This is a genomic window from Pectobacterium quasiaquaticum, assembly GCF_014946775.2.
Taxonomy (GTDB): Bacteria; Pseudomonadota; Gammaproteobacteria; order Enterobacterales; family Enterobacteriaceae; genus Pectobacterium; species Pectobacterium aquaticum.
On record NZ_CP065177.1, the window covers coordinates 2186931 to 3109676 of the forward strand.

The following is a 922746-nucleotide window of genomic DNA, read 5'->3' on the forward strand; positions in this document are numbered from 1 at the left end:
CAATTGATGTTGATCCGTTTACCCAACTCAACCCAGCCAAAACGGGCAACCAGCGCACTGACTTGCATTTCAAGTGTTACACCATGCAAAGGATCTTTAGAAGTATGAGCTGTCATGTAACGTCCAGTAGTTTCAGATTTTTGTGTTCAGGATTAGGCTTGTAGCAGGGGAGGTTACAAGAAAGCAGGGCGAGCGGCAATGCTATGCCCATAACACAATCACACTGACAGGCTGAGATATACCCTGAATAATTCGAGTTTCAGGAAGGCGGCAAACGCAGGACAAATTAAAAAAATCAGCAAGTCTGACCCCATTCTGCCTAAAACAGTCTCATAAAACCGCTTTGCAGAATATGTTAAAGAGCGTGGATCTTTTACCTAGTAGGGCAAGAAGCCCAGAGAATCGTTATGTCAATCAGTACTGCGAAGCGTATTGATGCACCTTGCCAAGGCCAGCAGTAAAGTAGTCATTAACTAAAGTATGCTTCGGCCCTGCCGACGTCGAACCGACAAGTTTTTTTACATTCTTACAATTAAAAATAACGAAACAATTAAAAATAATTTAACATCTTGGCGATAATAACCATAGAATTAACCTAGTCATTGCTGCGTGATGTATGTGATGGCGTAGGACGCAATATAACAAGAGCAATATTGGGCTGGCCGGTTTGTGGTGGTCAGATTCTCTGAGTATGTCGTGCTATGGAACACAAGCGAGAGTTCAAGATGAATAAAATGACCAAGATCTGTTTTTCTGTGCTGTTGGCCGGTAGTTTGCTGACCCCTGTTTTGGCAAACGCCACCACGTCGGAAGATATGCGTGGTATGCAGAAAAGTTATACCGCCGCCACTAAAGCGGATGATGCCGCCGCGCTGAAAACCGCGCTGAGCACATTCCGTGAGCACGTTGAGCACGCTAAAACGCAGGTGCCACCTGATTTCGCCAAACAGCCTGCCGATGGCCCAGACAGAAAAGCCTATGTGGAAGGTCTGGATAAGATTTTGCAAAAAGTGGACAGCGCACAGGCTCTGGCGGATGCCGGTAAATTGAGCGAAGCCAAAGCGGTGTTAGCTGAAATCAACACATTGAAAGGCGAATACCACAGTAAATTGAGAGGCTAAGCCGCTTTTCGTTTACCATAAGCCGCCAGTGGGATCGCACTCACTGGCGGTTTTTTTTATTATAAACGTTATGACAGTCAGAATTGCCAGCTAAGGGGAAACAGGATGATGTCACCATCACACGATACAACGCATGATGGCAAAGATACACAAAGCAGAATTCTTGAAGCCGCGCTGGAAGTCATACTGGATCATGGCGTGAGAGGGGCAACCTAGGTGGCCTGAACTTCCGTTATGCCTGACGTTTTGAACATCTATGTCGTTCTATTGATTAACTTGATAATAAATAATGTGATGAACATGGCTAGCGAAGTTTGTCATCACGCCGAACTGGGAAGTGAACAAAATGGTAAATTTAGCAGATATGGCCGAAAGGGATTACCCCGAGTATCGCCAGTTTTTTATTCTTGAATATGCTCAGGATCTACAGGAATCCCGAGGATATGATGCGGAAAAAGCAAGGGCGATCGCCACGCAATCGATCGATATTGCGCTACCGCAGGGCGTTCACACGAGAGCCAATAAGTTATGGTGCATCCATTCCTCAAATAACGCAGGTGTCATCATTGGTTATTTGTGGGTGGTTCTGAAAGAGAATTCTGCCTGGGTCTCTGATTTTTGTCTCCTGCCTACGTGGCGAGGCCGCGGTTTTGGTAAAGCCTCACTTGCAGCAATGGATGTGGTGCTAACCGCATTAGGTATTAGCGACATCGGGCTGAGAGTTGCCACGAATAACCCGATTGCCAAGGGATTATATGAAAAAAGTGGTTTCCAGATGACCGGTTTTAACATGCACAAAAACCTGGAGCCGACCCCTCCATCAGACAGCCATTAACCCGATGAAATAGAGCAAGTACACCGCAGCGACCACCGGCTCCCCCAATGCCACTCTTTTGTTCACATCTGTGTAACTAAAGTTCAAAAAAAAGACGCCGATAAACAAATAGTAGGATCTCATTGCAACGGAATGTTGATTACGATAAGTATCAACTCTAGGGGAGCCATAATGGCCAAACAATTAATACAAAAAAAACCAATGAGTACCCGCTCTCAAGTGCTCCTAACTGGCGCATTAACTATCGCACTCGGTTTCGCTGTCACCATTGGGGTGCTCAGTTGGCAGTCTAGTAAGGAACAAAAATCTCTGGCCGAACGCTATTTGCAGCAGATAGCCCAAAGCGAAGCATTAAGAATTCAACAGGAACTCAACTACGCTCGGGATGTGGCGCATAACCTCGGACAAGGGCTGGTTGCCTTGCCCGCAGCCGGCATTAAAGACCGCGCGGTGGTCGATAAAATGACGGAGCATGCTCTGCGGGATAACCCAGAATACCTCTCGATTTCAGTCATTTTTGAAGAGAATGTGTTTGACGGCCGTGATGCCGAGTTTGCCGAACAGCCAGGCCAGGCGCCTAAAGGACGTTACGCCTGGTTTGTTGACCGCGATCAGGCTGGCAATTACAAGATGCACCCTCTGCAGTCCTACCTGACTCCCGGCCAAGGCGATTACTACCTGTTGCCACAAAAGAGCCAGAAAGATACGCTCATCGAACCCTACTCCTATGCTTACAACGGCGTTCCAACGCTACTGACGTCAGTCGCCGCACCGATAGTCAGCCAGGGGAAACTGTGGGGCGTCGTGACGTCAGACATTTCGCTTGCGTCATTACAGCAAAAAGTTAACCAGATTAAACCTTGGGAAGGCGGTGGCTACGCGATGTTGCTATCCAGCGCGAGTAAAGTCATCTCTTATCCTGATAAATCCCAGACGAGTAAAGCTTGGCAAGGGCCGACGGACAACTTCACGTCCTCAGTGGTACAACACGACGATGCGATTCTGGGCGAACAAGCACTGATTACCTGGCAGCCTATTACTATCGGCAACAGCACCGCTAAATGGTATCTGGGAATCGTTGTCCCAGTGAGTCAGGTGATGGCCGCTTCTGAACGCCAGTTGATGAATGCCGTCATCATGATGGTGATCAGCATTCTGTTGGTGAGCGCGCTGCTGGGTTGGGTATTCAGCCGCAAAGTGCTTAAACCACTGGGTGGCGAACCACGCGAAGCCGCTACCATTGCGCTGGCCGTTGCGGAAGGTCGACTGAGCAATGTGATTGACGTGCAACCCAACGATCGCAGTAGTCTGTTCTTCGCGCTGAATACGATGCAGTCACAACTGCGTCAGGTGGTCGGACAGATCAAAGACGCCAGTGACTCCGTGCGACAAGGCGCAGCGGAAATTGCCAGCGGTAACCTCAACCTTGCATCGCGTACAGAACAGCAGGCGGCTGCGCTGGAACAAACCGCAGCGAGTATGGAAGAAATTACCGCAACGGTGAAACACAATGCCAACAACGCCCACCAGGCCACGACGCTGACAGAGAATGCCACAAAAATTGCTCAGCGTGGCGAATCGCTGGTCAGTCAGGTGGTTCAGACGATGTCGCAGATTGATGAGAGTGCGAAGAAAATTGGCGATATTACCACCATGATTAACAGTATCGCTTTCCAGACCAACATTCTGGCGTTGAACGCCGCGGTAGAAGCGGCACGAGCGGGTGAGCAGGGAAGAGGATTCGCCGTTGTGGCATCGGAAGTTCGCAGCTTGGCACAGCGCAGCGCCAGCGCAGTGAAAGAGATTGCCGCACTGATTGAGGAATCCAGCCAGCGCGTTGAAAGCGGCGTTAAACTAGTGAACGATGCCGGTAAAACCATGCAGGATATGACACACGCCGTCAGCTCGGTGCAAAGTATCATCGGTGAGATTGTTACGGCATCGGATGAGCAGGCGAAGGGCATTAGCCAAGTCACGATTGCCGTCAATGAAATGGATGGTGTGACGCAGCAAAACTCCGCGCTTGTACAGCAGATGTCGGCTGCAGCCAGTTCGCTGGAAGATCAGTCTATGTCGTTAGCGCAGGCGATAGAGCATTTTCGTTTGGAACAGCACCACGTGTCACCTCGTGCGTTGTTAAAGTAAAAAAGTGACGCTGTCACCCGGCTACCTAACGGTTGCTGGGTGACATATTCAATCCTCTCGTGATTTTTGTTCCACATCCCACCTGAATTTTCTTCAACATCGAATATGGCATTCGTCACTTTGTGAAAGTTGTATCTAACCTTTAATTAAGGCAGATTAAATCATCCTGATATTGTTAAGAAAAAATAATCATGCACTTGAATTACCCTTGCCTGAGAGCGTTCATGGAGATTGTCCGTAGCGGCAGTTTTGAAATTGCGGCTCGCAAACTCCACGTCACGCCGTCTGCCATCAGCCAGCGTATCAAGCAGTTAGAAGATCAGCTTGGTCAGGTACTGATCGTAAGGGGAAATCCGTGTCGAGCAACACTGACGGGGCAAGCGTTACTTCGACACGCAGAACAGATAGATATGTTGGAGAATGAGCTTTTCAGCACGCTTGAAATGCCGACCAGACAGAGTCTTTCAGTGGCGGTGAATGCGGATTCAATAGACGGGTGGTTTCTGGATGCGATGGACGATGCTTGCCACCAATCCAGTATTTTGCTCGATATCCTCGTCGAGGATCAGGAACATTCAGCAACCTTGCTGCGTGAAGGTAGGGTCATGGCAGCGGTCAGCGCCAGCCCGGAACCGATTCAAGGCTGTGGCGTAGAATATTTAGGAACGATGCGTTACCGCGCGTATTGCTCACAGATTTTTCACGAGACATACTTTGCGGATGGCATCCATGCGGACAGTTTGCAAAAAGCGCCGCTCCTGATATTTAACAATAAAGACAGATTACAGTCCTTATTTATAGCATCACTGGTTCCAGAGGCGATTGAACCGCCGCAGCAATTTGTTCCTTCAACAGCGGCTTTTGTCGGTGCTATTCTCAGAGGGCTAGGGTGGGGGATGATCCCAGAAAATATGGCATCATCGCATACGGGAAAAGGCGAGTTAGTACCGTTTCAAGCCGGAAATCCTATCGATATTCGTCTGTATTGGCACCGTTGGAATATCCGTTCTGCATCGTTGGAAGCGTTAAGCCAGAGCGTGCGAATTGCGGCCGCTCGGCATCTTTTTCGGTAATGGTGTCAAGCCAAGGACACAAGCGCCCGCGACGTAAACGTTAGCGGCGGCCCCGTAGGTTTGTACTAGCTGACCATTCATAAGTCGCTGAGGAATCAGGTTTAAACTTATTTTTCTTTTTCTCGGCCTTTGCCTGTTTTGCTACGATTTCACGTTCTTTCATGAGCTTATCGATGTAATCGTCTTTAATATGATTACTCTCAGAGTTTGTCAGCGGGCGGTCCTGTTTTTTTCGCGCCTGATCGAGTAACGTCTTAAGCTGACGTTGTTCACTTTCAGTCATGTCTTTCTGAGTCAGTCTTGGCATGGGAATGTACCTAATAAGCGGGCTGGAAAATACATTGTAGAGGAAAACGCTCTGAGGCTCAGATAAATCGTAAAGCGAACCTTCCTGATTTCTTGATAATTGGCACACAACTTACTTATTCAGGCACGATAGAAAAACACATAGCGGAGAGAAACCATGTCACCAGAATTGGCCGTAGCGGCACAGTTTAAGGCCTATAACGAACATGACATAGATGCATTCGTGTCATGTTTTGCACCTGATTTCAAAGCGTATCGTATGCCAGCAGAAACGCCGTCGATGGTAGGAAAAGAGGCGCTGAGAGAGTTTTACGTGAATAACCGATTCAACAACCCAAAACTGAGAGCGGAATTGGTATCTCGTACCGTGTTAGGCAATAAGGTATTTGACCATGAATTGATACATGGGCTTGCGGCAGAACCTATAGAAAGTGTTGCCGTCTTTGAGGTAGATAACGGGCTTATTAATATAGCTTGGTTTTTCTTTCGTTAGGTAGATGGTGTTTTACGAATGCGGGGATTTGCTTAACGGAACGGCCAGTTCCCGCCTGTTTATCCTTAGGTTCGCATAATGTTGTCGACGTTATGTAAAAAAATGCCCTGCGAACATAAATCCCCCGCAGGGCATTCTTTTGCATAACGTGCATTATGCGAAACTCGTCTTACCCCATTATCCAAAAGATCAAAAATTATGGTCAATTTTTTTCGGGGACGTTCTGCGGTCGAAAATATGTTTTGCTTATTTTTCGTGCGAGGTTGATGTGGGTAATTCAAATTTAAAAAATCTTTTGGTGGCGTGTGATGTTTGCATTTCTGGGGGATTTTTAGAGTTCAGGGATTTGGATTTTTATCCTGCGAGTGGGTTACACGTATTGGTCATTAAAAAAATTCATTTTGGTTGCGCAGGAAATTATTCTATTTTGGTTCCTGCCGCCGATTGGGATTATGTTCAGAATTTAGGGTTGAGAGTTGGAGAGGGAATTTCGGTTCCAGTTAAATTTGATTTTGGTTTCGATATCGCGCACCCCCTGATTTGGTTGTCTGATGGGCGAGAAATAACAAAAAAATAGTTCTTATTCATATGGTATATGAATAAGGATGAAAAAATATTTTCATTATTTCTATTTTTATACCACGTTTTGTCGTCTTTTCTGTCTATTCTCCCCGCTACAGCACATCTATTTCATGTTCTCACACCATTTGCAGATCAAAATAACATCAAATGCAAACCTAAATTATTGAAAATAATAAATTAATAAAAATCAAATTCTGGGGTAAACTTTATTTCTGGAATTGATTTTGTTTTTTTGATCAAATTGCCTCATTCAATTATCAGGGGGCTTTTATGATTACCCAGCGACTCGCGATTGCGGATAAAAATTTTTCCCATTTGAAAAAATTGGGGAAATTTTATTCATGCTCTCGCGAGGGGTGTTCTAGAATTGCCTCCGAACTGGCTGATGAATTTTCGGCGATAATTGGCGATTCCGATATTGAAAAATCTATCAACGCGAGTTTCAAAAACATTTTCACAAAAAATTATTATTCCGCTGATTTTGATGAGTTGGATATTTTGGTTTTTGATGAAAAATTAAATTTTAGTTTGTCTGCACTGCGTCGTGAGACAGATTTTCTAAATCCGAAAAAAATTCATATTCCTCAGTCTCGCGATTTTTTTGAGAATTCTGTTTTTATGCGAGTTGCTCGTGCGGTCAGCGGATATGGCCTCGACATGCCTAAAATGCGGGAGGTTTTTGATTTTCTATTAATTCCGTTCGCTGATTGGCCGTGCGAGCTGCAAAACATTTTTTACGGTGCGCTCGCTCGGGTCACCGAGCCGACATTTTGGGTAAAAATCCTGTGGCGCATCCGCTGCCATTGGGTGGGTTGCAGGGATACGGCGCGTAATCGTGTTCATAAAAAAATTTCCCCATATGTTTCCGTCCGAGCGCTGCGAGAATTTGCCTCTGCCCAGCAGAGAATGAACAATTTTTTAGAAAATAACGAATTAGAGTCGTCTGATGGTGACCGGATTTCGCTCCGAACTGCCTACGAGTCCGGCAATTCCTGCCCAAAAAACCGTCGAACCGAATTGATGACGCGCCTGCGTCACACGGGGGAATATTTTACCTCCGAGGGTTACGATGGGTATTTTTTAACCATTACGCTGCCGTCCCGCTATCACCCAAATCACGTCGATGGCCGTGAAAATCGGCGGTGTACGGTAATCAATCCTCGCGTAGGTCAGGAGGAGCTGTCACGAATCTGGCGAAACATTCATCGGAAATTCGCCCGCGATGGAATTTTTTCTGCGGGGTTCAGAATGACCGAGCCGAATCACGACGGGACTCCGCATTGGCACTGTGTGATCTGGTTCCGGCCGGAACAGGCTGAAACCGCACTAAAAATTTTCCATGATCGCTACTGCGCTCAGGATTGGGGAGCAATTGCCCATAATCCCCAAATTCGTTTTCAGGCGACGCCCATCGACCCCGAGCGTGGCGCGGCCGCCTATTGTGCGGCGTATGTGAGCAAAAATATCGATGGATTCGGGTTAGATGGAGATCTAGAGGCTGGTCTATCCGCCGCTGACGGCGCAACCCGTGCGACGGCGTGGGCTCGGTTGTACGGGATTCGCCAGTTCCAGTCGTTCGGGTGCGTTGGTGCTACGGCGTGGCGTGAGTTCCGTCGCCTGCGTAAATCTCCTGATTGCGATCCTGTTTTGAGAGATTTCTGGCAGGCCGCTGATTCAGGGGATTTCGGGGCGTTTATCCGCCTGTCTCGGCAACATGGCGGTGTCAGTCTATACCGTGCCGATGCTGATTTCGCTGGTCACGAGCTGCGCAATCAGTGGGGCGAAAAAACGACCAGAATCAGAGGTGTTTGCCTCTCTGTATCTCCTATGACGCGCCTACAGACTAGATCTCGTGACTGGACGATAGTGCCTAAGACAGAGTCCGAGTCTGAATCGGTTTCTGTCACCGTTCGCCCTGAGGCTGTTAGGGCGTGCGGCACGCTCGCCCCTTGGACCAGTGGGAATAACTGCCCGCACACTGATTCTGCGGTTCAGGCCGATTCTGATTTTTTTATCCATCACACCCACAACAACAACGGCGAGGCTCCGGATGGAATCACCCGACTGCGGATTTGATGATTTTTTAGACGGCGAGTGCGGGATTTTTGTTAACGGCTATTCGGATGGGAATTTTGACGTCCGTGTGACCACCGTAGACGGCGAGTTTTTTTTGTGCATACCGCAGGATTCGCTACTGGTTTTTATGAGGGATTTTTTCAGTGCAGATACCAACGCAATCGGTCTTTTTCGATTTTGATTTCTGGGTAGATGGTTCCTACCTAGGCTGTCGACCAGTGGCGGATGGGTTGGTGGAAATCGGGGTCGGCTCCGATAACGGGCTGGAGTTGTCAATTTTTTGCCCCGCGTCGTTATTCCAGAGTTTCCCGCTGGAATTACAGCAGGATCAGATGGCCCGATTCCCGATTTTTTTATGGCCAGCATCAGGGGAAAACGTTGTCTGGTTGCGTTCAATAGATGTACAAATTTTATAGAGGATGAATTTATGTCATTGTTACTAAAAGGAAAGTTTCTTGGTGCACGTAATCGGGAATTCACCAACACGCAGGGGTCATACAGTTTTTATGAGCTCGGCGTAGAAAATCTCCGCCCCGATGGTTGGGGCGGACAGCAGAGTGTTCAGACGGCGGTCAGAATCCCGAAAAAGTTTATCGATGCAGGGGTTTTGGAAAAATTTCAGCGACTTGTTGGTAAAAATGTGCTCGTGCCGGTTTGGGTGGATGCGTACAGCGGTAAAAATGGCGCTCAGGTGCAAATCACGCTCGAATCAGATTTGATCGACGTGCTGCCAGACCAGAAATAAAAAAAACTGTTTTAGGGAGATGACAGATGATCGACACGATTTTTTATTCCGTAATTACCGGTGTGGCCGTCTACAAAATCTACAGTTTTTTTAAATTTTTTTTCATCGCCGTCCATGCCCATTACTGGGGTGATTAATGACTGAATTATGGGCGGAAAATGCGCAATTTTTTTCATTTGCGTTCAGTAGTGTTCTGGGTCTATGGCTAGTATCCCATTGTTGTGGGGTACTGCTGCGACTGGTGCGGTTCGGCTAGAAATGGCCAAAAAATAATATTTATCAATCAATTAATCTGGAGACATAAACTATGAAACTGAAACACATTTTTTTATCTGTAGCGGCTGCTTCTGCGGCAATTCTCGCACCGACTGTCGTTCTGGCCGCTGAGGGCGCGTCGGCGGCGTTGGATTTTTCCGGCATCACCGAGGGCTTCTCTGTAACCGCTGTGGTTACTGCGGTGATGGCGATTGCCGCCGGATTGATGGGGCTCTATCTAGCCATTAAAGGGGTCAAAACCATTATGACTCTCGTTCGCGGCGGGTGATTTTATCGCTGGGAGGAGGAAACTCCTCCCATTTACCCGTCCGAGTTCTGCTACCCGTCTGAAACTTGCGAGCGGCGTCGCGTCGTGGGCATTAATCGGCGATTCCCTGCTAAAAATCGGTGACGAAATTTTCGGCAGTGACCCCAATGCGGGGATTTCGTCAGCACCAACACTCGCCGCTATCGACAATGGTCGAAAATTTTTTAGCGGGGCTGGTAAGGGCGGCGCGTCGCCGTATTTTTCTGGCGACGAGCACGATGGTCTGGTGGCTGCGGTTTACAAATATCGCGCCGACAACGGGTTTTTGTACTGCCCGAGTGGGGCAAAATGCGTGTATAGCCCAGATTTTTCGGTTATAGCGACGCGCGTTTCTGGCGGTCTCACCGACTACACGGTTAGATATAGTTTTTCCTACCCGCAGTCGTCCGGTACGTTAAAAACTGATTTTGTTTCAGAGGTAATTAGCGTTCAGCAAAACAAAAATTATTCGCCCGAGATAGTTCCGACAGCACCAGATATCACGCCCGAACAGCAGGAGCAGTTGCAAAAAACTGCGCTGAACGCCCAGCAGTTGGCCGACACATTGAACGCATTGTTGCTGGATGCCGCTAGTCAATCCGATTATCAGGGTATACCAATCAGCAGCGCGAACCCGCTGGTTTCGGCGCGGGATGTTTTAGACGCGGCCGCTGCAATCGGTCGCTCCAACCCAGCACAGGCTGAATGGACCTCGCCGTGGCAGGATCTGCAACCAGAAATTCAGCCACAACCGGAGCCAAATCCTCAACCCCAGCCAGAGCCGGAAACGCCTCCAATTCCTCCTGAGCTGGAATCACCTCCAGACGGGAAAACAGTTTTAGCCCCGCTAACAGGCATGTTTTCTGAATGGGACAGTTTTTCGATTGGATCGCGTTCAGCCCAATGCCCAACGGCAGAATTCACTATCTGGGATGAAAATTTTGTTGTGGACTCCCACTGCGGCCTGATTGAGGAAAGTCGGGATTTAATCAGGATCTTTTGCCTGATTTGCTGGGGATTCGGGGCATTCCGGCGCGTGATGTCCGCCTAATAATAGAGGAGCGAACAAATGTTAGCTGCATTGTATGCGGGGCTAGGTTTTTTACTACGCTCTGTGGTTGTGAAATTTGGAATTATGTTCGGTCTGTTTTTTGTTGTGCAAGAATTTGTCCCAGTCCTCCTGTCACTGATAAATGTGTCTCCATTGCCACTGGTTGAATTATTCAACCAACTGCCTGATTCAGTGTGGTTTTTTCTGAATCTTTTTCAGGTTCCAACCGGAATATCGTTGATGGTTTCTGCAATCGTCACAAGGTTTATCATCCGTCGAATTCCAATAATAGGTTGATAATTATGGCAATTTCAGCGTATATCGGTGTGCCTGGTAGCGGAAAAAGTTTTGAGGTCGTTAGGTCGGTGATAATCCCCGCAGTGGCGCAGGGACGACGAGTTGTTTCCAACGTTTATGGCCTCGACCCTGAAAAAATATATGAGTTTATTCAGAAAAATAATAAAACCGGAAATATGGGCGAGGTTATTTGCGTCACTAATGAGATGGTGCAGGATGAATTATTTTTTCCATATAAAAACGCTGTAACCGATGGAAAAGACACATTTTGTCTGGCGGGAGACCTAATTTGCGTTGATGAGGCATGGCGGATTTGGGGTTCTGACGCCAGCGTCCCTAAAAATCACCGTTCGTTCATCGCCGAGCACAGGCATTTTTCGCACCCCGAAACGGGCGTAACCTGTGACCTAGTGGTTATAAATCAATCGATTAGCAACCTTCCCAGATTTATCCGTGACCGAACTGAAACAACCTACCGAATGACCAAATTAAAAAGTCTTGGTCTGAGTTCCATGTATCGGGTTGAAATTTTTGGGGGCGCAAAACTCACTAAAAATGAACGCGTTTCAGTCAAAAATTACCGTTACGACAAAAGAATTTTTCCGCTGTATCAGTCATATGATGGGCATGGTTCGGAACAAATTGTTGATAAACGGCAATCCATTTTTTCAAACACAACTCTGTTGATCGTTATCGCGATATTAGTTGTTACGGTGTCACTAGGAGGCTGGTATCTATGGGTATTTTTTCATCCAGAGAATAAAAAAGCGCCCGTTCACCAAAACCAGCCTGCGGGAACAGCCAGCCAATCACAGCAAAATTCCGTCGTTCCTGCACCTGCATCGATTGCAGCCCCGAAAATTTCAAATCAGTGGCGTGTTAGTGGGCTAATTCAGGATAAAAATGCTCGGTTCGTCATCCTGTCTGGCGCTGATGGCCGTCAGCGAGTTGAGCCAGCTGCGGGGTTTATTACTAACGGGTCAATCATTTCAGGGGTTTTGGATGGCGAGATGGTAACTACATGGTCAGGGAGTGCTAAATGAGAAAAATCGTTTTTTCGACGCTGTTGGTGTTGTCATCCTCATGTTTCGCGGCTGGTTCTGGTGTTGATTTTGAGCTAAAAAGCGTTTCTGTGCCTGATGCGTTGTCTGTTTTCTATACGCAAATCCTAAAAAAACCGTTTCGGCTCTCACCGGATGTTGTCGCCATGCCTGAAAAAATCTCGTTCAGGCTAATGCCCGAACAGGATGCCAGACAATTTTTAATCGATTATATGGCTGATATCGGCATATCAGTAAAAACCAAAAACGGGGCGGATTTTTTCTATAAACCGATTCAGGTTGAGAAAAAAACACCTCAGTTTTCGTACACTTACCAACCGCGTTTCCGTTCGGTCGAGTATCTGGCCGCACAACTAGCGCCGATGGCGGGCGAGGGTGGGAAATTCAATTCGTCATCTACTGATAAAAACTCACCAGATTCGTTTGTATTTTACGGCACTCGGGCTGAAATTAGGCGTATTACCGAGGCGCTGCCTTTGGTCGATGTGCGGGCGGATGAGGTTGTTGTTTCTGGATATGTTTATGAGATCCAGAGTAATTCCCGTGACGGCTCGGGATTGCAATTGGCGGCTAACCTACTCAATTCAAAATTGAGTTTCCAGATTGGCGGATCTGATTCCCGCGGATATGAAAATTTTCTGAAAATCAGTTCTGGGTCGATGAATGCGTTGGTAGAATTATTCAAAACCGACTCGCGTTTTACAACCATCTCCGCGCCAACTCTCAGGGTTCGTTCAGGCGCTAATGCAGTTTTTTCGGTAGGCAACTCCACGCCCACTCTGGGGAATACCAGTTTTCAGGGTCAAACGGCAGTCCAATCAGTAGTTTATCGGGATGCGGGAATAATTTTTGATGTGGCACCCGCAGTTAGACTTGATGTCATCGACCTGAGAATTCGGCAGGAGTTGAGTAATTTTACAGCGACGAGTAACGGCGTGAACGGTTCACCTACACTGATAAAACGGGAAATATCTACCGATATTTCTCTGACCGACGGCGATATAATTCTGCTGGGTGGTCTGGCGGATGATAAAAAAACCAACACAGAAACCGGCTTTTCGTGGCTGCCATCATTTACCAGTCGGGGTTCCAGTGCAGATAAAACCGACGTTGTCGTCGTTCTGCAGGTCAGAAAAATTCGTTAACGCTCACCGCAGCGCCCAGCGAGGAGGGCGTTAACGGGTTTTTCCCCGCTGTAGCACATCGTTGAATTTGGCGTATTTTTGTACTGATACTCATCTAATTTAATTTTAATGCATTGAATTTAAATGATTTTATTTTCCTATTATGCACAGCATCAGGGGATTTTATTGTATGTGCTGTAGCGGGAGGTTTCATGTCTGTAAATTCTATGAGCAGGCTAGAACAATATCGCGTTCGCCAGGCTGAACGCATTGCAACTATGGTTCGAGCTATAGATGAGGGAAAAACCAACGTTGTGCCATCGCACACGCCGTCACTGAAAATTATTCGATGTGTTGTAGCGGGAGGTTTTTTTATCGGAACGCCGTACAGTTCAAAAACTCGTTTTTGGGCTGTACGGGGTTGGCCGCAGGCTACAATCCAGATGATTCTCCCTCGCTGAATTGATATTCAACCAATTGATATATAGGTGGTTTGTATGAGTATTTCAGGGCGAAATCCCATAATTCACGATGTTGCCAACCTGAAAAAAATGACGCCGGTTCAGCGAAAAGCCTACGAAATGGCACGGCTGAAAAAATCATTTGAGGTTGCAGCTGATAACGGTTTGCTGCGAGTCTCAGCGGTATCAGAACGAGCCGTGGAACTATTCGAGGGTGACGCTGGTCTGGCTGAGCGCTGGCTATCGGAGCCGAATCGCGCACTGGAATGGAAATCACCGGCTGAAATGCTGTCCAGCCAGTCGGGAATTGACGAGGTTCTCCGACTGATAGCGCAGTTACAGCATGGCGTGTATCGATAAAACAGTTTTGAGCAATTAGGCAAAATTGCCTGATTGGAAAAAGTGTTTTTGCTGAATGTGGGAATTTGCTCAACGGAACGGCCAGTTCCCGCGTGTTTATCCATTGGTTCGCATAATGTATATTATGTTAAATTTAGTCCGCTATCCCTTTAGTTCATAACCACCTGCAGATCACGATCAATCATACACTTACCCTACACTTCATCTTCTGCTTGCTGCACGTTATGTTTGCCGGTTATTTTCTTTATACGCATACTGTTTATGAGGATAAGTGCCGCATGTTCATACTCACACAGTTCAATATCAACCAACGGCAGCGCCTATGGGTACTGATGGATACTCATACATGCCTGCCGCTTTTGTATCCGCTACAATATCTTGTAGACCACCTGGCTTTGCGTACAGCAGCTACACAATCCGCTTCACTTCAAGCGATCAAGTTTTTCTATGAATTCTGGTACCAGAAACATGGCGTGACGTTTTGCTTCAGTTTCAATTCCTCGGACCACAATCCATTGATCGCCATTGAAGAACTGACAGCCTTTTTTCATTATCTGGAAAATGGGCATTCATGTGCACCAATTTTAACTATCGGCTCTATACAGAACACGTCTTCACGCCGCACAAACGTTGGGTATGTACATGCGGTTATTCGCTTTATGAGATATTTGATTAATGCGTATATCACGCCAAGATATGTTGATGGCTCGCCTAAAGAACTCACACGGCTTGCCACACAGTTAACTAGTCGGTTATCGATATATAAAGCAGAATTCCGCACTCTTGCTCATTCTCGTCAGATGAACAACAAAATTACCCATCAGCGCTTTCGAAGTCTGACGGCTGATATGATCATGGCTTTTTACCAAATCATTACACCCGATTCGACTTCAAAGAAAAACCCACTTAATCCCTTCCCTGCTGGTGAAATCCAATTACGTAATTTTCTGATTTGCAGATTACTTTTAAATTATGGGTTGCGTGTCAGTGAATTACTGCTTTTGGAGTGTCATTCGATTAAACCCAATCTCCGAGGGGATCAGTTCAGCCTAATTGTGACAACTGTGGATGAAGACATACCAGATCCACGAAAAAGATTGCCTTCATTAAAGAATATCTATGCAAACCGGGTACTGGCGTTAGATAAACTGGACTACCACTTTCTAGGTCTTTATATCCGTAAAATTCGCCATCGATCCTCGCATAGTTTCCTGTTCACTTCGACTCAGAGACAACATCCGCCGCTGTCATACCACACTGTTTATGACATCTTTTCCAAGATAGATGATATATTTAGTGTACAGCATCCTGAATATAAATCAGATAAATTTTTTGATGCCATTGAAAGCATCTCGCCTCATATAACACGACATACATGGGCCTATTTGACACTTCAACGCATTTATGGTGAAAAACTTAAAAAAATTAATGTCAACTCATGTTTGGCGGCCATAGATTTTTCTAACGCTGGATTGATGAGTGAGGCTAAGGATGAATTACGACTGCTTGGCGGCTGGAGTCACAATAGCCACATGCCTAATATTTATGCCAAAAGATTTCTATCGCAGCAGGCTAATACGGCCAATCTTCATCGAATCACGATGGATAACGAGGCTCTGAGAGCAACCCTTTCAAATGTATGCGACGAATGGAGTGCATATGAGTCGAATCAATAAACAGCCAAATGAGTCGAGTAGTACCATTTACGCACCTGTATTTGTTGAACGTATTTTCAATGTTAATATACCAACTAGTATTTATCTCAAGTCGGCAGATTTTTTCGATGATAAATATATCAACTCAACAAGTGATAGTTGGGTGTTCGATTATTCAGGTAGCCGCTGCTATGCCCACTATCGTCAGGATAAAATCAGCAACCAATTAATAAAATATATTTGCTTCCGTTATGCGTCAGCCAAGTGTCCAGCCCAGATTCCTGGAGTACTCCATGCATGGTCTTTGGCAACGGATCATTGCATAACCAAATCTTCTTTCACGTTTACAGTGTTGAAAGATTACCTTGAAACACAGGAAATAGAACCACGATATTTTTACTATATCATTTTCGGCCTAAAAATCCTCTGCGCTGAAGCATTCCCCGGCTTCACCCTCGACGATTACGAAGAGCTCGAATTCATTCCACGCCCACATTCCAATGACTGGGGCATTTATCAGGAAGTTGACAATGTCCTCGATCCACTCGAAAAAAACATGATCAGCGCAGGACTGTTTGAAATGGCTACAGCGCTTCGGCAAGGTAAAAACTATAGCCTGAGCACTTTGCGAGATGCTGCTATTCTGGGACTGACTTATGTCACTGGTGCACGGCCAGTGCAACTGGCCAAGCTGGCGGCGAAAGATTTACGCATTGATACCCGAAATCAAGAGACAGGGTTGGTTCGATACAGCGTACTTTTGCCGTACGCCAAACAACGAAACGTGACAACTGAACGTCTATTTTTGGCAATACCACCAGAAATCGGTGCGTTAATCATGCTCTATATTGAACGCGCTCAACTTAAACCAGATGGCAAGTTATTCGAATTTAGTCATTCTGCACCGTTTTATATGTCCAGAGCGATTAATCAAGCAATCATCGGTTTCAGTCCGCCAGATTATCAGGCTGCTGTTGCACGCGGCGAGGCCGCAATTCCAATAATAACGCCCACTGATTTACGTCATAACGTGGGCCACTCTCTAGCTATGCAAGGAGCAAGTGCAGAGGAAATCGCCCATATACTTGGGCATTCCTCATTGGTGGCCGCAAAGCATTATGTTTTGGCGACACCAGCGCTGGCATTGATAAGAGCCAAAGCACTCGGTGTTAATCCTGTCTGGCAAAATATGGTCGCCATGATGATGACAGGAAAACTGACATCTGCTAAAGATGTGGCAAGGTTACCGAGTGACTGGAGTGGTTGGCGACCACTTGCATTATGATATAGGCGGCTGTTCCAGAACCGATGGTAAGTGCCCTTTCTGTGAAGTGCGGTGCTGCTACGGCTGCTTGTATTACCGTCCTTTTACTGACGGCGACCATCAGGCCGTTCTGGACAGTGTAATCAAGGAAGTCGATGAATTAATAACCATTTCAGATAGTGTTGGTAACGCGCGTAATCCTCTCATTTCCATTCATGAAACTACTCAATTTGAAATCCAGGCTGTTATTGCCCGCTGCCATTTTCATAAGAAAAAGAGATAAATGATGAAAAAGCATTTTGAGCAATTTCAAACATTCATTACCGAACAAAAAAACTGGTTTGAACAACATCTGGCGACTGGCTTCGCTCAGACATGGGATGACCCTGCTTGGGCATGTGGCATCAAGGGCAGCGGTTGGTTGCGTGGCAATGGTAAAACCTCGTTGCGGTTTAATAAAATAGGCCGTGTCAAAGGAATTGAAGGGGATCTTATAATAAATGATGATTATAGTCAGTTTATGAAATCCATGCTGGTACTTGTATATCAGGGGCGGAACAGAAGTATATCTCCGGCTGTCGCCATGGCAACAATGATGATTTTGAAACGCTGGTACCATTCGTTGGTAGAAATTACGGGACAAACCCACCCAGTCTATCTAACCACAGATGTTATTTGTCGTGCAATGGATGTCCTCAGTGCTTCGTCATCACCTGGCGATCCTAATACCTCCAATTATAAAGGTCGTTGCGTCAGTCTTCAGAAGCTGATTAATCATCAGGCATTTACCTTCGTTACTTTGCAATATGTTTCTGATAGCCAATATACCAACAAATCGAACTTGACCCGTAAGGCCAAGGAAACAATTGCTTTAAAACGCCAGGATAAACTGGATGATACAACCACTGATGGTGAGGATTCGTTGATTACTATTCGTGGTTTCTTGAACATTGTCGCTTTAATTCATCGTGTTGAAAGTGATGCTGAAAAGATCGCACTAAATTGTTTACTACTGCTTGTAATCACTGGTTTTCGTTCTGTTGAAGCCTTCAACCTCAGACAAGATGCATTGGTTAAACGTCAGGTAGATGATCCGGCCGCACGTAAACGACTTAAGGGCAGAGGACTACCTGATTACTTCCTCGGCATACGCTATGTCGGTGTTAAAGGTGCAGGAGAACGCACGCACTGGGTAGAGCCGTTAGCTGTACCGCTTACTGAAAATATATTCAGCGCGGTTAAAAAACTGACCGCACCTATGCGTAAGCGACTGAACTATTTGAGGGACAAATCATTTAGTAATTATCTACCATCAGATATCTGTGCTCTGCCAGGCGAATTAGTCGAGTTGGATGATGTGGTTGAACATATTGTCCAAACTACATCAAATCTACGTGGCCGCGCTGGACGGCGAGATAAGACTATCAGGGCTTTAGTGAAACGAGGAATTCAGCCTGAAAAGGCATTATCAGGGCCTAAAAACACCAAATGCATTTATTATTCTAAAGCAGACCTTGACCGATACTTAAAACATGAATTCGGCTCTGGCGATATGCGATCCCCCTGCACTCACGCCTGGATGGAAAGCGGAAAACAGTACACGATAAATTATGAGGATTTACTGTTCATTCATGAAAAAGGTTCATTAGCATTACGACGCACACTGGCAGTGATGGCTGTCCCTTTACCGATTGATAACCGGATAATGAATAAATTTCTGGGCAATATTGATGCTGATGGGTCGATATTCAGTAAATACAAATTGCTGGAAGATGATGGTAACCCAACTCAGATGCGCACCCATATACCAAGGCATAATATCAATACCTTTCTTGCTATAGCGGAAGTATCAGACCATCTACAGGCCATGTTGATGGGGCGTATGGATATTACGCAAAACCGTCATTACCAACATTTGGCACTTTCTGCACGCAGAAAAGCGGCTTCGCTGATTCGTTTACCATCAACATCAGCGGTGTTAGCCCCCGAAGCTAACTTCCCTTCAGTTTTGACGCCACTGGGCATCGTTAAGCAAACCGGACACATGCTAATCACAGAGAATATGGCGCTTGATAACAACATTAAAGCCAATCTACACACCTTTGATCATCGCAACGATGTGGCTGGGTTTATCGAGGCGTCATTTGCCGGTGGTTTATTTGAGGATATTGCCGCAGCTTTTGAAGAAATCAGTAACAATGAAGGCCCAGAACAAGCAACCGAGATGGTGGAAAGACATGCTGTATTACATCCACTGAAATTCGGTTCTTGTACGCGTGCAGTTAATCTCTGGGGGTGTCCTTATCGGCTGAAATGCCAGAGTGTGACTTTTTGTGAGCATTTTACCCTTACAGGACGCATTGATGAGTTGCCCAATCTCTTCGCGAAAAAACAGGCGCTACTGCAATCACACTCAAAACTGACTCAGCTTGCTAAAAACCGGACGGATTACCAGTCAAAATTGGCTCAGATCGAACAAAGTTTGCAACATCTGGATGCTATCCACTCACAATGGTTGAGTCGAGTTGAAGCACAACGGTTAGTCTCAACAGAAAATGTGCTGTCAGGAGAGATAAAAGTTGAAGGAGAAATAAAGACATTGGCACAGCTTTTTGCTTTGGAGCACAAAAAACTGAAACAGGGGAATCTCTGATGCGTGGAAAAGAACTGGACACACTGATTGAACATGAACTACAACTGATGATGATTGAAGGCTTTGATAAATCGCCTATTTCTGCCAAAGCTTTGCATACCCGCCTTAAGGAAAAGGGTATTCTCAACGGAGGTTTAAGCACATTGAGCAGCTTGGAGCGAAAGCGGCTTATTGCAGCCTACGTTGATCAGCAGCTTAATCCCCTGAACTTACGTCCTAAAGAAAAACAACAATATGTTAACCGTAAAACCCGCCAGGCGTTATTGGCACGAAATCAGCAATTACAGAATGAAATCGATGAGCTACGCGATCAGCTGGCACAAAATACCACTGCCCTGATTGCAATTGTTAGAGCGGTGAAAATTAATACAACAATTCCGGTGGAAAGCCTGCTCGCTCCGCACGTAATCAAAGAGTTGCATAAATCGTAATGAAACAATTGTATGAAGACTATCACTAATAACATGGTGGTTAGTTGTGATGCACCGAAAGTGAAGTAACTTTTTTGAAAATGCCCTATTTTTTGATATTCATGACTGTTTGGCTCTGATTTTTCAACCTTTCGATCAACTGGATACGTTCTTCTGGCGTCATCTTAGATATGAGCAATGATAACTCTGCTGTTATCTGGTCGTCGCAAAAAAAGTAATTCAGAGGAACTCCCAGTTCACTTGCCATACGGCGCAATGTGTCAATGTCAGGGATATGTCTCCCCTTCTCATAATGATTCATGCGACTGCTGGCTGAGGCTGGATCAAAACCGACAAGTATACCCAACGCTCGTTGCGAGATGCCTGCTTTGATACGGGCTTCTTTGAGTCGTTCTGGTATTGGGTTGGTTGTGGACACGTAATCATCTTGAATAGCCTAGTGTTGCTTAGATTGTCTAAGTATCTTGCATTGCTGTATACTTAGCAATCCTAAGCAACAATTTTACAGAACCACATCGCTATGAATACTCGGGTAGCCAATGCTGAAGCTTATATTTAAGCTGCAATCAAAAAGGTAGACAGAGATAGCTTCACAGTCAATGAAATTGCATCTATTGTTGTTGGTGAATTCTTAGTCAAAAAAAATGTTGGCAATGCCAGAAATTTTGTATATCACCAATTCCAGAAAATGATCAAAAAAGGTTTACTCGTTAGAAAAAAGATGAAAAGCATCAACCAATTTGAATATACATTAACTAAGCAATTCTTTAACATCGTTTCTGAAATGAGGAGATCTTCCTCACTTCTAAAGTTTGAATCAGAAAGCCTAAATAATGAACTAAAAACTAACGGAACCGATGAAATATTAAAAAAAAGTTATGCAATTAAGTTGAATCGACACAGAATTAGATATGAAACGGAACTCGCTCATGTGATTGGTGAGAAAGAGGCTTTTGATGAAATCATCACTGATTTTCCAGAGCATAAGCTGGAGTTTGCGACAATTTCAGATGAACTTAATAAGCAGGTTTTTCGTTTAATGGGCAAAATTAACGCAATTGGTAGAATAAAATCTCAGATTTCTGAAGTTGTATATAAGGGAAGCGCTGCTATACGTTGAGGTCATAGCTTAACTGAGCGATTAGTATACTAATAAGTATAACATTATTTTTTAGTATTAAATTACTATAGGTGTTTTCTATGAAAAATTCGGGGCGAAATTCCACGATGGTTGACATTGTCAGCTTGAAAAAAATGACGCCGATTCAGAGGAAAATACACAAAATGACGCTGCTGAAAACATCATTTGATGACGCATGCAAAAAAAATACATTGCGGTCTTCATTGATATCAGAACGTGCGATAGAATTATTCGAGGGCGATGCTGATCTGGCTAAAAAATGGTTAGCGGAGCCGAATCGGGCATTAGAATGGATATATCCTAATGAAATGTTGTCGCTCCCATCTGGAATAGATGCCGTTCTCAAATTGATAACTCAGTTGCAGCATGGCGTTTATCCATAAACAATTTAGACGTAAATAACGTTGCATATTATCGCTCCACTTTAGCCAGACCATGATGATTGCTGGGATTAGTCGGCTACCAATTCCATTATGATATAGGCGATTGTTCTAGAACTGACTCTGAGCGCCCCTTTTTCGAGGTGCGTTGCTGCTATATATGACTGGTTTTCGTTCTGTTGAAGCATCCAACCTCAGATATGATGCTCTGGTCTAACAATCTTCGCAGCAATCAGGCGATGGCTTCAAAAATACAGAGATTACTAACTCAGAGCTCGAACCGCCGCGGTTGGGCTTCAGGGACAAAATAAATATTGCCACGTGCCCGCGAGCACGCAACATAAAGCTTGTTGCGGGATGACGGTGGCAGTGCCTGAACCCCTGCTTAGTGGTGAGTAAGCTGGAATTTTCTGGCATGGGCTTCCTTCAGGCTATAGCCTCGCAGGGACAATCACCACCTCCCGAGGAGGTGGTTTAAGGCTGAAAACAAAAGGGCAATTAATTGCCCTTTTTAATCAGTCTGCAACGATTTTTAAACCATTGCCGAAATTGCGCCACAGTCATGAGGCTTATCAAAACCAGTGGTGCCTTTGACATATTCAGTAATCAGAGCACCAATAATCTTAACTGCCCCTTTGTTCGTTGTGATGAAGCCCAGTGGCATCGTCACAGGCAATATTTCGGGTTGAGAAATATGATAGATAACAGCAGATAACTCATCCTCAAGATGAAGGATCTCAACATTACCATCTAACAGTCCTTCAACTAGCCCTTTAGCGCACGCGTGGAATTGCCCAAGTTCATGCTTCCACTGTCTGGCAACCCGGACATCAGCTGCATCTTGGACGGGTACGTATAGCACCGGTTTATACAGTCGCTTATCCTTCGTAGCCGACCTGTTAAGAAAATCGCTCATGCTTGAGATAAATCGGACATTCTTTGACCAGTAGGGATCTGATGGTGCTATCCAGACAAACGGGCTACCGCCATAATCGGTTTTGTCTCTGATACGCTGATTGAGCACCGGTGCCAGAGCTTTCTGCAGCTTTTCCCAGTTGTGTTTAGAATAAACCGGTCCTAAAAAAGTCGTCCTGCCTGAGCCTGAGTATTCTTCCATTGCCTGCATATCATTGATAAATAATGGATTTATCTGATTCACTTTAGAGTCAAACAGCTTAAGCGTAAGGTCATCATTGAGGGATATCATGGCCTTAAAAATGCTCATGGTATTGTTATGTCGTGATAACCTGGCTATCTCAACAGCCATTAACTCATGAACACATTCCGAACTGTTTAACTGTTCATAGTCTTCACGCTCGACAGCCTTACCATCGTTATCCATTTTAAATTCGGTTGTTAAACGGAGCGGTATTTGCCGCAGCTTATTAACAGAATTAACGGTATAGATAGACGGTTGTTCTTTTCCGCCCTGAGCTTGCAGGTGGGACAGGTAACCTTTATCCAGGATTTGATTAAACTGGTACTGAAAGTGCTTCTCAACCAGTTTCTCACTTTGAGAAATGTTGTTGTCATCAACCTTTAATGTTAACCCTCCCCTCCAGTGGTCCTGGAAAGTCTGGTTGCTGAAGCAGCTAAATGTGGCTAAATCAAAGGATAAGGTACCGCCACTGTCCTGGATAGTTGAAAGGTGCGGTATCTCGCCAACCTCTGAAAAATAGCCATTTGATTTGTCGGTTAAGGTCAGTCTGCCATCTGAGGAGAGCGTCAATTCGCCACGCTGCACAAGATCGGAAATCGCCTCCTCCGTCTCACGGTGGGTCAGACCGAAATAGGCTGCTATTTGTGCTTTGCTCATCGAGGCTACATGAACAAGCCTCAGCACAAACTCCCGGATGAATGGCAGCCCTTTCTGGGAAACATAGGAAAACTGAATGTTAAACCTCTGTGCAGGCAGCAGGAAGTCAACCTCGTTATAGGTTACTTTGTTATCAGATATCATTTCTTTTTGCCTCCCTGCTGAGCGGAGAGGAACCTGTATCCAGCTTCCTGACCTCGTTCAGCCATATAACTTACAACGGAGCCTAATGGCAGTTCTTTATTGTTTCCCTTCCAGATATCGGCATTACCCACAATCAACAGGCGATCCATTGCGCGTGACATCGCGACATTTATACGGTTTGGCGCGCGTAAGAAACCTGGGCTATGCTGCTTATCCGAACGCGTCAGTGACAGGATGATGATCCGGTTTTCCTTGCCCTGATAACTGTCAACAGTGTCAATTTTAACAATGTCCTTAAATCCCTCGCTCCAGATTTCCTGATTGAATTTCTGACGGAGCAGCCGTTTTTGTTCGGCATACATACATATCACGCCGATAGCGGCTTCATCTTTGTTAACGAGCTTTGAAAGCTGAGCGACAAATTCTTCGTTCTCTGACACCTGTTTAAGGACAGAAATAATCTCGTCAGCTTCACATCGGTTGTAAATGCTTGTTCCGCGATCTTCAAGATGATGTGCCCGGTGGCCCAGATTAGCAGTATCAAGCCAGGTTACGACGCTACGTAACGCTTCAGGTGCGTGCTGATAGACATCCGGAATCGCCCGTTCTCCATTCAGAAGCTTCCTGTCATAGAACGTCTTCGATACGAGATCGCCAATCGGCGGAGCCATGCGATACTGGGTAAGCAGAGCTGCACTCGCTTGCGCACCATAAGCAGAGTTGAAGGCACGGGCAAAGTCACTTCGTAATACCTCGTCAATTTCAGTGCGAGAGTTATTGATACCCAGCTTCCTCGCTAATGCCGCCTTGTGGGCATCTGAGTACAACGGGGGAAGCTGTAGGTGGTCACCCACCAATAGGACGCGTCGGGCCGACTGCATTGCAATGGCCAGTTCACTTGCAATCGAGCGCGCTGCTTCATCAATGATCACCCAGTCGTAGATATTCTCCTGAATGCCAATGTGCCCCTGTCCAATACCAACGCATGTGCCAGCCACTAACTGCCTGGAGCGCGAATAAAACTCGTCCAGGTTCACTCGCTCTCCCGACATAGCATCCTGCATATCACGGGATATTTTAGCTAATGCCTTTACTCGTCTTGCCTCATCAGGTCTGACGCCATAATCCGTACACAGCCTGGAAATCAGAATGTCTTTTGCTGCAGAGACCTTCGCGCCTTTATCCAGGTTAATCCCATATTCCTGACTCAGCCTGGAGCGGATGGAAAAATCGAGTTCGACTGCAATATCTTTCAGTTCACCGATCTCTTTTGAATCCGTTAAATCGTTAACCTGATAGAGCAATTTCTCAAGGTGATCGATTTGCCTGAACAACCTGAGCTCAGCAAGTACAACGCCCGAAATAAATCCCGTCTCCAGACCAATGGCTTCACTCAACGCTTCAACACGATACTTAATTTCAGCATTGAACAGTTCGCGCTTCTCCGTTGTGATTGCGTTTGAATACACATCTTTCAGGCCAGGGGAAACAGCCCCTTCCCGGTTGCTGAACCTGACGACATCCAGCTCTGTACCAAGCCGGGAACAGTGCTTTCTGATACGCTCGGCCGCTGTATTCACAGCCTCGTGTGACTGGCTGACCAGTAAAATACGTTTGGTATTCTGTTTCTCAATCAGGTAGTGGACAAAGGCCGCGATGAACTCGGTTTTACCAGTCCCCGGTGGCCCCTGAAGCAGGGATAGAGGGCCATTATTGACCAGTTTGTTAAACGCCTTTCTTTGCTGCTCATTTAGACTGATCTTGTTTCCGTGCTGGTCTTCACGGTCATATCTGGCAAAATCGGCATCGCTGAGAGTGATACCATAATTTTGAGCCACCTGTTTGCAGGATGGGTCGAACAGGTCAATTAAGTCAGGCAGCACACTTTCTCGATCGAGGAGACGCTCCAGTGCGCGTTTACGCTTCTGATAAGACGCCCGATCCTGCTTTGTACGGAAGAAGACAATATCAGAATCCTTCAGCCTGTAGGCTGCTGAACGCACTTTGACCAGACGGATCTCTTTGAGCTCTGACTTCTTAAGTGACACCTCACCTATAAATCGCTCAACACCTTCCTGATCGACCTGTAAGGCTTCGACTTCATCACCACTTCTGAATGCGCCAAGAGGATCAACGTCTGCAGAGTAAGGGAGAAGTAGCTCTCCATGAGCATCTGCAACCGGGACCACCTCTCCGCTGACTTCAATGTTTGGGTAGGATTCAGTTTCAGTATCCAGAATGGTGCGCCAAAGCTTCACCGTCGGGATTTCCAGCACTTCTTTTAAAGCAGGCTCAAGCGCCTGCTTATCCAGTCTTGCAAAGGCATCTTTTAGCTGAAGCGTAAGCGGATCCTGTTCCTGAACGTCTTCAGACGCGGCAATCAACTCGATTGCCCGCCCAAAAGATTCTTCTTCATTAAGCAAAACTGTCAACGCCGACATATCCTGCGGACTGCCGGGAGTAATCCTGATGCCGGTACCAATTTCGAACTGACTTTCATCAATATCTTGCTTACGAATGGATGTGCGAGCCCATGGCCTGAATCCATGAATCAGCGTTTTCTGCTCTTTGTGGAATACTGCAGTGAAACTGCCACCTATCCCGGTGAAAGTCACTTTTACTTCAGCTTGCACTTTAGGATTTGGCTCAACTTTGACATACAGATGCCCGTTATCAGGCAGGACAGAGATTATCTCATCGGCGTTTCCTGCTGTTATCTCTATCAAGGCTTGTTCTGACGCCAGGTTATTACTGTCTATCGCTTTTTTAAACCGCCCTAAATCCTTAAACCCAAAAACCGGGTCTTCCAGCTCAGCCCGGATGGCATGCGCAATAGTCTGATAAATGTCTGATTCCTGCCCCCATGACAAGCCTAACAACTCGCAGGACATTTTCATCACTGCGTAGTTGTCGCATTCAAAGGAAGTACAATTATCGATGTATTCAGGGCTGTAGCTGTGGTTTTTAGGTTCGTCACCGGACAGTGAAAAATCGGGGATATCGATGAGGAAAAGCGAACGACTCTGTGTCCCAAGCATTACATTGCCAGGATGGATGTCCCCGTGAGAAACACCCAGACCGTGTAAGTGCTCAACGGCGGCGACGAACTTACCAATGAGGTCGATTTTTTCATCATCGAGGACCACCATTTTATCCCAGGTTTCTCCCTGTACCTGATCCGTGACCATATAGAGACTTGATGATTTAGATGCGATACCGAATTCACGAATTTCAGGCAGATACGTTGGTTTAACTAAAGAAAGCTGCTCAACCTGCTTTAAAAACTTCAGAACCTGGAAGTTAATTGACGGATTGTCTCCCTGCCCCCCCACGTTCAGCCAGGCCTTCACGAGCCTTCCACCCGAGATATAGACTTCTTTGTCGGATGTTTCGACCAGAAAGTCATCGTCTTCCCGGTACTGACGAGAGTGATTGATAGCATGCCGGTAAGGGTCAAGCTCAGTATCATCAAATGTTGGGATAGCCTTGCCAGCAGGTTCGGCTTGTTTCAGGGCATCAAAGAATTCTGTCGCGGAAGTAAATTTTGCAGCAACGGCATCCAGTAATACATATGAATACCAGTGCTGGCTGTTTAGCATACTGTCCTGTACTGTCTCCAGACTCTTTGGCGACATGCGCGTACCGCTTAATAAGTGCCAAGCTACAAGGCCCAGGGCATGAACATCCTGCTGAAAAGGCGTAAGCTCGCCCTCATCAAGCATGTCTTTTACCTCGACTGCACCTACGGATAAAAGCTTACGGTAATCGCCGACCGTTCCGGCTGGCCGGTGGTAAGCCGAAATAAAGTTCGAAAGGGCAACTTCTTTTGAAGGTGAAATCCACAGGCTGTGATCGGCGATATCCCTGTGCGCAATTTTCATCTCATGGAGATCACTAAACTTCGCAATGAGCAGTTTCACCACATTCAAGCGGTCCATATCAGAAAAGGCCTTACCATATTTTCCGATAAACTCATTAAACCGGACATGGCCCGGCGGAAGCTCATAGACTTCACTGTACTCGGCCGTGACCTCGTCTTTCTGAAAACTCGTCAGAGACCTGAGGCAATGGTTATACATGTCACGGTTCTGGTGATTGATGTGCTGTAACACTTCGCGCTCACGTGAAACGATCTGAGCTCGTCCTTCCGGGGTATTCGCTTTCGTTCCCGCGATATTCCTAAAATTCCACACTCTGAGTAGCGCTTCGCTGTTCGCTGATATCTCAGATTTTGCCAGATATTCGCGATACACCTTTTTAGGATGTTCGAAAATCATATCCTTAGCCTCGTAGCCATTAACTCTCAGGGCTTTTGGCGCCGTCTGAGGCCCCAGGAACAGATTATCAAAAAGAGGAAAATCCTTGTTAAGAACCTCGGAACCTCGGTGCGGTTTGAAGTAGCTATTGAATGTCCTGCGATCGGCAAACTTCAGAAAATCTTTTAACGAGATCGTATGGTGAAGTTGTTCCTCCGGCAGCGCGCTGAAGTCCGCATTGCCGGTCATCACAACAAAGAAATGAACAATCGGGGTATAGCCTTTGTTCGTAAAACGGTTTGCCAGACGCTTGAGTTTGTTGTCTAGCATGAATTTTTTGCCACGGGTCACGCTTACGGGCGAGCGCCCCATGTTCTTGTCACCCTTATACCAGGTATCTCCGCGCGCGGTTACAGGCTGATGGTTCCAGTCTTTCAGTTCAACAATGATCACGTTGCAGTGTGTGACAATAACTAAATCGAATTCACCCTCTTTTTTTGCCTCAACAAATCGAAAACCCGCATAACCTTTCCAGGGGAACATTCCATTGCCGGTAAAACCATAGCTTTGTAGCTGCTCGCTAATTGAACCGCCACGGACAGGCTTGTCAGGCATAGATACGTTGACTGAAAAAGCAGCCTTTATTTTCTCGATAGCCAACACTTCCTGCTCTTGTAAGCCACCATCCCACATTTCTACTTCCAACGGAGTTCCCCTTAGATTTCAGTCTAAATTTGCTTAAAAAGTCAGGCTATTTATTCTGGTCAATAACGGACGAATCGGACTCAGTGCTCTATATAACTCGTATTTCTCGCTACCTAATGTAAGGAAAGACATAGCTGGTCGAGATGCTACAGAAGGAAATCTTGGATGTGTTTTTGGTCACAAATTTTAGTGTAGTGATAAAAAACGACACCTAATATTTTTACCACTTTATGGTGATATCATGGCGCGGTGACTAGTCCTTGTCCATAATCGTATTCGGTAGTACTACTTAGGAAATTTCTTCTTGCAGTTGCATATAGCTGACTTGTTACATTTTTTGCAGTTGGTGAGACTCTTTGTTGTCTTCGTTCTTCCCACCACAGAGCCGCAACGCCAGCAACATGAGGGCAAGCCATGCTGGTTCCATCCAGAGTCTTAAGAGTATTACCAGGCCAGGCGGATATTATGTCAACACCCGGTGCAGATAAAGAAACATTTACATTGGAAAAACTTGCGATATCATAATCTTCAATAGCCACTTTACAGGCTGCTGCAACTGATATAACACCCTCTGCACAAGCTGGTAATGAAGTCGATATTTTAAATTTAATATCGTCATCTCTCCTGCTTTCATTACCGCTCGCTGCAACAAAAAGTGGGTGATATCCGAAACCAGCATGAGATTGAGATAATTTTATTAACGAATCAAACATCCTTAAATTATCACGATATGATTCTAACGCTGTAGATGTTGCCAGTTCTACAGGCCATCCATTATCGACCTTGTATTTAACCATTCCCGGAAAATCAAATCCTAAGGACATTGAAATAATATCTGACTTACATTCTAATGCCCACAACATGGCCTTAAAGAGAGAATCAGATGCCCCACCCCCATTTTCACCAAGCACTTTGGCGATAAATGCACATTCGATGCCTTGCGCGATACCTATTCTTACGCCATTGACATCGCGACCAAAAATAGTTCCTGCACAATGGGTGCCATGGCCATTAGAATCTCCATTTCCTTCAGCGGTAAAGTCTTTTTCGGTTATTTTCGTGCCAGAAAAAGCTGAATGTGACTTTTCAATCCCTGTATCTAAAATGGCAACCTTGACCCCTTTACCTGTATACTGACTATCATTAGCTTTAATTGCATCTAGTCCCCAGTTTGAGTGAGTGTCTGTTTCTGCTTTATCACTGGAAAATGGTTTAATCAGGGATACTGGCATTTCCGGCGCTATCATTTCAATATCGGGGTCTTTAATAAAATCACTGATGTCTTTTTCATTGAGACTTTCTGTTGAAAGAGAAACATGATCTAACTGTAAGTTATGGGAAGATAAATTTCTACTAGATGTATAAATGTTGTTATTCAGGGATGGTTTTTTCTTTAAAATTAAATAATTGGCCATTGTAATATCAAATCCTTTTCTTCTCTGCAAGATTTCTGTAGTGAGCACCAAGGGCTGTAAGTTTACAACCTTTTGATTCAATTGCTGCATAAAACATATGATCTGCATCCACAGGTATTACCAAGCCATGCCTATTACATTGCTGTAGTTCTCTGAATATAGCTATATTAGCCTCATTAACAGGAAAATGGCGAACTTCTTCTGGCACTGTATTTCTGTCAGGCTCAAAAGATGGGTCTAAAGGGAAAATAAAAGCAGGGTCTGGAAAATATTTGGGTAAGTTTCGTAATACTGTTGGAGGAACCTTAGGTTCAACCTGCCTCAGTGCTATAAAGTTTTGAACATTGGCTTTATATATAGGTCTTTGTTTCCAGGGGCCTAAGGTCTGGTCAACGTGAGAATAAAGGGCTGCAGGTGTAATGTTACCCCTGATATCAGCACAACCGCCTTTTAGGCCATCCAGCAGGATGTCAGTAAATATCCCATGACCGTTTCCTTCTGCCGCTAGGCCGTTTCTATGTGACGCAGTCAGGATAGTAACCCCGGTACCAATGATTGAAACTTTATCATCGTTAATTGCGCTTATCTCCCCCGCATATCCTGAGTGGCAACAATCCAAAATAATAACTGTTGATTTTATCCTAGGATGAGCTTTATTTGCTATTCCGAGAATTTCCTGCAACGACATTCCCCATGCGCCTTTTTTACCATCAACGCTAACAATAAAACCGGAATTTGTCGCTGGATCAATAACGCCATGACCGGCAAAATATAATACAACGATATCAGCATCATCCATGAATAGTTCAGCTATATTTTCATTAAGGAACTCTGATGTTATCTCGAATGAGTCACTGGTAACCCTTTTGACATCAAAGTTAGGGTCTCCATTGCCATTGGTTTCGAATAATGTTGCTAACTCAATGGCATCACTTACACACCCTCTAAGGGGCTGTGTAGGATAATCATCAATCCCTATAATCAAAGCTCGTCTCATTATCTATTACCATTAATTAATAATTTTAGGTTGCTCCATGTCCACCGATAAAGTTTATCACTTAGCGAAGCTGCTGTTGGTTTTTGACAGGTTTTATCTGAATAGCCTGAAAGGAGGAAATAGGGAATATTTTCTTCTTTCGCTATTTTTAGCTCAGCACTCACTCCAGTTGCACTTGCGGTATGTTCACCACAAATCACGCACACGACATCTACTGCTTTAATCCGCGAACGGGCTTTATCCTTCCAGTTATCGTCGATATGTTCTTTGATTGACCAGTCTGCAAGCTCAAATGGACTATCTTCGTTCTTTGATTGACCAACTAACAACGTTTTTAAGGACGAGTCATGGTCGTAATCAAAACTGATAAAAACACGTTTTTTTGACATTTTTAAACCTTCCTTGCTGTATGAGAAAAAGAATCTTATTAGTAACCACGTGATATTTTATGTTTTAAAGAATTATGGAATCTGTCAGCATTCGCCTGAATAACTGAGAATGATTTAGCAAAGGTATCACCTGAAGAACGAGATTCTCTACTAACGGTGGCAGACTCTAGTAAAGAATTTCTACGATCATTTTTATACTCATCGATGAAATAATCCATATGAGACATAGAGTTCATTTGAGGCCATTTTGAAAGATATTCTGGAGGATTACTAAGGCCAGTATTGTATGATGCGATTCGTCTTCCAAGAATAGTAGCCTCACCAATTTCAAATGGAACCCACCATGAGAACGTTGTTTGCGAGGACAAAACTGCAATCAGGTGCGTTGACGATGATATATTCTTAGTTATCACTGAAGTAATATCATCAGTAGATTGCGACTCCGAATCTAAAAGATCAATATAGGTATCAATCCCTGCAACTTTCAAGCGCGAATGAATACTTAATGCTATATTAAGATCGTTGCGTCTATAACTGATAAAAACAGACATACCATCTCCATGCAGGCGAAAATAATAAATTCAAGAAAATCATAACATGAGAATAATCTTGATTGCAATGCGAAGGACTTGTGATTTTATAAAGAAAATCAATAAACTACCACTTATCATGCAAAGTCATTAAATGCTATAATGAAGTCATCATTTTACGGTGCATTGTTATTTTAATTATAATAGTTACATCTGAATTGGTTTGCATTCTAATAATTTAACAAAAACTAGTGCCGTGAGGTTATCATGAATAATGAATTTAGTAACCTGTCTTACGATATGTTGGAAGAGCTCGCTGCGATAGAGCATGAAAGATGGTCTAGATGGCAGAGCTACCTTCATGATAAATGTATTAGAAACGAAGATGGCTCACTTACAATACCTCGCGAATTTGTAGATAGATGGCATGACCAGATGTCTAAACCCTTTTCAGAATTATCAGAAAAGGAGAAACAGAGTGATAGAGAACTAATCTACGAGTCACAAAAAAGATTAAAAAAAATACTATCTATCATGACTACTCAGCGCTAGGGGGGAGTTATTGTCTCCATGAGAGTGTAAGTATCCTGATAAGCCGAACCAGACGGAAAAGTCGACCATTCTTAAATTAGGATCCTTTTCCTACAGCAGCGACTGTCGCTGTTTTAGGGCCAATACCTTTTATTTTGGCAATACGCTGGCAGGGTTAAGACTGCCTGAATATGGTTTCTATTTCTTTATCAAAGAAAGCAATACTGTGAGCACACCCGTTTTAGTTCCATGCAGTTTTTGAGATTTCCGGTTTTTCAGCCATCAACCGGTACTCTTCCTGCGTCAGGTTATTCAGGGATTCATGGGGCCGCTCGCTGTTATATTCAGCCAGCCAGCGCTCTGTGATTTCCCGGATTTCATTCAGCGTTCTGAACAGATAAAAATCCAGTATTTCTGTACGGTACGTCCGGTTGAACCGTTCGATAAAGACATTTTATATACGTATTAAAGGTTCTGGAATATCCGCCGTCGATGAGGATGTTAGTTCTGTCGGTACTCAGTGGAAAAGCATCTCAATTTTGGGCAGGGTACATTTTGATTCGCACGTGATGTCCTTAGTGAGGATACCCGAAAAGGTGATTTTTTTGCCCCTCAGTGCGCTCAGCAATCCCATTGTGTCTCCTTATTGGTCACCGGATGCTGACGGCCCGGAGGCGACCAGTAGGCTGTCTGCGGCGGCGCGCAGCCAGGCATACAGAGCAGCACCGTTTTCGCCTGGCACGTCCAGCTCAATGCCACACTCCGTGACAGTGCCGTCACAGTTGCGGATATGTCTCAGCAGGGTTCCGAGCGTGCCGGTGCGGCTGTCAATCACCACCCGGTTCCGGTACTCCGCAAACTGGTTGAGGGTGAGATCGATGTACCAGCCGTCCAGCCGGACAATCACGTGAGAGTGAATGGTTGAGTTGTGATCTTCCCGGAATTGCTCTGATGCCAGCATATGCACGATCACTGGCTGCAGTGACGGGTCACTGTCCTGCAGGTACTGCGCCAGAAAATTACTGGCCAGGTCGCAGCAGCCGTGTGGAAATTCGTTCAGTTCTTTCCAGCGCGCCATATGAAAGCATTCATTCGAGCGGATGTCAGCCGCGAGTACTAGGGCATTGCGGAAGGCGTGGATAAGGCGTTTGATTTCAGCGTTCATGGTGTCCCTGTTCATTCCAGACGTTGATCTTTCAGTTTTGCCGCCGCGTCGATTGCCGGTTGCAGACTTCTGATGAGCTCTTTGAGCTCATAAAAGCATCGGCAAAGTGCACCGTCAGGCTGACTCGCATTGACAAACGGATTGCCGCCACGAGGAAGCCCGACATTAATGTTCGCAAATCTTGCGATTATCGAGAACCAGGTACAGCTGGAAATCTTATTAAGGGTGTTGATCGTTTCAATATCCAGAGCCAGCCGAGAATCCAACAGGCGCATGACATTCGTGTGAATATGCTGGTTGCTGTCCTGAAAATAAATGAACCAGTCAAACTTAACAGATGGATCACCCGGTACCCCCAATGGTGACGTTTTGCTGGAGGGGGCAAGAGCCAAAAAAACCGCATAAATTTCCTGTTCGGTGGAATCATAATTCAGCGTGGGGGAGATGCCGCGTAAGTGACTCTCGAAACTTAATTTAATCCGTAGCAGGATAGAATGCTCAAAGTCTGCAGTGGTTTTCTTTGCTGCAAAAATAGGTGGGTGAATGCAGAGCAGATAAAATATGTAGCTCGCGATCACCGAGCCTAGCACTCCCTCCACCACCGGGCTGACCGACGACATAAAACGCACCGGGGCGGGGATGTCATTCAGAACCACCACCTTGAACAACAGTATGGCCAGACTGCTGATGCCGATCCAGTGATAAACCGCATCGACCGAACGGAGAAGTAGCCACCTTCTTCTACAGCAGTTACGGATGTTTTTAATCATTCTTTTTTCCCTAAAAAATTCCCGGCATTTCCGGGAGTACTTGCGTGGCCTGCATGACTGATCATCTTTCAGGCCCGTGGTTTCTGACCGCAGGGGAACGGAGAGGCAGTTCAGGGCATCTCAACGCAGCCAGCGGCGAGTACTTTTATGGCAACATTCTAAAACAGCACGCATCAGTCTGACGTTCCCGACACATTAAAATGAGAAATCTACTCCGCCGTTGGTCATTTCAATAATGACCTGCTCGATCGGCACCTTAAATCGTTGGGGTTGATACAGTCATGTGCCCCCAACGATTTCGCCAGTGCGAATTTCGCCGGAATGAGATCGATACCAATAATTCGCCACGCTCCCTGAAGCACCGCGCCCTGGTTAACGGGGGATATTCTGTGTCAGGCTACTCCAGATATTGCGCGGAGCACAGGGCATTCTGCAAGAGTTTTGATGGGGCTAATTATGAGATTACGGTCAGATATGGTCATGAACCAATGTTAATCCGGCTACCAGAAAATGCTCATAAGAAGCGGATCCTCTGTTAGTTCATGAAGTTATTTGAACGTTAACTCTTCTTTCTATTAAAAATATTAATTTAAAGCAAAGAGATATGGCATCTGTTGTTTATGAATTGGATTCTCACTCAACATAAGTTAAATATTGTTTAATGCACAATTACTTCACGAATCAATCCTCACCACTGGAAATCATGTAGTTAAAACGTCGCTCACCTTTTCATTGCAGTAGTTATGTTTGACAGTCCGGGCTTCAGGAGTGGCATCGCATCGTCGCTGAATCAGATTGGTTTAGTCGTAATGATGCGTCCTGCAAGCGTCGTAGTAGACCTTTCCGCAGAGGTTGGAAAACGTATCGCCGCAGCACAAAGCTAAATAGCTATTATCCGTGTTGGCGCGAAATAATGTTGTTGCCTCCCCTTTAAACCTTAGGACACATTCTAAATAAATCCAAATCTATTATTCACGCATATAATTATTTCACTCTATAGAAATAAACCTAGTGATATATTCACTGCTTTACTATTTTAAGATAAAGACTATTTACCTATTTATACAAAACACCTATTATCAATAGGCCAAAAAATGGATTCTCGTTTTGGTTTTTTATTTTACCACTCACCTATGTTATTAATCTTGAATCATATTGGATGTGAAACATGAATAAAATAACCTCATTAGCCTTGTCTGCATTATGCGTTATTCCCCTGATTAATACCGCCCACGCCCAGTGGGAACTGGACGACATCTGTTACGGCTACGCCACTGCGACGGGCTCTGGCTATCAGGGCGGTGCCCTTTTGCTGGATCCGATCCCGCAGAACATGGAGATCACGGCATTAAATCGGAACCAGTTGGATTATCGCGGCGTGAAGGCGTCGCTGGCTGGCGCTTACCTGAAAGTGAATGGACCAAAAGGCAGTACGGTGGTTTATGTCACTGACCTCTATCCTGAAGGTGGTGATTGTGCGCTGGATTTATCGTTTAACGCGTTTGATAAAATAGGCGATCTGCGAGAGGGGAAAATTAATATCGACTGGACGCTGATCGAAGCGCCGGTAAAGGGCAACGTTATTTATCGAATAAAGGAAGGTTCAAACCCTTATTGGGCTGCGGTGCAATTCAGGAACGTGAAATATCCTGTTATTGAGATGAAATATATGCGAAATAATCAATGGATTGCAGCACAGAAAACAGATTATAACCACTTTATTGTTGAACACGTTGGAATGAACGATATTCCCATTGAATTTACCGACGTAAAAGGTAATGTCCTCAGCGATACGTTGCCGCCGATGTCACAAAGCACCTCATCCGCTTACCTGATCACGGGTAACGTCCAGCTTTAATTTTCACTGCCTTGAGGGAGGCTGACGTCGCACAGCATCCCTCGTTTCCGCACATCACTACTGAAAGAGAATGCATCGTTTTTATCAACGTTTTCATCATATTATATAGACGTCGTCAGTTGCACATGCGTACACTTCCCGTTTCCCACTTTTTCTATTACTCAAATATTTGTTAGTTTTATCACTTCTTTAAGCGTTTGATTCGCCATCATTCGCACTACAGTATACCCTGTCGCAGATTACACTCTATTTTCTGCTTTAGGCATCATTACAAAAGGTCTCTTTTGCGTGGCAAAATTATTTTTACGTAGTGGAAGTTTGGATGATTTTCTGGCGCTGGGTGAGAACGGGCAGCCAGTTTATGCATCAGCACTTCAATTGCGGGAAACGTTACGTCTCAGAAAACAACAGCAGATTGCCGACTGTCTGGCGATTCCCCAACCCAACGAGCATGGCGACCGCATTGACTGGTATTCGCCGGTTGACGGTAAAGTCACCTCCTGGATTGCCGCGAGCGAAGAAGAACGAGAAAAGGCGCTGGCGTTACTGGAAACTTATCAAACTGCGGTTACCAACATCAGCCAGCGTGCGCAAAATGCAGAAAAAGCTGGGCAGAAACTTTTCGGTGTACTGCTGGCAAAAGCGATACAGTTCCCTGGAGCAAACCACGTTTATTTGGTTGATGGTAAACCGGTCTTAACGTTCTGGGGCTTTGTCAATCTCGATAAAAAATCCCGACTTGATGCATTAGACTGCCTGCGACCGCTCATTAAGGAAGCGGAACCGCTTTTTGTTGCACCTGCCCCCGCAGCAAGCGCTCCAACATTACCGCTGGTTGAACCCGTTCCCGAGCCAGAACCACAGCCTACCAGCCCACCGGAACCCATCGTGCCAACGCCTGCGCCTGTCGCCGCTGCGGCATTGACTGCTCGTGCGCCGTTCTTCCGACTGTGGTGGCTGTTGCCTGCCGCTGCGCTATTAGCGATATTGTCACTGCAAATACGGGGCTGCATGTCAGGACAAGACGACAAGCCAACATCCGATTTAGCTGCGACGGTCAAGCCAGAAAAACGCGCCCTGCCTTCTTCTACTCCGGCTGAATCTGCGTCACAGCAAGAAAACACACCCGTTCCCCCTGCTGCAGAAAAAGAGGTCGTGAAAAACGCTGAACCATCAGTTGCTACGGCACCTGTAGCATATGCTGCCAAACCGGAAACGCCTGCGGTCACGGAACCGAAAGAGCCTGCTGCTGCACCAATTGAGCCCGTTGTAGAGCAAGTGCCAGTAATTCCTGCAGGCAAAGATGATCTGGTCATGCCAGCCGACGCGGTGAAAATTGGCTCCATCAAGTTCCTGAACGGCAACTGGCGCGTCATTGTTGATAGCAAAGCCCCGATTACGGGCAGGCCGCCTAGCCTGCGTTACCAGATTCAAAATGGAAAAGGTACTGCGCGTATCACTCACGGTGACGGCGTCACGTGTCACGCCAATGTTGAGGCAGGATTAATGAGCTCTGGCAATCTGATCATCAACAGTCGTTCCGGTGCCCGCTGTTCCGATAATTCTCGTTTCCAAATGCCAGAACTGGTCTGTAAACAAGGCGCTTCCGGCACCGCGGCGGAGTGTATCGGTCGTTACGACACAGATACCGTTTTCCCGATGACGATAAAGCGCGAGAGTAAATAATCATGCTGGCGACGATTACCGATTATAAACAACGCATTACGTTGATTCAGGACAGTGGAATTCAGTTTTTGGATTTTGCTTTAAAGCCGCGATTTTCGGCTGAACAACCTAACCGCTATGTACGTAAAAGTGCTAACGGCCCCCTGCTGCACCTACTGTACGATGAACAGTCGGACAAATTCCTGCTGCCTTCTGCCTCTGGGATGCCGCCGGAAGTCGTGAAGCCTGAACTGAGTATTTCGCTTGAGCAATCGCTGAAGCTACTAGAGAACATTTGGCTGCCGCTGCCCTTCTTCCGCTTTAACCCGCCGCGCACTTTCATGGGCGGGCCGGATAACTGGGCGCGAATGCAGATTCTTGCGTTGGATAAGCCTGATCAGGACGGCAACACGCACCGCATTTGTCTGGCATTCGATACCAAAACCTATCCAGAAGGCCACGAGTTCGAGTCGCTGGCACCTAATGCCAATGACATCAAAACCGGCGGGAGTTTCGCGCTGGCCTATCACAGCGATGAGCTGGGTGAATTTCTTGATGAAACCTGGGTAGACGGTTGGCTGCGCGAAGTCTTTACTCAGCGGGTTAAAGCGCTGGAAAACCGCGACAGCCACGATGTAAAAGTGGCGCTCAGGGGCTTTGAGTATCAGGCACATTACCTGAATGTGTTGGATATGCTGGGAAATCAGCTCGAAATACCGGAAATCCGCATCAATACCAGCACGCTGCAGGAACCAGCGGTCAATGTTGACCTGATTTTGGACGTCGGTAACTCGCACACCTGCGGCATTCTGGTCGAAGATCATGCAGACGAAAGCAACGGTCTGAAGCAGACCTATGAGCTGCAATTGCGCGATCTGAGTGAGCCACATTATCTGTACAACGAACTGTTTGAGAGCCGCGTTGAGTTTTCACAGGCGAAGTTCGGCAAAGACAATTTCTCAGTAGAAAGCGGCCGTGATGACGCCTTCATTTGGCCATCGATCACCCGTGTTGGACGCGAAGCCAGCCACATGGCGCTGCTGCGTCAGGGAACGGAAGGATCGAGCGGTATTTCCAGCCCGCGCCGCTATCTGTGGGACGAAGAAAGCTATGCACCAGGCTGGCGTTTCAGCCAGACCGACGCCCATTCGCAGACCGAACCGTTAGCGACAGCCATGCCGTTGACCATCATGCTAAATGATGAAGGTCAGCCGCTCTATAACCAGCCGCTGGAAGAGCGTTTACCGGTGTTTTCACCACACTACAGCCGCAGTTCGATCATGACATTCATGCTCTCCGAACTGCTGGCCCAGGCGATGATGCAGATGAACAGCGCCGCTCAGCGGTTGAAAATGATCCACAGCAGCGCGCCACGCCAGTTACGAAATATCATTCTGACGCTGCCTTCCGCGATGCCGAAACCCGAGCGTGAAATTTTCCGCCGCCGCATGCATGAAGCCATCGCGCTGGTCTGGAAAGCGATGGACTGGCATCCGATGGATGAGGATTTCACTACACCAGCCGACAAGCAGCAGAGTCGGGTTCCGGTGCCTGACGTACAAATCGAATGGGATGAAGCCACATGCGGACAGATGGTTTACCTATATAACGAAGCGCAGGTGAACTTTGGCGGCCGTGCGGAAGATTTCTTCGCCAGCATGGCGCGTCCGGATAAAGAGCTCGATGAGGGCGAACCTGCGGGCAAAACGCTGCGCATTGCCTCAATCGACATCGGTGGCGGCACCACTGACCTCGCCATTACGCAATATCTGCTCGATGACGGTGTCGGCAACAACGTTAAAATTATTCCGCGCCTGCTGTTCCGTGAAGGCTTTAAGGTCGCGGGCGACGATATTTTACTGGATGTGATTCAGCTTTATATCCTCCCCGCGCTACAGGCCGCGCTGAAAACCGCCGGAATGGCCAGCCCGGATGCGCTGATGGCGAAGCTGTTTGGCAATGAAGGCCGTATGGACGCACAGCTCACGCTGCGTCAGCAGGTAACATTGCAGGTATTCATCCCGATCGGCCGTACGATTCTTGAAACCTATGAGCGCTTTGATCCACTAGACACCAGCGCCGAGATCGAATCGACCTTCGGCGAATTGCTGGAACAGGTACCAACGGAAAAAGTACTGGAATACATCAATACGGAAGTGCAGCGCGAACTGCCAGTCAGCGACAAAGTCTTCGATATTTTGCAGGTGCCGCTGATTCTTAAACTAAACAAGCTGCACGGCGAATTCTTGTCTAACAAAATGAACATCACGCAGAATCTGCGCCTAATGTCTGAAGTGGTATCGCTGTATTCGTGCGATGTACTGCTGCTGACCGGTCGCCCTTCGCGCTTCCCAGGAATTCAGGCGCTGTTCCGCCACCTGCAACCGCTGCCGATTAACCGGATGCTGTCGCTGGATGGCTATCACACCAATGACTGGTATCCGTTTAACAAACGTGGGCGCATCGATAACCCGAAATCCACTGCCGCCGTCGGCGCGATGCTGTGCCTGCTGGCGCTCAATCTGCGCCTGCCGGGCTTTTACTTTAAGGTCGGTGATTTCCAGCCTTATTCTACGGTGCGCTACCTCGGCATGATGGACAGTAGCAACGCGCTGACGCTGGATAACGTTTATTACAGCGATATCGATCTGGATGCGCCGGATTTCGAGCTTGACCCGAAACTCAGTTTCCAGGTGCGTGGCTCACTCTGCCTCGGCTTCCGCCAGTTGGACAACGAGCGCTGGCCTGCGTCTTCGCTCTATATGCTCTCGATTGTCGATCAGGACTTGGCCCGTAAGGTCGTCGGCGACAGTAAGTTGCACGTCCGGCTGGCCGTAACGAAAAGCGACGATCAAGACAGCCCCGAGCGCTTTGAGATTGCCGATGCGGTGCTGGAAGACGGCACTCGCGTTCCACCACAGCATTTACGACTCAAATTGAACACATTATCCGCTAACGGCTCAGGTGCGACCCATTATTGGATCGATAGTGGGAGTGTATTTAAAAAATGAAACGATTAACGCCCAAACAGCTTTCTACCCGACTTCACGGCCAGCTACAGGCCGTCGTGCAAGGTGTTGAACAGGCTATCGACTGGGTTGACCGCACACGCCAGAATGCCCCGCGTCTGGATATCGAAGCTGACCGTCTGATCGTCAAACTGCGCCGCAATCACAATAAAGCACAGCATCTGTCCGACGTGGCGCAGAAAGACATTGCCATCGGCTTTTTTGGCCTGTCTCAGGCGGGAAAGTCCTACCTGATCACATCGCTGGCCGGGGGCGAAAACGGCAAGCTGGAAACCTCGTTTGAGGGGCAATCGCTGGATTTTATCGATCATATTAATCCGTCCGACCGAGCAACCGCGCTCGTCACGCGCTTTAGCCGACAGTCGGGCGTGAAGAACAAATCGTTCCCCGTTCAGTTGCAACTGCTCAGCGAGTTGGATATCGGCAAGATCATGGCCAACGCGTTTTTAAACGATCTCAATCAAGAGACCACGTTTGAAGAGCTGGACGAGCGCCATATTGCCGAACACATTAAAACCCTGTTGATGCACCGTCAGCCAGAATCCGTTGAGGGGATGAGCCGCGATGAAGTCGTCGAACTCTGGGACTATCTCGCGCGTCACGATGTTAAACGGCAAAAACAGCTGGAAGCCCACTTCTGGCCGGTTGCGATTGAATTAGCGCCTTACCTCACCGTTGACGATCGCGCCCAACTCTTCTCCGTACTGTGGGGCGAGCTGAATTCACTGACCACCGCCTATCGTCATTTCAGCCACACGCTGCAACACCTGTCCGGTACGCGCAAGCTGTTAGCGCCGCTGCGGATACTGGTGGATGATGAGTTAAATCCGGCAGACGGTCTAATCGACGGTTCGGCGCTGGAACGCTTGCACAGCGCCGACGATCCCGGCGTGCTGGTGCGGCCGGTTCAGAATGGCCGTGCGGGGAAAACGACAGAGCTTTCGCTGGCTGAGTTAACGATGCTGACGGCGGAGTTGCTTATCCCACTGCATTTGCCGCCTAAAGAAGCGCTGTTCGAGCAGGTTGATGTACTGGATTTCCCCGGCTTTGGTGAGATTCGCGAGGCGCGGAACGCGCCACCAGCAACACAGCAAAGCACACAGCATCCACTAGCGCACACGCTATTGCGTGCAAAACGCGCCTATCTGCTGGAGCGCTATACCGATAACCAGGAAATGAACGTACTGATGGTATGCAGCGCCGCAGGCAACCGATCCGACGTTAAAGTAGTCGGCAAGGCGCTGGACCACTGGGTGAAACAGACGCAAGGCGAAAACGCACAGGTGCGTAGTCACCGTAAACCGGGGCTGATTTGGGCGGTCACCCGTCACGATCGCCGTATTACGCACGGGCAAAACTATGATGCCGCGGTACAGCGCTATGTGGGTAATCCGGGCGACGCCTGGGGAACGATGCTGGCAATGGATAAACGTGGCGTAGCGCGGATGGCAACGTGGCTGGGTGCGGAAGTCCACCGAGATGTAAAACTGGGGCGTATCAGCGAACAGCTTAACGAGCTTCAACGTGAACTCAGCGATAACCTCCTGGGTAACTGGTATCTGCCCATTGATGTTGACGATCCGGCGGAAAAACAGCGCATCGCAGAAACCTTGCTCAAATCGCTCCAGACTCGCACCGGCGTACACGGTGAACTGCTGGAACGGCTGCTACCTTCGCGTGATGAACTGCGTCGTCTGTATCTGCAACAGAAAGGGGCAAGCTATGGGGGTTTCAACGCCGATGTCGAAGACCTTTCTGCCCCGTCTGCCAATAGCGATCCGTTTGGTGTCGGGATCGAAATCGATCTGTTTGCCGATGAACCGATCGCGATCGATCAGCCTGCACCACCAATTTTGACCATCGATCACGGCTATGAGGCAGATTATGCGCATTCCGTTTATCGTTACTGGATTAACTATCTACGCAGCCTGCCGGAAAATGCCCCGTTTCTCGATCTGCTGAACGTGCCGAAAGCGACGATCGAAATGCTGGTCGAAGAATTGATTACCGGCAGCATCCGCTTACGGATCGAAGAGGCGCTGGTCGATATGCTGGTCGACGGCGAGCAGTTGGGCATCAACCGCGAGAATAAAGCCGATCGTCAGGTTTCACGCGTGCTGACTATTCTTGGTGACTTCGTTGCCTGGCTCGGCTTCCAGCAGCTTGATGAATCCCTGCGCCCTGCCAGCCGCATCAATCGTGGTCATAAGATTTTCGCTAAACCCGAAAAGCAAGCAGTCAGCTTTGGTGCTTCACAGCGCTTAACCAAGTTGTCGCTCACGCCGACCAACAATACCGCATTTTATATCTATGACTGGCTGGTGGGTCTGAATGAGATGATTATTCAGAATGCGGGCTATTCCGCTGCGCGAGAAGTCAGCGACGAACAGCGTGAACAGTTGGGCACGATTCTGGCGTTGATTAAGCCTGCTGAAAAATAATATTCGGCCTACTGCTGTCGCCCGAGAAAACATGGCGTGACATTGTCACTAACTTTTACGCCATGTTTTCTTTCTCTCTGTAATGCCTTCCCTCTACATGCCTTTACCGCCCCTATCGTTCTGAAAAATTTTATTGACGAACGCTGGATTCAATCTATACCTAAGTTGATATCTTTCAATTAATAAGCGTTGACGTTCCTCTATCTGTTAGCCATTTCCACTGCGTGGGAGTGGGTGACCTTAACAGGAGTGGTTATGACGATAGAACAAGCGCGCGAGGAAGACGGCATTTCGGTAGAGAATGGCGAGAATGAACCTATGCTGCTGAAAATAAGGGAATTTTATCGAGAACTGACAGCCGAGAAATTAACGGGGCTGGGTGATATCTATCATCAGGATATTCACTTCATCGATCCCGTTTCCAGCCATCATGGGTTGAATGCGTTACATCGCTACTTTTCTCATTCACTCTACAAGCTGAGCAACTGTCAGTTCGAGATCGCCGATGTCCATACCTTCCGCGGCGGTGCGACGATGTTCTGGACGATGCACTATGCACACCCGTCATTAAAGCGTAACGCGCCGCTGACATTAGCAGGCTGTAGCCACTTGCTCTTCGCCGACAACAAAGTTATCTACCAGCGTGATTATTACGATATGGGCGAGATGCTTTATCAGCATGTTCCTCTGCTTGGCCAGCTTATCCGCTACCTGAAATCAAGAATTCAGTCATGAAACAGCAGCAGCGCGAACGTATTAATGGGCACAACCGCAGCGGGTTTTGTGGCGACTATTGGTACAACGGCTTTCATGAAGATGGCGTAAGAAGCGGGCTGGATGTCGTCAACCTCCTCCATCAGAGTGTGCAAGATGAATAGCGCCTTGTATGTTGGCAAGGTTCGGCATCGACGCTTCACACCCGTCACGCATCGTTTCGACTATACGTTATTCATGACGTTAATCGATTTAGATGAGATCCCCGCGTTGCCGCATGTCGGCATTGCGCTGGAGCGCTTTTCCCCTGCGTCATTTTGTCGCGGCGATTACCTCGGTGGCGGCGATATCAAAACCAAAGCACAGGATCGGATTGCGGAACTAACTGAGGAACGCCTCACAGGAAAAGTGCTGCTGCTGTGTCAGCTACGCTATCTGGGCTGTTATTTCAATCCGGTCAATTTCTATTATTTGTACGATGAGCATAACGAACTACGCTGGCTATTGGCAGAAGTGCGTAATACCCCTTGGAACGAACGTCACACCTATGCTGTCGTCCCCGATGGTTCTATGCCTGTTTCCAAAGCGTTTCATGTGTCGCCTTTTAACCCAATGGAGATGGTGTATCACTGGCGACTCACGCCGCCCGACGCGCGTCTGCGGATCCACATCGAGAATCACAGACAAGGACGCGAGTTTGATGCGACGCTGGTGCTGCATCGTCAGCCGCTCACTCGCGCCGCCCTGCGTGCTCAGCTTTGGTCTCTGCCGTTAATGACGATGAAAACCGCCTGCACCATATATTGGCAGGCTTTGAAACTGTGGATTAAACGTTCTCCCGTTTATCCTCATCCGCAGTCTGGAAAAAAGGACACCCCATGAGTTCAACGGAAACACAGTTGGTGCGTCACTCGAGCAATACCGCTCTCTATACTCGGGCCAGAAAAGTGGTCTTTCTTCTGCTTAGCCGGATAGAAGGCGGAGGGTTGCGCCTTCGCGACCCTGAAGGCAATGAAACGTTATTTGGCGATCGGCACGCGGCACTGCAAGGCGATATCACGATACATCACCACCGTGTTTATCGCCGCGTCTTGCTGGGTGGAAGTATCGCTGCCGGCGAAAGCTATATCGATGGTGATTGGAGCTCACCCAACCTCACGCTCGTTCTCCAGCTTTTGGCGCAGAATCAGGCGCTAGTCGATACGCTTGAAACGCGCTTTGGCTGGCTGACGAGGCCATTTCACCGGTTTATCCACTGGTGCCGTCGTAACCGCCAACAGCAGGCGCAGAAAAATATCGCCGCTCACTACGATCTGGGCAACCATTTTTACCGCAGCTTTCTCGATAGCGAGATGCTCTACTCTAGCGCCTGGTATCAGCAACCCGAAATGACGCTGGAAGACGCACAGCGCGCCAAGTTGCGCCGTCTCTGCGAACAGTTGGCGCTCTGTGAAACGGATCATTTACTGGAAATTGGCACCGGCTGGGGGGGATTAGCCGAACTGGCCGCGCGTGAATATGGCTGTCACGTCACCACGACCACGCTGTCACAACAGCAGTATGACTACGCGGTTGAGCGCATTCAGCAAGCAGGCCTGAGCCATAAAGTGACTGTGCTGTTACAGGATTACCGCGCGTTGACCGGTCAGTATGACAAGCTGGTGTCGGTCGAAATGATCGAAGCCGTCGGAAAAGCCTATTTACCCACCTTCTTCAAACGCTGCCAGCAATTGCTGCGTCCACAAGGCCGCATGGTGCTTCAGGCGATCACAATTGCCGACCAGCGGTACAGCCACTACTGCCGTAACGTCGATTTTATCCAACGCTACATTTTTCCCGGCGGTTTTCTGCCCTCGATTACTGCGATGACCACCACCATGACGCGGCATACCGATTTTATCACCCGCGATCTGTTTGATATCGGTCAGGACTACGCTCGCACCCTCAGCGAATGGCGGCAGCGCTTCTATCAACAGTGGCATATGCTGAATGCTCAGGGCTTTGATGAACCTTTCCAGCGCCTGTGGGTGTTTTACCTTTGCTATTGTGAGGCTGGCTTTCGCGCACGCACTATTAGCACGGTACAGCTCACCGCAGAAAGGCCATAGACACAGCGTAAAAAACGTCACGATGCCACATCTTTTGCGATATGGCATCGCACGTTAGCCATCGTTGGTTATCGAATGGCACGCTTTAATACACGGTTAGCGCCGCTCAGGAAATCATCGGCAACCTTATTCACTTCTCCGTTACCGTAATCCAGTTTTTGCAGACTGCTCGTCCACAGTTGAACCAGCTCCTGATTTTCCATAAACGGTGAAACAGGTACCTTAGATGCCGGTTGCTCCGCGGCCGCCCGATAGGCATTCGCTAACAGGTTACCGGGGTTAATCACGCCGATATCTTCCAGCAGTTTTTGTGCTTTCGGGTTAGCAGGCATCCCGTTTTGCAATCCTAATGCTTTCACGCCTTCCGGGTTACTCAGCATGAAACTCATCAGCATCGCCGCTTCCTTAGGATGCTTGCTGTTCTTGCTGATGGCGAACAGCGAAGACGGTTTGGTGGTCAGCCCCGAATCTTTGGCATTAGGCATGGTGAGGAACGGCCCGGTTTCCAACACCGCATCTTTCGGCATATTGCTGGAATAGGTGTAGATGGCTGAATCCCATAAGTACATACCGGCTAATTCACCGTTAATCCAGGGGCGAATCTCATAGACGTTGGTACGGCCGAATGAGGAAAAATAGCGCTGATCGGGTATCACATGGGAATCAACCAGCTTTTTATAAAAACCGAAAAGCTCCCGTACTTGATCGCGGCTATAGGCAATGATCTGCTTCTTCTCATCGATCATATCAATACCGTATTTCTGTGCCATGTAACTACGACCGAGCGTCAGAATATCCAGCACATCGCTTGAACCTTGGGCAACGCCAAGCGGGTAATAATTGTCGCCCAGTTTTTGTTTAAACACCGGGCCGGCGGCAAACAGCTCATCCCAGGTTTTCGGATAGGCGACGCCTGCTTTATCCCAGGTCGTTTTGTTGTAAATCATGCTACGGGACGTCATCGAAATCGGGAGACCTTGCAACTTCCCTTTTATGTCCGCCGTTTTCAGGGCGTTAGGCGAAAAATCTCCCAGCCCCAGAATATCTTTTTGCTTATTCAAATCATAAAAGCCGTCACCATTGCGGGAAAACTGTGGCAGCCAGTTCCAGTCGATGCGAATAACATCAGGCTCCTGCCCACCAGCCATCTGGGTTGATAAACGGGAAAGGTAGCCGTCCCAGCCGGCATATTCAGCTTTAACAGTAACCGTCGGGTTGGCTTTTTGAAATGCGTTAATCGCCGCTATCGTAGCCTCGTGTCGCTGGTTGCCGCCCCACCAAGAGATACGGATCTCGGCGGCGTCAGCAGAATGAGAAAATGCCGCGCCTACGGGAAGCGCAGCACAGAGTAGGAGTAGGTGAGATAATGTGTTCCGTGTTTTCGCCATAATAAAACCCTTATAATAATATTCGGAGGTTTCCGCCTGTCTGCCGGTATGCGGGCAGACAGGTACTACGGATGCGGAAGCGTTTGCTGCCTGAAATGGCAGGTACTATGATTAATTCCCTCTTTTCAGGTTAACGGCCAGTTCGCTTATTTTCACTGGCAGTTCGGTGCGTAATGATCGATTGGCAGCGATGCCGGTTAAAATAGACATTGCGCCATCACGATAATCTGCTGCGCGATGTAATGGATCGGGTTCCGGTGTACCAAACAAATCGTTTAACATGACTTGATCGCCGCCGCCGTGTCCGCCCGCTTTAAATTCAACCGGTACGACATAAGGCTCGTCGAACATCGGATAGATCTTTATTTCACATTCATTCAGCGCACCTTCATCCTCTTTTTGTCCGCCTCCGTTTACATAAGATTTTTCTACCAGTTTCATTTCTAACCGGCCCTTGCTGCCATTAAACACCACGTTCAGCCCTTCCCAGGGCAAATAGGCATTTAATGAGTACGTCATGATGGCTTTGCTCTTATAGCGCACCATCACACCCAGTACATCTTCAATATTAATACCGTCATCGAACACGCTTTTATCACGGTAATAGCCATCTTCATGTTCGGCATCTAAATATAAAGCAGTCAGTTGTTCGCTTTTATTCATATGCAGTGCAAACGGATCGTTTTCTGCCGCCGCGCTATTATGTGACCGGGAATAAAATTCTGTGACACCGCGCGCTTCCGCATTCGCTTTACCGTAAAAACGTAAATCGCCCTGCGCATAGACTGTTTCCGGTTCGCTATTCAGCCAAAAATTCACCAGATCAAAATGGTGTGTGGATTTGTGAACCAACAGCCCGCCGCTATTGCGTTTGTCACGGTGCCAGCGACGGAAATAATCCGCCCCGTGCTCGGTATTCAGCAGCCACTCAAAGTGAACAGAATAGACTTCACCAATCACGCCAGCAGCAACTAACTCACGGACTTTGCTGTGATGCGGAGCGTAGCGGTAATTAAAGGTCACGCGTAATTTACGGCCGGTACGATTAATCGCATCAATAATCGCCTGACATTTTTCTTCATCAATCGTCATCGGTTTTTCACTGATGACATCACAGCCTAATTCCATTGCCCGGATAATATAGTGATGATGCGTCCGATCCAGAGACGTCACAATAACCACATCCGGCTTGGTTTCCACAATCATCTGCTCAAACTGTTCGGCACGGTACGTCGGCACAGTACCGTGTCCATACTTATGGACAATCTGGTTGGCGTAATTCATTCGCGTCTGGTTGGTATCACAAAAAGCCACAAACTGTCCCTGATCCTGATAATCCCTGGCGATCGATTCCAGGTAAAGGCCCGCGCGGCCTCCTGTTCCCACTACGGCATATTTTTTTTTCATTCTGCGTATTTCCTCCAAATAACGTAGGACACATAGCTCTTCGTACCTAAAACAGGATGCTAAAACGTTCACCGGATTGACTGGCACATATCGAGTAAGGGGCTGGTAGAGTAATTTTCATGATGACAAGCCCTACCTACACGCTTATGCCTTTGCCATAAAAAAATAGAACATCCCAACATCGTTCACCTTCATATTATTGCCATACGATGATGTTGTCTGGCAGTAGGATGAAGATTGGCATGTTCCATCTCTCATAAATACAAATTGAACATTTTACACATTAGCGATTGATTTTATTAGCAATGTTAGATGAAGTGCATTCCATACCTCACGTTGGATGCGCATTGCCTTTCTTACGTGTTTGTACGTCAACGGGATTTGTTCTAGCGGGGTGCCGATCGCCACATTCGAACTTTATTTTCAATCCGCCTGAGGATGCCGGATAATCGGCACGTCACTCACGAGAGAAGCAAGAAAGCGACAAACGCGTAAGGAATCACCATGCAGACATTTTTTCAGGACACCATGGCAACCCCGCTTGGGGAGTTATTGATTATTGCGGATGAAAATAATCATTTGCGTGCCGTCGAGTGGCGCGAGTATGAAGACGATTTATTTCGCCTGCTCAATCGCAGTTATCGAAATGATCCCTTTTCGTTACAGCCGCGTCATAATCCTGGTGGCCTGACAGAGAGCCTGCAACGCTATTTTGATGGTGAATTAGCGATTATTGATACGCTGCCGGTTGCTTCTGTAGGGACCGAATTTCAACAGCAGGTCTGGAAGGAATTACGTCGAATCCCCTGTGGAGAAATTACCACGTACGGCGAACTCGCAACGCTACTGGGACGTACCGGCGCAGCACGTGCGGTTGGCATGGCAAACGGCTCCAACCCTGTAAGCATCGTGGTTCCGTGCCATCGCGTCATCGGCACGGGCGGTGCGCTGACGGGCTATGCGGGTGGCATTCACCGTAAACAGTGGCTACTCGCTCACGAAGGTTATTTACCTAGACAGCTATTTACCTAGACTGAATAGTTTGCCGTTATAATTTTTACGCTTCGAGACATCCGAAAATGCCCTCCGAATTGCTTATCATCATAAGTGATTCGGATTAATCAACGTGTTAACCATTCAGTAACGTAATGGACGAAAATATTATCTCCGCATAGGTCTTATATATCGAAATATTTCCCAGAAAAATTGAAAAATTATAGTTAGTTCACTATTTATTGGTCTATTCCGGTGATTATCGGTCTTATCAGAGCCGATAAAAGCTGTTAAAATTGACCAATATCAATTATTGCCTGAGCAAAGCCTATGATCCCGGAAAAGCGAATTATCCGACGCATCCAGTCTGGCGGTTGTGCAATCCACTGTCAGGATTGCAGTATCAGTCAGCTATGCATCCCTTTCACCCTGAATGAACACGAGCTCGATCAGCTCGACAACATCATTGAAAGGAAGAAGCCTATCCAAAAGGGGCAGGCGCTGTTTAAGGCTGGCGATGAACTGAGATCGTTGTATGCCATCCGCTCCGGTACGATAAAAAGCTATACCATCACGGAGCAAGGCGACGAGCAGATCACCGGTTTTCATCTGGCAGGTGACTTGGTGGGCTTTGATGCTATCGGGACAGCCCAACACCCGAGCTTCGCGCAGGCGCTGGAAACCTCGATGGTCTGTGAAATCCCTTTCGAGACGCTGGACGACCTCTCAGGGAAAATGCCTAACTTACGCCAGCAGATGATGCGTTTGATGAGTGGTGAAATTCGTGGCGATCAGGACATGATTTTACTGCTGTCGAAAAAGAATGCTGAAGAGCGTCTGGCTGCATTTGTCTACAACCTTTCCCGCCGTTTTGCTCAGCGTGGGTTCTCGCCGCGTGAGTTCCGTCTGACCATGACGCGTGGTGATATCGGTAACTATCTGGGGCTGACCGTTGAAACCATCAGCCGTCTGCTGGGGCGTTTCCAGAAAAGCGGTACGCTAGCGGTCAAAGGAAAATACATCACGATTGAGAATATTGATGCCCTTTCCGAATTAGCCGGTTCCTCACGCAAATGATCTTTCCATCCTAACCATTTGACGTTGCCGCTTTTTTTACTGTGGCAACGTCAATTTTATCCCCTCCTTTCCGCACTATCCGTGATATTTCCTATTTTGTTATTCTGCGGCTTATCTCTGTTGTCCAAAACGATTCCATTGCGGTACTCTTGAATGACAGGCTGTGGAGTAACAGCTGTTTGGAGGAGCTATGGCAAAGTATCAGAACTTACTGGTAGCTATTGACCCAAATCAGGATGACCAACCAGCACTGCGTCGGGCGGTTTACCTGGTTCAACGACTTGGCGGCCGTATCAAGGCATTTTTGCCGATTTATGATTTCTCTTATGAAATGACAACCCTGCTTTCCCCCGATGAGCGGGTGGAAATGCGTCAGGGCGTTATTCAGCAGCGGACAGAGTGGATTGCAGAACAGTGCAAATACTACCTTGACGCTGGCGTTTCGATAGAAATCAAAGTGGTTTGGCACAATAAGCCTTTTGAAGCCATTATTCGGGAAGTCATTTCCGGGCAACATGACCTGTTGTTGAAAATGGCGCATCAGCACGATCGGCTGGAAGCGGTTATCTTTACGCCAACCGACTGGCAGCTACTGCGCAAATGCCCTTGCCCCGTCTGGATGGTAAAAGATCAGCCTTGGCCAGTCGAAGGCCGTGCGCTGGTTGCTGTCAATCTGGCTAGCGAAGACCCTTATCACGATCCGCTCAATATCAAACTGGTATCGGAAACGCTGGAGCTGGCACAGCAGGTTGATCAGACCGAGGTTCATCTGGTCGGTGCCTACCCTGTTACCCCCATCAATATCGCCATTGAACTGCCTGATTTCGATCCCAGCGTCTACAACGATGCGATTAGAGGCCAGCACCTTATCGCTATGAAATCCCTACGGCAGAAGTTCAGTCTGGATGAACGCGTGACGCACGTAGAAAAAGGGCTGCCGGAAGAAGTGATTCCCGATCTGGCAGAACATTTGCAGGCGGGTGTGGTAGTGTTAGGGTCGCTGGGCAGAACCGGCCTTTCCGCTGCCTTTATCGGCAATACCGTCGAGCATGTGATCGATCACTTGAAGTGCGATTTACTTGCAATCAAACCCGATGATTTCGTGTCACCGATTATTTTAGAAGACGGCGGTAACAGCTGATTGCTCGTTTCATCTCGCTAAGCACCAAGTAATGCCAGCCTCAGTGCTGGCATTATTTTTTGGCGATGCCACGTATCGCTATATCTGAGATGTAAAAAAGGGGCGAAATCGCCCCTTTCGTTTTCTACTTCCTGTCACGTTTACAGTGCTTTCAGAATCGCCTCAACGCTGTCCTTGGCATCGCCAAACAGCATCTGCGTGTTCTCTTTAAAGAACAGCGGGTTCTGTACGCCAGCGTAACCGGTATTCATGGAACGCTTGAACACGATGACATTCTGCGCTTTCCACACTTCCAGCACTGGCATACCAGCGATTGGGCTGTGTGGATCTTCTTGCGCCGCAGGGTTAACGGTGTCATTCGCGCCAATGACCAGTACAGTGTCAGTATCGGTGAAATCGTCATTAATTTCATCCATTTCCAACACGATGTCGTAAGGGACTTTTGCTTCAGCCAACAGCACGTTCATATGACCCGGTAGACGTCCTGCTACTGGGTGAATACCAAAGCGAACGTTGATGCCACGCGCACGCAGTTTTGCGGTGATGTCATGCACAGGGTACTGCGCCTGCGCGACGGCCATACCATATCCCGGTGTGATGATGACTGAAGTTGAGTTCTTGAGTAAATCAGCCACATCTTCCGCTGAAGCCTCACGGTATTCACCCACTTCTTCACTCTCACTAGAGGAAACGCCATCTGTACCAAAACCACCGGCAATCACGCTGATAAAGGAACGGTTCATCGCTTTACACATGATGTAAGACAGAATCGCACCCGAAGAACCCACCAGAGCACCGGTCACGATCAGCAGGTCATTGCTCAGCATGAAGCCCGCTGCCGCTGCTGCCCAACCAGAGTAGGAGTTCAGCATAGAAACGACGACTGGCATGTCCGCACCGCCAATCGATGCAACCAGATGCCAGCCAAATACCAGTGCAATCGCGGTCATCAGAATCAGCGCCAGTACCTGCAACGCTACGCTGCCCGTATTGACGAAAACCAGCAACAGCAAGAAAGACACAACCAGCGCCGCCAGATTCATTTTATGGCGATGAGGCAGCATCAATGGCTTGGAGGAGATCTTACCGCGCAGCTTACCGAAAGCAACAACGGACCCCGTGAAGGTCACGGCACCGATGAAGATACCCAGGAAGACTTCCGTTAAATGGATATTAACCATCACCGGATCGGTAATTTCACCGTGGTCGAGGAAGCTATTAAAGCCAACCAGTACCGCTGCCAAGCCCACAAAGCTGTGCAGAATCGCGACCAGTTCTGGCATTTCGGTCATTTCAACCTTACGCGCCAGATAAATACCGATTGATCCACCGATCGCCATAGCAACGATGATCCAACCCACGTTGCCAGAATCCGGTCCCAGAATCGTCGCGATCAGCGCAAGCGCCATACCGCTGATACCGAAGATGTTCCCTTGTTGCGACGTTTCGTGCTTGGACAACCCAGCCAAACTGAAAATAAAGAGAATTGCGGCAACAATGTATGCAGCAGTTACTAATCCACCAGACATGTGTTACCCCTTAGTTTTTACGGAACATTTTCAGCATGCGCTGAGTCACGGTGAAACCACCGAAAATATTGATGCTGGCGATCAATACGGCAATGAACGAGAAGAACGACACCCATCCGCCGTGGCCGATCTGCAACAATGCTCCGACAACGATAATGCCTGATATGGCGTTAGTGACTGACATCAATGGCGTGTGCAAGGCGTGGCTGACATTCCAGACCACGTAATAGCCCACCACGCAGGACAGCGCAAAAACGGTAAAGTGAGACAAGAACTCTTTAGGCGCAACATCGGCCAGCCAGCCAAACAACAGGATGGCGATGACGAGGAACGCATATTTCTTCCACGGCGACGTCGGTTTGGCTGCTTCCTTCATCATAGCAGCGGCAGGTTTTGCCTGCTGTGGCTGTGCGGAAACCTGAATCGGCGGTGCTGGCCAGGTAATTTCACCTTCTTTAATGACGGTCACACCGCGAATCACGGTATCATCAAAATCGACGTCGATTTCGCCATTTTTCTCTTTGCAGAGTAATTTCAGCAGGTTAACCAAGTTCGTGCCGTAAAGCTGTGAAGATTGCGTCGGCAGACGGCTAGGTAAATCGGTGTAACCGATAATTTTAACGCCGTTTTCCGTCACGGTGACTCGATCGGCTACGGTCAATTCACAGTTCCCGCCCGTTTGTGCCGCTAAATCGACAATCACGCTGCCGGGCTTCATGCTCAGCACCATTTCTTTGGTGATCAGGCGCGGTGCCGGTTTTCCAGGGATCAGTGCGGTAGTGACGATAATGTCGACTTCTTTTGCCTGAGCGGCAAACAGTTCCATTTCGGCTTTGATAAAGGCTTCAGACATGACTTTGGCATAGCCGTCACCGCTGCCTGCTTCTTCTTCAAAGTCGAGTTCGAGGAATTCAGCCCCCATGCTCTTAACCTGCTCTTTTACTTCAGGGCGGGTATCAAAAGCACGCACGATAGCCCCTAAGCTACCTGCAGCACCGATCGCAGCCAAACCAGCCACGCCAGCCCCGATAATCATAACCTTAGCAGGCGGAACTTTACCTGCGGCGGTAATCTGCCCAGTAAAGAAGCGGCCAAACTCGTGAGCAGCTTCAACGATGGCACGATAGCCCGCGATGTTAGCCATCGAGCTGAGCGCATCCAGTGACTGCGCGCGCGAAATACGCGGCACGGAATCCATCGCCATCACCGTCACCTGACGGGCAGCCAGCTTCGCCAGCAGTTCTGGGTTCTGCGCTGGCCAGATAAAGCTGACAACCGTACTGCCCGCGCGGGTCAGTTCGATTTCATCATCCTGCGGTGCATTCACCTTCAGGACGATATCGGCTTGCCAGACTTCCGAACTGTCAACAATCGACGCACCGACTTCTTCGTATGCCGCATCATCAAAACTTGCCAGTTTTCCCGCTTCACGTTCTATCGAGACCGTAAAGCCCAGTTTCAGTAGCTGTTCAACCGTTTTCGGCGTCGCTGCTACACGGGCTTCATTGGCCAACCGCTCTCTTGGTACACCAATACGCATGCTGATACCCTTTTCGCTTATTTTAACGAAGGTTATTATTCTCACCCTATTCTGTTATACGAATTCGCCGAGACCTACTGCACCCTGTATCCCCGCATTCACGCGGTAGGAAGAGGGTCTTATCATCTTCTTACCACACGTTTTTTGAGGCGTCTCACGGTAGGCGAACTCATTTATAACGTACTGAAAATGTGATCGATGATCCATAAATAAAATGAATTTCACAGAAAAGCCGAGTTATCACAGGTTCTGCCAGCCTTTCTTGGTCGAAAATCATGGTCTTCTCTGCCTTTTGTAGCATTATTATAGAAGTATTTTTCTGGGCTGTTTCACAAAAACGATGTGTTACAAGGTTGTTAAAGTGATAAATTGTATAAATATCCCTTATGATGTCAAAACAATCATTAACCGTTATTATTAGCACTTTTCTTGTTGCGAGCCGAAGTATCATGGCCTTTCAGCCCGCTGAAAATGCTAAAGCACAAGAATTTATTCCGTGCGATAATCAGCCCCATTCCGTTACAGGTTGATTGCTATACCTTAAATAATTCGAGTGGCAGGAAGGCGAAAGGATTTTTTTATGAAGCTGAAGACTACTGTTATTGCATCTACATTGTTGTTATCACTCTCGGCATTTTCAGCGCAGGCTGCACAGGAACTGACGCCTGAACAGGCAGAATCCCTGCAACCCTTTGAACGAATTACGTTTAAAGGACGTTTTAACGCGATCAATGAAGCGGTAGCCGCAGCCTCAAAACGCGCCGACAAGCTGGGCGCAGAGTCGTTTTATGTACAAGCGATGGATGACGCTAATTCGAGTGGCAACTGGAATGTCACAGTTGATCTGTATCGCAAAGATGCGCCAAAGGCGAATCAGGATGTCCAATTCCGCACCTTCTACGGCGTGAAAGAGCTGCCGAAAGATGTGGCGTATGGATTGGAACCCTATGACACCGTCACCGTTGGCGGATTCTTCCGCAGCCAGCCGGACGTGAATGACGCCATTGCGAAAGCAGCAAAAGAGAAAAATGCCGATTCGTTCTACATCGTTCGTCAGGTTGATGTGAACTCGAATAGCGGCAACCAAAAAATTACTGCCTACATTTATAAAGCCGACGCACCGAAGCGCCAGACCCAGAGCACCGACGTCATCCCTGCGGATTCTGATGCAGGCCGTGCTGCGCTGGCTGCGGGTGGTACAGAAGCCGCTAAGGTAGAAATTCCTGGTGTCGCTAACTCAGGTAGCCCAAGCCGTAACGTAGGTAACTTCTTTGAAACGCAATCATCAAAAGGTGGACGTTACACGGTAACGTTAATGGATGGTTCCAAAATTCAGGAACTGAACAATGCTACGGCAGCGCAGATGGTGCCTTTCGATTCGATTAAGTTCCGCGGCAACTACACCAACATGACGCAAGTGTCTGAAGCCGTTGCTAAACGCGCGGGCGAGAAAGGTGCCAAGTACTACCACATAACCAGACAGTGGGAAGGTAAAGGCAACAACCTCACGATCAGCGCCGATCTTTATAAATAACAGCCATCGCGCGGTATCGTAGATACACGACGAAGGTTATAAACAAAAACCCGCGATATCGCGGGTTTTTTAGTGAGTAAAATTACTTGCTGGTATCTAGTTCTGGGAAGTTTTTCACCAGATCGTCAATCGCTTTGATCTGCTGCAAGAACGGCTCCAGTTTATCCAGCGGCAGCGCAGATGGGCCATCACATTTCGCATTCGCAGGTTCCGGGTGAGCTTCAATGAATAGCCCTGCCAGACCGACAGCCATACCGGCTCGCGCCAGTTCAGTGACCTGCCCACGACGGCCACCGGACGCCGCCCCAAACGGGTCGCGGCACTGTAGCGCATGCGTAACGTCAAAAATCACCGGCGCGCCGTTGGAAGCCTGCTTCATGACATTGAAGCCCAGCATATCGACAACCAGATTGTCGTAACCGAAGTTGCTACCGCGATCGCACAGAATTACCTGATCGTTGCCACCTTCGATAAATTTATCGACGATGTTCCCCATTTGCCCCGGGCTGACGAACTGCGGTTTTTTCACGTTGATTACTGCACCGGTTTTCGCCATCGCTTCCACCAGATCGGTTTGGCGCGCCAAAAACGCAGGAAGTTGGATCACATCAACCACATCGGCAACAGGCTGCGCTTGATGTGCTTCATGCACGTCAGTGATAATTTTTACGCCAAATGTCTGTTTCAGTTCCTGGAAGATTTTCATCCCTTCTTCCAGACCGGGACCGCGGTAAGAGTGAATCGAGGAGCGGTTAGCCTTATCGAATGACGCCTTGAACACGTAAGGAATGCCCAACTTCTGCGTGACCGTGACGTAATGCTCACAAATGCGCATCGCCAGATCGCGTGATTCAAGAACATTCATGCCGCCAAACAGCACAAAAGGCAGATCGTTGGCGACGGGGATATCCCCTATCTTGACCACTTTATTCGTCATACTTTTACCTTCATGTCGGGAAATAAATTAACGTAGCATTACTGCAAAACGGTTTCTTAATGTAAGACTGTTTTTTTAATGCAAGACAATCTGTTTTTGCTCTATCGAGTGAATCTGTACTTTTATCATTTCACTCACTGGATCTTCTGGGCACTGTTCGACGAAATAGTTGAGATCGGACAGCGCAATATGGTCGCAATCCAGTTGAGCATAAATCAGGCCGCGATCGCGGATTTCGTAAGGGTCGTCCGGGTCAAACTGCAGCACCGCTTCGCTGGCTCTCAGCGCCAGCTCCATCTGTTTTTCTTCCATCAGGGCGACTTTCAGCGTGTCGAGCATTTTACGCACGATCATGACGTTCTCCGCTTCATCCAGATCTTCATCGAGCAGGCGGGTTGACGGGCCAATATTCCCTTTCAGCCACACTTCCAGCACATGCTCGCTCAGCGTATCGCCATTTAGCGGATTGATCAGCCACATCTCTTCATCAAGCCAGTCGGCACGCAGAATCAACTGTGTCGGGAAAATCACCGGCATCAGCGGCAGACCGAGTTCATTGGCGATATGCAGAAAGATGATACCCAGCGACACAGGCAGGCCCTGACGAGATTCAAGCACCTGATCCAGCCACAGCGCATCAGACAGGCGATAAACGCCGCCCGCACCACCGAATCCCCAAGTGTGATAAAACAGCTCAATCAGTTTTTCAAGCTGAAGATCTTGCTCAAGACCGTCAGGAATAGCGGCTCGGGCGCTCTCAACCAACTGTTGCAGATTTTGCCGCACATCCTGAGCGGGAAAGTCGCGGCGAATCGCCTGTGAAACCAACACGACACCATCACTTAGCAGTGACTGGTTGAATTCAAAATCAGCAATAGCACTCATAATTATTCCATCAGCAACGGTGACTGCGTCAGTGCCAACAGCACGACCGCACCAAAGCATAGTAAAGCAGATACAAACGCCAGCCAGCGAACGTTCTGACTACGGGGGCGTTTCCCCAAGGCGATAGCGCCAAGAAGGATATAAATGATAACGCCAAACAGTTTTTCCGTCAGCCAGCTTTGCTCGGGAGTAAACGGATACGTATGGCTGAGAACGATTAAACCAATACCGCTGATTAATAACAAGGTGTCGTTAATATGCGGCAGGATTTTCACCCAGCGCTGTTGCAGCATAGCGGATTGCCGGCACAGCCAAAAAAAACGAATCACAAACAGGGAAATACTGATACCAACCGTTGCCAGATGCAGATATATCGTGGCTGGGTAAAGAGTTATCACGTCCATTGCTCCTAATAAATTGGGGCATCCGACCAGCGTCCTAACGACACGCGGTCATTGCCACCATAGTCCTGACAGGTTTCTATTTGTGTAAATCCTCGGGCCTGCAATAGCTGACGCACCGCATCAGCCTGCTGCCAGCCATGTTCCAGCAGCAGCCAGCCACCGTCGTCCAAATAATGCGGCGCAGATTCAATAATCGTGCGTAAATCCGCCAGTCCGTTGTCGGCGGCAATCAGCGCGCTGGCAGGTTCAAAACGGACATCGCCCTGCGACAGATGCACATCATCGGCATCAATATACGGGGGGTTACTGGCGATAAGCGCAAAGCGGGTGTGATCAAGCGGTGAATACCAGCTTCCGGATAAGAAATGGGCGTTGTCGAGCCCCAATTGCTGGGCGTTTTTTGTCGCTAACGCAACGGCATCGGGTTGAACATCAACGCCAGTCACCCGGCAATCACGCCGTTCACTCGCCAGCGCCAGCGCAATCGCACCGGTTCCCGAGCCCAAATCCAGCACAGCACACGGCGTTTGAGGCAGGCGTAGCAAGGCTTGTTCGACCAGACATTCGGTATCGGGACGAGGAATCAGCGTGGCGGGTGACACGGCCAGCGGCAGTGACCAGAACTCACGCACGCCGATCAAATAGGCAATAGGTTCCCCCTGTTCACGACGCAGCAGCAGCTCGGTTAACTGCTGCTGTTCAGCCGCGTTCAGCTCAGTTTCACCAAACGCCAGCAGGAACGTGCGGGACTTGCCAGTCACAAACCCCAGCAAAACTTCCGCATCTCGCTTCGGACTTTCTCCCGCCGCGAGCTGCGCCGTGGCCGAGATTAACCAATCCTGATACGTCATTATTCCTGCTCGGACAACGCAGCAAGCTGATCGGCCTGGTATTCCTGCACGACCGGCTGAATCAGCGTGTCCAGTTTCCCTTCCATGACTTCATCCAGCCGGTAAAGCGTCAGGTTAATGCGGTGATCGGTCACCCTTCCCTGCGGGAAATTGTAAGTACGAATACGGTCAGAGCGATCGCCGCTGCCGAGCAGGTTACGGCGGGTTGACGCTTCTTCCAACTGACGTTTCTGCACTTCTGCGGCACGAATACGCGCGCCCAACACCGACAACGCTTTGGCTTTGTTTTTGTGCTGTGAACGCTCGTCCTGGCACTCCACGACAATACCGGTTGGCAAGTGGGTAATACGGATAGCGGAATCGGTGGTGTTAACGTGCTGACCGCCCGCGCCAGAAGAGCGGAAGGTATCGATGCGTAAATCCGCTGGGTTGATGTCCGGCATCTCCGCTTCTGGCACTTCCGCCATCACGGCGACCGTACAGGCCGAGGTGTGAATGCGCCCTTGAGATTCCGTCGCGGGAACGCGCTGAACGCGATGACCGCCGGATTCAAACTTGAGCTGACCGTACACACCGTCACCGGAGATTTTGGCGATAACTTCTTTATAGCCGCCATGTTCGCCATCGCTGGCGCTTACAACCTCAACGCGCCAGCGGCGTGATTCAGCATAACGACTGTACATACGGAACAAGTCGCCGGCAAAGATTGCCGCTTCGTCACCGCCCGTTCCGGCGCGCACTTCCAGAAAACAGCCGCGCTCATCGTCGGGATCTTTCGGCAACAACAGCACCTGAAGCTGCTGCTCCAGTGCCTCAATCGTCGCTTTGCTTTCTTTCAACTCTTCCTGCGCCATATCGCGCATTTCAGGATCGTCCAGCATCATTTCTGCGGTTTGCTGATCCTCTTGCGCCTGCTGCCATTGCTGGAAACAGCGGGTAATATCAGTGAGCTGCGCATATTCTCGCGACAACGCGCGAAAGCGATCCATATCAGCGATGACGCTGGGCTCACCGAGTAACGCCTGGACTTCTTCATGGCGTTCTTGTAACGCTTCCAGTTTAGCAACAATAGAAGGCTTCATGCGGGCGGTTAAATCCTGTAGTAGAAATAAATAGTAGAGATGAATGCTAGTCCAGCCCAAGGCTGTCACGTAAAATTTGTAACCGGTGTTGGTCGCCGTCACGAGCGGCTTGCTGAAGGGACTTGGTCGGCGCGTGAATCAGACGGTTGGTCAAACGGTGTGTCAGTTCCTGAATCACCGCTTCAACGTCATTGCCTTGTTGGATGGCAGCCAGCGCCTTGGCCGTCATTTCCGCCCGCAATTCATCGGCCTGAGCACGATAATCGCGGATGGTCTCCACCGCGGACTGCGCACGCAGCCACGCCATGAAGTCAGAGCTTTCCTGCTGCACGATAGATTCAGCCTGCACCGCCGCTGCTTTGCGCTGCGCAAGGTTATGCTGAATGATGGCGTGCAGATCGTCCACACTGTAGAGATAAACGTTCGGCAATTTGCCGACTTCCGGCTCAATATCGCGCGGAACCGCAATATCCACCATCAGCATTGGCTGATTCCGTCTCGCCTTCAGCGTCCGTTCCATCATCCCTTTTCCGATAATCGGCAGTGTACTTGCCGTTGAACTGATCACGATATCGGCCTGAACGAGCTGTTCGTCCAACTCTGCCAGCGTGATGACTTCTGCGCCCACTTCCGCTGCCAGCGCCTGCGCACGTTCACGGGTGCGGTTCGCGATCACCATTTTCTGCACTTTGTGCTCGCGAAGATAGCGGGCGACCAGTTCAATGGTTTCTCCGGCACCAACCAGCAGCACCGTGACATCCGACAGTGATTCAAAAATCTGCCGCGCCAGCGTACAGGCAGCAAATGCCACCGACACCGCGCTGGCACCGATATCCGTTTCCGTACGAACACGCTTGGCCACAGTAAAAGATTTCTGGAATAGCCGCTCCAGTTCGCTGGACAAGGAATGACCACGCTGTGATTCGGCAAACGCCTTCTTCACCTGCCCCAAAATCTGCGGTTCGCCTAACACCAGAGAATCCAGACCGCTGGCAACACGCATCAAATGGCTAACGGCAGCATTATCCTGATGCCAGTACAGGCTGCCGTTGACGTCTTCCGGGCGCAATTGGTGATATTCACACAGCCAGCGAATCAGTTGCTCCCGCTGGTTTTCCTGTTCGTCAACGCTAAGATAGAGTTCCGTGCGATTGCACGTAGACAGCACAACGCCGCCCTGCACCAGCGGTTGCTGTAGCAGACTGTCGAGGGCCACCCCGAGTTTATCTGGTGAGAACACAACACGTTCACGCAGAGAAACCGGTGCGGTTTTGTGATTAATACCAAGCGCAAGCAGGGTCATTAGGCTGTTTCTGAGTAATACCGGTCTTAGTATGGATTTCGTTTGAACCGCATTCTACTTGATGCAGGAGTGCAAGAAAAGCGACAGCACGCGATACACCTCGTCTGAGGTAGTCACTTTTTGACAAAAAACAATAAACGCCATTAACGAATAACAATCATTGACGCTGAGCGGTAAGCCCGTTAGCGTGACGTATTTCACGGACTTCGTTCATTTACAGGATACGACCGACATGCCAACCAAAACCGTCCGATGCCTGCGTTTACTGCCTTTAGCCAGCGTATTGCTTGCCGCCTGTAGCATTAATCAACCGACCCAAACGGGTAAAAGCCCTACCTCGCCAGAGTGGCAACAGCATCAGCAAAAGGTCCAGCAGCTCAGCCAATATCAGACACGCGGCGCTTTTGCCTATATCTCCGATAGTAAAAGAGTATCAGCCAATTTCTTCTGGCAGGACACACCGCCGCAGCGTTATCGACTGCTGCTGACCAACCCGCTCGGCAGCACCGAATTAGAACTGCGTGCTCAGCCTGACGGCGTGCAAATCACCGACAATCAGGGTAAGCGTTACGTGGGTAAAGATGCCGAATACATGATTCAGCAACTGACCGGCATGGCGATCCCACTGAATAATCTGCGCCAGTGGATCCTCGGCATCCCAGGTGACGCCAACGAATTCACGCTGGATGAACGCTATCTGCTGAAAACCATCACTTATCGTCAGGGCAATCAAAACTGGAATGTCAGCTATCAGAGCTACAACACCGAGTTAACGCCTCCGCTGCCAACCAGTCTGGAGCTGGTTCAGGGTGAACAGCGTATTAAGCTGAAGATGAATAACTGGATGGTTAAATAAGTGATGCAACCGACGGTTATCGAGACATGGCCTGCCCCCGCCAAACTGAACCTGTTTCTTTATATTACCGGCCAGAGAAAAGACGGGTATCACCTGCTGCAAACGCTATTCCAGTTTCTGGATTACGGTGACACCTTGACGATTCGGCCGCGTGATGACGACCAGATTAACCTGCTTACCCCTGTCGACGGTGTAGAGAACGAGCAAAACCTGATCGTACGCGCCGCACGCTTATTACAGCAGCACTGCGAACGCTACGATATTCGCCCTGCTCAGTTCGGCGCAGACATCAGTATCGAGAAATGCCTGCCGATGGGCGGCGGGCTGGGTGGTGGTTCATCCAATGCGGCGACCGTTTTGGTCGCCCTCAACCATTTGTGGCAAAGCGGGCTGAGTGTGGATACGTTGGCCGAACTGGGGCTGCAATTGGGTGCAGATGTTCCCGTCTTTGTTCGTGGGCATTCTGCCTTTGCCGAAGGCATTGGCGAACAGTTAACCCCCGCAAATCCGCCAGAAAAATGGTATCTGGTCGCTCATCCTGGTGTGAGTATTGCCACGCCGTTGATTTTCAGCGATCCTGAGTTGACGCGGAATTCGCCAATTCGTGATTTAGAAACTTTATTAAACCAGACCTTCGTCAATGATTGTGAAGCTATCGCAAGAAAACGTTTTCGTGAGGTTGAACAGCTACTTTCATGGCTGCTAGAATATGCCCCGGCGCGCCTGACTGGAACGGGGGCTTGTGTGTTTGCAGAGTTTGACACCGAGTTCGCAGCCCGTCAGGTGCTTGACCAGGCCCCGGAATGGTTAAACGGTTTCGTCGCGAGAGGTGTTAATATCTCTCCGCTACACCGTACGCTTTCTGGGCAACGTTAGGTTTTGCCACACACCGGCTGCCACGCGGCCAGTCTGTAGCAAACTTAATTCATACACCCGTATGCATGTTGTACCTGTTGTTTTTCCTTGCTTGGCAGGTGCAATATTTCTCTGGACGCAAGCCTGAGGTTCTTCTCGTGCCTGATATGAAGCTTTTTGCTGGTAACGCCATCCCGGAACTAGCACAACGTATTGCCAACCGTTTGTACACTAGCCTTGGCGACGCCGCTGTCGGTCGTTTTAGCGATGGCGAAGTCAGCGTGCAAATAAATGAAAATGTACGCGGTGGTGATATTTTCATCATCCAGTCCACCTGTGCACCCACCAATGACAACCTGATGGAACTGGTTGTGATGGTTGATGCTCTGCGTCGCGCTTCCGCGGGACGTATTACCGCCGTTATCCCCTACTTCGGCTATGCCCGTCAGGATCGTCGCGTGCGTTCCGCACGTGTGCCAATCACCGCGAAAGTCGTTGCTGACTTCCTGTCCAGCGTGGGTGTTGACCGTGTTCTGACTGTAGATCTGCACGCTGAGCAGATTCAGGGTTTCTTCGATGTCCCGGTAGATAACGTATTCGGTAGCCCGATCCTGCTGGAAGACATGTTGCAACAAAATCTGGAAAACCCGATCGTGGTTTCTCCAGATATCGGTGGCGTTGTGCGTGCTCGCGCAATCGCTAAACTGCTGAACGATACCGATATGGCGATCATTGACAAGCGCCGTCCGCGTGCCAACGTTTCTCAGGTGATGCATATCATCGGTGACGTCGCTGGCCGTGACTGTGTACTGGTTGACGATATGATCGACACTGGCGGCACGCTGTGCAAAGCGGCGGAAGCACTGAAGGAACGTGGGGCTAAACGTGTATTCGCTTATGCCACACACCCGATTTTCTCAGGCAACGCTTACGAGAACATCAAGAACTCTGTCATTGATGAAGTGATTGTCTGCGATACCATTCCGCTGGCGGAAAACATTCGTTCACTGCCGAATGTTCGTACGTTAACGCTGTCCGGTATGTTGGCCGAAGCGATTCGTCGTATCAGCAACGAAGAATCCATTTCTGCAATGTTTGAACATTAATCGCCGCTGATCGAGTAATCGATCAAAAACGATAATGAGGGAGCCACCTGTAACAAGGTGGCTTTCTTATTTTCATCACTGTAAAAACGCTATCGCTATAAAAACAAAAAACCGCCATAGCAAAGCTACAGCGGCTCTCATGTTCAATTTTCATTCACGCCTATGGCGCCTTAACGGTTATGGGTGACGTTGGCGGCGACAACGCTTATCAAAGTGCTTAACCCACCAGTAACGATCCGCGATTTCTTCACGCCCGCTAATACGCGCCCCCGCCAACCAAAATATTGCGCCAGAAAAAATACTGACCAGATCAATGTAAGTCATATATTCAGGAACATTCAGTTTCGGGAACTGGCTGGCGATAGAAAAACCGATGCCGCCAATCATCATGATCATCCCGATACCCATCAATACATTACCTAGTACTGTCACGTTCTTGCGTTTCATCTGCCACCTCCAGATTAATTCTGTGGATGAATCGGAGTGCCATTACTGTTTACTCTCTTATTATTGATGTAATTATAGGCAATAATGTACTTAGATGATTGCGGGAGGGATCACAGATAAGGGGGATGATTAATATTTTTTTACGTTTAAACAAACAAATAGACAAAAATCCGAATAATCACATCACTAAACAAATAACATTATTTTTACATTCCAACACCGATATTTGGCTATACCTCATGCGGTGTGTAAACTAGCGCTTTCGTTTATCACGCTACCCTGCGTCAGTTTAAGCACGTAATCTGGAATATACCGTGAGCAGCATTAAATTAATTGTCGGCCTAGCGAATCCCGGCGCTGAATACGCCGCCACCCGCCATAATGCGGGAGCCTGGTTTGTCGATCGTCTGGCGGACGCTTACCGTCAGCCGCTGAAAGAAGAAAGCAAATTTTTTGGTTACACCTCCCGCCTTAATCTGGCTGGGCAAGATGTCCGTCTGCTGGTTCCCACCACGTTCATGAACCTGAGCGGCAAAGCCGTCGCGGCAATGGCCACCTTCTACCGCATCCAGCCTGATGAAATTCTGGTTGCACACGATGAACTGGATTTATTACCGGGAATTGCCAAACTTAAGCTAGGCGGCGGACACGGCGGCCATAACGGTCTGAAAGACATCATCAGTAAATTGGGTAACAACCCGAATTTCCATCGTTTACGCATCGGTATCGGCCATCCGGGTGATAAAAGCAAAGTGACTGGCTTTGTGCTGGGCAAACCGCCGACGAGCGAACAGACGCTGATCGACGATGCCATTGACGAAGCCGTACGCTGCACAGAAATCCTGATGAAAGAAGACATGATCAAAGCGATGAACCGCTTGCATGCCTTCAAAGCGGCATAATCTAGTCAGAATGCGGATGGCAGATCGAGATAAATCGCCATTCCGTGTATAATCTGCCGAAATATTTCCATTCTGACAGGCAATAGATAGTAATTGCCTGATTAATAAGTTATTTAAGGTGATATAAACATGGGATTCAAATGCGGTATCGTTGGGCTGCCTAACGTCGGTAAATCCACTCTGTTCAATGCGTTGACCAAAGCCGGCATCGAAGCGGCCAACTTCCCGTTTTGTACCATCGAGCCGAACACTGGCGTAGTGCCAATGCCCGATCCACGTCTGGACAAGCTGGCTGAAATCGTTAAGCCACAGCGTATCCTCCCTACCACCATGGAATTTGTTGATATCGCTGGTCTGGTAAAAGGCGCGTCCAAAGGTGAAGGTTTGGGTAACCAGTTCCTGACCAACATTCGTGAAACGGAAGCCATCGGCCACGTTGTACGCTGCTTCGAAAACGACAACATTATCCACGTAAACAACAAAGTTGATCCGGCTGATGATATCGAAGTCATCAACACTGAATTAGCACTGTCTGACCTCGACACCTGTGAACGCGCCATTCATCGCGTGCAGAAGAGAGCCAAAGGCGGTGATAAAGATGCTAAAGCTGAGCTGGCCGCGCTGGAGAAATGCTTACCACAATTGGAAAACGCTGGCATGCTGCGCTCGCTGGATTTAAGCGATGAAGATAAAGCAGCCATCCGCTACCTGAGCTTCCTGACGCTGAAACCAACGATGTACATCGCTAACGTTAACGAAGACGGTTTCGAAAACAACCCATACCTCGATAAAGTGCGCGAAATCGCAGCGGCTGAAGGCTCTGTCGTTGTGGCCGTCTGCGCCGCCGTTGAATCAGATATTGCCGAGCTGGACGATGCTGACCGTGAAGAATTCATGGCTGAGTTAGGGTTAGAAGAGCCGGGTCTGAACCGCGTAATCCGTGCGGGCTATGAGCTGCTGAACCTGCAAACTTACTTCACCGCTGGCGTGAAAGAAGTTCGTGCCTGGACCATCCCTGTCGGCGCCACCGCTCCGCAGGCCGCCGGTAAGATTCACACCGACTTCGAGAAAGGCTTCATCCGCGCACAAACGATCGCCTATGACGATTTCATCACCTACAAGGGTGAACAAGGCGCGAAAGAAGCCGGAAAAATGCGTTCAGAAGGCAAGGAATACATCGTTAAAGATGGTGATGTGATGAACTTCCTGTTCAACGTCTAAATTACTTCTGTTGTCTCATGCGATATCACAGCATTGTATGCAGACTAACAAACCTCATAAAATCCACGCAGTTGCGTGGATTTTCATTTTTAATTTGGGAGCTTTCGTTTGAAAAACTATTATTCTATTAATTCATCCCAAATTCGTGTAGTAACACATATCTGTGGTTTTTTAGTTTTTTTATACAGTTTTTCCATGCTGCCACCGATGGTTATTGCATTGCTGAACAAAGAGAAGAGTTTTTTTGTTTTTCTCAGTACGTTCATTACTTTTTTTTCTCTCGGAGGCATCGCCTGGGTTCTGACCCGGCGAGCAGGAATACAACTACGAACCCGAGATGGATTTATCATTATCGTCCTGTTTTGGATATTATTTTCTCTTATTAGCGCCATTCCGATATGGCAGGATGACGCACTGAACTTAAGCTTTGCCGATGCATTATTTGAAGGCGTTTCCGGTATAACCACAACTGGCGCTACCGTTGTAGCTGATGTTAGTTCACTGCCACATGCCTATCTTTATTATCGAGCTCAACTGAATTTTATTGGCGGTTTGGGGGTTATTGTCCTTGCCGTTGCAGTACTCCCTTTATTAGGTATTGGTGGAGCAAAACTTTATCAGTCGGAAATGCCAGGTCCTTTTAAAGAAGAAAAACTGACGCCTCGACTGGCAGATACATCACGCAGTCTCTGGTTAACATATTCACTGCTCGGATTAGCCTGTACTTTTTCTTACATGCTTGCGGGGATGCCTGCTTTTGACGCACTGTGTCATGGTTTATCAACTGTATCACTAGGCGGTTTCTCGACCCAAACGGAAAGTATCGGTTTTTACAACAACCATGCTATTGAATTCGTTGCGGGTTTATTTTCGCTGCTTTCCGCATTTAATTTTACCTTATGGTATATCGCTATCACTAAACGTACCCTGAAACCTTTTCAGCGTAATGCCGAACTTCGTTTCTTTCTGCTGGTGACATGTATTGTTGTTCTCCTCACTACCTGGCAAGTATGGCACGCGGGGATGTATAACATGTTTGATAGTTTCATCCATGCCTTTTTCCTTGCAAGTTCCATGATGACTGATAACGGTCTGGCAACCGCTGATTATGCGAACTGGCCAACTCACACTATTGTGTTTTTGTTATTTATGAGTTTTTTTGGGGGGTGTGTTGGTTCAACATGTGGTGGCATTAAAACATTACGTTTTTTGATTTTGCTGAAGCAAAGTCGGCATGAATTACATCAACTGGCTCATCCACGTGCATTAATGAATATAAAAGTAGGTGGCAGTACGGTGAATGATCGTGTCATGCATTCTGTATGGAGTTTCTTCTTCCTTTATATGCTTTTCACAATCTTTTTCATCTGGGTACTGAATATGATGGGATATGATTTACTCACCTCGTTTGCTACCGTCGCGGCATGCATTAACAATATGGGATTAGGGTTTGGTGAAACAGCCTCAACGTTTGGTACTCTCAAAGATGAGGCTAAATATTTAATGTGTGCAGCGATGATAATGGGACGCTTGGAGATTTACCCTATTTTGATGCTTTTTTCACGTTTCTTCTGGCGCGCATAGCATTATGCCTGCCTGATCACATCGGGCAGGCTTTTATTGATTCAGAGGATCGTTAGCTAGAGTGTGTCCCTTAACCTCCTCACATACCAAAAAGTACTGTAGGTGCCCTTTCCGAAATGTGATTTTTGGTTGAATATTAAGCGTTTCTGGAGCGATTTTTATCGTTTAAAAGCTTTTTTGCACAGTTATTACCCATGCTGAGTTGAACAATAAATAGTTAAGGGACGCAGCATAGATTCGTTGAGATATGCAGCATCACTTCATAGAACTGAAATTCCACCACTGACTAAACGTCTGCTGCGGGTTATCGACCTGAACGCGTTCACCAATACGGGGCGTCATCAGCCGCCAGGCCTGATCTTGGCTAGCCTGCGAAATGCGTTCCAGCGGATCGTTCCAGCGGTGGTGCGCCAGCTTAAATTTGCTGTTATGGCTCGGTAGTACCGCTTTTGCCTGCAAATCACTGGCCGCCTGCGCACTTTCTTCCGGCGTCATGTGAACGTGGGGCCAGTCCCGATCGTATTGTCCGCATTCCAGTATCGCGATATCGAATCCGCCTAGACGCTCAGCGATCGCTTTGTAATGCGCACCATAGCCGCTGTCCCCGCCGAGATACAGACGATGTTGTTCCGTAATCAGCGCAAATGAACCCCACAGCGTTTGATTATGCTTGAGGAGTCGGCCAGAAAAATGCTGTGTCGGTAGCACATGGATGTCGATACCATTCTCTTTCAGACAACTGAACCAGCCGCCTTCCGTAATGTCTTTCTGCGGGAAACCCCATTTTACAAAATAGGACCCCACGCCCGTTGGCGTGACAATGCGGCGGATTTTCCCGCGTAGCGCGTTCAGCGTGGGATAATCCAGATGATCCCAGTGATCGTGGGTGATCAGCAGATAGTCGATGGTGGGAACATCATCCGGTGCATACACATTGCTGCCCTTGAAGGCGACGTTGGTGCGTGGCACCGGCGAAGCGTTGTCGCTAAATACCGGATCCAGAAGGAACGTTTTCCCTTCCAGTTGAATGAAATAGCTGGAATGGCCCATCCAGATGATGACGTTATCCGTTTTACTCAACTGGTGCAGATCGGTTTTTTCCGTCGGCAATGGGGTATCTGGTAACGCGCCAGCGTCTTTCTCAAAAAGAAAGCGATACAGCAGCGTGAATCGGTTCTGGCTATCGACCGTCGGTCGAGCCACTGGGTTATGAAATGCGCCATCGAGAAAGAGTGGGTTTTCCGGCTGGGGCTTGACCTCTGGTGATACATACTGCGGCTGTTTTAACCAGCCGTAAACGGCGACTGCTATCACAGCCAAAACGAGTAACAAAAGCATAGCGTTTATCCAGTGTCGTTTCGTAATGAATATATTTCGTAATGAAGGGGCCGCTTGGAATTCGGAAATTATTTTCCATCGCAGAATATATAACAGATTAGTGGCAATATCGGAGGGTTTCTACGAGTAAAGAGAACGCAGAAGAGTGGTGCCTGCGGTTAGGATAGTAAAGATGATAACCCGGTATGTCCGGTGTGAATTCATCGAGTACCTGGATAAGTTCTCCGTTGTCAATAAATCCCTGCACCTGATCAAGATGGATATATCCCAGACCATGGCCATCAAGTACTGCATTGACCAGTAGCTCAATAGTATTCACGACCAGTTGTCCTTTACCTCTAACTTCTATTTCACGTCCGTCACTCATAAGGCGCCATCCTATTACTGTGCCAGATGTTGGCAGCCGGAAGTTGACGACGTTATGATCGATTAGCTCAGTGGGTACTTTGGGTGCCGGAAATCTTGTCAGATAGGCCGGACTGGCAACGATTGCCATCGGGATATCTGGACCAATTCGCATAGCAATCATCTCCCTGTCGATCTCTCCCCCAAGGCGAATGCCAGCATCAAACTGATTGGCTACAACGTCTACCAGCGCATGATCAACGTTGATCTCAATATGAATATCGGGGTTTTCTGGTAGTAATCTCTCAATGGCGGGCATGAGTATGGTCTTTGCCGCATGTTCCACCGTCGTGAGCCGAATAGTTCCAGAAGGCCGGTCGCGCAGCTCATCGAGAGAGCTAATCACAAGGTCAAGCTCATGAAACATCGGACCTAGCTTCTCAAGCAGGCGTTTCCCAGCCTCTGTTGGCGCGACACTCCGTGTCGTGCGCGCGAGTAATCGTAAACCCAGGCGTTCCTCAACACGGCGAATTATCTGGCTCAGGGCTGATTGCGCCATTCCCAGGCGGAGAGCAGCTTTGGTAAAACTGCGTTCTTCAGCAACAACTACGAACGCTGTCAGATCTGCAATTTCGTCGCGACGCAAAGCTTTCTCCTTACACCATTTATCATTTAAATGATAAGGCTAATTATTTTTATACATCTAGTCTACTTAATCAATACGCATTATGTTAAGCAAATGCATTGTTTTCTGGCCCTGCCGGGTCAAAAACTTATCAAGTATCGTGTCCAGCAAGTTTTAGGTCGCCAACACTAATGGCTGCCAGAATCAGGATTCCGGGAATATGGTTGCCCAGTCTGTCTTATCTGGATACCGAAACCACGCAACACGCTTAGTGAGGAATAATAATGAGTAAGACATTGAATGAAGAACTGGTGAAAATTGAAGCAGTAGCCGTCGCTTATCTGACAGCTTTCAATCGTGCCGACATCCCTGCTGTAATCGAAACATATACTAATGATGGCGTGCTTATGGGACCGGGCAGACCAGCATCAATAGGCAAGGATGAGCTTGAGCTTGCCTATAATAGCGTATTTGAAACAATCGGCTTCAGTATGAAATATGAAATAAAGGAAGTGGAGCAAATCAGCCCAGACTGGGCATTCGTTCGAAGTGCTACCGAGGGAACAGAAACAGACAAAGCGACGGGCATCGTCACTCCAGCGGCTTATCAGGAGTTGTTTCTGCTACATAAGCACGCAGCTGAATCATGGAAGATTGCGCGCTACTGCACTACCAAGATAAGTTCATAGAGTGTGTTCCAGTGCTGAAGCAAGGGAGAACCAGGGGCGTTTTGGTGCAAAAAAAGCGAAGGTGCTCGCCTTCGCTCAGGAATGTTGATGAGAAACCGTGAGCCTGTACACCATTCTGTGTAAATGCCTTTTCTCAGAAGTGACCGTTCAGGCGGTCACCGAACTCAATAATAAAACGGCTCATTGCCATACGCCAGTCCCTCAGCGGCATCGTCCATTTTTGCGATGCCGCCTGGATTGCCAGCCATACTACCTTCTTTACTGAGTCGTCCGTCGGGAACACCTTACGCTTTTTGATGGCATGACGGATCACGCTGTTCAGCGACTCTATGGCGTTGGTGGTGTAGATCACTTTGCGGATGTCTGCCGGGTAAGCGAAGAATGTCGCAAGGTTCACCCAGTTTGCCTCCCAGCTTCGACTTATCTGCGGATATCGACTGTCCCAGGTACCGGCAAACGCATCCAGGGCCTGCTGTGCTGCCTCTTCCGTTGGGGCCTGATAGATCGCTTTCAGGTCTCGAGTGACTGCCTTGTAGTCCTTCCAGGAGACGAACCGCAGGCTGTTACGCACCATATGCACAATGCACAACTGGATCCGTGCCTCTGGATAGACTGCGTTAATCGCATCCGGGAATCCTTTCAGTCCGTCAACACAGGCAATGAGGATATCGTTCAGCCCGCGATTTTTCAGTTCTGTCAGCACGTTAAGCCAGAACTTCGCACCTTCATTTTCGGCCAACCACATCCCCAATAACTCTTTCTGGCCTTCGATATTGATACCCAGTGCCAGGAACACGGATTTATTAATTACGCGACTATCCTGTCGGACTTTCAATACAATACAGTCAAGGTAAACAATAGGATAGACCGCATCCAGTGGCCGATGTTGCCATTCGACTACCTGTTCCATAACGGCATCAGTCACCTTCGATACCAGTGCGGGTGAGACATCGGCGTCATAAAGCTCTTTGAACGCAGCCGCTATTTCACGGGTTGTCATTCCTTTGGCGTATAACGACAGGATCTGGTTATCCATCCCGGTGATCCGGGTCTGGTTTTTCTTCACCAGTTGCGGTTCAAAGGTGGCTTCACGATCGCGGGGAGTACGCAGCTCCAAGGGGCCATCGACAGTGGTTACGGTCTTTGTGGAGTAGCCGTTGCGGGCGTTAGAGCCCGTTTTAGCCTGGTTTTTATCGTAGCCGAGGTGGTGGGACATTTCGGCGTTGAGCGCTGCCTCAACGCTGATTTTCTTGAGCAGCCGATCGAACTGGTTGAGATCTTCAGGAGTTTTGAGATTTTTGGCCAGTTCGTTAGCCAGAGCCTGCAACTGTTTTTCGTCCATAAAGTAACCTGCTTTTGATGTTGGGTTGAACATATCAAAATCAGGCAATTACACAAATTTATGTACAGGCTCGAAACCGTGGCGGTCTGTCACCGCTGACGTTTGCCTGCTACGTCAGTACTGATTACTTTTTAAGCGCCAGCAGCGTTTTTCCCATCCCGATAACAAATTCATTTTGTTGCCCGATGACCTTATTCAGCCCGACTTCATCCTGAATATTATCGACCGTGTTGATCGCCTGTACTTCCAGCACGCGCCCTTTAACCAGCGTCGAACACAGCGAATGCAGAACCTTGTTATTCAGAATCGTTTGTAAGCAGCGAAAAGGCGTCGCACCGTCAATGTTTCCCGCACGCTGGTCGGGCTTAATACGCTGGCGCAGCATCTCTTTTTCGGTACTCGCAATCACTGCATCCAGATCGCTGGGCTTGGAGGCAATCGGAACATTGCCATCTTTATCAGGCGGCAGCATAAACAATGAAACCAGCGCCTTATTGCCTGTCGTAGGGTCAACATACTCGGTCTGCACCATGTGGTTTGCCGCATCGACCACTTTCTCTCGCTGAACCATGTTCAACAGTCGCGCAGGTAATGCCGCGGTGAGATCCTGCGTGGTATAGCCAGCGAACAAATCTGGATCCTTTGTCTCTGCGACACCGTACAGCGGCAGCACCAGTAACAGACCCGCAATCCCTTTCTTTATCACACTGATTTTCATCATATTCCCCTGCTATTCATTGTATGCACTCCCCTATCCCACCACGCGCCATTCTTATCACGCTAACGTCGATAACCTCTGGCCTTTTTACCACGTTTACACGTGACAGCGCATTCTACAACTACAGGAAAGAATAGCATTTTTTATACAAAAACTTGTTGTCGGAGAATTCCTTCGCTAGAATCGCGCCGTTTACTCACCCCCAATGTGTCATTTGGAGCCCTAAAGTGCCCTGTACGTCAGCCCCCCACTAACCGCCGACGACTGCATTAAGCAGCCTCGACTCGGCGCAGTCTGCGCCAGCGTTGGCTGCGGTACGAGTTTCCTGTTTTCCCCGCTATTGTGCGGAGCAGAAAATGAACCTCCCGCTTCCTCCCCCGCGACTCTGACCTCTGGAATGCCAGCGGCCAGCTATTGACTCGCGCCAGAACACGTTCGTCGGCCCTCTTTTTTACCGTAGATGGGCCTGGCTGTGCCAATAACGCAGCAGGCGAAAAACATGTATTTACATTCAATACCATTATTAAAGTATCCACGTACCCCGCATCTGGAAGGTTCGCGTTTACAGTCTGGCGATGATGCGTCGGACCAAATTGCACTGAAAGCGCTGGCAGGCCGTTACGTCGTGATCGAAGAAAAGATCGACGGCGCGAACAGCGGCGTGTCTTTCAATGAAACGGCGGAACTCCTGCTCCAGTCGCGCGGCCACTATCTGGCTGGTGGCTCACGGGAACGGCAGTTCAACTCGTTCAAGTTCTGGGCTACTGCGCACGAAATGCGTTTTCTTGAGCTGCTGGAAGACCGTTTCGTGATGTACGGCGAATGGGCGTACAGCAAGCATTCCGTGTTTTACGACCGGTTGCCGCACTACTTTCACGAATTTGATATTTACGATCGTCGTGAGGGCATTTTTTTATCGACAGCGCGCCGGCACGCGATGCTGGCCGGTTCGCCCGTGTTGTCCGTTCCGGTGCTTTACGCCGGGGAGATGCCAACAAATCCGGCATTGCTGTGGAAGCTGGTGTTCCGTTCGCTGGCGAAAAGCCAGAACTGGAAGACCGCGTTTGAATCCACCGTGCAGCGTGAAGGTTTGCCGCTCGCGCTGTGCTGGCAGCAAACCGATAAATCGGACCGTTCGGAAGGCCTTTATTTAAAAGTTGAAGATGATGAACAGGTACTGGCACGTTACAAGCTGGTACGCCATGACTTCATCCAGACCATTTTGGACAGCGGCTCGCATCATTCCCGGCGCCCGATTTTGCCGAACCAACTGGCTGACGGCGTTGATCTGTACGCGCCCTGTCCAACCGTATCTTGGGAAATGCTGGGGCTGAATACGCTGCGTTCTTTAGACGCGCTCGTCGCCGCGATGCCCGATAAGTAAGGAGTATGATTATCATGGATTGGAATATCATCAGGGGATTGGTCCCCACCTCTGGCGCACAGCCAGATTTTGCTGATTGTCTGGACGCGTTTCCAGTACTTCAACGCGCTAAAGAGACGCCGCAGGAACCGCGCTATCACGGTGAAGGTGATGTCTGGACACACACCATCATGGTGGTCGAGTCGCTCTTGCAGCTTCACGATTACCAGACAGCCACGCGCGAGCAGCAGGAAATTTTGTTTTTTGCCGCGTTGCTGCATGACGTTGCAAAATATCGCACGACAGTGATTGACCCAGTAACGGGTCAGATTGGTCAGCCGGGACACTCGCGCAAAGGTGCTATCGACGCCCGGGTGCTGCTGTGGGATGCAGGCGTTCCGTTTGCGATTCGGGAAGCGATTTGTCGCTTAATTTCGGTGCATCAGGTGCCATTTTACTGCCTTGAGGATGAACGCCGTCGGATGTCGCCGATCTTTACGATTCGCGAACTCTCTTGGCAATTGAGTATTCCGCTGCTGGCAACGCTGGCGGAAGCCGATATGCGCGGGCGCATCTGTCAGGATCAAGCGCGCGTGCTCGACAGTATTGAGCTGTTCCGCGAGCTGGCGCGGGAAGAAGGCTGTTACGGCCAACCGAGATCGTTTGTCGATGCTCACACGCGCTTGAGCTATTTTCGCGGAGCCGATGTGCATCCAGATTATCCACTGTTTCAGGAGCCGGGTTCGAAAGTCACCGTGATGTGCGGTTTGCCCGCATCGGGAAAAGACACCTGGGTGCGGACGCATCGGCACGATTTACCCGCAGTTTCTTTCGACGATGCGCGAACAGAGCTGGGACTGAAACATGGCGAAAATGAAGGGAAAGCGGTGCATTGGGCGACCGACAAAGCGCGTTCACTGCTGCGAACGCATGAACCGTTCGTGTGGAACGCCACACACCTGAGCCAGCAAATGCGCACCCGCACGTTGGATCTGTGCTACGCCTACGGCGCAGAAGTGGAGATTGTCTATCTGGAGCGCCCGCGTCAGGAATTACTGCGCCGCAACGGGAAACGGGACACCACACTGAGCAATAAAACGCTGCAAGGTATGCTGACAAAATGGGAGCTTCCCGCACCGACGGAAGCACATGTTGTTCGCTATGAACCTTAATGCAGCCACAGCGCGGTAAACGAAGCATCGTATGCGGTAACACCGCGTCTTTCTGCACTAAGATACTGTTTTTCATAGATCAATTTATCGTCCTCGAAACGCACGGGGACGATAAATTGTACGTAGGGACAGTGGCGTTGGTAAACCGGAAGTATTTTCTGCATAGTTATCTTCATATACCCGACTGATCTCATGTGAATAATATATATTTGAAGTATTTTTCATTTCGGAGTGGAACAAAGCATGGAAGCACTAATAAACGCGTATAAGCAAATACTACAGGGACTTAACGCCCAGTCATTTAACCTAGAAGAGGATAAATACTCAGGTGTCTTCTTACCTGTCCCGTTTGATGAATACTGGCATTCCCCGGTAAAAATCATGCTGGTTGGCCGTGAAACATCTGGCTGGAATACGCTGAATGGGAAGAATAGGATGTCTCGGGTGCTGGGCCTTATACCTGATATCAGCATAGAGCAGGTGGTTGAAGAGGCTTTCGAACGTTACAAGCAGCATCTACCAACTAAAAAAGATGGAACACTAAACCTCAAATCACGTAGCCGATTCACACAATATTATTTCCGGTTGGCTCATGAGTTGAATATCCCTCCTCAGGCTATCGTATATGCCAATCTACTGGCGTGGGATTATGATCGCCTGACACCACTCATTCGCCCTGAAAGTGAAGTTCAGGAAGTGATATCTGCCTCAGTGAAATTGTTGGATGCACAAATTAAACACCTTGAGCCCGATTTCATTATCTTTGCATCCGGAGCCCGGAGAACAGACTACATCATCAAGCAGGTGCTTACTGAGCTAGGCGGCTATGAGACTTCTTCCGTCATTCCGGGGAAGCTATGGGAGTTTAAAGTAGGTAATGCAATCTGTTTCAGAATAGCCCATCCAAGGGCTATGCGTGGACACCAGAAGTACAGATATGAGGTGATTGCACGAATTAAGCAACTTTGCACTGATGGCGACTAGTGTATTACAGATTACTCAGTAGGCATTCTGAACTTGCCTTCCCGGAGAAGTACCGGAAATCGGGCGAAACGGCCAAGTTCTCTATGTTAGAGGTGACACGTTCGATTCGACATTGCCAGGCTGGAGATTGCACTTCATTGCGCCCCGTGAGCACAGGATATGCACAGGGCGTGAATTACAGGCACAAAAAAACCACCCGGAGGTGGTTTCACGATACTGCTTATTACTTTAATTATTCTTGTCTTTCCCATGATAGCCGGAGTGAGATTTGAATTCACACAGCACGAACGCCGAGGGATTTTAAATCTTTCCACCACCTGAAAAATCAGGCCTTTTCCAAATTCCCCATACGTTTATGACGCAAACCAGGGATCTATTGGATCAGGATAAGATACCCACATCGCCAGACCTTCGGTCATTTCTTTGTCCGTCAGCAGTGCAGCATCCAGGCGGGCTCGCAGCGCCTGTTCATCCATATCGATACCGATAAACACCAGTTCCTGCCGCGCATCGCCCACGCCATCCACCCAAATGGAACGAATGTAATCCAGCGATTCGTTATCTGTTGGCCATCTTTCTTTCGGCGCACTGACCCACCATGAACCAGCCAGTCCTTGACGCGCTACGCCACCTGCCTGAGACCACGATCCGGCATATTCCGGGCGACTTGCTAACCAAAAATAGCCTTTAGATCTGACAACCCCGGTGAGCGAATTTTCCATGACCTGCGCGAAACGGGCAGGATGAAACGGCCGACGCGCGCGGAAAACAAAACTGGTGATGCCATATTCCTCAGTTTCAGGCGTATGCTCGCCGCGTAGCTCTTTCAACCATCCGGGAGCCTGCGCCGCTTTGTCGAAATCAAACAGTCCCGTGTCGAGCACCTCGTTCAGCGGCACAGCGCCAAATTGTGCATGAAGTATTTTTGCTCCCGGATTCAGTGAACGAATAATCGCGACCAGCTTCTGCTGTTGCGCCGTATCAATCAGGTCGGTTTTGTTGAGGATAATGACATTGCAGAACTCGATCTGGTCGATCAGCAAATCCACAACGCTGCGCTCGTCACCCTCTCCTAACGATTCTCCGCGTGAATGGATGCTGTCCACCGACGTGTAATCTTTTAAGAAGTTATATCCGTCGACAACGGTCACCATCGTATCCAGCCGAGCCACTTCAGAGAGGCTTTCCCCATCGTCACCCGCAAACGTGAATGTCTCCGCGACCGGAAGCGGTTCCGCAATACCGGTTGATTCAATGACCAACTGATCAAAACGCCCTTCTTTCGCCAGCCGATTAACCTCGATCAGGAGATCTTCACGCAGCGTGCAACAGATACAGCCGTTACTCATTTCAACCAGCTTTTCGTCCGTCCGTGAAAGCTCAGCGCCGCCCGCCCTCACCAGCGCAGCATCAATATTCACTTCTGACATATCGTTAACGATCACCGCGACGCGGCGGCCAGCACGATTATTCAGAATATGGTTAAGTAACGTGGTCTTTCCCGCGCCGAGAAAGCCGGATAGTACGGTCACAGGTAGTCTTGCATCTGCTTTCTGTCGAGCTACAACGTCAGCCATATTTCACACTCTCTAATGATTTGCATTGTTACTTTTCTGCTTCGGAATGATTCATCACCACGAATGTTTCGCTTTTAAACACGCATTGCGATAATCTTTTTATGCGTTATTTGTTATGTTATAACATAACAAATCAATCATGGAAAATCATTGAGGGTTTGATTTTGTCTAATAATATTAAGAAACTTGTACTCGCCTTGGGGGCACTCTTCGTAACCGGTCAGGTCGCCGCGCATGGCGATCATTCGCATAACCATTCTCATGGCCATACTCACGCTCATTCACATGGTGCGCCCATGAGCGACATTGAAAAGAAAGCATCCAATGGCGTTTTCAACGACAGCGATGTAAAAGACAGAGCGCTTACCGACTGGGAAGGAATGTGGCAATCGGTCTACCCGATTATGCTATCGGGTGAGATGGATCCCGTGTTCAAAAAGAAAGCTGAAAGCGATAAAAGTAAAACATTTGAACAGGTTAAAGATTATTACCGCAAAGGTTACGCCACCAATGTTTCAGAAATAAAAATCGACAATGGCGTAATGACGTTCTACAAAGATGGCGAAGTGACCTCATGCCATTACGACTATTCTGGGCATAAGATCCTGACCTATGTATCGGGTAAAAAAGGCGTTCGTTATCTGTTTGAATGTAAAGATGCCCAGTCAAAAGCACCGAAATACGTTCAGTTCAGCGATCACACCATTGCGCCGCGTAAATCCGTCCATTTCCATATTTTTATGGGAAATACGTCGCAAGAAGAGATTCTCAAAGAAATGGACAACTGGCCAACGTATTACCCCTATCAGCTCACTAGCGATCAGGTTGTTGATGAGCTGCTGCATCATTAACAGACGTTGAATCCCTTATCAGAAGGCATGGTCCGTTTTCAGGCTATGCCTTCTGACCCGACGCCAGAATGTGACATCACGTTCAGTGATTCATGTCTAATTGCAGTACCCTTTCGCTGATATGCCATCAATTGACAGAAACACAACCCCCATCGCACCAGCGTTTCTTTCTCTAACTGTTCGAACTTTATCTAACTGGGCAATCGAGCTACTTGGTGAGAATGTTAAGATAGGCGCAACTAGCGTTTGCCGTAGACAGAGATTAATGCGGTTTATTGTGAAAGCTAAGCCATTACTTAAGGAGCGAAAAATGGCACGTGGTTCAGTAAGTAAAAATTATCAAGTCGTCTCACCATTGCTTTCATCACACGATATCACGTGTCTTTTACAGCCCGTGGCGCAGTGTATTTCGGATGAATATCCTTGGGTAAGCAATGATGAAGCCGTTTGTGGGCCGTCGCGCTCCGACGTGGAGAGCCACTCTTGCACTGCCAGATAACGCGAATCCGGCGACCACAGCATGTCCTTGCCGAAAACACGATCGTCCAGTGCTTTCCCGTCGATGGAGAGCGAAAAATAAGGTTCATCGCGGATTAGCGTGAACCAAAAAATAGCCCCCAGACCTCTCCGTCAGGGGGCTATAGCAGAAATCGCTGAGTAACCTTATTACCTTTAGCTCAGGTCAGCACCGTTGCTGGCAATCACCTTCTTATACCAGTAGAACGATTTCTTTTTCTTTCTGGCTAATGTGCCTTCACCTTGGTCATCGCGATCGACATAGATGAAACCGTAGCGTTTGCTCATTTCGCCGGTGGAGGCAGAGACCAAATCGATACAGCCCCATGAGGTATAGCCGATGACCGGAATACCGTCACCAATAGCGTCCGCCATCGCGCTGATGTGCTCGCGCAGGTAGCTGATGCGATAGTCATCATCAATCTCGCCCTGTGCGTTAATCTCGTCCTTCGCACCTAGCCCATTCTCGACCAGAAATAGCGGTTTCTGATAGCGGTCATACATCATATTCATGGTGATGCGCAGGCCCAGCGGGTCGATTCCCCAACCCCATTCACTCGCCTTGATGTGTGGGTTCTTTAACGATTTAACGATGTTCGCTGCGCTGCTATTGTGCTCGTTCATATCTGCCGAGGCGCAACGAGAGGCGTAATAGCTGAAGGACACAAAGTCTACCGTGTTCTTGAGAATCTCATCATCGCCCGGCTCAGAGGCAATCGTGATGCCCTTCTCTTTAAACAGACGGCCGGTATACGCCGGATAGGTGCCGCGTGCCTGCACGTCGATAAAGAACAGGTTTTCCCGATCTTTATTCAGCGCCGCCCAGACATCTTCCGGTTTGCACGACCACGGATAGAAATTACCACCGGCCAGCATACAGCCGACCTGATTTTCCGGGTTAACTTCATGCGCAATCTTCGTCGCCAGCGCGCTCGCCACCAGTTCATGGTGCGCGGCCTGATATTTCACCTGCTCCTGGTTTTCCCCTTCGGCAAAAACCAGCCCCGCGCCGGAAAACGGGCTATGCAGCAAGATATTGATTTCATTGAACGTCAGCCAGTATTTCACCAGCCCGTCAAAGGCTTCAAAACAGGTACGAGCATAACGTGCGAAGAACTCCACCATTTTCCGGTTACGCCATGAACCGTACTCGGTGACCAGATGCATCGGCACATCGAAATGGCACAGCGTCACCAGCGGCTCGATGTTGTACTTCTTGCACTCGGCAAACACATCACGATAAAAAGCGATGCCGTCTGCGTTGGGCGTTAGCTCATCGCCGTTCGGATAGAGTCGACTCCAGGCGATGGAGGTACGGAACACCGTGAACCCCATTTCCGCCATCAGCGCGATATCTTCTTTATAGCGATGATAGAAATCGATCGCCTGATGGCTGGGATAAAACTCATCCTCGCGCAGCGCGAAACGCGGTTCCTGTCCCAGTTTGACCGGCAGACGATTCACGCCGTGGGGAATCATATCTACCGTCGTCAGCCCTTTACCGCCTTCAAGGTACGCGCCTTCTGCCTGATTGGCCGCAATCGCGCCCCCCCATAAGAACCCATTGGGAAATGTTGATGCAGACATACGCTCTTCTCCTTCGTACTTCAGCTAATTAGTGCTTAATTTAATTCGTGTTCACTGCGTGCTGCGGCGCGGAAACCTCATCGCCCTGTACGCGTTTCTCTTCCGGTTTTTCTTCAACTGGGATGTCTTCAAAACCCAGCAGCAAGGTGACGAAGAAGGAAATCACGACGGACAGAAGCATGACACCGAATACCCAGGCAATGCTCATCGGGTTGGTCGGATCGAAGAACTGCACGCTGGTAAACAGCCCCGGCGACGCCATTGAATGGCTTGCCAGCCCACCGATACCCGCAACGGCACCACAGATAAAACCAGTAATTAAACAGGCGATCAGCGGACGTTTCAGACGCAAAGCCACACCGTACAGCGCCGGTTCAGAGATCCCGGCAACAATGGCCGAGGCCGCCGCCGCCAGCGCCGTCTGGCGCAGTTCCGGGTTTTTGGTGCGCCAGGCAACCGCCAGTGAAGAGCCACCCAGCGATAGGTTTGCACCGATTTCAGACGGCATCACCATGCCTTCTTTGCCCGTCTCGGCGATGGTTTGAATGATAGTCGGAGTAAACACGCGGTGCATACCAGTCATCACCAGCAGCGGCCAGATTGCGCCCATGATGGCAACGGACAGCCAGCCTAAATAGTCATGTACTGTGTAGACGACAGCAGAAATACCGCTACCGATCCAGATTCCAATCGGGCCAATAAGCATGATGGCAATCGGAGAAGCAATCAGCACGATTAACATCGGCTTCAGGAAGTTTTTGGTCACCGCTGGCGTAATGCGGTCTACCCATTTTTCAATGTAAGACAGAATCCAGGTCATACACAGCGCCGGAATCACGGTGTAGGTATACTTCACCGCGGTGACGGTCAGCCCCATAAACACCACCTGCTGACCCTGCGCCGCTTTTGCCATCAGATCGATAAACGTCGGATGCACCAGCACCCCAGCGATAGCAATCGCCAGCGACATATTGGTTTTGAATTTTACCGCCGCGGACGCCGCCACCATGATCGGCAGGAAGAAGAACGCGCCGTCACCAATCACGTTCAGAATCGTTATCGTCGAGGCGCCCTTCTCAAACAGCCCGGTCATGTCGAGGATCATGGCAAGCAGTTTCACCATCGAGCCGCCGATAATCGCTGGAATGAGCGGTGACATCGTGCCAATCAGCGCATCCAGAATCCCCGCGCCGATGCGTCGCAGCGTAATTTTATTGTTCACCGGTACGGCTTTTTCAGCGCCAGCACCTTTTGGCAGCAGTTTCACTACTTCGGCGTAGGCCTGAGAAACGGTGTTGCCGATGATGACCTGACACTGGTTATCATTTTTCACGACGCCCAACACACCGCTTATCGCCTTCAATTCGGCCACATTCACCGCATCATTATCTTTCAGCACAAAGCGCAGACGGGTCATACAGTGCGTCACGGCGGCGATGTTATCAGCCCCACCGATGGCATCGACGATCGAACGGGATACAGCCGCATAATTCTTTGACATGGATAGACAATCTCTCGTAATCGCGCGCGCTACACCCAATTCAACACACCGTTCAACACGTCCAAAACGGGAATATCACTTGATGCGCGCACATTTATTATTCAATTTCATACAGTTATGAAAGTATTCATGCCGGTATCCCTGCTCCATGCAACGTGATGAAACGCCGATGGGTAACCGGTTCCACATGATATTGTTTATATATGAATGCAATTTCAATAATTTTGTTATGAATATTTTTCTTATGTGATCGAGATCGTCATGAATAGCGTGTTACCCCCCTCGATCGCTTCGGTTCTGCACTCATCACCCTGCTACTGGTCCATATCCTAAATAATTCGAGTTTCAGGCAGGCGGCAAGCGAAGGCATCCCGATGAGCTTACTCAAGTAAGTGATTCGGGTGACTAAGCGCAGCCAACGCACATGCAACTTGAAGTATGACGGATATAAAGTGTGTAAAATGACGGGAGTACTCAACGTCTCAGGATGTCCCATGTCGACAATGCAGGAAGTGGCGAAGAAAGCAGGCGTATCAAAAGCGACGGTGTCGCGCGTGCTATCGGGCAAAGGCTATACCAGTGAAGAAACCAAAACGCTGGTCTATCAGGCTATTGAGGAGACGGGATATCGGCCCAATTTACTGGCACGGAATCTGGCGACCAGCAAATCCGCCTGTATTGGATTGGTGGTAACCAACACGCTCTATAACGGCAGCTATTTTAACGAGCTGCTGTCACAGGCCGCCAAGAAATTGGAAGACAACGGGCGCCAGCTAATTCTGGTCGATGGCAAACACAGCGCCGATGAAGAGCGCGCCGCGATTCAATTCCTGTTGGGGTTACGCTGTGATGCGATCATCATCTATCCCCGTTTTCTCACCGTGGATGAAATGGACGACATCATCGAGAAGCACAAACAGCCGATCATGGTGGTTAACCGTAAACTGCGGAAACATCAGAGCCACTGCATCTGTTGCGATCACAAGGGTTCCAGCTATAACGCCACGCAACATCTGATCGCGCGCGGCCACAGAGATATCGCTTTTATCACCGGTTCGCTGGATTCGCCGACCGCTATCGAACGCCTTTCCGGCTATAAAGACGCCCTGACGGCGGCCAATATCGCGGTGCGGGATGAACTGATTGTGAAAGGAAAATGGACGCCGCGCAGCGGATCGCTCGCCATTAACGCTCTGCGCGATAACCGAGTATCGTTCAGCGCCGTTCTCGCCAGCAATGACGATATGGCGATTGGCGCGATGAAAGCGTTGGATGACGCCGGCGTTGCTGTACCGCACGACGTTTCTGTCGTCGGGTTCGACGATATTCCCACCGCCCCATTTTTGAAGCCGTCGCTCTCCAGCGTCAAAGATCCGGTGAGCGATATGATCAATGAAGTAATTAACCGCCTGATCGCGATGCTGGACGGCGGCTATTTATCGAAAGACAATCTGTTCTTGTCGGAGCTACAGGTCAGAGATTCTATTCAGAACGGGCCGTACACGCTAAAAATACGCGATTAACCCCGCAATACCTAGCATATGACTACTGTAGAAGATGCTTTTTGAAGAAGCGTTAATGCAAAAAAAGAAGGCAACCTACGCACCGAAACGATCGTTTACAGCACGCGATTGCCCATTTTTATCCGTCTGATACCATCTTAAACGTAAACGTTAAGCTGGTTATTTTCCGTTGGCCGATTCACCCCATCGGCTATCGGTGGCTTAAAGACCGACGCGCTATTCTCGTACGTCGTCCGAGTTCGGGTAGACGTGCCCTGATTAGGGTAACCAGACAGTTGCGACGAGCGAGAAATGCCCTGAACATGATCAGATTTGTCAGGCATCGAGCTATATGACACTGGATAAACTAGGTTGAGACCCATCATTTTTCTTCCCCCCTATTTCATCTTCTCTGCCAGTAAAACTTATCTTGCTTATTACTGAGTATAGAACAGTCAAACAGGGGGAATATGTAAGGTTTTGTCTGAAAAAACACCGCTGGTGCTACCGTATCAGTATCTATCATAGCGCGTCATCGCTCACGTTTTCAGCGCTGCGCCAGCAGCCGAATCGACGCCTCACGCTCGCGGGGGGATGTCACGGGCGTATGGATGATGAACTCATCCACGCCAAAACGCTGATGGTAACTTTCCAGACGCTGATGAATGTGCTCTGGCGTACCGTAAAGCACATTGCGCGGCTCCTTCACAATACGGAAATCCGTCGCGCCCGCTTGCCGAACGAAGTTATCAGCCTGTTCCTGACTGCCTACCGTCAGCGGCGGTTTGTTCTCAATGTAAACTTTATAGTTATGCTGCGTGCTGGCCAGCGCCTCCGCATCCTCATGGCGCTTGGCGGCAATCACCGACAGCGACAGCAGCGTCTGGGCGTTGGCGGGTTTCAACTCCCGATAACTCAAGAGAGATTCCGTCAGCAGCGTTTCACTGGCATTGATGAAACCGGCGAAGACAAAACTCCAGCCCAGCGAGGCAGCTAACCGCGCACTCTCCTGACTGGCACCCAACAGAAAGCGCTGCGGCGTATGTTCAGGTAATGGCGTCGCATTCAAGCGCTCGCCCGTCTCGTCATGACTGTCGAGAAAGCGGTTTAGCTGATGTAGTTTCTCCGTAAAGGCAACCCGCTGCGTCTCACCGATCTCCTGCTGTAACGCCCGCGTCGCCAGCGGCAGTCCGCCTGGCGCTTTGCCGATCCCCAAATCCACACGCCCGCCCGCCAGAGCGCTGATCACATGAAAATTCTCCGCGACCTTATACGGGCTGTAGTGCTGTAACATCACACCGCCGGAGCCAATGCGCAGCGTTGTCGTGTGTGCCAACAACCAGGTGATCAAGACCTCGGGAGACGATCCCGCCAATTCATCGGTATTATGATGTTCGGAAACCCAAAAGCGGTAATAGCCAAGCGCTTCTGCCACTTTCGCCAGCGCCACGGTTTGCGCCAACGCCTGCGCCGCACTCATTCCTTCGGCGATCGGACTTTGATCTAATAAACTGAGCATATATCCCACGATGTTTCCTCATTTTCAGCGACTATCCGTTAACGCTATTTATTTCAAGGCTATGCATGTAACAACCCGTCATTTCAAAACGCTGTTCAAATAAATGGGGCAATAAAAATCAGCCAGTGCAAAAGCAGAATAAGAAGAATGTTGCATAATAGTGTGAAATATAAATATCAATAATAGATTTTATTAGCAGATATTTTAATAAAGACGAAATTAACACCACGAGATAATATAAATGATATCACTACGTCATTCGCGTCCCTTGCTGGCGACATCACGGCTAGCCCAGTAACGTAAAGGTAACAATACGGGACGTTTGAAATATGACGGGATAAAAAGGCATGAAATATAACCAGACGGTATTTATCCGTAGAGTGGCTATCGGCTACCTTTATCGTGTTTACGTTTTGTTAAGGAGGTGTATTGATATGGCTGAATCTATCCCCTGTTGTGATACGTCATTCGAGCAGCAGTTAATTAACTGGCGACGGCACTTGCATCAGTACCCAGAACTGTCCAATCACGAACACCAAACCACCGCGCACATTACCCGCTGGCTACAAGAGAAAGACATCCGCCTATTGCCCCTTGCCTTAACCACGGGCATCGTTGCCGAGATCGGTCACGGCAGCGGTCCAACGATTGCGCTGCGGGCCGATATTGATGCGCTGCCGATTGAAGAGTTAGTCGATGTGCCATTTCGCTCTCAGCACGCTGGCGTCATGCATGCCTGCGGTCACGATTTCCACACTGCCGTGATGCTGGGTGCAGCCTGTTTGTTGAAAAAACGCGAATCTGTCTTACCGGGTAAAATCAGGTTGTTTTTCCAACCCGCAGAAGAAGTTTCTACCGGCGCTAAACAGCTCATCCGCGCCGGCGCACTCGCCGATGTTGCCGCCGTTTTCGGCCTGCACAACGCCCCTGAGCTTCCCGCTGGCACCTTCGCGACACGCAGCGGCCCGTTTTATGCCAACGTGGATCGCTTCGCTATTCACATTACGGGCAAAGGTGCACACGCGGCCAAACCCGAACAGGGCATCGACAGCATCGTCACCGCCTGCAATATCGTCAATGCGCTGCAAACCTTGCCCAGCCGCAGCTTCAGTTCGCTGGAGTCGCTGGTCATCAGCGTCACGCGCATTCAAGGCGGCAACACCTGGAACGTCCTGCCGCAAACGGTAGAATTGGAAGGCACGGTACGCACCTACAATGCCGCGATTCGCGCGGAAATCCCGGAGCGAATAGAGCAACTGATCGGCGGCATTGCCCTTGCGCTGGGCGCAAAAGCGGAGCTGAAATGGTATCCCGGCCCGCCTGCGGTTGTGAACACCAGCGAATGGGCGGATTTCAGCAAGCAAATTGCCAGAGATGCAGGCTATCAGGTAGAAAACGCCGAACTGCAAATGAGCGGCGAGGACTTCGCGCTGTATCTTCAGGACGTGCCAGGCACGTTCGTCAGCATTGGCTCAAACAGCGAATTTGGCTTGCATCACCCTCAGTTCAATCCGGATGAAAGCGCGATTGCGCCCGCCTCACGCTATTTCGCTCAATTGGCGGAAGCCGCACTGCATCGCCTGCACACCACGAAAGTTACCCCACCACGGGTGGTAATGCCGATCGTTTGACGAGCGAGATACCCGGAGCAACCACGGGGTGAGGCATCCCTGCGGGAACCTCATCCCCGTGTCTCTCCTAATATCGGACTGACGTAATCAACTCATCACCTCCGCCAGATTGATCTGACGGAGGCAGCAATTTTATAAATCAACTAATTACGATGAGGGCATTAGGAGAGAAAGTTGTACAGATTAACCCCGAACCGCATGATAACGGCGGGAAAAATACACCAGGCCATCGGTGCTTTCGCCCTGCTTAATCGCTAACACTCGGCAAATGAAGATATCGTGCGTCGCCGCACTCACCACCTCTTCAACCACGCAGTCAAACGCCACCAGCGCATCCCGCAACACCGGCGAGCCCGTATGTAACACATCCCACTCCGCCGCGGCAAAGCGTTCTTCGGTAGACGAGCGACTGCCAAACAGCGACGACAGCGCTTCATGATGAGCAGCCAGCGTATTGATACACAAATGCGTATTCGCCTGAAACGTGGGATATACCGACGACCCGCGATTCAGACACACCAGCAGCGTACCAGGCGAATCGCTGACGCTGGACACGGCGGATGCCGTAAATCCGGCCTTACCTGCCGGGCCATCCGTCGTAACGACATTGACCGCCGCGCTCAGCTTTGCCATCGCATCGCGAAACGCCTGCTGGTCAACGCGGGCAACCGCCGCAGAGAGAACCGCGTCATTCGCGGTAACGAGTCGTTCAGCAACAAGATCAGACATTAAATGCTTCCTTTAAATACGGCGAGAGACACGATCATTAACATTATACTAACAAAATAAGCCGCGTCATCATCTGAAATTTTCGAATTTCATTATCCATTTTTGTTGTTTTACATCACGTCGCGCCTCATCAATAGTGAAAACACGCCATTAACGCCCTATTAACCTTTCATTGAATACGTGAATGCCTATTAATGACTTGTTGATTGATAGCCGGTTTATTGACGGATTGTTTTCACTTTCATGGAAGTACGACCAATTAAGAATAAACATATTCAACGAATAACAAGCACATTCAATTAATAAAAGGTTCCTGATAATGAGTAAACAACAAACATCTTCAAACCGACAATTAAGACTGGGTTTACTATTACAAGGCGCAGCAGGAAATATGTCCGCGTGGCGACATAAAAACGTCGTACCCGACGCCAGCATTAATTTTGGTTTTGTTCTGGATGCGGTAAAAAAAGCCGAACAAGGGAAATTTGATTTTGTCTTCGTGGCCGACGGCCTGTATATCAATGAAAAATCGATCCCCCATTTTCTCAATCGCTTTGAACCGCTGACGCTACTGTCTGCGCTGGCTACCGTCACCACCCATATTGGTCTGGTCGGTACGCTCTCGACGTCGTATTCCGAGCCTTTCACCACCGCCCGGCAGTTCGCCAGCCTTGACCACCTGAGCAACGGTCGCGCAGGCTGGAACGTCGTGACATCACCGCTGGAAGGATCGGCGAAAAACTTTTCCCGTGCGCAGCACCCAGAACACGCGCTGCGCTACCGCATTGCCGATGAATTCCTTCAGGTGGCGAAAGGCCTGTGGGATTCCTGGGAAGACGATGCCTTTATTCGTGACAAAGCCAGCGGACAGTTCTTCGATCCTGAAAAGCTGCACACGCTGAACCATAAAGGGGAATTCTTCTCGGTACAGGGGCCGCTGAATATTGGCCGATCCGCGCAGGGTCGCCCTATTGTGTTTCAGGCCGGCGCGTCTGAAGACGGCCAAAAATTAGCCGCCAAACACGCCGATGCCATCTTCACCCATCAACACACGCTGGAAGAATCGCAACGTTATTACCGCGAGGTAAAACAGAAGCTGGAAGAAAACGGTCGCCGGGCCGATCAACTGCATGTGTTTCAGGGCGTCAGCGTGATTGTCGGCAACGACGCGGAGGACGTCGAGCGTCAGTATCAGGAAACCGCACAGCTGGTCACGATTGAGGATGCCCTCAATTATCTGGGACGCTACTTTGAACACTACGACTTCTCACAGCATCCGCTGGATGAACCCTTCCCCGATATCGGCGATCTGGGGAAAAACAGCTTCCGCAGCACCACCGATGAAATCAAACGCAACGCGCAGGAAAAAGGCTTAACGCTGCGGCAGGTCGCGCTGGAAGCCGCATCGCCACGCCCCGTCTTCAGCGGTACGCCCGAACAGGTGGCGGATGGCTTACAGCTCTGGTTTGAAAACGGTGCCGCTGACGGCTTCATCATTCAGGGCGGCACGCCGGATACGCTCAACCACTTTGTCGATCGCGTCGTTCCCCTACTGCAACAGCGCGGCCTGTTCCGTCAGGAGTATCCCGGCTATACGCTGCGGGAAAATCTGGCGCTGGATTATCCGGTGAATCAATTCACGCGTTAATTCGCGCAACAGGAGATTCACCGTGAAGCGTTCATCTTTTATCACCGTGACCGATCTGGCGACATTATTGAGCGCCACGCTGGTAATCCATGCGCAGGTGCTGGACCTCTGGGGGGAAGACGATGAAAAAATTACACAGTCCGTCGTGAACCCGCCAGGTATCGGCGATTAAGTAAAAATGGCACACCACAAAGTGACAGCGTCACAATTATAACAACTCACCTGCAAGGGAAAAACAAATGCAAAAAGAGATCGCCTACACCATCGCATATTCATCCAAGACGCATCGAGTACGTCCATCACTGCTGACAAGGCTACTGACGGGATCGCTGCTGCTCGGCACATTTTCCGTCACGACAGCACAGGCGGCTATCGACCTGAAAGCCAATCAGCAGCCGATTCATGCGCCGAAGAATGCAGACGCTATCGCACAGATTCCGGCTGACTTTACCTTCGTCACGCCGGGTAAATTCACCGTGGCGATTGCCGCGCTGGGATCGTCACCGCCGCTGGCGTTTCTGGCCGACGACAACAAAACCGTAGTAGGCAGCGAGCCAGATATCGCCCGGCTGGTGGCCGATAGCCTCGGTCTGGAACTCAATATCGTCCCTACCTCATGGGAAGACTGGCCGCTCGGCGTCGCTTCCGGTAAGTATGACGCCGCCATCATCAACATCACCGTCACCAAAGCGCGTAAGGAAAAGTTCGATTTCGCCACCTACCGCATCGACTCGCTCGGCTTCTATGTGAAATCCACCAGTAAGATTCAGTCCATCAAGGAAGCGAAGGACATCGCTGGGCTGAAGATTATTGTCGGCTCCGGCACCAATCAGGAAGCGGTGCTGCTGGCGTGGGATAAGCAGAATCGCGCTAACGGCCTGCCCGCTTTTCAGCCGGTTTATGTCACAGACGATGCGGCCGCCAACCTGAGTCTGCAATCCGGTCGTTCCGATGCCTATTTCGGCCCCAACGTGATCGGTGCCTACAAAGCGGAGCTAACTGGCAAGGTTAAGCATGTCGGTACGGTCAACGGCGGCTACCCCAACGTCGCACATATCGCGGTCACCACGCGCAAAGGCAGCGGGCTGGTGCAGCCGATTAATACCGCGCTGAACGGTGTGATTAAAAGCGGTGAATACGACAAGGTGCTGAACCGCTGGGGAGAAAGCATCGAACGTATTGACCGTTCAGAAATCAATCCGCCAGGACTGGGCGATTAATATCGCCGATGGCTATCGGGACGCCACGTTCGACACACAATGGCCACCGATAGCTCAAATATGTTAACGAATCAGGAGCATCCCATGTCCGACGACATCTTCATTGTGACCCAGCCCGAGGACCCTATCGTGGCCCCCATTATCGACGGCCTGTTCGCGGAATATGAACAGCGCTATGGCGACTTTTTTGGTGAGCGGGAAAGCGATCCACCGGGAATCTACCAGCAGCCGCACGGCATTTTTATTGCGCTGCTGCGTCGGGGCGTACCGATTGCCACCGGCGCGTTTAAACGCTACGACAGCACCACCGCTGAAATTAAACGGGTATGGACGGATAGCTCACTGCGTCGTCAGGGGCTGGCGGGGAAAGTGATGCAGGAGCTGGAGCAGCACGCCCGTCGGTTAGGCTATCAGCACTTTTTCCTGACCACGGGTTTCCGCCAGCCAGAAGCGGTGAACCTCTATCTGAGCCACGGCTATACGCCTCAGTTCGATATCCGCGTCGATCCCGCAACCTACAGTATTCCACCTTACGATGGGCGACTGCCGTTTAAGAAATCGCTGTTTGACGCGACGACGAACCGAGCAGCCCGGCAAACGACGGAAGTCGAGCTGATCGCTCGCCATTTGAAAGTGTGTTGACCCAGCACGCAGCGGCTCACCCTGTGCGGTGATTAAAAGCAAAAGGACGTTTTTCAGAATCACCTTCAAAGGGTATCGATTATGACGCAATCTCTACATACATCTTCTCAGCAAGCACCGCTGAGTCAGACGCAGGAACCGCCGCTGCACGTCGTGCCCGCGCGTTATCCCTTTCGTGTTGCCGGGGCACTCTTCTCCCTGTTTATTTTTGCCGCGATTATTCAGTCAATTGCGCTGAATCCTCGCTGGGAATGGGCGGTCTTTGCCGAGTGGTTTTTCAATCCAGTCATTCTCGCCGGTCTGGGGCAAACGCTGCTGTTGACCGCGCTTGGCACGTTATTCAGCATTATTTTCGGCACCGCGTTGGCGCTGGCTCGGCTTTCGCCGTCTTATCTGCTGTCCACGCTATCGTGGCTCTATATCTGGCTATTCCGATCGCTACCGCTGATTCTGGTGCTGATCATTCTCTACAATTTCTCGTATCTCTATGACGAGCTGGCGCTGGGAATTCCGTTTACCTCCGTGGTCTTCCTACGCTATCCGACGATCGATTTACTGGATCAGTTTTCCGTCGCGGTACTCGGCCTGACGCTGGTGCAGTCCGCCTACACGGCAGAGATCATTCGCGGCGGTATTCTTGGCGTCGATGCCGGCCAGTTTGAAGCCTCCGCTGCACTCGGTCTGCCCGGCGGTCGCCGTACGGTGCGCATCATTCTGCCACAGGCGCTACGTTCGATTCTGCCGACCGGTTTCAATGAGATCACCAGTCTGGCAAAAGGTACGTCGATCGTTTACGTACTGGCGCTGCCAGAGCTGTTTTACACCGTGCAGGTCATCTACAACCGTACGCAGCAGGTTATTCCACTGCTGATGGTCGCCACCATCTGGTATCTGCTGATCACCACGGTGCTATCCGTCATCCAATACTATGTGGAACGCTATGTGTCCCGCGGTGCCGTGCGTGAAATGCCGCCAACACCGCGCCAGAGGCTCATCCGTTTCCTCACGCGTAAGCACGCACGTTAATCTACCCGATTCTGGAGAGTCACCATGTCTGAAGCTATCGACTACTTTGCTCACGTGCGCACCATCGCACAGCCACAGGCAGAAAGCGCTCGTGGGCTGATTGAGATCCGCAATGTGGCGAAACATTTTGGTCAGCACAACGCGCTGGAGGATATCAATCTGACGCTGGCACCCGGTTCTGTCACCGTGATCCTGGGGCCGTCCGGTTCGGGAAAATCCACGCTGCTGCGCACCATTAATCACCTAGAGCGTGTTGATGAAGGTTTTATCCGCATCGACGGCGACTACATCGGCTATCGGCGCAAAGGAAATACGCTCTATGAATTGAAAGAAAAGGACGTACTGCGCCAGCGTATCAACGTCGGCTATGTGTTCCAGAACTTCAATCTGTTCCCACACCTTTCCGTGTTGGAAAACATCATTGAAGCCCCGTTGGCGCATAAGCTGTATTCACGTCAGGAAGCCGAAGATATTGCCTTTACTCTGCTGGAAAGCGTCGGCCTGCGCCATAAAGCACAGTCTTATCCCCGTCACCTGTCTGGCGGCCAGCAGCAGCGCGTCGCCATCGCCCGCGCGCTGGCACTTAAGCCGAAAGTGATGCTGTTTGATGAACCGACGTCCGCGCTCGATCCCGAACTGGTTGGGGAAGTGTTGGATGTCATCAAATCACTCGCCCGATCCGGCGTAACGCTGGTCGTCGTCACACATGAAATCGGCTTTGCGCGCGAAGTGGCAGACCGAGTCGTATTTATGGTAGACGGGAAAATTGTCGAAAGCGGCGATTCCTGGCAGGTACTGAACCACCCTCGCCACCCGCGGACGATCAACTTCTTGAATAAGGTGCTGTGAGAAAGCGCATTGGGCCAGATGACCCCTTCTGGCTCTATTTCACGCGTTGGCCCAATTTATCAGTGATTTTTTCACCATCTTCTTTGGTGAACTCGCCTTGCTGCGGATCGGGGAGAATATCCAGCACCAGCTCTGATGGACGACATAGTCGGGTTCCCAACGGAGTAACGACAATCGGACGGTTTATCAGGATCGGATATTGCAACATGAAATCAATGAGCTGTTCGTCAGTAAATCTTTCTTCAGCAAGCCCCAGTTGTGTATAAGGTTCTACGTTTTTGCGCAGCAAGGCTCGAACCGTGATTCCCATGTCGCCAATGAGCGCCACCAGTTCATCACGTGAAGGCGGCGTATCAAGATAGTAAATCACCGTGGGTTCTGCGCCGCTATTACGGATCATCTCCAGCGTATTACGCGAGGTGCCACAGTCAGGGTTGTGATAAATCGTTATTTTGCTCATATCAATATCTCATTACAACGTGATGGATAGCCGCAGCGCCAACGCAACCAGCGTGACAAACAGCACAGGCAGTGTCATGACAATTCCGATACGGAAATAGTATCCCCAACTGATCGTCATGTTTTTCTGTGATAACACATGTAACCAAAGCAGTGTCGCCAGGCTACCAATAGGTGTAATTTTCGGCCCCAGATCGCAGCCAATCACGTTGGCATAAATCATTGCCTCTTTAATAACGCCTGTTGCGGTGCTGCCGTCGATAGATAAGGCACCAATCAATACGGTGGGCATATTGTTCATGATTGAGGAAAGCAGCGCAGCCATAAAGCCAGTGCCAAGTGTGGCAGTCCACAGTCCTTTCTCCGCAAACAGATTCAGAATACTGGAAAGATATTCAGTTAACCCCGCGTTGCGCAGGCCATAGACCACTAAATACATACCGAGTGAGAAAATTACGATCTGCCATGGCGCACCACGCAGTACCTTACCCGTATTGATGGCATGACCTTTTTTTGCCACTGCGAGCAGAATAGTTGCGCCCACGGCCGCAATAGCACTGACGGGAATCCCCAAAGGTTCGAGGACGAAAAATCCGGTAAGCAAAAGCACCAAAACAATCCAACCCGCTCTGAACGTTGCCAGATCTTTAATGGCACTTGCCGGTGCTTTCAGCCGAGATACGTCGTAGGTTGCAGGGATATCCTTGCGAAAAAACAGGTGTAACATAATCAACGTCGCGATAATCGCTGCAATATCGACGGGAACCATAACCGATGCATATTCAGCAAACCCAAGGTTGAAAAAATCGGCAGACACAATGTTAACCAGATTAGAAACAATCAGCGGCAGGCTAGCCGTATCAGCAATAAATCCTGCAGCCATAACGAATGCCAGCGTCGTACCAGTGCTGAACCCCAAAGCCAACAGCATCGCAATCACAATCGGCGTGAGGATCAGCGCGGCGCCGTCGTTGGCAAACAACGCAGAAACGGCAGCGCCCAGCAAAACGATCCAGGTAAACAACAGACGCCCGCGCCCGTTTCCCCATCGGGATACGTGCAATGCCGCCCATTCGAAAAAACCCGATTCATCAAGCAATAGGCTGATGACAATCACCGCAATAAACGTCGCCGTCGCGTTCCAGACAATATTCCAGACAACCGGAATATCATTGAGGTGGATGACCCCGCTGAACAGCGCGAATACGGCCCCGATGCTGGCACTCCATCCGATACTGAGACCTCTGGGTTGCCAAATCACTAGGATCAAGGTCAGTAAAAATATGATTCCTGCCAATAACATGTCAAACCTCATCACATATGGAAAAAAGAATATATCCCTTCCTATTTCAGCATGAAGAAGAAGCGGATTTAGCGAGACACAGACGCACGTCATCACGCAGGCATTGCCATGCGGTGCTAATCGTTTCTGCGGCCCAGGCAGGCATGTGTGGAGACAATCGATAATGAATCCATTTCCCTTCACGGCGATCAAGAACTAAACCTGACTCACGTAATATTGCCATATGGCGGGAAATTTTAGGCTGAGACTCCGTGGTGGCAGCGCAGATATCACAGACGCACAATTCTCCCACTTCTCTAAGCAGCAAGATGATGGATAGCCTGGTCTCATCGGAAAGGATTTTGAAAAGTTGGACGGGCTGTAGCATTTTTAGCTCTCAATACACTTCATATACATATATGTTAATTCATATGTATTGGAATTGGAATCCTCTAATGCAAAATGTGGTTAAGGAACAGAAGGAATGACGCTGAAACTTAAGTACAATGGAGCCATTGCGCCTGACATGATTATTTGAGTGGCAATGGCTCAGCATACGGACTGCTGTAAACCTGCACCACCACGCTTTTATCTGTATCGAACGTCGCCACCGTCACAACATCATGCGTGCCCGCCGCTCGCCAACATTCAGCCTCAACATCGCAACGATCCTGCTTCTCATAACCCATTGACGTCAGATACGTATGAACCTTGCTGGTATCTTCAGTGCCATAGAAGTTCACTGTCCATACTTTAGCTTCCGGGCCGGTTACGTTCGAAAAATTGAAGTCATAGCGAGCGGTAATACGCGGCATGTTTTTCAGAATATCGGGGGTATAGAACGCATATTCCCTTTCATCCTGTTCGCTATAGTGCGCGCTACTGGCAAAATTCATGTTGATATACGGCCATATCGTACCGATCACAGCCGCAACAACGATGATGCCGATAACAGCAAAAATCTTCAGCGGTTTACTCATCCTTAAGCTCCCTTTCCTTTTAACTAAGATAAACAATGCATTATCTGCTTAAGGCGGTATTTTACACAATTTGCTCAACCAGCAGAATCGGCATGTCGTCAAGCGGTGCCAGTTGGCAGATGACCGCGACGATCTCTTTGATTATTGACGGCTGTATTACTTCTATCGGTTTATCCAGCATTAACCACGTTTGAGCGTAGGCATTACATTTAATACGACATCAATTTATTGAATAAAATATTCCCAAAAAAACAAATTTTAAGAAATCATAAGCAACCAATAGTAGAGAAATTATATTTGATAATATTAATTAATTGATAGGTTAAAACATTGGTAATTTCTTTAGTGTTATGGGTTAAGATAACGCCGGTTTTTAATGGACCGGTTTATTGATTATTACATGCATTGTAAGAGTGTATTAACTTGCCAATAAATTATTTTCCCAGGAGATTTAATCATGCGAAATACATCCCTTAGCATATTTATGCTAGCCTTTTTTTCTTTCGCCGCAGAAGCCGCAACGAACATAACGATTGATCCTCAAAGAAATTGTTTGAGCGCCCCGTTTACTGACACCCTAACAGGCACACCTGTAAAATTTACTTTAGATCAAGGGAGATATGTTGTTTCTCTCGTTTCTAATACGATGAATTGCATGGGCGCGTCTAATAGTTGCATTATCGATAGCGTTATGTTGCAAGGTGGATTTAAAAACGCACGCTGGGGAGTTTCTGTGACCAGCAATCCGACGGTTGTGGATACAACAACATCGCCGTTTGTAGCCTATATCGTTGACGATAATTGTAATGATAATGCTGGGAAGGCAACATTATTAATACAAAAAGCAGAATAACTCGCTTCCAATTAACTTATTTTTCGGATTTGGATTTAATTTTAAACATCAAGAAAAATTGATAATTTTACATCCTAAATAATTCGAAATGATGGACAATACGTTAACGTTTTGAATAACGAAAACAGTTAGCCTGTTAGCGATCACTCTACTAAATAAAATTAGGCTGCATCTCTCCATTCCGCAATATTTGGAATAGATAGACGCAGCCTATCCCTTATTCTATACAAAATAATAAGCAACACGTATTAAATCGCGACCAGGCCCCGCACGCCGTCCTGTTCCATCGTTTCACCTCGCCCGCGCTGTATGATTTCCCCGCGAGACATCACCAGATAGCTGTCGGCCAGTTCGGCGGCGAAGTCGTAAAACTGTTCGACCAGCAAAATCGCCATATCACCACGCTGTGCCAGTTGACGGATCACCGCGCCGATCTCTTTGATCACCGACGGCTGTATGCCTTCTGTCGGCTCATCCAGAATCAGCAACTGCGGTTTACAGGCCAGCGCCCGCCCGATCGCCAACTGTTGCTGTTGCCCACCGGACAAATCACCGCCGCGCCGCTGCTTCATTTCATCCAGCACCGGGAAAAGTTGATAGATTTCATCCGGCACCTGCCGCGCCTGCTTGCTCGGAAAGCGTGACAGCCCCATCAGCAGGTTCTCTTCCACCGTCAGCCGAGGAAAAATCTCCCGTCCCTGCGGCACGTAGGCAATGCCGGACTGCACGCGCTGATAGGGTTTACGCGAGTTAATCGCTTCGCCCTGCCAGCGAATCGTGCCGGACTTCGCCGGAATCAACCCCATCAGGCATTTCAGCAACGTGGTTTTCCCCACGCCGTTGCGCCCTAACAGACAGGTAATTTCGCCGGGTTTTACCTCAAACGACAGGCCGCGCAGAATGTGGCTGCCGCCGTAATATTGATTCAGTTCAGCAATCTCTAACATGTTAGCGCCCCAGATAAACGTCAATCACCTGCTCATTCGCCTGCACTTCACGCAGCGATCCCTCCGCCAGCACCTGCCCTTGATGCAGCACGGTCACGCGGTCAGCGATGCTCTCGACAAAGCCCATATCGTGTTCCACTACCATCAGCGAGTGTTTGCCCGCCAGACTGCGAAATAGCTCAGCGGTATAGGCCGTTTCGGCATCCGTCATCCCCGCAGCAGGTTCATCAAGCAGCAGTAAATGCGGCTCTTGTACCAACAGCATGCCAATCTCCAGAAACTGCTTTTGCCCGTGCGACAACAGCCCAGCAGGTCGCTGACGTTCATGACCGAGCCGCAGCAGCGCCAGCGTTTCATCAATCCGGTCACGCTGCTCGCTGTTCAGTCTGGCACGCAGACTCGCCCACACCGATTTGTCGGTTTTCAGCGCGATGTCGAGATTTTCAAACACCGTCAGCGCTTCAAATACCGTCGGTTTTTGGAATTTCCGGCCAATTCCCGCACGGGCGATGTCTACCGGCGACAGCGTCGTCAGATCGGTGTATTGATCGTAAAATGCCTTGCCGTTATCCGGTCGCGTTTTGCCGGTGATGACATCCATCAACGTCGTTTTCCCCGCGCCGTTTGGGCCGATGATGCAGCGCAGTTCCCCTACACCAATCTGCAACGACAGATCGGTAAGCGCACGGAAGCCGTCAAAACTCACATTAATCTTGTCGAGTTGCAGCACCGGATCGGTCTGATGCCGATGGCGATCCGACGGGTGCGGCTGCGCGAATTTTGGCTCCATCAATGCGGGCTGAGCCACGACAGTTTGTGAAGGCGCATTTTGTGAAGACATAGCTTGTGCTGGAACCAATGGCACAGATAAAGACTCAGTCATGTTTCTTCCTCGCCAGTAATCCAATCACGCCACGCGGCAAAAACAGCGTGACGAGAATAAACATCAGCCCCAAAAAGAACAGCCAGTATTCGGGAAAGGCGACGGTAAACCAGCTTTTCGCCCCGTTGACAATACCCGCGCCGAGCAGCGGCCCAATCAGCGTTCCACGCCCACCCAGCGCAACCCAAATGGCGGCTTCGATGGAGTTGGTCGGCGACATTTCACCAGGATTGATAATGCCGACCTGCGGCACATAGAGTGCGCCCGCCAGCCCGCACAGCACCGCGGAAAGTGTCCAGACAAACAGCTTGAAGCCTTTCGGATCGTAGCCGCAGAACATCAGACGATTTTCCGCATCACGCACCGCTGTAAGTACGCGGCCAAATTTACTGCGCGCCAGCGCAAATCCCACCAGCAGGCTGGCAATCAACAGCAGCACGGTAGCGACAAACAGCCCAATGCGCGTACTGGTAGCCGTAATGGGGAAACCGAGCAGCGTCGTAAAACCGGTAAATCCGTTATTGCCGCCAAAGCCGGTTTCGTTACGGAAGAACAGCAGCATCCCAGCGTAGGTCAGCGCCTGCGTCATAATTGAGAAATACACGCCTTTGATTTTGGAGCGGAACGCGAACCAGCCGAACACAAACGCCAGTACGCCCGGCACCAGTACAATCAGGCACAACGCCCAGACGAAATACTGAGTTCCTGCCCAGAACCACGGTAGTTCCGTCCACGACAGAAATGACATAAACGCAGGCATTCCTTCGCCAGCCGCCTGCCGCATCAGGTACATGCCCATCGCGTAACCGCCCAGCGCGAAAAACAGGCCGTGACCGAGCGACAGCAGACCGGCGTAGCCCCACACCAGATCCAGCGCGACGGCGACAATCGCATAGCATAGAATTTTGCCGATCAGCGTCAGTGTATAGGTCGAGATCGCGAGCGGATTCTCTGCGGGCAATAGCGCGAGAAACGGCAGGATCAGCAAAGCCAGGAAAGCGATCGAGCCAAGGCCAAGCATGAGCCGCGGCGCACGCTGAGTCAGGGTTATTGTCATGGGCTGTTTAATAGATTGCGTAATAGGTTGCGTCATCAGTCAATCACCCGTCCTTTGAATGCAAACAGCCCCTGTGGCCGTTTCTGAATAAACAGCACGATCAATATCAGAATGACGATTTTTCCCAGCACGGCACCCATCTGCGGTTCGAGCACTTTGTTGAGAATGCCGAGGCTGAACGCAGCGACCACCGTCCCCGCCAGTTGCCCAACGCCGCCCAGCACGACGACGAGGAAGGAATCGATGATGTAGCCCTGTCCCAGCTCCGGCCCGACGTTGCCCAATTGCGACAACGCCACACCGCCAAGACCTGCGATGCCGGAACCCAGCCCAAAGGCCAACATATCGACGCGTCCGGTCGGCACGCCGCAGCAGTCCGCCATCGCTCGATTTTGTGTCACCGCACGCACATTCATACCAAGACGAGTTTTATTAAGGAGTAGCCAGGTGAGCAGCAGCACGCCGAGGACGAACACAATCACCGCGATGCGGTTATACGGCAGCACCAGATTCGGCAGCAGGCGCAGCCCGCCAGACAGCCACTCGGGGTTCGCGACTTCCAGATTTTGCGTGCCGAACAGCATCCGCACCAGTTGGATCAGCATCAGGCTGATACCCCAGGTCGCCAACAGCGTTTCCAGCGGTCGGCCATAAAGATGACGAATCACCGTACGCTCCAGAACCATACCGACGCCAGCGGTGATAAAGAAGGCAACAGGCAGCGCCAGCAGCGGATAATACGCCAGCCAGCTCGGCGCAAACTGCTGGCACAGCGACTGCACCAGCCAGGTCGCATAAGCGCCCAGCATCAGCATTTCGCCGTGCGCCATGTTGATAACGCCCAGTAGCCCGTACGTGATCGCCAGTCCCAGCGCCGCCAGCAGCAGGATAGAGCCAAGCGATAGCCCGGTAAACGCCTGCCCCAGCAGATCGCCCACGATCAAACTTTGCTTAATCTGATCCAGACTCTCCTGCGCCGCCGCCCGCACGCCGGTATCCAGCTCGTTCTGCGCCTGCGTTAGCGGCTGTAAACGTGCCTGCATCTGCGGGTCGCCGGTCTGCCCTAAGCGTTTGACCGCTTCAAGACGCACCAACGGATTGGGATCGCTTAATTGCCGAGTCGCAATAGCGGTATTCAGCGCGTCATGTACCTGCGCATCTTTTTCTACCCCAAGACGTTGTACCAACAGCGGCAGTTGTTCCGCACTGCTGTCGCTTTGTAGCTGTCGTACGGCATTCAGGCGCGTTGCGGCATCATCACTGACAAGTTGATGCGCAGCCAGCGCGGTGGCAACCAGCCCGCGCAAACGGTTATTCATAAACAGTTTTTTGGTCGCACCCACCGGTTCCGCGCTCCCTTCCAGCGGGGTTAACGTGCCCTGCACGTCCATAAACGGCTGCTGGTTCCGATCAAGCACGACCGACTCGTCGCGCAGCGCCTGTAACAGCGGCAAGCGTGCAGGTTCCGGTGCTGCGGCCCATTGTTGCAGCAGTTCGGCCTGCTGCGTGCGGCTGGCGGCGGCGAAATCGGCCGCAGGTCCGGCCTGCGCGAACAGGGGAAACATCAGACACAGCGACAGCACAAACGTAGATAATCGATGACCCATCATCGCAATGTCCGCCATATAAGAGAGATAATATCCCCGTCCGACATGCTGGACGGGGCGTATAGGACCGATGCTTACTGCGCGGCTTTGATTGGATGATCGGGCTTCTTATCGTTACCGGCGATGTACGGGCTCCACGGCTGGGCGCGAACCGGCTTATCGGTTTGCCAGACCACGTTGAACTGACCGTTTTCCTCAATCTCACCAATCATCACCGGCTTGTGCAGATGGTGGTTGGTCTTGTCCATCGTCAGCGTAAAGCCATCCGGTGCGGCAAAGGTCTGTCCGGCCATCGCGGCGCGGACTTTATCTACGTCCGTGGTACCCGCTTTCTCTACCGCCTGCGCCCACATATGAATGCCGACATAGGTCGCTTCCATCGGATCGTTAGTCACCACCGTGCCCGCGTTCGGCAGATTTTTCGCTTTGGCATAGGCTTTATAGGCTTCCACGAAGTCATCATTGGTTGGGTTATCGACCGACTCAAAGTAGTTCCACGCGGCTAAATGGCCGACCAGCGGTTTGGTATCGATCCCGCGCAGTTCTTCTTCACCGACAGAGAACGCAACAACCGGTACATCGGTGGCTTTGATTCCCTGATTCGCCAATTCTTTATAGAACGGCACGTTGGAATCACCGTTGATGGTGGAAACCACCGCGGTCTTACCGCCCGTCGAGAACTTCTTGATGTTGGAAACGATGGTCTGGTAATCGCTGTGGCCAAACGGCGTATACACTTCCTCGATATCTTTGTCCTGCACGCCTTTGGAATGCAGGAACGCGCGCAGGATCTTGTTGGTGGTACGCGGATACACATAGTCCGTACCCAGCAGGAAGAAACGCTTCGCCGCCCCGCCGTCTTCACTTATCAGATATTCCACGGCTGGGATCGCCTGCTGATTCGGTGCCGCGCCGGTGTAGAACACGTTCGGCGACATCTCTTCACCTTCATACTGTACCGGGTAGAACAGCAGCCCGTTCAATTCCTCAAACACCGGCAGGACCGACTTACGCGATACCGATGTCCAGCACCCGAACACCACCGCCGCTTTGTCCTGCGTCAGCAGTTGACGCGCCTTTTCAGCAAACAGCGGCCAGTTCGAGGCCGGATCGACCACCACCGGCTCCAGTTTTTTACCCAACACGCCGCCTTTGGCGTTGATTTCATCAATGGTCATCAGCGCCACATCCTTCAGCGGCGTTTCCGAAATCGCCATCGTGCCAGACAGAGAATGCATAATGCCGACTTTGATGGTGTCCGCCGCCTGCACGCTCCAGGTCAACCCCATACCAACCACTGTCGCAGAAAGCGCAAAAACCTTTAGCAATGAACGTCTTTTCATTTATTAGCCCTTAAGTCGTGTTGAGTGAGAATGGAATCGTGTGATGCGTCAGGTGAAACAGATGCGGTTGAAACAGATTGAGGCCGCGCCTGCTGTAGCATGTGTAAGGTGATCTTTCTGACTTCGGCCTTACTGACGGCGATGTGGTCGGTCAGAATGCGCTGTGCCTCCTCGGTGTGCTGTTGCAATATCGCCAGCAGAATGCGGGCATGTTCTTTATAGGTTGCGTCGATACGATCCTCGCGGGTGAAATCGAGACGGCGAATAATGCGGATTTTCTCCGTCAGTTCGCCGTGAACCCGCGCCATTTCGCTGTTGCCTGCCGCTGTCACCAGCCCACGGTGAAACCCTTCGTCGTAGCGGGAGACGATTTTGCCGTCGTCCAGACGCGGATCCTCAATCCAGAAGCGTTTCAGGTCCGCCAATAGCTCGGTGCAGCGCCCCGGCGGCATCCCGCACAGCCGACGAATGGCTTCGCGCTCCAGCACAATGCGAAAGTCATACAGTTCCTCGAAATATTCGAAATCAAACGGACGAACCTGCCAGCCGCTGCGGAAATAGACTTCGACATAGCCTTCCCGCTCCAGCCAGAACAGCGCCTGACGCACCGGCGTGCGGCTGACCGACATTCGCTCGGCAATTTCATTTTCACTAAAGCGGTCACCCGGCATCAGACGAAAGTCGAAAATGTCGTTTTTCAGTGTTTGATAGACCCGCTCCGCCAGCGCTTCCGGGCGATCTTTACTGCTCTTTTGTGTGCCTGCTCGCATCGTGTTCTCCGCTTCGCCGTTTATTACCGTTGGTCCGTTTATTCAGGCTTTCGCTTTCGTTTCAATCGGTTCTTACTCCAGCCACAGCAAGGCATCGCCGGGGCTGACCGGTCGTCCCGGCTGGCAACCAATGCGTTTCACCCGACCAGACTGCGGTGCGCTAATCGTCAGCTCCATCTTCATCGCTTCGACGATAATCAGCGGCTGTCCGGCTTCGATGACATCCCCCACGTTCACCAACACTTTCCAGATGTTGCCGTTCATATCCGCGCTGACCTGAAACGCGCTCTCGTCGTTCTCCACGGGAGCAGCCGAAACCACGTCCTGCGGCGAGCTGTCATCCTCCTGCTGCCACAGCGCCACCTCCGTTTCAAACGCCGTGGCCTGACGCTGGCGGAACGCGGCAATATCGTCGGCCTGCGCCGTCAGGAAGCGCGAGTGTTCAGCAAAATCAAATTGGGTTTCTTCGATGCGAATTGCCGCGCGTCCTTCGCGGAAGTCATCGCGCAGCGCCGTCAGTTCGGCTTCGCTGACCGGATAAAATCGCACCTGATCGAAGAAGCGCAGCAGCCAGGGCTCACCCGCAATGAACTGATCGTTTTTGAGGAATTTGTTCCAAATAGGCAACGTGCGCCCCACCAGTTGATAGCCGCCCGGCGAATCCATGCCATAGATGCACATGTACATCCCGCCGATACCAACGGTGCCTTCGGCGGTGAAAGTACGCGCCGGATTGTATTTGGAACTCAGCAGGCGGTGGCGCGGATCGACCGGCACCGCACAGGGGGCACCGAGATAAACGTCACCCAGCCCCAGAATCAGGTAGCTGGCATCGAAAATGATGTCACGCACATCGTCACGGCTCGGCAAGCCATTAATGCGCTGAATGAAATCGACGTTATTCGGCAGCCAAGGTGCGTTGGCGCGTACGGTTTCACGGTAGCGTTCCACCGCGCCGAGCGTAGCGCTATCTTCAAACGCCATCGGCAAATAGACGATGCGTGACGGCACTTTCATCTGGCTCACGTCGCCAAGCTGACTTTCCAGATGCAGCAACACGTCCAGCAGTGCACGCTGGCGGAGAACCCGGCTGTCGTAGCGCACCTGTAGCGACCGCACGCCGGGCGATAGCTCTTCGATCCCCGCCGTTTCAGACGCGCGGATCGCGACCATTAGCAGGTGAACGCGCAGCCGCAGTGCCAGATCCAGCACATTCTCGCCGTATTCGATCAGAACGTAGTTATCCCCCGCCTGACGATACACGGCAGCGGGTGTCGTCGCCGTAGCGGGTACCGCAGCCAGCACCGTGGCAGAGCCGTATTCCGTTGTCGCCAACGAAGGCACATCAAACGTGGGCGAATGCGCCGTACCCAGCGTGGACACGCAGGCAGACTGCGCCTGTTCCAGCGCCAGCGCTTCGTCCGCGCTAATGGGATGGAAACGGATACGGTCGCCCGGCTTAACCTGACCGACTTTCCACAGTTCCGCTTTGGCGATGGTGACCGGACAGACAAATCCGCCCAGACTCGGCCCATCCCGCGTGAGGATCACCGGGAAGTCACCGGTAAAATTCACGGCGCCAATGGCATATTCACAGTCGTGAACGTTGGAAGGATGCAGACCGGCCTCGCCGCCGTTAGCTCGCGTCCAGGTGGGTTTCGGCCCGACCAGACGCACGCCCAGCCGGTTCGAGTTGTAGTGCACCTGCCATTCCGCTGCGAAGAATTCATCAATCGCCGCGTGGGTAAAGAAATCCGGTGCACCGTGCGGGCCATAGAGCACGCCAATGCGCCACTCATCGCCGTACTGCGGAATCAGTGCGGCGTCCACGGCCTGCGGGGCGCTCACCGGCGCAGGCGTGGTGCAGGCGGGCAAGTCGGGTTGAGAAATCGCCAGCATATCCGCCACGCGCAGTGTTCGTCCGGCGTGACCGCCAAATTCCCCCAGCGCGAACGTCGAGCGGCTGCCGAGATACTGCGGTACATCGATACCGTTACGCACCGCCAGATAGGTACGACAGCCGGACTGCGCGCGCCCTAGCGTCAGCGTTTGCCCGGCCGTTATCGTCACCGGTTGCCAATACGGTACCGTTTCGCCATCCAGCGTCGCCGGACAGTCTGCTCCCGTCAGCGCAATCACCACCTCGCGGTGAAAACGCAGCGTCGGGCCTTGCAGCGTAAACTCCAGCCCTGCCGCGGCTTCATCGTTACCGACAATACGGTTCGCCAGCCGGAACGCGAAGTCGTCCATCGGGCCAGACGGCGGCACGCCGATATCCCAATAGCCAAGGCGTCCGGGATAGTCCTGCACGCTGCTCCAGGTACCGGGTTGAATCACCTCAATAACCGACGCGGACGGCGTAAAGCTGTCGAGCATCCGTGTCCAGACCGTTCCGCTGCGGAACGCATCGGTAGCGATAATTTGACGCAGATAATCCAGATTGGTGGCAATACCGTGCAAACGTGTGGCACTCAGCGCCTGCTGCATCTTCTCCAGCGCCAGTTCACGGGTTTCCGCGTGAACGATCAGCTTGGCGATCATCGGATCGTAATACGCCGATACTTCGGTGCCGGTGCTCACCCAGCCGTCAACCCGTACGCCATCGGGAAACGCCACTTCGGTCAGCACGCCAGGGCTAGGCTGGAAGTTTTTCAGCGGATCTTCCGCGTAAATACGCACCTCTATCGCGGCGCCACGCGGAGCCTGCATCAGTTGCGCCCAGTCTAAGGGTTCATCCGCCGCGACGCGCAGCATGCATTCGACCAAATCCAGCCCAGTGACGCACTCCGTCACCGGATGTTCAACCTGCAAACGGGTATTCACTTCGAGGAAAAAGAACGCATCGCGCTCGGCGTCATAGATAAACTCCACCGTTCCCGCACTGCGGTAGTTAACCAGTTCGCCCAGTTTCACCGCCGAGGCCAGCAGCGCTACTCGCGTAGCGTCCGGCAAATGCGGTGCGGGGGTTTCTTCCACGACTTTCTGGTTACGGCGTTGCAGTGAACAATCGCGTTCGCCCAGCGCGACCACCCGGCCTTTGCCATCGCCAAAAATCTGTACTTCGACGTGACGCGCCCGATCGATGCAGCGTTCAAGAAAAACGCCTGCATCGCTAAAGAACTGTTCCCCCAATCGGCGCACGCTTTCCCACGCAGCCTGTAGCGCTTCTGCATCCGCGCAGCGCGTCAGGCCAATGCCGCCGCCCCCCGCGGTACTTTTCAGCATCACCGGATAGCCGATATCCTCGGCGGCGACCAGCGCGTCCTCCAGCGAGGCCAGCAGCGGCGTTCCCGGCGTCATCGGCACACCGGCAGCGGCGGCCAATTCACGGGCGCGGTGTTTCAGGCCAAACTCGCCAATTTGCTGCGCGGTTGGCCCGACAAACGCAATACCGGCCTTTTCACACGCAGCGGCAAACGGCAGGCTTTCTGACAGAAAACCGTAGCCCGGCCAGATAGCCTCAGCCCCTGTCTGCTGTGCGGCGGCCAGTACCTTATCGATACACAGATAGCTGTCGCTGGCCTTCTCGCCGCCAATCGGTACAGCAATATCTGCATCTTTCACATGCTGCGCGTTTTTATCCGCATCGGAATATATCGCCACGCTGGTTATTCCCAGGCGTTTCAGTGTGCGTATGGCGCGACAGGCAATTTCACCGCGGTTAGCGATCAGTACAGTCTTAAACATGGGACGCCTCCTGACGGGTAAGCCAGTGACGCCAGCCGCCGAATTCGGTGATATCCACGGCATCGCTCAGCGCAGCCGGTTCGCAGATAAAGCCTTTAACCTGTCGCCCGTCGATTAACGTCAGCGTACCCATGCCTAACGGCGCGGGAATTTCTGCGACAAACTCACCAAAGCGCGCCAGCGGGATGTCCCACAGCTCGACGATAATCGCCGCGCCGTCGGTGCTTTTCGCTAAACCGGGCTTGGCCGGTTGCGTGTTCGCCAGCGCATAAAGGCGATAGTTCTCCGCTGTGCGCGTCTCTTCTACCCGCACGGCATCGCGGCTGGTCAGTTGGTGATTGAGCGGCATGCCCGTCAGGTGTGCGCCAACAACGGCGAGGCGAACGTGCAATGCCGAAGGCGGCAAGGTGGCCGGTCCCACAGGCAGCGTTTTTCCTGTTGCTCCCAGCGTGAGCGCCAATTGCGTCTGCCAGCGCAAGCCGAAGCTCGCCAATGCACGGTCGTGCCAGGCGGGCGCAATCAGTGTGATACCCGCCGGTAAACCATCGGTACGGAAAGGTGCTGGTAGCGCCAGCGCCGAGAGATCGGCCAGATTGGTAAAGTTGGTGTAGGTTCCCAACTGAGAGTTGTAGCGCACCGGCTCTTGCTTCATCGCCTCACGCGTGTGGATCGTCGGTGAGGTCGGCACGACTAATGCATCGAACGACGCCAGCGTCTGCTGAATATGACGCGCCAGTTCGGCACGCAGGTACTCAGCTTTAAAGGCCTCCACCGCGCTGAAGCGCTCACCGTTCGCCACAATACCGTGAACCACCGGATCCATATTTTCTGGCTGTTGCAGCATGTCGCCCACCGCGACCGTGCGTTCCGCTACCCAGGGGCCTTGATAAAGCTGATCGGCTAGCTGCGTGAAGATACTGAAATCGATCGGGTGCAGCGTCGCGCCCGCTGCTTCCAATTCCACCAGCGCGTGCTGCCATGCCGCCTGCGCGACAGTATCAGAAAAGAAAGTGGGATCACTGGGAATAGCAAAGCGCGGATTCGCTGGCAGCGCCGCAGGCGTACTGGCGGGATGGCTGCGCGAGTAGGCATCCGTTGCATCGTACCCGCCAGCCAGTTCAGCAACGGTAAATGCATCGTCGACGGTCAGCGCAAACACGGAAATCGTATCATTCAGGCGACAGGCCGGTACGACACCGCTTGCCGATAGCCACCCTTTCGTCGGCTTCAGGCCGACAATATTGTTAAACCCGGCAGGAACGCGCCCCGACCCGGCGGTATCGGTTCCCAGCGAAAACGCAACCAGCCCGCGCGCCAGTACCGAAGCCGATCCTGAACTGGAACCGCCGCTGATGTATTCCGCATTAAAGGTGTTTGGCACAGCACCGAACGGTGAGCGCGTGCCGACCAGACCGGTCGCAAACTGGTCGAGGTTGGTTTTACCAATGACAATCGCCCCCGCCGCTTTCAGTTTGGCAACGGCAGTCGCGTCCTTATCAGCCAGATAGGTAAATGCCGGACACGCCGCGCTCGTTGGAAAGCCCGCGACATCAATATTGTCTTTGACGGCAAAAGGAATGCCGAACAGCGGTAGTGCGTCTGGATTGTCACGGTACCGAGGCAATAGCGCCGCAATCTGAGCCTGAAGCAGTTCAGGTGTCGCTAGTGCGATCCATGCGGGATCGTCCGGCGACAAGCTGGCGAGCAGCGCGCCTAGCGTTTCACCAACGCGATCGGCCTGCTGTTGATAATGCTGTTTCCATTCCTGAAGCGTGAGCCCTGTCATTCTTGGCATGATGTGAATCCCATCTGGTATACAAGATTGAATTCACTAAAGCGAAAACCATGCCAGCTTTTACCCTGTTGATTTTTATGAGATTAGATTACGGTGCTCAATTCCCATGCACAAAAAAGGAACAACCGTGCGCCATCGCGGAGCACGGTTGCTGTGGTTAATGCGCAGGGGCAGCGTTCGTTTAAACGATCTTCTTCGCGGCCTGCTGCGCCAGAATCGACAGCGCTGTCGCCTTGAAGATATGCGCTTGCGACATCGCCAGTTCGGCTCGGTCACAGGGAATGACCGCACAGGCAATAAGATCGATAGACGCATTGGCAATCAGTTGTTCCGCGCGCGCATCAACCAGTTTCCGACACATGTCATAAATATGGTTGTGCGCTAACCCAATCGCCGCAAACCGCATCTTTTTCATCTTCACCTCTGCCGATATCGTCATGCCGAAGCGCCTACAATAAGGCGGAAACCGAGCGGGCTAAAGACAAAAGCCGTGTAACGCGTTAGAATTTTTCCTGTTTTTTAACATATCTACATTTTCCGCAACGCAACTAAAGATGACCATGAAAAGAAAACGTATTCTGATCCCCCTCCTCATTCTGATCCTGTTTGTGCTCTATCTGAATCGCGATGCGTTGAACCCTTTTGCGCCGGACTGTAAAAACCTTCCAGCGAACCAACCCAAGCCCGAAGTGTGTAAAAAACCAGTGAAAGAAGTCGCCCCGGGCTTCGAAATTTAAGCCTTCGAGATTTAAGCGTTGAAACTGATGCTGAAGTGGGGATAACGATACGGCGTTCCCTGAAAATTTTCAGGGACATTTGATCGCTATTAGCTATTTATAGCGACTTATTCATTTTTGTGGGAATCACTCCACAGAGTATTCTCGGAATGATAGCGGGGATATAAGGGAAATTACAGGTTAACAGGTATTCAATCACTTATCATCACGAACATTCAAGAGATGCTTCTCCTTCTCTGACAACCATTTTTCCGTTACACCTATTTCTGACGATGAAAATAATCAGAATAAATGATTTCAAAAAATTTCAAAAAGTAACCAAATATGTGATCAGTATAAATGAAACAATGTTTCCTTTCCACCATAATGCCACGAACCCTAATTATCAAGTTTACTGATAATTAGATGAACCCGTAAATGGCGTACATTTTTGGCATTCACTCATCAGCATCAGTCATTACGATAGGTGAAATTTTCATTTTCCACGTCGTATATAAGGAGTCATCAATGCATTGATAGCAACCTGATTGACCAGGGAGAAAGCCCTGTCTGACATTATAAATGGCGTCATCATCATTCTTGGTGATTCTATTTTTACGCCCAAAAAATGACATCAACTGTCTGGTTTTAAAGATAGAGACTGCGCTCGCCAATAATATTATTTATTCATCAAAAAAGAGAAAGACAGAATGAAAATAGATACACGTAACCTACTCATCGTTTGTGCCGGATTCACGCCGTTCCTCGTTCAAGCAGAAACCGACGGCAAAACCACCTTCCAGTATGAACACAACTGGAAGACGGAAGACCGCCGCCACTCAGACTCTATCAAGCTGATTCATAAGAAAACTAACGGCTGGTCGTACGAAGTCAAATTCAGTACGTCAGCGGGCGGGAACAGCAACTACGACGTTGCCTATGATGACATGCAGGGCGGCTCTGGCGGCATGGTGATCGGTAAAGACTTCAAGTTAAGCAAGGCCGCCACCTTAACGCCGAGCTTCGAATTCTCCATCGGCAATTCAACCATGATGTATCAGCCGGGGCTGAAATATAACTACCGAATTAACAGCGACTGGTCCACTTATGGCCGCTACCGCTATGAATATAAAAAGCCCTCTCGCAGTTCGCGCTATTCGACCATTTCCGCATCTGACAAATATGGTTACGCAGGGGAATCTTATTTGTCAAAATCGGACACCGGACGTCATCGTCTGGATGCAGGGGTAACGTATTCTGGTTTGGATAATATTAATCTGACTTACGTCTTTAACTACTACATCGGCGATAACACCACAAAATCGTATAAATACAGCAAGGGTGAATTCACGGAAAGAGAATACGCAGTTTACGATAATGGGAAAACGGATTATGAACATCAGTTCAAAGTTCAATATAAGTTAAACAAACAGCTAACTCCTTACATTGAGTATGATGATATTAGCCAATCCAGCACATCATCAAGCCGTCAGGGGAAAATCAAAGTTGGTTTCAACTACGTTTTCTAACAAACACAGAATTTTATAAATGAAATACACCGTATTTCGTGCCGTGTTGATGAAGAAAATGAATTCATGAATGAATTTTGTCTATCAGCGCACAGTTTTCATAATTAACGATCAATATTAATGGTGCCCATAATGAAAAAACGCTACCTTGTGGCCGGTATTCTCTTTGCCCAAATTTATGCTATTTCCGCGTCTGCCTCTGATACCAAACTCAGCTATGAACATAGCTGGGGAACAATGAATCGCTATCACGGTGATGAAATCGGTATGCGGCATTTTATGGATAATGGCCTGTACGTTGGCGTTGAGCTGAATTTTTATAATAAGAATAAAGATCTGACCATCGATGATGTCGTCTCGAATTCTTATGCTTTTTATACCGGCTATGCCTACAACTTAACGCCTGAGTTAACCCTGAAGCCGAATCTGGAAGCGCGCTTCTATTCCGGCGGCACCAGCGGCGAAGGTACCGTGGGTGATATCGGCGCTAGCCAGAGTTCCGGCGCACGCTATACGCCAGGTTTGAAACTGACCTGGTCGGTGACTGACAAGACGGATCTTCATGCGCAATATCGCTATGACCTCAGAAAAATTACCCGCAGCAAACGTACCAGCACGGATGACGACACTCACCGTCACCGCTATGAAGCGGGCGTGGCCTACAAAGGTTTCAACAATTTCACGCTGGCGTACACCGCTTATTACTATCACGCGGATTACGTGCTGCAAAACAACAAAAAACATGACTACCAACAGGATTTCGACGTGTCTTACACCATCAACAACAACTGGACGGCACACGTTGGCGTTGAAGATGTCGCCAGCGGACGCGATGTGAAATCGCGTGAAGGGAAAGGAAAAGTCGGCTTCACCTATACGTTCTAACCACGGCTTACCTTTCTAACAACAGCTTACTGCTATGCCATCTTTCTCGGGAGTCCTGTTCATCAAGCGGGATCCCTTTATTACAAGCTATACAGGTAGATAACATGAAAAGATTTGCGCTGTCGCTCCTTGCGGGTCTGGTCGCTTTACAGGCCAGCGCCGCTACGCCTGACCGTCTTACCATCGTCAATCAGTATGTTGATAACGTGCTGACCAAAGCTGGCGACCACTATCACGGTCAGTCGCCTACGCCATTACTTGCGGATGGTGTCGATCCGCGTACGGGCAAACAGATGGAGTGGATTTTCCCTGATGGTCGTCAGGCCGTGCTCTCCAACTTCTCCGCACAACAGAACCTGATGCGTGTGCTGGTCGGGCTCAGCAACCTGAGCGGCAACCCTAGCTATAAGCAGCGTGCCGAAGCGATAGTGAAGTATCACTTTCAACATTATCAGGATGAGAGCGGCCTGCTGATTTGGGGCGGCCACCGTTTTGTGGATCTAAAAACGCTACAGCCGGAAGGCCCGAGCGAAAAAGAGATGGTGCATGAGCTGAAAAATGCCTATCCCTACTACGATTTGATGTTCAGCGTCGATAAAGACGCAACCGCACGCTTTATTCGCGGTTTCTGGAATGCGCACGTTTATGACTGGAAGATCATGGAAACCAGTCGCCACGGTAAATACGGACAAAAAATGGGTGCGCTCTGGCAAAGCCCGTTTGAACAACAGCCGCCCTTCTTCGCCACCAAAGGCCTCAGCTTCCTGAATGCGGGTAACGATCTGATCTATTCCGCCTCGCTGCTGTACAAATACAATAAAGAAGACGGCGCGCTGGTCTGGGCAAAACGTCTGGCACAGCAGTATGTGCTACCGCGGGATAAAGCGACTGGACTCGGCGTGTATCAGTTTACGCAGGCGCTGAAGCGCGATGAAACGACTGACGATGCCGATACGCATTCCAAATATGGCGATCGCGCCCAGCGTCAATTCGGCCCGGAATTCGGCCCTACCGCGCTGGAAGGCAATATGATGCTGAAAGGACGCACCAGCACGATCTATTCCGAAAATGCGCTCATGCAGCTCCAGTTGGGTAAAGATTTAGGGGCGGAAGGCAAGGAACTTCTGACGTGGACAACCGATGGCCTGAAAGCCTTTGCCAAGTATGCCTACAACGAGTCCGATAACACGTTCCGCCCGATGCTCGCTAACGGCAAAGATCTCTCCAATTACGTTCTGTCGCGTGATGGCTACTACGGCAAAAAAGGCACCGTGATCAAGCCTTATCCTGCGGATAATTCATTCCTGCTTTCGTATTCTCGTGCCTATACCGTTTTACCGGACGCCGAGCTGTGGCGTGTCGCACGCGGCATCGCTCGCGCACAGGGGCTGGGTGAGTTAGGTTCAGCGCCGGGTAAAGACGTCAAAGTGGATCTCGCTACCAAGAACAACGATCCTTATGCCCTGTTCGCGCTGCTGGATCTGTATCAGGCGAGTAAAGTGAAAGACTATTTGTCGCTGGCGGAAAAAGTGGGCGATAACATTATCAGCACGCGTTATCAAAACGGTTTCTTCATGGCCGATCCCAACCGACAATATGCCGATGTCGATACTATCGAGCCTTACGCTTTGTTAGCGCTGGAAGCGGCGGTACGCAATAAACCACAATCCGTTGCACCGTTCCTGAATGGTGCAGGCTTCACCGAAGGCGGCTACCGCATGGAAGATGGCTCAACCCGCGTGTCCACTCGCGATAACGAGATCTTCCTGTTGAACGTTGGCGAAACCTTGAAACCCAACAACAAGAAGTAAGCGTTAACCCTCAACATGCCAATGGTGGTTCGCTGCCATTGGCAATCCCCTCTTGTGATCCTGCTCAATTATTCACCGAACAAGATCGTCATTATCAGGTGTGATTCTTAATCGTATGGTGCTTAACATGTGGAGCTTACAGAACGTAATGCCGGCCACGATGAACGTGACCAGCATGAAGTAACGCAATAATTTCAAGCGTTAGTTAACCAAAGGCACTTCCGGGTGCACGCCAAGCCAGCCCGGCGTAGGTTCGCCTTTCGCTTCCCCCACATACAAACTCAGCTGTGAGCGAAAACGTTCGACCGCACCGCGATCGTACATGAAATCAGCAAATTCCTGCGGACGAGTGTTACGGTATTCCCAGATATGTTTGTAGCCCACTGGCGGCTCAACATCGGTACGCACCGACCACATACGTGAGACCTGAGTTTGCGTTTGCGGATCCAGCACCCAGCTTAGGTACAGCTTGGCGCTTTCTGGGTGTTTAGCCTGTTTGAAGATAGCGGCACGTTGCGCCCAGGAAACAAAAGGATCGGACTTCGGCAGAACAAAGCGGGTCACCGCATCGGCTGCCGGAACGAGCGCACCGGAACTGGTAAACGTCGCGCTATATTTTCCTGTCGCGATCTCAGCACCGGGTACGTTGGTGCCGCGCACGTAGACGGGATCCTGCTCCTGCAATTTTTTAACAAAATCCCAGCCGTATTTATCCACGGCCAGCTTGTACCAGAACAGCACCGCATCGTCGTCGTTCGGATAAGCCAGAATCAAATTGCCTCTCAGATTGGGACGAAGATAGTCATTAACCTCGCGCGGCCAGGATTTTTCATCCAGAAGCTGGGTGTTGACCAAATTACTAAATGCGATGACATAGGCACCAGTCCAGGCACCATCTGCATCCCGAAATTCTGGGTAGATTTTGTCCCAGCCACGCGCTTTGTAGTTCAGCAGCACGCCTTCTTTTTTCCAGCGCGGGAAATTCTGCACCGTTTGCAGTTGCACCACATCAGGAATCAGGGTGCCGGTCGCCAGTTGGTTATCGATACGGGCATCATGGTATTTGCTGTAATCGACAATCACATTCAGCTTCATGCCAGGAAAACGTGTCTCAAATGCCCGCTTGAAGCCAGCCTGCTGTGACTGCACATCGCCACCGGCATACACGGTGACCGTACCGCCTTCTCTCAACGCACTCTGATAGATTTGATCCAGCGAACGCGTCTCAATTTCAACGCCCGCCTGACTTTGCCCGACGCTGAGACCGGCCATCATGGCTAGCATCAGCACTGTTTTCTTCAGGTACTTCCCAGTGTATTGCATTGTGATTTCCTTCACTTAATGAATAAAACCCGTACCGACAAACGACAACGATCAGCCGTTAAAACGGCAACGGTCTAACTAGCGAATCGCAAGTCAGCGACGCGCAGGATCGGATCGACGAGATGGAATCGTCAAAAATAAAATTGGAATAAAAAGCGCATAGTCCTTCATTAATATATTTCCCGTCCGAGGATAATCTCCCCGCTTCCATTAGGATAATTAACATCGAGTTTACAGGATTAAATAAAAACACATACGAAGAAAAAGAGAACGATATAGTTAAAAATATTGAATAGACAAAATGAGATTACGCTTTCAAGTGGGATAGATGCGATGTCAGAAAAAGATAGAGTGGGGTTACTTATCAGTCACAATAATTCAAAATAAAATAATATCACCAATAATCATACTAACTAAAAACATTCGAATTGCTGTCGTCATTTATTCTAAGAAGTTGAAAATAGAAACCTAAAAATAGTTATTTTCCGATTAATGCTAAACACTTATATGCTCACCGAATGAAAATAATATACCCTGTGCGCTTACAGGAACCTGAGACTGTAATTTAAATTGTGTAATTGCCTGTTTTTGGTCACGTATTCAACTCGGTGATCGTCAGGTAGAATGTTCATCTGTTTTCCTAAATATTTAGAAGAAGAGCCTGATGGCAACGGTTGAGGTAAAATGCCCGTTTTGTGAGCAAACAGACTCGGTTAAAAAACATGGACTGGGAAGCACCGGTCATCAGCGCTTCCGCTGTCAGACCTGTTGTCGAAGTTTTCAGCTTGAGTATGAATATCGTGCCTGTCAGCAGGGTATGAAAGAGAAAATTGTTGACCTTGCCATGAACAATGCCGGTATCCGCGATACCGCACGCGCGCTGCATATCAGTATTAATGCCGTTGTACGCACCTTAAAAAACTCGCGCCGCGATGTGTAACCACGCTTCCGCTGGACAATCTCCAGATTCAGCTTATCTGCGAAGTTGATGAAATGTGGTCGTTTGTTGGCAACAACAAGCAACAACGCTGGTTGTGGTATGCATGGGAGCCTCGTCTCAAACGTATTGTTGCTCATGCTGTTGGGCGTCGGAACAAAAAGACGTTGCGCAAATTACTGGGATTGCTTTCAGGCTTCAGCATAGCTTTCTGGTGTACGGATAACTTCAGTGCTTATGAGATGTTGCCGGATAAAAAGCATATAACTGGCAAGCTTTACACGCAGCGGATTGAACGTGAAAATCTGAATCTTCGCAACCGGTTAAAACGACTGAATCGTAAAACTATCGGGTACTCAAAATCAGTGGAAATGCATGACAAGATAATCGGCACATTCATCGAGCGTGAACATTATCTGCAATGACCTGATCTACATATTGAATACGTGACCGTCACGCTGACCGCAACGATATGACCCGCTATTACAGTCGCAGCCCCAGCCTGCACCTCTAGGGGAACTGACAGGAAGCCGCGGGGGTTGGGACGGATAGAGCCTGTACACCATTCTGTGTAAATGCCTTTTCTCAGAAGTGACCGTTCAGGCGGTCACCGAACTCAATAATAAAACGGCTCATTGCCATACGCCAGTCCCTCAGCGGCATCGTCCATTTTTGCGATGCCGCCTGGATTGCCAGCCATACTACCTTCTTTACTGAGTCGTCCGTCGGGAACACCTTACGCTTTTTGATGGCATGACGGATCACGCTGTTCAGCGACTCTATGGCGTTGGTGGTGTAGATCACTTTGCGGATGTCTGCCGGGTAAGCGAAGAATGTCGCAAGGTTCACCCAGTTTGCCTCCCAGCTTCGACTTATCTGCGGATATCGACTGTCCCAGGTACCGGCAAACGCATCCAGGGCCTGCTGTGCTGCCTCTTCCGTTGGGGCCTGATAGATCGCTTTCAGGTCTCGAGTGACTGCCTTGTAGTCCTTCCAGGAGACGAACCGCAGGCTGTTACGCACCATATGCACAATGCACAACTGGATCCGTGCCTCTGGATAGACTGCGTTAATCGCATCCGGGAATCCTTTCAGTCCGTCAACACAGGCAATGAGGATATCGTTCAGCCCGCGATTTTTCAGTTCTGTCAGCACGTTAAGCCAGAACTTCGCACCTTCATTTTCGGCCAACCACATCCCCAATAACTCTTTCTGGCCTTCGATATTGATACCCAGTGCCAGGAACACGGATTTATTAATTACGCGACTATCCTGTCGGACTTTCAATACAATACAGTCAAGGTAAACAATAGGATAGACCGCATCCAGTGGCCGATGTTGCCATTCGACTACCTGTTCCATAACGGCATCAGTCACCTTCGATACCAGTGCGGGTGAGACATCGGCGTCATAAAGCTCTTTGAACGCAGCCGCTATTTCACGGGTTGTCATTCCTTTGGCGTATAACGACAGGATCTGGTTATCCATCCCGGTGATCCGGGTCTGGTTTTTCTTCACCAGTTGCGGTTCAAAGGTGGCTTCACGATCGCGGGGAGTACGCAGCTCCAAGGGGCCATCGACAGTGGTTACGGTCTTTGTGGAGTAGCCGTTGCGGGCGTTAGAGCCCGTTTTAGCCTGGTTTTTATCGTAGCCGAGGTGGTGGGACATTTCGGCGTTGAGCGCTGCCTCAACGCTGATTTTCTTGAGCAGCCGATCGAACTGGTTGAGATCTTCAGGAGTTTTGAGATTTTTGGCCAGTTCGTTAGCCAGAGCCTGCAACTGTTTTTCGTCCATAAAGTAACCTGCTTTTGATGTTGGGTTGAACATATCAAAATCAGGCAATTACACAAATTTATGTACAGGCTCGACGATCCCAGCGCAGGAGCCGGGATCATTCTTACTGCATTAGTGTCACTCTACATAGTTCATCATTCTGATTAAACTGAAGATGCAGTGTATGACTTTCTGTTTTGTATTTTATCCAGCGATTGACATACCCCAACAACATATCCATTTTTCCACCTCCAGACTCGGAAGGAACCCCCAACACCTGGATAATCTCTGACTCACGACTATTAACAGGTAAAGGCAGCTCCCCTGTATAAGCGGAGAATTCTTCATCGGTTTGTATATACAAACTAATTTGATTTACTAGGTCATCTTCTAATAAAAATAAAACACCCGAATTAAAAAATGAGTAATAACTTCGATCACCTAATACGCCTTCTTCAAAAACAGGTAATTCATTAAATTTTTGAGGAAGATAAATAAACTCATTACTCGCCTTCGAGCACCCTAGCATTTCAACAAGATTATTCCATGCCAACATTATTTAATGACCCCTGTTTGCCGATTTCTGTCAATAATTTTCTTTACAGCATCATCAACTAGAGCCGGCTCATACCCACGATCTATCATATTGGTTCTCAAGGCATCAGTATCACGGCACACGGCACCGCACAGATCTAACGCATCTTGCTGAACTTGAGCTGCCGTGTTTTTCCCACCATAAGTAGGCCCAGCACTGTGAACATCTTTAGGGACTTCTACAGCAGTAGCATTTTGATATAAAGTCTTTTCTTCCGCTGGAGTCAATTTCCTACCTAACTCATTTTCCTTTGCTGTTCTCAGAGCGGCAAAAGAGGGAATATGATCATGCTCTAAGCCATCGCCCACTACAGAGCGATCTTTAAGTTCTTTATATGAACCAACATCTAACGGCTTAACCGCCTGAATCTCATCACTGGCCTTATTGATCAGCTTAGACGCTTCAGCCACATCCCCTTTCTTCAAAGCCACTTCTGCTGCTTTAATCGCTTTACCCGCAGCATCTCCTGCGCCCGGTATCAACCCTACCGCTGCGGCAAGATAATCAATCGCACTCTGCGCTTCCGCAAAGCCTTTGATATCGCCCACAACCGGTACGAAATCCAAACCAAAGCCAGCAGCACCTTTCAACAATTCATTGCGATGTTCACTTATCTTGGCCGAACACGCTTCCGCACTTAATCCCGCACAATTTTGAGCTTTGAACTCCTCCACCGCTGCAACGAGCTGTTTCTGCGCATTCTGATACTTCTCTTCCTGTGACACACCAGAGACTTTGTTCTCGATAATGTCACTTAGCGCATTATTCTCAACCGCATTACGCCCGGACTGTGCGCCGCTGGCGGCGGAGGCGGTGCTGTTGCCTGCCAGACCGGATACCAGCCCGGAGGCCAGCGTGGAAAGCGCGCTGACTGACTGCTTTTCCTCTTCCGTCAGGTCGTTTGCCGTCTTGCCGGGATATTGCGCGGCCATAATCGCACGGGCGGCCAGTTCACCGCTGGAAGCACCCATCGCCCCTGCTGCCGCATCCTGACCCGACAGCTGCGCGACTACTGCACCCACCACGGCGTGCGCCATCGCGTTGGCCGCGATATCCGACGCCCTGATTTTGCTTTCATCCTTCGGTATCGTGACATCTTTCACCAACTGTGCCAGATACGGCGATGCACCGCTGGCAATCGCTTTCTGAATGTCCCCGCCCGCCAGTGCCTGGATCGCCGCCGTGGCTGCCTGTGCCGCACGCTGGAAGTCACTGCCTGTGCCGTATTTCTGCATCTCGGCCTTGTAGGTCGGTGATTCCGTCAGCGCCTTTTTATACTCCTCCCATTTCTGCGTCGGATCGCCCTCTTTCGGACGCTCGACGGTGGCATCGCCCTTGGCTTCCGCGGCTTTCTGCGCTTTCAGCTCGCCTTCCGTGCGCACGATATCCATCACCTGCGCACCGATTTCACCAATCAACTGCGCCTGTTTCAGGCGTTTCTGCTCTTTCTCTTTGTTAAAGATCGGGCTGAGCGCGTTGTTCGCGTGCTCAACGTCACGGCTCAGCGTAGCGATATCCTGCACCTGCTTCGCCGTATCCCGCAACAACAAGGTGCCATCGCTTACCGCCGCATAGGTGGTGCTGGCGGCACTGCCACGGTTACCCAGCGACATCAGCGCCGACGGTGCCGTCATCGCCAGCGTCGAGAGCATGCTGCCACTCATCGAAGGACTGGCACTGAGGCCGATGCCACTGTGCTCCACCTTGAACTCGGCTTTATTGTTGAGCCCGCTCCAGCCCAGCGTCCCCGTTTCCAGCCGGTTTTTCTCTGCGCTGGCGGTGGAGCCAATGACGGCGGCATCAAGCTGGGTATGTTCTCCGGTCTTTATACCAAATCCGTCTTTACCGGCAAAGAGCCCCGTCTGCTGCTGCACGCTGTCATAATTGCTGTGCATCTTGTCTTTACTGAGGCTGATATAGCCGCTGCCGCCCCCGCCGCCCCAGGTAAAGCTGCCGCCCGCCGACCCGCTCACCTGTTTGGAATCATAGCGGTCGCTGTCCTGCTGACTTTGCAGCAGCAGATGACGCCCGGCATCGACATCAATACGCTCGCCGTTCACCTGCGCGCCAATCAGCCGCGTGTCGCGCTCGCTTTTCAGCGTAACGTGGTTACCCGCATCCACCGTCGTTTCTGACCAGCTATTGCCCGTACCCGTTTCACGCCCTTTCGCCTCATTAACGTTGGCGAAAATGCTGAGACCCGCGCTCCCGTTGCTTAAGCCCAGGCTGATGCCGATATTCCCGCCGCTGCTGCTGTTTTTACCGCTGATGTCCTCGCTGTTGCGGGCGGAAAGCAGGTGGATATCCTGCGCCGCGTTCATCGTGACGTCACCGCCCGCCTTAAGCTGGCTGCCCGCGACCGTGATATCCCCTGTGCGCGATTCGATACCGATATCCCCAGCCGCATTCAGTGTCGAGCCAAAGCTCTGCTTCTGTTCGCTGGTCTGGCTGGAGTGTGAGTGTTGTGCCCCGAGAGAAATACTAACGCCGACAAAAGAGGCTTCCCCCTTGTTGTTCAGCTCGGACTGGCTGCCTTGATAGGCCTGATACCCCGCCAGCCCAGCCTTCATGCCCTGAAGCAGCGCCAGCCGGCCATCGCTTTCACTTTTCGCCGCCTGAATGCTCTGCACCGCGCTGTTGAGCGCCGAGCCCACCACGCCGGACAGCGCCACGGTCAGACCCGCAGTTTTCTGCTCAAACTCCTGTTGCTGTTTGAGCGTGTCATAGCCCGGATCGAGGGTGACATTGTTGCCTTGCAGGAAGATGTCTTTTCCGGCCACCATATCGGTACCGCTGATCGTGACATCGTTCCCAGCCTTCACCGTCACCGAGTCGGTCGTACTGCCGAGAGTGCTGATGCTCTGGCTTTGTGTCGCCGCCTGATCGCGCAGTTTCTGGCTGGTCGAGGTCGAACCGATGGTAAAGCCAATGCCGCCGCCGCTGAACAGGCCGCTTTTTTTCTTGCTGTGCTCTTCATAGTTCTGGTAGTTCTCGATGCTGGCAGCGGTGTTGACGTCATTATTTGCCAGCAGCGTGACCTGTTTATCACCGACCACGGAGGAGCCTTGCAGGTTGATATCCTGATTGGCCGCCATCGTGACACTGTCACCCGACAACAGGCTGCCTTTCTCATCGGTTTGTAACGTTTCCCGCAGCGTATGCGTCACCGTCTTCGAGAAGGCTTTTTTCTTGACCTTCGTTTCTTCAAAGAAGGTGTGCTGCGTTTCGGTGGCCGACAGCAGGTTGATGTTGTTGCCCGCCTGTGCCGTCACCGCGCCGCTCGCCACCCCCTGTGCCGCCTGCAGATTGATATCTCTTCCGGCCTGTAGGTTCAGGCCTTTGCCCGTCGTGAGTTCGGTGCTCTGCTGGGTGATGTTTTGCTGCCAGTCGGCGTGGCGGTTCCACCAATTGCCGCTGTAGGTTTCTTCCTCTTGAGACAGCAGGTTGAGATCGCGTCCGGCGGTCAATGTCGCATTGCCTTTGGCGTTCAGGCTGGCCGCCTCGGACAACACATCCCGTCCCGCCACCAGATTCAGATCGCCGCCGGTCAGAAGCTGGCTGTTTGCCACCTCCTGCGTGCGACGCTGCGCGGTGCTGCCGCCCTGATACAGCGTCTCTTTCAGCGTATCCTGTGCGGTCAGGCGGATATCATTACCCGCCGCCAGCGCCAGCGCCGTTCCACCGGAAAGCGAGCTGGCATCGATCTGAATATCCTGACCCGCCACCGCGCTCAGCGCACCGCCGGCATTGACGGTACTGCCTGCAACAGAGGTATTCAGCGCGGTATTGCTGCTGCGCCAGCCGATATCGACACGGTTGTTGGTCAGCGTCAGCGCTTCAATCGCCACATTGCCTTTGGCGTTCAGCGCCATGTCCTGTCCGGCATTGAGCGTAGCCGCCACATTGCGGATATCCTTGCCCGCGCTGAGCGTCAGGCTGTTGCCCGCCACGATTTCGGCGGTTTTGCCCAGTTCGGTGAACGTGAGCGAGCCGGTGCCGCTGCGCGATGAGGTCGGTTGCGCAGTCTGGAAGTTGCGGCTTTCTGTGCGGTTAATGATGTCGCCGTTAATGCTGGCGAGCTGCAGCGTGCTGCCCTCCATCCGGCTGCCGCTGTTGGTGATGTTATTCAGCGCCACCAAATTCAGGCCGCCGTCTGACTTAATCAGGCCGCCTTCGTGGTTATCAATCTTGTCGCCGCTGGCGATTGCCAGCACCTCAACCGCCTTGAGCGTGCCGCTGTTGGTGACGCTGCCGCCGGCGTTCAGTTCGACCTTATTTGCGACAATCGCGCTGCCCTGCAGGTTGCTTTTATCCGCCTGCGCCAGATACAGCTTCGGTGCCAGTACGGTCTGCCCGTTGACCTCGATATTTTCCCACCAGACCAGGCTCTGGCTGAGGTTCGCGACCTGATCCGGCGTCAGGCTGACGCCCAGTTGCAGGTTCATGCCTTTCTGCGCCGCCGCCGCGTTATCCAGCAGCATTTGCATCTGTGCCAAATCGGAGCCCGTGCCGTTCAGGTAACGCTGTCCGCTCTGTTTCAATACCGCCTGGCTGATATAGCGGGTATCAAACTCCGCATCCCCAAGGAAGCGGTAATCGTGATCCGCATCCAGATTCAGCTTATCGAGCAGATAGGACGAGCCCAGCACCCGGTCGGCCTGCGTCCACTGCGAACGCGTTTCAACCGGCACTACCGTTGACGGCTGTTGCCCCAGCAGCATCTGCAGATCGCTGAACAGCGCATTGTCGACCTGTCCCAGCTGTTCCAGTTTCGGGTTGGTGTGGATAAGGTAGCGGCTGTCGGCATTCGGATCGACAACCAGCAGCCCGTTATTACCGGTCGGCAGCGGGTACTCCGCAAGCGGGTTGGTGCTCAGATTTTGCAGGCCGTTGCCGATGGCGCTCAGCAGGTCTGCGGCAGAAAGCGGTGGCTTCACAGCAGGCGTCGCCCCGCTCGGCAGGGTGTCTGCACTGACCGCCGGCTTCGGTGCATCAATCGCGGCCATACCCGGTGTCGCCAGTGTGGCGGGAGTACCTACCGTGCCTGCTATCGTGACGCCCGCCGCGGTGTTGTCCACGCTAACCGGCGTCAGGCTCTTGCCTGCATCGGGCCGCTGGCCTGTCGACGACAGCGCGACCGCATCAGGGTTGCTGACATGGCCGGAGGTTGAAGGTTGTAACGCCACTGTATCACCGGTGTTCAGCGTCAGCGGCCCTGTAGTATTCGGTGCCGTAATCGTCGCCGTGATGTTGTCCGCCTGCGCGCCGGTTTGCAGCGCAGTGCCAGATTGCGGTGTCAGCGTGACCGCATCGGGGTTGTTGATGTGACTAGAAGCAGAAGGCGATAACACCACTGCGTCACCGGTGTGGAGCGTCAGCGGCCCGGTGGCAGTCGGCGCCGCGATGGCCGCGGTGATGTTGGCCGCCTGCGCGCCCGCCTGCAGTGTGGTGCCAGACTGTGGCGTCAGCGCGACCGCTTTACCCGTCACACTCACGCCTGCGGCATTGCCCGCCAGCGTCGCCTGCCCGCCGCCTGCTTTGGTGACGTCGACCGCACCCGCGTTAAACGACGAATCCTGGCTGACCAGTTGACGCGTGGTCTGTTTCTGCAATGGCGACAGCGTGGTGATGGCATCCAGCACCGGTTTGGTGGACGCAGGCATAAACCCGCCGCTGCCCGGCTGCAGCGTGGTATTGCTGAGGTCTTGTTTAATGTCGGCGGTAATGGTGCCGCCCGCCTGAATTAAGGCGTTATAGCTTTCGCCAACGGTTTTTTCGTAAGTTGGGGTGCCGACTAGGATGTACCATATTTTATTGTCTGATATATCCACCGCATATCTGTATTTTCCGCTCGCCACATCATTATCGCCAGTCGGAAAAGCAACGGGGCCAGGGTTGATCCCCCTTTCTACATATATGGCGTCATAATATCTATAAGTAAGATATTCATTTAATGAACCCGTATGATACGAAGTGTTATTTAATATTTCTCCTTTAATAGAAATATCTTTATTTGCAACTATCTGAGATGCATTGTTAATTAAATTTTGAGTGACAAGTGATATGTTACTAAAAGCTTTTAACTCTCCTTCTCTACCTTGAGAGACTACTTTTTCTTCTTTGCTCTGGGTTACTACTTTTATATATTCTAAATGTTCATAGGGCGCATACATAAACCAGTATAGAGAACCAGGGAGGGTCTCCCACCACCCACTCACATAAACGCCATAGTCTTCCTTGTTAAACCAATCAATGGGAATATAAGCATCTGTTTTCCCGGCCCAATCCGGCACAGATCCCGCCGTAGACTCACTCTCCGTCACCACAAACCCCTCACGCTGATTGGTCAGCGTGCCGGTGTTAATGGTGATATCTCCAGATTGGGTTTCAATGGTGCCGGAGCTGTTGAGCAGCGAGGTGCTGGCATTGCCCTGTGCATCGCGCTGCACCCACAGATTATTGCCCGCCAGTATGGTGCCGAACACGTTGGTCAGCGAGTCCGACTGCAGACGCATATTGCCGCCCGCATAGAGCATGCTGCTGTTGTGTAACACGCCGCCGGCCTGCACCAGCAGGTCGCCCGTGGTGCCAATCAGTCCTTTATTATTCAGCGTGTTATCAGTGACCAGCGTCAGGTTACCGCCCGCCTGAATGCTGCCCGCTTCCAGCTGTACGATATCTTTGGCACTGAGGCGCGATTCGCCGCCACCCGCCAGAATATTGCCCTGATGGGTCAGCGTGCCGGTGCTGGTCAGTTGGACGGATTGCCCCTGCAACGTCCCGCGCTGATCGAGGTCGCCCGCCACATTCAGCGTCAGCTGTTTCCCGGCCGCCATGCTTTGGGTGAAGGTCAGCGGTCCGGTAATGTCGGCACTCAGGTTGCCCAGTGCCACCAGTTGCCCGTCCTGCTGCAGTTCTTGCGTTTTCAGGCGCAGGTCCTGTGCGCTGTAGAGCTTCGCCCCCTGACGGTTAATCAGACGCTGCGTCTGCAGCGCCAGCTGCGTTAAGCCCAGCAGCGTGCCGTGGTTGTCCAGTTCATCGGCGATAATCTCCAGTTCACCGGCCTGCACCAGCCCGTTATTCACCCACCGCGGGATTTTCAGCGTCAGTTTATCCTGCGCCATCAGGCTGCCCTGCTGGGTAAACTGTGCGGTATTTACGTCCAGCCCGCGCCCCTGTAACCAGCCGTAGTTTTCTACCGTTACGGCGTTCAGCGTCGTGGTGCCGTCAGATAACAGCTGTCCGGCCTGCTGGTTGACGATGCGGTCTGTCGCGTCCAGTTGCAATGCCGCAGTGCCCTGCACCGTGCCACCATTGGTTAGCGTATTGCCCGTCAGCGTGGTGGTGGCGGCTTTAATCTCGCCCTGATTAGCCAATGTCGCCGCCTGCACGTTCAGCGTGCCGTCGCTGCTCAGACGTGCCTGCGAGGCATGGGTAAACTGACCGGTGACGGTGGCGTTAAGCGCGCGGTCGCCGCGCAGGGAGCCGTGATTGTCGAGCGTCTCCGCGCCCAGCGTCAGGGTGTTGCCCTGAACCTGTCCGCGGTTGGTGATGTCATGTGCCGTCAGGCTCAGGTCGCCGCCGCTGACCAACTGGCTGCCCTGCGCGCCCTGATACGAGCCGCTCAGTTGCAGCGTCCCGCGCTGTACGCCCAGCAGATTGCCCTGTTGTTCGAGGTCACGGGCGGTCAGTTGTAATTCATCCGACTGCCACAGCCCCTGATTGCTCAATACGCCGGTCGTGAGTTCACCCACGCCGCCGCTCAGCAGCCGCCCCGTTGCCAGATTATCCACGCGGTCGGTGAGATTCAGCGTAAAGCCGCCGACGCCCGTCAGCGTGCCGCCGTTTTCCAGCGTCTTGCCGGTTAACGTCACCGTGCCCTGCGAGAACAGTTCGCCCTGATTGTTCAGTACGTCGCCGCTGAGCGACAGGCGGTTCAGCCCCGCCACCGTGCCGCTATTGCGGAACGTGTCACCGTTCAGCGTCAGCGTGCCTGCCTGCCATAACCCGCCGTTGTCCGTCTGTTTGGCATTCAGTGTCGCGACGCCTTTGCTGAGCAGTTGACTGCTTTTATCGCCGACATAGCGCAACACATCGAGCAGACGCAGCGCGTCAGTGCCCTGAATACGGCCCTGATTGTCGATTTCATTGGCGCGCAGTTGCAGGTCGTTGGACTGTAGCGTACCGGCATTGCGCAGCGAACCGCTGTCGAGGTGGCCTGCGCCGTTAGTCAGCAGTTCCGCTCCGGCGTGGTTAATCAGCTCATCACGGTTGGTGACCGTCAGGCCATTGCTGCCCAACACGCGCCCGCTGTTATCCAGCGTATTGGTGGTCAGGTGCAGCGTGCCCGCGGCTATCTCACCGCTCTGCGTCAGGCGGTTGGCCGTGATAACGGCCTCACCGTCGCTCAGCAGGCGAGATTGTGCATTCCCCTGATAGCTGCCCGGCAACTCAAGACGCAGCCCGTCCTGACCGAGCAGCGTGCCGCCGTTTGTCAGGTCGTTTGCGAACAGTTCCAGCGTGTTGCCCTGCCAGAATCCGTCGTTAATGACAGCACCGGTCTGCGCCTGCAGAGCCCCGTTGGTCAGAATCTGGCCGGTGCTGCCGACCGTCAGGCCGTCACGCAGTTCCAGCGTGATGCCGCGCTCACCGATAACCGTACCGCCGTTACTGAACGAACCGCCGTTCAGCGCCAGCGCCCGGCTTTCCCAGCGTCCGCTGTTGTTGAGTTGATTGCCGCGCAGCGTCAGGATGTCGGCGGTATGCAACAGCCCCGCGCCCTGATAGTCGCCGTCAAGCGTCAGCGCCCCGTCGGCGATAACATTACCCGCATTGTTTATCGCACCACTGTCGAGCGTCAGTTTACCCACGCCGGACACGGTACCCTGATTGTCGAGCAGGCTGGCGCTCAGCCAGCTGTCGCCGCCGGAGAGCAGCGTGCCCTGATTGGTTAACCGGCTGGCGGGGTTGGCGCGATCCAGCGTGATGGCTAACCCGTGGTCCCCCTGCATCCGCCCGCGGTTGGTCAACTGCTGCGCATCAAATGTCAGGCGGTCTGCCTGCGCATCGCCGTCGTTTGTCACGCTCGCGGCGCGTAAAACAGCCAGTCCCTGCGACAGGAGTTTTCCGTTTTGCTGATTCGTCAGGCCATTGGCGGCGGTCAGCGACAACGCATTAATACCAAAAATCTGTCCGCTGTTAGTCAGCTCGCTGGCCTGTAGCGTGATATCGCCCGCCTGCCACTGCCCGTGATTATCGACCCGATCCGCCGTCAGCGTGCTGCTGCCCTGACTCAGCCATTTCCCCTGATTGCGTGCCGTCCCCGCAATCGCCAGCGTCAGCGCATCGACGCCCAGCATCTTGCCGTGGTTATCCAGCATCTGCGCGTCCACCTTCAGCGCGCGCGCTTCCAGCGTCCCCTGCTGGTCGATATGGTTCGCAACGATACCCAGCGTGGTGCTGCCGCTGATTAAACCGCGGTTATCCAGTGTATTGCGCAAATCAAATTGCAGATCGTCAGAGCCCAGCATCTGCCCGTGGTTGAGGACATCCTTCGCGGTGATACCGATACGCTGGCTGGTGAGGTCACCGGTGTTGGTCAGGGTGCCGTCCAGCGTCAGTTGCAGGTCGCGCGTGCCGTTAAGCTGCCCACCGTTGGTCACGTCGCGGGCGGCAATCGCAAGCGCCTGGCTGTTCAGCGCACCCTGATTATCCAGATAATTACCAAGCGCCAGCGTCAGTCCGTTCACGCCCGTCAGGGTGCCGTGGTTGACGACATCATTGGCTTTGAGCGTCAGCGCCGTGCTGCTGATGTCACGCGCGTTGTTCAGTGTCCCCGTCAGATTCAGGGTCAGGCTGTCCACACCGGTGATTGTGCCGCGGTTGGTCAGGTCATTCGCGTTCAGCGCCAGCGCCGCCCCGTACAGCGTGCCGGTATTGGTGAGGCTGTCACCGACTGTCAGTTCGAGCCGGTCAAGGCCGTTGATTTTTCCTCGGTTGTCCAGCCTGCCGGCCTGCGCGGTCAGGTGATAGCTGCTCAACGTCCCCTGATTGGTTAAGGCGTCATCCAGTGTCAGTTGCAGACCGTCAACGCCGGTGAGGGTGCCTTCGTTGGTCAGCGTCCGGGCAGCAATCGTGGCGAGCGTGCTCCACAGTGTGCCCTGATTGATGACATCACCGTTTGCCAGCGTCAGCTTCAGTGACTGGTCGCCCTGAATATGACCGGTGTTGGTCAGTTGCTGCGCGTCCAGCGTCAGGCTGTCCGCCTGCCATTCACCGTCATTGCTTGCCTCGGCCGCGTTCAGCACTGCCAGCCCCTGGGTGAGCAGTTGGCCGGTCTGCGCATTGTCCAGACGGTTTTTCGCCGTCAGCGACAGCGCCGACAGCCCCAGCAACTGGCCGGCATTCCCGACCTCATCCGCCGTCAGCGTTAGCGTGTTGCCCTGCCAGCGCCCGTCGTTCATGACCATGCCCGCCTGCGCCTGCAGGGCGCCGTTGGTCAGCAGTTGACCCGCGCTGCCGACCATCAGGCCGTCACGCAGCTCCAGCGTGATGCCGCGCTCACCGATGACCGTGCCGTCGTTGTCGAACGCCCCCCCGTTCAGCGCCAGCGCCCGGCTTTCCCAGCGTCCGCTATTGTTGAGTTGATTGCCGCGCAGCGTCAGGGTGTCGGCGGTATGCAGCAGGCCCGCGCCCTGATAGTCGCCATTGAGCGTCAGCGCCCCGTCGGCAATCACAGTGCCCGCGTTATTTATCGCCCCGCTGTCGAGCGTCAACTGACCCACGCCGGACACGGTTCCCTGATTATCGAGCAGGCTGGCGCTCAGCCAGCCGTCGCCGCCGGAGAGCAACGTCCCTTGATTGGTTAATCGGCTGGCGGGGTTGGTACGATCCAGCGTAACGGCTAACCCGTTATCCCCCTGCATCCGCCCGCGGTTGGTCAGTTGCTGGGCGTCAAACGTCAGGCGGTCTGCCTGCGCGTCGCCGTCGTTTGACACCGTCGCCGCGCGCAGTACCGCGACGCCCTGCGACAGGAGTTTCGCGTTTTGCTGATTCGTCAGGCCGTTGGCGGCGCTCAGCGACAACGCATTGATACCAAAAATCTGTCCACGGTTAGTCAGCTCGCTAGCCTGCAGCGTGAGGTCACCCGCCTGCCACTGGCCGTGATTGTCTACCCGATCTGCCGTCAGCGTGCTGGTGCCCTGACTCAGCCATTTGCCCTGATTGCGTGCCGTCCCCGCAATCGCCAGCGTCAGCGCATCGACGCCCAGCATTTTTCCGTGGTTATCCAGCGTCTGCGCGTCCACCTTCAACGCCCGCGCTTCCAGCGACCCCTGCTGGTCGATATCGTTTGCAACGATACCCAGCGTAGTGCTGCCGCTGATTAAACCGCGATTATCCAGTTTATTACGCAGATCGAGTTGCAGATCGTCCGAGCCCAGCACCTGCCCGTGGTTGAGCACATCCTTTGCGGTAATATCGATGCGCTGGCTGCTGAGGTCACCGGTGTTGGTCAGGGTGCCGTCCAGCGTCAGTTGCAGGTCGCGCGTGCCGTTAAGCAGTCCGCCGTTGGTCACGTCGCGGGCGGCAATAGTGAGTGCCTGGCTGTTCAGCGCGCCCTGATTATCAAGCTGATTGCCAAGCTCCAGCGTCAGCCCGTTCACGCCCGTCAGGGTGCCGTGGTTGAACACGTCATTGGCTTTGAGCGTCAGCGCATTACTGCTGATATCACGCGTGTTATTCAGCGTCCCGTTTAGGTTTAGATTCAGTCTGTCCACGCCGGTGAGTGTGCCGCTGTTGGTCAGGTCGTTCGCGTTCAGCGCCAGCACCGCCCCGTACAGCGAGCCGGTATTATCAAGGCTATTGCCGACGGTCAGTTCGAGTTGGTCGAGGCCGTTGATTTTTCCGCGGTTGTCCAGCCTGTCGGCCTGCGCGGTCAGGTGATAGCTGCTCAGCGTACCCTGATTGGTTAAGGCGTCATCCAGAGTCAGTTGAAGACCGTCAACGCCGGTCATCTCACCCGCGTTGGTCAGCGTGCGGGCAGCAATCGTGGCGCGCTTGCTCCACAGTGTGCCCTGATTAGTGATGTCGCCGTTTGCCAGCGTCATCTTCAGTGACTGGTCGCCCTGAATGTGTCCTCGGTTAATCAGGCTCTGCGCGTCGAGCGTCAGGCTGCCCGCCTGCCATTCACCGTCATTGTCGGCACTGGCCGCGTTCAGCACTGCCACCCCCTGCGTGAGCAGCGTACCGGTTTTCGCATTGTCCAGACGGTTTTTCGCCGTCAGCGACAGCGCCGACAGCCCCAGCAACTGGCCGGCATTCTCGACCTCATCCGCCGTCAGCGTCAGCGTCTTCGCCTGCCATTGCCCACGGTTTTCCAGTCGACTGGCGGTGAGCGTACTGTCGCCCTGACTCAGCCATTTTCCGCTGTTGCGCGCCGTGGTGTTAATCGCCAGCGTCAGTGCATCCACGCCCAGCATCGTGCCCTGATTGTCGAGTGCGTTCGCCTGCACCTGCAGTTGGCGGCTTTCCAGTGAGCCTAATTGGTCGACCTGACCTGCCTCCAGCTGTAACCGCTGGCTGCCGCTAATGAGGCCGCTATTGCGAACCGTCTCCTGCAGCGTCAGGTGCAGTGCGTCACCAGAGACCTCGCCCTGATTGAACAGATCGGTCGCCGACAGTCCCAGCGTCGCGCCATAAAGCTGCCCTTTGTTTGTCAGGCTATCGGCAACGGCCAGTTGCAGTGCGTCAACCCCGGCAATCTCGCCGCTGTTAAACAGGCTATCGACCGTGATGTCGGTACGCTGTCCCAGCAGCGTGCCCTGATTATCCAGCGAGAGCCCTTGGAGTTGGATAGCGTTCGCCTGCCAGCGCCCGCGGTTAGTGAGCGTGGCACCGGACCAGTTCAGCAGGCCGTCAGTCTGCAGCGACCCGCGGCCCTGATAATGGCCCCCCAGTGATAACCCGGTGACGGCCACGATATCGCCGTCATTCTCCACCGTCTCACCGATAAGGGTTGCCGCACCGTTACTGGCGAGTGAGCCCTGATTGGTTATCTGCGTGGCGCGTAGCTGTGTGTCGCCCCCAGAGACTAGCGTGCCGCGGTTGTCCAGTTTGCCAGCGGCGGGGAATGCATTCTGAGGGGAAGGCTGCGCGTTGAGTTGCTGGATATCTGCCGCCAGCGACAGCGCCATCGGCAGGAATGAACGCTGACGCGCGGTACCCGCAGGCTCTACGGCGATGTCCAGATTACCTTCGGTCTGAACCCGTCCTGCGTTGGTGAAGCGGGCAGCCCGCAGCGTCAGGTTATCTGCCCGCCACTCGCCGTGATTCTCCGCCTGCGCGGCCTGTAACACCGCCGCGCCCTGCGTCAGCAGCTTCCCGTTTTGCTGGTTGGTCAGCCCGTGCTGTGCGGTTATCGACAAGGTGTCAATCCCCAGCAGTTGCCCGGCATTCACGATATCGTCGGCCTGCAGCATCAGACTCCCCGCCTGCATCAGTCCGCGGTTACTCATCTGCTGTGCCGTTACCACGCCGACTTTCTGGGTCAGCAGACTGCCGTCATTGGACAGGTTACCGGCAATCGACAACGTCAGCGCATCCACCCCCAGCATCTTGCCCTGATTGGTCAGCGATGCGGCGTCCAGCGTGACGGTTTTTCCTTCCAGCGTGCCACTTTGTTTGACGTCACCGGCTGTCACCGCCACAGACTGGTTGCCGTTGATGACGCCCGCGTTATCCAGCAGCTCGGAGGTGTTCAGTTGCAGGGTAGTGATGCCCTGCATGTCGCCGCGGTTGTTCACCTCTGCCGCCGAAACCGACAGACTGTCGCTGCGCAACGTGCCGATATTATTCAGGCTGTCACCGAGCGATAGCGTTAGCGTGTCGACACCCGTGATATCGCCGTGGTTAACCAGACGATCTGCGGAAAGCGCGACCGCGTTCCCCAGCGCCGTGCCCTGATTGTCGAACGTCAGGCCTTGCAGGGACAGCGCCCGGCTTTCCCAGTGCCCGTTATTCACCAGCGTGTCGCCGTGCAGCGTCAGTGTGCCCGCGGTATTCAGCAGGCCACTGCCCTGATAGTCGCCGCGCAGCGACAATCCTGTCGCCGCGACCACTCGGCCGTCGTTAACCAGCGACACTGCTGTCAGTTCAGTACGCCCCAGACTGGAGAGCGAGCCCTGATTCTCCATCAACCGTGCGAACAGCGTGGCATCGCCGCCTGTCGTCACGGTGCCATGGTTAACGAATACTCCCTTGCCGTCTGTCGTTGGAAGCGTCAGATACAAGGCCTCATCGCCCTGAATCTGGCCGTCATTAGTGAGATTATTCGCCGTCAGCGTCAGGGTTTTCGCCTGCCACTCTCCGGTATTCACCACCTCCGCCGCCGTCAGCACCGCCGCACTCTGAGACAGCAGCTTGCCGCTCTTCTGATTGTTAAAGCCGTTGGCCGCCGTCAGTGCCAGTGAGGACACGCCGAGGATTTTTCCCGCGTTATCCAGTTCATCCACCTGCAGCGCGACGTTTTTCGCCTGCAAGGTGCCCCGATTATCGAATCGTTTAGCCGTGGTGGTGCTGTCACCGTCGCTCAGCAACTCGCCCTGACTGGACAGATTGCCCGCTATCGCCAGCGTCAACGCGTCCGTACCCCGCAGCGTACCAGGATTATCGAGCTGTGCCGCATCCACGCGGAGCTGATTACCCTGCAGGGTGCCAGCATTATCCAGATGGCCGGTCAGGAAGAGCGACAGGTTATTGATACCGCTGACCGTGCCGCGGTTCTCGAAAGACGCGCCATCTGTCGTCACGGTTAACGCCTGCAGCGTGCCCCGGTTCTCGGCCTTCGCCGCCTGAAGGCGCAGCGATTCTCCGCTGAGCCAGTCGCCACTATTGGTAAAGGTATCGGCGACGGTCAGGTTCACCGCGCCCTTCGCCTGTGCCTGCCCGCTGTTCGTGAGGGTATTAGCCTGAATAGTCAGCACATTGCCCTGCAGCGTACCGTCATTACTGGCGACATCGCTGTGGATCGTCCAGTTGCCTGCCGTCAACAGGCTGCCGCGGTTGTCCAGTTGCCCGGCGGTAATCTGTCCGTCGCCGGTAAGACTGGTTTTGCCCGCGTTCAGCCAGCGCTCGGCATTCAGCAGGAACTGCTGCGCCTGAATCGCACCGTTGGTCTCCGCCTGTCCCGCGTTTATCGTCAGGTCGGTGCCCGCCAGCAGCGTGCCGCGGGCGGACTGCGTCAGTGAACGCGTGGCCTCCAGTTGCAGCGACTTGTCGGCCTGCAGCGTGCCCTGATTGGCGAGCGTGCCGGTGTGCAGTTGTAAGTCAGGGGCGGTGAGCGTACCGTCATTGCTGAGATGGTCGGTGGTAACCTGTAGAGTGTTACCGGACTGCATCAGGCCGTGGTTATCCAGCGTGCCGTCCAGCATCAGCGCCAGTTTTTCACCCGCGCTGAGCGTGCCGCGGTTCACCAGACTGCCGCCGTGCAGCGCCAGCATCTGCCGCGCGTTGATAACGCCGTGGTTCTCGGTCGTCTGGCTGGTCAGGTCGAGTGCGTTCGCGATCACCTCGCCCTGACTGGTGACGCTGTCAGCCTGTGCGGTCAGCGTGGCGGCCTGCAGCTTGCCGCCATTGGTGATACTGCCGGCCAGCAAAAACAACTGATTATCGGTCAGGATGTTGCCCTGATTGTTCAGCGCCGTTTGCAACTCAAGCTTCACGTCATTGCGGGCGCTGAGTAATCCGGTGTTGTCCAAACGTTGCGCGTTAACCGTCAACCGTTCGGCCGCCGCCAGCGTGCCGCTGCTCGTCAACGCGCTGCCGCTAAACGTCAGCCCCTGCAGTGCGGCGATATCGCCGCGGTTGTCCAACACATCCAGCGTCAGCGTGAGGCTCTTCCCTGCCAGCGTGCCGTGCTGCACCAAACGTCCGCCGTCAATGGCCAGCGCATTACCGGCGGTCAGCGTCCCCTGCCAGTCGCCCTGCTGCGTGACGCGCACCGTGGCATTGTTTTTCGCCTGAAGCTGGGCGCTGCCGGCACCGTTAAGGGTCTTTGCCTCCAGTCGTACGTTTTCAGCGCCCGCACTCCCCGCCAACGACACCGTGTCGCCGCGCATCTCAAGCACCGACTCCGCCTTGATGCCGCTTTGCGCATCCTGCTGCAGCGACTGACCCGCCTCGACCGTCACCTTACCCGCGGCAAGCTGGGTTTCACCAAGAGTGACACCGTCACCTTCAAGAGAGAGTTGATTGGCGGCGTTGACCGTGCCCTGTGCATCGACGCCGGCACTGATAAGACTGCTCTGTGCGTTAAGCGTCCCGTCTGACCGGAGAACGATATCCTTCCCAGCACGCAGCGTGGCGTCCTGCAGCGTGATGTCCTGCTTCGCGTTCAGCGTGAGCGCGTCACCCGCCTGCTGCTTGCCCCGCAATGCCAGCGCGTCGGCGTCGGCCTGAATAGCGCCTTTCGCCACCGTATCGCCGAGGCTGAGTTTACCGTTCGCCGACAGCGTGATATCGCCGCTGCGCGCGCTCAGATTGCCGACGTTAACGCCCACGCCTTTATCGCTGGAAACCAGCTTGATGCGGTTGGTGTACATCCCGCCCAGCGCGCCCGTATCCAGCGCGACTTTTACATTACTGCCAGCCACGCCGCTGTCTGCCGCCTGCGCCGTCACCTTGCCAGTCGCATCGACCTGATTAGCGCCCAGCACAATCCGGGTATCGTTGGCATTCAGCCCGGCATCAATCTGCGCGGTGCGGGCAATCAGGCTGAGGTAGTCGCTCTTGCTCGCGTCCAGCCCTTGCCCAGTCAGCGTGATATCGCCGCGCTTCACGTCGATATGTTGCAGATTCCCCTGCGCGTCCAACTGCGGTTTTCCGGTGGTCAGCGTCACCTGCGGGGTGTTAATAAAGCCGCAGCCGTCGCAGGTAATCCCGTTCGGGTTGGCAACAATCACGCTGGCCTGCTTGCCGCCGACTTCCAGGTAGCCCGCCAACGTACTGCGGTTGGTGGACACCACTTCGTTGATAATGGCGTCGGCGGCTTTGCCCTTCAGGTTGGGGTTGTTTTGGATCAGCCCACCGAGCTGGGTAGGATTGAGCTGTTCCGTGCCGTTATTTAGGATCAGACCGGGTTTGTCGACGTTAAAATCGCGGTACTGGTTGTGGGAGATCCCCGCGCTGTTTGGCGTGGCGATATTGATGACCGGGACGCCGTTGCCGGCCTGATCCAGCGCGGTGTTGCCCGTCGCCACCTGCACGCCCGCCGCCATCGCCGGTAGCAGCGGCTGAAACGCAATCAGGTGGATCAGCGTATACGCCAGCAGGCGCTGTGTGGTTTTTACTGGTTTCATCCCTGATCCCCGGTCTTAATAATTAACAACGAAAAATTAAAAATGAATAATTAAAACGATAGCCCAACGCGGTAATACACCACGGCGCTATCCGGTTTTAGCCAGTCAGGGTGTGCCAATGGCCAGCCAACCGTGATTTGTTGTGATAGATATTGATTCGCGATACCCGCGCCTAGCGCCGCGCCCCACAGCGTGCCCGCCGATTCGCTGTCGGCCTGATGTGAAGAGAGATGCCCGCCGTCTACCGCCGCCGTCAGAGTGACGCTGCCTAGCAGCGGCAGCTGCGCTGCTCGCCAGTTGAGTTCGTTGCGCCAGTAGCCGCCACGATTGCCTGAGAGATACTGCTCTTTGAAACCGCGAACGGAGGTTTCCCCGCCCAGCGTTACCTGCTCGCTGCCATACAGGCGCTGCGGTGAGTACTGGCCGTAGAGGTTGGTGAGATAATGAAGGTTGTCAGCAATCGGGTAGTAATAACTGGCCGCCAGCGTCACCTTGTTGAATTCGGCGCGCAGCGCATCATCAGATTTCCCTTCATCGCTTTCAGCGCCGAACCAGCGCGTTCCTCTGCTGTAAGCAGGATTGAGCGTCGCCAGCCCGCCCCACAGTTTCTGGCTGTGGTTGATGCCGATAATCGCGCTGCTGAGTTTACGGCTGCTGGATTGCAGCAGGACATCGTTCAGGTAATTCTGCCCGATACGGTGCGACAGACCCGCCGAGAGGCTGGTTTTCATGTCGCCGTTGCGAAACACCACACGTGACAGCGTGGCGCGGTGCGTCTGGCTGTCTCCCGTGGAATGCCAGACAAAATCCCGGTTGATGAAGTCATTGCGATAGCGGCTTTGCGAGTAGTCGTAGCTGAGCGTCCAGTAACCATAGGGCAACGACACGCCCGCTTGTAAGCTCTCGACATTGCGGCTATCGCGAAACTCGCTGCTGTGCCCGCCGTTGACAAACCACTGGTCGGCCAGTCCCAGCACGTTATCCGCCCACAGGCCGCCGCTTAGCTGTCGCTCTCCGGTACTTTTCTGCCCGCTATTATCAAAACCGATATTTGCCGTCAGCGGAATTTGCTTTTTGCTGGTCAGGTTGACGATGGAATAGCCGGGCTGACTGCTGGGCTGAATTTCGATGCTCACCTGCTGCGTCGGCATACGGTTGAGCTGTTCCATGCCCTGCTCAATATCTCGGAGATTGAGAATGTCACCTTCCAGCCCCGGGAAAACCTGCTTTAATGCCCACGTCGATTGGTTATTAAGATTGATAGATTCGAGGCGACCTTCCAGAATATCGATCTGCAATACGCCGCCAGAAAGATCTTGCTCAGCAATAAAGGCTCGACTGGTGATATAACCCCGTTCGATATACCAATTACTGACGTCATGAATCAGCTGATTTATATCATTAACATTAAGACAACGATTAATATAATCTTTATTTAACCTGTTTTTATCTTTTTCACGCAGCAAGGAGCTATTGTGATAATGAATATCTTTAATGAAAAAGCAGTGCCCAGCATCGCTTCCGCCATTGGGATTTATCGTCGTTTGAGGTTGATTTAACTGCAATAAGGCTTCGCGCTGCTGCCGAGATTGGTCAATCACTTCGGCCTGCCGCTGCTGAATATCATTTCTGTCTGCCGGATTAAGCGACGCGGAAAATACGGTATAAGAAAATAGCGCAGGCATGATAAAAATCAGCCTGAAAAAACCACGCATAGCTTCATCCCTGATGATAATAATTTTTTCGGCATAGTAGAACCGTTAATTACCAAGCTCAATATGTCAGGTAATATATAATTTTATGACAATGGGTTTGCGTTAAGTCGCGATAAAATATTTCCTTAACCAATAATTTTAGATTGGTTACGCCTTGTCATACCCTACTGCGTATTTCATGATCTTTTCTTGTCGATTCTTCACCCGTGCGATACACACCCATAGCCTCGTTGATGCATCATATTGTATATTAACGCCTCATCGTCGCAGTTTGTTGCGGCGCGAACTCATGTTTATCTCATCACGTTGCGTGGCGCTTCTCTCTGGGGGAACAGTGAATTATCCAATTGGGCAGATCAATCACAGCTATCTGGGCTCCAGCGTTTATACCATGCTGCGTGAGGCGTTAATTACCGGCCAACTCAAACCGGATGATCGCCTGAGAATACGGGAGCTCGCCGCACAGGTTGGTACCAGCGTCACGCCGGTGCGAGATGCGATCCTGCAACTGGCGAAAGAACAGGCGCTGGTGCTCAAGACGCCGCGCGATATCCGCGTCCCTCAATTGACCGAAGCCCAGTTTATCGAAATCCGCACATTGCGGCTGGCGCTGGAAGGCACGGGGGCCGAGCAGGCTGCCGCGCACATTACGCCGAAGATGCGGGGGCAGATTGAAGAGAATATTCGCCAGAATCGTCTGGCGATTGACGAGAAAAATCTACGCGAAGCGCTGCGGTTAAATAGCGAATTTCATCTGTTTCTGGCGCAGGCGGCGCGTATGCCGCTGTTGACGCAATTTATCGGCAGCCTGTGGATGCGTACGGGCCCGCTAATTGCACAGGCCTATGCACATTTTTCCGTTCAGATGGCGATCGAACATCACGAAGAGGTCTTCGCGGCGCTACAGCAGCGCGATGCCAGCGCCGCTCGACAGGCAATCCAATCCGATATTCTGGACGGCAGCGAAACGATGCTGGCTTTTATTGCTATCGATCAATAGCGTGCCGTGGCTCAACCCGCTAGCTCCGGTCATGCCACGGGCAAGCAAGAGGTCTCTCTCACTTTGGTTTTGTTTCATTTTTTTTAAAATTAAATGCATCTGGTTTTTTAAAAAAGGACAACGATGGCGTTACCTTAACGATTATTTCCATCAGTTAGCTGTAACACTACCTTTCCAGACAGGATAATATAGCAATTATTTTTCCACCAACCAGCATAGAATACTATTCTATTTATAAAACAATGTAAATTGACGCTATCGCAAGTCCCTTGACGCCATTTTTAAATTTTAGTTTATCCCAACATAAATATTCTCTTTTCTTTGTCGATATAAGAATTCCGCTCCTTGTCCCGGAGTAATTCAGAGGTACTTATGAGCATTAAATTTAAATTAATATCAGTAATGTCATTAATGGCATTACTGCTTTTGGTTGTCTCTCTTATCGGGCTTTTTGGCATGAACAATACCAACCAGTCGATGAAAACACTGTATCAGGATCGGCTGGTCGCTCTGGAGTATCTGGGCAATGTAACCAGACAGATGAACAACGTGATGTTTGAAATCGCCAGCGTTGACCTCTCACAGCCGAACGACGTCAAGACGGGGTTGGAGCACATCAAAGAAGCACAAAAGATTTATGATGTGCAATGGGATTTGTACAGCAAAACCTATTTAACAGGCGATGAACAAACATTAGAGGAACAGTACGTTGTCTTATACAAACAGTACAATGAAAAAGTTATCCTTCCCGCCATTCATGCAATACAAAAAAATGACAAAGAGGCGCTGGAATATATTATTAACCACACACTAAAAAGCGAATACGCCCCGCTGCAGAAGATTGCCGACCAATTGATAAAATTACAATCGGACGTGGGGGAGGAACTGTATAGCGAGTCACAAAGTAGTTTCAGTAATATATTACTTTCCGTAGTGATTACCCTTTTGGCGGGGATCGTTATCGTTGCCCTATCAGGCTGGCGATTGATTCTCTCGATTGCCGTACCGATAAAAAATGCCGTAGATTTAGCCAGAAAAGTGGCAAATGGCGATTTGACGCACCGCATCGAAATTACGTCGAACGATGAAATGGGACAGCTGCAAACTGCACTGCGGGAAATGGTGCTGAACCTAACCGATATCGTAGAGCGTGTACACAGCAACGCCGACATTATTGCAACCGCATCCAGCCAGATCAGCAGCGGTAATATCGATCTCTCCTCACGAACCGAGCAGCAGGCGAGTTCACTGGAAGAAACCGCGGCATCAATGGAACAAATGACGTCCTCGGTCAAACAGAATGCCACCCATGCCGCTCACGCCAGCCAGTTGGCAACCACCGCCTCACAGCGCGCTGTTGACGGCGGCAAGATGATGGGCGATGTGACATCCGTGATGCAGCAGATGGTGTCATCCGCAGAGAAAATCACCAATATTATCAGCGTGATCGACGGAATCGCATTCCAGACCAACATCCTCGCACTGAACGCCGCCGTGGAAGCCGCTCGAGCGGGTGAACAGGGCAGAGGCTTTGCGGTGGTCGCGGGTGAAGTGCGCACATTGGCACAGCGCAGCGCCAGCGCGGCTAAAGAGATCAAAGAACTGATCGGGACATCCGTCGAACAGGCAAACCGTGGACACCATGCGGTCATCGATGCGGGCAGCACAATTCAAAGCGTGGTGGAAGACATCAAACACGTGGCATCGATCGTGACCGAAATCTCCACCGCCAGCAATGAACAAAGTCTGGGCATCGGACAGATTAATATCGCGATTTCACAGATGGAAACGGTCACGCAGCAAAACGCCGCGCTGGTGAACGAAGCCGCCGCGGCCGCCAGTTCGCTGTCCGAGCGTGCGGATGAACTCAGCCATGCCGTTGCAGCATTCCGTATCTAATCCCCTTCCCTTTTCACGCCACCCGCGCGACTGATTATTCCCACGTGCGGGTGTCGATGACCGTTAACACGTCGCTCAACGTGGTTAAAAAGACATCGGCGTGTTCTATCTTAAACACCAGCGGCGGGCGGATTTTCAGCACGTTCGCCGCTGGCCCCGTTGCGCTGATCAGCACACCGCGCTGGCGCATGATATTCACGACCTGCGACGCAGATTCACTTGCAGGCGCTTTACTTTCACGATCGCTGACCAGTTCTACGCCAATAAACAAACCGTAAGCCCGAATATCTCCAATCAGCGGGAAATCCTGCGCCAGTTGTTGCAACCCTTGCCGCAGATAATCACCAACCCGCAGGGCATTCTGCTGCAACTGCTCTTCGCGAATCACCCGCAGCACCGCGTGCGCCGCCAGACAGGACACCGGATTACCGCCGAACGTATTGAAATAGCGGACATCTCGCCCAAATGCATCGAACAGTGCAGAGCGCCCAACCAATCCAGCAATCGGATGCCCGTTGCCCATCGGTTTCCCTAAGCTCACCAGATCGGGGACAACACCGTGACGCGCAAAGCCCCACATTGATTCCCCCGTGCGCCCAAAACCCGGCTGCACTTCATCCGCGATAAACAGTCCGCCCGCCTGACGGATCAGCGCCGCCGCCTGCACCATTTCACCTTCCGGCGCGCAGAACACGCCATCGCTGGAAAAAATCGTATCGATCAACAGCGCGGCAGGACGAATGCCTTCCTGCTGCATCTGCGCCAGGGCATCACGAATACTGCGAAGAAATGCACCGGGCTGACGATAGGTATCCGGCGGCTCGATCAGCTTCACGTGAGTGCCGCGCGCCACACCATCCCCCAGCGACGGCGACAGTTCTGCCAGCGCGCTGGTCACGCCGTGATACGCCCAGCGCGTTACCAACACGCCCGTTCCCCCCGTCGCATGTCGGGCAATACGCAACGCCAGATCGTTAGCTTCACTGCCAGTACAGGTCAGCATCACGTTGTTCAACTCGGCAGGAAATTCACTCAGCAGATCTTCCGCGAAATCAACAATTGCAGGGTGCAAGTATCGCGTGTGGGTATTGAGCTGTGCGCTCTGTCGCGCCATCGCCTCAACCACTGCCGGATGGCAATGCCCAACCGAGGCCACATTGTTATACACATCCAGATAGCGTTTCCCCTGATGATCGACCAGCCACACGCCCTCACCGCGTGCAACGTGCAGGGGTTCTTCATAAAACAGGCGGTAGCCGCTGCCCAATACTCGCTGACGGCGCGCCAGCAACGCCTCTGTCGTGGTCATTTCAGGCGTGATTTCTCTCTGATTCATCGCGCGTTCTCCGGGCAAACCTGCTGTAGGCGAGTCACAAACTGGGTATGGGAATAGGTCGCGATGCGCTGCAAACTGTGCCAGCAGCGCGGCACATTGCGCAGCAGATATTCCCGATTGTCGGGATAGCGTGATGCACGCCACTGCGCAATCGTCAGGGTCAGCGCCATGCGGGTCGCAATCAAATCCGGTAACAGCGCGATCTCCGCCGATGTCAGCGGTCTGTGCTGGTGATAGGCGGCAATAAACGGCACAACCTGTTCCAGCAGGTCCGCGCCATCGCCAATCTGGTACGCCAGCGCCGTCGCCACTTCGCAGATTAGCGGGGCAAAGACGGCATCGCCAAAATCGATAATGCCGGTGACCCGCGTCGGAGACGAACCGTCGACCAGCACGTTATGCGGGTTCAGATCGTTATGAATGACCTGGCGGCGTAGCGTCGTCAATTCAGGCGCGACATGACTGTCATAACGGTCAAAAGTGCGCTGAAGATGCTGATACTGCTGTCGCTCAGGAACGAAATCGAGATAAGGACGCACCTGCTCTGCGCGGCTGATATCCCACAGTAGAGAACGATTCGCCGCCGGATGCGTAAAGCCGTGAAGCGCATTGTCCAACTGCGCCAGCGTGCCCCCCAGTTGCGGCATCAGTGCCGTTGAAGGCGAAGCCAGATAGTGCGGCATGCCTGCGAGATAGCTCACCAGCCGCACGCGCAGCAGTACGCCATCAATTTCAACGCACGTTTCTGGCTGACCCGCTGTTGTCGGCCTGATGCGCGGTACGGGCAATTCGGGTGCCTGCTGAGCAAGATGCAGTAGCAACGCGGTCTGAAAATCACTGACGTCGGGAGGCTCCGCCGCATTGATGACTTTCAGCATGTAGCGTTCATCGGGCGTGACCGTCAGGCAGAAATTCATATCACGCTCGCCCTGAAGCAGCGCCATCTGCCCAGACAAGCCATATTCTTGCTGCGCGATAGCCAATGCCTGCTGACAGGAAACCTGCGGTGCCGCCTGCGTCATCAGCTCATCGCCATGCGATGCAACGTCGGCAAAAATCGGCTGATTGGACGCCTCGGAAGGAAACGTGGGAAAAAGTACAGTGCGTCGTCCGTCAGACATGCTGCCCTCCGTTAACGTGGATTTCCGCGCCGTTGACATAAGAAGCCCCGGAAGTGCAGAGAAAATAGATCAGGCTTGCTACCTCTTCGGGTTTACCTAAACGCTGCATCGGCACCTGACGCTCAATAATGTCGTCCGTCCCCGGTGACAGAATCGACGTTTCAATTTCCCCCGGCGCAATCGCATTCACGCGAACGCCGTGTGGGCCAAAATCAAAGGCCATTTCCCGCGTTAGCGCAGACAGCGCCGCTTTTGACGTGGCGTAAGCCACGCCGGCAAAGGGATGAACGCGCGATCCGGCAATCGAGGTCACATTAATCACGCAGCCCTGTGACGCTTTTAGCTCGTCAAACAAGCCGTTTGCCAGCAGCGCGCAGGAAAACAGATTGACGTTGAAGACCCGCAGCCAGGTCGCATAGTCCGTGTCGCGCACGCCCAGACGCTGCCCGTCGACACCCTTTGGTGAAATCCCTGCGTTATCGACCAGCGCATCCAACCGCCCGCCCAGCTTTTCTTTAATCAGCGGCAGCGTCTGTTGCAGGCTGTCGATATCTTCCAGATCGAGATGAATGTGATTAAGCAATTTTTCCGCCCACGGGCACTCTTCCGCCCAGTTTTGGCGCGACGCGGTAAAGATCCGCCACCCCGCCGCGTGAAAATGCTTAACGGTGGCATGCCCGATTCCCCGGCTAGCGCCGGTCAGCAAGAGTGTTTTTTGCACTGTCATACCGAATCTCCTGAGCCTTTGTACAATCATTTTTTACATAGCACACATCAAAATGGTGTTTGATGCATCATCAATTGGGTTTTAAAAAAAGCTGAAGGAATTTTCAGCGAAAAAGCGATTTTTCTCCTTGGCGTAGAATGATGCTGAAGAGAAAACGTTTTTCAGGATGAGCAGCATGGATGCTGCGAAAGCCAGTGCCGCGTCGGGAACGCGTCACTGGCGGTCCGTCAGGAAAACGTTATCTCTGAAGGCACCGCGTAGCGGCATCATGTACCGCCAAAAAGCCAGGGTTCCAAGGGCGACGGCAACTGAGCCGCCCTTGGTCGTGCGCTCTCCTATGCAAAGGGAGAAACGCGATCTCAACGCGCACGAAACAAACTAAACACCCCCCATAACGTGGTGCGATTCCCCACCTTATCCCCCACTCCGTAAACGCTCCGAGCGGCGGCGTAAAATCTCCATCACGATGAGCAGGACGAGCGCAGCGCCCACCATCATGGTGGCGGCAGCGGCTATCGTCGGGTCGAGGTTTTCGCGGATACCAGCAAACATCTGTAGCGGCAGCGTGCGCTGGCGCGGGCTGGCGAGGAACAGCGTGACGATCACCTCATCAAACGAGGTCGCGAAGGCAAAGAGCGCCCCTGAGAACACGCCGGGGGCAATCAGCGGGAACGTGACCTTGCGAAAAGCCAGCAGCGGCGAAGCACCCAGGCTGGCGGCGGCTCGCGTCAGGTTGTGATCGTAGTTCTTCAATACCGCCGTGACCGTAATCACCACGAACGGCACGCCGAGCATCGCATGGGCCAGTACCAACCCCAGATAGCTATTCAGCAGCGACAGTTTGGCGAAAAAGAAAAACATCCCTACGGCAACAATCACTACCGGCGCAATCATCGGTGAAATCAGTACCGCCATCACCAGCGACTTCCCACGAAACTCACCGCGTACCAGCCCGACCGACGCCAGCACGCCGAGCACCGTCGCCAGCAGCGTGGCAAGCGGCGCAATTAGCAGGCTGTTGCCCAGCGCCCCGAGCCATTCGCTGGAGTTGAAAAACTCGCGATACCAGCGTAGGGAAAATCCCGTCAGCGGATAACTCAGAAACGAACCGGCATTAAACGAGAGCGGCACAATCACCAGTACGGGCACGATTAAAAACAACAGCATCGCCGCCCCATAGAAATTAAAGAACGTGTTCCACAGACGGATCACCACTTCACCCTGCTGTCTCATTTGTTATCTCCCCAATATAAGGTGTGCTTAGTGCGCCGCGGCTTCCGCATTGGTGCGCGTGACACGGATGTACACGACATACAGCAACGTAACGATGATCAGCAACTGCGTCCCCAGCGCGGCCGCCATTCCCCAGTTCATGGTGGTATTGGTGAAGAACGCGACAAAATAACTCAGCATCTGGTCACTCGGCCCGCCCAGCAGCGCAGGCGTAATGTAGTAGCCAATCGCCATCATAAAGACCAGCAGCGCCCCTGCCGTCACGCCCGCGTAGGTTTGCGGCACGTAAACCCGCCAGAAGGCGATAAACGGATGCGCCCCCAGCGAAATCGCCGCGCGTACGTAGTTCGGGGAAATGCCTTTCATCACCGCGTACAGCGGTAAAATGAAGAACGGCAGCAGAATGTGAGTCATTGAGATGTAGACACCGATGCGGTTGAACACCAGCACCAGCGGCTCGTCGATCATGCCGATATGCATCAGCGAACGGTTGATCAGCCCACCGGACTGCAACAGCACAATCCAGCTCGCGGTGCGTACGATCAGCGATGTCCAGAACGGCAGTAGCACCAGAATCAGCAACAAATTGGCGCGGTTAGACGGCTGTTTTGCCAGCCAATAGGCCAGCGGATATCCCAGCCCCACGCACAGCAGCGTCACCACACCCGCCATTAGCAGCGTACGCAGCAGCACGTCGACGTACAACGCCTGATCGGCAGGCTGCGGGACAATGTGTTGCGTGGTGGCATCGACTTTTTGGTCAAACACCGCCAATAGGTAATAGCTGGTGAAAGGCCGCGCGGCGCGATCGAACGTTTGCCAGGTCGCCAACTCGCCCCACATGGGCTGTTCGCGTATTAATTGAGCGCGTATGTCGCCGCTGCCCTCGGCAGGCAGCTTACGCAGTGTACGGGTAATCAGCGTACGGTATTCCGCCCCTTCATACCCTAACCGTTTAGTGATCGTGCTTAACTTACCGCTGCTGCGGGCATCGCGCAGATCGCTAACCAGCGCCCGAAAGACGGCTTCATCCGGTACAGCTTTGCCCGACCATTGCCGCATCGCGGCAATGGTCTGTGGCATATTGTCGCGCAATTCTGGGTTGGAGACGCTTTTCCCCAAAATCGAGGTGATCGGGAAGAGAAAACTCACCACGATAAACAGAAACAGCGGTGCAATCAGCAGCAGAGAGCGTTTTTTATAGGCTTTCTGCGCGAGCCACAGTTGCTGCTTCAAGGTTGAATTTTCTTCGTTTCCGCCAGACGCTACAGCGGCGACGACATCGCTTTGGGACATAGGCTCTTTCTCCATCATCACGTACGGTCACTCACTGCGGCGTTACTGCGCGGCCCAGGCATTAAAACGTTGCTCCAGCTCTTCGCCGTGATCGATCCAAAACTCTGTATCGACTTGCAAGGCCTGTGCCAGATTATCCGGTGCGGTCGGTAGATTAACCGCAACGGCCGGTGCCAGCAGGCTGGTGGTTTTGACGTGCGTCGGGCCATACGGGATGTTTTCGGCGAATACCTTCTGGTTTTCCGGCTGGTTGGCAAACGCGATAAACTGCTCAGCCAGTGCCTTGTGCTTGGAGCCTTTGACGATCGCCCAGCTATCCAGATCGTAAATGCTATCAGCCCAAACAATCTTGAAGTCATGTCCTTCTTTTTGCGCCGCCGCGACACGGCCGTTATACGCGGAGGTCATCACCACATCGCCCGACACCAGCCATTGCAGCGGCTGTGCGCCGGATTCCCACCACTGGATATTCGATTTGATCTGATTCAATTTCTTAAAGGCGCGCTCGACACCTTCTGGCGTCGCCAACACCGTGTAGAGATCGTCACGCTTCACACCATCGGCCAGCAGCGCAATTTCCAACGTAAATTTGGCACTTTTACGCAGTGCACGTTTACCGGGGTAATCTTTCACATTCCAGAAGTCAGCCCAACTTTTCGGTGCCTGTTTCAGCTTCTCTGCGTTGTAGGTCAGCACGGTAGACCACAGGAAGATCCCCGCACCGCACTCGGTCACCGCACCTTTGACAAACTGAGATTGGTCGCCCAGTTTTGACCAGTCCAACGGTTCAAACAGCCCTTCACTACAGCCACGCATCAGTTCAGGACCTTCGACTTCCACGACGTCCCAGCCTACCTGTCCGGTTTCCACCATCGCCCGGATACGCGCCATTTCACCGTTATACTCACCGGCTTCCACCGTGCCTTTGCCCGCCGCAGCGAACGGTTTGTAAAATGCCTTATCCTGCGCATCCTTGTTTAACCCGCCGAATGAGATCACCGTGACGGATTCCGCCTGCGCCTGACAGGCCATCGTCACCAGAAAGGCCGTGACCGCCATTTTCTTCAGTATCGGACGGTTGAAGAGGCCTTTCGCTTTGGATGTGTTGGTAAATTTGGACATGGGGTTGAATAGGGTCATAGTTTCGCTCCTGGAGTGTTAGCCAACGTAATAAGGTCAAATACGAACCACAATTTTGCAGACTGCTATTTTGATGCATCATGTATCATGATAATCATGCAAGGAGATATGAGCATAAATTGTGCCAATTCGAAAATTTTATTGATGTTTTACTGCCACGACGGCGGGAACGGTGAGGAGAAGCGTCAGAGATACACAACCATCCTCTATATCTGATGCCATTTCGCCATTTTTGCCATGTTGTGGTGCAAGCCACCATTGCCTTGCACCATCCAGACACATTGCGCGTCTGGTGTGCGCGTGCCGATAGGGGCTATCGACACGCGTTTCTTACCGACGGCCTACCGTGAAAGATCGACGCAGAGATATTTCATTTCCAGATAGTCCTCGATACCGAAACGTGACCCTTCACGCCCCAGCCCAGACTGCTTCACCCCGCCAAACGGCGCGACTTCATTCGAGATCAACCCGGTATTAATGCCGACCATGCCATAATCCAGCGCTTCCGGCACCGTCCACTGACGCACGGCATCACGCGTGTAGACATAAGCTGCCAACCCAAACTCGGTATCGTTTGCCATCGCAATCGCTTCGGCTTCATCGCTGAAGCGAAACAGCGGTGCCACAGGCCCGAACGTCTCTTCACGGGCGAAGCGCATCTCGCGCGTCACCCCGCCGACGATGGTTGGCGTGAAGAACGTGCCGCCCAGTTCATGGCGTTTACCGCCCAGCAGCAGCGTTGCCCCGAGCGATAACGCATCAGCAATGTGTTGCTCAACCTTGCTGACCGCATCGGCATCAATCAGCGGCCCCTGCGTCACACCCAACTGCGTACCGTCGCCGACCTTCAACTTGCGCACTTCCTCAACCAGCCGTTCGACAAGCGCTGGATAAATACCCTCTTGCACGTAGATTCGGTTGGCGCAGACGCAGGTCTGCCCGCTGTTGCGGAACTTGGAGGCCAGAATGCCTTTCACCGCCTGATCCACATCAGCATCATCGAATACGATAAACGGCGCGTTGCCGCCCAGCTCCAGCGACAGCTTTTTCACCGTCGGCGCACTCTGCGCCATCAGAATGCGGCCTACTTCCGTCGAACCCGTGAAGCTCAGCTTGCGCACCACCGGGCTATCGCACAGCACTTTACCGACCGACTGCGCATCGCCGACGATGACCTGCAATACGCCGCGCGGAATACCGGCCTGCTGCGCCAGCTCCGCCAGCGCAAGTGCGGTAAACGGTGTCTGCTCGGCAGGTTTAACGATCATCGTGCAGCCGGCCGCCAGCGCGGGCCCGACCTTACGCGTGATCATCGCCGCAGGGAAATTCCACGGCGTAATCGCCGCACACACGCCAATCGGCTGCTTGATGACCAGCAAGCGCTGTTGCCCCTGCGGTGATTGCAGCACGCTGCCTTCAATACGCTTGGCTTCTTCCGCAAACCAGTCGATAAAGCTGGTCGCATAGGCGATTTCGCCCCGCGCTTCCGCCAACGGTTTTCCCTGCTCCGCCGTCAGCAACACAGCCAGATCCTCCTGATTGTCCATAATCAGGCGCGCCCACGCCTGCAATAGCGCGGCTCGTTCTTTTCCTGTCTTCTTACGCCATTCAACTAACGCCAACTCTGCGGCGGCAATCGCCTGCTCGGTTTGTGACACTGTCACTAACGGTACGCTACCCAACACCGCGCCCGTCGCCGGATTGATGACATCCAGACGTTCACCGCTTTGGCTGTCTTGCCACTCGCCGTCAATCAGGCAGTGTTGACGGAATAAAGTTTGTTGTTTCAATGAAATGGGTGATTTCAGTTGCATAGTTTCTCTTCTATCGTGTTAATACGCGCGTCAGGATGTTCATCGCCTTGCTGAACTGATCGTCAGGCACCGTTAACGGGTACAGGAAACGGATCACGTTGCCATGTACGCCACAAGTCAGCAGCAGCAGACCGGCTTCCAACGCGCTTTTCTGAAATTGGCGGGTAATTTCTGCCGACGGTTTACCCGTATTCGGATCGTTAAACTCAGCCGCCACCATCGATCCCTGTGCACGAATCGCCACCAGTGCCGGACACTGCGCTTTGATTTTCTCCAGCGTTTCCACCAGTGCGGCACCCAGACGCTGTGCGCGTTGGCACAATTTCTCTTCTTCAATCACGTCCAATACCGCCAGCGCGGAAGCGACCGACAGTGGGTTACCCGCATAGGTGCCGCCCAATCCGCCCGGCGCGGGAGCATCCATGACGTCAACACGACCGACGACACCGGAGATCGGGAAGCCGCCGCCCAAGCTTTTCGCCATGGTGATCAGATCCGCTTTCTCCGCGTAATATTCCATCGCAAACAGCTTACCGGTACGCGCAAAGCCCGTCTGCACTTCGTCGGCAATCAGCAGGATGCCATGTTCGTCGCACAGTTTACGCAGCCCGCTGATAAAGGCCGGTGGCGCGACGTGGAAACCACCTTCGCCCTGTACCGGTTCCAGCAGAATGGCGGCTACCTGATCGGCGGCGATGTCGGTATGCATCAGCCGTTCGACGCTTTCCAACGCCTGTTCAACGGTGATGCCTTGCTTCTCATTCGGATAAAGCGCATGAAAAATAGAGCCGGGGAACGGGCCGAACCCTGTGGAATACGGTGCCACTTTGCCCGTCAGCGTCATCGTCAGCAGCGTGCGGCCGTGGAACGCCGCGTTGAAGGCGATTACGCCGGGGCGTTTGGTGTATGCGCGAGCGATTTTCACCGCGTTTTCTACCGCTTCAGCACCGGTGGTAAAGAACGTGGTCTTTGCCGCACCGTCAATGGGTGCCAGCGCGTTGATGCGCTCGGCCAACGTGACATAACTACCGTAAGGCACAATCTGGTAGGCCGTGTGGGTAAAGCGATCCAACTGCTCGCGTACCGCCGCGACAATCTTCGGGTGGCGGTGGCCAGTATTCAGTACCGCAATCCCAGCGGCAAAATCGATAAATTCCCGCCCTTCCACATCCCACAGGGTGCTGTTTTCCGCACGCTCGGCATAGAAATCACACATGACGCCCACACCACGCGGTGTGGCGGCCAGACGGCGTTGATTCAGTTCGCTATTCTTCATAGTCTGCTCCGGTATCTCAAACACATCGGTTAGTCGTTGAACGATGGTGAGTCGAACGATGATTGCTAGTTTAGTTGCAAGATGATGATGTCATTTAGACGCGAGATGGTTCTATAATCCAGTGCCAGTTTTTAATATTTGAAGGATCCACTTTTTGCGCTCACTTCTGACCGACTTATTGCTTCAGCGTTTAGCAAACCAGCAAGACGGCGCGCTGAACAAGCGTTTGTACGACTGCATTCGGCTAGCAATTCTTGATGGCGCGATTGCCGCTGGCGAGCGTTTGCCGTCATCACGCGATCTGGCGCAGCAGTTGTCGCTGTCGCGCAATACCGTGCTGACGGCTTACGAACAGCTACTGGCAGAAGGCTATATTGAAGCGCGCAAAGGAAGCGGGACTTTCGTCACGGAACAGTTACCCGATGGCAATATGCAGCCGGTTAACAGCGACAACGCAGGGGAGATACGTGAGCCTAAACATGAGCTCTCGCGTCGCGGCATGCATCTACTGGGCTATGCCGGTGCTTCTGTCCGACAATGGGGCGCATTTATGCCCGGCATTCCGGATATCGCCAGCTTCCCTCATGATTTATGGCGGCGTATTCAAACGCGCCTGACAAAGCGTGTTCGACCCGAACAACTCTCCTATTCGCCGATTGGCGGTTGCCCCGAACTGCAATTGGCACTGGTGGATTACCTGCGCGTCGCCCGTTCTGTGGAATGTACGCCGGAGCAGATTCTGATTACCGAAGGCACTCATCAGGCGATGGATCTGCTGGCTAAAATGCTGTGCAACCCCAGCGATCTGGCCTGGATTGAAGATCCCTGCTATTGGGGCATTCGTAATGTCCTGACGATTAACGGTCTGCGCATTGCTCCCGTCGACGTGGATGAGCAAGGGCTGGTACCGCCAGAAGCGCTCTCACCCGACGATGCCCCACGCCTGATTTGCGTGACACCGTCACATCAGTATCCGCTGGGTGCGGTGATGAGTCTGGCGCGGCGTCAACGGCTGCTGGCACTGGCGCAGGAGCACGGCTGCTGGGTCGTTGAGGATGATTACGACAGCGAGTTTCGCTTTTCCGGTAGCCCGATTCCCGCGTTACAAGGGTTACAGGCGCAATCGCCGGTGATCTACATCGGCACATTCAGTAAAACGCTCTACCCCGGCCTGCGTGTGAGTTACATGGTGCTGCCACCGCTGCTGGCGCAGTCGCTGAAGACAGCACATTCAGAACTCTATCGCGGCGGGCACTGGCTCACGCAGGCGACGCTCGCGCAGTTTATCCGCGAAGGCCACTACGCCGCGCATATCCGCCGTATGCGTCTGCTGTATGCCAAACGTCGCGCGCTATTGACGTCACTGATCGAACAGCATCTGGGGGCAGATTACGTCGGAGACAACAGCAACGCCGGGCTGCATATGCTGCTCAGCCTGCCTTCCCACATCGATGATGTTGTATTGAGTGCTGCGATTTTGCGCCGTGGCGTGATGGTCAAACCGCTTTCCAGCTACTATCTGCAACCGACGCCGCAGCGCGGTTTATTACTGGGCTACGCCAGCGTGGAAGAGAGCTACATGACGCAGGCTTTTTCCGTGATTGTGGCCTGTATTCAGGCGCTGAATCCCCCTCATTCTGACGCCTGACAGCTCCCGTTTTTATATGCGTTCCTTCGCACCGTTACGGTGCCACCCGCCCTCGATGCGCCCCATTACTGCGCACCCGTTGTCGTGAACAATGGCGTTATGACGCATTGCAACGCGGTATTTTCTACTCGCTAAACATCCGGCATGGTTTATGCATTCTTATGAATAACAGTGACTGCCGGAGAGTGAAAAATGAGAAATTATGTCAGCTTCAAGAATGTTCAGAAGACCTATGACGGCGACCGCCTGATCGTCAAAAACCTTAATCTGGATATCCGTGAAGGTGAATTTCTGACCCTGCTTGGGCCATCCGGCTCGGGAAAAACCACCAGTCTGATGATGCTCGCCGGATTTGAAACCCCGACGCAGGGGGAAATTATGCTGCGCGACGCCCCGCTGCACCATCTCCCGCCGCACCAACGCGACATCGGCATGGTGTTTCAGAACTACGCGCTGTTCCCCCACATGACCGTGGCGGAGAATCTGGCATTTCCACTCTCCATCCGCCGCCTGAACCGTGCCGATATCAAAGAGAAAGTGGATCGGGTACTGGATCGCGTGAAGCTCACCAGTCTGGCCGATCGCTATCCTGCACAGATGTCCGGCGGCCAGCAGCAGCGTGTGGCGCTGGCTCGCGCACTGGTTTTCGAGCCAAAGCTGGTGCTGATGGATGAACCGTTGGGCGCGTTGGATAAGCAACTGCGTGAGCATATGCAGTTGGAAATTAAAGAGCTACACCAGTCGCTGGAGTTAACCGTGGTGTACGTCACCCATGACCAGAGCGAAGCGATGACCATGTCCAACCGCGTCGCCGTGTTTAACGATGGCGTGATTCAGCAGATGGACAGCCCCAGCGACATCTACGAAAAACCGGAGAATGCGTTTGTGGCGCAGTTTATCGGCGAAAACAATACGCTGCTCGCCACGCGTGCCGAGGCCGAAGGTGCATTCTATCGGGCAACGCTGGACGACGGCACTTCGCTACGCGCACTGAAAGTCCGTCCTAGCTCGTCAGGCCGAAAAATTACGCTCTGCATCCGTCCAGAACGTATTCACGTCAACGCGGCTCACGTCGATGACGGCATGCAGCACGTCAAAGCCCGCATTCAGCAGTTCATCTATCTGGGCGATCACGTCAGGATGATGACGGAAGTGGCAGGCCAGCCGCAGTTTATGGTGAAACTCCCCGCCAGCGAAATTCAGCCACACTGGAAAGCCGGCACCGAAGTCAATCTGTCCTGGCAACCGGAACACCTGCGCGCGCTGGATAGCATCGTAACGCATTAGGCGTGGCGCACTGACAGCACCAAGAATATGCGGGAAAAACCATCAGACAGGAAATAAGAAAGAAAGCGCGTTGCCCCTGCACAGGGGCAACGGATATCACAGCACTTTGAGGAAGGTCCAACGCTAAATTTTGAAATGTTACAAAATTTCCATCTGCATGATTCAGAACTGGATGGGAGTACCCTAAAGTATGCACTCTACGCCGTACTATTTTTCATAATAGAGACACAATGCACCGGAGTCCGCTTAATCGAACCGATTAATGATAGTGTTGCTAACTATTATATTACACAAGGTTTTGAGGATATAACGGGAGGTAGCAAAACGATACTGTGGCGCTCTTCAGAAAATCTTCTTCAATGGCTTCGTGAAGACATTCAGGTAGTAAACGACGACGTTGAAGGTGAGTATTTTTTAGGCGATAATCATCTCAATGAGAACGAATTTAATGGAGGTGAAAATGGCAACTAACAGAAAAAAACCTATGATCCGCCCCTAATCCTTCGCATACAAATACACCGACGCCCGTGATACGCCGAGGTGCTGGGCGATGGTTTCCATCGATTTTTTGACTTCCAGCAGGCCGCTGTCTTTCAGTTCCTGAAGCAGGATTTTTCTGTCCTGCGCTTTTAGCGCTCGTGGCGTGGTGGCAAGTCGGGCGGCGAAGTGATCGATGTGTTGTCTGATCGCTGCCGCGCCGTTTGGTTCTAAATGCTCCGTTACGGAGTCCGACGAGAACTGGGTGAACTGCGCCAGCGCATTTTGCATGCCTCGAAAGAGCGTCATATCGACGTTCAGGCACAGCGCGGCGACGTATTCGCCTTCCGCATTCTTGATGCCGACCGAGGTGCTTTTTACCGGACGTCCGTCTGCAAACTGGTTGGCGTAGTTCGCCAAAATATTGGGAAACTCGGGCGAGGCGATACGGGCAAGACCCAGTTCCGTTGCAGGCGCACCCACCTCCCTGCCGGAGAGGTTATTGTGAATGGAAAGTATCGCGTGTTCTGGGTTTTTCAGATCGTGCACAACCACTTCACAGAATGGCGCGAACGTTTCGCTCAGCCCTTTGGCTATCGCTTCTAACTGCGTCAGCAGCAGACCTTCTCCAGATGCAGACATATTCCTCTCCCATTCCTCTACTCATGCTTGCGCAAGCGCGTTTTCTGGCGCTGAGTGTACTGTAAGTACACCTGATTTAGTACCACACGCGATGTCGTCAGCGGTCGCTCCGGGTTCCGTGACACATACTCGTTCCGGTTTTTTTCAGTAGCACGCGATGCACCTCACGGTGGTCGAAGACCTAAAGACAAATCACATTAGACAATTTATCTAATTTTATATATTTTGTTTATGACGCATTCGACAACATCGGAACCAACGACTCCGGTATTCATAATCACTAACATCGGATTATCCAACTATGAGCGACTTACGCCTCCCTACTTACGACGATGTGGTAGCCGCAGCGGAACGTATTGATGGCTATGCCAATAAGACACCGGTGATGACATCGCGCACGGTCAATGACACATTCGGCGCAGAGGTTTTCTTCAAGTGTGAAAACTTCCAGCGTACAGGCGCATTTAAGTTTCGCGGCGCCATGAATGCCTTATTACAATTCACTGACGCGCAAAAAGCGGCTGGCGTGGTCACCTTCTCTTCCGGTAACCATGCGCAGGCGATTGCGCTGGCCGCCAAATTACTCGGTATTCCCGCAACGATTGTCATGCCGCACGATGCCCCCGCGATAAAGATCGCCGCAACACGGGGCTACGGTGGCAACGTGGTGCAATACAATCGGTACACTGAAGATCGTGAGCAGATCGGTAACGATCTGGCGAAAAAGCACGGCCTGACGCTCATTCCCCCTTTCGACCACCCGCATGTTATTGCCGGGCAAGGAACGGTGGTGAAAGAGCTATTGGAAGAGACAGGCGAATTGGATGCCTTGTTCGTCTGCGTAGGTGGTGGAGGTCTGCTGGCGGGATCCGCGCTTTCCGCCCGTCAGCTGTCGCCACAATGCCTTATTTATGGTGTTGAACCTCTCGCAGGCAACGATGGGCAGCAATCGCTTCGCAGTGGCCATATCGTGCATATCGACACACCGCAAACCATTGCCGATGGCGCACAAATACAGCAACTCGGCCGCTACCCCTTCGCCCTGATTCGTCAGAACGTCGACGATATTCTGACCGTGACGGACGATGACCTGATTGACACGATGCGGTTTTATGCCGAGCGCATGAAGATCGTTGTTGAGCCAACGGGATGTCTCAGCTTTGCAGCGGCGCGCAATCTCAGGGAATCGCTACGCGGTAAACGCATCGGCATTGTTATCAGCGGCGGGAACGTCGATATCAGCCGCTACGGCGCATTTCTGACCGGCAACGCCTAAGGAAAAACGATGATCTTTATTTCTGAAGCAGAGTCAGCGGCACTTATCAGCCATGAGCTGGCTTATGACGCCGTTCGTGAAGCCCTGATCGCCGCCAGCGAACCGGAAGCACGTAGTTTTCCGGTGGTACATGGGCAAGGTTCCGATCCGGTCAACACCTTCAGCATCAAGGCCTCAGCAACCCATGAACTCGCGGGACTAAAAGTCGGTTCGTTCTGGCCGGGAAACCCCGCCAACGGGCTACCCCGCCATAATTCCCTCATTCTGCTGTTCGATCAGCAAATCGGGAAAATAGCGGTCGCGATTGAAGGCGGAAAGGTGAACGCCTTTCGTACCGCCGCTGCCAACGCCGTTGCCGCCGATTTGCTGGCAAGACCCGATGCCTCGGTTCTCGCCGTGTTCGGAACCGGTCATCAGGCCCGCTATGAGTGCGCCGCGCTGGCAAGAATACGGCCAATCCGTACCCTGCTGATTGTCGGGCGCGATAGCAGCAAATCCGCAGAGATGGCGCAAGAATTCAAGGCAGCCGGACTGGATGCGCACGTCAGCGATGCCGAAAGCGCGTGTCGCGCGGCGGATATCATCGTGACCGCAACGCCATCACGCACGCCGCTGTTTAACGCCGAGTGGGTTAACGCCGGAACGCACGTTGTCAGCATGGGATCGGACGCCGTCGGCAAGCAGGAACTGCCGCCAGAGCTGTTTACTGCAGGCCGCCTGTTTTGCGATCTGCCTTCCCAATCCCGAATGATTGGTGACTTCCAACATGCGCCAGCCCATGTGACGCTGACCGCCATCGGCGACGTGATTAGCGCAAGCGCAGCAGGACGACAAACGCCGGACGATATCACCGTGTTTGACAGCTCCGGTTTGTCGATTCAGGACTTATATATCGGCCAACGCATTCTTGCCGCCTGGCAGCAGGCTAAACAAACTGAAGGTGCATAATGAACAATATTGACTGGCTTAACGCGCTGGAAACGCCCTTTTTGCTGATTGATGAGTTCCGCTTTCAACGCAACATCGACAGGCTTTATCAGCGTACGGAAAAATTAGGCAGCCAGATCCGGCCGCATCTCAAAACGCTACGCTCGATTGAAGCCGGTCGCTATCTGCTCAAAGACGCGGCGTCACCCGCGACGGTTTCGACGTTGGCAGAAGCGGAAGCCTTTGCCGCCGCCGGTTATACCAACCTGCTCTACGCCGTAGGGATCGCCCCGCACAAGCTGCCGCGTATCGCCAGCTTAATCCGCAAAGGCGTGAATATTCATATTCTGCTGGATAGCCCAGAACAGGCGCGCGCGGTGACGGATTATGCCCGCGCCAATGGCGTGACGTTTTCGGTCTTTATTGAGATCGACTGTGACGGGCATCGCGGCGGCATCCCACCAGAAAGCGACGCATTACTTGAGCTGGCACAGCAGATCGACGGCAACGGCGCGACGCTCACCGGCCTGCTGGCACACGCGGGAGAATCGTACGCCTGCCGTACGGACGAGGCGATCAGGGCGGCTGCACGCACCGAGTGCAAAGCCATCAATATCGCCGGACAGCGAGTGCGCGCGCTGGGAATTGCCTGCCCCGTGCTCAGCGTCGGTGCCACACCGACGGCGCACTTTGCCGAGGATTTAACTGGCATTACCGAGGTCAGAGCAGGCGTTTTCACCACATTCGATCTGGTGATGAAAAATGTCGGGGTCTGTTCGCTGGATGATATCGCGCTGTCGGTCGTCAGCACTGTGATTGGACATAATCGCGAAAAAGGCTGGGTGTTTATCGATGCGGGCTGGATGGCACTTTCCCGCGATCGCGGTACGGCCTCTCAGGCAAAAGATTACGGTTATGGGCTGGTTTGCGATCTGTATGGCAGCCCTTACCACGACCTCTGCGTGACGATCACCAATCAGGAACACGGCATCATCGCGCTACCCGCCGACAGTGGGCTTTCGGTCGATAATTTCCCCGTCGGCACGCGGTTGCGGATATTGCCTAACCACGCCTGCGCGACGGCCGCGATGCACCAGCACTATCAGGTGCTGAAATCACACAGGAATGAGCAGGAAACCTGGCAGCGCATTACCGGCTGGTGATGCTCGGCTGACCATAATCGGCCACGCCGCCCGACCTGAACGCGTCGGGCGGTCATTTCGCATTACGCATGTTTATCTCTGCGCGCCGTTAGCGCGTTCAGTTCAGTTGCTCGTCTCTAACGTCGGCTCGCAGTTCACCGGAAAATTCACCGAATGTGCGATGTAGCAGGCGTCATGCGCCAGTTCATGCAACTGGGCATATTGCTCAGCGGTAGGCCTCTTTTCGCCGCTGAATGTCACCTGCGGACGCAGCGTGACGTCCAGCATCGCCGTTTTTCCTGCCGCATTCACGCCCATCGTGCCCACCGCGTTATCCTGATAGTCATCGACACAGAAGCGCTTTTTAGCTGCAATGGAAAGAAACCACAGCATATGGCAACTGGACAACGAGGCCACCAGCGCCTCTTCAGGATCGACTGCGTCTTCCAGCGAAAAAGGCAGCGGGACGACATGCGGTGACGACGAGGCGCGCAGCGTAATACCACCGTCAAACTGCCACTGATGCAATCGGCTGTAGCGGTTATCAATAAAATTTTGCCCATCGCGCTGCCAGCAGATTGAAGCACGGTATTCAGACATGATTCAGTTCCCTTTGTTATGGTTTTCCAGCCCTCGCAGTAGCGCTGCAAGGTTAGCATCAAGAGAAGCCAACACATCGGCAGGCAGTACAGAGAGCACCTGACGTTCGTTCTCAATGTGTGCCTCAACGGCACGATTAATCAGTTCAAGCCCTGTGCCGGTGAGTTGCACAAGCGTACTGCGCGCATCCTGTGCGTTCTGCACACGTTCGATAAATCCTCGGGTTTCAAGGCGTTTTAGTCGATGAGTCATGGTGCCTGACGTCACCATCAGCGCGGAGAACAGCTCCGTCGGGCTGAGGCAATGTGGCGCACCAGCACGACGCAGCGTCGCCAGCATATCAAACTCCCAACTGCTCAGTTCAAATCGGGAGAAACAGGCCTCCAGACGCAGTTCGAGGAACGCGGCACATCGTCTGAGGCGTCCAATCGGTCCCATGGGGCTGGCATCCAGATCGGGCCGTTCGCGCCGCCACTGTTCAAGGATGGCATCTACCGCGTCGTATTCGCGTTCGCTGGTTTGATTTTTCATTTATCTTGACTTCAAGGTAATTAATCAACACTATCATGATATCTTGAATTGAAGGTAAAGTCATGAACACTACATCCTCACCACACTATTGGCGTGACGTCCTACTCACGGCACTGGCTCCCGCGATTTGGGGCTCGACCTACATCGTGACATCAGAAATCCTGCCGCCGGATCGTCCTTTTACGGCGGCGCTTATCCGCGTACTCCCAGCGGGTCTGCTGCTGCTCTTATTCACGCGCCGTTTTCCTGCACGACGAGACTGGTGGCGTGTGCTCGTGCTCAGCGCCCTGAATATCGGCGTCTTTCAAGCGCTGCTGTTTGTCGCGGCTTATCGTTTGCCAGGCGGACTGGCAGCCGTCCTTGGCGCGATCCAACCGCTGCTGGTGATGGTGTTGGTCTGGGCAATGGATCATCGTGCGCCCAGACTGACGACGCTGTGGTCGGCGATCATCGGCGTGGCGGGCATGGCCATTTTGCTGCTGTCGCCGCAGACAACATTTGAGCCCGTGGGCATTGCCGCCGCGCTGCTGGGAGCGGTATGTATGGCGACGGGCGTCTGGTTAACGCGTCGCTGGCAACTTGATTTGCCCGTACTACCGCTTACCGGCTGGCAACTCTTCCTCGGCGGATTGATGCTGGCACCCGTTGCATGGATAGCCGATGCGCCGCTGCCTGCTTTAACCCTGCCACAGTGGGCCGCCTATTCCTATCTCTGTCTTGCGGGTGCCGTGCTCGCTTATGGGCTCTGGTTTCGTGGTGTATCGCGCCTGCCAACGGTTGCCGTTGCCTCATTGGGGCTGCTGAGCCCACTGACCGCCGTGGTGCTAGGCTGGGCGTTGCTTTCACAGTCGATGACTGGGACGGCATTTCTGGGTTTGGCCATCGTATTAGCCAGCGTCTTCGCCGTGCAATGGACGACGGCGCGAGGTAAGTAATCAGCTAAGAGCTGCCGATGACGATCGTTATTGGCGGGGAAAGATGAAAAGGAAGACGTTAAAACGGCGGCGTTATCATAACGCCGCCGTTTTTATCATACTAGCGACGGTTACGCACGAGCTGGTAGCGACGCGTCAGGTACTCGACCGGTGCGCTCCAGATGTGAACCAGACGGCAGAACGGGAACAGAACAAACAGCGTCAGCCCCAGCACGATGTGCAGCTTGAAGATCAGCGCAACACCCGCCAAATGCTCAGACGCCCCGCCCTGGAAGAACGCCACGCTCTGCGCCCAACCGACCAGCTTCAGCATTTCACTGCCGTCCATATGCTGTGCAGAGAACGGAATGGTCAGCAGCCCTAAACCTGCCTGAATCACCAGCAGAGACAGAATGAGAATGTCGCCAACGCTGGACGTGGCACGAATACGCGGGTTGGTCAGACGGCGCTTTAACAACAGCACGCCACCGACAAACGTCAGCAGACCTGCCGCACCACCGCCGAACATCGCCATTTTCTGTTTTACATCCATTGGCAGGAAGGCTTCGTACATCCAGTGCGGCGTCAGCATACCGAGGAAGTGCCCGGCAAATACGCCCAGAATCCCCAGATGGAACAGGTTAGACGCCAGACGCATCCCTTTCTTATCCAGCATTTGGCTCGAACCGGCACGCCAGCTGTACTGACCGTAGTCATAACGCAGCCAACTGCCAATCAGGAAAATAGCCATCGCCAGGTAAGGATAGATGTCAAAAAAGAATATGTTGCTGAAGTTTATAAAAGAAGAGTTCGTGATTGCACTCATTAGCGTTGCCCTCCCGCTGATGTAGCGTCAAGATTCAGATATTGCGGCACCACCGCGCCAGCGAAGCGGCGTTGATGTTGCGTTTGTTGGGCCGATGCGCAGCCTTCTTCGCCGAGGAATTTAACCTGTTCCTCTTCCCACACGGCATCCAGCGCCTGCGGCGTGTCGTCGCGCGCTTCGTCAGCGACCTGATGTGTGACATCGTCACTTTTCAGATCACTGCCGGACAACGCCAACAGCAGATCGAACAGCACGGCATAGCTGCTGTCACGCTGCTGCAAACGCGCACCAATCAACGCCAGAATCGGCGCGATGTCGAGTAAACCCGCGCGCCCTTGCGCAGGTTCCAGACGAGAAAGGTACTCAAGATACAGCGGCAGGTAGTCCGGCAGCTCACGGCAATCCAGTGCCAGACCGGCATCCTGATATTGCTGCATGAGATCGACCATCGCCTGACCACGATCGCGAGACTCACCGTGAACGTGTTCGAACAGCAGCAGCGAGGTCGCCCGACCGCGGTCAAACAGGCCGCTATACTCCGCCTGTTTGTCCAATAGATCCTGCGCGCACAACGTATTGATGAACTGCATGAGCTGATGACTCTCACGCAGCGGTAAAGCATCAGCCTGCTCTACCGCTTCGATCAACTCAGCCCGGTTTTCCCACAGCTCGCTATCGGGATAGTCCAGCAAGCGGGCAATAATCCGCAGGCTAATCATGGTTCGTCTCCCGCATGATTTTGCTGTTCATATCGCGCGTTTTGCTGCTGACATCGATGGCATCAATACGCTTGCTGTTGAACAGGTTGAATTTGGTATCGCTGCCGTGGCAACCATCGCCAAAGCTGAAGCCGCAGCCTTTGCTTTCAGGGAATGCTTCACGCGCCAGTTCACGATGGCTTGATGGAATCACGAAACGGTCTTCGTAGTTCGCAATCGCCAGATAGCGGTACATTTCCTGCGCCTGCGCTTCAGTCAGCCCAACCTGCTCCAGCGCGCTGTTATCAATTTTGCCTTCTACGGTTTCTGCACGTTTGTAGTGACGCATCGCCAGCATACGTTTCAGCGCCAGCAATACGGGCTCGGTATCCCCTGCGGTCAGCAGGTTCGCCAGATACTGCACTGGAATACGCAGGCTTTCGACGTCCGGCAGTACGCCGGTGTGCGCCAATTGACCTGCATCCGCGGCAGACTGAATCGGTGACAACGGCGGCACGTACCACACCATCGGCAGCGTGCGGTATTCTGGGTGCAGCGGCAGCGCCAGCTTCCAGTCCATCGCCATTTTGTACACCGGCGACTGCTGTGCCGCTTCAATGACGCTGTTTGGAATGCCGTCTTTCAGCGCTTGTTCAATGACTTTAGGGTCGTGCGGGTCAAGGAACACATCCAGTTGGCTCTGGTACAGATCTTTCTCGTTTTCCACCGACGCCGCTTGCTCGATGCGGTCGGCATCATAGAGCAGCACGCCCAGATAGCGGATACGTCCGACGCAGGTTTCTGAGCAGAGAGTCGGTTGACCACTTTCGATACGCGGGTAGCAGAAAATACATTTTTCTGATTTGCCGCTCTTCCAGTTGAAGTAGATTTTCTTGTACGGGCAACCGGTCAAGCACATACGCCAGCCGCGGCATTTGTCCTGATCGATCAGGACGATACCGTCTTCGCCACGTTTGTAGATCGCGCCACTCGGACAGGTCGCCACACACGCCGGGTTCAGGCAGTGTTCGCACAGACGCGGCAGATACATCATGAACGTGTTTTCGAACTGGCCGTACATCTCTTTCTGCATATGCTCAAAGTTCTTATCTTTGGAGCGCACGCTGAATTCACCACCCAGATCGTCTTCCCAGTTCGGGCCGTTCTCGATTTTCTTCATCCGCTGACCGGTAATCAGCGAGCGCGGACGCGCGACAGGCTGATGCTTGCCTTCCGGCGCTTTACGCAGGTTCTGATAGTCGTAGTCAAACGGCTCATAGTAGTCGTCGATTTCCGGCACATCCGGGTTAGCGAAGATTTTGGACAACACGCTGATGCGGTTACCCATACGCGGTTCGAGCTTGCCGCTGATTTTACGGATCCAGCCGCCCTTCCATTTTTCCTGATCTTCCCAGGCATGGGGATAACCCACGCCCGGTTTGGTTTCGACGTTGTTGAACCAGGCGTATTCCATCCCTTCACGGCTGGTCCAGACGTTTTTACAGCTAACGGAGCAGGTGTGACAGCCGATGCATTTGTCCAGATTCAGCACCATGCCCACTTGTGAACGAATTTTCATCAGGCTTTCTCCTGCTGTACCGCTTTTTGTACTGTTTGTTGCTGAACATAGTCCTGGCCTTCATCATCCAGCCAGTCGATGCGTTTCATTTTACGAACTACGACGAACTCATCGCGGTTTGACCCAACGGTGCCGTAGTAGTTAAAGCCATAAGCCAGTTGGGCATAGCCGCCGATCATATGGGTCGGTTTCGGAGTGATACGGGTTACCGAGTTGTGAATACCGCCGCGCTGCTGGGTAATTTCCGATCCCGGCAGGTTAATAATGCGTTCCTGCGCGTGGTACATCATGGTCATTCCCGCCGGCACACGCTGGCTGACAACCGCACGGGCCGTCAGCGCACCGTTGGCGTTAAACGCTTCTACCCAGTCGTTATCCGCAATACCCAAATCGCGGGCATCGTCTTCGCTCAGCCAGATAATCGGGCCACCGCGACCCAGCGTCAGCATCAACAGGTTGTCGCTGTACGTGGAGTGAATACCCCATTTTTGGTGCGGCGTCAGGAAGTTCAGCGCTTTTTCCGGGTTGCCGTTAGGCTTCTTATTCATCACCGGCTCAGCCGCACGGGTATCGACTGGCGGACGGTATACCAGCAGGCTTTCACCGAAGGCACGCATCCACTCATGGTCTTGATACAGCTGTTGGCGACCGGACAGCGTACGCCACGGAATCAGCTCATGAACGTTGGTATAACAGGCGTTATAGGAAACGTGTTCATCTTCCAAACCAGACCAGGTCGGGCTAGAGATAATTTTGCGCGGCTGCGCCTGAATATCGCGGAAGCGAATTTTTTCGTCTTCTTTATTCAGTGCCAGATGCGTGTGGTCACGACCGGTGAATTTGCTCAGCGCTTCCCATGCCTTCACCGCTACCTGACCGTTGGTTTCCGGAGCCAGAGACAGAATCACTTCTGCCGCATCGATCGCCGTTTCAATCTTCGGACGACCCGCCGCCGCACCGTCGGCCTTGGTGTAGTTCAGTTTTTTCAGGAAATCGACTTCGGTCTGCGTGTTCCAGCCGATGCCTTTACCGCCGTTGCCCAGCTTGTCCATCAATGGACCGAGCGAGGTGAAACGTTCGTACAGGTTCGGGTAATCGCGCTCCACCATCATCAGGTGTGGTGCCGTTTTGCCCGGAATCAGATCGCATTCGCCTTTTTTCCAGTCATCCACGCCGAACGGCTGCGCCATTTCCGCTGGGGAATCGTGTTGAATAGGCAAGGTAACCAGATCGGTTTCCTGACCAAGGTGTCCCTGACAGACGCGGGAGAAGGCTTTTGCGATGCCTTTGTAGATTTCCCAGTCGCTTTTGGAATCCCACGCCGGATCGACGGCCGCAGACAGCGGGTGAATAAACGGATGCATATCCGAGGTATTCATATCGTCTTTTTCGTACCAGGTTGCCGTTGGCAGGACGATGTCGGAATACAGGCAGGTGCTGGACATACGGAAATCAAGCGTCACCACCAGATCCAGTTTGCCTTCAACGCCTTGATCGCGCCATTCCACTTCTTCCGGCTTCACGCTGCCCGCGGTACCCAGATCTTGCCCTTGAATGCCGTGCTCCGTACCCAGCAGGTACTTCAGCATGTATTCGTGGCCTTTACCGGAGGAACCCAACAGGTTAGAACGCCAGATGAACAGGTTGCGCGGGTAGTTTTGCGGGCTATCCGGCTGTTCAGCGGCAAATTTGATTTCGCCTGATTTCAACGCAGCAACGGTATAGTCCTGCGGTGTGACGCCGGCAGCACGCGCTTTCTCTGCGATATCCAGCGGGTTAACGTTCAACTGCGGTGCAGACGGCAGCCAGCCCATACGCTCGGCGCGCACGTTGAAGTCAATCATGCTGCCGGTAAAGCGGGATTTATCCGCCAGTGGTGACAGCAGCTCCTGCGGCGCGACGGTTTCATAACGCCACTGGCTGGAATGGTTATAGAAGAACGACGTACTGTTCATGTGACGAGGCGGACGCTGCCAGTCCAGACCAAACGCCAGCGGCGTCCAACCGGTTTGCGGACGCAGTTTTTCTTGTCCGACATAGTGCGCCCAACCGCCACCGCTCTGACCAACACAGCCGCAGAAAATTAGCATATTGATGATGCCGCGGTAGTTCATGTCCATGTGGTACCAGTGGTTGATACCGGCACCGACGATGACCATCGAACGACCGTGCGTTTTATCGGCGTTATCCGCGAATTCACGCGCAATACGGATGATGTTCTGACGAGAAACGCCAGTAATCTTCTCGGCCCAGGCTGGGCTGTATGCTTTCACATCGTCATAATCACGTGCGCAGTTGTCGTCGCCCAGACCGCGATCCAGACCGTAGTTCGCCATCGTCAGGTCATACACGCAGGCAACCAGCGCTTCGCTACCGTCAGCCAGCGTCAGGCGCTTAACCGGCAGTTTGTGCAGCAGGATTTCTTCTAGCGCAACGTTGTTGAAATGTTCGCTGACCGCGCCGCCAAAATACGGGAAGCCGACATCAACCACATCGTCATGCGAGCCCAGCAGGCTCAAGCGCAGCTTCACTTCTTCGCCGCTCACGCCGTCTCGCTGTTCCAGATTCCATTTGCCCTGATCGCCCCAACGGTAGCCAATCGACCCTTGTGGAGCCGTCAGATTGCCGCTTTCATCGTCAATCGCGATGGTTTTCCACTGCGGGTTGTTGTCATGGCCGAGGTTGTCCACCAGATCGGAAGCACGCAGCAGTCGACCCGCTGCGTAGTAACCGTCTTCACGCGGCTCCAGCAGCACCAGCATCGGTAAGTCCGTGTATTGACGAACATACTCGCTGAAATACTGGCTCGGTTTGTCGAGGTGGAACTCTTTCAGAATAACGTGGCCCATTGCCAGCGCCATCGCGCTGTCGGTACCTTGTTTCGGGTTCAGCCAGTGGTCGCACAGCTTGGCGATTTCAGCGTAGTCCGGCGTGACCGCGACGGTTTTGGTGCCTTTGTAGCGAACTTCCGTAAAGAAGTGGGCATCCGGCGTACGGGTTTGCGGAACGTTAGAGCCCCAGGCAATGATGTAAGAGGAGTTATACCAGTCGGCAGACTCCGGTACGTCAGTCTGCTCACCCCAGGTCATGGGTGACGCTGGTGGCAAGTCACAGTACCAGTCGTAGAAGCTCAGGCACACGCCGCCGAGCAGAGAAAGGTAACGGGCACCCGCTGCATAGGACACCATCGACATCGCAGGAATCGGTGAGAAACCGATCACGCGGTCTGGGCCGAAGGTCTTGGTGGTGTAAACGTTAGAGGCAGCGATCAGTTCGTTGACTTCATTCCAGTCAGAACGAACGAAGCCACCACGGCCACGAATTTGTTTGTAGTATTTGGTTTTTTCGGGGTCATTGACGATAGACGCCCAGGCATCAACCGGATCGCTGTGCGTCAGTTTCGCTTCACGCCACAGTTTCAGCAGGCGCTTACGCATCATCGGGTATTTCAGGCGGTTGGCGCTGTAGAGATACCAGGAATAGCTGGCACCGCGCGGGCAGCCGCGAGGTTCATGGTTAGGTAGGTCCGGGCGGGTGCGCGGGTAGTCAGTCTGCTGCGTTTCCCACGTCACCAGACCGTTTTTCACATAAATCTTCCAGCTACATGAACCGGTACAGTTTACCCCGTGGGTAGAACGCACGATTTTGTCATGCTGCCAGCGACTGCGATAGCCGTCTTCCCAGTCACGATTGGTATTGAGGGTCTGGCCATGCCCATCGGAAAACGGTTCGGCCAGTTGTTTGAAGTAACGTAACCGGTCAAGGAATTTGCTCATCCGGACTCTCCTGCTGCGAAGCCTGCTGGCCCCTGTCGTTATGAAATGCTCGTAGCAGACATCTGTTTTTGCTTACGACACATCGCTCAAGTTGGCGCTAGGGTATCCAGCAACCACGTAGCCAAACTTGATAACGATCAAGAGTGTCACCCTGTGAAAAACGGAGTATATCGCCAACTACCACCAAAGAATTATTACAGAAAAAACACATAATTAATTGATTTTAAAAGACAAAAATAAAACCATTCGTTTTGTGCTTATACTGAATTCATACGCACGACTATTTAGAGGTAGTAGTCGGAAAGCGACGAAAAATCGTACAAATTCAGTAAAGGGGGTAGCTGGATGCAGCGCGAAAAAAAACGCCTCCCCGAAAAGGAGGAGGCATCGTAGTTATATTTCCATGCGAACTTGGAGAGCATGTCTCTGTCCTTGTTTTTCTGGCGTAAAAAATTGTGCTGAGGTGGGCGTGACTGCCGGGTGAGCCGCACGGATGCGGCGAAAACCAGTGCCGCGTCGGGACGCGTCACTGGAGGCCCGAGTAGCAGTCACGAACGCCGAAGGTATCGCGTAGCGACACAATTAGCGCCAACAAGCCTGAGGTCAAGGAGCGCGGCAATTGAGCGTTCCTTGTCGGGCGCGTGCTACGGAGTAGCATGAAAATAACAGCATTAACCGCGCACGAAACCACCTCTTAGTCGACATAAAATGTGGCTAAGAGGTGGTTGGGAGCCGGGTCAAGGCTCAGTTTTTCTTTCTGGCATAAAACAACCAGGTCACCAATACGCACACGACGTAGCACACCACAAACACTTTCATCGCACCGGTGGGTGAACCGGTTAACTCCAGCGACATCCCGAAGGCTTGGGGAATGAAGAAGCCGCCGATAGCGCCAATGGCTGAGATAAAGCCCAGCGCTGCTGCGGTATCCGTGGCTGCGGTACGCTGCGCATCCGCATCGCTTCCACCTTGAATTTTTACGCGATCTGCCGTTAATTTACGGAAAATCACGGCGATCATCTGGAATGTTGACCCACTACCCAGACCAGCCGTCAGGAACAGCATCATGAAGATGCCAAAGAACATCCCGAATGAACCCGCAGAGTTCGCACTCGGCAGGGACAGGAACAGTAATACCGAGAGAATCACCATCAAGATGAAGTTAATCAACGTAACTTTCACACCGCCAAAACGGTCAGACAGCATTCCGCCCACCGGACGCGCCAACGCCCCCAGCAATGGTCCAAAGAACGCGTAGTACAGAATCACGATGTCTGGGAACTGTGTTCTGGACAGCATGCCGAAGCCCGCCGAAAAGCCGATAAATGAGCCAAATGTGGACAAGTACAGAAAGCTGAGCACCCACAGATGCATTTGCTTCAGAACCGGCAACTGCTTGCGTATTGACGCATTAGGCGCAGGAAGATCGTTCATGCCAAACCAGGCAGCGGTTGCAGCAATCATCAAAAACGGTACCCACATCCATGCTGCATGGTGCAGCCAGATCTGGTGCCCGTCAGGCTGAACAACGCCATTGCCAGAGAAGCCCAGAATCGGCAGGAAAATCACCACCGGCACTAGCAACTGCATCACGCTCACGCCGAGGTTGCCCAATCCGCCGTTAATGCCTAACGCACTACCTTGACGTGATTTGGGAAAGAAGAAACTGATGTTCGCCATGCTGGACGCGAAGTTAGCACCCGCGAAACCACACATCAGAGAAATGGTGACGAAAATGCTGTACGGCGTTTGCGGATTTTGTACGGCAAACCCGAGCCAAATACACGGGATCACCAGAATGATGGTACTTAATGTCGTCCAACGGCGACCGCCAACCATTGGGATAACGAAGGAGTATGGAACGCGTAATAGCGCGCCGGAGACGGAAGGCAACGCAGTCAGTAAAAATAACTGGTCTGTGGTAAAACTAAATCCGACCTTGTTTAGGTTAACGGCTACGGTGCTGAAAATCATCCAGACACAAAACGACAACAGCAGGCACGGTACAGAGATCCAAAGATTACGCTGTGCTATCCGTTGGCCGCCAGATTGCCAGAATTTTGTATCTTCAGGATTCCATTCCCTTATCAGCGTGCTTTGCGATACTTTTTCGGGTGATGAAGGCTGCGTCATAAAAACCTCGATAAATAAAAACGCGGTAGAATTAAGGCGCAACATTAGGGATTACACCACAGGTAAAGTTGATGCAAATCAACAGGCTGTCAGGTAAAAAAATCGGGTAAAAATAACCACACTCCTTAATGAGTAATAAAAATAGAAAAATAAGCAACGATAATTCAATCTGTTATATCTCTATTTTTTCTTACTGTCATACCCCCTTTCAAGGCGCGGATATTCAGTGGTACTCACTAGTGGGTATAGGGTTATCACGTAGGATCGGGAAAAATGCCAAAAGGGTTATCCTTCTCGGTACTGGTTTTCTACTCCTCCAGCAGAGGTCGCTTTTTTATGTTGAAACGTTTCCTGCTGCCGCTGTCGCTCGTCAATCAGGTTGCCTTATTGATGCTGCTACTCGGTTTGCTGGGTATTGCAGGTATGTCGGTTTCCAGTTGGATGTCTCAAAGCATTCAAGGGAACGCGCACGCCATTAATAAAGCAGGCTCGCTGCGTATGCAGAGTTACCGTCTGCTTTCGATGGTGCCGCTCTCTGCCGAAAATGAAATCTACCTGCAAGAACTGGAAGAAGACGAAATCAGCAGCGATCTACAGCAGGCAGTACGTCGGGAAGGGCTTAGTGAACAATTCACTGCGCTGCGCGTTTTCTGGCTGGAAAACCTGCAACCGCATCTGCGGCAGGCAACGAATTCTGCTGATGCCTCAGCGGATGTTGCCCGCTTCGTGAAACAGCTCGACGATTTGGTTTCCGCCATCGATCATAAAACCGAACAGCGGTTGAGGATGGTCACGCTGGTGCAACGCATCTTCATCGGCATCATGTTTATTCTGCTGAGCACCACCTTCTTTTACCTACGCCGACGCCTGTTGAGGCCATGGCGACGTCTGGTTGCGATGGGACAAGCTATCGGGCAAGGTGACTTCACCCAGCGCGTCGCCATCAACGGTCATGACGAAATGAGCACGCTGGGACAGGTGCTGAACAGCATGTCGGATGAACTTTCCGCCATGTACCACAGTCTGGAACAACGCGTCGCCGAGAAAACAGCCGACCTGCAACAGAAAAACGATCTGCTTTCTTTCCTCTATCGCGCCAGCCGACGCCTGCATACCGGCGCACCGCTGTGTAGCCGACTGATGCCGATCCTGAACGAACTGCCGTCGCTGACTCCGCTGCGCAATATTCAACTACGGCTGTATGAAGATAACAATCAGGAACAGTTTCACCAGTTTAGCGATTGCAGCCAGTCACAGCCGGATCACTGCCCGGATAACAGCTGTCAGAGTTGCGGGATGCAGGCAAAACGGGAAGAACTGCCGGGTGAGCCTCACTGCTGGGATCTGCATGACAAGCACGGACAATATGGCGTCGTGTTAGCCACGCTGCCGAGCAATACCGTACTAAGCCGCGATCAAAATCAGTTACTGAATACCTTACTGGAACAGTTGACCAGCACGCTGGCGCTGGAGCGTCAATCCAACCATCAACAGCAGTTGATGCTCATGGAAGAACGCGCCACCATTGCCCGTGAACTGCACGACTCTATCGCCCAGTCCCTCTCCTGCCTGAAAATTCAGGTGAGCTGTCTGCAAATGCAGGGCAACGATTTGCCACCCGCATCGCAGCAGTTGCTGACGGAAATGCGGGAAGAGTTGAATACCGCCTATCGCCAACTGCGTGAGTTGCTGACGACCTTCCGGCTGAAACTTTCTGAATCTGGCTTACTCGCCGCGCTGCGGGCGTCGGTCGATGAATTCGGCAAGCGGTTGGGCTATCCCATCGAACTGCATTACCGCCTGCCGCCGCAGTCGGTTTCCGCTCACCAAGGTATTCACGTCCTGCAAATTGTGCGTGAAGCGCTGAGCAATATTTATAAACACGCGCAGGCCACACAGGTCGACATCACCCTGCAACTACGTCAGGGCTACATCGAACTCAGCGTCGCCGACAATGGCATCGGTATTCCAGACGATGCCAGCCGCGCCAACCACTATGGACTTATTATCATGCGCGACCGTGCACGGGGTTTGCACGGCGAATGCATTGTTCGACGCCGGCCGTCGGGGGGCACGGAAGTCAATATCAACTTCCTCTCCGAATACCGTCACCGGCTGCCATTAACAGGAGAAACTCATGATTAACGAATATGCCGCCACCCTACTGCTGATTGATGACCATCCCATGTTGCGGAATGGCGTTAAGCAACTCATCAGCATGGACCCAGAATTGCAGGTGGCAGGTGAAGCCAGTCACGGCGAACAGGGTGTCGAGCTAGCGGAACAGTTGGACCCAGACTTGATTCTGCTCGATTTGAACATGCCCGGCATGAATGGTCTGGAAACGTTGAATCGCCTGCGGGAAAAATCGCTGTCTGGCCGTATTGTCGTCTTTAGCGTATCCAACCATGAAGACGATGTTGTCAATGCCCTGAAAAATGGTGCTGACGGTTACCTGCTGAAAGATATGGAACCGGAAGATTTACTGGCTGCGCTGCATCAGGCGGCGTCAGGGAAAATGGTGCTAAGTGAAACATTGACGCCAATTCTGGCCGCCAGCCTGCGCGAAAGCCGCCACAGCAGTGACAGAGACATTCAACTGCTCACGCCGCGCGAACGCGATATTCTGAAGCTGCTAGCACAGGGATTGTCCAATAAAGTCATCGCCCGCAAGCTCACGATCACCGAAAGTACTGTTAAAGTTCACGTCAAACACCTGTTGAAAAAAATGAAGTTAAAATCACGGGTTGAAGCGGCTGTCTGGGTATTACAAGAAAAAGTGATTTAATCACATCGTCACAAGATACCGCGATTATCAGCGGTACGAATCAGGCGCTCTGGCGCCCTTCCGTCCGAGATTATCCTCGCGTAAGCGAGGATGCCGCCGTAGTTGATGAATATCATTGGCGGAAATACCACCAACGCTCCACCCAAGCTAAACGGTTGCTAAACGGCACCGGCATTTATAGCCATTATCCTAATTAATGTGACGTTGCTCTCGTCTAAACTAGTCAGTAATCGCATTTTTCGGCTTTTACACCGAGTTTAACGTTGAGGAATAACATGAAAAAGGTCAGTAAAGAGCGGTTTATCGGCCTGGAATGGTTACGGTTTTTGCTCGGTTGCTATGTGATGATTTATCACACAGTCCACGTTTATCCCCAGCGTGAGCGCATTCCTTTCTTAAGCGAACTCACCAGCATGGGATTCTTCGCGACCAGCACGTTCTTTGTCCTGTCTGGCTTTTTGCTAGCCCATGTCTACATTAAGGACGGACGTCTGCGTGAACCTGTTCGCCAGTTCTGGGCCAAACGCTTCTTTAATCTTTATCCCATCCATATCATTGCCCTGCTGTCTTCGATTGCCGTTGTCACGCTGATGCAGTGGCTGGCCGTACCGCCGGAAGGGCAAGTCGCCAGCGCGCGTTTCGTCATTTATGACACCAACGATCCTGCAGCCGCCCCCGAAACGCTGCGTCACTACATGACGAATGCACAGTTGGTGTTCAACGGGTTATTGCAGGTACTGATGTTGCAGGCATGGAATCCTTACTTCCTGACCTTCAATGCCCCGTTATGGTCGCTTTCCACACTGTTCTTTTTCTATCTGGCGTTCCCGCTGTTGGCACCGCGTCTGTTGAACAGTCGCCATCCGTGGCTGTGGATGGGGATCGTCTGCCTGCTGTATCTGCTGCCGCCGATTTGGGTAATTTGGCAACAGCAGTTCGGTATGCCGTACACCGGATTATTACAGCGCGGACCGATTTTCCGTTTGCCGGAGTTTCTAGCTGGGATTTTGGGCTATGCGCTCTTCCGTCATTACCGTCAGAAAGATCGCTTACCGTTGACCAAAGGCCAGCGCTATGCAGTCGCTTTCTTTATTAGTGTGAATTTCCTTATCGCCACCTGGCTGTTCACAAAAGGTGAGGCCTATTGGTACTTCCTGTTGCACAACGGGTTGCTCCTGCCAGCTCAGGTCGGTTTGGTCTGCCTTAGCGCGCTGGCGCATGAACCGAACAGTGAATGGCTGCGGCATTGGTCTCCCCGACTAGGGGCTGCCTCGCTGTCTATCTTTGCGCTACACGTTCCGCTCTTCAATCTGTTCCGTACGCTGGAACAACTGGTGCGCGGTGACCCGATGGCCTGCTTTAGCAATTGGGATCAGTGCATTGCCGCGGCAGGTCAGGTGCAGTTGTCCATGACGGGCTATACCATTTTCCTACTCAGCACCGTGACGCTCTGTGTTCTCTTCCAGGAACGGATCGTGTTCCGCGTAAGGACGTTCCTGACCTCACGTTTCCTGAGCAACAACAGTGCATCCCGCACGCAGCGCATCGCATAGCGTCATCTATTGCCTACGCTCTCTGGTCTGAAACAGGCTGGACCAGAGAGCATCATCCCCCACACGACGCATCCCCTTTCTACCAGCCGGAAATGTGACAGCCATCGCGTTATAGCTGTTAATCATCAATAGCCACTTTTATAACTATTTACATTCTAATCAATTTTCGTTTTCGGGTAGAGCATCACTACGATTCCTGTTAATGTTTGCCGTTCCGGACTAAACCGGTTCGTTATCATCGGCTGTACGTCTTTGTCTCTGACGGACATATCAATACCTGTCACCACGGTTTACTTGGCAATAATGACACTATCCAAACACGCACTCTCTTCCCTCAGCCTGGTTATCGCCCTCTCTGCTGGCATTACCCAGAGCCGCGCTGACACCATTTGGCTGACCAATGGCGACCAGCTCACAGGGAAAATCACGCTGCTTGACGGCGGAAAACTCTTTATCAACACCGACTATGCTGGCTCTATTTCTGTGGCCTGGGACAAGGTGAAAACCTTTGAATCCGACCATGGTCTGGTGATTCAAGGCGAACGCTACGAGAAAGGCGTTCTGTATCCGGCTGTTAAAGCGAGCGAAAACCGCGCCGTCGTCGCAAGCCCATCGCTGGCTAACGAAGCGGCTGGCCCACAAACATTGCCACTTTCTGAAATCACGTCCATCGTCGCGCAGAAGCCGCTGGTGACCGATTTCGCTTGGAAAGGCAACGTTGACGCTGGCATGTCGCACAAGAAAAGTTCGACAGAAACCGACAACTACGATGTGACGCTGAACACCAAAGCGCGTCACGATACGTGGCGACACAACCTTGATGCCAGCTACCATTTGGCAAAAGAGAATAAAGTCGAGAGCACCAAGAATGCGGCTGGCGAATATGCGCTGGATAAATTCGTGGATGAGAACTGGTTCTGGCAGGGTCGTTATCAGTACAAACGCGACTGGATTGAAAGCATTAAAATCAACCGCTCTTTCGGTCTCGGTCCCGGTTATCAGTTTTGGGATAACGATTTAGGCGCGTTCTCTCTGACGTCGCTGGTCAACTCCCAAACCTTCGTCTACCGCGATCAGGGTGATGATGACTTCTATTCTGGAGGCCTCAAGTGGGCTTACAACCGCTATCTGTTCAGCAAATCGGTTGAAGCCTTCACCAACGGTGAATTGGGTCGTTCATTTGACGGCACAGCACCAATCTATCTGAAAGCGGATGCGGGTCTGCGCTTCAAGCTGACCGACTGGTCTTCGATGACCATGAAAGTGTCACGTACCCGTATCGAAAGTAATCAGGGGAATGTTGACGACACACTCTACACCATGGGTGTTGGCGTCGGCTGGTAATTCGGTCGCTTAGCATCGACCTCAAGGTGAACGGCGATACCGTCGTTCACCTCAATGTTCCCGCTCACCGCGGTCACTATTAGCAACTCCCTGCTGCCGCAGAACATGACTGTTGCAGGATTCGCACCCGCTGCGCCAGTTCGCTCACGCTTTCATCTTCCGTTCCGTGATTCTTCAGCTCTTGCTCAAGCGCAAACAGATATTGCGCATTGGTGCCGAGCGGACCGCTCGCGCGCGCAATCAGCGGTGCAACGCTCTGAATGCAGGTATCATTTTCGTTGAGAGGATGTTCCGGTTCGGAAACAAACACCAGCGCCGTCAGCGGTGCGCCGTTCTTGCGATGCAGTTCACACCAGAGCGGACGATAGCAGCCCGTCAGCATTTCACGCTTCCACAACAGCTCCAGGTCTTCACGCAATGAGGTTTCCGGCAGACGGAAAGCCAGTCCCGTCGTTTGCCCACCGGGCTTCAGCGCCAGCATCCGCCCCGGTTGCGTTAGTGTGCCGCGGCCGATGGTGAGGCGCAGGCAAAAGGCACGCTGCCACCCAGCCAACGTGGCAAGGCAGGTTTCTTCGGCGTCAAAAACCGGGTTCCACATGAGTGAACCATAGCCAAACACCCAGACAGGACAGCTATTTGGCCGGAGCGCCAGCGTCCTGTCTAACGAGTCAGCCCGCTGTTGCGGGGTGAGCAGTAAGGTTTCTTCAATACAACCAAAAGACGTTCTACAATCTGCTTTCTGCAAAAAATCGCGTGTTAACACTACTTACTACCCCCAACCTTACTCTTTTGCCGCTCGTCAGACCGGCTCTCGCCCTGCGTGTAACAACCGAACTGCTTCATCTGCTTAATTTTACAACACTATCAACCCTGAGGTTATTCATTTATGGCTTTGCGATCAAGCTTGATACTGGTCACAAAAACTGAAAAAGTTCGTGATAATGTTTCACTCACGGGTATATCAACTAATCGGCAACTCACCGCCAGACTTGACGCATTCCTGATACAAACCTCATTTTTGTGAGGTCAGGAGCTTGACGTGAAAGCTCTCGACTTCAATAAAAAATATCGGCGGCGACACGAATAATAACGAGCAGACATCAAATGATAATAATTATCATCTCGTGTTACTATCATCATTAATTTGGAATCGACTATCCACGGAGACACTGAATGGCAACGCCGCGACAGCCTGTTTTAGTTCAGGTTAAACACATCCACGATATTTCCCCTCATTTACGCTGCATTACTTTCCATCACGACGCGCTGCGCGATTATCCGACCGAGCGATATGGTGCACACATCAAGCTCTTTTTGCCTCAGACAGGACAGCAAAAACCGGCTCTGCCCGCGATTGGCGAACGCGGCCCGATCTGGCCAGAGGGCGAAGCCCGCCCCATCGTTCGCACCTATAGCGTCCGTGCGGTGCGCCCAGAGGATGCGGAGCTGGATATGGTTTTCGCGCTGCATGAGCACGCTGGGCCTGCCGTCACCTTTGCCCGTCAGGCCAAGCCAGGCGACTGGGTCGGTATTTCACAACCCGGAGGCCCGCTCCCGATGCTGCCGCCAGCGGCCGCTTATTATCTGGCTGCTGACCCGTCATCATTCCCCGCGCTCATGGCGCTGCTGGAGAATCTGCCTGATGACGCAACGGGGCATGCGGTCATCCGTGTCGACAGCGAGGCTGATAAACTGGATATCGCGAAACCAGCACAACTTCATCTGCACTGGATTATCGGCGGCACGGACGTGACCGATGCATTATTACAGCAGTTTCAGTCACTTCCGTCGGCTAAAAATGCGTTTTACTGGTTAGCGGGTGAGGATCGTATCGTGGTTCAGCTTCGTCGCCATGTGCGTCGCGAACGCGGATGTGAGCGAAATCAGATGTATGCCGTACCTTATTGGCGAGAAGGGCTAAATGAAGAGGATTATCATCATAAACGTCACGATATTATGGATAATCCTGACGAATAACTATAAAAAAGACATTTGATATTATCATGATAGGGAGAAGACACGCAGATTCTCCCTTTTCATTTGAATTTCACTACAAAGCGTAAAAATCCGTAAACCCCCCCGTATTAACATGACAATCTGTTATCATATTGTTCGTTTTATTACGTTATAACTACCTTTTAGTAACCTTTGCTGTTTATTGTTGTTCTACATCCATTAATAAATGGTTTATGCCCTGAATAATGGGGTTTACGACCACAATAAATTGCTTTATGCCCTAAATAGTTCGAGCTGCCAGTAGGCTGACTTGAAATATGACGGGGATATTTTGCCGTATCATTCCTCTGGATAAGGAGAACTCCGCAATGAAGTCTCATTCTGAGGTGGTCAAAACTCGCCATCATGAATACTCCCTCATTTTTCCTGTTATTGCGCTGACCGTGCTCTACATATGGGGCACTTCACAAAATTTTGTCGCCATTCTCGGCATCAACGCCATCGCGCTCGCTGGGATACTGTTCAGCGCCTTCAGCGTGGTGCGTCATGCCGACGTGCTCGCACACCGTCTGGGTGAACCCTACGGTTCATTGATCCTCAGCCTGTCCGTCGTCATTCTCGAAGTCAGCCTGATTTCTGCGCTGATGGCAACCGGTGACGCTGGCCCAGATCTGATGCGTGATACCCTCTATTCCATTATCGTGATTGTCACCGGTGGTCTGGTTGGTTTCGCCCTCTTACTCGGCGGCCGTAAATTCGCCACCCAGTACGTCAACCTGAGCGGCATCAAACAATACCTGATGGCGATCTTCCCATTAGCCGTGATTGTGCTGGTTTTCCCCAGCGCTTTGCCCGGTGGTAATTTCAGCGTAACGCAATCACTGATTGTTGCCGCTATTTCTGCAGCGATGTACGGCGTTTTCCTGTTGATTCAAACGCGTACGCACCAAAGCCTGTTCGTCTATGAACATGAAGACGAAGGGGACGGTGACGATCCGCACCATGGTAAACCGTCAGCGCACAGTTCACTGTGGCACACCGCCTGGCTACTGGTTCACCTGGTTGCAGTTATCGCGGTCACCAAGACGAACTCCATGCCGCTGGAAACGCTGCTGACCGAAATGAACGCGCCGACGCAGTTTACGGGCTTCCTAGTCGCGCTGTTAATCCTCTCACCTGAAGGGCTGGGAGCGATCCGCGCCGTCCTGAAAAATCAGGTACAGCGTGCCATGAACCTGTTTTTCGGTTCCGTGCTGGCAACCATTTCACTGACGGTCCCTACCGTCACGATTATCGCCATGCTGACCGGCCGCACGCTGAACTTCGGTCTGGATATGCCGCACATTGTCGTGATGCTGTCGGTACTGGTGCTGTGCCACATTACATTTTCTACCGGTAGGACCAACGTGTTGAGCGGTAGCGCGCATCTGGCGCTCTTCGCCGCCTATCTGATCACCATCACGCTGTAATTCCCCTGCCGACGCGGTTTTCGCCGTGTCGGCCTCACCAAAAATCACTTCTCTTGATGTATATCTGGATCTTCTGAGCGCGTCCGGCGTATCGTAAGGCAGTCGTCGACGGACCGGCAGGCCCGCCATATTGATCTACTTCCTTACTTTGGTTTCTGCTTAGATGAAAACGCACGGAATTAACGGCATCAGGCCGTTCAGCGCGCTGATTGACGCGTGCTGGCGCGAAAAATATACGCTGCAACGTTTTACCCACGACATTATCGCTGGCGTGACCGTCGGCATCATCGCCATACCGCTAGCAATGGCACTGGCCATTGCTAGCGGCGTTCCTCCGCAGTACGGACTGTATACCTCAGCTATTGCTGGGATTGTCATCGCTATCAGCGGCGGCTCACGCTATAGCGTCTCAGGCCCGACGGCAGCCTTCGTCGTCATTTTATATCCGGTATCGCAACAGTTCGGGCTATCCGGTCTGCTGGTTGCCACCTTGCTGTCCGGCGTCTTTCTGCTGCTGATGGGGCTTTGTCGCTTCGGCCGTCTGATTGAATATATTCCGCTTTCCGTGACGCTGGGATTCACCTCTGGGATCGCTATCACCATTGGTACCATGCAAATCAAGGATTTTTTCGGCTTGCAGATGGCGGTAGTCCCCGAGCATTACGTCGAAAAAGTGGCGGCGCTGGCGCAATCGCTGCCGACCCTGCATCTTGCTGATACGCTTATTGGCGCAACGACGCTTTTGGTTCTCATCGTCTGGCCCAGACTCGGTATTCGTCTGCCCGGTCATTTGCCTGCGCTGCTGGCAGGCGTCGCGGTGATGGGGATCATGTCACTGCTCGGTGAAAACGTGGCCACCATCGGTTCCCGATTCAGCTATATGCTGGCGGACGGTTCGCAAGGGCAAGGGATTCCGCCTATCCTGCCACAGCTCGTTTTGCCGTGGGATATTCCGTCGCCCGATGGAAAGACGATGACGCTGGACTGGCAAAGCATTTACGCTCTGCTGCCTGCCGCGTTCTCGATGGCGATGCTGGGGGCGATTGAGTCGCTGCTGTGCGCCGTCGTGTTGGATGGGATGACGGGCAAAAAACACAACTCTAATGCGGAGCTGATGGGCCAGGGTTTCGGTAACATCATCGCACCGTTCTTTGGCGGCATTACCGCGACCGCCGCGATTGCCCGCTCCGCCGCCAACGTGCGAGCGGGGGCAAATTCACCGATCTCCGCCGTGGTCCATGCGCTGCTGGTGTTACTGGCGCTGCTGATCCTTGCGCCGTGGCTGTCTTATCTGCCGCTGGCGGCAATGGCGTCGCTGCTGCTGATCGTCGCCTGGAACATGAGTGAAGCGCACAAAGTGGTCGATTTACTACGCCACGGGCCGAAAGACGACATTATCGTGATGCTGTTCTGTATGTCGTTGACCGTGCTGTTCGATATGGTGATCGCGATTACCGTCGGTATCGTGCTGGCATCCCTACTCTTCATGCGGCGCATCGCGCAGATGACCCGTCTTAGCGAACTGCCAGACACCAAAACCCCGGATCATCTAGTGCTGCGTGTTAACGGCCCGTTGTTTTTCGCCGCGGCGGAACGCATCTTCAACGAACTGACCGTACGCAGCGAAGGCTATCAAAATATCATTTTGCAGTGGGATGCGGTGCCGGTGCTGGATGCTGGCGGCCTCAATGCGTTCTTGCGTTTTAGCGCAACGCTGCCCGAAGGCAAACAGCTCATCATCACCGACATTCCCTTCCAGCCGTTAAAAACGCTGGCGCGGGCGAAGGTTCATCCGATTGAAGGGCGTCTCAGCTTCTACGGCTCACTCGCACAGGCGATTGAGGCGACGACGACTCGCCCTAACGTAGAAAAAACCGAGTAGAAATGTCGTGCAGGCCACGCCGTGCTAATGCTACACGGCGGGCATGTTAAACCAAACAGCGTTGATCACCGGAATGTATCGACCCAGGAGCGTTTCCCTATTCCCTTTCCTCCTCTTTCGCCAGTGTTTTACTGTGCATAGCCCTCCGGCTATCAAACCATAGCCTGTATAGCCGTTAATTCAGGTATATTGTCACGGTTCATCCCCTTTAGACTAGCGTGTTGAGGAGACCTAATTGTGACAACTTTTTCTTCTGCTCCCGTGTTAATTACCGGCGGCGCACGGCGTATTGGGCTGGCGCTGGCGCGTTCGTTTCTGGCACAGTCGATTCCGGTCATCATCAGCTATCGCACACCTTATCCTGAGTTGGAGACGCTACAGCAAGATGGCGCCGTTTGTCTGACCGCCGATTTTTCCACCACGGAAAACATCTATGCGTTTGCGAAGCAAATCCAGTCGTTCACGCCGCAACTGCGCGCCATTATTCACAATGCCAGCCGTTGGGAGCCTGAAAGCCCCTCCACACCGCCAGAAAAAACGCTGGCCGATATGCTGCAAATTCATGTTTACACACCCTATTTGCTCAACCAACTGCTGGAACACTGCCTGCGTGGGCAAGGCATCGCGGGTGCGGATATCATTCATCTGACGGATTACGTGGTAGAAAAAGGCAGCGATAAACACATTGCCTATGCCGCCAGCAAAGCGGCGCTGGACAATATGACGCGGTCGTTTGCCCGCAAGCTGGCACCGGAGGTGAAAGTCAACGCGATCGCCCCCAGTCTCATCCTGTTTAATGAAAAGGATGACGAATCCTATCGTCAGCAGGCGCTGGAAAAGTCATTGATGAAAATTGCCCCCGGTGAAGCAGAAATTGTCGGGCTGGTGGATTACCTACTCAGCAGCCGTTACGTCACTGGGAAAACGCTAGGCGTTGATGGTGGACGGGCTTTGCGTTAATTCCCTGAGTATCAATAGTTGAGAGGCATAGCGTGTAACAGTGGGCTGATGAGCAGTCCGGCGGCCAAAACAGGAACGATGCGCGTCATAACAGGATTCTCCTAAAAGTAGACAATGTGTAAACGCACCAACAAACGAATTTGTTCGGCTAATTTTCATTATTTTTATCAATTTGGAAGAAATTTGCCAGACGGGTGGGCATCCGCTTATTTGCTTAGGCAAGCAAACACTTAACACCCATTTACGCTTCATTTCTCGTTTATCGCCTATCATCAGGCTATGCTATCAGTAGTGAGTTGGAGATAGCGTAGAGACTATGCATAAGATTGTTTTTATAGAAGATGATACTGAGGTGGGGAAATTGATCGCCGCTTACCTCGGCAAGCATGACATTGATGTTCAGGTTGAAGCACGAGGCGATCAGGCATTGGCCTTTATTGAGCAGCAGCAGCCCGATCTTGTGCTATTGGACATTATGCTACCCGGCAAAGACGGCATGACAATCTGTCGGGAACTGAGGCCACAGTACAGCGGCCCAATTGTGCTACTGACCTCGCTGGACAGCGATATGAATCATATTCTGGCACTGGAAATGGGTGCCGATGATTACATTCTGAAAATCACTCCGCCCGCCGTGTTGCTCGCCCGACTGCGCCTGCATTTACGGCAATATGCTGCAGCACCACAGACCGTGACGGAAAACGCCACACCCACTACGTTACAGGTGCACAAATCACTGCACTTCGGCCTGCTCTGTATCGATCCGGTCAATCGGGAAGTGACATTAGGACAAGAACACATTGTGTTATCCACCGCAGATTTCGATCTGCTCTGGCAGTTGGCGACCCATGCTGGTCACATCATGGATCGGGATGCGCTGCTGAAAAATCTACGCGGCGTGACTTACGACGGCATGGATCGCAGCATTGACGTCGCGATTTCTCGCCTGCGTAAGAAACTGTACGACAACCCACTGGAGCCGTTCCGTATTAAAACGGTGCGCAACAAAGGTTATCTGTTTGCCCCCAATACCTGGGAGAGCGTCACGCTATGAGAAAGCTGTTCGTCCAGTTTTTTCTATTGCTGTTCGCCTGCTTTGTCGTCATGACACTTCTGGTTGGGCTGGTCTATAAAGTCACGGCTGAACACGCTGGACGTCAGTCCATGGATGATCTGATGAAAAGTTCGCTGTATCTCATTCGTAATGAACTGCGCGCGATTCCGCCTCGCGACTGGCATAAAACCATCAACCAGCTTGATTTAAACCTGTCATTCAAATTACATATCGAACCGGTGAGCAAATATGCGCTGAGCCCCAAGAATCGGCAGCGTCTCAATCAAGGAGAAATTATCGCGCTGGATGATCAATACACGTTTATCCAACGCATTCCCCGCAGCCACTATGTTCTTGCCGTCGGCCCTATTCCTTATTTGTTCTTCCTGCATGAAATGCGGCTGCTGGATTTACTGCTGGTGATGCTCATCGGGCTGTCACTGGCGCTGCCGGTTTTCCTCTGGATGCGCCCACATTGGCAGGCCATGCTAAAATTGGAGAATGCCGCGCAGCGTCTGGGAGATGGTCATCTGGAGGCGCGCATTCACTTCGATAGCACCTCAAGCCTGTACCGGCTTGGCATCGCCTTCAACCGCATGGCGGATAACCTGAACCAGCTCATCAACAGCAAAAAGCAACTGATTGACAATATTGCGCACGAACTGCGTACGCCGCTGGTCAGACTGCGCTATCGGCTAGCGATGAGCGACAATCTAGCAGAAGACGAACAGCAGGCGTTAAACCGAGATATTGGTCAACTTGAAGCGTTGATTGACGAGCTGTTGACGTATGCCAGACTCGACCGTCCACAGGTGACACTGCATCTTGCCGATATTGATATTCCTTCGTGGTTACAGGCAAAAGTTGATGATTTTCGCCTGATCCACCCTGACAAACACATTTCGCTGGACATGCCCCACTCGGCACGGATTGGGGCGCTCGATTTACGTCTGATGGAGCGGGTACTGAATAACCTGATCGGCAATGGGTTGCGCTTCTGCCACAGCCGATTGCATATCAGTCTGACATCCGACGCTGGGCATATTGCCTGTTTGCAAGTCGAAGATGATGGCCCTGGTATTCCGCCAGAAAACCGAGAAAGCGTGTTTGAACCGTTTGTCCGTCTGGAAGCAGGTATCGAGAACAGCAGCGGCGGATGTGGCCTCGGACTGGCGATTGTTCATGCTATTGCCCGAGCTTACGACGGCAGCATTACCGTGGATGACAGCCCGCTCGGCGGTGCCCGTTTCCGTTTTTGCTGGCCAGTAAAAACCGCGACAGCGCAGGCAGTCATCACCATTCAGCACTAGCACCGAGACGGCGGTAATCCCGCCGTTTTCCCTGTCTTTCCCACGTTTTCGGCCTTGTACATTAGGTTACACGCCGAAACCAATCACTCACTGAAGCTGTCCTCTGTTTCTCCTATTCTCTCTCTACCAGCCCGACTGAGGGTTACGAAGCGTGAATGAGATAACGAGGAAATGATGATGAATAAAGTATTAGTTATGATCGCAGGTGCGGCACTGGGTCTGTCCTCTGTAGCGTTTGCCGCGGATACCGTAACCAACGCCCCCACTCAGCCTAAGGCTACCACTTCTGCGCCGGCTAAAGCCACTCACCATAAAAAATCGGTGAAGAAAGCACAGGCCGCTAAAAAACACGTGAAGAAAGCCAAACCAGCAACTACTACGCCAGCGGCGTAATCGGTAAGCACCGACGCCTTCCCCACTAGGAAGGCGTCACTTTCGGTGAGTCCCATTTGAAACCTATCTCCAAGGACTTGTCATAGAACAATAATCAAACACTCGGTTTCCCGGGTGTTTATTTCGTGGGGACGGGAGAATGATGCGGCGTTACTCATTTGAAATTATGTTATCCCTCGTTCTGCTCTGTGGCCTTGTCACCCTGAGTTTTTTTCTTTAGTCACCTGGCCTGTATCACGCCGTGATTAATCGCACAGCTATTAATCACGCGATTTATTCATCACCGCCAAAACACGGCGAAAGGCCATTTCATCATAAAACGTCGGGAACAGCAGTATGGTGAAGAAGCCATCAGATCGGCTTACATTGAGATTAAAAAACAGCCCTTGCTGACCCTGATGTGATGCCGAGAAAATTACCCTTCGACCTGCTCCATCGCCTGTAATACGCGCTTATCCGAGATCGGGAACGGCGTTCCTAGCTGCTGGGCAAAGTAGCTGACACGCAACTCTTCAAGCATCCAGCGCACCGCTTTCACATCGTCGTCGTCACGTCGCTCCGCAGGCAGCTTATTCCACCACTGTTGCCACGCTTGTTGAACATGCTCCACTTTCAACATCTGCGCCCGGTCGCGGTGAACATCCTGCGCCAGTTTCTCCAGACGCCGTTCTATCGCTTGCAGATAACGCAGCACGTCCGACAGACGCTGCCAGCCGTTTGCAGTCACAAAACCACGGAACACCAGACCGGTCATCTGGCTCTTGATATCACTTAACGCCAGCGCCATCGCCATGTCTACACGCCCTTTCAGACGCTTGTTAATGGTGAAGACCGCCGTTAGGATTTGCTCAACCTGTTTGGCGATATCAACCACCGTATCATTCAGTTCCGCACGCACTTTTTCATGCAACTGCTGGAAGGCCTCTTCCTGCCAGACCGGACCACCGGATGATTCAATCAGTTTATCCACCGCGCAGGCGATGCAGTCATCGATGAGATCCAACACTTTGCCATACGGATTGAAATAAAGACCGAGTTTCGCCTTGTTCGGCAGCTTTTCATGCAGATATTTAATCGGCGACGGAATGTTCAGCAATAACAGACGGCGCAGCCCCTGCCGCATCACCTGCTGTTGCTGGTGCGGCGTGTCGAACAAGCGAATCGCCACGCTATCCTTTTCATCCACCAACGCCGGATAAGCTTTAACCGAGTAGCCGCCACGCTTCTGCTCATAGCAGTCCGGCAACGAACCGAAGCTCCAGACGTGCAGACCGCGCTGCTCCAGCCCGTCATCCACTACGGATGACAACGTTTGCTGCACTTTATCCTTAAGCTGATCTTTCAGCGCGTTCAGATCTTTGCCTTCCCGCTGCGTCCGATTTTTCTCATCAATGACGCGGAATGTGATTTTCAGATGATCGGGCACCTGATCCCACTGCCACGCCTCACGCGGCACCGTCACGCCCGTCATCAGCCGCAGTTCACGCTCCAGCGCATCCAAGAGTCCTTTCTCTAATGGCGTGGTACGCGCCAGAAACGCTTCGGCATAGTTCGGTGCAGGAACAAAGTTACGACGTAATGGCTTAGGCAACGATTTAATCAGCGCGATCGTCAGTTCGCGGCGTACGCCGGGAATCTGCCACTCAAAGCCCTCTTCACGCACCTGATTGAGAATAGGCAGCGGAATATGAACCGTAACACCATCGGCGTCCGCGCCCGGTTCAAACTGATAAGACAAGCGTAATTTCAGGCTGCCCTGATGCCAGAAGTTCGGGTAGTCCAGCGCGCTCACCTTCTCCGCGCCGTCTTTGATCAACATGCTCTTTTCAAAATTAAGCAGGTCAGCATTATCCCGGCTAGCGGCTTTCCACCATGTGTCAAAATGGCGTGACGACACCACATCATGTGGCAACCGCTGGTCATAGAAAGCAAACAGCGTCTCGTCATCGACCAAAATGTCGCGGCGGCGCGATTTATGCTCGAGATCTTCCACTTCCGCCAGCAACTTGAGGTTGGCGCGGAAAAAGGCGTGATGCGTTTGCCAGTCGCCTTCTACCAGCGCGTGGCGGATAAACATTTCACGCGACAGCGCTGGATCAATTTGGCTGTAGTTCACCTTGCGCGCCGCGACAATCGGCAGCCCGAAGAGCGTCACCTTCTCCTGCGCCATCACAGTGCCCTGTGCTTTTTCCCAATGAGGATCGCTGTAGCTCCGTTTAATCAGGTGCTGAGCCAGCGGTTCGATCCACTCGGGCTCAATACGCGCGGCAATACGTCCCCACAAACGGCTGGTTTCCACCAGTTCAGCGACCATCGTCCACTTAGGCGGTTTTTTGAATAGCCCCGAGCCTGGGAAAATCGCAAACCGAGCGTTACGCGCGCCGCTGAACTCCTGTTTTTCAATATCTTTCTGTCCGACATGTGACAACAAGCCAGTGAGCAGCGCACAGTGAATGCTCAGGTAATCTGCCGGTTCGCTATTGACCGGCAGTCCCAGCTCTTTCACAACCTGACGCAACTGCGTGTAGATATCCTGCCATTCGCGCACGCGCAGGTAGTTAAGGAAATCCGTACGGCACTGGCGGCGGAATTGGCTGGAAGACAGTGCCTTTTGCTGGTCACGCAGGTAATCCCACAGATTGACGAAAGCCAGAAAATCGGAGTCTTTATCGGCAAAACGACGGTGTTTCTCATCCGATGCCTGTTTCTTATCCATCGGCCTTTCGCGCGGATCCTGAATCGACAGCGCCGCGGTGATGATCATCACTTCACGCACACAGCCGGTTTTACGCGCTTCCAGCACCATTCGCGCCAAACGTGGATCGATCGGCAATTGTGCCAGTTGTTGCCCCTGCGGCGTCAGGCGGTAATGCCCGTTCTCCGCCAGATTAATCGCGCCTAATTCCTCCAGCAGCCGCACGCCGTCCTGAATGTTGCGTTTATCCGGCGCTTCAACAAACGGGAACGCGGCGATATCGCCTAGCCCCAGCGACGTCATTTGCAGAATGACGGAAGCCAGATTGGTACGAAGAATCTCGGGATCGGTAAATTCAGGCCGCGACAGGAAATCCTGCTCGGAATAGAGACGGATACACACCCCAGCAGCGACACGGCCACAGCGTCCTTTACGCTGATTCGCCGACGCCTGCGAGACGGGTTCAATCGGTAGGCGTTGTACCTTGGTGCGGAAACTGTAGCGGCTGATGCGTGCGGTACCGGGGTCGATCACATAGCGAATCCCTGGCACGGTGAGTGAGGTTTCCGCCACGTTGGTCGCCAGCACGATACGGCGACCGTGATGTGATTGAAAGACGCGGTTCTGTTCCTGATTCGACAGGCGGGCGTACAGCGGGAGGATTTCAGTATGCGGCAAGTCCAGACGAGTCAGCGCCTCTGCCGTATCGCGAATTTCACGTTCACCGCTCATGAAGACCAGAATATCCCCCAGCCCTTCGCGCGTCAGTTCATCAACCGCATCAAAAATCGCCTGTAGCTGATCGCGATCGCTGTCATCAGCATCTTCCACCACGGGACGATAGCGCACGTCCACCGGATAGGTTCGTCCGGACACTTCAATGATCGGTGCGTTATTAAAGTGGCGGGAGAAGCGCTGTGGATCGATGGTCGCCGACGTAATAATCACTTTTAAATCAGGGCGCTTTGGCAACAGCTGACGCAAATAGCCCATGATGAAATCGATATTCAAGCTGCGTTCATGCGCTTCATCGATGATTAGCGTGTCGTACTGCATCAACAGGCGATCCTGCTGAATTTCCGCCAGCAGAATACCGTCGGTCATCAGTTTGACCAGCGTATTGTCACTCACCTGATCGTTAAAGCGGACTTTATACCCTACGCTGCCACCCAGCGGCGTTTCCAGCTCGGCAGCAATGCGGTCAGCAACGGTTCTGGCTGCCAGACGACGCGGCTGCGTGTGGCCGATTAAACCGTGCACGCCGCGCCCCAGTTCGAGACAGATTTTCGGCAGTTGCGTAGTTTTACCCGATCCTGTCTCGCCCGCGACGATAATCACCTGATGATGACGCAGCGCATCCAGTATCTCGTCTTTTTTCTGGCTAACGGGCAGTTGTTCGGGATAGTGAATAGCCGGACAGCTTGCCCGCCGGTTCTCGACTTTCTGGCGCGCGGCAGCGATTTCCCCCTCAATTTCCTGAGCGATCGCCGCCTGAGCCTGCGGGCTACTGACCTTCGCCGCACCCTGTAAACGGCGGCGCAGACGTTGCCGATCGCGAAGCATTAGCTCACTTAACTGCGTAGATAATGCACTGAGAGGTGATTTCACGTTGCTCTTCCTTAATCGTTTCTCTAATTCTTGTTTCTGCTGGGACGATGCTCGCCGCCGAATCGGGTTCGATGGAGCCTCATCTACTTTCAAGGCACGAAATTTTTAAGCCGTGGATAGTAGCACATTGTCATAAACGGCTCTAATCGCTCCTGCCCGGTCTTAGTCAAACATCGTCTTATTCAATAAAATCGAATAATGACCTCGAATATTTGCACTTTTCTCTTTCCAGATCACCGCATAAGATGTGACGCATCAAGGGCGTTATGGTGTCGCCCACTTCAATCACTAAAGGAATTGGCAATGAGCAAAGTATTGGTTCTGAAATCAAGCATTTTGGCAGGTTATTCTCAGTCAAACCAACTGGCCGACCACTTCACCGCCGAGTGGCAGTCTGCACATCCAGACGACAGTATCACCGTCCGCGACTTGGCCGCTCAACCGATTCCGGTTCTTGATGGCGAATTAGTCGGCGCACTGCGTCCTTCTGATGCCGCCCTGACACCGCGTCAGCAGGAAGCCCTGAAACTGTCCGACGAACTGATCGCGGAATTGCAAGCACATGACGTTATCGTCATCGCTGCACCAATGTACAACTTCAACATTCCGACTCAGTTGAAGAACTACTTCGACTTGGTTGCCCGTGCTGGTGTGACGTTCCGCTACACCGAGCAAGGCCCAGAAGGCCTGGTGAAAGGTAAACGCGCTATCGTATTAACCAGCCGTGGTGGCATCCATAAAGGCACACCAACCGACCTGCTGGAACCGTACCTGCGCGTCTTCCTGGGCTTCCTTGGTCTGACCGACCTTGAGTTCGTATTCGCAGAAGGTTACGGCTACGGCCCAGATGTGGCACAGAAAGCCACAGAAGCGGCGAAAACCCAGTTGTCTCAGTTGGTCACCGCATAACGAATCGTTGTTTATAACGGATGATTGTTTATAACGGATCATTGTTTATAACGGATCATTGTTACCGACCTTGCCATTGCTTTACTTGGCTTAACTATTGCGCGCCTTCCGGCGCGCTTTTCTTTATCTCATCGCCAGCCGCATTATCCGACTTTTCCAGCAATTGCGTCGCGTCTTTATCCGCTTTGATGTGAATCTCATGCTCGATCTTCACGTTCATATTGATAGTGATGGGTTCTTTGGGCGCAGCCACTTCGATTCGCGGCACACATCCCGTCAGGAAAGCGACTGTGCAACCTACCGCCAGCCATGTCTCGCACTTGTTCATTGTTCTACCTTGAATTTATTCATTGGCCTGCTGTTCCAGCGTATCCCGCACGTTATCGCCAAAACGCAAGCTGCGCCATAGCTGGAAGATGTTCTCCTGATGGCGATAGTTAAGAATCACTTGGCGTTTCGCACTGAGCTGCGGGTTTTTCCCCTGCACCTGCGACGTTAATGTCAGTTCACCCTGATTATCCAAGTCAAGCGTGGCATAGGAACGCCCAATTTCCAGATAACGCAGCCAGCCAATCGCCGCCCCGCCTGCCAGATTTTTCCTCGCTAACTCATCGGCCAGTTGATTATCCAGTTGCAGCGTCAGGAAACCATCATTGGTAATGCGTCCGCCTTCAATCAATGTGGTCGGGTGATTAAAATTCAACGGAAGCGTGCCGCTCACGCGCCCAGACAGCGCAAACTGCTTTTGCTTCAGCACCGTCATGAGTTCGCTGAGATCCACACTTTTCACGGTAAATAGCGCGGGTTCACGCTGTGGCCAGCGCAGCGTAGACAGGCCAATATGCCCATCTAATACATCCATATCAGCCTGAGACATCACCAGCGGCTGTCGCTCACTGTACGGGTAAAAACCCTGGAGATCGACGCGGATATGGCTCATCCGAAACAGGTTATCCAGCACGTCGATTCGTAGCGCAACAGGCTGCTTGACGCCCAGTTGCCAACGCTGATCTTTCAGACGGTAAGGCAGAACAAAGTTGACGCCGCTAACTTCACCATCCTGTAGCCACAGCCCGCCATTTTTCACAACCCAATGTCCGCCCGCGCTGAATCCTTCTTTACGTGCAGCAGAGAATGCCGCCTGTGCGTAAAATTGTCCGGCGCGGATGTTCATTTTTAACAACGGAGAAAGCAGAGGCTGAAACACCTTAAGCGGCTGTGTCGGCCACCACGCGCCCCCGCGCAATCGCTCCCCATCCCAACGGCCACGCAGCCTGACCGGCCCGATATCGTTAGCCTGTAACTGCCCCTGTAGCTGGAAATCATCCGGACTACGTCCCTGCATAACCAGCGTTAGCAACGAAGGCGGCAAATAGCCCCCGCTACTGAAGTGCGTCCGTTCAGAGGCCAGTTGCAGCGCACCTTGAAAATGTTCACCCGAACGAGCACGCTGCCAACGGATAGGCTCAGTGATCGTCAGGCGGGGCTGGTGCACCGTCACAATGCCGTAGCCTAACTGATCCAAGCCACTCGACAGTTGGCTAACTTCAATCAGGGTATCCTGCCACTGGCCTCGACCAGCCACGTCCCACTGACCTTTGAGCGGCGGAAGCTGGCCATTGCCCCAATAGCGCCATTGCCACTGCCCCTGATCCGGCAAGAAATCCTGTGCCTGACCGTCAAGGTGCAGGCTAAAGCGCCCCCAGTATGCTTCCCGCGCCTTCACAATCGCCTGTAGTCGCCCATTCACGCCCGTCGCACTGACTCGGACGCCCGCCAGCGGCCAGCGCGCTTCTTCAAGATAAAATTGCGGCGCTGGCGTTCCCCAGGCACGCAGCAGCGCACCAGGTAAAAGAGAGAGTTCGGGATTGAGAATAGAGCCCTGCAACACTCCCGGCAGCGTCGCCGTCAGGGAGAGTGCGGGTAAGTTTGCCTGTCCGGTAAGCTGAAAGCGCAATTCGCTGTTGAGCAGGCCGATATTGCCCGGCCCCAGCACCAACACGGCATTCGCCTTGCCATTATGCCCTTGCGTCAGCATGTTCAACCGCGCGTTAATCCTGGTGGCATCCAGCCCTTGTCGCCAGTGCTGTAATGTTATGGCAACCTGCCCGGAGAGCGGCTGATCGGTATAAGGCCAGCGCCAGATGCCGTTAGTCACCTGAATCACCTCATCCGTCAACTGCCACGGCAGCGATATCAGCGGCATCTCATCATTCGCCGCATTTAGTACCAGCTCACCCGCTTGATGATGCCAGTCCAGCAGGAGCGAAAGCGGATCCGGCGTTTGCCCTGAATCCAGTTTTCCGGTGAGCCGCCCCTGCACCGGAGCAGCATCCAGCGTATCGGCCAGTTCCATCTCACCACTGACTAGCAGGCGCGCGAACCCCGCTGGCGTTGCGACCATGCTCTCATGCAGGGTCAGACGCTTATCGTTCAGTTCTGCCTTAAACGCCAGTTGATCGCTCTGATAATCCAGCGTTTGTTGCCGCTTGCCGTCGCTGCTGAGTCGCACCTGTCCGGCGTAATCCTGCCAGGGCTGTAGCGTAAACGTCTTCACCTGAATATCGGCCGCAGGTAATCGCTGCTGCCATTGCGCCAACGGCACCGCTGGCTCGGTGCTGCTGCTTGCTGGCACATACTGTAGGCAGTCGCTGTTTAACGTCACGGCATCAATATCGACATGCCATCGCCAGCTATCCCAACGCAGCGTCATATTCCGTACTTCAACGAGCGTGCACTCCCCAGCCATAAGACTGAACCCCGCGCTATGCAGCCCACCGCCCTGCCAGCCAGCCGTCCCATTCACGGTCAAAGACATCTCAGTCGGAAGCCAGATTTTGGCAAGGCGCGGTAGCCACTGCGGCAGTGCTCGCCAGAGCAGAAACAGCAATATGGCGAACAGGAAAGTCATTGAAAGCGAACGTTTTTTAATCATTATCGTGAGTTAAGCATCCTGTTCGATAGCGGTAAAATTCGTCCTGTATAGCTCTGTCGATTATCCATTCACAAATCGCTCTTTTTTGTTAACAAATAACCCCATCCAACTCACATTTACTACCATTGTGCGTACGTACTCATTACCCTTTCGTGGTAAAATGTTTAATTAAGGTTATATTTTGTAATAAATCACGTTATCTCATCATGAACAAAGCGTTTACGGGTAGATATCAGGATTATCTCCTTCTGCCAGGCCGCCTTAAAAAAAGCAATGAGCAACCTGACCATTACCGCTATCCGCTGATTCATTGTTGTGGGTATGCCTCATGTTAAATCAGTATTCGGACACAGCATATCAAGGACTGCTTTATGCGTAATAACACCCCTGTAACCGACCGCCAACTCCCTCTTTCTGAAAAAACCAGACTCATGTCGGTCACCACGCCAGAAAGCCACATTACCTACGCAAACAAAGATTTTATTGATGTCAGTGGTTATACCGCTGATGAGCTAATGGGGCAGCCCCATAATCTTATCCGACACCCAGATATGCCACCAGCAGCCTTCGCGGATATGTGGAAAACGCTGCGCGCAGGCAATATCTGGACAGGAATTGTGAAAAATCGGTGCAAAAATGGCGACCATTACTGGGTAAAATCCAGCACCACGCCGCTGAGAAAAGGCGGTGAAATTAGCGGTTATATGTCTGTACGGACCGCCGCCTCACCCGATGAAATTCGTCAGGCCGAGGGACTCTATGCCAGTGCAAATGAAGGTAAACTGAAATATCGCACCTTCCATCATGGTCTGCTTATTTATACGGGGCCATTACGCATCCTGAGTCTTTTTAAAACCATGCCGCTACGCTGGCGCATCCGCAGCTATTTTCTGCTCTTTAGCCTGATTCCGCTCATTACCGCCTATTCCCTGCTGGCGGGAACGGCATTGGCTTCCGTACTCTTCCCGCTGCTTATTGCCTGCTGTTTTGTCAGTGGCGAGCTTCTGGTGCACCATATTGCCCGCCCCATTGAGCAAATTTTGTCTCAGGCCATGCGTTCCGCCGCTGGGCAGGCGGACAATCTGACGCAGCTTAATCGCGTGGATGAAATTGGTATGTTAATGCGGGCGGTAAACCAGTCCGGTATGAATTTCCGCACCTTCGTAGACGATGTGAACACCAATCTGAGCGAGCTGAAAAACGCCTGTAATGAAATCGCGCAAGGCAACCATACCTTGGCACAGTGCTGCGAGGAAACGGAAGAAAGCCTGCAACAAACCGCCGCCTCCGTGGAACAGCTTACTGCAACAATAAAAAGCAATGCGGAAGCCTCGCTTCAGGCCTCACGCTATACGCAGGATGTGAATCAGGCGGTGAACTCTGGTGAGCAGGCTGTCAGCCAGGTCTCCGATACCATGGAGACGATCACCCGCTCCAGCGAACGGATTACAGATATCGTCAGCGTGATGGATAATCTTGCGTTCCAGACCAATATTCTGGCCGTGAACGCCGCCGTCGAAGCCGCCCATGCCGGAGAGCAGGGTAAGAGCTTTGCGGTAGTCGCCAGTGAAGTGCGCTCGCTGGCACAGCGTAGCGCCTCCTCGTCTAGCAATATTTCGACCATCATTGACGAAACGCTGAATAGCATTCGTACCGGTGAACAGCAGGTTTCACACACGCATAAATCCATGAGCAATATTCTGCTGCAGGTTCAGCACGTCACCAATTTGATGAATGAGATCAGCCTCGCAACGCAGGAACAATCTCAGGGGCTGGAGCAAATTAATGAAGCGGTAAACCGTATTGATGAGCTCACGCATCAGAATACCGCGCTGGCTAGTCAATCACATTCGGCCACCGATCACCTGCAACAGCAGATCTCGAGTATGGTACAAGCCGCCTCTGTCTTTAGCCTTTCCCGCTAGCTAATCTCATCTTCACGGGCGCTCACATCAGGGCGTCCGTCGCCCTGTTTCCTTATCATTTTTCTCTTTCTTCTTTCTCTTTCTTCAACCTGCGTTGGCCACAGTGCAAATTCACAGAGTCATAATATACTTAACAAATGAATGCTTCTGGCCATCGGTACGTGTTCTGGTAGCGAGTTGGGTTCAGGCACTAATGTTTTAAAGAAAAAATAACGGACAACACGATTAAGACTATATAAGTCTACTCGCTAAGTATTTCGTGAAGATTGCCGTTAATTAAATAGCGCCCATCAATTTCCGTTCGCTAATAGATCTAAAAACATCATATTTATGCTTGCTTATACTAAAAGGATCAATAAATGCGTAAGAATTTTCCTGTCAGTGATATTCAGTATTTATTAGATGAAAAAGCCAAGCTGATGTCGGTTACCACCATCGATAGCGATATCACTTATGCCAATGACGATTTTATTAATGCCAGTGGTTACGACTTTGAGGAAATTCTGCACCAACCTCACAATATCGTGCGCCACCCGGATATGCCGCCGCAGGCGTTTGCCGACATGTGGGAGACGCTGGAGGCCGGTAAAATCTGGACGGCCGTCGTCAAAAATCGCCGCAAGAATGGCGACTATTATTGGGTAAAAGCCAGTACAACGCCGTTGATGAAGGAAGGGAAAATAACAGGATATATGTCGGTACGAACGCGCGTTCCACCGGAAGATATTCGGCAGGCTGAAGCACTTTATCGCCAAATGAATGAAAATAAATTAAAAAACCACCGACTCTTTCAGGGATTGTTAATTTATAAAGGCCCGCTAAAATTTCTTAGCTTATTTAACGTTATTCCCGTACGTTGGCGGATAAGAAGTTATATATTCCTTTTCATGCTATTGGCATTGTTTTTCTTACTTACCACTCTTCCACAGACGACTCCGCTATTCATTTTTGCTTTGGTGCTGCTTGCTGGCGCAATCGTAACCAGTGAATTATTAGTTCAACATCTGGCAAAACCTCTGGAAAAAATCCTACGCCAGGCGATTAACTCCGCATCTGGGCAGGCAGATAACTCGTTTCAACTTAATCGCGTGGATGAAGTCGGCATGTTATTACGCGCCGTGAATCAATCCGGCATGAATTTCCGCACGTTTGTCGATGATGTCAACGGCAAGCTGACCGAACTCCGCCACGCCTGTGGTGAAATTGCTTCTGGGAATTACACGCTGAGCCAGCGCTGTGAAGATACCGCACAAAGCTTGCAATCTACCGCATCCTCAATGGAAGAACTGACGGCGACGATTCAAAGTAACGCGTCTGCTTCACAGTTAGCAACACGCTGTGCGAACGATGCCAATCAGGCAGTCGATGCGGGTGAAAAAGCGGTTAATCAGGTCACGGACACCATGGCGGTCATGACTCGTTCCAGCAACGAGATAACCGACATCATCAACGTACTGGATAATCTGGCGTTCCAGACCAATATTCTGGCACTTAATGCAGCCGTAGAAGCCGCTCACGCCGGAGAACAGGGTAAGAGTTTCGCCGTGGTTGCGGGGGAAGTCCGTATTCTGGCACAGCGTAGCGCCGTCGCCGCCAAAGACATCGCGGCGATTATCGACACCACGATCGCCAACATCCACACCAGTGATAAACTGGTCAGCAACACCAGTAAGTCGATGAACCATATATTGACTCAAGTGCAGCAAGTAACGCAGCTTGTGAATCAAATCAGCTTAGCGACACAAGAGCAATCGCAAGGGCTGGGGCAGATAAACTCGGCGGTGAACAACATTGATGAATTGACGCGTCAGAACACCATTTTGGCGACGCACTCCAGTTCTGCCATTAACAGCCTGGAACAGCAGATCTCCACGATGTCCGAAGCCGTGTCGGTTTTCAGTACGTCTCGCTAACATCGTTCTGACGCTATTACTCTCTCAATTTCAAACCGTTACTGTCAGTCAGGTAACGGTTTGTCACCGCCCGATTTTCTGATAGCTTAACCTAAGGATTTTTCGGAGAAACTATCAATGAAACTGGCAATTTACAGCACTAAGCAGTATGACCGTAAATATCTGGAGCAGGTCAATCAGCAGTTTGGCTATGAGCTGGAGTTTTTTGATTTCATGCTGACGTCACGCACCGCGAAAACCGCCGCAGGCTGTCAGGCCGTCTGCATCTTTGTGAACGATGACGGTGGGCGCGAAGTGTTAACCGAACTGGCTGCGTTGGGCATTAAAACGCTGGCGCTACGCTGTGCAGGCTTTAACAATGTCGACTTGGAGGCCGCTAAGGAGCTGGGTATCAGCGTGGTACGCGTTCCTGCGTATTCCCCCGAAGCCGTCGCCGAACACGCCGTCGGCCTGATGCTGACGCTTAACCGCCGCATTCACCGTGCCTATCAGCGTACCCGCGATGCGAACTTCTCTCTGGAAGGGCTAATTGGCTTCAATATGCACAACCGGACGGCGGGCATTATCGGCACCGGAAAGATCGGCATCGCCACCATGCGCATTCTGAAAGGCTTTGGCATGCGGTTGCTGGCCTTCGATCCCTACCCGAACCCGCAGGCACTGGAATTAGGGGCGGAATATGTCGATCTAAAAACGCTGTATGCCAATGCGGACGTTATCTCCCTGCACTGCCCACTGACGCAGGAGAATCATCACCTGCTGAATCAAGCGGCCTTTGCGCAAATGAAAAACGGCGTCATGATCGTCAATACCAGCCGTGGTGGCCTGATCGACTCGCAGGCCGCTATCGACGCGTTGAAGCAACAGAAAATTGGCGCACTGGGCATGGACGTTTATGAAAATGAGCGCGATCTCTTCTTCGCAGATAAATCCAACGATGTGATTCAGGACGATATCTTCCGCCGTTTATCCGCGTGCCACAACGTACTGTTTACTGGGCATCAGGCGTTCCTGACGGAAGAAGCGCTAATCAGCATTTCCCAAACTACGCTACAAAACCTCAAAGACATCAGCCAGAACGCGTCTTGTGTAAATCTGGTTACCTCTTAAGTTTTCCTGCGGCAGTGCTGACTGCCGCAACACTCACCCTGCCGGGCAACTTCCATTCATCAGCGATTGTTCGCTACAGCGCTTACCATTAGCTAACTGACAGGCTCCCACGCTCGCACCATCAAGCTGCCGGGAGATCGCCATCGTTCCACCAATCAACGTACAGTTAACGTCAACCGGCGAGCTGCTTTTCAGCAACACGACAGCGTTTTTATCATCATTTTGCGTGGCATCTTGCTGGGTAGCGGCAGTGTTATCACTATGATTGCTGCATCCCGCCAGCAGCAACGCAGCAGCAGTACATAGCCATGGCAATAATTTCATGTTTTAGCCTCGGGTCGGGGGAGTGAAGGTTCTGACACCACGTTTGGCATCAACACTTATCGAATAGATTTTTCAGACGAAGACTATATCTATCACACCTCGGGATGGCAACACAGAGCTCAATGTGAGTAACTGGGAAAAGATCAAGGAAATGGTAGGTTATATGGGAAGTGAAGCGACTATAGAGTAATCCTTATAGGAAGCATGATAGTCTGCCCCAAAATTGGACACCCATTTTTAGATCAACGTTTATAGTAAGGTCGATATACGCAGTTTTTTGCGCAATACACTATTTTGACATTCGCCAGATGTTTTGATAATGATCCCTTCTTTACGAAGAGATCATATTTTCCATTTAAAGGACTCAAGTTAAAAAGCTTAAATCAGTTCCAATTCTGCCAGTCTTCAAAAAATACCTCCTGGGCTTTCTCTTCATCGTATAGAAGCGGTTCCACACCTGTCCGAATAACACAATCGCTTTGGGGATACGCTGAACATGTTGATATGAATTTTATTTTTTGCTTATCGTCTAGAAATGAGCTGTCATCTTCAACTTGGCCAGTAATTAGTAGCGCAATACATGAAGAACATGCTCCTGCACGACATGAGTAAGGTAAATCAACACCAGCCTCCTCGAATGCATCTAAAATGCATTCGTCATCAGAAACTAAAAGTTCTACACCAGAGGTTAAATCTCTAATTTTATAGCTATAAGTTGCCATTATTATATCCTTTTATTTTAACAATTTAATTGTGTTTCATCGTGCACAAAAACACTTCGCACGATTGCACCCAAACCGTTTTTTATTTGAGTCATCGGCGCGATTCTCTTTATCAACAACCTCCTCTTTTTTATTAATACCTTCTAAATCATGTTCATTTTTTAAACGTTCATTGCTTTCTTTTTCCATTTTCCCCCTCTTTATTAAGTTTATTCATGATCATGGTGGGAATTTCCGCTCAGCCGATGACAGTAGTCACAGCACGAGAGATATATTACGTTTAATGTCTATTTAATTATTTTAAATTACTTTACTAACCAGTTTATTTTTGGTCAGTACTGAATACGACTCAGATTGTATTACCGGGCGAGTAAGCGGCAGCAGAAATGAACGACAGCCTTCGATGGCAGAGCCAAGGAAACAGCGTTCAGAACGTAACGTGGTTAGTCGATGGCTTGTTGCATAAACTTTTTGATATTTATATTTAAAAACATAATCACCACACTAATTATATTTTTAAATATCTTAATCACTAACAAAAAACATAAAACCTATTATTTTTTGATATGCTTTCACTTTATTAATATAAAGAGAATGGCGTTCTTTCTTGCCAAGTAAAATTAAATAACCTGGTCTCATTTTACTGCCCTGTAAATATATTAACAGGGAAACACAGTGATATATTACCAATCAAATTAAATGAGGTGAAATAATGTCAGATCAACTTACTGGTGGATGGACTGCTTTCCGTGATTTGAATGATGCTGATAAATCACTTTTTAAATCTACCGTACATTTACTGGGTGTAGCTTATACGCCGCTATTTGTTGCAACACAGGTGGTATCAGGCACGAACTACTCGTTCCTGACCAAAGGTACGGTAACGACACCAGAGGCACCTCTAAAAATTGTCAAAATTCATATTTATAAGCCGCTGAGCGGCGATGCGCACATTACTAAAATTGAAGAAGTCCTGCCGCAATAACGCAATAAATAACGCTACAGTCAGTGGATTTAACTCACAAGCTGTAGCGTGGTTATATATCTCCTACTTCCCTGCTTTGCCAGAGCCGCCTCCTGCCTTACCTGAATTTCCGCCCGAAGATGAAGGTGCATTACCTCTATTGCCACCCGATGGATTTCCAGTTGTGCTAGGCCAGTTCCCTCCCTGTTGAGGGTGACTTGACGATGCTCCTCTTGATGCACCTTTACTCATGATATCTTCCTCTCTTGTTTGAACACACCTCTATCAGGATAGTAATAAGCGACACCGTTGCCAAAAATGCCTTCATGTCACGATTACAGCCAAACAGAATGCAGGTTGTGCTTTTCTGTTATCCCTGTGAAAAAGTGAGTAAAAGTAGTGATTACCTTAACGTCCTAACAAAAAAAACTTACCCGCACAAAAAAGCCACCCGAAGGTGGCCGATACTGATTTTGTGGTATAAAAAAACCGGAGCAGCTTTTTAAGGCATACTCCGGTATCTTTCGCGAATTTAGCGCGTATTAATTAAGAACACAAGTAATTAACTTTAGGTTAGAAACCGTATTTTTTATCAGTTACAAACTTTGGAGCCACCCAATTAGTCCCTTTTACAACTGTGCCATTCTTATCTTCAAGGATGCCCTTGTGGAAAAGTTCATTGTATTTAGCGAAAAGCTCGCCACTGGATATAACGTCGAAATTACTATAAGTATAAAGTCTATCCAATTGTTTATAATCTGATGTTAATGCAAAAACGGTAAGCACATCTTCCAATGTTTCATTTTGGATAACTTCTTTCATATTAGCCATGTTTCCCTCCTAATGCGTCTTTGAGTTCCTGTTCGTAGGCTGCTTGCAAAGCAGCATCAGTGTACAACGGTTGCTCTTTCTCATTAATTTTGTAGTCTTCAAGCGTCGCTGTGTGTGTGTCGTTCCAAACAGCGCTTTCTTCTTGAATGCTACTAGGCACTTCACCGTCTTTGATGCCTAAATTTCTGTAGCGGTTTAACTCCCTTAATTCATGCGTATAGAATCGCTTGTCAGTATCCGTGGCCGTGATTTGACCATTCAGTATGTTTTCCAAACGTTCAATCATCACTTTGTTTTCAACCGACGCTTTGAAACGCCCTGTGTGTAATTTAACATTGTCCACACCTGCATGGTCAATCTTAACGTTTTTCCAATCCAGCTCCAAGATCGGACCGCCTGCCTTATCTGGATTATAATAACGTTTGCTATATTTTCCTTTTTCCGTCCCACCATACGGATTACTGTTAAACACGACATAAATGGGTTCCACGCCAGAACCAGACGCAGTTGGCAACCAGATTATATAGTCATCAATATCCACTGGATCAGCAACTGGTGTTACCGTAACTGTGATTTTATCAACAGGTTTAACATCAACACCAGTATTCAGTAATGCTTTATAGTCAGGTGCAGTAGTACCCGTATTACCGACATTTCCGGTCGGAGGAAACGCTGGGTTTTCCAGTACAAGGCGAGATGGAACACCATCAATTTCTGCACTAAAAATACCCGTATTTTTGTCATAACTGCCCGCGACACCTCTGACACTCGAAGGGATTCGCAGACTACCCGCTTTGAATGCCCGAAGAACCCTTTCTCCATTCTCATCAGAAAATGCCAGACGAATGGGAAGATCCAGACTTCCATTTTTCTTGGCCAAATCGTCCAAGTTAATAGGAGATTTATATCCCGGAATATCTTTTACTGGGATGGAAAATAAAACATCGACATCCTTCCCAACAATCTTACCGCTGCCAATCATCCCTTGTGGATTATATGAAAAAGAGGCTAATGCCCCCGAAGGAACACTTTGGGAAAGTGATGTAACAGCATAAAAATCTGACAGCAATTTACTAAGTTGAGTTTGCACTGTGCCAAATGTTGATACATTAACCCTGTTGCGTTTCCTATCTTGTTCATACTTAAGTTTCTGATCGGCAAATTTTTTATCCTGTTCAGCTTTTTTCCTACTTTCAATCGCAATGATCAGGGATTTTTCAGCGTTGCTAATGAGCTCTTTGCTTTTTAGCAATTCACTGCGGAGATAACCGTAATATTCCAGAGCCTGCTCTTTGTATACGTCACCTAAGACAAACATCGTTTCGCTGGGATCATTCAGCATATCTTGTGAAAGATTGTTCACAGAATATTTTGTAATGACATCATGCCAACTGATTTCGTCAGTAAGCAAAGCACCAGCTCCCTGCGCAAGGAGAGCATTGAGTTTTGCAACTGAATCGACCAGAACGGAGAAATTGAACTTTATCTGCGCATAATCCCCATATTCAGGGACATCATATATTTCGGGCCATTCGGCTTTAGCCGGGTATTTCACTGGATCAGCTAACGTCAACCCATTAGGTGAAGTTTTAAGATTATTAAGTGCTAACTCTGCGCGCTTAACTCCTCGCTCAGCCTCCGCTTCTGCATTTATCGCATCCTGAACTTTACGCTCTGCCGCAGCAACAGGATGTCGCAACAACCACTCCTGCTCACGGCGCTTGGCCTCTTCAACCTGCTTTTTCTCTTCCTCGGCGGTGACAATTTTTGAAAGAGACACATACACAGGTTCATGATCGCTGCCAAAATCAATAAATGCATGGTGCGTATCAGCTACTGGCGAGGAAAGGAAAGAAGATACCTGAATATCATCTTTTACTTTCGGCGGATTCTGTGCCAAAGCAGGTTTGGTATTATCGACCTTGATTTGGAATGCAGGCTCACCAGCAATAATTTTCGCTGAATACACACCTGGCATTGCCGTTTTCTCCGCTTTAACCACGGGAATATTCGCGACTGGCGCATTCGTCGCAGGCTGAGTAAGGGTAAGTTGGCGCTGGGAAAGCTCTGTATTAATAACACTCTGAGCCAATAAACTGGCAGGGGCTGTTGGCAATGATTTAATTTCACTGACGGGCAGACTACTGACTAACCCCGCAGGCATTGCAGTAACGTTATACCCTTTATTTAACACTCCCTGCTGGGCAGCTAACTGAGCCAGAGCCTGCTGGTGCGCTTGATTATATATAGAATCAAGACTGCTAGGTGCCGTGCTGGAAGGCCACATTGCACCGACAGTGACACCTAATAATCGCCCAGCGACGGGGAGTGCTCTGCTAATCACTGTACTGATTTTGGCAAGGCCAGTCTCAATTACTGCCGCATTTATAGTAAATCCGGGAGTTCCATAAATAGGATAAACTGGCATCGGTAGCGCGACTGCCAAATAAGGATTTACGATAGCCTGCTTTTCCGGGTTCTTACTCAAATTAACAGCAGAGCCGCCTTTATCATTGTTCCTGTCATTACCACCTTTACGGTCATCGTTTGAAACCCAACCGCCGCCGCCGCCATCTACGGTCATTGTGTCTCCATCGTTTGGAGCATATAAACGGTACTTAATCATTGAAGTCCTCCATCACAAAATGCCAATACTGTATTTTTATACAGCCTCGCAATTATAGAGACTTCGCAGATCTAACTAAAGCATTCGCCTAATTCCATAAACACAGTTAATAAACTGATTTTAAAAATCTATTTTATCAATTTTCCCCTGAATGCTTTGCATCATCTGCGCGTTCAACGTCTCAATCTCCCGCGTCGTGTTCTTCATATCCTTTCACAGTTTCCTTAGTTAGACCGGCACTGGAAGCGCTTCAATCTCAAATGAAAATCACGGGGAACCAGTGTGCGAATGATATTGTCTATCACCACAAAGAATATGGCCTTACTGAAATCCAGCGTTTACGCTTCGTTTTTCTACCTCAAGCGCGCAAAGGTGAGTAAAAGTAGCAACGCCCCTCACTCACCGAGTAATTCTGGAACACCACTGTAAAACGATCTGGTATTCGTCGCCGTAATCCGTACCATACACGCCATGATCGTGCAGACCGTGTTGACGTCTGCGCTGAACCGTTTTCCATCCGCAACGCCTTTTGCAACGAGCACAGATAAAATGCAAGAAAATCAACAAATTAACCAGAAACAGCAATACAATTTGAACAAATTGCAAAAGCGCCTGCGGCGTAACGTCGGCGAAGCTATCGCTGATTTTAATATGATTGAAGAAGGCGACCGCATTATGGTGTGCCTGTCCGGCGGGAAAGATAGCTTTACCATGCTGGAAATTCTGCGCAATCTGCAACAGAGCGCGCCGATTAACTTTTCTCTGGTGGCGGTGAATCTGGATCAGAAGCAACCGGGGTTCCCGGAGCACGTTCTGCCACAGTACCTTGATAGCATCGGCGTGGAGTATAAGATCGTCGAAGAAAATACCTACGGAATTGTGAAAGACAAGATTCCAGAAGGGAAAACCACCTGTTCACTGTGTTCACGCCTGCGCCGCGGCATTTTGTATCGTACCGCGACGGAGCTCGGCGCAACAAAAATCGCCCTTGGTCACCACCGCGACGATATCCTGCAAACGCTATTCCTGAACATGTTCTACGGCGGGAAACTGAAAGGCATGCCGCCGAAGCTGATGAGCGACGACGGTAAGCATATCGTCATCCGTCCTCTTGCTTACTGCCGTGAAAAAGATATCGAACGCTTTGCTGAAGCCCGTCAATATCCGATTATTCCGTGCAACCTGTGCGGGTCGCAGCCAAATCTGCAACGTCAGGTGATTAAAGACATGCTGCGCGACTGGGACAAACGCTATCCTGGCCGTATTGAGACCATGTTCAGCGCCATGCAGAACGTTGTGCCGTCTCATCTTGCCGATCATACGCTGTTCGATTTTAAAGGCATTCGTCACGGTAGCGACGTGGTGGATGGTGGCGATCTGGCTTTTGACCGTGAAGAACTGCCGTTGCAGCCCGTTGGCTGGCAGCCAGAAGACGATGACGATGTGCCATCCGTGACCCGTCTTGACGTGCTGGAAATAAAATAAGCGCAACACTCCCATGAGGGAATGGCATTACCCTAAAGAATAGAGACACGGTGGCAAGAAGCAGCGGTTGCTGTTTCACCACCGTGCTTATTGCAAAGGCATTTTACAACGTCGTTTGGGATGGACAGGCAGAAGTGGGATCGAAAGACAAAAAAAAGCCGACAAAACTGTCGGCATGGTGTGAATCAATTGTGCTATGCAGTAATTCAAAAAAGGAAGTAAGACAATATGGAGCGCAACGCCCATCGCTTGACGTTGCATTCACCTGCGGGAATGATAGTGCCGCACAACAGGGTAAAAAATGTTGATATTGCTCAATTTACGCGTGGTTTTTTAGCCGTTCGCGACAGATTGTGATTATCTGCGCCCCCACTCGCCGCAAGTCGTTATAGCCATTTACTGCGTTTTAACCACCATGCAACGCCGCCCACCAATATCACCAACATCAGACAGAACGTGAAAAAACCAAACGGCGCATCGCCGCCGGGAATTCCCCCTAAGTTGACGCCAAATAAGCCGGTTAAGAACGTCGTCGGCAGGAACACCATCGCCAAAAGCGACATCGTATAGGTACGGCGGTTCATCGCTTCGGTCATCAAGGCGGTGATTTCATCCGACAGTACCGTGGTGCGCGCAATACTAGCGTCCAGATCTTCCAGCCCGCGTCCTAATCGATCGGCAATTTCCTGCATTCTGCGGCGATCGTCATCCTGCATCCAAGGCAATCTCTCGCCGGAAATACGCGAGAAGACATCACGCTGTGGCGTCATATAGCGGCGTAACACAATAAGCTGTTTGCGGATCAGTGCCAGCCCACCGCGAGGTGGGATTTTTTGCTCCAGTAAATCCTCTTCCAGATCGATAATTTTCTCATGCAAATCATCAATAAACTCGCTGGTATGATCGGTTAACGATTCGGCAATGGAGACCAACCAGCTTCCGCTGTCCGTCGGGCCATTGCCTTCCTTCAGGTCGGTAAGAATTTCGTCGATAGCCAGAATCTTACGGCGTCGGGTAGAAATGATCAGCTTGTCGGTAATGAACACCCGAACGGCCACCAGTTGATCTGGCCTCGCATTGGCATTCAGGTTAATGCTGCGCAGCGTGATCAACGTACCTTCCCCCAAACGCGTAACTCTGGGGCGAGCGCTCTCCCCCGCCAGCGCATTGCGTACGCTATCCGGCACCCGCGTCGTTTTATTCAGCCAGCGCACGCTGGCGGGCAAGGTAGAATCCAGGTGTAGCCAGCAGGGTTTCTCGCTGTTAGCCACATCCTGCTCGCCAATCGGGGTCACGCCCCCTTTTCCATCCAACTGATACGCATGAACCGCACCGCTGTGTTGCAACTCTTTTCCTGCCAAGGATTCCACGTCTTGCCTCCAACGGTTTTGGCTATCAGCACTTTTACTATCCGCGTTGCTCTCTGTCTCTGCCAGCCGGCGCGACCATCACGATCGCGCTGGCTTTATCGCCACATTATCCGATGTATTAATACGGTACTTAATGCTTTTCGATGTAAAGCATGTGGCTGTACGCCACGTCTTCAGGGTTAGTCATCGGATAGCCCTTCACCCACGGTTTGATCAGGCGTCCGTTGGTGTATTGATAGATCGGCGCAATCGGTGCTTCATCCATCAAGATCTGTTCTGCCCGATTGTAGTCCGCATTCAGCGCCTCCAGGTTAGTCTGATTACCCGCTTCATCCAATAGGCGATCGTAATTCGCATTTTTAAAGCGCGCGATATTCCCGCTATGGTGTGATGTCATCAGAGAAAGGAACGTCGAGGGTTCGTTATAGTCACCGACCCAGGACGCGCGCACGACGTCAAAATTACCGCTATTACGGCTGTCGATGTAAGTTTGCCACTCTTGATTGGATAAGCGAACGTCTACCGCCAGCGTTTTCTTCCACATAGAAGCCACGGCAATCGCGATCTTCTGGTGGCTTTCCGACGTGTTGTACAGCAGTGATAGTTTCAGTGGATTATTGGGACCATAACCTGCGGCCGCCATCAGCGCTTTTGCCTGCGCATCCAGCTCATCTTGAGAATACTGCTGCAACAGGCTTTCCGTCGGTTTGAAGCCCGCGGTGACATCCGGCGTAAAGTGCCAAGCCGGTTTTTCCCCCGTGCCTAAGACTTTTTCCGCAATCACTTTACGATCGATGGCGTAAGATAGCGCTTTTCGTACTCGGGCATCATTGGTCGGCGCACGCTGCGTGTTAAACGCATAATAATAGGTGCCAAGCTGATCTGGCGTATAAACCTGGCCGGGCAAGTCTTTCAGCAGCTTCTGGTACAGGTTTTTAGGAAACGACTCGGTGATATCGATATCCCCAGACAGATAGCGTTTTGTCGCGTTCGATTCTTGATTGATGGGAACAAAGGTTACCTTCGTCAGGCGCGTATTGGCGTTATCCCAATAATATTGATTCTGCGTGAGCACCAGCTTCTCATTAACGACGCGCTGATCCAGCTTAAACGCGCCATTGCCAATCAGATTGCCTGGCTTCGTCCAGTCGTTCCCGAATTTTTCTATCGTGGCCTGATGCACAGGAAACAGGCTGAAATTTGCCGTCAGGCTGACAAAATAAGGTACAGGCTTGGTGAGTTGTACTTTCAGCGTGTGATCATTGACGGCCGTCACACCAAGCTGATCGACGGGCAGTTTGCCCGCGAGAATCTGCTCGGCATTCTGAATCCCCGCCAGTCGAGCAAACCAGGCGAACGGCGAACTGTTTTCAGGAGTGACCAGACGACGCCAACTGTAGACAAAATCCTTTGCCGTAACGGGTTCACCGTTAGACCAGCGGGCATTGTCACGCAGGGTAAAGATAAACGTGCGGTTATCGGTCGTCTGCCAACGCAGCGCTACGCCCGGGACGAGGTTCCCCTTCGCGTCCTGATTGACCAGCCCTTCAAACAGATCACGCGCCACCTGTGCTTCCGGTAGCCCTACCGCTTTTATCGGATCGAGAGAAGCGGGTTCATCTTTAATGTGGCGGACAATTTCCTGTTTCTCAGCTAAAACCGTTCCCGCCGGAACCTGCGCCGCGACGGCATTGCCCGTCATGGCAGCCATCAACGCGGAATAAAATGCAGAATATCCATAATGCATGATGATTTGACCTGAAAGCGTAATGAATTGATTGAAGAATATAATAGTCAGAAATCAGCGCTATCATCCAGCGATACCCCCGCAATTTGTCAGCCCGCATCGCCGTTTGCGTCTCTGGGCCGATTTTTTTATGATGAAACGCATAGGTAACCACAGGGCGATAACATGGAAAATCCGATCATTCCTCTTCAGGCACGCCAGCAACGAGGTAATTTACCTTCGCTGGGCGAACCGTATGGGAAATCGCTGCTGGGCGCGCCGCTGCTGTATTTCCCCGCCGAATTAGCTCCCTCAGAAAGCGGACTGATTATTGCCGGAACACACGGCGATGAAACCGCAGCAGTCGTGGCGCTTTCCTGCGCGCTGCGCACCCTCTTTTCAGGCCAGCGCCGCCATCACGTGATTCTTGCGGTGAACCCGGATGGCTGTCAGTTGGGCCTACGTGCCAACGCTAACGGTGTCGATCTCAATCGCAATTTTCCGGCCAGTAACTGGCAACCGGGGAAGACGGTCTACCGCTGGAATAGCACCGCAGATGAACGCGATGTCGAGCTATCCACGGGGGAAACGGCAGGTTCAGAGCCGGAAACAAAAGCCCTTTGCACACTGATTGAGAAACTTAATCCTCACTGGGTTGTCTCTTTTCATGAGCCACTCGCGTGTATTGAAGATCCACATCATTCCGAACTCGGTCGCTGGTTGGCGCAGCGGTGCGAACTGCCGTTAGTATCGAGTATCGGTTACGACACGCCAGGCTCTTTCGGAAGTTGGTGCGCCGATCGCTCGCTTCATTGCATTACCGCTGAGCTTCCGCCAATCTCGGCTGATGCCGCCAGCGAATGCTACCTGAAGGCGATGGTGGCGTTGCTAAGCCAGCAATTTTAATCGTAATTTTTATACCAATGTTGCTAATGTTGCCCTAAACTGAGCAGCGTGTTAATCACCTGTAATTAAGGACGCAAACATGTCACAGAACGTACATTTTCAAGGCAATCCTGTGCCAGTAGCAGGGTCATTCCCAGCCAAAGGAAGCAAAGCCCCGGCATTTACTCTGGTGGCTAAAGATCTGTCCGATACCCCGCTGAGCAACTATGCTGGCAAGCGCAAAATCCTGAACATTTTCCCAAGCATCGATACCGGTGTTTGTGCCACGTCCGTGCGCAAATTCAACCAACTGGGTTCTGAGCTGGATAACACCGTTGTTCTGTGTATCTCTTCCGATCTGCCGTTCGCGCAGTCCCGTTTTTGCGGCGCGGAAGGTCTGAACAACGTCGTTGTACTGTCTACCCTGCGTGGCGGTGAGTTCAAAGAAAACTATGGCGTTGCTATCGCCGATGGCGCGCTGAAAGGTCTGACTGCTCGTGCGGTTGTTGTACTGGATGAAAACGACAACGTGCTGCACAGCGAACTGGTGAACGAAATCACCACTGAACCAGACTACGACGCAGCACTGGCTGTTCTGAAATAAGCTACGCTGAAATTACGTGAAAAACGGCTGCGCAAGCAGCCGTTTTGTTATTTACTCCTCGTCATCCCCCGCCGATTTGCGTTGGCTGAGTCCATATTCCCGCAATTTGTTGGCTATCGCCGTGTGCGATACGCCTAACCGCTTCGCCAGTTTACGTGTGCTTGGATAAGATTGATAAAGGCGGGTCAGCACGGAACGCTCAAAACGTTTGTTGATGTCGTCCAGCGAGCCATCAAGCAGGGTTTCATCTTGCGGCGCATCAATCGAAAACGACGGGAGATCGATGTCTTGCATATGCAGTTCGTTGCCTTCCAACTGCGTCAGTGCGCGATAAATGGTATTTCGCAGTTGCCTAACGTTACCCGGCCAGCCGTACTGCGGCAGGAAATGCTCCACATCCGCGGCCAGTTTGGGGCGAGGAATCCCCTGTTCGTCGGCAAAGCGCGCCACAAAAAGCTCGGCCAGCGGCATAATATCCGCTGGGCGCTCACGCAGCGGCGGTAACGTCAGCGAGAGTACATTGAGGCGATAATAAAGATCCTCCCGGAACTCACCACGCTGCACCAGCTCCAACAGGTTTTTCTTAGTCGCGCAAATCACCCGCACATCGACATGGACTTCGTGATCTTCACCGACGCGGCGGAATGTCCCGTCATTCAGGAAACGCAGCAATTTAGTCTGCATCTGTGCCGACATTTCACCGACTTCATCCAGTAAAACCGAACCGCCGTTCGCCTGTTCGAAGAAGCCTTTTTTCCCTTCCTGCGCATTGAGATACGCGCCGGGCGCATGGCCGAACAGCTCGCTCTCCATCACATCATCGGGTAACGCCGCACAGTTCAGCGCCAGGAAAGGATTTTTGCCGCGCGGCCCGCGCAGGTGGCAGGCACGTGCCAGCATATCCTTACCCGTCCCTGTATCGCCCACAATTAGCAGCGGCGCATCCAGCATCGCTAATTTGCGTGCCTGCTCAACCACCTGACGCATTTTCGGGCTAACAGCCACGATATGATTGAACTCATTTTCATCATTCACGGCGAGGTTCTGCAACTGGCGGCCCATGCGAGCAGCCGATTTCAGCATCACCAATGCGCCTGCCGTTGCCACTTTACCCGCATCATCTTCCAGCCGGACGGGCGTCATTTCCAGCAGGAAATCCTGGCCGCGAATCACCACTCGCTCCGCCACAACGCCGCTGCTCTTCTCCAGCCAACTGGCGAAATTGAAACCGGGGATCATGCTGCCAATCGTCAAGTCGCTGATGGTCTCTGCCGATTGTTCAAACAGCGCCAGCGCCGCGGGGTTAAACAGCTCCAGCTTTCCTTTCATATCCAGCGAGAATACAGGTTCAGGCATCGATTCCAATAGCGCATTCAACGCCCGATGCTCGCGCTCAGACGGCATGAACGCCACGGTACGCACATCGCTGACACTTTCAATATGGCGGATTTCCGTCATCAGCAGACGGAAATCATCAAAATCAAGGGTGGCAAAATTGAGGTAGATACGACCAATAGACGCAATTTCAATGCCGCGTAAATCAATATTGCGTGACACAAGTAGATCTAACAGTTCACGGACCATACCAATGCGGTCTTCACAAATCACTTCCAGATGCATCAACGGCTACCTTCTTCAAGATACACGATAGGGCTATTGCTACTGATAATACCCTTTCGTTTGCACCGGATGAAGTAAGGTGGCAGCAAAAGTTGACACATCTGTACGTTTTTTCCACGTCAATGACGAAACGAGGTCCGGTTTGCCCTGCACTTGTCCATAACGATGGCGCATACTGTGCGCTATCGCCATGACACTAACGCCCTTTTTGCAGCGTTTCTTTCACCTGACCAATCAGTTCGCGGCGGAAATCACCGAGACGTGGCTTGTCATCCAGCCACGGCAGCGGGCGGCATAATTCCATCGCTTTGATGCCCAGACGTGCGGTCAGCAAACCTGCACCAATGCCCTGTGCAGCGCGAGTTGATAGCCGAGCGGCCAGATCCTGCGACATCCAGTCCATGCCAATTTCCCGCACCAGCTCCGAGGCACCGGCAAACGCAATATTGACCAGCACAAGCCGAAACAGGCGAATACGGCTGAAATAGCCGAGTTCGATGCCGTACAGCGCGGCAATACGGTTAATCAGGCGCAGGTTGCGCCAGGCGATAAAGGCCATATCCACCAGCGCCAGCGGGCTGACGGCGATCATCAAGGTCGACTCCGCCGCCGAGCGGCTGATTTCACGCTGCGCCTGCGTGTCCAGTACGGGCTGAACCAGACGCGCATAAAGCTCCAGCACTTCGCGGTCATTGTGGGTTTCATGGAGCGAAGCCTGCCAGCGCTGTATCGCCGGATGGCCGCTATCAAGCCCCGCCTGTCGTGCCAGCTTTTCACAGAATTCGCGTCCGCGCCCCACGCCGTGGCTATGTAACAGATCGCGAGCCACGTCGCGCTCTTCTGCCCGCTCCCGTAAACGGTAGAGGCGTCGCCACTCAACAGCCAGCGAGCCGACGCCCGCCGCCACAATCAGGCTGCCTGCGGTAATGCCGCCCAGCGCGATCCAGTCCTGCTGTACCCAGGCGTTATGCAGTGACTGCACGCCCTGTGCCAGCGCGCTAACACCAAACAGCCCGATTCCCGCCATCACCATACGCCGCCACAGGCTGCGCTTAGGACGCAGCGCCGCGCTGATCGCCTCTTCCGCCGCGCCTTCTTCCGGTACTTCTTCTTCGCGGCTGATCGGGGAAAACGGCGTGCCGCTCTGCTCATCAAATGCCAACCCGGCACGCAACTGCGGCTGTGGCTCTTGCGGTAAGACGTCATCGAACGTGACGTGGGGTTTTAGTGGCTCGTTCATCGCAATTTATCCTTTAACAGAAAGTCCATGACCGTATCCAACCGGATATGCGGCAACGGCGTGTCGACCGTCATTTCTCGCGGACGAAATTGATCGAAATGGAAGCCCTGAGTTTGCCAGAATGCCGCCCCCGGTAAACGCGCAGGCACTTCACCGGGATAGACGGTCAATGGCTGACCGTCGCTGAGCCTATGCCCCTTCAGCGCTGGGATTTTCTGTCCCTGATGATCGACCACCCCGCTCTGCGTTGACTGGATCGACGCAATGCCTTCGCAGCGCATGTCGATGCCTTCAAACGCCGCGTTCTGCCACGCTTCCTGCACCAGTTGCTGAAGCAGCGACACCAGATTGGCGTGCTGGTCGGCGGTAATGTGATCCGCTTTACTCGCCGCAAACATCAGTTTGTCGATACAAGGCGAAAACAAACGGCGGAACAGCGTGCGCTTCCCGTAATGAAAACTTTGCATCAGTTGGGTGAGTGCCAGCCGCATATCGTTAAACGCATGAATGCCGCTATTGAGCGGTTGCAGGCAATCGACTAGAACAATCTGCCGGTCGAAGCGTACGAAGTGATCCTTATAAAATCCTTTGACGACCGACTGGCAGTAATAGTCAAAACGCTTGCGCAGCATGCCGATGTTGGTTTTCTCATCCGCCTGCGCCAGCTTAGCTTCACCGATCTGATTCACCTGCGGCCAGGGGAAGAATTGCAGCACCGGCGCACCCGCCAGATCGCCCGGCAGCACAAACCGACCCGGTTGAATAAAGTGCAGCCCTTCCTGTTTGCAGCGGTGCAGATAGTCGGTGTAAGCCTGCGCCACCTCGGCAAGCAGGTTTTCATCGGCTGGGGCCAACGGATCGATTTTTTCGCACAGCGCCAGCCAAGGTTTTGCCCACTCGGTGCGCCCCCCTTGCAGCAAGCCGCTCATCTGCTGTGACCAACTCAAATAGGTTTGCTCCAGCAGCGGCAGATCCAACAACCACTCGCCGGGATAATCGACAATTTCCAGATAGAGCGTTGAGGTGTCTTTGAAATGACGCAGCAACGAATCCTTAGAGCGATAGCGCAGCGCCAGACGAATCTCACTCACGCCGCGCGTCGGCGTTGGCCAAGCCGGCGGCGAGCCATACAGCGCGGCCATGCCTTCATCATAAGCAAAACGCGGCACGCCCAGATCGCGCTGCGGCACGCGTTTCACACCCAGCAAACGCTCTTCGCGCACGGGGGAAAACATCGGCAAGTGTGCACCGCTGTGGGTATTCAATAATTGATTGACGAACGCGGTGATAAACGCGGTTTTGCCACTGCGACTCAACCCAGTGACGGCAATCCGCAAGTGACGATCCACACCGCGATTGACCAGAGAGTTAATTTCGTTCTGTAGTCGACTCATTGAATGATCCATCACTCCTGTAGTTGTAAACCATGTAGTTGTAAACCATGTAGTTGCAAAGCATGTAGTTGCAAAGCGTATGGTTGCAATGCATGTAGTTGAAAAAGCGTGTAATTGAAAAAACGTGTTGTTGCAAAAGTACGTTTAAGCTACCGCATTGGTTGCGGAGAAAAAAGCAGCGCGACATTATCCACTCTCGACGCAAGTCGTACGGTGGATAATGTCAGCGAAAGCGTATAACCGATGACAAATTACAGATGACGAAAGCGGTTCTGAACGCCAAACGTATCCGACGTGACATAGCGTTCAATGCTACGCAGGCGCTGTTCGCTGGCCTGCAAGGTCGCATCCGCTTCATTCAGCAGTTGGCTGGGCGTACGGGCCGTCTTTTCATCCTCAAATCCCATTCCCGATGGAGCCGGATCGAGCATAAAGGTCAGAATGATGTAGGCCACCATGGTGAAAAAGAACAGGCCGAAAAACATCGACAGCACCACGATTATCCGCAGGAGCTTCACCGGCACGTCAAAATAACGCGCTAAACCAGCACAAACCCCTTTCAGCATGCCTTCTTCCGGTATGCGATATAACGTTTTACCTGACCACGTATTTTTCATTACGATTTTCTCCAGTCCGGGTGTTCTGCATCCAGAATGTCTTCCAGCGCCCTGATACGCTCACGCATACGGTTGGACTCTTCCGTTAAACGTGTCAGACGTTGCATATCGTTTTGTCCCAGTTGAGCACTGTTTTTACGCTGACTGTAATGTAGCCAAAGCCATATCGGTGCCACAAACAACATGAAAATGGTCAGCGGAATGGCAAGAAACAACGCACTCATTGTGTCTCCTTAGTTATTATTCATACGCCGGTGGCTGCCGTTTTCTAACGACAGCCCATCCGATGGCGTTTACGCGTTTATTACTCTGCTGGCTTAACTTTAGCCTTAAGTGCTGCCAACTGCGCGCTGATTTCATCGTCCGCTTTCAGTTCGGCAAACTGCTGATCCAGCGATTTTTGTTTCCCCAATCCGTGGCTTTCAGCTTCCGCTTCCATCGTATCGATACGGCGTTCGAACTGATCGAAACGCGCCATTGCTTCGTCCAGCTTACCGCTGTCCAACTGGCGGCGCACATCACGCGACGATGCCGCAGCCTGGTGGCGTAGCGTCAGCGCCTGCTGGCGAGCGCGGGTTTCGCTCAATTTGTTTTCCAGCTCACCGATTTCACGCTTCATGCGCTCCAGCGTTTCATCCACGCTTTCGGCTTCATGCTGCAACACCGCGATCAGGTCGGTCAGCTTCTGCTTTTCAATCAGCGCCGCACGGGCCAGATCGTCTTTATCTTTACGCAGCGCCAGCTCGGCTTTTTCCTGCCACTGATCCTGCTGACCGTGCGCTTGTTCAATACGACGGGCAATCTGTTTCTTTTCTGCCAACGCCCGCGCCGAGGTTGAACGCACTTCAACCAGCGTATCTTCCATTTCCTGAATCATCAGCCGCACCAATTTCTGCGGATCTTCAGCTTTATCCAGCAATGAATTGATGTTGGCGTTCACGATGTCGGCAAAACGAGAAAAAATACCCATAATTACATCCTCTTCATGATTTCCAGCGTCTGATTACGCCTGATTTATCACCGTGACCAGCAGAGCCAGTCGCGATCTCCCTATAGGTATATCAATAAGCATGCCAACTTTTAATTCAATTTAACTAACTGAAAATTAAAGAATAGATAATTTTGACTATTTTTCCCTTTCCGCTAGATTAGTCAAATACGCTAACAGTTAGTAAAAATAACACGGTGAAACATCATGCTTCAGGAAAAAGAGAACCTGCTGGGCGAAGCCAACAGCTTTCTGGAGGTTCTGGAACAGGTGTCGCAGTTGGCACAGTTAAATAAGCCCGTGCTGGTGATTGGCGAACGCGGTACCGGTAAAGAGCTGATCGCCAGCCGCCTGCATTACCTTTCCCCGCGTTGGCAAGGGCCGTTCGTTTCCCTCAACTGTGCGGCGCTCAACGAGAATCTGCTCGACTCCGAGCTATTTGGCCATGAAGCCGGGGCTTTTACTGGGGCACAAAAACGCCATCTGGGACGCTTCGAGCGCGCCGACGGCGGAACGCTGTTTTTGGATGAACTGGCTACCGCGCCGATGCTGGTGCAGGAAAAATTACTGCGGGTGATCGAATACGGCATGCTGGAGCGCGTCGGCGGCAGAGATCAGCTACAGGTTGACGTACGTCTGGTGTGCGCGACCAATGACGATCTGCCTGCGCTTGCCGCCAGCGGTAAGTTCCGTGCGGATCTGCTTGACCGTCTGGCCTTTGACGTTGTGCAGCTTCCGCCACTGCGCGAACGCCAGCAGGACATTATGCTGCTGGCCGATCACTTTGCGATTCAGATGTGCCGTGAATTACATCTGCCGCTGTTTCCCGGTTTTACGCCTGCCGCGTGCGAAACGCTGCTGAATTACGACTGGCCGGGCAATATTCGTGAGCTGAAAAACGTGGTTGAACGTTCGGTGTACCGTCACGGCGATAGCGAACAGCCTCTTGATGCCATCATTCTGAATCCTTTCCGCCGAACGCCCGCCGTTCAGGAAACGTCGCCGCGTGCGACAACCAGCCAGCCGAATTTACCGCTGGAGATGAAACCGTGGCTATTGGAACAGGAGAAAAGCTTAATCGATCGGGCATTGAATCAGGCAAAATTTAACCAGCGCAAAGCCGCTGAGCTACTGGGATTAACCTATCACCAGCTACGTGGATTGCTAAAGAAACACGATATTGTGGTGAATGAGTAAGAGGCGGAAAAGAAAATGCGGGCGAATTAACGCCCGCAGAGGAAATGGATTAATAGGTTAACAGGCTCGATTACGGCTCCGTTCCCCATACCAGCGTGCCTTTATCGTGCACGGTGATCTTATCCCAGTTGGCATAGCTCGTGACGTTAGCGCCATATGAATAATCATTCGTTTCATTCACGTTGCTCCAGTCACCCGCATGGATACGCACCTGAACTTCACCGGTTTCCGCGCCCGGCTGAAGGGAGCCTGCTCCGCTGCTGAAGGTCACCAGAACGTAGCGATTGGCTTTGTCAGTGCTGGCGGCTGGCGTCCCTGTACTGGTCACGATGTTGTGAGGGCCGACGTTCGCCCAGTCAACAAAGAGGTTCGCGCCGGGTTTACCATCATCATGAAAGTAGTAACGCACTTGCAGATCGCTCAGTTTGATCGGCGTACTGCCGGTATTTTTGATGTTAACGGCCATACGAATCGCATCATCGGAAGGGTTGTTATCCACATTGCGATATTGCAGCACGACGTCACCCGTGGTTCCATTACCTGGGTTAGTCGGCTCCGTTGGCGTGGTCGGGGTAGTCGGCGTATCGCCATTACTCAGATCCGCACCTGCACGAATCTGCTCTCTGACAAATTTACCTGACGCCGACAGATTTTGCTCCGCCCAGCCGCCTGATTTGCTCGCTCCCGGTGCCAGCGCGGCGGATGCCTCTGACTTATCGGTAAGCGACCAGTTCACCCAGCTTACGCCACGGTTATTCAGGAAATCGATCCAGGTCTGCGATTCAGGTAGGAACGGTCCACCGTTGCCGGACGCATCGCTGGTGCCCCACTCGCTGACGAAAATCGCGGCACCGCGGCTTTGTGCATAATCAATGCGGTCGCGCAGGAACTGCCCGTGCGTGCCGGCATAGAAATGCAGCGCGTACATCGTATTCGGATCGGGCAGTTTATTATCCGCCGCGTCGTGAATATCCTGACTCCAGGTGCCCGTGCCGACGATAATCAGGTTATCGGGATCTTTACTACGGATGGTGTCAGTCACTTCCAGCGCATAAGGCCGAATCTGCCCGTTCCATGTCACGCCGCCGTTTGGCTCATTGGCGATTTCATAAATCACGTTCGGCGAGCTGCCATACAGCCCCGCCATTTCGGCAAAGAAGGTTTTTGCCTGTGCTTTATAAATATTAGGATCGTTATCCGACAAGATATGCCAGTCGATGATGATGTAAACGCCGAGGCTTTGCGCCGCCGCAACGGCCTCTTTTACCTTATTGGCGAGGGAAGGATTCGAAATATAACCATCCGCCGCCGTGTACATGGCGACGCGGAATACATTAATCCCCCAGTCATCACGCAGCCACTTCATCGAGTCTTTGTTGACATAATCGCCAAACCACTGCAAACCGTGCGAACTGACCCCTCTCAGTTGCACCCTTTTCCCCTGTTCATCCACCAGTCGTCCGTTTTCGATGGACAGCTGACCGTGCGTTTCTACCGGCGTAGCGGATAATGCTGAAAAGCTGAGCGACATCCCCAGTGCCGCTGTTACCACACCTAACGCCAATTTCCTGACGATTTGATTCCTTCTCATCCACATATTCCTTATCTCCATTGTGAACCCATGATCTTGGGTATAGGCATGATAAGGGAGATTTTTGTTCCCGCAAACAATTTAGGACATATCCCAACCATATTGATTTTATTAATTATTTACAGATAAATAGAAAGCAAGGTAAGTACCTAGAGAGGTCGCTTTTTAGGCAAAAAAAAAGCCAGCACGTCGGCTGGCTAAAATAATACTGGAAGCAATGTGAGCAATGTCGTGCTCTCCTTCAGTGCCTGCGAGAAGCGACTGCCGAAGTGCGAAAATGATGATAATAGTTATCAGTATCATCTGTAAAGCATTTTGTTGAGAATTTTTCTCATTACCATACTGACGATGGGGTTCCTAACCGCTCCATCGCGTTCATCCGCAGACGCAATCGGTTGGAAAGTCGCCAGACGCGCATAACAAGAGTGGGGAGGATGCCAAGAGTGCGATACACTCTGTGTATAACCATCTTGACTGAAAAATCCCGTATGTTCGGAAAAACCTGTTTCGCACTGGCACTCACCTGGCTGTCGTTGCCTGCACTGGCAGCCTCACCGTCCGTGCTAACGCCGCCTGCTCCGCTGGAAAATATTCGCCAGAGCGGTTTTGTCTATTGCGTCAATGATGTCCTGAACACGTTTAACCCGCAGATGGCGCGCAGCGGTATCACGATTGATACGCTGGCGGCCCAGCTCTACGATCGCCTGTTGGATGTCGATCCTTATACCTATCGTCTGATGCCAGAACTGGCTCAGCGCTGGGAAGTCTTGGACAACGGTTCGACATACCGTTTCTACCTGCGCCGCGATGTGCCATTTCAGCACACCGCTAGGTTCAGCCCAACCCGTAATATGAACGCCGACGACGTGATATTCAGCTTCCAACGCATGCTTGACGAAAAGCACCCGTATCATGATGTGAACGGCGGTGAATATCCCTATTTCGACAGTCTACAATTCGCCGATTCGGTACAACACATCCGCAAGTTGGGCGAATACAGCATTGAAATCCGGCTCAACAGCCCAGACGCCTCTTTCCTCTGGCATCTGGCCACGCACTACGCGCCGATTCTGTCCGCAGAATACGCGCAGCGTCTGGCAAAAGAGGACAAAAAGGAGCTGCTGGATCGCGAACCGGTCGGCACCGGCCCTTATCTGCTCGATGAATACCGCAACGGGCAATATATTCGCCTGACGCGCAACGGCGATTATTGGCGCGGCCTGCCACGCATGCGGCAGGTGGTTGTCGATCTTGGCTCCGGTGGTACGGGCCGCTTATCCAAGCTGCTAACCGGTGAATGTGATGTCCTCGCCTATCCGGCGGCCAGCCAGTTAACGATCTTGCGTAACGACCCGCGTCTGCGTCTCTCACTGCGTCCCGGTATGAATGTCGCTTATCTGGCCTTCAACGTGCGAAAACCGCCGTTGGACGACCGCCGCGTGCGGGAAGCCATCGCACTGGCGATCAATAACGACAGGTTAATGCAGTCGATCTATTACGGCACCGCGGAAACGGCAGCGTCGATTCTGCCCCGAGCATCGTGGGCGTACGACAATGAATCACAGGTAACCGAATATAACCCGCAGAAAGCGCAACAAATCTTGCAGGAACTGGGGTTGACTAACCTAAATCTGCGCCTGTGGGTGCCAAGCGCTTCACAGTCCTACAACCCCAGTCCGCTGAAAACGGCTGAACTGATACAGGCCGATCTGGCACAAATTGGCGTCACCGTGACCATCGTGCCAGTGGAAGGCCGTTTTCAGGAAGCGCGGCTGATGGAGCTCAGCCACGATTTAACGTTGGCAGGCTGGGCAACGGACAGTAACGACCCAGACAGTTTTTTCCGACCGTTGCTAAGCTGTGCAGCCATTCGCTCCCAGAGCAACTACGCGCACTGGTGCGATCCCACGTTTGATGAAGTGCTGCAAAACGCGCTCTCGTCACAGCAGCTTTCTAAGCGGATTGACTATTATCAGCAGGCACAGCGTATTCTGGCAGAACAGTTACCCGTTCTGCCGCTGGCGTCGTCATTACGACTGCTGGCCTACCGCTATGACATGAAAGGGCTGGTATTAAGCCCCTTCGGCAATGCCTCGTTCGCGGGCGTCTTCCGCGAGGATCAACAAGCGCAGCAGAAACCCTCTGCACCGGAAACCGTGGAGGAAACACAGCCGTGATTATCTTTACCTTACGACGTCTGGTGTTACTGATAGTGACATTGTCACTACTGTCGCTAGTTGGCTTTAGCCTCAGCTACTACACACCTAATGCCCCGCTCAACGGTGCGGCGCTGTTTGATGCCTACCACTTTTACCTCACCAGTCTGCTTCAGGGTGATTTCGGTCGCTCCAGCATTAACGGACAGGCCATCAGTGAATTGCTGAAAGAGGTATTCCCCGCCACGATTGAACTTTGTCTTTTGGCATTTGCGCTCTCACTGCTGGTCGGTATTCCACTGGGCATTACCGCCGGCATGATGCGGAATCGCGGCGCGGACATTGTGATCAGCACGCTGGCGCTCATCGGCTTCTCTCTGCCGGTATTCTGGCTAGCGCTGCTGCTGACGCTCTTCTTCTCGCTGCATCTCGGCTGGCTGCCGGTTTCAGGCCGCTTCGACCTGCTCTATCAGGTGAAAACAGTCACCGGCTTTGCGCTGATTGACGCCTGGCTGTCAGATTCACCCCATCGCGGTGACATGATCGTCAGCGCCATCCGCCACCTGATTTTGCCGATTACCGTGCTGGCCGTCGGGCCGACCACCGAAGTGATTCGCCTGATGCGAGTCAGCACTACGGAAATTATCAGCAAAAACTACATTAAAGCGGCGGCAACCCGCGGGCTATCGCGCTTTACGATCATTCGTCGCCACCTGATTCATAACGCACTGCCGCCGATTATTCCCAAACTGGGATTACAATTTTCCACCATGCTGACGCTGACGATGATTACCGAAGTGGTCTTTAACTGGCCGGGCATCGGTCGCTGGCTGGTAAATGCCATTCGCCAACAGGATTACGCCGCGATTTCTGCGGGCGTAATGGTGGTGGGCGCAATGGTCATTACGGTCAATATTCTGTCCGATATTTGGGGTGCTATGGCAAATCCGTTGAAACACAAGGAATGGTATGCCCTACGATAACGTGTATAGCGAAAAGCGGTTGCCTAGCCGACTAGGCGATACTTGGCGGGTATTCCATCAGGATATGCTGGCGATGATCGGGCTGTACGGTTTTCTGATCCTGATCGGCCTGTGTTTGTTCGGCAAATTTCTCGCACCTTATGAAGTTGACCAACAATTCCTAGGCTATCAACTGTTGCCCCCTTCCTGGTCACACTATGGTGAAGTCTCGTTCTTCCTCGGCACCGACGATTTAGGGCGTGACCAGTTAAGCCGCTTATTGAACGGTGCCGCTCCCACCGTCGGTGCGTCGCTCATCGTCACCTACGCGGCGGCACTGTGCGGCATCGTGTTGGGCGTCTTTGCTGGCGTCACGCGCGGACTGCGCTCTGCGATGATCAACCACATTCTGGATACGCTGCTGTCGATTCCGTCGCTGTTGCTGGCGATTGTGGTGATTGCCTTTATCGGCCCTAAACTCGAACACGCGATGCTCGCCGTCTGGCTAGCACTGTTGCCGCGCATGGTGCGAACCATCTACAACGCCGTACACGATGAAATGGACAAAGAGTACGTGATCGCCGCCCGCCTTGACGGAGCTTCCACGTTTTACCTTGTCTGGTATGTCGTGTTGCCAAACATCGCCGCGCTGCTGGTCTCCGAATTTACCCGCGCGTTGTCGATCGCCATTCTGGATATCGCCGCGCTGGGCTTTCTCGATTTGGGCGCGCAGCTGCCGACAACCGAATGGGGTGCCCTGCTTGGCAACTCGCTGGAGCTGGTGTATGCCGCACCGTGGACCGTCATGCTGCCCGGCGCTACCATCGCACTGAGTGTGTTAATCGTCAATCTGCTGGGCGACGGCATTCGCCGTGCGCTGGTAGCGGAAACGGAATAAGAGGCGACGACTCCCTATGCCATTACTTGATATCCGTAACCTGACGATTGAATTTCTGACCGCCGACGGCGCCGTAAAAGCCGTTGACCGCGTCAGTATGACGCTGAGCGAGGGGGAAATTCGCGGGCTAGTGGGCGAATCAGGCTCGGGTAAAAGCCTGATCGCCAAAGCCATCTGCGGGCTCACCAAAGAGAATTGGCGCGTAACCGCCGATCGCTTCCGTTTCGATGACATCGACCTGCTGCAACTGTCGTCGCGCGAGCGGCGTAAACTGGTCGGCCATAACGTCTCCATGATTTTCCAGGAGCCGCAATCCTGTCTCGATCCGTCCGAGAGTATCGGTCGGCAGCTAGTGCAGGCCATTCCTGGCTGGACATATAAAGGCCGCTGGTGGCAGCGATTTCACTGGCGCAAGCGCCGCGCGATCGAACTGCTGCACCGCGTCGGGATTAAAGATCACAAAGATATTATGGGTAGCTATCCTTATGAGCTGAGCGACGGCGAGTGTCAGAAGGTGATGATTGCCATTGCGCTGGCGAACCAGCCGCGCCTGCTGATTGCCGACGAGCCAACCAATGCGATGGAATCCACTACGCAGGCGCAGATTTTCCGCCTGCTGTCGCGCCTGAACCAGAACAATAACACCACGATTCTGCTCATCAGCCATGACCTGCAAACCATGAGCAAATGGGCTGATCGGATCAACGTACTCTATTGCGGTCAAACGGTGGAAAGCGCCACCAGTGAAGATTTGATCACCGCGCCGCATCATCCTTATACGCAGGCACTAATTCGCGCCATGCCCGATTTCGGCCGCTCGCTGCCGCACAAAAGCCGGTTAAACACCCTGAACGGGGCGATTCCCTCGCTGGAACATCTGCCGATTGGCTGCCGACTTGGCCCACGCTGCCCTTATTCACAAAAGCAGTGTATGCAAACGCCGCCGCTGCTCTCCGTTAAGAACCACTTATATGCCTGCCACTTTCCGCTCAACATGGAGGAACCGTGATGGTTGAGATGCTGCTTGAAGCCCGCAACCTGACCAAGACGTTCCGTTACCGGACTGGGCTGTTCCGTCGTCAGCACGTTGAGGCGGTAAAATCCGTCAGCTTTACGCTGCGTGAACGGCAAACGCTCGCCATCATCGGCGAGAACGGTTCAGGGAAATCGACGCTGGCTAAAATGCTGTCGGGCATGATCGCGCCGACGTCCGGCGAGTTGGTTATCGATGATCATCCACTGCACTATGGCGATTACCGCTACCGCAGCCAGCGCATCCGCATGATCTTTCAGGATGCGAGCAATGCCCTCAACCCGCGCCAGCGCATCGGGCAACTGCTGGATGTCCCGCTGCGACTGAATACCGATCTCAGTGCCGAAGCACGTGAAAGAGCGATTAATCAGGCGCTGCATCAGGTTGGGCTACGTCCCGATCACGCCTATTACTATCCGCATGCGCTCGCGCCGGGGCAAAAACAGCGCGTCGGCCTGGCGCGTGCGCTGATCCTGCAACCGAAAGTGATTGTCGCCGATGAGGCGCTGGCATCACTGGATATGTCTATGCGGTCACAGATTATCAATCTGATGCTGGAGTTACAGGAAAAGCACGGTATCTCTTATATTTACGTGACGCAGCATCTGGGCATGATGAAACACATCAGCGACCAGATTCTGGTGATGCAGGCTGGCGAAGTGGTCGAACGCGGCAGTACCGCCGATGTGTTGTCTGCCCCGCTACATGACCTGACGAAACGGTTGATTGCCAGCCACTTCGGCGAAGCGCTCAGCGCCGACGCCTGGCGACGCGACGGCGCACAACGTTAATCTCCGCGCACCACGGCAGCATCCCCGCAACGGCCACTGGGCTGTGGAAAAAGGGGGATACTGCTCGGAGTACCCCTACCGTCCCCAACATGGTAGAATCGCGCGGTTTATTCATCTGGGTCGTCACTTGCCGCGTACGTTTACGGGCACAGAAGTGGCGATCGCAGCAACAATGATCACAAGGATTACTGCTATGGGTTTTCTTACCGGTAAGCGCATTCTGGTAACAGGTGTTGCCAGCAACCGTTCTATTGCCTACGGTATTGCACAAGCAATGCAGCGCGAAGGTGCCGAACTGGCCTTCACGTATCAGAACGACAAATTGAAAGCACGCGTTGAAGGCTTTGCCAGCGAACTGGGTTCCAGCATCGTTCTGCCGTGTGATGTCGCTGAAGATGCCAGCATCGAAGCACTGTTTACCGAACTGGCTAACGTATGGCCGAACTTTGATGGCTTCGTGCACTCCATTGCTTACGCACCGGGCGACCAACTGGACGGTGACTACGTTGATGCCGTTACCCGTGAAGGTTTCAGCATTTCTCACGATATCAGCTCTTACAGCTTCGTCGCGATGGCGAAAGCCTGCCGTAAGATGCTGAACCCGAACTCTGCGCTGGTTACCCTGTCCTACCTGGGTGCTGAGCGTGCCATCCCTAACTACAACGTAATGGGTCTGGCAAAAGCGTCTCTGGAAGCGAACGTTCGTTACATGGCGAATGCAATGGGTGCTCAGGGCGTGCGCGTTAACGCCATTTCTGCGGGCCCGATTCGTACACTGGCTGCCTCCGGCATCAAAGACTTCAAGAAAATGCTGTCGCATTGCGAAGCCGTTACGCCAATCCGCCGTGTCGTTACCATTGAAGATGTGGGCAACTCTGCTGCGTTCCTGTGTTCCGATCTGGCTGCCGGTATCTCCGGTGAAGTCCTGCACGTTGACGGCGGCTTCAGCATCGCCGCAATGAACGAGCTGGAATTGAAGTAAGTTCTCACCGCTAACGATGTTTCAACAATGCGCTCTTGAAAAGGAGCGCATTGTTATTTCTCCTTCCCCAAAAGAAGATCTTCAGTACGATCATCCTTCATAGATAAAAGATAACAATTGAATTAATGCATATAAAATCATATGCATGAAAAGTGTATTATTGCAGAATAAAAACCCATGTGAAAAACACCCCCTAACATTAATAACTGTATATTTAAAAATATTGACTTTTTATCATTTATCCATAAAAAACACACATACATAATACTTATTAAATAACAAGGGGATAGTGAACTAATTACAGATTTATTAAAAAACAAACCCTGTTAAATCAAAAGGATGAAAAATAATCAAGCATAACGCAAAAAACAAATCTTCACCTATTATTTACCTGCGCACCATTCGTGTCGTATTTTATTTTTCTACAAAAAATTCGCACACTAATTATTTAATTTTTAGTTAAATAATATATTTACCTATTATTTTAAAACGAGGTCATTATGAGTAACGCTGATGTATCTAGTTTCAAATCCAGTAATAGTATTATCAACATCATTGTTGTTATTGATACGGATAGCATTATTGATGATTTTACAGGTAAAAATCCCAGCAAAAATGAAAAAAGCCCGACCCCTATTGGCCATCAATATTCGTATATGGTTGTCGCTTCTGAATCGGCCATTAGTGGTTCAGGCACAGCCGATCTTAATATCAGTGCCAATGTTGGTGATGTGATTCGCTGGACCGGAACATCAGAATCGGGAAACTTTGACTCCAGTGTATTGATTTATGGTTTGCCAAAATTTGGTGGGCAAGATGTATTTACTAACCCAACCTTTAAAATGTACACAAAGACCTCAATGCTGCCCGCGCAGAACGGTCCTTTTCCAGTAACGTATACCGATCAATCCTACTGGTTCATTCAGGCGGATATCAACCAGAAAGGCAAAGAAAATTACCAAGTGCAATTCGGGTTGTACTATCGTCCAAAAGGGGGCGCGCAGGAGCTTTTTGGTTATTTCCAATGGGACCCGACAATCACTGTCAACAATTAAAAATATATATCGACTCATTGCCTTACTAAAAATGGATGGCCGATTCTTCTTGGCCACCCATTTGTCTATTTTAGAATAACGATAACTACAGCACCGTCACAGAATAATCCTTATCCAATAGTTCAAACGTATAATCCCGCTGCGAAGAGAAAATAATCTCTCGTGCTTTTGTCACAAAGATGGCTTCGATATCCGGCCGATTTTGTAGAAAGTGAATGCCAGCACTCACGCCCATGCCATAAAGCAACGTGGTGTAAATATCGCCGTCGAGAGAGTCGTTCGAGATAACCGTGACGCTGTGCAGTTCATTATCCAGCGGATAACCCGTCCGGGGATCGATAATATGATGATAGATACGATCGTCCACGGTAAAAAAACGTTCATAGACGCCGGATGTCACCACGGATTTGTTCTTCACCTTAATGATGCCAAGTAGGCTATCGCGATCCGCGAAAGGCTTCTGTAACCCGATGCTCCATAGCCCTTGTTCATCCGTCAGTGCGCTGCCGATAGCCAGTACGTTTCCCCCCAGATTGATCAGCGCATCCTGAATCGCATGCTGGTGAAGAACGTCACGGACGATATCGGCAATATAACCTTTCGCAATCGCCCCCAGGTCGATCTCCATTCCGGCGCTTTCTAACAACACGGCGCAGTCCTGCTCTCTGAGAATAATGCGTTCGGGATGCGTTAATGCCAGCGCCCGTTGTATTGACTCGTGGTCAGGCACCGTGCTGCCGCTAAAACCGATTTTCCATAGTTTCACGACAGGACCAATCGCCACGTTAAAGCCGCTGTTTTCAATCAGACTCACCGCTTTGGCCCGTTTAATCAGCTCAAAGACCACCGGGCTGACCGAAACGTACTCTTTCCCCGCCGCATGGTTGATGCTCATCACTTCCGACTGCGCTCGATTAACGGTTAGCCGATCTTCGAGCTGTTTGATGCGTTGGAAAACCTGCCTGACCGCGATTTTATCATGGGCAAACAGTTTGAGCAGAATGGGGCTGCCCATCAGGTGAACGGAATAGACGTAGGCGTTATCGACAGAAGGCATACGGTGACTCCCATGATCGAATGGCGGTACAGAGAGGAGAGGAAACGGTCGGAAAATCGCGAGCGCCCTTTGAGACGCCCGCCATCAGCCTTACTCTTTTATCACGTTCTTTTCTATCACTTACTCTGCGACCAGTGTCGGCTGCTTTTCAGCCGTTTTCGTCGCCGCTTTCGCGAACCTTGCTTTACGTGCCTTCGTTGGAAAAACGTCCGAGCGACGCAGTGCACGCGCATAGGCCGCTGCCTGCATCCCTGCCTGAATGCCGAAGATAATGATATCCGCCACGGCGTTGCCGCCAATGCGGTTCGCCCCGTGAATACCGCCAACCACTTCCCCCGCGGCATAAGCGCCGGAGATCGTCTCTTTATAGCGGTTCAGCACTTCCGCTTTCTCGTTGATGGTGACGCCGCCCATCGTGTGGTGTACGCCCGGTGCTACCTTAATCGCGTAGTAAGGTGCCTGATTCAGCGGATCGCGCATCCCCGTGGTACGGCCAAAGTCTTCATCGTGTTTGTCGGCGATAAAGGCATTGTAACGTTCGAGCGAGGCGTGCAGCGCCGCCTGTGGCATGTCGAGCGTGTCGGCCAGTTCAGCGATGCTGTCCGCGCTGACGGTCAACCCTTGTGCAACATATTCTTCGACTGCCCGATTGCGGTTTCTGACCTGCTCGTCGAACAGGATGTACGCATACTCTTCCGGCAGGTTGACGATGGCGGACGAGACGTTATCCCGCGTCTCCATTTCGTTAAAGAAACGTTCTCCACGCTGCGACACCAGAATGGCTCCGCCGCCGCGAATAGATTCGGAGATCAGATAAGAGGTGGTTTGCTCAACCGTTGGATGGGTTTGAATTTCCCCCATGTCCACCGTATCCGCGCCGATCTGTTCCAGCAGACGAATGCCGCCACCCGTAGCGCCTTTATGGTTGGTGGTGACGAAGCCTTTCAGGTCTGGGCGGTATGACTCCACCATCGCCTGATTGGCACTAAAACCGCCTGTGGCAACAATCACCGCTTTTGTCGCAATCAGGCTTTCTTCGTGCTCATCATTGACGACTCTGACGGCGGTCACTTTGCCCTTCTCTTGCACAATCTCCGTCACCGACGTTTCCAGCAGCACCTCAATATTGTATTTATTGAGGTTCTTAATCAGGCCGCTGACCAGATAGCCGCCCACCGCAGCCCCATTGGCAGGGCGATGCGTTCTGTCAACGCTCATGCCGCCCGTTGTGGTGATATCGCTAAGCTCAATATCGTGCTGCGCCAGCCAGTTAATCGCGTCAGGCGCGTGCTCGACGAAATATTGCACCAGCGCCGGGTTATTCTTCTGTTTGCCACTTTTCAGCGTTTCGTCATAAAACAGCGCCTGGCTATCTTCGATACCTCTATTTTGTTGGAAGACGGTGCCCGCCGCATTCATACCGGCAGAGGCTTTGATGGTGTTGCCGCCGATGACTGGCATCTTTTCAATGACGATAACGCGCGCACCCTCTTCGCTGGCCTGAATCGCCGCCGCCAGCCCCGCGCCGCCGCTGCCAATCACCACCACATCCGCCTCGCGGCGCGCATCGGGGTTACCGCCATCGGCAATAATGGCATCTTTGTTGGATTTCACCATCGCCTTGGTAACGGCTTTTTTAATCGCTTCACTCTGCGCCGTTGCGCCTGTTACGGCATCAACGTGGGGGCTATTGGTATCCAGAATGCGTTCGCGGATAATTTCAAAACTGATTTTCAGTGAATCATCAATTTCGCTATTCTCCAGCGCAATATCGGCGACTCGATTCTGCTCAAAATGAACATGAATTCGCAGCTCGCCACATTCATCCTGAACGTTTTCCTGATAAACCCCGGATTTAAATTTTTTGCCGGTTAAATTCATGTCCCGAATCATGGCTTCAACTAATGAAAAACGCCACAGCGGTTCAGGGATCGTTAATGCTTCACGTTTATCGCTGGCAATATAAAGTTCGAGTTTTTCCTGTTCGGCAATACGATCTGTCCAGTCTGGATAAGCAATACAGGCTCTGCCGACGGCAATCAGGTCATAACCATTTTCCAGCGCCGCATCGACGTCTGCCTGATTGACAATATCTCCTACGCCAATAACCGGAATCGCTGCTAATGTCGCGGAACGGCGGGCAACATATTTCTTAATCAGCGGCGTCGGGTCATTTGTTTCGACAATAGACGCGCGCAGAATATTGCCCATAGAGAAATGAACGTAATCCAGCCCGCGTGCCGCTAATTTTTCCAACAGATAGAGCGAATCATCAAAATGAATGCCGGGTTCTTCGATCTCTTCCGGCGAGAAACGATAGCCGATAATAAAGGAAGGATCGGCGTATTTATCCGCGACCTCATGAACGATATCCAACACCGCCAGCGGGAAAGCCGTGCGTTTGTCACGGCTGCCGCCCCATTTATCTGAGCGTTGATTAGAGTGCGGAGAATAGAACTGTTGGATCAGGTAGGTATTCGCGCCGTGAATTTCCACACCATCGAAACCCGCCTGAATGGCACGATGAACGGCAGCGCCAAACTTGCCGATCATGGCGTCGACCTCGTCGCCCGACAGCGCCACCGGAACGATGGCACCCGCGCGCGGCGCAGCAATGGCACTCGGAGCAACGGGCGTCGCACCACCGATAAAACGCGGTTCGACCATCCGGCCGCCGTGATAAATTTGCAGGATCGCCGTCGACCCTTTTTCTTTAATCGCCGTCGCAATTTTGGCCAATCCGGCAATTTTGTCGTCGTTGTCGATTCCTATCGCACCGGGAAAAGCCAACCCTTTGTCATCAATAAAACAGCACTCCACAATCACGGTGCCGATGCTGCCTGCTCTGGCCTGATAATATTCCACCAGCTCTTTGGTCACTCCCCCATCGTAGAAACCGCTACAGGTGGTCATCGGTGCCATTAGTACCCGGTTTTTCAGCGTCGCGCCGTTGGGGAGAGTAAAAGCAGCAAATAAATCATGGTGACTATTCTTCATAATGAATACTCCACTTAAAATAAAAACTCTGTTCGCGAATGAATCAGAAACCGCCATGTTTGTTTTTATTAATTTTTCTGGCTGATAATTTGCGAACTTATTACTTACCAAGTATCTATTTTTTTTGATGTTATAAAATGTTTTCTTACTATTTAAACTATTTTGTAGATCCGCTTTTATTAGGGATATTCGCACAACTCTTTTTTATATTTAATATTCCATTCACTTCATTAACATCTCTTTATCCTGAAGATAACCAATCGGATATTATTGATATTCTGCATAACAAAAAAAACGCCCCAGTAAACAATAATACCGGGGCGCAACAGGAAGAAATAAAATGATTATTGGTGTTGATAGGTCGTCGTACGAACGCCGTTAATGTACAGCTGACGCTGCTCGCCAGCTGGCAGGCGTAGCGTCGCGTGTCGCCAGGCGGGCTGATATCGCCCTTCCGATGTAAACGTCACGTCAATCCGTTGGCTATCCGTGCGGATTTCCCAGCGCAGCCACAGCGCGTGTCCTTCACGCCATTGCCACGTCTCACCATCATCTTCAAACAGCAGTCCGCTGTCCGTGCCGCCAGCGACAGGCGGGAAGAGCAGGAATTCACGCTGATTATCTTCATGCGGACTGACGTGTGCCGTTCGCCCCGACAACGGGATCATCGCCCCCGCGCGGACCAGCAGCGGAAGGCGCTCCAGCGGCGCATCCAGCACGATCGTCTGTCCGCCGCTGAACCACTGGCCGGAATGAAAATCGTACCAGCCTGACGTATTCGCCGGCAGGTACACCGTGCGCTGGCGCTGCCCCGCTTCAACCACGCTGGCAACCAGAATATCTCGTCCCAGCATGAAATCGTCGGTTTCTTCCAGCGTCGCGCTGTCCTGCTCGTGGTCGAGGAACGTCGGGCGCAGCATCGGCTCATCGTCCGCACTGGCCTGCCACAGCAAGGTATAAAAATACGGCAGCAGACGGTAACGAAGCTCAATGGCGCTGCGTATCGCAGGCGTTACCGCGGGGTACATCCACGGTTCGTTCACCGTATGGTCGTCATTCCAGGAATGAATGGTGAAACGCGGGTGCATCACGCCGTTTTGTACCCAGCGCACAAAAAGCTCGGCGTCCGGCTTATCGCCCGAAAACCCGCCGACGTCGTGCCCGACATTAAACAGGCCGGACAGGCTCATCCCGATTCCCATCCGCGTGTTGTAACGCAGCGTCTGCCAGTTGGTGCGGTTATCGCCGCTCCAGGTCTGCACATAGCGCTGCATTCCCGCACAGCCGGAACGCGAAATCAAATAAGGACGTAGCGTCGGCGCAAAGCGCTGCTGTGCCTCCAGCGAGGCGCGCATCATCAGCAACGGCATCAGTGGGCGAATGTGTTTGATCGCCATCGTGTCGCCGAATCCGTGGCAGCGGGCTTCGCCATCCCAGACTTCATATTCGTTATTGTCATTCCACGTTGAATCAATCCCTTTCTCCAGTAGTTGTCGGGTGACGTTTTCCTGCCACCACGCCACCGTTGCCGGATTGGTGAAATCAAGGTGCGAACCTTCATCGTCCCAAAAGCTGGAGCGCTCTGGCACATCGGATTCGGAATCGCGGATAAACAGACCCTGCGCCGACACTTCTTCATATTTCGGGTGATCTTGCAGTAAACAGGGTTTGATATTGGCAGCCAGCTTGAGGCCCGCATCATGGAAGGCCTGCGACATCACCTCCGGCTGGGGGACTTTGTCGTAGTTCCAGTTAAACACATAGCGCTTATTGTTAATCGACGTGTAGCCGGACGAAAGTTGGAACGAATCACACGGAATGTTGTGCTCACGGCACAGCGCGATAAATTTCATCAGTTGCTGCTGCGCGTCCGGTGCGTCGGTGTAATGCATGGTGGAACCGCTGTAGCCTAGGCTCCACTTTGGCCCAAAGAGCGTTTTCCCCGTCAGCCGAACGAACGCTTTCGTTACATCCAACACGCGCGGCCCGATGAACAGGTAATAATCGAGATCGCCCGCCTCTGCCTGATAGCGCCGATAAGCCAGATGATAGTTATCGATCTCATTGCCGAGATCGAGCCAGGTCGTGCTCAGGTTATCGTAAAACAGGCCGAAACTGACATCGTCGCGCCGGGTAATGGTAAACGGAACATGCTTATACAGCGGATCGGTGCTCGCCGCGTTGTAGCCCATCGCGTCCAGATTGCGGAACTCAAACCGGCGTCCGGTGCGTTCAAGGTCGCCCGCTTTTTCACCCAGCCCGTAATAGCGCTCAGTCGGGAAACGGCGCTGATAGTGCGCCACGCCATCACCGTGTGGGTTGAGTAGATAGGCGCTGGTTGGGCGATCGGCGGCAAACGGCTGCCATTCGCCCTGTTCATCGCAATATTCCCACGCCAGCCACAGCGGTTGATGAATCGTAATACGCATCCGCGCGGTGCTGATACGCAGCGCATCGTCCAACTGTTCCAGTGAGAATCCCGGCAGGCTGAAACCGTCGCTACTTTCGCGGCTGCGCCCCTGCCAGGGGACATCCTGCTGCGGCGCGATGCTCCAGGTGCGGTTCAGTTTCAGCTCGCCATGCTGTTTAACCAGCACGCGGGCCAACATCGGTTCCAGCACGTACAGGCGAAACACATGCTTGTCGTCCACCAGCAGCTCAACATGGTCGGCGCTCTGATGGCGGAACACCCAATTTTTCAACGTTTTCATACAACATCCTTTTCAGGAAAAAATAAATGAACCGTTATGCCTGCGACCGCGTTTTCCCACGACGTTCAGCAATAAATGCGATCAAGAAGATTGCACCGATCAGATCGAAGAATCCCATCGCGACAAACAGCGGGTTAAACCCAATTTTGTCGGCGGTGACGCCAATCAGCAGCGAGAACAGGAAGCTGGCAATCCAGGCAAACGAACCGCGCATCCCGTTCACGGTTGCCATCTGCCCTTTATCAAACGATTCCACCACCAGTGCGCTCAACATGCAGGAAATCACCTGATGACCAAACCCACCGATGGAAATCAGCAGAATCGCCACCCACGGATCTTTACTGACGGCGACCAGCGCCAGCGACAGCATCAAAAACGCGCCCGTGACCGAACTCGCCACAATCGAGTTAACGCGCGAGCAGCCGAACCAGCGGGTATACAGTCGGGTGAGATAGCCACTGGCAATACTGCCAAGATCGGCGGCAAGAAACGGCAACCACGCGAACATCGCAATTTGTTTCAGATCCATCCCGCGTTCATTCGCCAAATAGAGCGGCACCCAGAAACTAAGCACGGCCCACGCGGGCTCCGCCATAAAGGCTGGAATCGCGATACCGTAAAAGCGTTTGTTTTTTGAGACCGTTTTCAGTGCGGTGAAGAAAGGCAGTTTGACCGGAGGCGCCTCATTGTCCTGACGGATGAAATCCAGTTCCTCTCGGCTTAAATTCGGGTGATCTTCGGGGTTGTGGTAGAACAACCACCACAGCGCCACCCACAGCAGCGCCAGCCCACCGCTGAACATAAACGCGCCCTGCCAGCCCAGATAGGCATGCGCCACAACGATAATCGGCGGTGCCAGCATCGCACCGATGGAGAAACCGACACCGGCCCAACCTGCCGCAACCGGTCGTTCCTTTTTAGGGAACCACTCGCCCAGCGTTTTGGCATTCGCCGGTGTCGCTGCCGCTTCTGACGCGCCCATAAAGAAACGCAAGATCGCCAGATGCAGCCAGCTTCCCGCCCCTGCGTGGAAGATACACATCAGCGCCCAGATCACCGCGCAGATCATAAAGCCCATTTTCAGACCGATGACATCGATCAGCCAGCCGCAAATCGGCTGGAAAATGGTATAGGCCAGTTGAAATGCACCGACAATCCAGGAATATTGCTCGGTGGTAATGCCCATACTGGTTTTCAGTTCCGGTGCCAGAATGCCCAGCGAATTACGGGTGATGTAATTCACAGTAACGCCGAGCAGGAACAGGCTCAGCACCCACCAGCGTAAATTTCTGAATGTCCGTTTACCTTTGGTAGCGATGGAGGACGAATTGATGTCGAGACTCATGGGGACTCCTTTACAGGAAAGTAGGGTTACATTGGTCTGATATCTCGACGGCATTTTTGTATTTATAGCCTATCGAACAATCAAACCATTTTCATATCATTGTATTTATTGAGTTAAATCCTGTTTTACTGCATCTAACCACTGAAATTGGTTTACCAAATCGAGAGTAGAACAATTGAAAATCGTGAAACACTCACTTTTTTGAAAACATTTTCATGCTATGGTCAAAATGCAGACAAAACCCTGCTTATATCGCCTGAAAATAGGTAACAGATAGCTATGAAAACTTTGTCATTTTCGAAGGTGAACGGGATCACAAAATGAAAGGAAACCTGAAAATACGCGAAATTGCGCAGCGGACGGGCTACTCGATCAGTACGGTTTCACGCGTGCTGTCTGGTCAGTCCAATACCAGCGAGCAGGCAAAAGCGGACATTCTCAACTGCGCCCGCCAGTGTGGTGTACTGGCCGATCTCGCCAATGGCCGTTTGCTGTTGAACGGACTCACTATCTTCGCCCCACCGCGCGCTTTTGATATTCGGTCCGACATCTTCTATCACAAGGTGGTACAGAGCATCATTGATGCCCTGAAGCCACACGATGTGCGAGTGCGCTACTGCGGGCTGGAGGAAAATGACAGCGATGCGGCGCTATTTTTAGACAAAATGCGCGATCCGGCCACGGAGGCGGCGCTGCTGATCGGCATCGACGACCCCTATATTCACGCACTGGCGGCGGACAGCGATAAGCCCTGCATATTGATTAACTGCATCGATCGTAAAATGCGATTGCCGGGTGTGGCCCCCGCACACCGTTTGATAGGCGAGTTCTCCGCCCACTATCTCTTCGAGCAAGGGCATCATACCGTGTTGACGCTGCTGTGCCTGCGTCGCTACACGATGGAGCTGCGTCTGGACGGGATTCGGGATGCCTATCAGCACCACAATCTGCCGTTTTCCTCTGAGGATAATTTGCTGGCGTTGGATAATTTCAGCACGACGGATGCCGAACAGACGATGACGGCCTTTTTAACCCGCTGCCCGCAAGATAAATGGCCTACGGCTATTCTCGCAGGCGGCGATTTCATTGCGGTCGGGGTGGTCAATGCTTTGACCAAAGCAGGACTGCGCGTGCCGCAAGATGTCTCGGTGATGAGCATGGACGGATTCAATCTGTCGGCCATTCACGACGTCCCGCTCACATCGGTGCATGTACCGCGTGAGGCACTGGGCGAAGAGGCCGTCAGGCTGTTGCAATATCGCCTGATCCGCCCCGAAGCCCCTCTAGGCAACCTGCTACTAAACGGTACGCTGGTGGTTCGCCAGTCAGTCAGGCGACTGCGCGCTAGTAAATCAGTGGCACCGGTACAGGACGAAAGCCTTTACGACTGAGCCTGCAACCACGCCTGCGCGCGTCAAAGAAGTTCTAGCGCAGTTGCGCCACATGGCCGCGATTTCTCAGCAGTCGCCGCGCGTGATTTGGACCTGGGCGATGGGGATGACCCAGCACAGGCATTCCGTCGCCAGCGTGCGGGAAATCAGTCACGTGCACGGCAGGTGAATACGTTCACATCAGCGTTGACTTTACTCGAGTTTATCGCGCTTCTGCCGTCGTTCTGCGACCACACTTCCCCCGATTATTCTTGCCGCCAGCACCCGATTCGAGTAAAACTGTGAACCGCTAATTGAGCCACTCACAAACCGTATTTCTGGACGCTATGTTTCAAGATAATCCGCTGCTTGCACAGCTAAAACAGCAACTTCACTCTCAGACACCGCGTGTTGAAGGTGTCGTCAAAGGCACCGATAAAGGATTTGGCTTTCTTGAAGCTGACGGACAAAAAAGCTATTTCATTCCCCCTCCGCACATGAAAAAAGTGATGCACGGTGACCGGATTACCGCCACCCTGCATACGGAAAAAGAGCGGGAAATTGTCGAGCCAGAAACGCTGATCGAACCCTTCCTTACCCGATTTGTTGGGCGCATCCATAAAAAAGACGACCGCTTATCCATTACGCCTGACCACCCGCTGCTGAAAGATGCCATTCCTTGCCGCGCCGCGCGCGATGTCACGCACGATTTTCAGGAAGGCGATTGGGCCGTAGCCGAAATGCGCCGTCACCCGTTGAAGGGCGACCGTGGATTTCATGCTGAACTGACGCAGTACATCACGACGGGCGATGACCCGCTGGTGCCGTGGTGGGTGACATTGTCACGGCATAATCTGGAGCGCACGGCCCCAGAGGTTGAAACGACTGAGCGCCATGATGACGAACTCGTCCGTGAAGATCTCACTGCATTAAGTTTCGTCACTATCGACAGCGCCAGCACCGAAGATATGGACGATGCGCTATACGTACAGGAAAACGACGATGGTTCACTGCAATTAACCATCGCGATTGCCGATCCGACCGCGTATGTCGTAGCGGGTAGCGAGTTGGACAACATTGCACGCCAGCGCGCCTTTACCAACTATCTGCCCGGTTTCAACATCCCGATGCTGCCGCGCCCGCTGTCGGACGATATCTGTTCCCTGCGCCCGGACGAGCGCCGCCCTGTCCTCGCCTGCCGCGTGACGATTGCCGCCGACGGTGCGTTGGGTGACGACATTCACTTCTTTGCCGCCTGGATCGAATCCAAAGCCAAGTTAGCGTATGACAACGTCTCTGACTGGCTGGAAAATCAAGGCGAATGGCAGCCGCAAAACGACGTAATTGCTGAACAAATTCGTTTACTGCACCGCCTCTGTCTGGCTCGTAGCGAATGGCGCACCACCCACGCGCTGGTATTTAAAGATCGCCCAGATTACCGCTTCCTGCTGGGTGAGAAAGGCGATGTGTTGGATATCGTGGTTGAACATCGCCGCATCGCCAACCGTATCGTTGAAGAATCCATGATTGCGGCCAACGTCTGTGCGGCCATTGTGCTGCGCGATAAGCTGGGTTTCGGCATCTATAACGTGCACAACGGCTTCGATCCTGCGTCTATTGAACAGGCGGTTGCCGTATTGGATACCCACGGCGTTCAAGCTGACGCGCAAGCGCTATTGACGCTGGAGGGCTTCTGCACGCTGCGCCGCGAACTGGATGCCCAGCCGACACAGTTCCTGGACAGCCGCATTCGTCGCTTCCAATCGTTCGCGGAAGTGAGCACCACGCCGGGGCCGCACTTTGGTCTGGGGCTGGAAGCCTACGCCACCTGGACATCGCCGATCCGTAAATACGGCGACATGGTGAACCACCGTTTGTTGAAAGCGGTTATCACCGGACAGGCAGCGGAAAAACCGCAGGACGACGTCACGATACAGCTGGCAGAACGCCGCCGCCTTAATCGTATGGCTGAGCGCGATGTCGGTGACTGGCTGTACGCCCGCTACCTTAAAGATAAAGCCGGTACGGATAGTCGCTTCAATGCGGAAATCATAGACATCACACGTGGTGGCCTGCGCGTTCGCCTGCTGGACAACGGCGCGGTGGCGTTTATCCCGTCCTCCTTTATCCATGCCGTGCGTGATGAGCTGGTATGCAGTCAGGAAATGGGCACCCTGTCAGTGAAAGGCGAAGTCGTTTATCGCCAAGGAGATACGTTGGACGTCGTTATCGCTGAGGTTCGTCTGGAAACCCGCAGCATCGTGGCAAAACCTGCCGCGTAAGTGACATGCCGCCGAGCCATCTCGGCGGACGTGCAACCCTCATCACAGGAGTGTTCCCGATGAAGAAAATAGCAATCGGTACATCCACGATGCAGGCCTCCAACATTGCGTTGGGCTGTATGCGGATGGCAAAGAAAAGCACAAGTGAAGCGGCTGACATCCTTAATGCCTCTGTCGAGGTGGGTATCGATTTCTTCGATCACGCTGATATCTATGGCTCAGGCCTGTCGGAAGAGGTTTTCGCCGCGGGTTTACAGAAGACCTCTATCCGTCGGGAATCCCTTTTCCTGCAATCCAAATGCGGTATCCGTAAGGGCTTTTTTGATTTTTCCAAAGCGCACATCATTGCGTCCGTTGAAGCCAGCCTGCAACGCTTAAAAACAGACTATCTTGATGCGCTCCTGCTGCATCGTCCAGATACGCTATTTGAACCTGACGAAGTCGCTGCCGCATTTGATGCACTGGAAACCAGCGGAAAAGTGCGCCATTTCGGCGTTAGTAATCAGAACCCGTTGCAGATTGAGCTGCTGAAGCAATCCGTACGCCAGCCGCTGATTGCCAACCAATTGCAGTTCAGCATCATGCATACCGGTATGATTGATGCGGGTTTTAACGTGAATATGACGACCCCAGCATCGGTGAATCATGATGGTGCGATTCTGGAATACAGCCGTCTGAATACGATGACAATTCAGGCCTGGTCGCCTTTCCAGTACGGCTTTTTTGACGGTGTATTCCTCGATAACGAGAAGTTCCCCAAACTGAACGCCACTCTTGATCGCCTCGCCGAGCAGCATCACGTCACCAATACCGCGATCGCCACCGCGTGGATCTTGCGCCATCCTGCCGCGATGCAGGTGATTATCGGCACCATGAGCCCGGAACGTATCCGTGACATCGCAGCGGCGTCTACCCTGTCGCTCAGCCGCGAAGAATGGTACGAAATTTACCGCGCCGCCGGGAACGTCCTGCCCTAAGAAAGGTTTTGTCTTCAGTACACAAGCCCTGCTTATCCCTTGCAGGGCTTCACCTTTTTACCGCTCCAGCACGTTAGCCCTTGTTTGGCCTTTAATTTTCTTTACAAAAATTCACCTTCGCTCACATTTTCTCATCCATTCCCTTCTCTTCGCCATTAAACCCACTATTGTTAAATTGCATTAACACCCGCGCTATATACCCCAAATAATTCGAGTTGCAGGAAGGCGGCAAACGCATGAATCCCCAGGAGCTTACACAAGTAAGTGACTGGGGTGAGTAAGAGAAGCCAACGCACATGCAGCTTGAAGTATTACGGTATACCTTTTCTGAATAACGAAGGAGCCGTTGTTATGAATAACGTAAAGAGCATTGTGATCTGGCTGCTAGTCGGCCTGGCGGGCGCCTTTTCGTTCGCCACGCTGGCGCTAAGCCGCGGTGAACACGTCAGTGCCGTGTGGTTGGTTATCGCGGCGGTATCGTGTTACAGCATCGCCTATCGGTTTTACAGCCTGTTTATCGCCAAAAAAGTGTTTGAGCTCGACGATCGCCGACTGACACCGGCGGAGCGTCATAACGACGGTTTGGATTACGTTCCCACCAATAAATGGGTACTGTTCGGCCACCACTTCGCCGCTATCGCGGGGGCTGGGCCGCTGGTTGGGCCTATTCTCGCCGCACAGATGGGTTTCCTCCCTGGTACGATCTGGATCTTGGTCGGCGTGATGCTGGCGGGTGCCGTGCAGGATTTTCTGGTGCTGTTTATCTCAACCCGCCGGGACGGTCGTTCTCTGGGTGAGATGGCAAAACAGGAGCTGGGCACGTTCGCGGGGATTATCACCATGCTCGGTGCGCTGGGCGTGATGATCATCATTCTCTCGGCGCTGGCGCTAGTCGTCGTTAAGGCGCTGGCAGAAAGTCCGTGGGGATTGTTCACGATTGCCGCCACTATCCCTATCGCACTCTTCATGGGCGTTTACATGCGCTTTTTACGTCCGGGCAAAATCGCTGAAGTGTCCATCATCGGCTTTGTGCTAATGATGCTGGCGATTGTCTACGGCGGTAACATCGCTGTACACCCTTACTGGGGGCCGTTCTTCACGCTAAAAGGGACGTCACTCACCTGGGTACTGGTGATTTACGGCTTCGTGGCATCTGTCCTGCCCGTCTGGCTGCTGCTGGCACCGCGTGATTATCTCTCTACGTTCCTGAAAATCGGGGTTATTGTCGGGCTGGCCTTCGGTATTGTATTCGCGATGCCGGAAATGAAAATGCCTGCCGTTTCCCGTTTTATTGACGGCAGCGGCCCAGTCTTCTCGGGTACGCTGTTCCCCTTCCTGTTTATCACCATCGCCTGCGGTGCGATTTCCGGCTTCCACGCACTGGTTTCCAGCGGCACCACGCCGAAGTTGATTGAACGAGAAAGTCATATCCGCTTCATCGGCTATGGTGCCATGCTGATGGAATCCTTCGTGGCGATTATGGCGCTGATTTGTGCCTCGGTTATCGAACCGGGTATCTACTTCGCCATGAACTCACCCGCCGCCTTGATCGGCACCACGGTTGAGAGCGCCTCGTTAGCCATCAACAACTGGGGATTTGTGATTACCCCGCAGGAATTGAGTGCCATTGCCAATGACGTTGGCGAAGCCTCTATTCTTTCCCGCGCCGGCGGTGCGCCGACCTTCGCGGTGGGCATGGCCTACATCATCACCGAAATCTTTAACAGCCGGGCGATGATGGCATTCTGGTATCACTTCGCGATTCTGTTTGAAGCCCTGTTCATTCTGACTGCCGTTGACGCCGGGACGCGCGCCTGTCGTTTCATGGTGCAGGATCTGGTCGGTATTGCGATTCCAAGATTAGCAAACAGCCACTCCTGGCTGGGGAATCTAGCCGGTACAACCGTCGCCGTTTCCGGTTGGGGATTCTTCGTCTATCAGGGCGTGATCGATCCGCTGGGCGGGATCAATACACTCTGGCCGCTGTTCGGTATCGGTAACCAGATGCTGGCCTCGATGGCGTTGATTCTCGGCACCGTGGTGTTGTTTAAGATGAAGAAGCAGCGCTATGCGTGGGTGACTATCGTGCCTACCGTCTGGCTGTTTATCACGTCGATGACGGCGGGTTGGCAGAAAATCTTCCATGAAAAACCGAGCATCGGCTTTCTGGCCCAGGCGAAACGCTTCGCGGCGGGTATTGAACAGAATACGCTGATCGCACCGGCCAAATCGATTAAAGACATGGAAACCATCGTCTTCAGTAACCAGATCAACGCCGCGCTGTGTGGGTTCTTCATGCTGGTTGCGGTAACAATGCTGGTTTCCGCATTCTTCGTCATTCGTCGTGCAATGAATAGCGATCTCCCAACGGCAAAAGAGAGCCCGATTGTCTTACGAGACGGCGCTCAGCCTTAAACGCCACCGTTGCCCATGCCTCAATCCCTCCTTCGTGGAGGGATTTTTTATGGCGTCTCCCTGGCCGCCACCCTTACGAATTTAGCACGGAGCTTGTGCCGTTCAGGAGCAAGGTTATCAAGCCCAACAAATAGCAATAGCGCCGCATTGGCGGCGCTATATGGCTTAAAGATAATGAGGAAGAAATTGCTGCGGTTTATTGTCCGTAATACGCGTTCTTGCCGTGCTTGCGTAAGTAGTGTTTATCCAACAGCGTTTGCTGCATCTCGCCCAACTGAGGCGTTAGCTGGCGTGAGAAAATCCCCATGTAGGCAAGCTCTTCCAGAACAACCGCGTTGTGCACCGCATTGTCTGCATCTTTCCCCCACGCAAAGGGACCATGCGAGTTAACCAATACGGCAGGAACATCCACCGGTGAAATGCCACGCTGGCGGAAGGTTTCGACGATCACCCTGCCCGTTTCCCACTCGTAGCGACCGTTGATTTCCGCATCTGCCATCAGGCGTGTACAGGGAATAGGGCCATAAAAGTAGTCCGCATGCGTCGTTCCCCACGCGGGGATATCTTTGCCCGCTTGCGCCCAGATCGTGGCATGGCGGGAATGGGTATGCACAATGCCGCCGATCTCGGCAAATTCCAGATACAGCACGCGGTGGGTATCGGTATCTGACGACGGTTTCTTCGTCCCCTCCACCACGTTGCCGCTTTCCAGTTCAACGACAACCATATCCTCCAGCGTCATGGCCGAATACTCCACGCCGGAAGGTTTGATCACCATCAGGCCGCGCTGTCGATCCACCGCACTGACATTTCCCCAGGTAAACGTCACCAGATTGTGCTGCGGCAAGGCCAGATTGGCTTTCAATACCTGTTTTTTTAGCGTTTCTAACATAACAGCCTCCCCTCGACGCGATAACACCATTCTCGCGGCCTGACGAGATCGTCGCTATGGGCTAAATCGCTAAAGACCTAGCGGTGTTCTGCTATGGAAAAAAGAAAGAGACACCCCGCAGGATTGGGCAAAAAAAACAACCATTCCTATCAATTATTGCCATCGTTAACATAACGCAGGGGAATTAAGAGTTTTTACCTGTTGCCGTTTTTCCCGATGATTATACTTGTCGTCAAGCAGCAGAAGGCCGATTTCTTTATTTAATACCGTAAAAAGCACGCCGTTCGATATTTTCCTCACAAGAAACGTGAGACAAAGAGCAGAAAGGGGAAGAAAATGAAATTAAACAAACGTTTTGCAACAGCAACACTGGCAATTACACTTGCTGTAACGCTTGCAGGCTGTTCAAACATGTCCAAACGTGACCGTAATACCGCGATTGGTGCCGGTGCCGGTGCAGTTGGTGGGGCGATCTTAACGAATGGTGGAACATTAGGAACGCTGGGCGGTGCGGCTATCGGCGGGCTGATTGGCCGTCAGGTCGATAAATAACGAATGATGGGCAGCAGGTTAACGGGAGTAAACCTGCTGCTTTTTATACTCGTCATACTTCAAGCCGCATGCGCTTTAGCCGCCAGCCAGCTTAACCTTCATCCCTTTCGCTTCCAGAAGCTGTTTTAGCAGATCGCGTTTATCTCCCTGAATTTCGATCACACCATCTTTCACTGAACCGCCACATCCGCATTTTTTCTTCAATTCAGCCGCCAGCTTATCCAGCGCAGCATCGTCAAGATCGAGGCCGCTAATCAGGCATACGCCCTTTCCTTTACGTCCACTGGTCTGACGCTGGATGCGCACAATCCCATCGCCTTTCGGCCTAACCACCTTCTCTTCTTCCGGCTTAATTCGCCCAGTTTCCGTGGAGTAAACCAGTTGGCTATTCTCGTCGCGACGCAGGCTCATGATGCCGCACCGTTTAACAATGAGGCGCGGATCTCACGCAGTGTCTCCGCGGGGTCCGCTGATTGGGTGATCGGACGTCCAATCACCATATAATCGACGCCAGCCTGCTGCGCCTGAACCGGCGTCATGATGCGGCGCTGATCGCCAACGTCGCTGCCAGCGGGACGAATTCCCGGTGTGACTAGCTTAAATGCCTGTCCGCACACCTGCTTCAACCGCTGCGCTTCATGCGCGGAACACACCACGCCATCTAGCCCGCAGTTGTGCGTTAACACCGCCAGTCGTTCCGCCTGCTCCGCCGGACTGACGGTAATGCCAAGCCCGCGCAGATCGTCTTCATCCATGCTGGTTAACACGGTCACGGCAATCAGTAGCGGCGCATTGTTACCAAACGGCACCAGCGCTTCTTTCGCCGCTGTCATCATGCGTGAACCACCGCTGGCGTGGACATTAACCATCCACACGCCAAGATCGGCCGCGGCCGCAACGGCGTGAGCGACGGTGTTCGGAATATCGTGGAATTTCAGATCGAGAAACACGTCAAAACCGCGCTGTTGTAGCGTCTGCACGAACTGTGGGCCGAATAAGGTAAACATCTCTTTGCCTACCTTCAAACGGCAATCCTGCGGATCGATACGGTCAACAAACGACAGCGCTGCCTGCTGACTGGCATAGTCCAGCGCGACCACAATCGGGGAGGATACCGTTTGATTCTTTTGCTGTAGATTCTCGTTTTTCATTCGTCACCCAGTCTCTTGCGAAGCCAAAATTCCCGCCGCATTCTACATGCCCCGCCCCTGAAATCCCAGCCGCCTGAAGACCAATGCGCTTAAAGAAGCTAGCTGGAACCGAAATCACATGTAGCCATTAGTATGTTGTAACTAAATCGCATTAAAAAACACCCACTCGATATCGTAAGAGGTTATTGCCCGTCTAATCCACGGATTGGCTTTACGCTGGCCCAGGTGCGGCAGGAAGGACATTGCCAATAGAGTGATTGCGATGTGAAGCCGCATTTGCGACAGCTGTAGCGGGGTTTGGTGCGAATCTGTTCGCCCACCATATCGCGCAACCCCTGAAGATTTTCTTTTGTTCGTCCGTCTTCCGCTTCATGCAGGTGAAAATCCATCAGGCGCTGGAACACGCGCATCGTGGGGTGACGTTGAAGCTGACGGTTAATATAAGCCTGTGCAACCTCTGCGCCCTCTTCTCTTTCGAGGATGTCAGCTAGCATTAATTCCGCCGTCGCACCGGTATTTTCTTCTACGCAGCGTTTGAGGAAATTAGCCCAATCCAAGGGCTTATCTAAGTGCTGATAGCATTCCTGTAGCATCGGCAGCGTTTCACTGACCAGCTCTTTATCCTGGTCGAGAACCTGTCGCAGCGCTTCCACGGCGCGTGAATAATCCTGCTGCGCCATGTAGATGCGACCCATCATGATAGACGCACGGGCACACTGACTGTCCGCCGTCGCCCCTTTTTTCAGGAGCGTTAGCGCCTTATCCAGATCGTCGCTGCCCATCGCCAACAGCGCCAATTCACAGTAAAAATGCGCGATGTCCACGCGAAGCTGGTCTTTTCCCATCTTGACCAGCTTTTCCGCCACATCGATTGCCGTCGGCCAATCGCTGGTCGCCTGATAGATCTGCAAGAGCTGCTGCAAGGCACTGCGTCGAAACTCTTCTTCATCCACCAGTTGGTTGAAACTTTCTTCGGCGCGGTCATACAGCCCGGCGGCCATGTAGTCACGGCCCAGTTGTTGCACCGCCAACAGGCGCTGTTCAAAGGTTAACGATGCGCTTTCAGTTAGCGACTGATGGATACGAATCGCACGGTCAACTTCGCCACGCGAACGAAACAGGTTACCGAGCGTGAGGTGGGCTTCAAAGGTGTTGCTGTCATCCTTGAGCATATCGAGGAATAGCTCAACCGCCTTATCCTGCTGATTGGACAACAGGAAGTTAACCCCGGTGACATAGTCACGCGACAGGCGGTTGGACTCCTGCTCTTTGTCCTGCTGCGCACTTCTGCGACCCATGTACCAACCGTACGCGGCGGCCACAGGCAGCAACAGAAACAGCAGTTCTAACATAGAGAGAATTCCTTAGTGGGTGACCGTCTGCACTGGCGCCACGTTCTCCTCGGTGGAGGTAGAAAGCTGTTGTTCCAGACGCTTAATTTTACGTTGTGCACGGCCAAGCGCAATGCGCTGACGCAGATAAAACAGACCACAGATAACCCAGCCAAGGGCAAACCCCAGGGCAAACAGCGTGGCAAGCAGTGTGGATATACGATACTCCCCCTGTGCCAGCAGGTAGTTAAATGTCACAACCTGATCGTTGTGCGCACCCAGTGTGACAGAAATGATGAATATCGCCAGCACGAGTAAAAAAATCAGCAAATATTTCACATTGTCCTTCCTGTGATATCCAGTAACCGGATGAATTATGCCAAATTTTGGCGACAAACCCCATTAAATTACCATGTCCGGCGCAGACAGGGAAATCAAGAACCGCACTCCACTGCCGTCTGCGCTTGTGATTTATTCTGTACTGAATAAATTAGCGTAATTCAACCCCCGAACATGTTCATGGGGCTGGAAGCGGCAATTCAGAAGCGCGACGGCATCGATCAAGCTATTGTGGCGGATGTCGCCGATAATGCCACGCTGGCGCAAATCAAGCAGGCGATTGGCTCTACTGCCACACACTATGTCCAAACCAGCCTCCGCCCTGACGCAAACCTTAGCTAATCAGCTCAGTTGTTCCACCAAACTCTTTCGCCGCTTTGATCTGATCGATCGTGCTCAATACCGGGCCGTAGCCGTCCACCGCGTAGCGGTCAATATAGTTCGAAAAATGCCGCAATCCGGCACCAAATTCAGGGTAGGTATACGTTGTCATAAAAGTCACCCCATCGGTACGCACTACAGGGGATTATCTAGGCGTACAACCTGCAACAGGAACGACGACTCAAGGGCTACGAGGATTTATTTTCGGCGGCATCCTCCTCCGCCTGTTCTTTGATTTCTTCATATTGTAGCGAGAGCGGGCCGCACCAGCGCTGCGCCAACCAACAGGCGACCACTACCAGCAGCCAGCTAATTAACGTCGCCACCACCAAATCCTGCGGCCAATGCATGCCGAGTACCAAGCGGCTGCCCATCACGCCGCTAGCCCACAGCATCAGGATCACCACTGTTTTATAATGTCGACGTGCCCACAGCAGCCCGACACCCAGCAGCGCCCAGGTTGCAGCAAATAAGGTGTGCCCAGAGGGGAAAGCAAAGCCCGTTTCAAACTGCCAGTGGCTGCGCAGCCATTGTGGAATCTGCGTTTGGTCCCGCAACTGTGTTTTCACCAGTTCCGAACGCTCCTTACGCGGCAGCGAATAGAAATAGCTGTCGTCCACCTGATGATTTTTCTCCAGCCAGACGACATAGGGCCGTGATTCCTGCACCCACTCTTTAATCGCCGATTTGATTCCCTGTCCAATCAGCACCGTCATTGCCATGATGACCAACAGGCCGAGCGCAGGTTTCAGGCGAAAACGCAGGCACCAGAGAAACCAGATACTGAGGACGATGCTGGTCAGAATGCCCCACGGCGATGTCACCGTTTCGGTAATCCAGAAGAGTACGCGTAACCAGAGCCCGTCGTACTCCGGTTGCCACTGCCAATCGCTCATCCAGATAATCATGGGCATAATCAGTAATAGCGCGGCACCAATGGTGGTTCGTTTGGCAATTTCGTACATAGTCTCTTCCCATAATGCAGATAGTTTCTTCCCATAATTCAGTATGATGCTTTGCAACAAAGCTTTCACAATTCTATCAAAAAATCCGACACGGACTGTCAGTATGGCGTAAAATAGCGCTCAGTTCTGTCAACGAACCTGAAACCAGACGGCGGTAAGGCCACGTTGTAATTCAATTTTTATGACGTTCTTAAACAGGCTTTTTTGCTGGTCAAGCACGATAGGCAGCAGTAGGATTCGCCTCAGCATTCTTGTTTTTTGAACATAGCTTTTTGGACACAGCTTTTTTGGATACAGATTTTTTGGAGAAAAGTATGCAGCTAAAACGGGTGGCGGAAGCCAAGTTACCCACTCCGTGGGGCGATTTTCTGATGGTAGGTTTTGAAGAGATCGCCACGGGTCACGATCACCTTGCACTGGTTTATGGTGATATTTCCGGTTCAGTTCCCGTACTTGCTCGCGTGCACTCCGAGTGCCTGACAGGGGATGCCTTGTTTAGCCTGCGCTGCGATTGTGGTTTCCAGCTTGAGGCCGCCTTGGGCCACATCGCCGAAGAAGGTCGCGGCGTGCTGTTATACCATCGTCAGGAAGGCCGTAATATTGGGCTGCTCAACAAAATCCGCGCGTATGCATTGCAGGATCTGGGGGCTGATACGGTAGAAGCCAACCATCAGCTTGGGTTCGCCGCCGACGAGCGCGATTTCACGCTGTGTGCCGATATGTTCAAGCTGCTCGACGTTGATGAAGTTCGCCTACTGACCAATAACCCGCAGAAAGTGAAAATACTCAACGAAGCAGGCATCAATATCGTTGAGCGCGTGCCATTAATCGTCGGGCGCAACCCGAAGAATGAGAACTATCTGGCGACCAAAGCTGCCAAAATGGGGCACCTGCTGGATATGAAATAACGATCCCGCTTCGCGTCAGGATCGTTTCTTTCAATGCTGACAGCCGGTTTTTAACCGGCTGTTTTATAAGCGGGCGTCAGCCCATCCCCATGACCTTTTCAGCAATCACCCCTTTATTATGGCTGAGATCTCACTCTCACCCCGTGTCGGGGTCTTAATGTTGACGTTAACGCTCTGTTCGCAGCTTTGTCGACTTTTTGGCGAGTCGATAGTCTGAGTTTCACTCCGTGTCGTCATCAGCACCAATGACAGCAAAGCATAGCGTTCTGACGCAGCATGTGTGGAATTGTCCGGTATAAGAATCGAGAAAGGCTGAATCAACCAGACACTCTCACGGTTGGATGTTCTTCAACGAAATACGGGAATAGTCCCAGAGGCCGTTTTTCTGTCTCCTGCTTCCTGTAGTTTTCGACCCAGCTCGGTGATCCTGCGCTCACCCGCTTCCAGTGCCTGTGCGGTGGTATGCACTGAGTAGTTACCAAGATGCAACGGATACGGATGCGGCACCGCCGAACCGAGTACAAACACGGCGTCTTCTGATTCCGATGCTTCAAGAACAATAGGTGTATCTCCTTGTTCAAAGATCACCATGTCACCTGAACTGATAGATGATTCAGCTTCAAGGGTGCCTTGGGCAAGCGCCAGCCATCCTACCGTATGACCAACTGGCGGTTGGTAGACCCAGCGCTCTCCCGCTGGCAGCGTCACGAGCAGATAGTTGATGCCATCAGGTACGGGCACTGGGCTTTGCACGCCATCATAGTTGCCGAGGATCACGTAAGCAGGACCTGCTTGTCGCATGTCTTGAGCCTCAATGTAGCGGCTAACCGGCTCGCTATTTTCAAGGTCAGCAGGCAATGCCATCCAAAGCTGGAAACCTTGGATATGTGGCACATCGGCAGCGGTCAATTCCTTGCCATGCCACATCCCACCGCCTGCTCGGGCCCATTCAACGCCTCCATAGCGTAGTGTTCCGGAGCCGATGGTTGGATCGTTGTAAATCATACCGCCCTTGGTAAAGACAGTCACAGTAGCGATGCCCGAGTGGGGATGGATCTGCATGTTACCGAATGCCCCGATAGCGGCCCCTTTCGTTTCGAAAATATCCAAAAACACAAAAGGTTTTACGATCTGTCCTAAGTCGGATGGACTCATTAAACGGGTGATAGGACCATGCCCATGGCCCCGTGTCCGTTTGGTAATACACCGCAACGGCAATGCAGTTTTGTTGTCGTGAGTCGTTTTCATTGTATTGCCTCCATTGATTCATGTAGTGGAACGCTTACGCTTCTCATGAGCGTGGCGGTCCTGACCAGCAGTGATGGTTGACAATCTCTGCTGATCACGCAAAACATCGACTAAATTTTGATGAAATTGTGCGTTGACAGCCCGCCGAAGGGCAGCGAAGCGAGCGGTCCACCGACGTCAAGTGTGCCAAGGTCAACAGGGAAGAAACCGGTGGCTTCCATGATCCCGCGCACTTCTGCCTTCGCGGCAGCGTCGTCACCTGAGTAAAACAACACGCGCTTGCCACCCGCAACTTCTGGCTCTTTCAGCACATTGACGTCGTTGTGGTTGAATGCCTTGACGACTCGAGCGCCTGGAACGAGTTGTTGAATGATCTGACTGGAGTGCTTGCTACCTAGATCAACCGCCTTGATGCCATAGGCTGCAAGCGGATTACTCGGATCATTTGCATCTGGCGATGTGGCCGGATCGAAGAACTCCACTGGGTTGGTACCATCAATGACAATGCGGCCATTCCAGGCTGGCAGACTGCGCAGTACTTTTTCTGCATCGACCCAGCGAACTGCGACCAGCACGATATCGGCGCTTGCGGCCTCTTCCACAGTGCTTGCCTTGATGGATGGTCCGAGTTCTTCAACCAGTGACCCGAGCGAGCTTGGTCCACGGCTGTTGGCGATGGTGGCCGCAATACCGTTTTTGGCGAGAATGCGGGCGAAGTTAGAGCCGAGGGCGCCGGAACCGATAATACCGATAGTCATGATGTATTCCTTTTCACGTAAAGAGGGTTAAAAAAGGGAACTGCCAGTACCCTCGAAGACTTGGCAATCCCTTCCTCAAGAGCTTTTCGCGCCTGAGTCAAGATGGGTTGTATCGCATCAAGGATGTTGCCGCCTATCGCATAGTTCTCGCATGGCGGTGTTCAGTGGGGCGAAAAAAAATCGCCGAATCCTCGACCGTTTCGTAGACATCAAGCCCGCAGCATGCTTGGCCAACATCGTGCGCTCCGCCAGTGCCTAGCTGTGACTTGGTTAGTCACGCTTTACCCAACCGAGCTAACAGCACTCGGATCATTATTGCACTGGTATTGACCGAGTAGGCGATCTCGTTTGAACGCATCGGTTTACCGTCGTTGAGCGCGAGATCGGTCAAAATATGAACTACCACGACGAACCGGATACTCACTGCCACAGTGAATTCAATCCGTTATTTGCGTGTGCGAACTCGATTTAAGTAAGAATAGGGTTATCTTTATTGGTTGAATAGATGGTCTAATGTGATTAGACTAATCCAAAAATGGAATGAATGACTTGAATATGCTTGATTTGAATGACGTTGCTTTATTTGTTCAGGTTGTACGCAGTGGGAGCTTTGCTGAAGCAGCAAGATGTCTGGGTATGCCTCCCAATACCGTCAGCAGACGTATCCAGCAACTCGAAGAACAACTCGATACGCGACTATTACAAAGGTCAACCCGTAAACTGGCACTTACCAGTGTGGGTCAAACATTCTATGACCGTTGTGCTGGTGCGGTGGATGGGCTGACCGATGCAGGACAGGAATTATTGACCGGAAACTTGGAGCCAAGTGGTCTGGTTCGTGTGGCTGCTGCCGCTGATTTCTTCGATTTTTTTTCTGTGGAATGGGTCGCTGATTTTCTGGCTATGTATCCTCTAACCCGACTCGACTTTGTGCTAAGTGATGCCAGAGCTGATTTGATTGGGGACAGGGTCGATGTTGCAATTCGAGCTGGCCGATTAGACGATTCTGGTTACATCAGCCGCCAACTTCTTCGAGCTGGATATGATGGCTTGGTTGCTAGCCCAGCTTATATTGCTAAACATGGAATGCCTAATACGCTACAAGATTTAGCAAAATTGGATTGTGTGAGTTTCGGGCATCCCAGTGGGTTCACAACCTGGAGATTGGCGGGAGCATCAAGTATTGAAGAAGACATACAAATGAGCAGTCGTTTCAGTGGGAATACTATCCAAGCCCTACGTAAGGCAACGCTTGCGGGCCTAGGCATTGCGTTACTTCCAACAGTTATTACTAGGCGAGACCTTCATGCTGGCCGACTAGTTCCTGTGCTGCCGCAATATAAGCGCGAAGGTAATGGCTTGCATGTCCTGTACCCAAGCCGACGTCATTTACCACTGGCGGTATCTACCTTTATTGCATTTTTGGTGGGGAAATTCAGCACAATGTTTAATACCAATGATGGTTCTGAAGCCTAACTCGCTGGTCACTTGATCGACAATTATCATTCGGTTAGCGCACAAGCAGCGAATTCTTCCAACGATGTTTCAGAAAAGCCTTTACGTGAATTCACACGTAAAACATGAATATCATAATGTTATGTCAAATATTCAGATTCTCCAGTAAATAATCAATAAAGACACGAACCCGTAATGGTAGGTGTCTGGCATGCGGATAGATCAACATAAAAGGACGAGTTGTACCGCCATACTCGGCTAAAACCTCCTTAAGCATCCCACTATCGAGTTCTTGCTGCACGCTGAACCGGTAAGCTTGCATCAGCCCTGCGCCATTTTTTGCCAAGGTTACGGTGGCAAGAAAATCTCCCTGGCACGTATAGGTGCCGGAGGTTTCCATCTCTACTTGTCGTCCTTTGATGCTAAAAGTCCACCCCCCTTTACGCCCACTGCTGGGTATCTCAAATTGGATACATTCATGTATTGTGAGATCGTCAGGTACTTGCGGTGTTCCAGCGCGCCGCAAGTACCCAGGATTAGCGACAATAACCAGTTCCGCATCTTCTAACCGCCGTGCAATTAGGTTTGAATCTTCCGGCTCACGCCCTCTGATCGCTAAATCAAACCCCTCCTCTGCAAAATCGATATTACGGTTACTAACATGGATATCAATATGTATATCAGGATACTGCTGGCGAAATGCGGGCAGTAATGGCAGTAAACGATGGTGCGCATAAGGCGTTGGTGCACTGATACGCAAGCGACCCGATGGGATTAACTGGCCCCCCGTGATTTGTCGCTCGGCTTCAACCAACTGCTTCAATGCCTGCTGGCATTGCTCATAATAGGCACGTCCTTCTTCTGTCAGACGCATTCTCCGCGTAGTACGCACAAATAGGCGTACGCCTAGGCGTTGTTCCATACGTGCAATAGACCGACTTACGGCGGCGGGTGTTAGCCCAGCTTCGGTCGCCGCCCGCGTGAAGCTACCATTCTCGGCTGCCAGACAGAAAAGCTCAACACTACCTAATTGAAGATCGTCAAAGTAACGGCTCATAGCGGTTAAATTAATTACATGATGTATTAATTAAAATACAGCACACGGCATTTTTCCACAACGTATTGCCCGTTAGATTGACGGTAGCTCCCCCGAATATTTGCTTAACCCCCGATGTTGCATAAACCCAATGGAGAAAAATCATGCATATGGCAAAAACGGTTATCGTCACAGGTGCCTCTAGCGGCCTCGGATTTGCTATCGCCAAAGCTTATCTACAGCGCGGCGATAATGTCATTGGCAACGCCCGTACCTTGGCACGGCTACAAAAAGCCGCCACGCAATTGGGCAACCCAAGTAATTTCCTGCTGGTGCCCGGCGATATCGCCAAACCAGCGACGGCAAAAGCCCTGTTCGAATGTGCAGTCGCCGCCTTCGGTAAGGTCGACATCTTAATCAATAACGCAGGTATTTTTATTTCCAAAGCGGTAGGGGACTATAACGAATCTGACGTCGAATCCATTATCGACACCAATCTGAAGGGCTTTTTCTATCCATCGCAGGCCGCAGCCAAACACATGGCGGCTAACCGTAGTGGCCACATCGTCGCCATCACAGCATCAATTGCCATACAGCCAAATAGCAACATCCCCGCCCTGCTACCAGTATTGATCAAGGGTGGCCTGAACCACGCCATACAAGGGCTAGCCCTAGAACTTGCCTCCGCACAGGTTCAGGTTAATGCCGTCGCTCCTGGTATCATCTCAACACCGATGCACAGTATGAATGAGCAGACACACACGCAGCTTAAAAATATGAGCCCAAGCGGACGCATCGGTTCACCAGAAGATGTGGTGAACGCCGTACTGTATCTGACAGATTCATCCTATGTCAGCGGCGTGATTATTCCTGTTGATGGCGGTGCCACGGCGGGAACGTGGTAAACGCACTTTTCATCAAAAATTGTTCGGGTAAGAATAAAGCAGGTAAATCACGCCAAAGGGGAAACATATGCCATATGTGAATATCAAGGTTACTCAAGAAGGCGTAACGGCTGAACAGAAACGCCAACTCATTGAGGGTGTTACCGAACTGCTACATCAGGTACTAAACAAACCACCTGGCACGACCTTTGTGGTGATCGATGAAATACCGACAGATAATTGGGGGGTGGGCGGCGAGACGGTGACCTCATTGCGCCAAAAAGAAAAGATACGGCTATCAAGCGTGGAAAATGCTGAGATCGCAGGGAGATGTCACACCTGATGGCAATATTTCTGAGACAGAAATACGGCAACAATATCAAAAAACCATGCCGTTCTTTGCCTGAAATTAACGATGACATTTACCGCAAGATTGCCTGCATTTCTGCTTATAGAGACGAGTTTTCTTCTTGTCGGTTGTCCCGTTCAGGCGATCGATTACAGCCGGACGAATTGACATCAGCCAGACACCTCTGTTTTTTAGACAGCAGGACATACGTCGTCAGGTCTATCCTGCAATCGAAAAAGCACAGAAACTCACGAAGAAGTGTCGTCTACGAACGGCAGTGCCCGAAGCTCACCGCTGAGGAAGGATGAAGCCGCTTATTATTGATGTACTCGTTGTACTTCGAATTGATCCAATGCACCGAGAGCAGGCCTTCTGCCCTCGGTGGCGAGAGCTCAAAATTACAGCATATTACGGATAACGTAGTGCAGAATGCCATCGTGCTGGTAGTAGGTCAGTTCGTTACGGGTATCGATGCGGCAGCGAGTGCTGATGGTCTGCGTGTTACCGTTGGTATCCGTGATGTTGACCTCAACCGTGGCACCCGGCGTCAGATGCTCTAATCCCGTAATCGAAATCTGCTCGTCGCCGGTTAATTGCAGCGTTTTACGCGTCACACCGTCGGAAAACTCCAGCGGCAGAATCCCCATCCCGATCAGGTTAGAACGGTGAATACGTTCGAACGATTCGGCAATCACCACGCGGACGCCCAGTAAGCGCGGGCCTTTCGCGGCCCAGTCGCGGCTGGAGCCGGAGCCGTACTCTTTACCAGCAAACAGCGCCAGCGGGACATTGTCGTCCTTGTAGCGCATCGCCGCGTCATAGATTGTCATCTCATTCTGCGACGGGATGTGACGGGTATAGCCGCCCTCTTTACCCGGCACCATCTCATTACGAATACGGATGTTGGCAAACGTCCCGCGCATCATCACTTCGTGGTTACCACGCCGTGAACCGTAAGAGTTGAACTCCGCCGTTTCGACGCCGCGCTCCAGCAAATATTTCCCTGCTGGGCTGTCGCGCTTGATGTTACCTGCTGGTGAGATATGGTCAGTTGTCACCGAATCGCCCAGCATCGCCAGAATGCGCGCGTTGTGTATATCCTGAACTGGCTCAGGTTCTTTCCCCATATCCAGAAAGAAAGGCGTCTGGCGAATATAGGTCGATTCTTCCGGCCATTGATAGGTAGGATTGTCGTCGACCTCAATATCTTGCCACTCCTGCGTGCCTTCAAACACGGCGGCATACTGTTTGTGGAACATGTCTGCGCTGACGTTCAATACTGCCTCCGCCACCGCTTTGGCCGACGGCCAGATGTCCCTCAGATAGACCGCTTTGCCGTCACGATCTTCCCCTATCGGTTCTTGCGTCAGATCGACATTCATATTTCCCGCCAGCGCGTACGCGACCACCAGCGGCGGTGAGGCCAGCCAGTTTGTCTTCACCAGCGGATGAATTCGGCCTTCAAAGTTGCGGTTGCCTGACAGCACGGCCCCGACTGTCAGATCGCCTGCTTTTATCGCCGCTTCAATCGCATCCGGCAGCGGGCCGGAGTTACCAATACAGGTGGTACAGCCGTAGCCCACCAGATTGAATCCCAGCTCGTCGAGGAACGGCGTCAATCCCGCTTTAGCATAGTAATCCGTTACAACTCGCGAGCCCGGAGCCAGCGAGGTCTTAACCCACGGCTTGGTTTTCAGACCGCGCTCGACGGCATTTTTCGCCAGCAGTCCGGCCGTCATCAGCACGATCGGGTTAGAGGTATTGGTACAGGAGGTGATCGCGGCGATCACGACGGCCCCCTGCTGTAAACGGTGCGTTTCGCCTTCCAGCGTGAATTCTTCATAGTCAGAACGGTTCTTAACCGCGCTAACTTCCAGCTCCCGGCTGGCCTTAAAGGCTTCCGGCACGCCCGCTAAAGGCACGCGATCCTGCGGGCGTTTCGGCCCTGCCAGACTGGTTTCCACCGTCGACAAATCCAGCGCAAGCTGGCTCGTAAATACCGGCTCATCACCCGTATTGCGCCACAGCCCCTGCTGCTTACTGTAGGCTTCCACCAGCGCGATCTGTTCTTCCGCACGATTGGTCAACCGCATGTAGTCCAACGTGATTTGGTCGATGGGGAAGAAGCCACAGGTTGCACCATACTCCGGTGCCATGTTGGCGATGGTTGCGCGATCCGCCAGCGGCAGCGAATCCAGTCCATCGCCGTAAAATTCCACAAACTTACCGACCACGCCGTGCTTACGCAGCATCTGCGTGACCGTCAGAACCAGATCGGTTGCCGTGATCCCTTCGCGCATCTTGCCGCTTAGCTTGACGCCGACCACGTCAGGGATCAGCATCGACACAGGCTGCCCCAGCATTGCTGCCTCGGCCTCTATCCCGCCGACGCCCCAGCCGAGCACACCTAAACCGTTAATCATCGTGGTATGCGAATCGGTTCCCACCAGCGTATCGGGATAGGCAAACTGTTTGTCGCCCTGCTTTTCATACCAGATAGCCTTGGCGAGATACTCCAGATTCACCTGATGGCAAATTCCGGTTCCCGGCGGCACGACGCTGAAGTAACTAAAGGCATTTTGCCCCCAGCGCAAAAACTCATAACGCTCACGGTTACGCGCCATTTCCAACTGCGTGTTATCCACGAGTGCCTGACGATCGCCGAAGTGGTCAACCGTCACCGAGTGGTCAATCACCAGATCGACCGGCGACAGCGGGTTAACCTTATTCACATCGCCGCCCAGCCGTTTCACCGCCGCTCGCATCGCCGCCAAATCGACCACGGCGGGCACACCGGTAAAATCCTGCATCAATACACGCGCAGGACGATAGGCGATTTCTCGGTCAACATGGCCCGTCTTCAGCCAGTCTACGACCGCCTGAAGGTCGGCCTGCTCTACCGTGTAGCCGTCCTGATGACGCAATAAATTCTCCAGCAACACCTTGAGCGACTTCGGTAATTTATCAATGTTCCCGAGCGTTTGCGCCGCCTTCGGCAGGCTGTAGTAATGGTAAATCTGCTTCTGTACCGTCAGTGTGTCCAGACAAGTGTCGCGAAGGTGTGATGACATGCTTCCTCCCAAATTAACTTGCTATTCGTTATTCTGCATCGGACGATTAATCAATAACCAGCCTGAGCTTGCGGTCTTATTTAAAGATAACACAAACAAAAAATAACGTTTTTGCAACAATGCGATATGAACGCAGCGATAGCCGTTAGTTATTGAAAAGAAGCAAATCAGAATAAACGCCAATAGGAATATGAAGAGGATGGAAAACAGTCACGGCCGCGTATGGAGGAGAGCAAAGAGAGAAACGGCCCTAAGGCCGCTTGTCTCAGTGTATTAACCTGACGTTAATTTAGACATTCCCGGCAGCCATCACCGGTGTTTCTTCGTCGGCATGCTCATGCTCGGGTTCTTCCAGATCGTGGTTTCGTTCGAGCTTGGCCACAACCGCGGTCGCCATGCCGTTACCAATCACATTGGTCGCCGTGCGGCCCATATCCAGGAACTGATCGATACCAATAATCAGCAAAATGCCCGCTTCGGGTAAGCTGAACATCGGCAAGGTGGCTGCTACTACCACAACCGCGGCGCGTGCCACGCCCGCCATACCTTTACTGGTGATCATCAGCGTCAGCAGAATCAGGGTCTGCTCCGTAAAACTTAAGTGGATATTGTAAGCCTGCGCGATGAACAGAATGGCAAAAGCCTGATAAATCATGGAACCGACAAGGTTAAAGGAATACCCCAATGGGAGTACAAAGCTGGTGATTTTTTTGGGAACGCCGAATTCGCTCAGCGCTTCCATCGTTTTCGGATAGGCCGCTTCGCTGCTGGCGGTGGCAAACGCCAGCATACTGGGTTCACGCAGCAGTTTGATCAGACCCCAGGTTGCTTTCTTGCCGAGGAACAGTGCACCAGCCCCGAACATAAGGCCCCATAGCAGCGCCAGACCAAGGTAGAACTCACCAATCACCTTGCCAAAATCGAGGAGCAGTCCCAGCCCTTCAGTCGTAATAGACGACGCCAGAGAGGAAAATACGGCCAGAGGCGCTAACCGCATGACATAATCTGTCACTCGGAACATCACTTTCGCCAGTTCCTCAATCATCGATTCCATCGTGACAGCATGTTTATTCTGGCCTTTCACAAAAGCCAGCGCGGAACCGAAGAACATCGAGAACACCAGAATCTGCAATATTTCGTTATTCGCCATCGCTTCGACGATGCTGCGTGGAAATATATGGGCAATGAAGCTTTTCAGTGTAAATCCACCGGTATTCACGCCAGTTTCTACCGCTATTGGCGTACTTGGAATGGCGAGATTCATTCCAACGCCAGGCTCAAAGATGTTTGCTAACATCATGCCAATAAAAAGAGAAACCACGGAAGAACAAATAAACCACACCATCGCCTTCAGCCCTATTCTGCCGACGGAAGAAGAATTCCCCATACTGGCAAGACCAGAGACCAATGTTGCGAAGACCAATGGCGCAATAATCATTTTTATCAGGCGAAGAAAAACATCGGTCACTAAATTAAAGTAGGATACGACTTCTTTGGCTTCCTGCTCCGTTAATAAAGCATGACAGGCTCCGCCGACAATAATCCCGAGAAGAATAGCCAAGGCTATAAAAAACAATAACCTGTTCTTTTTCATAGTAACCTCATGATAATGAATAAAATCAGACAATACGTATTATTAGCAAACATGAGCCGCCTAACACATAGGCGTAAGCAAGCGACGACTTATCCGATTTTTATCGGCGTATTCTCTGTGTCTTGATGTGGTGATAATGTGTTTTGATGTGATGATAATAGTTACTCGGGAAGCATATGTGTTTTTCCATCACTGATAGAAAAAATCCCGACGAGATGTAACGTATAATTACAAACGTCGCTATTCATTAATATTGCACGCATCCTACGATAACCGTTTGACATAACTACCCCTCATTTATTATATGCGATAAATAAAGGGGTAATTTAATAAACGTCACTTTGAAATAGTTCCCCTTCATACCTTTTCCTATTTATTTTTTGAATATCCATTAGACGCTCACCCGTGGGGAAATAACTTAAATCGACGGTGTCATGAAAAATACGAAACCTGTCACTAATGAAATTTTTCTTATCAAGAGATGTAGTAATGATTAATTAACTGCTATAAATCATGCGTCGAAAACAGCCTCCCTGACCTATCCTTTCTCCTCGTTGCCTATCGCAATCTTGCCAACCCAGAAGTCGCCCTCACAATCCGTAATGCTGCGGTTTCTGTCCCAGACAAAAGTGGCCTCTGTCACACGCTATATGGCTTTACCGAATGCCGCCGTTAGAACCCATGAGAGCGCCCCAGAATAACGTATGAAAGTTTGATTCTGTGCCGCCAAAATCGCCCAGACTTCACGCAAAAAACATATATAAGGCGTATTTTGCAAGAGGCCTCACAGTCTCCCGTTACGTTTTGTTGTAAAAAACGACATGTTGTTGTTCAACAATCATCAGCGCATGTGTTGATGGAAGAAGAATAGGAAGCGTTTTCCATGAAACTGTTTTACAAAGCTGAAAGCAGTTCTCTTTTTACACACATTGTTTTGATCGAATCCAAACTGGAATTCAAGCTGGAGAAGGTCAATCTGCGCACGAAAAAGACAGAGCGTGGCACCGACTATACGTTCATCAACCCGAAAGGGATGGTGCCGGCGCTAGAGCTGGATGATGGGTCTATTCTGACTGAAGGTGTCGCTATCGCCGTATACATCGCCGATCTGGTTCCGCACTGTAACCTTATCGCGCCTACCGGGGGTATAGCACGCTACCATACGGTTGAATGGCTGAATTATATTTCTGCGGAGCTGCACAAAACGTTTGCACCGATCTTTCGCCCCGGTACGCCGGAAACGTATAAAGAACTGTTAGTTGAATACTTGCAGGTTAAATTACGTTATATCAATATGGTATTGAGTGAACAGAGCTACCTGGTCGCCAACCGCTTCGGTATCGCCGATGCGTATCTGTTTACCGTGATGCGCTGGGCGCAGTCGCTAAAATTGGATATGTTCCGCTACCCTGCACTGGCGGCTTACCTTGACCATATTGCCGAACGCCCTTCCGTCGTTACCGCGCTTAAGGTTGAAAGGTTGAAAGGTTAACATGCAATAACGCCCCAATATTCGGGGCGTTATACGTTTTACGACAGGCGAGTTGCCTGAAAGTGATGACGCGGATTGGCAATCCCATCCTGAGCCGCCACCAACTGTAGCTCATACTCATTCATCTCTTTCGTCACCAGCATGACTTCATAGACCGCCGCCGTCGTGTGCTCCAGCGCTTTATCCAACGCCACGCCCTTCAGCAAGTTCACCAGTAGTAATCCACTGGTTAAATCACCCACGCCGACAGGTTGACGTTCAAACTCTACCAGCGGGCGGCTGATGTGCCAGGCATCCGTCGGCGTCACCAGCAACATTTCAAAGCTGTCTTCACGCGTGGCAGCGCGACTCAGGTGTTTTACCAGAACGATTTTTGGCCCTTTTGCACACAGGGCACGCGCGGTCTCTACAGCTTCAGCCACGTTATGCACGGTACGAGCACCCAGTAGCTCCAGTTCAGGCAGATTCGGCGCGATAATGTCGGCCGCGAGCAGCGACTGCTGGCAGTGAAAATCAGACACACCGGGCGCGACGATACAACCTTTCTCCGGCGTACCCATCACCGGATCGCAGAAGTACAGCGCGTCAGGATTAGCCTCTTTCACCTGACGAACAATACCCAGAATATGTTCCCCTTGCTCGGCAGAGCCAATATAGCCGCTCAGCACCGCATTACAGGTCTTCAGTTTGTCGATGTTCGCCATTCCCTGCACCACCTCGGTCAGGTGGCTGGCGGGCATCACACACCCCGTCCATTGACCGTATTGGGTATGATTGGAGAACTGCACCGTATTCAACGGCCAAACGTTTGCGCCCATCCGACGCATCGGAAACTCTGCCGCGCTGTTACCGGCATGACCAAAAACGACATGTGACTGGATGGAAAGTATATTTTTCATTAGCTATGACTCAGATCCTTGCCAGCGCCTGCGCGCCTCAACTTACAAGAAGAAAGGGAGCTAACGCTCCCTTATCGGTAATGCTTATGCTTTCCAGCAGATCAGGCAGTAGTGCTTTTTGCCGCGACGCAGCAAGGTGTAGCGATCAAACAGACGGTCGGCATCGCTGAAGGTATATTCAGGGTCAGCCTGTTTTTCGCCGTTAATGGTGACTGCATTCGAAGAGATCATCGTACGAGCCTGACCGCGTGACGGCACGAGCTCAGCGCTGACCAACGCCTGTTGCAAATCCGCACCATTTTCCAGTTCGATAATCGGCATACCATCCTGCGCCAACTGCGCAAAGTCGTCCTGCGTCATATCCTGCAATGCGCCAGAGAACAGGCTTTGTGTAATACGACGAGCCGCTTCCAGACCGGCTTCGCCGTGAACCATACGGGTCACTTCTTCCGCCAGCACGTACTGCGCGCGTGGAGCTTTGCCACTGTTTTTGTCTTCTTCTTCCAACGCATCGATATCTTCGAGGCTCATGAACGTGAAGAATTTCAGGAAACGGTACACATCGGCATCCGCCGTGTTGATCCAGAACTGGTAGAATTTGTAAGGGCTGGTCTTGCTGGCATCCAGCCAGATCGCGCCGCCTTCCGTTTTACCGAATTTCGTCCCATCTGACTTGGTGATCAACGGCACAGTCAAACCGTAAACCTGTTTCTGATTCATGCGGCGCGTCAAATCGATACCAGACGTGATGTTGCCCCACTGGTCAGAACCACCGATTTGCAGCTCGACATCATGCTGCTTGTTCAGCGAGGCAAAGTCGTATCCCTGCAACAGGTTGTAAGAAAACTCGGTGAACGAAATACCGACGTCATCACGGTTTAAACGCTGTTTGACGGCCTCTTTGCTAATCATCTGATTAACGGAGAAGTGCTTGCCGATATCACGCAGGAAATCCAGCACGTTCATACTGCCGAACCAATCGTAGTTATTGGCCGCGATCGCGCTGTTTTTGCCGCAGTCAAAATCCAGGAATGGGGAAACCTGACGACGAATCTTCTCTACCCACTCACCCACGGTTTCAGCCGTGTTTAGCTTACGTTCTGTGGCTTTAAAGCTCGGGTCACCGATCAGCCCCGTGGCACCGCCAACCAGGGCAACTGGCTTGTGGCCAGACAGTTGGAAGCGTTTCAGGCAGAGCAGCGGCACCAGATGCCCCAAATGCAAGCTGTCGGCGGTGGGATCAAAGCCGCAATACAGTGCAATTGGCCCTTGCGCCAGCCGCTCTGCTAACGCTTCCTCATCCGTCACCTGGGCAATCAAGCCCCGCTCTTGCAATTGTTTAATCAGGTTACTACTCGCCATCGATAACTCCATTTTTATAAAAAACAGGCTGTTACGTGCCCATTGGGTTGACGCACAACGCCGTGAGAGATGCGCAGCATACCTGCCTGCTGTCGCATGATGATTTCGCTGCTGCATGGCTTTACGCAACCGACGATGAACGCCATATCGCCGCGCAATGCCCAGTCAGCGCGAAACTTCATAGGATAAAGTGCTGATGATAGGAGCGCCAGCGTTTAACACGGATATTTCGCGATTAAGGCGCTAAACGATCGATCTGCCAGCCCTCGCCCTGCCGCTGGTAGAAAAATCGGTCATGCAGGCGGTGTTCGCCGCCCTGCCAAAACTCGACAGAATCGACAACGACGCGGAAGCCCCCCCAGAAGCTCGGCAAAGGCACCTCGCCATTCTGGAATTTTTGCTTCAACTCCAAAAATTTGCTTTCCAGCACGCCACGCGCTGAAATCCGGCTGGATTGCTTGGATACCCACGCACCAATCTGGCTGTCTTTCGGGCGGCTGTGGAAATATTTCAGCACCTCAAGTGCCGGCAGCTTCTCTACGCGTCCCAGCACCATGACCTGCCGCTCTAGCATATGCCAAGGGAACAACAGGCTGATACGTGGATTGTTTTCCAGATGATGGGCTTTGCGGCTGCCCATATTGGTATAAAACACCATGCCTTTCTCATCATAGTGTTTCAGCAGAACGATACGCTGGTAAGGCTGCCCGTGCTCATCCACGGTCGCAACGGACATCGCGGTAGGATCGGCCAGTTTTGCGTCGCAGGCCTGCTTTAGCCAGCGTTCAAATAAATCCAGCGGGTTCGCGGGAAGATCGCTACGGCGAAGCCCTCCACGCGTGTATTCACGGCGGATGTCAGCAATATCGGCGGGTTGAATAAGAGGCGTACCGTCAGAAGGGGAGCGTTCCTGAGTCATAATATCCTGCTGTCGCAATGTCGGGCCAGAAGCGGGCGAAAATCCCATTCTGCTCCCGTACCCGAAAAATCGCAATCAGCAGCGACACCGCGACCGTGCGGCGTCAGTTACATCGGTGCCAACACACAGTCGTCTATGATAACCCGTTCACCCCGTTGGATAAATGCACGATCGCCTTTGCTCCAGAAGGTGTAGGTATCATTACTGTATCTGACGCCAGACGCGGACACCACTTGAGGGAGCGTGAGACGTTCGCCGTCCAGCAAGAAACTCACCTGCGGAGTCGCTTCACCGCCCTGCTGTAGCGTCACGGTTAGCGGCATTGTCCCGCATTGATAATGCAGCGTTTCCATCGTCTGTTTATGACCAAAATAACTGCATCCACTCAGCAGAATCAGCACTGTCCCTGTCAGCAATCGTTTCATTATTTTCCTCCTGTCATTCTTGTCGATGACGGCAACTGACGCTGCCGCTCATTTAAGTTTAACAAGAGGATAGCGATGAACCTTTCGGCAAAATCTGATTAATCCGCATTGACCGGATAAATCGCGCCTAACACCGTTTCCTGACTCGCTCCCGTGACAGACGGCAGATTGCCCGGCAACCCTGATAGCGTGCGTGACGCCAGCCAGGCAAATGCCAGTGCTTCCATATCATCGCCGCTCACGCCACATTCATCCGTCGTGCTGACTTCAATGCCCGGCAGCAGGGCAGAGAGACGCGCCATAATGAGCGGATTACGTGCGCCACCGCCGCAAACCAGTAAGCGTTCACATCCACCGACCAACAGCACCTGTTCAGCGATGCTCATAGCCGTTAACTCAACCAGCGTAGCCTGAACATCCTGCGGCGCTATCGGCGGCAGGCCAGCCAGCATTCTTTCCAGCCAACCCAGATTGAAATACTCACGCCCGGTGCTTTTGGGCGCTCGCAACGCAAAATAAGGATCGGTCAGCATCCGGCGTAGCAATAGTGGATTCACCTGACCATTCATCGCCCATTCGGCGTCTTTATCATACGGCCGCGCGCAGTGCCGCCAGATCCAGGCATCCAACAGCATATTGCCGGGACCGGTGTCGTAGCCACGCACGGGCGCACCCGGCACCAACAGCGACAGATTGGCGATGCCACCAATGTTGAGTACGATACGTCGTTCGACAGGATGCAACAGCAACGCATGGTGGAACGATGGCACCAGCGGAGCACCCTGCCCGCCATAAGCCAAATCGCGGCGGCGAAAATCCCCCACGGTCGTAATGCCAGTCAAGGCGGCAACGCGGTTATTATCGCCGATCTGCAACGTGCAAGGCGTATCGCCCGTGGGTTCATGCCAGACCGTCTGCCCGTGGCAGCCAATCGCGGTGATGTCCTCCGCACTCAGTTCCGTCTCTTTAAGTAGCGTCAGCACGGCTTCGGCAAACAAGATGCCCAGACGCGTATCCAACTGCCCCAGCGCCGACAGCGTTATCGCCTGCCCCTGACACATCCCCAGAATGGCCATTTTGATGTCCTGCGGTATCGGGTGACAGTAGCTGGCCTGCTGAGCAACCGTATGTTCATCAATCGCGGCTAGCACAACATCCACACCATCAAGGCTGGTGCCGGACATTACGCCAATATATCTGCCTGATCTCATTGTATAACCTTTGCCCTGTGGGATAAAAAGAGAACACCGATAAGAACCGTTACGTTGAGAATAAAAGTAGCACGTTAACACGCTGAATTATTAAAATTTTTACGTTTTTTCCACACGGGTTAGGTTTTAACCAAAAGTGGAATGTTGATAATATTTGCTACAAAAAAAACCATTTTTCATGCGATTTATCCTTCTGTTTATACGCAATTTATGCGCACTATTATATTCTGAAAAAAAGAGTAAAAAGAGTGGCATGCTACACTGAGCCAGACCATAATTTATTGGTATAACACTGCGTCGGCCGCGGCTGAGCCAGCCCGACATATTCGCGATTAAGGAGTTCGTATTATGATGAAGCGTTTACTTGTGGTTACCCTTGCTGGTATCACGCTGGCTGGTTGTGCTAATACCAGTACGCTTTCAGGTGATGTTTACAGCGCATCCGAAGCTAAACAAGTGCAGACCGTGACCTACGGTACGATTGTTTCTATGCGTCCGGTTCAAATTCAGGCGGGAGAAGATTCTAACGTGATCGGCGCACTGGGCGGTGCGGTGCTGGGTGGTTTCTTGGGCAACACTATCGGCGGTGGTTCTGGTCGTAGCCTGGCGACGGCTGCAGGTGCAGTAGCCGGTGGTGTAGCGGGTCAAAGCGCTACGAGTGCGCTGAACCGCACACAGGGTGTAGAATTGGAAATTCGTCGTGATGACGGCAGTACCATTATGGTGGTACAGAAGCAAGGTGATACGAAATTCAGCGCGGGCCAACGCGTTGCCATGGCCAGCAATGGCCGCAGTATTACCGTCTCCCCACGCTAATGCTGTGTGACGATCGCCACGTTCTGCGGCGATCGTCACAACGAATAATCAACTCCAGGAATAAATAACCAATAATCGATACCGGTAATATTGCCGAGCTTTAATTCTCCCTCTGCGTAACCCAAATTTAGCTACGCTTGATTCTCATGTAATGCCAATATATTTTTCTCAAGACGCGAAACCAGCAACGCTAATTCATCAACCTGCTCCGGCGTAATTCCAAATAAGACTTCACTACGTGTATGGCTAATTACACCATTGACAGCCTGTATGATTGGCTCTGCTGATTCGGTCAGCATAATACGTTTTGCCCGACGATCGTGCGCACAAACGTGGCGAGTGATTAACCCTTTTTCCTCAAGCTGATCCAGTGTTCGGACTAATGAGGGTTGCTCAATACCTATCGCTTTAGCGAGTTGAATCTGCGACTGCCCAGGGGGTAGATGGTATATGTTATGCAACGTGACCCAATGCGTCTGAGTCAGTTCAAGTGGTTTTAATCGATGATCGACCAGTGCACGCCATACGCGCACCAGACGGGCTAAATCAGATCCTAATGGCAATTCCATCACCTCTCCTTATTGTTAGCACGCTAAGTTATATCCCTGGATTGCAATCAACTCTGATTTATAAAAATAAAAAATGACTTTATTGTTGTAAAAATAGCTCCATATGAAATGGATTCTATCAAATAAACGTCTTTTAAAAATGATCTCAGGCTTATTTTATTCAATCCGAACGCGCCTGCGTTGCTTAAACAAAATTTCACGTAAATAGATCATCTAAGACAAGATAACTTAGAACAACGATGGCTGACGGGACTCTGCTGGTGTATCGGGTTTCTCTGAACGCTGTGACCGTTTCATTCTCTGCCGACACAAACGCAGCACATCCTGTTTCTGCGCATCACTCATTTGGCCCCAACTAAAGCGCTCATGACGACTGCGAAAGCAACCGCGACAATATCCGCTTTCACCCGCCTGACAAATACCACGGCATGGATTAGGGACAACAAAGAGTTCAAGTTGCTCTGGCACAACACCTCCTACTACAACTCTATTTATTGAAGCCCTGTTCTTTACCGCTGGCAAGCTCAAACGGACAGTCACAATGAAAATAATTAGGTAACCATTGTAATAACTGACGATTTTTTTACACGCCAGGCAGCCTAAAATTGCCACAACGCGCTATTTACCCCTCCTGAGAGTACGTTTTAACACAAACCTCACCATAGTGTCGCATTTTTAGCATCATCCCAACAGCTTGGACTCGGTAGCGCCACAACGCTATACTTCCCTCTTTGTTGCACTTTTAACGAGGACACTATGCGCTTACTTCACACCATGCTGCGTGTTGGCGATTTACAACGTTCTATCGATTTCTATACCCAAATCTTGGGCATGCGCGTGCTGCGCACCAGCGAGAATGCCGAATACAAATATACGTTGGCTTTCGTCGGTTATACCGAAGAGAGCGAAGGTGCAGTTATCGAATTGACCTACAACTGGGGCGTCGACAGCTATGATTTGGGCAACGCCTATGGTCATATCGCGCTGGGCGTTGACGATGTTGCCGCAACCTGTGAGCGTATCCGCAAAGCAGGTGGCAATGTAACGCGCGAAGCGGGCCCGGTCAAAGGCGGTACGACCGTGATCGCGTTCATCGAAGATCCAGACGGTTATAAAATCGAGTTGATCGAAAATGCCCACGCCGGTAACGGCATCGGTCAATAATCCCCCGCATTCTACAGGTGCTGCATCGGCACCTGTTCTCCCTCTTCTTCTGCTATCTCCACCCTTTGAAACCGCAACGGGCATGCTGCATCTCCGGCCAAAATTTGCAATAATGCGCGCTGCGTTTTGCTAACAATTAAGAGAAAAATGGCTGATAAAAGTGATCTGAACGCCCTGAGCGGCCGTTTTCGTGGATTTTACCCGGTAGTGATTGATGTTGAAACCGCCGGATTTAATGCGAAAACCGATGCCTTGCTGGAAGTTGCGGCGGTAACCTTAAAAATGGATCAAGACGGTTGGTTACAGCCAGATGAAACGCTACATTTTCATGTCGAGCCATTTGAGGGTGCGATTCTGGAACCCGCCGCACTGGCGTTTAATGGTATTGACCCTACCAATCCGCTGCGTGGCGCAGTGAGCGAATATGACGCGCTGCATGAAATTTTCAAAGTCGTGCGTAAAGGGATCAAAGATCAAGGCTGCAACCGCGCGATTATCGTGGCGCATAATGCCACTTTCGATCATAGCTTTATGGCTGCAGCAGCCGAGCGCTGTAGCCTGAAACGTAATCCCTTCCACCCTTTTGCCACTTTCGATACCGCGGCTCTCAGCGGACTGGTGTTAGGCCAAACGGTTCTTGCTAAAGCTTGTATTACCGCAGGAATAGCGTTTGACTCCAGCCAGGCCCACTCCGCGCTGTATGACACCAACCAGACGGCATTGCTTTTCTGTGAGTTGGTTAACCGCTGGAAACGTCTGGGCGGATGGCCGATTGCACTGGAAGAAAATTCGCTGGAAAACGCATCAGGCGAAGACTGAAAAGATTGAGATCAAAAAACGGGTGCCATAAAAGCACCCGTTGGAAGGATTCACGCACGCATCGTAATAACATTTGACATCGTCATTACGCAGGACGAAGGAATTACTCTTGCTCGGCCTGCTGCGCTTTATATTTGTCTGCCGTTTCTTTGATCAGCGGTTGCAGTTCACCACGCTGAAACATTTCTACCACGATATCACAACCGCCAACCAGCTCACCATCAACCCACAGTTGCGGGAATGTCGGCCAGTTCGCGTATTTCGGCAGTTCAGCACGAATGTCTGGATTCTGCAAAATATCAACATACGCAAAACGTTCGCCACAGGCAGATAACGCCTGAACCGTCTGCGCGGAAAAGCCACAGCTTGGCAATTTCGGGGAGCCTTTCATGTACAGCAGAATCGGGTTTTCAGCAATTTGGCGCTGAATTTTTTCAATTGTCGGTGTCGTCATCTTCTTGCTTCCTTAATTCTATAGGATGGCTAACGTCCAAAACGCTAGCCATGAGCCGCCGTCAGAGGTGCTACGACAGCGACATTGACTCAGTGATATTGTACCGATGCCACTGCCCACAAAAAAACGCCATTTTTTGTAGGGTTATTTTCTCTTGAAGGAATTTGTCATTGATGAAATCAACGCCAGAAAACGCTGATAAATCAATCGAAAAAATAACTATTAACGTTTTTTCACTATTCTGTATGAATAAAGCGACTGTGCCCACTTTTTTATGGCGCCGTTTTCAGGAATACTGTGAGGATTGAGCGAGTTAAGGATTATGTTCGGTCACTGTTATTATGCGCTTATTTATTACTCTTTTTATATTATTTTTCAGCAATCTATCCCTGAACGTGGTTCAGGCTGCGCCGCATACCCCGCATTCTGCGCCGAAGAAAAGCGCCGTGGTAGAAACGAATAAGAAAAGCCGCCAAACAAAGGGTAATGCTAAGTCACCGACGCCGATCAAAAGCAAAAAACCAGAACCTACCGCCGTCAGCAATAAACCCAAATCCCGCACCGCGAGCAAAGTGACAGAAAAAAAACCGTCACGGACGCAAAGCAGCACGCCCGCGCTCGTGAAAAAGAATCTTAAAAAGCTGAAGCCTGAAGAAGAGAAACAAACCACCGCACAAGCCAGAGTCAAAACCGGACTGAAGAAGACCGCACTCAAGGGGAAAGCGGATAAAAATCCAGCGCCGACAGAAAAAGGTATGGCGCTAAGCGCCGCACATAAAAAACGCTATCAGCATGCCAAAACGACCGCAATGAATAAATTGATGAGTCAGATAGGTAAGCCTTACCACTGGGGCGGTTCCTCTCCCTTTACCGGATTCGACTGTAGCGGACTGGTTTATTACGCCTACAAAGATGTCGTTAAGATCCAAATTCCACGCACTGCAAACGAAATGTATCACCTGCGTGATGCTGCTCCGATTAAAAAGAGTGAGCTGGAAAGTGGCGATCTGGTCTTCTTCCGCATCAATAATCGTGGGGCAGCCGATCACGTCGGGGTTTATCTGGGGGAAGGAAAATTTATTCAGTCGCCACGGACAGGCTCAGACATTCGTATCAGCAAGCTGAGTGAAGATTATTGGCAGGAGCACTACGTTGGTGCACGTCGCGTGGTCACACCGCAGACGATTCGTTAAGAGACAGATTATATCTGGTATACCCTAAATAATTCGAGTTTCAGGAAGGCGGCAAGCGAAGGAATCCCGATGAACTTACTCAAGTAAGTGATTCGGGTGAGTGAACGAAGCCAACGCACATGCAACTTGAAGTATGACGGGTATAAAACGATTCAGACACGTTTTATGCATCATCAACGTGTCTGAATACCTAACCCGCCCAGAGGCACCGTTCGGTTAGTTCAGCACCGCAATAAAACTAAACGCGATGATCACAGCCAACGAACCAACAGTTGTCAGCAAAGACATCTTCAGATCTGTATCCATGAATTACTCCTTATTAACGAACGAATTTTATCTGAAAGCTTCATCTGAAAAGACACCACCGTTCACAGCCAAACCCGTTTAGGTAGTAAAAGCCACAAATAATAGGGTTATTACGATTCTTTCATAATTGTAGCGAAAAATCTCGGACGAATGCATCACTAATAGTATAAATTAGCCCTTTCACTTTCATGATAAATCGGACACAATCCGCTGTTTATGAAAGCGCTACGTATCAGTCGAAAAACGTCAACCCAGATCCCTTCGGTATAACATTCGGCATTCTCCTTCTGAAATCCTGTTTTTTAGCTTAGAAGAAGAACATTAAACGTAGGCAAACGATTAACAATATACTTACGTCTATAACAGGTAAGTTCAGGAGTCATTTTTAGATGGCAACGATTAAAGATGTGGCAAAACGTGCTGGCGTTTCCACCACAACCGTATCGCACGTGATCAATAAAACACGTTTCGTCGCCGAAGAGACTAAGGCAGCCGTCAGGGCAGCAATCAAAGAATTGCACTATTCACCCAGCGCCGTCGCCCGCAGCCTCAAAGTTAATCACACTAAATCTATCGGCTTGCTGGCCACTTCCAGTGAAGCACCCTATTTCGCCGAGATCATTGAAGCCGTTGAAAATAGCTGCTACGCCAAAGGCTACACGCTGGTGCTGTGTAATTCGCATAACGACATCGGCAAGCAGCGCGCTTATCTTTCCATGCTGGCGCAAAAACGCGTCGACGGCCTGCTGGTAATGTGCGCCGAATATCCACCAGAGCTGTTGTCGATGTTGGAAGATTATCGCAGCATTCCGATGGTCGTGATGGACTGGGGACAGATGCACAGCGATTTTACCGATACGATTATCGATAACGCCTTTGAAGGCGGTTATATGGCAGGCCGCTACCTGATTGAACGCGGCCATCGGGATATCGGCGCCATCCCCGGCACTCAAGAACGCAACACCGGCAGCGGACGCTACCTCGGCTTTTTGAAAGCGCTGAAGGAAGCCGACATCACCGTACGCGACGAATGGGTGGTTCGAGGCGATTTTGAACCAGAATCCGGCTATAAAGCCATGCATCAGATCCTCGCACAGAAACAGCGTCCAACGGCTGTATTCTGCGGCGGCGATATTATGGCGATGGGGGCCATCTGTGCGGCTGACGAGCTGGGTCTGCGCGTGCCGCAGGATATTTCGGTGATCGGTTATGACAACGTGCGCCACGCGCGTTTCTTTACGCCTGCGCTGACCACCATCCACCAGCCAAAGGAGCGTCTGGGTCAATCCGCGTTCTCTATGCTACTGGATCGAATCACTAGTAAACGGGAAGATGCGCACGTCATTGAAGTGCACCCGACGTTGATTGAGCGCCGCTCGGTGGCAGACGGCCCCTACCTCGACTATCGCCGCTAGTCGCCGCTATTCTGTACAGCCGTTTTTCTTATTCCTGCCTGCATCCTCTCTCTGCTTCAGCCAATTCTCTTGTATGCTGGCTGAAGCCGTTATAATTCTATACCCTAAATAATTCGAGTTGCATGAAGGCGGCAAGCGAGGGAATCCCGATGAGCTTACTCAAGTAAGTGATTCGGGTGAGTGAACGTAGCCAACGTACATGCGGCTTGAAGTATGACGGGTATAATACCGTGTTTCATTTTCTCTGGTGACAGCCGATACCTCGGCTGCGATAAGTGTTGTCCAGGTATGTTTTACGATACTTTTACATGTGAAAAGTTAAGGAGACATGATGGGTTTACCTTATACAGAAGAATGGGATCCTAATACCGCGCCCTGGTTCCACATCGTGCAAGACATGCTGGCCAGCGCGGATATCGCCATCAACGGCACTCGCCCTTTTGACATCCGCGTGACCAACCCCAATTTCTTTAAACGTATCCTGCGTGAGGGATCGCTGGGGCTGGGAGAAAGCTACATGGATGAATGGTGGGAGTGTGAACGGCTGGATATGTTTTCCCATCGCGTCATGCGCGCGGGGCTGGATGCCAGGCTGCCCCGCCGTCTGCACGACCTGACGCGCGTCGCCCTCTCCCGCGTCACGAATTTACAATCCCGTCGACGCGCTCAGGTTGTCGGTAAAGCGCATTACGATTTAGGTAACGACCTCTTTACCCTGATGCTGGATCCCTATATGCAATACTCCTGCGCCTATTGGAAACAGGCACAGACGCTGGAACAGGCGCAGGAAGATAAACTCGCCATGATCTGCGAAAAGCTCCAGTTAACATCAGGGATGACGCTGCTGGATATCGGCTGTGGCTGGGGCGGGTTGGCCGAATTCGCGGCACGTCACTACGGTGTTTCAGTGTACGGCATCACCATTTCCAGAGAACAACAGGTGCTGGCACAGCGACGTTGTCAGGATCTGAACGTCACCATTGAATTACAGGATTACCGCGATCTCGATCGGCAATTCGATCGCGTGGTGTCAGTTGGCATGTTTGAACACGTCGGGCCACGCAACTATGACAATTATTTCCGCGTCGTGCGGCGTAATCTAAAACCCGATGGGCTGTTTCTGCTACATACCATCGGGGCCAATAAGACCAATCCGCACATCGATCCCTGGATTCATAAATACATCTTCCCCAACGGCTGTATTCCCTCCGTACAGCATATTGCGCAGGCAAGCGAGCCTTATTTGGTGATGGAAGACTGGCATAATTTCGGTGCTGATTACGATCGTACCTTAATGGCCTGGCACGCTCGCTTTCAGCAGAACTGGCCACGGCTTTCCACACGCTACACGGCCCGCTTCCGCCGGATGTTCAGCTACTATCTTAACTTTTGTGCAGGGGCTTTCAGAGCAAGGGAACTTCAGCTCTGGCAGGTCTTGTTCAGCACGGATGGGGTCGACGGTGGATTGCGCGTTGCGCGCTGACAGCATTGTGTGTTGACAGAAAGTCGTGTGCTGACTGAAAAGAGAAACCGGACGAGGCTATTCGTCCGGTTTACAAGCACAGGCAACGCGAAAATTACTCTTCTTTGCCCAGGTCACTCGCCTGCTTACTCGCCAACACGCGCTCGACCGTATCGACTACGGCCTGTGTCTGCGGGTCGATTTCGATATTAATGCGATTTCCCAGACGCTTCTGCCCCAGCGTGGTGCGATTCAGCGTTTCTGGAATTAAATGCACGCAGAAGCGTCCACGGGTTACTTCTCCTACCGTCAGGCTGATACCGTCAATCCCAACGAAGCCTTTATGTAGCACGTATTTCATCAGTGCTTCATCTGCCAGACGGAACCAAATCTGATGGTTATTCTCTGACACCTGAATCTTCACCACTTCCGCCGTACACATGATGTGGCCTGACATGACGTGCCCACCGATCTCATCACCGAATTTTGCGGCACGCTCAATATTGACGACATCACCTTCATGGATATCGCCCAGATTCGTTAACCGCAGCGTTTCCTTCATGAGATCAAAACTGACACGATCGCCGTCAATGGCGGTTACCGTCAGGCAGCAACCGTTGTGCGCCACCGAAGCGCCGGGCACGAGCCCTGGCAACAGGTCGGGAGGGAGCTGGACAATGTGCGTGCGAAAGTTGGATTTTTCTTCAATCGACACCACCGGCGCGGTGCCCTGAACAATACCGGTAAACATGCGGTTTGCCTCTTAAAAACAAAGAAATGACGTTGTGCAGTGTGCCCGATATTCCGCGGAAAACCAAACCGGAATACGGTACGTCAGAGGTTATCGAAACCGCAGCGTAACAAAAAGAATATATTCTCTTTCAAGCTGGTTTACTTTTATTAAGTCGTTACAATAACGTTCTCATTTTATTCTTGACGTTTTTCATATCCAGATTATTCATCCCGCTAGCAAAATTACGTCATTCAAGGAAGGTATCCGTGCAACAGTATCTGACAGAAGCGCGTAAATTATCGGCGCTTGCTGTTCCTGTCATTATTGCGCAAGTGTCCCAAACGTCGATGGGTGTGGTTGACACCGTCATGGCCGGTGCTTATAGCGCCACCGATATGGCCGCCGTCGCCGTGGGAACCTCTATCTGGCTACCCGCCATTCTTTTTGGCCATGGCCTGCTGTTGGCACTGACGCCCGTTGTTGCACAGCTCAACGGTTCCGGCCGACGCGATCGCATCTCTTATCAGGTGCGACAGTCCTTCTTCCTCGCCGCCATCATTTCTGTGCTTACGATGCTAGTGCTATATCAGGGGGAATACGCCATTAACCTGATGAGCGACAATTCGCCTGAGCTGGCGGCGAAAGCCATCGACTATCTGCATGCGCTGCTGTGGGGCGTTCCCGGCTATCTGTTCTATCAGGTTTTACGCTGCCAGTGTGAAGGGCTGTCCAAAACCTACCCCGGCATGATGATTGGATTCATCGGGCTGTTAATCAACATCCCGATCAACTACATCTTTATCCACGGTAAATTTGGCATGCCCGAACTGGGCGGTGTTGGCTGCGGCGTGGCTACCGCCTCGGTTTACTGGATTATGATGCTATTGATGATGCTCTATACCCGCCGCGCTTCCTGGCTACACGATATCCGCCTGCACCGTCCCGCATTCCGCCCGGACGTTGCCGTGCTGAAACGCCTCTTTGGCCTCGGTTTACCTATCGCGCTGGCATTACTTTTTGAAGTAACACTCTTTGCCGTGGTGGCGCTGTTGGTGTTGCCGCTGGGCGTCGTCGATGTGGCAGGTCACCAGATTGCCCTGAACTTCAGCTCGCTGATGTTCGTTCTTCCGCTCTCGGTTGGCGTTGCGACCACCATTCGCGTCGGGCATCGCTTAGGGGAAGGTTCGGTTGAAAACGCCCGTATCGCCGCACACACCGGTATCATGGCGGGTGTAGCCTTAGCCAGCTGTACGGCTATTTTCACCACGCTGCTGCGCGAGCCTATCGCCCTGCTCTACAATCAGGATCCGCTGGTGGTGGCAATGGCTTCTCAGCTCATGCTGTTGGCTGCCGTTTATCAAATCTCCGATGCCGTTCAGGCCATCGGCAGTGGTGTTCTGCGCGGCTATAAAGATACTCGGTCAATTTTCTATATTACGTTCACCGCGTACTGGGTGCTGGGGTTACCGAGTGGCTACCTGCTGGCGTTGACGGATATTATCGTGCCGCGCATGGGGCCTGCGGGTTTCTGGTGTGGTTTCATCATTGGTCTGACGGCAGCGGCAGTGATGATGGTCACGCGAATTCGTTTTCTTCAGCGCCAACCCGCCGCACGGATTTTAGCGCGCGCCTCCCGCTAGATAATGTTTCATCCAGTTTACGTCGAAAAAAACGACGGAATGGATACAACCCCAGCAATCGCACTGGCAAGAGCACAAAATTGCATTTTTCCTCTTGCCAGTTTTCCCCTTGCTCGCTACTATTCGCCTCGCTGTCAGACAGGCAGCTCGGTATCTCAATGCGTTCATAGCTCAGTTGGTTAGAGCACCACCTTGACATGGTGGGGGTCGTTGGTTCGAGTCCAATTGAACGCACCATTTCTTGTTTTTTCCTTCGATTCCGCCCTTTTTTATTGTCTCTTATATTCGATTAGTGCTGCCATTATCAGGGTAGCTACCCTCTATATCTACTCATTAACACAGCGTCTGTATTAACAGGCCAGAAGCCATTTATGCCCCCAGCCTGCGTTTTCAAAATTGCTGATTACCTAATTAGACTATTGGTGAATGAATACGACAGAGCGCCGCCGTTATTCCGCTTGTGATTCGATCACCACCACGCACTGCCCCACGCGAACGGATGCGCCGGGCTGACAGCGGATCTCCCGCACCGTGCCGCGCTGCGGCGACACAATCGGGATTTCCATTTTCATGGATTCGAGAATCATCAGCGTGTCCCCCTCGGCTACCGTTTTGCCGATCTCCGTCGTCACCTGCCAGAGATTACCGGAAATTGGGCTTTCAACGCCGACCTGTCCCAGCAGGATCGGTGCTTCGCTCGCCTCTTCGATCACCACATCCACGCTATCCGTCACCGATTGACCGGCAATACGCCAGCGCTCACGCTCTGCCTCAAACGCAGCCCGCTGACGGACGCGGAATGCTTCAATTTCTTCCGCTTCCCGCGACAGGAAATCCTGATAGGCGTTTAGCGCCAGTTCGCTTTGCTCGATCCGTAACGGGTAGCGCCCTAGCGGGAAATCCCGTCGGATCGATAACAACTCGTCGGCCGACACCGGATAGAAGCGAATTTGGTCAAAGAAGCGCAGCAGCCACGGCTTACCGTCAAATGCATCAACGCCGCGATAGCGATCCCACATTTGCAACGTGCGTCCAACAAACTGGTAGCCACCAGGCCCTTCCATGCCGTAAACGCACAGGTAAGCGCCGCCGATGCCCACCGAGTTTTCCGCCGTCCAGGTACGCGCCGGATTATATTTGGTGGTGACTAACCGATGGCGCGGATCCAGCGGCGTTGCCACCGGTGCACCGAGATAAACATCGCCCAATCCCATCACCAGATAGCTAGCCTCAAAGACCGTACGGTAAACCTCATCAAGATTATCCAATTCGTTAATACGGCGGATAAACTCAAGGTTGCTCGGGCACCAGGGCGCATCGCTGCGTACCGTGGTCATGTATTTTTGAATCGCCAGTTGGCAGGCGGGATCGTCCCAGGACAGCGGCAGATAAACCACCCGTGATGGCACTGTCAGATTCTGCTGGGTGCAAACGTCCTGCCATAGCGTAGAAAGCACATCCAACAGGTGCTGTAACGAAAGCATTTCGGGGCGATAGTGCACCTGCAACGAGCGAATGCCCGGCGTCACGTCAATGATGCCATCGAGCGTCTGTTGCTCCAGCGCCAGCATCAGCGCATGGACGCGGAAACGTAGCGCGACATCCAGCTCCGCCGCTCCCACTTCCAACAGCAAATGGGTATCGCCGGACAGCCGTACAACCAGCCGTTTATCCTCCTCACCGGTATCCAACACCACCGGAGGAATGAGCGCGGCAGGCGACCAGTCGACAGCGATCGGGACAAGTTGCTCCACCTCCGCATGACGTGCCTGCGCCAGCGCGCGCGCCGTCGGGAGGTCGACAGGAATAAAGCGCACACGATCGCCCGCATTAAGCTGCCCTAGCGCCCACAGATCGGCTTCGATTATCGTCACCGGACAAACAAATCCGCCCAGACTCGGGCCATCCGGCCCCAGAATAACCGGCATATCGCCAGTGAAATCCACCGCGCCAATGGCATACGGGTTATCGTGAATATTCGAAGGATGCAGTCCGGCCTCTCCGCCGCTGTCGCGCACCCACTCTGGTTTCGGCCCAATCAGGCGCACACCCGTGCGGCTGGAGTTAAAATGGACTTCCCACTCGGTGGTGAGGAACGTTTCCATATAGGCAGGCGTGAAATAGTCCGGTGCCGCATGCGGGCCGTAAATCACACGTAGTTCACGCACCGCAGACAATGTGGTGCGCAATGCGTCCGGCAGGCTATCTCCAATACGTCGGTCAGCCAGCGGCGCAAGGTGCAAGACGTCACCCGCCCGCAGCGCCCTGCCCGCATGACCGCCAAATTGCCCCAGCGTGAAGGTACTTTTACTGCCGAGATAGTCCGGCACATCAATACCGCCACGCAGGCAAAGATAGCTGCGAACCCCTTGCGCACTCGCCGCACCTAACCGCAGCGTGCCACCCGCCGGTATCGCAAATACGCGATCCATCGGCACAGGTTGACCGTCCAGCTCGATAGCGATAGCCGCACCAGTGACTGCCGCTACAGCGTCCGTATTAAAACGTAATGTCGGCCCGTTCATCGTGACTTCCAGCGCCGCCATTCCCGCCGGATTCCCCACCAGACGGTTGCCTAAACGCAGCGCGCGATCGTCCATCGGTCCCGATGGCGGCACGCCGACCGCCCAGTAGCCGAGACGTCCGGGATAATCCTGTACGGTGGTCTGCGTACCAGCGCTTACCACTTCGCAGGTTGTCGCTTGGTAGACTAGCGCATCCAGACAGCGCGTCCACGGCTGGCCGCTGGTAAACGGCTCTGCCGCCAGAATCTGACGCAGATAGTCACGGTTGTGTTCCACGCCGTAGAGTCGCGTGTCCGCCAGCGCCCGATCCAGCCCCACCATCGCCTGTTCGCGAGTGGATGCACAGGCGATGATCTTAGCCAGCATCGGGTCGAAAAACGGGGGAATCTCGCACCCTGCCGTCACCCAGGTATCGATACGCAGGCTCTGTCCTTCTGCGGCGGGGAACGCAACTTCCGTCAATAATCCCGGCGACGGCTGGAACTGTTTGCCCGGATCCTCCGCGTACAGACGTGCCTGAATCGCATGCCCCTGCGGCTTCAGTCCGGCAGACAGCTCGCGCAGCGGTGGTAAATCCCCTGCGGCCAGTTCGATCATCCAGCGCACCAGATCCACGCCCCAGACCTGTTCCGTTACGCCATGTTCCACCTGTAGGCGCGTATTGACTTCAAGAAAGTAAAAACGGTCCGTCGCGCTGTCATAAACGAATTCCACTGTTCCGGCACTGCGATAATTCACCGCCTGTGCCAGACTGATCGCCGCCGTACACAGCGCATCGGCGATCCCGTCCGGCAGATTAGGCGCGGGGGTTTCTTCAATCACTTTCTGGTTACGGCGCTGTACCGAACAGTCCCGAACCCCCAGCGCCAACACGTCGCCCTGCCCGTCACCAAAAATCTGTACCTCCAGATGCCGGGCGCGTTCGATATACTTTTCGATGAAAACGCCTGCGTCGCTGAAGTTGTTCTGTCCCAAACGCTTTACCGTTTCAAACGCGTCAGACAGTTCTGTGGTGCTATAGCAGACGCGCATCCCGATTCCACCGCCACCCGCCGTGCTTTTAAGCATGACCGGATAGCCGATCGCTTCCGCCGCCCGAAGGGCCGCATCACTATTTTCCAGCAGCTCGGTGCCTTCCAGCAGCGGCACGTTGTGCTGCTTCGCCAACGCGCGCGCCGTATGTTTTAAGCCGAATACCCGTAGCTGCTGCGGCGTCGGCCCGACAAAGGCAATCTGTGCCGCTTCGCAGGCTTCGGCAAACGCCGCATTCTCGGACAGAAAACCATAGCCGGGATGAATCGCTTGTGCGCCGCTGCGCTGCGCCGCAGAGAGAATTTTTTCTACATCCAGATAGGTATGAGCCGCCGCGCCCTCTCCCAGACTAAGGGCTTCATCGGCATCCTGAATATGCAGGCTACTGATATCGGCATCAGAATAGACCGCGACGCCACGGACGTTCATCTCACGTAGCGAACGCAGAATACGGCACGCAATCGCGCCACGGTTGGCAATCAGAAGTTTGTCGAACATACGCTAGACTCATGCAAGGGCAGGTCGTCCCGCCAAAATGCGATCCGCATGATGGTCGTCCATCGCGGTAACGGTCAAAGGATGTAGAGGCGTGCCCCCACACCGAAATCATCAGGCTTTGTCATGCTGAGAACGACTCGTCGACGGCAGATAATAGCGGTTTGCCCGAGCCTCCAGTACGCTCACCAGCCACGTTTTCACCCGCTGCCAGCGCGTGCCTTTTTCACAATCCAGTGGCATCAGTTCCATATCAGCACCTCCGCTGGCGTTGGGTTCCAACCGTTGCACGGGTTATTCAACTGCGGACAGTTGGAAATCAGCACGATGACGTCCGTTTCAGCACGCAGCTCCACATATTTACCCGGTGCGGAAATACCGTCTTCAAAGGTCAGTCCGCCTTCTGCCGTCACCGGCACGTTCATGAAGAAGTTGATGTTCGCGCCGATGTCCTTTTTGTTCAGGCGGCCATCGTGCAGACAGGCACAGAGAAAGTTATCGCGGCAGCTATGCATGTAGCGTCGGTCAAGCGCATAACGTACGGTATTGCTCTCCTGCGCACAGGCGCCTCCCAGCGTGTCATGGCGACCGCAGGTATCGGCGACAATCGTCAGCAACGGGTTACCAAGGTTGGAATACAGCACGCTGCCCGTCGTCAGGTAGACGCTATTTTGGCGGCGCAGCGTGCGTTGCGGATCGTAGCGTTCACGTGGGTCATCGACGCGATAGAACAACGTATCCACCGCCTGATTGCCTTCCAGATCCAGCAGTCGCAGCGTCTGCCCCTGCTTGACCTCAAACAGATAGGGTTCTCCGGCAGGGATCACATGGCGGAATACCGCGTCCTCGGCCGTTTTATTACTGGCAATTAACGTCATGTCCGGCCTCCTTACAGGCAAAAGCGTTCGGTATTGTGAAACGCGCGTGCATTTTCCTCACGAAACGCACGGCAGTACGCGGCGACATCCTCGCCTTCCGCCCGGCTCCAGGTGAGTGCAATCGGGCGCGGCGCATAGGTCGGGTTAGGATCCATCGGGTGTTGCAAGGCGGTCAGCACCACCAGAGTATCCATCGGCGCGTACAGCTCGATGTAGTCCCCCGCCTGAGAATGATTGGCGTGAAAGTGAAACTGACCTTGCGCATCCACGGTGACTTTGCTGAACAGGTTGATCGTCATCAGCAGATCTTGCAGATTGAGGTTCCATTTCCCCATTTCGACCAGCAGGTTATCCATACCGTTACGGAAAAAGCCGTTGCGCAATTCCTGATAGCGCCCCTGCCCGAATTTCTCCTGCACTTCCTGCGCATTGAGCACGCCGCCAAAGCTGTCGTGCCAGCCGCACGTGTCGGCAACAATCGCTGCCAGCACGCGTCCCATATCGGAATAGAGGCAGTGCCCGACCGTCAGCCTGGCGGTATGTTGCCCTTTCAGGGTATCCGGCAGGCTCAAACGTTCACTGGTCTGGTGGGCGTTGAACAGCAGCAGGCCGACATTGCCGCCGCCTTCCACATCTTCGATACGCAGAATCTGTCCACGTTTGAGGATGAAAGAGGTATGTCCTCCGCCCGGCACTATTTCTTCATCAAACGTCGTTCGGCCTGTCGATGTGTTTGTCGATGTCTGTGTCGCTGTCATAACCGAAAGCTCCTTAAATAGGGGATGTCGCCACGCTGACTACAGGAGGCACCAACGTAAGCGCACGCTGGCGTGTGGCAAGACGCTCCTGATTAAGCGGGATGTCATAGGTAATGCGTGCGCCATAGGCTTCCGGCGCATGCGGGTCGATGCGCACTTTGTCGAACACCAGCAAGCGCGTGCCAAGGTGGAAACCTTCCGGCAAATCGTGGGTGACCATAAAGACCGTTAAGCGGGTTTCCCGCCACAGCTCCAGCAGCAGCGTGTGCATATCGCCGCGAATACCCGGATCCAGCGCCCCGAACGGTTCATCGAGCAGCAGGATGCGCGGCTGGACAATAAACGCCTGAGCAATCGCGAGCCGTTGCTGCATGCCACCGGAAAGCTGGTTAGGGTATTTGTGCATGGCGTGTCCCAGCCCGACGCGCTCCAGCATCCGCGCGGCATCGTCTCGCGCCGCCTGTTTGTGCTGCCCAAACAGCCTGCCGAACCAGGGGGAACGCGGTATCTCCAGCCCAATCACCACGTTTTCCAGCACGGTTAAATGTGGGAAAACCGAATAGCGTTGAAACACCACGCCGCGACTGGCATCCGGTTCAGCGGGTAGCCGCTTCCCTTCGAGTCGGACTTCGCCACGGCTGGGCGTTTCCTGCCCCAGCAGCAGACGCAGAAAGGTGGATTTACCGCAGCCGGATGCCCCGACCATCGTGCAGAATTCCCCTTCCTCAACGTTCAGGTTGAGCCGTTCCAGCACAACGTGGTCGCCGTATTCCTGCCAGATGTTATCGATCTCAATAAAACTCATGCTTTGCTTTCCTCTGACCACGGGAACACGCGGCGATGCAGCCAGCGCAGCGCCATATCCATGAGCCATGCCAGCAGAGTGATCCACACGACGTAAGGCAGAATCACATCCATCGCCAGATAGCGGCGTACCAGAAAGATGCGGTAACCGAGCCCTGCCGTTGCCGAAATCGCTTCGGCAGAAATCAGAAATAGCCACGCTGCGCCCAGCAGCAGCCGCAGTGAAATCAGCAGTCGCGAGAGCAGTTGTGGCAGGATGATGCGCAGCACCACGACCCAGCTGTTCGCACCCAATGTCTGGGCTTTAATCAGCATTTCCTGCGGTATGCTGCGGGCGCGCTGTTCGAGATCGCGCGCCAGCATCGGCGTAACGCCAATCACGATCAGCATCACTTTCGAGAGTTCATCCAGCCCGAAGACGATGAACAGGATGGGCAAAATCGCCAGCGGTGGGATCATCGACAGCACCGTCATCAGCGGCGAGAGCGACGCGCGAAACAGCGGAAAAGCCCCAGCCGCAATCCCGAACAGCAGGCTCAACAGGCTGGCGATCCCCAGCCCCAGCGCGAGACGCACCAGACTGGCCTGCGTATCCAGCCAGAACAGGTAATCACCGCTGCGTTTATCCTCGGTGAATGCCATGCGCTGAATCGCCTCGGCCATTTGCCCAAGACTCGGCAAGAGTTTGTCATTGGGGTTAGCCTCCAGCCGTAGCGCCGACCCCACGAGGTACAGCACCAGCAGCACGACAAACGGCAGCAGGACCAGCAACAGCCGTCCGCCCCGACTGGGGTAGCGATTGATCAAGCGCACGATAGTCTCTCCAGTTTGCGGGTCAGAGTTTGTTCTCTGCGGCCAGACGCACGAAGGTGTCGTCAAAGCGCAGTTTCACATTGGCGCTGTCACCCTGTGTTAACTGTCCGGGGAACGTCATACCGATAAAATCCGCGCTCTGTGCGCCAGTGCCGAGCAGCCCTTTATCAAAGGAGAAATCGGCCACTCGCTTCATGGTGTTAGGGAGATCCTGGCTGGTCAGAAACGCCAGATTGTCCTGCGCGGAATAAAACAGATGGGTGGTTTTTAACTGCGCCTGATAGCCGGCTAAATCGGTACCGGAAGCGGCAGCCATGGACTCCAGCGCCGGTTTGTCGCCCGCTTTCATCAGCGCCATCATTTCAAACCAGGCACCGGCCAGCGCTTTGCCCAACGCCGGATTGTCCTGTAGCGTTTGCGTGTTCACGACCATCATGTCGATCAGCTCACCGGGGATCTGACCGGACTGAAAGACTTCCGTGGTGTCCGGCTGGCTTTTGATGGCAGAGAGCTGAGGGTTCCAGGCGACGGCGGCCTGCACGCTGCGGGTGGCAAAGGCGGCGACAATATCGGCATCCGACGTGTTAACAACGGTGACATCCCGCTCCCGCAATCCGGCCGTCTCCAGACCGCGTACCAGCAGGTAATGGGAGACGGAGAGTTCAGGCAGGTTAACCTTCATCCCGCGTAAATCGTTCAGCGTTTTCCCTTTGCCTTTGAGCACGATGCCATCGTTGCCTGCGGAGAAACTGCCGAGCAGCAGCGCCGTGGTATCCACACCGCCCGCCGCCGGAATAGTCAGCGCATCCATGTTGGTCATCGTGCAGCCGTCAAACTGCCCAGCGGTGTATTGGTTGATCGATTCGACGTAGTCGTTAAGTTGGGTGACCTTAATCTTGATGCCGTACTTGTCGGCCCATTTATCGATAATACCCTGCGTGCCGATGAAGCCCCACGGCATCCATCCGGCATAGATCGTCCAGCACACGTTGAATTGCGTTTTAGGCGCAGCCTGAGAAGGGAGACTCAGCAGCGCTGAGAGACTGAGGACGCAAACGCCCAGTAAACGAGATAGGTTCATGCCAGACCTCCGGTTGAGTAGGAAAAAAGCGGGAACAGCGCGACACCATGGGTGTTGCTGTCTCCCGGGCTTTTGTCCCGCCGTGTAACCTCAACTGGAGGTCGCCAGCTCTCGGACCAGACATCCATAGGATATGGATCGGAACCCTAGCCAGCTATTCAGGTTGTTCAGCGCCATGCGTGGTGCTGTCCCGAATAGAGAAAAGCAAAAGGCGTGCCAGCACAGAAAGTGCCAGTCCGGCTGTCGTTTATAGGGAAAATTATGCGGGGAAGCACGCCGCTATCGCGCTATCTCGGTGCACTAGCACAGCGAGTACGCCTCACGGCAGTGCAGCGGAAGTTGGCGGAAGCGGGGCTTAGTGTGCAGAACGGCTGGCCGCTATTTTTTCCAGCAGCGCACTAAACGTGGCTTGTTCTTCAGGGGATAGCGCCTGAAGCATCTGCGCCTCAATCTGCTTTTCCTGATGCAGAAAAACCTGCGTAAACGCGACGCCTTTATCGGACAAACTGAGCCACACGCTACGGCCATCATCCGGGTTATCGAGCTTGCGGACATAATCGCGTTTGACCAGTTCCGCGACCATGCGGGTGATCTGCGCCTTATCCCGACAGACCCTTTTCGCCAACGACTGGGGCGTAATACGCCCTTCCATCGCGATGATCTTACATAACCGGACGTGCACCACATCCAGACTAATGTCGTGCGCTTTCATCTGTTCCTGCATCTGCGCCTTATAGCTTTCCAGTAAGGCAAAAAGAGCTTTCATCATGCTTTATTGACTCAGTCAACCAATGATCATATAGTTGATTTTATCAACTATCCATCACGAGTTCAATTTACCGAGGCCACAATGGGAAACGTCTATCAGATTACGGTGGAAGAAAATGCCGAGCAGCAGCGCATGCTGTCGTTTGAATGCTCAATTCACGATGATTTGTTCAAGATTCTGGAAAAAGTCGATGGCAAGATGGACATGACGCCGGAACAGACTCAGGCCTTTATTGTGGGGTTGAAACTATTTAGTGAAGTGATGATGCAGAATAGAAAGCACCCGCTGTTTAAGGAATTCGCCGCCCCGTTCAGAGAATTCATGCTTAATCTCAAGAAGCAGTGATAGAGAAGGTCGCGCAGCAAAAATGATGCTCCCCGCACCGTGAAAACACCGGCGTGGGGAGCGTGACGTCTTACTCTGCCAGATCGAAGCGATCCGCATTCATCACTTTCACCCAGGCAGCAACAAAGTCATTCACAAACTTCTCTTTGCTGTCGTCCTGTGCGTAAACCTCGGCGTAGGCGCGCAGAATGGAATTGGAACCAAAGACCAGATCCAGACGCGTCGCTGTCCATTTGACTTCACCCGTTTTACGGTCGCGGATTTCATACAGGTCTTTACGGTATGGCTTCCACGTGTATTTCATATCGGTCAGGTTGACGAAGAAATCATTCGTCAGCGCGCCTTCACGATTAGTAAATACGCCGTGTTTGGTGCCACCGTAGTTGGTCCCCAACACACGCAGGCCGCCAACCAGTACCGTCATCTCTTTCGCCGTCAGCCCCATCAGTTGGGTGCGATCGAGCATCAGCTCTTCCACGCTCACGGCATAATCTTTCTTCAGCCAGTTACGGTAGCCATCGTGGATAGGTTCAAGGACGTCAAAAGACTCGGCGTCGGTCAGGGCATCGGTGGTGTCGCCACGTCCCGGAGCAAACGGCACAGTCACCTGTACGCCAGCCGCTTTCGCCGCTTTCTCAATCCCCACATTACCCGCCAGCACAATGGTATCGGCCACGCTGGCCCCTGTTGCAGCGGCAATGCTTTCCAGCACGACTAACACACGCGCCAGACGCTCAGGCTCGTTCCCTACCCAGTCTTTCTGCGGAGCAAGGCGAATACGCGCGCCGTTGGCACCGCCACGCATATCAGAACCACGGAATGTACGGGCGCTGTCCCAGGCGGTTGCGACCAGTTCACTGATGGAAAGGCTGCTTTCTGCAATGCGTGCTTTGACAACATCAACATCATAGTCGGTACGGCCAGCCGGAACCGGATCCTGCCACAGCAAATCTTCCTGCGGCACATCTGGGCCGATGTAGCGCGCTTTCGGCCCCATATCGCGGTGCGTCAGTTTGAACCATGCTCGGGCAAACACTTCGGAGAAGTAAGCCTGATCCTGATAGAAACGCTCGGAAATCTTGCGATATTCCGGGTCAACTTTCAGCGCCATGTCGGCATCAGTCATCATTGGGTTGTAGCGAATAGACGGGTCTTCAACGTCAACCGGTTTGTCTTCTTCTTTAATATTAACGGGCTCCCACTGCGATGCACCAGCCGGGCTCTTTCTCAGTTCCCATTCGTGATTCAACAGCATGTGGAAGAAGCCGTTATCCCATTGCGTCGGATGCGTTGTCCAGGCGCCTTCCAGACCGCTGGTGACGGTATAGCGCCCTTTGCCCGATCCCGTGGGGTTATGCCAACCGAGACCTTGCTCCTCAACATCCGCACTTTCTGGTGCCGCACCCAGCAGGCTGGCATCGCCGTTACCGTGGGTTTTACCCACCGTGTGCCCACCCGCCGTCAGGGCAACGGTTTCTTCATCATTCATCGCCATACGGGAGAACGTCACGCGCATATCCTGTGCAGTACGCAGCGGATCGGGATTGCCGTCGACGCCTTCTGGGTTAACGTAAATCAGCCCCATTTGTACGGCCGCCAGCGGGTTTTCCAGCGAGGTACGATCGTCGCTGCCATAGCGTCCGGTGCTCTTCGCAAGCCACTCTTTTTCCGAGCCCCAGTAGGTGTCTTTTTCCGGGTGCCAGATGTCTTCACGGCCAAAGGCGAAGCCAAATGTTTTCAGCCCCATGGATTCATACGCGATATTACCCGCCAGAATAATCAAGTCCGCCCAACTGAGTTTATTGCCGTATTTTCTTTTGATGGGCCACAGTAAGCGGCGCGCTTTATCGAGACTGACGTTATCCGGCCAGGAGTTAAGCGGTGCAAAGCGCTGGTTACCGGTTCCGCCGCCGCCGCGACCGTCGGTCGTACGGTAAGAGCCCGCCGAGTGCCAGGCCATACGAATCATCAGGCCGCCATAGTGACCCCAGTCCGCTGGCCACCACTCCTGGCTATCGGTCATCAGTGCGTGCAGATCTTTTTTGAGGGCATCGACATCGAGGGTTTTGAGGGCGTCGCGGTAGCTGAAATCGCTGCCTAACGGGTTGGTCTTGGTATCATGCTGATGCAGAATGTCGAGATTGAGGGTATTTGGCCACCAGTCGGTGTTTGATGAGCCAGTAGAAGTGTTTCCGCCGTGCATAACCGGACACTTGCCGGCTGGTTTCGTTTTATTCTCGTCCATCGTTATCTCCCAGTATGTTGCATTGCCTTAATCGCTACGCCAGAAGGCGGGGTTGTTCCCCGATAGCCTTGCCTTATAGCAACGGAGCGCTTCACCGATTCCTTCTTCTTGATGCAAGACAGTGCCAGAGTCTCCCTATAATTTATAATTGTATATGCTAACTTCTGCGATAGCTTAACCTGATGAAAAGCGGTTCAATCGCACATTTTTCCTATCTGCATCAATAATCTCGCCGATAGAACCGCTTGTGATAATGAGCCTGCTTATCATGACGACCTCTTTTAAGAGACCGCTGACTCTTCTGCTACCCTAAAACTACAGCGATGGCGAACGGAGTATGAACTGGGTAAGTTCGGCACGTTTCCCTAAGCGGATCGGACAACCATTTACGTTAGCGGTTCAAATGAAGCCGACGTAGGATGAAACTCACGTTCAGATTTTGCTGATACGGTGGCGGCATTCGACGAATTCGGCTAAACATTCGACACTTGGAAGAACATGATAAACAAAGCACTTGCCACCAGCATCGGAGCCGTCCATAATAGCGCCCATTCCAAACGCTGGAATGAAGAAAAGCATTCTAATCAAAACGTTACTGATTAAGATGTTGTCTACTGTACGACCGTAGCTCAGTTGGTTAGAGCACCACCTTGACATGGTGGGGGTCGGTGGTTCGAGTCCACTCGGTCGTACCAATTCATGTTCTATAGACGTATGCTAATGTCTATAACATTTTGAAAAGAAGAAAATTTTCATCTTCTCTTGTTCCAGTAAAATCTATCGAAATCTACTCATATCCAATGGTTTTAAGTCCATTTTTAAGTCCATTTGAATACGGGTAATCTCACTTCCAGATTGTTACTGTTAAACAACACTGCCGAGAACCAAAATCCAGCTCTGATGCTAATCAGGAGCGACGATCATGGTACTTTCTGCTATAGCTGTTCGCCATGCAAAAGCAATTGGCAAAGCCTATACAATCCCAGATGATAATGGCCTTTCTCTTTCCGTCTCACCAAACGGTGGAAAATCGTGGCATTTCCGCTATTACTGGCTAGGAAAACAAAAACGCCTATCTCTTGGCACCTACCCCAAAGTGTCACTGCAAGAAGCCAGAAACCTGCGAGATGAGACGAAAGCTTTGTTAGACGCAGGAATAAACCCTCAGGCCGCTCGTAAGCAAAAACGCTATGTTATACAGCTAGCTGTCGAAAATGATTTTGAATCCGTGTTCAAAAAATGGGCTGAATATAGATCTTTAGAACTCAAAGAGGATAAAAAAGGAACCCTTTCCCAAATTCAGCGCACATTTAATAACGACATCTTACCCCAAATTGGCAAGATGCCTATTTATGACATCCGTCGTATAGATCTATTAAAAGTCTTATCCAAGATTGAACAGCGAAAAGCATTTACAACAGCAGAAAAAGCGCGCAGTTGGCTTGGGCAATTATTTCGCTATGCTGTGGTAAAAATAGATGGTCTTGATGTTAACCCTGCTATGGATCTGAAAGAAGTTGCGCTACCAAAACCGCCAGAAATTCACAATCCATTCTTACACATGTCAGAGTTACCGTCATTTTTAAGTAAATTGCGTAAATACTCAGGTAATGAAACTACACAACTTGGTATTCGCTTACTTTTTCTTACCGGAGTTCGCACTGGCGAATTACGTCTCGCTACACCAGAACAGTTCGATTTAGAGCGTGGTCTTTGGCTTATTCCTCCCGAAGAGGTGAAACAACTACAAAAAAGCATGCGAAAAAATAGAAAACGACCACAGGATATCCCTCCTTATATTGTTCCTTTATCTGCACAGGCAATTGAAATAATCAGGTATTTAATAGATAAAGTTAAACCAGCCCAGCACTATTTATTGCCACATTACTATAACTTACAAGAGCGTATAAGTGAAAACACTCTCAATAATGCTCTGAAACGTATGGGTTATAAAGATAAACTCACAGGCCATGGTATACGTGGCACAATTTCAACAGCACTGAACGAAATTGGTTACCCTAAAGTTTGGGTAGATGCCCAGCTTTCTCATGCTGATCCAAATAAAGTTAGCTCTGCATATAACCATGCTAGCTATGTAGAACCACGTAGACGTATGATGCAAGATTGGGCTGACAGGCTCGATTTATTAGAGCAAGGATTTGTTGAATCAGCAATGAAGCATTTGACTATCTATATCGCTGGAATTCCCACTATGCTGGATACAGATAGTAATTTACCTATACCACCAGTAACAACAACGCCTCCAGCAGCCACTTCGACTTCTATAGTTGCAACAAATGATGAAAATAACAACAACCAAACATTCCAACGACTTTCACCTCTACCACCAAAATATAGTGGGAAAGATGCATCCGAAAAAATCATCACAGAAATACAAAAAAAACGCATAGACATGCTTAACATATATGAAGAACCGCATAATCTATCAGTATCCCAATTCGCTAAACTGGCTGGTAAATCTCGAGACCAAATTAACCGGGAGATAAAAGCGAATAAATTACTAACAATAAACATCGGCAATCGTGGGCAACGAATTCCAGATTGGCAGCTCGATCCTATAAAGAAAAAATTGATTCAGGCGGTACTTAAATTATCAGATAGAGCAGATTCATGGACAGTTTATCAAGCTTTATCTAATAGAAATAAAAGATTAGACAACCAATCTCCTATTGATGTAGTTAATTCCAACAACCTAGACATGATAGTTACAATAATTAATAGAATTACAAGCACTCACCTCTTTTAGAGGTGATATATCATAGAGTTAAGCGAGTTAAATATTTCATTAAAACCCGCAATGGCATGCGGGTTTTAATAGTTCTGAAGAGATTCACCAGCGTAATTTCTCATAAATCTATATTGCACGACACTCGCACTATTGAAATTAACATCAGCAGTTCCACAGGTAATTTATTAGGAAAAAGATCAACATCACACCCCCTATAATTGACGGTATCTTTACTTTTTCCTTCGCGTAATATTCACCTGAAATCTCATTGAGTTGCATCAGTGAAACCATCACAGAACAGGGAATGGATCATTAACATCAGATAACCAAAACAAGTTAGTCCTTCTGTTGTTTCAGAAACCCAAAGTTACTTGTAAAAAGGAGCAATAAAACATGAGGATCCGTCACTTACATTATTTTTTGGTTGTTGCAGAAGAACAAAGCTTCGCAAGAGCCGCCGCCAGAGTCCATATAGAACCATCACCACTATCCCGTGCGATTAAGGAACTGGAACAACAGCTTGGCGTTCAATTGCTGCACCGTAACAAAGGCCGTATTCGGCTGACATGGCCTGGGGAGGTATTCCGCGAAGAAGCTCAGCGTATTGTTAACTTTATCGAAAACGCCAAAACACGTGTACATGCTGCAGCGAAAGGTTACAGAGGCAGGCTCCGTATAGGCCTATGCGACAGCCTGGCTCAACCCCGACTGACACAATTACTTGCCCGATGCCGAGAAGAAGAACCACGTACAGAAATACGTATCACCGAGATGTCCGTCAACGAAATGCTTCAGGCTCTGGCCCACGACCAAATAGATGCCGGGTTCACTATTGACGATATCAGCCTCTCTGGCTACACCAAACAACCAGTCTGGAGTGAACGTCCTGCTGTCGCCATTCCACGTAATCATCCTCTCCTTTCTCTAGAGTTTATTTCTGTCGCCGAAGCATTTCGCTATCCTCTAGTCCTCTGCCATCCAGAACGATGCGCAGGGGGATATAACGTCATCCGACGCTGGTTTAATGACGCATCATTATCACAACCTAATATTGCCGAGTACATTTCCGGCCACGAATCGATGCTCATGCTGGTAGCTGCAGGATACGGTATCGGCATAGGTCTTGAGTCACAACTCTCATTATATAACCATCCGAATGTAATTATACGGGCAACGTCTTACGATATCCCAGACTCATCGACCAATATCATCACGACGGAAAAATATTATTCACCAGAGCTAGAACGCTTTATCAACCGTGCGCTTGAGATTGGCGAATTGCAGTCTGCTCACATGTCGACAGTCCCTACAGAACTACATTCAGATGGGTAAGTTGCACCAGTTAATGTCTTACTTTATTTGTCTGCCGCATGACAGGCACAGTTAGTGTCTGTTACCTCCATTACCCCCTCAATTTTCTGATGCTCTCCATTCAATATCAACCAATCAAGCGAATAATAAGCAATCATATAATTTACATTGAGCCTGACATTTTCAGTCTGGTGAACGACACAATAGGGCCCATTGAACTGGGTTCTATTTCATGCGTAAAAACACCGACAACAGAAACACTGTACCGCCATTTATTCTTCATAAACATTGCCGGACGAAGAGCAGGATAAGCGCTGACGAATATACCCAGTAGTCTCTGTCTTTCAGTCAGCTAAAAAACCGTAACCAGCACATCCCTATTGTTTGATGAAACGGAATGATGAGGTCTTTTTAATAGTCATCACACCTCATGAACGCTACCAAACACCAAGGAGTGACAGTAATGAACGCTGAGAACACGACACCACTACCAGAGCGCCGTATTTTGCGTCGCCCCGAAGTTGAGGCTAAAACCGGATTCAAACGCGCCCATATCTATAACCTAATGAAAGAAGGTCGCTTTCCTAAGCCAATACGCCTCGGTCTACGAGCAGTAGGCTGGGATTCGGTCGAAATTGATCGGTGGATCACTGACCGTCTCAAAGAACGCATCTGACTGCTCTAGTCATACGATAAGGAGCAACTCATGCAAACATCAACAAAAGGTGGTATCAGCAAAGCCACCGTCCACTGTACCGGTTTAGCGGTCGCACTACCTGCATCTAGAATCATCTGGATGATGACCAGTAATTTATGGCATCCCGAATTCTACTACATTACCGGAAAAAACCATGGAGGGGCCTATCATGTCTCACCTCCATGAATTAGCTCGGGGCCACAAGCAACTACTGCCGCTGATCGAATACGCACTGCAAGAGGGCTGGGAGGTTATACGTACCTCTGGTGGGCATTTGAAGTTCACCAAGCCTGGTATGCCACCGATCTTCACCAGTTCGACAGCTAGCGACTATCGTGCCGGGCGTAATGCGCGCGCCTTACTACGGCGAACACAACACCAGTTTGCTACTGACGAATCCTCTCCTGACAAGGGAGGCCACCATGCCTGATATTTCCGTACAAGACCTTGCCGGCAAACTTCTGAGCGAAGGCTTCACGAGCAAAGCACCCATTGCAGAGGTGTTGAGCGCACCTATTGCAGAAACGGCAATGGTTATCACGCTCGATGAGCTATCACCATATGAGCTTGATCCACGACTAACGCGCAACCCGCTCTACGACGAGATCAAAGCCTCAATACGCGAGCGCGGACTCGACTCACCGCCCTCCATCACTCAGCGCCCAGGGGCAAAGGGCTATATCATTCGCAACGGAGGCAATACCAGACTCTCGATCCTGCGCGAACTCTGGACTGAGACCAGGGATGAACGCTTTTTCCGCATTCCATGCCTGTTCCGCCCATGGCCGGAACGCGGTGAAATCATCGCATTAACGGGGCATCTGGCTGAGAACGAGCTGCACGGTGGCCTGTCATTTATTGAACGAGCCCTGGGCGTCAATAAAGCACGGGAGCTTTATGAAGAAGAGACCGGGAAATCACTGTCACAGTCAGAGCTGGCCCGCCGACTCAAGGCCGATGGCTACCCTGTACCCCAGCCCCATATCAGTCGCATGCAAGAGGCCATTCAATACTTGCTTCCGGCCATCCCTACTGTGCTTTATGCTGGGCTGGGAAGGCATCAGGTCGAGCAGTTGACCAGCCTGCGGCGTGCTGCTGAACGGGCCTGGTCCGCTCGCAGCACCAACACACACCACCACATCGACTTCACCACCGTGTTCCAGGATGTGTTGGTGATGTTCGACAGCACACCGGGCAATTTCAGTGTCCAGCGCGTACAGGATGAGTTGATTGGACAAATGGCCGATCTGCTGGAGATGGAATACGACACGCTGGCATTCGAGATCACCGACACCGATCGGCGTTGGCAGTTACTCAGCAATGAAGCACCATTGGCTGAACCTGGGGCATCGACGCTGCAAGAGAAAACGCCATTACCCGTCACGCCGCCCGGCGTTACATCGGAATCCACGTCGCCCAGAAACATCGAGCCATCAACAACCAGAAAGGCGTCTGCACAACCGGCATCGCCCCCGTCTGAACCTGTTGGCCGCACCTCGCAAGACAAATCTGCGGCAGGAAACGACGAGCATGCCACGCTACTGCAACAGCATGTTGTTTCTCCTGCTGGCACAACCGAACGGCTGCTGTCGATTCAGCGGCTGGTCGCCGGCCATACTGGCGAGACCCTGCCAGACTTCGAACGCAATGTCTTGCAATCCATCCCTATCCAGGCTGATAGCCTGTATCCGATCACCGATATCTGGCACATTGAGGCATCACTGGATGAACCTTCTCGACTACGCACCCATATTGCGCAGTTTGCCGCAGAAATCGCCCATGAAGTCGGTGCGCAAGATGCTATTGAGCCATACGAAAATGGCATCGGATTCAGTTGCAAATGCGCCGATGACCGTGTCAACACAGATACGTCAGCATCCATGGTGCTGGCGCTGCTGCACGCTCTGAGCGCCCCCTATCTGCCCGCCACACATCCGTTTTCAGATACCACGTCTTCGATCCGGTTTGGGCTACTCGGGCATTTGTTGCAGGGGATACTGGACGCGAGCAATGACGCCAACGATGCACCACAGCGGCTCAATGACAGCGCACTGGTGAAGCTGTTTCGATTGCTACGGCTGACCCGCAGGCTGATCGACATTGAGAACGGCATACAGGATGACGGCGACGTCATTCCCGGATCATGAGGAGCACAGCCATGACCGGTCCACACCCTCTCAATCAGGCTGTCATCGCACAGGCACTGCATGATCTGCGCAACGGTCAATTGCGCAGAGCCAAGTCCATGGGATTCGATGACACCGACCTTGACGCACTGAAACATCCTGCCATGGCAAGCGTACTGGCCAACGCTAACGTGTCCTGGTGCTCCGTCGTGGTCAACCGAGATGTGCTGCGTCGCCTCCTGCATCAGGTCGACGATGTAACCGAGGAAGTCGCCAGAATCGACCGGCTTCTGCGCCTGGGTGCCAGTACCGAACTTATCAGCAAGTTCTTCGGGCTCACCCATCAGGAAATCGCGTTGCGCCGCAGTGTGATCGGATTGCCAAAAAGGAAAGGTCGCCATCCGGTTCTGACCGAAGAGCAGGATACCAATCTTTGGCACCGCTGGTCTGCTGCAGTCAAGTCACAAAAAGTGGCACTCAATGACGATATGGAGATGCTGGATATCGCAGCGGAACTTGCCGAAGCCACGGATCTGCCGCTGTCCGTTATCTGGAGTGCCATACGCGGATGGATTGATGAAGGGCAGACCAGATGACGGGTGGCCAGCCACGCACAAACGGCCCAATCCGGCTAAATGAGTTGTTCGACCAGGCTTTCTCCCGCCTGCAACCGCAATCCGCGAAGCCGGTTCAATCCACCTCATCGCCTGCGGCAACGGATGGTTTCCTCTTTAGCGGCAACCACCACGACAGTGTGCCACGGGCACTACTGATGGACGGGCGGCTCACCCCGCTTGAACGCAACGGCTGGCAAGTTTTCCGGTTGATGCTCGCAGAAGATGGTATCACCGCGATGCCAACGTACGATCAGCTCGCCCCCTGGCTCGCTTCCATGCCGTGCGCGGCCAAAGCGTCTCACGAAACAGTCGCACGCACCCTGACGATGCTGCGCCTGACCCGATGGATCAGCCTGGTCAGACGCAGACGTGATCCACGCACAGGCCGCATTCTGGGCAACCTCTATGTCCTGCACGATGAACCACTCACGCCCTATGAGGCAATCCAGCTTGACGCCGACTACCTGGCGCTGGTCAGTCAGTCTCTGGTTCATGCCAGCAAGTCTGTCCAGCGTGTCGGCATGTATACACTACAGGAGATGTCACAGGATTCGATGCTCAGCGGCCAGGTACTGCCAACCCGATTGCAGGTGCTGACACAGCGTCTGGCTGCACAGGGCTGGCGCATGGATTCACGTTACCCACAGGATATGAACGCTCACGATTCCGAAGAAGGGATAACGCCCCCTCTTCGGAATAATGGCGACCTGACTTCGGATTCCAAATCAGGCCTGAGCGCCAGCAAAATCAACCCACTTCGGAATCCGAAGAGCATAAGTACAGTACATATAAAAGAAAATAATAAAAAAATACTTACAGTACCGCGTGCGCAAGAACTTGGAATGCTGAGTTTCCCGGAGCGTTTTATGGCACTCAAGGCTGAGCAGCAATCCGGTGCGCTGGCCGCATTACAGTCGGTTGAACCCAGTTTGCACCAATCCGTCCTTGACGAATGGGATGCCCGTTGCACGACAACCAGCATTCGAAATCCTGCGGGCTATCTGTTTGGCATCATCCAGAAAGCCCTGCGTGGAGATTTCCGAGCCTGGGCTGGGCAGAAGGACAACACACAACCAACGCCTGCCACCAAACCACGTGAAGCGCCTCCTCCACCGCAGCCACCTGCGGCAAACAGAGATGTCGCACTGGCCCATCTGGCACGGCTGCGCAAATTGCTGGATGCCCCGTGAATTCGACATGTCCACAATCATCCATAGTTGTCTATACCCTGGGTATAGCTGCATACATAGCCTTCCAGACGAGATGCACACGACTCATGCAGAAATAGCCATGCATCGTCCACTGACGTCCACAGTCGCCTATACCCCGGGTATAGCTGCACACACAGCCTTCCCTCGCAGGCCGTCCGGCGCTTCGCAAAACAGGCTGACCAGCAGTGCGGTTTCATGACTGACGGCCTTCCCGTTGCAGCCGAAGCTGACGACTCGTTTCACTACGGAGAGTCATCACCATGGCCAACGAAAACAATGCCACTGAATCCTTGCAATTGAACCTGGGGTCATTGCGCAGTGCGATGTCACTGACCCTGCATACTCACCACGCATCGCGTATTTGGCATGGACGCGCAGCCGCAGAAGGTAAACCCGGCATCGTCGGCTTGAATGGATTTGTCTCCATCATGAACAAGCTCAAGCGCGGGGCCGAGCAGGACGATCCCTACTCCGACTGGTGGATGTTGCGCATCGAAGACAAGCTGGCGCTCACCAAAGAACAGCTCCAGAGCTTGCGCCAACAAGTGGATCAGGCACTGGCAGACGTACCGTCCGCGCTAAGCCTTGGAGAAAACATGAATGTGCAACCCGTCAAGCTGCCACTGTTCGTCTCCTCGCAACTGGGCTTTATGGCGGTCTATTTACTGGCCGACTACGACGATCTTGCCCGCCGCCTGATCCTGGCCCACCACACCGCATTGATCGACCGATCAACTCTCGAACGTTGGCTTAACGACGGTGCCCATGCCCTGCGCAGTCTCTTCAGCCTGGCACAGCAATACCGCTACTCCGGCACCCAGCGTGACGACTTTGCCGCCAACAATGCCGCAGCCCGTGCCGCAGTGGAAAAGTTCGGAGAACTGCCGCAGGACGTACTCGAAGGCGCGCGCCGTTCACGCTTCGCACCACCTTTGATCCGGCGTGGACAAACGCATATGGCGCACTCAGGCACCACGAATCAAACACCCTCACACGAGGACGAGCCTGCGGATGCACCTGCCAGCGCCAGCGAAAAGCCAACCGAAGGTGCACAAAATAGCGAGGATGACCACGCATGAGCACATCAACACGTTTCACCATGCTGGAACAGACCACCTTCCAGCAGTTGGAACATGCAGGCTACCTAAAAGGCCTTTTAAAACCTTTTAAAGGTAAAGGGGCACTCGAAGTCTGGGCCAGACAATGCGAGGCACTGCGCGACGACCTGATCGTGCTGGCGCAGCGGCAGGTTCTGGCTCAGGCACGCAGCCATCCCTTCAACCTGCTACCGACGCAACTGGCCCAGCAAACCACTGGCGCAGGAACCACTTTTCTGCGCTGGCGCAACCTCGACCGCAGCAGCATGGGCGTGGCCCTGTGGCAAGAGGTGATGGTCAACCCGGCCACGCCACTCGGACTCATCGGCGATTTACATGCAATGGAAGTCCAGCGAGCCGTGCTGAACATGCAAATTAGCCTGTTGCACACTCTCACACGCCAGGCCAGGGACTGCGCCAGCAAACTGGTTCATGCCGAAGAAGTTTATCTGCGCCGGACAGGCCATCAGGCAGATCTGAGCCAACCACATCCAGGTGAAGGCCGCATGAAATATCCGGCATCGATACAACGCCGTTGACGGTTTCCGCCTGCATTGTCTTTCCAGTGCGGACCTTTCACATCAAGCAGGAGTCATCAATATGAGTACACATTTCAGCGGCGAGGGAAATATCGGCTCTGCGCCAGAATTCCACGAGTACCCCAACGGCAACGAAGAACCACGTCGGGTGCTGCGCCTGAACGTTTACTTCGACAACCCCGTCCCCGGCAAGAGCGGTGCCTTTGAAGATCGTGGCGGCTTCTGGCGGCCGGTTGACTGGTGGCATCGTGACGCGGAGCAATTCGCCGAGCTGTTCCAGAAAGGCATGCGAGTCGTGGTCAGCGGACGTGTAGAGCGAGATGACTGGACCGATGAGAACAACAATCCGCGTACGACTTATCGAGTCAATGCACGCAGTGTTGGTATCCTCCCTTACCGGATCGAGGCTATCATCCTGAGCCCCAAGCCGGGGGCCGCAGATCCGGTGTCTCAGGCCGAATAACACATTGCACTTCAGGACGATCACCGACAGCGGTCGTCCCCTATTCCACTGAGGTCTATTGCGTTTCGCGCGCTCCAGCACAAGAAGTTGGCTGCGTAAACGAGCAGTGCCCAGTGTAGGCCTTTCTCGACACCGAAGCCGCCGCAGGCGCACTCTTGATACACCTTCAGCCTGGATGCGAATGGTGTGCCATTCACCGATGATTGGCATCAAACTCGAAAATCAAATACGTTGGCTCGCAATCCGCATTCTTTATCATTTTAAACTCTCCAGCCGGGAATACTCGACGGCATGATTCACGTGCCGAGAGAATTCTATGAGGCTATTTCTGTGCGAGAAGCCCTCTCAGGGCAAAGATATCGGACGTGTACTGGGGGCCACCCAAAGAGGCAATGGCTGCCTCGCAGGTTCAGGTATCACCGTAACCTGGTGCATTGGTCATCTCGTTGAGGCCGCCCCCCCAGAAACCTATGGCGAGCAGTACAAACGCTGGTCTATCGAGCAGTTGCCCATTATCCCTGAGCGCTGGCGTGTCGAAGTCAAATCAAAGACCGCTTCGCAATTCAACGTCGTCAAAGACCTTCTGAGCAAGGCAACCGAGCTGGTCATCGCGACGGATGCTGACCGGGAGGGCGAGTTGATCGCACGCGAGATCATCGAACTGTGCGGTTATCGCGGCCCTATCCAGAGGCTCTGGTTATCGGCACTCAATGACGCGTCGATCCGCAAAGCACTGGCAACGCTCAGGCCATCAAGCGAAACCCTGCCGATGTACTTCTCGGCCCTGGCCCGTTCCCGTGCCGACTGGCTGATCGGCATGAACCTCAGTCGCCTGTTCACCGTCATGGGGCGGCAGGCCGGTTACGACGGCGTACTCTCCGTTGGCCGGGTACAAACCCCAACGCTGAAACTGGTTGTCGATCGCGACCGCGAGATCGCTCGCTTTGTCTCAGTGCCGTTCTGGGCAGTCGAGACCGTGCTATCAAGCGCAGGCCAATCTTTCACTGCAGGCTGGCTGGCACCAGATACAGCAACAGACGATGCGGGCCGTTGTCTGCAGGAGCCCATAGCCCGACAAGCGGCCGAACGCATGCGTATTGCTGGCAGCGCACAGGTCACGTCTGTCGAGACGGAACGCCTGCGTGAAGGCCCACCGTTACCCTTCGATCTGGGCACTCTGCAGGAAATCTGTTCCAAACAACTGGGCCTGGATGTGCAGGAAACCCTGGAAATCGCCCAGGCACTGTACGAGACTCACAAAGCCACGACGTACCCGCGCTCAGATTCCGGCTACCTGCCTGAAAGCATGTTCGCCGAGGTGCCGGTGGTACTCGACAGTCTTCTCAAGACCGATCCAGGCCTGAGGCCGATCGTTGACCAGCTAGACCGCAATCAGCGATCGCGTGCCTGGAACGACAGCAAAGTCACGGCGCACCACGGCATCATCCCCACACTCGAACCCGCTAATCTCACGGCGATGAGCGACAAAGAGCAGGCAGTCTATAAACTGATCCGTGCCCACTATCTGGCGCAGTTTCTGCCGCAACATGAATTCGACCGTACCACCGCGCGCCTGTCATGCACGGGCGAAACACTGCAAGCGGTCGGCAAGCAGATCGTCGTCATCGGGTGGCGACAGGTGCTCACTGAACCCAGGCCAGATGAGGATGGCGAGACCACACTACGCAGCCAGGTTCTGCCAGCGCTGCATGAAGGATTGTCCTGCCAGATAACTGGCATCGACTGTAAAGCACTCAAGACATCGCCGCCACGTCCTTATACCCAGGGCGAACTGGTCAAGGCGATGAAGGGGGTAGCCAAACTGGTCTCAGATCCGCGCCTCAAACAAAAGCTGAAGGACACCACGGGTATCGGCACTGAGGCGACTCGCGCCAATATCATCAAAGGGTTACTTGACCGTGGCTACCTGCTGAAGAAAAGCCGTTCAGTACGCGCCTCCGATGCGGCCTTTACACTCATCGACGCCGTTCCCGGTGCCATTGCCGACCCAGGCATGACTGCTATCTGGGAACAGGCGCTGGACATGATCGAAGCCGGTCAGCTCACACTCGATGTCTTTATCGACAAGCAGTCAGCCTGGATCACGCAATTGGTGCAGCAGTATCGAGGGGCATCTCTGTCTATCAAGGTGCCACAGGGACCCGCATGCCCCGAATGCGGCACCGCTATGCGTCAACGCACCGGCAAGAGCGGGCCATTCTGGTCTTGTCCTCGTTACCCCGACTGCAAAGGCTCTCAGCCTATCGACAGTGGTAAACACAAACGCGCCATGCCGCGCAAGCGTAGCCGCAGCTCCCGGGAGCCCTGAGTCGCTCTGAACCCAAAGAGCCATGTCACGTCTTCTGTGATGACATGGCCTCACCCCCGCGCCCGTGCGGGAATCCCGGCGCGCCAGTCTTCTGCTAAACCGTGCGCACCTCGCCATGCTCCGGCAGCGAGGCAAGAAGGCAACTCATCCATGGACGCACCAGACGCGTTCCCCCTTCTCCGGTTCTTCCGCCCTCCATGAAGGGTTTCCTGATGCTTTGCTTGAGAGGCCAGACATCAGGAAACCCTTCGGGGATGACGGTATTCATTGCCGCGCCCAACGGCGAAAAACTGGGTTCCCTTTGTGTGTGGATACATGCCAGAGGATTCCGGCCACAACCACGATAACGGCCGGGTGCGATTGCTGCGACAGCGAACGGTTTTGACGACGACTGCATCCTGAAACAGCCCACAGGTGGTTTCTTCCTACCGAGTCGGAGGCCAGCAGGTCCCCGACACTTTTTCTCCTGATTTACGACATATCCGGTTGGGCCTGTGGCCTTGAACCAAACAAACAGGAGACACAATGAGCACACAACCCCCACCCCATGCACTGCAGTTCGGCAGCGTTTGCAGCGGTATTGAGGCCGTCAGCCTGGCCTGGGAACCACTCGGTATGAAAGCCGCCTGGTTCTCGGAAATCGATCCCTTTCCGTGTGCCCTACTCGCACACCACTACCCCCATGTCCCCAATCTCGGCGACATGACGCGCATCGCCAACCAGGTACGCGTTGGTAATGTCATCGCCCCGGACATTCTTGTTGGCGGAACGCCTTGCCAGGCATTCAGCATCGCCGGCGCGCGACGGGGGCTGAACGACCCTCGCGGTGCCTTAACCCTCAGCTACGTGGAGCTTGCCAATGCCATCGACCAAACCCGTATCAAAAACCATCAGCCCCCCGCCACGCTCGTCTGGGAAAACGTCCCCGGCGTGCTCAGTGATCGATCTAACGCCTTTGGTTGCCTGCTGGGCGCACTGGCCGGAGAAAGCCATGCGCTCAAACCACCAGGGTCCAAATGGGCGCACGCAGGTCACGTGTCTGGACGCCACCGGCGCATTGCGTGGCGGGTTCTCGATGCCCAATATTTCGGTGTCGCCCAGCGTCGCAAGCGCGTGTTTCTTGTGGCAAGTGGTCGAGACGACCTCGATCCCTGCGAAGTACTTTTTGAGCGCGACAGCGTGCGCGGGAATTCTTCAGCGGGCAGCTCGCCGTGGCAAGAAGCTGCCCGCGCTGCTGGAGCAGGCCCTGCGACAGCAAGCGACTATGCCGGACTGAGCCCCTATGGCAAGGTGGTCACGACATTCAGCTTCGGCGGTGGTATGGGGCCAGTCAACGTGGCTGCCTGTCTGATGGCCGCTGGAGCCAAACACGATATCTGCACCGAAAACTTCCTGGTTCAGTCGGTAGCTGGCCCCCTCAGCCATACACCGAACACGGCAAATTATGGCAAAGACTATCGGGAAAATGGCAACGACAAATCTATCCCGATGATTGCCTTTACTGCCCAGGACTACGGTGCGGATGCCGTAAAAGGCGTGACGCCCACTTTGCGAACCCGGGCCTGGCCTGCCATCGCCTTTGCACAGAACGGGCGCGGCGAACTGCGCCTGGAATCGGGTCATGGCCAGATCGCTGGCACGCTGCTCGCCAGCGGCGGAAAACCCGGTCAAGGCATGCCAACCGTGTTCAGCGCCACGCGATGCGGCAACGACAAGGACCCTGTACTGACGCAGAACCTGGAAACACATCTTCATTACACGCTACTCAAACCAGACGAACAATGTTGGCCGCAATGGCGGGTCAGGCGGTTGATGCCGATCGAATGCGAACGTCTGCAGGGCATGCCCGATGACTGGACACAGGTGCCGTACCGTGGCAAACCGGCAGCCGACACGCCTCGCTACAAAGCCATTGGCAACTCAATGGCCGTGACCTGCGTGGCATGGTTGGGGCAGCGTCTGCTCGAAGCCATGCAACAGTCCAGGTAACACCGTTTCTATAAGACTGGAGCGTGTTGTTTGTTGTTCATCGCGCTCCCTGTAAAGCGTCTTTCTACCATACTCGACACCAATACGGACGCATCCTGATGCGTTTTGTTCCACGCATACGGACCGTTATCGCGCCATGCTGCATACATGTTCGCTGGCGTAGCCGGCAGCATCCCAGGCGGTCCAGGCCATTAAGACCGCGACACGCTGATAGCGTGTTGGCTTTCGCCATCACCAGGGCGCTTAGCGTCCATTTATTCCACCCACAGGGCTCTCCTCCCTTGTGGCTGGGGAGCTCCTTTTTTTTTGGAGACTTTCCCATGGATCATCAAACCATTCGCAATCAGATGCAGTCATTGGTGCGTGACCACGTTCCTTCCAATGCCCGCAGCTTCAAGTTCAACATTTTTGACGGCCAGCCCAAGGTTTCGACACTGGGCTTTCACATTGATCCCAAGCCTTTTGAAGGAAAGATCATCGCCAGGACGGAGGATGCCATTGTCGTCAAGACGGGCCGAATCGAGTTCGCCGTGCTTGACCGGACGCTCGTGACCGAAGATCCAGACGAAGGAGCCAAGGTGCAGGTCGAACCCTACGCACGGCATCGCTTCGACGGTCTTCGCGCAGATACCCCCGAAGAGCGCACCGAATACACCGTTGATGGCAAGCCCTACAAGCTCCAGACGTATGTACTCGGCTCCGCACCCGCCAGGCTTCCGATCCCGCAACCCCGCAGCCCGGAGTTACAGGAACTGATCAGGCAACTGGAGGAGCTGCCGGCACCGGATGGTTTTCGTCGGATTACGCACCTGCTGGTTGATGCGGGTGCGCGAGATTTCACCTGGGTCGATCCGCTGCCCAAGGACATCATCGCTACACCACCGGCTATCAGCTTCAACACAAACACGGCGAAATTCAATGGCCGCGTCACTGTGCAATACGAACGCGCCGACGACCTCTATGCCGTAGTGCTGAGCCACGATGGAGAGTTGGTTGAACGGGTTGACGGTGTGTTCTTAGATACCCTCGGAGACGTACTGCTCAGGCTGATCGACGATGGCAGTTGGCGTCGCATACGTGTTCGCACCATTCAAAAGCCGCTGCGACGCAAGTCATGACGCGACAGACAACCCGTCTATACGGTGGGTTATCTGACCAGCATCGTTTACTTATCGCACCTCGACTGGGATACGGACCAATCCCCCGCCCCGGACAACACTTCTTCACTGTGTTGCCCGGCATACCATCATCTCAGGAGTAACTTGTATGACTTTACGCTTCAAAGGAGCCGAATTGCGGCCCGTCATCGCCGAAGCTGTTGCCAATCAGTGCCGCATTATCCTGGTCAAGGACCACGGTGTTTACTGGCTCGCCGAGCATGGTGAACGCCATCCCGATGGGCGTCAAAAGCTGATCGCCTACGCGATTGGCTGCAATCCTGACGTTGCACCCTTTAACGACTGGTGGGAGCGTTCACGCGCCGAGTTCGGTGGCGACGATTTTGGCGAATTCTTCGAGCCTGGCGACAGAGTGTTTACCGGCATCCTGGATGGTGCCGGCGATCTCGAAGTGTCCGCTACCGCAACACAAATTTTCCTGCAAGTTGTCGCGACAAACTCCGATAGCAACTGATTCTCGTCCTCCATAGCCCCCTCATGGGGGCTTCTTTCCTCTCCAGTCCACTATGTACCATCCTGCCAACTATCACCCATAGATTCCCCTATTCCTCACATTTTCAGGAGCAACGTCCGCCAGTATCAGCGGTTTCGATAACGACTACCTTGGCGCACATCAATAGCCCCATACAAGACTCCAGGAATGGGGAGTACCCCAGTCCGCATTTCTTGTCGCCTCGCCATTGAGGCACAGGCAGTCTGTCTGCATGTTTTGCTGACGTTGTCAGCGACATGCCACGCAACTTCGGCCCCAGGTTGCGGTGCGGCGAAAACCGCATGGCCGAGCCAGTTCGCCCAGCATCCTCACGCGAACGACCACCGGCTTATACCGGTCGTGGATGCATTCGCCTTATCAACCCATCGCGGGGTTACACACCCCCGCCATCGGGCCTGGTGTGTCTCCGCTTCATTTTTTAATGGAGATTTCATCATGGTTCATTCTACTTCAGGCGGAAAAGCCTATTTTGATCTGCACACTGAAGGCTACGGTCGCCTGCAGCGTGTGCGGGAAGTTCCCGTACGCGGTGGCCGACGTGCTCAGCCCTTTCTGGCTTGCACCATCGCCGCGTTGGTCGGTTCTGCCAAAGAACCGGTCACCCGCTATTTTGACGTCAAGGTCTCAGGTGCCGAGGCTAAAAAACTGGTCGAACACTACGTCGGCATGGATGATACAAAGCAGCGTCCGATGGTCAAGTTCCGGCTGGGGGATCTGTGGAGTGATGCATTCATCCGCCCCAGCGGTGAACGCAAGGGTGAGTCAGCAGCCAGCCTCAAGGGGCGACTCCTGAAGGCTGAACTGATCGACCCTGCCACACTGGCGGCTATCGAACAGTACGAACTGATCACTCGGGGCATTGGCTACCTCAATCGACCCAAAGACGTTACACCGAAGGAGGGTGACCCATTCCTCGCGTGCACCATTGGTGCTCTGGCCGGGCCTGTTGAAGAACCGGAATACCGGTACATCAACACCATCGTGACCGCGCCGGAGGCTCAACATCTGGTACGCCGTTGCGTGCAGGCTATCGAGGCTGAGCGCAAGGTATTGATGGCCTTTCGTCTCAACGACATGAAAGCCGAGCCGTACCTGCGCACGAAGGGCGAGCATGCCGGCGAGCCGGCTGCGAGTCTGGAGTCCAGATTGATCCATATTGGTCTGATCAAGATCGATGGCCAATTGGTCTATCCCACTGCCAACCAGCCCCCCTCTTCTGGGCACGCTACGGTGGCATCCATTGCGTCAGAAAGCCCTGATAACAGAGCGGATATGCCTTCTACGACGTCTGGTACAGCCGAACCTGAAGCGCAATCCTCGGTAGAAGAAGAGCCCGCTCTCGTCACTTCACTCTAAGCCGATCGGCAAGACTTCACATTGGGGTCTTGTCTCTTTTTCCAAGGTTATCGGTAGTACAACGCCTCCCAGGAGATTATCCATGGCTACAGCAGTTGTTCAATCCGCTCCCCCAATCATCGTTCGCGGCCAACTCGCAATCCGCACAATATCCGGTCGTAACGGCCGGTTCACAGTCGGTCGTCTCACAACCCACCTTGGGCTGTTCCATGTCAAAGATCCCGAACTGGAGCAGTATCCAGAGGGGAAGTATGAGGGTGAATTTGCGATTCGATATATTTATCCGAAAGCCTATCCTGTCGGCGACGGCATGCGATTCGAGATCCGGGCCAACCTGGATGGCATGACCTTGTCTGGTATCGACAAACTCAGCAAAGCAGAGGCTCGCGCCTTCGCCACGCAGGATGTCGATCCGCTTGATGAGGAATCGGGTACACAACCCGTTCCCACGCCAACCGCAATGCCCAAATCCAAGGCCAGGCCGGCCCCTGTGCAAGCCTCCGAGGACCCACTGGTCGACACCACGCCATTCGGCGTCGATGCGCCTTCCGCTACGGTGGCAGCCTCGGGCAGTCCCGATAGTGACGACACCGCATTGTTCGGTATCCTCTGGCCGCTGGGTGAGTCGGTAAAGCTGGACTCGACCATTGACCGTCGCACCTTGCGCCTGCAGATCGGGCGGCTGAACCAGTTGGGCTATGCGTTCGACGCTACGGCCCAGCAGTGGAACCGCCAGTCTGAATCTCTGGCGACCTGATTCATACAGCTACCGCTGCACGCTTTTCCAATCCTTCTGGGCAACTCTGCCCTTCGGGTGGTGTTGCCCCTCAATCTCATAGAGGATACCACCATGCCCGAATCTTCATTACCGCAACCGTTGTTCCGTATCGACGAATGCACTGACCTGATGGTCGATGCCTGCGTCTGCCGCGAGAATGGCGATCTGGTCTTTGTCTCAATCTGGGCGCGGGATACAGCCGTCCAGCAATTTATCGCCCGTCTCACACTCGGTCGCGATGAGGATGGATTGAACCAGTTTCACCTCATCACAGAACACGGCGGCTCCGTGCCTGTGTTCATCCCCTCAGTCGAGCGCCTTGAAAAACGCCTGACCCGCAACTATCGCCGCACGCTGTTTGGATCGCTCACCAATCTGTGGCTGTTCGACCAACGCTGCATCTGCCCTGACAAGAGCACAGCCAGCGCACTGGCGCTACTACCACGATCTGCCGCTGAACCCACTGTTCGCTTGTGGCAACTCGTCAAAGACACATGTCCGCTGCCACTGCTCGACCACTGGCAAATGCCGGTGCTGGAGTTGCTGCGCAGCCACGACATGCTACATGAGCTACCGGTCGCCCTCGGGCCGCTGCGGGGCTTTCGCCTTGAACTGGACGTGCCAGCACTCACCGACGCGCTGGGCGGGCTTATTCGTAACGGCGCTCTCACGGCCTATCCTTATCCGTCACAGATCTGCACATCGCAAGCGGTGGTCTGACCATTCCACAGCAGGCGCACCTTACCAGACACTTGCACTTTCTTTCATCACCGCCAGACAGGAGGTTCCTATGGCACTCATGTTTCCCCGGCTCGCCAGAAATTTTGCCAAAAATGGCTATTACCCTACCGATGAGTCCACGCTTGAACGGACACTCGCCGCACTGGCACCCAGCGATGAGCCCATGTGCATTATTGATCCTTGTGCCGGCGAAGGCGTTGCGATTGCCGAAGCCGCCCATGCCCTCGGGCTTGATCACACCCGGTCGTACGCTGTCGAATACGATCAGGAGCGTGCCAGTCATGCACGGTTGTTGGTCGAACACTGTATCCATGCCGATTTGATGGACACCATCATTTCGCGTCAGGCATTCGGCTTGCTTTGGCTCAACCCACCGTACGGCGACTTATCCAGAGATGCCAACGGCAATATCGGCTACGACGGTAAAGGCCGGCCCCGACTGGAAAAGTTGTTCTACCAGCGGACGCTGCCCCTGCTGCAGTACCACGGCATTCTCGTTTTCATCATTCCGTCCTATGTGCTCGACCAGGAAATGGTGGGCTGGCTTACGCGCCACTTCGCCGACCTGCGTGTCTTCCGTGCGGTAGATACACAGTTCAAACAAGTGGTGCTGTTTGGTCGTCGCGTTCGCCAGCGCGATCTGGCGAGTGAAGACGTGAAGTCCACCCGTGCCCGGTTGTTGCAAATCGGGCACGGGGAACAGGACGTAGAGGAATTGCCGTCCAAGTGGACATCATTGCCGTATGTCGTTCCAAGCGCCCAAGCTGAACCCGAGCATTTTTATCGCATCAGCATGGAGCCGATACAGTTCGCCGAAGAGGTACAACGCCTGCGAGGTTTGTGGCCAGCGTTCGAGACTCACCTCGGTGCCACGCAGCAGTCGCTGCGTGCGCCTGCTCGTGCGTTATCTGAATGGCACCTGGCATTAGCCCTGGCGGCGGGTGCTATCTCCGGTGTCGTGCAGTCCCCAAGCGGTCGCACGCTTGCAGTCAAGGGGGATACCTACAAGCAAAAAGCGACGAGCACCGAGTATTGCGAACGCGATGACGGCTCCATCGCCGAAACGCGCATTCTCACCGATAAGTTCGTGCCCGTCATCAGAGCATGGGACCTGTCTCCTGACTCAGCCACGCTGGGACGGATTCTTACCATCCATTAATCCCAACTGGGGTAACTGCCCCCGAAATCTTCTGGTTTCTGAACCCGAGTTCAACGCCATTCCGTTTCTCTTACCCATCGGGGCATACATCGCCCCGGGGCGGTGCATACCCCATTTTTTGGAGCATCTCCATGACCATGCAAATCGAAGCGACATCTGCCGTCACTCACTCATCTGCAACAGACGATCTGTTCGCCCCTGCGAACGACGAACTCTCCATCAGTCTGCAGGATTTTGTCAGCGAGTTCGGGGATGAATTGCTCGACTCTCTCAATCGGGCTAATCCACCGGTCTACAACGGCGTGCCACGTGCAAACCGACAACGTATTCTGGCCAATCTCAAGCGACAGTTGTTCCCCGCCCAGGCTGAGGTCGTGCATGCAGCGGCCGAGTTGCTCGTCAATCAGGGCGAGCGTGCGGCCATCGTCAATGGTGAGATGGGGACGGGAAAAACCACCGTCGGCATCGCTCTGGCGGCGGTGCTCAATGCGGAAGACTATCGCCGCACTCTCGTCCTCAGCCCGCCACACCTGGTCTACAAATGGCGCAGGGAAATTCTCGAAACCGTCACGGGGGCCAAAGTCTGGGTGCTCAACGGCCCGGACACACTGCTCAAACTGATCAAGCTGCGCGAGCAACTGAATGTGCCAGCCGATGGACAGGAATTTTTCATCATTGGCCGTGTGCGCATGCGCATGGGATTCCACTGGAAGCCCGCGTTCTTTCGCAAGCGCACCCGTCACGGCACAGTTGGGCTTTGTCCACACTGCGGCACGATGGTTCGCAACCTTGATGGCGAGCCGGTCAGCGCACTGGAACTCGACGCGGAGGAAGTACGTCGCAAGTGTAGTTTTTGCGAGAGTGCCCTTTGGACACTGATGCGACCACGCAGTTTGTCAGGCAGCGATCAATCCGCAGCGGTACTGCGGGCGCTGAAACGTATTCCGACCATAGGTGAAGCCACGGCGGCCAAACTGATGAAGACCTTCGGCGATTCCTTCCTGGCATCGATGCTGGGGGATAACTTCCACCAGTTCATCAACCTTATGGACAACCGAGGGGAATTGGTCTTTTCAGACCGGCAGGCTCAGCGCATGGAACGCGCCATGTCGAGTATGGAGTTCGGCTTCGGTGAGGGCGGCTATCAACCCAGCGAATTTGTGAAGCGGTATCTACCGCAAAGCACGTTCGATTTGCTCATCGCCGACGAAGCCCACGAGTACAAGACAGGCGGTTCCGCGCAAGGTCAGGCCATGGGTGTTATTGCGGCCAAAACCCGCAAAACGCTGCTGCTCACCGGCACGCTGATGGGAGGCTACGCTTCCGATTTGTTCTATCTGCTGTTCCGGGCGCTGCCCGGGCGCATGATCGAAGATGGCTACCGACCGAGTGCCAGCGGCAGTATGAACGCTGCAGCCATGGCATTCATGCGGGAGCACGGCGTCCTCAAGGATATCTATTCCGAGAGTGATGGTCCGTCCCACAAGACCGCCAAAGGCTCGAAGGTTACCGTCAGGACAGTCAAAGCGCCGGGGTTCGGCCCCAAAGGTGTACTGCGCTGCGTTCTGCCCTTCACGATTTTCCTCAAACTCCGAGACATTGGTGGCGTGCTGCCCCCGTATGACGAAGAGTTCAGGGAAGTCGAGATGGACACTGAGCAAAGCGATACCTACAGCAAGCTCGCTGCCAACCTGACGACTCAGCTCAAGGAAGCCCTGCGAAAGCGGGACACTACCTTGCTAGGCGTGGTGCTCAATGTGCTGCTGGCCTGGTCTGACTGCTGCTTTCGTACTGAAACCGTGCGCCACCCGCGTACGCGAGAGGTACTGGCATTCACCCCTGCCCAGTTCAACGAGCTGCAGGTGATGCCCAAGGAGCGGGAACTGATCGACATCTGCAAGCAGGAGAAAGCAGGAGGTCGTAAGGCTCTGATCTATTCCGTTTACACAGGTACGCGGGACACCACCAGCAGGCTGAAGATGTTGCTGGAGCAAGAGGGCTTCAAAGTAGCGGTACTACGTGCGAGCGTAGATGCCAGCCGACGCGAAGACTGGATTGCCGAACAACTCGACAGAGGGATTGATGTCCTCATCACCAACCCCGAGCTGGTCAAAACGGGGCTGGATCTTCTGGAGTTCCCAACGATTGTGTTCATGCAATCTGGGTACAACGTGTACACGCTGCAGCAGGCCGCACGTCGTTCCTGGCGTATCGGACAAAAGCAGCCTGTGAAGGTGATCTACCTGGGGTATACGGCCACGTCGCAGATGACCTGCCTGGCTCTGATGGCGAAGAAAATTCTGGTCTCTCAGAGCACGTCGGGAGACGTGCCTGAATCAGGACTGGATGTGCTTAATCAAGATGGCGACTCTATTGAAGTTGCCCTGGCCCGGCAACTTGTCGCGGCCTGATGTTCCTGTCTGCCGACGTCCCACAAGGACGTCGGCTTTTTCACATGACATGTCGCACTGTGGCAGTGAAAAAAGCCCAGAGACAGCAGCTTTTCGTCATAACAACCCATTCCTTCGCGCACAATCCAAAATAAAGAAGGCACAACACCAGATGCAAGGGAAGATGCCTGCTTTCGAAATTTTGCAGTCACTGGAATCTATCCGCTTGGATACTGTGAGAACAAACGGTGTACCGTTTGATTTAGGTATGGTCAAATTGCCGCAGGCCATGCGAAAAAGAGAAAAATATGAATAGGAAAAGTGTTAGGTGCAAGATGACTGATGTAGAGCTTTGCATCGACCTTGTACCGGCAGCAGGGAATGCATACCGCCGCGCTTTAGACGTGATGACGGCCTATCCAGACTATGCGAAAACAAACTTCCGAATCGTAGTCGAACACTTGACGCAAAAGCTAGGCAAGCATTCTGGCATTGATTTCGAGAATTTAGACCTTTTTAACTCCATTCAAAAGTTGTCCGAATGCCAGATCATCGACCATAGCTTGCGCACTGATTTACATAGAATCCGTCAGCTTGGAAATGAAGTTGTTCACGCAAAGCTAACAAATGGCGATGTAGATGATGGTACAGAGGATACCAGCAAGGCACGAGGTGCTGGTGATTTGGAAAGCGCACTTTCTGCCCGTAAAACGCTAGTGGGAATCTTCGAAAGTGTTTTTCTCTTGATCAACAAAGGTGAAGAGTTGCCAGAGATAACGGCCGTGGACGTCGGCGACCTCACTAGTCAGCAAACACTTTGGAAAGCCATTTCATCAGTGAACTTCGAGGCAAAAATGGCTGCGGGCTTGATTCTGGAAGCGCAGTCGTTGACTCCTTTGCCCAAAGGAGTATTAGTCATCGAGAATAGCCAATACGCGCATAAGCAAACAACTCAAAAAATGGCAGCGGAGCTGTACTGGGCTGCATGCGTGATCAGCGCTGGAGATGATTTAAAAAACCAGTTCGAGATTCACGAAATGGGTGGGGAAGAGACATTTTTGTTTAAGCACGCAAATACAGAGGCATTATTTCGGTATTCTCAGCTTACTTTTAACCAGCAAAAAGGCGAGGAAAGCCAGAAACGCGGCGTTAAAGCCTTGGAGGCCGCAGCTAAGCGAGACTATGCCGATGCTCTGTCTGAATACGGTAATTGGCTGCGTGAGGAGGGTAATTTCGGTGAGTCCTTTGAGGTTTTTTCACATGCGTTGAAAAAAGGGAAAATCTCGGCGCATGCAGGACTTGGATTTCTGTATCTGGAAAAAACCTACTCCGACTATTCTCAGAAGCTGGCTGAACAAAGCTTTATAAATGGCATTAATAACGGAGACGAACACTGCAAATACCTGCTTGGAAGGTTCCTCTATGAAGGCACAGAGCTTGTTCAGGATAAAGAACGCGGCAAAGCGCTTTTAAAAGCAGCAGCGGAAGCGGGTCATGAATCAGCGGCGCATTACTTCAATCTTGCTGTAGATGACAAACTTCACAAAGAGTTACAGGCACATTTTTTAAACATATTGCAAAGTGTGCCAAAACGCCCTGAAGGACCAAAGCAAGGGAGAAATGATCCCTGTGCTTGCAAATCAGGCAAAAAATACAAGAGATGCTGTGGTGCTTAACGCAGCCGGATTAATCGAAATCATCGTGGATGGCTGTTTCTGGCTGAAAGCTACCGGTCGTTGCTGACCGCTTTCGCCCCTAAGATGCCCTTCGTAGAGGGCAGCAATCGGCCATAAGCAGCCGGTCAGTTTAAGAGCCGAACGTGGGCAATAAATGGCCTTGAAACTTTAGGAATTCTGATGACTAGATTATTTCCCTGAATGATGATATTGGGCTGATGTTTCGATACCTCAAACTGGAGTTATCTAGCAATTAAAGAATAAGACCCATATGGGATGGGCCTTTCAGCAAGTTAATGTTAACACTTCTCTCGAAAGATCAGGAATTTATCGCCCTGTTAATAACGGTGTAATCACTTAATACTGGCATTTACGTCTGAGTGCTGTTAAGTAACTTTTCTAATGCTTCACGCCTCTGTTTTTTATCAAGTCTTTCTAGCTTCTGACTTAGTATGAATTCAATAGCCAACCTCAACATCGGGAACAACTTGAGGCATTCTTCCTCTGGACAGTTGTGGAGCCCTTGAGAAAGAAATCCGTACAACTTCGGGTGCTGCACCAAATCAGATGGTAGGAAGTCTTTTAGAACCTTTACCTTATTTGCCATTTTAAGTCTCAGATACCTTTCCCCATGAGCAGACATCCAAGCTCCATCTTTGCTGGCCTCTTGGTGAGCTTCTTCTATCAAGTGCTCGAAAATCTTCCGAAGATAAACTATAGAACCAGCACCTACACCATGAGAGAAAAGCCCTAAAGCTTTGGTGTAACCTTTCTGATGTTCCTCATTCAAAACTTTACGATACTTCTTTAAATCTTGTTTTGCAGCGTCAGCGGCGGATGGGTACTGACCTATCTTTGTCACTCCATCCTTTTCGTAAACCCTGAATACGTAACATGCAATGTGCTGCTTCACACGAGAGCATTTAGCTTGAACTACTAAAATATAAGGATCTTGAAGTTTGGTGCGGAAGTCCGCACGGCTAGCCCAATGATCAGGATAGTTAACAACGAACAAACTCCTATCCTTACACTCCACACAATAAGTATCAATTGCCCCTTGAAACTTACATAAATCTAACACTTTATCAAAAATAGTATCGTCCCACTTGTAAGTCTCATACATAGCAACAGATAAGAAAAACTCATTAGGCGTTGGAAAATCATTGTCTGACACTTTATCCTGCTCCATGATATGTGGTCATGAAGGCATGATGCCACAAGCCAACGATGCTTTCCTATAGGCAAAGAAAAGCCTCAGCTTGTGAGCAAGGACGTATTGTGCAGCATCAAGCGGTATCGTTCTTAACGTACGTTCAAGGGCGACCATAGCCCGAGTGAACTGCAATACCCGGCCTATCAAAAGGCAATTATACTGGAGAACGCCAAGCGGAAGCGGTGTCAAGAATCGATGGCAAATCCAACAGAGATACCTTTCCACACCGCACGTCGGTTGCTGGACTACTTGTCTCCTCTAAACCCTATTTGGGATGTTGGAAGATTCATCTTTAGAGGTCAGCCAAGTGATGAGTACAAGCTGACACCATCAGTGTGCAGGCGTGGAGCAGGTTCATTCGCCTATGGTTCGCCAAGGCGGATGTTTGATGCCTCGACGGCTGGGCAAGTGGCCTTTGAGCTGGAGATACTGAGGAAATTTCTGAATGGCTGTGATCGCTCAGGGCTAAATGTTCCGGGCTACACCGAACAGTTGAGAGGAATACTTACCGATGATTGGGGTTCATTCCAGAGTCCGCATATCCCGTGGCCGTCTACTCAACTATACGAAATCATGTCAGTAGCTCAACACTACGATGTTCCCACTCGCCTTCTAGATTGGACTGAGAGGAGCTTTGTCGCCTGTTACTTCGCTGCCTCATCGGCAAACCTTGAGATTGATAGTAGGGAAATGCCGAGGCTGGCGATCTGGGCTCTGGACACCACTCATGCAATGCACTGGAAAACAGTGAAGGTGATTAGGACTCCAGGGGGAACGAGCAAAAATCAAGCCGCTCAGTCTGGTCTGTTCACCACGCATGAGGTTAAAGGATATAACCCAGACGACTTGTATCAGGTAGAAGCACTAGAGGATGTTGAAGAGATTTACAGCATGACAGTGAGCCACACACCACTTGTTAAAATGACCTTGCCGATTGAGGAAGCCCCCGCTCTATTAGACCTTTGCTCGCGACTTGGCGTTGATGGCTCAACGCTCTTTCCCGGATTCCATGGTGTGGCAAAAAGCGTAAGGGATTGGGCTAACGTTGAGGTTGGTGTAAGGCCGTCTCAGTCACTCATTCAGGAATACAATGAAGACGGCTACGATCCAGACTTCCATTAAATAGCAGTCGCCTGCGGTGCAATCTAAACTACAAACTGAATCAGCTCAATTTCCGGGACGCCTTCGACTGGCTCCTTTTGGCCGAAAGCTGCTGGTCGTTGCTGACTGCTTTAGATCCTTTGCAGTCGTCGTTAGCAGCCTCACAGCTCAAATACCTGCTTTCAGTGTTTTCCTTCATTTGCTCCCCTCTAACTGCGGCAATGGTTGCTCCGTGACAAATTCATTACATTCCTGCGCTGACGCCTGGCCAGGCACAAGTTTAAAGCATTGTAGTCAAATCTCGTCGTAAGGGTATTCTCCTAAGAGCGGCTAACAGTACCCAGAACTTAAGTGTCGCGGTGACACCATAACTCAAATGGAACGAGCGTTGAACAGCCAGAATCTCTGGCAAGAACTTAAAGCGTTGATCCTGGAGAGGAAGCCCTCGTCCAAGAGCGAGCAGCCTCGGTTGGATGACCGTAGTGCACTCAACGGCATCCTGTTTGTGCTGATGGCGGGTATCGCTTGGGAAGATCTGCCGCAGGAGCTTTGCTACGGTTGTGGCATGACGTGCTGGAGGCGCTTGCGGCAGTGGCAGTGGCAGTGGCAGTGGCAGTGGCAGTGGCAGTGGCAGTGGCAGTGGCAGCGCGAGGGTATCTGGGATCGCCTGCATCAAGCCTTGCGGTGTCGTTGCACCAGTACGACCAGATCGACAGACATCGGGCGAGAATTGATGGTGCAAGCGTAGCCAGCCCTCGGGGGGCCAGAAGACCAGCCCGAACCCGACCAATCGAGGCAAACTCGGCAGCAAACGCCACGTATTGGCCGATGCACGCGGTGTACCGCTGGCGATTATGGTCAGTTGTGCCAATCGGCATGACTCGATGTTGTTTGAGACGGTTATAGACGCCGTCAAGCCCGTCAGCGGTCTGCCGGACAGGCCGAGAAACAGTCCGGACAAGGTACATGCCGATAAGGGGTACCACTACAAAAAGTGCCGGCAGGCGATACGGCGACGAGGTATTCAAGGCCGCATTGCACGACGCGGCATCGAAAGCAGCGAGTGACTTGGGCGTCATCGGTGGGTGGTAGAACTAACCCACGCCTGGTTCTCGGGCTTCGGCAAGCGGCACATCCGCTGCGAGTATCAGCTTGACACTCATATGGTCCTACTCAAGCTGGCTTGCGCAGTAATCTGCCTACGCTTTATTGACAGGTATTGTTAGCAGCTCTAAGCCATCAGCAAGCGTTGTAGCGTCAATATTTTTGCTCAGCCAAAACGCGATTGCGATCAGAGAAGCTATATAGCGATCTGTCCCGTCAGTTAGACTAGGCGCGCCAAAGCAGCACATAATTTCTTCCGACCTAACAAAAGGTCATATAGCTGCTAACATGAATATGTATAGTCCGCTCGACGAGCCTTGATACATCATGGCGGTCTTAAGGAGACTGCTCTAAAGGGAAAAATGACCTCTCACACCATTAAAGCAGTGTCTTTCGGCGATCCAACTGCTGTACCTATGCCGACTACGGACGCATCAGTTGAGGTAGCACCTAATATGTCCTCCCCGATCCGCCTCGCCTGTGTCGAGGTCTGCAATTTCCGACGCCTAGCATGCACCCGACTTGATCTTGATGAAGGAACTACGATTCTGGTTGGTGCGAACAACAGCGGTAAGACGTCGCTGCTGACCGTTCTACGAAATTTTCTTGGGGACTCTCCCGGCTTCCGCCCGTATGACCTAAGTCTTTCCCAATGGGCCAAGCTACGTGAGCTAAGCAAAGCTTGGGAGGGGCTCACTGAAGATCCGACTACTGACACAAAGGACACCAAAACTTGGGAAGTTCAGCTACGGACCTTGCTGGACTGCATGCCGTTCGCCGACCTATGGTTCAACGCAAAAGAGGGAGCCTACAGCTACGTAGCACCCTACATCACCTCGTTGAAGTGGGAGGGTGGCCCTGTTGGCGTAAGAGTACGCCTTGAACCCGTTTCCAACACCGATGATTTGAGGAAGATGGCGTGGTCCTATCGTGAGGCCAGATTCCCCGTGAAGGACCTTCCGCAAGAGGGGCATGCTTGGCCAGTCGACATCATCGACTATTGGCTGAGAAACCCATCAGATCTGCGTCGCATCGCTTCGTATCGTCTTGATCCCAAAAAGGGACCACTGGCTCCTACGGCTGCCGCGCTCCCGCAGAGCCTGCCACTAAGCTCTTCTCCCGTGGAGCTGAGCCACCTAAGAAAATTGGTTCGCGTTGACTTTGTTTCAGCACAACGCGGGCTCGGATCTGAGGAAGATGAAGCGCGGACAGAGTCACCAAGCTCGCGGCCAGGCATGTTCTCCAGTCAACTGCTCAAGTTCGCCCGGCAGCATCTGAATGTATCCACCAGCGCTCCAGTACAAGACGAGGCTCTCGTGACCGCTATCGCGAAAGCACAGGCGGATCTTGACGAGTTGATCTACGAAGCACTCAAGCCGGCAATGGAGGATGTTGAGATCCTAGGCTACCCCGGTCTGCACGACCCCCAGCAGTTCCACTTTCGAACTCGAATTCAGACCGCTGATCTTCTGGCTCATAGCACCGCAGTTCAGTATCGCATCGACAAGACGGCTGTCGATGAGTCCTTGCCAGAACATTCCATTGGTCTCGGTTATCAAAACCTTCAGTCCTTGAGTTTTATGCTCGTTTCATTCAGAGCTGCGCGTCTGAATCCGCCGCAAGGAGCGCCAGCCGCAGTGCATCTTGTGTTGGTCGAGGAGCCAGAAGCTCATCTACATGTGCAGGTCCAAAGAAATTTCTCATCCAATGCGCTGGGGCTCATCCGACCTAAGGAAGCAATCCACTCCAAACTACGCAGCCAATTGCTCATCAGCACACACTCTAGTCATCTGGCTCATGGTGACAGTTTCACTCGCCTTCGGTATGTGAAGAGATTGGCAGGTAAATCAGAAGGGGGAAAACCAAGCACCGAAGTTGTGAACTTGGGTGATGCCTTCGGCAACGATCTAGAGACTCGTACCTTTGCCGAGCGCTACTTCCAAGTGCAGCACACCGATTTGCTATTCGCAGATGCAGCTATTTTCGTTGAGGGTACTGCTGAGCGAATGCTCATACCACTCTTCATTGAACGAGATTTTCCGAAACTCGCCAAGAAGTATGTGTCCTTCGTTGACATTGGAGGGAGTCACGCACACCGGCTCAGGCCTCTCATCGAGCGCCTTGGTATCCCAACCGCAGTCATTACCGACCTAGATCCGGTCATTCCCATCAAGTCTGCAAGCGGGAGGATAGTGCGGTCCGCTGTGCATATCGCGGGGCAAGCTGACCTAGAGTGCGGCAATGACACATTGACATCATGGCACCCAAAGCTTGCTAAATTCGACAGGTATGGAACGCCCACGACAGCAGAACTTGAGTGGATATCACCGACTGGAGTGAAAGTTCGGTTCGCTTGGCAGTTGCCAATCAGTGCGGCCAGCGCTCAATGGCCAAGCTCGTTTGAAGATGCGCTCGTGTTGTCAAATATCGCCTGGTTCAAGAAGCTTGATGAAGAAGTTGACGAAAGAGGCAAGAAAAGAAAGCACCGTGGTGCACTAGGCAAGGCGATTGATCTCGTGATGGATCATCCGGACCATGTGAAGCTTGTTGAGGCACTCCACAAACTGATGCACGGCAGCTTCAGTAAGGGAGACTTTGCCGCCACGATTTTCGAAAGGCTCAACGCTGGGGCTGAGCTGGACTGCCCAGAGTATATCAAGGACGCGCTTGCCTGGCTAAGTACAGAGCTGAAGGTCACCGCAGGTGAAACACCATGAACGTACAAGTCCAGTCGACAGGCAATGACCGCGATGCCCACGTCGTGGAGGAAATCTGCGGATTCGTCACTGCGCCGGTCCCTCGAAGCTTCTTCCTCTTTGCAGGTGCAGGTTCAGGTAAAACGCGGACGCTCGTTGAGGTGCTACGAAGAATTACCGGCGTGGTTAAACACGAAGCAGGCGGGAAATACGCCAAGCGCCTTCACAGCCAAGGCCAAGCCATACGGGTCATCACTTACACAAAAAATGCAACCGACGTCATTACTGGGCGATTGGGGAGAAACGACCTGGCAGCTGTATCGACAATTCACGCGTTCTGCTGGGAACTTATCCAAGGGTTTGATGTAGATATCCGAGAGGCACTGCTTGCACTCAAAGATGAAGAGTTAGCGATCGCTAAACAGGCTGCCGCAGAGAAGAAAAACGGAGAAACCGACACGGATCGCAGGAAATACGCTGAAATTGCAGATGAAGCTGAAAAGATACGCTTCGTTGAGAAATTTATCTATCATCCTGACCGCAACACATATGGCATCGGCGCTCTAGCACATGCAACGGTCCTCGCCGTTGCAGCTTGGCTTGTCAACCACAGGCCAACTCTCCAGCGCATTCTGGAGGAGCATCATCCGTTGGTGCTGATAGACGAGTCGCAGGACACTATGAGAGGCATACTAGATGCACTCTTGAACGTGGAGGCCACGCGGCCGGGAAAGTTTACTCTAGGACTACTTGGGGACCATCGTCAGCGCATTTATCCGGACGGCCATCGTGATTTGCCCGCGCATGTGCCGACTAATTGGGCGTTCCCTGCGCTGAAAATGAATCATCGAAGCCAGAAGCGAATTGTGGATCTCATCAACGCGATTTGGCACGCCGACATCGCTGGCCGAACACAGCCCAAGTCGGGTTTTGCTCAGTACCCGCGAGAAGAGAAATCAGCAGGCACTGTTCGAATCTTTATTGGCGATGCCGCATTGGCAACAGCAGAAAAGGTTGAGCGTGAACGTCAATGCGCCGCATCTATGGCAAAGGCGACCGGGGTCGAAGCCTGGGTGGATGAGACCAGGAAGTTCAAGACATTGGCACTTGAACACAAGCTGGCGGCGAAACGCGGAAGCTTCTTTGATGCGTACCTCGCCATGGACCTATTGGACGAAGACGCAGCTGCTCCAAAGAGTAACGGTGAACGGACTGGGCCGGCCATGGTGAGGCCTTTGCTTGGATCAATCCTTGACCTTGCAGCCTGCTTCGAACCGACCGGTGATTTGGACGAGTTTGCAGCGATGGAGGTTTTGCGAGCGGGGAAAGCGCTTGCACATCTTCAGGAAGATGTTGAGGAGCGGCGGACGCAACTCGCAAAAATACACAATGCTGTGACGGCCTTCGGTGCTGCAATTCGAAATCCTAGCGCTACCGTACGAGAGGTTTTGAATCCTCTATTGAGCAAGCAGATTTTTGATGCAGACGACCGCCTTGTTGCAGCCTTTGCCGATGACTCACCTCCTCCTGCTCCACCTAAAGTGCTGAGCAAGGAGGAGAGGAATAACCGACTGAAACGGGGCTGGAGTCATCTCTTTAATACGCCCTGGTCGCAGATTGCACGCTACCGGGATTACTTGCACGGAGAGGCCGAACTCGCAACGCACCAAGTGGTCAAGGGCTCAGAGTTCAAACACGTGATGGTGGTTATGGACGATTATGAAGCGCGGGGATTCTTGTTCTCATACGACAAAGTGTTCGGTGCTGAGCCGCTTTCTAAGGGGGATAACGAGAACGTCGCAGCAGGCAAAGAAACCACTGTTGACCGTACCTTACGACTGCTCTACGTCACTTGCAGCAGAGCTGAAGAAAGCCTCGCCTTGATTTTATGGGTAGGTAATCGCGCTGCCGCAGCCGAAGCAATCAAAGCTATGGGATGGTTTCAGGAAGAGGAGATTTCCTTATTGGACTGACCACTAGATGCCCGATCTCGGCAAAAACAACAATTTGCAATATGCAGATCTAGCAGTTGCTCCCAGCGTGAAATTGGAGATGTTAAGAGCAACGCCAGCTTCTGGCCGAAAAGAGCCAGTCATCAAAGGCAGCTTGCGGCCCAAAGCGGAAGTTCGATGGGGAGTGCCTAATAGCTGCTTCACAGCCATTCTGGTCGATGAGAGCTATGCTCTCAACTCACAGTCAGCAATCTCGATCCCGTGACATCAATAGCGCGACGGTCAGCTCACGGTACGTGTGGCGTTACGCAGGCGCTGCCAAACACCCTTCTAGGTTTTGGGGCCTTTCGTTCTAGTCTTGTATGAATCCCTAGGGCCGCTGCGATACTCGTCAAGCAGTTGGTAGACTTCTTTCAAGGAAGGCAAGGTTACGCTCATGACATCACCATCCTCATCGTACTTGCGTCCAACGAGCTCGACCTCAGATGAGCCGCCCGCTGTGACCGTCGTTACCAGCCATTGAACGTACCTCTCAAAATCAGATCGCTTGATCGCGTACTTCGGAGGAGGTGGCATATGGAAGAACCCTGCAGAAAAGATGTTCAGTTTAAAAGGGTTACCCGAGTTCAAATTCGGTACCGGCAGTTTGCATTCCATACCGAGCACAGCCGCAGTGCAAGCTTGATTGCGATAAATATCGAGCTCGATCTTCTTCGAGTTCGAGTTTCTCCACGCTATAAAATGGCAGGCATCGTGTAGCGCCAACATATTACGATTGGCAGCGAGGCCGTGACAGAGTCGGTTAACCCGTTCAATCTTGTTCCTCTCGCTGGCGATATCCTTCTGTGAGTTCTTGCCTTCCACGAGTACGAAATAATCGTAATCTGTGAATACCATGTCGGCGAGCATCTTGCGATCTTGGCCATCCAGGTCGAATCGTTCGAAGGTAACGCCTCGCTGTGTGGCCTCCTCGCGTAGGTGGTCACCGAAATGCTGCAAATAGGACTTCTCGTGATTTGCCACTTGTATTCCTGTGCAGAATGGTGATCAAAATGTCCGCTACTTTTTCCGGCAGGAAAAAATATGGCGAGCGTTGGTTTGTGATAACGGACCCACAAAAGTCGATATAAATCTTGGCAGGAGCCGCCACTGAATTTCTACTGTAGCCTGGCATGAGCACCAGGTCTGATGCAGTCATTCAGGCGAACATCCTATCCCCGGTGGCTGCTCCTGGGCGGACAGCGACAACCCAGATAGATGCGCTGTCCGATTGTAAGCAAATCTCACGTTTCTGTCTGCTCTGCCATTTCCAGCACATCGTCGACTTCGATGCCAAGGTATCGCACCGTGCTTTCCAACTTGGTATGTCCGAGCAGGAGTTGGACTGCCCGAAGGTTTTTCGTTCGCCGGTAGATCAGCGCCGCCTTTGTTCGGCGCATGGTGTGCGTGCCATACGTCGCAGGGTCTAAACCGATCGACACGATCCAACCCGCAACGATGCATGCGTACTGCCGTGTAGAAAGATGCGGCGACTTTGCTATCCTGCTTGGGAACAAGTAGGCATCCGAAGCGAGGCGCGCCAGATCAATCCAAGCAGCCACCGACTGCCGCGTCAGCTCGGTAATCTCGAATTGCACGGGTCGATGCGTCTTGCGCTGCATGACGATAGCGCGTAGGTAGATACTCTTCCCTTGTGAAATGTCGCAAACGCGCAGGCTAACCAAATCGCAGCCACGTAATTTGCTGTCGATGGCTAGATTGAATAGCGCCAGATCCCGCACTTTTTCAGATAGCTGGAGCCGTATACGGATCGCCCAGATTTCTTTCAGCTTCAACGGAGCCTTTTGGCCAACAAGCCGCCCCTTGTTCCAAGGAAAGAACGATTTTGCTTCATTGAGATCGGGTCTCATGGGATTCTCCTTCGGAGAAAGGAATCCCATTATCGCTAACGAAAAGGATGCCTACGACCCCAAGCGGACGTTTGCCAAAGTGTCCGCTGCTACCTTTTACCGTCCGCTCCGCTGCGGTCCATTGACAGCGATGGTCGGAGTTGTGCGGCAGTGCATGATTCAGGCGCGTTACGACTTGCCTTCTTCCTCTACCAACTCGTCTGTATCATCAATGTCTTCCTCGTCTTCGGGGAAATAGACATTCGACGCGCCGACGACGCTTAACCGTTCAAGTCTTTCTTTCCTGGCTTCCTTATCCATTTCTTCATAGTGATGCTCAAGTTCATCCATTACATCGGCCTTTGACCCGTCCGACCTAAAACAGTTGAGGTAATCCGGGAGGAGCGCAGGATCGAAAGCCAGCGGCTGAGTTTCCTTGAGAAACTTGAGATAGCCGGTACTTGGTTCTACGTTCATGAAGAAGATGAGTAGTTCCTTCCAAAGCACATCCTCATCATTAATGTTGACCTTGCGCAAGAAAACGCTCTGCGCCTTTGACGCATGGCGAAGCTCGTATGTGTACAGATTAAGCTGCCTTGCACGGTTTTCAATAATCTCATAAATATTCTGCGCGATCTTTTGTACCGTACGCTGAATGAATTTTCGGTATCTGTCGTTGTTGTTAATTCCAAAAATTGAGCTCTCTCTGGGAAAATCCACCTGTAAATGCTTCGCCAGCAGTGCTTGGATTGCCCTTGCTTCCTTCGTGCCTTGGTAAACCGAAGACAGCAGAAATCTGTCATATCGAAGGCTCTTGTAGAAAGAGCCGAGCAGACCTAATAAATCGCAATGCGGCTTCCCGAGATTGAGTTCAGCGTGTACGCGAAGGCGCGCCACTAAATCAAGATGATTGTGGGTAATGAGGGATCGTTCCAATGCCTCCTGATCACCAGTTTCTGTATGTTCAGAAAGAACTACCGCGATCTTTAACAACCGCTCAAGACCGACGGACAACTGGTATAGAAAGTCAAATAGTTCGTCGTCAATGTCGAGCCTAGACAGTTCGTGAAATCTACGCAGCCCGTTGTAGATAAACGTACCAGAGATGTGAACCTCTTCACCTAGACGGAAATTCTTCCAAAATTCTGTTTGGTTCATATTTAAGATCTCCTTGGACTAGCCAGTAGCGTAACTCTATGGGCTCTGGAGGTCCGTTCTTGGCCGGTTGCAGCCCTCCGCGACCGTCTGCTCCCGACCCGAAGCAGACACCTAAATCACTAACGCTTAAGTTAAGCCGCGCCGTGAAGCGGTGCCGGCTTGAACGATTTATTAGCCTTCAAGTTACACGCAAAGGCGTACACGTGAATTTTGAGAAACTGACATCCAGTTCATTGATAAACGGCTCTTTGTATGCATTTGCATCAAACCCCTTGAGCTCGACCCCCGCATCCTTCAGCGCGCGGAAAACTCGACACGTTGCTGAAACAAAGATCGGGATAGTGTTTACATAAACCTGCTTAAGCGGATACCTCTCAGATTCCGCGTATCTCTTTATCTCCGAGAAGAATAGATCTGAATTAATTTGATCTAGTAGTTTTCGCCGCTTCACGGGACCCATCATTTTTTCAAGATAGGGTGATGCCATGGCATCATCTATTCGATGATAAAAATCCTCGATCTTGTAAAAATATCGCATCTTGGATGGAGCCCCGAGAGTTGGATAGTCAACAAGAAGGAACTCGGCTCCAAGATACTTTCGGAACCCCTCGTCTAGAGCCATTTCCTGATTCCAGCTTCTGAAGAGCAAGTGGTCGCGATGATGGATCGCATTCCGAACCAGTATCAAGGATGCCGTATCCGCATGAGCGAAGTAATCCAAATGCGCTTTTGATACGTCATAAAGGCTATGAAATGCCTCTAGCTTCGATTCAAATGCGCGGTCCAGATTATCAATAGCCTCTTCCTTGTCAATGCGCACCAGTCTCTGGAAATTGAGGTGAGTCTCACCATAGATCCGCATCGAGTTTGATAGCTTCTTTATCGCTTGCTGAAGTATTTCCACGCTGTATCCATTGAAGGCTAACGTCTGAAGTCAGCGGCCTGCGCGGCTTTTCGCGCAGGTCCGGTGGAATGAAGGGTCCGGCGTCTCTGCATAGAACTAGAAGAAGAACTCCATGCCTTTCTTGAGTGCGGCACGGAATAGTTCCACTGACAGAAATTTGGAACCTCCCTTCAACCAACGAATTGCGCGAGACGGCTCAGCAGCCGCCGCTGGCTTAGCAGAGAGGTATTGCTGAATTGCGCCGTACAACTCGGAGAACCCATGAATTAGATCAGCGCTTTCGAGTTGAGCGATCTCAACGTCTTCGATGGCGTCCTCGCGGACGCGGAAGAACACAACGCAGGGAAGCGTGGCCTGACCTTCGATACCGAGCGCGCTAATGAAATGATCGTTAAACGCCTCAATGGTTACCTTCGATCCAGCGTGCAAATAGAAAACGCTCAACTCTTTGCCCGATAGACGGTCGAGCTGGGCGAAGACGCCCTGGTTCTTCAGAATCTTGCGGATAGCTTGATCGGTGAAGTCGTAGAAGATAAACGCGAACGACTTTGCACGGCCTTTGCTGAGATGATCGGTGCAAATTTCATCGAAGCGCCGAATGAAGGACGAAAGCCCGTGGCCGATGCCGTTTCCGCAGCCCTGCTCGTAGATTGGGATCATGATTAAGACGCCTAGCTAGATTTGGATAACAGACAAAAAATCTTGTCATTCTCATAAAACTGAATCTATTCGGATTTATGAGAATGAGCAATCGCAAGCAAACTTTTTAGGCAAACCTAAAAATTTCGAGATTGGAGTTTATTGCAAGTAGTCCAAAGACAGATGATGGAATGTCCTCTTCTGGCCGATCACAGACATTATAGAATTCAGTTCAGATTTTTGTTACTTCCACCTAAATAACTTTGTATATTACCACTCCAATTTAGTCAGACCATGGTTGATTATCGGGGAGCGGTGGGGCTACCTTCATAAACTGTTTACCTATTCCAGTTACTCCCACATACACAGGCAACGGTTGCATGCGGATCGCCAACGGAATGACGCCGTCTTCCAGTCCCTCCGCCTCCAGATGATCCAAGTGACAGTGACGGAAAATCCGCACCAATTCATCGTCCTAGATGAGCAGAATTTCCTTGCCTGCCGCTGCAATTGGGTCAAATTTCGGAAACCACCGGCATATGTTGAACTCGCCTCACCGATTAATAAAACTACCGCATCAGGCCCTGGCGTAGTGTTCGGCGAATTGCAGAGCTGGAATCACCGCTCCCCTCTGCTTCGTCTACGGCAAAGACGCCAAAAAGGAAGGCACCCAATCCGCATTCTTTGCTGATCAAACCCACGCCTCAGACGAAGGTAGCAGCTCATCGCAACAGAGAGCTGAACCATGTCACCCACACATTCAACCCGGCAGTTGTTCGTCAGTCACCTGCTGATCATTGCAGCATTGAGCAGCGGATGCACAACAACCACTGCCCCGCCCCCCTCACCGCCCATTAAAACGGTCTCCCCGGTTCCCGACGCGACGCCGGACTTCATCCCAATCGTGCGCTACGGGCGCTATACCCTTGTTGAACTGGCACCCAATGCGGCGCAACGCGACCTGCTGCTACAGGTAATTGACGTGGCAATCCCCGAAGACGCCCGTGCCACCGTCGGTGATGGCCTGCGGCATGTGCTCAAACGCAGCGGTTATCAGCTCTGTGAAACAGCACAAACCCTCATTGAACTGTATTCACTTCCGCTCCCCGCCGCTCACCTGCACATGGGGCCAATGACCCTACGCGACGCTCTGTTGACCCTGGCTGGCTCAGCGTGGGATATGCAGGTCGATGACCGGGTGCGGCAGGTGTGCTTTGTACGCGCCAGCACAGATAGCGAGGTCGGTGCAGTTTCCAGCGACCTCCCGGCCGCCAAGGCAGGTAAAGCGCCCCTGTCCGCAGGAGGTCAACCATGAACAACGCACCTACGAGGCTGAAGCGCACGGCAACCGCAGTCTCCTGGTTCCTGATCTATGCGTGGTTGAGTGTGCTCACTGTTTTTATCAGCCAGAGCTATCGCGCGATAGCCAACCTTGCTGAACGTGAACAGGTGGATGCCAGCGTGCGGCAAGTTCACGTACTGGAAGCAAGCATGGCAGAGCTGGCTGATAGCATGCAGGTACTTCAAACGCACACTCTCCCTGCCAGCGCTACAACCCTACGGGAATTACAGCAGAATCTGGAAAATCGCCTCGTTCAAATCGAGCAGATGCAGGAAAACCAGGCTTCCACACAAGCCGTGCAAACCCTTCGTGACGAGCTTGAGCGGCTCAAGTCTCAACAGGACGTTGCCCGCCCGAGCCCGCCAACCACCCACAGCACTGCCAGCCCTGCAGCGACAGTGCCCAAGAACATGCCATTTCCGTTCCGCATCTTGGGTCTGGAACTGCGTGCGGGACAACGTATGGTTTCGCTGACACCTGCCAGCGGAAAGCTGTCATCCACACAAATCCAGCTTGTGTCGCTCGGCGAAACCGTGGGCCAGTGGCGACTGGATGCCATTGAGGGTGATACCGCAATTTTCAGCCGCGCTGGACAGACGCGCCGTCTGGCGATCCCCTGATGGAGAAGACCATGAAACGCCTGATGACGATCCTTATCGCTGCTGCGGTGACCACCCTTCCACTCCCCACGATGGCACAGCAGCCCACCACTATGGAGTCTCGTATCGTACCGACTCGGGTCGAACAGCACCGAGACGCGCACCTGGCCCAGGACTGGGGCCTGAACGCCGAAGAATGGCAGCGTTACCGCGAACTCATGGAGGGACCACTCGGCACATATTCACCCAACCTCGACCCACTATCAGCATTGGGCATCGAGGCACGCAGTGACGACGAACGGCAGCGCTATGCCGAGCTGCAAGTACAGGCAGAAGCACATCGCGTTGAAAAGCTGCTGGCCTATCAACGCGCTTACGATGAAGCCTGGCAAAGGCTGAACCCCGGCATGCAGCGGGTGAACCTGCCGGATGCCGCCCCCAACAGCAACGCAATGCCCGGCAGCGGCCGCACGGCAGTGTTCATCAAAGAAGACTGCCTTTCATGCACCGAGCACGTACAACGCCTGCAAGCGTCGGGTACTGAATTCGACCTGTACATGGTCGGCTCGCGGCAAGACGATGCGCGTATCCGCGATTGGGCCAAGCGTGCCCGGATCAACCCTGTACGGGTGCGTAACGGCACCATCACCCTGAACCACGATGCCGGCCGCTGGTTGTCTCTGGGCATGCCCGGAGAACTGCCTGCCAGTCTCAGACAGATCAATGGTCAATGGCAACGCCAGCCCTGAACTCCATGCAGCGCCTGAATGTACTACTGGTGTACCTGCTGCTGACCAACCTGGCGCAGGCGCAAGAAATCCCTCCTCCCGCCTACCAGTTGGCCGCTCAACGCGCAGGTATTCCCTCCGTCGTCCTGTATGCCGTGGCGTTGCAGGAAAGTGGCGTGTACCAGAGAGAGCGCATCGTGCCGTGGCCGTGGTCTCTGAATGTCGCCGGCCAGTCACGCCGATATGCCAGCCAGGCGCAAGCCTGCGCAGGAGTGCATCAGGCGCTGCAAGACGTACCACCTACCCGCATCGACGTGGGCCTGGGGCAGATCAATCTCGGTTGGCAGAAGCACCGCTACCGCCAGCCCTGCGAATTACTCGATCCGTACAACAACCTGGCTATCGCTGCGCAGATACTCAAAGAACAGCACACACCCGGCGAAGACTGGCTGCTGGCGATTGGTCGCTACCACCGACCCGCTGGAGGTGCTCCGGCGGCACGCTACCGCCGCAGTGTGTCGCAGCACCTTCAGCGCGTATTAGGACCACAACAGCAATTGTTCGCCACGACTATCAGCAAGGAGACCTCTCCATGACTTCCCATATCGCTGCCGTATACGGCCTGATCCTAACCCTCACCACCGTACCGCCATTGCTGCACGCGGCACAACCGCCCATCGTGGTGAAAGACCTGGGCGGCGCATCCGCCCTGCCGTACTACGAAGCGCTAAGCCTTCAGGCACGTTCACCTGGTACGCCACGCCCCCCTATTGCACTCCCCTCGGTGCAGGTCAATCCAGCCACCGAAGCGGACATGCTGCCAGTACGCAGCCCGAAACTCACACCCGGCACCGTAGCACGCCGGATCATTGACGCTCCTGGCCTGCAGCCGTTCTTCCTGGTCGGCGACGATGAAGCATCGCATGTGTGGCTGCAACGCCAGGGCGCATCATTGCGCGAGCGTGGTGCCGTCGGTCTGGTCGTCAACGTAGAGACTGAGGACGGTCTGGTACGCCTGCGCGCAGCCGCGCCGGGCCTGCAGCTTGCACCCGTTGCCGCCGATGACCTGGCCGAACGCCTTGGCCTGCGCCATTACCCCGTGCTCATCACCAGCACGGGTATTGAGCAATAACACGATGGCACAGACTCAGCCGGTCGAGGTACTGCTGCGCCCTCCTGTGGAGCTCTACACCGTTGCCGTTTGTGCCGGAGCCGCGCTGCTGTGCGTGGCAGCACCGTGGTCGCTCGCGCTGAGTCCGGACATCGGCATCGGTAGCGCACTGGCATTCGGTTTTTTTGGCACACTGCGCTGGCGCGATGCACAGGTGATCCTGCGCTACCGACGCAATATCCGTCGTCTGCCACGTTACGTGATGACCAGCCGCGACGTGCCAGTCAGCCAACAACGTTTGTTCATTGGCAAAGGATTTCGTTGGGAGCAGAAACACACTCACCGGTTGATGCAAACCTACCGACCTGAGTTCAGGCGTTATGTAGAGCCGACATCCGCCTACCAGTTGGCCCGACGTCTGGAGGAGCGGCTGGAGTTCGCACCATTTCCATTATCGCAACTGCCCCGTCTTACGACCTGGGATATACCACTCAATCCGGTGCGGCCATTACCGCCCGTTGGCGGCTTACCGCGTCTGCATGGTATTGAGCCTGACGAGGTGGACGTCAGCCTGCCCTTGGGTGAACGTGTCGGCCACTCCCTGGTACTGGGCACCACGCGCGTAGGCAAAACGCGGCTGGCTGAATTATTCATCACCCAGGATATCCGTCGAAAGAATTACCAGGGCGAGCACGAAGTGGTCATTGTTTTCGACCCTAAAGGCGACGCGGATTTGCTCAAAAGAATGTTCGTCGAGGCCAGACGTGCAGGCAGAGAGAATGCGTTCTACGTGTTCCATCTGGGGTGGCCGGAGATCAGTGCCCGTTACAACGCGGTGGGACGTTTTGGCCGCATCAGTGAAGTCGCGACCCGCATCGCAGGGCAGCTTTCCGGGGAGGGTAACTCTGCTGCATTCAGAGAATTTGCCTGGAGATTCGTCAATGTGATTGCACGTGCATTGATCGAACTAGGGCAACGACCGGACTACCTGCTGATCCAGCGCCATGTCATCAATATCGATGCGTTGTTCATCGAGTACGCCCAACACTACTTCGCCCGCACAGAACCGAAAGCCTGGGAGGTCATCGTCCAAATTGAAGCCAAACTCAACGAGAAGAACATTCCCAGGAACATGATCGGTCGCGAAAAGCGCGTGGTTGCCCTTGAGCAATACCTCAGCCAGGCCCGTAACTACGATCCCGTACTGGACGGACTGAGATCAGCGGTTCGCTATGACAAAACGTACTTTGACAAGATCGTCGCCAGCCTGCTGCCTCTGCTTGAAAAACTCACCAGTGGCAAAATCGCCCAGTTACTGGCTCCAAATTATTCGGATCTGAGCGACCCCAGGCCGATTTTCGACTGGATGCAGATCATCAGGAAACGCGCGGTCGTCTACGTCGGACTCGATGCGCTCTCCGATGCCGAAGTCGCCGCTGCGGTGGGCAACTCGATGTTCAGCGATATGGTCTCGGTGGCCGGACACATCTATAAATTCGGCATCGACGATGGCCTGCCCGGTGCATCGGCTGACACCAAAGTACCAATCAATGTTCATGCCGATGAATTCAATGAACTGATGGGCGACGAATTCATCCCGATGATCAACAAAGGCGGCGGCGCTGGCATCCAGGTCACCGCTTACACTCAAACACTGAGCGATATTGAAGCCCGCATCGGCAATCGCGCCAAAGCCGGTCAAGTCGTCGGCAATTTCAACAACCTGTTCATGCTGCGCGTGCGCGAGACAGCCACCGCCGAACTGCTCACAAAACAGTTGCCCAAAGTGGAGGTCTACACGACGACCGTGGTCAGCGGCGCGACAGACAGCTCCGACATCCACGCCAAAACCGACTTCACCAGCAACACACAGGATCGCATCAGCATGTCGAGCGTGCCGATGATTGAGCCGTCACACGTTGTTCAACTTCCGAAAGGGCAATGCTTTGCACTGCTGCAAGGTGGCAACCTGTGGAAAGTCCGCATGCCCCTGCCCGCCCCCGACCCAGATGAAATCATGCCAACCGATCTTCAGCAATTGGCAGGTTACATGCGTCAAAGCTACACCGATACCGGTCAATGGTGGCAGAACCAGGGCTCATCTACGCTACAGGAGCAAACGCTACCGCCTGAACTGCTTGATGAGGATGCCGACCCTATTATCGACGAGAGTAAAGCGCCATGAGCGATCCAGCGGCTACGGCACAACATCAGCAAACACGCCGACAAAGCCTGCTGGCGAGTGTCATTACCTTGCCATTCAGGTTAGTGGGAGTGTTGATTGGCTCATTGCTGATTTCAATCATCGTGGAATGCGCAGGTATGCATCTTTTCTGGAAAGACCAGGGCTGGCAACACTCGCAAGCGATGCTGCAGTACGAATTGGGACACCTGTCGAATAACTTTACCCGTAGCGTCATCGTGCAGGAGCCGGGCCGCACGGCACACCAGCTCATCGACACCGGCTATGAATGGATGTTCGTCAAGACCGGACTGCTTGAGCGCATGCAGCAGAACGCCGAGCGTGCGCGAGCTCCCAGCCAGACACCCAGTCGGGACTTCCGCTACTTTGTGAGCCAAGTCTATGTATGGTCAGAAAATTATCTGATCACCGCAGCCTTCACCACGTTGACGTTCATGGTGCGCCTGCTCGTCCTGATACTGACACTGCCACTCCCCCTCATGTCGGTATTCATCGGGCTGGTGGATGGTCTGGTCCGGCGCGATGTACGCAGGTTTGGTGCAGGCCGGGAATCAGGATTTGTTTACCACAGAGCCAAGGCAGCGCTATTGCCGCTGGCTGTGCTGCCCTGGGTAACCTATCTGGCGCTACCGATTTCGGTTCATCCGCTGATGATTCTGCTGCCCGGCGCTGCATTGCTGGGCGTCGCTGTGGCGCTGACGGCGAGTAGCTTTAAAAAGTATTTGTAGCTGTGCTTGCTCATCACTCTCTTATTTCTATTGATTCAGCCCGGATTGGCTATTTTACGGCACAGAACCAAACCTAATCTGACAGGCCGCTCTGTGCTGTGAGTTCAACCGATGGATGCAACACACTCATTGAACTCACAGCTCAAAGCGGACCTTAACTGCTACTTAGCTTAATCCATTTGCCATCAGACCTCAGTCACAGGTTCAACGTAGTAAGTAATTATCAGTTGAAAACCGTGCCGCCTCTTTTCAGTAATCTCGCGGCCGGTGAAAGCATCCGAAATATAAACTGGCATATGCCGATTTTATAATAAATAAAATGTGTTTTTTAACTCACTATCAACCATAAACAATTGTAATAATTAAAAAAATGATATACCAATCATGGATTGGCGTGTGTAAATAAAGACTATTAGGAGGCTGCCGCAATGCAGTTTGTAACCAACGGACCGGATATTCCAGATTCATTGCTACAAGCACATGAAGAAGGACGTGTAGTTTTTTTCTGTGGTGCGGGCGTATCCGTCCCAGCTAAGTTGCCTGACTTCAGGCAACTGGTTGAGGACATTTTTAAGCAAACCGATCCGCGCAAGACTCCTCAGGAAGAGGCAACTTTTAATGATTGCAAGTATGACTCCACCCTGAACTTACTTGAGCATCGATTTCCGCTGGGAAGGATGGCGGTCAGGCGAGCATTGGTTTCTGCACTGACACGTCGGTCATTCCCTCAGTCAGCCACCGAAACCCATTCTGCCCTGCTTTGCCTATCCAGAACGCATGACGACAGAATGCGACTGGTCACAACAAATTTTGACTCTTTATTTGAATTGGCAGGCAAGCGGGATCGGTACAAATTTCCCGTTTTCTGTGCGCCCATGCTACCCGTCCCTAAAAACAGCCGCTGGAATGGACTTGTTTATTTGCACGGAGCCATTAGCCGAAAAATGGATGAAACGGCACTCAACCGGCTGGTTATAACAAGCGGTGATTTTGGTCAGGCATATCTGACGGAGCGATGGGCGGCGCGCTTCGTCAGCGAACTATTCAGAAATTACGTTGTTTGTTTTGTTGGATACGGTATTAATGACCCCGTTCTGCGTTATATGATGGATGCGCTGGCGGCCGATAAGCTCCAGGGTGAAACTACGCAGCCAGCCTGGGCATTCGCCAGCTTCGTAAGCGGCCAAATGGATGACAAGCGCACAGAATGGCTGGCTAAGGGCGTTACCCCTGTTCTCTACGAAGCGAAAGTATTAAAAAATAAAAAGCAGGATCACTCTCTCCTTCATAAGACGCTTATCGCGTGGGCGAATACATACCGGGATGGCGTAACCGGCAAAGAAAGCATTGTGCTCAAATACGCGTCTTCTTACCCCTCAAAGAGCACGGTTCAGGATGACTTTGTTGGACGAATGTTATGGGCGCTATCAGACAAGTCAGGCTTGCCTGCCCGCCGTTTGGCAGAACACAAACCAGCACCACCACTGGAGTGGTACTTCAAGGGACTCAATGAAAATCGCTTCAGCCAATCCGATCTCAAGCGATTTGGAGTAACACCGCGCGAAAACGGCGACGAAAAACTCGGTTTCAGCTTAATACGCCGCCCATCACCTTATCATTTATCACCGTTCATGATGCTTTTTGCCGGCGATCATCACTACACGCAATGGGATGAGATGATGATAAATCTGGCTATATGGCTCCTGAGATACCTCGACGATCCGAAACTCCTTATCAGTTTCGCAAAAGGAGGGACTCAATTACATCCTTACTTCAGAAACATGATTTCCGAAAAAATTGCTTCGTATGCAAAGCTGGAAAAGGAAGGTAAAACATCCGAACTCAATGAAATCCGCCAACATTCCCCTTCTGCCATTCCCGGCCCGCAAATGAAAAAGTTGTGGCAGCTTTTCCTGAGCCGCCGCGTAGAACTTTCATTTGCGAACGGGGAAATCGTCCCCTGGAAACGACAACTGGGAGCCGGACCACTCACTGCAACTTTGCGTTTTGAATTAAGGGAGCTGCTTGCACCTCGCATCCGTTTAAGCGAACCCTACGACCTGCCCTCACTTTCCGGGGAAGAAGCAGAAAATGGCCAGATTGGCATGAAGCAGCTTGCGCAATGGGATTTAGTGCTTTCGACGACCCACGCCCGCTCGATGTTGAATACTGGTAACGATGAGCGCTTACGTCGGGCTCTTCCCGCACTCTTTGATGACCTCCAGCTATTGCTGAGGGATGCGCTGGACCTGATGAAGATGATGTCTGATGGAGATGAGGTGCCTGACTACTCCCACTTGATCCAGCCATCAATTCAGGCTCATCCACAGAATCGCGGACACAGAGACTGGACGTTGCTTATAGAGCTTTTGCGCGACGCCTGGTTAGGGTTATTGGAAACTGAACCCCTTCATGCAACCCAGGCTGCAATTGCCTGGTTCCAGTTGCCTTATACGTTATTTAAAAGACTTGCGCTGTTCGCGGCAAGCCAGGATGAAAATATAACCGGAGAGCAATGGGTATCATGGTTAACAGACAATGAAGCACACTGGTTGTGGTCAGTTGAAACCGGTAGGGAGGTCTTCAGGCTGCTTGTATTGCGAGGAAAAGACCTCACCCCAGATGAGCAGCACCAACTAGAATCAGCGATCCTTGCCGGCCCTCCATTTACTGATAACGTGTATTACGAAACCGATGAACAAGCCCAATGGCATCAATGCAAGCGAATCTGGCTTGCACTGGCCAAACTTCAATCATCAGGGCTGGCGCTTGGCGAAGATGCCTCTGTACGCTTACATACGATTTCCTCGATGCTCCCAAAACTAAAGCTGTCGTCTAATCAACGCGACGAGTTCAGCTTTTGGATGGGCTCTTCGGGAGAAAGCGAACTAGAAGCGCGCTTTAACTCTAACCCTGCACCCGAAACCTGGCAGGCACTTATTGAGTGGCTCAGAGAAGATCCCGAGAAGCAATGGATGCTTGGAGATGATGGCTGGAGGGATGTCTGCACAGATTATTTTGACGAAAGCCTGAAAGCACTACTTTATCTTTCTGAAAGCAGCATCTGGCCTGAGCAGCGCTGGAAAGAAGCGCTACAAGCCTGGAGTCGGGATGAAATGCCCACGAAAACATGGGATGCCGTGGCACCACTGATTCATGCAATGCCCAATAATACATTACAGGCATTGGCTCATACACTTGGATGGTGGCTCGAAAGATGTTCGAAAATACTAGCATCGCATGATGATATTTTTAAATCATTATGCAAGCGACTGCTGGCAATCCCACTTAAAGCTGACTCTGACACGCTGGTAAATGGGGAGCCGATTGACAATCCCGTATCTGAAGCGATAAATCACCCAGTTGGGTATGTGACACAAGCATTATTCAATTACCTCTTTAGCAATGACATGCAGGATGATGATCTGCTTCCATCCTGGCTTGAGCCCTATTTCACAGCGTTGTGCGACGTCAAAATCCGTAGGTTCCGACACGGACGTGTAATTCTGGCGTCGAACCTGATACCCCTGTTACGCATTGACCCCGTGTGGACGAAAGCTCACCTTTTACCTTTCTTCAACTGGGATAACCCATCTGAAGCTAGAGTAGTTTGGTCTGGTTTCTTATGGTCCCCTCGGTTATACCAGCCCTTGTTTGATATTTTTAAACAGGATTTTCTGCGCACTGTTAACCACCTGGACCTGCTTGGAGAATATAACAATCAGTACATCAGCGTACTGACTTACACAGCGCTGGATATGGGTGAGAGTTTTACAGACGTTGAGTTCAGGGAGGCTTTTAATACCCTCACTAACGAGGGGCTTGAAACTGTATTGCAAGCGCTAACCCAGGCGCTGGAAGCTGCTGGTGACCAGCGTGAAGCCTACTGGGCTAATCGTATTACCCCCTTCTGGAACAGTTTATGGCCAAAATCCATAGAGAGAATAACGCCACGAATTTCAGAGTTGCTAGTTCAGCTGATTCTGTCTGCAGGTGATGCTTTCCCAGCCGGTTATAAACTCGTAAGTGCCTGGATAATACCTGTTGAGTTTTTACATTACTTGATTAATTTGTTTTTAAATTCCGGCATGTGTAACAAATACCCAAAAGAATCGCTCGATATACTCAGTGCACTGATTGTCGATCAACCCTTATTGCCGGATGAGCTCAGCATATGCCTTGAGCAGATTTTTATGGGTAATCCTACCCTTGAAAAAAGCCAGCATGCTGAACGTCTAAAAACCTATTTGAGGCGCAAAAAAGGCTGAAACAGTTTCATAACACAACCAAGTAATTGCACATCTGAAGATGCCATTTTAAAATCATCAGATCTTAGCCGAACCGAAAAACGTCATTTTTCGGTTCGGCTAAACTTCGAGGCTACGCAGGTTAGTTGAGTGGAACTTGAAACTGTGTATATACCGATAGTCTTTGCTTTCAAAACGAAAATGAGCTGGAGTCAATGATTCCGTCAGATCTGCTTTTCGCTTTCAGCGGACCTCATAGCCTTGCTTAAGGCTCGTTTCTCGCTCGTAGCTGCCAGTCAAATATCTCGCATTCGCATGAGTGGCGATAGTATCTGGCTGATGGACAGAATCACCGGGCTTCCCTGGTGGTATGGGAAATGACCTGAATGCGCGGTTCTGGCAGAAAGTGGAGCGGTATGGCCATCTCTGGTTTCGTATGCCTGAAAACTGATCAATGGCGCGAATTACAGGAGTGTCCAGACTGGCGCGGGAGTTACATAACAGTGGCAGTATGTATGCCAGCAACTTTGCAACTGGCCCCACAACCACAGTTGCGCCTGATGCCAGCAATTAACGAAGGACGAAAAAAAGGCCGCTCTCGTGACCTTTCGAAATTATTAGAATTAATTAAAGCGCTGTGCCACATCTTCTGGATATTGGGTGACATTTAATACGGTTGCACGATCACCCTTATCAGCAGCTGTCAATATTTCTAATAATTCACCGATTACTTCTTTCATGTCTACCCCTTGCTTACTATATAAGTCTAATAGAGCAGAATAGTATTTCTCAACCTGATTATAATCTTTATCAGTTAAAACACATGGCCTGTCATCGTCATCGACAAACTCGATGCTTTTTTTACCCATCAGTTGCTCTCCTTGAGATTAAAAAATTATTTCAATTTAAATTAAAAAATCCGCAGCGTCTATATTACATAGACAGAATTGGCGACCCGTCCAGATATCCAGGAGGTACTCCAGATATGCAGCCGCCGTTCTTTTTACAGGAAAAACCCGCCTGCTTTCTTAACCGATGTTGCAAGAGCCGCAATAGCCGGTTCATAAGCCATGCCGCTGCTGGGGTGCAGGATGCTGCACCATTCTACGGGATACTCAGGGGGCAGTTCCGGCATTATGTTCCAGAGCCGGCTGCCGAGCACCAGAATGACGTCCGGTTCCAGCTGTTTCACCACTTCAATGAATGGCAGTTGTGCCGAAGTCCACATATCCGGAGTTGGTGCAATTCGGGCCCCTTCACCAACAAACTCCTGGATGTAATTGTAAAAGCCAACGTGTCTCCAGGCCTCAATCCGCTCCTGTTCTAAAAGGTAATCAGTATTGCCTCTGAGCACATTTGTCAACTTACTGAAGAAGGGAAGACCGGCTTTCAGGGCATGCGTTTTCACAACATGCTGTGTAAAGTCCGATGCCAAATCCTGCTTGTCACCGTAGTGGGACTCTCCGAGCACCAGTACGCGAACGCCATAACGGCTGTCATAGTATTTATCTCCGATATACGGGTGAAAACTGACGTTCTTCACAGGCAGTCCTTATCATCTCTGACTGATGTACTTTTTCTATATTATACCCGTTTTACACCACTGCGATGCAGGCATTCATCACTCAATCGGCGAATCTGGTTAACGTGAGAATCGTCAGCAGATGCTGGACAGAATCACCAGTCTGTCCTAGTGGCAAGGGAAATGACCTGAATGGCTCGGTTCTGGCTGAGAGTGGAGCGGACTGGTTACGGTATCAGTCCTGAATAGTTTGCAAACCAGAACCTCGCTTAGAGCCGTGTTCACATTACGTGGGTAGGATCAGCGGACATCATTCATTCACCATTATGCTTTGACTGATGAAGGGAATGTCAGCGATGCAGCAATCTTACGTCATATAATTACCTTTACTTGGCTGCCAATAAATTGAGAAAATCATATAATTGCGTCCATGTCATTAGAACCTTTGCTTTAGGATTAAGAAACTGATGAACAATGATTTTACGATAGCAAGAATAGAAGATATCGATAGGCAAATGGCACTACTGTTGTATAAGCCATGTGAATGCGACTTACACCTTGAAATAAAAATTCGTGTATTTGGTGGTGGTGAGCACTATGTTCGCCAATGCAACAACTGCGGAAGACAGAAAGGTGGTGCGCTCAAAGCAATAGATGCTTTAGATGAACTTAAAGGTCTGCCCGCTCGCATATTTGATCCCGCCATTGAAGATGGATATGATATTGAATCACAAATACGCAGTAAAAAGTTATCGCTCCTCTCGCATGAAAAATTTCAGTTATTATATGGAGAAACCGAATCGATATATTCTGAACAAGATAAAAAATATCGTGAGGCCTATCAAATCTTATCCGAGCATATAGACACCTTCATTCAGACCTTCGATATGGACAAAGCGCTCTTTGCATTATACCAACAAGAGATCCGAATTAAAAAAGAAAAGAGAGAGAGCTCTGAAGAATATTTATCTCTATTCTCATCAGAAGCAGAACTTAAGGAATGGATGTTTAATTTATTAAAATATGACTTTCATATTTATCAAGAGGTAACAGGGACTCATATTACTGAAAACTTAAAAGTTAGAATTGATTATGTCCTATACCCTAAAGCTCATCTAGTTAAGCTGGGTTTTGAGCCAGCGCCATTTGGAATTGAGGTAAAATTTTTAAATCAAGAAAAGGATTTCGCTCATAAAGCCAGTCGAAGTATTTGGCAATCGATTTCATACAACGATTGTGAATTCTCAATAAACGATAAAAAATTCAGCTTGAAGTTTTGCTTATTATTTTCAAACCTTTCATTTAGTAATGAGATGGATATTTTAAAATTAAATAGTGACCATGTCGATGAGAAATATATGAAGTGGGTAGGGATACTTAATGTTGCCAATCATGCAAAGGTAGGAGTATTGAAAGTAATAGGAAAAAGAGAGAGAGTTAAAGGTTGGTCGATGAGTTTTGCTGGGGGGGTTTATTTTAATTGTCGTATTGATAGAAATGAAAGGATTTATAAACTATCAAATGCAAACACAATTAATAAAGTTAGGGTTGGTAATTTCTAGTTTGACTATATCGCTTTTACTTCAGTAACTATTTTTAAGACGGGAGTCGGGTGAGTTGCGCAATTAAGTGCTTGTATTCCGTTTTCACTTCGCTATGGTCATATCCAACGCACGAACCGCATGAATACCAGGAACGTTCGAACTCATATTCTTCTCCATTTTCAGCCGTTCTCAAATCGGTAAACGTAGCTTCCGATACAGAACCAGACAAATCCACCTCGTTTACGGCGCGAGCCACATTGTTCTCAGCTTGGTCAGCAAGCATTTTAATTATTGACACTGACAATTTAGCTTCCCAAAGATGGACAGAGAACGGGAAATTAAGTTTTACAATATTTATATCCTGAATAAATGATTTTCACACCTAATAATCAATCTCAACCAAGCGCAGTTACTATTAGCGCACTGAAATCGGCATTGCAGAACGATACATTAGTTTTGTGAATTCAATTTACATACCATTAATTTCCTCAACCATTCTATTTTCCATCTGCCCTTCCCCCCAACAACTCATTCAAAATAGTCGACACACACTAAATTGGCTTGTCAGCGCAGGCAATATTATGCTTTCTCCATCTCGCTCACAGCCACACATCCATGATTTTCCAAAAGTAATATTAAACATAAAGAACCTGAATTTTTTACTACATAGACCACAAAATTTAAAAACCGGTAACTGCACAGTTCCCATTGTTTGCAGCCTTGCTGCACGCATTCCACCAACATAACGCCATTACTCAATAAACAGAGGAATGGAGCTATGGTTCTCCCAACCCAGCTTCGCGCTGTACGCCGCAGCGCACCCATCGTTCTCTCCGCAGCCCTAATGCTCTGCAGTTCGTTCTCTGTCTATGCCGACACACCGGCGCAGAACCAGGATCTTGCTGCAGCACTAAGGCAACTCGACGCATTGGAACGCCTCGTCGTGCAGAGCGCATCCAGAACCCCCGCAGAGCCAGGCGAACGCTATTACTTCGACTACCCAAGGCTACGCGATGACATTGCTCGCATACGCATCGGTATCCAGGCTCATCTCACGCCGTCCCGCGCCCAGCCGCGGGACCTTGCCGAACTGAACGGTAACTACCGTCAGGAATCGACAGCAAAACACGGCGACACCTTTCTGAAGGACCAACCATGACTGCCGCACAAATCAACGCCTTCCAGGCCAGTAGCGGCATTACACCTGCAGCCATGTCCGCCGTTTTCATCGGCGTCGTATTCGCGGTGCTGTTGCTGTGGGGCGCATGGGCCATCCGCACCGCCTACGTCGGCTGGGTAGAAAATCAGCTCAATCAGCGTCAGTTCCTCGGTGTCATCGTGCGCTTTCTCGCGATGTACCTGGTGCTGACGTTTTTCCTGCTCTCGTAACCAGAAAGGGGCAACCCCATATGAAACACCACTTCTCTCCCGCTCGTCTCGCGCAACATGCAGCACTGGCCATGAGTCTTACCTTACCTGCCCTGTCGTTCTCCCAGGGATTGCCACAACTGGAAAACCCGTCTCGTGGCACCGGTGGCGGCATTATGGAAACCATCCGCAATTACGGCTATGACATCGTCCTGCTGGTAGCGCTACTGGTGGTCGCCAGCATGTTCATCGGCGTGTGCTATCACGCCTACGGCACCTACGCCGAAATCCACAACGGCAAGAAAACCTGGGGCCAATTCGGCCTGACAGTCGCCGTTGGGGCGGTGCTGCTGGTGATCGGCATCTGGCTGCTCACCGAAGCCACCGGCATTTTGTAAGAGGGACTGGGCATGTCAGAGCCTCCACATGTCCGTACGGACGGCACCATCACGTTCCTGCCACATCGGCTTAATCGACATCCGGTGGTGGTACGCGGCCTGACGGCTGATGAGTTGTGGATCTGCTGCGGCCTGTCCGGTTGCACCGGGCTGATTATCGGCGTGCCACTGTCCTGGTTGCTTTCAACCATCGCTCTGGCACCGACCTGCATTGTGCTGGGCATCGCCTGCGGCGTGTTCATCGGTGGCGGCTTCCTGCGACGACAGAAACGCGGCCGGCCTGATACCTGGCTGTACCGTCAGTTGCAATGGCACATCACGACCCGCTACCCGCTGCTCACAGGCTGGGTTGGCGGACACCTGCTGATCACGCGTTCAGGCTCCTGGTCGAATAGAAGGACAACGCGATGAGCCGATTCAAGAACGAAGTCACACATCTACAAGCGCACATCAAGACCCTTCGCATCGGTGCCAGCGCATTACTGCTGGTGGCGCTGGTCATGGGTGCCGGTTGGTGGAACGCCCCGCGTGATCTGACGATCCATGTCCCCCCTGATCTGCGTTCGGGGAGTTCCCGGGCCTGGTGGGAAGTGCCCCCCGAATCGGTCTACGCCTTCACCTTCTACGTGTTCCAGCAACTCAACCGCTGGCCGACTAACGGAGAAGAGGACTACACGCGCAACCTCCATGCGTTATCACCGTATTTCACCCCGGCATGCCGTGCCTTTCTGCAGGCAGATTACGACTATCGCCGCAGCACGGGCGAACTGCGGCAACGTGTACGCGGCGTCTACGAAATTCCCGGTCGCGGCTATGGCGATAACCCTACAGCACGGGTACGCGTGGTCTCTGACCGCGATTGGGTCGTCACACTCGACCTCAGCGCTGACGAGTATCACGGCCCGGAGCAGGTCAAACGCGCTCTGGTGAGCTATCCAGTGAAAGTCACGCGTGCAGATATCGATCCATCCCGTAACCCGTTCGGCCTCATGCTCGACTGCTATGACGGTACCCCGCAGCGCATCGCAGCCCCGGCACAGGAAGTCCCCAGTCGTGGCGGCCTGGGCACACAAGGAGAAACCCCATGAAACATCGTCGTCTCTGTCTCATCTGGCTGGGGCTGATAGCCTTGGTACAGGCTCCTGCGCTCCATGCCGTGGAAATCCTGCGCTGGGAGCGGCTGCCACTTGCCGTACCACTTTTTGTTGGGCAGGAACGCATTGTGTTCGTAGATCGCAATGTCCGTATCGGTGTCCCGGTCAGCATCGGCGACCGTCTCCGTGTACAGAGCGCAGGTGGAGCCATCTACCTGCGTGCCAGCGAGCCTATCGAACCCACTCGATTGCAGTTGCAGGACGCCGACAGCGGTGCGCTGATCCTGTTCGACATTGCGGCCACTCCTGCCAAAGACGGCGAGTCAGCACTTGAGCCGATACGCATCGTTGAGGGTAATGCCACCCCACCCCGCTATGGTCAGCCGCCAGACAACGCAACCCGCGCCCCCACGACAGACCATGCCAGGCCGGCGCAACGTGAAACACCTGTGGCCGTGGTACTCACACGTTACGCCGCACAAAGCCTGTACGCGCCATTACGCACCCTAGAGCCTGTGCCCGGCATAATGCGCATCAGCCTGCGCCACGACCTGCCACTGGATACGCTGCTGCCGACACTGCCTGTAGAGGCAAAAGCGCTGGCTTCATGGCGATTGGAAGATCAGTGGGTCACTGCCGTGCGACTGACACATACAGGCAATGGCTGGGTTGAACTCGATCCACGCGCACTGCAAGGTGATGTCCTCACCGCCACTTTCCAACATACGGCGCTCGGCCCACGCGGCTCCCCCGAAGACACCACGGTGCTGTATCTGGTTACCCGCAAGCACGGACTGCCGCAGTCGCTACTGCCCGCCATCCAGCGCTTTGATCCTGCCATGCACGTGCCTGCCAGCACTCCCCCGACAACGGAGGTACATCATGCGCAGTAACGGTCTGTTGAAATGGCTGATGATCCCCGTCGCACTGCTGGTCCTGTTCGTTGGCATCCGCCTGTTCTCTGGTGGCGGCACACAGTCCTCTGCCACGGCAGAGACGAGCAGCCAGCTCACCCCGGAGGAAATGAAGGCGTTGGGCATCGAAGGAGACACGCCACGCGATACTGTCGCGACGCTGGTGGCCCAGGTTCGGCAATTACGCACTGAGCTACAAACCGCCACCACCGACAACCGGGCACAACGAGAAGAAAACCAGCGTCTGCGTCAACGTGAAAGTGCCATTGACCAGCGTATCAGTACCACACTGGAATCCGAGCGGGCCAGCCTTCGCCGCGACCAGGAGCAACTCAACAACGAGCGCCAACAAACTGAGGGCCTGCTGGCAGATTTGCAACGGCGGCTGGACAGTATCGGTAACGCCGGTCACGGCGACCTGCCAGTCGGCCTTGGCCTGCGAGACGGGGATGTTGAAGGATTCAGCGACGAGACCACGATCCGCTGGGTAGAGCCTGACGATGCCAGACAAACTGATGGCCGTCATGGCAACACTGCGCTGAACTTTCCGACACGTTTCGGGCCCGCCCAGAAGACGCTGGACACCACGGTCGAAAGCGTCACCAGTACCCGTACAAACGCGACCGGAGCCAACCCCGCCAGGGCCGTCTACACCGTCCCCACCAATTCAACACTGATGGGTTCAGTCGCGATGACAGCCTTGATTGGCCGCGTACCGATCGATGGCACCGTCAATGACCCCTATCCCTTCAAAGTCTTGGTCGGCCCCGACAATCTGACGGCCAACGGCATCGATATCCCCGATGTGGCTGGCGCTGTGTTCAGTGGCACCGCGTCCGGCGACTGGACGCTCTCATGCGTCAGGGGACAGGTACGCTCAATCACCTTCGTTTTCCACGACGGCACCATCCGCACAATTCCGGAAGACAGCGAACGCAGTAATCAGCAAAGCAATGACCAGAACGGTCTCGGGTGGATCAGTGACCCCTACGGTATCCCGTGCGTGTCCGGCGAGCGCCGCAGCAATGCCCAGCAGTATCTCGGTACACAGGCTTTGATCACCGCAGCAGGCGCAGGCGCGGCATCCCTCATCGATTCGGACAGCGGTCAGATGTCCTACGCCGGTGCCGACGGCTCCATCGGCACCGTGGGCATCAGCAGCAACGAGGCTGTGGGCCGCATTCTCGCCGGCGGCGTACGCGACATGTCGGACTGGGTCAACAAGCTCTATGGACAGGCCTTCGCAGCAGTCTATGTGAAGCCAGGCGCACACGTCGCCGTTCACCTCGAAAAACCGCTCGCCATTGACTACGACACCGAAGGCCGCAAGGTCGACCATCGTACAGGAGAAAGCCATGCGCTCGAACTGGACTAAACCGCTGACAATCATGCTATCCGTGACCGTATTGACCGGCTGCGCCACGAGCAAGGAAGACTTGTTACCCCATGGGGGTCGAACCATGCAGGACATCTGGCAGCAAGAGAGCGGCAATGGGGGGCGAGTGGGACAGATGGCCTATCGCCAACTGCTCGATGCCCGTCAGAGCTTGCGCCGTCCACTCAGCCATGCGGATGGGCAAGCTGCTCCTGCAGAACAGGCACACTACACGCGTACCGCCGCCAATGAAGTACGCAGCCAGTTTCAGCGACTGCCCAACCCCGACCTGCTGATGTATGTGTTCCCGCATCTGGCGGGGACGGACCCGGTTCCTGTACCGGGTTACACCACCATCTTCCCCCTCTACCAGCGCGTGCAATACGCGATGCCGGGCGAACGTACGGAGGATTACTGATGGTCTGGTCGCTTCCCTGGCGCAAACCCACCGTGCCGACCAAAGGCGAACAGCCGGACGGCTGGCAGCTCCACATCGATACACTACAGCAGGCAGGCATTCCCGAACCCGGTACCAGCGTAAGGGGGAGCCGCCCCGCCACCCAGGCCGATGAGCAGGCCTTGTACGAGGTTGCCCCGTCGTTTGTCGCGTTGCTGCCCTGGGTCGAATATTTGCCCGAATCACAAAGTATGCTGCTGGAGGATGGTGTCTCAGTCGCCGCCTTCTTTGAACTGACTCCACTGGGTACAGAAGGCCGTGAGCCGGTCTGGCTGGCTCAGGCACGGGATGCGCTGGAAAATGCGCTGCAGGACAGCTTCGACGAGCTCGACGACAATCCCTGGGTACTGCAACTCTACGCTCAGGACGAGACCAACTTTGATCAGTACCTGCAGACCCTCAAGGGCTACATCCAGCCACGTGCACAGAGTTCACGCTTTACCGAATTCTATCTGCATTCGATGGCCCATCACCTGCGCGCAGTAGCAAAGCCGGGAGGCCTGTTCGAGGATACGACGGTCACGCGTCTGCCCTGGCGAGGGCAAACTCGACGGGTACGCATGGTCGTCTATCGCCGCACCGCAGGCAGCACGACGCGACGTGGTCTGATGCCCGAACAGGCTTTGAACGTGGTTTGTGATCGCCTGAGCGGTGGTCTGGCCAACTCAGGTATCCGCGCACAGCGTCTGGACGCATCGCAAATCCACAACTGGCTGCTGCGCTGGTTCAACCCACATCCCACGCTGCTGGGCCCCCGCGCCGAAGACCGCGAACGCTTCTACCAGTTGACCGCCTACCCGGACACCCACGACGTCAACGAAATCGAGCTGGCCTCCGGATGCGATTTCAGCCAGAGACTGTTCTTCGGCCAGCCACGTTCAGATACGGCCCGGGGCGAGTGGTACTTTGACGGCATGCCGCATCGGGTGATGACGACCGACCGCCTGCGCACACCGCCCAGTGTGGGTCATATGACAGGCGAGAATCGCAAAGGCGACGCCATCAATACCTTGTTCGACCAGATGCCGGAAGACACGATGATGTGCCTGACACTGGTTGCCACGCCACAGGACGTACTCGAAACACACCTGAATCATCTGGCAAAGAAAGCCGTTGGCGAAACGCTGGCCTCCGAACAAACCCTGGCGGATGTGCAAGAGGCGCGCTCACTGATCGGCAGTTCCCACAAACTATACCGTGCCAGCCTGGCCTTTTACCTGCGTGGCCGGGATGAAGAAGAACTCGACAGCCGGGGGCTGCAACTGGCCAACGTGATGCTGGGCGCAGGCCTGCAGCCGGTACGCGAAGAGGACGAAGTCGCACCGCTCAACACCTATCTGCGCTGGCTACCGTGTATGTACAACCCGGCACAGGACCGCAAACAGTGGTACACACAACTGATGTTCGCCCAGCATGTGGCCAACCTCTCACCGACCTGGGGACGTAGCCAGGGTACAGGTCACCCGGGGATTACTGTCTTCAATCGCGGTGGAGGCCTGATCACGTTCGACCCCTTCAACCGCCTGGATCGGCAGATGAACGCGCACCTTTTCCTGTTCGGCCCTACGGGGTCGGGCAAGAGCGCCACCCTCAACAACCTGCTCAATCAGGTCACAGCTATCTATCGTCCACGGATCTTCATTGTGGAGGCTGGCAATTCCTTCGGGCTGTTCTGCGAGTTCGCCCGACGTTTAGGGCTGACTGTCAACCGTGTCAAGCTCGCTCCAGGAGCTGGCGTCAGTCTCGCACCGTTCGCCGACGCCCGTCGACTCATTGAGACCCCCAGTGATGTACAAACACTCGATGCCGATGAACTGGATGATGAGCCACAGAGCAAGGAAACCGAAGCCGACGAACAACGCGATGTACTGGGCGAACTGGAGATCACCGCACGTTTAATGATCACGGGGGGTGAAGACAAGGAAGAAGCCCGCATGACACGGGCTGACCGCTCTCTGATCCGCCAATGCATTCTGGACGCCGCTCAGCGCTGCGTCGCTGCCAACCGTACCGTGCTGACCCGCGATGTGCGCGATGCGCTGCGTGAGCGTGGTCATGACACGACGCTGCCAGAAATCCGGCGTGCCCGTTTGCTGGAGATGGCCGATGCGATGGATATGTTCTGCCAGGGTAGCGACGGAGAAATGTTCGACCGCGACGGTACCCCCTGGCCCGAGGCCGATATCACCCTGGTCGACCTGGCGACCTATGCACGCGAAGGCTACAACGCACAACTGTCGATCGCCTACATCTCGCTGATCAATACCGTCAACAACATCGCCGAGCGCGACCAGTTCCTGGGCCGCCCTATCCTCAACGTGACGGACGAAGGCCATATCATCACCAAAAACCCCTTGCTCTCGCCCTACGTCGTGAAGGTCACGAAAATGTGGCGCAAACTTGGGGCATGGTTCTGGCTCGCAACGCAGAACATCGACGATCTGCCAAAGGCCGCAGAACCGATGCTCAACATGATCGAGTGGTGGATTTGCCTGTCGATGCCGCCCGACGAAGTCGAGAAAATCGCACGATTCAGGGAGCTGACACCCGCGCAGAAAGCGTTGATGCTGTCCGCACGCAAAGAATCCGGAAAATTCACCGAAGGCGTCATCCTCTCCAAGAGCCTAGAAGTGCTCTTCCGTGCCGTACCGCCCAGCCTCTATCTCGCCCTGGCGCAGACCGAGCCCGAGGAAAAAGCCGAACGCTACCAACTGATGCAGCAGTTCGGCATTGGCGAGTTGGATGCCGCGTTCAAAGTGGCCGAAATGATTGATCATGCGCGTGGTATCACGCCCGTGGTACCTGTGGTGCACTTCAACTCTTACAATACAAACACTTAAGCATCCACTTACCAGCACTTGCAAAAACTTATCAACAGAAGCACAATAAAATTGTATCAAAACATAAATTCCTGCATCCTCTTAAAAACATGTTGCATAACACCTTGAGCCGCCTTAAAAATACGTAATCTGAAGGCAATCGATAAAATCAACTCACGGTACTTGAAATTATGGAAAATAGTTGCCTTCTAAACTTTCATTACAAACCAGATAACGGGCTCTTGCCACAAATAAAGCAAGACGTAGGTGTCGGGGAAAAGGAAGACAGATGAATGACCGTTTCGTTAGAAATGCACAAATAGCGAACTAGGTGCAACTTAGCTCACGCAGCGGAGATACGAGTATATTTTGCTCTTGTTATCATTATGTAAAAAATGGCTGAAGAACCATAGTTAATCACATCAATGTTGGATTATTTGGCTTTGCTCTTTGAGATTGGGCTGGTTAAGAATCAGTTTTTCTGAAAACCTCAGCCCAGAAAAATTTATTCAAGGGCGGGTATTAGACATCAAAATAAATCAATCGAGGTTTGTATAAATGGCAAACGCAAGGGTAAAGTACCACGCCAATGAACATAGCATCCTATATGGGGAAACAGGTGGTGCTTGTCCGCTCTGTGTACTGCCTATGATGTTTAAAAAAGCAAGTTCCAAGCATCCAAGCATCGGCTATGAAATTGCTCATATATATCCGCTGAACCCTAACGCAGTACAGAAGCAGGCCTTAGTCGGCTATCCCATTCCGAGTGATCTTAATTCTCTTGATAATGTTATTTTGCTTTGTCCAACATGCCACACAAAATACGACAAAGATTTTAAAATAGAAGAATATATTAAAATATCGGAAATCAAAAATGGATATATTAGTGAAGCTAGAGCAAGGCTCACAGCATCTCAGCATGCTCTTCAAGAAGAGGTACATGAGATACTAGACCTTATAGTGCATGATGATGGAGAATATAGCGATCTATCAGAAACAAAGCTAGATGTTAGCTCTCTTGATGAAAAGTTAAAAAGAGACATGAGTCCTTTGCAAAAAAGAGAAATTAGATCGAACGTAATTGACTTTTTTGTTCCAATTAGACATCACATTAGGCTTATTGAACAGAGAGACCAGTCCGCAATAAGAATTATGCAAAACCAGATAAATTCATATTATCTTATCATTGAAAGACAAAACCCAGGAAACAAAGACATCATTTTTAATCACATAGCCAAATGGATAAGCATAAAATCCGGAAAATCTATTATTGCATCCAAGATCCTTACCTCTTTTTTCATCCAAAATTGCGAGGTCTTCGATGCTAGTTCCAACTAAATTCACCTCCTTAGAAGAATCTACTATTTTCAAAATGCGGGCAATTTTGGAAAAAAACATACATGGAGAGACAATTTCTGACGCAATGACCAGAACGGCAAAAGATTTCCAAGACGCATCAGAATTCTTGCATGCTTTGGATGTACTCTATGTTCTTAAAATTATTGATATCGATATCACAACTGGAATTATAAGCTATGCTGAGTAAAATAACTTGCCCTCTATTCAATCATGGTGAAATAAATTTCCACCAAGGATTAAATTTAATACTTGGCGACGATGACGCAAAAAATTCCATTGGAAAATCATCCGCATTAATGGTGATCGATTTTGCCATGGGTGGGTCATCTCTATTAGAAGATAAAGCAGGTGTAATCAAAGCCCTAGGGCATCACACCTATAATTTTGAGTTTATCTTCGACAAAGAAAAATATTTTCTTAAGCGTTCGACTAGTGAATCTAACGTTATTCATGAGTGCAATAAAGACTACGATTCAATAAAAGAAATTAGCATTGATGAATATACAAAAAAACTGAAAGATTTCTATGCGCTACAAAAACTAAAAAGTAGCTTTCGATCTTTGGTAGGTCCTTTTATTCGCATATGGAACAAAGGAGCTTTGGACCCAAATCACCCATTCTCTGCTGATACAAAAGAACCAGCCGGAACGGCTATTGGGAGGCTTATAGATCTATTCTCAAGAACAAATGATATAGAGGAAGAAAAATCTATTTTAGATACGCACAATGAAAAAAAGAAGCTCATCTCAAAATCCATGGCTGCGGAAATCATACCGAAGATCAACAAGACCCAATACAAGACTAATCAGAAAAAAATTTCTGAGAACACGGAAGCTATTGAGGCATTAAAGAAAGGATTCTCTGGCGCACTGAGTGCCTACGAAGCCCTTTTTGACGAAAAACTTCGAGAATTACAGCATCGGAAGATTGATCTAATAGGCCAACGGAATGAGGCGCAAACAAAAATAGACCGAGTTAGGCGTGACCTTCAGGGTGTAACTCCTAGATTGACTGCCAACATTGCGCTAATTCAAGAATTCTTCCCCAACATTGACATAGATCGACTCCAGCAAGTTGAGTTTTTTCACCAGAACATTAGCAAAATAGTTCAGAGAGAGCTAAAAAAAGATCTAGCGTCTCATACAGAGACGCTAGATTTGATAAATACAGAAATCCTCAATATAGAAAAGGATATTAGCTCTAATCTAGCCGCAAAAGGGACACCTGATGATTTGTTTGCTCGAGTTTTTGATCTCAAAGAAATCACTGATAAAGCATCTGAAGAGAATCGTTTTTATGACCAAAAGGCAGCAATCGAAAAAGAAGCATCCCTATCCAAAGAGCGCTTAGATGCTATATACATCACAATTTTTCTTGACATTGAGTCATCTTTAAATTCAAAGCTGAAGAATTTCAACAAGGTTGTCTATGGAGCTAACCGCAACGCTTCACAGCTTAGAATAAAAAATTCATCCTCATACAGTTTCATCTCCTCCGATGACACAGGAACTGGAAAGTCTTACGCAGGTTTGGTTGGATTCGATCTAGCCGCTATTGCATTAACACCATTGCCTTTTTTGATTCATGACTCAGTCATTTATAAGAATATTGAAGTTCCAGCAACAAGAAATATTTTAAGAATATTGGCATCAATCAAAAGAAAGCAAATTTTTCTTGCCTTTGATGAGGCAGTGAAATTCGGAGCTACAGCAGAAAAATTATTGCACGCCCATACTGTTCTAAAGTTAAGTGACAATGATCTTTTATACAAAAAAGATTGGCGTGAGCAAAACGAAATCTGATTAAAATTAATAAAAGATGACTAAATCAAGCTCATAGTCTTCATTCATGTGAGCTGATTCAGCCATGAGATTCTCTCACTTTCTGCGCATCAGTATTGCCACCGTTTTACTTAGGCAGCCAGTTCATCATTAGTCCTCAACACCGTCGCCGACATGATTGACCATGCGCGTGGTATCACGCCCATTGTGCAGAGGTGAGCAGCGGAGCACTCAGCATCGCCTGATAAAGGATTTCAACGGTTTCGGATTGTTGCTCTACTCAGCTACCTGTTCATGTTCAACTCAAGCATCAATATGCACAACATTCAGCCGGGAACTTCAATGAAAACAACATCTGCTATCCACACCACGAACACTTAACGCCCCCTGAATTGTCTGCTGGTGTCGCCAGCAACAAGCCCAGGTAGCCAACAGTCTTCGAGGCTACGGCACGACACCCGCCGTGCTGACTGTATCCCGTTCCGCTTCGCATCAATTACGCGGATATCCGCCAGCTTCAGGCGGAGGATGCACTTTCCATCACATTGGGGGAGCCGTCCTCCAGGAACGGCACCTCCATTTGTTCAAGGAGGCAAATAATGTCTACATCTGTTGTTCTCAAAAACAGTGCCAGATTATTCAACATACTGGACGCTCAGCACGAAGACTGGATTATCGCCCGTGCTATGGAAATCGTGGAACGTAGGATGTTCCGTGGCGGCCAGACACTACAAAACTCGGCTGCCACTATGGATTTTCTTCGTACCAAACTGGCACAGGAGCCCAACGAGGTCTTCTCCGCACTGTTTATGGATAACCAAAACAGAGTCATCGCCTATGAAGAGTTGTTCAAGGGTACGGTAAACAGCACGTCAGTGTATCCCTGTGTCGTGTTATCCAGAGCACTGGCGCACAATGCCGCAGCTATAATCTTCGCACATAATCATCCATCAGGACTCACTGAACCCAGTAATGCAGACAAGTTCATTACTTCCCGCTTGAAAGGAGTACTGGACGCTGTTGACGTGCGCATGTTGGATCATGTCATTGTCGGTCAGGGGCGGCCCTTTTCCTTTGCTGAAATGGGGCTACTTTGACCATTTTGTTCTTCATGGCATCGAATGGTCCCTTTAGGACAAATCGATGCCTTTTTGCTTATTCTTCCCTAAAACCGGAGATCTACTCTTCCCGATTGTTTGTCGTTTCCTGACGCAGATTGGAGTGGACTACCGCCATGATCAATTTCGTGGTGCTCCGATATGCAGTCTCCCGCTCTCACCTCTTCCCTCTGGCGGCATACGATTGCCGCTGGCTTTCTCATTGTGTTGCTGGCTTCACCAGCACAGGCCACAGAGGTGCTGGCTGTCACTGACACTCGACACCCGATGCAAAACCTGGGCAATACCCAGCTCATCGAACTGGATAGCCCCTCACGCATTGAGGCCGAACTGGCAGCCAACCTCCCCCAAGACCCGGCACGCGCCGCAGTCATCGTGCAACAACGCCTGAGAGAAGGCGGCACAGCGCTGCAGCAACGCATCAACGAGGCCTATCAGGATGTTGTCGATGCCTGGAGCCTGGGCATTACCACCCTTCCAGCCGTCATCGTCGATCAACGCTATGTGGTTTATGGCGAACCTGACGTCGCCAAAGCAGTGGCGCGTATCAACACATACCGGAGGGCGCAGCCATGAGACTCCCCCGCCGTCTGCGCGTCAGTCTTGCCACCGTTTTACTCACGGCAGCCAGTTCCTCGTTTGCCCTCAACACCGCTGCCATCATCTCCTCGTCGTTATCCCCTGATTGTCTGGAATACCGGGTCACCGGGATCTGCTACTGGCTGCTTTGCACCAAGTTCGGATGTACGGTTCGTACCTCCGTCAAAGTCAAACACTACGTCCCCGACGCCGTGGTGTCGAGCTACGCTAATACCGGCGAGAATCCATGGCTTGAAGTACGCGCCATGAGCCAGACCAACATCACGGCCCGGAGCGGTGGTGACGGCACCAGCAACCATGGCAACGAGAACAATCTATCCAGTTTCCGTAACGCAGACGTGATCGGCCACCCCGGCGGCCAGGTGTTCAGTCAGTTTGCCGCATCATCAGGCATCATCTGCGACGGTGCTGGCACCGCCTTCATGCCGTACCTGCTGAGCACACTCGATACCATCGCGTGGCGCTACAACATTCCCGAAACGGTGTATCCCGAGGCACTGATCCCCGGTATGCGCGAGATCGGCGCACGCACCGCACTGAACCTGTGGGGCAACGTCTATCCACGCGGCGGTTTCCTGCACCAGGTGGACAGCTACAAGGCCAGCGCCGTGGTCGCCCAGCGGGCGGGCGATATCGTGACCCGCCGAGGGCAACTGCACGTATACCAACCCCTGCTCGCCAACGCACGCGACGGTTACTGGCCGGCAGGCGCACTGATGGAAAGCGATGCTGCCACCGGCAAATGGCAAGAATTGGCCCCTCGTCCCGCCTCTTCCTGCACGGTCTTCCCACACAACGGAACACACACTCAGACACAGCAAGACAACTACGCCTGGGCACTCTGGCGACCTTATAGCTGCTGCCAGCGACGCGGCCAGACCTTTCTTGGCAGCGTAGATTTCAACTGAGGACATGATGATGAAACGTCTCGACCCGAAAGCGTTTTCAATTCTTGCGCCGCGCCTGTGGCAACCCACGCTATGGGTTGCTGCACTGACGCTGAGCAGTGGTCTGGCTCTGGCGCAGGACGGAGGCTTCCAGAACAGCGGAGCCGTCATGGGCGATGAAGTGATGTACTCCATCGGCGGCGGTAACGCCGTATCAATGAGCGGTGCGGCCGGCATGCGCTCGATTGGTGTCGGTGTAGGCTGGAACAGCAACCTGATCTGCGGTGACATGAACATCAGTACCACCATCCAGAATCAGCTCAATGGGCTGACCAACGGCTTTCAGAACATCATGGGTAACGTGATCCAGAGCGCCACCAGCGCCGTCGCCTCGTTGCCCGCACTGATCATCCAGCGGGCCGACCCGGGCCTCTATAACCTGCTGACCAATGGCGTTCTGCAAGCCCGACTCGACTTTGATCGCTCCAAACTCACCTGCCGAGCGATGGCTGAAAAAATGGCAGACACCGCAGGCGGCCAGCTCGGCTGGAGCCAGATCGCCGAAGGCATGGCGCTGCGTCAGGCCGTCGCCAGCAGCGACGCTGTTTCAGCCATTGAACAGGCCGAAAAAAACCGGGGTAACGACGGCGTACCGTGGGTGGGTGGCAGCAATGCCGGCGGTACAGGTCAGCGCTCAATCAAGGTCGTCGGGGACGTAACCCGTGCAGGCTACAACCTGGTCAATGGCCGTGGGGTAACCGACACCGCCCCCATCGACCCGGCAAATTGCCAAAGCCTGTCCTGCCAGACGTGGGCATCCCCCCAACAAGCCATCGACTTTGCCACGCGTGTGCTGGGCGAACAGGAACAACGCACCTGCGAAGGCTGCACCAAGACCGAGACCGTACCAGGCGTCGGGCTGACCCCAATCATCCAGGACGAATACGACACCAAACTGGAAGCGCTGCAAGAACTGGTCAGTGGAGCACGCCACACCACGTTCGAGAACCTTCTCAAGGCTGGCAGTACCTCACTGCCCATCACCCGTGGCGTGATCGAGGCACTGCGTGACGAACCTGATCAAGACATCCTGGCCCGACGTCTGGCCTCCGAAGTCGCGCTGGCATCGGTACTGGAAAAAGCCCTGCTGCTGCAACGTACGCTACTGACCGGCAGGAAAGAGCCAAACGTCGCCGCCAACCAATTGGCAGTCGCCGCCGTCGATCAGGAAAGCAACACGCTTGACCGCGAGATCCTCAATCTCAAAACCGAGCTTGAACTACGCCGCGAACTCGCCAACAACTCGCCGATGGCCATCATCCAGCGCCACAGCGCACGCGCGGCAGGCTCACGCGGCATTTATGAAGGTGATCCCGTACCTAACCGTCTTGACCAGTTGCAACGCCCCACCCCCGGAGGCACGCCATGAGTCTTGCCTGGTTGCGATCACACCGTCTGTTCCGTTGGCGTACCGTCAGAGTCCTCCTGTGGACGGTGACGTTGCTGATCATCACCGTCACAGCCAACGTCCTGGGCATCTACTTCGCTGGCAGCATCGCTGGCTGGGAACACTGGCTGGCCGATGCGGCCAGCTATTTTCTGTTGTGGCGTCTGTGCCTGTACGGGGCCACCGTTTATGGCTGGCTGTGGATGCGCCGCCGCCTGCTCCTGCGCGATACCCGCTCCGACGCCCGGCGCAGGCTCATTCGTGCCGAGATTTCCGGTATCGCCGCACTGCTGGTACTGGAATTCAGCCTGTTGGTTCAGGACGTATAGGGAAGTATGACCATGACGCTTTTCACTACCGATTATCTGGAGTATTACCTGACCCTGGTGAGCTGGGTCGTCCACAACTGTATTTGGGCTGTACTGGTTGCCAGCGGCGTGTTCGTCCTCCCCTTCGTGGCCATCATCATCGACGAGTGGCTGAGATCCCGTACTGAAGGTGCCGACGAAGGTAACAAAGGCGTACTGTCTTCAATGCGCATTGAAAACCGAGTATGGGTGGCAATCGTGGTGGTGATGTTCGCCGGTATTCCGTTCATTGATGTTGACCTCAACACGATCAGGTACGATCAGGCGCGTTCGGCACAGTGCCAGATCAACGTGCCCCAGCCCGAAGACACGGGCTGGTCGCAATCCTTCAGCACCCTCAACAACCAGAGTGCAAAAGTGCCAGTCTGGTGGGCCTTCATGCATGCGCTCTCACGCGCGATCACGGGTGCCTCGGTGGCGGCTATCCCATGCGGCACCGACCTGCGACAAATGCGGATGGAGATCAATGCCACCCGGATTGACAATCCCCTACTGGCTCAGGAAGTCGCAGACTTTACCCACGACTGCTACGGCCCTGCACGCGCCAAACTGTTCATGAATCGTCCTGATCTTGATGAAGCACAAATGCACGACGTGACCTGGATCGGCTCGACCTATTTTGTCAGCACCGGCGGCTTCTATGACACCTACCGCGCCAAGACACCACGTGAGGGCTGGGCTTACGACAGCAATCGTGACGCTGGACTAGCTCAGGTGCCAAGCGGTGCGGGCTACCCAAGTTGCCGCCAGTGGTGGAGCGATGGTGGCAACGGCTTGCGCGCACGCCTGCTGGCACAGGTCGATCCCAGCCTACTCAGCCGTATTGCCAACTGGGCGGGATTCATCAGCCGTGCAGAGGTAGATGACTCCGTAATCAGGGCGCTTGCTTCTCCCCGCCAGCAAAAACTCAACCAAGGCAATGTCTACACAGACTATGGCGGTCAAATCGACAAAACCTTACCGAATATCGTCACACGTGCTGCCGGCGACATCGGCATGACCATTGGAGGGATCGCCGCATTCCCGGCATTGGACGTCGTACGCCAGGCACTGCCGATAGTGCTTGCACTATTGAAGATGGCACTGGTGATCTGTATCCCTCTGGTGCTCCTGGTCGGCACATACGACCTGAAGACCGTTGTCACGCTCAGCATCGTGCAATTTGCGCTGTTCTTTGTGGATTTCTGGTTCCAGCTTGCACGCTGGCTCGACAGTACGATCCTCGATGCGCTTTACGGATGGGGATGGGGCTGGAATCGGCCACACAACAATGTTGATCCGCTTGTGGGTATGAACAATACCTTCGGCGACATGTTGCTGAACTTCGTTATGGGCTCGATGTTCATTGTGCTCCCGGCATTCTGGGTCGGTGCGCTGGCCTGGGCGGGCATTCGGGCGGGGACAATCGCAAATAGTTTTTCAGCGGGCACAAAGGATGCTGGTAATGCTGGCGGAAAGGGGGCGTGTACAGTCTCCAAAAAACTCAGGTAGGATTTAAGCCAGATCAATCACCATTGCGATACATCTCGTGAGATGTATCGTTGTGCAGATTAGGATCGTACCCTGGCATTTCGCGAAGCTCATCCAACGTCGCAGGGAAGCCTAATTCGAAATTATCTTCTGACGTGCTTTGTCCAACAGCCCAACCAGTAACAACAGCAAACACAATCAACAATGCCAACCAAAAGACGAAATACACCAGTACGCCAAGCACAATCAGTTTGATTGCCCACAAAAACACGAAGGCAACAAACTGTGGCACATCCTTGGATACCAACCAGTTCGACACTTTGCGCTCACAACGCACATAGCCACGCCAGCCTTTGCCAAGCCAACGGCCAAAGCGTTCCGCAATACTGTTATGGCTCGTGCTATTCATGGTCATCATATACCTGCGTTACCCGCTTATACCGAAAGCCCACCTTACAGCGATTGATACGCGATGTGGTTACAGAAATCATCTTGTCTACTTAGCTTAGAGCAAAAATACCACACATCAAATATCCAACTGTCGGAGATCGTCTGCCCCGCTTATTGCTCTGGCAGTGCAATAAGTTTTTAAACCATCAGGAACAAGGTGTACCAATCACCATCTTTCTGGAAACGTTTGTGCCGGTTTATATTCACATCGCATCCGCACAAATTGGTGGGGAACATTTGCTGAGGCCTCAAAGAATGTGGCAAAGTCAAAGTCTTCCAATTGATACGGTGCAACTAACACTGCGTCCTGAGCATTACCAAGAAAAACCACTGGCCGATCCGCAGGTACATTCGCACATTGATGCGAATCATTAAAATCCAGAGCATGAGCCAGCAGGTAGATTTTTTCAGACACTCGGGTATCGCTCAATTGATCACTGGGCCATAACCATCCATGATAAAGAAGGACGGATGAGACCAACACACAAAGAACAGGTTGCAACAATGGCTGCTCTGAATTGCCGCCACCAAACTTATTCTTGAGCCAAGCAGCCATAAAGAAAAAATTCACCAAAAACATAATCGCAGACACGACGATTATAAACGGCAAAATCAATTTGAATACCATAAGGCCGGTAGTAAACAACAGGGTAATAGGTAAAGCCGACGCATCAACATGAAACACAGCATTGACATAAATGCCAGCCTGACCGCGTGCATAGATCACCAGTCCCGACAGTACAATTGATAGCAACACCTTCGTGACAGTAAAACGCCACAGAGAACTCACCAGAGACGAGCGTTCCAGCGATACGCCAACGAAAATGGAACACAAGGCCACGCCCCACAATCGGAACGACAGGGTATGTTCTCGTACCCAATCGATATCACTTCCCGCTGAGCGAATAATCGCCAGCAACACACCAATAAAACCAATTACGCAAAGGGCAAATTCAAGATTGCTCTGCGATTCCTCTTTTTCATATTGGCGTTTAAATTGCCATTTCACCAAATCGCTATAAATACCACGCACATAGTATTTCAGGGAGCGATTTGCGTGCCGTGACAGATCCAATTCTGAACCCGTCAATTCCTGCCTGATACTACTGATATCGCGTTCAATTTCCTTCGTCATTTTTATTTCCAGTTAACTCTGCCGAACCGTTCTGCATCTGAAGCAAATTACACTTTGGATTCAGCCAGAAAGAATTACATAGTGATATTCACCCCTGCAACACCAAGCCTTCATAGCGTTATCCATTTCCCAACAAAAAAAGGATTCCCCCCTGCCGCATTGATACTCGATGGCACAGACAAACAACGCTATATCAAAAGGCTCCAACAAGGGTAAAACCGATAAAAGGCAATGGAATGGGGTCAAGGGGAAAGGCTCTACCCAGAAAAGGAAAAGGCCCGTTTACCCCGCACTTGAGGCATCACCATGTTTACTCTGTTTCAGCGAAAAAAGCCCACGCCACACCAGCCTGCTCCTGTCGTGCCAGAACAGGGGCTGCTCCAGCCAGAACCCGCTGCGTCTTTGCTGGCCACACCTCGTCGACAAAAGCTGCTGGAACACATCTGGCAGCGCACCTCACTCTCTCGCAAGCAATTCATCACACTTTACCGCAGGCCTCTGGAGCGCTATGCAGAGCTGGTACAGTTGTTTCCTGCCTCGGAAACGCATCATCATGCTTACCATGGCGGCATGCTCGATCACGGACTTGAAATCGTCGCCTTTGCATTGAAACTGCGTCAGTCCCACCTATTACCAGCAGGCGCACCTCCCGAAGATCAAGCCGCGCAATCAGAAGCCTGGACAGCGGCCATCGCTTATGCCGCACTGCTCCACGACATCGGCAAGATTGCCGTTGATCTGCACATCGAGCACGAAGACGGTAGCCTCTGGCACCCCTGGTACGGGCCGCTGAAACAACCCTACCGCTTTCGCTACCGGGATGACCGTGAATATCGCCTTCATGGCGCTGCCACTGGCCTGCTCTACCGGCAAATACTCGATAACCACATCCTCGACTGGCTCAGCAGCTACCCGGTTCTCTGGACTTCGCTGTTGTATGTGCTCGCAGGCCAATACGAACACGCTGGCATGCTGGGCGAACTCGTCATCCAGGCCGATCGCGCTTCGGTAGCGCAGGAACTGGGCGGAAATCCCAACCGCATCATCCTGGCGGCTCCCAAGCAGGCGCTACAGCGCAAGTTACTCGACGGGTTGCGTTACCTGCTCAAGGAAGAATTGAAAATCAACCAGCCCCAGGCTTCGGATGGCTGGCTGACAGAGGACACACTTTGGTTGGTCAGCAAGACCGTCTCTGACAAATTGCGCGCTCATCTGCTGGCACAGGGGATCGAAGGCATTCCATCCAATAACACGGCTGTGTTCAACGTGTTGCAGGAACATGGCGTGCTGCAGCCAACCCAGGATGGCAAGGCCATCTGGAAAGCCACCATCAGCAGCGCATCCGGCTGGTCACACAGTTTCACGCTGTTGAAACTCTCTCCGGCCTTGATCTGGGAAGCGTCCGAGCGTCCAGATCCTTTCACAGGAACGGTGACGATCGATACCAGTTCCCCCGATAGCAGCGACGCGATGCCTCCCACATCCGAACCCGCCGTCTCTGCCTCTCCCGCACATCCCACACCCGCTCTTACAACAGCACCGTCCCCCACTGCGCCACACGATGTCATGGAAGACATGCTCGCAATGCTGATGCCAGCCGAAGACCCCAGCACAACAGCATCCTCCAGTGCGTCGAGCACTGCACAACCCACTACCTCACCACCTGATGACACGGATGAGCCCATACCGCCACGGGCCTCGGATACGCCATCCCAACCTGAACCTGCCAAACTGCTTTCGAGCGAACACTTCATCGCCTGGTTGAGGGAAGGAGTTCAATCACGCAAACTCATCATCAACGACGCCAAAGCGATGGTGCATACCGTGAACGATACGGTCTATCTTGTCAGTCCTGGGATTTTCCAGCGCTATGCGCAGGAGCACCCGACACTTGCCACCCTGGCGAAACAAGAGGGATTACAGGATTGGCAGTGGATTCAAAAGCGCTTCGAAAAGCACCAGGCGCATCGAAAGCAGCCCAGCGGGCTGAACATCTGGACATGCCAGGTGACGGGGCCAAGAAAGGCTCGGCGGTTGCACGGTTACTTACTCACAGAGCCGTCGAGCGTCTTCTCGGAGCAACCGCCCAATAATCCATACTTAACGCTTCTGGAGAACAAGTCAGCTTAATCATGCAATCCGGCACAACGCTGCACATATCGTTCTCGAAACTCATTGACACAATACCGTCAATACCTGACTCCCTGACTGAGACATTTACGATTGAATGTGCGTCTAGGTATAAATCAGTGGCCGAAATCATCCACATCAATCGCTATCACAACGGGCTCATCTGTCGCTTGACCTTGGCACAAGAGTTGTCTTCCACTGCCATCAACCAGCCCAGGCGTACTCTAGGTTCGCTATTTAGACTCCACCGTGGACAAAAGCCAGTCACATAATTCAACCTCTATCATCTGACTGATCAGTGCCGATGCCAATTCAAGCGGTAATATCCAAACTGGCTATTTATTACTTTCGGTACAATCGTCCCTATGCCGCAATATTCTGAATTCAGGCATCACCACATCCCTACCGTACCGATTATTCCTTTTGTGTTTCCACATGAAAATTCACTAACCAAAATATATTTTTTCCATCTAATGTAAAAATTAAAAATAATTTTTAGGCTGCTTGATTTGCAGTTAAAAATACCGCCTCGTCTTATTACTATTTTCAATCACAATATCAATTAGTCGACTAACTAAATAGACACTTGATAGTTGTAATAGTGGATGGTATGTTCGCATTTTTTCAGCGAAGGAGTGCCTCAATATGTCTTCTTATCTCGAATCTAATGCTGACAGTGTTGTTACTGCGTTGGGTAAGTCTCTACTCAAGAATAGACATGACCGTATTCATGCTTTGAATCGGTCAGAATTGCACGATTGGTTTAAAGAAGAGTTTTCTTACTGGGAAAATATTATTCAAGTAATGAATGAAAAGGATCAGGCGCACAAACGTGTCCAGATAGCATCAACGAACAGGTTTTTTATTCAACAGATTAGTGACTACTGCACTCAACTCAGTCGGATGACAACTGAGCTGGAAAAAAACACTTCTCCAAATGATGAAAATGTGCATTCCGAAATGTGGGAAAAAGTCAAAATTATCTATGATATTAACCTGCCTAAACATGATGATCCCTTAGCTGAAGATTTTAAGTATGCCTGTTATTCGGGTGTAGCAGCTTCTGCAATATACACCTACCGTATAATCTCAGTAGCAGCCGATCCTTTTTATCTAAGGGGGTATGAAGAAAAAGTTGAAGCAAATCTTGCTTCCTTGTCAGAGCGAATTGATAAAAATGTTAGAGAAGTTCTTCAGGATTTTTCTGATAAGGAAAAAATTATTAATGATAGCGTCGTTTCTGGGAAAGACCATATTGAAAAAATTGTTTCCGCTGCAACTGCGGCAGTTTCTTTGTCTGAGCCAGTTAAGTTTTGGGAGGAGCGTAAGGGACTGCATAATATTAACGCAAAAAAATACGGGAAATACGCATCAATTTCGGCAATGATTTTCTCGATACTGCTGGGCGTTACGATAGGTTATGAGTATGTTTCTGGAGTGCCCCGAAACTTTTGGGGATTTGAGTTTACCTTACCTAAAACTCTTTCTGGGATAGCGATGATTTTGTTGGTTTCGACAGCTGGTATCTGGTGCACTCGAATATTTGTAAAGCTCATGATGGCCAACTTAACATTAGAGACCGAATCGATCGAACGTGCCACAATGATTAAAACATTTGTTGCAATGAAGGCAGCAGAGTCTTCGATCGCCCAGGAGGCTGAACTACTTTTCTATACCACATTATTCCGCCCATCCAATAATTTGATTAGCGAGGAATCAACTGCACCCGAGTTTGGGAAAATTCTTGAAACAATTCTCAAGACTAAAGGGGACAAACCTACAGGCGCTGGTTAACAAATAGTAAATCGTGACTATAGCAACCTAGCTACCATTAGCCCTCTCTGAGCAGCTCGACAAAACCGTACTTCGGACGAAAAAAGAACAGACTGACTTTTCCCTCGGAAAGAAGTCAATCGCGGCAGGAATGGCATACACAACCATTTTTAAATTTATCTACACGAACACTTTCCCGTACTCTGCATCGTCCGGTTAAAGGCTACCACGTTACACCCACTATTAACATGGGCGGGCAGTTGATGAAGAAAGCAAGGTGGTGACGGTGGATCAGTTCACCTTCGCGGTGGTGGCGTATCTCGTCTATCTGGTCGCCGTCCCATAGGTAACGAATGTTATCCTGCATTTTATCGCAGCGTTTGCTGACGCACGGCCGAACCGATCTTAGCGGTAGAACTATCATTCGCCAGTAAGAGTAACAGTGAATCGATTGGCGAAAACGTTACCATTTACTTACTGGGGCTTTTCAATCCATCCAGCGGACTACTCCTACAGCTAATACACTTCACGTCCCTGTATTAAACACACTACCCTAAACTCGATCTAAACCCGCAGGTGGTGTTTTACCAATACGCTCTCTTACTTGCTTACATTTTCGCTCTCCTGGCTTTGCGGCTTCAAGCTCGGGACCGAAGTCCTCTAAACGCACATCGAATATTGATACGGCTAACTGATTACCGCCATGAGAATGCGAAATAAGTCGTTTGTGCTCTTTGTCATAGGGTGCCTGAGCAGTAGAGCCGCCAAATTCGCCAATGTTCGCAATCAGGATATGTTGGTACATATGGTAGCGCAATGCTGCAACCATACTGTCGAAGGTTTTCACATCTTTGTTCATCGCAGAGACAACATACATGTGACTCTCATTACGCAGATCTGCTGCTAACGAGAGGTCTGTTGCGTCAAAGCAAATGGAGCCAGTCAGCCGGTAAGGCTTCTTAGCAGGCGTGGCGGAGTCAAGCAATTCAATGACCACTTGGTATGGGCGCCATGGCTTTATGCCTAAATCATGCTCCTCGGGAGTAAGATTAAACTTTCCTTGGTCAACCTCGACCCACGAACGACGTCCAGCTCGTCGCTGCGGAACCAACCATCTAGCTGCATTGATAGGCTCCCTATTTATAGGACCTTTCGCAGCTAGCAGACCGTAGAAAAGCATCGCGCCAGTTGCATCCGAGAACGCTCGCATAAGGTCTTGATCGTCAACATGGATACTTAGCTCGGGAAACACGACGAGATCAAAGTGCGGTTTAACAGACGTTCCTAAGACGTAGTCCCGTGCAGCTAGATGTTTGTAAGCAAGGTGTAGCAGCGACGCTGTATGATTTCGATGTTTCTCTCTATAACCAGAAACATTAAGACCAACCAAACCTTGGTCGAAATGGCAATGAAGTGGCATTAGACCTTGCACCATTACAACACGCAACCCACGTTCTGGATCTACTGGCCATTCAACTGGATAGCGATAAATAGGCAACTGGCTGCTAGCACCGTAGAGCTTCTTTTGGACTTCCAGACGATTTTTGATGACATTGTTGAAATCACGTCGTGTCGCAATAGTCAGCGCATCTTGGCTCTCTTGCTCTGCCAGACCAGGCCAACGCAGTAAGTGCAGAAGCAAATCCGAAAACCATGGCGTTATTGCAGCAGTGGTCCCTCTTAGTCCTTCTGCTGAATGAAGCATCCCCAAACGCCGCTTGTGCCAGGTGCTTTTCAGGCCACTGTACCAACCCACATCTTCGCTTGTGAGCCAATGGTGCACAGTGAAATCCGGTTCCCCCGTAGCTGCAGCTCGTAGCAAGCGACCAAATGCATACATCCAGGCATCTTCAGGTCGACACCAAGAGGGGGTGTTGTATGTACCATCCGTTGTTTTGAGTGATTCGATCGCCCTAGCATCAAGATTGGCGAAACTAGGGTTGCTCAATTTTTCCCAGTTTTCGGATCTGACCTGCACGTTCAACGGCGTCAGCAACTCAGGGGAAAACTCACGTATTTCTTTAGACTTACCTAGCGATTCGGCAAGCTTTAGCAGGGCATTCTCTTGGCTGAATAGTTGCGAGGGATGTGTGATAACAGTCAACAAAGGCAACCACTTTTTTGTGGGTAAAGAGCCACTGTTTGCAGACCAACGCGCCTCCTCAAATCGAACTAAGTACTTAGGGGCCAAAGCAATCAAAGGCAACATTGCTTTGCGCTTCGAACTTAGTAGGTGCCTCAATAGATAAGGAGATGTTTCGGCTATTATTTGCCAAGCTCTTGAAACATGACTTTTACTTCTTGTCTCACCAAAACTGACGAACCAACGCACATAATGGGCCTTATTCCCAAGAAGCTGGTGCCCAACCAACGACACAACGACCTCTTCCTCAAAGGTAATATCTGGCACCGAAGACTTGGCACGAACAAACAAGTGAAGTGCTCTGTAGAATCTCAGCTCTAACGGAACTTGGGGTAAAGTAGCTTTCTGCCCAACTGAAGCTAGAAGAAGACTTGCTTGTTGCTGAACGTACCAAGGGGCTTTTCCATCGTTTAGAATTCGCAATGCAAGGCTCGCTAGCGCAGCACGGTATTCATCTACATCAGCAACCTCGAAGTTCAAGTCTTGCTTAGCCAATTTTCCAGTTTCGGTTGCGCCCGCCTTGAACAAATCTGCGAGAATGTAGTAAGCAACTCTGCTCCCGAATTCCGAACTTTGCTGGCCACCCTCCAGTTTGCTCATCAGTGCTTGTTCTACAGGTTCTAAGAGCTCGGTGCTAGGCCACAGATCAAGTGCATATCGAAGCACCTGCACAAGGGAGGGATTCATCGCCCATGCAGAAACTAGTCGTCGCGATACAGACTGAAAGTCATGCCGCAATGACTCGCTTGCACTTTCGCCGTTGTTGAGCTCCGTAAGGTCTGTCATACCGCGTCGCTGGCGCAAGGAGCGCACCAAGCGATATGCCGAGAAACGCGTTAGCGTGTCATCTCTTACCTCATGCTTCAGCGATGCCACAGTCGCGAGTCGAAGAGTCCCTTGTACTGGCTTCATCTCTTCGATAAGTCCTAGCTCCGCCAATGAAAGAAGGCCATTAAGACCAGCTTCTGCATGCCGTAAAGTGTCTATGTCAAATGGTCCACTTAACTGCTGCTGAAGCGTTTTCATCCGCGCTCCGGTACTGGACTCTGTACCAACCTCAACGAGAGGTTCCAACTGGGTCTTCCGTGCATTGAGCTGCAGATAAGTCCTTGCAGTACCAGATGGCGTAGTATGCTTCTCGAGATAAGTTTGAACCCAAGCACTAATCTCATCACCTAAACTAGTCAGGTTGTAAGGTGTATCCTCGTCACTATCGACTGAAATAACCAATTTCAAATCATCGACGTAACGGCAATAATCATGAACGCGGAAGCTTTTCCCTTTAGGTCTACTATTTATGAACGACCCTATATCGCGGTCAAAGTCGATGAGGTACGCATTTGCAAAGAACCCACTCGCGACCAACCCCTGAGGCAGCCCCAAAGGGAGTTCGCAATCTCGAAACAAAGGCGCTAGAGCCAGGTCCTCATCGCGCCATTGAAAACTCAAAGAACGCCGAGCCATATCCCAGAAGGCTTCGTCTGCAGGGCGCATACTATCTTTAGACTCTTCATAGAAACGCTGGTAGGTGGCTTCTAACTTTTCTACGAGCAGTGGAATATCTACATTGTCAAAGAAAGCCCTGATATCGAGGCTAACAACAAAAACCTTGCAGCCATCTCCAACATTAACACTCTTAGCTATTGTTAGTGGCCGCTCCACATATCTTTGGTAGTCTTGGAAATACCTACTGTAAGTGTTTGAGTTTCCCCATGGGAAAGATGCAACAGAGTGATCCCTTGTCCAGTTACAAAAGAGTCTATTGCCATAACTAAAAACGTTTCTTTCTGATGCTTTTTCTACGGAAAGAGATGTATCACCTTGCACTGATTCAATACAATCTGCTAAACAAAGCATTATGGCAGTAGCTACCGTTTGCTCTCGGATGCCAAGGTGAGCAAGGGGGCGTAGGACTGGGGTGTTTTCTGTTTCAGAAACCCGTGGCTGCCACCCACCTTCGGATTCAGATTTGAAACACCACAAGCCATTCTTGGGTGCTGGCACCAACCATGCGGCAGATGGTTTGTAGTCGCCGCCTACGATGCCATTTGACCACTTAGTAAGGTTTTCAGACAGACAAACTCCTGAAGCATCAAGCTCTAAGATATCCGCGTACCAATTATGGCGACGAATAAATGTATGAGTTTTTTTCCAAGCTTGAGCAAGAACGACTTTATCTTGAAGAACCTTTACTTGCGGGTATAGCTTGTTGTACCGCGAATCCACAGCGACCATATGCAACCTTTAAAGGATCTAACTATCGAAATTTTTCGACCGGACATCGAAGATATTTTTCATCTAAGCATCAAATTTACTGCTACCTTGTTCACGATTATTGTTTTCTTAAACAATCAATATCCGCCACAAATACCACTTTGTGTGTAGAATAAACATCACAGCATCAACCACTCCACGATATGCTTGAGCGCATAGCTTAGCAGTAAAACCGGTATTCATCCGTTAGCATGTCGATAACCCGTAGACCCGTAGCTGGGTACGATAGTCCAGGCGGTTAATCGGAATAGCAACATGGAGCTGTTAGCAAAGCGCAATCAATGTGTTACCATGAGCGGTCTTACAACCAATTCGGCGAATTACCACCTCGGCTATATACCCTATGACCTTCGAATTAATCAGATCTCAGTATAGATGGATCAAAAACAACTATCTCATTCGAATTTTTTTTCACGCCACAGGGCAAAACACCTGTTTTGAAAATATCAAAAAGCTCCTCGAGTTTATTTTTAACTCTCTCCCCCTTCAGATATCGCTGCACACTAACCATCATTAAAATATAATTACACTCATCATCTACTTCTTTAATAAATTTATCATATTCAGAATTATCAGCCAGCCCTGCCTTTTTCCTCAAAAGATACTCTTTCCTTTTTCTTATTGTTTCTTTTAGAGTATCATTGCCCTCAGATCTGATAGCCTTGGTTATATCCTCTTGCGCCAGATTATAGTTTTTGTCCAGTATCAGATCAGATACCTGACCGGAAAAAAAGTCACCCCAAATACAATAATCCGAAGGTACATCTTGGCTAAAAAACAATCTTAAAGCATCATTTTTTTCCGTAATCATACTATATTCAGACAAGGCTATTTTAGAACCTGATAAAAACAAGGGGTTCTTAAAAAATCTAATAGGCTCCATATAAAATTCAGCTTTATCATTCATTTTATCACCTTAATATGTTTTGCCATAACTCAAATACCCTCTGCCTACCTACTTGACCTATATCCTTACCAAAGATGTCAGCATTCCACATATCTTTAGACCGAATAGGCATACCATCCATCATTCCTTTTTTTGCTGCATTTTGGATCTGAGCCACTTGCTTTGAAATAGAACTCACAGATTGATTAAGATCTATTCTATCTAAAGCTCCGCGTATAGCATCTGTATATCCATGATGGTTACCCTGATGCCTCGCCATAGCACTCACACCGTCATCCACTTTCCGAAGAAAAATACCATTATTAGCATTATCAATATAATAGTTAATTTTCTTCAACGCAGGATGATTAGCTAGTTCCTTGGGTATTACATGGTGTGCCTGATAGCCACTCCATTTACTAGAACGAGGCAACCCCATCCCCTGCATCATGTTCTTACCAAGAGTGGTAGAGCATCCAGCCAATCCAAACGGATCAATCCAATCAACTGGGTTATGAACATATCCATAATTATTATCACCACCCAAAATACTGATCGGGTCAGGGGAAATATAACAACCACCACTTGGATCATAATAACGGAACCTGTTATAGCATAAGCTACTTTCAACGTCACGGTACTGCCCCGCAAATGCCAGTCCCGGATCAAGACTTTCAGTATTATCTGTATAACGCTGGCCCCATAAGTTGGTGCGCGGAGCCTGCCAGCGAAGCTCGCCTTGCGGGTTAAAGACTGCCTGCGGTTCACCATTATGGCCGCTGGTGATAAAATCCGTTTCCCAGTTCCCCTCCACAGTTTGGCGCTGCTGTACCAACAGCTCCCAGCCGTTGTGTACCCAGTGGCGGCGGCTGATAAGCCGGTTGTCGCGGTAGTGACGCACTTCGGCTATCTGGTCGCCATCCCACAGGTAGCGGAGTTCGTCCTGGGTCTGCTCGCAGCGTTTGCCAATGCGCCGCCCGAACGGGTCGTAGCGGTAGGACCAGCGCACTCCTGTCGGTGTGTCCACGACCCTGAGCTGGTTGCGGCTGTCCCAGCGGTAGTGCCACACCTGCGGCCGATAGCCCGGCTGTATCACCTGTTTGCGTATCAGCCTTCCAGCCTTGTCGTACTGGTAGTGAGTGTTGTCCTGTTGGGTCAGTCGTCCGGCCTGCCATTCGATCAGCCTTGTCGTGTCCTGCGGCAGCCCGTTACGGGTGTAGCGGTATTGTTCTTCGGTGTTAACAGTGCGACCCGCGCCACCGCTCAGGACCTCCAACACCCGTCCGGTGGCATCAAGCTTGTAGCCTGCCGCTTCGCGGTTGCGCCGGGTGCCGGTCAGGTTACCCGCGCCGTCGTACAGGTATTCCCGGGTCTGTGCCGGTTGCAACCGACCGTCAGCCGTCTGACCGCTCCGGTCCCGCGTCAGCCAGCCCATGACATCGTATTCGCGTTGCTGCGTAAAACCGCCCTTGCTCTGGCGGATAGATTCACGTCCAGCAGCATCATAAGCCAGCGTCAGCTCTGCACCGTCCGGTAACTGTATCTGACGCAGTTCACCCGTCGCGCTATAGCAGAAGGAACTGGTAAGTGCCGCGCTGTCTTCTTCACCTTCCCAGAACAAGCTGCGGGTAACGGTGTGCGATGCCTCCTGATAGTGGCGCATCACTACCGAACCGCTGTTGTGCTCCTCTACCACACGGTCGCGCTCGTCATACGACAACTGGATATGACTGGTCGCGGACGTGACTTCAGTAAGCCTGCCTGCCGCATCGTAGCGGTAGTGCAGGGTGTCGTCTGGTGCCGTTTCTTTTATCAGTAATCCGCGCCCGTCGTACAGGAAGTGGCGGGTTTCTCCTTCGCCGTTACGAACGGTGATGCAGTGTCCGTCTTCGTCATAGCCGTAGTGGGTCTCCGTACCCGCCATGTCCCGTTCGCGGATAACCCGCGCATCGGCATCCAGCCACCACTGCCACTGGTTACCGTCCGGTGCCGTGACACACACCAGTTGCTGACTTTCCTTGTCGTACTCGTACTGCCAGGTGCGACCTGCCGCATCGGTACGTGACGTCAGCAAATCAAACGCGCCATAGGTTTGTCGCCATACCGCGCCGTTGCCGTCGGTATAGTTCAGCAGGTTGTTGTGCTTGTCATACTGGCGCTGCTCTTGCTTGTCGTCCGGACGCAGTAGTTGCTCCGGCAGCTTCCAGCTTGCACGGCGATAACCCAGCCGATAGGTTGAGCCATCCGGGCGTGTCCAGGTGGTCAGCCTGTCCTGCTGGTCGTAGCGCAGTTGCTGAGTGCGGGACTCCGCATCCGTGGCACTCAGCAGGCGCTGACGGTGGTCGTAAAACAGGCTGGCCTGTACCTGACCGTTCTGGTCGCTGACTTCAGTCAGCAGGCCGTAGCGATTCCACGCAAAGCGCACTTCACTGTTGTCCGGTCCGGTGAGGCTCTGCGGGTTGCCCTTGCTGTCGTACTGCCAGGCCCAGTGGCGCCCGAGTGGGTCAGTAATACCGATAAGCCGCTCATGATCGTCGTAGGCGTACTGCCATTGGTGGCCACTGCCGTCGGTGAAGGTGCTGACCAGTCCGGTATCATCCAGATAGGCAAATTCCACCACCCGGCCCGCCGGGGAGATTTCCCGCAGCAGGTTGCCCACATCGTCATACTCATAGCGGGTGATATGGCCGAGCGGGGATGTCTCCCACGCCATCAGGTGCAGGTCATTGAAGCCATATTCACTGCGTTGGCCTAGCCCATCTGTCATCACCACCCGGTCGGCCAGGTACTCAAACGTCGCCGTCAGGTAGCCGTCGGCACAGGTGGTGTAGATGCACCTGCCTTGATGGTCATACTCATAACGCGCCCAGGTTTTGTCGTTGTCGTGCCAGCGAGTCAGACGATGATGGTTGTCATACTCGTAGAACAGGTGATAAGCATGAGAGGCATCTGCCTCGACCAGTCGGCCTTGTTCATCCTGACGGTATTCGACCAGCACAGTTTTCTGACCACCGTCAATGCGCTGCACCTGGCGCAGGAACTCGCCCTGCCATACCAGCAGCAGCTCGATGCCGTCGCTGTGCTGTATCTTGCGCAGGTAGCCTTTGGGGTCGCGGAGAAAGTCGATTCGGTTCTGGTGGTTGTCGGTAATGGCCGACAACAGCAACTGGTTACCCTGTTTGACGGTAAAGGCACGCCAGGTCTGGCTGTCGCGGTGCCACAAGTGAAAACCGTTATGCCGTCGCAGCAGCTTGAATTCGGGGTATTCGGCGCAGTACACCACGGAGGCACCGAGCCCGAAGGTGAAATCAATGTCATAGCCCTGTGCCAGCGTGATAGTGACATGGATGCCGCCCTCATCCTGACTGACGGTAGCGACCTCGCTCCAGCTATCCTGCCAGCCACGGCCTAACAACCCAACATGTGAAGAAGCAGTACGATAGGTGCGTTCGAACACCAGCGGGATGGTCTGCCCCAGCGCCAGATCGATACGATTTTCAATCACTTCACCGCTGGCGATATAAACCGGATCAGCCTTGAAAGCTGCTTTAGCATGAGAAAAACGGGCCAATCCTTTGCTGCGAATAAATGCTGTAGTCGCACAGCGTGTCTTTTGCGCCAGTCGTTTGCCTGCCCAAAGTGCACCCGCGCCCAGTCCTTTCATCACCGCTTTGGGGCCGCGAAAGAATAACTTCCCCAACCCGCGAAACAAGCCACGGGTCGGCGGCACCAGAAATTCCACCGCAATCAGCAGCGCTTTCTGCCAGCCGCTGAACTCGTCCTGTATCTCCAGTACGGTAGCCTGACCGGAGCCAAAGAACACCGTCGATGCACCGTCCTTGATGGTGGCACCACACACGGTTTTATCACCAATCCGTGCAGCCGGATGACCGTTCACAAAGACGGTTTCGCTGCCCTGCGCAATCAGTTGCGGACCGTTGTGTTTGGTGCAGAGAACGACATCGACTTCAGCACGGGAAACCGGATTCCCTTCCACCGACACATTCGGTGAACCACTGTCCACTTTCCCCGCAGGCGGTGAGGCACTGTCCACCATGGCGGATACCCGACCACTGACCGCCGATATCAGGCTTCCTGCCCCCAGCACCGCCAGCCCACCGACCACGGCAATCGCCAGTCCACCGGTGACGCCCACCAGAGCAACGGCCACCGCCGCAACCGCAGCAGCAACCAGCGCCCCGGCAACGGCACCGAGCAGCGCCCCCAGAAAGCTGCTGTGCTTGATAGGCTTGCCCGGCGAGGTCGGCGGCGAGCCGCTACCGGGTGCAGGTAAATCGGGTGGCAGCGTGGGCCGATTGCCCGCGTGCATAGCGCCGACACGCGCAATACGGGCCAGAATTTCATCACGCATCGCCGCTCTCCATCCCCTCCGATGTGGCAGGCTCAGCAGCGTTGAAGGTCTCGATCACCGCCAATAATGCTTTTTTACGATCATCACTCAGCACGTCAGCGGCGGTAATGGTGAACGTCAGCAGCAGGTCGCCACGTACCTGCATCACCACCACCTGATGCATCTGGCCTTCCGGCGACTGCCAGGTGTATTCCAGCGCCGGGGCTGGCGCGTCCGACAGTGTCAGTTCCCAGGATTGCACTTCTTTATAACCATTAAGATGGGTAGAAAACTGCTCCAGCGTTTTCTGATACACCACGTCTGGCGTCTGACCGGGTTCGGTCGGGGTGCGGTTAACCACCAGGTTAGTGGTTTCATCCGGCAAGACAAAAACGTGCAGGGATTCATCGCGCCACTGCGCAGGAATGGTCAGGGTGCCTTCGTTCATCTGGTACATGTTCACGTGTCCTTGTTGTTCTTGTTATTCAGTTCAGGTCGATTTGCTGGCCGTTGATGACAATGTGGGTACCCTTGATATTGATGACCCCGTCAGCGCCGATACCAATAAACCCCTTGTCAGTGGCTATCAGGATGTCCCCCTTCTGCGACTGGATAGCGATGTTGTTTTTCACCTGCAGGCTGTCGTTGTCATCCACGACCGTGTTGCGGTTTTTGGTCACGGCGATACTCTGCTGCCCCTGGATTTCAGTGGATTGGTCTTTCACTACCGATACCGCCTGATTGCCACCGACGCTTTCGGTGTGGTCAGCGGTCACAGTCGTACTACGGTTATTCAACACCACGGTGTTCATGTCTTTCTGGGCATGGATAAACACCTCTTCCTGCCCAGCCTGGTCTTCAAAACGCAGCTCATTGAAACCCGCCCCCTTGTGCGTTGACGTACGCAGCGAGGTACGTGTCTTGTTCGCTGGCAGTGGATACGGCGAGGGATTGGTGGCGTGGAAGGTTCTGCCTGTCACGATAGGCTGGTCCGGGTCGCCTTCCAGGAAGCTGACGATCACTTCATGGCCGATACGCGGGATGGCAATCAGGCCGTACTGACCACCCGCCCAGCCCTGGCTAACGCGTACCCAACAGGAGCTCTGGTCGTCACTGGAGCCGTAGCGGTCCCACGGGAATTGCAATTTGATGCGGCCATATTCGTCGCAGTAGATTTCCTCACCAGCGGGCCCCACCACGGTGGCAATCTGCGGACCATCTACCATCGGTTTGTACGGCAGGTCGGCACGCCAGGTGCTTTTGGCGCTGATGACCTCGAAGCTGTTGCTGTAGGTGGTCGGTTCACCGCCACTTTCCTCTTCCAGTGCCTGCGGCTGCTGCCCACTGTGCGTGATGGCAACCAGTTGCCAGACAGCATTGAGTGTCGGATTGGGGTGCTCAGTCAGGGTAAAACTGCTGCCCGGCATCAGCATGGCGGCATTAGACTCACCCGAACCGGTCATCGCATTCGCGCGTAACGCATCCAACCGGTAGTTGGTAAAGGCCTTGCCGCTCGGGTCTTGTTTGAATCGTCCGGGATAATCGAAGTGCTGATAGCTTTCGCGCTGGTGTTCCAGTTCGCCGCTCATCTTGCTGTGCAGCAGGCCGTAGGCCGGGGTTTTGAAGCTGTAATCCTTGAGGGCGACTTCTGCGGTACTGACGGCTTCGGCGTAGCGGAAGCGGCGCACATAGTCACCTTCGCTCAGCCCTTGGTTGGCGAGGTTGAAGAACAATTCCGGACCTTTGCTGAGCGCCCCGGCATCATCCGCAAAGACGACGCGGTGCTTGCCTTCTTCAAACTCATGGAAGAAGTACAGCCCTTCTTCCGCTGCCAGACGAGTGACAAACGCCAAATCACTTTCACGATACTGTACACAGTATTCGCGCGGGGCGTGGTCGTGACGCAGTGCAAAGGCATAATCGGTAATGCCAGACTCTTCCAGCAACGTACCGATAATGACCTCCGGCTTTTGTGCCTGGAAGAGGCGGGCATTGGTGCGCAGCCCCAGCCGCCACAGTGCCGGGCGAACCTCTGCCTGATAGCGTGTGCGGCGAAAGCCGGTGTCGCCCTGTGCGAAGGCACTGATAATCCCGCTGACGCGCCGTTTCAGTTCGCCTTCGTACCACACCAGCAGCTCACACGGCTGGTCGAGCACTGCGCCAAAGTCGATCCCCGGTAGGGCACTCGCCAGATTCAGCGACAGGGCAAATGGCCGGTTAAGGGCCTCGCTGAGCTGAAAATCCACCACGGCAAAGGTCGAGGCAGGCAATGCACCGACCTTTACCGTGAACTGTAATCCTGTACTGTTTGCCACGTTTATTCCCTCGCTTCCCGTGATGAACATCGTGTTGTCTGCACTCAGGTCTGGGAGAATCAGACCTCAGGACAGTGCACGCAGAAAACCCGGGACAAGCCCGGGTAAAGAAACAGAACGATTACGCTTCGACCGGTGTACGCCAGTCGTCAGAGCCGGAGGTACCGGCAACCGTGTGTTCCCAGTCAACCTTGCGGTAGGCCAGCGACACTTCGATTAACTGGGTGTAGTCCAGTTTGGACGGGTCCTGGCAGTGCGGCATCTGGCAGTTGATGTCGACGATGGTGGCGTCGGTCAGCACAGTAGAGAAGAAGTGCTCCTGCTTCCCTTCAACCGACGTGCGGTACCATTTCAGGGTCACGGTCGGCAGCATTTCACCGGAGGCCAGGGCGTTGTACATCAGCGGAACGGCTTTGTTCAGTGCCACGGTGAATTTGAACGGTTTGTGTACACGCTGGCCGGATGGCTGACCAGACTGTGGGTCGGTCGGTACGGTGACGATGTGCTTGAATTCCTGTACCAGCATTTCATCTTCGTGGCCTTCCACATAGATGTTGCCGACAGAGTCAGAAGTGAAGGCACCTGCGGTGATGTTGCCCTGTGTCTTACCTTCGATGCTGATATAGCATGGAGTTGGCATAGTCTTGCTCCTTGTTGTTGAACGGAATGAGTTATTAAACAGAATGAATAACTTCACGTTCCGTATAGCAATCCATATGCCAACTTTTATCTATATGTTTTATAACAATATTTACTTAACTCAAATTTTCCCTAAGCAAAATTTGAGCAAGAAATTGCGCAGACCTCGCGAAAAAACGGCATCCATTGCGCAAAAAGTGATTTCCACCAGAAAGTGAGCAAGAAGTTGCGCAGAATGCGCAGTTATGCTGAAAGTTTGAGTTAAAAATATGAGACGGGAATCTCTTCGAAGAAAATGATCGATTAATTTCTGTCTATCGCCTTTATCAGGGCATTTATTGTCTGCATCCTCATTGAAACTTGCAGATACAGAACCAGCCAATTCATCCACTATTTGATTTGAGAATGCTGCAAATTTCACTTATCTTAGTTATGCCTTTGGCAAAATCCATTGGCGGGGATTTGCAGCCCCAAACCATGTTTCCCATCAGCGTTCACGCGCTGGTGTGCTTGAGTACGTCTGTTATGGCGGTTCAGGCAGGGGAGGATTCGTCCTCGCCGGAACTTGGAAACATGGCCGGTACTGCAAACCCTGTCTGAATCGCCACCAGCAGTAAGACTCAGGGTTAATTCTATGACGATGAATAAGCAGGACTGGCACAACGCCGATATCATTGCAGGCCTTCGTAAAAAACACACCACACTGGCTGCTCTATCCCGACAAGCAGGACTCAGTTCTTCTACCCTCGCTAACGCACTAACGCGATCCTGGCCAAAAGGTGAACAACTGATAGCAAATGCACTCGGTGTGGAACCTGCTGAGATCTGGCCCAGCCGGTATTTCGATGACGATGGCAATAAACTGGAAAGAAAAACCAGAAATCGTTAATTCATGATGCTATTAATAAAAATTTGCTGACGAACCAAAAATTATCCGCTTCGCTAGGGAAGCGGATAAAAAGCATAAATCTGCACACTATCAAGCAATATGCACTGGAAGTATCTGGCCCTATGTCATAGCCCCAGCCAAAACAGTTGTTTCTACTACTATGATGCTTAAGAGCATCGTTCTGCATAGTGCAACCTCTGAGTTGCTCTACCATCAACTTCCTGATGTACATATTCTCAACTAACTGAGTGATTCCCCTTCGCTTCAGCAATCACGGCCTTCTGTATTCGCGGAAAGCTATGAACATGCTATCTGACCGGAACCATTCTGGTAGAAACGCTAACTGCAACCTTGCTATAGCTTTAAAATAAGTCCACAATGAAGTCCACTAGTTATACTAGTGATAGAATAAATTTTGTTAAATCAAAGAGTCAGATACTGGATGTTAGTCCACTCGGTCGTACCAATTCATGTTCTGTAAATATTATCCTACGCCCGTAGGTTAATGAACATGAATTGAAATTTATCCCCTACTTGTGTCCTATTCAATTCATCAAACTGAAACTGAATTCCCTGTTCTAGCCTCTGTTTTTTACATGTTGGTTGGTTTGGATTGCGACATTCAATCGCAATTTATGAGAGAAAGCATCCCGCTTTGTTGAGGCAATCTCCTGCTAATCTAAAGTAGCGCCTTACCCTTCAGCGACACAGCGGCCCTACTGGCCGCGCGTTTCCAGATACAACACCGTGGCGGCGACGCGGGAGCGTACGTTGAGTTTGCGCAACATGTTGCGGATATGCACTTTTACCGTCTCTTCTGAGATATACAGTACACTCGCGATTTGCTTGTTGGATAGCCCTGAGGCTACTTCCTGCAACACATCCAGTTCGCGCTCCGTCAATACGGTAAAGGGCGACGGCGTATCCTGTATGGCGATACGGTGGCGCAGCACCTCCCGCACCTGTTCGCTGAAGGCATCACCGTTACGAATGGCATCCAGCAAATGTTCCGGGGCGCTGTCTTTAAGCAGATAGCCATCGGCACCCGCATCCATCAACGCATAAATATCGCTGGGCGCATCGGAGACCGTCAACACAATCACGCGGGCGCAGATCCCATCGTGCCGCAGCGCGTGGAGCGTATCCAACCCGCTCAATCCTTTCATGTTGAGATCGAGCAAGATAATATCGGGTGAATCCCGATTCGCTAGGCTCAGCGCCTCCATGCCATTACTGGCCTCCCCGATCACATCAAAAATGGCATCGGTTGCCAGTAGCTGACGGATTCCCCGGCGCATAAGCGGATGATCGTCAACGATCAGCACACGATAAGATGGTTTTTCTGACATGCCCAGCCCCAATGTAATATGGATCTTATTATTTTTTATTTATGAATTATTCTGGATAGAAATCGTTCGTGTTGTCGCGTTCACGCGCGGTCGTCGGCGTCGAAAAACAGACGCTAACCTGCGTCCCCCCTTCAGGGTGAAGGCCAATAGAGAGCTTTCCGCCTAACCGTTCGGCGCGTTCCTGCATAATATTTAAGCCGTAATGTCCCGCAGGTTCCTCCTGATTGATAATGCCACAGCCGTCATCACGAATATCAACACAATGACGACCATCGGGCTGCGTACGGCAGTTGACGGTAATCACCGTCGCCTGCGCATGTTTAATGGCGTTCAGCACCGCTTCACGGATGATTTGCAGCAGGTGAACCTGCTGTGATGCATCCAACGCCTGCGTAGGAACCCGGCAATCAATCGCGATGGTCGCCGGGGTCTGCGCACGCAACGGCTCAATCATTTCCTGCATCGCCGCCGGCAAATCGGCCTGTTGCAGCGTCAGCCGGAATGTGCCCAGCAGTTCACGTAGCTGACGATACGCATCGCTGAGCGCCTGCTCGAAATCAGTGATGATCTGCCGAGCCTGCGCATTTTCTTCCGCTACCGCACGCTTTAATAACGCCATCTGGATATTCAGATACGAAAGCACCTGAGCCAGCGAATCATGCAGTTCACGCGCAATCGTGGCACGCTCTTCCATCAGTAACAACTGCTGGTAGTGCTTTTGTGCCTGATTGAAATAGAGGCCGCGACCCAGCATATTCGCGACGCTTTCCATCAGTTGCGCCGACGGCTGCTGCGTTGATGCCTGCCACCGTAGTTGCCCAAACTCAACGTCTTGCAAACAGATGGGCAAGGCCTGCCACGCCGTCTGTTCATCTGGCTGGCCTTCACATAACCGCCAGTTCTCCCCGACCCGCATTTCCAGACAGCCGACCGTTTCATAGCGGCGAACAATTTGCAGAATCTGCTGAAAACAATGTCTGTCGATCGTGCTGACGTTCATCGCCTGAGAACAGTTGTACAGCACCTTCAGCATGCGGTTCACTTCCTGCAAGCGCAGCGTTTTCTGCCGGACTTTGTCTTCCAGAGAACGATAGAGCTTTTGCAGTTCGTCCGTCATGCTACTGAAGGTTTGTGCCAGTAATCCCAATTCGTTAGGCAGATTGACGTCCAGCCGCGAATGGGTAAAACGCCCCTTCTCAATGGACGTACAGGCCGCCATCAGCTTATTCAACGGCACCACCACCTGGCGGCGAATGCGACGCAGCGTAAAGAAGATCAGTATATAGATAGTGATCGAGCCAATTATTGATGTCACAACGACTATCATCATCTTGCGTTCGGAATAATGCTGCAACGCCAGTACAAAGCGATCGATCTGCGTGACGTAACCGACAATATTGTCCTGATACCACACGCGATCCCCCGCGTTCAGACGCTCATCCATTGTTTTCCAGCTCTGCAATAGCGCCGCATAATGATCGCGCACATCGCGCGGCACATACCAGCGATCCAACAGGTGAAAAACCGGGGAATCCAGCGTTTGCGCATAGAGGCGGCGATGCGATGCTAATTCTGCACGATCGCCCTGTAGGTCATACCCCATGCGATAGCTTTGCATGCGCATGGAACCGGCAACGTTGATCGCTTCTGCATCGCGTAAACCGCTGGCTAACGTCAGTAGCGCAATGCCCGTCGTCAGAAATGAAAGCAGCGCGATATAAAAAAACGCGCGCGCCAAGCTGGTAGAAACAGGACGTTTAACCATCACAACGAGCAATCCCCTTTAACGTCATACCTACTCTAAATAAGTAGCTCAGCATTTCAGCGTACTATCACGATCCCCACAGGCTCCCGCAAGCCAATGAGACGCGAATCCCACATAAGCTTGATCCGGCACCACCATTTACCTCTAAAGGGTGATTATCGCATACAGCCTAAGAGGAATAGTGTAACCCCTACAAAAACAGCGTGTTTTTTATTGGATATTTCATTGCGTGCCAGAGCGAAAAACTGCCATGACTAACCTCTCCCGGCGTTCCCTACTGACTGGTGGCCTACAGCGGGCAGACAACGCGTTGCGTCCGCCGTGGAGCGGTGCAGAAAGCCAGTTCCTGAGCCAGTGCACGCGCTGCAACGTCTGCGTAGATGCCTGCGGCTCAGGGATTATCCAGCGCGGTTCGGGCGGTTTTCCCACCATCGATTTTCAGCGCGGCGAATGTACGTTTTGCTACGACTGCGCACATGCCTGTCCACAAGCGCTGTTCGCGGAGAGCCACACCACGCCGTGGGAATACCACCTGACGATTCAAGATGCCTGTTTATCACTGCATCAGGTGGAATGCCGCAGCTGTCAGGATGCATGTGAAACAGGCGCGATACGATTCCGGCCCGCCATTGGGCGCGTTGCTGCACCGTCCATCGATGACGACGCCTGTACCACCTGTGGTGCATGCATTTCCGGGTGCCCTGTCGGCGCCATGTCGATGAAAAAAATCACCGCGGGATATCACACCGCGCCAGCGCGTCTCCCGACGCAACAGGAAAACCGATGAGCACAGTCTGGCATGTTTGCAGTGTAGTGGTTCACGTCAACACGGCGCAGATGGCAGCCGTTGGCGAGGCGTTAGCGACGCTGCCCAATGTAGAAGTGGGTGCCAGCGATAGCGATACCGGAAAAATGGTCGTGGTGCTGGAGTCAGATTCAGAGGACGCACTGTTAAAACAAATAGCGTCAATGCGCGAGCTTACGGGCGTACTGGCGGTTTCGCTGGTTTATCACCAGCTCGATGAACCGTCTTGTGATGAACAATCTTTTGCTTTCGATGAACAACCTCTTGATCAACAAGCTCAGGGTGAGGAAATACCATGAAACTCAGTCGACGACACTTTATGAAGGCGAACGCGGTCGCAGCGGCAGCCGCAGTCGCAGGCATCACCATACCCACCGCGGTTCGTGCCGTGACCGAACAGTCGGATGCTATCCACTGGGATAAAGCCCCTTGCCGCTTCTGTGGCGTAGGATGCGGTGTGCTGGTGGGGACGCAAAACGGCCGCATCGTCGCCAGTCAGGGCGATCCCGAAGCACCGGTTAACCGTGGATTAAACTGCATCAAGGGCTATTTCCTGCCAAAAATCATGTACGGACAGGATCGCCTGACCCAACCTTTGCTGCGCATGCGTGACGGAAAATTCGATAAAGAAGGCGAATTTACTCCGATCTCCTGGGATCAGGCGTTTGACATCATGGCGGAGAAATTCAAAACCGCACTGAAGGAAAAAGGCCCGAACGCGATAGGCATGTTTGGCTCTGGACAATCAACCATTTGGGAAGGCTATGCGGCCGCCAAACTGTTCAAAGCGGGCTTCCGTTCCAACAATATTGACCCCAACGCGCGCCACTGTATGGCATCAGCGGTCGTCGGCTTTATGCGTACCTTCGGGATGGATGAACCGATGGGCTGCTACGACGATATCGAGCAAACCGATGCGTTTGTCCTATGGGGTTCTAACATGGCGGAGATGCACCCGATTCTCTGGTCGCGCATCACCGACCGCCGCCTGTCGAACAGCAACGTTACGGTCGCCGTGCTGTCCACCTATCAGCACCGCAGTTTTGAGCTGGCGGATAACGGCATGGTGTTTACACCACAAACCGATCTGGCCATTCTCAATTACATCGCCAACTACATTATCCAAAACAATGCGGTGAACGAGGCTTTCTTTACTCGCCACGTGAACCTGCGCCGAGGCGTGACCGATATCGGCTACGGGCTACGTCCGACGCATCCGTTGGAAAAAGCGGCGAAAAATCCGGGTTCCGATGCGTCTGAGCCGATGAGTTTTGAAGAATACAAAGCCTTTGTCGCCGACTATACGCTGGAAAAAACGGTCGCGCTCAGCGGCGTTCCCGCCGATCAGTTGGAAGCGCTGGCAAAACTCTACGCCGATCCGAAGAAGAAAGTGATCTCCTACTGGACGATGGGCTTTAACCAACACACGCGCGGCGTCTGGGCGAACAATCTGGTTTATAACATCCACCTGCTGACGGGCAAGATCTCTCAGCCGGGCTGCGGACCGTTCTCGTTAACCGGTCAACCGTCTGCCTGCGGCACCGCGCGTGAAGTCGGCACGTTCGCCCACCGCCTGCCTGCGGATATGGTGGTAACCAACGAGAAACACCGCGCGATAGCGGAAAAACTGTGGCAGTTACCGACTGGTACCATTCCTGAAAAGATCGGTTTGCACGCCGTCGCACAAGATCGGGCGCTGAAAGACGGCACGCTGAATGCCTATTGGGTGATGTGTAACAACAACATGCAGGCCGGCCCAAACATCAATCAAGAGCGTATGCCGGGCTGGCGCGATCCGCGTAACTTCATCGTCGTATCCGACCCCTACCCGACGATCAGCGCATTGTCCGCTGACCTGATTTTGCCTACTGCGATGTGGGTGGAAAAAGAAGGTGCCTACGGCAACGCCGAGCGCCGGACGCAGTTCTGGCGTCAGCAGGTTAAAGCCCCGGGCGAGTCAAAATCAGATCTGTGGCAGGTGGTGAGCTTTGCCAAGCGCTTCGCCGTAGAGGAAGTATGGCCGGAAGAACTTCTGGCGCAGAAACCCGCCTACCGTGGCAAAACGCTCTACGACGTGCTGTTTGCGAACGATGTCACCACGCGCTTCCCGCTCAGTGAATTAGCGGAAAATCAGTTGAACGACGAATCCCGTGACTTCGGTTTTTACCTGCAAAAAGGCCTGTTTGAAGAATACGCCGCGTTTGGCCGTGGGCACGGTCACGACCTGGCACCGTTCGATGACTACCACAAAGTGCGCGGGCTACGCTGGCCGGTGGTTAACGGTAAAGAAACGCAGTGGCGCTACAGCGAAGGGCACGATCCTTACGTCAAAGCGGGAGAAGCCTACCGTTTTTACGGTAAACCGGATGGCAAAGCGGTGATTTTTGCGCTGCCGTACGAGCCTGCCGCCGAAGCGCCAGACGACGAATACGATCTCTGGCTCTCCACCGGTCGTGTTCTGGAGCACTGGCACACCGGCAGCATGACGCGTCGCGTACCGGAACTGCACCGCGCCTTCCCCGAAGCCGTGCTGTTTATGCACCCGCAGGATGCCAAAGCGCGCGATCTGCGTCGTGGTGAGAAAGTCCGCATTATCTCGCGCCGTGGTGAAGTCGTCTCGATTGTTGAGACACGTGGCCGCAATAAGCCACCGCGCGGTCTGGTGTATATGCCGTTCTTCGACGCCGCGCAGATGACTAACGTCCTGACGCTGGATGCGACCGATCCGCTGTCGAAAGAAACGGACTTTAAGAAATGTGCCGTCAAGCTGGCTAAGGTGTAACGCGCATGGCACGCCCGGAGAATCCATCACCCGCTCGCCGTCGCTTTCTGCGTGACGCCGTCCGTGCCGTTGCTGGCTTATCAGCAGCGGTGACGGTTCTCGGCATTCAGCAGCGGCGCGCTCAGGCCGACGAACTCCGGCTGCGGCCACCGGGTGCGCTGTCTGAGGCGGCGTTTTCCGGTGCCTGCATACGCTGTGGACAATGTGTTCAGGCCTGTCCGTACGACACGCTGAAGCTGGCAACGCTGGTCTCCGGTTCCGCAGCCGGTAGCCCTTACTTTGTCGCGCGCGATATCCCGTGCGAGATGTGTGAGGACATTCCCTGCGTGGTTGCATGCCCTAGCGGAGCGTTACAGCCGCTGGAGGCTATTGATGACGCCCGCATGGGATTAGCGGTACTGCTCGATCAGGAAAACTGCCTGAACTATCAGGGGTTGCGTTGCGATGTCTGCTATCGCGTCTGTCCTCTCATCGATAGCGCTATCACACTGGAGCCAGAGCGCAATACCCGCACCGGAAAGCATGCTCGCTTTCTACCTATCGTGCATAGCGATGTCTGTACTGGCTGCGGCAAGTGTGAAAAAGCCTGCGTGCTGGAACAGCCAGCGATCAAGGTCTTACCGCGCGCGCTGGCAAAAGGCGAACTCGGACATCACTACCGTTTCAGTTGGCTGGAGGCACGCGATGGCAAATCGTAAGCAGGACGCCGGACGAGAAGCCCGAGCGAAAAAAGGCTGGTGGCGCAGTCACCGCTGGCTGGTCTTACGCCGCTTGACCCAGTCTCTGGTGCTGCTCATGTTCCTCAGCGGTCCGATCTTCGGATTTTGGATCCTACACGGTAACTACAGCGCCAGCCGCTTGCTCGACACCGTAACGCTCAGCGATCCGCTGATGGTGCTGCAAAGTCTGGCTAGCGGTCATCTGCCCGCCACGCTCGCGCTGGTCGGTGCGCTGATTATCGCGCTGAGCTATGCGCTGGCAGGCAAGCGCCTGTTCTGTAGCTGGGTCTGCCCAGTTAATCCGCTTACCGATTTAGCCGCCTGGCTACGTCGTCGTTTCGGCATCACTGCCTCGGCGACGATCCCCCGCAATCTGCGCTATCTGCTGCTGATCCTCATTCTTGCAGGAAGTGCGCTGACGGGCGGGCTGCTGTGGGAATGGGTCAACCCGGTTTCACTGATGGGTCGCGGGCTGATTTTCGGGTTTGGTGCAGGTATCTGGCTGCTGCTGGCGCTATTTCTGTTTGATTTGTGGGTCGTGGAACACGGCTGGTGCGGACACCTTTGTCCAACCGGCGCGCTGTATGGTGCGCTTGGCGGTAAAGGCGCGCTGGCTGTGGATGCCACTGAGCGTGAACGCTGTACGCGTTGTATGGACTGCTTTCATGTCTGTCCAGAGCCACAGGTGCTGCGCGCCCCCTTGCTTGATAAACACAGTCCGGCACAGGTTACTGACCGAGACTGCATAACATGCGGACGCTGTATTGATGTCTGCGCTGAAGACGTTTTTAAAATAACCCTTAGATGGAAATCGGGAGCAAAGTCATGAAAAGCCTGAGAATGGGATGGTTTCGCTGGATCACCGCCTTGGCGATACTGGGCAGTGCGATAGCCACTGCACAGGTCGATTTAAGCCAATCGCCAGAAGTCGCTGCGACACAGCCGGGAAATAGCCGGATGCCGAAGCAGCAGGAGCGTATGGCGCTCAACTATGTCAACCAGCCACCGATGATCCCGCATAGCGTGGATGGCTATCAGGTCACCCCGACCTTTAACCGTTGTCTACAGTGTCACGGCGTCGAGAGCTATCGTTCCACCAGCGCCCCGCGCGTCAGCCCGACCCATTTTGTCGACAGAGACGGCAAAGTGCTGAGCAATGTCGCCCCTGCGCGCCATTTCTGTCTGCAGTGCCACGTGCCGCAGGCGGACAGTTCGCCAATTACTGGTAACACGTTCACCCCTTCTAAAGGCTTTGGTCAGTGAGGTTTGCTATGAAACAACCAGGAAAAGTGGGACGGTTGTTGCGCCAGTTGTGGCAATGGTGGCGTCGCCCGAGTCGGCTGGCGCTGGGAACGTTGCTCATTATCGGCTTCGCAGGCGGTATTTTCTTTCTGGCGACATCCCAGAAAGGGATGGAAATGAGCAACAGCGAGGCGTTCTGCATAAGCTGTCATGAAATGCGCAATACCGTGTATCAGGAATATATGGAAACCGCGCACTACAGCAACCGCAGCGGCGTACGCGCCACCTGCCCGGACTGCCACGTTCCGCATGAGTTTGTGCCGAAAATGGTGCGTAAGATTCAGGCCAGTAAAGAGCTGTACGGCAAAATAATGGGCACGATTGATACGCCACAAAAATTTGAAGCACACCGGCTGACGATGGCGCAAAATGAATGGCGGCGCATGAAAAATAACAATTCTCAGGAATGCCGCAACTGTCACAACTTTGACTACATGGACTTCTCAGGGCAAAAAACCGTCGCGGCGGAAAAACACAGCGAAGCGATAAAACTCGGTCAAACCTGTATCGACTGCCACAAAGGCATCGCTCACAAACTGCCGGACATGCACGGCGTCAAAAGCGGGCTATAACCCGCCCCTTCGTAACACTCGGGACGGCGTATGCCGTCCTCGACACAAGCGGAAGTATCCGTCCCTCTCAAATATTTTTGTAATTACAGCGAAGGTTTCGTGCGCAGTAAGCCACGTGATTTTCTGCAACTCACGTCGCATGCGCCCGACGCGGGTGTGGCTAAGGCCGATCTCAGCACAGCCGGAAAAAGACGCCCCAAAATAACAATGTACTCAGTTCAGTCTTTTGGTTTTATGGGGTTGGCTCGCGTAAAAAATCGCGCAGAGGTGTACATGACCGCCGGATGAGCGGCATGGACGCCGCGAAAGCCTGCGCCGCGTCGGACAAAAACGTCAACGACGTTTTTGAACAGCACTTGTGCTGGCCCGTAGGGCGAGTCCCGTTTATGGGACGAGTATTCGCGTCGCAGGCGGTCCGAACAGCGGGCATGAACACTGAAGGCACCGCGAAGCGGCGCGATTTACCGCGAAAAGCCAGGGGTCGCGGGGCGACGGCAATTGAGCCGCCCCGCGTCGGGCGCGTGCTGCAACGGTTGCAGAAAAAACCGTAGGTAATGCGCACGAAACCTTCACCGTAACAACAAAAAGGCGAGGTTGCTGACACAGTCCGTAGAGCGGGAGTAACGGATAGATCGTAAAGACGCTGTAAATACATCCCTGGCGCAAACGCTTTACTCTTCTATTCCGTTACGCCCGTTTTCATTCGGCAAATAGGTTTGTCAACGGTCTGAAGGGCGATATATCGCCCCTCTGGTATTGATGATGAAGATAAAAAGAGGACTTACTTGCCGGTGGTTGCCTGCACCGACAGCGATGCTTTCGCCTGCCCGACGCTGCGCTCGATAACCGCACGACGTGTGTCGTTTTGCGGTAACAGTTTCAGCATCATTTGCCAGGCATCAATCGCATCCTGATAGCGCTGGGCTTCATAGGCATTGAAGGCCAGCAGACTCAGCACGCGCACATTGGTCGAGCCGGAATTCATCAGTTCACGCAGCATCTCGCCACCGCGCTGGCTATCACGCGGGTCGGTGGAACGCGACAGCAGGTCGGCATAGTCCAGCGCCAGATCCGTGTTTTTCGGATCGAGCTGGAACGCCTTGGCAAACGCCTGTACGGACATGTCGTAGTTATTCAGTAAGCCCGCAATACGCCCCAGCATCCACCAATCTTGTGGATTGTCCGGCTGCGTCTCCAACTGGCTACGTAATCCCAGACCGAGACGCGCGACTTCTTCAATGGTCAGCGGTTCAGCGTCAGGATCCAACGCTCGCTTCATCAAGTCCGGCGTTAATGCCACAACCTGCTGCAATTCCTGCACGCGATTAACCGCCGAGGTTTTCCAAAACACACCGAGGCTGACAATGACCAGCAGCAGCACGCCCGGCAGCAAAACCCAGCTGTTCAACGGATGCTGTTGTGCCTTCGCACCGTCGGGAATATCCTGCAATAGCGTATGCTGGAGTTCTTCAACCAGTTGAGCACGCTCCTGCTCATTGGCAACATCCGCTGTAAGCTCACGCAGACGGTCACGATACAGCGCCTGATTGATCGCATCGCGATCGTATTCGCCCCGTGACGACCACGGTGCGAGCAGCAACGCGGAAAGCGCAATCAGCGATAGCACAATGACGGTTGTCAGTAACATCATTTCGATTTCTCCTCACGCCCTAACAGCGTCTGCAAGCGCTTTTTATCCTGTTCGCTCATCGGTTCTTTAACGCTTCTGATGCGGCGTGCACGCCGGATAATCATCCACGCTCCTGCGGCCAGAAACAGCGCAGGCAGCAGCCATAATAGAATGGTAAACGGCGTGATCGGCGGTTCATACGTCACAAAATAACCGTAACGATCCACCATATAATCGACAACCTGCTCTTTCGTTTGCCCCTGCTGCATCAACTCGTACACTTTCTGCCGCATATCCGACGCAATCATCGAATTGGAATCGGCAATACTGTTGTTCTGGCATTTCGGGCAGCGCAGCTGCATCGTCAACTCACGAAACTGCTGCTCCTGCGTGTCGTTATCAAAACGCAAGACTTCGGATGACGCCAGCACGCTGAACGACAGCAGCAGTGCACCAAGGAAACTCAGCACTCTCATGCGCCGCCCTCCTTGCTGTATTTTTCCCACAGCGGTTGCAGCGTTTCTTGCCATACCTGCAGGTTGAGATCGCCCGCATGGCGATAGCGAATGATGCCTTTTCCGTCGATCAGGAAGGTTTCCGGCGCACCGTACACGCCCAGATCCAGCCCCAGCATGCCGTCGCCATCAAATAAGCTCATTGCATAGGGGTTGCCCAGCGTCTTCAGCCATTCAACCGATTTGGGGCGTTCATCTTTATAATTCATGCCCACGACGCGAATTCCCTGCGCCGCCAGCGTGTTGAGAAACTGGTGCTCCGCGCGGCACGTCGGGCACCAGGTCGCCCAAACGTTCAGCAGCAGCGGTTTGCCATCACTCAACTCAGATTGGCTATAAACCTTTCCCGGCTGATCCAGCGATTCCAGCCGAAACGCGGGAATCGGTTTACCGATCAGGGCCGACTCCAGCCGCATCGGATCGTCACCGTCGCGGTTGCGCACCAATTGCCACAACAAGGCCACGGCCAGCAGTAAAAACAGGGCGAGCGGGATTAACAAGATTTTGCGACTCATGATGCTGTCTCCCGAACGGCGCGACGCAGGCGATAGCGCGGGTCAAACATGCACAGGATGCCGCCTAACGCCATCAGCCCCCCGCCGTACCAAATCCAGCGGATAAACGGTTTGTAATACAGCCGTACCGCCCAGCTACCGTCATCCAGCTTTTCACCCAAGGCCGCATAGAGATCGCGCGTCACACCCGCATCAATGGCGGCTTCCGTCATGATCGCCCCGCCGGTGGTGTAGAAGCGTTTTTCCGCTTTCAGCGTCGCTTCCGGTTTGCCGTTGCGCGTCACCTCAATCGTCCCTTTCGCGCTTTGCCAGTTAGGCCCCACGACATCACGCACGCCTTGAAAAGTAAAACGGTAATCGTGGATTTGTATGCTGTCGCCCGCCCGCATCCGTACATCCCGCTCAACGCTATAATTCTGACTGAAGGCGATGCCCACCACCGTCACCGCCAGCCCAATATGACCGCACACCATGCCCCACTGGCTCAATGAGAGCTTGCTCAAACCGCGCAGCAGACCATGACGACGGGTGGAACTGGTATGCAGTTCGTACACCGTTAAGAAGAACACCCACAGCGCCATCGACAGGCCAACCACCGTCATGGCAACCAGCGAATCCTGTAACAGCCACGGCAGCAGCAGCGACAGCGCGGCGGTCACGGCCAGCGCAATTAGCAGCAGCTTACGCAGCTTTTGCGGTTCATCGCGCCGCCAGCGAACCAGCGGCCCCACGCCCAGCAGTAAGGCAAACGGTGCCATTAACAGGGTGAACATGGTGTTGAAGAAGGGTGCGCCAATCGAGATGCTGCCTAAGCCCAGCTGTTTATGCACCAGCGGCAGCAGCGTTCCCAGCAACACCACAAGCGTCGCCGCCATCAGGATCAGGTTATTGCCGAGCAGGAACGTTTCACGCGACCAGAGCGAGTTCGTGACCCGCGCCCGTACCCGGTTGCCTTTGATGGCGAACAGCAGCAACGAGCCACCGATAACAATGACCAGAAACGCGAGAATAAACATGCCGCGCGCCGGATCGGAGGCAAACGCATGCACCGACACCAATACGCCGGAACGCACCAGAAATGTCCCCAGCAGGCAGAGCGAGAACGCACCGATAGCCAGCAGTACTGTCCAGGCCTTGAAGCTGCCGCGCTTTTCGGTGACCGACAGCGAGTGCAGCAACGCCGTGCCCACCAGCCACGGCATCAATGACGCATTCTCCACCGGATCCCAGAACCACCAGCCGCCCCAGCCGAGCTCGTAATACGCCCAGCCCGAACCCAGCACGATACCCAACGTCAGGAATGACCACGCCGCCTGTGTCCACGGTCGGGACCAGCGGGCCCACGCGCTGTCCAGCCGTTCCGCCAGTAGCGAAGCGACCGCAAAGGCAAACGCCACGGAGAACCCGACATAGCCCATGTAGAGCAGTGGCGGGTGGAAGATTAACCCGACATCCTGCAACAGCGGATTAAGATCGCGCCCGTCAATCGGGTAGTCCGGCAACGTGCGCATAAAGGGGTTCGACGTCAGGATGATGAACAGCAAAAAGCCGACATTAATCATCCCCATGACGGCCAGCACGCGGGCGACCGCATCCAGCGACATCCCGCGGCTGAATACCGCCACAGCGAAGGTCCAGCCGCTCATCAACAGCACCCAGAGCAGTAGCGATCCTTCGTGTGCGCCCCACGCCGCCGCCACGCGATACCACAACGGCAGCGCGCGGTTCGAGTTGTTGGCTACGTAGAGGACGGTGAAATCATTGATCACCAGCGCATACACCAACACGAGGAAGGAAGCCAAAATGCATGCAAACAGCGCCCAGGCAAGAGGACACGCCAGCGCCATCAGACGCGTATCCTGACGCGACGCGCCCCACAGCGGATACACGCTGAGCAACAGCGCGACGCCCAGCGCCAGACAGAGCAGATAATTGCCTACTTCAGGCATCATAACCGTTTACCCTCTGTGGCCGCTGCCGTTGCATGACCGTTTTGTCCTTCCATCGCCGCTTTGATTTCCGGTGGCGTGTAGTTTTCGTCATGTCGGGCAAGCACTTCTTTCGCCATTATGTGATCGTCGGTATCCAGAATGCCCTGCGCCACAACCCCTTGCCCCTCGCGGAACAAATCCGGCAGCATTCCGTTATAGGTCACATCCACGGAGCCCTGCGCATCATAAACGGTGAAGCGAACTTCCAGACTTTGGCTGTCGCGACGCACGCTGCCCGGCATCACCATGCCACCGACGCGCAAACGCTGCCCGATCGCCGGCTTTTCCTGCGTTTCGTTCTTGCCGTAAAGAATTTCGCTGGGCGTATAAAAGAGATCGATATTTGAGCTCAGCGCATAGAGCGTCAGCGCTACCGTCAACACTGCGCCGCAGACGACGGCCAGAATGGCATAGAGGCGAGTTTTACGCGGGGCACTCATTGCGCCACCTCCATCGTTTCCGACTGGCGAGCCGTATTCTTGCGCTGCTCACGCGCCTGCTGGCGACGAATATCACTCAGCAATGCGCGACGATTCAAGAGGGTATGACCGACCAACGCACTCAGCGGTAACAGCGTTAGCACCACGGCCAGCCAGACGTAAAAGGCATAACCGCCCATCGCAAAGAAATCCTGCCAACTCGTGAAAGCGATGTTCATCGGGCTATTCCTCCTTTATTAAGCAGCGCAGCCACCCAAGGGGCGCGGCGCTGCTGTACCAGTATCAAGTTACGCAACCGCATCAGTGACAACGTCACGAATAAGCTCATAAATCCTAACATCATGATTCGCAGCGGGAGACGCATGGCGGGATCGATCGTTTTCTGCATTTTTGTCGATGCTTGATGCAGGGTATTCCACCACTCGACTGAGAAATGAATGATGGGTAAATTCACCACGCCCACTAGCACCAGAATGGCCGCCGCACGACCGGCAAGACGGCGATCGTCAAACGCGTTGTAGAGCGCGATGATGCCCACGTACAGAAACAGCAGAACGAGTTCCGACGTCAGACGCGCATCCCAGACCCACCAGGTTCCCCACATCGGTTTGCCCCAAGTGGCGCCCGTCGTTAACGCAATAAAGGTAAACACCGCGCCGACCGGTGCCATTGCCGCCACGGCAAGCTCCGCCGTTTTTGACTGCCGAATTATCCCGAACAGCGCACATACCGCCATCACGGCATAGACGCCCATCGACCACACGGCCGCTGGCACGTGCAGGTACATGATGCGATACCCTTGCCCTTGCTGATAATCCGCAGGCGCAAATCCAAATCCCAGCAGGCAACCGCCGATCAACAGCGCCGCGCTAAGCAGGGCAAACCAGGGGATAAGCCTGCCGCAAAGACCATAGAGGCGATCCGGCTGCGTAAGCTGATAGTTCTTTTTCAACATAACGTGTGCTCACTCTGCGTAAAACTCATCCCAGCGGGACGATGAAGGCGATCCTGAGATCGGAAAATTACTGTATGCTCACCCGTAACGCCGCCGCCGTGGCAAACGGGCTCAGGGTGGCGCTGCCCGCCAGAAAGGCACCGAGGATCGCCAAGTACCCGCCCACCGGCAGTTGCATCATGGCGGCCTCGACCGCCGCCGTCGCAAAAATCAACAGCGGTATGGTGAGCGGCAAGACCAGCAGGCTTAACAACACGCCGCTGCGGCGCAGTCCGACCGTTAATCCCGCGCCAATGGCACCCAGAAAACTGAGCGTGGGCGTGCAAAGCAACAGCGTGAGCGCCATCACCCGCCAGCCGTGGCTGTCCAGCCCAAACAGCAGCGCTGCCAGCGGGGAAAGCAGTAACAGCGGCAGCCCGCTGACCATCCAGTGCACCACCACTTTCGCCAGCACCACTAGCGGCAGCGGCAACGGCAGCAGCGTCAACTGTTCCAGCGATCCGTCCTGATAGTCGTCGCGGAAAAGCCGATCCATCCCCAGCAGAGACGCGAGCAGTGCCGCGACCCACACCACGCCCGGCGCCACGCGCATCAATAGCTGCGGCTCCGGTCCAATAGCCAGAGGGAACAAAATGATGACGATCAGGAAGAACCACAGCGGGTTGAGAATTTCCGCGTTATTGCGCAACGCGACGCGCAGTTCTCGGGCAATCAGACGCTGCATGATGGGGTTCCCTCACTTGGAGTCAGCGAGATACAGCGAATGCGCTGAGCGAACGGACGCAGCGGCTGATGGGTGGTTAAAATGATGATGCCGCCGCGCGCAGTATGATGTTCCATACGCAGCGTCAGCATGTCGACGCCCGCCACATCAAGCGCAGTCAGCGGCTCATCCAGAATCCACAGCGGGACGTCGGTGAGCCACAAACGCGCCAGCGCGACGCGTCGCTGTTGCCCTGCCGAAAGACGCGCCACGGGCACGTCTTCATACCCAGCCAGCCCGACTGAGGCCAGCGCCTGCCAAAGTGCATCCTGCTGCTGGTGCGGATAGAAAAAGCGCAGGTTCTCTTCACCGGTCAGGGCGCTCTTGATGCCCGGCTGATGGCCTAGCCACAGAAGCTGCTGATTAAACTGCTCGCGCATACGGTTGATGCGTTGCCCTTGCCAGCAGATTTCCCCTGATTCTGGCGTCGCCAGACCGCTTAACATGCGCAATAGCGATGTTTTTCCCACCCCGTTGGCACCGGCAATCTGCACCATTTCTCCCGCGCTGGCCGTAAACGACAACGCGCTGAACAGCACATGCTCATCGCGTATGCAAACCACATCGCGCGCTTCTAACATCGGGGTGTACTCCTACTTTCTAATGCCCTATACCCTTGGGTATAGAATAACATGGCGCCCTTACTCCCCCTCTCGGGGACCCTAACCATAAAGAGTTAATCTTTTTTATTGAGATCAATAAAACCGGTGATTCTGATTATCCTCGTCATTATGACGGTGTCCAAAGTCATGCTTGTCCCTCTGATTCAAGGGGTATCGCGCACTATTTCTGGCTGTTCTTTAGCAACGTTGCCGTATTGATGGCTTCGATCAACTGAACGCGATTAACCCGTGGGCTATACGTATCCAGCAAGCGCTGCCAAATCGTAATCGCGCGCGCATAGTCCGCTTTCAGGAACGCATCAGACGCCAGCAGCATCAGCGCCGTCACTTCATTGGCATCCAGCGCCAGCGCTTTATCGACCATCTCTTGCATCGGGGGCGTGACGACCTGACCCGCCTGGTAATACAACACCGTTGCCAGCGCCGAATACAGCTCAGCACTGTCGCCCTTCAGCGCAATCGCCTGTCGATAAGCGCGCAGCGCGTTGTCGTAGGCGTTACGGTAAAGATAATATTCACCCAACTCAGCCCAGAGGACGCTGTTACCCGGTGTTTTACGAATGTTGTCCTGCAAGGTAACAAGCTGTTTTTCCTGCTGCTGTGCGGCGCTAAAATCATGTAGCGGATCGGCAAGCCGCTGGCGTTCCGTCTGAACCAGCGCTGCCCGCGGGCTGAGCATGTAGAACGTCGCACTGCCCAACAGGATAGCGACGATCGCGACCACAACGGCGATGACAGGCATTGGGCGCGGTGCAGAAGAAGAGGATGACGTTAACGGCAGGTCGTGGGACAGTTCGCGCCCCAGCATCCTAGCTTCATGTTCAGAAAGGTGCTTCCCTGCCTGCTCGCACTGGAAATGCCAGATGCGCTCGGCTAAACGCGGTAGCTTGTCATCTCCCTCCGGCTTGCACAGAGGCAACAGCGGCCATAACAGTCCGGCAGTCAGAACGACAACCGCGATGGCGACAAACACCATGCTTAATACGTTCAGGTCCAACAGGTTCACGCTTAACAGGCTCATAGGCGCGCCCCTCGGTTCTGCCGCCGCATCACCCGCCACGCGATAACCGCAATCGCTAACAGCAAAAACAGCGGTGTGAGCCAGAGGATGCCGGTTTGCATTTTCATCGGTGGGTTGTACTGAACAAAGTCACCATAGCGCTGATTCATAAACGCCATAATGTCTGACTTGCTCTTGCCCTGCTCCACCATGGAAAAGACCTCATGGCGCATGCTGACCGCCACGGGCGAATTCGACTCCAGCAGGCTTTGGTTCTGGCATTGTGGACAGCGTAACTCACCTGCAATCGCCATCGCTTCCTGCCGCTGTGCCTGGCTGGAAAACGCCCAGGTATCAACCACCTGAGCCTGCACAGAAAAAGCCAGCAACATGAAAAGGAGCGCCAGGTATTTAGTCATAGGCCCGTCTCCCTCTGAACCATCCCAGCAGTGCGCCCGCGACCATCAATATGCCGCCGCCCCACACCCAGCGAACACCGGTTTGTACATAGAAACGCATCGCATAGCGGTTCTCGCCCGTTTTCTCTCCCATCACGGCATACCATTCTCTGATCGGCCCCCAGGCAATACCCGGCTCAACCATCTGCTGTTTGCGTGCATTGTAGTAACGGCGTTCCGGCATGACCTGAGCGATCGGTGAATCGCCGCGATAAATCGCAATCACGGCCTGCTCTGCGGTGTAATTCTGCGCCGCCACTAACTCCAGCTGTAAAAAGCGAAAATGGTAGTCGCCCAGCGTGACCTGTTCTCCCTGACCGACATTGGCGCTGATTTCCTGTTTGCTGCCCGCAGAGAACACAATACCCAAGGCAAACAGCGCCACGCCCGTATGTGCCAGCAGTGCAGGAAGCTGCTGACGTACCGCCGATAGCGGCTGCAACCACTGCGCGGCCATCATCCAGCCGATCAACCCCGCAGCCAGTGCGACGGCGACCCCATGTGTCCATAAGACCAGCGCGGTGACGACACCGACCGTCAGCGTTACGACTACACGCCGGACGGGCCATCGCGTGCTACGTTTCCAGTAGCCTCCCGCCGCTCCCCCAATGAGCAACAGCATTAACCCGCCGAAGGGCAAGAGCACACGGTTAAAATAGGGCGCGCCGACGGAGATCTTTCCCCACCCCGCCAGCCCGTAAATCATCGGGTAAAGCGTGCCAAGCAGCACCACCAGCGCGACAGCGCTGAATAACAGCAGCACCAGCAGTATCGCCATTTCACGCGACCAGCCGGAGAAGCGGGCAGCAGAGCGGACAAGCTGAGCACGCCAGCCATAAACTGCCAGCGCCGCCATACTCAAGCAGGCAAACAGGATAAAGAGAGGCACCGCGCGGTCATGTTCGAGGGCGAAGGCATGGACGGAAACCAGTATCCCGGAGCGCACAATCAGCGTGCCCAGCAGGCATAAAATGAACGTCAGCAGCGCCAATATCAGCGACCAATGGCGGAAGATGCCGCGCATGCGGGTGACAGACAGGCTGTGCAGTAATGCGCTGGCTGTAAGCCACGGGAGCAGCGAGGCGTTCTCTACCGGATCCCAGAACCACCATCCTCCCCAGCCCAGCTCGTTATAAGCCCACCAGGATCCGAGGATGATTCCCAGCGTTAGCAGACTCCAGGCGGGCAGCGTCCAGCGCCAGCAAATCCAGGCGGCTGGTGCCGTAAACGCACCGTGAATCAGTGCGGCTAGCGCCAGAGCCGCACTCACGGTTAACCCGCCATAGCCCAGATAGAGCAACGGCGGATGAAGGATAAGGCCAATATGTTGCAGCATCGGGTTGAGATCCCTACCCGCCACCACTGGCGGAAAGAGACGCACAAAAGGATCGGAAAAAAACAGAATGAACACCAGCATCGCGGTCGAAATCACGGCCAGCATCGCCAGCGTCAGCGGAAACAGATCGCTCGTCGCCTTGCGATAGCGGCAGGCAAACGCGGCACTCCAGCCAGTCAAACATAATAGCCACAGCAGCAGCGATCCTTCATGCCCGCCCCAGACCGCCGCAATTTTTAGCCCCAGCGGTAAATCACGATGGCTATGCTGGGCGACGTAATTCACAGAGAAATCATCCTGCACCACGCTCAGCGTCAACGCGATAAACGCGAACAGCACAAGACCAAACAGGACTAACGTCCAGCACCGCGCCAGCCGGTAAGTGCCCGACCAGCGCAGGGAGTAGCCTGAAAATGTCAGCAACGCCATCGCCACACCGACGCAAACCGCCAGCGACAGCGCGACATACCCAAATTCTGGCAATAACAACATCAACGGGCCTCTTGCTGGGAATTAGACAACGGTTAACTGCCCCGCATAGAGGATAAAGAAACGCAGTAGCAAAACGCCCACCAGACTCAGGCCGCACACCGCCAACACGCCATAAGGTGAATGCTGTCGGCTAGCCCATGACTTGAGCAGCAAGGGAATAACTAATCCAATCCCTACCACGCCCAGCCAGAACCACACGGCCCAGAATCCCCCGCCCACGGCGGCCACCAGCGCCCGCTGCTTCCCATCGTCCCCTAAAGCAAGGCCGATAAAGAACGCAAACAGCAAGAAGATTTCTAGCCACACGACTGGCGTTTCGACACGGTGTACAAAGTGCGCTTCTTCACTATGCGGATTGCGGCGATAGCGGCAGGCCATGGCGATCAGCGCCACGGCTGCACCGGAGGACACCCCCGAAAACAGGAATAAAGCCGGTAAGATCGGGTTATTCAGCAGCGGATAGGTTTTCAGCGCGGAGAGTAGAAATCCGGTGTAAGCCCCTAACATCACCGCCAGCAGCAACATCACGATATCCAGCGATTTCTGCAGCGGTGCCAGCCAGCCTAGCACCTTGGGAACGAGGGTCAGCTTCGGTAGCCAGCGCTGTTGCAGCACGATAACCTGCTCGCTGAAAATGTTGACCAGCCAGACCGCCAGCGCCGCCATATAGACCTGAAACAGCATGACCCCAACCGACATCACCGAGGTAAAGCTGTAATGGAACATCAGCTTCCAGAACGTCCAGGGGCGCGTCAGGTGGAAAACCAGAATCAGCAATCCAAAGATAATGGTGCACGGTGCAAGAATCAGCGTGGTGCGCATGAGCGTACTGTCGGCGGTTGCCTGCTCGGGGTGGTAGCGCCGCAGCAGGGCCGCCAGCGTCACCAGCCCCGCAGAAATGCCCACCAAAAACAGGTAAATCGCAATCGGCCAGTCCCAGACTAACGAAGCAAAATGGAATGCGCTTGAAGACACGGGCGTCATTGATGAACCTCCCCGTATTTAAACGGTACGCGATAAACCTTAGGACGAGTGCCGAGCGCGATTTTGTAGCGATACGTCGGCTGTTGACGGAGCAGGCGAGAAATCTCGCTATCAGGATCGTCAAGGTTGCCGAACGTCAGCGCGTTCGTCGGGCAAGACAACACACAGGCGGGCAGTTTTCCGGCTTTCAGGTTGGTCTTGCGGCAAAAATCGCACTTGTCGGCCGTTTTTGTCTTCGGATGAATAAAGCGCACCTGATAAGGACAGGCAGCAATACAGTATTGGCACCCTACGCACAGATCGGGATTCACATCTACAATGCCGCTTGCCGCATCGCGATACGACGCGCCGGTAGGACACACATCAACACAAGGTGCATGATCACAGTGCTGACAAGAGTGACGGAAAAAGCGATATTTCACGTCTGGGAAGGTCCCGATTGGTTCGCTGCGAACGATCGTCAGGCGCGAGACCCCCTCCGGCACCTGATTGACTTCCCGGCAGGCATCCATACACGCTGTACAGCCGATACAGCGCGATTCATCGTGGATCATGCCGTAGCGGACGCCGTTGATATTCAGCGTCTGTGCGACGACCTGCCCCGCCGTACTGGTGATGGCAATCAGCCCCCCTATACGGGCAAGAAATTGACGACGAGAGCAACTCATGGCTGCCTCTTATTACCCAGATGAACTGAGGCTGGGTTGAAGTCTGGGTTATTGCGCTGATCGCTATGGCAATCCACACACAGTTTGATGCGACTCTTGTCGTTCAGCGTCTGCATACTATCCTGCGTGGGATGCAGTTGATGGCAGCTGGCACAGGCCACTTTCGCGACGTGCACATCGTGTGGCCAAAACGATTTTTGCAGCTGTTCCGGCGTATGGCATGACATACAGACGCTGTTTTGCTCTTCCACTTTGTACATCGGGAAGTTAAAGCGCATGACATCTCTAACGCCTTCGCGGTGCATCGGCGATGGCTTGCCGTGACAGTTGGTGCAGGTCAGTTGTTTTTGATTATGCGGGTTGACGGCGGAGGCATGCTTGCCCTGCATGCCATCCTCTTCCGGTTTATGGCACTGTAGACAAGCCTCATCGGGATTGCGCTGCGGCATGACCTCCCAGCGCTCTCCTTTTTCCGCCTGAGGTGCGGGCTGCGTCAGCCCTGGCAATGCCCAAAGCAGGCCTGATACCAGCACCCCGGCAGTCAATAACGAACGTAATACGCTCATATCCACTCCACTTTATGATCGCCCGCGTCCACGGGCGATGAGGGGTTATTAGTTCAGTCGTCCCGCTTTACGCGCTTGCTCATCCCACTGCGGCACTACCGTGTTCAGGAAATCCTGTTTTTCGGCTTTGATTTGCTGCATGTTGAGCCCGATTGCCTGCTGTGCTTTCTCCTTCGTCGAGATATCTGGCAGCTTGATTTCTCCTGTTATCCCTTTCTGGGCCAGCAGGCGCACCAGCTTGGTTCTCGCCTCGGCGGATTTACTCAGCGAGGTGCCAAGCATCCGTAAGCCCTCATCCGGCGCATGCATGTGGATACCGTGAGAGGCAACCGCCAGATCCCAGCGCCATTGCGCATGGCGAATATCCATCAGAATCGGCTGCATTTCTGCTTCGGTTGCACCAGCATCCCAGGCCGCTTTGGCCTCAAAGTGCGCGTGAACCAATTGCGCTTCTGCTTTCAGTTTTAAGTCCTGAATGGCCGTTTTGCGTTCAGCAACAACCGCCTGCATCGCCGCTTTATCCTGCGTGTGGCAATTGGTACAGGTTTCGCCGTAATTGTCGAAAGGGTTACCTATCTTGTGATTGGTATACAATTTGCCGTCCGCGTTTTTCACCTTCGGCATATGGCAGTCGATACAGGTCACGTTGTTTTTACCGTGAATACCGATGCTCCAGGTTTCATATTCTGGATGTTGGGCTTTCAGCATCGGTGTACGGGAAAGGGAGTTGGTCCAATCGGAGAAGGAAATGGCGTCATAGTATTTTTCCATGTCTTCGACTTTCGTGCCGTTATCCCATGGGAATTTCACCGCTTTGTCTTTACCAGAAAAATAATACTCAACGTGGCATTGTCCACAGACCATCGATTGCTGACCAAATCGACTGGTTTGATCAAATGGTTTGCCAATGGCTTCCATTGCACGCTCAGCGTAAGGACGGGACAGCGTTAGCGCTGGTTTGCCCTGAGCGAAATCTGGGGATGCAGTATCATGGCAGTCCGCACAGCCGAGATCGTTAGTCATCTCCGGCCCGCCTCGCGCCCACTTACCTTTGAAGTAACCGTCCTCACCTTCTTTTTGAATCAAGCGGGCAACATCCGGACTTTTACAGCTCCAGCATGCCATCGGCAAAGGCCCATCTTCTGCCGTTTTCGGTGCACCGGTACGCAGCGTTTCACGCACATCGGTTAACGCATAAGCGTGACCGCGCGGCTTGTTATAGTCTCTTGAGAAGGGATAACCCGCCCAGAGGATCACCATCATGGGATCTTCTGCCAGCGCATCGTGACGCTCAGACTGTTCACTGGTCGCTTTCCACGAGTTGAACTGATCGGGGTGTTGATTGGTGAAGACGGCGTTTCTTGCTTCTATCGGGGCGGGCGGGGCTGACGCCGGAGCATCAGCGGAATAGGCTGGCACCATTAGAAAGAGACTGGCTACCATGCCCCACAGATAGGAGATTGACGTACTTATCCTGACCATGCGTTTGTGTCCACATTAAGCCGCCTACTGGCGGTCATTTTCGTTATCTATTTGACAGAAACCACAACAACTGTCGTGACATTACTCGTCCTATGAATAACAAAAAGATGCATTTAAAATATTGTTTTTGATCAAAGGTAAAGAAAAGTAATGAATCGTATCGAAAAGTTCTTGATCCTTGTTCCACTTCCATACGCAGGCCTAACGAAAATATCAGAATGATATTCATTCACAGAGTCAGTATTTTGCAACAGTAAACATAATTAGCATGAGAATAAATTTTATTGAAAATAATGATGAGTCAATGTATTCGATATCTCAGACTTTCATATCCCTCTCGTTTATCTCTCATCTTAAGAACATGACGTTGAACTGACAAAAGAGAAGAAATCTAATGCGTTGATAAAAATAATAAATAATTATCTTGTTAATTATTATCAGCAACTTGATATTAGTATTTATAATTACCGCATAGACCAAAACAACTTAACAACACTCCACTAAAACTGTTATACTTCTGTAGCAAAAAGCAAACAAAGGTATAACTTAGTGACACCTCATTATATCTTTTAAATTCCTTCATAGGTTTTTCGTGAATCACATTGAAAATACCGATTATAGTATTAGCTGATGATTGAGATTGACTATCATGAATGACTTAATTAGCCCATCCAATGGAAATAAACCAACTCTTTTTTTAAAAAGATACATGTCTTTACCCCCTCCTTTATTTTTTAAAGAAATAAATGAACATGGTGGCGTCATCCGGTCATCGAATGGATATTGGATTTGTCTGCGCTATTCTCATACATTTGGTCGCTCAATAAACTGCCATACCGTTCTTATCTCTCCCGACAGTTATCACATGCACTTTACTATTTTTTGGAAAAAAGAAAACTGGTATATTCTCGACGTAAGCAAACAGGGAACATGGCTTAATAAAAAAAGACTGGTAAAAGACAAACCCTATCTCATTAAAAAAGCAGACATCATCACATTATCATTAAATGCTGAAGAGCAATTCGTGATGACTAACGATCTTCCGCCTTGTGACATACTCATAAGCCTTGCCCCAGATATCTCCCCTATCTATTTAAAAAAGCCGGTCACCCCCCTCTCCGAGCACTGTTTTTTTCTCTATGACCTGAATGGCTGGAACGTCAACACCTCAGAGAATAACCAAGAAAAAAGCCATGAAATTCATGATGGTGAAGTCATAAAACTGTTCGGTAATCATTATTACCTGCAATACGCACAAGAGAGGTGTGGTCAGGAAAGGCATGTCATTTCACGCTCTATTGATGAACTGACATTTTGTTTTTATGTATCAGAAGATGAAGAAGATATTCAACTCCAGATTACCGATAATGAACAATCGATAACCCTGAAAGGAGAACGCCTTCAAAATCAACTTTACCTTCTGCTTCATCTGGCGAGGAAATCGACAGCCGATCGCTTACAAGGTTATGCTCAATCTCACTGTGGATGGTGCGATTTAAATTCATTATCTAAAGCGCTAGGTATAAAACCTAACAATACGCGAATTCGCGTACATAGATTACGTCACCGCTTATGTGATGCGGTAAATTTCAGCGGCATTGACGCTTGCCAGATATTGCAAGTAAAAGATGCTTCCGTACGTATTTACTCATCAAAAATAACCATTATAAAAGGTGGAGAAATAGAGTAACCATATGTATTTATTAAATATTTTATCTTTATCGCTCAGCAAACCCATATTTTTCATGGTGAAATAAAAAACGAAAGCAAGCCATAGTAGTCGATAATGACAATATTATAACAATAATATTAACAATCCTTTACTTGCCTTAATAAATAAAAATTAGCAAAGAAATTATTATTTATCGGCATCATTATAATGACTGCAGAAAAAATCACGCTAAACGTAACGAGACTGATTTTTAATTGAACACATTTTAAAGTTAACCATTCCAATGAGAAACAAGGAGTTAATTATTACAGCTTCACTTTGTGTAATCGCGTGTAATAGCGATATGAAGTATTGCGACTAAGATGAGCATGCGCTGACCATATGTGAAATAGCAATATACATATTCCACGTTATCCAGTGTAAAACAAAAAAACCACTTACTGCCCGTCGCCAAACAATGACAGTAAGTGGTTTGTGTTACTCACAAAACGCATGAGGAACAAATCAATGTTTACTTATTTTCCGCCAGTTTGTCCAGCTAACACAGCGAATAATCAGGCAGGCCCAGATCAAACATTTCTCAGTCTCCCTGGTTGTGTTCAGACCGGACAAACTGCCTGTTGTGGTAATAATTCAGCTCAAGCACAGACATTTGTCAGCCTTCCCGGCTGTGTTGCACCAACAACATTCGTCAGCTTACCAGGCTGCGTCCCCACGTTTGTGAGCCTCCCAGGCTGTGTGCTGACAGGACAGGTCGCTGGCGGCGCTCAGGCGCAAACTTACTTCCCATCCATCGGCCACTGTGCTGCGGCTCAGGCTCCGGCACAGGCGCAATTCCCGACATTGAGTATGCAGTGTGCGCAGGTGACAACAGGTCTGCTGACGCAGGTTGTTGGCTGTAATGGTGCAGCTCAGGCGCAAACCTACTTCCCATCCATCGGCCACTGTGCTGCGGCTCAGGCTCCGGCACAGGCGCAATTCCCGACATTGAGTATGCAGTGTGCGCAGGTGACAACAGGTCTGCTGACGCAGGTTGTTGGCTGTAATGGTGCAGCTCAGGCGCAAACCTACTTCCCATCCATCGGCCACTGTGCTGCGGCTCAGGCTCCGGCACAGGCGCAATTCCCGACATTGAGTATGCAGTGTGCGCAGGTGACAACAGGTCTGCTGACGCAGGTTGTTGGCTGTAATGGTGCAGCTCAGGCGCAAACCTACTTCCCATCCATCGGCCACTGTGCTGCGGCTCAGGCTCCGGCACAGGCGCAATTCCCGACATTGAGTATGCAGTGTGCGCAGGTGACAACAGGTCTGCTGACGCAGGTTGTTGGCTGTAATGGTGCCGCTCAGGCGCAAACTTACTTCCCATCCATCGGCCACTGTGCTGCGGCACAAGCTCCGGCACAGGCGCAATTCCCGACATTGAGTATGCAGTGTGTGCAGGTGACAACAGGTCTGCTGACGCAGGTTGTTGGCTGTAATGGTGCCGCTCAGGCGCAAACCTACTTCCCATCCATCGGAAGCTGTGCTGCGGCTCAGGCTCAAACGCCACCCATTACTCATCCTCAAGATTGTGGTGTGAGCTGGAACTGCAGTACAAAACAGCCTAATGCACAGACCTATTTCCCATCGATTGGTTCTTGTTAATTCTGGCTGCTACCTCATCACCGGCGAATTATCGCCGGTGATTTTATCCCTGAAAGGAAGCCATCATGCGCTTAACGCTACACAATCTCGCTCATTTCCTCGTTGATAACGGTTTTTTACATCCTGAATATTTGGTCAGTGGCCGCTATAAAGTCATCCAGCGTCAAAGCAGGAATAGTATTTTTCAGGTTTTTTTAGATAATAATCCGAGCGGATTGTTTGTTAAGCAACTTTTGTCTTCGGATCAGCAAAATGCGTATTTGATGCAAAAAGACGCAACCGTGCATTGCCTGATTCAACAAACTGATATATTGCCGAAAATGCGCGCCTTCATCCCTAACTATTATGGTTATGAATTAGGTAACCATGTTTTTGTCACCGAATTTTTCCCCGGTGCGATTAGCCTTCATGAGTTTATTACGCAAAGCAAGTCCATCAATCAGGATGAACTTTCGCAAATGGCTACCATCCTTGCTAGTTTGCATAAAGATCTCAGTGAAGAAATAGAAGATAACCCAAGTCTGAATTTTTTTAACCGTCAGCCACCGTGGATTATGCTATTTGGCGACAGAGATAACCCCCAAGTAAAAAATTCGCAACAGCAGCTCGGTCCTATTGACTCACTCATTCGACAGCAGCCGGATATTCTGCAACTTCTGGAAGATCTACGTTATAACTGGTCCGGTAATACTCTGGTTCACGGTGACGTTAAATTGATCAATTTCATTCGCGTAGACCAAAATAGTACCAGCACATTGAAACTGATCGACTGGGAAATTGCCGATCTCGGCGATCCATTGTGGGATGTTGCCGGCCTTTTGCAGAGCTTTTTAACGCTGTGGGTCTTTTCTCAGAATCCTAATCCGATGCTGCAACACCAGCCTCAACCCGGTATGGAGTTTTTAACATGGGAACAAACCTTGTCAGCCTGCCAATTCTTTTGGCTGAGCTACTGCAAGGCGCGCGACATCGTTAACCCAGACGCTGCGCTTAATAGCGCGGAAAACAGGCAAAAGCTCACCCACTACACCGCTGCCAGAATGCTGCAAACCGCGTTTGAGTCCAATATCTCGAAGGCTGAATTACAGCCTTCAAGCAATCGCATTGTACAGATGGTGACACAAATGATCGTCTCTCCTCAGGCGTGGGCCACTCAGATTCTGGGAGCGCATTCTCATGAACTTTGAACAGCAGCTAAAACAACTCTCAGCACGTGTTCACGTTACGAGTGCAGACAGCTATCAGATCGACGGCAAAGCCCATAAGGTGTTCCACAACTATGTCTGGAGCGACTATAGCGGCCCATTAAATCTGTTTGGGCATAATCAGACTCATAATGTACAACAGCGGAAACAATTACTGGAGTCTCAACTTAGCCTCGCACTCTATACGAAGCTCTACTGCGGTGTTCCAGATGATAAAAAATTCCTGAGTTTGCCTAAAAATAATGAGCGTGAAATGTTTATGCAGACATTAAGTTCAGCTAATCACTCTCTGGAAACACCCGATCAAAACTGGAAAATTTATCATGCCGATGCTCAAGGTATATGGGCAGAAAAGAGCGGGAAATTACGGCAGGCCTACCCGAATAGTTTTATTCCAGCCATTCCTAATGCACCACTGGTGGTTAATCAATATATTCATTTTCTTCGACAAAAAGAAAACCGTCATCTCCAGCAGGTGTTTTATTATGTGCATAGTAACCACTATATGGAGCATGATGCGCCACAGGTGCGTATTTACTGGAATATTCGGCCAGAAGGGGCTGCCGCACTGGTGGGCCTAATTACCGACGTATTAAATGCACATCACATTGCGTTTAATTTTAAATGCCTGAATCATGCTGATTTATATCACCGAGCAGACAGTGCCGTACTGTATCTCGAAAAACGCTATTTTGATTATACGTTACGTGTATTAAAGCCCCATATACCGTCTTTAGCAAAATATCTTCTCAACACCCATCCCTTATTTACTCAACCGATAACAACGGGCGTTTCTTTCGCAGAAGATCCGGGGAATGGCCAAAGTTTTGGAATGCACCGCTGCCAGATTATCGCGAAAGGGTTGCTGGACGCTTATGAAAAACAACAATCACGTTCTTCCTCTTTAACGGCAGAACAGGTGAATTGGGTTTGCCTTGTTGACCGATTCAATAGCAAAGGCATCGCCATACACCGCCTACATCTCAACCCCAATACGCTGAGTTTACCCGTGGATTTTAGTGAACAAGAGAGGGAGTCTGCATCATGAAAAATGAGCAATACCTAAATGCAGCGGAGAGTATTGGTAAGCATCTCCAACGGGAATGTTTCCGTTTTGACAACCGAAGTAATTGGCAGGGCTCTGTTGTTGATGCCGTTAATGGTCAATTTCAGGTCGTCACACGTACTTTTGACGCGTCGTTATACAATGGTCTGTCTGGTATTGCGCTATTTCTGGCCGAATTACACCGACAAAAGCCAGACCCCATTCTGTTCGACACCCTAACGTCAACCATTAACGCTATCCAGCATATGCAGGGGCAGTCTCACCAACAGAGTGCTTTTAGCCTCCATGCTGGGCAACTAGGCATTGCCTGGGCAATGTGGCGAATCGGCACAATCCTCAATCAGCCGGACTGGAAAACACAGGGGCTTAACTTACTGCAACACATTCATACCCTGCCGATTGCCGATCATGAACTGGATGTAATCGGCGGGGCCGCTGGCGCTATCCCTGCCTTACTGAAAATCTATCAGGCCGAAGATGACGATCGCTGGCTGGCATCCGCCGTGAGGTTGGGTGATTTTTTATTAAGCAAAGCACAAAAAACCCCCACGACACACTTTTGGATTACCCCCGGTAATGAGCGCGGCTTAACGGGCTATTCTCATGGTGCGGCCGGTTTTGGACTGGCTTTGATTGAGCTAGGCGTGGTGACGCGTCGAGACGTTTACCTTCATGCTGGCCTCCAAGCGTTTAACTACGAACGTGAAAACTTCAGCCCTCAGCATCAGAACTGGCCCGATTTACGTTCTATGTATCGCACGCCGCAGTTCAATACCATGTGGTGTCATGGTGCCCCTGGGGTCGCACTGTCCCGCTTGCGCGCCTGGCAGTTATTAAACGAACCGACATTATTACAAGAAGCGTTAGTCGGGTTGACCACAACATCTCAGCAGCTTCTGCAACAGCTCAGCACACAGCCAGAACAAATCAATTTTAGCCTCTGCCACGGCGGCGCTGGCAACGGTGAAATTCTTCTCATGGGAGCCGAGTGCTTACAGCGAGCAGATTTTGCCGAACTAGCCTATCGAATCGCCTCACTCGGCATTCAAAAGTATCAGCTAACGCAAACTCCCTGGCCAAGTGGCGTTTTTGATCCCAGTGGTATCGGTGAATCCGGTAAAGAAACGCCGGGATTGATGTTAGGTCTGGCGGGAACAGGGCTGTATTACCTGCGTTTATTCGACCCCGAAAGAGTGGAAACCGTGCTGCATATCCGTTAATGCTTGATAAAGAGGAATAAACCCATGAATACTTATACCGATGATTTCTTTCAAACACTCCCTCCAACCGCAGTGTATCAAACAACCGCGGATAACAGTGCAGAGCTGACGTTAACCTTTCATCTGTTGCCGGACACAAATGAAAACGCATTACAGTCAACGAGCAATCTCAATGATACTCACCCCAAAAAACGCCAGTATCTTTCGGCTGCCGATCTCAAACAGCGTTTTGCGGTGAACGATAACACGATCCAGAAAATGACAGCGTTTGCCCGACAGGCAGGGCTAAAGGAGGTAAGCAGTGAAGCGGAAACGCATGAAATGGCGGTTACCGGCACCATAGAGCAGTTCTCTCAGCTATTCGGCATCTCTTTCCACATTTATCAGGATGACAACAACAATCCATTTTTAGCCTATCACGGACGCATCCAACTGCCTGACGAGTTGCGCGCCCAAATTACCGGCATTGACGGATTAAATGTAGGCTTGCAGGCGGGGTACATTCCGTCCAGGCGCTTAAAAATGATGCAAATTGCGGCGGATGATTCACCGGTTCAACATTTCATTCAACAGCCAAAAAAGCTGACTGACCTTGCCGGTGAGCAGGAACAACAACCGCAGATAACAGGATATTCACCGCAGGATCTTACCGCGCTATACCATTTTCCCGATAATCAGGGCGAAGGGCAGACGGTGGGAATTATTGCGTTAGGAGGAACATTTAACCCCAGCGATCTTGCCACATTTTGCACCCTGTTCCAGCTTGAAAAACCCGACGTGCAGATCGTAGGAACAGAACCCTGGCAACCACCTCAATCAAAACTTATCAACAACTTAGAAATTAACATGGATGTACAGCTGGTTGCTGGGATCGTGCCTAAAGCCAAAATAATCGTGTACTACGCCAGCTCTTTTCCCGACGGATTCCGCGCCGTATTGAATGACACGGAAAATGCGGTGAGTGTCATCAGCACGAGTTGGGCGAACGGTGAAAGCAATGTCTCGCAAGCCGAGAAAGCGCAATCCGCCATGCTGCTTCAGCAACTGGGTCTACGCGGCATCACGGTTCTCGCCGCATCAGGGGACTACGGGATTTATCAAGTTGGGTCCAATAATAAAGTACCTGGCGTCAATCTTCCTGCTGCCTATGATTCCGTCATTGCCTGTGGCGGAACCGACCTCTTTAGTAATGGAGGAGAGCAGGTTTGGCGTGAAAACATCAATGCGTCCGGTGGAGGATTCAGCATTATCTCTCCCCCACCTGCATACCAGTACTACGCCCTGTCAAACTATTTCCGCCAGTATCCTAACTATGCAAAAAATGCCTGCGCCACACCCGATCTCTCAGTCAATGCCAGCGGAGTGAATTACACGACCATGATTTTCAATGGCAAACCGTTTAAAGCCGCAGGGACCAGCGCTGCCACCCCGCTCATCGCTGGCCTGATTGCACGTCTCAATACCGCGCTTTCATACCGAGTTGGCAATATCAACAGCTTTTTGTATCAGCTCATCGGGTCAAATGCATTTAGCAGTAACATCCCCGGCAGCAACGGATTGCCCGCTGCTGCCGGATGGGATCCCTGTACTGGTTTGGGATCGCCAAATGGCGTCAATCTATTGGGTTTGATAAAACAGACGGAAAGTTACTGGGAATAATCATCCCATGTACCACATTAGCCAGCACCATGGTGATGTCTCGGTACGCTTGCCAAAATATGTGCGAGCGTACTGACCATCCTCCACCCGATAGTGGGCAAACGCCTGACGCTACTCAGGCATCCTGCCCTTGCGAAGGGGTAGCATTCTGTCCAGCGTATTATCACGCACGATATAATGATGAAATAACGCAGCAGCGGCATGAAGACCAATGATAAAATAGCCGATATTGGCTATCAATTCATGCAACTCTTTCAGATTGTGCTGAATATCTTTATTCAGTACGCCAGCAACGGGCATTGTTATTCCCAAAAAAGACCACTCTATCTGACCGAAATAAAGCGAAAATAGACCGAGGAGCGGCAAAGCGAGAAAAACAATGTATAAAATAATATGTACTGTTTTCGCCACTACAATTTGCCAACGCGGCGGCATTGGAACAATCTCGGGGGTGCTATGGATATATTTCAACACTATCCTTACCATCATAAGTAATAACACCCCCAAACCCGCTGTATAGTGAACCAGAGCCATCATGGCACGTGCAGAACCTCCCTTTGATGTCAATCCTTTAAACTCCATTGCAGCATAGGTAATAACAACCATGATAAACACAAGCCAGTGAAAAATAATTTGGCTGGACGCATAAGTTTTTTTCATTTTCAAATACCAGAGAATAAATAGATCGTCTAACGGTTATAGAATGAAAAGCTTAAGCATACATTAATATAAATTTTTTAGTCCCTCGCTACGATCTTAAGGTTGACATAATAATCCTCTGCCAGAATGCGTTTATTCCATCAGAGGTTATATCATGCGAATAATGTCACCCTACACATTAAAATGGTTACATGGCGGATACGAACAGAATGATATCTCAGCGTCAATACGTGACAGCTATCATCAGATTTACAACGCCTCACTTTCCCACTGTATGCCTTGGCTTCTCGGCATGTACGATGCCGGTGGTGAACTGAGAGCAGCCTGTGGCGTCCAGACAGCTTCGCAAGGCGTATTTTATCTAGAGCAGTATCTCGATGCTCCCGTTGAAACGGTATTGTCCTCGCGACTTAACCTGTCTGTTTCACGGGAGGGGATTGTCGAAGTGGGAAATTTTTCCGCCAGTGACGGTGCTTCTGCACGCGTCATGTATGCCGCTCTCTGCTTGTTGCTTAATCAATACCATTACTCGTGGATTGTGTTTACCGGCACCAAGAAGATCCGCAACATCTTTCATCGACTGAATCTGCAACCAACCCTACTCACCCCTGCCAGCGCGGAAAGACTGGGTGATGCCGCACAGGAATGGGGGGAATATTATCTGCACGATCCACAGGTCATGGCCGGTGAACTCGTTGGCGGGAAAACCACGTTAAGTCAGACAAGCATACTGCTTAGCCTATTCACCGCGTTGCCTGACGCCCCCTGGATTGCAACAACGGGAGAACCCTATGTTTCTGGACAGGCTTGAACAGCAAGCACTACGGCATCCCGATGCTGTCGCCCTGCAAGGTGAAGCCCGAGCATGGAGCTGGAAGCAATACCATGAGTCGGTCATGGATGTCGCCAGGAAATTAACGTCACTCGGCGTAAAACGGTTAGCGCTCGAGTCAGAAAATAGTCCTGAATGGGCCATCATCGATCTTGCCTGTCTCGTTAGCGGGATTGTGATCGTACCGGTCCCTCCGTTCTTCACCAGCGGACAAAAAGCCTGGGTGCTGTCGTCGGCATCGATTGATGCGCGAATCGGCGGCGACGCGTTGGAAGAGTGGCATACGTGCGATTTCCCACTAGGCAGACTGCAAACCAGAACGGTCGATGAACCCATTCCATTACCTTCCGGTACGGCCAAAATCACCTATACCTCTGGCACAACGGGTGAGCCTAAAGGTGTCTGCCTGAGTCTGAGCGGCATGGTATGGACGGCACAAGCGCTTGCTACAGCGCTGCACCCCCTTCACTTACAAAAGCATTTGGTGACATTACCGCTCAGTATTCTGCTTGAGAATCTGTGTGGCATTTACATCCCGCTGCTGCTGGGGGCTGAAACCGTGGTGCTGCCACCTTCACACATAGGTTTTGAAGGCTCTAGCCGCTTCAATGCGGTTCAGTTTTCGCAGGCACTTGTGCGCTGGCATCCAGAAAGTCTGGTGCTGGTGCCAGAGTTATTACGGGTGCTGTTACATTTGCACCAGCACGCTCAGGACAGCACACAGTCACTCCGTTTTATCGCGGCGGGGGGTGGCAAAATCGCTGCTCAGTTGCTTGAGCTTGCGGCTTGCAGCGGGCTCCCTATTTTTGAAGGTTATGGACTATCAGAATGTGGTTCCGTCGTGGCACTCAACCTACCTGGGGTCACAAATCAGGGCAGCGTCGGCAGGCCATTACCGGGCATCCAAATATCGGTTGATGATAATCAGCAACTGGTTGTCGTTAGCCCAGCCAACGCGCTGGGCTATCTGGGGGGAGAGTCTCCCTCATTGACGGTAGCGACTGGCGATCTCGGCAGAATCGATGACGACGGATTCGTTCATATTCTGGGGCGAATAAAAAATGTGCAAATTAACGCCTTTGGCCGCAATTTTTCCCCAGAATGGCCAGAAGCAGAAGCAATGGCATGCCCGGCAGTGCGCCGCATCGTGATTTTCGGCGAAGGGTTAGCTCGTAATGTCGCTTTGGTCGATGCCTTTGACGGACAACAGGAGCAGGCACGGGAACAACTGATGGCTCTTTCTGCACAGTTGCCAGATTACGCGCAACTGCATCGATTACTGTTTACCCATACGATTTCATCACCCGATATGTTAACGGCCAATGGCCGTCCTCGCCGAAATGCCATATGGCAAACCCTACAACATCAGATTCTCACATGTAGTGAGGAGGAGTAATAATGAGTTTTTATCAGCAATTACAAAATAAGACCACCGCTGAACGCCAGAGTTTGCTTTCATCTACGGCCATCACCCGCTGCCGTGAAGGTGATATCTCACGCGAGATGTATATCGAGTTTTTGACTCAGGCTTACTATCATGTCAGCCACACCGTCCCATTACTGATGTGCGCAGGCAGCCGACTTCCTTCATCGCATGAGTCAGTACGCGGCGCAATTACCGAGTATATCGAAGAAGAATATGGCCATCAGGAGTGGATCCTGAACGATATTCGCGCTTGTGGTGGGGATGCAGAAAAGGTCAGACTAGGCACGCCCAGCCTGCCGATTGAAATGATGATTGCCTTTCTCTACTACCGAATTGAACGAGTCAACCCGATGAGCCTCTTTGGCATGGTGCTGGTTCTGGAAGGCACCAGCGTCTCGATCGCCTCGTCGATTGCCGCGCAGGTTGAACAGAGACTGGGGCTGCCAAAAAAGGCAACCACCTATCTGCGTTCACATGGCGAACTTGACCAGGATCATCTGAAATTTTTTGCTTTGCTGATGGATACCATCACTGACAAGCGAGATCAGGACGCCATTATCCACTCCGCCCGCCGCGTTTATCACCTGTATACACAGATGCTCAACCAACTGGGGAATAACGCACGTGAATCTGAATAGCAAAACGGTCCTGCTTACCGGTGCCAGTGGCGGAATTGGTCAGGCGCTAGCACACGCATTGGCGAGAAAAGGCGCAAACCTCTACCTAGTGGGGCGTAACGAACAGGCAATGCAGCGCCTGCAACAGCAATTGCCCCACCCAGAACGGCACTGTATCGCTCTGATGAAAACCTACTCAGATGCTGAAATTAGCGCACTTGCCGCTCAGCTTAACGAAAGCGGAAAGCTGGACATCCTGATTAATAACGCAGGATGCAGCCACTTTGCGCTGCTTGAGCAGCAATCGTTTGATGATATTCGCGAACAGATCCGTAGTAATATTGAAATACCGACATTACTCACTCGAGCATTGCTACACACCGTTAATCAGCCAGGCATTGTTCTCAATGTTGGTTCCATTCTCGGGGAAATTGGTCATCCTGCCTGGAGCGTCTACAGCGCGACGAAAGCCGCTATGCACCGTTTTTCCGAAGCACTACATCGTGAGTTACGGGGCAGCGGTATTTCCGTACTGTATGTTGCTCCTCGTTCGACGGAAACCGCACTCAACAGCGAAACCGTCTATGCCCTGAACCGCAAACTCGGTAATGGTAGTGATACCCCCACCGTTGTGGCTACTCAGATTGTCCGACTACTCGAAACGGAACAAAAGCGATACCGCTTCGGCGTTATGGAACGCCTGTTTGTCAAAATTAATGCTTGGTTTCCCTCCGTCGTTGACGGCGTGTTAAACAAGAAATTACCGATCATTCAGGCGTTCGCTCGACGCACGGTCAGAGGAGAAAAATAAATGAGAACACTCAAAGCGCTTATCGTGGTATTGGCAGGGGTTGTACCCGTGTCCGTGCTGGCAAATACGCCTCTGGCAGATTTACAACACGACTGGTCTGTCTGTCAGTACCAGACATTAGAAGCTAACAAGGAGAATTGTTTTAGCACGTTAAGCCAGCGGGCCCATGATGCGAGTCATGCCAGAAACGATGATGATGCAACGTTATTGATCTGGTCAGGGATTATCGATAGCAGTTGGGCTGGCGCAAAAGGTGGTCTGGGCGCGCTCAGCTTGGTTAAACAGGCTCGCACCTCGCTTGAAAAAGCGATCGCTATTGACCCCAACGCGCTTGATGGTTCGGCTTGGACCAGCCTCGGTGTTCTTTATTACCAGGTTCCTGGCTGGCCGATAGGTTTTGGTGATAAAGAAAAAGCCGCTGAGATGCTAAAAAAGGCGCTGGCGATCAATCCCGATGGCATTGATGCCAATTATTTTTACGGTGATTTCCTGCTGAAAGAGAAAAAGTCAGACGAAGCAAAACGTTATCTGGAAAAAGCGCTTAAGGCACCTGCCCGACCCGGTCGTGACATTGCCGATAGTGGCCGTCATCGCGATATAGCAAAAGCGCTGGCAACGATTCAATAATGATAGCCCCGCGGGCAGATAGCGTTAAACCGCGAGCACGTACCAGCCAGTTTCTGTCGTAAGGGGATCAGTTGGCTCTATTCAGGGGCTGATAGGAAGCGGGCATGACTTCTCAAGCCCGCTTCCTAAGACGCTATTTAAAAAGCTTCTGAACAAATTCGCTGTAGGCTGGCCGCCAAACATCCATTTCGTGGCCGAGATTCGGATAATGGCGGTAGTCAAACCGGATATTTTTCTGCTCCAGTGCCGTTTTCAGACCCGCGATATCCTTACCCGTAATGTTGTCGGTCTCGCCAATCACCACTGTGAAATTCTTCAGTTGCTGATTAATCTGCTCCGGTCGCTCAAGCTGTGCAGCAACGGCCGCGTTTGGCACCGTTTCGGTGGTCACGCCGCTGAACGTCGCCAGCCAGCCGAAATGATCCAAGTGACTCATGCCGGATACCAATGCCTGATAGCCGCCCTGCGACAGCCCGGCCAGCGCCCTGCCGTTTGCATCCTGACGGACGTTAAAGCGTTTGCCGATCTCGGGGATGATGTCATGAATCAGTTCCCTGTCCGCCGCTAACGCATTGCGCGGATAGAACACCTTGCGGCGCTCCTGCGGCGGATAGTCTTCTGGGATGATGCTGGGAACGTCCGTTTCCGTATCAGGAATGACGACCAGCATCGGCTCAATCTTTTTCTCCGCCAGCAGGTTATCCATCATCTGCGGTATCCGTCCCTGCACCACGGCCGATGCGCCCGTATCGCCAAAGCCATGATAGAAGTACAGCACCGGCAGCGGTTTTGACGATTCGCTATAGCCCGGCGGCGTCCAGACATACACCTGACGCTCTGATTTCAAGGCGTTCGAATGATAGGTCAGCGTTCTTAGCTCACCGTGTTGCACCTTACGCACGTCCAGAATACTTCCCGGCACCAGAATCAGGCTGGTATTCACCTGACGCTGCGGTTTGGTAAACGCCGTGCCGGTATCAATGGTGCGAAAACCATCCACGCTGAAAAAATACTCATACAGGTTCGGTGCCAACGCTGGCGTTTTGAACGACCATACGCCAGATTCATCTTTTGTCATCGCATGGGATACAATGCTATCGGGCGTCGAACCAGTAAAAACACTGACCTGCTTCGCCGTTGGCGCAAACAGGCGGAAAGTGATACTGCTATCCGCATTAACCGCGGTGACATACTGGCTCACAGGGACGGTTGCCGCAGGCATAACTGGGAAATCGGCAGGGAGCGCGGCGATATTTGCTGATGAATACAGCGTCATACCTGCAATAAGACATGCCATATAGTTTATTTTCATCGTTATTCCTTTTTGTTGCGTTAAATTGTTATCAAAAATTAAAATATGAATTACCACCACACTTCGGCTTGAACACCGACCGTAAATTGGTCCTTTTTACTATCTGGGAAGGTAAATTTTGAAATTTCATTATCCAGAAGTTTTAAATACGTTCCATAGAACCGAATTTCTGGGCGAGAGTTAAACAAGCTAGTATCGACTTTTAACGCATGATAGAGCGTCGTCTTATAAGCCGACTCCTTATAACTTACACCACTTTGGTTTTTATTCTTTTGAGTAAACCATCCTAACTCAACACCCGTTTGGTTGTAGTTATCCCAAATATAGGCTGGCCTGACCACCGTACGGACACTTTCATAATCACTGTGCGCTCCCGTTTCGTAACTATAAATATCGTTACCTTTCGAGTATACCAAAGCATTACCAACGATAATGTGATCGCTCAAATACATTTCACCTTGTGAAATCACCCGTATCGCAGTGCCGTTGGTATGATCGCCGTAGTAATAACCGTTATATCCCATAAACGGACTCGCACCAGAATAACGGGAAAAGCTACTGGCGAACGAATTATTAGCGGCCTGCACGGTAAATTCATTAAATCCACCACGGTTTAGATTTTGACGCAAGATCGCAGCCGCCATCCATGCATCTTTTAGCTGGAAATAAGTGTTATTTTTTTCATTAATTTTTTGCGTGTCGGTCTTATTTGCCATGGCGTATTTCCCCATCACCGACAATGACCCACCATCCCACAGAGGAATTCCTTTATAGCGCAGATCGATAGAATTGGTATTCATCTGCGTTTTAGATAACAAGTCCCGCGAATACACATCAAGATCTTCTCGGGTCAGAGAGAGATCAATCTTCCCAATTCCAGCGTTCATATTTTCAATACCAATCCCCGAACCCGAATCGGTACGAATGCTTTTCCAATCAAGCATCTGGATTTCATACACGGGTAAAGCATGTTTTCCGACCCAGAAATCGGCTTCCGGCGCAAACGGTAGAAACCCTTTCGTCGTCAAGTAAATATCTGAATATTGAAGTTTATTCTCATTCGCACTATCGTCACCAAACCAACCAGCACTGTATGACTGTCCGACATTACCATCCAACTTAATAACAGCTTGGGCAGTTTTCCCGTCTTTGTTATAGACGCGCTGTTTGAGAAAAAGATCAAACCACCCAGTGTGCTCATTGCCAAAACGCCCCAGTGATCCAATTGCATAGGATTTTGGCGAACCATTTCCCCCTGTCGCCCAACCCGATCTTAAATATCCTGAATAGGTAAAACCGATATCATCCTTAACGTACTTGGATAGCTCATTCAAGGTAAGTTCTTGTCGCTGTGGCATAGTAACAGTATCGTCTCCCGATGCGGTTACCTGCCCGTTGGAAGACGTAGCCTTAGGCTGGGATGTTGTCATTACGGTAATACTTTCTTTGCCTGTCAGTGCCGTTGGGGTTTTTATTTCTGCTTTTTGGCGATTATCAATTATTGTTTTGTATTGCTTCAACTCTTTTTTCGTTGACTGCAATTCAGCTTTATTTTCCGCCAGTTCTTTCTCCAATAGTTCCAGTCTTTCTTCTACGGTCAATTTCGCAGCCATAGCATTATTAGACAAAAATACTGACGACATCAGTAATACCATTATCTTTACAGGGAATTTTTTACGCATGATTATTATCCGAGTAGGGTACATTTTAAATTGAAAACAGCGGTTTTAAGTTGAGAAAACCCTCTCGCGACGCTAGCCGCAAGTCCGCCTATTTATAAAATTTTTGCAAAATCCACATAACCGTTTATATAATTTAATGGCTAGTCCATTCCCTCCCATTTCATCTTATTTCCTCGCCATTTTTCCCATGGGTAGTAAAAAAATAGAATTCGCATTCATTCCAAAATTTTTTCTGAGAATGAATGCGTAAATAACGTAGCGATACGCTGATTTATTTTAACGTTTCGCCATTAGAGGAAATAACCTCTTTATACCAGTAGAAACTTTTTTTACGCCGACGTTCTAATGTGCCGTTCCCTTCATCATCACGATCGACATAAATGAAGCCGTAGCGTTTCGACATTTCGGCTTTTGATGCACTAACCAGATCGATAGGCCCCCAGCAGGTATAACCCATCACCTCAACGCCATCTTCCAGCGCTTCACCCACTTGATACAGGTGATCGTTCAGGTATTTGATTCGATAGTCATCGTTAATGCTGCCATCGCTTTCAAGTTTATCTTTGGCGCCCAAACCATTTTCCACAATGAACAGCGGTTTTTGGTAACGGTCATACAGATAGTTCAGGATATAGCGCAGACCTTCTGGGTCGATCTGCCAGCCCCACTCCGAGCTTTCCAGGTGCGGGTTCGGCACCATATTCAGAATATTGCCACGGGCTTTCTGGTTCACTTCTTCATCGGTGGTTACGCAGCCCGTCATGTAGTAGCTGAAAGAAATAAAATCGATGGTTTCCTTCAGCGACTGGCGATCGTCTTCCGTTACCGTCAGCGTAATATCGTGCTGTGCAAAGAAGCGCTTCATGTATGCTGGGTAGTATCCTCGGGCTTGGACATCACCGAAGAACAGCCAATCGCGGTTCTGCTGCATGGTTTCCATGACATCCGCAGGCTTGCAGGTTAATGGATAGAACATGGAACCCAGCATCATATTGCCGATTTTGGCATCAGGGATGATGTCATGACACGCCTTCACCGCTTTCGCACTCGCAACGAGCTGGTGATGAATCGCCTGATAAATATCCTGCTTACTACTCTCGGTAGGTAAGCCAATTCCGGTAAATGGTGCATGTAATGCGCAGTTGATTTCATTGAACGTCAGCCAATACTTCACTTTATCTTTATAGCGCAGGAATACCGTGCGAGCGTAACGTTCAAAGAAGGTGATCGTTTCACGGCTTCCCCAGCCGCCGTAATTCTTCACCAGACCGTACGGCATTTCATAGTGGGACAGCGTCACCAACGGCTGAATGCCGTACTTCGCCATTTCATCAAACAGGCGATCGTAAAATGCCAGCCCTGCCTCATTCGGCTGGGTTTCATCGCCCTGCGGGAAAATACGCGTCCAGGCAATCGAGGTTCTCAGGCACTTGAAGCCCATTTCAGCAAAGAGCGCGATATCTTCGGGATAGCGGTGATAAAAATCGATCGCGATATCTTTAATTCCGCTGTCGCCCGGCGTGCGCGTGACGATCTCGCCAAAAATACCCTGCGGCTGTAAATCGGACGTCGATAGCCCTTTGCCGTCCGTTAAATACGCGCCTTCAACCTGATTGGCTGCGATCGCGCCGCCCCACAAGAATTCTTTCGGAAACTGATGGCTCATCTTTTCTCCTCCCAATTGGGTCGTAAATTTCAATGTCAGCGAATTAACGTCAGCAACGCGCCCTGCTCTTGCACGGTGTCTCCGGCAGTAGGCAGAACATCAACGTAATCTTCGCTATTGGTGATAATGACGGGTGTTGTCGTGTCATAACCGGCTTTCTCAATCGCCTGATAATCAAACTCCACCAGAAGATCGCCCTGCTTCACGACATCGCCAGTCTTAATGTGTGCAGTGAAATACTGACCATCCAATTTCACCGTATCGATACCGACGTGAATGAGCACCTCGGCACCCTCTTCCGATTCGAGCCCAATGGCATGGTGGGTCTTAAACAGCGAAGCAACCTTACCGTTCACTGGGGAAACAACGCGCCCAGCCAGCGGTTTAATCGCAATCCCTTTACCCATCAAGCCACTGGCGAACGTTTCATCACCGACCTGCTCAAGTGGCAGCACCGTTCCCTCAATCGGGCTGTTTATCTCTTGCTTACGCGTTGCAGCGTTCTGGTTCTGCATAGCTTGCGGTGCCGTCGTAGGTGCGTTTGCTGCTGGCGCATTCTCTTGCGGTGGAATCCCAAATGCCCAGGTCACCACCGCCGCGAAGGTAAAGGCGATGACCGTACCAATAATGGCAGCCCAGACCGAGTTATCGACGCCTGTCGGTGGGATAACCTGCGTAAAGGTGAAGATGCTCGGGAAGCCGAAGGAATAAATGGTGGTATGGAAATAACCCAGAACACCGGCCCCAATTGCGCCACCTAAACAGCCAAAGATGAAAGGACGCTTCAGCGGGAGCGTGACGCCATACACCGCCGGTTCTGTAATGCCAAAGATGGCTGCCGAGAACGCCGAACCAGAAATCCCTTTCAGCTTCATATCACGAGTACGCAGCAACACACCCAGTACTGCCCCTGCCTGCCCTAACACCGCAGGCGTCAGCAGCGGCAGCAGTGTGTCGTGCCCTAACACACTAAGGTTGTTGATCATCAGCGGCGTTAAGCCCCAGTGCAGACCAAAAATCACGAACACCTGCCACAGCGCGCCCATCAGTGCGCCCGCAATCGTGGAGTTCAGCCCGTAGATCAGTTGGTAACCGCCAGCCAGCATATGCCCAAGCCAGGTTGCCGCAGGCCCAATTAGCAGGAACGTAACGGGGACCGTGATACAGAGGCATAGCAACGGCGTAAAGAAATTACGGATATTAATATGCAAAACGGCATTCAGCGGTTTTTCTAAGCGAGAAGAGAGCCAGGCAGAGAAAATGATCGGAATAACGGATGAAGCATAATTAATAAACGTGATCGGAATGCCCAGAAAATAAAGCGGCTGATAATTCTCATTCTGCATCGCACCAAATTCGGTGATCATGGAGGGATGCACTAGCGTCGCACCAATCACCATCGTAACAAATGGATTTCCACCAAACTTCTTCCCTGCGGTATAACCTAACACCACTGGGAAGAAAAAGAATAATGCGTCACTGGCTGCAAACAGAATTTTATAGGTTCCGCTGGTTTCAACCATCCACCCGCACACTAAACTCAGAGCTAAGAATCCCTTTAAAATACCAGAGGCAACCATGACGCCAATTAATGGCGTAAATATGCCAGATATAATATCAATGAAGCGAGAAAGAAGATTACCTTTTTTCTCATCGCCATCTTCATTATTTGATGAGTCTGCCTGATCGGTCAGTCCAGCAATATTCTGTAAACTGCGATAAACGTCACTGACATGATTGCCGACGACGACCTGAAATTGTCCGCCACTTTCAACCACCATGATCACGCCTGAATGATTTTTCAGCGCCACGGCATCCGCTTTTTTGTTGTCTTTTAATTTAAAACGCAATCGCGTTGCGCAATGTATTACGCTAATGATGTTGCCGCGTCCGCCGACACCATCGAGTATATCTGTTGCTAATGCTTTGTATTCCATTGTCTATCCTTAATACTAAACAGACCTAAATATCAATAAGTTAAGATTGCCGACTCTGTTTGAGGCAAAAAAAAAACCTAAATCGCTTTTCCCAATAAATATTGAGAAAACGATTTAGGTTTTGCCTGCCCGCCGAGACCAGCCTGACAGTAACAATCCTGCTTGTTTGTCAGCACGACTTACGCACTAACAATAAAAACGTACTTCATCTGATAATTTGCTTTCCACATACTTTATGCTTTCACTTTCACCGTATGCAAGAAAATTTATCTTGTCATACTGTTATTTTGTGACGAAAAGCAAATTAACACAACTTATTCTCCATCACCTGGTTCTATTTTATCCTGACCTTCTGTCCGTACGCGTTCAATATGAATCGTTAAGAACATTAATTCTTCTTTTGTTAACGTGTAATGGTATTTTTGAATAATGTGTGCCTGTATTTTTTCCGCACAGCGATATGACTGCTGATATCGATCTTTCACCACATCGTGCAATGATTCATCATCACTAAAGACCGTGCTTTTTCCTATTAACCTCTGCGCAAAAAATTTCAGATGCGTAACAAAACGATGATAGCTTAACGCTTGTTCGTTATAGTCCAAGCTTAACTGATATTTTACAATATTCAGTATTTCCTGCATGATTTTGGTAATCTGCAAGACTTCAGGCATTTCACTATCGAGCTGCGCGTTCACGAGATGCAGTGCAATAAACCCCGCCTCATCTTCCGGTAATCGAACCTCCAGACGCTGCTCAATAATATCCAGTGCTTCTAGGCCAACGGCGAACTCTTTTGGATAGAGGCGTTTTATTTCCCATAACAACACATTACGAATATCCACGCCTTGCTTGTGGCGCTCTATCGCAAAATGGCAGTGATCCGTTAAGGATATGTAGACGCTGTTTTGCAATTTCCCGGGCAAACGGTCTTTTGCCAGCAGGATGATCTTGTCCGCCGTCGTGATAACATCCATCGGAATCTCTGACAACAGTTCCTGCAGGCGCGATGTCAGCTCGCCAGATTTCATCACAAACACACGTTCAATCAGCGTTTCGTCAAGCCGATCGCCAGAATGCTTTTTGAAGCCCAGCCCGCGTCCCATGACAACCGACTCATTATTGTTTTCGTCGATTACGGTGACGACATTATTGTTGAGTATTTTGGCAATCTTCATTTTTAAAACCCTGGAAACAAAAAAACCAGACACCCGTAGCAAGAACGAGCATCTGGTTTTGCCTGCTTACGCAGTAACAATCCGCAATGGCAGGTAAACTACCATTTGCATTCATCTTCTCAAGGAGCATGACACAAAAACGTGATACGGATCGACAGAAAAACATGCTGCTTACACGTGTTTTCCTTATTTATTGTCGGCCATTACAAGAATCAACCACTTGCCGTCGCCCACCGTAATACCGGATTTATACCGTGGATTTCTTAGGCAGTTGCGCAACAAAGTTAGGTAAAAACACCAAATCGCCCAGTTTTTTGCGTAAACGCGACAAAATATTCAACTTCATCCCTTTTACCACCTTGTTTCTCGCCGCTTAATAACTATAATACGGAACGTCGTTTCAATTGAATGGTTTCAGCTAAACAACGTGCCACTATCAATAACATTATTATCAACGGCATCGCCAACGCGAACCCCGCTAATCCCATGCGGCGAGCGGCTACGCACCTCATCCCCCATTTGTTACGACCTTCTATATTTACCTCTTTTACACTGTTTCCTCATACATTCTTTCCAGCGGCTTGTCTCACACTGCCACTGGTTCACTCGTTTTTTTATCCATCACAACTTGTAGAAACTATCGTATGAAAAAGACAAAAATTGTTTGTACCATCGGGCCGAAAACAGAGTCAGAAGAAATGCTTGGCAACCTGCTGTCTGCCGGCATGAATGTTATGCGCCTGAACTTCTCTCACGGGGATTACGCAGAACACGGTCAACGCATCAAGAACCTGCGTGCCGTCATGGAAAAAACCGGTAAGCAAGCCGCTATCCTGCTTGACACCAAAGGCCCAGAAATTCGTACCATGAAGCTGGAAAACGGCGCTGACGTCACGCTGACCGCAGGTCAAACGTTCACGTTCACCACCGATCAAAGCATCGTGGGTAACAAAGATCGCGTCGCAGTAACCTACGCAGGATTCACTGAAGACCTCAGCGTCGGTAACACCGTTCTGGTTGATGACGGCTTGATTGGTATGCAGGTTACGGCAATCAACGGTAACGACGTCGTTTGTAAAGTGCTGAACAATGGCGATTTGGGCGAAAATAAAGGCGTTAACCTGCCAGGCGTTTCCATCCAGTTACCTGCTCTGGCCGAAAAAGACAAGCGTGACCTGATTTTCGGCTGTGAACAAGGCGTCGATTTCGTTGCGGCATCTTTTATTCGTAAACGTTCTGACGTTGAAGAAATCCGCGCTCACCTGAAAGCACACGGTGGCGAGCACATCCAGATCATCTCCAAAATCGAAAACCAGGAAGGTCTGAACAATTTCGACGAAATCCTGGAAGCGTCCGACGGCATCATGGTTGCTCGTGGCGACCTGGGCGTTGAAATCCCAGTTGAAGAAGTGATCTTCGCACAGAAAATGATGATCGAAAAATGTAATCTGGCACGCAAAGTGGTGATCACCGCGACGCAAATGCTGGATTCCATGATCAAAAACCCACGCCCTACCCGTGCTGAAGCTGGCGACGTGGCGAACGCCATCATCGACGGTACCGATGCCGTTATGCTGTCTGGCGAAAGTGCGAAAGGTAAATACCCGCTGGAATCCGTTACCATCATGGCGACGATCTGTCAGCGTACCGATTCCGTGATGAAAAGCCGTCTGGATACCATCAAGACTCCTCCGGTTCTGCGTATCACTGAAGCCGTCTGCCGTGGTGCGGTAGAAACGGCAGAGAAACTGGATGCGCCACTGATTGTGGTTGCGACCAGCGGCGGTAAGTCTGCCAAATCTATCCGTAAATACTTCCCGAATGCCCGCATTCTGGCGCTGACGACTAACGACGTCACTGCGCGTCAGCTCCTGCTGAGCAAAGGCATTGATACGCTGCTGGTGAAGGAAATTGCCTCTACTGATGATTTCTACCGCATCGGTAAAGAAGCCGCACTGAACGGCGGTCATGCGCAAGCTGGCGATGTGGTCGTTATGGTGTCTGGTGCACTGGTTTCCAGCGGCACAACCAACACCGCTTCTGTACACCGTCTCTGATCCCAACGGTCAGATCGGTAAAAAGCGCCTTAATGGCGCTTTTTTTATATTCTGAAACGACTTTCTACAGTCCGATAACCTAATTAATGCGTCTGTGTAACATGTCATTTAATAGCCTAAAACCCCAGAGTTATCCGATAAAAATAGCACTGTTTTCCTTACTTTTTTAATGAATAGGTAAAACTCGCTGTTTCTTTGAGCGAACGATCAAAATTAAGCATGTTCTCATCAAAAATTTATTCTCATTAGAAAAAAGTTTGTGTAATACTTGTAACGCTACATGGAGATTAACTCAATCTAGAGGGTATTAATAATGAATCGTACTAAACTGGTACTGGGCGCGGTAATCCTGGGTTCTACTCTGCTTGCTGGTTGTTCAAGCAATGCTAAAATTGATCAGCTGTCTTCTGACGTTCAGACTCTGAACGCTAAAGTTGACCAACTGAGCAACGACGTGAACGCAATCCGCTCTGACGTACAAGCTGCTAAAGATGACGCAGCTCGTGCTAACCAGCGTCTGGACAACCAAGTTCGTACTTACAAAAAGTAATCGAGCTGGTTAAGTAGTGAAAATGGCGCACATTGTGCGCCATTTTTTTTGCCTGCGTTTTCCCTTTCCAGCGCTCTCTTTCAATCCCTTTTTCGCTTTGTCAGGTATCTTCATCCTTCTGCCCTATCCCTGAGCCAGCACAGATGCGCCTAAACGCATCTGGCCGATTTATTTCAGTATTACCGAGTGGTGGTACTGATAGCCGTGATCGGCGCAACCTGATGCGTCTTAGGCGCTTCTGGAGCCGACTCTACCGGTGACTGGTAGGTATTGATGTCTTGCCCTACGCTCACCACGATTGGCATGCCTGAACGACGCACAATGGCATCAGCAACCGCTTTACTGTCCGTCTCCGCATCCTTAACAAACTTCTGCGTCTTCGCCGTCAGTGGAATCGGCATGGTTTGCGGATCGTCCTTATCAGTTTTCGACAGAGGCTGATGCACTTCAACGTAGCGTTTACCGTCGGGTTCAACGGAAGTTTTAATCGCATCGTTAACAATCTGCACTCGCGTACCGACTGGCACATTGTCGAATAACGCCTTGATGTCATCTGGGCGCAGGCGGATACAGCCGGAACTTACGCGCATACCGATGCCGAAGTCCGCGTTCGTACCGTGCAGCAGATAAACGCCGCCGTGTGCTGACAGACGCAGTGCGTGTAACCCCATCGGGTTATCTGGACCCGCCGGAACGACGGCGGGCAGTTTAATGCCCTGTTCTTCAAGATAATGCTTACGGATGTTCGCCGTTGGCGTCCAGGTCGGATTTTCACGCTTTTCCCTTACGCTGGTCGTCATCAGTGGCGTATTACGCCCCAGTTGACCGATGCCGATTGGGTAAACGATGACGGTATTCTTCCCTTTCGGGTAGTAATAAAGGCGCAGCTCCGCCAGATTGACCACAATACCTTCACGTGGGGTATCCGGCAGCAGCATTTGCGTTGGGATCGTGAGCGTGGAACCCGCTGTCGGCAGGTAAGGATCCACCTCTGGATTCGCTTCCATCATGCCCAACAGACCAATCTTGAAATCCGCAGCGATAGCCTCCAGCGGACGACCATCATTGGGGACTGTATAAGCGATGTTTTCGCCAATAAGTCGGCTATTGGGGGGCGGTAGCGGGTATTCCGTCGCTTTAGCGGCGGTGCTGGTCAGATATGCCGCGAAGGCCATACCAAGTAAAGTTAACGCGCGTTTCATATTAGGTTCCCTACATCACAACTAACATAAGTAATTTATCAACAACATCCGGTTCTGCATCCAGAATGCGGTATCTGGCTGGCTATACCCTGTTTACCCCGCCATACCAGTTGCCTGCGCATTCGCGTTTCTGCAGCCTGAATGGTTCGGGGATATTTGGTATCAATGCGGCTATTATTTCCCGTTTCTACCGAGCGTGGCTATATATTAGCATTGTTGTAACAAAAGAATATTTTATTTAAAAATCAAAGCATTGATATTCAATTCTTTACAAAACAGAGCCAGCATAAAATTTAATGGAAAATAAATATACGGGACGAATTCTGAAATATCAGCGAGTTAATAAATCAGCCAAAAAAACAATAGCGTGCCGTTGGTAAAAATCAGTAAATGAAAAAACAAAAAAGCGCTGAACGTTTTTTCCGTCACAGCGCTTTTTTATACTTCTGGAAAGCAGAAAACAGGGAAGAATATTAAAGCAATGCCGCAGCATGTGCACGAATCGCGCGCAGCATCGCCTCAAGCCCCTGAGAGCGGGATGGCGTCAGGTGTTGATTCAACGCCAGCGATTCAAAGAATGGCCGCACATCTAGCTCAACAATCTCCTGCGCTGTCAGCCCCTGATAGAGGCTGAACACCACCGCAATCAGCCCCTTCACAATCGCGGCATCGCTGTCGCCATGCAGGGTGAGCACGCCCTGTTCATCGGGCTGTGTCACAATCCAAACCTGACTTTGGCACCCTGAAATCAGGTTGTCTGGATTACGCCACTCGTCGGGCAGAGGGTCAAGACGTTCCCCTAACTCGATGACATAAAGATATTTTTCTTCCCAGTCATTACAGCGCACAAAGTTGCGCGCCAGTTTCTGCGGTTCTGGCAGACTCGCCATGTTTTTCTCCCCGAACAGATCCGCGCGTGGCGCTTAGCTGCCCAGCAATCGATGGATACGTTGCAATCCGGCAACCAGCCGGTCAATTTCTTCGCGTGTAGTATAAACGGCCAGCGAGGCGCGGCACATACTAGGAACACCGTAGTGTTCCATCAGCGGCATCGCGCAATGGTGGCCGGTGCGAATCGCAATACCGTACCGATCGAGGAAACTTCCAACGTCATAGGCGTGGTGCTGCCCAAGATTAAACGCGATAACGCCGTGGCGTTCAGCAGGCCCGTACAGTGTCAGATCGGGCACCTGCGTGAGCGCTTCCAGCGCATACTGCATCAGAGAAGATTCATAGCGTTGAATCGCTTCACGCCCCAGCGCCGTCACATAATCCAGTGCGGCGCCTAAGCCCATGATACCGCCCGTGTTGGGTGAGCCGGCTTCAAAGCGCCACGGCGAATCGGCATAGGTGGTGCCCGTACGCAGGCTAACCTGACGAATCATCGCCCCGCCGCCTTCCCACGGCGGCATGGCCTGAAGCAGGTCACGTTTGCCATACAGCACGCCAATACCCGAAGGGCCGTAGATCTTATGTCCTGAAAAGACAAAGAAGTCGCAGTCCAGATCCTGCACATCGACCGTCTGATGCATAATCGACTGCGCACCATCGACCAACGTAACCGCACCAGCCGCTTTTGCCTGTGCGATCATGGCCTTAACTGGGTTTAGGGCACCGAGTACGTTAGAGATTTGCGTTACTGCCAGCAGGCGAGTACGTTCGTCCAGCAAGCTGGGAAGCTGCGCAACATCCAGTGAACCATCTTCGGCCAGCGGCAATACGCGAACTTCAACGCCACGCGCTTCCGCCAGCATTTGCCAGGGAACGATATTCGCATGGTGTTCCATCTCGGTGATGATCAGGTTATCGCCCGGCTGGATAAAGGTGCGGCCATAGCTGTTAGCCACCAGATTGATGGCCTCCGTCGTCCCGCGAACAAAGACAATCTCTTCCACTGAGGCTGCATTGATAAAGGAGGCGACCTTCTCGCGCACGGCTTCCATCGCGCTGGTCGCCTGCGCGCTCAGCGTGTGAATGCCGCGATGCACAGCAGCATATTCATGGCGATAGAATTCGGCTTCGCGATCGATAACCGCGTGCGGTTTTTGCGCACTCGCGGCGCTATCAAGATAGGCTAACGGTTGACCGTTAACCTCACTTGCCAGCAGCGGGAAATCGGCACGAACCCGTTCAATAGGATAACTCATCATACCGCCTTGCCGGCATTCGCCAGCGCGTTGGGCAAACGCTGCGCGATACGTTCCAGAACCACATCTCGCAGAGACTCGTTTTCAATCGCTTCTGTGACTTCCGCCGCAAAGGCGAAGATGATCATCTGTTGCGCATCCTGCTGCGTAATACCACGAGAACGCAGATAAAACAGTTGCTCTTCGTCCATACGGCCAATAGTAGCACCGTGACTGCATTTCACGTCGTCTGCGTAGATTTCCAACTGCGGCTTGGTATCAACCTCAGCTAGTCGACCCAGCAGCAGGTTGTTGTTAGTCATCTGCCCGTCAGTTTTCAGCGCATGTGGCGCAACTTTGATCATGCCGTTAAACACCGCTCTGGCGCGATCGTTGACGATGACTTTATGCAACTGGCGGCTTTCGCCATAGCCCTGATTATGCTCCAGATACGTCCGCGTATCGCACACTTCGCTGCCAACTGGCAGGATCAGGCTGTTCATGGACAGATTGGTGCCTTCGCCATTCAACTGGGCGCTGGTGTTATGACGCGTCAAACCCGCACCCAGCAAGAAACTGTGGCTACGAACCCGAGCATCACGCGCCAGAACCAGATCGTTGTGGGCGAAGTGGTAGCCCGCCGCCGCTTCAAACGCCAGCTTATAATGGCTAACCTGGCTATTTTCTGCCGCATTCACCGTCAGGCGTGCGCCAGTAAAGTGCGCATGCTCATCCAGACTGACGTAGTGCTCGATAATTTCCGCACTCGCGCCACGCTCAACGTTCAGGTGATGGCGGTGGTGAACTGTGTTCAACGCGGCTTCCTGGCTGCTGCTAATGTGCAACAGGTAAAGCGGTTTTTCCGCCTGCTGTCCGGCAGCCAGACGAATCAGCGTACTGGTGCTAGCCAGACTTTCGGTCAGGTGTAGGAACACTTCGGACTGGATGGCTGCAGGCAACACGCCATGCGCACGCGTCGCCTGTACGTCAACCTGATAAGGGCCCCAGGCGCTGTCGCTGAGTTCTGCGTTGAATACGCCATCGACAAACACCAGACGCCAGCTATCTACCGCTAAAGCCAGGGTGTCTACCGCTGCACGATCGAGAGACGGTGCCTGTGGTGCAACAAATTCGTTGCTCAGCAAGCCATCCAGCGGCGTGTATTTCCAGTGCTCATGCTTACGATGCGGTAAGCCAAGGCGCACCACATCCTGCCAGTGCTGGTTCGCCCCTTCAGAACGGCGCGACGCATCGCGTTCAAACAGCCCCTGCCATTGTTGCAGCGCCTGCTCTTGTTTCTGTGCGATGCTGGTTTTACCCGTCGCGTTATCGCTCGTCACCTTATTGCTCGTCGGTAAGCCAGCCATAGCCTTGCTCCTCCAACTGTTTCACCAGCGAGAAATCACCGGATTTCACAATGCGCCCTTGATACAGAACGTGGACGTGATCCGGTTTGATGTAATCAAGAATACGCTGGTAGTGCGTGACGATGATGAACGAACGTTTGCCGTCACGCAGGGAGTTCACGCCGTTAGAGACGATTTTCAGTGCATCGATGTCCAAGCCGGAGTCGGTTTCATCGAGAATGCACAAATCCGGCTCCAGCGCCGCCATCTGCAGAATATCGTTACGCTTTTTCTCACCGCCAGAGAAGCCAACGTTGACCGAACGGGTCAGCAAATCTTCTGGCATATTTAACAGTTTGATTTTTTCTTCGATAAAGTCAGCGAAGTCAAAGCGGTCCAGCGGTTCCTGCTCGCGGTATTTACGCACCGCGTTAACGGAGGTTTGCAGGAAGAACTGGTTACTGACGCCGGGGATCTCGACAGGGTACTGAAACGCCATAAAGACGCCTTCGCCCGCACGATCTTCTGGAGACAACTCCAGCAGATCTTTCCCTTTGAAGTTCACCGAACCGTCGGTCACTTCATATTCTTCGCGTCCAGCCAGCGTCGCGGAGAGCGTACTTTTTCCTGAGCCATTCGGGCCCATAATGGCGTGAACTTCACCTGGCTTAATGGTGAGATTAAGCCCTTTGATGATCGCTTTACCTTCTACGCTGACGTTTAAATTTTCGATACTTAACATGCTTATTCCTTCCAACGCCCAATGTGGCGGGCGCTTAATGAATTCCGGGACCGATGATTCTCATTATTCTCTGTGAAAATCCCGGTAACCGCCGAATTAACCCACGCTGTGTTCCAGGCTAATCGCCAGTAACTTTTGTGCTTCTACCGCAAATTCCAACGGCAATTCAGAGAAGACGTCCTTACAGAATCCGTTCACGATCATCGAGATGGCGTCATCTTCGCTGATACCGCGTTGCAGACAGTAGAACAGTTGGTCTTCGCCAATTTTCGAGGTCGTCGCTTCGTGTTCCAGTTGCGCGGTATTGTTGCGCACTTCCACATACGGGAAGGTGTGCGCGCCGCACTCGCTGCCGATCAGCATGGAGTCACACTGGGTGAAGTTACGGGCGTTGGTCGCGCTCGGCATGATCTTCACCAGACCGCGGTAGGTGTTCTCGCTGCGTCCGGCGGAAATCCCTTTAGAGATAATGGTCGAACGGGTGTTTTTACCGATGTGAATCATCTTGGTGCCGGTATCGGCCTGCTGACGACCATTGGTCAACGCGACAGAGAAGAATTCACCGACGGAGTAGTCACCGCGCAGAATGACGCTCGGGTATTTCCAGGTGATCGCGGAGCCGGTTTCTGACTGCGTCCAGGACATTTTTGAATGCTCGCCTGCACACAGCGCGCGCTTGGTCACGAAGTTCAGAATCCCGCCTTCGGCGTCATCTTTACCGGAGAACCAGTTCTGCACCGTGGAGTATTTCACTTCGGCATTCTTGTTGATGATGACTTCCACCACCGCAGCGTGCAACTGGTAGGTGTCACGAACAGGCGCGGAGCAGCCTTCGATGTAACTGACGTAGCTGTCATCATCGGCGATCAGGATCGTACGTTCGAACTGACCGGTTTTCGCCGCGTTGATGCGGAAATACGTCGACAGTTCCATCGGGCAGCGCACGCCTTTCGGGATGTACACAAATGTGCCGTCGGAGGCGACCGCCGAGTTCAGCGCCGCAAAGAAGTTGTCGTTCGCTGGGACGACCGTACCGAGATACTGGCGCACCAGATCGGGATGCTCCTGAATCGCCTCGCTGAATGAGCAGAAGATAATGCCTTTTTCAGCCAGCTCATGCCGATACGTGGTCGCAACAGATACCGAGTCGAAAATCGCATCGACCGCCACTTTCTTGCCTTCACGGACAGGAACGCCAAGCTGATTAAACGCATTCTCTACTTCGCTGGTCAGGTAATTATTCACGTCCGTAATCCCGGATTGCTGCTTGGCGCCCGGCTCAGAGCCGCAGCTGTCGTCGCAGTTACCGCAGGAAGGCGCGGAATAATAGCTATAGTCCTGATAGTCCAGTTTCTCGTAATGGGCTTTCAGCCAATGCGGTTCTTCCATCTCCAGCCACGCTTTGTAGGCGTTGAGACGGAATTCCAGCATCCACTCAGGTTCATTACGCTTCGCCGAGATCGCCCGTACGACATCTTCGTTGATGCCGTGCGCCAGCTCATCGGTTTCCAACTGCGTGAAGAAACCTTCTTTATAGCGTCCATCACCCATCCAGATCTGGACATCATCAGGTACATCTACCGTGCTACGTGCCATAATTTTTCATCACTTAAATGCCAAAGCTTTCGCCACATCCACAAGCATGCTGCGCTCTGGGATTATTAAACTTGAATATCTGATTCAGCCCTTCACGGACGAAATCAAGTTCTGTGCCATCAATGAAAGGCATCGCTTTCAGTGGGACATACAGTTTTGCACCGTCACGTTCGAACACCAGATCGTCGGTCTCGAACGCCTTTACCAGATCCAGCACATAGCCAAACCCTGCACACCCTGATTGTTTAACGCTGAGCCGCAGTCCTTGCACAGCTTCATCCTGCGTCATCAGATTCTTAATCTGCTTCACGGCGCTGTCGGTCAGCGTCAGTCCTTGCCAGACATTTTCATCCAGTGAAAACGTCCCTACATTTTCCGCTTGCATATGGAATACCTCATTGCGTGTGGTACCAGTTTTAGGCTGGTTTCCCCTAATGTTAGTGATAATGAAACTAGCTTCAACCTCTTGTTTCGCAGGGCTATTCGTAACATTTCGGTTTTTAGCGAGCCAATAGCGCTATTTTACACGTCTCTGGTGCACCAAACAACGCGGCAAAAATTCAACTAAGCAATTGATAAAAAAAGAATTACCGTCACCACTCACGCCCCATATGGTCAAATAAAAATTATCATCTTGTTATCATTATTATAACATTTATCGGTGATACCTATTTGTAAAAGAGGGAAGGTATATGAAGATTTATGTGATTTCCGATCGGACTTTTGACGTTAAAGCACATTTTGCCCATTGATCACGGCCTTTTTTATCAATATGATAATGATTATCATTTCATATTCAGGATCGATAACCATGCTTTCCATGAATGCCTGGCTGCACCACCAAATTGACGAATATAAATTTCAGATTCGCGATGCCACCGTTGATTTCTATATGGCGGAAGCTCGCCTTAACCGTCCAGGAAGCAATATTGACCATTTACGTCGCTATCATAACGCCTGCATGGACATGGTTGAACTCTGTCTGAGAAATGGCGATGACGACAGCTATCTGCATGCGCTGGTCAAACTGCACAATCGGTTGATTAAAGAGATTAATAATGAAGGGCGTTGCCACCTCTTTCGAGTGCAAAGCTACTACTTTGCCCGTAACACGCTGAAGTCGATTTGCCATCAGTTAAGCATGCAAGGCTCATGGGATAAAGCCACTGAATTTCAGACAGACTTCGTTAAGCGCGTGCCGTTTCTCCCCTGAAGATCCATATTTTCTTAAGAGCAATGTTTTCCCAGAACAACGAAACCAGACCGACCAGCAGTCTGGTTCCGTGCTTGATGTTTACGGCGTAATTGATGTTTACGGCGTAATGACCGACGTCGTCAGACGTGAAATGCAGCACAGGCGATTTTGATTATCAAAAATCTCAATCTGCCATACCTGGCTACGGCGGCCAACGTGAAGCGCCCGGCATACGCCCCGCACGTCCCCTTCACGCACGGCTCGCAGATGGTTGGCATTGATTTCAAGCCCCACCACCTGCTGATCGCCTTCAGAACACAAGTAGCCCGCGACGGAACCCAGCGATTCCGCCAGTACAACGGAGGCACCACCGTGCAATAAGCCAAACGGCTGACGCGTGCGAGAATCCACTGGCATCACCGCTTCCAGATAATCCTCCGCGATATGGGTATAGCGGATACCGACATGACCCACCATACACGTTTGGCTCGGTTCGTTAAGCTGCTCAAGCGTAACCTGTCGTTTCCATAGCATCAGATAATCTCCAGCAAGGCCTGTAGCGGATGGCGCAATGCGCTGCCTTCCATGCGTTTTACCTGACTGCGACACGAATAGCCGGTAGTCAGGCAGCGTTTCTGCGGTAACTTCTGCAACACCTGCTGCCAGGACAGCGCATAGATGCCCTGCGAGTTGGCGAGGTTCTTGGTTTCATGCCCGTAGGTTCCCGCCATACCACAGCAGCCAACGCTGACATTCTCCAGCTTGGCACCAAAGCGCGAGAAAATGTCGGACCACTGTTTCGTGCTGATCGGCAGCGCCGTGGTTTCCGTACAGTGCCCCAGCAGATACCAGGATTCGCCAGTGGCAGGCTGCGGCGTGCTGTCTGCCAATGCCGTCACCAGCCATTCATGCACCAGTTGCACCTGGAAATCGCCGCGCTTCTCACCCAAAATCTCACGGTATTCGTCGCGATAGCACAGCACCAGCGCCGGATCGACGCCTACCATCGGCATCCCTAATTTAGCGACGCGGTTCAGGAAATCTGCCGTCTTCGAGGCCGTTTTAGCAAAGCGTTGCAGGAAGCCTTTAATGTGCTGCGCCTTCCCGTTCGGCGAGAACGGCAACAGAACTGGCTTCAGCTTCAGTTTTTCGATCAGATGGACGAAATCTGCCACCACTTGCGCATCGTAATAGCTGGTAAACGGATCCTGCACGATGAGCACGTACTGCTGGCGCGCCGCTTCCGGCAACTGTTCCAGCTGTTCAAGCGTGGTGTTGACGCCGCTATGTCCGGCAAACTGCTGGCGCAGTGACGGCGATGACAGCAGCGGCAAATCGACCATACCAATCTGGCTGCGGCTCAGGTTATTCAGCAGCGGCATTTTCAGGAAGAAGTTAAACGTCTTCGGGCTGCGCGCCATCAGCGGCGCATAGCTTTCGACACCAGCGACCAGATAGTCACGCACCGGACGCAGGTAGCGCGTGTGATAAAGTTGCAGGAAGCGAGAGCGGAAACCGGGCACGTCAATCTTGATAGGACATTGCGTTGAGCAGGCTTTACACGCCAGACAGCCCGACATCGCGTCTTTAACTTCGTGCGAGAAATCGTAATCGCCTTGCTTCGCCTGCCAGGTATTGCGGGTCTTCTGGATAAAGGCGCGCAGGCTCAGCTTCTGCTGCGGCAACGCGTTCTCCAGCGCGACGGGATCGACGCCCTGCTCCGCCAGCAGGCGTAACCATTCACGCACCAGCGTCGCACGGCCTTTCGGGGAATGAATACGGTTGCCGCTGATTTTCATCGACGGGCACATTGGGCTACGGGCATCAAAGTTAAAGCACAGACCATTGCCGTTACATTCCATCGCGCCACGGAACGCCGTGCGCACCGTCAGCGGGATCGTGCGATCGAACGTGCCGCGCTTGACCGCATCGACTTTCATCATTGGTGCATCCACGTCCAGCGGCGCACAAATCTTCCCAGGATTAAGTCGGTTATCAGGGTCGAACGCGGCCTTAATGCGGCGCAGCTCGGCATACAGTTCCGGCCCAAAGAATTCGGGGCTGTACTCAGCACGGAAGCCTTTCCCGTGCTCTCCCCACAGCAGGCCGCCATATTTGGCGGTCAGCGCAACAATCTGGTCGGAAAGCTGTTTCATCAGCATTTCCTGTTGCGGGTCGCACATATCCAGCGCCGGACGAACGTGCAGCACCCCAGCGTCGACGTGGCCGAACATGCCATACGTCAGATTATGGCTGTCTAACAGCGCACGGAATTCTTCGATGTAATCGGCCAGATGCTGTGGTGGCACGCAGGTATCTTCCGCAAACGGAATGGGCTTCGCCTGCCCTTTGCTGTTGCCCAGCAGCCCGACGGCTTTTTTCCGCATGGCATAAATACGCTCGATGCCGGACAGGTCGTTACAGGTTTGGTAACCAATTACTCCGCCTTCTCCGTTTGCCAGCAGCGTATCCAGCCGCTGACAGAGCGCGTCGACCTGCCCGTTAATCAGTGCTTCATCATCCCCCGCGAATTCAACAATATTCAGACCAAGCATTTCCTGATTAGGCACATCGGTAATCAGTTCGCTAACGGAATGCCAGACGATGTCTTCGCGGGCCAGGTTTAAGACTTTGGAATCCACGGTTTCAACGGATAACGCCTTCGCTTCCACCATGAACGGCGCATTGCGCAACGCAGAGTTGAAGGAGTCGTATTTGATATTGACCAGACGGCGGCTCTTCGGCAGCGGCGTGATATCGAGCTTCGCTTCGGTGATAAACGCCAGCGTGCCTTCCGCCCCGGTCAGAATACGCGTTAGATCAAAGGTACGGAGATCGTCGCTGAATACATGACGCAGGTCATAACCCGTCAGAAAACGATTCAGCTTAGGGAACTTATCGATAATCAACGCGCGCTGTTCGCGACAGCGGTGCAGCACCGTGTGATAAATGCGGCCGATGGCGGAATCTTCTAACGCCAGTTTCTCTGCCAGCTCTACCGGCATCGCCTGCGTATCCAGCATTTCGCCGCCCAGCAGGACAGCACGTAGCCCCAGCACATGGTCTGAGGTTTTGCCGTACACCAGCGAACCTTGCCCTGAGGCATCGGTATTGATCATGCCGCCCAGCGTCGCCCGGTTGCTGGTCGACAGCTCGGGTGCGAAGAAGTAACCATAAGGCTTGAGATACTGGTTAAGCTGATCTTTAATGACGCCAGCTTCGACGCGCACCCAGCCTTTCTCAGGGTTGATCTCCAGAATACGGTTCATATAACGCGACATATCGACCACGATGCCGCGATTCAGCGCCTGCCCGTTCGTTCCTGTCCCGCCACCGCGTGGCGTAAAGGTCAGCCCTGAAAAACGCTCCTCGCCCGCCAGCCGCGAGAGGATCGCCACATCGGCGGTTGAGCGGGGGAAAACCACCGCATCCGGCAAAAGTTGGTAGATACTGTTATCCGTTGCCATCGTCAGACGATCGGCATAATTAGTCGCCGTATCGCCTGTGAATCCATTTTTCTTCAATGCTTCCAGAAAATTAAGCACCGGCTGGACCAGCCCGGGGGATTGCGTGATCTGTGGGATCATTATTTTTTGACCCTGTCCGTACATGATGAGTTTGCCAATATGTCGTGATATGCCTGTGAAGAGCCCGATATAGCCGCGCTGTCACTGGGAACATCACGTTTTATCACATTTCGCAATCGTGTGCGCTCTCGGATCGGCAAAAACATACAGCGTGTTGGCTAATGGCCGTTTGACCAACAAAATGTTCAACACGCTGTCAAAACACCCAGAAATATCTCATGATGATTCGTGATTAACCAAAGCGACCTCGCCTAAGCCCTTTCTTTGCTATTGAGGAACGATTCATTGAGCAAATATTCCCAGCCACCACGACTTGATCTGGCCAGAATCCTGTTCAGTCTGGTGTTTATTACCATCATGATTATTGCCTGTTTTTGGGTGGTACAGCCTTTTATCCTAGGATTCGCCTGGGCATGTATGGTGGTCATTGCCACCTGGCCGATGCTGATTAGATTTCAGGCGCTATTATGGGGGAGACGTTCTCTCGCCGTGCTCGTGATGACGCTGCTACTTATCCTGCTATTTATTGTCCCGATTGCCGTTCTTGTCAGTAGCGTGGTGGATAACAGCTCGGTGCTAATGAGTTGGGGAGCCAGGCAGGAAAACTTTTCGCCGCCGACACTGGAGTGGTTGACATCCATTCCTTTAGTGGGAGAGAAATTATTCAACAGTTGGCAGGCGCTGTTGCAAAGCGGCGGCAGCGGTCTATTCGCCAAGGTGCAACCCTATTTTGGTAAAACCGCGACATGGCTGGTGGAACAGGCGGCGCATGTCGGGCGCTTTCTGATGCACTGCTCCCTGATGCTGATCTTCAGCGCCCTGCTCTATTACAAGGGGGAAGCCGTTGCGAAGGCTGTGCGACACTTCGCCATTCGGCTGGGGCAAGAGCGCGGCGATGCCGCCGTGATTCTGGCAGCACAGTCAATTCGCGCCGTCGCCCTGGGCGTGGTGGTAACAGCCATCGTGCAATCAGTGTTAGGCGGAATCGGTCTGGGGCTGTCTGGGATTCCTTACACTACGCTATTAACCGTGCTGATGTTTCTGTGTTGCCTGGCGCAATTAGGGCCGCTTCCAGTATTGATTCCTGCGATTATCTGGCTGTATTGGACGGGCGATACCACCTGGGGCACTATCCTGCTGGTCTGGAGCTGCGTCGTTGGCACCATCGATAACGTTATCCGCCCAGTATTAATCAGAATGGGTGCCGATCTTCCTATGTTGCTGATTCTTTCCGGCGTGATTGGCGGCTTACTGGCGTTTGGCATGATAGGGATATTTATTGGCCCGGTCGTCCTCGCCGTTTCCTATCGTCTGCTGTTTGCCTGGATGCGTGAAATCCCCGAACCGCAAAACATCCTTTCCGTTAATACGTCTAACACGCCAGATAAAGAGTAAGACCGACAGTCACCGGTTTCGCTTCCCGTGGGCGGTACGCCGTCCACGCATTCCCTCTCTCTGCATCGCTTCTTCAGTACTATTTTTTTCGTGCACGGTTTTGACACTATTTTTCGGCGCTATCATCCCCTTTTTTCAATAAGTAAAAATAGCTAATGATTAACCCTTTATTCCTAGGGATTAGTCCTAAAAATTTTGATATCATTTCTCCAATGCATCAATATTATTGACAGTACAAAAACACCCAGAGGCTAATTCTTAAAAAATAATTAACCATTAGGATGATTCTTAATGACTGAGTAGGGCATAATCCATAGGATAAATACCGGAGCTAGTATTAACCTACTGTTTGTCAATGAGGTTTCCTCCTTGTCAGAGTGAGTAACGAATTGCTGTGTGTAGTCTTTGCCCATCCCCTGAGATGGGCCTTTTTTTTCCTTTCATTTGCCTTCCATTCAATTACGCTTCATCCCTTTTTTGTTATTCTCCTGTTTGCCTACCCTCAGTTCAGTTTTTCAGGAGTTTTTCATGATGCCTCTTGCCGCGAAGAGATTACTACTCTGTGGCTTATTCAGCCTTCTGACAGCCTGCGATAATCCAACGCCGACGACACAGCGCCCTTTGTTGACCATTGAAGGCAAAACCATGGGGACGTTTTACAGCGTAAAAATTAGCGGCAACATCACCGAGGACAAACAGCAGTTGCAACGAGAAATCGATGTTCTGCTGGAGCGGGCCAATGACGAGATTTCCACCTACCGTGACGATTCAGTCCTGTCGCGTTTTAATCAGTACCGAGGAACGGATCCCCAGCCCATCAGCAATGGCATGGCGGATATTATTCTGGCTGCGCTGCGTATCGGTAAAGCCACGCACGGTGCGATGGATATCACCGTCGGCCCGTTGGTTAATCTCTGGGGGTTCGGCCCGCAGAAGCAGCCTACGCGGGTTCCCAGCCAGCAGCAGATCGATGCAGCGCGACAACATGTCGGGCTGCGTCACCTGAAGCTGATCGGTGACGAAAAAGGAGAATGGATTCAGAAAGATCTGCCGGATTTGTATGTCGATCTCTCCACGCTGGGCGAAGGGTACGGCGCAGACGTTCTCGCGCAATTAATGACGCGTAAAGGGATCACCAACTATCTGGTTTCCGTCGGTGGAGCGGTTTCCAGTCGTGGGGTGAACGCTGAGGGAACGCCGTGGCGTGTGGCGATACAGAAACCCACCGATCAGGAAAATGCAGCACAGGCGGCGGTGAATTTGCAGGGGTATGCGATCAGTACTTCCGGCAGCTATCGGAATTATTTTGAAGAGGACAGCAAGCGCTATTCTCACGTTATCGATCCCGAGACGAGCAGACCCATTACTCATCAGCTAGTTTCTGCGACCGTGATTGCACCGACAGCGCTGGAAGCGGATGGCTGGGATACCGGTTTGATGGTGTTGGGAACAGAGAAGGCGTTAAAACTGGCAGAACAGCAGGGGCTAGCGGTTTATCTGATTACCAAAACGGATAAGGGCTTTAGCGCGGTAATGACGCCACAGTTTAAATCCTTCCTGATTGCGGCACCGTAATATGAAAAATATGTTTTAGTACCGATTGCGATCAGCTGCTGCTGAGCGGTGGTAATGGAATAGAAGAGTAAAGCGTTTGCGCCAAGGACAAAAACGTCAGGAACGTTTTTGAACGTCGCTTGCGACGGCCCTGCAAGGGTGAATCTCAGGGATGAGATTCATATCTGCGCAATCCGAGCGTACAGGGATGTATTCACAGCGTCTTTACGATCTATCCATTACCACCGTTCTCATTTCGTAAATACGGTTTTAACAGTCTAAATGCCTGATGACTACACATCAGGCATTCACCGTACTAATTACTTGTGCTCAGCCAGATTCATCCAGGTTTGCACCACGGTGTCTGGGTTAAGCGACAGGCTATCGATGCCCTGCTCCATCAGCCAGAGCGCGAAATCTTCGTGATCTGACGGGCCCTGACCGCAAATACCGACGTATTTACCCTGTTTCTTGGCGGCCTTAATCGCCATCGACAGCAGCGCCTTCACCGCATCGTTACGTTCATCGAACAGCGACGATACCACGCCGGAGTCGCGATCCAAGCCTAGCGCCAACTGCGTCATGTCGTTTGAGCCGATAGAGAAGCCATCAAAGTGTTGCAGGAATTCATCGGCCAACAGCGCGTTGGACGGAATTTCGCACATCATGATGATTTTCAGGCCGTCTTCGCCACGGCGCAGACCTTGATTCGCCAGTTCAGCCACCACCGCTTCCGCTTGTGCCACGGTACGAACGAACGGGATCATGATCTCGACGTTCTTCAGCCCCATCACGTTACGCACGCGTTTGACTGCTTCACATTCCAGCGCAAAACAGGCTTTGAAGTCCGGCGACACGTAACGACCCGCACCGCGGAAGCCCAGCATCGGGTTCTCTTCTTCCGGCTCATAACGCTCACCGCCGACCAGATTGGCGTACTCGTTGGATTTAAAATCAGACAGGCGGACGATCACGCGCTTCGGCGAGAATGCGGCTGCCAGCGTCGCGATCCCTTCCGTCAGACGACCGACGTAGAACTCCACCGGATCGTCGAAGCCCTGCATCAGCGTCTTGATCTCACGTTGCACCTCAGGGGTTTGCTGGTCGAATTCCAGCAGCGCACGCGGGTGCACGCCAATCATGCGGTTGATGATGAATTCCAGACGCGCCAGGCCGACGCCATCGTTTGGCAGGCAGGCAAAATCAAACGCGCGATCAGGGTTGCCCACGTTCATCATGATTTTCAGCGGCAGTGCAGGCATTTCATCAATCTGTGAACTCTTCACGGAGAAGTCCAGCAGATCCTGATACACGTAGCCCGTGTCGCCTTCCGCACAGGAAACAGTCACTTTCTGCCCCTTGCGTAAACGCTCGGTTGCATCGCCGCAGCCTACGACGGCCGGAATGCCCAGTTCGCGGGCGATAATCGCCGCGTGACAGGTACGTCCGCCGCGATTGGTGACAATCGCCGCCGCTTTCTTCATGATCGGTTCCCAGTCTGGGTCGGTCATGTCGGTCACCAGCACATCGCCTGCGTTGATCAGGTGCATCTCGCTGATGTCCTGAATCACTTTCACTTCACCCGCGCCAATGCGGTGACCGATCGCACGGCCTTCCACCAGCACCGTACCGCTGGCCGGCAGATGGTAGCGCTCCATCACCTGACCGTTAGAGCGAACCGTTTCCGGACGCGCCTGCACAATATAGAGCTTGCCGGTGTGGCCATCTTTCGCCCACTCGATGTCCATCGGACGACCGTAGTGTTTCTCAATCAGCAGCGCCTGACGCGCCAGTGCCTGCACTTCATCATCCGTCAGACTGAAACGCGTCGTTTGTTCTGCTGGCACATCTTCAATCCGCACCTGCTTGCCATGTTCCTGGCTCGCGGCATACACCATACGGATTTTTTTCGATCCCATATTACGGCGCACAATCGCAGGTTTGTTGTTCTGCAACGTTGGCTTGTGAACATAGAACTCGTCCGGGTTCACCGCCCCCTGCACCACCATTTCACCCAAACCGTAAGCCGACGTAATGAACACCACCTGATCAAAACCGGATTCGGTATCAATGGTAAACATCACGCCCGCAGAGGCCAGATCGGACCGCACCATGCGCTGCACGCCCGCCGACAGCGCCACGCCACGGTGGTCATACCCCTGATGTACGCGATAGGAGATCGCACGATCGTTAAACAGCGATGCAAATACGTGCTTCACAGCCACCATCACGGCATCAATGCCCTGCACGTTCAGGAAGGTTTCCTGCTGACCGGCAAAGGACGCATCCGGCATATCTTCTGCCGTAGCGGAAGAACGCACGGCAAACGAGGCGTCTTTCTCACCGTCGGCCAGTTGCTGGTAGGCGTCACTGATTGCCTTCTCCAGCTCCGGCTGGAATGGCGTATCAATAATCCACTGGCGGATCTGCGTACCGGCGCTCGCCAGTTGACTCAGATCGTCAATGTCGGTGCGATCGAGCAGCTCATAAATGCGCTGGTTAATCCCGCTTTGATTAAGAAAATCATTAAACGCCTGCGCCGTTGTCGCAAAGCCGTTGGGAACGGCTACGCCCAATTCTGAAAGGTTGGTGATCATTTCACCCAGAGAGGCATTCTTGCCTCCCACCCTTTCAACATCGTGCATACCGAGCTGGTTATACCAAAGGACATTACGCAAATCAGGGCCGTTATTGGACATCGAAAATAATCCTTTCTGCATACAATTAGGGTATGGAAGAGTTCGGTTGAGAATCGCCTCAACGCAATCAGGTTAGCATAGCGTTTTGATGAACATGGACAGGTGAATCGATCAACCTATGAAAAAAAACTGATTTCACGGTGAATGATTGCTTAACGCGGTAAAAATCCAATATCGTAGAAGATTAGTATTCTTTATCATGAAGATAATGAAATAGCGTTTTAATAAAAGTATTCTTGAAACGCAATTTTTGACGAGGTTAACGTGTTCGAGTTGTCGGAAATATCAACAGGGGGTTATGTGGAAAGAAGCGTATTTTATGTCTCGGACGGTACGGCCATTACGGCAGAAGTGCTGGGCCATGCGGTGCTGTCCCAGTTCCCCGTGAACACGGTTAGCTATACCTTACCCTTCGTGGAAAGTGAAGCACGCGCCAAAGCCGTGTGCGAGCAAATCAATACGTTGTATCAGCAAACCGGTCTGCGTCCGCTGGTATTTTACTCCATCGTCACACCGACCGTACGTAACATTATTACCAGCAGCGAAGGGTTTTGCCAGGATATCGTACAGGCGCTGGTTGCTCCCTTGCAGGAAGAATTGAACACGCCGCCGACACCGATTGCCAACCGCACTCACGGGTTGACGGCCAATAACCTGAGCAAATACGACGCCCGTATCGCCGCCATCGACTATACGCTGGCGCACGATGACGGTATCTCGCTGCGCAATCTCGATCAGGCGCAGGTTATTTTGCTGGGCGTGTCACGCTGCGGTAAAACGCCGACCAGCCTGTATCTGGCGATGCAATTCGGCATTCGCGCCGCCAACTATCCTTTTATTGCCGATGATATGGATAACCTGCGCCTGCCCGACGCGTTGAAACCTTTCCAGCACAAGCTATTCGGGCTCACCATTGATGCCGAACGGCTGGCGGCCATTCGGGAAGAGCGCCGGGGCAACAGTCGCTATGCGTCGTTGCGCCAGTGCCGTATGGAACTCAGTGAAGTGGAAGCGCTATTTCGCAAACACCAGATTAAGTATCTCAATACCACCAATTATTCCGTTGAGGAAATTTCCGCCAAAATTATCGACATTCTCGGCATGAGTCGAAGAATGTACTAGTACATGATAGGTTTTTTATCCTGATGCGGTTGTAATGTGCGCCAGTTCGTTTATTGTGTGCTCCATCACTTCCCGGCATTTCGCCGCTGCGAAGCAACCTTTTAGTCGGAAACATAGCCTGAAAACGCTGCCTGAACACACTGTTATGTCCATACATTTCAGTGACGGCACGTTTTCGGCTTGACCGTATTCAGAGATAAAACATGCTGCAAACAGATGAACTGCGGAGCGCACGCATCGAGAGTCTGGTTACGCCTCAAACGTTACTCGCCAGACTCCCAATTACCCCTGCCGTTGCCGAAAATGTCACCTCGTCACGTAAGAAAATTGAAGCCATTCTAACCGGTCAAGATCTCCGCCTGCTCGTCGTGGTTGGCCCTTGTTCGATCCATGACACAGACAGCGCGTTAGAGTATGCACGCCGTCTGGCTGCGCTACGCACGCAGTATCAGGATCGACTGGAAATCGTCATGCGCACCTATTTTGAAAAACCGCGCACAGTGGTGGGTTGGAAGGGACTCATTTCCGACCCCGCGCTCAATGGAACGTTTCAGGTGAATGAAGGGCTGGAAATTGCGCGCCGCTTGCTGCTGGACGTCAATCAGCTTGGCTTGCCGACCGCGACAGAATTCCTCGATATGGTCACCGGCCAGTATATCGCCGACTTGATTAGCTGGGGGGCGATTGGCGCGAGAACCACCGAAAGCCAGATCCACCGGGAAATGGCTTCTGCGCTGTCCTGCCCTGTCGGCTTCAAGAACGGGACGGACGGTAATACACGCATCGCCGTCGATGCCATTCGTGCCGCTCGTGCCCAGCACATGTTTCTCTCGCCGGATAAGCAGGGCTTCATGTCGGTCTACAAAACGCAGGGCAACCCGTTCGGCCACATTATTATGCGTGGCGGGAAAAAACCGAACTACCACGCGGAAGATATCGCTGCGGCCTGCGCTCACCTGCGTGAATTCTCGCTGCCCGAACATCTGGTGATCGATTTCAGTCATGCCAACTGTCAGAAACAACATCGTCGCCAACTCGACGTAGCCGATGATATCTGCCAGCAAATTCGCACCGGTTCACGCGCTATCGCGGGCATCATGGCGGAAAGTTTCTTAATCGAAGGCAACCAGCCGGCGATCAACCCTCTGGCATTGGCGTATGGGCAATCCATTACCGATCCTTGCCTGAGCTGGCAGGACACCGAAACGCTGCTGTCTCGCCTGGCAGACGCCGTCGACAGTCGTTTTTAATTCGATATACGCTGGCACACTCACCTTCTCCGGTCGTGTGCCAGCTGTTTTCCCGCCGCTTATCCCACACTCTCGCAGCACGTAACTACCTCTTACGCTTCCTCTTATTCCACTTATTAAGAAAACTTCACTTGAGGTTGCGTTTTTGTTACATGAAAATGATTCTCATTCATTGCTATGATTAATACGACAACGATTAAGGGAACGAACGAGATGCAGACGTCCATTTACCAACAATACCTCCAGGCGAAAGTTGAACATCCGCGTAAATACGCTCGCGATTTGGCTGCGCAACTCGGCATCAGCGAAGCGGAACTGACCCACGCCCGTGTCGGACACGATGCGAAGCGCCTGCAGGGTGACGCCAAAGTTTGGTTAAGCGCACTGGAGCAGGTTGGTAATACCAAGTCGATCACACGTAACGAATACGCCGTGCATGAGCATACCGGTTACTATCAGAACCAGACGCTGGATGGGCATGCCGGTCTTATCCTCAACCCGCGCGAGCTGGATCTGCGTTTGTTCCTTTCTCAGTGGGCTTCCGCCTTTGCGCTGCGTGAAAATACCGCACGCGGTGAGCGTCAGAGCATTCAATTTTTCGATCATCAGGGTGATGCCATTCTGAAGGTCTACACGACCGACACCACGGACATGGCCGCCTGGCAGCTATTTGTTGAGAAATTTACCAGCAGCGAAAATCCAGCCTTGGCACTTCGTCCAGCAAACAGCACGGCAGTTGAGCAGGTCGTTGCCCATAATCCTCAGCTTGAAGCAGAATGGCGTGCGATGACGGACGTGCATGATTTCTTCATTCTGCTCAAGCGCCATAACCTGACGCGCCAGCAGGCGTTTAACTCGGTCGCTGACGATTTGGCTTACCGTGTAGACAACGATGCGCTGTCGCAAATTCTGTTTGCCGCGCGTGAAGATCAGAACGAGATCATGGTATTTGTCGGTAACCGTGGCTGTGTGCAAATCTTCACCGGTACGCTTGAGCGTGTAGAGCGTATGGAGCAACATGCAGAGTGGATTAACATCTTTAATAAAGATTTCACCCTGCATTTGATCGAAGGCGCGATCGCTGAAAGCTGGGTGACGCGTAAACCGACGGTCGATGGTGTCGTGACCAGCCTCGAACTCTATGCCGCAGACGGCTCTCAAATTGCACAACTCTTCGGGCAACGTACCGAAGGAACGCCGGAACAACAGCAATGGCGTAACCAAATCGATGCCCTGAAACCGCATAAGGATCTCGCTGCATGAAAAACTGGCTATTTCCCCTGCTATTGACACTCCCGCTGGGGGTGTCTGCTGCCGAGCGTATCGTTTCTATCGGCGGCGACGTCACGGAAATCATCTATGCGCTGGGTGCGGAGAAAGATCTGGTTGCGCGTGATAGCACCAGTCTGCGCCCGGAAGCCGTGAAGAAACTGCCTGACGTGGGCTACATGCGCCACCTCAATGCGGAAGGTATTCTGGCCATGAAACCGTCTCTGGTTCTCGCCAGCGATCTGTCCCAGCCATCACTCATCCTGCAGCAGGTGGCGGACAGCGGCACAAAAGTGGTTCATGTCACCGCCGAGCCATCACTGGATGCGGTACCGAAGAAAATCGGGGCCATCGCTCAAACGCTAGGAAAGGACGCAGAAGGTAAAAAACTGACGGAAACTTATCAGCAACAGTTGGCGGCAGTCAAAACCTCACCGCTGCCGGTCAATGTGCTATTCATTCTCAGCCACGGCGGCATGACCGCGCTGGCTGCGGGTAAAAATAGCCCGCCAGACACGATTATCCGCAGTGCCGGATTAAAAAATGCCATGCAAAACGTTGAGCGCTACCAGCCATTGTCACAGGAAGGCGTGATTGCCAGTGCGCCGGATCTGATTCTGATATCCAGTCAGGGGCTGAAAACGTTGGGTGGTGAAGCGCAGGTCTGGAAATTACCTGGTTTGGCATTGACGCCTGCGGGTAAAAACAAGCGTCTGTTAGTGGTCGATGACATGGCGATGCTCGGCTTCACGCTCGAAACCCCAGCGCTGATGGCAACGCTGCGTCAGACAGCCGAAGCGATCAAATGACGTCACGCTTTCACCCGCGCACGTGGTTGATCGCACTGCTGTTACTGATGGTGGCACTAATGGTCGGTGCCGCCAACATGGGCGCGCTGACCCTATCGCTCAAGATACTATGGCAAACGCCGCTTGACGATCCAATCTGGCATATCTGGTTGAATATCCGCGTCCCCCGCGTGCTGCTGGCGATCCTCGTCGGTGGCGCGTTGGCTTGCTCTGGCGCGATTATGCAGGGGTTATTTCGCAATCCGCTCGCCGATCCAGGCCTGCTTGGGATCAGCAGCGGCGCCGCACTCTGCGTCGCACTAACCATTGTGCTGCCGCTTGGCCTGCCTCCGCTGCTGGCACTTTACGGCCCGATGTTCGCTGCTTTCGCGGGCAGTCTGGCAATTACGGCGATTATTTTCATCCTCAGCCGCTCAGAACAGGGTGGATTAACGCGATTATTGCTGGCAGGCATCGCGCTCAATGCGCTGTGCCTTGCCCTCATCGGCGTGTTGACCTACATCAGCACCGATCAGCAACTACGCCAGTTCTCACTGTGGGGAATGGGGAGCCTCGGGCAGGCACAGTGGCCCATGCTGCTGGTTGCCAGCACGTTGGTCATCCCTGCCACGATCGCCACGTTATACTACGCGCACCGTCTGAACGTGTTGCAATTAGGGGACGAAGAGGCGCACTACCTTGGTGTTAATGTGAAACGCACCAAGTACACGCTACTGCTGCTCAGTTCGCTGTTGGTTGGCGTAGCAGTGGCGGTCAGCGGCGTGATCGGGTTTATCGGGCTTATCATTCCACACCTGATGCGCATGCATCTGGGTGCCGACCATCGCTGGCTCATTCCCGGTTCTATCCTCGGCGGTGCCTGTCTGCTGTTGTTTGCGGATACGTTGGCACGCACGCTGCTTTCTCCGGCAGAAATGCCCGTTGGGTTGTTAAGCAGCCTAATTGGCGGGCCGTATTTCTTATGGCTGATCGTTCAGCATAAAGGGCGGGGCAATGACTGACTCAGCGCTCGACCGGACGTTAGTCGCACGCCATCTGCGCTTTCAGGCCAACGGCCGTTATCTGACGGACGACGTTTCTCTGGAGCTTCACAGTGGGGAAATCGTCGCAATCATCGGCCCCAACGGCGCAGGGAAATCTACCCTGCTCCGTTTACTGACCGGTTATTTAACGCCAGATGAAGGCGAGTGCCTGTTAGCCGGACAGCCTTTTTCGCACTGGCAGCCCGGCGCACTCGCCAAAACGCGGGCGGTGATGCGCCAGCATAGCGGCATGGCGTTTGCGTTTAGCGTGCGGGATGTCGTTGCAATGGGGCGCTCCCCTCACGGTCGCTATCCGAAAAACGATGATGTGATTCAGCAGGTCATGGCGCAAACAGGCTGTCTGGAACTGGCGACGCGCGACTATCGTCAGCTTTCCGGCGGGGAACAGCAGCGCGTGCAACTGGCCCGCGTGCTGGCACAGCTGTGGCATCCAGAACCGACGCCGGGCTGGTTGTTTCTTGATGAACCCACGTCGGCGCTGGATTTGTATCATCAACAGCACCTCTTGCGGCTGCTCAAGCAGCTTACGCGCGAACAGCCGTTATCCGTGTGCAGCGTTCTGCACGACCTGAATCTGGCGGCGCTGTATGCCGACCGCATCCTGCTGTTGCACGAAGGGAAGCTAGTTGCACAAGGCACGCCCGCGCAGGTATTACAAGCAGACACATTGACCCACTGGTATCGCGCCGATCTCAGCGTTGGTTCACACCCTGACTACCCCCTTCCGCAGGTTTATCTGCGGCAATAGCCAAGTCCCCTGCTCCGGCTCAACTGGAGCAGGAAATTTCCAGATGTTTGCCCCACTCTGGCGGTAACGCCGCTAAATCGTTCTTCTCCGGCTGTTCGTCAAACGGTTGGCACAACGTCTGATGCAGACGCGCCAGCACGCTGATATCATCGTTTTCCGCCCGTTCAATCGCCATCTGCGCCAGATAATTACGCAGAATATATTTCGGGTTCGTCGCATTCATCAGGCGGCGACGTTCCTCATCGCCCTGTTCTTCCTGCATCAGCCTCTGGCGGTAGGTCGCAAACCAGCTATCGAACGCAGTCCTGTCGATGAATTCATCACGGAGCGGCGAATGCGATGCCTGCTTTTCGCTATCGGCCAGCAGGCGGAACGTGCGGGTGTAATCGCTGCCTTCCTGCTGCATCAGGCGCAACAGCCCGACCAGCACGTCATTATCCTCCGCGCTCGCGGTAAACAAGCCCAGCTTGGCGCGCATCAGCGTGCCATAGTGCTGCAGCAGCGCCGGTTCATAGCGGGCAAGCGCGCGCTCCAGTGTGTCAGTGTCCATCAACCCCGACAGCGCCTGCGCCAACCGATGTAGATTCCACAGTCCCACGGCAGGCTGATTGTCAAACGCGTAGCGCCCGCGATGGTCGGAGTGATTGCAAATGAAACCAGGCTGATACGCATCTAAAAAGCCATAAGGGCCGTAGTCGATGGTCAGCCCTAAAATCGACATGTTGTCCGTATTCATTACGCCGTGCGCAAATCCGACGGCCTGCCAATGTGTAATCAATCGAGCGGTGCGTTCTACTACATCGCAGAACCACAGCTCATAGCGACGCTCGTCGTTCTCCCACTGCGGCCAGTGGCGAGCGATCACATACTCCACCAGTTGGCGCACCTTTTCCGGCTCACGGCGATGGTAGAAATGCTCAAAATGGCCGAAGCGCACATGGCTTTCCGCCACGCGCAGCAGCATTGCGCCCTTTTCTTCCTGCTCACGCTGCACCAGATGTGTGCTGGTGACAATCGTCAGCGCCCGCGTGGTGGGAATCCCCAGATGATGCATCGCTTCCGAGGCCAGAAATTCGCGTATCGCCGAACGCAGCACCGCGCGACCGTCACCCATGCGCGAATACGGCGTCAGCCCCGCACCTTTGAGATGCCAGTCCATAGTACGGCCATCCGACAGCTGTTGTTCTCCCAGCAGAATGCCGCGCCCATCCCCCAGTTGACCAGCCCACATGCCAAACTGATGGCCGCTATAAACCTGCGCCAGCGGCGCCATTCCCGGCAGCAAACGTTCGCCGCTCCAGACGGCATTCTGTTCTGGCGTAAACCAGTCGGAAGACAGGCCAAGCTCCGCGGCCAATCCCTCGCTGTGATAAAGCAGGCGAGCGCCATGCAGCGGCGTAGGCTGTAGCGCGGTGTAGAACCCCGGCAACTGGTGAAAATAGTGATTATTGAATAACGGTGTTTGCTGCATCCTGTCTCCCTAATACCACTCTGTTCAAGTGAAGAGAGCCACGCGCTCATCACACAACGACTCATGGGTAAGCAGAAAGTGTAGAGGGATGGTAATGAAATTAACACGGAGGAAACGCAGGGGTATTATTCCCCTTACGTTTCCTTGCCATCGATGCGTTGAGAAAAACAGGACGTCTAACGCAAACTCTGCGCCAGCCAATCAGCCAGTTCCTGTAGTTCGTTTTGCTGTTCGGGGAAGGCGGTAATCAGTGCCTGACACGCCGCCGCCAAGGCTTCTGGGCGATACGCCGTTCCCTGTAATGCGGAGGCGAGTGCTTCTAACGGCGCGGGATTCAGGCTATCGGTATAAATCTGCGCGCGGACGATCACGCCGCGCTCTACATCAAAATGTAATTCAACCCCGCCCCAGGCAAAGCGGTTATCGAGTAAATGCGAGAAATCCGGAGCCTGACCGAAGTTCCATTCCCAGCTACTTTGACGCGCAAACTGCTCGCTGAATCCCGGTAGGTCTGGGTAGGCGGAAGGTGAGATGATTTCTGGTTCGCACTGTTCGCCAAAATAATCAAAGAAGGCCTGCGTCACCGCCTGACTAATGACCTGATGATCGACAGAAGGCAGCAATTCCACCAGATTGGCGACGCGGGAACGCACGGACGTAATTCCTTTTGCCTGGAGCTTCTTAACATCCGGGTTCAAATAATCGGCTAAGCGGCTGAGATCGGCGTTCAGCAGCAGCGTGCCATGATGAAAACCGCGATCTTTGGTTTCCCGATAGGCAGAACCGGACACCTTGCGCACGCCGTCCGCGGTTTCGACCACCAGATCGTTACGGCCCGAGGCGCTAGCCTTTAACCCCAGCGAACTAAGCGCATCCAGAACAATCTGCGTTGAAACACTTTTATCGTATTCCGGCTTGCCCGCCATAAAGGTAAAGCAGGTATTGCCAAGATCGTGGAAGACCGCCCCGCCGCCGCTGCTGCGCCGTGCCAGCTTGATGCCATCCTCTTCCATCCGCCGCGTATTGCACTCTTTCCACGGGTTCTGCGCACGACCAATGACTACGGTTTCCGCATTGCGCCACAAAAATAGCACCCGCTGCGTGGTCGGCATCTGGCGAAAGATGCACTCCTCTACAGCCAGATTAAACCAGGGATCGTAAGAGTCAGAGATGAGTAAACGCAGAGAGGACATGAGTGGGTAGCTCCATGCTGTCAACAAAACAAAATAAGGAAATGGAATTAGATGCGGCGGGCCTGCCAGTACGCCCGTTTCCAGTACACGTTATCTAGCGACGAGCGGATGACACCCTGACTGGTGGAAGCATGAATAAACTGGTCGTCTTTGTCATAAATGCCGACGTGCAGCTCACTGCTGCCGCTGCCGGTTTTGAAAAAGACCAAATCACCCGGTAACAGATTTTCACGGTCAACGCGCTCACCCAGTTCGGTTTGTGCTTCCGTGGTGCGCGGCAACTGCATGCCAAACTTATCGCGAAACGTCAGGTAGACGAAGCCGGAACAATCGACGCCGTTACGATCCAACCCGCCATAGCGATAAGGTGTTCTGTACCATTGCCCCAGTTGGTCGTTTAGCTGCTCCATCACCATAATCGAATCGCTCAGACGCGAATTCGGCGGCGGATTGTGCCGACTACTGCTACAGCCGACCAACATCAGGCTGGCGAGGAGCAAACCAGATCGTAGGAGCAAACCAGATCGTAAACGTATCATGCGCGATTACCATAAAACCGCCGATGCCATAGGCTGACAGCGTTTGAAAATACTAGGTATTGGATTAATTTAGCGTTTAATCGAGGTAGCTGGCAAGTAAAGGCGATTTTTCCTATTTTCTGACGACACCATTTTCTTACAGCGCTAGGCGCTGCGCGTGATGATCCAGTTTCTGCCATCAACCACGTGCCGCTGAAACGCGACACCAAATACAGGAGACAGCACCTCCGGCAGCATGACCTCCGCCGTCTCGCCATTCGCCACCAGTGCGCCTTCTGACAGCAGCCACACGCGATCCGCATGATGGGCGCTGTGGTTCAGATCGTGTGCGCAAACCACGACGGTGATACCCAAACGACAGAGTTCACTCAGTAACGCATCCAGAGCCACCTGCTGAGCCACATCTAAGCTGTTGGTCGGTTCATCCAACAGCAGCAAACGCGCGTGCGGATTGACCGTCGGCCAAATCTGCAACAGCGCCGCCACCAGCCGAACGCGCTGCCACTCGCCTCCCGACAGTTGCGTAAGTGGGCGCGCCAGTTTGTCAGTTAACATCAGGCGTTCTGCCAGAAAATGTACCACCTTTCCGACCGCGAACTCCTCAGCCAGCGGCGGTTGATGCCGTTGCCAATACTGGAATACCGGCATCAGCGCCAGCGGCGGTTGTTGCTGTGCCAGATAGGCGCGTCGCACAGCCAGATCCGCTGCCGTATACTGCGACAACGGCGTGCCGGCCAGATAGACCTCGCCTTCCCCTGCCAGTAAGCCAGCCGATCTTGCCAGCAGGGTACTCTTTCCTGCGCCGTTCGGGCCGATGATGTGCAGCAATTCTCCACGACGACACTCCGCACTCGTCGGTGACAAACGCGGCGAGGCACCAGCCTGCCGCAACTGTAATACCGAGGAAATCTGCTGCGTCACTTATTTTGCCAGCGCCTCTTCGATCGCATTCACGATGGCGTCATGGTCTGGTGCCATATCCGGCGCAAAACGCTCAATCACCAGCCCTTCACGATCCACCAGGAATTTTTCGAAGTTCCACAGGATGTCTTCTGGATTCTTGGGTTTACGGCCTTTATTGACCAAACGCGCAAAAAAGTCACTTTTCCAGGTTCCATTGGCTTCTGGTTGCTGACGAATCAATAACTGGTACAGCGGGTGACGGTTCTCGCCATTCACTTCAATTTTGCTGAACATCGGAAACTGAACGCCAAACGTCCCACGGCAGAATTCCTGAATTTCTGCTTCCGAGCCCGGTTCCTGTCCTGCAAATTCATTGGAGGGGAATCCCAGCACGACCAGACCTTTGTCGCGATAGGTTTCGTAGAGTTTTTCCAACGCGTCATATTGTTTAGTCAGGCCGCATTGAGAGGCGACATTGACGACTAACGCCACTTGCCCTTTAAACACCTCAAACGTTGTCGCTTTCCCGTCGATGGTGGTCAGCGGAATAGTATAGATTTCAGTGCTCATCGTTTTGATCCTTTTGTTGGTAAAAATCAGCCGCGTCAGCAAGATAGACGAGCTAGAGTCGATTACGTAATAACAGCCAGATAAACCATGGCGATCCCAGCGTAGCGGTAACCACGCCTATCGGCAACTCGGCTGAACTTAGCACAATACGCGCAACGGTATCCGCCAGTAGCAGAACACCGCCGCCGGCCAACGCACATCCGGTCAATAAATAGCGCTGATCGGTCAGCCCGCACAGCCGCAACATATGTGGGATCACCAGGCCAATAAACGCAATGATGCCGGCCAGCGCCACGCTCAACCCGACCTGTACGCCCATCACCAGCACGAGAATCGTGCGCCAGCGATAGACCGGAATGCCCAACTGACGCGCCTGAATCTCACCAAGCGCCAACCCGTTCAGTACCGCGCCCTGACGACTCAGCCACAGCAGCAGCGGCAAGAGCGTCAACATCAGCCAGCCATGTCGCCAGTCAATGCCACTGAAACCGCCCATCATCCAGTACATCAGTTGGCGTAAGTCGAGGCTGGTACTGAAATAGACGGCCCAGGTCATCACCGCGCTACAGATAATCCCGAGCGCAATGCCGATGAGTAATAAGCGGGTGTTGGAAATATGACGACGGGCAAAATGGAGTAACAGAAAGGTAATCAGCAGCGCACCAGCTATCGCACTCAGGCTTAACATCCAGACAGGCAGCAATCCCTGCCCCAGCAGTACCGTCAGCACCAAGGCCATGCCTGCGCCGTTGGCAACGCCCAGCAGCCCCGGTTCTGCCAGCGGATTATCAAAGACGGCCTGCATCACGGTACCCGACATCGCCAGACTCGCCCCCACCAGCATTACGGCCAGCGTTCTGGGCAAACGCAACTGCCAGACAAAGAGCTGCTGAGCGTCATCCAGCCAGGCCATCGGCCAAATCCAGCGCTCCCCCGCGCACAGGCTGACGACCAGCGTGAATGCGAGAAACGCCAACAGCAGTGCCAGACTCCGGCGATCGCGTCTGTACTGCTGTTGTTTTAGCTGGCTGTAATGGGGTAACTGCGTCGCATGCTTTAGCGGGATATCACCCGGCGATAATGGCTGCATTGTTCACCGTAACAAGGAATCCAGCGCAATAAAAAGCGCAATGAAGAGAACACACTGTGACGGCTGCAACCGCATGAGGCGTCTCTAAATATTGTCACGTATGTTAAACGATTTCGCCTGTCTTACACGCTTTTTCCTTGTTACCGCGACGCAATCAAAATGAATGTGGCCATTACTTGGTACTGCATACCGCAATATAGTTAAGCTGGTTTCGATTGCGGCGGAAGGTATGAAACATGTTGAAGAACATGCTGCGATTTTCTTTTTTCAGCGCATTTTTTACGATGCGTGCCGCCCCCACTACGCCTTCATCATAAATCAGCCCTTGTGGCGTCAGCAGCGTCATTGCACCGTTATCGTAGCTGACCTTGCTAAAACCACATTCCTGAAACAGCGTCACCCAGCGCTCACGCAGCATCGGCTGAGCATGCACGTTGATCGCTTTGTGCATCTGTTCCACCGCCTGCAAGGCCCCGGTATCCTTCTCGGAAAGCAGCATGATGTCATGGGTAATCAGGCGGCCACCCGGTTTCAGCACGCGATAATATTCGGCAATAATGCGGCTCTTGGCCTTGTCGGCATACATCGTCAGCATGGCCTCATTAATCACCACGTCAAAGTGATTATCGGGAAACGGCAGCTCCAGCGCATTCGCCTGCATAATCGTGACCTGCGATGCCAGGCCGTTCGCTGCAACATTCTCCTGCGCCTTCTGTAGCGCCACTTTATCCATATCCGCGCCAATGACCTGACAGCCAAAACGACGCGCAATTTCCATCGCCGTGGTGCCCATATTGCAGGCGACTTCCAATACGACGCTGTCTTGCCGGAACCCAGCCTGACTGAGCAGCCATTCAGTTGCCTTTCTACCGCCGGGGCGCAGACGTTTTTTCCCCAATCGGGCTAAAAATTTATGTCCTGCTTCATGATCGCTCATACTCTGTTCTCCAATTCAGCATGCCGTGATTTTGCTTGCCGAATCCATGCAAGTGATTATTATTTTCATTTACTGGCCTAATGGTAATACCAGCCTCCGAGAGGGCAAATGACATTTGTCAAAAAAACGCTATCGCTCGATGAATACGGCGAGGTGCTGTTTCAGCATGACTGGATGCGCGGTGAAGGAGTCATCACGTGGAATTGTGCGATCTGAATTATCTGAAAACGCTGGCTGCCGAGGCCCGACGGACATTCTGATCGATCTAAGCCTTTGTCGATTCAGGCATGGCAAGCGGATAGAACAATTTTGGATATATTTTTTGACAATTGTCATTCCCGCATCAGCGTATTATCAACTACGCTTAGCTTACATTAATGAGAATAAATCTCATTAATGCATTTGTCTTTCATAAGACATCGTGAGGGTAACGCTATGCTGGGATTTTTCCGACGAACCTTATCTTTTCATGGAACACGGCCGCCGCATCCGCAGGCGGCCTCGCCGACAGAAACCGCTGCGTATGTTCGCTGTAGCGAGAGTGAATATTGTTTCTTTAACCACGCCGCCATGTTGCCGTTCGATCAGCTTGACGAATGTTGCTGCAGCAACGATCGGCAAGAGAAAACGCCATCTTTACATGATTCATGACGTTTTCATTTTTGCTGACGCCTAGAACTTGATACTTTTGCCACGCGTCATCCAGGCAGCGACAAACTCGGGCACCACGGCGCTAGCGGGACCGTACATTTTTTCATCAAACTGGCTTTCTACCTGGCTGGGCTCCAGATTCAGTTCTAGCGTGTAGGCACCGTGCGAATGAGCCTCATGGACAAAACCCGCGGCAGGATAGACATGTCCCGATGTGCCAATCGCAATAAAGTAATCGGCCTGCGACAGCGCATGGTAAATCTTGTCCATGTGCAGCGGCATTTCACCAAACCACACCACATGCGGGCGTAACGGCGCGGGAAATTGACAGCAATGGCAGCGTTCACCGACGGCAAGATCGTCTGTCCACTCAAAAATTTGCCCACTTTGGCTACAGCGGATTTTCAGTAGCTCACCGTGCATATGAATCACGCGCTGGCTGCCAGCACGTTCATGCAGGTTATCGATGTTTTGTGTAATCAGCAGGAAATTGTCTTCCAGCATCGCTTCCAGATTCGCCAACGCCAGATGTGCGGCGTTGGGCACAATTTCCGGCTGCTGTAGCTGACGACGACGGGCATTATAAAACGCCTGCACCAGCTCGGGGTTACGCTGAAAGCCTTCAGGCGTCGCAACATCCTCAACACGGTGCTCTTCCCACAAACCATCGGCTGCACGAAAGGTACGGATGCCCGATTCCGCTGAAATACCGGCGCCCGTCAGTATCACCACGCGCGGTTTTTTCACTTCGCTTGCTGCCAGATAGTCACGATGGAAAATACGCGCACGAAGACGCTGTTGCCGCATACGCTTTCCCTTATGAAAACGCCCTAATCGTTGACGCGTATACATACTTTCTCCAGCTAGTTATCCATTAAATGTAGCAACGCCGCGCCACGGACACCGCCCGCATCGCCATAACGCGCTTTCTCTATGCGTGGCAGTTTCGCAATTGGTAAAAGTCGTGAAGGAAGGCGCGTCGGCAGAATTTGGTAAATTTCATCAAAATTCGACAGTCCACCGCCCAACACCAAGAGGTGCGGATCGAACAGGGTCAGCAGATTGCCCAAACAGGCCGCCAGCAAATCCATAAAGCGATCGACAAATTCCATCGCCTTTTCTTCTCCGCCACGATAGTGCCGGATAATCGTCACCGCAGGCAGCGCTTCGCCATGCAGGTGTTCGTACAGCCATTCAAAACCACGGCCGGAAATATAATTTTCGATACAGCCTAATTGACCGCAGCCGCACTTCACGCGGGGAATATCCACGCCGATGATATCCAGCGCGTCGGACGGCAGGCGGAGATGACCGAACTCGCCCGTGATACCGTTACGCCCGTCGACCGGACGTCCGTTAATCACCAGACCACCACCTAGCCCCGTACCTAAAATCATGCCCAGCACGACAGGATAGGAACGAAACTCCACATCCCAGGCTTCCGACAGCACAAAGCAGTTGGCGTCGTTGTTAATACGAATATCTCGCTGCAAACGCTGCGACAAATCCGTACGCAGCGGTTTTCCCATCGTCGCAGGCAGGTTAGCGGTGAATAGCGCACCGTCGTTACCTGTCTCCATGCCCGGTACGCCGAGACCGACTTTCCCCTGCATACCAACCTGAGCGTCAGCTTCATGCACCAGATCGACCAGCGTCGTGAGTAGGTCATCATAATTATTGCGCGGCGTCGGCACCCGCTTTTGCCACACCTTGTTCAACGCCGCGTCGAACACGCCCAGCTCAATTTTCGTGCCGCCCATGTCAAAACCGTAGTACATGAGTGCTCCTCCCACGCGATAGGGACTATCCCCATCATCTCTCAAGCCGCATGTGCGTTGGCTTACTGTCCGCTCAACACGCGGGCAGGATCAATCCGGCTGGCGCGTCGCGCCGGATACCAACTGGCAATCAAACTCAGCACCAGCGACGTGCCCAATACGATAAAGACGTCCAGCAGATGCAATTCTGACGGCAGGAAATCAATAAAATAGATATCTCCGGACAGCAGTTTATGGCCGATGAGTGCTTCAATACCGCGAATAATCGGCGTCAGTTGCAAGGTCACAATCACACCGATCACCGCGCCTATCACGCTACCCAGCAGCCCAGCCAATAGCCCGTACCAAATAAAGATAGCCCGAATCAACCCGTCTGGGGCTCCCAGCGTACGCAAGACCGCAATGTCGCTACTTTTATCCTTTACCGCCATCACCAGCGTTGACACAATATTAAAACAGGCCACGCCAATCACTAGAATCATCGCCAGATACATGATGGTTCTCACCATCTGAATGTCCCGGTACATATAACCATAGGTGCCAATCCAACTGCGAATAGTGACATAAGCATTCGTGACTTCGCCCGCATCGCGCACCAGTTTATTGGCGGAAAACACGTCATTGGCTTTGATGGCGATCCCCGTTACGCTCTGCCGCATGTCCAGATATTGCTGGGCATCCACCAACGGAATCAGCGCTAAGCCGTGATCGAGCTGGCCGCTCAGTTGTAAAATACCGCTGACGTGCAACCGGATACGTTTCGGCTGCATCAGCTTCATTTCCGGGTCACTGTTCGGGATCATCACTGTAACCCAGTCGCCTTCCGCCACATTCAGCGCTTTTGCCACACCTTGCCCAATGATGACCTGCTGTTCTCCCGCACGGAACCGCTGCCAAGCGTCATTAAGCACATAGTTGGGCAGCGCGCTAAGACGTTTCTCCTGCTGCGGATCGACACCTTTTACCTGAACCGCCTGAAGCTTGGCGCCGTTCTCCAGCAGCCCAGTGAAATTGATATAAGGTGCCGCGGCCGCCACACCGGGCACTTGTTCTATTTTCGGAAGAATATCCTGCCAGCCGTCGAAAGGCTGATTGACTGGTGCGATCTCGCCGTGCGGAACCACGGCCAAAATGCGGTTGTTCAGTTCGCGCTCAAAGCCATTCATCGCGCTCAGGCCAAGAATCAACACCGCCACGCCGAGGGCAATCCCGAGCGTTGAAATGACCGAAATCAGCGAAACCATGCCGCCACGCCGACGACCGCGGCTAAAGCGCAGGCCAATCAGCAACGAGAGCGGAGGAAATCTCATTGCCGCGCTCCTATCAGGGTCAGTTCCTGCTGCAACTGACCGTCGCGCATTTCCAGTTGGCGGTTCAGTCGGCTAGCCAATTGCAGGTCATGCGTCACCACCAGAAAGGCAGTGCCCTGCCGGACATTCAGCTCTCCCAGCAGTTCAAAAATGGTGTCTGTCGTACGCTGATCGAGGTTCCCCGTTGGCTCATCGGCCAACACCAGCGACGGGCTGTTAACCAGCGCCCTGGCAATCGCGACACGTTGCCGCTCACCGCCGGACAGTTCAGACGAACGGTGGTGGCTGCGCGCCTCCAGCCCGACAGCCGCCAGCATTTCGCGTGCTTTATCCCGCGCCTGTGACGTCGGCACTTTGCCAATCAGCAATGGCATCGCTACGTTTTCCAACGCAGTGAAATCCGGTAGCAGATGATGGAACTGATAAATAAAGCCCAGCTCGCGATTGCGTAAATCCGCTTTTGCCGCCGCAGAGAACGAATTCAACGGCTGGCCTTTAAAGATAACCTCACCTGACGTCGGCGTATCCAACCCGCCCAGCACATGCAGCAACGTACTTTTGCCCGAACCAGAGCTTCCGACGATGGCCATCATCTCGCCGCTGCTCATTTCAAATGAGACATCGCGTAACACGTCGGTAGACAGTTTGCCGTCCTGATAGCGCTTGGACAGCTTAGTACACTGCAATAACGGTAAATCATTCATAACGTAAAGCCTCAGCGGGTTGAACGGCGGCAGCGCGCCATGACGGGTAAAGTGTCGATAAGAGGGCAATCACCATCGCGGAAATAGCGATCGTCACGACCTGCACAGGGTCGATCGCCACCGGCAATGCGGCACCATCCAGCAAGACGCCCAGTATCGGCATCAGCGTATTCAGTTGGCTGGCCAATAGCGTCCCCAGCACTGCCCCTAACAGCGCGCCAATAACGCCAGCGCTCCCCCCTTGCACCATAAACACCGCCATAATCTGACGTTGAGTCAGCCCCTGCGTTTGCAGAATGGCGACTTCTCCCTGTTTTTCCATCACCAGTAAACCCAGCGAGGTAATAATATTGAACGCAGCCACCGCGACGATCAGGCTGAGCAACAGCCCCATCATATTTTTTTCCATGCGCACGGCCTGAAACAGCTCGCCTTTACGCTCACGCCAGTCTTTCCAGACCGTGCCTTCTGGCAGCGTTTGTGTGCTCAGCGTATCAACCAACAGCGGCTTTTCCAGCCACAAACGCCAGCCGGTAATGTGGTTCGCCGGATAGCGCATCAGCCGTGAGGCATCCTGCTGATTCACCAACAGTTGGTAGCTATCCACTTCGCTGTTGGCGGCAAAGGTCCCGGCAACGGTGAAAATACGCTGGCTGGGGATACGCCCCATCGGCGTCAGTTGGCTGGCGCTCGTTACCATCATGCGAATTTGATCGCCAGCTTTAACGCCCAACTGTGCAGCCAGTTTATCGCCCAGAATGGCCTGATATTGACCGGATTGCAGTTGCTGCTGTTTGACGTTAACCAGGTAGCGTGACAGCGGCTCCTGTTCGTCAGGATCAATGCCTAACATCACACCCACGGCAACGCTGCGGGCGCTTTGTAGCACCACATCGCCCGTCGTCAGCGGCGCAACGCGCGTTACGCCTTCCAGCGAGTTTAAGGAGGAAACGGGAATCAACGCTGGGTTCAGCGAACCTTGCGGCGTAGAGATAACCGCCTGCGGCATCACGCCCAGAATATTGCCTTCCAGTTCGCGCTCGAAGCCATTCATCACGGACAGCACGGTGACCAGCGCCATCACGCCCAGCGTGATACCAATGGCGGATAACCAAGAGACAAACCGGCCGAAGCGGTCTGATGCGCGCCCACGCATGTAGCGCAGGCCAATAAATAAAGCGACAGGTTGATACATGAAATCCGTCTGGATAAGGTTGCCAAAGCAAAGTGATCAAGGATAATAAAGGGTAGTACTGCTTTATGGAACCCTAACACCCTCACTCTACGGCTTTTTCTTATTCCTGGCCGGATGCAGGGAGGCGAGACCCGATAATCAGATGATGCCTGAAAATTACCGTTATTCGCTGCCGCCCAAAGCGGGTGAGCAGCGCCTGCTGGGCCAGTTAACCGGTGCTGCCTGCGCCGTTGAATGTGCAGAAATCATTGAACGCCACGCCGGGCTGGTGGTGCTTATCGCGCCGGATATGCAAAACGCTCTACGATTGCGTGATGAAATTCAGCAATTTACCGACCAGCACGTCACCACCCTGCCTGACTGGGAAACGCTGCCCTACGATAGTTTTTCTCCGCATCAGGAAATTATTTCGACCCGCCTTTCCACGCTCTATCAATTGCCCAATATGACGCGCGGCGTCCTAATTCTGCCGGTCAACACGCTGATGCAGCGCGTTTGTCCGCACAGTTTCCTGCACGGCCATGCGCTGGTGTTGAAAAAAGGCCAGCGCCTCTCGCGCGATAAGCTGCGTTCACAGTTGGAGCAGGCGGGCTACCGCAGCGTCGATCAGGTCATGGAACACGGTGAATATGCCACGCGCGGCGCGCTGCTGGATCTGTTTCCGATGGGGAGCGAAGAGCCCTACCGTATCGATTTCTTTGACGACGAGATCGACAGCCTGCGCCTGTTCGATGTGGATACCCAGCGCACGCTGAATGAAGTGCAGTACATTAATCTGCTGCCTGCACACGAATTCCCGACCGATAAAACCGCCATCGAACTTTTCCGCAGCCAGTGGCGCGAGCAGTTCGAGGTACGACGCGATGCCGAGCACATTTATCAGCAAGTTAGCAAAGGCGTCTGGCCTGCCGGGATCGAATACTGGCAGCCGTTATTCTTCAGCGAACCACTGCCATCGCTGTTCAGCTATTTCCCGAACAACACGCTGCTCGTTAACACCGGTAATCTTGAACAGAGCGCCGAGCGTTTCTGGCAGGATATTCAGCAGCGTTTTGAAAGCCGTCGTGTCGATCCGATGCGACCACTGTTGCCATCAGACTCTCTTTGGCTGCGCGTAGACAGCCTGTTCGCTGAGTTGAAGGAATGGCCACGCGTGCAGTTGAGAACTGATACGCTGCCAGAGAAAGCCGCCAACGTGAACCTGGCCTACCTGCCGTTGCCGGATCTCGCCATTCAGCATCAGCAGAAATCCCCGCTAGATACGCTACGCCGCTTTATCGAACAGTTCGACGGTCAGGTCATTTTCTCCGTCGAGAGCGAAGGCCGCCGTGAAACGCTGCAAGAGCTGCTGGCGCGTATCAAACTGAACCCGACGCTCATCAATACGCTGGAACAGGCACAGGAGCGTGGCACTTATCTGATCATCGGTGCCAGCGAACACGGTTTTATCGACACACTGCGTCAGCGCGCGTTGATCTGCGAAAGCGATCTGCTGGGTGAGCGCGTCAGCCGTCGTCGTCAGGATAATCGCCGCACGATCAATACCGATACGCTGATCCGCAATCTGGCAGAACTGCGGCCGGGGCAGCCCGTCGTTCATCTCGAACACGGCGTGGGTCGCTATGCTGGGCTGACTACGCTAGAAGCCGGTGGAATCAAGGCCGAATACCTGATTTTGACCTATGCGGGTGAAGACAAACTGTATGTTCCTGTTTCCTCACTGCATTTGATCAGCCGCTACGCGGGCGGTGCCGATGAGAATGCGCCGCTGCATAAACTGGGGGGCGATGCCTGGTCACGCGCGCGGCAAAAAGCGGCAGAAAGGGTGCGCGATGTCGCCGCCGAACTGCTTGACATTTATGCCCAGCGTGCGGCGAAAAGCGGCTTTTCCTTTAAGCATGACAAAACACAGTATCAGCTTTTCTGCGAAAGTTTCCCCTTCGAAACCACGCCCGATCAGGCGCAGGCCATCAACGCCGTGCTGAGCGACATGTGCCAGCCGCTGGCGATGGATCGTCTGGTCTGTGGCGATGTCGGCTTTGGGAAAACCGAAGTGGCGATGCGCGCCGCCTTTTTAGCGGTTGAAAACCATAAACAAGTTGCCGTTCTGGTGCCGACAACGCTGTTGGCACAGCAGCACTTTGACAACTTCCGCGATCGCTTTGCCAACTGGCCGGTGAAGATTGAAATGATCTCCCGCTTCCGCAGCGCGCGTGAACAAACTCAGGTGCTAAAGGAAACTCAAGAAGGCAAAGTCGATATTCTGATTGGCACCCATAAGCTGTTGCAGAGCGACGTGCACTGGCGCGACTTAGGGTTGCTGATTGTGGATGAAGAGCATCGCTTCGGCGTGCGTCACAAAGAGCGCATCAAAGCGATGCGGGCAGATGTCGATATCCTTACGCTGACCGCTACGCCGATTCCGCGCACGCTCAACATGGCCATGAGTGGAATGCGCGACTTGTCGATCATCGCCACGCCGCCAGCCCGCCGTTTAGCGGTGAAAACGTTCGTGCGCGAATATGACAATCTGGTGGTGCGCGAAGCGATTCTGCGTGAAATTCTGCGCGGCGGACAAGTGTATTACCTCTATAACGACGTAGAAAATATCGAGAAAGCCACCCAGCGACTGGCAGAGCTGGTGCCGGAAGCACGTATCACGATCGGCCACGGCCAGATGCGCGAACGCGAACTGGAACGGGTCATGAACGACTTTCATCACCAGCGTTTTAACGTGCTGGTGTGTACCACGATCATCGAAACGGGGATCGATATCCCGAGCGCTAACACCATTATCATCGAGCGTGCCGATCACTTCGGTCTGGCACAGTTGCACCAGTTGCGCGGTCGCGTCGGCCGTTCCCACCATCAGGCTTACGCCTACCTACTCACGCCGAATCCTAAAGCGATGAGCACCGATGCGCAGAAGCGTCTGGAAGCGATTGCCTCATTGGAAGACCTCGGCGCTGGTTTTGCGTTGGCAACGCACGATCTGGAAATCCGTGGCGCCGGTGAACTGCTCGGGGACGATCAGAGCGGACAAATGACCAGCGTCGGTTTCTCGCTCTATATGGAACTGCTGGAAAACGCCGTCGATGCGCTGAAAGCGGGCCGAGAGCCATCGCTGGAGGATCTGATCAACAGTCAGACCGACGTCGAACTACGTTTGCCTGCCCTGCTGCCCGATGATTTCATCCCTGACGTCAATATGCGCCTGTCGTTATACAAACGTATCGCCAGCGCGAAAACCACCGCCGAGCTGGATGAGCTGAAGGTCGAACTGATCGATCGCTTCGGTCTCCTTCCTGATGCAAGCCGCTATCTGTTGCAGATTGCCGCCTTACGTCAGCAGGCACAGACGTTGGGTATTCGTCGTATAGAAGGGAATGAAAAAGGTGGTTTTATCGAATTCAGCGAGAAAAATCGCGTCGATCCGTCCCATCTTATCGGCCTGTTACAGCGCGATCCGGGCACCTACCGTCTTGATGGCCCAACCCGCCTGAAATTCATGAAGGATTTAAGCGACCGTCCGCAACGCATCGAGTTTATCGGCTCACTGCTGGGGAACATGGCGCAACATACGCTGGCGGCGTAACTCGTTTTTACCACAGTAAACGGGAACCTCCGGGTTCCCGTGAGGTTGCTAACAAAATCCGTAGAGCGGGCGCAACGGATAGATCGTAAAGACGCTGCAAGTACGTCCATGTAAGCTCGGATTGCGCCATCCTTGGCGCAAACGCTTTACTCTTCTATTCCGTTACTCCCGTTCTCGTTCAATAAACAGGTTCGTCAACAGTCTGACAGGAATCTGCGGGTTCCAACCTCGTCAGCAAACATGTCTCTTTCACTTCATCCGCCTTTACAAGCACTGCCGTAACGCAGTAAAGTCGCCACCTTTTTTTATGGCATGGGGCACGACGATGTTTATCGGTTTTGACTACGGTACAGCCAACTGTTCAGTGGCGGTTATGGATGAAGGTACGCCACGGCTCCTGTCGCTGGAAAATGGCTCGCCTTATCTTTCTTCCCTGCTGTGCGCGCCCGTGCGCGAAGCGGTTAGCGAGTGGTTATGGCGACACCATCAGGTCAATGCCGAGGGTGAGAATGCGCTGCTGCTAAAGCGCGCCATCAGCTACAACCGCGAGGAAGATATTCGCGTGCAGGCGGATAGCGTGAAATTCGGACGTGATGCGTTGCGCCACTATATGGATGACCCGGAAGAGACGTGGTTCGTTAAATCACCAAAGTCCTTCCTCGGTGCCGTAGGGCTGAAAGCGCAGCAAATTGCGATGTTTGAAGATCTGGTCTGCTCCATGATGCTGCATATCCGCACGCAGGCGGAAAGTCAGCTTGACCAGTCTATTCGTCAGGCCGTCATCGGCCGCCCGATTAACTTTCAAAGTATCGGCGGCGAAGAAGCCAACCAGCAGGCGCAGGGGATTTTAGATCGCGCCGCCCACCGCGCCGGATTTGAAGACGTCGTCTTCCAGTTTGAACCCGTGGCCGCTGGGCTGGATTTCGAATCCACGCTGACGAAAGAAACGCGCGTGCTGGTCGTGGATATCGGCGGCGGAACCACCGACTGCTCCATGTTGCTGATGGGCCCAGAGTGGCACAAACAACACGAACGCACGCAAAGCCTCTTAGGACACAGCGGCTGCCGCGTTGGCGGTAACGATCTGGACATCATGCTCGCATTCAAACAGCTGATGCCGCTGCTTGGTATGAATAGCGAGACAGAAAAAGGCATCGCTCTGCCGATTATGACCTGGTGGAATGCGGTCGCGATTAACGATATTCCGGCACAAAAAGAGTTTCATAGCACCGCCAGCCGCGCGTTAATCAACGAAATGATCCGCGATGCGCGTCAGCCCGAGCTGGTGAAAAGACTGCTGACCGTCTGGCAACAGCGCCTGAGCTATCGTCTGATTCAACTGGCGGAAGAGAGCAAAATTGCGCTGTCCAACCAATCGGAAACGGCAGCGGATTTGCACTTTATCGAATCAGGTCTGGCAACGCGCATTCATGCTGATGAACTCAATGCCGCCATCGATAATCCGCTCATGCGTATTCAACAGCAGGTGACGCTGGCGCTAGAAACCAGTCAAACCCGGCCGGAAGTGATCTACCTGACTGGCGGTAGCGCACGTTCTCCCCTGCTGCGTCAGGCTATTCAGCAACTGCTTCCTGATATTCCTATCGCCAGCGGCAACGATTTTGGTTCCGTTACCGCCGGACTGGCGCGCTGGGCAGAGATAATGTTTCGACGTTAAAATGAAGGTATCAAAAACCGCGAGCACCATCTTCAGGTGTCTCGCGGTTTTTAGAGAGGGTGTCAGCGCAAAACCGTAGACGTTGAGGTCAATTAACTCTGTTGATTCAGGATCAACTGCCCGTTTCGATCTACTGGAATTTGTGTACCAGGATCGCGATCCATGCGGATTTTACCCTGCTGGTCGCCGATTTTATAGGTGACATCATAACCCAGAACTTTTTGTGATTTGTCGTACACCGTCTGACAGCGCTGTTGCTGCGTCGTGTACGTATCATTTTCCTGCATGCCGCTTTGTACACGGTTGCCCGCATAGCCGCCAGCCAGTGCACCTGCGACCGTTGCAACATCCTTACCGCGTCCGCCACCAAACTGGTGCCCCAAAACGCCCCCCGCTACGGCACCCAGTACCGAGCCTGCAATCTGGTTTTCATCCTGCACCGGACGACGGTGAGTCACATTGACATTACGGCATTCTTGACGAGGCGTTTTGACCGTTTCTTTAATGGGTGTTGCTGTTAGCACCTGTGCAAACTGGGGTTTAGAGGAAAAAACTTCCATACTCGCCACCGCTGCCACACCCAATGCCGCAGCCACACCAATACCTACACCCGCTAACATGGATTTGTTCACAGGATACCTCCCGAATCTATTCTCACGCATTCCCCACCTGCAATCCTGGCGAAACATTATTTTACGCCAACTCGCGTTTAACGCGATGAATCCGATGGTTCCTTCTGAATATCAGCATTCAGAATTTTCGACGTGCGTGCTACGCCATCTGTAAACAGTGCAAAGTCTGCACAATGTTTCACTCTCTCGCAATAAGACTAATTAACCAAAAGTGTCAGATTCGTAACATAAAACCGTCATTTGAGAATTATCTTAACTGGAATTGGTAATAGGGCGATATTTTATACTGCCATATCAGAGAAGTAGCCTATCGCGCTACGGCTCAGAAACAGGGGGTTGTGAGTAGATCGACGAAAAGAAAGGGCTACTGAGGAAGAATAAGATAGCCGCTGGCAGAAAAGAATACGGGCATGACATTGCGTTCATGCCCGTATCAGAAAGCGGTCAGCAGCGATGGATTAATGCAGCTTCAGACGCGGGCGAATAACTCGGTTGATCCCACCGACCAGCATCATCAAGCCGGTTTTGACATAGCCATGCAAAGCAACCTGGTGCATGCGATAGAGAGAGATATACACGAAACGTGCAATCCGCCCTTCTACCATCACGGAGCCCCGCATCAGGTTCCCCATCAGGCTGCCAACCGTACTGAATTTAGACAGCGAAACCAGCGAACCGTGATCTTTATAGACGTAAGGCTTCAGCGTTTGCCCGTTCAGCAACGCGATAATATTGCTGTGGCAGCGTGATGCCATCTGGTGAGCAGCCTGCGCACGTGGTGGAACAAAACCACCGCCTTCCTGCGGGCAGGAGGCGCAGTCGCCAATGGCGAAAATGTTGGGATCGCGCGTCGTCTGCAACGTCGGCTCAACCACCAGTTGGTTAATCCGGTTCGTTTCCAAACCTGCAATCTCTTTCATCGCATCCGGTGCCTTGATACCCGCCGCCCAAACCATTAGATCGGCTTCAATAAATTCACCGTCCTTGGTATTCAGACCGCCACTTTCTGCGCTGGTCACCATGGTTTTCGTCAGCACACGGACGCCAATGTTGTTCAACTCTTGATGCGCAGCCGCTGAAATACGCGGCGGCAGTGCAGGCAGAATACGTTCGCCCGCTTCCACCAGTGTCACATTCAGCGTTTGGTTATCCAGCCCGTCAAAGCCGTAGCTGTGCAGCTGTTTCACCGCGTTATGCAATTCCGCAGACAGTTCGACCCCTGTCGCACCGCCGCCCACAATCGCGATATTCACGCGCTCTTTTTCTTCCTGATTTGCTGTGAATTTCAGGAACAAATTCAGCATTTCATTATGGAAACGGCGGGCTTGTTTCGGGTTATCCAGGAAAATACAGTGATCTTTCACGCCCGGCGTGCCGAAGTCATTGGAGGCACTGCCTAATGCCACCACCAAAATGTCATACGGAATACGGCGCGCCGCAACCAGTACATCACCTTGCTCGTCACACACTTCAGCCAGTTGAATCTGCTGCTGCTCACGATCGATATCCGTCAACATGCCCAATTGGAACTGGAAATAGTGGTTGCGAGCATGGGCCAGATAGCTCAGCGCATCCATATCGTCGTCCAGTGAACCGGTTGCCACTTCATGCAGCAGCGGTTTCCACAGATGGCTGTGGTTGCGATCCACCAGCGTGATCTCCGCTTTTTTCTTGCGTCCTAACTTGTGGCCCAAACTCGTTGCGAGTTCAAGTCCGCCAGCTCCCCCGCCGACAATGACAATTTTTTTGGTTGGTGATGTCAAAATGACCCCCTAAAATGTGAACCAATCGTTAATAAAGAGTAAAAAAATAATATCCTTATATAACATAGGGTTCGCGTAAGTTAAGCCTGATATCTGCTGCAAGAATAGCACGCTAGGTTATTTGGTCATACCAAAATTGATATATATCAATTTATTTTGCTACGCAGGTTTTTAGCGAGAAAATTCCATCTTTATTTCAGTGGATTAGCGAAATTCGGTGGGAAGGGAAAATGCTGAATCGTGCGCAAATGCACCGTTGGATGAACTAAGAAAAGTAAATAAATTGCGTCATGCCTCCTGATCCCCTATCAAACAAGGGTATCAGAAGGAACGACAGCTGCGATGAACACATCATCGCTAACGCAGGGTTAACCGAGCGTTTTGAAGGCTTTTATTCGCTGCAAATGGGGAGAGATGCTTTTGAATTTATGCGTCTGAATATCGTCCCAGACGATCTCGTAATACGTTCCCAACGTCTGCGCGCTACGCTGACTGTCGAGCATTTCATCCTGACGAGAGAGCATCACCATACAGCGATCTCGGTTCTTTTCGCGAAAGTTCGCCACGCACTTCGTGGCAATATCCAGATACTCTTCTGGGCGATCAATTTTCCCGCTCATGTTTTCCTGCGGGAAAAGGTTAGGATTAATGATGACTTGTCGTATATCACACAAGAAACCGACGCGTTCGGCCCAGAAGCCCCCCAACCCCACGCCACAGATCAGCGGACGATCGTCATCAGACTGCTGAATCGTCTTATCCACCTGCTTGAGCAGATGTTGCATATCATGACGCGGGTGCAACGTGCTGTAGCTAATCAATCGCACATCTTCATCAATAAACTGAAGCTGTAGGACCTTTTCATGGTTGCCGGGGCTGGTCGAGTCAAAACCGTGTAAATAGATAATCATCTTTCATCCTCACCGCAGACTAAGTTGCCTATTTCTCGCCATTTTTATGCGCCTGCCAACGCTCGCTGAGCAATGTGAGCGCCTGATTCGCCTGCTTCCAGCGTGGCGAATCCAGCAGTTCCCGACGAGAAAACGAACCCTGATGATATAAGCGCGTCAGTTGTTCCGCTTTGACCGTGGACAGGTTATCCAGCACGCTGACCGCCCCTTCACGATGATTGCAAACCAGAATCATGTCACATCCTGCCTGCAACGCCGCCTGCGCCCGCTCGGGATAGCTGCCCATCACCGCGGCACCTTCCATCGAGAGATCGTCGGAGAAAATGATGCCATCAAAACCCAGCTCTTCACGCAGCACCGTTTTGAGCCAATAGGACGAACCACTGGCAGGACGCGGATCGGCCTCCGTATAAATCACGTGGGCAGGCATGATCGCGTCCAACTGTTGGCGCTGGATCAGTTCTTTAAAAATCAGCATGTCGTGTGCGCGAATTTCTGCAAGCGGACGCGGATCGCGCGGGGTTTCTTTATGTGAATCGGCGCTGACCGCACCGTGGCCGGGGAAGTGCTTACCCGTGACCTTCATACCCGCGCTATGCATGCCGCGAATAAAACTCTGCGCTACGGCCAGCGCCGTCTCTGGATTGGCATGGAATGAACGCTCACCAATCGCTGCGCTCTGGTGACCGATATCCAGCACCGGCGCAAAGCTAATATCGATATCCATGGCGATCATTTCTGCCGCCATCAGCCAGCCGCCCTCTTCCGCCAAACGCAGGGCCTCTGACTCGCTGTTTAATGCCGCGAACGCCTGCGCGGCAGGCAGACGAGTAAACCCGTCACGAAAACGCTGAACCCGTCCGCCTTCCTGATCCACAGACACCACAAGGCGCTCACGCGACGCCGCGCGGATTTGACGCACCAATTCACGTAACTGCGCCGCATCATGAAAATTACGGGTAAACAGAATCACGCCGCCTACCAGCGGATGTTCCAGCACTTCACGATCTTCTGCATCCAGCTCATAGCTGGCAACGTCTAACATTACCGGACCCACAAAAACCTCATTCTTTAGAGTGTACTGCTTAATGAAATGATCTTTACCACAAAAGCCACATCGTCAGCCTGGCTATTTCCGATGGCACGACTATAGCCAATGATATTGTTGTAGACGATGATAGAGCGTGGGAATGTCCGCTAAAAATTCAGGGTTCTTCGTTTGCTGCCAGCGAACCTCAAACCACATCAATACCAGATAATCGACCCAGGGGAACCACTGCATCATCTGTTGCTGGAGGCGGCTCACGGAAAACCCTCGCCGATGTCGCTGGTAGCTCTGTAGAAAATGCGTTTGCGCCAGGCTTTCCATCTGACTGGCTCGCACAATGAACGCCAGTTCAAAGGCAATATCACCATCTGAGGCATATTCCCAGTCAATCAGCATCGTTTCTTGTGGAGTAATCAGCAGGTTTTCAGCATGCACATCAAGATGGAGAGGAGCTAGCGCCAAAGGCGTGGGTAGCGCCGCACGCTGAAAATAATGGTGGGCACGCAATAACGCGGGCGAACGGCGGCGCGGATCCATCAACTGCCAGTGCTGCGCGAATAGCACTTTGAGATCGAGAGGATGGCCGCTACGCGGTTGGCGATGAAGCTGAGACAATAGGCGTGCCACTTCACCATTAGCCAGCATCATCAGGAACTCATCCTGTGTAGCAATGCGCCCCGGCACCCACTCAACAATCAGCCAGTCGTCACGCCACAGTCGCGGCTGTGGTGCGAGACCTATCGCCGACATCTGCCGCAGCAAGGCGAATTCGCGCTGGCGATCGACGCCCATCTTCCGCTCGGTTGGCGACTGCCGACGCGCAAGCCATTCGATGTCCGGCCCACGGATACGCCAGCTTTTACTACTCAACCCACCAACCAGTTCAAAGCGAATATCCGCCATCTCCACAGTTGGGAAATGTTTCTGGATCGTCGCAGTCAGCTGCTGCTGGATGCCTGCCTGCTTAATGCTGAACGGCGCCATTACCTGACCACACAATTTCACCGGTCTGCACCAGCATCAGTTGCATGTCGAGCTGCGGCGATTTCACATCACCACTGACATCGCTGTACAGCACATACTGCGCGCTGACATAGCGCGCCAGACCAATCGCCTTGCTGCGCGATCCTAAGCTGTCATCAACCGACAAACCCAGCGTTTGTTTCGCGGCAGCAAGTTGCTCGCGCGGCACCAGCGTAAACGCCTTACCGGAAGATAACGCGCTGTACAACGCGCCCGTCGCTTTCGCGATCGGCAGTGAGCCATTGGTGTTATTTTTCACACTATCCACCAGCAGGATGCTGCCCGGCGTGACGCCATCGGCTTTCAGCATTTGCGCCACCAGCGGATTGATACTGGCTTCCCAGTTCAACGTTTGGATTTTTGGCGGTTGTGGTACGGATTCTCCCGGCGGCGGCGTTGGCGTTGGCGTGGTCGGCACTTGAGGCTCAACTGGCTCAATAGTCGCAGGTGGTTCGGTCGGTTCCGGCGGACGGCTGGGGCAGCCTGTCAGGACCAATGCCGCCAGTATCACCCCTAGATACTTTTTCATATTTTCTCTCTCTGCACAGCATTACAAAAACAGATGAAGACGGACCTGACGCGCATTAGGACTGCTGCGCGTTGAAAAAACCGTCATTTCCGCCTGTGGTGCAATTTTAATGGACTGTACCTCTTCAAAAGGCAACACATCCAGCCCGTTTTCATCATACCAATAGAAACGGTAATGCACGGTCACCGCCTGTGAGGCGTCGTTGCTGACGATGGAAGACGCGCGCAGCCAGCCATTTTCTGAATCCAGCGACGGGTTCCCCGCGGTAATCCCAGCCGACAGCACAGGTGCATCCAATACTAGCGTTTGCCGTTCATTGATGGTTAGGACCTTTGGCGTGCTACAACCCGCCAACAGCCCAACCATCAAACACGCGGACAGAAAAAGCATCGGGTTACGCATGATGTTCTCGCATGATGGTTTTCCCGCACGATAGTCTACCCATGACTATCGAACCTGGTTCTGTAAGATCTCGTTCTATCAGATCTAGTTCGCCAGCAAAGGTCCTAATGCGCGGCCACCCAGCAGATGCATGTGGATGTGATAAACCTCCTGCCCGCCGTGTCGGTTGCAGTTAATAATCAGGCGATAACCGTCTTCTGCAATCCCTTCCTGCTGCGCAATTTTACCCGCGACCGTCACCATACGTCCCAGCGCCGCTTCATGCTCAGGGGCTGTGTCGTTAACGGTCGGGATCAAGACGTTCGGGATAATCAGGATATGGGTTGGCGTGCGAGGCGCAATGTCACGGAAGGCGGTGACCAGTTCATCCTGATACACGATATCGGCAGGAATTTCCCGGCGGATGATTTTACTAAAGATGGTTTCTTCAGCCATGATTGATTTCCTTGTTAAAGCTGGCGTTGAACGACGTCATGTAGGCAGTATGAGTGACATATTCCATTTCTTTCAACCTTCTTCGTCTATTTCTGGTGCGGGTGGTCAAAATACGACACCCAGTAAAAACCAGAAATACGCCTGCCTTCTCCCGAAAACAGCGACGCTCCCGCCGCTACGATAAGGATTTCGCATCATCCATCGAAAATTCGTGTGTGCGCCTTCCCACCAACTAAGAGACCGCGGCGTTCTCACCAGCATAACAGGATGCAGACCACAGCCACACCCAGAGTCGACCAAATACATCCCCCAGCCGTCCGCCCGTAATCAGCAGTGCGCCAGAAGCCCGTTCATAACCCGACCAAGTTGTGCGAAACTAGCGCCCAGATCAGCCTGCATGCTGGGAATAGCGACATTGACCACGAACAGGTCGAATTCAGCTTCGACGCCCATCCTTCCGAAATACGTAATCTGCTCTGGCTCTTGTTCACCAACCCGTTACTGCGTAAGCGATTCATCGGCTGGGAGAAACAGGCTCCACAGATGCTGTCAAGTTTTCGCCGTAAAAGAGGAATAAGGCGGTTCTGACCATAAAAAAAGGGGCTTTCGCCCCTTTTTACCACTCCCCAACAACACATCAGTGGTTACGGATGTAGTCGTCCATGTCGGTTTTCAGGTTATCGGATTTGGTACCGAAAATGGCCTGAACACCGGAACCTGCCACAACCACACCTGCTGCGCCCAGTTTTTTCAGGCCAGCCTGATCAACTTTAGCCACATCGCCTACGCTAACACGCAGACGGGTGATGCACGCATCCAGATTAGTGATGTTTTCTTTACCACCAAACGCGCTAACCAGTGCGGCAGCCATTTCAGTGCTGTCCTGTGAGGTTTGCTCAGAGGCGCTATCTTCACGGCCCGGCGTTTTCAGATTCAGTTTGGCAATCAGAACGCGGAAAATGGTGTAGTAAATCAGCGCATAGCACAGACCCACAATCGGGAACAGCCACAGGTTGCTACCGTTGCCGCTCAGTACCACGAAGTCGATCAGACCGTGAGAGAAGCTTGTGCCATCACGCATGCCCAACAGGATACAGATTGGGAATGCCAGACCCGCCAGAATCGCATGGATCACATACAGAATCGGCGCAACGAACATGAAGGAGAACTCAATTGGCTCGGTGATACCCGTCAGGAACGAGGTCAGCGCCGCAGAGATCATGATGCCGCCCACTTTCGCGCGGTTTTCTGGTTTAGCAGAGTGCCAAATAGCAATGGCCGCAGCTGGCAAGCCGTACATTTTAAACAGGAAACCGCCGGACAGTTTACCCGCAGTCGGGTCACCTGCAATGTAACGAGGGATATCGCCGTGGAAAACCTGCCCCGCCGCATTGGTGAACTCACCCACCTGCATTTGGAAAGGGACGTTCCAGATATGGTGCAGACCAAACGGAACCAGAGAACGTTCAACGATCCCATAGATACCGAATGCCAGCATCGGGTTCTCATTCGCTGCCCAATGTGAAAACGTTTGGATAGCGCTACCGACCGGTGGCCAGATGAAAGACAGCACAGCACCGGTAATGATCGCCGTCAGGCCGGAAATAATCGGCACAAAACGTTTACCGGCAAAGAAGCCCAGATACTCAGGCAACTGAATGCGGTAGAAACGGTTAAACATATACGCGGCAATCGCACCAGCAATGATCCCGCCTAGCACACCGGTATCCGCTAGGTGCTTCGCCGTGATTTCAGCAGCAGGTAGATTAAGAACCAGCGGCGCAATCGCAGCCATGGTTTTGACCATGATGCCATAAGCCACCACCGCCGCCAGTGCGGAAACACCGTCGTTATTAGTGAAGCCCAGGGCAACACCAATAGCAAAAATCAATGGCATGTTGGCAAACACCGAGTCACCGGCCTGTGCCATGACGCTGGAGACAATTCCAGGCAACCAGCTAAAATTGGCCGAACCGACACCCAGCAGGATACCTGCGATAGGGAGTACGGATACGGGCAGCATTAGCGACTTACCTACTTTTTGCAGGTTTGCGAATGCATTCTTGAACATAATTGAGTGTGCTCCTGAGTAATAGTGCTTTTACTTCTGATACTTCATATAAGCAAAGACGGGGAGGACGGCCTTTGCGAGTTGGGGTGTCTTAGCCCCCTTTAATTTTTACGCAGAGTAAAATAAATAGCGTTCACAATGTTTGATTGCTATCACGTTTCCACAAGCCAAAAAGCTGAGATCGAACAGATATTGCACTTTCTTGTGATATATCGCTGAAAAACACGTCCCCCTGAAGAGGAAAAACCTAATCAAGGGGATGATGAAGCGCTATTAATTACACGGATAAAAAAAACTCGGCTATTTTCAGCCACTATTGCGCGGCGGTCAACCGAACCGGGTCGATGTGAAACAGATGGGAGAAATTTTCTGTCGTGGCGGCAGCGAGGGTTTCCAACGATGTGCCTTTCAGTACAGCGAGATATTCTGCTACATCGCGCACATACGCAGGCTGGTTTTCCTGACCTCGGAACGGAACCGGCGCGAGCCAAGGGGAATCCGTCTCAATCAGCATCCGATCCAGCGGCACATAGCGAGCAACGTCACGCAGTTCCTCTGCATTACGGAACGTGACGATGCCAGAAAACGAGATATAGAATCCCATATCCAACAGCGCTTTCGCCGTCACTAAATCCTCGGTAAAGCAGTGCAGAACGCCGCTGCATTTCTCCGCCTGTTCCTCACGCAGAATCGCCAACGTATCTTCACGGGCGGCACGCGTATGCACGATGACCGGCTTGTTCAGGTCATTGCCTATACGAATATGTTCACGAAAAGATTCTTGCTGCTGGGCTTTCGTCTCTTGCTGATAGAAATAATCCAGACCCGTTTCCCCCATCGCCACCACGCGACTGGCGCTGGCTAGCTCACGCAGCTCGGCATAATCATAAGGGGCTTCCTGATTAAGCGGATGAACGCCGCAGGAAAACGCCACGTTATCGCGCTCGCCGATTAACTCCACCATGGCACGATAGCCGGGCAGCGTTGTCGCCACCGCCAACAGGAAACCGACATCACGGCTTTTCGCTTTATCCAGCACGTCGGAGACGTCTTTATGCAATGACTCATAATCCAGACCGTCAAGATGACAGTGGGAATCCACTAACAGCATGATATTTACTCGATAGTAATTAAATAGAAAAAGGATGGCTGTCGCGCTTAACCGACGACGCAAACGTGCGTTCCCCATCAAGCAGGCGTTCCGTTAGCAGCAGTTCCCGGTTCACACCCGTGACGGTCAGCAATTTTTGCCGACAAGCCAGCCACTGTTGCAACTCATACTGCAAATGTGCGGAAGGTTCGCGCGCCAGACGCTCAACCAGTTCAATCTGATCCTGATTCACTAAATGCTCATTCGCAGCCTGCTGCCATTTCATGGCATCCAGCAGTAGCGCGGCCACCCAGTGAATACGAACATCAGCATCGTCATGATTTAGCTGCGGTATCAACGAGAGCTGATCTCGCGAAGCCAGCGCAGCAGAGAACGCCTGACACAGCGCGCTACGCTGTTTCCAACGCTCTGGCTGCAATAATGCCTCGGCGGCTAGCGGCGCGCCCGATTGCAATCTCAATGCCGTGCGCAATGCCTTGCTGTCATGGCGATGGCGAGCATTCAGCCACAGCACGCTCTGTGTCTCACTCGGGACATCCAGATAGTGATACAGGCAACGGCTGCGCAATGTTGCCAACAGACGGGCTGGTTCACGGCAGCCAAATAAAAAGAAGGTATTCTGCGGCGGTTCTTCCAGCGTTTTCAGCAGCGCATTGGCGGCAGCCTCTGTCAGTTGCTCAGCGGCAGCCAGCCAGATCACTTTTGCGCCGCCTTGTCGGGAGTGTTGATACACTTTTTCCACGACATCACGCACCGGATCAACACCCAGACTTTGCTTGCCTTTCTCTGGGCTCAGCACATGCCAGTCTGGATGCGTTCCTGCGGTCATCAGGTTACAAGAGTGACACTTGCCGCAGCTTTTCATCCCATCAGGCTGCTGGCAGATCAGCCAACGGCTCAGCGCATAAATCAGCGACTCATCGCCCATGCCCAGCAGCGCATGCAGCAACACCGCATGATGCCCCCTGCCCGCCTGATATTGGCCAATAAGCTGTCGATAGGATGCATTCAGCCACGGATACCAATCCATCAACCCTGCCCCTGCGCAACAGGCTGCAACCCTTGTTGCTGCAACCACTGCTGTAGTGCTGCCTGAATATCCGCGCTAACGGCATCAATAGGCTGTGAGGCATCGATCGTCAGGATGCTGTCATCCTCCGCCGCCAGTTCCTGATAGCGGGAACGGGTGCGATCAAAGAAAGCCAGCGACTCCTGCTCAATCCGATCCAGCTCGCCGCGCTGACGCGCGCGCTGCAAGCCGATGGCTGGCGGCAAATCAAGATAGAGCGTCAGGTCAGGGCGAAAATCACCGAGTACCGTATCGCGCAATGAGCGGAGAAGTTGCTGATCGATCCCACGTCCACCGCCCTGATAAGCCTGTGAAGAGAGATCGTGACGATCGCCAATGACCCAGTTTCCATTCGCCAGCGCCGGTTTGATGACGTTATCCACCAACTGTACTCTGGCCGCGTATAACATCAGGACTTCTGCTTTGTCGGTGACCTTCTCATCGGCTATACCTTGCTTGATAAGCTCACGCAGTTTCTCTGCCAGCGGCGTACCACCTGGCTCTCGCGTGAACACCACGTCTTTCACACCATGTGACCGCAACGTTTCCACGACGATATTACGTGCGGTGGTCTTCCCTGCGCCTTCCAATCCTTCAATGACGATAAATTTACTGTTCATCCCGTTCCTTTAACGCTGAGCGGTATACCCTCACAGCACGATTATGGTCTGCAAGGTTAGTGGTAAAACTGTGTCCGCCTTTTCCATCCGCCACAAAATACAGGTATGACGTTTTGGCAGGATGCGCAGCCGCATCCAATGAGGCTTTTCCCGGCATCGCAATTGGCGTAGGCGGCAAGCCGAAAATAATATAGGTATTGTAAGGCGTCGGTGTGTCTAATGCTTTACGGGTTATCACGCCTTTATAGTCATCCCCCATGCCATAAATCACAGTGGGGTCGGTTTGCAAGCGCATGCCAAGCCGTAACCGATTGATAAAAACGGAAGCGACCTGAGTACGTTCTTCATTGATGGCCGTTTCTTTTTCAATGATTGATGCCATCGTCAGCAATTCGTCCGATGTCTTATACGGCAATCCTTCTTCGCGCCCTTTCCAAACCTCATCCACCGTTTTTTTCATGCGCTGATGCGCACGCTGCAACAGGGCAATATCGCTCGTACCTGCCGTGTATGAATACGTATCAGGATAAAACCAGCCTTCCAGGTTCGGCTTATCTTTGATTTCCAACTGGGTGGCGATGTCCTGTTCGGTTTTATCGGCCAGTGAATGCTTGATATAAGGTGCTTGTTGCAGCGTGACCAGCCACTCTTTCAAACGTGAACCTTCAACAAAACGGATGGAAAATTGCGCTTCTTTTCCGCTGGACAGCAGCGCCAGCATCTCGCGCACGGTCATGCCCGAAGTCAAGCGATACGTACCCGCCTTGAATTTTGCCAATTCAGGCTCGAAACGCAGCAGCCACGGAAAAAATGTGTCATCAGTAATAATTTTCTGATCGAGAAGCAGCGTTTCCAGCCCTTCTCTTCCTGTACCAGCCGGAAGCGTAAAGATAGTTTCCTTTTCGATAGCCAATGGAGAATCAGCAAAACGCTGCATTTTCTGCCATGCGACCAGTAATATCAGCACAACGGCAGTGATAATCAGCAAACCAATTTTCTTTTTCTTCATAAATCAACCATCTACTAGCAGTCAGGACTTAGGAATTGATAAAGCTCTCGGGAGTGATAACGCCAGATGTGCGCCTGGTTCACAGGGACGATCGGCATTAATGCATTACAAACCAGCACTTCGTCCGCATCGGACAATGCAGTCAAGGGTTCTCTGACGATCTGTAGCTCGAAATCAGAATCTGCCAGCAAGGCAATAATATGCTGTCGAGCAACACCATCCACTCCTGATTCGGATAAATCCGGCGTATAGACCCGGAGCCCTTTACGCCAGAATAAATTCGCGGCACAGCATTCCACTAGCGCACTAGAGGTGTCAAGCACGAGGGTCTCATCGGCTGAGGTCTGGTCAAGATGCGCGCGGATCAGCACTTGTTCGAGCCGATTCAGATGCTTTATTCCCGCCAGCAGCGGATTTTTAGCTAGCGCCACAGGGCTAAGATTCAGGCTAATACCCTGCTCACGCCAGCCGGCATAGTGCGCAGGATAGCTTACCTGCATGACGACTCGGGTTGGCTGCGTGCAGCCTTGGGGACTATAGCCACGCCCACCGACACCCCGCGTGAGCATCACTTTCACTACGCCGTCCGCTCGTCCCAGTGCTGCCTGTTTCATTTCAGCGAGCAGACTTTCCCAACTAAGCGTCGGAAATAATAAGCGCGTAGCGGCCTGTTGCAGACGCGCGACGTGTCGATCAAGCCAGACAATCTCGCCATCGCATACTCTGGCTGTCGTAAAACAGCCGTCACCATACTGTGTACCCCGATCGAGTACCGAAAGCTGTTCCTGTAACTGACCATTAATCCACAGCATAATAAACTCCGCGTCATTCATCGTCGTCAGCTTGCCAGCAAAGCGGCGTTGCAGACAAGCAGGCGTGTCTGATTTTACGCAGGCAAAAAAAAACCCGGAGACCGGGTTTTTTAAAACGCTATCGCAATCAAACTTTACGGAAGATCAGAGAACCGTTGGTTCCACCGAAGCCGAAAGAGTTGCAGAGTACGTATTCCAGGTTGCTGACCTGACGCGCCTCATGCGGCACGAAATCCAAATCGCAGCCTTCATCTGGATTGTCCAGATTGAGCGTTGGCGGGACAGCCTGATCGCGCAGAGCAAGAATACTGAAAATAGACTCTACCGCGCCTGCCGCACCGAGCAAGTGACCCGTCATGGATTTTGTCGAACTCACCAGCACATTGCTGGCGTCTGCACCAAATACGGATTTCACTGCCTGTGTTTCAGCTTTATCACCCGCAGGCGTAGAGGTGCCATGCGCGTTGATATAACCGATCTGGCTCGTTGACAGACCCGCGTCACGCAGCGCGTTTTCCATCGCCAGCGCAGCACCAGAACCGTTCTCCGGCGGAGACGTCATATGATACGCGTCGCTGCTCATGCCAAATCCAACAATTTCTGCATAGATTTTCGCACCGCGCTTTTTCGCGTGTTCATACTCTTCCAGCACCATGAGGCCAGCACCGTCACCCAGTACAAAACCGTCACGATCTTTATCCCACGGACGGCTTGCCGCCTGAGGATCGTCGTTGCGCGTAGACAACGCACGAGCGGCACCGAATCCACCGACGCCCAATGGCGTACTGGCTTTTTCTGCACCACCGGCCAACATCACATCCGCATCGTTGTAAGCAATAATGCGAGCGGCCTGACCAATATTGTGCACGCCAGACGTACAGGCCGTAGCGATAGAGATGCTCGGGCCACGCAGTCCGTACATAATAGTAAGATGCCCAGCCACCATATTGACGATGGTTGACGGCACGAAGAACGGACTGATTTTACGCGGGCCACCGTTCACCAGCGCAGTATGGTTCTCTTCAATAAGACCCAGACCGCCGATGCCGGAACCAATCGCCGCACCGATACGCGGGGCGTTCTCTTCCGTTACTTCCAAACCGGAGTCCTGCATAGCCTGAACGCCAGCAGCAACACCGTATTGAATAAAGGCATCCATTTTGCGAGCTTCTTTACGCGAAATGAATTCTTCAGAATTAAAATCCTTTACTAAGCCAGCAAAACGCGTTGCGTAGGCACTAGTATCGAAATGGTCGATCAGGCTGATACCACTCTGACCGGCAAGAAGAGCACTCCAGGTAGACTCAACTGTATTGCCGACAGGAGATAACATGCCCAGTCCGGTCACAACTACTCGACGCTTAGACACGCTTATCCTCCAGGGAGGGAAAGAAAAAAGACACTGCGGGACAAAAAAACTTAGGCGGTCGAATGACCGCCTAGATATGTTCGCTTACTGCTGGTTAGCCTGAATGAAATCAATGGCTGCTTGAACAGTCGTGATTTTTTCAGCTTCTTCGTCTGGAATCTCAGTATCAAATTCTTCTTCCAGAGCCATTACCAGCTCAACAGTGTCAAGAGAATCAGCGCCGAGGTCATCAACGAAAGAAGCATTGTTTACGACTTCTTCCTGCTTAACACCAAGCTGTTCAACGATGATTTTCTTAACGCGTTCTTCGATAGTGCTCATACTCTTAAATTTCCTATCAAAACTCGCTTTCGCGATGGTTTTCGTAGTGTATAAAATGTTTGAAAAGATGCAACAAAATCTCGGCTGGTTGAACCACGATTTTGTGCTATTTTGCGGTTATCACCGCAAATAATGCAAATAATTTTCGAGCTTTTTAGATCATATACATGCCGCCATTGACATGCAATGTTTCGCCAGTAATGTAAGCAGCTTCATCAGAGGCTAAAAATACAACAGCACTGGCGATTTCTTTAGCATCACCAAGTCGGTTAGCTGGAACCGACGTCAAAATGCCTGCTCGCTGTTCTTCTGTCAATGCCTGAGTCATATCTGTTTCGATAAAACCAGGCGCGACAACGTTGACCGTAATACCACGAGAAGCCACTTCACGCGCGAGGGATTTACTGAAGCCAATCAGTCCCGCCTTCGCTGCCGCGTAGTTAGCTTGTCCTGCATTGCCCATTGTTCCAACAACGGAACCGATGGTAATGATCCGGCCAAAACGTTTCTTCATCATGGCACGCATCACTGCTTTAGACATGCGGAATACCGACGTTAAATTGGTATCCAGAATATCGTGCCACTCATCATCTTTCATACGCATCAGCAGGTTATCACGGGTGATGCCCGCGTTATTGATAAGAATATCAATTTCCCCGAATTCTGCGCGAATTTCTGCTAATACGCTTTCTACTGATGCTGCATTAGCAACATTCAGCATATAACCTTTACCGTTCTCACCCAGCCAGCCGCTAATAGCTTCAGCACCTTTTTCGCTGGTTGCGGTACCAATGACTTTTGCCCCGCGGGCAACCAACGTCTCGGCGATGGCACGCCCAATACCACGGCTTGCACCAGTAACCAGTGCAATTTTCCCCTCAAAACTCATTGTTTTCTCCGTTCTTATTTCTCAATCGCCGCTGATAGAGAAGCAGGATCGTTCACCGCAGCTGCTATCAGGGTATCAACGATTCGTTTGGTTAAGCCAGTCAATACTTTACCCGGCCCGACTTCTAACAGCGACTCAATGCCCTGAGAAGCCATAAATTCAACACAGTCAGTCCAGCGTACTGGGCAATGAAGCTGGCGTACCAGCGCATCGCGAATGGCTTCCGGCGTGGTTTCGATACGAGCATCAACATTATTAACAACGGGGATGACCGGAGCATTAAACGTCACGGATTCCAGTGCGACAGCGAGTTTCTTCGCTGCCGGCTCCATCAGTGCACAGTGTGACGGTACGCTGACAGGCAGCGGCAGCGCACGCTTCGCACCCGCCGCTTTACACGCAGCACCAGCACGCTCAACGGCGTCCTTATTGCCCGCGATCACCACCTGACCCGGTGAATTGAAGTTTACCGGAGACACCACTTGTCCATGCGCGGATTCTTCACACGCTTTAGCAATGGCATCGTTATCAAGCCCGATAATGGCATACATCGCACCCGTGCCTTCCGGCACCGCTTCCTGCATCAGTTTGCCACGCAATTCGACCAGACGAACAGCCTGTTGGAAATCCAGAACACCCGCACAAACCAATGCCGAATACTCACCAAGGCTATGACCAGACATCAACGCAGGTGTTTTGCCGCCCTGCTGCTGCCAAACGCGCCAGATAGCAACAGAAGCGGTCAGTAATGCAGGCTGCGTCTGCCAGGTTTTATTCAACTCTTCAGCCGGCCCTTGCTGGGTAAGCTGCCACAAGTCATAACCTAACGCTTCAGAAGCCTGAGCAAACGTTTCGGTGACGATCGGGTATTCTGCTGCAAGTTCAGCTAACATCCCTACCGTCTGCGATCCCTGACCTGGGAACACCATTGCAAATTGCGTCATATCACAATCCTGTTTAATTAAAAACGAACCAGCGCGGAACCCCACGTAAAACCACCACCGAAGGCTTCAAGCAGCACTAATTGCCCTGGTTTAATACGCCCATCGCGCACCGCTTCATCAAGCGCTGAAGGCACAGAAGCTGCGGAGGTATTACCGTGACGATCCAGCGTCACAACCACCTTGTCCATCCCCATACCCAGCTTTTTCGCCGTGGCGCTAATGATGCGCAGGTTAGCTTGGTGAGGCACCAGCCAGTCTAATTCACTTTTATCCAGTTGAGCCGCTTGCAGCGTTTCTTCAACGATATGTGCCAGTTCAGTCACTGCCACTTTAAAGACTTCATTACCCGCCATCGTCAGATAAGCAGGCGCATCCGTATGATTACGATCCTGATGTGGCAACGTTAGCAATTCGCCATAACGTCCATCGGCATGAAGATGGGTAGAAAGAATACCCGGTTGCTCTGACGGCGTTAACAGGACAGCACCCGCACCATCACCGAACAAAATCAGCGTGCCGCGATCCTCAGGATCCAATGTACGAGACAATGTATCAGAACCGATCACCAGTGCGTACTTCACCGCACCATTTTTAACATATTGATCGGCAACGCTCAGCGCGTAGGTAAACCCAGCACACGCAGCGGCCAGATCGAAGGCAATCGTATCTTTGATCCCTAGCAGTTGCTGAACCTGACAGGCTGAACTAGGAAAAGCATGGCTTGATGATGTTGTAGCAACAATCAGAAGACCGACTTCAGAAGGATCGACATTCGCCATTTCCAGCGCTTTTTGCGCAGCACGGTATCCCATGGTCGCCACGTTTTCATCTGGCGCAGCAATACGGCGCTCACGGATTCCAGTACGTGTGACGATCCACTCGTCAGTCGTTTCCACCCTCTTTTCTAAATCAGCGTTCGTCCTGATTTCTTCAGGCAGGTAGCTGCCCGTTCCGATTATTTTTGTATACATGTACGCTTAATCACTCTTGGGTAATACCGCTTCTAGACGAGCGGCAATCCGTTCAGGAAGCTGCCGCTGTACCGTCTGCATTGCCTGTTCAATAGCAACCGCAAACGCTCTCTGGTTTGCTGCACCATGGCTTTTGATTACAATTCCCCGTAACCCTAGCAGGCATGCGCCATTATATTGATCGGGATTCAAGTGACCGAAACGCTTTGATAAGCGTTTTTGTAACAAACGCCCTAGCCACTTCAACCACCAGGATTGCTTTTGTTTTTGCCCAGGCCCTGAAGCAGGAGATTTCAGCAGTGAAAGGAACATCCTTACCACGCCTTCCACCGTTTTCAGGGTGACATTGCCCACAAAGCCGTCACAGACCATCACATCCGTTTTTCCAGTCAGCAGATCGTTGCCTTCCAGATAACCGATATAATTTATTGATGGTGCCTCTTTTAACTGTGCCGCTGCTTCACGGATAGTGCTCAGCCCTTTGCTTTCTTCTTCACCGATATTCAACAACGCGACACGAGGATTTGTCAGTCCCAGCACTTCTTCTGCCATCACTGAGCCCATCACGGCAAACTGAACCAGCATCGTGCTGTCACAGTCAACATTCGCCCCCAGATCCAACACAACTGTCTTTCCGTGTTGCTGGTGAGGTAATACTGACACCAATGCGGGTCGCTCAATTCCGTCCAGTGGCTTAATCAGGAGCTTGGCTAGCCCCATAAGCGCACCCGTATTACCAGCGCTCACACAGGCCTGTGCCCTACCGTCTTTAATCAACTCAAGCGCTATGCGCATTGAAGTACCACGGCTCGCACGAATAGCCTGCGACGGCCTCGCATCACTAGCAATAACCGACTCCGCCGGAACAATCTCTAAACGGGAAAGTAAATCAGAATCGACTTTGGCAAGTAATGGAGTAATCGCAGCAGGATCGCCGACTAATAACAAATTGAGAGCTGGATTAGAAGCCAGTGCCTGCAATGCAGCAGGCACTGTTACGCAGGGACCAAAATCCCCGCCCATCGCATCTAACGCCAGAGTTAGGCGTGTCAAGGTATTGCCTTGCAAATAATTCGCAAGAATTATTTAGCAATGACCTTGCGACCGCGGTAATAACCATCCGCAGTGATGTGGTGACGCAGGTGAGTTTCGCCAGAAACTTTATCTACGGATACAGAAGCGGTAGTCAACGCATCATGTGAACGACGCATACCACGTTTGGAACGGCTAGGTTTGTTTTGTTGTACGGCCATGGACCTTACTCCTTATTGCTTATGCTTTAAACTGGCTAATACGGCAAATGGATTTGGTTTTTCCGCCTCTGCAGGCAGTTGACCAAATACCATATCCGCTTCGGACACTTCACAGTGTTCAGAATCATGCACCGGGGCGATAGGCAACATCAGAATAATTTCATCTTCAATCATTGCCAGCAGATCGACTTCGCCAAAACCATCAACGCCGATCGGCTCATACGCTTCCGGTAACGCTTCGGCCTGCTCATCATTGACGACCGGGCTGAAACAGAATGTCGCATGGACTTGATGTTCAAACGGCTTTCCGCAACGCTGACACATCAAAGTGACAGTAACCTCAGCGTTACCGTCAATCACCGCCAGACGCTGATTATCGATATTGAAAGATAAAGAGGCCTGAACATCACTATCCACACTCACCACGGATTCGGCAACACGCTCTACTTGTTCAGCTGAATAGATACCAACGTAATCTAAACGCTTTTGAGCAGTGCGGACCGCATCAAGGGTTAAGGGTAATTTTACCTTTTGCATAGGGCGCGCATATTAACGTCGTAACGACATAGAGTCAAAGAAAAAGGCAGTGATGCACCACCTTTCACCAATATTCGCTTCCAGAGCGGCGCACAGTTTAAAATGCCTTTCATCATTACGCTACGGTTTATCAAAAAATTATGCAGCAGATTGTTCTCGCTTCAACATCACCTTACCGCAAATCCTTGTTAGAAAAGCTGGCTATCCCCTTTGTTTGCGCATCGCCAGACATCGATGAAACCCCTCACCCCGGAGAAAATGCTGTCGATCTCGTGATCCGTCTTGCTGAGAGCAAAGCGCAAACACTGGCCGCGCACTACCCCAATCACCTGATTATCGGTTCCGATCAGGTTTGCGTTCTGGAAAACGCCATAACAGGAAAACCACATAATAAGGGTAACGCAACACGCCAGTTACAGCAGGCCAGCGGAAAGTGTGTTTCCTTCTTTACGGGTTTAGCACTCTTCAATAGCGCGACCCAGGAAATACAAAGCCTCGCAGAGCCATTTGACGTACATTTCCGTATGCTAACGGAAGCGGAAATTGACGGTTATCTGGAGAAAGAACAGCCATGGAACTGCGCAGGTAGCTTTAAAAGCGAAGGATTGGGTATTACTCTCTTTGAACGACTATCTGGGCGCGATCCTAATACGCTCATTGGATTGCCATTGATCGCGCTAACGCAGATGCTACAAAAGGAAGGAGTAAATCCGCTGACGATGTAAAGTAAATCGGGATAGCCCGATGAAGAGGCTATCCCGACAGATAAAAGTATATAGGTATATGTGGTTATACTTTTGTCTTGCGCAGCACCTGCAGACAGCGACGCAGTCCGCTATCTAATGGGGCTTCGACTCTCAGTGTCTCACCCGTGTTCGGGTGTTCAAAACGTAGCGCCTGCGCATGCAGGAAGAGGCGTTTTAAGCCCGTGTCCGCCAGTTGCTTATCGAACTCGCGATCGCCGTAACGATCATCGAACGCTATCGGATGCCCAGCATATTGGGCGTGTACACGAATTTGATGCGTACGTCCGGTAACAGGGCTCGCCCGCACCAGCGTCGCGTGTTCAAACCGTTCTTCTATTTTAAAGCGCGTTTCTGACGGTTTACCGTCGCTGTTTACCCGAACTATGCGCTCACCGCTTTGCAGGATATTTTTCAACAGCGGTGCCTGAACAACCTTGCAATGCGACTGCCACTGCCCACGAACCAGTGCCAGATAGTCTTTTTGCATGCCTTTTAGTCGCAGTTGTTCGTGCAGAGAACGTAAGGCCGAGCGTTTTTTTGCGACCAGCAAAACACCAGAGGTATCGCGATCGAGACGGTGTACTAACTCCAGAAAACGCGCTTCCGGGCGTAAAGCACGCAGCCCTTCAATCACGCCGAAGCTCAAGCCACTGCCACCATGCACGGCTGTACCCGAGGGTTTATTCAGCACCAACAGGTAGTCATCCTCATAAATAATGCAATCGGCCAACGCCGCCACTTTACCAAAACTGGCAGAAACAGGGGTCTCATCGCGTTCTGCCTGCCGAACGGGCGGAATACGGATGACATCACCATCGAGCAATTTATACTCAGGTTTGACCCGTTTCTTATTTATCCTTACCTCACCTTTTCGCAAGATACGGTAAACCATGCTTTTAGGCACACCCTTTAAGTGGGTATGCAAAAAATTATCGACGCGCTGCCCCGCTTCATCTGCGGAGATCGTCACAAATTGTACTGAAGGATTATCTGTTTTCATGATGCGCGATTCTAAATAGAGCAACCCGATAGCGCCACTTCTTTTTCTGTGCTTAACTGTGTGTCTGACTTATGAAGATATTGTTGCATTGTCGAGTAAGTGGACGGGTGAGTTGGACTGTAGCATCAAACCCTGTCCGTTTTGGTGATAACAACAGAACTATCTTTATACAGACAGGCAAAGTCACCTTGCTATAACGGTATCAGCAGTGGAATAATGCTTTTGCGTTTCCCACGCGGATTTCCGATAAAACAAGGGGAAATTGCGGAATTATTAAATTTGCCTGATGACGCACACACGCAGCAATGGCGTAAGACGTAATGTGAAATCAAGCAGTTAGCGGGCTGCGGATTGCAGCTTGGCCGGCAAATGGAATCAGATCTGGCGACATTATTCAGAAGCTGTTCCCTCAGTAAATGCGCTGTTTTCCATCAGGAAACACAGGCTACCGAAACATGCGTCTCTATGCAGGCGACAACCGGGAGGTTGACGTCCCTGCGATAAGCCACGAGGCCATCGGTTCACTCCGGTCATGCGGTTCTTTTGTCCGCAGCTCTATCAATAATGTAAGTAAAAATAACGAGTAAGTTGAAGATGAAAAGAATGTTAATTAACGCAACTCAGCAGGAAGAGTTGCGTGTTGCCTTGGTTGATGGTCAACGGCTGTATGATTTGGATATCGAAAGTCCAGGTCATGAGCAGAAGAAAGCAAATATCTACAAAGGTAAAATCACACGTATCGAACCTAGCCTTGAAGCCGCTTTTGTTGATTACGGCGCTGAAAGACACGGTTTCCTCCCTCTTAAAGAAATCGCCCGCGAATACTTCCCTAGCAACTATTCTTCCCACGGTCGTCCTAACATTAAAGACGTGTTGCGTGAAGGTCAGGAAGTCATTGTTCAGGTAGACAAAGAAGAGCGAGGAAACAAAGGTGCTGCACTGACCACCTTTATCAGTCTGGCAGGCAGTTATCTGGTCTTAATGCCGAATAATCCTCGTGCAGGCGGTATTTCACGTCGTATCGAAGGTGACGATCGTACCGAGCTCAAAGAAGCGTTGGGATCGTTGCAACTGCCCGATGGCATGGGGCTCATTGTTCGTACCGCTGGTGTGGGCAAATCCGCTGAAGCGCTGCAATGGGATCTGGCTTTCCGTCTGAAACACTGGGACGCGATCAAAAAAGCCGCCGAAGGCCGCCCTGCACCGTTCCTGATCCATCAGGAAAGTAATGTGATCGTCCGCGCTTTCCGTGACTATCTGCGCCCAGACATTGGCGAAATCCTGATCGACAATCCAAAAGTTCTCGATCTGGCAAAAGAACATATTTCTGCACTGGGTCGCCCCGATTTCAGCAGCAAAATCAAATTGTACAGTGGTGAAATTCCGCTTTTCAGCCACTATCAGATCGAATCACAGATCGAATCGGCTTTCCAGCGTGAAGTTCGCCTGCCGTCCGGTGGCTCTATCGTTATCGATACAACCGAAGCGCTAACAGCGATTGATATCAACTCCGCACGTGCGACGCGCGGTGGTGATATTGAAGAAACGGCGTTCAATACTAACCTTGAAGCCGCAGACGAAATTGCCCGCCAGTTACGCTTGCGTGACCTCGGTGGACTGATCGTTATCGATTTCATCGATATGACACCAGTTCGTCACCAGCGTGAAGTTGAAAACCGCCTGCGCGACTCTGTACGTCAGGATCGTGCGCGTATTCAGATCGGCCGGATTTCTCGCTTTGGCTTGCTAGAAATGTCGCGTCAGCGCCTGAGCCCTTCACTGGGTGAATCCAGCCATCACGTTTGCCCACGCTGTAGCGGCACAGGCACGATTCGTGATAATGAATCACTTTCACTGTCTATTCTTCGTCTGATCGAAGAAGAAGCGCTGAAAGAGAATACCAAAGAAGTCCACGCGATTGTTCCAGTTCAGATTGCATCTTATCTGCTGAACGAGAAACGTGATGCCGTTAACGCCATTGAGAAACGTCAAGGCGGCGTGCGCGCGATCATCGTGCCACACGATGGTATGCAGACACCGCACTACTCCGTTGTTCGCGTCCGTAAAGGCGAAGAAAAACCGACGCTCAGCTATTTGCTGCCTCAGCGTTTGGAAACGGAAACGCAGCAGTTGCAAGACGAACAAACGATCGAACGTAAACAGCCTGAACAACCGGCTTTAGCAACATTTAGTATGGCTGAAATGCCAGAGGAAACCACGCCCCCAGTTACTAAAGACGCTCCTGCTGTAGCGAAAGCCGCAGAGGATGCTCAACCAGGCCTCATTAGCCGTTTCTTCAGCGCATTGAAAGGTATCTTCGCTTCCGAACCTGTTGAAAAAACAGTGGGTGCTGCTGACGATAAGAAAGCGGAAGAAGATAAATCTACGGAGGGCCAGCGTTCTGAACGCCGTAACCCACGCCGTCAGGGTAATAATCGCCGTGACCGTGGCTCTCGTGACAATCGTGACAATCGTGACAATCGTGATGATCAGCGCCGGAATAAGCGACAAAACGACGACTCGATTGTTGAAACCCGTACTGCGGATAATGTGGAGAAAGTCGGTTCGGAAGAACAACCGCGCCGTGAACCACGTGCTGAACGTCAGCGTCGTCGGCAAGACGAACGTCGCCAGGCTCCGACTGAGACAAAAGCACAGCCAGTCATTGATGATTCTGATGACAATGCAGCCGAGCAGGATACACCAACTCAGGTTATGCCACGCCGTCAACGCCGTCAGTTGACGCAGAAAGTACGTGTCCAGTCTGAAACTCAGCAGGATGTCCTCTCTGATAACAGATCGCCTGTTGCTGAAGCATCCGAGCAGACTCAAGCTTACGTCAAGCCAAACGACGCTGCGGTAGACCATAGTGAGGTCGATAACGAGCAGAACGATTCAAATCGTACCAATGCCGAGAATGGCGGTATGCCGCGTCGATCGCGTCGTTCGCCGCGTCACCTGCGCGTCAGCGGCCAGCGCCGTCGCCGCTATCGTGATGAGCGTTACCCGTCTCAGTCACCAATGCAGTTGGAATTTGCTGCCGCATCACCGGAAATGTCATCAGGAAAAGTGTGGGTTAGCTATCCTCTGGCACGGCCACAGCAGGCTGAACACCAGCAGCAGAACGAGAATGTTGCATCAATTGAAACACCGCTGTTACCAGCCGTTATCGAAGCCGCCGTGACTGAACAAGCAGACGCAGTGGAATCCAATGTGGTTGAAAACGTTGCGATTACTGAAGCCGTATTTCAGGAAGAAGTCGCTGTAACCGCAACAGCACAGTCTGCCGACGTCATCCAGGATAGCAATGTAGTGGATGCTGAGGTGAATACCGCAGGCGAAGAAATCACCATCGAACCAGTGACTGAGAACACCGCTATTGACGATGCTATCGCTGCAGTTGCCGTGAATGCCGTTGAAGAAGCAAATACTGTGGAGACTCAGGTCGCTGAAGAAACCGTTGTCGCGGTTGCTTCTGAACAAACAGTGGCTGAAAACGTAGCTACCGAAACGGTCGCAGAAGAACAGCGGGCAGATAGCATCGCTGATGCAACTGAGAAAGTAGATGTGGCAGAACCAATTTCTACCCCTGCGGTTTCCGCAGTACAGGAAACCAACCTGCCACAAAGCGTTCAGGCTGCGCCGGTAACCGCTATCAGCGCACAACCGATTGTGGAAAAGTCTGTATCGAGCGTAACAAAAGCAGCAAGCGTTGCTGAGCAACCTCGTTATAAGCTCCACGCGACAGCGCCTATGACAAAAGCACCAGCGCCAGCCTACCGTGCAGAGCCTGCTCGACACAGTGATTGGGTACGTCCAGACTACCCGTTCTCAGGGAAAGGCTCAGCAGGCGGCCATGCCGCAGTTAACCAGTCAACTGCGCCAGCAACCAAGCCTACGCCAGTTAGCGAGTAATTCAGGCTTCTATAGACAAGCACCCGCCAATTGGCGGGTGCTTTTTTATTCAGAAACTGTCGTTAGCTTAAAAAACTCAACGTCTTAATATCTACACTATCCGTTTTACCATCCAGTTCCACCAAGAAGCGTTTAAAGTGCTCACTCTGCCCATGTGATGCCACAGCATCTTGATTCTTCCAACGCTCGAAAAACACAAACGAACCGGGTTTATCCACGACTTCATGCAGATCATACTGCACATTACCTGCTTCCTGTCGGCTAGGTGCCACCACGCGTTTCAGCGTTGCGGTAACATCTGCAACGAACTCTGCTTTTGCCTGAATGGTAGCGACAATACGAATTTCCATATACATCCCTTATTTATCAATGAAAAGATAATGCTATCAGATGCCAATCTACGGTTAATTTCAAGCATTCATCAACAAACGGATGCATTCAAATGGCTTTGCGCTTATCCTTATCCCCCGCCGTATCAGTCCCAAAACCAACCGAAAGATGCTGTTTTTCTACTGACCGCCGGAGCGCAATTCCATGACCGCACAGCCCACTATTCTTAAAATCCGTCGCCCTGACGATTGGCACATTCACCTGCGTGACGATCGGATGCTGGAAACCGTTCTCCCCTATACCAGTCGTTTCTTTGGCCGTGCGATTGTTATGCCTAACCTGACGCCGCCGATTACCAGCGTAGCCAGCGCGATAGCGTATCGTCAGCGCATTTTAGCCGCGGTCCCGCAGGGTGATGATTTTCATCCGCTGATGACGTGCTACCTAACCGATGCTCTTGATGTCAACGAAGTCGTGAGTGGTTTTGAGCAAGGCGTCTTTACCGCAGCCAAGCTCTATCCAGCCAATGCCACAACAAACTCCAGCCATGGGGTCACCAGCGTCGCCAATATCTCTGGCATTCTGGAACAAATGCAGAAGATTGGCATGCCGTTACTCATCCACGGCGAAGTGACCGACTCTGCCGTTGATATTTTCGATCGAGAAACACGCTTCATCGAAACGGTGCTGGAACCATTACGCCAACAGTTCCCTGAGCTGAAAGTCGTCCTCGAGCACATTACGACGAAAGAAGCCGCACAGTATGTTGTTGAAGGTAATGATTATCTCGCCGCAACCATTACACCGCAGCATCTGATGTTTAACCGTAATCATATGCTGGTTGGTGGCGTTCGCCCTCACCTATATTGCCTGCCTATCTTAAAACGCAATACGCATCAGCAGGCGCTACGTGAAGCCGTCGCTAGCGGCTGTGACCGCCTTTTCCTCGGCACTGACTCCGCGCCGCATGCAAAACACAGAAAAGAGTCCAGTTGCGGCTGTGCTGGTGTGTTCAATGCTCAGGCAGCATTAAGCACATACGCCACCGTTTTTGAAGAAATGAACGCGCTGGATAAACTCGAAGCATTTTGCTCCCTGAATGGCCCACGTTTTTATGGCCTGCCAGTGAACGACAGTTGGATTGAGCTGCATCGTGAAACCATCACATTCCCAGAAGAAATCGCTCTCGGCGACGAGTCGCTAATCCCCTTCCTAGCTGGACAAAGCCTCAACTGGTCAGTCCGTTAATCGACAAGCCCATCCGCATTATGCCGATGGGCTAAATTTTATTGCACGTCTTGTTCTTCACTTACAATAACTGTATAAATAAACAGTTTAAAATTTGGAGGTCAGCATGCGCGTAGAAATCACTCTTGCAAAAACAACGCCTTTACCCGCCGGTGCCATCGAAGCACTCAGGCATGAGCTGGAAAAACGTATTCACAAAATTTACCCTGACACACCCATTCAGGTTCGTTATGCAGCCGCAAACAGCCTGACGGTAATGGGAGCAGGCAAAGAAGAAAAAGATCGTATCTCTGAAATCTTGCAGGAAACGTGGGAAAGTGCAGATGACTGGTTTACAGCAGACTAATCTAAAGCTATAGGCTGTAATGGCACTTTAAAGCGGCATCTCGTCATGTGCTATGACCGAGGATATCTGTTATGACGGTAGAAAAACCAGAAACGGCAATGGCATTCGGGGAATTGCTGGAGCTGATTGGCGAGCAACAACGCAAGATCGATGCTCTGGAACTCGCTTTTTCGTTCTTGGCGTTTTGCCTTGATGAGAAAGCCAACAGGCTAATGATTCACAATTTGAAACTGGAGTCTCAAAATGAAAATCATGATCCAGCAATGAAGAAATACCTTGCCCGACTTGCTGCCGCATTAGAAAAAAATTCAGGGCCTGCTGCAGAATAATGCTCAACTGCCCTGTAACGAAGCCTTCGGGATGAAAGCCTATTTGTCCCGATATTTTATCCGACGCATCGCTTATCCCTTCGTCATACCTGCCTGTCTAATTTTTTTTACGAAAAATTGAAAATACTTCCCATAAATTAAATAAGTCACAGTATACTGATAATGCTTGTTTAAAAATAATGATCCACCTGAAGCCTCGTTAGTCACTCATGTTAGTAACTAGTCAATAAGGGGTATTTATGGATAGAAAAAATGAAGTTATTCAGACACATCCTCTTGTAGGTTGGGACATCAGTACCGTTGACAGTTATGACGCCATGATGATCCGTTTGCACTACTTATCCACCTCGGACCAAGCACCAGATGAAACACATGTAGACCGGACGCTTTGGCTAACGACCGATGTTGCAAGGCAACTGATATACATACTCGAAGCCGGTATTGCAAAAATCGAATCAACAGACTGTGACGCCAGTGATTATCGAAAACATTAGTAATTGATAGCGTTATTAATATTATATTCAATACCCAATTATTTTTTGAAAACAGTTGCTTTAATAACCACACCGCTTTATTGGCGGTGTGGTTATTTTAGGCTTGTTCTCATTTCTTTTTATAGCATCGATAGATTAAACCACACTCGCCTGATTTTATATCCGTTGTTTTTATCTCAATAATCACCCACTACATCATTACTCAACTAATCGAGTATCTTCCGGCACAATTAGTTTAATTAGCCGCCATCTTTATTTATCTTTCAACTAAAAACAGGCATCAGAAATATCTATTTCTAGCAAAGAACTTCCATAACCAAACTGAATAAATTATGAATTTAAATTCAAAAAAATTGTTCATGCCTATGATAATGTTGCAATTTAAAAGTTTATGTTGATTTTATGTTTCTTCCTGTTAAATTTCGCCGAATTGACTGCGTTACCGATCTGATAAGGAGTTATCACCATGCTTTGGCGTAATACCTCTTCTCGTTATGGCCATATCAGCATTCTTTTGCACTGGATTGCAGCGTTAACCGTTTATGGTATGTTCGCTTTAGGACTGTGGATGGTCACATTAGGGTACTACCATATTTGGTATCACCGTGCCCCAGAGATTCATAAAGCGATTGGCGTGCTGTTATTTGCCATCTTAATCTTTCGCGTGGTATGGCGTTTTATCTCCCCACCACCTCCACCGTTGAAAAGCTACTCCACATTAACCCGCGTCAGCGCGGCGCTGGCTCATATTGCGCTTTATGTCATTCTTTTCGCCATTCTCATTAGTGGATATCTCATTTCCACTGCCGAAGGGCATTCCATCTCAGTTTTTGGCTGGTTTTCTGTTCCGGCCATTGTCAGCGGCTTGACGGATCAGGCCGATATAGCAGGCGACGTGCATCTTTATCTTGCATGGGCGGTGGTTGCCTTATCAGCGCTGCACGGTTTAGCCGCATTAAAACACCACTTTATCGATGGTGATAACACGTTGAAACGGATGTTGGGTCGCAACGTTCCTTAACTTTCTGGATTTATGGAGAAATACCAATGCTGAAGAAAACACTACTGAGCCTAACAGCAGTATCCATGCTTGCCTCTGCCGGTTCTGCCCTGGCGGCAGAATACAAGTTCGATAAAGAAGGCCAGCACGCGTTTATCGAATTCCGCATTAAACACCTCGGTTATAGCTGGCTTTACGGCAGCTTTAACGACTTCGATGGCACTTTTACCTTTGATGAGAAAAACCCATCAGCGGAGAAAGTGAATGTCACTATCAATACCAACAGCGTTGACACTAACCACGCTGAACGTGACAAGCACCTTCGCAGTGCAGAATTTTTAAACGTTGCCAAGCATCCGCAAGCAACGTTTACGTCAACTGAAGTGAAGAGAGACGGTGAAGATTACGATATTATCGGCAACCTGACCTTAAATGGCGTCACCAAGCCCGTTAAGCTGGATGCCAAACTCATCGGTCAGGGTGATGACCCGTGGGGTAACTATCGTGCAGGATTCCAAGCCGAAGGCACTATCAAGTTGAAAGACTTCAACATTACGACCGATTTGGGGCCAGCTTCACAGGATGTAGAACTGATTATTGCCGTTGAAGGCGTTCGCCAGAAATAAGGCCGCAACACGCATCAACAGTACACAGCCCTTTCCGTTGGAAAGGGCTTTTTATTGCATGATGAACCGTTCGCTATTCAGCCTTATCTTTAGCTACAGGGGCAGGAATGTGCAACGTTGACTGCAATAATCCTTTGGATTTATTGAAGATTTTCATTCCATTTTCACGCCCGCTGCGTATCGCCCTTTGTTCTTCCAGCGGCAGCTTCATCTCATCCTGACACTGCTTACTGCAACAGCCTTCGTATTTTTCAGCACAGCTCGGACATTGGATAAACAGAAGGTGACACCCTTCATTACGGCAGTTAGTGTGGCTATCACACGACGCGCCGCACTGGTGGCAATGCGCGATGACGTCATCAGAGATACGCTCCCCCATCCGCTCATCAAACACGAAATTCTTACCGATAAACTTCAGCGGTAAGCCTTGGGCTTTAGCCTGACGCGTATACTCAATAATACCGCCCTCGACGTGATACACGTTCTTAAAGCCGTGATGCAGCATGTAGGCACTGGCCTTTTCGCAGCGAATACCGCCCGTGCAGTACATGACAATATTTTTATCACGCGCCTCATCCAGCATTTCAACCGCCATCGGTAACTGCTCACGAAAGGTATCCGACGGCACTTCCAGCGCATTCTCGAAGTGTCCGACTTCATATTCGTAATGATTACGCATATCGACAAATACGGTATCAGGATCGTCAGCCATCGCATTAACCTGATCGGCTTTCAGATATTGCCCGACATTCGCCGGGTTAAAAGTAGGATCGTCAATGCCATCGGCGACAATCCGTTCGCGTACTTTCATACGCAATACCCAGAACGATTTCCCGTCATCTTCCAGAGCGATATTTAAGCGAATCTGATCGAGTGCCGGATGTGCACTGAACAATACAGCTTTGAAGGCATCGAACTGATTATTGGGTACGCTGATTTGGGCATTAATCCCTTCAGTGGCAACATAAATACGCCCAAAGACCTTATATTGCTCAAGCTGAATATATAGACGATCGCGAAAGGCTTTTGGATCGTCAATCGTAAAATATTTATAGAAGGAGACTGTGGTACGCGGCTCGGTTTCCGCAAGCATACGCGCCTTCAGTTCCTCATTAGAAATTCGGTTATGTAACACTGGCATGGTGTACGTTCCTGTCTTCATTGAGGTTATCGTGTGATATTCATGGCTGGATCATAGCCTGACACATTGAATCGCCCAGCATCATACCTGATAGCACCAAGCCTGTCAGGGCATGAAATGGATAGCACAACGACAAAGAGTGATCTACCGTAACCCCATGACCTCTGGGATTCATTTTCGCGTTCATGAAGTATCACCATCGAAGGATCTGTTATTATGAGTCAGCTTTTCTCCCCCGTATCACTCGGTAAACTCGAACTGCCCAACCGAATCATCATCGCGCCAATGTGCCAATATTCGGCTGAGGACGGCAAGGCAACAGCCTGGCATACCATGCATTTAGGTAACCTGTCGCATTCTGGCGCTGGGCTGCTCATTGTCGAAGCCACAGCAGTCTCACCAGAAGGCAGGATCTCCCCGCACGATCTTGGGCTGTGGGATGATGCGACCGAACAAGCCCTTTCCAACGTGATTCAATCTGTCAAAACCTATTCCGCCATGCCCATCGGCATACAGCTAGGGCACGCCGGTCGTAAAGCCTCAACGGGCGTTCCATGGGGCGGACGGGTATTTCTGCGCCCGGAACAGGGGGGGTGGCAGACTATCGCACCATCGGCTGTTCCTTATAACGCAAGTGATGCAACACCACAGGCCATGTCTGAATCACAAATCCGTACGCTAATTGACTCGTTCGTTGACTCAGCTAAACGTGCGGACCGTCTGGGCTTTGACATGATAGAGATTCACGCGGCTCACGGCTATTTACTGCACCAGTTCCTTTCACCGCTGACAAATCAGCGAACAGATAGCTATGGCGGCTCGCTTCAAAGTCGTATGCGGCTGGTCATTGAAATTTACCGCGCGATACGCGACGTTTTCCCTGCGCATAAAGCCGTCGGCGTGCGTATTTCTGCAACAGATGGTGTGGAAGAAGGCTGGGATCTGGAACAGTCTGTACAGCTTAGTAAAGCACTGCACGAATTAGGCTGTGACTTCATCCATGTTTCCAGCGGCGGGCTATCACCGTTACAGCAGATACATCCTGCGCCTAATTATCAGGTTCCCTATGCGCAGCGGATTAAACAAGAAGTTGGCATCACCACTATCGCCGTGGGGCTGATCACCGAGCCGGAACAGGCTGAAGCGATCGTTGCAACCGGTGAAGCAGACGCTATCGGCCTGGCTCGCGCCATACTTTTCGATCCACGCTGGCCATGGCATGCTGCAGCCCGACTGGGCGCACAGGTATCGGCTCCTCCACAGTATTGGCGCAGCGAGCCACGCTATGCCAGAGGCATTTTCAAGCAGTAACATATGGTGTGTCAGGCGATCCTATCAGGGTCGCCTCTTCCTCCTTTCACCATGCCCATGCCACCAAAGGTCAAAACTCATTCTCTGGGAATGATACGATTAAGATCGTTTTCTGCATAAAAATCAGCCAATAAGGCGGCAATAATTTGTTTTATTGGCAAAGCACCGCAATAATCTATCTTGCAGTTAACCATTAATTCGATTTTTTAACGGTTCGCGTGCTGACTAGCACCAAAATATTAATACTGAGACCATGACCCAAATCCCTTCTTTTAATCGTTCATTGCTACATCCACGCTACTGGCTCACTTGGTTGGGTATCGGCATCCTCTACCTGATCGTTTTATTGCCCTACCCCGTTATTTATCGTATCGGTACTGCGCTCGGCTATCTGGCTATGCGCCTACTGCCAAAGCGCGTCGAGATCGCCACCCGCAACCTTGAACTGTGTTTCCCCGATATGCCACAGGCTGAGCGTGATGAATTAGTCAGAAAAAATTTTGAATCGGTCGGCATGGGCGTAGTTGAAACGGGTATGGCCTGGTTTTGGCCAAACTGGCGTCTCGAACGCTGGTTTACGGTGACAGGCCTTGAGCACATATGCCATGAGAACGAACGGGAGCAAGGCGTATTGCTGATCGGACTGCATTTTTTAACGTTGGAACTCGGTGCGCGAGTTTTTGGTATGCACAATCCGGGAATCGGCGTGTATCGCCCGAATGATAACAAGCTGATTGACTGGTTACAGACATGGGGAAGACTGCGTTCCAATAAATCTATGCTAGACCGGAAAGATATTAAGGGTATGATACGCGCCCTCAAACAGGGTGACATCATCTGGTATGCCCCAGATCATGATTATGGGCCGCGCAGTAGCGTATTCGCTCCGCTGTTTGCCGTAGACACCGCAGCAACGACCCGAGGGAGTTATATGCTGATAAAAACAGCACGCCCGGCGGTCATCCCTTTTGTGCCTCGCCGGCTGCCTGACGGCAAAGGCTATGAGCTACTGATCCAACCTGCGGAGCAGGATGCACCGGTAGATAATGAAACGGCGACTGCCGTTTGGATGAACAACGTTGTTGAACAGAACATTCTGCTCGCACTGGATCAATACATGTGGCTGCATCGCCGTTTTAAAACACGCCCAGAAGGCGAACCATCCCTTTATTAAGGAATGCACTACTGTAATTTCAGGAACTGCGACACCTTATGACAGACGAAAAAAAAGCAACGGCATTGATTGCCGTTGCTTTATCTTTCATGCTACTCATTTTCTACACTACAAGCAGTTAGCTTTTGATATGAGGTGCGGGAAGTTTCTGGTAAGACTCAACCCACGCAGCATACGCTTCCGGTTTTTGCCACACGTGGTAGTGCAAGCGCGAGATTGTAACGGGATCGCTAAGCAATGCCAAACGCTGATTATTGCTCACCTCTTCTGGCTTACGACTCAAGGCATCACGTACATTCTGCTCACGTACGTCTTCAATTGCTTGGCTAAAACGATGACGCGCCGTTGCCATTGCACTGGCAAGAGCGTTAACTGACGGATCAAAGACAGCCTGCATAAACCCATTATCGAGTCTACGCTGGTGGTTCAATCGGCAATATTCATCCGTAGCGACCAATTCGCGTGGAGGATTAAACTCTTCCGGTATCATCAACAGCTTGGCACGCTTACAACCCAGCCCCAATGACGCGCGGCTCGAATAAACCGAAACGAACGGCGACAAAATCAGTGAGAAGACGATCGGAGCCAGCCACCACAAGAAGCGTAGGTCCAGCCATGCCATGCCAATCGCCCAGACCAGACCCAGAATCAACTGAGAACCGTGGCGCACAAACGCCTCACTCCATGGGGTCGCATCGTCGTCACGCTGTGGAGAATTCCACTGCACCGACCAGCCGAGAAACGCACTGACAACAAACACCGTATGGAACAGCATACGAACCGGTGCCAGCAGAACAGAGAACAGCATTTCCAGCAACAGAGAAAGGAATACCCGCACAGCGCCACCGTACTCTTTTGCCCCTTTCGCCCACACCAGAATCACGCTCAATAGTTTTGGCAAGAACAGCAAGACTAATGTCGTCGAGAAGAGCGCAATCGCCAGCTCTGGCCGCCACTGCGGCCAGACGGGGAATAGCTGTCGGGGTTGCAAGAAATACTGTGGTTCCATCAGCGTATGCACAACCTGTAAGGCTGTAGAGAGCATCAGGAACAGAAACCACAGTGGTGCAGACAGATAAGACATCACACCGGTAAGGAAAACGGCACGGTGAACAGGATGCATACCTTTAACCAAGAACAACCTGAAATTCATCAGGTTACCATGGCACCAGCGGCGGTCACGTTTCAGTTCATCCAGCAGGTTAGGCGGTAGTTCTTCATAACTTCCCGGCAGGTCGTATGCGATCCATACGCCCCATCCTGCACGACGCATCAGCGCCGCTTCAACGAAGTCGTGAGACAGAATCGCACCAGCAAACGAACCTTCACCCGGCAGCGGTGCAAGAGCACAGTGCTCGATGAACGGTTTAACGCGGATAATCGCGTTATGTCCCCAGTAGTGTGACTCACCTAGTTGCCAAAAATGCAGGCCAGCGGTGAACAACGGGCCGTAAACACGCGTTGCAAATTGCTGGCAGCGTGCATACAACGTATCCATGCCAGAGGCTTTCGGCGAGGACTGGATGATACCGGCGTTCGGGTTCGCTTCCATCAGTCTGACCAAAGACGTCAGACATTCTCCGCTCATCACGCTATCGGCATCCAGAATAACCATATAGCTATATTGGTTACCCCAGCGGCGGCAAAAATCATCGATATTGCCGCTCTTACGTTTGACACGGCGACGACGACGGCGATAGAAGATGCGCCCTGCCCCGCCAACATCACGGCACAACTCCATCCAAGCTTTTTGCTCTGCTACGCAGATATTGGGGTCGTTACTGTCGCTCAGGACGTAAATATCAAAATGCTCAAGATTGCCCGTCGCTTCAACCGATTCATACGTCGCACGTAATCCCGCAAACACGCGTTCTACATCTTCATTACAAATCGGCATGATTAACGCCGTGCGATGCTCGGGATTCAGCGCTTCGTTACCCACCGTCGTGGAAGAGATACTGTATTTGTCTCGACCAATCAGCAGTTGCAGGAACCCCATCAGCGCGGTCCAGAACCCAGCAGATACCCAACAAAACAGCACCGCAAACAGAACGAGTATGCCGCTTTGCAACACATAAGGCAGCAACTGCATCACGGAGCGTGTCCAAGGCTGCCCCGCCATTTCGAACGGATCGATCAGCGCCCACCCCTGATAAGGAAGGATGGTTTTCATGTACCACGTTGCGATCGCCGTCTGGAACAGCGTCAACGTCAGCAGAATATAGCGACGGATTGTCCCCACCAGACGCCAGCGGTTTTCGGAAATTTTCTCTTCCGGGCTGTAGTGAGGACGAAGAGGTACGGTACGGCCCAACAGACTTTCCCACCAGCGGATCAGTGGGTTCGTCCGCCAAACATCAGGGAACATAGAGGCGCGGGTAATAACGGGCATCGCTTTTAATGCCGTCCGCCCTTCCCTGTCTGTGCCGAGTTGTTTACCGTTGTTCAGACCATCAGCCCAAGTCATTTCAAGACGAGCCTGCACGGAATGCAGCGCAGCATCATCTTCAGACTGAACATTGACCTGGCGACCTTCAGACTGGCTATCCTCAGACAAGGCCTGATGCAAAACGGCCTGATCGTTCCAGGCCGCTTGCGATAATTTTTCGCGAAGAACCTCTGCCTGCGGAGCAGGCAGAGGAAGTTTCTCAATGTAATCGAGAGAAGAAGTTGGCTTATTCATTAGCAGGCAGCTGATTGCTCCAGGTTTCAGTCAATGTCGTCTCGCCATTAACCAACGCAGCTCTCATTTCGGTCGGCTGTTTCGCATCCTTCACACGCAAACGCAGCGTTAGACGCCAGCCATGAGTTACCGGGTTATAGCGAACATTATTTTCTACAATCTCACCGTTGTCGCCAATGCTGACCTGAGAGGCTACTGGAGCGTTCTCATCCAACTCTTTTAAATTCGGTCCAACAAAATCCACAATGTAAGCGATCGTGCCGTCAGGCTGGCGGATCAGGTTAGATTGTTTAACATCACCGGCAGAACGGCGAGTCTGTTGAACATAGGCAATGTTCGGGGAATGCAGTTGATCTTCGTCGCGCGTAAAGTGCAGACGATATTTAATATCCAGCGGTTTGCCCGTTTCTGGCAACACATCCGGTGTCCAGAAGGCAACGATATTGTCGTTGGTTTCATCCGCGGTAGGGATTTCAACCAGCTCAACTTTTCCTTTGCCCCACTCGCCTTTTGGCTCAACCCAGCCACTTGGACGCAGATCGTAACGATCATCAAGATCTTCGTAAGCGGCGAAATCACGGCCACGCTGCAGCAGACCAAACCCTTTCGGATTTTCTACCGCATACGTACTCACGGACAGGTGCTTAGGATTATTCAGAGGACGCCAAATCCATTCGCCATTACCGGCATGAATTGACAGACCGTTAGAGTCATTCAGCGCTGGACGGTAGTTCAGCGTCGGCGATGGCTGGTTCGGCCCAAACAGATACATACTGGTCAGCGGAGCAATGCCCAGCTTGCCCACTTTATCGCGCAGGAAAACTTTAGCCTGAACGTCTACGACGCTGTCACGACCAGGATAAACGGTAAAACGGTAAGCCCCAGCAGCACGTGGCGAATCCAACAGCGCATAAATCACCAAGTGTTTATCATTTGGTTTGGGACGTTCAATCCAGAACTCACGGAAACGCGGGAACTCTTCGCCAGAAGGCAAAGCCGTATCGATAGCCAGACCACGGGCGGACAAGCCATAAATTTGGCCTTTACCTACCACACGGAAATAACTAGCACCTAGCATGCTGACGATTTCATCATTCTTATCTGCTTTATTGATCGGATAGAGAACTTTAAAACCGGCAAAGCCAAGATTTTTAACCGTTTCAGGATCGTGATTAACAGAACCAAAATCAAAATACTCAGAAGAGTATTTAATCTCATCAACCGTTGTCGCCGTCACTTCATTAATTTTCACCGGAGTATCGAAATACATCCCCTGATGGTAAAACTGGAGCTTGAAAGGCGTCTGTACATTATTCCAGTATGATTTATCGTTATTGAAACGAATCTGCTGGTAGTCCGCAAATTTCATATCACGAAATTGCGCCGGCAGATTACTTTTCGGTGCTTCAAAACCCTTTTGAGCCAGCTTTTCAGCCTGCTGCGCCACATCATCAATAGAAAATGCCCAAGCAGGCACTGCGCTTACAGACAGCATAACGGCCGCGGACAGCCAGCGAAGGCTAGCAACCCGCTGTTTAAACCCAAATTTATTATCCAGCACAGCTCCCCCTGTTGGTGTGCTCCAATCAACTAAAATCCATATTAATGGATAAGTTAGCTTTCCCACAACTTGATAAAGATATTGTCTATCATAATAGGTCAGCGTTTAAACAACGAGAACGATAAAGCATGATAAACTGGGTTGTAAAATGGAAAACAGCCACGGACTATAGCGAATATCAACCTGCGCGTGCGTAGGATTATTCCGTTTACGCCCGTGCCATTTCCTCTTGCTCCACCGATAAAAACCGTAACGGATAGCGACGACGGTTCACATGACGTGTGAAGAATACCGAATATAAACATTTGTGTAACAATGCAGGGGCAGGTTAAAGTACACGTTTGGCTGAACCCGGTATTGTTGAATTAAGACTGCTATGCTTTTGTCCGCGCTACGACGGCGAAGTTTCCCAGCCTGGGTCGGCATCTTCGCTATTTTGACCATATTCATTGCACCAGTGATTTCACAAACACTCGTGTTTAATGGGGCTCATACTCATGAATATGGTACAAACCCGCATAATTCGGCTACACATAACACTACTGTATATAGCACTACTGTAGATGCGACCAGCGCGTATGATACAGCAGCGTCCATCGGACACAGTGGCAGTATATCCGAACCGCATCATAATCATACCGGACAGGAGATGTTCGGGCATCACGCGACGCAATCACACCATTCTCCCTCATCACCGTCCATGATGATGGATCATGCTGCTTGCGGTTATTGCGTACTCTTTTCGTATACACCAGCGTTGTTCGCAACCAGCTCACCCAACCCCATACTGACGACGTCTTTATCTAAAGCGCTGGTCATTCACTTTATCTCCCGCACTGTCCTTCCCGAACGTTATGCTTCTCCTGTAGTGCGCGCCCCGCCTTTCTGAATCACGCATCATCATTTATGTGCATTTATAACGCATCACGCTATACCCTTTTCAGGTGTGGCGTTTGATTATTTTTTGCTAAGTGATTTTAGAGGGTTCTATGTCACACCCCAATAAGGTATCAGCCTCTGGCGCGCGCTCAACCGAGAAAAGTGAGTCGGATAAACACGCGATGGATAATGTATCGCCACGCGCCGCAATCGTTGCCCTGTTCATCCGGCTTCATTTTTATATCGGTATTTTTGTCGGCCCTTTTATTTTTATCGCCGCTCTCACAGGGACGCTGTATGTCCTGACTCCGCAGATTGAACATCGGCTATATTCACACCAGCTTTTCACCGAAAGTCAGGGTACGACGCACTCTCTGGCGGAGCAAATCCATGCGGCACAGACGGGGTTCGCTGACCATCAGGATGCAAAATTACTTGCGATACGTCCTGCACCTGCCGCCGGACAAACCACCCGCGTCATGTTTGCCTTGCCGGAATTGGGGCCATCAGAAAGTCGCGCCGTTTTCATCGATCCCGTGTCGCTGGAAAATCGCGGTAGTGAGATTGTTTACGGCACCAGCGGCATCCTGCCATTCCGTACCTGGCTTGATTACCTGCACCGCGGGCTGCTGTTAGGCGATGTCGGGCGTAATTACAGTGAGCTGGCAGCGTCCTGGCTGTGGGTTGCGGCACTGGGCGGCATTGTTATCTGGTGGTCAACCCGACATCTATCGTCAGCGGCCAAACGGCGGAAATTTAAAAATAGCCAGACGACGACAGCAAAGACGCAGCGTCTGCGCCACTGGCATGCCTCAATGGGGCTGACTCTTGTGCTCGGTTTGCTCTTTTTCTCCGTAACGGGGTTAACCTGGTCGCAGTGGGCGGGAAGCAACATTTCTGTCGCGCGTACCGCGCTAGGGTGGCAGACCCCATCGGTGAACACGCAGTTGCCCGCACCGATGTCTCATCACGATATGATGCCCGGTCACAATATGACAGCGATGGTGACGGATGAACACGCTGAACACCATGCGCCGATGCCAATGAGGGATGCTGGAGCCTATTCACTCGCGTTATTTGATGAGATTCTGGCCGCCGCACGTCATGCTGGGATTGATGCAAATAAAATCGAAATCCGCCCAGCCACCAAACCACACCGTGCCTGGACCGTCAGTGAGATCGATCGTTCCTGGCCAACGCAGGTTGATGCCGTGTCGGTTAACCCAGACACGCTGGAGATTGTAGATAAAACCGATTTCAACACTTTCCCGCTTGCCGCCAAACTCACGCGCTGGGGAGTGGATGCTCACATGGGCGTATTATTCGGTTTACCCAATCAGCTCATCCTCGCGGCATTTGGTCTTGGGCTCTGTACGATGATTGTATGGGGCTATCGTATGTGGTGGATACGTCGTCCAAAATCTCGCCATGACGCTAGTCCGATCAACACACTAACCGCGGCATTATTACTGGTCTCAGTCTTTCAGCGCGTGCTAATTGCGCTTATTACGCTGCTGCTGGCAGTGAGCTTGCCCGTCATGGGGATCAGCCTGCTCATCTTCCTGCTCATTGATGTTGCTCGGTGGTATATGAATCATCCTAAGCAAACTATCGCTAAAAGCTGATTTCCGTAGTGTCATCATTGCCCGACACGGCAATAAAAAACCGCCATTGTGTTACACAACGTGTGCACACAATGGCGGTCAATCAGCCACACAAGTTAACGGCAAGACGTTAGAACGTGGTCCAGTCTGCTAACTCACCTTTGGCTGCCGTTTTTTCTGTACGGTCATTTTTAGGCGCAGCCAGTGCAGGCGCTTCTGCTTTTCTACTTAACGAAGCGCTTTTATACGATGCGCCAAGATTGAACACACTGACCGTACGCGCGAGGCTATTTGCCTGATCCTGTAAAGAGAGCGCAGCGGCGGCAGACTCTTCAACCAACGCCGAATTTTGCTGGGTCGTCGTATCAATCTGTCCAACGGCCAGATTGATTTGGTTGATTCCATCACTTTGCTCACGGCTGGCCTGCGCAATCTCGCTGATGAGTCCTGTTACACCCTGCACGTTCATCACCAGTGAGTTCATCGTGACGCCCGTTTCTTCTACCAGCCCCATGCCGTCTTGTACTTTCTTGAACGAATCATCGATAAGTTCTTTGATTTCTTTTGCCGCCGTAGCGCTTCGCTGAGCCAACGCACGGACCTCGCTGGCGACAACAGCAAACCCTCTCCCCTGTTCACCTGCTCGCGCTGCTTCAACGGCCGCATTCAGCGCCAGAATATTAGTTTGGAATGCAATGCCATCGATCACACCGATAATTTCCGCCATACGCTGTGATGAATCCCGGATACCACGCATTTCCTGCGTTACCGTTTCCATCATGGCACCACTTTTTTTCACCGTTGCTGACGCGCTGGCCGCAAGATCTGTCGCCTGCGTTGTATTATCGGCGGTATTTCTTATCGTCGATGTCAATTGTTCCATCGATGACGCCGTTTCTTCCAGCGAGCTTGCCTGTTCTTCCGTTCGGGCAGACAAATCCTGGTTGCCCGCAGCAATTTGCGATGCGGCGCTGGAGATCGTTTCTGCACCATCTCGCACTTGGCTGACAATCTGCCTTAAACTACTGTTCATATTATTCAAGGCAGATAACAGTTGGCCGGTTTCATCTTTACGATCGGTATAAATTTCAGAGGTCAGATCGCCTTTCGCGACATTTTCGGCCACACCCAGTGCTTCTTGTATAGGCTGAGTTACGCTGCGAGTGATCAGTGAAGCAATAATCAATCCAGCCAGCGCGCTGATGATTATGATCGTAGCGAGAACCATCAGCGCATTTTTATAGCTATCACCCACTTCTAGCGCAGAGGATGACATTTTGTCATCCTGTATGTCGATGAATTCGCTGACTTTGCTGGTGTATTTCGCTTGAGTAACACGCGTTACATTGAAGTACTCTTCAGCAGCGGCATTGGTGTTCCCTGCCAAGACCAGTGATGAGAGTTTGTTCGCTGAACCAAGGAAATCGCGTCGGATATCGCTAATATCACGCAGCACTGCCACAGATTTATCGTCATTGACAGACTGGTTCAAATACTCCATGAGTTCAGATATCGTTCCTGAACGCCCTTTGTTCAGTGCCAACTGTTTGTTAATTTCGCTTTCTGATTTCAGTAGCAGCAACAACTGCTGGTTATTGAGGTAATTATTCAGTTCATCAATAAGCTTGTTACTTTTGACAGTGAGTGGATAATTTCGCGAAACAATCTCATCCATTTTTTCGTGAAAATCACTTAGCTTTGAAATTGCAACACTGCCAATGACCAAAAGCATTAATACTAAAAAAGAAAACCCCGCCCCTAATCGATATCCTATACGCCAGTTGGACAAATTCATTAACATCTCCTTAATTAATTTTCTCTATCTGTATAGATGCATATAATTAAAAAATTAATATTTATTCAATAAATACAGATAGCGCCAATACCGTTTTCATAACAAAAAATACACATCTCTGGACAGACTATTTATATGCCCTGGTGAGAAACATAAAAAAGATGTAGACAGGCATGCTCATCAAACTACACCCATCACGGTGCAATCGAATTGGTCTAGCCAGATACCGCGCTTGATGCCAGACATCTGCACATACTGGCAGTGGAAAAAATGTCATCCTTTACACCTCATCTTTCACCGCACGTTCCCGTACCATAACTAGCTCCTTACATTTCCATGCCCCATAAAACTCAGGAACATTACCGCTACTGAAATTAGGGTTAAATAGCAGCAATAAGGGTGAATAAAAACCAGAACAAGTTTTCCTTACGCCGAAGGGGGTATCGGCCTTTTGTAGATAATCTTTATATTTTCTAACTTATGACATTAATATCTATTAAATCGATCATTTTCTTATAATCTATCTATTTATAAGATATGCGCTTTTCAGAAAGGATAAGCATTGCATTTAGGATGTAACAAAAAAATCAAAAACAAAAGATAACAATTCGTTATAAAATTAAATAAACACTGTTTAATTTTATATTATTCTCGCATAGGTAGTGGTAATAAATAAGATCAAACAAATAAGGGCGATATGATAATTTCTAGTGATTTTCGCTTTCTATGCAAGCAATATTACGAGCAGAACGCCTTGAAAAAAATACGCACCCAGATGTCTTTTATCGAGACGTCTGGGTGCGTATTTTGTTATTTACTTTTTGAATCGTTCAAAGATTCAACGTCACATTCCGGCATTACTTTTTCTTGGACGTAGCTTTAGATTTACCTTTCAGCAATTCTCGAATTTTCTTTAGCTCTTTCTGCGTCAGCGGCACTTCTGCTCCGACTTCTTCTGTCCCCTGGCTGTCCACCGATTCGGAAGACAGTTCAGAAGCCTGATGGCTTTCATCAAAGCTCCTCAGTAACCGAGCACTAACTTCTGCACTGATAGATACTTCGTTTTCTAGGGCAGCCGCTTTGATTTTTTCTTTCAGCTCTGGGGAAATCTTCAGGGACAGGCTAGATATCTCACTCATTTTATTACCTTTCTCATGGGGTAAAATAGTAAGCTATGACAGCCAGCCTACAATGTCCATACTGAAATAAAAATTTAATATTTCTGTCACAGAAATAGTTTAATTGCTCTCTTAGCAAAGAGATTATTATTTCGCTATTTTGATTTCCCTGCCGAATGTTATGTATTTCAATTTTTCACTCTCCAGTCATCAATCATTTTTCTGGTCACGTCGTCTTTGTAACAAATTGGCGAATCGCCTCCTGCCCGACTCCATGCGCTACGCTTACCGCACTTTCTACCATTACGTGCTGAATTATAAGGACAAGGGCAATTACCAGAATAAGACGAAATCGATTCCTGAATAATCTTTTCTTTGATCTGTTCATCAGAAATCCGAGAATTTTTCGCCATACTAGGTGTAGAAACAGAAAGCAGGGCAACAGCACACACCATCGCAACAGCCAGTGTTGTTTTCATACCGAAGGTCTCATTTTAACCAGAGGATAGTCACTGTAGTACAAAATACACACCACAGAGCGATGCCTCACGACAACCCATTATGGGTTAAAAAATTGATCATAAAATATTAACAACATAAAATGCAGGTGCTTCGAGGATAAAAGGAAATAAACGTGCCACATCACTCCCTCTGGGAACTCATTAAACTGACCTATACGATCGGCTTTGTCGTTTCCCTGATCGTGACGTTTTTGTTGAGTAAAGACAAATCCCTGTTTATCCGATTCTTTGCCTCGTTAATGGTGGGGCTAACCTGGCCGATGAGTTTTCCTGTTGTCCTGTTGTTCTCCATTTTTTGAAGCGACCTCACTGTAAAATTGCTGCCCCGTCACCAACCTCAGACGAGGCGGCAGCGTGATACAGAAACTAACGGACAACTAATACCGACATTTTTGCATGGCGAACAATCGCTGCAGCATTTGAGCCAAGCAGATAGGTTTTCACATTAGGTCGCCGTGAACCGATGACGATTAAATCTGCATTAATCTCCTCCGCCAGCGCTAACACTTCGTCTCTGGCTGAACCAAAACTGACGCTACATGATAAACGCGAGGCAGGAAGGTCGATCGTTTTCATCAGTGATTTCAGCTTGTCATTCGCTTTCACCACTGCCTCATTCTCCAACTCTTTTATGCCAAAAGAATAAGCAGACAAAAACGCCGACGCATCAGGGAGGGAATGAAAGAGGTGGATTGCGGCACCCGACATTTTGGCCAACCTGACTGCATGCGTAAGCGCGTGTTTGGTGAGTTCATCTTCTTCTATATCTACTGGCACCAGAATGCTCGTGTACATAATCACCTCTCCCCTACGTGGATAACTGATTACCTGTCAATCTGTAAGAAGCGTAGTCTGCCCCTCGTCAGCAAAATATGATCCCGTTCACTTTTACGCATGTTGCCTGCAATTTTTAACCCAATCGACGCACAAAATAAGCCGTTAGCTCACCTGTGATTTTCCTTTAAAGCGATCGTGAATAGATACGTGACGATTCATCACAGGGGTGATGCGACCGTCTGCACTTGTTGCGCTCTTGGCGTTGAAAACACCGCATTTTGCATATCAATCACGATCAAAACCTGCATCTTTTTTTCCTTATTTCGACGCTTAACATCGGCATGGATTATCATCACGGAGCAACGGCATGCCATCATCCCAACTCGTCAATTCCGACTAGATCATGTCCACTATACCATGAGGATAAAACTTGATTTCTCCTGAACGCAGTAAATCAATATCAAACCAGCGAGTCACGATCGGAACACCGTTTGTCTCTATCCCATGAATGATATCTTGTTGATAAAGAGACTCATCCTGAAATCGAGCCTCATAAACAAAGACAATCTCATGACCCGACTTGCCATTGTAGGAGAAAATATTCTCTGAAACGCCCAACAGCGAAAAGTCCTTGGTCGCCGCACTGATTTCCTCCTGAACTTCCCTCTCCGCAGCGGCCTGCGACAGTTCGCCAAAATCGATGCCTCCACCGAGCGGCAACACATAGTGCTCGTCTTTTATCGGGTCATGCCCTTCGGCTAACAGAATTTTGCCATTATTGCGGAAAAGACAAACTGCTTTTGCTCTGATCTTTTGCATGCCTACGCTCCAAGTAAACTACAGCACTCTTTTGATAAAAAGATATTTTTGGGTAAACGGACAATTTTTGACAGAAAGACACTTATTGATAAACAGCATGTATCGCAGAAAAATGTCATCTTCTTGCACAGATAAAAATCTTATCGGACGCAATCAAAATGCATTAATAGTTTTTATGTTCAGTTAATGTTTTTCTCTGCCTCCTTTCCTCTCGCTATGTTTAACTTATTGAAGTTATGTATCTCGTATAATTATTTCAGACATAACATGGGTGAAACAAGATAAATTCATATTTATATACCTGACCATTGATCGCCATCATCCTTTCACATTTGTCAGCATCACTGAGTCATTCTGTGTTTATTTATCTTATTGACTGGTTTTACGTGTATGATACGCTAAAGTTAACTAACCATTTCTTCAGATCTGGTGGATCGTGTATTAACACTTTCTGTCCGTGTGCGTAAACCATGTCCAAAGCACAAAAGGGAGGAGAAGCAATGCATCCAGATGTGTCCCCAAACGAGAATCCAACATCTGGTGGCCTTGGCCTTGATTCTCAGATTAGCGATATGGAAATGCTTGGCAACATTGTAGAAGAGATCATTCAATCTGGCCATTCCGTCAGTAACAAGGCTATCATCGCTAAATTAGTCCACAAGATTGAAACAGAATCCAATGCCGCTTTTCAGGAAAAATATCGCGCATTGCTAGATCTGATTGTTTATAAAACTCAGGATGACTTCCTGATTTAATCAGTAGTCAATACATCGTTCTATCGTTTTTCAGTAACGTTTATATCTTACAATTTTGGCATTTTATTTAATGTCCGCTCGGCCGATCATGAATACATGACTATTAAATAACACCGATATTTATGCTGCTATTATTCTTGAGTAATAACTATCGATTTATTAATAATGAATAGCACAATGTTTATTTATTTTTACTAACCGTTAATATTCATTTCTAAATGTTCAAGGCAAGTGTTATACGTGAATCGATCGCCTATAAATGGCGACCGTACTACGGTGAAATGGAGAGAGATGCAGTTCCCTTGCCCACGATAGTATCTCATCAAATCCCTGCGGTATTTTCTCGTAATATCGAGGGCTACTCTCTCCGTCATTCCGAGTTAGCCCCCTCACATCAATCCACCACAAACAACTTCGCGCCCGTCTCGGTGTAGGAGCGATGAGCTTCCGCGTTATCCGCAACCTGGTAGCTCATTCCCGGTTTGAGGACAAAAACACGGCCATCATCTAATTCCGTATGAAGTTCACCTTCAAGGCACAGCAGAATATGCCCTTTAGAGCACCAGTGATCGGCCAGATAGCCTGGCGTGTACTCAACAATACGAACCCGAATATCATCAAAACGCTGTGTTCGCCAGTAGGCGATCCCCGTCTCGCCACGGTGCTCGGTGGGCTCTATTTGCGACCAGTCAGTCGTACCAAACGGAATGTTTTTCATATCCATATTACTGCCCCTATTCTTTAACGTTATCGGTTAACACTCCGCTTATTCTTCCGGCAAGCCATCCCGGGCACATCAGCGTTTGGCGCCACGGTTCCACGGCATTTTCATCAACAGTCTTGCCATGCCACAAAAACCCGTGATCCCTGCAAACAGCAGCCCTGCTCCTACAAAACCAGAAAGCAGGAAGAAAGCGCTGTTTACGCTGTAACCCAGTAATATACCACCCAGAATAAAGACGCCAGCGACGATTTGAACCTGCCGCATGAGTTCAATCGGCTGCTTACGATTCACTTCCGTCGGAAATCCCGCCTTTTTCCATGCGATCATACCCCCTTCCAGAAGAAATACCGTTGCGGGTGAAACTGTCTGTGCCAGCAAGTCAGCATTCTGTTCCGAGCGCATGCCAGACAAACAATGGAAAATCACAACCTGTCCTTCTTTGTTATCATCAGGAAGGACATACCCAGCAGAGGAATTCAGCGGGTGCAACCTTGCCTGTGCGATATGCTCGCGGGCATATTCTTCCGGCTGGCGAATATCAATGAGCACCGCACCTTCATCTAACAATTTACGAGCCTGAGCGGGTGAGATAGCAAGTGGCGTTGGCATGATCATAATCCTCTTTTTGAGCCGCTGAACCCCGTCATCATGCATCGTTCAACGTGGTATTCAGTCAGCAAGGAAGGTGATATCGCTGATCGTTTGCGTGTCACCATTAGTTTAGATAAATCTAATTAAGTAGAATCTAAATTAAATAATGGGCACGTGCAACAACTTTCCGCGCGGAGAAAGCAATCCAGACTGGACATCGATTTAGCGGCTGATACTCTGTAAACAGAAACGCTATTTTAAAAAACAACCATGCTGCCGCGATCGTACAAAATGGATCAACAACAGTATGGATAAGTCACTGTATACATAAGTACTGTGCAAAAATAATGCTATTTGCGAGCCACCTTGTGGCTCTGTTTACCGTGCCGACTGGGAAACTTGAGATACCGCCAAGATCGTTTCATGAAAAAATTAAAAGATACCGACTGGTATAAAAAGCGTTACTCCAACCGCGTTCTCTTCTGGAGAGAAATCTCACCGCTCGCCTTTCCCATCTTTATTGAAGGCCTTTGCGTCGTGTTGATGGGGGTTTTCAGCACCTTCCTGGTCAGTTGGCTAGGGAAAGAGGCCATGGCAGCCGTCGGCCTGGCTGATAGCTTCAATATGGTTATCATCGCGTTCTTTACCGCTGTCGCATTAGGGACCGCCGTTGTTGTCGCGTTCAGCCTGGGACAACGTAACAGAAAGCAGGCACGATCGGCCGCTCGTCAGTCAATGTCATTACTGGTTCTGTCATCGTTTCTGTTGGTCGCTCTGGTTGAATTCGCCGGCTCAGCGATTATCGATCTGATCGCAGGACAGGCCGACGTACAGGTTAAAGCACTTGCCCTCACGTTCCTTCGCTGGACGGTATGGGGATATCCTGCTGTCGCCATCGCGCTGGTAGGCTGTGGTGCGTTGCGGGGCGCAGGCAATACCAAATTGCCTATGGTCATCAACATTGGGATGAATATTCTCAATATTGGTATCAGTAGCCTACTGATTTACGGGGCATTTGCCTGGGATGGCCTTGGCTTTGTTGGCGCGGGCATTGGTATTACCATTTCGCGCTATATCGGCGCGGTATTCGTGATTCTGACGCTAATGCACGGTTTTAACGGTGCGCTGCGCATTCCCTTCAAGTCTTACTTTGCGCCTTTTACCCTGTCGATCCTTTATGAAGTGCTCAGTATCGGTATTCCCGCCAGCATTGAATCCGTTATGTTTAACATCGGCAAGCTGATCACCCAGCGTTTTGTGGCAGATATGGGAACCGAGGTCATTGCCGGAAACTTTATTGCTTTCTCCATCTCAACGCTGATCAACCTTCCCGGTAATTCACTCGGTGCGGCCGCCACCATTATCGTTGGCACACGGCTGGGGAAAGGCCAAATCATGCAGTCCACCCGCCAGTTGAAACACATCTTCTGGCTGTCCAATATCGGGCTGTGCGTACTTGCCGTCCTGTCGGTGCCAAGTGCCAGCTTTTTGGCATCGTTTTACACCAATGAGCCGGAAGTTATCGAAGTCGCAAAACATCTCCTGTGGCTCAATGCACTATTTATGCCGATCTGGGCGGCGTCCTGGGTGCTCCCTGCTGGTCTAAAAGGCGCGAAGGACGCCAGCTACACCATGTGGGTGGCAATGGCAGGCATGTGGGGATGTCGGGTCATCGCAGGATATATCCTCGGCGTGATGCTCGGTTTTGGCGTGATCGGCGTGTGGATGGGGATGTTCTTTGACTGGATTGTTCGTGGGTTCTTCTATTACCGTCGCCTGATGAGCGGGCGCTGGCTATGGCGCTATCGTCCACCGACAAATTAATGATAGCGAGCGGATTTCCGCTCGCTGACAACACAACAAACCGCTTAGCGACTCGGGCTCTTCACCGGAGCAAAACGGGTCGCCATGATCATCAACACGACAACACCGACAGTCATGATCATCCAGGCCTGTTCCAAACCCGCCGTATGCTGACGAATGAAACCAGCCAGCAAAGGCATCAGGCTGGCGAGGATGTAGCCACCGCCCTGCACAAAGCCCATCAGTGAACCGGTTTTATGTGATTCGGTCACCTGATCCAACGCCACAATGAGCGATAGCGGGAACAGCGCACCTATACCAACGCCCAGCATAATAATAATGGGATAAGTGAACGTCAGCGGCGCCACAATCAACCCAATCATCCCCACCAGCATCACGCTCAGGATAGGAAGCAGCAGTTTGCGCCGGTCAGGAAAACGGTTGATGAACGTTGATACCAACAGGCCGGAAATCACTTCCGTCAGCGTTAACCCGCCCAACATCAGGCCGCTTTGCGTCGCATCTAACCCCAATTGAATGTAATACGGCGGCAGCCATGCCAGCACCAGCGTATACGCCCCCGTACCAATGCCGAAGAACACCATCAGCAGCCAATCCATTCCGCTTCGGCGCGTTGCTACGACAGCCACCGCATCCTGTTTCACGGTATACGCTTTAGGGATACACCGCCAGGCCACCGCAGCCACCAGCGCCACCATTCCCCAGCAGGCCAGCGCACTTTGCCAGCCCCACACATTTGCCAGCGGAGAAACCGATGAAGCCGCAAACGCCGCACCGGTCATAATCGCCGTGGTATAAAAACCCATGAGGAGACTGCTGTGGCGACCAAAATGGAGCTTGATAAACGACGGCACCAGCGCCTGAATCAAAGCAATCCCGATTCCGGCAAGCGCAGCGCTAACCAGCAGCGCAATACCGCTATTTAGCCACCAGCGAGCACTACACGCTAAGGCAATCACCACGATGCCCAGCGTGATCCCCCGATATTCACCAAGACGCGCCTGCAACTGACCGCCATATAACGCACACCACCCCATCGCGAACACTGGGAGCGTGGTTAGCATCCCCGCCATGCTGTCATCCAGACCCGTTGCAGACTGAATCTGATCCAGCAATGGGCCAATCCCCGCCAGAACAGGACGTAAATTCAGCCCCAGCAGGATAATTGTGAAGAACAGAAAAGCCCGCGTGCGGGCCGTTGATGTCACTGCCATGTATAACCTCAATAGCTTGAGTAAATCACTATGACTTGATGAACATTATCTTCACATAAAGAATCTTAACGTCAAGATAAAATCTTATGACAGACCGATACTGCATGAATTTGATCAATGTCGATAAGCGCATTCGGATATCAACCGACTGGAAAGTGACTGGATAAATAACTGATGAAACTCATCGCTGATTTAGACAAACAGCCATAAAAAAATCCGCCCTAAAAAGAGCGGATTCTTCCGACACATCTAACAACCAACGCTGAGGGTAAACACCCCAGACAGGGTTAGATTAGAAGCGGTAACCTACGCCAACAGCCCAGGCACCAACGTCAACACTACGGATACGGCTTTGTTCGTAACCCACATCCAGCGCAACGTCCTGCATTGGGTTGAACTGAACGCCCGCACCGTAGGTGAAGCCGTAATCGTCATTACTGCTGTTGTTCAGGCCGTTGGTCGCGTTATTCGTTACTTTACCGTGGCTGAAACCAACAACGCCGTACAGGCTTGCCCAGTCATTCAAACGGTAAGCAGGACCCGCAGTGAAGCCCATGTATTGGCCTTTATTGTAGTCGCTGCCATCGCTACCATTTTTTTCCAGGTAGGTGAATGAACCAATAACGCCCAGTGGGTTATTATCTTGTTCGTAACGATATTTCAGGTTAAAGCCTTTAACTTTATTTTGTACGCCCTGAGCATCACCTTGAGCATAACCTGCAGTTACAGTACTTTCACCAGCAAATGCAGAACCTGCGCCAACGGCTAATACACAAGCCAGAGCGGAAAGACACGCGATTTTTTTCATATTTACAGCCTCGAATTCATTTTATGAAAGACTCACTAACGGGGCAAATATAACAAATAAATTCGAGAATTGCCGCCCTATAAATATTTATCAATTAGGCTTTAGATGTAACAAATATTGTCAAAATCAACCTATCACCATAATTACATTGAGTTTTTCATTGTGACAGTTAGATTGAAAATAAATTCACAGCAGAACGACAAAGCAGATAATTCTTAATTCTCCGCTCAGTTTGTATGCTATTCGTATTGGGCGAAAATAAACCAGTTAAATGATGCGTAAATAAAGGTCAATAAAAGTCAATTCATGCCAGACAAATTGTTTACAATTGGATATAATAGCAACGGAATGTCATATCTGTTTTAAGGCCAAAAGAATGACCTCATTTTCCCATCGCTCATCATCATTTATCCCTGTATTGCTCATCATTATCTCGATGCTTTCTATCCAAAGCGGTGCCGCTCTGGCCAAAAGTTTGTTTCCACTTATTGGCGCCACTGGCGTCACGGCACTGCGTCTGGGAATTGGTACGATCATCCTGTGCATCATCTTCAAACCGTGGCGTATGCGTTTTAGCAGTAACCGCCTGCCGCTGCTGGTGTATGGCATGACACTGGGCGGAATGAATTTCTTGTTCTACCTCTCATTGCAGACGGTGCCGCTCGGCATTGCTGTCGCACTGGAGTTCACCGGTCCGCTTGCCGTTGCGATGTTAGCCTCACGCAGATCGATTGATTTTCTGTGGGTTTTTCTGGCTATTGCCGGACTATGGTTCTTATTGCCGCTGGAACACAATATCGGCAATGTTGACTTAACGGGTGCGGCTTGCGCTGTGGGCGCGGGTGCCTGTTGGGCACTTTATATTCTGTTTGGGCAAAAAGCGGGAGCAAACCACGGGCCGGGAACCGTCGCTATCGGCTCCTGCATTGCTGCGCTGATCTTCTGCCCTATTGGTGCGTATTACGCTGAGAGCACGCTGTTCTCGCTCTCGATACTCCCGCTCGGTATTGCCGTCGCCATCCTGTCCACCGCGCTTCCTTATTCTCTGGAAATGGTGGCATTAACCCGTCTGCCCGCCAGAACGTTCAGCACGCTGATGAGTATGGAACCCGCTATTGCCGCCCTCTCCGGGATTCTTTTTCTTGGCGAACATTTATCGTTTATTCAGTGGATGGCGCTGATCTTTATTATCATCGCATCAATCGGCGCAACGCTGACAATAAAACCTGCAGGTGGAGCCAAAGTAACAACTCAAGCCGAATGAGTGTGTATTTCCTTGGGAAAGTGTTGCAGAAAAGTTTCACATTCCCGAGGAGAATGCACAGTAATAAAACGGATATGGCGATAGCGAGGATCGGCTAAATCCGCCAAATACCGTTTCCGGTTTCTTGAATAGGTTTTTATTGTCCAGAGGATAATTGAATCCCGACTAAGGAAACTGCGGAGAAAAGACTCTTTATTACCCGTGCCGCTCCAGAGCTCCTCTTTGCGCCATGCACGAAGATAGGCACGCCGTACCGCCTGAAAAAGCGTGCGGGTAAAGCTGTAATCGACCCAAATCACGACATCAACATTGCGCCATTTGATCTCACGGGTTCGATTATAGTTGCCATCCAGCACCCAGTTGTCAGGTTCTAGCGCGCTTTCAAGCCGTTGAAAAAAATCGGCATCCGTCCGTTCTTGCCAGTCTTTGAGCCAAAAAAGAGCATCCATTTCAATGTACGGTATAGCCAGCTTTTCCGACAAACAGCGAGCAAGCGTCGATTTGCCACTTCCACTGGTGCCAATAATATTCACTCTCATTCACCACGACTCCTTTTACTCGCACACGCTATATTTTAAGAGAGAAACGACGCTGTCATTCTATTTAAGCAATAGCGGAGAATAATAACTATTTTCACCTAGCCAGTAATGACATTTATCAATATATGATATTATGTTTCAGTGGTAATTAAAATATTACCCTGACATCGCCGCAGGCACATTATTGATATCAGATAAACCCTGACTACAAATACCCACACCGTCGTTATGCTATAGCTATCCATTTGATAGGTGATTCTTTTCAATATTAATTTTTATCACTGCTATAATTAATCACATTGAACAGCAAGACTATCAATAATTAAAGAGAGGATAACTACTATGTCTACCGCCAAACTCGTGAAATCAGCACCGTCAGCACTGCTTTACACTCGCAATAATTTGGATGATAGCGTTAAGGCCTCGACGATCGCGCTGTTAAACCAACTGGTTGTTGACTTCATCGACCTGTCGTTGATTACCAAACAGGCGCACTGGAACATGCGTGGCGCAAACTTTATCGCCGTCCATGAAATGTTGGATGGCTTCCGCACCTCGATTATTGACCATCAGGATACCATCGCCGAGCGCGTGGTGCAGATAGGCGGTGTTGCGCTGGGTACGGTGCAAATCGTGGGGAAACAGACCTCACTGAAAAGCTACCCAACCAATATCCATAGCGTTCAGGATCATCTTAAAGCGCTGGCCGAACGCTATGCGATTGTTGCTAACAACGTACGCAAAGCCATTGGTAAAACGGAAGATGAGGCCTCTGCAGATATTCTAACCGCCGCATCACGCGATCTGGATCAGTTCCTGTGGTTCATTGAATCAAACATCGAATAATCAACATCTCGTCTCGTAAACGCTTTCACGGCTGCTTAGGCAGCCTTTTTAGCACCCGCACACTCACTCAAGCAGCTCTTTTTTTAGTCTACTCTGCATAAACCACGCATTTTATCCGTTAAGACGCTCAAAAAATTAGCTTTTGCCCGTATTAATTGGCCATAACGCTAATCAACGGTTGTTTCCCTTCTGTAAATCAGTTAATCATAACAGCGCCTTGCCTGAGCGAATCGGAGGTGAAAGTTTCACCGCTGGCAGGGCAATAAATAAAGCAACAGGTTAAGCACATTACAGGGTAACTGACTCAGGTTTCACTGTCGTACGATGTACTATGCTTAAAACGCCTGTAAAACAAAAAGCTCCCACAACTGCTAATAGGAAGGGTTTGATGAAATCACTACTTAAGGCCTCTTTGGCTGCACTGACGCTAATGATGAGTGTTTCTAGCTATGCGGCTGAGAAAGAACTGATTGTCGCAACCGACACCGCTTTCGTCCCTTTTGAATTCAAACAAGGTGACAAGTACGTCGGCTTTGACATCGACCTCTGGGATGCTATCGCTAAGCAGCTCAACCTGAAATACACCCTGAAGCCAATGGACTTCGGCGGCATTATTCCTGCACTGCAAACGCGTAACATCGATTTGGCACTCGCAGGCATTACGATTACTGAAGAGCGCAAAAAAGCAATCGATTTCTCTGATGGCTATTACAACAGCGGCCTGCTGGTAATGGTCAAAGCAGACAACAACGACATCAAAGGCGAGCAGGATTTGGCAGGTAAAGTGCTGGCAGTGAAGAGCGGCACGGGTTCCGTTGATTACGCGAAAGCCAATATCAAAACCAAAGATCTGCGCCAGTTCCCGAACATCGACAACGCCTACATGGAACTGGGCACCAACCGTGCTGACGCTGTGCTGCACGATACACCAAATATTCTCTACTTCATCAAAACCGCAGGCAACGGCCAGTTTAAAGCGGTAGGTGATTCCATTAAAGCCCAGCAATACGGCATCGCGTTCCCGAAAGGCAGCAACGAGCTGCGTGAAAAAGTGAATGGCGCCCTGAAAACACTGCGTGAAAACGGCACTTATGCTGAGATCTACAAGAAGTGGTTTGGCGTAGAACCTAAGTAATTGCCGATTTAATCTGGAGATATTCCATGCAGTTTGACTGGAGCGCCATTTGGCCTTCTCTGCCCCTCCTGATGGAAGGGGCAAAAATGACGTTGTTGATTTCTGTTCTGGGTCTGCTTGGCGGCCTGGTGATTGGCGTAGTCGCGGGTTTTGCCCGCGCCTACGGCGGCTGGTTTTCCAGCCGCATTTCGCTCGTTTTTATTGAAATTATTCGCGGCACCCCGATTGTTGTGCAGGTGATGTTTATTTACTTCGCCTTGCCGATGATTTTCACATCCGTACGAATCGACCCTTTTGCTGCCGCCGTCGTCACCATCATGATTAACTCTGGTGCTTACATCGCGGAAATCACCCGTGGCTCGGTATTGTCGATTCATAACGGTTTCCGTGAAGCGGGTCTGGCGCTTGGGCTGTCTCGTAGCGCGACGTTACGCCATGTGATTGCCCCACTCGCCCTGCGTCGCATGCTGCCGCCTCTGGGTAACCAGTGGATTATCAGCATCAAAGATACGTCACTGTTTATTGTCATCGGCGTGGCTGAACTCACGCGTTCAGGTCAGGAAATCATCGCGGGCAACTTCCGTGCGCTGGAAATCTGGACTGCGGTTGCCATTATTTACCTGTGCATCACGCTGATCCTCAGCTTTATTCTGCGTCGTCTGGAAAGAAGACTTAAGATTATATGATTGAATTTAAAAACGTATCCAAACACTTTGGCAAGACACAGGTCTTACACAATATCGATCTCACCATCGGTCAGGGTGAAGTTGTGGTCATCATCGGGCCTTCGGGCTCGGGTAAATCCACCCTGCTGCGCTGCATCAACAAGCTGGAAGAAATTACCAGCGGTGAATTGTTCGTTGATGGCCTGAAAGTGAACGATCCGCGCGTTGACGAGCGTTTGATCCGTCAGGAAGCTGGGATGGTATTCCAGCAGTTTTATCTGTTTCCGCATCTTACCGCACTGGAAAACGTCGCGTTCGGCCCTATTCGGGTTCGCGGCGCGAGTAAAGCCGATGCAGAGAAGCTGGCGCTCGAATTACTGGCGAAAGTGGGTCTGTCAGAACGTGCCCACCACTACCCTTCCGAGCTTTCCGGTGGTCAACAGCAGCGTGTCGCTATCGCCCGTGCTTTAGCGGTTAAACCGAAGCTAATGCTGTTTGATGAGCCGACATCGGCACTCGACCCGGAACTGCGTCATGAAGTGCTAACCGTCATGAAAGATCTGGCCGAAGAAGGCATGACGATGGTCATCGTCACCCACGAGGTGGGCTTTGCCCATAAAGTGGCTTCACGCCTTATCTTTATTGATAAAGGTCGTATCGCAGAAGATGGCGATCCAGAAACGCTAATTACGAATCCACCCAGCGATCGCCTGCGTGAATTCCTGCAACACGTATCTTGATCAACAAGGGGGCTTTCGCCCCCTTTCTCTTACTCGCGATATCAGCGAACGTTATGCCTGCGAGCGTGAGTATTCCCGCTCAATAAACGCTGCAAAATCCTCGCACATCTTCTCATCGCTCTGTTCATTATCCGCCAGCACACGACTACCATCGACCACGCGAATACGCGCAGACAGATCGAAATCTGCAGCAGGCTGAGGACGAGCTGCCGCCTTCGCCATCATCTCTTCTGCCTGTTGCCAGGCTTCATCAACCGTTAGATTACAGGCCTGCGCCAGATAAGCGGGATTGAAGCCCTCACCGGTCAGGCTACGAAGCGTATCGTCGTGACTTACGCTATTGCCCGGATGCCAATAGTGCTGTGCCAAATCAGGGCCGATAGCGGGGTTATCCGTCAGGTAACCGTCACGTTGCAGGAAATAGCTGCGCGTCTGCTCAACCGCCATCAGCGCCAGCAGATAGCCCTGATAAGAGCACGCTGACTCCATAGACAGCAGATGAGGGATCGCCAGTGTCGGGCGTGGGCTACCGCTAATGCCCAAAATACGCTGCTCGGTGTCACGCGCCAGTTTCGTCATCGCCTCTGGCGTACGCGCTTCGTCGTCCCACGAATAGAGTTGCCACTCAAAATACGGCACCAGCAGGATGTGTCGCTCATTGAAAGCGCGCATTGGCTGCTGCGTACTGATATCCGCACGGATTAATTCGTCAGGAATCGTTTCTCCCTGCGTATTCTTTGCATAACGTTTTAACCAGTCAGCGTCACCCAGCAGGCTGTCGCAAAACATGGACTGCGTTTCGGCATAGGCCATCGACGTTGGAGGAAACTCCTGTGAAAAACAGGGCGCATTCTGCTTAATATTGGCAAAATGCGCGGCGTGTCCACCTTCATGGAACAGCGTATTAATACCACTGGCACCGCTGCCGATTTGATCCGGTTTTGCCAGACTGGTGAAATTAATCCGCGCCGGAACCCATTTTCCTTCCTGCACAAACGGCGGCACCGGGCCGTGCATAAAACCGTTCTCGTATTTACCTTTGCGTACCAGCAAATCGAGCTGCATTTCTGCACCGTTAAACCCAATGCGCAATCGCTTAAAGCTGTTGATCCAGCGCTCCAGCGATGCTGAGAAAGGGAAATAGGGATCGAGCTGGCGCGTCACATCGCCCGCGCTGGCATAGCGAATATTCCACGGCTGCAGGGCCTCTTCGCCCTTTTCGTTCGCCAGATTTTTCAGGCTGCGGGCATTCGCTTCACGGGTCTGTGCCTCAAAAGGATCGAGGATGGCAAAAAGCTGCTCCGGCGTCATCCGCTCCGTTTTATTGACCTTATAGTCAAAATAGTTGCGGTAACCCATCTGGCGAGCGAAGCGGTTGCGCAGTGAAATCAGCTCGGGGAAGCCATTCTGCAACAGCCACTGTTCGAGATCGCGTAGCGCCTGCTGGGAACTTTGACGATAGGCTTCGGTATCATTGGTCGCCTGATTGGTCAGCAGTTCCCCAAGTGAGGCGGAAACACGTTCCCCCTTAGCATCGAGATGCGTCATTTCATAGGATTTACGCTTGGCGTATAACGCACTTTCAGCGGCAATAATTTCATCCATCAGCGCCTGAGCCTGTGGATCTTCAATCACATTGCAGTCAAAAAACCGATACCAGCCTTGCAAGCCGTGCAACAGCGCCTGCTGTTGTTCATCACGCGGGCTATTTTCCAGTGTCGCAAGATGGGCTCTTAGCTCAGCCAGGCGCTGCGGCTGTGAAATAAAGCGCTTGTAGGCACTTTCAGCGGCAGAGAAACGCTCGGACACCTCATCGTTGCCCGTTCCCATATACAGTTGCCAAAACAGTTCTTCTTTCGCCTGATGAACCGCAAGATAATCGCGATTCAAGGCGTTAAAATAGTCCGCTACCTGTTGCATGCTATTCCTTCTCTCTTCAAATGGCAGCCGCCTGGCTGCGTGAAGTGGCGCGGAAAACCGCGTCCGAACCCGATCCAGCAAACCAATCAGCCGAGGCGTTTCTTAATCGTGGCGACAGCCTGTTCCATTGTCGCCGCTTCGCCGGCAGCAACCAGACAGCACGCCAGTTGCAGACGGATCGCCTGCGGGATGGCAATTTCACCCATCAGGCACTGTACCGTCCAGCGTGCCGTGGTTGCCGCATCCTTCGCAATCGGCAATGCATCGGGTGCGACGCTGATCTCCTGCCGAAGCTGCAGCACGTTGGTATTTTGCTGATGGATAAAATGAATTTCTGGGCAGCGCTGCGGGTTGGCATAAACCTCCCCTTCCGTGCCGTGCATCAGAAGTGCGCGCCCGTTGATGTCATTAAAAAACGTCCCCACGCGGGAAACATATTCAGGATGGGAAACGCTGGCGACACGCAGCGCGTCGCTTTCACCAAACGGCGTCGCGACCTTAGCCAGCGTGTGGCTGCTATTACGCACCCCCATCCGCCAGCGCAGCTGTAACTGGCGATCGATAGCCGGACACAGCGTCGAAACAGGGATAAATACTGGGCTACCGTTATCAAGCTCGCGCTGAGCCTGTTCGGCATTTTCTGCAATTGTCACGCCGAGATTACGCAAAATCTCCGCGCTGGTGACACGGGTTGGATCATCGCTGACGCCGTGAACCACGACCGGAAAACCCAATTTTGCCAACAGCAGTGCCAACAGTGGCGTCAGGTTTGCCTGCTTCCGCGCCCCGTTATAGCTGGGAAGCACGATAGGCATAGGAAAGCCCGCCGGCGGGGTCAGGCGCAACACATGCTCGTTCATCGCCTGATAAAAACCCAACATCTCGGCTTCCGATTCACCTTTGATGCGAAACGCAATCAGCAGCCCACCAAGCTCCAGCTCCGGCACGTCACCGCGCAGCATCGCGCTATACAGTTCATAAGCCGTTGCCTGATCGACATCACGCGCATGATTTTTCCCGCGCCCCACTTCTTTGATAATTTTGGTGTAATCCATGCTGGCCTCTTATTTTCGGCGACACAGTAAAGAACTTATCAATGAAAATAACATGTTTGGTGGGGTTCTGGTGATTCTGGCACAAAGGAAATTGCTATCGCGCTGTACGTTATCCGGTGACAAGCACACCGTTCCTCCTACTCGCGGGAAAGTATTTATAAATAGTTTTCTCTGATACACCGACGACATTCGCCACCTGAAGGCGCGTGGCCCCTGTCGCCAACATTGCTTCGGCACGACAAAGCACGTCTGGCGTCATCAGTCGCTTGCGCCCCCCGATACGTCCTTGCAACCGAGCTGCATCGAGGCCAGCCCGCGTACGTTCGACAATAAGTTCACGTTCCATCTCTGCCAATGCGCTCATCACATGAAAGAAAAAACGACCTGCGGGCGTCGAGGTATCAATGCTGTCCGTCAGGCTGCGAAAATGGATACCTTTCGCCTGTAATGCGGATACTAGGCTGTGTCCCGTAACTATTTTTTGTACAATCAGGAGCATGATTTCACCATAAAAAGTGCTTCAATTTGGCTCGTTACGATTTTCCCGATGATGCATGGGCACTGATTTCTCCTATGCTGCCGCCTGAAAGAGGCTCTTCCCGAGGCGGGCGTCCTTACTTTGCTCACAGGCATGTCATGAATGGCATATTTTGGGTACTTTGCTCCGGCGCGCCGTGGCGGGATTTACCAGAGCGTTATGGTCAATGGAAAACCATTTACAACCGCTTTAACCGGTGGTCTAAAGCCGGAGTAATGAACAGTATTTTCAATAAATTACTCCAACTCTTGGATGAAAAAGCACTGATTGACTGGGATGTTATCGCGCTGGATGGCAGTAACGTTCGCGCCCTGAAAGCGGCGGCCGGTGCGAAAAAAAACATCCCGATGAACACGAGGACCATGGGCTGGGTCGCTCTCGCGGCGGCTTTGGCACCAAAATCCATCTGGCGACAGATGGCACAGGATTACCGCTGAGTTTTTGCCTGAGCGGTGGACAAGCCCACGAAAGCCGATATGCGGAAAGCTTGCTTAACCGAGTCGGGGTTATCCGAAAAAGCGGGAACCTGAAATCACGTCCGAAAGCAGTACTGGCGGATAAGGGTTACTCCAGTAGACGTATTCGCATTTATTTGAAAATAAAAGGAATAAAAGCGGTTATTCCGTTTAAATCGAATGAGAAGGCCAGTCAGGACGGACGTCGGCCTCTCAATACGAGTCTGTACAAAAAACGCAATGTCGTGGAGCGTTGCTTTGCGATACTCAAAGAAAATCGCCGTATCGCTACCCGTTCGGAGAAAACAGCCAGAAACTACCTGAGTATGCTAAAACTGGCGGCGATCAGGTTATTTTTGAAGCGGTTGTTAAGTTAAGGGACACACCCTAGATCAATCAAATCACGCACGCTGCGCCCTAGCCTGTCCAGCTTCCACACCATCAGCGTATCACCACGCCGTAGCCGCCTGATCGCCCTTTTCAGACCCGGCCGCTGTGCATTCTTCCCACTCGCGGTATCCTCAAAAATCAGCTCACATTCTGCACGAATCAGTGCTTTTTTCTGTAAATCTGTATTTTGATCGGTAGTAGACACGCGCGCATAGCCAATCAGCATTACATAACCTCATGAAATTATTGATTGTATTTATATTGTGAGGTTCCCGCAAACCTCGGTTTTGGGGAAGCACTTTTAAGTGAAAGTGGTTATCAAAAATTTCCGGGGGGATTGATCGTTCAGTGGGGCGTATCAACAGAAGGCACGAACGTATTCTCTGTTCCATTCCCTGCCCAGTGTTTTTCGTTGACCGCTACATTAAAACGAACCAGCTCCCCATGGGATGGATCTGTCACTGCAGCATACATTATTAGCAAAAGCGAATTCTATGTCGGTGTCGGTACGCCTAACAGCGATCCGATATATTGGATCGCAATTGGAAACTAATATTTTCCTTGGGCGGAACGGGTGAGATTAATCTCCCTCGTTCCGCTATAATCTACTAATTTTCAAAAATTAATTATTTTTAAAACTACTGCCCAATTATTCAATTCATTTTGTGTTCCGATAACAATTCCGCCACCTGACAACCTATCTCCGCCAAAAAAACCTCTATTAGGGACATTGAATTGAATATGCGTTTTCGACACCCCTGCAGTTAACGGTAAATATCGTGATGCACCTGCAATTGAAACCAGCGCGGCCGGGCACATCAATACATCACCGATCTGGTACGTCTCATTTGCAGCAACACACACGATCATCACTTCTGTAATACATGAATCGACATTCAATTCAGATATGAGATGTTCAATTATGATTGGCTCATTCAGGATCATACGTTGCCGGGCAGAAAACCACACTTCCCCAAAACCGAGGTTTGTAGGAGTTAATGTAATATCAGCAGAACCATCAAATGCCACACCGTTAATTTTACGCGGTGTGGCCAATTTTGTCGCAGCAGTCGCTGTTCCTGCTGCGGGCAATGCCCCTACATCTGCTGCCGCTAACGTAATATCTGCGCTTAATGCCTTCCCATTCACCTTACGCTCAGACGGTACACGCCCATTGGCATTCGTATTCGCATTGGTCGCTGCTATCGTCGCGTTATTGGCAGCGGTAGTTGCTGCTGCGACACGGGTATCCGTCTCTGCTTTGCTATAGGCACCCACATCCGCCGCGGTAGGTAGATTCAGCGTATTATAATCCCGTTTCCAACCCGGAGAGTAATTATCGCCATGATTAATATAGGTAAACTGCGCATTGGGTATCGCCCCTGCAACACTTACCGCAGAAGGCGTAGTGATACGAATGGTCATCGCACTTTCCAGACCAAACACTTCAATGACCGCACCAGCCAACTGAATATTACCGACTCCCGTATCGGTAATAACCTTATTACTTGCGTAACTCCAAGTCCCTTTGCATACCCAAGAGGGATGATTAAACGCTCCTTGGCTTTTCAACCACGCAATAAAATCAGAAGTTTTCCACGCACCATTATCACCACCAATATTTATCGCTCCGTGAAAAGCACGGGCAGCGCCAATATTTTTAATAAACAGACTCTTATCCGCAATATCCGCACCGTTCTGATCTTTTGCCAGCTTTCCAGCTAATGCATTCAATACCGTGGTGGAAAAGTTAGGGTCATTCCCTAATGCATTGGCCAGTTCCTGTAAGGTATCCAATGCTGCTGGGGAACCATTCACCAATGCGGCGACAGCCGCTTTAACAAATGCCGTTGTCGCTACCTGCGTATCATTCGATGCTTGTGCCGCCGTTGGTGCCGTCGGCTTACCCGTCAACGCAGGGCTCGCTTTTGGTGCATATTGCGTATGTGGATCAGCCGCTGAATTGTGTGTATTCAGCTTATTCGCAGCCTCAGTTTTTACATCAGCAATCGCATTCAACACCGTTGCCGAGAAACTGGGATCATTACCCAGTGATTTCGCCAATTCCTGCAAGGTATCTAATGCCGCAGGTGCACCATTAATGAGTGCAGCAACAACGGACTTAACAAATGCCGTCGTCGCCACCTGCTGACTATTACTGTCGGTTGCAGGCGTTGGCGCTTTCGGCGTGCCAGTGAAAGTCGGATTCTCCTTCGGTGCATATTGTGTATGCGGATCGGCGGCGGTGGTGTGCTTCGCCAGATCGCTGCCCGTTTTTTCCTGCTCTTTTTTCAAATAACTGGTACGGCTGGCTAACTCTTTAGCCTGTCGATTTGAAACACCATCCGGTCCACCTACGACCGGATCTGACGTTTCGATTTGGTAAATGCCGTCAACCCATTGTGGGTTCTCTGACAAATTCGCCATGTTTAAGCGCTCCCATGATTGTAGTTACTGTCGTATATTGCCGTCCGGTTGTAGCGGATAGGCACTTCCCAATATTCGATACTGGCCAGATGGCACCGCGCTGGGGCAAACATCCCAATAGCGTTACGCAGCATTCTGGCCTGATCGTTGGTAATCGGTTGTTTTAGCAGCACGCGATAGACGGCCCACACCGCTTTATCACCGTGTACATAAAGGTTGTTATAAGTGGTTTCACCGTCGTAGCTCAGGCGGCCAATATTCTCGATCAGCGTGCTCTCGCCGAATCCGAAACGACGGATGATCTCTTTAATGCTCCAGGGCGTACCTTTGCTGCGATGCAGATCGATAGCGGCCTTGATCAGCGCACGTTTGGAGTCATCCGATTCCGCCAGTTCCCAGCCGTCGCCAAACAACGAGAATTGTTCTGCCAGCCAGGGCAACACGCTGCCGTCAGCGATATCGATCAGATAAACCAGCAAAGCATTCAGATCGATGTCATCAAAGCGGTCGGCCAATTCCGCCAGCGAACGAAAGCTGGCGTCAGCCGCCAATGGCGGTGGCAGCAGTTGTAGTGAATCAGCCATTCGACACCCCGACGACGCTGATATTGATGCCCGTACAGTTCGCCCATTCACTGTCATCAAGCACCATCAATGACGGCGAAACGAGCTCCACCTGATACACACCGGGGATGGATAACGTGGCGATAATCTGGCTTGGGACAATATCGCGCCCCAACGTAGCAGTACGGGTTTCCACCCAGGCCTGCACCGCTTTTTCTGCGGCGGCCTGAACTACAGCAGCCTGTTCGCCGTTAAATAGCGTCAATTTGGCGCTGATGGCGTAATCCACCTGCGTGGGTGATTTGGCGGAAACAAAATCCGTCAGTGGACGCACCTGTTCGTCGGAGCAAAAACTTTCCACCAGCGAAAGCATGCTACTGTCCGGCAAGCCAGTGCTGAGCAACGGATACAGCACCACTTCACCCAGTTCGGGCGACATCACCGCCACATCGACAATGTTTTGGTGTGCCCGCATCGCATGGAAGCGATACGCCAGTTTCGAGCCCGCCGTACTGAACGATTCCGGTGCCAGTTGAACACGTTCACGCAGGCGATCGTCATCTTCCTCGGCGGAACCACCACTGCTCTTGGTGATATTGACTACGCTCAAATCACTGTCGCCAATCTCATCCAGCAGCGTACTGATCTGGGCAGGCAGCCAGTCATTACCCACATCGCCAGTTTCGGTACAGGTCGCCAACACGGTGACGCCGCTACCGTTCATTCTCAGCAGCGCGTCGCTGTCAGTGGTGAAAATCACGCTGTCTGACGCACTAACACGAGTGCCCGCAGGAATCAGCAGATCGCTGACTAACGGCGTTTCAGGGGTGAAGCGAAGCTCTGCGCGCGCCGGCTGCGCTGCCAAACGGTAGACACCGACCAGTTCAGCCAGATAATCCAGCATCGGTGCACGAGCAAACGCGACCAGGTTCTGCTTGGCGGCTTCCTGAACCGCACTACGCAATAAAGTTTCCCGGTAAGCAAAGAGGTTGATCAGCAGGCGTTCGGCCTGCGCCGGATAGAGTGTTTTCCCCGAATCAGCTTCATATTTCGCGATCATTTCAGCGGTAATCTTCGCCGCATCGCGTTCAATAAAATTGGGTTCTGTCAGCGCCATAACAACTCCGTGGTCTGTGTCGCGCCGTTAGCGGTTTTCCAGCTAACGTGCAGCGTCAGGTGAGCCCCATTCACAGAAGGTTTAACCGCCAGTAGCTGGCAGCGAGGTTCCCATCGTTTGATCGCTTCTACCGATTCCCTGACGACATGCGGGATCGCACGATCGATCGGATAATCGAGATACAGATGTAGATTGCTACCAAAGTCAGGCCGATGTGGGTCGCTGCCGCAGGGTGTCCGCAGGATGATGTGAATCGCCTGCATGATATCTGCCGTTCCTTCGACGATGTCGCCAGAACGTTGCAGCGCCGGTTGCCAAAAAACAGATTGAGTTTTCATAGGGGGCTATTGTCGCCCCCGGTGAGAGGAAGGAATATTAAAGCGGTTTAGAGAACGTGCTAGTGCGAGTGGTGATTGGAGTTGCCACCGGCATCCATGACGCTGCCGCTAGCGCTGACGTTACCGGAGATACTAACATCGCCACTGAGGCTGGCACCGCCGGAACCGGACATCCCGCTCTCATAGGTGAGTTGCCCTTGCACCAGAAGCTTGCCCGTCACCGTCGTCTCTGGCGCATTGATAGTGACACGCTGCGCGTTAACCACCACGTCAGCACCGCTGCTAATCGCAATATGCTGCACGCCGCCGTTGATCGTTAACGTATGCGTTCGGCGATCGTATTCAATATGCGCACCGTCAGCGAACGTTACCGCCCTTTTGTCCTTATCTGCCAACGTTGGCACATCGGCGGCAGAGTAAATCGCCCCTAGCACCAGACCATCCTCGCCGTTTCCGTCCAACAGAACTTCGACCTGTTCGCCAATATCCGGCAACCAATAATCCTTATTATTCTGCGTATTGCGCTGTAATACCGGCAGCCAGGCCGTACGCAGATTGTCGCACTCTGGTAGACGAACGCGCACCATCACGCGAGCCTCATCCACCGCGCTTATCGTGCCAATTCGACGAGATAAACTCATAAGCCTATATCCTTTTTGCTCTTAACCTTCTGCGTTGTCTGGCTGCCATCCGGGTGGTAAGTCACCAGCGTTTTTCCGCCATCCGATTTCCGCTTGCCCGCAGTAATTGGCCCGCGAATCAACCCAATCTCCGTGGTATAACCACTACCACGTTCCAGAGCATGGCGAGCCGATTCGATCAACCAATGGCCAGAAAGTTGGCCGAATGACACCAGCTCCACTTTATTCCCCGCCGCCAACTGCGGGCTGCCCATCAGCGTCATCGAACCCTTTTGTTGCTTTTCATTGTGCGCATCCAATGCGGCATCGGTTTTCATCCTCGCTCCAGAAGCATCCGCCGCGCGCACGTTAACTTTCAACGTATCCGCACTGGTCTCAGCACCGGCAGACTTCATTTCGTTGTTCGCGCCACTGTTGGCTTCATAAACCATCAGTTTCTTTTCACTCCCTTTCTGATATTTCGTCTTAGCGTTTTTATAGACGTGGCTGATCGTATCGCTCAGTGAAAAACGCGCGACGTCCGTTGGCTTAATTTGCCGAACAGACGCCTGATTGCGCAGCGCCGCCAGATGGGAAAAAATCAGTTGGTCGCTGACCACCTTCACGACATAGCCATATTCACTGGCGAGCCGCTTTAGAAAAGCGACATCGGTTTCCGCATATTGCGTAACACGATCGATCTTGATGATTTGAATCTTCCCTACCAGCATCAACTGATGCTTTTTCGCGATACGTGTCGCAATCGCGGCTAACGTTGTATCTTCAAAACCGCGGTTTGATTTGGTTCGCAGCGCACGATTGACCGATGTCGCAACGCCGCGAATCATCACTTCGCTCGGCGGTGAGCTCACCTCAATTTCATCAATCGAGAAAGTGCCGCAGTCAAACAGCATTTCACCGAGATACCCCAGCTTGAGCGATAACGTATCGCCCGTACCGGGATACCATTTATCCATCCAGCGGCCATCGGTATCATCGAGCCTGACCTCGATCGAATCCGATTCATTCTTGATGCTATCGGTATATGTCACGCTGGTAACATACGGTGCGATATCATTGGTGATGTCTTTTTGCTGATACCACAGGGTGAACGCCGGTTGCAGTACTTCCGACACCGCAGGAGCGAGCAGGGTTAGTTCTTCCGTTAACGCAGCCATGGTGGGGTATCCTTCGTTTTACTGACCTCTGCCTGTTCAATAATCGGAATCAGCACCACCAAACCCGATGGCAACAGCGGCACAATGGGGACATGCGGGTTAGCCGCAATAATCCGCGGATAGCCGAGCGGATCGCCGTAATACAGGTAGGACAAGGTATCCCAGCGTTCGCCCTGTGTAGTGATATGTTCAAGGTGCATATGCTTCAACCCTCTTCACGATTTCCGCTGTCAGTTTGCTCAGCGCAGGCTCAGCGCCTTTAAATGTGTCGCTCGCGGCCTCAACATGTTTACTGATGGCTTCAAGCTTCTCGATAACGTTTTTGCTGTCGACGCCCTGCAACAAGGTGGCAACTTGCTTGACCTGATTCAGCATTTCATTCGCCGCTTTATTAACCGCTGTAATTTCAGGCATCATCTTCTCTGCCTGAACCGCTGTATCAGATATGGCCTCTGCCGCTTTTTTAAACGCAGGCGCCACCTGACTTAACGGCGTCAATACATTCCCGACTTGCGTTAGCAGCCCGGGAATTTGCAACAGCGCGGTTTCGGGATTGTTCTTCATTCGTTTTACAATCTGAACGGTGGTTTTCACCGCCTTAACAGCTGATTGAGCCTTCTTGGCATACGTGACAGCCGTGCGTAGTGAAGCTGAAAAATTGCTCACTTTCTGGACCGCCTGGGTGATGGCGCTAACGTTAGGAACAGGCGTCTGTATCGCAGGCGGTTTGAGCGGATTTTTCGGATCGCCAATGAATTCTCGCAGCGTTAGCGAGGCATTCATGGCCAATACGTTGCCCTTCGCGTCGGTATGTTCGCTGGTCGACGTCAGTGCCGTAATCACAAACCAGCCGCGATAATCCCCATTGCCGAAGACTAACGCCATTGCCTGATGCGCACGCATCGCCTCCGTCAACCGTTTCAGCTCCACATCTGGCGTGCAGTACTGCTTGTGAAACACCAGACTAATAGTAATCTCGTCCAGTTTTGCACCGATGAACTGCAGACCGGGTTTACCTTCAATGCGGCCATGCTCGGCATAATCTGCGCCGAATGACGTATTAAAGCCGTCCCAGTAGGCAGTCACTTCAAATTCAATATTTCCTAATACTGCAAACATCAGGCGTACCCCCTGCGCTCACGCTGAGCGAGCAGCTTGTTCAACATATTTTCCAGTTCATTCATGCTAAGCGTCAGCGTCTTCGTCATTTCAGGCGTTGGCGCTGCCTTCTGGCCGTTGAGATAAATGGTGGGTGAGAAAGCAACCTGAACACGCTCGGAAGGGGCTGCGCTGACTAACTTACCTTTTGCTCCACCGACAGTTGATGTCAGTGCGACACGCTGTTGCGGGGTTGACGCAGTGCTCTCAGCCTTAGGTGATTCAATAGGCGGTGTTGGTTCTAGCGACAATGCTGATACCGACGTGGGTTGCAGAACGGGTGGCCCCATAACATTGGCAGCCACAGGTTGGCCGCCAGCTTCGATAGAGACGGTTTTCGAGCCGATACCCAGAAAGTTTTTAACGCTATCGGGAATAAATTCGTCGATCGTTTTCAGGACGTTTTTTAGCTCGGGGAAATAACTGATCAGCCCCTTAACCAATGCATCAATAATCATGCCTCCGAGTTCACTTAGGCTGCTAGGAAGCTGAATACCCAGTTCATTGATAGCATTGGAAAAGACTGAATAAATTACACCAAATGGAGACCAATCGAGCAGTAAAGCGGTAATACCTACTACGCCACCAGATACCGCATTATTGAGCGCTTCCCACCCTGCATTAAAAGCCTGACTGACTTGTGACCAGAGATTTTTAAAGAATGCGCTAACCGGTTCCCAATATCGGTAAATCAGGTAAGCTGCCCCTGCGATTGCCGTTACTGCCAAACTAATCGGATTCATCAGCAGCATACGTCCGAGAAACAATACTGCTCGACCCGCCATCATCAAGCCGTTACGTAACATACCGCCAAGCATGCGCCTTAATGTTCCTGCTCCGCCAACCAGCCGGCTCAACGTCCCCCCAATACCTTGCAACACACCAGTTGTTCTTAATCCCGCATTGAACAGTTGCCAGCCACGCTGAACCTGCAAAATACCGTCCCAAACGCTCAGTAAAGGCGATAGCAATGTGATAATCCCCAGCTTCGCACCGCTCAATGCCATTCTGAACGCGAAGAAACCGGCAACGGCCATCACGATCCCACGAACCAGTTCAGGGTTCGCCGCCGTCCAGGTCACCAGTTGATCCAGAATAGGAATCAGTATGTCACTCAAGGAAACCAATACTGGCACCAGCGCTTCCCCCACATTGAGCGCAATATTCATCACTGACGTTGTCATTTGATTCCAGCGCCCAGTCAATGTGTCATTCTGCCGAGCGAAGTCGAGATCCAGCGTTTGCGTGGCTGTCGGGCTGTTCATCCGCTGTTGGTTCGCTTGATAGCTCTGCCAGTTCTGCTTCATCGACATCGCATGATTCACCGCTTCTGGCGTGCGGAACACTTCCTGCAAGCCGTAACGCTGCATTAAACTTTGCTGTGCGTCTACATTGCCCGCTTTACTGGCCTTATCCCACAGTTGCTGGAATTGACTGCCTTTGCTGTCGATGAATCTGTTACTAATCTGAACTGCGGCGTCGTACTGTGAATAGCCGCCTTTCATGTAGCTTTTTAGCGACGCGTTATAATCTACGCCCGCGTTGTCGTAGCTGTCGGCAATGTCGGTTCGTCCCACGGCATTAATGAAACTTCCCAACCGGGCAGCCGTGTTCGCCTCCGTATCCGCGCCTTTTGTCGCGCTCAGGCTGGAAACCAACTGACTCAACGCCTGATTGCCCGTCGCTCCCATTGCCGTAAACCCTGGAGCCAGCGCAGTCGCATATTGCGTCATCGACGCCATGGAGAAACCTTGTTTCGTGCCTGCCAACATGCGGGAGAAGGATTCCTCCAGCGCCTTCGCCCCTTTCAGGTTAAACACGTCATCCAACGTGGCCGAAAGTGCAGTAAGATCGGACAGCGCCACGCCAGAGGCCGTTGACGTTTTCCCTAAAACTGCCGCAACATCCGTTGCCTGATCCGGTGACATGCCGTAAGCAAGCAGTTGCCCGGCACTACCGAGCAATGCATCTGGCTTTTGGTTCACCTGTTGAGAAGATTGACGCAGTTTCTGCCCCATCAACTTTTCTTGCTCACTCGATATCCCATGAGCAACGCTGATGTCACGCAACTGCGCCTCAAATGAGGCATAGCGTGTGACCGACGCCACAATCGGCTTCATGGCAGAACCAAACTGCTCACGCTTAGTCTTAAAATCATCGGCGAATTCACCCCGACGGCTACGTAGCGTTTCCTGACGCGACTGGCTACGCGCCAGCCGTTCCTGATTGGTTGCCAATTTACTTAGTGACTGGCTCAGTCGGGATGTCACCTGTGTGCTGCGCAAACTGACATTGCCAAAGCGCTCCAGCGACTGATTAAACAGACGCTGCCACTCCTCAGCTTGTTTGAGTTTATCGCTAAGTGGCTGCAGCGATTTTTTTGTGTCATCCAGCGTGGCGCCAAACGCCCTGCCCAGCATGACACCGTTTAAAAGCATATCCACGGTTCACTCTCATTCAGAAAAACCCCTTGCGGGGCGGATCGGAGACGGCGGCTTGCGCCGCTCCAGTGTGGTTTCCCCAGTACAAACCGGGGATAAAACGAGGAAAAGGACGGGTGATAAGCGGGAGAAGAAGACAGGTGGTGAGGGAGGAAAACGGCCAGCGTCCTGTCGCTGGCCGGGTTGGGTGGATGGTGGCCTAATTAATCCTGTCAGTAATCAGTCTTCCTCACCGTTCTCACGTTTTATCTGTTCGCTGGCTTCATCCAGCCAGTGTTCAAAGTCGTCCAGTTCCAGCGCATCAATCTCACTCGGCTGAAAGCGAAACCACCTCGCCAGCAGGGCCTGCGCTTTCCACAGCAGCGCCGGCTGCGTTATCCAACCCAAGTAGCTGCTGAAATCGTTTTTGCAGCGCCATGTAGTCCTGCGCGTCCATCTCATCGATGTCTTCCGGCACCAGACCGGTCATGCGTGACAGCAACGCGTCGTCCCAGTTTCTTGGGTCATCGCTGATTTTTTTCACCGCTTTGATATCTTTGACTTTCAGACGCTTGAGCGAAATGGACTCCACGCGTTGGCCGGCAGAAGTGGTGTAAGGGAATTGCAGAGAATAGGTTTCAGTGTGCATAACAGCTCCTTAGTAAATGTCGGGAGCAGTATCGCGTGCGGCGAGGAATAACGATTTTAAAGTGAATTAGAAAACGAAAGCGGCGGGCATAAGAAAGGGGCCGAAGCCCCTTTCTTTCCTTACTTAGTCAATGAATACCAGATTAACCGCCGATATTGGCGCGGTAACTGTTCAGTTGATCCACACCGCCAACCATGAAGATGTTGGACAGGTAATCCAGCTCCAGCAGGTCTTCACCGTTCATCACCTGCTTGATGTAGGTACAGCTGAACGCGCTGCTAAAATCCGGGTTTTCGTGCTGCTTGAACGTGCCCAGCGGATTCTTTTTGAACATGATGGTCATGTGCGTCACCAGTGGCACTTCTTCGATACGGCCTTGAGAGCCGTAGCGTTCCACGCTGGAGCGACACTGTAGCGCCAGCGACTGGTAAGGGTTCGCTGCCGCCAGCATCGCTTCACGGTAGAAGGAGTTCCACTTGATCTCGCCTTCCAGCTTGTCGAAGCCCGCAGGCAGTTCGATCTTGCCGACCATCCCCAGCGCTTTGTGCTCCTGCATGATCATGGAGATATCCGGCAGTTTAATTTCCTGCGCACGCCCCAGCAGGTTGGTACCATTGATGTAGATGTTGGCGTTAGTAATACGGTTTACTTCAATTTTCCCGGCCATCAGTTAGTGCCCTCCAGCGTTACCAGGTATTCCGAGGTGATCTCCGTCTCAAAGGTCAGACGCTCAAGCGGCGGCGGCGGAGTGAATTTGTAGTTAAGCAACAGGTGCCCTGCCGCCAGCTCGGTTTGCTCGTTACGCGCAGCATCGAACCAGCATTTGAAGCCCAGCAGCGCGCCGTCACCGATCAGCTTGCGACCGTAGGCGTTGACGGATTCCACCAGCGCATCGATCAGCGCCTGATTGATCGGCATATCGATGTACTGCTGGCTGAAATAGCGGATGGATTCGTTAATCACATCGCCGGTACGACGCACGTTTTCAAAGTTCTTCATGTGCGTCACGGTTGGCCAGGCCGCGGTGCGGTTGCCCCACAGACGCAGGCCAGAGCCGTAGCTGTTGAAAATGGTGCTGATGCCCTGCTCGTTCAGCAGGTTCACTTCGCTCTGCGGATCGTCAATCATTGCGGACAACTGGCGCTCTACGCCGGTGATCCCTTTGATTTCCTGGTTGGACGACGACCACCAGAAACCTTTCTCCAGATCGACTTTGGCACGCAGGCCGGCAGCACGTGCCGACAGCGGCTCCAGACGTTCGCTGTTGGTTTCCGCGTCGTACACTTTTACATGCGGATAGCACAGACGAGCACGTTCAGAACTGGTGTTGAAGTTGATCGTGCCTTCTGGGCCACGGCCGCTCAGCGCCTGCGCAAAGGTGGTACCGATTGGCGCATCGATATAGGCAATCGCGCCCAGTTTGTCGGCCAGCGAAATCAACTCGGTCGTTACGCTATTTTGCGTACAGAACACCGGCGAAATCAGAATCTTGGCAAAGAAGCCGTACAGGTTGTAGGTATCGTTCAGCAGTTTCATACCGGTGCGTTTGCCCGCGGCGTTGATGCTGCCGATGATGTCAGCGGCAGTCACTTTCGTGGCATCAGCAAAGTCGTAAGACGCGCTTACCACAGCGGTCACATCGATGTTTTTACCCAAATTTTTCAGTACACCGGTTTGTGCATCCAACGTATAGTCCTGACCTTCGACAAACGGCTGACCGCCTTCTGCCGCCGTCAGCACCAGCTTGGCAACCACGCGGTTCGCCAGTTGTGCCGTACCGGTCGCTTTGTCAAAGGTGACTTTTTCTGCGCTCACAGACGATTTGTGTTTCGCCGGATCCAGCACGTTGATAACCAGAACCGTACCCGCGCCATGATCGTAAATTGCATCCAGCGCCTGCGGGATGGTATAGCCGCCGAACTGGCTACCAAACTGCGCTGCATCTTTTTCGGACAGGCACAGCGTAACGTCATTTACCGCACCCTGCGGCGCCGTACCAATCAGCCCAATCACCGCAGATTTGACGGTTTTCACCGGACGAGCACCGGTTTCAACTTCAATGGTTTCCACACCATGTAAATAATTAGCGGCCAAGGGTCACCTCCGTTGCGCTATCAGCCAGAACCTGATCCGCGACAGGCAGCAAATAGCCCAGCGCGATCAGCGTTTTCACGTATTCATGATCTGCCGGCAGTTCAGTCACCTGAGCGGGCCAAAGCAGAATTTCCTGACCATCTGCCAGCGTGACGCCGCTGGCGGGGCCGGTGTAGCGGTATTTCATGCGTCTTTCTCCTCATAATTAACCGTGGTAAGCAGCGGACCATCCGTCTGCTCGCGGTCTTCGATAAAAAGGGTTTCTGTGGTGCAATCGATGGCGTAATGCCAGCGTCCTTCGGTGTAACCCACGTAGCGGTCGCGCACTAACCGAATACCGCGATGACAGTCAGGCAGTCGGTATCCTCCCAACGCCTGACGGACAATATCGAGCGTGGCCAGCACGCCGTCGTCGCCATCCAGCTCCGGCAGCAGCACGGCAACCATCAGCTGTGGTCGCTGCGTCTGAACCGGAGAATCCGCATCTTCCGGTGCGGAAAATTCGGAACCGCGATACCCCACCAGCACATCGCCAGGCGTCAGGAGAGCGGGCCTGATCAGAATGTTTTCTGGACAGGACGCAATCCGCCGTGCCGGTAAGTGCTGCTGGAGGCGGGCTATCACCGCATCGATAATTGGTCTGGTATTCATATCCGTTCACCCACTGTGTTAATGGCGCACTATTTTGGTGGCACATCGTGTTGATGGCGCTAGTATCCGGATAAGGGTTGGCTGCGGCTTTTAATCTGTTTTAGAAAAAACAGCGAAGTGATTTATTTGAAAAAAGACGGCTAATACGCTGAAAAATAAAAATTCTTTCGATAAAAAAACGCCAGCACAATTGTGCTGGCGCAAATAAATATGACGATACTGATAACGCGCAAAGACAGAAGAGAAACCAATGCAATGGGATTACCGATCCCAATATTTTTCTGGCCGGGCGATGCCAACCATACCGTCAACCACATATTCCACGACATCCACACCAAGGCGGGTAAGATTCGCCAGCCAGACGCCGCCCACCGTCTTGGTCAATACCGCCATCTTGCGGTCGGCCAGGTAATCCAGTGCATGACGCAGCTCCGGCTCTGAGGCATCGGAATACAGCCGCTGCATCAGCGCTAGCAGGAACATTTCATTCGCGGTGTAAGGTCGCGTTTTGTTTAATGCGATAAGCAAGTGCCAACGCATCGATTCCTGTCGGATACGCTGCGTATCAGCCATGATTGCCTCCCGAATACCGCTGCTGCACCAATTCCAGCTTGTTATAAAGCGCATCCAGCTTGGCTTCGATGACCGTCTGACCACGGATGTAATCCTCACGTCGCACATAGATCAGCGGTAAGTCAGCACGAAATTCCAGAAACTCGCGCTCCAGCCGCGTCCAGCCTTGCTCGCTCTTCTGGCGTGCATTTTCCAGGGCGGCAAAACGCTCGTTCAGTCGCTTTTCAATCTGGGTGAGCAGAATCCGTCCGGCGGCAAACAGGAAACTCATAAACGACAACAACAGGCCGACCAGCGACCAGAATTCCACTTCAATCTTCACGTGTTACCTCCCCTGCCTGTTGTAGCGCGTCGATGTAATCCAGTAGCGCGTTAACCTGCGCACTTAGCGCTTGATAGCGCTCTCCGTTGTCGCTGATATTGGCGAGAATATCGCGTTGGGAGACGCCTGAAGGCTGTAATTCGGCGTCAGCGGTTGCGCTGGAACCGGACGCTGCGCCAGTGCGGCGGGCAGCGGTGGTAACGTCTGTGGCACCGTCGGCGGACAGACCGAAAGCGGCGTTGTAGTACTGCACGAAGCCACGAGTAAACACGCACTGCACAGGCTGAACTTTGCCTTTTTCGTCAATGTATTGCTGAGTAACATGATCGATCTTCCGTTGCAGAGCGGCGTTATCCGCCGCCAGTTTTTGACGCGCTGCCAGATAGCGCTGTTCGAGTTGATTCCCACGTTCTACCTGCTGCTGATATTGCTCCGCCGCCGCACGTAGTAGCTGGTTTTGGGTTTCGGCCTGCTGCTGCTGTAGCAAGTTGAACGCCGCCTGCTGTTTCGCCAGCTCGGCATCCCCCAGTGCCTGCGCCAGTTGATAACCCTGATGACGGCCAGTCAGATAGACCGCGAGTAGCAGCGCCACGACAAGCAGGACGGCGACCACGCGTGGTGAAAGAAAGGATTTCAGGCTATTGAGAAACAGACTATTCCACACAGCTCGCCCTCCCCCAGCTCAAATACCGTGGCGCCAACTGATGCAAAATGCGGTCGGGATAATGGCGATTTTCACGCCAGTTGGCGGCACTGCGTCCGGCATTGACGGTTTCCACATGATCGAACCAGCGAAGTATGTCCTTCTCGACGATCTTCGCGCGTTGCTTATCACGCTGTAACCAGCCAAGCCCGCCGTTGTAGGACGATAAGGTCATTGCCATATGTTCGCAGTCGTTGCTGGCACTGATTCGCATCCACAGCCAGCGATCGTAGCCCGTCAGAGCACGGATAGCCCAGGCGGGATTAAACGGTTGATTAGCGCGAAGTTCAGGGACGATACCGCTAAACCAGTCGGCGGTGGTCGGCATAAACTGCGCCAACCCCTGTGCACCGACGGGGGAAACGGCCCGAGGATTCCAGCCGCTTTCCTGATGCAACTGCGCCGCGAAGTCAGCAATCGGGGCATTCATGCCCCAATCCAGCCGTGCGCTGCGGATCACATCACTGCGGTATGCCTGCGCGGCCCGAGGGATCGTGTCGGCGCAGACCGTCGCGCTAAAAAGCATCGGGCTAACAAGCAGCGTGATGAGAAGGTGTCGCATATCACAACCCCATCGCTACGCCGATGCAAACGGCTGACACAATCAGCGCTCGTCGTAACATCGCGGCGGCAAATACGGTGTGGTGGCCGTCCCGAACCGGGAAACGTCCACGCGGTACAGGCTCATCACCTTGTTCGAGGAACAGACCGGGGCGCGCTTTAGGAAACAGCGAGCGATCCAGCCAATAGCCTAGTACTGCAGCGAGTGAGATAAGCGAGAGCTTATAGACGGTGACGGGAAGCTGCTGTGGTGAAATCAGCCCGATAACAGCAAAGAGAAAAGCGGATGTCACAATCCAGCCGGTAAGACGCGGTTTTTTGATTTTTTTCACGATAAAGCCTCCTGATAAGAATGGAGGCCATTATGCAAAATGAGGGGGTTTTATGATTTTAAAGGAGTTTAAGTATTACTGAGGCGCGATATCACACAAAATCGAACCCTTTCTATTCGTCATGCACTTCTATTCATCACCCATTTCTACTTTTCAGACTTCACGTTATACCTGCGTAGACTTCTCTGCTGATAAAAATCATAGCCGATTATCCGTATATGATTTTTATCATCTGTTTTAGTGTCTGATGGTTTTGTTATTGGCTAATGGCTCTGTTGTTGGCAAATGACACTGTTGCAGGCTGAAACCAGGCTGCCAGTTCCAGAATATCTTTCTCGTTCAGCGTACCTGCGGTATAGCGCAGTAATAGCCATGCCTGAAGCCAGCTGTATTTCGCTTCCGCCAACTCTCGTCGGGCGTTATACCAATCCTGTTCGGCCAGCAAAATATCCAGATTGATACGTTCTCCACCTGCAACACTCAACCGCGTGGCATTAACTGCTTCTTGCGCCGACGAGGCCGTCATTTGCCAGGCCTTAATTTTCGCCGACCCGTTATTGTACAGATTGTAGTACTTTTTCAATTCAGCCAGCGTTTTCTTGGTTTGATCGTCCAGCTCCGCCTGACTTTGCTGATATTCCGCCGCCGCCTGTCGCATAGATGCGGAGACAGAGCCGCCAGCGTAAAGCGGGACATTCAGTTGCAAACCGACACTCTGCGTGTCGTATTTCTGGTTGTAGTTGTATTCACTTTCCGAACGACTATTGCGTGACGATGCCACCAGCGACAGCGTAGGTAAATGCCCAGCACGGCTGCGTTCGATTTCATAGCGGCTGACCGCCAGCCCTTCGCGCTGCGTCGCCAGTTTGGCATTGTGCTGCACGGCAAGATCGCGCCACTGTGCCAGTGTCTGCTTGCCTGATTCCGCAGGCGGCAGTTGAGTAAGCGCCAGAGGATACAACGTCGCGATATCCAGCGACGTCCCCGTCATATTTTCCAGATCGGTGATCGCGGCATCCAGATTATCCTGCTGTTCAATGCGCTGCGCTTCGATCAGCGTAAAACGCGCCTCCGTTTCCCGCACATCCGTTAGCGTACCTTCACCCGCCAGCAGCAGGCGTTTATTCAGCGCCAGTTGTTCCTGATACGCCCGCTGCTGCGCATCCAGCAATTGCAGCTTTTCCTGCGCCAGCAGCGCACTGCTCCAAGCTTGATATAGCCGCACCATCAAATCCTGACTGCGATCGCGAAAACGCTGATCGGCCATCAGTGTGCGGGCAACACCCTGCTGATAACGCGCCCAAGCCGCATAGTCCAGCAGCGGCTGGCGCAGCGACAGCGTTGACGTGTAGCTGTCATAATCGCGTTTTAGCGTGTTACCCGTGAAGCTATCTGTTTGGGTGACTTTGGAATGGCTGCGGTTAGCGTTATAGCCATACTGGAGATTGGGAAGCAGATTGGCACGCCCGATCGTTTCTTCTTCCTGACCCGCGGCATGCTCAAACCCCGCCGCACGAAACTGCGCGTCGTTGCGCAGCGCTAACTCCCACGCATCAAGCAACCCTAATGCGTTGGTACCCGAAGAAAGCAGCCCAAACAGCACGATTATCGCGATCCTTTGCATGATTATTCTTCCGTTAATGCCAGATGCAGGCGATCCATTAAAGGCTTAAAGAGATAATTGACGAACGACCGCTCTCCGGTACGAACAAACCCTTGAACCGGCATACCGGGCTTGACTTCCAGCCCTTCCAGCGCACGTTTCCCGGCCTCATCCACCTGAACGCGCAGGCTGTAATAAGGGGAACCGTCTCGCTCATCCAGCAGGCGGTCGGCGGACAGCAACTCGACGGTACCCGCCACGCGCGGCGTCGTACTCTGGTTAAACGCGACGAACTGAAGCTCGACGGGTAACCCCGGCCAGATCTTATCCACCAGCTCAACAGGCAGACGCGCATCCACTAAGAGAGGCTGATCGTCCGGCACAATCTCCAGAAGTGTCTGCCCCGGCGCAATCACACCGCCTTCCGTAAACACTTTCAGCCCAACTACCGTGCCGGAAACGGGTGCGCGCATCTGAATATTCGCCAGATTGAAATCGGCTTTTTCCTTCTTACTGCCTACATCGCTCAGCAGCGCCCGCACGTCCGCCAGCTCGCTGTTCACTTCTTTGTCGTATTCCTGCTGGCGCTGGGCGATCAGCAGCGTTTGTTGTTCAATATCACGACGGGTACGGTTGATATCCCCCGCCAGTTGGGCGATATCGCCGTTAAGCTGCGCCAGCAGACGTTCGTTATCCAGCATTTTGTTGCGTGGGACATAGTTTTCCGCCGCTAGTGAGCGCAGCCCTTGCAGCTGTTGTTCCAACGTCTCCCGCTGTTTCTGCTTGCTGGACATCACCTGACGCTGGGCGCTGAGCGACGCCTCCATCCCCGCGATACTTGAGCGCATTCCTTCGGCTTCAAGCTTGAGCGACTGCTGACGGCTGTGCAGTAAATCACGCTGTAATGCCGTAATCACGCGCATCTCCGGCTTTTCCGCTAGCGGTTGCAGGCGAGGCGTCATCACCATGTCGCTCAGGCGCTGCTGCTCGGCAAGCAGCCGACCTTCACGCGCCACCAGTTGTAAGTATTGACCATCCAGCCCTTCACTCGCCGAACGCGCATCGACCTCATTCAGCGTGAGCAGAATCTGACCAACCTCAACCCTGTCGCCGTCTTTCACCTGGATTTTATCGACGATGCCGCCCTGATTGTGCTGCACAACTTTGCGGTTGCCAGAAATCACAACGCTGCCATTCACCATGACGCCCTTGTCCAGCGGTGCAAACAGTGCCCACAGGAGAAAACCGCCGAACCCGACGAGCACCAGCAACCACCCCAAACGCACGGCACGTTTTTCATCGCGCCGTGCCGTCTGGTTCATACTTTCTTCGCTTATTTCTGATGCGGACATGTCTTTCCCTGTATTCATCATTCCCTGTTACGGCTGGACAGCGGCGGCAGGTGTCATTTGAGCTTGATTGGCGGCACGCCGCGGCTGCAACTCGTTCAGAATGTCGCGCGCTGGCCCAAAGCGCTGTTGCTTACCCTGATTGAGTACCAGAATTTTATGCGCCAACGTGGTTAATGCGGGACGATGGGTAATCAGTATCACCGTCGCTCCCCGCTTCTGAAGATGCGAGATCGCCTGCGCCAGCGCCATTTCACCTTCGTTATCGAGGCTGGAGTTTGGCTCATCGAGTACCAGCAGACAGGGATCGCCATACACTGCACGCGCCAGAGCGATACGTTGCCGTTGCCCACCCGACAGCCCGTTGCCGTCAGCGCCAAGGGGCGTGTCATATCCCTGCGGTTGGCTAAGAATCATTTCATGGACGCCAGCCAACTTCGCCGCCGCAACAATTTTTTCCGCATCATGCTCGCCAAAGCGGGAAATATTCTCCGCCAGCGTGCCTTTAAACAGCTGTACGTCCTGTGGCAGGTAACCCATTGCCGGACCAAACGCTGTTTTATCCACCTGACTTAGATCGGCCCCATCCAACCGCACCTTGCCACGCGTCGGTGTTTGCGTCGCAACCAGTAGACGTGCCAGCGTCGACTTACCTGAACCCGATGCGCCCAGAATCACCAACGTTTCTCCCGCCTGAAGCGAGAAATGGATATCCTGTAATCTTGATGCCCCTTGCGGCGTCTGCAATAACACATTCTCGACGCTGAGCTGGCCAACCGGCGCAGGCAGCGCCATCGCCTCCGCTTTAGGCGGATAAGCTGTCATGATACGGCTGAGTCGATACCAGGCTTGCCGCGCACTGCTCAGCGGTTTCCAAATCCCGATAAACTGATCGATAGGGCTCAACACGCGCCCAACAAGAATTGACCCCGCAATCATCATCCCCGGGGTAATTTCGCCCTTAATCGCTAACATGGCCCCCACACCGAGCATCAGCGATTGCAGAAAAATACGCGCATGTTTTGATGCAGCCCCGACAACCGCGGCCCGTTCGCTCGCTAGATTTTGCAGCGTAATAAAACGGTAGTGTTGCCCCAGCCAACGGCGGCGCAAATTAGGTAGCATCCCCATCGATTCAATGACTTCAGCATTACGCAGTTGCGTATCCGCAAGATGGGTCGCCTGTAGTGCTTCGTGATTTGCCTCTTCCAGAGGCGACGTGGTGAGATACTGATTCAGCCATGCCAGCAGCACCAGTACCCCCGTTCCTCCCAGCGCCAGCAGGCCGAGAACCGGATGGATCAGGAACAGCACGAATAAAAAGAAGGGAAACCAGGGAATATCGAAGAAGGCAAACAGTGAGTTGCCCGTAATAAACTGCCGCAATAGCGTGAGATCGTTCAGCGCCTGACCGGCTTTGGCCTCACCAGCCTCCAGATTGCGCTCAAATGCGGCGTTGAAGACTTGTTGATTCAGCTGTAAATCGATACGGGTACCGAGCCTTACGACCACCAGGCTTCGCACCCATTCGAGTGCCGCCATGAATATCCCCAGACCGGCAATCAGCAGGGTGAGCATCAGCAACGTGGTGCCATTCCCCGAAGCCAGTACGCGATCGTAAACCTGCAGCATATAAATCGAAGGCGACAGCATCAGTAGATTCACGATGGCGCTGAAAATCCCAATGCTCCAAAAGCTGCGCCGGAAAGGACGCAGTATACTCAACAACGAACGTTCCTTATTTGCTAGTTGACTCACTGCGTTTGCCTCTCATGTCAGGGCTGTTTATGCAACGTACGTGCACTGCCATCAGGCAATATCAGCGTATAGCCCTCTTTTTCCTTACTAAAGAACGCCACGGACTGGCCCTGTTCTTTCGTCAGCGTGATACCGTCCGGCGTCGGCCGCCATCCAGCAGGCACATCCGGCAGCAGCGCTTTTAAACATGGCGCATCACCCTCAAAACGCCAGGTGTTATCCGCTAACGGCGTATTGTGCAGTACAACCTCGCACTGTTGTTCCCCACCACGCAATTGCCATATGCCGCTTAGTTCACTTGCTGAAGGCAACTTCAAACTACTCGCCATACATCCCCCGCTGATTGCACTTAACAACGCCGCGATGATTAACTTTTTCATAGTGGCCCCAAGTCGATAACAGAAAAGGACGGGGGGTTACCCCGTCCTTGCTACATCACACGATAAAATCGGTTGCCGCAGAAGGCTGACCAACAATATGCACAACAAAGTCTGGCGTGGTCTGATCCGCAAAATTCAGCCACAAATCGGTGGTATTGCTACCTGCATCCCAGTTAAGCAGAGCTTCATTGCCACGTCCGGTGAAGGACTCGACAAACTGCAAATCACCTTTTTGATTCAATGCTGACAGATCGATTTTATCGATGCCGCGTTGGAAATCAGTGATGGTGTCATAACCTGTCTTATAGGAAGAATCGCTCGCGCTGGCATAGACAAAAATATCTTTGCCCGCACCGCCCGTCAGCGTATCTGCACCGCCGCTACCATAGATAACATCATTACCCGCGCCACCCTGCAAAATATTATTCGCATTGTTACCGAGAATAATATCATTGCCAGTGCCGCCGATTGCGTTTTCGATCGTGACGCCGTGAGCGATAGACACGTTACCTTTCAGGCCGCCAACATCAGAGAATCCGCCTTCATTAAGGTTGATGCGCTGATCGTTTCGGTAACCAGAGAAATCAAACGTATCCGTGCCGCCCGCATCCCAAACGGAGAAGATCAGTTTGTCACTGTTGCTATTCGCTGAATAGAAATCACGACCCGCGTTGGAGTTGAAGCCGTATACCGAATCACCCGTGCGCGTGTTCATGTTTGCGCCGTAAAGATATTGGATCGCCGTGATGTCATCGATCAGCGGACCTGCAGCATAGTGCCCTTGGAAATCACCTCCGGTGTTTTGCTCACTCCAGTAGCTCATCAGGCTGAATTGGCGGGTATCTTCCGCGTAGGTCACATCGCGGTAGGTCGGGTTACCTTCACCTGCATTGTAATCACCAGGGTGATTCAGACCCAGCGCATGGCCGATTTCATGCGTCAGCGTCTGCTTGCCGTATTCCGTTGCCGGATTACGTACTGTTTCTGCGTTGTAGTTAAACCAGGCGCTGCCGGCCGCTGAGTAGTTACCCGGCATATAAGCGTAAGCCTGAGTATCGTAGTCCATCTGACCGCTTGAATCACGGGTGTAGTTACCAAACGTGATGGTAGCTTTTTGGGTAGGGCTAACCTGAGTAAACGTGAGATTGGCCACATCTGACCACGATTGCAGAGACAGTTTGGCTTGTTGTTCTTGGGCTGCACTGAATTTCACAAAACCCTGATCGCCAGAAGGGATAGACTTCACGCTCTGTAAGAACGAATAGGTCAAACTAGCGGATTTGCCGAATACGTTCGTGCCATTCCAGGTCAGACCGTCACGGACAATTTCCTTCGCTGCCAGATCGCTTGTGAACGAGGGTTTGCCATTAAGCTGTCCATCACCACGGGAGTGGTAATTATACAGATCGTACACATCACTATATCCCGTACCCGCTGCGTGCAATGCCGATTCAGCGGTATCCTTATCTTCATCTCGTAAAGCCATCTTTTCTTCTCCATAAGTCTGATCGGGATGATCAGAATCCTAAATCCCTTCATGCAATCGAGGTATTGCATGTCCCGCACATAGCCGCGGTCTAATCGTCTCCTGGGTAGAAGAAACTCACTAAACATATTTATATCCAAAAAATGCATATAAATAAAAATTATCACTATAAAGAAATAATTAAGAAAGAACGCTAATTACTTTCGTTATTATAAAATAATAAATAATAAGGTCACGGCGACTAATTTTTATTATTGTCATTGGTATGGACAGCAAGAGAAACGGATGCAACACGGCATTCATTTTTGAAAAGGAAGGAATTTTTATTCACTGTGTCAATTTTCATTATGGTATCCGTCCTCGGTTGATAAAAACCGCACGACGTAATGACATATTTTGTCACACGTATTAACGGCATCCTTGCTGTTCCGAGACAAATCTAACAAATAAGAATAAAAAAATATAGCGCTAAATAGGGGATAATTACCCCCTTATTCGACGAACGGATAAAGAGGAATTGGTTATGGCATGTCCCGTTGTTCAATCGGGAAGACGGGCAGCGCGGCCAGCAGCTGGGCGCCATAGCCTTTGGTCAACAGGCGCCGATCGTAAATGACGATTTCACCAAAGCAGTCATGGCTACGAATAAGGCGTCCAACCTGCTGGATGAGGTTAAACGAGGCACTGGGCAAGCTTTGTACGATAAACGGGTGCCGTTTGAGGCTTTTTAGCCATTCGCCTTCCGTCAGAATGACCGGACTGTCGATAGGCGGAAACGCAATTTTATGGATATGCACCTGAGAAAGGAGCTCCCCTTTCAGGTCCAATCCTTCCGCAAAGGACTGCAAGCCAATCAGCACACTGGTCTGGCCTTCCTGTACCCGCTGACGGTGTAGCTCTACCAGCCTGTAACGCGGCTTATCTCCCTGAACCAGCAGCATCAGGCGTAAATCGGTCACCTGCGTCAGAAAGAGCTGCATCGCACGCTGGCTGGCAAACAGCATCAGTATCCCTTTATGCTTATCCTGTTTTAGCTCTGCTCGGAAAAATTGTGCCATTTCAGCAATATGCTGCGCTTCAGATTCCATCAACGGTTCATAACGCATCTTAGGTATTACCAGACGCCCCTGCTCACGGTGGTTGAACGGCGAATCCAGCGCGATGAAGGTGTCCCCTTCTTGCTCGCTCAGGCCAGAAAGCTCTTGTATACGCGCAAAACTGTTCAGCGAACGCAGCGTTGCCGAGGTCATCACAACGTGCGAGACCTTCCCCCACAACAGCCTTTCAAGCTGATCGCAGACGCGAATGCCCGCACAGTGCAGGTGAAGATGCGGCTGGTTATCGCGCATTTCCCGTGTGATCCATTTGGAGACCGGCGCGTTCGACGATTTCTCCATCGCCGCCAGCCGCCACAGCTTGCTCATGGACTCAAGATAACCCTGTTGGCGACTCATTTTCAGTAATGCCTGATAGACCCGCACCACGTCATGCTTGCCGGTTTTCTCGCTGAGATCGTTAAGCATATACTCTGCCAGCGCACGCAACGTGTCCGTCAGTTTGGACAACCGCACGCAGAGTTCACGCATTTCATCCGGCATTTTGCCCATCGCAAAACGGTACTCGGTTTCCTGCCCGTCCTGCGGAAGAAATAACCCGCACATTTGCGAGAAAGACAGCACGCACTCGCGGATCTCCTCACAGTGGCTGGTTAACCGCTCGCTGTTAGCGAGTCGCGGCGGTGACTTAGGGGCAAATTGCGCCATGCACTGGCCGACAAGCTGCACCAGTTGTTCCAGTTGAGCCATCATATAAGCCGGATGAATGTCGCCAGACATCTCCAGCGTATCGCGGGCAACGTCGGGAATGTGGTGCCCTTCGTCGAGCACCAACAGGAGATTTTTAGGGGGAGGAAGTACCGATTCGCTTTCCATCGCCGCCATCACCAGCGCATGGTTGGTGACGACAACATCGGCCTGTTCGATCTCACGCCGTGCGATAAAGAACGGGCACTCGCGGTAATAATGGCAGTTGTGCGCGAGACAGTTCGCTTTGTCCGTACACAATTTCTGCCACAGGCTATCGTCAATTGAATCCTGATAATGATCGCGTAGTCCGTCCCAGACGTGACCTTGCAGCGCTTTTTCAAGCCGCACGCAGGTACGTTTTTCCTCCTTGCTGGCAGACATTACTTCATCATCCAGAAAGAGTGGTAAATCCCCCTGCGCATCGGGATCGGTGGCCAGCATCGCCAGATTACGTGGGCAAATATAACGACGACGGCCAAATGCAGCGGTAAATGTCAGTTCGGGAATAAACTTCTGCAACAGTGGTAAATCTTTGCTGTAAATCTGATCCTGCAACGCCACATTCGCGGTGCTGACCACCAGCGTTTTGTCCTCCGCACGCCCTACCGCAATACCCGGGATCAGGTAAGAAAGCGTTTTCCCGACGCCGGTTGGCGCTTCAATAGCCAAATGGCGCGGGTAATCGCCCGCCAGCGTTTTCGCCACTTCGGCAATCATCTGTCGCTGGGGAACGCGGGAAATAAAATCTGGGATTTGCTCTTGCAGGGCTTTATACCATTGGCCAATCTGCAATTTTATTGCGGGGGACAGCGTCATGCATACTCTGTATCTGGGTAATCTAGCCGCCATTGTCCCACAGACGCTCGGCGACGTCAGCCGATATCACGTTCGCGCCAATTCCGACCTCGACAATCGTCTGCCCAGCGATTAGGGTAAACTATTATTTTTATCAAACATGTATTTTTATCAAACATGTATTTTTATCAAACACGGTCTTTATCGCGAGCAGTCAATTATGTCTTCAGTCCACGCCATTAACCAATCGTACTGGTTTTCGCCACGACTACCGCATGTTGAAAGCCGCAGCACGCGCAACAGCAGCCACGCCTATAAAACACACAGCCATGCACAGTTCTCGATTGGCGCGATAGAACACGGCGAAACGCTTTGCCATTACCGCAACGACGTGCATCACTTGCAGGTTGGCGATCTGATCTTCATCGATCCTCAACAGCCACACAGCTGTAACCCGCTGCCCGGAAAAACACGCAGTTATCACATGCTTTATCTGGATACCGAATGGTGTCTCGAGCAGATCGCGGCTCACTGTGGCTATCAGGCGGAGACCTTGCATTGCAACCGCGTTGTTCTGCGCGATCCCGCACTGTTTATACGCTATCAGCACGTGGTTGCCCTGCTGTATCGGGGGGAGATTATATCGGCAGATAACCAGCTCAAAGCAATGCTGGAGCCCATTTGGCGACAATATTGCCAGTCTGCGCCGTCCTGTTTGACCGCCTTACCCCATCACGCTTCGCAAACTACGACGCGACACGTACGCGAGCGTCTGCTGAATAATTTGCAAGAATCGCCCTCGCTGGAAACGTTGGCGGAGGAGCTGAATCTGCGACGTGAAACCATCGTGCGACAGTTTCGTCACGATACCGGTATTACACCGATGGCCTTCCTGAATAATGCCCGCATTGAATATGCCAAATCTCTACTGAAACAGGGCACGCCGCTGGTGGATGCCAGCTATCAAAGCGGCTTCTGCGATCAGAGCCACTTCCACAAAACGTTTGTGCAATACACCGCCGCGACACCGGGTCAGTACGCACGATCAATATTTGACAATAAATAGCCGAACACCTTGTCTAGACTGGCCTCGATTATCTATCGAGGTCAGGAATATCATGTTTATCAATCCCCTTTTTTCCGCCGATTCGCTCTTCCCCACCCACTTTCCTGCTCTGGCGCTGGCGCATTTTGTGGCGCTACTGAGCCCTGGCCCAGACTTCTTTCTGCTGACGGCCTACGCCATTCGCTACCGACTGCGCGGCAGCGCGGGAATTTGTCTGGGCATCGCGCTGGGTAACGGTATTTATATTCTGCTGGCGGCGATCGGCTGGGCGGGCATTCAACATTCGCCCATGCTGTTTAGCCTCATCGAATTAGCCGGGGCGGCTTATCTGCTCTGGATTGGTTACCAGTTAGTGAAAAGTCGCTCTATGCTATCGCTACAGGCGGAACAACAGTCCGACCGCTGCCCGACGCTGCGTAAACAAATCCTACTAGGGCTCGGCTCGGCGCTACTGAATCCCAAAAACATGCTGTTCTACATCAGCCTGATGACCAGCATTCTTGGGCAACATGTGACACCTACGCAGCAAGTCGTCAGCGGTAGCTGGATGTTTTCTGTCGTGCTGGTGTGGGATTTATTGATCGCCGCGCTGATCGCTCGCCCGCTGATTCAGCAGCATTTAACCCGCTGGCTGAACCCGATCGAGCGCGGAGCTGGTGTCATTCTGATGTTTTTCGGTCTACTGCTGTTATTTCGGTAATTGTTATTTCAGTAATGAAAGGCATTTAAAAAGCAAGGCGCGTTTCGGCCTTGTTTCATGGGCAGAAGGCTTTATAATTCGGGGCAATTAACAAAAGGATAACCTGATGACTCTTCAAAAAATCGGTATTATCGGTCTCTTTGCCCTGCTTGCCTTAGGTGGCATGTCCGGCATGATGCTCGTGGGCTACATTATTATCGAGCACGCGGGCTGAGGCTTTCGGCCCATAGCGCCCGCCGACGGCACGAACGGTGCAGCACGGAAACGCCGCAATCAGCATCGCTTTACTTAATTTGGTTGTTCAGACTGAAACGTCTGCCAGTACTCAGGAATACGTGCGAAGGTCAGTTGGAACCAGGCCGTAAACTGTTCGGGCGTCGTCGCCATCTGCTGGGCAATCTCGTCTATTGACTGGTAAGCGTAGCTCGACACTTCATTAGGATTCATCTGCGGAACGTCGTCCGTCACGCCAAAATACACATGCCCCAGCTCATGCTCAATCAGCCCGTTATCCAGCGGCAAACGATAGGTCAGCGTGAACATTGGCGTCAGCGCACAACGTAACCCCATTTCTTCATACAAACGGCGATGTGCTGCCTGCAACGTCTCTTCACCGGGCGCAGGATGGCTACAGCAAGTATTACTCCATAAACCGCCGCTGTGGTATTTCTCCTCTGCGCGCCGCTGCAATAACAATTGCTGGCGAGAGTTGAAAACATAGACGGTAATCGCACGATGCAATGCTCCTTTTACATGCGCTTCCTGCTTTTCCATTACGCCCGTTGGCCTGTCATTTTCATCAACCAGCACCACTTCAGTCAACGGCATACCTTTCTCCTGCAAGACCTGATTCTCCGACAATGATTCTGTATTACGGTCATCACAATTCATCTCGCCGCCGGTATTCTCGGCGGCGAGATGAGCTGCATTATAGCAGGGTGAAACTGTCGCGCTTCACACGCTGTGAATCCAGACCAATCATCACGTCGAACTTACCGGGTTCCACCACCTGCTGCATGCGGGCATTGTAGAACTTCAGCGCGTCCTGATCGAGCGTGAAGGTGACCGTGCGGGATTCTCCCGGCTGTAGCATTACTTTCTCAAAGCCACGCAGTTCCTTCAGCGGACGGCTGATGGAAGCCACTACATCATGGAGATACAGCTGCACTACCGTTTCCCCTGCGCGGCTGCCGGTGTTTTTCACCGTTACGCTGGCGTTGATCGTCCCGTTACGCTTCATGGTCTGGCTGGACAAACGCACATCTGACACGCTGAAGGTGGTGTAGCTCAGACCGTAACCGAACGGATAGAGCGGCCCGTTGGCCTCATCGTAGTAGTGAGAGGTATATTTGCCTGGGTTTTCCGGCGTGTAAGGACGGCCTGATGGCAGGTGATTGTAATAAATTGGGATCTGGCCGACGGAACGTGGGAAGGACATCGGCAGCTTGCCGGATGGGTTATAGTCACCAAACAGCACATCGGCGATCGCATTGCCCCCTTCCGTACCGCTGAACCAGGTTTCCAGTAACGCATCGGCCTGCTGATCTTCACGCACCAGCGCCAGAGGGCGTCCATTCATCAGCACCAGAACCAGCGGTTTACCCGTGGCTTTCAGCGCGGCAATCAGGTCACGCTGACCTTGCGGCAGGTCGATGTTCGAACGGCTGGACGCTTCATGCGCCATCCCGGCGGCTTCGCCGACCACTGCGACGACGACATCTGCCTTATTCGCTGCTGCCACGGCTTCATCGATCATCACCTGCGGCGGACGTTTATCCACCTGAACGGCATCTTCATACTGATTCAGGAAATCGATAATGCCTTTGTGATTACTGACGTTGGCACCTTTGGCATAGAGAATGGTGGCTTTATCGCCGACGGCATTCTTCAGACCCTGATAAACGGTAATCGTCTGTTTCGCTACGCCCGCGGCAGACCAGCTTCCCATCGTATCGCGCTGGCTGTCAGCCAATGGCCCTACAACAGCAATCGTGCCTTCTTTCTTCAATGGCAGCGTTTGCAGGCGGTTTTTCAACAGCACCAGACTTTTACGCGCCACGTCACGCGCATCCAGACGGTGTAAGCGGCTTTCCGCATTCGTATCTACCGGATCGGAACCGACTGGCCCCAAGTGACGATACGGATCTTCAAACAGCCCCATATCATATTTCACGTTCAGCACCTGACGGCAGGCATCGTCGATCTCCTGCACGCTCACCGCGCCGCTTTTCACCAGCTCGGGCAGATAGCGCACGAAATACTCGTCGCTCATGCTCATACCGATACCGGATTTAACTGCCAGACGCGATGCATCACGCGGATCGCTGGCTACGCCATGCTTAATCAGCTCTTTAATCGCGCCGTGATCGGTAATGGTGATGCCTTTGAAATTCCACTGATCGCGCAGAACGTCTTTCAGCAACCAGCTGTTGGAGGTCGCTGGTGTACCGTTGATTGAGTTCAGCGCGACCATCACGCCGCTGCTGCCCGCGTCAATCGCTGCTTTGTAAGGCGGCATATAATCCTGGAACATGCGCTGAGGGCTCATGTCCACGGTGTTATAGTCACGTCCGCCTTCAACCGCACCGTAGAGTGCGTAGTGTTTTACGCTGGTCATCAACGAGTGGCGTCCGGTTACGTCATCACCCTGAAAGGATTTGACCACCACACCAGCAATTTTGCTGGTCAACCAAGTATCTTCACCGAAGCCTTCTGACACACGACCCCAGCGCGGATCGCGGGTGATATCCACCATCGGCGCCCAAGTCATGTTCAGCCCGTCTTCCGTCGCTTCATACGCCGCTACGCGCGCACTTTTCGCAATCGCGTCCATATCCCAACTGGAGGCCAATCCCAGTGCGATAGGGAAAATGGTGCGCTGACCGTGTACCACGTCGTAGGCAAAAAACAGGGGAATCTTCAGGCGGCTGAGTTGCATCACCTGATCTTGCATCGCACGGATGTCCGGGCGGGTCACCGTATTAAAAATCGCACCAACCTGGCCGTTTCGGATCATTTCCCGAATGGCTTCTTTCGGGTTATCTGTCCCAACGCTGATTAATCGGAGCTGGCCGATCTTCTCTTCCAGCGTCATTTTCTTCAGCAGGTCCGTGACAAACGCATCACGTTGCTGATGTGAAGCCGATAGTGAGGCCGGCGCAGACGTCAACTCCTGCGCAAACGCCGGATTACAAGCAAGTCCAATTGCTATAGTCAGTGAAGTAAGCCATTTCATTCGTTATAAAGACCCAGTCAATCCAGGCGTCAGAGCAGAACAGAATAATGCGCTGAAGCACAAGACAGGTTGAAGATTCCGACGGTCACATCCCTTCTCTGACAAGGTGAAAAACACCTTCTCCTGCCTTAAGCAAATAAGGCTTCCCGATAGTGGTTGCCGCACCGACGCACTCAAATGCACAGCGCGTAATATAGTGCATTTATTGAGGTTTCATTTAATAAAAACTGCAAGAATAATGCTAAACGGTACGCAAAACTTACATTCAACGTGGGCAGTTACAGAAAAAAATAACCAGCATAGCGCCACATGCGGCGGACAACTGCCGACGCATGTGTATCTGAGGGGGAATTAACGCCGATGTGACTGCAAGCTTAGCGCGCGATCGAGCGCCCCGACCAGCCAGTCAATGTCATGTTCCTGAAATGCCAACGGCGGACGCAGCTTCAACACGTTACCATGCGGGCCAGCAACCGATGTCAGGACGCGTTCAGCTCGAAGTTGTTCAACCACGTCCAGCGCCAGCGCTTTATCCGGTGTTTTTGTTTCCCGATCGCTGACCAACTCAAAACCGATAAAAAGCCCTGCACCGCGCACATCGCCGAGACACGCATGGCGATCGGCAAGCAGAGTTAACTCACGCTTCAATTTTTCCCCAACAACACGGCTGTGTTCCTGTAGCCCTTCCTCACGAATCACGTTTAATACCGCCTGCGCCGCCGCTATCGACACGGGATTGCCACCAAAAGTATTAAAATAAGGAATTTCATCACTGAATGCTGCCAGCACATCGGCTTTTGCCAATAGCGCGGATACGGGGATACCGTTGCCCATTGGTTTACCCAACGTCACGACATCAGGCACAATATCGTGCCGACCAAATCCCCAGAAATGCTCGCCCGTCCGTGCAAAACCTGGTTGGACCTCATCTGCGATGAAAATCCCACCATTGGCATGAACCACATCTATCGCTGGTTTCAGGTAACCTGCAGGTCCCGGCAATACGCCATCCGAAGAAAAAATGGAATCCGCAAGAAAACCAGCAAATTTGATGCCGTTCGCGGCCATATCATCAATTTGCCGTTGAATTTGTTGCGCGAACCAGACACCCAGATCGGGGGCATTCACGCGATAACGATCGGGAGCAGGCACAAGACGGGTTGTCGCCGCCAAAGGCTGCCCGCTTCCAAGCGCAGGTGACGCACCGGACGTCAACTCGCTGGTCCCGTGATAGGCTTCTCGACTCACAATAATGCCCGTCCCGCCGCTATAGGCTCGCGCTACACGGATCGCCAGATCGTTAGCCTCCGACCCAGTACACATATACATCGCCTTATTGATGGCAGCAGGTACGGTACTGAGAATATCCGCGGAGTAATCCAGAATACGTTCGTGCAAATAGCGGGTATGGGTATTAAGCAGACACATTTGCTTGTGAACGGCGTCGATGACCGCAGGGTGGCAGTGTCCGATACTGGCAACATTGTTGTAGACATCCAGATATTTATGTCCAGCGGCATCCCACAAATATTGTCCCTCACCGCGAACCAGATGTACCGGATTACGGTAGAACAAACGATAAGAGTCCCCTAACACCTGAGAACGCCTATCCGTCAGTCTCCGCGTATCTTCATCCAACGCATCCGCATGCTCAGTACGAAAGCTATTGGTATCCATGATGGTTGATCGTGTCGCCATAATGACTCCTGTAGGAAAGGTAGTGGCCCGACTGCGTATTACATGAGGAAACGCATCGTGCATGTTCAGATAACACTCACCCTACACCAAAAGCAATAAAATACACAAATACAAAAAAATGCACTTTTTTGATGCACAAAAATGCCAAAAAAGTGCAATAAAAACATCACAAAAAAGATGCACGGTTCCGTCCATCTGTTAATCGAATGACTCTGCTTGCAAAGAAACATAAGTAACCACTTGTTTTATATAATTATATCAACATTACTTTTCGTAAAATCAGAAAATGGCACGATTAGTGCTAAAACCTCATAACCACTCGCAATAAACACAAAAATGCACAGAATGGATGATTTACCGTTCGAGGCGACGGTGACACCGATGCCAACATTTTCCACAACCGTAGGGGAACATTTATGAACCGATCTTTATTTCGCCGCGTCAGTCTGCTCACTGCGTTCACCTGTGCCACGCTGGTTAACGCTGCCGCACACGCGGGTACCATCACGGTCTATACCTCGCTGGAAGAAGATGAGATCAAAGATTACGTCGCACAGGCCAAAAAAGATTTGCCCGACCTGACCATTAACGTACTGCGCTTGTCTACTGGCGACCTTGGACCACGGATTCTGGCCGAATCCAAAAATCCGCAGCATGACGTCATTTGGGGCTGGGCCGTAACCAGCGTGATGGACCCACGGTTATCTGCATTATTGGAGCCTTACGATGCCAAAGGCAGTGATAGCCTTGCCGCCACCTATCGCGCACCGGATCACAAGTGGTTTGCGGCAACCGGCTATATGGCGGCCTTTTGCGTCAACACCGAAGCGCTAAAAGCCAAAAATCTTCCCGTGCCCGCCTCTTGGCAGGATCTGACTAATCCGATCTACAAGGGAGAGGTTGTGATGCCGAATCCCGTCTCGTCCGGCACAGGTTACCTACAAATCGCCGCATTGCTACAAGCCAAAGGGGAACAAAACGGTTGGGCCTTTCTGAAGTCGTTGGATGGCAATATCGCCCAATACACCAAGTCCGGCTCTCGCCCCTGCAAAGCAGCACGCACGGGAGAATATGCCATTGGCGTATCGCTGGCTTTTGCCGCTATGCAGTCAATTGAAGAAGGCTACCCCATCAAAATGGTGATCCCAAATGATGGCGCAGGCTATGAGCTGGAGGCCTCCGCTCTGATGAGCGCAGCCAAGAACAAACCGGATGCCAAGCGTTTCCTCGACTGGACACTTTCGAGCCATGCCGCCACGCTCTACACCAAATATAAAGAGATCGTGACAATCCCTGGCGTTGAACAGTCCAAAGCCGCGCAAATGGCGGGTCTGCCAGCCGATCTCACACACGTACTCTACCCTGTGGACTTCACCAAAAGCGCCAACGAACGCGACGCCACACTGGCAACCTGGCAAAAATCCATCGGTCGATAATGGCCTGTATTCGCAGTAAAGACTGCCGCGCAGCGTGTTCGTACCTTCGCGGCAGCCGTAATTAAGAGGTCCGCATCATGGCACTGGTTATTAAAAATCTCTATAAAAGCTTTGAGGGTTATGTCGCACTCGATCGCATCAATTTGTCGATCGAAAATGCCGAATTTGTCTGTCTTCTTGGGCCCAGCGGCTGTGGCAAAACGACATTGCTGCGCATCATTGCCGGATTACTAAGCTGTGATGGAGGAAAAATCACGCTGGACGATCGCGATCTGGTTAACGTACCTGCCAGGGAAAGAGGTTTTGGCATTGTCTTTCAGTCTTACTCGCTTTTTCCCCACATGACGATTGCGCAAAATATTGGCTATGGGCTCAAAATTCGCCAGACGCCTGCAGAGGAAGTTGCCGCACGCGTCAGCGATCTGCTGGACACCGTACGCCTTAGTGGCTTCGGCGATCGTTATCCTGCCCAGCTTTCAGGCGGGCAGCAACAGCGTGTCGCTATCGCACGTGCGCTGGCGGTCAACCCGTCTCTACTGTTACTGGATGAACCCCTTTCGGCACTAGATGCTCGCGTGCGCGCCGGATTGCGTCAGGAATTACGCGACGTGCAACAGCGGCTCGGCATTCCCACCTTGATGGTCACTCACGATCAGGAAGAAGCGATGAGCATGGCGGATAAAATCATTTGCATGCACGGTGGACGCATTGTGCAAGAAGGGACGCCGCACGAACTTTACACCAGCCCACGCACACGCTTCGTTGCCGAATTCATGGGGCACAGCAATCTGCTGTCACGCGATGTCGTCAACACGTGGATGCCGGAACTGCTCCCCTCTGCACTACCAGAAGGCGCTGAATTATTTATCCGACCGGAAAGGATTGCATTACATAAAGCGGAAGGTGCAGAAGGACGGGTCATCAACACCAGTTTTCTCGGGAGCATCCAACGCATACAGGTGGTCTGGAAATCGCAGCCGCTATTAGTCGAGACCAGCAGCGCCGTGAACTGGAATCCTGGCGACCCCATTCATCTCTCGATTCGCGCAGAAGACTGCGCCTGGGTGCAATCATGAATCAGACACGTCTTCCCCCGCAAACGGCCAGTGACCGCTGGCTTTCTCGTCTGTGTCTGTGGATCCCGCTGCTGGCGCTGCTCATGTTCTTCGGCATACCGATGCTGAGTATCGTCTGGCACAGTCTGTTGAACGATCAAAACGGTACCGTTGGGCTATCAAATTATTTGGCGCTAATGGATTCGCCCGGCATCTGGCGCGCGACGATCAACAGTCTGTTACTTGGCATCGTCACCACACTGGTAACGCTCTTGCTCGGGTTTATTGTCGCCTATGGGCTGGAATGTACGGCGATGCCAGCAAAGCGTTTTATCGCATTTGCGACCTCGCTGCCGATACTTGCTCCCTCGCTGGTGTTGGGATTGGGATTAATTTTTCTGTTGGGAAGAAATGGCATTATCGGTAATCTTCTTGGCGTGCGATTGGATATTTATGGTTTCTGGGGATTATTGATCGCCAACGTCCTGTACGCACTACCGCAAGCGATTCTCATCATTCGTACCACACTGCGTCATAGCGATACTCGCCAGTATGAAGCCGCTAACGTTCTGGGTGCCTCGGACTGGCGACAGTTTTTGGATATCACCCTCCCAAGCCTACGATACGGCCTGCTGAGTGCAGCTTTCGTCATCTTCACCATCACGATCACAGATTTCGGCAACGCCATTGTCATCGGCGGCAACTTCTCGGTACTGGCGACCGAGATCTACAGCCAGGTGAGTGGCCAAATGAAATTCGGCATGGGAGCCGTCGTCGGGATCCTGCTCCTGTTACCTGCCGCTGCATCGATCTGGATAGAGCGCGCAACGGCCAGACGGCAAAAAGCGATCGGCTCACATGCAGCGATCCCACACATTCCACAACCGCTGCGCGCGCGCGATATGTCGTTCTATCTGGCAACGATGACTATCGCCTTCACAATTGTCGCCGTTATTGGCACCGTCATTATTGCCAGTATGATACGTCTATGGCCGTACCGGCTGGATCTGACACTTAAACATTACGATATCGATCTCGCTGGGGGCTATACACCACTGTGGACGTCAGTCTGGATCTCCGCACTGGCGGCGGTGGTTGGCACCGTGCTGTTATTCCTGCTGACCTTCGGCGTTCATCGGCAACCCGGCAAAGTTGCCAATGCCGCGGTACTGCTGAGCGCATTGCCTGTAGCTGTTCCCGGGCTGGTGTTGGGGCTCTCTTACGTGTTCACGTTCAATACGGCCGATCTCCCTTGGGGAATGCTGTATGGATCGGCACTGCTGGTGGCATTATGTAATTATTACCACTATCACACGCAAGGCTACACCACGATGATGATGGGAATACGCAATGTGCCGCATGCGATGGAAGACGCCACGACTGTTTTAGGCGGCGGCGTGGTACGTATTTTGCGTGATGTGTATCTGCCTGCCATGCGCGTAACGTTGATTTCAGTCGCCATGTTTTTATTCATGCGCTCAATGGTTACACTATCCGCCGTGATTTTTTTGGTCACGCCGTCGCTGCCTTTAGGTGCCGTCACCGTTATGCGATTGGATGAAGCAGGCTTTACGTCACAGGCTGCCGCTTTTTCGACCTGTATTATGGGCATCGTAGCGATGACCGCACTCCTTCTGCATCTTGTGACAGAAAAGCGACAATCATGGTAACCGATGTCAAAACATCAACGAATGGACAGCTATGTTAGAAGAAACGCGGTTACATCGCATACAGGCTCTGCTCTCAACATTAAACCGGGTGAGCACCGAGAAAATTATTCAACATCTCGGTGTTTCACGCGAAACAGTACGACGCGATATTGTAAAACTGGAAGCGGCAGGGGTATTACGTCGCGTCCATGGTGGGATAGTCGCAACCACGCAGGAACCGGAGCCGCCGTTATCCATTCGCAATACCGTACGTGAAAAAGAAAAGCAGGCTATTGCCCGTGCGGCAGTACAACAGCTAAAGGCTGGGCAGACGCTGTTTATCGACTCGGGCAGTACAACTTCTCTGTTAGCCGACGAACTGCTTTCCATGCCGGGGATGACGGTCATTACCAATAGCCTAACCGTCGCACAGAAACTCACTTCAGCAGAATCGGTCGCACAGCATAGCGTGATACTACTCGGTGGATACATGGGCGCCTCAGCACAGGCAACCAGTGGTGATATCACCATCAATGAACTGGAACGCTACCGTGCCGACGTGGCGCTGCTTTCTCCGGTCGGTGTCGATGCGGTCTCTGGCGCCACCAGTTTTGCTCACCACGAGGCGGCAATTGCTCGATCCATGGTGCAACATGCCAGAACGCGCATTATCCTCGCGGATCACAGCAAGATCGGCGTCACCAGTCGGGTTGTCTATGCCACCCTGCAGGAAATCGATATGGTGGTGACTGATGCCTCTAGTGCGGATAAACCCGAGTTGTCTTTACTCCAGATGAATTGCCAGCAGGTTATCGTCGCCTGATATCCCTCTTTCCCGTGGTTTATTGCGGACTTTATTGCCGATCCTCACACAGCATACAGGCGGATAGATGCAAGATGATTTCTACCGCCTTTCGTGCTAATCCTAAGGCTTCGTTAACACAAGGAGCCTCAGACATGTATCAGTTGTATATCGCCAATAAAAACTATTCGTCCTGGTCACTGCGTCCGTGGGTGCTGTTGAAAGCACTATCGATTCCTTTCGAAGAGAAACTAGTTGCCTTTGCGCCGGGCATGGCACAGCCGGCATTTAAGGTCTTTTCGCCGACGGCAAAAGTTCCCTGCCTGATCGATAGCGAGACCACCGTCTGGGATTCATTGGCGATTACCGAATATTTGGCTGAACAACATCCCGGCGTCTGGCCTGCTGATGCTAAAACCCGCGCCTGGGCACGCTGTGCCGCTGCCGAAATGCATTCCGGCTTTACCGCACTGCGTAACACCTGCTCCATGAGCTGCGGCGTGCGCGTTAAAATGAACGACATATCGCCTGACCTCAGCAATGACATTACTCGCATCTGCGAACTGTGGCAGGAAGGACTGACGCGCTTTGGCGGACCGTTTCTGGCAGGAAAACAATTTTCGGCCGTGGACGCCTTCTTTGCACCGGTTGTCTTCCGTATCAAAACTTACCAACTTCCCGTTTCGCCGGAAGCCACTGCCTATTGCGACCATCTGCTAGCGCAGCCGGCTATGCAGCGTTGGCTACAGGACGCATTAGCGGAAACCTGGCGTGAAGTTGCGCATGATGAAGAAGTGAAAAAAGCGGGTGAAGTGATAGAAGATTTTCGCGCTCAAGCGTGACAGCCCGTCGCATTCGGTGGCTCGCTCGGCCACCGTCAAGACATCCCCTTCCCAACCATCAGGAAGGGGAGTACTGATTATTCGGTTTCGATACTCGCCATGCTCTGCGGTTGGCGGGAAGCCAGTGATTTTTGTTTCTTATAGCTCAACGCGGCAGCAGGCACCTCGCTGACCTTACCGGTTTCCATCCACTTACGCAGGCGGTTAGCATCCGCAAAGTGCGTGTATTTACCGAAAGCATCCAACACCACCAGCGCAACAGGCCGCTGATTAATGACCGTACGCATCACCAGACAGTGTCCCGCCTGATTCGTGAAGCCGGTTTTGGTGAGCTGAATGCTCCAGTCCGCTTTATAGACCAGATGGTTGGTGTTTCTGAACGGCTGGCTGTACGCCGGGTGGGAGAACGTCGCGGTTTTCTCCTGTGTAGTACTAAGCTGGCCCAACAGCGGATATTGCTTGCTGGCAATCAAAAGCTTGGTGAGATCGCGGGCAGTCGAGACATTATTGATGGACAACCCGGTTGGTTCTACATAGCGCGTGTGGGCCATACCCAACGCACGGGCTTTGGCATTCATCGCGCGGATAAACGCCTGATAGCCGCCCGGATAGTGGTGCGCCAGACTAGCCGCCGCGCGGTTTTCGGATGACATCAGCGCCAGTAACAGCATGTCGCGGCGGCTGATCTCACTGTTCAGACGAACACGCGAGTAGACCCCTTTCATTTCTTTCGTCTGGCTGATATCGACAGAGATAATTTCATCCAGCGGTTGATTGGCATCCAGCACCACCAGCGCCGTCATCAGTTTCGTCACCGAAGCAATCGGCACCACCACATCAGGATTACTGGAATACAGGATGTGGTTATCACGCAGATCCACCACCATGGCGCTACCGGAAGCAATTTCCTGATGCGCAGTGCCAGCGGAGTACGTCGGCGCTTTCGCCACAGCCTGAGGCAACATCACAGCATGGGTTGATAGCACCAATAGGCCAAAAAGAGAAAGCTTAAAATTTTTAGTCATTCTTCAATAACTTAAACAGTATTCTGTTAAATGAAAGGGATGGGCAGCGGCATTATAATTTACCGCCCTTCCCTGCGCACTCATGCAGCAGAAAAGCTTTGTGACAAATTTTGACAAACGGTTTGAGCAACATACTGTTTTTTCTGGCATTACGTTAGCGATGGTTTTATTTTGTGCATCTGGTTGAGCAAACGTAAGCTGACGCCGCCGAATATCCCCGCAGTAATCCCACTTGCCGCACCGGACAGCAGGCAGAATACGGGGTCATGCGCCAACGCGGGAAACCGAGCCAGTTGGACGGAAAAATAGAAACGAGAACAAAACGTCAGCAGCATTAAGGCCAACGGCCACCACGAACCGCTGCGCTGAAAACGGCGCGACTCCGGCAAGTAAATGCCTGACGTTTTTCCCCACGCCCATCCGATACCCAGCCCAATAATCAACGCCAGTAGAAATCCGCCCGCTGCCGCAAGTGGGAGTCGCAGCGTATGAAAAATCGCACTGATGCCCCACGCCATGAAAATCATCGGCACAACCAACATCCGCACCAACGATTGCTGCCGCGGCTGGCTAGCTTTTACGCCAGCATAAATCAGGTAACTCAAAACGATCCACACCCAGTAAGGCGTGTGACGCAAAATGATCAGCAGATTTTCCACGGCAATACTGTTCCTTCATCACTAAGGCCTTCATCAATTAAGCCTTCATCAACGGTAATAGCCAAAAACCGGTGTGACTACGGCGTGACTTTGGCCTGTTCCAGCGCCTGTTTCACCGCATTAATCACGCCCTGACTCGATAACGTTGCCCCTGTTACCGCATCCACCTTGTTAATGTCCTGCTTCTCAATGAGTTCCGGCACAATTTGATCCGTCGCGCTCAGCATCATCGCTTCGGTATCGCCATGCTTCAGCACTTCAGCATTCGCGATCTTCCCGTCTTTAATGCTGACCGTGACCTCAACGTCTGCCGCCTTTCCCTGCGCTTTACCGGGGTAAACACCGTCTTTATAGTGCACCCCATCGCTACTATGAACGGACAGAGAGCACGCCATCACTAACGTAGCCAGCACCGCCAAAAAAGATTTTTTCATCGTTTTCCCATGTGTAAATAAAAAAATTCAATAACCAGAAAAGAACAATTAATTAAAACCTAATAATTGATAATAAGATTTCGTTTCAATATTATCCAATGGCAGTTGAAGCCGTAACGCACACTCTATACACCGTTCTCTAAGTGCTTTCAACTGGGTTTCATCATCGGTCATCACGGATATTTCGACGAAATAACCCAGTGATTCAATATAGTCGAGCGTAATATGGAAGGCGTTTAAAAAGTAGATGCTGCGGATTTTATGAATTTCAAAAAGAGGTCGATACCCCAACGTCTGTAACATGCTGTCGGTTTTTTCAAAGCCTTCCACGTTAACCGCTTCACAGCGATCGACTCCTGGCCCTTTGACAATCCAGAGTTTAATGCCCGATGGCTCCATGCGGCGCACCAGCATTTTGATATTTTGCTGTCGCAGGCGATTCTCTGCATCATCGTAATAAACATCATGTTCTTTATTTTCAAAGACGAAAGCCTCAGGATGAAGGCTAAAAAGCGTATTTCTAAAAACGGCTATATCGTCGATGCGAAATTTAAGTTCAACTTCATATTTCCCTGTGAAATGTTCAACCATGTTCTTTCCCCTCACTGGATTCCCTGAAATAAAATTGACTCTCCGCCACACCGAACAGCGCTTTATTACGCTGTCATACGAGAATTCAAGATAATAATGGTTCAGTCATCCGCAAAATAGATCATACAGGTAACATAATATGGCCCAATGGCCGTCCTCTTATCCTCCTTGATTAACACCTTACGTCCTATCACATCTTGGTACCGCGATAATCATACGGCGTTATTACCTTACAACGTCAGATATCCCGAGCGCAATTTCCTGGCAACGACTCTCTGTTGACGAATGCTATCGGCGATTACCCAGCAAAAAAATGCGGCCAGAACCCTTGCTGGACGCTGACCGCCGTTAATAGTAGCTGAGAAGGGAAAAACCGCTAGTTCTTCACGCAGTAACTGCTGGTAATCGCAAAATCAGTGAAAAATCGAAGCCGTGGTGGTGCATAAACTCACGCAAAATCAGCAATCGGGCGGAGAAGGCATTCTCTAGCGGAATTCCCTCCCAGGTCGCCGGGCTGCCCAGCATGACGCGCTCCAGACGTTTAAATGTCCGCTCCATGTCATCCTGCGGCAATCGCCAACCTGCTTCCTCTTCTTCTGCTCCCGAAATCTGAGCAATAGTGACCAAGGCAGGGTCGAAAGAAAACAGAACGGAATCCGCAGGAATATCGTGGCGAATGCGCGTCACTTCATCCTCTACCGCCATGATCGCCCGCTCCATTTCGTCCGGTGTTGGCGGAAGATGCCTGAAAAACGCCGCCGCCGTTTTGTCAAAACCGATGGTCAATTGCAGGGTTGCCGACGGTTTTGATGACGTCCCACAGACAACCGTCGTCTGCTGCTCGCCAATGTACAGCACCGTTACCGGCACACCAGACGCTACGCGTTGTCTGGCAAGCGAGTACGCCTGTTGCAGATTCACATCATTTTCCATCACGGCATCCCCTTATTTAGTGCTGCCCCTCATGCTGGCAGCAGCGTGCAATACCGGCGATATCCGCAGGTGTGGTTCGGCAACAGCCACCAATTAGGCGTGCACCTGCTGCCTGCCACTCGGGCAAATACGTTATCAACGAGCAGGCGTCATCGTGAGCGCTGTTCCAGGTTTTCGTTACCGCATCATACTGCTCACCGGAGTTGGGATAAACTACCAACGGCAAATCCGTCAGCGAGGACAGGTGCGTCAGCGCGGGTGTCACGTTTTCCAGCGCGATACAGTTGATACCCACAGCGACCACCTGCGAACAGGCGTTGACCCGCGCCAGCACCGTGCGCAATGGCGTGCCGTCGCTGAGGTGCTCGCTGTCACGCAGCGTGAAAGAGAACCAGGCCTGCGCGTGAGGGAACTCGGCCAGTAACGCAATCAATGCCTCTATTTCAGCAAAAGACGGCAGCGTCTCGCAGGCCAGCAGATCGGCACCCGCCTCATGCAGCGCCGCGATACGCGGCCGATGAAACGCTATCATCTCGGCCTGCGGCAGTTGGTAATCACCGCGATACTCCGAACCATCCGCCAGATAGGCACCGTACGGCCCCACCGATCCAGCCACCAGTAGCGTCCCAGCCTGCGGATTATCGCGACGGTAATCATCCCGCGCCTGCGCCGCCAGCTGCACGCTCTTGGCAATCAGCGCCAGTGATTCCGCTTCGCTATACCCGCGCGCCTTAAACCCTTGCGGTGTCGCCTGATAGCTGGCGGTAATCGCACACTGCGCCCCGGCATTGAAATAATCGAGATGCACCTGATAAATCAGCGCCGGGTTTTCAACCAGCACTTTCGCCGACCACAGCGGATCCGTTAAATCACAGCCGCGCGCTTCCAGTTCGGTCGCCAACGCGCCGTCCAGTACAATCGTTGAGGCCGTCGCCAGCATTTCGGTAACCGTATTTTTACGCAATGTCTTCCGCTCCCGTTAACCTACGTTTCTTCATTGACTGCGTGAAATAATAAGCACCATAGCACAGTGCGACAAACGGAATTCCACACCACAGTGCAATCCGCTGGCTTGGGTCAAACGCCAGCCCGACGCAGGCCAGCAGACACAAGAGGAAGCCAAGGATCGGCGTGATGGGGAACCAAGGGGCGTGATATTGCAGCTCGGAAAGCGGTTTTCCCGAGCGGACATGGTGACGGCGGAACATATAGTGCGAGGCGCAGATGCTCAGCCACACCGCCACGACGGCAAAACCAGAAATCGCAGACAAAGCCACATAGACAGTATCCGGCGCGACCACGCTGGAAAACAGCGCCAGCAGCCCGCCCAGCATACTGACGGAAATAGCAAAAAGCGGAATGCCACGGCGCGTCAGACGAGAAAAACGGCGCGGCAACGTGCCTTCGTTGGACAGCGACCACAGCATACGCCCCGAGGCATACAGCCCCGAGTTAGCGGCAGACAGGATCGCCGTCAAAATCACGAAATTAAAAATGTCGGCGGCGTAAGGAATACCAATTTTTTCAAACACCAGCACAAACGGGCTTTTAGCGATACCGGCCTCTTCCATCGGAATGATCGCCGCCAGTACCAGCACCGTGCCCAGAAAGAAGATCACCAGTCGCGCAACGGTCGTACGAATCGCCATCGGCACGACCTTCTGCGGATTCTCGGTTTCTCCAGCCGCGATGCCGATCAGCTCCGTACCGGAGAAAGCGAAGTTTACCGCCACCATCGTCATCAGGATCGGCAGGCCGCCGTGTGGGAACCAGCCAGACGCGGTAATGTTCTGGAAGAACGGCGCGGGTGAGCCGTCCTGCATCGGAATAAAGCCAAACATCGCACCTGCGCCGAGCACGATAAAAGCGAGAATCGTGACGACTTTAACGATTGAGAACCAGAATTCCCCTTCGGCAAAGAAACGGGACGACACGATATTCAGCAGATAGATCAGCACACAAAACAGCAAACACCAGGTCCATACCGGCACCTGCGGGAACCAATACTGCATGCAAAAACCGGCGGCGGTCAGGCTAGAGCCCAGTGCAACCGTCCACGTCAGCCAATACAGCCACGCCACGGTATAACCTGTAGCCGGGCTGAGATAGCGGGACGCATACACATGGAACGCCCCGGTTTCCGGCATCGCGACGGACAGCTCACCCAGACTCAGCATCACCAGATACACCACCAGCGCGCCGATCAGATACGCCAAGAGCGTCCCCGCCGCGCCCGTCGTGGAAATAATGTAGCCCGTATTAAAAAACAGACCGGTGCCGATGACGCCACCGAGCGAGAGCATCACCAAATGGCGAGCTTTCATGGTGCGCTTAAACTGCCCTTCCGTGCCTGATGCGTGTTGTTCCATGGTGACCCTTCATTATAGACGTCTAAACTTCCAGATAGATGGAGTGTTATACCGCCAACCGATTCGTAAAGTAAAGTGCAGGCCAGCGAGAGAGTGATGAAGTGCGTTAAATCTGAACAGCATGATGGAAACACGAAGCGTAGGAAGGCAGATGTAAGAAAGCAGATAATGAGGAAACGGTGAGTCTCTATGGCTCACCAATCACGCGTGCAATATCTGTTGAGGTCTTCAGGGTGCGGATCTCGCTGAATAACTCGGTGGCGTCGTCGTACTCTTTACGCAAATAGCCGAGCCACTGTTTGATGCGCGCGACGTGATACAGTCCCGTGTCACCCTGCTTTTCCAACTGCACATATTTTTGTAGCAGCAGCATGACCTCCGGCCACGGCATACGCGGTTCGTTATACTTAATCACGCGGCTCAGGTTCGGCACATTCAGCGCGCCCCGCCCGATCATCACCGCATCGCAGCCCGTTGTCGCCATACAGTCCTGCGCGCTCTGCCAGTCCCAGATTTCGCCGTTGGCGATCACTGGAATCTGCAATCGCTGGCGGATTTCCCCTATTGCCTGCCAGTTAATGCATTCGGCTTTGTAACCGTCTTCCTTCGTGCGCCCATGCACGGCCAGTTCAGTTGCACCCGCCTGCTGCACCGCGTCGGCAATCTCAAACTGGCGGGCGCCGGAATCCCAGCCCAGACGGATTTTCACTGTGACCGGCAAATGCACAGGCACCGCCTCACGCATCGCTTTTGCACCCCGATAAATCAACTCGGGATCTTTCAACAGCGTCGCCCCGCCCCCGCTACCGTTCACCAGCTTCGACGGGCAACCGCAGTTGAGATCGACACCATACGAGCCCAGCTCCACCGCCCGCGCCGCGTTTTCCGCCAGCCACTGGGGATATTGCCCCAGTAACTGTACGCGCACCAGCGTGCCTGACGGCGTACGGCTGGCATGCTGTAGCTCCGGGCAAAGGCGATAAAAGGATTTAACCGGCAGGCACTGATCCACCACGCGTAAAAACTCGGTGATGCACAGGTCATAATCATTTACTTCAGTCAGCAGTTCTCGCACTAATGAGTCGAGAACCCCTTCCATCGGGGCAAGCAGAACACGCATAACGCTACTCGGTAACCATTCGATCGTTAATCACAGCCATTCAGGCCAAAAAAAGCAGGCAATCTTAGGGGGTATTGTACGGGGAACGCAACGGGAAAGATAACGCTGGGCAGGCCATGAGGTTGCCTCGGCCGCTGAGGCGACCGCCAGCGTCAATCGTATTCCTGCTTTTTTCATTCCAGTTCTCGCTTGTTGTGTTATTCGTGTCCCATTGTTGTGTTATTCGTATCCCATTTAGTGTATTTGCTTTCTGACGTCCCCTGCCTGAAAGAGAAAAGCCATGACAATAAAATGACCAATAAAACCACCGAATGAAATAATTTTTACGTTAGGATAACAATCCTAGCTATTACTGAATGAAAAGGATTCGTTATGACAGACAGTCTGGCTCATCAGCTCAGCACGCGTTTTTATCGTTACCTCGCCGTCACCAGCCAAAGCGATGCCAGTTCGACAACGTTGCCCAGCACGCCGGAACAGCATGAGATGGCGCGACTGCTGGCGGACGAACTGCGAACACTGGGCCTACAGAATGTGGTGATTGATGAGCACGCCACCGTGACAGCCGTGAAGCTGGGTAACTGTCCGTCCGCACCGCGCATCGGTTTTATTACGCATATCGATACGGTTGACGTCGGCCTGTCGCCGCATATTCACCCGCAAACTCTGCGTTTTACCGGTGAAGATCTGTGTCTGAATACCGAACAGGACATCTGGCTACGCACGGCGGAACACCCAGAAATTCTGCCATATGTTGGGCAGGACATTATTTTTAGCGACGGCACCAGCGTACTCGGCGCGGACAACAAGGCCGCCGTTACCGTGGTCATGACGCTCATGGAGAACCTGACTGACGCGACGCCGCACGGCGATATCGTGGTAGCCTTCGTACCGGACGAAGAAATTGGGCTGCGTGGGGCGAAAGCGCTCGATCTCAAACGCTTCGATGTTGATTTTGCCTACACCATCGACTGCTGCGAGCTGGGTGAAGTGGTGTATGAGAACTTCAACGCAGCTTCCGCGGAAATTCGCTTTACCGGTGTGCCTGCGCACCCGATGTCGGCGAAAGGCGTGCTGGTTAACCCGTTGCTCATGGCACATGACTTTATCAGCCAGTTCGATCGCCAGCAAACGCCGGAGCATACGGAAGGGCGCGAGGGCTATATCTGGTTTAACGACCTGACGGCGAACGCTAATGAAGCGAAGCTCAAAGCCTCTATCCGCGATTTTGATTTAGCCACGTTTGAACAGCGGAAGCAGCAGATTGCCACAATCGCAGAGAAGATTGCCGCGCAGTACCCGACTGGCAGCGTGGCCTATACCCTCACCGATATCTACAGCAATATCAGCAACGCCATCACCGACGATCGCCGCGCCATCGATCTGCTGTTTGCCGCACTGGACACGCTGGACATTGAACCCAAAGTGACGCCAATGCGCGGTGGCACGGACGGCGCGGCGCTGTCTGCCAAAGGATTGCTCACGCCAAACTTCTTCACCGGCGCGCACAATTTCCATTCGCGCTTTGAGTTTCTTCCTGTGCCGTCATTTGTGAAATCGTATGAAGTGGCGCTGAATTTATGCCTGCTGGCGGCGAAATAACCGCGTCCAGAAAAGCGTGAGGCGGACACTCCTCCGCCTCAATAACGCCTCGCTGACTGTTTGCCCGTCTACGTTTTCCGGTCTACTTCTGCGCCAGCCTCAGCGCCGACGGCGTCATGCCGTATTCCTTTTTGAATTGGTGGCTTAGGTGGCTGGCGGAACTGAATCCGCAGGCCAGCGCGATGTCCGTGATCGGCTGCGTGCCGTGACGCACGAGCACTTCCGCGCGTGCCAGCCGCTGTTTCAGCACATACTGATGCGGTGCCATTCCCACACTCTGGCGAAACATGCGTGCAAAGTGAAACTCGCTAAGCCCCGCTTCCGCCGCCAGCGTCTGTAGCGTCAGCGGCTGATCGAGATGCGCCTCAATGTGCATCTTGCTGCGCCGCAATACCGCTGGCGACAGCCCGCCGCGCACCGTCGGCAATTCCCACTGCAACTGGGTGTAGCCACGCAGCACCTGAATCATTAACAGCGTCGCAGCGCTACTCAGCACAAGCTGGTTCGCCGAGTCGTCCCAGCGATTGCTGAGCAGAAATTGCCGATACAGCGAGGTAATCAACGGATCGCTACCAAATATCCGCTCTTCCGTGCAGATTGATGCCGGACTGCGATCCCAGGTTTGCTCGGCCAGTTGCCGCAGATGCGCATCGTCAAAATACAGGTGCACAAAATCGAGGTCGCCACGAATGTCCCAGGTCGACGAGCTTTGTTTCGGCATCAGGCAGAAACGATCCGGCCCGCCACCGTTATGCCAGCCGTCCGCCGTTTTATGATAGCTCTCATAGCCACCGGCGGTATAAAGACTGAGCGTATGGTGTTCTGTGTTTTCCATCGTGACGCGATCGTGGCGATTAAACCATGCAGCCAGCCGCACGCCGGAGGTCAGCTCGACGGTGTCGCGCAGTTCGGTTTTATGATGCAGCATGGTATCGAACGCTTTATAACGATGCATTGCTGCCTCCGTTTTTCACTTAACCGCAAGATTCTGTTATTCACCGCAAGGTGCTGAAAGCCCGCAACAAACGCACGCGCCATACTGCCGCTATGCACTCATGCGGAATCACTCAATGAATACCTTGCTCTATTTTTCTGTCGTCCTGATTTGGGGAACAACCTGGATCGCGATTAGCCTGCAACACGGCGAGGTCGCTGCCGAAATCTCCGTTTTTTGGCGCTTTGCGCTGGCATCGGCCATCTTGCTGACGTTTCTGGCCCTGACGCGCCGTCTGCGCCCGCTTTCGTCACGCGCTCACCTGTTGTGTATGGTACAAGGGCTATGCGTATTCGGCGTCAACTTTCTCTGTTTTTACCACGCCATCGCCTGGATTTCGAGCGGATTGGAATCCATCATTTTTTCGATGGCGGTACTGTTTAACGCCTTTAATAGTCGTATTTTCTTCGGCCAGCCGTTAACACGCAACGTGGCGATCGCCACACCGCTCGGGCTGATCGGCATCGTCGCGCTGTTCTGGCATGACCTGATGCAAATCGACGCGCAGCCCTATCTGCTGTGGGGCGTGGGATTGAGCATTCTGGGCACCTACTGCTTCTCGCTCGGCAATATGATTAGCGCCCAGCACCAGCGACAGGGTCGCGACATACTGACGACCAACGGCTGGGGCATGGGATATGGTGCGCTATGGATGGGGTTGTTCAGCCTAATTCAGGGGTATAGCTTCGCACCGGAGTACAGCGCCAGCTATCTGGGTTCCCTGTTCTATCTGGCTATCTTTGGTTCAGTCATCGGCTTCGGTGCCTACTTCAGCCTGATCGGTCGCATCGGTGCCAGTCAGGCAGCGTATACCACGCTGCTCTTTCCGCTGGTGGCGCTGTCGATTTCGACACTATTTGAAGACTACCAGTGGAGGCCCAACGCGCTTATCGGCCTGTTGCTGATTCTGGCGGGCAACGCGGCAATGTTCTACCGTCCACGTCATCCGACCATACAACCAGCCACGGCGAAATAACGCGATAAAAAAAGGGAGCCAATGGCTCCCTCTCGATTTTACTTGTCCGCGGGCTTACTGCGATTTTGCGGACGCGGTGCGCGGCGTTGGCCTTCGCCACTGCCCTTACCGCTATTGCCTTTTCCACCAGTACCCCACGGGCTATCGCTATTACCGCCTGCTTTACGCGGCTGGCGATTGCCATCGGCCGGACGGCGTTCGCCCTGACCCTGGCTACGCTCAGACTGACCGCGTGGCGAGCCAGACTGTACGCGAGGAGAGGCGTTACGCGCGCCACCGCCGCCGCCACGGTTGCCCTGACGACCATTCACAATCGGTTCGGCCTTGATGGACGGATCCGGCTCGTAGCCTTCAATAGCGATACGTGGAATCTCACGCTTCAACAGACGCTCAATGTCGCGCAGCAGTTTGTGCTCATCCACACAGACCAGCGACAGCGCTTCACCCGTCGCTTCCGCACGACCGGTACGACCGATACGGTGAACGTAATCTTCCGGCACGTTTGGCAGCTCATAGTTCACCACGTGCGGCAGTTGGTCGATATCCAGACCACGCGCGGCGATATCCGTTGCGACCAGCACGCGAATGCTGCCATCTTTAAAGTTTGCCAGCGCACGCGTGCGCGCGCCCTGACTTTTGTTACCGTGGATAGCAGCAGCAGTAATGCCGTCTTTTTCCAGCAGCTCAGCCAAATGGTTAGCGCCGTGTTTGGTGCGGGTAAAGACCAGCACCTGCTGCCAGTTATTTTCACCAATCAGTTGCGACAGCAGTTCACGCTTGCGACGCTTATCAACAAAATGCACGTGCTGTGTAACCAGTTCAGACGGCGTATTACGACGCACGACTTCAACCGAGGCGGGATTAGTCAGCAGCTTGTTCGCCAGCGCTTTGATCTCATCAGAGAAGGTCGCGGAGAACAGCAAGTTTTGACGTTTAGCAGGCAGCTTCGCCAACACTCGGCGAATGTCGTGAATAAAGCCCATATCCAGCATACGGTCCGCTTCATCCAGCACCAGAATCTCAATCTGTGACAGGTCAACGGCGCGCTGATGCTCCAGATCGAGCAGACGCCCCGGCGTTGCCACCAGAATATCTACGCCACCGCGCAGTTTCATCATCTGTGGGTTAATACTCACCCCACCAAATACTACCAGTGAACGCAGGCTCAGATACTTGCTATACGCCTTCACATTTTCATCAATCTGCGCAGCCAACTCACGGGTTGGCGTCAGGATCAGCGCGCGTACCGGACGGCGACCTTTCCCTTTATGCTGCGCTTCACGGCTGGTCAGCAATTGTAATAACGGCAGCGTAAAGCCCGCTGTTTTACCCGTACCGGTTTGTGCGCTGGCCATTAAATCACGCCCTTCCAGCACGACAGGAATCGCCTGACGCTGAACAGGAGTAGGATCGCGATAACCCTGCTCGTCAATCGCGCGCAGAATATCGGCACTCAGGCCGAGAGAATCAAATGACATAAAAAGAACAACTCCAGATCCGCTCTGACCGGACAGCAGCCGGTGTAGTTTTCAGAGGGTCAATAAGACGGGTTTGCTGGGCCACTATTTACGTAACAACTCACGTAACACTTCACGTAACAACGACATACGCAACAACCACGGTGAACGAGCACAACTACGGTGCATGACTGCCGCCGATTGTAGCAGAGATTCTGAGCACTAAGGGATTTTTATCTGTGCCAGCTCGTTTTTGTATGGCGAGCTTCCTGCCCGCCACCCTACGGACCGCCGCAAACGGCGTTGAAAAACGTTCCCTACGTTTTTTTAGCGGGGCGCAGTAAGGGACAATTTTGACAGTATTCCTGCGGCTGCGATGCTTTGTAATAAAAACAGCAGGTACGGCGAAAGCGCACGTCACGAAAGCTCACCGAACGCCCCGCGACGGGAACCCGCGTTTTTGCACGAAAAAACGGTTTCAGCGGATTATCATCACCGCCAAAACGTTCGCCGGGCGCAGCCAGCAAAGCGTTAAAGTCCTGCTGTACCTGCTGTGCCAGCGTCATTCTCGGCGAGCACTCCGCCGCCGGATCATCCCACTCAATGCGCTGTTCGTATAATGAAAATACCCGTACCGCAACGTTTTCCCACAGAATGCGCAGCGGCGCGCCCGACACCGTCGACAGCGTATGCAGGATCGGCGACAGGTGTTGAGCAAACAGCGTGTCGAACAGGCTATCTCGCCACGCGTCTCGTTGCCCCAATTCCGGCTGGGAGACGGTGAGATCGTAAAGCGGCATGGTCGATGTCCACAGGCGAGCGTGTCCGAATTCCAGCACGCTGTTATCCAGCGTCATGTTCAGCCCTTTGTTATACACCGACATGGCGTACAGGCTGGCGGCCGTGGTTAAGAAGCCAATCCGCTTCGCTAGCAGCGAAGCGGTAATTTTGATTGATGGCGACAGCAGCGGCGGCGTCAGCGTTTCCAGCAACCAGCGGCAATAGTCTGGATCTAACACCCTACGGCTTGGGCAGCTATCCTGCCCTGTCCGCTGTGCAGCATCCGTTAATTGCAGCGTGCCGGAGAGCATCGCCCACTGCGGTGCCGTCAGGCGATTAGCCGACATTGGCCGTTGTCTCCGCCGCTTCACGCCCAAACGGAATACACAGCGGCGTACCGAAGAACGGATCGTCAATGATGCGACAGTTCAAGTTAAACACCGTCTTTACCGTGGCTTCCGTGAGAATGTCGCGCGGGTTGCCCTGCGCAAATACCGTCCGGTTATGTACGGCCACCATGTGATGCGCGTAGCGACACGCCAGATTCAGATCATGCAGCACCATCACGATGGTTTTGTGCTGCTGCGCGTTCAACTCCCGTAGCAAATCCAGCACCTCCATCTGATGCGCCAGATCGAGATAGGTCGTCGGTTCATCCAGCAGAACGATGTCGGTATCCTGCGCCAGCGTCATCGCGATCCAGACGCGCTGGCGCTGCCCGCCGGACAGCGAATCCACCGCGCGATCCTTTAACGCCAGCACGCCGGTGCTGCGCAACGCCTGAAGCACTTTTTCTTCATCCGTGGCCGACCACTGCTTCAACCATGACTGATGCGGGTAGCGCCCCATTTTCACCAGTTGATAGACCGTCAGGCCCTCCGGCGCGGTCGGCGTTTGCGGAAGAATCGCCAGTGACTTCGCCACCTCAACGGTGGATTGCCGATGAATATCCGCCCCGTTAACAATAATCGTCCCGCTCGTGGGCTTCAGCAGGCGGGCAAACGACTTCAGTAACGTGCTCTTGCCGCAGCCGTTACTGCCCACCAGCACCGAGATTTTCCCGGCTGGCAGCGTGATATCCAACGCATCAATCACGACCTGTTTTTCGTAGCTAAGCGTCAGCGACTGGGTGGCAATCGCCTCGCGGTCAATTGGGGGGACGTGTGTTGGCTGCACATTCTCTGGCATAATCTTGCAATCTCAATAACGTTGCCGAAGCAATAAATAGATAAAGAAAGGCGTCCCGAGCACGGAGATAAAAATACCGGCTGGCAAATCCAGCGGTAAGAACGCCATGCGGCCAATCAAATCGGCCACCATCACCAATAAGCCGCCTGTCAGCGCCGACACCAGCGCCAGTCCGGGGAATGAACGGCTCGCTAGCTTTTTCGCAATATGCGGGGCCAGCAGGCCGACAAAGGCCATCGCGCCTGCATAGGCAATGGCCGCCCCAGCCAGCGCGACGCTCAACGTCAGCAACGCGAGCCGGATGCGTCCAACAGATTGACCGACACCACAGGCCAGCGCGTCATCCAACTCATGCACGTTAACGTGTCGCGCGAGCCCCACCAGAAACGGTGCTCCGAGCAACAACCAACCCGCTAACTCAGACACATGCTGCCACTGCGCGCCATAAATACTGCCCGTCAACCACACATAGGCCGTCAACGTGGTGCCTATCGGGCTAAACACCAGCATCATCGTGACCGCCGCGCCCATAATGGCGGACAGCCCAACGCCAACCAGCACCAGACGCAGCGGCGATGCGCCCTGCTTCCAGGCCAGCAGATAAATGGCAATCGCCGTCACCCACGCCCCACCCATTGCCGCCAGCGGCAGCCAGCGCTGGCTTATCGCCGTCGCTAGGAACGAGAGGAAGAACACCGCCGCCGCCGATGCGCCACTGGTAATCCCCAGAATATCCGGCGAGGCCAGCGGATTGCGTACAATGCTTTGCAGAATCAGGCCGGATATCGCCAGCGCGCCGCCCACCAACAGTGCCAGCAGCGCGCGCGGCAAGCGCAGGTCGTTGACGATAAAATATACACCGCTGTCTGTTTTTCCCAGCAGCGCCGACATCACCTGCGCGGGAGACAGCACCACCTGCCCTAATGACAGCGACAGGAACACGACGGCTAGCAACACCAGCAGGAGCGACAACGCAACCGCAGACGTGCAGCGATCAATCTGGCGCGAGACCATTCTCACGCGCACGGTATACACCTTACCCATGCCGCATCCCCCTTCTCGCCAGATAAATGAAGAAAGGCGCGCCCAGCAGCGCGGTCATCGCCCCGACGGGTACTTCCTGCGGTACGATCAGCAGACGCGAGGCGACATCAGCCAGCAGCAGCAGCGTGGCACCGAAAATCGCACAGCCGGGCAACAGCCAGCGGTGATCGGCAGACAGCACGCGACGCACAATATGCGGTACGATCAGCCCGACAAAACCGATATTTCCGGCTATCGCCACCGCACCGCCCGCCAGCCCGATCACGCACAGCCCGGATAGCGCACGCACCAACGCGGTTCGCTGCCCCAGCCCTTTGGCGATCTCGTCGCCCGCTACCAGAATATTCAGGTGACGTGCCAGCAGTAGCGAAAGGAATAGCGCGATAGCAAAGTACGGCAGGAGCGGTAACAGCATCGACAGGCTGCGACCGGACACCGAACCGGCCAGCCAGAACAGCATGCTGTCCAGCCCGTCTTGATTGATCACCAGTAGCGCTTGCGTAAACGCAATAAACAGCGCGCTAATGGCGGCACCGGCCAGCACAATGCGTAAGTGGCTGGAGCGGGCGTTGCCCAGCGTTCCCAACACATACACCATGACGCCAGCCACAGCCGCACCCAGATAGGCCGTCCACGCCAGCGCGATCTGCGAGGAAAAGGTAAACACAGAAGACAGCAGGACGATGGCAAACATGGCTCCTGCGTTAATACCGAATATCCCCGGTGAGGCCAGCGGGTTACGCGTGAGCGCCTGCATTAAGGCTCCGGCAACCGCAAGGCTGGCACCGACGACGATGGCAATCACCGTCCGCGACAGGCGTGTCGTTAGCACCAGTATGTGATCGATCTGCTGCGGATCGTAATGGAACAGTGAATTGAACACGGCCCCCAACGAAATGGTGGTTTGCCCCAGCATCAGACTGGCGACGATACTCAGCAGCAGTAATACGACACCCGCTGCCATCACGATGCTCTGTCTCATCGTGTAGAAATCTCCTCTGCAACATCGCTTTTTTTATCAGCAGATTCGGACTTGCCAGCAAACTGCCTTTCGATATCGTCCAGCATCTGATTCGCACCCCAAATACCGCCAGACAGGCTCCAGGCGACGTTATCCACCGGATAAACCTGTTGCTGCTGGGGTGCATGCAGCCGCTGCCAGAGCGGGTGAGCCTGCCAGTCACGATAGTTCTTCGCCACCGCGGGCTTGTCCGAACGCAGCAAAACAAAGAACAGATCGGCATCCACCACCGGAATGCTCTCTTTGCTGGTGAGCTTTTGCATCACGCCTGACGTATAGCTTTCCGGCCGCGACCAGACAAAGCCGATTTCCGACAGTACCGATCCGGCAAAGCTGGCAGGTAGATAGGTACGCATGTGATCTTCACGGAATTCGAGAATAGAGACGCTGAGCGGCCAGCGCTCGCCGAACCGGGCTTTCAGACGGTCACGCAGCGCATCCACGCGCTGGTTCCAGTGGGATAAAATCTCGTTCGCTTTTTCTTCCCTGTTCAGCGCCACGCCCATCATCTGCACCGTTTCTTTAAATTCAGACACCCTGTCCAGCGCAATCGTCGGCGCGATCTGCGACAGCAGACCGTAGATTTTCTCATGCCGAAACGTAGACGCCACGATGAGATCGGGCTTGAGTAGCGCGATGGTTTCCAGACTGGGTTGTGTTTCCAGCCCAACCAGCGTTACGTCCTGCAAGGCGGGGCGAAGGTAGCGATAAATCGGCTTCTCCGTCCACGATTCCACCACGCCAATCGGCTTGATTCCCAGTGCCACGGCAGAGTCGGTTGCACCCTGAAACAGCGTCACGATACGCAGCGGCGCCCCGTCCACGGTGGTCACGCCCAACGCATGATGAATCTGACGCGGCGATTTTGCCGCCTGCACGAACGTCACCAGCAGAAAAGACAACAACACGGCCAGCGTAAAACGCTGCCGTGTTGCTGAATTGAAAACGGAATTAAATCGGTTAAGCTTAGAAATCAATCGAATAACCCAGCGTTACCGTGCGACCGCGCCCGGAGAAATAGCGCGTATCGTTAACAAGCCCCGCCTGCGAATAGTAGGTGATGTACTGTTTATCCAGCAGGTTCGCCACCGCAACGTTGAGGCGACCATACGGCAGCTTGTACCCCACGGCAGCATCCATCAACAGGTAACCATCAAACGCCATGCCCGCATCGTCAAAACTGCGGCCAAAGGCGTAATTCGCCTGCACGAACGAACTCCATTTATCATTCCAATTCGCCGACCAACTGGTGATCAGACGATCCGGCGCGATATTCAGGCCGTTGAATTTTTTATCCACTTTGCCATCTTTATTGTCGTCATACTTTCCTTCACTGTGCGCATAGGAAGCATTAACTTTGTGCTGCTCGTTGATCTGATAGCCCGCGGTCACTTCAACACCGCGAATCTGTGTGCGCTGGCGTTCGGACAAAAATACGCCACCGCTCTCCGTCACGTTTTCGCCCAGTTTCGATTTGGACTCATAATAGCTGGCTTCAAAATCAAACTTATCCCGCTTAAAACGGAACCCTGTCTCTACGTTATCCGTGACAATCGGCTTAAAGCCGTCAAAATTTTTCAGACTAACACCTGAACGCCTGATGGAACGCAACGCACGCCCCACATCCGGCATACCAAACCCTTCCGAGTAGTTGGCAAACAGGCTCAGTGAATCCGTTGCAGCATAGACGATGCCCGCGTTATACAGCGTTTCATTAAATTTCGGGCTACCGCCTTGTACTGTCACGCCATTGTTAGACGCCAGCGTTTGATAGTCGCCGACCTTCAGCTTGGCGATTTCATGACGAATTCCCGCGTGCAGCGTGACGTTATCCAGCAGTTGATATTCACCCTGAATAAACGGTGAATAGTTGGTGTACTCCATCTCCGGCACATAGGTACGCTTGGTCAGGTAGAGGTCTTGTTTACCCTTATCGTACAGCGTATCGAATCCGACGGTGACTTTCAGCGTGTCATCCAGCAAGTCGTCTTTAGTCAGCGCCAATTTAGTGCCGTACTTATTGGCTACTGAGCGAGATTGATCGTAAAGCGTCCCGCTGGGCGCTATCGCAGGGTCTTGAAACGTGTTCGAGTTCGTTGCGCCGAATAGCGCCTCATAGCGCTGATTAAATACCAGCGCAGAGAGTTTCATTCCTGCCAGATCGTGGTGTTCATAAGTTAAGCCGGTCGTCCATATGCTGTTATGTGGCGCTTCACCCGGTGGTGTGCCGCGCACTGAGGTAGTAGGAATACCCTGATTACGAATACCATTCACGCTGAGGTAGTTATTCTCATTTTTAATGTTATAGCGGTTTACACTCAGTTGAATGCGCTGATAGTCATCCAGCCAGTACCCGACTTTCGCTAACAGGTCATAAGAACGGGAGTCCATGGTGTCGCCCTGGGTGTTATCCACACCAACAGGCCGATTGTTGCCGTCCAGATACAGCCCCTGATTCTCATAGCCAATCGCGAACAGATAGTCGAGATAGTCTTCACGCCCATCGACCCGATAGGTAGTTTTATAGCTGGCGGTTTCACCGCGAATCTTTTCGGTGGGAATTGTAGTTTGCACGTTGACGTGCTGGTTAAATGAGCCGTTTTCTGGTCGACGGGTAATGATGTTAATCACGCCCCCCGTTGCGCCCATGCCGTTGGTGGCGTTCGCGCCATGGATCACTTCGATGCGTTCAACCATCGAGTAGTCTATGGTGTGCATCTCGCGGTAGGTCGGACGTAGCGGATTGGATTGCGGGATACCGTCGATCAGAACCAACGGTGCACGACCGCGGAAGGTTTCACCGCTGCCGCTCATTTTCTGACGGCTGGGGGAGAACGAAGGCAGCAGATTGCTCAGAATTTGTGACGAGTCGGAGGTGACCTGCATCTGCTGCTCGATTTGCTCTTTGGTAATCACCGTGACCACCTGCGGCGCTTTCTGCTGCTGGATATTCGAGCGTGAGGCGGTAATCACCATCTCATCACCGCTCGTCTCATCCTTTTTGGTCGTGTCATCCTGTGCATACGCCGGAGCAATCAGCACGCATGGCATCAATGCGAGTAAAGTGCGCATCTGGTTCACTGTCCTTCCCCTTTGGTTATGTATCCAACCGTCAATAAAAGTCACCGTCCGTGACGAGGTGCTTAACTGGAAACCACCGCCTCGGCACAGACAAAAAAATGCCAAAATGCTTCGTCTCACGCGAAACATCTTGGCGGGTATGATCGATTCAGGCATAAAACGCACAGTATTTTATTCTGTACGCCGCGATCCTTACTGTCAGATCACGATGTCAGTACCAATATACATGTAATTGCTAATAACAATTATTATCATTCAATTAGATAAATTACAATCCTTTCGAATTATTCCAATTTCTCTAAAAAAATAAAGGTGTTACGCCAAATACGGGCAGTAGTAGGTGAAAAAACCGCCCGAATGCAATGTATTTTTGTGAACTTGATCACTCTATATCGCCATACCCCCTGTAACCCGTCATATGATTAATAGCTTCCGAAAATAAGTGACGAGGCGTCCTCTGAACAGCCTGTGGGATCGCTACCGCTGACAAGCCGACCGCTGATAAACAAGGAGCTATTCTTGATAAACAAGGAACTATGCGTGATGAACAAGAGAAAACTGGCGTTCGCTGCCCTGGTTCTTGTCCTGCTCGGTGTGGGTCATGGTTTTTATCACCACCAGCAACAGCAGGAAAAACTGCTAACGCTCTACGGCAATGTCGATATCAGCACTGTCAATTTGGCCTTCCGCGTCGGCGGCAGAGTGACCGAGCTGAACGTTGATGAAGACGATGCCGTGCAGGCAGACCGGTTCAACGCAGCAGGCGTTTATCGGCGTGTTCGTCTTCCTGATGCCCGCGATTCTGCTGTCCGGCTATGTGTCGCCAGTTGAGAACATGCCGATCTGGTTGCAGCACATCACTTGGGTTAACCCGATTCGCCACTTCACCGATATAACGAAGCAGATTTACCTCAAGGATGCGGATTTCAGCACTATCTGGGGCAGTTTATGGCCGCTGTTCATCATCACGCTAACCACCGGCTCGACAGCCTACGCCATTTTTAGACGGAATATTGCGTAATAGCGGATAAGGGAAACAGATAGGCAGGAAGCTATCTGGCGCGGAAAAGCGCCAGATAAATGAGCAAGAATTAACGACGATTGCCGAAAATACGCAGCAGCATCAGGAACAGGTTGATGAAGTCGAGGTACAGGGTCAACGCGCCCACGATAGAGTATTTACGGAAGCTGTCTTTGTCATCAACGGACAACTGCTCGCCGATGTTTTTCAGCTTCTGGGTGTCATAGGCGGTCAGACCGACAAACACCACCACACCGATATAGGTCACTGCCCACATCAGCGCTTCGCTTTTCAGCCACAGGTTCACCAGCGAGGCCAGCACAATCCCGATCAGCGCCATAAACAGCATGCTGCCGAAGCCGCTCAAATCACGCTTCGTGGTGTAGCCGTACAGGCTCATCGCTCCGAACATCCCTGCCGTAATCACAAAGGTGCTGGCGATGGATTCACCGGAGTACATGATGAAAATGCTGGAGAGCGTCAACCCCGTCAGCGCCGAATAGAGCATAAACAGCGACGTGGCGACCGTACCGCTCAGGCGCTGTACCATGCTGGAAATCACAAAGACCAGCCCCAGTTGAGCAATGATCAGGCCGAAGAAGGTGATCTGGCTTGAGAAAACAAAGTTCAGTACGGCGGGCGTATTCGCCGCGTACCAGGAAACAAACGCCGTCAGCAGCAGGCCGCAGGTCATCCAGCCATAAACCTGTGCCATATAGGCCTGAAGACCAGACTGCGAGCGTTCAACGATTGAACCCGAGCGTGGATATCTGTCCATGATGTTACCTTTGCATAAAAGTTATCTGATTAACGCGGCGCAAACCGCCCGTTTGAGGAAGCGGCACTAAAGACGCCTTCCCCGCATCCTTTTATCCTAACACAGAAATGGACTACCAGCGTTGCGCGGCCTGCTTATCACTGTCGCGTGATTCCACCCAGCGTTCGCCTTCCGGCGTCGCTTCCCGCTTCCAGAATGGCGCGCGAGTTTTCAGGTAATCCATAATAAATTGGGCGGCATCAAACGCCGCGCTACGGTGAGCGGCACTGACGCCAACGAACACAATTTCATCGCCCGGATAGAGTGCGCCCACCCGATGAATCACGCTTACACGCGGAAGTTCCCAGCGCTCGCGTGCCAGTTCGACAATCTCCGCCAGCGCCTTTTCCGTCATGCCGGGATAGTGTTCCAGCGTCAACGCGCTAACGTTTTTCGCCAGATTGTGGTTACGCACCTTACCGGTGAACGTCACAACCGCGCCGTCTTCATCACACTGCGCCAGCCACTGATATTCATCGCCTACGTTGAAGTTCTCTTCGCCGACCCGAATACGCGTCTCTGCCACGATCAACCTCCCGTTACCGGTGGGAAAAACGCCACTTCATCGCCGTCCTGTAGCGGGTGCGTGAGCTCAACCAGCGACTGATTGACCGCAGCCAGCAATTTGCCGGACTCCAGCGCCAGCGCCCAGCGTGCGCCGCGTTGGCATAGCGCCTGCCGGACGTCTTCTACGGTGGCATACTCGGCAGGCAGCGACAGGCTGTCTGTCTCTATTAGTTCACGGACTTGTGCAAAAAACAGAATCGTAATCATGCTCCCTCCGCCGTAAAGTCGCCGGATTTGCCGCCGCTTTTCGCCAGCAAGCGCACCGGACCAATCACCATGTCTTTCTGCACGGCCTTGCACATGTCATAGATGGTCAGCGCGGCGACGGAGGCTGCCGTCAGCGCTTCCATCTCCACGCCGGTTTTCCCCGTCAGACGACACACGGATTCAATGCGAACCCGATTGTGCTCCGGCTGCGCTTCCAGCTCGACAGCAACTTTGCTCAGCAGCAGCGGATGACAAAGCGGAATCAGTTCCCAGGTGCGTTTCGCCGCCTGAATGCCGGCGATGCGTGCGGTGGCGAACACATCGCCCTTGTGGTGGCTGCCGGCAATAATCATTGCCAGCGTCTGCGGTGCCATTTCAACGAAGGCTTCCGCGCGGGCTTCGCGCACGGTTTCAACTTTGGCGGACACATCCACCATCGCGGCTTCACCAGCGGCGTTAATGTGGGTCAATTGTGGCTTAGATGATGACATAATGAATAAGGCTTACCGTTAAGAGGTTTTTTTCACGTGCGGGTAAAAATTGCACGGCTTCTGGCGCGCATCCAGTTGTTCCTGAATGATGCGTTCCCATGCGGTTCGACAGGCGCGAGTTGAACCCGGCATGGCGAAAATCACCGTCTGGTTAGCCAGACCGGCAAGCGCACGGGATTGCAGCGTCGCCGTACCAATATCTTCGTACGACACCATGCGAAACAACTCGCCGAAACCTTCAATTTCCCGATCGAACAAGACGCCAATGGCTTCCGGCACTACATCCCCAGCCGTAAAGCCCGTCCCGCCATTAATCAAAATGCCCTGCACCTCGTCGCTGGCAATCCACGCCGAGACCCGTGCCCGAATCTGGTACAGGTTCTCCTTCACGATGGCGCTGTCGACGATGCGGTGCCCCGCAGACTGTGCCGCTTCGCGCAGATAGTCGCCGGAAGTGTCATCTTCCGCCGTACGGCGTTCGGAAACGGTCAGAACCGCAAGATTGAGAGAAACAAATTCGCTGCTGACTTTGCTCATGTCAGGCTCCTTTAAGAATCAGTGATGTCGCGGATTAACCGCCGATAAATGACAGGTTTTGCGTGATGCCGCTATTCCCTTCATGCAGGAAATGGGTCTGCTTTTTCGCCGACAGCCCGCCCGAGATACGCATTTTCAAATCATCGAGGTGACGATCGTCGGCCAGTAAATCGCGCAGTGGGATACCCTGTTCGCCAAAGAGACACAGATGAAGATTACCCACAGCGGATACACGCAGACGGTTGCAGCTCAGGCAGAAATCTTTCTCATACGGCATAATCAGCCCAATTTCTCCCTGATAGTCAGGATGGCTGAATACCTGCGCGGGGCCGTCGCTGCGTGCGCGTTGCTGCTGCTGCCAGCCTTGTTGCAGTAGTTGCTGGCGAATTACCTCGCCGGAAACGTGGTGGCGGCGAAACAGATCGCCTCCTTCTCCGGTTTCCATCAGCTCAATAAAGCGTAGTTGAATCGGGCGGTGTTTAATCCAGTCGAGGAAAGTTTGCAGGCAGCCAGCGTTCACATCGCGCATCAGCACGGTGTTGACTTTGACCTTGGCAAAGCCACAGTCAAAGGCAGCGTCGATGCCGTCCATCACCTGCCGGAATTTGTCCTGCCCGGTAATGGCGTGAAACTGGCGTGCATCCAGACTGTCCACGCTGACATTCAGCGCCGTTAGCCCTGCATCGCGCCACTGTGCGACATCCCGCGCAAGCCGATAGCCGTTGGTGGTTACCGCCAGCGTGCGGATAGCTGGATTTTCACGGATTGCCGCAATGATATCGACAAAGTCACGGCGCAAAGACGGTTCACCACCGGTGAGACGGACTTTTTCCGTCCCTAATTCGGCAAAGGCGCGGCTGACGCGACGAATTTCATCGAGTGATAAAAAGCGATGTGGAGTAGTGCCATTGGCCTGATAACCATCCGGCAGACAGTAGGTACAGCGAAAATTGCAGACGTCTGTGATAGACAGACGCAAATAGTAGAACTTGCGCGCAAACGCATCAGTCAGTTGACTCACCATAAACACCTTTCCAAATACGGGAGATGCAGGCATTTCTGCCTCGCACCCTGGTGACCGCGAAGGCCACGGCCAGGGCACCGTATCACACGCACTACGCGCATCACTTAGGCACCAAGGCTAGGAGTTTGATTCCACTCAGTTATCCGTTAAACAGCCGCGAGATAACTAGTCAAGAATCGTGATTTCATTAAGCAGTCTACTGCGAAAAAGCACAGTCAACCACTCTCAAAATCGATATATAAATAAACATATAGCGAATTTTCAATATCTTATGGTGTACAGCATACGGAAAAATACGCGGCAGAAATTGTCTCAGGTCATGCCTGCGTGAGGATTTTTCGCGTTTTAAGGTGAAATCAGCTACCTTAGCGACAATTCTTATACCCTAAATAATTCAAGTTTCAGGAAGGCGGCAAGAGAAGGCATCCCGATGAGCTTACTCAGGTAAGTGATTCGGGTGACTGAACGCAGCCAACGCACATGCAACTTGAAGTATGACGGATATACACGTTATTCATATTCCTCTGGCTTATTCATAAGGTTTTCTATGCGCAATCGCACGTTGGCCGACCTCGACAGGGTTGTCGCACTCGGAGGTGGACACGGTTTAGGTCGTGTGATGTCTTCGCTCTCTTCCCTGGGTTCACGGCTAACCGGCATTGTCACGACGACAGATAACGGCGGCTCGACTGGCCGCATCCGTCGTTCTGAAGGCGGTATTGCCTGGGGTGATACCCGCAACTGCCTGAATCAACTCATTACGACGCCCAGCGTGGCATCCGCAATGTTTGAATATCGGTTTAACGGTAACGGGGAACTTGCCGGACACAATCTGGGTAATCTGATGCTAAAAGCGCTCGACCACCTGAGCGTGCGACCGCTGGAAGCCATTAACCTGATTCGCAACCTGCTCAAAGTCGACGCCTTTTTAATTCCGATGTCCGAACATCCTGTCGATTTGATGGCAATTGATGAACAGGGCAACCCCGTTTATGGTGAAGTCGAGATCGATCAGTTGGCAGCCTTACCACAGGATTTGATGCTGTACCCGACGGTGCAGGCCACGCGCGAGGCGATTGATGCCATCGCAAAGGCTGACCTGATTTTGATTGGTCCCGGCAGCTTTCTGACCAGCCTGATGCCGCTGTTGCTGCTGGAAGATCTGACACAGGCACTCCGCCGCACGCCCGCTCCCATGGTGTACATCGGTAATCTGGGCAATGAGCAGAGCAACCCCGCAGCCCGCCTGACGCTGGTGGAGAAACTATCTTGGATTGAACACAAGGTAGGGAAACCCGTGGTTGATGCCGCGATTGTTGGTCCCAAAGTCGATATCAGCCAGATTGGCGGCCGACTGGTCGTGCAGCAAGCGCTGGCCGCAGAAGATGTTCCTCACCATCACGACCGTGAGTTACTGCGCCAGGCCATCGATCGTGCGCTACAGCTGTTGGGCTCTCAACCCCGTAGCCACGGCGTATAAGTCACGCCAATCAGAATGCCTTCGGGACTCAGGAAACGCGTAACCTGCTGTCCCCAAGGCTCAAGACGTTTTTCCACCAGCAACACATAGCCTTGCGCTTTCAGCGTACTGGTCGCTTCCACCATGTCAGCCACTTCGAACTCCAGCCAGCTTTGCGGTTCAGGCAGATCCGTAGGCCAACTTCCGTGCCCGAAACAGGACTCGCTAGCCTGTGACAGCGGCCACAACGCGAAATGCTTCACGCCCTCCATCTCATCACTCACCAGATAGTCGCTCCCTTCCGCAACGGGCTTCAGCGGCAACTTCAGCGTATCAACATAGAGCGCATGGCTGGCAGAAAGTGATTTCACGATCGGTCCGAAACCCGCCACAAACAGCACTTCTACACCCGGTATAGTCTGATCCATCATTGATCCTCAGTGAGCGCTTGCATCGTTAAGATACAGCGATAAATTGTGCGCGCAGAGCTTGTACTTCATCGCGTAGCGCGGCCGCCTCTTCAAATTCAAGGTTCTGCGCGTGCGTCAACATCTTGCTTTCCAACTCGCGGATTTTCAGCTCCAGCGCCTTCGGCGTCATCAGTTCATAACGTGCTGCTGGCTCTGCTGCTTTACGATTGCCGCGCCCTTTGCCCTTGTTCGCCGACTGGCCCAATTGCAGGATATCGGAAATCTTCTTATTGATTCCCTGCGGCACAATGCCGTGCTCGGTGTTGTAGGCTTCCTGCTTCTCGCGGCGACGCTCCGTTTCACCCATCGCTTTCGCCATTGACGCCGTAATCCTGTCGCCGTAAAGAATGGCTTTGCCGCGCAAGTTACGTGCCGCACGGCCAATTGTCTGGATCAGGGAACGTTCAGAGCGCAGGAAGCCCTCTTTATCGGCATCCAGAATCGCCACCAGCGACACTTCAGGCATATCCAGCCCTTCACGCAGCAGGTTGATACCCACCAGCACGTCGAACTCGCCAAGGCGCAAATCACGGATAATTTCCACACGCTCGACGGTATCGATATCCGAGTGCAGATAACGAACCCGCTCGCCGTGCTCTTCCAGATACTCCGTCAGGTCTTCCGCCATTCGCTTGGTCAGCGTGGTGACAAGTACCCGTTCGTTAATCGCGGCACGCAGACGAATTTCGGAAAGCAGATCGTCCACCTGTGTTGCGACAGGCCGCACTTCGATGATGGGATCGAGCAATCCGGTGGGACGCACCACCTGATCAATCACTTCACCGCCCGATTTTTCCAATTCATAGTTACCCGGCGTCGCAGACACGTAAATCGTCTGCGGAGCCAGCGCTTCAAATTCTTCAAATTTCATCGGTCGGTTATCCAGCGCCGAAGGCAGCCGGAAACCGTATTCAACCAGCGTCTCTTTACGCGCGCGGTCACCGCGATACATACCGCCGATCTGAGGAACGGTGACGTGGGATTCATCGATGACCAGCAGCCCGTCCGCAGGCAGATAGTCAAACAGCGTCGGCGGCGGCTCGCCGGGACCGCGACCAGAAAGGTAGCGCGAGTAGTTTTCGATACCGGAGCAGTAACCCAGTTCGTTCATCATCTCCAGATCAAACTGCGTGCGCTGACTCAGCCGCTGCTCTTCCACCAGTTTGTCATTGGCCAGCAGCACCTTTTTACGGTCGGCCAGTTCAACCTTGATGTCTTCCATCGCCTGCAAAATACGCTCACGCGGTGTAACGTAGTGCGTTTTCGGATAGATGGTATAGCGCGGCACCGTCTGGAGGACGTGCCCCGTCAGCGGGTCAAACAGCGACAACCGCTCTACTTCTTCATCGAACAGTTCAACCCGCAGCGCGATTTCGTCAGATTCCGCAGGGAAAATATCGATCACCTCACCACGCACGCGGAACGTACCACGCTGAAACGCCTGATCGTTGCGGGCATACTGTAATTCAGCCAGGCGTCGCAAAATAGCACGCTGGTCAATCAGCATGCCCTGCGTCAGGTGCAGCATCATTTTCAGATAGAGATCGGGATCGCCCAGACCGTAGATCGCGGATACCGAAGCCACGACGATCACATCGCGCCGCTCCAGCAGCGCTTTTGTTGCAGAAAGACGCATCTGTTCGATATGTTCGTTAACCGACGCGTCTTTTTCGATGAAGGTATCCGAGCTTGGAACGTAGGCCTCTGGCTGATAATAGTCATAGTACGAGACAAAGTACTCGACGGCATTGTCAGGAAAGAATTCTTTCATTTCGCCATACAACTGGGCTGCCAACGTTTTATTGGGTGCTAGCATCATTGTCGGGCGATTGAGGTCGGCAATCACATTGGCGATCGTGAACGTCTTACCTGAACCTGTTACCCCGAGCAGCGTTTGGTGCGCTAACCCGTCTTCCAGGCCCTCTTTTAAACGACGAATGGCCTCAGGCTGATCGCCTGCCGGTTTAAAGTCGGAATTAAGTGTAAATACTTTACTCATCGTTAAGCACGCTACTTATCGTTATTACCCATCGCGCAATGCGACGTTCGTGGGTGGATGCTCGGAACGTTATTCTGAATGCCAATGACGAAATTCGCCACCGCAATAATACTGGATATAAAAACAGCATCAAGGAAATTATCGCTGGATTGGACGATTAATCAACCAATGAATTGCTAACACATCTGTTTGCAATCTACCAGATAAAATCATCATGATTTATCCCCAAAGTTGGTAAAAATGTAACATACGGAGATGACCGATGACGTTAATTTATGCAACTACGCATTATTGATGTTCAAGACGCTTGATTTTACTTAAGTGAATGATAATAAATAGATTAAAAAAACCGTGGAGAATAGCGTCAACCTGGCGGCAATCCGCGCCAGCTCTCGGTTAGGCCGTGTTGTCTATCCATAATTCACATAGTTATCCACAGAAATGGTGGATAACTCCCACAACCCCGCATCAGCACTGAGTTAGAGAAATACCCGCTTCATTCGTGATTCCCCCTGATATGGATTTTCTTCACACTCTTTCTGTGATTTATCGCATAAGGATTAGACGGAAAAAGACTAAAAACAGCCGAGGGAAAAAATGCCACAAGTCAGGCACAGCGGGGGATTAGAGAAAAATTCAAGAAGGTTTTATCTATTGATAAAGATAAAAAATTAGATTTTACCCACATTAAACAGATACTGGTAAAAAACAACAAAAACCGGTGCTTGATTAAATGCAGGCGAAGGTTTGCTAAAATGATTACTCCGCTAATAATGTAATATCAATGTACTGCCCCAAATTATGCTGCTGAAGATCCGATACATAAGGAATTTCACCCAGCATCGGCGCGGGCAGGCGTTGTTGCAGCGTGTGCAGATACGGCTGGTGCCATTTTCCGGGTGGCGTGATGTCATTCGCAATCCAGCCGCCAAGGCGCAGGCCCGCGTGTTGAATGGCGTGGGCCGTTAACATCGCGTGGTTGATACAACCCAGCTTGATGCCGACCACCAAAATCACGGGAAGCTGTTCCTGTACCACCCAGTCAGCAAACGTATCCTGCTCTGACAGCGGCGTAAACCACCCGCCAGCGCCTTCGACCAGCAGCCAATCCGCCTGTGTTTCTAATGCCCGTAGGCCTGCGGACAACGCTGGGAGATGGATAGGCCGCTGCTCCACCGTACTGATAATATGCGGTGACGTCGGCTCCATAAACGCCAGTGGGTTCACCGCCTGATACTCTAGCCGGACGCTGCTATTGGCCTGAAGCGCCAGCGCATCGCTGTTGCGAATGCCGTCGACCGTCATTTCACAACCGGACGCCACGGGTTTATAGCCTACGGTACGGTATCCTGCCTGATTCGCTGCCTGAAGCAGCGCCGTACTCGCGACCGTTTTCCCAACTTCGGTATCCGTGCCCGTCACAAACCAGCGCTCAATCACGATAAATCACTCCATAAACCAGTTGATAGCTAAGCGGGTAGCCGCCTTGTTCTTGCGGATAATGGGCAGACAATGCCGCCAGACGCGCCCGGCTCAATAGCCCCGGCGTACGCCCGTCGTGCAACCAGGTCGCACCAATCCCCTTCAGCGATTTCATCAACGCCAATACATCAGGGAAAAAGCAGACCTCACGTTCTTGAACCAAGTGATGGCGATAAGGCTGACAGGCTGCTTCGATAGCGGAGAGCGACAGAAAGCGATTCGTCCGCTGCGTGCCGTCCAGACGCTGCCACGCCTGCGACAATTCACTTAAGGAACCGTCCGCCAGCGTCGCAAACGCCATCACGCCCCCCGGCCGCGTAACCCGATACAGCTCGGCCAGCGCACGCGGTAACGAGTCGCACCACTGCACAGCCAGATTGCTGTAGCTGATATCCACACAGCAATCCGCCAGCGGCAGGTTTTCGATATCGCCTTCCAGATAACGATCGGCAACGTGCTGCTCACGGGCATGCGCCAGCATGTCCACCGACAAATCCAGCGCAGTCACATTCTTACCAGCCTGACGCCAGTGGCGGCTAAAATGCCCGGTTCCGCAGCCCGCATCCAATACCTGTAAACCGCTGTGCGACGGCATCAGCGCCAGCAGGCGTTCTCCGCTGGTGCGTTGCAGTTCGGCAAAGCGGTCATAGCACCCTGCTGCTCGCCCAAACGCCTGCGCAATCGCCTGCTTGTTATAGTTTTCTGTCAGCATGGTGTAATACCGTAAGCAAGCGACTGATATCTTCCGGCTGGTGTTCCGCCGTCAACGTAATGCGCAGACGTGCGCTGCCAACAGGCACCGTTGGTGGCCGCATCGCACTGACCCACACGCCCAGTTCACGCAGATGGCTCATCAGTGCCATTGCCCGCACATTCTCACCAACAATCAGCGGCTGAATCGCGCTCTGTGAATCCATCAATTGATAGGACGAGTTGGAAAAGCCCGCGCGGAACTGGGCGATGTTGCGTCGTAACGCATCGCGCCGCGCGTCGCCCTGACGGACACAGTTGACCGCCGCGCTCAGCGCACAGGCCTGTGCGGCAGGCATCGAGGTGCTGTAAATCAGATGACGGGCGAATTGCAGGAAATACTCGGCCAGCGGTTCGGCGCACAGGACCGCCGCGCCGCTCACCCCAAACGCCTTGCCGAACGTGACAATCAGCAGTTCGGGTTTAACGCCCTGTTGCCAACAACTCCCTCGACCTTCATCACCCAGTACGCCAATCCCGTGCGCATCGTCCACCATCAGCCAGGCATCGTGCGCTCGGCACTGAGCCTGGAGCGCCGACAGCGGTGCGGTATCGCCATCCATGCTGAAAACGCCTTCGGTCACCACCAGCGTCTGACCGTCCGTTGGTTTTTCCAGCAGCACTTGCAGGCTATCGACCTGATTGTGTTTAAAACGGCGCAGCGTCGCGGGTGACTGTGCGGCCGCTTCCAGCAGTGAAGCATGGCTGAGTTTATCGGCAAAAATACGGTCTTCTGACTGTGCCAACGCGGCCACCACCGCCTGATTCGCGGCATAGCCGGAAATAAACAGCAGCGCACGCGGGTAGCCCAGCCAGTCGGCAAGCTGACTTTCCAACGCGGCATGGGCATCGGTATACCCCGCCACATGCCCAGAACCGCCGCTGCCAATACCGTATTGCTCAGCGCCCTGCTGCCAGGCGCGTACAATCTCCGGGTGGTGACTCAGCCCCAGATAGTCGTTGCTGGAAAAATTCAGGTAGCAGCGGTCGCCCTGCATCAGCCAGCGTCCGCTACCGCCTTGATTCACCCGCCGTATACGATAGGCATCATCGCGCTGGCGTTGTACCAGCGCGGCGTCAATGCGTTGCTGCCAGCTCATGATTCAGCACGCCTCATCCAGCGGTTTGCAGGCTGGAGGTTATACCGCAGCATTATAAAACTGCTCGCTATCGGCATTAACCAGCTGTTCCGCCAACCGCTGTTGCTGTTGGTTATCCCCGTATTCGGTCGCCGTCTGCTGCGGATTCAGACCCAGTTTGAGGAACAGCGCCAGATCCTTGTCTTCTTTCGGGTTTGGCGTCGTGAGCAGTTTGCAGCCGTAGAAAATGGAGTTCGCACCGGCCATAAAGCACATTGCCTGCGTTTGTTCGCTCATCTGCTCGCGGCCGGCAGACAGGCGGACATAGGAAGCCGGCATCATGATGCGCGCAACGGCAATAGTCCGAATGAAATCAAACGGATCGACATCATCGTTATCCGCCAGCGGCGTACCTTTCACCTTCACCAGCATGTTGATCGGCACACTTTCCGGCGGCGTCGGCAGGTTAGCCAATTGCACCAGCAGCCCAGCGCGATCGCGCACGGTTTCACCCAGCCCAACGATGCCGCCCGAGCAGACCTTAATGCCCGCACCGCGCACTTTATCCAGCGTATCCAGACGCTCCTGATAGGTGCGGGTAGTAATGATGCTGCCGTAAAATTCTGGCGAGGTATCGAGGTTATGGTTATAGAAATCCAGTCCCGCAGAGGCCAGACGCTCAGCCTGATCGTTGTGCAGCGTCCCCAGCGTCATGCAGGTTTCCATCCCCATCGCTTTCACGCCTTGCACCATCTGTTCCAGATACGGCATGTCACGCTCGTGCGGATTTTTCCACGCGGCGCCCATACAAAAACGCGTCGATCCTGCCGCTTTTGCCTGACGGGCCGACTCCAGCACCTGCTCAACCTGCATCAGGCGTTCGGTGTCAATTCCGGTACGGTAGCGGGAACTTTGCGGACAATACTTACAGTCCTCAGGACAGGAACCGGTTTTGATCGACAGTAGCGTACTAACCTGCACCTGACGGGGATCAAAATGCTGACGATGGATCTGCTGCGCTTCAAACATCAGTTCCAGAAAGGGTTTATTAAATAAGTCTTGCGCTTGCTCAAGCGTCCAGTACATGCGGTCAGCCACTTCGGCATCTCCAAACTAAAAACGTTTCGCCAGTGTAAATTAACTCGATATACTGTCAACCAAATAGAATCCATTTTGGTTTACGAAAGATCATCATGAGCCCGGAAGACATTGCTTTTGACCAGCGCCACATTTGGCATCCCTACACCTCAATGACCGAACCACTGCCCTGCTATCCAGTGGTCGCAGCCAGCGGCGTCGAGCTTCAGTTGGATGACGGACGTCGCCTGATTGACGGTATGTCATCGTGGTGGGCAGCGATTCACGGTTACAACCATCCGACGATCAATCAGGCAGTGCAGACTCAACTCAGCCAGATGTCGCACGTGATGTTTGGCGGGATCACCCATCCGGCAGCGGTGGCGCTGTGCCGCCAACTGGTGGACATTACGCCGGATGCGCTGGAATGCGTGTTTCTGGCGGATTCCGGCTCAGTGGCCGTTGAAGTGGCGATGAAAATGGCGCTGCAATATTGGCAGGCGCGCAGTGAAACCCGTCAGCGCTTTCTCACCCTGCGTCATGGCTATCACGGCGACACCTTCGGTGCGATGTCCGTGTGCGATCCGCAAAATTCGATGCACAGTCTGTATCAGGGCTATCTGCCGACTCACCTGTTTATCGATGCACCGCCATGCGCTGCGATCAACGAAGGCAATTTTGCCGACGACTGGCAGGAAGCGGATATCGCGCCGCTCCAGTCGATGCTGTCAGCGCACGCCCATGAGGTCGCGGCTGTAATTCTGGAACCCATCGTACAAGGCGCGGGCGGCATGCGCTTTTATCATCCGGCCTATCTGCGTCGGGTTCGGGAACTGTGCGATCAATGGGGGATCTTGCTGATTGCCGATGAGATCGCGACCGGATTTGGCCGTACCGGCAAGCTGTTTGCCTGCGAATATGCGGGAATCTCGCCCGATATTATGTGTCTGGGAAAAGCGCTTACTGGCGGTTATATGACGCTCTCCGCCACGCTGACCACTCGGACAGTTGCGGAAACTATCAGCAACGGCGCGGCGGGCTGTTTTATGCACGGCCCTACATTTATGGGCAATCCGCTCGCCTGCGCGGCAGCCAACGCCAGTTTGTCGCTGCTGGCGGAGAACCGCTGGCAGGGGCAAGTGCAAAATATTGAGCGGCAGTTGCGAGACGCACTGCAACCCTGCGCGGATTCGCCGCTGGTGGCGAACGTTCGCGTACTGGGCGCTATCGGCGTAGTGGAAACACAGCGTCCGGTTAATATGGCGCGGTTACAGCGTTTCTTCGTTGAGCGCGGCGTCTGGATTCGACCGTTTGGCCGCCTCATTTATCTGATGCCGCCGTTTATCATTCAGCCTGATGAACTGCGTAAACTGACCGATGCCGTCTGTGCCGCAACTCGTGACGAACGGCTATTTGACTGACGACTATTTGGATCAATGAAGTATTTAGATCAATAAAGCATTTGGATCAATAAAGGCTTGGGTGCGACACGTTTTCTGTCGTGCCTGAACCGTTTACCTGATATCCCCTGCCATGTGTTGCTGTATAACGTTAGCAATGTGCGCTGTAGCACGTAAATTCCATTAGCGTTATGATAATCCCCTCAGCTAATCAGGAATGTCCCATGCGTAATACGTTCATCGTGTGCTGGCAGTATTTACGCGCTTTCGCATTGATTTATCTCTGCCTGCTGGCAGGCAATGCGGTATCCGCGTTACTTCCGTTCACTATCCCCGGCAGTATCATCGGCATGCTGGTCTTGTTCATCCTTCTCGCCTCGCAAATTCTGCCCGCGCAGTGGGTAAAACCAGGTTGCCACCTGCTTATTCGTCACATGGCGCTGCTGTTCGTCCCAATCGGCGTCGGCGTGATGAATTATTACGATCTGGTCAGCCAACAGTTTGGCCCTATCATCGTTTCCTGCCTGATCAGTACCTTTATTGTGATGTTGGTTGTGGGTTTCAGTACCCAGATAATGCAGCGTGAACGAGCCGTGGATGGCGATCGTACGCCGCCGAAGGATAATGAATAATGTTCAGCTATTTGTGGTGGTCGCTGCCCCTCACTCTGAGTGTCTTTTTCGCCGCGCGTAAACTGGCCGTGCTGACCCGGATTTCCCTGTTGAACCCGCTGCTGGTGTCGATGGCGATTATTATTCCACTGCTGCTGGTATTGAAGATTCCCTACGAGCACTATTTTCAGGGCAGTAAAGTCCTTAACGATTTGCTGCAACCGGCGGTGGTCGCACTGGCGTTCCCGCTTTATGAACAGCTGCACCAAATTCGCGCGCGCTGGAAGTCGATCATCAGCGTGTGCTTCATCGGCAGCCTGACCGCCATTATCTCCGGCACGCTGGTGGCGCTGTGGATGGGCGCCTCGCCAGAAATCGCCGCCTCGGTGCTGCCTAAATCCGTCACCACGCCGATTGCGATGGCCGTCGCCAGCTCGATTGGCGGGATTCCGGCTATCAGCGCCGTCTGCGTGATTTTTGTCGGTATTCTCGGCGCAGTCTTAGGCCACAGTGTGTTCAACCGCATCGGTATTAAAACTAAAGCCGCGCGTGGGCTGTCGATGGGGACAGCCTCACACGCACTCGGTACGGCGCGCTGTGCAGAGGTTGACTATCAGGAAGGTGCATTCAGTTCGCTGGCGCTGGTCATCTGCGGGATCATCACGTCGCTGATTGCGCCGTTTGTCTTCCCCCTGTTACTCAATCTATTTGGTCATTAATTTTTTTGGTAAATAAAATGGAGATATAAGAGATGGATATTAAGGAATTTTACGAGTTTCTCACGGACGAGAAGTTGCTAGAATTACGAGAAAAATTGCGTATTTCAGATAACATACTTGATGTCATCACTCTCACCGAAAACCAACATTCCGATATGCTCGCGTGGTGCCTTAACCCCAATGAAGGACACTGCCAAGGCGATGCCGTGATCAAAGATTTTCTGACTGCGGCTTATCAGGCTGGCCATGAAACGAATAAATTTGCCAATAAGAAATTCTTTGAGGAATGGACCCCAGGCCGTATCCAGACAACGAGCTTTGGTTCGGCTTTTGTGACGCGTGAATTTAGTATTAAAGACCACGTAGGTTCAAATCGTCGCCTCGATCTCTTTTTGATCGACCCGAAAAACCAGTTCATCATCACTATTGAAAACAAAGTTGGAGCGGCATTATCTGCCGCTCAACTCGCTGATTATTATGAGGCCGTTCAAAGCGCCTTTCCTAGTACTTCGTTTAAAGGTTACAAATTTGCTTATGTGGTTTTGGATAAAAAATTTGAAAGCTACCGCGAAGAAAAAATAGAGCCGCAGGATAATAAGTGGGCATTTCTAAGTTATCAGTGGCTGGAAAAAGCAGCCCAACGTGCCCGTTTGCAATTACAAAATAATAATGCCGCGGCACAGCTGTTAATGGCCTATTGCCAAAAGCAGGCACAGTGGCAAAACAAGGATGAAGAAGAGATTTCTGAACTGTCAGCCCACCTCACTTCCCAGTATGAATCCATCATCGATCGTTTTTTACATTTAAAACAGATAAGCCCACATAACTGGAAGTCAGTAAATATGAAGAGCGTAGACAGTGAAGCGTTGCTCTTTCTTCAGCAAAACGCTCAACTGTGCGATCAGCTTATTCAGGCGAAAGGTCTTTCCGGCATTCTGGTTACCCTACGCAAAGCGTTCCCACTCTTGACGGAAGAGTGTCTGGAAATAGGCAGAACCTGGTTGAATATCACTGTGCCGTCCATACTCACGCTAAGGAACCCAGATAATGGCTACTGGCCGCTTTATGTGAATATTGTCAAAGAAACCAAAAAAGTCGAAGAAAACGGAAACGTCATAGAAAAAGCCCCTAACTCCTCCTTTACCATTTCACTCATTTACTACGCAGACAACCTATCGCAGGAGTTATGTGATGTCCCTGCACTGCATAAGTTGTTGGCTTCAAACTATGCCAGTCTGGAAAAGAAACAGCGTCGGCGGTGGAAAACGGCTGCCAGAAAAGAAAACGTCGCGATACAAGATATCGCGAAAGAAGCAGTGAAATTTATTCAGGATGTGGGAAAACTGCTAGAAAAAGCCAAAGAGAAAAAGATCGTCCATCATTAAGCATACGATTAAAAAGTACATAGCGGCGTATCACAGGGCATAACACGCCCTTTGGTACGCTTTTTATTTTCTTCCCTACGGCAAGAAGGGACGGTCACAGCCTATAAAATTGAGATACATCTCGCATTTAACAGTTAATTTGCATTCCTTTCATTCAACAAAGAGATTTTTATCACAATTTATTGCTACTTTGCTCCCTAACATGACGTCATTGACGGGTAAAAAGAGTACACCGATATGCATCCACGATTTGAAAACGCCTTCCAGCAATTACCTGCCAGTCTGCAAGCCGCGATCGGTCCCTTGATCGATAAACCCGATTTCGCCGCCATGCTCACCGCAGATGACGTGAATGCCGTCTGCGAAGCCAGCCAGCTAGACGCCGACGCGTTGGCCTTTGCGCTATTGCCTCTGGCCGCTGCCTGCGCACAAGCGCCTATCTCGAATTTTCAGGTTGGCGCAATTGCGCAAGGGCTCAGTGGCAATTTCTACTTTGGTGCCAACATGGAGTTCAGCGCAGTTCAGTTGCAGCAAACGGTGCATGCCGAACAAAGCGCCGTCAGCCACGCCTGGATACGCAATGAACGTGGGTTACGGGCCGTGACCGTGAACTACACGCCATGCGGCCACTGTCGTCAGTTTATGAATGAATTGCGTAATGCCGCGTCGCTGCGCATTCAATTGCCGGGTCGCCAGCCTGCCGTGCTCAGCCATTATCTGCCGGATTCCTTTGGCCCCGTCGATCTGCACATCGATACCTTACTGATGGATGACATCAACCACGGCGCAACCTTGCAGAATGTGAACGCGCTTGCGCGTCGGGCGCTGGATGCCGCCAACCGTAGCCACGCGCCCTATAGCAAAGCCATCAGCGGCATTGCGCTGGAAACCTCAAGTGGCAACATTTATACCGGACGCTACGCAGAAAATGCGGCATTCAACCCGAGCCTGCCGCCTTTGCAAGTTGCATTGAATCTGATGAACCTTGCTGGCGAAGCTCCGTGCACCATTAAACACGCGGCTGTCGTTGAGCGTCGTCATGCGCTTGTCAGCCACTGGGCCATTTCGCAAATTATGCTGGCTGAATTGGGCTGTACCGACATTGAACATCACTTTATTGAGGAATAACGGCAGAGGTCAGCACAGGATTTCAGCAAAGGGAAGTTTGAGAAACGAGAGGTGAATCGATAAAGCCTGTATTTTGACTAAGATGCAAGCCATCTGTAACTATTTAAATTAACAATTCCTGTACATATTTTCTGGGTAATTTAAGATCCGCAGCAGTTTTTATCGACAACACCTGAGTTTTTTTCTGTTATCCGAGAGTAAAAAGTCATGGAATTAGAATACGAAAGCAAACGTCCTCTCCATATTCCCTACGCTGGTCCGATCTTGCTTGAATTTCCCCTGCTGAATAAAGGCAGCGCGTTTACCGAAGAAGAACGCGCTAACTTTAACCTGCATGGTCTGCTGCCTGAAGCCGTCGAAACCATCGAAGAACAGGCAGAACGCGCCTGGCGTCAGTATCAGGAATTCAAACACGATATTGAAAAACACGTGTACCTGCGCAACATTCAGGACACCAACGAGACGCTGTTCTACCGCCTGCTGGACGGTCACCTCAGTGAGATGATGCCGATCATCTACACCCCGACCGTTGGCGAAGCCTGTGAACACTTTTCCGATATCTATCGTCGCGCACGCGGCCTGTTTATCTCCTACCCTAACCGCGCGCATATCGACGATATGCTGCAAAACGCCACCAAACAGAATGTAAAAGTCATCGTTGTAACCGACGGTGAACGTATTCTGGGTCTGGGCGACCAGGGTATCGGCGGCATGGGGATTCCAATCGGTAAGCTGTCGCTGTACACCGCGTGTGGCGGTATCAGCCCAGCCTACACTCTGCCTGTCGTTCTGGATGTCGGCACCAACAACCCGCAGCGTCTGAACGATCCGCTGTACATGGGCTGGCGCCACCCGCGTATCACTGACGATGAATACTATGAATTTGTTGACGAATTCATTCAGGCCGTTAAACGCCGCTGGCCGAACGTGTTGTTGCAGTTTGAAGACTTCGCACAGAAAAATGCGACGCCGCTGCTGAACCGCTATCGTGATGAGATCTGTAGTTTTAACGATGACATTCAGGGCACCGCCGCCGTCGCGATCGGCAGCCTGATTGCCGCCAGCCGTGCAGCAGGCACTCAGCTACGCGATCAGACCGTTGCCTTCCTGGGTGCGGGCTCCGCAGGTTGTGGTATCGCTGAGCAAATCGTCGCGCAGATGAAGTCTGAAGGGCTGAGCGAAGAAGAAGCACGCGCACGCGTCTTCATGGTAGACCGCTTCGGTCTGCTGACGGACAAGCTGCCGAACCTGCTCGATTTCCAGAGCAAGCTGGTGCAGAAAAGTGAACTGCTGGCTGATTGGGATTGCAACAGCGACGCGATTTCACTGTTGGAAGTGGTACGCAATGCCAAGCCGACCATCCTGATCGGTGTATCCGGCCAGCCGGGTCTGTTCACGGAAGAAATCATCCGTGAAATGCACAAGCACTGCGCGCGTCCTATCGTGATGCCGCTGTCTAACCCGACATCCCGCGTAGAAGCCCGTCCAGAAGATATCATTCGCTGGACAGAAGGCGCAGCGCTGGTCGCAACCGGCAGCCCGTTTGCTCCGGTTAACTATCAGGGCAAAATCTTCCCTATCGCCCAGTGCAACAACTCCTACATTTTCCCAGGTATCGGGTTAGGTGTACTGGCGTCGGGTGCCAAACGTATCACTGACGGTATGTTGATGGCCGCCAGCCGCGCGCTGGCTGACTGCTCGCCGCTGGCGAATAACGGTGAAGGCGCGCTGCTGCCGGATCTGTCCGATATCCAGCAGGTGTCCAAGCGTATTGCACTGGATGTGGGTAAAGCCGCACAGTTGCAAGGTGTGGCCGTCGTCACCTCTGCCGATGCATTGCAGAAGGCGATTGAGCACAACTTCTGGCAACCGCAGTACCGCAGCTACAAACGTACCTCGTTCTAATGGTGTGTGGCTGCAAAGGCCGCCAAGCGGCAGTAACGGATAGATCGTAAAGACGCTACGAGTACGTCCATGTAAGCTCGGATTGCGCCATCCTTGGCGCAAACGCTTTACTCTTCTATTCCGTTACTCCCGTTTTCGTTCGGCAAATAGGTTTGTCAGTGGTCTGAAGCGCGGCACTTGCCGCGCTTTTTTTATCACTGCTTTTTATTTATTCAGCTTTTCAATTTTGGGTCGAGCGCATCGCGCAAACCGTCACCCAGCAAATTAAACGCCAGGACCGTCAGAAAGATCGCCAGACTAGGGAAGATCGCGACGTGCGGGGCAATCACCATATCCGACCGCGCTTCGTTCAGCATCGCTCCCCACTCCGCCATCGGCGGCTGGGCGCCCAGTCCTAAAAATGACAGGCTGGCTGCTGTGATGATCGACATCCCAATGCGCATCGAGAAAAACACCACGATGGAAGACACCGAGCCGGGCAAAATATGCCGAAAGAGGATCGTCCGGTCGCTGGCACCAATGCTGCGGGCCGATTCGATGTAAGTAAGCTGCTTTAGCACCAGCGTATTGCCGCGCACCAGACGGGCGAAAGCAGGAATACTGAAAATCGCGACGGCGACAATCACATTCGCCATGCCACTGCCCATCATCGCCACAACGGCAATCGCTAGCAGAATACCGGGGAAGGCAAACAGCACATCACATAGGCGCATGATGATCCTGTCCGCCCACCCTTCGTAGTAACCCGCCACCAGACCGAGTGTCGTGCCGATAATCATCCCGACCAGCACCGAGAGAATGCCCGCCGCCAGCGAGATACGCGTCCCCATCAGGATCCGACTGAAAATATCACGTCCTAATGAATCCACCCCCAGCCAGTGTGCCGCCGACGGGCCTTCATTCAGGCGCTCATAATCGAAATAGTTCTCGGCGTCATAGGGCATCAGGTACGGTGCCAAAAACGCGATCGCAATCAGCAGTAGCACAAACACGCCAGCGGTGACCGCGACATGCTGCCGAAGAAAGCGCCGCCAGAATTCACGCCACGGCGTACGAACCGATTTATCCCTAATGACAGGGAGCGTCGCCAGCATAGCGTTACGTCGCCAGTGTCTCATTCCCTTTCCTTATTTATAACGAATGGCTGGATTAATCGCGGCATACAGCATATCCACCAGCAGATTGATCAGAATAAACTCCAGCGAAAACAGCAGCACCTCGGCCTGAATCACCGGATAGTCGCGCATCTCCACCGCATCCACCAGCAGCCGTCCTAGCCCCGGCCAGTTGAAGACCTTCTCCACGACGATTGAGCCGCCGAGCAAGAAACCAAATTGCAGCCCCATCATCGTAACCACCGGAATCAACGCATTGCGCAGCCCGTGTTTCACTACCACCAGCGATTCGCGCACGCCCTTTGCCCGCGCCGTACGCATATAATCTTCTTGCAAGACATCAACAAACGATGCGCGGGTAAACCGCGCCATCACCGCCGCCACGGCTGCACCCAGCGTCAGAGAGGGCAAAATATAGTGCAGCCAGGTGTCTGCCCCCACCGTCGGCAGCCATCCCAGTTCAACAGAAAAGACCTGCATTAACAGCATGCCGAGCGCAAACGCAGGGAAAGAGAGACCGGAGACGGCCAGCGTCATCCCGATTCTGTCCGGCCAGCCGTTGCGCCACACGGCGGACACGATACCGATCGCCATGCCAAAAATTACGGCCCACACCATGCTGCACACCGTCAGCCAAAACGTCGGCATAAAGCGCATGGCAATCTCTTCGGTGACGGGGCGTTTCGATACGATCGACGTACCAAAATCCCCTTGCAGGATATTGGTAAAGAAGTGCCAGAACTGATGCGGCAGCGGTTTATCCAACCCCAAATCCTGCCGAACCATCTCAATAACGGCAGCATCCGCTTCCCGTCCGGCGGCTAAACGCGCTGGATCGCCGGGTAACAGATGAACGAACAGGAATACCAGCACCATCACAATCAGGAGCGTGGGAATCAGTCCCAGTAGTCGTTTAATAAAATAATTCAGCATGAACAGTTTTCCACAGACATGCGTCGGACTCCCTATCAGTGAACGTGTGTTGACCACTGCGGGCAGCCTCACGGCCACCCAACTCCCTGGTCATTCTTTTGCAGTGGATTACTCCGCGAGATCGGCATCCTCAAAACTGAATAAGGTATCCGGCATCACGTAGAACCCGGTCAGTTTTTTGCTGTTTGCCGACACCAGGCGCTCTGTCGCCAGGAAAATCCACGGCGCATCCGCCCAGATTTTGTCCTGTGCATCTTTGTACAGCTTCTGTTTTTCCGTCCGATCCGTCGTTTTCAGCGCATTCGCCAGATCCGCATCGACTTGCGGATTGCTGTAAAACGCCGTGTTGAACTGCGCGGGTGGCCAGGAAGCCGTGGCAAACAGCGGCGATAGCGCCCAGTCAGCTTCGCCCGTCGAGGCCGACCAGCCGGTGTAGAACAGGCGAACACCCGTTTCTTTCACACCCTTGCCTTCCACTTCCGCCGCCCGCTGCCCTGCATCCATCGCAGTCACCTGCACTTTCACGCCAACCTGTGCCAACTGTTGCTGCGTGAACTGCAAGACTTTCTGCGCCGTACTGTGGTTATGCGATGACCAGAGCGTAGTGGTGAAGCCGTCCGGGTAGCCCGCTTCTTTCAGCAGTTCGCGCGCTTTGGCCGGATCGTAAGGCCACGGGTGATATTTTACTGAATAATCAATGCTGCTCGGCAGTGGCCCTTCGGCTGGTGTCGCATAGCCGGAGAACGCCACTTTAATCAGCGCCTCTTTGTTGATCGCGTAGTTCAACGCCTCGCGCACTTTTGGGTTATCAAACGGCTTCTGCGTGACATTCATACTGATGTAGCGGTGCAGAATCGACGGCGACGCCACCAGCGCCAGCTTGTCATTTTTCTCCAGCACTTTGGCCTGCTCGAACGGTATCGGATAAGCAAACTGCGCTTCACCGGTTTGCAGCAGCGCCGCACGCGTATTGTTATCCACCACCGGACGCCAGGTAATGCTGTCCAGTTTAGGCAGCCCAGCCTTCCAGTAGCCGTTGAATTTCTCGACTTTTACAAAGTCGGTCTGATTCCAGGTCACAAAACGGTACGGACCGGTGCCGACCGGATGGAAACCAATGTCCTTGCCGTACTGCTTTAACGCTGCCGGCGAGATCATCACCGCCGCCGGATGCGCCAGATTGTTAACGAACGCCGAGAACGGCGTCTTCAGTGTAATTTTCACCGTCAGATCGTCAACCGCCTCGGTTTTTTCGATCATCTTGAACAGGTTATATCGCTTCAGGCGACTGTCGGGGTTACTGGCGCGATCCAGATTCACTTTCACGGCGGCGGCGTTGAACGCCGTTCCATCGTGAAATTTGACACCCGGATGCAGCTTGACGGTATACGTCAGACCATCGGGGCTCACGTCATAGCTGTCCGCCAAGACGTTCACCAGCTTCATCTCTTTATCGAAGCCAAAGAGCCCCTGATAGAAGGACTTCGCCACCGTCTGCGATAGCGAATCGTTGGCATCATACGGATCCAGACTGGTAAACGTGGAACCCACGGCGATAACCGCATCTTTGGCTGCCCAGACGGGTGAAGCCGCCATCGCAGCGGTTACGCCTGCGGCCACTAACCAGCGCCGCTTTATCGTCATTACGCTCATGTTACGTTCTCCTTGTGAATCCCTGTCAATACGCGCCAGCTATTGGATGGTGCGCAACAAAGTGCCGCTCACCGACCTGAACCAGAGGCGCCGTGATCGGCTCGTCGCCAAGCGCCCGAATCGGGCTGGGTATTTCATCAACCAGCAGCACCTGCTCACGCTGGCGGCGTGAGGGATCGGCAACCGGTATTGCCGACATCAGCTTGCGGGTATAAGGGTGCCGAGGGCGCTCGAATACATCTTGCCGCGAGCCAATCTCGACAATTTGCCCCATGTACATCACCGCCACGCGATGGCTAATACGCTCAACCACCGCCATATCATGTGAAATAAATAAAAACGCGATGCCGAATTCACGTTGCAGTTCCAGCATCAGGTTGATGATTTGTGCCTGAATCGACACGTCCAGCGCGGATACCGCTTCATCCGCAATCACCACTTTCGGGTTCAGCGCCAGCGCTCTGGCGATGCAAACGCGCTGACGCTGACCACCGGAAAATTCATGCGGATAGAGACGGGCGTGCTCCGGTTCCAGCCCTACGCGCGACAACAGCCACTCAACGCGCTTTTCCGCTTCCTGCCGACGGCAAATGTTGTGCACCAGCAGCGGTTCCATAATGGAGAAACCGACCGTCAGACGGGGATCCAGCGACGCATAGGGATCCTGAAAAATCAGCTGAATATCACGCCGCAGGTGCTGTAACGCCGCCCCTTTCAACTGATGGATTCGCTGACCATTAAAAGTAATCTCGCCCTTCTGGCTTTCAACTAGCTGGAGCAACGCACGGCTGGTGGTGGATTTGCCGCATCCCGATTCGCCGACCAGCGAAAGCGTTTCCCCCGGCCAGAGATCGAAGCTGACGTTTTCCACCGCATGCACTTGTCGGGTCACGCGGTTCAATAAACCACTGCGAATGGGAAAACGCGTCACCAGATTGCTCACCTGTAAGATCGGTTCTGACTGCGCGGGAACGGTATCCTGCGGGTTGTTGTCCGCAATACGCCCCGAGTGTTGATCCAGCAGCGGAAATTTTTCCGGGAACGGTTGGCCGCGCATAGACCCTAATGCCGGTACCGCCGCCAACAGCCCCTGCGTATACGGATGCTGCGGTGCAGTAAAGATCTGCCCAACGCTCCCCGCTTCGACGCTTTCCCCACGGTGCATAACCAGTACGCGCTCGGCCATTTCCGCCACCACGCCCATGTCATGGGTGATAAAAATCACGGCCATTTCCATTTCACGCTGTAGCACACGAATAAGCTGTAGAATTTGCGCCTGAATGGTGACATCCAGCGCGGTCGTCGGTTCATCGGCAATCAGCAGCGACGGCTTGCAGGAGAGCGCCATCGCAATCATCACCCGCTGGCGCATACCGCCAGAAAGCTGGTGGGGATAGCGATCCAGCACGTTGCGCGCTTCCGGTATTCTGACTAGATCCAGCATACGCAAGGTTTCTGCTCGCGCGGCGCGTCTGTCCATCCCCTGATGCAAACGAATCGACTCGGCAATCTGTTCGCCGACGGGAAAAACCGGATTCAGCGACGTCATCGGTTCCTGGAAAATCATCGCCAGATCGGCCCCACGCAATGCGCGCATCGCACGCTGACGGGCACCGCGGAGATCCAGCACCTGCCCATCGCGACGGCGAAATAGCATATCGCCCTGATGAATCACGCCGCCCGCATGTTCAACCAGCCGCATCAGCGCCAGCGACGTTACCGACTTACCCGATCCCGATTCTCCGACGATAGCCAGCGTCTCGCCCCGATCGACAGAGAACGTCAAATTACGCACCGCATCTGTCCGCTGCCCCTGCTGCTCAAAATAGACGCTCAGGTTGCGCACCTCCACCACCCGTTTTTCAGGCAAAATCAGCCCCGGAACAGGGGAAGACAGCGAGGCATAATGATCCTGTGTGGGCGACATGAACGGCGAATCTCCATATAAATACCGCTGGAATCAGCGCAACGCGGTCAGGGACAAATTATCAGCGATTTTCGACTATATTTAGCGCAAGGTATGATGTAAAGCGGAAACTGAAATCGGCACGGTGAAAAATTTCTTTTATAACATTAAGTTAATTGTCATAAAGACACGCCATCAGGGGCAATATGTCCTGCAAATCCGCCCACTTTTGCCCGAAATGGTTCGACTTGTGGGAAAAAAGTGACGCTTTCGCCCCCCGTCCTTGTCGTTTGATGCCCGACGAGTCATGCGCTATACCCTAAATAATTCGAGTTTCAGGCAGGCGGCAAGAGAAGGCATCCCGATGAGCTTACTCAAGTAAGTGATTCGGGTAACTAAGCGCAGCCAACGCACATGCAACTTGAAGTATGACGGGTATAAAAGCCCTATTCCTTGACCTGCGTACATTCACCCACGTTACGAACTCTGACATAATTAATACTGGCATAGGAAACGAGTTTTCGCCCATGAATGACGCGTTGCCGGAACACGATTCTTACTGATGAAATAAATCATATTAATGAAATCAGTCGTATTGATGAAACACACTGTGGAGTGAAGATGGAAAGCGTTAACGCAGGTTTACTGACTCTTGAACAAGCTCTGGAAAACATGTTTTCTCAGGTTCCTTCCCTTACCGAGACAGAGCGCGTATCCCTGTTCGACGCTGCAGGACGGATTACCGCCCTAGCCATCGCCTCCCCGATTAACGTCCCACCTTTCGCCAATTCCGCGATGGATGGCTATGCAGTACGCTGCGCCGATTTGTCCGCTTCAACAACGCTGCCGCTGGCGGGTAAAGCCTTCGCTGGCGCGCCCTTCACTGGCGACTGGCCTGCCGGAACCTGCATTCGCATCATGACTGGTGCGCCAATTCCCGCAGGAGCCGATACGGTGATCATGCAGGAAGAAGCTGAAGTCAGCGAGGACGGTATCCGCTTTCCCCATGAGGTAAAACCCGGCCAGAATATTCGTCTGGCAGGAGAAGATATTCAGGCGGGTGCCAGCGTGTTACCCGTAGGCACCAAGCTGGGCGTGGCGGAGCTGCCGCTGCTGGCATCACTGGGGATTGCGCAGATTGACGTGGTGCGCCGCCTGAAAGTCGCGGTGTTTTCAACCGGTGATGAGCTGCAACCCGTCGGCGAACCGCTGGCAGACGGCCAGATTTATGACACCAACCGTTTCGCCGTCCGTTTGATGCTGGAACAGCTAGGCTGTGAGGTACATGACCTGGGGATTATCCGCGACGATCCGGCAGCGTTACGCGCCGCTTTTCATGAAGCAGATAAGCTTGCCGATCTGGTGATTAGCAGCGGCGGCGTTTCCGTTGGCGAGGCGGATTACACCAAACAAATGCTGGATGAGCTGGGCGATATCCATTTCTGGAAGCTGGCAATCAAACCCGGTAAGCCCTTCGCTTTTGGCAAGCTGCAACATGCCTGGTTCTGCGGTCTGCCGGGGAATCCGGTTTCTGCTGCGCTGACGTTCTATCAACTGGTTCAGCCGCTGCTGGCTCGCCTGTCTGGCTATACGCAATGGCGCTTACCGCCACGGGTTCGCGTCAAAACCACCAGCGCACTGAAAAAGACGCCGGGGCGCACCGATTTCCAGCGTGGTATTTTCAGCCGCAACGCGCAGGGCGAGCTGGAAGTCAGAACCACTGGGCATCAAGGTTCGCACGTTTTCAGTTCGTTCAGCCTCGGTAACTGCTTCATCGTACTGGAGCAAGATCGCGGTCGCGTCGCCGCCGGCGAGTGGGTTGAAATCGAACCCTTCAACGCGCTGCTGGGGCACTGAGCATGTTGCCGGAGCTGAGCGATGAAGAGATGCTGCGCTACAACCGACAGATTGTGCTGCACGGCTTTGATTTCGACGGACAGGAAAAGCTGAAGGCGTCACGTCTGCTGATTGTCGGGCTCGGTGGGCTAGGCTGTGCCGCCGCACAGTATCTGGCCGCGGCGGGCGTCGGCCATTTAACACTGCTGGATTTTGACACCGTCTCTCTGTCTAACCTGCAACGTCAGGTTCTGCACCGTGATGCCCGTATCGGCATGGCGAAGGTCGAATCCGCGCGTCTGACGTTATCCGATATGAACCCCCACCTTTCGCTCGATACGGTTGATGGCGATCTCGATGACGAGGCGTTGAGCGAACTGGTCAGCCAACACGATGCCGTGCTGGACTGTACCGACAACGTTGCTATTCGCAACCGCCTAAACCGCATTGGCTTTCAGCTCAGGAAGCCGCTGATCTCTGGGGCGGCAATTCGGATGGAAGGCCAAATCAGCGTCTTTACCTATCAGCTCGAGGAACCTTGCTATCATTGTCTCAGCCGTCTGTTCGGTGCCAATGCGCTGACCTGCGTCGAGGCAGGCGTGATGTCGCCGCTGGTGGGCACCATCGGCAGTTTGCAGGCGATGGAAGCCATTAAGCTGCTGACCGGTTACGGCAGGCTGGCGACAGGCCGACTGCTGATGTTCGATGCGATGACGCTGCAATTTCGCGAAATGAGGCTGCCGAAAAACCCGTACTGCGACGTCTGCGGCGGAGCGGGCTGACAAAGGAAAGATTGGCATCCGGCACGATAAGCCATTGAATACGGCTAAAATCAGTGACACATTATCAAGGCAAATCATCACGTAAACTGAGGAACACACCATGAGTAATGCTTTTTTGCAGTCAATCAAGGCTCGTCGTTCAATCTATGCCATCGGCAATACGTTACCGATATCAGAAGATCAGGTTACCGCCCTCATTACCGAAGCCGTTAATGAAAGCCCCTCCTCTTTTAATTCACAAAGCTCACGCGTTGTGATTCTGTTCGGCGAGCAGCATCACAAACTGTGGGATATTGTTAAGCAGCAGTTGAAGAAAATTGTACCGGCGGACGCTTTTGCCCCGACAGAAAATAAACTGGCTTCCTTTGCCGCTGGCGCAGGTACCGTCCTGTTTTTTGAAGACACCGCCGTGATTGAAGCGCTACAGGAAAAATTCGCGCTTTATGCCGATAACTTCCCGGTCTGGTCTGAGCATTCAACCGGTATTGCTCAGTTTGCCGTGTGGTCTACGCTGGCGCAGGAAAAAATTGGCGCTTCGCTCCAGCACTACAATCCGCTGATTGACGATGATGTTAAATCACAGTGGAATCTGCCAGCCAGTTGGAAACTGCGTGCTCAAATGCCATTTGGCTCAATCGAGCAACCAGCCGGTGAGAAAACCTATATTTCCTTTGAAGAACGTTTCCGCGTATTTAAATAATCCGCTGACTCAGCCTTTATCAACAAACAGGGACACCGCACGGTGTCCCTGTTTGTTTTCGCCCTTATTTACGGCATCAACGCGGTGGCGCAAAAACCTGAATTGCCTTTTCTCTGATCCCGAATACCGCTGGCGTTTTGCCAATCAGCTCGCCGTCGGCATTGATATCGTGCGGCTTCGAGGTACTCAACGTCAGTTGTCTGGCAGAAAAGGCGCGGACTTTGCGCCAGCGACCGTGCGTTCCCTTGCGGATAAAGGGGATCAGTGCCACCATTTCCCACCAGTGAGACACCTCCAGGCTATACACATCCAACCGACCATCATCGGGCGCGGCACTGTCCGCTACCGCCATGCCGCCGCCGTAGAAACGCCCGTTTCCTACCGACACCTGCACGGTTCTCACCCGCTCTTTGATGCCATCGTGCTCAATCTCGACGCGGAAAGGACGACTTTGCTTCAAAAGCTTGAAGGCCGCCAGCGCATAGCCCAATGTGCCCCACCGTTTCTTGGATTTCGCCGACAGCCCGCGCGCCAGCGCTGCTGAAAACCCAATACTCGAGACGTTAAAGAACAGATGCCCGTTAACCTCACCCAAATCAACAACACGCCGCTGCCCGCTAGCGATAACCTGCACGGCCTGCCGAATCTCTCTGGGGATCCCCACCGTACGAGCAAAGTCATTCGCTGTCCCTAAGGGCAGCACGCCCAGCGGCAAGCCGGTATCCACCAGACCTGGCGCGGCTGAATTCAGCGTGCCATCGCCACCGCCGATAATGACAAAGTCCACCCGATCCGCATACGCACGTATCATATCACTGCATGAACCCGTCTCTTTTTCATCCGGTTCGACGATGCTGATCTGGCTTTGTTGCAATAATTCTTTCACATAGCGTGCTGAGGAATCACCGTTCCGCGCCTGTTTATTAATCAATAAAAGCGCTGTTGGGCCTGATTCCTTCGCTGCTGAATAATGGCTCATGGTCATCCACCCAACGTTATAGTTTGATTAAATCTAACCATAGGGATAATCAAACCGACAAGGGAGCTTTAACAAGCCCACAATAAAATACAAAACATTACGTTCCGGCAGCCTGCTGCTAATACTTCCACACCGGAACCACTATACTGAATCTCACAGACGAGCCATTTTTATCCAACGATACAACGTCCCCCATTTGGCGCTACAACGTAATTTCAGTAAAATATGAATTCTAATTTTTTAGGTGAAACAGTGACTTGCTCACCTATCTCATCAATGATTCTCTGGGGAGATTACTTTGCAGACTGGATTCATCAATAACGCCCGCTGGCTGGATAAAACACGCGCAATCATAATACTCGGCGCCATGCTGCTCACCGCCTTTCTGGTTATCAGTTTGACCAGCTATGAAGTGGCTAAAGAATCACTGGAAGAAGAGATTGAAGAAAATACCCTGCCGCTCACCAGTGATAATGTCTATTCTGAAATCCAGCAGGATTTGTTAAAACCTATCTTTATTTCCTCCCTAATGGCGCACGATACCTTTTTGCGCGACTGGGTACTAAAAAATGAAAGCGATCCGCAGGCCCTATTCCGCTATCTGAAGGAGATCGATCGCCGCTTCAACACCGTATTTTCTTTTTTCATCTCTGACAAAACGGGGCTTTATTACGATCAGCAACGCATCCTAAAAACTGTCTCGGAATCGTCCCCCGACGATCAATGGTATTTCCAGCACAAAGCGCTATCGGATAACATGCCCTACGTTGTCGATCTCCGCGTCGATCCTGAAGAACGCACGCGTCTGGACATCTTTATTAACCATAAAGTAATGGATTATGAAGACAATTTTATTGGCATTACCGGCGTGGGCATCCCAGTTGAGCGCGTTAAGCACCTGATTGAAAAATACGAACAGCGCTATAACCGGACAATCTATTTCATTGATAAAGAAGGCAACATTACGTTACACGGAGAACGCTACACGCGCACGCTGCAAATTCAAGCACAGCAAGGGCTGACTCGGATCGCGACCGCGATTTTGACTGCCCCTGGCGGCGCTTATGAATATGAGTCAAAAGGGGAACATATTTTCCTCAATACCCGTTTAATCCCTGAATTCGGCTGGTATTTGATGGTTGAGCAAACCAGTCACCCTAGTGAGAAACGGCTGTTCACCACGCTGCTTAAAAATCTGGGTATCAGCACATTCATCAGCATCCTCTTCCTGTTCCTGCTATGGTTGACGATTGGCGGATATCAACGCCGTCTGGAACAGATGGCGACGACCGATAAATTAACAAGTCTAATGAACCGTCAGGCATTTGATTATTTATTTCACCGTCTCAGTAAGAAAAATGCCTTACAGCACAAGCCACTCTCCATTATTCTGATTGATATTGACCACTTCAAAAAAATCAATGACAAGTACGGCCACAACGTTGGGGATCTGGTTTTAAAAGAGGTTTCCGCCATCCTATCGGCCAATACCCGCTCCAGCGATCAATCCTGCCGTTGGGGAGGAGAAGAGTTCGTCATTTTGCTCGACGATTGCGATCTCAACGCCGCACAACAGCGCGCCGAGGCCCTGCGTCAGAGTATTGAAACCACGCATCTTCCCTACCGTGAAGGAAGAATTCAGGTGACAGCCAGCTGCGGCATTGCTGAATATCGGGCGGGCGAAACGCTAAACATGCTGATTAACCGCGCCGATATCGCGCTCTATCAGGCAAAACAGCAAGGGCGTAATCAGGTGGTCGGTGCCGCGCAATAGCGCGGCATCAATAAAAAGGCAACGGGGAGCATTATGTCTCCCCGTTATTTCATCCTAAATCGTCAAACAGGCTTTTCAGCCACTAAATCCCATCATCTTTTGTCTGCACCCAAAACGCATGCACCAACCCAGGAAAATAGCCTAACAGCGTCAGAATAATATTCAGAATAAATGCCCCACCGATGCCTTTCCCCAGTAACACGCCCAACGGTGGCAAGAGAATAGTCAGTACAATACGCCAAAATCCCATATCAACCTCCGTAACGTGATGATTCCTTATGAAAGTAGTTCAGCACATGGGGTTTGTCAGTACGGGACGAGATGATTGAGAGTAATCTTTACTACACTCAGATCAGCATTAAATAATATCCTTTTGTCCCTATAGATAAATAAAGGCCAATTCACACTTGGCCTTTTTTATTACGCGAACATATTAACCTTTACGGCTTTATCCTGAAAACGAAGCAATGCATCAGCAGCGCGTTGCAGGCCTTCTGCGCTCGCCCTTTCATTACGCGATAGTGCGCCATCAATCCCTTCCTGAATTTTGGAGAACACGTTCATAGGCTGGTGCGATGAAACGGGTGCGGTGCCATCGTAAACGACTTTAGACAACGCGGTAGGGGCCATGAAACCCAACAATGATGACGATTCGTCGAGATCCATCTGTCCACTTTGGATCAGGCTATTTACGGCTTCGGTTAACGCTTGTGGCGTCATATTCGTGAAATCGTATTTCTTAACCTGAGTAGCGGAGGTGGCAGCGTTATTTGCACTCGTTTCCTGCGTTTTTTCAGCTAAAACAGCAGCAAACGAGGCTTGATTACCAACCTGAGCCGTTGAGTTAGCGATCGAAGCACGATGCGCAAAAAGGCCATTCTCTCCAGTCTCAATTTTCATATTCTTCCCTCCCAGTCGTTATGAACATGCAATGCATCCAAGCAAACGATATGTCAGCGCCTTCAGTATAGGATTCTCGATGAAAATGTCCCTATTTGATTGGAGGAATAGCGCCGTAAACTTCAACGTGCTCACATGTTCAGCGACATAAAAGCGCCCTCCTCGCTCAGTTTATGTGTACCTGAACGCATGGCTGGTATAATAAATACTCATACCTAGCGCCAACTTACAGAGGATCAATCATGAAAAAGCGAGCCATTGCTCTTTTTGCGCTACTGCCCATCACTCAAGCCGCCGCCACAGATTGTGGTAACGCCAACACGCAGATGGAGATGAGCCAGTGTGCGGCTAATGAATATAAAAAAGTGGATGGCGAGCTTAATCGGCTGTATCAGGATGTCGTAAAACGCCTGGTGATTGAAGAACACAAGGCGTTGCTCAAGTCAGCGCAGAGAAAATGGATCGCGTACCGCGACGCTGACTGTGAGTTTCAGGCCTTCCCGACAACTGGGGGATCGGTGCATGGCATGGTGTATTCCCAGTGCCTGACGCAGAAAACCGCCGAGCGCGTAGAAGAATTCAAAAGCATGCTACGTTGTGAAGAAGGGGATTTAAGCTGTCCGCTTTAAGCCACTGCCAAGTGTGGAAAGCATCACAGACTAAATGCGGGGTAAGTGTTTGAATAGCGGTGGAGAGACGGGGGGATTTGAACCCCCAGTAGCGTTGCCCGACTCCCGTTTTCGGGACGGGTTCGGTCAGTCGCTCCAGCATCTCTCCGTTAGCAGTTGCCATGATGCCTACTTTTACGGCATGTTAACAGCACCCGCCCTCGCCTTTAAATTCAAGTGACGACTGAACGAGCAATAACAATGATTAAATGGCCGTGGAAAAACACTCAACCTCAGGTGCAGACGCTTGAACACTGGCACGCTGCGATTTCCATCCCGCTTCTCGCACCTTTAAGCGACGAAGATCTCCAGCAACTGGTCGCCCTTGCCGATCAGTTTTTGAAGCAAAAGCGCCTGATTCCGTTGCAGGAGCTGGTGTTGACGGACATCATGCAGCAGCGCATCGCCCTGCTGTTTTCCCTGCCAGTGCTGTCGCTGGGAATGGATGCGCTGGATGGCTTCCATGAAGTTCTGATTTACCCCGGCCCGTTTATTGTTGAAGAAGAGTGGCAGGATGACATAGGGCTCGTGCATAAGGGGAAAATGGTGCAATCCGGCCAAAGCTGGGATCAGGGGCCGATTGTCCTCAACTGGCAGGAAGTGCAGGATTCCTTCGACCTCTCCGGTTTCAACCTCATCATTCATGAAGTCGCGCACAAGCTGGACATCCGCAGCAGCGGCGAAGCGACGGGCGTTCCCCTTATCCCTCTGCGTGAGATAGCTGCGTGGGAACAGCATCTGCACGGCGCGATGGATGCCATGCAGGAAGAAATCGATCTGGTGGGCGAAGATGCCGCCAGCATGGATCCCTACGCTGTCCACGATCCGGCAGAGTGCTTTGCGGTGCTGTCGGAATACTTCTTCAGCGCCCCCGAACTTCTTGACGCGCGTTTCCCCGATCTGTACCGCTGCTTCCAAAAGTTCTATCAGCAGGATCCACTCACCCGTCTAAAAAACTGGCAAAGCAGTACCCATTACCGTGCGCCATCCATTTACTAACCGATAAAAAAACAGCGAATTGTACACAGCCTAAACAGTCAGACGATAAAGCTGATTTTGCCGTTGACAGTACCGCGGGTGGCGGATATCATGCGCCCCGTTCACACGATTCCTCTGTAGTTCAGTCGGTAGAACGGCGGACTGTTAATCCGTATGTCACTGGTTCGAGTCCAGTCAGAGGAGCCAAATTAAAGAAAGCAGACGTTCACAGACGTCTGCTTTTTTGCTTTTAATCAATTGGTTATCCCCTTCTTCAGGTTCACCCTCGTTCACCCAAAAACACTCGAAGCCATACCCTTTTGCTGGTAAAAATACTGGTAAAGCTGGTTCGATTTCGTTTTTACCAGCAATCGGAGGGAACCGTCATGTCACTTACTGATACTAAAGTAAAAAATGCCAAACCATCAGAAAAGGTGGTTAAGCTCACTGACGGGTTCGGCCTCTACCTGCTGGTACATCCCAACGGCTCGAAATACTGGCAGTTAGGCTATCGCTTCGAAGGAAAACAGAAGGTGTTTTCGCAGTCACGTGGCGTGCTCAGTTCAATCTCACCGTCGTCGCATAACACGGTTTTAGACGAGTAACCATTTCGGGTATTAGAGCCTGATTTAGGGGCATTTTTCTCGTGCCCGAGATGCTCAGTGAGTTCAGCATTGAGCGCCGTTTCGACGGTTAACTTCGTCAGCATGCGGGAAAACGCATTTGAGATCGGCTTCGGTTTTAAGGCCTTTAGCTAATTCAGCAGCCAGTGCTTTGAGTTTCTTTTCGTCCATCGTTTACCTGTCTCCGTTGTTGGAGTGAACATATCAAAAATAGGCAATTACACAATTTAAATTACAGTCTCGAAAATAATTTTTTGACGAGTATTTTCTTTTTTGGTTTGTTGTTTCTTTTTAGCTTCCAAGAAGTATAGGCGTTCTTGTGCTGAAGCAATTTGTTGTTTGATATCTTTTCTGATCATTTGTGCTCTCCCAAATGTTTTTTCTTGCTGAAATAAGGGATGTCCGCATAATCATTACCATTACCATTACCATTACCATTACCAATTTGTTTCTTGATTGATTTTATTTTCATCTTGAACTGTTGTTTTATCAGGCGCTGCTTTGATTGTTCCCTAATATTGATTACTATTTTCTCTGTTTATAAATAGGCCTATTCCGTATTGGTATAGATACCATCATCTAAAAGTCGCTTGGCTTCCCAATCAATGACTTCATCATTATTTTTATACATTACACCTCTTTGTATTTTTTATATATTATCACTTACCATATTTTTGATGATTATCAATACAGAAAGATGTTTTTATTTAATGAAATAAAAAATCATAACCCAGATATTATCCACACATCACCAAATTAATATTAATACGGTTTCATACCATTCTACTTTTCACGTTTTAGTTTATTTAACTTAACCGCTCATATGTGATAGGCTACGTGGGGTAAGCGCTTAGATATAAGCGCTTAATTTATTAAAAAATAAATATATCTCACGCGTCTGGTAAATCCGTATCGCCATTACCCAATATTTTTTGCATGATAACAGTATCAACCCAACGTCCGTGTTTAAAACCAACAGACTTTAAGGTTCCTGTCAGTTCAAAACCAAGAGAACGATGTAAAGAAATAGAACCACGGTTTTCACTATTACCAATAACAGCAACTAACTGACGAAATCCAGACGCTTCTGCTTGGTTGATAGCTACGGTAAGCAATGCTTTCCCGATACCCTTCCCCAGTTGTTCAGGATCGATATAGATAGAATCTTCGAGTGTGAAACGATAGGCTGGGCGTGGTCGGTATGGCGCAAGATAACAATAGCCAACAACAATACCATCGACTAACGCAACAAGCCACGGCGTTCCAGCATCTTGAACTTTAGTAATCCGCTCTTTCATCTCTTCAATGGTAGGAGGGATCGTTTCAAACGTAGCGATACCATTCACAACGTGCCATGCATAGATTTTTTGAATATCAGGAATATGTTCAGAGCTGACTGGGATGATCTGCATAATATAACCTCTGATTTAATAAAATCAGAAAAGGATATCATAGGTATCTATGATTAATACTTCTCAAGCAAAGAATTTTTATTATGCATATTGCAATAATGCATACTTGGAAAAGTAAAATACTATTTCCTTATGCGTAGAAACTTCTATGGTAGCTCAATTCGTATGGTTAACCCCCCCCAAGATCGATATTTTTACCAAAGTCCTTAATCAACCCATTATTTATATATACCTTATATTTAGGAGTTCTTTTAATTCATAAAAATATCGTGTTGTACACAGATCTAGGCACCTTCGGAAGTGAAACGATAGATCGGCATGGTCGATTAAGCATCAGGATATGACCCAGGGTGGGATCCCACTTTACTTATTGAAATAGAGAACTTATTTCGATTTTACTGATCTGAGCTTTATCTCCACTAACACCCAGTGAAAGACAATGACTATCTTTAATAGTATCAATGAAATACCCGACCCACGCTGCGAAACGAATAAAAAGCATGAGTTGATGGACGTCATTTTCCTCACCTTTACCGCCGTGCTAAGCGGTGCATCGGGATGGAAAGCCATACAGCAATTCGGTGAGTGCCAACTCCCGTGGCTGAGACAGCATTCTCCTTTTGCTAATGGCATTCCAAAACGTCACTGTATCGCCAATATTATCAAGGCATTAGATAGCCAGTCCCTGATGTCAGCACTGTTAAGCTGGATTAATGAACGTCGCAGCAGTAATGGCAGAAAACAGATAGCGATTGACGGTAAAACGCTTCACGGAAGGGGCAGCGCATATGGCGCTGTTCAATCGAGTGGCATTGAGTGTCCTGAAACAGCATGAAGGAAAAAAAGATAGCATAGCGGGCAAACGACAATGTGCCGGATGGTCAGGAGATTTTCGTAGCGAGGTTATCTTTGGTTAATTCATCAACAAAGTGGAATCCCCCCCTGTCGTTGCGACAAGCCCCCTCATTAATCCTATTCCTCATGGGTGGTTATCAGAATAACCATTCCTTTTATTTTTGAGTTTGTTATCGCTCTCAGTTGTGTGCAAATTGCCATCCGTTTTCCCGATCAGAAACGATTTAAGTTCAGACGTAAACTTGAACGGGTTTTTGAACATCAAAAAGTGATCGCCTTGCTCTGCGCGGGTAAAAATAAATAATCTGGCGTTTGGAATGACCGACTGCATCCAGCGCTGGCTTTCAATATAGGGACTGTACTCACCGGTAAATATTGCCGTTGGAATATCTATCTTGTGTTCAATAACATCCCGCCAGTCATTGGTAAGATGATCAAAGAGAACCCGTTCGAGGTCCTGTGGTTTGTTATGAATTACCTGACGGGAAAAATTCTCAGAGCTGGCAAACCAAGGTGAGTCCATTAACTGTACCCGTTCGAATGCATTGAGGTCGGAAACAAGCTTATTAGGTGTTTTCATGCCACGAAATGCTTCGATCATTGCTTCGGGTGAAGTCACACTTCCGCCCGCTTCCAGGCGCTCCTGTTCTGTCCAGTTTTGATGACTGTAAATAGAGGGGGATTCATCCACAAATGCAATTCGTTCTATGCCAGAAGTCCCAAACAAATCGATATAACTCCACAAAACCGATGCTCCCATGGACCATCCACTAAAACTGGCTTTAGTAATACCTGCATGTTGCGTCATTTCCCGGAGATCCATGGCAAAACGAGATATACGACTTCCGTAGGATACGGATTCAGATAGCCCCTGGTTTCTGGGATCCAGTACATAAACATGAAAATCTTGACTTAACAGGTACATTACATAGATATACTCTGCTCCATTAGCGGCCCAACCGGGTACAAACACCAGAGGCTGCCCTTTCCCAGCTTCCCAGTAACGAAGTTTGACGCCATCGCTGGTGGTAAACGTGTTTATCTGTAAGCCCTTGAATTCGGACAGCTTGGATGGCATACCCTCAGGCGGAGCGGAAAAAATAACGTCCTGACCAATGACATCAACGGCAGAAGCGGCAAATACGGCATGAGATGTAATAGTCATAAGAAGAGTGAAAACCCCTTGGACAACATGCTTTTTAAAATTTTTCAAAACAATATCCGGATAAATTGTATGTGCAGGTGAACCCGTCTGAAACAGTTCAGGAATCGAACGGGCTCCAATAAAAAATTATCCGACCGAGGGTAGCCGGATAATTGTTCAGAATATTTAGGCTTTCACCCAAGCAGGAGCGACCACCGGCCCCTGACCCAGGAAATAGCCAAACTGGATATTCATAGCGCCAATAGGTTCAAGGTAACGACTGTTCTTGAGTGGACCCGCATATACCGGCTCCAGATTAACGGATGTCGCCAGTTTGGCTACCTGCTCACGTGCCAGCTCATTATCCCCGGCTATAAATACCTGTAATTTATTGCTCTGGCGTGATTCTTCCGAGAGCAACTGAGCAAAAAGCGTATTGAACGCTTTCACAACATTAGCCCCCGGAATCAGTTTCTGAATTTCTTCTGCCGCTGAGGTCTCATGACCAATAACCAGCTCACTGAAATCAGCACTCACCGGATTAGAAATATCGACCAGCACTTTGCCTGCCAGATCGCCAGCGGCTGAAAAGACATCAGTTGCAGCAGGGTAAGGGGTGGCAAGAATAACAATGTCTGCAACGGAGATCGCAGCGGCAATCCCGCCTCCCTGAACAGAAGCACCTATTTTGTTGGCCAGTTCAGCGGCTTTAGCCGGGTCTCGGTGCCCGATAAAAACGTCATGCTTACCAGAAAAAAGAGCTGCAAGCCCTGCCCCCATATTGCCAGTACCAATGATTCCAATTTTCATGTTTCGTTCCTCACGATGATTAACGAAACCAGTCTATTGTTATGTCATAGTATGATAAATTGCTTTAATGATTGGATATTATAACCGGATTGTTTCTAATGGACAGATTGACCAGTATGGCTATCTATGTCAAAGCAGTTGAGCTGGGTTCCTTCGCTGCCGCAGCGGATGTGCTGAATTTGTCCGCGCAACTCGTTGGTAAACATATTGCAGCGCTTGAGCACCATCTTGGGGTACGGTTAATCAGCAGAACCACTCGCCAGCACAGCCTGACCGAGGCAGGTCATCATTTTTACGAGCGTGCAAAAATTATTCTTGCCGAGGTGGAAATCGCCGAATCGTTTGCCGAGGAGGTGAGGGCTGTTCCGCGTGGCAGACTTAAAATCAATGCACCCGTGACCTTTGGCATCAATGCGCTTGCTCCCCTTTTGCCACTGTTTCTTGAACAACATCCGGAAGTATCGGTCGAAATGACGCTAACTAACCGCAAAGTGGACCTGATTGATGAAGGATACGATGCCGTTTTTCGTGTCGGAACACTGGCAGACAGTGCTTTGATGGCAAAATCTCTTGCTCCTTATCAATTGCTCCTTTGTGCAGCACCTGAATATCTGAAAAAATCACTTCCACTGAAAAAACCAGAAGACTTATTGCAGCATGAATGTCTAATTTTCACTCATACCACCCTCAGAACACAGTGGGAGTTTGATGGTCCAGAAGGCCACGTTTCACTGCCCGTTTCTGGACGCCTGCTTCTGGACAGCGGCGAGGCATTGATCAGCGCAGCCTTGTCTGGTTTTGGTATTGCAATGCAACCCACGGAACTGGTGTGGCCGCATATCTTGGCTGGCAGACTCGTTATTGTATTACCAGAATACAGCGTACCCTTAAGACCATTGCATGTGATGTATGCTCCGGACAGAAGGCTGACGCCCAAGCTCCGCAGCTTTCTTGATTTTTCGACCCGTCACTTCGGTACTGGTCCGGGGGTCTCACTCCCGACCACCCGCCGTGCGTTGTAGTGGAATTCCTGTATGCCAGCACCTTTCACCATTGATTCTCTCCGGGCCATTGTCCATTTTGTTACCGTGGCGGATGCACACAGTTTTACAGAAGCAGCCGATCATCTGGGAATGACCCGCTCAGCAATAGGTAAGAGCATTGTCCGACTGGAAGAACGCTTGGGTACTAAGCTTTTTCATCGTACAACACGAAAGATGACATTGACTACCGAGGGTGAAGCCTATCTTGCCAGTTGCAGAAGTGCGCTGGAAACAATGCAGGCCGCTGAGTCATCTCTACTCGCCAGACAGACAGAACCATCGGGCGTGGTCAGAATTGATATGCCTGCTGCATTTGGTAAAACAGTTATGATGCCGGTGCTGCTTAAAATCGCTGCGCAGTATCCCGAGATCCGACTGGTGCTGACATTTAATGACCGTATTATCGATCCACTGGATATGGGGTTTGACCTTGCTATTCGCTTTGGTCCTCTGAAAGACACGACTGATCTAGTTGCCCGCTCCCTGAATGCACAACATTTGCTCCTGTGTGCTTCACCAGAGTATCTGTCCCGCTATGGAACACCTCTTACCCTGGATGATTTGGATAAACATCGATGCGTTATGGCCTGGCGGGGAGGCTCGCCACTCAACTGGTTAGTTCGCGATCCGCAAGGACAAGATATACGTTTCAATCCGGTCCCATTTCATCAAATAAGTGACGGTGATGCCATGATAGCCGCAGGGGTTGCCGGAGCAGGCATTATACAGTTCCCTGAATCGCTACTGCGCCCCTATTTTGCTGATGCGAGACTTATTCCCGTTCTACCGGAACTTACACCGTCGCCTACAGATCTGAGCGTAATCTGGCCTCGTGCCCGGGCACTCATGCCCGGGGTTAGGTTTATTGTTGATGAGCTGATACGGCTGGCCGATATCAATGCATTTGCCTGATTAGGGAAAAAAATTCCCCACTGCGTCCTCCCTACATGGGTTTATCAATTGTTCACTCTGTACGACGATAGTTAACAGATTCTGCAACGCACTATCTGTTAACTATCCACAATGAGGGACATACCATGCCTGTAGTAAATATTCAGATGTTTGATGGCCGCGATGAGGCTAAACCTGCTATTGCCCGTGCGGTAACAGAAGCAATTGCCACACACGCCAATGTCGATCCACAATATGTTTATGTCATTTTTAATGATGTGAAAACCGAAAACTGGGCTATTTCTGGTGAAATTTTTTCGGAAACGATGAAAAAGTCAGGCTAAAGAGCATTTATAAAACTGCCGGACGTCCAGTACCGTGAACGAATTAATTACATGGTACTGGAAAAAATCGCTCTACACTTTTTAACATTGCTACATCTATTAAAATTGTTTTTTTGTGCACATTATCAATCGGATGTTCCATGCTGATTAATAAGCAGTATTAAATCAGTAAATATTAAATGAAATATTATTTACTATCCAGCCAGTAGGATTACGTAATGAAGAATGAAATTATTTGTGTATTCACTCTGTCTGTAAAAGAGGGGCAGTTTTCGAATTTCCGCAATCTGGTGTCGGAGATTGTAAATGAGACTGAGAAAGAGCGGGGAACACTGACTTATATGTACAGTGTCAGTGAGGACGAAAAAACAGCGCATATCATCGAAGGCTATAAGGCTGATGCACTGGTATCTCATGTAGATGTAACATTCGCTCCATTCGCTGAACGCTTTCTGTCGCATGTTAATGTGACTGGACTGACTGTATATGGTAAAACAGACGAGCATATCAGAAAAAGGCTAGATGCATTTGGAGCCGTTTACATGACCACGTTCGCCGGTTTTACTCGCTAACGCTTTCCGGACTAAGCACCATTCTCTATCCACTTCGCCTAAAAGACGAGTGTTAGTTACCTTCTCGATTTTAGGCGAGCCATCAACGACGCATCCATGCCGCCGAATTTAGCTCTCCATTTGTAAAAAGTCGCCGAACTCATGCCATGCTCACGGCATAGCTCAGGAACGGGCGTGCCGGCTTCGGCTTGTTTGAGGATCGCCATGATTTGGCTGTCTGTAAATTTTGATGTTTTCATGCGGAATCTCCTGCGTTTATAGTACGAGAAAATTCTACTTTTGACGCCTGTTAATTTAAGGGGGGATTACCGATCAAACGAATCATAAATTGAGGCTGCTGATTTTTTCTGTATGCTCTCATCCCTTCTGATTAACATATAACGATGTTAGTAATGTATTCATCTACATCATGAGGGCATGCTACGAACATTGCTTTTTACATACATTACATCCGTATCCTCTATAAGCATTATCTCATCACGTCAAAAAAAGGACTGGGAATCGCTACGAAATGTTTGGAGTGTCCATTCGAAATGGAACTTTATCTTTCGGAAAGACTCCGCTTATCATTGGTTAGATAATTTTTTCATAGATAAAGTTGTTTATGGTTCAGGAGAATACTTTTGCATGAAGAAAAATCAGCGAAATCATATATCCGTGCATGTGAAGAACGTTACAGTTTCATCCATCTCCAGGCAAACTTATAATACCTGTCGGTAATTTTTATTCAGAGAAAAATTAAGCATCATAATATTAATTCAAATAATTCGGAGGAATTATGAGTTTGATACCGAAATTTCCTTTTACCACTGTGTTTCTTTGTGCTGCGGAAATTTTTTCGGCAAGTGCTTCTGCTAATATTTCTATCAAGGATTTCACGCTATCAGGTGTGTCTCTCGAGCACAGTTCCTTCAAAGGTGAACCAGCATTCAAAATGACCATGCCAACTGATGCCATTCAGGATCCGAATAAGGAAAAGCTGGCTGACCGAAATTATATGGCTTGGTTACCGTTTGATTTTGGTGACGGTGTAATTGAGGTTGATATTGCCAGTAAGCTTGTGGATGAAGCGCCAACCTATGCCAGAGGTTTCATTGGCCTGACTTTTCGTATAAACAGCAAGGGACATTTTGAAAGTATCTACCTGCGTCCTACAAATAGCGTTGCTGAAGATCAGGTTCGGCGTAATCACAGTGTTCAGTATGTAGCTTATCCTGATTACAGATTTGACAAACTGAGGCAAGACTCCCCAGAAAAGTACGAAAGCTATGCTGAACTGGATATGGAACGCTGGATACACATGAAAATTGTTGTCAAAGGAGAAAAAGCTGAGCTTTATCTCGACGGAAAATCAGCGCCATCCCTTATAGTTACAGACTTGAAACTAGGTGCGAATCAGCGAGGTGGTGTTGGTGTATGGCTTGAGTCCGGTACAATGGCATTTTTTCGGAATTTAAAAATAACGCCAGCATCCTGAATCAGGTAAAGGTAATCAACTAACTCAAAAATTATGCAGTCCGCCTCGCCAGAAGAAGTAAATTACCTAGTCCATCATCGCACTACTTGACAATACCGAAACGATATTTCATCGTTTCGATATTTAACATCATGTTATCGTAGCTAGGCTGTGTCCCGTAACTATTTTTTGTACAATCAGGGACATGATTTCACGACAAAAAGTACTTCAATTTGGCTCGTTACGATTTTCCCGACGATGCATGGGCACTGATTTCTCCCATGCTGCCGCCTGAAGAGGCTCTTCCAAAGGCGAGCGTCCTTACTTTGCTCACAGACATGTCATGAATGGCATATTTTGGGTGCTTTGCTCTGGCGCCCCCTGGCGGGATTTACCTGAGCGTTATGGTCAATGTAAAACCATTTACAACCGCGTCAATCGGTGGTCTAAAGCCGGAGTAATGAACAGCATTTTCAATAAATTACTCCAGATTCCGGATGAAAAAGCGCTAATTGACTGGGATGTTATCGCGCTGGATGGCAGTAACGTTCGCGCGCTGAAAGCGGCTGCGGGTGTGAAAAAAAACATCCCGATGAATGCGAGGACCATGGGCTGTGTCGCTCTCGCGGCGGCTTTGGCACCAAAATCCATCTGGCGACGGATAGCACAGGATTACCACTGAGTTTTTGTCTGAGCGGTGGACAGGCCCACGAGAGCCGATATGCGGAAACCTTGCTTAACCGGATTGGGATTATCAGAAAAAGCGGGCACCTGAAATCGCGCCCAGGCGCGGTGCTGGCTGATAAAGGGTACTCAAGCCATTCACTACGTTATTATTTGAAAATAAAAGGAATAAAAGCTGTAATTCCATTCAAGTCGAATGAAAAAGCCAGCCGGGATAGGCGTCGAAAACTTGATATCCAGAAGTACAAAAAACGTAATGTCGTTGAACGCTGTTTTGCCCGGCTGAAGGAACATCGCCGAATTGCAACCCGCTCGGAAAAAACAGCCAGAAACTACCTGAGTATGCTTAAGCTGGGCGCTATCCGGTTATTTTTAAAGCGATTGTTAAGTTAAAGGACACAGCCTAATGTTCGGCGGATTGCTAAAATTCAGAACCCCTTAATGTGCCAGGATATTGTATCGCGCCACCAAAACATTTCTTTGATGAATATCCGCGGGAGATGTTCAGGGCAATGGAAACTCCCGTGATGATGCAGGGCTCCCATACGCGTATTCAGATTGAGTAACCTTTCGCCCATTTATCATGCCCTTTCCCTCTTTCTTCCTCAGTGAATCGGGAGGCGAAGACCCAAACTCTGCGGATAAGGGTCAAAGTAATTTTGAGTTAGCAGATAGCGGTCAGGGTATTCGGCCAAATAGTGCTTCAGCAGCGTAAGTGGGGCGAGGATGGGCAACAGTCCATCGCGATAGTGCAGGATCACCTCGCGCAGTTCACCACGCTGGCGGAGGGTCAACTGATTACGGAAATAACCCTGAATATGCATTAGCACGTTGGTGTGATTTTTCCGCGAAGCGGGTTTCTTCAGGATTGTCATCAGTTTTTCGCGATAGGCCACAAAGAAATCATCCAGGTTTTCCCATTCATGCAGCGACGCGACAAACGGCCCGATCTCACGGTAGCCCGCCTGGTGGTGTGCCAGCAGTTGAAGTTTATAGCGGCTGTGGAAGTCCAGCAGCGCACGCCGCGTGAGGCCGTTGGCACGCAGAGTGTTCAGCTCATGCAGGGCGAAAACACGCTCGACAAAGTTCTCCCGCAGCACCGGATCGTGCAGGCGACCATCTTCTTCAACCGGTAACCACGGGTATTTCTCCAGTAATGCAGCGGTAAAAAGACCAACTCCCTCTTTACGCCCGCGATTGCCTTTTTCGTCATACAGCCGCACGCGTTCCATACCGCAGCTCGGCGATTTGGCACAAACGATAAAGCCCGACAGTTGCCCCAAATGTGAGAGGTAAGTCTCAGCGAAGTCGGCCATTTTCTCCGTTACATCCTCGTGTGGGGCATGGCTGAAACGCATGCGAATGTCGCCTTCCGCCCTCTGTACCAGACGCAGAGCCGGACGGGGCACGGGCAGGCCGATGGACATCTCCGGGCAGACGGGTTTGAAGGTCACCCACTGCGCCAGTTCATCCATGACAAAGTTCATGCGTTTATGCCCGCCGTCAAACCGTACGGCCGAGCCGGTTAAACATCCGCTGATCCCAATGACGGGTTGAATGGTCATGGCACTCCCCTCTTTACTGCGTATTTCGGGTGAAGAAAAGCGTGACCGTCCCGACGGTGATCCCGAATTTCTTCATCTCTGTTTTATTAAAAAGATGCGTGCCATCCTGTAGGTACATCCAGTCGTCAAAGTGTAACAGCCAGGTACGGCCGTCAGCTTTAACGTTCATACTGTAACGCCAGTTAAAAGCATTGCCCGCAGCCTGACCTGTCGCCACATCTTCAATATCGCCCGCGGTGCCCTCGTAGCGATCGGCAGCGATGCGCCGGATATGCCACACGCGCTGTTGTTGCTCACCATCGTCATAGACGAAATGCTCGTTAAGCGTCAGCGTGTCGCCGATGACGTTACCGGTGATGTCGACGTGGAAACGACGCAACTGTTTACCGCTGCGATCCTGCACCATACCCCACGCTTCGGTTTTCCCCTGAAAATACTGGAAGATATCTAGCGACGGCTGTTGGTGTCGGTAGTCAGTAACCTCTGTGCTGCAGCCTGTCAGCATTACCAGCATCAGGCACAGTGTCAGAATACGTTTCATTTTTTACCTCCAATCAACTGCTGACGCAGTCCGGGATATTGCGTGCGAGGATCGAGCCAGATGGCCAGAAAACATGTACTGAAGGTTGCAGGCTGGCTCGGACCGAGCGGGACAAAACTTTTTTGTGATGCCAAGGCGCGATACCAAAATTGCCCTTGCTTACCGTTAAACACAAAGGCCAGTTGCGCCCCCGGTGTGACGTCGGGCCAGAGGGAATGCAGCATGCGCAGCCAGGATTCACTCTGCGGTTCACGCGCCAGAACGCCCTGCGCCTGCCACTGATCGCGAGTGGCCTCTACCAGCTCGTCGCGGTCGATATTGCGTTTGTAGGTAATAATCAACGCCAGATCCTGTTCTGGACCGTTATACCGGCCGTCCGGCGTGAGCAGTTGGGAGGTATAGACGGTGAACGGCCCCCAGGTTAGGGTTGCATCCCCCACTTTGCGCCAGCTTAACCAGTCGGCGGAATGGGCGACGGGCGTGATGGCCGTCAGCCACAGCAACATCAATAACGCGGTTCTCATTGTCGCTTCCCCATCAACATGTGGAAAAACAGCATCAGAATCAGCCAGCCCGACGCCATCCAACTGGCGACGATAATGTCAGGCTTCAGGAAGGTCATCGCGCCCAGACGTTCACCGATGATGTACGCCACTGGCCCGCCACAGGTCGCCAGCAGCGTCAGTAGCCACACAGGCAGCGTGGTCGTGCGGGTCAGTTCAGTCCAGATGGTAGCGAACATCAACCACAGCGCCACCATCCACAGCGGCAGCAGCGCGTCGCCGTCAAAGTCGATCAGCCCCGTCCACACCCAGAACGCATCAAGACCGCTCCCCGCCGCGGCGAGCAGGAGAGCGTAAAGACGGTGTGCAGGCGACAGCATCAGGCAGGCCAGTATCGCGAGAGCAAGCCACAAAAACAGGCCTCGTTCACGAAACAACACCACCAGCGTCCAGTAAAGATCGAACGCTATTGCCATCAGAAAGACCTGCACATAGCGCTTCATACGCGCTCCGCGGTCAGTTGCACCGCACTGATAGTACGTGCATTAAATCCGGCTTCGCAGTAGCCAAAGTAGTAGAGCCACATACGACGAAACCGGTCATCAAAACCGAGCTTTTCAATATCCTGCCAGGCGTGTACAAACCGCTGCCGCCACTGTGCCAGCGTGCGAGCGTAGTCAGGCCCCATGTCGAACAGATTGCGGACGACAAAATCGGTGTGTCGCGTCATCAGCTCACTCATCACCGTAATGCTTGGTAAAAAACCGCCGGGGAAGATGTAGCGCTGGATAAAATCGACGCTTTTGCTGTAGTCGCGGTAGCGCTGATCCTGAATGGTGATGGCCTGAATCACCATTTTTCCTCCCGGGCGCAAACGTGCCTGACAGGTGCGGAAAAAGGCTGGCAGGTAGCGTTGCCCTACCGCTTCTATCATCTCGACCGACACCAGCTTATCGAACTCGCCGGTCAGATCGCGGTAGTCACACAGCAGGACATGCACCCGATCCTGCAACCCCGCGCGGGCAATCCGCGCTTTCGCCCAGTCGTACTGCTCCTGCGACAGCGTGGTAGTGGTGACGCGGCAGCCGTAATGACGAGCGGCGAACTCCGCCATCGCCCCCCAACCGGTGCCGATTTCCAGCAGGTGATCGCTGGCCGTCAGCGTCAGTTGTTCACACAGACGGGTCATCTTTGCCCGCTGGGCCAGCGTAAGATCCTGCTCGTCGGCGGTGAACAGTGCACTGGAGTAGAGCATTTCCTCATCGAGAAAATGTGCGTAGAACTCATTGCCCAGATCGTAATGGGCAGCGATGTTTTCCCGCGCCTGCTGCCGATGGTTGCGCCGCGTCCAATGGCGAAGTCGCTCAATCGGCCTACCCAGCAGACGAAAGCCGCTTTCCATCTGCTCTAGCACTTTGCTGTTGAGCGCAAGAATCTGCAACAGCGGGGTAAGCTGATTCGTCTCCCACTCGCCGTCTATCCAGGCTTCAGCAGCGCCGAGGCTACCGCCTGTCAGCAAACGCCAGTACACGCTTGGAGCAAGGATCTGCACGTCGGCGCGCAGTGTGGCGGCAGCATCGCCAAAATGAAAAGTCTGCGCCCCTTCACGTACCGTGATCGCACCCTCGCGGATACCACTTAGCAAACGAAAGAGCAGCCAACGTGCGATACGAGCGTTGCGCGGGATGTCGGGTTCAAGCGCAAAGACGGGATCGGTCATGAGCGTTCACTCCTGCTGACGGGATGGTTGTACAGCGGCACACGCTTAAGCCATAGCCGCAGCGCCTGCCAATAAATAGCGAACACAGTTTTCAGCGTCATCAACGGTATACGCAGCAGAAGTGACGTCAGGTTTGCGCGCGTCAGTGGTTCACGGCGCAGCACCAACGTGGCATCGAATACTTTGGATTCCTGATGATTTTCGATATGCATATGCAGCGTTTTACCGGGGCTGTTGAAACGCCAGTGGTAAACCATGTCCATCGGGTTAAAGGGAGAGACGTGGAACGCCTTTTCCAACGGGCGGGCCTCCTGACCATCTACCGCATGACCATCGACCGCATAGTAATGTCGCTCGTTCCACGGGGTATTGCGCACCTCCGCCAGTATCCAGCGCAGGATGCCCATATGGTCATAGCAGTAGTAAAAATTGACCGGATTAAAGTGGAACCCGAAATAGCGCAACTGGGTCAGAAGCATAACCCGTCCATCAGGTCGCTCGCCGGTCAGGCTTTCAAGCCGGTCAAGGGCGTTCTCTTTGAGCGGCGTGCCGAGCGGATAGTCCGCATCGTGGAAAGCGGCAGCGGCAAATCGGTTACGGCGGATGCCTGCCGATGGCAGCATGTCGAGTTCATCCAGATCGAGCCAAGCCATAAACATGCTGTAGCGAAAATGGTGCACTTTCGGCTGGAGCCGCCGATGGCGTAAAACCCCCTGATACAGGCAACTGTTCATTTCAGTTCCCCTCTCCTGCGGCGGCGATCCCCTTCACCACATCGAGTGCGCTACGTACGCCGTCTTCATGAAAACCGTTGTACCAGTAAGCCCCGCAATACCAGCTCCGCTGACAGCCGTTAATCTCACTGCGCCGCGCCTGTGCGCGCCAGCTTTTGGGGTTAAACAGCGGGTGCTCATAGACAAAGCGCTTCCAGACATAGCGCTCGTCAATCGGTGTTTCCGGATTCAGGGTAACGCAGAACAGGGGGCTGCCCTCTGGCAACCCTTGTAAGATATTCATGTTATAGGTGACACAGGCACTATCCTGTTCACGCTCACTCAGGCGATAGTTCCAACTGGCCCAGGCGCGCTGGCGTACCGGCAGCCAGCTTGGGTCGCTGTGTAACACCACCTCGTTACGCTGCCAGCCGATATCCCCCAGCACCTCACGCTCGGCCGGCGTCGGCTCGTCAAGCATCGCCAATGCCTGCGCGGAGTGGCAGGCGAAAATCACCTGATCGAACGTATAGCTCGATCCCTCAAGCTGGATCTGAACGCCTCCGTCGTGGCGCATCACCTTCTGCACTGGCGCGTTAAGATGAAGGGTCAGGCGATCGCCCAGTTGTGCCAGCATAGCGCGAATGTACTCCCGCGAACCGCCGGGCACCACGTACCACTGCGGACGATGAGCGATATCCAGCAGACCGTGGTGCTCAAAGAAACGCAAAAACAGCGGTAGCGGGAAGCGGCGCATCTCCTGAAGCGACGACGACCAGATAGCGGCCCCCATCGGCAAAATGTAATGACGGGCGAAAAAACCACTAAAATGGTGCCGATCGAGGAAAGTCTGTAGCGTAGCGCTCTCGTCCACCTCACCCGCCAACGCTTCTTTTGCCAATCGATTAAAACGTACGATCGATTTCAGCAGCCCCCAGAATGTCGGATTGACAAGATTACGGCGCTGGGCAAACAGCGAAGCGACAGTATGGCCGTTATACTCCAGACCATTCTCTGGGTTGTGCACGGAGAAGCTCATTTGCGTTTTTTGCCCACGGATGCCCAACTCGCTGAGCAGGCCCATAAAACGCGGATAGGTGCGGTCGTTATAGACGATAAACCCGGTATCGATGGCATACATCCCCTGCGGAGTGGTGACATCAACCGTAGCGGTATGCCCACCTAACGTGGGTTCGGCCTCGAAAAGCGTAACCTGATGGTGTCCGGCCAGTCGCCAGGCACAAGTCAACCCGGCAATACCGCTGCCGATAATAGCAATGTTCATAAACGCACCATCCTGCGCAGCAACGCGCGTTGAAGAAAATTAGGCAGCCCTGCCAGCAGGCGCAAAATCAGGCTGAAACCTGTCGGGAATGCGATGTGATCTTTCCCTTTAGCCAGACCACGACGGATAGCCTCCACAGCGCTATCTACGCTCACCTGACCGGGCATGGAAAAATCATTTTGGCGGGTCAGTGGCGTGTCAACAAAGCCCGGCGAGACGACCGTGACGGCAATCCCTTTTGGCTCCCAATCCAGACGCAGGCTATTGGCAAACCAGGTCAGCGCCGCTTTCGATGCACCATAAGCCTCTGCCCGTGGGAAGTGCAGCCAGTGTGCCATGGAGCTGACCAGCACCACGCGGTTTCCCGAAACCAACTGCCCCTGTAGCGCAGCCAGACAGTTTACCGGCCCCAGAACATTGGTGGTCATCACCCGTTCCACCAGCGCGGCATCCACAACGCCATGATCCAGATATTCACAGGTTCCCGCACAGAGAATGACCAAATCGGCAGCGCAGTTGGACAGCGCCTGACGGCAGGCCTCAGGATCGGTCATATCGAACGACCTAACCGTAATGTTTGGGCTGTATTGGTGTAACGCCTCCAGACGCTCTGGATCTCGCCCGCAAGCGATGACGCGGTAACCGTCATCGGCCCAGGACTTTGCGAGCCCCTCGCCTATGCCAGAGCTTGCACCCGTGATGAGGACCGTTTTCATGAACGCACCCTCCTTTTCACACCGCGCACCGCCCAGCCCAGTAACGGCAGGTGTTCGTAGATCATCTCTCCGGCGTCGTAATAATCGCGCTGGCGAATAATCAGATCGTCCTGAATATCCACGATTGAGCATCCCTGTAGGGTAAGCGCCTCTCCCCCAGCAACTCGCGGGTGGGCCCAGTGCATAGTCCAGGTTACGGCAAAACAATGGCCGCTGCTGAGGGGGGAGTCAATGGAAAAGCGGCACTGCTCAATGTTAGCCAGCAGATGGGTGAAGTAACGCTGGATCGCAGCCAGCCCCTCATGTTCACCAAACGGGTCGATAAGTGAAGCATCCGGATGATAAATCGCAGCCAGCACCGATGGCTGCTGGGTATCCAGCTCGGCGTAGTAATCCACAAATCGGTTGATGACGGATGACAATGTGTTCATGAGTCTCACCTGAGCTTGGAACAACGTGGCGTAATCGCATAATTAAAATCTACACAATTATTTTTATTTGTCCAAGTTTTAACGGAGTTATTTTTTATTTAATAATAATTTCAATAGATTATTTACATCAATTTTATAGGTGGAACTTTCTATTCTTAGACGACGTCACCCGCCCGCCACCTTTGCAGGTGGCAGCGAAGTGAAGGATTGCGAGATGAAAAAAGCGGAATTACAGAGGAATGACGTCTAAGGAAGCGACGTGCTGTTGCCAAAGGTCAATCTGTTTTTTGCGAGCCGCGGTGAGTTTACCGGTGGTGACCAGCAGCCATTTTCGCTCCGGGAAAATCTCCGGTGCCAGAGTGGCTGGCGGTACGGGAAGGACGTCAATGCGAAGCCCCTGACCGGTGCGCATGAGCGCTTCGAGCCAAATTTCGCACGGATCGCTCAGATGCCAACCGGTAATCAGATAGTTATCACCTGGCGCTCTTTTATCCCCTTCAAGGCAAAACGACGTGTAGGAGATGATGATGCCGTCGAGAATTTCGCGCAGGGTCATCATCGCCGGAATATTGGCCGAGACTTTGCTGCGCAGCGGGCGCAATACTTCACGGACCAGTTCCGTACGCGGATACTCGCGGCCCGCGTCGTAAATCAGCTGGCGCAGGGATTCGATTTTTCCCTCTTTCAACCGCTGCAACATGCTTTCCTGCAGGGCAAGCCAATTATTTGTTCGACGCGTACCTGGGCGAGCCAGTAGCGGTTTCACCTGGCTGACCGGGACCCCTTTTTTCACCCAGTCGAGAATTTTTAACGCCTGTTGGACATCGTCATCGCTGTACAACCGGTGGCCACCGTCTGTGCGCATCGGTTTGAGCAGGCCGTAACGACGCTGCCAAGCGCGGAGCGTCGTCGCATTTATCCCACAAAGCCGGGAAAATTCACCGATGGAGTAAGACATGTACTCAGCCTGATAGTAAACAATGCTCTCAATATACTACGAATAACGTCAGGTTGAATGACGTCGTTGTCACCGCGACAAACACCAGATCGAATGGATGGCTGATAGCCCCCAGCACCAGATGCGGAGAACACAATTCACTCCGCTCCCCTCATCAGCGGTGAAGATTCTGTTGCGAACCGCATTATTAAACCCTAACGTGAGCATTATTCTTCACCCGCTGGGTATTCATTGTTTTGATTGACGAGGGAAAATGGAACGCTTGTTTGTCTACGGGACGCTGCGCCCAGGCCACGAAAATGCCTATATTCTGGAAAACATCGGTGGAGACTGGCTGCCGGGTTACGTGACAGGCACGTTTTATGAGCGTGGCTGGGGTGCTGCCGCAGATTTTCCGGGGATCGTGCTGGATGATCACGGGTCGCGCGTCAACGGTTATCTATTTTTATCTGATAATCTCGAAGCGCACTGGCCAATGCTGGATGAATTTGAAGACGGCTACGATCGCGTTGAGGTTGTGGTTACTACAGCGGAAGACCAGCAGGTTACGGCATGGATTTATCAGTTACAGTTACAGCCACAGACAGGCCAGTAGGGTATATAAATCAAATACGCCCATCGCCCTGCCCCAGCCAAATTGAAAAATCCCGCTTATGGCAACCTAAGCGGGACGCGAACATCACAACCTCAATGTTGCTTGTTTCCAAACGCCCTAAACAAGCGTTATTCATTGCCCCATTGATTCAGGAATGTCGCGATTTCATCAATACGAAACGCGTCGATACCGGCCTCACTGGCCATCTCTTTCTGCGCCTCTTCACTGATCTCTTCGTTATTCATTAAGCGAGTGATCAGCAGTTGGAAATAGCGCGCCAGAGCGTCACGTTCTGACTCGCTCACCGGCTTTTCAGATTCCGTCGCATACTCATCCGTGATGTCATAAAATTTAAGTGGTATTTCATTGCTCATACGTCGTCCCCAAGGGTTAAGGTCTATATCTATTGATACTAGCACCTTACCATAAATCATGCAGTTAATGACATCTAACCACATGAATCTAAAACATAAAACAGGTTATTTAATACCGACAACAACCACACCGACTCGAACCATACACCAGGTCATGAAGATGGCTCATGTCTATTGAAATTAAATCACTTTTACTCACTCGATGTGTCTGGCATAAATTGTGCAATACTATAGACAATATGAAACCTGCAAAATTATAAAACCTGAAAACCTTGGCAAAGCAAGCAATAATTTCAGGTTTTATATCAAGAATTAGGATGCGAGATCGCGATGAATAAGAATTTTACCTTTACGATTAAGAACACGTGTTTCGATGAAAATTATAACCCCTCCGAAAACACGCGTATCACGACAAACTTTGCGAACTTGGCGAGAGGAAAAAATCGCCAGGAGAACTTGCGCAACGCCTTAACGATGATTGACAATCGTTTCAATTCCCTAGCAAGTTGGGATAACCCCAAAGGGGATCGCTATTCTGTCGAACTTGATATCATTTCCGTTGAGGTTGATATAGAAGGTAATGGCGACAGTTTCCCCGTCATTGAAATATTGAAAACCAATATTGTTGATAAAAAAACTAACGAGCGCATTGAAGGCATTGTAGGAAATAACTTCTCCTCCTACGTGCGAGATTATGATTTTAGCGTCTTGCTATCAGATCATAATAAGAACCACCCCGGATTTAGCACTCCCGATAACTTTGGCGATCTGCATGGCAATATCTTTAAATGCTTCGTAAATTCAGATTGTTACAAAGATAGATTTAGTAAATCGCCAGTTATCTGCCTGAGCGTTTCAAGTAAAAACACCTACCATCGGACTGGCAATCAGCACCCTGTGTTAGGCGTCGAATACCAGCAAGATGAATATTCATTGACCGATCAATACTTCCATAAAATGGGATTGCAGGCTCGCTATTTTATGCCGCCAAATAGCGTCGCGCCTTTAGCTTTCTATTTTTCTGGTGACTTACTGAGTGATTACACGAATCTTGAGCTGATCAGCACCATCGCCACGATGGAGACTTTTCAAAAGATTTACCGACCTGAGATTTACAATGCCAATTCTCCGGCAGGCCAATGCTATCAGCCAAGCCTGAATCATCAGGATCATTCATTCACTCAAATTGTTTACGATAGAGAAGAACGTAGCCTGTTGGCTATCGAGCAGGGAAAGTTTACTGAGAAAAACTTCATCAAACCATACCACGCAATTCTTGAGCAATGGTCTGCTAATTACGTTCTTTGATTAATCAAACACACAAGGTCACCGATTATTATGAAAATATTGTTACCTACCTCCACGGCTGGCAGCTTACCGAAACCTTCTTGGCTGGCGCAGCCTGAGACACTGTGGTCCCCTTGGAAATTGCAAGGCGATGAACTGATTGAGGGCAAACAAGATGCGCTGCGTTTGAGTCTGGCGGATCAACAACAGGCAGGGATTGATATTGTTAGCGATGGCGAGCAAACGCGCCAACATTTTGTCACGACCTTTATTGAGCACCTCAGCGGTGTTGATTTTGAGAAACGTGAGATCGTTAAAATTCGTAATCGCTATGATGCGAGTGTACCGACAGTCATTGGCGCTGTGGTTCGCCAGAAGCCCGTTTTTGTTGAAGATGCCAAATTTTTACGTCAGCAAACCACGCAACCTATTAAATGGGCTCTGCCTGGCCCAATGACGATGATCGATACGCTCTATGATAGCCACTATAAAAGTCGCGAAAAACTCGCCTGGGAATTCGCCAAAATTCTTAATCAAGAAGCTAAAGAGTTAGAGGCTGCGGGTGTCGACATTATCCAGTTTGATGAGCCTGCCTTTAATGTGTTTTTTGATGAGGTGAATGACTGGGGCATTGCCGCGTTAGAACGAGCCGTTGAAGGGCTTAAATGTGAAACTGCGGTACATATTTGCTATGGCTATGGCATCAAAGCCAATACGGATTGGAAAAAGACGCTGGGATCCGAGTGGCGCCAATACGAAGAAATTTTTCCTAAGCTGCAAAAATCGGCGATTGATATCATTTCACTGGAATGCCAGAACTCTCGGGTTCCAATGGACCTTATTGAACTCATTCGCGGTAAAAAAGTGATGGTAGGTGCCATTGACGTGGCAACCAATACCATTGAGACGCCAGAGGAAGTCGCCGATACGTTACGAAAAGCCCTTCAGTTTGTGGATGCTGACAAGCTCTATCCGTCTACCAACTGTGGCATGACGCCTTTATCTCGTCGCGTCGCAAGAGGCAAGCTCAATGCGTTAAGTGCCGGCGCGGCAATCGTCCGCAAAGAACTCTTGGCTAAATAACGTCGCCACATGGATCACTTGAAGCGGGTTCCGCCCGGGTTGAGCGATACATAAGCCTTAATGAAAAGCCCGCAAGGGCTTTTCATCTATATACGCATCGGCAAAACGTTAATTACCACATTAGATCATCGGGCACTTTAAAATCAGCGTACGGATCCTCTTCGTCTTGCTCTTCCTGACTCAGCGCACTATTTAATACAATACTGCTCGCATCGCGCTGTGCAATTTTATCGGCTACGCTTGCAGGGATAATAACGTATTGATTCTCACCGCTGCTATCAACCATCAAACGAGCAATGGCGAGGCGACCGCTAATAAGCTGAGCCTGAGTCAGCTTATCCACCGTTATTTTCTTAATTAAATTATTATCGGTGAAGTTAAAACCAATATCGCCTTTTGAAATAGTGATTCTATTCATTTCAATAAGCTGCTTCACCTGCGCTTTATACTCTTTAGATAAAGCCGCTTGTTTTTGTTGTTCACTTAGCTGTTTATCACGCTCAAGCTGTGCTTTTTTATTTTCTTCCACAGCTTCTCTTGCTTCACGAGCCTGAACGCGTGATTTCTTCGCCGTTCTTTGGACTTTGGCTATTTTTTTGCTGGTCACTAATCCCGCTTTTAGCATCTGCTCTTGTAAGGTGAGCTTTGTCATCTTCGTTCCTAAACCCGTTGAATAATATGTGGGATTATACCTGTAATTTTTGAGGCTGCACCAGGTTGCAGGGGCCGATCGCGGTGTGGAGTGAGTTTGGAGGGGCTAGCAGAAACAATGCCGAAATTCTGCTAATGAGTAGCGCAGAGATTTCGGCACAGGATCAGTCCGAATGATGTCAGACCTTGAGCAGTTTCGCCGTGGCATCGATGTCTATCTCATCTTCCGAGAAGATTAACGTCGTTCCCTGGAAGGTGGTGATCGCCAGTTTTTTCAGCGAGCGCATTTCACCCGGCTGAGCGGTTGATTTCGGCCTGATGCTACCCATCAGTGCCCCCACAGACAGCACCGTATTTTCTTTATCAATGCGGATATCGACAGGCACTTCTTCACTGTAAACCAGATAAGATTTGATCGACGTGAGCTTAATGCGCTCGCCCGCGATATAGATGTATTTGCTTTCCGGTACCACTTTCACAGCATAAGCTGACAATCCCTTGTTATTCGTCGTGGGTTCGAAAGTGACCGCCGCATCTTTCTTAATCAGATCAGGGTTGACGACCTTAATCACATGAAAATAACGGTTATCGCCGTTTTCATCTTTGATAAATCCAAAGCCTTTATCTTTAAACCAGGTTGTGATCGTTCCGTTCATCGCCATTGTCGCCTACTTAATCGTTTATCTACTCAGTTTTTGCAGCGCGCAGTGTAAAGCACTATGCCTGCGCAGACTACGTCTTTGGGTTAAGTCTGGACGATAAATTTCTGGTCTCGGGGGAACGGTGGCCTGATTTCAGGACTAAATACACTATTCAGTTAGTAACGTCTTATCTGGGGTCATTTGAGTTCAATTATGGTGCAACCACCCTATGCCTCTTAATGACAGGAAAAAAACGCAACCCTAAACCTTCTGATAAACCCTTTAAAGTCAACGATGTACACGGTCTGTAATTTATTAGTAACCCTGAGTGGCTCACGAACCCCACTCAAAGCATGGGGTTCGTGAGAGGCCTGAATTACTCTGTGACTGCCTCTTTATTTTCAACGAGTAGAGTATCTTCTCTAAGGATAGCTCCTTTAAACAGAAGCTGTTCAATAACCTCTGAAATGACCTTGCGTAGGGTTCCACTGGTTGCTTTAAATCCGAAAGATCTAGAGAGAGACATAATTATCTCATCTTCTGTTGCACCAAGGTTATTTTTGACTACCTGAACGATTCCTACGGCTATTTCCTGAGGAGGTAACATTTCAGATTTACGCAATCCCGATGACTGAACATGCTGTCGGTTTCGTAAGATAATCTTTGACTTCTGATGTACTAAAAATTGTCCATCCTGAAGAATGTTACCTTTGTTGCAGACTAAATTAACAGCCCTGTTCACAACAGCCTCAATCCTAGCTCCTGCGCGTTGCAATCCCCAAGCTGTTCGTAACCTAGTAATAACTTCACTTAGATGAATTGGAGATTCAACTTCAACAATCTGTTCCACCATTTCGCTGAGAATACCTAAAGGAGTTTCATGCAGTTCATAACTCATATTAGCTGCAGGAGTTGCCTCCAGGTAGGCAATTTCAGATTCATTTCGAATATCCGAATCAACAAGGCCAATCTCAACTATAGGCCCTCTATCAACAGTAACAATCTCAACAGGTACTGCACGTGCCCTCTGCCGTAATTGTTCAGTTCGGTCTGATAGCTCTTTTTTTGCCGACTCTATAGCTTGAAGTGTACGTTCCAGTTGTTCCTCTGGGCGATGGAACCAATCGGTACTCCATATACGGTGGATAATCCAGCCATGATCTTCAAGTACAGCCTGACGCAAGCGATCACGTTCACGAGCAGAGCGTGATGAGTGATAAGCACGACCATCGCATTCAATACCGATCATGTATCTCCCCGGCATATCTGGATCGGCGATAGCTAAATCTATAAAGAATCCAGCGATACCGACCTGAGGATGGACTTGATAACCAGCTTTCTGCAGCGCATTAGCAACCTGCTCTTCAAATATACTATCCATTTCTTTTTCTGAACGCTGAGCTAAAGATATACGCCCAGTACGTGCATATTGCAGGAAGAGTTTAAAAGCAAATACGCCCTTACCCTTTGCTCGTTCCAAATCAATATCTTCATCTGTGATTGAGGCGAAAACCTCGCATCGCCGTTTGGCTCGACTGATTAACACATTCAACCTTCGTTCCCCTCCCTCAGACCCCAGAGGACCAAAACGCATCGCCATGTATCCTTGTGCATTTCTGGCATAGCCAACGGATATTATAATCACATCACGCTCATCCCCCTGCACGTTCTCAAGGTTTTTAACAAAGAAAGGCTCACTCGGATGGGCATTAAAGAACTCTTCCAGATCGGGGTTCAAGCGACGTAATAGCTCAAGTTCATCCTGAATAGCTTTGCGTTGGGAAACAGAAAATGTTGCAACACCGAGCGACTGTTCAGGATATTTGCGAGCATGTTCCATGATTGCTTTAGCGACAGCTTTAGCTTCTACAGTATTGGTTCCCTTTCCGCCTGATTCGAATACACCATCTGGAATATGGTGGAATTGCAAACCCATACCCGCTTCCTGAGTATACGGACTCGGTACAATAAATAGTTTATTTTCATAGAACTGACTGTTGGATACAGCAATCAATGATTGATGACGACTACGATAGTGCCATCTCAACATACGTTGAGGTAACCCTCTGGCAACAAATAAGCCCAGCACACTCTCTATATCAGCGACCTGAGACACCTCATCATCATCGTCATTAGCGGCAGATTCTGTCATTTTAGCGAAGAATCGTGTTGGTGGAAGCTGGCGTTCATCCCCAACAACTACGACCTGTTTACAGCGAGCAATTGCGCCAATTGCATCAACTGGCTGTATCTGACTTGCTTCGTCCATAACCAGAAGATCGAATTTCTGTCTGCCAGGGATAAGGAATTGGGCAACGGATAAAGGACTCATCATCATTACTGGCTTTAAAGCCTGAATCGCCACGCCAGCCTTTAGCATTAACTGACGAATCGGCAAATGACCTCTTTTTTTCACCATTTCTGAACGCAAAACACCAACAGGGCCAACACCACCACTCTTGGATGGTATTTGCCTATGGTGAGCACGCACAACCTCAAGGCTGGCAGCTTTGATTCGTTTAAGGTCAAGCTCTGCGAATCCTGTAACCTGACGAGAGTGAAGCTCACCATCAAAACGAACCAAATCGGGTTCTTCAAGAGCCATAACCTTAAGTAACGACTCAAAATAGGTACGCTCTACGGCGGAAATCGAAGAATTTAGCGAAAGCCCCCCACAGGCGAGTTTTTCTACTACCTCAGATAATCCATATTTTCGAGCCTGAGCGACACGATGCTGATACGCAACCCATTTAGAGAGTTGCTCTGAATTCGCAATCCATATTTGAAGCTTCTCCCACGCAACTGATATTTTCAATTCATCAGATGATGATCCGAAAAGGGTTTTAACCGTTCCTTTTAACTCCTTCGCAATTTGTTCCAGTTCATTAACTATTTTTTGGCTGAACTGGTGAGTTTCTTGTGCAATCTGGGCAGTTTCAGCTCTGTTCGTCAGTTTTGCTGCCACAAAGCGTAGTGCGCTATTCTGCTCTAACCAAGAACAAGCCAGACCAAGGTAATCCCAATCAGATGACAACTCTTTCCACTGTTCGTCAAAAGCACTTTCAGCAATCGGAGTTTCCGCACGCAGTTCAATAATAAGTTTCTGCAGATCAATCATCCGAGTGACTAACTGGCAACGCTCATCTATACGAGCAGGTGGTTTCACCATCACACGAGCGCATTGTTCATCCACCTCTATAAGGTGTTGGATTTTTTGTTCAATGAAAACTAATGAAACACGGGTTATAGATATCTGGTTGGTAAAGTGTTCCTCAGGTGATAACCCAAATGAACTCCAGAGAACATCCAATTGGGACCGAACCTGCTGGAGTAACTGGTTCAATTGTTGCGTCCGGAGTTTCACATCCTCGCGGTCAACGAGTCGACTGGCTAACAATCGAGCTTCAGGCCCTACGTCACGAAGCGTTCTCATCCATTCAACTAATGCCATTAAAGGAGAACGGTCACTTTTTTCACCACGCCAATCGCTACCGAAAGCAGAATGACCAAAATCATTGCCTTCCTGGATTTTTTTCCTCTCTCCTTGCGCTTTAATAAGCTCGTCCAGCAATAACACCTGCTGGTCAATAGGCAAGGAGCGATCACGCAGTAAAGAGCCAACCAGTGCCTTCGCTTTTCTCCAGTTTCCATTTAGGAAGCGAAAAATACCCGTATGGCTCGCCAGAATATTTCTGGCCTCCAGAACATTTGTACTCCAAGCAACTTCATTGATTTTAGGGCTAAGAACTTCACTAACGGCTCTGAACGAAGCTATCGACTCAACCAGCTCAGCAGCTTTCTCAACACCATGATCCCAGACTGACGCAATAAAGGCATCGGGACTGGCATTAGGAGCTGCTGCAATTCTTTCGCCCAGTGCGATAAGTCGTTCTATTTCTTGAACTGTGTAATATCCTTCCTGAGTACTAAGTTCTTCATGTAGGCGAGCTGCATCAAGGCGTAACTTAGCTAAGGGTTTTACCAGAGAAGTAGCGACTGAAAAGCCGTTAACCTGAAAATCCTGGGGAAGCCTGGTCAGTGCATCTTCCAGCTCAATAACCGAAGTCTCAATCTCTTCGGCTGTTATATCTTTTTCAAGGTCTAAGCGAATTTGCTGATACTGCTTGCCCAACGCAATAAGGCGTTTAATTGCAGGTACGCTATCATGCCAAACTGCTGAAGTAAGCGCTTTCGGTGATAAGTCTGGCCCTTTATTGATGCATTCAGCAACTTCAACTAATTTCTCGACTGAGGAGAATGTTTCCAGAACAGGAATCACTGCAAGTTCAGCAGACAGACTTGCTACATCATTTGTAATGCGTGCAATATCCCCTTCAATTTCTTGCAGACGTGGAAGTAGTTTCTCTACATCCATAGGTAAGATCTGCTCAAGACCAACACCATTCCATGGATGCTGATTAGGCAAACCAATATCTTGGATGCGATCAACAATCTCTTTTACGAGATCAAGACGTTTCTTAAGATCGTCATCATTCCAATGTTCAAAATTTTCGAGACTAAAATAGGTCGGAGCTTGTCCTAACTGACGTAACCGGACAAGGTGCCCCATTACCTGATAGGGAGACAAAGTGGAAGGATGATATATCTTGTGTAACCTTGCAGGATGCTCGTTCAGTTTATCCCTTGCATCCGTTAAGTTTTCAACTAATGTGTCTGGAAATTCACCTCTTGGTGATCCTAACTCCCAAACCCTCTTTAATTCTTCCAGGAAGACCCTTTTGTTCGCCTTATTACTATGCAACTCTAAACATGCATCGCCCACTCCCGAATAATCAAGACGGCGTTTAACCACTTCAAGCGCAGCCATTTTTTCTGCTACGAACAATACTGTTTTGCCATCAGCCACTGCAGAAGCAATTACGTTCGCAATCGTCTGAGATTTACCTGTTCCAGGCGGCCCCTGAATGATGAGATTTTTCCCTCTACGAACATCGTGGATAGCAAGAGTTTGAGAGGTGTCACTATCCATGATGTGAAGCATATCTTTCGGAGAAATGAAGGGATCTATCGATGCATCATCTGAAAGCGTTTCATCCTTTTCATTAAAACCATCGACCATGAGTGACTGAATAAGTGGTTGATCTGTTATATTGTCATTCTCAGGCCAGTTTTCTGGATCTAAATCCCGATACATAAGGAACTTAGCAAAGGAAAAGAATCCCAACGTAATATCGTTTTCTTGAACGCCCCAATCAGGTTTTATCTGTACAGCCTGAGCAACCTCATCGATATAATTGGAAAGATCCAATTCTTCATCTGTATTAAACTTAGGTAATAAAATCTCATGCGTACGCTGGAGATATGCTTCTAGCGAAAGATTTTCAATGATCTCCTCCTGTCTTACCTGCAGTTTAAATCTATCGCCAGCAGTTCCACGTTCAAGAGATACAGGTATCAAAATTAAAGGAGCATATCTGATATTTTCTTTGTTATTAGGATCAATCCATTTTAAGGTTCCGAGCGTCAGGTACAATATATTTACGCCCTGCTCTTCTTCTAATGTTTTAGAATCATGATAAAGATCTAATAATCGTTTCTGCAGACCTTGTGGAGTTAATCGTGTTTGCAGTTTTGTATCCTGATGCTCAGCACGGCTGGCATTTTTATCAACATCTTCATCAAAAGCAAAAAACTGCTCACCTACAAGAGCGTCATCCGAATCCGTTTCAATATCTTCATCATCAATTAACTCTCCCTTTCTTCCAACTCGTCCGGGTAGAAAAGTAAATACTTTTCCTTCTTTAACCAGTAAACGATATATATCCGTAGATCTTTCATCGACAATTTCTAATAGCTTTGCTGTTTTAGAACGTGGAATATTGAGGAGTTTATTACGCGCAGATAAATCAAGAAGCTCTGTGCGAGCACGCTCTAATTTTTGTTGAAGAGAAAGGCTATTATTTTTAAATAGTGAATCATCATTATCATTCATAGCACGAATTCCGTATGTCCCATAAAATCATCACTGCATACCCAACATGGGGTATGACGAAGGTATTCAACGGTAGAATGCTGGTATTTTATCCATTTTTTTAGGAAAATTCTAATCGATCTTATAAAATTTAGCCGAGCGGAGTATCCACATTCTTACAACGCCCATTAGTGGGTCACAGAGCTTGAACGGCTCCCCCTTGCTTGATGCACAGCTCTTTTATCATTCCGAATCCTTTATGAAAGCAATGTTTGCGGCCCCCTGGTAGGGTTGATAAAGGGGTATAAATGAATACCACACAAAAACATTCCCGATGCCTATTCCCTCAGCATCGGGAAGCCTTGATTTAACTGATATCACCACCGTTGGTGGCAATCACTTTCTTATACCAGTGGAACGATTTCTTCTTATAGCGGTTGCCGCTGCCGGAAATCGTGTCATCCAGTTCGACGTAGATAAAGCCGTAGCGTTTGCTCATCTCGCCGGTAGACATGCTAACCAAATCGATGCAGCCCCACGGAGTATATCCCATCAGCTCAACGCCGTCGGCAATCGCGTCTGCCATTGCTTCGATGTGCTGACGCAGATAGTTGATGCGATAGTCATCGGCGATGTAGCGATCTGCATCCGGCTTATCCACCGCACCCAGACCGTTTTCGACGATAAACAGCGGTTTTTCGTAGCGGTCATACAGTTGGTTGAGCGCAATTCGCAGCCCCACCGGATCAATTTCCCATCCCCATTCACTGGCTTCCAGGAACGGATTACGTGCCCCGCCCAGCAGGTTACCGTGGGCAGTTGCCGCATCTGGGTCAGTTTTATAGGTGGTGGAAGACATGTAATAACTGAAGCCGATATAGTCGACGGTGTGCTGCTTAATCAGCTCCAGATCTCCCGGCTGAATATCCAGCGTGACGCCCAGCGACTGCCACAGGCTTTTCGCGTAGTAGGGATATTTCCCGCCCGCCTGCACGTCCGCACAGTAAAAGTTAAATGACTGCGTCTCTTTCAGCGCCGCCAACTGATTGATGGGGTTGCAGTCATAGGCGTAGTGAGTGGCAAACAGAATCATGCAGCCGATCTGGATCTGCGGATGGGTCTCGTGCGCAATTTTCACCGCCAGACTGCTGGCGACAAACTGGTTATGCCATGCTTGGAATTTCGCCTGTGGATCCAGCGCACCGGTCTGCACCGTCAGCCCTTGACTCATGATCGGGAAGTGGGCCGCGCTGTTGATCTCGTTAAAGGTCATCCAGTACTTCACTTTGTGGCCGAAGCGCTCCAACACCGTGCGGGCAAAGCGCTCGAAGTGACCAATTAACTCACGGTTTTTCCAGCCGCCAAAGACGGTGGCAAGGTGCAGCGGCATCTCATAGTGAGAGATCGTAATCACGGGCTCAATGCCGTGGGCAATGCAGGTATCAATCACCTGTTCGTAATGACTCAGCCCCGCTTCGTTGGGCTCCAACTCAATGCCGTTCGGGTAGATGCGCGTCCAGGCAATAGAAAAGCGATAACATTTGAAGCCCATCTCGGCAAACAGCGCAATATCTTCACGGAAGCGATGGTAGTGATCGATGCCTTTATGGTTAGGATAGGTGTAGCGCTGCTCATCCAGCGTGAAGTCAAACGCGTCGGAAGCCACGATATTTAAACGCGCTTTACCGCCGGGAATGGCATCCACAATCGACAGTCCCTTGCCGTCGGTATTGTAGGCCCCTTCGACCTGATTCGCTGCGGTGGCCCCGCCCCACATAAAGCCGTGCGGAAATCTTTCGCTCATGGCACTTATCCTTTATCAATGCTGATTATTTATCGAAGATGATTCTTTAATGTCGTGGTTCTGCCTGACGTTGCTTTGATTCAGCACGACCCGAATGGCGGAAATTCTAGAGGAAAAGAGAGGGCATGAACAGAAATAAGGAACCGGTTGCATATCCGATACGAACGGGTCTGGCGGCGTAGAAACCCCCGCCCCAGACAGCGGAATTGCAGGTTATTTTTTCGTTTTCTGAGGCGCTTTTCGCGTGGCTGGCTTGCTCGTTTGATCGCGCATCTGGCTCTTTCGATGCGTGGTCTCCACAAGTTTCCTGAACGTCGGACACGCCATATGCGATGGCGCAGAACAGTCGGCGACGTGCCGCAGCGTGTCGCGCAATATCGTCAACTCATGGATTTGCCGATCGATGTCGTCGGCCTTCTTATGCAGCGTAGTGCGGGGCAAGTCCGGCATCCCATCCTTGTTAAACATGCCAGCGATTTCTTGCAGTGAGAACCCCGCGGATTTCCCCATCGTAATCAACCTGAGTTGCAGCAGCACGTCGGCAGGAAACTGCCGACGAAGCCCGTGGCGGGACACCGAAGCAATTAGCCCAATTTCCTCATAATAACGCAGCGCCGAAGGCTTGATTCCACTCTTCTCCGCGATTTCGCCTATATCCAGAAATTTCATACTTGACCTCAAGTCGACTTGAATTTGTAGCATGCTCTGGAACCCACATTCTGACAAGGATAAAAAATGACAATTAACCAACTGGGCGAACCAGAGCAGGCCAAACTGGGAGTCACCATCACACTGGCACTCGCAATACTGTCGGCCTCGCTGGGAACAAGCATTGCCAATATTGCCCTTCCGAGGCTGACAGCCGTATTTTCTGCGCCCTTCGCGCAGGTGCAGGCCGTTGTCATCGCCTATCTTGCAGCCATGGCGCTTTCGGTTGTGATCGCGGGTCGCCTTGGCGATCGCTATGGGCTGAAACCCGTTTTCATTGCAGGTCTTGGGCTCTTCGCCATCGCGTCGCTGCTGTGCGCCATTGCCCCCCAGCTGTGGCAACTTATCGCGGCAAGAGCATTTCAGGGGATCGGTGCCGCCTTCCTGATGACGCTCGGCATGGCACTGCTGAGGCAGACGGCTGGGGAGAAGCATGTCGGGCGAGCGATGGGGATGCTGGGAACGGTATCCGCACTGGGTACCGCGCTTGGCCCTTCTGTCGGCGGCTTCCTGCTTGCGATAGCAGGATGGCGTAGCCTGTTCTGGATACAGATCCCGCTGGTCACGATCGTGTTGTTCATGGCTTTTACCCTACTACCAGCCACGCCGGTGAAGGAAAAGGCTGCGTTATCAGGAGGATTACCGCTGCGGAACACGACGCTGCTGCCGAACCTCACGATCAATGCCGCCGTCGCCGCCATCATGATGACGACGCTAATCATCGGTCCCTACTACCTTGGTCAGGGTCTGGGTTTGAAAGAAACATTGGTGGGGGTGGTGATGGCCATTGGCCCTGCTATTGCGATTTTCTGCGGCATTCCGTCAGGGCGACTGGTCGATACCTGGGGATTTGGACGGGCACTCATCGCCGGACTCGCCCTCGTAATTGCTGGCACCTTTATGCTGGCGATCTTGCCAACAATGCTTGGCGTTACGGGTTACATCCTTGCCATTATTGTCCTGACGCCGGGCTACCAGCTCTTTCAGGCGGCAAACAACACCGCCACCCTTGCCGAGGTTCCCGGAAATCAGCGCGGTACGGTCTCTGGCCTGCTTAACCTGTCGCGCAATATTGGGTTGATCGTCGGTGCTTCAATCATGGGACAGATTTTCGCGTTGGGTGTCGGTACGGAAGATTTTGCCCATGCGCCCTCTGCTTCACTCGCAAATGGCATGCAGCTGACCTTCTTTCTGGCTGGTGGTATGGTGCTTGTCGTCCTTGCCTTCACCCATCTGCCAAACTGGGCTACACGGGCTCGCTCAGCTAAGTCTCAGGGGAAGTGATGACGGCTAACGGCCTATTCTGACGGTTTATGTTGACGCGAGGCGACTTTTGCAAGCTCAGACAATACCGAGGTTGCCTCCTCTAAACGCTCAGGGACGAGCTTGTAGAACACCCAATTTTTGATGCGCTTCGATGTGACAATCTCGGCTTTCGAAAGATATTGAAGATGACCGGTGACGGTTGGCTGGCTCAGGCCGATCTTCTCAGTGATAAACCCTACGCACACCCCATCCTTAACCAAATCGCCATCCTGCTGTTCTGGGAAATGTGCGCGAGGATCGGCCAACCATTCAAGAATGATGAGCCGTTGCTCATTGCCGAGCGCCCGCAGCACATCGGCCGTTGTCGCCACATGCTTGTTCATATAGCCAAATACCTATATAGTTATTTCCATATACAGTTGATAGGGAAATACTATGACAAGCGAACACCAAAGGGCAACCGACTCTGTAACGTTGAAGGATATTTACGCCGCCGCTCAGCAGATCAAGAGAACAATAAGCAGGACACCGCTGGAGCATTCGCCACCGCTATCGGCCGTTGTCGGTGCGGAAATCCGACTCAAAATGGAAAACCTCCAGCAGACCGGTAGCTTTAAGCTGCGTGGTGCGGCAAACGTTCTTGCCAATCTGGATGCAGAACAGCGCCGTGCTGGCGTTATTGCCCCCACGGCAGGAAATCATGGATTAGGACTCGCCTATGCCGGGCAGGTCGCAGGCATCCCCGTAACCATCTTTTTGCCACGCGCGGCAGATCCCATGAAGGTCGCAGCCATGAAAGGCTGTGGCGCACGTATTACGTTCTTTGATGACATCGAAGAAGCGAGGCAAGCGGCTATCGCAGCGGCGCAGCAGTCAGGTGCTGCCTTCGTTTCTGCCTACGACAACCCGCATATGATTGCAGGCGGTGGCACTGTCGGTCTTGAAATCATGGAAGACTGGATGGATGCAGAGATCATCCTGGTGAACATCGGCGGTGGCGGGCTCATCTCAGGAATTGCGACAGCGGCCAAAGCAATCAATCCCGCGATCGAAGTATGGGGCATACAAAGTGAAGCGAGCCCAACGTTCGCCCGCTGGAAAGAAGCAGGTGAAGCGATTCCCGTCGATCTGGCTTCCTCCATCGCCGAGGGCGTGAGTGGCTATATAGAGCCCAGCGCGATGACCTGGCCGCTGGTTCGCGATCGCGTCGATCGTGTGCTCACCGTCTCTGAAGACGAAATCAAAGCTGCGATGCTATCAATGCTCGATCTGCATCGCCATGTTGTCGAGCCTTCAGGGGTGCCCGCTGTCGCGGGAGCCATTCGCTACGCGAAAGAAATTGGCGGACGCAAAACCGTCTGCGTCATCACCGGCAGGAACATCTCAAGCCAACGCTATCTCACGCTACTTAATGACGCGAAAACCCGCGCGGACAAATAGGACAAACATCGTCTTTTCGGCCATACAGAATGAGACGTTACAGCGTGAACCCGTAGTGAGAACCGTCCGGCAGTTCAACATCAAGGCGCAGTTTACTGCCGGTCGCCTCAACATAGCGTTTGAGTGTGGAAAGTTTCAAATCGCGGCCGGGTTTCTCCATTCCCGCAATGGTTGGCTGTTTTAATCCAAGCACCTGCGCCATTTCCACTTGCGTTTTTTGCACCCTCTCACGCAGTTCGGCGAGATGAATATTGAGTAACATGTCTGCCGCTATAGCGTGAGCCTCAACGACGACGTCTGGTTTTTCATCCGCAAGGAGCTGTTCCAGCGTTCTGCCCATAGCATTACCCTCTCTTCTCTGATTTTTTCAGATACTTTGTGAATTCCCGATCGGCAAGCGGAATCATCTCATCATAAAAGCGCTTTTCATTGCCGGACTTATTCCCCGCACAGAGGAGGATCCCCGTGCGATGTGGATCGAAAGCAAAAAATGCCCGTATTGGCATCCCTCCGCTCTGAATACGTAATTCTTTCATGTTGCTATACTGGGAGCCTTTTACCGTATCAGCATAAGGCCTAGATAGCATTGGGCCTTTTTCCCGTAACACGATAAGTGCTGCAAGCACATATGCGCGATCCCTATCATTTAATGTGCCGAACCAGCTATCAAACACGTCCGTCGTTTCAATTTTCCACACTGGGCCACCTCTAATATAGCTCAAATGCTATATAGGTTAAAAGCAATAATGTGAATAATGACGTGGTATAAAACGACATGCACCGACATAATTAAAGAAGCCGAAGCGGCATTCCAGATTTACGATGCAAGTGAAATGGTATGCTGGCCTAGTGCGAGCAAGGTCGCACAATGCCGTGATATGTAGATTGGGTCGATATGGCAACGCAAACCGCTAAAATTCTGCGTCTTTTTGCGCTAACACTTTACCACCAGCGAGTAAATTTTGACGACGATCAGCATAGTGAGCAGCACCCTCAGCACTATGCGGATCTCGCGTTATATCGATAGGTCGTAGAGATAGAACAGAACGGTATCAGCGAACGGCGTGAGTTTGTTATGGTGTTACCTTAACTCGCTCTCTTTTCATGCATAAGGAGTTTTTGAATGGCTACCTCCCCAACGTATGTGCCGCCAAAAGTCTGGCAGCCCGCCTCTTCCGGCGGTGCTTTTGCCAATATTAACCGTCCGATAGCTGGCTCAACGCACGAAAAAGCGCTGCCCGTTGGCAAACATCCGCTTCAGCTTTACTCGCTGGCAACGCCAAACGGCGTGAAAGTGACAATCATGCTGGAAGAGCTGCTGGCGCTGGGCCATTCAGGTGCCGAGTACGATGCCTGGCTGATTAAGATAGGCGATGGCGATCAGTTCTCCAGCGGGTTTGTCGACGTCAATCCGAACTCCAAAATTCCGGCGCTGCTTGACCAAAGCGGCGAGAAACCAATTCGCGTGTTTGAGTCCGGCTCCATTCTGGTGTACCTAGCAGAGAAATTTGGTGCGCTGCTGCCGAATGACCTCGCCACGCGCACCGAAACCCTGAACTGGCTCTTCTGGCAGATGGGTTCCGCCCCTTACGTTGGCGGTGGATTCGGCCATTTCTACGCCTACGCGCCGGAAAAATTTGAATACCCGATCAACCGTTTCACGATGGAAACCAAGCGTCAGTTGGATGTGCTCAACCGTCAACTGGCGGAGAACCACTATCTGGCCGGCGACAGCTATACGATTGCCGATATTGCCGTCTGGCCGTGGTACGGTGGGTTGGTACAAAACACACTTTATTCCGCCGGAGAGTTCCTGTCCGTACACGAATATACGCATGTGATTCGTTGGGCCGGCGAGATTGCTGCCCGTCCGGCGGTAATCCGTGGTCGCAAGGTCAACCGTACCTGGGGCGAAGAGTCTGAACAGGTCGCCGAACGCCATCAGGCAGCCGATCTGGATTAATCTTCTGCCGCCTGCCGAGCAATGCAGGCGGTATTCAACAACTAAAAAAATCGGCCTTTGCCTTCTCCCGTTAAGGAGGAAGCAAAGGCCGAATAGGGTAATACGCGCGCTTGACGAATTAGCGGCGTACTTTCACTTTATTCAGCACCGTCTGAATCGCCGTCGACAGCTCATTGATCTCGAATTTCGCGACGTAAGCATCTGCGCCAACATTGCGTACGTGATCTTCGTTCGCGCTACCGGACAGCGAAGAGTGGATCACGACAGGAATATTCTTCAGATATTCTTCACGCTTGATGTTTCTTGTCAGCGTAAAGCCATCCATTTCCGGCATTTCCAAATCGGTCAGTACAAGCGAAATCTTATCCGAGATAGGTCGGCCTTCTGACTGTGCTTCTTGCGCAATTTGTCGAATCTTGTTCCAAGCATCCTGTCCGGTGACGTGCATACTAAACGGAATACCCATCTGGGTTAGCCCCTGCTCAAGCAGCGAACGAGCAACTTTGGAATCTTCCGCCACAATCGCAATCGCACCTGGCGTATAAGGGTAAATTTTATCTTCTGTGCTCTTGAGCTTGGTTTCGCGATCGCCAGGAATGATATCAAACAGAATCTGTTCAACATCCAGCACCAGTGCCAGACGGTTGCTATCTTTGTCGTTATCAAGACGCGCGATACTGGTGATATAGGAACCGCTCACGCCCGCTTCAGCGGTCAAAACCTGACTCCACTCCAGACGAACGATATCGTCGACTGACTCCACGGCGAATGCCTGCGTACTACGTGCATACTCCGTGATAAGGAGAATATTCAGACCGGTGTCTGATGAACTGCCAACCACAGCAGGAAGATCGATAACGGGAATGATTTGTCCACGAATGTTGACCATACCCAGCATTGGCGATTTCATGCCAGCCGCTTTGGTCAGCGTAGGCATTGGCACTATCTCACGCAATTTAAACACGTTGATGCCAAACAGCTCAGATTTGCCACCTTCAGGTGATTTGCCCAACTGGAATAACAAGAGTTCAAATTTATTAGCAGAGGTGAGGTTTGTTCTCTCATCAATTTCTTTTTGAAAATTATCCATGTTTTCCTCAGTGCGAGTCATTGTCATTATAGGTATACCGTAACAAGGCAACATTCGAGATGCGAGCAAACAGGAACCAACATCCGACCGCTCCACTGTACGTAATAGTCGTGTTCTTCAATCTTATCCAGCGTCAAACGTAAATATTTGTTAAGTGTGTCAGACTTATCATCCAACGATGCTAATGATCGGACCAGTAGACGGATATCAGCCCTCTTCAGTATAACAGCCAGCTAGCATCTTTAAGGTACAGGCCACATTCCCTGAATCATTAATATCGGCAGAATTTGCCAACACCTTATCCCAAATCGTGACAGAAATGTTGCCTGAGAAGAAAACCTCACACCGCTCTTGACACCGCAGTCAGAAAAAACCGAAAACATACCGTACGGTTCAGTTTTAATTTTACAAAAATGGTGTGTCAACGTCGTACAATCGGCCACGAGTGAGCAACATCCCCTCCCTTTTCTGAGTCGCTGTTCCGTACATGTAAATACCGCCCAGATTGGCCATCAGCAGGCTTTAAGAATCTGGATAAAACGAGGAAGTGGGTGCTGAAATTTACGCGTTGGTATAACGACGAGCATAAGCGCAGACAATTGAGGTTCGTCACACCGCATCAGCGATATACTGGTCAAAATGTGTAGATATTAGCGCAGCGTAAATCGGTCAATGGTGGCAACTAGCTTGAAAAACGCCGAAGGGGAGAAAGACATGACGATGAACAGCAACGGACGACGGGGGTTGATAAGCGAAAACGGATTATTTACTATCCAGCTCCGAATGACGGCATATCCCTAAATAATTCAAATTGCAGGAAAGCGGCAACGTAGTGAATCCTCAAGAGCTTACTTCAGTAAGTGACTGGGGTGAGCGAGGACAAATCGGCTTAGCTGATTTGAACGCCGCTTGCGGCGGCCCGCCAGGGCGAGGCTCAGAGATGAGACGAGTATTGCCAACGCATATGCAATTTGAAGTATGACGGGAGAACTGAATTTAGGGCGCGTAGTTTGATACCACACACCCTAAATTCAGTAGACAGAACAGAAACAAAATTATGGGTAATTCCCTGGGTTGGCAAATCAATTTGTAACAATTTTTTTAAAATTTACTGTCTTGAATTTTTTATAAATTGCCCTGTTCATGAAAAAATTATAAGTGATATCATGGGGTAACAGTAGTTAGACTTAGGTATAGGTCAGCACTATACTTTTAGGATGCCATCTATATCATGGATACTTTCTCGCTTTTATTGAGGCCGTTACATGTCTGTATTTTGCTCTGACAATGAAATTATCAATAACACGATAAAAAGCTATCTCGGCCGAAAATTAAAGCAGTATGGCGACCTGAAATACGCCTACATGATCATGAACAAGAAGAACCCGTCTCAGGTTGTGATCATCTCAAATTACCCGCAGGAATGGGTTAATACCTATAAAGAAAATAATTATCAGCATATCGATCCGGTTATTTTAACGGCGATAAATAAAGTCTCGCCGTTCTCCTGGGAAGACAACATCGTTATTAACTCTAAGCTGAAGTTCTCCAAGATTTTTAATCTGTCAAAAGAGTACGACATTGTTAATGGCTACACCTTTGTCTTGCATGACAACAATAATAATCTGGCGGCGTTATCGATTATGTTTGAAGAACACGCGCCAACAGATATGGAAAATACTGTTGAGGAAAACAAAGACAAACTGCAAATGCTGCTCATCGCCATTCATGAGAAAATCACCACGCTTTACAAAGAGATGACGCAAAGCCCGCAGAGCAAAAAGCAAGGTGACAAAGAGATTTTCTCCCAGCGTGAAAACGAAATCCTTTACTGGGCCAGCATGGGAAAAACTTACCCAGAAATTGCGCTGATTCTGGATATCAAAATCAGCACCGTGAAATTCCATATTGGCAATGTGGTAAAAAAGCTCGGCGTGCTGAATGCCAAACATGCCATTAGACTGGGCGTAGAATTACAGCTTATCAAGCCTGAACCCTTATAATCCCATCAAGTCTATTTCACCTTAGTGAAATAGACTGCTGCGCGTTCCACAACGCGCGATAACGGCCTTCAGCATGCAGTAATTCACTATGTGTTCCCTGCTGGGAAATCCCCCCATTCTCGACAACCAGAATTCGATGTGCCCCAACAATGGTCGATAATCGGTGTGCGATGACAATAACCGTCTTGTCCTGAACCAGCCTGTCAATCGCCCGCTGTACGGCGAGTTCACTTTCGGTATCCAACGCCGCCGTCGGTTCGTCCAGAATCACAATCGGCGCGTCCTTTAGTAATGCCCGAGCAATCGAAATACGCTGCCGTTCACCGCCGGATAACCTGCCGCCGATATCACCCAGCCGTGTTTGCCATCCCTGCGGCAACCGTTGAATAAATGCCAGACACTGCGCGGCGTCCGCAGCCTGCTCAACCTCGGCATCGCTGGCATCCGGCCGCGCCATCCGAATGTTTGCCAGCACTGAATCATCAAACAGATAGACATCCTGAAACACCACAGAAATCAGCCGATTTAGGTCACACGTTGGAATGTGCCGAATATCCACGCCGCCGATACACACGCGTCCGCGTTGCGGATCCGTATGGCGCATGAGCAGTCGCGTTACTGTCGTTTTCCCTGAGCCTGACGGCCCGACCAACGCCGTCATCCCCTTTTCCGGCAGCACGATATCGATGCTATCGAGCACCGCCTCAGCCTCGTTGGCATAGCGAAAACTCACTTGCTCGAACGTAATCGCATACGTTGTCGGCATCTCGACAGGCTGGTGTACGGGAAGCGGTTCAATCGCCAGCAGATCGTCAATGCGATGCAGCGCCGTATTAATCAATTCCAGCACGGCCGTATAGCTGACAAACGTCGCCAGCGGTTCAGAGAAGCGCACCACCATCACCATCATCGCGGCGATGATAGCTATATCCCACGCGCCCACCACAACGCCGCTGATACCCAGAATCAGTACGCCCTGAAGACCTAACTCCACGACGCTGGCAACCACCGCACCGGGTTTGGCACCGCGGCGGTGAGCTAACGTTTGTATCTGCTGTAGATGCTGAAAACGCTGACGCAGCGCAGATGTACGTTCAGCCTGCTGACAGCTGGTTCTCAGAACGGCGAGCCCCTGCACATATTCCACAATATCGGCGCTGGTTTGCTGATTCGCCTCCGCCAGCGCCTGCATCGTGCGCGTAAATGCCGGCCGCCTCCAGCGATAAAGCAGCGCGATAGCGGGAAAGAGCAGTAGTAAACTCACGCCCAGTCGCCACTCTACCAGCAGCATGACGAGCGCTATCACGACGGGTGTCACGATAGCTAGCAGCAGTTGGTTGACTATCGCCAGCATATAATTCAGGTTCTCATCCACGCTGCCCAGCAGCAGCGCGTTGATATCCCCCGCCCGTGCGGACTGGAGCGTGGTTAGCGGCATATTGCGCAGTTGTTCTCCCAGACGCATACGCAGCTCATGAGTCGCCGCCGCAAGCTGCCCGCGATATTCAAACCCTTGCCCATACCAACGCAGTACCAACGTCAGCAGACTCAAAAGTGTCATGAGTACCAGCCAGATCGCTATCTCGCGGGAAGCCTCCACGTGGGTGAACGCCGACAGCAGCGGAAACAGGCACGCCAGCGCCAACCCCTGCGTCATCGCCGCCGCCAGCAGGCTTAAGCAACACCGACGGAACAGCCGAGATTGTGAACCCGTCACCCGCTCCATCTGACGATACGTGTGCCACCACGCGGATAACTGCGTCGTTATGACGGTATAGTTTTTGTTCATCACGCGCGATCTCCTGACCGTCCGTTGCTCGATGATGTGCTGCACGGTGCGTTGCCTAGCGCCCAGTTCTGCGCCTGCTCATAGTGTCGCCACAGTTCGCTATAGCGACCTTGTGCCGCCAGCAGCACGTCATGACGACCAGACTCGCTCAGCCTTCCACGGTCGAAGACCACGATCTGGTCAGCATCGCGGATCGTCGACAGGCGGTGCGCCACCATGATGACCGTCTTACCCTGCATCAAGACGCCAAGCGCTGCCAGCAGCGCCGCCTCGTTTTCCGGGTCGGCAAAGGCCGTCGGTTCATCCAGAACCAGAATCGGCCGGTTATGCAACAGCGCCCGCGCGATGGCGATACGCTGGCGCTGTCCACCGGACAGGAACTGGCCGCGCTCACCCGCCAGCGTGTCGTAACCCTGTGGCAACGCCATGATAAAATCGTGCGCCTGTGCCGCCGTCGCAGCGGCAATCACCTCTTCCATGCTTTTTTCAGGCAAGCCAAGCCGGATGTTATTAGCGATAGTGTCCGCAAACAGGAAGGATTCCTGAAAAACAAACGACACCTGCTGCATGAGCGTGGCGGTTTTCATCTGCCGGATATCAACGCCGCCAATCAAAATGCGCCCAGCCGTCACATCCCAAAAGCGGGGAATGAGCCGCGCCACGGTGGTTTTCCCTGCGCCAGATGCCCCTACCAGCGCCGTAACCGCTCCGGCTGGCACCTGAAAACTAACGTCCTCCAGTACCCAGTCGCTCGCGTGCTGGTCGTAGCGGAAACTCACCTGTTCAAAGCTCACGCTGGCATCGGCAGGCAAGGCATCGCTTTCCGTTTCCGGCAGCGGCGATAGCGCCAGCACGTCTTGAATCCGGCTTATACTCAATCGGGTTTTCGCTACCATGTGGTTCAGCGCCATCATCGGCATAACCGCTTCTGCCATGCCATTACCGAGCAGCAGCACCGCGACCCAGAGGCTGAAGTCCAGCTCGCCGGCGCTATAGAAACCGTACGCTACCCAGCACAGCACCAGCAACGTGGGAAGCGGATTAAGCACCGCGAAGGAGAAACGCGCCGAGAAACCTGCCTGCTGATACCAGCGTGTAAGCACGTCCAGATAATTTTCCAGCGCCTGCTGGTAGCGCCCAAACGTTGACGCCCCCGTATCAAAGGTGCGCACCACCGGCATTGCCTGCACAAATTCGATCACAGCGGTACTGACTTCTTCCCGCGCGTGGTTATAGCGCTGGTTCATCTCACCGGCATTGCGCATCGCCAGCATCAGCACCACGGCACCGATGACCAGCACTAGCAAGGCGGCCAGAGCTAAACGCCAGTCTAGCCAGAACAGTAACGCTCCCGTGCACAGCGGTGCCACAACCGCGCGGGCATAGAGCGGCGTGCTGTCCGCTACAAACAAGTGAAGCGCTTTGACATCATCCTGCACGATCTTCGCCAGCGAACCGGTGCCCATACGCTGCACTTCACCCAGCGGGATCCGCGCCAGCTGTTCCGCCAGCGCGCTGCGAATCTGATTTTCCAGCCGAAACGCGGCGTAGTGAGACTGATTAAAAGCCAGCAGACGCAGTAGATAGCTGGCGCACAGGCACAGCAACGCTCCGACGATCGTCAACAGCGGCCATGACGCGGGTTGCACGCTCAGCAGTTGGATACTCCATGCCAGAAAAAGCAGAAATGCGATGCCAGCCAGAACCGACAGCCCCGACAGGCACATCGCCAGACGAATTTGCCCTCTTACGGGGTGCATAATGTGCCAGGCTCGGTTCTGTGGCGTAGAAGGCGGCGTGGCAGCGGATGAACCGCCCTCAACAGCGGAATGTGGCATAGTTGTTCTCTTTTCTCCTTCCCGCACAGTCGCTTACCCGTAACGCAAGCAAATCAACTCGACGGCGGCAATAAAGTCAGGAATAATAACTATTCTCAATTGCATATCTACCCGATTCGAGCCGATTTCTACCCGAATCGGTACGGGTTTCTGTCATCAACCGCGGTGCGATGATCGTCCAATTACCGGATCGTCCGATGTTCGCAACCCGTCTCTTCAGGAGTCTGTCCATTGAATGCCTCCCCACTGAAAGCCGCCAGCGAGCCTGAAGTCATCCTTTCGAATTTGATCGCTGAACTGCACGTCATGCGGCCGGATACCGGTGCGGACTGTAGCCTGCTGCGCGCTACGCTTCAGGAAGGGCTGGATATTCTGGTGTGGCGCGGACAGTTCCGACAGCCCACCACCATGCATTTGCATGACGACTGGGGACGCATCAATTTTTCCTGTTCGTTGCAGGGAGATTCGCAATTTGCACTGAAAGGCGATCGGGGACGGGAACATGTACTGAAGCAAGGGTCGGGCTGCATTAGCTACACCCCAGACTGTCAGGGTACGTCATCCTACGCCGGACAGTTTGAAAGCGTCACGGTGTCGCTGAGCCCTGAGCTACTGGCTAACTGGGTGCCGGATCTCACCGGTAACCTGCAACAGCAGTTGGACTCTGGTCGGCTTTGCACCCACTGCGACTGCAATGCCGAAATGCGGGCAACCGCGCAAGTGTTAAGCCACGCGCTGTCCAGCCTGACGCACCCGCAGCAGACCGGTGAAAACCGCCATGCGCCGCTGTGGTTACTGGGGCAAAGCATGATTCTGGTGAGTCTCGCCGTCGCCGGACATGCCGACGCGGTTCCCCAGCAGGACACGCTCAGCCTGGCCGATCGCCAAAAGCTACTGCGTGCCAAAGATCTACTGCTGGCGGATCTGTCACAGGCTCCTACTATCGCCATGCTCTCCAGAGAAACCGGATTAAGCGTACTCAAGCTGAAACGCGGATTCCGTCAACTCTTCAATAACAGCATCTATGGGTTATTTCAGGCCGAACGTATGCACGAAGCGCGGCGTCGGCTGTTTGTCACGGGCGCGCCCGTCATGGTGGTCGCCACCGATCTGGGCTACGCCAACGCCAGCCACTTTAGCGCCGCCTTCCAAAAGCAGTTCGGCGTCACGCCTTCTGCTTTCAAGCGTCTAAACATTTAGTGGATCGCCAACGTCCCCATTCATCCCGATACGGGTACAAATAGACTGGATTCGGGTAGCGCCTCAACAGCGAATGATTATCATTTTCTCCATAATAAGCCGGAGAAACCGCTATGCCCGATTCCATTGCAACGCCGCATCCTTTCCTTGATACAGACGCCTGGCCGATGGTCTTCTTACACATGCCAGAACAGGTGCCCGACGAGGAATCCGCGGATTATATGGCGCAGATCGCGCAACTGTATGCCGCGCAAGAACACTTTGTACTCTGTATGACGGGTGCCGACCTGCCCCATCGCTCCCCTGTTTTTATGAATGCTTATCTTCAGTGGACGCGCGATAACGTCAGCCTGCAACAGCAATACTGTGCGGGTGCGATTCGCATCGAAAGCGACGAAACCAAAAGACAAAAGTACGTGGAATGGGCGGAGAACTGGGCGCAGTCTGGGCAGGCGCCGTATGCCTATTTTGTCGTCGCCACCTCGCTTGAAGCACAGGCGCTGGCGATAATGCTGCTGGATCGCGACAAACCATGACGCACAACCCGATGACACGCTATCTGCCCTATTGGTGTTTCTACCTCCATCAGGGCATGATCACCGCACTCATTATGCAAGGCGTGGCGGGCTATTTTCGCCACGCGGGGTTGGATCTTGCGCAGCTAAGCTGGCTATCGCTGACCTTTCTACCGTGGATTGCTAAATGCCTGTGGGCACCGTGGGGCGAGCGTCACGCGCTTCCTCTGCGCGGCAATCCCTATTTAGGCAGTCTGGTGCTGCTCCAGATCGCGATGGCGGCAACGCTGGTCGTGATTGGCGTCATCTCCCCCGAGCACTCTGTCCTGACTATCATCATTGCGCTGATGCTGCTGGCATTGCTCTCCGCCAGCCACGATATCTATGCCGACGGCATCACGATCTGCACCACCAGCGCCACCAGTCGCGCGCTGGCGAATACCGCACAGGTCGGCGGCAGCTATCTGGGTATTTTGTTCGGCTCTTATGCGTTTCTGAGTATTGCGGAACAGGCGGGATGGCAAGGCGGCTTCTTCGCGCTGGCGGGGCTATCGCTGCTGATGCTCATTCTGCCGCTGCGCTATATCCAGCAGTCCCCTATCCAGCACAGCCAGACTTTGGATCGTCAGAGTCCGGATCGTCAGCGTCAGCAAGCCGCACGCCCGACGCTAAATCGTCTGACGCTTAAGGCGCTCTGGCCGGTAGTAGCCTTCACGGCCATTTTCTATCTGGCAATGCGCGGCATGATGGCGCTACAAACCGTCATGCTGATCGACAGACAGCTTAGCCTGAGCCAGTTGGGCATCGTCATGACCGTATACAGCACCGCCGTCAGCGGCATCGGGATTGTGCTCGCCAACGTCCTGATTCGCCGTATGGGCGCGCTGCGCTGTCTGCTGCCCGTCATGGTCGTGCACGCTCTGCTCGCCATTGTGCTGGCCGTCGGCTACCCGCTGTTTGCTCTGAACATGTGGATCGTGCTCTTTGGCGTGGTCAATCTGGCCGCCGCCGTCGGGTTTGTCACGCTATACAACGTTCTGATGGGCTTAGTCAGACCGCATCAGCCCGCTTCCGACTATGCGCTGTTTCAATCGACCGATGCGGCTGTCGCCATGATCGTGTCGATTGCTGCGCTTCAGTTAGCCCATCACACAAATTACCAGACCACCCTGGGCGTGCTGGCCTGCTTCGCCGTCGCCAGCCTGTGGCCCGCCAAACGGCTATCTGTGCGGCTTTTCCACGCGTTTTCAGAGGGAATCACTCCCGCTACAGCAAGCCAGCGAGGGCAGGATTAAGGCAGGAAAATACGCAAGAAGTCTGCTGTATTCGGGTTGAAATAGACCCGATACGGGTAGCTCAAAAAACGCAAACGATTATCATTTAACTTTCATCACTCTCTGTCTCACACGCTTTCCGTATTGTGCTAAAGCGCGTCGTGATGAACGCCATTACGTTGACAGCGATTTTAGTCTTTTCAGGGGTTTAATAATGAAAATAATGCGTCTTTATCCGCTTGCCTTAACCGGCGTGTTTCTCTCTTCCTGCGCCTTTGCCGCTCAGGACGATACGCTTGTTGTCACCGCCAGCAAACAGTCGCCCTATTCCGCCTCGGCCAATAACGTCTCTTCTACCATCGTAACAGCACCGGAGCTGAAAGACGCTGGGGTTACCAGCACCGACAAGCTGACTCGCGTGATGCCCGGCCTGAACCTCGGGAATAACGGTAGCCTGCTGTTCCCCTCCATCTCACTGCGCGGCGTGTCTTCCGCCCAGGATTTCTACAGTCCGGCGGTGACGGTCTACGTGGACGGCGTGCCGCAGCTCGCCACCAACACCGTGCAGGCACTCTCCGATGTGGAAAGCATCGAAATGCTGCGCGGTCCGCAGGGAACGCTGTACGGTAAAAGCGCACAGGGTGGCATTATCAACATCGTGACTCAGCAGCCGGACAGCACGCCGCGTGGCTATGTCGAAGGCGGCGTTGCCAGCCGCGACGGCTATCACGGCAAAATCAACCTCAGCGGCCCCATTCAGGATGGCCTGCTGTATGGCAGTGTCACGCTGCTGCGTCAGGTCGATTCAGGCGCGATGACCAATCCCGCCACGGGCAGCGATAACCTTGGCGGAACAAAATCCAGCGTTGGGAATCTTCGACTCCGGTTGGCCCCCGATGATCAGCCATGGGAAACCAGTCTGGCGCTAACGGAAGACTGCACGCGCGCTACGCAGGATACCTATCTGCCGTTTGGTGATGCCAAAAACCGGACACTGGAGATCGCCGCGGGCGCACCCGACCCGACATTACACCGCTGCACGCACAGCCAGTCGCTGAGCGGAAAATACACCACCGATAACTGGATTTTTAGCCTGATCGGCGCATGGCAACAGCAGAATTACGCGCGCACCTTCCCGAACGGTACGCGAATTGCTGACATGCCGGAGCGCTGGAATCAGGACGTGCAGGAACTGCGAGCCGCCACGCACGGCGCAGGCCGCACGGTGGATATGGTGTTCGGCCTTTACCGGCAGAACACGCGTCAGAAACTTGATCTGACCTACATCCAGGCAGGTTCCCCGTTTATGAAAAGCAATGCCAACACATCGTCGGAGACCTTAGCCGCCTACAGCGATCTGACCTGGCATCTGACCGACCGCATCGATCTGGGCGGCGGGCTGCGCGTATCACACGATAGAGCCGAAACCCGTTACCACCAGCAGTTCTCCGGTATGAACGTGGGTGACCGCAATAGCGTCGATGACGATCAGGTACTGGGACAGCTCTCCGCCAGCTATCTGCTGAATAATGACTGGCGTGTCTATACCCGCGTCGCGCAGGGCTACAAGCCAACGGGCTTTAACTATTCACCTGCCGCTGGCACGCAGGCCATTCCGTATAGTGCAGAGAAATCGATTAACTATGAAATCGGCTCGCGCTATCAGAGTGGCGATGTGCAGCTTCAGGGCGCGGTGTTCCACACCCACACACGTGATATGCAGCTGTATTCCGGCCCGGTCAGTATGCAAACGCTCAGCAACGCAGGCAGTGCCGACGCTAGCGGCGTAGAAATGATGCTGAAGTGGCAGGTCGTTCCCAACTGGTCATGGGATATCAACGGCACCTATGTCCGCTCTGAATTTACGGGCGATAGTGAGAGCTATCAGGATAAACGCGTACCCTTCGTACCGCGCTACGGGGCTGGCACCAGCCTGAACGGACTGATCGATACCTCGTTCGGCGCGTTAATGCCGCGTCTGGCTTTCAACGTGGTAGGGCCGCACTACTTCGACGGCGACAATGCGTTGCGTCAGGGCACCTATACCACCACCGACCTGCGCCTCAGTTGGCAGGCCACCGACCGGGTGAATATCGCTGGCTATGTGGATAACGTCTTCGACCGCCGCTACCGCACCTTTGGCTTTATGAGCGGCACATCGGGCTACGCGCAGGTCAATGAAGGTCGAACCGTTGGCGTGGACGTGCGGGTCGACTTGTTCTGATTTCTATTATCGGTATTCGTACCGTCGCAACCTGTCGGGATGGTGTTCAGCCATCCCGACAGCATTACACTGAATGCCTTTTATCCCCATCTCCTGCGGGTTAACCTACCGTCTCTCACCCTTACAATCCGTTACCGATTAGGATGTCTCCTTGCACCAAAGTCATATTAATGACATTACCCCTGGCCCATACTGCTGGCTTATCACTGAATTCTCATGCCCCGTTTTTCCCTGCTACTTTGCGCCTCGTGCGCCTGCCGGAGACCCGTCATGAAACGTAACACGATCCTGATCTTCACGGTTTCTGCCATCATTTTACTCGCAGCAGCCACGGCAATAGGGTGGAAGGTTGGTCGGGGAAACAGCAATGCGCTGTGGGAAATCGTCAGCGAACAGTGCGTGCCCAACCAACAGCACAACGGTAAACCCGCCCCCTGTCTGGAGGTTAATCTGGCAGAGGGCTACGTGCTCTTCGATGACAGAAACGGTCCCTATCACGATCTGTTACTCCCAATCGATAAAATCAGCGGCATCGAAAGCCCTGAACTCTTGCAGCAAAACAGACCTAATTTCTTTATGCAGGCGTGGGATCGACGCGGCCATCTTTCACGTGAAGCGGGCAAACCGATCAAAGATGATTACCTCTCGCTGGCAATAAACTCACGCTATGGACGCACGCAAAACCAACTGCATATCCACATTGCCTGCCTGCGCCCGGAAATTTATCAAACGTTGAATCAGCAATTCCCGACGCTCTCTGCCGACTGGAAAACGCTGCCGGTGAAAATCAACGGGCACATCTATCTGGCAAAAACGCTCACGGCGAACGAACTGACGCAAAGCGATCCATTCAAAACACTCGATCGCTACGCCCAGCAGCGGGATGAATCTATCGGCAAATACGGCCTTGCGATGGTCTCCACGCCAGCAGGCGAAAAGGTGCTGCTCGCCAGCAGCCTTGACGTGTTCAATATGAGTCTCGGCTCCGTGGAAGAAATTCAGGATTTTTCCTGTGCGCTGGCGAAATAGCCGCTGACCGCGGCCTGAAGGTCGATATACCCTAAATAATTCAAGTTTCAGGAAGGCGGCAAGTGAGGGAGTCCCGATGAGCTTACTCAAGTAAGTGATTCGGGTGACCGAGTGCAGCCAACGCACATGCAACTTGAAGTATGACGGGTATAGCAATCAGTTCGTTATAACTTATGACTTTTTGTTCATTGCGTTGCTAGCCGACCTCCGCCTAAAAAGTGGGGAAAATCGATATGTTAGGTAGCTGCAACATGCATCTGGATTTACGGCAATTACGCAATTTTCTTGCACTGGCCGAACAGGGGAGTTTTGTACAGGCCGCTGAGGCCGTCTGCCTGTCGCAATCGGCATTCAGCCGCAGCATTCAGGCACTGGAACAAACGATGGGGCATCCGCTTATCGACCGTCAGAGCCGCCGTTTTGCGCTGACGTGGCAGGGCAATACGCTGCTGCCGTTTGCGCGGCGTATGCAGGAACTGTCCTGGGAATTGATGACCGACATGCGGCAGATCAGCGAGGCACAGGAAGGCGAACTGACGTTTGGCTGCGGCCCCGCACCGTCGACCACGCTGATCCCCAAAGCGGTCGCGCATTTCCATGCCCTTCGTCCACGCGCCAAAGTCACCTACAGCGTAGATAACTGGCAGTCCCTGCGTGAGCGGCTGCTGGCCGACGAGTGGCCTTTTATCGTTGCCGATACCTGGCAGGCCGAAATGGAAACCAACCTCCACGTACAGCCATTAAGTCAGCAGCGCTGCTTTTTTATCTGCCACTCTTCACACCCGCTGGCGCAGCAGGCAAATGTGACGCCGGACGATCTTCTGCGCTTTCCGCTCGCCTCCCCTTTTATGCCCGTTGGCATGCGCAAGGTGCTGGCGGCGTTAACGCGTCAGCCCGATTATCGGCCACAGATTCAGTGTGACCATATCTATTCCGTCTTCAGCATCCTGCGACACACGCAGGCCATCAGCTTCGCCAGCGAGGATGGCTTTGCGCTGGGGCGATTAAGCCATCAGTTGGTAGAAATTCCGCTGACGGGCACGCCGCCGGAATGGGGAAATATGCAAACCCGCTTCGGTATTGTCACCTGTTTGCAGAGAACGCTACCACCGCTGGCCGAGCTGATGATCGAAAGCATACTGGCGCAGGACAGGCTGCGCTCACCGGCTCCGGCACTGCCGACCCTGTGAGCGCATTCGTGATTATTTCGTGGGACTACCATTGGCGTCATACACCGCCCAGTTTGATTCCAGCCCTTTGGCTTTCAGCGCTCGGTCAACAAACTGGCCGGCAAACCAGTCGCTGGCCGAAAACGTGTTACGAATCAGCCCAGCTGCTTTTGCGCGCTCTATGCTGTCCTGCAAGCTGCTGAGCAGGAACGGATCGAGACGCGGAGAGCTTTGAAACGGGAGATCTTCCGCTTTCAGCTCTTCCTGAAAAATCGCCTGCGGAATCTGACTCTGTTCGGCCATTAGCGCGGTGTATTCCGGCAGGTGCTGCGCATCGCCGATCCACTGCGCATTGTCCACCAGCACATTCACCAGTTGCTGCGTCGTGCCCGGATAACGGTCGATAAAGTCCTGCGTCGCCAGCACGGCAGCCTGCGTGGTGTTCGGCCAGCCCAGCGCCCGGCTGGTGGTCACAATATTGATGCCCTGTTTACGCAACGCCAGCAGAGAGACACCGCCCCACACCGCATCCACGCGTCTGGCCGCCAGCGCTGCTTTGCCCGCCGTCCAGTCAAGATTGATCACCCGCACGTCCCGCTCGTTCAGCCCGACGCTTTTAATCGCCCGTTCAAACGACAGCTGATCGGCCGTTCCCTTGTAGACTGCAATCCGCTTGCCGCGTAAATCTTCAATGCGTTGAATACCCGATTCCGGCGTCGCCGCCAGATAAGAATTAGAGCCGCGTGACCCGACCAGCACCCGCGTTGGCAGGCTACCTGAACGACCGATAATAGCCGCCAGATCGCCCAGATACACTACATCCAGCTGCTTGTTCGCCAGCGCCTCATTCACCGCCGGGCCCGCGCCTTTAAAGAACGACCACTGAATCTTGATGCCCTGCGGCTCAAATTCTTTCTCCAACTGCTGGCGAATATGCGCCAACCCCAGCGGCCCGCGGATAAAAGGCTTGCTGCCTGCACTCTGATCCGGCAAACCAATGCGAATCTCCGTCGGTTTCTGTGCATCCTGCGGGGCGGCGTCGTTTGCCTGAACGGTGGAAACGAGCGCCGCGCCCATCAACAAGGCAGTACTTAACACCTTCATCCCCCTGCGCCAGCGGGAAGATGCCGTTATCGGCGAGGCAGTGATCAACAGGGTGGTTTGTTGCATACGGTTTTCCTTAATCATTCGTTTCATCTGCCATGAAAACTAACGAACCGTCGGCGTCAGGCTTAAATAACATTTACAGGTTTGTTCAGCGGAAAAAAGCATAAATCAGGGCTGGCGGGCTCGGGCTACGCATATGCATTTATTGCACGGCGACCATCGCTTTATTGCATTGGCGTTCAACGTCGAAACCTGTTTTTTATTCCCTATTCATCCAACTGCGATGGTTTTCGGGAATAAAATGAATAAGTCGATACCGCTGAAAAAAACCGCGATCGTCTGGCCTGCACTGCCGATAGCACGAGCCTATTCTCTTGTCGTGCCACTAATCGTACCGCTGGCGCTGCTGGCCCTGTGGTATATCAGCACCCACTACGGTTGGATGCCCGCTCAGATTCTTCCAGCTCCCGATGTCGTCGCTAAAACTGCCGTCGAACTCTGGCACAACGATCTCCTGCCGCAGCTCTTTATCAGCCTGCAACGGTTGGCGAGCGGCCTGCTGGCAGGCGTTCTGGTGGGAACGCTGCTTGGTGCGCTGATGGGCGCCTCGCGCCGCGCCGAACACCTGCTGCACCCGACGGTATACGCGCTGGCACAAATTCCAACGCTGGGCTGGATCCCGCTGTTTATGGTGCTGTTCGGAATTGATGACGGTTTAAAACTCGCGGTCATCATCAAGGCCGTGATTATCCCTGTGACGCTGCATACGCAAACGGGCGTGCGTAACGTGCCGCATGCGCTACAGGAAGTCGCTCACACTCTGCGCCTGCCGTGGCATCAGCGCCTCATCAAATTAACGCTGCCCGCCGCGCTCCCCACCTGGTTAACCGGCTTACGGCTGGCGCTCTCACAGGCGTGGGTGTCGCTGATCGTGGTCGAACTGCTGGCATCGTCTCAGGGCATTGGCTACCTGCTGGTATGGGGACGTCAGCTGTTTCAGTTGGATATTGTATTTGTCTGCATCGCCGTGATTGGGCTGGCGGGGCTGACAATGGAGTGGGCAATCAATCGGCTGGAACGCCGTCTGGTCTTCTGGCCACACCCGCCGCTCAGTCGCTTAACTACCGCACCGTCTCGTCGTTTATCCGCTTTGGTTTTACCTTTTCTGCTTCTGCTGCTCTGGCAACAGGCCAGCCGTTTTGGCTGGATCGACCCGCTGCTGCTGCCACCGCCCGCTGATGTGTGGCACATGCTGCTGCAAGGCATCCGTGACGGTTCGCTTACCGAGGCGATGCAGGCCAGCCTGACCCGTGCGCTCGCCGGTGCAGTATGCGGCATTATCGCAGGGCTCGTATGCGGTGTGCTGCTGGGACTGAATGCCACCAGCGATGCCCTCTTTACACCTACGGTCGCGACGCTGCGCCAGATCGCGCTGTTTGCCTGGCTGCCGCTGCTGACCGCTTGGGTCGGCAACGATGAAGTCGGGAAAATCACGTTTGTGGCGCTGGCCTCCTTCTTTCCCATGCTGGTGGCCAGCCATCGCGGTATCCGCCAGCGTTCTCAGGCTTTACAGGAAGTCGCACAGGTGTTGCAACTCCATCTCTGGACCCGCCTGCGGGTGCTGATCCTGCCGGGTGCCGCTCCCGCAATCTTTGCCGGTTTACGTCTGTCGCTGATTTACGCCTGGCTTGGCACCATCGGTGCGGAATATTTCATGTCATCCGGCACCGGGATCGGCAGCCTGATGATCAACGCCCAGCAGCTACTGGATATGCCCCTGATTATCAGCGGTATGCTGTTGATTGGATTAACGGGCGCGGTACTCGACCGCGTCGGATTAGGTCTGGAACAGCGGATGACGCGCTGGCGTTCCATAGGAGAAATCGCATGACATCCACAACCCTTGACGTATCACCGCCGGTGGTGCAGTTCGATCGACTTCGTAAACAGTTTCGCGTACAGGGTGAGGCGTTAACGGTGATTGAGGATTTTTCCCTGTCGATCCACAGCGGTGAACTGGTGGCGATTGTCGGCAGCAGCGGCTGCGGTAAATCCACGCTCTTGCGTATGCTGGTCGGTCTGGACAACGACTATCATGGACACGTGCTGGTCGAAGGGAAAACCGTGCGCGGCATCGGACGTGAGCGCGGCATGGTGTTTCAGGAACCGCGTCTGTTTCCGTGGCTGACGGTGCGGCAAAACATCGCGCTCGGGCTGGCGAATGAAGCCATCGACGACAAAGAACGGAAGCGCCTGATCGACCACTTTATCCAACTCGTGCATTTGCAGGATTTTGCCGATGTCCTGCCCGCCCAGCTTTCCGGCGGTATGGCACAGCGTGTGGCTATCGCACGTGGGCTGGTCGCCAATCCACGCATTCTGATGCTGGACGAGCCTTTTGGCGCATTGGATGCGTTGACCCGTCAGCAGATGCAACAGGAGCTGCGCCGCATTCATCAGGCGGAAGGCACCACCACGCTGCTGGTCACGCACGACGTCGAGGAAGCAGTCTATCTCGCCGATCGCGTCGTCGTGCTGGCCCCGCGCCCGGGGCGTATCCGCCAGATTGCGACAATTTCTCTGCCGCATCCGCGCCAGCGTGACAGTCAGGCCTTTCACCAGCAGTGCAGCGATCTGCTCGCCTTGCTGACGCAGCCTGCCGATACGGCAGCCCTCTCTTCTCTGAACACGTAAATACTGGAGCACCATTATGGGACACCCTTCCGTCTACCCAACCGGCACAACGATTTACAACCCGGAAAAAGCCTGGGGCGGCTACACCGTCTTTCAGGCACTGGAACGTGGCGCGGTACTGGTGGATATGAACGGCACCGAACTGCGCCTGTGGGAAGGCCTGCACGGCTTCCCCAATAAAATCCTGCCCGGCGGTTACATTCTCGGGCACAGCGGCGAACGCGATTCGCGCTACGGCATGCAGGACATGGTCGACCTGATTCAGGTGGACTGGGACGGCAACGTCGTGTGGAAATTCAACGGCTATGAGCACATTACCGATCCCGATCTTCCGCCTGAATGGATGGCGCGCGTCCATCATGACTACCAGCGCAGCGGTAATCCAGTAGGCTATTACGCACCGGGGCAGGAACCGCAGTCGATTGGCGGCAACACGCTACTGCTGGCGCATACCAACCTGCACAATGAACGCATTAGCGACAAACTGCTGCTCGACGACACCATCATCGAAGTGGACTGGGAGGGCAACATTTTGTGGGAATGGCGTTGCAGCGACCATTTCGATGAGCTGGGCTTTGACGACGACGCGAAAACTGCGCTGTACAACAACCCTAACCTGCGCAAAAGCGGCGGTGGGATGGGCGACTGGATGCACATCAACTCCATGTCGGCACTCGGCCCCAACCCGTGGTTCGATCAGGGCGATACCCGTTTCCACCCAGATAACATCATCTGGGACGCGCGCGAGTCCAACATCATCGCCATCATCGACAAGCAAAGCGGCAATATCGTCTGGCAGCTTGGCCCCAACTACAACACGCCTGAACTCAAACACATCGGCTGGATTATCGGTCAGCATCACGCGCACATGATCCCTGCCGGCTTGCCAGGCGCGGGCAATATTCTGGTGTTTGATAACGGCGGCTGGGCAGGCTACGGCGCGCCCAATCCGGCCTCAACCGACGGTGTGAAAAACGCCTGGCGTGACTATTCCCGCGTGCTGGAAATCAATCCGATAACGCTGGATATTGTCTGGCGTTATTCGCCGTACGAAGCGGGCATCCCGGATCCAACCGACGCCTTCCGTTTTTACAGCCCGTACATCAGCAATATCCAACGTCTGCCGAACGGTAATACGCTGATTAACGAAGGGGCCAACGGTCGGCTATTTGAAGTCACCGTCGATCACGAGATTGTCTGGGAGTTTATTTCCCCCTACTGGGGCAAGACGGTGAACACTAACATGCTGTATCGCGCCTACCGCGTGCCCTACGAGTGGGTGCCACAGCTACCGCGTCCACAGGAAACCCAGGTGATTGCTCCCGACAACACCCAACTACGTCAACCCGGTGCCGCCGCCCCCGGCTTCGCCAGTGTGATTCGTATTGAGGGCACGCGCCCCTATAAAAAGAGCGGCGATGCCCTGTGCGTCGCGACCGACAGCGAAGACCTCAAGCGCAGTCCGAAGCTCTTTGCCGTCAACCGTGAGCGCTTTGCTCCGCTGACCGCCGACGACTGGCCTGAGCTGGTAGCCCAACAAGGTCCACAGTTGTTATTGGTCGGCGCAGAGCGCTGCGTCCACTGCAAGAGCCTCTACCGCCAGTTAGAAGCGATTCTGGATAACGAGGAATACCGCCACTTGCCGAGCCATTATCTGGACGCCGATCATCACATTACCCTCGCGGAGCAATTGGCAGTCAGGACGTTACCGACCCTGCTATGGCTCGTAAATGGTGAAGAACAGGCTCGCCTGAGCGGCGCACAGCAGCCCGAACGCCTGCGCCAGTGGCTAACCGAGCAACAGATTTAACTCTCACACCTTGAACGCGATCTCGCTCCCAGTGAGATCGCGTCGTTACTTTCATTTCTCACTTTTCTTGCGTACATCCTTCCATATCGACGCAGTCGTCCTCCGCGCTTCTTCCCTGCCCGTATCAGCTTCTTTTACCCTTACCTACAGATGATTCAGGGACGGAAAAACAGCATGGCCGCGCATGATGCGATGTTTAAACAGTTTCTCAGCGATCCCGCTGTCGCAAAGGATTTCTTCGCCATTCATCTGCCAGAAGAAATTAGGAATATCTGCGATTTCAGCTCGCTACAACTGCAATCGGCCTCTTTTGTTGACGAGGAACTACGCGCAAGAATATCGGATATGCTGTATTCAATTCAGACCACCTCAGGGCAAGGCTATATCTATTGTGTGATTGAGCATCAGAGTCGCCCAGAAAAACTGATGCCATTTCGCCTGCTGCGCTACGCGCTGGCTGCTATGCAGCAGCACCTCTCTCAAGGTCACGACATGTTGCCGCTCGTCGTTCCTTTACTGTTTTATCACGGCCAGCGTAGCCCTTATCCCTATACTCTGCGCTGGCTCGACGGTTTTACCGACGCTATTCAGGCAGAAAAGCTCTACAATTCATCCTTTCCTTTGATTGACCTAACGGTAATCCAAGATGAGGAAATCAAGACGCATCGCCGCGTAGCGCTACTGGAGTTAGTACAAAAACACATTCGCACGCGAGATATGCTGGAACTGGCGCAGGATATCGGGCTATTATTTGAGCGCTGGCAGGTACCGCTGCCGCAAAAAAGAGCGATTCTGTTTTACATCGCGCGGAGCGGCAATACATCAAAACCGGCAGAGTTTATTGAGGCAGTCGCGCAGTCTCTGTCAACGGATCGGGAGGCGATCATGACCATCGCACAGCAGCTTGAGAAAATCGGGTTTGAAAAAGGCATCAAACATGGCATGCAGCAAGGTATGAAAGCCAGTGCTCGACACATTGCTCGTCAGCTTCTGCTAAGCGGCATGGAACCTGCTCAAATTTGTCAGATTACTCAGTTGAGCGCGACGGAACTGGCGCAGCTTGTTGACTCATCGAATGAGTAGGCTCTAAAAATACAACGCCACGAGATAGTCCGCACTTCCCTACGGTTTATTCTACCCCCCTCTATTTAATCATCGACGCGGTCGACTAAGACGGCGTCTCTGCGCCAATTTATACGCGCTGGATCACATTTCCTTTGCATCACTTCGTCGTAATTTGTTATGTTATTACATATCGATTTACACTGACCCTATACGTTATTCATGATTAACCGGAACAGACACACAGACGCCATTCTTCAGGTAGAAAACCTGAGCCTGTCTATGGGCAGTGAAACCAAAGTCAGCGATATCAGCTTTACGCTGTTCGCGGGTGAGCGTGTCTGTTTACTCGGTGCGTCCGGTTCTGGTAAATCCCTCACCGCCAAAGCAGTCATCGGTACACCGCCGTCGGGCTGCCAGGTTCGCGGCAGTATTCGGGTGAATGGCGAAGAGGTTGGTCAGTTGAAAGCGCTGGCACGCCCATCGGTTAGCCGCGTTTCGGCCGTGTTCCAGGACTCAGCAACGGCGCTCAATCCCCTCATGCCGTTGGGAAAACAGCTGTCATTGGCATTGAAAGCCCCCTCTTCCGCTGAACTTTCTGCGCTCCTTAGCGCCATGAAACTGGATGATATCCCCAACCTGTTGCAACGCTATCCTGCCGAACTGTCCGGCGGTCAGCGCCAGCGCATTTGTATTACCCTCGCCCTACTCGGCAAAACGCGCCTGCTGGTAGCAGATGAACCCACCACCGCGCTCGATGTCATGACCCAGCAGCAGGTATTGCAGGTCTTACAGGAACGTAGCACGCAGCCGGATGCGCCCGCTCTGCTGTTTATTACGCATGATATCGCCGTTGCTGCCCAACTCTGCCAGCGTGGTCTGGTGATGGAAAACGGCCAGATCGTTGAATCCGGCAGCATGCAGCAATTACTGAATGCACCACAGCAGCCCTATACCCGCAGTCTGGTCGCTGCCGCCCGTCGTGCTGACACGCTTTTATCTGACAGTGTGTTATCCGACAGGATGTTACCCGCTGCCGGAGCACTCGCCGGATGAACCACCACCTGCATGCGGTTCCTTCACCGTTTTTAAGTCTTGAACACGTCAGCCGTTATCGCCAGACGTCACGTTTGCCGTGGCAAAAGGCCGATCCCGCCAGTACGATTTTTCACGACCTGTCGCTGAACCTGCAACAGCACGAACGTGTCGGGCTGGTTGGTGCGTCCGGCTGTGGTAAATCCACGCTGCTAAAAACCCTGCTCGCGCTTGAAGCGCCGGAGCGTGGCGCAGTGTACTGCGACGGCAACCTGATTACGCCCGGTTCGGTGCGTTCGCTGCTCTGGTATCGCCGCCGCGTTCAGTACATTCCGCAGGATCCGGCAGGCTCGCTCGCGCCGCGTCAGCGCGTCGCCGATCTCCTCATCGAGCCGTTGAAACGACTCCGCCCCGATGAGGTCCGCCACGTTAATAGAAATCATTCTGCCCGCCTGAGCGACGTCATGGATCAGGTAGGACTGAGCGTCACGCTTCTGGATAAGGTCGCCGGACAGCTTTCCGGAGGACAGGCACAGCGCGTTGCGCTCGCACGAGCGCTGATCGTCCGACCCGAATTTTTATTGGCAGACGAGCCCGTCAGCGGTCTGGACTTGCCGCTGCGTGAACAAATTAAAGCCCTGCTTCAACAGGTTACCGAACAAAATAAGATGGGCTTGCTGATGGTATCGCACGACATTTCTATGCTCGCCGGGCTGTGCGACAGAATGCTGGTCATGGACGACGGACGCATTATTGAAGATCGCCCCACAGCCGAGGTGCTGGCTTCGCCGCAGCAGGCGCACACCGCCCGTCTGTTGCAGGCCGTTCCCGCCCTATCGACGTCGGGCTATTAGCTCGCTGAAAACGCGCTTTTTACCATAAAATATCGCATCAATAACACATTCCCCGTAACGGGCTTTTTATAACGGATCATGACATGTCAGACCTTACCGCCAACCGCGCCCCGCGGCCTTATCCCCCGTTACTTCTGGGTAGCCAGCTGGTTTTCAACATTGGCTTTTATGCCGTCGTGCCGTTTCTGGCTATTTTCCTGCGTGACGATATGCTGCTTTCCGGCTGGGCCATCGGGCTGGTGATTGGCTTACGCACCTTTTCTCAACAGGGCATGTTTTTAGTCGGCGGTGCGCTGGCCGATCGCTTTGGTGCGCGCGTGATCATCCTGTGCGGCTGCGTCGTGCGTATCAGCGGCTATCTCCTGCTGGCGTTAGGCGACTCGCTGTGGCCGATCATTCTCGGTGCCTGTCTGACCGGTGTCGGCGGTGCTCTGTTCTCTCCCGCCATTGAAGCGCTGATGGCACAGGCCGGTACGCAAAGTGAAAAAGAGGGAAAACGCAGCCGCTCCGAGTGGTTCGCACTGTTTGCTATTTGCGGCGAGTTAGGCGCGGTGCTGGGGCCGTTGCTCGGTTCGGTGCTGGCGGGATACGGATTCCAGCGCGTGGCGCTAGCCGGTGCGGGCGTGTTTGTTATCGCACTTATCGTCCTGTTTTTCAGCCTGCCGCCAACGCAGCGTAATCGGGGAGAATTGCAGATTGCCCCGTGGTGGGAGACCTTCCGCCAGCGCCGCTTTGTCGCGTTCATCATTGCCTACAGCGCTTATCTGTTCAGCTACAACCAGCTCTATCTGGCGCTGCCGGTTGAACTACATCGCTCCGGCAGCAGCGAGAAAGATCTCGGTCCGCTATTTGTGCTTGCTTCCCTGCTGGTGATCGGATTGCAGCTCCCGCTGGCGCGTTTTGCCCGCCGGGTTGGCGCGGCACGCATGCTGCCACTGGGCTTTGCGCTGCTAGCTGCATCGTTCTTTAGCGTCGCGCTGTTTGCCTCCAGCACGCCGCCTGAAGGCTGGCAGCGCCTGCTTCCCGCTATCTCGTTAATTACGCTGCTGACGCTGGGTCAAATGCTGATCGTTCCCGTCGGGATGGACCTTATCCCGCGCTTTGCCAACAACCAGAATTTGGGTGCGCACTATGGCGCGCTGGCGTCGATGGGTGGCATCGCCGTTCTGGTCGGCAACTTTATCCTCGGCAGCCAGCTTGACCGCGCGCTGACGCCGTCACCGCAGGCCGCCATTCCGTGGGTGCTGCTCGCCGCCGTGCCGTTGTGCAGTTCGCTGGCGATGATGGTCATCTGCCGCCCGTTTAAATCCGCTTCAACCGTGAATGAATAAGGAAAGATTGATGAATATGCGTAATCGTCTGTGGCCCGTTTCTGGCTTGCTATCAGCCACGCTGCTGCTTTCAGGTTGCTTCAACGAGCCGGAGGAAAACCACGCCTCGCATCATGACGGTCGAATCAAACTGGCGATGCTTCAGCCGCCGCGCTCCGGCCTGACACCGCTGAGCGATGATGCCTTTAAGCTGTCGCGTTGGAGCACCGCAGAAACGCTGGTGGTGCTCGACAAACTCGGCGAAGCCCAGCCTGCGCTGGCGACAAAATGGCAGCAGATCGATGATAAATCCTGGCGTTTTGAGCTACGCCCGAACGTCTATTTTCACGATAATTCCACCTTAAACGCCGCCACGGTAGTGAATGCGCTCACCGTGGCCTCCACCGCCGCCCCCAAACCACGCATTCTGGACGGCGTGCAGTTAACGGTAAAAGCCGATGGCGATAACGCCGTCGTTGTCTCCACGGCTAAACCGGATCCGCTGCTGCCGCAGCGTTTATCCAGCCCGCAGTTGGCGATTCTCTCCAGCGCGGCATACGGTAAAAATGGCGTCGTCAATCCGATCAACACAGGAAGCGGCCCGTTCGTTCTGCGTACCGTCACCGGCACCAGCAGCGCGGTATTGGATCGATTCGACGGTTACTGGGGTGAGAAAGCACAGGCCAGCGGTATCGACGTGAGCTTTGTCTCCGACGGCGCTGCGCGTGCTGCCGCATTACGTACCGGCACGGCAGACATTGTCGAAGCCGTTCCGGTTTCTCAGGCACCACTGCTAGATCAATCACTGGTGCATGAAGTCCCGATGCCGCGCACCAATACGCTGTATCTGAATACGCGTCATGGCGTGATGCAAGATCCTGCGATGCGTGCCGCCGTGCGCGATGCGATCAATCGCCAGCAGTTGGTGGATAACGTGTATGAGAAGCGTGCCGATATCGCACAAGGTCTGTTAGGTCCTGCGCTGCCGTGGGCGGCGCAACTGCGTCAGCCGGTGGCGAATCCGGTCAAAGCCGATACGCCTGCAGGCGCCACCATTACGCTGGCAACCTTCAGCGATCGCGCCGAACTGCCTGAAGTGGCGGTCTATCTGGCACAGCAGCTTACTGCCGCTGGGTTTACGGTAAAACAGGTGGTGCGTGAATATGCACAGATCGAATCCGACGCGCTGGCAGGCAAGTTTGACGCCTTTATCTTATCGCGCGCGACGGTGCTGGATTCCGGCGATCCGGTAGCTTATTTATACAGCGACTTCGCCTGTGAAGGGTCGTTCAATATCGCGCAACTGTGCCGCCCAGAGATCGATCAGGCGCTGCAAAAAGCAGCCGCAATCCCTGCGGGCGTTGCACGCCGTCAGGCCATCATGCAGGCAGAAAACCTGATCCTTGCCAGCGATGCCGCGATCCCAATGCTGCATGAGCGTGTGATTCAAGGTGAAAGCGCACAGGTAAAAGACGCACTGCGCGACCCGCGTGAACGCACTTTGATTAACACCGCTACGCATATTGTTACCGGCGCAAAGTAACGGATAGCGCATCCGCAACCAGAAAGATGACGAATTTATGAGCGAATCGCTGTATTGCCGCACCTGTGCGACCATCAACCAGACGCAACGCCCGCGATACGGCGTGCTGATTCCACTGTTTTCGCGGCTGCTGACGCTGGCAGGGATTGTGGTGCTGATTGGTATGTTGCCGTGGTTATCCGGTCAGGATCCGGCACTGGCGCTGCTGCGCGCCCGTTCCGGCGAGCAGGAAGCGACGGCGGAAACGCTAAACGCGATTCGTCACTCACTCGGACTGGATCAAGGCCCGCTGCAATTGCTGTTGAACTGGCTGACGGATCTGTTGCACGGCGATGCGGGTAATTCCTGGGTGTCTGGTCGGCCAGTTCTTCCGGGGATGTTGCAGGCGGCGGGCGTCTCGCTCACGCTGATGGCGTCTTCGGCGCTGGTGGCCTTTACGCTGGCTGCCGTGCTGTGCGCCCCTATCTTTCGGCAAGGGTTACGCGGTCAGGTTCATCGTTCAGGCGGCCTGTTTGCCGCCTTGTTTACTGCACTGCCCGAATTCCTGCTGGCGTCATTTCTGCTGATCGTCGGTGCTGTCTGGCTACAGTGGTTTCCCCCTTATGGCTGGCTAGGTCTGCACTACGCGGTGCTGCCGTCGCTGGCGCTCGGTATTCCAGCAGGCGGCTACCTTGGCCGGATTATTGCCGACGCGCTATCCGCCACCTTCAGCGAAAACTGGCTCACCACCTGGAGCGTGTCGGGCGTAAGCCGTCGTCATATTGCGCTGGCGGTGCTGAAACGCACGTTGCCCAGCGTGATGCCGCTGGTTGGGCTGGTGCTGGTTTCGTTAACCGGCGGTGCTATCGCCGTCGAAAAAGTGTTCGCGATTCCCGGTCTGGGACGCGCCACGCTGGGGGCCGCGGCGGCACAGGATCTGCCCGCCTTGCAGGTCGGCGTGCTGATTCTCTTACTCATCGCCTCGCTCACTGGCATCGCCGCCAGCGGCGTGCGACTGCTGATTCTCGGACGCGCGCTGCGGAGCGGCGCGATGCCCGTGCCGGAGGAACACGGTAGCCCTGCGTCTCGTCATGCTATCTGGCTGCCGATTATCTGCGTGCTGCTGCTGGCGCTGCTGTTGCTGGCTGGCCTGCCGCGCGATCCCTACACCTCCGCCTTTCTGCGCCTGCAACCGCCGTCGTTCCTGCTGCCTTTTGGCGCGGATGCGATGGGGCGCGATTTATTGGCACGCGTCGCACACGGTACGTTAAATACTTGTCTGCTGGCGCTGGCGGTGTCGCTGGCCTGTCTGGCGATCGGCCTGTTGGTTGGGCTCTTTCCGCGTCTGTTCACCGGCCCGATTGAAGTGACTAACGCCCTGCCACCAGTGATTGCCGGACTGCTGGTTGCTGCGGTAAACGGCCCGACGGCAACGGGTGCGGCGATTGCCGTGATTGCCGTGAGTTGGGCACCGCTCGCAGCCCACACGGCGGCACTGGTCGCCGAAATCAATGCGCGCCCTTATATTCGAATGCTGCCGATTCTCGGCGTCGGCCCGATACGGCGTAGCCTGTTCTATATTCTGCCCGCGCTGATTGGCCCGCTTTTCCGTCACGCTATGCTGAAACTGCCTGGCATCGCGCTGGCGCTGGCATCGCTCGGCTTTTTGGGTCTGGGCGCGTCACCACCGACGCCGGAATGGGGACGCGTTCTAGCCGAAGGTATGCCGTATATCGAACGTGCCTTCTGGGGCGTGCTGGCACCAGCGGCAGCACTCGGCGTGCTGTCGATACTAGCGGTGAGCGCGGCGAACCTCTCCGGTCGCCACAAGCACTAATCTATTATGGGACACAGCTTAAGCGCCGCTTCTCTCCACGTTCACAGCTCCGCCAGATTTCACGATGGCGGGGCTGTGCATCTTCAGTTACGCTGTGAGCTAACTTCTGCCTAAGTACAGAATTTAAAGGAGAGAATATGCATAACAGCGGATCCCACGTCAGTCTTACCGTCACTCAGACTCTGGATAAACTGGAAGCGCTGTATGATGACGCCGTCTCAGCACTGCGCGACGCCATCGGGGACTTCATCAATGATGGCACGCTGCCTGATGCTAATGCGCGCACGGCGGGGCTATTTGCCTACCCTGCTCTCCGCGTTAGCTGGAGTGGCAATTCGACCGGCCATCCCCGCCATCGCGCCTATGGGCGTTTTACCCATCCCGGCAGTTACTCCACTACCGTTACCCGCCCGGCATTTCTGCGCGCTTATCTGGCGGAACAGCTGGCGCTACTGGAAGGCGACTATGATGTCACCATCGAGGTTAGCCCATCACAGCAGGAAATTCCGTTCCCCTACGTGCTCGACGGTTCCGATCTGATTCTTGACCGTTCGATGAGTGCCGGTATCGCCAAGCATTTCCCCACGACAGAGCTGTCGCAGATTGGGGACGAGACGGCAGATGGACTGTTTCACGCCACCACCATGTCACCGCTGTCGCACTTCGACGCGCTGCGTACCGATTTCTCGCTGGCGCGGCTTCGTCACTACACCGGCACGCCGGTAGAACATATTCAGCCGTTCATCCTCTTCACCAACTACACGCGCTATGTCGATGAGTTTGTACGCTGGGCCTGTGCGCAGATTGCCGATCCCGATAGCCCGTATGAGGCGCTGTCCTGCGCGGGCGGCATCTATATCACCGCCGAGACGCCAAACCCTGAGCAGACGGTGTCCGATCTGGCCTGGAAGAACCACCAGATGCCCGCCTATCATCTGATTCCTCGTCAGGGTAAAGGGATTACGATGGTCAACATTGGCGTCGGGCCATCCAACGCGAAAACCATCTGCGATCACCTCGCGGTGATGCGTCCGCATGCCTGGCTGATGATCGGCCACTGTGGCGGCCTGCGCGAAAGCCAGTCCATCGGTGATTATGTGCTGGCGCACGCTTACCTGCGTGACGATCACGTACTGGACGCCGTGCTACCGCCGGATATCCCGATTCCCAGCATTGCCGAGGTGCAGCGCGCGCTGTATGACGCCACCAAGATGGTCAGCGGTATGCCGGGGGAAGAAGTTAAACAGCGTCTGCGTACCGGCACGGTGGTTACCACCGATGACCGCAACTGGGAGCTACGCTATGCGGCCTCTGCTCTACGGTTTAACCTCAGTCGCGCCGTCGCCGTGGATATGGAAAGTGCAACGATTGCCGCACAGGGGTATCGCTTCCGTGTCCCTTACGGCACGTTGTTGTGCGTCTCGGATAAGCCGTTGCACGGTGAAATCAAGCTGCCGGGACAGGCGAACCGTTTCTATGAAGGGGCGATTTCGGAGCATTTGCAGATTGGCATCTGCGCTATCGATCTGCTGCGGGCGGAAAGCGATAAGCTGCACTCACGTAAACTGCGCACCTTTAACGAGCCACCATTCCGTTAATCGGACGACGCGGTTAGGCAGTCGACCGCTCTTCAGGCGGCCGGCTGCTCTGGCGCGACTAAATGCGTTATGTTATAACAGAACAAATACACTAGCGGATAAGCCCAATGAAAAAAGGTCTGTCAGTTCTGTTTCTTTCCCTCGTCGCGACACAAGCCTCGGCGTTTCAGGCAAAAATGGCTCAGTCTACGGAGAGTGGATTGAACAATATTGATGAACCTAAGCGCACCTTTGCAGGCTTTACGCCAATGGGGCTGGAAACCATTCATCCCGGCCAGTGCGATGCGACCTCTATTAACGGCTGTGGTTGCCCGTTTTGCACCCAGTTGCGGCTCATTGGCCGCTAGGTTGTAGACCACATAGCAAAAGCGCCACATCCGTGGCGTTCGTTGGTTGCAGACAAAGTCCGTAGAGCGGGAGTAACGGATAGATCGTAAAGACGCCGTGAATACGTCCATGTACGCTCGGCTTGCGCAGAGATGAATCTCATCCCTGAGATTCACCCTTTCAGCGGCTGGTTAGCGGTTTCACGTATCGATATCCCCGCAACCAGGCACGTTCTCAATCTGGGTGGCAGCCCCAGTTGGTAGCGATGATGTTGGCGCGGCTCCTGACATGCTGTCTGCCACAATAATCTCTATCAGAAACTTGCCCAATCTGACGTGCCCGAGGCTGATGCACTGGAAGACGCAGGGAGTCTGGCAAGCGAGAGTGTCTGCGTGACAGGCTTCGGCGTGGACCGTTGATCATTAACTATTTTGAACACCGAGACTTCTCTGACAAGCTGATCCGCTTGCTCCTTGAGACTCTGCGCCGCCGCCGCTGACTCTTCCACCAACGCAGCATTCTGCTGTGTTGTCTGATCCATTTGGCTAACCGCGATACCAACCTGTTCTACCCCCGTCGACTGCTCAGCACTTGCAGAGCTAATCTCTGATACGGTATCGCTCAACTGGCGGATGGACATCACGACCTGCTGCATCGTTTCTCCCGCTTTATTCACCAATACCGAACCGAGCTCGACACGTTCAACGCTCGCCGTAATGAGATTTTTGATTTCTTTAGCCGCTTCTGCGCTACGCTGCGCCAGATTTCGCACTTCTCCCGCGACAACAGCGAACCCTCGCCCCTGTTCGCCCGCTCGGGCCGCCTCGACAGCGGCGTTAAGCGCCAAAATATTCGTCTGGAATGCAATACTATCGATGACGTTGATAATATCCGCAATGCTGCGCGAACTTTCATTAATGGACTTCATCGTATCCACCACGTCATTGACGACATTGCCCCCCTGAAGCGCCACGGTACTTGCATTTTGGGCCAGTACATTCGCCTGACGGGCATTGTCAGCGTTATTTTTTACCGTCATACCCAATTGCGTCATGGTTGAAGACGTTTCTTCAAGCGCGCTCGCCTGTTCTTCAGTCCGTGATGACAAATCAGCATTACCCTGCGCAATCTGCATACTGGCCGTCGCGACACTCTCCGCACTACTCCTCACACCAACGACCATCCGCGTCAGCGCACTTTGCATCTCTTTCATGGCCTCCAAGAGCAGGCCTGTTTCATCATGACTATTTACATCAATTGAACCGCTGAGATCGCCGGCGCTGATACGCTTCGCGGAAGAAAGCGCAATAGATAACGGTGCGGTTACGCTGCGGGTTAATAGCCAGGCGGCAAGGCAGCCTAAAACGGTAGAAAACGCGGATAGCGTCAGCAGCCATAGCAGTGCATTAGTGATATGTTCTTTTGTCGTCTGTTTGGCCGTATCAACCAATGATACCTGTAATGCGATCAGCTCATTTAGTTTGTTAAAATAAATGCCTTGAATTTTCGCTATGTCACCAAATACCACTTCTGTCGCCAACGCATCCTGATCTTCCATGGCGTAGTTGATAGCGTTATTAACCGACAGGCTATACTGTTTTCTTATATCAATGAGTTGATTAAATAATTCGCGTGCTTTTTCCATGTTGATACTATTATCAAGCTTTTTATATATTTCGCTTGCCACGTCAGTGGTTTTTACTATATCGTCCTTAAGCTGTCGTTTTTCTTTATTTTTATCCGCAGGGAGAAGAATAATATCACGCAAAGTACGGACGTTTGTGTTAAGCACGTCTTGAATATTGCGCAGCATATCCACCTTGACCATTCTGTTTTCAGTAATTTCATCAAGTTGAGTACCAATATTCTTCATAAAAAAGTAACTAATTGATGATAAAAAAAGTGTCAATACAATTAACAAACCGAACCCAAGGAAAAGTCGGTTGCCAATTTTTATATTTTTGAGAAAGTTCATTTCAGCACCAGAATATTACATTTTGAAAAATTTCACCCGATCACGATACGTTGACATATTAAGCCACTGTCCATCTAACGAAGAAGGACAAACAGTAAAGCTAACCACTATCGCACGAGGCTCCCTGGCTTCTCTAGATCTCTTATTTCCTGATGCAGGTAACAGAAAACAGGCATAAGAAATCCATTTGGCCATATATTTTTATAGTTCACATTGCATATGTATACTCGTCATACTTCAAGTTGCATGTGCGTTGGCTACGTTCAAATACTCGGCCCGTCGTGAGCCTCGCCTTGAAGGGCCGCTGCTAGCAGCGTTCAAATCTGCTCCCGGCAGAATCACTTACCTGAGTAAGCTCATCGGGGTTTCTTCGCTTGCCGCGTTATTCGGCCTTATGGCCTCACCCCTTCGGGGTCAGCGCAAGCGCTGTTCAAAAACGTTTTACCGTTTTTGTCCTGAAACTCGAATTATTTAGAGTATATAACTATTTACCTGGTTAAATAATTTTAAAGACTCCGATTTTATTTCATTACAAATCTCACCGTATGCATGAAAATAACTGAAAACAACCCATCTATAATAATGGTTAAGTTTTTAGCATTCACGTTACTAGCCTAGATAAGCATGACGTTTAATGAATGTCATTCACTTATAAAAATGACATCAAGATTCAACCTGCTAAGTTTCATAACTCTACACTATCGGAAATAAAATATCGATCGGAAATAACGATCATTAAACCGTTCAATCCCCTCTATTCGATCGTTTTTTTCTATCAAAAAATAATAATGGGAAAAATCCGAGTTCCATTAATTAAATCAGACTTATAAGTTAGAAAGCTAATAGTTAAGATTGATTAACAAACTGTCCATATTATTACGCTTTGTGACACTCAATATAGTGTAACGTGACTGAATTAATTATATTTAAAGCATAATGGCAGGTTCCCGTATCTCTCTGGAGGATAAAAAAACCAGTCAGTAAGGGCTGACTGGCTTTCGGAGTGAACCTAATAGGGTGTTGCGTGTTTCCGTCTCGTTTTTCACTCTACCGCATATTCCTTCATTTTATTTTCGTCAGGCATCGTGCCATTGAGCTTCTTGAGCACTTCCTTCGCTTCTTTCAGCACTCGGGCACATTGCTCGCGCGTGATCGTAAGCGGTGGCTCAATCCTGACCGATTTAGCATTATTCAAGGTGCCCGCCACCAGAACATGACGTTGAAACAGTTCTTTCGCGAAGGCATACCCGATCTCATTTTTCCTGAACTCGATAGCCTGCAACAGCCCCATTCCTCGTGCTTCGATAATCAATTGAGGATATTCGGCAGCCAGTTGCTGTAAGCCCTGCAACAAAAATTCCCCCTGTATGGTTGCCTGTTCCGGCAGATTCTTCGTCAGCAACTCATTGACTGTCGCCAGCGCCGCCGCGCAGGCCAGCGGATTGCCGCCAAACGTGGTAGTATGCAGGAACGGATTTTCAAACAGCACGGAGAAGACCTCTTCCGTTGCCACCGTGGCGCCAATCGGCATCACACCGCCACCCAGCGCCTTCGCCAGGCACAGAATGTCAGGCTGTACGCCATAATGCTCACAGGCGAACATCTTGCCCGTGCGGCCCATGCCGGTTTGTACCTCATCCAGAATCAGCAATGCCCCAACCTCATCGCATAATGCTCTGACGGCAGGCAAGTAATGTTCCGGTGGCACAATCACGCCGCCTTCTCCCTGAATAGGTTCAAGGATGATGGCAGCCACGTCATCGCCGGTCTTCTGGCATAGCTCAACCTGCTTGCGCATCGCGCTGATGTCGCCAAAAGCAACATGATGGAAGCCGGGTAACAGCGGCATGAAGGGACGACGAAACGCAGGTTTGGCGGTGGCAGAAAGCGCGCCCAGCGATTTCCCGTGGAATGCACCGGTCGCGGCGATAAAGGTATATTTACCGCGCGGTGACTGGTAAGCCTTCGCCAGCTTTAAAGCGGCTTCAACCGATTCCGTTCCACTATTGCAGAAGAAGCTGTATTTCAGATCGCCCGGTGTCAGCGCCGCCAGCGTTTTTGCCAGTAATCCCCGCAGCGGGTCGAGCAGTTCCTGACTGTGCAGCGGTTGTCTGGCGAGCTGGCGCTCAACGGCAGCAATCACGTTAGGGTTACGATGCCCAACGTTAAAAATGCCGTAACCGCCGAGGCAGTCCAGATATTCATTCCCTTGGGTATCAATCAGCGTATTCGGGCCGCTGGCGCGCCATTCGACTGCGCCGTAATCGCCGCCGGTGGTGACAGATTTTCGGTACTCCAGAAAACCCGGGTTGACGTATTCGCGAAAACAACTCAAAACTTCTCGATTCAGTGTCGCCATGTCATCGTGGGATAGCGTGTCACTATGAATCCAATGCAGTGCCTGCTGAGTACACTCTAGCGGGTTAAGGTGGGCGTTTGATCTGGACAAAATGCGCTCCTTGAAAACGGACATCACGCGATGCCACTTTAATTAATGCACATAACACGCCAGTCGCCCGCCCCAAATTAGAATAAAATACAAAAACGCGATCTAATCCAAAAATTCAGCAGATGATTTGAACTAAATACGAATAGGCGGAATTAATAACCAATAAGAATGGCACATGCCAGTATGAAGAAAATCAAAGCAACACGTGATGCCCTGCTTTTGCCCAGCGCGCCCCTTTTTGGGGCACGCCGGGGCTGGACAAACGCGCTATATCAGTACCTGTTTCTCCAGTAACGGTTTCTCGTGCAGGATAAACAAAATCCCTAAGCAGGCAGAAGATCCTCAGTGCCGGATCATAATATGACGCACGATAGTGTAATCCTCCAGACCGTACATCGACATATCCTTGCCATAGCCGGACAGCTTCTGCCCGCCGTGCGGCATTTCGCTCACCAGCATGAAGTGGGTGTTCACCCAGGTACAGCCGTATTGAAGGCACGCGGCCAGACGGTGTGCCCGCCCGATATCCCGCGTCCAGACCGACGAGGCCAGCCCGTAATGCGAGGCATTCGCCCAGCCAATCACCTGCGCTTCATCATCAAACGGCGTGATGGAGATAACGGGTCCAAACACCTCTTTCTGGACGATTTCGTCTTCCTGCTTTGCCCCCGCCAGCACCGTGGGCTGGAAGTAGAATCCCTGCCCTTTCACCCGCTCGCCGCCGGTCACCACCGTAATGTGCGGCAGCGCTTTGGCGCGTTCGACAAAGCCAATCACACGTTCCAGTTGCGGCTCGGTAATCAGTGGCCCCAGTTCGGTGGTTTCATCGTGTAGATCGCCCATTTTCAGCGTCGCCACCGCTTTGCCTAATGCTTCTACGACCTCATCGTAGATCGCACGCTGTACATACAGCCGACAGGCGGCAGTACAATCCTGCCCCGCATTGTAAAAACCGAAACTGCGGATCCCATCCACCACCTGATCGATATCCGCATCGTCGAAGACAATCACCGGCGCTTTGCCGCCCAGCTCCATGTGTGTGCGTTTTACGCTCGCGGCGGTATGCGACAAAATATGCGCGCCGGTCGCAATCGAGCCGGTCAGCGACACCATGTTCACTTTCTCATGCCCCGTTAGCGCATCGCCGATATCAGCACCACGCCCGAACACGATATTCACCACGCCAGCGGGCAGTATCTCCGCCAGCAGATGCGCCAGATAGAACGTGGTCAGCGGGGTTTGCTCCGCCGGCTTCAGCACCACGCAGTTTCCCGCCGCCAGCGCCGGTGCCAGCTTCCACGATGCCATCATCAGCGGATAATTCCACGGGGCGATGGACGCCACCACGCCAACCGGATCGCGTCGGATCATCGAAGTGTGCCCTTCGAGATACTCTCCCGCCGCCGAACCGCTCAGACAGCGCGCCGCGCCGGCAAAAAAGCGAAACACATCAGCGACCGCAGGCACTTCATCATTCAGCGCCGCATGGTAGGGCTTACCGCAGTTCAGCGATTCAAGCTCGGCAAACGTCTCGGCGTGTTCCTCGATGGCATCGGCAATCTGTAGCAGCAGCGTCGCGCGCGTTTTCGGCGTGGTCTGTCCCCAGTGTGCAAAAGCAGACTCCGCGGCCAGCACGGCTGCATCAACCTGGTGCAGATCGGCCTGCGCAATGGCGGCAATTTGCTCTCCTGTGGCAGGATTAAATACCGCTAACGCCTCGCCTTTCCCCGCGACCAGCTTGCCTTCTATGAGTAATTTATCGTGCATACATTTTCCTTACAGAGAGAAAACCATCTTGTTTTTCATCACTATCTGCAAAATGTCTGTGCAAAAAACCTGCCACGTTGCGCTTACCTGTCGCTCTGTTCTGCAACCTGCGGCATTACACTAGGGCGCGTTGCCCGACCCTTTCTGCGTCTGCGTGGCGGCCTGTCTGGCTTCCTCCGCCAGCGCTTCAATCTCTTCTTCCGTCAACTGCTCTGATGCTTCATGCACCTTTGCCAGCCCTTCGCTAACCGTCACCTCTTTGGGATCGTCCTTCGTCGCCATCGTCATTCCTCTCAATCAAATAATACGTCAACAACGATAAGTGTAGTCGACGGCGAGAATCCGCCAATCTGAAGAAGAGTTAACGCTGCTTTTCGGTTTGTCATATGTGATAATAATTATCAATTACGTTAAATTTATGAACGATTATCCCCCTGAAATCCAACAGCATGCATGACGCAGTGGAAAATCGCCGCCTTGCTGCTACTGGGGTAAGGAAAATAATTGATATCCATATATTCTAAAAAACTTATAAAAGTTTCATATTAATAACCAATCACACTATAAAGAGTCTCCCTCTTCGCATTCAATGTAAAAATATCAGAAAGACAGTCAGCTATATTCCCGACGTGAATAGCGATGTCGCGGCAGCCATTTTTATTTTTCGGCTATTCTCAAGTGGCCTGACGTTGACTTCATTATCAAAAAGGGATTCATTTTATCATTTTTAAAGTAATCATTTAAAAACAAGACAATATGCAAAAATACCTCATTGGGAGTAGGAAGAGAGACATCAGAATATGGTTTTTTGCAATTAACGTTAACGAAAATAAAAAGTAAAAGAACACAAAACACAACAAAATAAGAACAGGAATTTAATCATCTTTAAAAACCACGTGTCATTCATTAACAACCACATCAAGAAGCACACCCTCAAATCATTAATAAATTAAATTTACACTTAAAAAACTAAATAAACCAAAAGGCGCAATTATTGCGAGCGAGATCTTTTATTTTCAGGAAATAGCGCAAAGATAAAAATTAATAGATTTAGATCAAGAAAACAAATAACAACCCGTCCATATAGTAGCCGTAGTAAAAACTCACTTATTTTAATTCTAACTAATCAGTTCATCTTATTACCCTAAATAATTCGAGCTGTGTGACAAAACGTTAGCGTTTTGAACAACGCAAAGCGTTGGCCCTTTAGGGCAAGGCCCATTTATGAGCCTTGTAACGCAGCAACTGAGCGAATCCTCAGGAGCTTACTCAGGTAAGTGACTGAGGTGAGTAAAGGCAGCTAACGCACAAGCAGCTTGAAGTATGACGGGTATAAAGCAATGCAATGGGGCTACTATGGACTTCATCATTCAATTAGTCATTGTCCTGATCTGCCTTTTTTACGGGGCAAGAAAAGGCGGGATCGCGCTGGGTTTATTAGGCGGGATTGGACTTGTTATTCTGGTCTTTATTTTTAAACTACAACCGGGTAAACCGCCCGTTGACGTCATGCTGGTCATCATTGCCGTGGTGGCTGCGTCGGCAACGCTTCAGGCATCGGGCGGGCTGGATGTGATGCTGCAAATCGCAGAGCGTATGCTGCGGCGTAACCCGAAATACGTTTCGATTATCGCGCCATTCGTCACCTGTATTCTGACTATCCTGTGCGGTACCGGCCACGTGGTGTATACCATTCTGCCGATTATTTATGATGTCGCTATCAAGAATAATATCCGTCCTGAAAGACCGATGGCCGCCAGCTCGATCGGCGCTCAGATGGGGATTATCGCCAGTCCGGTCTCTGTTGCGGTGGTGTCGCTGGTTGCCATGTTGGCTAATTTCACCTTCCAGGGTAAACATCTGGGATTTCTCGATCTGCTGTCGATTACTATTCCCTCTACCCTGCTGGGTATTCTGGCGATTGGGATTTTCAGTTGGTTCCGCGGCAAGGATCTGGACAAAGATGAAGACTTTCAGACATTCATCGCCGATCCAGAAAACAAACAGTATGTATATGGCGATACCGCCACGCTGCTCGACAGAAAACTGCCACGCAGTAACTGGATCGCCATGTGGATCTTTCTGGCAACCATCGCGGCGGTAGCGATTCTGGGTGCCGTTGAAGAGCTGCGTCCAGTCTTTGCCGGTAAGCCGCTGTCAATGGTGCTGGTCATCCAGATGTTTATGCTGCTTTCCGGCGCCATCATCATTATCGCGACCAAAACCAATCCATCATCAATCTCGAAGAATGAAGTGTTCCGTTCAGGGATGATTGCCATCGTGGCGGTATACGGTATCGCCTGGATGGCGGAAACCATGTTCGGCGCGCATCTGGAAGAGATCAAAAGCACGCTCGGTTCACTGGTGAAAGTCTACCCGTGGGCTTACGCCATTATCTTGCTGATTGTGTCCAAGTTCGTTAACTCACAGGCGGCGGCGCTGGCGGCGATTGTGCCCGTTGCGCTGGCAATTGGGGTAGATCCCGCATATATCGTGGCGTCTGCACCAGCCTGTTATGGTTACTACATTCTGCCGACCTACCCAAGCGATCTGGCGGCTATCCAATTTGACCGTTCCGGTACCACCAAAATCGGTCGTTTCGTTATCAACCACAGCTTCATTCTCCCAGGCCTGATTGGCGTGAGCACATCCTGCGTCTTTGGGTGGGTGTTTGCCGCGATGTACGGCTTCCTGTAATTCATGATCTGCATTCAGCCGCTCAGCAGAACGTGGCGGTAGATGCAAAAGTAAGAAAAAGAAACGGGCGCATTGATGATTCAATGCGCCCGCTTTCATTATCGCTATATCGCTATTTACATTATGACGAGGATTATCCCTGCTGGGCAGGCTGCGTACTGATTCCCTTTATTTCGCGCTCGTAGGCCTGCGCTTTTTTCTCATCGAACTGGTGTTCCCACTTGGCAATGACCAGCACCGCTAGCGCATTCCCTACTACGTTTAGCGCGGTACGCGCCATGTCGAGGATACGGTCAACGCCCGCAATAAACGCCAGACCTTCCAACGGAATCCCGACGCTGCCCAGCGTCGCCAGCAGTACGACAAACGACACGCCCGGTACACCAGCAATGCCTTTGGACGTCAGCATTAGCGTCAACACCAGCACGATTTCCTGCCCAATCGACAGCTCGATGCCGTAGAGCTGTGCGATGAAGATCGCCGCAATACTTTGGTACAGCGTAGAGCCATCGAGGTTAAAGGAGTAACCGGTCGGCACCACAAAGCTGGTAATCGACTTCGGTGCACCATAGGCTTCCATTTTTTCGATGATGCGCGGCAACACGGTTTCGGAACTGGCAGTGGAGTACGCGAGGATCAGCTCATCTTTGAGGATACGGATCAAGATGGTGATACGCAGCTTACACAGCCGTGCGACGATACCGAGCACCACCAGCGCGAAGAAGAAAATCGCGGCATAAACCAGCATAACCAGCTTGGCTAACGGCCACAGCGACGCAAAACCGAAGTTGGCCACCGTGACGGAAATCAGCGCAAACACCCCAACTGGTGCGTAGCGCATGATCATGTGCGTCACCTTGAACATGGTTTCCGACACGCCGCGGAAGACGTTCAGCAGCGGGTCACGGTGATCTTTCGGCAACGAAGAAAGCCCCAAACCAAACAACACGGAGAAGAAAATAATCGGCAGCATTTCACCGTGAGCCATCGCCGCGAAGATATTCGGCGGAATCAGCGACAGCACCGTCCCCACCAGACTGTGCGAGCCGCTCTGCACCTGCTCGGTGGTCTTTTGATACTGCGAGATATCCACGGCGGTCAGCGTCGACATGTCAATGCCGTGGCCTGGCTGGAAGATGTTCGCCAGCGTGATGCCAAGGATAATCGCCACCGTCGTGATGATTTCAAAATAGAGGATGGTTTTGAAGCCGATGCGTCCGAGCTTTTTGGCATCCCCTACGCCCGCAATCCCGACAATCAGCGTGGCGATCACAATCGGGACAACAATCATTTTAATCAGGCGGATAAAGATGTCGCCCGCAGGGCTAAGAATATTGCTGATGAGCCACTGGCGGCTTTCTTGCTGTTCATGCAGCACGGCACCGAGTGCAATACCCAGAACCAACGCGATAAGGATTTGCCAGGCAAGGCTGACTTTTTGTGTTTTCATCGTCATTTTCCGTTTTAAACTCCCCGCCATCACAAACATGGCGCTAGCGCGACTCCGGCGCAATGCGAACCGAAAAAATCAACGTGGAGGTGACTGACTAGTGAGAAGGATGTCTGATGGATTAACCCGCCATAACTCAAGCCGCTTATACGTTGTTCAAAACGCACACGTTTTGTCCTGCAACTCGCATTATTTAAGGTAAACTTGCTATTGTGACACCAAAATTGTTAGCATAATTATTCAATAAAAACGCACAAGTATTTGTATCACCTAACAAAAATACAGACATAAGTTATTGTTATAATAGGGATGTTACTATTCCGGCACGTTCAGATCAAGCAGATTATCGGCGCGATAAACCCTATTTATGCTGAATCAAGTACAGAAAACGGCGGGTATCGCGATACAAAAAATCGCGACGAAATCGAAAGGAAAACGCCCGCCCAGTCAGAAAAAATGCTGGCTGGGCATCGGGTTAGGAAACGGTTATGTCATTCAGATTTGGTAATCAATCACCGCTTCATCGTTATCCGAGAACACCTTATCTTTAATGTCATCCAGCGACAGTTCTGTATTACACAGCTGAATAAATTTCCAGGCATAGTTACGTTGTAACTGACCCTTTTTTAACCCCAGCCAGACCGTGTTCGCTTCAAACAGATGCTCGGCATTCAACCGCACCAGCCCTTTGTCTCGCACCGGATCGAATGACATATCGGCCACAATCCCCACTCCGAGCCCCAGCTCAACATAGGTTTTAATCACATCCGAATCCTGCGCGCTCAGCGTAATATCCGGTGACATGCCCACGGCCTGAAACGCGCGATCCAAACGCGAGCGACCGGTAATTCCCTGACGATAGGTAATCAACGGCTCTGCATTAAGCATTTCAAGCGTAATCACCGGTTCCTGCGTCAGCGGATGGTGCTCCGGCACAATCACCGAATGGTGCCAGCGATAGTAGGAGAACGCTGCCAGCGAGGGATCGTTAATCAACTGCTCACTGGCAATGCCGATATCGGCCTCACCAGAATGGAGCATCGCCACGATCTCATCCGGCGTGCCCTGATTCAGTACCAGACGCACCTGAGGATACAGCGAGCGGAAGGCTTTAATCACTGGCGGCAGGCTGTAACGCGCCTGCGTATGCGTGGTCGCGATCACCAACTGACCAGTGTCGTTATTGGTGAAGACATTCGCCAGCCGCCGGATATTGCTAGCGTCATTCAGAATGCGCTCTGCCACCACCAGCAGCTCTTTTCCCGGTTCGGTCATGCCTAACAGGCGTTTGCCGCGACGGATGAAGATTTCAATCCCCAACTCTTCTTCCAGCTCGCGGATGTGGCGACTCACGCCGGATTGAGAGGTAAACAGCGTATTCGCCACCTCGGTCAGGTTGTAATTGCACCGTGCTGATTCACGAATAATCTTCAGTTGCTGAAAGTTCACCTTTCACTCCCTTGTCCTTTATTACAGATAGCAATATTGATGCAAGTAATGAGAGCCAGAACAAATAAGCAAATGGAGTTGATTATATTTTTTTATACTAACGGTATGTCTGTCGCGCTATCTTATCTAACAAGGAATAGACATAAACAGTAGAATCAAATAGTTAGAGGAAGTCACTTTTGTCACGCACGCACCATTAATCAACCATTTCGCTATGATTTATGCCTTTCCGGTCTATTTATTTCGGTGCTTTTATTCCCTTTTTCCCGTATTTCTGCTCAGGCTAAATAGGACGCACGACTTCAAGCTGACGCGCTATCGCTGCTATGATGGCGGTCAGAACCAGAGAAAAGGTGGCAGCATGCAGGGTGTACCGGAACAGTTTACCGATGAGAGAGACTATGCCCAGTTCCGGCACTTACCGGCGCTGCCTGGCATTGAGCTTTATCACGCGCACATCTGCCGTTATGCCTTTGAGCCGCACACGCATGAGGCGTTTGGCATTGGCACCATTGACGACGGTGCGGAGCGATTCCGCTATCGTGGCGCCAAGCATATTGCGCCTGTCGATTCGTTAGTGTTGATGAACCCTGATGAGCTACATACGGGGGAATCCGCGACGGAAGACGGCTGGCGCTATCGCATGATCTACATTCCACCCGATGTGTTGGAGAACGTCTCCGGCGAGAAAGGCTGGTGGTTTACCGACGTCGTGCGCCACGATCCCGCAACCGCACGCCAGCTGGCGATGACGCTGGCCGCGCTGTGGCAGACGACCGATCCCTTGGCGAGTGAAAGCCTGCTGCTGTCGCTGATTGCGCTTTTCCGACCTCACGCGCACATTGCCCAGCGCCAGAGGATTGAGCCGCTGCACCGCTTTGATGTGGTGAAAGCCTATCTGCGCGAGAATTTCGCCCACACCATTACCTTAAAAGAGCTGGCGGCGCTGGTTTCCCTGAGCCCGTATCATTTCCTGCGCCAGTTCAAAGCGCAGTTCCACGTCACGCCGCACCAGATGCTGATGGCAATCCGACTGTATGAGGCTAAACAGATGCTGACACGCGGTATGGCGGCCGCCCATGTCGCCGTCGCCGTCGGGTTAACCGATCAGGCGCATCTGACTCGCACCTTTGCCCAACGCTATGGCGTCACGCCCATTCGCTACCAAAAGCAGGTGTATCCGGTTCGGCGCTAGCCTCCTCCCTCGGATAATAAACAGCAATATCCTACAATCATTCAACACCGACTCTCCCTAGACTGGCGCAATGCACTATTGTGAAAAAACGGGTTTATTATGCTGATTGGTGTTTTATTTGCGCTTGCCGCTGGGCTGATGTGGGGGCTGATTTTCGTTGGGCCAGTGCTCGTACCGGACTACTCTGCCGCCTTGCAGTCCACCGGACGCTATCTGGCTTTTGGGCTGATTGCCTTACCGCTGGCGTGGCTCGATCGCCGTCGTTTGCGCCAGCTGACCCGCAGCGACTGGCTGGAGGCCACGAAGCTCACGATTATCGGTAATCTGCTGTACTACTTTCTGCTCGCCAGCGCGATTCAGCGCACGGGTGCGCCGATCTCAACGATGATTATCGGCACCCTGCCCGTGGTCATTTCCGTTACCGCCAATATGTTGTACAGCAAGCACGATGGCCGCGTAGCCTGGCGTCGGCTACTGCCCTCGCTGCTGTTGATTGCGGCGGGATTGGTTTGCGTCAATATTGCGGAACTGAAAGGCACCACCGTCGAATTCGATGTATGGCGTTATGCCAGTGGGATTGCGATGGCCTTTCTCGCCGTGGTTTGCTGGACCTGGTATCCGCTGCGCAACGCCCGCTGGCTGCGCGACCACAAAGGCAATACGCCGACCACCTGGGCCACGGCACAGGGGCTGGTCACGCTACCGCTGGCGCTGTTGGGTTATCTGCTGGTGTGCGGCCATCTGGCGCTAACGGATAGCACCTTTACGCAGCCGTTCGGCCCGCGGCCTGAGGTTTTCATCCCGCTGATGCTGGCGATTGGGCTGTTTTGTTCGTGGATTGGTACGCTGTTCTGGAACGAAGCCAGCCAGCGTCTGCCGACGGTGTTGGTGGGGCCGCTGATTGTGTTTGAAACGCTGGCGGGGCTAACTTATGCCTTCATCATCCGGCAATCCTGGCCGCCGCTGCTGACGCTCTGTGGCATCACCTGCCTGATCGTCGGGGTGATCTACGCGATGCGCGTGAAACCGGAACCTGTCGTTGTGAAAAAATCAACGGTGGTAGAAGTCCCGATGCCGGTTTCACGGCCAGAGTAAACGCACGCCTAAGAGGCTGTGGAAAATAGCCGGTCTTTATGTCCGGCTTGCCAGCTTCTGAAACAGCGCGCTCAGTTGCGCTTCATCTCTCGCCCCCTGATGCTGATCGGTCACCTTGCCGTTGGCATCAATAATAAATGAGGTTGGCGTGCCGCTGACCTGATAGCGCTCTTTGGTAATACCCAACTGATCGCGCACCACCGGATAGGTCACCTTGTGGTGCGCCAGCATCGACGTGATATCCACGCCGTCAGGATCGGTATTAACCGCAACCACCACGACTTTATCGCCATACTCCTTGCTCAGCTTCTCCAGCGCGCCCATTTCAACCATGCAGCCGCCACAGCCCGACGACCAGAAATTCAGGTACACGCTTTTCCCCTGCCAGCTCGACAGATCCACCTGCTGCCCCGCCAGATCGTAGGCCGCCAGCGCCGGTGCCTGCGCTCCAACGCTCACCTGTTCTTCCTTACAGCCGCTTAGCGCCACTGCGCCCAGCAGACAAAGTGCAGTAATCCCGTTACGCCATTTCATGATGATTCACCTCTTCACCAAAATACTTGCCGTGTTGCAGGCGGATAATACGGTCAGCAAACCGACCTAACTCAGGATTGTGCGTCACCATCACAATGGTACGCCCCTGCCGATGCAGATCTTTCAGCAGATCCAGCACTCGCCGTTCATTCTCTTCATCCAGATTCCCCGTCGGTTCATCGGCGAAAATCACGGGAGGCTCATTCACAAGCGCACGGGCGATACACACGCGCTGCTGCTCACCGCCGGAAAGCTGGCTCGGTAAGTGATCGACGCGATGCGCCAGCCCCACCTGTTCCAGCACGCGCTGCGCAGCCGCTTCATCCACCACGCTGTGGTAATGCTGCGCCAGCATCACGTTTTCCAGCGCGGTCAAAAACGGAATCAGGTGGAACTGCTGGAATACCAGCCCAATCTTATCGGCCCGGAACTGGCGTCGCCCTTCTTCATCCAGCCCAGCGGCATCGACGCCGTCCAGCAATACCTGCCCTTCACTCACCGTATCCAGACAGGTGAGAATATTCATCAGCGTCGTTTTACCCGAGCCAGACGCGCCCATGATGGCGACGAACTCGCCGCGCGCGATGCGGATATTGATATTTTCCAGCGCAGTAACCTGACCAAAGCGTTTATAGAGCTGGCGAGTTTCAATCACCGCCTCCGCGGCCTGCGCACTTTCCTGCGCGTTCACCTCTACAGACATCGAGCTACTCTCCTTTCAAGACTTTGGCTGGTTCGACGTAGATTGCACGCCGGGTAGGAACCACTGCCGCGACGGCAGCAACCAGCAACGATAGCACCAGCGTGAGCGGGAACACCGGTAAACGCAGCGAGATCGTCGCGTTGAATACCGCCATCCCCAACACCTGTGCCAGCAAATAGCCCAATAGCGAACCGCATAATACGGCCGCCAGCGCGATGATGCCGGTTTCCGCCAGCATCTGCCGGATGATGTCTCGTCCGCTCGCGCCCAGTGCCTTCTGTAACGCAAATTCGCGGGCACGTTCACCGACAATCGCCATCAGCGTCGTGTTCACACACAGGGAAGACAGCACGAGAATCACCGCCGATACCAGCCCCATCAGCCCTTTAATTTTATTCAGCACCTGACCTTCCGACGCCGACACTTTCAGGATCGGGCGGATCTCCAGTTGCGGATACTGCTGCTGAAGTTGCGCAGCGAAGCGATCGACCTGCCCCAGATCGTTGCTGACGCTCAACAACGCATTACTGATCGCGCCTTCTTTATCCAGCCACTTTTGTGCCAGTTCCAGATTCACGATCAGCATGTTGTCCGTCGCATCGCCGGATTCCACGATACCTTTGATCTGCAACCGCTGTTTCCCACCATCACCCACCAGCGTGATGCTGTCGCCGACTTTGACGTTCAGTCTCTCCGCCAGCTTCACTCCGATCATGGCGTTACGGTCATCGAAGCTGACGCCAATCCAGTTACCCGTGACCTGCCAGTACGGTGCCAACTGCCGCAGCGATTCGAACCACACGCCCATCAGCACCACTTTCTCCAGCTCCGTACGCGCCATGCCATACAGATAAGGGCTGGACGCGTTGATTAATCCAGCCGGTGCGTTGTCGATAATCGGTTGAAACGTACTCTGTGGAATCGTATTGCCTCGCGCCGGACCGATGTAAAAATTCGCGCCGAAGGTGCGCAGTTCCTGACTCATCTTGGCGTTGATATCGAAATAGACGGCAGACATCGCCGTCACAATCGCCGCACCAACCATCAGCGCCGCGAACACCACACTAACACGCTGCATACGCAGCCGCAGCGCGCGGAACACCAGCCGCCAGAACATGCTGTTCATCAAGCCATTAGCGCCCATACAGCACCTCCACCGGATACAGCTTGGCGATCCGGCGCGCCGGGAACCACGTTCCGATGATGGCGATCAGCATCGAGATCACCAGCACACAAGGGATAACAATCCACGCGAAACTCAGCGGAACGCCGAACAGCATCAGGCCAATGGCCTTCGCCAGCCCCCAGCCTGCGACACAGCCCGCGATTCCGCCAGCCAGCCCGCTCAGCGCCGCTTCGAGATAAAACAGCAGCATGATCTGCCACTGACGTGCCCCCAGCGCTTTCATCAACCCGATCTCTTTGGCTCGTTCCATGATGGTGCTGGTCATCAGCGAGGCAATCCCCATCGCTGCCGCCACCAGCGCGGCAAAGGTCACCACCGCCAGAAGCAATTGGATCTTGTCGATCACCACGCCTTCCGAGGCGGCGACCTGCCAGATAGGACGCACCACCGAGCCAGAAATGGCTTCTTCCAACTGGTGCGCAATCGAAGACACATACGCGGTGCAGTACCAGAGGTCATACTCTTCGGCATTCAGCGCTTCCAGATTTTCCCGCGCCCGCCGCGACAGTTCATTTTCCGGCACGGTCAGCGCCGACACGCGGATGGCCTGAATTTTACCAGCCAGCCCCAGCAGCGATTGCACCGTTGCCAGCGGCATCACCAGACGACTCTCTTCATCACCGCCGCTGATCAGAATGCCGCTCACCTCTACCGTTGCGTCCCCTTTTGCGCCGTGCAAGGCGAGTTTATCCCCGACTTTCCAGCCCGTTTGCACCGCCAGCTGTTTTCCCACCAGCGTTTGCGCCACATTTTCCGTCGTCACCGGTTCCTGCGGCCACTGCCCCGCCACCTGCCAGTAGGGGCTAACGGTCATTTGTCCCGAGCGATAGTCTTCTTCATCCGGCACCGCAACAGGCTGAGAAAAGAAGGTGCCCAGCACGGCAACCGGCTGTCCGTTGATCTCGACATCACCGCTCAGCAGCGGCGCAAAGCCGACAATGTTATTGCGCCAGAAGATATCTTTGATGTTCGGCAGCTCCGCCTCATCGAGAAAATCCTGCCCTTCCAGCGGGTTACTGCGCTCGCCAAACAGCGCGGGTAGCGCCGCTTGTCCTGCTGGCTCAATCAGAATATTCGCGCCGTAGGATTTCAGCTCGCGTGCCATTTTGTCGCCGATATCAATGGACACCGCCAGCAGCGCGGAGATCAACCCCGCCGCCAAAAACACGGTCAGCACCGCCAGCGATTTACGCCGAATATTTCTGCGCCAGGACTGACGTAACAGTCGCCACAGCATGATTATTCCTCCTCAGCCTGCTCGCCAGTTGCCGCTGCTTTGGTAGTGGCAAATTTCGCGGGACTTTCGCGGAAGCGGTTGTAGTTGGCTTCCGACGAGAAGAAGTACGTTTTACCGCCGTAGCGATATTTATGTTCCGCACTCACGTTGGTCAGTTTGGAGCCATCAACCGGGTCGATGACTTCCATCGACACCACCGTCGAGAAGTAGTTAGTGCCTGCCGCCAGTGAGGCTCGTCCAATCACCAGTTCATTATCGTCGTTGCTCCACCCTTCAATCGGCACCGGATTACAGCCGCCCGCTTTGCCAATAGAAGGAATGAAGATATGCACGCCGCAGGCGACACAAATCACCTGATTGCCTTCCATCACGTAGCCCTGATCGCCGCACAGCAGGCAGGCATCAAACACTACGCCAAGACGCAGGCGATCGGGATAGCGGTTAATGATGAAAAAGCGCACGGCCTTGCCGTCATCGGCAATCCACACGAAACGATGCAGCTTGCCATCACGCACTTGCTCAATCGGAATATGCACTTTGCCATCGGCCGCCAGCGTCACGGGCTGTGCTTCCGACAGACGAGGCGGTTGCGACGCGACCTTGTCCCAATAAAGCTGGGCCAACGCCACCACCAACAGCGCCGTGAGCGTTGCCAACAGCGTGCGGCGCAGCGTGCGATAGCCTGCTGTCGCTTTACGCTTTTCAATCGCCTCATGCGTGGCCAACATCTGGCGGCGCGCATGCCGCAGCGGCCAAACCAGCCCGGCAGCCACCGCCGCCATGAACAACGCACTGAGGTAATTCAATAAATGCGCGCTGTTGGTGACATGCGCCACATAGCTCAGGCGCGGCTTAGTCAGCCCCAGCGCCTGTAATTTCATCAACAGCAGCAATAAATTGCCGCTTATCGGCAACAGCAGAAGCGTCACCAGCAGCGCCAGCAGTGGCCAGCGCAGTAAATGAATGCGGCGCGCAATCATGCCGCACAGCGCGGCACAGAACACCAGCCAGCCAAACGCCAGCAGCACCGCGCTGAAATTCAGCAGCAGATCGGTATTCACCACATGGGTGGTTGTCAGCGCGGTCAGATTGGGATCGTTGCCCCAATGTACCGCCGCGCCCGCCACCAGTAGCACTTGCCACAGATAGCCAATACGCGGGTGGGAAAAACACTGACAGACAAGAAACAGGATCAAGGCCAGCGCCTGAAGCGCCGTAAAGCCCAGCAGAAATGCTTGCCCGTTAGGAAAATGCACGCCAATAAACATCCCAGCAAACAGCGCCAGCAGCGTGATCCACCCCAGCGTTCTGACCGTCGGCGTGGAACGATGGCTCCAGTTCAGCCCCAGCAATAGCGCTATCGGCAGGAAGGATTGGAGGGTCGTGATAAAAAAATTCATATATACCCGTCACCTTTCAAGTTGCAGGTGCGTCGGTTGAGCGCGATGCCGAGTGGCATCAGCACACTGGCTGGAAAATCACCACCTCTACGGGCAACAACGGTGTGCCCGCAGAGGCGTGAACATGACCGCGACAGAACATCGCGGACAGAAGACCTTATTCTAAACCGACGTATTTGAAGTCAAAGCTGACATCAAACGGTTTCCACCAGCGGCCTACGCCCGTTTCACCATCGGTGTGACGGTGCATACCGGCTTTTGATGGCGGGTCGATGTGGTAAGTCACTTTGTAGTTGCCCACGCCCATCATTTTGATGTTCGCGCCGTAGTGCGGGCCATCGCTGGCCACCATCGGCATGAATGTGCCTTCCTGCTTCGCACCGGTATCGGTGTTGGTCAGGGTGTACGCGATGGTCAGGAACGGCATCCACTCACCGGCACCGAAGCCGTTTTTGTTGCCTTCAGCGGCGTGGATATCGGCTTCCAGATGGATGTCCGCTTTCGCAGCAGGCAGGCCCATGCCACGCGGTTCCATGTCGATAGGTTGCAGATAAACAGCGGCAATTTCCATTTCGTTCATGGAAACCGGCTCACCCGCTGGATATTCTTTAAACGCCAGTGCGGCAGGTGCAGTGAAAATACCGGCAATAACGGCACCCGCAATCAGACTTTTTTGCCTCTTCATCAAACCCATCCTCATCTCAGTCGTCCCTCTTCGCTTAATTCGCTAAGCGATTGGGGTTGTTATGGTTATTTGCTGCTCTTATTGCTTTCAGTATTAAATTCACGTCGAATGCCTTCTTTATCAGATGGCAGCGCCCTGCGCCGCATCACCCATAAGGCGATTAGCGCCGCGACCACCAGCACACCCTGTGGAATCAGCGTCTCAACATAAGGATAAATCCCCAACCCGCTGATTTCCGGTACGCCGGTCAGCAACGTCGGTTCAAACAGTTTGCCTTCGATCAGTTCCAGCACGCCTTTACCCGCGAACACAAACGCCATCAGGTACATAAAGCATCCGGTAAACATAAAGAACGGCTTCAGCGGCAGTTTGACGATGGTGTAGCGCATCACGAAGTAGGCAATCAGCAGGATCAGACAGCCGATGACAAAACCAGCCAGAATAGAGAGATGCCCCGCCATGTTGCTGGCATCACCGACCAGCGCGTAATAGAACAGCACCGTCTCCGCGCCTTCGCGGTACACGGCCAGAAAGCTGGTGAGCCATAGGCCGATCATGGAACCGCTGCTTAGCGAATGCGACAGTTTGCCTTCCAGATAAGCCTTCCATTGCCGCGCTTCCACTTTGGACAACAGCCAGTAGCTCATGAAGAACAGCATCTCGACGGCAATCAGCATCGTAATGCCTTCCAGCAGCTCACGGCTGGCACCGGAATGGGTGAACACAAGTTGGAAAATGACGGCGGTAATCACACTACACAGCAGCGCGGCGTAAACCGACTGGCGAATCAGCGGCAGTTTGTCCTGCTGATTGTTTTTCACCAGATAGGCCACGATCGCCGCCACAATCAGCAAGGCTTCCAGACCTTCGCGCACAATAATCAGCAGGCTGTATATCAACAGGCTCCAGTGAGTTTCACCACCGTCGCCCAGCATGGTCACAGCCTTCGCCAGTTCCTGCTGCAGCGCTTCGGCCTGCCCTTGCAGTTGCTCCGCAGGCTGTTTGGCGTTCATCAAACTCACCAGACGGGTGAAATAGCCTTCGAGCGTCGATTTGAACGCCGCATCGCGAGAACCAATCTTGTTCTCCATGCCGGTGGCTTCAAACAAATCGAAATAGGTATCCTGCACCGCCATGATGGCAGGTTTGACCTGACCTTGACGATATTGCGCAATCGCGGCAACAATAGCCTGATTGATATCGTCGGCGACGTTCGCCCAGTTCGCATCCGACACCGCACCCGTATCAGCGTTCGCGGCAGATGTTGCCGTCGCCTGCTGGCTGTCACGCGTTGTTGGCAATCCCGGCAAGGCATCTTCGATATCCTGCAACAACGTGGTGACCCGATAGGAGATATCCGTCAGTTGATCGGGCTGGCTGGCTAACGTAATCAGCGCGGAGAATTGTTGATTAATTGAAGCCGCCTGCTGCGCCGAGCGATTCTGCCTGACCGACATCTCCATTTCAGAGTTTTTAAAGCCCTGATAGTGCGCCTGCTGCACGCTCTGACTGGCCTTTTTGTAATCGCCGGCCTGATATTCCGTCACGGCTAGCGCGAGCTGGTCATCGATGATTTTGAAACTCTGCTGCCAGTACGGCGCAATGTCGGTGTTGTCATAGGCACCGTGCTGCTCCTGCGCGACCAGTTTGTGCCCTTCCGACAGCACAGGCAGAACGGCATCCAGTTCGCCCTTCAGCCAAGAGATTCTCGCTTGCACCTCGGCCTGCGGTTTGCCTTCGCCAATCATGCGGCGAATTTCACCGAAGGTCGCTTCCAACTGATAGCTTTTTTGCGCAGAAATATTGATGCGGATAGGGCCTTCAAGGTTTTCAAACACCTCGAAATAGGCCATCTGAACTTCGGTGCGGGCATCATCCAGCTTTTGCTGCTCATAGAGCTGAGCCGTTTTATCCAGCCGAGTTTCGATATCTTGAATAAATGAGGCGTAATCGGTCGCGGCAACGGCAACGGCCACTGAACAACTCAACAGCCAACACAACACGAGAAGCGTTCTTTGCAAGATAGACATAAGCGAGTGATAAAGCACAAATGATATTTATTCTTATTATCACTTTGAAGCCGCCATCTGTCTTGATTTACGTCACGAAAACATAAGCAACAACCGCTTTAGTGTGTAACAAATGGTTTCAGGTTTAATTTTACACCCTAAAATAACGTTTTATTTCTATAACCCCCAGAAAAGTACCGCTTTTTGATCTCAAAAATGGCAAAAAATCGCCAAGAAAATGAAGCAATAAGTATGCCAGTATTTCAATTTGCCAATTTCAATATCAGAGACACCCGTCTTAAAATAATATTTCTTTACATTAACACAAGCCGATTTACAGAGTAAAACACCATTTTCTCTCTGTAATCCAACGCATTACACGTGTTGACGCCAACATGTTTCACCGACCATTTTTGGGCGATTACCCGCGATCAACAGAACCGGGTAGATTCCTTTCCGTCCGGTTCGTCGCCAGCCCCATGGGCTATCTTACGTTCAACATCTGTCGCGTATTTAACCCGCTACGGATCAGAATTTTTCCCATCCCTCACCGTTGCGACCCTGTGCCGACAGTAGCGGCGTAGAACCCTGCCCAACCGCGCGATGGACGGGGGCAGCGATCGCCTGACGGGAAAAAGACATTGTCGGATCGCAATCTGATTCCAGATCGAACACATCCACCACGGCGGACAACTCGCTGGTTTGTTCATCCAGACGGGCCGCAGCCTCTGCCGATTGCATCACCAACGATGCATTCTGCTGCGTGACGCTGTCCATTTCGTGCACCGCCTGGCTAATCTGCGTAATGCCACGCGTTTGCTCATCCGTTGCCGCCGCGATTTCACCAATCAGATCGTTCACATGCGAAATGGAGGCAATAATTGCCGTCATCGCTTCACCGGACTGTCGAACCTGCCCTGCACCGGTTTCAACGCGCGAAACCGATTCGGCAATCAGCGCCTCAATTTCTTTCGCCGCCTGCGCGCTGCGCTGCGCCAGTGTACGAACCTCACCGGCGACAACCGCAAAGCCTCGCCCCTGCTCCCCCGCCCGCGCGGCTTCAACCGCCGCATTCAGCGCCAGAATATTGGTCTGAAACGCAATGCTGTTAATCACCGAGGTGATATCGGAAATTTGTCGGGAACTGGCGCTAATACCATCCATCGTCGTCATCACGTTGCTGCTGATATTCCCGCCTTTTTGCGCCGTATCCGCCGCATCCTTCGCCAGCTTACGCACCTGATGCACGTGTTCGGTCGTTTGCCGCACCGTGGAGCTAATCTCTTCCATACTGGCCGCCGTCTGCTGTAGTGCAGCAGCCTGCTGTTCCGTGCGGCTGGAAAGGTTATCGTTGCCATCCTTAATGCTCGACGTCCCGTTGTTGATTTCCGTCGTGCTCTGCCGGATGACCGTCACCGTATCACGCAAACTTTTCTGCAATTTCTTAATATCGGGAATCAATCGTCCCGCACAGTTCTTGCCAAATTCCGCCAGCTCACAGCCTAAGCGCCCCGCCGTCAACTGTGCCAAATGGGACTTGAGCACTGAAATCGGAATAACCAGATAGTTCCTCAAATAGTATTCCGTGAAAATCAACACGATGAGGCCAATCACCATCACAGCAATTAACGAATTACGGTTTTGGGTATTATGTTCATTCACGGCTGGAATCAACGACGAGGAGGTAATGCTGTCCGAATAGCGTTTGACGTCTTCGCCAAACGTCAGGCTAATCGGCGGATAAACAGAGCGAAATATCTGTCGGAATCCTTCGTAATCATTACGTTGCAGTGCCGCATTCATCGGATCGATAGAGGTCGAGATCAAGGTGTTCCAGGTATTTTTTACCGCATCAACCGTTGCCTGATCGACGCCGACATGCTCCGCAGTCTGGAATTTCTCCAGCGAGTCTTTGGTATTTTTTAGCGCGACCTGTGCCATTTCCAACGTCTTTTTGGCGTTTTCTGGCTCGTTACGCTGCAAATAATCCATCGTTCTTTCCATACGAGTTACGGCCCGAAAATATTGATCGGTTCCATAGACCAGATGGGAATACGTTTTTCGCTGAGTCTCACTTTTATCAAGCAAATTGGTGACCTGATAAAGCGAATAAAGACTGAATCCTGATGCCACTCCCCACGCCACTAACAGGGAAGCCACTATGACCAGCACCATTATTTTTATGCTGACATTTCTTAGAAATTCCATAATGCACTCCGCGACGTTAACAAATATTTCCCGCCCGCACGCTCTGTCGGAAAAGTATTTACTTTTACTCATGACGGTGCCGCCCGTTGTCTCGCGCCCTTATCCCACGCGATCTCACAGACGTTCTGGAATTCCCTGATTCATGCCCCATTAGATGGGAAATCTAGCTCAAAAAATTAACGAATAGAATGCGTTATCTTCCTTGAGATGCCAATTTCCGTTGTTTTAAACAGCCGACAGGCATGGCTACCCCAGCCTCATCGGTGGTACATAGAGTTAATATCGTCAAAAACAGTATAGGCATTAACAGATAAAGAGGATAAATACGCTGTCACGTTATTTTCCAGACGAATGTCCTATGGAAAAAGGTCGCGGCACTCAACACGTTAGGACGATTTATCATCGCCCTGAGCATGACCACGATCAGTAAATTAATTTTCTTTATCGGTGATTATCGAAGGTTAGATGACTGCATCAACAGCCTGCCGCAGGAATGCAGTTCTTACGATCCAAGACTCAGCTTTGGAGAATAATCATGCAGAAAGTGCTTACCGTCTGTCCGTATTGCGGGTCAGGCTGCAAAATTAACCTGCTGGTAGAGAACGGCAAAGTGGTTGGTGCAGAAGGCGCAAACGGCGTCACCAATGAAGGTGAGCTGTGCCTGAAAGGCTATTACGGCTGGGATTTTCTTAACGACACGAAAATTCTGACGCCGCGTTTAAAGCAGCCGCTGATTCGACGTCAGAAAGGCGCCCCCTTTGAAGCGGTGAGCTGGGATGAGGCTATCGACTTCGCCAGCTCGCGATTAAAAGCCATTAAAGAGAAGTACGGTGCCGAGTCGATTATGCACACAGGCTCGTCACGCGGTCCCGGTAATGAAACCAATTACGTAATGCAGAAATTTGCCCGAGCGGTCACCGGGAATAATAACGTCGACTGCTGCGCCCGACTCTGCCACGGTCCTTCAGTTGCTGGGCTACAGGTTACGCTGGGCAACGGCGCAATGAGCAACTCTATCTGCGAAATCGAAAAAACCGACTGCATCCTGATTTTTGGCTACAACGCCGCAGACTCACACCCCATCGTGGCGCGTCGAATCCTGAAAGCGAAAGCGCGCGGGGCAAAAATCATCGTGTGCGATCCGCGCCATATTGAAACCGCCCGCATCGCCGATCTGTGGCTGCCATTGAAAAATGGCTCCAACATGGCACTGGTCAACGCGTTCGCTAACGTGCTGATCAACGAAGGCCACTACGATAAAGCCTACGTCGCCCGCCATACCGAGGGCTTCGAGGAATTCAGCAAGACCGTCGCGAAATACACGCCGGAGTATGTCGCCGACATCACCGGACTGTCGCCGAAATTGATTCGCGACGCGATGCGGATCTATGCCGCTGCGCCGTCCGCCACCATTCTATGGGGAATGGGTGTGACGCAGTGGGGTCAAGGCGTTGATGTGGTCAAAGGTCTATCTGGTCTGGCGCTGCTGACTGGGAATCTGGGGCGTCCGAACGTGGGCGTCGGGCCGGTGCGTGGGCAAAACAATGTGCAGGGTGCCTGCGATATGGGGGCGCTGCCCAATATGTTCCCCGGTTATCAAAACGTCACGGATAAAGCGGTGCTGGCGAAATTTGCCGATGCCTGGGGCGTACCTGCACTCTCCGACAAAATCGGCTACTCGCTGACCGATCTCCCGCACAAGATAAAAGAAGGGAAGATCCGAGCCAATTACGTGATGGGCGAAGATCCGCTGCAAACCGAGCCGGATCTGTCGATGCTGCGCGATGCGTTCAACGAGCTGGAGTTGCTGATCGTGCAGGACATCTTCATGACCAAAACCGCTGCGATTGCCGATGTGATTTTACCCGCAACCTCCTGGGGCGAGCACGAAGGGGTCTATACCGCCGCCGACCGAGGATTCCAGCGCTTTTATAAAGCCGTGGAGCCGCAGGGCGATGTGAAACCCGACTGGGAAATCATCAGCTTGATGGCTACAGCACTCGGCTATCCGATGCACTATAACAACACGCAGGAGATCTGGGACGAGCTGCGAGCACTCTGCCCGCTGTATTACGGCGCAACTTACGAGAAAATGGCGGGACTGGGTTATGTGCCGTGGCCATGCCCGACTGAAGACAGCCCCGGCACGCAGTGGCTGTACGCCGGTAATCACTTCGATCGTCCCAGCGGGAAAGGCTTACTGCTCACGGCCGAGTGGCGACCGCCGATGGAGCTGGTGGATGAGGATTACCCGTTGGTCTTGTGCACCGTGCGCGAAGTTGGCCATTACTCCTGCCGTTCCATGACGGGCAACTGCACCGCATTACAAACGCTAGCGGATGAACCGGGCTACGTGCAGGTGAGCCCGCACGACGCCGAACGTTTAGGCATCCACGACCAGCAGCTCGCTTGGATCTCGTCACGACGCGGCAAGGTGATCTCTCGCGTTGCCGTCAGCGAGCGCATCAATAAAGGTGCCGTCTACATGACCTACCAGTGGTGGATCGGTGCCTGCAATGAACTGACGCTGGATCATCTCGACCCAGTATCCAAAACGCCGGAATACAAACACTGCGCCGTTAAACTGGAAGCCATCGACGATCAGCAGGCAGCCGAGAACTATGTACAACAGGAATACAGCCAGTTGAAAGATCGGCTGCGCAGCACCGCAGAAAACGTCAGTTAATCTCCCTTACCTAAGCCGCCGCGAACCTCAGCCGTCCGGTAAAAGCCGTGGCGGCTTAGGAAATACGGATGGTTTAGACAACGTTTAACCTTCCTCACCAATAATGCCTTATTCCCCACCTCATCTTGTAAAATTTCATGAATGAAAACGGATAAATTTCGGTTAATCGATAATAAACTTCTACGCAGCAATTAAATTTTCACACCTCTGTTTATCTTTTAAAATTATGTTGCTATCACCGACCTTCCCTCATCACAATTGTTCTTTATTGCAATTTAGCGCAATTTGCGTTTTATTTTACAATGCTTTAATTTGTTTTTAACAAAAAGAGCCCCCTTATAACGGCAGTCATAAAATCGATCAAAACAATCACTAAACAATCGGTTAGATTGATGCTTGCGGGGATAAAAGGAATATTATTGTTGCTCGCATAGAGGTCGTTTATGTTACCGATTACCGTTACCTTATCACTCCCTCATTATCTGTCATTTATTATTCGTATTGACCCTGGAAGCTAACTCACGCCTTTCATTCCTATTCCCCTGAACGTCGCTGACATCGGGAAATAAGCTAATTCCATCCCTTTCGATATACGGTTATAAAAACCGTACGGTTTTGGGCTCCCAAAATTCGCTGAAAGAAAGGCAGTAATTTATTCAGAATATAATAAAAAACAGGAGATTCACTGTGCTCACTATTCTCGGTTTCTCTATGGTCATCTGCTTTATGTACCTGATCATGACCAAGCGGATGTCTGCGCTGATCGCGCTGATTCTTATCCCTACGCTGTTTGCATTGGCAGCGGGTTTCTATCAGGGGCTGGGAACGATGATGCTGGATGGCATCAAAACGCTGGCACCAACCGGCGTTATGCTGACGTTTTCTATTCTCTACTTCGGCATCATGATCGATGCGGGGCTGTTCGATCCGCTGGTACGCTTCATTCTCCGGCTGGTTAAAGGCGACCCGCTGAAAGTGTTGGTCGGCACCGCCGTATTAACCTTGATGGTAGCGCTGGACGGCGACAGTACCACGACCTATATGATCGCGATTGCTGCATTCCTGCCGCTCTATCAGCGGTTGGGAATGAACGTACTGGGGTTAACCTGTCTGGTTAACATTGCCAGCGGCGTGATGAACCTTTCCCCTTGGGGCGGCCCCACCGCGCGTGCCGCCGCCGCATTACGCGTTGATGCACTGGACGTTTTCCTTCCGATGCTCCCAGCGATTATTTTAGCCAGCCTGACACTGGTCGGCGTGGCCGTGTTCCTGGGTCTACAGGAGCGTAAACGGCTGGGGATCATTGATGTCAGCAACTTCCAGAATACGTCGATCAATCTGGGCAACGGCAGCGATGAAGAAAGCGACGCCAATCGCCGCCCTAACATGTTCTGGCCGAACTTTATCCTCACCACCCTGCTGCTGGTATTTCTGGTGATTGGTATTCTGCCAATTCAGGTGCTGTTTATGCTCGGTTTCGCTATCGCCGTCATGCTCAACTATCCCAAGCTGGAGGAGCAAAAAGCGCGGATCGGCTCACACGCCGCTAACGTGCTAGCAGTGACATCACTTATTTTCGCCGCTGGAATTTTCACTGGCATTTTATCCGGTACAGGTATGGTGGATGCCATGGCGAAGAGCCTGTTGCAGGTGATACCCGAAAGTTTCGGTCCGTATCTTGCGGTATTCACTGCGCTCATTAGCCTGCCGTTTACTTTTTTGATGTCCAACGATGCGTTCTATTTCGGAATCTTACCGGTTATCGCCCAGACGGCGGTCAATTATGGTATTACTCCAGAGGAGATCGCCCGCGCGTCGATTGTCGGCCAGCCGTTCCACCTGCTCAGCCCGCTGGTACCGTCGCTCTACCTGCTGGTCAGTCTGGCAAAAGTGGACATTGGCGATCACCAACGCTTTGCAATCAAATGGGCGATTTTTGTCAGCCTGTCACTGCTGGTCGGTGGTATTGTCTTCGGCGCGTTTCCGTTCTATCACCAGTAAAACAGGCCTGCTCCGGCCTTGCCGGAGCAGGCTTTACTGACAGGCGAGCCGTGCTGACAAGAACATAACGATTCCTCGTAACACCCTAAACGACATAGCCCCTAAACGACATAGCAGGATAGCCATGGCTTTAACTCCCCTACAAACAAGGATTGTCAGACAGATTGTCGCCTATATTCGCCGCGAGCAGTTGCCGCTCGGCGCTCATCTGATCGAATCGTCACTGGCGCAGGTACTGAACACCTCGCGCACGCCGGTCAAAGTCGCACTGCGGTATCTGACGGAAAAAGGCATGCTGCATTACCACCGCAACCGGGGATTTTATCTTAACCGCCATGCCCATGAATTAGGGCATCTGCTCACCGAGTTAGCCGCCAGCAGCGAAGAACCGCTCTACCGGAAGATTGTCGACATGCGCCTCTCCCGTCGGTTGCCGGAACAGTTTTCAGAAGTGGATCTGATGCGAGAATGTCAGGTGTCCCGCTCCGTACTGCGTAACGTTCTGACGCGTATTCAACAGGAAGGTTGGCTCGAATTTCGCACAGGTCAAGGCTGGCGAACCACGCCAATCATCGATTCCGTCACGGCCTATGAGGAAAGTTTTACGTTTCGCCTGCTGGTCGAGCCACTCAGTTTGCTGTCGCCGCAGTTTCGTATCGATCAACACACGCTCAATGCCTGTCGTAAGCAGCAGGAAGACATTCTCAATGGGGGTTATCTGACGCTCACACCACATGAAATGTTCGATGCCAATACGCACTTTCATGAAACGCTGCTTGCCTGTAGCGGCAATCGCTTCGCCCACCATAGCTTGCAACGAATCAATCAATTACGGCGTCTGGTGGAATATCGACAAGGGAGCCCAGTCTTCAATCCCAAGCGGTTGGAACAGATTGAAGAGCATCTGGCGATTCTGGATTTCCTGCAACGGGGAGAGATAGAAACAGCGGCAGAGTGGATGAAAAAGCATCTGGAAAAAGCGTGCCACGATAAGGTAAGCATCGATCTTTTTCGGTGAAATAACCAACAGCTCAGCCTCAAATCATCAGTAACATATGTTTAAAAAATAAAAAACACCATTTTAAACACGCTAAACGCCCAGATAGTTACAAACAGAAACATCTAGAGCAATAATCAAACGTTAAATCAACAACACAAAAATAAATCATTAGCCATAAATTGAAAGTCACGATTTAAATAATTAAAAAATTAATTTTTTTATAAAATGACCTGTATATAAACTTTTCGTTAATTGTTCTTTTATTTTTACTTAATCTTTAAGTAATTCACCATATGTTTTATTGATGTGGTCTCCTGTATTATTAGCAACACTACTTCAACACCTTAGCCCATCGACTTTCATTGGCGAAAAACCAAATCAACTCATTGTTTAACAATGAATTAATAAAAAAACCATGCTTTACAGGATCTGCCCATCACATCCCTATTTATCATTACAAGCGACATGGACATGCATTTTTCGCATGACAAAGATCACAATTACATAACAATCCGCAGAAAAAAAATGTAAAAAACAAGAATCGTTGTAATATCGGCGGGCAGACACAACACCCCAATAACAGGTTCGGGTGAGGAGTTGGTGTATTCAGGGAAAGCACCAACCATCCATCACGCGGCAATAATATTGTGTTGTCTGAATCAATTCATCAACATGAGGTTTATATGCAAAGGCAGAAGTTACTTGTACAGATAGTCTTGGCTATCGTCTTGGGAATATTAATCGGCTGGGCTTGCCATCAATATCTTGACGGCAGTCGAGCAAAAGAAGTTGCATCTTATTTCAACATGGTTACCGATATCTTCCTGCGTCTGATCAAAATGATCATCGCACCACTGGTCTTCGCTACGCTAGTTTCCGGCCTAGCAAGCATGGGAGGAAACTCTTCTGCCGTTGGCCGTATCGGTATGAAAGCGATGATCTGGTTTGTCAGCGCCTCGTTCATTTCTCTGCTCATTGGTATGCTCTTCGCTAACCTGTTCCAACCCGGTGCGGGCATGAATCTCGAAGTCCCCGTACAGCATGTTGCGACAGGCCTGAATACCGACAGCTTTACACTTAAGAGCTTCATCAGCCATATCTTCCCGAAAAGTATCGTCGAAGCGATGGCGAACAATGAGATCCTGCAAATTCTGGTGTTCTCTCTGTTCTTCGGCTCCGCGCTTGCCTATGTAAAAGGCCACAACAAGCACGCGACCACGATCATTTCCATGATCGAAGAACTGACCAAAGTGATGTTCCGCGTGACCGACTACGTGATGGCGTTGGCTCCTATTGCTGTCTTTGCCGCAATCGCTTCCGCGATTACCACGCAAGGTCTGGGCCTGCTTTACGACTTCGGTAAACTGATCGGTGAATTCTACCTCGGTCTGGCCTTACTGTGGGGCGTTCTGTTCCTGGTTGGCTACCTGTTCCTGGGCAAAGGCATCGTTAGACTGGCGAAGCTGATTCGTGAACCGACCATGCTGGCTTTCGCCACGGCGAGCAGTGAATCGGCTTATCCGAAAACCATGGAAGCGCTGACCAAATTCGGCGTGCCGAAAAAAGTCACCAGCTTTGTGCTGCCGCTCGGTTACTCGTTCAACCTCGACGGTTCTATGATGTACCAGTCCTTTGCGATTCTGTTTATCGCACAGGCTTACAACATCGACCTAAGCGTTACTGAGCAAATCCTGATCCTGCTGACGCTGATGATCACCAGTAAAGGGATGGCGGGCGTAGCACGTGCTTCTATCGTGGTGGTTGCCGCAACGCTGCCGATGTTCAGCCTGCCGGAAGCCGGTATTCTACTGATCATCGGTATTGATCAGTTTCTGGATATGGGCCGTACTGCAACTAACGTCATCGGTAACAGTATCTCTACCGCCGTTGTGGCCAGTCTGGAAAAAGACATCCACGATGATGAGGAAGAGGCTACCGACGAAGTCGTCGCCTATAAGGAACCTCAGCAGGCTACGCAAAATAGCTAATGCTGAGTGAGTGAATGCTTCATCTATAGCGGCCTTCGGGTCGCTATTTTTTTATCTCTCGTTGCCTGCCCACATTTCGTTTCATCATCTGTATGGTCACGACGCTTAGAGTCCAGATTCCGATGACAGCCCTTTCATGTAGCGCCAGAATTTCTCAGAAGCCACATTCAACCGCGCATCGAGGCGATACAGATAAACCCCCATGCGGATCACGGCATTTTCCATGCTCAGGATCGCCAGCTCTTTGTTTTTTAGCTCTTCCTGAATGGAATAATCCGGCAGCCAGGCAATACCATAACCTTTCTTCGTCATACGCTTGAGCAAGTCACTCATGGAAGAAACAAAATTGACCGTAAACTTATCGCTGTCGACGCTAGATAAGTAGCGGCTGACCTGACGCCCCATGTAGCTCGTCTCGGTATAGTTGAGTAGCGGCACCGATGAGGCGCTGACATCAAACAGTGGCTTCCCTGTGCTATCACACGCGCAGACCGGATAAAGCCGAGACTCCAGTATCTTCTCATGCATGAAGGGCTCCCCCATCAGATCCTCATTGTAGAATGAGAAAATGAAGTCACTGCGCCCTTCCTTGAGATTCAGCACCGCCTCATCGACATCGATCGATTCGACATAGAAGATTTTTTCCTGCGGATCCGGTACGTCTTTTAACAATTCCGGCATGATGAATACCGACAGCGAATGCGCCGCCGCGATGGTGATCTTATTCTTGTAATTATCCCCACCGTGCAGCTTATTGAGCTGATACTCCAAATCGTCCAGCGTATTGCGGATATAAGCGTGGAACACCCGTCCCTGCTCGGTTAACTGTAGTGGCAGCGCACTACGGTCAAAAATATCAAAGCCAACCGCCGCTTCCAGCGCCTGAATTCGCCGACTAAATGAGGACTGAGAAATATTGCGCTTCTCAGCAGCTAGCGTAAAGCTCCGGTGCTCTTCCAGTACGATAAAATCATACAGCCACTTGGTTTCGATATTGTTCAGCATCGTCCCTCACTCAAAACGCTCCGCGCCCTGTTTTCGCGCTCTATACCAACGTTCTGCATCGCCAACAAAGATACTTTCCACCGAAGGCCGTTAAACCCAGTAAAAGCATAGAGATGCCAATTGTTATGCAAATCATACATAGCAGATGGGAATTTAGCAATTCACATTGCCCAGCAGTGTGCGATTATCCTTTTAATTTCATAATGCTACAGGGTTAACAGCATGAACAGTCTCGTGGGAATTCTTGGCGGTATGGGGCCGGGTGCTACCGTTGATGCGATGCAAAAGCTGATCAAAAACACGCCAGCGTATCGGGATCAAGACCATATTCCGATGATTGCGGTTTCTATTCCTGATATCCCAGACAGAACACAATGCATTCTCCAGCACAGCGCGTCGCCGCTGGATAAGATGCTGCAATATATGAGAATTCTCGAAAACGCGGGCGCTGAATGCATCATTATTCCGTGCAATACCGCGCACTATTGGTTTAATGACTTAAAACAGCAGTGCCGTGCAGAAATGATCAGCATTATTGATGTGACCTGTCAGGCGATTAAGCATGCCAACACCACACGCGTCGGCCTATTGGCGACGACGGCGACGGTGAAAGCAAGAATTTATCAGGACAATCTGACTACCGATAATATTGAGTGCTACACGCCGGATGATGCAGACCAACACCAGGTAATGGAAAGCATCTACGCGTATAAATCCGGTGATATCGCCAGAGCCTATAGCCTATTGTCACCGGTAAAAGATCGCCTGTTACAGGCTGGCGTTGAGAAAATTATTCTGGGTTGTACCGAGCTTCCTCTAATTCTGGAGCAGGAAGTCAAAACGTCACCACAGCACTATGTCGATGCGACGGAAGAGTTAATTAAGAAAACGGTTGAGTGGTATTTTACCCACAGTCCGAGAAATGATATCGCCGCCTGATTCGCCGTTTCCGACAGATAATGGGTCCGGTGAAATATCTACCGGACCCGATTCAAAACGGAAAAAACAGTGTCATTACCAGCCTTTTACCGCACCACCATTAAAAATACGGTTCGCAGCCTGTTCAACTTCATCAGACTGATAGGCTTGAATAAACTTTTTGACGTTTTCCGCCTCTTTATTATTTTCACGCGTCACAATGATATTCACATACGGTGATTCTTTATCTTCAATAAAAATACCGTCTTTCGTTGGCGTTAAGCCCGTTTGCTGAATATAGGTCGTACTAATAATGGCTACCGTCACTTGCGGATCGTCTAACAAATGCGGCAACTGTGCCCCTTCCACTTCCATAATACGCAGATTATGCGGATTCGTCGTGATATCCAGCACCGTCGGTAATAACCCCGTGTCAGGCTTTAGAGTAATTAATCCGGTCTTTTGCAGTAGCAGCAACGCTCGCCCCAAATTGGTAGGGTCGAAAGGAATCGCAATGGTATCGCCATCTTTCAGATCATTGATATTTTTAATTTTCTTCGAATAACCTGCCATCGGGAAAACGAAGGTATTTCCTACCGCCACCAGCTTATAACCGTGTTCACGGTTTTGCTGTTCGAGGAAAGGACGATGCTGAAAGACGTTCGCATCCAGATCGCTTTTATCCGTCGCCTCGTTCGGCAAGAGTGAACCGCTGAACCCTACCAGCTCAACCTCCAGACCATACTTTTCTTTTGCCACTTTCTTCGCGACGTCGGCAACGTCTTGTTCCGCACCGTTAATCACACCGACTTTAATGTGGTTGGCAGAATTGCTTGCGCTATCGCATGCCGTCAACGCCATCGCCGCCGTGACCATTCCCGCCACCAGCGCTATACGCCATTTATTCATCATTCTGGTTTACCTGATATCGTAACTGTATCGATTTAAAGAGAAAAACAGTAACGCCCCATAATTCACCGAGTCAAATAACTCTGCGTTCTATGAATATGCATTTCATCATTTGGTCAATAAAGAGTGATATATATCCTAAATAATTCGAGTTGCGTGAAGGCGGCAACCGCACGAATCCCCAGGAGCTTACACAAGTAAGTGACTGGGGTGACAAATCTGCCGGGAGCAGATTTGAACGCTGCTTGCAGCGGCCCTTTAGGGCGAGGCCCACGACGGGCCGAGTATTTAAGGGCAGCCAACGCACAAGCAGCTTGAAGTATGACGGATATATCTGTTAAGCCGATTCCATTTTACCTATCTGCTATTGCTCGCCTCTGCATTCCCCCGCATTATGACGTTTTGATGACTTTGCATTCACACGGCGAAACCATGATTAATGTGGCTTTGGTTGACGATCACATCGTTGTACGGTCTGGCTTTGCACAGCTTCTGACGTTAGAAAATGATATTCAGGTTGTTGGACAATATGCTTCGGCGGCGCAGGCGTGGCCCCATCTACTCAAACAGCCGATTGATGTTGCCGTGATTGATATCGCCATGCCGGATGAAAGCGGCCTGTCGCTATTAACCCGTCTGCGTCAGCAGCGTCCTAATTTTCGCGCCATTATTCTGAGCATCTATGACACCACCGCATTTGTACAAAGCGCACTGGATGCGGGTGCAGGCGGCTATCTCACGAAGCGCTGTGGCCCGGAAGAGTTAGTGCAGGCGGTTCGCGTAGTCAGCAGCGGCGGTCTTTACCTCTGCGCCGATGCACTGCATGCCATTCGCCATCAGCAGCAGCCACCGAAAGAGCTGCTGGCGCTGACCCCGCGCGAGCGGGAAATATTCAGCCTGCTAATCAACGGGATTAGCGTCAAAAGCATCGCTGAACAGCTTGAGCTCAGCCATAAGACGGTTCACGTTCACCGTGCCAATATTCTCAGTAAATTACAGTGTGAATCCACAGTAGAGCTGGTGCACTTTGCACTGCAACACCAATTGCTGGCTGGGAAGTAAATCATGCGTCGCCTGCACGTCATCGGCATGACGCTGTTTCTGGCCTTTTTCTATAGCCTGATTTGGCTGGCGCTGTGGACCATCAGTTTCTATTTGAGCAACAACGGCCAGCAGGCAGCGTTGCTGTTACCGCAAGGGCTGCGGCTGGCGTTGATGATTTTGCTGCCTAGAAAGTACTGGCCGACCTTACTGCTTGCGGAAATCGCCATCCAGAGCTGGCTTATTAGCGAGCAGCTCATAACGCGTTCGCTGCTGCTACTTTCTCCGTTCCTCAGCCTGATTCCGGCCATCATCACGCATAAAATCTGGCATCGCTATACGCTTTATTGGCAGCGACTTCTGCTATTGCTGGCCGCGCTGACGTTCAATACCGTTCTGCACGGCATCGCTATCGGCCCTTGGTTACACTCGCAGCTGACACAAACGCTGCTGGCCACGTTTACCGGCGGCGTCCTGCTGATCCCGTTCACCTATCTGCTGTACGAATACATCAAGCAGCAGCACTTGCAGACGTTGCTGGCACAAGAGATCCCCGATCCGCCGCTGCGTACCTCGCTGCTGATTTGGTGCTCGCTGTTTTTTTCTATCGGCGTTTGCCTGCAAATGACGTTCACACCTGAGATGGAACGCCTGCTGCTGATTTTCGTTTTTCTGCCTAACGTGGTCATGGCGTATAAATTCGGCTGGCAAGGCGGCGTGCTCTCCGCCGTACTCGGCAGTCTGATGATTGCCGTCACGCGTCAGGTGAGCGGAGCCTTCGACGATCTGCGTGAACTGGAACTCTTTCTCTCTACACAGGCGCTGCTCGGCATTGGGCTGGGGATCGCGATCAGCCGTCAGCAACAGCTGGCACAGCGGCTCCAGCGCTATCGTCATCAGTTGGAGCAGGAGCTGAAAACTCGGCGGCGACTCATGGAGCGCATCATCCACACCGAAGAGGCCGTACGCAAAGACATCGCGCGCGAGCTGCACGATGACATCGGTCAAAACATCACTGCCATTCAGATTCAGGCCATGCTGGTGAAACACAGCGCACCGGCCGAGGCGGCTCAGCATGCCGCCGGACAAATCAGCGAGCTGTCGCGGCGCATCCACCACACCACCCGCCAGCTTCTGCGCCAGTTGCGCCCGCCGGTGCTGGATGAAATGGTGTTGGATAAAGCGCTACATCATCTGGCGGATGAATTTGCCTTCTCGGCTCGCGGTATCCAGTTTCAGCTAGATTATCAGCTCCCCACGCCTCCGCATGATGACGTCGTGGTTTTCACCCTTTACCGGCTGGTGCAGGAACTGCTTAACAACATCAACAAGCACGCCAGCGCTACGCAGATTACGGTTCGGCTTTCCCAACAGGCTGACCTGATTACGCTCGACGTTATTGATAACGGTGTAGGCATCGCACAAGACAGATCGCATCCGACAGGCGGTGGCTTTGGCCTGCGGGGCATCGAGGAACGCGTACAGGCGTTGGGCGGTAACTGGTTGGTAAACGCTGCCACCCTTAGCGAATCTGCCACGCTGCGTGGCACGCACATAATTGTTAACTTGCCCACAAAATTTAAACAAAAAGACGATTAGCTAGGAATTATTCCTAGCCACCTAAAACCTTGTCTCATCCTTTTTAATTCACATCCCTCTACTCTTCTCTCAACGCGACGGAGAACCCTATGCAGGCACCCATGTTTTCTACGGGACAGGACTCAACGGGACAGCTTTCACCCACACAAATCAGCCAGCGTTATCGCTACTGGCGACCACGGTTGCTGATTTCTATGGTCATCGGGTACGCCACGTTTTACCTGACGCGTAAAAGCATCAACTTCGTCATGCCAGTGATGCAGTTGGAATTAGGGTTAAGCAAAGGCGATATCGGTCTGTTGGGGACGCTGTTTTATCTCTGTTACGGCGCATCCAAGTTTATTTCTGGCATCGTGTGCGATCGCAGTCAGGTGCGCTGGTTTATGGGTGTCGGGCTGATGATTACTGGCGTGCTGAATATTCTGTTTATGTACTGCCAGTCGCTCACGGGTTTGCTGATTGTTTGGGCGCTGAATGGGTTCTTTCAAGGCTGGGGGTGGCCGCCTTGCGCCAGACTGCTGAGCAGTTGGTATTCGCGCAATGAACGCGGCCTCTGGTGGGGATGCTGGAATACGTCGATCAACATCGGCGGTGCGGCGGTTCCCCTGCTGGCCGGCTATCTGGCCTCCGAATGGGGATGGCAGGCGGCACTGCTGGTGCCGGGCATCATCGGCATTGTGATTGGTCTGTGGCTGTGCTGGCAACTGTGCGATAAACCGCAACAACAGGGATTGCCCAGCGTTGGCGAGTGGCGGCGCGATGCGCTGGAGCTTCGTCAGGAGCAGCAAAGCCCGCCGATGCCAATGCGCCAGATTCTGCGCGATGCGATTTTGCGTAACCGTACCATCTGGCTACTCGGGTTTTCCTACATTCTGGTGTACCTGATTCGCATCGCACTGAATGACTGGGGGAACATCTGGCTGTCGGAGAGCCACGGCTTCAACCTCCTCAGCGCGAACGCCACGCTGTCACTGTTTGAACTGGGCGGATTAATGGGGGCTCTGTTTGCAGGTTGGGGGTCGGACCTGCTGTTTCGTGGTCAACGCGCACCGATGATTTTGCTGTTTGCATTAGGGCTGTTTTTAACCATGACCGCGCTGTGGTTAGCACCGATTCACCACTATTCACTACTCGCGGCCTGTTTCTTCAGTATCGGTTTTTTTGTTTTTGGACCACAGATGTTGATCGGTCTGGCTGCGACGGAATACAGCCATAAGGATGCCGCAGGCACGGTGACAGGTTTTCTGGCGTTATTTGCCTATCTGGGGGCAGCGCTGGCGGGCTGGCCGCTGGCACAGGTGCTGCAACACTACGGATGGTCGGGATTTTTTACTCTGCTGGCGTTGGCTTCAGCCTGCATCGGACTGTTACTGATGCCGCTGCTGATGGCAGGTGTCAGCCGCCGGGAACGTTTGATGACATCAAAATAGCAATAACAACAGATAGATACCTATAAGGAAAACATCATGAAACTGAGTACCTTAACTACCCTCATCGCCGCTGGACTGACCGTTGCTGCCGTTACCACCACCACCGCTCGGGCGGAAGGTCGCTTGGTCATTTACTGTAGCGCCACGAACGCCTTCTGCGAGGAAGAAGCAAAGGCCTTCGGTGAAAAATACGACGTTAAAACCTCCTTTATCCGCAACGGTTCCGGCAGCACGCTGGCGAAAGTCGATGCAGAGAAGAAAAACCCCCAGGCTGACGTCTGGTACGGCGGCACGCTGGATCCGCAATCTCAAGCGGGCGAAATGGATCTGCTGGAACCCTATCAGTCTAAAAACCTTGAGCAGATCATGCCGCAGTTCCGCGATCCCGCCAAACGTAAAGGCAACTACTCGTCAGCCGTTTACGTCGGCATTCTCGGCTTCGGCGTCAACACCGATCGCCTGAAAGAGAAAAACCTGCCCGTTCCACAGTGCTGGAAAGATCTGACCAACCCAGTCTACAAAGGCGAAATCCAGATTGCCGATCCACAAAGTTCCGGTACGGCCTATACCGCACTGGCGACCTTCTCCCAACTGTGGGGTCAGGATCAGGCCTTTGATTACCTGAAAAAACTGAATGCTAACGTGTCGCAGTACACCAAATCCGGTATTGCCCCAGCACGTAACGCTGCACGTGGCGAAACGGCTATCGGCATCGGCTTCCTGCATGACTACTCGCTGGAAAAAGAGAAAGGCGCCCCGCTGACGCTGATCTCCCCGTGTGAAGGTACTGGCTATGAAATTGGCGGCGTCAGCATCCTGAAAGGCGCGCGCAATATGGATAACGCCAAGCTGTTCGTTGACTGGGCGCTGTCAAAAGAAGCACAGGAACTCTCCTGGAAGAAAGGCCAGTCCTATCAGATTCTGACCAACACCACCGCCGAAGCTTCTCCGCTGTCTCTGAAGTTGCAGGATCTGAAACTGATCAACTACGACATGGACAAATACGGTGCAGCAGACGTGCGTAAAGAGCTAATTTCCAAGTGGGTTAACGAAGTCAAAATGGGCCAATAATCTCGATTCATTGACCTTTATTGATTGCAAAAACAACGGGAACACAGCGCTAAGCTCGCATTTTGCTTAACGCCGTGTTCTCAGCATCGCTAATTAACCATTACTCAATATTATTCACCGCTTAATACCTGTGACGATTCAATCTTATAAAACAACGCTATAAAGCACCAGGGAACCATCATGTCACACACACTAACTCTTTCACCGACGCCTAAGCGGGATCCCGTTTTCCTGTGGCTGGCGCTGATTGCAGCAACCTTTTTGCTGCTGCCAGCGTGGAGCCTGGATTACGGCCTGCTGGATGCCTCACGCGATGAACTGCTGGCAGCCTACAGCTGGTCGAACCTGAATATCAGTCTGCTGTGGTTCCTGCTCCCAGTCGGGTTGCTGGCACGTCCGCTGCTGACACCCGGTCGGGAACAGCGTGGCCGCCACCGCTTTGATGCGGCTTACGCGTTATTCTGTGCTCTTTTCGTGGTCATCAGTGCCACGGTTGAAGGACGCGGAATGGGCTATGGCACTATTGTGCTGTTTGTCGCGCTGAGTGCGATTATTACGCTGGCGCTCTCTAGGCTGGACTGGCTGGGTGGCGATCGCTTCGTCATCGGCTCGCTCATCAGCATCATCGCGCTGATTGGCGTCTTTATCCTTTACCCTAGCATCGCCATCTTCATCCCGATGTTCACCAACGATAGCGGTGAGTTCGCACCGTTGGCGTTTATGCAGGTTTTGGGTCAGACGCACATTTTACGGGTGATCTGGAACTCATTCCTGCTGTCGGTTGCTGTCGGTATCGGCTGTACGTTCTTCGGTATGGTGCTGGCGATCTACACCTCGCGTATTGCCCGCCGCTCCGCGATTATCGGCCGCATTTTCTCCATTCTGCCTATCGTTACGCCACCGTTTGTTGTCGGATTAGGCGTGACGCTGATGATGGGCCGCTCCGGTTACATGACCGAGCTGATGGTGGATTGGTTCGGGTTGACGAACACCAACTGGTTGTACGGTTTTACCGGCATCTGGCTGGCACAGGTACTCGCCTTCACGCCAATGTCATTTATGATTCTGGAAGGCGCGATGAAGACCATTCATCCATCGCTGGAAGAAGCGTCGTACACCCTGCGTGCTAACCGTTATCAAACCTTTCAGCGGGTTTTCCTGCCCTTACTGAAACCGGCGCTCGCCAACTCGTTCCTGATCGTGATCGTCCAGTCGCTGGCCGATTTCAGTAACCCACTGGTGCTGGGCGGTAACTTCGACGTACTCGCTACGCAGATTTACTTCTACATCACTGGCGCACAGCTGGATTACCAGGCAGCCAGTACGCTCGGCGTTGTCCTACTGGTGTTCTCACTGGCCGTGTTCTGCGTGCAATATCTGTGGATCGGTAAACGCTCCTACGTCACGATTTCCGGTAAATCCTCTCGGGGTGATGTGCAGCCGCTACCTGTTTCGCTGGTGTGGATCGTCAGCATCCTGCTTTATGTCTGGATTGCCTTTAACGTCCTGCTGTACGGCAGCATTTTCTACGGCAGCTTTACCGTTAACTGGGGCGTGGATTACACCCTGACGCTGGCAAACTTCAGCAAGCTGTTCGGGCAAGGCTTTAGCGACGGTGCCTGGCCTTCCCTGCTGGATACGCTGTTGTTCGCAGGTATCGCAGCACCGATTACGGCACTGTTCGGGCTACTTATCGCCTACATCGTGGTGCGCCAGCAGTTCTACGGCAAGAAGGCTATCGAGTTCACCACCATGCTGTGCTTTGCGGTGCCGGGCACCGTTGCCGGTGTGTCTTACATTCTGGCCTTTAACAGCGCGCCGGTTTACTTAACGGGAACGGCGGTGATTGTCATCATGTCGATGGTGATGCGTAACGTGCCGGTTGGTATCCGTGCGGGTATTGCCGGACTGGGGCAGTTGGATAAATCACTGGACGAAGCGTCACTCAGCCTGCGTGCAGGTTCGATGCGCACGGTGTTTTATATTCTGCTCCCGCTGCTGCGTCCGGCCATTCTGTCCGCACTGATTTACAGCTTCGTGCGCGCCATTACCACCGTCAGCGCCATTATCTTTCTGGTTACACCAGATACTCGCGTCGCCACGTCTTACATTCTTAACCGCGTGGAAGACGGTGAATACGGTATGGCGATTGCCTATGGTTCCATCCTGATTGTGGTCATGCTGGCCATTATTTTCCTGTTCGATTATCTGGTCGGTGAAGCGCGGATTTCCCGCACGAAAGCCAAGAATAATGCCTAAGCGGAGTGATTACCTTGAATACTGAAAAAAGCTTTGTCGAACTGAAGCACATCACTAAACGCTTCGGCAACAACACCGTCATTGATGACTTGAATCTGGCGATCCCACAGGGAAAAATGGTCACGCTTCTGGGGCCGTCTGGCTGCGGTAAAACCACGGTACTGCGGGCCGTTGCCGGTCTGGAAAAGCCGACAGAAGGCCAGATTTTCATTGATGGCGAAGACGTCACCGAGCGCTCCATTCAACAGCGCGATATCTGCATGGTGTTCCAGTCTTACGCTCTCTTCCCGCATATGTCGCTGGGGGAAAACATCGGTTACGGGCTGAAAATGCTCGGTCGTCCGAAGGCAGAAATCAATCAGCGTGTAAAAGAAGCGCTGGCGCTGGTTGACCTGGCAGGATTTGAAGATCGCTACGTCGACCAGATTTCTGGTGGACAGCAGCAGCGTGTCGCTCTGGCGCGTGCGCTGATCCTCAAACCTAAAGTTCTGCTATTCGATGAGCCGCTGAGTAACCTTGATGCTAACCTGCGCCGCAGCATGCGTGAGAAAATCCGTGAGCTTCAGCAGCAGTTCAACATCACCTCGCTGTATGTTACGCACGATCAGAGCGAAGCCTTCGCAGTATCCGACATGGTTCTCGTGATGAACAAAGGCAAAATCATGCAGTTGGGTGCGCCGCAGGAGCTTTATCGCCAGCCGGCTTCCCGCTTCATGGCCAGCTTTATGGGAGATGCCAACATTTTCCCTGCCACCTTCACGGCAGACAGCGTGAATATCTACGGCTACCTCATTCCGCGTCCGCAGGGCTTTGCCGCCGGCTTAAGCGAATCGACCGTCGGTATTCGCCCGGAAGCCATTACGCTCAGCCATCAGGGTGACGAAAGCCAGCGCTGCACCATCACGCAGGTCGCCTACATGGGACCGCAGTACGAAGTGCAGGTGGACTGGCACGGTCAGTCGATGCTGTTGCAAGTTAACGCAACCCAGCTTCAGCCGAATCCGGGCGACAGCTACTATCTGCAAATCCACCCTTACGGCATGTTTGTGTTGTCCGAGCAGTAAACATCAAGTAACCCTCCCTCAAACCGGGAGCACTTACTCCCGGTTTTACTTTTTACAAACATCTAAAAACGCCTACGAACGTCAGCTTCTCTTCGGTCTATTTTGATTGTGTCGGAATACATACGCCTGTTACGGATTCCCTGTGCAATTTGTTATGATGATGCTCTTTTATGCATGGAATCACGCACGGAATCGCCGCGATGAAACAGAAACCCATAACCTTAAACGATGTCGCCGAGTACGCTGGGGTTTCCTATCAGACGGTTTCCCGTGTGCTGAACCAAGCGCCTCATGTTTCATCCCGTACTCGCAGTAAAGTAGAACAGGCGATGGCAGCGCTTAACTACACGCCTAATCGCGTTGCACAGCAGTTGGCAGGAAAAACCATCACCACGCTGGGGCTGGTCACTACCGATCTGTCACTGCACGCGCCTTCACAAATTGCCGCAGCGATTAAGACCACCGCCAGCCAGCTAGGGATTAACATCGTGATGTCCATGCTGAGCAGTCCGGATGTCAACACCTGCAATAATGCCGTTAACGACCTGCTTTCTCAGCGTGTCAGCGGCGTTATCGTGAATGTTCCGCTATCCACGGATGACGTCGCCCACATTAGCCAGACCTGTGCCGACACACCCGTCCTGTTTATGGATGCCGATCCGCATACCGACATACTCAACGTCATGTTCGACCCCGATCACGGTGCACGTTTAGCCATCACGCATCTGGTACAGCTGGGGCATCAACACATCGCCCTGTTGACCGGACCAATGACGTCGATCTCCGCCCGTCTGCGTTATGAAGGCTGGCTAGCCGAGCTGGAAAAACAGCAGCTCACCCCCGCTTCCGTGCTACACGGTGACTGGAGCGCCGCATCCGGTTACCACCAGACGCTGGCCCTGCTGGGAGAATCCCTGCGCGTCTCCGCCATTGTTGTCGCGAACGATCAAATGGCGCTTGGCGTCTTGCGTGCGCTGCACGAGTATGGCCTGCGCGTCCCAGAGCAGATGTCAGTGATCGGTTTTGACGATACTCAGGACAGCGCCTATTACACTCCGCCACTGACAACCATTCGCCAGGATTTCAGGCTATTAGGTAAAGAAGGCGTCACTCGTTTGCTCGCCACGCTGCGCGATCCTACCCAGAGCACATCACTGCTGTTACCCACAGAACTGATCGTACGCCATAGCACCGCCGTACATTCATCAACCCATGCCTCCCTGCAAGAACTCACCAAAAACCTGTTGGACATTACACGCCAGCTACAAAGGCTGTAACTCTTTATGTTTGTAACCCTTTATGTTTGTAACCCCTTACACGACTTGTAACCCTTTACACAGCAGCACCTTTTTCACCATCGATGCAAAACCCTAACAAAATAAGATGATAAACAATAAGTTATTTATCATCTCTCGTTAATTTATTGCGTAGCGCTTTCCAAATCCGATGTATGGCCACTCATTTTACAAACGATCTTTGTGATCGCTTCCACTTTATTGTCACGTTCCACTTTACTCGCTCTAACGAGTCGATATGTTATGAACAATAGAGATTGTGAGCGGATAACAATTTAACTATCCAATCACAGAAACAGACTCAAGACGTTCAGGAGCCAAGCCATCATGAGCGATACCGTTTTACCGTATCCAGCACGCCATCGCGCCACACTGCAAGAGATCCTTGCCCGGCGTGATTGGGAAAATCCAGCCTGTACTCACTATCAGCGGCTTCCCGCTCACCCACCGTTCAACAGCTGGCGCAGCGTGGCTGCAGCACAGCAAGATGAGCCGTCTCAGCGGCTTCGCTGCCTGAATGGTGAATGGACGTTTAGTTATTTCACCCACCCAGAAGCCGTACCGGAAAGCTGGTTACAGCAGGATCTGCCTGATTCAGACACCATTCCGGTGCCTGCCAATTGGCAGCTACAGGGCTATGACACCCCGATTTACACCAACGTAAAATACCCGATCCCCGTCAACCCACCCTATGTACCAGAAGACAACCCTACAGGTTGTTATTCGCTCACTTTTAAGGTCAACCACGACTGGATCAGTCGCGGACAAACCCGGATTATTTTTGATGGCGTTAACTCTGCGTTTTATCTCTGGTGTAACGGCCACTGGGTGGGATATTCACAGGATAGTCGCCTGCCTGCGGAGTTTGATATCGGCCGCTATCTGACAACCGGCGAGAATCGGCTGGCGGTGATGGTGCTACGCTGGTCTGACGGCAGCTATCTGGAAGATCAGGATATGTGGCGTATGAGCGGTATTTTCCGCGACGTTACACTTCTGCACAAACCGACGATCCACCTTAGCGATATCCAACTCACTACGCCGCTCAGCGCCGATTTCCGCCACGGCACGCTGGATATTCAGGTGAAGGCAACGCTCTCTGAAGCTGAGGCCAAAAACCATCGCATCCACGTACAGCTTTGGCGCGGTAATAGACTCATCGGCGACACGCGGCAGGCGTTCGGCAGCAATATTGTCGATGAACGCGGTGCCTATCATGACAAATCTTTTCTCCGCATCGACGTGCCACAGCCCGACCTGTGGAGCGCCGAACTGCCGCACCTGTATCGCGCTGTTATCGCACTGGAAACGGCAGAAGGTGAGCTAGTCGAAGCGGAAGCCTATGATGTCGGTTTCAGAAAAGTTGAAATCCGCAGCGGCCTGCTGCTGCTGAACGGTCAACCGCTGCTGATCCGCGGGGTTAACCGTCACGAACACCATCCGCAGCACGGTCAGGTCATGGATGAAGACACAATGCGGCGCGATATTATGCTGATGAAGCAGCATAACTTTAACGCCGTACGCTGCTCACATTATCCCAACCATCCGCTGTGGTATCGACTGTGCGATCGCTACGGTCTCTATGTTGTGGATGAAGCGAACATTGAGACGCACGGCATGCAGCCGATGAATCGTCTGTCGGACGATCCCGTCTGGCTGCCAGCCTACAGCGAACGTGTATCAAGGATGGTGCAGCGCGACCGCAATCATCCCAGCATCATTATCTGGTCATTGGGGAACGAATCCGGCTACGGCGCAAACCATGATGCGCTCTACCAGTGGATCAAACGCCACGATCCGACTCGCCCTGTGCATTATGAAGGCGGTGGCGCGAATAGCCGTGCGACCGACATTGTTTGCCCAATGTACGCTCGCGTTGATGAAGATCAGCCCTTCCCCAGCGTCCCCAAATGGTCGATCACCAAATGGGTCAGCATGCCAGACGAGCATCGGCCCCTCATCCTCTGCGAGTATGCACACGCGATGGGCAACAGTCTGGGAGGATTCGCGCGCTATTGGCAGGCATTCCGCCAATATCCTCGGTTACAGGGCGGATTTATCTGGGACTGGGTCGATCAGGCACTGACCCGCCGCGACGAACAAGGGAATGCCTATTGGGCGTACGGCGGAGATTTTGGCGACATGCCTAACGATCGCCAGTTCTGTCTGGACGGCTTGGTTTTTCCCGATCGCACCCCACATCCCAGTCTGTATGAAGCACAGCGGGCACAGCAGCACATTCAATTCGCCTGGCAGGCTGAGTCGCCGTGTGAGCTGCGCGTCACCAGTGAATACCTATTTCGCCATACGGACAATGAGCAGTTGAACTGGTGCATTACGCTGAATGATAAAACGCTCGCAGAAGGTTCGCTGCCGCTGACGCTCGCTCCGCAGACTACCCAAACACTGACGCTGCTGGAAGCCCTTCCCACAGTCGATAGCGCAGGAGAGCTTTGGCTCAATGTTGAAGTCGTACAGCCGAAAGCCACCGCCTGGTCAGAAGCTAATCACCGCTGTGCCTGGGATCAGTGGCAACTTCCTGCACCGCTTCATCTTCCAGAGACACCGAGTTCTGGACAGAAGAAACCACCCGTTCTGCAATCGTCCGATGCGTACTTTGACATTATTCAGGGCGAACAGCATTGGCGCTTTAACCGCCAGAGCGGCTGGCTGGAACAGTGGTGGACGGCGGATGCCCCAACGCTGTTAACCCCTTTGCAGGATCTGTTTATTCGGGCACCGCTGGATAACGACATCGGTATCAGCGAGGTCGATCGCATCGATCCACGCGCCTGGGCCGAACGTTGGAAATCGGCCGGACTTTATCAATTGCAGACGCAGTGTGTTGCGATTCAGGCTGACCAACTCACCGATGCCGTGCACATTGTCACCGAGCACGTCTTCCTCCATGCCGGACAGATCCTATTGCGGAGTAAAAAGCACTGGCAGATTGATGCACATGGCGTGGTGACCGTGGATGTCGATGTTGATGCCGCTACGGTGCTGCCGTCACTGGCCAGAGTAGGCTTGAGCTGCCAGTTAGCCGACGTCGCGCCTCAGGTCAGTTGGGTCGGGCTTGGACCACATGAAAATTACCCAGACCGACAGCTCGCGGCACAGCATGGGCACTGGAATCTGCCGCTGGATGACCTCCACACACCTTATATTTTCCCAACGGAAAACGGGCTGCGCTGCAATACACGCACGCTGACCTATGGCAAATGGACTATCACCGGAAACTTCCACTTTGGGTTAAGCCGCTACGGACTAACACAATTAATGACGTGCACTCACCACCACTTATTAGAAAAGGAAAAAGGCGTTTGGCTCAATCTGGATGGCTTCCACATGGGAATTGGCGGCGATGACTCTTGGAGCCCTAGCGTTCATCGCGATGATTTACTCACAGCGACGCATTATCACTATCGCATCGCCATGCAACATCACCAGCCATATTGATATGAAAAAACAGTATTAAAAAAATAACGAAAGAGAGCGGTTATTACCGCCTCTTTCCACCCTGTTTATATCCAGCAAGTATCTATCCGACGTCAAAATAAACGTTGCGGATATTATGCATATCGGAGAAAATAACATGTACTACCTACATAATAAGAATTTCTGGATATTCGGCCTGTTTTTCTTTTTCTATTTCTTCATCATGGGGGCTTACTTCCCCTTCTTCCCTATTTGGCTTCATGATATTAACCAAATAAGTAAAAGCGATACAGGTATTATCTTCGCTTGTATTTCCTTTTTCGCCCTATTATTTCAACCCATATTTGGTTTGCTCTCCGATAAATTAGGGTTGAGAAAACACCTGCTATGGCTTATTACCATAATGCTGGTGTTTTTTGCTCCGTTCTTCATTTATGTTTTCGGCCCATTACTAAAATACAATATCGTTTTAGGTTCTATCGTCGGCGGGATGTACCTGGGATTCATCAACAACGGCGGTGCACCGGCCATTGAAGCATATATCGAGAAAGTCAGCCGCCGTAGCCAGTTTGAATTTGGCCGTGCGCGTCTGTTCGGCTGTCTCGGCTGGGCGCTCTGTGCGTCTATCGTCGGTATTATGTTTACCATCAATAACCAGTTTGTTTTCTGGCTGGGTTCCGGTTGCGCCGTCATCCTCGCCATCCTGTTGCTGCTGGCAAAACCAGAGGCCTCCTCCAGCGCTCTCGTTGCCGATCAGGTAGGCTCCAACCAGAAACCGTTCAACCTAAAAATGGCAGCCGAACTGCTAAAAGAACGCAAAATCTGGTTCCTGACGCTCTATGTCGTCGGCGTGTCGTGCACCTACGATGTGTTCGATCAGCAGTTTGCCAACTTCTTCACCTCGTTTTTCGAGACCCGACAGGAAGGAACACGAGTATTTGGCTACGTCACCACGCTGGGTGAATTACTTAATGCCAGCATCATGTTTTTTGCCCCGCTGATTGTGAACCGTATCGGTGGTAAAAACGCCCTGCTCATTGCTGGGACGATTATGTCCGTGCGCATTATTGGTTCGGCCTTTGCCAGTTCCGTGCTGGAAGTGATTGTACTGAAAACGCTGCACATGTTTGAGGTGCCGTTCCTGATTGTCGGCTGCTTCAAATACATTACTACGGTCTTTGAAGTCCGTTTTTCCGCGACAATTTATCTGGTGTGCTTCTGCTTCTTTAAACAGGTATCCATCATCTTCATGTCGATCTTTGCTGGCAATATGTATGACAGCATCGGTTTTCATGGCACTTACCTGATTTTAGGCGGCATTGCCCTTTCCTTTACAGCGATCGCCCTATTTACGCTGTCAGGAAAAGGGCCACTGTATGCTTTTTCCGATAAACAGAAAGCGCCGCTGAATACACTCTAACGATGCCAAGGCGCGATAAAATGCCGGTATTTGCCAAAAATATCGGCAGATTGCACATTCTCTCACCGAACAGTGCGATTTTGTGGTTTACGCCTTTGACATGCGCGACACGCGCCGTTATCATGCGCCCCGTTCACACAATTCCTCTGTAGTTCAGTCGGTAGAACGGCGGACTGTTAATCCGTATGTCACTGGTTCGAGTCCAGTCAGAGGAGCCAATTTAGAAAATCCCGCTTAAGAAAACTTAAGCGGGATTTTTATTTTTATCCATTTATTCAATATCTTCACGTGAAAATCCTTCCCGATGCTTTTTCAGTTTTCCCCTTCGCATCGGGAAAATGTGGTGGTCAGATTTGGGGTCTTTCCGGTTCGATAATGAAGTGACCCTCTACTGTCTCTTAACGACTCAAAAATCCGCAACGTAAAACCTTCTGATAACGCCTTAAGAGTCTCAGATCCATAGCATGATGACTTCATTGTTAACGGAAAGAAGCTACCCCTGCATCTTGATGACAACTTTTCCCTTTGCATGCCCTTGGGCAAGGTAGGTAAGTGCATCTTTTGTTTCAGTAAAAGAAAACACCTTGTCGACCACTGGCTTGATCTGTTCCGTTTCAAGGAGTTTGCCAATTTGGGTAAGTTGGGCACCATCAGGTCGAACGAAATGGAATGTGTAGGCAGTGCCCCGCTTTTTCGAAAGGCGCATAATCTTTCGGCTCATCAGCCAGAAAACGAAAGTCAGAAAAAAGTTTAATCGCCGAGCCCGTGCGAACCCGGCATCTAACGGCCCGATGAGAGAAACAATTATGCCTCCAGGCTTAAGCGTGTTGATGGATTTTTCAATCGCGTCACCTCTGAGAGTGCCAAGTACAATATCGTAGCCACTCAATACGTTTTCGAAGTCTTGCTTTTTATAGTCAACCACGTCATCTGCACCAAGATGACTTACCCATTCGACGTTGCCTGTACTCGTGGTCGTTCCCACCGTTGCGCCAAGGTGTTTCGATAGTTGGATGGCAAAGGTACCAATGCCCCCCGAACCTGCTGGGATAAAAACCTTCTGACCAGGCCGGAGTTTGGCACGCTCGATCAGTGCCTGCCAGGATGTGAGGCTCACCATTGGGAGCGAAGCCGCCTGCACAAAATCCAGGTTTGCTGGTTTCATGGCCGCCGCATTCTCAGGCACTACGGCAAATTCGGCGAGAGAGCCCGTTCCCCTATCGAAAATGCTGGCAAAAATTTCATCGCCTGGCGCAAAACGAGTCACACTGCTCCCTACTGCGATGACAACACCAGACAGGTCACTGCCCAATGTCGCAGGAAGCGTAAAATGCAGAACTGGCTTAAATATTCCGGTAGGGATCATGTTGTCGATAGGGTTTAGCCCCACAGCGTACACGTTAACCAAGATTTCATCAGCGTTGAGCGAAGGATAATCTACGTCATCGAATCCCAATTCAGGATGCTTACCATAACGTTTAAACGTGAAAGCTTTCATCGTCTTATTATTCATTTTTTATTTATCCTGTCGTATCAAGCTGAAGACTATTACGCAAAACTTTGTCCAGAAACTTTGCGAGCGCAAATCTAAGCAAAAAATTCAACTGACCTGCCAATTTCCCCGCCGTGTAGCGTAACTTAGGCTGTGAACTCTGAGCCGCTTGATTTGTTAGCCGATGCCTCGCAAATTCCTGATGAGGCGCCCGTAATAAGCACTACACGTTTATTTGTGATGCTGGAATAAGACCTTCATTTGCGGTTTGGAGTTATCATCTGCAGAACAGCCGAAAAACGGTTATCGGCGTTCTGCAGAGTGCGACTCATTGATTAAAGGACTTTGTATCGTTCTGCGGCTTCATCTTGTTTGATGTCTGAAAGCAGAACCTGACGCGAAGCATCAAGAGTGTCCCAACGTGCAGCATTATGTAACGGCGGGATAGTGACGAGTTCACGGCGATCAAAGCCCACCAGTGCGGCATCCACTAACTCGCCCACTTCCATGAATTTTGGAGAATTACTGATGTCGATACCTGCACGGTCCCAGATTTCCGTATAAGTACCGGCAGGAAGTACCGCCTGGATATAAATGCCCTTAGATGACAGCTCTACATTCATTCCCTGAGACAGGAAAAGCACAAAGGCTTTGGTTGCGCCATAAACCGTCATGGCAAATTCCGGTGCCAGGCCAACAATGGAACTGATGTTGACGATCGATCCCTCACCCGCTTGCACAAGCCGTGGAGCCATTGCACTCGCCAGTCTGGTCAGAGCGGTGACGTTAAGCGCAATAAGACGCGCTATCGAATCAGGCGTCTGCTCGGTGAAGCTGCCCGACTGCGCGATACCCGCGTTATTGATAAGAATGCCAATCTGCGCGTCTTCCCGCAGGCGAGCTTCGACCACGGCTAAATCACTCGTTTGCGTAAGGTCAGCAGGCAACACATCGACAGAAATGCCATTTTCCTGACGCAGACGATCGGCAAGTGTCTCTAACTTTGCTTTGTCGCGGGCAACCAGAACAAGGTCGTGTCCCCTGCGAGCAAACCGTTCAGCGTAAACTGCACCAATACCCGTGGATGCGCCTGTAATGAGAACTGAAGCTTTAGTCATAAGTTGATCTTCTCTATTAATGTGTAAACAGAATCCGCAATGTGCGATGCAGGTAGAACAGTGACACTCACAGATTTACTTGCTGGCCTCGGCAAGCGACGGATAATCTGTGTACCCTTGGGCGCCACCGCCATAAAGTGTTTCAGGATTGAGTGAGGCCAGAGGCGCCCCCATCTTCAGCCTTTCGACCAGATCAGGATTGGAGATGAACGGACGACCAAACGCGAACAGGTCGGCTTTGCCTTCAGAGAGGTGAGTTGAAGCCAACGTCAGGTCATAGCCGTTATTGCCAATGTAGGTATTTTTAAAGCGTCGACGCAGAGAATCGTAATCAAACGGTACTGCATCACGCGGGCCGCCCGTAGCGCCTTCAACGACGTGGAGATACACGATGCCTAATGCATTGAGTTGATCAGCGACGTAGTCATATTGTGGTTGCGGATCGCTGCAAGAAATCGCATTCACAGGGGAAACCGGTGAAATGCGCACACCCGTGCGATCTGCACCAATCTCCTCTTTAACGGCCGCCGTGACTTCTAACAGCAGGCGCGCACGATTCTCGACAGAGCCGCCGTACTCATCCGTACGCTGATTGGCACCGTCTTTAAGGAACTGTTCCAGCAGGTAACCATTCGCACCATGAATCTCAACACCATCAAATCCAGCGGCAATCGCGTTGGCTGCTGCCTTCCTGAAATCGTCGATAATGCGCTTTATTTCTCCCAGTTCGAGCGCACGTGGCTCAGAGACGTCCGAGAATCCATTGTTCACAAACGTTTTAGTCTCGGCGCGAATGGCAGACGGAGCGACCGGCGCAGCACCACCAGGTTGTAAATCGACATGGGATATACGCCCTACGTGCCATAGCTGTACGAAGATATGTCCGCCTTTGGCATGAACCGCGTCAGTCACTTTACGCCAACCTTCAATTTGCGCTGGCGTGTAGATCCCTGGGGTATCTTGATAGCCCTGCGCTTGTGCGGAGATCTGCGTAGCTTCAGTAATCAACAGGCCGGCTGTGGCACGCTGCGCGTAATACGTTGCTGCCAGTTCGCTGGGCACCAGATCTTTTCCGGCACGATTACGTGTTAACGGTGCCATCACGATGTGGTTGGTGAGCGTTATTGGCCCAAGGCTATAGGGTTGGAATAATTGTTGGTTCGTCATGCTTGTTCCCTTGATAGTGATTTGTGAAACGCCAGATATAATGATGATGATCGCAATCTAAAAAGTCAAACGGTTTGATTACGATCATCATCAATGTATACTTATGACATAAATTTTTAAGAGAGGACTCTAAAGCGATGAAAGTTTCAAAAGAGCAGGTTCGCGAAAATCGAATGCGTATTGTTGAGACGGCCTCGGTGCTGTTTCGTGAGCGGGGGTATGACGGCGTGGGTATAGCGGAACTCATGTCAGCCGCAGGTTTAACACACGGCGGATTTTACAAACACTTTAGCTCCAAGGCAGATTTGATGTCGGAGGCGATGAGCTACGGTTTTTCGCATTCGATAGAAAATACTGTGGGTGTCGATATGGCGAGTTTTGTAGCGCAATATCTCTCTCGCAAGCATCGTGATTCAATGGGAAATGGCTGTGTGATGTCAGCGCTTAGTGTGGATTCAGCACGCCAGTCAGCATCAATTAAGGAAAGTTTCGCAGTTGGAATTGAGAATCAGTTGGCTGCATTAGAAAGCGAGAATGGGTCGGGAGACGACGTACGTGCCGAAAGAATTAGCGCTCTTGCTCACCTTGTTGGCGCTCTGGTGTTGTCACGTGCCTGCCCAGATGATTCCGCCCTAGCCGATGAGATTCTAGCGGTTTGCCGCTCACGTATTCTCAGCCAGGAAGCACGATTTTCCAGCAAGTGACTGTGTTCACTGGACACCACCAGTGTCGGACGCTGGATTTTCCAGGGAAATACATCTCACCAGTCGTTTAGAATGTGATCGAACAGAACATGTTGAAGCGCTGCCATATCCGATGGCACAAATTCTTCGGCAAGTTTGTGTGAGTTTTCAAACGCTGGCGCATCGAAAAAAGAGTGGAGCGGATCTTAGACGGGGTCGTATTTCAGGGAAGAATGATACCGCTCTCTCAATAAGATTAATGGTTGTATTTAAAATTAAAACCTAATGCGTCACCCGTGGTGTCGTATTCGCGGAAGTTGTAAATCAGAGGCTTCCATTTTGACGAGTCGACGACATCATTTTCCCCTAATAGCTCGCTATCCACCCAGACATTAGCAATATCCAGTTCGACAAGAATAAAACGGCCTTTGTCCGTCGTACTGACGGTTTTACATTCCGCCTGAATAGGACATTCAATCACCCGAGGCGGCGTGATATCGGTAGAGGCTTCGGTATGAAGGCCGACCTTGGAGAATTTATCGTGGCAGACCTGAACGCCCCATTTAATCTGACCTTCAGACAGCGTATCGCTCCCGGTCAACTTACCCAGTTCTTCAACTTTCTCCCAGAGTTTGTAATCCGGAATATTGATGACAACATCGGATCCGGATAATAAATTACTGTAGGTTTTACTTCCTTTCGTGACACCAATAATAATTTTATCACCGAGAGAAATTGACGAAGATATAGAAGCAACATTGACCTCTCCGTTGCTATTATCAATCGTCGTAACAAGGAAAACAGGGAAACCATAATAAAATGAACTGAGTTTTACGTTCTTTTTCATTTGAGTTAAAACCTCACTATAGAGTAGCGTTATATTTTCTCATTTTTACTCTTTTGATTTATTTTTAACAATAACTCTAATTGAGTAGCGGTAAGGTGAATTTATTCAATTCAACATCCCTAATAAGTAGACCATCAAAAAATAACTTAATGTAACTATTCCTTGATGTTAGTTTTCGTTTCAATCCATCGGTGAAGAAAAATAACCGATATGAGAAACGTTGAACCCTGATAATACGGCGTTTCTGCGAGATGTTGCGGCATTGTAAAAAATTAATTAGCAGAAAATAATTCACAAACATTAAAAGAGGTATATGATATGCACTATATGGTTTTTTCCTTCCCGCCTGCAATTTGGCTGGGTAAAGCATGAGGTTTAAACATGGAACGAATTGTTATACCAGCGAATTATGTTCATACCCGTACAACACCTTTCTGGACAAAAGAAACAGCCCCAGCGTCTATCTGGAAGCGCCATTTGGATGCAGGGACGCGGCAAGGCGTCTACCCACGCTTGTGCGTGATGCAAGGGACAATTCGTTATTATGGTTATGCCGATGGGACAAGCCCTGAGCCCGTCGAAACGCTGACTATTGAAGCCGGACAATTTGGTGTATTCCCGCCAGAAAAATGGCACAGAATCGAAGCGTTATCTGATGATGCGCTATTTAACGTAGATTTTTATGTCGATCCAAAAATTTTGATAGAAGGTTGAGGTAAACATAATGACAAGTGAAAATAAAGGCTATTCATTAACACTATTGAATCGAGAAAATAATAAAAAAGCAGAAAAAGTTTATCTTAAACCGATGGCTTTTTATGTACCCGATTTTGCCGCAGGCGCAGTGGTAGAATTACTCAACGAGCTGTCTTCAACCAGCGAAAATAACAAAGGTTTTCTGCTGACGGTTACGAATAATAATAACGGCGTGTCCGTTGATAAAGTTCTCTCCACGGTCGAAGAATTAAAAGACAAGACGATTTCGGCTGACGCAGTAAAAGAGTTGGTTAATATCGTACGTGGCTACGATGCGGATGAAGATACTAACGTCTGCGGCTGGTAAGACCGTATAGACTCGCCATACGTCAAGTTGACTATGTATCGATGTTCCGCCGCGCGGATTATTTAAGCGTTACCTTTCGTACCCCTACTCATTTAAAAAACAGGCGTTGGATGTCTTCTGACTTAACAAGCGCCCCTGTACCTTACCTGTGCTATATACAATCAAAGGAAACAAACTTGGCGAGTTTATCTCGTTCTGTTTTCGATAATCGGTTAAAAAGCACCCTATTTTATGCAACATGCCTGAGATTCATCGGCGCTGTCAGCGCTACCCCCTCCATTCTGCTATTGCCATCACACTTACCCATTAAGGCTGCACGATCTGTTTGACTTTCCCGCGTACGAGGACTTACAACAACAGCACAGGCGTGTAACTAGTTTTCTAGGCAAGACCTGAAGCTCTCCCACTCAACATCATGGGAAGTGCTTCAGGTCTTTTTTCGTTTCTGGATCAGGGGAATCGTCGTATGAGCCACACAGCAGCAGATAATAACGCGACAGCCTATGCCACTACCGCTGAAAAAATCATCACGTTAGTTGGTGGAATTGACAACATTGAGCACATTGAACACTGTTCTACACGGCTACGGCTAAGTCTTTATGACAACAGCCAGGTAAACCAGAACGAACTGGAAAAGGTGCCGGGCGTGCTGGGCGTTCGGGTTAACGTACAGTGCCAGGTGATCATCGGCGGCGAAGTGATGCAGGTGTACGAGGCGGTGCAGAACCTCGCGGCAGGCCGTAAGAAAACAGATCGCGCCGTGCCAGCAAAAACCAATCGCACCGCTGTTGCTATCGATTTTATCATCAGCATTTTTCAGCCGCTGGTGCCTGCGATTGCCGGTGGCGGCGTGCTCAAATCGCTGTTACTGCTGCTGGATCTGCTCGGTTGGCTCACCAAAGACAGCTCAACGTATAAAGTGCTGGATAATATCGGTTCCGCCCCACTCTATTTCCTGCCGATTCTGGTGGGTATCACCACCGCAATGAAACTGAAAGTGAATGTGCTGGTCGCCGTGTCCGCCGTCTCTGTGATGGTGCTGCCGGCCATGTCTAAACAGCTGGCGGACGGTGCGGAGTTTCTCTCCCTCGACTTGAAAAACGTCGCTTACGCGTCGCAGGTTTTCCCAGCGATTCTGTGCGTCATTTTTTATGCGCAAACCGAAAAGCTCTTCAATCGTTACTCGCCGAGCGCGTTACGTATTTTCCTGTCACCGATGCTGTCGCTGTTGGTTACCGTTCCCGTCACGCTGTTGGTACTTGGCCCGCTCGGTTATGAACTCGGTGCGGGTCTGGCTAGCGTGATCCTCTGGCTGTACAGCAAGCTGGGTTTTGTGGCGACGGGGCTGCTCGCCGCGGCGCTGCCCTTCATGGTGGCGTCGGGGATGCATAAACCGATGCTGCCCTATGCCGTTTCCTCCATGAGCCAGTTTGGCAAGGAAATGCTCTATCTGCCCGCGTCGCTTGCGCACAACATTGCCGAATCGGGTGCCTGTATGGCGATTGCGCTCAAAAGCAAAGACAAAACGCTAAAATCAACGGCGATTTCAGCCGGTATTTCTGCCCTGTTCGGCATCACCGAACCCGCGCTATACGGGATTACGCTGCTGAATAAAAAGGCGCTCTATAGCGTGATCGCAGGTAGCCTGGTCGGCGGTGCGTTTATCGGTTGGATGGCGATTGAAGCTTTTGCGCTGGTTGGCCCCGGCCTGGCTAGCATCTCCATGTTTATCTCGCCGGAAAATAGTTGGAACATCGTCTATGCCATCGCGGGTGCCTCACTCTCTTTTGTCATCGCCTTTCTCTCCGCCCTGTTCCTCTGGCGAGAAGAGAAGCCTGTCGTCACCGTAGAAGAAAGCCATCACGCGGTTACCGAATACCAGTTCACCAGCCCGATTGAAGGAAAAGTGATTCCGCTGGACAACGTGAATGACGAGATTTTCTCCAAACGGATTATGGGTGACGGCATTGCCATCATCCCCGAGAAAGGCGTGCTCTACGCGCCGGCAAACGGCACCATTGAGAACGTGTTTGAAACGGGTCATGCCGTCAGCATGCTCACCGACAGCGGTGCCGAACTGATTTTCCATATCGGTATCGATACCATCAAACTCAATGGTCAGGGCTTTCAGCCGAAAGTCACGGCCGGCCAACAGGTTAATACCGGTGATGTCCTCGTTGAATTTGACCTCGATAGCCTCATCGCTGCGGGTTACGATCCCGTCGTCATGATGGTTATCATCAACAGCGAGCGCTTTCGTGTGATACCGGAAGCCACTGACGTCGCCATCACTCCTCACACCATCATCATGACCTTAAAGGAGTCTGTGTAATGGATAAAAACATCGCATTCCCGGAACACTTTTTATGGGGCGGCGCGATTGCCGCCAATCAGGCCGAAGGCGCATGGAATGAAGACGGCAAGGGGCCGTCGGTCGCGGACGCCATTACCTGGAAGCCGAATCTCGACCTGAAGAATTACCATGCCCACATGGCGCTGACAGATGAAAACATCGCCGACGCGCTCAACGGAAAAAATGACGCGTTCTATCCCAAGCGACGCGGCATCGATTTTTACCACCGCTACCAAGGCGATCTGGCGCTGTTTGCCGAAATGGGCTTCAAGGTGCTGCGCGTCTCTATCGCCTGGTCGCGCATCTTTCCGACCGGAGAAGACAGCGCGCCGAATGAAGCGGGCTTACAGTTTTACGACGATCTGTTCCGCGAGATGCGCAAACACGGCATCGAACCGCTGGTGACGCTTTCACACTACGAAATGCCGCTGGCGCTGAGTGAGAAATACAATGGCTGGGTACACCGCAGCGTGCTGGATGCCTTTGTGCGCTTTAGCAATGTCTGCTTCGATCGCTATAAGGATCTGGTGCGCTACTGGCTGACCTTTAACGAGATCGACAGTATCCATCGTCATCCGTTTACCACTGCGGGTATCCGTGAAGAAAAAAGCACGCCGGGACAGGCCAAGCAGGATATTTATCAGGGGCTGCATCACCAGTTTGTTGCCTCGGCTATCGTCACCCGCGACTGCCATGAAAAAATCCCCGGCAGTCAGGTCGGTTGCATGCTGACCAAGCTGACGACCTATCCGCACTCCTGCCGCCCGGAAGATGTCGAAGCCGCGCTGAAAAAGAATCTTGAAAACTATTTTTATGCCGATGTGCAGGTGTTCGGTGAATATCCGCCGCTCATCAAGCGCGACCTTGAACGTCGTGGTATTCACCTCACCATGCAGCCCGACGATCTAGCCATTCTCAAGCAGCACACCGTGGATTTTGTGTCGTTCAGCTATTACATGTCGCTCACGGAATCCACGCAGCCGGACGCCGAGAGAATCCCAGGGAATACCGTTCTGGGCGTAAAAAACCCGTACCTGCCAGCCTCAGACTGGGGATGGCAGATCGACCCAGTCGGGCTGAAAATTTCCCTGCTGGAGCTTTACGATCGCTACCAAAAGCCGCTGTTTATTGTCGAAAATGGGCTGGGTGCGAAAGACGTTGTCGAAGACGGGAAAATCCACGATCCTTACCGCGTTGACTACTTCCGTTCACATTTCGAGCAAATGCGTGAAGCGATTGGCGAAGGCGTTGAACTGATGGGGTTCACCAGTTGGGGAGCAATTGACATCATCAGCGCGGGCACGTCACAAATGTCCAAACGCTATGGCTTTATCTATGTCGATCAGGATGATGAGGGCAACGGTTCGCTGGCGCGGCTGAGGAAGGATTCGTTCTACTGGTATCAGAAGGTTATCGCGACCAACGGTGCCGACCTCACCTGACAGACCGCGCTGCCGCAGGCTACGTGCGCAATGACAGGAAATGACTGTGATTGGAAAACGTAATGAGAAAACCAGCATGAGTGGAAGAAAAACGTGATTAAAGTGAAAAAAGCGTTAAATAACAGCATGCTGTTAGTCGACCATGAACAGCAGGAGATGATCCTGTTGGGTAAAGGCATCGGATTTGGTGCCAAACCCGGTTCATTGATTGATGTGACGCACGTTGAGCAGGTTTTCATTCCGCTGGAAAACCTGAAATCACGGCATTTTCTTTCATTGACCGACACCATTCCTGCGGCTTTTTTTGACATCACGCATGAGATCGTCACGCTGGCACAAAGTCAGTACGCCGAAAAACTGAATTCGGTGCTGTTCTTTACGTTGGCGGAACATCTCTATTTTGCCGTTGAACGTAGCAAAACGGGCAACCACTTCATCAATAAGCTCAGTTGGGAAGTGAAACGCTATTACCAAAAAGAGTACGCCCTCGGCGTGCAGGCAAAAGATCGCGTGTCGGCGCGCTTTAACGTCACGCTACCCGATGACGAAGCCATCAACATTGCGTTCCACCTCATCAATGCCGCCGGCAGCGCCGAAATTGCCGATGCCCACCAGCAGGTGCAGTTGGTGAATCGTCTGGCGGAGATTGTCCGCTATAAGTTAAACAAGAATATTGATGTCAACGCCGTCGATTATCTGCGTTTTATCACCCATCTGCGCTATTTCTCCGAGCGGGTAATTGCCCGCAAAATCGCACCGGGACGCACAGACGATTTCTATCAGGAACTGCTGAAACACTATCCCGACGCGATGGCGATTTCCTGGGCCATCAGGGATTACGTGCAGGAAAAATACCAAATGGCCTTGCCGAAAGAAGAGCTTACCTGGCTGACCATGCATATCAGCAGGCTGGCCGAAAGCCAGACGCCGTAGCACTTGCCTCACTCAACATAATCAATCAATTCTATGTTTATCAGCATGCTGAAAAATAACGCGCCGCGTTCTCCCGATGAGTCCGTATGTTGACCCTCATCACGATCGTGGATCGTGCCGCTCAATGAGATTGAAAACAAGAGTGATTATCATATATAGTTTTTGTCACCTGCAGAAAATATCTCCTTATTTTATTCATTTAGCCCCACATTCACTCTGGAGAAGATAATAACATGTCAAAAACGCTGTCTGTTCTGCGCAAAAAAGCGCGCCTGCTGACGCTAGCGTCATCGCTCATGGTGGCGTATGCCCTGCCTGCTGCTGCCGCAGACGACTCTCTGACGCTCTACACCACGCGTGAACCCGGCCTGATTCAGCCGCTGCTGGATGCGTTCACCAAAGAGACGTCGGTTAAAGTCAATACCGTGTTCATCAAGGACGGCATGCTGGAGCGTGTGAAGGCAGAAGGCCAAAACTCACCAGCTGACCTGCTGATGACCGTTGATGCCGGTAACCTGATCGATCTGGTAGACGCCGGTGTTACACAGCCGATCCAGTCCAGTGCGTTAACCGAGGCTATCCCAGCGGCGCTGCGCGACAAAGATAACCAATGGTTTGGTCTGTCGATGCGCTCTCGCGTGCTCTATGCAGAAAAATCACTGCCGCTGACCGGCATGACTTACGAAAATCTTGCCGATCCAAAATGGAAAGGCAAAGTGTGTATCCGTGCGGGTCAACACCCTTACAATACCGCACTGGTTGCCGCGATGATTGCCCACCACGGTGAAGCCAAAACCGAAACCTGGCTACGCGGTGTGAAAGACAATCTGGCGCGTAAAGCGACTGGCGGTGACCGCGACGTTGCGCGCGATATCCTCGGTGGTATCTGCGATGTAGGTCTGGCGAACTCTTATTATGTCGGCCATATGAAGAACGCCAAAGAAGGCACCGATGCCCGTAAATGGGGTGATGCCATCAAAGTCGTTCAGCCTACCTTTGAAAATGGCGGCACACACGTCAATATCAGCGGTGCAGCCGTTGCACGTCATGCTCCACATAAAGATCAAGCCGTGAAATTGATGGAATATCTGGTCTCCGCTCCGGCTCAGCAGATCTACGCTCAGGCAAACTACGAATATCCGGTTCGCAAAGGCGTCACGCTGGATTCCACCATCGGCAGCACGATTGGTGAAGTGAATGTGGATAGTATTCCGCTGACTGACATCGTTAAATTCCGTAAACAGGCCAGTCAGTTGGTAGATAAAGTTGGATTCGATCAATAAGACCGGTTCGTCAACCCTGCGCGGCGCCTTCGGGCGGCCGCGCCTCTTTTTTTCTCCGCTTCGCATCGCTGCCGTCATTATTGCACTCGGTGTTCTGGCTCCGCTGGTTTCCCTGCTTTGGCTAGCGGCTGGCGCGGGTGTTGGCCATTGGGATCACCTGATGCGCTACGTGCTGCCCGATGCCGCACTCAATACGCTCATTCTGCTCGTCGGCGTCGGCGCACTCGTCATGGTGATTGGTGCTGGCTGCGCCTGGCTGGTGACAGCGTTTGATTTCCCCGGCAGACAGTTCGTCAGTTGGGCGCTGCTGCTGCCGCTGGCGATGCCAACCTATATTGTCGCGTTTGCCTGGCTCGATCTGCTGCATCCTATCGGGCCGATTCAGGAAGCGATCCGCAGTGTGCTGGGTTACGACAGCCCACGTCAGTTCCGCCTGCCGGACCTGCGTTCTATGACGGGCGCAATTCTGCTACTCGGTCTGGTGCTCTATCCGTACGTTTATCTGACGATGCGCGCAATGTTTATCAGCCAGCCCGCACACCTGCTGGAGGCCGCACGCACGCTGGGATTGAGCGCAACAGGCACCTTCCTGCACGTCGCCTTGCCGATGGCGCGCCCTGCGCTGGCCGTTGGCACCAGTCTGGCCTTGCTGGAAACGCTGAATGATATTGGTGCCTCCGAATTCCTTGGGGTGAATACGCTGACCGTGACGGTTTACACCACTTGGGTCACCCGTTCGGATTTACCCGCCGCGGCGCAGATTGCCTGTACGATGCTAACGGTGGTTATCCTGCTGCTGACGCTGGAATATTACGGCCGGAAAAACCAGCGCTACGGTACCAGCCGACAAATGCGCGGTATCATGCCCGCACAGCTGAAAGGCGTGCGCGCCTGGTTGGCAACCGGTGTGACCGCGTTGCCTATCCTGCTCGGCTTCATCGCCCCTGCCCTCTTTCTGGCCTGGGAAAGCGCTAAACGACTGGGCGATAGCGTGACGATCTCCGCGGGTCTGATACAGTCATTGCAGAACTCGCTGCTGCTGGCCGTTGGCGTCACGCTGGTCGTCACGTTCGTTAGCCTGATTATTGCGTGGTATGCCCGTCATTCAGCTATTACTGACCGTTCACCAGAACGCCGCCGCACGATACTGAGAATCGCCTCGCTGGGCTATGCCGTGCCCGGTACGGTACTGGCGATTGGCATGCTGACGCCCGGCATGGCGACGGATAATTTTCTCGCGGGATTGATAGGTTATAAGGGATTGCCGCTGCTTTCCGTCGGTATCCTGCTGGTAGTCTGCTGCGCCATTCGCTTTATGGCGATTGGGATTGGTGCGCTTGATGCGGGGCTGACGCGCATTCCGCCCGTGATGGAACAGGCATCGCGTCTACTGGGCGAAAGTGAATTCGTCACCTTTTTCCGCGTACACCTTCCCCTGCTGCGCCCCGCGCTGGTGACCAGTGCGCTGCTGGTGTTTGCCGACGCGATGAAAGAACTCCCCGCCACGCTGCTGCTGCGGCCGGTTAATTTCGAAACGCTGGCGACCGTTTTGTATGCCGAAGCCGCCAGAGGCACCTACGAAGAAGGCGCGATTGCCGCACTGCTGATTGTGCTGGCGGGTACGCTGCCCGTTGTGCTGCTGGCTCGCAGTCAGCTAAAAACGTCGGTTGAGAAAGAATAAAAATCATGAGGAAGAGTCAAGGTGTCTGAGGCTACACTCGTTCTGAATAATGTCCACGTCGCCTACGGGCACAAGCACAATGTGCATCACGTGCTGAACGGTTTTTCTATGGAAGTTGCCGCGGGCGAACTGGCCTGTCTGCTGGGCGCATCAGGATGCGGTAAAACCACGGCGTTACGCGCGATTGCGGGTTTTGAGCATCTGACTCAGGGAACGATTCACGTCGGCGGACGCTGTGTGGCGGGCCCGGACGTGCATCTGCCGCCGGAACAGCGCAACGTCGGGATGGTGTTTCAGGACTACGCGCTGTTTCCCCATCTGACCGCCGCGCAGAATATTGCTTTCGGCCTGAGAAAACAGCCGAAAGATCTCCAGCAATCGCGCGTCTGCGCCATGCTTGAGCTGGTCGATCTCGTCTCGCTGGCACAGCGTTACCCGCATGAGATGTCCGGCGGACAACAGCAACGTATTGCACTCGCACGGGCGCTGGCCCCGCAACCTGCTGTGCTACTGCTCGACGAACCGCTATCCAGCCTCGATCCCGACAGCCGTAAACGACTGGGACAGGAAGTGCGCGATATCCTGCGCGACGCCGGACAAACCGCGCTCTTAGTCACGCACAGCGAACGAGAAGCCGAACTGATGGCCAGCCACATTGGCTATTTGAAAGCAGGTACGTTGGAATGGCGGGAATGACGCGAGAAGCAGAGTAATCTACAAAGAGAATGGTAACGCGGTTCGATGAACTGAAATCGGCTTCTGATGTGAAGCCGATTTATTACTTACTTTTGAATCTGGAAGCGAATACCGGTTTATTCCGTCGACGCCTCGTTTCACTATTCCTGTGCATTCCTGAATTTTCCACCAAAACAATATGTTCAACTAAGGCAATCTCATCAGTTTTAGCTGAACCTTTAGCGGCAACGACAAGTTTTTTTCTCAGCAGATCGGTGGAGAGACCCGTTTTCTCTGCATTCACGGAAAGTAATGCGGGGAGCATATCATCCATAGAACGCTCGAAAGCAACCATGTCAGCATCTGCGGCATCAGGAGAAATGTCTTCACCATAGAGATCGGCAAGAGAAAATGCATTTCTCTCCCGTATGGCTTCGGATTTTGATGACATAATCGCTCCTTAAATCTGGGTATTTATTATACAGCGATAACATTAAGGTGGGCAAGTTTAGTGTAGGGACAGCAATGCGAGTTCAAAAACTCCGTCTCTGTTTTAATGTTTCTGATACGAGTAACGTTAAATTTATTGGGCTGCGTAAAGTCTTTTTCACGGTAATACACCGTCACCTGTACCCTTCCTATAAATCGTTCATCCTTCAACACCTTCTTAATCGTCGAGCGACACTTCATGAAGTTATTCTTTAGTACACTCAACGGCACCTTGCGCTTTCGCTGTCTGGCATACGCCCAAGCGAGTGCAGGATCCAAATAGACATAATCAATAGCCGTTACATAACCAAGCTCTAAAGCCAGAGAGAGATTAAACTCAGCGTTTTTAAAACTCGCAAAATTTGAATCCATGATGATGTCTAAGCCTTCGGCTGTTGCTTTCATGTAGACATATTCAACAAGATTCGATGCTGCACGTTGAAAGAGTGGCGCATTGGTTTCTTCGTAATATGGCAATAATCGACGAAACTCATCAGCATCTATTACTAAAATATTAGAAAAATGCTCGAGCCTTTGGTTAATCAACTCAGACTTGCCAGCACCGGGAGAGCCTGCCGTAAAAAATACTGCAGGGGTCACCGATTTCATCAGGCCAGCAGTTATCGCGTTATAAACAATATCCTTTATCGCCTCAGCAACAGCCTCCGCCAATGCAGAGATTTTTATGTCATCCATGAATCCCTTACCGTCATTCCTTATGATGCTTGCGAGGCAATATAACGAGTAGCCTAATAGAAACGGTAGGTTTAAATGAGAAAACGCACTGACCAAACGTAAAACTGGCATACGCCCCGCAAAACAGAGAGGCACTATGCCAGATACGTTCACTATCATCTTACGGCAATACGATTATTGCTATCCCTTCCTATGCTTATCCGCATACTCAGGACTGTTGATCCACTGATGATCGGCTTCCCAGGTGAAACGCCACTGGCGCGTCGGGCCAGCCATCACATTCAGATAGTAGCTGTCATAGCCTGCAATGGTGGCAACCGGGTGATAGCCGCGCGGCACCTGCACCACGTCCCTATTGTAAACCGCCATACATTCATCTAATGAACGGTCATCGGTATAGACACGTTGCAGGCAGAATCCCTGTTCTGGGTTCAAACGATGGTAGTAGGTTTCTTCCAGATAGGTTTCCTGCGGCGGATTATCGACATCGTGCTTATGGCTGGGATAAGAACTGGTGCAGCCTTCATCGGTATACACTTCGACCACCAGCAGGCTGTCGGCGGCTTTGTCCTCCGGCAAAATATTATGCACATAGCGCTGGTTATTACCGACCCCACGTTGCTCGGCGTCGATATCCTGCGGAGCGATCAGTCGGGTCGGATGCGTGCCGACCCCCGGTGCAGCGCAAACGGCCAGTTCCAGCACGGTGTGCGCCGTCACTGTAATCGTCTCTCCCGTCGTGACATAAACCGCATAGGGTTTTCTGCGTTCAAACGGGCTCATTCTGTCGCCAATCTGCTCAAAGCGCTCACCCGGCGTGACAACCGTTGCCTTGCCGCTGACCAGCACCAGACAGCGTTCGTTATCGCTGGCGGGCAGCGATAGCACCTGTTCCGGTACCAATTGATATACCTCGAACCCCACGTATCGCCAGCCCGCCGTTTCCGGCGTGATGTGCTGCGTACGGCCATGTTCGTCAGGAGCACGATGGCGTGATAACAGTCGGGACATCTTTTGCCTCCTTTATCTCCCCCGACTTCACGCTGCCTGCACGTTGGTCTGCTGGCAGCGTGAAGATGCGGGGGATATCACCACGAATCAGATCAATTCCGCCTGCTGGGCGAAACGTTGCAAGTTATTGTAGCCCAGTGTCGCGTACGTCAGCGGATGCGCGACAGCCGGATCTTGTTCCGCTTCGACCACCAGCCATCCGCTGTAGTGTTGGGCTTTCAGGATGCTAAACACCGCCGGATAATCGACGCAACCATCGCCCGGCACGGTAAAGACGCCACTCAGCACCGCGTCCAGAAAACTGGTCTTGCGATTTTTCACGTCTTTCAGCACGTCTGGACGAATGTCTTTGCAGTGAACGTGATTGATGCGGTTAATCCAGCGCTTCGCCACCGCAACCGGATCGGCACCCGCGAACGTAAAGTGTCCGGTATCCAGCAGCAGCCCGACTTCCGGCCCGGTATGTTCCATCAGATTGTCCACATCCTGCGCGCTTTCAATCACCGTACCCATATGGTGATGATAGGCAATCTGCACGCCCTGACTTTGCGTGTAGCGCGCAAACTCGGTCAACTTTTTGCCGTATTCCGGCCAGCGTTCTTCGGGGAAACGCGGGCGCAGATGGACCGGTTTCTGTTGGTCGCCGTGAATCGCGCCCGTCACTTCGGCAAACACCAGTACCGTCGCGCCGAGGTCGCGCAGCAACGCCAGATGCCCCTGCACCGCTTCAATCTCTTCTTCGACTGAACGGGTGAGCAGTTCGCCGGAGTACCAGCCGGAGACTAAGCGCAGATCGTGCGCTTGCAGAATAGGCCCCAGCACGCTGGCCTGACGCGGGAATTTATTACCTAATTCAAAACCGGCGAAACCAGCCTGCCGCCCTTCGCTCAGACAGGTTTCCAGCGGGGTGTCCGCGCCCAGAGAAGGCAGATCGTCATTGGTCCAGGTGAGTGGATTAATACCAAGTTGAACGTTCATGTTATGTCCCTTATTCAAATAGATATGCTCGTCATACTTCAAGTTGCATGTGCGTTGGCTACGTTCAGTCACCCGAATCACTTACCTGAGTAAGCTCATCGGGATGCCTTCTCTTGCCGCCTTCCTGAAACTCGAATTATTTAGAGCATAGAAACGGGTTAACCGCGCTGACGCCAGACGGCGATCAGTTGCAGGTAGTTATCTTTAACTTGCTCAATCAATTCGGCGTCATCGATCTCGTTACGCAGCCACTTTTGTGCTGGCTGGGCAAACAGGGTACGACCGACAGCAAAGCCTTTCACAATCGGGAAGTCCACGGCGGCGCTGAAGCCCTGTTGCAGCGTTTCCAGCGGCGCATCCAGCCCCAGAATCACCACGCCACGACAGTAAGGATCGCGCTGCGCCAGCAGCGGCGTAAGCTGCTCCCAGCCTTCGGAGGACAGCGGCGGTAGTTTCCACCAGTCCGGCCGTACGCCGAGGTTGTAGAAGCGTTGAATCGCGCGCAGATAAAGCGCATCGCTGTGCGGCATCCCCGCAGGCAGAATGACTTCAAGCAGCAGCTCATGGCCGGATTGACGACAGGCCTGATAGACCTCCATCACCTTCATTTCCTGCTCGCGCCGTAGCGCGTGAGCGTCTTCCGGGTGGAAGAACACCAGACATTTCACGACGTGTTCTAGCGGCCAGCTCACCAGCTGTGAGCCAATATTACCGCGCTCCATCATTAACGGGCGCGATCCCGGCAGCTCAATCGGCCGGCCGATCCACCAGCCTTTCCCGGTGATGTCATTCAGCGCATCCTGTCCGAACGTGCCGTCGCACAGCAGACCCGCTTTACCTTCCAGCCCCGCCTGTTGTGCTGCGTCATAGCTGGCACGCAGAATCAGCTTTTTCAGCGCCGGAATACGGCTGATTTCCGTGCCGCAGTTCAACGCCATGTCTTCCAACTGGCTGCGGTGATCGAATGCGATCACGCACAGCTCATGCCACTGTTTACGGCGTGTCGTAACACGGTGCAGATGGTTAAGCTCTTCGTCCAAATCAGGGCGCGGGACGCTCGCCGCGCGGGCCAGATAGTTATCCAGTTCGATCTTGCTTGGCATGGCTGGCGCACAGCCGTGGCGTGATACCACCAGCGCGCCGCAGGCATTAGCATATGCACAGGCTTTCTCCCAGCCCTCTCCGTTGAGATAGCCACGCAGCAGGCCGGACATAAACGCATCGCCCGCCCCCAGCACGTTCAGCACATCCACGCGCACGCCTTTGATCGTGATGCCTTTATCCAGATGGTCAGGAATCGCGTCGCTAAACACCGAGCACCCCAGTGCCCCGCGTTTGCACACCAGTTCCGCCTGCGTGTGCTGCCGCACCGTGCGTAGCGCCTGCAAGGTATCTGTGCTGCCGCCCGCAATGTGGAACTCCTCCTCGGTGCCGACAATCACATCGAACAGCGACAGCACCTGCTGCAACTGCTCCGTGACCGCCTGCGCTTCAACAAAACGCGTTTCGCCATCACCCAGCGACGTCAGCCCCCACAGCACCGGACGGTAGTCGATATCCAACGCCGTTTTCACCCCGTTGCGCCGTGCGTATTGCAGCGCCGTCAGCACCGCTTCACGCGTGTTAGGGTGAGAGAGATGCGTGCCGGTAATCGCCAGACAGCGTGACGACGCAATGTAATCCTCGGTGAAATCTTCCGGTGAGATCGCCATATCGGCGCAGTTATCGCGGTAGAAAATCAGCGGAAAGGTATCGCGATCTTTAATGCCCAACAGCACCAGCGCTGTCAGACGTTCCTTATCGGTAATTAAATGGCTGGTATCACAGCCGACCTGATTCAGCTCTTCACGCAGGAAGCGCCCCATATGCTCGTCGCCCACCCGCGCCAGCATAGAAGAACGTAGTCCTTGTCGCGCCGTGCCGTAAGCCACGTTGCCGGACGACCCGCCCAGATACTTGGCAAAACTGCCCATATCTTCCAGACGCGCGCCGATTTGCTGCCCGTACAGATCGACAGCAACGCGCCCCATGCAAATCACATCAAACGTCTTTTCCTTATTCATAGCGGCCAATCCTGTAAAAATCGCATAAAAAAAGCCTCATATACCCTAAATAATTCGAGTTTCAGGAAGGCGGCAAGCGAAGGACAAATTCGTCAGGAACGAATTTGACCAGCCAACGGCTGGCCTTCGGTGAGAGACAGGATGTCTCTCATTTCATCCCGATGAGCTTACTCAAGTAAGTGATTCGGGTGACTGAACGCAGCCAACACACAGGCAACTTGAAGTATGACGGGTATAAAAAGAAGAAATCACGTCAGCTGACGTATTAGCCCACCTCATCCACATTCACCCAGCGCGCCGTTTCGTGTGACTGCACGATCGCATCCAGAACTCGCGAGACTTTCCAGCCCTCTTCGAAATCCGGCCACATCGGGACGTCAGCCGCAATACCGTCAATCAGATCGCGCACCTCTACCGTTTTCTGATCGTTAAATCCAATACCGTGTCCGGCGCTGGCGCAGAAGGCCGCATAGTCAGGATGCTGCGGCCCAGTCAGCAGCGTTTTAAATCCCTGCCGGTTCTCCGGTTCGTCATGCCGATAAAGCTTCAGCTCCGCCATGCGTTCCTGCGTGTAACTCAGCGTGCCTTTTGTACCGGTCACGACATAGGTCAGGCCCATTTTACGGCCGCAGGCGATACGCGACGTTTCAATCACACCGCGAGCGCCGCTGGCGAACCGCACCATTGCATGCGCCTGATCTTCATTCTCTACCTGTACGAATTCGCTGCTGCCCGGTGCCGTCGGACGCTGCGCAATCACCGTTTGCAGGTCACCGCAGACGCTGGCGATATCACCCACCAAATACTGCGCCATGTTGACGATATGCGCCGCCAGATCCCCCAGCGCGCCCAGCCCAGCCGTTTCTTTGAAACAGTGCCAGTCGGCTGGTTTGTTCGGATCGGCCAGATAATCTTCGTTATGCGTGCCGTAAAAATGCACCACGTCGCCAATCTCGCCGCTGGCGATAATCTCTTTGGCCAGCTGTGAGGTCGGGTTCTTCATGTAGTTGAAGCCCACCAGCGTTTTCACGCCCGCCTGCTGCGCGGCGTCGACCATTTCTCGGGCATCACGCGCGTTCAGCGCCAGCGGTTTTTCCGAATAAACGTGCTTGCCGTGCTGGATCGCCGCCATCGCCATCGTTTTATGCAGAAAATTCGGCGCACAGATATCCACCACATCAATGTCTGGATCCGCCACCAGCGCACGCCAGTCCCCTGTTGAGCGCAGGAAGCCAAACTCCTGCGCCCGTCGGGCTGCCAGCTCCGGCGACACTTCTGCCAACATCGCCTTCACCAGATTGCCTTTCAGCGGGAAGACCGTCGGTGCCTGTGCGTAGGCGATGGCATGCGCACGACCGATATAGCCAGTGCCGATTAACCCAATGCGTACATCCTTCATATCCACCTCGGTGCGAAAAAAGAGTCGGTATAGGTGTGGCTCAGATAGCGCCGCGACGGCTCTTGGCGTAGGTGTCGAACGCCACGGCCAGCACGATAATTAACCCGGTAATAATCTGCTGGTAGTAGGCCGATACGTTCATCAACACCAGTCCGTTAATCAGAATCCCCATGATGATCGAGCCGATAATGGTGCCGCTGATCCGGCCATAGCCGCCCATCAGCGAGGTACCGCCGATAACCACCGAGGCGATAACGCGCAGCTCGAAGGTGATCCCCGCAACCGCTTCTGCGCTACCGAGACGGGCGCTGAGAATGAAACCCGCCAGCCCGGCCAGACAGCCAATCACGACGTAAACGCTGACCAACACACGCTGCACGTTCACCCCAGCCAGCCGCGCGGCTTCGGTGTTGCCGCCGATGGCGTACACGAAGCGGCCCCAGCGGGTTTTATGCAGCGCCAGATAACCGAGCAAAGCGACCAGTGCGAAGATCCAGATCGGTACCGAAATACCCAGGATCTCGCCTCGCCCCCACCAGCGATAGCCGGAGTCAAAGCCAGCAATCGGCGCACCGTCGTTCATCACCAGCGTTAATCCGCGCCAGATCGTCATCCCGCCTAGCGTGACGATGAACGGCGGCAGGCGCAGTTTGGTGACACCCAAACCATGCAGGAAGCCAATGAAGGTGCCCATCGCCAGACAGACGCCCAGTGCAACCAGCCAGCTCAAGCCGTACCAGGCATCCGGATCGACGGTGGTGAAGTTGTCGCCTTTAATCACCGAAGCGGCGGTGATGGCGCACACCGCCAGAATCGAGCCGACAGACAGGTCGATCCCAGCAGTCAGGATAACGAACGTCATCCCTACGGCCATGATCCCGTAGATGGAGACTTCGGTCAGGATGTTGGTGATGTTACGCTCGGACAGAAAATTGCTGTTCTGCGACTGAAAGAAAATCAGCAGCAGAATCATGAAAATAAACACGCCAAAGCGTTCAAAAAAGGCGATTGGGTCAAAACGTCCGCGCGGATTGGACGGCGTAATGCTCTTAGAAAGCGGCTGCTGGGACATGCGTCACCTCCGTTATGCTGCGTGTAATGCGTCGTGGCAAATGGCCATCATCGTCATCAGTTTTTCTTCTGTGGCGTCATCGCCATGAATTTCCCCGCTAATCCGCCCTTCACTGAGCGTGATAATGCGGTCGGAAATTGCCATGATTTCCGGCAGGTCGGAGGAAATCACAATCACGGCGACGCCCCGTTTCGCCATATCGAACAGCACCTGATGCACCTCAGACTTGGTGCCAACATCGATGCCGCGCGTGGGCTCATCCACAATCAATACCTTGGGATTCAGTGCCATACAGCGGGCAAGAATCACCTTTTGCTGGTTACCGCCCGACAGCTTGCGCACTTCCTGCTCGCTGTTCACCATCTTGATGTGCAGCGCCTGACGGTAGGCCTCAATCAGGTCGTCCTCCTTACGGGTGTCGACAAACCAGCGCCAGCGCATCAGCGACGAGAGGTTGGAAAGCGAGATATTTTCTCTGATCGACAACCCCAGCACTGCGCCCTCTTTCTTGCGGTCTTCCGGCACCAGCGCGATGCCTTGCGACAGCGCATGCAGCGGCGTGGAGGGATAATAGGGTTCGTCATCCAGCACAAATTCACCGGTAGAGAATGCGTCAGCACCAAACAGGCAACGTGCGATTTCCGTACGTCCCGCGCCTACCAGCCCGGCAATACCGAGCACTTCGCCCGCATGCACCTGGAAGTTGATATCCTTCAGCGCGATGCCGTGCGCATCCAGCGGCGGTTTTTCCCGGCTTAAGCCCTTCACCGCCAGCCGTACCGGCTTATCCTGATGATGCGTTTCCGAAGGCGGACGGCGGTTAAACACCACGTCACGGCCGACCATCAGACGAATAATCTCCTGCACATTCGTGCTGGCAACATCGCCGGAACCGGTGTAGCGGCCATCCTGAAACACGGTAAACCGATCGCACAGTTGGAAGACTTCGTGTAGCCGGTGCGTGACATACACCACGCTCACACCACGCCCTTTCAGCTCGCGCACCACACGGTGCAGGCTGTCGACTTCACTGTCGCTTAGCGCCGCCGACGGTTCATCCATCACAATCAGCTTGGCGTTCAGCGTCAGTGCTCTGGCGATCTCCACCATCTGCTGCTGTGCCACGCTCAAACGCGCGACCTGCGTCGTCGGCGCAATGTTCAATTTCAGATAATCCAGTACCGCTTTCGCCTCGCGATTCACCGCCAGCGCGTCCACGAATACCCCGCTGCTTTGCGGTTCGCGTCCCAGGAACATGTTCTCCGCCACGCTCATATTGGGCAGCAAATTAAATTCCTGATAAATGGTGATAATCCCCCGCTTTTGGCGCTCAACGGGCGATTCGAGCGGTAACAGCGTCTCGCCACCAAACCAGATGTCGCCGCTGGTCTGCGGCTGCGCCCCTGCCAGCGCCTTCAACAGCGTCGATTTGCCCGCGCCGTTTTCTCCCAATAGCGCATGAATCTCTCCCGACTGTACGGTCAGTTGCGCGTTGCTCAACGCCCAAACGCCTGAGAAGCTCTTTGCCAGATTGGTAATGTTCAGTAGGGGTTCCGTCATGTTTACCTTCCTCCCGCAAGGCCGCGCGAACGCGGCCTGCTGAATACCTTTATTGATTACGTAGAAAACGACTTATTTACCCGCTTCGCCAATACGTTCGGCATCGTTCAGGTTATCTTTGGTAATCATGGTCGGTTGGTAGTCTGCCCCGGTGATAGGCGCTTTACTGCGGATGTTGTTGGTCAACTGCGTCAACGCAGTGGTCACCGCGTAGCCCGGACGTTGATCGGCAGTCACGGCCAGCCAGCCGTCACGTACGCGAGCCAGCGCTTCCGGCACGGCGTCAAAGCCGGTTACCATTACCTCACCAGGTTTCAGGCCTTGCCCTTGTAACGCTTCAATCGCGCCCAGCGCCATGTCGTCATTCGCAGAGAGGATCACCTGCGGGCGTTTAGGCAGCGAAGGAAAAACGCTTTCCACGATGCGCATCCCTTCGGAACGCATCCAGTTCCCCGTCTGGTCCGCGACAATGTGGTATTTGCTGCCACCCGCTTTCAGGCTGTCGCGAATCCCCTGCGTACGCTCGATGTTAGAAGACGAACCCGGTTGACCGGTCAGCAGAATGATCTCTGCGCCATTCGGGAATTTGGTTTTGACATAGTCGGCAATCGCCTGACCGCCTTTATAGTTATTGGCACCAAAGTGCGGCACCGCTTTTTCCGTTTTTACCGAACGATCCAGCGTCACCACGGGCAGCTTGGCATCCTGAATGTCGGTCACGGCGCTGGACACCGCGTTAACGTCATTCGGCGATACAACAAAGCCCTGCGCCCCACGCGTAATAGCATTTTCCAAGTCGGCGGCCTGCTTCGGTGAGCTGCCCTGCCCATCCAGCACCTGCAAATTCACGCCCAGTTCTTTGGCGGCTTTAACAGCGGTGCGCTGCATATGTACTTCAAACGGCATAGCGAGATTCGGCGTACTGAAAACGATTTGTTCATTTTGGGCCTGAGCAAAACCAGACAGACCCAGTGCGATGGCGATTGCGGAAACGCTGATGATCTTTTTCATATGTCTTTTCTCTGCTTCTGTTATGAGTATGGGTGTAGGGTTGAAAGCAGGTAAAACGCGATGTGCCGATGCCGATACGGTTACACGGCGACCTCCTTGCCTTGAGCCAGTGATTCAAAGGCTTTATCCGCCAGATTCAGCGCACGCTCGCCGTCCAGCCCGGAGCATTCCGGCTGCGTGCGGCCATTCAGCACGTCGACAAAGTGCTGCCACTCTGCCGCGTAGGCGGCGTGATAGCGTTGCAGGAAGAAGTATTCGGGTTTCGCCGCCAGACAGCCGTCGTCGGTCCACTGCTCAACCACGTTTTCGCGGATGTTACCCGCGCTGAGCACGCCTTTCGCGCCATGCAATTCGAGACGCTGATCGTAGCCGTAGCCGGAGCGGCGGCTGTTGACGATGGTCGCCATCGCGCCAGAGGCGAATTTCAGCACGATGAATGCGGTATCGATGTCGCCCGCTTCACCAATCGCCGGATCGACCAGATTGCTGCCTTGCGCAAAGACCGACACGGGTTCTTCGCCCATAATGAAGCGCGCCATATCGAAATCATGGATCGTCATGTCGCGGAACATCCCGCCGGAAACGCGGACGTACTCAGCAGGCGGCGGCGACGGATCGCGAGAGATAATCAGGAGAGATTCCGGCTTGCCAATGCGGCCTTCACCAGCCAGCGTTTTGACGCGACGGAATTGCGGGTCGTAGCGGCGGTTGAAACCGACAAACAACGGCACGTTCTGCTGTTTGACAACGGTCAGGCAATCGCGAACGCGGGCAATATCCAGATGCACCGGTTTTTCACAGAAAATGGCTTTGCCATGTTTGGCAGCCAGCTCAATCAGGTCGGCGTGCGTGTCGGTCGCGGACGCAATCAGAACGGCGTGTACCGCCGGATCGTTCATGACCTCATCCACGGTTTGCACGTTGGTATGGTAGCGTTCAGCCAACGCCGTGGCATTGGCTGGGTTGGGATCGACCACCGCGTACAGGTTGGTTTCTTTGTGTGCCGCGATGTTCACTGCATGGACCTGACCGATGCGGCCCGCGCCCAGTAAAGCGATGTTAAACATAGGTGCTCCCTTGCTGCCTGAGTGGCGTTTAATGCCAGACTGAAAAAGTGACGGATAACGGCTAGTCGCATTCTCCCCAGCCCCATCATCACCCGCTCTTTACCGCGAATCCTGATAGGTAAAATAAAACATTTATTTCAGTTTTGTATAAATTGAAAATTATATTTTTGCGTGCCAGTTAACATTTTCATGACATCTTCGCTGTTTTCTGCAACCCCAATCACACATCTAATGATGTATGTCTGTGGCGGTATACCGGAATGTCAGAGGATCGGTCAGACGCTAGCGCACAGCGGGAAGGAAAATGAAACCGTGGTTTGAAAATGAAATGAATATTTCAATTAGATTTCTTATGTACAGGAGGAGGAAAGCACCATACAGAACGAGATCGCAAACGCCATTTGCATAAGCGATCCCTTCGTCAAATTTTTATGCAGATTCGGAACGGTTTCGTGCGCAGCAATACCACCATTCCATGCTACTTCGTAGCACGCGCCCGACACAGGGCGGCTCAGTCGCCGTCGCCCTGTGAACCCTGGCTTCCGGCTAAATTATGTCGCTACGCGATGCCTTCGTCGGTATCAGGCTTAACGGACCGCTTGCGACACGCTCCCGACGTGGCGCAAGCTTGAGCCGCGTCCATGCGGCTCATCCTAAGCCAGCTATCTCCTCAGCATAATTTTTTACGCCGGATAACGCCTAACCCCACTAGCGACTCTACATCATTGTGACTAAGAGACCGTGACGCAGGGAAATTCACCTAGTACTGACGGGCACGGGAGAGCGCGGCTTTCACACTATTGGCCGCAGACTCAATCTCTGGGTTATCCGCAACCTGCGCCGTGCCAGTGCGCCACCAGGATTCATAGCCGTGCGTCATGGTCTTCGGTAACACCTTGATGTCGAGCAGCACAGGCCCCGCATGCTGGCGTGATTCCGTCAGCGCCTGCCTGAGCGAGGCTTCGTCGTGCACCCGCCACGCTTTACAGCCGTAGCTTTCCGCGTTCTTGGCGAAATCCACCGGAATGAGCGCCCCGCGCAGTTGCCCCGATTCCGCATCGCGGTAGCGGTTTTCCGTACAGAAACTGCCCATTCCCTGACTCATTTGCAGGTTGTTGATACAGCCGAAGCCCGCGTTATCAAATAGCAGCACGGTGATTTTAATGCCTTCCTGTACCGCCGTTTGCAGTTCGGTATGCAGCATCAGATAGGAACCATCACCGACCATCGCGTAGACTGGCTGTTGCGGTGCCGCAAGGCGTGCACCAATCGCTGCCGCAATTTCGTATCCCATGCACGAGTAGCCGTATTCCAGATGGTAGCTGTCCGGCGTTTTCACCTGCCACACGCGCTGTAGATCGCCCGGCAACGAGCCCGCCGCGCCCACCACAACCGCATTGTCTTCCAGCTCTTCATTCAGTATGCCCAGCACGCGCGTTTGCGTCAGATGGGTATTCAACATCTGGCGATATTCATCCAGCTTGTCTTCCAGCCCATCCACCACTTCCGGCACCAGTTCTCCCTTGTCCTGCACGGTAAATAGCCGCTGTAGCTCGCGTTCCCATTCCGCGCGAGCCTGTTCAACGGCCTGCTGCCAGCCGCTGCGATACGATGCCGTCGCCAGCCGTTCGGCCAGCGCCTCCAGCCCGACACGCGCATCAGCGATCAGGGGCAATGCATCCAGTTTTAACGCATCGAACTCGGCAACGTTGAGCAGTAAAAATTCGACGTTCGGGTTCTGAAACAGCGATTTGGAGCCGGTGGTAAAATCGGTTAAGCGCGTCCCGACGCCGATAATCAGATCCGCCTCGTGCGCCAGCCGATTCGCCGCCAGCCCCCCCGTCACGCCAATACCGCCACAGTTCAGCGGGTGTGAGGAAACGATCGCGCCTTTGCCCGCTTGCGTTTCGCCAAACGGAATCGCAAACTGCTCGGCAAACTGCGCCAGCGCATCATGTGCGCCGGAATAACGAACGCCACCGCCGCAAATCAGCATCGGGCGGCGCTTTCTGGTAATTAGCGCAGCCGCCTCATCCAGCCGTGCCGCATCCGGCGGGCGGCGTTCAAGGTGATGGACGCGTTTGCGGAAAAACGAGGCCGGATAATCCCAGACTTCCGCCTGCACATCCTGCGGTAAACACAGCGTTACCGCGCCAGTATCTGCCGGATCGGTCAGCACACGCATGGCATTAATCAGCGCACTCATCAGTTGTTCAGGACGATTAATGCGATCCCAGTAGCGGGAAACAGGTTTGAAACAGTCATTGGTGCTAATCGACAGATCGTGATATTGCTCGACTTGCTGCAAAACCGGATCCGGCTGGCGGCAGGCAAAGAGATCGCCGGGCAACAACAGCACCGGAATGCGGTTGGCGGTGGCGGTCGCCGCCGCAGTGACCATATTTGCCGCCCCCGGCCCCACTGATGAGGTCACCGCATAGATTTTCCGCCGCTTGTGCTGTTTAGCGAACCCGACGGCGATGTGCGCCATTCCCTGTTCGTTGCACCCCTGATGCACGGTGAGACGGTTCGCCTCCTGCTCCAGCGCCTGGCCGATGCCCAGCACATTGCCGTGACCAAAAATGGTCATGACGCCCTGCACAAAGGGGGATTCTTCACCGTCTACGCTGAGGTATTGCTGGTTGAGAAACCTGACCAGCGCCTGCGCCATGGTGATGCGACACGTATCCATTGATCTACTCCTTCACGTAAGGGAGGATGAAAACTACTGATCCCTGCTGCAATATAGAGATACACGGGTATACCACGGGGCGAGGTGTCCCTGCGGGAACCTCATCCCCGTGTTCCCCCTAAAACTACACATTATTGATGCAGCCCATTTTCGGCTCTTGTTATCGTTACCAACGTGACATACATCCTCACTCCAGCGTGGGCATGATGAAGCTGCTGGCGTGGTGTTCCAGACGGACGCTGGCGGGCCAGCGGCTGGTGACGGTTTTCATACGGGTGTAGAAGCGTACGCCGTCGCTGCCGTGAACATTCAGCGGCCCAAAAATGGAGCGCTTCCAGCCGCCGAAGCTGTGGAACGCCATCGGAACCGGAATCGGGACGTTCACACCGACCATACCGGCCTGCACCTCTTCGCAGAATTGACGCGCCGTTTCGCCGTCACGGGTAAAAATAGCGGTACCGTTGCCGTATTCATGGTTGTTAATCAGCGTCACCGCCGTCTGGTAATCCGGCACGCGCACCACGGACAGCACCGGGCCAAAAATTTCTTCCTGATAGATCTTCATCTCTGGCGTGACGTTGTCGAACAGCGTCGGCCCGATAAAGTAACCTTGCGGGTGCCCTTGAACAGATAGCGTGCGACCATCGATACGCAGCGTCGCGCCCTGATCGACGCCGCTTTGAATATAGTCGGCAATCTTCGCCCGGTGCGGTGCGCTGATCACCGGCCCCATTTCATTTTCCTGCCCGTCCACCAGGCCTGGCCCGACGCGCATTGCTTTGATCTGTGCGCTCAGACGCTGATGCAGCGCTTCCGCCGTGTCATCACCAACGGCGACCACCACCGACAGCGCCATGCAACGCTCGCCCGCCGCACCAAACGCCGCGCCCATAATCGCGCTGGCGGCCATATCCATGTCGGCATCCGGCATCAGGATACAGTGGTTTTTCGCCCCGCCCAGCGCCTGACAGCGCTTACCGTGCGCCGACGCCGTCTGATAAATGTATTCCGCCACCGGCGTCGATCCCACAAAGCTCACCGCCTGCACGCGCGGATCGGTCAGCAGGACGTCTACCGCTTCTTTATCTCCCTGAACGACGTTAAACACGCCGTCCGGCAGACCCGCTTCTTTCAGCAGTTGCGCTAACAGCAGCGAGAGCGACGGATCTTTCTCCGACGGCTTAAGCACAAAGGTATTACCGGTCGCCAACGCAATCGGGAACATCCACATTGGCACCATCGCTGGGAAGTTGAACGGCGTAATCCCGACGCACACGCCGAGCGGCTGCATGAGTGAATGGCTATCCACTCCGGTACCGACATTCGCCGAGTGTTCACCTTTTTGCAAATGGGGAATACCGCAGGCAAATTCAACGACTTCCAGACCGCGCGTCACCTCCCCCACGGCATCGGAATAGACCTTGCCGTGCTCCTGTGAAATCAGCCGGGCCAGCGTATCCATGCGTTCTTCCAGCAGCGCTTTGAAGCGAAACAGCACGCGTGCACGGCGCAGCGGAGAATGTTTTGACCACGCAGGGAATGCCGCCGCCGCGCTGGCAATAGCCTGCTCGACTTCCGCCTTATCAGACATCACAACCTGGCGAATCTGCTCGCCCGTCGCAGGGTTGTAAACCGCGGCGTAGCGCTGGCTGGTGCTGGAGGCAATCGCCCCCTGAATGAAGTTAGATACGGTTTCCATGTTTACACCTTTGTGGGTTTTGAGGAGACAAACGGCTGCTATCGGATTACAGTATATGAAATGAATATTCCATTTAATGTAAAAATAAAATAAATGTTGATTATTGTGATCCGCTGCGAATTTTTATGTAAACTTGAAGACAGCTGTCCATAAAGGCAGGCGAGCAGCCTCTGAAAATAGCCGTATCGATAAAAGGTGTGCCGCCGGAAATGTCGTACAGATAAAACAGCCGTATCCAGAAATGAATTTTCTGTTCCGTTTCAGGCGCCAGTCATGCAATCGCCCCTAATGGGATAGGTTCTTATACGTCTTTGGGAGATAACCCGATATGCCCATGGCAACCAGCCTGAGAGAATTACAGGAACAGATCCGCGAGCGTTATGATTCGCTCAGCAAGCGGTTACAGCAGGTAGCGCACTATGTGCTGGATAATACCAACAGCATCGCTTTCGATACCGTCGCGGTGATCGCCGAGCGCGCTGACGTTCCTCCCTCAACCTTGATTCGCTTCGCCAACGCTTTTGATTTCAGCGGTTTCAACGAAATGAAACAGCTGTTCCGTATGAATCTGGTGGAAGAAACCGCCAGCTATACCGATCGGGCGCGGCTGTTTCGAGCGATGGAAGCGGATGCCGTGCCAGAAACGCCGCTGGATATTCTGCATGAGTTTGCCCGCTCAAACGCGCAGGCGATGCAACAGCTAGCGGCACGTACCCCGCAAGAGGATCTGCAAAAAGCCGTCGATTTGCTGGCTCAGGCGGAAACGATTTATATCGTCGGGCTGCGGCGCTCGTTCAGCGTCGCCACTTACCTCACCTATGCGCTTAGTCATTTGGAAAGCAGCCCCATTCTGGTTAACGGGCTGGGAGGCATGTTTCGCGAACAGCTCAGCCGTGTCAGTTCACGCGATGTGGTGGTTTCCATCAGCTTCTCGCCCTACTCACAGGAAACCGTGATGGTCAGCGAGATGGCCGCGAAGGCCGGTGCGCGGCAAATCGTGATTACCGACAGCCAGATCAGTCCGCTGGCAACGCTCAGTGACGTTTGCTTTGTCGTGAAGGAAGCGCAGGTTGATGCGTTCCGTTCACAGTCCGCCACGCTGTGTCTGGTGCAGTCGCTGATGGTATCGCTGGCCTACCGGCAGGGAAACGGCGCAGATCAGAGTGAAAAACAGCAGCGCGGCTAGTCGGAGACGTCGCTAACTGGTTATTCGTCGTGCTGGGTGTGGCAGCCTGACCTACTTCGGTCCACGCACCGATGAGACATGTCGGGAGTTGCTGGCCCTTTTGACGCCGTTCAGCATTGGCATGATAACCAGTGATAACTGGGGCAACTATGCCAGAGAAGTACCGAAAGATAAGCATCTGACGGGTAAAATCTTTCCGCAGTGCATTGAGCGTAACAACCTGACTTTCCGTAACCGAATCAAGAGGCTGGCTCGCAAAACGATTTGCTTCTCGCATTCAATAGAGCTCCACGAAAAAGCCATTGGAGACTTCATCGAAAAATATATGTTCTACTCATTGGAGGCATTACCTAATTTTCGTTATGTATCGATTATTACCGCAGGTGTACCCGTCATCATAGCCCATGTTATTAAGCTTGGGAGGGTTGTAACCGATTAATATGAATAGTCAAAAACATGATCTCATCGGTGGTGAGATGGCAGGCGTAATTTTTTTCCACATAGTCATACACCTTCATCGCACAGGCATAGGCCCGCGGCATCAATTCAGTGATCCCCTGATAGATAGAATCGTCGCCGTGGTTCACGGTTTCCCGATTTAGCAAACGCAGAGCGAAAAATTTCAGATGCGTAATCAAGCGCTGATAATTAAGCGAATGTTCATCAAATGTGATGTGTAGATCATATTTCAGAATGGTCAGAATATCTTTAATGATACCCGCGCTTTGCACCGTGCTCTGCATATCGCTGTTATTCGTTGCATTTGCCAAATGCAGCGCAATAAACCCCGCTTCATCCTCCGGCAAATCGATATCCAGTCTGGTGCGAATCAGTTCCAGTGCCTCTAACCCAACGGTAAATTCACTGCGATAGAACTGGCGAATATCCCACAGCATCAGGTTCTTGATCGTCTGCCCTTTCTTATAGCGTTGAATAGCAAAGTTAATATGGTCGCTTAAGGCCAGAAATAACGTGTCCTGGACATCAAGCCGTAGCGTTTTTTGCGCCAGAGTAATAATCTGCTGCGTGACCGCCAGACAGTCGGGCGGAATGTCCGCCAGCAGTTGTGACAGCACATCCGCTATGCCGTCGCTTTTCTTCACGAACTGGCTTTCTATGCGCCGCGGATCGATAGGATCACCCACTTTCTTGCCAAAGCCGACGCCTTTACCAATCACCACAATTTCCCGTTGGTCATCTGCCAGCACCAGAACGGCGTTATTGCTCAGTATTTTTTCAATGATCATCGCATCAGCCGTCCTATCTGACGGGAAGGCGCGCTGGCCTTACCTGCTGTTTTGCACTTTGGAAACGTATAGCCTATTCGCGTTAACAAAAAAAAACCTGATACCAACATGTCTGAATAACATGCGTCGTATCAGGTTTCGCTCGGATCCAGGCCCGATCACGTCCTTCTTATCGGGTTATATCTACTAACCGCCCCAGACTCAAACCGAGGTCGGGCAATCTGTGATGAATATCACCGATAATGTCCTCACCTGAGCAGGCGTGTCCCTGTGCCAGCCCTCTCAGGCATGCAGACTCACCGCCCGTGTCCGTCGTCGCTGTCGTGCACGCCATTACCATTGAGCCTCACGAGTCGCTGCAACAGCCTGAGCAACGTCATTCCATCCGGCGACCCCAGCCCCGTACAGGCGTCCCACCCTTCAGAGGCCACAAAGGCCCCATTATTTCCCCGCACAATATCCTTGCAGCTATTACAGTTACGGTACAACAAGGGAGGAATAAACAGCGAGGCCGAATGGGTTAACGCGAGCATACGTGCCAGCAATCCCGCCCACAGCGGTGCAACAGCGCTGGTTCCCCCAACAACGCCTTCCCGTCCGTTAACTTCTATCAGATAGCCAGTTTCGGGATCGGCATTACCGCTGACGTCCGGTACGCCACGGTGTTGCAAAGGATGATGACCGCCATATTTGTCGACCAGAGACATCCCTAACTGCCAACCGGGCAACGCGAAGTGCCGGCTGACGCCACCGCCTGTCGCGCCGCCGTCTCGGCTATGCCAGGTGGTTTCTTCCATCGATTTTTGCAAGCGAGTGCCGCCACAGGCTAAAACGTAGGGGCTGGATGCGGGGAAATCGACGTGCAAACCATGTGGTTCGCCATCCTTTGAGCCGTGATCGCCAGACGCCACGCACACCGTAATCCCTAGCGCCGCGGCGGTCTGAAAGGCTAGGTTGTACACCTGTAATGACTGCGCAGTCCAGCGTGGTTCACTGGATCCCCAGCTAATCGAAATCACCGACGGTGCATTTTTCTCATCATGAATCGCCGCGTTAATCGCCTCTAAAAACCCAGAATCGGTATTCGGAGCAAAATACACCACAATTTTAGCGGCAGGTGCCAATGTACCCGCAATTTCGATATCCATCTGTACTTCGATATCTGTCGGGTTCACCTCTTTGTCGCCATCTGAGGAAGCAAGGGCATTCTTAGCGCCGCCCACACAAATATCAACGATCTGCGGCGGTTTGACGCCCATGCGTTTAAAATAGTGCTCTAACTGCGGTAAGCGATACCCGCCCCCCAATTCAATAATGCCAATACACTGCCCCGCGCCGTCATGTTCTGGAAAGTGGTAAAACTCCGCCAACTCGAGTGGCGTATAGCCTGATACTCCTTTGGCCGTATTGGAGAAGGCATCGTTCATACGTAGGCAACAGTTTGTCGCCAGACGCTCATCAAGGCCTAGTACGGCGATAACTACGCCTTGTAGGTATTCAGGCAGATAAATTCCCCCTGCTCTGCCACGAAATGCCCCCTGTTTGTGGTCATACCGGGCCAAGCTCACGCGAAATGCCTGCTCCATTTGCGCCACTGTCCCCGTCAAGAAGACGGTACGGCTGGCAACATGTTCACGCTCGACAGATAGCCGATAATGTCGCGCAAACGCACGGACATGCTCTAGATCGGCCTCATCAGCGCCGAACTTTCTGGCATAACTGGCGCGCGACAGCGGTTTATTGGCGTTGATGCCACCAAATTGCGGATCGATGCTATCGTGTAGTTCGGTGTAATACTCATCATCTGGCGTCGTAAAACGCAACACCAGCATGACTCTAACATTTTCATTAACATCGCAGCGTTCGCGGTACACGGCGTCAGCGATATTTCCGCGTTCACTCCCTTTCAATAATTGGTAAGTCATCGTCTTCTCTCCACTCAGCTATTTTCCGTCTGGTTCAATTTGACTCAATGCCGCATAAATCTGGCGTTTGTCGTTCTGTGACAGATGCTCAACATTAATAGAAGAAAGAAACGTCGCCTCTTGCTGAGGCGCAAAATGCCCGCCATTCGCAAGATAACGTTTAATACTCACCAAGAGCTGGTCATCAATCGTGAGTAGCGTGGGTCTAATGGTGTCGTTCAGCGAAAGCGGCGTCCAGTCGCTCTCCGGTGTCGCAAGCCAATCCGCCATGTAACGATACTGAATCGCTTTGCTGGCATTCATTAATGAAGTAAAAAACAGCGGTGTACTCTGAGGGGATAAGCCAACGGCAGCAGATTGCTCCCGTGCCTTACTCAAGATACGTTCCTCTTGTTTTAGATCCTCAACGGGCAGGTGTTGACGAGCCTTATACCCCGCAACATCTTTCATCAACACCATCCGCTCCTGAATCAGTTGATAGATACCAAGAGGATTATCCTGTGCTGTGGCATAGAAAGGAACAGACCAAACAGCGCTCATCATTAACGAGATAACAGCGGAAATAGGCAAATTCATCGGGTTGCACTCTCCTATTAGCACTACCATGAAGATCTATGGCTATGTTTTATTTCGCCATTGCGGCAGGAGATAATAGGTTTTGCTATATGAATCTTCCATGACGAAACTATTTCAACCGTTACCCACAGGAAACATTTCTTCTTAAAAATCGCCCAGCCCGTCGCGATATCCGCCATTAAGTTGCTAAATTACAAGCAAATTAAGAATTAAGCCCCAAAAGCGCAATCCTCACCATTCGATGATTAAGATACAAACGATAACCAAATGAAATAGTTCACATTAGTTACCAGATGAATTAACTCCGCAAAGCCAACACGCACAAAAAAGCCCGTCGTGGCACCTGACCATGACGGGCTTGATTAATACCCTAAACGCGCGGAGATCGATTAGTGCTCGGTGAGACCATACAGCGAGCTACGGCGCTGTAGCATTTGACCACCGTCACGCGTCAGCGGCACCCAACCGACGGCCCCACGTTTCACCGTCGGTTCAGTGAACAGCAGATCAAACGGTATGGAGACGTAGAAGCCTTTGCTGAAGCTCCCTTCACCGTATTCAGCGGCGCTGACGTTGGTTTTGGTTGCAAAGGCACCCGCAACAATCCCGCTGTCAAAGCGGCGAGACAGATCGAGGGTAACCCCTTTGTCCCCTGCCAGATAACGGCCCACACTCACTTTCGCCACCGCGCCTTCCACAAACGGCAATTCCCAGTACGCGGTCAGATGGCCTGTCACCACATCGTAATCGGCCATTCTCATGATGTCGTTCCAGTCACGCTGTTTGACGTAGTTAACATCCATCCCCAGCGCCCAGCTTTTACCAAACGGCCGATACAGCACCTCAGAGCCGACACCCGCGTACATCATTTCCAGATAGCCGCCGTAGACCTGGGTATACCAGTCCTGCGCAGGGTTATCCCTACGAGTTAATTGCAGATTGGTCAACAATAGATCGGAAGAGGTCACATATTCACGCACCCAGGTTCTGACGCGTGGCAGCGCAGCCCCATCCGCCGGCGGCGTTTTGTAATTGAACTTGTCGTAGTTATCCAACAGATTCAGCGTCGCGGTTCCCCCGACGCTCCAGTGATCGCTGAGACGATAATCAACGTTACCTTTCAGAGCAATCTGGTACATGTAGAAGGATTCAGGGCCACCGAAAGACTGTGTCAGCGTTGGATCTAATGAGTACGTCAGACGATCGGGCTCTGCGAGCAACACCTGCTGACCACGAACATCGGATACCAGCTCTTTACGATGAGTTTCAGGTTCTGGTTGACCCAGTGGGACGGCGGCCTGCTTAACCTGATGGAACGCTTTGGCATCCACCTCCGTGCTGGCAATCGGTAGACGCTGGCTGCGCTGAACAATGTGGTATTCATCAATACTACCCGGTACATGATTCGCCAATACCGTCGCCGCACGCTGTGTTGCCTGATCGCTGTCACGATATTTTGTCTGATCGGCAACAATGGTGACCTGTTTTTGGTCCGCGTAGATATCGGCATCCTTAAAGCCGGCCTTATCATTCAGCTCTTTCGAAACGAGCTGCCAGTTTGTCCCTTTGCCATCCTGCACCGGCGCATAGACGGGTGGTGCATCGTCTAAGTAGTTCGGCTTCAGATCATTGAAATTAGTACGTAGGGTAAAGCCCCACATCAGGGTGTTGCCGCGTTGCCACGATAACGTGGTATCTAGCACATCGCCGACGCGATAGACTGCGCCGATGTTGAAAGGAGAATCTTGTTTGATTTTTTCACTACGGTAACGATCGGCAAACTCTCGGCTGTAATCATTGGCATCATACTCCAACTTTAAGCGCAGCGGATCCCACGGTGTCTGGTACTCAATTCCGCCAAACAACGCGGCTGGGCCATGGAAAAAATTTCCGACCTCAAATTGGCCACCTTTACCTGAATAACCCTCGCTACGCTGACAGAAGCTGGCTTTCAGTGAACAAGCGGGATTTTTGATATTACGACTCTCAGCCATATTGCCCCATCCCATCCCTAAGGTGAAATCAAACGAGCCGATACGCTTACTAGCCACCAGATATTCACTATCAAACAGCCCTGTACCCGCAATATCGCGTAATCCTACGGAGACCTGCGGTAGCCAATAACTTTCTTGCCACAATCTCGCTTTTATATCAAATCCTTTATCTTTATGGGTTTGATTGCCACTAAAACCAGAACTGAAACTGTACGGTGCAGTACGAGTATCGGTATAGCGTACAGAGGTTTCCAGCCAGTCAAAGAGCTGGAGGGAGATGGAGTAGCGTCGGTATTCTTCGTTATCACGGTAATTCAGGCTAAACTCGCCCGTTTCAGCCATACGCGCCGTAGGCATCTGTAATAGACCTGTGCCACCAAAATCAGACTGCGAGACTCCCGCAGGCTGAAAGCGCAGATTCGGGTTGGTCGCAGTACGGGGGCTTGCGGTTTCAGCCGCCATCGCCTGTGCACTCAAGATGCTGCCAATCGCCAACGACAGACAGCCTAGTTTAACGTTTCTATTCTTTGTCATTCGAGTGGCGTCCGGTTAGCGAGATAGTCAGCAAGCTGATCGTTAAGTGATGACATATCCTGAGGCAACACTGAGGGGTTAAAACCAATAAAGAGCGTTTCTCCCGCAGCGGGTTCAACGTGCTGACGATTCCACAGCGCCAGCGGCACTTTGCGCCACTTGCCATTTCCCGCGATCAGATAACCATAACTGTTATCCGCTCCCGCAAGGAGCCGACGTCCAGAAAGATAATTTTCGACCGACCATCCGGCACGCAGCGCCACGTTCCCCGATGTCTCTAGTTCCCCCACATCGGCGGAGGTATTGACCAGACCGAGCAGGGACAGCGTGTCATGATGAGGTGCCACATACAGTGCATATTCCCCCACCAGAGGGCGATTATTTTCTGCATATACGCGCACGCGGTCAGGATCCAAATCTGTGCGGATACGCCCAGCAACATTAATCGGATTAATGGTCTTTCTCAGCAGCCAAGCGGAGATCGCCAGATCGCCATCGCCTGAATTTCGCCAGCGCGTTTCCAATTCCGCCAGCTTTTGCAGTAAGACATCCCCTTGCGCGCGTACTTTCTGCGTCGTCGCAAAATCAGAAATAAATGCGGTTTGCCAGTTAATATTCTGTGGCCAGGGAACCTGTTCGTAAAATTTTTCAAGACGCGTACCGTCGTCGAGTTTAACGACAGCGACCGTCTCTTGAGGCGATTTCACCGTCAGTTGCGCAGACGTCGCAACGCCGGAAACCAGCAGCAACAAGGTCGCGATACGATTGAGTGCCAACATTGCAGCCCCTTATTGTGCGTAGGGTTTTAATACGGTGAATGTAACCAATGCCATACTCGGCCCCATATACTGCTGGCTTTGAACCACACTTCCGTTAGTCGGATCAAGCCAGTAACTGTTGGTGTAAGATTTATTCAACGCAGGGACGATGACCTGCTCATCAAAGCGCAGCAACTCACGTGAGGTATCCAGAATTTTTACGATTTCTTTGCCATGAGCCTGAAAAACGGACCGAGTATCGTAACCCCCACGGAAGACCTGAGCCCATTCAACTCGACTTTGCCATGTCATTGGCGTCGATGTCTTCAACAGGCCTAACGTCAGGGGATCCTGGTGCAGGTTATCCACATAGGTAATGTCTTCGCCGAAGCCCTGTGTTTTCACCAGGCGGCCATGTTGGGTCGATACCATATTTTTATCGGCCCCAATCCATTTCAGTTGGTTCTGTTCAGCAAAAGCGAGCACGACAAACGCCTGTGGTGCCTTACCCACTTTCAGGTAAGCTGATGCATACGGTGTATTGGCAACCTGTTTGGCCGTCACATGGGTATCATCCTGGCCCCAAAATGCCAGTTTGAAGGTTTTGCCCACTTGCTCCATATTTTGGGAACAACCAGTCAACAGAATTGAGAAAAGAGGGATAGCAATCAGCGCTTTCATTTCTGCTATTCGTTTTATTCTTGTCATGCGATGAAGTTCTCGTTGAACCGCGTAGCCCAGAAAAAGAAAGGCCACCGAAGTGGCCTTGGGAGTAGTGAGACGTTAGGTTCTCGTCGTCGTTGTCGTAGTATTGTTGTTGTCATTGCTGGCAACAGCAACAGCTACACCAACAGCGACAGCCGCCGCAACACCGACTGCAATCAGTGCAGTGGTACCCGCAGCAGCACCGGCACCCGCAGCACCAGCAGCAACACCAACGCTTGCGCTGGTCGTCGTGGTGGTCGTGGTACCCGCAGCCGTTGCGCTGGAGACGCCATCAACAGCAAACGCGTTTGACGACATAGCCAGTACCGCAGCCAGCGTGATTAACGTTTTCTTCATTACGATTTCCTTTTAAACATGAAGTACTTCAGGGTGGGGTACCGTCAAAAAGACCATACCCCGTCCTTCATTCCAGCCAGCACAACGGCAAAACGCTCTATTTTTGCGTCGTTACCGACCGTTACTGGGATCCTCCCAGTAATGCGTTACCGTTCAATGGCGATCAAACCATCGATGAGATCAAACCACCTCTGATAAGCAACACCAGAAAGCAAAACTACAACTCGATTTTTGCAATACAATTAAAAATAGCAAGATCCCGATGTAATAAACAGCAATGATCTCGGTAAAAAAGCAGATTTCTTTAATGAAATTTACAGTATTGCAGAAAAAAAGTCATAGATATCTTAACGATATCCATGTATTCATTCAGCACTATAAAAAACGCCAGATATTTCCTAATCTGGCGTTTTATTAACAAACCGTGCTATCTAAGCATAAGAAACGATTATTCCAGCCATTCGGTATGGAATACGCCTTCTTTATCCGTACGCTTATAAGTATGAGCACCGAAATAGTCACGCTGGGCCTGAATCAGGTTAGCGGGCAGCACGGCAGAACGGTAGCTGTCGTAATAAGCAATGGCAGCAGAGAAGGTTGGCGTCGGGATACCTTGCTGAACCGCGTAAGAGACAACGTCGCGCAGTGCTTGCTGGTATTCGTCCGCCACTTGCTTGAAGTAAGGCGCCAACAACAGGTTCGCGATATCCGCTTTCTGCTCATACGCATCGGTGATTTTCTGCAGGAATTGCGCACGGATGATGCAACCCGCGCGGAAAATCTTGGCGATTTCACCGTAGTTCAGATCCCAGTTGTTCTCGTCTGATGCCGCTTTCAGCTGTGAGAAGCCCTGAGCATAAGAAACAATTTTACCTAGATACAGCGCACGGCGCACTTTCTCAACAAACTCAGCTTTATCACCACCGAATGGCTGAGCCGTCGGGCCAGTCAGCACTTTAGACGCAGCAACACGCTGATCTTTCAGTGAAGATAGGTAGCGGGCAAAAACGGATTCCGTGATCAGAGACAGCGGTTCGCCCAGATCCAGAGAACTTTGGCTAGTCCATTTACCCGTGCCTTTGTTAGCCGCTTCATCCAGAATCACGTCAACCAGATAGTTGCCTTCTTCATCTTTTTTCTTGAAGATATCGGCAGTGATTTCAATCAGGTAACTACTTAACTCGCCTTTGTTCCACTCAGAGAACGTTGTAGCAAGCTCGTCGTTGTTCAGATTCAGTGCCTGCTTGAGCAATGCATAGGCTTCAGCAATCAGCTGCATATCGCCGTATTCAATGCCGTTGTGCACCATCTTGACGTAGTGACCAGCACCATCAGCACCAATGTAGGTCACACAGGCTTCGCCGTCAGCACGCGCGGCAATCTGCTCCAGAATTGGGGCAACCAGTTCATACGCTTCTTTCTGGCCGCCCGGCATGATGGAAGGTCCTTTCAGCGCGCCTTCTTCCCCACCAGATACGCCTGTACCGATGAAGTTAAACCCTTCAGCGGACAGTTCGCGGTTACGGCGAATCGTATCTTTATAGAAGGTGTTACCGCCATCGATCAGAATATCGCCTTTTTCCAGATAAGGTTTCAGCGATTCAATCGTTTTATCGGTTGCTTCACCGGCCTTCACCATCAGCAGAATACGGCGGGGTTTTTCCAGGGATTCGACAAACTCTTCAACGGTGTAAGACGGCACCAGTTTTTTACCCGGATTTTCCGCGATAACTTCATCGGTTTTATCGGAAGAACGGTTAAAGATGGAAACGCTATAGCCACGGCTCTCAATGTTCAGCGCCAGATTGCGCCCCATCACCGCCATACCGACAACGCCAATTTGCTGTTTGGACATTAAAGCAACTCCTGTCTGAAGGATAACCTGCCTGCAACGGCGACAACGCCTCGCATTGCGACCTCACAAGCAATTTAAAAACAGGCCGACATGGTAACTCAGCTTGGCGTGAGTGTGTAGTGATTGGTTTGATAGCGAAAATGCCTAAAAGTAAAAACACAATTTATTCGGCAGCACACTGTGCTATACAACATATTCTGCTTCATTTAGCATCAATGAGTCACTCCTATCAAAAGAGAGCTCATCATGTCGCTAAAACGCTACCAGCTAAAAGTTTCACTCTTGGATTCGCAACCAACTATCTGGCGACGTGTTGTCGTTCCTGCCAACATCACGCTTGACCGGCTACATGATGTGTTGCAAATCGTCATGGGATGGGAAGACAGCCATCTGCATGAATTCATGTATAAAAAACAGCGCTTCACTGATACGTTCAATGATCTTGACCACAGTGACAATGTTGAGGAAGAGAGCCTGCATCGCCTGGATACACTGCTAAAACGCAAAGGCAGCTCACTGCACTATGTGTATGACTTTGGCGATAGCTGGGAACACGTTATTGAGCTGGAAAATAGCGCTTATCCTGACGATGATGAATCAGGTTTTCTCCATTGCCTCGGCGGAGAAGGGGGCTGCCCACCGGAAGATTGCGGCGGGATTCCGGGTTATTTCCGGCTACGCGAGGTTCTTAACGATCCTGAGCATGAAGAACATGAAGAGACGTTGGAATGGCTTGGCATCCCAGAGGAATTCCATGCTCTGGCTCCCGAATTCTTGCTTCATTTTGATGAAAACCTGATCAATAGCGAATTATTTCAATACGCTAAATGGTCTCGCGATCGTATGTTGCCATGGTTTGAATAGAGCCGAGAGTAAACTCAGCCCTGCCTGCACAGGCACGCCTTCAGGGCCGACGCGCCTAATTTGAAGGCGCAAAAAAGTGGTTGTATAATGAACAAAATTAGACGGGGGGACATATGATAAGAGTTGCCGATTATCCACAAATGAAAGACTGTGCTTGGTATCTAGCCCCTGATGCCCAGTTTAACGATCGTGAAGCACTCAATTTCTACGAGCGTAACTGGAAATATATTGAACAGAATAAACTCACTGTCGATGAAAAACAGCTCATTAGGCGGCTTGCCAATGAAGTAGGAAACGGTTTTCTCAATGTCTGAATTTCAATTGGCACATCATAACCGCATCGCAAAAGTTCTTAGCGCGTTTTCCCCGAGCCGGTCGATCCAGATAATTACTTATTCCAGTATTGAAAAACTAAACCGCAGATGCTCTACCTGCGGTTTAATCCTATCTACAATATTACTTTTTCAGCAGCGCCTTAATACTTTCTTTAAATTCGGCACCAAACTCAGGATTGCGTAACCCATAGGACACAAATGCCTGCGCATAACCCAATTTACGGCCGCAGTTAAAGTTCTTGCCTGACATTTGCACAGCATCAACCTGCTGCGTCGCAATCATGTCGGCAATGACATCCGTTAACTGAATACGTCCCCATGCGCCGGGGAGCGCTTTTTCCAGCAGTGGCCAGGCATCGGCCGTTAATACATAACGCCCGACCGCAGAAAGATCAGACCCCGTTTCAGAGGGTGCCTCAGGTTTTTCAATCATAGACGTAATCGCTGCGGCATCGCCCGGGTTCACCAGCGGTTTGTCACAATCGACGACAGAATACTCAGGCAACACCTCATAAGGACGATGCTTCACCAGCACCTGGCTACGCCCTGTTTCTTCAAAGCGAGAGATCAGCAGCGCCAGGTTTTCCTTCGTCTGATCGGCCGTGCTTTCATCCAGCACCACATCCGGCAACACCACCACAAACGGACTATCACCAATGATTGGGCGAGCACAGGAGACCGCATGCCCTAACCCCAGCGTTTCCCCCTGGCGAACGTTCATGATCGTCACACCTTTCGGGCAGATAGACTGTACTTCGGCCAGCAGTTGACGCTTGGCGCGTTCTTCCAGCAGAGATTCAAGCTCAAATGAGGTATCGAAGTGGTTTTCAATTGCGTTTTTAGACGCATGCGTCACCAGAACAATTTCTTTAATCCCCGCCCTCACACACTCGTTGACGATTTTCTCAATCACAGGGCGGTCAACCAATGGCAACATTTCCTTAGGAATGGCCTTGGTCACGGGTAACAAATTCATCCCTAAACCTGCTACAGGGATAATAGCTTTCAATGATGTCATGGATTGACTCTCTTCAATCTGATGGTTTTTATCTGGCGAACGATTTTGTTTTATCGAACACTTTTCACTTAGCAGCGTAATCTCACAACGCCATGCATGACACTAAGATTACACCCAATCTGTGACAAAGCGATCTCAGGTATCTGACTTTTTCTGACGCGCTGGAATATTCCGTTTTTATCATCATGCAGGTAAAGAACATTCCTCAACAAAATCGTCTTTATGAATCTATTTAGAAAAGGTCTGATTGCGTCCCTGTACGTTCAAAACGCAAAACATCATCGGTCAGTTTGTAAATTAAGAAGCCAATCCGGTTCGATATGCGCATCTCTGTAACCTTTATAATTCCCCTGAAGAGGATGATCCTGATATTCCTGTGGCAACGGTAGTTTGTCTTCAAGCAAAAGCTGCATAAGCCTTTTAAGCTTGCTCATATCTTTATGTCGCCGTTGCGCTTTCTTTATATCACGCTGAAATTGGCCAGAATACGCAATTTCCCTTTGCTTTTTCATCCATTAAATCCCTAATTTTTCAAACAGATCGTCGGCGTCTTTTGCTGTATGGACGTCAACCCCTTTCTCGCTGTCAGCCATCGCTTGTGCGGTAAGTTTGTTAGGGACATGCATATCAAATGGAAGCGCTTTTTCTTTAGCAACTTTCGTTAGCGTTATTCTCACCAGATCCGATACCGTCAACCCCATGCTAGCCAACACTTCTGCGGCTTCATTTTTAAGATTCTCATCAATACGAGCACGTACAAATGCATTTGCAGCCATGATATTTTCCTCGATTTAATAACCCTAAGATTGTAGCTCAATTGAGCTACACAAGAAACGATACACTTGACCTGCATTCAGTGACGCATCCGCTCTTCGCCACATCAGACAGTTCTGACGTGATGAAAAAGCGTATGTTACAGAAGAGCTAGATAGGATAAGGATAAGGATAAGGATAAGGATAAGGATAAGGATAAGGATAATAGCGTTTTTTAGTGTTTGATCTGTTCCAACTCTTCGGAAGACAGCCCTGTCATTCGCATGACAGAAAAACGGTCAATGCCATTTTCTAACATAGCACGCGCGACTTCACGTTTACCTTCGAGACGACCCTCACTCATCCCCTTATTGAGCCCCTCCGTCATCCCCTCGGCTAGTCCTTCGGTATGACCCTCAATACGCGCTTTCTGTTCTAGTTTCTGTGCGATAGTCATAAGGACTTCCTCATGTTGTGGTGACCGATAGACCAGAGTCTGTAGGAATAACTCAGGTTCGCTGGTGTCGCCAGTTTGCAGCATCCAATTCAACAAAGTGACCAATTGTTCGCCTGTAGTGTACCCATCCAACAATAGCGTGACCAGTTGTTCCGTTAGGTCGACCAGATCTCGCTGGCGGATATGCTTGAGCAACAACTCCAGCATTGCCATACGCAGGTGTTGCATGATGTTATCATCGTCTAATACGCCAACATCAACCAACGGGAAAGCGCCTGTATACAATTGTCGGGCAATCTCTGGTTCACTGAACAATGACAGTGATGTAGCCCCCTGAAACACCAGACAGTAGCTGTATCTCCAGATAAGAGATAGGCTTGAATATATGTCTAACACTAACGCCAATTTTAAGATGAACGGGATCCTTTTAGGGCAAGTAGTCCGTAAACGTAAGACTCCTCAGGAGAAAATCGCCATTATCCAGCAGACGATGGAGCCCGGCATGAATGTCTCCCACGTCGCACGCCTGCACGGTATTCAGCCCAGCCTGCTGTTCAAGTGGAAGAAGCAATATCAGGAAGGCAGTCTCACCGCCGTAACGGCCGGAGAGGAAGTCGTTCCTGCTTCAGAGCTCACTGCTGCGCTGAAGCAGATCCGGGAGCTCCAGCGGCTTCTGGGTAAGAAGACGATGGAAGTTGAGATCCTGAAAGAAGCCGTGGAGTACGGTCAGTCGCGAAAATGGATAGCGCACGCGCCCTTGTTGCCAAAGGACGGGGAATAGCTCTGGTCAGCCGCGCCATGAGCGTGTCGCGTGCGCAACTATCACTGCGGGTGAAGCGTTCTGCCGACTGGCAGGACAGGCGTTGTAACCGGCGTAATGACGAAGCAGACGCTGAAATACTGTCGGGTATCCTCGATATCATCAGCGATATGCCGAGTTATGGCTATCACCGCGTGTGGGGTATCCTGCGTAAGCAACGTCGTGCAGAAGGGCTGCCGCCGATCAATGCCAAACGGCTTTACAGGATCATGAGCGAGCATAACCTGCTGTTATTACATGACAAACCAGAGCGGCTGAAACGTGAGCATCAAGGTAAAATCGCGGTTGCGGAAAGTGATATGCGCTGGTGCTCAGATGGCTTTGAGTTCGGCTGCGATAATGGTGAAAAACTGCGTGTAACGTTCGCGCTGGACTGCTGCGACCGCGAGGCCATAGACTGGGCAGCGAGCACGGGAGGCTACGACAGCTCAACCGTGCAGGATGTCATGCTGAGGTCGGTAGAAAAGCGCTTCGGCGATAAGTTGCCGGACACAGCGGTGCAGTGGCTGACGGACAACGGTTCCGCGTATACCGCGCATGAAACGCGGAGGTTCGCCAGAGAGCTGAATCTGGAGCCGTGTACAACAGCGGTGAGCAGCCCGCAGAGTAATGGCATGGCGGAACGGTTCGTGAAGACGATGAAGGAAGACTATATCGCGTTCATGCCAAAACCGGATGTGAGAACAGCGCTGCAAAACCTTGCAGCAGCGTTCACGCATTACAATGAAAATCACCCGCACAGTGCGCTGGGATACCTTTCTCCACGAGAATACCGGCAACAGCGGGCATCGTTAACTTAAGATACAAAAGCTGTCCGTAGATGGCGGGTCAAGATCAACTGAACAATGACAGCCAGTTTAGCGAGAAAGGCCAAGGGCTGGCACGACCATGACAGAACAACAGAGGAATGACCAGTGGCAATGTTTTGTGCCCTGCATCCAAATGACGTTGCATGGCAGCAACAGCGTAGCGCATCAAACGAAACGCCATATGGCTATCCGAACTACTCTGGTGCTCAATGAGGCAGTAAATATATCCCTCCCCACTTGCCGTATGCAGAGAATAGAGAACATCGGTAAATATCACGCCGTCTCATAGCAGACCCCGTGTCAGTAATGATAACGCGTATTCAGAGTCGTTGTTCCGGACACTGAAATATGTTCCACAGTGGCCGTCGTCGGGGTTCAGAACGCTGAGTGAAGCTCGTCAGTGGGTGGATAAATTTACCCGCTGGTACAACGAAGAGCATCGTCACAGCGGGATACGATATGTGACGCTGGGACAGCGTCACCGTGGCGAAGATAATGCCCTGCTGAAGCAGCGTGATGACCTGTACCGGACGGCACAGAAAGCGCACCCGGAGCGCTGGTCAGGCAAAACGAGAAACTGGCAGTCGGAAGGTCCGGTAACACTGAATCCGGAGCGGGAAACACAGGCCGCTTAACTTAACCAGGGGTGACAGCTACCTTGACACTTACTGGGGTAGAACCGACTCTCTGTAAACCTGACAAATAGCTGGGCCATAGAAGGCTATTGCAATAATGGAGCCAGAGAGTACGGATGTTCATCAGGACTCATGAAGCAGGATATATGTGTGACTACTTTGTCAGAAAGAGATCTGCCCATGCTTGCACTGGGTCGGTGTCCATATAAACTATTTAAGAATCATAGAATCTACTAGCGTAAATTATGAAAAAAGTCCAGAAAAAACCCGTCACTACTATAAATAAAGGTAACTTATATTTTTTAGGTTTATATAACATACTGTGCAAGGTAATGAAAATAAGATTTATTTGTACGAACATTAATATTCTATAGGCAAACATATAAACACCAAATATCATCATTAGCATACAACCAATCGTTGTGAACATTGCACATTTATACAAACCTTCAATAAATGCATTTTGTTTATAAGAATCAGCACCTAGTAACAACAAAATAAAACTATAAAGGGCCGATGCAACAAATAAACCACGTACAAAAATGACATACAGCTCTCTACCACCATTTCCGTTCAGCATATCATGTTCAATAGAAAATAAATAATAATCTAGTTTAAAGTATATATATGCCAAGAAGGGCTCATCCCAATCCAACTGAGAAGCAACAATGATAATTATTAAGAAAAAAGAAAAAAGAAAAAACAACGCTCGAACATTGAATTTAATTTTAAAAATAAAAATAAATGGCAATATAATAAAAGCACTAGTATGTAGCATTATTGCAAAAATTGCCGTCATCAAACATTTTAAATTTTTTTTATCGTAAAAAAACCATAACGCGAGAAATACGAAACAACTTGCAGCAAAGGCGCGAACCCCATTTATTTCATATTGGTATAATATTAATAAAAAAAGACAATAAAAAAATGCAGATACTGACACTGAAAACAAACATGTTTTTCTATAGACCCAGATAATCGCAAGTGAAGGTAAAAAAGCGGAGAGAAAGAAAAACACATAATGCTTGTTCATACCTATGGTTTTTAAAATAGTAATAAAATTAAACCATAATACTTCTATCCTAAAACCATTGACAACCTGAAGCATATCCCATGAAAATTGTGGTACTACAGCAGTATAAATACTAATATATTCAGCTGTATCATCACCAATTGTTCTTAAACTTAAGAAAATGGAATATATAACAAAAATCAGAAAAAACAATTTTTCATTAGTTTTATTTGCCACAAATAAAAAAGCAAAAACAAATATAATGAAAAGAACAGCTGATAAATCGAGAATTCGGATCACACTAGGATACCTTTTCAATAATACCAATGTAGTAATTATCTGATTTGTATTTATCCAATACATTTTCAGGCAGAACAATAAATGATGTTTTTAAAAAATCATCAGGAATATTCATATCATCATCTAATATTAATATGTTCTGTGGATTAAAAAAATCATAACTTGCAATTTTTTTATTATTAGTAATCAATTTTCGCTGATAAAAAACAGACTCTAAAGCTCTTAATGTTAACCCATCCTGCCCTTCTTTGACTATATCTATGATATAACTTGATTTTAACACATTATTCACATTTTTCCGATAACTTACATTCTTTCGGAAAAATAAATATGAAAAGTCGCTTTCTTCAATTATAGTGATATCTGAATTGATACCTTTCTCAGTTAATTTCTCAGAAAGACGACTCAATATTAATCTCCTTCCTTTATTCAAGCCAAGGAAATAAGCTCTACACTCTGGAATATTTTCTTTTTCTTTATATACAGGAAGGTATTGATCTTTAAATTTAATATTAAAAAACTGTGCATCTGATGGATCAAACGTATACATATCAAAACCACTTTCACGCAACCCCTCAACTCTTTTCTTATATTTCTTATTAATTAAATTCCTGAAAATAACTATTTTCCTTGGGGTTGCCAAATCATTAACCAAGAATAAATAGTGCAAAACATCATCACTAAATATTAGAATAAAGTCATGATTCAACTTTCTTTTCAAAATGGACTTGATAATTTTCACGCCCATATCCGAAGGAAGAAAAAATTTGATAATTTTAAAAAACACCCTTGTCAATTTTGACATGGAGATATTTTTTACATTATAATATTTTCGTAACGAGGAAATTGTGAAACAATCATAATCACTATACCACCCCCAGAATCTAATTTCCTTCATTATAATTCCTTAAAATTTGGTGACATGGTGATTAGCAATGGAAGTGATTGTGGAGAAATCGGTTTCGTGCCTTGGATTATATCTATAACTTCATCCAAATCGATAGCATTGGGTAATCGAGAGAATTCCATTTTTGTATCAGGTGTATTAACAATGAAAAAAGGAAAACTCGAAAGATAAAAATCCACAAATACACCACTCTCAGATAAAATTGCAACTTTTGAATTTTCCATACCCTCTTTTATCGAATCAACAAATGTCACATTATTAATATATGGATAATCATTCAAATCATCAGGATGTTTTTTAACAAAAACACTGAGTCCTGTTTCTGATACTATTCTCTCAGCAAAAGTGAGCAAAATGCTATTTCCCAAAGCATTATGCCTACCATTAAGGAGTAAAAATATATTATTACCTTTTTTATAAATTAACTCAGCTCGCTTAAAACACCCAAAAGGAATCAACCTTTTTCGTTCAATGCCACAATCAACAATATTGTCTACAGAGGTATTTCCCCAACAAAGCATAAAATCAGAGACAAAGTTTAAATACACTTCCTGGTTTATAGTCCCTGGGGAAAAAGTATAATAACCATGCTGTAAGGTATATGTATGACACTCAAAATACTTTTTACAAAATTGAGATATAAGATTATCCTCAGGGTGAGCATCACAAAAAGTCACTATTTTTTTGTTTTTTAAATTTAACTGTCTTATTTTTATGTATAAATCATAAAGTTGAGACAACTGAATTAGTTCTTTTAAATTATATCCACGCGTAGCATTCAAACAGATAAACCCTATTTTACAAAAAACATCATACAAGCAAAAGTAATATTTTACAGAATATTCTATGGCAGGACGTTGCTTCTTACATGCCGCTATAAAATCACACATATAATTTTCATAATCTTTTCTTCCTTTTAATGGAGTAGTATCGAAAATTATGAAATCAACATTATTTAGACCAGAAGATGTTAATTTATATGAGAATAGCAATGAATATATTAATCTCTTGGTATTATGTTTTAAATAAGTTCTACATTTTAATACATTAGATAACTGTAGTTTAAAAAATGAATTATACATAATAATAACTTAATTTTTTTAGTTTATACATTACCTTGTAAAAATAGTATTTTATTTCGGTAATACCTAAAATTGATTTAATCCGATGTCTAGTATTCGCTTTTAAGACTCTCTGTTTCCCGTGTTAATATTTATTGATCCTGCTTTATCACCACGGCCAAAGTCTCAAAGGACATGAAGTACTTCGCTGTCGCTATTACCATCATGTGTTCAAATTTACCTATCATTATAAAACTTAAAGTAACGATAACACTGACTCTGGAGTGCACACAATACAAAAAACGCTGGCATACTTACCTCTTCTATATAGGTAGGGCAAAATTACGAATGATTTTTAATCGCCATTTGACGATCAATCAAACGTGCGCTATCTGTAAATGGTACAGTAACTATCCTTGAAAGATAGTCAATTTGGTTAATACTCAACCTGAGTGAATAATAGGCATTAATATTCTCACCCTAAATAACTATATAGGTCTACGAATGAAATCTGCCACGAACTAGTTATGTCAGAGAAATATAGAAAGAAAATATTTGTCTGGTATTTACTCATAAACAACTATCTGACACTAAGACCTCGTATCAAGCGACTGGTGCGTAGCCCCTATTTTTCACGCCATATCCAACACAAAATACATATTCTTTGAAAGAATTACCCTTAACTCAGCCATTTAGCACCTTCCAGAAAATTAATACAAACTTTCATATGATGAAGAAATCACTTTCCAAGTATATCGCTTCAGCGCAACAACTTGCATATTATCAGCATTATTTTTCAACTCTTGATGGTGTGTATTTCTAATTAATTCGATAAGCTGTGAAGGATTTTTAAAATAATGAGCTTTATTTTCAGTGCTATATCGATTAAAAATACAATCATAGGCAAATACAGGCACAGAAAAATGCATCGCTTCAACCAAAGAAGGATTGGTTCCCCCAGCCGAATGTCCATGTATATAAATCTCACACCCACTACGCAGTTTATAGAGTTCATCAAGATCGTAAATTGGATCAATTAGCTCTATATTAACATATTTACTGTATTTCTCTTTGAGTTCACGGCCATATGTACTAGACATCCAGTTACCGACAAATTTAATCTTATGATTTAATAAACAAAATGATTCTAGCACCATACTCACATTATTTTCAGGTTCAATACGACAAATCCCCAAAGCATATTTTTCAGCCATTCGACAAAAAGGCAGAGAATCAATATTACGAAGGGCATGATCTCCACCGTATGCAATAGTAACCGATGAAGCGCCATACTCTTCCTTTACATAGTCACCAATAGCCTGATTATCTGTCACAATTACGTGAGAATATTTTACAGAAAAGTACTCTGATAATTTCAGGAACTTTTTCCCCCAATAATTCCACTTATCTCGCTTCCATTCTAGTCCATCTATATTAGTAATTATCTTCGATCTTGATAATAGCCTGAAAAAAGGAATAAAAATCCCTCCAGATATGCCTAGAATCAAAACAGTATCAGGCTTTAAAAAAAGACATCTAATAAGCGATAATATATCATAAAAAATACTCTGTATTCCGTTAGCATTCAGAGGTAAATAAATCAATTCAGCGCTATTATATGATAAAAGTTTATATTTATAATTTTTTTTAGAACAAAAAACATAGTATTTATATCCCCCAGATTTATACAATGTCAAGTTTTCTACAAGAGACTCAAACCCACCATAACAAGCGGGAATACCAACAGTTCCAATCACCGCAATTTTCTTCACTATATAACTCCAATATGTTCATTATCTGAAACTTTATAATTATGTATTTTCTCTATATAAATATCGAAATATTCAAAAAATATACTCATCGTGCATAACATCCTGTTATACCAAAGCAAGGTCACGAGCAAGGTCACGAATATTTTTTAATTGTCACTGACGATCAATTAAGCTCACACAGTCTGTAAACTGTACAATCCAACTACCTCAGCAAGATTGGTTAAAAAACAACCCAAGTGAAATAATAAGGACTCATGCTCTTACCCCACCTATTGTACCAATAAGAATTATTTTCATAATAAAGAAAAAACATTTCTTATTTGGATGAGATAAAAATTTTTATAGCACCAACATATTTTTTAATAATTCTTAAAAAAGATAAGCATGATAAAAAGATACATTGCTCTGGATAAATAATTATATTTTTTAAAGACATTTTTTCGCGAAAAGAGAGAACTTTAGTAAAATAAATATTTCTTTTCCAGAAAACACTAAGATAATCAAGAGAGATTATATACAAATATAGTCTCCTAAAATCTTGTGTAAGTAGTGGGTTTCTTTTACCAAGCGCAGACACCCCCCCCAAACTATATTTGATAGATATAATATCAAGAAAATGAATGGTAATATTGTTTAACAAAACCTTTATATAGAAAGGGTAGTCCTCTAATAATCTATAGCTTTCATCAAAATATCCTAGCCTTTCCAGTAAAGATTTACGATAATAGGTACAGGAACCAGAAATAAAATTACCACGTTTCAAAATATAATTAAACAATAGGTGTTGACTATCGAATAACTCTATTTCATCTCTCCTTGGCAAACTTGAATATACTTTACCGTCAGCGACAGGAAGACGTCTCGTTGTAAATAAAGAAACACCGGGGTCCTGAAATTTTTCAGCAATCATATTCACAACATTATTATCAAAAAACCGATCATCTGCCGAGAGAGGTATAATAATTTCTCCGTTACTATTTTTTATAGCATTATTAAAAGAACGAACTGTCCCGATATTATTTTCATTCTGTAATATTCTAAAATGAAACGGGCATTTCTCCTTAAGAAGAGAATAAATATATTGATAATCAAAATTTTTGGTCCCATCATCAACAATTAAATACTCTATATCAATATTACTGGAGATTTTTTGTTGTGATACAGATTCAATAGCAAGTGATAAATCACACCAATTATTATACGTCAGTGTTATTATTGAGATTTTTTGCCTATTCATAAAATGAATTCTGAATTTACCTAAATAAATCAAATAGAAGACGAGATCGTTTCTGCTGTCTGCTCACGACATCGTACTGTTAACAATAGAGCTATAATTTCTGCTAACAAACCGAGTGAATCAGAGAAAAATAACGAAACCTACGGCCAGCAGAAATCAACAGTTGACGCGAGGCAAAATTATGAATACTTGTTAATAGCCACTTAATGATAAATTAGCTCTCATTGTACGTAAACTGTACACTCCAAATATCTCAAAAAAATAATCAGTTTAGTTAATGGCCAATCTGAATGAAGAATAAGTATTAATTCTCTGCCCTTAACAGTTGATGCGAGAGACTTTCCACTAATCTTCGTTCACTTATTTTTCTGCACAGATCCTCTTTAAACTCTTTGTTTTCTGACAATACATTTATCTCGACATGTACTATCACTGAGAATAATTCTGCTATCTCCCCCCCTCTTTTGATTCGATAATCATCTTCTTTGATTCTTGCATCCAAACTCGTGTACAACTTATTATTGTGTCCTCCTTTATATATGGATTTGACCCTATATATCCAGACGCATTTTCTCGCTTACAGTGGAAAATTCAGCTCCGAAGTGCAATGCTAAGCTAGGATGAGAACATGAGTGTACAATTTTTGTTCGTCGCGTCAATTTCAGCCAAGAGCACTTGTTCAGGGTTATATGTCTCACCGTCGCTAATATTTGAGCCGCTTCCCTAGGATAGATAGGACACGCATCCTCTTTCATTGTGACGTCCAGTACCCAGTGCAGTTGATGCTCTATCCTCAATGACCTCGCACGGTATTGGCGAACTGCTCTTCGGTCAGGTCGACTGAACTGATGTAATACAGATATTTCAGTGACGCATTGCCCTTGCTATCACGACGGTAGCCAATCGCCACACCCAGCGTGTTTAAGTCTTTCCACATGGGAAATGGCTTTACCATGTAACCGGCTGGCATCAAATGGTATTTCCGCAGCTCTATCCTGCCTAATGACTGCTCGATAGTCGCCTGATGGCCTCCTTCGCGTGCCAGAGGAGCCATGGCTTCTCGAACAGCTCGGTGTAGGGTTTCCTGGTTGCCCTTTACGGCTCCACTCTTATCTACAACCTGGGCCGCTATCGCGGTCTGGCAGCCCATCGCCATCAATCGAAATCAGGCAGCCTCTCATATCCAGCAGCGCCAGCAGTTCAGGAATGGCGGTTATCTTGTTAGACTTGGCATCGATTTTGACTTGCCCGAGCGCCACTTTGTTAGCGATGGCAAACGCACTGACTATATGAATGGTCGACTGTCGGTCGCCCCTATTATGGGAGCTACACAGAGCCTTACCATCGATAGCAATCAGCTCCACTTTGACACGTGAGCTAACCGCTTGCATCCATTTGAGAAAGCAGGCTTGAAACTGTTCAGGGCAAGACTGGACATCACTCTAGCAATCGTATTGTGAATGAAAAATCTTTTTAAACAAATATTTACACTAAAGCCAACGACTGTGAGCCTGTCCAAAATCTTCAATATCCTCCCAGCCCTCGCTGTCGCCGATGATAGCGCAAACCGTCAGAAACAGGATGTCGAAGAGTGGATAGGAGATTTTCGCTGATACACATGGGTCGTTAGGCTCAGAAAAGAATTCAGAAAAGGCATCAAGCTGCATGGATGGCTCCCAAGAAAAGGGAGCATAAGATCACACCCAATCCACAGGTCAAAGCGTTCTGAATTTGATCATAAAACGTTCACAATCTCGCCCTGAGTTCGGTATTTCTTTTTTTTACTGATTTTATACCCTTGCCGCATCCTCCCATAACTGAGCTTTATTGCCGGTATCGGATGAACGGCATCGATAAGCAGAATTGGCTTATCATCGGCTGTTTTCTTTAAATCATCATCATATCCAATGAAGTGCCTTTGCTTTTCTTCACTGAATTAATGATTCTGGGGTATATAAATACGTTCATCACTCATTATCATCTATCCCAAGTTATATCATTTTTTTTAACTTGAGCTGGACAGCCAGCAATGAGTGAATTTGGAGGGTATTTATTATTAACATATGATTTCGCACCTACAATTGAACCACTTCCGACCTCACTTCCTGCGGAGACAGTTACACCTTCACTAATCCAAACATTATTCTCGATAGCAATAGCTTGTGATTTTATCTTCCCATTTATTTTATGATTTGAGGTGTCCGTGATATAGCACCCCCAAGAAATAATAGTATTCTCACCTATACTTATTTCCTTGGAACATATTATTATAGAATTACAAGTTATTCCAGAAACCTGCCCATCACCACCACCAATATATAAATTCGCTCCTTTTTCAACAATTATCTTAACTCCATCCCCTAAAAAAACCTTTTGTTAAAATTGACCTGACAATTATCAGAAAAAGAAAGCACAGTCGCATTATTACCAGAGAAAAAATCTTCAAATATTATTACTACCTTTTCAGTTGATTTTATTAAACAGTTATTATATTTGTTAACCACCACTGGCTTTTCTTTGATGCTTAATATAAAAAAATAAAGTAATATATGATTTATCTTTAAACTCTTTACTTTTTCCTTTAATTTAAGGATGTTTTTTTTCATATCATTTATCGAAACCATGGTTTTACAAAAAAGATAATATATAACATGTAAATAGTGTAATTGATCAAATAAGCTAAATTAGCGCCTAGAACACCGAACATAGGAACAAGAACACATGACAAAGATACAAAAATAACAGAAAAGATAATTTCGGTTGAAATAAACCATTTAGTACAACCACGAGACAACATAGGGTAGGCATACAACCAACTAATTATTTTAATCACATCCCCTATTAGCTGAACCGCGAAAAGATCTCTAGATGAGCGAAACGCATCAGTAAATAATATCGAAATAACAAAATCTCGTAGCAGATAAATGGAGAATGCCATTACCCCAACAAGTGGTAAGATTACTTTTACGGTTTGGTTAATTTCATTGCGTATAGATGTAGGATCTTTTAGAGAGGATAACTTTGGCAAATAATATGTACTCAATGCCATTGTAATAACCCCGAGGTATACTTCCGATATCTTCCACACTGCCTGCCATTGTCCAGCCTGTTCCCATCCTACCTCTGCAACTAAAACTTTGCGAACCAACACTAATGCAATCGGTACCGTTAGCGCAGTGGTGATCGCCATCAGAATATAACCACCGATAGCCTTACGCTGTGTGCTTACATTCCATTGCCACCAATAGCGAACTTTCAACCAAGGCTGGCGTAGTGATGAAAACAACATGACAACACCGATAAGGCCTGTTTGCATTGATGCAGCTAACAAAGCGCCCTGCAAGTTCTTTTGAACTATAAGGGTTACCATCACTGCACCAGATATAAATACACCCCCAGCTCCCATAAGAACATAGCGTATATATAATTGCTGGCCATTAATTACTGAATTAATTAAATTTCCTATAACAGCAAAAGGAAGCGCTATAACTGTAACGATTATTAGCCAAGAATATCCGCTACTGGAAAATAGCCATTGAGAAAAATACTCAGATAGCAACAATCCCAACGGCATGACTACTCCCAACAGGAGCAAAGCCCACTGTAAACTAGCGCTCCACCAAGGGGCACAAGCATCGAATCCTCTATCTTTGTACTCAGCTGTATAGCGTATTACCCCAGCGCCAGTTGAGGCATTAACTATCCCTGTAAGTGATGCAACCGTACTTTGCACTTGCCCTAACAATGCAATGCCTGTAGGCCCCGTATACACTGCTATAACTTTAGCAATTACGAATCCTATTAACATCCTCATCATAGTAAGTCCAGCCGTCATCGCGGTGACTTTAAATATTTTTTTCATACAGAAAACCGTTAATTTTTTCAATAACATAATTTACTTGGTCATTCTGCATAGTCGGATCTATTGGTAACGATAAGACTTCCTGATGAATACTCTCAGTGATAGGAAAAGAGTTCTTGTTAAAACAAGGATATGCTTTTTGTTTATGCGGGGGTATAGGATAATGAATTAATGTTTGTATCTGATTTCTTGCTAAATAGGCTTGAAGTTCATCTCGACACTGACATTTCACAACGAATAAATGCCATACATGTGTACTATCATTAGAACAAGATGGTAATGCTACATGCATATTATTAATACCATTTAGATACATATTAGCAATTTCTTTTCTTCTCGCATTTTCTTTATCTAAATAGCTAAGTTTTACATGTAACATAGCTGCTTGAATTTCATCCATACGGCTATTAACACCACGATATATGTTTTCATATTTTTTGTGAGAACCATAGTTTCTCAGCGCTCTTATTGTCTTATCTAATTCATCACTATTAGTAGTAACAGCACCTGCATCTCCTAATGCACCTAAATTCTTACCAGGATAAAAACTAAATCCCGCCGCATCCCCCCAGTTACCAGTTTTACGCCCACTGATATTCGCACCATGAGCCTGAGCACTATCTTCTAAAATTAATAGATTATACTCATTTGCTACTTCAACCAATTCTGGCATAGGCGATATTAGCCCATATAAATGTACTGGTAAAATAACCTTTGTCTTAGAACTAATTGCCAGACGAACATTTCTTGGACACAAATTATAAGTAGTGGGATTAGGTTCAACAAGAATTGGAGTTAAATTATTTTCAGTGATAGCTAATATAGATGCTATATAAGTATTAGCTGGAACAATAACTTCATCACCATCTTTTAGTTTACCAAGCTCTTTCCATGCCCGTAACACAAGAATCAATGCATCTAAGCCATTAGCCACACCGATAGCATGTTTAGTTCCACAATATTCTGCAAATGACTTTTCAAAATCACTTAGTTCTGGACCATTAATATACCAACCAGAGTCAATTACTTTTGAACAGGCTGCTTTTAATTCGTTTTTATATTGCTCATTAATACTTTTCAAATCTAAAAAACTAATCATTTTATATCATCCACCATTTTAATCACTCGAGCAGGATTACCAACAACAACACAATTTGGAGGGACATCTTTGGTAACCACGGAGCCAGCTCCTACAATACAATTCTCACCCAAAGTCAAGCCAGGTAATATAGTTGCATTAGCTCCTATTGATGCAGAATTTTTTATTATTGTATTCAAAAAATTTTCAGGGAATCTTTTTGATCGCGGTTTTTTATCATTAGTAAATGTCACATTAGGCCCAACAAAGACATTATCTTCGATACGGATCCCATCCCAAACATACACTCCACATTTTATAGTGACATTGTTGCCAATAATTACATCATTTTCTATAAACGTATGAGCACAAATATTACAATTCGTTCCAATTACAGCCCCCTTTAATATAACAGAAAACTGCCAAACATTTGTTCTTTCGCCGATATTACTAGAGCAAACATCGCTGAGGGGATGAATAAACATTATTTTACACCTTAGCTAAATCGATGAATTCATCATAATTTCTTATATAATCTGATTCATCGTAGAATCTGTCAGCTAATACCAGCAGCACACAATCCTCTGAAAAATCATACATTTCTCTCCACACAAAAGATTCAATTAACAACCCCTGCGCTGGGTTGTCTAATAATAACTCTATCTTTTCATTGCCATCATCTAGTAAGAATCGACACGAGCCTCGTACCGCTACTGCCACCTGTTTCAGTTCTTTGTGTGCATGAAAGCCACGCCTAACATTTTTTTTCGTACTAAATAAATAATAAACGCGTTTAATCTCAAAAGGAATATTATGATCCTGTTCTAAAGCAACCAAAGAACCTCTGTCATCACCATGAGTCTGAAGCTGAATTATTTTAATCTGCATAGAGAATTACTTCCTTAGGCTAAACACTATTTAAAGCAATCCGTATTCTTTATGAAAGATGCATTTTTGTCTTTTTCAGATAATAGAACAGTTCTTAGAGGCCAAACTATATTTAAGTCTTGATCATTCCATCTAATGCTTCTTTCACTTTGAGGAGCATAATAATTTGTAGTCTTATAAAGAAACTCAGCCGACTCACTCAGTGTAACGAATCCATGAGCAAATCCTTCGGGTATCCAGAACTGACGCTTATTTTCTGCAGATAAGTGAACTCCGACCCACTGACCAAAAGTTGAAGACGACTTACGGATATCTACTGCCACATCGAAAACCTCTCCCTCAACGCATCTGACCAACTTACCTTGTGCGTGTGGTGCTAGTTGATAGTGTAATCCTCTAAGAACCCCCTTAGTTGACTTAGAGTGATTATCCTGTACAAAATTAACTGAAAAACCTATACCTTCTTCGAATTTATTCTGGTTAAAACTCTCAAAGAAAAAACCTCTATCATCACCGAAAACGTCAGGCTCTATAATTTTAAGATCTGGTATTCTTGTATCAATGATTTTCATTACTAATCACTTAATTATATAAATGGATATTTTTCAGAGCATTAATCCAATTACTTGGTTTAATCCCAAAAACATGGTTTATTTTTTCACAACTAAGTTTGGAATAACTAGGTCGTTGTGCTGGGGTAGGATAATCTTGAGTAGTCAATTGAGATAACACAGGTTTACTATTTAAAATTTTCTTTTCAATTGCTAAGTCAAAAATTTTTTCTGCAAACCCAAACCAACTAATATAAGGTATTCCACTAAAATGAAAAACACCCCATGAATTAAAATCAGGAGACTGCGTTTTTTCAGCGATAAGGACTAATGCATCAGCGATATCACCTGCATAGGTCGGCCCACCAAATTGATCAGCAACAATACCTAATGAATTACGCTCTTTTCCAAGCCTCAGCATGGTTTTGACAAAATTATTCCCATCCTCACCAAATACCCAGGCAGTTCTTAATATAATATGGCGCTTACATGCTGCGGTAACGGCTAACTCACCTTCTAGTTTACTTTTTCCGTATACGTTTTTGGGATCAACAAAGTCAGATTCAACATAAGGAACATCGCTTTCACCATTGAATACATAATCAGTGGAAATATGTAATATCGTAGAATGAATGCTTTGAGCAGCCTCAGCTAAATATAATGGACCATCACGATTGATCTTGTACGACAGTTCAACTTCCTGCTCTGCTCTATCTACCGCAGTATACGCTGCAGCATTAATGATCACATCAGGCTTAAAGTCTGTAACAGTTTTAAAAACTGCATCTCGATCTGTTATATCCAATACATCGCGATCAAGAGCCAAAATGTCAGTATTGCTAGTTAAGCGCTCGACCAAGCGGGTGCCAACTTGCCCATATGCACCTGTAATTAATATTTTCATTTTGGTTCTCAGGAAATAATAGGTTTAAGCAAAGATATCAGATAGTTTCCATAATCATTTTTAAGCATAGGCTCAGCGCGCTTGACAAGTTCCTCTGCACTTAACCATCCTTTTCTCCAAGCGATCTCTTCCAGACAAGCAATCTTTAACCCCTGAACATGTTCGATCGTTTCAACAAATGAAGATGCCTCATGTAGACTTTCATGCGTACCAGAATCAAGCCACGCAAAACCGCGCCCCAATAGTTCTACATTAAGGCTGCTATCATCCAAATACATTTGATTAACAGCAGTAATTTCAAGTTCACCACGGCTGGAAGGTTTAACCGCTTTCGCAAAGTCAATTACTCGATTATCGTAAAAATAAAGCCCCGTAACAGCCCAATCTGATTTTGGTTTTTTGGGTTTTTCTTCGATGGAAATCACTTTATTACTACTATCAAATTCTACGACACCAAAACGTTCTGGATCTTTCACGCGGTAACCAAACACTGTTGCGCCAATATCGTGGCTAGCAGCTTGAGCAAGGGTACGTGAGAAAGACTGTCCATAGAAAATATTATCGCCGAGAACCAAACAACACTTATCGTTACCAATAAAAGATTCACCAATAATGAAGGCTTGTGCTAATCCATCTGGGCTTGGTTGAACAGCGTATTCGATATTGATGCCGTATTTTGACCCATCACCTAACAGGCGAATAAAAGAAGCACTGTCTTCTGGAGTTGTAATAATTAGTACATCACGGATATTAGCAAGCATGAGCGTCGACAAGGGGTAATAAATCATTGGCTTGTCATAAACAGGCAAAAGCTGTTTTGAAACACCAAGCGTAATAGGATAAAGACGCGTACCTGATCCACCGGCTAAAATAATACCTTTCACTATTTATCTCCTGAATATAAGCGTTTACGAAAGTTGAATTACGCAACACTCGCACTACTCTATTTCATTATTTACTACTCTATGATAAAAAATTTAATCACCATCATAACTTAAATTCATAGTTTCCCTTTAGAATACATAAAAACCCGCATATTAAACATGCAGCGTTAACGTTTAACATTAGAGGCTTCAATATTTTAAAATATGCTGAAGATATGTATCAAAGGGAGGATACTGAGGGAAAGATAGCGATTGAAAATAGAAAAAATCCACAAACTACAGCACCTGCTAAATATTTTAACAGGTGCTGTAAAAACGAATTATTTTTCAGATTTATAATCATAAGTATAATAATGATAATTACCATACCCATAATAGCTCGCAGCGCGCTTAACAATCGCGTTAAGGATCACGCCTTTAATTTCAGTCCCATTCTGTTCAAAGCGACGAATACTCACTTCAATTTCTTTTACCGTATTCATTTCAAAACGGGCAACGAGTAAAGATGTTCCTGCATGACGACTGATAATAGCCGCATCCGTAACTGCCAAAATTGGCGGCGTATCCAACAGCACCAAATCATAATGCTCACCCGCCCAGTTAAGAAACTCGGCAAAGCGGCTGTGCATTAATAATTCAGAAGGGTTCGGTGGCACCTGCCCACGGGGAATGAAATCCATATTCTCCACGGCAGTTTTACGCACGCTTTTTTCGGCACCACACTGACCAGATAAAATATCTGACAAGCCATCCGTGCCATGGGTTCCCATCAGTTCATGTGCGTAACCTTTACGCATATCACAGTCAACAATCAGTACTCGTTGGCCTGATTGCGCAATAACCGCCCCCAGGTTGGCGCTAACAAATGTTTTACCAATAGCAGGGCTTGCGCCGGAAATCATTAGTACATTGTTTTTTGCTTCCATCATGGCGAAGTGCAAACTGGTGCGGAGGCTTCTAATTGCTTCAATCGCCAGATCGGCCGGATTGCCTAATGCCAATAAATCCGTCGCTCGCGTGTTGCCTTTCTTACTCTTCTTACCTAGTAAGGCTCGGTCTTTTTTCTGTTGCCATTCAGAAAGTGGCACGCTGGCGTAGACGTTGATACCTAATTCTTCCAGCTGTTCTGGGCTTTCGATGCCTTTATGCAACAGCGTTTTCAGTATGACGAAAGCTGTTGATGCCATGCCGCCCAGAATCATTGCCAGCAACACAATCAGTGCCTTTTTCGGTTTCACTGGCTTAGGCTGTATTACGGCGTTATCCACGATGCGTACATTACCGACAGTACTGGCCTTGTTAATGCTCAGCTCCTGCTGTTTGTTCAACAGTTGCATATACACTTCTTGCCCTGCCTGTACATCCCGCGTTAAGCGCAAGATCTCCTGCTGGGTTTTCGGCATTGCCCCTACACGTTTATTCAGCTTATCCCGCTCTTGTTCTAACGTTTTACGTTTTTCCATCAGGGCTCGGTAAGCGGGGTGTTCGCGGGTATACAGCTTCGAAATTTCCGCTTCTTTAAACGTCAGTTCATTCAGTTGTGCTTCAACTGCAACGGTGGTATCCAGTACTGCTTTCGCTTCCAAAGAAAGGTCGACCGACTCGTTCTGTTGGCGAAACTGATTAAGCTTGTTTTCAGCGTCATTCAGTGAACTGCGCACATTCGGCAGTTGCTCTTTCAGGAATTCCAGGCTCTTGCCTGCCTCTTCGGATTTACGCTCTACATTCTGTTGCAGATAATTTTGGCTAATGCTGCTCAGTATTTTGGTCGTCAGTGTCGGATCGTCACCTTCTAGGCTCAGCGCCAATACGCCCGTGTCCTTCCCTTTATCCGCTACGCTGAAATTCTCCAGCAGATCATTAATCGCGGTTAACTGGTTTAGCTTTTGAATACGAAAAATGGTACCCGGTTCAGCAACAATATCGCTGACTAATAAAGTAATACCGTTGTGGTTTTCGAGCTGGCCGATAGTGCCGGTGAATTTCACGACATCACCCGCTTCGACAGCGTATTGCTGATTAGGCAATACTTCCAGCGATAGCGTTTCATCCTGCCAGGATGCTGGCACATCAAGACGAGATACGGCTATCTTTCCAGGCTCGCTGCCTGCCAAACGCGCAATACCTTTGCCCACTAGCGGGAAATATTTTTGCTGAACGCTGATATCCAAAACTAAATCGTTCACCGTTTTGCCAATCACCATGCGGGATTTAATCAGTTCTACTTCAGCAGCAGACTGGGGTTTGGCATCGGGCAACATGCTGGAAATGTCATTTAATAACGAATTACCCGAGCTTTGTTCCACCTGAATCAATGCATCGGCTTTATAAACCGGTGTGGCTAACATGGCATACATAATGCCTAAAACGGTGAACACCGCTGTCACACCAATAATCAACCAGCGGTTATCCAGCAATGTCCCTAATAAACGCCCTAAATCGATCTCATCTGAATTGGTTTCAGATACTTTTACTGAAGTTTTCTCTGTCATCGGATTCTCTGACGATTAACGATTTAACGCCTGCACCCATTTTTGCGCAGACTGCTCAAGTTGTGAGTAAACGAATTCAAATGCTTCGCGGCTTTTACGATAAGGATCGGCTATTTCCTGCTGGTTTGACCAGTGCCCGAATAGCATGGTTTTGCCCCGCACTTCTGGCGCAATGCGGCTTACTCCATCGATGTGACCTTTCTCCATCACCAGAATCAGATCGTACTGGCGGCATAGCGCAGAGGTTAATTGCTGCGCTTCGTGCCCTTCAAGAGAAAGATCATGATGACTTGCCACCTCGGTTGCCATCGCATCGGCGGGCTTCCCTACCAGTGCGCCTAACCCAGCAGACGCAATTTTTTTCGTCGGCAAAGCCTGTTTCAATAACCGTTCCCCTGTAGGGGAACGGCAAATATTGCCCACACACACCACCAAAATTGAATCAAACATAGTTATCTCTACGGCCAGTTACGAACACGTAATGTACCTTCAGTTAACTCATTAAAGCCGGAAATGGTCGGTACCAGTTGGCTAATAACGCGGTTCCAGCGAACAATCGGCGCGGTGGTGACATACACGATGTCATACGGCTGTAACTGAAACTCGGTGCCCATCACCATCGCGGTAGCATCTTTGGCATTAAGCTGATAGATATCGGCCAGTTTAGGGCCTTGGGTGCCGCGCAATGAACGAATTACAAAGATCCCCGTAGCATCCGAAAATGTCTGATCCATCCCTTCCGCATTGCCTAATGCTTCCGTCAGCGTCATGCCGCTGCGATCCATTTTGAGGGTACTTTGCTTTTTGACTTCCCCCATAACGAACACTTTCAGATCATCGTTACGTGGGATGTAGAGGATATCACCGGGATAAAGCAGGTGGTTTTGTGAAAGGTCGCCATTTTGCATCAGCGCCTGAAGCGAGAGGCGTTGCTCTTGCCCATTGTGGGTTAATACGATATTACGCCAGTCGGCATTTTCAGTGAGACCACCCGCTCTGTTGATTGCGTCTAGTACTGTCAATGGCACGTTGGTAATTGCCTGTTGCCCTGATGTCGCGACTTCACCCGTTACGTAGGCCTTCTGTGAACGGAAGGCTGCAATGCTGACATCGACTTGCGGTGATTCAATGTACTGCGCCAAACGGCCCATGATCTGATCGCGAACTTCAGTGACTGTTTTGCCAGCAACGCTGACTTTGCCAATATAGGGATAAAAAATCGTGCCATCAGAATGTACCCAGTTGCCGGTATCGGCTGCGGTACGGTACGTGCCCGCTGGTGTCGTTAGCTCAGGGTGATCCCACACTGTCACCATGATGACATCACCAATACCGATGCGGTATTCATAACTCTGCAATTCTTTTTCCAATGCAGGGTTAGTCTGGGCTATCAGTGGTTTAGGGCGCATTTTTTCAACTAAGTAAGGCGTCATTGGGTAAACATTGACGAGCTTATCGATATTGAAATCCGCATCTTGCTGCTCGACTACATTTTTACCGCTAGTAGAAAGGTGGGAACCAGGAACCAGGGTACAACCGCTAAGTAGCGCTACCGACACCATCAAGGGCATCAATTTTCGTTTGTGCTTTATCATCCTGTCTATGCCATCGCTCTTAATAGAATATTGCGCAAATCCCTACAAAACAGCCCATCATTATAGAGAATAAATTAGTAGACTACCCCATGGTCTGCGGTATAAAACGCTAGCAATTCACCGTTTTAACGGCGTGGTGCCATTTTTATCGACGCTCGTTACACTGGCGTCCGAGTCTCGGGTTGTTCTACGAAACCATGTCAACACCCGCCATATCCGACTGATCATCCAGAAATAACCGCAGAAGGCCATGAGAAATACACTAAACATAATAGACTCAGCGATGCCAATCCGCTCGCCTAAAATGCCTATAGCGGAAAATAGCATCGCCACAAAAAGAATAACGACCAGTGCCTGATGTGGCGTCAGGCCTGCTCGCATTAATATATGGTGCAAATGTTCACGATCGGGCTTAAATGGGCTATCACCACGACGGATACGGCGAACCATAATCGTTACCATATCCATAAGTGGAATAGCGATAAACCAGAGCGCAGTGACCGGATGAATAACTGCTTTTTCACTCTGCGTCGCCAGCATCAGTAGCCATATCACCGTAAAGCCGATCAGCGTACTACCCGCATCCCCCATGAATACCTTGAATTTCCGCCCCCACAATATTCCTAAATTAAGGAGGATATAAGGCAATGTTGCGGCCAACAGGCAAGCACTCCAGAGTGCTAACTCATGATGACCACCAAGGTAGAATACAATAGCAAGCGCGCCAAACGCCACGCAGGATAGCGCCCCCAGTAAGCCATCAATGCCGTCAACCATATTGAAGGCATTGATAGCTCCCCATACCGCAAACAATGTCACCGTGTAGCCAAAGATACCGAGGAAAAGTTCATACCCGAAGAGAACGCGCCCTAATGTCTCCAGGTACAACCCTGCATACATCATTAACCCAGCGACAGCGGCTTGTAGCCCCACACGGGGTAAGACAGGAAGATCAAAACGATCATCGAGCACACCGACGACCAGAAGTGCGGTGGCACAAATCATATACAGAGAGAAATCAGGTAGCCAATCTGGCTGCAGTACATATAAAACCCATAGCGCAAGGTAGATGGACACCCCACCAACGAGGGGAATATGACCCTGGTGCTTTTTACGTACATTGGGTTTATCGACTAAACCAACACGGATCGCCGCTTTTCTTGCTAAGAAAAGTGCGATAAAAGCGCTTAGAAAGATCACTATGAATTCTTGCATTTTTACACCATCATTACCGTTGTATGTTTATGCATCAGGCACGCTACCGCCCTTGGCTTGTAGCTACCAATGCACTATCAAAGTACGGCCCCTGTCCTGTGGTTTAAATTCTAAAGCGTTAAGTTACGTATTTATTATGATTTTCATTGTACAGACAGGGTATACCCTCAACCGGATCCCCTTATGACAACAGATACATTAGGTAAACCATATCCTAGATGTGAGGGATGTGACTTAACCCAAAGAACTAACATAGTATTAACCACTCAAGCGGGAGCACAAGAACAAGATGTTTAGGGCGGGGTTTTTAGGAATAAGACTATGAACATCCATTGTGGCAAAACCTCCATAAGGATAAAAAACCGACGAAAAGAATAAAGCCTGCCTGTTTCAGTCATAAAACTGGCTGCATGGGATGTAAAACCACATGATTATGTGGGGATTAGCAGCGGCGCGTTATTCTATGCTTGGATACATAGCATGATCAAATGTTACGGCTTGTATCTCCGTTATACAGCATAAAATTTTGCTTAAGGGCAACAATGGGATTTTTTAACATGAGTTGAACTTAATCTGACATCCTGCATATAAAAAACACACAAAAACACGTCATCATTCCTACTCACAATACAGCATAGTAAAGAATATCCCTGCAAATTCTGGTTCATCTGTGCCTGCCCTGATAGGCTATCGGGGTTATGTTCATTTAAAGGTGAAAAAAGAGATATGGAGTGGATCGCTGATCCAACGATATGGGCCGGGTTGGCCACACTGGTTGTCCTAGAACTGGTTCTCGGCATTGATAATCTTATTTTTATTGCCATTCTGGCTGAGAAATTACCCAAAGAACAGCGCGATAAAGCCAGAGTCGTTGGCCTGTTACTTGCCCTGATTATGCGTCTGGGTCTGCTGGCGTCCATTTCATGGCTGGTGTCGTTGACTACCCCCCTCTTCACGTTCCTTGAGCACAGCTTCAGCGCTCGCGATGTCATCATGCTAATTGGCGGGCTATTCCTACTCTTTAAAGCCACCATGGAGCTAAACGAGCGCCTCGAAGGGAAGGATGAGGAGCAGCAAGCTCAACGTAAAGGCGCGCGTTTCTGGCCGGTAGTGGCACAGATCGTGGTACTGGATGCCATATTCTCGCTGGATTCGGTGATTACCGCCGTCGGCATGACCGATCATCTGCTGGTCATGATGTCCGCCGTGACCATTGCTATTTTCCTCATGCTGCTGGCCAGCAAGCCGCTGACCCGTTTTGTCGCTGAACACCCGACCATCGTTATCCTGTGTCTCAGCTTCCTGCTGATGATTGGTTTCAGTCTGGTCGCAGACGCCTTTGGTTATCACATCCCTAAAGGTTACCTCTACGCAGCGATAGGTTTCTCGGTACTGATTGAGATGTTGAATCAGGTTTCCCAGTTTAACCGCAGGCGCTTTCTCTCCTCCTCGGTTCCACTGCGCCAACGTACTGCAGAAGTGGTTTTGCGTATTTTGCGCGGTAACCATGAAGAAGCTGAACTGGACAATCAAACTTCATCGATGATTGCAGACAACACCCGAGCGGGTCAGGAAGTTTTCAATATTCAGGAACGCCGGATGATAAAGCGGGTATTGGGGCTGGCGCAGCGAACCATCAGCAGCATTATGACGTCGCGGCATGACATTGACTCGGTTGAGCTGGATATTACACAGGATGCACTCGCTAAACTGTTAACGGCCAATCAGCATTCCCGACTGGTGGTAACCGACAGCAGTACCTCCGACGAACCGCTGGGTATTGTACATGTTGCCGATTTACTCCAGCAGCAGCTAAACCGCGAGCCCTTCAATCCACGTATTCTGATTCGTCAGCCGCTGGTCTTTCCTGAACAGCTTTCACTGTTACAAGCTTTGGAACAGTTTAGAGAAGCACGAACACATTTTGCGTTTGTCGTTGATGAATTTGGTTCGATGGAAGGGATAGTCACATTAAGCGACGTGATGGAAACCATTGCTGGCAACCTGCCGCGCGAAGGGGAAGATCGCGATGCGCGCCATAGTATTCAGCAGAATGACGATGGTAGTTGGACCGTAAATGGCTATATCCCGCTGGAAGACTTAACGATGTATGTTCCGCTGACGCTGGATGAAAAGCGCGAATACTACACGTTGGCGGGGCTGTTGATGGAGCATGCGCAGCGGGTTCCGCAGGTGGGTGATACACTGTCAATCGATAGCTATCAGTTCACTATTCTGGCGGTGGAAAGCCACCGTATCATTGAGGTCCGCATCACACCAAACGACGAACCACAGACTGATTTTGAAGTGTGAGCAAATAGGTCAATCAAACGTGAAATAGAGGTGAAAGGGATAACTTCCCTTCTTCCTTTCCACTGGCTGGCAATAAATTGATGTTCAGGCAATCCTGTCAGACAATGAGAGAATCGTAGGGGCGGGAGCTATCACATGTTCGATGAGATCGTTTTGACACTGAAAAAACAGATGCCCGACATCAAGATTATTTATCTCTTTGGTTCCCAGGCAACGGGGAATGCCAGAGCAGACAGCGATGTTGATATCGCCATCATGGCGACGCGAGCCCTGGGTCCCGTTGAACGCTGGGAGCTATCCCACCAGTTAGCAAAAAAAATAGGCCATGATGTCGATCTTATCGATTTATTGCAGGCCTCGACGGTATTAAAAATGGAGATCGTTCGTAACGGCAAGCTACTTTACGATGTGGAAGCAACGGCGGGAGAATTTGAAATGACAACACTTTCAATGTACCAGCATCTGCAAAAAGAGCGTGCGGATATCATTCGTAGCTTTAATCAGGATCTAAAAGCATGACAGATATCTTGCTCAACAAAAGCAGCACCATACAAAGATGCCTACGCCGTATCCGTGAGGAATTCGATACTGAGGAAGGGTTTCGTCAGAACTTCACCAAGCAAGATTCCGTCATACTCAACATACAACGCGCCTGCGAAGCCGCGATTGATATCGCCAATTATCTTATCCGTATCAAGCAGCTAGGCATACCACAGAGTAGCCGCGATAGCTTTGCGCTTCTCGCTGCAAACCAGATTATTACTCTTGAACTCTCTGACAATTTGCAAGAAATGGTGGGATTAAGAAACATTGCCGTGCATGACTATCAGACACTCAATCTGGATATTGTCATCCACGTCATTTCTCATCGTTTAAGCGACTTCGAACGTTTTATCAAACAAATAGCCCGATATAGTGACAGCCAGCACCTCTAGGCCACATAACCTAATAGCCTAAAGGTGCTGGTGTTTACCTCATTTCTACTATCAGGCTGGCACCATAATTTCGGTAGCAATCACCACCACAATCAGCCCAACCAAAACCGGAACCGATGTGCGCTTAACCACCTCAAACGGCGATATTTTCGCCATCCCAGCGACCGCAACAACTACGCCGGATACCGGAGAAATGGTACGGCCCAAGTTGGAAGCCTGAAGCATCGGAATCGCCAGATAAGCAGGGTTGATGCCCATTTGCGACGCCAGCTTTGGAATCAGCTCAACAAACGCATAGAACGGCGCATTGCCCGAGCCCGTTGTCATCGCAGCCAACATCGTGATCGCGACCAGTACCAGCATAATCACCAACCCACCGCTGCCGAATGACTGCGCCAGGCCAATCAGGCCGCTGATAAAACCAATGGTGCCAAGCCCCTGGGCAAAGACACCGGCTGCAACTAACAGGATGACGACGCTAGAGAAGGCATCGGCCATCCCGCGGTAAGCCACATCCAGCCCATCAAACACCTTTTGTGCATTGAACGAGCGGGCAAATTCCAGTACTGCGGCCAGCACCATACAGATAACCAGTACAGTGATAATGTGGAGTTCCGGCCCCCATTTACCATCAAAGATAAGTACACCCATGATCGGTGTAAACGGCAGAATGGCGTAAAAACGCGGAGCATCCGTCGTGATCTCGCTGACGTCCAGAATCTCATGGCTGACATTCGCTTTGTTATCCAGATAGCGCTGCCAGAAGAAATGCGCGACGGCCATGCACACGATCGCCATGATGGAAATAGGCAGCGTGGCTTTAAAGGCAAAATCCACTAATTTCATCTGTGATGCCTGTGCGGCAAGGACTACGTCGCCCGATGTCGGCGACAGAATCAACGCCACAGGGGAGGCGCAGATTGCGGCAGCAGCTCCGCGGCTAATCCCGACGTTCACCATAACGGGGAATAACGTAGCCATTAACAGCACTCCCAGTCCGGTTGCCGATGACACCGCCAGCGACATCAGACAGGCGACAAAATAGGCCGCAATCATCAGTAAATAAGGCGAGTTGATCATTTTCAGCGGGCGGGAAACCAGCTTCACGACGACATCATTGGCACCGATATGCGTCATATAAGCCGCAAATCCACACAGCACCATAATCATCATGCCGAGATCGCCACCGCGGCTCATCAGCAAAATTTTTACGTATTCAACAATATCCGTTGCACTCCAGCCCGTCGCCTTCGCACTGGCTGGTAATACGTTTTTTCCCAGCATGGCACTGATTGCCAAAAGTAAGAGGCCGCCCACCAGCAACACGCCAGTCGCGGAGTACCCTTTTATAATGTAACGCCCAACCAGAATCGTTACAGCAACACCAATCAAAAGTTCGAGCATAGTGGGTTTCGATACCTGAGTAATAAATTATCTGACAGAAATTCCCCGGCAGCGGAGTAACACCGCACCGAAAACAGGGAGCGAAGTTTACTGCTTTAGAAAATAAAAAAAGAGAAAAATATTAATATGCAGCGTTAAAAAAGAGACACCGAGCACATAGCCAGTCTGGAGGGTGATAAACAGAGGGAAAACGTTGGCGAGAAGCTGCAGGTTTGCTGATAGGAGTCAGCAAACCGGCTAAAAGCGCAGCATTTCAGAAAATTAAAGACGATCGAGGAGTTGCTTCAGATCCTTGCCCTTCTGGCTTTGCTGATTTTGGCTGGCCCAATCATTCAGGCGTTTTTTCAATTCGTCCTGCAGGCGTTTACGCAGCAGTTGATCCACCTGTAATTGGTAATTCAATTTATCCCACTCGCCATAGATGCGTAACGGGATCGCCGTGTTTTTCAACACGCTGACCAGTTGCTCATCCCCCTGCCACCCTTGCGTGATAGAGACATTCAAATTCACGTCACACGTCTGGGCTGGCAAATCGAATTGGCCAGCCCCCGTTAGCGACAGCAGTTCTGAACGGCCATTGAGATCGGTAAGGCGTAACTTACCCGCGTTCAGTTGCACTTTCCCAGTCAACTGTTGCAGTTCGGTATAGCGCTCATAACGCTCTTGTCCTCGCACATTCCCATTGCTACGCGCCACGGCCATCTGCACCATTTGCTGGATATTCAAATCCTGTAGACGAACATTATTACCTTGCAGCGTCGCTGTCCCCTGCCACTGCTGGAACAACGCAGGTAGTGCAAAGCTATTGCCGCTGAACTGCCCCACCATCGACAATTTCCCACTGACCGTCTCAGCAGGCAGCGCAAATGCGGACATCAACTGGGATAACTCAACATCCTTGAGGTCTGGCCGTAGCGTGATGTTGGTCGATGGCTTCGTCACAACCTTACCAGGCAATGAGAAATGCCCACCGCCTAATTCACCGCTCAAGGTCGTCACATCCAGCAGCCCCGGCTGATTGTCTGCCCGTAGCGTAAATTGACGGACATCGAGCCCACGATAGATCAGCGCCGCGGCCTGTAATGACAGACGCGCGGTGAATGTCTGTAAGCCGTCTTCTGGCTTGGCTAACTCGCTTTCATTTGAAATCACAGGGGCTGATGATTTAGCTGGCACCACAGCGGCATTGTTCTCTTTTACCGACGCGATCCCCAGCAGGGAATCCAAATCCAGCTTCTCAGACAACAGATCTAATTCGTAATGAGGGATCTCCCCCAGCGTCACGCTACCAGCACCAGATAGTTGGCTATTATTGGTATTAAGTGAAAGCTGGCTAAACGTGATTTTTTCAGGCTGCTGTTGATAGCTTGCCTGAACACTCCCCGTTCCGCTGATACCGTTTGCTGGTATTCCTGCTCCCTGAAGCTGGTAATCTAGCTTGGTGATATTGGCATTGACCTGCTGGGGGAAATGCAGCAAATCGACATCTGCGGCAAGAGAGAAGGCAATATCGCGCTGATCGCGATTGATACGGCTTGATAATTCGATGCTGACCTGGCGGTCGCTGTTCTGCTCCATCGCAAGATTAATGTCACGCACGTTAATCTGCTCGTTATTGCTGCGTTGCAGAATCAACAGGCTATCGGCGACTTTGATCTTATCAATATCCAGCCGCCAGTGCCGTTCCTCAGATGGGGTCTGCGATCCTGCTGGGGCAATGGGCGCAGTGGTAGACTGTTTGGCTTCACTTTCCGGCGTCAGGCGAATAATGGCACCTTTCAGCATCACCTGTTTGACCGCGAGCTTGTGCGACAGCAGCGGCCACAGTTGCACATCAAGACGCATGTTCTCGGCGTTGACAATCGGCGCACGGGATCCCGGCGCGCTCAACGACATCCCGCCTGATAATATGCTCAGTTGCGGCCACACATGCCAACGCAGATCGCCATCCAGTTGAAGGCGATAGCCGCTACGTTCCTCAACTTGCTTCACCATGTAGGCGCGGAAGTCATTGGGATTAACCAGTACGACCAAGGCCGTCATTCCTGCCACCAGCACTACAAGCAGAATTGCCAGCGTCGTCAGAAATCTTCTCATGCCATCCTCATTGTGAAACGCACGGCTACCTGCTTTTTACCTTACAGGCCGACCGCCAGACGCTTAGTCTTTATCGATCCGGCTCGCTACCGCACCCTGTTGATCTTTATACTTGGCATCCTGACGGCGGTTGTAAGGACGAGCCGCCGACCCGGAAAGCGGTTCAAAACTCAGAGCGCCAATCATCATGCCGGGGCGTAGTGCCAACGGCAACTTACCTGAATTATAGAACTCCAGCACAATTCTTCCTTGCCAACCTGGATCAATGCGGTGTGCGGTGACGTGAACCATTAATCCCAGACGGGCTAGCGAAGAGCGACCATCCAGCCAGCCAACCACATTATCCGGCAGCGTAACGGATTCAAACGTCACTGCCAGCGCTAATTCTCCTGGGTGTAGGAAAAATGCCTCACCTTCTGGCAAATTGATTTCATCACTCATAACGCGATCCAGCGCCGCGCTGACTTCATCTTTCGGGCCACTTAAGTCAATGAAGGCCGCAGTGTGTCCGCGGAAGACGCGAAACTGATTTCCCAAACGAACATCAACGGTCGCACCACTGATCCTCTCAGTAGGCGGACGGGGTGTAATCACCAGTCGGCCATCATCCAGCCAGGCTTCAATGTCACGGTCACACAGTCTCATCTTATTCTCCATTCGATGCCGGTATCTATCAGATAAACCTCATCTACCCGTCATGCTGCTCGTTGCCCCGCGTTAGTGATGCTACGAAGGTTATTTAGGGTATCGACTACTCAAAAAACTGGCTTATCTTGGCTTTCAAAATATCAATCGCAATACGGTTTTTCCCGCCGCGCGGCACAATAATGTCGGCATATTGCTTAGAGGGCTCAATAAATTGCAGGAACATCGGGCGCACGGTCTTCTGATACTGTTCCATCACGGAATCCATTGAACGCCCGCGCTCATTAACGTCGCGGCGCATACGGCGCAGCAGGCAAATATCCAGCGGTGTATCGACAAAAATAGAGAAATTCATCTCACTGCGCAGACGCGCATCCGTCAGCAGCAGGATACCTTCCAGAATAATGACCTTTTTCAGCTCGATATGCACGGTTTCCTGCTTGCGGGTGTGCTCGACATAGCTGTACTGCGGGACTTCGATCGCCTGACCAGCTTTCAGCATCTGCAAATGCTTGAGCAGCAGACTATGATCCATCGAGCTCGGGTGGTCATAGTTAGTTTTTACCCGCTCTTCCATCGTCAGGTGGCTTTGATCTTTATAATAACTGTCTTCAGATATCACCCCGATATGCTGATCGCCGACCTGATCGCGCAATTCTCGATACAAGGTGCTGGAAATAAGACTTTTACCCGAAGCGGACGCTCCTGAGATCCCGATGATGACACACTGGTGAGACTGATCAGTCATGGTATTAACGACCTGATTAACATAAATAAAAGAGAGGGGAATGCGCCAACGGGCGCTTTGACGCGGCAATTATAGGGAGTTACCCCCCTTCACGCCACCCTTTCCGCGTATTGCGCCCGAGGGAAATCGCATGCTGGCGCAGGATCAAGCCGGGGCAGATCCCCCGGCTGATTACCCTCTGGCAGAAGCGTTACAGCGCCCGGAAAGAAATTTCGCCGGGAATCGTGTCACCCTGCCAGTAAAGCTGAGCGGCAACCTGCCCCGCCAGTTCGCGGTACAGAGAAGTAAACTCGCTGTCAGGCTGGCTGACTACCGTCGGCTCACCGCGGTCGAGGTCTTCACGCAGAGAGATATGCAGTGGAAGCTGACCTAACAGAGAACAGTGATATTTTTCCGCCAGCTTCTGCGCACCGCCCGTGCCGAAGATCGGCTCCAGATGACCACAATTGCTACAGATATGTACGCTCATATTCTCAACGATGCCCAGTACCGGCACACTGACTTTTTCAAACATCGCGATGCCCTTCATGGCATCCATCAGTGCAATGTCCTGTGGCGTCGTCACCACGACCGCACCCGTGACAGGAATACTCTGTGCCAGCGTCAGTTGAATATCACCCGTACCCGGCGGCATATCTAATACCAGATAGTCCAGATCCGGCCAGAGTGTATCCTGCAGCAGTTGCAATAACGCTTTGCTGGCCATCGGCCCACGCCACACCATAGCGTTATCGTCCGTCACCAGATAACCAATCGAGTTGGTTGCCAGACCGTGCGCGATAATCGGTGCCATATGTTGGCCATCTGGCGAGGTTGGGCGCTCACTGGCCGAGCCCAGCATGGTCGGAATGGAAGGACCGTAGATGTCGGCATCCAGAATGCCCACATTCGCGCCTTCAGCCGCCAGCGCCAGCGCCATATTGACTGCAGTACTGGATTTGCCGACCCCACCTTTGCCGGAACTAACGGCAATGATGTTTTTCACGCCCTTCACGCCAGCCTGATCGTTAACACGGCGCAGCGTCGCGATATCGTGCGTTAAACGCCATTCAACCGCCTTTGCGCCTGATAAACGTAATAACTCATCGCTAACCGTTTCCTTTAATACAGCTAAACCGCTCAGCCAGACAAACGGCATCGTCAGGTCGATATGCAATACGTTGTCCAGCAGCGCACAATGGCGCAGTGCATTCAGTGTCGTCAGGTTATTTTTCAGTGTCGGGTGCTGAAAAGTAGATAAAACCCCAGTGACCATCGCACGTAGTGCTTCAGGGCGTTGTTCGGGGACTGTCGCGTTCATTCCGGCTCCTTGAAATTCTCATATTTGACCGTTGAGACCGTATATAGCATACCAGAGCGCGGGGAGCCTGACGCCCTTCGGCATCAAAAACGTGGAAACGCTACGCAAATAAAAATCTGCCATGGGGTTTCCTGCCGTTTTTACTCACGCCAGCGGTTTACGCAGCAAGGCGCAATCGGTTAACATCGATCTCCCTCTATTCACAAAAGAAAGCAAGTTCCTCATGACTCAAGTCGCAAAGAAAATCCTGGTAACGTGCGCGCTGCCTTACGCTAATGGTTCAATCCACCTCGGTCATATGCTTGAACACGTTCAGGCCGATATTTGGGTTCGTTACCAGCGAATGCGCGGCAACCAGGTTCACTTTATCTGTGCGGACGACGCCCACGGCACGCCAATCATGCTGAAAGCACAGCAGATGGGGATTGCGCCGGAACAGATGATTGCGGCAATGAGTCAGGAGCATCAGCAGGACTTTGCCGGTTTCAATATCAGCTATGACAACTACCACTCTACGCACAGCGAAGAGAACCGCGAGCTGTCAGGCCTGATTTATGGTCGGCTGAAAGAGAACGGTTTTATTAAAAATCGCACCATTTCTCAGCTGTACGACCCAGAGAAAGGCATGTTCCTGCCGGATCGTTTCGTCAAAGGCACCTGCCCGAAATGTAAGGCTGCCGACCAATACGGCGATAACTGCGAAGTCTGTGGCGCGACCTACAGCCCTACAGAGCTGATCGAACCCAAATCAGTGGTGTCTGGTGCCACGCCAGAAATGCGTGAAACAGAACACTTCTTCTTCGATCTGCCTGCGTTCAGCGAGATGCTGCAAGCCTGGACGCGTTCGGGCGCATTGCAGGAGCAAGTCGCCAACAAGATGCAGGAGTGGTTCGATTCTGGCCTGCAACAGTGGGACATTACCCGCGACGCACCGTATTTCGGTTTTGAAATCCCTGATGCACCGGGCAAATATTTTTACGTCTGGCTGGATGCGCCAATCGGCTACATGGGGTCGTTCAAGAACCTGTGCGACAAACGTGGCGATCTGAATTTTGATGATTTCTGGAAGAAAGACTCCGACGCAGATTTGTACCACTTCATCGGTAAAGACATCGTTTATTTCCACAGCCTGTTCTGGCCAGCCATGCTGGAAGGCAGCGGTTTCCGTAAACCGACAAACCTGTTCGTACATGGTTATGTCACGGTCAACGGCGCCAAGATGTCTAAATCACGCGGCACTTTCATCAAAGCGGGCACGTATCTGCAACATCTGGATGCCGATTGCCTACGTTATTACTACGCGGCAAAACTGTCTTCTCGCATTGATGACATCGACCTCAATCTGGAAGATTTCGTTCAGCGCGTGAATGCTGACATCGTTAACAAAGTCGTGAATCTGGCATCACGTAATGCCGGTTTCATCAGCAAACGCTTTGACGGCAAGCTGGCGGACACGTTAGCCGACGCCGAGCTGTACAAAACCTTCACCGATGCCGCCACCAGCATTGCCGAAGCCTATAACAACCGTGAATCCGGGCGTGCCATTCGTGAGATCATGGCGTTGGCAGATATTGCCAACCGCTACGTTGACGAACAGGCACCGTGGGTTGTGGCGAAAGCAGAAGGTCGGGATGAAGATCTGCAAGCCATTTGCTCAATGGGCATCAACCTGTTCCGCGTACTGATGACATACCTGAAACCGGTCCTGCCTTCTCTGGCAGAACGAACAGAAGCATTTTTGAACACGGAACTGAGCTGGGATGCGATTGCCACGCCGCTGCTGAGCCATCAGGTTAGCCCATTCAAAGCGCTGTTCAACCGCATCGATCTGGATAAAGTTAATGCAATGGTTGACGCGTCGAAAGAAGACATGGTTGCCGCACAAAAAGTCGTCTCAGGTCCGCTGGCAGACAACCCGGTGCAGGACACCATTAACTTTGACGATTTTGCCAAAGTCGATATGCGTATCGCACTGATTAAGCAGGCTGAACTGGTTGATGGTTCTGACAAGCTTTTACGTCTGACGCTGGATCTGGGCGGCGAAACCCGTCAGGTCTTCTCTGGCATTCGTGAAGCTTACCCTGATCCGGCTAAGCTGGAAGGCCGTTTAACCGTGATGGTCGCCAATCTGGCTCCGCGTAAAATGCGCTTCGGCATATCAGAAGGTATGGTGATGGCAGCCGGTCCCGGCGGGAAAGATATCTTCCTGCTGAGCCCAGACAGCGGCGCTCAGCCTGGGATGCAGGTCAAATAACCACCACATCAAGCCGGATTTTTATCCGGCTTTTTTTGCAACAATTCCTCCACAAACTCCCGCTTATTCCCCTTTGACCGGCTCGTCACGCCACATTATTTGTAACCGTGAAATAACAAAATCGTTATGCATTACAATATATAGCGAATGAAAAATATACCTCTTTATAGGTGTTATGGGGGTTTAAATACTTAAATTTTGATTTTGCGCAAAGCCCACAATTTATGTGTTGTTAAATTGCTCGCAACAAAAATGACACATAATTACACAGGGAAACTAATGCAACTGAATAGAAGAGGTTTCTTTAAAGTTTGCGCGGGGGGGATGGCTGGAACCACTCTCGCGGTATTGGGCTTTACACCCACGGAAGCAATGGCATCAGTACGTCAATATAAGCTGTTACGGGCAAAAGAGACGCGTAACAACTGCACATACTGCTCGGTCGGTTGCGGTGTGCTCATGTATAGCCTGGGCGATGGCGCCAAAAACGCGAAGCCTTCCGTTTTTCATATCGAAGGTGATGCGGACCACCCAGTCAGCCGTGGCTCCCTTTGCCCGAAAGGTGCGGGTCTGGTCGACTACATCCACAGCGAAAACCGCCTGCTCTACCCAGAATACCGTGCGCCAGGCTCAGACAAATGGCAACGAATCAGTTGGGACGACGCGATCGAACGCATCGCGCGCCTGATGAAAGCTGACCGCGACGCCAACTTCCAACGCACCAACGCCAAAGGCGAAACCGTCAACCGCTGGCTGACTACTGGGATGTTGTGCTCTTCTGCCGCCAGCAACGAAACCGGCATTCTCGACCAGAAATTTGCCCGCTCTCTCGGCATGGTCGCCATCGACTGCCAGGCTCGCCTGTGTCACGGGCCAACCGTCGCCGCGCTGGCACCGACATTCGGCCGTGGCGCAATGACCAACAACTGGGTTGATATCAAAAACGCCAACGTCATCATCGTCATGGGCGGCAACCCAGCAGAAGCCCACCCGGTCGGTTTCAAATGGGCCGTTGAAGCGAAAACGCACAACAATGCGAAGCTGATTGTGGTCGATCCGCGTTTTAACCGCTCCGCTGCCGTTGCCGATCTCTACGCACCTATTCGCGCAGGTTCAGATGCCGCCTTCCTGTTGGGTATCGTTAACTACCTTATTACGAACGATAAAATTCATCGTGAATACGTGGTGTCTTACACCAATGCCAGCCTGATCGTACGCGATGACTTTAGCTTCGACGAAGGCTTGTTCAGCGGCTATGACGAACAAAAACGTCAATATGATAAATCCAGTTGGCAATACGAGTTAGATGAGTCCGGTTTCGCCAAACGTGACAACACGCTGTCCCATCCGCGCTGCGTCTGGAACCTGCTGAAAAAACACGTCTCCCGCTATACGCTGGAAATGGTGACATCGCTGTGTGGCACCTCAGCCAAAGATTATGAAGAGATTTGCCGTACGCTGGCTGAAACCTGTGTACCGAATAAAACCGCAACTTTCATGTATGCACTGGGTTGGACGCACCACACCAACGGCGCGCAAATTATCCGCTCCGCCGGCATGATCCAGCTTCTGCTGGGGAATATTGGTATGGCAGGCGGTGGCATCAACGCCCTGCGCGGTCATTCCAACATTCAGGGGTATACCGATCTGGGTCTGCTGTCGTTAAATCTGCCGGGCTATATGCCACTGCCGTCAGAAAAACAGCCGGATCTGAATACCTATCTGGGCCAAATTACGCCAACCGCCGTATTGCCCGATCAAGTTAACTATTGGAAAAATACGCCAAAATTCTTTATCAGCATGATGAAGAGCTTCTACGGCGATCACGCACAGGCCGCGAATAACTGGGGTTATGACTGGTTGCCGAAGTGGGATCGTAGCTACGACGTTATGGTGCAAACCGAGCTGATGGTGGAAGGCAAAATGAACGGCTACATCGTTCAGGGCTTTAACCCTGTCGCGGCGTTCTCTAACAAGAATAAAGCGACCGAAGCGCTCTCCAAACTCAAATACATGGTCATCATCGATCCGCTGGTAACAGAAACCTCTACGTTCTGGCAGAACTATGGTGAATTCAATGACGTGGATACGAAGTCCATTCAGACTGAAGTCTTCCGTCTGCCGTCTTCTTGCTTTGCCGAAGAGAATGGCTCTATCGCCAACTCCGGCCGCTGGCTGCAATGGCACTGGGCGGCGGCCGAGCCACCAGGAGAAGCCCGTCACGACGGTAAAATCCTCGGTAAGCTGCTGATGCGCCTGCGTGAACTGTATAGCGAAGAAGGCGGTACTTATCCTGATCCAGTGATGAATATCAACTGGAACTATAAAGACCCGGAAGATCCGACGCCGGAAGAGATCGCGCGCGAAGCCAACGGGATGGCGCTAGCTGATATCTACGATGACAGCGGCAAACTGATTCTGAAGAAAGGCCAGCAGCTCGCCGATTTCTCACAACTGCGTGATGACGGTACCACGTCCAGTTTCTGCTGGATTTACGCTGGGAGCTGGACAGAAGCCGGTAACCAGATGGATAGACGCGACAACGCAGATGCCGGTCTGGGTTGTACACCGAACTGGGCATGGTGCTGGCCGCAAAACCGCCGCATTCTCTACAACCGCGCCTCCGCCAACCTGCAAGGAAAGCCGTGGGACAGCAAGCGTAAATTGCTGGAATGGACCGGTCAGAAATGGCAAGGCATTGATGTGCCTGACTTCGCCGCCACTGTCCCACCAGGCAAAGACACTGGGCCGTTCATCATGCTGCCGGAAGGTCTGGCGCGTTTGTTCTCCGTAGACAAACTGGTAGACGGGCCGTTCCCTGAACACTACGAACCGATCGAATCGCCTATCGGCACTAACCCACTGCACCCATCGGTGATTTCCAGCCCAGTCGTGCGTTTGTTTGCACGTGATGCGAAAACCATGGGTACCGCGAAAGATTTCCCTTACGTGGCAACGACATACTCGATTACCGAATTGTTCCGTCACTGGACAAAACACGCGCGTCTGAACGCGATTGTGCAACCAGAGCAGTTTGTTGAGATCGGTGAAAATCTGGCGAAGAGCAAAGGCATTAAGGCGGGCGATGAAGTCAAAGTCTCCTGCCAGCGTGGCTACATCAAAGCCAAAGCGGTGGTCACCAAGCGTATCAAAACGCTGGAAATTGCCGGACGCAGCGTGGAAACCATTGGTATTCCCTGCCACTGGGGCTTTGAGGGAACCACGCGTAAAGGGTTCCTGGCTAACACACTCACCCCGAGCGTCGGTGACGCTAATTCACAAACGCCTGAGTACAAAGCGTTTTTGGTTAATGTAGAGAAGGTGTAAGGGTAGCCAACTATGTCAATGCAATCACAAGATGTTATTAAACGTTCGGCCACCAACGGCTTTACACCGCCTCCGCATGTGCGTGATGACAAAAGCGAAGTGGCAAAACTGATCGATGTCACCACCTGTATCGGCTGTAAAGGCTGTCAGGTGGCCTGTTCAGAGTGGAACGATATTCGTGACGACGTCGGCCATAACCTCGGGGTTTATGATAACCCAGCGGATCTGAGCGCCAAATCCTGGACGCTGATGCGCTTTTCCGAAGTGGAAGAGAACGATCGTCTGGAATGGCTGATCCGTAAAGATGGCTGCATGCACTGTAGCGATCCGGGCTGTCTGAAAGCCTGTCCTTCCGCTGGTGCAGTTATCCAGTATGCCAACGGTATCGTCGATTTTCAGTCCGAACACTGTATCGGCTGCGGCTATTGCATCGCCGGCTGCCCATTCAATATTCCGCGTCTGAACAAAGAAGATAACCGCGTCTATAAATGTACGCTGTGCGTCGACAGAGTCAGCGTTGGGCAAGAGCCTGCCTGCGTGAAAACCTGTCCGACGGGTGCCATTCGTTTCGGTACGAAAGAAGAGATGAAGCATCTGGCAGAAGAACGCATCGCCGATCTGAAAAGCCGTGGTTATGCGAACGCAGGCCTCTACGATCCGCAGGGCGTGGGCGGTACGCACGTGATGTATGTTCTGCACCACGCAGATAGACCATCGCTCTACCACAATCTACCAGATAATCCGCAGATTTCTACGCCGGTCAATCTGTGGAAAGGTATTCTGAAACCACTCTCTGCATTAGGGTTTGTCGCCACGTTCGCTGGGTTAATGTTCCACTACGTCGGTGTGGGTCCGAACACAGAAGAAATGGAGCATGAACACGAGGGAGAAGAGAAAAAAGGGGGAGACAAACATGAGTAAGCCACAAATGATTTTGCGTACCAAGTTTATCGATCGCATCTGTCACTGGATTGTGGTGATTAGCTTTTTCTTGGTCGCGCTCTCAGGTATTGCTTTGTTTTTCCCGACCCTACAATGGCTGACACAGACATTTGGTACGCCACAAATGGGACGTATTCTGCACCCGTTTTTTGGCGTGCTGATTGTCATCTGCCTGATCCCGATGTTCTTCCGCTTTGTTGGCCATAACATTCCGAAGAAGCGTGATTTGCCGTGGTTCCTCAACATTATTGAAGTGTTGAAAGGCAATGAGCATGAAGTCTCTGAAGTGGGTAAATACAACCCAGGCCAGAAAATGATGTTCTGGAGCATCATGGGACTGACGCTGGTACTGCTGATCACTGGGGTTATCATGTGGCGCCCCTATTTTGCCCACCTGTTCCCGATTGATGTCGTGCGCTACGCCATTCTGATTCATGCCGTTGCGGCTATCGTTCTCATCCATGCCATCCTGATCCATATGTACATGGCATTCTGGGTCAAAGGGTCGATCAAAGGCATGATCGAAGGAAAGGTCTCCAAGCGCTGGGCGCGTAAACACCACCCACGCTGGGCGCGTGAAATGGAAGAGAAAGAAACGAAGAAATAATTCAGGTTCTTTTCATTTCATCACCGCCTGAAATGCCCGCCTCGCGGGCATTTTTCTTTTTATCCGCAGTCAGTACGAATCGTTATAACTTAAACCCAAAAGTCATAATGCTCCCCTCTTCCTCGTCTATCGCTCAACGGCTATGATACAGTATCATTTTTAAATAGACATCCAGACATAAAGACAGCTATAAAGTAGTGACGCAGAAAACATAACAATACTGCCATCGACACGACACACTTTCATCAACACAAGATCCCTTTATAAAACGCCATGGAGCTGATAATGAAGAAATTTACGCCCGCCCTGCTTGCACTGAGCTTACTGACAGCATTACCGGCACTGGCGAATCAAAATGCCACTATTGCTCCCGTTCCGGCCGCTATCGCCAATCATGACGGTCCGGTTCGCATCGCGGTTATCCGCAACTTGGGTTCCGACGACAACACTACGCAGTTTGTTTCCGGCGTGCTCGAAGAAGGTAAAAAACTAGGCTTCAAGGTCAGCACCTTCCTGAGCAACGGCGATGATGCCCGTTTTCAGGATTTCGTGAATCAGGCGATTAGCCAGAAATATGATGGCATCATCCTGTCACAGGGCCGCGATCCCTACTCTACCGATTTGATTAAACGTATTGTCGACAGCGGCATTGCCGTTTCTGTATTTGATACCGCCGTGAATGGCGAAATTCCGGGCGTGACCGTCACCCAGCAGGATGACGCCTCCCTGACTAACGAATCACTTGGCCAATTGGTGAAAGATTTCAACGGTAAAGCCAACATTATCAAACTGTGGGTCGCTGGCTTCCCGCCGATGGAACGCCGCCAGCTTGCCTATCAACAGATTCTGAAAGCCAACCCCGGCATCAAAGAACTGGAATCGATTGGTGCCGTGTCCTCTGACGTTCAGGGCGATACCGCTAACAAAGTCGGCGCGGTGCTGGCGAAATACCCGAAAGGCAAAATCGATGCCATCTGGGGATCGTGGGATGCCTTCAGCCAGGGTGCTTATAAGGCGTTGAAAGAAAACGGCCGGACCGAAATCAAACTGTACAGCATCGATATCTCCAATCAGGATTTACAACTGATGCGCGAAGCGAGCAGCCCGTGGAAAGTCAGCGTGGCTGTCGATCCTAAATTGATCGGTAAAGTTAACCTGCGTCTGGTTGCCAACAAGATTGCCGGTGAACCAACACCTGCGACCTACGAATTCCGCGCAGCCGCCATTCCGCAAGCGCTCTTAGCCAGCCAAACAGGTCCGGTCAACGTCACCGGATTAGCGAAAATCATCCCAGGCTGGGGCCAAACGGATAATTTTATCGCACCGTGGTTTGCTACACTGGAAGCCAAACAGGCGAAATAACACGGAGATAACCCATGGCATCGACCCCTCTGCCTACCCCCGATTACAGCCGCAATATGCGGCTGATTGGGCACAGCGATCAAGGTGGCAGACCCGACGGCGTGCAGGTGATGGTTCATCGCGGCTACGCTTACATCGGGCATATGGTTTCACAAGGCGTGTCGATTGTGGATGTGCGCGATGCCAGCAATCCCAAACCGGCGGGGTTTATTGCTGCCCCGCCCGGCACCTGGAATATCCACCTGCAAACGCACGATGACCTGCTGCTTGTCGTCAACGCGCGCGATTTGTTTGCCGACGCCAGCTTCGCCGAGGAAAAGGTCTATTACACTCGCTCCGTCGCCGATACGGTCAGTACCAAACAGCAGGGCAAAAGCTGGAGCGCTGGATTACGGATTTTCGATATCTCAACACCGGATAAACCACGCGAAATCAGCTTCCTGACGCTGGATGGCATCGGTATTCACCGCATCTGGTACGTGGGCGGACGCTGGGCCTATGTCTCCGCTCTACTTGATGGCTACAGCGACTACATCTTTCTGACTATCGATTTGGCAGATCCGCAGCGCCCGGAAGTTGCTGGCCGCTACTGGCTACCCGGCATGCACACCGCCGGTGGGGAAACCGCAAGCTGGCCGGAAGGCAAGCGTTACGCCCTGCACCATGCCATCATCAGCGGCAACATCGCCTATGGCAGTTGGCGCGATGGCGGGTTGACACTGCTGGACGTGTGCGATCGCACCAATCCACAGCTCATCAGCCACCGTAACTGGAGCCCACCGTTTGGCGGCGGTACACACACAGCGCTGCCGTTGCCGGATCGCGATCTGCTGATCGTGTTGGATGAAGCAGTATTGGATAATCAGGAAGATGGCGAGAAATTGATTTGGGTGTTCGATATTCGTGAACCGAGCAATCCGGTGAGCATCGCCACCTTTCCGCAGCCGAAAGAAGCGGACTATGTGAAGAAAGGCGCACACTTTGGCCCACATAACCTGCATGAAAACCGGCCCGGTAGCTTCATTAGTTCGTCACTGATTTTCGCCACGTACCAAAACGCAGGGGTACGGGCTTATGACATCAGTAACCCGTATCAGCCGAAGGAAACGGGTGCACTGGTGCCTGCTGCGCCAGACAGAATGGTCGACAAGCGCCCCGGCAGACCGCAGATTATTCAGTCCTGCGATGTGTTTGTTGATGCCGACGGCATCATCTACAGCACGGATTACAACGCGGGTTTGTCGATCATCGAATACCGGGGTTAATCGAAAAAAAGCCCTGCGGATCAATGCAGGGCTTATTGTTGTGCGTAGCTAACTTAGTCCAGCGCCAGCACCGACACCCACATTGGCCCCTGACCGACGGCATAACGAGCCAGCGGTTGCAGATCGCCCGAGTTCTGGTCGATGTGATACACCTCAAGGTGCTGCGATTTCTGCCCTGCTGAAATCAGGAACTCACCGGTGTTGTCGATATTGAAACCGCGCGGCTGCGTTTCGGTTGGCTGATGTCCGGTCAGCGTTAACGTGCTGCCGTCTTCAGACACCTGGAAAACACTCAGCAGGCTGGCAGTACGATCGCTGATGTACAGGAAGCGACCATTCGGCGTAATGTGAATATCTGCCGCCCAGCGCGTATCGCTAAAGCCTGCTGGCATAGCATCCAGCGTTTGCACTTTCTGCACTTCCCCACCAGTTGCATCCAACTGATACACATCTACCGAGCTGTCCAGTTCATTCACACAATAGGCAAAGCGTTGATTGGGGTGGAAGGCCATATGGCGTGGACCGGCACCCGCTACCGTTGTCATTTCGGCCTGACGATGAACGCTCAATTCGCCCGCAGCCCCCAGATCGTACAGGCGAATACGGTCTTCTTTCAGGCACGGTGCCCACACGACAGAATTGGTTGGATCGATGTTGGTAGAGTGGCACCCTTCCAGTCCGTCCAGTTGTTGGATCGGCTCGCCGACGATGCCGTCAGCACCAATCGGGCTAACGCTAACGCAGGCACCGCTGTAAGACGCGCTGAACAGGAAACGTCCGTCGTTGTCGGTAGACAGGTGCGTCGGGCTACCCGGTAAAGACGCCACACCCGCTTGCGCTAATTTACCCTGCTCATCAATACGATAGCTCAAAACCCTGAAATCAGGACGAACCCCAACATACAGGTGACGCTTGTTCGGTGCGATCACCATCGGCTGAACCTGCCCTGGAACGTCAACGGTTTGCAATAATGTCAGATTCCCCTGAGCACCGAGTTGCCAAACATGAATCTGCTGGCTTTCCGGGCTGGCGACATAAACCACTTGCTGCATCGTATTCTCCTTATTTTTCACGCGAATGTGGCGGCACAGGAAGGCTCAAAAGAGGTTGGTTCATCAGAAGGATAACGAACTTGCTCAACCTGACGCACGGTATACCATAAATGACCAATTACTCTATTCTACAGAGACATCGCAAGGCTACTATTGATTTAAGTAATGATTGATTTAGGTGACGGTGTAGATGTGGGCAATAACGAATAGGTGGTAATGACTCTAATTGGTTGAATTGACGTATACTGCTCGCTTTTGAGGTTTTCTTATGGCTAGCGTTACTGTTCATTGTCCCCGTTGTCAGTCTGCTCTGGTTTACCGACATGGGCAGAACCCTAAAGGCCGTGATCGGTTTCGCTACCGCGATTGCTACCGCGTGTTCCTCCTCACTTATACCTATGAAGCCCGTAAGCCCAGTGTCAAAGAGCAAATTACCGAAATGGCCTTCAACGGAGCGGGCGTCCGAGATACGGCAAGGACACTCAACGTCGGTATTAACACCGTATTCGCACGTTAAAAAACTCGCGCCGAAACGAATAACGTCATCTCCGGTTGCCCATGCGGATGTGGCACTCATATGTGAATTTAATGAACAGTGGAGCTTCGTTGGCAGTAAGGCGCGACAACACTGGCTCTGGTACGCTTACAACACCAAAACCGGTGGTGTACTGGCCTACACCTTCGGTCCACGTACCGATGATACATGTCGGGAGTTGCTGGCACTTTTGACGCCGTTCAGCATTGGCATGATAACCAGTGATGGGGCAGCTATGCCAGAGAGGTGCCGAGGGATAAGCATCTGACGGGTAAAATCTTTACGCAGCGCATTGAGCGTAACAACCTGACTCTCCGTACGCGAATCAAGAGGCTGGCTCGCAAAACGATTTGCTTCTCGCGCTCAATAGAAATCCATGAAAAAGTCATTGGAGCCTTCATCGAAAAATATATGTTCTACTAATTGGAGGCATTACCACCTCAACATCATCATCGGTGATTTTTAAATTAAAACGTCAATATAAAGTATTGGCTTTAGCAATTTTGGTGCTGCTAAAAAATCAGGAGAATCGAGTGAAAGCTCATGGATTGTATCAATAATCTCATCGTTGATGTTGTCAATCGGGACCATTCTGTACCAGAATAACCGACAACATCAGTAGCATTCTTTAGTGACGGGTGCCTTCTCTGAATGCAGATCGTCCACAACGCAAACGCAAAGGTAGGCTAATGTGGGTAATTCCAACAACTCAGCATTGCAACATGCCGTAAAACTGCTGACATTTTTTCTATTTACGGTTAATGCACACGCTGACGACCCATTATTAGCGCCACCTTCCCAGATCCCGTCCTCACTCACCGCCTCAGACAATCAAGCTCGTGGGATACTCACGGCGGTGGCACAAGCGACACTTTCCAGCGATCTGGCAGGACGAATCATCGAATTACCGTTTAAAGAAGGGGAGTCATTCAAGAAAGGCGACCTATTGGTGCGCTTTGATTGCTCGATTTATCAGGCACAACTAGCGGCATCACAATCCGCCATGCGGGCTGCAGAAGCCGAGCTAAGCCAAAATCAACAACTGGCGCAAATGAAATCGGTGGGAAAACACGTTGTCGCACTCTCTGCCGCGCGTTTTTCACAGGCACAGGCAGAAAGTCAAGTTTATCAGATTCAGGTTAATCGCTGTCGCCTTGTCGCTCCCTTTGACGGACAAGTTGTCAAACGTCGTGCTCAAGCCTATGAAAGTGTTGGCCTTGGCACCCCGATAGTAGATATTGTCAATAACCATCATCTTGAAATCACGTTACTTGTTTCCTCTCGCTGGCTGTCTGTTATCAAACCCGGCCTGCCGTTTACGTTTACACCAGATGAAACGGGTAAACCTCTGCGAGCCAGTGTCTCACGGTTGGGTGCGCGTATCGATGAGAGTAGTCAGACACTCAGCCTGACAGGGACAATCGAAACCAAGGACGCCGCGCTGATAGCTGGCATGAGCGGTACGGCACATTTCTCGGAGAAGCCGTGAGCACGACGCAGCCCGTTTCTGGCGAACGTATTTTCGCCCGTTTTTTAGATATTGAACGTCAGGTACGTTCAGCCAATACCACGGAAGAGTTGGCCTATTGTATGGTCAACGACAGCCACACATTGTTCGGTTTCCGTCATGCTGCATTATTGATTAACGGTACGGTTCGGGCAGTCACAGGAGTAACGCAACCCGCACCTCATGCACCTTTTGTTGCATTTATTGAGCGCGCTTTTACACAATTGCTGCAAACCCAACAATATGAACAGTGCACTGTGGTTAACACCGCATCACTGGATCAGCAAAGCCGCGACGACTGGCAGTCATTGTCTGCTGCCGAAGTGCTGTGGGCCCCTCTGAAAGATCGCAAGGGTCGCACGTTTGGCGGAATCTGGTATGCTAGAGATACCGCCTGGCAACAGGCAGAACAGGTACTGGTGGAACAACTTACTCATACCTATAGCCACGCCTGGTTGGCACTGGAGCCACTGCGTGCCTGGAAGCGCACACGTTGGCAGTGGAAATTCGCAATACCCTGTGTGCTGATCGCCGCCTGTCTTTTTATTCCCGTACGTCAATCTGTACTGGCGCCAGCAGAAGTGATCCCTCTCAATGGGCGAGTCGTCGCAGCCCCACTCGATGGAGTGATTCAATCATTTACCGTGCAACCGAATCAACATGTGCGCAAAGGTGATGTATTGGTGCGTATTGACGATACCACACTGAAAGCACAAGCTGATGTTGCCGAACGGGCATTAAACGTGGCAGAAGCAGAATATCGCGCTAACTCACAACGCGCCTTTCAGGATGCAGACTCCAAAACAAGGCTGGACTTCCTTGCGGCACAGGTAGCACAAAAGCGAGCTGAACGGGATTATGCGAATGCATTGCTGAACCGAACAGAAATTCGTGCAGAACGTGACGGGATTGCTGTATTTGCTGATGCTGAACGCTGGACAGGTAAGCCCGTGCGAACAGGGGAGCGATTAATGGAGCTTGCCGACCCATCATCTGTATCGCTGCGTATCGAGCTGGATGTTGGTGACGCTATTCAGTTAGAACCCGACGCGCCTATTACTCTCTTTCTGGATAGCGATCCCCTGATACCACATGCCGCAGTACTAGAGCGTATCGCGTATGAGTCTGAACTTACACCGACCGGCAACCTTGCTTACCGTTTGGATGCTCGCTTTACGGACACCCCGCCGCGTATTGGATTACGTGGGACAGCAAAAGTCTCTGGTGAATACGTTCATTTGGCTGTTTATCTCTTTCGACGCCCACTTGCAGCAATACGTCAATCGGTAGGGCTATGAGTGAATATTTACCCCCCTTAAGAACGGATCTGACTATCACGGAATCCGCCGTAGGACTGGATGGTGCTCCGCAATGGGTCTTGGTCGATCCGGTCACGGGTCGCTATTTCAAGCTCACCCCCTCAGCAATGCGTTTATTGCGGCACTGGTCCCTGCGCTATCCCCAACGCGTACTTGATGCCGCTAATCAGGAACCAGGGCTACAACTTCAAGCTAAAGAGCTTGAAACATTCGTGCGTTTTTTGAGCAACAATGACTTGATTGCTGCGAGTGATGCAGAACAACGTAAAAAGTATGCATTTAAGGCAGCCGCATCACGAGTCAGCCTGTGGAAGAAACTGCTACATCAATACCTTTTTTTTCGTATCCCCTTGTGGCGACCGGACCCATGGCTTAATCGTTGTTGGCCTGTACTGCAACGCATTGGCCCTCTCTTTCTACGCATTACGTTACCATTGATTCTGCTACTGGGGGGATTTCTTGTCAGCCGCGACTGGGTCCGTTACACCCACACCTTTCCCCATCTTTTCAGCCTACAGGGGATGGCAACCTTTGGCATCACGCTTATCTTCGCCAAATTCATCCATGAACTGGGGCATGCCTTTATGGCCAAACGCGCCGGATGTCGGGTGCAGAATATGGGCGTTGCTTTTATCGTACTCTTTCCCCTGTTTTACACTGATGTCAGCGATGCCTGGAAGCAAAAAGATCATCGAGCCCGCTTATTGATCAGCGCAGGAGGTATTTTCGCTGAATTGATACTGGCCTCTATTGCTCTACTTACGTGGTCACTGTTGCCAGACGGCCCGATCCGTACCGTCGCATTTATGCTCTCCGGTGTCACATGGGTAACAACGCTTATTATCAACCTTAACCCACTGATGCGTTTTGACGGTTATTTTCTACTGAGTGACTTCTGGCGAGTAGAAAACTTACAGGAACGTGCCTATGCGTTGTGCCGCTGGCGGCTGCGTGAAGTGTTATTTGGTTACGGTCAGCCTGCGCCACAGACGTGGTCACCAGCAATGCAACGTAAATTGTTACTTTGGGGCTATGCCTCATGGATATGGCGTTTTTTCCTGTTTTTCGGCATCGCGCTGCTGGTGTATCACTTTTTTATTAAAGTCGTTGGCATTGTGCTGATGCTGGTAGAAATAGGGTGGTTTATTGTGCTCCCCATCGTCAAGGAAGCCTATATCTGGTGGACCATGCGTAAAATTGCTCATCCCGTTAATCTGCTGCGCTCAGGGCTGATTGTGGCAGCCATACTGGTGCTGGTGCTGTTTCCCTGGCACGGCAGCATTCGTATTCCGGCAGTACTGGAAGCAGAAAACGTCAGTGTCATGTATGCCCCCCTTGCCGCCCAGGTAAAAGCGTTATATGTCACCGAGAGCCAGCAGGTAAAAGCCGGTGAAGTGTTACTGGAACTGACGTCATCGGATCTGGATTACCGCATGAATATTGAACGCCAGCAGATTGCCGTCTTGCAGCAAAAGCGACAACGCGGTGCCGTGCGCCAGGAAACTGCAAGTGAAACGCAGATTATTGATCGCCAATTGGCCGAATCGCTCGCCCGTTATCGAGGCCTTGATGCACAGCGACAACGATTATCCATCACCGCTTTGCAGGCAGGACAAGTGAGAGATGTGGCTCGTGATATGACGGAAGGTCGATGGTTAACGGCGGATATGCCCTTGCTGCGCATCGTTGAACAAGGTGCAGGAAAGGTACAGGGATATTTACCGGAAGACACGCTAAAACGGGCGAAAACAGGCATGCAGGGTGATTTTATCGCAGACGATCCTGCTTATCCTCGACTGGCAGTACAACTGAAAGACATTGCCCCCACCGGCACTGCTTGGTTACAGCAGGAAATGTTGGCCTCCGATCGCCACGGCCCGATCGCCGTGCGTCGCGACAGGGATCATAACCCTCAGCCCGTCCAGGCACAGTACCGTGTGCGTTTCGCGGTTCAGCAGGGGCAGTTCCCGCTGCCGCAACAGCCGTTACGAGGCAGTGTGATACTGGAAGGCGAAACGGAATCCATTCTTGGCGCGGTATGGCGTCGAATTGCCGCGATCGGGATCCGAGAAAGCGGATTTTGATGTGGCTAATGCGATTTTTTAATGACGATAAAACGCGTCATATGATTAATTTTACTGAATTGCTGTTTGTGTGATGGTTCGGGAAATAATTTTATTCAGCCGGCGGACAATCTTTCCTGCTTCAACTATGTTTTTATTGTGATTGATAAAATATATTTTGTTGCAATTTGAAACTATTTCATATTCTATGTATTTCTCCAGCATTTTTGGGGTCATACCAATAATCATCCAATAAATCGCATAGATAACACTTTTACGATGGTGAGGAGATATACCCATGATGCATGCTAAGAAGATTTTTACCCAAACATCAATAACTGTAGTTATGGTTGGCGGTATTTTATGGCCCCAGATTGCTTCAGCCTGTGGTTCGGAAGAATACATTGGCTCTGTCTGTTATACCGCAGCGCAATTTTGTCCTTCCGGTTTTGTTCCGGCGGATGGACGTGCACTGACTATTCAGCAAAATAGCGCGCTTTATTCCTTATTAAGCACCACCTACGGTGGTGATGGCAAAGCAACGTTTAACGTGCCTGACTTACGTGGACGTTTTCCTCTTGGTCAAGGTTCTGGTAGCGCCGACTCCAATAATATAGGGGCAAAAGCCGGCAAAGCCTCCGTGACATTATTGAACAACCAAATTGCGCCGCATATCCATCCCGCCGTCTTTACACAGGGTGAGTCGTCAGTTGATGTTACTGTTCCGGCACAGCCGAGCACCTTAAGTGTGGGAGCCTCACTACCGCTTGTCACGACCGCCAGCGGTACGGCGACAACAACCCCCATACCGACAGGAACCAGTAACTATCTTGGTGCCCTGACGGCCAAAGCGATTAATGGCTTATCAAGTTATAACGTCAGTTTTACCGGATTGTTCTCACAGACGAAACCGAGTTCGGTGACGGCGTCAGCACCTGTCGACACCACCGTGTCGGGTTCGGCGGGAACCCCTGCTTTCACGTTTAAAGTGCCGACCGGCGGAGCTGTTAGTGTGCAGCCTAATCTGCCTGCAGCAGCGCCAGTGGATATTCGGCCACAGTCACTGACCTTGTTGCCGTGTATTGCTGTATTGGGGCTCTATCCACCACGAGATTAAGTCTTACCTATCTGGCAAGGTTGCCCAACGTCCTTGCCAGATGATTAGAGCCGGTAAATGTGTGTATAAACCGATTAATCCGGTTACATGTACCTGTCGTTAATTACCGATAACTATCGGAGTTTTTTATGCTGTGGCGTCAATTATTTAAAAAGCAGGCTAGCAAACCAGCCGCCATCTCTGAAACGGATGCACATCCTTTCGTCTGCGGCTATGTGCTGGAAGCCCGTATGCTGTTTGATGGCGCAATTGCAGCCACCGTCGAGCAGGCGGCCGATACACACACTACCGAGACTCAACTGGCCAGCACGACGACTGCCAACACGACTTCGACAGAGACAGAATCTCAGTCTGATAGCAGTGGTCATGCGGGTCAGGGTACCGACAATCAGAGTGCAGCCACCAAGAGTACTTCAACTGACAGTACCTCAACGACGAGTACCACTGCCGATAGCAGTGATGTTGCGACAGTTGCGGGGGCAAACGTTCATAAAGAAGTGGTCTTTATCGATACCTCAGTGGCCGGTTATCAGTCCTTGGTTGCCAACGTTCCCGCCGGGATGGAAGTCGTATTGCTAGACGGCAGCAAAGATGGTTTGACACAGATGGCCGTATGGGCGCAAACGCACAGCGGTTACGATGCCATTCATGTACTCAGTCATGGCAGTGAGGGAACCGCGCAACTCGGTACCCTGACGCTAAACAGCGCCACCGCTCTTGCCCGTGCCAATGATCTGGCGACGCTCGGTGCTGCATTGAATACTGATGGCGATCTCTTGCTATATGGTTGTGATGTGGCGCAGGCGTCCGGGCAACAGTTTGCTTCTCTGCTGGCGCAGTTAACCTCGGCAGATGTGGCGGCGTCAACCAACCCGACAGGGGCATCGGCGCTCGGTGGTGATTGGGTAACAGAATTTCATACCGGTGAGATTGGTGTACAGGATTTGGTTATCAGCAGTTATACCAATCTGTTGTCGGTGAATAGCACTTCGGTCACGGTGACCGCAACTAATGATACGAACACGGAGTACTATCCCTCGACGTCGGTAGGTAGCAGTGTTGAATTTGATAACAATGGCAATCCTATTGATATCGACCCGACGAATAACACGATTACGATTACTTATAGCAGTGGCGCATCGCTGGACACCGGGTTTGACCTGGTGTTTCAGGGCGGCAGTCTCGACCATTTTACCGGTATTAACAAGACCTCCAGTTCAGGGGTAAACACCAACGATGTGACCGCTACCGTTTCCGGTAAAACTATCCATATTGATGTAGGGAATGGCGGGTTTACTAATGGGACAATAGTCTTCACGTTCACATCGGTCAATGTATCGACGGATACCGCGCCCACGGTCACCGGCAGCGTGACTAACCCCACCTACACGGAAAATGGCTCTGGCGTGAGCCTGTTTTCCGGCGTGACGGCCGCCACCAATGACAGCGGGCAGACGTTTAGCGGTGCGGTGTTTACCGTCAGCAATGTGGCTGACAGCACAGAATACCTGACCATTAATGGGGTGGATGTTGCACTCACCAACGGGAATAGCCTCTCTCTGGGCAGTGGTTACGGCACCGCCAGCGTCATTAAGAGTGGCAACACGGCAACGGTGACGTTATCTGGCGCGGCCATGAGTGGTGCCAGTATGAGCACACTATTGTCGAGTATGACTTACCGTAATAGCAGTGAAAACCCGTCCGTCACCTCACGCACGGTGACGCTCAACCAGCTAACCGATAGCGGTAGCACCAATAATACGGCTTCGCCCAGTCTCAGTAGTCAAGTGACCATCCATGCCGTCAATGATGCCCCAACGGATATCTCGCTCACGTCAAGTAGCATAGGGCAGTCATTGGGCAGCAATGGCACGGTCGGCACGCTCAGTGCAACGGATGTCGATTCTAACTCCTTCACCTATACGCTGGTATCGGGTACCGGCAGTACCGACAACAGCTTGTTTTCGATTACCGGCAGCACGCTGAAAGTGAACAACGCCGCCACGATGACATCTGGAACCTATTCTGTGCGCATACAGGTGAGTGACGGTACCGACACCTATCAAAAAGTCTTTTCAGTCACGGTAAGCGATGATGTCAGACCGACATTTGACATTGCACCAGCGGCGACCAACATCAGTGCAAGCGGTTTTGACCTTTCTGCCAGTCTGGATGAGGCAGGAACGATTTATTACGTGATTGTCGCTGACGGGGCTTCAGCTCCCAGCGTGAGTCAGATTATCGCCGGTCAGAATGCGTCAGGGGCGACGGCAGTCGGTTCCGGCAGCCATGTCGTCAGCAGCGCACCTTATACCTATTCCTTTAGTGTCACGGGATTAAACGGTGCAAGTAGCTACGACGTGTATGTGGTGGCAAAAGACAGCGCCAACAACCAGATACTCAGTGCAACCAAGGTCGATGTCACTACATCGTCCAACACCGCCCCCGTATTCAGCAACCTGAACGGCGGCGCCACCTATACCGAAAATGGCAGCGCGGTGGTGATGGATAATAATGTCACCGTCGCCGATACCGAACTCGGCGCGCTTAACAGCGGACAGGGCAACTATAACGGCGCGTCGATCACCATCGCCCGCAATGGTGGGGCCAGCAGTAACGATACCTTCGGCAATAGCGGGCTGTTGGGGTCGCTGACGCAAGGGCAAAACTTCACGTACAACGGTACTGCCGTGGGCAGCGTCACGACCAATTCAGGCGGTACGCTGACGCTGACGTTTAACAGCAATGCCGCCTCGGCGATAGTCGATGCCGTGCTGCAATCTCTGACCTATGCCAATGACTCGAATGACCCACCGTCCAGCGTAACGCTTAACTGGACCTTTAATGACGGATCGCTCAACAGTAGCGGCAGTAATCAGGCGGTACTGAGCATCACGCCCGTTAACGATGCACCGACCATCAGTAACTCATCGGTCAGCAAAACCTTCAATGAGGATAGTGCTCAGACCTTCAGTGCCTCAGATTTCGGTTTCAGCGATGTGGACAGTGGTGACACCCTGCAATCGATCACCATCGTCACCGCACCGACTGTCGGTGAACTGTTTATTGACGCCAACGGTGATGGTGTACGCGGTGTCGGCGATACGTTGCTTGGCGACGGGGCCGTGGTCAGTGCGACCAATATCAACAAACTGACCTTCCGCCCGGCGGCGAATGCCAACGGCGCGGGTTATGCCTCCTTTACCTGGACGGTCAGCGATGGCACAGCATCGTCCACTGACATCGGGACCACGACGCTCAATGTAACAGCAGTCAACGACGCACCGGTCATCAGCGACACTAACATCAGCAAAACCTTCAATGAGGATAGCGTCCAGACCTTTAGCGCCTCGGATTTTGGCTTTAGCGATGTGGACAGCGGCGATACCTTGCACTCCATCACTATCCTGACGGCGCCGCCCACCGATGAGCTGTTTATTGATGCCAATAGCGACGGGGTGCGCGGCTTCGGTGATTCCATTGTCGGCGTCGGGTCCCTGGTCAGTGCGGATGAGGTCGAGAAGCTAGTGTTCCGCCCGGCAGCGAATGCCAACGGCGTGGGTTATGCCACTTTTACCTGGACAGTCAGCGATGGTACAGCATCGTCCACTGACATAGGGACAATGACCCTCAACGTAACATCGGTTAACGATGCGCCGACGTTATCGAGCGGCGTGACGGTAAACCTGGCCTCAACGACGGAGGATGTGACATCGTCTGCCACTACGGTGTCGTCGTTGCTTAGCGGCGCAGGCTATGGCGATGTCGATAGCGGGGCGTCCGGCGGCATTGCGATTACTACCGCGGCAGGGAATGGCGACTGGCAGTACTCCACGGATAATGGCGCTAACTGGTTTAGTATCGGGACAGTATCTGGCTCATCGGCACTGCTGTTGGGCTCAACGGCGCAGCTTCGTTATGTACCGGACAGCGCCAATGGTGAAACGACCACGCTGAGCTTCAAGGCGTGGGATCAAACCAGTGGTAGCGCGACAGTTGGTGGCAGTAAAGGCCTGGCGGACACCTCGACATCTGGCGGCAGCAGCGCATTCTCGACCAACAGTGCACAAGTCTCATTGGTCGTCACCAGTGTGAATGATGCCCCCACTATCGACAGTACAGTCAGTAGCCAAAGTGCAACCAAAGACGCCGTCTTCAGCTTCACCGTGCCAGTGGATACTTTTGTCGATGTCGATAATGGCGAGGTGTTGACACTGAGCGCAACACAGTCAGATGGCTCGGCACTCCCGAGCTGGCTGAGTTTCAATCCCGCTACCGGAACCTTCTCAGGGACACCGACTAACGCCGATATCGGTAATCTGACGATCAGAATAACAGCAACGGACAGCAGTAACGCATCGGTTAGCACGACCTTTGGGTTAGCGGTCAATGACAATAACAACCCACCAGTGGTCTCCACCTCGATCGCTGACCAGACTATCGCACAAAACGATAATCTCAGTTTTAGCGTTTCGACAGGCACGTTTACCGATCCCGATGTGGGCGATACCTTAACCCTCATCGCCACGCTGGCGGACGGCTCGGCGCTGCCGAGCTGGCTCAGCTTTAACCCGGCCACCGGCACCTTCTCCGGCACGCCAGCTAACGGCGATGTCGGCAACCTGAGCATTAGGGTGACCGCCACCGACGGCAGCAATGCCGCGGCCAGCACCACCTTTGCACTGACCGTCAGCAATATCAATGATGCACCGGTGACTTCCGGCAGCGTGTCGCCACAAAGCGTGGCGCAGGACAGCCCGCTGAATTTCACCCTGCCGGGCGGCCTGTTTACCGATCCCGATGTGGGCGATACCTTGACCCTCAGCGCCACGCTGGCGGACGGCTCGGCGCTGCCGAGCTGGCTCAGCTTTAACCCGGCCACCGGCACCTTCTCCGGCACGCCAGCTAACGGCGATGTCGGCAGCCTGAGTATCAGGGTGACCGCCACCGACGGCAGCAATGCCGCGGTCAGCACCACCTTTGCACTGACCGTCAGCAATATCAATGATGCACCGGTGGTTTCCGGCAGCGTGGCACCACAAAGCGTGGCGCAGGACAGCCCGCTGAATTTCACCCTGCCGGGCGGCCTGTTTACCGACTCCGATGTGGGCGATACCTTAACCCTCAGCGCCACGCTGGCGGACGGCTCGGCGCTGCCGAGCTGGCTCAGCTTTAACCCGGCCACCGGCACCTTCTCCGGCACGCCAGCTAACGGCGATGTCGGCAGCCTGAGCATTAGGGTGACCGCCACCGACGGCAGCAATGCCGCGGTCAGCACCACCTTTGCACTGACCGTCAGCAATATCAATGATGCACCGGTGGTTTCCGGCAGCGTGTCGCCACAAAGCGTGGCGCAGGGCAGCCCGCTGAATTTCACCCTGCCGGGCGGCCTGTTTACCGATCCCGATGTGGGCGATACCTTAACCCTCAGCGCCACGCTGGCGGACGGCTCGGCGCTGCCGAGCTGGCTCAGCTTTAACCCGGCCACCGGCACCTTCTCCGGCACGCCAGCTAACGGCGATGTCGGCAGCCTGAGTATCAGGGTGACCGCCACCGACGGCAGCAATGCCGCGGTCAGCACCACCTTTGCACTGACCGTCAGCAATATCAATGATGCACCGGTGGTTTCCGGCAGCGTGGCACCACAAAGCGTGGCGCAGGACAGCCCGCTGAATTTCACCCTGCCGGGCGGCCTGTTTACCGACTCCGATGTGGGCGATACCTTAACCCTCATCGCCACGCTGGCGGACGGCTCGGCGCTGCCGAGCTGGCTCAGCTTTAACCCTGCCACCGGCACCTTCTCCGGCACGCCGAGCAACGGCGATGTCGGCAACCTGAGTATCAGGGTGACCGCCACCGACGGCAGCAATGCCGCGGCCAGCGCCACCTTTGCACTGACCGTCAACAATATCAATGATGCACCGGTGGCTTCCGGCAGCGTGGCACCACAAAGCGTGGCGCAGGGCAGCCCGCTGAATTTCACCCTGCCGGGCGGCCTGTTTACCGACTCCGATGTGGGCGATACCTTAACCCTCAGCGCCACGCTGGCGGACGGCTCGGCGCTGCCGAGCTGGCTCAGCTTTAACCCTGCCACCGGCACCTTCTCCGGCACGCCAGCTAACGGCGATGTCGGCAGCCTGAGTATCAGGGTGACCGCCACCGACGGCAGCAATGCCGCGGCCAGCAACACCTTTGCACTGACCGTCAGCAATATCAATGATGCACCGGTGGTTTCCGGCAGCGTGGCACCACAAAGCGTGGCGCAGGACAGCCCGCTGAATTTCACCCTGCCGGGCGGCCTGTTTACCGATCCCGATGTGGGCGATACCTTAACCCTCAGCGCCACGCTGGCGGACGGCTCGGCGCTGCCGAGCTGGCTCAGCTTTAACCCGGCCACCGGCACCTTCTCCGGCACGCCAGCTAACGGCGATGTCGGCAATCTGAGCATTAGGGTGACGGCCACCGACGGCAGCAATGCCGCGGCCAGCACCACATTCAGCATGTCGGTTACCCCTGCTGCCGTAAACGGTGGCGATCCTGAATTCAGACTGGGGAGTAATGATCAAACACCTATAATGTCACCGACGAATTCGGTGACGATAACCTTGGGCCAGTCACAGAATACCCCCATTACGCTGGGTAGCATATTCTCTCAAGCGTCACTTCCAGGGTTTGATGCCAACAGAACGACCAATACATCAACGGTAACATCAACGCTTTTTCAGTCTCCTGTAAATCAACCCCAAGCAGGCGCAATGCCCATGGGCCAGATAGCGAATACGTTTGCGCCGAGAAGCCTTGATGTGGGGACGACAAGCCGATTTGATAGCTCACTTGGCGCGTTCCCCAGCTTTAATAACGGCGGGGCGTTAGGGGGAAATTCTACCTTATCGGGCGTGTTCTCTGGCATGAATCTTCCATCGATTACGCCGATGGAAGTGTTCTCCCGCGGAAGTTGGCAAGGGGTTAACGTTGATAACAACAGTCGCACCCCACTGACATCACTACCGGATGCAACTGCCATGGAATTTGCACCTAACTTAGAACAGCAGTTACAAAGCATTGGCAATTTGAAATTACAACGACTGGCGGTTATCGAACAGGCGTTGCTTGATATGGATAAACACAGCATTGAGGCAGAACGTTCATGAGTACAACAATAATGACAGCAGCAAACGAGGTTAGAAAGCAGGGTGGGATCGTGTCCAAAGGGCGAAAATTGTTCAGTCTTAGCCTGATCATGGTGACAGTCAGCGGCTGTGCCGTCACCACTGACCCGATTTCGAAGCAACAAAGCACTCAGCGAGCCCAGCAAGACAGAGTGGTGATGTTCAGTCAGCAGGAGCCGGTAAGCACATCGATTACGCTCTACGATGCCATGGCCAGGGCACTCAAGTACAACCTGGAAGCTCGGCTGAAGGTCATGGAGCAGGCACTGTCACAGCAACAGTTGGAGCTGGCACGCTATGACATGCTACCGCGTGTTGCGATGTCTGCCGGTTACGTTGGGCGTAACAATGCCAGTGAATCCCGTAGCCGCAATATCTTTAGCGGTAAAGAGTCCGTGGAACCATCAACATCATTAGATCGCGATCGTAACGTTGCCGATCTCACCATGGTGTGGAATGTGCTCGATTTCGGGGTGAGCTATGTCACCGCCAAACAGCGCGCCGACCAACGCTGGATTGCCGATGAACGCAAACGCAAAGTGGTACACACTATCCTTCAGGATGTACGCTCAGCCTATTGGCGTGCTGTCACCGCTGAACGACTGTTAGGGCACATTGATGATTTACTTGCGCGCGTCAATCAAGCGCGAGAAGCCAGTGAACGCATGACAACACAGCAAATTGGTGACCCGGTAGAAGTGCTGAGCTACCGCAGAGCGCTGATTGAAGCTACCCGGCAGTTAGAAGAGCAGCGTCGTGCGTTATCATTAGCAAAAACCGAATTGGCTGCGCTGATGAATATGCCCTTGGATACACCTTATACGCTGGCATTGCCAGACAGTAAGGAAATGGCCGTTCCCCAGCTAACGATGGACATGAAAACACTCGAGCTGAGTGCATTGACCCATCGCCCTGAACTCAAGGAGCAGGATTATCAAGCACGTATCCATGCGGCGGAAACCCGCAAGTCACTGCTGCGTATGTTACCTGGTGTTGAGATCAGCGCTGGCGGCCACTATGACAGCAACTCCTTTCTCATCAACAACAGTTGGGTAGACGTAGGGGTAAAAGCGACCTGGAATCTGTTTAACGTGATATCTGGCCCAGCCGCCTACAAAACGGCACAAGCAAACGAATCTGTCTCAGAAGTACAACGCCAAGCCATGTCATTGGCGATCATGGCACAGCTGTATATTGCGCGGGCCAACTTCAGTGAAGCCCAGAGACAGTACAAAACCAGCACCGAACTGCATGAACTTGACGGTCAGATCGTCGAACAGTTACGAAACCGCTACAAGGCACATGGCATCGGTGAGTTACAACTGATACAAGGTGAGCTTAATGCACTCAACGCCAACCTGCGTCAGGATTTAGCGTATGCTGAGTTGCGTAATACCTACGGTCAGATCCTTTCAACCGTGGGGTTCGACCTGTTACCCAAAACATTACCTACAAATAATCTGGCTGATATCAGTAAGGCGTTACGTCAGTCTGAAATGAATTGGCAGCAGGGTAACATCACTACATTGCAATCTTTCTGATGGGGTTATGCTTTCACTGGCATAAGTAAAGCAGAAGATGGTTAGATTTTGATCCGGTAGTGGGGCATGAGCAGGGAGGACATCGCCCCACTGTTGTTCTTAGCCCCTTCGCTTATAATAATTTGACCGGAATGTGCTTATGCGTCCCATGCACAACCCAGCGCAAAGAATATAGCTTCGAAGTCGAATTATCTGGAGACTGTGAAAGCGTGGCTCTCACCGATCAGGTCACTTGTGTAGACTGGCGTAACTGTAAGGCAACAAAGAAAGGCAAAGTGACTACTAATGAGTTAGAACTCATCAGAGCAAAAGCTAAGGCTTTGATTGGCTAACAATTCCGTTCGGTGGTGCTAGAAAACACCACCTACAACTATCTGAAAAGACCAATAAATCATCATCGTTACTGCTGATACCACTATTTTTCCTCTTCTTCTTTTTCGTTCATCTTCATGGCATCAGCGACCTTGGTATCCATCATGTGGTCATTTTTGCTCAGGTAGAGGTTAAACAGCCGATCAAACTCGCCCGTGAGCACTTTTTCAGCAAACGGTTTATCGGTATCCTTGATAATTGCTGACGATATGGACAAGAGGAGATGAGCGGATAATCAGGGAGAAATAAGATGAAAAATAGATAGGCCAGATACAAAAAAAGCTTCCGGCTAAGGAAGCTTTTATGCTGCACTTTATGCAGGAGAGAATCAAAAAACTCATAACTTATTGATTCTATTGAATATGTGGCGGAGGAGTAGAGATTCGAACTCTAGAACACTTTCGCGTCGCCGGTTTTCAAGACCGGTGCCTTCAACCACTCGGCCACTCCTCCGCAATGACGCGCACTATAAACAGTACGCCGCACATTGTAAAGCGGCGTTGTGGTCAACTGCTTAAAAAATAGATGATAAGCCGTTGAAAGCATAGAAAATCGACAATGGTGTTGTAAAACCGCACGTTTAGCCTTATTTCCCACCGCCGCGCTGAATCCTTCATCATCAAATGAACCTCAGACATTTTTTATCTCGCTGTTGTCTGTCTATTTTTCGCCGCGTCCTTTATCGTAAGACTCATTTGATATCCACATTTTTATTTGCGAGACAACGATGACCTACCGAGTAATTGCACTTGATCTTGATGGTACGCTACTGAATCAACAGAAAAAAATCCTGCCCGAATCGCTCAGCGCACTCGCGCTGGCCCGTCAGCAAGGCATAAAAGTGATGATCGTCACCGGACGCCACCACTCGGCAATCCATCCTTTTTATCAGGGATTGCAGTTGGATACGCCCGCCATCTGCTGTAACGGCACCTACGTTTATGATTACCAGCGAGGTCAAGCATCGCACACCAATCCGCTCTCTGTCGAACAGGCAAAAAATGTCATCACGCTGCTAGAGGAATGTGATATTCATGGGCTGATGTATGCCGATGACGATATGTATTACCAGTATCCGACCGGACACGTAGTCCGCACGCTGGCATGGGCTGCTAACCTGCCGGAACAGCAGCGTCCTCGTTTCGCTCAGGTAGAAAATCTGGTGCGTCAGACCGAAGCGTCCCACGCTATCTGGAAATTCGCGACCACGCACGCCGATGTTCCCACGCTAAACCATTTCGCCGCAGAAGTGGAAAAGCAGCTCGGACTCGCCTGCGAGTGGTCATGGCAGGATCAGGTTGATATTGCCCAAACTGGCAACAGCAAAGGCAAGCTGCTCCAGCAATGGCTAGGCGAACAGGGCATCAGCATGAAGGACGTCGTGGCATTCGGCGATAACTTTAATGATATCAGTATGCTGGAAGGCGTAGGGTTGGGTGTCGCGATGGGCAACAGCGCCGATGAAATCAAGGCGAGAGCCGATCTGGTGATTGGCAGCAATGAAGAGCCGAGTATCGCCGATGTCATCCGCACCCGTATTCTGGCATAACCGACGATGACGCAATCAGGAAAAGCGACCGCTCTCGCTTGCCTGATTGCGTGCGACTCGCCAACAAACTTACAGCGCACTACCCAGCACCTGCCGCAGGTACGCCCCCGCCCCCATTAATCCCGGCTGTTCATGGGTAATCAGGTACACGGGGATATCCTGCATATAGCCTTTGAACCGCCCTTTGTCTTCAAACGCCGCCCGAAAACCGGAAGCTTTAAAGAACTCAAGAAAGCGCGGAACAATGCCGCCAGCAATATACACGCCACCAAATGTGCCTAAATTTAATGCCAGATTACCACCGAAGCGTCCCATGATGACGCAGAAGAGCGACAGCGCGCGGCGACAGTCCACATCCGTATTGTTGACAGCCCGTTCGGTAATATCTTTCGGCTCCAATTCCTCCGGCGTGCGGTCATCAGACAGCACCACAGCACGGTAGATATTTACCAGCCCCTGTCCAGAGAGTATGCGTTCAGCGGAAACATGCCCGAGCGACTGGCGCAAAACAGAGAGAATTTTGTCTTCTTCATCGCTATTCGGCGCGAAATCTACATGCCCGCCCTCACCCGGCAGGCTAATCCATTGATTGGCGGCATGTACCAAATGAGCGACGCCTAACCCCGTGCCTGCACCATACACAGCAATGGGTTTGCCTGGCACAGGCTCCCCGCCGCCAAATTGGAGTAAATCCGCGTTAGTCATCACCGGCACCGCCATGGAGACGGCGGTAAAATCGTTGATAACCTCAAAGTGGCGCAGGCCCAGACTCGCTTTCATTTCTGCGATGGAAAACGCCCAGGTGTGGTTTGTCATTGCCACCCAGTCACCGGTAATCGGGCAGGCAATCGCGATACAGGCATCCTGTACCGTGACCTGCCGCGAATCGAGATAATCACGAATGGCCCCTTCCAGCGAAGGAAAATCCAACCCGGAATAGGTCTCGGTTTGCGATAATTCACCCGTTGTGGCATCACACAGTGCCAAACGCGTATTGGTGCCACCGACATCGCCCACTAAAACAAAGTGCGTCATTCTTCTTTTCCCCTCAAGCAAAGCAGATTCCCGATCATTGCGCGAAAACAGCCAGCTACGCTATGGCTATATAACTTTCTAGTGATAAGGATCTCATTTATGGCTAAAAGCTGCGGTTAAGTTAAAAGTAATCGATTACATTTAGAAAACACAAATTGTAATCGATTACTTTTAAGAGAGATACCGCATCGTTTCTTCATCTGAAAACACAGCTACCAAATCGTTACAGCCGGCCTTCGTGGTTCCCAGACTGTCACTCATGATGTTTTTAGAGTTCTTCATCTGGGGCTCATGGTCTGTCACCCTGGGTCTGGTTATGACACAGCACAACCTGGCCGCCATGATTGGCGACGCCTTCTCTGCCGGACCAATCGCCTCCATCCTGTCGCCGTTTGTACTGGGCATGGTGGTTGACCGCTTCTTCCCATCACAAAAAGTCATGGCGCTGCTGCACCTGATCGGCGCTGTCATTCTGTGGTTTGTGCCTACCGCGTTAATCAACGAAGACGGCTCACAGTTGCTCATCCTGCTGTTCGCCTACACGCTGTGCTTTATGCCAACGCTGGCATTAACCAACAACATCGCGTTCCATAACCTGACTAACAGTGAGAAGAGCTTCCCGGTTGTGCGAGTCTTCGGCACCATTGGTTGGATCGTCGCCGGTGTCTGCATCGGAACAGCGGGCATCTCCGCAAGCGTCAATATCTTCTACGTCGCGGCCGCTTGTTCTGCCATTCTGGCAGCTTACAGCCTGACGCTGCCGCATACCCCAGCGCCGGCAAAAGGCTTGCCGCTGGCAGTGCGCGATCTGTTCTGTGCTGATGCCTTTGCGTTGCTGAAGAAAGGCCACTTTCTGGTCTTTGCCATCTGCGCGATGCTGATCTCTATTCCACTGGGCACCTACTACGCTTACACCGCGTCCTTCCTGAGCAATGCGGGTATCAGCGACGTCAGCACCGCCATGTCGTTTGGTCAGATGTCCGAAATCGTCTTCATGCTGATCATTCCGCTGCTGTTTAGAAAGCTGGGTGTGAAATACATGCTGTTCATCGGCATGCTGGCGTGGTTCGTACGCTATGCCCTCTTCGCGATGGGCGTGAATGAAGAAACACGCTGGTTGCTCTACATCGGTATCCTGCTGCACGGTATCTGCTATGACTTCTTCTTCGTCATTGGCTTCATCTACACCGACCGCATCGCGGGAGAGAAAATCAAAGGGCAGGCACAAAGTATGGTGGTCCTGTTCACCTACGGTATCGGTATGCTGCTGGGCTCGCAGGTTTCCGGTGCACTCTATAACCGTCTCTTCGACAACGGTACGTTAAACGCGCCTGAAATCTGGGCGACCTTCTGGTGGATCCCTGCGGTTGCCGCAGCCATCATCGCCGTCATCTTCCTCTTCTCCTTCAAATATAAAGAAGAGCGGGCCTAATTATTTAAGACAGATTATTTAACGAGAAAATGGGATGAGGTCGCCTATGGCACCTCATCCCACTGCATTCTCCGCTATCGCAATCGTGCAACGGTATTCATGACCACACCTGTTGCCAAAGGAGGTAATAATGAAGACGTTAAAAGGACCGGGTATTTTTCTCGCCCAGTATATTGGCGATCAGGCCCCCTTTAACACGCTGGAAAATCTGGCGCAATGGGCAGCCGGATTAGGCTTTAAAGCGCTACAAATCCCCTGTAATCACCCGCACATTTTCGATCTGGCCACGGCCGCCGACAGCCAAACGTACTGTGATGATGTGAAAGGACTGTTGGCGCAGCATGGGCTGACTATCAGCGAACTGTCGACCCATCTGGAAGGACAGCTCGTTGCCGTCCACCCTGCGTATGACGATGCATTTGACGATTTCGCACCACCAGCTTACCGCCGCAATCCGCAGGCTCGCCAAGAGTGGGCTATTGCGGCAATCAAGCAGGCAGCACAGGCCTCTTCACGCTTAGGACTAAACGCCCACGCGACGTTTTCCGGTGCGCTGGCCTGGCCCTATTTTTATCCCTGGCCACCGCGTAAAGAGGTCATGATTCAGGAAGCCTTTAAAGAACTCGGTCGCCTGTGGACGCCGATCCTCGACTGTTTTGACGAGCACGGCGTGGATGTGTGCTACGAGCTGCACCCGGGAGAAGATTTACACGACGGCGTAACCTTTGAACGCTTCCTTGATGTCGTCAATCACCACCCGCGCGCCAACATTCTTTACGATCCTAGCCATATGCATTTGCAGCAGATGGACTACCTCGGCTTTATCGACCGTTACCATGCACGAATCAAAGCGTTCCATGTGAAAGATGCAGAATTTAACACGTCGAGCAAAAGCGGCGTCTACGGCGGCTATCAGTCATGGGCTGAACGCGCCGGCCGCTTCCGCTCACCGGGAGATGGTCAGATCGATTTCGGCGGCATCTTCAGCAAGCTGGCCCAATACGACTACGACGGTTGGGCGGTGCTGGAATGGGAATGCTGTCTGAAAGACAGCAACTGCGGTGCGAAAGAAGGGGCGGCGTTCATCAACCGCCACATTATTCCCGTCACAGGACGCGCTTTTGACGATTTCGCTGCGACCAGCGACGATCGTCCGTTAGTCAGAAAAATGTTGGGATTAAAAGAGGAGAACGCAGAATGATTCGCGTTGGCATTATTGGTTCCGGTTTTATTGGCCCAGCACATATTGAAGCGATTCGTCGCCTTGGCTTCGTTGAGGTGGTGGCGCTGGCGGAAAATTCGCTCGATCTGGCACAGCAGAAAGCGCGTCAGCTCAACATTCCTCGTGCCTACGGCAGCGTCGCTGATTTGTTAAATCATCCCGGTATTGATGCGATCCATAACTGCACGCCGAACCATCTTCATGCGGCGATCAATAAGCAGATTATTCAGGCAGGCAAGCACGTCTTTTCGGAAAAGCCGCTGTGTATGACCAGCGAGGAAGCGCGTGAACTGGTCGCACTGGCGGAAGAAAAAGGCGTTGTTCACGGCGTCAGCTTTGTCTATCGCCAGTTTGGCATGGTGCAGCAGGCTGCCAGTATGATTAAGCGTCAGGAGATCGGCCGCGTCTTTGCGGTACACGGCGGCTATCTGCAAGACTGGATGCTGCACGACACCGACTATAACTGGCGTGTTGAACCGGAGTACGGCGGAGTTTCCCGCGCAGTGGCCGACATCGGATCGCACTGGTGCGACACGGTGCAATTTATTTCCGGCCGGAAAATTGTCGACGTCTTCGCCGATTTAGCCATCGTCCATCCGATCCGCAAATCCAATCGGAACGGCACAGCCACATTCTCATCATCCGACGCGCTGCCAGAGTACGACGACAAACCGGTCAAAACCGAAGACTACGCGACCGTGTTACTGCGCTTTGAGGATGGTAGCCGTGGATCCTTTACCGTTTCTCAGGTCAGCGCTGGCCGGAAAAATCGCCTGACGTTTGAGGTGAATGGCAGTGAACAGTCTCTGGCGTGGGATCAGGAAACGCCGCAACAGCTGTGGATCGGTCATCGTGATAAACCGAATCAGGTGTTGTCGGACGATCCTGGACTGCTGAACCCAGAAGCCGCCGCCGCGGTCCACTTCCCCGGAGGGCATATCGAAGGCTGGCCGGATGCGTTCAAGAACATGATGGCGAACTTTTATACCTATCTGCGTGACGGCAAACAGCCGGGCGTCGATCCGTTCAACTTCGCCACCTTCTACGACGGTGCGAACATCATGTTCATCATTGACGCCATCGTGCAAAGCCATCAGCAACAAACGTGGGTGAAGGTCACCAATTAAGGCATCAGACCGTTCATTCTCTCACGGTATTCATCCCGCAGGTGCGACGCCTGCGGGATGCAGTCAGAGATATTTATGGTAATCTGCTCAGCCAAGCATAAGTAGCGTGAGTGCCTTCTGAATTATGTCGATTCAAAAAATAGCACGGATAGCTGGAGTCTCGGTTGCCACCGTTTCACGGGTGTTGAACAACATTGGTAGCGTGAAACCGCAAAACCGGGAACGTGTTCTCAATGCGATAAAAAGCAGCAATTATCAGCCGAACTTACTGGCCCGGCAGCTACGTACCGCGCGCAGCCAGATGTTATTGGTCATGGTTTCCAACATTGCCAACCCCTTCTGTGCCGATGTCGTGAAAGGCATTGAGGCGGAAGCGGAAGAAAACGGCTACCGCATTCTTCTGTGCAATTCAGGTGCCGATATCGTTCGCGCCCACTCCAGCCTGCAACTGCTGTCCGGTAAAATGGTCGATGGCGTGATCACCATGGACGCCATTTCAACGCTGTCAGCGTTCCAGGACATGATTGGCACCGCGCCTTGGGTGCAGTGCGCCGAGCATGACGATACATCCGCTATTTCATCCGTCGGGATTGATAACGCCGAAGCATCCCGTTTCGTGATTAATCACTTTATTGGCAAAGGCCGCCGCCGTATCGCCATGATTAACCACGACATGAATTACCTCTATGCCCAGCAGCGAGAGAAAGGCTATCGCGACGTTATCGCAGAGAATGGGTTTGATTACGGCAAAGTCGAATACGCCAGTACGCTGAGCTACGCAGGCGGAAAAGCCGCAATGAACGCGCTGCTTAACGATCCAGATCGGCCAGATGCCGTCTTTGTGGTGTCCGATACGTTGGCTGCGGGCGCATTGTCGGCAATTTGTGAGGCGGGATTGAGCGCGCCGCAGGATATTGCAGTGATCGGTTTCGACGGTTCAGAGCTGGGTTACATCACCTCGCCTCAGCTCAGTACGATTCAGCAGCCGTCCGCACATATCGGCAGAGAGGCCGTGAAATTGTTATTACAACAAATCGACCAACCTGCCAGCGAAACAGAAAAGCGCTTACTGGAATGGACGTTTGTCGAACGGGCATCCAGCTAACTGACTTAGAATATCCGGTTCACTATCCCACATTTTACAACCTGCGGCTCGCTGACCGCAGGTTGATAGCGCTTCCTTACTTACTTTTTACTTTACTCAGTTTTTCATACAGAGACTGGTAAGCTGCGGAAACAATGGCCTGTGGATCTTTCGGTAAGTCATGTTCAGCAACAAACCACTGAGCACCCGCCTTAGACGCAGCAGGAAGAATCTCTTCCCACGCCAAAATGCCCTCACCCGGTGGGGCAAAGTTCATTTCATCATCGCGGATGCCGATTGACGTATTGTCTTTCGCATGAATTGAATAAATACGCCCTTTGTACTGGCGCAGGAGACGCACAGGATCCTGTCCTCCGCGCGATACCCAGGCAACATCCATTTCCAGCATCAGGTTCTCTGGCTCTGCCGCATCCATCATGATTTCCAGCGCGGTTTTACCGCGATACTTCTTCATCTCGAAATTATGGTTGTGATAAGCCAACTTCATGCCCTGCTTCTTCAACTCACGCCCAAGATCGTTCATTTCCACACCAAAGCGCTTCCAGCCCTCTGCGCTATCTGGTCGGTCTTCTACATTTAGCCACGGCACGATAATCATGCTGTTGCCGATGGCTTTGTTAAAGGCTACAACCTCAGCCATATTGCTTTTCAGTTCGCCAAACTGGACATGCGCAGCAATGGCTTTCAACTGATACTTTCCTAATAACCCCTTCATTTCTGACGCACTAATGTCATGCGTCCCCACCAGCTCAACCGCCTTAAATCCGGCGTCTCGCGCCATGGAGAATTGCTCGTCGAGCGTATTCAAGCTGCGCAGTGTATACATCTGCAACGCTATTTTTTGGTTTTCTGCTGGACGCTCGGCAAGCGCCAAACCCGATGAAACTATCAACAATAGCGGTATAGCGAACGCACGGCGCAATAACGTCATACAGGGCATGTCCTTCTCCTATTTTTATCCCGTAGCACAGGTGAAAACAAAAAAGTAATCGATTACTTTTTATGATGAAAAAATAACAACGCGGGGATAATTTATCTGACTACCTTGTTTACGCGGTAGAAAAAACGAATTGAAAATCACTCTCAATACTCATTTTGTTATCTTAGTCACAGAATATCGACTGATTCACGAGATAGACCGAGCGATATGAACGGCCGTTCCATCGCTCGGCCTGTGCTTACGCCGTGATCGACACGCTCTTAATCTGCGCGTAGATCGTTTGCCCAGGATGAAGTACGAGATCGTCCCGTGCCCACGGAGTAATACGGGACCACAGCGTCTGCTGGCCGATCGCAAGCTTCACTTCAACCTGTTCGTCGACATCAATGCACTCCACCACGCTGGCACGCAGCACATTACGGATGCTGCTTTTTTCCGGTGGCTGTAGCACCAGAGAGACATCGGCAGCATTCACGCGAATGCGTAACGCGGCATCCTGCGGGAGTTCGACTTTTCCGACCCACACCCGCTGATCGCCTAATGCCAGTGCCGTCATCGCGTAATGCTCATGCTGAACCAACACGCGCGCACTCAGAATACTGCTTTGTTCGTCTTTCGGTAACCACGGGCGTAGCGCGCTGCTGGCCCACACCTCTTCCAGCAGCCCCTGCGCCTTCACTTTGCCTTTATCAAGCACCACGACATGATCGGCTAACCGGACAATCTCTTCCAGACTGTGGCTGACATACAAGATCGGGATATTGACTTCTTTCGCCAGACGCTCCAGATACGGCAACAGCTCGCGCTTTCTGGGTAAATCCAGCGACGCCAGCGGTTCATCCATAAGCAGCAGTTCCGGTGCGGTCAGCAACGCCCGACCAATCGCAACACGCTGTTTTTCGCCACCGGACAGCGTCCGTGGATAGCGATTTAGCAGCGGCTCAATACCCAGTAAATTGACGATGTCATCGAACTGCGATTCCATTGTCTCCGCCATGCCGTAACGCAGATTACCGCGCACGCGATAGTGCGGAAACAGGCGAGCATCCTGAAATACATAGCCAATTCGCCGCTTTTCTGGTGGCAGAAAAATACGCTGCTGCGTATCCACCAGCACATGATTATTGAGCACAATCCGCCCGTCATCTGGGCGAGTCAGGCCAACAACGGCGTTGATCAGCGAGGTTTTCCCTGCCCCGGATACGCCGAAAATCGCGGTGATGCCGTTCGCAGGCAGTTCAGACTGAACGCGAAGTTCGAGGCTACCTAGTTGTTGATGAAAATCGAGTTGCAGCATTATCCCCCCAACCGCTTGCGGCTCCAGTTTGTTAGCCATTCCGATGCTAACAACGCAGCCAGCGACAAGACGATGGCAATGATACACAGCCTTGCTGCATCAGCCTCCGCGCCGGGCGTTTCAATCAGGGTATACATCGCCAGTGGAATAGTTCGGGTTTCGCCGGGGATATTAGAAACAAACGTAATGGTCGCGCCAAATTCGCCCAGCGAACGGGCAAACGCCAATACGGTTCCAACAACAATCCCAGGAAAAGAGAGAGGTAATGTGATGGTGAAAAACACGCGCCACGGCGAGGCACCCAGTGTTCGAGCAGCCTGTTCCAGATGCGTATCGACGGCATCAAGCGACAGCCGGATCGCCCGAACCATTAGCGGAAATGCGACAATCGCCGACGCTAATGCGGCACCGCGCCAGCTAAAACTAAAGCTGAAGCCGAACCAGTCATAGAGCCAGGAACCGATTACGCCACGTCTTCCCATCGCCACCAGCAGCAAATAACCAATGACCACTGGCGGCAGCACCAATGGTAAATGGATAATGCTATCCAGCAGTGATTTGCCGGGGAACCGACAGCGCACTAAAATCCACGCCATCAGTATCCCAAACGGCAAGCTGCACGCCACGGCCACAACGGAAACTTTGAGGCTCAGCTCAACCGCCTGCCATTCGTAATCACTCAGCATCATTAACGCGGTGCGAAGCCGTAACGTTTAAATACCGCTGCCGCTTCTGGCGTTTTCAGGTAGTCATAAAAACCGGTAACCGCCGCGTTTTTATGCTCTTTGACTATTGCCATCGGGTATTCGACAGGCTTGTGGCTCGTCGCAGGGAATGTACCGACGACCTTCACTTTGTCGCTGGCAACCGCGTCAGAACCGTAAACGATACCCAACGGGGCTTCTTCACGCTCCACCAGCGCCATAGCTGCACGTACGTTATTGGCGCGCGCCATCAGCGGAGAAATCTCATCCCAGGCTTTCAGATTCTGTAAGGCTTCTTTGGCATAGATCCCAGCAGGCACGTGATCTGGGTCGCCAACGGCCAGACGTCCGCCTTTCAGCAGGCTTTTCCAGTCAGTTTTGTCGTCAATCTTAATCTCTTTCTGCGCACTCGCCTTCGGCGCAATCACCACCAGCCCATTGCCCAGTAGCGTGTGACGCGTAGCGATGTCCATCAGATTTTTATCCTGCGCGTAGTCCATCCACTGCTGGTCAGCGGAGATGAACAGATCGGCAGGCGCACCTTGCTCAATCTGGCGCGCCAGCGTTGAGGATGATGCGTAAGACGCCACAACAGCGACATTTTTCTCTTTCTGATATTGCGTGGCGATTTCCTGCAACGCATTCGTCAATGATGCGGCGGCGAATACAGTAACGTTATCTTCTGCTGCCGCAGGCAGCGCTATTCCTGCACTGAGGGTCAGTGCGGCAAACCATTTTAACCATTGCTGCTTCATTCTTGTCTCCTGACAATTATCGTTATGTAAATAATGATATAACGAATAATGAAGCAGTGTCATGTGCTTTAAAGAGGTATATAGGGGGTAGAAAAGAAATGTCCGGCCAAAAGCCGGACATCAAAATAGGAAAGGATCGTGAATCAATGCTGATTCTTTGCGCGCTGGCCGTCGGAATGACCGATGCGGGACAACACGTTAAACACTTCGCCCAGGCAATAAATTGCACCCATAATAATCACCATCATCACAGGAACCATGGCAACTGCAAACAGCAGGCTCTTCAACAACTCCAACATGCTTACCTCACTTATTGCAACGGTTACCGCTACTTTAGCCTGCATAACACGCTATTTCACTGTAAGCCGAGATCGTCGTAATTGCCACGTAGTCTACCGCAGTAATAGAAAATAGTGCGTCTATTTGTGCGATTTGCCCCTGATGAAGAAAATAGCGACAATATAGAGAAGTAAACTCACCAACGGTGCCCCCACTATGCAGGCTGAAATTCTTCTCACCCTGAAACTCCAACAGCGTTTATTCGCCGATCCGCGGCGCATTGAATTGCTCAAGCAAATTCGTCATACCGGTTCAATCAGTCAGGGCGCCAAGCTGGCGGGGATTAGCTATAAAAGCGCATGGGATGCCATCAATGAGATGAATCAATTGGCCGAACAAACCATCGTCGAACGTATGACCGGCGGCAAAGGCGGTGGCGGGGCTCAGCTCACCCGCTACGGCGAACGTCTTCTCCAACTGTACGATTTGCTCGCGCAGATTCAGCAAAAAGCCTTTGATGTCTTGCAGGAAGACGGTCTGCCGTTAGATAGCCTGCTGGCAGCCATCGCGCGTTTCTCACTGCAAACCAGCGCTCGTAACCAGTTTTTTGGAACCGTGCTCGCACGCGGTGAAGAACAGGTGCAACAACATCTGGATCTTTTACTCGCCGATGGTAAAACAACGATCAGCGCCATGATTACGCAACAAAGCGCAGAGCGCCTGCAATTACAGAAAGGGAAAGAGGTGTTGGCACTGATTAAAGCACCGTGGATCGATGTGTACGCTGCAACATCCGCCGCGCCTGATGTTGATAACGTCTTATCAGGGCAAATTCAGTCCATTCAGCACGGTGTGGAAAACAGCGAAATTCTGATTACGCTGACCGGGGGGGAAGCCCTGTGTGCCATGGTGCCGAATGTCTTACTTGAGCAGCAAAAGCTGCAACAGGGAGCGGATGTGAAAGCCTGCTTCAATGCGGACCGGGTTATTATCGCCACACTTTGTTAATGTCGCTTTAGCGCTATCGCCGTCTGACGAAGGATAGAAAATGTCATTGTTAAAAATCACTCAGGGGCTGTTTCGTCTCAGCGACACCCGCATGCTGCGTCTGGACGAACTGACGCTCGAACAAAACCAGTGCTGGGCCTTTGTCGGGGCCAACGGAAGTGGTAAATCTGCACTGGCGCGGGCGCTATCCGGCGAACTGCCAATATTGCGTGGTGAACGAACAACGGGATTTCAACGCCCCGTCCGACTGTCGTTTGAACAATTACAAAAACTGGTTTCTGATGAGTGGCAGCGCAATAACACCGATCTGCTCAGTGAAGGTGAAGACGACACTGGCCGCACCACGGCAGAAGTGATTCAGGATAGCCTCAACGATCCCGTGCGTTGCCAACAACTGGCACACCAGTTTGGTATCGCGCATTTGCTGGAGCGCCGCTTCAAGTACCTCTCTACGGGGGAAACCCGTAAGGCGATGCTGTGTCAGGCGCTGATGCCTCAACCCGACCTGCTGATTCTCGACGAGCCTTTCGATGGGTTGGACGTTGCCTCCCGCCAGCAGCTTGCCGATGAACTGCGAAAACTGGCAGGCACCGGTTATACGCTGGTGCTTATTCTGAATCGCTTCGACGACATCCCTGACTTTATCAACCATGTCGGTGTGCTGGCAGACTGTACGCTGACCCGCGTCGGCGAGCGTGAAACGATCCTCTCTGAAGCGCTGGTGGCCCAGCTCGCGTTTAGCGAAAAACTGTCGGGAAGTGTGCTGCCAGAACCGGAAGATCCGCAGCGGTATATGGCGCTTCCCGCTGACGAGGCACGCATTCGGCTGCGTAACGGCGTGGTGCAGTACAACGACCGCCCTATTCTGCACGAGCTAACATGGGAAGTGTTGCCCGGTCAGCATTGGCAGATTGTCGGGCCAAATGGCGCGGGGAAATCGACGCTGCTCAGCCTGATTACGGGCGATCATCCGCAAGGCTACAGCAACGATCTCACGCTGTTTGGCCGTAAACGCGGCAGCGGTGAAACCATCTGGGACATCAAGCGCCACATCGGTTACGTCAGCAGCAGCTTCCATCTGGATTACCGCATCAGCACCAGCGTGCGCAACGTTATCCTGTCAGGCTTTTTTGACTCTATCGGCATTTATCAGGCCGTTTCCGACCGTCAGCGCCACCTGACCGAACAGTGGCTCACTCTGCTTGGGCTCAATGGCGCTATTGCCGATACCCCGTTTCAGTCGCTCTCCTGGGGTCAGCAGCGTCTGACGCTGATTGCCCGCGCGTTAGTCAAACACCCTGCTCTGCTCATTCTTGATGAACCGCTACAGGGGCTTGATCCGCTCAATCGCCAGTTGGTACGCCGCTGGCTGGATATTCTGATTGGCGAGGGCGAAACGCAGCTACTCTTTGTCTCTCACCACGCGGAAGACGCGCCCGAGTGCATCACGCATCGGCTCACTTTCGTCCCGCACAACGACATCTACCGCTACCAGATTGACGCGTTATGTAAATAACGCCTAAAAACAGGGATGATAACGCTACCACAAAATAAAATGTAGGGTAGAAAGCCAAGCTCATTTACACTATAGATTATGCTTCACTCAGTTTACTCGTAAAAAAACCATCGATAACAGAGGCAGATTCTCGCTGTAGATCACCTTTTTCAGCATCTAGCCATGTTATTTTGCCGTATTGCGATAATAGAGGTTATTATGAACGTTCTTGTTACAGGTGGTAGCGGTTACATAGGAAGTCATACTTGCGTACAATTACTCGCTGCTGGGCACACTCCCATCATTCTCGATAACTTGTGCAACAGCAAGGCTAGCGTCGTTAAAACCATTACACGCTTAACCGATAAGACACCCGTTTTTTATCAGGGCGATATCCGCGACAGCGCGCTGCTGGACGATATTTTCGCTACGCATTCCATTGATTCTGTCATCCACTTTGCCGGCTTAAAAGCCGTAGGCGAATCCGTGCGTGAACCACTGAGCTACTATGACAATAACGTCAACGGTACGCTCGTACTGGTAGAGGCGATGAAGAAAGCAGGCGTGAAGAACCTGATTTTTAGCTCCTCCGCCACCGTCTATGGCGATCAACCACGCACGCCCTATCAAGAAAGTTTCCCCACAGGGCACCCTGCCAGCCCTTATGGCCGTAGCAAGCTGATGGTCGAGCAAATCCTGCAAGACTTACAGCATGCAGAACCGGAATGGAGTATTACGCTGTTGCGGTATTTCAACCCGGTTGGCGCACATCCATCGGGTGAGATGGGTGAAGACCCACAAGGTGTGCCCAATAACCTGATGCCTTACATCGCTCAGGTTGCTGTCGGACGTCGCGACTCGCTGGCGATTTTCGGTAATGACTACCCTACCGCTGACGGCACTGGCGTGCGAGATTATATCCACGTCGTCGATCTGGCTGAGGGTCATATCGCCGCCATGAACACCCTGCAAAATCGTGCTGGCGTGCATATTTATAATCTGGGCGCAGGCGTAGGCTACAGTGTATTGCAGGTCGTCGAAGCCTTTAGTCAGGCCTGTGGCAAACCGCTAGCTTACCATTTTGCCCCACGTCGTCAGGGCGATCTGCCTGCTTATTGGGCAGATGCCGAGCGTGCAGCGAAAGACCTTAACTGGCGAGTCACACGCTCACTGCAAGAAATGGCGCAGGACACCTGGCGCTGGCAGTCCAAGCACCCCAACGGGTACGAAGAAGCATAACGGCGTTTTTTCACGCTGAGTGACAGATAAGGGAAGCGCGGCAGAGCTGATTTCTGCAACCTTCCCCTATCTGCAACCATCGGCCAATCCTCTCTATCTTCTCAGGCCTCTACAGGAGCAAGTCATGTTGAATGAAAGTCTTAGCACGCTGGCACCCGATGGTCAGCCGTTTCAATTAACGACCTTGCAGAATCAGGCAGGCATGCGCGTGCGCCTGATGGACTGGGGGGCAACCTGGCTTTCCTGTGAGCTGCCGCTACCAGAGGGTGAGGTGCGAGAAGTCTTATTGGGCTGTGCATCGCCCGAGCAGTATCCGCGACAAAGCGCTTATCTCGGTGCATCGATTGGCCGCTATGCCAACCGCATAGCCAAAGCCACATTCAGTCGAGAGACCGAAACGTTCCATCTGGTTCCAAACCAGAACGAGCACCAGTTGCACGGTGGCCCGGAAGGCTTTCATGTCCGCCGCTGGCGAATTGCCAGTCAGGATGCCGCTCAGGTGACTTATCAACTGCACTCACCGGATGGCGATCAAGGCTATCCAGGGCATCTCAACGTACAGGTGACCTACGCGCTGACCGAACATAATTCGCTGGAAATCTCGTATCAGGCGACCGTAGAGAAAGCCTGCCCCGTTTGCCTGACCAACCACGCGTATTTCAACCTTGATGGCGATCTGACTGACGTCCGTAAGCACCAGTTGCAGCTGTTTGCCGACTATTATTTACCGGTTAATAGTTCAGGTATTCCTAACGCCGATCTGACACCGGTAAACGCTACCGGCATGGATTTCCGCCAGCCAAAAACGCTGGAAGAAGATTTCCTGCGCGACAGCGATCAAATGGCTGTCGGCGGCTACGATCACGCTTATTTATTGCATCGCACCTGCGGTTCCAGCGAAAGTCCGGCTGCCAATTTATGGTCATCCGATGGCCGCGTGCTGATGAGCGTTTTCACCAGCGCTCCCGCTTTACAGCTCTACAGCGGCAACTTTCTGGCCGGAACCCCCTCGCGAGACGGCGGTCAATATGAAAACTATGCCGGTGTCGCACTGGAAAGTGAATTCCTGCCGGACAGCCCGAATCACCCCGACTGGCCGCAGCCCGACTGCTGGCTGAAACCGGGGAAAGTCTATCGCTCGGATACCACGTACCAGTTCCTCACCCAGTAACCGAACAGTAAAAGATAATTAACCCATTGATAACATTGGCAGGTGGCTATCTGCCAATTTACAAAACTACTTTACAAAACTATGCTATTCCCCGCTTGCCGCATTCCAACTCAGACGCTTACACTGCTATGAGGTTCAAAAAGGAAACGCCATGTCCGCATCATCACGGTCACCATTATTCATTCATCATCTGCGCCATAAAGGCAGATGGGGATGGCTATTGGCGCTGTGCTGGCTTTTCCTGAATGCACAACTGGCTATCGCAGGTCATCAATGCGATATGACGATCAGCCAGACCTCCCCCGCACTCCAGCATCAAGCACATCTGCAACAGGCTAACGTTCAGCCGTTATCGTCTCATGCTCAGCATACGGCTAAAGCATCTTACGCAGCTGACCAGCAAACGCCGCTGTGCGAAAAACACTGCGTGCCGGATAGCGTGAAACAGGATAACGGCTCGCTGGCATTATTAGCGCTGCCGGTCAGCGGTGAGCTAGTCTTAGCGGATAATCCTGTTACCCTTAGCCCGACATCTGATGTCTGGCTCTCGCCTCCTGCGCTCGGCCCTCCGGCTGAAATCCGCTTCTGCCGATTCAGAGAATAACCCAAGCAATTGATAACCCCTGCGCCAGTAGGCGCAACACCTTGTTTATCAATTATTTTTCATACCCTAAATAATTCGAGTTGCAGGAAGGCGGCAACCGCGCGAGTCCCCAGGAGCTTACACAAGTAAGTGACTGGGGTGAGTAAGGGCAGCCAACGCACAAGCAGCTTGAAGTATGACGGGTACATTGGGATTATTTTTATGCGTATCACTTATATGGCGCTGATCAGCGGCCTGATTTTTTCTGTTTCTTCCTTCACCTTCCCCGTGTGGGCCAACGACCACCAGCATCACGCGATGATGCCGACCACTCCCTCTGCGGCCACGACAGCCGTTTATCAAACTATCGGGATGGTTAAGCAGTGGAACGCTAACAGCGTCACGCTATCCCACGCGCCGATTGCCGACCTCAAATGGCCTGCCATGACGATGGCCTTCGCGCTGCCATCCCGCGGAGGAATCACGCCGTTGCCCGTCAATACCCCCGTTACGTTCAGCTTTATCCAGAACGATAGCGGCTACACCCTGACCGCAATTACGCCACAGCAGCCTTAACCGGAGCACAACATGAACTTATCCAAACACGACGCCGTGCGCGCGTGTCTGGCGATGTTGCTGTGGCTGCCTGCCGCCGTCTTTGCGGCAGATCTGAGTCTTGAACAGGCTTTACAGGCGGCGGAGCGTTACTCCGCCGACCTGTCAGCCAATCAACACCAGATTAACGCGCTACAGAACATGGCCGACTCTGCCACACAGCTTCCCGATCCAAAGTTGAAATTTGGCGTCGAAAATTTGCCATTGGGTGGTAACAACGGTAGCCGGCTCACGCGTGAAGGCATGACGATGCAACGTATCGGCGTCATGCAAACTTATGTCAGCAGCAGTAAGCGTGATAGCAAAGCACAGGCCATTCGGGTAGAGGCCGATGCATTGCAAAGTAATAGCGAGAGTATTCGTGCTCGCCTGCAACGGGAAACGGCACAGGCATGGCTGGATCTGGCGCTCTCCCAAAAGGCGTTGGCCGACGTCACCGCGCTGGTTAATGAAAGCCAGCGCCAGATCGCCTCGCAAAAAGCGAGTGTGGCAGCCGGTAGTGAAGCGAGTAGCGTGCTGGATGCTCGCCTGACATTGGCAGCCATGCAGGACAGGTTGGCCAATGCAGAGCGTGATACCCGTATCGCGCACGCCCGATTAGTGCAGCTTACCGGTATTACAGATATCAATGTGAACGGCGATCTTCCTCGCTTTGAACGGCTGCCTGCCTCACCAGATGTGTTGAGCGGCACCATTCATCAGCATCCAGAAATGCAGCAGGCGCAGCGTGAAGCCGAGTTGGCTCAGGCTCGCTCCGCACAATCGTCCGTTGCCGCTATCCCCAATGTCGATGTTGAAGTCTATTACGCGAAGCGTGGGGATGATTACGACGACATGGCGGGCATGATGGTGACGGTCGATCTGCCGCTGTTCACATCCAAACGTCAGGATAAGGACTACGCCGCAGACGTCTCACGCAGCATGGAAGCGCGCGACAGAGTGTTGCTCACCGAACGAGAGCATCAGGCGCAACTCAATACGCTGATTGCTCAATATCAAGCCGCACAGTCTCGCTGGCAGCGCCAGAATAACGAGGTTCTCCCTCTCCAACAACAGCGCATCAAACTGATTCAGGCTCAGTACCAATCCGGCAGCAGTAACCTTTCTGCCGTACTGGATGCCCGCAGGGCGCTCCTCGAAAGCCGGATCGCCGTTCAGGATACCGCACGAGAGATGGCCCAATATTGGGCCGCTATCCGCTATCTGACGCCACAAGGAAGCCCTACGCGATGAGCAAAACAATCACGAACAAATCACTGAGGTTTAGCCTCATGACGCTGGCTATTCTCAGCGCAGGTGGCGTGGGTTATCTGGTGGGTAAACAGCCAATGCCACAGTCTTCTTCCGCCGCAACGTCAGCACGTACCGTCCTCTATTGGTACGATCCGATGGTGCCGGATAAACGCTTCGACAAACCGGGGAAATCCCCCTTTATGGATATGGAACTGGTGCCCCGCTACGCCGATGAAGCGCAGAGTGACGGTGGTATTACGGTCAGCGCCCGCCAGCAGCAAAACCTCGGTGTTCGCACGGCGCACGCAGAAATGCGCGAACTTTCCAGTAGTAGCACGGGTTACGGCACCGTCGCGATCAACGAACGTGGATTGCACACGCTGGTGGCACCCAGCGGCGGCATTGTCGAGAAACTCACGGTCAATGCACTGCAACAGCAGGTGAAGAAAGGCGAAACGCTGGCGACATTGTGGAACCCGACCTGGGCGGCGGCGCAGCGCGAATATCTGGCGGTACGGCAGTTGGGCGACGAGATGCTGACTCAAGCAGCCCACCAGCGCCTGGCACTGCTCTTTATGCCAGAAACGGTTATTCGTCAGGTCGAACGTAGCGGCAAACCGCAAGACAGGATCGCGATTACCGCGCCGGAAGACGGCTACGTGAATAAGCTGGAGGTGCGGCAAGGCATGCAGTTAAGCCCAGCTCAGCCTCTATTTGAACTTGCCAGTCTGAATCCGGTGTGGGTGGATGTCGATTATCCCGAGTCGCAAGCCGCGCAGCTCACTCTCGGCAGCGACATCAGCGCGACCAGCAGCGCCTGGCCAGGTAAATCCTTCCACGGCAAGATCAGCGAACTGCTGCCCGTATTAGATAGCACCACACGCACGTTAAAAGCCCGTGTAGTGCTGGAGAACCCGCAACAGCAGCTTAAACCCGGTATGTACCTGACCGTGCAGTTTTCTCACGCTCAGGCACAGCCGCGTCTGGCGATCCCGCAGGAAGCGCTATTGGTCAGCGGTAGCCAAAACCGGGTCTTACTGAGTGATGGCACGGGTCATTTCACCCCACGTAACGTCACTGTGGGCGCGCCGCTGGGCGACTGGGTCGAAATCCTCAATGGACTGAAGGCAGGTGACAACGTGGTCACTTCCGGTCAGTTCCTGATTGATTCCGAAGCCAGCCTGCGCAGCGCCCTACCGCAGTTTGATGCGGAAAAGTCGACAGCCCCAGAAACGTCGGCTGCGCCCGTTGGCTATCACACTCAGGGAGTCATCAGGGCGATAAACGGCAATCAGGCCACCATCGAACACGAAGCGGTTCCGGCACTCAACTGGTCGCCGATGACGATGGATTTCACGCTGCCATCGTCAGGGCTGCCACAGGGAGTGGGGATCGGCAGCACCGTCAGTTTCCAGTTCAGCATGGACGACAGCGGGGTTCGCCTCCTGCATTTTTTACCCGCTGACGATCCGCATGCCGGCCACGGAGGTCATCCATGATTGCCTACATCATTCGCTGGTCGCTCAAAAACCGTCTTCTGGTTTTACTGGCAGCGCTGTTCATGGCGGCGTGGGGCTTGCTATCGCTACAAAAAACGCCGCTGGATGCTCTGCCCGATTTATCGGACGTACAGGTCATCATTCGCGTCAGCTATCCGGGAAAAGCACCACAGGTGGTGGAAAATCAGGTGACCTACCCGCTGACCACCACCATGCTTTCCGTTCCGGGGGCCAAAACGGTACGGGGCTTCTCCATGTTCGGCGATGCCTACGTTTATGTGCTGTTTGAAGATGGCACCGACCCTTACTGGGCGCGTTCTCGCGTGCTGGAATATCTCAGCCAGGTGCAATCCAGCCTGCCAGCCGACGCCAAGACGTCACTCGGCCCGGATGCCACTGGCGTCGGCTGGATTTACGAATATGCGCTGGTCGATCGCAGCGGCAAATACAGTCTGGCCGACCTGCGCGGCTTTCAGGACTGGCTGCTGAAATATGAGTTGAAAACGGTGCCTGATGTGGCGGAAGTCGCCAGCGTGGGCGGCATGGTCAAACAGTATCAGATCGTCGTCGATCCAGAACGCATGCGGACGCAGGGCATCACCCACCAGCAGATCGTCAGTGCCGTACAGGCCGCCAATCAGGAAAACGGCGGTTCCGTGCTGGAGTTGGGCGAAGCAGAGTATATGGTGCGCACCACGGGTTACCTGAAAAGTATGCAGGATTTTAACCACGTGGTGATTACCACTCGCAACGGTATTCCCGTGCTGTTGCAGGATGTGGCTACGCTCAGAGAAGGGCCGGAGATGCGGCGCGGCATCGCCGAATTGAATGGCGAAGGTGAAGTGGCTGGCGGCATCATCGTCCTGCGCTATGGCAAGAATGCGCTGAATACGCTGCATGCCGTCAAAGCGCGGTTACAGGAAATACAAAAAAGCCTGCCAGCAGGTGTAGAAATCGTCCCAACCTACGACCGCTCGCAACTGATTGAACACGCCATCGATACGCTCAGCTTCAAGCTGCTGGAAGAGTTTGTCGTCGTGGCGATTATCTGCGCCCTGTTTCTGTTTCACTTCCGCTCGGCGCTGGTGGCGATCATCAGCCTGCCGCTGGGTATTCTGGGGGCGTTTATCATCATGCGCTATCAGGGTGTGAATGCCAACATCATGTCGCTGGGCGGTATTGCGATTGCTATCGGCGCGATGGTGGATGCCGCGATTGTGATGATAGAAAACATGCATAAAGTCATTGAGCAGTGGCGACATGAGAACCCTGGGAAACAGCCTCAGAATAATGAGTGGTGGCAGTTAGCGGAACGGGCTGCGGTAGAGGTAGGGCCTGCGCTGTTTTGCAGCCTGCTGATCATTACGCTGTCGTTTATCCCCGTGTTCTCACTGGAAGCGCAGGAAGGCCGCATGTTTTCCCCGCTGGCCTTTACCAAAACCTATGCCATGGCCGTCGCCGCCGGATTAGGGATCACGCTGGTGCCGGTATTAATGGGATATTTCGTTCGCGGCAAGATACCGGACGAACAGGCGAACCCGATTAACCGCTGGCTGATTGCAGCTTATCATCCGGTGCTGCAAAAGGTATTGAGCTACCCGAAAACCACGCTGCTGGTTTCCGGCTTGCTGTTGCTGTTGACGCTCTTTCCACTCAGCCGTCTGGGAAGTGAATTCATGCCGCCGCTGGATGAAGGCGATCTACTGTATATGCCTTCCACCCTGCCCGGTATCTCCGCGCGTGAGGCGGGCCGTCTACTGCAACAAACGGACCGGCTGATTAAAACCGTGCCCGAAGTCGAATCGGTCTTTGGTAAAGCAGGCCGAGCCGAAACGGCCACCGACCCCGCCCCGCTCACCATGCTGGAAAGCACAATCAGGCTGAAACCGCGCAACCAGTGGCGCGAAGGCATGACCATGGACAAGCTGGTGGCCGAGTTGGATCGTACCGTCAGCTTGCCGGGTATTGCCAACGTGTGGGTACCGCCTATTCGCAACCGGCTGGACATGCTGGCGACTGGCATCAAAAGCCCAGTTGGAATTAAGGTTAACGGTAATAATCTGGCTGACATCGAACGTACCGCCGCACAAATCGAGCAGGTGGTGAAGCAGGTTCCGGGTGTGACATCTGCGCTAGCGGAACGTCTAGCGGGCGGGCGCTATATCGATATTGATATCGACCGGCAACGCGCGGCGCGCTACGGTGTGTCCGTCGAGGAACTTCAGTCGGTGGTTTCCACACTCATCGGCGGGCAAAACATCGGCGAAACGATTGAAGGTCGCCAGCGTTATCCCATTAATATCCGCTATCCACGTGAATTACGCGATTCGCTACAAAAATTGCGTGACCTACCCATTGTGACGGCCAACGGCAGCAGAGTGACGCTGGCAGAGCTGGCTGATATTCGCGTCAGCGAAGGGCCACCGATGCTGAAAAGTGAAAACAGTCGACTGTCGGACTGGATTTATGTCGACCTGCGTGGTCGCGATCTTAAATCCGCCGTTGAAGACATGCAACAAGCCGTTGCCCAGCAGGTCACGCTGCCGGAAGGCGTTTCACTGAGCTGGTCCGGTCAATTTGAATATCTGGAACGCGCTACGGAGAAAATGAAAGTCGTCGTACCCTTTACGCTGCTGATCATTTTTGTGCTGCTGTATGTCACCTTCAACCGCATCAAAGATGCATTGCTGATCATGGCAACCTTACCTTTCGCACTGATTGGCGGCGTCTGGCTGCTCTATATCCTTGGCTATAATCTTTCTGTAGCCGGTGCTGTGGGCTTTATTGCACTGGCGGGCGTGTCGGCGGAATTCGGCGTCATCATGCTGCTGTACCTCAATCATGCGGTAGAGAAACACCGCGTGGCAGGCCAGGCGCTGTCACGCCAGCAGTTGATGGATGCCATCCACGAAGGGGCGGTTCTGCGCGTACGGCCAAAAATGATGACCGTCGCAACGATTATGGCAGGGCTGCTTCCCATCATGTGGGGTGGCGGCAGCGGATCCGAAATCATGCAGCGGATTGCCGCGCCGATGATCGGCGGGATGGTGAGCGCTCCTCTGCTGTCGATGCTGGTGATCCCTGCGGTCTATCTGTTATTGCACAAGGGGGATTCCGGTTTGCTGAAACGGTAAAGCCAGAGCGTGATTTTACGCAAATAACCTGCGGATAAATCACGCTTGCCATCGACTATCGATTGCCGATAACCGTTCTCCACCCCTATAATGAAATCAGTTATCACAGAAATCTTAGGATAGGAAGGAGTTTAGCTATGGCTGTAACTAAGCTGGTACTGGTAAGACACGGTGAGAGCCAGTGGAACAACGAAAACCGCTTCACAGGCTGGTACGATGTCGATCTATCCGACAAAGGCCGTTCAGAAGCCAAAGCCGCAGGTCAGCTGCTGAAAGACGAAGGTTTTGCCTTTGATTTCGCTTATACCTCCGTGCTGAAACGTGCCATTCATACACTGTGGAATGTACTGGACGAGCTGGATCAAGCCTGGTTGCCAGTTGAGAAATCCTGGAAACTGAATGAGCGCCACTACGGTGCGCTGCAAGGTCTGAACAAAGCCGAAACCGCTGAGAAATACGGTGACGAGCAGGTTAAACAATGGCGTCGTGGTTTTGCGATTACGCCTCCAGAGTTGACGCGTGATGACGAACGTTTCCCGGGTCACGACCCACGTTACGCTGCTCTGAGCGACAAAGAGCTGCCGCTGACTGAAAGCCTGGCGCTGACCATCGAACGTGTTGTGCCTTACTGGAACGAAACCATCCTGCCACGCGTCAAAAGCGGTGAGCGTGTGATCGTTGCGGCTCACGGTAACTCACTGCGTGCGCTGGTGAAATACCTGGACAACCTGGGCGAAGACGAAATTCTGGAACTGAATATCCCAACTGGCGTGCCGTTGGTTTATGAATTCGACGAGAACTTCAAGCCGATCAAACGTTACTACCTGGGCAACGCAGACGAAATCGCTGCAAAAGCTGCCGCAGTAGCGAATCAGGGTAAAGCGAAGTAATTTTCCCCTGAATGACAAAAACCCGGCCTGTGCCGGGTTTTTTTATGAAATTGCCATTCGATGTTACTTGCTACGACGTTCACGTACCGCAGAAGCCAGTTGACGCAGCAGGGATTCTGTATCTTCCCAGCCAATGCAGGCATCGGTCACGCTGCGGCCATAAACCAGCGGTTCACCGCTTTCCAGATTCTGGTTGCCTTCGACCAGATGGCTTTCCACCATCACGCCCATAATCGCTTTTTCACCCTGTGCAACCTGCCCACAAACATCAGTACAAACTTCCATCTGCTTTTTGAACTGCTTGCTGCTGTTCGCATGGCTGAAATCGATCATAACCTGCGGCGTCAGACCCGCTTTTTCCAGACCAATTTTCACGTCTTTCACATGCTCAGCGCTGTAGTTCGGCGTTTTTCCGCCACGCAGAATGATGTGGCAATCGTTGTTACCGCTGGTGTTCACGATAGCCGAGTGGCCCCATTTGGTCACAGACAGGAAGCAGTGTGGTGCACTGGCGGCGTTGATCGCATCAATTGCGACTTTGATCGTACCGTCGGTGCCGTTTTTAAAGCCGACAGGGCATGACAGGCCAGATGCCAGTTCACGGTGTACCTGAGATTCCGTCGTACGTGCGCCGATAGCGCCCCAGCTCATCAAATCCGCCATGTATTGCGGGGTGATCATATCCAGAAATTCACCCGCAGCCGGTAAACCGATGTCGTTAATTTCCAGCAGCAGCTGGCGTGCAATGCGCAAGCCGTCATTGATCTGGAAGCTGTTGTCCATGTGTGGATCGTTGATCAGCCCTTTCCAGCCAATCGTAGTGCGTGGTTTTTCAAAATAAACCCGCATAACCACTTCCAGATCGTCGCTCAGCTCGTTACGCAGCGTCAGCAAACGTGCGGCATACTCTTTTGCTGCTTTCGTATCGTGGATCGAGCAAGGACCAATGACCACCAGCAGGCGGTCGTCATTGCCGTTAAGAATTTTATGGATGGCAGTACGCGCGAACGATACCGTTTCCGCTGCCTTCTCCGTGGCTGGAAACTTTTCTAGCAAAGCAACCGGCGGCAAAAGTTCATTAATCTCTTTAATTCTTAAATCATCATTTTGGTAATTCATAAATAAATCCATCGGTTCCGAAACGGTATGTTAGCCCCATCCAATACGCGCCATCCCGCCTATACGGGTCGCCTGAGAAACGGGATGTTTCATATTGAAGATTGATTATTATATGTCAAGCTGGTGTTGTCAGGGCGCTGAAATCAGCGGGATTTACGCGATCAAATGCTCTCAGATGCCGCATCCGTCCTATTTTCACCAGAAAATAGCGCAACGGACAGATCGGGTGAACCACAGAATAGGTTTTCTCTGTGGGTTTCAGTAAAGTAGGATAAAACCGCAACTCAGGGTGATCTATGGCACATAACCACAGCCACACAGAATCAGGTAACAGTAAACGTCTGCTGGCCGCGTTTATCATTACCGCCACGTTTATGGTGGCAGAAGTCATTGGCGGCCTGCTGTCCGGCTCCCTCGCCCTGCTGGCGGATGCAGGCCATATGTTGACGGACGCCGCCGCGCTGTTCGTCGCGCTTGTCGCCGTACGTTTTGCACAGCGTAAGCCCAATGCGCGCCATACCTTTGGCTATTTGCGACTCACGACCCTCGCCGCCTTTGTGAACGCGCTGACGCTGATACTGATTACCGCCTTCATCTTCTGGGAAGCCGTTCAGCGCTTCTATGATCCCCAGCCCGTTGCGGGCGTGCCTATGCTGCTTGTCGCCGTTGCCGGTTTGGTGGCAAATATCGTGGCATTTTGGCTGTTACACCACGGCAGTGAAGAGAAAAATATTAACGTCCGCGCGGCAGCCCTGCATGTGCTGGGCGATCTGCTCGGATCCGTTGGTGCGATTGCCGCAGCCATTATCATTCTTTATACCAACTGGACGCCTATCGACCCGATTCTCTCCATTTTAGTGTCGTGTCTGGTGCTGCGTAGTGCGTGGGCGTTATTGAAAGAGAGTATTCATGAGTTGCTGGAAGGTACGCCCGGACAACTTAGCGTTGAGGTTCTACAGAAAGATCTGACGCTGAATATTCCCGAAGTCAGAAACATCCATCACGTTCACTTATGGCAGGTTGGCGAAAAACCGATGATGACGCTGCATGCACAGGTAGTTCCCCCTCACGATCACGATGCGTTGTTAAGGCGGATTCAGGAATATTTACTGAAGCATTACCAGATTGAACACGCGACGGTTCAGATGGAATATCAACGCTGTGATGATGACCACTGCACTTTCCACTATCAGGAAAGTCATTATCATGAAAGCCATGATGCAGAAGGTCACCACCACAAGCATTAAGTTTGGACTACACGCCGTGTGAAACCGCGCTGACGCGATTCTCCTGCGCGCTCTTAATCCACAGCCAAGAGCCGTTCAGGGCAATCAGCGTCAGAATCGCGTATTCTACCGCCATCGCGTAGACGCCCTGATAAGCAAAAATCACCACGCTTATCACATCAATCACCACCCACAGCAGCCAGTTTTCGACGTATTTGCGCGTCATCAGGATCATCGCCACAATCGACAGCACCATCATGGTGGAATCCCAGAATGGGAACGCATCTGGCTGGAGAGTCGGCATCTGCACAGACAACCCCAGCCCCTGCATACCAGAAACGGCAATACGCGTCAGCACGGCAAACACCGCGTCAATGTAGAATGTCATCAAGCCAATCGCGACAACGCACGCTACCGACCAGCCAATGAGTTTCTGCACCGGTAGCCAGCGGATGCGTAACTCCACTTCCTGCGAATCTGTCTTGCGCGTCCAGGCATACCAGCCATAAATGTTGGCAACAAAAAAGAAGATTTGCAGCAACAGGCTGGCGTAAAGCTGAATCTGGAAAAAGATCACGGCAAACAACGTGACGTTAATCAATCCAAACAGATAGTTGATAGTTTTTTCCTGACTCGCGAACCAGATACACAGCAGGCCAAACAGAGTCCCAATCGCCTCAATCCAGGAAAGCGCATATCCCCCTTCCCCCAAAGGGATATGAATTAAAATATTGCTGGTACTTAAAAAGTCCATCTCACCACCCTGTCTCAATTATTGTAAAAAAACGCTATCAAGATGCCCAAGATCTCCGTCAGGCATTCCCTTTCACACGCAATTTTAGCGAAGCCGCAAAATCCAGCATGCGATTCAGCGGGATTAACGCACCTTCTCGCAGGGCTGCATCAATATGAATCTCATGAGCGTCACCGCCTTGCTCCAGGCCGTTAGCAATCGCCTCAAGCCCGTTCATCGCCATCCACGGGCAGTGGGCGCAGCTGCGGCAGGTTGCCCCTTCGCCCGCGGTGGGCGCTTCCAGCAACGTTTTCTCTGGGCAGGCCTGCTGCATCTTGTAGAAAATGCCGCGATCGGTCGCCACAATCAGTTCGCGCTGCGGCAGCGTTTTCGCCGCCTGAATCAGTTGGCTGGTTGACCCAACGGCGTCAGCCATCTCTACCACGCTCTGTGGCGATTCCGGATGGACTAGAATTGCTGCATCCGGGTACAGAATCTTCATGCGCTGCAGCGCCTGCGTTTTAAATTCGTCGTGCACAATGCACGCGCCCTGCCAACACAGTACATCCGCCCCTGTCTGCTTTTGTACATAGCTTCCCAGATGGCGGTCCGGTGCCCAGATAATCTTTTCTCCCAAGCTATCTAGATGCTCGATCAGTTCCACCGCGATGCTGGATGTCACCACCCAATCCGCACGTGCTTTCACTGCCGCGGAGGTATTGGCATACACCACCACCGTTCGGTCTGGGTGTGCATCGCAAAAACGGCTGAACTCATCGACGGGACAACCGAGATCGAGCGAGCATTCTGCTTCCAGCGTAGGCATCAGAATCGTCTTTTCCGGGTTGAGTATCTTGGCGGTCTCTCCCATAAAGCGGACACCCGCGACCAGCAGCGTCGATGCCGAATGGGTGCTGCCGAAGCGTGCCATTTCCAGCGAATCCGCTACGCAGCCGCCGGTTTCTTCCGCCAGCGCCTGAATTTCAGGATCGGTATAGTAGTGCGCGACCATGACGGCATTTCTTTCCCGCAGCAGCGTTTTTATCCTGCTACGATAGTGCTGTTTTGCATCAGCCGATAAAGGTCTGGGCTTCGGCGGAAAGGGATAAATGGTCTCATTGCTATCAAAAAGGATACTCATTATAAATTTCCACGATGACAACTCGGGTTGTAACACCAGATACTCATTAATGATCAGTATCGACGTTTTTTATCCTAAACAAAATACCGAAATCCTGCCCTAAAGTCGCGGTATTTTTTCCATAAAACCCGCCATTCTGTTTATTATGCTTAAAATAGTAGGGTAAATGCGTACATTGCATGACTCGTAGAAAAGAGACGTAGAAGAGGGGCAAAGAGAGAAATGGCGTGGCCAGCCTCTATATCAGACTATATCGCGATACCCTGACCGTCATAAACGTGGACACTAAACCAGAAGTGACAGAGCAATTAGCTATGCCTTTACCACCACACGTTTACCGATCAGGAAATGACACAAAATTTAGCGGCGACTTGCCTTCGATCGTCAGCCGCTAATCAGACGCAGCGCTTTAGGCGAAGAAGCGATGCCAGTACAGAGAGACAGGAATAACCAGAACCAACGCAGGCAGGAAGTTAACCACCGCAAATGATTTGATCTGCGCGATCCTTAGTCCTACAGCAATCATGATAATTCCTCCACAGGCAGAAAAATCACCCATAGTGATCTCAGTCATAAAGGGCATAATCAATTTGGCGGAGAAGAATAGCAGCGTCTGGATAATAACCTGCGGTATCGCAATCGACATCACGGCAAGGCCAAGCGTGATGGAAAAAATCAGCGCTGTGAAAATATCCAAAGCAGATTTGATGATCAGCAGTTGATAATCACCAGTGAGTCCTTCCGTCAACGCCCCAACCACACCGGTTCCGCTGGCACAAAACAGGACGATTAACGCGGTAAAATTCTGAGTGTAAACATCCTGCGGTAAGCGGTGTTCCTGTGCAGGCAGCACGCGGTTTAATCCTTTCTGAATCATCATGCCAGCCCACTGCACGCCGGATTCCATACGTAGCAGCTCACCTAACGCAACGCCAATCACAATAGCCAGCGCCACCGCAGGCAGTTGCTGGACTTTCACAACCAGCGTCACCCCCATTGCAATCGACACCATCGCAAATGCTGGCGGAAGGCCATCTTGCAAACGCTGAGGGATAAAACGACGCAAAGTAATACCCAGACCACTACCAATCAAGATAGCGGCGCCATTAATCAACGGACCAATCATATATCTTCCTAAACAGGGCAATACGCGCTTCCCTGTGGCAATGACTCCATCCCTGCTCGATAGGATTAGAAAACAGTTCCTGACGGGTTGTATAGTCCATTGAGAGGGACAAAGACCTAATATACCGCAAAGTATTAATGAGTAGGAAATGATGATGGGCTTTATCTCACCTACACAACACGTGCGATATATAATTTAAAATGAATTTATTCGAGGAAGGAAATCTACTGCCGAAGTGGTGGGTCGTGCAGGATAACTCGGCCTCCGGCCTCGCCCCTTCGGGGTCAACGCTAACGCGTTGCTGTCTCGTTTCGCTCGGCTCGAACCTGCGAACAATTGATTAAAGTCAAGATACTTGGTATGTGAATAACGAGAGGAATAGCGATTGTATAATGTTGAATTGAATTGCTAGGATATGGTGGGTCGTGCAGGATTCGAACCTGCGACCAATTGATTAAAAGTCAACTGCTCTACCGACTGAGCTAACGACCCGCAATGCGGAACTACTTTGATACTTAATGCTGTTATAACTGAACTTGAAATTGGTGGGTCGTGCAGGATTCGAACCTGCGACCAATTGATTAAAAGTCAACTGCTCTACCGACTGAGCTAACGACCCAATTTCATGCTGCTTTAGCGTTTTGCTATTTGCCTTGGCAACGGCGGCACATATTACTGATTTAAATTTTCGGCGCAACCTATTTTCTTAAAAAACTGTTTGATTGCTTACTCTTAAGACGTTTAGGCACAAAAACCGCTCATGATGCGCAATTTTTGTGCCAATTAAGACGGGGTTACGATGCAGATAAACGTTTTTGTGCCTGCTTTGCACTTTCCGTATTGGGGTACATTTTTACAACTTGCTGGTAAACGGCCTTGGCTTTATCAACCTGACCTTTTTCCTGCATGATCACCCCAACCTTCAGCAACGCCTCGGAGCTTTTTGGTGACTTGGGATAATTTTTGACTACATTGGCGAAATAGTACGCCGCATCGTCCTTTTTCCCCTTGTTGTAATTCAACTGACCAAGCCAATAGTTAGCATTAGGTTGATACGTTGAATCTGGGTACTTTTTGACGAATGCCTGAAATGCGCTGATAGCCTGATCGTACTGTTTTTTCTCCATCACGAGGGCGACTGCGGCATTGTAATCTGTATTCGCATCACCCGTACTGGCTGGTGCCGCCGTATTGGCAGCACCAGTATCAGTACCCGCCGCAGCGGCAGGTGCACCGTCTGTCGTCGGTGTAGAAGATGATTGCGAACTTAATCCATCAATCTGCTGATAGATCTGTTTCTGTCGTTCAACAACCTGATTCAACTGATACTGACTTTCCTGAATCTGCCCACGGAGGCTGTCAATATCACGCTGATTATCAGAGACCTGCTGTTGAAGTTGGGTTAAAAGCTGACTGTGAGCGTTAGAAATACGCTCCAATTGAGTGACGCGATCTTCGACCGAGCCTGAGCCGACATTACTGATTGGCGCTTGGGCAGTAGCGGCCCAAGGGACCGCTACGCCAACCAGTAACGACAGACCCAACAGGTGATGTCTGAAGTTACTGCTCATGCGATTCTCTTAATATACCAGAACGGCACGACGGTTTTTGGCATAAGCCGCTTCGTCATGACCGAGAACAGCTGGTTTCTCTTTACCGTAAGAAACGATAGAGATCTGATCGGAAGAAACGCCTTTACCTTGCAGGTACATTTGTACCGCGTTGGCACGACGCTCACCCAGAGCGATGTTGTATTCTGGCGTACCGCGTTCGTCCGCATGACCTTCGATAGTCACTTTATAAGACGGGTTGCTACGCAGGAATGCAGCGTGTGCGTCCAGCATCTGAGCGAATTCAGAGCTCACATCGTACTTGTCCAGACCGAAGTAAACGATGTTGTTGCGCTGTAATTCTTGCATCTGCAAACGAGCTTGCTCAGAAGAAGACATGTTGCCACCGTCCATCATGCCGTTGTTGCCTGCACCCATGGAAGATTGGTCATTGTCTGCGTTCTTGTTGGAGCTACAAGCGGCCACTGCCAGTACCGGCAGAGCCAACATCAGGCCTTTCAGCACTTTATTGAATTGCATTTCTTATGTCCTTTGACGAGTTTATTGTACATATCTGTACTTATAGATACGGCGACCAGGCAGGGAATTTAACCTGTCCATCAGTAGCCGGAAGACGCGCTTTGAAACGCCCATCTGTCGAAACCAACTGTAGCACTGAACCCAGCCCTTGTTTGGAACTGTAGATCACCATCGTGCCATTCGGTGCGATACTTGGCGTTTCGTCTAGGAACGTGTCCGTCAATACTTGTACGGCACCCGTTACCAGATCCAGTTTGGAAATATGCTGAGCTCCACCATTCGAGCTCACCGTTACCAAAAATTTCCCGTCGGCGCTCACATCTGAGTCCTGATTCTGAGAACCTTCCCAGGTCAGACGCTGTGGCGCGCCGCCGTTAGCATTCACTTTATAAACCTGCGGACGACCAGCCTGGTCTGAAGTATAGGCCAAGGTCTGGCTGTCTGGGAACCAGGTTGGTTCCGTGTTATTGCTGCGACCATCGGTCACCTGGCTGATTTGCCCCGATCCCAGGTTCATCACATACAGATTCAAGCTACCGCTCTTAGACAGTGCGAACGCTAACTTGCTGCCATCAGGAGAGAAAGAAGGCGCACCGTTGTGACGCGGGAAGGAAGCAACCTGACGGATTGCACCATTTGCCAGCGTCTGAATAACCAACGCAGAACGGCCACTTTCAAACGTTACATAGGCGAGCTTGCTGCCATCTGCGGACCAGGCCGGAGACATCAGCGGCTGTGGTGAGCGGTGAACCACAAATTGGTTGTAGCCGTCATAATCCGCAACGCGCAGTTCATAAGGGAACTGACCACCGTTAGTCTGAACGACGTAAGCGATACGGGTACGGAACGCCCCTTTGATACCACTCAGTTTCTCAAACACTTCATCACTGGCTGTGTGCGCCGCATAGCGCAACCACTGCTTGGTCACTTTGAACTGATTCTGCGCCAATACGTTGCCTGGGTTACCCGAAGTATCGACGAGTTGGTAAGAAACCAGATAGCTGCCATCAGCACTTGGTTGAACCTGACCAACCACAACCGCATCAATGCCCAATGCCGTCCATGCTGCTGGCGTCACTTCAGATGCCGTTGCAGGTTGCTGAGGCATACGGTTTGCATCGATCGGGTTGAATTTTCCGCTGTTACGCAAGTCAGCACCCACGATGCCGCCTACGTCTTCAGGCGCAGCGCCCGGACCAGCCCATTTGAACGGAACAACACCGATAGGACGTGCAGAGTCTACCCCTTGGGTAATCTCAATACGTACTTCCGCGTGCAGCGCCGCTGCCCACAGCATTAAAAAGCTTACTGCAATTTTCAGTACTTGCTTCATCTCATCTCCCTTATCCAGACGCGAAGTCTACGATAAATTAGCAGAATTTTAACAAAAACAAACCAATGTCAACAAAACAACATAACCTGGTTTATTTACCATCGTAATAATCTTAAACCTATGGGTAAACAGCCCGGTTACTGCGGTTTAAAGTCTATTGGCGCATTTTTAAAAGCCTCATAAACATCCGTACTGGGTGGCTTCGGTATTCTAGCCTGTTTGGCAGCCGCGATAGCCGCCTGGCATAACGCCGGATCGCCGCCTTCAGCAGTGACATCAATCAGCAGACCATCTGGCGCCAGCTTAATCCGTAACGTACAGGTACGTCCTTTGTAGAGCTGCCAGTCATAAAACTTGCTCTGAATGGCTGAACGCACCTGACTACCATAGCTATCAAGCGCTGCACCTGATGCACCGCTCTTCTTATTGTTACCTGTGCCCGCAGGCGCACCACCACCAGACTTCGGCGCATTTTTCGATGAAGCCAGCCCACCCAGCAAATCATCAACGGCGCTTTCCTGCTTAGCCGCTTCTGCGGCCGCTTTCTTTTTATCATCAGCGGCTTTCTTAGCTGCTGCAGCGGCTTCTGCTTTCTTCGCTGCTTCAGCGTCGGCTTTTTGCTTAGCCGCCTCGGCTGCTGCTTTTTGTTTAGCTTGTTCAGCCTCTGCGGCTACCTTTGCAGCTTCCGCTTTAGCGGTTTCTGCTGCCTTCTGCTTAGCAGCTTCAGCAGCTTTTTCTTTAGCCTCTTCTTCTGCCTGCTTCTTAGCCGCAGCAGCTGCAGCGGCCTGTTTCTTCGCTTCGTCTTCCGCTTTCTTTTTAGCGTCTGCCGCCGCTTTCGCCTGCTGTTCAGCTTCAGCCTTAGCTTTTGCAGCTGCAGCTTCGGCTTGCTTCTGCTGTTCTTTTGCCTGCTGAGCCGCCGCTTCAGACTGCTTACGCTGTTCAGCCTGTTCCTGAGCCTGCTTTTTCGCCTCTTCCTGCGCTTGCAGACGCTCTTTTTCCAACTCTTTCAGCCGCTGCTGTTCAGCCACTTGCTTCTGCTGGAGTTCTTCGGCCTGCCGTTCAGCTTGCTTCTGACGCAGCTGTTCAGAACGTTTCGCATCGGTCTGCTGCTGCTGTTGGCGGTTATATTGCTCCACCACTGCGCTCGGATCGACCATTACAGCATCAATTGACGAGCCTCCGCCGCCCCCGCTGGCATCCATCGTTTGCGTCGACGAACTCCAGAGCAGCAAAGCAATCAGTATGATGTGCAAAACAGCCGAGATGATCACGGCACGTTTCAGCTTATCGTTTTGTTGGTTTGCCTTTAACACAAGCGATTCCCAAAAACAGTGTTGCCAGAAATAGGCTTAACGATCATTACCGTAATACGCTCATTTAAATCGGTTGCGTCATCAAACCAACGGATTTTACGCCAGCCTGATGCAACAAATTCAACGCTTTAATGATCTCATCATAAGGAACATCCTTCGCGCCACCAATTAAAAAGACCGTCTTTGGATTAGCTAACAGTCGTGATTGCGCTTCAGCAACCACCTGTTCTGCTGGGAGTTGCTCCATACGGTTTTGTTCAATCACCAGGCTATATTGTCCTATGCCCGAAACCTCTACGATCACGGGCGGATTATCGTTGCTGGAAACCGTTTTTGAGTCGGTCGCATCAGGCAGATCCACCTCAACGCTCTGAGTAATAATCGGCGCTGTCGCCATAAAAATCAGCAACAGCACCAACAACACATCCAGTAGCGGAACAATGTTGATCTCGGATTTCAGCTCACGACGACCTCTGCGTACTCGTGCCATGCTCCCCCCTGATTACTTGCTGTTGTCGCTGGAGAACGCCTGACGGTGCAGGATCGCGATGAACTCTTCTGTAAAGTTGTCGTAGTTCTGCTCCAGTTTGCCCACCCGCTGGTTAAGGCGGTTATACGCCATAACCGCAGGAATAGCTGCAAACAACCCTATTGCAGTTGCAATCAAGGCTTCGGCAATACCAGGGGCAACCATTTGTAAGGTTGCCTGCTTCACTGCGCCCAGCGCGATGAAAGCGTGCATAATTCCCCAAACAGTACCGAACAGACCGATATACGGACTGATAGAACCCACGGTGCCCAAAAATGGAATGTGTGTTTCCAGCGTTTCCAATTCACGGTTCATTGAAATGCGCATTGCACGAGACGCCCCTTCCACCACAGCTTCGGGCGCATGACTGTTGACACGATGCAACCGTGCAAATTCTTTGAAACCTGAATGGAAGATTTGTTCAGTGCCCGTCAGGCTATCGCGGCGAGTCTGACTTTCCTGATAGAGGCGCGACAGTTCGATACCAGACCAAAATTTGTCCTCGAACGCCTCAGCCTCACGCGTCGCCGAGTTCAGAATTCGGGTACGTTGAATAATGATCGCCCAAGAAGCGATAGAAAAACAGATTAAAATCAGCATGATTAGTTTGACCAGAAGGCTTGCCTTCAGGAACAAATCAAAAACGTTCATGTCAGTCACTGCTTGAACTCCGCGACAATAGACTTAGGAAGCGCAATTGGCTTCATTTGATGTGGATCGATGCATGCGATCAAAACTTCAGCATGGCTTAGCAGGATGCCATGAGCATTGAGAATACGCTGTGCGAAAGTCAGAGAAGCACCGCGCATCGAGATAATCTCACTTTGCACTTCCAGCATGTCGTCGAGGCGCGCAGGAGCAAGATACTCCACCGTCATCCGACGAACAGCAAACGCGATATGCTCACTTAGCAAAACTTGCTGGTGAAAGTTGCGCTCACGCAACGCCTCAGTCCTTGCCCTTTCATAAAAGGCAACATAGCGTGCATGGTAGACAACGCCACCTGCATCAGTGTCTTCAAAGTAGACTCGAACTGGCCAGCGAAACAACGAATTACTCACTCTACATCCCAGTAATGCATTAAACCTCGCTACTATACGCAAGAGGAATCAGGTTTGGAATGGATTGTGGCAACGGAAAGAAAATAATTATGGGCTGCAAGCAACCCATAACTAAATGGAATAGGGGGCTATTTTAACCGAAGAAATAGTACAATCCTGCGCACAGGATCACAAAGGCGGGAAGTGGGGCGAAAAACACGCGCCAGAGCAGGCGATGTGGACGGAAACCAACGCCATGAACAACGCCAGCACAAACGGCCCAAATCAGCAGCAGCCCCTGCCAAACAGAGAGTTCGCTAGTTCGCGCCGCAAAGCGCGTCGGATCCCAGAACACACAACCAGCCAGCAGCAACGCTACGATAAAGGAAAGAGCCCTTATCGGGCTCTTATCCATCAGGCGATAAAATTTATCGACCAGATCACTCATTGCTTATCTTCTTCAGTTGCCTCACTCTGCTCAATAGCCAGGGCCGTGACGATCCCCAGTGAGCAAGCAAGAAGCGTTCCGAGTATCCAGGCAAAATACCACATAAATTAAGCTCCTTACTTAGTACATAGAGTGAGTGTTTTGCTCAATCTGCTCTTTGGTAATACGACCGAACATCTTGTAATAGCACCATGCGGTATAAGACAGCACGATTGGAACGAAAATCATCGCAACCACGGTCATGACTTTCAGCGTCAGCAGGCTCGATGTTGCATCCCATAATGTCAAGCTAACGTTAGGCACAGTCACTGACGGCATGATGAACGGGAACATCGCGATCCCTGCGGTCAGAATCACACAAGCGATAGTCAGAGAGGAGAACAGGAATGCCCATGCCCCTTTCTCTGCGCGCGCCATGAGGGTCGTCAGCAGCGGCAACACCACACCCAACGCGGGGATAGCCCACAATATCGGATGATTATTGAAGTTGATCATCCAGGCACCTGCTTGCTGAACGACCTCTTTACGCAGCGGGTTAGATTCAGCTGCGGTATTAATCGCAGACGTCACCACATAACCATCAATACCGTAAACGACCCATACGCCAGCCAGAGCAAACGTCACCATCATCACCAACGCGGAAATCTGCGCGGCAGATTTGGAACGCACGTGCAGGTCGCCCGTGGTCCGCATCATCAGATAGGTTGCACCCTGAGTCAGGATCATCGTCAGGCTAACCACACCAGCCAACAGGCCAAACGGGTTCAGCAGTTGGAAGAAGTTTCCGGTGTAGTACAGACGCAGATATTCATCAACGTGGAACGGCACGCCCTGCAACAGGTTACCAAATGCCACACCAATCACTACCGGTGGGACAAAGCTACCGATGAAGATGCCCCAGTCCCACATACCACGCCAGCGCGGATCTTCGATTTTTGAACGGTAATCGAAGCCCACAGGACGGAAGAACAGTGAGGCTAGCACCAGAATCATGGCAATGTAGAAACCAGAAAACGCGGCGGCATAAACCATCGGCCAAGCAGCAAACAGGGCACCACCCGCAGTGATCAGCCAGACCTGATTACCGTCCCAGTGCGGCGCAATACTGTTAATCATGACGCGACGCTCGGTATCACCACGTCCCATCAGACGCACCAGAATACCCACGCCCATGTCAAAACCATCGGTGATAGCGAAGCCAATCAGTAAAATACCGATCAACAGCCACCAGATAAAACGTAAGACTTCATATTCAAACATAGTGGACTCCTGTTTACCGTGCTTCCTGCGCAGCCGCTATAGGTTGTTCAAAATGGTAGCGTCCTGTTTTCAGGCTGCTCGGCCCAAGACGTGCGAATTTGAACATCAGATACATTTCTGCAACCAGGAAGAGCGTATACAGACCACAGATCAGCCCCATGGAGAACAGAATATCCCCTGCAGTCAGTGATGACGTCGCAACGGCTGTCGGCAGGATCTCACCAATAGCCCAAGGCTGACGGCCATATTCAGCCACAAACCAGCCGGCTTCGACAGCAATCCAGGGCAGCGGAATACCGTACAACGCCGTACGGAGCAGCCAACGTTTTTGGCCGATCTTGTTGCGCAGAACGGTCCAGAAAGACAGGCCGATGATCAACAGCATCAGAATGCCGCAGCCCACCATGATACGGAAAGAAAAATACAGCGGTGCAACACGTGGGATAGAATCTTTAACCGCCTGTTGAATCTGCGTTTCTGTCGCATCAGAGACTTTTGGCGTATAGCGTTTCAGCAACAGGCCATAGCCCAGATCTTGCTTAGACTGTTCGAACGCTTCTTTTACCGCTGGGTCAGTATTGCCCGCACGTAATTCTTCCAGCAACTGGTAGGCCTTCATACCATTGCGAATACGCACTTCATGCATCGCCAGCAGTTCTTTCAGACCGGTAACTTCTTTATCAGTAGAACGCGTGGCAATGATTCCCAAGGCATAAGGAATCTTGATGTCATAGTTATTTTCCATCGTATCCTGATTCGGGATGCCGATCAGCGTAAAGGATGCCGGAGCAGGTTGTGTTTCCCATTCGGCTTCAATCGCTGCCAGTTTGGTTTTCTGTACGTCACCCATTTCATAACCAGATTCATCACCCAGTACAATAACGGACAGGACAGAAGCCATACCGAAACTTGCTGCGATAGCGAATGAACGCTTGGCAAACGCAATGTCACGGCCTTTCAGCAGATAGTAAGAACTGACACCCAGAATGAACATCGCACCCGTACAGTAACCTGCCGCTACCGTGTGAACGAATTTCACCTGAGCAACTGGATTCAGTACCAGATCGGCGAAACTTACCATTTCCATACGCATGGTTTCGAAGTTGAAATCCGAAGCGATGGGGTTCTGCATCCAGCCATTGGCAACCAGAATCCACAGAGCGGAGAAGTTAGAGCCCAGCGCGACCAGCCAGGTCACAGCCATATGCTGCACCTTTCCTAAACGGTCCCAACCGAAGAAGAACAAGCCAACAAAGGTCGATTCCAGGAAGAACGCCATCAGGCCTTCAATCGCTAACGGCGCGCCGAAAATATCCCCGACGTAGTGAGAGAAGTATGACCAGTTAGTCCCGAATTGAAACTCCATGGTCAATCCAGTAGCGACCCCCAGAGCGAAGTTAATTGCGAATAACTTGCCCCAGAATTTGGTCATATCTTTATAGATTTGTTTGCCGGACAGCACATATACCGTTTCCATAATCGCCAGCAAAAACGCCATCCCGAGCGTTAATGGTACGAATAGAAAATGGTACATTGCGGTTAAGGCAAACTGTAAACGTGACAGTTCGACTACATCAAACATTTTGACTCCTTGCTCCTCGCAGGAAGGGATTAGCTTGCAAACGCTGACAAGCTGCCAAACATCCGGCCATTACACCCAAAAGAACACAACAAGAATTGCTTTAATACAAGCTGTAATGAACGTTAGGAATACCGTTCATCAGGGCAGTCACACCGCAACCCCCCAGCAGCAAGCTCAAGATAAATCACAAGTATTACAAATTGCGTACCCCATAGGGAGGTAGCCGTATATTACGCCTGTAATCCCCTATAATAAATAGGTTTTTACGTGACCCAGACTAGGTTTTTGGCTTCAAATCAACTTTCCAACTAAAAGACACGAAAGGCGATAATTGACCTCGCGCAATTTAAGCCTATTTCAGAAATTATATCCAGAGGCGTTTTTTGATCTAAAACAATTTAATGCTTCTCTCGTGATTAGTGCGTTGCATTAATTTCTTTATTGCACTCATTGTTAATGCAATGTTGCTTTTCGGTTTAATTGAAATTAATTCAGCAATATAATTTTTACTTTCAGTAATCGATTATTCACATGCTTTTCTCATCTTCTATTTTATGTCGAATTTTTATTTTTATTGCTGGCAACCGTGCAATATTTCTTGCTAAACAGAGTAATGACTCCAATTAGTTGAATTGATGTGTACTGCTCGCTTTTGAGGTTTTCTTATGGCCAGCGTTACTGTTTATTGTCCCCGTTGTCAGTCTGCTCAGATTTACCGACATGGGCAGAACCCTAAAGGCCGTGATCGGTTTCGCTGCCGCGATTGCTACCGCGTGTTCCTGCTCACTTATACCTATGAAGCCCGTAAGCTCGGTGTCAAAGCGCAAATTACGTACCGAAAGATAAGCATCTGACGGGTAAAATCTTTACGCTGCGCATTGAGCGTAACAACCTGACTCTCCGTACCCGAATCAAGAGGCTGGCTCGCAGAACAATTTGCTTCTCGCGCTCAATAGAGATCCACGAAAAAGTCATTGGAGCCTTCATCGAAAAATATACGTTCTACTCATTGGCGCCATTACCAAAAAAGCCACCCGAAGGTGGCTGGTATATTTAATCGGCTAATCGATTAACGCGATAATATTGCTTTTACTGCATCGCCGATATCCGCTAGGCTGCGAACGGTTTTAACACCCGCTGCTTCTAACGCTGCGAATTTATCGTCAGCAGTACCTTTACCACCCGCGATGATGGCGCCAGCGTGGCCCATGCGCTTACCTTTCGGTGCCGTCACACCCGCGATGTAGCCGACAACCGGCTTCGTCACGTGCTCTTTAATGTAAGCAGCCGCTTCTTCTTCCGCCGTACCGCCGATTTCACCGATCATCACGATGGCTTCCGTCTGCGGATCCTGCTCAAACAGCTTCAGAATATCGATGAAGTTAGAACCTGGGATCGGGTCGCCGCCGATACCCACACAGCTTGACTGACCCAGACCCGCATCGGTCGTTTGCTTCACCGCTTCATACGTCAGCGTACCGGAACGAGAAACGATACCCACTTTACCCGGCAGGTGAATATGGCCCGGCATGATACCGATTTTACATTCGCCCGGCGTGATCACACCTGGGCAGTTCGGACCGATCATCCGCACGCCGCTCTGATCAAGTTTCACTTTCACCGTCAGCATATCCAGCGTCGGGATACCTTCGGTGATACAGATGATCAGCTCAATACCTGCGTCAATCGCTTCCAGAATGGAGTCTTTACAGAACGGAGCGGGAACGTAGATAACCGATGCCGTTGCGCCCGTCGCTTCTACTGCTTCACGCACCGTATTAAATACGGGCAGACCCAGATGTTCCGTGCCGCCTTTACCCGGCGTCACACCGCCAACCATTTGCGTACCGTAAGCAAGTGCTTGCTCAGAGTGGAATGTCCCCTGACTACCGGTAAAACCCTGACAGATAACTTTGGTATTTTTATTAATCAGAATGGACATTATTTACCCTCCACAGCTGCAACAACCTGCTGAGCAGCACCCGTCAGGCTGGTCGCGGCAATAATATTCAGGCCGCTATCCGCCAGTTTCTTGGCACCCAGTTCCGCATTGTTTCCTTCAAGACGTACAACAACCGGTACGTTAACGCCCACTTCGGCTACGGCGCCGATGATGCCATCAGCGATCAAATCGCAACGTACGATGCCACCAAAGATGTTAACAAAAACGGCTTTTACCTTGTCGTCAGACAGAATGATTTTGAACGCTTCAGTCACACGTTCTTTCGTCGCGCCGCCACCTACATCAAGGAAGTTAGCAGGAGCACCGCCGTGCAGCTTAACGATGTCCATCGTGCCCATCGCCAGACCCGCACCATTGACCATACAGCCAATGTTGCCGTCCAGTGCGACGTAGTTTAGTTCCCACTGCGCCGCATGGGCTTCACGGGAATCTTCCTGACTTGGGTCGCGCATTTCACGCAGCTCAGGCTGACGGAACAAGGCATTGCCATCCGCACCCAGCTTGCCATCCAAACAGATCAGATCGCCCTGCTTGGTGATAACCAGCGGGTTGATTTCTACCAGAGCCAGATCGCGCTCAAGGAACAGCGTCGCCAGCCCCATAAAGATTTTGGTGAACTGAGCCACTTGCTTACCGCTCAGACCCAGTTTGAAGGCCAGTTCACGGCCCTGATAAGGCTGTGGGCCGACCAGTGGATCGATCGCCGCTTTATGAATCAGTTCCGGCGTTTCTTCTGCCACTTTTTCAATTTCTACGCCACCTTCGGTGGACGCCATGAACACCACACGACGCGTGCCACGGTCAACAACTGCGCCCAGATAAAGCTCTTTGTCGATATCCGTTGCAGCTTCAACCAGGATCTGATGAACCGGCTGACCCTGTGCGTCAGTTTGATAAGTAACGAGTTTTTTACCCAGCCAGTTTTCAGCAAAGGCGCGGATATCTTCTTTATTGCTGACGACTTTAACGCCGCCCGCTTTACCGCGACCGCCTGCGTGAACCTGACATTTTACGACCCACGGACCCGCACCAATTTTAGACGCGGCTTCTTCCGCTTCACGCGGTGTGCTACAGGCATAGCCGGTCGGTGCCGGTAAACCATATCGAGCAAAGAGTTGTTTTGCCTGATACTCGTGTAAATTCATGATGTTCTATCCATTTAGGTTTGGAGATAAGTCGGCAGACGGTTTTTCATCACCGAATCTTTCGGTAGAGAAAAGCGCCATTAACTCTCTGATATATTTGGATAACGCCGTTGAAAAGAAACGGCCTGCATAGCACATAATCTGGTATATCGTTTCGGGCGGAAACCGTCAGGGTTATCCGCCCGAGAGCCTATCTGTCGGACTAAACGTCTAACAGCAGACGCGCTGGATCTTCCAGCATCTCTTTCACCGTCACCAAGAAGCCAACGGACTCACGGCCGTCGACCAAACGGTGATCGTAAGACAGCGCCAGATACATCATCGGCAGAATAACAACCTGACCATCAACCGCCATCGGACGATCTTTAATGGCGTGCATACCCAAAATCGCACTCTGCGGTGGGTTGATGATTGGGGTAGACATCAGAGAGCCAAAGACGCCGCCGTTGGTAATGGTGAAATTACCGCCCAGCAGTTCTTCAACCGTCAGTTTGCCGTCACGGCCTTTTACGGCAAGCTCTTTGATGCGCTTCTCGATGTCGGCCATGCCCAGCGCATCCACATCACGCAGGACTGGCGTAACCAGACCACGCGGGGTAGACACCGCGATGCTGACATCGAAGTAGTTGTGATACACTACATCTTCGCCATCAATAGACGCATTCACTTCTGGATAACGCTTCAGCGCTTCGACCACCGCTTTGATGTAGAAGGACATGAAGCCCAGACGCACACCGTGACGCTTCTCAAATGCGTCGCCGTACTGCTTGCGCAGATCCATGATTGGCTGCATGTTGATTTCGTTGAACGTCGTCAACATTGCCGTGCTGTTTTTCGCTTCCAGCAGACGTTCTGCAACCCGCTTACGCAGACGCGTCATCGGTACGCGTTTTTCGCTGCGCGCGCCCAGAGCAGGTAGTGGAGCAGCCGCCGGAGCCTCGGACTTAGCCGCTTTAGCAGGCTCCTTCTTCTGGGTAGCCAAATGCTTATCCACGTCTTCACGGGTAATTCGACCGCCGACGCCGCTGCCTTTGATAGCAGAGGCATCGAGATCGTGCTCTGCAATCAGACGGCGGATTGCCGGGCTAAGCGCATCGCTGTTCTCTTCTTCCAGCCCAGCCGTATGGCGCTGTGCTGGTGTTGATTCTTTGCTCTGTGATTTCTCGCTGGTTTCTTTACCGGAGCTATCGCCACGGCGGATACGGCCCAGTAACTGGCGAGACGTTACGGTCGCGCCTTCTTCTTCCAGCACGGCATCCAGAATGCCCGCTTCAGAGGCAGGCACTTCCAACACAACTTTGTCAGTTTCAATTTCAACCAGTACTTCATCGCGCTGAACGCTATCGCCTGGCTTTTTATGCCAGGTCGCAACGGTGGCGTCAGCGACGGATTCAGGCAGGTCGGGTACATGAATATCTACGCTACTCATTATCTATCCTTTTATTTAATCAACGTTCAGCGCGTCATCAACCAGATCTTGCTGTTGTTTCTGGTGTACGGACATATAGCCAACGGCGGGTGATGCAGACGCCGGGCGTCCTGCGTAACGTAAAGAAGCCCCAAACGGAATCACTTCACGGAAATGGTGCTGACTGCAATACCAGGCTCCCTGATTCAGCGGCTCTTCCTGACACCACACGAAATCGTGAACATGGGCAAACGATTCCAGCGCAGCTTGAACGGCCTGATGCGGGAACGGATAAAGCTGTTCGATACGGACGATCGCGACATTCTTTTGCTCGTTCTTGCGGCGCTGTTCTACCAAATCATAGTAGACCTTACCGGAACAAAGCACGACACGCTTCACGGCTGCCGGATCTAATTCTTCTACTTCACCAATCGCCGGCTGGAAGGAACCATTTGCCAGTTCATCCAGTGAAGAGATCGCCAGCGGATGACGCAGCAGAGATTTCGGTGACATGACCACCAGCGGACGGCGCATACCGCGCAGCGCCTGACGACGAAGCATGTGATAAACCTGCGCTGGCGTTGACGGAATACAGACCTGCATATTTTGCTCAGCGCACAACTGCAGGTAGCGTTCCAGTCTGGCAGACGAGTGCTCAGGGCCTTGACCTTCGTAACCGTGCGGCAGCAGCATGACCAGACCACACATACGACCCCACTTCTGCTCACCGGAGCTGATGAACTGGTCGATAACGACCTGCGCACCGTTGGCGAAGTCACCAAACTGCGCTTCCCAGATAGTCAGGGTGCGCGGTTCTGCGGTCGCATAGCCGTATTCAAACGCCAAAATCGCCTCTTCAGACAATACGGAGTCCCAGACGTTAAACTCGCCCTGTCCGTTATGCACGTGGTTCAACGGCGTGTAGCTGGAACCATTTTTCTGGTTATGCACGACAGCATGACGATGGAAGAAGGTACCGCGACCGCTGTCCTCACCAGACAGACGAATCGGAATGCCTTCATCGACCAGCGTGGCGTAGGCCAGCGTTTCTGCCCCGCCCCAGTCAAACGGTTTGTTGCCCGCCGCCATTTCGGCACGGTCAGCATAAACTTTGGCAACACGAGGATGGATTTCAATCCCTTCCGGCACTTCACTGATACGCTTCGCCAATTCCTGCAAGCGTTTCATTTCCGTTGCATGCGGATAAGGCTCATCCCACTCATGGTTCAGATACGGCGTCCAGGTAAAGGACTGCATATCCATCTGACGCCATTCTTCCACCACGCATTCACCCGCATCCAGCGCATCGCGGTACAGGTTGACCATTTCGGTGGCATCTTCCAGCGTAATGGATTTTTCCTGCTCCAGACGATCGGCGTATACCTTACGCGGCGTCGGGTGTTTCTTGATCTTCTGGTACATCATCGGCTGCGTTGCACTTGGCTCGTCAGCTTCGTTATGACCATGACGGCGATAACAAATCAGATCGATGAACACATCACGCTTAAACTCATTACGGAAATCCAGCGCCAGACGCGTAACAAACGCCACCGCTTCCGGGTCGTCTGCATTAACGTGGAAAATCGGCGCCTGCACCATCTTGCCGATATCGGTACAGTATTCGGTTGAGCGAATGTCCAGCGGGTTAGAGGTGGTGAAGCCGATACGGTTGTTGATCACAATACGCAGTGTGCCGCCAACTTCGTAGCCACGCACCGTCGACATGTTCAATAGCTCCTGCACCACGCCCTGACCGCTGATTGCCGCATCACCGTGAATGGTGATAGGTAAAACACGCGGACCGCTCTGGCTATTCAGACGATCGAGACGCGCACGTACAGACCCTGTTACTACCGGGCTGACGATTTCGAGGTGCGATGGGTTGAACGCCAGCGCCAAATGCACCAGACCGCCAGCCGTCTCGAATTCAGACGAGAAACCCTGGTGATATTTCACGTCACCGGTACCGAGGTGTTCTTTATGCTTACCAGCAAACTCGTCAAACAGATCCTGAGATTTTTTTCCCAACACGTTGATCAGCACGTTGAGGCGGCCACGGTGTGCCATCCCCAATACCACTTCGCGAGTACCGTTTGCACCCGCATGGCGAATCAGCTCTTTCAGCATCGGAACCAGTGCATCACCGCCTTCCAGCGAGAAACGCTTAGCACCAGGATATTTGGCCCCCAGATAACGCTCCAGCCCTTCGGCTGCGGTTAACTCTTTCAGGAAACGGCGTTTTTCTTCAAGAGAAAATGACGGCTGCCCCATTACCGATTCGATACGCTGCTGGATCCAGCGTTTCTCTTCCGTACTGGTCATGTGCATATATTCTGCACCGATAGAACCGCAATAGGTGCGTTTCAGCGCGTCATACAGATCTTCCAGTTTCATGGTGTCTTTGCCGATGGCAAAAGACCCCACATTGAAGGATTCCTGCAGATCATCCTGCGTCAGGTTGTGGTAATCCAGATCCAATTCTGCAACAGGTTCCTGCGGGCGCAGGAAGATCGGGTCAAGGTTAGCTTGCTGATGTCCACGGAAGCGGAACGCATTGATCAGTTGCAATACCTTGACCTGCTTAGCATCAATATCGGGATCGGTGACTGACGAGGTAAAGCGCGAAGAGTCTTTCGCCAGACGGCGGAAATATTCACGCGTTTTGGAATGGAGTTGATCCGGTTTGACCCCACTCGTAGGCAATTGCTGGAAGATAGAGCGCCAGCTATGTTCGATCGAGTCAGGATCGGTTAAAAAATCTTCATAGAGTTGCTCTATGTAGGACTGATTCGCACCCGCCAAATAGGAGGAATCCAGCCAGGCCTTCATCGCGCCGTTCTGCATTATGATCCCTTAAGCTAATAAGCTTCAGTTTTCGCCGTGGTTAACATGTAATTAGTGTCCGTATATTGTTCGCCGTAAAAACGGTTCACTTGTCGTACTTCGGTACGCGCTTAGGGTATCCATCCCCCCTAAGGAACCTTTAAAAACCGGTTCGGGCGCGTAAGCCGGTTTTTAAAGGTTTCCTGCGCTCCCTCTGAAGAATAGCAACTTCAGAGGGAGATACATGTTTTACTGCTTAATCTTTATGCAATAACACGTTACGTACTGACGAGTCATTACGCGCTACGGTGCAACAGCATCGATTTAATATGACCAATAGCCTTGGTCGGGTTCAGCCCTTTCGGACACACGTTGACGCAGTTCATGATGCCGTGGCAGCGGAAGACGCTGAACGCATCGTCCAGATCGTCCAATCGTGGCGTGGTTTCAGTATCGCGGCTGTCAATCAGGAAGCGATACGCTGCCAACAGCCCCGCAGGTCCGACAAACTTGTCCGGGTTCCACCAGAACGACGGGCAAGATGTTGAACAGCAGGCGCACATGATGCATTCATACAACCCATCCAGCTTGGCACGTTGTTCAGGCGATTGCAGATGCTCACGCGCCGGCGGATTTTTCCCATTATTCAACAGGTAAGGCTTTATTTTCTCATATTGAGCATAGAACTGTCCCATGTCCACTACCAAATCACGAACAACCGGTAATCCAGGTAAAGGACGGATAACAATTTTGCTGTTTCCGCGACGTAACGCGGAAACTGGCGTGATACAGGCCAGCCCATTTTTGCCGTTCATGTTGACGCCATCGGAACCACAGACGCCTTCACGGCAAGAACGACGGAATGACAGCGTTGGATCCTGCTCTTTCAGCAGCATCAGCGCATCCAGCAGCATCATGTCGCGGCCTTCTTCCGCCTCCAACTGGTAATCCTGCATCCGCGGAGCGTCGTCAACATCTGGGTTGTAACGATAAATAGAAAATTCGAGTTTCATCGTTTGATCTCCGCAATTAATAAGTACGTACTTTCGGCGGGAACGCCGGACGCAGTTTAGGCTGCATGTTCACCTCACGGCGCGTCATGCTGTCGGTTTGCGGCAGATACAACGAATGGCACAACCAATTTTCATCGTCGCGCTCTGGGTAGTCGAAGCGGCTGTGTGCACCACGGCTTTCGGTACGGAAGTTGGCCGATACCGCCGTCGCATACGCGGTTTCCATCAGATTATCCAGCTCCAGACATTCGATACGCTGGGTGTTGAACTCACTTGAGGTGTCATCCAAACGCGCGTTCTTCAGACGTTCACGGATCACTTTCAGCTCTTCCAGCCCTTTCGCCATCGCATCGCCTTCACGGAAGACCGAGAAGTTGTTCTGCATACAGGATTGTAGCGCCTTGCGGATTTCAACCGGATCTTCCCCTGAACGCGTATTATTCCAGCGGTTCAGGCGGTCGAGCGAGGCTTCAATATCGGATGCGCTGGCATCACGGCTCTCGCCCTGCTCGTTCAACGACTCTTGCAGGTGAATACCCGCCGAACGACCAAATACCACCAGATCGAGCAGCGAGTTACCGCCCAGGCGGTTAGCACCATGAACCGAGACGCAGGCAATTTCACCCACGGCAAACAGCCCAGGAATCACCACATCTTCACCTTTCTCATTCACAGTCAATGCCTGACCGCTTACTTTGGTCGGAATACCGCCCATCATGTAGTGGCAGGTTGGGATAACTGGAATCGGTTCTTTTACCGGGTCGACGTGAGCAAATGTGCGAGACAGCTCCAGAATGCCCGGCAGACGGGATTCCAGAACATCTTTACCCAGATGGTCCAGTTTCAGCTTGGCATGTGGTCCCCACGGGCCTTCACAGCCGCGGCCTTCACGAATTTCGATCATGATGGAACGGGCAACCACATCACGACCAGCCAGATCTTTCGCGTTTGGCGCATAACGTTCCATGAAACGTTCACCGTGCTTGTTCAGCAGGTAACCGCCTTCACCACGGCAGCCTTCTGTCACCAACACACCCGCACCCGCAATACCGGTCGGGTGGAACTGCCACATTTCCATGTCCTGTAACGGAACGCCCGCACGCAGTGCCATGCCCACCCCGTCACCGGTATTAATGTGCGCGTTGGTGGTGGACTGGTAAATACGGCCTGCGCCGCCGGTCGCCAGCACGGTCGCTTTCGCTTTGAAATAGACAACTTCACCGGTTTCGATACAGATCGCCGTACAGCCGACCACCGCGCCATCCTGATTCTTCACCAGATCGAGGGCATACCATTCGGAGAAAATAGTGGTGTGATTTTTCAGGTTCTGCTGATACAGCGTATGCAGCAGGGCATGACCGGTACGGTCAGCGGCAGCCGCAGTACGTGCGGCCTGCTCACCGCCAAAATTCTTGGATTGACCACCGAACGGACGCTGATAAATGCTGCCATCATCCAAGCGGGAGAACGGTAACCCCATATGTTCCAGTTCCAGAATCGCTTCTGGGCCGGTTTTACACATATATTCAATCGCGTCCTGATCGCCAATGTAATCCGACCCTTTTACGGTGTCGTACATATGCCATTCCCAGTTGTCCTCATGAGTGTTTCCCAGCGCAACGGTGATACCGCCCTGCGCGGACACAGTGTGAGAACGGGTTGGGAACACTTTCGATAACAGGGCACAGGACAGGCCCATTTGGGAAATTTGCAGCGCGGCACGCATACCTGCGCCACCCGCGCCAACAACAACGGCATCAAATTCTCTGACTGGCAAATTCATCACGCACCCCACACCACAATAGTTCCATAAATGACGTACACCAACAGCGCTACGACAATCGCCAACTGTAAAGTCAGGCGTAAGGCCAGCGGTTTAATGTAGTCGGTCAGCACTTGCCACATTCCTATCCAGGCATGAACCAGAATGGAAAATAACGTTAGCAGTGTGAATACTTTGGTGAGGGCCATCGCGAAGAAACCACGCCAGATTTCATACGTGATGTCGCCAGCCGTAGCAATAAAACCAATAATATAAATTACATATAGAGCAATGACGATGGCGGAAGCGCGAATCAGTAACCAATCGTGTACGCCATTGCGTCCTAACGCAGAAGCATTGCTTACCATACGAGGACTCCAGCCAGAATTGAAAGCACGACAGTAATAATAAAGGAGATATTTGCAGAACGCTTGCCTGCGGCAAAGTCTTCTTCTATATAGCCAAAATCCATCAATAGGTGACGTATACCACCAACAATGTGATAAGCCAACGCGACGAGGATGCCCCAAACGATAAACTTGACGATGAAGCTATCCATAATTTCCGCAGCACGCAGGAACCCTTCCTCTGAAGAAAGAGAAGTGCCTAACAGCCACAGTAAAATACCGACAGCGACAAAGGTGATAACGCCGGAGACGCGGTGAAGAATAGATGCTATCGCAGTAACGGGAAACTGGATCGTCTGCAATTCCAGATTGACAGGTCTTTGTTTTTTCACAGATTTGCCCACACAGCTTTTATTATTGTTTCTTCCTCCGGGCCTGATGTGAGGTCAGACAGCATGAAAGTTACAGCCCTGAAAAGTGGGTTTACGATACGCGCTCAAACATCGACATTCCGGTGTCTAAACAGCGCATGATCCTTTCATACTGGGTGCTCCTACTGCAGGGTGATTCCGGAGACCTGTTGGCAGTATAGGTACTTCACATTCCCATTACAATTCCCATACAAACTGTTTGGTGACATTTGCCCCGAACAGTGATTTAGATCACGAATTTCACAATTCATATAAAATTGATTATCCGATTTGACAAAAGTTCAACATTTCAATTACAACTAGGGGATTGAATTCCTTATGATGTGTTAAAGCACGACGGCGACACTTCCACACTGGCGTAACTTATGTAACAGTGAGGAGAGTCCACGTAAAAGTCATAGGTAATGACTACAATCTATTCAGAGCACAACGCATTTATCTGAATATCGTTAATTACCTGGAGAACGAATTTTTCATCCTGAATGCGGCTATCCGCCTTACTCTGTATCCTATTTGACGACTGTGTCACGACAGAGTTTCACCGGCCATTATCCGCCCGGTGCACAGGCATGACGGTATTTCTTCAGTGAAAATATTTAAAATTAAAGCGCTAAGGAGACTGTAAATGGCTGATAAGAAAGCAACACTTACTCTAGAGGGTAAAGATCCAATTGAGCTAAATGTCCTATCGGGTACATTGGGGTATGATGAGATTGATATTCGTCCCCTTGGTTCTAAAGGTTACTTCACATTTGACCCCGGTTTTACCTCTACCGCATCTTGCGAATCCAAGATTACCTATATCGACGGCGACGAAGGCATCTTGCTACACCGTGGTTTCCCAATTGCCCAATTGGCTGAAAAATCGAATTATCTTGAAGTCTGTTACATCCTGCTGTTCGGCGAAACCCCGACGGTAGAACAGTATGAAACCTTCAAGACCACCGTGACACGTCACACCATGATTCATGAGCAGATTACTCGTCTGTTCCACGGTTTCCGCCGTGATTCACATCCAATGGCTGTCTTGTGCGGCGTCACCGGTGCACTGGCGGCGTTCTACCACGATTCACTGGACATTAACATTGAGCGCCACCGCGAAATCGCGGCCTATCGACTACTGTCCAAAATGCCGACCGTTGCAGCAATGTGCTACAAATATTCGCTGGGTCAGCCGTTTGTTTATCCAAAAAACAACCTGTCCTACGCGGGTAACTTCCTGCACATGATGTTCTCCACCCCTTGTGAAGAGTATGTTGTGAATCCGGTGCTGGAACGTGCTATGGACCGTATCCTGATCCTGCATGCCGATCACGAACAAAACGCCTCGACGTCTACCGTACGTACCGCAGGTTCGTCTGGTGCGAACCCATTTGCCTGTATCGCCGCGGGGATCGCCTCGCTGTGGGGACCGGCGCACGGCGGCGCGAACGAAGCCTGTCTGCGTATGCTGGAAGAAATCAGCAGCGTGGAGCACATCCCTGCGTTTATCGAGCGTGCTAAAGACAAGAACGACTCCTTCCGCCTGATGGGCTTCGGCCACCGTGTATACAAAAACCACGATCCGCGCGCCAAAGTCATGCGTGAAACCTGCCATGAAGTGCTGAAAGAGCTGGGCAGAAAAGACGACCTGCTGGAAGTGGCGATGGCGCTGGAAAATATCGCGCTGAACGACCCGTACTTCATTGAGAAGAAACTGTACCCGAACGTCGACTTCTACTCAGGCATCATCCTGAAAGCGATGGGTATTCCGTCTTCCATGTTTACCGTTATCTTTGCGATGGCGCGCACCGTGGGCTGGATTGCACATTGGAGCGAAATGCACGCCGACGGCATCAAGATTGCCCGTCCACGTCAGCTGTATACTGGCTATGACAAACGTGACTTTACGTCCAATCTGAAAAACGACTAATCCATTCCGTACGTGTAAAAAGGCCGGATTTTCCGGCCTTTTTTTATAACGGCACTAAAGGGATGACTTACAACCTAAACTTTGCGTGAATCGCAATAAATAGCCATCCGGATCCTGTACCAGAAAATTACTTTCCCCGTGGTACACCTCATGATCGCGATACCAGCACGTTTCCACGGGTCTGCGTAGCGTATAACCCGCACGTTCAATCTCCGCCGCCAGCGCCTGAGCATCTGGGCACTCAATCGATAAATTCATACCACGACCAAACGGCGGTTCTAAAGGCTCCACACGCCAGGGTGACTCGGTTAAATAATCCTGTTCCAGCATCAGTTGGCTCCCATGAAAAGAAAGGAACGCGAACTTATCTTCAGGCCTGTCGTACTCAATCTGAAATCCCAAAACGTGGCAATAAAACGCCAGACTCTTTTGTAAATCAGAGACAATCATTTCTGGAATTAACGTATTCATCTTGCGCATAAATCACTCACATTATTACTTCTGGCAGTGCGGGCACCAATAAAACGGGCGTGATGACAGCATCGTTCTTTCGATGATCCCACCGCAGCGCTCACAGCGTTCCCCTTCACGATGGAAAACCTTGAACGAAAAAATCGCCCCGTGATGTCGATTCTCATCAACGGTGCCACGCGTGTTGTAGGACAAACGGGGAATCTCCAGCAGCGCTCGACTTAACCTCTGCAACTGTTTCTCATTCAACTGCGCTGCCGTGTGTTGCGGCGCAAGCTGTGCCTGCCAGAGAATCTCGACGCGCAGATAATTCCCCAGTCCAGCAAGAAATGCCTGATCCAACAGCAGCCCACTGAACTGGCGACGGCGAAAGCGCGGTAATAACAGACGCTCACACACCTGTTCCGGCGTCAGTGAGAGATCCAAGACATCGGGGCCAATACGTTGCAGGAAAGGATGCGTCGAGAGCGTCTCCGGCGTCAGCATTTCAATATCTGACGCGCTGTAGAGCAGAATAGCGCGATCCTGCGTTTCCAGCCGGACGCGCAAATCCCACTTTGTTTCCGGTGATTCACCCGCACTCACGGCTCGCCACACGCCATAAAGCTGATTGTGGCTATACAACACCCGATCATTGCTAAAATAGGTCAGCAGCGCTTTTCCGCGCGTTTCAATCTGCCTGACCTGCTGCCCGACCAATTCTGCCTCGTATGGCTTCAATTCTGGAAATGCAAACCAGACACGCGTTAGCGTTTTGCCCACAACAGCCTCAACCAGCTTATCGGCCGTCCGGCGAATTTCCGGTCCTTCGGGCATACCTTACTCCCTGAAATTCAGACATATTGCGCAATTAACCACACTCTCGGTTAACTACACTAATGCAGGGCGCCACCCGTCACCGCCATATCAACCTGCTGCACCAGCGATTGCTGGATCATCACTTCCAGCGCCGCCGTGACTAACGGCGTGGGCATGCTCGGTTCACCGGGGTGTCGTGCGGCCTGTTCAGGTGAATAGGGGATATGAACAAATCCACCGCGAACCGTATCACCCTGTTGGTGCAACTGGTGTAAAAGGCCGTACATCACGTGATTGCAGACAAACGTCCCTGCGGTTTGCGACACCGAGGCGGGAATGCCCGCCACGCGCAATGCCTGTACCAGCGCTTTCACCGGCAGCGTCGAAAAATATGCCGCAGGCCCGCCTTCCACTACCGGCGTATCGATCGGCTGGTTGCCTCGGTTATCCGCGATTCGGGCATCATTAATATTAATCGCCACGCGTTCGACAGAAATATCAGCACAGCCGCCCGCCTGCCCCACCGCGATCACCACTTCCGGCTGCCATTCGGCTATCGCACGGTAAAGCTGTTCCAGTGACAGATCGAAGACGCAAGATAAACGGCAGGCCACCACGCGTGCACCGCCGATTTCTCGCTGATGAAGTCCTTTTACCGCCTCCCATGAGGGATTAGTCGCTTCCCCCTCAAAAGGTTCAAACGCCGTGATCAAAACGGTTTTCATCGGTTATCCCGCCATACAAAAATAATGATTATGCCGCCGCAACAGCGATCTGATGCTGGCTAAAACAGTGTCGCAGCTTGCGGGCAAACAGCAGCGCGTGTTGTCCATCGCCGTGAATACACACGGTATCCGCCTGCACGTTCACCCAAGAGCCGTCAATCGCTCTGACCCGCTGACGTTGAATCATCTCCAGCGTCTGAGCCAGTGCCAGTTCATCGCTGTTAATCAAGGCCCCCGCCTGCGTGCGCGGCACCAGCAATCCGTCAGGCAAGTAGCAGCGGTCGGCGAACACTTCCTGACGCGTCTCCAGCCCCAACCGTTGCCCAGCGCGGATTAACTCGCTTCCCGCCAGACCGACTAAGCGTAACGCCGGATTCACCACCTTCACCGCCTTGGCTATCGCATCGGCCAGCGCCGGTTCGTATGCGGCCTGATTGTAAAGCATGCCATGAGGCTTAACGTGCGACAGTATTCCTCCTTCAGCCGCGACAATCGCGCTCAGCGCGCCAAGCTGATACACCACCTGGGCAAAGACAATTTCCGCAGGCACATTCATCGCCTTGCGACCAAAATTCTCACGATCGGGAAAGCTCGGGTGTGCGCCAAGCGCAACCCCATAGCCGATCCCCCAACGCACCGACTGACGCATAGTTTGTGCGTCACCAGCATGAAATCCGCAGGCAATATTGGCTGACGTCACCAACTTCAGCAGCGCTTCGTCATGCTCAGCGCCCTCACCCAGATCGGCATTCAGATCAATAATCATGCAGCCTCCACGCCAGCTGTTCGAGGTAACGCCGCTGTTCTTCGTCCGCTTTTTGCGCCTGTGCCTGCGTACAGTGAATAAAATGTATCGGTTCACCGAGTCGGGTTTGCGCTAAATGGAATAAATCCGCTTCGATCACCGTCGCAATACGCGGGTAACCGCCGGTTGTCTGCGCATCCGCCAGCAGTACGATAGGGTGACCATTGTGCGGAACCTGCACGACGCCCGGCAGCACCCCATGTGATGGCAGCTCGCGCGGTTTGCTACCCAGTAATACGGCACGCTGTAGCTCTGCGCCCAATAAACGGTAGCCCATGCGGTTACTTTGCGGGCTCAGTTGCCAGGAAGTTCGCCAGAACAATTCCTGCATCTCTTCGCTGAACTCCTGATACTCCGGCCCCGGCAATGCCCGCACGCGGTTGCCGAACAACAGTTGCTTGATACCGACTTCTCGCGTCAGTTCGCGAGTCGGCGTTCCCAGCAGAAGTTCATCGCCATCCATCAGCAAGCGTCCGTCAAAGCCCCCAAAACCGGCTTTCAAATCGGTACTGCGCGACCCGAGCATTTCCGGCACATCCACACCGCCGGATAACGCTAGGTAGCTACGCATTCCGTTACGTGGCATACGCATTTTCAACGTTTGCCCCGGCTTCACGGCGAAACGCCAACCTGTCCAGAGCGGTTTGCCATCTAAGTCGGCATGGCAGTCCGCACCGGTCAGTGCCACCCAGCAGGCGGTGGTGAATGTTGCAGTAAACTTGCCCAGCGTAATTTCCAGCGCGGCAGCATTCTCCGCGTTGCCCACCAGCAGGTTGGCCATTGTCAGTGCGGGCAGATCGAGCGCGCCTGACTGGCTGATACCCAAACGGCGAAAGCCGACGCGACCGCCGTCCTGCACCGAAGTATGCAAGCCGGCATGGATAACCTTCAGCATACGCCCTCCTTCTGTGGCAGAAACCGAACGTTATCGCCAGGTCGCAACAGCGTTGGCGGCATCGTTTGTGGATTAAACAGCTTCAACGACGTGCGGCCAATCAGCTGCCAGCCCCCCGGCGTCGCCAGCGGATAAATCCCCGTCTGCGCGCCGCCAATCCCGACCGACCCCGCCGGCACACGCAGGCGTGGTTCGGCGCGACGCGGCATATGCAGTTTCTCGTTTAATCCGCCAAGGTAGGCAAAGCCCGGCTGGAAGCCCAAAAAGTAGACCACATACTGTGCGGCCGCATGTGCTTCAACAACCTGACTCACTGTCAGGCCACTGTGAGCGGCAACCTCCGCCAAATCTGGCCCTGCCTCTCCGCCATACACAACGGGAATATCGATATCGCGTGGGTCAAACGCCAGCGATTCACTCTCTTCCCACCAGCGCTGCAAGCGTTCAATCGCATCCAGCGCCACCTGCTGCGGATGCGCCAATAGTACCGTTAGATTATTCATGCCCGGAATCGCTTCCAGCACCTCTTCATGATGATTCAGGCGCTCGGCAAGCCCCCATATCCGCTGCTGGCTCTCCAGCGACATTGGCGGTTCCAGTTCCAGAACGACAGCCCTCTCGCCCAGAAGATAACACCGTGCTCGTTGCAATCTTTCCTCCTGAATCGCGTTTTATCCGTCATGGTGAACATGGCTAAATGATTAGTGTTGCTTACCGATATATTTTCCTCCCAACAGCGAAGCAACAACGGTGCCAACATAGAAGGCATCGCATCATTCATGTGCGATACAGAGACTTTCAGCCCCTCACGCGGGGTTAGGAATATCAATAAATGTCACATCAAAACCATGCAGTGCCGCCAGCCATTCGCCCAACGCTTTGATGCCGCCGCGTTCGGTGGCATGGTGTCCGGCAGCAAAGAAATGCAACCCCATCTCACGCGCGATGTGGATCGTTTGCTCAGACACTTCACCGGTAATAAACGCATCGACCCCAAAGCGGGCCGCTTGTTCAATAAAGCCCTGACCGCCGCCAGTACACCAGGCCACGCGTTGTATCTGTTGCGGTGCATTATCCCCACAATGCAGCACGCTACGCCCCAGCCGTTTTTCTACACGACGGCAAAAAGCATCTGCCGTCATGGGCTGCGCCAGCTCACCATACGGCACCAGCGGCTCGATCGTGCCCTGCACCTGAATCTCTAGCAGCGCCGCCAACTGTGCGTTATTCCCCAGTTCTGGGTGTGCATCTAGCGGCAGATGATAACCGTACAGGTTGATATCATTGAGCAACAGCGTTTTCAGCCGGTTACGCTTCATACCACAGACAATCTGCGGTTCGTTTTTCCAGAAGTAGCCGTGGTGAACCAGAATCGCATCGGCCTGCTTTTCTACCGCCGCATCCAGCAGCGCCTGTGAGGCCGTTACGCCCGTCACAATACGTTTTACGTCTGCACGTCCCTCAACCTGTAAACCGTTCGGTGCGTAGTCCTGAAACGTCGCCGTGCTCAGTTTCTCGTTAATGATTCTTTCCAATTCCACATTACGCATACTTACTTTTCTCTTCTCGATCGTTATCCGCCATACCGATATTTTTCGCCGCCTCAAACGCCGCCAGCGTATTCTGGCGCGCGGTTTTATGGTCGACGATGGGCTGCGGATAGTTCAGCCGATGGTGGTGTTTGTCAGCCCAACAATGGGGCTGATGAATATCGTTATCCGGCACGGCGGCCAGCTCGGGCAGCCAGTGACGGATAAACCGACCTTCAGGATCGAAGCGCTCGCCCTGCGTTGTCGGGTTAAAAATACGAAAATAAGGTGCCGCATCGGTGCCTGTCGACGCCGCCCACTGCCAGCCGCCGTTATTCGCCGCCAGATCGCCATCCAGCAGTTGCGACATAAAGTAGCGTTCGCCTTCGCGCCAATCGATCAGTAAATCTTTGACGAGAAAACTGGCGCAAATCATACGCAGGCGATTATGCATCCATCCCGTTTCATTCAGTTGACGCATCGCTGCATCCACGATCGGGTAGCCCGTTTTCCCCTGCTGCCAGGCGGCTAAATCTTCCGGCGATTCTCGCCATTTCACCCACTGCGTCCACGCGGTGAACGGTCGGTGTTTACACAGCGGCGGCCAGGACACAATCAGGTGGCGGTAAAATTCACGCCAGACCAGCTCGTTAAACCAGGTAAACGCTCCACCCTCACCCCGTTCCAGCATCTCTGGGCATTCAGCACGCAGACGGTTAAAGCACTGGCGCGGCGATACGATCCCAAGCGCTAGATACGGAGAAAGTTTGCTGGTGCCGGGCAGCGCCGGAAAATCACGCCGCTGGTCATAATCCTGCACCTGCTCGCGGCAAAAACGTCGCAGTTGCTGCAACGCCGCACGTTCGCCGCAGGGGAAATCGTCGCCATCCACCTCACGCTGCGGATAGCTGAACGGTGCCAGTTCCACTGTGTTAGTGATCGGCTCACCGCGCGCGCGCGGTGCTGGCACGCACGTCGTATCCGACTCCAGTAGTCGTTTGATAAAGGCCTGACGAAAGGGCGTAAACACTTTATACATCTTGCCATTACCCGTCAGCACGCTACCCGGCGGTAGTAACAGGCTGTCATGATAACCGTGACAAACCACGCTATCGGCCAGCCGATCTTTCACCTGCTGATCACGCAGGCGCTCGTTGATTTCATACTGATAATTATAGAAAAGATCGGTGGCCTGCTGTTGCGCACAAAACTGCACCAGCCAGTCAACCGACGCCGCAAAGTCAGCACATTCGTGGTAATGCAGCGGCATACCCTTTTCGGCCAGCGCCTGCTGCACCAGCGTCAGGTTCTCCCGTAGAAAGGCTGCCTGACGCGGGGCCATATCGTGCTTTTCCCACTGCGCCGGCGTGGCGATAAAGACGGCTAGCACGGTGGCGTTAGGATCCTGACAGGCCGCGTACAGCGCCAGATTATCGGTAACGCGCAGGTCGTTGCGTAACCAGACTACATGTTTAACGGCATGCGTGGTCATGAAATTCCTCGGGCGGTCAAACTAGTGTCCGTAACGCAGGCGTAGTGCCTCGGGATACGGCTCAAAGTAACGCTGCTGAGCCAGATACGCATCGGGGTATTCCGCCATGTAATGTTTTAGCAACGTGATAGGTGCCAGTAGCGGCTGCAAGCCCTGTCGATAGCGATTGATGAGCTGCGCCAGTTCCTGTCGCTGCTGAGAATTGAGCTGACGTCGGAAGTAACCCTGCACGTGCATCAACACATTGGTGTGGTTGCGCCGCGTCGCAGGCGTTGACAACAGTTTCATCAACCGCTTCCGGTATTCAACAATGTAGTCTTCCAGCGACTCCCACTTATCGATTCCCGCAACAAACGGCCCCAGTTCGCGGTATTCCGGCTGGGAATGCGCCAGCAACAGGAGTTTATAGCGGCTATGAAAAGCAATCAGCGCACCACGGCTCAGCCCGTTTTTCCATAGCTGATTCAGTTCGTGTAACGCATAAACGCGCTCAATGAAATTTTCTCGCAAGCCAGGATCCTGCAGGCGTCCGTCTTCCTCAACCGGTAGCCAAGGCATTTGCCGCATCAGCTCCTGTGTAAATAAGCCGATACCACTTTTACGCGCATCCTTTTGCGTTTCATTGTAAACCTTCACACGCTCCATACCGCAGCTCGGCGATTTGGCGCAGACGATATAACCGCATAAGTGCTGAAGCTGGCTGACTTTTTCAGCGGAAAACTCCGCCATCTGTTGGGTAACATCCAGCGGCGAACCATTGCTGGCACGCATCGTGATATGGTGTTCCCCTTCTCGCACCAGCCTGAGTGCCGGACGCGGCACCGGTAAACCAATCGCCATTTCTGGGCAGACCGGCTCAAAACGAAAATAGGGTGCCAGTTGTTCAGCAGCAAACGTCAAACGCTTGTGTCCGCCATCAAATCGCACGGGACTACCGAGCAAACAGGCGCTGATACCAACAGGGATGAGTTCGAGCGTCATGATTTATCCTTATACCCGTCATATTTCATTCAAGTTGTACGTGTGTTGGCATTCTACAAACGCTCTTATCAGCATAGCGGATTTCACCACAATTCTGTGCAGCCACAGCGAAGAATAAAGTAATAAATCATGAGATTGGGGAGAAATACCGGAAGAAGATGCGGGAAGGGAAAAGGGTAAACCGTATCAAAACAACCTTAAACCGATATTTCACCGGTTCATTTTTCGTGTTTATCTGCCGAGGATGACAGATAAACACGAGAGACCTTACGCGCTGGCCTTAATAGAAATCGCAGGCGGCGGCTTCGGACTGCGCCATCCAGACGGGTTTATCGCTGGTTTTCAGCCAGACGCGGTGTAAATAGCTGTAAAAACGCGCCCGATCGCGACGGAACAGCATTACCGGTAACGCCAGCACGCCGATAGCAATCACGGCAGCGCGACGCAGGAGAATACGGTGCAAGGGATAAGTAGTATAAAGCGACATAACGATCCTCCTCTAGGATAAGCCCCCTTATTCAGCGGCGCTTTTCATAACGATAGAATAAGAACTGTGACATTGGTTAAAATTTTACCGCTTTTTATGAAAGTTTACTACTCATCTGACCAGTTAAAGATGAAATAATCGCCAATTTTTTTCGTCATCACGTCATTAAGTTACAGCAAGGTTAAAAATAAACTTACCAGTAGTTAATTTATGGTTTTAGGTTGGATCACTTTACTCCCTATTCTTTAATGTTCTCTTCTCGTTGCCTTCAACTTTGCTGACGCCACAACCCTCTTATGGCCTCCACCGCCTACTTTTCATCCCATTTTTATACTTTTTTTACGCCCACAGACGGGAAATTTGCACCTTCTTTTCCTGCGTTTTCCTACTCTGACGCTGTCTATTCTGTTCTGGAGGTGTGTTGTGACGCTTAGCATCGTCTTAGGCGGCCTGCTCGTGCTGCTGTTACTGATCTATCTGGTTTATGCCTTGTTGAAGGCGGAGGAATTCTGATGGCCGCTGACGCTTTTCTACTGATCTTTGGTCTGCTGCTCACGGTGCTGATCGTAGCCCAACTGCTGGGCAGCGGATTGGCCCGTCTGATTGAGGGCGAAACGGGTGCGCTCCTGCAAAAGTTTGAAACAGGAACGGCGCGCCTTTTCGCTTTCGATACGTCGGAGATGCGCTGGCAACAGTATGCGGCGGCTATCCTGACACTTAACCTGATCGGCATTGCCGTCTTGTTTGTCCTGTTAATGGCGCAGGGGGTTCTGCCGCTTAACCCAGAAAATATGCCGGGGCTGTCGTGGCATTTGGCGTTAAACACGGCAATCAGCTTTGCCACCAACACCAACTGGCAGGCTTACAGCGGGGAAAACACGCTCAGCTACCTGAGCCAGATGGTTGGTCTAACGGTACAAAATTTTCTGTCCTCCGCCAGCGGTATCGCCGTCGCTTTCGCGTTAATCCGCGCATTTTCCCGTCGCTGCGTCGACACGCTGGGCAACGCGTGGCTCGATCTGTTTCGCATCACGCTGTATGTGCTGCTGCCGCTGTCCCTGCTGCTGGCGCTGTTTTTTGTCAGTCAGGGCGTGTTGCAAAACCTGCTGCCTTATCAGCATTTGACCACGCTGGACGGCGCAGCCCAAACCCTGCCGATGGGGCCTGTTGCTTCACAGGAAGCCATTAAACTGCTGGGCACCAACGGCGGCGGTTTCTTTGGCGCTAACTCGGCGCACCCGTTTGAAAACCCGACCGCGCTGAGCAACATCGTGCAAATGCTGGCGATCCTGCTGATCCCTACCGCGCTGTGCTTCGCCTTTGGCAAAGCCGTGAGCGACAAGCGTCAGGGCCACGCGCTGCTGTGGGCAATGGCGCTGATCTTTATCGTCGCCGCTGCTGTAGTGATGAAAATGGAGGTCAACGGTAACCCACATCTGCTGGCATTAGGCGCAGACAGCGCCGCGAATTTGGAAGGTAAAGAGACGCGTTTTGGCGTTCTGACGTCCAGCCTGTATGCGGTTGTCACCACGGCTACCTCGACAGGTGCGGTGAACGCGATGCACGACTCTTTCACTGCGCTTGGCGGCATGGTTCCCATGTGGCTGATGCAGATTGGCGAAGTGGTGTTCGGCGGTGTTGGTTCTGGCCTGTACGGCATGCTGCTGTTCGTGCTTCTGACCGTCTTTATTGCCGGCTTGATGATTGGCCGCTCGCCAGAATATCTGGGCAAAAAAATCGAAGTCTATGAGATGAAAATGACGGCGCTGGCGATTCTAATTCCGCCCGCACTGGTACTGCTCGGCACGGCGCTGGCGCTGAGTACGGAAGCCGGACGCAGCGGCATTCTGAACCCCGGCGCGCACGGTTTTAGCGAAGTGCTCTATGCCGTGTCCTCCGCCGCGAACAACAACGGCAGTGCATTTGCCGGCCTGAGCGTCAATACGCCGTTTTATAACGTCCTGCTCGCTGTCGCCATGCTGCTGGGCCGCTTTGCCGTCATGGTGCCCGTGCTGGCTATCGCCGGTTCGCTGGTCGTGAAAAAACGCCAGCCGGAAAGCAAAGGCTCACTGTCCACCCGCAGTCCGCTGTTTATCGGCATGCTCATCGCCATCGTTCTGCTGATTGGCGCACTGACGTTTATCCCTGCACTGGCGTTAGGGCCAGTCGCTGAACATTTACAGTTCGGCCTGACTCACTAAGGCTGGAGACTTTTTATGACTCGCCACACGATGAATCATCAGGCAACACAGGAACCGGCCTCTGCCCAGCAGGGCGAGGCATCCCGCCACATTGGCAAACGTAAACAGCAAGCGCTGTTTGACAGAGCGTTAATCCATTCTGCGCTGAAAGATGCGCTGAAGAAACTCGACCCGCGCGTGCAGTGGCGCAATCCGGTCATGTTCGTGGTGTATCTCGGCAGTATGCTGACCACCCTCGTCTGGCTGGCGATTCTGGCCGGTAAAACGGAAGGGAACGCCGTGTTTACCGGTCTGGTATCACTCTGGCTGTGGTTTACCGTGCTATTCGCCAACATGGCCGAAGCGCTGGCGGAAGGTCGCAGTAAGGCGCAGGCAAATGCGCTGAAAGGCGTTAAGAAAACCAATTGGGCTAACAAGCTCTCAGCGCCACATCACGATGCCAGCTCAGAATCAGTGCCAGCCGACAGCCTGCGCAAGGGCGATATCGTACTGGTGAGCGCGGGCGAAACCATTCCGTGCGACGGTGAGGTACTGGAGGGCGGTGCGTCCGTCGATGAAAGCGCCATCACCGGAGAGTCCGCGCCGGTGATCCGCGAGTCCGGCGGCGATTTCGCCTCCGTCACCGGCGGCACCCGCGTGCTGTCAGACTGGCTGGTGATTCAGTGCAGCGTCAATCCCGGCGAAACCTTTCTCGACCGGATGATTGCCATGGTCGAAGGGGCACAGCGTCGGAAAACGCCGAACGAAATCGCGCTGACCATTCTGCTGATCGAGCTGACACTGATTTTCCTGCTGGTAACGGCCACGCTCTACCCGTTCTCCTGGTTTGGCGTGCAGGCGAATCACAGCGGCGATGTTGTCGGCGTGACTGTACTTGTCGCCCTGCTCGTCTGTCTGATCCCGACCACCATCGGTGGCCTGCTGTCGGCTATCGGCGTGGCTGGGATGAGCCGGATGCTGGGCGCTAACGTGATTGCCACCAGCGGGCGTGCCGTCGAAGCGGCGGGCGATATTGACGTTCTGCTGCTGGATAAAACCGGCACCATTACGCTGGGCAACCGTCAGGCTTCCGCTTTCCTGCCCGCGCCTGGCGTGACCGAGCAAGCGCTGGCTGACGCCGCGCGTTTTGCCTCATTAGCCGATGAAACGCCCGAAGGCCGCAGCATCGTGGTGCTGGCGAAGCAACGCTTTAATCTGGCAGATCAGGAGCTCAGCTCGCTGGACGCAACCTTTGTTCCTTTTACGGCCCAGACACGCATGAGTGGCGTGAATTTTGGTCAGCGCACCATTCGTAAAGGTGCCGTCGATGCTCTGCGTCGCTACATTGAAGCGAACAATGGTGACTTCCCGCATCAGGTTGAAGAAGCGGTATCCAACGTCGCACGCAGCGGGGGGACGCCACTGGTCGTTGCAGAAGGCAAGCGCGTGCTTGGTGTAGTGGAACTGAAAGATATCGTGAAAAGCGGCATCAAAGAGCGCTTTGCCGAGCTACGCAGTATGGGGATCAAAACCGTGATGATCACCGGCGACAACCCGCTCACGGCAGCGGCGATTGCCGCAGAAGCTGGCGTCGATGATTTTCTGGCGGAAGCGACACCCGAAACCAAGCTGGCGCTGATCCGTCAGTATCAAGCCGAAGGTCGACTGGTGGCAATGACCGGCGACGGCACGAACGATGCCCCCGCGCTGGCGCAGGCCGATGTGGCGGTGGCCATGAACTCCGGCACGCAGGCAGCAAAGGAAGCGGGCAACATGGTTGATTTGGATTCCAATCCAACCAAGCTGATCGAAGTGGTGCATATCGGCAAACAGATGCTGATGACGCGCGGTTCGCTGACAACGTTCAGTATCGCCAATGACGTGGCGAAGTATTTCGCCATTATCCCGGCTGCTTTTGCTGCCACCTATCCTCAGCTCAATGCGCTCAACGTGATGCAACTGCATTCCCCCACCTCGGCCATGCTGTCGGCGGTGATCTTCAATGCGCTGATTATCGTGTTTCTGATCCCACTAGCGCTCAAAGGGATTCGCTATCGCCCCATGAGCGCCGCGGCGCAGTTAAGCCGCAATCTATGGATTTATGGTCTTGGCGGGCTGCTGGTGCCGTTCCTCGGTATCAAGCTGATTGATATGTTGCTGACTGGGCTGAATCTGGCTTAAGGACTGACGGGTATACGCTATGCGCTATTTACGTTCTTCTTTGTTTTTATTCCTATTACTGCTGCTGTTTACCGGTCTGGCCTACCCGCTGTTGACAACGGTGTTGGCACAGTGGCTGTTCCCAACACAGGCAAACGGATCGCTGGTTTACCGTGAGAATACCGTCGTCGGTTCATCCCTGATCGGGCAATCGTTCAGTCGAGCGGGCTATTTTCAGGGGCGTCCGTCGGCCACGTCAGATGCCCCGTATAACGCACTGGCGTCCGGCGGTAGCAATCTGGCCGCCAGCAATCCGGCGCTGGATAAACTGATCGGTGAACGCGCCGCTCACTGGCATCAGGCGGTTGGCAATCAGCAGCCAGTGCCTGCTGAACTGTTGACGGCATCCGGCAGCGGTCTGGATCCGCAGATTTCCCCAGAAGCCGCGCGCTATCAGGCGCTCTACATCGCGCAGGCCAGAGGAATGTCGCTCCAGCAGGTGCAGCAACTGATCGATCGCTTTACTGAGACGAGTAAACCCGCGTTCATTGGGCAGCCAGCGGTCAATGTCCTGTTGCTGAATCTGGCGCTGGATAAGGAAAAGCCTCTGCCGTAATCGACAGTGCGTTACTATTAATCATTATACGGGGAGCCAAACTCCCCGCCGTCTTTGCTGCGGCCTGACGACTGTTCAGGCCGCGCTAATAAGGGATAGAACATGATTGACGGTGAAGATCGTCGCCCGGATCCCGATAGCCTGCTGGCTCAGGTCGGTGCGCCACCGCGCGGCAAGCTGAAGATCTTTTTTGGTGCCTGCGCGGGCGTTGGGAAAACCTATGCCATGTTGCAGGAAGCCCAGCGGCTACGGGCGCAGGGATTAGATATTCTTGTCGGCGTGGTCGAAACCCACGGCCGCAGCGAAACCGCCGCGCTGCTGGAGGGTTTACCGCTGCTGCCGCTCAGGCATTTTCGCCATCATGGTCGCCATATGGTTGAATTCGATCTGGATGCGGCACTGGCGCGCTGTCCGGCTCTGATTCTGATCGACGAACTGGCGCACAGTAATGTAAACGGCTCTCGCCACCCAAAACGCTGGCAAGACGTGCAGGAACTGCTCGATGCGGGTATTGATGTCTTTACCACGGTGAATGTTCAGCATCTGGAAAGCCTGAACGATGTGGTCGGCGGCGTCACGGGAATTCGCGTGCGGGAAACCGTACCAGACCCGATTTTCGATCAGGCCAGCGAAGTGATTTTGGTAGACCTGCCGCCGGACGATCTGCGGCAGCGCCTGAATGAGGGCAAAGTGTATCTGCCGCTTCAGGCTGAGCGCGCCATAGAGAACTTTTTCCGTAAAGGCAATTTGATCGCCCTGCGTGAGCTGGCGCTGCGGCGCATGGCGGATCGGGTTGACGATCAAATGCGCGCGATGCGTGCCGGAAAAGGGCGTGAGCAGGTGTGGCATACGCGCGATGCTATTCTGTTATGCATCGGCCACGGCACGGGCAATGAAAAGCTAGTACGTACGGCCGCGCGGCTGGCGGCACGTTTGGGCAGCGCCTGGCACGCCGTTTACGTCGAAACGCCGCGTCTGCATCGTTTGCCCGAACCGCAGCGGCGCGCCATCTTGCGGGCACTCAAGCTGGCACAGGATTTAGGGGCAGAAACCGTTACGCTGTCCGAACCCGACGAAGAGCTTGCCGTCCTGCGCTATGCGCGTGAACATAATCTCGGCAAAATCGTCATTGGTCGCCATGTGGAGCAGCGCTTCGGCTGGTGGTGGCGCACCCGCTTTGCCGAACGGCTCGGTAGGCTGGGGCCGGACCTCGATCTGGTCGTGGTCGCCGTGCAAGATGACGTGCCAGCCACGCCGATAAAAACACCGGATACCCGCGGATTGGTAGAGAAATGGCGTATGCAGCTGTTTGGCTGTGGGCTCGCCACGCTGCTGTGTGCCTTCATCACCCTGCTCGCCTCGTGGTCGCCATTTGCCATGCTGGAGCCGGTCAATCTGGTGATGATTTATCTGCTAGCCGTGGTGATCGTCGCGCACGTCTTTGGCCGCTGGCCGTCGGTGTTCGCCGCTATCATCAACGTCGCCAGTTTCGACCTCTTCTTTGTTCTGCCGCACGGCACGTTTGCCGTGTCGGATGCGCAATATCTGGTCACGTTTGCCGTGATGCTTAGCGTCGGCTTGCTGGTCGGTAATCTGACCGCTGGCGTACGCTATCAGGCCAGAGTCGCCCGCTATCGCGAGCAGCGCGTCCGCCATCTGTATGAGATGTCCAAGGCGCTAAACCGCAGCCTGTCCAGCACCGATATTGTCGAAGCCAGCCAGCATTTTCTCAGCACGACGTTTCAGGCCAGGATCGCGATTCTGCTCGCCGACAGCCTTCATCATACGTCGCCCAAACTTGCGCAGCCTACACGGGACAGCCAGCAGTTGATTGTCGATCATGCTGTCGCCCGCTGGAGCTTCGATCATCGCGCGCCTGCCGGAGCGGGAACATCCACCCTGCCCGGCGTGTCGTATCAGATCCTGCCGCTCGCCACCACACAGCAAATCTTCGGCGTGTTGGCAATCGAGCCGAATAACGCTCGGCAGTTGATGATCCCCGAGCAGCAGCGCCTGCTGGAAACCTTTACCGTGCTGATTGCTAATGCGCTGGAACGTCTGCACCTGATGCAAAGTACGGAAAATGCCCGGCTGGATGCCGAGCGTGAGCAGTTGCGTAACTCGCTGCTTGCTGCACTTTCCCACGATCTCCGCACACCGCTGACTGTGCTTTTTGGTCAGGCCGAGATTCTGACGTTGAATCTGGCAAGCGTAGGGTCACCTTATGCTCAGCAAGCCAACCAGATTCGCCAGCACATTTTAAACACCACGCGGCTGGTGAATAATCTTCTCGATATGGCGCGTATTCAGTCGGACGGCTTTAACCTGCGCAAAGAGTGGCAAACGCCGGAGGAGCTTATCGGCAGTGCCCTACAACAGTTGGAAAGCGCACTGGCGAAAAACACCATTCAGGTTAATCTACCTGATGAGATGGTTCTGGTTTATTGTGATGCAGGGCTGGTCGAACGCGTATTCATTAACCTGCTGGAGAATGCGCTGAAGTACGCTGGCGAACAGGCCAGCATCGTGATTTCAGCAAGCATTATTTCAGCAAATTGGGTTCCAGAGAGTACTGCCTCACAGCCCGATACGCAGGAAAGCGCGCTGGAAATTATCGTGCAGGACAATGGCCTGGGGATTGAACACGGTCAGGAAAGCATGATTTTTGATAAATTTTCCCGCGGTCACAAAGAGTCATCGATTCCCGGCGTGGGACTGGGGCTGGCGATTTGCCGAGCGATTGTGGAAATTCACGGTGGTCGTATCTGGGCAACAAATGCAGAAAACGGCGGCGCGGCTTTCCATTTCACCCTACCGCTATCGGCACCGCCGGATCTCGAACCAGAAGATATTGAGGAGCACTAAATCCATTGCAGGCCACTATTCTGATCGTTGAAGATGAAAAAGAGATCCGTCGTTTCGTTCGTCAAGCGCTGGAAAGCGAAGGCTGCCGCGTGTTTGACGCAGAAACGATGCAGCGCGGTTTGCTGGAAGCGGCTACACGTAAACCCGATCTGATTATTCTCGATTTGGGCCTGCCGGACGGCAATGGTATCGACTACATCCGCGATTTACGTCAGTGGAGCAGCCTGCCCGTGATTGTGTTGTCTGCCCGCACCGACGAGCAGGATAAAATCGATGCGCTGGATGCCGGTGCCGATGATTACCTGACAAAACCATTCGGCATCGGCGAACTGCTGGCACGGCTGCGCGTCGCACTGCGTCGCCACAGCAATATGCAGCAGGAAACGCCGCTGGTGAGCTTCAGTAATATTACTGTCGATTTACTTAATCGACAGGTGAATCGCGGCGGTCAGGAACTGCACCTGACACCTATCGAGTTTCGCCTGCTAGCAACACTGCTCGCCAGCCCCGGCAAAGTGCTGACGCAACGCCAGCTCCTGACGCAGGTTTGGGGGCCGAACGCCGTCGAGCATAGCCACTATTTGCGCATTTATATGGGGCACCTGCGCCAGAAGTTGGAAAGCGATCCCGCAAGACCGCGCCATCTTTTGACTGAAACCGCTATCGGCTATCGTTTTATGCCGTAAAATCCTCCTCCTGTATCGGGCAACGTCCGTGGAGAACCGCTTCCGCAGTACACGCCTGTCTTTTCTTCAGAAATATGCCGCCATAAGTAGTTGGTTAATTTACGCTTTGCTGTCTGCCGTGTGCACCGCAAGGTTATTCTGATCGATAATCTCAGCGTAATCTTCTCTGTCGTGCTGGCAGTCATGCTGGGAGAAAAAATTTCGCTGGTGGCGGGAGCTGGCGTGGCGCTGATTTCCGTCGGAGCGCTACTTGTCGCGTTGGGATAAAGACATTCTGCATTTTCTGTCCGTACACGATTAAAAAAGGCGCTACAAGCAGCGCCTTTTCACTTATTTAGCCGTTGCGAGTACCGCACTGACAATTTCTACCGCTTCTTTCTCGATTCGCTCACGGTGTTCCGCCCCGAGGAAACTTTCACAGTAGATCTTGTAGGCTTCTTCCGTACCGGAAGGACGCGCAGCAAACCAGCCGTTCTCAGTCATCACTTTCAGGCCACCAATCGATGCCCCGTTGCCCGGCGCAGCGGTCAGGCGTGCAGTAATCGGATCGCCAGCCAGCGTGCTGGCTGATACTTGCTCAGGCGACAGCTTAGACAGCACCGCTTTTTGCGCATGCGTCGCGGAAGCCTGAATACGGTTGTAGCTCGGGGCGCCAAAGCGCTGTGCCAGCTCATCATAGTGCTGCTGCGGGTTTTTGCCCGTCACGGCCGTAATTTCCGCCGCCAGCAGACACAGAATGATGCCGTCTTTGTCCGTCGACCACGGCGTGCCATCGAAACGCAGGAAAGACGCCCCCGCGCTCTCTTCACCACCGAAGCCAAAGCTGCCGTCATACAAACCATCAACGAACCATTTGAAGCCAACCGGCACTTCTACCAGCTTACGACCCAAATCTGCCACTACGCGGTCGATCATCGCACTGGATACCAGCGTTTTACCGACAGCAACAGACTGTCCCCACTGTGGACGATGCTGGAACAGATAGTTGATCGCTACCGCCAGATAGTGGTTCGGGTTCATCAGCCCGGAAGGCGTGACAATACCGTGGCGGTCATAGTCAGGATCGTTGGCAAACGCCAGATCAAATTTGTCACGCAGCGCCAACAACCCAGCCATCGCGAATTCTGACGAGCAATCCATACGGATCACACCGTCATGATCCAGCGACATAAAGCGGAATGTCTGATCGACGGCATCGTTCACCAGCGTCAGATCCAGCTTGTAGTGCTCTGCGATACGCTGCCAGTAGGCAATGCCGGAACCGCCCAGCGGGTCGACGCCCAGCTTCAGACCGGCACGTTGGATCGCCGCCATGTCCACCACGCTAGCCAACCCTTCGACATAGGCCTGGACCAGATCCTGTTCATGGACGTGTCCGCTGTTCAATGCCTGATCCAGCGTAATCCGCTTCACGTCACGCAGTTCATCCGCCAGCAACGCGTTCGCACGCGTCTCAATCACACTGGTAAGGTTGGTATCCGCAGGGCCACCGTTCGGCGGATTATACTTGATCCCACCATCTTCCGGCGGATTGTGGGACGGCGTAATCACAATGCCATCAGCCAGCGCACCGCCCTGACGATTGTGAACCAGAATCGCGTTAGACACCGCAGGCGTTGGGGTAAAGCCATTATCCAACTGCACGATCACATCCACGCCGTTGGCAGCCAACACTTCCAGCACGGAGATAAACGCCGGCTCGGAGAGCGCGTGAGTATCTTTACCAACATAGCACGGGCCGCTGATGCCTTGCTTTTTACGTTCTTCTGCAATCGCCTGCGCAATTGCCAGAATGTGCGGTTCGTTAAAGCTATGACGCCCCGCGCTACCGCGATGGCCAGACGTACCGAATTTCACCGCGTGCGCTGTGTTGCCAACTTCTGGGCGCAGCACATAATATTGTGACGTTAACTGTGCCACATTAATCAAATCGCTCTGCTGGGCAGGCTGTCCGGCCCTTGGGTGATTAGCCATTGGCGCTTCTCCCTAACGCTGTGGTTAGATAAGTGGTTAATAGATAGTTAGATGGTTCCGCACACTTTTTCTGTCAGTTCCGCGGGGAACTGCATTGCCAGCATGATGTGCTCAACCATGCTGCGTTTACGACCGGTATTCGTGTTGGTGATCACCCAGTATGGCGTGCCTGGGATATGTTTGGGCTTGGTGTGTGTGCCATGCTGAAGCAAGGTTTGCTGGTCGCCCGCGAAATAGACTCGGGTGCGGCCATGAAGAGATTCTGTCGCGGCAGCAAATTCCTGCGGCGACAGGGTATACAGCGTGGACAGAACCAGCATAAAGCGATTGATGGCTTTATTCTGTTCAGCGTATTCATCCGACAGCAGCAGCTCACGCAGGGTTCGTACCCGATCGCGCGGGCTCTGCGCAGCCGCAGGCTGAGACGTTGTCGTCGTTGCGGCAGCCGCTACCGCAGGCGTTGTGACAGGCTGCCCAGCAGTAAATTTCAGCATGCGCCGTAAAATATCTGATGCGCTCTCACCAATATGCTGTGTGTGGCTGGCAATATAACGATAAAGCTCTTCGTCGACTTCAATAGTTTTCATCTTTATCCAGTGCTGTTTTTACCCATTACCATGCAAATTACAGAGACGTTCCCCTTCTGTAACCCGACATTGATGGGTAGATGACTCAAATCAAAAGGATTATACAGGCGTTCAAACATTATCGAACAGCGACATAATGGGACAATACCAAAAGTCAGACTATGCCCCAATGCCTTTCATTCTTTCGAGTGGCTATACGGTTCCTTCAGCGACAACATTCATTCTAAAGTCATGATACCCTAAGCCCATGTCTCTCTGAATGAACTTCACCATGAAATTGAATCATCGTAGGCTTTATGCGCACCAGCCCACAGATAAACTTCCTGTCATCCTGATTCATGGCCTGTTTGGTACATTAGATAACCTTGGCGTATTGGGCCGGGATTTGCAAAACACGCATGACATTCTGCAAATCGATTTACGTAATCACGGTTTGTCGCCGCGTTCATCGCAGATGAATTACCCCGCGATGGCGCAGGATGTGCTGGCATTACTGGATGAACTGAACATCGAACGCGCTATCGTTATTGGGCATTCAATGGGCGGAAAAGTCGCCATGGCGCTCAGCGCGCTCATTCCCGAACGGCTAGATAAGCTGGTCGCCATTGATATCGCACCGGTGGATTATCAGGTACGCCGCCACGACACTATCTTTGCCGCGCTACGCGCCGTGACGGAAGCGGGCGTGACATCACGCGCAGAAGCGACAACACTCATGCGCCAGCACATAAAAGAAGACGGCGTGATTCAGTTTTTGCTGAAATCCTTCCAACAGGGAGAGTGGCGTTTTAACGTGACAGTGCTGTGGGATGAGTACGAAAACATCGTTGGCTGGCAAGAGGTTCCAGCTTGGCAAGGAGCAATTCTGTTCATTCGCGGCGGCGATTCTCCCTATCTGGACGATTCCTACCGCGATTCGCTATTGCGTCAATTCCCGGCAGCGCGTGCGCATGTGATCAGCGGTGCTGGACACTGGGTTCATTCAGAAAAACCCGATGCGGTTTTGCGCACTATCCACCGTTTTCTGGACACGAATTAACCAGACGACACTGACACTGGCGGATTCATGATAACGGCGGCAGTTATCCGTTGTCGCCGCCAGTGCGGCTAGGGTATGATGGCGCCCGCAGTAGAGGGACGGCTGATTCAGCCACAAGCATTGTAACCACTTCATCAAAATGCACGCATAATTTCCCGATATGTTTCACAGATAGAAAACCACCACCTGACAACCCTATATCAGGATGAGAATAGGCATCGGTTTTATCTTTTGAACAAGACGGACAGCGCCGTGTGTTTTGGTCCGAATACCTTGCAGTATCATTACTTATGGCAAAAGAACAAACGGATCGCACCACACTGGATCTGTTCGCAGACGAGCGTCGTCCGGGCCGCCCCAAGACCAACCCGCTCACGCGTGACGAACAACTAAGAATCAACAAGCGTAATCAACTACGTCGCGATAAAGTTCGTGGGTTGCGCCGTGTTGAATTAAAAATTAACAGCGACGCCGTCGATATCCTGAACAGCCTTGCTGAAGAGCGGAACATTAGCCGCAGTGAATTGATTGAAGAGATGCTGCTGGCACAGTTGGCCGAGCAGCAATCCTGATTGACGTAATCTGATATTTATATAACGTTGTATTTAAATAACTTAAGTATTCACCTCTTGTGCGGCGCCATTCCTGACGCCGCCTGAACATTCACCCAAGATTACACACGCTATCTCAGATTAAAACGACGCTTAGAATTTTTCCCAGTTGTCGTTACTGGGCGGTAGTGCCTTACCTGTACGCGGGGCAATCACTGGCGTTTTCTGCACAGGTTTTGCCGTCATTTGCAGTCCTGACTGCGTATCAGACAGTTGGAACAGCGATACAGTCTGGTTCAACAGCGCCGCCTGCTCTTCCAGCGACAAGGCTGCTGACGAGGCCTGTTCAACCAACGCGGCGTTTTGCTGCGTTACGCTGTCCATTTCCGCCACCGCCTGACCAACCTGTGCTATCCCTTTGCTTTGTTCTTCCGATGCCGACGCAATTTCACCCATGATATCCGTCACGTTGGTTACCGCACGGACGATATTCTGCATGGTGTCACCCGCGTCGCTAACCAGATTAGAACCAGTATCCACACAGCGAACAGACTCAGAAATCAGTCCTTCAATCTCTTTCGCCGCCTGCGCACTACGCTGCGCCAGACTGCGTACTTCGCCCGCCACCACGGCAAACCCGCGACCTTGTTCACCTGCACGCGCCGCTTCTACTGCCGCGTTCAGCGCCAGAATGTTGGTCTGGAACGCGATGCCGTTAATCACGGTGGTGATCTCTGCGATTTTTCTCGAGCTGCCGGAGATTTCCGCCATGGTTTTCACCACGTTCTCAACGATTTCACCGCCCTTCTTCGCCGTTGTCGAAGCTTGCAATGCCAGTTGGCTGGCATGGTTGGCATTTTCGGCGTTCTGTTTCACCGTTGCTGTCAGTTGCTCCATGCTCGCCGCGGTTTCTTCCAGCGCGGAAGCCTGCTCTTCGGTACGTGAAGACAGATCGTTGTTGCCTGCGGCAATCTCAGAAGCGCCCTGATAGATGGAATCCGTGCTGTTTCTGATCGTGCTAACCGTGCTGGCCAAACTCCCCTGCATTTCACGCAGCAATGGGAACAAGCGACCGACACAGTTATTACCAAAGTCCAGAATCGGTTTACCCAAATGACCAGAAGCAATCGCGCTAAAGTGATAACGCAGATCGTTCAATGGACGAACCAGACACATCACCAGATAGCGGTCGGTCAGGAATAGCATAATCAGACCGATAACCAATCCACTCAGTAAAATGTTCTGCCCAATCGTGGTGATTTGTTCAAAACGAACACCCGCTGCATCAAATTTCTCTGCGCTGGCGTTACTGAATGCGGAGAGAGAGACGCCAAACTGACGGCTCAATGGCGGCACAACATTCTTGGCCTGATTTTGGTAGTCATCCAGCGCGTTGGAAGCGGCCTTCTGGTAAAGCGGTTCAACCCCCTGAGTCACGAGGTTATTCCAGTCACGGCTGACGGCCTGTACTAGCGCAGCATCCAGATCCGCATGGTCGATAGCATTAAACGCCACCAAATCAGATTTCAGTTTATCCAGCGCGACAAGTGCTGAAGCCTGCTCTTTATCTGCGGTGGCATTATCACCGCTGCGACGAGCGTCAACCGCACGCGCCAGACGGGTTACCATACGGAAATATTGATCGTTGCCCTGGTTGATAAAATTCATATTCTGAACCAACAAAGTGCTGGTTTTTGAGGTCGCCGTCATCTCTTTAAAAGAGAACATGGTATATATCGATACGCCCCCCCAAAGAACACAAAAAATGCCCAGCACCCATAGCATCGCGGTTCTGATGGCAATATTTTTTATAAGTTTCATCGTTCACTCCAAATCAGGAAAATGGTTAAAAAGATTTTTATCGCTAATCAACCGATATGAATCAGAAAATTCATAACATGAAACAAGTCACTTCTCCCTAGCGTTCACATTTCACCGAGTTGAAAACTCAAAAACCACGCTAATTCATCGGCTAAATACAGAGAATATTTAGCGTTCTCGCTACATTTATTAATATAAATTTTCATACTGAAAATAAACCCACCTATTTTTATAGATATAAGCTATCTAATCATAGGCTTGCGAGATAATTCACCGCACGCATCCTGCGGGCGTTAGCATGGACATGTTATTAGGCGACAGGGCAGTTTGAATGCAATTTCACTTTATTCTTTAACATCAAAAGAATACCTCCCTTATAGACTTGCATTACTTCAGTTGCAAATGGTTATAATTCTTATTCCCATTCATTGGGAATATTCCCGAGAAATGTGCCAGATTTTCAATTCTATAAAAACATTATCTTTTGTACGCATTTTATTCCCCACGAATAGTCATGTTCAATTCCATAGTTTTATAATCCACAAACAGAAGCCTGCTTTTAATTACAACCGAAACAAACCATAAAATAAAAAGTACATTCATAAAAAATGAAACGCCGTTATAAATAAACAACCATAAATTTATTAAGGGAATGTACACATAATCTCAGACGACAACATGATCCCTATTCATTATAGGAAATTTTGCATCAGTCGCGATGTTTTCGTTTTCTGACTTACCTCGCATTTCACACACTCTTGATTTACGCATCCTTACCGATACGAGTTTCTCCCGATGTGAGTGTCTGTTATTATTAACAGATAAGTGGGTGAAACATTACACCATACCATTAGGAATCAAGAGGTTATTCAATTCATGGCACTCATCGGAATATTCTTTGGCAGTGATACTGGCAACACTGAAAACATCGCCAAAACGATTCAACAGCAGTTAGGAACCAACGTCGCTGATGTTCATGACATCGCCAAAAGCAGCAAAGAAGACCTCGAAGGTTTCGATATTCTGCTGCTGGGTATTCCAACCTGGTATTACGGTGAAGCTCAGTGCGATTGGGATGACTTCTTCCCGTCGCTGGAAGAAGTGGATTTCACAGGAAAATTGGTTGCCCTGTTTGGCTGCGGCGATCAGGAAGACTATGCAGAATACTTCTGTGATGCCATGGGCACCATCCGTGACATTATTGAGCCTCGCGGTGCGACAATTATCGGCCACTGGCCAACAGACGGCTATTACTTTGAAGCCTCTAAAGGACTCGCTGACGACAATCACTTCATCGGCTTGGCTATCGATGAAGACCGTCAGCCTGAACTGACCAGCGAACGCGTAACGACGTGGGTGAAACAGATCAGCGATGAGTTGAACCTGGAAGAACTGGTGGGTTAAGCCATTTCGGCTCTGATAATCCCGATCAGAGCCGAAACAGAATTGATAGATAAAACCTTTGATAATAATTGATACATTTTTTTAACTTCTATCAGTAAACCTGTACAATAATCCCATCGGCTTTGTATGTGCATCAACATTTCCTCATTCATCAACAACGGATTGCGTTGTATACCAATAGTGTGAATGGGGACAATATTGTTAACATTCGCTTGTTTTCATTTTGTATGCGCGGTTCTATAATTGAGACGCTTTTGCATTTTTTGCGCCGACCGATGTCATAGGCTAGGCAGCCTCCATTGATAAGTAAGCAACAGGATTAAACCCGCATGACTGACAACAATACCGCATTAAAGAAGGCCGGCCTAAAAGTCACTCTTCCAAGACTGAAAATACTGGAAGTGTTACAGGACCCTGTCTGCCATCACGTCAGTGCGGAAGATTTATATAAAAAACTGATTGATATGGGCGAAGAGATTGGTCTTGCTACCGTCTATCGCGTGCTCAACCAGTTTGATGATGCGGGTATCGTAACCCGTCATAACTTCGAAGGTGGCAAATCCGTCTTTGAATTGACGCAGCAGCATCATCACGATCACTTAATTTGCCTCGACTGTGGCAAAGTCATTGAATTCCGAGATGAATCTATCGAAGCACGTCAGCGCGAGATCGCAGAAAGACACGGCATCAAACTGTCCAACCACAGTCTGTATCTTTATGGGCATTGCAGTGAAGGGGATTGCCGAGAGGATGAAACCCTGCACGATTCAACACGATAAATCGACCGCATAAAAAATAAAACCGCCGAGGCGGTTTTATTTTTGTCTTCTTACCGCTGGCCTTAGCCTACCCAGGTATCACGTAGCCCAACCGTACGGTTAAACACCAGATGTTCTGCACTGGAGTAAACGCGGTCAGCACAGAAATAACCTTCACGCTCAAACTGATACGCTTTCTCAGCTTCTGCCTGCGCCAGGCTTGCTTCTACAAAACCTTGCGTAATTTTCAGTGAATCTGGATTAATCGTCGACAGGAAGTCTTCCGCCGCGCCCGGGTTTGCCACACTGAACAGGCGATCGTACAAGCGGAATTCAGCGGGTACCGCGTGTGCCGCAGAAACCCAGTGGATAACGCCTTTCACTTTACGACCATCAGCCGGATCTTTGCTCAACGTTTCCGCATCATAGCTACAGTAGATCGTGGTGATAGTGCCCTGCTCGTCTTTTTCAATGCGCTCTGCTTTGATCACATAAGCGTTACGCAGACGCACTTCTTTACCCAGCACCAGACGCTTGTACTGCTTGTTGGCTTCTTCACGGAAGTCAGCACGATCGATGTAAACTTCGCGACTGAATGCGACCTGACGTGAACCCATTTCTGGCTTGTTCGGATGGTTTGGCATCGCGACAAACTCTTCGTGCTCGGCTGACAGATTCTCGACAACGACTTTGACCGGATCCAGCACCGCCATGGCGCGCGGAGCGTTCTCATTCAGATCATCGCGGATACAGGACTCAAGCGCGGCCATTTCCACGTTGTTATCCTGTTTCGTTACGCCGATGCGCGCACAGAATTCACGGATAGAGGCTGCGCTGTAACCACGACGACGCAGACCAGAGATGGTCGGCATACGCGGATCGTCCCATCCTTCAACGACGTTTTCCACCACCAGTTGATTCAGCTTACGCTTGGACATAATCGCGTATTCGAGATTGAGGCGGGAGAACTCGTACTGACGTGGATGGCAAGGAATGGTGATGTTATCCAGCACCCAGTCATACAGACGGCGGTTGTCCTGGAATTCCAGCGTACACAGCGAATGCGTGATCCCTTCCAGCGCATCGGAAATGCAGTGGGTGAAGTCATACATCGGGTAGATGCACCACTTGTTGCCCGTCTGATGATGATCGGCAAATTTAATGCGATACAACACCGGATCGCGCATCACGATAAAGGACGATGCCATATCGATTTTTGCACGCAGACAGGCTGTACCTTCCGCAAAACCACCGTTACGCATTTTTTCAAACAGCGTCAGGTTTTCCTGCACGGTGCGATCGCGATAAGGGCTGTTTTTGCCTGGAGCCGTCAACGTACCACGGTATTCGCGAATCTGCTCAGGCGTCAGTTCATCAACGTAAGCCAGCCCTTTACCGATCAGCTCAACCGCATAAGCGTGCAGTTGATCGAAATAATCAGAAGAATAGCGAACGTCGCCGCTCCATGAAAAACCCAGCCACTCGACGTCACGTTTGATCGACTCAACGTATTCGATGTCTTCTTTTACCGGATTGGTATCGTCAAAACGCAGGTTGCATTGCCCCTGATAGTCACGCGCGATACCAAAATTCAGGCAAATAGACTTTGCATGCCCAATATGCAGATAGCCGTTCGGCTCTGGCGGGAAACGCGTCTGAATATGGTCATGCTTACCGGACGCCAGATCTTCATCAATAATCTGACGGATAAAGTTGGTTGGGCGGGCTTCAGCCTCACTCATTCTTCATTCCTCAATGCTAAAACGACGTATAACCGACAATGATCCAACAAGCTACGCTGGGAAACAACCGTTAGTTTCATTTAATTATTCATAACGAAAAAAAAGGGCGAGATTGCTATCTCGCCCTATCCATTTCATCGGTATAACACCGCGTTAAACGATCAACATCGTCGTATTACACCTTGTCATTATATCTTGTCATACTCTGCTTTCAGCGCGGTCGCTATCGATTCAGCCTGCGTACCTACCACAATCTGTACGCTCTGCTTATTCAGACGAATAACGCCCGCCGCACCAAGACGTTTTGCCTGTGCATCATCAACCAGAGAAGAATCAGCCACGTTCAAACGCAGACGTGTGATACAGGCATCAATGCCCGTCAGATTGGCTTTTCCGCCAAGCGCCTGCAAATAGCCCCGCGCCAGCGTCGCCGTATCACTTGATTTCGCGCCCGCAGACGCCGTGCTCACGTCATAGCCATCGGCTTCACTACCGCTCACAGCCAGCTCACGCCCTGGCGTTAACAGATTGAAGCGAGTGATGGTAAAGCGGAACACCACATAGTAAATGGCGAAGAATACCAGCCCCTGAGCAAGCAGCATGTACCACTGGGTGGCCAGCGGGTTACGTGAGGACAGCACCATATCGACCAGACCCGCACTGAAACCAAAGCCGGCAATCCAATGCATGCTGGCCGCGATAAAAACAGAAAAACCGGTCAGCAGCGCATGCAGGAAATACAGCACCGGCGCAACAAACATGAAGGAGAATTCCAGCGGCTCGGTGATCCCGGTAAAGAAGGAGGCAAATGCCGCCGCCAACATAATCCCAGCCACTTTGCTTTTGTTTTCAGGGCGTGCGCAGTGATAAATCGCCAGCGCGGCACCCGGCAAACCGAACATCATAATCGGGAAGAAGCCTGCCTGATAACGTCCGGTGATCCCCACGACGGCTTTACCAGAATCGATAGACTGTTGGCCGGCCAGGAAGTTAGGAATATCGTTGATACCCGCGACATCAAACCAGAACACGGAATTCAGCGCATGGTGCAATCCAACAGGAATCAACAAGCGGTTAAAGAAGGCATAAACCCCAGCGCCGACCGACCCCATCTGTTGAATGTGTTCACCGAACGACACCAGCGCATTGTAAATCACCGGCCAGACGTACATTAAAATGAACGCCACCAGAATCATCAGGAAGGAAACCAGAATCGGAACCAAACGGCGTCCGCTGAAGAACGACAGCGCCTTGGGTAACTCAACCTGACTAAAACGGTTATACATCTCGGCGGACATGACACCGACCAGAATCCCGATGAACTGGTTTTCAATCTTGCCAAATGCGGCGGGTACCTGTTCAACAGGGATCCGTTGGATCATGGCAACAACGGCCGGTGAACACAGCGTGGTCAGCACCAGATAGCCGACAAAACCGGTCAATGCCGCCGCACCATCTTTATCTTTCGACATACCGTACGCGACACCGACAGCAAACAGCACGGCCATATGCCCGATAATCGCCTCACCCGATTTGATGAGGAGTGCCGCCAACGCGTTCTCGCTTCCCCAACCAACCGGATCAATCCAGTAACCTATCCCCATCAGGATAGCGGCAGCAGGCAGCGTCGCGACAGGCACCATCAATGCCCGACCGACTTTTTGTAAATAGCTCAGAGTACTCACTTTTCCCTCTCTTACCTTTGCGAGGTAATGAAATGTTGTGGGGCAAACAAACCTGCCAATAAACTTCACTGCCGAAGAACGTCGCTGTCGAAAACGTCATTGTCGAGAAAACATGGCAGCAGTAGTTCTCAGGGGAGTGTAAGAAAAATAATTCGCTACACAAATTAAACCCCGTAATTATGTGATAAAAATCACCAAAAAACTGCATACAAAAAGTTTATACCTGAATAAAGCCCCAACTTATTTCAAGATTAAAAAAAACGGAGTAGACTAATTTTAATGCATAGACAAAACGCGCAACTGGCGCGATTTGCGCAATAACGTATTTAATTCCACTAAAAAATCAGGAGAGCGCCGATGAGACTCATTCCTTTAACCACCGCCGCCGACGTCGGAAAATGGGCCGCCCGCCACATCGTTGAGAAAATTAACGCGTTCAAGCCCAGCGCAGAGCGCCCTTTTATTCTGGGATTGCCGACGGGCAGTTCACCGTTGGAGGCCTACAAATCACTGGTCGCCATGCACAAAGCCGGTCTGGTGAGCTTCAAACACGTTGTCACCTTCAATATGGATGAGTATGTCGGCCTGCCGACTGACCATCCAGAAAGCTATCATACCTTCATGCATCAGAATTTCTTCAATCACGTTGATATTCTGCGTGAAAACATTAACCTGTTGAACGGCAACGCAGAAGACACCACAGCAGAATGTCGCCGTTATGAAGAGAAAATAAAGTCCTACGGGAAAATTCATCTTTTCATGGGCGGCGTGGGCAATGATGGACATATCGCCTTCAATGAACCCGCCTCCTCTCTGGCCTCCCGCACCCGCATCAAAACGTTGACAGAAGAAACCCGTATCGCCAATTCCCGTTTCTTCGGCGGGGACGTCAGTCTGGTGCCTAAATTTGCCCTGACCGTGGGCGTCGGTACGCTGCTGGATGCCGAGGAAGTGATGATTCTGGTGACCGGTCGTAACAAGGCGCAGGCGCTACAGGCTGCGGTAGAAGGCAATGTTAACCATATGTGGACTATCAGCTGTCTGCAACTTCACGCCAAAGCCATCATGGTTTGTGACGAGCCTTCAACAATGGAGCTGAAGGTAAAAACTGTTAAATATTTCCGTGAGTTAGAAACGGAAAGCATGAAAAATCTCTAACCGATGCGGGAGTCGATGATGTACGCATTAACCCATAGCCGGATCTTCACCGGCCATCAGATTCTGGATAATCACGCCGTCGTGATTGCCGATGGGCTGATCGAGCGAGTCTGCCCACTTGCCGAGCTTCCTGCCGGTATTGAACAACACGACCTGAGCGGTGCGTTCCTCGCCCCGGGTTTTATCGATCTCCAGTTGAACGGCTGCGGCGGCGTGCAGTTCAACGACTCGCTGGACACGATCTCTGTCAAGACGCTGGAGATCATGCAGCAGGCGAACGAGCGTTCAGGTTGTACCAGTTTTTTACCTACGCTGATTACCTCCAGCGATGCATTTATGAAGCACAGCATTAATGTGATGAGAGACTGGCTGGCGCAGAATAAGCATCAGGCGCTTGGGCTTCATCTCGAAGGTCCGTGGCTGAATGTACTCAAGAAAGGCACGCATGACCCTGCCTTTATTCGCAAACCAACGCAGGAGCTCGTCGACTTCCTGTGCGCCAACGCAGATGCCATTACGAAAATCACGCTGGCACCGGAAGAAGTCGAACCGTCGGTTATCCGTCAGCTAACAGCGGCGGGCATCATCGTCTCTGCCGGGCATTCCAACGCCACCTGGGAACAGGCAAAGCTGGGTTTTGCCGCTGGTATTCGTTTCGCTACCCACCTGTTCAACGCCATGCCGTATCTGACCGGCCGCGAACCCGGATTGGTCGGCGCGATTTACGACGCCCCGGAAGTCTATTGCGGTATTATCGCGGATGGACGACACGTTGACTGGGCTAATATTCGCAACAGTAAACGTATCAAGGGCGATAAGCTGGTGCTGGTGACCGACGCCACGGCACCGGCCGGTGCGGATATTGACCAGTTCATTTTTGCTGGTAAAACCATATACTACCGGGATGGTATTTGTGTCGATGAACACGGCACTCTGAGCGGTTCGGCACTGACCATGATCGAAGCCGTACGTAATAGCGTCGAACATGCGAGCATCGCGCTGGATGAAGCAATTCGGATGGCAACACTCTATCCTGCTCGCGCCATCGGCGTGGATAAGCAGTTAGGCAGTATTGAAAGCGGTAAAGTGGCCAACCTGACCGTCTTTGACCGTGACTATCACATTCTCAAGACGTTTGTTAACGGTAATCCTGTTTGGGGATAAAACGAGAAACGCCTTGGGGTAAAGCGGAAATACCTAGGGGTAAACTGAGATAAGGTTTACCCCTACGTTGAGTTAAACCTAAGCGAGTAACTTCTTAATGACCACAGGCGGACAAGCGCAGATAGGGAATGTCGATCTGGTTAAACAATTAAACAGTGCGGTGGTTTACCGCCTGATTGACCAGCAGGGTCCGATCTCACGAATTCAGATAGCAGAACAGAGCCAGCTTGCCCCCGCCAGCGTGACCAAAATCACCCGCCAGCTTCTGGAACGTGGGCTCATCAAAGAAGTCGATCAACAGGCCTCCACCGGTGGCAGACGCGCCATTTCGATTATCACCGAAAACCGCCCTTTCCATACCATAGCGGTACGCCTTGGTCGCTATGACGTCACTATTGCGCTGTACGATTTGCAGGGAAAAGCGCTGGAAGAAGCGCACTACGATCTGCAAGAAAAAACGCAGGAGTCGCTAGAAGCCGCACTCTTTCACGTTATCAGCGGCTTTATCGCCAGCCATCAACGCCGTATTCGCGAGCTCATTGCGATCTCGGTTGTTCTGCCGGGGCTGGTTGATCCCGTTGCGGGCATCGTCCGCTATATGCCACACATCAGCGTGAATAACTGGCAACTGGTCGAAAATCTGCAACGTCACTTCAACGTCACCAGCTTTGTCGGTCACGATATCCGCAGCCTGGCGCTGGCAGAACACTATTTCGGTGCCACCCACGATTCACTGGATTCCATCCTGGTACGCGTCCATCGCGGCACAGGCGCGGGTATTCTCGTCAACGGGCAAATTTTTCTCGGCAGTAACGGCAACGTGGGCGAGATCGGCCATATTCAGATCGATCCACTTGGCGATCGCTGCCACTGCGGCAATTTCGGCTGTCTGGAAACCGTCGTCGCCAACGCCGCCATTGAACAACGCGTACAACACCTGCTGGGTCAGGGCTACCCCAGCAAGCTTTCTACCGATAGCTGTACGATTTCTGCAATTTGCAAAGCGGCAAACCGCGGTGATGCCCTCGCCCGTGAAGTTATCGAACAGGCCGGACTCAATCTGGGCAAAGCACTGTCCATCGCGATCAATCTGTTCAATCCTCAGAAAGTCGTGATTGCTGGTGAAATCACCGAAGCAGAAAAAACGCTGCTTCCTGCGATCCAACGCTGCATCAACGCGCAGGTGCTGAAAGAATTTCGTCACAACCTGCCGATTGAGGTCTCCAGCCTCAACCACCTTTCCGCTATCAGCGCGTTCGCGTTGGTCAAACGGGCGATGCTAAACGGTGTGTTGCTACAGCAATTGCTCGAAAACGCCTGATTCCCTTTCTAGCCGGATTATGTAATCACTAAAAATCCGGCCTTTCCCTTCTATGAATTTGACGAATCAACACCAAAAAACCGAATAAATTAACGAAACGCCATGCTTATGGCTTTTTTCATTAAATAATATTGAATTCCTATGGCACTTTGATGCTAAATCAATGGCACTGAGTTCGAATCTGTCATTACTGGGAGTCATGTATGTGTTCTATTTTTGGTGTGCTTGATCTGAAAAGCGATCCTGTTGAACTGCGTAAGAAAGCGCTGGAATTATCCCGTTTGATGCGTCACCGCGGGCCAGACTGGTCCGGCGTTTATGCCAGCGACAAAGCGATTCTGGCTCACGAACGTCTATCTATTGTTGACGTCAACACGGGCGCACAGCCTCTTTACAACGCCGAGCGCACCCACATTCTGGCCGTTAACGGTGAAATTTATAACCATCAGGCATTGCGTCAGCAATACGGTGACCGTTACGCGTTCCAGACTGGCTCTGACTGCGAAGTGATTCTGGCGCTGTATCAGGAAAAAGGCGCGGCATTCCTGGATGAATTGCGCGGTATGTTCGCCTTTGCCCTGTATGACAGCGAAAAAGACGCCTACTTGATTGGCCGTGATCACCTCGGCATCATCCCGTTGTATATGGGTTACGATGAGCACGGCAACCTCTACGTCGCTTCTGAAATGAAAGCGCTGGTGCCGGTTTGCCGCACCATCAAAGAATTCCCGGCTGGCAGCTACCTATGGAGTAAAGACGGCGAAATTCGCGAGTATTACCAGCGTGACTGGTTTGATTACGACGCAGTAAAAGACAACGAAACGGATAAAGAAGCGCTGCGCGATGCGCTGGAAGAAGCCGTGAAAAGCCACTTGATGTCTGACGTACCCTACGGCGTGTTGCTCTCTGGCGGCCTAGATTCCTCCGTTATTTCTGCGATCACCAAAAAATATGCGGCACGTCGCGTTGAAGATGACGCGCGCAGTGAAGCCTGGTGGCCTCAGTTGCACTCTTTCGCCGTCGGTTTGGAAGGTGCGCCAGATTTGAAAGCTGCACAGGAAGTCGCTAACCACTTGGGCACCGTGCACCACGAAATTCACTTCACCGTGCAGGAAGGGCTGGATGCAATTCGCGACGTGATTTATCACATCGAAACCTATGACGTCACCACGATCCGCGCCTCAACGCCGATGTACCTGATGTCCCGTAAAATCAAAGCGATGGGCATCAAGATGGTGCTGTCAGGCGAAGGGTCTGACGAAGTGTTCGGCGGCTACCTCTATTTCCATAAAGCGCCAAATGCCAAAGAATTGCATGAAGAAACCGTGCGTAAGCTGCTGGCACTGCACCAGTACGACTGCGCCCGCGCGAACAAAGCGATGTCAGCCTGGGGTGTGGAAGCTCGCGTACCGTTCCTGGACAAAAACTTCCTCGATGTCGCTATGCGCATCAACCCACGCGACAAAATGTGTGGCAACGGCAAGATGGAAAAACACATCCTGCGCGAGTGCTTTGAATCCTATCTGCCGCACAGCGTTGCATGGCGTCAGAAAGAGCAGTTCTCTGACGGCGTAGGCTACAGCTGGATCGACACGCTGAAAGAAGTAGCGGCTCAGCAGGTGACCGATCAGCAGTTGGAGACAGCACGCTTCCGCTTCCCGTACAACACGCCAGGCTCCAAAGAAGCGTATCTGTACCGTGAAATCTTCGAAGAGCTGTTCCCGGTTCCAAGCGCAGCAGAATGCGTACCGGGTGGCCCGTCAGTCGCCTGTTCGTCAGCTAAAGCGATTGAGTGGGATGAATCTTTCAAGAAACTGGATGATCCCTCAGGCCGTGCGGTTGGCGTACACCAGTCCGCCTACAAATAATTCGATTTAATTTTTTCAGTCAACGGGCCATATACCCTAAATAATTCGAGTTGCAGGAAGGCGGCGAGAGAAGGAATCCCGATGAGCTTACTCAAGTAAGTGATTCGGGTGACTGAACGTAGCCAACGCACATGCAGCTTGAAGTATGACGAGTATCATGGCCCGTTTTTGTATGCTTAATTGACTGGGAATGCGTGCTTTTTGGCGTTTTTCTCACCATACTGTTCACAACCCAAACAAACGGTACATTGAGGGCACTTTTCGGGAAAAAACTAGTTGACGCAATTAGGCCAACTACGCATAATGCGCCCCGCAACGCCGATGAAGGTGACGCGGAAAAGATGGCTACGTAGCTCAGCTGGTTAGAGCACAGCACTCATAATGCTGGGGTCACAGGTTCGATTCCCGTCGTAGCCACCATATTTTTTGCGGGAGTGGCGAAATTGGTAGACGCACCAGATTTAGGTTCTGGCGCCGCAAGGTGTGCGAGTTCAAGTCTCGCCTCCCGCACCATATCATCTTGTCGGTCTGACATCGCTTTTCGAAGCCTGTTAGTGTTTTGTAGTGATTGGGGTATCGCCAAGCGGTAAGGCACCGGTTTTTGATACCGGCATTCCCTGGTTCGAATCCAGGTACCCCAGCCATTTCAAAACATATGCTGAAAAATTCGTTGTCCTGTTGGGGTATCGCCAAGCGGTAAGGCACTGGTTTTTGATACCAGCATTCCCTGGTTCGAATCCAGGTACCCCAGCCATCTACTTGATAGTAGAAGATTTGTTGAAGTGAAGTAACATTAGCAGTACATTTGGCTACGTAGCTCAGCTGGTTAGAGCACAGCACTCATAATGCTGGGGTCACAGGTTCGATTCCCGTCGTAGCCACCATATTTTTGGGGTATCGCCAAGCGGTAAGGCACCGGATTCTGATTCCGGCATTCCGAGGTTCGAATCCTCGTACCCCAGCCAAATAAAGCTGGTAAAACAGCAAAGAAACGGGGCGACAATCGAAAGATGTCGCCCCGTTTTCTTATGCGCGTGGCGGCAAAAACTTTAACGTTCATCCTACGGTTACTCCCCCTCTCTATTCTAAATACTAAGATCCCCCTTCAATAGACGAAAACAACATTCCACTCTTCTACTTAACCCCAATCATTTCCCAACAACTCGTCAGAAAGCCATAGCGCCACGCAAGATAAATTCCTAAGCCTGATCATATCTCACGATATGAAGCCCTTGAGGGCGTTTCACGCCAAGTGAAGAATCCCCTATATCCAACGTATGTCAAAATCCCACCTGGAAGTGATTCGGGAGGACTCCCCGTTCTTGTCATGATCGTAGTTCACCGATACGCCTATTTTTCATACGACGACCAAAAGAATTTAAATTGTAATATTCAGAAACATGGGGCATCATTTGCAACCAAGCACGTTTTAAAGCATATGTTCTACGAAGCTGAAGTTCTGACTAACGTGATTGTTGTACCCGTTCAGCCTAAGTTTGATGAAGTGACAGACGGCAAGTGGTTGGTTGAGATTGAGGGCAAAACCAGCGTCCACGATCTGACGCACATTCCTGTAGGCAAAGTGCAAGTTAGCGGCGTTGGTATGGCGTTCGATTGTGGGGTTGGTGTTTATCAAAAATAACAACCAACAATTTTAAATAAGGAATAGTTTAATGGCTGAAATATTAATGGCTGATGAATTAAGAAGTAGAGTTGATGAATTATTAGAAAATGGCATGTTAGATCTTAACATGCATAAAACCCTCAATTCTTTAATTAACGTGCGTGAATTCAATTCAGTTAAAAAGATAACAGATGATATAATAAGTAATAAAAAAAATAATGAAACAAATGAAAAAGACATGTTTGTTAAATATAAAAAAAACATGAAAGAAATTTCATTAATCAATGAGAGATTAATATCACTCTCAGAAGAAAACGCAACGCTCAAAGAACATCAAAAAATTTATAATCATGATTTAGAAAGAATTTCAATCATATTAAAAGAAAAAGAAAATAAAATAAAAACACTGAATGAAGAAAACAAAGAATTAAAAGAAAAAACACAGCAATCTAGGATCGATAAAAACATCTCTGGTTATGTAGATTCAGTAAAGGACAAACTTAATGCGGATGATAGTTTTTTTATAAAAATGTCACATCTTTGGTCTGGGTGCGGAGCAGTATTTTGCATGGGAGCAATTTCAGCAGCATTTTGTACTTTCATAGAAGGCATTGATACCCTTTTAAAAAACGATGAATTAAATTCAATAAGTCTATTTTATTTATTTACTCGTGGATTGTTAGGGATAGGATTACTTTCATGGCTTTCCTATGTATGCTTCAGTAATTCAAGACGATACACTCACGAGTCAATTAGGAGAAAAGATCGCCAGCATGCTTTGATGTTTGGGCAAATTTTCCTACAGATTTTTGGTGGTACCGCCTCAAAAGAAGATGCGATCCATGTATTTAAAGACTGGAATATGTCCGGTGATACCGCATTTTCTGGAAAAACAGAACAACCGCCATCAGTTTATGGATTATTAACTCAGATAAGAAACATGCTAACCAAAAAATCTGATAACGTTGGCGAAAGCACTAAAAAAGAAGATGATAACTGATAAAAAAGGAAAGATTTTATTCCATTCATTCATTTAGTTAGTCATCAGATAAAAATTTAATATTATACTTGTGGGGATTTTAAATGAATGCTAAAAGTAACACAGTAAAATCGGAAGAAAAAGAACCGCAAACACAGCCAGAAAAGAAAAAAACATGCTTTGTGATTATGCCTATTGCAGATGTAGCAGGCTATGACACCGGTCATTTTACAAGAGTTTATAAGCACCTTATAACACCAGCATGTGAGGCTGCAGGATTCAAACCCGTCAGATCTGATGATGTAAGCAGTTCTCATATGATTGTTGTAGACATTTTACAAAAAATTGTAGAATCCGATATTGCTATATGCGACCTAAGTGGGAGAAATCCAAATGTTCTATATGAGCTAGGTTTACGACAAGCATTCAATAAAAAAACCGTTCTCATCAAAGACAATAAAACAGATAATATATTCGATGTGCAAGGGTTTCGTTATTCTCCATATGATCAAGCTCTAAGGATAGATAACGTAAACAATGAGATCTCTAAAATATCCAATGCATTAAAAGAAACGTTTGACGCAACCAATGATATAAACTCAATAGTTCAACTATTGCAAATTGAACCAGCTGAAATAAAGGGAAAGACTCAATTAACTGAAGGTGATACATTTTTATTAAACTCAATAAATGAATTGAAATCTATGCTTGAAGAAAACAAAACAAAATCACCAAGCGGGAATTATAAAAAGATAGACGTTACCATAGGAAAATCAAATCTAATTGTGAATGAGTATTATGATTTAAATGATGTGTTTTTTGGAATATACTTAGGATTATCACGAGACAATCTATTTGTTTACTTTAAAGATATGGATGATGTCGTTTTCAAAATCCCAATCACATCTAATTTAATAAGAGACTTAACGAGTTTAACATTTTAGAAATTCTGAAATAGAAATCATTCTTTTTTAACCTGAAGTAACTCAAACATTGGCTGCTGTTTTTTATCCAGTAAAAATACAGCCCTCAGTTAACAGGGGGGCTGTATGGCAGTTCGTAAGCAAACATCAGGAAAATGGCTGTGTGAGTGCTACCCACACGGACGCGAAGGCAAGCAGGTGTGTAAGCAGTTTTCCACCAAAGGGGAAGCCGTCGCCTTTGGACGATCCACAATGGATCAATCAAAAGATGTCGCCCCGTTTTGTTATGTCTGGTATTAACATAGTCTGGTGCTAACATATGCAAACCAATCATTCGATTTTCCCAAAAGGGCGGGCATGAAGGTTTTATCGACATCCTCTGTTATTCATGGTTTCAGCCAATTGCGGCGATCCGTGATGCGTGCACAGTTAAGCAAACTGTTACTCAGCGTGGCGTTGCCATTTTGTTTCATCGCGTCGACTTATGCCGCCAATGTCACTTCTTTTAAGATGTCATCGCAAACGTTCGCTGACCGGATGAATGCCAATCTGACGAAACTCAATATCCCTCTCGCATTGACCATTAAGTTGGAAAAGGGAAGTTCCGTCGATGACTTTCAGCACATTTTTAACGAGCATGTTGGATTA

General features: G+C 51.7%; 771 protein-coding genes, 14 tRNA genes, 2 other RNA genes, 33 pseudogenes and 2 riboswitches (2 of these 822 running past the window's edge). Of the genes and pseudogenes, 377 read left to right on the forward strand and 443 right to left on the reverse strand.

Annotated features, from left to right (window positions below; all coding sequences use genetic code 11):
- Positions 1–116, reverse strand: the beginning of a protein-coding gene (locus tag IG609_RS10150) for a VF530 family protein (protein WP_193398575.1). It extends 172 nt beyond the left edge of the window; 116 of the gene's 288 nt are visible here — the first part of the coding sequence; its start codon is at positions 114–116; its stop codon lies off the left edge, out of view.
- Positions 117–725: 609 nt separating this feature from the next.
- Here IG609_RS10150 and IG609_RS10155 point away from each other — a divergent pair.
- From IG609_RS10155 to IG609_RS10170, 4 genes are all read left to right on the forward strand, one after another.
- Entirely contained in the window at positions 726–1121 is a 396-nt protein-coding gene (locus IG609_RS10155) for a cytochrome b562 (protein WP_010275013.1), read from the forward strand.
- 346 nt (positions 1122–1467) lie between these two features.
- On the forward strand, positions 1468–1956 hold the full coding sequence (locus IG609_RS10160) for a GNAT family N-acetyltransferase (protein WP_193398574.1): 489 nt from the start codon (positions 1468–1470) through the stop codon (positions 1954–1956).
- Positions 1957–2127: 171 nt separating this feature from the next.
- Positions 2128–4101, forward strand: coding sequence for a methyl-accepting chemotaxis protein (locus IG609_RS10165; protein ID WP_193398573.1), 1974 nt, complete (start codon positions 2128–2130; stop codon positions 4099–4101).
- A gap of 224 nt (positions 4102–4325) precedes the next feature.
- Complete coding sequence (locus IG609_RS10170) at positions 4326–5174, forward strand: HTH-type transcriptional regulator ArgP (protein WP_250116867.1); 849 nt, start codon at positions 4326–4328, stop codon at positions 5172–5174.
- A gap of 40 nt (positions 5175–5214) precedes the next feature.
- Here IG609_RS10170 and IG609_RS10175 read toward each other — a convergent pair whose 3' ends face one another.
- Positions 5215–5481, reverse strand: a complete 267-nt coding sequence (locus tag IG609_RS10175; RefSeq protein WP_010296014.1) for a YjbD family protein — start codon at positions 5479–5481, stop codon at positions 5215–5217.
- A gap of 156 nt (positions 5482–5637) precedes the next feature.
- On the opposite strand from IG609_RS10175, the gene IG609_RS10180 reads away from it, so the two are divergent.
- The 14 genes and pseudogenes from IG609_RS10180 (at position 5638) to IG609_RS10245 (ending at position 20295) form a co-directional block, all read left to right on the forward strand.
- Positions 5638–5973, forward strand: coding sequence for a nuclear transport factor 2 family protein (locus IG609_RS10180; RefSeq protein WP_116166753.1), 336 nt, complete (start codon positions 5638–5640; stop codon positions 5971–5973).
- A 268-nt stretch (positions 5974–6241) separates the two neighbouring features.
- On the forward strand, positions 6242–6550 hold the full coding sequence (locus tag IG609_RS10185) for a hypothetical protein (RefSeq protein WP_193398571.1): 309 nt from the start codon (positions 6242–6244) through the stop codon (positions 6548–6550).
- 275 nt (positions 6551–6825) lie between these two features.
- Complete coding sequence (locus IG609_RS10190) at positions 6826–8631, forward strand: replication endonuclease (RefSeq protein WP_193399140.1); 1806 nt, start codon at positions 6826–6828, stop codon at positions 8629–8631.
- Between the two features lie 427 nt (positions 8632–9058).
- The gene (locus IG609_RS10195; RefSeq protein ID WP_193399139.1) at positions 9059–9376 is read left to right on the forward strand and encodes a DNA-binding protein; all 318 of its coding nucleotides are present in this window, start codon (positions 9059–9061) and stop codon (positions 9374–9376) included.
- Between the two features lie 307 nt (positions 9377–9683).
- Complete coding sequence (locus tag IG609_RS10200) at positions 9684–9920, forward strand: hypothetical protein (RefSeq protein ID WP_193399137.1); 237 nt, start codon at positions 9684–9686, stop codon at positions 9918–9920.
- Between the two features lie 541 nt (positions 9921–10461).
- Entirely contained in the window at positions 10462–10989 is a 528-nt protein-coding gene (locus IG609_RS10205) for a hypothetical protein (RefSeq protein WP_193399136.1), read from the forward strand.
- Positions 10990–11007: 18 nt separating this feature from the next.
- On the forward strand, positions 11008–11286 hold the full coding sequence (locus IG609_RS10210; RefSeq protein ID WP_193399135.1) for a DUF2523 family protein: 279 nt from the start codon (positions 11008–11010) through the stop codon (positions 11284–11286).
- Between the two features lie 5 nt (positions 11287–11291).
- Positions 11292–12329 (forward strand): zonular occludens toxin family protein, encoded by a 1038-nt coding sequence (locus IG609_RS10215; protein WP_193399134.1) that lies wholly within the window; start codon positions 11292–11294, stop codon positions 12327–12329.
- On the forward strand, positions 12326–13492 hold the full coding sequence (locus tag IG609_RS10220) for a type II secretion system protein GspD (RefSeq protein WP_193399133.1): 1167 nt from the start codon (positions 12326–12328) through the stop codon (positions 13490–13492). The genes IG609_RS10215 and IG609_RS10220 overlap by 4 nt, the downstream gene beginning before the upstream one ends.
- Positions 13493–13968: 476 nt before the next feature.
- The gene (locus IG609_RS10225; RefSeq protein WP_193399132.1) at positions 13969–14292 is read left to right on the forward strand and encodes an MbcA/ParS/Xre antitoxin family protein; all 324 of its coding nucleotides are present in this window, start codon (positions 13969–13971) and stop codon (positions 14290–14292) included.
- 278 nt (positions 14293–14570) lie between these two features.
- On the forward strand, positions 14571–15968 hold the full coding sequence (locus IG609_RS10230; protein ID WP_193399122.1) for a site-specific integrase: 1398 nt from the start codon (positions 14571–14573) through the stop codon (positions 15966–15968).
- A pseudogene (locus IG609_RS10235) lies at positions 15952–17494 on the forward strand (site-specific integrase). The gene IG609_RS10230 and the pseudogene IG609_RS10235 overlap by 17 nt, the downstream one beginning before the upstream one ends.
- 3 nt (positions 17495–17497) lie before the next feature.
- A complete protein-coding gene (locus IG609_RS10240; RefSeq protein WP_193399144.1) occupies positions 17498–19864 on the forward strand; it encodes a hypothetical protein in 2367 nt (788 codons plus the stop codon).
- Complete coding sequence (locus IG609_RS10245) at positions 19864–20295, forward strand: hypothetical protein (protein WP_193399121.1); 432 nt, start codon at positions 19864–19866, stop codon at positions 20293–20295. Before IG609_RS10240 ends, IG609_RS10245 begins: the two co-directional genes overlap by 1 nt.
- Positions 20296–20380: 85 nt before the next feature.
- Here IG609_RS10245 and IG609_RS10250 read toward each other — a convergent pair whose 3' ends face one another.
- Positions 20381–20713, reverse strand: coding sequence for a helix-turn-helix domain-containing protein (locus IG609_RS10250; RefSeq protein ID WP_193399120.1), 333 nt, complete (start codon positions 20711–20713; stop codon positions 20381–20383).
- 195 nt (positions 20714–20908) lie between these two features.
- On the opposite strand from IG609_RS10250, the gene IG609_RS10255 reads away from it, so the two are divergent.
- Positions 20909–21415, forward strand: coding sequence for a hypothetical protein (locus IG609_RS10255; RefSeq protein WP_488646067.1), 507 nt, complete (start codon positions 20909–20911; stop codon positions 21413–21415).
- Positions 21416–21495: 80 nt separating this feature from the next.
- Entirely contained in the window at positions 21496–21819 is a 324-nt protein-coding gene (locus IG609_RS10260) for an MbcA/ParS/Xre antitoxin family protein (protein ID WP_193399118.1), read from the forward strand.
- A gap of 265 nt (positions 21820–22084) precedes the next feature.
- On the opposite strand, the pseudogene IG609_RS10265 reads toward IG609_RS10260, so the two are convergent.
- From IG609_RS10265 to IG609_RS10295, 7 genes and pseudogenes are all read right to left on the reverse strand, one after another.
- Positions 22085–22186: pseudogene (locus tag IG609_RS10265) on the reverse strand (DNA helicase UvrD); the annotation flags it as partial.
- A 162-nt stretch (positions 22187–22348) separates the two neighbouring features.
- On the reverse strand, positions 22349–23776 hold the full coding sequence (locus tag IG609_RS10270) for a hypothetical protein (protein ID WP_193399117.1): 1428 nt from the start codon (positions 23774–23776) through the stop codon (positions 22349–22351).
- Positions 23773–28725, reverse strand: coding sequence for an AAA domain-containing protein (locus IG609_RS10275; RefSeq protein WP_193399143.1), 4953 nt, complete (start codon positions 28723–28725; stop codon positions 23773–23775). The genes IG609_RS10270 and IG609_RS10275 overlap by 4 nt, the downstream gene beginning before the upstream one ends.
- Positions 28726–28976: 251 nt before the next feature.
- Entirely contained in the window at positions 28977–30242 is a 1266-nt protein-coding gene (locus IG609_RS10280) for a S8 family peptidase (protein ID WP_226374050.1), read from the reverse strand.
- The gene (locus IG609_RS10285) at positions 30160–31149 is read right to left on the reverse strand and encodes a caspase family protein (RefSeq protein ID WP_193399116.1); all 990 of its coding nucleotides are present in this window, start codon (positions 31147–31149) and stop codon (positions 30160–30162) included. Before IG609_RS10285 ends, IG609_RS10280 begins: the two co-directional genes overlap by 83 nt.
- Positions 31149–31538, reverse strand: coding sequence for a TIR domain-containing protein (locus tag IG609_RS10290; protein WP_193399115.1), 390 nt, complete (start codon positions 31536–31538; stop codon positions 31149–31151). Before IG609_RS10290 ends, IG609_RS10285 begins: the two co-directional genes overlap by 1 nt.
- A 38-nt stretch (positions 31539–31576) precedes the next feature.
- The gene (locus tag IG609_RS10295) at positions 31577–32089 is read right to left on the reverse strand and encodes a toll/interleukin-1 receptor domain-containing protein (RefSeq protein ID WP_193399114.1); all 513 of its coding nucleotides are present in this window, start codon (positions 32087–32089) and stop codon (positions 31577–31579) included.
- A gap of 246 nt (positions 32090–32335) precedes the next feature.
- Between IG609_RS10295 and IG609_RS10300 the strand changes: the two genes are divergently transcribed.
- On the forward strand, positions 32336–32620 hold the full coding sequence (locus IG609_RS10300) for a hypothetical protein (protein ID WP_193399113.1): 285 nt from the start codon (positions 32336–32338) through the stop codon (positions 32618–32620).
- A gap of 12 nt (positions 32621–32632) precedes the next feature.
- On the opposite strand, the pseudogene IG609_RS20615 reads toward IG609_RS10300, so the two are convergent.
- The 5 genes and pseudogenes from IG609_RS20615 to IG609_RS10325 all read right to left on the reverse strand — a co-directional run.
- Positions 32633–32840, reverse strand: a pseudogene (locus IG609_RS20615) (transposase); the annotation flags it as partial.
- A pseudogene (locus IG609_RS10310) lies at positions 32841–33053 on the reverse strand (integrase core domain-containing protein); the annotation flags it as partial.
- A 189-nt stretch (positions 33054–33242) separates the two neighbouring features.
- Positions 33243–33764 (reverse strand): hypothetical protein, encoded by a 522-nt coding sequence (locus IG609_RS10315; RefSeq protein ID WP_193399112.1) that lies wholly within the window; start codon positions 33762–33764, stop codon positions 33243–33245.
- 11 nt (positions 33765–33775) lie between these two features.
- A complete protein-coding gene (locus tag IG609_RS10320) occupies positions 33776–34534 on the reverse strand; it encodes a hypothetical protein (protein WP_193399111.1) in 759 nt (252 codons plus the stop codon).
- Between the two features lie 198 nt (positions 34535–34732).
- Positions 34733–34905: pseudogene (locus IG609_RS10325) on the reverse strand (zinc-binding dehydrogenase); the annotation flags it as partial.
- 797 nt (positions 34906–35702) lie between these two features.
- On the opposite strand from IG609_RS10325, the gene IG609_RS10330 reads away from it, so the two are divergent.
- From IG609_RS10330 to IG609_RS10365, 8 genes and pseudogenes are all read left to right on the forward strand, one after another.
- Positions 35703–36392, forward strand: a complete 690-nt coding sequence (locus tag IG609_RS10330) for an expansin EXLX1 family cellulose-binding protein (protein WP_193399110.1) — start codon at positions 35703–35705, stop codon at positions 36390–36392.
- A gap of 288 nt (positions 36393–36680) precedes the next feature.
- Entirely contained in the window at positions 36681–38078 is a 1398-nt protein-coding gene (locus IG609_RS10335; protein WP_193399109.1) for an SrfA family protein, read from the forward strand.
- Positions 38079–38080: 2 nt separating this feature from the next.
- Positions 38081–41068, forward strand: a complete 2988-nt coding sequence (locus IG609_RS10340; RefSeq protein ID WP_193399108.1) for a virulence factor SrfB — start codon at positions 38081–38083, stop codon at positions 41066–41068.
- Positions 41065–43527, forward strand: coding sequence for a putative virulence factor (locus IG609_RS10345; RefSeq protein ID WP_193399107.1), 2463 nt, complete (start codon positions 41065–41067; stop codon positions 43525–43527). Before IG609_RS10340 ends, IG609_RS10345 begins: the two co-directional genes overlap by 4 nt.
- Positions 43528–43782: 255 nt before the next feature.
- Positions 43783–44262, forward strand: coding sequence for a nuclear transport factor 2 family protein (locus IG609_RS10350; RefSeq protein ID WP_193399106.1), 480 nt, complete (start codon positions 43783–43785; stop codon positions 44260–44262).
- Between the two features lie 2 nt (positions 44263–44264).
- Positions 44265–44405, forward strand: a pseudogene (locus IG609_RS10355) (FAD-dependent oxidoreductase); the annotation flags it as partial.
- Complete coding sequence (locus IG609_RS10360) at positions 44398–45123, forward strand: DUF1365 domain-containing protein (RefSeq protein ID WP_193399105.1); 726 nt, start codon at positions 44398–44400, stop codon at positions 45121–45123. The pseudogene IG609_RS10355 and the gene IG609_RS10360, both read left to right, overlap by 8 nt.
- Positions 45120–46349 carry an SAM-dependent methyltransferase gene (locus IG609_RS10365; RefSeq protein ID WP_193399104.1) on the forward strand — a complete coding sequence of 410 codons (1230 nt, stop codon included), beginning with the start codon at positions 45120–45122 and terminating at the stop codon, positions 46347–46349. Before IG609_RS10360 ends, IG609_RS10365 begins: the two co-directional genes overlap by 4 nt.
- A 68-nt stretch (positions 46350–46417) precedes the next feature.
- On the opposite strand, the gene IG609_RS10370 is transcribed toward IG609_RS10365, so the two are convergent.
- Positions 46418–47737 carry an ABC transporter substrate-binding protein gene (locus IG609_RS10370; RefSeq protein WP_193399103.1) on the reverse strand — a complete coding sequence of 440 codons (1320 nt, stop codon included), beginning with the start codon at positions 47735–47737 and terminating at the stop codon, positions 46418–46420.
- 111 nt (positions 47738–47848) lie between these two features.
- Complete coding sequence (locus IG609_RS10375; protein WP_193399102.1) at positions 47849–49144, reverse strand: Gfo/Idh/MocA family oxidoreductase; 1296 nt, start codon at positions 49142–49144, stop codon at positions 47849–47851.
- 504 nt (positions 49145–49648) lie between these two features.
- Here IG609_RS10375 and ogt point away from each other — a divergent pair.
- The 3 genes from ogt to uspE all read left to right on the forward strand — a co-directional run bounded on the left by ogt (position 49649) and on the right by uspE (position 52355).
- Positions 49649–50176, forward strand: coding sequence for a methylated-DNA--[protein]-cysteine S-methyltransferase (ogt, locus tag IG609_RS10380; RefSeq protein WP_193399101.1), 528 nt, complete (start codon positions 49649–49651; stop codon positions 50174–50176).
- Between the two features lie 291 nt (positions 50177–50467).
- Positions 50468–51214, forward strand: coding sequence for a fumarate/nitrate reduction transcriptional regulator Fnr (gene fnr, locus IG609_RS10385; protein WP_005968491.1), 747 nt, complete (start codon positions 50468–50470; stop codon positions 51212–51214).
- A gap of 190 nt (positions 51215–51404) precedes the next feature.
- On the forward strand, positions 51405–52355 hold the full coding sequence (gene uspE, locus IG609_RS10390; RefSeq protein ID WP_180786985.1) for a universal stress protein UspE: 951 nt from the start codon (positions 51405–51407) through the stop codon (positions 52353–52355).
- A 140-nt stretch (positions 52356–52495) separates the two neighbouring features.
- Here uspE and pntB read toward each other — a convergent pair whose 3' ends face one another.
- Together pntB and pntA are read right to left on the reverse strand one after the other, a co-directional pair.
- On the reverse strand, positions 52496–53884 hold the full coding sequence (gene pntB / locus IG609_RS10395) for a Re/Si-specific NAD(P)(+) transhydrogenase subunit beta (RefSeq protein ID WP_193399100.1): 1389 nt from the start codon (positions 53882–53884) through the stop codon (positions 52496–52498).
- A 10-nt stretch (positions 53885–53894) separates the two neighbouring features.
- A complete protein-coding gene (gene pntA / locus IG609_RS10400; RefSeq protein WP_193399099.1) occupies positions 53895–55424 on the reverse strand; it encodes a Re/Si-specific NAD(P)(+) transhydrogenase subunit alpha in 1530 nt (509 codons plus the stop codon).
- Between the two features lie 580 nt (positions 55425–56004).
- On the opposite strand from pntA, the gene ydgH reads away from it, so the two are divergent.
- Positions 56005–56958: a DUF1471 family protein YdgH gene (gene ydgH / locus IG609_RS10405; RefSeq protein WP_193399098.1), complete on the forward strand. Its 954-nt coding sequence runs from the start codon at positions 56005–56007 to the stop codon at positions 56956–56958.
- Between the two features lie 82 nt (positions 56959–57040).
- On the opposite strand, the gene kdsA is transcribed toward ydgH, so the two are convergent.
- From kdsA to hemA, 6 genes are all read right to left on the reverse strand, one after another.
- A complete protein-coding gene (gene kdsA / locus IG609_RS10410) occupies positions 57041–57895 on the reverse strand; it encodes a 3-deoxy-8-phosphooctulonate synthase (protein ID WP_193399097.1) in 855 nt (284 codons plus the stop codon).
- 75 nt (positions 57896–57970) lie between these two features.
- A complete protein-coding gene (sirB1, locus tag IG609_RS10415) occupies positions 57971–58780 on the reverse strand; it encodes an invasion regulator SirB1 (RefSeq protein WP_180786980.1) in 810 nt (269 codons plus the stop codon).
- A gap of 2 nt (positions 58781–58782) precedes the next feature.
- Positions 58783–59184: a SirB2 family protein gene (locus IG609_RS10420; RefSeq protein WP_116162973.1), complete on the reverse strand. Its 402-nt coding sequence runs from the start codon at positions 59182–59184 to the stop codon at positions 58783–58785.
- 5 nt (positions 59185–59189) lie between these two features.
- The gene (prmC, locus tag IG609_RS10425) at positions 59190–60035 is read right to left on the reverse strand and encodes a peptide chain release factor N(5)-glutamine methyltransferase (protein WP_193399096.1); all 846 of its coding nucleotides are present in this window, start codon (positions 60033–60035) and stop codon (positions 59190–59192) included.
- Positions 60035–61117, reverse strand: coding sequence for a peptide chain release factor 1 (prfA, locus tag IG609_RS10430; protein WP_095699512.1), 1083 nt, complete (start codon positions 61115–61117; stop codon positions 60035–60037). Before prfA ends, prmC begins: the two co-directional genes overlap by 1 nt.
- Before the next feature lie 46 nt (positions 61118–61163).
- Positions 61164–62420 (reverse strand): glutamyl-tRNA reductase, encoded by a 1257-nt coding sequence (gene hemA / locus IG609_RS10435; RefSeq protein WP_193399095.1) that lies wholly within the window; start codon positions 62418–62420, stop codon positions 61164–61166.
- Between the two features lie 232 nt (positions 62421–62652).
- On the opposite strand from hemA, the gene lolB reads away from it, so the two are divergent.
- The 3 genes from lolB to prs all read left to right on the forward strand — a co-directional run bounded on the left by lolB (position 62653) and on the right by prs (position 65237).
- Positions 62653–63276, forward strand: a complete 624-nt coding sequence (gene lolB, locus IG609_RS10440; protein ID WP_193399094.1) for a lipoprotein insertase outer membrane protein LolB — start codon at positions 62653–62655, stop codon at positions 63274–63276.
- 3 nt (positions 63277–63279) lie between these two features.
- Positions 63280–64152, forward strand: coding sequence for a 4-(cytidine 5'-diphospho)-2-C-methyl-D-erythritol kinase (gene ispE / locus IG609_RS10445; protein ID WP_193399141.1), 873 nt, complete (start codon positions 63280–63282; stop codon positions 64150–64152).
- Between the two features lie 137 nt (positions 64153–64289).
- A complete protein-coding gene (prs, locus tag IG609_RS10450) occupies positions 64290–65237 on the forward strand; it encodes a ribose-phosphate diphosphokinase (protein ID WP_010274915.1) in 948 nt (315 codons plus the stop codon).
- A 177-nt stretch (positions 65238–65414) separates the two neighbouring features.
- Here the strand turns inward: prs and ychH are convergent, their stop codons facing one another.
- A complete protein-coding gene (gene ychH, locus IG609_RS10455) occupies positions 65415–65684 on the reverse strand; it encodes a stress-induced protein YchH (RefSeq protein ID WP_193399093.1) in 270 nt (89 codons plus the stop codon).
- A 314-nt stretch (positions 65685–65998) separates the two neighbouring features.
- On the opposite strand from ychH, the gene pth reads away from it, so the two are divergent.
- From pth to IG609_RS10470, 3 genes are all read left to right on the forward strand, one after another.
- Positions 65999–66586: an aminoacyl-tRNA hydrolase gene (pth, locus tag IG609_RS10460; RefSeq protein WP_010274897.1), complete on the forward strand. Its 588-nt coding sequence runs from the start codon at positions 65999–66001 to the stop codon at positions 66584–66586.
- Between the two features lie 129 nt (positions 66587–66715).
- Positions 66716–67807, forward strand: coding sequence for a redox-regulated ATPase YchF (gene ychF / locus IG609_RS10465; RefSeq protein ID WP_102116501.1), 1092 nt, complete (start codon positions 66716–66718; stop codon positions 67805–67807).
- A gap of 126 nt (positions 67808–67933) precedes the next feature.
- The gene (locus IG609_RS10470) at positions 67934–69391 is read left to right on the forward strand and encodes a TrkH family potassium uptake protein (RefSeq protein WP_102116539.1); all 1458 of its coding nucleotides are present in this window, start codon (positions 67934–67936) and stop codon (positions 69389–69391) included.
- A gap of 255 nt (positions 69392–69646) precedes the next feature.
- Here IG609_RS10470 and IG609_RS10475 read toward each other — a convergent pair whose 3' ends face one another.
- Both IG609_RS10475 and IG609_RS10480 read right to left on the reverse strand, forming a co-directional pair.
- On the reverse strand, positions 69647–70729 hold the full coding sequence (locus IG609_RS10475) for an MBL fold metallo-hydrolase (protein ID WP_193399092.1): 1083 nt from the start codon (positions 70727–70729) through the stop codon (positions 69647–69649).
- A 97-nt stretch (positions 70730–70826) separates the two neighbouring features.
- Positions 70827–71720: a LysR family transcriptional regulator gene (locus IG609_RS10480; RefSeq protein ID WP_193399091.1), complete on the reverse strand. Its 894-nt coding sequence runs from the start codon at positions 71718–71720 to the stop codon at positions 70827–70829.
- Between the two features lie 263 nt (positions 71721–71983).
- On the opposite strand from IG609_RS10480, the gene IG609_RS10485 reads away from it, so the two are divergent.
- The gene (locus IG609_RS10485) at positions 71984–72388 is read left to right on the forward strand and encodes a YybH family protein (RefSeq protein ID WP_180786973.1); all 405 of its coding nucleotides are present in this window, start codon (positions 71984–71986) and stop codon (positions 72386–72388) included.
- Positions 72389–72521: 133 nt separating this feature from the next.
- Here IG609_RS10485 and IG609_RS10490 read toward each other — a convergent pair whose 3' ends face one another.
- The gene (locus IG609_RS10490; RefSeq protein WP_193399575.1) at positions 72522–73730 is read right to left on the reverse strand and encodes an IS256 family transposase; all 1209 of its coding nucleotides are present in this window, start codon (positions 73728–73730) and stop codon (positions 72522–72524) included.
- Positions 73731–73854: 124 nt separating this feature from the next.
- Positions 73855–74448 (reverse strand): hypothetical protein, encoded by a 594-nt coding sequence (locus tag IG609_RS10495; RefSeq protein WP_193399465.1) that lies wholly within the window; start codon positions 74446–74448, stop codon positions 73855–73857.
- A gap of 499 nt (positions 74449–74947) precedes the next feature.
- Here IG609_RS10495 and IG609_RS10500 point away from each other — a divergent pair, with 499 nt between their 5' ends.
- The 3 genes from IG609_RS10500 to IG609_RS10510 all read left to right on the forward strand — a co-directional run bounded on the left by IG609_RS10500 (position 74948) and on the right by IG609_RS10510 (position 77967).
- The gene (locus IG609_RS10500) at positions 74948–75832 is read left to right on the forward strand and encodes an RNA ligase family protein (RefSeq protein ID WP_180786972.1); all 885 of its coding nucleotides are present in this window, start codon (positions 74948–74950) and stop codon (positions 75830–75832) included.
- A 5-nt stretch (positions 75833–75837) separates the two neighbouring features.
- The gene (locus IG609_RS10505) at positions 75838–76983 is read left to right on the forward strand and encodes an AAA family ATPase (RefSeq protein ID WP_205558075.1); all 1146 of its coding nucleotides are present in this window, start codon (positions 75838–75840) and stop codon (positions 76981–76983) included.
- A 243-nt stretch (positions 76984–77226) separates the two neighbouring features.
- Entirely contained in the window at positions 77227–77967 is a 741-nt protein-coding gene (locus IG609_RS10510) for a hypothetical protein (protein ID WP_180786970.1), read from the forward strand.
- A 353-nt stretch (positions 77968–78320) separates the two neighbouring features.
- Here IG609_RS10510 and zigA read toward each other — a convergent pair whose 3' ends face one another.
- Positions 78321–79544, reverse strand: a complete 1224-nt coding sequence (zigA, locus tag IG609_RS10515) for a zinc metallochaperone GTPase ZigA (RefSeq protein WP_180786969.1) — start codon at positions 79542–79544, stop codon at positions 78321–78323.
- A 164-nt stretch (positions 79545–79708) separates the two neighbouring features.
- Here zigA and zinT point away from each other — a divergent pair, with 164 nt between their 5' ends.
- Positions 79709–80395: a metal-binding protein ZinT gene (zinT, locus tag IG609_RS10520; RefSeq protein ID WP_193399519.1), complete on the forward strand. Its 687-nt coding sequence runs from the start codon at positions 79709–79711 to the stop codon at positions 80393–80395.
- 672 nt (positions 80396–81067) lie between these two features.
- Here the strand turns inward: zinT and IG609_RS10525 are convergent.
- Both IG609_RS10525 and ascF read right to left on the reverse strand, forming a co-directional pair.
- The gene (locus IG609_RS10525; protein ID WP_039550505.1) at positions 81068–82498 is read right to left on the reverse strand and encodes a 6-phospho-beta-glucosidase; all 1431 of its coding nucleotides are present in this window, start codon (positions 82496–82498) and stop codon (positions 81068–81070) included.
- A gap of 40 nt (positions 82499–82538) precedes the next feature.
- On the reverse strand, positions 82539–83999 hold the full coding sequence (gene ascF / locus IG609_RS10530) for a PTS cellobiose/arbutin/salicin transporter subunit IIBC (protein WP_193399497.1): 1461 nt from the start codon (positions 83997–83999) through the stop codon (positions 82539–82541).
- A 494-nt stretch (positions 84000–84493) separates the two neighbouring features.
- Between ascF and IG609_RS10535 the strand changes: the two genes are divergently transcribed.
- The gene (locus IG609_RS10535) at positions 84494–85522 is read left to right on the forward strand and encodes a LacI family DNA-binding transcriptional regulator (protein WP_193399498.1); all 1029 of its coding nucleotides are present in this window, start codon (positions 84494–84496) and stop codon (positions 85520–85522) included.
- A gap of 137 nt (positions 85523–85659) precedes the next feature.
- On the opposite strand, the gene IG609_RS10540 is transcribed toward IG609_RS10535, so the two are convergent.
- Together IG609_RS10540 and IG609_RS10545 are read right to left on the reverse strand one after the other, a co-directional pair.
- On the reverse strand, positions 85660–85845 hold the full coding sequence (locus IG609_RS10540) for a hypothetical protein (RefSeq protein ID WP_226374161.1): 186 nt from the start codon (positions 85843–85845) through the stop codon (positions 85660–85662).
- Between the two features lie 203 nt (positions 85846–86048).
- A complete protein-coding gene (locus IG609_RS10545; RefSeq protein WP_193399500.1) occupies positions 86049–87029 on the reverse strand; it encodes an LLM class flavin-dependent oxidoreductase in 981 nt (326 codons plus the stop codon).
- Between the two features lie 425 nt (positions 87030–87454).
- Here IG609_RS10545 and IG609_RS10550 point away from each other — a divergent pair, with 425 nt between their 5' ends.
- Positions 87455–88651 (forward strand): M20 peptidase aminoacylase family protein, encoded by a 1197-nt coding sequence (locus tag IG609_RS10550; RefSeq protein ID WP_193399501.1) that lies wholly within the window; start codon positions 87455–87457, stop codon positions 88649–88651.
- Between the two features lie 183 nt (positions 88652–88834).
- Here IG609_RS10550 and IG609_RS10555 read toward each other — a convergent pair whose 3' ends face one another.
- Positions 88835–89380: a flavin reductase gene (locus IG609_RS10555; RefSeq protein ID WP_193399502.1), complete on the reverse strand. Its 546-nt coding sequence runs from the start codon at positions 89378–89380 to the stop codon at positions 88835–88837.
- A gap of 319 nt (positions 89381–89699) precedes the next feature.
- Here IG609_RS10555 and IG609_RS10560 point away from each other — a divergent pair, with 319 nt between their 5' ends.
- The 6 genes from IG609_RS10560 to IG609_RS10585 all read left to right on the forward strand — a co-directional run bounded on the left by IG609_RS10560 (position 89700) and on the right by IG609_RS10585 (position 94765).
- Complete coding sequence (locus IG609_RS10560) at positions 89700–91028, forward strand: LLM class flavin-dependent oxidoreductase (RefSeq protein ID WP_039501075.1); 1329 nt, start codon at positions 89700–89702, stop codon at positions 91026–91028.
- A 22-nt stretch (positions 91029–91050) separates the two neighbouring features.
- Positions 91051–91200: a hypothetical protein gene (locus tag IG609_RS10565; RefSeq protein ID WP_193399521.1), complete on the forward strand. Its 150-nt coding sequence runs from the start codon at positions 91051–91053 to the stop codon at positions 91198–91200.
- 67 nt (positions 91201–91267) lie between these two features.
- Positions 91268–92248, forward strand: a complete 981-nt coding sequence (locus IG609_RS10570) for an ABC transporter substrate-binding protein (protein WP_193399503.1) — start codon at positions 91268–91270, stop codon at positions 92246–92248.
- 84 nt (positions 92249–92332) lie between these two features.
- Positions 92333–92890 (forward strand): GNAT family N-acetyltransferase, encoded by a 558-nt coding sequence (locus IG609_RS10575; RefSeq protein ID WP_193399504.1) that lies wholly within the window; start codon positions 92333–92335, stop codon positions 92888–92890.
- An 81-nt stretch (positions 92891–92971) separates the two neighbouring features.
- Entirely contained in the window at positions 92972–93916 is a 945-nt protein-coding gene (locus IG609_RS10580; RefSeq protein ID WP_193399505.1) for an amino acid ABC transporter permease, read from the forward strand.
- A 24-nt stretch (positions 93917–93940) separates the two neighbouring features.
- On the forward strand, positions 93941–94765 hold the full coding sequence (locus IG609_RS10585; RefSeq protein ID WP_193399506.1) for an amino acid ABC transporter ATP-binding protein: 825 nt from the start codon (positions 93941–93943) through the stop codon (positions 94763–94765).
- Between the two features lie 34 nt (positions 94766–94799).
- Here IG609_RS10585 and arsC read toward each other — a convergent pair whose 3' ends face one another.
- From arsC to IG609_RS10605, 4 genes are all read right to left on the reverse strand, one after another.
- A complete protein-coding gene (gene arsC, locus IG609_RS10590) occupies positions 94800–95225 on the reverse strand; it encodes a glutaredoxin-dependent arsenate reductase (protein WP_193399507.1) in 426 nt (141 codons plus the stop codon).
- Between the two features lie 12 nt (positions 95226–95237).
- A complete protein-coding gene (locus IG609_RS10595) occupies positions 95238–96527 on the reverse strand; it encodes an arsenic transporter (RefSeq protein ID WP_180786955.1) in 1290 nt (429 codons plus the stop codon).
- A gap of 46 nt (positions 96528–96573) precedes the next feature.
- Positions 96574–96894: a metalloregulator ArsR/SmtB family transcription factor gene (locus IG609_RS10600; protein ID WP_193399508.1), complete on the reverse strand. Its 321-nt coding sequence runs from the start codon at positions 96892–96894 to the stop codon at positions 96574–96576.
- Between the two features lie 142 nt (positions 96895–97036).
- Entirely contained in the window at positions 97037–97486 is a 450-nt protein-coding gene (locus IG609_RS10605) for a hypothetical protein (RefSeq protein WP_193399509.1), read from the reverse strand.
- Positions 97487–97943: 457 nt separating this feature from the next.
- Here IG609_RS10605 and IG609_RS10615 point away from each other — a divergent pair, with 457 nt between their 5' ends.
- Positions 97944–98339: a hypothetical protein gene (locus IG609_RS10615; RefSeq protein WP_048256898.1), complete on the forward strand. Its 396-nt coding sequence runs from the start codon at positions 97944–97946 to the stop codon at positions 98337–98339.
- 248 nt (positions 98340–98587) lie between these two features.
- On the opposite strand, the gene urtE is transcribed toward IG609_RS10615, so the two are convergent.
- The 9 genes from urtE to IG609_RS10660 form a co-directional block, all read right to left on the reverse strand.
- On the reverse strand, positions 98588–99286 hold the full coding sequence (gene urtE, locus IG609_RS10620) for an urea ABC transporter ATP-binding subunit UrtE (RefSeq protein ID WP_193399510.1): 699 nt from the start codon (positions 99284–99286) through the stop codon (positions 98588–98590).
- A gap of 1 nt (position 99287) precedes the next feature.
- The gene (gene urtD / locus IG609_RS10625; RefSeq protein ID WP_174435763.1) at positions 99288–100076 is read right to left on the reverse strand and encodes an urea ABC transporter ATP-binding protein UrtD; all 789 of its coding nucleotides are present in this window, start codon (positions 100074–100076) and stop codon (positions 99288–99290) included.
- Positions 100077–100161: 85 nt separating this feature from the next.
- Positions 100162–101238, reverse strand: a complete 1077-nt coding sequence (urtC, locus tag IG609_RS10630) for an urea ABC transporter permease subunit UrtC (RefSeq protein WP_193399520.1) — start codon at positions 101236–101238, stop codon at positions 100162–100164.
- A 23-nt stretch (positions 101239–101261) separates the two neighbouring features.
- A complete protein-coding gene (urtB, locus tag IG609_RS10635; protein WP_193399511.1) occupies positions 101262–102851 on the reverse strand; it encodes an urea ABC transporter permease subunit UrtB in 1590 nt (529 codons plus the stop codon).
- Between the two features lie 56 nt (positions 102852–102907).
- On the reverse strand, positions 102908–104176 hold the full coding sequence (urtA, locus tag IG609_RS10640) for an urea ABC transporter substrate-binding protein (protein ID WP_193399512.1): 1269 nt from the start codon (positions 104174–104176) through the stop codon (positions 102908–102910).
- On the reverse strand, positions 104173–104946 hold the full coding sequence (locus tag IG609_RS10645; protein ID WP_039518294.1) for a GntR family transcriptional regulator: 774 nt from the start codon (positions 104944–104946) through the stop codon (positions 104173–104175). The genes urtA and IG609_RS10645 overlap by 4 nt, the downstream gene beginning before the upstream one ends.
- Before the next feature lie 72 nt (positions 104947–105018).
- Entirely contained in the window at positions 105019–108633 is a 3615-nt protein-coding gene (gene uca / locus IG609_RS10650; RefSeq protein ID WP_193399513.1) for an urea carboxylase, read from the reverse strand.
- Positions 108626–110428 (reverse strand): allophanate hydrolase, encoded by a 1803-nt coding sequence (atzF, locus tag IG609_RS10655; protein ID WP_193399514.1) that lies wholly within the window; start codon positions 110426–110428, stop codon positions 108626–108628. The genes uca (IG609_RS10650) and atzF overlap by 8 nt, the downstream gene beginning before the upstream one ends.
- A 181-nt stretch (positions 110429–110609) precedes the next feature.
- Complete coding sequence (locus IG609_RS10660; protein ID WP_226373335.1) at positions 110610–110867, reverse strand: hypothetical protein; 258 nt, start codon at positions 110865–110867, stop codon at positions 110610–110612.
- 121 nt (positions 110868–110988) lie between these two features.
- Here IG609_RS10660 and IG609_RS10665 point away from each other — a divergent pair, with 121 nt between their 5' ends.
- The 4 genes from IG609_RS10665 to IG609_RS10680 all read left to right on the forward strand — a co-directional run bounded on the left by IG609_RS10665 (position 110989) and on the right by IG609_RS10680 (position 115369).
- Entirely contained in the window at positions 110989–111165 is a 177-nt protein-coding gene (locus IG609_RS10665; RefSeq protein WP_193399515.1) for a hypothetical protein, read from the forward strand.
- A gap of 689 nt (positions 111166–111854) precedes the next feature.
- The gene (locus IG609_RS10670; RefSeq protein WP_193399516.1) at positions 111855–112673 is read left to right on the forward strand and encodes an oligogalacturonate-specific porin KdgM family protein; all 819 of its coding nucleotides are present in this window, start codon (positions 111855–111857) and stop codon (positions 112671–112673) included.
- Between the two features lie 132 nt (positions 112674–112805).
- Entirely contained in the window at positions 112806–113558 is a 753-nt protein-coding gene (locus IG609_RS10675) for an oligogalacturonate-specific porin KdgM family protein (protein ID WP_193399517.1), read from the forward strand.
- 104 nt (positions 113559–113662) lie between these two features.
- Entirely contained in the window at positions 113663–115369 is a 1707-nt protein-coding gene (locus IG609_RS10680) for a pectate lyase (protein WP_193399518.1), read from the forward strand.
- A 201-nt stretch (positions 115370–115570) separates the two neighbouring features.
- Here the strand turns inward: IG609_RS10680 and IG609_RS10685 are convergent, their stop codons facing one another.
- Positions 115571–116692, reverse strand: a complete 1122-nt coding sequence (locus IG609_RS10685) for an ABC transporter substrate-binding protein (protein WP_102116473.1) — start codon at positions 116690–116692, stop codon at positions 115571–115573.
- 664 nt (positions 116693–117356) lie between these two features.
- On the opposite strand from IG609_RS10685, the gene IG609_RS10690 reads away from it, so the two are divergent.
- Positions 117357–118054, forward strand: a protein-coding gene (locus IG609_RS10690) for an IS1 family transposase (RefSeq protein WP_250127212.1) whose coding sequence is annotated in 2 segments (ribosomal slippage) — positions 117357–117606 and positions 117606–118054 — 699 coding nt in all. Because the reading frame shifts where the segments join, the coding sequence is not laid out codon by codon here.
- Between the two features lie 160 nt (positions 118055–118214).
- Here IG609_RS10690 and IG609_RS10695 read toward each other — a convergent pair.
- From IG609_RS10695 to IG609_RS10715, 4 genes are all read right to left on the reverse strand, one after another.
- Positions 118215–119423, reverse strand: a complete 1209-nt coding sequence (locus tag IG609_RS10695; protein WP_193399575.1) for an IS256 family transposase — start codon at positions 119421–119423, stop codon at positions 118215–118217.
- A 103-nt stretch (positions 119424–119526) separates the two neighbouring features.
- A complete protein-coding gene (gene cdiI, locus IG609_RS10700) occupies positions 119527–119958 on the reverse strand; it encodes a toxin-immunity protein system imunity protein CdiI (protein ID WP_193396982.1) in 432 nt (143 codons plus the stop codon).
- On the reverse strand, positions 119958–137351 hold the full coding sequence (locus tag IG609_RS20465; protein ID WP_284070725.1) for a hemagglutinin repeat-containing protein: 17394 nt from the start codon (positions 137349–137351) through the stop codon (positions 119958–119960). Before IG609_RS20465 ends, cdiI begins: the two co-directional genes overlap by 1 nt.
- A 50-nt stretch (positions 137352–137401) precedes the next feature.
- The gene (locus IG609_RS10715; protein WP_193400789.1) at positions 137402–139066 is read right to left on the reverse strand and encodes a ShlB/FhaC/HecB family hemolysin secretion/activation protein; all 1665 of its coding nucleotides are present in this window, start codon (positions 139064–139066) and stop codon (positions 137402–137404) included.
- 334 nt (positions 139067–139400) lie between these two features.
- On the opposite strand from IG609_RS10715, the gene IG609_RS10720 reads away from it, so the two are divergent.
- Both IG609_RS10720 and IG609_RS10725 read left to right on the forward strand, forming a co-directional pair.
- The gene (locus tag IG609_RS10720) at positions 139401–140066 is read left to right on the forward strand and encodes a GntR family transcriptional regulator (RefSeq protein ID WP_193400787.1); all 666 of its coding nucleotides are present in this window, start codon (positions 139401–139403) and stop codon (positions 140064–140066) included.
- 372 nt (positions 140067–140438) lie between these two features.
- Positions 140439–141965, forward strand: a complete 1527-nt coding sequence (locus IG609_RS10725; protein ID WP_193396984.1) for a methyl-accepting chemotaxis protein — start codon at positions 140439–140441, stop codon at positions 141963–141965.
- Between the two features lie 34 nt (positions 141966–141999).
- Here IG609_RS10725 and IG609_RS10730 read toward each other — a convergent pair whose 3' ends face one another.
- The 8 genes from IG609_RS10730 to IG609_RS10765 all read right to left on the reverse strand — a co-directional run bounded on the left by IG609_RS10730 (position 142000) and on the right by IG609_RS10765 (position 151908).
- A complete protein-coding gene (locus IG609_RS10730; RefSeq protein WP_193400784.1) occupies positions 142000–143301 on the reverse strand; it encodes an aspartate aminotransferase family protein in 1302 nt (433 codons plus the stop codon).
- Positions 143298–144422, reverse strand: a complete 1125-nt coding sequence (locus tag IG609_RS10735; RefSeq protein WP_193400783.1) for a phosphotransferase — start codon at positions 144420–144422, stop codon at positions 143298–143300. Before IG609_RS10735 ends, IG609_RS10730 begins: the two co-directional genes overlap by 4 nt.
- Entirely contained in the window at positions 144415–145149 is a 735-nt protein-coding gene (locus tag IG609_RS10740) for an SDR family NAD(P)-dependent oxidoreductase (protein ID WP_014915573.1), read from the reverse strand. Before IG609_RS10740 ends, IG609_RS10735 begins: the two co-directional genes overlap by 8 nt.
- Positions 145150–145563: 414 nt before the next feature.
- A complete protein-coding gene (locus IG609_RS10745) occupies positions 145564–146382 on the reverse strand; it encodes an ABC transporter permease (RefSeq protein ID WP_039509570.1) in 819 nt (272 codons plus the stop codon).
- A 27-nt stretch (positions 146383–146409) separates the two neighbouring features.
- A complete protein-coding gene (locus IG609_RS10750; protein ID WP_193396987.1) occupies positions 146410–147678 on the reverse strand; it encodes an ABC transporter permease in 1269 nt (422 codons plus the stop codon).
- 42 nt (positions 147679–147720) lie between these two features.
- Positions 147721–148800: an ABC transporter substrate-binding protein gene (locus tag IG609_RS10755; protein ID WP_193400791.1), complete on the reverse strand. Its 1080-nt coding sequence runs from the start codon at positions 148798–148800 to the stop codon at positions 147721–147723.
- A 359-nt stretch (positions 148801–149159) separates the two neighbouring features.
- Complete coding sequence (locus tag IG609_RS10760; protein WP_193396988.1) at positions 149160–150632, reverse strand: NAD-dependent succinate-semialdehyde dehydrogenase; 1473 nt, start codon at positions 150630–150632, stop codon at positions 149160–149162.
- Positions 150633–150642: 10 nt separating this feature from the next.
- Entirely contained in the window at positions 150643–151908 is a 1266-nt protein-coding gene (locus tag IG609_RS10765; RefSeq protein WP_102116460.1) for a 4-aminobutyrate--2-oxoglutarate transaminase, read from the reverse strand.
- A 154-nt stretch (positions 151909–152062) separates the two neighbouring features.
- On the opposite strand from IG609_RS10765, the gene pdxR reads away from it, so the two are divergent.
- The 3 genes from pdxR to IG609_RS10780 all read left to right on the forward strand — a co-directional run bounded on the left by pdxR (position 152063) and on the right by IG609_RS10780 (position 155314).
- Complete coding sequence (pdxR, locus tag IG609_RS10770) at positions 152063–153556, forward strand: MocR-like pyridoxine biosynthesis transcription factor PdxR (protein ID WP_193400781.1); 1494 nt, start codon at positions 152063–152065, stop codon at positions 153554–153556.
- 192 nt (positions 153557–153748) lie between these two features.
- Entirely contained in the window at positions 153749–154843 is a 1095-nt protein-coding gene (locus IG609_RS10775; RefSeq protein WP_193396990.1) for an ABC transporter ATP-binding protein, read from the forward strand.
- A gap of 135 nt (positions 154844–154978) precedes the next feature.
- A complete protein-coding gene (locus tag IG609_RS10780; RefSeq protein ID WP_193400779.1) occupies positions 154979–155314 on the forward strand; it encodes a hypothetical protein in 336 nt (111 codons plus the stop codon).
- Between the two features lie 24 nt (positions 155315–155338).
- On the opposite strand, the gene IG609_RS10785 is transcribed toward IG609_RS10780, so the two are convergent.
- The gene (locus IG609_RS10785; RefSeq protein WP_193396992.1) at positions 155339–155962 is read right to left on the reverse strand and encodes a helix-turn-helix transcriptional regulator; all 624 of its coding nucleotides are present in this window, start codon (positions 155960–155962) and stop codon (positions 155339–155341) included.
- A gap of 301 nt (positions 155963–156263) precedes the next feature.
- Between IG609_RS10785 and IG609_RS10790 the strand changes: the two genes are divergently transcribed.
- From IG609_RS10790 to IG609_RS10800, 3 genes are read left to right on the forward strand one after another with little or no spacing between them, the layout of a single operon-like run.
- Positions 156264–157238, forward strand: coding sequence for a threo-3-hydroxy-L-aspartate ammonia-lyase (locus IG609_RS10790; protein WP_193400777.1), 975 nt, complete (start codon positions 156264–156266; stop codon positions 157236–157238).
- A 9-nt stretch (positions 157239–157247) separates the two neighbouring features.
- On the forward strand, positions 157248–158186 hold the full coding sequence (locus IG609_RS10795; RefSeq protein ID WP_193400775.1) for an ornithine cyclodeaminase family protein: 939 nt from the start codon (positions 157248–157250) through the stop codon (positions 158184–158186).
- Complete coding sequence (locus tag IG609_RS10800) at positions 158186–159328, forward strand: DSD1 family PLP-dependent enzyme (RefSeq protein ID WP_193400774.1); 1143 nt, start codon at positions 158186–158188, stop codon at positions 159326–159328. The genes IG609_RS10795 and IG609_RS10800 overlap by 1 nt, the downstream gene beginning before the upstream one ends.
- Before the next feature lie 102 nt (positions 159329–159430).
- On the opposite strand, the gene IG609_RS10805 is transcribed toward IG609_RS10800, so the two are convergent.
- Together IG609_RS10805 and IG609_RS10810 are read right to left on the reverse strand one after the other, a co-directional pair.
- Complete coding sequence (locus IG609_RS10805) at positions 159431–159907, reverse strand: OsmC family protein (RefSeq protein ID WP_014915591.1); 477 nt, start codon at positions 159905–159907, stop codon at positions 159431–159433.
- Positions 159908–159910: 3 nt separating this feature from the next.
- Positions 159911–160438, reverse strand: a complete 528-nt coding sequence (locus IG609_RS10810; protein WP_039288856.1) for a MarR family winged helix-turn-helix transcriptional regulator — start codon at positions 160436–160438, stop codon at positions 159911–159913.
- A gap of 62 nt (positions 160439–160500) precedes the next feature.
- On the opposite strand from IG609_RS10810, the gene IG609_RS10815 reads away from it, so the two are divergent.
- A complete protein-coding gene (locus IG609_RS10815) occupies positions 160501–161373 on the forward strand; it encodes an EamA family transporter (RefSeq protein ID WP_193400772.1) in 873 nt (290 codons plus the stop codon).
- A 100-nt stretch (positions 161374–161473) separates the two neighbouring features.
- On the opposite strand, the gene narI is transcribed toward IG609_RS10815, so the two are convergent.
- From narI to IG609_RS10840, 5 genes are all read right to left on the reverse strand, one after another.
- Entirely contained in the window at positions 161474–162151 is a 678-nt protein-coding gene (gene narI, locus IG609_RS10820; RefSeq protein ID WP_180786520.1) for a respiratory nitrate reductase subunit gamma, read from the reverse strand.
- A gap of 26 nt (positions 162152–162177) precedes the next feature.
- Positions 162178–162897 carry a nitrate reductase molybdenum cofactor assembly chaperone gene (gene narJ, locus IG609_RS10825; protein ID WP_014915595.1) on the reverse strand — a complete coding sequence of 240 codons (720 nt, stop codon included), beginning with the start codon at positions 162895–162897 and terminating at the stop codon, positions 162178–162180.
- Complete coding sequence (gene narH / locus IG609_RS10830) at positions 162890–164455, reverse strand: nitrate reductase subunit beta (RefSeq protein WP_193396996.1); 1566 nt, start codon at positions 164453–164455, stop codon at positions 162890–162892. The genes narJ and narH overlap by 8 nt, the downstream gene beginning before the upstream one ends.
- Positions 164455–168231 carry a nitrate reductase subunit alpha gene (locus tag IG609_RS10835; protein WP_193396997.1) on the reverse strand — a complete coding sequence of 1259 codons (3777 nt, stop codon included), beginning with the start codon at positions 168229–168231 and terminating at the stop codon, positions 164455–164457. The genes narH and IG609_RS10835 overlap by 1 nt, the downstream gene beginning before the upstream one ends.
- 744 nt (positions 168232–168975) lie before the next feature.
- Entirely contained in the window at positions 168976–170364 is a 1389-nt protein-coding gene (locus IG609_RS10840; RefSeq protein ID WP_193396998.1) for a NarK family nitrate/nitrite MFS transporter, read from the reverse strand.
- Between the two features lie 336 nt (positions 170365–170700).
- Here IG609_RS10840 and narX point away from each other — a divergent pair, with 336 nt between their 5' ends.
- The 4 genes from narX to IG609_RS10860 all read left to right on the forward strand — a co-directional run bounded on the left by narX (position 170701) and on the right by IG609_RS10860 (position 176049).
- Positions 170701–172509: a nitrate/nitrite two-component system sensor histidine kinase NarX gene (gene narX, locus IG609_RS10845; RefSeq protein ID WP_193397159.1), complete on the forward strand. Its 1809-nt coding sequence runs from the start codon at positions 170701–170703 to the stop codon at positions 172507–172509.
- Entirely contained in the window at positions 172502–173152 is a 651-nt protein-coding gene (gene narL / locus IG609_RS10850; RefSeq protein ID WP_193396999.1) for a two-component system response regulator NarL, read from the forward strand. The genes narX and narL overlap by 8 nt, the downstream gene beginning before the upstream one ends.
- Positions 173153–173427: 275 nt before the next feature.
- Complete coding sequence (locus tag IG609_RS10855) at positions 173428–174705, forward strand: acyltransferase family protein (protein ID WP_193397000.1); 1278 nt, start codon at positions 173428–173430, stop codon at positions 174703–174705.
- Between the two features lie 303 nt (positions 174706–175008).
- The gene (locus IG609_RS10860; RefSeq protein WP_102116447.1) at positions 175009–176049 is read left to right on the forward strand and encodes a DUF481 domain-containing protein; all 1041 of its coding nucleotides are present in this window, start codon (positions 175009–175011) and stop codon (positions 176047–176049) included.
- A 79-nt stretch (positions 176050–176128) separates the two neighbouring features.
- Here the strand turns inward: IG609_RS10860 and IG609_RS10865 are convergent, their stop codons facing one another.
- Positions 176129–176812, reverse strand: coding sequence for a gamma-glutamylcyclotransferase (locus IG609_RS10865; protein WP_103860557.1), 684 nt, complete (start codon positions 176810–176812; stop codon positions 176129–176131).
- Between the two features lie 410 nt (positions 176813–177222).
- Between IG609_RS10865 and IG609_RS10870 the strand changes: the two genes are divergently transcribed.
- The 8 genes and pseudogenes from IG609_RS10870 to IG609_RS20715 all read left to right on the forward strand — a co-directional run bounded on the left by IG609_RS10870 (position 177223) and on the right by IG609_RS20715 (position 185293).
- On the forward strand, positions 177223–178026 hold the full coding sequence (locus IG609_RS10870; RefSeq protein ID WP_193397001.1) for a siderophore-interacting protein: 804 nt from the start codon (positions 177223–177225) through the stop codon (positions 178024–178026).
- 347 nt (positions 178027–178373) lie between these two features.
- On the forward strand, positions 178374–179474 hold the full coding sequence (chaA, locus tag IG609_RS10875; protein WP_102116444.1) for a sodium-potassium/proton antiporter ChaA: 1101 nt from the start codon (positions 178374–178376) through the stop codon (positions 179472–179474).
- A gap of 163 nt (positions 179475–179637) precedes the next feature.
- Positions 179638–181356, forward strand: a complete 1719-nt coding sequence (dauA, locus tag IG609_RS10880; RefSeq protein WP_193397002.1) for a C4-dicarboxylic acid transporter DauA — start codon at positions 179638–179640, stop codon at positions 181354–181356.
- A 237-nt stretch (positions 181357–181593) separates the two neighbouring features.
- On the forward strand, positions 181594–182316 hold the full coding sequence (folM, locus tag IG609_RS10885) for a dihydromonapterin reductase (protein ID WP_193397003.1): 723 nt from the start codon (positions 181594–181596) through the stop codon (positions 182314–182316).
- Between the two features lie 316 nt (positions 182317–182632).
- On the forward strand, positions 182633–183370 hold the full coding sequence (rstA, locus tag IG609_RS10890) for a two-component system response regulator RstA (protein WP_193397004.1): 738 nt from the start codon (positions 182633–182635) through the stop codon (positions 183368–183370).
- Positions 183367–184680, forward strand: a complete 1314-nt coding sequence (gene rstB, locus IG609_RS10895; RefSeq protein ID WP_193397005.1) for a two-component system sensor histidine kinase RstB — start codon at positions 183367–183369, stop codon at positions 184678–184680. Before rstA ends, rstB begins: the two co-directional genes overlap by 4 nt.
- A 177-nt stretch (positions 184681–184857) precedes the next feature.
- Positions 184858–185067, forward strand: a pseudogene (gene asr, locus IG609_RS10900) (acid resistance repetitive basic protein Asr); the annotation flags it as partial.
- Positions 185068–185239: 172 nt separating this feature from the next.
- Complete coding sequence (locus IG609_RS20715; RefSeq protein WP_488646040.1) at positions 185240–185293, forward strand: hypothetical protein; 54 nt, start codon at positions 185240–185242, stop codon at positions 185291–185293.
- Positions 185294–185488: 195 nt separating this feature from the next.
- Here IG609_RS20715 and hrpA read toward each other — a convergent pair whose 3' ends face one another.
- Positions 185489–189376: an ATP-dependent RNA helicase HrpA gene (gene hrpA / locus IG609_RS10905; protein WP_193397007.1), complete on the reverse strand. Its 3888-nt coding sequence runs from the start codon at positions 189374–189376 to the stop codon at positions 185489–185491.
- A gap of 303 nt (positions 189377–189679) precedes the next feature.
- Here hrpA and IG609_RS10910 point away from each other — a divergent pair, with 303 nt between their 5' ends.
- On the forward strand, positions 189680–190285 hold the full coding sequence (locus IG609_RS10910) for an FMN-dependent NADH-azoreductase (protein ID WP_102116437.1): 606 nt from the start codon (positions 189680–189682) through the stop codon (positions 190283–190285).
- Between the two features lie 94 nt (positions 190286–190379).
- On the opposite strand, the gene IG609_RS10915 is transcribed toward IG609_RS10910, so the two are convergent.
- Together IG609_RS10915 and IG609_RS10920 are read right to left on the reverse strand one after the other, a co-directional pair.
- A complete protein-coding gene (locus IG609_RS10915; RefSeq protein WP_102116436.1) occupies positions 190380–190613 on the reverse strand; it encodes a YnbE family lipoprotein in 234 nt (77 codons plus the stop codon).
- Positions 190614–190628: 15 nt separating this feature from the next.
- Positions 190629–193220, reverse strand: a complete 2592-nt coding sequence (locus IG609_RS10920) for a YdbH family protein (protein WP_193397008.1) — start codon at positions 193218–193220, stop codon at positions 190629–190631.
- A 371-nt stretch (positions 193221–193591) separates the two neighbouring features.
- Here IG609_RS10920 and IG609_RS10925 point away from each other — a divergent pair, with 371 nt between their 5' ends.
- The 3 genes from IG609_RS10925 to IG609_RS10935 all read left to right on the forward strand — a co-directional run bounded on the left by IG609_RS10925 (position 193592) and on the right by IG609_RS10935 (position 198168).
- The gene (locus tag IG609_RS10925) at positions 193592–195145 is read left to right on the forward strand and encodes a methyl-accepting chemotaxis protein (RefSeq protein ID WP_193397009.1); all 1554 of its coding nucleotides are present in this window, start codon (positions 193592–193594) and stop codon (positions 195143–195145) included.
- 359 nt (positions 195146–195504) lie between these two features.
- Complete coding sequence (locus IG609_RS10930; RefSeq protein ID WP_193397010.1) at positions 195505–197058, forward strand: methyl-accepting chemotaxis protein; 1554 nt, start codon at positions 195505–195507, stop codon at positions 197056–197058.
- 117 nt (positions 197059–197175) lie between these two features.
- On the forward strand, positions 197176–198168 hold the full coding sequence (locus IG609_RS10935) for a 2-hydroxyacid dehydrogenase (RefSeq protein WP_193397011.1): 993 nt from the start codon (positions 197176–197178) through the stop codon (positions 198166–198168).
- Positions 198169–198201: 33 nt separating this feature from the next.
- Here the strand turns inward: IG609_RS10935 and IG609_RS10940 are convergent, their stop codons facing one another.
- The 3 genes from IG609_RS10940 to IG609_RS10950 form a co-directional block, all read right to left on the reverse strand.
- Positions 198202–198492, reverse strand: coding sequence for a putative hemolysin (locus IG609_RS10940; protein ID WP_102116431.1), 291 nt, complete (start codon positions 198490–198492; stop codon positions 198202–198204).
- 383 nt (positions 198493–198875) lie between these two features.
- A complete protein-coding gene (locus tag IG609_RS10945; RefSeq protein ID WP_193397012.1) occupies positions 198876–199214 on the reverse strand; it encodes a 2Fe-2S iron-sulfur cluster-binding protein in 339 nt (112 codons plus the stop codon).
- A gap of 36 nt (positions 199215–199250) precedes the next feature.
- Positions 199251–199403 carry a hypothetical protein gene (locus IG609_RS10950; protein WP_193397013.1) on the reverse strand — a complete coding sequence of 51 codons (153 nt, stop codon included), beginning with the start codon at positions 199401–199403 and terminating at the stop codon, positions 199251–199253.
- Positions 199404–199926: 523 nt separating this feature from the next.
- Here IG609_RS10950 and IG609_RS10955 point away from each other — a divergent pair.
- Positions 199927–200199, forward strand: a complete 273-nt coding sequence (locus tag IG609_RS10955; protein WP_193397014.1) for a hypothetical protein — start codon at positions 199927–199929, stop codon at positions 200197–200199.
- Positions 200200–200751: 552 nt separating this feature from the next.
- Here the strand turns inward: IG609_RS10955 and IG609_RS10960 are convergent.
- A complete protein-coding gene (locus tag IG609_RS10960) occupies positions 200752–201009 on the reverse strand; it encodes a hypothetical protein (protein WP_014915646.1) in 258 nt (85 codons plus the stop codon).
- Positions 201002–203635: a colicin-like bacteriocin tRNase domain-containing protein gene (locus tag IG609_RS10965; RefSeq protein WP_226374036.1), complete on the reverse strand. Its 2634-nt coding sequence runs from the start codon at positions 203633–203635 to the stop codon at positions 201002–201004. The genes IG609_RS10960 and IG609_RS10965 overlap by 8 nt, the downstream gene beginning before the upstream one ends.
- A 549-nt stretch (positions 203636–204184) precedes the next feature.
- Between IG609_RS10965 and ttcA the strand changes: the two genes are divergently transcribed.
- Positions 204185–205120: a tRNA 2-thiocytidine(32) synthetase TtcA gene (gene ttcA, locus IG609_RS10970; RefSeq protein ID WP_193397015.1), complete on the forward strand. Its 936-nt coding sequence runs from the start codon at positions 204185–204187 to the stop codon at positions 205118–205120.
- A gap of 386 nt (positions 205121–205506) precedes the next feature.
- Here ttcA and zntB read toward each other — a convergent pair whose 3' ends face one another.
- Both zntB and IG609_RS10980 read right to left on the reverse strand, forming a co-directional pair.
- Complete coding sequence (gene zntB, locus IG609_RS10975; RefSeq protein ID WP_102116428.1) at positions 205507–206490, reverse strand: zinc transporter ZntB; 984 nt, start codon at positions 206488–206490, stop codon at positions 205507–205509.
- A 130-nt stretch (positions 206491–206620) separates the two neighbouring features.
- The gene (locus IG609_RS10980) at positions 206621–208237 is read right to left on the reverse strand and encodes a peptide ABC transporter substrate-binding protein (RefSeq protein WP_193397016.1); all 1617 of its coding nucleotides are present in this window, start codon (positions 208235–208237) and stop codon (positions 206621–206623) included.
- A 165-nt stretch (positions 208238–208402) separates the two neighbouring features.
- Between IG609_RS10980 and mpaA the strand changes: the two genes are divergently transcribed.
- Positions 208403–209122: a murein tripeptide amidase MpaA gene (gene mpaA, locus IG609_RS10985; RefSeq protein WP_116226689.1), complete on the forward strand. Its 720-nt coding sequence runs from the start codon at positions 208403–208405 to the stop codon at positions 209120–209122.
- Positions 209123–209201: 79 nt separating this feature from the next.
- Positions 209202–209705, forward strand: a complete 504-nt coding sequence (gene tpx, locus IG609_RS10990; RefSeq protein WP_014915685.1) for a thiol peroxidase — start codon at positions 209202–209204, stop codon at positions 209703–209705.
- A 51-nt stretch (positions 209706–209756) separates the two neighbouring features.
- Here the strand turns inward: tpx and tyrR are convergent, their stop codons facing one another.
- The 6 genes from tyrR to pspA form a co-directional block, all read right to left on the reverse strand.
- Positions 209757–211325 carry a transcriptional regulator TyrR gene (tyrR, locus tag IG609_RS10995; RefSeq protein ID WP_193397017.1) on the reverse strand — a complete coding sequence of 523 codons (1569 nt, stop codon included), beginning with the start codon at positions 211323–211325 and terminating at the stop codon, positions 209757–209759.
- A gap of 196 nt (positions 211326–211521) precedes the next feature.
- On the reverse strand, positions 211522–212565 hold the full coding sequence (locus IG609_RS11000) for a YcjF family protein (RefSeq protein WP_193397018.1): 1044 nt from the start codon (positions 212563–212565) through the stop codon (positions 211522–211524).
- Positions 212562–213959 (reverse strand): YcjX family GTP-binding protein, encoded by a 1398-nt coding sequence (locus IG609_RS11005; protein WP_193397019.1) that lies wholly within the window; start codon positions 213957–213959, stop codon positions 212562–212564. The genes IG609_RS11000 and IG609_RS11005 overlap by 4 nt, the downstream gene beginning before the upstream one ends.
- 251 nt (positions 213960–214210) lie before the next feature.
- Complete coding sequence (gene pspC, locus IG609_RS11010; protein WP_039496625.1) at positions 214211–214576, reverse strand: envelope stress response membrane protein PspC; 366 nt, start codon at positions 214574–214576, stop codon at positions 214211–214213.
- Positions 214576–214800 carry an envelope stress response membrane protein PspB gene (pspB, locus tag IG609_RS11015; RefSeq protein ID WP_010276759.1) on the reverse strand — a complete coding sequence of 75 codons (225 nt, stop codon included), beginning with the start codon at positions 214798–214800 and terminating at the stop codon, positions 214576–214578. The genes pspC and pspB overlap by 1 nt, the downstream gene beginning before the upstream one ends.
- Positions 214801–214880: 80 nt before the next feature.
- Complete coding sequence (gene pspA, locus IG609_RS11020) at positions 214881–215546, reverse strand: phage shock protein PspA (protein WP_010276756.1); 666 nt, start codon at positions 215544–215546, stop codon at positions 214881–214883.
- Positions 215547–215771: 225 nt separating this feature from the next.
- Here pspA and pspF point away from each other — a divergent pair, with 225 nt between their 5' ends.
- The gene (gene pspF, locus IG609_RS11025) at positions 215772–216761 is read left to right on the forward strand and encodes a phage shock protein operon transcriptional activator (protein ID WP_094433555.1); all 990 of its coding nucleotides are present in this window, start codon (positions 215772–215774) and stop codon (positions 216759–216761) included.
- A 70-nt stretch (positions 216762–216831) separates the two neighbouring features.
- Here the strand turns inward: pspF and IG609_RS11030 are convergent, their stop codons facing one another.
- Complete coding sequence (locus tag IG609_RS11030; RefSeq protein WP_193397020.1) at positions 216832–218358, reverse strand: cellulase family glycosylhydrolase; 1527 nt, start codon at positions 218356–218358, stop codon at positions 216832–216834.
- A gap of 482 nt (positions 218359–218840) precedes the next feature.
- Between IG609_RS11030 and sapA the strand changes: the two genes are divergently transcribed.
- The 7 genes from sapA (at position 218841) to IG609_RS11065 (ending at position 226229) form a co-directional block, all read left to right on the forward strand.
- Positions 218841–220529, forward strand: coding sequence for an ABC transporter substrate-binding protein SapA (sapA, locus tag IG609_RS11035; RefSeq protein WP_193397021.1), 1689 nt, complete (start codon positions 218841–218843; stop codon positions 220527–220529).
- Entirely contained in the window at positions 220526–221491 is a 966-nt protein-coding gene (sapB, locus tag IG609_RS11040; RefSeq protein ID WP_193397022.1) for a putrescine export ABC transporter permease SapB, read from the forward strand. Before sapA ends, sapB begins: the two co-directional genes overlap by 4 nt.
- The gene (gene sapC, locus IG609_RS11045) at positions 221478–222368 is read left to right on the forward strand and encodes a putrescine export ABC transporter permease SapC (RefSeq protein ID WP_193397023.1); all 891 of its coding nucleotides are present in this window, start codon (positions 221478–221480) and stop codon (positions 222366–222368) included. The genes sapB and sapC overlap by 14 nt, the downstream gene beginning before the upstream one ends.
- 16 nt (positions 222369–222384) lie before the next feature.
- Complete coding sequence (gene sapD, locus IG609_RS11050; RefSeq protein ID WP_193397024.1) at positions 222385–223377, forward strand: putrescine export ABC transporter ATP-binding protein SapD; 993 nt, start codon at positions 222385–222387, stop codon at positions 223375–223377.
- Positions 223377–224192 (forward strand): putrescine export ABC transporter ATP-binding protein SapF, encoded by an 816-nt coding sequence (gene sapF / locus IG609_RS11055; protein ID WP_010276730.1) that lies wholly within the window; start codon positions 223377–223379, stop codon positions 224190–224192. Before sapD ends, sapF begins: the two co-directional genes overlap by 1 nt.
- A gap of 193 nt (positions 224193–224385) precedes the next feature.
- Positions 224386–225174 (forward strand): enoyl-ACP reductase FabI, encoded by a 789-nt coding sequence (gene fabI / locus IG609_RS11060; RefSeq protein ID WP_010276729.1) that lies wholly within the window; start codon positions 224386–224388, stop codon positions 225172–225174.
- A gap of 500 nt (positions 225175–225674) precedes the next feature.
- The gene (locus tag IG609_RS11065; protein WP_116166526.1) at positions 225675–226229 is read left to right on the forward strand and encodes an inclusion body family protein; all 555 of its coding nucleotides are present in this window, start codon (positions 225675–225677) and stop codon (positions 226227–226229) included.
- 85 nt (positions 226230–226314) lie between these two features.
- On the opposite strand, the gene IG609_RS11070 is transcribed toward IG609_RS11065, so the two are convergent.
- From IG609_RS11070 to IG609_RS11085, 4 genes are all read right to left on the reverse strand, one after another.
- Positions 226315–227286 (reverse strand): FAD:protein FMN transferase, encoded by a 972-nt coding sequence (locus IG609_RS11070; RefSeq protein WP_193397025.1) that lies wholly within the window; start codon positions 227284–227286, stop codon positions 226315–226317.
- A 120-nt stretch (positions 227287–227406) separates the two neighbouring features.
- On the reverse strand, positions 227407–230283 hold the full coding sequence (locus tag IG609_RS11075; protein ID WP_193397026.1) for a flavocytochrome c: 2877 nt from the start codon (positions 230281–230283) through the stop codon (positions 227407–227409).
- 344 nt (positions 230284–230627) lie between these two features.
- On the reverse strand, positions 230628–232994 hold the full coding sequence (locus IG609_RS11080; protein WP_193397027.1) for a glycoside hydrolase family 31 protein: 2367 nt from the start codon (positions 232992–232994) through the stop codon (positions 230628–230630).
- Between the two features lie 34 nt (positions 232995–233028).
- Entirely contained in the window at positions 233029–234339 is a 1311-nt protein-coding gene (locus IG609_RS11085; RefSeq protein WP_193397028.1) for an MFS transporter, read from the reverse strand.
- Positions 234340–234659: 320 nt separating this feature from the next.
- Between IG609_RS11085 and IG609_RS11090 the strand changes: the two genes are divergently transcribed.
- The 4 genes from IG609_RS11090 to IG609_RS11105 all read left to right on the forward strand — a co-directional run bounded on the left by IG609_RS11090 (position 234660) and on the right by IG609_RS11105 (position 241383).
- Positions 234660–235730 (forward strand): LacI family DNA-binding transcriptional regulator, encoded by a 1071-nt coding sequence (locus IG609_RS11090; RefSeq protein ID WP_193397029.1) that lies wholly within the window; start codon positions 234660–234662, stop codon positions 235728–235730.
- A 326-nt stretch (positions 235731–236056) separates the two neighbouring features.
- Positions 236057–237991, forward strand: a complete 1935-nt coding sequence (locus IG609_RS11095; RefSeq protein WP_116226684.1) for an exoribonuclease II — start codon at positions 236057–236059, stop codon at positions 237989–237991.
- A gap of 59 nt (positions 237992–238050) precedes the next feature.
- A complete protein-coding gene (locus IG609_RS11100; protein ID WP_193397030.1) occupies positions 238051–238968 on the forward strand; it encodes an aldo/keto reductase in 918 nt (305 codons plus the stop codon).
- 351 nt (positions 238969–239319) lie between these two features.
- The gene (locus tag IG609_RS11105) at positions 239320–241383 is read left to right on the forward strand and encodes a carbon starvation CstA family protein (protein WP_193397031.1); all 2064 of its coding nucleotides are present in this window, start codon (positions 239320–239322) and stop codon (positions 241381–241383) included.
- Between the two features lie 196 nt (positions 241384–241579).
- On the opposite strand, the gene araD is transcribed toward IG609_RS11105, so the two are convergent.
- Positions 241580–242275 carry an L-ribulose-5-phosphate 4-epimerase gene (gene araD / locus IG609_RS11110; RefSeq protein WP_193397032.1) on the reverse strand — a complete coding sequence of 232 codons (696 nt, stop codon included), beginning with the start codon at positions 242273–242275 and terminating at the stop codon, positions 241580–241582.
- A 336-nt stretch (positions 242276–242611) separates the two neighbouring features.
- Here araD and osmB point away from each other — a divergent pair, with 336 nt between their 5' ends.
- Positions 242612–242827, forward strand: a complete 216-nt coding sequence (gene osmB / locus IG609_RS11115) for an osmotically-inducible lipoprotein OsmB (protein ID WP_102116404.1) — start codon at positions 242612–242614, stop codon at positions 242825–242827.
- Between the two features lie 75 nt (positions 242828–242902).
- Here osmB and yciH read toward each other — a convergent pair whose 3' ends face one another.
- The 4 genes from yciH to IG609_RS11135 all read right to left on the reverse strand — a co-directional run bounded on the left by yciH (position 242903) and on the right by IG609_RS11135 (position 245648).
- Entirely contained in the window at positions 242903–243238 is a 336-nt protein-coding gene (gene yciH, locus IG609_RS11120) for a stress response translation initiation inhibitor YciH (RefSeq protein WP_193397033.1), read from the reverse strand.
- The gene (pyrF, locus tag IG609_RS11125) at positions 243235–243978 is read right to left on the reverse strand and encodes an orotidine-5'-phosphate decarboxylase (RefSeq protein WP_193397034.1); all 744 of its coding nucleotides are present in this window, start codon (positions 243976–243978) and stop codon (positions 243235–243237) included. Before pyrF ends, yciH begins: the two co-directional genes overlap by 4 nt.
- 182 nt (positions 243979–244160) lie before the next feature.
- Complete coding sequence (gene lapB, locus IG609_RS11130; RefSeq protein WP_193397035.1) at positions 244161–245330, reverse strand: lipopolysaccharide assembly protein LapB; 1170 nt, start codon at positions 245328–245330, stop codon at positions 244161–244163.
- A 12-nt stretch (positions 245331–245342) separates the two neighbouring features.
- A complete protein-coding gene (locus IG609_RS11135) occupies positions 245343–245648 on the reverse strand; it encodes a LapA family protein (protein ID WP_010276674.1) in 306 nt (101 codons plus the stop codon).
- A 150-nt stretch (positions 245649–245798) separates the two neighbouring features.
- Here IG609_RS11135 and IG609_RS11140 point away from each other — a divergent pair.
- Positions 245799–245975 (forward strand): annotated as a pseudogene (locus IG609_RS11140) (sugar-binding transcriptional regulator); the annotation flags it as partial.
- Positions 245976–246006: 31 nt separating this feature from the next.
- Here IG609_RS11140 and IG609_RS11145 read toward each other — a convergent pair.
- Both IG609_RS11145 and pgpB read right to left on the reverse strand, forming a co-directional pair.
- Positions 246007–246141 (reverse strand): annotated as a pseudogene (locus IG609_RS11145) (sugar phosphate isomerase/epimerase family protein); the annotation flags it as partial.
- 76 nt (positions 246142–246217) lie between these two features.
- Positions 246218–246994, reverse strand: a complete 777-nt coding sequence (pgpB, locus tag IG609_RS11150; protein WP_193397036.1) for a phosphatidylglycerophosphatase B — start codon at positions 246992–246994, stop codon at positions 246218–246220.
- 314 nt (positions 246995–247308) lie between these two features.
- Here pgpB and ribA point away from each other — a divergent pair, with 314 nt between their 5' ends.
- Positions 247309–247902 carry a GTP cyclohydrolase II gene (ribA, locus tag IG609_RS11155; protein WP_010302319.1) on the forward strand — a complete coding sequence of 198 codons (594 nt, stop codon included), beginning with the start codon at positions 247309–247311 and terminating at the stop codon, positions 247900–247902.
- Between the two features lie 348 nt (positions 247903–248250).
- On the opposite strand, the gene IG609_RS11160 is transcribed toward ribA, so the two are convergent.
- The 3 genes from IG609_RS11160 to IG609_RS11170 all read right to left on the reverse strand — a co-directional run bounded on the left by IG609_RS11160 (position 248251) and on the right by IG609_RS11170 (position 250338).
- Positions 248251–249150 (reverse strand): pirin family protein, encoded by a 900-nt coding sequence (locus IG609_RS11160; RefSeq protein WP_193397037.1) that lies wholly within the window; start codon positions 249148–249150, stop codon positions 248251–248253.
- 110 nt (positions 249151–249260) lie between these two features.
- Positions 249261–249908 carry an NADPH-dependent F420 reductase gene (locus IG609_RS11165; protein WP_193397038.1) on the reverse strand — a complete coding sequence of 216 codons (648 nt, stop codon included), beginning with the start codon at positions 249906–249908 and terminating at the stop codon, positions 249261–249263.
- 274 nt (positions 249909–250182) lie between these two features.
- The gene (locus tag IG609_RS11170; RefSeq protein WP_226374037.1) at positions 250183–250338 is read right to left on the reverse strand and encodes a helix-turn-helix domain-containing protein; all 156 of its coding nucleotides are present in this window, start codon (positions 250336–250338) and stop codon (positions 250183–250185) included.
- Positions 250339–250448: 110 nt separating this feature from the next.
- On the opposite strand from IG609_RS11170, the gene IG609_RS11175 reads away from it, so the two are divergent.
- Positions 250449–251384, forward strand: coding sequence for a LysR family transcriptional regulator (locus tag IG609_RS11175; RefSeq protein WP_226374038.1), 936 nt, complete (start codon positions 250449–250451; stop codon positions 251382–251384).
- A 124-nt stretch (positions 251385–251508) separates the two neighbouring features.
- Here the strand turns inward: IG609_RS11175 and IG609_RS11180 are convergent, their stop codons facing one another.
- Positions 251509–252420: a LysR family transcriptional regulator gene (locus IG609_RS11180; protein WP_193397039.1), complete on the reverse strand. Its 912-nt coding sequence runs from the start codon at positions 252418–252420 to the stop codon at positions 251509–251511.
- A 143-nt stretch (positions 252421–252563) separates the two neighbouring features.
- On the opposite strand from IG609_RS11180, the gene IG609_RS11185 reads away from it, so the two are divergent.
- Positions 252564–253304, forward strand: a complete 741-nt coding sequence (locus tag IG609_RS11185; RefSeq protein ID WP_193397040.1) for an SDR family NAD(P)-dependent oxidoreductase — start codon at positions 252564–252566, stop codon at positions 253302–253304.
- Positions 253305–253371: 67 nt separating this feature from the next.
- A complete protein-coding gene (locus IG609_RS11190) occupies positions 253372–253626 on the forward strand; it encodes a tautomerase family protein (RefSeq protein WP_193397041.1) in 255 nt (84 codons plus the stop codon).
- A gap of 404 nt (positions 253627–254030) precedes the next feature.
- Here the strand turns inward: IG609_RS11190 and acnA are convergent, their stop codons facing one another.
- The gene (acnA, locus tag IG609_RS11195) at positions 254031–256703 is read right to left on the reverse strand and encodes an aconitate hydratase AcnA (protein WP_193397042.1); all 2673 of its coding nucleotides are present in this window, start codon (positions 256701–256703) and stop codon (positions 254031–254033) included.
- Between the two features lie 289 nt (positions 256704–256992).
- Positions 256993–258297, reverse strand: coding sequence for a dicarboxylate/amino acid:cation symporter (locus IG609_RS11200; RefSeq protein ID WP_193397043.1), 1305 nt, complete (start codon positions 258295–258297; stop codon positions 256993–256995).
- An 883-nt stretch (positions 258298–259180) separates the two neighbouring features.
- On the opposite strand from IG609_RS11200, the gene gstA reads away from it, so the two are divergent.
- Positions 259181–259789, forward strand: coding sequence for a glutathione transferase GstA (gene gstA, locus IG609_RS11205; RefSeq protein ID WP_193397044.1), 609 nt, complete (start codon positions 259181–259183; stop codon positions 259787–259789).
- A gap of 38 nt (positions 259790–259827) precedes the next feature.
- Here gstA and pdxY read toward each other — a convergent pair whose 3' ends face one another.
- The 6 genes from pdxY to anmK all read right to left on the reverse strand — a co-directional run bounded on the left by pdxY (position 259828) and on the right by anmK (position 264605).
- A complete protein-coding gene (gene pdxY / locus IG609_RS11210; protein WP_193397045.1) occupies positions 259828–260688 on the reverse strand; it encodes a pyridoxal kinase PdxY in 861 nt (286 codons plus the stop codon).
- An 84-nt stretch (positions 260689–260772) separates the two neighbouring features.
- Entirely contained in the window at positions 260773–262050 is a 1278-nt protein-coding gene (gene tyrS / locus IG609_RS11215; RefSeq protein WP_014915732.1) for a tyrosine--tRNA ligase, read from the reverse strand.
- 14 nt (positions 262051–262064) lie between these two features.
- Positions 262065–262232, reverse strand: coding sequence for a hypothetical protein (locus IG609_RS11220; protein ID WP_193397046.1), 168 nt, complete (start codon positions 262230–262232; stop codon positions 262065–262067).
- 53 nt (positions 262233–262285) lie between these two features.
- Positions 262286–262969, reverse strand: coding sequence for a pyridoxamine 5'-phosphate oxidase (pdxH, locus tag IG609_RS11225; protein WP_193397162.1), 684 nt, complete (start codon positions 262967–262969; stop codon positions 262286–262288).
- Between the two features lie 107 nt (positions 262970–263076).
- A complete protein-coding gene (locus IG609_RS11230) occupies positions 263077–263394 on the reverse strand; it encodes an MliC family protein (protein WP_193397047.1) in 318 nt (105 codons plus the stop codon).
- A gap of 98 nt (positions 263395–263492) precedes the next feature.
- A complete protein-coding gene (gene anmK, locus IG609_RS11235) occupies positions 263493–264605 on the reverse strand; it encodes an anhydro-N-acetylmuramic acid kinase (RefSeq protein WP_193397048.1) in 1113 nt (370 codons plus the stop codon).
- 348 nt (positions 264606–264953) lie between these two features.
- On the opposite strand from anmK, the gene IG609_RS11240 reads away from it, so the two are divergent.
- Positions 264954–265421 carry an outer membrane lipoprotein gene (locus IG609_RS11240; RefSeq protein WP_116163340.1) on the forward strand — a complete coding sequence of 156 codons (468 nt, stop codon included), beginning with the start codon at positions 264954–264956 and terminating at the stop codon, positions 265419–265421.
- Between the two features lie 131 nt (positions 265422–265552).
- Here the strand turns inward: IG609_RS11240 and slyA are convergent, their stop codons facing one another.
- Both slyA and IG609_RS11250 read right to left on the reverse strand, forming a co-directional pair.
- The gene (slyA, locus tag IG609_RS11245) at positions 265553–265990 is read right to left on the reverse strand and encodes a transcriptional regulator SlyA (RefSeq protein ID WP_010276609.1); all 438 of its coding nucleotides are present in this window, start codon (positions 265988–265990) and stop codon (positions 265553–265555) included.
- Between the two features lie 228 nt (positions 265991–266218).
- Positions 266219–266458 carry a DUF1289 domain-containing protein gene (locus IG609_RS11250; protein WP_193397049.1) on the reverse strand — a complete coding sequence of 80 codons (240 nt, stop codon included), beginning with the start codon at positions 266456–266458 and terminating at the stop codon, positions 266219–266221.
- Between the two features lie 288 nt (positions 266459–266746).
- Here IG609_RS11250 and gloA point away from each other — a divergent pair, with 288 nt between their 5' ends.
- Positions 266747–267154 carry a lactoylglutathione lyase gene (gene gloA, locus IG609_RS11255; protein ID WP_193397050.1) on the forward strand — a complete coding sequence of 136 codons (408 nt, stop codon included), beginning with the start codon at positions 266747–266749 and terminating at the stop codon, positions 267152–267154.
- A 147-nt stretch (positions 267155–267301) separates the two neighbouring features.
- Positions 267302–267973: a ribonuclease T gene (gene rnt / locus IG609_RS11260; RefSeq protein WP_193397051.1), complete on the forward strand. Its 672-nt coding sequence runs from the start codon at positions 267302–267304 to the stop codon at positions 267971–267973.
- A gap of 103 nt (positions 267974–268076) precedes the next feature.
- On the opposite strand, the gene IG609_RS11265 is transcribed toward rnt, so the two are convergent.
- Positions 268077–268427, reverse strand: coding sequence for a Grx4 family monothiol glutaredoxin (locus tag IG609_RS11265; RefSeq protein WP_102116389.1), 351 nt, complete (start codon positions 268425–268427; stop codon positions 268077–268079).
- A gap of 341 nt (positions 268428–268768) precedes the next feature.
- Between IG609_RS11265 and IG609_RS11270 the strand changes: the two genes are divergently transcribed.
- Entirely contained in the window at positions 268769–269620 is an 852-nt protein-coding gene (locus tag IG609_RS11270; RefSeq protein WP_193397052.1) for a C40 family peptidase, read from the forward strand.
- Between the two features lie 216 nt (positions 269621–269836).
- Here the strand turns inward: IG609_RS11270 and cydH are convergent, their stop codons facing one another.
- A complete protein-coding gene (cydH, locus tag IG609_RS11275) occupies positions 269837–269926 on the reverse strand; it encodes a cytochrome bd-I oxidase subunit CydH (RefSeq protein ID WP_014915740.1) in 90 nt (29 codons plus the stop codon).
- A gap of 389 nt (positions 269927–270315) precedes the next feature.
- On the opposite strand from cydH, the gene purR reads away from it, so the two are divergent.
- Together purR and cfa are read left to right on the forward strand one after the other, a co-directional pair.
- Entirely contained in the window at positions 270316–271341 is a 1026-nt protein-coding gene (gene purR / locus IG609_RS11280) for an HTH-type transcriptional repressor PurR (RefSeq protein ID WP_039471672.1), read from the forward strand.
- Positions 271342–271672: 331 nt separating this feature from the next.
- Positions 271673–272824 (forward strand): cyclopropane fatty acyl phospholipid synthase, encoded by a 1152-nt coding sequence (gene cfa / locus IG609_RS11285; RefSeq protein WP_193397163.1) that lies wholly within the window; start codon positions 271673–271675, stop codon positions 272822–272824.
- A 94-nt stretch (positions 272825–272918) separates the two neighbouring features.
- On the opposite strand, the gene IG609_RS11290 is transcribed toward cfa, so the two are convergent.
- Positions 272919–273554, reverse strand: a complete 636-nt coding sequence (locus tag IG609_RS11290; protein ID WP_039519895.1) for a riboflavin synthase — start codon at positions 273552–273554, stop codon at positions 272919–272921.
- A gap of 248 nt (positions 273555–273802) precedes the next feature.
- Here IG609_RS11290 and IG609_RS11295 point away from each other — a divergent pair, with 248 nt between their 5' ends.
- Both IG609_RS11295 and IG609_RS11300 read left to right on the forward strand, forming a co-directional pair.
- Positions 273803–275176 (forward strand): MATE family efflux transporter, encoded by a 1374-nt coding sequence (locus IG609_RS11295; protein WP_193397053.1) that lies wholly within the window; start codon positions 273803–273805, stop codon positions 275174–275176.
- A 160-nt stretch (positions 275177–275336) separates the two neighbouring features.
- Positions 275337–275413, forward strand: a tRNA-Val gene (locus tag IG609_RS11300).
- Between the two features lie 212 nt (positions 275414–275625).
- On the opposite strand, the gene uca (IG609_RS11305) is transcribed toward IG609_RS11300, so the two are convergent.
- The 8 genes from uca (IG609_RS11305) to IG609_RS11340 form a co-directional block, all read right to left on the reverse strand.
- Positions 275626–279231: an urea carboxylase gene (gene uca, locus IG609_RS11305; protein ID WP_193397054.1), complete on the reverse strand. Its 3606-nt coding sequence runs from the start codon at positions 279229–279231 to the stop codon at positions 275626–275628.
- Between the two features lie 111 nt (positions 279232–279342).
- Positions 279343–279480: a hypothetical protein gene (locus IG609_RS11310; protein WP_180784456.1), complete on the reverse strand. Its 138-nt coding sequence runs from the start codon at positions 279478–279480 to the stop codon at positions 279343–279345.
- Complete coding sequence (locus IG609_RS11315; RefSeq protein ID WP_039467800.1) at positions 279471–280106, reverse strand: urea amidolyase associated protein UAAP2; 636 nt, start codon at positions 280104–280106, stop codon at positions 279471–279473. Before IG609_RS11315 ends, IG609_RS11310 begins: the two co-directional genes overlap by 10 nt.
- A gap of 11 nt (positions 280107–280117) precedes the next feature.
- Entirely contained in the window at positions 280118–280864 is a 747-nt protein-coding gene (locus tag IG609_RS11320) for an urea amidolyase associated protein UAAP1 (RefSeq protein ID WP_193397055.1), read from the reverse strand.
- 13 nt (positions 280865–280877) lie between these two features.
- Positions 280878–281669 (reverse strand): ABC transporter ATP-binding protein, encoded by a 792-nt coding sequence (locus tag IG609_RS11325; protein ID WP_193397056.1) that lies wholly within the window; start codon positions 281667–281669, stop codon positions 280878–280880.
- Positions 281666–282481: an ABC transporter permease gene (locus tag IG609_RS11330; RefSeq protein WP_193397057.1), complete on the reverse strand. Its 816-nt coding sequence runs from the start codon at positions 282479–282481 to the stop codon at positions 281666–281668. Before IG609_RS11330 ends, IG609_RS11325 begins: the two co-directional genes overlap by 4 nt.
- A 22-nt stretch (positions 282482–282503) precedes the next feature.
- The gene (locus IG609_RS11335) at positions 282504–283562 is read right to left on the reverse strand and encodes a putative urea ABC transporter substrate-binding protein (protein WP_193397058.1); all 1059 of its coding nucleotides are present in this window, start codon (positions 283560–283562) and stop codon (positions 282504–282506) included.
- 59 nt (positions 283563–283621) lie between these two features.
- A riboswitch (guanidine-I (ykkC/yxkD leader) is annotated at positions 283622–283723 on the reverse strand.
- Between the two features lie 194 nt (positions 283724–283917).
- Complete coding sequence (locus tag IG609_RS11340) at positions 283918–284331, reverse strand: MarR family winged helix-turn-helix transcriptional regulator (protein WP_039503330.1); 414 nt, start codon at positions 284329–284331, stop codon at positions 283918–283920.
- Positions 284332–284412: 81 nt separating this feature from the next.
- Here IG609_RS11340 and IG609_RS11345 point away from each other — a divergent pair, with 81 nt between their 5' ends.
- Positions 284413–284676, forward strand: a complete 264-nt coding sequence (locus IG609_RS11345; RefSeq protein ID WP_116163350.1) for a DUF3861 domain-containing protein — start codon at positions 284413–284415, stop codon at positions 284674–284676.
- Between the two features lie 70 nt (positions 284677–284746).
- Here IG609_RS11345 and katG read toward each other — a convergent pair whose 3' ends face one another.
- Positions 284747–286921: a catalase/peroxidase HPI gene (gene katG, locus IG609_RS11350; protein WP_193397059.1), complete on the reverse strand. Its 2175-nt coding sequence runs from the start codon at positions 286919–286921 to the stop codon at positions 284747–284749.
- A gap of 618 nt (positions 286922–287539) precedes the next feature.
- On the opposite strand from katG, the gene IG609_RS11355 reads away from it, so the two are divergent.
- From IG609_RS11355 to IG609_RS20620, 20 genes are all read left to right on the forward strand, one after another.
- Positions 287540–287616 (forward strand) — tRNA-Val (locus tag IG609_RS11355).
- 227 nt (positions 287617–287843) lie between these two features.
- On the forward strand, positions 287844–289688 hold the full coding sequence (locus tag IG609_RS11360; RefSeq protein ID WP_072035928.1) for a tyrosine-type recombinase/integrase: 1845 nt from the start codon (positions 287844–287846) through the stop codon (positions 289686–289688).
- 375 nt (positions 289689–290063) lie between these two features.
- Positions 290064–291002, forward strand: a complete 939-nt coding sequence (locus IG609_RS11365) for a LysR family transcriptional regulator (protein WP_005966918.1) — start codon at positions 290064–290066, stop codon at positions 291000–291002.
- Positions 291003–291444: 442 nt separating this feature from the next.
- Positions 291445–291657, forward strand: coding sequence for an AlpA family transcriptional regulator (locus IG609_RS11370; protein ID WP_039551805.1), 213 nt, complete (start codon positions 291445–291447; stop codon positions 291655–291657).
- Positions 291658–292100: 443 nt separating this feature from the next.
- Positions 292101–293825, forward strand: a complete 1725-nt coding sequence (locus tag IG609_RS11380) for a ParB family protein (RefSeq protein ID WP_039551806.1) — start codon at positions 292101–292103, stop codon at positions 293823–293825.
- Complete coding sequence (locus tag IG609_RS11385; RefSeq protein WP_431040437.1) at positions 293822–294400, forward strand: DUF2857 domain-containing protein; 579 nt, start codon at positions 293822–293824, stop codon at positions 294398–294400. The genes IG609_RS11380 and IG609_RS11385 overlap by 4 nt, the downstream gene beginning before the upstream one ends.
- Positions 294397–295611, forward strand: a complete 1215-nt coding sequence (locus IG609_RS11390; RefSeq protein WP_039551808.1) for an STY4528 family pathogenicity island replication protein — start codon at positions 294397–294399, stop codon at positions 295609–295611. The genes IG609_RS11385 and IG609_RS11390 overlap by 4 nt, the downstream gene beginning before the upstream one ends.
- Positions 295612–295892: 281 nt before the next feature.
- Positions 295893–296711 carry a PFL_4669 family integrating conjugative element protein gene (locus tag IG609_RS11395; protein ID WP_039551810.1) on the forward strand — a complete coding sequence of 273 codons (819 nt, stop codon included), beginning with the start codon at positions 295893–295895 and terminating at the stop codon, positions 296709–296711.
- Complete coding sequence (locus IG609_RS11400; RefSeq protein WP_039551812.1) at positions 296708–297268, forward strand: DUF3158 family protein; 561 nt, start codon at positions 296708–296710, stop codon at positions 297266–297268. Before IG609_RS11395 ends, IG609_RS11400 begins: the two co-directional genes overlap by 4 nt.
- A 61-nt stretch (positions 297269–297329) precedes the next feature.
- Positions 297330–297731 carry a single-stranded DNA-binding protein gene (locus tag IG609_RS11405; RefSeq protein WP_039551813.1) on the forward strand — a complete coding sequence of 134 codons (402 nt, stop codon included), beginning with the start codon at positions 297330–297332 and terminating at the stop codon, positions 297729–297731.
- Between the two features lie 316 nt (positions 297732–298047).
- Positions 298048–300060, forward strand: coding sequence for a DNA topoisomerase III (locus IG609_RS11410; protein ID WP_039551814.1), 2013 nt, complete (start codon positions 298048–298050; stop codon positions 300058–300060).
- A 525-nt stretch (positions 300061–300585) separates the two neighbouring features.
- Positions 300586–302049 carry a DNA cytosine methyltransferase gene (locus IG609_RS11415; protein WP_039551815.1) on the forward strand — a complete coding sequence of 488 codons (1464 nt, stop codon included), beginning with the start codon at positions 300586–300588 and terminating at the stop codon, positions 302047–302049.
- A gap of 320 nt (positions 302050–302369) precedes the next feature.
- Positions 302370–303167 (forward strand): hypothetical protein, encoded by a 798-nt coding sequence (locus IG609_RS11420; protein WP_039551816.1) that lies wholly within the window; start codon positions 302370–302372, stop codon positions 303165–303167.
- A 148-nt stretch (positions 303168–303315) separates the two neighbouring features.
- Complete coding sequence (locus tag IG609_RS11425; protein WP_039551818.1) at positions 303316–303681, forward strand: DUF3085 domain-containing protein; 366 nt, start codon at positions 303316–303318, stop codon at positions 303679–303681.
- A 474-nt stretch (positions 303682–304155) separates the two neighbouring features.
- Complete coding sequence (locus tag IG609_RS11430) at positions 304156–305076, forward strand: DUF3577 domain-containing protein (RefSeq protein WP_039551820.1); 921 nt, start codon at positions 304156–304158, stop codon at positions 305074–305076.
- An 82-nt stretch (positions 305077–305158) separates the two neighbouring features.
- Positions 305159–305833 (forward strand): DUF3275 family protein, encoded by a 675-nt coding sequence (locus tag IG609_RS11435; protein ID WP_039551821.1) that lies wholly within the window; start codon positions 305159–305161, stop codon positions 305831–305833.
- 93 nt (positions 305834–305926) lie between these two features.
- On the forward strand, positions 305927–306574 hold the full coding sequence (locus IG609_RS11440) for a hypothetical protein (RefSeq protein ID WP_039551823.1): 648 nt from the start codon (positions 305927–305929) through the stop codon (positions 306572–306574).
- A gap of 70 nt (positions 306575–306644) precedes the next feature.
- Positions 306645–307754: a DUF6094 domain-containing protein gene (locus IG609_RS11445; protein WP_039551824.1), complete on the forward strand. Its 1110-nt coding sequence runs from the start codon at positions 306645–306647 to the stop codon at positions 307752–307754.
- A 131-nt stretch (positions 307755–307885) separates the two neighbouring features.
- The gene (locus IG609_RS11450) at positions 307886–310165 is read left to right on the forward strand and encodes a helicase-related protein (RefSeq protein ID WP_039551825.1); all 2280 of its coding nucleotides are present in this window, start codon (positions 307886–307888) and stop codon (positions 310163–310165) included.
- A gap of 314 nt (positions 310166–310479) precedes the next feature.
- Positions 310480–311820, forward strand: a complete 1341-nt coding sequence (locus tag IG609_RS20620) for a DUF4145 domain-containing protein (RefSeq protein ID WP_159106595.1) — start codon at positions 310480–310482, stop codon at positions 311818–311820.
- A gap of 370 nt (positions 311821–312190) precedes the next feature.
- Here IG609_RS20620 and IG609_RS11465 read toward each other — a convergent pair whose 3' ends face one another.
- Positions 312191–313009 (reverse strand): hypothetical protein, encoded by an 819-nt coding sequence (locus IG609_RS11465; protein WP_039551828.1) that lies wholly within the window; start codon positions 313007–313009, stop codon positions 312191–312193.
- Positions 313010–313228: 219 nt separating this feature from the next.
- Here IG609_RS11465 and IG609_RS11470 point away from each other — a divergent pair, with 219 nt between their 5' ends.
- The 4 genes and pseudogenes from IG609_RS11470 to IG609_RS11490 all read left to right on the forward strand — a co-directional run bounded on the left by IG609_RS11470 (position 313229) and on the right by IG609_RS11490 (position 319907).
- Positions 313229–314155, forward strand: coding sequence for an FRG domain-containing protein (locus tag IG609_RS11470; RefSeq protein WP_072035929.1), 927 nt, complete (start codon positions 313229–313231; stop codon positions 314153–314155).
- Positions 314156–314510: 355 nt separating this feature from the next.
- Positions 314511–315360 (forward strand): annotated as a pseudogene (locus IG609_RS20625) (IS5 family transposase).
- Between the two features lie 240 nt (positions 315361–315600).
- Entirely contained in the window at positions 315601–317955 is a 2355-nt protein-coding gene (locus IG609_RS11485; protein ID WP_226374248.1) for an AAA family ATPase, read from the forward strand.
- Positions 317952–319907 carry a UvrD-helicase domain-containing protein gene (locus IG609_RS11490; RefSeq protein WP_039551831.1) on the forward strand — a complete coding sequence of 652 codons (1956 nt, stop codon included), beginning with the start codon at positions 317952–317954 and terminating at the stop codon, positions 319905–319907. The genes IG609_RS11485 and IG609_RS11490 overlap by 4 nt, the downstream gene beginning before the upstream one ends.
- 309 nt (positions 319908–320216) lie before the next feature.
- Here IG609_RS11490 and IG609_RS11495 read toward each other — a convergent pair whose 3' ends face one another.
- The 5 genes from IG609_RS11495 to IG609_RS11515 form a co-directional block, all read right to left on the reverse strand.
- Positions 320217–320909: a hypothetical protein gene (locus IG609_RS11495; RefSeq protein WP_039551836.1), complete on the reverse strand. Its 693-nt coding sequence runs from the start codon at positions 320907–320909 to the stop codon at positions 320217–320219.
- A gap of 260 nt (positions 320910–321169) precedes the next feature.
- Positions 321170–321796 carry a tyrosine-type recombinase/integrase gene (locus IG609_RS11500; RefSeq protein ID WP_039551838.1) on the reverse strand — a complete coding sequence of 209 codons (627 nt, stop codon included), beginning with the start codon at positions 321794–321796 and terminating at the stop codon, positions 321170–321172.
- Between the two features lie 168 nt (positions 321797–321964).
- Positions 321965–322933, reverse strand: a complete 969-nt coding sequence (locus tag IG609_RS11505) for a hypothetical protein (protein ID WP_039551839.1) — start codon at positions 322931–322933, stop codon at positions 321965–321967.
- Positions 322934–323111: 178 nt separating this feature from the next.
- On the reverse strand, positions 323112–323837 hold the full coding sequence (locus tag IG609_RS11510; protein ID WP_039551840.1) for a hypothetical protein: 726 nt from the start codon (positions 323835–323837) through the stop codon (positions 323112–323114).
- Between the two features lie 96 nt (positions 323838–323933).
- Positions 323934–324497 carry a hypothetical protein gene (locus IG609_RS11515; protein WP_039551842.1) on the reverse strand — a complete coding sequence of 188 codons (564 nt, stop codon included), beginning with the start codon at positions 324495–324497 and terminating at the stop codon, positions 323934–323936.
- A 724-nt stretch (positions 324498–325221) separates the two neighbouring features.
- On the opposite strand from IG609_RS11515, the gene pilL2 reads away from it, so the two are divergent.
- The 8 genes from pilL2 (at position 325222) to dsr1 (ending at position 335455) form a co-directional block, all read left to right on the forward strand.
- A complete protein-coding gene (gene pilL2, locus IG609_RS11520; protein WP_039551844.1) occupies positions 325222–325791 on the forward strand; it encodes a PFGI-1 class ICE element type IV pilus protein PilL2 in 570 nt (189 codons plus the stop codon).
- Positions 325788–326438 (forward strand): hypothetical protein, encoded by a 651-nt coding sequence (locus tag IG609_RS11525; RefSeq protein ID WP_039551846.1) that lies wholly within the window; start codon positions 325788–325790, stop codon positions 326436–326438. The genes pilL2 and IG609_RS11525 overlap by 4 nt, the downstream gene beginning before the upstream one ends.
- Complete coding sequence (locus IG609_RS11530; protein ID WP_431040438.1) at positions 326438–327166, forward strand: TIGR03759 family integrating conjugative element protein; 729 nt, start codon at positions 326438–326440, stop codon at positions 327164–327166. Before IG609_RS11525 ends, IG609_RS11530 begins: the two co-directional genes overlap by 1 nt.
- Positions 327148–327741 carry a transglycosylase SLT domain-containing protein gene (locus IG609_RS11535; protein WP_039551850.1) on the forward strand — a complete coding sequence of 198 codons (594 nt, stop codon included), beginning with the start codon at positions 327148–327150 and terminating at the stop codon, positions 327739–327741. Before IG609_RS11530 ends, IG609_RS11535 begins: the two co-directional genes overlap by 19 nt.
- Positions 327738–328277: an integrating conjugative element protein gene (locus IG609_RS11540; protein ID WP_039551851.1), complete on the forward strand. Its 540-nt coding sequence runs from the start codon at positions 327738–327740 to the stop codon at positions 328275–328277. Before IG609_RS11535 ends, IG609_RS11540 begins: the two co-directional genes overlap by 4 nt.
- 4 nt (positions 328278–328281) lie before the next feature.
- The gene (gene traD, locus IG609_RS11545) at positions 328282–330441 is read left to right on the forward strand and encodes a type IV conjugative transfer system coupling protein TraD (protein WP_039551853.1); all 2160 of its coding nucleotides are present in this window, start codon (positions 328282–328284) and stop codon (positions 330439–330441) included.
- Positions 330438–331187 (forward strand): TIGR03747 family integrating conjugative element membrane protein, encoded by a 750-nt coding sequence (locus IG609_RS11550; RefSeq protein WP_039551854.1) that lies wholly within the window; start codon positions 330438–330440, stop codon positions 331185–331187. Before traD ends, IG609_RS11550 begins: the two co-directional genes overlap by 4 nt.
- 428 nt (positions 331188–331615) lie before the next feature.
- Positions 331616–335455 carry an anti-phage defense-associated sirtuin Dsr1 gene (gene dsr1, locus IG609_RS11555; RefSeq protein ID WP_039551855.1) on the forward strand — a complete coding sequence of 1280 codons (3840 nt, stop codon included), beginning with the start codon at positions 331616–331618 and terminating at the stop codon, positions 335453–335455.
- A gap of 602 nt (positions 335456–336057) precedes the next feature.
- Here the strand turns inward: dsr1 and IG609_RS11560 are convergent.
- The gene (locus IG609_RS11560; protein WP_039551857.1) at positions 336058–336303 is read right to left on the reverse strand and encodes a hypothetical protein; all 246 of its coding nucleotides are present in this window, start codon (positions 336301–336303) and stop codon (positions 336058–336060) included.
- A 134-nt stretch (positions 336304–336437) separates the two neighbouring features.
- Positions 336438–336977: a hypothetical protein gene (locus IG609_RS11565; RefSeq protein WP_039551859.1), complete on the reverse strand. Its 540-nt coding sequence runs from the start codon at positions 336975–336977 to the stop codon at positions 336438–336440.
- A gap of 446 nt (positions 336978–337423) precedes the next feature.
- Between IG609_RS11565 and IG609_RS11570 the strand changes: the two genes are divergently transcribed.
- The 19 genes from IG609_RS11570 to IG609_RS11660 all read left to right on the forward strand — a co-directional run bounded on the left by IG609_RS11570 (position 337424) and on the right by IG609_RS11660 (position 355976).
- Complete coding sequence (locus tag IG609_RS11570) at positions 337424–338518, forward strand: hypothetical protein (protein ID WP_039551861.1); 1095 nt, start codon at positions 337424–337426, stop codon at positions 338516–338518.
- 760 nt (positions 338519–339278) lie between these two features.
- A complete protein-coding gene (locus tag IG609_RS11575; RefSeq protein WP_039551863.1) occupies positions 339279–339659 on the forward strand; it encodes an integrative conjugative element protein, RAQPRD family in 381 nt (126 codons plus the stop codon).
- On the forward strand, positions 339656–339889 hold the full coding sequence (locus IG609_RS11580) for a TIGR03758 family integrating conjugative element protein (protein WP_039551865.1): 234 nt from the start codon (positions 339656–339658) through the stop codon (positions 339887–339889). Before IG609_RS11575 ends, IG609_RS11580 begins: the two co-directional genes overlap by 4 nt.
- 20 nt (positions 339890–339909) lie before the next feature.
- The gene (locus tag IG609_RS11585) at positions 339910–340266 is read left to right on the forward strand and encodes a TIGR03745 family integrating conjugative element membrane protein (protein WP_039551866.1); all 357 of its coding nucleotides are present in this window, start codon (positions 339910–339912) and stop codon (positions 340264–340266) included.
- A 12-nt stretch (positions 340267–340278) separates the two neighbouring features.
- A complete protein-coding gene (locus IG609_RS11590) occupies positions 340279–340677 on the forward strand; it encodes a TIGR03750 family conjugal transfer protein (protein ID WP_039551868.1) in 399 nt (132 codons plus the stop codon).
- Positions 340674–341354 carry a PFL_4703 family integrating conjugative element protein gene (locus tag IG609_RS11595; protein WP_193400769.1) on the forward strand — a complete coding sequence of 227 codons (681 nt, stop codon included), beginning with the start codon at positions 340674–340676 and terminating at the stop codon, positions 341352–341354. Before IG609_RS11590 ends, IG609_RS11595 begins: the two co-directional genes overlap by 4 nt.
- On the forward strand, positions 341351–342253 hold the full coding sequence (locus tag IG609_RS11600) for a TIGR03749 family integrating conjugative element protein (protein WP_039551872.1): 903 nt from the start codon (positions 341351–341353) through the stop codon (positions 342251–342253). The genes IG609_RS11595 and IG609_RS11600 overlap by 4 nt, the downstream gene beginning before the upstream one ends.
- Complete coding sequence (locus tag IG609_RS11605; protein ID WP_039551874.1) at positions 342243–343649, forward strand: TIGR03752 family integrating conjugative element protein; 1407 nt, start codon at positions 342243–342245, stop codon at positions 343647–343649. The genes IG609_RS11600 and IG609_RS11605 overlap by 11 nt, the downstream gene beginning before the upstream one ends.
- Positions 343630–344067 (forward strand): TIGR03751 family conjugal transfer lipoprotein, encoded by a 438-nt coding sequence (locus IG609_RS11610; protein ID WP_039525820.1) that lies wholly within the window; start codon positions 343630–343632, stop codon positions 344065–344067. The genes IG609_RS11605 and IG609_RS11610 overlap by 20 nt, the downstream gene beginning before the upstream one ends.
- Positions 344067–346946 (forward strand): conjugative transfer ATPase, encoded by a 2880-nt coding sequence (locus IG609_RS11615; RefSeq protein ID WP_039551876.1) that lies wholly within the window; start codon positions 344067–344069, stop codon positions 346944–346946. The genes IG609_RS11610 and IG609_RS11615 overlap by 1 nt, the downstream gene beginning before the upstream one ends.
- A gap of 537 nt (positions 346947–347483) precedes the next feature.
- Positions 347484–348263, forward strand: coding sequence for an ABC-three component system protein (locus IG609_RS11620; protein WP_193400767.1), 780 nt, complete (start codon positions 347484–347486; stop codon positions 348261–348263).
- Positions 348247–348471: an ABC-three component system middle component 7 gene (locus IG609_RS11625; protein ID WP_039551989.1), complete on the forward strand. Its 225-nt coding sequence runs from the start codon at positions 348247–348249 to the stop codon at positions 348469–348471. Before IG609_RS11620 ends, IG609_RS11625 begins: the two co-directional genes overlap by 17 nt.
- Positions 348461–350086 carry a DUF2326 domain-containing protein gene (locus tag IG609_RS11630; protein WP_039551879.1) on the forward strand — a complete coding sequence of 542 codons (1626 nt, stop codon included), beginning with the start codon at positions 348461–348463 and terminating at the stop codon, positions 350084–350086. The genes IG609_RS11625 and IG609_RS11630 overlap by 11 nt, the downstream gene beginning before the upstream one ends.
- Positions 350087–350664: 578 nt before the next feature.
- Positions 350665–351162 carry a RadC family protein gene (radC, locus tag IG609_RS11635; protein WP_039551882.1) on the forward strand — a complete coding sequence of 166 codons (498 nt, stop codon included), beginning with the start codon at positions 350665–350667 and terminating at the stop codon, positions 351160–351162.
- Between the two features lie 162 nt (positions 351163–351324).
- On the forward strand, positions 351325–351759 hold the full coding sequence (locus IG609_RS11640; RefSeq protein WP_039551884.1) for a TIGR03757 family integrating conjugative element protein: 435 nt from the start codon (positions 351325–351327) through the stop codon (positions 351757–351759).
- Positions 351756–352691 (forward strand): TIGR03756 family integrating conjugative element protein, encoded by a 936-nt coding sequence (locus tag IG609_RS11645; RefSeq protein ID WP_039551886.1) that lies wholly within the window; start codon positions 351756–351758, stop codon positions 352689–352691. The genes IG609_RS11640 and IG609_RS11645 overlap by 4 nt, the downstream gene beginning before the upstream one ends.
- A 4-nt stretch (positions 352692–352695) precedes the next feature.
- Positions 352696–354099 (forward strand): integrating conjugative element protein, encoded by a 1404-nt coding sequence (locus IG609_RS11650; protein WP_431040439.1) that lies wholly within the window; start codon positions 352696–352698, stop codon positions 354097–354099.
- Positions 354096–354446 carry a hypothetical protein gene (locus IG609_RS11655; protein ID WP_039551889.1) on the forward strand — a complete coding sequence of 117 codons (351 nt, stop codon included), beginning with the start codon at positions 354096–354098 and terminating at the stop codon, positions 354444–354446. The genes IG609_RS11650 and IG609_RS11655 overlap by 4 nt, the downstream gene beginning before the upstream one ends.
- Before the next feature lie 6 nt (positions 354447–354452).
- Positions 354453–355976 (forward strand): conjugal transfer protein TraG N-terminal domain-containing protein, encoded by a 1524-nt coding sequence (locus IG609_RS11660; RefSeq protein ID WP_431040440.1) that lies wholly within the window; start codon positions 354453–354455, stop codon positions 355974–355976.
- Between the two features lie 13 nt (positions 355977–355989).
- Here IG609_RS11660 and IG609_RS11665 read toward each other — a convergent pair whose 3' ends face one another.
- On the reverse strand, positions 355990–356364 hold the full coding sequence (locus IG609_RS11665) for a DUF3742 family protein (protein ID WP_039551991.1): 375 nt from the start codon (positions 356362–356364) through the stop codon (positions 355990–355992).
- 207 nt (positions 356365–356571) lie between these two features.
- On the reverse strand, positions 356572–357540 hold the full coding sequence (locus IG609_RS11670; RefSeq protein ID WP_039551890.1) for a hypothetical protein: 969 nt from the start codon (positions 357538–357540) through the stop codon (positions 356572–356574).
- Positions 357541–357846: 306 nt separating this feature from the next.
- On the opposite strand from IG609_RS11670, the gene mobH reads away from it, so the two are divergent.
- Together mobH and IG609_RS11680 are read left to right on the forward strand one after the other, a co-directional pair.
- Positions 357847–359670 carry a MobH family relaxase gene (gene mobH / locus IG609_RS11675; protein ID WP_039551891.1) on the forward strand — a complete coding sequence of 608 codons (1824 nt, stop codon included), beginning with the start codon at positions 357847–357849 and terminating at the stop codon, positions 359668–359670.
- A 645-nt stretch (positions 359671–360315) separates the two neighbouring features.
- Positions 360316–361464, forward strand: a complete 1149-nt coding sequence (locus tag IG609_RS11680) for a DUF6161 domain-containing protein (RefSeq protein WP_052238882.1) — start codon at positions 360316–360318, stop codon at positions 361462–361464.
- Between the two features lie 532 nt (positions 361465–361996).
- Here the strand turns inward: IG609_RS11680 and IG609_RS11685 are convergent.
- From IG609_RS11685 to IG609_RS11715, 7 genes are all read right to left on the reverse strand, one after another.
- Entirely contained in the window at positions 361997–365821 is a 3825-nt protein-coding gene (locus IG609_RS11685) for an RNA-directed DNA polymerase (RefSeq protein WP_052238883.1), read from the reverse strand.
- 394 nt (positions 365822–366215) lie between these two features.
- On the reverse strand, positions 366216–366767 hold the full coding sequence (locus IG609_RS11690; RefSeq protein ID WP_039503422.1) for a hypothetical protein: 552 nt from the start codon (positions 366765–366767) through the stop codon (positions 366216–366218).
- 4 nt (positions 366768–366771) lie between these two features.
- Entirely contained in the window at positions 366772–371118 is a 4347-nt protein-coding gene (locus IG609_RS11695; RefSeq protein ID WP_250127213.1) for an AHH domain-containing protein, read from the reverse strand.
- On the reverse strand, positions 371111–371554 hold the full coding sequence (locus IG609_RS11700) for a DUF1795 domain-containing protein (protein WP_039551893.1): 444 nt from the start codon (positions 371552–371554) through the stop codon (positions 371111–371113). Before IG609_RS11700 ends, IG609_RS11695 begins: the two co-directional genes overlap by 8 nt.
- 28 nt (positions 371555–371582) lie before the next feature.
- Positions 371583–373412, reverse strand: a complete 1830-nt coding sequence (locus IG609_RS11705; RefSeq protein ID WP_250127214.1) for a type VI secretion system Vgr family protein — start codon at positions 373410–373412, stop codon at positions 371583–371585.
- A gap of 121 nt (positions 373413–373533) precedes the next feature.
- Positions 373534–374052, reverse strand: coding sequence for an Hcp family type VI secretion system effector (locus tag IG609_RS11710; protein ID WP_039503428.1), 519 nt, complete (start codon positions 374050–374052; stop codon positions 373534–373536).
- A gap of 120 nt (positions 374053–374172) precedes the next feature.
- Positions 374173–374472, reverse strand: coding sequence for a hypothetical protein (locus tag IG609_RS11715; RefSeq protein ID WP_250127215.1), 300 nt, complete (start codon positions 374470–374472; stop codon positions 374173–374175).
- Between the two features lie 219 nt (positions 374473–374691).
- On the opposite strand from IG609_RS11715, the gene IG609_RS11720 reads away from it, so the two are divergent.
- The gene (locus IG609_RS11720) at positions 374692–374940 is read left to right on the forward strand and encodes a helix-turn-helix domain-containing protein (protein ID WP_039478551.1); all 249 of its coding nucleotides are present in this window, start codon (positions 374692–374694) and stop codon (positions 374938–374940) included.
- Between the two features lie 716 nt (positions 374941–375656).
- On the opposite strand, the gene narP is transcribed toward IG609_RS11720, so the two are convergent.
- Together narP and narQ are read right to left on the reverse strand one after the other, a co-directional pair.
- Positions 375657–376289, reverse strand: a complete 633-nt coding sequence (narP, locus tag IG609_RS11725) for a nitrate/nitrite response regulator protein NarP (protein WP_116163353.1) — start codon at positions 376287–376289, stop codon at positions 375657–375659.
- A gap of 46 nt (positions 376290–376335) precedes the next feature.
- Positions 376336–378054: a nitrate/nitrite two-component system sensor histidine kinase NarQ gene (gene narQ / locus IG609_RS11730; RefSeq protein ID WP_193397164.1), complete on the reverse strand. Its 1719-nt coding sequence runs from the start codon at positions 378052–378054 to the stop codon at positions 376336–376338.
- A gap of 250 nt (positions 378055–378304) precedes the next feature.
- Between narQ and napF the strand changes: the two genes are divergently transcribed.
- Genes napF through napC form a run of 7 tightly spaced genes read left to right on the forward strand, consistent with a single transcriptional unit; the run spans position 378305 to position 384234 of the window.
- Positions 378305–378841, forward strand: coding sequence for a ferredoxin-type protein NapF (gene napF / locus IG609_RS11735; protein WP_116163356.1), 537 nt, complete (start codon positions 378305–378307; stop codon positions 378839–378841).
- Positions 378838–379158 (forward strand): chaperone NapD, encoded by a 321-nt coding sequence (gene napD / locus IG609_RS11740; protein WP_039467826.1) that lies wholly within the window; start codon positions 378838–378840, stop codon positions 379156–379158. The genes napF and napD overlap by 4 nt, the downstream gene beginning before the upstream one ends.
- Positions 379155–381641 (forward strand): nitrate reductase catalytic subunit NapA, encoded by a 2487-nt coding sequence (gene napA, locus IG609_RS11745; RefSeq protein ID WP_193397060.1) that lies wholly within the window; start codon positions 379155–379157, stop codon positions 381639–381641. Before napD ends, napA begins: the two co-directional genes overlap by 4 nt.
- A gap of 5 nt (positions 381642–381646) precedes the next feature.
- On the forward strand, positions 381647–382339 hold the full coding sequence (gene napG / locus IG609_RS11750) for a ferredoxin-type protein NapG (RefSeq protein WP_116163359.1): 693 nt from the start codon (positions 381647–381649) through the stop codon (positions 382337–382339).
- The gene (gene napH, locus IG609_RS11755) at positions 382326–383189 is read left to right on the forward strand and encodes a quinol dehydrogenase ferredoxin subunit NapH (protein WP_116163360.1); all 864 of its coding nucleotides are present in this window, start codon (positions 382326–382328) and stop codon (positions 383187–383189) included. Before napG ends, napH begins: the two co-directional genes overlap by 14 nt.
- Positions 383186–383623 (forward strand): nitrate reductase cytochrome c-type subunit, encoded by a 438-nt coding sequence (gene napB / locus IG609_RS11760; RefSeq protein ID WP_116163362.1) that lies wholly within the window; start codon positions 383186–383188, stop codon positions 383621–383623. Before napH ends, napB begins: the two co-directional genes overlap by 4 nt.
- A gap of 8 nt (positions 383624–383631) precedes the next feature.
- Positions 383632–384234 (forward strand): cytochrome c-type protein NapC, encoded by a 603-nt coding sequence (gene napC / locus IG609_RS11765; protein WP_015840628.1) that lies wholly within the window; start codon positions 383632–383634, stop codon positions 384232–384234.
- A 781-nt stretch (positions 384235–385015) separates the two neighbouring features.
- Here the strand turns inward: napC and ccmI are convergent.
- The 16 genes from ccmI to nrfA form a co-directional block, all read right to left on the reverse strand.
- Positions 385016–385885, reverse strand: a complete 870-nt coding sequence (ccmI, locus tag IG609_RS11770; protein WP_193397061.1) for a c-type cytochrome biogenesis protein CcmI — start codon at positions 385883–385885, stop codon at positions 385016–385018.
- Complete coding sequence (locus tag IG609_RS11775) at positions 385882–386340, reverse strand: cytochrome c-type biogenesis protein (RefSeq protein ID WP_193397062.1); 459 nt, start codon at positions 386338–386340, stop codon at positions 385882–385884. The genes ccmI and IG609_RS11775 overlap by 4 nt, the downstream gene beginning before the upstream one ends.
- Positions 386337–386894 carry a DsbE family thiol:disulfide interchange protein gene (locus IG609_RS11780; RefSeq protein ID WP_193397063.1) on the reverse strand — a complete coding sequence of 186 codons (558 nt, stop codon included), beginning with the start codon at positions 386892–386894 and terminating at the stop codon, positions 386337–386339. Before IG609_RS11780 ends, IG609_RS11775 begins: the two co-directional genes overlap by 4 nt.
- On the reverse strand, positions 386891–388846 hold the full coding sequence (locus tag IG609_RS11785) for a heme lyase CcmF/NrfE family subunit (protein WP_193397064.1): 1956 nt from the start codon (positions 388844–388846) through the stop codon (positions 386891–386893). Before IG609_RS11785 ends, IG609_RS11780 begins: the two co-directional genes overlap by 4 nt.
- Positions 388843–389325, reverse strand: a complete 483-nt coding sequence (ccmE, locus tag IG609_RS11790) for a cytochrome c maturation protein CcmE (RefSeq protein WP_039551919.1) — start codon at positions 389323–389325, stop codon at positions 388843–388845. Before ccmE ends, IG609_RS11785 begins: the two co-directional genes overlap by 4 nt.
- Positions 389322–389543, reverse strand: coding sequence for a heme exporter protein CcmD (gene ccmD, locus IG609_RS11795; RefSeq protein WP_010276482.1), 222 nt, complete (start codon positions 389541–389543; stop codon positions 389322–389324). Before ccmD ends, ccmE begins: the two co-directional genes overlap by 4 nt.
- Positions 389540–390280 (reverse strand): heme ABC transporter permease, encoded by a 741-nt coding sequence (locus IG609_RS11800; RefSeq protein ID WP_193397065.1) that lies wholly within the window; start codon positions 390278–390280, stop codon positions 389540–389542. The genes ccmD and IG609_RS11800 overlap by 4 nt, the downstream gene beginning before the upstream one ends.
- 67 nt (positions 390281–390347) lie before the next feature.
- Positions 390348–391004, reverse strand: a complete 657-nt coding sequence (ccmB, locus tag IG609_RS11805; protein ID WP_014915774.1) for a heme exporter protein CcmB — start codon at positions 391002–391004, stop codon at positions 390348–390350.
- A complete protein-coding gene (ccmA, locus tag IG609_RS11810; protein WP_193397066.1) occupies positions 390992–391624 on the reverse strand; it encodes a cytochrome c biogenesis heme-transporting ATPase CcmA in 633 nt (210 codons plus the stop codon). Before ccmA ends, ccmB begins: the two co-directional genes overlap by 13 nt.
- Positions 391625–391826: 202 nt before the next feature.
- Positions 391827–392687 (reverse strand): heme lyase NrfEFG subunit NrfG, encoded by an 861-nt coding sequence (gene nrfG, locus IG609_RS11815; protein ID WP_193397067.1) that lies wholly within the window; start codon positions 392685–392687, stop codon positions 391827–391829.
- Entirely contained in the window at positions 392684–393085 is a 402-nt protein-coding gene (gene nrfF / locus IG609_RS11820) for a heme lyase NrfEFG subunit NrfF (RefSeq protein WP_193397068.1), read from the reverse strand. Before nrfF ends, nrfG begins: the two co-directional genes overlap by 4 nt.
- Positions 393078–394952, reverse strand: coding sequence for a heme lyase CcmF/NrfE family subunit (locus tag IG609_RS11825; RefSeq protein ID WP_193400619.1), 1875 nt, complete (start codon positions 394950–394952; stop codon positions 393078–393080). Before IG609_RS11825 ends, nrfF begins: the two co-directional genes overlap by 8 nt.
- A 21-nt stretch (positions 394953–394973) precedes the next feature.
- A complete protein-coding gene (gene nrfD, locus IG609_RS11830; RefSeq protein ID WP_116163375.1) occupies positions 394974–395936 on the reverse strand; it encodes a cytochrome c nitrite reductase subunit NrfD in 963 nt (320 codons plus the stop codon).
- Positions 395933–396604: a cytochrome c nitrite reductase Fe-S protein gene (gene nrfC, locus IG609_RS11835; RefSeq protein WP_116163377.1), complete on the reverse strand. Its 672-nt coding sequence runs from the start codon at positions 396602–396604 to the stop codon at positions 395933–395935. The genes nrfD and nrfC overlap by 4 nt, the downstream gene beginning before the upstream one ends.
- On the reverse strand, positions 396601–397170 hold the full coding sequence (nrfB, locus tag IG609_RS11840; RefSeq protein ID WP_010276443.1) for a cytochrome c nitrite reductase pentaheme subunit: 570 nt from the start codon (positions 397168–397170) through the stop codon (positions 396601–396603). The genes nrfC and nrfB overlap by 4 nt, the downstream gene beginning before the upstream one ends.
- Positions 397171–397218: 48 nt before the next feature.
- Positions 397219–398592, reverse strand: coding sequence for an ammonia-forming nitrite reductase cytochrome c552 subunit (nrfA, locus tag IG609_RS11845; protein ID WP_226374042.1), 1374 nt, complete (start codon positions 398590–398592; stop codon positions 397219–397221).
- Between the two features lie 709 nt (positions 398593–399301).
- On the opposite strand from nrfA, the gene IG609_RS11850 reads away from it, so the two are divergent.
- From IG609_RS11850 to IG609_RS11875, 6 genes are all read left to right on the forward strand, one after another.
- Positions 399302–400342, forward strand: a complete 1041-nt coding sequence (locus IG609_RS11850; protein ID WP_193397073.1) for an FHA domain-containing protein — start codon at positions 399302–399304, stop codon at positions 400340–400342.
- 720 nt (positions 400343–401062) lie between these two features.
- The gene (locus IG609_RS11855; protein ID WP_250127216.1) at positions 401063–401968 is read left to right on the forward strand and encodes a hypothetical protein; all 906 of its coding nucleotides are present in this window, start codon (positions 401063–401065) and stop codon (positions 401966–401968) included.
- Between the two features lie 65 nt (positions 401969–402033).
- Complete coding sequence (locus IG609_RS11860) at positions 402034–403155, forward strand: phosphotransferase family protein (protein WP_193400615.1); 1122 nt, start codon at positions 402034–402036, stop codon at positions 403153–403155.
- Positions 403145–404221: a T3SS effector HopA1 family protein gene (locus IG609_RS11865; RefSeq protein WP_193400613.1), complete on the forward strand. Its 1077-nt coding sequence runs from the start codon at positions 403145–403147 to the stop codon at positions 404219–404221. The genes IG609_RS11860 and IG609_RS11865 overlap by 11 nt, the downstream gene beginning before the upstream one ends.
- Positions 404218–405459 carry a lanthionine synthetase LanC family protein gene (locus IG609_RS11870; protein ID WP_193399869.1) on the forward strand — a complete coding sequence of 414 codons (1242 nt, stop codon included), beginning with the start codon at positions 404218–404220 and terminating at the stop codon, positions 405457–405459. Before IG609_RS11865 ends, IG609_RS11870 begins: the two co-directional genes overlap by 4 nt.
- A 24-nt stretch (positions 405460–405483) precedes the next feature.
- On the forward strand, positions 405484–407118 hold the full coding sequence (locus tag IG609_RS11875) for a S53 family peptidase (RefSeq protein ID WP_193400611.1): 1635 nt from the start codon (positions 405484–405486) through the stop codon (positions 407116–407118).
- Between the two features lie 111 nt (positions 407119–407229).
- Here IG609_RS11875 and cybB read toward each other — a convergent pair whose 3' ends face one another.
- Positions 407230–407778, reverse strand: coding sequence for a cytochrome b561 (gene cybB, locus IG609_RS11880; protein WP_193399871.1), 549 nt, complete (start codon positions 407776–407778; stop codon positions 407230–407232).
- A gap of 154 nt (positions 407779–407932) precedes the next feature.
- Here cybB and IG609_RS11885 point away from each other — a divergent pair, with 154 nt between their 5' ends.
- Genes IG609_RS11885 through IG609_RS11905 form a run of 5 tightly spaced genes read left to right on the forward strand, consistent with a single transcriptional unit; the run spans position 407933 to position 412091 of the window.
- Positions 407933–408589: a thermostable hemolysin gene (locus IG609_RS11885; protein ID WP_193400609.1), complete on the forward strand. Its 657-nt coding sequence runs from the start codon at positions 407933–407935 to the stop codon at positions 408587–408589.
- Positions 408570–410006 (forward strand): AMP-binding protein, encoded by a 1437-nt coding sequence (locus IG609_RS11890; protein ID WP_193400607.1) that lies wholly within the window; start codon positions 408570–408572, stop codon positions 410004–410006. Before IG609_RS11885 ends, IG609_RS11890 begins: the two co-directional genes overlap by 20 nt.
- 2 nt (positions 410007–410008) lie before the next feature.
- Entirely contained in the window at positions 410009–410674 is a 666-nt protein-coding gene (locus tag IG609_RS11895) for an iron-containing redox enzyme family protein (RefSeq protein ID WP_102116348.1), read from the forward strand.
- Complete coding sequence (locus IG609_RS11900; RefSeq protein ID WP_193400606.1) at positions 410661–411464, forward strand: SDR family oxidoreductase; 804 nt, start codon at positions 410661–410663, stop codon at positions 411462–411464. Before IG609_RS11895 ends, IG609_RS11900 begins: the two co-directional genes overlap by 14 nt.
- On the forward strand, positions 411465–412091 hold the full coding sequence (locus tag IG609_RS11905) for a tetratricopeptide repeat protein (protein ID WP_193397083.1): 627 nt from the start codon (positions 411465–411467) through the stop codon (positions 412089–412091).
- A gap of 133 nt (positions 412092–412224) precedes the next feature.
- On the opposite strand, the gene IG609_RS11910 is transcribed toward IG609_RS11905, so the two are convergent.
- The 5 genes from IG609_RS11910 to licT (IG609_RS11930) all read right to left on the reverse strand — a co-directional run bounded on the left by IG609_RS11910 (position 412225) and on the right by licT (IG609_RS11930) (position 419866).
- Entirely contained in the window at positions 412225–413403 is a 1179-nt protein-coding gene (locus tag IG609_RS11910; protein ID WP_193400603.1) for an alpha/beta hydrolase, read from the reverse strand.
- 50 nt (positions 413404–413453) lie between these two features.
- Positions 413454–415085, reverse strand: coding sequence for a carbohydrate porin (locus IG609_RS11915; RefSeq protein WP_193397085.1), 1632 nt, complete (start codon positions 415083–415085; stop codon positions 413454–413456).
- A gap of 271 nt (positions 415086–415356) precedes the next feature.
- Positions 415357–416751 carry a glycoside hydrolase family 1 protein gene (locus IG609_RS11920; RefSeq protein ID WP_193397086.1) on the reverse strand — a complete coding sequence of 465 codons (1395 nt, stop codon included), beginning with the start codon at positions 416749–416751 and terminating at the stop codon, positions 415357–415359.
- A gap of 35 nt (positions 416752–416786) precedes the next feature.
- Positions 416787–418688: a PTS beta-glucoside transporter subunit IIABC gene (gene bglF, locus IG609_RS11925; RefSeq protein WP_193397087.1), complete on the reverse strand. Its 1902-nt coding sequence runs from the start codon at positions 418686–418688 to the stop codon at positions 416787–416789.
- A gap of 314 nt (positions 418689–419002) precedes the next feature.
- Positions 419003–419866, reverse strand: coding sequence for a BglG family transcription antiterminator LicT (gene licT, locus IG609_RS11930; protein ID WP_193397165.1), 864 nt, complete (start codon positions 419864–419866; stop codon positions 419003–419005).
- Between the two features lie 644 nt (positions 419867–420510).
- Between licT (IG609_RS11930) and pykF the strand changes: the two genes are divergently transcribed.
- On the forward strand, positions 420511–421923 hold the full coding sequence (pykF, locus tag IG609_RS11935; protein ID WP_193397088.1) for a pyruvate kinase PykF: 1413 nt from the start codon (positions 420511–420513) through the stop codon (positions 421921–421923).
- Positions 421924–422236: 313 nt separating this feature from the next.
- A complete protein-coding gene (locus IG609_RS11940) occupies positions 422237–422473 on the forward strand; it encodes a major outer membrane lipoprotein (RefSeq protein ID WP_005970385.1) in 237 nt (78 codons plus the stop codon).
- Positions 422474–422652: 179 nt separating this feature from the next.
- Here the strand turns inward: IG609_RS11940 and IG609_RS11945 are convergent, their stop codons facing one another.
- From IG609_RS11945 to sufA, 7 genes are all read right to left on the reverse strand, one after another.
- On the reverse strand, positions 422653–423675 hold the full coding sequence (locus IG609_RS11945; RefSeq protein WP_193399877.1) for a L,D-transpeptidase family protein: 1023 nt from the start codon (positions 423673–423675) through the stop codon (positions 422653–422655).
- A gap of 473 nt (positions 423676–424148) precedes the next feature.
- Positions 424149–424565 carry a cysteine desulfuration protein SufE gene (sufE, locus tag IG609_RS11950; RefSeq protein ID WP_193400601.1) on the reverse strand — a complete coding sequence of 139 codons (417 nt, stop codon included), beginning with the start codon at positions 424563–424565 and terminating at the stop codon, positions 424149–424151.
- A 33-nt stretch (positions 424566–424598) separates the two neighbouring features.
- Entirely contained in the window at positions 424599–425822 is a 1224-nt protein-coding gene (gene sufS, locus IG609_RS11955) for a cysteine desulfurase SufS (RefSeq protein ID WP_193400599.1), read from the reverse strand.
- Positions 425822–427168, reverse strand: a complete 1347-nt coding sequence (gene sufD / locus IG609_RS11960; protein WP_193400597.1) for a Fe-S cluster assembly protein SufD — start codon at positions 427166–427168, stop codon at positions 425822–425824. The genes sufS and sufD overlap by 1 nt, the downstream gene beginning before the upstream one ends.
- A complete protein-coding gene (gene sufC, locus IG609_RS11965) occupies positions 427143–427889 on the reverse strand; it encodes a Fe-S cluster assembly ATPase SufC (protein WP_193397093.1) in 747 nt (248 codons plus the stop codon). The genes sufD and sufC overlap by 26 nt, the downstream gene beginning before the upstream one ends.
- Before the next feature lie 96 nt (positions 427890–427985).
- Entirely contained in the window at positions 427986–429485 is a 1500-nt protein-coding gene (gene sufB / locus IG609_RS11970; protein ID WP_010297791.1) for a Fe-S cluster assembly protein SufB, read from the reverse strand.
- A 13-nt stretch (positions 429486–429498) separates the two neighbouring features.
- Positions 429499–429870, reverse strand: coding sequence for a Fe-S cluster assembly scaffold SufA (gene sufA, locus IG609_RS11975; protein ID WP_193397094.1), 372 nt, complete (start codon positions 429868–429870; stop codon positions 429499–429501).
- Between the two features lie 426 nt (positions 429871–430296).
- Here sufA and IG609_RS11980 point away from each other — a divergent pair, with 426 nt between their 5' ends.
- The gene (locus tag IG609_RS11980) at positions 430297–430698 is read left to right on the forward strand and encodes a hypothetical protein (RefSeq protein ID WP_193397095.1); all 402 of its coding nucleotides are present in this window, start codon (positions 430297–430299) and stop codon (positions 430696–430698) included.
- 99 nt (positions 430699–430797) lie between these two features.
- Here the strand turns inward: IG609_RS11980 and menI are convergent, their stop codons facing one another.
- Both menI and ydiJ read right to left on the reverse strand, forming a co-directional pair.
- Positions 430798–431214: a 1,4-dihydroxy-2-naphthoyl-CoA hydrolase gene (gene menI / locus IG609_RS11985; RefSeq protein WP_040032225.1), complete on the reverse strand. Its 417-nt coding sequence runs from the start codon at positions 431212–431214 to the stop codon at positions 430798–430800.
- Entirely contained in the window at positions 431214–434267 is a 3054-nt protein-coding gene (gene ydiJ, locus IG609_RS11990) for a D-2-hydroxyglutarate dehydrogenase YdiJ (RefSeq protein ID WP_193397096.1), read from the reverse strand. Before ydiJ ends, menI begins: the two co-directional genes overlap by 1 nt.
- A 285-nt stretch (positions 434268–434552) precedes the next feature.
- Here ydiJ and ydiK point away from each other — a divergent pair, with 285 nt between their 5' ends.
- The 3 genes from ydiK (at position 434553) to apbE (ending at position 437237) form a co-directional block, all read left to right on the forward strand.
- On the forward strand, positions 434553–435662 hold the full coding sequence (gene ydiK / locus IG609_RS11995) for an AI-2E family transporter YdiK (protein ID WP_180784355.1): 1110 nt from the start codon (positions 434553–434555) through the stop codon (positions 435660–435662).
- 325 nt (positions 435663–435987) lie between these two features.
- Positions 435988–436099: antisense sRNA RprA (rprA, locus tag IG609_RS12000), an RNA gene on the forward strand.
- 91 nt (positions 436100–436190) lie between these two features.
- Positions 436191–437237 (forward strand): FAD:protein FMN transferase ApbE, encoded by a 1047-nt coding sequence (gene apbE, locus IG609_RS12005; protein WP_193397097.1) that lies wholly within the window; start codon positions 436191–436193, stop codon positions 437235–437237.
- Positions 437238–437536: 299 nt separating this feature from the next.
- Here the strand turns inward: apbE and ppsA are convergent, their stop codons facing one another.
- On the reverse strand, positions 437537–439915 hold the full coding sequence (gene ppsA / locus IG609_RS12010; protein WP_193397098.1) for a phosphoenolpyruvate synthase: 2379 nt from the start codon (positions 439913–439915) through the stop codon (positions 437537–437539).
- A gap of 300 nt (positions 439916–440215) precedes the next feature.
- Here ppsA and ppsR point away from each other — a divergent pair, with 300 nt between their 5' ends.
- From ppsR to IG609_RS12040, 6 genes are all read left to right on the forward strand, one after another.
- Positions 440216–441037 (forward strand): posphoenolpyruvate synthetase regulatory kinase/phosphorylase PpsR, encoded by an 822-nt coding sequence (gene ppsR, locus IG609_RS12015; RefSeq protein ID WP_193397099.1) that lies wholly within the window; start codon positions 440216–440218, stop codon positions 441035–441037.
- Positions 441038–441240: 203 nt separating this feature from the next.
- Complete coding sequence (locus tag IG609_RS12020; RefSeq protein ID WP_193400595.1) at positions 441241–442287, forward strand: 3-deoxy-7-phosphoheptulonate synthase; 1047 nt, start codon at positions 441241–441243, stop codon at positions 442285–442287.
- 213 nt (positions 442288–442500) lie between these two features.
- On the forward strand, positions 442501–443550 hold the full coding sequence (locus tag IG609_RS12025) for a hemin-degrading factor (protein ID WP_193400593.1): 1050 nt from the start codon (positions 442501–442503) through the stop codon (positions 443548–443550).
- The gene (locus tag IG609_RS12030; RefSeq protein WP_193397102.1) at positions 443547–444365 is read left to right on the forward strand and encodes a heme/hemin ABC transporter substrate-binding protein; all 819 of its coding nucleotides are present in this window, start codon (positions 443547–443549) and stop codon (positions 444363–444365) included. The genes IG609_RS12025 and IG609_RS12030 overlap by 4 nt, the downstream gene beginning before the upstream one ends.
- Positions 444362–445366 (forward strand): FecCD family ABC transporter permease, encoded by a 1005-nt coding sequence (locus IG609_RS12035; RefSeq protein ID WP_193397103.1) that lies wholly within the window; start codon positions 444362–444364, stop codon positions 445364–445366. The genes IG609_RS12030 and IG609_RS12035 overlap by 4 nt, the downstream gene beginning before the upstream one ends.
- Complete coding sequence (locus IG609_RS12040; protein ID WP_193399888.1) at positions 445359–446156, forward strand: heme ABC transporter ATP-binding protein; 798 nt, start codon at positions 445359–445361, stop codon at positions 446154–446156. Before IG609_RS12035 ends, IG609_RS12040 begins: the two co-directional genes overlap by 8 nt.
- Before the next feature lie 19 nt (positions 446157–446175).
- On the opposite strand, the gene IG609_RS12045 is transcribed toward IG609_RS12040, so the two are convergent.
- The 12 genes from IG609_RS12045 to lolC form a co-directional block, all read right to left on the reverse strand.
- A complete protein-coding gene (locus IG609_RS12045; RefSeq protein ID WP_193400591.1) occupies positions 446176–447627 on the reverse strand; it encodes a protein adenylyltransferase SelO in 1452 nt (483 codons plus the stop codon).
- Between the two features lie 176 nt (positions 447628–447803).
- Entirely contained in the window at positions 447804–448820 is a 1017-nt protein-coding gene (lplA, locus tag IG609_RS12050; protein ID WP_193400589.1) for a lipoate--protein ligase, read from the reverse strand.
- 47 nt (positions 448821–448867) lie between these two features.
- The gene (locus tag IG609_RS12055) at positions 448868–449359 is read right to left on the reverse strand and encodes a C40 family peptidase (protein ID WP_193400587.1); all 492 of its coding nucleotides are present in this window, start codon (positions 449357–449359) and stop codon (positions 448868–448870) included.
- 144 nt (positions 449360–449503) lie between these two features.
- Positions 449504–450280: a vitamin B12 ABC transporter ATP-binding protein BtuD gene (gene btuD / locus IG609_RS12060; RefSeq protein WP_193397108.1), complete on the reverse strand. Its 777-nt coding sequence runs from the start codon at positions 450278–450280 to the stop codon at positions 449504–449506.
- A complete protein-coding gene (locus IG609_RS12065) occupies positions 450281–450832 on the reverse strand; it encodes a glutathione peroxidase (protein ID WP_193397109.1) in 552 nt (183 codons plus the stop codon).
- Positions 450833–450884: 52 nt separating this feature from the next.
- Positions 450885–451922 (reverse strand): vitamin B12 ABC transporter permease BtuC, encoded by a 1038-nt coding sequence (btuC, locus tag IG609_RS12070; protein ID WP_193400585.1) that lies wholly within the window; start codon positions 451920–451922, stop codon positions 450885–450887.
- Positions 451923–452094: 172 nt separating this feature from the next.
- Positions 452095–452859, reverse strand: a complete 765-nt coding sequence (locus IG609_RS12075; protein WP_193400584.1) for a class I SAM-dependent methyltransferase — start codon at positions 452857–452859, stop codon at positions 452095–452097.
- 672 nt (positions 452860–453531) lie between these two features.
- Positions 453532–454362: a Sir2 family NAD+-dependent deacetylase gene (gene cobB, locus IG609_RS12080; protein WP_102117807.1), complete on the reverse strand. Its 831-nt coding sequence runs from the start codon at positions 454360–454362 to the stop codon at positions 453532–453534.
- Between the two features lie 11 nt (positions 454363–454373).
- Positions 454374–455288 (reverse strand): N-acetylglucosamine kinase, encoded by a 915-nt coding sequence (nagK, locus tag IG609_RS12085; protein ID WP_193400582.1) that lies wholly within the window; start codon positions 455286–455288, stop codon positions 454374–454376.
- 62 nt (positions 455289–455350) lie between these two features.
- Entirely contained in the window at positions 455351–456598 is a 1248-nt protein-coding gene (gene lolE, locus IG609_RS12090) for a lipoprotein-releasing ABC transporter permease subunit LolE (protein WP_193400580.1), read from the reverse strand.
- On the reverse strand, positions 456595–457302 hold the full coding sequence (gene lolD / locus IG609_RS12095; RefSeq protein WP_193397114.1) for a lipoprotein-releasing ABC transporter ATP-binding protein LolD: 708 nt from the start codon (positions 457300–457302) through the stop codon (positions 456595–456597). Before lolD ends, lolE begins: the two co-directional genes overlap by 4 nt.
- Positions 457295–458497, reverse strand: coding sequence for a lipoprotein-releasing ABC transporter permease subunit LolC (gene lolC / locus IG609_RS12100; RefSeq protein WP_193397115.1), 1203 nt, complete (start codon positions 458495–458497; stop codon positions 457295–457297). The genes lolD and lolC overlap by 8 nt, the downstream gene beginning before the upstream one ends.
- A 142-nt stretch (positions 458498–458639) precedes the next feature.
- Here lolC and mfd point away from each other — a divergent pair, with 142 nt between their 5' ends.
- Both mfd and yegD read left to right on the forward strand, forming a co-directional pair.
- Positions 458640–462092, forward strand: coding sequence for a transcription-repair coupling factor (mfd, locus tag IG609_RS12105; protein WP_193400577.1), 3453 nt, complete (start codon positions 458640–458642; stop codon positions 462090–462092).
- Positions 462093–462417: 325 nt separating this feature from the next.
- Positions 462418–463770: a molecular chaperone gene (yegD, locus tag IG609_RS12110; RefSeq protein ID WP_193399893.1), complete on the forward strand. Its 1353-nt coding sequence runs from the start codon at positions 462418–462420 to the stop codon at positions 463768–463770.
- A gap of 92 nt (positions 463771–463862) precedes the next feature.
- Here yegD and IG609_RS12115 read toward each other — a convergent pair whose 3' ends face one another.
- The 8 genes from IG609_RS12115 to hinT all read right to left on the reverse strand — a co-directional run bounded on the left by IG609_RS12115 (position 463863) and on the right by hinT (position 470513).
- The gene (locus IG609_RS12115; protein ID WP_095699857.1) at positions 463863–464402 is read right to left on the reverse strand and encodes a glycine zipper 2TM domain-containing protein; all 540 of its coding nucleotides are present in this window, start codon (positions 464400–464402) and stop codon (positions 463863–463865) included.
- Positions 464403–464860: 458 nt separating this feature from the next.
- Positions 464861–466165: an NAD(P)/FAD-dependent oxidoreductase gene (locus tag IG609_RS12120; RefSeq protein ID WP_040031690.1), complete on the reverse strand. Its 1305-nt coding sequence runs from the start codon at positions 466163–466165 to the stop codon at positions 464861–464863.
- Positions 466166–466533: 368 nt separating this feature from the next.
- Complete coding sequence (gene ycfP, locus IG609_RS12125; protein WP_193397118.1) at positions 466534–467076, reverse strand: alpha/beta hydrolase YcfP; 543 nt, start codon at positions 467074–467076, stop codon at positions 466534–466536.
- Positions 467077–467104: 28 nt separating this feature from the next.
- Positions 467105–468133: a beta-N-acetylhexosaminidase gene (gene nagZ / locus IG609_RS12130; RefSeq protein ID WP_193397119.1), complete on the reverse strand. Its 1029-nt coding sequence runs from the start codon at positions 468131–468133 to the stop codon at positions 467105–467107.
- Positions 468134–468223: 90 nt separating this feature from the next.
- On the reverse strand, positions 468224–469108 hold the full coding sequence (thiK, locus tag IG609_RS12135) for a thiamine kinase (protein ID WP_193397120.1): 885 nt from the start codon (positions 469106–469108) through the stop codon (positions 468224–468226).
- Entirely contained in the window at positions 469089–469676 is a 588-nt protein-coding gene (gene lpoB, locus IG609_RS12140) for a penicillin-binding protein activator LpoB (RefSeq protein WP_193397121.1), read from the reverse strand. The genes thiK and lpoB overlap by 20 nt, the downstream gene beginning before the upstream one ends.
- Before the next feature lie 21 nt (positions 469677–469697).
- The gene (locus IG609_RS12145) at positions 469698–470078 is read right to left on the reverse strand and encodes a YcfL family putative periplasmic lipoprotein (RefSeq protein WP_193397122.1); all 381 of its coding nucleotides are present in this window, start codon (positions 470076–470078) and stop codon (positions 469698–469700) included.
- 84 nt (positions 470079–470162) lie between these two features.
- Entirely contained in the window at positions 470163–470513 is a 351-nt protein-coding gene (hinT, locus tag IG609_RS12150; RefSeq protein WP_010276226.1) for a purine nucleoside phosphoramidase, read from the reverse strand.
- A 483-nt stretch (positions 470514–470996) separates the two neighbouring features.
- Here hinT and IG609_RS12155 point away from each other — a divergent pair, with 483 nt between their 5' ends.
- Positions 470997–471101 (forward strand): hypothetical protein, encoded by a 105-nt coding sequence (locus tag IG609_RS12155; protein ID WP_240348943.1) that lies wholly within the window; start codon positions 470997–470999, stop codon positions 471099–471101.
- 49 nt (positions 471102–471150) lie between these two features.
- Here the strand turns inward: IG609_RS12155 and ptsG are convergent, their stop codons facing one another.
- From ptsG to yceD, 14 genes are all read right to left on the reverse strand, one after another.
- A complete protein-coding gene (gene ptsG / locus IG609_RS12160) occupies positions 471151–472584 on the reverse strand; it encodes a PTS glucose transporter subunit IIBC (RefSeq protein WP_116155762.1) in 1434 nt (477 codons plus the stop codon).
- 313 nt (positions 472585–472897) lie between these two features.
- On the reverse strand, positions 472898–473695 hold the full coding sequence (locus tag IG609_RS12165) for a metal-dependent hydrolase (RefSeq protein ID WP_193397123.1): 798 nt from the start codon (positions 473693–473695) through the stop codon (positions 472898–472900).
- 19 nt (positions 473696–473714) lie between these two features.
- Positions 473715–474725, reverse strand: a complete 1011-nt coding sequence (gene holB / locus IG609_RS12170; RefSeq protein ID WP_193397124.1) for a DNA polymerase III subunit delta' — start codon at positions 474723–474725, stop codon at positions 473715–473717.
- Entirely contained in the window at positions 474725–475384 is a 660-nt protein-coding gene (gene tmk, locus IG609_RS12175; RefSeq protein WP_193397125.1) for a dTMP kinase, read from the reverse strand. Before tmk ends, holB begins: the two co-directional genes overlap by 1 nt.
- Entirely contained in the window at positions 475374–476393 is a 1020-nt protein-coding gene (gene mltG, locus IG609_RS12180) for an endolytic transglycosylase MltG (RefSeq protein WP_193397126.1), read from the reverse strand. Before mltG ends, tmk begins: the two co-directional genes overlap by 11 nt.
- Positions 476394–476407: 14 nt before the next feature.
- Positions 476408–477205, reverse strand: a complete 798-nt coding sequence (pabC, locus tag IG609_RS12185; protein WP_193397127.1) for an aminodeoxychorismate lyase — start codon at positions 477203–477205, stop codon at positions 476408–476410.
- Between the two features lie 127 nt (positions 477206–477332).
- Positions 477333–478574, reverse strand: coding sequence for a beta-ketoacyl-ACP synthase II (fabF, locus tag IG609_RS12190; RefSeq protein WP_039525977.1), 1242 nt, complete (start codon positions 478572–478574; stop codon positions 477333–477335).
- 84 nt (positions 478575–478658) lie between these two features.
- On the reverse strand, positions 478659–478895 hold the full coding sequence (gene acpP, locus IG609_RS12195) for an acyl carrier protein (RefSeq protein ID WP_005970506.1): 237 nt from the start codon (positions 478893–478895) through the stop codon (positions 478659–478661).
- 154 nt (positions 478896–479049) lie between these two features.
- On the reverse strand, positions 479050–479784 hold the full coding sequence (fabG, locus tag IG609_RS12200; RefSeq protein ID WP_193397128.1) for a 3-oxoacyl-ACP reductase FabG: 735 nt from the start codon (positions 479782–479784) through the stop codon (positions 479050–479052).
- A 14-nt stretch (positions 479785–479798) separates the two neighbouring features.
- Positions 479799–480728, reverse strand: a complete 930-nt coding sequence (gene fabD, locus IG609_RS12205; RefSeq protein WP_193397129.1) for an ACP S-malonyltransferase — start codon at positions 480726–480728, stop codon at positions 479799–479801.
- A 17-nt stretch (positions 480729–480745) separates the two neighbouring features.
- Positions 480746–481699: a beta-ketoacyl-ACP synthase III gene (locus IG609_RS12210; protein ID WP_193397130.1), complete on the reverse strand. Its 954-nt coding sequence runs from the start codon at positions 481697–481699 to the stop codon at positions 480746–480748.
- 6 nt (positions 481700–481705) lie between these two features.
- Positions 481706–482752 carry a phosphate acyltransferase PlsX gene (plsX, locus tag IG609_RS12215; protein ID WP_193397131.1) on the reverse strand — a complete coding sequence of 349 codons (1047 nt, stop codon included), beginning with the start codon at positions 482750–482752 and terminating at the stop codon, positions 481706–481708.
- 29 nt (positions 482753–482781) lie between these two features.
- The gene (rpmF, locus tag IG609_RS12220; protein ID WP_005970518.1) at positions 482782–482952 is read right to left on the reverse strand and encodes a 50S ribosomal protein L32; all 171 of its coding nucleotides are present in this window, start codon (positions 482950–482952) and stop codon (positions 482782–482784) included.
- A 12-nt stretch (positions 482953–482964) separates the two neighbouring features.
- Positions 482965–483489: a 23S rRNA accumulation protein YceD gene (gene yceD, locus IG609_RS12225; protein ID WP_193397132.1), complete on the reverse strand. Its 525-nt coding sequence runs from the start codon at positions 483487–483489 to the stop codon at positions 482965–482967.
- A gap of 140 nt (positions 483490–483629) precedes the next feature.
- On the opposite strand from yceD, the gene IG609_RS12230 reads away from it, so the two are divergent.
- Positions 483630–484214 (forward strand): Maf family protein, encoded by a 585-nt coding sequence (locus tag IG609_RS12230; RefSeq protein WP_193397133.1) that lies wholly within the window; start codon positions 483630–483632, stop codon positions 484212–484214.
- A 64-nt stretch (positions 484215–484278) separates the two neighbouring features.
- Here the strand turns inward: IG609_RS12230 and rluC are convergent, their stop codons facing one another.
- On the reverse strand, positions 484279–485235 hold the full coding sequence (rluC, locus tag IG609_RS12235) for a 23S rRNA pseudouridine(955/2504/2580) synthase RluC (RefSeq protein WP_193397134.1): 957 nt from the start codon (positions 485233–485235) through the stop codon (positions 484279–484281).
- A gap of 594 nt (positions 485236–485829) precedes the next feature.
- On the opposite strand from rluC, the gene rne reads away from it, so the two are divergent.
- Positions 485830–489150: a ribonuclease E gene (gene rne / locus IG609_RS12240; protein ID WP_193397135.1), complete on the forward strand. Its 3321-nt coding sequence runs from the start codon at positions 485830–485832 to the stop codon at positions 489148–489150.
- Between the two features lie 62 nt (positions 489151–489212).
- On the opposite strand, the gene IG609_RS12245 is transcribed toward rne, so the two are convergent.
- Positions 489213–489500 carry a putative quinol monooxygenase gene (locus IG609_RS12245; protein ID WP_193397136.1) on the reverse strand — a complete coding sequence of 96 codons (288 nt, stop codon included), beginning with the start codon at positions 489498–489500 and terminating at the stop codon, positions 489213–489215.
- A gap of 184 nt (positions 489501–489684) precedes the next feature.
- On the opposite strand from IG609_RS12245, the gene pyrC reads away from it, so the two are divergent.
- The 6 genes from pyrC to IG609_RS12275 all read left to right on the forward strand — a co-directional run bounded on the left by pyrC (position 489685) and on the right by IG609_RS12275 (position 493523).
- Complete coding sequence (gene pyrC / locus IG609_RS12250) at positions 489685–490728, forward strand: dihydroorotase (protein ID WP_193397137.1); 1044 nt, start codon at positions 489685–489687, stop codon at positions 490726–490728.
- A 106-nt stretch (positions 490729–490834) separates the two neighbouring features.
- Complete coding sequence (gene dinI, locus IG609_RS12255; RefSeq protein ID WP_116155755.1) at positions 490835–491074, forward strand: DNA damage-inducible protein I; 240 nt, start codon at positions 490835–490837, stop codon at positions 491072–491074.
- A gap of 71 nt (positions 491075–491145) precedes the next feature.
- Positions 491146–491403 (forward strand): hypothetical protein, encoded by a 258-nt coding sequence (locus tag IG609_RS12260; protein ID WP_193397138.1) that lies wholly within the window; start codon positions 491146–491148, stop codon positions 491401–491403.
- A 239-nt stretch (positions 491404–491642) separates the two neighbouring features.
- Entirely contained in the window at positions 491643–491897 is a 255-nt protein-coding gene (gene bssS / locus IG609_RS12265; protein ID WP_193397139.1) for a biofilm formation regulator BssS, read from the forward strand.
- Positions 491898–492363: 466 nt separating this feature from the next.
- Entirely contained in the window at positions 492364–492918 is a 555-nt protein-coding gene (locus IG609_RS12270; RefSeq protein WP_193397140.1) for a cytochrome b, read from the forward strand.
- Between the two features lie 29 nt (positions 492919–492947).
- A complete protein-coding gene (locus tag IG609_RS12275; protein WP_193397167.1) occupies positions 492948–493523 on the forward strand; it encodes a YceI family protein in 576 nt (191 codons plus the stop codon).
- A 73-nt stretch (positions 493524–493596) separates the two neighbouring features.
- Here the strand turns inward: IG609_RS12275 and trhO are convergent, their stop codons facing one another.
- Entirely contained in the window at positions 493597–494664 is a 1068-nt protein-coding gene (gene trhO / locus IG609_RS12280) for an oxygen-dependent tRNA uridine(34) hydroxylase TrhO (RefSeq protein WP_193397141.1), read from the reverse strand.
- Positions 494665–494880: 216 nt separating this feature from the next.
- On the opposite strand from trhO, the gene IG609_RS12285 reads away from it, so the two are divergent.
- The gene (locus IG609_RS12285; RefSeq protein WP_193399904.1) at positions 494881–495975 is read left to right on the forward strand and encodes an NADH:flavin oxidoreductase/NADH oxidase; all 1095 of its coding nucleotides are present in this window, start codon (positions 494881–494883) and stop codon (positions 495973–495975) included.
- Positions 495976–496228: 253 nt separating this feature from the next.
- A complete protein-coding gene (locus IG609_RS12290) occupies positions 496229–497149 on the forward strand; it encodes a Kdo(2)-lipid IV(A) acyltransferase (protein ID WP_102119054.1) in 921 nt (306 codons plus the stop codon).
- Positions 497150–497267: 118 nt separating this feature from the next.
- On the opposite strand, the gene mdoH is transcribed toward IG609_RS12290, so the two are convergent.
- A complete protein-coding gene (gene mdoH, locus IG609_RS12295; RefSeq protein WP_193400574.1) occupies positions 497268–499832 on the reverse strand; it encodes a glucans biosynthesis glucosyltransferase MdoH in 2565 nt (854 codons plus the stop codon).
- A complete protein-coding gene (locus IG609_RS12300; protein WP_102119077.1) occupies positions 499825–501327 on the reverse strand; it encodes a glucan biosynthesis protein G in 1503 nt (500 codons plus the stop codon). Before IG609_RS12300 ends, mdoH begins: the two co-directional genes overlap by 8 nt.
- A 442-nt stretch (positions 501328–501769) precedes the next feature.
- Between IG609_RS12300 and IG609_RS12305 the strand changes: the two genes are divergently transcribed.
- Positions 501770–502282 (forward strand): DUF2946 domain-containing protein, encoded by a 513-nt coding sequence (locus tag IG609_RS12305; RefSeq protein WP_193399907.1) that lies wholly within the window; start codon positions 501770–501772, stop codon positions 502280–502282.
- Positions 502283–502382: 100 nt separating this feature from the next.
- Entirely contained in the window at positions 502383–503897 is a 1515-nt protein-coding gene (locus tag IG609_RS12310; RefSeq protein WP_193400572.1) for a PepSY-associated TM helix domain-containing protein, read from the forward strand.
- Between the two features lie 109 nt (positions 503898–504006).
- Here IG609_RS12310 and IG609_RS12315 read toward each other — a convergent pair whose 3' ends face one another.
- From IG609_RS12315 to IG609_RS12325, 3 genes are all read right to left on the reverse strand, one after another.
- The gene (locus IG609_RS12315) at positions 504007–505671 is read right to left on the reverse strand and encodes a methyl-accepting chemotaxis protein (RefSeq protein WP_193397146.1); all 1665 of its coding nucleotides are present in this window, start codon (positions 505669–505671) and stop codon (positions 504007–504009) included.
- A gap of 857 nt (positions 505672–506528) precedes the next feature.
- On the reverse strand, positions 506529–506810 hold the full coding sequence (locus tag IG609_RS12320; protein ID WP_174869798.1) for a hypothetical protein: 282 nt from the start codon (positions 506808–506810) through the stop codon (positions 506529–506531).
- Positions 506811–506977: 167 nt separating this feature from the next.
- Positions 506978–507268, reverse strand: coding sequence for a hypothetical protein (locus IG609_RS12325; protein WP_102119048.1), 291 nt, complete (start codon positions 507266–507268; stop codon positions 506978–506980).
- A gap of 155 nt (positions 507269–507423) precedes the next feature.
- Here IG609_RS12325 and IG609_RS12330 point away from each other — a divergent pair, with 155 nt between their 5' ends.
- Positions 507424–507609 (forward strand): GhoT/OrtT family toxin, encoded by a 186-nt coding sequence (locus IG609_RS12330; RefSeq protein ID WP_193397147.1) that lies wholly within the window; start codon positions 507424–507426, stop codon positions 507607–507609.
- A gap of 67 nt (positions 507610–507676) precedes the next feature.
- Here IG609_RS12330 and IG609_RS12335 read toward each other — a convergent pair whose 3' ends face one another.
- From IG609_RS12335 to IG609_RS12340, 3 genes and pseudogenes are all read right to left on the reverse strand, one after another.
- Complete coding sequence (locus tag IG609_RS12335; protein WP_014915858.1) at positions 507677–508105, reverse strand: universal stress protein; 429 nt, start codon at positions 508103–508105, stop codon at positions 507677–507679.
- Positions 508106–508317: 212 nt separating this feature from the next.
- Positions 508318–508395, reverse strand: a pseudogene (locus IG609_RS20520) (isochorismatase); the annotation flags it as partial.
- Between the two features lie 88 nt (positions 508396–508483).
- Positions 508484–508906, reverse strand: coding sequence for an NUDIX hydrolase (locus tag IG609_RS12340; protein WP_193397148.1), 423 nt, complete (start codon positions 508904–508906; stop codon positions 508484–508486).
- 500 nt (positions 508907–509406) lie between these two features.
- On the opposite strand from IG609_RS12340, the gene IG609_RS12345 reads away from it, so the two are divergent.
- Positions 509407–509661 (forward strand): biofilm/acid-resistance regulator YmgB/AriR, encoded by a 255-nt coding sequence (locus IG609_RS12345; RefSeq protein ID WP_193397168.1) that lies wholly within the window; start codon positions 509407–509409, stop codon positions 509659–509661.
- 394 nt (positions 509662–510055) lie between these two features.
- On the opposite strand, the gene IG609_RS12350 is transcribed toward IG609_RS12345, so the two are convergent.
- Positions 510056–510385 (reverse strand): DHCW motif cupin fold protein, encoded by a 330-nt coding sequence (locus IG609_RS12350; protein ID WP_180786051.1) that lies wholly within the window; start codon positions 510383–510385, stop codon positions 510056–510058.
- A 72-nt stretch (positions 510386–510457) separates the two neighbouring features.
- Positions 510458–510994 (reverse strand): rhodanese family protein, encoded by a 537-nt coding sequence (locus IG609_RS12355; protein ID WP_284070726.1) that lies wholly within the window; start codon positions 510992–510994, stop codon positions 510458–510460.
- A gap of 405 nt (positions 510995–511399) precedes the next feature.
- On the opposite strand from IG609_RS12355, the gene IG609_RS12360 reads away from it, so the two are divergent.
- Positions 511400–512800: an EmmdR/YeeO family multidrug/toxin efflux MATE transporter gene (locus IG609_RS12360; RefSeq protein ID WP_014914979.1), complete on the forward strand. Its 1401-nt coding sequence runs from the start codon at positions 511400–511402 to the stop codon at positions 512798–512800.
- Between the two features lie 44 nt (positions 512801–512844).
- On the opposite strand, the gene IG609_RS12365 is transcribed toward IG609_RS12360, so the two are convergent.
- Both IG609_RS12365 and ompX read right to left on the reverse strand, forming a co-directional pair.
- Positions 512845–514014, reverse strand: a complete 1170-nt coding sequence (locus IG609_RS12365; RefSeq protein ID WP_193397151.1) for an MFS transporter — start codon at positions 514012–514014, stop codon at positions 512845–512847.
- 292 nt (positions 514015–514306) lie between these two features.
- Positions 514307–514822: an outer membrane protein OmpX gene (ompX, locus tag IG609_RS12370; RefSeq protein WP_193397152.1), complete on the reverse strand. Its 516-nt coding sequence runs from the start codon at positions 514820–514822 to the stop codon at positions 514307–514309.
- 376 nt (positions 514823–515198) lie between these two features.
- On the opposite strand from ompX, the gene rhtA reads away from it, so the two are divergent.
- The gene (gene rhtA / locus IG609_RS12375; RefSeq protein ID WP_193399913.1) at positions 515199–516086 is read left to right on the forward strand and encodes a threonine/homoserine exporter RhtA; all 888 of its coding nucleotides are present in this window, start codon (positions 515199–515201) and stop codon (positions 516084–516086) included.
- Here the strand turns inward: rhtA and IG609_RS12380 are convergent.
- Entirely contained in the window at positions 516074–516625 is a 552-nt protein-coding gene (locus IG609_RS12380; protein ID WP_193399914.1) for a P-loop NTPase family protein, read from the reverse strand. The genes rhtA and IG609_RS12380 overlap by 13 nt on opposite strands.
- A 342-nt stretch (positions 516626–516967) precedes the next feature.
- Between IG609_RS12380 and dps the strand changes: the two genes are divergently transcribed.
- From dps to glnQ, 4 genes are all read left to right on the forward strand, one after another.
- A complete protein-coding gene (dps, locus tag IG609_RS12385; protein ID WP_193397154.1) occupies positions 516968–517471 on the forward strand; it encodes a DNA starvation/stationary phase protection protein Dps in 504 nt (167 codons plus the stop codon).
- A 388-nt stretch (positions 517472–517859) separates the two neighbouring features.
- On the forward strand, positions 517860–518606 hold the full coding sequence (glnH, locus tag IG609_RS12390) for a glutamine ABC transporter substrate-binding protein GlnH (RefSeq protein WP_010294862.1): 747 nt from the start codon (positions 517860–517862) through the stop codon (positions 518604–518606).
- Between the two features lie 26 nt (positions 518607–518632).
- Complete coding sequence (gene glnP / locus IG609_RS12395; protein ID WP_010294864.1) at positions 518633–519292, forward strand: glutamine ABC transporter permease GlnP; 660 nt, start codon at positions 518633–518635, stop codon at positions 519290–519292.
- Positions 519289–520011, forward strand: coding sequence for a glutamine ABC transporter ATP-binding protein GlnQ (gene glnQ / locus IG609_RS12400; protein WP_193400569.1), 723 nt, complete (start codon positions 519289–519291; stop codon positions 520009–520011). Before glnP ends, glnQ begins: the two co-directional genes overlap by 4 nt.
- Before the next feature lie 51 nt (positions 520012–520062).
- Here the strand turns inward: glnQ and IG609_RS12405 are convergent, their stop codons facing one another.
- The 3 genes and pseudogenes from IG609_RS12405 to IG609_RS12415 all read right to left on the reverse strand — a co-directional run.
- A complete protein-coding gene (locus IG609_RS12405; RefSeq protein WP_193400567.1) occupies positions 520063–521931 on the reverse strand; it encodes a M3 family metallopeptidase in 1869 nt (622 codons plus the stop codon).
- An 86-nt stretch (positions 521932–522017) separates the two neighbouring features.
- Positions 522018–522986: a DNA-binding protein YbiB gene (gene ybiB, locus IG609_RS12410; RefSeq protein ID WP_193400565.1), complete on the reverse strand. Its 969-nt coding sequence runs from the start codon at positions 522984–522986 to the stop codon at positions 522018–522020.
- A 109-nt stretch (positions 522987–523095) separates the two neighbouring features.
- Positions 523096–523449 (reverse strand): annotated as a pseudogene (locus IG609_RS12415) (recombinase family protein); the annotation flags it as partial.
- A gap of 62 nt (positions 523450–523511) precedes the next feature.
- Here IG609_RS12415 and IG609_RS12420 point away from each other — a divergent pair.
- A protein-coding gene (locus tag IG609_RS12420) for an IS5 family transposase (RefSeq protein WP_250116837.1) occupies positions 523512–524356 on the forward strand; the annotation gives its coding sequence in 2 pieces (ribosomal slippage) (positions 523512–523857 and positions 523857–524356; 846 coding nt in all).
- An 11-nt stretch (positions 524357–524367) separates the two neighbouring features.
- Here the strand turns inward: IG609_RS12420 and IG609_RS12425 are convergent.
- Positions 524368–524595, reverse strand: a pseudogene (locus tag IG609_RS12425) (recombinase family protein); the annotation flags it as partial.
- A gap of 111 nt (positions 524596–524706) precedes the next feature.
- Between IG609_RS12425 and IG609_RS20630 the strand changes: the two are divergent.
- Entirely contained in the window at positions 524707–524922 is a 216-nt protein-coding gene (locus tag IG609_RS20630; RefSeq protein ID WP_431041445.1) for a gp53-like domain-containing protein, read from the forward strand.
- A 62-nt stretch (positions 524923–524984) separates the two neighbouring features.
- On the opposite strand, the gene IG609_RS12430 is transcribed toward IG609_RS20630, so the two are convergent.
- The 26 genes from IG609_RS12430 to dinG all read right to left on the reverse strand — a co-directional run bounded on the left by IG609_RS12430 (position 524985) and on the right by dinG (position 549272).
- Positions 524985–526796, reverse strand: coding sequence for a hypothetical protein (locus IG609_RS12430; RefSeq protein WP_226374261.1), 1812 nt, complete (start codon positions 526794–526796; stop codon positions 524985–524987).
- Between the two features lie 2 nt (positions 526797–526798).
- Positions 526799–527380, reverse strand: coding sequence for a phage tail protein I (locus IG609_RS12435; RefSeq protein WP_193401102.1), 582 nt, complete (start codon positions 527378–527380; stop codon positions 526799–526801).
- Positions 527373–528476: a baseplate assembly protein gene (locus tag IG609_RS12440; RefSeq protein ID WP_193401104.1), complete on the reverse strand. Its 1104-nt coding sequence runs from the start codon at positions 528474–528476 to the stop codon at positions 527373–527375. The genes IG609_RS12435 and IG609_RS12440 overlap by 8 nt, the downstream gene beginning before the upstream one ends.
- A complete protein-coding gene (locus IG609_RS12445) occupies positions 528467–528814 on the reverse strand; it encodes a GPW/gp25 family protein (protein ID WP_095699143.1) in 348 nt (115 codons plus the stop codon). Before IG609_RS12445 ends, IG609_RS12440 begins: the two co-directional genes overlap by 10 nt.
- Positions 528815–528873: 59 nt before the next feature.
- A complete protein-coding gene (locus IG609_RS12450; protein WP_039500581.1) occupies positions 528874–529455 on the reverse strand; it encodes a phage baseplate assembly protein V in 582 nt (193 codons plus the stop codon).
- Positions 529452–530612 carry a phage late control D family protein gene (locus IG609_RS12455; protein WP_193399415.1) on the reverse strand — a complete coding sequence of 387 codons (1161 nt, stop codon included), beginning with the start codon at positions 530610–530612 and terminating at the stop codon, positions 529452–529454. Before IG609_RS12455 ends, IG609_RS12450 begins: the two co-directional genes overlap by 4 nt.
- Positions 530600–530812: a tail protein X gene (locus tag IG609_RS12460; protein ID WP_193399416.1), complete on the reverse strand. Its 213-nt coding sequence runs from the start codon at positions 530810–530812 to the stop codon at positions 530600–530602. Before IG609_RS12460 ends, IG609_RS12455 begins: the two co-directional genes overlap by 13 nt.
- Entirely contained in the window at positions 530802–531731 is a 930-nt protein-coding gene (locus IG609_RS12465) for a phage tail protein (protein ID WP_193401106.1), read from the reverse strand. The genes IG609_RS12460 and IG609_RS12465 overlap by 11 nt, the downstream gene beginning before the upstream one ends.
- Positions 531731–534208 (reverse strand): phage tail tape measure protein, encoded by a 2478-nt coding sequence (locus IG609_RS12470; RefSeq protein ID WP_193399461.1) that lies wholly within the window; start codon positions 534206–534208, stop codon positions 531731–531733. Before IG609_RS12470 ends, IG609_RS12465 begins: the two co-directional genes overlap by 1 nt.
- 222 nt (positions 534209–534430) lie before the next feature.
- Positions 534431–534574 (reverse strand): GpE family phage tail protein, encoded by a 144-nt coding sequence (locus IG609_RS20525; RefSeq protein WP_086002476.1) that lies wholly within the window; start codon positions 534572–534574, stop codon positions 534431–534433.
- Positions 534519–534839 carry a phage tail assembly protein gene (locus tag IG609_RS12475; protein ID WP_193399418.1) on the reverse strand — a complete coding sequence of 107 codons (321 nt, stop codon included), beginning with the start codon at positions 534837–534839 and terminating at the stop codon, positions 534519–534521. The genes IG609_RS20525 and IG609_RS12475 overlap by 56 nt, the downstream gene beginning before the upstream one ends.
- Before the next feature lie 142 nt (positions 534840–534981).
- Complete coding sequence (locus IG609_RS12480) at positions 534982–535506, reverse strand: phage major tail tube protein (protein WP_010281046.1); 525 nt, start codon at positions 535504–535506, stop codon at positions 534982–534984.
- Positions 535506–536933, reverse strand: coding sequence for a phage tail sheath subtilisin-like domain-containing protein (locus IG609_RS12485; protein ID WP_193399419.1), 1428 nt, complete (start codon positions 536931–536933; stop codon positions 535506–535508). The genes IG609_RS12480 and IG609_RS12485 overlap by 1 nt, the downstream gene beginning before the upstream one ends.
- Positions 536923–537120, reverse strand: a complete 198-nt coding sequence (locus IG609_RS12490) for a hypothetical protein (protein ID WP_010281040.1) — start codon at positions 537118–537120, stop codon at positions 536923–536925. Before IG609_RS12490 ends, IG609_RS12485 begins: the two co-directional genes overlap by 11 nt.
- Positions 537117–537584 (reverse strand): Gp37 family protein, encoded by a 468-nt coding sequence (locus IG609_RS12495; protein ID WP_193399420.1) that lies wholly within the window; start codon positions 537582–537584, stop codon positions 537117–537119. The genes IG609_RS12490 and IG609_RS12495 overlap by 4 nt, the downstream gene beginning before the upstream one ends.
- A 261-nt stretch (positions 537585–537845) precedes the next feature.
- Entirely contained in the window at positions 537846–538157 is a 312-nt protein-coding gene (locus tag IG609_RS12500) for a hypothetical protein (RefSeq protein ID WP_193399421.1), read from the reverse strand.
- The gene (locus IG609_RS12505) at positions 538150–538479 is read right to left on the reverse strand and encodes a hypothetical protein (RefSeq protein ID WP_010281034.1); all 330 of its coding nucleotides are present in this window, start codon (positions 538477–538479) and stop codon (positions 538150–538152) included. Before IG609_RS12505 ends, IG609_RS12500 begins: the two co-directional genes overlap by 8 nt.
- Positions 538469–539143 carry a hypothetical protein gene (locus IG609_RS12510; protein ID WP_193399422.1) on the reverse strand — a complete coding sequence of 225 codons (675 nt, stop codon included), beginning with the start codon at positions 539141–539143 and terminating at the stop codon, positions 538469–538471. Before IG609_RS12510 ends, IG609_RS12505 begins: the two co-directional genes overlap by 11 nt.
- Complete coding sequence (locus IG609_RS12515) at positions 539133–539744, reverse strand: transglycosylase SLT domain-containing protein (protein ID WP_193399423.1); 612 nt, start codon at positions 539742–539744, stop codon at positions 539133–539135. The genes IG609_RS12510 and IG609_RS12515 overlap by 11 nt, the downstream gene beginning before the upstream one ends.
- Position 539745: 1 nt before the next feature.
- A complete protein-coding gene (locus IG609_RS12520) occupies positions 539746–540075 on the reverse strand; it encodes a putative holin (RefSeq protein ID WP_010281025.1) in 330 nt (109 codons plus the stop codon).
- Between the two features lie 256 nt (positions 540076–540331).
- Positions 540332–541699 (reverse strand): TolC family outer membrane protein, encoded by a 1368-nt coding sequence (locus IG609_RS12525; protein ID WP_193399424.1) that lies wholly within the window; start codon positions 541697–541699, stop codon positions 540332–540334.
- Positions 541700–541701: 2 nt separating this feature from the next.
- Positions 541702–543030: an HlyD family type I secretion periplasmic adaptor subunit gene (locus IG609_RS12530; RefSeq protein ID WP_193399425.1), complete on the reverse strand. Its 1329-nt coding sequence runs from the start codon at positions 543028–543030 to the stop codon at positions 541702–541704.
- Positions 543031–543057: 27 nt separating this feature from the next.
- A complete protein-coding gene (locus IG609_RS12535; RefSeq protein ID WP_193399426.1) occupies positions 543058–544785 on the reverse strand; it encodes a type I secretion system permease/ATPase in 1728 nt (575 codons plus the stop codon).
- A 17-nt stretch (positions 544786–544802) separates the two neighbouring features.
- Positions 544803–545114, reverse strand: a complete 312-nt coding sequence (locus IG609_RS12540; RefSeq protein ID WP_193399462.1) for a protease inhibitor Inh/omp19 family protein — start codon at positions 545112–545114, stop codon at positions 544803–544805.
- Between the two features lie 106 nt (positions 545115–545220).
- On the reverse strand, positions 545221–546651 hold the full coding sequence (locus IG609_RS12545) for a serralysin family metalloprotease (RefSeq protein WP_193399427.1): 1431 nt from the start codon (positions 546649–546651) through the stop codon (positions 545221–545223).
- Positions 546652–547172: 521 nt separating this feature from the next.
- Positions 547173–549272, reverse strand: a complete 2100-nt coding sequence (gene dinG, locus IG609_RS12550) for an ATP-dependent DNA helicase DinG (protein ID WP_193399428.1) — start codon at positions 549270–549272, stop codon at positions 547173–547175.
- A 199-nt stretch (positions 549273–549471) separates the two neighbouring features.
- Here dinG and IG609_RS12555 point away from each other — a divergent pair, with 199 nt between their 5' ends.
- From IG609_RS12555 to IG609_RS12565, 3 genes are all read left to right on the forward strand, one after another.
- Positions 549472–550317, forward strand: coding sequence for a helix-turn-helix domain-containing protein (locus IG609_RS12555; protein WP_193399429.1), 846 nt, complete (start codon positions 549472–549474; stop codon positions 550315–550317).
- A 52-nt stretch (positions 550318–550369) separates the two neighbouring features.
- The gene (locus IG609_RS12560; RefSeq protein WP_193399430.1) at positions 550370–551017 is read left to right on the forward strand and encodes a LysE family translocator; all 648 of its coding nucleotides are present in this window, start codon (positions 550370–550372) and stop codon (positions 551015–551017) included.
- A gap of 106 nt (positions 551018–551123) precedes the next feature.
- Entirely contained in the window at positions 551124–551231 is a 108-nt protein-coding gene (locus IG609_RS12565) for a membrane protein (RefSeq protein WP_010297573.1), read from the forward strand.
- Positions 551232–551305: 74 nt separating this feature from the next.
- Here the strand turns inward: IG609_RS12565 and idi are convergent, their stop codons facing one another.
- The 3 genes from idi to IG609_RS12580 all read right to left on the reverse strand — a co-directional run bounded on the left by idi (position 551306) and on the right by IG609_RS12580 (position 555950).
- Positions 551306–551845: an isopentenyl-diphosphate Delta-isomerase gene (gene idi, locus IG609_RS12570; protein WP_193399463.1), complete on the reverse strand. Its 540-nt coding sequence runs from the start codon at positions 551843–551845 to the stop codon at positions 551306–551308.
- Positions 551846–551945: 100 nt separating this feature from the next.
- On the reverse strand, positions 551946–554252 hold the full coding sequence (gene bglX, locus IG609_RS12575) for a beta-glucosidase BglX (protein ID WP_193399431.1): 2307 nt from the start codon (positions 554250–554252) through the stop codon (positions 551946–551948).
- Between the two features lie 351 nt (positions 554253–554603).
- On the reverse strand, positions 554604–555950 hold the full coding sequence (locus IG609_RS12580) for an aspartate aminotransferase family protein (protein ID WP_102118698.1): 1347 nt from the start codon (positions 555948–555950) through the stop codon (positions 554604–554606).
- A gap of 416 nt (positions 555951–556366) precedes the next feature.
- On the opposite strand from IG609_RS12580, the gene IG609_RS12585 reads away from it, so the two are divergent.
- The 5 genes from IG609_RS12585 to IG609_RS12605 all read left to right on the forward strand — a co-directional run bounded on the left by IG609_RS12585 (position 556367) and on the right by IG609_RS12605 (position 561734).
- A complete protein-coding gene (locus tag IG609_RS12585) occupies positions 556367–557386 on the forward strand; it encodes an ABC transporter substrate-binding protein (RefSeq protein ID WP_102118699.1) in 1020 nt (339 codons plus the stop codon).
- 77 nt (positions 557387–557463) lie between these two features.
- A complete protein-coding gene (locus IG609_RS12590) occupies positions 557464–558462 on the forward strand; it encodes an ABC transporter ATP-binding protein (RefSeq protein ID WP_193399432.1) in 999 nt (332 codons plus the stop codon).
- The gene (locus IG609_RS12595; RefSeq protein ID WP_193399433.1) at positions 558459–560111 is read left to right on the forward strand and encodes an ABC transporter permease subunit; all 1653 of its coding nucleotides are present in this window, start codon (positions 558459–558461) and stop codon (positions 560109–560111) included. The genes IG609_RS12590 and IG609_RS12595 overlap by 4 nt, the downstream gene beginning before the upstream one ends.
- Positions 560112–560142: 31 nt before the next feature.
- Positions 560143–560913 (forward strand): DeoR/GlpR family DNA-binding transcription regulator, encoded by a 771-nt coding sequence (locus IG609_RS12600; RefSeq protein ID WP_193401108.1) that lies wholly within the window; start codon positions 560143–560145, stop codon positions 560911–560913.
- A gap of 134 nt (positions 560914–561047) precedes the next feature.
- Positions 561048–561734 (forward strand): glutathione S-transferase family protein, encoded by a 687-nt coding sequence (locus tag IG609_RS12605; RefSeq protein WP_193401110.1) that lies wholly within the window; start codon positions 561048–561050, stop codon positions 561732–561734.
- A gap of 77 nt (positions 561735–561811) precedes the next feature.
- Here IG609_RS12605 and pbpG read toward each other — a convergent pair whose 3' ends face one another.
- The 8 genes from pbpG to dusC all read right to left on the reverse strand — a co-directional run bounded on the left by pbpG (position 561812) and on the right by dusC (position 568865).
- The gene (pbpG, locus tag IG609_RS12610) at positions 561812–562759 is read right to left on the reverse strand and encodes a D-alanyl-D-alanine endopeptidase (protein WP_014914943.1); all 948 of its coding nucleotides are present in this window, start codon (positions 562757–562759) and stop codon (positions 561812–561814) included.
- Positions 562760–562908: 149 nt separating this feature from the next.
- Positions 562909–563418: a DUF6622 family protein gene (locus IG609_RS12615; RefSeq protein ID WP_193399435.1), complete on the reverse strand. Its 510-nt coding sequence runs from the start codon at positions 563416–563418 to the stop codon at positions 562909–562911.
- 77 nt (positions 563419–563495) lie between these two features.
- Entirely contained in the window at positions 563496–563852 is a 357-nt protein-coding gene (locus IG609_RS12620) for an FMN-binding protein (RefSeq protein WP_193399436.1), read from the reverse strand.
- A gap of 48 nt (positions 563853–563900) precedes the next feature.
- Entirely contained in the window at positions 563901–564443 is a 543-nt protein-coding gene (gene cyaB / locus IG609_RS12625) for a class IV adenylate cyclase (protein WP_116155085.1), read from the reverse strand.
- A gap of 384 nt (positions 564444–564827) precedes the next feature.
- Positions 564828–565376: a hypothetical protein gene (locus IG609_RS12630; protein ID WP_193401131.1), complete on the reverse strand. Its 549-nt coding sequence runs from the start codon at positions 565374–565376 to the stop codon at positions 564828–564830.
- A 16-nt stretch (positions 565377–565392) separates the two neighbouring features.
- Complete coding sequence (gene mmuM / locus IG609_RS12635; protein WP_193401112.1) at positions 565393–566340, reverse strand: homocysteine S-methyltransferase; 948 nt, start codon at positions 566338–566340, stop codon at positions 565393–565395.
- Positions 566333–567745 (reverse strand): S-methylmethionine permease, encoded by a 1413-nt coding sequence (mmuP, locus tag IG609_RS12640; protein ID WP_193399438.1) that lies wholly within the window; start codon positions 567743–567745, stop codon positions 566333–566335. The genes mmuM and mmuP overlap by 8 nt, the downstream gene beginning before the upstream one ends.
- Positions 567746–567932: 187 nt before the next feature.
- Complete coding sequence (gene dusC / locus IG609_RS12645; protein ID WP_193399439.1) at positions 567933–568865, reverse strand: tRNA dihydrouridine(16) synthase DusC; 933 nt, start codon at positions 568863–568865, stop codon at positions 567933–567935.
- 372 nt (positions 568866–569237) lie between these two features.
- On the opposite strand from dusC, the gene pepT reads away from it, so the two are divergent.
- Entirely contained in the window at positions 569238–570467 is a 1230-nt protein-coding gene (pepT, locus tag IG609_RS12650; protein WP_193399440.1) for a peptidase T, read from the forward strand.
- Between the two features lie 82 nt (positions 570468–570549).
- Here the strand turns inward: pepT and IG609_RS12655 are convergent, their stop codons facing one another.
- Complete coding sequence (locus IG609_RS12655) at positions 570550–571422, reverse strand: helix-turn-helix domain-containing protein (protein ID WP_193399441.1); 873 nt, start codon at positions 571420–571422, stop codon at positions 570550–570552.
- A gap of 115 nt (positions 571423–571537) precedes the next feature.
- Here IG609_RS12655 and IG609_RS12660 point away from each other — a divergent pair, with 115 nt between their 5' ends.
- Positions 571538–572437, forward strand: coding sequence for a DMT family transporter (locus IG609_RS12660; RefSeq protein WP_193399442.1), 900 nt, complete (start codon positions 571538–571540; stop codon positions 572435–572437).
- A 38-nt stretch (positions 572438–572475) separates the two neighbouring features.
- Here IG609_RS12660 and rhlE read toward each other — a convergent pair whose 3' ends face one another.
- The 7 genes from rhlE to IG609_RS12695 all read right to left on the reverse strand — a co-directional run bounded on the left by rhlE (position 572476) and on the right by IG609_RS12695 (position 580999).
- The gene (gene rhlE / locus IG609_RS12665) at positions 572476–573915 is read right to left on the reverse strand and encodes an ATP-dependent RNA helicase RhlE (RefSeq protein WP_193399443.1); all 1440 of its coding nucleotides are present in this window, start codon (positions 573913–573915) and stop codon (positions 572476–572478) included.
- Positions 573916–574211: 296 nt separating this feature from the next.
- Positions 574212–575021, reverse strand: a complete 810-nt coding sequence (locus IG609_RS12670; RefSeq protein WP_193399444.1) for an IucA/IucC family C-terminal-domain containing protein — start codon at positions 575019–575021, stop codon at positions 574212–574214.
- Positions 575011–575862, reverse strand: a complete 852-nt coding sequence (locus IG609_RS12675; protein WP_193399445.1) for an ABC transporter ATP-binding protein — start codon at positions 575860–575862, stop codon at positions 575011–575013. The genes IG609_RS12670 and IG609_RS12675 overlap by 11 nt, the downstream gene beginning before the upstream one ends.
- Before the next feature lie 12 nt (positions 575863–575874).
- On the reverse strand, positions 575875–576906 hold the full coding sequence (locus IG609_RS12680) for a FecCD family ABC transporter permease (protein WP_193399446.1): 1032 nt from the start codon (positions 576904–576906) through the stop codon (positions 575875–575877).
- Positions 576899–577888: a FecCD family ABC transporter permease gene (locus tag IG609_RS12685; RefSeq protein WP_193399447.1), complete on the reverse strand. Its 990-nt coding sequence runs from the start codon at positions 577886–577888 to the stop codon at positions 576899–576901. The genes IG609_RS12680 and IG609_RS12685 overlap by 8 nt, the downstream gene beginning before the upstream one ends.
- Positions 577885–578904, reverse strand: a complete 1020-nt coding sequence (locus IG609_RS12690) for an ABC transporter substrate-binding protein (RefSeq protein ID WP_193399448.1) — start codon at positions 578902–578904, stop codon at positions 577885–577887. The genes IG609_RS12685 and IG609_RS12690 overlap by 4 nt, the downstream gene beginning before the upstream one ends.
- Complete coding sequence (locus IG609_RS12695) at positions 578894–580999, reverse strand: TonB-dependent receptor (protein ID WP_193399449.1); 2106 nt, start codon at positions 580997–580999, stop codon at positions 578894–578896. Before IG609_RS12695 ends, IG609_RS12690 begins: the two co-directional genes overlap by 11 nt.
- A 552-nt stretch (positions 581000–581551) precedes the next feature.
- Here IG609_RS12695 and IG609_RS12700 point away from each other — a divergent pair.
- A pseudogene (locus IG609_RS12700) lies at positions 581552–581752 on the forward strand (secretion protein HlyD); the annotation flags it as partial.
- 13 nt (positions 581753–581765) lie between these two features.
- Positions 581766–582029 (forward strand): annotated as a pseudogene (locus IG609_RS12705) (ABC transporter permease); the annotation flags it as partial.
- A 70-nt stretch (positions 582030–582099) separates the two neighbouring features.
- Here IG609_RS12705 and IG609_RS12710 read toward each other — a convergent pair.
- The 6 genes from IG609_RS12710 to moaA form a co-directional block, all read right to left on the reverse strand.
- Positions 582100–582807, reverse strand: coding sequence for a Bax inhibitor-1/YccA family protein (locus tag IG609_RS12710; protein WP_193401114.1), 708 nt, complete (start codon positions 582805–582807; stop codon positions 582100–582102).
- A gap of 112 nt (positions 582808–582919) precedes the next feature.
- Positions 582920–583372 carry a molybdopterin synthase catalytic subunit MoaE gene (moaE, locus tag IG609_RS12715; protein WP_102118714.1) on the reverse strand — a complete coding sequence of 151 codons (453 nt, stop codon included), beginning with the start codon at positions 583370–583372 and terminating at the stop codon, positions 582920–582922.
- A 2-nt stretch (positions 583373–583374) separates the two neighbouring features.
- Positions 583375–583620, reverse strand: coding sequence for a molybdopterin synthase sulfur carrier subunit (gene moaD / locus IG609_RS12720; protein ID WP_039357379.1), 246 nt, complete (start codon positions 583618–583620; stop codon positions 583375–583377).
- Positions 583617–584111 carry a cyclic pyranopterin monophosphate synthase MoaC gene (gene moaC, locus IG609_RS12725; RefSeq protein WP_010280924.1) on the reverse strand — a complete coding sequence of 165 codons (495 nt, stop codon included), beginning with the start codon at positions 584109–584111 and terminating at the stop codon, positions 583617–583619. The genes moaD and moaC overlap by 4 nt, the downstream gene beginning before the upstream one ends.
- 18 nt (positions 584112–584129) lie before the next feature.
- Positions 584130–584648, reverse strand: a complete 519-nt coding sequence (gene moaB / locus IG609_RS12730; RefSeq protein WP_039499377.1) for a molybdenum cofactor biosynthesis protein B — start codon at positions 584646–584648, stop codon at positions 584130–584132.
- Between the two features lie 34 nt (positions 584649–584682).
- A complete protein-coding gene (gene moaA, locus IG609_RS12735; RefSeq protein ID WP_193399942.1) occupies positions 584683–585672 on the reverse strand; it encodes a GTP 3',8-cyclase MoaA in 990 nt (329 codons plus the stop codon).
- Positions 585660–585808: riboswitch (molybdenum cofactor riboswitch) on the reverse strand. Its footprint overlaps the gene before it by 13 nt.
- A gap of 411 nt (positions 585809–586219) precedes the next feature.
- On the opposite strand from moaA, the gene yvcK reads away from it, so the two are divergent.
- On the forward strand, positions 586220–587152 hold the full coding sequence (yvcK, locus tag IG609_RS12740; protein WP_193399451.1) for a uridine diphosphate-N-acetylglucosamine-binding protein YvcK: 933 nt from the start codon (positions 586220–586222) through the stop codon (positions 587150–587152).
- Here the strand turns inward: yvcK and IG609_RS12745 are convergent.
- The 6 genes from IG609_RS12745 to bioB form a co-directional block, all read right to left on the reverse strand.
- Entirely contained in the window at positions 587128–587559 is a 432-nt protein-coding gene (locus IG609_RS12745; protein WP_193399452.1) for a VOC family protein, read from the reverse strand. The genes yvcK and IG609_RS12745 overlap by 25 nt on opposite strands.
- A gap of 28 nt (positions 587560–587587) precedes the next feature.
- Entirely contained in the window at positions 587588–589600 is a 2013-nt protein-coding gene (uvrB, locus tag IG609_RS12750; RefSeq protein ID WP_193399453.1) for an excinuclease ABC subunit UvrB, read from the reverse strand.
- Between the two features lie 759 nt (positions 589601–590359).
- Positions 590360–591040, reverse strand: a complete 681-nt coding sequence (gene bioD, locus IG609_RS12755; RefSeq protein ID WP_193399454.1) for a dethiobiotin synthase — start codon at positions 591038–591040, stop codon at positions 590360–590362.
- The gene (bioC, locus tag IG609_RS12760) at positions 591033–591794 is read right to left on the reverse strand and encodes a malonyl-ACP O-methyltransferase BioC (protein ID WP_193401116.1); all 762 of its coding nucleotides are present in this window, start codon (positions 591792–591794) and stop codon (positions 591033–591035) included. The genes bioD and bioC overlap by 8 nt, the downstream gene beginning before the upstream one ends.
- A complete protein-coding gene (bioF, locus tag IG609_RS12765) occupies positions 591775–592932 on the reverse strand; it encodes an 8-amino-7-oxononanoate synthase (RefSeq protein ID WP_193401118.1) in 1158 nt (385 codons plus the stop codon). Before bioF ends, bioC begins: the two co-directional genes overlap by 20 nt.
- Positions 592933–592971: 39 nt before the next feature.
- The gene (gene bioB / locus IG609_RS12770) at positions 592972–594009 is read right to left on the reverse strand and encodes a biotin synthase BioB (protein ID WP_010303333.1); all 1038 of its coding nucleotides are present in this window, start codon (positions 594007–594009) and stop codon (positions 592972–592974) included.
- A 95-nt stretch (positions 594010–594104) separates the two neighbouring features.
- Here bioB and bioA point away from each other — a divergent pair, with 95 nt between their 5' ends.
- The 6 genes from bioA (at position 594105) to IG609_RS12800 (ending at position 601136) form a co-directional block, all read left to right on the forward strand.
- On the forward strand, positions 594105–595409 hold the full coding sequence (gene bioA, locus IG609_RS12775) for an adenosylmethionine--8-amino-7-oxononanoate transaminase (protein ID WP_193401120.1): 1305 nt from the start codon (positions 594105–594107) through the stop codon (positions 595407–595409).
- Between the two features lie 203 nt (positions 595410–595612).
- Positions 595613–596020 (forward strand): CidA/LrgA family protein, encoded by a 408-nt coding sequence (locus IG609_RS12780; protein ID WP_193399458.1) that lies wholly within the window; start codon positions 595613–595615, stop codon positions 596018–596020.
- Complete coding sequence (locus tag IG609_RS12785; RefSeq protein WP_193401122.1) at positions 596020–596718, forward strand: CidB/LrgB family autolysis modulator; 699 nt, start codon at positions 596020–596022, stop codon at positions 596716–596718. Before IG609_RS12780 ends, IG609_RS12785 begins: the two co-directional genes overlap by 1 nt.
- Before the next feature lie 32 nt (positions 596719–596750).
- Positions 596751–598103 carry a PDDEXK-like family protein gene (locus tag IG609_RS12790; protein WP_193401124.1) on the forward strand — a complete coding sequence of 451 codons (1353 nt, stop codon included), beginning with the start codon at positions 596751–596753 and terminating at the stop codon, positions 598101–598103.
- A 237-nt stretch (positions 598104–598340) separates the two neighbouring features.
- Positions 598341–599231, forward strand: coding sequence for a cytidine deaminase (gene cdd, locus IG609_RS12795; RefSeq protein WP_193399460.1), 891 nt, complete (start codon positions 598341–598343; stop codon positions 599229–599231).
- Positions 599232–599438: 207 nt separating this feature from the next.
- Complete coding sequence (locus tag IG609_RS12800; protein WP_180786002.1) at positions 599439–601136, forward strand: NAD-dependent malic enzyme; 1698 nt, start codon at positions 599439–599441, stop codon at positions 601134–601136.
- Positions 601137–601348: 212 nt separating this feature from the next.
- Here IG609_RS12800 and gsiD read toward each other — a convergent pair whose 3' ends face one another.
- The 4 genes from gsiD to IG609_RS12820 all read right to left on the reverse strand — a co-directional run bounded on the left by gsiD (position 601349) and on the right by IG609_RS12820 (position 606764).
- Positions 601349–602254 (reverse strand): glutathione ABC transporter permease GsiD, encoded by a 906-nt coding sequence (gene gsiD / locus IG609_RS12805; RefSeq protein WP_193399946.1) that lies wholly within the window; start codon positions 602252–602254, stop codon positions 601349–601351.
- A 9-nt stretch (positions 602255–602263) separates the two neighbouring features.
- The gene (gsiC, locus tag IG609_RS12810; RefSeq protein WP_010280879.1) at positions 602264–603184 is read right to left on the reverse strand and encodes a glutathione ABC transporter permease GsiC; all 921 of its coding nucleotides are present in this window, start codon (positions 603182–603184) and stop codon (positions 602264–602266) included.
- A gap of 108 nt (positions 603185–603292) precedes the next feature.
- A complete protein-coding gene (gsiB, locus tag IG609_RS12815) occupies positions 603293–604837 on the reverse strand; it encodes a glutathione ABC transporter substrate-binding protein GsiB (protein WP_180791321.1) in 1545 nt (514 codons plus the stop codon).
- Between the two features lie 25 nt (positions 604838–604862).
- Positions 604863–606764, reverse strand: coding sequence for a dipeptide ABC transporter ATP-binding protein (locus IG609_RS12820; protein ID WP_193401126.1), 1902 nt, complete (start codon positions 606762–606764; stop codon positions 604863–604865).
- Positions 606765–607364: 600 nt separating this feature from the next.
- Between IG609_RS12820 and moeA the strand changes: the two genes are divergently transcribed.
- The 3 genes from moeA (at position 607365) to IG609_RS12835 (ending at position 610061) form a co-directional block, all read left to right on the forward strand.
- Positions 607365–608600 carry a molybdopterin molybdotransferase MoeA gene (moeA, locus tag IG609_RS12825; protein WP_193401128.1) on the forward strand — a complete coding sequence of 412 codons (1236 nt, stop codon included), beginning with the start codon at positions 607365–607367 and terminating at the stop codon, positions 608598–608600.
- 2 nt (positions 608601–608602) lie between these two features.
- On the forward strand, positions 608603–609361 hold the full coding sequence (gene moeB, locus IG609_RS12830) for a molybdopterin-synthase adenylyltransferase MoeB (protein WP_193399950.1): 759 nt from the start codon (positions 608603–608605) through the stop codon (positions 609359–609361).
- A gap of 100 nt (positions 609362–609461) precedes the next feature.
- Positions 609462–610061, forward strand: coding sequence for a nitroreductase family protein (locus tag IG609_RS12835; RefSeq protein ID WP_193398864.1), 600 nt, complete (start codon positions 609462–609464; stop codon positions 610059–610061).
- A gap of 76 nt (positions 610062–610137) precedes the next feature.
- Here IG609_RS12835 and IG609_RS12840 read toward each other — a convergent pair whose 3' ends face one another.
- Complete coding sequence (locus IG609_RS12840; protein WP_193398865.1) at positions 610138–611046, reverse strand: lipid kinase; 909 nt, start codon at positions 611044–611046, stop codon at positions 610138–610140.
- A 292-nt stretch (positions 611047–611338) separates the two neighbouring features.
- On the opposite strand from IG609_RS12840, the gene IG609_RS12845 reads away from it, so the two are divergent.
- A complete protein-coding gene (locus IG609_RS12845) occupies positions 611339–612814 on the forward strand; it encodes a sensor domain-containing diguanylate cyclase (RefSeq protein ID WP_193398867.1) in 1476 nt (491 codons plus the stop codon).
- A gap of 82 nt (positions 612815–612896) precedes the next feature.
- On the opposite strand, the gene IG609_RS12850 is transcribed toward IG609_RS12845, so the two are convergent.
- Both IG609_RS12850 and IG609_RS12855 read right to left on the reverse strand, forming a co-directional pair.
- Positions 612897–613064, reverse strand: coding sequence for a YqaE/Pmp3 family membrane protein (locus IG609_RS12850; protein WP_010280855.1), 168 nt, complete (start codon positions 613062–613064; stop codon positions 612897–612899).
- Positions 613065–613234: 170 nt separating this feature from the next.
- Positions 613235–613714, reverse strand: a complete 480-nt coding sequence (locus IG609_RS12855) for a hypothetical protein (RefSeq protein WP_193398868.1) — start codon at positions 613712–613714, stop codon at positions 613235–613237.
- A 242-nt stretch (positions 613715–613956) separates the two neighbouring features.
- On the opposite strand from IG609_RS12855, the gene IG609_RS12860 reads away from it, so the two are divergent.
- A complete protein-coding gene (locus tag IG609_RS12860; RefSeq protein WP_193398869.1) occupies positions 613957–614343 on the forward strand; it encodes a lysozyme inhibitor LprI family protein in 387 nt (128 codons plus the stop codon).
- Positions 614344–614403: 60 nt separating this feature from the next.
- Here IG609_RS12860 and IG609_RS12865 read toward each other — a convergent pair.
- Positions 614404–614491, reverse strand: a tRNA-OTHER gene (locus IG609_RS12865).
- A 92-nt stretch (positions 614492–614583) separates the two neighbouring features.
- Here IG609_RS12865 and mtfA point away from each other — a divergent pair.
- The 3 genes and pseudogenes from mtfA to IG609_RS12880 form a co-directional block, all read left to right on the forward strand.
- Positions 614584–615381, forward strand: a complete 798-nt coding sequence (mtfA, locus tag IG609_RS12870) for a DgsA anti-repressor MtfA (protein ID WP_193399952.1) — start codon at positions 614584–614586, stop codon at positions 615379–615381.
- A gap of 110 nt (positions 615382–615491) precedes the next feature.
- A tRNA-Asn gene (locus IG609_RS12875) sits at positions 615492–615567 on the forward strand.
- A 179-nt stretch (positions 615568–615746) separates the two neighbouring features.
- Positions 615747–615962: pseudogene (locus IG609_RS12880) on the forward strand (Arm DNA-binding domain-containing protein); the annotation flags it as partial.
- On the opposite strand, the pseudogene IG609_RS12885 reads toward IG609_RS12880, so the two are convergent.
- From IG609_RS12885 to IG609_RS12900, 4 genes and pseudogenes are all read right to left on the reverse strand, one after another.
- Positions 615890–616154 (reverse strand): annotated as a pseudogene (locus tag IG609_RS12885) (transposase); the annotation flags it as partial. The pseudogenes IG609_RS12880 and IG609_RS12885 sit on opposite strands and share 73 nt — an antisense overlap.
- A 71-nt stretch (positions 616155–616225) precedes the next feature.
- Positions 616226–616342: pseudogene (locus IG609_RS12890) on the reverse strand (conjugal transfer protein TraD); the annotation flags it as partial.
- Positions 616339–616614, reverse strand: a pseudogene (locus IG609_RS12895) (hypothetical protein). The pseudogenes IG609_RS12895 and IG609_RS12890, both read right to left, overlap by 4 nt.
- A 259-nt stretch (positions 616615–616873) precedes the next feature.
- Complete coding sequence (locus tag IG609_RS12900) at positions 616874–617395, reverse strand: GNAT family N-acetyltransferase (RefSeq protein ID WP_193399953.1); 522 nt, start codon at positions 617393–617395, stop codon at positions 616874–616876.
- Between the two features lie 439 nt (positions 617396–617834).
- Between IG609_RS12900 and IG609_RS12905 the strand changes: the two genes are divergently transcribed.
- A complete protein-coding gene (locus IG609_RS12905) occupies positions 617835–618230 on the forward strand; it encodes an ISAs1 family transposase (protein ID WP_193398875.1) in 396 nt (131 codons plus the stop codon).
- A 144-nt stretch (positions 618231–618374) separates the two neighbouring features.
- Here IG609_RS12905 and IG609_RS12910 read toward each other — a convergent pair whose 3' ends face one another.
- Positions 618375–619463, reverse strand: coding sequence for an alpha/beta fold hydrolase (locus tag IG609_RS12910; RefSeq protein ID WP_205562520.1), 1089 nt, complete (start codon positions 619461–619463; stop codon positions 618375–618377).
- A gap of 117 nt (positions 619464–619580) precedes the next feature.
- Entirely contained in the window at positions 619581–620204 is a 624-nt protein-coding gene (locus IG609_RS12915; RefSeq protein ID WP_193398877.1) for an NADPH-dependent F420 reductase, read from the reverse strand.
- 98 nt (positions 620205–620302) lie between these two features.
- On the opposite strand from IG609_RS12915, the gene IG609_RS12920 reads away from it, so the two are divergent.
- The 4 genes from IG609_RS12920 (at position 620303) to IG609_RS12935 (ending at position 623054) form a co-directional block, all read left to right on the forward strand.
- Complete coding sequence (locus tag IG609_RS12920; RefSeq protein ID WP_193398878.1) at positions 620303–621226, forward strand: LysR family transcriptional regulator; 924 nt, start codon at positions 620303–620305, stop codon at positions 621224–621226.
- 12 nt (positions 621227–621238) lie between these two features.
- Positions 621239–622159, forward strand: a complete 921-nt coding sequence (locus tag IG609_RS12925) for a LysR family transcriptional regulator (RefSeq protein WP_193398880.1) — start codon at positions 621239–621241, stop codon at positions 622157–622159.
- Positions 622160–622284: 125 nt separating this feature from the next.
- Positions 622285–622482, forward strand: coding sequence for a tautomerase family protein (locus tag IG609_RS12930; RefSeq protein ID WP_193400834.1), 198 nt, complete (start codon positions 622285–622287; stop codon positions 622480–622482).
- Between the two features lie 218 nt (positions 622483–622700).
- Positions 622701–623054, forward strand: a complete 354-nt coding sequence (locus tag IG609_RS12935) for a putative quinol monooxygenase (protein ID WP_193398882.1) — start codon at positions 622701–622703, stop codon at positions 623052–623054.
- Between the two features lie 68 nt (positions 623055–623122).
- Here IG609_RS12935 and IG609_RS12940 read toward each other — a convergent pair.
- Positions 623123–623293: pseudogene (locus IG609_RS12940) on the reverse strand (transposase); the annotation flags it as partial.
- A 539-nt stretch (positions 623294–623832) separates the two neighbouring features.
- Here IG609_RS12940 and IG609_RS12945 point away from each other — a divergent pair.
- Both IG609_RS12945 and IG609_RS12950 read left to right on the forward strand, forming a co-directional pair.
- The gene (locus IG609_RS12945) at positions 623833–624531 is read left to right on the forward strand and encodes a LamG domain-containing protein (protein ID WP_226374252.1); all 699 of its coding nucleotides are present in this window, start codon (positions 623833–623835) and stop codon (positions 624529–624531) included.
- Positions 624532–624743: 212 nt separating this feature from the next.
- Positions 624744–625587: pseudogene (locus IG609_RS12950) on the forward strand (IS5 family transposase).
- A 212-nt stretch (positions 625588–625799) separates the two neighbouring features.
- Here IG609_RS12950 and IG609_RS12955 read toward each other — a convergent pair.
- The 10 genes from IG609_RS12955 to IG609_RS13000 form a co-directional block, all read right to left on the reverse strand.
- Complete coding sequence (locus tag IG609_RS12955) at positions 625800–626759, reverse strand: YbgA family protein (RefSeq protein ID WP_193399956.1); 960 nt, start codon at positions 626757–626759, stop codon at positions 625800–625802.
- Positions 626760–626772: 13 nt separating this feature from the next.
- Positions 626773–627300 (reverse strand): DUF3833 domain-containing protein, encoded by a 528-nt coding sequence (locus tag IG609_RS12960; RefSeq protein ID WP_193398886.1) that lies wholly within the window; start codon positions 627298–627300, stop codon positions 626773–626775.
- Complete coding sequence (locus tag IG609_RS12965; RefSeq protein WP_193399957.1) at positions 627297–627824, reverse strand: hypothetical protein; 528 nt, start codon at positions 627822–627824, stop codon at positions 627297–627299. The genes IG609_RS12960 and IG609_RS12965 overlap by 4 nt, the downstream gene beginning before the upstream one ends.
- Complete coding sequence (locus tag IG609_RS12970; protein ID WP_193399958.1) at positions 627821–628306, reverse strand: DUF2878 domain-containing protein; 486 nt, start codon at positions 628304–628306, stop codon at positions 627821–627823. Before IG609_RS12970 ends, IG609_RS12965 begins: the two co-directional genes overlap by 4 nt.
- Positions 628303–629523 (reverse strand): SAM-dependent methyltransferase, encoded by a 1221-nt coding sequence (locus IG609_RS12975; RefSeq protein WP_193400836.1) that lies wholly within the window; start codon positions 629521–629523, stop codon positions 628303–628305. The genes IG609_RS12970 and IG609_RS12975 overlap by 4 nt, the downstream gene beginning before the upstream one ends.
- The gene (locus IG609_RS12980; RefSeq protein WP_193398890.1) at positions 629520–630257 is read right to left on the reverse strand and encodes a DUF1365 domain-containing protein; all 738 of its coding nucleotides are present in this window, start codon (positions 630255–630257) and stop codon (positions 629520–629522) included. The genes IG609_RS12975 and IG609_RS12980 overlap by 4 nt, the downstream gene beginning before the upstream one ends.
- A gap of 1 nt (position 630258) precedes the next feature.
- Complete coding sequence (locus IG609_RS12985; RefSeq protein ID WP_193400838.1) at positions 630259–631521, reverse strand: NAD(P)/FAD-dependent oxidoreductase; 1263 nt, start codon at positions 631519–631521, stop codon at positions 630259–630261.
- Positions 631518–632237, reverse strand: coding sequence for an SDR family NAD(P)-dependent oxidoreductase (locus tag IG609_RS12990; protein ID WP_193400840.1), 720 nt, complete (start codon positions 632235–632237; stop codon positions 631518–631520). Before IG609_RS12990 ends, IG609_RS12985 begins: the two co-directional genes overlap by 4 nt.
- Positions 632234–632668, reverse strand: a complete 435-nt coding sequence (locus IG609_RS12995; protein WP_193400842.1) for a nuclear transport factor 2 family protein — start codon at positions 632666–632668, stop codon at positions 632234–632236. Before IG609_RS12995 ends, IG609_RS12990 begins: the two co-directional genes overlap by 4 nt.
- A gap of 229 nt (positions 632669–632897) precedes the next feature.
- Complete coding sequence (locus IG609_RS13000) at positions 632898–633626, reverse strand: MerR family transcriptional regulator (protein WP_014914870.1); 729 nt, start codon at positions 633624–633626, stop codon at positions 632898–632900.
- 253 nt (positions 633627–633879) lie between these two features.
- On the opposite strand from IG609_RS13000, the gene IG609_RS13005 reads away from it, so the two are divergent.
- The gene (locus tag IG609_RS13005) at positions 633880–634221 is read left to right on the forward strand and encodes a gamma-glutamylcyclotransferase family protein (RefSeq protein ID WP_193399964.1); all 342 of its coding nucleotides are present in this window, start codon (positions 633880–633882) and stop codon (positions 634219–634221) included.
- 128 nt (positions 634222–634349) lie between these two features.
- Here IG609_RS13005 and IG609_RS13010 read toward each other — a convergent pair whose 3' ends face one another.
- Positions 634350–634595 carry a YmjA family protein gene (locus tag IG609_RS13010; RefSeq protein ID WP_193398898.1) on the reverse strand — a complete coding sequence of 82 codons (246 nt, stop codon included), beginning with the start codon at positions 634593–634595 and terminating at the stop codon, positions 634350–634352.
- 330 nt (positions 634596–634925) lie between these two features.
- On the opposite strand from IG609_RS13010, the gene IG609_RS13015 reads away from it, so the two are divergent.
- Positions 634926–635903 carry a DUF1852 domain-containing protein gene (locus tag IG609_RS13015; protein ID WP_193398899.1) on the forward strand — a complete coding sequence of 326 codons (978 nt, stop codon included), beginning with the start codon at positions 634926–634928 and terminating at the stop codon, positions 635901–635903.
- A gap of 30 nt (positions 635904–635933) precedes the next feature.
- The gene (locus IG609_RS13020) at positions 635934–636965 is read left to right on the forward strand and encodes a methionine synthase (RefSeq protein ID WP_193398900.1); all 1032 of its coding nucleotides are present in this window, start codon (positions 635934–635936) and stop codon (positions 636963–636965) included.
- A 112-nt stretch (positions 636966–637077) separates the two neighbouring features.
- Here IG609_RS13020 and IG609_RS13025 read toward each other — a convergent pair whose 3' ends face one another.
- The 5 genes from IG609_RS13025 to IG609_RS13045 all read right to left on the reverse strand — a co-directional run bounded on the left by IG609_RS13025 (position 637078) and on the right by IG609_RS13045 (position 646662).
- On the reverse strand, positions 637078–637617 hold the full coding sequence (locus IG609_RS13025) for a DUF2058 domain-containing protein (RefSeq protein WP_193398902.1): 540 nt from the start codon (positions 637615–637617) through the stop codon (positions 637078–637080).
- A 178-nt stretch (positions 637618–637795) separates the two neighbouring features.
- Entirely contained in the window at positions 637796–638278 is a 483-nt protein-coding gene (locus IG609_RS13030) for a cold-shock protein (RefSeq protein ID WP_193398903.1), read from the reverse strand.
- A 355-nt stretch (positions 638279–638633) separates the two neighbouring features.
- Positions 638634–644210, reverse strand: coding sequence for a DUF3320 domain-containing protein (locus IG609_RS13035; protein WP_193400844.1), 5577 nt, complete (start codon positions 644208–644210; stop codon positions 638634–638636).
- Between the two features lie 346 nt (positions 644211–644556).
- Positions 644557–645993, reverse strand: a complete 1437-nt coding sequence (locus IG609_RS13040) for a glycoside hydrolase family 1 protein (RefSeq protein ID WP_193398906.1) — start codon at positions 645991–645993, stop codon at positions 644557–644559.
- 213 nt (positions 645994–646206) lie between these two features.
- Complete coding sequence (locus IG609_RS13045) at positions 646207–646662, reverse strand: helix-turn-helix domain-containing protein (protein WP_193398907.1); 456 nt, start codon at positions 646660–646662, stop codon at positions 646207–646209.
- Between the two features lie 66 nt (positions 646663–646728).
- Here IG609_RS13045 and IG609_RS13050 point away from each other — a divergent pair, with 66 nt between their 5' ends.
- Positions 646729–647985, forward strand: a complete 1257-nt coding sequence (locus IG609_RS13050; RefSeq protein WP_193398909.1) for an MFS transporter — start codon at positions 646729–646731, stop codon at positions 647983–647985.
- A gap of 14 nt (positions 647986–647999) precedes the next feature.
- Here the strand turns inward: IG609_RS13050 and IG609_RS13055 are convergent, their stop codons facing one another.
- On the reverse strand, positions 648000–648350 hold the full coding sequence (locus tag IG609_RS13055; protein WP_193398910.1) for an ArsR/SmtB family transcription factor: 351 nt from the start codon (positions 648348–648350) through the stop codon (positions 648000–648002).
- A 52-nt stretch (positions 648351–648402) separates the two neighbouring features.
- Between IG609_RS13055 and IG609_RS13060 the strand changes: the two genes are divergently transcribed.
- The gene (locus IG609_RS13060) at positions 648403–649407 is read left to right on the forward strand and encodes a threonine ammonia-lyase (protein WP_193398911.1); all 1005 of its coding nucleotides are present in this window, start codon (positions 648403–648405) and stop codon (positions 649405–649407) included.
- A 37-nt stretch (positions 649408–649444) separates the two neighbouring features.
- Here IG609_RS13060 and IG609_RS13065 read toward each other — a convergent pair whose 3' ends face one another.
- Both IG609_RS13065 and IG609_RS13070 read right to left on the reverse strand, forming a co-directional pair.
- Positions 649445–649747, reverse strand: coding sequence for a helix-turn-helix domain-containing protein (locus tag IG609_RS13065; protein WP_010284412.1), 303 nt, complete (start codon positions 649745–649747; stop codon positions 649445–649447).
- Positions 649748–649751: 4 nt separating this feature from the next.
- Complete coding sequence (locus IG609_RS13070) at positions 649752–650105, reverse strand: type II toxin-antitoxin system RelE/ParE family toxin (RefSeq protein WP_193398912.1); 354 nt, start codon at positions 650103–650105, stop codon at positions 649752–649754.
- A 425-nt stretch (positions 650106–650530) separates the two neighbouring features.
- Here IG609_RS13070 and yghU point away from each other — a divergent pair, with 425 nt between their 5' ends.
- Positions 650531–651370 carry a glutathione-dependent disulfide-bond oxidoreductase gene (gene yghU / locus IG609_RS13075; protein ID WP_193398913.1) on the forward strand — a complete coding sequence of 280 codons (840 nt, stop codon included), beginning with the start codon at positions 650531–650533 and terminating at the stop codon, positions 651368–651370.
- 118 nt (positions 651371–651488) lie between these two features.
- On the opposite strand, the gene IG609_RS13080 is transcribed toward yghU, so the two are convergent.
- On the reverse strand, positions 651489–652460 hold the full coding sequence (locus IG609_RS13080) for a chemotaxis protein (protein ID WP_116227157.1): 972 nt from the start codon (positions 652458–652460) through the stop codon (positions 651489–651491).
- A gap of 427 nt (positions 652461–652887) precedes the next feature.
- Between IG609_RS13080 and IG609_RS20635 the strand changes: the two are divergent.
- Both IG609_RS20635 and IG609_RS13085 read left to right on the forward strand, forming a co-directional pair.
- Positions 652888–653104, forward strand: a pseudogene (locus tag IG609_RS20635) (integrase core domain-containing protein); the annotation flags it as partial.
- 621 nt (positions 653105–653725) lie between these two features.
- The gene (locus tag IG609_RS13085) at positions 653726–654463 is read left to right on the forward strand and encodes a LuxR family transcriptional regulator (RefSeq protein WP_193398914.1); all 738 of its coding nucleotides are present in this window, start codon (positions 653726–653728) and stop codon (positions 654461–654463) included.
- Positions 654464–654479: 16 nt separating this feature from the next.
- On the opposite strand, the gene IG609_RS13090 is transcribed toward IG609_RS13085, so the two are convergent.
- Positions 654480–656252, reverse strand: coding sequence for an ABC transporter ATP-binding protein (locus IG609_RS13090; protein WP_193398997.1), 1773 nt, complete (start codon positions 656250–656252; stop codon positions 654480–654482).
- Complete coding sequence (locus IG609_RS13095) at positions 656252–658090, reverse strand: ABC transporter ATP-binding protein (RefSeq protein WP_284070727.1); 1839 nt, start codon at positions 658088–658090, stop codon at positions 656252–656254. The genes IG609_RS13090 and IG609_RS13095 overlap by 1 nt, the downstream gene beginning before the upstream one ends.
- A gap of 231 nt (positions 658091–658321) precedes the next feature.
- Between IG609_RS13095 and IG609_RS13100 the strand changes: the two genes are divergently transcribed.
- The 6 genes from IG609_RS13100 (at position 658322) to IG609_RS13125 (ending at position 665522) form a co-directional block, all read left to right on the forward strand.
- Positions 658322–659290, forward strand: a complete 969-nt coding sequence (locus IG609_RS13100) for a helix-turn-helix transcriptional regulator (protein ID WP_193398915.1) — start codon at positions 658322–658324, stop codon at positions 659288–659290.
- Positions 659291–659403: 113 nt separating this feature from the next.
- Complete coding sequence (locus IG609_RS13105) at positions 659404–659826, forward strand: hypothetical protein (protein ID WP_193400847.1); 423 nt, start codon at positions 659404–659406, stop codon at positions 659824–659826.
- Complete coding sequence (locus tag IG609_RS13110; RefSeq protein WP_193400848.1) at positions 659823–661100, forward strand: MFS transporter; 1278 nt, start codon at positions 659823–659825, stop codon at positions 661098–661100. Before IG609_RS13105 ends, IG609_RS13110 begins: the two co-directional genes overlap by 4 nt.
- A 193-nt stretch (positions 661101–661293) precedes the next feature.
- A complete protein-coding gene (locus tag IG609_RS13115; protein ID WP_193400850.1) occupies positions 661294–663303 on the forward strand; it encodes a TonB-dependent siderophore receptor in 2010 nt (669 codons plus the stop codon).
- A gap of 270 nt (positions 663304–663573) precedes the next feature.
- Entirely contained in the window at positions 663574–664332 is a 759-nt protein-coding gene (locus IG609_RS13120; RefSeq protein WP_193400852.1) for a CDP-diacylglycerol diphosphatase, read from the forward strand.
- Positions 664333–664583: 251 nt separating this feature from the next.
- On the forward strand, positions 664584–665522 hold the full coding sequence (locus IG609_RS13125) for a LysR family transcriptional regulator (protein ID WP_193400037.1): 939 nt from the start codon (positions 664584–664586) through the stop codon (positions 665520–665522).
- 12 nt (positions 665523–665534) lie between these two features.
- Here IG609_RS13125 and IG609_RS13130 read toward each other — a convergent pair whose 3' ends face one another.
- Positions 665535–666671, reverse strand: coding sequence for an ABC transporter substrate-binding protein (locus tag IG609_RS13130; protein ID WP_193400854.1), 1137 nt, complete (start codon positions 666669–666671; stop codon positions 665535–665537).
- Positions 666672–666909: 238 nt separating this feature from the next.
- Between IG609_RS13130 and IG609_RS13135 the strand changes: the two genes are divergently transcribed.
- The 11 genes from IG609_RS13135 to IG609_RS13185 all read left to right on the forward strand — a co-directional run bounded on the left by IG609_RS13135 (position 666910) and on the right by IG609_RS13185 (position 680677).
- Positions 666910–668499 carry an ABC transporter permease gene (locus IG609_RS13135; protein ID WP_100018500.1) on the forward strand — a complete coding sequence of 530 codons (1590 nt, stop codon included), beginning with the start codon at positions 666910–666912 and terminating at the stop codon, positions 668497–668499.
- Positions 668496–669302, forward strand: a complete 807-nt coding sequence (locus IG609_RS13140; RefSeq protein WP_193400856.1) for an ABC transporter ATP-binding protein — start codon at positions 668496–668498, stop codon at positions 669300–669302. Before IG609_RS13135 ends, IG609_RS13140 begins: the two co-directional genes overlap by 4 nt.
- Positions 669303–669318: 16 nt before the next feature.
- Entirely contained in the window at positions 669319–671112 is a 1794-nt protein-coding gene (locus IG609_RS13145; protein WP_193400858.1) for an aryl-sulfate sulfotransferase, read from the forward strand.
- A gap of 174 nt (positions 671113–671286) precedes the next feature.
- Positions 671287–672195 (forward strand): Rpn family recombination-promoting nuclease/putative transposase, encoded by a 909-nt coding sequence (locus IG609_RS13150; RefSeq protein WP_193398924.1) that lies wholly within the window; start codon positions 671287–671289, stop codon positions 672193–672195.
- Positions 672196–672456: 261 nt separating this feature from the next.
- A complete protein-coding gene (locus IG609_RS13155; RefSeq protein ID WP_226374253.1) occupies positions 672457–673230 on the forward strand; it encodes an ATP-binding cassette domain-containing protein in 774 nt (257 codons plus the stop codon).
- Complete coding sequence (locus tag IG609_RS13160) at positions 673227–674063, forward strand: ABC transporter ATP-binding protein (RefSeq protein WP_193400862.1); 837 nt, start codon at positions 673227–673229, stop codon at positions 674061–674063. The genes IG609_RS13155 and IG609_RS13160 overlap by 4 nt, the downstream gene beginning before the upstream one ends.
- Positions 674064–674146: 83 nt before the next feature.
- Positions 674147–675394, forward strand: coding sequence for an MDR family MFS transporter (locus IG609_RS13165; RefSeq protein WP_014914825.1), 1248 nt, complete (start codon positions 674147–674149; stop codon positions 675392–675394).
- A 10-nt stretch (positions 675395–675404) separates the two neighbouring features.
- Positions 675405–676916 (forward strand): ABC transporter substrate-binding protein, encoded by a 1512-nt coding sequence (locus IG609_RS13170; RefSeq protein ID WP_193400864.1) that lies wholly within the window; start codon positions 675405–675407, stop codon positions 676914–676916.
- A 37-nt stretch (positions 676917–676953) separates the two neighbouring features.
- Positions 676954–678732, forward strand: coding sequence for an ABC transporter permease subunit (locus IG609_RS13175; protein ID WP_193400865.1), 1779 nt, complete (start codon positions 676954–676956; stop codon positions 678730–678732).
- A 137-nt stretch (positions 678733–678869) separates the two neighbouring features.
- A complete protein-coding gene (locus IG609_RS13180) occupies positions 678870–680330 on the forward strand; it encodes an AMP nucleosidase (RefSeq protein ID WP_039518876.1) in 1461 nt (486 codons plus the stop codon).
- A gap of 107 nt (positions 680331–680437) precedes the next feature.
- Positions 680438–680677: a hypothetical protein gene (locus IG609_RS13185; RefSeq protein WP_039468374.1), complete on the forward strand. Its 240-nt coding sequence runs from the start codon at positions 680438–680440 to the stop codon at positions 680675–680677.
- Positions 680678–680970: 293 nt separating this feature from the next.
- Here IG609_RS13185 and IG609_RS13190 read toward each other — a convergent pair whose 3' ends face one another.
- The 4 genes from IG609_RS13190 to IG609_RS13205 all read right to left on the reverse strand — a co-directional run bounded on the left by IG609_RS13190 (position 680971) and on the right by IG609_RS13205 (position 687130).
- A complete protein-coding gene (locus IG609_RS13190) occupies positions 680971–682632 on the reverse strand; it encodes a methyl-accepting chemotaxis protein (RefSeq protein WP_193398932.1) in 1662 nt (553 codons plus the stop codon).
- Between the two features lie 1042 nt (positions 682633–683674).
- Positions 683675–685081 carry a putrescine aminotransferase gene (ygjG, locus tag IG609_RS13195; protein WP_205562536.1) on the reverse strand — a complete coding sequence of 469 codons (1407 nt, stop codon included), beginning with the start codon at positions 685079–685081 and terminating at the stop codon, positions 683675–683677.
- 342 nt (positions 685082–685423) lie between these two features.
- On the reverse strand, positions 685424–686848 hold the full coding sequence (gene patD / locus IG609_RS13200; protein ID WP_193398934.1) for an aminobutyraldehyde dehydrogenase: 1425 nt from the start codon (positions 686846–686848) through the stop codon (positions 685424–685426).
- Between the two features lie 120 nt (positions 686849–686968).
- Positions 686969–687130, reverse strand: coding sequence for a hypothetical protein (locus tag IG609_RS13205; protein WP_167469184.1), 162 nt, complete (start codon positions 687128–687130; stop codon positions 686969–686971).
- Positions 687131–688204: 1074 nt separating this feature from the next.
- Between IG609_RS13205 and IG609_RS13210 the strand changes: the two genes are divergently transcribed.
- Positions 688205–689545, forward strand: coding sequence for an anaerobic C4-dicarboxylate transporter (locus IG609_RS13210; protein ID WP_193399986.1), 1341 nt, complete (start codon positions 688205–688207; stop codon positions 689543–689545).
- A gap of 133 nt (positions 689546–689678) precedes the next feature.
- Here the strand turns inward: IG609_RS13210 and gltP are convergent, their stop codons facing one another.
- Entirely contained in the window at positions 689679–690995 is a 1317-nt protein-coding gene (gene gltP / locus IG609_RS13215) for a glutamate/aspartate:proton symporter GltP (RefSeq protein ID WP_193399987.1), read from the reverse strand.
- A 495-nt stretch (positions 690996–691490) separates the two neighbouring features.
- Complete coding sequence (cbl, locus tag IG609_RS13220; protein WP_010285215.1) at positions 691491–692444, reverse strand: HTH-type transcriptional regulator Cbl; 954 nt, start codon at positions 692442–692444, stop codon at positions 691491–691493.
- A gap of 361 nt (positions 692445–692805) precedes the next feature.
- Here cbl and IG609_RS13225 point away from each other — a divergent pair, with 361 nt between their 5' ends.
- Both IG609_RS13225 and IG609_RS13230 read left to right on the forward strand, forming a co-directional pair.
- On the forward strand, positions 692806–693639 hold the full coding sequence (locus tag IG609_RS13225) for an AraC family transcriptional regulator (RefSeq protein ID WP_193398937.1): 834 nt from the start codon (positions 692806–692808) through the stop codon (positions 693637–693639).
- 99 nt (positions 693640–693738) lie between these two features.
- Positions 693739–694734: a DMT family transporter gene (locus IG609_RS13230; protein ID WP_193400868.1), complete on the forward strand. Its 996-nt coding sequence runs from the start codon at positions 693739–693741 to the stop codon at positions 694732–694734.
- Positions 694735–694770: 36 nt separating this feature from the next.
- On the opposite strand, the gene IG609_RS13235 is transcribed toward IG609_RS13230, so the two are convergent.
- The 8 genes from IG609_RS13235 to IG609_RS13270 form a co-directional block, all read right to left on the reverse strand.
- The gene (locus tag IG609_RS13235) at positions 694771–695268 is read right to left on the reverse strand and encodes a TlpA family protein disulfide reductase (RefSeq protein WP_193398939.1); all 498 of its coding nucleotides are present in this window, start codon (positions 695266–695268) and stop codon (positions 694771–694773) included.
- The gene (locus tag IG609_RS13240) at positions 695255–695971 is read right to left on the reverse strand and encodes an ABC transporter ATP-binding protein (RefSeq protein WP_193398940.1); all 717 of its coding nucleotides are present in this window, start codon (positions 695969–695971) and stop codon (positions 695255–695257) included. Before IG609_RS13240 ends, IG609_RS13235 begins: the two co-directional genes overlap by 14 nt.
- A 4-nt stretch (positions 695972–695975) precedes the next feature.
- Positions 695976–697115, reverse strand: a complete 1140-nt coding sequence (locus IG609_RS13245) for an ABC transporter permease (RefSeq protein WP_318843277.1) — start codon at positions 697113–697115, stop codon at positions 695976–695978.
- On the reverse strand, positions 697105–698394 hold the full coding sequence (locus IG609_RS13250; RefSeq protein ID WP_193400870.1) for an ABC transporter permease: 1290 nt from the start codon (positions 698392–698394) through the stop codon (positions 697105–697107). The genes IG609_RS13245 and IG609_RS13250 overlap by 11 nt, the downstream gene beginning before the upstream one ends.
- A gap of 2 nt (positions 698395–698396) precedes the next feature.
- Complete coding sequence (locus IG609_RS13255) at positions 698397–699794, reverse strand: Fe-S-containing protein (RefSeq protein ID WP_193400872.1); 1398 nt, start codon at positions 699792–699794, stop codon at positions 698397–698399.
- Positions 699795–699951: 157 nt separating this feature from the next.
- Entirely contained in the window at positions 699952–700479 is a 528-nt protein-coding gene (locus IG609_RS13260; RefSeq protein WP_102118673.1) for an iron transporter, read from the reverse strand.
- A gap of 65 nt (positions 700480–700544) precedes the next feature.
- Positions 700545–702509: an FTR1 family iron permease gene (locus IG609_RS13265; RefSeq protein ID WP_193400874.1), complete on the reverse strand. Its 1965-nt coding sequence runs from the start codon at positions 702507–702509 to the stop codon at positions 700545–700547.
- A 507-nt stretch (positions 702510–703016) separates the two neighbouring features.
- A complete protein-coding gene (locus IG609_RS13270) occupies positions 703017–704696 on the reverse strand; it encodes a methyl-accepting chemotaxis protein (protein ID WP_193398944.1) in 1680 nt (559 codons plus the stop codon).
- A 535-nt stretch (positions 704697–705231) separates the two neighbouring features.
- On the opposite strand from IG609_RS13270, the gene fdhF reads away from it, so the two are divergent.
- The 4 genes from fdhF to IG609_RS13290 all read left to right on the forward strand — a co-directional run bounded on the left by fdhF (position 705232) and on the right by IG609_RS13290 (position 712371).
- Positions 705232–707382, forward strand: a complete 2151-nt coding sequence (fdhF, locus tag IG609_RS13275) for a formate dehydrogenase subunit alpha (protein WP_193400875.1) — start codon at positions 705232–705234, stop codon at positions 707380–707382.
- 687 nt (positions 707383–708069) lie between these two features.
- Positions 708070–709383 (forward strand): CitMHS family transporter, encoded by a 1314-nt coding sequence (locus IG609_RS13280; RefSeq protein WP_193398946.1) that lies wholly within the window; start codon positions 708070–708072, stop codon positions 709381–709383.
- Between the two features lie 124 nt (positions 709384–709507).
- Complete coding sequence (locus IG609_RS13285) at positions 709508–710401, forward strand: GntR family transcriptional regulator (protein WP_193398947.1); 894 nt, start codon at positions 709508–709510, stop codon at positions 710399–710401.
- Between the two features lie 665 nt (positions 710402–711066).
- On the forward strand, positions 711067–712371 hold the full coding sequence (locus IG609_RS13290; protein ID WP_193398948.1) for a dicarboxylate/amino acid:cation symporter: 1305 nt from the start codon (positions 711067–711069) through the stop codon (positions 712369–712371).
- Positions 712372–712476: 105 nt separating this feature from the next.
- On the opposite strand, the gene hypT is transcribed toward IG609_RS13290, so the two are convergent.
- Entirely contained in the window at positions 712477–713376 is a 900-nt protein-coding gene (hypT, locus tag IG609_RS13295) for a hypochlorite stress DNA-binding transcriptional regulator HypT (RefSeq protein ID WP_193398949.1), read from the reverse strand.
- 222 nt (positions 713377–713598) lie between these two features.
- On the opposite strand from hypT, the gene cuyB reads away from it, so the two are divergent.
- Positions 713599–714315, forward strand: coding sequence for a cysteate racemase (gene cuyB, locus IG609_RS13300; RefSeq protein ID WP_193398950.1), 717 nt, complete (start codon positions 713599–713601; stop codon positions 714313–714315).
- Between the two features lie 75 nt (positions 714316–714390).
- On the opposite strand, the gene IG609_RS13305 is transcribed toward cuyB, so the two are convergent.
- Complete coding sequence (locus IG609_RS13305; protein ID WP_193398951.1) at positions 714391–715206, reverse strand: MetQ/NlpA family lipoprotein; 816 nt, start codon at positions 715204–715206, stop codon at positions 714391–714393.
- Positions 715207–715635: 429 nt separating this feature from the next.
- Between IG609_RS13305 and IG609_RS13310 the strand changes: the two genes are divergently transcribed.
- The 10 genes from IG609_RS13310 (at position 715636) to IG609_RS13355 (ending at position 730038) form a co-directional block, all read left to right on the forward strand.
- Complete coding sequence (locus IG609_RS13310) at positions 715636–716265, forward strand: response regulator transcription factor (protein WP_010285873.1); 630 nt, start codon at positions 715636–715638, stop codon at positions 716263–716265.
- Positions 716266–716268: 3 nt separating this feature from the next.
- Complete coding sequence (locus IG609_RS13315; RefSeq protein WP_193398952.1) at positions 716269–717843, forward strand: MASE1 domain-containing sensor histidine kinase; 1575 nt, start codon at positions 716269–716271, stop codon at positions 717841–717843.
- 89 nt (positions 717844–717932) lie between these two features.
- A complete protein-coding gene (gene uhpC / locus IG609_RS13320) occupies positions 717933–719273 on the forward strand; it encodes an MFS transporter family glucose-6-phosphate receptor UhpC (RefSeq protein ID WP_193398953.1) in 1341 nt (446 codons plus the stop codon).
- Positions 719274–719309: 36 nt separating this feature from the next.
- Positions 719310–720344, forward strand: a complete 1035-nt coding sequence (locus IG609_RS13325; RefSeq protein ID WP_193398954.1) for an ABC transporter substrate-binding protein — start codon at positions 719310–719312, stop codon at positions 720342–720344.
- A gap of 180 nt (positions 720345–720524) precedes the next feature.
- On the forward strand, positions 720525–722603 hold the full coding sequence (locus IG609_RS13330; RefSeq protein WP_193398955.1) for an ABC transporter permease: 2079 nt from the start codon (positions 720525–720527) through the stop codon (positions 722601–722603).
- Positions 722604–722608: 5 nt separating this feature from the next.
- Entirely contained in the window at positions 722609–723667 is a 1059-nt protein-coding gene (fbpC, locus tag IG609_RS13335) for a ferric ABC transporter ATP-binding protein (RefSeq protein ID WP_174435808.1), read from the forward strand.
- A gap of 200 nt (positions 723668–723867) precedes the next feature.
- A complete protein-coding gene (locus IG609_RS13340; protein ID WP_048257271.1) occupies positions 723868–724944 on the forward strand; it encodes a LacI family DNA-binding transcriptional regulator in 1077 nt (358 codons plus the stop codon).
- A 345-nt stretch (positions 724945–725289) separates the two neighbouring features.
- Complete coding sequence (locus tag IG609_RS13345) at positions 725290–728421, forward strand: beta-galactosidase (RefSeq protein ID WP_193398956.1); 3132 nt, start codon at positions 725290–725292, stop codon at positions 728419–728421.
- A gap of 136 nt (positions 728422–728557) precedes the next feature.
- Entirely contained in the window at positions 728558–729820 is a 1263-nt protein-coding gene (locus tag IG609_RS13350; protein ID WP_193398957.1) for an MFS transporter, read from the forward strand.
- A 142-nt stretch (positions 729821–729962) separates the two neighbouring features.
- Positions 729963–730038 (forward strand) — tRNA-Asn (locus tag IG609_RS13355).
- A gap of 275 nt (positions 730039–730313) precedes the next feature.
- On the opposite strand, the gene IG609_RS13360 is transcribed toward IG609_RS13355, so the two are convergent.
- The 4 genes and pseudogenes from IG609_RS13360 to IG609_RS13375 form a co-directional block, all read right to left on the reverse strand.
- Positions 730314–731333 (reverse strand): NADP-dependent oxidoreductase, encoded by a 1020-nt coding sequence (locus IG609_RS13360; protein WP_193398958.1) that lies wholly within the window; start codon positions 731331–731333, stop codon positions 730314–730316.
- Positions 731334–731340: 7 nt separating this feature from the next.
- A pseudogene (locus tag IG609_RS13365) lies at positions 731341–731484 on the reverse strand (oxidoreductase); the annotation flags it as partial.
- Between the two features lie 163 nt (positions 731485–731647).
- Complete coding sequence (locus tag IG609_RS13370) at positions 731648–732430, reverse strand: SDR family NAD(P)-dependent oxidoreductase (RefSeq protein ID WP_193400877.1); 783 nt, start codon at positions 732428–732430, stop codon at positions 731648–731650.
- A 75-nt stretch (positions 732431–732505) separates the two neighbouring features.
- Positions 732506–733597, reverse strand: coding sequence for an alkene reductase (locus IG609_RS13375; RefSeq protein WP_193400879.1), 1092 nt, complete (start codon positions 733595–733597; stop codon positions 732506–732508).
- Positions 733598–733734: 137 nt separating this feature from the next.
- On the opposite strand from IG609_RS13375, the gene IG609_RS13380 reads away from it, so the two are divergent.
- Complete coding sequence (locus IG609_RS13380; RefSeq protein ID WP_193400881.1) at positions 733735–734301, forward strand: TetR/AcrR family transcriptional regulator; 567 nt, start codon at positions 733735–733737, stop codon at positions 734299–734301.
- Between the two features lie 235 nt (positions 734302–734536).
- On the opposite strand, the gene IG609_RS13385 is transcribed toward IG609_RS13380, so the two are convergent.
- A complete protein-coding gene (locus IG609_RS13385) occupies positions 734537–735127 on the reverse strand; it encodes a flavin reductase family protein (RefSeq protein ID WP_193398962.1) in 591 nt (196 codons plus the stop codon).
- Between the two features lie 381 nt (positions 735128–735508).
- On the opposite strand from IG609_RS13385, the gene IG609_RS13390 reads away from it, so the two are divergent.
- The 8 genes from IG609_RS13390 to IG609_RS13425 all read left to right on the forward strand — a co-directional run bounded on the left by IG609_RS13390 (position 735509) and on the right by IG609_RS13425 (position 744578).
- On the forward strand, positions 735509–735841 hold the full coding sequence (locus IG609_RS13390; protein WP_193400883.1) for a TehB family protein: 333 nt from the start codon (positions 735509–735511) through the stop codon (positions 735839–735841).
- A gap of 10 nt (positions 735842–735851) precedes the next feature.
- Entirely contained in the window at positions 735852–736190 is a 339-nt protein-coding gene (locus tag IG609_RS13395; RefSeq protein WP_193398964.1) for a DUF1869 domain-containing protein, read from the forward strand.
- Positions 736191–736656: 466 nt separating this feature from the next.
- Positions 736657–738522 carry a beta-glucoside-specific PTS transporter subunit IIABC gene (locus tag IG609_RS13400; RefSeq protein WP_193400885.1) on the forward strand — a complete coding sequence of 622 codons (1866 nt, stop codon included), beginning with the start codon at positions 736657–736659 and terminating at the stop codon, positions 738520–738522.
- Positions 738522–739985 carry a glycoside hydrolase family 1 protein gene (locus tag IG609_RS13405; RefSeq protein ID WP_193398966.1) on the forward strand — a complete coding sequence of 488 codons (1464 nt, stop codon included), beginning with the start codon at positions 738522–738524 and terminating at the stop codon, positions 739983–739985. The genes IG609_RS13400 and IG609_RS13405 overlap by 1 nt, the downstream gene beginning before the upstream one ends.
- A 93-nt stretch (positions 739986–740078) precedes the next feature.
- Positions 740079–740918 carry a PRD domain-containing protein gene (locus tag IG609_RS13410; RefSeq protein WP_039468280.1) on the forward strand — a complete coding sequence of 280 codons (840 nt, stop codon included), beginning with the start codon at positions 740079–740081 and terminating at the stop codon, positions 740916–740918.
- A gap of 233 nt (positions 740919–741151) precedes the next feature.
- A complete protein-coding gene (locus IG609_RS13415; protein ID WP_193398967.1) occupies positions 741152–742201 on the forward strand; it encodes a Fe(3+) ABC transporter substrate-binding protein in 1050 nt (349 codons plus the stop codon).
- Positions 742185–743882, forward strand: coding sequence for an ABC transporter permease (locus tag IG609_RS13420; RefSeq protein ID WP_193398968.1), 1698 nt, complete (start codon positions 742185–742187; stop codon positions 743880–743882). The genes IG609_RS13415 and IG609_RS13420 overlap by 17 nt, the downstream gene beginning before the upstream one ends.
- 21 nt (positions 743883–743903) lie before the next feature.
- A complete protein-coding gene (locus tag IG609_RS13425; RefSeq protein WP_193398969.1) occupies positions 743904–744578 on the forward strand; it encodes an ABC transporter ATP-binding protein in 675 nt (224 codons plus the stop codon).
- An 82-nt stretch (positions 744579–744660) separates the two neighbouring features.
- Here IG609_RS13425 and IG609_RS13430 read toward each other — a convergent pair whose 3' ends face one another.
- The 12 genes from IG609_RS13430 to IG609_RS13485 all read right to left on the reverse strand — a co-directional run bounded on the left by IG609_RS13430 (position 744661) and on the right by IG609_RS13485 (position 760294).
- The gene (locus IG609_RS13430; protein WP_193398970.1) at positions 744661–745008 is read right to left on the reverse strand and encodes a hypothetical protein; all 348 of its coding nucleotides are present in this window, start codon (positions 745006–745008) and stop codon (positions 744661–744663) included.
- Positions 745009–745034: 26 nt separating this feature from the next.
- A complete protein-coding gene (locus IG609_RS13435; protein ID WP_193398971.1) occupies positions 745035–745742 on the reverse strand; it encodes a zeta toxin family protein in 708 nt (235 codons plus the stop codon).
- A gap of 180 nt (positions 745743–745922) precedes the next feature.
- Positions 745923–746753 (reverse strand): 5-deoxy-glucuronate isomerase, encoded by an 831-nt coding sequence (gene iolB / locus IG609_RS13440; RefSeq protein ID WP_193398972.1) that lies wholly within the window; start codon positions 746751–746753, stop codon positions 745923–745925.
- 87 nt (positions 746754–746840) lie between these two features.
- Positions 746841–747731, reverse strand: a complete 891-nt coding sequence (iolE, locus tag IG609_RS13445; protein WP_193398973.1) for a myo-inosose-2 dehydratase — start codon at positions 747729–747731, stop codon at positions 746841–746843.
- Positions 747732–747889: 158 nt separating this feature from the next.
- Entirely contained in the window at positions 747890–749794 is a 1905-nt protein-coding gene (locus tag IG609_RS13450; protein ID WP_193398974.1) for a bifunctional 5-dehydro-2-deoxygluconokinase/5-dehydro-2-deoxyphosphogluconate aldolase, read from the reverse strand.
- A gap of 265 nt (positions 749795–750059) precedes the next feature.
- Positions 750060–751193: a Gfo/Idh/MocA family protein gene (locus IG609_RS13455; protein WP_039521160.1), complete on the reverse strand. Its 1134-nt coding sequence runs from the start codon at positions 751191–751193 to the stop codon at positions 750060–750062.
- 40 nt (positions 751194–751233) lie between these two features.
- Complete coding sequence (locus tag IG609_RS13460; protein WP_119880195.1) at positions 751234–752265, reverse strand: ABC transporter permease; 1032 nt, start codon at positions 752263–752265, stop codon at positions 751234–751236.
- 12 nt (positions 752266–752277) lie between these two features.
- Entirely contained in the window at positions 752278–753825 is a 1548-nt protein-coding gene (locus tag IG609_RS13465; RefSeq protein ID WP_193400887.1) for a sugar ABC transporter ATP-binding protein, read from the reverse strand.
- 72 nt (positions 753826–753897) lie between these two features.
- The gene (locus IG609_RS13470) at positions 753898–754836 is read right to left on the reverse strand and encodes a substrate-binding domain-containing protein (RefSeq protein WP_193398976.1); all 939 of its coding nucleotides are present in this window, start codon (positions 754834–754836) and stop codon (positions 753898–753900) included.
- An 80-nt stretch (positions 754837–754916) separates the two neighbouring features.
- Complete coding sequence (gene iolG, locus IG609_RS13475; protein WP_193400888.1) at positions 754917–755903, reverse strand: inositol 2-dehydrogenase; 987 nt, start codon at positions 755901–755903, stop codon at positions 754917–754919.
- Between the two features lie 760 nt (positions 755904–756663).
- Positions 756664–758595 (reverse strand): 3D-(3,5/4)-trihydroxycyclohexane-1,2-dione acylhydrolase (decyclizing), encoded by a 1932-nt coding sequence (gene iolD, locus IG609_RS13480; protein ID WP_193400890.1) that lies wholly within the window; start codon positions 758593–758595, stop codon positions 756664–756666.
- 187 nt (positions 758596–758782) lie between these two features.
- Positions 758783–760294: a CoA-acylating methylmalonate-semialdehyde dehydrogenase gene (locus tag IG609_RS13485; protein WP_193400892.1), complete on the reverse strand. Its 1512-nt coding sequence runs from the start codon at positions 760292–760294 to the stop codon at positions 758783–758785.
- A gap of 328 nt (positions 760295–760622) precedes the next feature.
- On the opposite strand from IG609_RS13485, the gene IG609_RS13490 reads away from it, so the two are divergent.
- The gene (locus tag IG609_RS13490; protein WP_010281425.1) at positions 760623–761480 is read left to right on the forward strand and encodes a MurR/RpiR family transcriptional regulator; all 858 of its coding nucleotides are present in this window, start codon (positions 760623–760625) and stop codon (positions 761478–761480) included.
- Positions 761481–761520: 40 nt separating this feature from the next.
- Positions 761521–761814, forward strand: a pseudogene (locus IG609_RS13495) (IS1 family transposase); the annotation flags it as partial.
- A 76-nt stretch (positions 761815–761890) separates the two neighbouring features.
- Here the strand turns inward: IG609_RS13495 and licT (IG609_RS13500) are convergent.
- From licT (IG609_RS13500) to gndA, 8 genes are all read right to left on the reverse strand, one after another.
- Positions 761891–762727 carry a BglG family transcription antiterminator LicT gene (gene licT / locus IG609_RS13500; RefSeq protein ID WP_193398981.1) on the reverse strand — a complete coding sequence of 279 codons (837 nt, stop codon included), beginning with the start codon at positions 762725–762727 and terminating at the stop codon, positions 761891–761893.
- A gap of 296 nt (positions 762728–763023) precedes the next feature.
- On the reverse strand, positions 763024–764652 hold the full coding sequence (locus IG609_RS13505) for a S53 family peptidase (RefSeq protein WP_193400894.1): 1629 nt from the start codon (positions 764650–764652) through the stop codon (positions 763024–763026).
- Positions 764653–764670: 18 nt separating this feature from the next.
- Complete coding sequence (locus tag IG609_RS13510; RefSeq protein WP_193398983.1) at positions 764671–765228, reverse strand: chorismate mutase; 558 nt, start codon at positions 765226–765228, stop codon at positions 764671–764673.
- 389 nt (positions 765229–765617) lie between these two features.
- The gene (locus IG609_RS13515) at positions 765618–767756 is read right to left on the reverse strand and encodes a YjbH domain-containing protein (protein ID WP_193400896.1); all 2139 of its coding nucleotides are present in this window, start codon (positions 767754–767756) and stop codon (positions 765618–765620) included.
- Positions 767753–768535: a capsule biosynthesis GfcC family protein gene (locus tag IG609_RS13520; protein ID WP_193400898.1), complete on the reverse strand. Its 783-nt coding sequence runs from the start codon at positions 768533–768535 to the stop codon at positions 767753–767755. Before IG609_RS13520 ends, IG609_RS13515 begins: the two co-directional genes overlap by 4 nt.
- A 9-nt stretch (positions 768536–768544) precedes the next feature.
- On the reverse strand, positions 768545–769222 hold the full coding sequence (locus tag IG609_RS13525; RefSeq protein WP_193400901.1) for a YjbF family lipoprotein: 678 nt from the start codon (positions 769220–769222) through the stop codon (positions 768545–768547).
- Between the two features lie 75 nt (positions 769223–769297).
- The gene (locus tag IG609_RS13530) at positions 769298–769576 is read right to left on the reverse strand and encodes a hypothetical protein (RefSeq protein ID WP_193400904.1); all 279 of its coding nucleotides are present in this window, start codon (positions 769574–769576) and stop codon (positions 769298–769300) included.
- A 448-nt stretch (positions 769577–770024) separates the two neighbouring features.
- Positions 770025–771431 (reverse strand): NADP-dependent phosphogluconate dehydrogenase, encoded by a 1407-nt coding sequence (gndA, locus tag IG609_RS13535; RefSeq protein ID WP_193400906.1) that lies wholly within the window; start codon positions 771429–771431, stop codon positions 770025–770027.
- 246 nt (positions 771432–771677) lie between these two features.
- Here gndA and IG609_RS13540 point away from each other — a divergent pair, with 246 nt between their 5' ends.
- Both IG609_RS13540 and IG609_RS13545 read left to right on the forward strand, forming a co-directional pair.
- A complete protein-coding gene (locus IG609_RS13540) occupies positions 771678–772295 on the forward strand; it encodes a plasmid pRiA4b ORF-3 family protein (protein WP_193400908.1) in 618 nt (205 codons plus the stop codon).
- 113 nt (positions 772296–772408) lie between these two features.
- Positions 772409–772609 (forward strand): hypothetical protein, encoded by a 201-nt coding sequence (locus IG609_RS13545; RefSeq protein WP_193400909.1) that lies wholly within the window; start codon positions 772409–772411, stop codon positions 772607–772609.
- A 142-nt stretch (positions 772610–772751) separates the two neighbouring features.
- Here the strand turns inward: IG609_RS13545 and IG609_RS13550 are convergent, their stop codons facing one another.
- The 4 genes and pseudogenes from IG609_RS13550 to IG609_RS13565 form a co-directional block, all read right to left on the reverse strand.
- Positions 772752–773648, reverse strand: coding sequence for a sugar phosphate nucleotidyltransferase (locus IG609_RS13550; protein ID WP_010296806.1), 897 nt, complete (start codon positions 773646–773648; stop codon positions 772752–772754).
- A 232-nt stretch (positions 773649–773880) separates the two neighbouring features.
- Positions 773881–774160, reverse strand: a pseudogene (locus IG609_RS13555) (type II toxin-antitoxin system YafQ family toxin).
- Positions 774161–774163: 3 nt separating this feature from the next.
- The gene (locus IG609_RS13560) at positions 774164–774424 is read right to left on the reverse strand and encodes a type II toxin-antitoxin system RelB/DinJ family antitoxin (RefSeq protein ID WP_193400911.1); all 261 of its coding nucleotides are present in this window, start codon (positions 774422–774424) and stop codon (positions 774164–774166) included.
- Between the two features lie 212 nt (positions 774425–774636).
- Positions 774637–775173, reverse strand: coding sequence for an Rpn family recombination-promoting nuclease/putative transposase (locus IG609_RS13565; protein ID WP_193400913.1), 537 nt, complete (start codon positions 775171–775173; stop codon positions 774637–774639).
- 97 nt (positions 775174–775270) lie between these two features.
- On the opposite strand from IG609_RS13565, the gene IG609_RS13570 reads away from it, so the two are divergent.
- Positions 775271–776478, forward strand: a protein-coding gene (locus IG609_RS13570) for an IS3 family transposase (protein WP_193400964.1) whose coding sequence is annotated in 2 segments (ribosomal slippage) — positions 775271–775592 and positions 775592–776478 — 1209 coding nt in all. Because the reading frame shifts where the segments join, the coding sequence is not laid out codon by codon here.
- A gap of 37 nt (positions 776479–776515) precedes the next feature.
- Here the strand turns inward: IG609_RS13570 and IG609_RS13575 are convergent.
- Positions 776516–776758: pseudogene (locus tag IG609_RS13575) on the reverse strand (Rpn family recombination-promoting nuclease/putative transposase); the annotation flags it as partial.
- Between IG609_RS13575 and IG609_RS13580 the strand changes: the two are divergent.
- Positions 776754–777122 (forward strand): annotated as a pseudogene (locus IG609_RS13580) (integrase core domain-containing protein); the annotation flags it as partial. The pseudogenes IG609_RS13575 and IG609_RS13580 sit on opposite strands and share 5 nt — an antisense overlap.
- Before the next feature lie 214 nt (positions 777123–777336).
- Here the strand turns inward: IG609_RS13580 and IG609_RS13585 are convergent.
- The 17 genes and pseudogenes from IG609_RS13585 to wecA form a co-directional block, all read right to left on the reverse strand.
- Positions 777337–778434, reverse strand: coding sequence for an EpsG family protein (locus tag IG609_RS13585; protein WP_193400915.1), 1098 nt, complete (start codon positions 778432–778434; stop codon positions 777337–777339).
- 1 nt (position 778435) lies between these two features.
- Complete coding sequence (locus IG609_RS13590) at positions 778436–779176, reverse strand: WaaS/CpsH family glycosyltransferase (protein ID WP_193400917.1); 741 nt, start codon at positions 779174–779176, stop codon at positions 778436–778438.
- A 155-nt stretch (positions 779177–779331) separates the two neighbouring features.
- Positions 779332–780423, reverse strand: coding sequence for a hypothetical protein (locus IG609_RS13595; protein WP_193400919.1), 1092 nt, complete (start codon positions 780421–780423; stop codon positions 779332–779334).
- 689 nt (positions 780424–781112) lie between these two features.
- Positions 781113–782174 carry a DUF1972 domain-containing protein gene (locus IG609_RS13600; protein ID WP_193400921.1) on the reverse strand — a complete coding sequence of 354 codons (1062 nt, stop codon included), beginning with the start codon at positions 782172–782174 and terminating at the stop codon, positions 781113–781115.
- A gap of 316 nt (positions 782175–782490) precedes the next feature.
- Positions 782491–783411: a glycosyltransferase gene (locus tag IG609_RS13605; protein ID WP_193400923.1), complete on the reverse strand. Its 921-nt coding sequence runs from the start codon at positions 783409–783411 to the stop codon at positions 782491–782493.
- 551 nt (positions 783412–783962) lie between these two features.
- A pseudogene (locus IG609_RS20640) lies at positions 783963–785078 on the reverse strand (ISAs1 family transposase).
- 944 nt (positions 785079–786022) lie between these two features.
- Positions 786023–787273: an O-antigen translocase gene (locus IG609_RS13625; RefSeq protein ID WP_193400930.1), complete on the reverse strand. Its 1251-nt coding sequence runs from the start codon at positions 787271–787273 to the stop codon at positions 786023–786025.
- Positions 787257–788372, reverse strand: a complete 1116-nt coding sequence (locus IG609_RS13630; RefSeq protein ID WP_193400932.1) for a DegT/DnrJ/EryC1/StrS family aminotransferase — start codon at positions 788370–788372, stop codon at positions 787257–787259. Before IG609_RS13630 ends, IG609_RS13625 begins: the two co-directional genes overlap by 17 nt.
- On the reverse strand, positions 788369–788836 hold the full coding sequence (locus IG609_RS13635; RefSeq protein WP_193400933.1) for an acyltransferase: 468 nt from the start codon (positions 788834–788836) through the stop codon (positions 788369–788371). Before IG609_RS13635 ends, IG609_RS13630 begins: the two co-directional genes overlap by 4 nt.
- 4 nt (positions 788837–788840) lie before the next feature.
- Positions 788841–789239 (reverse strand): sugar 3,4-ketoisomerase, encoded by a 399-nt coding sequence (locus tag IG609_RS13640; protein WP_193400934.1) that lies wholly within the window; start codon positions 789237–789239, stop codon positions 788841–788843.
- A 26-nt stretch (positions 789240–789265) separates the two neighbouring features.
- Positions 789266–789811, reverse strand: a complete 546-nt coding sequence (gene rfbC, locus IG609_RS13645; protein WP_193400935.1) for a dTDP-4-dehydrorhamnose 3,5-epimerase — start codon at positions 789809–789811, stop codon at positions 789266–789268.
- Between the two features lie 10 nt (positions 789812–789821).
- Positions 789822–790694: a dTDP-4-dehydrorhamnose reductase gene (gene rfbD / locus IG609_RS13650; RefSeq protein ID WP_193400936.1), complete on the reverse strand. Its 873-nt coding sequence runs from the start codon at positions 790692–790694 to the stop codon at positions 789822–789824.
- 8 nt (positions 790695–790702) lie between these two features.
- Positions 790703–791578, reverse strand: coding sequence for a glucose-1-phosphate thymidylyltransferase RfbA (gene rfbA / locus IG609_RS13655; RefSeq protein ID WP_193400937.1), 876 nt, complete (start codon positions 791576–791578; stop codon positions 790703–790705).
- 320 nt (positions 791579–791898) lie between these two features.
- The gene (gene wzc / locus IG609_RS13660) at positions 791899–794070 is read right to left on the reverse strand and encodes a tyrosine-protein kinase Wzc (protein ID WP_193400938.1); all 2172 of its coding nucleotides are present in this window, start codon (positions 794068–794070) and stop codon (positions 791899–791901) included.
- A 15-nt stretch (positions 794071–794085) separates the two neighbouring features.
- Entirely contained in the window at positions 794086–794520 is a 435-nt protein-coding gene (locus IG609_RS13665) for an arsenate reductase/protein-tyrosine-phosphatase family protein (RefSeq protein WP_193400939.1), read from the reverse strand.
- 8 nt (positions 794521–794528) lie between these two features.
- Complete coding sequence (locus tag IG609_RS13670) at positions 794529–795665, reverse strand: polysaccharide export protein (protein WP_193400941.1); 1137 nt, start codon at positions 795663–795665, stop codon at positions 794529–794531.
- Between the two features lie 117 nt (positions 795666–795782).
- A complete protein-coding gene (wecA, locus tag IG609_RS13675; protein WP_193400942.1) occupies positions 795783–796880 on the reverse strand; it encodes a UDP-N-acetylglucosamine--undecaprenyl-phosphate N-acetylglucosaminephosphotransferase in 1098 nt (365 codons plus the stop codon).
- Between the two features lie 726 nt (positions 796881–797606).
- On the opposite strand from wecA, the gene IG609_RS13680 reads away from it, so the two are divergent.
- The 3 genes from IG609_RS13680 to hepT all read left to right on the forward strand — a co-directional run bounded on the left by IG609_RS13680 (position 797607) and on the right by hepT (position 800128).
- Positions 797607–799193, forward strand: a complete 1587-nt coding sequence (locus IG609_RS13680; protein WP_193400944.1) for a TerC family protein — start codon at positions 797607–797609, stop codon at positions 799191–799193.
- A 135-nt stretch (positions 799194–799328) separates the two neighbouring features.
- Positions 799329–799712 (forward strand): type VII toxin-antitoxin system MntA family adenylyltransferase antitoxin, encoded by a 384-nt coding sequence (mntA, locus tag IG609_RS13685; protein WP_193400946.1) that lies wholly within the window; start codon positions 799329–799331, stop codon positions 799710–799712.
- The gene (gene hepT / locus IG609_RS13690) at positions 799709–800128 is read left to right on the forward strand and encodes a type VII toxin-antitoxin system HepT family RNase toxin (protein ID WP_193400948.1); all 420 of its coding nucleotides are present in this window, start codon (positions 799709–799711) and stop codon (positions 800126–800128) included. The genes mntA and hepT overlap by 4 nt, the downstream gene beginning before the upstream one ends.
- 51 nt (positions 800129–800179) lie before the next feature.
- On the opposite strand, the gene dcuC is transcribed toward hepT, so the two are convergent.
- The 5 genes from dcuC to apbC all read right to left on the reverse strand — a co-directional run bounded on the left by dcuC (position 800180) and on the right by apbC (position 806322).
- Complete coding sequence (gene dcuC / locus IG609_RS13695; protein WP_193400950.1) at positions 800180–801532, reverse strand: anaerobic C4-dicarboxylate transporter DcuC; 1353 nt, start codon at positions 801530–801532, stop codon at positions 800180–800182.
- A gap of 261 nt (positions 801533–801793) precedes the next feature.
- On the reverse strand, positions 801794–803629 hold the full coding sequence (gene asmA / locus IG609_RS13700) for an outer membrane assembly protein AsmA (protein ID WP_193400952.1): 1836 nt from the start codon (positions 803627–803629) through the stop codon (positions 801794–801796).
- Between the two features lie 63 nt (positions 803630–803692).
- On the reverse strand, positions 803693–804274 hold the full coding sequence (gene dcd, locus IG609_RS13705) for a dCTP deaminase (protein WP_102116608.1): 582 nt from the start codon (positions 804272–804274) through the stop codon (positions 803693–803695).
- A gap of 106 nt (positions 804275–804380) precedes the next feature.
- Positions 804381–805022 carry a uridine kinase gene (gene udk / locus IG609_RS13710; protein WP_010281304.1) on the reverse strand — a complete coding sequence of 214 codons (642 nt, stop codon included), beginning with the start codon at positions 805020–805022 and terminating at the stop codon, positions 804381–804383.
- A 190-nt stretch (positions 805023–805212) separates the two neighbouring features.
- Positions 805213–806322: an iron-sulfur cluster carrier protein ApbC gene (gene apbC, locus IG609_RS13715; protein WP_010281301.1), complete on the reverse strand. Its 1110-nt coding sequence runs from the start codon at positions 806320–806322 to the stop codon at positions 805213–805215.
- Positions 806323–806545: 223 nt separating this feature from the next.
- On the opposite strand from apbC, the gene metG reads away from it, so the two are divergent.
- The 6 genes from metG (at position 806546) to IG609_RS13745 (ending at position 816079) form a co-directional block, all read left to right on the forward strand.
- Positions 806546–808576, forward strand: a complete 2031-nt coding sequence (gene metG, locus IG609_RS13720; protein ID WP_193400954.1) for a methionine--tRNA ligase — start codon at positions 806546–806548, stop codon at positions 808574–808576.
- Between the two features lie 279 nt (positions 808577–808855).
- Entirely contained in the window at positions 808856–811903 is a 3048-nt protein-coding gene (fdnG, locus tag IG609_RS13725) for a formate dehydrogenase-N subunit alpha (protein ID WP_193400956.1), read from the forward strand.
- Positions 811904–811915: 12 nt separating this feature from the next.
- The gene (fdxH, locus tag IG609_RS13730; protein WP_193400958.1) at positions 811916–812824 is read left to right on the forward strand and encodes a formate dehydrogenase subunit beta; all 909 of its coding nucleotides are present in this window, start codon (positions 811916–811918) and stop codon (positions 812822–812824) included.
- The gene (gene fdnI / locus IG609_RS13735) at positions 812817–813452 is read left to right on the forward strand and encodes a formate dehydrogenase-N subunit gamma (protein WP_193400960.1); all 636 of its coding nucleotides are present in this window, start codon (positions 812817–812819) and stop codon (positions 813450–813452) included. The genes fdxH and fdnI overlap by 8 nt, the downstream gene beginning before the upstream one ends.
- A gap of 285 nt (positions 813453–813737) precedes the next feature.
- Positions 813738–814814 (forward strand): sugar ABC transporter substrate-binding protein, encoded by a 1077-nt coding sequence (locus IG609_RS13740; protein ID WP_193398992.1) that lies wholly within the window; start codon positions 813738–813740, stop codon positions 814812–814814.
- A 14-nt stretch (positions 814815–814828) separates the two neighbouring features.
- Complete coding sequence (locus IG609_RS13745) at positions 814829–816079, forward strand: LVIVD repeat-containing protein (RefSeq protein WP_193398993.1); 1251 nt, start codon at positions 814829–814831, stop codon at positions 816077–816079.
- 53 nt (positions 816080–816132) lie between these two features.
- Here the strand turns inward: IG609_RS13745 and pgl are convergent, their stop codons facing one another.
- Complete coding sequence (gene pgl / locus IG609_RS13750; protein WP_193398994.1) at positions 816133–817131, reverse strand: 6-phosphogluconolactonase; 999 nt, start codon at positions 817129–817131, stop codon at positions 816133–816135.
- A gap of 268 nt (positions 817132–817399) precedes the next feature.
- Here pgl and IG609_RS13755 point away from each other — a divergent pair.
- From IG609_RS13755 to mazF, 8 genes and pseudogenes are all read left to right on the forward strand, one after another.
- A pseudogene (locus IG609_RS13755) lies at positions 817400–818089 on the forward strand (IS1 family transposase).
- Between the two features lie 268 nt (positions 818090–818357).
- Positions 818358–819155, forward strand: coding sequence for an efflux RND transporter periplasmic adaptor subunit (locus IG609_RS13760; RefSeq protein ID WP_193399326.1), 798 nt, complete (start codon positions 818358–818360; stop codon positions 819153–819155).
- A complete protein-coding gene (locus tag IG609_RS13765) occupies positions 819152–820471 on the forward strand; it encodes an efflux RND transporter periplasmic adaptor subunit (protein ID WP_193401219.1) in 1320 nt (439 codons plus the stop codon). The genes IG609_RS13760 and IG609_RS13765 overlap by 4 nt, the downstream gene beginning before the upstream one ends.
- The gene (locus IG609_RS13770; protein ID WP_193401221.1) at positions 820468–822576 is read left to right on the forward strand and encodes a site-2 protease family protein; all 2109 of its coding nucleotides are present in this window, start codon (positions 820468–820470) and stop codon (positions 822574–822576) included. Before IG609_RS13765 ends, IG609_RS13770 begins: the two co-directional genes overlap by 4 nt.
- A gap of 277 nt (positions 822577–822853) precedes the next feature.
- The gene (locus tag IG609_RS13775) at positions 822854–823672 is read left to right on the forward strand and encodes a phage tail protein (protein ID WP_193399323.1); all 819 of its coding nucleotides are present in this window, start codon (positions 822854–822856) and stop codon (positions 823670–823672) included.
- Between the two features lie 128 nt (positions 823673–823800).
- Complete coding sequence (locus tag IG609_RS13780; protein ID WP_250127217.1) at positions 823801–830823, forward strand: putative Ig domain-containing protein; 7023 nt, start codon at positions 823801–823803, stop codon at positions 830821–830823.
- Positions 830824–830873: 50 nt separating this feature from the next.
- On the forward strand, positions 830874–832382 hold the full coding sequence (locus IG609_RS13785) for a TolC family protein (protein ID WP_193398856.1): 1509 nt from the start codon (positions 830874–830876) through the stop codon (positions 832380–832382).
- A 59-nt stretch (positions 832383–832441) separates the two neighbouring features.
- A complete protein-coding gene (gene mazF, locus IG609_RS13790) occupies positions 832442–832714 on the forward strand; it encodes an endoribonuclease MazF (RefSeq protein ID WP_193398852.1) in 273 nt (90 codons plus the stop codon).
- A gap of 83 nt (positions 832715–832797) precedes the next feature.
- Here the strand turns inward: mazF and IG609_RS13795 are convergent, their stop codons facing one another.
- Positions 832798–832971 carry a hypothetical protein gene (locus IG609_RS13795; RefSeq protein ID WP_189644257.1) on the reverse strand — a complete coding sequence of 58 codons (174 nt, stop codon included), beginning with the start codon at positions 832969–832971 and terminating at the stop codon, positions 832798–832800.
- 148 nt (positions 832972–833119) lie between these two features.
- A tRNA-Ser gene (locus IG609_RS13800) sits at positions 833120–833207 on the reverse strand.
- Positions 833208–833481: 274 nt separating this feature from the next.
- Here IG609_RS13800 and IG609_RS13805 point away from each other — a divergent pair.
- Entirely contained in the window at positions 833482–834303 is an 822-nt protein-coding gene (locus tag IG609_RS13805) for a pyridoxal phosphatase (protein ID WP_116162728.1), read from the forward strand.
- Positions 834304–834372: 69 nt separating this feature from the next.
- Here IG609_RS13805 and glk read toward each other — a convergent pair whose 3' ends face one another.
- Positions 834373–835338: a glucokinase gene (gene glk, locus IG609_RS13810; RefSeq protein ID WP_193398851.1), complete on the reverse strand. Its 966-nt coding sequence runs from the start codon at positions 835336–835338 to the stop codon at positions 834373–834375.
- Positions 835339–835525: 187 nt separating this feature from the next.
- Between glk and IG609_RS13815 the strand changes: the two genes are divergently transcribed.
- The 4 genes from IG609_RS13815 (at position 835526) to IG609_RS13830 (ending at position 840224) form a co-directional block, all read left to right on the forward strand.
- Complete coding sequence (locus IG609_RS13815) at positions 835526–836770, forward strand: MFS transporter (RefSeq protein WP_039517077.1); 1245 nt, start codon at positions 835526–835528, stop codon at positions 836768–836770.
- A gap of 130 nt (positions 836771–836900) precedes the next feature.
- On the forward strand, positions 836901–837971 hold the full coding sequence (locus IG609_RS13820) for a sugar phosphate isomerase/epimerase family protein (RefSeq protein ID WP_193398850.1): 1071 nt from the start codon (positions 836901–836903) through the stop codon (positions 837969–837971).
- On the forward strand, positions 837968–839119 hold the full coding sequence (locus tag IG609_RS13825; RefSeq protein ID WP_193400149.1) for a Gfo/Idh/MocA family protein: 1152 nt from the start codon (positions 837968–837970) through the stop codon (positions 839117–839119). The genes IG609_RS13820 and IG609_RS13825 overlap by 4 nt, the downstream gene beginning before the upstream one ends.
- 124 nt (positions 839120–839243) lie before the next feature.
- Positions 839244–840224, forward strand: a complete 981-nt coding sequence (locus IG609_RS13830) for a LacI family DNA-binding transcriptional regulator (RefSeq protein ID WP_193398848.1) — start codon at positions 839244–839246, stop codon at positions 840222–840224.
- Positions 840225–840300: 76 nt separating this feature from the next.
- On the opposite strand, the gene IG609_RS13835 is transcribed toward IG609_RS13830, so the two are convergent.
- The 5 genes from IG609_RS13835 to IG609_RS13855 form a co-directional block, all read right to left on the reverse strand.
- Entirely contained in the window at positions 840301–841164 is an 864-nt protein-coding gene (locus IG609_RS13835) for a sugar phosphate isomerase/epimerase family protein (RefSeq protein WP_193398847.1), read from the reverse strand.
- A 238-nt stretch (positions 841165–841402) separates the two neighbouring features.
- Entirely contained in the window at positions 841403–842461 is a 1059-nt protein-coding gene (gene modC / locus IG609_RS13840) for a molybdenum ABC transporter ATP-binding protein ModC (protein ID WP_193398846.1), read from the reverse strand.
- A complete protein-coding gene (gene modB, locus IG609_RS13845) occupies positions 842461–843150 on the reverse strand; it encodes a molybdate ABC transporter permease subunit (protein WP_014914697.1) in 690 nt (229 codons plus the stop codon). Before modB ends, modC begins: the two co-directional genes overlap by 1 nt.
- Positions 843150–843920, reverse strand: a complete 771-nt coding sequence (modA, locus tag IG609_RS13850; protein WP_193398845.1) for a molybdate ABC transporter substrate-binding protein — start codon at positions 843918–843920, stop codon at positions 843150–843152. Before modA ends, modB begins: the two co-directional genes overlap by 1 nt.
- A gap of 143 nt (positions 843921–844063) precedes the next feature.
- Complete coding sequence (locus IG609_RS13855) at positions 844064–844219, reverse strand: AcrZ family multidrug efflux pump-associated protein (RefSeq protein WP_039275566.1); 156 nt, start codon at positions 844217–844219, stop codon at positions 844064–844066.
- A 196-nt stretch (positions 844220–844415) separates the two neighbouring features.
- Between IG609_RS13855 and modE the strand changes: the two genes are divergently transcribed.
- The 10 genes from modE (at position 844416) to gpmA (ending at position 857066) form a co-directional block, all read left to right on the forward strand.
- Entirely contained in the window at positions 844416–845207 is a 792-nt protein-coding gene (modE, locus tag IG609_RS13860) for a molybdenum-dependent transcriptional regulator (RefSeq protein WP_193398844.1), read from the forward strand.
- Between the two features lie 40 nt (positions 845208–845247).
- Positions 845248–846723 carry a molybdate ABC transporter ATP-binding protein ModF gene (gene modF / locus IG609_RS13865; protein WP_193398843.1) on the forward strand — a complete coding sequence of 492 codons (1476 nt, stop codon included), beginning with the start codon at positions 845248–845250 and terminating at the stop codon, positions 846721–846723.
- 198 nt (positions 846724–846921) lie between these two features.
- Positions 846922–847941 (forward strand): UDP-glucose 4-epimerase GalE, encoded by a 1020-nt coding sequence (galE, locus tag IG609_RS13870; protein WP_193400146.1) that lies wholly within the window; start codon positions 846922–846924, stop codon positions 847939–847941.
- Positions 847942–848065: 124 nt separating this feature from the next.
- Positions 848066–849112 carry a galactose-1-epimerase gene (gene galM / locus IG609_RS13875; RefSeq protein WP_193400144.1) on the forward strand — a complete coding sequence of 349 codons (1047 nt, stop codon included), beginning with the start codon at positions 848066–848068 and terminating at the stop codon, positions 849110–849112.
- Between the two features lie 151 nt (positions 849113–849263).
- Positions 849264–849716, forward strand: coding sequence for a hypothetical protein (locus tag IG609_RS13880; protein WP_193400142.1), 453 nt, complete (start codon positions 849264–849266; stop codon positions 849714–849716).
- Between the two features lie 201 nt (positions 849717–849917).
- Complete coding sequence (locus IG609_RS13885) at positions 849918–850271, forward strand: copper-binding protein (protein ID WP_193400140.1); 354 nt, start codon at positions 849918–849920, stop codon at positions 850269–850271.
- Positions 850272–850283: 12 nt separating this feature from the next.
- Positions 850284–851543, forward strand: a complete 1260-nt coding sequence (locus IG609_RS13890; RefSeq protein ID WP_193400139.1) for a TolC family protein — start codon at positions 850284–850286, stop codon at positions 851541–851543.
- Positions 851540–853042, forward strand: a complete 1503-nt coding sequence (locus IG609_RS13895; protein WP_193398837.1) for an efflux RND transporter periplasmic adaptor subunit — start codon at positions 851540–851542, stop codon at positions 853040–853042. Before IG609_RS13890 ends, IG609_RS13895 begins: the two co-directional genes overlap by 4 nt.
- Positions 853039–856176 carry an efflux RND transporter permease subunit gene (locus tag IG609_RS13900; RefSeq protein WP_193400137.1) on the forward strand — a complete coding sequence of 1046 codons (3138 nt, stop codon included), beginning with the start codon at positions 853039–853041 and terminating at the stop codon, positions 856174–856176. Before IG609_RS13895 ends, IG609_RS13900 begins: the two co-directional genes overlap by 4 nt.
- 137 nt (positions 856177–856313) lie before the next feature.
- Complete coding sequence (gene gpmA / locus IG609_RS13905) at positions 856314–857066, forward strand: 2,3-diphosphoglycerate-dependent phosphoglycerate mutase (RefSeq protein ID WP_010302707.1); 753 nt, start codon at positions 856314–856316, stop codon at positions 857064–857066.
- A gap of 63 nt (positions 857067–857129) precedes the next feature.
- Here gpmA and aroG read toward each other — a convergent pair whose 3' ends face one another.
- A complete protein-coding gene (gene aroG, locus IG609_RS13910; RefSeq protein WP_138255846.1) occupies positions 857130–858185 on the reverse strand; it encodes a 3-deoxy-7-phosphoheptulonate synthase AroG in 1056 nt (351 codons plus the stop codon).
- Positions 858186–858481: 296 nt separating this feature from the next.
- On the opposite strand from aroG, the gene zitB reads away from it, so the two are divergent.
- Entirely contained in the window at positions 858482–859432 is a 951-nt protein-coding gene (gene zitB, locus IG609_RS13915; RefSeq protein WP_193400135.1) for a CDF family zinc transporter ZitB, read from the forward strand.
- Positions 859433–859439: 7 nt separating this feature from the next.
- On the opposite strand, the gene pnuC is transcribed toward zitB, so the two are convergent.
- The 17 genes from pnuC to cydA form a co-directional block, all read right to left on the reverse strand.
- Complete coding sequence (gene pnuC / locus IG609_RS13920) at positions 859440–860165, reverse strand: nicotinamide riboside transporter PnuC (protein ID WP_193400133.1); 726 nt, start codon at positions 860163–860165, stop codon at positions 859440–859442.
- A 58-nt stretch (positions 860166–860223) separates the two neighbouring features.
- Entirely contained in the window at positions 860224–861285 is a 1062-nt protein-coding gene (nadA, locus tag IG609_RS13925) for a quinolinate synthase NadA (protein ID WP_193400131.1), read from the reverse strand.
- A 409-nt stretch (positions 861286–861694) separates the two neighbouring features.
- On the reverse strand, positions 861695–862411 hold the full coding sequence (locus IG609_RS13930) for a DUF554 domain-containing protein (RefSeq protein ID WP_193398833.1): 717 nt from the start codon (positions 862409–862411) through the stop codon (positions 861695–861697).
- A gap of 236 nt (positions 862412–862647) precedes the next feature.
- A non-coding RNA gene (locus tag IG609_RS13935) (RtT sRNA) lies at positions 862648–862782 on the reverse strand.
- Between the two features lie 45 nt (positions 862783–862827).
- A tRNA-Lys gene (locus IG609_RS13940) sits at positions 862828–862903 on the reverse strand.
- Positions 862904–862954: 51 nt separating this feature from the next.
- Positions 862955–863030, reverse strand: a tRNA-Lys gene (locus tag IG609_RS13945).
- 175 nt (positions 863031–863205) lie between these two features.
- Entirely contained in the window at positions 863206–863982 is a 777-nt protein-coding gene (gene cpoB / locus IG609_RS13950; RefSeq protein ID WP_193398832.1) for a cell division protein CpoB, read from the reverse strand.
- Positions 863983–863991: 9 nt separating this feature from the next.
- Positions 863992–864501 carry a peptidoglycan-associated lipoprotein Pal gene (pal, locus tag IG609_RS13955; RefSeq protein ID WP_010299226.1) on the reverse strand — a complete coding sequence of 170 codons (510 nt, stop codon included), beginning with the start codon at positions 864499–864501 and terminating at the stop codon, positions 863992–863994.
- A gap of 40 nt (positions 864502–864541) precedes the next feature.
- On the reverse strand, positions 864542–865834 hold the full coding sequence (tolB, locus tag IG609_RS13960) for a Tol-Pal system beta propeller repeat protein TolB (RefSeq protein ID WP_102116646.1): 1293 nt from the start codon (positions 865832–865834) through the stop codon (positions 864542–864544).
- Between the two features lie 137 nt (positions 865835–865971).
- Positions 865972–867147, reverse strand: coding sequence for a cell envelope integrity protein TolA (gene tolA, locus IG609_RS13965; RefSeq protein WP_193398831.1), 1176 nt, complete (start codon positions 867145–867147; stop codon positions 865972–865974).
- A gap of 64 nt (positions 867148–867211) precedes the next feature.
- Positions 867212–867637 carry a colicin uptake protein TolR gene (gene tolR / locus IG609_RS13970; protein ID WP_193398830.1) on the reverse strand — a complete coding sequence of 142 codons (426 nt, stop codon included), beginning with the start codon at positions 867635–867637 and terminating at the stop codon, positions 867212–867214.
- Between the two features lie 12 nt (positions 867638–867649).
- The gene (tolQ, locus tag IG609_RS13975; RefSeq protein ID WP_193398829.1) at positions 867650–868336 is read right to left on the reverse strand and encodes a Tol-Pal system protein TolQ; all 687 of its coding nucleotides are present in this window, start codon (positions 868334–868336) and stop codon (positions 867650–867652) included.
- On the reverse strand, positions 868333–868737 hold the full coding sequence (gene ybgC / locus IG609_RS13980; RefSeq protein ID WP_193398828.1) for a tol-pal system-associated acyl-CoA thioesterase: 405 nt from the start codon (positions 868735–868737) through the stop codon (positions 868333–868335). Before ybgC ends, tolQ begins: the two co-directional genes overlap by 4 nt.
- A gap of 133 nt (positions 868738–868870) precedes the next feature.
- The gene (gene ybgE, locus IG609_RS13985; RefSeq protein WP_193398827.1) at positions 868871–869164 is read right to left on the reverse strand and encodes a cyd operon protein YbgE; all 294 of its coding nucleotides are present in this window, start codon (positions 869162–869164) and stop codon (positions 868871–868873) included.
- Positions 869161–869268 (reverse strand): cytochrome bd-I oxidase subunit CydX, encoded by a 108-nt coding sequence (gene cydX / locus IG609_RS13990; RefSeq protein ID WP_193398826.1) that lies wholly within the window; start codon positions 869266–869268, stop codon positions 869161–869163. Before cydX ends, ybgE begins: the two co-directional genes overlap by 4 nt.
- Positions 869269–869284: 16 nt before the next feature.
- Entirely contained in the window at positions 869285–870424 is a 1140-nt protein-coding gene (gene cydB / locus IG609_RS13995; protein ID WP_193398825.1) for a cytochrome d ubiquinol oxidase subunit II, read from the reverse strand.
- A gap of 13 nt (positions 870425–870437) precedes the next feature.
- The gene (gene cydA, locus IG609_RS14000) at positions 870438–872006 is read right to left on the reverse strand and encodes a cytochrome ubiquinol oxidase subunit I (RefSeq protein WP_102116654.1); all 1569 of its coding nucleotides are present in this window, start codon (positions 872004–872006) and stop codon (positions 870438–870440) included.
- 665 nt (positions 872007–872671) lie between these two features.
- On the opposite strand from cydA, the pseudogene IG609_RS14005 reads away from it, so the two are divergent.
- Positions 872672–873063, forward strand: a pseudogene (locus tag IG609_RS14005) (IS1 family transposase).
- 12 nt (positions 873064–873075) lie between these two features.
- On the opposite strand, the gene sucD reads toward IG609_RS14005, so the two are convergent.
- From sucD to sdhC, 8 genes are all read right to left on the reverse strand, one after another.
- Positions 873076–873948, reverse strand: a complete 873-nt coding sequence (gene sucD, locus IG609_RS14010) for a succinate--CoA ligase subunit alpha (RefSeq protein ID WP_010285005.1) — start codon at positions 873946–873948, stop codon at positions 873076–873078.
- Positions 873948–875114, reverse strand: coding sequence for an ADP-forming succinate--CoA ligase subunit beta (gene sucC, locus IG609_RS14015; protein WP_193398824.1), 1167 nt, complete (start codon positions 875112–875114; stop codon positions 873948–873950). The genes sucD and sucC overlap by 1 nt, the downstream gene beginning before the upstream one ends.
- A 202-nt stretch (positions 875115–875316) precedes the next feature.
- Entirely contained in the window at positions 875317–876543 is a 1227-nt protein-coding gene (gene odhB / locus IG609_RS14020; protein WP_193400129.1) for a 2-oxoglutarate dehydrogenase complex dihydrolipoyllysine-residue succinyltransferase, read from the reverse strand.
- Positions 876544–876558: 15 nt separating this feature from the next.
- Complete coding sequence (gene sucA, locus IG609_RS14025) at positions 876559–879366, reverse strand: 2-oxoglutarate dehydrogenase E1 component (protein WP_193400127.1); 2808 nt, start codon at positions 879364–879366, stop codon at positions 876559–876561.
- Between the two features lie 275 nt (positions 879367–879641).
- Positions 879642–880358: a succinate dehydrogenase iron-sulfur subunit gene (locus IG609_RS14030; protein WP_010299189.1), complete on the reverse strand. Its 717-nt coding sequence runs from the start codon at positions 880356–880358 to the stop codon at positions 879642–879644.
- A gap of 16 nt (positions 880359–880374) precedes the next feature.
- The gene (sdhA, locus tag IG609_RS14035) at positions 880375–882141 is read right to left on the reverse strand and encodes a succinate dehydrogenase flavoprotein subunit (RefSeq protein ID WP_193398820.1); all 1767 of its coding nucleotides are present in this window, start codon (positions 882139–882141) and stop codon (positions 880375–880377) included.
- Positions 882141–882488 (reverse strand): succinate dehydrogenase membrane anchor subunit, encoded by a 348-nt coding sequence (gene sdhD, locus IG609_RS14040; protein WP_193400125.1) that lies wholly within the window; start codon positions 882486–882488, stop codon positions 882141–882143. Before sdhD ends, sdhA begins: the two co-directional genes overlap by 1 nt.
- Positions 882482–882871 carry a succinate dehydrogenase cytochrome b556 subunit gene (sdhC, locus tag IG609_RS14045; RefSeq protein WP_010284996.1) on the reverse strand — a complete coding sequence of 130 codons (390 nt, stop codon included), beginning with the start codon at positions 882869–882871 and terminating at the stop codon, positions 882482–882484. The genes sdhD and sdhC overlap by 7 nt, the downstream gene beginning before the upstream one ends.
- 652 nt (positions 882872–883523) lie before the next feature.
- Here sdhC and IG609_RS14050 point away from each other — a divergent pair.
- The gene (locus IG609_RS14050) at positions 883524–884810 is read left to right on the forward strand and encodes a citrate synthase (RefSeq protein WP_193398819.1); all 1287 of its coding nucleotides are present in this window, start codon (positions 883524–883526) and stop codon (positions 884808–884810) included.
- Positions 884811–884864: 54 nt separating this feature from the next.
- Here IG609_RS14050 and IG609_RS14055 read toward each other — a convergent pair whose 3' ends face one another.
- The 10 genes from IG609_RS14055 to IG609_RS14100 form a co-directional block, all read right to left on the reverse strand.
- Complete coding sequence (locus tag IG609_RS14055; RefSeq protein ID WP_102116659.1) at positions 884865–885290, reverse strand: bleomycin resistance protein; 426 nt, start codon at positions 885288–885290, stop codon at positions 884865–884867.
- A gap of 15 nt (positions 885291–885305) precedes the next feature.
- On the reverse strand, positions 885306–886097 hold the full coding sequence (gene nei / locus IG609_RS14060) for an endonuclease VIII (protein WP_193398818.1): 792 nt from the start codon (positions 886095–886097) through the stop codon (positions 885306–885308).
- Between the two features lie 59 nt (positions 886098–886156).
- Positions 886157–886804, reverse strand: coding sequence for a pyroglutamyl-peptidase I (gene pcp / locus IG609_RS14065; RefSeq protein WP_116163675.1), 648 nt, complete (start codon positions 886802–886804; stop codon positions 886157–886159).
- A 28-nt stretch (positions 886805–886832) separates the two neighbouring features.
- A complete protein-coding gene (gene pxpA, locus IG609_RS14070) occupies positions 886833–887570 on the reverse strand; it encodes a 5-oxoprolinase subunit PxpA (RefSeq protein ID WP_193398817.1) in 738 nt (245 codons plus the stop codon).
- The gene (gene pxpC / locus IG609_RS14075; protein WP_193398816.1) at positions 887560–888504 is read right to left on the reverse strand and encodes a 5-oxoprolinase subunit PxpC; all 945 of its coding nucleotides are present in this window, start codon (positions 888502–888504) and stop codon (positions 887560–887562) included. The genes pxpA and pxpC overlap by 11 nt, the downstream gene beginning before the upstream one ends.
- Positions 888498–889154 carry a 5-oxoprolinase subunit PxpB gene (gene pxpB, locus IG609_RS14080; protein ID WP_193398815.1) on the reverse strand — a complete coding sequence of 219 codons (657 nt, stop codon included), beginning with the start codon at positions 889152–889154 and terminating at the stop codon, positions 888498–888500. Before pxpB ends, pxpC begins: the two co-directional genes overlap by 7 nt.
- Before the next feature lie 156 nt (positions 889155–889310).
- Positions 889311–890054 (reverse strand): type 2 GTP cyclohydrolase I, encoded by a 744-nt coding sequence (locus tag IG609_RS14085; RefSeq protein WP_102116665.1) that lies wholly within the window; start codon positions 890052–890054, stop codon positions 889311–889313.
- Entirely contained in the window at positions 890047–891525 is a 1479-nt protein-coding gene (gene phrB / locus IG609_RS14090; RefSeq protein ID WP_193398814.1) for a deoxyribodipyrimidine photo-lyase, read from the reverse strand. Before phrB ends, IG609_RS14085 begins: the two co-directional genes overlap by 8 nt.
- A gap of 21 nt (positions 891526–891546) precedes the next feature.
- Positions 891547–892506 (reverse strand): YbgA family protein, encoded by a 960-nt coding sequence (locus IG609_RS14095; protein ID WP_193398813.1) that lies wholly within the window; start codon positions 892504–892506, stop codon positions 891547–891549.
- Between the two features lie 280 nt (positions 892507–892786).
- Positions 892787–892993 (reverse strand): YbfA family protein, encoded by a 207-nt coding sequence (locus tag IG609_RS14100; RefSeq protein ID WP_011092929.1) that lies wholly within the window; start codon positions 892991–892993, stop codon positions 892787–892789.
- 423 nt (positions 892994–893416) lie between these two features.
- Between IG609_RS14100 and kdpF the strand changes: the two genes are divergently transcribed.
- From kdpF to IG609_RS14135, 7 genes and pseudogenes are all read left to right on the forward strand, one after another.
- Positions 893417–893506 (forward strand): K(+)-transporting ATPase subunit F, encoded by a 90-nt coding sequence (gene kdpF / locus IG609_RS14105; RefSeq protein WP_193398812.1) that lies wholly within the window; start codon positions 893417–893419, stop codon positions 893504–893506.
- The gene (gene kdpA, locus IG609_RS14110) at positions 893506–895194 is read left to right on the forward strand and encodes a potassium-transporting ATPase subunit KdpA (RefSeq protein ID WP_193398811.1); all 1689 of its coding nucleotides are present in this window, start codon (positions 893506–893508) and stop codon (positions 895192–895194) included. Before kdpF ends, kdpA begins: the two co-directional genes overlap by 1 nt.
- A 15-nt stretch (positions 895195–895209) precedes the next feature.
- A complete protein-coding gene (kdpB, locus tag IG609_RS14115) occupies positions 895210–897354 on the forward strand; it encodes a potassium-transporting ATPase subunit KdpB (protein ID WP_226374139.1) in 2145 nt (714 codons plus the stop codon).
- Between the two features lie 19 nt (positions 897355–897373).
- A complete protein-coding gene (kdpC, locus tag IG609_RS14120; RefSeq protein ID WP_193398810.1) occupies positions 897374–897949 on the forward strand; it encodes a potassium-transporting ATPase subunit KdpC in 576 nt (191 codons plus the stop codon).
- A gap of 102 nt (positions 897950–898051) precedes the next feature.
- Positions 898052–900814 carry a two-component system sensor histidine kinase KdpD gene (gene kdpD / locus IG609_RS14125; protein ID WP_193398809.1) on the forward strand — a complete coding sequence of 921 codons (2763 nt, stop codon included), beginning with the start codon at positions 898052–898054 and terminating at the stop codon, positions 900812–900814.
- Between the two features lie 5 nt (positions 900815–900819).
- Entirely contained in the window at positions 900820–901500 is a 681-nt protein-coding gene (gene kdpE, locus IG609_RS14130) for a two-component system response regulator KdpE (protein WP_102116673.1), read from the forward strand.
- A gap of 129 nt (positions 901501–901629) precedes the next feature.
- Positions 901630–901767 (forward strand): annotated as a pseudogene (locus IG609_RS14135) (EamA family transporter); the annotation flags it as partial.
- Positions 901768–901830: 63 nt separating this feature from the next.
- Here the strand turns inward: IG609_RS14135 and pgm are convergent.
- Both pgm and seqA read right to left on the reverse strand, forming a co-directional pair.
- A complete protein-coding gene (pgm, locus tag IG609_RS14140; RefSeq protein ID WP_039319251.1) occupies positions 901831–903474 on the reverse strand; it encodes a phosphoglucomutase (alpha-D-glucose-1,6-bisphosphate-dependent) in 1644 nt (547 codons plus the stop codon).
- Positions 903475–903521: 47 nt separating this feature from the next.
- A complete protein-coding gene (gene seqA, locus IG609_RS14145) occupies positions 903522–904061 on the reverse strand; it encodes a replication initiation negative regulator SeqA (protein ID WP_193400123.1) in 540 nt (179 codons plus the stop codon).
- Positions 904062–904332: 271 nt separating this feature from the next.
- Between seqA and ybfF the strand changes: the two genes are divergently transcribed.
- The gene (gene ybfF, locus IG609_RS14150) at positions 904333–905100 is read left to right on the forward strand and encodes an esterase (protein ID WP_193400121.1); all 768 of its coding nucleotides are present in this window, start codon (positions 904333–904335) and stop codon (positions 905098–905100) included.
- A gap of 290 nt (positions 905101–905390) precedes the next feature.
- Positions 905391–905672, forward strand: a complete 282-nt coding sequence (gene ybfE, locus IG609_RS14155; RefSeq protein ID WP_010285457.1) for a LexA regulated protein — start codon at positions 905391–905393, stop codon at positions 905670–905672.
- Between the two features lie 132 nt (positions 905673–905804).
- Here ybfE and IG609_RS14160 read toward each other — a convergent pair whose 3' ends face one another.
- Positions 905805–907472, reverse strand: a complete 1668-nt coding sequence (locus IG609_RS14160) for a methyl-accepting chemotaxis protein (protein ID WP_193398807.1) — start codon at positions 907470–907472, stop codon at positions 905805–905807.
- A gap of 876 nt (positions 907473–908348) precedes the next feature.
- On the opposite strand from IG609_RS14160, the gene fldA reads away from it, so the two are divergent.
- Positions 908349–908876, forward strand: a complete 528-nt coding sequence (fldA, locus tag IG609_RS14165) for a flavodoxin FldA (RefSeq protein ID WP_102116677.1) — start codon at positions 908349–908351, stop codon at positions 908874–908876.
- Positions 908877–909205: 329 nt separating this feature from the next.
- Positions 909206–909655 (forward strand): ferric iron uptake transcriptional regulator, encoded by a 450-nt coding sequence (gene fur / locus IG609_RS14170; protein WP_039356497.1) that lies wholly within the window; start codon positions 909206–909208, stop codon positions 909653–909655.
- A 62-nt stretch (positions 909656–909717) separates the two neighbouring features.
- Here fur and glnS read toward each other — a convergent pair whose 3' ends face one another.
- On the reverse strand, positions 909718–911376 hold the full coding sequence (gene glnS / locus IG609_RS14175; protein ID WP_193398806.1) for a glutamine--tRNA ligase: 1659 nt from the start codon (positions 911374–911376) through the stop codon (positions 909718–909720).
- 188 nt (positions 911377–911564) lie between these two features.
- Positions 911565–913061 (reverse strand): N-acetylglucosamine-specific PTS transporter subunit IIBC, encoded by a 1497-nt coding sequence (nagE, locus tag IG609_RS14180; RefSeq protein ID WP_193398805.1) that lies wholly within the window; start codon positions 913059–913061, stop codon positions 911565–911567.
- A 357-nt stretch (positions 913062–913418) separates the two neighbouring features.
- Between nagE and nagB the strand changes: the two genes are divergently transcribed.
- The 15 genes and pseudogenes from nagB to IG609_RS14255 form a co-directional block, all read left to right on the forward strand.
- Positions 913419–914219, forward strand: coding sequence for a glucosamine-6-phosphate deaminase (nagB, locus tag IG609_RS14185; protein WP_193398804.1), 801 nt, complete (start codon positions 913419–913421; stop codon positions 914217–914219).
- Between the two features lie 18 nt (positions 914220–914237).
- A complete protein-coding gene (gene nagA / locus IG609_RS14190) occupies positions 914238–915383 on the forward strand; it encodes an N-acetylglucosamine-6-phosphate deacetylase (protein WP_193398854.1) in 1146 nt (381 codons plus the stop codon).
- Between the two features lie 97 nt (positions 915384–915480).
- The gene (gene nagC, locus IG609_RS14195; RefSeq protein ID WP_116164322.1) at positions 915481–916704 is read left to right on the forward strand and encodes a DNA-binding transcriptional regulator NagC; all 1224 of its coding nucleotides are present in this window, start codon (positions 915481–915483) and stop codon (positions 916702–916704) included.
- Between the two features lie 203 nt (positions 916705–916907).
- The gene (gene asnB / locus IG609_RS14200; protein WP_193398803.1) at positions 916908–918572 is read left to right on the forward strand and encodes an asparagine synthase B; all 1665 of its coding nucleotides are present in this window, start codon (positions 916908–916910) and stop codon (positions 918570–918572) included.
- A gap of 343 nt (positions 918573–918915) precedes the next feature.
- Positions 918916–918992 (forward strand) — tRNA-Met (locus tag IG609_RS14205).
- 8 nt (positions 918993–919000) lie between these two features.
- Positions 919001–919085, forward strand: a tRNA-Leu gene (locus IG609_RS14210).
- 56 nt (positions 919086–919141) lie between these two features.
- Positions 919142–919216: transfer RNA gene (locus IG609_RS14215), tRNA-Gln, on the forward strand.
- A gap of 35 nt (positions 919217–919251) precedes the next feature.
- A tRNA-Gln gene (locus IG609_RS14220) sits at positions 919252–919326 on the forward strand.
- 53 nt (positions 919327–919379) lie between these two features.
- Positions 919380–919456 (forward strand) — tRNA-Met (locus IG609_RS14225).
- 6 nt (positions 919457–919462) lie between these two features.
- Positions 919463–919537: transfer RNA gene (locus tag IG609_RS14230), tRNA-Gln, on the forward strand.
- A 527-nt stretch (positions 919538–920064) separates the two neighbouring features.
- Positions 920065–920214: pseudogene (locus IG609_RS14235) on the forward strand (S24/S26 family peptidase); the annotation flags it as partial.
- Between the two features lie 31 nt (positions 920215–920245).
- Positions 920246–921196 (forward strand): CDK-activating kinase assembly factor MAT1, encoded by a 951-nt coding sequence (locus tag IG609_RS14240; protein ID WP_226374140.1) that lies wholly within the window; start codon positions 920246–920248, stop codon positions 921194–921196.
- An 83-nt stretch (positions 921197–921279) separates the two neighbouring features.
- A complete protein-coding gene (locus IG609_RS14245) occupies positions 921280–922119 on the forward strand; it encodes a hypothetical protein (protein WP_193400118.1) in 840 nt (279 codons plus the stop codon).
- 105 nt (positions 922120–922224) lie between these two features.
- A pseudogene (locus IG609_RS14250) lies at positions 922225–922359 on the forward strand (site-specific integrase); the annotation flags it as partial.
- Positions 922360–922455: 96 nt separating this feature from the next.
- Positions 922456–922746: the start of a hypothetical protein gene (locus IG609_RS14255; protein ID WP_193400116.1), read on the forward strand. The gene runs 309 nt beyond the window's last position; 291 of the gene's 600 nt are visible here — the first part of the coding sequence; its start codon is at positions 922456–922458; the stop codon falls past the right edge of the window.

What these genes read in the sequence shown, in the direction of transcription:
- IG609_RS10155 (WP_010275013.1), top strand. Translation starts at nt 726, where the DNA reads ATGAATAAAATGACCAAGATCTGTTTTTCTGTGCTGTTGGCCGGTAGT.
- IG609_RS10160 (WP_193398574.1), top strand. Translation starts at nt 1,468, where the DNA reads ATGGTAAATTTAGCAGATATGGCCGAAAGGGATTACCCCGAGTATCGC.
- IG609_RS10165 (WP_193398573.1), top strand. Translation starts at nt 2,128, where the DNA reads ATGGCCAAACAATTAATACAAAAAAAACCAATGAGTACCCGCTCTCAA.
- IG609_RS10170 (WP_250116867.1), top strand. Translation starts at nt 4,326, where the DNA reads ATGGAGATTGTCCGTAGCGGCAGTTTTGAAATTGCGGCTCGCAAACTC.
- IG609_RS10175 (WP_010296014.1), bottom strand. Translation starts at nt 5,481, where the DNA reads ATGCCAAGACTGACTCAGAAAGACATGACTGAAAGTGAACAACGTCAG.
- IG609_RS10180 (WP_116166753.1), top strand. Translation starts at nt 5,638, where the DNA reads ATGTCACCAGAATTGGCCGTAGCGGCACAGTTTAAGGCCTATAACGAA.
- IG609_RS10190 (WP_193399140.1), top strand. Translation starts at nt 6,826, where the DNA reads ATGATTACCCAGCGACTCGCGATTGCGGATAAAAATTTTTCCCATTTG.
- IG609_RS10195 (WP_193399139.1), top strand. Translation starts at nt 9,059, where the DNA reads ATGTCATTGTTACTAAAAGGAAAGTTTCTTGGTGCACGTAATCGGGAA.
- IG609_RS10200 (WP_193399137.1), top strand. Translation starts at nt 9,684, where the DNA reads ATGAAACTGAAACACATTTTTTTATCTGTAGCGGCTGCTTCTGCGGCA.
- IG609_RS10210 (WP_193399135.1), top strand. Translation starts at nt 11,008, where the DNA reads ATGTTAGCTGCATTGTATGCGGGGCTAGGTTTTTTACTACGCTCTGTG.
- IG609_RS10215 (WP_193399134.1), top strand. Translation starts at nt 11,292, where the DNA reads ATGGCAATTTCAGCGTATATCGGTGTGCCTGGTAGCGGAAAAAGTTTT.
- IG609_RS10220 (WP_193399133.1), top strand. Translation starts at nt 12,326, where the DNA reads ATGAGAAAAATCGTTTTTTCGACGCTGTTGGTGTTGTCATCCTCATGT.
- IG609_RS10225 (WP_193399132.1), top strand. Translation starts at nt 13,969, where the DNA reads ATGAGTATTTCAGGGCGAAATCCCATAATTCACGATGTTGCCAACCTG.
- IG609_RS10230 (WP_193399122.1), top strand. Translation starts at nt 14,571, where the DNA reads ATGTTCATACTCACACAGTTCAATATCAACCAACGGCAGCGCCTATGG.
- IG609_RS10240 (WP_193399144.1), top strand. Translation starts at nt 17,498, where the DNA reads ATGAAAAAGCATTTTGAGCAATTTCAAACATTCATTACCGAACAAAAA.
- IG609_RS10245 (WP_193399121.1), top strand. Translation starts at nt 19,864, where the DNA reads ATGCGTGGAAAAGAACTGGACACACTGATTGAACATGAACTACAACTG.
- IG609_RS10260 (WP_193399118.1), top strand. Translation starts at nt 21,496, where the DNA reads ATGAAAAATTCGGGGCGAAATTCCACGATGGTTGACATTGTCAGCTTG.
- IG609_RS10270 (WP_193399117.1), bottom strand. Translation starts at nt 23,776, where the DNA reads ATGATATCTGATAACAAAGTAACCTATAACGAGGTTGACTTCCTGCTG.
- IG609_RS10275 (WP_193399143.1), bottom strand. Translation starts at nt 28,725, where the DNA reads ATGTGGGATGGTGGCTTACAAGAGCAGGAAGTGTTGGCTATCGAGAAA.
- IG609_RS10280 (WP_226374050.1), bottom strand. Translation starts at nt 30,242, where the DNA reads ATGCAGCAATTGAATCAAAAGGTTGTAAACTTACAGCCCTTGGTGCTC.
- IG609_RS10285 (WP_193399116.1), bottom strand. Translation starts at nt 31,149, where the DNA reads ATGAGACGAGCTTTGATTATAGGGATTGATGATTATCCTACACAGCCC.
- IG609_RS10290 (WP_193399115.1), bottom strand. Translation starts at nt 31,538, where the DNA reads ATGTCAAAAAAACGTGTTTTTATCAGTTTTGATTACGACCATGACTCG.
- IG609_RS10295 (WP_193399114.1), bottom strand. Translation starts at nt 32,089, where the DNA reads ATGTCTGTTTTTATCAGTTATAGACGCAACGATCTTAATATAGCATTA.
- IG609_RS10300 (WP_193399113.1), top strand. Translation starts at nt 32,336, where the DNA reads ATGAATAATGAATTTAGTAACCTGTCTTACGATATGTTGGAAGAGCTC.
- IG609_RS10315 (WP_193399112.1), bottom strand. Translation starts at nt 33,764, where the DNA reads ATGAACGCTGAAATCAAACGCCTTATCCACGCCTTCCGCAATGCCCTA.
- IG609_RS10320 (WP_193399111.1), bottom strand. Translation starts at nt 34,534, where the DNA reads ATGATTAAAAACATCCGTAACTGCTGTAGAAGAAGGTGGCTACTTCTC.
- IG609_RS10330 (WP_193399110.1), top strand. Translation starts at nt 35,703, where the DNA reads ATGAATAAAATAACCTCATTAGCCTTGTCTGCATTATGCGTTATTCCC.
- IG609_RS10340 (WP_193399108.1), top strand. Translation starts at nt 38,081, where the DNA reads ATGCTGGCGACGATTACCGATTATAAACAACGCATTACGTTGATTCAG.
- IG609_RS10345 (WP_193399107.1), top strand. Translation starts at nt 41,065, where the DNA reads ATGAAACGATTAACGCCCAAACAGCTTTCTACCCGACTTCACGGCCAG.
- IG609_RS10350 (WP_193399106.1), top strand. Translation starts at nt 43,783, where the DNA reads ATGACGATAGAACAAGCGCGCGAGGAAGACGGCATTTCGGTAGAGAAT.
- IG609_RS10360 (WP_193399105.1), top strand. Translation starts at nt 44,398, where the DNA reads ATGAATAGCGCCTTGTATGTTGGCAAGGTTCGGCATCGACGCTTCACA.
- IG609_RS10365 (WP_193399104.1), top strand. Translation starts at nt 45,120, where the DNA reads ATGAGTTCAACGGAAACACAGTTGGTGCGTCACTCGAGCAATACCGCT.
- IG609_RS10370 (WP_193399103.1), bottom strand. Translation starts at nt 47,737, where the DNA reads ATGGCGAAAACACGGAACACATTATCTCACCTACTCCTACTCTGTGCT.
- IG609_RS10375 (WP_193399102.1), bottom strand. Translation starts at nt 49,144, where the DNA reads ATGAAAAAAAAATATGCCGTAGTGGGAACAGGAGGCCGCGCGGGCCTT.
- ogt (WP_193399101.1), top strand. Translation starts at nt 49,649, where the DNA reads ATGCAGACATTTTTTCAGGACACCATGGCAACCCCGCTTGGGGAGTTA.
- fnr (WP_005968491.1), top strand. Translation starts at nt 50,468, where the DNA reads ATGATCCCGGAAAAGCGAATTATCCGACGCATCCAGTCTGGCGGTTGT.
- uspE (WP_180786985.1), top strand. Translation starts at nt 51,405, where the DNA reads ATGGCAAAGTATCAGAACTTACTGGTAGCTATTGACCCAAATCAGGAT.
- pntB (WP_193399100.1), bottom strand. Translation starts at nt 53,884, where the DNA reads ATGTCTGGTGGATTAGTAACTGCTGCATACATTGTTGCCGCAATTCTC.
- pntA (WP_193399099.1), bottom strand. Translation starts at nt 55,424, where the DNA reads ATGCGTATTGGTGTACCAAGAGAGCGGTTGGCCAATGAAGCCCGTGTA.
- ydgH (WP_193399098.1), top strand. Translation starts at nt 56,005, where the DNA reads ATGAAGCTGAAGACTACTGTTATTGCATCTACATTGTTGTTATCACTC.
- kdsA (WP_193399097.1), bottom strand. Translation starts at nt 57,895, where the DNA reads ATGACGAATAAAGTGGTCAAGATAGGGGATATCCCCGTCGCCAACGAT.
- sirB1 (WP_180786980.1), bottom strand. Translation starts at nt 58,780, where the DNA reads ATGAGTGCTATTGCTGATTTTGAATTCAACCAGTCACTGCTAAGTGAT.
- IG609_RS10420 (WP_116162973.1), bottom strand. Translation starts at nt 59,184, where the DNA reads ATGGACGTGATAACTCTTTACCCAGCCACGATATATCTGCATCTGGCA.
- prmC (WP_193399096.1), bottom strand. Translation starts at nt 60,035, where the DNA reads ATGACGTATCAGGATTGGTTAATCTCGGCCACGGCGCAGCTCGCGGCG.
- prfA (WP_095699512.1), bottom strand. Translation starts at nt 61,117, where the DNA reads ATGAAGCCTTCTATTGTTGCTAAACTGGAAGCGTTACAAGAACGCCAT.
- hemA (WP_193399095.1), bottom strand. Translation starts at nt 62,420, where the DNA reads ATGACCCTGCTTGCGCTTGGTATTAATCACAAAACCGCACCGGTTTCT.
- lolB (WP_193399094.1), top strand. Translation starts at nt 62,653, where the DNA reads ATGCCAACCAAAACCGTCCGATGCCTGCGTTTACTGCCTTTAGCCAGC.
- ispE (WP_193399141.1), top strand. Translation starts at nt 63,280, where the DNA reads ATGCAACCGACGGTTATCGAGACATGGCCTGCCCCCGCCAAACTGAAC.
- ychH (WP_193399093.1), bottom strand. Translation starts at nt 65,684, where the DNA reads ATGAAACGCAAGAACGTGACAGTACTAGGTAATGTATTGATGGGTATC.
- ychF (WP_102116501.1), top strand. Translation starts at nt 66,716, where the DNA reads ATGGGATTCAAATGCGGTATCGTTGGGCTGCCTAACGTCGGTAAATCC.
- IG609_RS10475 (WP_193399092.1), bottom strand. Translation starts at nt 70,729, where the DNA reads ATGCTTTTGTTACTCGTTTTGGCTGTGATAGCAGTCGCCGTTTACGGC.
- IG609_RS10485 (WP_180786973.1), top strand. Translation starts at nt 71,984, where the DNA reads ATGAGTAAGACATTGAATGAAGAACTGGTGAAAATTGAAGCAGTAGCC.
- IG609_RS10490 (WP_193399575.1), bottom strand. Translation starts at nt 73,730, where the DNA reads ATGGACGAAAAACAGTTGCAGGCTCTGGCTAACGAACTGGCCAAAAAT.
- IG609_RS10495 (WP_193399465.1), bottom strand. Translation starts at nt 74,448, where the DNA reads ATGAAAATCAGTGTGATAAAGAAAGGGATTGCGGGTCTGTTACTGGTG.
- IG609_RS10500 (WP_180786972.1), top strand. Translation starts at nt 74,948, where the DNA reads ATGTATTTACATTCAATACCATTATTAAAGTATCCACGTACCCCGCAT.
- IG609_RS10505 (WP_205558075.1), top strand. Translation starts at nt 75,838, where the DNA reads ATGATTATCATGGATTGGAATATCATCAGGGGATTGGTCCCCACCTCT.
- IG609_RS10510 (WP_180786970.1), top strand. Translation starts at nt 77,227, where the DNA reads ATGGAAGCACTAATAAACGCGTATAAGCAAATACTACAGGGACTTAAC.
- zigA (WP_180786969.1), bottom strand. Translation starts at nt 79,544, where the DNA reads ATGGCTGACGTTGTAGCTCGACAGAAAGCAGATGCAAGACTACCTGTG.
- IG609_RS10525 (WP_039550505.1), bottom strand. Translation starts at nt 82,498, where the DNA reads ATGTCTGCATCAACATTTCCCAATGGGTTCTTATGGGGGGGCGCGATT.
- ascF (WP_193399497.1), bottom strand. Translation starts at nt 83,999, where the DNA reads ATGTCAAAGAATTATGCGGCTGTATCCCGTTCGATCGTCGATGCCATC.
- IG609_RS10535 (WP_193399498.1), top strand. Translation starts at nt 84,494, where the DNA reads ATGTCGACAATGCAGGAAGTGGCGAAGAAAGCAGGCGTATCAAAAGCG.
- IG609_RS10540 (WP_226374161.1), bottom strand. Translation starts at nt 85,845, where the DNA reads ATGCCTGACAAATCTGATCATGTTCAGGGCATTTCTCGCTCGTCGCAA.
- IG609_RS10550 (WP_193399501.1), top strand. Translation starts at nt 87,455, where the DNA reads ATGGCTGAATCTATCCCCTGTTGTGATACGTCATTCGAGCAGCAGTTA.
- IG609_RS10555 (WP_193399502.1), bottom strand. Translation starts at nt 89,380, where the DNA reads ATGTCTGATCTTGTTGCTGAACGACTCGTTACCGCGAATGACGCGGTT.
- IG609_RS10560 (WP_039501075.1), top strand. Translation starts at nt 89,700, where the DNA reads ATGAGTAAACAACAAACATCTTCAAACCGACAATTAAGACTGGGTTTA.
- IG609_RS10570 (WP_193399503.1), top strand. Translation starts at nt 91,268, where the DNA reads ATGCAAAAAGAGATCGCCTACACCATCGCATATTCATCCAAGACGCAT.
- IG609_RS10575 (WP_193399504.1), top strand. Translation starts at nt 92,333, where the DNA reads ATGTCCGACGACATCTTCATTGTGACCCAGCCCGAGGACCCTATCGTG.
- IG609_RS10580 (WP_193399505.1), top strand. Translation starts at nt 92,972, where the DNA reads ATGACGCAATCTCTACATACATCTTCTCAGCAAGCACCGCTGAGTCAG.
- IG609_RS10585 (WP_193399506.1), top strand. Translation starts at nt 93,941, where the DNA reads ATGTCTGAAGCTATCGACTACTTTGCTCACGTGCGCACCATCGCACAG.
- arsC (WP_193399507.1), bottom strand. Translation starts at nt 95,225, where the DNA reads ATGAGCAAAATAACGATTTATCACAACCCTGACTGTGGCACCTCGCGT.
- IG609_RS10595 (WP_180786955.1), bottom strand. Translation starts at nt 96,527, where the DNA reads ATGTTATTGGCAGGAATCATATTTTTACTGACCTTGATCCTAGTGATT.
- IG609_RS10600 (WP_193399508.1), bottom strand. Translation starts at nt 96,894, where the DNA reads ATGCTACAGCCCGTCCAACTTTTCAAAATCCTTTCCGATGAGACCAGG.
- IG609_RS10605 (WP_193399509.1), bottom strand. Translation starts at nt 97,486, where the DNA reads ATGAGTAAACCGCTGAAGATTTTTGCTGTTATCGGCATCATCGTTGTT.
- IG609_RS10615 (WP_048256898.1), top strand. Translation starts at nt 97,944, where the DNA reads ATGCGAAATACATCCCTTAGCATATTTATGCTAGCCTTTTTTTCTTTC.
- urtE (WP_193399510.1), bottom strand. Translation starts at nt 99,286, where the DNA reads ATGTTAGAGATTGCTGAACTGAATCAATATTACGGCGGCAGCCACATT.
- urtD (WP_174435763.1), bottom strand. Translation starts at nt 100,076, where the DNA reads ATGGAGCCAAAATTCGCGCAGCCGCACCCGTCGGATCGCCATCGGCAT.
- urtB (WP_193399511.1), bottom strand. Translation starts at nt 102,851, where the DNA reads ATGGCGGACATTGCGATGATGGGTCATCGATTATCTACGTTTGTGCTG.
- urtA (WP_193399512.1), bottom strand. Translation starts at nt 104,176, where the DNA reads ATGAAAAGACGTTCATTGCTAAAGGTTTTTGCGCTTTCTGCGACAGTG.
- IG609_RS10645 (WP_039518294.1), bottom strand. Translation starts at nt 104,946, where the DNA reads ATGCGAGCAGGCACACAAAAGAGCAGTAAAGATCGCCCGGAAGCGCTG.
- uca (WP_193399513.1), bottom strand. Translation starts at nt 108,633, where the DNA reads ATGTTTAAGACTGTACTGATCGCTAACCGCGGTGAAATTGCCTGTCGC.
- atzF (WP_193399514.1), bottom strand. Translation starts at nt 110,428, where the DNA reads ATGCCAAGAATGACAGGGCTCACGCTTCAGGAATGGAAACAGCATTAT.
- IG609_RS10660 (WP_226373335.1), bottom strand. Translation starts at nt 110,867, where the DNA reads ATGACGATATCGGCAGAGGTGAAGATGAAAAAGATGCGGTTTGCGGCG.
- IG609_RS10665 (WP_193399515.1), top strand. Translation starts at nt 110,989, where the DNA reads ATGAAAAGAAAACGTATTCTGATCCCCCTCCTCATTCTGATCCTGTTT.
- IG609_RS10670 (WP_193399516.1), top strand. Translation starts at nt 111,855, where the DNA reads ATGAAAATAGATACACGTAACCTACTCATCGTTTGTGCCGGATTCACG.
- IG609_RS10675 (WP_193399517.1), top strand. Translation starts at nt 112,806, where the DNA reads ATGAAAAAACGCTACCTTGTGGCCGGTATTCTCTTTGCCCAAATTTAT.
- IG609_RS10680 (WP_193399518.1), top strand. Translation starts at nt 113,663, where the DNA reads ATGAAAAGATTTGCGCTGTCGCTCCTTGCGGGTCTGGTCGCTTTACAG.
- IG609_RS10685 (WP_102116473.1), bottom strand. Translation starts at nt 116,692, where the DNA reads ATGCAATACACTGGGAAGTACCTGAAGAAAACAGTGCTGATGCTAGCC.
- IG609_RS10695 (WP_193399575.1), bottom strand. Translation starts at nt 119,423, where the DNA reads ATGGACGAAAAACAGTTGCAGGCTCTGGCTAACGAACTGGCCAAAAAT.
- cdiI (WP_193396982.1), bottom strand. Translation starts at nt 119,958, where the DNA reads ATGTTGGCATGGAATAATCTTGTTGAAATGCTAGGGTGCTCGAAGGCG.
- IG609_RS20465 (WP_284070725.1), bottom strand. Translation starts at nt 137,351, where the DNA reads ATGAAACCAGTAAAAACCACACAGCGCCTGCTGGCGTATACGCTGATC.
- IG609_RS10715 (WP_193400789.1), bottom strand. Translation starts at nt 139,066, where the DNA reads ATGCGTGGTTTTTTCAGGCTGATTTTTATCATGCCTGCGCTATTTTCT.
- IG609_RS10725 (WP_193396984.1), top strand. Translation starts at nt 140,439, where the DNA reads ATGAGCATTAAATTTAAATTAATATCAGTAATGTCATTAATGGCATTA.
- IG609_RS10730 (WP_193400784.1), bottom strand. Translation starts at nt 143,301, where the DNA reads ATGAATCAGAGAGAAATCACGCCTGAAATGACCACGACAGAGGCGTTG.
- IG609_RS10735 (WP_193400783.1), bottom strand. Translation starts at nt 144,422, where the DNA reads ATGTCTGACGGACGACGCACTGTACTTTTTCCCACGTTTCCTTCCGAG.
- IG609_RS10740 (WP_014915573.1), bottom strand. Translation starts at nt 145,149, where the DNA reads ATGACAGTGCAAAAAACACTCTTGCTGACCGGCGCTAGCCGGGGAATC.
- IG609_RS10745 (WP_039509570.1), bottom strand. Translation starts at nt 146,382, where the DNA reads ATGAGACAGCAGGGTGAAGTGGTGATCCGTCTGTGGAACACGTTCTTT.
- IG609_RS10750 (WP_193396987.1), bottom strand. Translation starts at nt 147,678, where the DNA reads ATGTCCCAAAGCGATGTCGTCGCCGCTGTAGCGTCTGGCGGAAACGAA.
- IG609_RS10755 (WP_193400791.1), bottom strand. Translation starts at nt 148,800, where the DNA reads ATGTCCAAATTTACCAACACATCCAAAGCGAAAGGCCTCTTCAACCGT.
- IG609_RS10760 (WP_193396988.1), bottom strand. Translation starts at nt 150,632, where the DNA reads ATGCAACTGAAATCACCCATTTCATTGAAACAACAAACTTTATTCCGT.
- IG609_RS10765 (WP_102116460.1), bottom strand. Translation starts at nt 151,908, where the DNA reads ATGAAGAATAGCGAACTGAATCAACGCCGTCTGGCCGCCACACCGCGT.
- IG609_RS10775 (WP_193396990.1), top strand. Translation starts at nt 153,749, where the DNA reads ATGAGAAATTATGTCAGCTTCAAGAATGTTCAGAAGACCTATGACGGC.
- IG609_RS10780 (WP_193400779.1), top strand. Translation starts at nt 154,979, where the DNA reads ATGTTACAAAATTTCCATCTGCATGATTCAGAACTGGATGGGAGTACC.
- IG609_RS10785 (WP_193396992.1), bottom strand. Translation starts at nt 155,962, where the DNA reads ATGTCTGCATCTGGAGAAGGTCTGCTGCTGACGCAGTTAGAAGCGATA.
- IG609_RS10790 (WP_193400777.1), top strand. Translation starts at nt 156,264, where the DNA reads ATGAGCGACTTACGCCTCCCTACTTACGACGATGTGGTAGCCGCAGCG.
- IG609_RS10795 (WP_193400775.1), top strand. Translation starts at nt 157,248, where the DNA reads ATGATCTTTATTTCTGAAGCAGAGTCAGCGGCACTTATCAGCCATGAG.
- IG609_RS10800 (WP_193400774.1), top strand. Translation starts at nt 158,186, where the DNA reads ATGAACAATATTGACTGGCTTAACGCGCTGGAAACGCCCTTTTTGCTG.
- IG609_RS10805 (WP_014915591.1), bottom strand. Translation starts at nt 159,907, where the DNA reads ATGTCTGAATACCGTGCTTCAATCTGCTGGCAGCGCGATGGGCAAAAT.
- IG609_RS10810 (WP_039288856.1), bottom strand. Translation starts at nt 160,438, where the DNA reads ATGAAAAATCAAACCAGCGAACGCGAATACGACGCGGTAGATGCCATC.
- IG609_RS10815 (WP_193400772.1), top strand. Translation starts at nt 160,501, where the DNA reads ATGAACACTACATCCTCACCACACTATTGGCGTGACGTCCTACTCACG.
- narJ (WP_014915595.1), bottom strand. Translation starts at nt 162,897, where the DNA reads ATGATTAGCCTGCGGATTATTGCCCGCTTGCTGGACTATCCCGATAGC.
- narH (WP_193396996.1), bottom strand. Translation starts at nt 164,455, where the DNA reads ATGAAAATTCGTTCACAAGTGGGCATGGTGCTGAATCTGGACAAATGC.
- IG609_RS10835 (WP_193396997.1), bottom strand. Translation starts at nt 168,231, where the DNA reads ATGAGCAAATTCCTTGACCGGTTACGTTACTTCAAACAACTGGCCGAA.
- IG609_RS10840 (WP_193396998.1), bottom strand. Translation starts at nt 170,364, where the DNA reads ATGACGCAGCCTTCATCACCCGAAAAAGTATCGCAAAGCACGCTGATA.
- narX (WP_193397159.1), top strand. Translation starts at nt 170,701, where the DNA reads ATGTTGAAACGTTTCCTGCTGCCGCTGTCGCTCGTCAATCAGGTTGCC.
- narL (WP_193396999.1), top strand. Translation starts at nt 172,502, where the DNA reads ATGATTAACGAATATGCCGCCACCCTACTGCTGATTGATGACCATCCC.
- IG609_RS10855 (WP_193397000.1), top strand. Translation starts at nt 173,428, where the DNA reads ATGAAAAAGGTCAGTAAAGAGCGGTTTATCGGCCTGGAATGGTTACGG.
- IG609_RS10860 (WP_102116447.1), top strand. Translation starts at nt 175,009, where the DNA reads ATGACACTATCCAAACACGCACTCTCTTCCCTCAGCCTGGTTATCGCC.
- IG609_RS10870 (WP_193397001.1), top strand. Translation starts at nt 177,223, where the DNA reads ATGGCAACGCCGCGACAGCCTGTTTTAGTTCAGGTTAAACACATCCAC.
- chaA (WP_102116444.1), top strand. Translation starts at nt 178,374, where the DNA reads ATGAAGTCTCATTCTGAGGTGGTCAAAACTCGCCATCATGAATACTCC.
- dauA (WP_193397002.1), top strand. Translation starts at nt 179,638, where the DNA reads ATGAAAACGCACGGAATTAACGGCATCAGGCCGTTCAGCGCGCTGATT.
- rstA (WP_193397004.1), top strand. Translation starts at nt 182,633, where the DNA reads ATGCATAAGATTGTTTTTATAGAAGATGATACTGAGGTGGGGAAATTG.
- rstB (WP_193397005.1), top strand. Translation starts at nt 183,367, where the DNA reads ATGAGAAAGCTGTTCGTCCAGTTTTTTCTATTGCTGTTCGCCTGCTTT.
- IG609_RS10910 (WP_102116437.1), top strand. Translation starts at nt 189,680, where the DNA reads ATGAGCAAAGTATTGGTTCTGAAATCAAGCATTTTGGCAGGTTATTCT.
- IG609_RS10915 (WP_102116436.1), bottom strand. Translation starts at nt 190,613, where the DNA reads ATGAACAAGTGCGAGACATGGCTGGCGGTAGGTTGCACAGTCGCTTTC.
- IG609_RS10920 (WP_193397008.1), bottom strand. Translation starts at nt 193,220, where the DNA reads ATGATTAAAAAACGTTCGCTTTCAATGACTTTCCTGTTCGCCATATTG.
- IG609_RS10925 (WP_193397009.1), top strand. Translation starts at nt 193,592, where the DNA reads ATGCGTAATAACACCCCTGTAACCGACCGCCAACTCCCTCTTTCTGAA.
- IG609_RS10930 (WP_193397010.1), top strand. Translation starts at nt 195,505, where the DNA reads ATGCGTAAGAATTTTCCTGTCAGTGATATTCAGTATTTATTAGATGAA.
- IG609_RS10935 (WP_193397011.1), top strand. Translation starts at nt 197,176, where the DNA reads ATGAAACTGGCAATTTACAGCACTAAGCAGTATGACCGTAAATATCTG.
- IG609_RS10940 (WP_102116431.1), bottom strand. Translation starts at nt 198,492, where the DNA reads ATGAAATTATTGCCATGGCTATGTACTGCTGCTGCGTTGCTGCTGGCG.
- IG609_RS10945 (WP_193397012.1), bottom strand. Translation starts at nt 199,214, where the DNA reads ATGGCAACTTATAGCTATAAAATTAGAGATTTAACCTCTGGTGTAGAA.
- IG609_RS10950 (WP_193397013.1), bottom strand. Translation starts at nt 199,403, where the DNA reads ATGGAAAAAGAAAGCAATGAACGTTTAAAAAATGAACATGATTTAGAA.
- IG609_RS10955 (WP_193397014.1), top strand. Translation starts at nt 199,927, where the DNA reads ATGTCAGATCAACTTACTGGTGGATGGACTGCTTTCCGTGATTTGAAT.
- IG609_RS10960 (WP_014915646.1), bottom strand. Translation starts at nt 201,009, where the DNA reads ATGGCTAATATGAAAGAAGTTATCCAAAATGAAACATTGGAAGATGTG.
- IG609_RS10965 (WP_226374036.1), bottom strand. Translation starts at nt 203,635, where the DNA reads ATGATTAAGTACCGTTTATATGCTCCAAACGATGGAGACACAATGACC.
- ttcA (WP_193397015.1), top strand. Translation starts at nt 204,185, where the DNA reads ATGCAAGAAAATCAACAAATTAACCAGAAACAGCAATACAATTTGAAC.
- IG609_RS10980 (WP_193397016.1), bottom strand. Translation starts at nt 208,237, where the DNA reads ATGCATTATGGATATTCTGCATTTTATTCCGCGTTGATGGCTGCCATG.
- mpaA (WP_116226689.1), top strand. Translation starts at nt 208,403, where the DNA reads ATGGAAAATCCGATCATTCCTCTTCAGGCACGCCAGCAACGAGGTAAT.
- tpx (WP_014915685.1), top strand. Translation starts at nt 209,202, where the DNA reads ATGTCACAGAACGTACATTTTCAAGGCAATCCTGTGCCAGTAGCAGGG.
- tyrR (WP_193397017.1), bottom strand. Translation starts at nt 211,325, where the DNA reads ATGCATCTGGAAGTGATTTGTGAAGACCGCATTGGTATGGTCCGTGAA.
- IG609_RS11000 (WP_193397018.1), bottom strand. Translation starts at nt 212,565, where the DNA reads ATGAACGAGCCACTAAAACCCCACGTCACGTTCGATGACGTCTTACCG.
- IG609_RS11005 (WP_193397019.1), bottom strand. Translation starts at nt 213,959, where the DNA reads ATGAGTCGACTACAGAACGAAATTAACTCTCTGGTCAATCGCGGTGTG.
- pspC (WP_039496625.1), bottom strand. Translation starts at nt 214,576, where the DNA reads ATGAAAAATACGTGGTCAGGTAAAACGTTATATCGCATACCGGAAGAA.
- pspB (WP_010276759.1), bottom strand. Translation starts at nt 214,800, where the DNA reads ATGAGTGCGTTGTTTCTTGCCATTCCGCTGACCATTTTCATGTTGTTT.
- pspA (WP_010276756.1), bottom strand. Translation starts at nt 215,546, where the DNA reads ATGGGTATTTTTTCTCGTTTTGCCGACATCGTGAACGCCAACATCAAT.
- pspF (WP_094433555.1), top strand. Translation starts at nt 215,772, where the DNA reads ATGCTTCAGGAAAAAGAGAACCTGCTGGGCGAAGCCAACAGCTTTCTG.
- IG609_RS11030 (WP_193397020.1), bottom strand. Translation starts at nt 218,358, where the DNA reads ATGTGGATGAGAAGGAATCAAATCGTCAGGAAATTGGCGTTAGGTGTG.
- sapA (WP_193397021.1), top strand. Translation starts at nt 218,841, where the DNA reads ATGTTCGGAAAAACCTGTTTCGCACTGGCACTCACCTGGCTGTCGTTG.
- sapC (WP_193397023.1), top strand. Translation starts at nt 221,478, where the DNA reads ATGCCCTACGATAACGTGTATAGCGAAAAGCGGTTGCCTAGCCGACTA.
- sapD (WP_193397024.1), top strand. Translation starts at nt 222,385, where the DNA reads ATGCCATTACTTGATATCCGTAACCTGACGATTGAATTTCTGACCGCC.
- sapF (WP_010276730.1), top strand. Translation starts at nt 223,377, where the DNA reads ATGGTTGAGATGCTGCTTGAAGCCCGCAACCTGACCAAGACGTTCCGT.
- fabI (WP_010276729.1), top strand. Translation starts at nt 224,386, where the DNA reads ATGGGTTTTCTTACCGGTAAGCGCATTCTGGTAACAGGTGTTGCCAGC.
- IG609_RS11065 (WP_116166526.1), top strand. Translation starts at nt 225,675, where the DNA reads ATGAGTAACGCTGATGTATCTAGTTTCAAATCCAGTAATAGTATTATC.
- IG609_RS11070 (WP_193397025.1), bottom strand. Translation starts at nt 227,286, where the DNA reads ATGCCTTCTGTCGATAACGCCTACGTCTATTCCGTTCACCTGATGGGC.
- IG609_RS11075 (WP_193397026.1), bottom strand. Translation starts at nt 230,283, where the DNA reads ATGAAGAATAGTCACCATGATTTATTTGCTGCTTTTACTCTCCCCAAC.
- IG609_RS11080 (WP_193397027.1), bottom strand. Translation starts at nt 232,994, where the DNA reads ATGAAAACGTTGAAAAATTGGGTGTTCCGCCATCAGAGCGCCGACCAT.
- IG609_RS11085 (WP_193397028.1), bottom strand. Translation starts at nt 234,339, where the DNA reads ATGAGTCTCGACATCAATTCGTCCTCCATCGCTACCAAAGGTAAACGG.
- IG609_RS11090 (WP_193397029.1), top strand. Translation starts at nt 234,660, where the DNA reads ATGAAAGGAAACCTGAAAATACGCGAAATTGCGCAGCGGACGGGCTAC.
- IG609_RS11095 (WP_116226684.1), top strand. Translation starts at nt 236,057, where the DNA reads ATGTTTCAAGATAATCCGCTGCTTGCACAGCTAAAACAGCAACTTCAC.
- IG609_RS11100 (WP_193397030.1), top strand. Translation starts at nt 238,051, where the DNA reads ATGAAGAAAATAGCAATCGGTACATCCACGATGCAGGCCTCCAACATT.
- IG609_RS11105 (WP_193397031.1), top strand. Translation starts at nt 239,320, where the DNA reads ATGAATAACGTAAAGAGCATTGTGATCTGGCTGCTAGTCGGCCTGGCG.
- araD (WP_193397032.1), bottom strand. Translation starts at nt 242,275, where the DNA reads ATGTTAGAAACGCTAAAAAAACAGGTATTGAAAGCCAATCTGGCCTTG.
- osmB (WP_102116404.1), top strand. Translation starts at nt 242,612, where the DNA reads ATGAAATTAAACAAACGTTTTGCAACAGCAACACTGGCAATTACACTT.
- yciH (WP_193397033.1), bottom strand. Translation starts at nt 243,238, where the DNA reads ATGAGCCTGCGTCGCGACGAGAATAGCCAACTGGTTTACTCCACGGAA.
- pyrF (WP_193397034.1), bottom strand. Translation starts at nt 243,978, where the DNA reads ATGAAAAACGAGAATCTACAGCAAAAGAATCAAACGGTATCCTCCCCG.
- lapB (WP_193397035.1), bottom strand. Translation starts at nt 245,330, where the DNA reads ATGTTAGAACTGCTGTTTCTGTTGCTGCCTGTGGCCGCCGCGTACGGT.
- pgpB (WP_193397036.1), bottom strand. Translation starts at nt 246,994, where the DNA reads ATGTACGAAATTGCCAAACGAACCACCATTGGTGCCGCGCTATTACTG.
- ribA (WP_010302319.1), top strand. Translation starts at nt 247,309, where the DNA reads ATGCAGCTAAAACGGGTGGCGGAAGCCAAGTTACCCACTCCGTGGGGC.
- IG609_RS11160 (WP_193397037.1), bottom strand. Translation starts at nt 249,150, where the DNA reads ATGAAAACGACTCACGACAACAAAACTGCATTGCCGTTGCGGTGTATT.
- IG609_RS11165 (WP_193397038.1), bottom strand. Translation starts at nt 249,908, where the DNA reads ATGACTATCGGTATTATCGGTTCCGGCGCCCTCGGCTCTAACTTCGCC.
- IG609_RS11175 (WP_226374038.1), top strand. Translation starts at nt 250,449, where the DNA reads ATGAATGACTTGAATATGCTTGATTTGAATGACGTTGCTTTATTTGTT.
- IG609_RS11180 (WP_193397039.1), bottom strand. Translation starts at nt 252,420, where the DNA reads ATGAGCCGTTACTTTGACGATCTTCAATTAGGTAGTGTTGAGCTTTTC.
- IG609_RS11185 (WP_193397040.1), top strand. Translation starts at nt 252,564, where the DNA reads ATGCATATGGCAAAAACGGTTATCGTCACAGGTGCCTCTAGCGGCCTC.
- IG609_RS11190 (WP_193397041.1), top strand. Translation starts at nt 253,372, where the DNA reads ATGCCATATGTGAATATCAAGGTTACTCAAGAAGGCGTAACGGCTGAA.
- acnA (WP_193397042.1), bottom strand. Translation starts at nt 256,703, where the DNA reads ATGTCATCACACCTTCGCGACACTTGTCTGGACACACTGACGGTACAG.
- IG609_RS11200 (WP_193397043.1), bottom strand. Translation starts at nt 258,297, where the DNA reads ATGAAAAAGAACAGGTTATTGTTTTTTATAGCCTTGGCTATTCTTCTC.
- gstA (WP_193397044.1), top strand. Translation starts at nt 259,181, where the DNA reads ATGAAACTGTTTTACAAAGCTGAAAGCAGTTCTCTTTTTACACACATT.
- pdxY (WP_193397045.1), bottom strand. Translation starts at nt 260,688, where the DNA reads ATGAAAAATATACTTTCCATCCAGTCACATGTCGTTTTTGGTCATGCC.
- tyrS (WP_014915732.1), bottom strand. Translation starts at nt 262,050, where the DNA reads ATGGCGAGTAGTAACCTGATTAAACAATTGCAAGAGCGGGGCTTGATT.
- IG609_RS11220 (WP_193397046.1), bottom strand. Translation starts at nt 262,232, where the DNA reads ATGAAGTTTCGCGCTGACTGGGCATTGCGCGGCGATATGGCGTTCATC.
- pdxH (WP_193397162.1), bottom strand. Translation starts at nt 262,969, where the DNA reads ATGACTCAGGAACGCTCCCCTTCTGACGGTACGCCTCTTATTCAACCC.
- IG609_RS11230 (WP_193397047.1), bottom strand. Translation starts at nt 263,394, where the DNA reads ATGAAACGATTGCTGACAGGGACAGTGCTGATTCTGCTGAGTGGATGC.
- anmK (WP_193397048.1), bottom strand. Translation starts at nt 264,605, where the DNA reads ATGAGATCAGGCAGATATATTGGCGTAATGTCCGGCACCAGCCTTGAT.
- IG609_RS11240 (WP_116163340.1), top strand. Translation starts at nt 264,954, where the DNA reads ATGATGAAGCGTTTACTTGTGGTTACCCTTGCTGGTATCACGCTGGCT.
- slyA (WP_010276609.1), bottom strand. Translation starts at nt 265,990, where the DNA reads ATGGAATTGCCATTAGGATCTGATTTAGCCCGTCTGGTGCGCGTATGG.
- gloA (WP_193397050.1), top strand. Translation starts at nt 266,747, where the DNA reads ATGCGCTTACTTCACACCATGCTGCGTGTTGGCGATTTACAACGTTCT.
- rnt (WP_193397051.1), top strand. Translation starts at nt 267,302, where the DNA reads ATGGCTGATAAAAGTGATCTGAACGCCCTGAGCGGCCGTTTTCGTGGA.
- IG609_RS11265 (WP_102116389.1), bottom strand. Translation starts at nt 268,427, where the DNA reads ATGACGACACCGACAATTGAAAAAATTCAGCGCCAAATTGCTGAAAAC.
- IG609_RS11270 (WP_193397052.1), top strand. Translation starts at nt 268,769, where the DNA reads ATGCGCTTATTTATTACTCTTTTTATATTATTTTTCAGCAATCTATCC.
- cydH (WP_014915740.1), bottom strand. Translation starts at nt 269,926, where the DNA reads ATGGATACAGATCTGAAGATGTCTTTGCTGACAACTGTTGGTTCGTTG.
- purR (WP_039471672.1), top strand. Translation starts at nt 270,316, where the DNA reads ATGGCAACGATTAAAGATGTGGCAAAACGTGCTGGCGTTTCCACCACA.
- cfa (WP_193397163.1), top strand. Translation starts at nt 271,673, where the DNA reads ATGGGTTTACCTTATACAGAAGAATGGGATCCTAATACCGCGCCCTGG.
- IG609_RS11290 (WP_039519895.1), bottom strand. Translation starts at nt 273,554, where the DNA reads ATGTTTACCGGTATTGTTCAGGGCACCGCGCCGGTGGTGTCGATTGAA.
- uca (WP_193397054.1), bottom strand. Translation starts at nt 279,231, where the DNA reads ATGTTCGACAAACTTCTGATTGCCAACCGTGGCGCGATTGCGTGCCGT.
- IG609_RS11310 (WP_180784456.1), bottom strand. Translation starts at nt 279,480, where the DNA reads ATGGAACTGATGCCACTGGATTGTGAAAAAGGCACGCGCTGGCAGCGG.
- IG609_RS11315 (WP_039467800.1), bottom strand. Translation starts at nt 280,106, where the DNA reads ATGACGTTAATTGCCAGTAATAAAACGGCCGAGGACGCGGTATTCCGC.
- IG609_RS11320 (WP_193397055.1), bottom strand. Translation starts at nt 280,864, where the DNA reads ATGACAGCGACACAGACATCGACAAACACATCGACAGGCCGAACGACG.
- IG609_RS11325 (WP_193397056.1), bottom strand. Translation starts at nt 281,669, where the DNA reads ATGAGTTTTATTGAGATCGATAACATCTGGCAGGAATACGGCGACCAC.
- IG609_RS11335 (WP_193397058.1), bottom strand. Translation starts at nt 283,562, where the DNA reads ATGAACCTATCTCGTTTACTGGGCGTTTGCGTCCTCAGTCTCTCAGCG.
- IG609_RS11340 (WP_039503330.1), bottom strand. Translation starts at nt 284,331, where the DNA reads ATGATGAAAGCTCTTTTTGCCTTACTGGAAAGCTATAAGGCGCAGATG.
- IG609_RS11345 (WP_116163350.1), top strand. Translation starts at nt 284,413, where the DNA reads ATGGGAAACGTCTATCAGATTACGGTGGAAGAAAATGCCGAGCAGCAG.
- katG (WP_193397059.1), bottom strand. Translation starts at nt 286,921, where the DNA reads ATGGACGAGAATAAAACGAAACCAGCCGGCAAGTGTCCGGTTATGCAC.
- IG609_RS11360 (WP_072035928.1), top strand. Translation starts at nt 287,844, where the DNA reads ATGGTACTTTCTGCTATAGCTGTTCGCCATGCAAAAGCAATTGGCAAA.
- IG609_RS11365 (WP_005966918.1), top strand. Translation starts at nt 290,064, where the DNA reads ATGAGGATCCGTCACTTACATTATTTTTTGGTTGTTGCAGAAGAACAA.
- IG609_RS11370 (WP_039551805.1), top strand. Translation starts at nt 291,445, where the DNA reads ATGAACGCTGAGAACACGACACCACTACCAGAGCGCCGTATTTTGCGT.
- IG609_RS11380 (WP_039551806.1), top strand. Translation starts at nt 292,101, where the DNA reads ATGCCTGATATTTCCGTACAAGACCTTGCCGGCAAACTTCTGAGCGAA.
- IG609_RS11385 (WP_431040437.1), top strand. Translation starts at nt 293,822, where the DNA reads ATGAGGAGCACAGCCATGACCGGTCCACACCCTCTCAATCAGGCTGTC.
- IG609_RS11390 (WP_039551808.1), top strand. Translation starts at nt 294,397, where the DNA reads ATGACGGGTGGCCAGCCACGCACAAACGGCCCAATCCGGCTAAATGAG.
- IG609_RS11395 (WP_039551810.1), top strand. Translation starts at nt 295,893, where the DNA reads ATGGCCAACGAAAACAATGCCACTGAATCCTTGCAATTGAACCTGGGG.
- IG609_RS11400 (WP_039551812.1), top strand. Translation starts at nt 296,708, where the DNA reads ATGAGCACATCAACACGTTTCACCATGCTGGAACAGACCACCTTCCAG.
- IG609_RS11405 (WP_039551813.1), top strand. Translation starts at nt 297,330, where the DNA reads ATGAGTACACATTTCAGCGGCGAGGGAAATATCGGCTCTGCGCCAGAA.
- IG609_RS11410 (WP_039551814.1), top strand. Translation starts at nt 298,048, where the DNA reads ATGAGGCTATTTCTGTGCGAGAAGCCCTCTCAGGGCAAAGATATCGGA.
- IG609_RS11415 (WP_039551815.1), top strand. Translation starts at nt 300,586, where the DNA reads ATGAGCACACAACCCCCACCCCATGCACTGCAGTTCGGCAGCGTTTGC.
- IG609_RS11420 (WP_039551816.1), top strand. Translation starts at nt 302,370, where the DNA reads ATGGATCATCAAACCATTCGCAATCAGATGCAGTCATTGGTGCGTGAC.
- IG609_RS11425 (WP_039551818.1), top strand. Translation starts at nt 303,316, where the DNA reads ATGACTTTACGCTTCAAAGGAGCCGAATTGCGGCCCGTCATCGCCGAA.
- IG609_RS11430 (WP_039551820.1), top strand. Translation starts at nt 304,156, where the DNA reads ATGGTTCATTCTACTTCAGGCGGAAAAGCCTATTTTGATCTGCACACT.
- IG609_RS11435 (WP_039551821.1), top strand. Translation starts at nt 305,159, where the DNA reads ATGGCTACAGCAGTTGTTCAATCCGCTCCCCCAATCATCGTTCGCGGC.
- IG609_RS11440 (WP_039551823.1), top strand. Translation starts at nt 305,927, where the DNA reads ATGCCCGAATCTTCATTACCGCAACCGTTGTTCCGTATCGACGAATGC.
- IG609_RS11445 (WP_039551824.1), top strand. Translation starts at nt 306,645, where the DNA reads ATGGCACTCATGTTTCCCCGGCTCGCCAGAAATTTTGCCAAAAATGGC.
- IG609_RS11450 (WP_039551825.1), top strand. Translation starts at nt 307,886, where the DNA reads ATGACCATGCAAATCGAAGCGACATCTGCCGTCACTCACTCATCTGCA.
- IG609_RS20620 (WP_159106595.1), top strand. Translation starts at nt 310,480, where the DNA reads ATGACTGATGTAGAGCTTTGCATCGACCTTGTACCGGCAGCAGGGAAT.
- IG609_RS11465 (WP_039551828.1), bottom strand. Translation starts at nt 313,009, where the DNA reads ATGGAGCAGGATAAAGTGTCAGACAATGATTTTCCAACGCCTAATGAG.
- IG609_RS11470 (WP_072035929.1), top strand. Translation starts at nt 313,229, where the DNA reads ATGGCAAATCCAACAGAGATACCTTTCCACACCGCACGTCGGTTGCTG.
- IG609_RS11485 (WP_226374248.1), top strand. Translation starts at nt 315,601, where the DNA reads ATGACCTCTCACACCATTAAAGCAGTGTCTTTCGGCGATCCAACTGCT.
- IG609_RS11490 (WP_039551831.1), top strand. Translation starts at nt 317,952, where the DNA reads ATGAACGTACAAGTCCAGTCGACAGGCAATGACCGCGATGCCCACGTC.
- IG609_RS11500 (WP_039551838.1), bottom strand. Translation starts at nt 321,796, where the DNA reads ATGAGACCCGATCTCAATGAAGCAAAATCGTTCTTTCCTTGGAACAAG.
- IG609_RS11505 (WP_039551839.1), bottom strand. Translation starts at nt 322,933, where the DNA reads ATGAACCAAACAGAATTTTGGAAGAATTTCCGTCTAGGTGAAGAGGTT.
- IG609_RS11515 (WP_039551842.1), bottom strand. Translation starts at nt 324,497, where the DNA reads ATGATCCCAATCTACGAGCAGGGCTGCGGAAACGGCATCGGCCACGGG.
- pilL2 (WP_039551844.1), top strand. Translation starts at nt 325,222, where the DNA reads ATGTCACCCACACATTCAACCCGGCAGTTGTTCGTCAGTCACCTGCTG.
- IG609_RS11525 (WP_039551846.1), top strand. Translation starts at nt 325,788, where the DNA reads ATGAACAACGCACCTACGAGGCTGAAGCGCACGGCAACCGCAGTCTCC.
- IG609_RS11530 (WP_431040438.1), top strand. Translation starts at nt 326,438, where the DNA reads ATGGAGAAGACCATGAAACGCCTGATGACGATCCTTATCGCTGCTGCG.
- IG609_RS11535 (WP_039551850.1), top strand. Translation starts at nt 327,148, where the DNA reads ATGGCAACGCCAGCCCTGAACTCCATGCAGCGCCTGAATGTACTACTG.
- IG609_RS11540 (WP_039551851.1), top strand. Translation starts at nt 327,738, where the DNA reads ATGACTTCCCATATCGCTGCCGTATACGGCCTGATCCTAACCCTCACC.
- traD (WP_039551853.1), top strand. Translation starts at nt 328,282, where the DNA reads ATGGCACAGACTCAGCCGGTCGAGGTACTGCTGCGCCCTCCTGTGGAG.
- IG609_RS11550 (WP_039551854.1), top strand. Translation starts at nt 330,438, where the DNA reads ATGAGCGATCCAGCGGCTACGGCACAACATCAGCAAACACGCCGACAA.
- dsr1 (WP_039551855.1), top strand. Translation starts at nt 331,616, where the DNA reads ATGCAGTTTGTAACCAACGGACCGGATATTCCAGATTCATTGCTACAA.
- IG609_RS11560 (WP_039551857.1), bottom strand. Translation starts at nt 336,303, where the DNA reads ATGGGTAAAAAAAGCATCGAGTTTGTCGATGACGATGACAGGCCATGT.
- IG609_RS11570 (WP_039551861.1), top strand. Translation starts at nt 337,424, where the DNA reads ATGAACAATGATTTTACGATAGCAAGAATAGAAGATATCGATAGGCAA.
- IG609_RS11575 (WP_039551863.1), top strand. Translation starts at nt 339,279, where the DNA reads ATGGTTCTCCCAACCCAGCTTCGCGCTGTACGCCGCAGCGCACCCATC.
- IG609_RS11580 (WP_039551865.1), top strand. Translation starts at nt 339,656, where the DNA reads ATGACTGCCGCACAAATCAACGCCTTCCAGGCCAGTAGCGGCATTACA.
- IG609_RS11585 (WP_039551866.1), top strand. Translation starts at nt 339,910, where the DNA reads ATGAAACACCACTTCTCTCCCGCTCGTCTCGCGCAACATGCAGCACTG.
- IG609_RS11590 (WP_039551868.1), top strand. Translation starts at nt 340,279, where the DNA reads ATGTCAGAGCCTCCACATGTCCGTACGGACGGCACCATCACGTTCCTG.
- IG609_RS11595 (WP_193400769.1), top strand. Translation starts at nt 340,674, where the DNA reads ATGAGCCGATTCAAGAACGAAGTCACACATCTACAAGCGCACATCAAG.
- IG609_RS11600 (WP_039551872.1), top strand. Translation starts at nt 341,351, where the DNA reads ATGAAACATCGTCGTCTCTGTCTCATCTGGCTGGGGCTGATAGCCTTG.
- IG609_RS11605 (WP_039551874.1), top strand. Translation starts at nt 342,243, where the DNA reads ATGCGCAGTAACGGTCTGTTGAAATGGCTGATGATCCCCGTCGCACTG.
- IG609_RS11610 (WP_039525820.1), top strand. Translation starts at nt 343,630, where the DNA reads ATGCGCTCGAACTGGACTAAACCGCTGACAATCATGCTATCCGTGACC.
- IG609_RS11615 (WP_039551876.1), top strand. Translation starts at nt 344,067, where the DNA reads ATGGTCTGGTCGCTTCCCTGGCGCAAACCCACCGTGCCGACCAAAGGC.
- IG609_RS11620 (WP_193400767.1), top strand. Translation starts at nt 347,484, where the DNA reads ATGGCAAACGCAAGGGTAAAGTACCACGCCAATGAACATAGCATCCTA.
- IG609_RS11625 (WP_039551989.1), top strand. Translation starts at nt 348,247, where the DNA reads ATGCTAGTTCCAACTAAATTCACCTCCTTAGAAGAATCTACTATTTTC.
- IG609_RS11630 (WP_039551879.1), top strand. Translation starts at nt 348,461, where the DNA reads ATGCTGAGTAAAATAACTTGCCCTCTATTCAATCATGGTGAAATAAAT.
- radC (WP_039551882.1), top strand. Translation starts at nt 350,665, where the DNA reads ATGTCTACATCTGTTGTTCTCAAAAACAGTGCCAGATTATTCAACATA.
- IG609_RS11640 (WP_039551884.1), top strand. Translation starts at nt 351,325, where the DNA reads ATGCAGTCTCCCGCTCTCACCTCTTCCCTCTGGCGGCATACGATTGCC.
- IG609_RS11645 (WP_039551886.1), top strand. Translation starts at nt 351,756, where the DNA reads ATGAGACTCCCCCGCCGTCTGCGCGTCAGTCTTGCCACCGTTTTACTC.
- IG609_RS11650 (WP_431040439.1), top strand. Translation starts at nt 352,696, where the DNA reads ATGATGATGAAACGTCTCGACCCGAAAGCGTTTTCAATTCTTGCGCCG.
- IG609_RS11655 (WP_039551889.1), top strand. Translation starts at nt 354,096, where the DNA reads ATGAGTCTTGCCTGGTTGCGATCACACCGTCTGTTCCGTTGGCGTACC.
- IG609_RS11660 (WP_431040440.1), top strand. Translation starts at nt 354,453, where the DNA reads ATGACCATGACGCTTTTCACTACCGATTATCTGGAGTATTACCTGACC.
- IG609_RS11665 (WP_039551991.1), bottom strand. Translation starts at nt 356,364, where the DNA reads ATGAATAGCACGAGCCATAACAGTATTGCGGAACGCTTTGGCCGTTGG.
- IG609_RS11670 (WP_039551890.1), bottom strand. Translation starts at nt 357,540, where the DNA reads ATGACGAAGGAAATTGAACGCGATATCAGTAGTATCAGGCAGGAATTG.
- mobH (WP_039551891.1), top strand. Translation starts at nt 357,847, where the DNA reads ATGTTTACTCTGTTTCAGCGAAAAAAGCCCACGCCACACCAGCCTGCT.
- IG609_RS11680 (WP_052238882.1), top strand. Translation starts at nt 360,316, where the DNA reads ATGTCTTCTTATCTCGAATCTAATGCTGACAGTGTTGTTACTGCGTTG.
- IG609_RS11685 (WP_052238883.1), bottom strand. Translation starts at nt 365,821, where the DNA reads ATGGTCGCTGTGGATTCGCGGTACAACAAGCTATACCCGCAAGTAAAG.
- IG609_RS11690 (WP_039503422.1), bottom strand. Translation starts at nt 366,767, where the DNA reads ATGAATGATAAAGCTGAATTTTATATGGAGCCTATTAGATTTTTTAAG.
- IG609_RS11695 (WP_250127213.1), bottom strand. Translation starts at nt 371,118, where the DNA reads ATGCGTGATGAAATTCTGGCCCGTATTGCGCGTGTCGGCGCTATGCAC.
- IG609_RS11700 (WP_039551893.1), bottom strand. Translation starts at nt 371,554, where the DNA reads ATGTACCAGATGAACGAAGGCACCCTGACCATTCCTGCGCAGTGGCGC.
- IG609_RS11710 (WP_039503428.1), bottom strand. Translation starts at nt 374,052, where the DNA reads ATGCCAACTCCATGCTATATCAGCATCGAAGGTAAGACACAGGGCAAC.
- IG609_RS11720 (WP_039478551.1), top strand. Translation starts at nt 374,692, where the DNA reads ATGAATAAGCAGGACTGGCACAACGCCGATATCATTGCAGGCCTTCGT.
- narP (WP_116163353.1), bottom strand. Translation starts at nt 376,289, where the DNA reads ATGTCAGAAAAACCATCTTATCGTGTGCTGATCGTTGACGATCATCCG.
- narQ (WP_193397164.1), bottom strand. Translation starts at nt 378,054, where the DNA reads ATGGTTAAACGTCCTGTTTCTACCAGCTTGGCGCGCGCGTTTTTTTAT.
- napF (WP_116163356.1), top strand. Translation starts at nt 378,305, where the DNA reads ATGACTAACCTCTCCCGGCGTTCCCTACTGACTGGTGGCCTACAGCGG.
- napD (WP_039467826.1), top strand. Translation starts at nt 378,838, where the DNA reads ATGAGCACAGTCTGGCATGTTTGCAGTGTAGTGGTTCACGTCAACACG.
- napA (WP_193397060.1), top strand. Translation starts at nt 379,155, where the DNA reads ATGAAACTCAGTCGACGACACTTTATGAAGGCGAACGCGGTCGCAGCG.
- napG (WP_116163359.1), top strand. Translation starts at nt 381,647, where the DNA reads ATGGCACGCCCGGAGAATCCATCACCCGCTCGCCGTCGCTTTCTGCGT.
- napH (WP_116163360.1), top strand. Translation starts at nt 382,326, where the DNA reads ATGGCAAATCGTAAGCAGGACGCCGGACGAGAAGCCCGAGCGAAAAAA.
- napB (WP_116163362.1), top strand. Translation starts at nt 383,186, where the DNA reads ATGAAAAGCCTGAGAATGGGATGGTTTCGCTGGATCACCGCCTTGGCG.
- napC (WP_015840628.1), top strand. Translation starts at nt 383,632, where the DNA reads ATGAAACAACCAGGAAAAGTGGGACGGTTGTTGCGCCAGTTGTGGCAA.
- ccmI (WP_193397061.1), bottom strand. Translation starts at nt 385,885, where the DNA reads ATGATGTTACTGACAACCGTCATTGTGCTATCGCTGATTGCGCTTTCC.
- IG609_RS11775 (WP_193397062.1), bottom strand. Translation starts at nt 386,340, where the DNA reads ATGAGAGTGCTGAGTTTCCTTGGTGCACTGCTGCTGTCGTTCAGCGTG.
- IG609_RS11780 (WP_193397063.1), bottom strand. Translation starts at nt 386,894, where the DNA reads ATGAGTCGCAAAATCTTGTTAATCCCGCTCGCCCTGTTTTTACTGCTG.
- IG609_RS11785 (WP_193397064.1), bottom strand. Translation starts at nt 388,846, where the DNA reads ATGATGCCTGAAGTAGGCAATTATCTGCTCTGTCTGGCGCTGGGCGTC.
- ccmE (WP_039551919.1), bottom strand. Translation starts at nt 389,325, where the DNA reads ATGAGTGCCCCGCGTAAAACTCGCCTCTATGCCATTCTGGCCGTCGTC.
- ccmD (WP_010276482.1), bottom strand. Translation starts at nt 389,543, where the DNA reads ATGAACATCGCTTTCACGAGTTGGCAGGATTTCTTTGCGATGGGCGGT.
- IG609_RS11800 (WP_193397065.1), bottom strand. Translation starts at nt 390,280, where the DNA reads ATGTTGAAAAAGAACTATCAGCTTACGCAGCCGGATCGCCTCTATGGT.
- ccmB (WP_014915774.1), bottom strand. Translation starts at nt 391,004, where the DNA reads ATGCAGCGTCTGATTGCCCGAGAACTGCGCGTCGCGTTGCGCAATAAC.
- ccmA (WP_193397066.1), bottom strand. Translation starts at nt 391,624, where the DNA reads ATGTTAGAAGCGCGCGATGTGGTTTGCATACGCGATGAGCATGTGCTG.
- nrfG (WP_193397067.1), bottom strand. Translation starts at nt 392,687, where the DNA reads ATGAGCCTGTTAAGCGTGAACCTGTTGGACCTGAACGTATTAAGCATG.
- nrfF (WP_193397068.1), bottom strand. Translation starts at nt 393,085, where the DNA reads ATGACTAAATACCTGGCGCTCCTTTTCATGTTGCTGGCTTTTTCTGTG.
- IG609_RS11825 (WP_193400619.1), bottom strand. Translation starts at nt 394,952, where the DNA reads ATGTTGTTATTGCCAGAATTTGGGTATGTCGCGCTGTCGCTGGCGGTT.
- nrfD (WP_116163375.1), bottom strand. Translation starts at nt 395,936, where the DNA reads ATGACGCCCGTGTCTTCAAGCGCATTCCATTTTGCTTCGTTAGTCTGG.
- nrfC (WP_116163377.1), bottom strand. Translation starts at nt 396,604, where the DNA reads ATGAGTTGCTCTCGTCGTCAATTTCTTGCCCGTATAGGGGGGCTGATT.
- nrfB (WP_010276443.1), bottom strand. Translation starts at nt 397,170, where the DNA reads ATGAGCGTATTACGTTCGTTATTGACTGCCGGGGTGCTGGTATCAGGC.
- nrfA (WP_226374042.1), bottom strand. Translation starts at nt 398,592, where the DNA reads ATGGTGCCAGCCTATTCCGCTGATGCTCCGGCGTCAGCCCCGCCCGCC.
- IG609_RS11850 (WP_193397073.1), top strand. Translation starts at nt 399,302, where the DNA reads ATGAATGACTTAATTAGCCCATCCAATGGAAATAAACCAACTCTTTTT.
- IG609_RS11860 (WP_193400615.1), top strand. Translation starts at nt 402,034, where the DNA reads ATGCGCTTAACGCTACACAATCTCGCTCATTTCCTCGTTGATAACGGT.
- IG609_RS11865 (WP_193400613.1), top strand. Translation starts at nt 403,145, where the DNA reads ATGAACTTTGAACAGCAGCTAAAACAACTCTCAGCACGTGTTCACGTT.
- IG609_RS11870 (WP_193399869.1), top strand. Translation starts at nt 404,218, where the DNA reads ATGAAAAATGAGCAATACCTAAATGCAGCGGAGAGTATTGGTAAGCAT.
- IG609_RS11875 (WP_193400611.1), top strand. Translation starts at nt 405,484, where the DNA reads ATGAATACTTATACCGATGATTTCTTTCAAACACTCCCTCCAACCGCA.
- cybB (WP_193399871.1), bottom strand. Translation starts at nt 407,778, where the DNA reads ATGAAAAAAACTTATGCGTCCAGCCAAATTATTTTTCACTGGCTTGTG.
- IG609_RS11885 (WP_193400609.1), top strand. Translation starts at nt 407,933, where the DNA reads ATGCGAATAATGTCACCCTACACATTAAAATGGTTACATGGCGGATAC.
- IG609_RS11890 (WP_193400607.1), top strand. Translation starts at nt 408,570, where the DNA reads ATGTTTCTGGACAGGCTTGAACAGCAAGCACTACGGCATCCCGATGCT.
- IG609_RS11895 (WP_102116348.1), top strand. Translation starts at nt 410,009, where the DNA reads ATGAGTTTTTATCAGCAATTACAAAATAAGACCACCGCTGAACGCCAG.
- IG609_RS11905 (WP_193397083.1), top strand. Translation starts at nt 411,465, where the DNA reads ATGAGAACACTCAAAGCGCTTATCGTGGTATTGGCAGGGGTTGTACCC.
- IG609_RS11910 (WP_193400603.1), bottom strand. Translation starts at nt 413,403, where the DNA reads ATGAAAATAAACTATATGGCATGTCTTATTGCAGGTATGACGCTGTAT.
- IG609_RS11915 (WP_193397085.1), bottom strand. Translation starts at nt 415,085, where the DNA reads ATGCGTAAAAAATTCCCTGTAAAGATAATGGTATTACTGATGTCGTCA.
- IG609_RS11920 (WP_193397086.1), bottom strand. Translation starts at nt 416,751, where the DNA reads ATGAGCCATCAGTTTCCGAAAGAATTCTTGTGGGGCGGCGCGATCGCA.
- bglF (WP_193397087.1), bottom strand. Translation starts at nt 418,688, where the DNA reads ATGGAATACAAAGCATTAGCAACAGATATACTCGATGGTGTCGGCGGA.
- licT (WP_193397165.1), bottom strand. Translation starts at nt 419,866, where the DNA reads ATGAAGATTGCCAAAATACTCAACAATAATGTCGTCACCGTAATCGAC.
- pykF (WP_193397088.1), top strand. Translation starts at nt 420,511, where the DNA reads ATGAAAAAGACAAAAATTGTTTGTACCATCGGGCCGAAAACAGAGTCA.
- IG609_RS11940 (WP_005970385.1), top strand. Translation starts at nt 422,237, where the DNA reads ATGAATCGTACTAAACTGGTACTGGGCGCGGTAATCCTGGGTTCTACT.
- IG609_RS11945 (WP_193399877.1), bottom strand. Translation starts at nt 423,675, where the DNA reads ATGAAACGCGCGTTAACTTTACTTGGTATGGCCTTCGCGGCATATCTG.
- sufE (WP_193400601.1), bottom strand. Translation starts at nt 424,565, where the DNA reads ATGGCGAGTCTGCCAGAACCGCAGAAACTGGCGCGCAACTTTGTGCGC.
- sufS (WP_193400599.1), bottom strand. Translation starts at nt 425,822, where the DNA reads ATGAGTTATCCTATTGAACGGGTTCGTGCCGATTTCCCGCTGCTGGCA.
- sufD (WP_193400597.1), bottom strand. Translation starts at nt 427,168, where the DNA reads ATGGCTGGCTTACCGACGAGCAATAAGGTGACGAGCGATAACGCGACG.
- sufC (WP_193397093.1), bottom strand. Translation starts at nt 427,889, where the DNA reads ATGTTAAGTATCGAAAATTTAAACGTCAGCGTAGAAGGTAAAGCGATC.
- sufB (WP_010297791.1), bottom strand. Translation starts at nt 429,485, where the DNA reads ATGGCACGTAGCACGGTAGATGTACCTGATGATGTCCAGATCTGGATG.
- sufA (WP_193397094.1), bottom strand. Translation starts at nt 429,870, where the DNA reads ATGCAAGCGGAAAATGTAGGGACGTTTTCACTGGATGAAAATGTCTGG.
- IG609_RS11980 (WP_193397095.1), top strand. Translation starts at nt 430,297, where the DNA reads ATGCTTTCCATGAATGCCTGGCTGCACCACCAAATTGACGAATATAAA.
- menI (WP_040032225.1), bottom strand. Translation starts at nt 431,214, where the DNA reads ATGCTATGGAAACGACAGGTTACGCTTGAGCAGCTTAACGAACCGAGC.
- ydiJ (WP_193397096.1), bottom strand. Translation starts at nt 434,267, where the DNA reads ATGATCCCACAGATCACGCAATCCCCCGGGCTGGTCCAGCCGGTGCTT.
- apbE (WP_193397097.1), top strand. Translation starts at nt 436,191, where the DNA reads ATGATGCCTCTTGCCGCGAAGAGATTACTACTCTGTGGCTTATTCAGC.
- ppsA (WP_193397098.1), bottom strand. Translation starts at nt 439,915, where the DNA reads ATGTCCAATAACGGCCCTGATTTGCGTAATGTCCTTTGGTATAACCAG.
- IG609_RS12020 (WP_193400595.1), top strand. Translation starts at nt 441,241, where the DNA reads ATGCTGCAAACAGATGAACTGCGGAGCGCACGCATCGAGAGTCTGGTT.
- IG609_RS12025 (WP_193400593.1), top strand. Translation starts at nt 442,501, where the DNA reads ATGCAGACGTCCATTTACCAACAATACCTCCAGGCGAAAGTTGAACAT.
- IG609_RS12030 (WP_193397102.1), top strand. Translation starts at nt 443,547, where the DNA reads ATGAAAAACTGGCTATTTCCCCTGCTATTGACACTCCCGCTGGGGGTG.
- IG609_RS12035 (WP_193397103.1), top strand. Translation starts at nt 444,362, where the DNA reads ATGACGTCACGCTTTCACCCGCGCACGTGGTTGATCGCACTGCTGTTA.
- IG609_RS12040 (WP_193399888.1), top strand. Translation starts at nt 445,359, where the DNA reads ATGACTGACTCAGCGCTCGACCGGACGTTAGTCGCACGCCATCTGCGC.
- IG609_RS12045 (WP_193400591.1), bottom strand. Translation starts at nt 447,627, where the DNA reads ATGCAGCAAACACCGTTATTCAATAATCACTATTTTCACCAGTTGCCG.
- lplA (WP_193400589.1), bottom strand. Translation starts at nt 448,820, where the DNA reads ATGTCCTCTCTGCGTTTACTCATCTCTGACTCTTACGATCCCTGGTTT.
- IG609_RS12055 (WP_193400587.1), bottom strand. Translation starts at nt 449,359, where the DNA reads ATGATACGTTTACGATCTGGTTTGCTCCTACGATCTGGTTTGCTCCTC.
- IG609_RS12065 (WP_193397109.1), bottom strand. Translation starts at nt 450,832, where the DNA reads ATGAGCACTGAAATCTATACTATTCCGCTGACCACCATCGACGGGAAA.
- btuC (WP_193400585.1), bottom strand. Translation starts at nt 451,922, where the DNA reads ATGCAGCCATTATCGCCGGGTGATATCCCGCTAAAGCATGCGACGCAG.
- IG609_RS12075 (WP_193400584.1), bottom strand. Translation starts at nt 452,859, where the DNA reads ATGAGCGATCATGAAGCAGGACATAAATTTTTAGCCCGATTGGGGAAA.
- cobB (WP_102117807.1), bottom strand. Translation starts at nt 454,362, where the DNA reads ATGTATACGCGTCAACGATTAGGGCGTTTTCATAAGGGAAAGCGTATG.
- nagK (WP_193400582.1), bottom strand. Translation starts at nt 455,288, where the DNA reads ATGTACTACGGTTTTGACATGGGCGGCACGAAAATTGAGCTGGGCGTG.
- lolE (WP_193400580.1), bottom strand. Translation starts at nt 456,598, where the DNA reads ATGAGATTTCCTCCGCTCTCGTTGCTGATTGGCCTGCGCTTTAGCCGC.
- lolD (WP_193397114.1), bottom strand. Translation starts at nt 457,302, where the DNA reads ATGAATGATTTACCGTTATTGCAGTGTACTAAGCTGTCCAAGCGCTAT.
- lolC (WP_193397115.1), bottom strand. Translation starts at nt 458,497, where the DNA reads ATGTATCAACCTGTCGCTTTATTTATTGGCCTGCGCTACATGCGTGGG.
- mfd (WP_193400577.1), top strand. Translation starts at nt 458,640, where the DNA reads ATGATGCCTGAAAATTACCGTTATTCGCTGCCGCCCAAAGCGGGTGAG.
- yegD (WP_193399893.1), top strand. Translation starts at nt 462,418, where the DNA reads ATGTTTATCGGTTTTGACTACGGTACAGCCAACTGTTCAGTGGCGGTT.
- ycfP (WP_193397118.1), bottom strand. Translation starts at nt 467,076, where the DNA reads ATGATTATCTATTTACACGGTTTTGACTCGACCAGCCCCGGCAACCAT.
- thiK (WP_193397120.1), bottom strand. Translation starts at nt 469,108, where the DNA reads ATGGCGCCGTTCAGCATTAAGCAGGCAGGCATCCAGCAGCAGCTGACT.
- lpoB (WP_193397121.1), bottom strand. Translation starts at nt 469,676, where the DNA reads ATGAAAAAGTATCTAGGGGTGATACTGGCGGCATTGGTCCTGACAGGC.
- IG609_RS12145 (WP_193397122.1), bottom strand. Translation starts at nt 470,078, where the DNA reads ATGCGTAACCCGATGCTTTTTCTGTCCGCGTGTTTGATGGTTGGGCTG.
- hinT (WP_010276226.1), bottom strand. Translation starts at nt 470,513, where the DNA reads ATGGCTGAAGAAACCATCTTTAGTAAAATCATCCGCCGGGAAATTCCT.
- ptsG (WP_116155762.1), bottom strand. Translation starts at nt 472,584, where the DNA reads ATGTTCAAGAATGCATTCGCAAACCTGCAAAAAGTAGGTAAGTCGCTA.
- IG609_RS12165 (WP_193397123.1), bottom strand. Translation starts at nt 473,695, where the DNA reads ATGCTGTTAGTGGATTCCCACTGTCATCTTGACGGTCTGGATTATGAG.
- holB (WP_193397124.1), bottom strand. Translation starts at nt 474,725, where the DNA reads ATGGATTGGTATCCGTGGCTGAATGCATCCTATCGACAGCTTATTGGC.
- tmk (WP_193397125.1), bottom strand. Translation starts at nt 475,384, where the DNA reads ATGAACAGTAAATTTATCGTCATTGAAGGATTGGAAGGCGCAGGGAAG.
- mltG (WP_193397126.1), bottom strand. Translation starts at nt 476,393, where the DNA reads ATGAAGAAAAAGAAAATTGGTTTGCTGATTATCACTGCCGTTGTGCTG.
- pabC (WP_193397127.1), bottom strand. Translation starts at nt 477,205, where the DNA reads ATGCTGTGGATTAATGGTCAGTTACAGGAACAGCTTTCGGTACTCGAT.
- acpP (WP_005970506.1), bottom strand. Translation starts at nt 478,895, where the DNA reads ATGAGCACTATCGAAGAACGCGTTAAGAAAATCATCGTTGAACAGCTT.
- fabG (WP_193397128.1), bottom strand. Translation starts at nt 479,784, where the DNA reads ATGAGTTTTGAGGGGAAAATTGCACTGGTTACTGGTGCAAGCCGTGGT.
- fabD (WP_193397129.1), bottom strand. Translation starts at nt 480,728, where the DNA reads ATGACGCAATTTGCAATGGTGTTCCCAGGTCAGGGATCGCAGACGGTA.
- IG609_RS12210 (WP_193397130.1), bottom strand. Translation starts at nt 481,699, where the DNA reads ATGTATACAAAAATAATCGGAACGGGCAGCTACCTGCCTGAAGAAATC.
- rpmF (WP_005970518.1), bottom strand. Translation starts at nt 482,952, where the DNA reads ATGGCCGTACAACAAAACAAACCTAGCCGTTCCAAACGTGGTATGCGT.
- yceD (WP_193397132.1), bottom strand. Translation starts at nt 483,489, where the DNA reads ATGCAAAAGGTAAAATTACCCTTAACCCTTGATGCGGTCCGCACTGCT.
- IG609_RS12230 (WP_193397133.1), top strand. Translation starts at nt 483,630, where the DNA reads ATGCAGCAGATTGTTCTCGCTTCAACATCACCTTACCGCAAATCCTTG.
- rluC (WP_193397134.1), bottom strand. Translation starts at nt 485,235, where the DNA reads ATGAAAACAGATAATCCTTCAGTACAATTTGTGACGATCTCCGCAGAT.
- rne (WP_193397135.1), top strand. Translation starts at nt 485,830, where the DNA reads ATGAAAAGAATGTTAATTAACGCAACTCAGCAGGAAGAGTTGCGTGTT.
- IG609_RS12245 (WP_193397136.1), bottom strand. Translation starts at nt 489,500, where the DNA reads ATGGAAATTCGTATTGTCGCTACCATTCAGGCAAAAGCAGAGTTCGTT.
- pyrC (WP_193397137.1), top strand. Translation starts at nt 489,685, where the DNA reads ATGACCGCACAGCCCACTATTCTTAAAATCCGTCGCCCTGACGATTGG.
- dinI (WP_116155755.1), top strand. Translation starts at nt 490,835, where the DNA reads ATGCGCGTAGAAATCACTCTTGCAAAAACAACGCCTTTACCCGCCGGT.
- IG609_RS12260 (WP_193397138.1), top strand. Translation starts at nt 491,146, where the DNA reads ATGACGGTAGAAAAACCAGAAACGGCAATGGCATTCGGGGAATTGCTG.
- bssS (WP_193397139.1), top strand. Translation starts at nt 491,643, where the DNA reads ATGGATAGAAAAAATGAAGTTATTCAGACACATCCTCTTGTAGGTTGG.
- IG609_RS12270 (WP_193397140.1), top strand. Translation starts at nt 492,364, where the DNA reads ATGCTTTGGCGTAATACCTCTTCTCGTTATGGCCATATCAGCATTCTT.
- trhO (WP_193397141.1), bottom strand. Translation starts at nt 494,664, where the DNA reads ATGCCAGTGTTACATAACCGAATTTCTAATGAGGAACTGAAGGCGCGT.
- IG609_RS12285 (WP_193399904.1), top strand. Translation starts at nt 494,881, where the DNA reads ATGAGTCAGCTTTTCTCCCCCGTATCACTCGGTAAACTCGAACTGCCC.
- IG609_RS12290 (WP_102119054.1), top strand. Translation starts at nt 496,229, where the DNA reads ATGACCCAAATCCCTTCTTTTAATCGTTCATTGCTACATCCACGCTAC.
- mdoH (WP_193400574.1), bottom strand. Translation starts at nt 499,832, where the DNA reads ATGAATAAGCCAACTTCTTCTCTCGATTACATTGAGAAACTTCCTCTG.
- IG609_RS12300 (WP_102119077.1), bottom strand. Translation starts at nt 501,327, where the DNA reads ATGCTGTCTGTAAGCGCAGTGCCTGCTTGGGCATTTTCTATTGATGAT.
- IG609_RS12305 (WP_193399907.1), top strand. Translation starts at nt 501,770, where the DNA reads ATGCTTTTGTCCGCGCTACGACGGCGAAGTTTCCCAGCCTGGGTCGGC.
- IG609_RS12310 (WP_193400572.1), top strand. Translation starts at nt 502,383, where the DNA reads ATGTCACACCCCAATAAGGTATCAGCCTCTGGCGCGCGCTCAACCGAG.
- IG609_RS12315 (WP_193397146.1), bottom strand. Translation starts at nt 505,671, where the DNA reads ATGAATTTGTCCAACTGGCGTATAGGATATCGATTAGGGGCGGGGTTT.
- IG609_RS12320 (WP_174869798.1), bottom strand. Translation starts at nt 506,810, where the DNA reads ATGAGTGAGATATCTAGCCTGTCCCTGAAGATTTCCCCAGAGCTGAAA.
- IG609_RS12325 (WP_102119048.1), bottom strand. Translation starts at nt 507,268, where the DNA reads ATGAAAACAACACTGGCTGTTGCGATGGTGTGTGCTGTTGCCCTGCTT.
- IG609_RS12335 (WP_014915858.1), bottom strand. Translation starts at nt 508,105, where the DNA reads ATGTACACGAGCATTCTGGTGCCAGTAGATATAGAAGAAGATGAACTC.
- IG609_RS12340 (WP_193397148.1), bottom strand. Translation starts at nt 508,906, where the DNA reads ATGCAAAAGATCAGAGCAAAAGCAGTTTGTCTTTTCCGCAATAATGGC.
- IG609_RS12345 (WP_193397168.1), top strand. Translation starts at nt 509,407, where the DNA reads ATGCATCCAGATGTGTCCCCAAACGAGAATCCAACATCTGGTGGCCTT.
- IG609_RS12350 (WP_180786051.1), bottom strand. Translation starts at nt 510,385, where the DNA reads ATGGATATGAAAAACATTCCGTTTGGTACGACTGACTGGTCGCAAATA.
- IG609_RS12355 (WP_284070726.1), bottom strand. Translation starts at nt 510,994, where the DNA reads ATGCCAACGCCACTTGCTATCTCACCCGCTCAGGCTCGTAAATTGTTA.
- IG609_RS12360 (WP_014914979.1), top strand. Translation starts at nt 511,400, where the DNA reads ATGAAAAAATTAAAAGATACCGACTGGTATAAAAAGCGTTACTCCAAC.
- IG609_RS12365 (WP_193397151.1), bottom strand. Translation starts at nt 514,014, where the DNA reads ATGGCAGTGACATCAACGGCCCGCACGCGGGCTTTTCTGTTCTTCACA.
- ompX (WP_193397152.1), bottom strand. Translation starts at nt 514,822, where the DNA reads ATGAAAAAAATCGCGTGTCTTTCCGCTCTGGCTTGTGTATTAGCCGTT.
- rhtA (WP_193399913.1), top strand. Translation starts at nt 515,199, where the DNA reads ATGACCTCATTTTCCCATCGCTCATCATCATTTATCCCTGTATTGCTC.
- IG609_RS12380 (WP_193399914.1), bottom strand. Translation starts at nt 516,625, where the DNA reads ATGAGAGTGAATATTATTGGCACCAGTGGAAGTGGCAAATCGACGCTT.
- dps (WP_193397154.1), top strand. Translation starts at nt 516,968, where the DNA reads ATGTCTACCGCCAAACTCGTGAAATCAGCACCGTCAGCACTGCTTTAC.
- glnH (WP_010294862.1), top strand. Translation starts at nt 517,860, where the DNA reads ATGAAATCACTACTTAAGGCCTCTTTGGCTGCACTGACGCTAATGATG.
- glnP (WP_010294864.1), top strand. Translation starts at nt 518,633, where the DNA reads ATGCAGTTTGACTGGAGCGCCATTTGGCCTTCTCTGCCCCTCCTGATG.
- glnQ (WP_193400569.1), top strand. Translation starts at nt 519,289, where the DNA reads ATGATTGAATTTAAAAACGTATCCAAACACTTTGGCAAGACACAGGTC.
- IG609_RS12405 (WP_193400567.1), bottom strand. Translation starts at nt 521,931, where the DNA reads ATGCAACAGGTAGCGGACTATTTTAACGCCTTGAATCGCGATTATCTT.
- ybiB (WP_193400565.1), bottom strand. Translation starts at nt 522,986, where the DNA reads ATGGATTACACCAAAATTATCAAAGAAGTGGGGCGCGGGAAAAATCAT.
- IG609_RS12430 (WP_226374261.1), bottom strand. Translation starts at nt 526,796, where the DNA reads ATGGCGAATTTGTCAGAGAACCCACAATGGGTTGACGGCATTTACCAA.
- IG609_RS12435 (WP_193401102.1), bottom strand. Translation starts at nt 527,380, where the DNA reads ATGGCTGATTCACTACAACTGCTGCCACCGCCATTGGCGGCTGACGCC.
- IG609_RS12440 (WP_193401104.1), bottom strand. Translation starts at nt 528,476, where the DNA reads ATGGCGCTGACAGAACCCAATTTTATTGAACGCGATGCGGCGAAGATT.
- IG609_RS12445 (WP_095699143.1), bottom strand. Translation starts at nt 528,814, where the DNA reads ATGAAAACTCAATCTGTTTTTTGGCAACCGGCGCTGCAACGTTCTGGC.
- IG609_RS12450 (WP_039500581.1), bottom strand. Translation starts at nt 529,455, where the DNA reads ATGAGTTTATCTCGTCGAATTGGCACGATAAGCGCGGTGGATGAGGCT.
- IG609_RS12455 (WP_193399415.1), bottom strand. Translation starts at nt 530,612, where the DNA reads ATGGCTGCGTTAACGGAAGAACTAACCCTGCTCGCTCCTGCGGTGTCG.
- IG609_RS12460 (WP_193399416.1), bottom strand. Translation starts at nt 530,812, where the DNA reads ATGCACCTTGAACATATCACTACACAGGGCGAACGCTGGGATACCTTG.
- IG609_RS12465 (WP_193401106.1), bottom strand. Translation starts at nt 531,731, where the DNA reads ATGTTTGCAGTATTAGGAAATATTGAATTTGAAGTGACTGCCTACTGG.
- IG609_RS12470 (WP_193399461.1), bottom strand. Translation starts at nt 534,208, where the DNA reads ATGCTTTTAAACGGTGTCATGCTGGGCAGGGCGTTTGGCGCCACGCTG.
- IG609_RS12475 (WP_193399418.1), bottom strand. Translation starts at nt 534,839, where the DNA reads ATGCACACTGAAACCTATTCTCTGCAATTCCCTTACACCACTTCTGCC.
- IG609_RS12480 (WP_010281046.1), bottom strand. Translation starts at nt 535,506, where the DNA reads ATGGCCGGGAAAATTGAAGTAAACCGTATTACTAACGCCAACATCTAC.
- IG609_RS12490 (WP_010281040.1), bottom strand. Translation starts at nt 537,120, where the DNA reads ATGAAATACCGCTACACCGGCCCCGCCAGCGGCGTCACGCTGGCAGAT.
- IG609_RS12495 (WP_193399420.1), bottom strand. Translation starts at nt 537,584, where the DNA reads ATGAATACCAGACCAATTATCGATGCGGTGATAGCCCGCCTCCAGCAG.
- IG609_RS12500 (WP_193399421.1), bottom strand. Translation starts at nt 538,157, where the DNA reads ATGGCTGATACGCAGCGTATCCGACAGGAATCGATGCGTTGGCACTTG.
- IG609_RS12515 (WP_193399423.1), bottom strand. Translation starts at nt 539,744, where the DNA reads ATGCGACACCTTCTCATCACGCTGCTTGTTAGCCCGATGCTTTTTAGC.
- IG609_RS12525 (WP_193399424.1), bottom strand. Translation starts at nt 541,699, where the DNA reads ATGCAAAGGATCGCGATAATCGTGCTGTTTGGGCTGCTTTCTTCGGGT.
- IG609_RS12530 (WP_193399425.1), bottom strand. Translation starts at nt 543,030, where the DNA reads ATGTCCGCATCAGAAATAAGCGAAGAAAGTATGAACCAGACGGCACGG.
- IG609_RS12540 (WP_193399462.1), bottom strand. Translation starts at nt 545,114, where the DNA reads ATGGCGAGTAGTTTGAAGTTGCCTTCAGCAAGTGAACTAAGCGGCATA.
- IG609_RS12545 (WP_193399427.1), bottom strand. Translation starts at nt 546,651, where the DNA reads ATGGCTTTACGAGATGAAGATAAGGATACCGCTGAATCGGCATTGCAC.
- dinG (WP_193399428.1), bottom strand. Translation starts at nt 549,272, where the DNA reads ATGACGCTGTCCCCCGCAATAAAATTGCAGATTGGCCAATGGTATAAA.
- IG609_RS12555 (WP_193399429.1), top strand. Translation starts at nt 549,472, where the DNA reads ATGTCTTCAGTCCACGCCATTAACCAATCGTACTGGTTTTCGCCACGA.
- IG609_RS12560 (WP_193399430.1), top strand. Translation starts at nt 550,370, where the DNA reads ATGTTTATCAATCCCCTTTTTTCCGCCGATTCGCTCTTCCCCACCCAC.
- IG609_RS12565 (WP_010297573.1), top strand. Translation starts at nt 551,124, where the DNA reads ATGACTCTTCAAAAAATCGGTATTATCGGTCTCTTTGCCCTGCTTGCC.
- idi (WP_193399463.1), bottom strand. Translation starts at nt 551,845, where the DNA reads ATGCCGTTGACTGAAGTGGTGCTGGTTGATGAAAATGACAGGCCAACG.
- bglX (WP_193399431.1), bottom strand. Translation starts at nt 554,252, where the DNA reads ATGAAATGGCTTACTTCACTGACTATAGCAATTGGACTTGCTTGTAAT.
- IG609_RS12580 (WP_102118698.1), bottom strand. Translation starts at nt 555,950, where the DNA reads ATGGCGACACGATCAACCATCATGGATACCAATAGCTTTCGTACTGAG.
- IG609_RS12585 (WP_102118699.1), top strand. Translation starts at nt 556,367, where the DNA reads ATGAACCGATCTTTATTTCGCCGCGTCAGTCTGCTCACTGCGTTCACC.
- IG609_RS12590 (WP_193399432.1), top strand. Translation starts at nt 557,464, where the DNA reads ATGGCACTGGTTATTAAAAATCTCTATAAAAGCTTTGAGGGTTATGTC.
- IG609_RS12595 (WP_193399433.1), top strand. Translation starts at nt 558,459, where the DNA reads ATGAATCAGACACGTCTTCCCCCGCAAACGGCCAGTGACCGCTGGCTT.
- IG609_RS12600 (WP_193401108.1), top strand. Translation starts at nt 560,143, where the DNA reads ATGTTAGAAGAAACGCGGTTACATCGCATACAGGCTCTGCTCTCAACA.
- IG609_RS12605 (WP_193401110.1), top strand. Translation starts at nt 561,048, where the DNA reads ATGTATCAGTTGTATATCGCCAATAAAAACTATTCGTCCTGGTCACTG.
- pbpG (WP_014914943.1), bottom strand. Translation starts at nt 562,759, where the DNA reads ATGACTAAAAATTTTAAGCTTTCTCTTTTTGGCCTATTGGTGCTATCA.
- IG609_RS12620 (WP_193399436.1), bottom strand. Translation starts at nt 563,852, where the DNA reads ATGAAAAAATCTTTTTTGGCGGTGCTGGCTACGTTAGTGATGGCGTGC.
- cyaB (WP_116155085.1), bottom strand. Translation starts at nt 564,443, where the DNA reads ATGGTTGAACATTTCACAGGGAAATATGAAGTTGAACTTAAATTTCGC.
- IG609_RS12630 (WP_193401131.1), bottom strand. Translation starts at nt 565,376, where the DNA reads ATGGAAAATGATGTGAATCTGCAACAGGCGTACTCGCTTGCCAGACAA.
- mmuP (WP_193399438.1), bottom strand. Translation starts at nt 567,745, where the DNA reads ATGGAACAACACGCATCAGGCACGGAAGGGCAGTTTAAGCGCACCATG.
- dusC (WP_193399439.1), bottom strand. Translation starts at nt 568,865, where the DNA reads ATGCGTGTTCTGCTTGCCCCGATGGAAGGGGTTCTCGACTCATTAGTG.
- pepT (WP_193399440.1), top strand. Translation starts at nt 569,238, where the DNA reads ATGACAGACAGTCTGGCTCATCAGCTCAGCACGCGTTTTTATCGTTAC.
- IG609_RS12655 (WP_193399441.1), bottom strand. Translation starts at nt 571,422, where the DNA reads ATGCATCGTTATAAAGCGTTCGATACCATGCTGCATCATAAAACCGAA.
- IG609_RS12660 (WP_193399442.1), top strand. Translation starts at nt 571,538, where the DNA reads ATGAATACCTTGCTCTATTTTTCTGTCGTCCTGATTTGGGGAACAACC.
- rhlE (WP_193399443.1), bottom strand. Translation starts at nt 573,915, where the DNA reads ATGTCATTTGATTCTCTCGGCCTGAGTGCCGATATTCTGCGCGCGATT.
- IG609_RS12670 (WP_193399444.1), bottom strand. Translation starts at nt 575,021, where the DNA reads ATGTCGGCTAATCGCCTGACGGCACCGCAGTGGGCGATGCTCTCCGGC.
- IG609_RS12675 (WP_193399445.1), bottom strand. Translation starts at nt 575,862, where the DNA reads ATGCCAGAGAATGTGCAGCCAACACACGTCCCCCCAATTGACCGCGAG.
- IG609_RS12680 (WP_193399446.1), bottom strand. Translation starts at nt 576,906, where the DNA reads ATGGGTAAGGTGTATACCGTGCGCGTGAGAATGGTCTCGCGCCAGATT.
- IG609_RS12685 (WP_193399447.1), bottom strand. Translation starts at nt 577,888, where the DNA reads ATGAGACAGAGCATCGTGATGGCAGCGGGTGTCGTATTACTGCTGCTG.
- IG609_RS12695 (WP_193399449.1), bottom strand. Translation starts at nt 580,999, where the DNA reads ATGCGCACTTTACTCGCATTGATGCCATGCGTGCTGATTGCTCCGGCG.
- IG609_RS12710 (WP_193401114.1), bottom strand. Translation starts at nt 582,807, where the DNA reads ATGGACAGATATCCACGCTCGGGTTCAATCGTTGAACGCTCGCAGTCT.
- moaD (WP_039357379.1), bottom strand. Translation starts at nt 583,620, where the DNA reads ATGATTACGATTCTGTTTTTTGCACAAGTCCGTGAACTAATAGAGACA.
- moaC (WP_010280924.1), bottom strand. Translation starts at nt 584,111, where the DNA reads ATGTCATCATCTAAGCCACAATTGACCCACATTAACGCCGCTGGTGAA.
- moaB (WP_039499377.1), bottom strand. Translation starts at nt 584,648, where the DNA reads ATGAGCAAAGTCAGCAGCGAATTTGTTTCTCTCAATCTTGCGGTTCTG.
- moaA (WP_193399942.1), bottom strand. Translation starts at nt 585,672, where the DNA reads ATGGTGAGTCAACTGACTGATGCGTTTGCGCGCAAGTTCTACTATTTG.
- yvcK (WP_193399451.1), top strand. Translation starts at nt 586,220, where the DNA reads ATGCGCAATCGCACGTTGGCCGACCTCGACAGGGTTGTCGCACTCGGA.
- IG609_RS12745 (WP_193399452.1), bottom strand. Translation starts at nt 587,559, where the DNA reads ATGGATCAGACTATACCGGGTGTAGAAGTGCTGTTTGTGGCGGGTTTC.
- uvrB (WP_193399453.1), bottom strand. Translation starts at nt 589,600, where the DNA reads ATGAGTAAAGTATTTACACTTAATTCCGACTTTAAACCGGCAGGCGAT.
- bioC (WP_193401116.1), bottom strand. Translation starts at nt 591,794, where the DNA reads ATGCTGACAGAAAACTATAACAAGCAGGCGATTGCGCAGGCGTTTGGG.
- bioF (WP_193401118.1), bottom strand. Translation starts at nt 592,932, where the DNA reads ATGAGCTGGCAGCAACGCATTGACGCCGCGCTGGTACAACGCCAGCGC.
- bioA (WP_193401120.1), top strand. Translation starts at nt 594,105, where the DNA reads ATGAGCCCGGAAGACATTGCTTTTGACCAGCGCCACATTTGGCATCCC.
- IG609_RS12780 (WP_193399458.1), top strand. Translation starts at nt 595,613, where the DNA reads ATGCGTAATACGTTCATCGTGTGCTGGCAGTATTTACGCGCTTTCGCA.
- IG609_RS12785 (WP_193401122.1), top strand. Translation starts at nt 596,020, where the DNA reads ATGTTCAGCTATTTGTGGTGGTCGCTGCCCCTCACTCTGAGTGTCTTT.
- IG609_RS12790 (WP_193401124.1), top strand. Translation starts at nt 596,751, where the DNA reads ATGGATATTAAGGAATTTTACGAGTTTCTCACGGACGAGAAGTTGCTA.
- cdd (WP_193399460.1), top strand. Translation starts at nt 598,341, where the DNA reads ATGCATCCACGATTTGAAAACGCCTTCCAGCAATTACCTGCCAGTCTG.
- IG609_RS12800 (WP_180786002.1), top strand. Translation starts at nt 599,439, where the DNA reads ATGGAATTAGAATACGAAAGCAAACGTCCTCTCCATATTCCCTACGCT.
- gsiD (WP_193399946.1), bottom strand. Translation starts at nt 602,254, where the DNA reads ATGAGACACTGGCGACGTAACGCTATGCTGGCGACGCTCCCTGTCATT.
- gsiC (WP_010280879.1), bottom strand. Translation starts at nt 603,184, where the DNA reads ATGCTGAATTATTTTATTAAACGACTACTGGGACTGATTCCCACGCTC.
- gsiB (WP_180791321.1), bottom strand. Translation starts at nt 604,837, where the DNA reads ATGAGCGTAATGACGATAAAGCGGCGCTGGTTAGTGGCCGCAGGCGTA.
- IG609_RS12820 (WP_193401126.1), bottom strand. Translation starts at nt 606,764, where the DNA reads ATGTCGCCCACACAGGATCATTATGCCTCGCTGTCTTCCCCTGTTCCG.
- moeA (WP_193401128.1), top strand. Translation starts at nt 607,365, where the DNA reads ATGGAAAGCGTTAACGCAGGTTTACTGACTCTTGAACAAGCTCTGGAA.
- moeB (WP_193399950.1), top strand. Translation starts at nt 608,603, where the DNA reads ATGTTGCCGGAGCTGAGCGATGAAGAGATGCTGCGCTACAACCGACAG.
- IG609_RS12835 (WP_193398864.1), top strand. Translation starts at nt 609,462, where the DNA reads ATGAGTAATGCTTTTTTGCAGTCAATCAAGGCTCGTCGTTCAATCTAT.
- IG609_RS12840 (WP_193398865.1), bottom strand. Translation starts at nt 611,046, where the DNA reads ATGACCATGAGCCATTATTCAGCAGCGAAGGAATCAGGCCCAACAGCG.
- IG609_RS12850 (WP_010280855.1), bottom strand. Translation starts at nt 613,064, where the DNA reads ATGGGATTTTGGCGTATTGTACTGACTATTCTCTTGCCACCGTTGGGC.
- IG609_RS12855 (WP_193398868.1), bottom strand. Translation starts at nt 613,714, where the DNA reads ATGAAAATTGAGACTGGAGAGAATGGCCTTTTTGCGCATCGTGCTTCG.
- IG609_RS12860 (WP_193398869.1), top strand. Translation starts at nt 613,957, where the DNA reads ATGAAAAAGCGAGCCATTGCTCTTTTTGCGCTACTGCCCATCACTCAA.
- mtfA (WP_193399952.1), top strand. Translation starts at nt 614,584, where the DNA reads ATGATTAAATGGCCGTGGAAAAACACTCAACCTCAGGTGCAGACGCTT.
- IG609_RS12900 (WP_193399953.1), bottom strand. Translation starts at nt 617,395, where the DNA reads ATGCAGATCATCCCAGTCAGCTCTGAACATATTCCTGATATTCAAAAA.
- IG609_RS12905 (WP_193398875.1), top strand. Translation starts at nt 617,835, where the DNA reads ATGACTATCTTTAATAGTATCAATGAAATACCCGACCCACGCTGCGAA.
- IG609_RS12915 (WP_193398877.1), bottom strand. Translation starts at nt 620,204, where the DNA reads ATGAAAATTGGAATCATTGGTACTGGCAATATGGGGGCAGGGCTTGCA.
- IG609_RS12920 (WP_193398878.1), top strand. Translation starts at nt 620,303, where the DNA reads ATGGACAGATTGACCAGTATGGCTATCTATGTCAAAGCAGTTGAGCTG.
- IG609_RS12925 (WP_193398880.1), top strand. Translation starts at nt 621,239, where the DNA reads ATGCCAGCACCTTTCACCATTGATTCTCTCCGGGCCATTGTCCATTTT.
- IG609_RS12930 (WP_193400834.1), top strand. Translation starts at nt 622,285, where the DNA reads ATGCCTGTAGTAAATATTCAGATGTTTGATGGCCGCGATGAGGCTAAA.
- IG609_RS12935 (WP_193398882.1), top strand. Translation starts at nt 622,701, where the DNA reads ATGAAGAATGAAATTATTTGTGTATTCACTCTGTCTGTAAAAGAGGGG.
- IG609_RS12945 (WP_226374252.1), top strand. Translation starts at nt 623,833, where the DNA reads ATGAGTTTGATACCGAAATTTCCTTTTACCACTGTGTTTCTTTGTGCT.
- IG609_RS12955 (WP_193399956.1), bottom strand. Translation starts at nt 626,759, where the DNA reads ATGACCATTCAACCCGTCATTGGGATCAGCGGATGTTTAACCGGCTCG.
- IG609_RS12960 (WP_193398886.1), bottom strand. Translation starts at nt 627,300, where the DNA reads ATGAAACGTATTCTGACACTGTGCCTGATGCTGGTAATGCTGACAGGC.
- IG609_RS12965 (WP_193399957.1), bottom strand. Translation starts at nt 627,824, where the DNA reads ATGAGAACCGCGTTATTGATGTTGCTGTGGCTGACGGCCATCACGCCC.
- IG609_RS12970 (WP_193399958.1), bottom strand. Translation starts at nt 628,306, where the DNA reads ATGAAGCGCTATGTGCAGGTCTTTCTGATGGCAATAGCGTTCGATCTT.
- IG609_RS12975 (WP_193400836.1), bottom strand. Translation starts at nt 629,523, where the DNA reads ATGACCGATCCCGTCTTTGCGCTTGAACCCGACATCCCGCGCAACGCT.
- IG609_RS12980 (WP_193398890.1), bottom strand. Translation starts at nt 630,257, where the DNA reads ATGAACAGTTGCCTGTATCAGGGGGTTTTACGCCATCGGCGGCTCCAG.
- IG609_RS12985 (WP_193400838.1), bottom strand. Translation starts at nt 631,521, where the DNA reads ATGAACATTGCTATTATCGGCAGCGGTATTGCCGGGTTGACTTGTGCC.
- IG609_RS12990 (WP_193400840.1), bottom strand. Translation starts at nt 632,237, where the DNA reads ATGAAAACGGTCCTCATCACGGGTGCAAGCTCTGGCATAGGCGAGGGG.
- IG609_RS12995 (WP_193400842.1), bottom strand. Translation starts at nt 632,668, where the DNA reads ATGAACACATTGTCATCCGTCATCAACCGATTTGTGGATTACTACGCC.
- IG609_RS13000 (WP_014914870.1), bottom strand. Translation starts at nt 633,626, where the DNA reads ATGTCTTACTCCATCGGTGAATTTTCCCGGCTTTGTGGGATAAATGCG.
- IG609_RS13005 (WP_193399964.1), top strand. Translation starts at nt 633,880, where the DNA reads ATGGAACGCTTGTTTGTCTACGGGACGCTGCGCCCAGGCCACGAAAAT.
- IG609_RS13010 (WP_193398898.1), bottom strand. Translation starts at nt 634,595, where the DNA reads ATGAGCAATGAAATACCACTTAAATTTTATGACATCACGGATGAGTAT.
- IG609_RS13015 (WP_193398899.1), top strand. Translation starts at nt 634,926, where the DNA reads ATGAATAAGAATTTTACCTTTACGATTAAGAACACGTGTTTCGATGAA.
- IG609_RS13020 (WP_193398900.1), top strand. Translation starts at nt 635,934, where the DNA reads ATGAAAATATTGTTACCTACCTCCACGGCTGGCAGCTTACCGAAACCT.
- IG609_RS13025 (WP_193398902.1), bottom strand. Translation starts at nt 637,617, where the DNA reads ATGACAAAGCTCACCTTACAAGAGCAGATGCTAAAAGCGGGATTAGTG.
- IG609_RS13030 (WP_193398903.1), bottom strand. Translation starts at nt 638,278, where the DNA reads ATGGCGATGAACGGAACGATCACAACCTGGTTTAAAGATAAAGGCTTT.
- IG609_RS13035 (WP_193400844.1), bottom strand. Translation starts at nt 644,210, where the DNA reads ATGAATGATAATGATGATTCACTATTTAAAAATAATAGCCTTTCTCTT.
- IG609_RS13040 (WP_193398906.1), bottom strand. Translation starts at nt 645,993, where the DNA reads ATGAGCGAAAGATTTCCGCACGGCTTTATGTGGGGCGGGGCCACCGCA.
- IG609_RS13045 (WP_193398907.1), bottom strand. Translation starts at nt 646,662, where the DNA reads ATGAAATTTCTGGATATAGGCGAAATCGCGGAGAAGAGTGGAATCAAG.
- IG609_RS13050 (WP_193398909.1), top strand. Translation starts at nt 646,729, where the DNA reads ATGACAATTAACCAACTGGGCGAACCAGAGCAGGCCAAACTGGGAGTC.
- IG609_RS13055 (WP_193398910.1), bottom strand. Translation starts at nt 648,350, where the DNA reads ATGAACAAGCATGTGGCGACAACGGCCGATGTGCTGCGGGCGCTCGGC.
- IG609_RS13060 (WP_193398911.1), top strand. Translation starts at nt 648,403, where the DNA reads ATGACAAGCGAACACCAAAGGGCAACCGACTCTGTAACGTTGAAGGAT.
- IG609_RS13065 (WP_010284412.1), bottom strand. Translation starts at nt 649,747, where the DNA reads ATGGGCAGAACGCTGGAACAGCTCCTTGCGGATGAAAAACCAGACGTC.
- yghU (WP_193398913.1), top strand. Translation starts at nt 650,531, where the DNA reads ATGGCTACCTCCCCAACGTATGTGCCGCCAAAAGTCTGGCAGCCCGCC.
- IG609_RS13080 (WP_116227157.1), bottom strand. Translation starts at nt 652,460, where the DNA reads ATGGATAATTTTCAAAAAGAAATTGATGAGAGAACAAACCTCACCTCT.
- IG609_RS13085 (WP_193398914.1), top strand. Translation starts at nt 653,726, where the DNA reads ATGTCTGTATTTTGCTCTGACAATGAAATTATCAATAACACGATAAAA.
- IG609_RS13090 (WP_193398997.1), bottom strand. Translation starts at nt 656,252, where the DNA reads ATGAACAAAAACTATACCGTCATAACGACGCAGTTATCCGCGTGGTGG.
- IG609_RS13095 (WP_284070727.1), bottom strand. Translation starts at nt 658,090, where the DNA reads ATGCCACATTCCGCTGTTGAGGGCGGTTCATCCGCTGCCACGCCGCCT.
- IG609_RS13105 (WP_193400847.1), top strand. Translation starts at nt 659,404, where the DNA reads ATGCCCGATTCCATTGCAACGCCGCATCCTTTCCTTGATACAGACGCC.
- IG609_RS13110 (WP_193400848.1), top strand. Translation starts at nt 659,823, where the DNA reads ATGACGCACAACCCGATGACACGCTATCTGCCCTATTGGTGTTTCTAC.
- IG609_RS13115 (WP_193400850.1), top strand. Translation starts at nt 661,294, where the DNA reads ATGAAAATAATGCGTCTTTATCCGCTTGCCTTAACCGGCGTGTTTCTC.
- IG609_RS13120 (WP_193400852.1), top strand. Translation starts at nt 663,574, where the DNA reads ATGAAACGTAACACGATCCTGATCTTCACGGTTTCTGCCATCATTTTA.
- IG609_RS13125 (WP_193400037.1), top strand. Translation starts at nt 664,584, where the DNA reads ATGCATCTGGATTTACGGCAATTACGCAATTTTCTTGCACTGGCCGAA.
- IG609_RS13130 (WP_193400854.1), bottom strand. Translation starts at nt 666,671, where the DNA reads ATGCAACAAACCACCCTGTTGATCACTGCCTCGCCGATAACGGCATCT.
- IG609_RS13135 (WP_100018500.1), top strand. Translation starts at nt 666,910, where the DNA reads ATGAATAAGTCGATACCGCTGAAAAAAACCGCGATCGTCTGGCCTGCA.
- IG609_RS13140 (WP_193400856.1), top strand. Translation starts at nt 668,496, where the DNA reads ATGACATCCACAACCCTTGACGTATCACCGCCGGTGGTGCAGTTCGAT.
- IG609_RS13145 (WP_193400858.1), top strand. Translation starts at nt 669,319, where the DNA reads ATGGGACACCCTTCCGTCTACCCAACCGGCACAACGATTTACAACCCG.
- IG609_RS13150 (WP_193398924.1), top strand. Translation starts at nt 671,287, where the DNA reads ATGGCCGCGCATGATGCGATGTTTAAACAGTTTCTCAGCGATCCCGCT.
- IG609_RS13155 (WP_226374253.1), top strand. Translation starts at nt 672,457, where the DNA reads ATGGGCAGTGAAACCAAAGTCAGCGATATCAGCTTTACGCTGTTCGCG.
- IG609_RS13160 (WP_193400862.1), top strand. Translation starts at nt 673,227, where the DNA reads ATGAACCACCACCTGCATGCGGTTCCTTCACCGTTTTTAAGTCTTGAA.
- IG609_RS13165 (WP_014914825.1), top strand. Translation starts at nt 674,147, where the DNA reads ATGTCAGACCTTACCGCCAACCGCGCCCCGCGGCCTTATCCCCCGTTA.
- IG609_RS13170 (WP_193400864.1), top strand. Translation starts at nt 675,405, where the DNA reads ATGAATATGCGTAATCGTCTGTGGCCCGTTTCTGGCTTGCTATCAGCC.
- IG609_RS13175 (WP_193400865.1), top strand. Translation starts at nt 676,954, where the DNA reads ATGAGCGAATCGCTGTATTGCCGCACCTGTGCGACCATCAACCAGACG.
- IG609_RS13180 (WP_039518876.1), top strand. Translation starts at nt 678,870, where the DNA reads ATGCATAACAGCGGATCCCACGTCAGTCTTACCGTCACTCAGACTCTG.
- IG609_RS13185 (WP_039468374.1), top strand. Translation starts at nt 680,438, where the DNA reads ATGAAAAAAGGTCTGTCAGTTCTGTTTCTTTCCCTCGTCGCGACACAA.
- IG609_RS13190 (WP_193398932.1), bottom strand. Translation starts at nt 682,632, where the DNA reads ATGAACTTTCTCAAAAATATAAAAATTGGCAACCGACTTTTCCTTGGG.
- patD (WP_193398934.1), bottom strand. Translation starts at nt 686,848, where the DNA reads ATGCACGATAAATTACTCATAGAAGGCAAGCTGGTCGCGGGGAAAGGC.
- IG609_RS13205 (WP_167469184.1), bottom strand. Translation starts at nt 687,130, where the DNA reads ATGGCGACGAAGGACGATCCCAAAGAGGTGACGGTTAGCGAAGGGCTG.
- IG609_RS13210 (WP_193399986.1), top strand. Translation starts at nt 688,205, where the DNA reads ATGGACTTCATCATTCAATTAGTCATTGTCCTGATCTGCCTTTTTTAC.
- gltP (WP_193399987.1), bottom strand. Translation starts at nt 690,995, where the DNA reads ATGAAAACACAAAAAGTCAGCCTTGCCTGGCAAATCCTTATCGCGTTG.
- IG609_RS13225 (WP_193398937.1), top strand. Translation starts at nt 692,806, where the DNA reads ATGCAGGGTGTACCGGAACAGTTTACCGATGAGAGAGACTATGCCCAG.
- IG609_RS13230 (WP_193400868.1), top strand. Translation starts at nt 693,739, where the DNA reads ATGCTGATTGGTGTTTTATTTGCGCTTGCCGCTGGGCTGATGTGGGGG.
- IG609_RS13235 (WP_193398939.1), bottom strand. Translation starts at nt 695,268, where the DNA reads ATGAAATGGCGTAACGGGATTACTGCACTTTGTCTGCTGGGCGCAGTG.
- IG609_RS13240 (WP_193398940.1), bottom strand. Translation starts at nt 695,971, where the DNA reads ATGTCTGTAGAGGTGAACGCGCAGGAAAGTGCGCAGGCCGCGGAGGCG.
- IG609_RS13245 (WP_318843277.1), bottom strand. Translation starts at nt 697,115, where the DNA reads ATGGGCGCTAATGGCTTGATGAACAGCATGTTCTGGCGGCTGGTGTTC.
- IG609_RS13250 (WP_193400870.1), bottom strand. Translation starts at nt 698,394, where the DNA reads ATGCTGTGGCGACTGTTACGTCAGTCCTGGCGCAGAAATATTCGGCGT.
- IG609_RS13255 (WP_193400872.1), bottom strand. Translation starts at nt 699,794, where the DNA reads ATGAATTTTTTTATCACGACCCTCCAATCCTTCCTGCCGATAGCGCTA.
- IG609_RS13260 (WP_102118673.1), bottom strand. Translation starts at nt 700,479, where the DNA reads ATGAAGAGGCAAAAAAGTCTGATTGCGGGTGCCGTTATTGCCGGTATT.
- IG609_RS13265 (WP_193400874.1), bottom strand. Translation starts at nt 702,509, where the DNA reads ATGTCTATCTTGCAAAGAACGCTTCTCGTGTTGTGTTGGCTGTTGAGT.
- IG609_RS13270 (WP_193398944.1), bottom strand. Translation starts at nt 704,696, where the DNA reads ATGGAATTTCTAAGAAATGTCAGCATAAAAATAATGGTGCTGGTCATA.
- fdhF (WP_193400875.1), top strand. Translation starts at nt 705,232, where the DNA reads ATGCAGAAAGTGCTTACCGTCTGTCCGTATTGCGGGTCAGGCTGCAAA.
- IG609_RS13285 (WP_193398947.1), top strand. Translation starts at nt 709,508, where the DNA reads ATGGCTTTAACTCCCCTACAAACAAGGATTGTCAGACAGATTGTCGCC.
- IG609_RS13290 (WP_193398948.1), top strand. Translation starts at nt 711,067, where the DNA reads ATGCAAAGGCAGAAGTTACTTGTACAGATAGTCTTGGCTATCGTCTTG.
- hypT (WP_193398949.1), bottom strand. Translation starts at nt 713,376, where the DNA reads ATGCTGAACAATATCGAAACCAAGTGGCTGTATGATTTTATCGTACTG.
- cuyB (WP_193398950.1), top strand. Translation starts at nt 713,599, where the DNA reads ATGAACAGTCTCGTGGGAATTCTTGGCGGTATGGGGCCGGGTGCTACC.
- IG609_RS13305 (WP_193398951.1), bottom strand. Translation starts at nt 715,206, where the DNA reads ATGATGAATAAATGGCGTATAGCGCTGGTGGCGGGAATGGTCACGGCG.
- IG609_RS13310 (WP_010285873.1), top strand. Translation starts at nt 715,636, where the DNA reads ATGATTAATGTGGCTTTGGTTGACGATCACATCGTTGTACGGTCTGGC.
- IG609_RS13315 (WP_193398952.1), top strand. Translation starts at nt 716,269, where the DNA reads ATGCGTCGCCTGCACGTCATCGGCATGACGCTGTTTCTGGCCTTTTTC.
- uhpC (WP_193398953.1), top strand. Translation starts at nt 717,933, where the DNA reads ATGCAGGCACCCATGTTTTCTACGGGACAGGACTCAACGGGACAGCTT.
- IG609_RS13325 (WP_193398954.1), top strand. Translation starts at nt 719,310, where the DNA reads ATGAAACTGAGTACCTTAACTACCCTCATCGCCGCTGGACTGACCGTT.
- IG609_RS13330 (WP_193398955.1), top strand. Translation starts at nt 720,525, where the DNA reads ATGTCACACACACTAACTCTTTCACCGACGCCTAAGCGGGATCCCGTT.
- IG609_RS13340 (WP_048257271.1), top strand. Translation starts at nt 723,868, where the DNA reads ATGAAACAGAAACCCATAACCTTAAACGATGTCGCCGAGTACGCTGGG.
- IG609_RS13345 (WP_193398956.1), top strand. Translation starts at nt 725,290, where the DNA reads ATGAGCGATACCGTTTTACCGTATCCAGCACGCCATCGCGCCACACTG.
- IG609_RS13350 (WP_193398957.1), top strand. Translation starts at nt 728,558, where the DNA reads ATGTACTACCTACATAATAAGAATTTCTGGATATTCGGCCTGTTTTTC.
- IG609_RS13360 (WP_193398958.1), bottom strand. Translation starts at nt 731,333, where the DNA reads ATGAATAATAAGACGATGAAAGCTTTCACGTTTAAACGTTATGGTAAG.
- IG609_RS13370 (WP_193400877.1), bottom strand. Translation starts at nt 732,430, where the DNA reads ATGACTAAAGCTTCAGTTCTCATTACAGGCGCATCCACGGGTATTGGT.
- IG609_RS13375 (WP_193400879.1), bottom strand. Translation starts at nt 733,597, where the DNA reads ATGACGAACCAACAATTATTCCAACCCTATAGCCTTGGGCCAATAACG.
- IG609_RS13380 (WP_193400881.1), top strand. Translation starts at nt 733,735, where the DNA reads ATGAAAGTTTCAAAAGAGCAGGTTCGCGAAAATCGAATGCGTATTGTT.
- IG609_RS13385 (WP_193398962.1), bottom strand. Translation starts at nt 735,127, where the DNA reads ATGAAAAAGAACGTAAAACTCAGTTCATTTTATTATGGTTTCCCTGTT.
- IG609_RS13390 (WP_193400883.1), top strand. Translation starts at nt 735,509, where the DNA reads ATGGAACGAATTGTTATACCAGCGAATTATGTTCATACCCGTACAACA.
- IG609_RS13395 (WP_193398964.1), top strand. Translation starts at nt 735,852, where the DNA reads ATGACAAGTGAAAATAAAGGCTATTCATTAACACTATTGAATCGAGAA.
- IG609_RS13400 (WP_193400885.1), top strand. Translation starts at nt 736,657, where the DNA reads ATGAGCCACACAGCAGCAGATAATAACGCGACAGCCTATGCCACTACC.
- IG609_RS13405 (WP_193398966.1), top strand. Translation starts at nt 738,522, where the DNA reads ATGGATAAAAACATCGCATTCCCGGAACACTTTTTATGGGGCGGCGCG.
- IG609_RS13415 (WP_193398967.1), top strand. Translation starts at nt 741,152, where the DNA reads ATGTCAAAAACGCTGTCTGTTCTGCGCAAAAAAGCGCGCCTGCTGACG.
- IG609_RS13430 (WP_193398970.1), bottom strand. Translation starts at nt 745,008, where the DNA reads ATGTCATCAAAATCCGAAGCCATACGGGAGAGAAATGCATTTTCTCTT.
- IG609_RS13435 (WP_193398971.1), bottom strand. Translation starts at nt 745,742, where the DNA reads ATGGATGACATAAAAATCTCTGCATTGGCGGAGGCTGTTGCTGAGGCG.
- iolB (WP_193398972.1), bottom strand. Translation starts at nt 746,753, where the DNA reads ATGTCCCGACTGTTATCACGCCATCGTGCTCCTGACGAACATGGCCGT.
- iolE (WP_193398973.1), bottom strand. Translation starts at nt 747,731, where the DNA reads ATGAACGTTCAACTTGGTATTAATCCACTCACCTGGACCAATGACGAT.
- IG609_RS13450 (WP_193398974.1), bottom strand. Translation starts at nt 749,794, where the DNA reads ATGAATAAGGAAAAGACGTTTGATGTGATTTGCATGGGGCGCGTTGCT.
- IG609_RS13455 (WP_039521160.1), bottom strand. Translation starts at nt 751,193, where the DNA reads ATGAAGGATGTACGCATTGGGTTAATCGGCACTGGCTATATCGGTCGT.
- IG609_RS13460 (WP_119880195.1), bottom strand. Translation starts at nt 752,265, where the DNA reads ATGTCCCAGCAGCCGCTTTCTAAGAGCATTACGCCGTCCAATCCGCGC.
- IG609_RS13465 (WP_193400887.1), bottom strand. Translation starts at nt 753,825, where the DNA reads ATGACGGAACCCCTACTGAACATTACCAATCTGGCAAAGAGCTTCTCA.
- IG609_RS13470 (WP_193398976.1), bottom strand. Translation starts at nt 754,836, where the DNA reads ATGAAAAAGATCATCAGCGTTTCCGCAATCGCCATCGCACTGGGTCTG.
- iolG (WP_193400888.1), bottom strand. Translation starts at nt 755,903, where the DNA reads ATGTTTAACATCGCTTTACTGGGCGCGGGCCGCATCGGTCAGGTCCAT.
- iolD (WP_193400890.1), bottom strand. Translation starts at nt 758,595, where the DNA reads ATGGATACGTGTCGCATCACCATGGCGCAGGCGCTGGTCAGGTTTCTC.
- IG609_RS13485 (WP_193400892.1), bottom strand. Translation starts at nt 760,294, where the DNA reads ATGGAAACCGTATCTAACTTCATTCAGGGGGCGATTGCCTCCAGCACC.
- IG609_RS13490 (WP_010281425.1), top strand. Translation starts at nt 760,623, where the DNA reads ATGCCCATGGCAACCAGCCTGAGAGAATTACAGGAACAGATCCGCGAG.
- licT (WP_193398981.1), bottom strand. Translation starts at nt 762,727, where the DNA reads ATGATCATTGAAAAAATACTGAGCAATAACGCCGTTCTGGTGCTGGCA.
- IG609_RS13505 (WP_193400894.1), bottom strand. Translation starts at nt 764,652, where the DNA reads ATGACTTACCAATTATTGAAAGGGAGTGAACGCGGAAATATCGCTGAC.
- IG609_RS13510 (WP_193398983.1), bottom strand. Translation starts at nt 765,228, where the DNA reads ATGAATTTGCCTATTTCCGCTGTTATCTCGTTAATGATGAGCGCTGTT.
- IG609_RS13515 (WP_193400896.1), bottom strand. Translation starts at nt 767,756, where the DNA reads ATGACAAAGAATAGAAACGTTAAACTAGGCTGTCTGTCGTTGGCGATT.
- IG609_RS13520 (WP_193400898.1), bottom strand. Translation starts at nt 768,535, where the DNA reads ATGTTGGCACTCAATCGTATCGCGACCTTGTTGCTGCTGGTTTCCGGC.
- IG609_RS13525 (WP_193400901.1), bottom strand. Translation starts at nt 769,222, where the DNA reads ATGACAAGAATAAAACGAATAGCAGAAATGAAAGCGCTGATTGCTATC.
- IG609_RS13530 (WP_193400904.1), bottom strand. Translation starts at nt 769,576, where the DNA reads ATGAAGAAAACGTTAATCACGCTGGCTGCGGTACTGGCTATGTCGTCA.
- gndA (WP_193400906.1), bottom strand. Translation starts at nt 771,431, where the DNA reads ATGTCCAAACAGCAAATTGGCGTTGTCGGTATGGCGGTGATGGGGCGC.
- IG609_RS13540 (WP_193400908.1), top strand. Translation starts at nt 771,678, where the DNA reads ATGTCGCTAAAACGCTACCAGCTAAAAGTTTCACTCTTGGATTCGCAA.
- IG609_RS13545 (WP_193400909.1), top strand. Translation starts at nt 772,409, where the DNA reads ATGATAAGAGTTGCCGATTATCCACAAATGAAAGACTGTGCTTGGTAT.
- IG609_RS13550 (WP_010296806.1), bottom strand. Translation starts at nt 773,648, where the DNA reads ATGACATCATTGAAAGCTATTATCCCTGTAGCAGGTTTAGGGATGAAT.
- IG609_RS13560 (WP_193400911.1), bottom strand. Translation starts at nt 774,424, where the DNA reads ATGGCTGCAAATGCATTTGTACGTGCTCGTATTGATGAGAATCTTAAA.
- IG609_RS13595 (WP_193400919.1), bottom strand. Translation starts at nt 780,423, where the DNA reads ATGTATAATTCATTTTTTAAACTACAGTTATCTAATGTATTAAAATGT.
- IG609_RS13605 (WP_193400923.1), bottom strand. Translation starts at nt 783,411, where the DNA reads ATGAATAGGCAAAAAATCTCAATAATAACACTGACGTATAATAATTGG.
- IG609_RS13625 (WP_193400930.1), bottom strand. Translation starts at nt 787,273, where the DNA reads ATGAAAAAAATATTTAAAGTCACCGCGATGACGGCTGGACTTACTATG.
- IG609_RS13630 (WP_193400932.1), bottom strand. Translation starts at nt 788,372, where the DNA reads ATGATTAGTTTTTTAGATTTGAAAAGTATTAATGAGCAATATAAAAAC.
- IG609_RS13635 (WP_193400933.1), bottom strand. Translation starts at nt 788,836, where the DNA reads ATGTTTATTCATCCCCTCAGCGATGTTTGCTCTAGTAATATCGGCGAA.
- IG609_RS13640 (WP_193400934.1), bottom strand. Translation starts at nt 789,239, where the DNA reads ATGCAGATTAAAATAATTCAGCTTCAGACTCATGGTGATGACAGAGGT.
- rfbC (WP_193400935.1), bottom strand. Translation starts at nt 789,811, where the DNA reads ATGAAAATCATTGATACAAGAATACCAGATCTTAAAATTATAGAGCCT.
- rfbD (WP_193400936.1), bottom strand. Translation starts at nt 790,694, where the DNA reads ATGAAAATATTAATTACAGGTGCATATGGGCAAGTTGGCACCCGCTTG.
- wzc (WP_193400938.1), bottom strand. Translation starts at nt 794,070, where the DNA reads ATGACAGAGAAAACTTCAGTAAAAGTATCTGAAACCAATTCAGATGAG.
- IG609_RS13665 (WP_193400939.1), bottom strand. Translation starts at nt 794,520, where the DNA reads ATGTTTGATTCAATTTTGGTGGTGTGTGTGGGCAATATTTGCCGTTCC.
- IG609_RS13670 (WP_193400941.1), bottom strand. Translation starts at nt 795,665, where the DNA reads ATGATAAAGCACAAACGAAAATTGATGCCCTTGATGGTGTCGGTAGCG.
- wecA (WP_193400942.1), bottom strand. Translation starts at nt 796,880, where the DNA reads ATGCAAGAATTCATAGTGATCTTTCTAAGCGCTTTTATCGCACTTTTC.
- IG609_RS13680 (WP_193400944.1), top strand. Translation starts at nt 797,607, where the DNA reads ATGGAGTGGATCGCTGATCCAACGATATGGGCCGGGTTGGCCACACTG.
- mntA (WP_193400946.1), top strand. Translation starts at nt 799,329, where the DNA reads ATGTTCGATGAGATCGTTTTGACACTGAAAAAACAGATGCCCGACATC.
- hepT (WP_193400948.1), top strand. Translation starts at nt 799,709, where the DNA reads ATGACAGATATCTTGCTCAACAAAAGCAGCACCATACAAAGATGCCTA.
- dcuC (WP_193400950.1), bottom strand. Translation starts at nt 801,532, where the DNA reads ATGCTCGAACTTTTGATTGGTGTTGCTGTAACGATTCTGGTTGGGCGT.
- asmA (WP_193400952.1), bottom strand. Translation starts at nt 803,629, where the DNA reads ATGAGAAGATTTCTGACGACGCTGGCAATTCTGCTTGTAGTGCTGGTG.
- dcd (WP_102116608.1), bottom strand. Translation starts at nt 804,274, where the DNA reads ATGAGACTGTGTGACCGTGACATTGAAGCCTGGCTGGATGATGGCCGA.
- udk (WP_010281304.1), bottom strand. Translation starts at nt 805,022, where the DNA reads ATGACTGATCAGTCTCACCAGTGTGTCATCATCGGGATCTCAGGAGCG.
- apbC (WP_010281301.1), bottom strand. Translation starts at nt 806,322, where the DNA reads ATGAACGCGACAGTCCCCGAACAACGCCCTGAAGCACTACGTGCGATG.
- metG (WP_193400954.1), top strand. Translation starts at nt 806,546, where the DNA reads ATGACTCAAGTCGCAAAGAAAATCCTGGTAACGTGCGCGCTGCCTTAC.
- fdnG (WP_193400956.1), top strand. Translation starts at nt 808,856, where the DNA reads ATGCAACTGAATAGAAGAGGTTTCTTTAAAGTTTGCGCGGGGGGGATG.
- fdxH (WP_193400958.1), top strand. Translation starts at nt 811,916, where the DNA reads ATGTCAATGCAATCACAAGATGTTATTAAACGTTCGGCCACCAACGGC.
- fdnI (WP_193400960.1), top strand. Translation starts at nt 812,817, where the DNA reads ATGAGTAAGCCACAAATGATTTTGCGTACCAAGTTTATCGATCGCATC.
- IG609_RS13740 (WP_193398992.1), top strand. Translation starts at nt 813,738, where the DNA reads ATGAAGAAATTTACGCCCGCCCTGCTTGCACTGAGCTTACTGACAGCA.
- IG609_RS13745 (WP_193398993.1), top strand. Translation starts at nt 814,829, where the DNA reads ATGGCATCGACCCCTCTGCCTACCCCCGATTACAGCCGCAATATGCGG.
- pgl (WP_193398994.1), bottom strand. Translation starts at nt 817,131, where the DNA reads ATGCAGCAAGTGGTTTATGTCGCCAGCCCGGAAAGCCAGCAGATTCAT.
- IG609_RS13770 (WP_193401221.1), top strand. Translation starts at nt 820,468, where the DNA reads ATGAGTGAATATTTACCCCCCTTAAGAACGGATCTGACTATCACGGAA.
- IG609_RS13775 (WP_193399323.1), top strand. Translation starts at nt 822,854, where the DNA reads ATGATGCATGCTAAGAAGATTTTTACCCAAACATCAATAACTGTAGTT.
- IG609_RS13780 (WP_250127217.1), top strand. Translation starts at nt 823,801, where the DNA reads ATGCTGTGGCGTCAATTATTTAAAAAGCAGGCTAGCAAACCAGCCGCC.
- IG609_RS13805 (WP_116162728.1), top strand. Translation starts at nt 833,482, where the DNA reads ATGACCTACCGAGTAATTGCACTTGATCTTGATGGTACGCTACTGAAT.
- glk (WP_193398851.1), bottom strand. Translation starts at nt 835,338, where the DNA reads ATGACGCACTTTGTTTTAGTGGGCGATGTCGGTGGCACCAATACGCGT.
- IG609_RS13820 (WP_193398850.1), top strand. Translation starts at nt 836,901, where the DNA reads ATGAAGACGTTAAAAGGACCGGGTATTTTTCTCGCCCAGTATATTGGC.
- IG609_RS13825 (WP_193400149.1), top strand. Translation starts at nt 837,968, where the DNA reads ATGATTCGCGTTGGCATTATTGGTTCCGGTTTTATTGGCCCAGCACAT.
- IG609_RS13830 (WP_193398848.1), top strand. Translation starts at nt 839,244, where the DNA reads ATGTCGATTCAAAAAATAGCACGGATAGCTGGAGTCTCGGTTGCCACC.
- IG609_RS13835 (WP_193398847.1), bottom strand. Translation starts at nt 841,164, where the DNA reads ATGCCCTGTATGACGTTATTGCGCCGTGCGTTCGCTATACCGCTATTG.
- modC (WP_193398846.1), bottom strand. Translation starts at nt 842,461, where the DNA reads ATGCTGCAACTCGATTTTCATCAACAACTAGGTAGCCTCGAACTTCGC.
- modB (WP_014914697.1), bottom strand. Translation starts at nt 843,150, where the DNA reads ATGATGCTGAGTGATTACGAATGGCAGGCGGTTGAGCTGAGCCTCAAA.
- modA (WP_193398845.1), bottom strand. Translation starts at nt 843,920, where the DNA reads ATGAAGCAGCAATGGTTAAAATGGTTTGCCGCACTGACCCTCAGTGCA.
- IG609_RS13855 (WP_039275566.1), bottom strand. Translation starts at nt 844,219, where the DNA reads ATGTTGGAGTTGTTGAAGAGCCTGCTGTTTGCAGTTGCCATGGTTCCT.
- modE (WP_193398844.1), top strand. Translation starts at nt 844,416, where the DNA reads ATGCAGGCTGAAATTCTTCTCACCCTGAAACTCCAACAGCGTTTATTC.
- modF (WP_193398843.1), top strand. Translation starts at nt 845,248, where the DNA reads ATGTCATTGTTAAAAATCACTCAGGGGCTGTTTCGTCTCAGCGACACC.
- galE (WP_193400146.1), top strand. Translation starts at nt 846,922, where the DNA reads ATGAACGTTCTTGTTACAGGTGGTAGCGGTTACATAGGAAGTCATACT.
- galM (WP_193400144.1), top strand. Translation starts at nt 848,066, where the DNA reads ATGTTGAATGAAAGTCTTAGCACGCTGGCACCCGATGGTCAGCCGTTT.
- IG609_RS13880 (WP_193400142.1), top strand. Translation starts at nt 849,264, where the DNA reads ATGTCCGCATCATCACGGTCACCATTATTCATTCATCATCTGCGCCAT.
- IG609_RS13885 (WP_193400140.1), top strand. Translation starts at nt 849,918, where the DNA reads ATGCGTATCACTTATATGGCGCTGATCAGCGGCCTGATTTTTTCTGTT.
- IG609_RS13890 (WP_193400139.1), top strand. Translation starts at nt 850,284, where the DNA reads ATGAACTTATCCAAACACGACGCCGTGCGCGCGTGTCTGGCGATGTTG.
- IG609_RS13895 (WP_193398837.1), top strand. Translation starts at nt 851,540, where the DNA reads ATGAGCAAAACAATCACGAACAAATCACTGAGGTTTAGCCTCATGACG.
- IG609_RS13900 (WP_193400137.1), top strand. Translation starts at nt 853,039, where the DNA reads ATGATTGCCTACATCATTCGCTGGTCGCTCAAAAACCGTCTTCTGGTT.
- gpmA (WP_010302707.1), top strand. Translation starts at nt 856,314, where the DNA reads ATGGCTGTAACTAAGCTGGTACTGGTAAGACACGGTGAGAGCCAGTGG.
- aroG (WP_138255846.1), bottom strand. Translation starts at nt 858,185, where the DNA reads ATGAATTACCAAAATGATGATTTAAGAATTAAAGAGATTAATGAACTT.
- zitB (WP_193400135.1), top strand. Translation starts at nt 858,482, where the DNA reads ATGGCACATAACCACAGCCACACAGAATCAGGTAACAGTAAACGTCTG.
- pnuC (WP_193400133.1), bottom strand. Translation starts at nt 860,165, where the DNA reads ATGGACTTTTTAAGTACCAGCAATATTTTAATTCATATCCCTTTGGGG.
- nadA (WP_193400131.1), bottom strand. Translation starts at nt 861,285, where the DNA reads ATGAGTATCCTTTTTGATAGCAATGAGACCATTTATCCCTTTCCGCCG.
- IG609_RS13930 (WP_193398833.1), bottom strand. Translation starts at nt 862,411, where the DNA reads ATGATTGGTCCGTTGATTAATGGCGCCGCTATCTTGATTGGTAGTGGT.
- cpoB (WP_193398832.1), bottom strand. Translation starts at nt 863,982, where the DNA reads ATGAGCAGTAACTTCAGACATCACCTGTTGGGTCTGTCGTTACTGGTT.
- pal (WP_010299226.1), bottom strand. Translation starts at nt 864,501, where the DNA reads ATGCAATTCAATAAAGTGCTGAAAGGCCTGATGTTGGCTCTGCCGGTA.
- tolB (WP_102116646.1), bottom strand. Translation starts at nt 865,834, where the DNA reads ATGAAGCAAGTACTGAAAATTGCAGTAAGCTTTTTAATGCTGTGGGCA.
- tolR (WP_193398830.1), bottom strand. Translation starts at nt 867,637, where the DNA reads ATGGCACGAGTACGCAGAGGTCGTCGTGAGCTGAAATCCGAGATCAAC.
- ybgE (WP_193398827.1), bottom strand. Translation starts at nt 869,164, where the DNA reads ATGAGTGATCTGGTCGATAAATTTTATCGCCTGATGGATAAGAGCCCG.
- cydX (WP_193398826.1), bottom strand. Translation starts at nt 869,268, where the DNA reads ATGTGGTATTTTGCCTGGATACTCGGAACGCTTCTTGCTTGCTCACTG.
- cydB (WP_193398825.1), bottom strand. Translation starts at nt 870,424, where the DNA reads ATGTTTGAATATGAAGTCTTACGTTTTATCTGGTGGCTGTTGATCGGT.
- cydA (WP_102116654.1), bottom strand. Translation starts at nt 872,006, where the DNA reads ATGTTTGATGTAGTCGAACTGTCACGTTTACAGTTTGCCTTAACCGCA.
- sucD (WP_010285005.1), bottom strand. Translation starts at nt 873,948, where the DNA reads ATGTCCATTCTGATTAATAAAAATACCAAAGTTATCTGTCAGGGTTTT.
- sucC (WP_193398824.1), bottom strand. Translation starts at nt 875,114, where the DNA reads ATGAATTTACACGAGTATCAGGCAAAACAACTCTTTGCTCGATATGGT.
- odhB (WP_193400129.1), bottom strand. Translation starts at nt 876,543, where the DNA reads ATGAGTAGCGTAGATATTCATGTACCCGACCTGCCTGAATCCGTCGCT.
- sucA (WP_193400127.1), bottom strand. Translation starts at nt 879,366, where the DNA reads ATGCAGAACGGCGCGATGAAGGCCTGGCTGGATTCCTCCTATTTGGCG.
- IG609_RS14030 (WP_010299189.1), bottom strand. Translation starts at nt 880,358, where the DNA reads ATGAAACTCGAATTTTCTATTTATCGTTACAACCCAGATGTTGACGAC.
- sdhA (WP_193398820.1), bottom strand. Translation starts at nt 882,141, where the DNA reads ATGAATTTGCCAGTCAGAGAATTTGATGCCGTTGTTGTTGGCGCGGGT.
- sdhD (WP_193400125.1), bottom strand. Translation starts at nt 882,488, where the DNA reads ATGGTAAGCAATGCTTCTGCGTTAGGACGCAATGGCGTACACGATTGG.
- IG609_RS14050 (WP_193398819.1), top strand. Translation starts at nt 883,524, where the DNA reads ATGGCTGATAAGAAAGCAACACTTACTCTAGAGGGTAAAGATCCAATT.
- IG609_RS14055 (WP_102116659.1), bottom strand. Translation starts at nt 885,290, where the DNA reads ATGCGCAAGATGAATACGTTAATTCCAGAAATGATTGTCTCTGATTTA.
- nei (WP_193398818.1), bottom strand. Translation starts at nt 886,097, where the DNA reads ATGCCCGAAGGACCGGAAATTCGCCGGACGGCCGATAAGCTGGTTGAG.
- pcp (WP_116163675.1), bottom strand. Translation starts at nt 886,804, where the DNA reads ATGAAAACCGTTTTGATCACGGCGTTTGAACCTTTTGAGGGGGAAGCG.
- pxpA (WP_193398817.1), bottom strand. Translation starts at nt 887,570, where the DNA reads ATGATTATTGATCTGAATGCCGATCTGGGTGAGGGCGCTGAGCATGAC.
- pxpC (WP_193398816.1), bottom strand. Translation starts at nt 888,504, where the DNA reads ATGCTGAAGGTTATCCATGCCGGCTTGCATACTTCGGTGCAGGACGGC.
- IG609_RS14085 (WP_102116665.1), bottom strand. Translation starts at nt 890,054, where the DNA reads ATGCGTAATGTGGAATTGGAAAGAATCATTAACGAGAAACTGAGCACG.
- phrB (WP_193398814.1), bottom strand. Translation starts at nt 891,525, where the DNA reads ATGACCACGCATGCCGTTAAACATGTAGTCTGGTTACGCAACGACCTG.
- IG609_RS14095 (WP_193398813.1), bottom strand. Translation starts at nt 892,506, where the DNA reads ATGACGCTCGAACTCATCCCTGTTGGTATCAGCGCCTGTTTGCTCGGT.
- IG609_RS14100 (WP_011092929.1), bottom strand. Translation starts at nt 892,993, where the DNA reads ATGTCGCTTTATACTACTTATCCCTTGCACCGTATTCTCCTGCGTCGC.
- kdpA (WP_193398811.1), top strand. Translation starts at nt 893,506, where the DNA reads ATGGCCGCTGACGCTTTTCTACTGATCTTTGGTCTGCTGCTCACGGTG.
- kdpB (WP_226374139.1), top strand. Translation starts at nt 895,210, where the DNA reads ATGACTCGCCACACGATGAATCATCAGGCAACACAGGAACCGGCCTCT.
- kdpC (WP_193398810.1), top strand. Translation starts at nt 897,374, where the DNA reads ATGCGCTATTTACGTTCTTCTTTGTTTTTATTCCTATTACTGCTGCTG.
- kdpD (WP_193398809.1), top strand. Translation starts at nt 898,052, where the DNA reads ATGATTGACGGTGAAGATCGTCGCCCGGATCCCGATAGCCTGCTGGCT.
- pgm (WP_039319251.1), bottom strand. Translation starts at nt 903,474, where the DNA reads ATGGCTAATCACCCAAGGGCCGGACAGCCTGCCCAGCAGAGCGATTTG.
- seqA (WP_193400123.1), bottom strand. Translation starts at nt 904,061, where the DNA reads ATGAAAACTATTGAAGTCGACGAAGAGCTTTATCGTTATATTGCCAGC.
- ybfF (WP_193400121.1), top strand. Translation starts at nt 904,333, where the DNA reads ATGAAATTGAATCATCGTAGGCTTTATGCGCACCAGCCCACAGATAAA.
- ybfE (WP_010285457.1), top strand. Translation starts at nt 905,391, where the DNA reads ATGGCAAAAGAACAAACGGATCGCACCACACTGGATCTGTTCGCAGAC.
- IG609_RS14160 (WP_193398807.1), bottom strand. Translation starts at nt 907,472, where the DNA reads ATGAAACTTATAAAAAATATTGCCATCAGAACCGCGATGCTATGGGTG.
- fldA (WP_102116677.1), top strand. Translation starts at nt 908,349, where the DNA reads ATGGCACTCATCGGAATATTCTTTGGCAGTGATACTGGCAACACTGAA.
- fur (WP_039356497.1), top strand. Translation starts at nt 909,206, where the DNA reads ATGACTGACAACAATACCGCATTAAAGAAGGCCGGCCTAAAAGTCACT.
- glnS (WP_193398806.1), bottom strand. Translation starts at nt 911,376, where the DNA reads ATGAGTGAGGCTGAAGCCCGCCCAACCAACTTTATCCGTCAGATTATT.
- nagB (WP_193398804.1), top strand. Translation starts at nt 913,419, where the DNA reads ATGAGACTCATTCCTTTAACCACCGCCGCCGACGTCGGAAAATGGGCC.
- nagA (WP_193398854.1), top strand. Translation starts at nt 914,238, where the DNA reads ATGTACGCATTAACCCATAGCCGGATCTTCACCGGCCATCAGATTCTG.
- nagC (WP_116164322.1), top strand. Translation starts at nt 915,481, where the DNA reads ATGACCACAGGCGGACAAGCGCAGATAGGGAATGTCGATCTGGTTAAA.
- asnB (WP_193398803.1), top strand. Translation starts at nt 916,908, where the DNA reads ATGTGTTCTATTTTTGGTGTGCTTGATCTGAAAAGCGATCCTGTTGAA.
- IG609_RS14240 (WP_226374140.1), top strand. Translation starts at nt 920,246, where the DNA reads ATGGCTGAAATATTAATGGCTGATGAATTAAGAAGTAGAGTTGATGAA.
- IG609_RS14245 (WP_193400118.1), top strand. Translation starts at nt 921,280, where the DNA reads ATGAATGCTAAAAGTAACACAGTAAAATCGGAAGAAAAAGAACCGCAA.